This is a genomic window from Actinoplanes sp. NBC_00393 (assembly GCF_036053395.1).
Taxonomy (GTDB): Bacteria; Actinomycetota; Actinomycetes; order Mycobacteriales; family Micromonosporaceae; genus Actinoplanes.
Genome location: NZ_CP107942.1, coordinates 4,869,395 through 5,784,556, shown reverse-complemented (window position 1 = coordinate 5,784,556; position 915,162 = coordinate 4,869,395). Strand labels below are relative to the sequence as shown.

The window sequence follows — 915,162 nt, the reverse complement described above, 5'->3', positions numbered from 1 at the left end:
TCTCGGTGAACATCCCGGCCCGCTCGCTGACCGACGACACGTTCCCGGACATGATCGCGGCGTCCCTCGCCCGTCACGGCGTACCCCCGAAGCTTCTGACCTTGGAAATCACCGAGAGTGCCGTGATCGCCGACCCGGCGCGCGCCAGTGAGGTCCTCAAGGAGCTGCGGGAACAGGGCGTTTCCATCTCCATCGACGACTTCGGCACCGGCTACTCCTCGATCGCGCACCTGCGGGACATGCCGCCGCACGAGCTCAAGATCGACCGGAGCTTCGTGATGAGGATGAGCCAGAACACCCGGGACGAGACCATCGTGCGCGCGGTCGTGGATCTGGCCAAGAACCTGCAGCTACGGGTCGTCGCCGAAGGGGTCGAGACCGAGACCGCGCTGCGTACCCTCGGTGATCTCGGCTGTGACGAGGCGCAGGGATACCACATCAGCCGGCCGCTCCCCGCGGCCGAGCTGACCGCCTGGCTGGCCGGGTCCGGTATGGCGATTAGCGCAGTTTGAGGCGGTCCGCTCCATTACCGTGACGATGTGAATCGGCGAGCCATGTTGACGTCGGTCTGCGCGGTCGGCGCCGGGCTGGTGACCGGTTGCAGTCGGTCATCCGAGGAGACGGCCGCCCCGGTGGACGTGCTGCTCGGCGAGTCGGTGCAGCCGACGAGCCCGATGGTCGCCGCCGAGCAGTTCTTCGCCGCGAAGGTGGCGGACCTGACCGGCGGGCAGTGCCGGGTGACCGTGAAGCCCGGCGGCGAGCTGGGCGATGAGCAGCGCATGGCGGAGATGCTGCGGACCGGGAAACTTGCCTTCTGCAAGACGCTGCTGGCGAACCTCACCGCGTACGACAAGCGGCTCGGCGTGGCGAGCCTGCCCTATGCCTTCGCCAGCCGCGACCAGTGCCTGGACAGCATGCGCGGCGACTTCGGCAAGCGATGCTCGGCCATCCTGGCCGAGCACGGCCTGGCCAAGCTCGGCTTCTTCGATGCCGGCGACCGCAACGTCTACAACCGGGTACGCCCGATCCACACCCCGGCCGACCTCAAGGGCCTGCGGATCCGGGTGCCGCAGAGCATCGTGTCGATCGACATGATCAATTCGCTCGGGGCGACCGCGGTGCCGCTGGCCACCAACGACATCGGATCCGCCTTCAAGCAGGGGCTGATCGACGGCGCCGAGAACAGCGTCATCTTCTACACCACCGAGCAGCATCTGGTGCACGCGCCGTACCTGTCCTGGACCCGCCACCAGCACGGCGTCGACGTCCTGCTCGCCAGCGCGAAATGGCTGTCCGAGCAGCCGGCCGACATGCAGGACGCGATCCGGGAGGCCGGGCGTCTCGCCCAGGAGGAGGAGATCCGGCTCTGGGCCGAGGCCACCAAGGAGAAGACCGCCCTGGCCCAGCAGCAGGGCAGCAAGCTCAACGACGTCGACGCGGCGCCGTTCCGGCGGGCGCTGGCCAAGGTGATCAGTGCCCACCGTGGCACGTTCGGCGACCTCGCCGACCTGCTGCCGGGCGTGGCCTAGCGGTCTTTGCGCATCTCGGCGGCCTGCAGCGCCAGTGCCCCCGCGAACTCCACCGCACCCATCCGCACCGCCAGCGCCCGGGTCGGATGCGGGTGCCCGTTGCGGGTGAGCCGGGCCAGCCAGCGCTTCTCCAACTGGCGGCGGCCGACCATCGCCCCGACCGACAGGGCCACGACCGCCGCGCCCAGCGCGGCCTTGCGCTTGTCGAAGGTGAACGCCGGTTCCGGATCGACCACCGGGCCACCCTCGGAGACCAGCACCGGCCGCTTGCCGACCACGATCTCGTCGGCGGACGTCTCCTCGGAGCGCCGCGCGGTCACGTAGCTGACTGCGCCGACGGCGGCGACCAGGCCGGTCCGGGTCAGTCGCCGCCGCAGCGGTGACAACTCCCGGGCGGCGATCCAGCTGCTGGTCAGGGCTGCTTGCAGGGCGGCCATCGCGACGGCGCGCGGATAGGAGACGGAAGCCATACCGCGACCGTAGCCGCGCGCGTCAACAAGATCAGGCGGCCCGGGCGATGCAGATCCGGGCGCTGAGCCGCGGCCCGGCCTCGTAGAACATGTACTGCACGCCGCCGTCGGTGCCGAACGACGGCGCCGCGGCCCGGCCGTTGTCCGCGGCGCCGGGGGAGTAGAAGACGCCCAAGTGGTTCTCCCGGTCGAAGTTGTTGCCGACCTCGGTGATCCGCATCTTGCCGTCGTTGCCGTGGTAGGCGACGTACGTCGTCCCGTTGCGCACTACCAGTGACGGCCCGGAGATGTCGGTCAGCCGGTCCGGCGCCGGGCTGACCAGCGGGCTCTGCGCGAACTGCCACTGGTCCCAGCCGTTCGGTGACCATCCGTGATAGATGTGCCGCTTCCCGCCGAGCACGCCCATGTAGACCATGACGTACCGGCCGCTGTGCGCGAACACCCGCGCATACGAGGTCTCGGTCAGCCCCGGCACCAGCCGCGTGCTCAGGATCGGCGTCTCGTCACGGAACGTCAGCCCGTCCGACGACCGCGCGACCCGCGTCGTCGTGTTCTCCCCGTGGTAGTAGAGGTAGAACTGCCGGCTCTCCGGAATCCAGGTCACATGCGGTGACGACACGTGCGACACCGTCGTGCTCGGCAGCACGTTGTCGATCACCGGGTTGCCCGGGTTCTCGGTGAACGGCCCGGCCAGCGAATTCGCCCAGGCCACGCAGATCCCGCCCGGCTTCTCGTGCGGCGCGTAATACAGGTAGTAACGGCCGCGAGCTCCGCTGATCTTGTCGTAGACGCCGCGGATGCACGGGAAGATGAACTCGCCGGTCGGGTTGTAGGACAGCGGCAGCCGCAGCGCATCACGCAGGTAGGTGTAGGTCGGCATGCCGGCGGGCCCGGCGGCCTGGGCAGCGCGCGGCGCGCTCAACCCGGCAACGCCAGCCGCGCCGAGCGCGGCCGCACCGCGAATCAAAGAGCGTCGATCCACAAAAACTCCTTCGGGTACGGGCTACGCGCTCTCGGCGTGCGCAAGAGGCGGTCCCGGAGCGGGGGAGACGGAGACAGGCGGGGGAGGTTCCGCGGCTTGCTCACGAAGAGAGCGGTAAACCGGGAGGTTCTTCGCAGGCCGACCGGGGTGATGCATCGAAGTTTCGCCACTGTTACGCACCCCGGTCAAGGTACTAATACCTATTAGTGCTGGGCTTTCTCGCTCCGGGCCCTTGACGGGCGCCGATGCGGTGCCCCACGATCGCTTCCACCTTGCTAATGCGTATTAACGCCGTAACAGAGGGGACCCGAACGTGCCATCCAGCAACAGACGGGTGACGCAGCAGGACATCGCCCGGATGACCGGCGTAAGCCAGACCACCGTGTCGATCGTGCTGAACGAGCGCGACGACGCGGCGGTCCGGATCGCGCCGGAGACCCGCGAGCGGGTGCTGGCGGCGATCCGCAAGACCGGCTACGTGGCCGACCCGATCGCCCGCCGCCTCGCGGATCAGCGCAACCGGTTCCTCGGCGTGTTCACCTACGAGCCGGTCTTCCCGGCCGGGCTCGGCGACTTCTACCACCCGTTCCTGGTCGGCATCGAGGAGTGCGCCGAACGCATCGGCTGCGACCTGCTGCTGTTCACCAGCGCCCCGGTCGTCGACGGCCGGCGCCGGATCTTCCACCAGGACAACCGGCTGCGCCTGGCCGACGGCTGCATCCTGCTCGGCCGCTGGCTGGACCCTGACGAGCTGGCCCGGCTGATCGCCGAGGGCCAGCCGTTCGTCAGCGTCGGCCGCCGCGACGACGCCGGCGGCCCGGTGCCGTACGTCGGCGCCGACTACCCGACGGCCACCGCAGCTCAGGTACGCAACGCGGCCGCTCTCGGCCACCGCAGGATCGCCTACGTCGGGGAGGGTGCGGGCGCCGAGTCGCACGCCGACCGCATGCGCGGGTTCACGACCGCCGTGCAGGACGCCGGGATCACCGGAGTGCACGTGCGGTTCACCGATGCCGCCGACGTCATGGACCAGCTGCGACGACACGAGGTCACCGCGGTCTTCGTCGAGGAGTTCGCCGACGGCGCGATCCTCGCGGAAGAAGCGGGTCGCCGTGCTCTACGCGTACCCAATGATCTTTCTTTTGTTGCTCTGGGTGACCCCACCCGGCCGGCCAGCACCGATCTGGATTTCACCGGCTATCGAATTCCGCGACGTGAGATGGGATGGCAGGCCGTGGAAGTGCTTTCTGCGATCTTGGATGGGACCGGTGGGGAAACCCAGCGGCTGCTGCCGTGCGAGCCGGTGGCCGGGGCGACGCTGGCGGTGGCGCGTGCGTGAGCTGCATGCCGACGTCGTCGTCATCGGCGGCGGGCTCGGCGGTGTCGCCGCGGCCCTGGCCGCGCTGCGGGCCGGCCGGTCGGTGCTGCTGACCGAGCAGTACGCGTGGCTCGGCGGCCAGCTGACCAGCCAGGCCGTGCCGCCGGACGAGCACAGCTGGGTGGAGATGTTCGGTGTCACCGCCAGTTACCGGGCGCTGCGTAACGGCATCCGCGACCACTATCGGGCGTATTACCCGCTGACCGACCGGGCCCGCAATACGCGCGACCTGAACCCCGGCGCCGGGCACGTCAGCCGGCTCTGCCACGAGCCGCGCGTCGCCGTCGCCGTGATCGAGTCCATGCTCGCCCCCTACCGCGGAGCAGGGCGGCTGACCGTGCTGCAGCCGGCGGTGCCGGTCAGCGCCGACACCGACGGTGACCGGATCACCGCCGTCACCGTCCGCCACCACGGCGAGGACATCGTCCTGACCGCGCCCTACGTGCTCGACGCCACCGAGACCGGCGAACTGCTGCCGATGACCGGAACCGAATACGTCACCGGCGCCGAATCGCAGGCCGAGACCGGCGAACCCAGCGCCCCCGAGGTCGGCGACCCGGCGAACATGCAGGCCCTGTCGGTGTGCTTCGCGATCGACCACCTCGACGGCGACCACACCATCGACCGGCCCATCTCGTATGACTTCTGGCGTTCCTACGAGCCGCCGTTCTGGGGCGCGCCGATGCTGTCCTGGCAGACCCCCAACCCCCGCACTTTGGCGATCTCCACCCGCTCGTTCACCCCGAACCCCGACGACGACCCGTGGCTGGTCGACGCCGACCAGCGGGTCAACCCCGGCGACGGCAACCTGTGGACGTTCCGGCGCATCGCCGCGCGCCGCAACTTCACCGACGGCTTCTACCCCAGCGACATCTGCCTGGTGAACTGGCCGATGATCGACTACTTCGAGCAGCCGTACGTCGACGTCCCCGACCCGGCCGCCGTCGAAGCCGCCGCTCGCGAACTGTCGTACTCCGTCCTCTACTGGCTGCAGACCGAAGCGCCCCGGCCCGACGGCGGCACCGGCTGGCGCGGGCTGCGGCTGCGCGGCGACGTCACCGGCAGCCCCGACGGCCTGGCGATGGCCCCGTACGTGCGAGAGGGCCGGCGCATCCGCGCCGAGTACACCGTCGTCGAGCAGGACCTGTCGCTCGCCGTCCGCGGCGACAAGGGCGCAGTCGAGTACCCGGACTCGGTCGGCGTCGGCATGTACCGCATCGACCTGCACCCCTCCACCGGCGGCGACAACTACATCGACGTCGCGTCCTGCCCGTTCGAGATCCCGCTCGGCGCGTTCATCCCGCAACGCGTGGAGAACCTGCTGCCCGCCGGCAAGAACATCGGCACCACGCACATCACCAACGGCTCCTACCGGCTGCACCCCGTCGAGTGGAACGCCGGAGAGGTCGCCGGGGCGCTCGCCGCCTTCTGCGTCACCCGCGGCGTGACCCCGCGAGCCGTACGCAACACCCCTGACCTGCTCACCGAGTTCCAGAACCACCTGAGCGCCGACGGCGTCGAGCTGCGCTGGCCCGACATCCGCGGTTACTGAGAAAGGATGCCCCCGATATGCGAAAGACCGTCTCGATAGCCACGATCGCCCTGCTCGGAGCCCTGACCGCCTGCGGAGGCGGCGGCGAAGCCGAAGCCGAAGGTCCGGTCACCCTGCGGATGACCACCTGGTCGGCCAACCCCGCCCACGTCGAACTGTTCAACTCGATCGCCGCCGATTACTCCAAGACCAAGCCGGACGTCACCGTCACCTTCGAAGCGCTGCCGATCGAGAACTACACCACCACCGTCACCACCCAGATCGCCGGCGGCAACCCACCCGACCTGGCCTGGATCCTGGAAGGCGCCGCCCCCGACTTCGTCGCCTCCGGAGCGCTCACCCCGCTCGACGACAGCATCGAGAACGCCGGCGAACTCGCACCCGCCGCCACCGCGCTGTGGAAGCAGGACGGCAAGCTCATGGGCTACCCGTTCTCCACCTCACCGTTCGGCATCTTCGTCAACACCGACCAGCTCAAGCAGGCCGGCCAGACGCTGCCCACCGGCGACAAGTGGACCTGGGACAACGCGATCGCCGTCGCCGCCGCGACCGCCGCCAAGACCGGCAAGCAAGGCCTGGTGATCCGCGACTTCGACTACAAGGACTGGACCAACCTGGCCACCGTGTTCCGCGGCTGGGGCGCCGAGGCCTGGACCGCCGACGGCAAGACCTGCGGCTTCGACCAGCAGCCGATGATCGACGCGATGACCTTCCTGCACAAGGCGATCTTCACCGACAAGGCGCTGCCGGCGCCTGGTGTCGCCGCCGACTTCTTCGCCGGTGAGTCGGCGATGACGATCGCGCAGATCTCGCGGGCGTCGCTGCTCAAGGAGGCCAAGTTCGGCTGGACGCTGGTGCCGCTGCCGGCCGGGCCGAGCGGCGAGTACGCGGTGATCGGGCAGGGCGGCCTCGGCGTACTCAAGAAGGGCAAGAACGCGGCCGCCGCGGCCGAGTTCGTCAAGTTCTTCACCAGCCCGGCCAACTCCGCCAAGCTCGCCCAGTTCTTCCCGCCGCCGCGCCAGTCGCAGCTCAACGCGGAGACCCTGGCCAAGGCGAACCCGCTGCTCAAGCCGGAACAGCTGCAGGACGTGGTGATCGACGGGATCGCGAACGGTGTGGTCAAGCCGAGCCACACCGGTAGTGCTGAGATCGGGCAGGCCGTACGCTCGGCTCTCGATCCGCTGTGGAAGGCAGACGCCGACGTGCCGGGCGTGCTGCGCGGTGTCTGCACCGCGATCCAGCCGCTGCTGGCCAAGTGACCGTTCTCGAGGACCGGGCCGTCCAGGCCCGGTCCGCCCCCACCGGGCCGAAGGCGTTCTGGACCACCCGCCGGCGTGACCAGCTCACCGGATATCTCTTCATCACCCCGGCTCTGCTGGGCGCGCTCGCCTTCGTGTTTCTGCCGCTCGTGCTGGTCGTCTGGTACAGCCTGCACGAATGGAACGTTTTGGCCGACACGTTCACCTTCGTCGGCACCGACAACTACCAGGCGCTGGCCGACGACCCGAAGATGCCGGCCGTGCTCGCCGCCACCGGCCTGTTCTCGGTCGGCCTGGTCGTCTTCAACCTGTCCCTGGCGTTGTTGCTCGCGGTCCTGCTCAACCAGAAACTGCGCGGCACCACCGTCTTCCGGGTGTTGTTTTTCTCACCCGTCGTCGTCTCGCTGCTGGCCTGGACGATCGTGTGGGGCTTCCTGCTGCAGGACAACGGCGGCATCAATGGCCTGCTCAATGCCATGGGTATCGACGGCCCTAACTGGCTGAGGTCCGGTGGCGCCGCCATGGCCTCGGTCGTCATCGTCCAGGTGTTCAAGAACGTCGGCCTCAACATGGTGCTGTTCCTCGCCGCCCTGCAAGGCGTCCCGCAGGAACTCTACGAAGCGGCCCGCACCGACGGCGCCTCCCGGTGGACCATTTTCCGGCGCATCACCCTGCCGCTGATCAGCCCCACCATCCTGCTCACCTCGATCATCACCGTGGTCGGGTCACTGCAGGTCTTCGCCCAGATCAGCGTCCTCACCCAGGGCGGCCCGGGCACCTCCACCACCGTGCTCGTCTATTACCTGTACCAGCAGGCCTTCCAATTCCACGCCTTCGGTTACGGCGCCACCCTGTCCGTCCTGCTGTTCCTCATCGTCCTGGCGCTCACCGTGATCCAGTGGCAGATGCGCAAGAGGTGGGTCTTCCATGAGTCATAAAAGCAAGATTCTTCTGTACGGGGTGCTGCTCATTCTGTGCGTCCCGTTCGTCTTCCCGACCTGGTGGATGATCACCAGCTCGTTCAAGCCGAACGCGGAGATCTTCTCCCCGTCGCTGTGGCCCTCCGACTGGACCATCGAGCCCTGGCGGCAGGTGTTCGAGATGCAGCCGTTCGCCCAGCAGTACTTCAACAGCGCCTACATCGCGGTGGTGGTCACCGTGGGCACCCTGGCGGTTGCGGCCATGGCGGGGTACGCCTTCGCGCGCATCCGATTCCCCGGCCAGAACGCGCTGTTCCTGATCGTGCTGACCGGTCTGCTCATCCCCAGCGAAGTGACGATCGTGCCGCTGTTCCGCATCTTCAACAGCCTCGGCATGGTCGACACGCACTGGCCGTTGATCCTGGTGCCGATGCTGGGCCCGCCGAGCGTCCTGGCGACGTTCATCATGCGGCAGTTCTTCATCACCCTGCCCGGTGAACTCGAGGAGGCCGCCCGGATGGACGGTCTCGGCCGCCCGGCCATCTTCCGCAAGATCGCCCTGCCCCTGGCCCGGCCGGCCTTGGGTGCGGTCGCCATCTTCACGTTCCTGCACAGCTGGAACCTGTATCTGGAGCCGGTCGTGTACATCTCCTCCCAGGAGAAGTACACGTTGCCGCAGGCGCTCACCCAGTTCACCGACGCCTACCAGGGCCAGCTGTGGAACGTGCAGCTCTCCGCGGCTTCCATGACAGCGATCCCGGTCCTGATCGTCTTCGTGATCGCCCAGCGGCAGTTCATCGAGGGCCTCGCCCACACCGGCCTCAAGGGGTGAGTGCCGCGCCACGGTCCTTCCCCGCCAGGAGAAGGACCATCAGGCGGCGCCCGTCGACTTCTCGCCCTGAAGTTTCCGGTTCTCTTCGAGGGCCTCTTCGAGCTGGTCCTCGAGGATGATGATCCGGCAGGCCGCTTCCAGGGCGGTGCCCTGGTCGACCATCTCCCGGGCGCGGGCGGCGAGACGCAACTGGTACCGCGAGTAACGGCGGTGCCCTCCGGCGGAGCGGAACGGGGTGAACAGTTTCTCCTCGTCGAGCCGGCGCAGGAAGTCCTGCGAGGCGCCGACGATCTCCGCGGCGCGGCCCATCGTGTAGGCGGGATAGTCTTCGTCGCCGAACATGTCGTCGGGTTGAGTCACTCACACCTCCGTGACGAGGGCCCCGGCGCGCAAGCGCCGGGGCCCAGGGTTTACGGGTCAGAAACACCATCTGTTCGTATCCGCACCGGCCGTCGCTGACGGCTTCGGGTGCGAGGATCGCATAAGCGTGACCGGAGACCACCTCTCGTTCGATGGGAACTGCGGTGTCCGCCTCCACGACTTGCATGCGGTCGGGTGGCGGGCGATCCAACGGTGTCCGGACCTCCCTTTCCTCGGTTTCCGATACCTGTGGTGCTGCTCGCCGGTGCGGGAGGCCCCACGCGACTTCATGGCCTCGCACACGTGCGGCGAGCTGTCTTGCTGTCTTGCCTCTTGCTGTCTTGCCTCTTGCTGTCTTGCCTCTTGCTGTCTTGCCTCTTGCTGTCTTGCCTCTTGCTGTCTTGCCTCTTGCTGTCTTGCCTCTTGCTGTCTTGCCAGGCGGGGCCCTGAACTTGCCTCGGCCCCGCCTTCTCTCAGCAACTTCTGCGGTGGTGATCGATCTCCACCGCCTGGCTGAGCGAGCCACGAACCTCCGGGCCCTGCTTGACGCTCAGCCAAAATCGTCAGCGTCTTCAACGATCTCTGTTGTCAACAAGAAGAACTCTAACCAGCGACCGGCAATAAGTCTAGTCCCGCGAGCCCAGATTTTCTGTGTCGCCGGGACATGAAGGGGCGCCCACCTTTCTGGTGGGCGCCCCTCCTCAGGAAGTGCCTGTTACTTGTAGGTGATGTCGCTCTGGGTGACCTTGCAGTTGGCGTCGTTCCAGCCCTCGCCGAGGTAACTCGGCTCGCTGCCCTTGGCGACACCCTTGTACTTGCCACAGACCGTCACGTCCGAGCTGCCGCTGATCGTGACGCGGGTGATGGTGGCCGTGTCGCCCCAGTTGCTGTTGATGCCGGCAACCATGTCGATGTTGTTCAGCAGCACGTTGTCGATCTTCACGTGGCGCTGGTGCGACGTGGAGCAGTTGCCGCAGCCGCGGTACAGCTTGCCGGAGCCGGTCAGGTAGAAGCCCGAGATGCTGACCGTGCCGTTGCCGTTGTGCTGGAACGTCTTGTCACTGCCGTTGCGCGCACCGCCGCCGATCACGTAGCTGGTGCCGCCAGTCGTGCCCTTGAAGGTCGCCGCGTCCTCGCCGATGTCGTTCCACCACACGTTGCGGATCGTGCAGGTGCCCTCGCAGTGCACGCCGTCACCGGCCGGGGAGCCGAGGATCACGTTCTGCAGGGTGCCACCGTTGGCAATCTTGAACATCGGGTCCTGGGACTCGCTCTGCGACCCGTCACCGATGCAGCAGTAGGTCTTCATGCCACCGTCGAACGTGCCCGACACATTCACCGTGCCGGAGATCGACACCGTGCCGGCCGAGCTCGGCCACTGACCGTTCGGCGTGCCCGTCCCGCCGGTCGGCGTCGGGTTCGCCGTCGGGCTGCTGGTCGGGCCCGCGGTCGGGCTGGTGGTCGGGGTCGAGCCGCCGCTGGAGTACGTCTCGAACTCGGCGATCCGCGGCGCGCCGGACGCGCTGGTGATGTCGAAGGTCAGCTTCTTCAGCGACGTCGACGAGAAGTTGATGGTGCTCGGGCTGCCGCTGCCGCTGGCCAGAACGTTGCCGTTGTCAGCGTTGAGCACCCGCCAGGCGCTGATCGAGCCACCGCCGGAGGCCTGCTTGATGACAGCGCTCGACACCGTCGTGGCGCTGCCCCACTTGACCGAGACATAGCCGGTGGAACTGTTCGGTGACCAGTAGGTGCCGGTGTTGCCGTCCCTGACATTGCCGTAGCTGGTGCCGCTCGCCTTGCTGGAGCCGTCAGCGCCGGCGCCGAGGCTCAGGTTGTCAGCCGCCGACGCGTGCGGCGACGGCATCGCCACCATGATCGCGGCGGCCGTGGCCGCGGTAGCTCCTACGGCCAGCAGCCGTAGGACGACGGGTCGTCTCATCAGAGTCTCACCTTCGTGTGGGGATGTGGGCGCGCCTTCAAGCGGGGGGAAAGCGCTTTCCTGGCGACGATAGAACGACCTCGATGCGTTGACAAGACGCTGTCTGGTTTACGCCTGATGAGAGCTTTGGGAGCGCTCCACCCTGCTTCGCGCTATCAGAGCGGTGCGGTTCGAACGTCAGCCATCAACTCCGTCACCTCGGCAAACCCCTCCCACGCCTGCCAGTCCGCGGAGGCGAGGACCTCGCCGTCCACACACCGCAGGACCGCCTCCTCCCCGTTGAACAGCAGGACACCGTCGGCTCCGGTCTGCTCGAAGATCGACAGCACAGCGCGAACCATCAGCGCGATGTTCGGCGCTTGCAGGCCCATGTGAGCCGACGGGAAACGGAAGCACACCGTCACGCGATGGGCGAAGCCGAGCCGCTTGGCTGCGATCGCCTCCTCGCCAGGATCAACGTGGAAAGGCGCGATCGTCAAACCGTCGTGCACCAACCAGCCGTGCGCCGCCGGTTGACCTCCGATCGCGGTGAACAGCAGATTCTGCAGAGCCTCCGTGCCGAGAGCCGCTGCTCCGTAATACGTGTATTCGATCGCCATGACGAACTCCGTCGCTCACAAGAACGGCTGCGGCAGGGCGCGCATGGTGTGGCCGGCGAGAAGCGGAATGACGGCCGCCACCTCCGTCCAGTCCTCCCAGCCGCTGTCGAAGACAAGTCCGTCCGGTGTCCACTGAGCGACCGCACGCTCGCCGTTGAAGAGCAGGAGGCCGCTGCCACCAAATCGTTCGGAGAAGGCGATGACTGACTTGACCATCAGCGCGGTGTTGCGGTCCCGCACATCAGGCGTCGCCAGATTGGCGAACCGGAACGTGACGGTGATGCGGTGTGTGAAGCCGGTGAGCTCTGCCGTCGACCGTTCCTCATCAGGAGCGATCCGGGTTGACATCACATACATTCCCTGGCAGAACACGGTGCCGTCCGGGCTGGGGTCCCCACCCAGGGCTGTCTCCAGGAAAGCTCGAATCTCAGTGATTTCGGCCTGAGTGTCGCTCTCCAGATCGTATTCAACGGCCATCTACATCTCACTCGCCAAAGGGATAGAAGGGAGTCACCTGGTCGTCCTTGACGACGATTATTTCCTTCAGATTCTCGATCGGCCGCCTCCGCAACAGATCCGCCACCTCATCCGCCGTGCATGGCGTGTCCTCGAGATTGAGGATGAGACGTTCTGCCTGATCCTGGGAGACCTTCCGGCTCAGAATCTTCCGGATCTGATCGATGTTCTCGCTCGTCGGAGCGTAGCAATCGAAGTACTCACCTTCGATCTTGTAATCCGGCGCCTTGCCGTTCACCTTCGGGACGGGGTTCTGCTCGACGTCGTAGCCGTGCCGGACCAGGGCGTCCGCCGACTCGTTCTCCCGTCGTTTACCGCGGTCATTGATCCGGGTCGGATGGGCCTCGGTTCTGTCGCCGCGAGGAGTTCGTTCCGGGTCCGGAGGGCCGGAGGGTGAGGTGCTCGCCGGCTCCGGGTTTCGGCCGTCGCCCGTGGCGTTGGATCGTGCCAGCCGCTCGCTGTACATGCGGAGCTGGTCGAGGGCATTCCGAAGCCCGTCCACGCTGGGTAGCAGCTTGCGGAGGCTGGACAGCAGGCCCCGGATGAAGTGCTGGATCTTGTCGACCCACTTCGAGACCAGGGCTGCTACCTGGCCGGCTACGAACGGGGTTGCCAGGCCGAGGGTCAGGCCCTCGGCGGCCAGCCACTGTGGCAACCGCACCGCCAGCGTGGCGATGAACTCGGCGATCAGATCCCGGACGATGCCGCGGACCAGGGCTACCAGCAGGCCGGCGCCTTCGACTGCGTAGGAGATGCCGCCGGCTGCGAGGGTTATGCCTTCCAGCAGGGAGAGGTGGTCGCCTGCGTGGGTTCGGTACGCGTCGCCTGAAGAGCCGAACCAGCCGGCTACCTCGGCGCGGAGGCTGGCCGCGTACTCGGCTCGGGCGGTGTCGGTGAAAGCGGCGACGTTCTTCCATGTGGCGGCATGTGCGGCGATGTCGTCTGCGTCGCCGGCCAGCTTGTCCAAGGCGTCCTGCAATGGCTGCACGTGCTCGATCAGCCAGGCCACGCCCCACGCCGCCAGCGTTCCCAGTGGATCGATCGCGAGCGACAGCCCTTCCAGGGACGCGCCGACACCGCCGAGTGTCGCGTCGACCCAGCTGTTGCTGCGGATGCCGTCGGCGAGCTGCTGAATGTCTGAAGCCAGGCCGATCCCGGTCAAGCCGGTTGTCGAGTCGCGGGGCGCCTCGATCAGCGTGCTGGTCATGAGGCCGCGGTGCTGATGCTGCGGGCGGCCGACTCGTCGACACGCTCGGCGGTCAGGGCGACGAGTCGCAGGCTGGTGGCGGTTTCGTGCAGGGCCTCTACGCTGCCGGTCATCGCGGCGACCGCGGCGTCGAAGACCGTGTCCAGTACTGCGGGCAGGAATTGGCACAGTTGGCCGTACGCCTGCGGGTTCATCGCCACGTGCCCGGCCGCCGCCCGCGCCTCCAACATCTTGTCGCTGATCTCGCGGACGGAAGCCGCATGCTGGTGGACTGCCTCGACCGGCAGCCGCATCTGCTCAGCGGCCATCGGGTTCGGGGAATCGGCGGGCGAAGGCGTCCAGGACGGCCCGGCCGGTCTCGGAGTCAGCGCCGACGGTCTCCTCGACCTGCCGGGCCACCTGATCGTTGAGCCGGTGCTGGGCCTCGCGCATCACCCGGAGGATCTGCCGGCTCAGCTCGCGGAGGCGGTCGTCGAGTTCCAGGTCGAGAACCTGGCCGTTGGCGCCGACGACCACCGTGATGGAGCCGTCGTGGCTGCGGGCCCGGGCGGTCAGGTCGGACACTCGCCGTGCCAGTTGGGCAGCGCGGGCGGCCCGGTCGTTGACGCCGGCGGTCCAGGTGTCGAGCCAATCCTCAGCCGCATCGATGTCCCTCATGAATCGACATCCTTGCATCGATCAAAGGGCTCCGGACGGGCCTGTGGATAACTCACGACACCATGCGGTACCCCAGCGATCTACAGGCTTTGAAGACCCGGTTGCGGGAGTCGGCCGCGTTGATGTCCAGTGGCGTGCTGATGATCAGAGCGAGTACGCCGCCGTCGTCGAACCAGGCGCGGGCGGCCGTCTCCCCGCCGTCCTGGTCCTTTATCTTCACCACGTATTCGATGTACGGCCCGCGGACGCCGCGGGAACTCACCGCGGTTTTCGCCCGCCAGACGACATTCTTCGGCGAGGCGCGCTGCAGGCGTTCCACATCGCCGCGGGCGGCGTCGAGTGCCGCGGCGTCGAAATAGCGAATGACGTACGCGTCGATCGGCCCGTTCTCGCACGTCCACTTGTCCGACTGGTCGGGCTCCGGAGAATCGTGCCGGCACGCCTTGCCCGCCCAGCCGAGGATCAACTGCTGCATGTCGGCCGGCATGCTGGCCGCGACGTCTTCGATCGCGGGCGGCACGCTTTCGGCCGGAGCGCCGATCGTCGAGCCGGAACTGTTCAGGAAAGACATCGGAATCAGCGTGGCGATGGCCAGTAACGCAGCGACCAGGCGCCTCGGCCGGGGTATCACGGCGATCGGAGGCTCGGCGATGGTGGTGTGCGGGGTATCCGAGGGTGGCGCCTGTCGCGTTGCCACCGCGAGTTCTCCGCGCAGGTGTCTGACCAGTTCCTCGGCTGTCGGCCGGGCCCGCGGATCCCGCTGCAGGCAACGCCTGATGATCGGGAGGAGGCTTTCCGGGACATCGGACAGGTCGGGCCGCACCTCCAATATCTTCTGGTAGACCTCGGCGGGTGACTCGCCGTCGAAAGCGTGGTGGCCGGTAGCCGCGAAAACCATGGTGGAGGCCCAGGCGAAGATGTCCACCTCGGGACTTTTCCGGCCCACGAAGTGCTCCGGAGCCACGTAAGGCGGAGTGCCGTGCCGGGCTGTGGTCCGGGTCTGCAGGCCGTCATAGATACGGGCGATGCCGAAGTCGATGACCACCCATCCGATGCCGTTGCGGTACATGACGTTGTTCGGAGTGAAATCCCGGTGGATGACCCCGGCCGCATGGGTGGCCCGCAGCACCTCGGCGGTGTGCGCGGTGAGCTGATCCAGGTCCGCACCCGTGAGCGGTCCGTCTCGGTCAACCTTTTCGAAGAGGGTCACGCCATCGATGTACTCGGTGGCGATGTACGGCGGGTCATGGTCCAATCCGACGTCGAGAATGTGGGCCGTGCAGAGTCGCGGTACTTTCCGGGCGCTCTCCACTTCCCTCGCCAGCTGGGCTTTTCGCCTGGCCAGGTCATCCCCGGTGTAGTTGCTGAGGTCGAAGATCTTGACGGCCGCCAATTGGCCGTCGGGGTCTTCGCCCAGATAGACGGTTGCTTGGCCGCCCTTCCCGAGCAATCGCAGCAGGCGCCAGCCATCGACACTCTGCACGTGCGCCTCCAAGACGATTCCGATGATCGGCTACCGGATAACGGAGCAACTGATCAACGGCGACGGACAAACGGTCCGCCAAAAAGCAGGAGACGAGAAACCGGGGAATCAGTTCAGGAGCCGGGCGAGCTTCGCCGGATCAGCGAGCCGGTATCCGGCCGGCTCCTCCGGATCGGAATCAACGACGGGACGGCGCTGCTTCGCCACCTCGATGGCCGGGGTGCCGTCCGCGCGTACCGAAGAAGGCGCGTAACCGGCGGCACGCAGCGCGACCAACGTCTCGGCCTGCGGCTTGCCGCTGGCCAGCACCGTCGGCGCCAGCCGCACCAACTGCAGAGCCTTGAGCGACCGGGTCGCCAGGATCTCGCTCAGCAGAGCCTCATCCTCGCTGCACAGGCAGCAGCCCACCGGCCGAACCTGCACCTGACCGTGCCGCCGCGCCACATCATTGACCAGGTACGTCAGCGGCTGCGGCAACCGCCCACCCTCAGCGATCTCACCCAACCGCCTGATCAGCTCCTGCGGGTCAGCGCCGCCGTCGAGCGCACGCCGCACCGAGCCGGGGGAGAATCGCCAGGTCCAAGCCCCGCTGCGCGACTCCGGATCGGCCACCTCGTCGAGCAGCGCCAGCAGCGCAGCCGACGGCGTACCCGTCGCCACCGCGGTGAGATCGTTCTGCAGCAGCACCGTCGTACGCGGCTCCGGCACCATGGTCGCGGCCTGCCGCCGAACCGCCTCCGCCGAACCCTCCAGGATCCGACGGCACAGCTCAGTGACAGCCCCGTGCGCCAACAGGCCCAGCAGATGCGCTTCCCGCCAGACACCGTCGACGAACTCGTCCAACGCCGGTCCGATGTCCGCCGCCGTGGGCCGGTGCCAGACGATCTGCCGAGCAGCGGCGACGGGATCGAGGGCCTGACCTGACGGCAGCGCCGCGCCGAGCGTCCGCAGCAGAGCCGATCGCAGCTCGGTCAGCGCGGCCTCGTCGTCCTCGCTCCAGTACAGCGCTCGCTCCTCGACACCGCTCAGCGGGCAGGCGGGCATCTGCAGCCAGTCCTGGATCACCTCGAGCAACTGGTCCGCGGGGTCCGCCGCCGCGAACTCGTCATACGGACCCGCCAGCGCGACACCTGCGTCCGACAGCGAGACCAGACCGCCCGCGGTGATCAGCTCAATGGCGAACCGCGTGCGCTCCTCACTCTGCCCCGACGCCTTCGCGAGGCGCCGCAGCTCGCGCACCCCGAGCCCACCGGTCTTGAGCAGCGCGACCGGGGCCTGGTCGACCGCACCGCACACCGCCGTGATCAGCGCCAGGGTGTCGGTCGCGGCGGCTGCCGCTTCCCGTTCGACCAGCTCGGCCGAGACCGGCGCCGGATCCACCGCCGGCGGCTGCGGATCGAACAGCCCGGCGTCTCCGGCCCGCAGGGCGAGCGCCACCTCCCGCGGCATCTGTCCGTCGCCCCAGCCGGACGGCACCACCAGGCCCCGGTCGACCGCCCACTCCGGCACCTCGGCCGGCGTACCGAACATGATTCCCGGCATCCCGAACGGCCCCGGCGGGCGCCGGGCGATCCGGCCGAGGGTCTCACGCACCCGGGCCGGCGCCTGCGCGACCAGGCCGCGCACGTTCTCCGGCACCGCCAGCCACGACGTCAGCGCACCGATCATGGCCGGCTTGGTGCGCTCGTCCGGCACCCCGAGGGTCAGCGCGATGCGACGCAGCTGCGGCATCGTCAGCGAGAACAGCAACCCACCAGCCCGCGGCCCGGTACCCAGCGGATTCGGCAACACCGCCGTCAGATGCTCGGCGGCATAGCCGCCGGCCTGCGGCCAGATCACCGCGAGCGCGCAGAGTTCCGCGAGCACGCCGGTCAAATCCTTCTCCGGTACGCCTAGAAGCGCCGCCATCTCCACCGGCGTGAACCCGTCCCCGAGCGCCGCGGCCGCTTCCGTCACCTGCAGTTGAGGCAGGTTGAGCAGGCTCATCGCACCCGCGAGTGAACTCGGCGTGAGCAGCCGCTCGGCGAGCTTCAGCAGCGTCTTCGGCGCCGGCTCCAGGGTTGCGTCGCGCCGGGCGGACAGCAGCTCGGTGAGCTCCTGTCTGGTCAAAGTCTTCAGGTGGACGGCGAGCGACTGTCGAGGCACGTCGGTGAGGGTACTGGGCCGTCGGAGCCCGGCTGAATAGACTGGCGTGCAGCCCCATCCGAACAGGTGAGGGATACCCGCCCATGGCCATCGAGTACACCCTGCTGTGCGATGCCGGGTGCGGCGCCGCAGAATTGCAGGCCTTCTTCCGCACGGAGATCCACGGCGACCTCGACCATGGGGAGACGGTCTTCTGCCACGGCATGTATGTGACCACCCGCCCCATCCCGGACGGCGAGCAGAAGGAGCTGTTCGGCTTCGAGCCGCGGATCGCCGCGACGTTCCACTTCTCCGACCTGGCTGATGATGCGACCGACGCCCGCAACACCGCGTGTATGGTCCGTTCCGTGCTCGGCCTGGTGACTCGCTACGGCTGCTGCGGCGTCCTGCTGTTCAACGGCGACCTGGCGATCACCCAGTGGACCCCGGACGAGGTCGTCTTCGACTGCGACTGGGAGCCGTGGTCGCAAGTGGAGCTGATCAGCGCACACCCGATGCGCCGCCTACCGCAGCCACTGTTGTAGAGCGGTATTCGCATGGTGGCCAGGCGACTCACGTACGCGGACGCGGTTGTGCTTCTGGGTGGCTCCACCCCGGCGGTCGCTGCCCTCGACCGGGCACTGGGCGGCCTGCTGTTGGCCGGCACCGCGGCCGGCGTCACCTCGGCGCTGAGCCTGTTCGACGCCAAGACCGAATTTGTCCGTGTCGGCCAGTCGGTATTGAGCGGTCTGCGCGACCGGTTGCATGGCCTCGGCCGTCTCGACCGCACTGAGCGGCTGCAGGGCGCGCACACCGTCATCGTGGTGACGGCCTTCTTCGAGGTTGTGTCGGAAGAGAACCTTCCCTTTGACGTGGCCGAGGCCGCCCCCTCCCGCGCCGACCAGGTGAGACTCGCTCGAGCAGGCACCGACTGGCCGACTGGGCTGCTCGCCGCCGACGCGCCGTCGCCTTCACCCGAGGCCCCCTACGAAGCGGTGCTCGACCGGCTCAACCACTGGTATGCGCGACTCGCCGATCGACTTGTTGATCACCTCGAGGGCTTGGCCGTGTGGGAGCGTCTCAACGACACCGAGCGAAACTCGGTGTCCCACCTGCTTCGAAGCCAACTGCCCCAAAGGGCCGTCGAGCGCTACGAGATCCTGTATCGCACGCTGGCCGTCGATGTCCCCGAGTTCGATCTCTGGACCCAGCGCAATGACGACATCGCCACCCGCGCCGAAATCCATCGTGTGCGGCAAGGGCTACGCGACCTGGAAACACTTCTCGTCCAGGCCGGCTCCGCCCGGCCGCCGGACGCCCAGCGCCAATCGCTGGCTCTTGCCTATCGCGCCGCCCTCGACGAGCCGATCGTGGATACGGCCGGCACACCACGGCACCTTTCCGCCCCCACACTCGGCGAGATCTACATCGACCCGAGCTTCGTGGCGCGCGCCGCAGGCCCGGGAGACCGGCCGGGGGAGGAGGATTGGTGGGATGAGATGCCTCCGCGAGACGATCTCTCGGACTTTCTTGCTGGGCGTCTCACCACGCCTCAGGCAACGTCCGGTCCGCTGATCCTGCTCGGTCATCCCGGTGCGGGAAAGTCGTCGCTGGTGCGTGTTCTCGCCGCCCGACTGCCCGCCGCCGATTTCCTGCCCGTCCGCGTGCCGCTCCGGGACGTTCCAGCAGATCTGGAACTTCAAGACCAGATCGAGTACGCCCTGCGCGCCGCAACCGGCCTGCGGATCGAGTGGCCGGAACTGTCCGCGGCGACGAACGGCGCCCTGCCGGTGCTCCTGCTCGACGGCTTCGACGAGTTGCTCCAGGCCACCGGCGTGAGCCAATCCGATTTCCTCGAAAGAGTCGCCGCATTCCAGCGCCGGGAAGCGATCCAGCAACGGCCGGTATCGGTCCTTGTCACCAGCCGAACCGCGGTGATCGATCGAGCCCGCCTGCCGGAGGACACGCTCGTCGTGCGGCTCGAGCCATTCACCTCCGATCACGTGGACCGGTGGCTCGCCGTGTGGAACGAAGCCAACGAGGCTGGACTGCACGCCGTTGGACTGCGGCCCTTTCCCGCCGACCTCGCCCGCCGCTACGCCGACCTCGCCAGCCAGCCGCTGCTGCTTCTCATGCTGGCGCTCTACGATGCACAAGCCAACGACGTGCAGAGGATCGACGGCAACAGGCTCGACGTCACCGGTCTGTACGAGCGCCTGATGGTCAGCTATGCCCTGCGCGAGGTGGCGAAGGACCTGAACGAGGCGCCAGCCGGCCGAGTGGAGGCGGAGCTGATGCGCCTGTCGGCGGCCGCGTTCGCGATGTTCAACCGATCGCAGCAGTGGGTGACCGAGGCGCAGCTGGATGCGGACCTCACCGCGTTGGAACTCGCGCCTACCGGCCACGACCGCCCACAGGTGGGTTTCCGATCGCCGCTCACCGTGGGCCAGGAACTACTCGGTCGCTTCTTCTTCCTCCAGCGGGCACAGGCCATCCGCGGAGACGAGCGGCTACGCACGTACGAGTTCCTGCACGCCACTTTCGGCGAATACCTGGTAGCGCGCCTGACCGTACATGCGCTGATTGATCTTCGTGTGCGGGAAGCTGCCGCGACGCTCCCTTTCGGGCGTGCCGCCGCAGATGAAGACCTGCTCTACTCTCTGCTGTCCTTCGCGCCGCTGACGGCCCGCGAAGCTGTACTGCCTTTCCTGTCATCGCTGCTCGACCAATCAGGTCAGCATGCGCAGCTCGCCGAGCTTGCGGTCAGGCGATTCCGGGCCACCGTCAATTGGACCGACACACCCGCAACGGGGTACCGGCCGGCATCGCTGCCGCTTGTCGACCGTCATGCGCTCTACGCCTTCAACCTGCTGCTTCTGGCGTTGACGGCAGGACCGATCACCGCGGCACAGCTGTTCCCCGGCGCCGAGGTGCCGGCCGACGAATGGCGCAGGTGGGTCGGGCGCTGGCAGGCGACGATCAGCCAGGACGGCTGGTCGGTATTCATCGCCGCCGTGCAGTTGCGCCGCACCTGGCTGGAGAACCGCCGCGACGTAGAGCTCACCCTCATCCCGGACGGTGTCGAGGTGGCGAACGTCGATCCCTACTGGGGACGGAACATGCCGCCTGGAGACCGGGCCTACTACGGGTTCGTCCATCACATGGAGTCCACCATCGACCTGACCTACCAGATCCGCGGTGAGCCGATCGACGATGTGCTTCGACACGCGCTGGAACCGGCCATGGCCATCATGGGATTGGCAGTGACCTCGTTTGCCCCGAGAACGGAGACGGAGTGCCGCTCGGTTGCGCACACACTCATCGCGCTGTGGCTCGCCTCCGACCTGCGCGAGCCGGTGGAGATGCTGATCGAGAAGTACGACGACGCGGTCTGGGCGACGACACGCGCTTGGCCGCCACCCCGATACGGTGCTCCCGGCAGTTCGCCCGCGTTGATGCTCCTGCTTCGGTCCCTGCGCCGGGATTCCGAACGGCTACCTCCCGGGAAGGTGTTCGAGTGGAGCCAGTCGTTCCTCGACTGGGAGTATTTCACCGCCGACCACCGGCCACTCCTCCGTGACTGCCTACTGGCCGTACGTGCCGCCGGCCCGGAGGACGACATCGTCCGCCAGGAACTGCTGGACAAGGTCGACAAGGTCCTGGACGACCTCCAGTCATGATCACGATTGCCGCTGCCCGTACTAAGATCTGCCGCCATGTGGCCGTTCAAGCGGGGACCGAAAGAGCCGTTCCTCGACCCCACCTACGGTGATCCGCACCGCAAAGCCCTGATCAAGGCGCTGCAGAAGCGGAACTGGAAGTGGGCGCGGGAGCTGTTCGGCATGGCCGCCGACCCGGACGAGTTCGCCTTCCTGATGGAGGCCGCCGGGCAGGTCGACGGTCTCGAGGACTGGATCGGCCAGTGGATCGCCGCCGAACCCGAGTCCACCCTGCCGACGCTGGTCGCCGGCTGCCACGCCGTTTCCCTGGCCGGGCGGGCGCGCGGTGCTCAGCGCGCGCAGTACACCAGCTCCGACCAGTTCCGGAACTTCCACCAGGGCCTGCACCACGCCGAGTCGCTGCTGCGCCAGGTGATCGAGCGTGACCCGGACAATGTGACCGCCTGGACCTGGCTGGTGACCAGTGGGCGCGGTCTGCAGATCGGGAAGGCCGAGGCCCAGGAGCGGTTCGACCAGGTGCTGCGTCTGCATCCGACGCATCTGGTCGCGCATGAGCAGCGGCTGCAGTATCTGTGCGCGAAATGGTCCGGCAGTCATGAGGCGATGTTCGAGTTCGCCCGCAGCACTGCGGCGGCGGCCGGGCCGAACAGTCTGTTGCACGAGCTGGTCGCGGTGGCCCACCTGGAGCGGTGGTCCTACAAGCGGTCGGAGGAGGACAACGCGTACATCACCTCTGAGGAGGTCGGCGCCGAACTGCTCGCCGCCGCCGAGAACTCGATCTTCCACCCGGACTACGTCCACGCCGGCCCGGGCTGGGCGCCTCGGGTGGCGACGTTCGCGCTGGTTCTTGAATTGGCAGACCAGTTCGACGCGGCCTGGCACGCGTTCGCCCTGCTGGACGGCCAGGTCACGGAGTGGCCGTGGCAGTACATCGGCGACCCGGTCGAGAAGTTCACCGCAAGCCGCGACTGGGTCAACACCAACCGCAGCTAGGCCCGCTTCCCCCTGCTTGCAGGCGGCGGCCCTCCGCGATCCCACCTCGCCGCCGCGGATCTTCGGTCCCAAGGCCGGCCAGCTGGCCGCCACGCAGCTCATCGCGCCCGGATACCCGCGTGAGCGACGGCCGGCGCCAGCGAGCCGTCGCGGAGACAGGTAATGATGGCCTGGATGCCTGCGTGAGCGGCGGCTGGCGTCAGCGTGGCTATGACGGTTGCATTTGGCTCCACCAGGGCGGCTTGACCTGGCCCCACCCGCGAGGGACTTTCCCGCACGGATGGGCGATGACGGCTTGAAGTGGCCCCACCTGCGGTGTTGCGCTTGAAGTCCTGAGTGTGCTCGCCGTCTTCGAGGACGCCGATGCCGTTGACCAAGAACGAACTGTTCCGCCGGATCCGCTCCGACGCGGTGCTTGAAGAGCTGTCGATTCGGGCGTTGGCGCGGAGGCACGGTGTGCACCGGCGGTTGGTCCGCGAAGCGCTGGCATCAGCGGAGCCGACGCCGCGTCGGCATCCGGTGCGTCGTTCACCGCGGCTCGATCCGGTGAAGAAGACGATCGACGAGTGGCTGCGGGCGGATCTGGAGGCGCCGCGTAAGCAGCGGCACACCGCTCGGCGGATCAAGGATCGGCTGGCAGAGGAGGTGGACGTCGACGTCGCGTACTCGACGGTGCGTGACTACGTGTCGATGCGGCGCCGGCAGATCGCGGCGGAGGCAGGTGCGCCGATGGACGGATTCATCATCCGGCACAATCGGCCCGGCGCCGACGCGGAAGTCGACTTCGGTGAGGTGATGGTCTGCCTGGCCGGGACGATGACCCGCTGTCACCTGTTCGCGTTCCGGCTGGCCTACTCCGGCCTGGCGGTGCACCGCGTGACGGTGTCCTGCGGACAAGAGGCGTTCCTGGAAGGACACGAATACGCCTTCGACCTGATCGGCGGGATCCCGGCCGGGCAGATCCGCTACGACAACCTGAGCTCGGCAGTACGCCGCGTGGTTTTCCGCAGCCGATCCAGGGTCGAGAACCCGAGGTGGGAGGCTTTCCGGGAGCACTACGGATTCACTGCCTTCTACTGCATTCCCGGCTTGGAAGGTGCTCACGAGAAGGGCGGAGTCGAAGGTCAGGTCGGCTACTACCGCCGCAACCGGCTGACTCCCGTCCCGACCGTTGCCACGCTGGAAGAGCTGAACCAGCGGCTGGCGGCCGCTGATCTGGACGACCGGGACCGCAAGATCCGGCTCCGGACGAGGACTGTCGGGGAGGACTTCGCTGCCGAAGCTGCGCTGCTGGCCCGCCTGCCAGCGGAGAAGTTCGGGGCGTCACTCACGCTGCGGCCCCGGGTCGATCGCGAAGCGACGGTGACGGTCCGGATGAACGACTACTCGGTCCCGGCGAGGTTCATCGGCCGCAAGCTGCAGGTCGTGCTGGGCACCACCGAAGTCGTCGTCTCCGACGGCCGCACCGAGGTTGCCCGGCATCCCCGTCTGCCGGGACGCGGCGGCCAGCATCTGCTGCTGGACCACTACCTGGAGATCCTGCTACGCAAACCTGGAGCGCTGGCCGGCTCGGAAGCCCTCGATCAAGCCCGGCGGGAAGGCACCTTCACCACCGATCACGAAGCGTTCTGGGCGGCGGCGAAGGTCGCCACCGACGATGAGGCCGCCGGCACCCGGGAACTGATCCAGGTCCTGCTGCTGCACCGGCACATGCGCGGCGCCGACGTGACCGCCGGCATCCGGGCCGCGTTGAGCGTCGGCACCGCGACCGCTGACGTCGTGGCGGTCGAAGCCCGCAAAGCCGCCCAGAACGCCGGGCGTTCACCCACGATCGCGGCCGGGCCGCCACCGGCACCACCACCTCCACTGCCACCGCCGGCTCCGCCGCCGGTCACGGAGCAGACCTTGCAGCGGGTGGCGCAGTTGCCCGCCGACCACCGGCCGCCGCCGGATCTGAACCGCTGGGACCAGCTGTTACACCACCGAAGGAAGGAATCATCGTGAGCCGCATTCCTCGAGCCATTACCGAGAACGCCGCCGACGCGGCGATCGAGACTTCCTGCCGGGTGCTGCATCTGCCCACCGTCCGCAGCCAGTTCTCCGAGATGATCACCCGGGCCGAACGTGACCAGCTCAGCTATCGCGGCATGCTCGCCGAACTGCTGATGGCCGAGTGCGAAGAACGAGACCGGCGCCGTTCCCAGCGGCGGCTGCAGGCCGCGGGCTTTCCTCGCCAGAAGTGGCTCACCGACTTCGACTACACCGCTAACCCGAACATCAACGCCGCGCTCATCAACAACCTCGCTACCTGCGACTGGATTCGCGCCGGCCAGCCTCTCTGCCTGATCGGCGACTCCGGCACCGGCAAATCACACCTGCTCATCGGTTTGGGATCGGCCGCGGCGATGGCCGGGTTCCGGGTCCGCTACACCCTGGCCGCGAAACTGGTCAACGAGCTGGTCGAAGCCGCCGACGACCGGCAGCTGACCAAAACCATCGCCCGCTACGGCCGGGTCGACCTGCTCTGCATCGACGAACTCGGGTATCTCGAACTCGATCGCCGCGGCGCGGAGATGCTGTTCCAGGTCCTGACCGAACGCGAGGAGAAGAACAGCGTCGCGATCGCCTCCAACGAGTCCTTCTCCGGCTGGACCCGCACGTTCACCGACCCCCGGCTCTGCGCCGCGATCGTTGACCGGCTGACCTTCAACGGCACGATCGTCGAAACCGGCAACGACTCCTACAGGCTCTCCCGAACCGCCGCGAAACAGCCCGCCACCAGCGCATCCTGATCGGCACGCCGCTGGACCGACCACGAAAGACTGAACCCGGCACACAAGTGGGGCCACTTCAAGCCGCCCTGGTGGAGCCACTTCAAACCGTCACACCAACCGCCGGTGGGGCCAGATCAAGCCGCCCTGGTGGAGCCAAATGCAACCGTCATAGCCATCAGCGAGCCGTCGCGGAGACAGGTAATGCTGGCCTGGATGCCTGCGGGAGCGGCGGCTGGCGTCGGCGAGCCGTCGCTGGGGCAGGTAATGCCGGCCCGGATACCCGCGTGAGCGGCGGCCGGCGGTGCCGAGCCGCCACTTGATCAACGGCAGGTACGGCGTTCAAACAGCCGTAGCCCTCTAGGCGACCAGGGCACCCCGGCGGACCTGCAGGATCAGCAACCAGATCAGGTACGCCCCGCCCACCGCCGTGGTCACCACGCCCACCGGCAGTGACACCGGCGACAGCAGCAGCTGCGCGACCAGATCCGAACCGAGCAGCAGCACCGCCCCGGTCAGCGCCGACGGCAACAGCGGGATGCCTGGGCGCCCGGCCAGCCGCCGCCCGATCTGCGGGGCGGCCAAAGCCACGAACACGATCGGCCCCGCCACCGCAGTAACCGTCGCCGTCGCGCACACCCCGGCCACCACCATCAACAAACGGAGCCGCCGCAGATGCACCCCTGACGCCAACGCCAGGTCGTCGCCGAGGGAAGCCTGATGCACCGCCGGCGTGATCACCGCGATCAGCACGGCCAGCACCGCCAGCACGATCAACGGCAGGATCAGCTCTTCCCAGTCCATCCCGTTGAGCGTCCCCGCGCTCCACCCCGTCGCCGCGATCGCCACATCCAGTTCGGCACGCAGCACGATCCACGAGTTCGTCGCGACCAGCATCGCGTTGGCCGCGATGCCGATGACGATCAGCCGCATCCCGTCCAACCCGGACTTCGACGCCAGCAGGTAGACGACTGCCGCCGCGAGCAGCCCACCGATCACCGAGCTGAGCTGCAGAGTCGCCGCCCCACCGCCGAGCACGGTGATCGCGATCAGTGCCCCCGTGTAGGCCCCCGAGTCCAACCCGATCACATCCGGGCTGCCCAGCGAGTTGCGGGTCAAATTCTGGAACAGCCCGCCGGCCACCCCGAGCGCCGCCCCGAACGCCAGCGCCGCGACCACCCGCGGCAGCCGCCATTCCAGAACCACCACCGACAGGTCACCGCTGCCGGTCAGCGCGGCCAGCACCTGAGACGGCGCGTCCCACGAACTGCCGTGGCTGAGCCCTACGAACCCCAGCACCGCAGCCACCGCGAGCATGACGATCCGGAACTTCACAGCGACCTCGCCCCGTAGCGGCGAACCGCCCAGATCAGCACCGGCGCACCGATGAACGCGGTGACGATCGCCACCGGCACCTCACCGGTCGGCAGCAGCACCCGCGACATCACATCTGCCAGCACCAGCAGCACCGGCCCGAACACCAGCGAGAACCCGATCAGCCACGGCGTCGACCCACCCGCGAACCGTCGCGCCAGATGCGGAATCATCAGCCCGACGAAGGCGATCGGCCCGGCGATCGCCGTCGCGGCCCCAGCCAGCACTGTCACCAGAATCAAAACCGCAGTCCGGGTACGCGCGACATGCGCCCCCAACGCCTGAGCCGTGTCCTCACCCAGCGTCACCACACCAAGCGGCCGGGCCACCACCAGCGACCCCGCCAACGCCAGAAGCAGCACAACCGTCGGCAACGTCTGCGAACTCCCGGTCACCCCGGCCAGCGCTCCGACCGACCAGAACCGGTACTCGTCCAGCACATCCGGCCAGATCAGCCGCATCCCGAGCGACACCCCCGACAGCACCGCGCTGAGCGCGACCCCGGCAAGGACCAGCCGCAGCGGCGACGAGCGGCCCACCGCGTACACCAGAATCGCTGCCGCCGCGCAGCCGGCGACGGACAGCACCAACTGCATGGCCGGGCTGTCTGCCAGGCCGAACAGCACGCCCAGGTTGATCGCGAACCCGGCGCCCGCGGTCACGCCGAGCAGTCCGGGCTCCGCGAGCGGGTTGCGGGTCATGGTCTGCACGAGGGCGCCGGCCACGCCGAGGGCGGCGCCGATGACAAGACCGAGCAGCGTACGCGGAAGCCGCAGATCCCGGATGACAAGGTGGTCGTCGGTGCCCGCGAACGCGGTGAACGCCCGCCAGATCTCGGCGGGCGCTACCGTCCGGGTCCCCACACTCACCCCGGCCACCGCGGCGACCAGCAGCAGAACCAGGGCCCCGATGAGGATCGGAAGCTTGTCAGTGGTGGTCGTCGTCGTGGTCCGCAACGCCGTGCTTCCAGTAACCGGTCACGTGATGGTCGAACCGGCCGCGGCCCCAGGCCCGCACCGGCTTCAGTGAGCCCGCCTCACCCGCGGCGAACAGGAACGTGTCGTCCGGCGCCGCCACCGCGGTGATTGCGCCCAGCTCGTCGTGGACGACCTTCACCCGCTCGCGTTCGGCGAGGGGATAGGCCCGTTCGTCACCGGCCACGACCACGGTCGCGCTGACGTCGGCGGGCGACTCGTCCAGCCAGCGGCCCACCGCGGGCAGCGCCGTGGCGTCGACCGCGAACAGATAGTGCGCGTATGTGTGGGCGAACGTCTTCGCCCCCGGCGGTCCGGCGATCGTCACCTGCTCACCGACCTGCGCCTGCTTCACCCAGGTCGAGGCGAGCCCGCCCTCATGCACCACGAAGTCCAGGTCGACTTCCAGGGCGTCCGCGTCGTAGCGGCGGATCGTGTAACTGCGCGTCGGCGGGAACGGGCGCGGCCAGTCCAGCATCTGGCGGTCGTTCGGCATCGGGTCTCGGCGTACCCCATCCGGTCCTGGAAAGACGATTTTGACGTGGTCGTCGCACTGGTAGGTGTGGAAGCCGGCCAGGCCGGCGCCGCTCAGCGTGAGGCGCCGCATGGCCGGCGTGACCTCGGTGATCGCGCTGATCGCCACCGTGCGCACCCCGATCGGGTATGGAACGCGGGCCAGCCCCCGCCCGCCGCGCTGATGCGCGGCGACGCGGGGACCGGGGTCGCTGCGGTCGACGCTCACTTGGCCAGCAGCGGCGCGAGCGCCTGGTCGACGGCGTCGAGAGTCTTCATCGCCGACGGGTAGGTGGCCGCCTCGGTGAAGGTGAACCCGTAGACCTGGCCGGCCTTGACCGCGGGCAGGTTCTTCCACAGCGGCGAGTTCAGCACCGCCTGCACCTCGGGGCCCGGCTTGCCGTCCGGCTCCAGCGTGTAGGTGATCACGTCGGCCTCGGCGAAGCTGGCCGGGAGTTCCTCCATCGACGGGTACTCGCTGACGGCCGCGCTGCCCGGGCCCTTCACCTTGACCTCGCCGTAGTAGGTGACGCCCAGGTCCTCCGCGATGTTGGTGCCCCACGAGCCGGAGAACTCGCGCTGGAAGGTGCCCTTCGCGGCCTCCCCGTACGCGCCGAGGTGCCCGAACTTCAGCCCGGACAGCGCCGTCGCGTACTTCGTCTTCAGCTCCGCGGCCTTCTCGTCGTACGCCTTCTTGCCCGCCTCGAACGTGCTGGTCCGCCCGGCCGCGTCGGACTGCTTCTGCGACAGCGTGCGCCACGCGTTCGGCAGCGTCGGGCCGATCGCCACCACCGGCGCGATCGACTCGAGGCGCTTGACGTCGACGTCGGCGAGCACCGGCTTCGGCACGCCGATGACGATCAGGTCGGGCTTGGCCGCCGCGATCGCCTCGTAGTTCGTCTCCGCCGCCGTCTCGCCGGCGATCTTCGTCAGCTTCTCGTAGGTGGCCAGATCCTCCGGCGTCATCATCTTCAGGCCGCGCTCCCACGTGGAGATGCCGACCAGGGCGGCGTCCGCCTCGATCAGCGCGGGAACCGCGTACCCGGTGGCCACGACCCGCTTCGGGTCGGCCGGGATGGTGATGTCTCCGTTGTCCGCCGAGAATGTCCGCGTGGCCGCGGCGGCGCCGGCCTCGTCACCGCCGTCGCTGCCGCAGCCGGCGAGCAGGGTGAGGGCGACGGCCGTCGCGCCGAGGAGTCGCAAACGCATTTCAGTGTTCCTTACCGGGGTGGTGACGTGCCTGACCGGTAGGTAAGGCTAGCCTTACCTCTGCAGGTCACATGTCGCGGGGAGGACAACCGATGTCGCTGAGAGGACACGTCCACACCGTCGCCGGCGACCCCGCGGTATGCGACGAATACGGCTACCGCCTGGGCCGCCCCGACGGCATTCTCGTCCTGCACTACCGCTTCGACGAGCCGGTCGACTTCACCGAACGCCGCCAGGACCTGCTGCACCAGATCTACTGGGCGCCGGCCGGCATGCTCGCCGTCCGGCACGGCAACCAGACCGGGTTCATCGGGCCCACCGAAGTGTTCTGGGCGCACCGGGCCGTCACCCACGAGATCCGCGCGGACGGTGGTGTCCTCTATCGAGTGTGCCTGCGCGAGATCCCCGCCGGCCTGGTGGGTCTCGCCGCCGGCGCCGCAACCATCACTCCGGAGGCCGCCGAGCAGATCCAGCGGCTGGCCGGCCCGGGCTGCGATGAGACGGAAGCGGCGGACTCACGCGTACGCATCATGGCTGGTCTCGCCGCGACCGCCGCGACAGTCAGTCTTGGCGCCGGCGGCGGCTATGCCGCCACCGTCGCGCGCGCCCTCACCCGGGACCCGGCCGACCCGACCAGCCTGGGCGAATGGGCCGACCGCCTGCACGTCAGCACCAAGACCCTGCAGCGCGACTTCGAGCGCGAATACGGCATGGCCTACACCCGATGGCGTACGGTGCTCAGGCTCAAAGCGTCCCGCGTGCTGCTCGACAGGCACCCGGTCACGGAGGTCGCCCACCTGGTCGGCTACGCCAGCCCGTCGGCGTTCGTCGCGGCGTTCGCCCGCGAATACGGCTGCACTCCCGGCCGCCACGCCACCCGCCGCGCCCCGATATGCCACCCGGGCTGAGGTGGACGGCCGCCGCCTTGCTGCCGGCCGGCGTCGCGCTGTGCTGGCTCGGCCTCTCCGTGGTGGCGTCGGTAGGGACGCTCACTCATCCCACGGGGCCAGGGCGACGTCCGTGGCCTTCTCGATCGCGGCCTGGACGGCGGCCGGGTCGTCGGGATTGTCGGAGTCGTCGAGCAGGACCTGCAGGGCGCTGGTGATCGCGCCGACGAAAGCGCCGGTCAGAGCGGCGGCGCTGATCTCGTCGAGCCGGTCCGGGTAGGCCGCGGCCAGGTGCCGGGCGATCTGCCGTTGGGCGTCGAACTGGATCTGCAGCGCCCGGCCCCGGACCGCGGGCACGGTGCGGATCAACCGCAGGCGGAGAGCGGCGAGGCGGCCGGTCAGGTCGGTGCTGTCGGCGCCCACGGTGCGTAGGGCCCGCAGCAGCACCTGCGCCGGTCCGTCCTCGGGTGCCCGGGCGGCGATGGCGTCGACGGTCGCCTGCACCCGCAGGTCGCTCTCGGGGAACAGCAGCTCCTCCTTGCTGGCGAAGTAGCTGAAGAAGGTGCGGGTGCCGATCTCGGCGGCGGCGGCGATGTCCGCGACGGTGGTCTGCTCGTAGCCGTCGCGCTCGAACAGCTCTATCGCGGCGTCGACGAGGGCTTGGCGGGTGCGGGCCCGCTTGCGGTCGCGGAGGGTCACGCGAGGACCGTACCGCATCGGATGCCTTTCTGCACTCATTGCATTTCTGCACTCAGTGCGGATAGCGTGGATGGCATGACGACAGTGCTGATCTCCGGCGCCGGCGTAGCCGGTGCCACCTTGGCCTACTGGCTGGCGCGCCACGGATTCCGGCCGACCGTGGTCGAGCGTGCGGAAGGCCTGCGGTCCAGCGGAAACCCGGTCGACGTACGCGGTCCCGCCATGCCGGTCGCCGAAGCGATGGGCATCGTGCCGCAGCTGCGGGCGGCGGCCACGCAGGCGACCGCGATGCGCCTGGTGGATGCGGCCGGCCGGCAGATCACCCGGATCCGGATGCCCGCCGACGTCGAACTTCCTCGCGCGGACCTGGCCGCGATCCTGCACGACGCGGCAAGCGAGAAGGCCGAGTTCATCTTCGACGACACCATCACTGCGCTGCACCAGGACGACGGCGGTGTGGACCTCACCTTCCAGCGGACCGCTCCGCGCCGGTTCGACCTGGTGATCGGCGCCGACGGCCTGCACTCCATCGTGCGGCGGCTGGTGTTCGGCCCGGAGCAGGACTTCATCCGGCACCTCGGGCTCTACGTCGCCACCCTGCCCCTCGGCGAACCGTCCGACCCGCCGTCGGACGTGCTGCTCTACAACACGCCCGGCCGCCTCACCTCGATCCACCCCGCGCGCGGCAACGCCCTGGCCGCGTTCATCTTCCGCGGCCCGGCCATGCCCGACCTGAACTACCGCGACATTGCCCGGCACCGCCAGATCGTCACCTCGGCCTACGCCGGCGCCGGCTGGCGGGTGCCGGAGCTGCTCGCCCGACTCGACCGCAGCGACGACTTCTACTTCGACGCAGTCAGCAAAGTCGACCTGCCGACCTGGTCCCGCGGCCGCGTGACCCTGCTCGGCGACGCGGCTTCCTGCGTCTCACTGCTCGGCGACGGCTCCAGCCTCGCCATCACCGCCGCGCACACTCTCGCCTCCGCCTTGGCCACGCATGCCGATCACACCGACGCGTTCCGCCGCTACGAAGCCCAGCACCGCACCCTGGTCAGGCCGAAGCAGCGCTACGCCGGCCGCGCGGCCGCCCTGCTCGTCCCCAGCACCCGGCTCGGCCTCGGTGTCCGCAATCTCGCCGCCCGGTTCCTGCCGTAACCGCATCTGCGGCGACGCGCGATCGTCGCACTACGCGCGTTGGACCGTCCCCCGGGCGGGTGCGGGACGGGCGTACCGTCGAGGGGTATCGATCTGTTCGGACGGTCCAATGGGGGTACGGGTGGCGACCGAAGATCCGCAGACGCAATCCATCGTTGTGCTTGAACCGGGGGAGGTGGCGGCTGCGCTCGAGTTGGCGCGGGCGCGCGGCGTGGAGGCTGATGAGGTTCCGCGGCTCGGCATCGAGCCGGTGCTGACCGTGACGTTGCTGCTGTCCGGGACGACGATTGCGGTCGCGGCCGTGCTGCATGTGCTGGATCAGCGCAAAGGCGGGCAGGTCGTGGATCTGCGGCCGGGCGCGCCCAAGCAGTTCTACCGGACGCCGGACGTGGTCTACGGGACGGTCGTGATCGTCTCCACCGACGGGCAGGCCAGCGTCGAGGTGCGCGAGCCGGAAGGGCTGTTCGGCAAGGTCATCGCAACCCTGCCGGAGCTGGTGTCGGGTGGTGGCGGCAGCGCGGCCGAGGTGGCGCAGAGCGTCGCCGAGACGTTCGGGCCGGACGTCACGGTCCGCGAGCAGCAGCGATGAGCGGCCAGGATCTGCGCGGATTCTCCTCGAGCTGCTGCGGAAGCAGATCATCCAGGCTTACCCGGGCGCCGGGCGGCCCGCTGATCCGCAGGCGATTCGTGACCGCGCGCAGCGGCTGCTGGAGGAGAGCTTCTCGGCGGAGCAGCTGGCGGAAGGCGAGGTGCAGGGCTGGATGGAGAACGCGGTTCAGGCCGCCATGAACAACCCGTACCCGTTCGACTCGGAGTTGCGCACCATCCAGGGCAACATCGAGCGCGCCATGCGGAGCATGATCGACGGGCCGGTGGATCTGGACGCGCTGCGGCCCACGATCGGCGTGCTGCCGTCCGGGCAGCTCAACGCGGTGAGCATGCTGGCGCCCGGGCGGGTACCCGGCTATCTGGTGGTGTTCGAGGACCAGATGCCCAGCTTCGCGTACCAATTCTGCAAGCTGATGACGTGGGCCCTTCCCCGCGGTGAGGACGCCGGGAACGGGCAGGTGACGCTGCAGATGAGCCCGGAGCTGGTGGCCGGGCGCATCGCGGAGGAGCCGCGCATCGCCGAGTGGTTCACCAACCTCGTCGTCGCCTACGCCCGGACCGGTCAGGTCGCCGGCACCCCGGGCAACGAGACGGCCATGCCACCGGGCTACTTCAAGATGGCGGGGCGGCTGGCCTCCGCGCTGGAGCACTTCATCGTCGGGCACGAGCACGCCCACATCCTGATGGGACATCTGGAGAAGGCCGGGACTCGCAAGGGCGTGCTGCCGGTCGCCGACGTCGAGACGCTGGCCTACTCGTGGCAGCAGGAGCTGGACGCTGACATGCTCGGCGCGGCCTTCGCCATCAACGCGGGCATCCAGTACGACGAGGGCACCATGACCGACGGCTTCTGGGGCATCACGATCTTCTTCGACGCCATGGAGGTGATGGACCGGGCCGTCGCGCTGCTGCAGACCGGCGACGAGCAGGCCCGGCAGCTCGGCTCGCACCCGCCGTCGTATCTGCGCAAGCAGCGGCTCCGCGAGTTCCTGCCGAAGATGGGCGGCGACGATGCGGCCGGGCAGGCTCAGGTCAGCACGGCGTTGGGCGTGACCGGCGTACAGGAAAAGATCACTGACCTGTTGTGGGAACGAGCCCGGCCGCGGCTGGAACAGCTCCGCAAGGCCGGCGTCGCGCCTGCCCCGATCTGGCGCAGCATCCCGAAAGAGGCAGGTTAGACCCTTCGCGCGAGCCAGCTACCAGGGCCACTCGGCCAGCAGGCTCTCGGCTGATTCTCCTGGCCAGACCACGAACAAGCTGTCCGCGGAGTCGTCGAACACCAGCTGCGGCCCGGCTGTCGACGCCAGCGCGCTGGCCGCGGTCAGCACGGCCACGGGAACCGGCTTGCGGAACGACACCGCCTCCACCGAGGCCTCGACCATGCTGAGTCGGACTTCGCCGAGGTCGAGGCCGCCCGCGCTGTAGCACGTACCCGGATCCGGACACTCCTCCAGCGGCTCCGCCGTACCGATGAGGTCGAACCATGCCGTTCCGTGGCAGCCCGCCGCCCGGAAAGCGGCAAGCACATCGCGCACCGACGGCAACGGCCGCGAGGCGGGCATCTGTTCAGGCACGCCGCGCGAGAAGCTCGCCGAAGCGGCCCACTCCAGGGTCTCGGCGCCGGTGGACCCGGACAGCGGGACCGCATGCATCCACCAGCTCACCGCCCGGATCCTCCCTCAACCTTCCCGGCAGCGATAGGTCACTTCCGTGCCCGCATGGACCGGCGACGGTTCGAGGATGTTGACGGTGGCGGTCTCGGTGGTCGTGCCGACGCCGCTGAACGTCCATTTCAACGTGAGAGCGACAGTGCGCTGACCGCTGCCGACCTGCTCGGTGAGCACAGCGCCCGGCGGCGCGTCCGAGCGGAACCACTGATAGCGGATCACACCGCTCCGGCCGTTCGTGCCCACGGTCGCGACCACATCGACGGTGACATCACAGCGGTCCCCGGCCGGCTGGGGCACGGCCACCGCGACGGTCTCCACCTCGAGCGGGCGCAGCCGCTGCCACAGATACAGCCCGACCACCACGACCAGCGCGAGGGTCAGCAGGCCGGAGACCACCGACACCAGCCGCCGCCACACCGGACGCCGGGCCGAAGCAGGCGCCGGCCAGCCGGGGGCAGCCACCGGGGCCGCCGGCACGCCGGGCCCGAAGCGCAGCTCTTCACCAGCTCGCAGGGTCGGCGCCGGCACGTTCTGGGGCACGGTCGGAGAAGCCGGGGGTACGCGTACGGTCGGCGCCGCCCCCGGCAGACGCGCGGTCTGATCGAGGTTGACAGTGCTGTCCGGATCGCTGAGGTAAACGGTGGGGTCGGCGCGATTGATCGTCGCCCACGGATCGGCGGGCGGCGGCATGCCCCGGTCGCCGCGGGGTTCCTCCGGCCGGGTCACGTCGACACCTGCCTTTGTGCAGCCAGCACCGCGTGCTCCTAACCGGGAGTGCAGATGTTGTCGAGGGACACGTACGCCGGTGACGCCGACCGGCCCGAATTACCGGCGGCGTCGACGGCGACGACGGAGACCGGAATGCGGGTGGCCGTCTTCGGCATCGGCAGCGGGCCGAGCGTTCCCTGGAAGCGACCCCTTCCGACCGACTGCATGGAGCCGGTCTTGGTGGCGCCGCTCAGGGTGTAACGGAAGGTGACCTTCAGCGCCGCCGCGCCGCTCTCGTCGTCGGTGACGGTGGCCGAGATGGTGCTCGTGCGGACGCCGTACTGGCAGTTCTCCGCCTCCAGCCTGGGCTGGCTCGCGGTGACGGCCCCGACCGTGGGCGCGGTGGTGTCAGGCGGAGGCGTCGGCGAGGCCGGGGGCGTGGTGGTCTCGGGCTCGTCGGTGGGTTCGTCGGTGGGCGAGGCGGTGGGCGAGGCGGGCGGGGACTGAGCCGGGGTAGTGGTGCCGGGATCCGGCTGCACTGTCGTCGGGGCCTGCTGCACCGGGTCGCTGGAGGTCCCCGGCGAGGCCGACGGCGCCGGCGAGGTCGCTGGGGGAGCCGCGCTGGACGGCCCGGCCACCGCGGGAGCGACGGCAGTGGTGTTCGCCTCGCTTCCCGCGAGAGCCGAGGATTCGTCGGCGGCGACGTAGCGGTATCCCACCCCGCCGAGCAGCAGCGCCGCGGCGAGGACACCGCTGGCCAGCGCGGCCTGCTTGCGGCCACGGCGGCTGCCACCGGGTGTGGCGCTGCCGAGCGCCGTCGCGGCGAGGCTGGTGGCGCCCGAGTCGCCGTCCGGGAACGGCCACAGCGCGGCAAGCAGCGCAGCCCGGCGTGCCAGGTCGCCCAGCCCGCGGTCCTCCCACTCCGGACCGTACGCCGCACCGGCCACCCGCTCGAGGATGTCGAGGAACGCCAGGGCGTGCGGCGGCCGGTCGGCGGGCTGTTTCGCCAAGCCGTACCGAAGCAGGTCGTGCACCGGCACCGGCGCCGGATCCGTCGGGATCGGCGCGTTGGCGTGCTGGTCGTGCAGGGCGAACAGATTCGCCCCGTCGTACGGCGGCCGGCCGGTGAGGCACTCGAAAAAGGTGGCCGTGGCGGCGTAGATGTCGCACGCAGGCGTCGCCGGGGCACCCGTCCACTGCTCCGGCGCCATGTATCGAGGCGTGCCGGACACGACCGTGTCGGCGCCCTGCCCCACCGGCACAGCGATGCCGAAGTCGGCGAGCTTGCTCTGCCCTTCCCCGGTCACCAGCACGTTCTCCGGCTTGTAGTCACGGTGCACGACTCCATGAGCGTGCGCCGCACCCAGCCCGGCAAGGGACCCCTTCAGCACGCAGAGCGCCGCCTCCGGGGTGGTCGGCCCGTGCTCGCGCAGCATCTGCCGCAGCGACACCCCGTTGACCAGCTCCATCACGATCGCCGCGCCGTCGGCCGACTCGACGTACTCATACAGCCGCGACACGTGCGGGTCGTCGATCTCGCCGAGGAGTTGCGCCTCTTTCCGGAAGGCGAGCCGGAACGCAGCGTCGTCGCCGATGACATGCGTCAGATACTTGATCGCGACCGGTGTGCCGGTCTGGTCGTGGGTGGCGAGCACGACACTGCCCGACGCGCCGGCGCCGAGCTGACGAACAGGCGTGTAGCCGGACAGCTGCCAGCCGCTCATTCGGGAAACCCACCGTCTATGGGGCGGACGTCTGCCTCCGCCGCGTCGACCATTTTGGTCACCGGCCCACTATCGGTCATCCGCGCAACGGCTGCTTTCCCCGACCGGACGGTCGACGCGAACGCCCTGCATGCCGATTATTCAGGGGTGGTGCGCGTAATGGTGACTGCTCCCCGTCCTGAAGGACGGGGCTTCGCCTAAACCTTGACGGGTTCGGGCTGAGACGCCAGCCCGCGTCTCAATACGTTGATCGCGCCGACGATGTCGGCGTGGTCGGTGTAGCCGCAGCCCTGGCAGGTGAACTCGGCTTGGGTGCGGCGGTTCTGCTTCGCGGCGTGCCCGCACTCGGGGCAGGTCTGGGAGGTGTGAGCGGCTTTCACGGCAATCGTGGTCCGTCCGGCGCTTTCAGCCTTGGCGGTCAGGATTCGCAGGAACGCAGCCCAGCCCGCGTCCAGAATGCTCTTGTTCAGCCCGGACTTCTGGGCCACGTTGGTACCCGGCTGCGTCACTGTCCCGGACGCCGAGCGGGTCATGTTATCTACCCGCAGCTTCTCGTGGGCGATCACATCGTGTTCCCGCACCAGCTGGAGCGCGGTCTTGTGATGGAAATCGGCGCGCTGCCGGCGGATCCTGGTGTGGATCGCCGCGACCTTCGCCCGGGCCTTCGCCCGGTTATGGGAACCCCGCGTCTTGCGGGACAGGGCCTGCTGCGCGGCGGCCAGCTCACCGGCCATCGTCTTGACGAACCGGGGGTTCGGCTCGTGCCGGCCGTCGCTGGTGGTCAGAAACGATACGACACCCATGTCGATCCCGGCCTTGCTGCCGGTCTGCGGCAGTGTCAGGGCGGGCACGTCGTCGCACGACAGCACCACGTACAGGCGCTTGCCCGCACGTTTGAGCGTGATCGTCTTGACCCGGCCCTCGACCTTGCGATGCGCGCGGACTTTGACGTGCCCGATGCCTTGCAGATAGACCCGTACGTGATCGCTGTCCGGGGTGGAGTTCCACCGGCACGCGTCACCGTCTTTCGGCCACTGCACCGAATCGAACCGGCCGCGACCTTTGAACCGCGGATAGCCCGGCGCCTGCCCGGCTTTCACCCGGCGGAAGAAACCGTCGAACGCCTTGCTCAACCGCCGCAACGTCGCCTGCTGGCTGGAGAACGACCATCGGCCTTGTCCCTGCAGGTCGGCGCGGCGGATCTCCTTGAGCTGCCCGGACTGCTGCCCGTAGCGGATCGTCACGCCCGCCTTGCGATAAGCGGTCCGCCGTTCCTCCAGGGCCGCGTTATACAAGATCCGGTGGTCCTCGATGCAGGCGAGAGCCCGCTGCACCTGGCCCGAAGTGGGACGCAACAGGAACACGTATGCACGCCGCGCCACCTCGCCCACTCCCTTCCTGAGACGATCCCGGGCTTGAACCTAGCGGCCGGGTACGACAACGGCCCCTGGCATGCCCGGCGAGGATTCACCACCGCCCTGAAGGACGGCGTACCCTCCTCGCATGCCGATGGCGACCGATGCGGGACATGCCGGTCGCGCCAATGAGGATTTCGCCGGCGCTGTGCCGGCCGGTCTGGTCCTGGTCGACGGCGCGGGTGGGATCGCGGGCGCTGAGGCAGTCTGCCGGCACGGGGTGCGCTGGTACGCCACCCGCCTCGGCGGCGCGCTGCTGGGCGCCCTGGCCGACGACCGGAGTCTGCGTGACGTGCTCGCCGAGAGCATCGAGCGGGTCACCGGCGAACACCGTGGCACCTGCGACACGGCCAGCCCGATCAGCCCGTACGCGGCGGTGGCGATGCTCCGGTTCACCGAAGGGTTCGTCGAGCACCTGGTCCTGGGCGATGCCGTGGCGGTCATCGGAAGGGCAGGGGCTGAGCCGTTGGTCGCCCACGACCCGCGCGAGGTGGTGATCGCCCGATCCGTCGAAGCCCGGATGAGAAGCCATCCGGAGGATCGGCGGCGGCTGCTGGGGGAGTTGCGGGCCCTGCGCAACAGCCCCGGTGGCTACTGGGTCGCCAAGGACGATCCGCGGGCCGCGGACGAGGCGATCACCGGCGGCTGCCCGACCGGCGACGTGACCACGACCGCGCTGCTCAGCAACGGCGCGAGCCGGATCGTGGACACCTTCGGGCTCACCGACTGGGCGGGACTGCTGCACCTGCTGGACACCGAAGGACCCGCTGAGATCATCCGCAGGGTCCGCGAGGCCGAGGCCCGCGACGGCGTCGCCACCGACGATGCGACGATCATCTGCCGCTGAGCAATCCTCAGGCCAGCAGGTTCTCGCGCATCTCCTTGCCCGGGTTGATGGCGCCGACCGGCCGCGTGCCACTCGGGTCCAGGACTGTGATGCTGTTGTTGCGGCGCATCAGTTCGCGGACCGGGTTCGGCAGCGGCGGCGGGTTGCCCATCGCCGCCCGCAGGTCACGCGCGGTGGTGATCAGGCGCATGGCCAGCGTCGCCGCGTCGACGTCCACGCGGACCCGGCCGAACTCCCAGCCCGCGATCGTCAGATCCAGGATCTCGAAGAGGTGCGCGAGCAGCTGCTCCGGATCGGTGACCCGGACCACCTGCCGGGCCTCACCGCCGCCCAGCACCGACGCCGCCGCGCTGACGTGGACGTACGGATGCAGAGCGCACGGCAGCGCGAACAGCGGCCACTGCAGGTGGGTGCCGGCCGACTGCCACAGCGGCCGGTAGTTCGTCCGGTCGGTGGCCAGCCGCAGGTTCGCGGCCTGGTGATACATCTGCGCATACGCCGAGTCGGCGAACTCGCGCAGGACGACCACGGCCACCGGCAGGTCCTCGGCGAGCAGCTTGGCCACCGCCTCGGCCTGGTCGGCGAACGAGGCCTGGTTCTGGGCGCCGAAGTTCTGCCGGACCTCGGCGAGCAGGGCCTGCTGGCGGGCGGGGTCGTGCTCGACCGGTCGTTTGGCGGATCCGAACCGCAACCACCGCATGGAACGCCTCGCTTCAGAGAGGGCGGAGCAGACAAGAGAACCCGGCAATGCTAAGCGACCTTGTGCCGCGACGTGCGGACCGGCAGTATTCACACTGCTAGTGCAAAATGATCGCCGTCTATCGGGAGGGTCGATGGAGATTACCCGCCGAAGGTTGCTTGCATTGATATCCGGGGCCGCGCTCGCCGTGACCGGCCTTGCCGTACCGGCCGCCGCCGCTGCGCCGGAGCAGAGCAAGCCGAGCAGGGCGAGCGTGCGGCCGGTCGTCTTCATCCACGGCAGCGCCGGATCCGCGATGCAATTCCGTACGCAGGCCAAGCGCCTGGCCGGCAACGGCTACCCGATCGATCTGGTCGAGGCGCACGAGTACGACTCACCCAACATCGCCACGATCATCGCCGCGGTCTACGCCGACCTCGACGCCCGGATCGACCGCCTGCTCGCTGCCGCCGGCACCGAGCAGGTCGATCTGCTCGCGCACTCGCTCGGCACGTTCGTCACCCAGGGCTATCTGAACAGTTCACCCGCACGTGCGGCCCGGGTCGCCAACTACGTCAACCTCGACGGCCGTCCCGCGGCGGCTCTGCCCGGCGGTGTGCGTACCCTCGCGATCTGGGGTGAAGGCGACCCCGCGCGGGCGGTGGCCGGCGCGACCAATGTGTACTTCCCGGACCAGTCGCACACCCAGACGGTCTCCTCGACGGAGTCGTTCCAGGAGATCTTCCGGTTCCTGCAGGGGCGCGAGCCGCGTACCACCAAGATCGTGCCGCAAGCGCATGCCCAGGTCTCCGGCCGTGCCGTGCTGTTCCCCAGCAATGCCGGCGTGGGCGAAGCCGCGGTCGAGCTGTATCCGGTCAGCCCGCTCACCGGACGCCGCCTGACGAACCGCCCGGTCCGCGTGCAGACGGTGAAACCGGACGGATCGTTCGGGCCGGTGCCGGTGCTGCCGTTCGCGCGCTACGAGTTCGCCCTGGTCCGAACCGGGCAGGCCACCCACCACTTCTACTTCGAGCCGTTCGTGCGCTCGGACTCGTTCGTGCGGCTGGTCACCAGCCGGCCGGGGGAGGGCATCGGCGCGCTGGTCGACACCAGCGACCGGCACACCGCCCTGACCTTCCAGCGGCAGAAGGAATGGTGGGGCGCCGAGGGTGACGAACTCTGGGTCAACGGCACCAACATCCTGAACGGTGCGAACGCGCCGCGCGCGAAGCGGGTCATCGGAGTGTTCGCGTTCGACGACGGCAGTGACGGCGTGACCGACCTCACGGCGCCGTTGCCGGAGTTCTTCGCCGTAACCTTCATGACCGGAATGGACGTGTTCATCCCCGCCGCGCAGCAGCGTCCGGGCACCGTGCAGATCCTGGCAAGACAGCGTGGTGGCGGTTTCAGTGCAATGCCGGTGCCGAACTGGAAGTCCAGCGAGCATCGGGTGTCCATCGAGATCAACGATCATTGACAGCCGTGACGCCGGGCGCGAAAAATGCGCCCGGTGTCCTACACAACGACCCCGCCGCGACCGTCATACACAGCATGGTGAAGCTCGGTGTGCGGGTGGCTTCGGTGGCGCTGCTGGTGGCCGGCGCGGCCGCCGGGGTGTATCTCGGTGCGGCCCGCGACGTTCCGCAGCAGAACGTGACGGCGACGGCGATCGACGACGCTCTGCTCAAGGAACGGCACAACCGGCACATCGCCGCCCGGGCGTCGCGGACCGCGGCCGAGGGCCAGGCCGCCGCGAAAGCCGCCGCCCAGGTGAAGGTCGCGTCCGGCCAGGCCCGAGCGCTGGAGCAGAAACGCAAGCAGCTCGTGGCCGAGAAGAAGGCCGAGGAAGAGCGGGACGTGCCGTACACCGGCAAGATCCCGGAGTCGTGCGCCGAGTTCAAGGGCAACCGCGCCACCGGCTGCGCCCTGATGATCGACAAGGGCTTCGCGATCGCCGAGTTCGGCTGCCTCGAAGAGCTGTGGGATCACGAGAGCGGCTGGAACCACCGGGCCGAGAACCCGAACTCCGGCGCCTACGGCATCCCGCAGGCGTACCCCGGCAACAAGATGGCCTCCGCCGGCGCCGACTGGCGGACCAACGCGGCCACCCAGATCAAGTGGGGCCTCGGCTACATCAAGGGCCGCTACGACTCGCCGTGCGGCGCCTGGTCGCACTGGCAGGACAACCACTCCTATTAACAGCAAACTGCCAGTTTCTTCCGCCGGTTTCCGGCAATCCGTAACCGCATGATCGGTGAGGAGATCTGCCCGGCGGAGCCCTGGCAGGTACGCGAGACACGCCTGGACCCCGACCTGCTCGCCCAGACCGAATCGATCTTCGCGCTGTCCAACGGCTACCTCGGCCTGCGCGGCAACCTCGACGAGGGCGAGCCGCACGCCATCTCCGGCACTTACCTCAACTCCTACTTCGAACAGCGCCCGCTGCCCTACCCGGAGGGCGGCTTCGGCTACCCGCAGCACGGTCAGACCGTCGTCAACGTCACCGACGGCAAACTCTTCCGGCTCACCGTCGACGACGAGCAGTTCAACATCGGCGGCGGCGTCCTGCACGCCCACGAGCGCACCCTCGACCTGCGCGCCGGACTGCTGCGCCGCGACGTCGAATGGGAGTCGCCGGCCGGCCGCACGGTCCGGATCCGCAGCCGGCGCCTCGTCTCGTTCACCCAGCGGGCCGTCGCCGCCGTCTCCTACGAGGTCGAGGCCGTCGGCCACCAGGTGCGCATCACCCTGCAATCGGGCCTGGAGGCCGGCGAGGAGCAGGTCAAGGTCTCCGACGACCCGCGGGTCGCGGCCGCCCTGGAACATCCCGTGGAGGCGGTCGAGCAGGACACCGAGCAGCACGGGGCGGTGCTGCTGCACCGTACCCGCAACAGCCGCCTGCTGATGGCCGCCGGCATGGACCACCTGGTCGAAGCACCCGGCGACTACCAGGAGGAGACCGACGTGCGCGCCGATTGGGCGCGCACGACCGTGGTCACCGTTCTGCAGCCCGGCGAGCGGTTGCGCATCATCAAATTCCTGGGGTACGGGTGGAGCACCTCCCGCTCCACCGAAGCGCTGCGCGACCACATCGCCGCGGCGCTGACCGGCGCCCGCTACACCGGCTGGGACGGCCTGCTCCGCGAGCAGCGCGAATACCTCGACGACTTCTGGGACGCCGCCGACGTGGAGATCGACGGCGATCCGCAGTTGCAACAGGCCGTCCGGTTCGGGCTGTTCCACGTGTTGCAGGCCGGCGCGCGCACCGAACGGCGGGCAATCCCCGGCAAGGGCCTGACCGGTCCCGGCTACGACGGGCACGCGTTCTGGGACACCGAGGGTTATGTTCTGCCGCTGCTGACGTACGTCTGCCCGCAAGCCGCCGCCGACGCGCTGCGCTGGCGGCACTCGATCCTCAGCGACGCCCGCGACCGGGCCCGCACCCTCGGCCTGGACGGCGCCGCGTTCCCATGGCGCACGATCAGCGGCGACGAATGCTCCGCCTACTGGCCGGCCGGCACCGCCGCGCTGCACCTGAACGCCGTGATCGCCCGCGCCGTCGACCGGTTCCGGCTGGTCACCGGCGACAGCAGCCTGGAAGCCGAGTGCGGCCTGGAGATCCTGGTGGAGACCGCCCGGCTGTGGGTGTCGCACGGCCACCACGACGCCGACGGCGTCTGGCACATCGACGGCGTCACCGGCCCCGACGAGTACAGCGCCGTCGCCGACGACAACGTCTTCACCAACCTGATGGCCGCCAAGAACCTGCGGGCCGCCGCTGACGCCTGCGCCCGGCACCCCGACATCGCGAAGAGCCTCGGCGTGCGCCCCGACGAACCGGACCTCTGGCGGGCCTGCGCCCACGCCGTCCACATCCCCTACGACGAGCGGTTGGGCGTGCACCCGCAGTCTGAAGGCTTCACCCGCTACGCCGCCTGGGACTTCTCCGCCACCGACCCGGACAGGACGCTGCAGGAACAGGCCACCTACTTCCAGCTCTACCGCCGGCAGGTGGCCAAGCAGGCCGACCTGGTGCTGGCCATGCACTGGTGCCCGGAGACCTTCACCGAGGAGCAGAAGGCCCGCAACGTCGACTACTACGAGCGGATCACCGTCCGCGACTCGTCCCTGTCGGCCTGCACCCAGGCGGTGATGTGCGCCGAGGTCGGCCACCTGGAACTCGCCCACGACTACGCGTGGGAAGCGGCCATGGTGGACCTGCGCGACCTGCACGACAACACCCGCGACGGCCTGCACATCGCGTCGCTGGCCGGCGGCTGGACGGCGATCGTCGAGGGATTCGGCGGCCTGCGGGAACGCGACGAGGTGCTCGCCCTGGCACCCCGGCTGCCGGGCGGCATCGACCGGCTGCGGTTCCGGGTCCGGCACAGCGGCGTGCGCCTGCTGGTCGAGGCAGACCACGAGACGGTACGCGTGAGCCTGCGCGACGGCGACGCCAGACTGCCGATCGTCCTCTACGACGAGCCGGCCGAGGTGACCGCCCACGAACCGGTCGAACGCCCGGTCGCGAAGATCGAGCCGCTGCTGCCACCACCGCAGCAGGCACCCGGCTACGCACCCGCCCGCCAGGGCAAATAGTCTGCTGATCATGAACGACGAGGTCGAGTTCCACGCGGACCGTACGCAGGAGTTGTTCGTCCCCGCCGTGGTCCCGGCCGTGCCGCCGCAGCACGGCGGCGCCGAGGTGGTCGAGGCCGCCGCGTACCGGGGCGCCACGAAGTTCGAACGCGAGGTCGTCGAGAAGCTCGCGGCCGCCGCGGCCCGCTCGGTGCCCGGCGTGGTCGAGCTCGGCGGCGACGTGGCCCGCTTCTTCAACGCCGTGCTCGACAAGGTCGGCCTGGACAAGGTCGGCGACGCCACCCGCGGCGTGACAGCCAAGGTGGACGGCCTGGACGTGGAGATCACCGTGGTGCTGGTGCTGGCCGCCGGAGAGGTCGCCGCGCAGGTCACCGCCGAGGTCCGCCGCAAGGTCATCGAGGCGGTCGAGCACTACGGGCTGCACGTGAGCAACGTGGACGTCGAGGTCGACGACATCCGGCTGTAGGGGGAGAGCTCCCCTCCACCGGGGAGGCTCTGGCGATCGGCTTCACCGAGGGCGTGGCGCTGCGGGCGCCGCGCCGTCCCTCGTCCCCGTGATAAGGCCGACGCGCCGTACCTCCCCGATGGACATCGAGGAACCACACATCAATGTCAACTGATGAGGTTCCGGTACGCTACGTGCGCGTCGGATCAGTTGACAGCGATGGAAGCATACGCATGATCGCCGGATTCCTGTCAACTGACTGTGCACTTGGTTGACAGAGGGAGGGCGACGGTGAGCACCACATCAGGCGGTCGTCCGCTCACGAGCATGCAGGACCGGCTCAACTACCTGTTCGAGACCGTCCGGCCGGTGGGCAAACCCCGCTACTCGGTTCGCGAGGTGGCCGAGGCCATCAAACGCGACCAGAGCTTCGAGATCTCCGCGGCGTACATCAACTACATCTGCACCGGCGAACGGGAGAACCCCGGCGTGCAGCAGGTCCGCGCGCTCGCCCGGTTCTTCGGGGTGCCGGCCGCCTTCCTGCTCGGCGACGGCGACCCGGGTGCCGTCGCCCGTGAGCTCGAGCAGCTGCGCGCGGTCGTGCAGTTCAAGGAGAAACTGCAGGCCGCTGACGATGCCATGAACGATCCTGGCGTACGCGTCATCGCCTTGAAAGCCCGTGGCCTGTCGCCGTCGCACCTCAAACTGGTCTCCACCATGCTCGACCAGGTCCGCGAGATAGAGGGCCTGCCGTAGGCATGCGCGCCCGCGAGATCCGCCGCCACGAACAGCTCCTGCGCCGGCTGGACATCACCATCCCGGTGCCGTTCGACGCGCGCGCCTTCAGCGAGAACATCGCTGACAAACGCGGCCGGCCCATCCACATCCTGCCGATGGACACCAGCGACGCCACCGCACCCTGCGGCCTGTGGCTGGCCACCGGCAAAGCCGACTACATCGTCGTCGACAACCGCGCCCCCGCCGTGCTGCGCGAACACATCCTGCTGCACGAACTCGCCCACCTGCTCTGCGACCACCGCGGCCGGCTGCGCCTGGACGCCGCCGACCTCAGCTTCGACTTCCTCGACCCGGCCATGGTCGAACGCGTCCTCGGCCGCACCACCAGCTACCCCGACGACCAGGAACGCGAAGCCGAAGGCGTGGCCAGCGTGATCAGCCGCTTCGCCGCCAGCCGCTCCCCGGTGCCCCGGCCCCGTGACCCCGGCGACGTGCGCACCGCCGCTCTCGACCGGGTCAGCTCCGCCCTGGCCGCCGACCGGAGCTGGAAGAAGTGAGCGACTACACCCCGCTGCTCGCCGGCGCGGTCGCGTTCGCCGCCCTCATCCCGAAGACCACCCAGCTGCTGCGGGATCCGCGCAACCCCGGCCTGCGCGCCACCTGCGGTGTGCTGGCCAGCCTCGGTGTCGCCCAGGTCATCTCGTGCAAGCCCGTCTACCACGCGATCGGGCAGCTCAGCGGGGTCCCGAACCTCGGCCGCTATGTCATCCACCTGTGCGCGCTGATCGCCGCGGCCGCCGTACAGTCGCTGTTCCTGCACCTGGGCGACCCGGCAACCGCCCGGCGCCGGGCCGCCCACCGCTGGCTGCTGCTCGCCGTCGTCGCCGCCGTGATGGGCGCCGTCTTCCTGATCGCCGATTTCGCGGTGGAGGACGCGGAGCACTTCGCCGATCGGTACGCGGGCGCGCCCTGGATGCGCGAATACATGATCAGCTTCCTGGCGTATCTGGCGCTGGCCATGGTCGACATCATGCGGATGTCCCTTCGCTACTCCCGGCAGCTGCCCGCATCAGCCCTGCGCGCCGGGTTGCGCCTGCTCAGCACCGGCGCTCTGGTCGGGCTGATCTACGTCGTACACAAAGGCTTCTTCATCCTGGTGGTCTCCCTCGGCGGCGCCGTGCCGTGGTCGGAACGTCCGGTCTCGCGCGCCCTGATCGGCCTCGGCATCACCCTGGTCAGCGTCGGTCTGGTCCTCCCCACGATCGTCCGCACCGCCGGTGCCCTGCGCCAATGGCCCGGTCAGTACCGCCGTTACCGCGCCATGTATCCGCTGTGGCGGGCCTTGCACGACCTCGACAGCGGCGCCACCCTGCATCCGCCACGCCGTCGCCCGCCTCTGACCACCCTCGGCGTCGAAACCTACCGCCGGGTCATCGAGATCCTCGACGGCCTACGCAGCCACGACGGCTACCTGGACCCATCGGCCGGCGCCTCAGCCGCCGCCGCAGCCATCGCCGCAGGCCAGACCCCCGCATCAGCCCGGGCCGCCGGGGACGCCGCCAGCATCGCAGCAATGCTCAACTACTTGACGGGTACGCCGCCCGAGCGCCGCCGCCCCCCAACTTCCTCAGCCGGCCTCCCGCTCCTCGACGACTCCGACCTGGACGCCAGCGTCCAACACTTGGCGGCTGTCTCCCGCCTGCTTCCTGCCGCCTTGGCCCGCGCTGAGCAGGCCACCCCGGCCCGCGCCCAGCGGCAGACCCCCGACGACGACCCGCTCGCCCCGGCCCACCCCGCCCCATGACAACCTGCGCGCTCTCACCACCGGCCATTGGCGGTCTCACCCACTCCCGCCGCCGGCCCAGCGATCCGCCGGCCTCGCCCGCCGCCCTGCTCCCCGCCTCGCCCTCGCCCCGCTTCGTCCCCGCCGCCCACTGAAATTTGCCCGCCGCCCCCGCCAGCCTGGAATCCCATGACGACGCAGTCCTCTGAAACCCGCCCCGCCGACCGCCTCGCCCGGCTCCTCACCGAAATCCTCTCGCCCGCCGTGCTGGTAGCCACCGTCCTGATCGCCGTTGCCTGGCACGCTGCCGACACCGCACTGACCGCACTGTTCTGGGGCGTCATAGCGGCCGCCGCAGCCAGCTTCCTGCCGATCGCCTACATCCTTCACGGCGTCCGCCGAGGCGCCTGGACCGACCGCCACGTAGGCGTCCGCTCCCAGCGCACCCTGCCCCTGCTGGTATGCCTGGGCTCCACCGCCTCCGGCACGCTGGCCCTCTACGCCGCCGGCGCCCCTCGCGACCTGCTGGCCCTCATCGCCTGCATGGCCGCCGCCCTGGTGGTAGCCACCCCGATCACCCTGCTGGCCCGCTGGAAGATCTCCATCCACGCCCTGGTAGCGGCCGGCGTAGCAGTGACCTTCACCGTCGTCTTCGGTCCATGGCTGAGCTTCACCTGGCCCCTGGCCGCCGCCGTAGGCTGGTCCCGCATCCGCCTGGGAGACCACACCCCAGCCCAGGTCCTGGCCGGCGCCCTCGTAGGCGCCTGCGCCACAGGTTTGCTCTACCCCGAACTACGCTGACGATCATGACTGGACGCGGCGCGTCCACTCAGTTAACGTACGGTGAACGCCGTTGCGAGTTCTTCCCCCGTGGAATTCGCAGCGGCGTTGCTATTTCCACTACACGATGCGCGGCATGCATTACCGCGCTCACTTCCCGCCCGCGGGGAGTCACCGCAGTTGGGCCAACCCCGGCAACGGCCCCTGATCGCCGAGGTGACGGCCCGCCACCTTGGCACAGTCAGCCCACGCCACGCACACAGGAAATCGGCGGGATCACCCCAATAATCGCACGCGTCTCCGATCCCGGCGGTCCCCGTTTCCAGCTGCCGTCCCGCCGACACCACCGCACACGGCGACGATAAAATGCGGAAAACAATATGGCGTTTTTGATTGTCTGCACCTCGACCATCGCGCAGTAATTGCTGCGGACGGTGGCGTTCCCGGCAAGGTTGAGTAAAACAAAAACCACCATCCTGCAGCGACCCAAGTATCCAAGAAATGCCACAGTGAGTAGAACCGGGCCGGACCTGCCCTGGGAGGCCGACCGTGGCGGTCGAGCTGTGGAAGCGCCCGTTGCCTCACCGCGGCTTGTCGGTGCAGGGTTGGCTGCGTTTTTAGAGGCGATGGCGGCGCAGGGCGAGCCAGTCGCGTTTTGGTAGTTGGCAGCTGCGTTTTCTGTAGGTGATGGCTGCGGGCCAGGCTGGGGCGGTCGCGTTTCAGCAGTTGGCGGCTGCGCTTTGGAGGGAACGGCCTGATGCGCAGGGTGGGACTGCCGCGCTTTGGGAGATGACGGCTGCAGCGCGCGGCAGGGCGGCTTGGGTCCAGCAGGTGACGGCTGCGCGGGAAGAGGTAGTGGCTGCGGCGAGGTGTTTGCTCGTCGCGCGGCTGGAACCGGCGGTGGTGGCACGGTGGGGTGCGGAGGAAGGCTTTCGAGGGTGGGCGCCGGGGCAGCAGCGGATCGACTTTGTCGGAGGCGGCGGAGCTTTTCGGCGTGGCGGCGCTGTAGGCCCCATGCGCGATGCCGCTCATGCTCACGACGGAACTCGTCGCGGGCGGGTGAATGGTTTCTAGAAGCGGTTCTGTCGCGCATCGCCGCAATTTCTGCCCTGCCGAACAATGACGCCTGCCTCATGCATTAATTTTCCCGCTCCGCCGCTCTGAAGTGTAAGTAGAGGATCATGCCAACCTTCATTTTCTGGGCGCCGCTGGTCGCCATTAGTGGTTCAAAGGAAAAACCCTGGGGAAGGGCAGCGCCGAACAACTGATGGACGACGCGGCGGACCGGCAGTGCGGCATCGTGATGTGGGTGGGCATTGCGCGCTGCAGTATGGGTGGGCATTGCGCGATCGGTGCTGGGTGGGTAGCGCGCGCTGACTGGGTGCCACGGGCACGATGGCTTTCGGGTCCGCGCCGACGATCGTGGTGAACGCGTGGAGCAGGCAGGGCCGCCGAGCGGGAACGCGGCAGTGAGCATGGGGGTCGGCGATCATGTCACCATGTCGCCCGATCAGCGTTCCTCGATCACCACGCGCCGAGCGAGTGGTCGGCGGCGTTTGGCCAGGTGCCTCGGGTTCCGGGCGGGGGAGGTCGACGACCGTACCGTTGCTGGGCTTTTGGCTTATCACGCATTGATTGAGATTCGGTCTGCTGCCAGGAAGCCTGGTCGGCAACCGGGGAGGCCGGCCGGCGAGGCTCTTGAGTTGATCTCTTTCCTGGCTGATCTGGCGCACAACCTGCCACTCAACGCCGCGCCGAAAGAGCGCCCGGGGCACCTCACTCGCCGCGAGCGGGCGATGCAGGAACGGCCGATGAGCTGGACCTGGAACACCGCCGGGGACGAGGGCCGGCAGTGGATGCTGAGGCACATCGCCGCCGCGGACTATCAGTGGACGCCGCCGCCTCCGCTGCCAGCACCGCGCAAGGATGTCGCCGACTGGGACCTGCGGCGGCGGCTTCAAGTGCTGGCCGGCTGGCCGGTTCGCACGCCGCCAGGACGAAAGCCTCTGCCCAGGCAGGCCCGAGTCCTGAAGGCGCTGGATCGCGACCGAATGTACGCCCTGTTCGAGGAAGCCGGCCGCCGAAGGCTCGGGCTGGGTGGCGGTAGCCCCGAGCTGCGAGCCCATCTGGATCCCGGGGCCACGCACTATCTGTTCCCCGATCCGGCGGACTACTACTGGCCGGGCGACGACCGGCCATGGTGGCAGTGCCGGGTGCTGCTGCGGATGGTCGACGGCGAGCGGATCACCACCTCGCTGGCAGTGCTCCCGGAAACCTTCATCACGCTGCCGTCGAATGTCCCGCGGATGCGGCAACGCCGGCTCGCGCTGGAAGCTCGGATGCTGGAACGCGACTACTACCTCTGGGCGCGGGACCACAAGGACGGGGCCGCCGCATAGCCGCGACGGCCCCATCAGCTCACTTGTGCGTCAGGTTGAGCTTCTTCACCCCGGAAGCCGGGATGCCGACCTTGGTAGCAGTGCTGATGTCGGTCGCGCCGGCGTGCCACGTCTTGCCGTCGGTCCCGTCGTACAGATCCCAGAGGATCTTCACCTGCTGAGGGCCGATCAGCGACATTTCGTACGACGTCACGGCGTTGCCGTCGTCGTAGCCGTGGAAGACGCCGACCGGGTCGCCGGTGGCCGCGTTGTGCGCGATCAGCCGTACCTCCGGGGATCCCGGCTTGATGGTGCCGCGCAGCGTCGATCCCTTCGCCAGCTTGATGTCATAGGTGCTGCTGCCGCCCGCGGTGACCGGGATCTTGACGGCCTGGAAGCGGTTTCCCGCGTTCCCGGACCACTGATCGGGGTGGGTGTTGCTGCCCGAGAAGTTCAGCGGCCAGGCGTACGGCCCGAGCCCGCTGATCACGTAGCGACCGGAGGCGTCCGTGTTGACCCCGTCCCACTCGTGGAGCGAGCGGGCATGGTGGTGAACGCCGACACCCTTCAGCGGCGTGCCGTCGGCTCCGGTCACCACGCCGGTGATCGTGCCGGGCGGGTCGAGCAGCACGGTCGGCGTCTTCGCCGTCCTGCCCGGCTTGACGACGATCCGGGCCGCCTGCTTCTGGTCGCCCGTGCCGCCCGACTTGCCCAGCCACTGGTGACCGTAGGCGCGCGGGGCGATCACGAAGACCTCGTACGTCCCGGGCGCGACCGGCCGGTCGAGCTTCCCGGCGCCGTCGGCGGCCGTGCAGCCCTGGCTGAAGTTCCCCGGGCGCCCGATCGCCCGGATGAGGTAGCACGTGCGGTCGACCGGCTGCCCGGAAGCCCGGTCGGTGGCGTTGACCGCGATCTGACCACCGAAGACCAGCGGCACCGTAACCGTGGTGACCTCGTTGGCGGTCAGGGTGGCGGACAGACTCCGCTCGGCGAGGTAGTAGTCGGAGCCGCTCGGCACCACGTTGAAGCGGGCCTGGCCGGCCGACAGTCCGGTGACCGAGACAGCGTCGCCCGCGTCACTGCAGACCGCCTCCTCGAGGTCCCACGCCTCCACGCAGAAAGCGCCCACCGGCGCCCCGGTGACCGAGTCGACGGCCTTGACGAGCAGCGTCGTCTCCTGCGGCAGCGAACCGTTCACTGTGGTGGTCGTGCCGGCGGCCACGGTGGCCGTGTCCGGCAGGTGGTGAAGGCCGTTCCACTCGAACGCCACCTGATACTCGCCGGGCAGTGCTTCGCCGATGGAGTAGAAGCCGTTCTCGTCAGTGGTGGCGCCGACGATCGGCACGCCGTCCCGTCGCAGGGTGACCCATGCTCCGGGCACGGGACTGCCGTCCGCCTTGGTGATGTGGCCGTTCACGGCGCCGGGTGCCAGCAGCTGGTCGTCGACCCGTACGGTCTCGCCCTCGGCGACCGCGAAGATGTTCGCCGTGTCAGCGGTGACTCGCTGATGTGCCCACTGGGTGTGCGCGTTCCATTGGAACGAGACCCGGTAGGAGCCGGGCGAGACGCTGGCCGAGTAGGCGCCGCTCTCGTCGGTCTGCAGGTAGTTGGCACTCCCGTCGACGTTCTCGACGATCACGAAGACCGCGGCCGCCGGCTGGCCGGATGCATCGGTGACAGTGCCGGCGATGGCGGTGCCTTCGGCGGCGGCCGCGGGGGCGGTCAGCGCACCGGCGGCCAGGACACCGGACAGGATGGCGAGCCCGACCCGGGCTCGGAGTGATCTGCGCAAGGAATTGTCCTCAAGTCGGGGGCAGGAACGCATCGCACAAAGTAGACGATCATGCCGTGCGGCAGGGGGCACCCTCGTTAGGCTGCGGAGATGGTGCGGGATGAGCTGCTGCGACTACGGGCGAGCACGGAAGCCGAGGCGGCGATCCTGGCCCGCGATCTGGAAGCGCTGTTCGTGGCGTCGCGGGATTCCAATGCGGATGACGAACACGACCCGGAGGGCGCCACCATCGGTTTCGAGCGCGCCCAGCTGACCGCGCTGCTGGCCGCCGCACGGGAGCGGATCGCCGAGGTCGACGACGCGCTGCGCCGGGTCGACGCGGCCACCTACGGCATCTGCGAACGATGTGGACAGCCGATCGCCGAGGAGCGGCTCGTTGCGCGGCCGTTCGCCCGCTGCTGTGTGACGTGCGCCTGAGTCGCCCAACAGATCTGATGGGGGTCGATGCGGCGGCGTACTGTGCAGGCATGGCTACGGTCAGGGTGAATGGGGTCACCCTGTGCTATGAGGAGTACGGGGCGGGGCCGCCGATCCTGGGGATTCACGGGACCGGGAGTTCGGCGCGGCTGTGGGAGGGCGCGGTTCCGGAGCTGTCGGCGCGGGGGCGGCTGATTCTCTACGACCGGCGCGGCGGCGGGCGCAGCGAACGCGGGGCCGGGTCCGGGCGGACCGGGGTCGGGCAGCATGCCGATGATGCGTACGCGCTGCTGCGTGAACTGGATGCGCTGCCGGCCGTGATGGTGGGCCGCAGCTACGGCGGTGAGGTGGCGCTGGAACTGGCCCGGCGCTGCCCGTCGGTGGCGACCGCGCTGATCCTGCTGGAACCGGCCATCCCCGCGCTGTCGGCGTCGATGCGGCTGTGGTGGCGGGCGGTGACCGGCCGGATCAATCACATCGCCCGGGCGGACGGGCCGGGTGTCGCGGCCGAGTGTTTCGCCCGGGAGATGCTGGGCGACGACGGCTGGAAGGAACTGCCGGCCGAGATCCACGAGCTGTTCCGCAGCAACGGGCCGGCCGTGCTCGCCGAGATCAACGGTGACTGGACGGTCCCGGATGCCGCGAGTCTGGCCGGGCTGACCCTGCCCACGCTGCTGATCTCGGCGGATGACTCGCCGGCGGCGTTCCGGGCGGCCGACCGCGCGCTGGCCGAGATCCTGCCGCGGGTCCGCCACGAGCGGGTGCCCGGCGGCCACCTGGTCGACCCGGCAGGACCGGCGGTGCTGGCGTTCCTGGACGACGTCTTGACGACGACGACATCCTGAAGACGACCTACCGGTGACGCCATAGCTGACGCAGCAGCAGATGCAGGGCCGCACGGCGGGCCCGGGGCGCCGGCACCGCCGGGCGGGCCCGGGCGACCGAGAAGAAATCGGATCGGCGCGACAGCGGGCGTGGGCGGTCGGTGACCGGCTGCAGGTGGGGGATGTTCTTGGCGCAATGGATGTACGCCTCCTCGACCTCGACGACCACCCACTGCTCGACACGGCGTCCCGGTGTGGCAGCGACGTCCGGCAGCGCGGAGGCCAGCGACGCCCGGCCGTTGACGTGCAGGCCGATCACCTCGTCGAGGAAGTCGACGAAGAGCAGACCGGCGTGCGGGTTCTCCAGGATGTTGCCGCGGCTGGCCAGCACGCCGTTGCCGCGGTACTCCGGCCAGGCCAGCCGGTGGGCGTCCAGGACGGTGACGAAACCGGGCGGCCCGGAACGCAACGTGCTGTCGCAGGCGCCGTTCCCGTCGCTGGTGGCCAGGAACATCATCCGCTGGCGGCCGATGAACTCGCGCATCGGCTCGTTCAGGTGGTCCAGCATCTGCCGGCGGTAGAAGCGTTCGGCGCGCGGGCGGGTGCCGAGGGTTTCCTGGAGCATGCGCTCGCCCTGGGAGGTGGTCAACGGGAGTCCTTTCCGGCCGGGTCCCACAGGTTCGCCCGTTATGACTGAGTGCCCGTCGCACACGGTGTGCGGCGGCACCCGGCGGGGGCGGCGACGCTGATCAGCGTCGACCGATGCCGTGACCGACCGCCGGGGAAGGGCGATGGCTGACCTGACGAACGTGCTCAAGGAGAGCTGGAGCCTGGTCGAGGACCGCAGCGACCGGGTAGTGGAGCATTTCTACGCGCGGCTGTTCCTGGCCTACCCGCATCTGCGCGAGATGTTCCCGGTGCAGATGCAGGTGCAACGCGACCGGCTGCTGGCCGCGATCGTCGCGGCCGTGCGGATGTGTGACGACCCGGTACGCCTCGACGAGCACCTGCGCTCCCTCGGGCGGGACCACCGCAAGTACGACGTGCGGCCGGAACACTACGCCCAGGTCAAGGTGTGTCTGCTCGACGCGATCCGGACCCACGCCGGCGAGCGGTGGAACGACGTCTACGAGCAGGTCTGGAGCGACGTCTACGACCTGATGGCGGAGAAGATGATCGCGGGCGCGGCCGAGGACGACGAGCCGCCGTACTGGGATGCGCAGGTGCTCAGCCACGAGCGGCGCGGCGCCGACATCGCGGTGTTCACCTGCCGGCCGCGGCAGCCGTTCACGTTCCGCGCCGGGCAGTACGTCAGCCTGGAGTGCGCGTACAAGCCGCGGATGTGGCGCACCTATTCGATCGCGAACAGTCCGCAGCCGGACGGCACCCTGGAGTTCCACGTGCGGGCGGCCGAGGCCGGGTGGGTGTCCAGCGCGCTGGTGCGCCGGCTGCGCGCCGGGGACACGGTACGCCTGGCCGCTCCGATGGGCTCGATGACGCTGGACACCGCGTCGCGCCGCGACGTCGTGCTGGTCACCGGCGGCACCGGGCTGGCCCCGGCGAAGGCGCTGCTCGGTGAGCTGGTGAAGTACAACCGGACCCGCTGGGTGCACCTGTTCCGCGGCGAGCGGCGCAGCGACGGCTTCTACGACCAGGAGAACCTGGACCGGATCGCCGAACGGTACCCGTGGCTGAGCATCGTGCGGGCGGTCAGCGACGAGCCGGGCTTCCGGGGGGAGCAGGGCAAGATCCACGACGTGCTGTCCCGGCACGGCCCGTGGCGCGACCACGACTTCTACGTCTCCGGGGCCGCGCCGATGGTGCGGGCCACCCTGAGCCGGCTCGCCGAGATGAGCATCCCGTCCACCCGCATCCGGTACGACGCGTTCACCGACAGCTGAGCGGCAGCCCTGCTCAAGCCCGGCGGCCGCGCTGCGGCCCGGCATGGCAGTTGCTCGCGTCCCGCAAGCGGCGGTGAGTCGCATACGCGTACCCGGAATGGTTGTGGCAGCCTTTGACCTCGGGGGTTTGGGAGGCGGGATGCGCAGGATCGTCGCGGCCCTGGCCGCGGTGTTGTGGCTGCTGGGCGGGTGCGGCTGGCCGCGCGACACCGGGCAGACGCTGGCCGACGTGCGTGGCGGGGTGCTGCGGGTGGGTGTCGCGGAGAACGAGCCGTGGACCCGGACCACCGATTCCGGTGAGCCGGCCGGGGCCGAGGTTGCGCTGGTCAAGCGGCTGGCGCAGCGGTTGGAGGCGCGTGTCGAATGGTATCCGGGCTCGGAGTCCGCGCTGATGCCGGCGCTGAAGGACCGGGTCCTCGATCTGGTGATCGGCGGGCTGGACGCGAAGTCGCCGTGGATCGAGCAGGCGTCGCTGACCAGGCCTTATGTCACGATGCGCACGCTGGTGGCGGCACCGGCCGGCACCACGGTCCCGGACGACCTCGCCGGGGTACGCGTGGCCGTGCAGGCCGGCACCGCCGAGGTGGCCGTGATGACGGCCGAGGACGCGCAGGTCGTCGCCGTTCCCGAGATAACCGGCAAGGAGGGTTTACCGGTGGTGGTCGGCGAGTGGCGCGTCGCTGAGCTCGGGTTACGCGAGACCGGCCATGAGACCGGCTCGGCCGACCACGTGTGGGCGGTGCCGCCGGGGGAGAACGGCTGGCAGGTCGAGGTCGAGCGGTTCCTGCTCTCGTTGCGGCACGAGGACGTGACCGCGCTGCTGGCGGAGGCGGAGAAGTGAAGCCCTACGACCGGTTCGAGCTGCCGCCGGACAAGGCCGCCCTGCACCGCAAAGCTGTCCGCCTGGAGTGGTGGACGATCGTGTTCTTCCTGGTCGCGGTCGGTCTGCTCGCGGTGACGCTGGGGCAGTCGCAGGCGATGAAGGCGGCCTGGATCGAGGACATGCTCGGCCTGGTCCCGCCCGCCGCGTTCCTGATCGCCGCCCGCTACCGCGACCGGCGGCCCACCGAACGGTTCCCGTACGGCTACCACCGCTCGGTCAGCGTCGCGTTCCTGGCCGGCTCGGTCGCGCTGCTCGGCCTCGGCGCCTACGTCGTCTACGACTCGGCGATGCGGCTGCTCGCCCGGGAACGCGCGCCGATCGGGCTGGTCGAGGTGTTCGGGCAGACGTTCTGGCTGGGCTGGCTGATGATCGCGGTGCTGTTCGCCACCATGGTCCCGGCGATCCTGCTCGGCCGGATCAAGCAGCGCATCGCGCGGGACCTCCACGACAAGGTGCTGTTCGCCGACGCCGAGATGAACCGGGCCGACTGGCTGACCGCCGGCGCGGCCATCCTCGGCGTGCTCGGCATCGGTGCCGGGCTGTGGTGGGCGGACGCTGTCGCGGCGCTGGTCATCGGCGGTGACATCGTGCGCGACGGTGTGCGCACGACCCGCGGGGCGGTGGCCGACCTGATGGACGACCGGCCGCGGGTGGTGGACGGCAGCCGGCCGCATCCGCTGCCGGACCAGCTGCTCGCCGCGGTCCGCGACCACGACTGGATCGCCGACGCCTGGCTGCGGCTGCGCGACGAGGGGCACGTGTTCGTCGGGGAGTTGCTGGTGGTGCCGCGGCCGGACACCGACTGCCTGGTGCAGCGGCTGGCCACCCTCGAGGAGTTCGTCCGCTCCTTCGACTGGCGGATGCACGACCTGGTGATCGCGCCGGTGGCTCACATCGAGCGCTGACGGCACCGGCGATTTCGCCGATTCGCGAGGGCAATACATCGACGACTGTCTCTGTGATGAGACGACTTCTCGTGCTTCTGCTGATCGTCACCGCCGGGCTGTCCGTCGCGAGTCCGGCTCAGGCCGCGCCGGGCGGCTCCGGCCCCTATGCCGCCGACTACGAGACCACCATCCGCCTCTACAACCACACCATCTACCGCCCCGACACGCTCCCGGCCGGGCTGCTGCCGATCGTCGTCTGGGGCAACGGCGCCTGCCGCGCCGACGGCACCTGGTTCGAGAACATCCTCAAGGAGTTCGCCTCGCACGGCTTCCTGGTGATCGCCAACGGCCGGCCCGGCGGCACCGGCAGCACCGACGCCGACATGCTCATCGACGCCATCGACTGGGCGATCGCCGAGAACACGCGGCTCGCTTCCCGTTACCGCGGCAAGATCGACACCACCAAGGTGGCGGTGATGGGACAGTCCTGCGGCGGTCTGGAAGCCGTCGAAGCCAGCGCCGACAGCCGCGTCGACACCTCGGTGTTCTGGAACAGCGGCCTGCTCAGCGACCGCAACAACGCCCAGCTCACCCGGCTGCACGCCCCGGTCGCCTACTTCACCGGCGGGCCGGACGACATCGCGTACCCCAACGCTGTCGACGACTACGGCCGCCTGCCCGCCGGACTGCCCGCCTTCCTCGGGCACCTGCCGGTCGGTCACTACGGCACGTTCGCCGAGACCAACGGCGGCGAGTACGGCCGAGTCGGCTCCGCCTGGCTGAGGTGGCAGCTCAAGGGCGACCAGAGCGCCCGTGCCCTCTTCACCGGCCCGAACTGCGGATTGTGCTCCGGCACCCGCTGGACGGTCACCAGCAAGAACCTGGCCTGATCAACTTCGGGGGCGGCTCGCCGATTAGGCGGGCCGCCGTCGGGAAATGTTCATCATGAAGGCCAACCGACACGGGAGGGCGACCGGTGAACTGGCTGGAATTCGCGATACTGCACGCGGACGATACCTGCACCGTCGAGGTCGCGGCGGTCAAGGGCACCCGAGGGTACGCGCCACCCGTACCGGTCGGCCCCTGCATGGTCGCCGACGGCATCGTCTTCTGCCCGCCCGACACGGTCGCCCCGCCCGGCTCGCTGATCACCCTGCCCGACGGCGGCACCGCCCGCGTCGCCGACGTGCACTACCTGGACCCTCAGGGCACCCGCCTGCCCGAACACCTGCAGCTCGACCTCAGTCGTCGTGCAGCAGGAACGCCGGCCGCTGCTCCCGCCACTCGGGCACGGACATGCCGTTCAGTGCGGCGATCAGTCTCTTCTCCTCGTAGATGAAGTGCGTCTGCAGCACCGCCGACAACGCCTCCAGCTCCGCGCGCACCGCGGCCTCCGCCGCCGGATCCGGCTGCTCCGGCAGTCCGTCGAGCAGCTTGCGCAGATTCCCGAGCAGCCACTCGATTTGATTGTGATCAGTCCGCAGCTCGGTGAGCACCGGCCGTAACTCGGGGAACTCCTCGGCGATCGCCGGGAACGCGCCACGGTCCTCGCCGGTGTGATGCCGGGTCAGCGCGGAACAGAACGCCAGGCAGTGCGCCCGCAGATCAGTGGCCGGCAGCCCTCGCCCGGCGAAATAGCCGTCCAGGCCGTTGGCCAGATCGTCCAGCAGATCCCGCAGCCAGACGTGCACCTCGATCAACTGATGACCGAACGCGGTCAGGCGTCGGTGTGCTTCATGTTCGGCGCTTTTCATCGGTACGAGTATCGGACAGTCCTTCGCTACCGCGCGACCACCTGCAACACCGGGTCGCCCGGCGGCCGCCGGGCTTGAGCAGATGGTCGATCAACCCTCACCGACCGACCGAACCGTGTAATCATCGCTTATCGGTCGCAAACGGGAGGTAACCCTCAAGTGGACAGATCTGCGAAACGCCGTACCCCGCTGTGGGCCCGGCTCAGCATCGCCGCCGGCTGCCTCCTGCTGGCTCCCGTCGCCGTGCCCGCGGCGGTCGTGCTGGCCTCGCCGACGGCCGCCGTCGCCGGCCCGCTGAACTTCCTGCTGGTCGGCATCGACCCGCGCGGATCGCACACCATCCCGCTCGCCGACACCATCCTGGTGGCGCACATCCCCGCGGACCGGCACACCACCTACCTCTTCTCCCTGCCCCGCGACCTGGTCGTGCAGATCCCCGCCTTCGCCCCCACCGGCACCCCCGCCCAAACCGCCAAAATCAACGCCGCGATGGCCCTGGGCAGCCCGGTCGCAGGCGGCAACCCCAGCCCCGCCCAGGGCTACACACTGCTCTCCCGGACCGTCCGCAACGTCACCGGAATCCCGAAGTTCGACGCCGGCGCCATCATCAACTTCGGCGGCTTCCAGAAGGTCGTCGCCGCGATGGGCGGCGTCAAACTGGCCATCGACCAGGACGTCCCCTCCGAACACCGCAAGCCGGACGGCACCCCACGCGACCGCCTGCCCTCGTGCCAGGCCGGCCAGAAATGCCTGCGCCCGTACACCGGCCCGCAGATGCTGTATCCCAAGAGCGACAAACCGATGCGCCTCAACGCCTGGCAGTCCCTGGACTTCGTCCGCCAGCGCTACGGCCTACCCCGCGGCGACTACGACCGCCAGCGCCACCAGCGCCAGTTCCTCACCGCGGTGACCCGCAAGATCCGCAGCAACCCCGCGAAGCTGCTCCCGGTGATGGCCGCCGCCGGCGATTCCCTCACGGTGGTCGGCGGAGGCCATTCCGTAGCCGAATGGCTGCGACAGCTGAAGAACCTGAGCATCAAGGACCTGACCACCCTGGACCTGCCCGGCGCCCCATTGTTCGAGGCCGGCACCTACCGAGGCGAACAGTTCCCCGCCGAGGTGCAGACTTTTTTCACCGCCGTAGCCGAAGACCGGGTGGCCCCGTTCCTCCTGGCCAACCCCAACCTCGTCCAGGTCGACCGCTGACGCCCTCGCCGCCGCCCGCAGTGGTGATCGACATCCGCGCCCGCCTGGTCTTTCCTCAGCCCACCCGCGGACCTCTTCCAAGATCAAGCCAACCCGCCGGCCGCCCGGCTGGCGCTCAAGCATCTAATTGCGGCCGCATTCGATGCATGAGTGCCAGCCGAGGGGCGCCGGCTGGCCGCCACGCATGTAATTGCGGCCTCATTCCATGCGTGAGTGCCAGCTGAGCCCGGCCGTCCGGCTGTGAGGCACCTGATCAAAGCCGCACTCGGTGCGTCAGCGCCAGCCGAGGTCCGCCGGCCCAGCTGAGGCCCGTCAGCGCCAGCCGAGGTCCGCCGGCCCAGCCGAGGCCCGTCGGCCCAGCCGAGGCCCGCCGGCCCAGCTGAGATCCGCCGGCTGGCCATCGGCCCGTCAGCTGGCCCTCACGCACCCAACCTCGGCCTGATCCCATGCTGCGGCCACCTTGATCAGATTCGGGCTGACGCAGAGCGTTGCATCCCGCTCGCCGAAAGCGCGCTGGCCGTCAGCCGGACGAATTGGCTGACGGCCAGCGCTGCTTCGGGCGGCGGGATACGACCGTGTGGGTCAGCCCGGCAGGTGGCTGACGCTCAGTGCTGCTTCCGCGGCCGGGATACGACGGTGGGTGTCAGCCGGGGGAACTGGCTGACGGCCAGGGCTGTTTCGGGTGGCGGGATACGACGGTGGGCGTCAGCCGAGGGGGTTCAGGCGTCGAGGATCAGCTTGGGGCAGCTGGGGGCGGCCCGGGAGACGCAGAGCATCAGGGACTGGTTGGCTCGCTGTTCAGCGGGGGTCAGGATCGAGTCGCGGTGGTCGGCCTCGCCGGACAGGATTCGGGTTTCGCAGGTGCCGCAGGTGCCCTCTTTGCACGATGACAAAGCGGTGATGCCCTGCTCCTCAGCGGCCTGCAGGATGGACCGGCCGGGCGGCACCGTGACGGTCACCCCCGACGCCGCGAACTCGACCTCGAAAGCGACGTCAGCCCTCGGCGCGATGCGTTTGGGTGCGAAACGTTCGGTGTGCAGTGTGCCTTCCGGCCAGTGCGACAGCGCTTCTTCGAGGGCGGTCAGCAACGGTTCCGGGCCGCAGGCGTAGACCAGCGTGTCCGGGCTGACGGAAGCGAAGATGCCGGCCAGATCCAGGAGCCCGTGTTCGTCGTGCGGGGTGAGGACGACCCGGGAACCGTATTGGGCCAGCTCCTCGCAGAACGCCATCGACGAACGGCTCCGGCCGCCGTAGTGCAGCGTCCACTCGGCTCCGGCAGCCGTCGCCGCCGCGAGCATCGGCAGGATCGGCGTGATCCCGATGCCACCGGCGACGAAGACGTAGCGCGGCGACGGCACCAGCGCGAAATTGTTGCGTGGCCAGCCCGCCCGAACCACGTCGCCGACAGCGAAGGAATGGATGCCGGCGGAACCACCGCGACCGTTCGGCTCGCGCAGCACACCGAGTCGCCATTGCGCGGAGGAAGCCGGCGACGACGACAGCGAATACTGCCGCACCACGACACCGTCGCTGACCGGGATCCGTACGTCGACGTGCGCCCCCGGCTCCCAAGGCGGCAGCGCATCGCCGTCGGGGTGCGCGAAATGCAACGCCACGACGTCGCCGGCCGGCTCGGAACGGGCGGTGACGACCAGATCCATCCCCCGTTTGACCCGCTTCTTGGACCGCTCGATGTCCGCGAGATCCCAGGTCACCGGCAGGTTGGCCCGCACCGGCAGCAACGCCATCCGGATAAAGTCCAGCGGGAACCCCGGCACCGGCCGGACCGACGGCAGCCGCTCGAACAGCACCTTCAGCCCGGTCGCACCCTGCACCCGCGCCAGAGCCTGCCCCAGGCACGTGTGCCGCCCCGCCGTGAACGCGAGGTGGTCCGCCGGGTCAGGCCGGTGAATATCGAACTCGAACGGCCGCTCGTAATGCGAAGGATCGGTGTTGGCACTGGCCAGCGACACCCAGATCATGTCCCCGGCCGCAACGGAGACGCCGCCGATCTCCATGTCCCGGGTCGCCTGACGCGAGGCGAACGGCGAAGACGGCCGCCGCCGGATCGTCTCCTCGAACACATTGGCCCACAGCGCCGGATCATCCAGCGCCTCCGCGATGTACTGCGGCTTGTCCGCGAGAAACAGCACGGCGTTCGTCATCGCCTGGGCAGTGGTGTCCGCCCCGGCGAGGGCGAATTCGCACACCTTCAGCGCGATCTGCGCGACGGAGAGCGTACGCTCAGCCGCCATTTCAGAAATGAAATCGTCGCCCGGGTTCTCCCTGCGCTCGGCGACCACTTTCGACAGTTCGGCGAAGGACGAGGAGAACACCTCCCACACCTCGTCGATGATCTCCGGCGGCATCTGCTCCTGCGCCGACGACAGCACCCGCCCGGTCGCGTTGCGCAGCCGCCGCATCATCGGGTCGTGCTCGTAGCCGAGACCGAGATGCGCGCAGAGCGTCTGGGTCGTGAGCTCGAGGCAGTACTCCTCCATCAGGTTCGCCGAGCCCTGCTGCTCCAGTTTGTCGATGATGCGGTGCGCCCGCTCCTCGATCTGCGGCCGCAACTGTTCCATCCGGGCCACGGTGAAACCGCGCAGGGCCACGCCGCGGTGAACCGTGTGACCGTCCGGGTCCATCCCGACGATCATCTCGGACATCAGGCCGGGCGGGACGATGTGCTGGTACTTCTCCGGCACCGGGATGCTCGCGGTGTTGCCGGCGGAGGAGAACTCGGTCCAGTCGCCGAGCACCTTGAGCACGTCCTCGCGGCGGGTGACGATCCAGGCGTTCAGCCACGGGTACCAGAAGACCGGGTGCTCGTCGCGTACCTTCGCGAAGTGCATCGACGGGTCGGTGTAGTAGTCGTCGCTCATGGCGTCGAAGCCGTGCGCGACCGGGCATCGTTTCAGGTCGGTCATAACGGTCCTTACCGAGCGGCGGCGACGGCCATGGTGGAGAGCTTCTGGAAGCGGGCGACGTTCTCGCTCTCCTCCATCACGCCGGCCGAGAGGAAGACGAAGGTCAGGTCGCGCTCCGGGTCGACCCAGAACAGCGAGGAGCCGGCGCCGTAGTTGCCGTGGGTGCGCGGCGAGGTGAACGGGCCGAAGAAGCTCGGCGCGGTGCCCGTCCCGGAAAGGGAGAAGCCGAGTCCGAAGTTGCCCTTCGGGATCTCCCAGCCGCGGGCCTGCGCCATCGCCGCGTACAGATCGTTGGGCATGTCCCCGGTCTGCAGCGTGGTGGCCTGGTCCATCACCGCGGGCGCCACCAGCCGCGGCCCGTTGCCGCGGACCATCTCGGCGAACGCGAACACGTCCGCCACGGTCGACACGGCACCGACCCACGGCATCTCGGCGTCCTCGGTGATGTGCTCGTTGAGGCACTCGATGTCCGAGGGCTGCAGGAAGCCACCCTCCGGCAGGTAGGCCTTCAGCGGCACGGCCCGCCCGGCCAGCCGGGCCGGCAGCCCGAACGCGGTGTCGGCCATGCCCACCGGGTCGAAGAGCAGGTCCCGCGCCAGGTCCCGGAAATTCTTGGCACCGTACGCACGACGCACCATCTCACCCATCAACGCGTGATTGATCGCCGGCGCGTAGTTGAGATTGGTACCCGGCTCGAACAGCACGTCCACACTCGCGAGCGCCGCGACAACGTCAGCCAGCACGCCGAAGCGGTCCGGGCCCAGCCCCGGGTTCGGCGTCGGCGGCATCCCCGAGCGGTGGGTCAGCAGGTGGACCAGGTTGATCCGGTCCTTGCGCAGCATGTGGAACGGGTCGGTGCCGAGGAACTCCGGGATCAGGTCGACGACCCGGGTCGACAGCGCCAGCCTGCCCTCGCTGACGGCCCGCAGCGCGAGCACGTTGGTGAAGCCCTTGGTCAGCGACAGGACCCGGAAGACGTCGTCCCGGCGCAGCGACCGGTTGGTGGCGCGTTCGGCCCAGCCGGTGGTCAGGTCGAGGACGATCTCGCCGTGGCGGGCGAGGATCACGTTCGCCCCGTCGTACGCCCCGCGCTCGATGTCCCGGTTGATCTCGTCGGCGAGGCGCTGGACGGCTGCCCGGTCGATGCTCATGCCATCACCAGCCCGCCGGACGGGGAGATGGTCTGCCCGGTGAGGTAGGCGGCGTCCGGACCGGCCAGGAAGAGCACCTGCCGGGCGACCTCGGCTGGGTCGGCGGCCCGCCGGATCGGCTGCATCCCGATCAGGAACTGCCGGAACTCCTCGTCGGTCTGCCGGAACAGCGGGGTGTCCACGGCGCCCGGCGCGAGGGCGTTGACGGTGATGCCGAACGGGGCGAGCTCGGTGGCCGCCTCGCGGGTGAGGCCGAGGACCGCTGCCTTGGACGCGGGGTAGTACGGCGGCATGACGACGCCGATCAGCGCCGCGGCGGAGGAGAAGTTGACGATCGAGCCGCCCTGGTTGGCCTTGAGCAGCGGAACCGCGGCCCGCATCGCGTAGAAGGTGCCGTACAGGTTGATCCGCAGCACCCGGTCGAAGTCGTCGTCGCTGGTGTGCTCGATGAACTCCGAGTGGTGCTGCTCGCCGCGCTTCATGGCTTCGAAGACCTTGAGGTTCTCGGCGTTGAGGGCCTCGTTGGCGGCCCGGCCGGGAGCGTTCACCCCGGCCGCGTTGACCAGCACGTCGAGCCGGCCGTGGTCGGCGCCGACGCGGGCGAAGGCCTCGTCGACGGCGGCGCTGTCGGCGATGTCGAAGGCCAGCGGGACGGCCCGGGGCAGGTCGTCGAAGGCCGTCTTGAGCGCGTCGGCCGAGATGTCGGCGCCGTAGACGTGGGCGCCCTCGTCGTGGAAGGCGCGGGCCACCGCGTGACCCATGCCCGATGCCGCTCCGGTCACGAAGACGACCTTGTCCGCGAAACGCATGGGGTTGCTCCTCTGAAATCGGGGTGTGACGACGGTCGCACACTCACAAGACATGTGTCTAGTGAGTGTGCGGCCGAATTCCACTCAGTTTCGGGTCGGTTTCAGGACCAGACCGGCCACGACCGCGACCAGTGCGGCGACCGCAGCGATCACGAAGGCGTGGTCGAACAGCGCGGCCTGCGGCAGCGGTGGGAGCCCTGGGATCGGCGAGCCGTCCGGCAGCAGCGCCGGGCCGGTGTACGAGTTCTGCAGCGCCGCGAAGATCGCCGCGCCCAGCGACGACGCCGCCAGGGCCATGGAGACGTACAGCGACGCGGTGCCGGCGCCCTTGCCCTCCTTGGCCTCCACGGCGATCACCGAGACCGCGGTCGACAGCACGGTGGTGTAGCCGAACCCGTAGATCAGGATCGCGGCGAGCATGGTCGCGACGTGCGCGTGGTCGACCCGCAGGATCGCGAACGCGACCGCCATCAGCAGGCCGCCGAGGACCAGGCCGGTCCGGGCCGAGGTACGCCGCAGCAGGCCGGGGATCACCTTGGCCGCGACCAGGCCGGCCGCGGTCATCGGCAGGAACACGAAGGAGGCCTGCAGGGCGGTGTACCCGAAGCCGGGACCGATCTGCAGCGGGCCGGTCGGCAGCGGCAGCGTGCCGGGGATCTGCAGCAACGCCATGGCGGCGTTGAACAGCAGCATGCCGCAGACCCCCAAGGTCAGGAAGGCCGCGTACGCCGGAGTCAGATTGCGCCCGGCCAGCTCCCGCACGTCCAGCAGCGGGTGCGTGGCCCGGGCCTCGACCAGCAGCGACAGGGCGATGACAGCCAGGCCGCCGAGTATGCAGGCCAGCGTCCGCCAGTCGCCAAGACCCCAGGCGGTGGACTGCGAGATGCCGACGCACAGCAGCGTCAGGCCGATGCCGAGCAGCACCACCCCGGCGACCTCGATGCGCGGGCGGCCGGCGGCGTGCCGCTCGAGCGCGTCCGAGTCGCTGCCCCATGCGAGGAACGCCAGCAGGCTGACCAGCGTCAGCGCCGCACCCAGCCAGAACGCGTGCCGGAACGTGCCGCCCGCCTCGACGATGATCCCGCCGAGGAAGAACCCGCAGAAGACGCCGATCGCCTGGCCGCCCGCGATGATCGCGATCGCCTTGCGCTTGTCGGTGCCGGTCAGCCGGTCGTTCATGATGCCGATGCACAGCGCCTGGCCGGCCATCATGCCGGTCAGCGCGCGGCCGATCAGCAGGACCAGGAAGTTCGGCGCGAGCGCGGAGATCACGAAGCCGGCGATGATGCCGGCCACGCTGTAGATCATCAGCCGGCGGTGACCGTAGCGGTCGCCGGCCTTGGCGAGCAGGGCGATCGTGGCGGCGCCGAAGATCGTGGTGCTCATCAGCGCCCAGGTGGTCTGGGCGGGCGACAGGGTGAGTTCCTGGCTCATCGAGCCGTAGAGCGGGATCGCCACCATCGTGCCGATCTCGTTGAGCATCTGCAGTGCGGAGAAGGTCAGGGCCATCAGGAGGCCGGAGCGGCGCCACGGCACCGTTCGCGGCACGGAAGGACTGAGGGTCTGCGACATCGTCGTCCTCGCAGGGTCTGAGGCGCGGCGCGGTGGAGCCGCGCTGTGAGCGGGGCCACAGCGTGCCTCAGAAGTCACTCAGTTGACAAGTGTCTAGCGAAAGTTGGTCTCCCGTGAGGCGATGCTGGGCGAACCCGACAGTGCGGATGCCAGCGCCTCGGCGATCTCGGCGACGACGGCGTCGAAGAAGTCCGGCCGGTCCCGCACGACGGTGAAGTGGAAGGCGCGGTCGATCGTCATGACCAGCGCGACCAGCCGGGCCTCGGCGCGCTCCCGGCTCAGCCCGCCGGTGACGAGCCGGTCGATCACGCCGGGGATGCCGTCGGCCAGCCGCCGGTAGAACGAGAACCACTCGTCGGCGACGGCCTGCTCGTTCGCGAGGGCCTGCTCCATCGAGGTGAACTCCATGCGGTAGCGGCGCCACAGTTGCGCGTGGCCGCGCAGCCACGACTCGGCCGCTGCCGGGGTCGGGTCGATCGTGCCGAGCCGCTGGAAGTCGGCGACGATGTCCGGCTCGACGTTGCGCATCAGCTCGACGACGATCTCCGCCTTCGACCGGAAGTGCAGGTAGAACGTCGCCCGCGAGACCCCGGCCTCTTTCGCGATCATCTCGGCGGTCGTCGTCGCGTACCCCTGGGTCACCAGCAGGCCGCGTGCGGCCTGGACCAGGGCGACACGCGTGCGTCGCTTCTGCTCGATACGGGAAACGGAGGTGGTCGGCCGCGGCATGGTTGCAGGGTACGTGGGGCGCCGCCGGCATCGGTTTCGAGCAGGGCGGGCCACCCGCTCGCCGGGCCGTTGCTCGAGCGCTCATCAAGTAACTGGTCCAACCAGTTGACGGGTTGCTGTGATGGCGGGCACACTGCCGGGCATGACGTTCGAACCACTGTCGCGCGAGTCCGTGTCGGACCAGGTGTTCGGCCGGCTGCGGGATGCTGTCGTCGCCGGGCGGTACGCCGCCGGTGACCCGCTGCCGAGCGAGCGCGAACTGGCCACCACCTTCGGCGTCAACCGGCACGCGATCCGTGAGGCGCTGCGCCGGCTGCAGCAGCTCGGCCTGGTCCGGGTCAGCCAGGGCGGCGCCACCCGGGTGCAGGACTGGCGGGCCACCGCCGGCCTCGACCTGGCCATGACCCTCGCCGCCGCCGGGGACGTGCTGCCCGTCGCCACCCTCAACCGCGACGTGCTGGAGATGCGCGCCTGCATCGGCGCCGACGCGGCCCGGCTCTGCGCCGAACGCGCCGAGCCACCGGCCCGGCAGGCGATTGCCGAAGCTGTGGAGGCGTACGCGGCAGCTGTCCCCGACCTGGCCCGGATGGCCACGGCCGACCTGGCCCTGTGGCGGCGGATCGTCGAGGGCTCCGGCAACATCGCCTACCTGCTGGCGTTCAACAGCCTCACCGCCGGAGCACTCGCCGTCGGGCACATGCCGCCGCACCGGCGTACCGCTGAACTGCTCGATGTCGCCGCGCACCGCCGGCTGTCCGAACTGATCACCGCCGGCGACGCGGCCGGCGCTGAAGGCGTGGCCCGCGCCCTGCTCACCGCCGCGGTGCCCGCCGAGACCCGAACGCCACGCCCCTGATCCCGTCCTCCCGCCGCAGCCGGAACCGCGGCAGGAGGAACGACCGCAAAGCCAGCGTGACGCTGCTCCGGCGTCGCGCTGATCACCCCTGCCCGCCGAACCGATGGGACCCCTCGCCCATGATTCCCGCCGTCCTCTACGCCGTCCCGGCGTTCCTGCTGCTGATCGTCATGGAGTTCCTGTCGTTCCGGTTCCTGCCGGACGACGAGGAGCGCGGCTACGAAGCCCGCGACACCGCCACCAGCCTGTCCATGGGCATCGGCAGCCAGGTCATCGGCGTGCCGTGGAAGCTGTTCACCGCGGTGCTCTTCGCCGGCCTCTACGTGCTCAGCCCGCTCAAGCTCGACCCGACCGACTGGTGGGTGTGGGTGCTGCTGTTCTTCGCCGACGACTTCGCCTACTACTGGTTCCACCGGCTGCACCACGAGGTCCGTGTCTTCTGGGCCGGGCACGTCGTGCACCACTCCAGCCAGTTCTTCAACTTCTCCACGGCGCTGCGGCAGAGCTGGACGCCGATGACCGCGCTGCCGTTCTGGCTGGGCCTGGCCGCGCTCGGCTTCCCGCCGTGGATGATCTTCCTGCAGCAGTCGATCAGTCTGGCGTACCAGTTCTTCCTGCACACCGAGCGCATCGACAAACTGCCCCGGCCGATCGAATGGTTCTGGAACACCCCGTCGCACCACCGGGTGCACCACGGCGCCAACGACCCGTACCTGGACCGCAACTACGGTGGCATCCTGATCATCTGGGACCGGATGTTCGGCAGCTTCGAACCCGAGGGCGAACGGGTCCGGTACGGGCTGACCACCAACATCGAGACCTACAACCCGCTGAAGGTGGCCACCCACGAGTACGCGGCGATCTGGCGTGACCTGCGGTCCACCTCGAACTGGCGGCACCGCGCCGGCTACCTGTTCGGCCGTCCCGGCTGGCAGCCCGCCTCGTGAACCTGCCACTGAAGCTGTTCGCCGCCGCCGCGACGGTCGAGATCGTCGCGGTGGCCGCGGACTGGACCGCCCTGCAGTGGGTCGCCAAGCCGCTGCTCGCCCCGTTGCTCATCTGGCACCTGCTGCGGCACGGGCGCCCGGACGTGGTGGTCGTCGCGTTCGTCTTCGCCACCGCCGGGGACATCGCACTGCTCGTGCCGGGGGACACCGCGTTCCTGATCGGGATGCTGTTCTTCCTCGGCACGCAGATCAGCCTGATCGTCGCGTTCCTGCGCCGGGCCCGGCCGCTGTGGTGGGCCTTCGCCGGGTACGGGCTGCTGTGGGCGGTCGCGAATCTGGTGCTGGGGGAGAGGTTGGGCGCTCTGCGCGTACCCATCGCGATTTACAGCCTGGCCTTGACCGCGATGGCTGCGGCAGCGGCTGGGGTCTCCCGGCGGGTCGCGCTGGGCGGGCTGCTCTTCCTGGTCTCCGACCTGCTGATCGGCCTGGGCGCCGCAGGCATGCGGCCGCCGGCGCACGGCGTGCTGGTGATGACCACGTACGCCGCCGCGCTCTTCCTGATCGCCACCGGCTGGACCCGCGCGGCTTTGACAGTGTGGGGAGGCCGGGTGGGACCGCACCCTGGCCTCCCCAGCACTGTGGGGGAGTAGTGCTCCTAGAAGGCGCCCGTGTAGAGCAACCGGTTCGGTGAGCCGGAACCGGGGCTGGTCACGACGCCCGTGGTCGCGTTGCCGACGATCGCGGCGTGCACCTGGGCGGGGGTGGCGCCGGTGTTGCCGGCCAGGTACAGCGCGGCGGCGCCGGCCACGTGCGGGGCGGCCATCGAGGTGCCGCTGATCGTGTTGGTGGCGGTGTTGCTGGTCGACCAGGCCGACGTGATGCTGATGCCGGGCGCGAACACGTCGACGCAGGTGCCGCGGTTGGCCCAGGACGGCTTGGCGTCGCTGCTGTTGGTGGCCGACACGGTCAGCGCCGTCGCGACGCGCGCCGGGGACTGCGTGCAGGCGTCCAGGGCGAACAGGCCGAACAGGCCGTTGCCGGCCGCGATCGCGTAGCTGACGCCGGAGGAGATCGACGCGCGGACCGCGTTGTCCAGGGCAGTGTCGGCGCCGCCACCGAGGCTCATGTTGGCGACGGCCGGCTTCACGGCGTTGGCGGTGACCCACTCGATGCCGGCGACGACCTGCGCGGTCGTGCCGCTGCCCTCACAGTTCAGCACCCGCACCGCGTGCAGCTGCACGCCCTTGGCCACGCCGTGCGCGGTGCCGCCGACAGTTCCGGCGACGTGCGTACCGTGGCCGTTGCAGTCGTCGGCCGTGCCCCCGTCGATGGCGTCGAATCCGCTGCTGGCGCGCCCACCGAAGTCGTTGTGACTGGTCCGGATGCCGGTGTCGATGATGTAGGCGTGCACGTTGGACGCGGTCGTGCTGTAGGTGTAGGCCTGGTTGAGCGGGCGGTTGCGCTGGTCGATCCGGTCCAGGCCGTAGGACGGCGGGTTGGTCTGCGTGTCGGAGATCCGGTGGATCACGTTGGGCTGCACGAACGCGACGTCCGGGTCGGCGGCCACCTGCCGCGCCTTGCGCGCCGACATGGTCGCCGCGAAACCGTTGAAGACCTTGGCGTACGTGTGAGCCACCGCCGCCTTGTGCTCGGCGGCGACGGCGCGGGCGACCTTGCCGGACTTCAGGACGACGACGTAGCTGTCCGGCACGACCTCGGCGCCGGGAACTGCGAGAACGTCTGCTTCGGCGGGCGCCGCCTGGGCGCCGGTGGCCACTCCGAACACCGACAGCACGATGGCGCCGACTGCAGCGGCGCCACGACGGATGGCTGTATTCACCTGAACCTCCCCACGTTGGGTGGTCACGCAACCACGCCACGTGACGCTAGCAGGTGAATTGAAGCCTGTGAATCAGTCTCGGCTTATCGAATGGTGGGAACCTCCAGCGGAGTCTCCAGCAGGTGCAGTGGGGCGGCGCGCACGCCGGCGGCGTCGAGGGCGTCCCAGTACGCGGCTGCGGCCAGGGCTTCGACCGGGCCGCTGAGCAGCGGCAATCCCGGGGTGACGGCGTGCAGCAGGGACTCGAGCCGGCAGGACGCGATCGTGTCGGGCAGTCCGGCTCGCGCTGGGGCCGGCAGGCCCGCGGCGACGGCGCGGGTGGTGGGGCCGCAGTCCAGCAGGCCGCCGCCGATGATCAGTACGTCGTGAAGGTCGCGCATCCGGGCCAGCGCCCGGGTGGTGTCGAAACAGTGCGGGAACGAATCGTCGACCACGATCGTGCCGGGCCGCAGCCGGCCGATGTCGAGAGTGCCGGGGCCGCCGCTGGTGGCGGCCACGATGACATCGGCGCGGTACACCGCATCGGGGGCCACCTGAACCGCATCGCTGTCGCCGGGTCCGCTCGTGGTCGTGGCGATCTCGATCGGGCCGGGGAAGCCGGCGGCTTCGAGCTCGCGCGCCAAGTCCGCCAGCCGGGCGGCGGCGGCCGGCAGGTCGCACAGGACCAGGCCGGCCGGTGGCTGCTCGGCGCGGGCCAGCAGCAGGCTCAGCGACGAGGTGCCGATCGAGCCGGCGCCGACCACCGCGAGGACGCTGCCGGACAGCTTGCGGTCCTGCGCGGCGAGCGCGGCGAACGTGGTGCGCACGACTGACGCCGCGGTGACGGCATGGCCGGTGGTGATCCGGGCCCGGGAGCGGAGGTGGCTGACCACCGCGGTTCCGTAGCCGGTGTGAGCGGGGATCATGCCGGCCAGCGACACCGTGCGGGCGCCGTGGGCAGCGGCGAGGTCCACGGCAGCGGCAGCGTCGATGGCGAGGCCGGACCGGGTGAGTTCGTCGGCGAAGCGGGGCAGGCTGACGAAGCCGGACCTGCCGAGGCGGGTCGTCACGGTCTCCAGCAACCGTGGCCGGCCGCCGGGGAACAAGGCCGCGCGGATGGTTTCGCGGTCGAGGGTGGGGAGCGCGGCGCGTACCTCGTCGGGGAGGTCTCCGGCCAGGGCCGCGAGTTGCGCTGGAGCCGGTAGGTAACCGACCAGCGCAGCATCCAGCAGTTCGGCCGCTGCCGACGCCGGCGCAGCAGTGGCGTGGTCGCGTGGTTCGCTTGCTGCTGGCGGCGCGGTGATCGCCTCGTTGCGGCGCGGTCGGTTTGCGGCCGATTCGAGGTCGGCGTGCAGCTCCGTGGCGAGCTGTTCCAGCTGGTCCTGCGGGAGGTTGCCGCGCAGGGTGAGGCGCAGGCCGCCGGATGATGGACGGACCGCCAGCAGGACGTCGGTGCCCGGTGGGACGGCCAGTTCCGTCTCGGTGTCGTCCCAGGTCAGGCTCAGGGTCTCAGCCTCGACCGGGCCGAGGGCGGCGAAGTCGAGGTAGGTGAAGAAGTGCTGCCAGCCTTCCGGGGCGGTGAAGACGGTGCTGCGGGCCTCGACCACCGCGTCGGCCATTCTGTGGAGGTCGGCGGCGTGGTCGGTGGGCGGGCCGGGGCGAACGGCGACTGCGGTCGCGCACGGCCCGAAGAGCCGGGCCAGGTCCAGCAAGGCATGATCACGGCCGGTCACCGCAACCCCGATGGTCGGGTCCGGGCGGCCGAGCCTCCGGCCGAGGCAGCGATGGTAGGCAGTGAGCACCGGTACAAACGGCGTCACACCGGCTTCGGTGGCGATTTTCCGCAGGCGGGCCGCGGTCGCCGCGTCCACAGTGAAGCCCGTCGCGCTCGGCGTCCCCACCGCGAACCCGCCGCCGGCCGACCGATCGCGCGCCACCGATACGGGCGTGCGGCGGCCGAGCAGCGCAACGTAGTCACGGAACGTCGAGCGCAGCGGAGTCAGGGCCTGCGGGCCGCGGTCGTAGACGGCCAGGAGTTCCCTGGTCAGCAGCGCGACGCTGTAACCGTCACCGATCAGATGGTGGGCGTGTAGGAGCAGTACGTGCTCGTCGGGGCCGGACCGCAGCAGCCGCAACCGCAGCAGCGGCCACTGAGCCGGATCGAATCGGATCGCCCGCTCGGCGGCCATCTCGTCGGCGAGCGACGCCGGATCCGGGTCGTAGGCGACGATCAGCCGGGTGCCGACCGGGAGTTCCTGCTGCATGGGCGGCCGGAAGACGGTCCGCAGCATCGGATGCCGGTCGACGAGCACGTCGACTGCCCGCTGGAAGCGATCCAGGTCGAGCGGCCCGTGCAGGCGCGGCGCGGCCAACCAGGTCGACGGCGTGCCGATCGCGTCGGCCAGCAGGAAACCGCGCTGGCTGAGAGTGAGCGGAAAGGCGCCGGTTGCGGCCGGGGGCGCTGCGGCCGGGGTCGGGTGCGCGGCGTCGATGGCGGCTGCCAGGGCGGCGAGCGTGCGGTGCCGGTAGATGACAGTCGGCCGGGGCAGGGACGGCAGCTCCCCCTCCAACGCCGCGAACATCTCCAGCACGCCGATCGAGTCGCCGCCCAGCGCGAAATAGTCGTCCTCGCGGCTGGGCTCGGGAACGCCCAGCTGGTGCGACCAGACCCGGGCGAGCAGGCGTTCGGTCGCGGTGGCCGGAGGAGCGGCGGGTTCGCGGGCGGCCACGGCCGCCGGCGTCAGCAGGGCGCGGTCGATCTTGCCGGTTGCGGTGAGCGGCAGCGCGGCCAGCACCGAGATGCGGGCCGGCACCAGGTAGGGCGGCAGCAACCCTTCGAGGTACGCGCGAAGCTCGCCCCCCGAAGTCTCCCCGCGCGGCTGCACCCAGGCGAGGAGGCGGCTGCCGTCCACCCGCACGGCGGCGCTGTCGACGGCCGGGTGGCGGCGCAGCACCGCCTCCACCTCGCCCGGCTCGATCCGGTAGCCGTGGAGTTTCACCTGGTCGTCGACGCGGCCACGGAACCAGAGCAGGCCGTCGGCGTCCTGGACGGCGCGGTCTCCGCTGCGGTACCAGCGTGCGCCGTGCCGCTGCACGAACGCCGTCGACGGGTCGTCCAGGTAGCCGGCCGCCACCCCGGCCCCACCGATGTACAGCTCGCCGACCTCGCCGGGCGCGCACACCCGGCCGTCGTCGCCGACCACTTCGACCAGCGCGCCGCCGACCGGGCGGCCGATCGGCAGATGGGTGACGTCGTCGGCGGGCCGTTCGCTGATCACGTGGAAGGTGGCGTTGATCGTCGTCTCGGTCGGGCCGTACAGATTGGTGATCCGCTGACCCGGCCCGAACAGGTCGAACCACCGCCGAACGTGCACCGGCGACAACTCCTCACCACCCACGTGCACCCAGCGCAACGCCAGGTCGGGGCGCTGCCTCTCGGCCGCGCCGAGGAGCCGTTCCCACAGGGTCGGCACCGAACTCCACACCGTCACCCGGTCACGTTCGACGCGTTTCAGCAGTTCAGCCGGGTCGCGGACGGTGTCCCGGTCCCAGGCGACCACGGTCGCTCCGACGAGCAGGGGCGCCAGCAACTGCCGCACGGACGCGTCGAAACAGATCGACGCGGTCTGCGCGAGCCGGTCGCTGCTGCGATAGCCGAACGCCGCCAGCGACCAGTCCAGATAATTGACCATCGCCCGGTGCGTCACCGGAACACCCTTGGGGCGGCCGGTCGAGCCGGAGGTGAAGATGACGTACGCGGTGTCGTCCGCCCGGGTCGTCACCGGCGGCGGCTGGCCGTGCGGGGACGTGCGGCCGTCGACCAGCGTGAAGCCGCCGAGCGCCCGGGCCGCGTCGCGGGTGGTGGCGTCGCAGACCACGACGGTCGCGCCGGTGCGGTTGAGCTGGTCGGCCAGCCGCGCCGATGGGTGGGCGGCGTCCAACGGCACCCACGCGGCACCGGCTTTGAGGATCGCGACGACGCCGATGACGGTTTCCGCACCCGGCCCGGTGAGCAGCCCGATCTTGCACGCGCCGGTCGCCGCCAGCCGGGCGGCGAGGCGATCCGAGGCAAGATCAAGGTCAAGATAACTGAGGGGTACGCCTTCCGTGAGCACCGCGATTGCCGAGGGTGTGCGGTGGCATTGCGCCCGGATCCGTTCGACGATCGGCGCGGCCTCGGCGGCCTCAGACGGCAGCCCGGCGGCATCGGCAGGCGGTTCGGCACGTTCGGTGGGCGCGTCGGCGGCGCCGGCCAGGGCGGACAGTTCGGCGAGGTGTTCGGTGGCGAAGCGTTCGATCGTCGCGGCGTGGAACAGGGCGGTCGGATAGTTCCACGAGAAGTGCAGGGTGCCTTCAGCCTCGAAGCAGACCAGGCCCAGTCGGGTCGCGGCGGAGGCCGTTCCGGCGTACGTCGCTGCGATTTGATGCGTGGCCGGCGCCGCGGTGGGGAAGCGGGCGTAGCTGAAGCTCGCGGGGCTCGCGGTGCGGGGCCCGGCGGTGCTCGCGGCCAGCATGCGGGCGATGTCGACGGTGGAGACCGAGCCGTGCTGCTCAGCCGTCAGCCAGGCCTGGCGGAGCCGGTCGGCGAGGGCGGTGGCGGGTTCATCGGGGGAGACGTCGGCGAGCACCGGCAGGGTGTCGGCGAACGGGCCGACCATCCGATCTATTCCGGTCAGCCGGGCGTCGCGGCCGGCCCGGGCCACCGCGACCGGCACAGTGGACTGCCCGCTCCAGCGGGCCAGGCACCGCACGTAGCCGGCGAGCAGCAGATGGAAGAGCGACACCCCCGCGGTGCGGGCTTGAGCGGTGAGGCGCGCGGTGAGTTCCGGGTCGAGACTTCTGTGGTGTACGGCGAACGGCGCCTTCGGTTCGGCGTCCGGTTCACCATCGAACGGCAACGCGAGGCCGGGGTAGGTCGCCAGAGTCGATCGCCAGAATTCCAGGTCGTCACCGGTCGGCGGAGTCCGGGTGGCCTCGTGGTCCGCGAACGTGGCGTGGGGCGGTGGCGGCGGCTCGGCTCCCGCGTACAGCGTCCACAACTCGTCGCCGAGGACCGCGAGGCTGAAGCCGTCGGCTGCGGCGTGATGCGCGACCAGGATCAGATGGGCGAGGTCGGGGTTCGCGACGGCGAGCACTGCGCGGATCGGGGCTTCGCGGGTCAGGTCGAAGGTGCGGTTGCGCAGTTCGGCCTCGAGTTCTGTCACTGGCCGGGCCACATCGGTCACGGCGAACCACGTGGGCTGCCCGGGGCCGGCTGCGGCGAACCGTTGCGACTGCGGGCCGAACCGGACGCGCAGCATCGGATGGCGTCGTTCCAGTTCGGCGAAGGCGAGGCCGAGCCGGGTGGCGTCGATCGGGCCGGTCAGTGTCTGCCGGACGTAGGCGTAGGCCGGAACCTCCGGATAGAGCCGGCCGGTGGTGTGGAACGCGAGCTGTACCGGGCTGAGCGCGAACTCCGGCGCCCCGGCCAGATGGCGGGCCAGTTCGCCGAGGGTGCGGTGTTCGAAGAACAGGGTCGTCGACAGGGTTCGTCCGAGGCGGGTTTCCAGGGCTTTGACCAGGTCGACGGCGGTGAGCGAGTCGAGGCCGAGGGCGAGGAACGGTTCGTCCAGCCCGATCGTCTCCGGCTCCCGGTTCAGCGGTCCGGCGAGCAGCTCCCGGACGATCGTCACCAACCCGTCGAAGCCGGCCCCGGGCGGCTCGCCGCGTCCGCTGACCGTCGCCGTGCCGGCAGGCGTCGTACTGGGACCGGGGGCGCTGCTTCCTGCCGGTGTGTTCGCGTGGGCGGTGACCAGCACCTGGGCGGTGTCCAGGGCGGCGGCTGCCCACAGGACGTCCGGCACCTGCTCCAGCGGCAGGGCGCGGGGGGTCGCCGGCAGGTGGGCTTCGGCCAGACCACCGCCGGTCAGCGGGGGCAGGTTCACGGCGACGAAGCGGTGGCCGGCGGATCGTTCGGCGGCGGCGAACGCGTCGAGGTAGGCGTTTCCGGCCACGTAGTCGCCGACGGCGCCGGCCAGGCCGGGGATCACCGAGGAGATGGAGGACAGGGCCACGAACAGGGGCCGGTGTGGGCGGACAGCTTCGGCGAGCAGGGTGGTGCCCTGCACCTTGGCGGCGAGGCCGTCGAGGATCTCGGCCGGGGTTTTGGCTCGCAGGCTGCCGGGACGCACGATGCCCGCGGCCTGGATCACCACGTCGAAGCGGTGGTCGGCGACCAAGGCAGTCACGTCCGCCGGAGTGGAGATGTCCGCTACCTGGTAGGTGGCTGTGGCGCCGAGCTCGCGGAGTTCGGTGAGCAGGGCGGTGGGTTCGGGGGAGCGGCCGGCCAGCAGCAGACGGGGGTTTCCGCGGCGGGCCAGGTGGCGGGCGATGGTGGCACCGGCCGCTCCGGCGCCGCCGACGAGCAGGTAGTGGCCGTTCGGGGGCAGGTCGAGCGGGGTGGCGGCCGGGGCGGGGACGAACTCGCGGGTCAGCCGTCGGCCGTTGCGCCAGGTGACGATCTCGGCGGGGCCGGGCGACGGGGGTGCGGCTGATTCCTGTTCGACGGCGGTGCGGCGGGCCTCGTCCGAGGCGGTGGACGAGAGGTCGATTACGCGTACCCCGAGGTTGGGGTTCTCGTCGGCCAGGGCCATCGCGAAGCCGGACCAGACTGCGTGGCCGGGACGGGGATGTTCGGCGTAGAGGTCGGTGGTGACGAGCAGCAGGTGGCCGGTGCGGGGTGTGGTCGTCAGCGCGGTCGCGGCGGAATGCGGATCGCCCGCGGTGAGCACGGTTACCGGGCCGGTGGTGGGGGTTGCGGGGAGCGGGGCGTCGACCCAGCGGGGGACCGAGAGGGCCGGGTCGGTGATCCAGTGGCGGCGGCGCTGGAACGGGTAGGTGGGCACGGGGACCCGGCGGGTGCCGGCGTCGAGGTGGGTGCGGTCGAGGGGTACGCCGCGACGCCACAGGTCGCCGGCGGTGTCCAGGAGTTCGCGGGTGGTGCGGCCGGCTGGACGTACCGATGCGGATTTGATCAGCGGGACCAGCGCGACGCCGGCGCCCAGCTCGACGAAAGTGTCGTAGCCGGCGGCGCGCAAGCGGTCGGCGGCCGCTGCGAAGCGGACCAGCTGCACGGCGTGGGCCGTCAGGTAGGCGGTGTCGAAGGGGGCGTCCCAATCGGCGGTGACCGTGCTCAGCAGGGGAATGTTCGCAGGTCGCACGGTGGGTGCCGGCAGCGCTGCGGCGACCGGGGCCATCGCGGGGGAGTGGAAGGCGTGCGAGACGGCCAGCGGGAGAGTGGCGATGCCGCGGGTGGTCAGTCGGGCGGTGGCGTCGTTGATCGCCTCGGGTGGGCCGGACAGGACCACGCGGTTGGGGGCGTTGTGGGCGGCGATGACTACGCCGGATTTCAGTACGCCGGCCAGGGTCTCGGGGGCGGCGGCTACCGCGATCATCGCGCCCGGTTCGGCGTGGGTGGTGGTCAGGCGGCCCCGTTCGGCGGCCAGACGGACGGCTTCGACGGGGGTGAGCATTCCGGCGGTCACTGCGGCGGCGAACTCGCCGATGCTGTGGCCGGTCACGGCGTTCGGGCGTACCCCGAAGGCCTGCAATTGGGCGGCCTGTGCCGCCGCGAAAGCGACCACCAAAGGTTGGGTGACTTCAGTGCGGGCCAGGTCTTCCGCGGGGATGTCCGGGTTGATGCACCAGTCGACGAGGGTGCGGCCGGCGATCGGGCCCACCGCTGCCGAGACTTCGTCGAGGGTGGTGCGGAAGACGGGGGCGGTTGCGTAGAGTTCCGCGCCCTGGCCGGGGGTTTGGGTGCCCTGGCCGCTGAAGAGGAACGCTACGCGGGGCGCCCGGCCGATCGGCGGGCCGGGAGTTACCGTGGCCAGTTGCGCGGCGAGGTCACCGTCGGTGGTGAGCGCAATCCGGTGCGGGCCGTCGTCGCGATTCGTGGAGGCGGTGGCGCAGACGTCGGCTTCGCGCAGGTCGGGATGGTCGCGCAGGTAGTCGGCGAGGTCTTCGGCGGCGGCCCGGAGTGCGGCGGCCGAGCGGGCCGACAGGGTGAGCAGATGCGGGCTCGACGTGCCGATTCGTGGTGGGACTGCGTGCATCGGCGCGGCTGCCAGGATGGCATGGGCGTTGGTGCCGCCGAAACCGAAGCTGTTGATGCCGGCCACCAGCGGGCCGGTCCATTGCCGGCGCTCGGTGACCACTTCGAAGCCCGCACCCGCCAGGTCGAAGCGTGGCGTCGGGCGGTTGTGGTGCAGCGACGGCGGTAGTTCGCGGTGCTGCAGGGCCAGGATCACCTTCACCAGGCCCGGCATGCCCGCCGCGTTGAGCAGGTGACCGATATTGGTCTTCACCGAGCCGAGCAGCCGCATCCGGCCGTCCGGCAGCGGCGGGAAAGCGTGCGCCAGCGAGCGGGCCTCGATCGGATCGCCGACCGCTGTGCCGGTGCCGTGGGCCTCCAGGTAGGACACCTCGGCCGGATCAACTCCGCATTCCCGGTAGGCCTCGGTGATCACTTCCTGCTGTACCAGCGGGTTCGGTGCCATCAGGCTCAGTGAGCGGCCATCGTTGTTGACGGCTGTACCGCGGAGCACGGCCAGCACCGCGTCGCCGCCCGCATCCGGCAGGCGGGTCAGCACCAGCGCGGCGCCGCCCTCGCCCGGCACGAAACCGTCGGCGTCCGCGTCGAAGGCCCGGCAGCGGCCGGTGGGGGAGAGCGCCTGCGCGGCGGCCAGGAGATGGTGGCCGGTGGCGGTGAGGTTCAGGTTGACGCCGCCCACCACGGCGATGTCGCAGTCGCCGGCGGCCAGGCTGCGCCGGGCCAGATGCAGCGCCACCAGCGCAGAGGAGCAGGCGGTGTCGATCGCGAGGGCGGGTCCGTGCAGATCGAGCAGGTGCGCGACGCGGGCAGCGGTGAGATTGCGCAGCGTCCCGGTGAGCGCGAAGGGATTGCCGGTGCCGGCCCAGGCTGGTGGGTCGCCGGCGCTGGTTTCGGCTATCAGCGATGGGTAGCCGCTCTCGCCGACGGCAGCGAACACGCCGATTCGTCGGTTGCGGCGGCGTGGGCCCGCGTAGCCGGCGCGTTCGAGGGCTTCGTGGGCCAACTCCAGGAAGATCCGGGCGTGCGGGTCGAGGTAGCGGGCCTCGGCGTCCCCGATTCCGAAATATCCGGCATCGAATCGGCTCGGATCAGCCAGGAAAGCGCCATGGCCTCCGCCGATCCAGCGGGTCACCGGGCCGACGCTGTCGCGGCCGGCCAGCAGGTTGTCCCAGAACTGCTCGGGCGTATCGGCGTCCGGGAACCGGCAGGCCATGCCGACGATCGCGATCTCCGCGGCCGGATCGGTCCGCGCGGCGGCTCGCGCGGGGTGGGTGGCCGGGCCCGAGTCAAGGGTCAGCAGCCGGTCGGCCAATGCGGCGACGGTCGCGCAATCACGCAACAGAACCGGATCGAGGGTACGCCCGAACGCGTCCTCCAACCCCGCCAGCACTTCCATCGCCGCCAGCGAAGACCCGCCGATCGCCAGGAACCGGTCGTCGGGCCCGATCCGCTCCACCGGAACGCCGAGCACGCGAGCCCAGACCGCCCGGACCACCTGCTCGGTCTCCACCCGGGTCCGCGGCGGTGTGCTCTGCGGCGGCGCGGCCTTGACGTGCGCCGACCGTGCGTAGGCCTCCGGAATCGGCGGCGCCTCGGCCGCGATGCGCTCCCGCAAGGTCTCGCGGCGCAGCTTTCCGCTGGTGGTGCGCTCGAACGTGCCGTTCGGGACCACGCGCACCTCGACGCCGTCGTAGCCGAGGGCCTCCGCGAGCCGCCCGCGAACGCGGTCAGCCACTGACGGGTCGGCACGCACTGCTGGCGCCGCCAGGAAGGCCACGACGCGTTCCCGGCCGCCGGCTGCATCGGTCACGCCTACCACTGCGACCGGGCCGGGGCCGAGGCCCGGCGTTCCGGCCGCTACCTCTTCCAGGTCTGAGGCGTGGAAGTTGCGGCCGTGCACGAACAGGACGTCCTTGTGCCGCCCGGTGACGCAGAGCCGACCGGATCTCAGGAACCCGACATCGCCCGTCTGCAGCCAGCCGTCCGCCAGCGCTGAGTCGCCGCCGTGATAGCCGCGGCTGACGTTCGGGCCGCGCACCTGGATGTGACCGACGAGGCCTTCCTCCAGGACCAGGCCGGCGTCGTCGGTCACCCGGATCGCGCAGCCCGGCACCGGAAAGCCGACGTCCATGAACTCCACGGCCGGCGCACCCGGGCCGGCGTCCACCGCCACCCCGCGCGCCAGGGCCGCCCGGCTCAACCGGTGTGGGCGGGCCAGTTCGCCCATCGGCGGGCAGGCTACGGCGACGGTAGCTTCGGCTAGCCCGTACACCGGCTGCAGTGCTCCAGGATCGAGCTTCGCCCGGCGCAACTTTCCGGTGAAGGCCCGCCAAACGGTGGGGGAGATCGGTTCCGCGCCGACCATGACCAGCCGCACGCTGCTCAGATCCAGCTTGTCGAGGATCACGTCCGGCACGCGGCGGTTGACCAGGGCGAGCGCGAAGTTCGCCGCCGACAGGATGGTGGCGCGATGCTCGGCCGCGACCTGCAGCCAGTGCGCGGGGCGTTTCGCGAATGCGAGCGGGCTGATCCGCACCTGCTTGCACCGCAGGTGCATCGGCGTCAGGTGGGTGCCGATCAAGCCCATGTCGTGGAAGTACGGCATCCAGGTGACGACCACGTCGTCCGGGCCGCCGGCGCATGCCTGGGCGGCCTGTTCGACGTTCGCCGCCAGGTTGCCGTGGGTCAGTTCGACGCCCTTCGGCGTACCGGTGCTGCCGGAAGAGAACTGCAGGAGCGCCAGGTCGTCCGGACTGACCGGCACCGGCTCAGCGAGCGGCAACGCTGAACGCAGCTCGGCCGCCGAGAAGGCCGGCGGCCGGCCGAGCAGGCGCCGCACCGCTTCGATCCGGGCCGGCTCCGGGGGCAGCGGCACCGGGACCACGCCGGCGACCACCGCACCCCAGAACAGCGACAGGAACTCCGCGCTGTCCTCGGTGACCAGCAGCATCGGATCGCCCTGGGACAAGCCCGCGGCCCGCAGCCCGCCGCCGATCCGCAACGCGTCCGCGTACAGCTGCGCGTAGCTGGTGAACCGCTCTCCGTCGACGTGTGCGACGCCCTGCTCCGGCGCCTCGGTCGCGGCCCGGACCAGCACATCGGTCAGCGTCATGATCAACAGCCTATCGAGGCGGACCAAGCCCGCTCCTCCTCAAGCCGAACGCCTGCGCGCCGATAGAGACGTGACCCGAATCTGCGGAGGTAGTTCATGCCCAAGTCGTTGCGCCGCCGCGGCGCGCTGCTCACCGCCACCAGCGCGGCCGTCGTCGCCGCGATCGTGACGCTGCTCGTGCTCAACTCGGGGCCGGCCGCGGCCACCTGGCAGAGCTTCTCCGGCACGCCCACCTGCGACTGTGTCGTGCAGGACACCAAGAACAACACGTACCGGGCGGTGTTCGGCTACGTCAACACCAGCAAGACGCCCGGCAAGATCGACGCCGGGTCGAACAACAAGCTGGAGTTCAGCGGCAGCGGCAAGACCGACGGGTCGGTCACCACCCGCTTCGAGCCGGGCACCCACAAGGCCAGCTTCTCCACCGGCTGGATCGCCAAGGACACCAAGGTCACCTGGACGGTCGGCGGCAAGACCGTCACCGCCACCTGGAACAAGCCCACGTGCGGCCGCGACGTCAGCCTCCCGGCCGGCGGCAACGGTTCCGGCCCGATCGTGGCGCTGCTGTTCGCGGGCCTGATCGGCGGTGGAGTCTTCTTCTGGCGCAAGCGCCGCAACGCGGTCCAGTCGTGATGCGCAGCGTCCTGGCGATCGGGGCCCACCCCGACGACATCGAACTCGGCTGCGGCGGCGCCCTCGCCGCCCACCGCGCCGCGGGCGACCCGGTGACCATGCTCGTCATCACCGGCGGGCAGAACGGTCCGGGCAGCACCGCCGGCCGGCGCGCGGAGGCCGAGGCCGCCGCCCGCAACCTCGACTGCCTGCTGCAGTGGGGTCGGTTGGTGGACTGCGCGGTCACCGCCGACGCGCCGACGATCGCGCTGATCGAGAAGGCGATCCGCGACGTCGACGCTGACGTCATCTATGTGCACGCGCCCGACGACTCGCACCAGGACCACCGGGCGGTCACCGCGGCGACCCTGTCGGCGGCCCGGCACGGCCGGCGGATCCTGCACTACCGCAGCCCGTCCACCACCCGTTTCGAACCGACCGTGTTCGTCGACATCTCGGCCCACCTGGACCGCAAGATCGACGCCCTGTCCTGCCACCGCAGCCAGGTCGAGAACTCGGCGATGGTCGACCCGGAGGTGGTCGCCGCCTCGGCCCGGCACTTCGGCGCCCAGGCCCGGGTCCGCTACGCCGAGGCGTTCATGCCGGCCCGCTTCGTGTGGGACCTGGCCCCCGTGATGGAGATGCCCATGTTGACCGAGATGGCCGCCTTCCCGGCGCAGGTCCCGGCATGACAGGCCGGGGGCGCCACCGCCGTGGGGCGTCCCCGGCGCACTCCAGAAAGAACTTCCGCAAAGGCCTGCTCGGGCACGCCCTGCTGGTCGCGGCCGCGTTCGCGCTGTTCGGCGTGGACGCCACGCTCGGCTGGTGCGCCACCGTGCTCAACGTCGTCTTCCTGGTCTTCTTCTTCCGGCACCTCGCGTTCGCCGTCGCCGCCGCCCGCTGGGCCGAGAAGGATCTGGACGCGCCCCTGGTCGGCGTCGAGGACTTCACCCCCTCGGTCGCCGTCCTGGTCGCCTGCAAGGACGAGGAACTCGTCGTCGACGGCATGGTCTCCGCCCTGCTGTCCCTCGACTACCCGGCCGACAGGCTCACCGTCGTGGTCGTCGACGACGCCTCCACCGACGGCACCGGCGCCATCCTCGACCGCTGGGCCGCGGCCAACCCGCGCCTGCGCGTCCTGCACCGCGAGCCCGGCGCCGGCGGCGGCAAGTCCGGCGCCCTCAACGACGCCCTCGCACTGGTCGACTCCGAGATCGCGGTGATCTTCGACGCCGACCACCAGCCCGAGGCCAGCGTGCTGCGCCGGCTGGTCCGGCACTTCCGCGAGCCCAAGGTCGGCGCCGTCATGGGCCGCTGCGTGGTCCGCAACGGCATCGAGTCCAGCCTCGCGTCCACGATTTTCATCGACTACCTGTCCGGTTACCTGGTCAACGAGTACGGCCGGCAGGCCCTGTTCGAGCTGCCCGCCTACGGTGGCGCCAACTGCGCGGTACGCACCGACCTGATCCGCGCCCTCGGCGGCTGGAACGTCGACACCGTCACCGAGGACACCGACCTCACCCTGCGGCTGCTCCTCGGCGGGCGGCGGGTCCGCTACGACCCGTCGGCCGTCGACTTCGAGGAGGCGGTGCTGTCGTCCAGCCGGTTCTGGCGGCAGCGCTACCGGTGGGCGCGGGGACACCAGAAGTGCCTGCGTGACTATTGGCGCCCGATTCTGCGTACCCGGCATCTCTCGCCCATGGAAAAGCTCGAGACCATGCTTTTCCTCTGGGTGTACCACGTGCCCGTACTCTGCGGTCTCGGTCTGATTTTGATCGTTCTCCGGGCCTTCGGCATCGGAGATGCCTCGGCCTTCGAGATGCTGTCGTTGTCCGCGCTGCTGTTCGCCGGGCCGTTCACCGAGCTCGCGGTCGGCCTCGTGCTCGGCCGCGTCGAACGCCGTGCCGTCTGGATGCTGGTCGGCTTCATCCCGGCCTTCGGGATGTCGATCCTGACCGCCACGAAGGCCTACTTCGACGGCATGTGGGGCACCACCTACAGCTGGTCCAAGACCGCGCGCTCCGGCGCCACCAGCACGGTCGCCCCCGAACTGGTGGCCGCGCGATGAGCCTCGTGACCAGCCGGCTGGAGCGGACCCTGATCCGGCGGGCGAGCCGCCGGACGATCACCACCGCGACGGTACGCCGCAGACAGCTCGTCCTGCTCGAGATGCTCCTGGCCGTAGCCGGTTGCGTCGGCGGGTACACGCTGCTCATCGAGTGGGCCCGCCGCTTCGAGGTCTCGCTCGCCGCGTCGATCATCGACGCGCTCGGGGTGGACCGCATCTCGGCCGCCCTCGGCGACTCGTTCATCGTCTTCGGCCCCGGCTTCGAACCCGTGGTCGCCGAGATGACCGGCTCCTGCTCCATCCTCACCAGCGTCCTCGCGCTGGCCGCCCTCGCCCTGGTCGCACTGCGCGAACGCCCGCAGGTCATCGTCGGATTCGCCGTCGCCGGCCTGTTCGTCCTCGCCGCCAACCAGGTCCGGCTGCTCCTGTCGCTGCTCGCCGGCCGCTACTTCGCGATCGACGCGCTGATCTTCTTCCACGACTGGGTCGGCGCCGTCATCAACTTCGCCTACACCCTGATCGGACTGCTCATCATGATCGGACTGACCATGTACGACTCTCAGCGGGCCGAGCAGGACCACACCGGCCGGCACACCGCCGACCGTCCGGAAGCGTGGGGGCGGCCCGGGCTCGGGCACCGCGTACCGGTCGAAGCCGCACCGGAGACCGGGCGCGCCAACGTCGCGGCGATCCTGCACCGCAGGATCCTGCCCAAGGCCGTCTCCAACCGGCTGGCCCGCCGCCGTGAGCAGCGGCGCGTCGACTACCGGGTCGGGCACGAGAGCGCCGGGCGCCGCGCGGTCATCGTCCGCGAACTCGCCGCCAAGGGCCTCGGCGTGCACACCGCCACCCTGCTCGCGGTCGCCACCCACGAGACCGACCCGCTGGTGCTCGACTCCCTGGCCACGGCCGTCGCCGCCCGGCAGTGGGAGCCGGTCGCGGGGCAGGATGTCATCGCGCTGCGCCTGTGGGCCCGGGCCTGGCTGATGCGCGCGCCCCGGCAGCACGACGGGGGCACGCCCACCGGGCGGCTCATCGCGGTCACCGGCGCGGGCGGGCCGGCCGGCGTTGCCGTGATCAAGGCCCTGCAGGCGAACGGCGACCATGTGCTGGCTCTCGATGCCAACCCCGATGCGGTCGGGCTTCGGCTGGCCGGTCGCGCGGCGGTGCTGCCCCGGGCCGACCAGCCGGGGTACGCCGAAGCGCTGCTCACCACCCTCGACGAACACCGGCCGGCCGCGCTGATCTGCACGGTCGCGGAGGAGTACGCGGCGCTCACCCCGCTGACCGGGACCCTCGAGCGGCTCGGCGTACGCACCTGGCTGCCCGACCTGAACTCCGCCGACGCCTGCCTCGACAAGGTCGCCTTCGCGGCCGCGTTGTACCAGGCCGGCGTACCGCACCCGGCCACCGCCTGGAACGCCGCCACCGCCGAGATGATCCCCGGCCCGTGGGTGGTCAAACCGGCCCGCGGCCGCGGCAGCCGCGACGTCATGTTTGTCGACGATCCCCGCGAACTCGCCCACGCCTTCGCCGTCGTCCCCGGCGCCATCGCCCAGACCCGGCTCGGCGGGCGTGAATTCACCGCCGACGCGCTGGTCGACCGGGACGGGACGCTCGCCGTCTGCGTACCGCGGTGGCGCGACGAGACCCGCGGCGGGATCTCCACCCGGGGCACCACCTTCGCCTCCGACGCCGTCACCCAGGTCGTCGCCGCGACGCTGCGCGCGGTCGGCCACACCGGGCCGGCCAACGTGCAGGGGTTCGTGGCCGACAACGGCGCGGTGACGGTCGTTGAAGTGAACCCGCGCTTCTCCGGGGGACTGCCACTCACCCTGGCGGCCGGGGCGAACGTCGTCACCGCGTACCTCGAAGGGATCCTGAACCCGGGCGCGCCGCTGCCCGGCCTGACCTACCAGCCCGGCGTTCGCATGGCCCGGCACTTCGCCGAGGTCTACTACGACGCCGACGGCGCCCCGATCACCGACCCGCTCGGAGCTGCTCGATGAAACACATCCTGGTTCCCTTCGGCACCCGCCCCGAAGTGATCAAGCTGGCGCCGGTCGTGCGCGCGTTGCGCGCCGCCGGGCACACGGTCACGGCCGTGGACACCGGACAGCACGCCGATGCGGCGATGAGCGGGGATGTGCAGCTCGATCTGGGTCTCCTTCCCGATGTACGCCTGACGCTGCCGAACGGCCCAGGCCGGCTCGGTGCGCTGCTCACCGGCGCTGCGCAGGTCCTTGCGGGCGTGCCGGCGGATGTCGTGCTCGCGCTCGGCGACACCCACACTGTCCCGGCCTACGCGCTCGCCGCGCGGGGTGCCGGCATTCCGTTCGCCCATCTGGAAGCGGGGCTGCGCAGCTTCAACCCGCGCAGTCTCGAAGAGGTCAACCGGCGGGTCGCGGCGGCTACCGCGCAGCTGCACTTCGCGCCTACCGCGCGGGCTGCTGCCTTCCTGGCTTCTGAGGGCGTGCCGGCGTCGCGGGTCTTCGTCGTCGGCAACCCGGTGATCGATGCTCTGCGTGACCGGGGAGTCGTGCCGGTTGCGCCGTCATCCCGTAACGGGGTCCTCGTCACTGCTCACCGTGCTTCCAACGTGGATGATCCGGCTCGGCTGGCTGATCTGGTCGAGGTCATCGCTCAGCTGGCTTCGCTCGGCCCGGTCCGGTTCCCGATCCACCCGCGGACCCGGGCGCGTCTGCTCGCTGAAGGCCTCTACGACAAGCTCGCGGCCCTCCCCGGCGTGACCTGCGAGGATCCGCTGCCCTACGACGAGTTGTTGCAGGCCCTGGCCCACGCGCGCGTGGTGGTCACCGACTCCGGTGGGCTGCAGGAGGAGGCCGCCTACCTGGGCGTGCCGGTCGTCGTGCTGCGGCGGTCGACGCCGCGCTGGGAAGGCGTCGAAGCCGGAACCGCGATCCTCACCGGCATCAGCAGCGACGCGGTGGACGCCGCGCGGCGGCTCAGCGAGCCGGGGACGCTTGCCCGGATCGCGGCCCTGCCCTGCCCCTACGGCGACGGCGACACCGGGCCGCGGGTGGCTGCGCTGCTGGCATCTCCCGAGGTGGATCCGCTGCTCGCGCTGGACGAGCCGGACTACACCGATGGCACCCGGCCGTGGGTCGCCGCATGAACGCCGACACTGCCTCGCCGTCCGCCCTGGGCCCGGCATCCGTTGCAGACTCTGCCTTGCCGTCCGTCGCGGGGTCGCTTTCTGTTACGGGCACGGCCTCGGCCTCGGCCTTGCCGTCCGCCGCGCGCCTCGCCTCGTCGTCTGCCGCGCGCCTCGCTTCGCCGTCTGCCGCGCGCCTCGCTTCGCCGTCTGCCGCGCGCCTCGCTTCGCCGTCTGCCGCGGCTGAGTGCTTCTCGCTGCGGGCGGCCTTCGGCAGTGGTGCGGCCGCCTGCACCTCGCAGTGCCCGTCCGTCGCCGGCGGCATGCCGGCCTGCGCCTGAGGAGCGCCGCTCATGACCACCCCCACCTGGACCGGTCCCGCACCCGCAGGCATCGTCATCGACCTCGACGACACCCTGTTCCCGCAGGCCAGCTACCTCTACGGTGCCTCCCGCGCGGTAGGCCGCGCCGGCGCCACCCACGGCCTCGACCCGATCCGGCTCGCCCACGCGGTCCGCCGCCAACTGGTAGCCGGCTCCGACCGCGGCGGCACCATCGACCGCGCCCTGGCCGCCTACGGCCTCCCCACCGACGAAGCCGCCGAACTGGTCCCCACCCTCGTAGCCGCTTTCACCGGCTACCGCCCCCGCCGGCTCCCGCTCTACCCCGGCGCCGCCGACGCCTTGGCCGCGCTCGCCGCCCACTACCCGATCGCCTGCCTCACCGACGGCAACCCGCTCATCCAGCGCGCCAAACTGGCCGCAACGGGCCTGACCAACGCGTTCATCACCATCGTCATCACCGACGAACTCGGCGGCCGCGCAGCCCGCAAACCCCACCCCGGCGGCCTGCGGCACGCCGCCACCACCCTCGGCATCGACCCGGCCGAGCTGGTGGTGATCGGCGACCGCCCGGGCAAGGACATGGCCGTGGCGGTCGCGCTGGGTGCCCGCTCCATCCGGGTCCAGACCGGGGAGTACGCCCAAAGCCCCGACGAACCCCACGCCACAGTCATCGTCCCCGACCTGACCACAGCAGCCGGCCTCCTCATCCCCGCTTGACCCCCGACCTCGCCGGTCCGGCAGCGCCCTCCGGCCGCTGTTGATCGCGGGAGCCGCGCTCCTGGTCAGTCGGCTGCCGCGCGGGCGGAATCGGCGCGGTCGCCGCCCCATTCGTCTGGACGGCGGAACGAATCAGGGCCGGCGCGGTGTGATCGTTCGGTGTGTGGAGGTCTGCTGACACCGTGCGCACGCGATATCGAGAGGGGTCGCGGCCTACCTCTCCCACCCGGTGACTGCTCGGCGATCACCGGCACGAGCGGCGGCCGGCTGGCCGGTGGCGTCGGCATCCCGGCGGGGTCTGCTGGTTGATCGGCAGGGCGAAAGGGCTCGGGGTAGCCGTAAGACACAGCCGGGCGAGTGTTTTCCGGGCATTTCGTCCTTCGGCTGGGAGTTGTGCACCCTTCCGGCCGGTGGACGCAGCCGCAGCATCCAGCTGGCCGCCGCGAAGCCGGTCTGGGGACCACCCAGCTGGGAGTTACGGCTTCCGGGCTGGACCGCGGCCGTTGCTGCCGGCGGACCTCGACCCCGAACCTGTCAGCCGATGTCGTGTTCCTCCAGACCTCGCATGATCAGCGCCCGCATCGACCCGAACCCGTAGTGATCCGCGTCGGAGGACAGGTCTGCCACCTCGCGGAGCACGGGTTCCACGTCGATGCCCAGCTCGCGGGCCCGGTTGCACAGCGACCAGATCGTCATCAGCTCGTCGCGGGGATCGGCGCCCTGGTCCATCGCGGAGACGTGTACGAGCCGGCGGCGGAACTCCGCCGCCGACTTCCATTCCCGGGGCAGATGGGCAGCCCAGCGGAAGGACCGGTAGGTCCGGAAGATGTCCCGGACCTGCTCGCGCACCGGGGGACCGCCCGCTTCGTACGCGTCCAGCAGCGCCGCCAACGCGGCAGCTGCCCCGGCCGCCACCCCGGCCTCCTCGACCGGCGGCGGCGCCTGCCGGTGTCTCGTCACCCAGTCCGGGTCGCTCAGGTCGACCGGGCGCTGGGCGATGTCACGCAGCAACTCGTCGATGACTGCGACATCCGCGCGGACCGCGGCGAGATGTCCTTCGGGCGGGTTGCCGTTCGTCGTCATGGTATGGAGAACAACATTCTGCAAGTGCCGGGCGCGACCCTCTACTACGAGATCCGCGGCGCCGGGCCGCTCGTGGTGCTGGTCGGCGCGCCGATGAACGCGACGTCCTTCGCGGGACTGGCCGAGCTGCTCGCCGCCGATCACACCGTGCTCACCACCGACCCTCGGGGCATCAACCGCAGCTCGGTCGACGACCGGGAGCGGGACTCGACCCCGGAACTGCGCGCCGATGACCTCAGCCGGCTCCTGCGCCACCTCGACGCCGGGCCGGCCGCGGTGATGGGCTCCAGCGGTGGCGCGGTCACCGCCCTCGCCCTCGTCCAGGCCCATCCCGAGCTGGTCCACACCGTCGTCGCCCACGAGCCGCCGCTGGCCGAACTGCTCGACGACCGCGATCACGTCCGCGCGCAGACCGCCGATTACATAGCCACCTACCTCGCCGGGGACGTGGTCGGCGCCTGGACGAAGTTCTTCGGGCAGGCGAGCATCAGCATCCCCGACGAGGTCGTGAAGCAGATGTTCAGCGGGGAACGCGACCCGCAGGACGTCGCCGATGAGCATTTCTGGTTTGCTCACGAACTGCGCGCATCCGCCCAGTGGATCCCTGACATCGACCTGTTGCGCGACGCGTCCACCCGCATCGTCGTCGGCGTCGGCGCGGAATCCACCGGGCAGATCTGTGACCGCACGTCGGCAGCGCTGGCGGCCCGCCTCGGCGTTGAACGGATCACGTTCCCCGGCGACCACATCGGCTTCGTCGACGACCCGGAACGATTCGCCGGCCGGCTCCGGGACGTCCTCTACTGAAAATCTCTGACCTTCAACTTCGCCATGCGTACGGTCCCGTCCGGCTGGGCGTGATGCCAGACGATTCCCTCGTAGTGCGGGTGCGTCAGCAGCCACTCCCGCAGGCCGTCGAAGTCGCGGGGCACGTCGAAATGCTCGGCTTCGGCGTGGGGGACGAGCTCGTGTGCGCGTACCCCCTCGGGGTTGCCGTTGATCTTGGGTCCGATGAGTTCGTAGGTGCCCGGCTTGCGCTGCGTGCCGTCGGCGACGGCCTCGGCGTGGCAGGCCGCGTAGGACGACTGCGCGACCGGCTCCCAGCCGACCGTCTTGCCGGTCACCTCATCCGTCATCACCGGCTGGTAGCCCGGCGGCCGCGTCCGGTCCGGCCGCACCTCGCGCCGCGCCCACCAGACGCCGTCGTCGTCGAGCATCACGCAGGTGCCGTCGTATTTCCGCGTCGGCGTTCCCTTGCCGTCGAGCACCCACTGGCAGACCGGGTTGACCTCGGGAAGGGTCCGCTTCCGGTTGTCCGGGTCGCGGAGGAACACCGTCGGGATCTTGTTCATGCGGCCATGCTGCCACGCGGACAAAACGGATATCGGCCCGCCGCGGCGAGCGTCCCGATCGGCGTCTGCAACGATGCGGCCATGATCGAGATCGGGCACATCGTCGCTGAGTCGTGGGTCGCGCCGGAACACTTCCACGCCCGCTGGTGCGACGTGGAGACCCACACGGAATGGGCGCCCGGCATGGAGTATCTCCGCCTGGCCGAACCGCTGGCCATCGGCGCCCGCGGAGTGATGAAGGCCAAGGACGGCCCGGAATGCCCGTTCATCGTCTCCGACCTGGTGCCCGGGCTGGCCTACCAGGACACCCTGGTCCTCGACGGCGCCGAGCTCACCGTCCGCCACGAATCCCACCCCCACGGCACCGGCAGCCGCCTCGAACTGCACGCCCGCATGGACGGCCCGAAGGCCGCCGAACGCGCCGCCGAAATGGCCGGTCTGGACCGGGTCCTGGCCTCCGACCTCGCCGGACTGGTCGCCCTGGTCGAGCGCAACGCCACCCGGCCCAGCTGACACCGGGCCGCTGACCAGCGGGTGCTTGCTCTCGGCCGATCGAGACCGCAGGGTGGTGGGAATGAGCGACATCCGGATCGGCCTGGCCCTGGGTGGTGGCGCGGTGCGCGGCGCCGCCCACATCGGCGTACTCGACGTGCTCGACCGCGCCGGCCTGGAACCCGCCGTGATCACCGGGACCAGCGCCGGCGCCCTGGTCGGCGCGCTCTACGCCTCGGGCAAGACCCCGTCGGAGATCGCCAAGCTGGCGCAGACCCTGCGCTGGGCCCGGTTGATCCGCCCCGCTCGGACCCGCAAGGCCCTGTTCGAGACCGCCAAGCTGGCCGCCTTCCTGGACCACGCGGTCGGCGGCCTGCAATTCGACCAGCTGGAACGGCCCTTCGCCGCGGTAGCCTGCGACCTCACCACCGGCAGCGAGGTCGTGATGCGCGACGGCTCAGTGGGCAGCGCGGTCCTGGCCAGCGCCGCCATCCCCGGTGTCTTCCCGCCGGTCGACCGGGACGGCCATCTGCTCGTGGACGGCGGCCTGGTCAACATGGTTCCGGCCCGGCTCGCCCGCGAACTCGGCGCCGACATCGTCGTAGCCGTCGACGTCTCGGGCCCGCTCCCGCGCCGCCCGCCGACGACCCTGCTGCACATCATGGTCGCGGTCAGCACGCTGCAGCCCGGCGGCACCGACACGCTCGCTGAGGACGCCGACCTGGTCCTGTGCCCCGAGGTCGACGAATACGCGTTCTGGGAGCTCTCCCGCATCCCCGAGTTCGAGGAGGCCGGCCGCGCCGCCGCCGAGAAGGCCCTGCCGCTCCTGCAGGCGCTGAAGACCGCGGCCGCTGCGCGCCGCGAGTGGCAACAGGGATAGCCGGCCATTCCGGGGTACGCCCGGCGCAGCCGCCGCCGAAGCAGCGCTGGCGGTCAGCCGCTTTGGTTCGGCTGTCGCGGGCTGCTGCTTCCGCGGCGCCGAAGCAGCGCTGGCGGTCAGCCGCTTCGGTCCGGCTGTCGCGGGCTGCTGCTTCCGCGCCGTTGAAGCAACGCTCACGGTCAGCCGGTGTGCTTGGCGGCGGCGGAGACGGCAGTGGGGGTCAGCTGGACCACCTGCTTCAGCCCGGCGGGCGCGCATCGGCCTTGAGCGGCACCCCGATCGCGTCGAACGGCGGAACTGCGACGGTTTCGGCGGGGAGTCGATGCTCGTACTCCGAAAGGTCTTAACCCACTGCGATCCAGACATCGTCCAGCAGGCCGTGGTACTGGTCGTTGTCGCCGTAGGCGCTCTTGCCGCCGATGCTCAGCGGCCGCCCGTTGCTGATGGACAGCCCGGCCGGCACCACCGCGCTGCCCTGCGTGACGCCGTCGATGAGGACGGACAGGCTGGTGCCGGCGCGGCGGCATTCCAGGGTGTGCCAGCGGTCGTCGGCGACGCTGAGTTTGGCGAGGGCCAGGTGGATGGCCTTGCCGGCGACCAGCGCGCAGCTCGGGTGGCCGGAGCGGCCGTCGATCTGGAGTTTGTACTGGCTGCCTTCGGCGGAGAAGCCCTTCTGCAGGAGGTTCTGGCCTTTGCTGGTGCGGTTCGGAGCGAGGCGGATGGCGGCGCCGTAGCGAAACGGGCGGGCGCCGGGGTTGAGGGCGGGGGTGCCTGCAGCGCGCAGGACCATGCGGGGGCACGGGCGGCCGCGTTTGCAGCGCGGTGGGAAGCGGACGGCCTGGCCGCCGGCGTGTGATTCGCGGATGACGGTGGCCTGGCCGCCGGTGACCGGGGTCAGGGTGTGGCCGTGCCCGCTGATGTCGGACCAGGCGGCGTTGCCGGCGCCGTCGAAGTTGAAGCGGGCCACCGTGGTGACCGGCGGTCCAGGCTTCCAGACAGCGCGGCCGGTGGGTGTGGCGAACGTGCCGGTGAGCAGGAGGATGAGCAGCCCCGGGACGACGAGACGGCGGAGCGGGAAGTGCTTCACGAAAAAGACAACGCGGGCCGTGGCAGTTTCGCCACGGCCCGCGCTGATGTCGGATCAGTCCGCCGGGTGGTGGCTGTCGCCGCCGTCGGTGGTGGTGAAGGTGCCCTCCGGGCCGGCCGGGGCCGGCAGCCTGATCGGCTTGCCGGGAACCTTCTTACCCGGCACGCCGTTCACCGACTCGGTCGAGAAGGCGAAGGTGAGCTGGGCGAACGCGATCAGGTCGCTGTTGACCTCGAGCGCGTGCTTGTCGAGGTTGTCGATGTCGTCGCAGGCGATGTGGTAGCACTGGTCGAACGACTCGCCGGCCGTGCCGCCCCAGATGGCCTGCTGCTCCTCGGTCTTGACGACTTCGGCGCCGGTGAAGAGGCCACCCGACGGGATGCCTGCCTCGATGAACGCCTGGTAGTCGCTGCGACCGGAGAACTCGGCGTCGTCGTACGGCTCGCCCTTCCAGGTGTAGTACGACTCGTAGAGATCCTCGATGGCGGTCGAGCCCGGCGGAACCGGAACCGGCGCCGGGAACGTCGACTGGTCAGCGTCGTAGACCATGAAGATGTAGTTCGGCGAGCCGACCATGTCGTAGTTCAGGTAGAGCGCGATCCGGTCCTTCTCCGCCTGGGTGAGCTCGTTGACGTACGCCGTCGAGCCGATCAGACCGAGCTCCTCGGCGCCCCACCAGGCGAACCGCACGGTGTTCTGCGGCTTGACCTTGGCCATCTGCAGCGCGGTCTCGAGGATCGCGGCCGAACCGGAGCCGTTGTCGTTGATGCCCGGGCCCTCGGTCTCGCTGTCCAGGTGCGCGCCGGCCATGACCACGTTGTTGCGGTTCCTGCCGGGCAGTTCAGCGATCACGTTGACGTCGGTACGCGTCTCGGACGGCAGGATCCGCACGTGCGCGGTCGAGCCGGCCTGGGCGAGTGCGACACCGTTGGCGAAGCTGGCGCCGACGACCGGGATGGTGATCGGCGGGTTCTCGCCGAGGGTGCCGACGATCAGGCCCTCACGGGTCGGGTCGTTGCCCTGGTTCATGATGATCACGGCTTCGGCGCCGGCCGCCTGCGCGTTCTGCGCCTTCACGATGAAGGTGCAGGAGTTGTCGGGCGGGCCACCGCGCTGGATCAGGGCGATGTCGTTCGGCCCGCTGAAGTCCAGGCCGGCGAAGTCGGCGGCCTCGCAGCCGCTGGTGCTGGCGCGGTCACCCACGAGGTTCAGGTCGACCGGGACGACCGGGCCGGTCACGTCACCGGACGGGCTGTTGGTGAACGGGCCGGTCTCGTACTCCGCGTTCACCGGGGTGAGCTGCTGCAGCAGCGCCGGGAACACGAACTGGAACTCGAACGGGTCCAGAGTGACCCGGTAACCGGCCTTCTTCAGCTTGCCGGCGACGTACTTCACGCTGTTCGCGTACCCCTCGGTACCGGCGTGCCGGGTCCCCGGGTACGACGCGTCGTCGTTCCTGTCGGCGATCTTCTGGAACGCCTCGAGGTGGTCCATGACGCCGCCGAGCGACACACATTTGAGCAGCTCGGCGTAGGTGTCGTTGGCCTGCTTGCCGCACGAGTTGCCGTGACCACCACCGGCGGACGCCGTGGTGGCCGGCGCGAGCACCAGCACCGTGGCGGTCGCCGCGGCGGCCAGTAAACGGAGTTTCATCCTCGAATCCCCCTAGGTCCACATCGGAACACCGATCAACCTATGCGATGGTGAGCATCAATGCACCGGATGATCGGGCGAGGCCCCCCGACGATCGAACGTCGGCGATATGGTGACGCGATGCGACTCGCTCGTTTACTCGCCGCGACGATTTCCGCCGTAGTTGCCGCCACCGCGGCCACGGCGGCGTCCGCCGCCCCGGCTCCGCCCGCGGGCACCCAGCCGATCTACGACTACGCCTCCGCCATCCGCGAGCAGGTGTGGGTCCAGACCACGGTCGACAGCGACGCCGACGGCGCGCCGGACCGGGTCGCCGTGCGCATCATCCGTCCCGACACCGACCGCAGAGTCCCGGTGATCTTCCAGCCGAGCCCGTACTACGCGGGCCTCAACGACGTCCCGAACCACGATGACATCGACCGGGACGGCGCGAGCGCCCTGCGCGCCGACGTGGGCGCCAACCGCGCCGACACCATCACCTTCGCCGGCTACCTGGACAACTACTTCGTGCTCCGCGGGTACGCCGTGGTCTTCGCCGACAGCCTCGGCACCGGCGGTTCGACCGGCTGCCCCACCTCCGGCGGGCGTAACGAGACCCTCGGCATGAAGGCGGTCGTCGACTGGGTCAACGGGCGCGCCAAAGCCTTCGACGAGAGCGGCGCGCCGGTCAAGGCCGCCTGGTCCACCGGGCGCACCGGCATGATCGGCGTCTCCTACAACGGCACTCTGCCGAACGCGGTCGCCGCCACCGGCGTCCGCGGCCTGGAGACGATCGTCTCGATCGCCGCGATCTCCAGCTGGTACGACTACTACCGCGCCAACGGCGGTGTGGTGGCGCCCGGCGGCTTCCAGGGCGAGGACACCGACGTGCTGGCCAAGGCCGTCCTGACCAGGCAGAATCCCGAGGTCTGCGCGGATGTCATGGCCGCGCTGGAACGCGATCAGGACCGGGAGACCGGCGACTACAGCCGGTTCTGGGCCGAGCGCGACTACCTGCGCGACGCCGACAAGGTGCGGGCCAGCGTCCTGCTGGTGCACGGGCTGCACGACTTCAACGTGCGGACCGGGCAGGCCGGCCAGTGGTGGGACGAGCTCGCCGCCAACCGGGTGCCCCGCAAGATCTGGCTGCACCAGGCCGGGCACACCGACCCGTTCAACATCCGGCGTGAGCAGTGGCTGAACACCCTGCACCGGTGGTTCGACCAGTGGCTCTACAAGATCGACACCGGGATTCTGCGGGAGCCGATCGCGGATGTGGAGGTCGCGCCGAACCAGTGGCAGACCGCGCGCAACTGGCCGCTTCCGGACAGCCGGGCCACGACGGTGCCGTTCGCGAAGCCGGGTGCGGCCCGGCAGACGTTCGTGGACAACACCGCGCGTACCGCCGAGGATCTGGCTGCCAACGAGACGGCTGCGGACCCCAACCGGCTCGTCTATCTGACGCCGCCGCTGACCAAGCAGACCCGGCTGTCGGGGACGCCCGAGGTCACGGTCCGCGCCGATCTGACCGGTGACTCGCCGTACCTGACGGCGCTGCTGGTCGATTACGGCGAGGCGGAGCGTTTCGCGGGCGTCCGCACCCTGCCGGTCCAGGACTGCATCGGGCCGGGCATCGAGGGCGATCCGGGCTGCTTCAACCGCCGGGAGTACATCACCGCGACGACGCCCTACGAGATCGTCACCCGCGGGTGGATCGACGTGCGCAACCGGGTCTCGCCGGCCGTCACCAAGCCGATCCAGCCGGGCAAGCCCTACACCTTCCGCTGGAACCTGCAGACCACCGACCACGTGTTCGCACCCGGTCACCGCATCGGCGTCGTGCTGATCTCGACCGATCGTGATCACACACTGCGCTATCCCTCCGGGACCGTGGTCGGCGTTCAGCCGGGCGCTTCCGGCATCAAGGTGCGGCTCAGCTGAAACAACGATATTTGGTACGGGTATGAGCTGCTCCGCCGCATCGTGACCGTTCCGCCGTGACGGCGCGGCCACGTGCCTGGGTCCCGGCCGCAACGCGGCCGCCGGGCTCAGGCACGTGGTTCGGCGCGGGGTCGCTCAGAGCTTGCCGGCGCCGGCTCCGGCCTGGACCAGCGCCGGCACGTTCGCCGCCGGGTCCAGGGTGTAGGCGTAGTACGTGCGCGGCTCGGCCACGGCGCCGCCGGCCTGGCACGGGCCGGAGGCGGTGAACACGTTGGTGCGCTGCACCAGGCGGCCCGGCCCGCTGTCGGCGTATCCGCTGGTGGAGTAGCACGGGTAGGGCACCGATGTGAAGGCGTTGCCCTCCACCACCACGCCGGCGTTCATCGTGGAGGCCACGCCGTACAGCTCGTTGCCGTCGAACCAGTTGTTGTAGACGTGCACCGGCTCACCGAACCGGACCCGCGGATGCCGCTGCCGGGACCCGTCGAACCAGTTGTGGTGGATCGTCACCTTCAAATGACCGACGTCGGTGCCGGATGCCCCGTCGGAGTGCCCGATCAGCATGCTCTTGTCGGTGCCGGCGAAGTGGTTCCACGAGATGGTCACGTAGTCGGCGCCGCGCACCACGTCGATCGAGCCGTCGACCGGCCGGACGAAGGTGTTGTGGTCGATCCAGATGTGATGCGACTGCTGACCGACATTGATCGCATCGTCCTCGGCGTCGGCGAAGGTCAGGTTCCGGACGATCACGTTGTAGGACCGGTAGAAGTCGAGCCCGCCGCCGGAGATCGTCGGATTCGAGCCGATCCCGATGATCGTCTTGTTCGGGCGTACCCCCTGCTTGCTGGTGATCTCGATGGTCCCGCTGACCTGGATGATCATCGGCCCGACGGTGTCGATCGCGTCCAGCAACTCATCGGTGGTGTCGACGGTGACGGTCGGCCCGCCCACGCCGCCGGTGGTCGTGGTGAGGCCGAGCGCGGCGACCGAGGCGAAGCCGTCCGGCGTCGAGGGTGCGGCCGCGGCCGGCGAGGCGATGACCAGGGAACCGGCGACCAGGGCGGCCGCGAGAAGGGCGCGCATCAGATCCTCCCCGCGCCGGCGCCGGCCTGGACCAGCGCGGGCACGTCGGCCGTCGGATCCAGCGTGTAGGAGTAGTAGGTCCGCGGCTCGGCCACCGTGCCGCCGGCCTCGCACGGGCCCGAGTTGACGAACACGTTGGCCCGCTGCACGAGCCGCCCCGGGTTGCTCTCCGCATAGCCGCCGACCGAGTGACAGGGGAACGCGACGTTCTCGAAGTAGTTGCCCTCGGCGACCACACCCGCGTTCTCGGTCGACGCGATCCCGTAGAGCCCGATGTCGTCGTAGTAGTTGTTGTACACGTGCACCGGCTCACCGAACCGGACTCGCGGATGCCGCTGGTTGGAGCCTTCGAACCAGTTGTGGTGGTAGGTCACCTTCAGATAGCCGACGTCCTCGCGGTAGTTGTCCGAGTGGCCGAGCAGCATGGTCTTGTCGGTGCCACGGAAACGGTTCCAGGACACCGTGACGTTGGTCGACTTGCGCTTGATGTCGAGCGAGCCGTCGTACCCCGGCAGGAACTCGTTGTGGTCGATCCACACGTGGTGGGCGCTGTTGGTGACGCTGATCGAGTCGTCCGAGGCGTTGCTGAACCGGATGTTCCGGATGATCACGTTGTTGCCGGGCCGGGTGGTGGTGCCCAGCTGCAGCCCGCCCCCGGTGATCTCGGCGTTGGCGCCGACCCCGAGGATGCTCTTGTTCGCGACGACGGTGATCATGCCGCCCGCGGAGATCCGGCCGGACACCAGGATCGTGTACGGGGTGTTCGCCCCCGCGTACCGGGCCAGGTCGGCGGAGGTGGTGACGGTGACCGTCGGCCCGGCCACGCCCCCGGTGGTCCCGGTCGCGAAACCGTCGGCGGCGGCAGCCGGCGCCGCCGCGGTCAGAGTGCCCGCGACCAGGGCGGCCGCGATGAAGGCGTGCATCAGATTCTCCCTACACCGGCACCCGCCGGCACGATGGTGGGTGCGGGGCGGCCGAGCGCCGCCCCGCACGGAATCAGCCGGAGATGTGGCCCGCGCCGGCCTGCCCGGTCACGGTTGCCTTCACCTGGGCACAGGGCTGGAGGGTGTACGCGTAGGACACCGCGCCCACGCTTCCGCCGGTCTCGCCGGTGCCCGAGTTGACGAAGCAGTTGCTCCGGGCCACCAGCCGGCCGTCGCCGGACGAGCCCTCACCGAGGTGGAACGGGTCCTCGACGTTCTCGAACGAGTTGCCCTCGACGATCACGCCGGCGTTCTCCGTCGACGCGACGCCGTAGTTGCCGGTGTCGTTGTAGTGGTTGTTGTAGACGTGCACCCCGTCGCCGAACCGCACGCGCGGATTGCGCTGCTCGGTGCCGTCGAACCAGTTGTGGTGGTAGGACACCTTCAACCGGCCGATGTCCTGCGCGCCGTTGTCGTCGTCGTGCCCGAGCAGCATGTTCTTGTCGGTGCCGTCCGCGTGGTTCCAGGAGATCGTCACGTACGACGAGCCGCGCTTGACGTCCACGCCACCGTCCGAGCCGGTGGTCCAGGTGTTGTGGTCGATCCAGACGTGGTGGCTGAACATCTGCACGTTGATCGCGTCGTCCGGCCAGCCGCGGAAGTTCAGGTTGCGGACGATGACGTTGTGCACGGCGTTCGCCGGCGGCGCGGTGATGTCGTCGTCGATCGGCAGGCCGATGTTGAGCCCGCCACCGGTGAGCCCCGAGCCGCTGCCCACGCCGATGATCGTCTTGTCGCTGGTCACGTCGTGCATCGGCCCGGGCAGCGTCAGCATGCCCTGCACCCGAACCGTCAGCGGGCCCGGCTGGGCGATGGCTGACAGGAAGGCCGAGGCGCTCGTCACCGTCACGGTCGCGCCGCCGGTGCCGCCGGACGTGCCGTTCTGACCCCAGGCGTTCACCGAGGCCCAGCCGTCCGCGACGTTCGGCTGCGCCGGCGGCTCCGAGGTGGGCGGGTTCGAGCTCGGCGGGGTCACCACGCCCGTCGTCACCTCGACGTCGTCGAAGTTGGCGCTGGTGTAGAACGTCGCCACACCGACCCGGCCACCGGCCCACCGGGTGTCGGCGGCCTCGGTGAGCAGCGTGCCGTTGACGTAACCGCGCAGCGCCGTCCCGGCGACCTCCAGCCGCAGCGTGTACCAGGTGCCGGCCGACACGGTCACCGAGGCGGTGTCCAGGGTGGTCGACGACCCGTTGTCGAGGCGCTTGAGCTCCACGGTGTTGTTCGACCGCAGCGCCAGGTAGTAGTAGCTGGTGCTGCTCTGCACCCGGGCCAGCACCGCGGCGAACCGGTTGCTGCCGCTGAACGCGGTCGGCTTCACCCGCGCCTGCACGGCGTAGTCGGTCCAGCTCGCCGTACCGGTCAGGGCCCGGGCATCGCTGCTGGTGCCGCCCTGGCGGTAGACCCGCGAGCCGTCCGTGGCGACCGACCAGCTGCCCCCGTTGGTGGTCCAGCCGGTGGCGTTGCCGTCCTCGAAGTCGTCGCTGAGCAGCGTCGCCGCCTGCGCTCCGGTGGCGGCGAAGGCGACCAGCAGCAGGGCCGCGATCAGGACGGACCAGATTCCTGTACGTCGTGACATCAGAACACCCCTGCCCCCGCTGTGACGATGGACTTGACCTGGTTCGGGTCGTCGAGCGGGTAGCTGTAGTAGGCCGACGCCTCCTGCACGGTCCCGCTGCAGTCCGGCGCCCCCGATTCGCCCGCGAACACGTTGTTGCGGGCCACGCAGCGGCCGGCCGGACCGGCGTACGTGTTGGTGACCGGCTCCTCGACGTCGGAGAAGTAGTTGCCCTCGACCAGGCAGCCGGCGTTGTTCTGGCAGGCCACCCCGGTGTCGGTGTTGTAGACGAAGTAGTTGTTCCAGACGTGCACCGGCTCGCCGAACCGGACCCGTGGGTTGCGCTGCGGCGTGCGGTCGAACCAGTTGTGGTGGTAGCTCACCTTGAGCCGCCCGGTGTCCTGCGCGCCGTTGTTGTCGTCGTGGCCGAGCAGCATGTTCTTCGTGTGGTGATGGGTGTGGTTCCACGACACGGTCACGTACGACGAGCCGCGCTTCACGTCGATCAGCCCGTCGTAGCCCTGGGCCAGATCGTTGTGGTCGATCCAGACGTGGTGGCTGAACATCTGCACGTTGATCGAGTCGTCGCTGGCGTTGCGGAACGTCAGATTCTGGATGATCACGTTGTGCACCGCGTCGGCCGGCGGCGTCGTCACCGACGAGACCGGCAGCCCGATGTTGAAGCCGCCACCGGTGATCCCGGCGGTCGAGCCGACTCCGATGATCGACTTGTCGCTGGTCACGTCGTACATGCCGGCGGGCAGGGTGATCGTGCCGTTGACGCAGATGGTGAGCGGCCCCGGCGTCGCGATCGCGGCCTGCAGTTCGGCGGCCGTGTCCACCGCGACCGTGGGCCCGCCGGCGCCGCCGGTCGTGTTGTTCTGGCCCCAGGCGTTCACCGTCGCGAAGCCGATGGGTGCGCCGGTGACCCGGCAGTCACCGGGCGGGGGAGGAGTGGTCGGGCTCGGGCTGGGCCCGGGACCCGGGGCGGTGGTGTCGACGACCACGTCGTCGTAGGAGGCGCTCGCGTACCCGGTGACCAGGCCGATCCGGCCCGCGCCGTACGCACTGTCGGTGGCCTGGAGGATCTGCGCGCCATCGACGTACCCGGTCAGTGTGTTGCCTTGCGCGCGCAGCGCCAGGGTCCGCCACGTGCCGGCCGTGCCCCCGACCGCGGCCGTGCCCAGCGCCGTGGCCGTGCCGCCGGAGACGCGCTGCAGCTGAGCCGTGCCGCTGCCGGTCAGGACCAGCGCGTAGTACTGGCTCGTCGACTGCGCGCGGGCCGCGATGCCGGCCGTGCGGGCAGCCGTGGCGTACGTGATCGGCCGCACCCGGGCCTGCACGGTGTAATCGGTCCAGGCCGTGCTGCCGGCCAGGGCGCGGGCATTCGCGCTGGTGCTGGACTGGCGGTAGGCGGGCGAGCCGTCGGTGACCACCGACCAGGTGCCGCCGTTACGCGACCAGCCGTCGGCGTTGCCGTCGTCGAAGTCGTCGCCGAACAGGGTCTCGGCGTAGGCCGGGCCGCTGATCACCGCGCCGGCGGTCAGTGCCGCGGTGGCCACCGCGGCGGCGGTGGCGATCCATCGGAGTCGTCTCATCGGGATTCCTTGCGTGGGGGTTGGGCCTGAGGGATCGAGGCATGCCGGATCGCCGCCGGTCGGAGGTGACGGCGTTCGGCGGAATCGAGGGGAGAAAGGCGCGTTAACACGCGTGAAACCTTGGCCCGACCATAAATTTGGGTATCGGAGAGCGTCAATGCTTTTTGTTTGCAGGAATGTTGCAGTGATCATTGGCCGCCGTTGACAACTGGCGATGGGCGTCGTAAGTTGCGGCGGAAAGCGCATTCCTCCATGTCGGACGCTTGCGGGGCCGACGCTGCAGGCTTTCCGGCCGGCGGCTGGTCACCGCGCGCGGTCGATCACCCGCGGCCGGCGGAATTGCCGGAATCGACGGGCCGAGCGGACCGGGAATGCCGCCCGGCGAAATGATCGACGTGGCTTTCTGGGCTGCGCTCGCAATCATTCCTGAGCGCCTGCTCCTCATCGATCGAAAGCGGCCGGGGCAGGCGGAGGCCCGGAAGGTGGCGTGCCAAAGGCGGATGTCCGAAGGCGGAGGCCGGCCACGCGGGCGCCCGGACGGCGGGGGTTGAGCATCGCAGCCCGTCGGCCCGTCGGCCCGTCGGCCCGTCGGCCCGTCGGCCCGTCGGCCCGTCAGCCCGTCAGTGCAAGATCTGACACCTAAGGGTCTCCCGGATTCCTGCCGTCCGTCAGAAACCCGGAGGCGATCTCTCGCCCGGGTGGGCCACTCTGAAGCCAGGACCCACCCATTGATCGGAGTTGATCGTCATGCGAAGCCAGATGCTAGCCGCCCGAGCCTCCGCCCTGTTCGCCAGCGACCTGTCCAGCAACTGCCGCCTCACCGATTCCAAGATCGACGCGGCCATGGTCGACGCCGCCATCGCGCAGGCCGTGCGCGCCTGTGGTGGCACACGCGGATGCGTGGCCGCGATGGCCGCCGCCTACGGCGACTGCCCGGAGACCGCGGCACCCCGGATGCGCTGGGCAAGGAGTGTGGTGATGACCGTCTACGGGTCTCGCCGTCCCGAACCGGAGCGGGAGTTGATCGCGGCTTAGCGTGCCGGGACTCAGGCCAGCGTCCCGGCCCGCCGGCCGAACACCGTGCCCGCGGTCAACCCCGTGCCACCCGGATAGTTGCCGCTGAACAGCCCACCCAGCATCTCCCCGCACACATACAGCCCGGGCAGCACAGAGTCGTCCGCAGTCAGCACCCGCCCGTGCTCATCAGCCCGCAACCCACCGAACGTGAACGTGATCCCGCAGGTCACCGGGAACGCGTAGAACGGCGGCGTCCGAACCGGCAGCGCCCAATTGCTCTTCGGCGGCGACGTCCGGGACGCCCGCCCGTCCTTCACCGACGGGTCGAACGCCACCGACTCGTCGATCCCGGCGTTGAACTCCTCGACCGTCCGCACCAGCGCCGCCTCCGGGACACCGATCGCGGAGGCCAGCGCCGGCAGGGACGACGCGGTCGCCACCGTCGTGCCCGGCGCGTCGTACTCCTCGGTCCGCAGCATCGGCCGGATCTCCGCGTCGAAGATCTGGAACGCCATCCCCTGCGGCTGCCGGAGAATCTCCCCGCCATACTTCGCATACGTGTAATTCCGGAAGTCGGCCCCCTCGTCGAGGAACCGCCGGCCCTCCAGATTCACCACGATGCCGAGCGGATAACTCTGCCGGGTCAACCGGTTCGTCAGCTCCCGGTCACCCGACGCCGCAGCGCCCGCATCCCACGCCACGGCATGGCACGACGACCAGTCCCCGCCGCGCGCCGCACCCGCGGCCAGCGCCGCGCGCAGCATGTCGCCGGTGTTCAACGGCGTGCCCCGGACCAGCGCCCGCTCCCAGCCCGCGCCGAGATGCTCGCGCCGCCACTGCGGGTTCGCCTCGAAGCCGCCGGCCGCCAGCACCACCGACTCCGCCTCGGTGACCCCGGCCCCGCCGTCCTCGTCGGTCCAGTGGACGCCGGTCACCCGACCGTTCTCGACCATCAGGTCACCGCAGCGATGCCCGTACCGGATCTCGATCCCGGCGGCCCGCGCCGCGCTGGTGTGCTGCTCGACCAGGCCTTTCCCGCCGCCGGTGCTGCCGATCGCGAGACCACCCCAGAAGACGTGCCGGCCTTCGCTGTCCGGATACGACTGTCGCTCGTACATCAGCCGGAAGCGCAACCCCAGGCCGTGCAGCCACCGCAGCGCCGGACCGCTCTCCGCCGCCAGGGCCGCGGCCAACCCCGCATCGGCACGGCCGCCGGTCACGGCATGCAGGTCTTCCAGGAAAACCTCTTCCGGGTACGCCGGAAGAACCGTCTCCGCCAACCGGGGATCAGGATCGAGAAGTCCCACGACGTCGTCCAGCCCTTGGTGCGCGATCCGGAACGCCCCGGCCGTGTAGAAACTGTTGCCGCCCGCCTCGTCCGGCCGGCCCTTCTCCAGCAGCACCACGCTGCGCCCCCGGGCCGCGGCCGCCTGCGCCGCACTGAACCCGGCGTTACCTCCACCGACCACCACGACGTGCGCCATCTGCCCTCCGGGTCAACAATTCGAAGGTAAGCCGATATCGACCCGGCCGCATGGGAAGCGGGGTGGCGCGATGCGTTGGCGACCGGCCGCGGTGGTCCCCTGGGTGGTGGCGGCGGTGTCCACCCTGCTGCTGATCATCACGACGCCGTGGGGCGAGAGTGGCAGCACCGACTTCCTCGACGGCCGCCAGTTACGGCTGATGGCGCCGGCCGCGCCCGGCGGCGGCTGGGACCAGACCTCCCGCGAGATGCAGTCCGCGCTGCGTGACCTCACCGGCCGCACCGAGGTCTACAACGTCGCCGGCGCCGGCGGAACGATCGGGCTGAGCCAGTTCGCCCGGTACCAGGGCGACCCCACCCAGCTCATGGTGATGGGCCTGATCATGGTCGGGGCGATCGAGAGCAACGACTCCCCGGTCGACCTGGACAGCACCACGCCGATCGCCCGGCTCACCACCGACTACGAGGTGGTGGTCGTCCCCGCCGACTCCGATGTGCAGAACCTCGCCGACCTGGTCGCCCGGATGAAAGCCGACCTCGGCGCGGTCTCGTTCGCCGGCGGCTCGGCGGGCGGCGTCGAACAGATCCTGGCCGGCCTGATCGCCGACGCCATCGGCGCCGACCCGGGCGGCGTCAACTACGTGGCCCACTCCGGCGGCGGCGAGGCGCTGTCCACGCTGCTCTCCGGCCGGGCCACCGCCGGCGTCTCCGGCGTGTCCGAGTTGGAGGGCCAGATCGAAGCCGGCACGGTACGCCCGATCGCCGTCTCCAGCGCCGACCGGCTGCCCGCCCTGCCCGACGTGCCCACCCTGACGGAGGCCGGCGTCGACGTGGAACTGGCCAACTGGCGCGGCGTGGTCGCCCCGGCCGGCATCAGCGCCGCCGACGAACAGGCACTGGAAGACCTGGTGGTCGACATGACCCGCACCGAAGCCTGGAAGGAAACCCTGCAGCGGCGCGGCTGGGGCGATGCCACACTGGCCGGCCCCGAGTTCGAGACCTACCTGCAGACCGAACGCGAGACCGTGACCGACGTCCTGGTCAAAATGGGCATCGCATGACAACCGCCGACCCGGACCGCCGTCCGCCCACCGCTGACCCCCTTTCCAGCGCTGAGGCGGCCGAGGCCGACGCGGCGACCGTGGAGGAGCGCGAGCGGTCGCAGGCTCGGGCGACGATGCTGCTCGGGCTGCTCATGATCGTTGCAGCCATCGTGGTGCTCGTCGATGCCGCCAACCTGCGGGAGTCCGACGACGCGCTGGGGCCCGCGGCCGCGCCGACCCTGATCGGGATCCTGCTCGGACTCCTCGGCGGGGCACTCGCGGCGCAGGGGGCGCGCTCACTTCGTACGCCGCCCGGTTTTGCTCTGGATGCTCGGCGCCTGCGGCGCCTTGCCTTGATGGTGGTGCTGCTGGTCGCGTTTGCCCTGCTTTTACCCCTTCTTGGGTACGTGGTGAGCTCCGCCGGCCTGTTCACCGGCGCTGCCCTGCTGCTCGGGGCGCCCCATCCCGCACGGGTGGCCGCCTACGGGTGGACCCTCGCCGCGGTCGCGTTCCTGATCTTCGACCGGCTGATCGGTCTCAGCCTGCCCACCGGGCCGTGGGGGTTCTGAGATGGAGCACCTACTGACCGGCTTCGCCGACGCGCTGACCCCGGCCAACCTGTTCTGGGCCCTGATCGGCGTCACGATCGGCACCGCCGTCGGCGTGCTGCCCGGCATCGGCCCGGCGCTCACCGTGGCCCTGCTGCTGCCGATCACTTTCCGCCTCGAACCGGCCGCCGCCCTGATCATGTTCGCCGGCATCTATTACGGCGGCATGTACGGCGGCTCCACCACCTCGATCCTGCTGAACACGCCCGGCGAGAGCGCGTCGGTGGCGACCGCGCTGGAAGGCAACCGGATGGCCCGCGCCGGCCGGGCCGCGGCCGCGCTCGCCACCGCCGCGATCGGCAGCTTCGTCGCCGGCACCATCGGCACCATCGCGCTGACCTTCGCCGCCCCGGTCGTCGCCGACTTCGCGATCGGGTTCGGCCCACCCGAGTACGTCGCGCTGATGGCCGTCGCCTTCGTGACGGTCAGCGCGCTGCTCGGCCCCAGCCTGCTCAAAGGCGCCGCCAGCCTGGTCATCGGCGCCGCCGTCGGGCTGGTCGGCATCGACACCCTGACCGGTCAGTCGCGGCTGGCGTTCGGGATCCCGTCCCTGCTCGACGGCATCGACGTGGTGATCGTCGTGGTCGCCCTGTTCGCGCTCGGCGAGACCTTCGCCCACGTCGTCGCCGGCACCGGCGCCAGCCGCGTCGAACCGTTACGCGGCGCCGCCATGCTGTCCCGCGAGGACTTCCGGCGCTCCTGGCCGGCCTGGCTGCGCGGCACCGCCCTCGGCTTCCCGATCGGCAGCCTCCCGGCGGGCGGCGCCGACGTGCCCACGTTCCTGAGCTACGGCCTGGAGAAACGGCTCTCCAAACACCGGCACGAATTCGGCCACGGCGCCATCGAAGGCGTCGCCGGCCCGGAATCCGCCAACAACGCCGCAGCCGCCGGCGTCCTGGTGCCGCTGCTGACCATCGGCCTGCCGACGTCGGCGACCGCCGCGGTCATCCTGACTGCCTTCCAGTCATACGGCCTGCAGCCCGGACCGCAGCTCTTCACCGAATCCGGCGACCTGGTGTGGGCGCTGATCGCCAGCCTCTACATCGGCAACGTCATGCTGCTCATCCTCAACCTGCCGCTGGCCCGCATCTGGGCGCGATTGCTGATGATCCCCGCCTACGGCATCTACGCCGGGGTGCTGCTGTTCGCCTGCCTCGGCACGTACGCCGCCGGCGGCACCACCGCCGACCTGCTGATCCTGACGGTGCTGGGCCTGGTCGGCCTGCTCATGCGCCAGGCGGATGTGCCGGTCGCCCCGGCGGTGGTCGGCCTGATCCTGGCACCGCTGTTCGAGCAGCAGTTGCGCCGGGCGCTGGCCCTCTCCGAGGGTGACTGGTCGGTGCTGGTCTCGACGCCGCTCACGATCTTCCTGTGGTTCGTGGTCGTGGTCGCGCTGATCGTTCCGGGGGTTGTGGCCCTCTATCGCTGGCGGCACACCGAGCCGGTGCCGGCCGACCGCTCACCCGCCGGCGACCCGCGCTGATCATCCGGCCCGCGCTGATCATCCGGCCCGCGCTGATCATCCGGCCCGCGCTGATCACCCGACCCGCGCTGATCACCCGGCCGGCCTGGGTTTCCCGGCGGGCGAAGGCATGAGAGATGCCGGGGCGGGCATCACGATCGCATGGCGGTGATCCTCATGACCGGCGCTTCCGGGGCCCTCGGCACCATACTGCGCGAACGCCTCACCCAGCACACCCTGCGCCTGACCGACCTCCATCCCGCCGACGGGGTCGAAGCCCTCGACGTCACCGACGGCGACGCGGTCGAACGCGCCGCCCGGGGTGTCGACGCGATCGTGCATCTCGGCGGCCTCGCCGACGAGAGCCCGTTCGACGACGTGCTCGAGGTCAACGTCCGCGGCACCGAACGGGTGTTGCAGGCCGCGTACCGGCTCGGCATTCCACGGGTGGTGCTCGCCTCCAGCAACCACGCCGCCGGCCTGCACGAACGCACCGAAGCCGACCTTCCCGACGACGTGCCACCCCGGCCGGACACCTACTACGGCTGGAGCAAAGCGGCCCTGGAGACCCTCGGCCGGCTCTACCACGATCGCCACGGCCTGCACGTCATCTGCCTGCGGATCGGCGCCTGCCACGACCACCCGCGGAACCCGCGCGACCTGTCGGTATGGCTCTCCCCGGACGACCTCGCGCGCCTGGTGGAGGCGGCGCTGACGGCAACCGGATGGCGCCTGGTCTGGGGCGTCTCCGCCAACTCCCGCCGCTGGTGGTCCACCGCCGGCGGCGAGGCGATCGGCTACCACCCACACGACGACGCCGAGAAGTGGGCCGCCGACCTCAGCGAACCCGACCCCACCGCCCCGGAGCACCGCACCGTCGGCGGCACCATGGCAACCGGCCCCCTCGGCCCCGGCTAGCTGACCCGCACTGCTGCTTCGGCGGCCGGGATACGACGGTGGCGGTCAGCCGAGGGGGCTCGGCTGACGCGCACTGCTGCTTCAGCGCGCGGGAAACGACGCTGACGGTCAGCTGGGTTAGACCGGGGCGGGCTGGTCGGCGGCTATGCGCAGGGCCTCGACGAGGCTGCGGTAGAGGGCGTCGGTGGCGTACAGGGAGGCGTGGGTGCCCTGGGCTCGGATCCGGCCGTCGTCCATCACGATGATGCGGTCGGCGTCCAAGACCGTGGAGAGACGGTGCGCGATCGTCACCACCGCCCCCGAGGAGGCTCGGGAGCGGATGCAGTCCTGCACAGCGGCCTCGGTCAGGCCGTCCACCTGCGCGGTTGCCTCATCCAGCAGGAGCACCTCGGGGGTACGCAGCAGCGCCCGGGCCAGCGCGATCCGCTGACGCTGGCCGCCGGACACGTCGGTGGAGCTCAGGGAGGTGTCCAGGCCGTCCGGCAGTTCGTTGATCTTGTCGTCGAGCTGGACCGAGCGCAGGACGGCGAGCAGTTCCTCGTCGGTGGCGTCGGGGTGGGTGAAGCGCAGGTTGTCGCCGATCGTGCCGGGGACCACCGGGGTCTCCTGCTCGACGTACGCCAAGCGGGACCGCACCTCGTCGTGCGACCACGTCGCGTAGGGCCGGCCGTCCAGCAGGATCTGGCCGCCGTCCGGCTCGAGGAAGCGCAGCAGCAGCGAGAAAAGGGTCGTTTTGCCGGCGCCGGACGGTCCGACCACCGCGGTGTGCCCGCGCCGCGGGATCTCCAGGTCGATGCCGCGGACCGCGGGTGGGGCGTCCGGCCCGTACCGCGCGGTCACGTCCTGCAGGACCAGCACCGGGCCGTCGAGGTCGGGGGCGCCGCCGGGCCGGCTCTGCTCGTGCGGCTCCAGCGCGATGGTGGACAGCTCGTTGATCCGCCCGGCCGCGGCGATGCCCGACTGCAGCGCCGTCATGTTCTGCGTCAGCTCGCTGATCGGCCCCATCAGCTGGAACACGTAGAGCAGGAACGCGACCAGGCTCGACACCTCCAGCAGGCCGAGGTGCGCGCGCCAGGCGCCGACCGCCAGGATCAGGATCACGGCCAGGTTGATGCCGGACCACGAGATCGTCCACACCGTGGCCGCGACCTTGGCGGCGCGCACGCTGTGTGCCGCGGCGTCCCGCGCGGTTCCGATGATCTGCTCACTCTGGCGAGTCTCGGCGCGGCTGGCCTTCACCGTACGAATAGCGCGCAGCGAACCCTCCAGACTGGCGCCGAGTTTCCCGATCGAGTCCTGTGCCGCGGTCTGCGCGGTGCTGATCTTCGGCAGCAGCATCGCCATCACCGCGCTGACCAGGACGACCGAGATCAGGGTGCAGCCCAGCAGGGTCAGGTCGAGCACGGCCATCAGGATCAGCGTGCCGATCAGCCCGACCCCGGCGTTGATCAGGCCGACCAGGCTGCCCGACGCCTCGTGCATCAGCTGGGTGTCGGAGGTGACCCGGGTGACCAGCTCGCCGGTGGGCCGGCGTTGCAGGTCACCGACGCGCGCCCGGAAATAGCGGCTGATGATCGACGTACGCGCATCCAGCACGATCTGCTCGGCCAGCGTGCCCATCAGGATCCACTGCCACAGGGTGATGGCCGCACCGATCACGACGAGGCCGAGCAGCACCCCGATCGGCCCGGCCAGGTCCACCCCGTCACTGAAGGAGTCGAGCACCCATTTGGTGACCATCGGGGTGGCCAGCCCGGCGGCGTTGGCGACCAGGCCTAGGGCCAGCCCGATGGCCATGGTGCGGCGGTGCGGTCGGAGAACGCCCAGCAGAGTCTTCAATCTCGTGGCATCCGGCATACCCGCAATGGAACACTGCTGTTCCAAAATGGGCAACTGTTATTCTGTGCCAGTGAGCACCGTCCCCACCGGCAGCCGCGCGCGCACCCGGCAGGCCATCCTCGACGCCGCCATCGAGGTCCTCGCCCGCAACCCGGCCGCCTCGCTCGGCGACGTCGCTGCCGCCGCCGACGTGGGCCGCACCACGCTGCACCGCTACTTCCCGGAGCGCAGCGATCTGCTCACCGCCCTGCGCGCAGAGGCGATCGACCGCGTCGACCAGGCCCGCATCCGCGCCCGCATCACCGAGGACAGCGGCGCCGCTGCCGTCTACCGGCTCTGCGAGGAATATTTTGATCTCGGCGACGTGCTGTCGCTGCTCTTCCGGGAGCAGATCGCGCTGGACGACGAGGGCCCAGGCGCCTGCGACGACTGGTTCGAGGAGGTCGTGTTGCGGGGCAGGGCCGACGGCAGCATCGACCCGGAGCTGCCGCCGATCTGGGTGCAGAGCCTGATCTGGGCGCAGCTTTATCTCGGCTGGAGCTTCCTCGCCGAGAGCAACTCCTCCCGCCACGAGATCCTGCGGCTCGTGCTCCGCTGCGTCGCCGGGGCCATCCGTCCTCAGCGCTGACCCCTGCAGAGCCCGGCGGCCGCACCACAACCCGACTGCCGCGCTGCGGCCCGGCGCCTGTGTTGCGGCCCGGCATCCGTGTTGCCGCCGGCGCTCGCGTTGCGGCCTGGCATCCGCGATGCGGCTCGAAACCAGCGCTGCTCAGCTACCGCGCTGAGGTCCGGGACCAGCGCTGTTCGGCGGCTGCGCCGAGGCCCGGGACCAGGGCTGCAGCTCGGCACCCGCGCTGCTCTGCGGCCGCGCGGGTTCGGCACCAAGGGTTGCGGCTCGGCGCCAGGGCTGCAGCTCGGCACCCGCGCTGCTCTGCGGCCGCGCGGGCTCGGCACCAAGGGTTGCGCCTCGGCGCCAGGGCTGCAGCTCGGCACCCGCGCTGCTCCGCGGCCGCGCGGGTTCGGCACCAAGGGCTGCGGCTCGGCACCAACGCTGCGGCTTGGAGCGGCAGCATCTCCTGCGCAACCACCTACATGGGCCCGGCGGCCGCGCTGGGGCCCGGAGTGGCAGCGAGATCGCGGCTCTGTCGTACGCCGAAAGGTCTTTCCCTTCAGAACCAGCGCAAGTTGACCGCGTTGGCGATGGCCTGCATGCCCTGGCTGTCCGGGTGCAAATGGTCGCCGGAGTCGTATTTGTCCAGGAAGCGGGTGGGGGAGGCCGGGTCGTGGGTGGCGCGATCTTGGTCGAGGACGGCGTCGCAGCCGCTGCGGCCGGAGCGGATGAAGGCGTTGATCTCGGTGCGGCCCTGTTCGCCGCGTTGGGTCCAGTAGCCGGCGCCGCGGAACGGGGTGAGCGTCGAGCAGATCACCTTGATGCCGGCGTCGTGGCCGCGGTCGACGAGGTCGCGCAGTTCGTCCTTGAGCCGGGCGGGGGAGGCGCCGTGGCCGAGGTCGTTGATCGCGTCGTCCGAGATGATCACCCAGCGGACGCCGGGCTGCTGCAGGACGTCGCGGTCGAAGCGTTTGGCGGCGCTCTCGCCGCTGCGGTCCGAGGTGAACCGGTTGCCGCTGATGCCGGTGTTGAGCACGCCGACGGTGCGGCCGGACGCCCGCAACCGGTCGGAGAGCAGGTCGGGCCAGCGGCGGTTGGCGTTGAAGGACGAGGCGACGCCGTCGGTGATCGAGGCGCCGAAGGTGACCACCGAGCCGGTCGCCTTCGCATTCTGCACGTCGACGCCGGCCAGGAAGAAGTAGCTCTTGACGGTTTTCGCCCCGCGCAGGTCCGCGGACGACGCCTGGTCGCCGGACGCGATGTAGTTGTGCCGGCCGGCGAACCCGTGGCGGGTGCTCGTGCCGGTGTTCTTCGGCAGGTACACACTCACCGCGAGGTCGCTGTCGGCCGGCACCGCGAAGGCGACCGGGTCGCTGACCGCCGACTCGCCGGCCGGGATCGTCACCGAGGTCTTGCCGCCGAACGTCACCGGCTGATCGGTGGCCGGGTCGATCGCACTGTCCGTCAACCGCCGGGCCAGGTGCACGCTGCTCACCGTGAGGGGGCGAGCCCCGTACGCGTTGGACAGCCGCACCCGGGCGCTGGTCCCGCCGATGCTGGTGTGCACGATCTGGCGCAGCGTCTGCCGTGCGAAGGCCCGGCCGCGAGGCTGGACGGCCACCGCCCAGGTGCCGACCCACGGCAGTGGCTCCTCGACCGACTCGAGGACCTTGACCTCGGGCGCCTTGACCTCGGTCACCGCGGTCGGCGCGGCTGACGGAACCACGGCGGCGCTGGACGGGGCCTGGTCCGGGTCGTCCTCGCGGCCGAGAGCCACATACAGCCCCGCGGCGGCGCCCATCGCCACCGTGGCCGTGACAGCCGTCCTGGCCCACTTCATCCGCGCATCCCCCGACTCTCCCCGTAGAGCAGGCCGAATCTTGACACTTCAAGTTGTGTAGCGGCTGTTCAAGGGGGTGTGCGCTGGGTCTCAATCCGGTGACGGGCGGGTTACGGGGCGACGCGGGCTGCGGCTGACGCCATGCCGAGCCAGGTGTGCGGATTGCCGGCCCAGCACCAGCCGAGCTTCGGCGCCTGCTGGCTGATCCACAGGGCCGGAACCCGCCGGTCGGTGGACCGGGAGCCGCCGAGCGAGAAGCATTTGTTCTTCTCCAGCAGCTCGGGGAAGTGGGTGATCAGCGCGATGCCCTCCTCGATGGTGAGCGGGGTGCGGCCGCGGTCGGCGATGGTCGCCATCGCGTCGTTCGGCACGACGCCGCAGAACTCCTCGCCCCGCTCAGCGCCGAGCAGGAGATAGGCGTCGTGACCGGGCATGGCGGTGGCCGGGGTGGCGACGAACCGCTCCAGCGAGCCCGGCTCGAACGAACCGTCCACGAAGCCGGGCTTCTTCTTCCCGGCCAGGGTGGTGCGCGGCATCATCTCCTCGACCGGCACCAGCGTCCTGGTGACGACCAGCAGAAACGCCGTGTCGCCGGCGAGCTCGCGCAGCGGCTCGAGCTTGTCCTCGACCTGCGCCGGATAGCCCAGGTCGATCAGATTGCGAACTTGGCGGTCGAACTCGGGGTTTGACATCGGTTCCTCTCGTCGCGAGTGCGTCAGCGGGTGATCCGGGCCAGCGCGCCGAACTCCAGAGCGGTCCACAACGCCCCGTCCGGGCCCACCGCGATCCCGTGCGGCTCGGATTTCGGCGTCGGCAGGTCGTAGCCGGTCACCGTGCCGTCCGCCGCGATCCGGGCGACCCGGTTGGCGCCCCACTCGGTGAACCACGGCGTCCCGTCGCCGTCGACCACGACGGCGTGCGGGCGCGCCGCCCGGTTGGGCAGCGGAAACTCCTCGATCGCGCCGTCCGGCGTGATTCGCCCGATCTGGCCGGCCCCGATCTCCACGAACCACACGGCGCCGTCCGGCCCGGCGGCGATCCCGACCGGCGCGGCGCCCTCGGTCGGCAGCGGATGCACGGCGATGGCCCCGTCGGTCCCGATCCGGCCGATCGCGTTGCCCTGGTTGAGGGCGAACCACAGGCCGCCGTCCCCGCCGGCCGTGATCGCCGACGCGAACGCGCCGCTCACCGGCAGGTCGAACTCGGTGACCTTGCCGTCGGTGGTGATCCGCCCGACCCGGTCGGCGGCGGTCATCGTGAACCACAGGGCACCGTCCGGCCCCGCGGTGATCCCGAACGGCCCGCACTCCGGGGTGGGCAGCTCGAACTCGGTGACCTCGCCGTCGACGGTGATCCGCCCGATGCGATGCCCCTGATATTCGGTGAACCACAGAGCGCCGTCCGGCCCCGCGGTGATGATCGTCGGCCCGCTCTGCGGACTGACGGGATAGGTGACCGGCTCCTGACCGGGCATCAGCCGGCCGATCCGCCCGCTGTGCACGAGGGTGAACCAGAGAGCGCCGTCAGGTCCGGTGGTCAGCGCGTAGGGACCGCGGTCTACGGAGAACTCTTCAACTGTCACCGTTCGAATTTAGGTCGAACCTAAAAATATGTCAAGCCTAATTTTCCGCTATAGTAGCGGCGTGATCGACCGACCGTCCGGGCTGCGGGAGCGCAAGAAGCAGCAGACCCGCGAGCACATCTCCCACCAGGCCACCCGCTTGTTCTTGGAGCGCGGCTTCGACAACGTGACGATCGCCGAGGTGGCGGCGGCCGCGCAGGTCGCCAAGATGACGGTCACCAACTACTTCCCGCGCAAGGAGGATCTTGCGCTCGATCTGCAGGGCCCGTTCATCCACGGGCCGGCCGACGCGGTCCGCGACCGGCTGCCCGGCGAGTCCGCCCTGGCTGCGCTGCGCCGCTCGCTGCTGGGCGCTCTCGCCGCGCACGATCCGGTGATCGGTTTCTCCGGCCCGGGGTTCGCCCGCATGATCACCGCGAGTCCGGCGCTGACGGCCCGGCTGCGCGAGTTCCACGACGAACGGGAACGGTCGCTGGCAGAGGCTCTGGCAGAGATCACCGGGAGGTCCGCCGGAGACCTCCGGCCGCGCGTCGCGGCCGCCCAGATGGGCGGCGTCCTGCGCCTGCTTTTTGAGGAAACCCTGCGGCGTACGCTCGACAGCCGCCCCGATCACGAGATCGCGGAGGCGGTGACCGCCCTGGCCGGGGAGGCTTTCGCCCTGCTGGAGCCGGGTCTGGCCGACTACGCCGTCCGGTGAGCAGAACGGCTGTGCTGTTCGGTGAGCAAAGAGCCGGTGCCGCGGGCAGGCGAGCCCACGGCACCGGCAGGAGTGATGCTTCAGCTCGCGGCGCAGGCGATCGGCGACGGAGCGTTGTTGGTGGTTCCCCGGGAGGCGGTGAACCCGAAGCTGGCCTCGCCACCCGCGGCGAGCTTGCCGTTGTAGGCGGCGTTGCGGGCGGTGACCGTCTCACCCGAGCTGGTCACACTGGCGTTCCAGCTGTTGGTGAAGCGCTGGCCGTTGGGCCAGGTCCAGGTGACGGTCCAGCCGTTGATCGCGGCCGCGCCGGCCTTCACGGTCACGGTGCCCTGGAAGCCGCCCGGCCACGAGTTGTTCACCGTGTAGGTCGCGGTGCACCCGCCGGTGCCCGGGTTGCTGGGCGACGGAGACGGTGAGGACGGGTTGCTGGGCGACGGAGACGGTGAGGACGGGTTGCTGGGCGACGCCGAAGACGAGGGCGACGGCGAGGACGTGCCGCCGAAGACCGTCGCCTCCCGCGAGGTCGCCTTGATGCCGTTGGCGCCGTTGAAGATCCGCTGGCCCCAGGTGGTCAGCTGCGCCGCGTTGAAGCCGGTGACCATGTCGAGGTACTCGACGCCGCCACCGTTGCCCGACCACGACCAGCCGAGGTACCCGATGCCGCGCTGCTGCGCGGTGGCGAAGATGGTGTCCTCGTCGGGGTTGCCGTCGGAGTGGTCGAAACCGAACTCGCCGACCACGATCGGCAGGTTCGCGGTCTGGAACCGGCCCAGGTAGTCGGTGATCTCCGCGGCGGTGTCGAACACGCCGTACATGTGGATCGAGAAGACGGTGTTCTTCTGCGGGTCGGCGGCGAACACCGAGGCGGCGTTGTCGCGCATGATGAACTGCCAGTCCTGGCCCCAGTTCGGCGCGTCCACCATGATCTGGTGCTGGAAGCCGGCGGAACGCAGCCGGGTGATCGCCGACTTGGTGTCGGCGGTCCAGTTCGACGCGGTCGAGCCGTTGCCGTACGGCTCGTTGCCGATGTTCAGGATGACGAAGTTCTCCTGGCCGTCGAGCGCGCTCTTGATCGAGATCCAGTAGTCGACGGCCTGCGCCAGGGTCGCGGCGCCGGACTGCTCGCCGTACCCGGTGGTGTCGTGGACCTCGAGGACGCAGATCAACCGGTTCGCCTTGCACTGGCTGATCACGGTGGAGACGTTGGCGGCGCTGTCCGGTCCCCAGCGCTGCCCGCTGCCGAGCACGACCCGGACGGTGTTGGCGCCGAGCGCCTTGATGTCGGCGAGGGCCTGGGGAGTGCGGTCCTGGTACCAGGTGTGCGCGTGGTTGACCCCGCGCATCACGAAGGTGTTGCCGTTGGCGTCGAGGATGCGGGTGCCGGAGACGGTGAAACCTGCGGCAGCCTGAGCCGGCTGAGCCATCGTGAGCGCCGCGGCGCCGGCGGTCAGGACGGCCGCGAGGCCGCCCCACCATTTCGATTTCATGGCTTCCTCCCTGTCCGCCGGGTGCGGTGGCGGACGGTCGTGGGGGTGCTCCCGGGGGACGGGATGCTGGGAGCGCTCCCACGATGCGCTGAAGGTTTCATGATTGTCAATGGTTGGTGTGAATCATGTCCCGGAGAATCTAAAATGAGTTAACTAAGGGGTCAAGAGCCTGGGCCAGCAACTCGTGCCCGCGATCGGTGGGGTGCACCCCGTCGGCGGCGATCGCGGCGGCGCCTTCGCGAGCCGCGGCCGCGGTCAGGATCTGCTGCGCCGGCAGGAACGCCGCACCGAACTCGGTGGCCAGCTCGCGTACCGTCGCTCGCTTCTCGCCCAGATCCTCGGCCTCCCAGCGCTGCTGCTCCTCGGTCACCGGCAGCACGAACGGCTCGATGAGAATCAGCCTCACTCCGGGCTGCAGTCGGCTGAGTGAACCGCGGAGATTGGCGGCGAACTCCGCGGCGGTGGTGACCTGCCCGGCGCCGTCGTAGCGCCGCCACACGTCGTTGATCCCGATCAGCACCGACAGCACGTCGGGGGAGTGCGCCAGGACGTCGCGGTCCCAGCGGGCGGCCAGGTCGGCGGAGAGATCCCCGCCGATCCCGGTGTTGACGATCCGGGCTCCGGGCACGGTCAGGCGGCGCACGTAGCCGTACCCGAGATGGTCCGGATCTTCCCGGCGACCGCAGTCGGTGATGCTGTCGCCGGTGCAGAGCACCGTGATCGGCTTCGATTGATCAGGCATTGATGACTCTCCACGTCTCGTGCCGGGCCGCGAAGTGGCGTACTGAGCGACGACCGGAAACCTGCTCTTGACAGAGCAAACTTAAGCGACTTAATAATGGCCCGTCGAAGGTGATCCGCGCCGCACCTGTGCGGCGCGGCTGAACCGCTTCACTCGCCGCCCCCGGTGGCGATCCGAACGAGGGATTCGCTGATGTATGACCTCTTCAAAGGCCGTCGCCGGGCCATCGCGGTGGCCGCCGCGGTCGCGCTCGCGCTGACCGGCTGTTCCGACTCTTCCGGTGATAACAAATCAGGCACGAACGGTGCGAACAGCACGGTAACCGTCTTCAACGGTGCGACCGGCACGATCGTCGAGAACTGGAACCCGTTCAGCCCGACGTTCCTGCAGCCCACCCAGGGGCTCATCTACGAGCCGCTCTACTACTTCAACTTCGCCAGTGAGGCGGAGCCGGCGCCGATGCTCGCCACCGGCCACTCCTGGAGCCCGGACGGCAAGCAGCTGACGATCACCACCCGCGAAGGCGTGAAGTGGTCCGACGGCCAGCCGTTCACCGCCAAGGACGTCGCCTTCACCTTCGACCTGATCAACAAGACGAAGTCGATCAACGCGACCGGTCTGAAGCTGACCTCGGTCGAGGCCAAAGACGACAAGACCGTGGTCCTGACCTTCCCGGTCACCTCGTACACCGAGGAAGCGTCCATCGTCGGCAACACCGCGATCATCCCGGAGCACATCTGGGGCAAGATCGACGACCCGGCGAAGACGATCAACCAGAACCCGGTCGGCACCGGTCCGTACAAGCTCAAGCAGTTCACCGCGCAGAGCTACGTGATGGAGAAGAACCCGGGCTACTGGCAGCCGGACAAGCCGCAGATCCAGAACGTCCGGTACATCTCCCTGGCCACCGCCGACGCCGCCAGCGCCGCGCTGACCGCCGGTCAGGTCGACTGGATGAGCTCCTTCCTGCCCGGCCTCGACCAGCTGATCGCCAGCAACAAGAACCTGACGTACGTCAACACCCCGGCGATGACCACGTCGATCTTCACCTGCGCCAACGCCGACCTCGGCTGCACCGGCCCGCAGACCGACGTCGCCGTGCGCCAGGCCATCTACCACGCGCTCAACCGCGACCAGCTCAACAAGCTGGCCGGTGGCGGCTTCGCGAAGACTGCCTCCCCGACGATGCTGCCGCCCGAGCGGGACAAGAAGTGGATCGCCGACCCGGCGAACCTCACCATCCCGGGCGCCCCGGACGTGGCCAAGGCGAACCAGATCCTGGACGCGGCCGGCTGGGTCAAGGGCAGCGACGGCATCCGGGCCAAGGGCGGCGAGAAGCTGTCCCTGACCATCCAGACCGTCACCGGCTGGAGTGACTACATCTCGCTCAACGACGCGATGTCGCAGCAGCTCAAAGAGGTCGGCATCGAGCTCAAGCCGAGCCAGTTGTCCTGGAACGAGTGGAACAACAACCAGGTGCAGGGCAAGTACCAGCTGTCGCTGGACTCGATCGGCCTGGGCGCGTCCACCAACCCGTTCGCGACCTACAGCCTGAAGTACGTCACCAAGACCACCGCCAAGGTCGGTGAGGCGGCCGGCACCAGCGGCAACTACTCCCGCTACAGCAACGCGACGGTGGACAAGGCCATCGAGGCGGCGTCGGCCACCAACGACGAGAACGCGCAGAAGGCCGAGTACGCCAAGATCCAGACCGAGATCGTCCGGGACCTGCCGTACATCCCGATCTACCTCAACTCGATGCTCACCGAGTTCAGCACCGCCAACGCCACCGGCTGGCCCACCGACGACAACAAGTTCGCGCTGCCCGCGACCTGGAAGGCGTGGGACAACGGCATCGTGCTGTCGAACCTGAAGCCGGCGGCGAAGTAACCCATGTACCTGCTCCGGAAGGTCGGGTTCTACCTGGCCGCCCTCTGGGCCGCGCTCACGGTCAACTTCTTCATCCCGCGACTCATGCCGGGCGACCCGGTCGAGATCATGATCTCGAAACTCGGCCAGAAGGGGCCGGTCAGCCCGGAAACCCGGGCGTCGATCGAGGCGATGCTCGGCACCGACTCCAGCCAGCCGCTCTGGGGCCAGTACCTGGACTACCTGTCCGGGCTGGCCACCGGGGACCTGGGTGTGTCGGTGACGTTCTTCCCCGCCTCGGTCATCGACATCATCGGGCAGACGCTGCCCTGGACCATCGGCCTGATCGGACTGGCCACGATCATCTCGTTCCTGGCCGGCGTGGGTCTCGGCACCCTCGCCGGCTGGAAACGGGGCTCCTGGCTGGACAACCTCATCCCGGTCACGACGATGTTCCAGTCGGTGCCGTACTTCTGGCTCGCTCTGATCCTGCTCTTCCTGTTCGGCAGCATCTGGCCGCTGTTCCCGCTCAACGGTGGGTACGACGTCTACAACGTCACGCCCGGCTGGAACGCCGCGTTCATCGGCTCGGTCATCTACTACGGCACGCTGCCCGCGCTGACCATCATCATCAGCTCGGTCGGCGGCTGGATGCTCGGCATGCGCAACATGATGGTCTCCACGCTCTCCGAGGACTACATGGTCACCGCGGAGGCGAAGGGCCTGCGCAGCGGCCGGATCATGCGGCGGTACGCAGCCCGCAACGCCGTCCTGCCGTCCATCTCCGGCTTCGCCATCTCGCTCGGCTTCGTGGTCGCCGGCTCGATCGTCACCGAGGCGGTCTTCTCCTACCCGGGCATCGGTTCGGCGCTGCTGCAGGCCGTCGGCGGCAACGACTACGCCCTCATGCAGGGCATCTTCCTGATCATCACGCTGTCGGTACTGGGCGCGAACCTGCTGGTCGACCTCCTGTACTCGGTCATCGACCCGCGCACCCGGGCGCGGAGCTGAGAGGAGCCGACCATGACTCTGGCAACCCAGGCCGCCGAAGCGGTGTCGGCGGACACCCCGGTCCCAGGCCGCAGACGCCGCATCGCACTGCCGCCGATGACCGGCAAGCTTCTCGCCGGCCTGATCATCGGCGGGGCCATCGTGCTCTTCGGACTGATCGGGCCGCTGTTGGTCCAGGACCCCTCGACGGTGAGCGACATCGGCCTGGCCGGGCCCAGCAGCGAACACCTGCTCGGTACGACCCAGACCGGACAGGACGTTCTGGCGCAGCTGGCGTACGCGACCCGCGGCTCCCTGCTCGTCGGCCTGATCGTCGGCGTGCTGACCCTGATCCTGTCCAGTTTCTTCGGCATCGTCGGCGCCTACGCCGGCGGCTGGGTCGACGAGTCGTTCTCGCTGTTCACCAACATCATGCTGGTCATCCCCGGCCTGCCCGTGGTGATCGTGATCAGCGCGTACGTCCCCGACAAGAGCATCCTGCTCGTCTCGGTGGTGCTGGCCATCACCAGCTGGGCCGGCTCGGCCCGGGTGCTGCGCGGCTCCACCCTGAGCCTGCGCAGCCGCGACTACGTGCTGGCCTGCCGGGTCGCGGGGGAGAAGCGCTGGCGGATCCTGTTCGTCGAGATCCTGCCCAACCTGGTGCCGCTGCTCGCCTCCCAGGTGGTCTTCGCGGTCATCTTCGCGATCCTCGGCGAGGCCGGCCTGTCCTACCTCGGCCTCGGCGCCAGCGGCTCGTTCACCTGGGGCACCATGCTTTACTACGCGCAGAACGGCCTGGCCCTGCGGCTCGGCGCCTGGTGGTGGTTCGTGCCGCCGGGCCTGATGCTGGCCCTGTTCGGCGCCGCCCTGTCGCTGATCAACTTCTCGATCGACGAGATCATCAACCCGAAGCTGCGCAACCAGACCCGGGCCGCCCGTCGCGGCTGGCGGATGTCTCGCGAGCAGCTGCGCAAGGCCAAGGAGTCGACGCTGTGAGCCACCCTGTGCTGACTGTCGAGAACTTCAGCGTCGACTACCTGGTCAGCCCGGTGGTGCACGCCGTCAAGAACGTATCGTTCGAGCTCAAGCGCGGTGAGGTGCTCGGCCTGGCCGGAGAGAGCGGCTGCGGTAAGAGCACGCTGGCGTACGGAATCGTCCGCCTGCTCAAGCCGCCCGCGATGATCTCCAGCGGGCACGCGGTGTTCCACTCCCGCGAGGGCTACGACATCGACTGGGGAGACCTGTCGCCGGAGGACCTGCGGGCCGCCCGCTGGGACAAGATCTCCATGGTCTTCCAGGGCGCGATGAACTCGCTCAACCCGGTGATCTCGATCCGCGACCAGTTCGAGGACATCTTCGAGACCCACCGGCCGGAGCTGTCCCGGCGCGATCGCCGGCAGCGCTGCGGTGACCTGCTGGAACGTGTCGGGGTGGACCGGGCGCGGCTCAACGCCTACCCGCACGAGCTGTCCGGCGGCATGCGGCAGCGCGTCATGATCGCGATGGCGATGGCCCTCGAGCCGCAGATCATGATCATGGACGAGCCGACCACCGCTTTGGATGTCGTCGTGCAGCGGGAGATTCTGCGGGAGATCACCCGGCTGCGGGACGAACTCGGCTTCGCGGTCATCTTCATCACCCATGACCTGCCGCTGCTGCTGGAGATCAGCGATCGGATCGCGGTGATGCGGTCGGGCGAGATCGTCGAGTTGGGGGATGCCGTGGACCTTTACACCAACCCGAAGCACGAGTACACCCGGCAGTTGCTGGCGTCGTTCCCCAGCCTCACCGGGGATCGTGGCTCGTTCGTCCGCGGGGCGATGGACGACCGGCTGCTCGCCCTGGACGCGGTCTCCGTCACCTCCGGCACCTCCGGCACCTCCGTCACCTCCGGCACCTCTGTCGCCTCCGTCGCCGAGGAGGCGTCATGACCACGCTGGAAGTGCGCAACCTGGTCAAGGAGTACCGGCTGCGCGACGGTTTCCGCACCAGCAAGCTGCGCGCCGTCAACGACGTCAGCTTCACCCTCGACCACGGCCGGACCGTGGCGCTGGTCGGGCAGAGCGGCAGCGGCAAGTCCACCATCGCCAAACTGCTGCTCCAGCTGGAACAGCCGTCCTCCGGTGAGATCCTGCTCGACGGGAAACCGGTCGCCCGCCGGGGTGCCGGGCTCGCGCAGTACCGCCGTACCGTGCAGATGGTCTTCCAGGACCCGTTCGCGTCGCTCAACCCGTTCCACACCGTCGAACACCATCTGGCCCGGCCGATCCGGCTGCACCACCCGAAGATGACCGACGCCGAGGTGCACAAGCGGGTCCTGCATCTGCTGGAACGCGTACGCCTCACCCCGGCCGAAACCGTCGCCCAGCGCCGCCCGCACGAACTCTCCGGCGGCCAGCGCCAGCGGGTCGCGATCGCCCGCGCCCTGGCCCCGGAACCCGGCGTGCTGATCGCCGACGAACCGGTCTCCATGCTGGACGTCTCGATCCGCCTGGGCGTACTCAACCTGCTCGCCACCCTGCAGCGCGAGGAGGACCTGGGCGTCCTCTACATCACCCACGACCTGGCCACCGCCCGGCACTTTTCCGACGAGATCCTGGTGATGTACAAGGGCGAGATCGTCGAACGCGGCCCCGCCGACGACGTGATCCTCAACCCGCAGCACTCGTACACGAAAACCCTCGCCGACGCCGCCCCCAACCCGGAGCGCCGCCTCGGCGAACTGCGCCGCTGACCCAGCCCGCCCGAGACGCGCCGGCCCTCGCGCGTCTCGGGCGCCCGCCTTTTACTTACGCCTTTTGCTTACGCCGCCGCGTGCCCGGCGTGCCTTGCTTACGCCGCCGCGTGTCCGGCGTGCCTTTGCTTACGCCCGCTGTGTGTCCGGCGTGCCTTGCTTACGCCGCCGGTTCCAGCTGCCGGCGCCGCGTCTCCCGCAGCCCGGCCACCACCGAGCCGAACAGCGCGAAGCCCGACCCCACCCCGGCGATCAGCGCGACGACGGCCGCCGAGGCACCCATCGCGTACGCAAGGAAGCCGCCCAGCCCCAGCCCGGTCATCACCGCGCCCAGCCAGTGGTACATCGGCATCTGCCAGGCCCACGCCAGCGCGAAGAAGTGCGTCCCCACCACCACAGCGATCCAGGCCACCGAGACGTCCGGCGCCTCCAGCACCTCGTTGATCACCGCAAGCCCGCCGAAGAGCGCCACAACCTCCGCCGCGACGATCAGCCAGTACCTCTTGTCCGAAAACCCGCCCCGCGCCGGCACAGCTGGTTCCCGTCGCGGGCTGCGCACCGTGGCAATCAGCGCGATGATCAGCAGCGCGGCGACGGCCGCCCCCACGCTCTGGATGATCAGCGGCCAGGGCTCCGGCAGCCCACCACTGTTGACCATCACGAACACCGTGCCGAAAGAGATGGCGATCAGCGAGCCGATCACCAGACCATCTGGTCGTCGTCCATTCCCCGTCATGAAGCCGATTTTATTGACCGCCATGAAACCAGGTGGTCCCGCTTTTCGGGGGTACGAGCAAGAGCCGTCCCCGACCCAGCTACCCAGTCCCTCACTACCGCGCGATCCAGGCGGCCCCTCCCGGCCCCACCGCGACCGCCGGGCCCATGAAGGCCGCCGAGCCCATAACCGCCGAGCACATAAGGGCCGAGCCCATGAAGGCCGAGCCCATGATGGCCACCGAGCCTATGGAAACCGCTCGGCAACCCCTTCCGCGCCGCTACGTCCACCGCAGCTGTACCCACCCGCAGCAGGTATGCCGGTCCCGCAGCAGGTATGCCGGTCCCGCCAAGCCCCACACCAGCGGTGTGTCCCCGTGCCGGTGGTCGCTGATCTTGCTCAGCTGGCCCGCAGGGCCGTTTCCAGCACGTTGAAACAGCCCTGACGCCCAGCCGAGCTCCCGCAGCCGCCGTGCCCGTGGCGATCTTGGGCGATTTGCCACACTCGGGTGTGGTTGCGCGCCCAAGATCGACAACCCCCTCACCAGCCGGCGGTGAGGAACGGAATGACGCCCGCTTCCGGCACCCGAGGGCCAGCCCGGTCTCGCCGGCTGGCACTGACGCATGGAATAGCGCCGTATTAGATGCTTGAGTGCCAGCTGAGCTCTGCCGGCTGGCGGTGACGCATGGAATGGCGGCCGTATTAGGTGCTTGAGTGCCAGCTGAGCTCTGCCGGCTGGCGGTGACGCATGGAATGGCGGCCGTATTAGGTGCTTGAGTGCCAGCTGAGCCCTGCCGGCTGGCGGTGACGCATGGAATGGCGGCCGTATTAGGTGCTTGAGTGCCAGCTGAGCCCTGCCGGCTGGCGGTGACGCATGGAATGGCGGCCGTATTAGGTGCTTGAGTGCCAGCTGACCTCTGCCGGCTGGCGGTGATGCATGGAATGGCGGGCGGGTTTGGTGCCTCGGCGTCAGCCGAGCCGGGGTCGAGCCGGGCCGAGCCGAGCCGGGCCGAGCCGAGCCAGGCCGGGGCGAGCCGGGGTCGAGCCGGGCCGAGCCGGGCCGAGCCGGGCCGAGCCGAGCCGGGGCGGGCCGGGCCAAGCCGGGCCGAGCCGAGCCGGGCTGGGCCGGGTCGGGCCGAGCCGGGTCAGCGGCGCAGGTGGGACTGGAGCACCAGGGCGGCCGCGCCCGTAGCGGAAGCTGTGGCGGCAGCCAGCGAGACGGTCACCGTCACGGAGCGGCGCCACGTGCGGTTGTCCGCAGCCGACACCCGGCGCATGATGGCCGGGCCGTAGACGAACGACGCCGCCGCGAAGCCCGGCCCGGTCAGCACCACCAGGTCGATGTCCAGCAGGTTGACCACCGACTCAGCGGCCGCGGCCACATACCGGGCCGAGTCCTCCAGCAGGGCCAGGCACCGGGGAGCACCCCCGCGGGCCGCACGGGCCACCGCGGCGAAGTCGGCGGCGACGCTGCGCGGTGCGGCCGGGTCCAGACCCGCCTCCGCAACCGCTGCCGGGTCCGAGCGGGCCGCCGACACCACAGTTCGCGGCCCAGCCAGGATCTCCAGGCATCCCCGGCTGCCGCACCAGCATTCCGGCCCGTCCACCTGCACGCAGACATGCCCGAACTCCCCGGCCGCGCCATGCCCACCGCGCATCGCCCGGCCTTCGACCACGATGCCGGAGCCGATGCCGCTGCCCATGTACAGGGCCGCGAACGCCTGCTCCGGCCCCACCCGGGCCACCCAGTACTCGCCGACCGCGGCAGCCGTAGCGTCGTTTTCCACCAGCACCGGCCACCCGGTCGCTTCGGCCAGGCGTTCGCCGAGTTCTTCGCTGTCCCAGCCGCGCAGGTGCGGCGGGGCGTCGTCGAAGCGGGCCATGTTGCCGCGCGGCCCCGGCCAGACCACGCCGACGCCGAGGCAGCGGGCCCGGTCGACGCCGGAGCCGGCGAGCAGGGTGCCGATCTCGGCGGTCAGCTGGGGGAGCAGGTCACCGGCCGGCGCCGGGCGCGCCAGGCGGGAGATGACGCCGCCGGTCTGGCCGGTGAGCACGTACGTGGTGACGTCCCGGTCCAGGTAGACGCCGACTGCGAGCCGGGCTGCCGGGTCGAGGCGCAGCAGCGTACGCGGTTTGCCGCCGGTCGGGGTGCGGCCGGTTTCGACGACCAGTCCTTCTTCGAGCAGACGGCGTACGGTCATCGACACGGCCGCCTCGGTGAGCCCAGTCATCGCCGCCAGTTCGACCCGGCTCAGCGGCTCGGAGGCGCGGATCGCGTCGAGGATGCTCTCCCGGGCGGCTGGGCGGCGCCCCCGGCCCGGCCGGGCGTCACCGACCGTTTCTCTCACTCAGGTCACCACCTTGGGGCGAGACAGCCGTGGCGCGCACGAGCAGGACGCGATCGGGGTACAGCACCGGGAGCCGCAGCCCGGACGTGCCGAGCGCGCGCCCGGTCAGACGGACGCCGTGCGGCGTGCACCAGGGTAACGCAGCGCCCCAGGCTGCGGCGTTGCCGTCCGGCGCGTCGCCGGGTGGCTGTGGGCGCACGTGGTAGACCCGGTCCGGATCGAGCCCCGGCAGGGCGACCGTGCCCGGGGGATAGGCGTCGCTCGTGGCGGTGGCGGTCAGCGCGAAGATCGCGTCCGATGCGCCGACCACCCCGGTGACCGAGTACGCGGGGTCGGCCACGTCGCCGTGCACCAGCGTGCCGGTGTGCAGCAGCCCGCGCAGCTCCTTGTAGAGGGCCACCCACTCGGCGAGGCGTTCGCGGTCGGCGGACGAGGCGGCCGTCAGATCCCACTCGACGCCGAAATGTCCGAACAGAGCCGAGCCGGCCCGCATGTCCAGCGGCAGCGACCGGTGGGTGGTGTGCGAGACCGGCGCGCCCACGTGGGAGCCGATCAGTTCCAGTGGCACCAGCAGAGACGTCCACCGCTGCAGTGGCACCCGCTCGTGCGCGTCGATGCAGTCCGACGCCCAGATCCGGTCGGTACGCGCGAGAATCTCCAGATCGACCCGCCCACCGCCGGACGAGCACGACTCGATCTCCACGCCTGGATGCAGCGCCCGCAGCTCGTCGAGGAGCCGGTAGACAGCGTGTGTCTGGTCGTGCACCCCGGCCCGCCCGGTCGCCGTATGTCCCGCGTCGACCAGGTCCCGGTTGTGATCCCATTTCAGGTACGCGATGTCGTACTCGGTGAGCAGCGCGTCAAGGCGGTCGCGCACGTACTCGTACGCCGATGGATTGCCCAGATCGAGCACCTGCTGAGCCCGCGCCGTCGGGGGGAGCCGGTCCCCGGCGGCCATCATCCAGTCCGGATGGGCGCGCGCCAGCTCCGAATCCGGATTGATCATCTCGGGTTCCACCCAGAGCCCGAACTCCATGCCCAGATCGCGGACCACGCTGATCAGCGGTCCCAGACCGTCCGGCCAGACATCGGGGGAGACGAACCAGTCGCCGAGACCGGACGTGTCGTCGCGGCGCGAGCCGAACCAGCCGTCGTCCAGCACGAACCGCTCGGCGCCCACGGATGCGGCCGCCTTCGCCAGTTCGGTGAGTCGGCCCAGGTCGTGGTCGAAATAGACCGCTTCCCAGGTGTTGACCACGACCGGCCGCGGCCTGTGCGGATGCGACGGCCGCGAGCGCAGGTAGCTGTGGAAGCGCCCGGACAGATCGTCGAGCCCCGCCGCGCCGAACGAGCCGTAGAGCCACGGCGTCGTGTACGACTCGCCCTCGCCGAGCCCGACCTCGCCGGGCAGCAGCAGCTCACCGCCGCCGAGCGCGGAATGCCCGTGATAGTTGCGTTCGGCCACGGTCCGCGCCCCGCCGGAGAACGCGGTGTGCAGGCCCCAGACCCGGCCCTGCCGGTTGGCGAACCCGGCCGTCCCGGCGCACAGCACGTAGGCGGAGTCGTAGCCGGTGCGGCCGGTCCGGTTCTCCCGCACCCGCAGGCCGTGCGTGAACGCGGTCCGCTGCGGCGAGCGTTCCCGCAGGTGGTGGCCGGTGAAGTCGAGCAACTCGGTGGTCTCGGCGGGCACCGGCAGGAACAGCAGCAGATGCTCCAGCCAGTAGGTGCCCGGCGCGGTGCTGGTCAGCCGCGCCCGGGTGCGCAGCACCCCGCTGGGGTGCAGTTCGAGATCGATCGCCAGGTCCAGCTGGGCAGCCTGGTCACGGGCCTTGATCAGTACGCCGTGAGCGCTCGTTTCCACCCCGGTGCGAGTGAAGGCGCTCGACCACGACTTCCCGTCCCGGTGCCCGGCCAGACCCGGATGTCCCAGCCATCCGGCGGACTGCTCGGGCAGGATCGAGATGCGGACAGCGCCGTCGGCGGAGAACCCGATCGGCTGTGGGGCGGCGGCCAGCGCGAGGTCACTGAGCTGCTCGGACGTGACGTCGCCGAGCGCCTCGCCCCAGTGCACGATCGCGGGGAGCGAGCTGCCGCGGCAGTCCAGCACCACACTCACTCCGGCGGCGGTCAAGTGCACCAGATCGGCCATCGTTCCTCCGGGCTCACCAGCGTTGACGGACTTCGTTCAGTAGCTTAAGAATGTGGGAGCCCCGGCGCGGCGGCAACCCCTCAATGACATGACAGGGAGCACTCCGACATGCTCAAGACCGACCTTCATGCGGGCTGGACCGTCCGTGCAGTCGGCGGCCCGGTCCCGCCGGAGATCGCTGCCTCCGCGCTGCCCGCCGCGGTCCCCGGCACCGTCCACACCGACCTGCTCACGGCCGGGCTGATCCCGGATCCGTACCTGGACGACAACGAGGCCTCGCTCGTCTGGTTCCACCGCAGCGCCTGGCTCTACGAGACCACCCTGACCACCGGCCCGGCCGCCCCGGGCGAGCGCGTCGACCTGGTCTTCGACGGCCTCGACACGGTGGCCACGATCGAACTCGACGGCACCGAGCTGGGCCGCACGTTCAACATGCACCGGGGCTACCGGTTCGACGTGACCGGCGCCGCCGACGGCACCGGGCGGCCGTTGACGGTCCGGTTCGACTCCGCCCTCGAGTACGCCGAGCAGGTGCAGAAGCAGATCGGCGAGCGCCCCCGGCCGTACCCGCACCCGTTCAACGCGGTCCGCAAGATGGCCTGCTCGTTCGGCTGGGACTGGGGCCCCGACCTGCAGACCGCCGGCATCTGGAAGCCGGTCCGCCTGGAGCGCTGGCACACCGCCCGGCTGGCCTCGGTCCGCCCGCTCGCCACCGGCTCCCGCCTGACCGTGCACGTCTCGGTCGAGCGCCTGTCGGATTCGCCGCTGACCGTCGAGGTGACCGCCGGCGAGCAGACCACCCGCGTGCCCGTCACCGGTGACGGCGCCACGATCGAGCTCGACGTGCCCGGCGCCCCGCTCTGGTGGCCGGTCGGCTACGGCGACCAGCCGCTGGTCCCGGTGAGCGTGACCCTGCTGGCCGGCGAGGAGAAGCTGGACGAGCACCACACCCGGGTCGGCTTCCGCGACGTGCACCTCGACGAGAGCCCCGACGAGCACGGCAGCAGGTTCACGCTGAGCGTCAACGGCAAGGAGATCTTCGTACTCGGCCTGAACTGGATCCCCGAGGACCACCTGCTCACCCGGATCACCCGCGCCGACCTGGAGGCCGCCGTCGACCGGGCTGTCCTGGGCAACGCGAACCTGCTGCGCATCTGGGGCGGCGGCATCTGGGAGAGCGACGACTTCTACGACGTGTGCGACGAGAAGGGTGTGCTGGTCTGGCAGGACTTCCCGCTGGCCTGCGCCGCGTACGCCGAGGAGGAGCCGATCCGCTCCGAGATCCTCGCCGAGGCCCGGGAGAACATCACCCGGCTCGCCCCGCATCCGTCGCTGATCCTGTGGAACGGCGGCAACGAGAACATCTGGGGTCACGAGGACTGGCACTGGAAGGAAGCCCTGCAGGGCGCCACCTGGGGTGCCCGCTACTACTACGAGGACTTCCCGGCCCTGCTCGCCGAGCTCGACCCGACCCGGCCGTACCACCCGGGCAGCCCGTCCAGCCCCGGCCACGACCCGGCCGACGTGCACCCCAACGACCAGCGGTACGGCACCCGGCACGAGTGGGAGGCGTGGAACCGGGAGGACTACACGTTCCACGACAACTTCGTGCCGCGGTTCTGTTCCGAGTTCGGCTGGCAGGCGCCGCCGGCCTGGTCCACCCTGGTCAGCTCGCTGGCGCCGGGCAACCTGAGCAAGGAGTCGCCGGCGTTCCTGCTGCACCAGAAGGCGGAGGACGGCAACGGCAAGCTGGACCGCGGGCTGGCCCACCACATGCCGGTGCCCGACGACTTCGTGGCGTGGCACTGGGCCACCCAGCTCAACCAGGCGCGGGCCACCTCGTACGCGATCGATCATCTGCGTGCCCACGCACCGCGCACCATGGGCAGCATCCTCTGGCAGCTCAACGACTGCTGGCCGGTCACCTCCTGGGCCGTCGTCGACGGCGCCGGCCGCTACAAGCCCGCCTGGTATGCCCTGCGCCGCGCGTACGCCCCCCGCGTGCTCACCTTCCAGAAGCAGCAACTCGCCGTAATCAACGACACTGACGACGCGTGGCAGGGCACCGTCACGCTGCGCCGGGTCCGCTTCGACGGCACCGAGCTGGCCGCCGTCACCGCCGACCTGGACGTCCCGGCCCGCTCGGTCGCCCGGCTCGACCTGGACCCGAGCCTGCTCGCCGCCGCCGAACCCGACCGCGAGGTGCTGGTCGCCGACGCCGACGGCCTGCGCGCCACCCACCTGTTCGCCGAGGACTTCGGCCTGCACTACGACCCGGCCGCGGTACGGGCCCACACGGTTGCCGTGGAAGGCGGATACTCGATCACCGTGACCGCCGCATCGTTCGCCCGGGACGTCGCCGTGCTCGCCGACCGGGTCGCCCCCGACGCCGTCGTCGACGACATGCTCGTCGACCTGCTGCCCGGGGAGACCCACACGTTCACCGTCACCACGGCCACCGTCGTGGACGGCGAGGTGTTCTCGGCCCCGGAGGTGCTGCGCTCCGCGAACTCGCTCGCACTCCCGGCGAAGGTGGGCTGACGGATGACCGACCCGGGTGGCCTGATCGGGCTGGTGCTCACCGGCAGCGCCGCCCGGGTCGGCGTCGAGCCGTTCTTCATGGAGTTGATCGCCGGCATGGAGGAGGCGCTCGCTCCGCACGGCGCTACCGTCCTGCTCCTGGTGGTCCCCGACCTGGAGGCCGAACTGGCCACCTACCGTCGCTGGGCCTCCGACCACACGGTCCGGGCCGTCGTCGTGGTCAACTTGGTCCACGACGACACCCGCCCCGCCCACCTGGCCGCCCTGGGCCTGCCCGCGGTCCTGGCCGGCCGCGCCGACGCCCCCGCGTTCCCGCGCGTGGTCACCGACGACGCCGGGGCGATGACCACGGCCGTGGAGATGCTCGCCTCGCTCGGGCACCGGGTGATCGGCCGGGTCAGCGGCCCCGCCGACCTGGTCCACACCGCCGAACGGTCCGCCGCCATGCACACCGCCGCCGCCCAGCACGGCGTCCACGTGCGCATCGTCGAGGGCGACTACGGCCCCGAGTCCGGCGTCCGCGGGGTTCAGGAACTGCTCGCCGCTTCGCCGCCGCCCACCGCCGTGGTCTTCGACAACGACGTGATGGCCGTCGCCGCAGAGCAGGAACTCATCCGCACCGGCGTTCCCGTCCCCGACCAGCTGAGCCTGCTGGTCTACGACGACTCGCCGCTGTGCGAGCTCGCCGTGCCGCCGCTGTCCGCCCTGAGCATCGACGTCCACGACCACGGCCTGACCCTGGCCCGCGCGCTGCTCGACGCCCTCGGCGGCGCCGCACCCAGCGAGCATCCCGGCCCGCCCATCCGGGTCCTGCGCCGCGAGAGCACCGCCCCCGCCCCCGTGTAAGACCCAGCTGACGCTCACCGTCGCTTGCCGGGCTGCGAAGCAGCCTTGGCGGTCAGCCGTAGGTCCCGGCTGACGCTCACTGTTGCTTGCCGGGCTGCGAGGCAGCCTTGGCGGTCAGCCGTACGTGCGGGCTGACGCTCACTGTTGCTTGCCGGGCTCGAGGCAGCCCTGGCGGTCAGCCGTACGTGCGGGCTGACGTTTAGCGTTGCTTGCCGGGCTGCGAAGCAGCCCTGGCGGTCAGCCGGGGACGTGGGTAAGCCCGGCGGGCGCGCTGGGGCCGGGACCACGCAGCCGGTCGCGGCGTAGTCGGGGACGGTGAAAATTCGGCGGGGCGGTCGAGAAGGCGTACCCCGCATGGTTTTGATCTTGAAAGCTGGGCCACTCGGCGCGGATTGGCTCGCGGCTGGGAGGCCGCCGATGTGCCAGGGTGGGCGCATGACCTCCCTCCGCGAACGCTTCCGCGCGCTGCACGAGTCCGGCACGTTCCTGCTGCCCAACCCCTGGGACGTCGGCTCCGGCCGGCTGCTGGAGTCCCTCGGGTTCGTCGCGCTGGCCACCACCTCGTCCGGGCTCGCCGCCAGCCTCGGCAAGCTGGACCAGCAGGTCACCCGGGACGAGCTGGTCGCGCACGTGGCCGCGCTCACCGCTGCCGTGGGCGTGCCGGTGAACGTGGACGCCGAGCGGCTCTTCTCGGCGACCACCGACGGGATCATCGAGAGCATCGACCTGCTCGCCGAGGCGGGCGCGTCCGGCATCTCGATCGAGGACTACGACCCGGCCGAGGACTGCATCGAAACCGTCGCGGCCGGCGCCGAGCGGGTGGCCGCGGCGGCCGAGGCGTGCGCGCGGCACGGCATCGTGCTGACCGCGCGCGCCGAGAACCACCTGTACGGGCGGGCCGACCTGGACGACACGATCACCCGGCTGCTCGCGTACCGGGAGGCCGGCGCGGACGTGCTCTACGCGCCCGGCCTGCGCGAGCGCGACGACATCGCGCGGCTGGTCGACGCCGTGAAGGTGCCGGTGAACGTGCTGGCGGTCGGCGGCGGGCCGAGCGTGCCGGAGCTGGCCGAGCTGGGCGTCCGGCGGGTCTCCACGGGCGGGGCCCTGGCCTGGGCGGCGTACGGCGCGGCCCGGGACGCGGCCCGCGAGCTTCTCGACGCCGGCACCACGACGTTCCGGGCCCGCTCACTCACCGGCGAGGAGGCCGAAGCCGCTTTCGGAGCGTGATCTTCCTCCGCTGGATCTTGACAGCGGCCACCTCGCAGGTCCAGGGTGAACGACTCCTGACCTGCGGATTCGGAGGCCGATCATGGAACTGCACCCGGACGACCACAACACGCTGAGTAACGGCGCCTCGGTCCTGGAGCGGTGGCGGCGCAGCGAGCACGCCGCCGAGGTGGCCGCCGAGCTGATGCGCCTCACCGGCGGCTCGGTCCCGATGAGCGACCTGCTGTGGCTCGGCGCCGAGTCCCTGCTGCCCCGGCAGTGGGACGGCGGCCGCGCGGCCGAACCGGTCGAGGCCGCCGTCCAGGTGTACAACCGGTGGCTCCGCCTGGAGCAGCGCCGCATCGAGCGGCGCAGGCAGGCAGGCGGAGCCTCGGCCTGACCGGTCAGGACAGCAGCGGCTTCAGCGGCCACGACGGCACGCTGCGCAGCTGGGTGGTCGCCGCGTCGCCGCGCCGGTAGAGGCGGCCGCCGAGCCGGAACCACACGACCTCGCCGTCGCGGTCGCGGACGAAGTTGGCCCGCTGCGCCGGAATGGTCCCGTCCGGGTTCGGCAGGACCACGTAGTCCTTGCGGTAGAACGCCAGCCGCGCCACCTCGGCGCCCCCGGCCCGCACGCTGAGCTGACCGGCGTCCGGCACCATCTCGAACTGCGAGGTGACCAGCTCCCCTTCGAAACCGATCTGCTGGCCGGTGTAAACCCCCTGGTAGGCGGCGAGTTGCGCGGCGGGCAGCGCGCGCGGCACCGCGGGCAGGTTGTGCAGCCCGGTGAACCGCTGCAACGCCCAGTCGCCGATGAACAGGTCCTCCAGCAGCACCGGCCCGGTGACCGAGTTGGTCAGCACGGTCAGCGCGAAGTCCCGCGACGGCACCATCAGGAAACCGGAGTGCTGCCCGTCCCAGTCGCCGCCGTGCTGCACCACCTTCGTCCCCTCCCGGGTCGGGCGCAGCTGCCAGGTCACGCCCATCCCGTCGAGCTCCACCAGCAGGGTGCCGCCGGGCCCCGGGTTCGACTGCATGGCGTGCAGCGAGCGCCGGCTCAGCAACGGCCGGCCGCTGCCCAGGTGGAAGCGGGCCCAGCGCAGCTGGTCCCGGGCGCTGGAGATCAGCCCGCCGGCCGGATTGATGGCACGCGGCATGGCCCACAACGCCGGGTCCGGCACGAGCTCGGTCCCGGCCTCATTCGGACCATGGGGTACGGCCCACCGCGCGCCCGGAATCTCGTCGAGGGAGAACGCGCTGTGCCGCAGCCCGAGCGGCCCGGTCACCAACTGGCGGATCGCCCGCTCGTAGGTCTGCCCGGTGGCCACCTCGATCAGCCGCCCGGCCACCGAGATCGCCGCGTTGTTGTAGTTGAACACCTTGCCCGGCGGGTTCAGCTGCGGAACGCCGGACATCGCCGCCACGTAGCGCGCGAGGGCGCCGTCGTCGCTGCCGGTGTCGAGGAAGAAGTCGCCGAGCCAGCCGGCGCTGTGGTTGAGCAGCTGCCGCACGGTGGCGCGGGCCGAGGCGGCCGGGTCGGCGGTGCGGAAGTCCGGCAGGTAGCTGCGCACGGTCCGGTCCAGGTCGAGTCTGCCGCGCTCGACGAGGCGCATCACCGCCGTACCGGTGAAGGGTTTGGTCGTGGAGGCCACCCGGAACACCGTGTCGGCATCGACCGGCTGCGGGTCGTCGAGGCTGGTCACGCCGAAACCGCGCAGGTAGTCGACGCCCCGGTAGCGCAGCCCGTACGCCACTCCCGGCACCTGATAGGCCGCCATCGCCTGCTGGATCTTCTCGTCCAGCTCGCGCACCGCCGCGGGCACCTTGGCGCCGGCGGCGCTCGCCGCCGTGGGCGCCAGGACCGTGGCCACCGCGGTGCCCGCGGTGGCGCCCAGCAACGTCCGGCGGGTGATCGGCTCGGACATCGGTTACCCCCTGTCTCCAGCGCCCGATTGGCGCAGCCGCGACTCACTCTATAAACCGCCGTCACTTTCCGGCCCGGCTGTCGCATTCGTGCCCGTCACCGGCTCAACAGCCGAAAGTGCGGTAGGTGCGATTCACCACACTCAACGTCGGCGAACCGCGGCCGAAGGGACGGATAGGAGTCCCGGAGGTGATGTACCGGATGGTTCCGGAACAGGTCGGCGCTTGGGTGCTGACCGAACTTCCCCGTCTCAACCAGGCGATCCTCGACGATCACGCCCCACCGGGCCTGCTCCTCAGCGAGCTCGAGGAACACGTGCTGAGCCACCTCCCGGAGGTCGCCCAGCTCACTCCGGCCCAGGCCCAGCGGCTCGTCGTGCTGCTCGGGTTCGTGGGCGCCTCGGTGGCCCGGCATTATCAGGAGCACACGCCGGGCGGCATCGAGCATCCGGAGCACGCGTTCGAGCCGCTGACCGTCGGCGGAGCGCAGATCCCGTTCCGGGCGTACTTCACCGCCCTCGCCGAGCACACCGGCACCGGTCACTACGACCGGGACAGCTACTCCTCGCTGGTGCGCTGGAACGTCGGCACCGTGCGGGTCCGCCTCGACGACGAGGTGATCGCCGAACTGCCCGGCGTCTTCGACGACGGCCGGATCCGCAGCTACACCGGCACGGTCGGCGAGGAGCGCTTCTTCCTGCTGGTCAAGCAGGGTGAGGCGGTCGAGCTGGCGGTCAACGACCTGCTCTGCCCGCTCACCCGGGACCGGGCCAGCCTGATCGGCGAGGACGCCCGGCACCGGGTACGCGCGGCGACGGTCCTGCTGGCGACCCTGCGCAGGCTGATGGTCGATTTCGCCGCCCTGCCGGCCGAGGAGACCATGCCGCCGGAGATGTTCATGGACGTGTTCCGGCAGTTCGCCGCGCACTGGACATCCGACGACATCCCGCCCAGCGGCGCCCTCGACCCGGAGGCGCTGAAACGCGACTTCCTGCTCGGGCTGAACCTGCCCGACTACGACCAGCAGGCCCGGCGCCTGTTCCCGGCGCTGCTCGAACACGAACGCGCCGACCTCGACGAGCTGATGAGCGGCCCGACCCTGCCGCAGCGGCTGCTCGCCGAGATCGGCGCCGACGAACACGGTCTGCGCCTGTCCGACGACGGCGACCTGCGCCGGCTGGTCGCACACCACCCGGCCCTGATCGACTGGTACCGGCTGCTCAACATGCACGCCCGGGCGTCCGGCGCGCACCTCATGCTAAGCAAGAAGTTCCTGTTCAAGCCGCAGCGGCAGCGCGACGACGAGGGCCTCGGCGACCGGCTGCTGGTGTCGAACCGGGCCGGCACCACCGGCATGACCGAGACGTTCCTGGAGCGGGTGACCCGGGCCCGCCAGGACCACACCCTCGCCCCACTGCGCCCGGTGCTGATCGCCGAAAGCCCGGACAACGGCTCCGCCGCAGCGGTACGGTCCGGTCGGGGAGCGGCCGGACCGGTCGTCGTGGAGTTGGCCGGCTGAGTGGACCGGGGGTGGGGTGAAACCTCGAACCGGCGCCGTGCGGCGCCCCGAACCCAACGGCTGGCCGCTGCCCCAGATCGGCCGCGACCAGCTGATGGCGCTGATCGACCACACCTCCGCGGTCATCTACATGCGCGACGCAGACGGGCGCTACATGCTCGTCAACCGGGAGTACGAGCGCCGGTTCGGCCTGCGCCGCGAGGACATCGTCGGGCTCACCGACCACGACCTGTTCCCGGTCGAGGTGGCGGACGCGTTCCGGACCAACGACCGGCAGGCGCTGGCCGGCGGCGTGCCGATCCAGATGGAGGAGGACGACGGGGCCAACACCTACCTCACCGTCAAGTTCCCGCTGATCGACGAGGCCGGTACGGCCTACGCCGTGGCCGGCATCTCCACCGACATCACCGAGCGCAGCCGGGCCGTGGCCGCCCTGCGCGACAGCGAGGAACGGTTCCGCCTGCTCGCCGAGCACGCCCAGGACATCATCTTCCGGTACCGGCTGGAACCCACACCGGCGATGGAATACCTCAGCCGGGCCGTCGACTCGATCACCGGGCACACCGCCGAGGAGTTCTACGCCGAACCGCAGCTGATCTTCCACTGCGTCGACCCGGCGGACCGGCCGATCTTCGAGCAGTTCTGGCGCAACCCCCATCCCGGCACCCTCACCGTCCGCCTGCACCGCGGTGGCGGTGGCGACGAGGTCTGGATCGAGCAGCGGGCCAGCACGGTCACCGACGACACCGGCCGGGTGATCGCCGTCGAGGGCATCATGCGCGACGTCACCGAACGGCTCGCCGCCGAACGCGAACGCGCCGAGCTCGAACAGCAGCTGCGCCAGGCGGAACGGCTCGACTCGCTCGGCCAGCTCGCCGGCGGCATCGCGCACGACTTCAACAACATCCTCGCGGTCATCTCCGGGTACGCCGACATGCTCGCCGAGGAACTCGGCGAGGAGCACCCGAGCACGCCGGACGCGGCCGGGATCAAGCAGGCCGCGGCCCGGGGTGCGGCGCTCACCCGGCAGCTGCTGATCTTCAGCCGGTCGGAGCCGTCCCAGCCGGAGATGCTCGACCTCAACGCGGTTGCTGTCGACATGCAGCGGCTGCTCGCGCGTACCCTCGGCGAGGACATCGAGCTCGGCACAGTGCTCGCCCCGGGCCTGCCGCCGGTCGTGATGGACCGCAGCAAGTTCGAGCAGGTGCTGATGAACGCGGTCCTCAACGCCCGGGCCGCGATGCCCTCCGGCGGGAAGCTGACGATCACGACGGCCCTCGAGCACGACGGCGGCGGAGAAGACCTGGTCTGTCTCTCGGTCACCGACACCGGGGTCGGGATGCCACCGGAGGTGCTCGCCCGCGCCTTCGAGCCGTTCTTCACCACCCGTGGCCGGGGCAGCGGCACCGGGCTGGGACTGGCCACCGCGTACGGGGTGGTCACCGACGCCGGCGGCACCATCAGCCTGGAGTCCGAGCAAGGCCATGGCACCACCCTCCGGGTACGCCTACCCGCCGGCACCGCCTCCACCCGGGCGGTCTCCCCGGCCGCCCCGACCGCGCCGGTGCTCGCCGGGGCCGGCTGGCGCGTCCTGGTCGTCGAGGACGAGGAAGCCGTCCGCGACATCGTCTGCCGGCTGCTCGGCAAGGCGGGCTACCAGGTGCACTCGGCGCCGCACCCGGCCGAGGCCATCCGGCTCTGCCGGGAGGAACAGATCGGGTACGACGTACTCCTCACCGATGTCATCATGCCCGGCATGTCCGGCACCCAGCTTGCCGCCGAGCTGCGCCGGGATCGCCCCGATCTGCCGGTGCTGTTCATGTCCGGCTACACCAGCGGCCCGGCCCCCGGCGGCCAGGAGCTGCCCGCCGACGCGCCGCTGATCCGCAAGCCGTTCGAGACGCAGACGCTGCTGAACGAGGTCCACCGCCTCGTCGCCCTGCGTGCTGATTGACGACGCTGGATCCCTGGCCTACGGTGCTTCAGGAAAGCCCTTTCCTGCTGCTGAAGTGAGTTCCCCAATGCGTAGGCGTACCTTCCTGCACATCTCCACCAGCATCAGCGCCGTAACCGCCACCGGCCTCCTCGGCGCCCGCCCCGCACTAGCCGCCCCACGCCCCGACGTGACCATCTCCCCCGATGGCCCCGGCCTGCAGGCCGCGATCGACGCCGTCCCCGCCGGCCAGCCTTTCGTGATCGGCCTGCGCCCCGGCGTTTACCGCGGCCAGGTGATCATCCCGGCCGACAAGCCGCACCTCGAACTCCGCGGCCTCGGCCGCCGCCCCGAAGACGTCCTGATCGCCGACGACCGCGCCAACGGCACCCTCAAACCCGACGGCACGCCGTGGGGCACCTCCGGCAGCGCCTCGGTGACCATCGACAGCCCCGACCTGCGCGCCGTCAACCTGACCTTCGCCAACCTCTTCGACGAGGCCGCGAACCCCGCCATCACCAACCGCCAGGCCGTAGCGGTGCTCACCCGAGCCGACCGCCTCGTATTCGACCGCGTCCGCTTCCTCGGCAACCAGGACACCCTCTACGTCAACAGCCGAGCCGCAGGCGTGATCGCCCGGGCCTATTTCCGCGACTGCTACATCGAGGGCGACGTCGACTTCATCTTCGGCCGCGCCACGGCCGTCTTCGACCGCAGCCGCATCCACTCCCTCAACCGAGCCACCACCCCCGCCGGCTACGTGACGGCCCCCAGCACCGACCTGACCAACCCGCACGGCTTCCTCTTCACCCGCTGCCGCTTCACCTCGGACGCCCCCACCGGAAGTGTCTTCCTGGGCCGCCCCTGGCACCCCAGCAACGACCCCAACGCCGTAGGCCAGACCATCATCCGCAACTCCTGGCTCGGCGCCCACATCCCCGCCACTGCTTGGTCCGACTTCGGCACCTGGCCGTGGCGCTCCACCGCCCGCTTCGCCGAACACCACAACTACGGCCCCGGCGCCCTCCCCTCCGCCGACCGCCCCCAACTGACCCCCGCCGAAGCCGCCCTGCAAACCCCCACGGCCTTCCTGCAGGGCACCGACGCCTGGGCTCCGCATCTCTGCTGACCGCAAGCCTCCGGCACTCCGTGCCGATCTGCGCCGGTTGACGCTCATCGGCAAGCCTCCGGGCCCGACTTGCCTGCCTGCGCCGGGCGACGCTCATCGCATCGCCTCGATCGCGGCTACGGAGATGCCGCAGCGGCGCGCGTCCGGGTCCGCCTCAACCGGGGACACGCCGTCGGGCCCGGCGGCGATCAGCGCGTCCAGCATCTTGGAGTCGAGGCGCGCAACGCGGCGGTACCGGTCGACGACGGCTACGCACTCGGATGCAGCACCCGGCTCCGGACTGTTTCCCTGCTGTCGGCCGGCGCCGGCCGGGGCACCGCCGCCGGCCGGGGCGGTGGACAACACACCGAACAGTGCGATCAACGCGGCCAGGATCTGTGCCGCACCGGCGACGAACCCGGCCCGGAGCTCCGCACTCATTGATCATCACCGCCCATGGCCTGGAGCCGGTCACGCGTCTCCTTCGCCCACTGTTGGTCCGCCTTGGCCTTCGCCGATTGGTTCTCGAGCCTCTCGACTTCAGCCCGCGCGTCGATGACCTCTGCGGCAGCGCGGTCCTTCAGCACGTTCTGCCGCCTCTTTTCAATGTCGTCCACGGCCGCATCGTTCGACTGCTGGGAAAGGCGTTTCTCCTCCTTCTCGGCCTCCGACACCCGCCTCCTCGCGTCGGGCAGCTCATCCTCGACGGCCTCTTGTCGCGCCATCGCCCGAGCCTGCATCGCGACGAAAAACTGCTGTACGTCGGAAATCGGCACGTCGCGAACCGTTGCGACGCCCCCGAAGCCTTTCGGCGGCCGGGCGGCCCGCTCGGTGGGGCAGCCCTCGGCGAGCGGAGGCGATGGTCCGTTCTGCTTCTCCGCGGCTCCAGGCTCCGCGCCGGTGTTACGCCGGGCCGTTTCAGCCCGATCGGGCTCGGGCTTCACCGGCGGTGACGGCCGGCCGGCCGCCGACAGGTACGCGAGTATCACGTAGACAACCGTCGCGAGACCCGCTGATATCCCGATGAGCACCCACCACCGCCGGGGCGCACCGGTGACCACCAGAAGGGCGGCGGCCGTCACAGCTAAGGCTGTACCCAGGACCGCCATCGTCCAGAGCGCCACGGTCTGGGCGCGAGTCGGCCGGCGTGCGGAATCCGGCGCTTTCTCGTCTGTCATGCGGTCTGCCCTCGATCTCCGGGGGCTTGGACCGCTGTCCGCGATCCATCCGTCGCACACCCCGGCTCGACAACCGACGCTCTATCCCAGTCGCCACGCGTCGGGCAAGCGGACTGTCCCTGATCCGCCCAGGGCCGGCCGGGTCAGCCGGCTCGGGAGGGGCGGTTGGTGTTGACGACGCGGCCGAAGAGGCGGCGGGCCTGTTCGGCTCGTAGGGCTATGAAGACGCCGGTTGCCGTCACCAGCACCTCGTCCGGGGCGTCGGCTGCCGCGATGTGGCCGGTTGCGGTGACCCGGCGGCCGTCGATCTCCTGGACGGAAGCGGTCAGCTGCAACGGCGTCAGCAACGGGACGGGCTTGCGGTACGAAGTGTCCAGCCGGACCGTCATGCCGGGGTTCCCGGAGAGGCCGGCCGCATAGCCCAGCATCTGGTCGAGCAACATCGCGCTCACCCCGCCGTGCGCATAGGTCGGCGGCCCCTCGAACGCCATGCCCAGCGTGCACGTCCCCACGGCGGAGCCGTCCACCGCGGTGATGTGCAGCGGCGGAGCCAGGGCGCTGCCGCTGCCGGTCACCGGGTTGTACATGCGCACGCCGGAGAGCAGATCGTCGGCCTTGGACAGTACGTCGCGGGTGCGCACCCGTTCGCCCAGTGGCGCGGCGGCCTGGCGGATGCGTTCGGCGGCACGGCGGAGTTCTTCGGTCGGGGCCTCGGTGGTCGTCGCGTACTCCACCAGCTCGCGTAGCGCGTCGCCCAGCTCGGTGATCGCCTCTCGGCGGCGTAGCAGGCCGTCCACGGCCTGCAGCCGGCGGGCCGTGGCTGGAGCGTGTTCTCCCGCCGCATCGTTCGCGCTGTCGGTCACGGAATGCCCCTCCCATGCAGTCCTGAACAGCATCAGGTGAGCACCGCCCCCACGCCGAGAGCTAGTGAATCATCTCACACTGCTATAACCTGTTCTAGTTATTGCGGGCCGGTGAACGACACGCGGAGGTCGCCGTGGAGTACGACGCGGTCGTGATAGGCGCCGGCGCCGCCGGTATGACTGCCGCACTGGCGACCGCCCACAGCGGACTCAGCACGGTGGTCGTCGAGAAGGCCCCGGTGTACGGCGGTTCCACCGCACGTTCCGGCGCCGGCATCTGGGTTCCGAACAACGAGGTCCTCCTGGCCGCCGGGGTGCCGGACACGTTCAGCAAGGCGGACGCGTACCTGGCTGCGGTTGTCGGCCCTGAGGTGCCGGTGGCGCGCCGGCATGCGTTCCTGACCGGCGGACCTCGCGCCATCTCGTTCCTGCTGCGCTGCTCGCCGTTGCGTTTCTCCTGGATGCAGGGCTATCCGGACTACTATCCGGAGCTGCCTGGCGGGATGCCGGACGGCCGCTCGATCGAGCCGCAGGCGCTGGACGCCAACATTCTCGGCGCCGAGTACGCCAACCTTAACCCGTCCTACGTCCCGACCCCGCCCGGCACCGTGGTGTACGACGTGGACTACAAGTGGCTGTCCCTGATCGCCCGCCACCCGCGCGGCGTCGCCACCGCCACCGAGATCGTCTGGCGTTACCTGCAGTTGTCCGCGCAGGGGCAGAAACCGATCAGCATGGGCCAGGCCCTGGCCGGCGGGTTGCGGGCCGGGCTGCTCGCCGCCGACGTGCCGGTCCTGCTGAACACCCCGCTGCTGGACCTGCACGTGGAGAACGGCCGGGTGGCCGGGGTGGTGGTCCGGCGCGACGGCCAGGAAACGCTGATCCGGGCGCGGCGCAAAGTGATCATCGGCAGCGGCGGCTTCGAGCACAACGAGCGGATGCGCAAGCAATTCCAGGAGGCTCCGATCGGTACGGCGTGGACGGTCGGCGCCGCAAGCAACACCGGGGACGGCATCGAGGCGGGGGAGCGGGCCGGCGCCGCACTGGGGTTGATGGACGACGCGTGGTGGGGCCCGATGATCCCGCTGCCGGAGGGCCCGTGGTTCTGCCTGTCCGAGCGCACGCTGCCCGGCACGATCTTCGTCAACCAGGCCGGGAAGCGGTTCGTCAACGAGGCCGCCCCGTACAGCGACGTCGTCCACGTGATGTACCAGAAGGACCACATCCCGTGCTGGATGATCACCGACCAGGACTACCGCAACCGGTACCTGTTCAAGGACCTGGCGCCGCTGCTGCCCTACCCGGACGCCTGGTACGCCAGTGGCGCGCTGGTCAAGGACTGGACCATCGGCGGGCTGGCCGCGAAGATCGGCGTGCCGGCGGCCGCGCTGCGCGCCACGATCGAGCGGTCGAACGCGCAGGCCCGGGCCGGGCGCGACGCCGACTTCCATCGCGGCGACAGCAGCTACGACGAGTATTTCGCCGACCCCACCAACCAGCCCAGCCCGTGTCTCGCGCCGATCTGGCTGCCGCCGTTCTACGCCTTCAAGATCGTGCCGGGTGACCTGGGCACCAAGGGCGGCCTGGTCACCGACGCGCGGGCCCGGGTCCTGCGCCCGGACGGCTCGGCGATCCCGGGCCTGTACGCGGCCGGCAACGCGAGCGCCGCGGTGATGGGACACAGCTACGCCGGTGCCGGTTCGACGCTCGGCCCCGCGATGACCTTCGGCTACGTGGCCGGAATGGATCTTGCAAGCCCGTAACGTTCAAGGAGGAACAGCGATGCCCAAGGTCAGCGTCACGACTGTCACCACGGCCGACCCGGAAAGGGTGTACCAGGTTCTGGCCGACCCGTCCCGGACCCCCGAGTGGAACGACATGCACCAGGGCTTCACCGGCGACGTGCCGGCCACCCTCACCGAGGGCACCACGTACAAGCAGAAGGTCAAGCTGATGGGCATGCCCGCCGAGATGGCCTGGAAGGTCGTCGCCGCGGACGCCGGGAAGGTGCTCGAGCAGGCCGGCGACGGCCCGATGGGCGTGAAGTCGAAGAACCGCTTCCTGCTCGAACCGGCCGAGGCGGGCACCCAGATCACCTACGACATGGAGTTCGCCGGGCCGGCCCTGAACGGCCCGATGGCCGCCATGCTGGAGAAGCAGGCGGCCCCCGCGGCGAAGCAGGCCCTGGAGAAGCTGAAGGGCCTAGTGGAGTAGCAGCCGGGTCGCCAGCTCCAGGTGGTTGACCACGTCGTTCGCCGAGGCCCGGCGGGTCACCCAGGCCACCAGGTTGGACAGCCAGACATCGCCGATCACCCGCGCCTTGGCCCGGTCGTCCGCGGTCGGCTCGCCGTCGTGGATGGCGCGGGTGACCATCTCCTCCATGAGGCGGGCCACCGCGTTCACCTCGGCGCTGGCGGACGGGTCGGCGAACATGAAGGCCCGGGTCATCGCCTCGGCGAGCAGCGGATCGCGCTGCAGGGCCCGGGTCATCCGGCCGAGCACGTAGATGGTCCGCTCATACGGCGTGTCGCCGGGGATCGGCTTACGGTCCAGCTTGTCCTGGATCGCCTCGAGCTCCAGGCTGAGCGCCGACACCAGCAGGTGGATCTTCGAGGGGAAATAGCGGTACAGCGTGCCGAGGGCGACCTCGGCCTTCTCCGCGACCGTGCGCATCTGCACCGCGTCGTAGCCGCCCTTGGACGCCAGCGCCAGAGTGGCCTCAAGAATTCGTCGCCGTCGATCTCGCTGGGCGGCCGATCCCTGCTCGGCCTCCGCGCCGGGGAGAGCGCCCCGGTTGGTACTCGTTCTCGCTGTCGCCATGGTTGCCCTTTCGCCTCTGAATCAAGCCTAGCAACGGCGCGTTGCTTCCCCGAGTCACCCATCGGTGGCGCGTTGAAACTGAAACGTGTTCTAATCGCTGCATGGATTTCCGGCCGGACGAGGCGCAGCAGGCGATCATCAGCCTGGCCGGCGAGATTCTGGACGCGAATCCGGGCGCGCCGGAGAAGGCGTGGGCGGACCTCGACCGGGCCGGCCTGCTCACCCTCGCGGTGCCCAGCCGCCTCGGGGGCGCCGGCCTCGGCGTCCTGGAGACCGCCCTTCTGCTCACCGAGATCGGCCGCCGCGCGCTCGACGTCCCGGCGCTGCCGGCTCTGGCCCTCGGCGTGCTGCCGGTCGCCCGCTGGGGCACGCCGCAGCAGCAGGACGAGCTGCTCACCGACGGCCGCACCCTCACCGCGGCCATTGCCGAGCCCGGCGATCCCCTGCCGACCGCGCCGCGCACGATCGCCGACGCCGATCAGCGGATCACCGGCACCAAGACCGGCGTAACCACTGCCGACCACATTCTGGTGACGGTCGGCGGCCCGGCCGTCATGGTCGTCGACGCGACCGCGCCCGGCGTCACATTCGACGGCCACATCCTGCGGCTCGACCAGGCACAGGGCCGCCCTCTGGGCGACCACAAATGCCATCAAGACCTGCATCGGTACGCCCTGGCCGGCGCCTGTGCACTCGGCGACGGCGCACTCGCCGGGGCGTTGGCACTGACCGCCGAGCATGTTCGCACCCGCCACCAGTTCGGCCGCCCCCTCGCCACCTTCCAGGCGGTCGCCCAGCAGATCGCCGACGTCTACATCGCCAGCCGGACGCTGCACCTGGCCGCGCTGACAGCGGCCTGGCACCTGGACGCGGCAGAGAAGGCCGGCGCGGCAGAGAAGGCCGGCGCGGCAGAGGGCGGGGCGGCAGAGGGCGGGGCGGGGAGGCCGGCTGCCGGAGGGCACGCCGAGGGAGAGGTGCGGAGCCTGGACGACCTGGCCGATGACGACCTGCACATCGCTGCCCAGTGGCTCACCGCTGAAGCGCCGCCCGCGGTGCGGACCTGTCACCACCTGCACGGCGGCCTGGGACTGGCCATCGACTACCCGCTGCACCGGCACACCGCGCTGATCCGGGACCTGGTCCGCTTCCTGGGCGGCAGCGAGTACCGGCTGCAGACCTTGGGGGAGCGCGGTGTTCATCGACCTGAATGAGGAGCAGCGGGAGCTGCGGGACGAGCTTCGCGCGTACCTCCGAGAGGTTTTGACCCCGGCGCAACGCGCCGTGCTCTTGCGGGAGCGGCATGGGCGCGCGCACCGCGACCTGGTGGCCCGCCTGGGCCGCGACGGCTGGCTGGGGCTCGGGTTTCCGCAACGGTACGGCGGACGCGGCCTCGGTCCCGCCGAGCAGCAGATCTTCGTGAACGAGGCGGCCCGCGCCGACGTGCCGCTGCCCGCTGTCACGTTGCAGACCGTCGCGCCGACCCTGCTCGCGCACGGCACCGACGAGCAGAAGGACTTCTTCCTGCCGCGGATCCTCGCCGGCGAGCTGCATTTCGCGATCGGCTACACCGAACCGGAGGCCGGCACCGACCTGGCCGCGCTGCGTACCCGGGCCGTCCGGCAGGGCGACGAGTACGTGGTCAACGGGCAGAAGACGTTCACCACGGGCGCGCACGACGCGGACTACCTGTGGCTGGCCTGCCGCACCGACCCGGACGCGCACCGGCACCGCGGACTGTCGATCCTGATCGTGGACACCGGCGATCCGGGGTACTCGTGGACGCCGATCATCACCTGCGACGGCGCCCATCACGTCAACGCGACCTATCTCAGCGACGTGCGGGTGCCGGTCAGCCGCCGGGTGGGTGCGGAGAACGGCGGCTGGCGACTGCTCACCGCGCAGCTCAACCACGAGCGGGTCATGCTGGGCCCGGCCGGGCGGATCGGGGTCCTGTTCGATCGGGTGCGCGATTGGGCGTACGCATCAGGGGTCGAAAATCGTGCCGAGGTCCGCCGCGCGCTGGCCCGGACCCACGCCGCGCTCCGCGTCAACGAGCTGCTCAACTGGCAGGTCGCCGGCGCCGAGCCGGGCCCGGCCGACGCCTCCGCCACCAAGGTCTTCTCCTCGGAACGGCTGCTGCGGCTGGGCAGCGAGCTCGAGGAGCTCGTGGACCGCTTCGGTGATCCCGGCGATCCGGACACCGCGGCGCTGCGCGAGTGGCTGGATCTGCAGGCCAAGCGCAATCTGGTGCTGACCTTCGGCGGCGGGGTGAACGAGATCCAGCGGGAGATCATCGCAAGCGCGGGCCTCGGCCTGCCCCGAGTGCCCAGGTAGGTCTGATGGTCACGGAGACCGTGCAGCAGTTGATGGCGGCCGGCGAGACGGCGTCGCGGGCCGGGCGTGATCCGGTGAACCTGCCGATGATCCGCAGCTGGCTGGAGGCGATGGGCGATGCGAATCCGGTCTATGAGCGGGACGGGGTCGCGCCGCCGGCGATGATCCAGGTGTGGACGATGCGTGGCCTGAGCCCGTCGGGTGACGAGCAGGATCCGCTGCACGTGATGTCCGAGATGTTGGACTCGGACGGCTTTTCCGCGGTGGTCGCGACCGATTCGGAGCAGAACTATCACCGCTACCTGCGGATCGGTGAGGAGGTGCGGGTTCGCAGCCGGCTGGAGTCGGTGACCGGGCCGAAGCGAACCGCGCTCGGGAAAGGCTATTTCGTCACCACACTCAGTACCTGGTTCGTGGGGGATGAAGCGGTGGCGGACATGCGATTTCGGATCCTCCGCTACAAGCCGCTCCCGCAAGTTCGGGACAAATCGGTCGGAACAAAGCCGGTGATCACCGCGGACACCGCCTTCTTCTGGGACGGCGTGCAGGCCGGTGAGCTGCGCATTCAGCGCTGCGGCGAGTGTCGCGCGCTGCGCCACCCGCCGGGCCCGGCCTGTCCGGCGTGCGGCGCGATGAAGCCCGAGTACGCCGTCGCGGCCGGCACCGGGCGCGTCCACAGCTTCGTGGTGCATCACCATCCGCCGATCCCCGGCCGCCGGGCGCCGTACGTGATCGCCCTGATCGACCTGACCGAGGGCGTCCGGATGGTCGGCGAGTTCCGCGGCCGCCGCCCGGCGATCGGCGACCCGGTGCGGGTCTTCTTCGACGACGGCCTGCCGGTCTGGCGGCCCGACCGGCCCACGCTGCCGGTCTGGGAGCTGCCGGTCACGCCCACGCTGATCATCAGCACCGCCCTGGCGACCCGCGACTTCCAGAACGTGCACCACGACCGCGACGCCGCGGTCCGGCTCGGCAGCAGGGACATCTTCGTGAACATCCTGACCACCACCGGGCTGGTCCAGCGCTACGTCACCGACTGGGCCGGGCCGGACGCGGTCGTGCACTCCATCGCGATCCGGCTCGGCGCGCCCTGCCACGCCTACGACACGCTGACCTTCACCGGGCAGGTCGTCGGGGACGGCGAGGTCGAGGTCGTCGGGCGTACCGCTACCGGCGTGCACGTCACCGGAACAGTTCGGGTGACGGCATGATCAGCCGGACCGCCGCGATCGCCGGCATCGGGGCCACCGAGTTCTCCAAGGACTCCGGCCGCAGCGAGTTGCGCCTGGCCACCGAGGCCGTCCGGGCTGCCCTCGACGACGCCGGCCTGCGGCCGGGCGACGTCTCCGGCCTGGTCACCTTCACCATGGACAGCAACGCGGAGATCGCGGTGGCGCGCGAGCTGGGCATGGGGGAGCTGAGCTTTCTGAGCCGGATCGCGTACGGCGGAGGCGCCGCCTGTGCAGTCGTGCAGCAGGCCGTCCTCGCCGTCACGGCCGGGCTCGCCGACGTCGTGGTCTGCTACCGCGCCCTCAACGAGCGGTCCGGCCGCCGGTTCGGGCAGGCGATCGCCTCCCCAGACGTCGACTCCAGCTGGCACCACCCGATGGGCCTGGCCACCCCGGCCGCGATGGTCGCCATGGTCGCGCAGCGCTACCTGCACGACTACGGCGCCTCGCCCGACGACTTCGGCCGGGTCACGGTCGCCGCTCGCCGACATGCCGCGACGAACCCGTACGCCTGGTTCCACGGCCGGCCGATCACCCTCGACGACCATCGGGTCTCGCGCTGGATCGCCGAGCCGCTGCGGCTGCTCGACTGCTGCCAGGAGAGCGACGGCGCGGTCGCCCTGGTCGTCACCTCGGCCGAGCGGGCCCGCGACCTTCCCCGCCCGCCCGCGGTGATCGCCGCTGCGGCGCAGGGCAGCGGACCCGGCCAGTACGTGATGACCAGCTACTACCGCGACGACGTGGCGGCGCTGCCGGAGATGGGTGTGGTGTCCCGGCAGCTCTGGGGGCAGTCCGGATTCCGGCCCGACGACGTGCGGACCGCGGTGCTGTACGACCACTTCACCCCGTACGTGCTGATGCAGCTCGAGGAACTCGGCTTCTGCGGACGTGGCGAAGCCCGGCACCTGATCGCCGACGGGGGGATCGAGCTCGACGGGCGGCTGCCGGTGAACCCGAACGGCGGGCAGCTGGGGGAGGCGTACATCCACGGCATGAACGGCATCGCCGAGGCGGTCCGGCAGGTGCGCGGCACCGCGGTCAACCAGATCCCCGGCGACGGACCGGTTCTGGTCACCGCGGGTACCGGTGTGCCTACCAGCGGTTTGATTCTCACTGCGGCCTGACCGTTCGGACGGACAGTCTCATCCGTCCGTTCCGGTATCGGGTGACGTGGCGCGGGCGGATCTTTCATATGCTGTGCCGCGATGCGGCCCGGAAGGGGCGGCCGCCGGTGCTACGGGGAATACAGCCTTGTCGAAACGAGCCGTTCTGTTCACGTCCGTCCCGCTGCTCGCGCTCGCGCTGCTCACCGGGTGCACGTCCGACGACGATCCGAAGATCGAGGACGGCGTGGCGGTCGACGAGGCGAGCACGCTCGCCGCGGCCGGCGACCGGATCGAGTGGCAGAAGCTGGTCGAGCCCTGCGCCGAGGGTGAGCTGGTCGTCGTGCAGGCGGTGGCGCAGGCCGACATGACCGGCGACGGCAAGCCGGACGCCGCGGTGGCCCGGGCCTGCGAGGGCACCGACCAGTACGGCGCGTCCACCGTCGAGGTCTTCGACGGCGCCTCGGCGGCGGCCCAGCCGAAGCGGCTCGGCACCCTGCTGGCCGACGTGAAGCCCGACAAGCCGTACGTGGACTCGGTCGCGTTCAGCGAGGGCGCCCTGCTGATCAAGGCGAACGGCGTCGACGAGGCCAGCAACGCGACGTGCCCCGAGGTGGTCTTCACGTACCGCTACAAGTTCAGCGGTGGCGCGTTCCAGCAGGAGAAGCGCGAGACCGCTCCGGACGAGACCTGCGGCCCGGAGTAAACCCTGGGGGTCGCCCATGCCTGAGATCGAGTTGTCCGCCGGCGTCCTGGAGTACGACGACGCCGGCGCGGCCGGCCCGGTGGTCGTCCTGTTGAACGGACTGTTGATCGGCCGATCCGTGTGGCGCTCGGTGGTCGCGGACCTCGCCGTCGACCACCGCTGCCTCGTCCTGGAGCTGCCGCTCGGCGCCCACCGGCGGCCGATGCGCGACGACGCCGATCTGAGCGGGCGCGGGCTGGCCGGCCTGCTCGCCCTGGCGCTGCAGCAGATGCGGATCCGGCCGATCCGGCGTTCCCCGCTGAACTTCGGGCTGATGTCGAAACGGCCGGTGCCGGACACCGTGATGGACGCCTGGCTGCGCCCCGCCATCAGCTCCGCCCGCATCCGGCGTGACGTACTCACCTACCTGCGCGCCACCCGCAAGGGCGAGTATCTGGAGGCGGCCGCGAGCCTGCCCGGCTTCACCGGGCCGGCCCTGGTGGTCTGGGCGCCCGAGGACCGCCTGATGCGGCCCGACCACGGCCGGCGGCTCGTCCAGCAGTTGCCGGACGGCCGCCTGGCCGAGGTCACCGACTCGTACACCCTGATCCCGGAGGATCAGCCGCAGCGGTGCGCCGAGCTGATCCGTGCCTTCATCGCGGAGACCAGTCGCTGACGACCGGCAGGGCAGCCTCGATCAGATCGGCGGCGCGGGCGGCGCCTCCGTTCGTACGCAACTCGGTCTTGATCTCCGCGCTGCGTGCGGCCACCGCGGCATCGGTGGTGAGCTGCAGCAGGGCCTCGCGCAGCTCCTCCGCGGTCACGGTGGCCGAGTCCACCACCCGGCCGACGCCCAGGGCGGCGAGTTGCTCGGCGTTGGCGAACTGGTCGGCCGCCTGCGGTGCCGCGATCATCGGTACGCCGCAGTACAGCCCCTCGCTGCTGCCGCCCATCCCGGCGTGGGTCAGGAAGGCGTCCGCCTGCTCGAGGATCGCCAACTGCGGCACCCACGGGTGGACCTCGACACTGTCCGGCACGATCCCGAGCTCGGCGACCTCGACGTGGCTGCCGATCTGCAGGACCGTGTGCCAGCCGGGCAGCGAACCGAAGGCGGCGATGCAGCGCCGGTAGAAGTCGGCGTGCCGGGTGAACGCGGAACCGAGCGAGACGAGCAGCACCTTCTCCGCACCGGCCGGGCGGTCCCACGAACCCTGCGCGGACCGGTCGCCGAGGATCGGACCGACGAAGTCGTAGACCTCGTCGTCCACCCGGTCCGCGTTCATCTGCAGGGCGCGGGGGATGAGCGCCAGGCTGCGATCCGGCCGGCCCATGAAAGCGGGGCCGTCGGTGACCGACGAGCCGGCCTCGGTCAGCCAGTCGGTGAAGCGCCGGTAGTAGTCGGCGCCGCGGGGATCGGCCTGCATGGCCTCGATCATCGGGGCCATGTCCTGCTCGTAGCCGTCCCACGCGACGAAGGTGGGGGAGAGCTGGATGGCCGGCACCCCCCACTGCTCGGCCAGAATCCGGGCCGGCGCGCCGGCGATGTCGTAGAGGAACAGGTCGGGGCGGTCGTCCTCATAGGCCGCCCGCAACTGCGGAAGCATGGCGATCGCGTCGTCGAGGAAGAGCGTGAGCTGGTCGATCTGGTCGGCGTCGGTGCCGAGGTCGTTGGCGAGCAGGGTCGACTCGTACGGCTTCAGCTCGGCGCCGGCGCTCTGCACTGTCTCGGCGAACGAGGCGTCGTTCGCATAGGTCACCCGGTGGCCGCGGGCGACGAGCGTGCGCACGATCTCCAGGCTGGGGTTGACGTGGCCGTGGGCAGGGATGCTGACGATGGCGATGTGCGGCATGGGAAGCACCGTAGCACGAAACGAGACGCAACGTCTCGTCTTATTTGAGGTATGCTCGGCGCCGTGACCGCCCCCCGCCGCAACGAGCGCTCCCGCCGCGCCATCCTGACCGCCGCCCTCGAGCTGCTCACCGAGACCGGCTACCCCGACCTGACCATCGAGGCCATCGCGGCCCGCGCCGGCGTCGGCAAGCAGACGATCTACCGCTGGTGGCGCAGCAAGGGCATGGTCATCCTCGAAGCCCTGGTGGACGCCGCCGGCGACGCCGACCTCACCCTGCCGGACACCGGTGACCTGCACGCCGACCTGCGCACCGTCATCCGGGCCACGGTCGCCGAGTTCGCCGACCCGAAACTGTCCGCCACCACCCGGGCCATCACCATCGAGACCCTCGCCGACGAGTCGCTCGCCGAGCAGGTCCGCGACCAGCTGCTGCGCCCCCAGCTCGCCGCGGTGCGCGACCGGCTGCGCGCCGGGCAGGCCGCCGGGCAGGCCCGCGCCGACCTCGACCTCGACCTGGCGGTCGAGCTGCTCTTCGGCCCGATCTACCACCGCTGGCTGCTGCGCAACGGGCCGCTGACTGATCAGTACGCCGACGAGCTCGTCGACCTCACGATGACCGCGATTGCCGGGTGAGCCGTGTCTACGCGACGGGTGCCTCACCGCGTTCTCCTGATGTGACGTTCGAGGAGTATGCGTACGCCCGCGGCCCGGCCCTGATCCGGCTCGCGCGGCTGCTCTGCGGCGACGACCACCGGGCCGAGGACCTCGTGCAGGACGTGCTGGCCCGGGCGTACGCCCGCTGGAGCCGGATCGCCCGCACCGAGCGCCCCGACCTGTACGTACGCCGGATGCTGATCAACGCCCACCACTCCTGGTGGCGACGGCTCAGCAACCGGGAGACCTCGGTCGCCGAGATCACCGACCAGCCGGTCCCGGCCGACACAGCCGCCGAACTCGCCGACCGCGACGAACTGTGGCGGCAGGTCCGCGCCCTGCCCGCCCGGCAGCGCACGGTGATCGTGCTGCGCTACTACGAGGACCTCGACGACGCCCACGTCGGCGCCGACCCCGACCCCACCCCGATCGTGGCGGCCGCCCGCCGCCGCGGCCGCCGCCGCGCGCCCGGACCTGGTCGGCACCGACCCGTGGACCCTGCACTTCACCGCGGACGACCTCGTCGCCGGCGCCGACCAGGTCGAATGGAAGGCGGGCGGCGGCTTCGATAGCGTCGAGTACTGGGGCGCCGCCGGGCGCGGCCGTCTCCTGCTGGCCCACGACGCGGACAACAGCGACCCGATCAAACAGGCCCTCACTGGACGTTTTAATAGTATTTGGCGAGGTATTGACGGATTGAAAATACGGAGTCATGGTCGCAGCCTGGCCGATACACCCGAATCAACCCTTTCGAGCTGACTCTGATATGAGTAGATCTGCGGCCTTTAATACCTCGATCGTGTTTGATTAGTTTTCCGCCGGGAATCGACGGACCCGGCGTCCCCGCCGCCCGTCGGTACCACAGTATCCCCAGGTCATGACCGAACGACGCGCGTATCCGTCCGACCTGTCCGACGCCCGCTGGGCCCTGATCGAGCCCCGCCTGACCGCCTGGCGCCAGAACCGCACTGACGCCCGCACCGCACTGGGGATCAAGGGTCGCACCCCCACCCACGACCTGCGCGAAATCTTCAACGCGATCCTCTACGTCAACCGCACCGCCAATCGCCTGGCGCTACCTGCCGCACGACTTTCCTCCACACGCGACGGTCTACGGCTACTTCGCCTTATGGAGCAAGGAAGGGATCTTCACCGAACTCAACTATCGACTCACCGGACTCGTCCGCGACCACCACGGCCGCACCGTCGAACCGACCGCAGCGATCATGGACACCCAAAGCGTGAAGACATCCACCAACGTGCCCACCGAAACCCAGGGCATCGACGCCGGCAAGAAGATCGTCGGCCGCAAACGCGGCGTCATCACCGACACCCTCGGCCTGCTGCTCGCCGTCATCGTCACCGCCGCCAGCGTCAGCGACAACACGATCGGCAACGACCTGCTCGACCGGGCCACCGCCGCACACCCCGCCCTGACCAAGACGTGGGTCGATGCCGGATTCAAGGTCAAAACCGTCGAGCACGGCGCCGCCCTCGGCGTCGACGTCGAGATCGTCACCAAGGATCCGCAGGTCAAAGGGTTCAACGTCGTCAAACGCCGCTGGGTCATCGAACGCACCATCGGCTGGCTCATGCAACACCGCCGACTCGTGCGCGACTACGAAGCTCTGCCCAGCAACTCCGCCAGCATGATCACCATCGCCATGATCGACAACCTCGCCCGACGGCTCACCGACGAAACCACACCAACCTGGCGAGACCCGCAAATCACATAACACCGCAAAATACGTTAATCAGACGTCCTCTCAGTTCGACCGCCCCGATCGGATACCGGTCCGAGCCGGCCGCGGTCGTGATCGGCGACCGTCCCAGCACCGCCCGGTCCGAGCCGAACGAGAACGGCCTCGACCTGTGGGTCCTGCGCTGGCAGCCGCACGACGGGCTGTGGGCGCGCCTCGAGGTCTACGCGAACGGCCGGGACGCGGCGATCGCCGTTACCACCCGGATCCGGTACGACGGCGCCCGCCGCTGCGCGGTCCCGTTCCGCCTTCCCGAACTGCCCGCCGGGTCACGGATCCTGAGCTGCACGGTCCAGCTCGGCGCGGTCGGCGACACCTTCGCCGACGCGACACTCGTGATCAATGACGACACGCAGCGGTGGATGAGCATCCGGGCGCAGCCCACCGAGGACGACGGGCCCGCCGAGGTGCGACTCCAGGGCGCCAGCGGCGAGATCCTGGAGAAGCATGTCGAGCCGTTCGCCGTGGAGGCCCGCCTGTCCGGGTTGGGACGCGCGAAGGGCTACACCGAGGCCGAGGGACGGGCCGTCCTGGACGGGGTCCGGCCGGTCGGCGACCTCGACGAGATCAGCGGCTGGTGACACCGAGACGAGCGGCGCGGGTGATCAGGTAGCGCTGCTGCGGCAGGCTGTCGGTGCCGGCGGCGGCCGAGCGGTAGAGCCCGGCCGCCCGGTCCCGGTCGCCGGCCATCTCGTACAGGTGGGCGCGGACCGCGTCCACCCGGAACGCGGGAACCCCGGCCAGGCCGTCGAGCAGCCGCAGACCCTCCGCCGGGCCGTCCACCATGGCCACCGCCACCGCCCGGTTCACCGTCACCACCGGGTTGCCGGTCATCTTCTCCAGCACCCCGTACAGGGCGGCGATCTGCGGCCAATCGGTCTGCTCGGCGGTCGGGGCCCGGGCGTGCAGCGCGGCGATCGCGGCCTGCAACTGGTACTCGCCGACCGTCCCCCGGGCGAACGCGGCGTCCAGCAGCGTGGTGCCCTCGGCGATCAGCGCGCGGTCCCAGCGTGACCGGTCCTGCTCGTCGAGCGGGATCAGCTCCCCGCCGGCACCCGTGCGCGCGTCCCGGCGGGCGTCGGTCAGCAGCATCAACGCGAGCAGGCCGGCGGTCTCACCGTCCTGCGGGAGCATCCGGGTGAGCCGGATGGCCTCGGCGCTCAGTTCGATCCGGTGCAGGGCCGGGCCGGTGCTCACCGCGTACCCCTCATTGAAGATCAGGTAAAGCACATGCCGGACCGACCGCAGCCGGTCCGGCCGCTCGGCCGGATCCGGCATCCGCAGCGGCACGCCGGACGCCTTGATCCGCTGCTTGGCCCGGCTGATCCGCTGCGCCATGGTCGCCTCCGGCACCAGGAACGCGCCCGCGATCTCGGCCGTCGTCAGACCGCCCACCGCCCGCAGCGTCAGCGGAATCGCAGACGCCGGCGTCAGCGACGGATGGCAGCAGAGAAACAGCAGGGTCAGCGTGTCGTCCTGCTCGCGGGCCTCACCCGGCACCTCGCGCGCCGCCGCGAGCACCTCGCGGCGGCGGCGCGCCTGCTCACTGCGAAAGGCATCCAGCAACTTGCGCGATGCGGTCCGCATCAGCCAGCCTCTGGGATTTTCCGGTACGCCGTCGCGCGCCCAATGTTCCGCAGCAGCAATGAGCGCCTCCTGGGTGGCATCCTCAGCCGCCGCAAAATCCCCGAACCGCCTCGCCAGCCCCGCCACCACTTGCGGCGCCGTCTCCCGCAGCACGCTGTTGATCGCCGTGCTCAAACTCCCAACCTCCCATTCCCGCGCCGCACTCAAGCCCGACCTCCCGCTTCCTCGCGGCGCTCAAGCGCCGACTTCCGCTTTCTTACGGCGCCAAGAACCGGCTTCCCGCTCATCCGGCCCCGCTTCCTTGCGCTGCTCAAACGCCGAGCTCCCGGAAGTCGGCGTCGGTCATTACCCGGCGCACCCCGATCGGCTGCTGCTGCGGCACCCCGCCCGGCCCCGGCACCGCCGAGATCCTCGCCGCGATCTCGATAGCCCGCTCCTCGGACTCCACATCGACCAGCTGATAGCCGGCCAGCATCTCCTTGAACTCAGCAAACGGCCCATCCGTCACCACCGGCGCGGTCAACCCATCCGCGGTGACCTCTTTAGCCTGCTCCGGCCCCGTGAGCGCCTCCTGAGTGACCAGCTCCCCACTTTCCAGAAGCTCCTTCCGCAGCGCCCCGTAGTAATCCATGTGCGCGGCAATGTCCTCCGGCGCCCACTCAGTCATCGGCTTGTCGATAACGCCCGGCCGGTAGTCCACGATCAACAGGTAGCGCATGCTCTTCTCCTCCATCCACGACCCAGCCCGGCGCCGGGTGCTCACCCGGTGAACGGAGCCACGCCACGATCCTCGACATCCCCGTCAAGATTTTCTCCACGCCGCCGAGAACGCCCAACCCCCACCCACCGAACCCCACCTAGCCTTGCCGCCACCAGACCATCCCCTCCCAACCGTTTCAGGGCTTGGCCACGAGCCACCGACCGTGCCAAACCCACCGCCAACGCCAACTCCGCCGAGCCCGCCGAGCCCCGCCGAGCCCGTCGGCCGCGCCGAGCCCCGCTGGCCGCACCGAACTGTCGGCCAGGCAAGTAATGGCTCGCGTTCGGTGCTCTCTCACGCCAACCGGCCCCGCCAAGCCGGCAGCCGGGCACGTATCGGCGCCCTCTTGAACGTGTCTGGTGGGCGGCTCGCATTCGCCGGCCGCCGCTCAGGTGTGGATCCGGGTGGGTGAGACCTGTCTGGTGGGCGGCTCGCATCCGCCGGCCGCCGCTCAGGCGTGGATCCGGGCGGGTGAGACCTGTCTGCTGGGCGGCTCGCATCCGCCGGCCGCCGCTCAGGCGTGGATCCGGGCGGGTGAAGCCTGCCTGGCTGGCGGCTCGCACACACCAGCCGCCAGCCAGACACGCTTCCGCCTCGTCCATTTGGTGTCCCTGCGCCAGCCGGTTGGCCTGGTGCCAGGCCGACTGCGTTGATCTTGGACTGGGGAGGGTATCGGCGCCGAGCATGATCAACTCTGAAAGGGGTGGCCGGCCTCGGAATGGCGGCGGTGATCGGACGGGGCAGGCTGCCCGGCAACGGGGACAGTGATCGGAGAGGGCAGACTGCCGGAAGGGCGAAGGCGGTGATCGGAGAGGGCAGGCTGCCGGAAGGGCGAAGGCGGTGATCGGAGAGGGCAGGCTGCCGGAAGGGCGAAAGCGGTGATCGGAGAGGGCAGGCTGCCGGAAGGGCGAAGGCGGTGATCGGAGAGGGCAGGCTGCCGGAAGGGCGAAGGCGGTGATCGGAGAGGGCAGGCTGCCGGAAGGGCGAAGGCGGTGATCGGAGAAGGCAGGTCGCCGGAATGGCGCGCGGCGAGGGGAGAGGGCAGGCCACCGGCAAGGGCGGCCCGCTGCTGGATCAAGGCGGCAACCGGCTAAGCGTGAGCAGCCGCCACACCGGCCATATCCAGCGCCGCCAGGTAGCCGAAGGTCATTGCCGGCCCCAGGGTGGCCCCGGCTCCCGCGTAGCCGCGGCCCATCACCGAGGCACTGGCGTTGCCGGCCGCATACAGGCCGGCGATCGCGGAGCCATCCGCCCGCAGCACCCGGCCATGCTCGTCTGTGCGCAGCCCACCCTTCGTACCCAGGTCGCCCGGCACCAGCGAGAACGCATAGAACGGCGGCTTGCGTAGCGCCCCCAGGCACGGGTTGGGCCGTTGCCGCGGATCCCCGTAATACCGGTCGTAGGCCGAGGAACCCCGCCCGAAATCCTCGTCCGTCCCGGTGGCCGCGAACTCGTTGAACCGCTCCACCGTGGCCCGCAGTTCCGAGGCCGGCACCGAGATGCGTTCGGCCAGCGCAGGAAGGCTGTCGGCCCGGTGCGCCACCCCAGCATCGAACCAGCGGCGCGGCAGCGGAGTCCGCGGCGCCCGCCCGGCGAACAGGTACCGGTCCCGGTACGACTGATCAGTCACCAGCCACGCCGGCAGATGCGGCCCGGACCCGTCGCGGCCCAGCATGGCGTGCACAGCCTCCACGTACGGTGTCGCCTCGTTGACGAACCGGCGACCGCTGCCGTCGACGATCAGGCTGCCCGGCAGATTGCGTTCGGCCAGGCAGAAGTACGCCCTACCGGTCAACGGCAGCGACGGCCCCCACCAGGCCTCGTCCATCAGGTCCAGCGCCGCCCCCAACCGCTGCCCCGCCTCGATCCCGTCACCGGTGTTGCCCACCGCCCCGACCGTCCACTCGGTACCGATCTGCTGATACTGCCGGCGCATCTCCGGGTTCTGCTCGAAGCCCCCACTGGCCAGCAGCACCCCCCGCCGCGCGGAGATCACCCGGTCTCCGCATCGAATCCCGGCGACCCGGTCCTGCGCGACGACCAGGCCGGTCAGCGCAGTGTCCAGCAGCACCGGAACCCCGGCCGCCCGCAGCCCGGCCCGCAGCCCGCCCGCGAGCGCCTGCCCCATCGTCAGCCGGTGGCGCCCGCGGAGACGGTCCACCGCGGTGACCATGCTGAGCCGGGCCGCGGTCAGCGCCGACCGCGGATGCCGAAGCCCGAGCGACAGCCAGCGGTAGTCGACCGCGGTCACCGCCATCCCGTTGGGCGCGGCCCGGTACGGCGCGGCGAGCGTCGCCAAATCTTCCCCGATCAGCCGGGTGTCCAGCGGTTTCGGCTCGATCGAGCGTCCCCGCGCCACCCCGCCCGGCGCTTCCGGGTGATAGTCCGGATAGCCCGGCACCCACGCGAAATCGAGCGGCGTGTGCGCCCGGACGAAGGCCAGCATCGCGGGCCCTTGCGCCAGGAAGGCCTGCCGCCGGGCCAGTGGCACGTCAGAACCGGCGATGTACGCGAGATGCGTACCGTCATCAGCCGAGCCGGCCCCGAGCACGGCGTTGCCCGGCAGCCAGAGTGCCCCGCCGGAGCGGGCGGTCGACCCGCCGTACGCCGAGGTCTTCTCCACGACCACCGCGCTCAGCCCGTGATGCGCCGCGGTCAGCGCGGCTGTCATCCCGGCGCCGCCGCTGCCGACCACCACAACGTCGAATTCCGTCACTAGAACAGGTTATAGTTATTCCGCTCGCTCTGGCCATGAGCAATCAGAACGATACTGATACGCGTTCCAGAAATGGAGGGCCGGTGTACGACGTCGTGGTGGTGGGTTTCGGCGCGGCCGGCGCGTGCGCGGCGATCGAGGCCGCCGAGGCCGGCGCCGGCGTCCTGGTCCTGGACCGCTTCTCCGGCGGCGGCGCCACCGCGATTTCCGGCGGCATCGTCTACGCCGGCGGCGGCACCGGGCCGCAACGCGCCGCCGGCATCACCGACACCCCACAGCAGATGTACGCCTACCTGCGCCACGAAGTCCGCGACGCCGTCACCCCCGCCACCCTGCGCCGCTTCTGCGACCAGAGTCCCGCCCTGCTCGACTGGCTGATCGAGCACGGCGTCCCGTTCGACGCGCGGCTCTGCCCGTACAAGACGTCCTATCCCACCAACCGCCACTACCTGTACGTGTCCGGCAGCGAGAACCCGCCCATCCCGCGCGGCCACCGCACCCACGCCCGCGGCACCTCCGGCGGCATCCTCTACACCCGCCTGGCCGAGGCGACCCGCCGCGCCGGCGCCGAGATCCACTCCCAGACCCGCGCCCTGCGCCTGCTGACCGGCCCGGACGGCCGGGTGACCGGTGTCGAGGGCCGCACTCTGGCCGGCTCACCGTTCTGGGCGCGCGCCGCCCACCGGCTGCTGCACCGCTGGTCGGTCAAACCCGGTGTCTACCTGCCCAGACTCGGCCGCACCCTGCACCGCGCGGCGACCGCCGTCGAGGACCGTTACAGCCGGCCGATGCGCGTCACCGCCCGTACTGTGATCCTCGCCGCCGGCGGGTTCGTCTTCGACCGGGACATGATGCGCGAGCACGCGCCGGCCTACCGGGGTGGGCTGCGCCTGGGCACGCCCGGCGACGACGGTTCCGGCATCCGGCTCGGCACCGCCGCCGGCGGCGGCACCGGCCACCTCGACCGGCTCACCGTCTGGCGTTTCCTCACGCCGCCTTCGGCGCTGCTCGGCGGCATCCTGGTCGATCAGGCCGGGCGCCGGGTCTGCGACGAATCCCGGTACGGCGCCGCGATCGGCGACGCCGTCCTGCACAGCCCCGGCGGCCGGGCGTGGCTGCTGGTCGACGCCGCCGTGCTGGCCGAGGCCCGCCGCCGGCTCCGCGAGCAGACCCTCTGGTTTCAGCGCCTCCAGACCTGGTGGCTGCTCACCGCCAACCGGATCACCGCACCCACGCCGGCCGAGGTGGCCCGCCGCGCCGGCATCGACCCGGCCGGCCTGGCAGCGGCGCTGGCCGCCTACCAGACAACCGGGCCGGACCCGACAGGCAAAAGCCCCGATTCGGTACGCCCACTCGACCGCCCTCCCTACTCACTGCTGGACGTGTCGATCCGGGCCCGCGGCCTGCCCGCCCCGATGCTCACTCTCGGCGGCCTGACCGTCGACGAGGAGACCGGCGAGGTCCTGCGCCCCGACCGCACCCCGGTCCCCGGCCTCTACGCCGCCGGCCGCACCGCCGTGGGCATCTGCTCCCACAGCTACGTCAGCGGCCTCTCCCTGGCCGACTGCGTCTTCTCCGGCCGCCGGGCCGGCGCACAAGCCGCGGCGTCCGCGCAAGCCAGCGGATCGGAACGGAGTGTTCCGGTCAGTTCGGTCGACTCGGCGGTCACCGGCCGGGACCGCCACGCCGAGAACGAGGGCCGGGATGTGCCCGACCGGGAAGAAGGGCCCGAGCATGCTCACCGACACTGACCGCCGCGATCTCGCCGACCGGCTCCTCGCGGCCGAACGCGACCGTGCGCCCATCCCGCCGCTGATCCACGACCATCCTGGGTTGACCGCGGCGGACGCCTACGCGATCCAGCTGCACAACATCCGGCGCCGGACCGCGCCGATCGTCGGGCACAAGGTCGGCCTCTCCTCCAAGGCGATGCAGGAGATGATGGGGGTCGACGAGCCCGACTACGGGCACCTGCTCGCCGACATGCGGCTGAGCGAGACCGAACCGGTCGACGCCGCCCGCTACTGCTACCCGCGGGTGGAGATCGAGGTCGCCTTCCTGCTCGGCGCCGACCTGCCCGGGCACGACTGCACCGAACAGGACGTCCTGGACGCCACCGAAGCCTTCGCCCCGTCCATCGAGCTGATCGACAGCCGCATCATCGACTGGAAGATCAGCCTCGCCGACACCATCGCCGACAATGCCTCTTCCGCGGGGTTCGTTGTGGGTGCTCAGCGCGTACCCCCCGAGGCTCTTGATCCTCGCGGCATCGCCGCGGTCCTCCATCGCGGCGCCGAGCCGGTCGCGCAAGGCCGGTCCGACGCCGTGCTGGGCAATCCGGTGACCGCGGTGGCCTGGCTGGCGCGGACGGTCGCGGCGTTCGGGGTACGGCTGCGGGCCGGGCATCTGATCCTGCCGGGCGCCTGCGTTCGCGCCGTCGACGTCCGCCCGGGCGATGAGTTCCGTGCTGAGTTCGGCGGACTCGGCGAAGTCCGGCTCAGTTTTGCACCGGAGGACTGACATGCTGACCGCCGCGATCGTCGGGTCCGGGAACATCGGCACGGACCTGCTCTACAAGCTGCTGCGCTCGCCGGTCCTCGAGCCGCGCTGGATGGCCGGCATCGACCCGGACAGCCCGGGCCTGCAGCGCGCCGCACAGCACGGGCTGGTCACCGGGACCGGTGGCGCGGACTGGTTGCTCGCCCAGAACCCGCTGCCGGACCTGGTCTTCGAAGCCTCCTCGGCAGCCGTGCACCGGGTCAACGCGCCGGCCTACCAGGCTGCGGGGATCCGGGCGATCGACCTGACACCGGCTGCGGTGGGGCCGGCCGTGGTGCCGGAGGTGAACCTGGGCGAGCACCGGGACGCGCCGAATCTCAACATGACGACCTGCGGCGGGCAGGCCACGATTCCGATGGTGCACGCGGTGTCGCAGGTGACGCCGGTGAGCTACGCGGAGATCGTGGCGACGGTGGCGTCCCGGTCGGCGGGGCCGGGTACCCGCGCCAACATCGACGAGTTCACCCGGACCACCAGTCGCGGGCTGGAGACGATCGGCGGGGCGGCTCGTGGCAAGGCGATCATCGTGCTGAACCCGGCGGAGCCGCCGCTGATCATGCGGGACACGATCTTCTGCGCGGTCGGTCGTGATGCGGACGTCGATGCGATCACCAAGTCGATCACGTCGCGGGTGGCGGAGATCGCTCGTTACGTGCCGGGCTATCGGTTGCTGGACGAACCGCAGTTCGACCCGGTCGGGGACGTGCAGCGGGTGGCGATCTTCGTCGAGGTCGAAGGCACCGGAGACTATCTACCGAAATTTGCTGGGAATCTGGACATCATGACGGCTGCGGCTACCCGGGTGGGTGAGGAACTTGCGCGAGCTTGACCTGCGGATCACCGACTCGTCGCTGCGCGACGGGTCGCACGCCAAACGACATCAGTTCACCGCTGCCGAGGTCGCTGCGATCGTGGGGGCTCTCGACGCGGCCGGCGTACCCGTGATCGAAGTGACCCACGGCGACGGGCTCGGCGGTTCGTCGTTCACCTACGGCCTGAGCCGTACGCCCGAGCAAGAGCTGATCAGCGTCGCGGTCCGCACCGCCACCCGCGCGAAGATCGCCTTCCTGATGCTGCCGGGCGTCGGTGTCATCGACGACATCCGCGCCGCCGCCGCCAACGGCGCGACCGTCTGCCGGATCGCCACCCACTGCACCGAGGCCGACATCGCCGTGCAGCATTTCGGGCTGGCCCGGGACCTCGGCCTGGAAACCGTCGGCTTCCTGATGATGGCCCACTCCATCACCCCGTCACGCCTGGCCGAACAGGCCAGGATCATGGCCGACGCCGGCTGCCAGTGCGTCTACGTCGTCGACTCGGCCGGCGCGCTCGTCCTCGACCAGGTCAGCGACCGCGTCTCCGCCCTAGTCGCCGCGCTGGGCCCCGACGCGCAGGTGGGCTTCCACGGCCACGAGAACCTCGGCCTGGGCGTAGCCAACTCGATCCTCGCCTACCGCGCCGGCGCCCGCCAGATCGACGGCAGCACCCGCCGCTTCGGCGCCGGCGCCGGCAACACTCCGGTGGAAGCCTTCGTCGGCGTCTGCGACAAGCTCGGCATCCGCACCGGCGTCGACTTCTTCAAAATCGTCGACGCCGCCGAGGAGGTCGTCCGCCCCGCCATGCCCGACGAGTGCAAACTCGACCGCATGGCGCTGATCATGGGGTACGCCGGCGTCTACTCCAGCTTCCTGATGCACGCCTACACGTTGGCCGACCGCTACCAGGTCTCCGGCGCCGAGATCCTGGTGAAAGCGGGCGAACGCCGCCTGGTGGGTGGCCAGGAGGACCAGCTGATCGGCATAGCGCGCGAACTCGCCCTTCGCCCTTCCTGACCCCATCGTCGCGGGCCCGCAGCCTTCCTCGCGCCAGAGCCCTCCTCTCGCCAGCGGCCCGTCCACCACCCCACCACCTGTCGGTCCACCTCGGCACCGTCGACCCCTACTCCGCTGGCCTTGTGCCGCTTCGGCTCCTGTCCACGTCGCCTGCCTTTCTGCCCCCTCAGCCGTCACCGCGTTCCCGGGCCTTACCGCTGGCTCTCTGCTGCGCCGGCTTCTATTCCCTGCCGCCTGCGGCCTGCCGCCTGCGGCCTGCCGCCTGCGGCCTGCCGCCTGCGGCCTGCCGCCTGCGGCCTGCCGCCTGCGGCCTGCTGCGCTCGCGGGCGTGCTTGTTCCTTCGGAGTGCACGCCCTCTTCCGTGCCGCGAAGCCGCGCATCGCGCCCGACCAGAATTGCTCGATACCGCGCTGGTTTGGCATGATCAACTCAATTTAAGCGCTGTCTTTGTCGGTGTGGGTAGGGGATAATATCTGAATGAGGCAGATGCAGTTCTTCACCACGGCTCAGGTGGCCGAAATGCGTGACCGGACAGCATCGCGCCGCTATTCGGCAGCTGCCGAAGAATTCCGCCGCGACCACGCTCGTCATCGCGAGTGGGGACTACGCCGCCGCCACGCCGACCGCCTGCGCCGGGCTCGTGGCGCATCCCGCGGGCTGCGAACGGCACCCCTTTGCAGCGACCCGGCCCGGCCACCCGAAGCTGCCAACCCAGGGCGTGGTCGCACATCGGCCACTGCTGCGACGGCGTCCGTTGCTGCGGCGCCCGCGGCGTCTTCTGAGGTGTCGTCACCTGCAGCGGCTGCTGCTACAGCGGCACCCGCGCCGGTCACTGAGGTAGCGATCCCTTCGGCCGCTCCCGCTCCGGCCGCGCCCGCGCTAACTCCCGCGGCTTCGGCACCTGCGGCGTTTGGTCCCGCGGCGTCGGTGTCTGCGGGGTCGGCACCTGCGGCGTTAGGTCCTACGGTGTCGGCACCTGCGGCGTCAGCTCTCGCGGGGTCAGCACCTACGGCGTTGGGTCCTGCGGCGTTGGCTTCTGCGCCTTCTTCCGCAACGGTGGTTTCTGCTGCGTTGGCTCCCGCGCCGGTCCGTTCTCGCGGGGTCAGCACCTACGGCGTTGGGTCCTGCGGCGTTGGCTTCTGCGCCTTCTTCCGCAACGGCGGTTTCTGCTGCGTTGGTTCCCGCGCCGGTCCGTTCTCGCGGGGTCAGCACCTACGGCGTTGGGTCCTGCGGCGTTGGCTTCTGCGCCTTCTTCCGCAACGGCGGTTTCTGCTGCGTTGGTTCCCGAGCCGGTCTGTGCTGCGTCGGCTCCCGCGGCAAACGCCGGCCGCTCGATGTTGGCCCGGTGCGTCGCCGCCGCCAGCCGGGCAGGGGCGCCAGTCAGGGCCTCTGCCCTGTGCGACCCGCAACGCGCGAGGCCAAAGCGCCCAACTCGTTGGATCGATGTCGATCGGGGCGAAGGGCGCTGCCCGTCGGAATGCGAATCGGCCGGACTGGCGAAGATGAACAAGCCTTCATTTCGCCGGTCAGCCCGTCTTTCGGTGCCATTCATTGCGCGATTATGCCGATTTTTGCGCGGAACTGAAAATGATGCAAAATTGCAGCTGCGGCCCCACTCGATAGGTCGCGGGCCGGTCGATTCTGTGGAAACGGCAACCCGGTCGGTACGCAGGATGGTCAAAATCTCGCCAACAATGAGAACGGAGGCGAAAGTTCGGCGGGAAATACTCCGACGCGGCGGCAACGCATCGGGGTCGGCCGGCAACGGCCGCCGCCCGGCCATCTGGTGTTTCCCGGCGGGCGCGCTGGGGCCCGCCGCTGTGCTTGGGCCGCGCGGTAGTAGGGGACGGGCACGATATGGCGGGACGGGCTCGCTCGTACCCCGAAGGATCTAGTAGTAGGTGACCGCGACCGCGTCCGTGCGCGGGATCGCCTGGCAGGCCAGGATGTAACCGTCGGCGAAGTCCTCTTCCTCGAGGACCTCGTTGTTGACCAGGTCGACCTCGCCGCTGAGCAGGCGGCAGGCGCAGGCGCCGCACTGGCCCTGGCGGCAGGAGTAGGGCGGGTTCAGGCCGGCGTCGATGATCACGTCGAGGAGGCGTTTGCCCGCTTTCCACGGGAGGACGTGGGTTTGGCCGTCCAGGTCGACGGTGGCCACGGCGTCGCGGGTTCCGACGGGTTCGGGCTCGAAGCGTTCCACACGGATGCGCGCGGGGGGCACGCCGGCCAGCTGCAACGCCTTCTCCGCCACGGCGACGAAGGCTTCTGGGCCGCAGACGAAGGCTTGGCGATCGAGGTACGGCGTAAGCAGCCCGGCCAGGGAGTCCGCAGTGGGGATGCCCCGCTCGCTGTCCAGCCAGTGAATCACCGGGAGCAGACCGTCGAGCTCGCGCTGGAAGATCACCGAGGACGGGTCGCGGTTGGCGTAGATCAGGGCCAGGTCGCCGTGGCCGCGGGCCCGCACCGACTTGATGATGCCCATGATCGGGGTGATGCCGGAGCCGCCGGCCAGCAGGAGCAGATCGTCGTCGAGCGAGTCCGGCGTGAACGTGCCGGCCGGCGCGGAGAACTCCAGGACGTCGCCGGCGCGGACGTGGTCGCAGATCCAGTTCGACACGGCACCGTCGCGGACCCGTTTGACCGTGACCTTCGGCGCGGTGTCGGTGAACGGTGAGCTGGCCAGCGAGTAGCAGCGGGCGCCGGCGGGGGTGTGCACGGTGAGGTACTGCCCGGGGCGGTAGTCGAGCGGGGCCCGCAGGACCAGGGAGCAGGCGTCCGGCGTCTCGGCGATCACTTCGGCGATCTCGATGGACGGCATCAGCTCACCTCCAGCCGGCCCTCACGTACCGCGCGGTCGATGCTGTCCCGAAGGTCCGCGCAGGTGGGGACGAGCGCGGTGGGCCGGCCGCCGGCGGCTTCGGCGAGTCGCAGGCAGGCCGGGCCGGCCCATTGCACGCTGGTCTGCAGCGCGCTGCGCTTGCCGGCCTGCACTCGCTGACCGCAGCTGTCGCACCGGAGGTCGGTCAGCATCTCCTCGGCGATGTTCATGAAGCGGCAGCCTGGTTCGCCGCGACTTCGGCCTCCCAGGTCTCGACCGCCCGGGTGGTGTCCACCTCGAACTCGTAGCGCGCCACCATGTCCTCGCTGATGTCCTCGACGTCCACGTAGAACTGCTCGTACCACCGGCGCAGCTGGTAGACCGGTCCGTCCTCGGCGCAGAGCAGCGGGTTGTCGATGCGGGTCTTGTGTTTCCAGATCTCCACGTCCTGCAGGAAGCCGACGCCGATGCTCTGGGAGAACTTGCCCGCCGCCTTCGCCGCCTGCTCGGTGGTCAGCCCCGGCAGCCGTTTGACGATCACGCCCCACTGCAGCACGAACGAGGTCGGCGTGACCGGGTAGTGGCAGTTGATCAGCACCGACTCGACGTCGATGCCGTGCCAGTTGTGGTACAGATAGTCGATCATGTATGACGGCCCGTAGTACGCCGCCTCGGACCGCAGCTCCGCGTCACCGGACTGGCTGGCCGCGACCGGCACGTCTGGCCGCGGCCGGGTGTTCAGGAACTGGGCCGCCACGTGCCCCTCCAGCACGTTCTTGAAGAACGTCGGGAAGGCGAAGTGGATGTAGAAGAAGTGCGCCATGTCGACCACGTTGTCGATGACCTCGCGGCAGTTCGCCCCGTCGATGCGCACCGAGTCCCAGGTCCACTGGCTCCACTCGTCGGAGAACGCGCCCTCGATGCGGGGGATCGTCACGTCGGCGGGCGGTTTGTTGCCCTGCGGATCGTTCCAGACGAAGAGCTGCCGGTTCTCCTCCAGAGTCAGCCAGGATCTGGTCCGGGCTCTCGGGGGTACGCGATGCGCGTACGGAACCGTCTCGCACCGGCCGTCGCCGCGCCACCGCCAGTCGTGGAACGGGCAGGCGACGGTGTCGCCCTTGATCGTCCCCATGGTGAGGTCGCCGCCCATGTGCCGGCAGTACCCGTCGAGGACGTGCAGCTCACCGGCCGAGTCCGCGAAGACGACCAGTTTCGTGCCGAACGCCTCGATGGCGTGCGGTTGACCGTCCCGATACGAGTCCGCGAGGCCGAGGCAGTGCCAGCCGCGGGCGAACCGGGCCGGTGGAGCTCCGGTGTCGATGGTGCGTGGTTGCTCCATGAGCCGCTCCAGACCTGTTCCCGAAGTAGAACGTGTTCTAGTATAGGGACCGTCTGACACCCGGCCAACCCCCGCTGGAGGGATCTCATGGACGCGGTCCTCGCCGGAGTACGCGAGCTGTTACCTGTTCTACGCGAACGAGCGCAGGAGACCGAGGACCGCCGGGTGCTGTCGGCCGAGACCGTCAAGTCGCTCGCCGAGGTCGGCTTCTTCCGGTTGCTGCAGCCCACCCGGTTCGGCGGTCTCGAGGCGCACCCGCTCACCTTCCTCACCGGCGTCCGCGAGATCGCCTCCGCCTGCGGCTCGACCGGCTGGGTGGCCTCGGTCATCGGCGTGCACAACTGGCAGCTCGGCCTCTTCCCCGACCAGGCCCAGCAGGACGTCTGGGGCGACGACACCGGCGTCCGGATGAGCTCGTCCTACGCCCCGACCGGCAAGATCACCGCGGTCGAGGGCGGCTACCGCGTCAACGGCCGCTGGAGCTTCTCCTCCGGGTGCGACCACGCCACCTGGGTGCTGCTCGGCGGCATCATCCCGCCCGGCGAGGACGGGACGCCCGCCGACTTCCGCACCTTCCTGCTGCCGATCAGCGACTACACGATCGAGGACGTCTGGAACACGGTCGGGCTGCGGGGCACCGGCAGCAACGACATCGTGGTCGACAACGCGTTCGTCCCGGAGTACCGGACGCTCAGCTTCAACGACACGGCCCGCTGCATCTGCCCCGGTCAGGAGCAGAATCTCGGACCGCTTTTCAAGATTCCGTACGCGTCGCTCTTCTCCTATGCGATCACGACGCCGATCATCGGCATGGCGACTGGCGCGTACCAGGCGCACGTCGAGTACACCCGCAAGCGCGTCCGGGCGTCTTACGTCGGGGTCAAGGCTGCCGAAGATCCGCATTCGCAGGTCCGCGTGGCGGAGGCGGCCGGCGACATCGACTCCGCCTGGTTGGCCCTGCAGGCCAACATGCGCGAACTGATGGAGCTGGTCACCGCCGGCACGAAGCTTCCGATGCCACTGCGGTTGCGCGTGCGACGGGATCAGGTACGCGGAACCGAGCTCGCCATCCGCGCGGTGGACCGCCTGTTCGAGAACTCCGGTGGGCGGGCGCTCGCGGTCGGCACGCCGATCCAGCGGTTCTGGCGCGATGCCCACTCCGGGCGGGTGCACGCCATCAACGACCCGGAGCGCGCGCTGTCCATGTTCGGTCGCGGTGAGTTCGGGCTGCCGCTCAACGACGCGATGGTGTGACATGGCGCTTTCCTTTGTCCGCGAAGGCCAGGGTCCGTCGGTGGTCCTGCTGCACGGCGGTGGTCCGGGTGCGTCGGGGATGAGCAATTTCGGGCGTACGCTGCCCGTGCTCTCCTCGCACTTCGACACGCTCGTCGTGGACCAGCCGGGATACGGCGGCTCGGTCGACGAGCCGATCACCGGGCAGTACTTCACCAGCGCCGCTGCTTCCCTGGCCGCCCTGCTGGACAAACTGGACATCCCGCAGGTCGACCTGGTCGGCAACTCGCTCGGCGGCGGCACAGCTGTCCGGTTCGCGCTTTCGCATCCGCGCCGGGTGCGCCGCCTGCTGCTCATGGGGCCGGGCGGCCTGAGTCTCAACGTCTTCGCGGCCGACCCGACCGAGGGCGTCAAACGGCTCGGCGCCTTCGCCCGCGACCCCAGCCGGGAACGGATCGCCGCCTTCCTGCGCACCCTCGTCTTCAACCCCGCGCTGGTCACCGACGAACTGGTCGAGGAACGCTTCCGGGCGGCCTCGGACCCGGCCGCGCAGCAGGCCATGCGTGCGATGGGCGCGTCGTTCTCGGACCCTGCGACGTACGAGGAAGGCCTGCTCTGGCGCGACGCCCACCGCCTGCGGCACGAGGTCCTGCTGGTCTGGGGACGCGAGGACCGGGTCAACCCCCTCGACGGCGCGCTGGTCGCCCTGAAACTGCTGCGCAACGCCCGGCTGCACGTCTTCGGCGGCTGCGGCCACTGGGCGCACCTGGAGAAGTTCGACGAGTTCAACCGCCTGGCGATCGACTTCCTGTCCCGAAAGGACCCCTCATGAGTCTGATCCGCTCCCTCGGATACCTGCGGGTCGAAGCCACCGACGTCGACGCGTGGCGCGAGTTCGGCGTCAAGGTCCTCGGCATGACGCTGGGTCGCGGACCGTCGGCCGAGGCCGCCTACCTGCGCATGGACGATCTGCCGGCGCGCATCGTCGTGACACCGGGAGCGAAGGACCGGCTCGTCGCCAGCGGCTGGGAGGTCGCTGACCCGGCCTCGCTGGCGCGGCTGGGCGGCGTCCTGGAGGAGGCCGGGCTGGCGGTGAAACCGGCCGACGACCTGGGTGACCGGCGCGTGGACCAGATGATCAGCGTGGACGACCCGTCCGGCAACACGCTCGAGTTCTTCTGCGGCGCCGCCCTGGACACCCGGCCGTCGCTGAGCGCCTACGGCACCCGGTTCGTCACCGGCGACCAGGGGATGGGGCACGTCGTCCTGCCGTCCCGCGACGACGCGGCCAGCCTGCGGTTCTACACCGAGGTCCTCGGCTTCCGGCTGCGCGACTCGATGCGGCTCGTCCCCGAACACATCGGGCTGCCGCCCAGCGACCAGCCGCTGTGGATGCGGTTCCTCGGCTGCGGGCCACGCCACCACAGCGTCGCCCTCGCGCCCATCCCGGCGCCCAGCGGCATGATCCACCTGATGATCGAGACGGCGTCGATCGACGATGTGGGCCGGGCCATCGACCGCTGCGCACGGCACAAGGCCCCGATGATCTCCACGCTGGGCCGGCACGCCAACGACGAGATGATCTCCTTTTACGTACGCACACCGAGCGGCTTCGACATCGAGTACGGCTACGGCGGGCTGACCGTCGACGACCGTACCTGGGTGGCCCGGCAGACCACCGCACACAGCGTCTGGGGCCACCGCTTCTTCGGCGGCGGCGGCGGGCATTGACCTCGTTGGCCTCCACGGTGAACACCCGGCGCTTCCGCCGGGTGTTCGGCCACTTCTGCACCGGCGTCACGGTCATCACGACGGCCGACGCCGACGGCCCGGCCGGTTTCGCCTGCCAGGCCTTCGCGCCGTTGTCGCTGGACCCGCCGCTGGTGCTGTTCTGCCCGCAGGACCTCTCCGACACCTGGCGGCGCATCCGTTCGCGGGGCGTCTTTTGCGTCAACGTCCTCGCCGACGACCAGCGGGACGTCTCCCGCGCGTTCGGCATGCGCGGCGTCGACAAGTTCGCCGGTGTCCCGTGGCACCCGGCGCCCTCCGGCGCGCCGATCCTGGACGGCGCGCTCACCTGGGCCGACTGCCGGGTGGAATCGGTGCATCCCGGCGGCGATCACGCCATCGTGATCGGCCGGGTAACCACACTCGGCGACTGCCGCGACGCCGGGCCGCTGCTGTTCCACAAGGGCCGCTACACCGGCACGGCGGCCGTCTCCCCTCACGAGCCACCCGAGGTCGTGGACACCTTGCTGGCCTGGCCGCGACACACCGATTGGATATAGCCTAGTCGCATGCCAGCTAGTCCCACGACGAGAATCTTGGGTGATCGGTATGCTGCGGGTGGAAGAAGTTCTCTCCGGATGGGCGGACGGCGTGGACGCCGAACAGGTGTGGGACTGGGTGCGGCCACCCGAGGGCGGGTTCACCGCCGATGACCTGGATCGAATCCCTGGGCTGCCGCGGCGCGCTGAGCTCGTCGACGGGGCTCTGATCCTCATGAGCCCGCAGAAGCGCTTCCATATGAAGGCTATTTGGTTCCTCGGGAATGCGCTTTCCGCAGGCGCGCCGCGGGAGATCTTCCGTGTGAGCTGCGAGATGTCGATCGTTATCGGCCCGCGGCAGCGACCGGAGCCGGACGTCCTGGTCGTGCGTGCGGAAGCCGAGATCGACGACGAGGCCACGTGGTATCCGGTGGAGGCGGTCGTGCTGGCGGTGGAGGTCGTATCCCCGGAATCGGAGATTCGTGACCGCGAGCGCAAACCGCAAATCTATGCCGAGGCCGGGATCCCCAACTTCTGGCTCGTGGACCGCCAAGCGGGGAGGATGACCGTGTCGACGTTCGAGCTGGACGCGGAAACCCGCCGGTATGTGGCGACCGGCAGCTTCCAGGACCGACTACAGGTGTCCGAGCCGTTCGAGATCGACATCGACCTCACGGAGATTGACCGGATGTGATTTCGCCGGGCGTCGCGATGGTGTACTACGGTCTGCACCATGATCGAGCAGGTGACGGTCGCTGCGGCTCCGCCGGATCAGCCGGGCGCGTTCGGGCGTACCACGCAGGGTTGGCCCGGCCGGTTGCTTCCGCTGCTGCTCGCCCTCAGCCTGGCCGGCCTCGGCGCCGCCCTCGGCGGCCGCCTGGCCTGGCCCACCACCTCGCCGACCTCTGACGCGGCCGCGCTCGACGCGGCGCGCGCCGCACTGCCGGGCGTGCCCACCCAGGTCACCGACCGCTCAGCGACCGCCTTCCGCTGGGACCCGCCGCTGCTGGACTCGGCGGACGCCGCACTCGTGCCGGTCCTCGGCGGCGACGGCTATCGGTACGGCACGGTCACCCTCGCGGCCGGCCCCGTCAGCGACCCGGCCGCGGTGTTCGAGACGGCCCGGCAGAACCTGACCGCCGCCGGCTGGACCGTGGACGCGGTCGAGGACGACCAGTATCAACGCCGGCTGGCCGCCCACACCGACACGCTGATCCTCTCCCTGGAGATCACCACCACGGTCGGTGACGACGGTCTGCTCGCCGGCCGCTACGACCCGAACCTCGCCGTCTCGGTCGGCCCGCCCCCACCCACCGGCCTCGGCGCCCCGATGCTGGCGGGCGCGCTGGCCGGCGCCCTGCTGGGCGCCCTGCTCGGCCTGCTGCTGGCCCGGCGCCTCACCGGCTTCCCCGCGTGGATCGCCAGCGCTGCGTTGCTGGTCGCCACCCCACTGGCGGTGGCCGAGATGGTGGTCCTGGCGCGATACCTGCTCGGCGCCGAACCGGCCGTCTTCACTTTCGACCTGTTGGCGCCCTGGCACCCGTACTCCTCGATGTACCTGCGCGCGCCGGCCTTGCTGGGCGCCCTCGTGCTGCTCGCGGTGGTCATTCGATCCGCGCGCGGCAGTTCACCCTCCGCGCCGACCAGATAGCCGGCCCTCGCGGAACGCTGCGGCCTCCTCCAAGCCGCAGCGTTCTTGTCCGGCTGACCATGACTGCTGTGTCGCGGGCGTTGAGGCAGCTGTGGTGGTCAGCTCGGGTGGCTGGGCTGATGGTGGGTGCTGTGTGGTGGGCGTTGAGGCAGCCGTGGTGGTCAGCTCGGTGGGTCGGGCTGGCTCTGAGGGCTGTTTGGGGAGGGTTGGAGCAGCACTGAGAGCCAGTTGGGCAAGATCGCCGCGCCGGCACAGGGTCGGGACCGGCTGGGCTTGCGCTTGGTGGGTCAGTCGCAGTGTTCGAAAGGGCTGGCGTATGCGGCTGCGCCGACGGAGCCGCCCCACTTGACGCAGGTTGCGGCGGCTGCGGCGCTGATCGGGCCGGCGTAGTAGGCGAACGAGCCGCTGTCGGTGACCCGGGACTTGCCCTTGACCTCGAGGTAGGCGGCGGTTGCTGTCTTCTTGCCTACCGAGGCGGTCTTCATGGTGACCACGCAGTTCTTGCCGCTGTTGGCGTAGAGCAGGTAGACCCGGCCCTTCACCACGCCGGTGGACGTCTTCAGCACTGCTGAGTCGATCACCTTGTAGCCGCTGCCGCATACCTGGGTCGCGGAGTACGGGTTGGTCGGCTCCGGTTGGGCCGGCGTAGTAGTCGTGGTGGTGGTCGGCTGGGCGGTGGAGGTGTCCGTGGTTCCCGGGGCGGGCGCGGTCGCGGTGGTGCCGGGGTCCGGCGCGGCCGTCGTCGTTGTGTCCGGCTGCGCACCGGCGGCAGGGGACGTGGGGGCTGGGTCGTTCGGTTTGGCCGGCCTGCCGCCCTTCGTCTTTGAGGACTCGGCCGGGCCCGGAAGGTTCTCCCGCGCTTCGACGTCTTGGCCCTGAGCCTCGCCCTCACCGTCGGCCGGTGGCTGCTGGATCTGGGTCTGGCTGCTGGGTTCGGACTGGTTGGCGAGAACGATGCCGGTGCCGCCGAGGGCGAGAACGAGCGCGCCCGCAACGACGGCCAGGACCTTCTTCTGCTTCCGGCCCGCCTGCTGTGCCGGGCCGTCCGCTGTAGCGCTACCTGCGGCCGGCGCACTCGGGACCGCCGCAGATCCGAAGCCCGGCTGGCTGGGCACGGCTGCCCGATATGCCCCGGAGCTGGGCTGCCCAGGCGTGGCCGGCTGATAGGCAGGGGAGTTGCGCTGACCGAAACCAGCGGAGCCGTAAGCGGGGGATCCGGGCTGGCCGGGTGTTGCCGAGCCATAGATTCCGGGCGCGGGCGGCACCGGGGAGGCGCCTCCGAAGACGGAGCCTGCCGACCGGGCCTGTGCCGGACCGGGCTGGGAGTGCGGGGCCGAAGACGGCCGGGAGTGCGGTGCCGAAAATGGCTGGGCGTGCGGCCCCGAAAATGGCTGGGCGTGCGGTGCCGAAAATGGCTGGGCGTGCGGCGCCGAGGACTTCTGGGCCGCTGCACGCGCCGCCTCGGCCAACGCGGCCGCGCTGGCGAACCGCTGGCTCGGCTCTCGGGCGAGAGAGCGCAACACCACAGCTCCCACCGCCGCCGGCAGATCGTCCGGCAGCGTGGGTGGCTGGCCGTGCACCAACTGGGCCAGCACGGCCAAGGGGTTGTCACCCACATACGGCGGGCGCCCCGCGAGGCAGCTGAACGCGACCGCACCCAGGGCGTACACATCGGTGGCGGCCGAGACCGGCTTGCCCTCGGCCTGCTCGGGCGCCATGTAGTGGGCTGAGCCCATCACGACGTTCGTGCTGGTTATGCCGGTGACCCCGATGGACCGCGCAACCCCGAAGTCGACCAGCACGATGGCGCCGTTGCGGCGGACCAGCAGGTTGCTGGGCTTCACGTCTCGGTGGATGATGCCGGCCTCGTGGGCGGCCTGCAGCGCGTCGGCGACCTGGGCCACCAGGGTCATGGTCTCGGGTACGCCGAGGCGGCCGGCCTGCTGGATGCGCTTGGCGAGCGGGGTGCCCTCGACGAACTCCATGACCAGGTAGTCGAGCCGGTCGTTGCCGACGACAGCGTTCTCGCCGTAGTCGTAGACCTGCACGATCCCGGGGTGCCGCAACGCCGCCATCATCCTGGCCTCGGCCCGGAACCGGGTGATGAACTGCTCGTCGGCCATCAGCGCGGGCAGCAGCACCTTGACCGCGATCTCGCGCTGCAGCAGCAGGTCGGAACCGCGCCACACCTCGCCCATGCCCCCGGCCGCGATCCGCTGGGTCAGCTGGTAACGGCCGTTGAGAACGATCCCCGGGGCAAGCACCGGATCATGCTAGTTGGCACGCTTCGATCTGCCTGCCCGCGATCCATCAGGCGAGACCGGCGGCGAACGCGAGGCGCTCCACGTGCTGGGCCGGGGAACCGAAGAGCTGAGCCGATGCGTACGCGCGGCGAAGGTAAAGATGCGCATCATGCTCCCAGGTGATCGCGATCCCGCCGTGTATCTGCACCATCTCGGCGGCCACGACCTGCAGCGTTTCCGAGCAGCAGACCTTCGCCACGGCGGCCGGCCGGTACGCCTGCGGATCACCGGCGACCAGCGCTTCGACAGCGGTCCAGGAGGCCGAGCGAGCGGCTTCCACCCGCACGTGTGCCTCGGCGAGCCGGTGCTGCAGGACCTGGAACGAGCCGATCGGCCGGCCGAACTGGTGGCGCGTCTTGGCGTACTCGAGGGTCAGCTCCAATGCCTGCGCGGCCGCGCCGATCTGCTCCGCGCTGAGTGCCACGCACCCGATGTCCCACAAAGTGGGCTCCGGGTCGTCGCCGAGCCGGCGGGCGGGCACGTCGTCGAGCCGAACCGTGCTCAGCCGCCGGGTCAGATCGAGCGACTCCTCCGGCTGCCGGTGAACCGTCGAGGCGTCCACCTCCCACACCCCACCCCGAGCGATGACGAGGAGGACATCGGCCACCCCGGCATCCAGCACATGCTGAAGCTCGCCGCTCAGCCGGCCACCGGAAGCGGTGAGGGAGGCAGGGGATGGAAGGCCAGCGGAGGTGGGGGGAGAGGAAGGCATGATGGAAGAGGAGAAAGGGTCGAAAGCGACAGCTGCGATCACATCGCCGGTACAGATTGCGGGTAGCAGTCGCTCGCAGGCCTCCAGGTCACCGGAGCGCAGCAGCGCCTGCCCGGCCAGCACCGCACCCAGCATCGGCGAAGGGGTCAGCCGCCGCCCGAGTTCCTCCAGCACCACGTGGGTTTCGAGCAGCCCGGCCCCGGCCCCGCCGTACTCCGGCGGCACCGCCAACCCGGCCACCCCGATCTCTTTGCAGAGCCGCGCCCAGAGCCCGGCGTCATACCCGGCCGGCCCGCCGATCGCCGCCCGCGTCGGATAGGAGGCGAGCAGCCCTCGAACCGCTGAGCGCAGCGCCTCCCGTTCCTCGGTCATGGCTGTGCCTCCTTCGCCAGTTCCGTCATCACCCGGGCCCGATGCTGTGACGGAGTGCCCCAGGCGAGCGTCAGCGCCCGCACCCGGGTCAGCCACCGGCCCAAACCGTGCTCCTGCGTGTAGCCGATCGCGCCGTGCACCTGCAGCGCCGCCCGCGCCGCCCGGTGCGCCGCCTCCCCGCACGCGACCTTCGCCGCCGACACATCAAGGTCTTGAGCAGATGCTGCGGCCGCGTAGAGCAATGGACGCGCGAACTCCAACCCCACAGCCACGTCCGCGAGCCGGTGCTGCACGGCCTGGAACGACCCGATGGGCCGGCCGAACTGGGTGCGCTGTCCCGCGTACGCCACGGATTTCTCCAGGAGAGCCCGCCCCGCGCCCAACAGTTGGGCCGCGCAGACCAGCGCGCCCACGTTCATCGCCTGCGCGATGGCGCCGTCGGCGCCGGAAGCGATCATCCCGGCGGGCGAGACCTCAGCAAGCCGCCGGGTCGCATCGATCGAGGGGTACGCCGCCCCGGCCACTCCCCACCGAACAGTGCCCGACGCCGCGAACAACACCAGGTCAGCCGTCTCCGCGTCGACAGCGAACGGCAACCACGGTGGCGCCGCCATCGTCGCGACCGCCCGCCCGGCCGCGAGCTCCGGCAGCCATTTCCCGGCCACCTCCTCCGAACCGATGCCCGCCAGCAGCACCGGAACCGCCGCGATCGACTCGGTGACCGGCCCCGGCATCGCGTGATGCCCCAGTTCCTCGGCGACCACCACCAGGTCGGCCACCGTCCCGCCGAGCCCACCCCACCGCTCCGGAACCACCAGCCCGGTCACGCCGAGTGAGGCGAGGCCCGGCCACGTCGTGGCGGAATTCAGCAGCGAGTGCACCGCATCGGCGAGATCGGCCTGCTCGGCCGACGGGGCGAGCCTCATCGCGGATCTCTCGGCAGGCCGAGCACCCGCTGCGCGAGGATGTCCCGCTGGATCTCGTTGGTGCCCGCGTAGATCGGCCCGGCCAGCGCGAACAGATATCCCGCGGACCAGGCCGGATCGATCTCGGCGCGCGCCCCGAGCACGTCCAGCGCCGTCTCATGCAGGGCCAGATCCAGTTCGGACCAGAACAGCTTGGTCGCGCTCGGCGGCACGGCCGTGTCCAGCGCGGCGTACGCCTGCATCCGGTACGCCCGGGCGCCGATCCAGGCATCCACCACCCGGTCCCGCAGCGCCGGATCAGGATCGGACACCCAGAGCTCCACCAGCCGCGACGCCGCCGCCGTGAACCGGCCCGGCCCGCGCAGCGACAGCCCCCGCTCGTGCCCGGCGGTGCTCATCGCCACCCGCCACCCGTCCCCGGGCGTGCCGATCACGTCCGCGTCGGGCACGAACACGTCGTCCAGGAAGATCTCCGCGAACCCGGCCGAGCCGTCCAGCTGCCGGATCGGCCGGACCGTCACACCGGCCGCCCGCAGGTCGAACATCAGGTAGGTCAGCCCACGATGCCGGGCCGCCGACGGGTCGCTGCGGAACAGCCCGAACGCCCGGTCCGCGATCACCGCCCGCGAACTCCACGTCTTCTGCCCGGACAGCAGCCAGCCGCCGCCGGTGCGTGCCGCGCGGGATCTGATGGCCGCGAGGTCGCTGCCGGCGTCCGGTTCCGACCAGGCCTGCGCCCACACCTGGTCACCCCGGGCCATCGGCGGCAGCACGCGGGCGCACTGCTCGGGCGTGCCGTGCGCGAGCAGTGTCGGCGCCAGCAGGAACAACCCGTTCTGACCGATTCGGGTCGGTGCTCCGGCCGCGTGGTACTCCTCGTCGAACAGCACGGCGTGCAGCGGGGGAGCGGCCCGTCCGCCGTACTCGACCGGCCACGACACCGCAGCCAGCCCGGCCTCCGCCAGACGCCGCTCCCAAGCGCGACCCGCGGTCTCCTCCGCAAAGGGGACATTCGCGGCCAACCACTCCCGCACCTCGTCACGGAACGCAATCGCCTCCGCGTCGAGGTTCAGGTTCACTGCGCGGCCTTCTTCATGGCGGCGGCATCCATCCCAGCGAGGGAATCCGCGCTGACCTCGGCATTGTGCGCATGCGCGAGGTGGTGCAGCCCGAACACCGCCTCCATGCCGGCGCGCATCCCCATCTGGTCCTCGCACTGGTTGACCGCACGCTTCGTGAGCGCCAGCCCGAACGCCGGCATACCGGCGATCTTCCCGGCCAGGGCGAGGGTCGCGGTCTCCAGGTCCGCTCGCGGCACCACGCGGTTCACCATCCCGATTTCGTACGCCCGACGAGCCCCGAACCGCTCCCCGGTGAACAGAACCTCCTTGGCGATCCGCGGCCCCAGCACCCAGGGATGGGCGAAGTACTCGACCCCCGGGATCCCCATCCGCACCACCGGATCGGCGAAGAACGCGTCCTCGGCGGCCACGATCAGGTCGCACACCCAGGCCAGCATCAGCCCGCCCGCGATGCACGCGCCCTGCACCATGGCGACGGTCGGCTTCGGGATGTCCCGCCACCGACGGCACATCCCGAGGTAGACCTCCATCTCCCGGGCATACCGGCGGTCCGCGCCGTCCCGGTCGGCGTGCGTCCACCACTGCCCGGCCCGGCGGGGGAACTCGGTGTCCGCATCCCGTTCTGGGGTGCCGATGTCGTGCCCGGCGGAGAAGTGCTCGCCCGCCCCGGCGAGCACGATCACCGCCACCTCCGGGTCGTCGACGGCCCGGGCGAACGCGTCGTCCAGCGCGTACGTCATCGCCGAGTTCTGCGCGTTGCGATACCGCGGCCGGTTCATCGTGACCAGCGCGACCGGCCCGCGCCGCTGGTAGAGCACCACGTCGGTCACAGCACCGGCTCCTGGCGCAGCTGGTACTTCACGACCTTGCCGGAGGCGTTGTGCGGCAGCTCGCGGCGCATCACCACGCTGCGCGGCACCTTGTAGCCGGCCAGCCGGGTCCGGCAGTGATTGATCACCTCGATCACCGAGACGCCGACTCCGGGGCGTGGCACCACGTAGGCGCGGCCGACCTCGCCGAGCCGCCTGTCCGGTACGCCCAGCACCGCGGCCTCGGACACGCCTTTCATCTCGGCGAGCACCCGCTCCACCTCGGCCGGGTACACGTTGAAGCCGCCGCAGATGTACATGTCCTTGAGCCGGTCGGTGATCGTCAGATTGCCGTGCTCGTCGAGCCGGCCGACGTCCCCGGTGTGCAGCCACCCGTCGGTGTCGACGGCTTCGGCTGTGGCCTCCGGGTCGTCCAGGTAACCGAGCATCACGTTCGGCCCGCGCAGCAGGACTTCGCCGTCCGACTCGGCGATCCGGATCTCCATGCCGCCGGCCGCCCGCCCGCTGGTGTTCGCCACGGTGTGCACGTCGTCGCCGGGCCGGCACATCGTCGCGACCACGGCCTCGGTCAGCCCGTACGCCGTCAGCACCGTGCTGAATCCCAGCTCCTCGCGGATCCGCTCGATCAGCGCGGCCGGCACGGTCGCCGCACCGGTGACCGCGAGCCGCAGCGACGACAGGTCGTACGCGTCCCGCGCGTGATGGTCGAGCAGTCCGAGATAGAGCGTCGGCGCCCCGGGCAGCACCGTGATCCGCTCGGCGGCGATCACCTCGAGGGCCCGCCGCACGTCGAACACCGGCAGCGGCACCACGGTCGCGCCGCTGCGCAGGCAGGCGAGGATGCCGGCCTTCAGCCCGAAGCTGTGGAAGAACGGGTTGACCACCAGATAGCGGTCCTCGGGGGAGAGCGCGGCGATCTCCGCCCAGGCTTCGGCGGCGCCGAGCGTCTGCCGGTGGGCGCTCATCGCCCCTTTGCTGCGCCCGGTGGTCCCGGACGTGAAGAGGATGTCGCTGACGTCGTCGGGGGAGACCGCGGCCGCGCGGGCCTCGGCATCCTCGGCCGGCACCTCGTCCGCCCGCCCGAGGAAGGCTGCGAAGTCCAGTGTGCCGTCAGCTCCGCCGGCCGCCGGAGCCTGTGTGCCGGGCGGAGCCGGCAGCGTCACGACCAGCGGCGGCAGCGTTTCGCCCGTCGCCCGCAGCGCCGCCAAGCGATCCACGCCGAGGAACGGCTGGGTGATCACCAGGGCCCGCGCCCCGCTCCGGTTGATCACGTCGGCGGCCTCGATCGCGGTGTAGCGCGTGTTGACCGGCACCAGCGTCGCTCCCGCGGAGCTCGCGCCGAGCGCCGCCAGCATCCAGTGCGCGGTGTTCGGCGCCCACACGGCCACCCGGTCGCCCGGGTTGATGCCGGCCGCGATGAACGCCCTGGCCACAGTGCGGACTTCGGCTTGCAGATCGGCGAAGGTCCACCGCCCCACACCCGGCTCCACCAGCGCGTCCGCCGTACCGAACCGCTGCGCCGCCTCCGCCACCGCCGCCGGGATGGTCGATTCCATCCGGGCCTCCTGAGCTGGTTTACCAAGCAAGTGCTTGGTCGGTAGGGTGAGCCTACGCGCGCTCCGGGAGGTGACGCCAGTGCTCTCCGACGACGAGGGTTTCCGGCGGGAGATCAGGGACTGGCTGGCCGCCAACCTCACCGACGAGGTGCGCGGCGCCGGCGGCCCCGGCCGGGAGAACGAGGCCTTCCCGCAACGCCTGGCCTTCGCCCGGCGGCTGGCCGCCGCCGGCTGGACCACGCTGGGATGGCCGGTGGCGCACGGTGGGCGCGGCGCGTCCCTCAACCAGCAAGTGATCTTCCATGAGGAGTACGCGAAAGCCGCCGCCCCCAGCCGTGTCGACCACATCGGCACCACGATGGTCGGCCCCACGCTGATGGACCACGGCACGCCCGAGCAGCAGCGCCGTTTCCTGCCCGCTCTCGCCGCCGTCGACGAGCTGTGGTGCCAGGGCTATTCCGAGCCCGGTGCCGGCTCCGACCTGGCCGGCGTCACCACGAGGGCCCGGCTCGACGGCGACTCCTGGGTGCTCACCGGGCAGAAGGTGTGGACGTCGCTCGCCCACGTCGCCGACTGGTGTTTCGTGCTCGCGCGTACCGAATCGGTCCCGGACGGCGCCCCGCGCCACCGCGGCCTCTCCTACCTGCTGGTGCCCATGCGCCAGCCGGGCGTCACGGTCCACCCGATCCGGCAGCTCACCGGCGACAGCGAGTTCAACGAGGTCTTCTTCGACGAGGCCCGCACCGAGGCCGGCCTGGTCGTCGGCCGCCCCGGCGACGGTTGGAAGGTGGCCATGGCCACCCTCGCCTACGAGCGCGGCGCCGCCACCGTCGGCCAGCAGATCGGCTTCCAGCGCGACCTCGACGACCTGGTGGCGCTGGCCCGGCGCACCGGCGCGACGGCCGACCCGGCCCTGCGGGAGCGGCTGACCCGCGCCTGGATCGACCTCACCGTGCTGCGCTCGCACACCCTGCGCAGCCTGTCCGCGCCGCAGCCGCCACCCGGCAACCCGTCGATCGTCAAGCTGCTCTGGACCCGCTGGCGGCAGGGCCTCGGCGAGCTGGCCATGGACGTCCTCGCCGAGGGCGGCGCCACCGACGACGAGACCGGCCGCTGGCACCGGCACTTCCTGTTCAGCCGGGCCGACACCATCTACGGCGGCTCCAACGAGATCCAGCGCGGCATCGTCGCCGAACGCGTGCTGGGTCTGCCCCGCCAAGGGCGGCGATGATCCCGCAGCCACCCGCCGGCCGGGGCCTGCTGGCCGGCAAGGTCGTGGTGGTCACCGCCGCGGCGGGCGCCGGGATCGGCTCCGCGGTGGCCCGCCGCTGCCTCGCCGAGGGCGCCCGGGTCGTCCTCGGCGACAGTCACGAACGGCGTCTCGGCGACATCCGCGACCGCCTCTCCGACGCCTACCCGGCCCGGGTCTGGGCGATCCCCTGCGACGTCACCGACGAGACCGGCGTCCAGCGGCTGATCGACGGCGCCTGCGACCGGTACGGCCGGCTCGACGTCCTGGTCAACAACGCCGGTCTGGGCGGCGACCGCCCGGTCACCGAGATGACCGACGACGAGTGGGCGCGGGTCCTGGACGTGACCCTGACCGGCACGTTCCGCTGCACCCGGGCGGCCCTGCGCTGCATGATCGCCCAGGGCGGCGGCGGAGCGGTCGTCAACAACGCCTCGGTGCTCGGCTGGCGCGCCCAGGCCGGCCAGGCCCACTACGCGGCCGCGAAGGCCGGCGTCATGGCGTTCACCCGGTGCACCGCCCTGGAGGTCGCGGCACACCGGATCCGGGTCAACGCGGTCGCGCCGAGCCTGGCGGCGCACCCGTTCCTGAGCAAGGTGATCAGCGAGGACGAGCTGGCGGCCCTGGCCGGGCGGGAGGCGTTCGGCCGGGCCGCGCACCCGTGGGAGGTGGCGACCGTGGTGGCGTTCCTGGCCAGCGACTACGCGTCGTACCTCACCGGCGAGGTCATCTCGGTGAGCAGCCAGCACCCGTAGCGTCATTTGACTCAGGGGTTTTCATCTATGTTACGGCCCAGTAGATTGTAACGCGTTCTAGTGTGGGGAGGACGCGATGAAGCGGCGGACAACCGGTGCCACACTCTTCGGGCTGGGCGTGCTCTGCCTGCTCCTGGCGGGCGCGCTGGCCTGGATCATCGTTCCCTCCCAGCGAAAGGTGCCACTCGACCTGGTGCCGCCGGACGTGGTCGTCGCATCGGACAACGCGATGTTCGCCCAGATCCAGACGTCACCGGAGGGCTCGCCGCAGCTCACCGTGCAGACCGGCCCGCTGCACACGACCACCGGCATCAAGCCCGACTTCGAGGCCGCCGCCGATCTCACCGGCGACCTGGAGGGCGACACGTTGATCTGGAACGTGTACCACGCCACCGACCGGTCCGACACCGGTGAGGCGATCAACCGGTCGGAGAGCCGGGTCGCCCTCGACCGGCAGAGCGGCGCGGCGGTCCCGTGGGACGGCCAGTGCCACAACGAGGACCCGGAGCAGAGCACCTGCACGCCCGGCAACGTCGAGTTCGAGGGCCAGCTCTACCTGTTCCCGTTCGGCACGCAGAAGCAGACCTACCTGTACTGGGACTCGGCTCTGCACGAGGCGCTGCCGATGGAGTACCAGGACGAGTTGGAGTACAACGGCCTGCCCACCTACCGGTTCCAGCAGCAGATCCCGCAGCAGGTGATCAGCATGGACCCGCAGGAACTGGCCGCCCTGCTCGGCTACCTCACCCCCGGTTCCACCACCGGCTCGGTCACCTACGTGGCGACCCGCACCCTCTGGGTGGAGCCGAAGACCGGCGCCATCGTCGGCTACCGCGAGCAGCAGCACCGCGAGCTGGTGCCGGCCGTCGGCTCGCCCGTGGTCATCTTCGACGCCGACCTCAGCTACGACGAGGCCACCCTCGCCAAGGTCGGCGAGGAGGCGGCCAACGGCCGGTCGCAGCTGATGCTGCTCGGCGTGTGGGTGCCGCTCATGCTCGCCGTCGCCGGGCTGCTCCTCGCCGTCCTCGGATACCTGATCGCCCGCCGGGACCGGGAGCCACGCCAGACCGCCGCGCAGCACGCGGCCGAGCCCGAGACGACCCGCGCACAGGCCTGAGGTCGCATCGTGGCAGCCGCCGAGTCGCGCCATGTCCTGTTCCTCAACTGGAGAGACACCCGCAACCCCGACGGCGGCGGCTCCGAGGTCTTCGTCGAGCGGGTCGCCGCCGAACTGGTCACGCGCGGCTACCGGGTCACGCTGTTCTGCGCGGCGTACCCGGGGGCGCCGCGCGAGCAGATCCTCACCTCCGGCGTACGCGTGCTCCGGCGCGGCGGATGGCGCACGGTCTACCTGTGGGCGCTGTGGGCGTACCTGACCGGTGGCCTGCGGCCCGACCTGATCGTGGACGTCTGCAACGGGGTGCCGTTCCTGTCGCCGCTCTACGCCTCCTGCCCGACCGTCGTGGTGGTCCACCACGTGCACCGGGAGCAGTGGCCGGTGGTTCTGCCCGGCTGGCGCGGCCGGGTGGGCTGGTGGCTGGAGTCGAGGGTCGCGCCCCGGGTCTACCGGCGGTGCCGCTATGTGACCGTCTCCGAGGCGACGCGGTCGGAGCTGGTCCGGCTCGGCGTCGACCCCGAGCGCATCACGATCGTGCGCAACGGGGTGAACCCGGTCCATGGTGAGGTTGTCGCGCGTACGCCGTACCCAAGTCTTGTGGTTCTGGGAAGGCTGGTCCCGCACAAGCGGGTGGAACATGCCCTGCGTGCCCTCGTGGCGCTGCCCGATGCCCGCCTGGTCGTCGCCGGGCGCGGCTGGTGGGAGCCGGAGCTGCGGCGGCTCGCCGCCGAACTCGGCGTCGCGGACCGCACCGAGTTCACCGGATACGTCAGTGAGCAGTGCAAACACCGGCTGCTCGCCGCGGCCTGGGTGGCGCTGGTGCCGTCCCTGAAGGAAGGCTGGGGGCTGACCATCCTGGAGGCCGGGGCACGCGGCACGCCGACGATCGCCTTCCGGGAAGCCGGCGGGGTGCGCGACGCCATCGTCGACGGCCGCACCGGGCTGCTCGCCGACGACCCCCGCGACTTCGTCGGGCTGACCCGCTGGCTGCTCACCGACGACCGGACGCGCCGGCAGCTGGGTGCGGGCGCCCGTGCGTACGCCCAAGGGTTCACCTGGGCCGAATCGGGCCGCCGCTTCGCCCGCGTGCTGGACGAAGTAGCGGCCCGCCCGCGTCAGCGGGTGCCGTAGAAGTCCGGCGGAACCGCCGGGTCCTCGTTGGACGTGGAGGCCACCTCGGCGGCGCTCGGGTTGAGCGCTGCCATCATCGCGGTGACCCCGATGACCGCGAGCACGACCGCGATGGCCGCGCCCACCACCAGGCTCTTCACCAGTAGCATCGACAAACTCCTCACAGCCGCTCGATGATGCTCGCGGTGGACATGGCGCCACCCGCGCACATCGTGATCAGCGCGGTGCCGCCACCCGACCGCTCCAGCTCGTGCAGTGCGGTGGTGATCAGCCGGGCGCCCGTGCTGCCGACCGGATGGCCCAGCGCGATCGCCCCGCCGTTGACGTTAACCCGGTCCGGGTCCGCGCGATACACCCCGAGCCAGGAAAGAACGACACTTGCGAATGCTTCGTTGATTTCCACGATATCGATGTCGTCGATTTTCATGCCCGCCCGGGCGAGGACCCGCTCGGTGGCGTCGACCGGCCCGTCCAGGTGGTAGTAGGGCTCCGCGCCGACCAGGCACTGCGCCAGGATCCGGGCCCGCGGGCGCAGGCCGAGCCCGGCGGCCCGGTCGGCGTCCATCAGCAACACGGCCGCGGCGCCGTCGGAGATCTGCGACGACGTGCCCGCGGTGTGCCGCCCGTCCGGCAGCACCGGCCGCAGCCCGGACAGGCCCTCCAGCGTGGTGTCGCGCAGGCCCTGGTCGCGTTTGACGCCCGCGACCGAAGTCACCTCCCGGTCGAAGCGGCCCTCCGACCAGGCGCGTGCCGCATTCGCCTGCGAGCGCACCCCGAACCGGTCCAGGTCGGCCCGGCTCAGCCCGCGCCGCTCGGCGATCCGCTCGGCAGCAACGTATTGATTCGGCAGGTCGAGGTCCCACGAGTCGGGGCGGGGGAGGCCGGCCGTGCCCAGGTTGGCCCGCAACGGCACCCGGCTCATCGACTCGACCCCGCAGGCCATCCCGACGCTGATCGCCTCCGCTGCGATCAGCCCGGCGATCAGATGCGTGGCCTGCTGTGCCGAACCGCACTGCGCGTCGACGGTCGCGCACCCCGTCTGATGCGGCAGGCCCGCGTGCAGCCACGCCGTCCGGGTCACGTTGTTGGACTGCTCGCCGCCCTGGGTGACGCAGCCGCCGATGACCTGCTCGACCTGCGCCGGATCCAGCCCGCTGCGGGCGAGCAGCGCCCGCTGGGTGGCGCCGAGCAGCTCGGCCGCGTGCAGACCGGAGAGCCACCCGTCGCGGCGGCCGATCGGAGTGCGGACCGCATCGATGATCACCGGGACGCCCACGCGCACCTCCCTCTTCCAGATAGAACACGTTCTTATAATGAACCTACCATCAGCTTCGAGGGCTGTGTTTGAATCGCTAGAACCTGTTGCTGTAGGAGGAGCCGTGGCTTCGTCGCGCACCCGCATCGACTTCACCGATCCGGACATCTACGTCCACGGCATCCCGCACGACGACTTCGCCGCGGCCCGCCGGGACCATCCGGTCAGCTGGGTGCCGCAGCCCCGCGGCAGCGCGGGCTTCGACGACGAGGGGTACTGGGCGGTCACCAAGCACGCCGACGTGATGGCCGTGTCCCGCGACAGCGAGACCTTCTCCAGCTGGGAGAACACCGCGATCGTCCGGTTCCAGGCGGACATGCCGCGCGACCGGATCGAGATGCAGCGTTACGTGCTGCTCAACATGGACCCGCCGCAGCACACCCAGCACCGGGCCATCGTGTCCCGCGGTTTCACCCCGCGCGCCATCAACAGCCTGCGCAGCGCCCTGCAGGCCCGCGCCGAACGCATCGTCGCTTCGGCGGCCGCGGGCGACACCGGCGATTTCGTCACCGAGATCGCCTGCGAGCTGCCGTTGCAGGCCATCGCCGAACTACTCGGCGTGCCGCAGGAGGATCGCCGCAACGTCTTCGACTGGTCGAACGCGATGATCGGCCAGGACGACCCGGAGTTCCAGGCCGCCGCCGACCCGATCGAACCCGCGATGGCCCTGCTCGGCTACGCCATGCAGCTCGCCGACGAACGCCAGACCTGCCCCCGCGACGACATCGTCACCACACTGGTCAAGGCCGAGATCGACGGCTCCCACCTGTCCACTGACGAGTTCGGCATGTTCGTCCTGATGCTCGCTGTCGCCGGCAACGAGACCACCCGCAACGCCATCTCGCACGGCATGCTCGCCCTGCTGGAGCACCCCGAGCAGTGGGCATTGTTCAAGGAGACCCGCCCGCGCACCGCCGTCGACGAGTTCGTCCGCTGGGGCACGCCGGTCAACTCGTTCCAGCGCACCGCCACCCACGACGTCGAACTCGGCGGCGTACCGATCAGCGCCGGCCAGCGGGTGGCCATGTTCTACGGCTCGGCCAACTATGACGAGGACGTCTTCACGTCGCCGCTGGAGTTCGACATCACCCGCAGCCCCAACCCGCACCTCGGTTTCGGCGGCAGCGGCGCCCACTTCTGCCTGGGCGCCAACCTGGCCCGCCTCGAAATCGACCTGATCTTCAACGCGATAGCCGACCACATGCCCGGCATAACCCTCGCCGGTCCAGCTCAGCGCCTACGCTCCGGCTGGATCAACGGCATCAAGCACCTACCGGTCAAATACCGCTGAGGTACGCCTACACGTCCTCCCTCGTGCGGCCGCGACCACTGCTGCCCTCCCGGCCCCAGCGCCCGCGCCGGGCTCACCCAGCCGGTCACCCACCCGGCCGACGCCGCCCGCCGCTTTGCGGTCGCCGCCCACCCGGCTGACGCCGCCCGCCGCTTCGCGGCCGCGGCCCACCGGGTTGACGCCGCCCGCCGCTTCGCGGCCGCCGCCCACCCGGCTGACGCCGTCCGCCGCTTCGCGGTCGCCGCCCACCCGGCTGACGCCGTCCGCCGCTTCGCGGTCGCCGCCCACCCGGCTGACGCCGTCCGCCGCTTCGCGGCCGCCGTCAGCCGCCCTGCCGGCTATCGCTGGGTGCCGCTTCGCGACGGCTGAGGCAGCGCTGGTGGTCAGCCGCCGACGTCTCGGGTTGCCTGGCCGCCCTCCACGCATGTTTCCCGGCCCGGGAACCCGCCCTGCTGGCGGCTCGCACCGCCCGGCCGCCGGTCAGGCCTGCTTCGCGGGCGGTGAGACGTGTCTGGCTGGCGGCTCGTGCTGGCCGGCCGCCGGTCAGGCCTGTTTCGCGGGCGGTGAGACGTGTGTGGCTGGCGGCTCGTGCTGGCCGGCCGCCGCTCATTGATCGCGCGGCGAGGCGGGACTGTCACGGTTCGGCGGGACTCGTCGCGCGTACCCCTGTGGTGTGGGTTGCCAGGAAGTGGTCCAGGCAGCGTTCGGCATTGGCGGTGATCGTCAGCGACGGGTTGGCCAGGGCGGCGGAGCCAGGCAGCAGGGCGCCGTCCACGCAGTAGAGGTTGGGGTATCCGGCCACCCGGCCGGTGTAGTCGGTGGCCTTGCCCATCACCAGGCCGCCGAGCGGGTGGTAGGTGTTGCGGGAGCCCAGGCCCATGCCGGTGTTGCGGTCGTAGGAGGGCAGGCCGGTGAGCAGACTGCCGCGACTTCCCTCGGTCTGCCACCACAGCCGGCTGACCAGGTCGCGGCCGGCTTTGTCGGACGAGGTGGCCATCTCGGCGTACGGCCAGTGGACCTTGCCGGTGCCGGTGGCGGCGTCGTAGCGGATCTCGCCGCGTTCCGGGGCCAGGCTGGTGATCAGGTGGGCGGTGGTGCCCGGCAGCCAGGACGGGATGGGGGCGGCTTCCCAGGCCATGGCGGCGGGGGCGTACGGGTTGCTGTCGTCGAAGAACCGCACGTTGCCCGGCCCGCCCTGGGCGCTGCCGACGGGTTTGCGCAGGTTCAGCCGGGCCACCAGGAAGTCCCCGTTGTTGCCCCAGCCCTTGCCGATCTCGGTGCTGGTCAGCCGGGGCAGCCGCCCCCGGGCGCGGGAGGTGAGCAGCAGTGACGTGCTGCCCAGCGACCCGGCCGCCAGGAACACGAACTCCGCGGGCAGCACTTTGGACGCCAGCACCGTGCCCCGGTCGTCGATCTGCCGTGCCGCCACCTCGAAGCGTTCCTGGCCGGACACCTCGCGGATCTCGGTGACCTCGTGCAACGGCAGGACCTGGACGTTGCCGGTCGCCTCGGCCCAGGCGAGATAGTTGCGGTCGACGCTGTTCTTGGCGCCGGAGTTGCTGCCGAACGGCCCTTCGCCGATGCTGTGGCATTTGACCACCCGCCCGGCGATCTCGTCGCGGACCACGTCCCAGTCGACGCCGAACGGCACCGGCACCGCGGTACGCCCGAACTCCGCGATGTACTGCAGCCAGGACCGGGCGCCCTCGTAACCGGCCGCGGCCTGGATGTCCGCAGGAAGGGGTGAGACGCCGAGGTTCTGCCGGGCCCGCGGCCAGTAGACGCTGTCGAATTCCGAGTAGGAGAGCTGAGGTGGGTACACCTTCTCCCAGTCGCCCCGGCGCGGCTGCGGGAAGAACATCCCGATCACCAGCGAGCCACCACCGACGCCCGCGCCGCACATCACCTGGATGCCGTCACCGATGTGCTTCTGAATGAGGCCGGCCCGGCGCTCGATGGTCTTGCTGGTGTCCAGGCCCAGCGGCGGCCGGTCACCGAACCACGCGCACCGCCAGTCCGGGTTGCTGATCGTGCAGAACGTGGTGCCGGAACCGTCCACGGTCCAGCGGCGTCCCCGCTCCAGCACCGTCACCACCATGCCGGCCTGGGCCAGCCGGTACGCGGCGACCGCACCACCGAACCCGCTCCCGATGATCACAGCGGTGCGTCCCCGCAGGGCGGGCACCTGTTCGAGGGCCACGGCGCCGACGCTCAGGGCGCCGGCCTGGAGCACGGTACGACGTTTCATGGCTGTCTCCCGACCACCCACATGGAGAAGAACTGGGATCCGCCCCCGTAGGCGTGCCCGAGCGCCGTCGCGGCGCCCGGCACCTGGTGTTCACCGGCCCGGCCCATCACCTGCATGGCAGCTTCGGCGAAGCGCAGCAGGCCGGATGCGCCGATCGGGTTGGAGCAGAGGACACCGCCGGACGGGTTCACGGGGAGCGCTCCGCCGATGCGGGTCTCGCCGCTTTCGACGAGCTTCCAGCCCTGCCCCTGTCCGACGAATCCGACGTTCTCCAGCCACATGGGCTCGAACCATGAGAACGGGACGTACAGCTCGGCGACATCGATCTCGTCCAGCGGCGACTTGATCCCGGCGGCAGCCCACAACGACGCCGCGGCCAGCGCCCCCGCCTGCGGATTGACGTGGTCCTTGCCCGAGTAGAACGTCGGCTCGGTCCGCATGGCGGTCGCCCGGATCCAGGCCACCTGCCGCGTGGAGGCAGACGCCGCCGCCTCGTCGCCGATCACGACGGCACACGCCCCGTCGGAGGAGGGGCACGTCTCGTCGTACCGAATCGGATCCCACAGCATCCGCGACTCGCGCACCGACTCCAGGGTGATGTCGGGCTGGCGCAGGTGGGCGTACGGATTGAGCGCCCCGTTGCGGCGATCCTTGACCGCCACCAGCGTCCCGATGTGCGGCGGCGCGTCGAACCGGCGGATGTACGACCGGATGTGCGGCGCGAAGTAGCCGCCCGCCCCGGCCCCGATCGGCGCGGTGAACGGCGGCTGGATCGAGAGCGCCCACATCGCGTTCGACTCGGACTGCTTCTCGAACGCGACGGCCAGCACCCGCCGGTGCACGCCGGCCCGGATCAGGCTGGTCGCCACGATCGCGGTGGCCCCGCCCACCGATCCGGCGGTGTGCACCCGCAGCAGCGGTTTCCCGGCGGCGCCCAGCGACGCGGCCAGGAACAGCTCCGGCATCATCACGCCTTCGAACAGGTCGGGCGCCTTGCCGAGCACCACGGCGTCGATCTGCGACCAGTCGGTGCCGGCGTCGGCGAGGGCCCGGTCGATCGCCTCCCGGCACAGGCCCGCCATCGAGACGTCGGTGCGCCGGGTGCGGTGTTCGGTCTGCCCGGTCCCGAGTACCGCCGCTCTCCTCACGATGCCGCCTCCATGACGCAGACGAGATTCTGCTGTAGCGCAGGTCCGCTGGTCGCGTGCCCGGCGGCCCGCTCCGCCCGGCCGGACATGATCTCCTCGGCCGCGGCGCCGATCCGGGACAGCCCGGCCGAGAACATCGCATCGCCGTCGCTGGGGACGACCTTCTCCCCGGCGACACCGAGCGCCGCCCGCAACAGCAGCTCCTGCGGTGTGAACGGCGCATGCAACGCCACCGCGTCCACGTCACTGTCCAGCCCGGCATCGCGGCCGGCCGCGGTCGCCGACGGCACCGCGGTCAGATCCCGCTCACCCAGCCCCTGCGGGTCGACGCGATGCGCGATCCCGGAGATCCAGGCGGGGCGCTCCCGGCATCCACGGGCACGATCGCCGGCGGCGAGCACGATGGCTGCGGCGCCGTCACCGACTCGCGCGACGTCGTGGGCACGCAAAGGATCCGCGATGTACGGCCGACCGAGCATCTCCTCGACATCGCCACCCGAGTCGCGGGCCGCCACCGACGCCATCTCGCGCTCGGTGAACAACCCGGCCTCCAGCCCGAGCCGGGCCTGCAAAGCAGCCACACTCACCGCATCCGGCCAGAGGGGCGCCACCGTGTACGGGTCCAGCTGCAGAGCCAGCACCCGATGCAACTCACCGGCCGTCCCCTTGCCGAACCCGTACACCAGCGCCGTCTCGGCCTCCCCGGCCAGAATCTTGAGGTACGCCTCGTACAGCGCCCAGGCCGCGTCCATCTCCACGTGCGACTCGCTGATCGGCGGAACCGCCCCGATCGCGTCCACCGCGTTGACGAACGAGAACGCCCGCCCCGCCAGATAGTCCGACGATCCGGAGCACCAGAAGTCCACCTCACGCTTGGCGAGCCCGGCCTGTTGCAGAGCGTCCCCGATCACGGGCACCAGGGTCTCCACCCCGCTCGTCGTCAGCGACTGATCGGACCGGGCGAAACCGACGACGGCGACGGCGTTCACAGGTGCTCCGCATACGACTCGTAGGGCGCGTCCGGCTCACCGGCCGGCTCGAAGTGCGCGATGTTCTCCGGCGTCGTGGACCACTCCGACCGGTCCCGCCAGACCGCGGCCACCCGCAACCCCATCCGCACCTGCTCGGCCTCGACGCCGAGGACGAGATGCGGGATCGGGATGTCCGCGCCGTCGAGCAACACCTGGGCCACCACGTACGGCGGGGTCAGCCGCTGCCCCGCGAACGGCACGTTGACCACGCAGAAGGTGGTGACCGTGCCGCGGTCGGCGATCTCCACGACCTCGTCCGGTGCGACGCCGTCGGCGGGGCAGACGCGGGGTGGCACGTACACCTTGTGGCAGGCCGGGCAGCGCTGGCCGATCAGCCGCCCCTCGGCGAGCGCCCGCAGATACCGGTCCTCCTCGTCGGAGGTGGTGTGCCGATAGCTCAGCCGGATCGGCGTGGTCATGATCGTGACCGGCTCACCCTCGGCGTCTGGTTCTACCGCCTCCACGCCGGGCTCGAAGCACTCGATGTCCCGGATGTGGCCGGTGCGCTCGGCTGCCCAGCGGACCCGCACCCGCATCCCGGTGCGCATGTTCTCCCGCGCACCCGCGTCGACCGCGTGCAGCAGCGGAGTGTCCGCCCCGTCGAGCCGGATCAGCGCCCACCCGAAGGGCTCCTCCAGCGGCTGCCCCTCGACCGGCCGTTCCATCCAGGTCCAGGTGACGACCGTGCCGACGCTCGCGACCTCGACCAGGTCCTCGACCGGGGCGAGCGTGACCGGGTCGTACTCCACCGGCGGCACGTGAACCCGCCCGTCAGCGGTCCGGCTGCCGAGCACCCGGCGGTCCCGCAGGCCCGCCATGAACCGGCCCAGCACCGGCCCGAGCGACCGCGTGTAGTCGAAGGCGATGGCCATGGGCGCTTCCACGCCGTTGAGTGAAACACGTTCCAATATTCGTCGGCAAGCGGGCTGTCCAGAAGCTTTTCCATAGATGGAACGAGTTATAGAGTCGCGGCATGACCGGGATCGGGATGTGGACCGTCGCGCACCAGTCACCGCAGCTCGCGGCCGTTGTCGAGGCCGACGGGCGCACTGTCACCTACGGCGAGCTGGCGGCCGAGGCCGACCGGATCGGCCGCGGTCTGCGTGCAGCCGGGCTCAAGGCCGGGGACACCGTGGCCCTGCTGCTGCCGAACGGCGCCGACATCCTCACCGCCTATTTCGCGGCGGTTCAGATCGGGCTTCACGTCGTACCCCTGAATTGGCATTTGACCGGATCTGAGCTCGGCTACATCCTGCGCGACAGCGGCGCGCGTGCCTTCATCGCGCACGCCCGCTTCGCCGAGGCCGCCGTGGCGGCATCGGCTTCGTCCGCATTCTCCGGCGCCCGCTACGCGGTCGGCGACATCCCGGGCTTCGAGCCACTGGCCACGCTCGGCGCGGGCGGATCAGGCAGACCCGACGGGCGTACGCTCGGCGCGCTCATGGTCTACACGTCCGGCACCTCCGGCCGGCCCAAAGGGGTACGCCGCCCGCTGCTCGGCCTCGACCCGGACGACGTGCCGCCCGTCTCGCTCTGGTTCTTCGGCCTGTTCGGGCTCCGGCCGTTCGACGATCACGTGCATCTGTGCTGCTCACCGCTCTACCACACGGCGGTGATGAACTTCGCGGTGATCTCCGTCCAGTTCGGCCACACCGTCGTCGTGATGGACCACTGGGACGCTGCGCAGTTCCTCTCCCTGGTGAACCGGCACCGGGTCACCCACAGTCACATGGTCCCCACCCAGTTCCGCCGCCTGCTCGCCCTCCCGTCCTCGGTTCGCGCCGCCACTGACGTCTCCTCGATGCGCGCGATGATCCACGGCGCCGCCCCGTGCCCGCAGCCGGTGAAACAGCAGATGCTCGACTGGTTCGGCCCGGTAGTGATCGAGTACTACGCGGCCTCCGAAGGCGGCGGCACCCTGATCACCGCCGCCGAATGGCTCGACCGTCCCGGCTCAGTCGGCCGCGCCTGGCCCGGCTCCCGCGTCCGTGTCCTCGACGACGACGGCAAGGACGCCCCGGTCGGCACTCCCGGCCAGGTCTACCTGCAGATGGGCGACGCCACGTTCGAATACCACAACGACGCCGACAAGACCCGGGCCTCCTGGCGCGACCGCATGTTCACCGTCGGCGACATCGGCTACCTCGACGACGACGGCTACCTGTTCCTCTGCGACCGCGCCGCCGACGTCATCATCACCGGCGGCGTGAACGTCTATCCGGCAGAGATCGAGAACGAACTGGCCGTCCACCCGTCCGTCGGCGACGTAGCCGTCTTCGGCATCCCCCACGACGAGTGGGGCGAGGAGATCAAGGCCGTGGTCCAGCCCGCCCCCGGCGTAACCCCCGGCCCGGCGCTGACCGTTTCGCTGCTGGACTTCCTGGGCGGCCGCCTCGCGAAGTTCAAACTGCCCCGAACCATCGACTACGTCGACGAGCTGCCCCGCGACCCGAACGGCAAGCTCTACAAACGCCACCTCCGAGACCCCTACTGGTCCGCCCGCTCCCGAGCCATCTAGCCCGGCTGACCCCCAGCGCTGCCAAAACGCCGCCGAGACAGCCCTGTAGGTCAGCCGGGTTCGCCCAGCTGACGCTGAGTGTCGTCTCAGCGCCGCCGAAACAGCCGTGACCGCCAGCCAGGCTTGGGCTGGTCCTGCGGGCTGGCGCTGACTGCTGTATCCGGGCCGCCGAAGCAGCCGTGACCGCCAGCCGAGGTTGTCCGGCTGGCGCTCAGTGTCGTTTCAGCGCCGCCGAAGCAGCCGTGACCGTCAGCCGAGGTTGTCCGGCTGGCGCTCAGTGTCGTTTCAGCGCCGCCGAAACAGCCGTGAGCGTCAGCCGAGGTTGACCGGCTGACGCTCAGTGTTGTTTCGGCGCCGCTGAAGCAGCCGTGAGCGCCAGCCGGGGTTGGCGGGACGAATACGGTGGGGTGATGGGGGATTTCACGGCGACGTTGCCTCGTAAGCGGATGGGAGCGGGCGTCCTGCTCTCCGATCCAACCGGCCGGGTGCTGCTGGTCGAGCCGGCCTACAAGCCGGACTGGGAGATTCCGGGCGGCTGCGTCGAGGCCGACGAGTCGCCACTGGCCGCCGCGCAGCGCGAGCTCAAAGAGGAGCTCGGCCTGACGCTTCCGATCGGCAGGCTGCTGGTCACCGACTGGGTGCCGCCCAGGCCGGAACGGACCGAGGGTTTCATGCTCGTCTTCGACGGCGGGGTCCTCGACGCGGAGCAGACGGCCCGGATCAGCCTGCCCGCGGACGAGCTGCGCAGCTGGGCCTGGTGCGCCGAACCAGAGGCCGTCGACCGCCTTTCCACCCTCCTCGCCCGCCGCGTGGCCGCAGCGATCCGGGCTCGCGCCGACGGCACGACCGCCTATCTGGAGAACGGCAGCCTGCCGATCGCCTAACTGGAGAACGCAGCCGGCCCACCGCCAGCTGGACAACGGCAGCCTGCCGATCGCCTAACTGGAGAACGCAGCCGGCCCACCGCCAGCTGGACAACGGCAGCCGGCCCACCGCCAGCTGGACAACGGCAGCCGGCCGACCGCCAAGCTGGAGAACGGCAGCTGGCCCACCGCCAAGCTGGAGAACGGCAGCTGGCCCACCGCCAAGCTGGACAACGGCAGCCGGCCTGGCTGGAGAACGGCAGCGGGCCGGTCAGTTCTTGACGGCGGTGATCAGGGTGAAGCCGAGCAGCTCACCCGCGTCCTTCTCGAGCATGTCGATGACCGGCTGGGGGCCCGGTTCGAGCGAGGCGCAGGCCTGGGCCCAGAGCAGCCAGTCCTGCCAGCCGTCGTCCTGCAGGCGCGCCGAGGTGACCGTGACCAGCTCGGTGATCTCCCACTGGAAGCGCCACCACTGTGGGGTGTGCCAGGCGATCGCCTCCCAGCCGACGACCTCTTTGATGTGCGCCGGGATCGCGCCGAGCTCGCGGACCTCCCGGCTCATCCCGGGCGTGGCCATTCCCAGTTGGCCGCCGGGCCGCAGGAACCGGGCGAGGTACGGCAGATAGCTGTCAGCCGTCCCGAAGTACTCGAACGCGTCCACGCTGATGATCGCGTCGAATGACTCGTCCTCGAACGGCAGCTGGTGCGCCTCGGCGTGCACCGCCCGCACCCGGTTGTCCACCCCGGCCTCGGTGAACACCGCCGCTGCCTGGTCGGCCGGGATCCACCAGTCCGAGGCGACGACGTCCACCCCGAACTCGCGGGCCAGGAAGACCGAGGTCGCGCCCTTGCCGGAGCCCAGGTCGAGCACCCGCATCCCGGGCCGCAGGTCGAGGTCACGGGTCAGGTTCTCGAGCAGCCACAACGGGTGCGGGCCCATGTCGAGGCTCAGCACCCACGCCGGGTCGTAGCGGGACGAGCGGGGATAGCGGTCGGGGCGCACCAGACGTTCCAAGGCGGTCACCAGCCGACCCAAACGGATCACCGGCCCGCCGGCAACCGGATTCCCAGGCGCGAGAAGAAGCGCGTGCAAGAGCAGGCGCGTGCAAGAGCAGGCGCGTGCAAGAGCTGGCGCGTGCAAGAGCAGGCGCGAGCAAGAGCGGACGCGAACAAGAGTGCTATCGGCCGTGGAAGATCGGGCGGCGTTTCTCGATGAAGGCTCGCGGCCCCTCCTTGGCATCCTCGCTGGTGAACACCTCCATACCGATCCGCGCCTCGATGGCGAACGCGTCGTTTTCGGCCATGCCCTCGGTCTCCCGGATCGTGCGCAGGATGGCCTGCACCGCGAGCGGCCCGTTGGCCGCGATGAGCGAGGCCAGCTCCAGCGCCTTGGTCAGAGCCTCGCCGTCCGGGACGACGTGCCCGATCAGGCCGGCGTCGCGCGCCTCGGCGGCCGACAGGTGGCGGCCGGTGAGCAGCAGTTCGGCCGCCACCGTGTACGGCAACTGCCGCGGCAACCGCACCGCCGACCCGCCCAGCGGGAACAGTCCCCACCGCGCCTCGGACACCCCGAACCGGGCGCTTTCGCCGGCCACCCGTACGTCGGTGGCCTGCAGAATCTCCGTGCCGCCGGCGACCGCCGCCCCCTCGACCGCCGCGATCAGCGGCTTGCTCAGCCGCCGGCCCTTGAGCAGCGCGTCGATCCGGGACAGGTCGATCCCGCCGTTGCCGCCGAAGTCGTCGCCGGGATGTGACTCGGTCATCGCTCGCAGGTCGGCGCCCGCGCAGAACGAGCCGCCCGCCCCGGTGAGGATGGCGACCCGGATCGACGGGTCGGCGTCGACCCGGTCCCAGGCGTCGCGCATCACGGCCATCATCTCGGGTGAGAGTGCGTTGCGGACCTGCGGCCGGTTCATCGTGACGATCAGGATCGGTCCGCGCTGTTCGACGAGAGCGTCCACCAGGTCTCCTTAAGAGCACGACGAGAGCGCGACAAGTGCACGACAAGTGCGCGACGAGAACAGACAAGAGCGCGACAGGGCTTGCCCAGAACGATAACAGGTTCTACTTTCTGGTGATGGCGGCCAATATTGCGGACCTGATCGAGCACGCGGTCGACGCCTTTCCCGACCGTGTCGCGGTGGCCTGCGGCGAACGTGAACTGACCTACGCCGAGCTGGAGGACGCCGCCAACCGTCTGGCCCACTTCCTGCATGATCACGGGCTGGGCCGGGGCGACCACATCGGACTGTACGCGGGCAACTCGATCGAGGCCGTGGTATCCATGGTCGCGGTCTACAAGCTGCGTGCGGTGGTCGTCAACGTCAACTTCCGGTACGTCGAGAACGAGTTGCAGTATCTGTTCGCGGACGCCGAGTTGAAGGCGCTGATCCACGACCGCAAGTACGCCCCGAGGGTCGCCGCGGTGCTCCCCGCCGCGCCCGGCCTGCACACCACGGTCGCGCTGCCCGACGGCTCGGACGAGAAGATCGACGGCACCCGCTACGAGGACGCGCTGGCCGGCGGGGCGCCGGTCCGGGACTTCGGTGAACGGTCCGGCGAGGACATCTACCTGCTCTACACCGGCGGCACCACCGGCTACCCGAAAGGCGTCATCTGGCGCCACGAGGACGTGTGGCGGGTGCTCGGCGGCGGCATCGACTTCATGTCCGGCATCCCGCTCGAGGACGAGTGGGCGCAGACCCGGCGCGGCACCGAGATGCCGCCGATGACCCGGCTCTGCCTGGCCCCGCTGATCCACGGCAACGCGCAGTGGGCCGCGCTGATGGCGTTGTTCGCCGGCGACACCGTGGTGGTCCTGCCGCACTTCGACGCCGAGGAGGTCTGGCGCACCATCGAACGCCGCAAGGTGAACGTGGTGGTGCTGATCGGCGACGCGATGGCCCGCCCGATCATCGAGGCCTTCCTGGCCGGCAACCACGACGGCTCGTCACTGGTGGCGGTCTCCTCCAGCGCCGCGCTGTTCTCTCCATCGGTGAAACGCCAGTACCTGCAGGCGCTGCCGGACATCATGGTCACCGACGCGATCGGCTCCTCGGAGACCGGGTTCGCCGGGATCGGCATCGTCGCCGACGTCGAGGGCGGCGCGGTTGACGGCCCCCGGGTGATGCCCGGCCCGGACACCATCGTGATCGACGAATACGGCAAGAAGGCCGCGCCGGGCGTGATCGGCCGGCTGGCCCGCGGCGGGTACGTCCCGCTCGGCTACTACAAGGACCCGGAGAAGACCGCGGCGCTGCTCACCGAGGTCGAGGGCGTGCGCTACGCGATACCCGGCGACCTGGCCCGGCTCGAGGAGGACGGCACCATCACGCTGCTCGGCCGCGGCAACACCTGCATCAACACCGGCGGCGAGAAGGTTTTTCCGGAAGAGGTCGAGGGTGCGCTGAAGGCACACCCGGACGTCTTCGACGCCCTGGTGATCGGGGCGGCAGACGAGCGTCTCGGTCAGAGGGTGGTCGCTCTGATTCAACCCCGCGACGGCGTACGGGTGAACCTGGACGAACTCGAACTACATGTGCGTCAACGCGTCGCCGGCTACAAGGTGCCCCGCTCGGTCTGGCTGGTGGACCGGATACATCGCACGATCAGCGGAAAGGCCGACTACCGCTGGGCCCACGAGTACGCCCGCACCCACGCCGAGGCGGTGCGCAGTGCGGACTGACCTCTGCGAGCGGCTCGGGATCGACGTCCCGATCGTCGGGTTCAGCCCGTCCGAGCACGTCGTCGCGGCGATCAGCCGGGCCGGCGGGCTCGGTGTGCTGGGCTGCGTCCGGTTCAACGACGCCGACGAACTGGACCAGGTCCTGACCTGGCTGGACGGCGAACTCGGCGACCGCCCGTACGGCGTGGACGTGGTGATGCCCAGCCGCGTGCCGACCGAGGGCACCCCGTCCGACCTGAACGAGCTGATCCCGCCCGGGCACCGCGACTTCGTCGAGCGCACCCTGCTGCGGCTCGGTGTCCCCCCGCTCGGTGTCGACGAGTCACAGCGCGCCGGCGTCCTCGGATGGTTGCACTCGGTTGCGCGTACCCATGTGGAAGTTGCTCTGACCCACCCGGCCCGGCTGATCGCCAACGCGCTCGGCCCGCCGCCGGAGGATGTGATCCAGCAGGCGCATGCGCACGGCCTGCTGGTCGCGGCCCTCGCGGGCCGCGCCGATCATGCCCGCAGCCATCTGGCCGGGGGCGTGGACATCGTGGTGGCGCAGGGGTACGAAGCGGGCGGGCACACCGGCGAGATCGGCAGCATGGTCCTGATCCCGGAGATCGTCGACGCGGTCGGCGCGGACGTGCCGGTGCTCGCCGCGGGCGGCATCGGCAGCGGCCGGCAGATCGCCGCCGCCCTCGCGCTCGGCGCCCGCGGGGTCTGGATGGGGTCGGTGTGGCTCGGCACCGCGGAGTACCAGGCCACCGAGGCGCTCCGCGAAGCCCTGCTGAAGGCCGGCTCGGGTGACACCGTGCGCAGCCGCATCTATACCGGCAAACCGGCCCGGCTGCTGCGCAACCGCTGGACCGAGGCGTGGAACGATCCGCAGGCGCCGAAACCGCTGCCGATGCCCTTGCAGAACCTGCTCGTGTCGCGCGCCCACGACCGGCTGATGTCCTCCGGTGATCCGAGCGTGGTGCCGATGCCGGTCGGTCAGATCGTCGGCCGGATGAACGAGGTCCGCCCGGTCGCCGAGGTTCTCGCCGAACTGGTCGCCGAGGCCGACGAAACCCTGGCCCGCCTCGGCAAACTGACGTGAACAGGAACGGGCGGCTCCCGCGTGGGAGCCGCCCGTTTCCGGTCCGTGAGGCCACATTCGACGGCCACAACCGGGACACCCGGATGCCGATGAAAGAATTTCCACGGAAATTAAGAATGGAACAGTGACGGCGATATCACAGAAATGTTGCCGACGTGTTTTCGCCCATCGGCAGGGTGACGTAGCCCACCCCGCGAGCAGCCAAATCCCGCCCGCAGCGATCCGCTGAACCAGTCGAATCGCCGCGGGCGGAAAGATCTTGGCGCGGCGGACATTCGACATCCGCCGGTGCCGACCGTAGCACGAATTTCCTATTCAAAGCCGTCCTGGAATTCGTGAGCATCGACTCTTTTTTCAGATTTCCCGGGTCAGGCGGCGGCGGTTTCCGAGCGTCCCTGATCGAACTGGGTGTTGTGCAGCTCGGTGTAACGGCCGCCCGCGGCGAGCAATTCGGCGTGCGTTCCGCGCTCCACGACCCGGCCCTCCTCGATGACCAGGATCTGGTCGGCGGCACGGACCGTGGACAGCCGGTGGGCGATCACCACGGCGGTCCGCCCGGTCAGCGCTTCGCCGAGAGCGGCCTGCACCGCCTGCTCAGACGTGGAGTCCAGATGGGCGGTGGCCTCGTCGAGCACCACCACCCGCGGCCGGGCCAGCAGCAGCCGGGCGATGGTCAGCCGCTGCCGTTCGCCGCCGGACAGCCGGTAGCCGCGCTCGCCGATCACCGTGTCCAGCCCGTCGGGCAGCGACTCGACCAGCTCGGCGATCCGGGCCCGGCGCAGCACCTCCCACAGCTCGTCCTCGCCGGCCTCCGGGCGGGCGAGCAGCAGGTTGGCGCGGACGGTGTCGTGGAAGAGATGGCCGTCCTGGGTGACCAGGCCGAGCGTCTGCCGCAGCGAGGCGGCCGTCACGTCACGCACGTCGATGTCGGCCAGCCGGACCGCTCCCTCACCCACGTCGTAGAGGCGGGGCAGCAGCGACGCCATCGTGGACTTACCCGCGCCGGACGACCCGACCAGGGCCACCATCTGCCCCGGCTCCGCGCGGAACGAGATGTCGTGCAGCACCTCCACCCCGCCGCGGGTGTCCAGGGTCGCGACCTCCTCCAGCGAGGCCAGCGAGACCTTGTCCGCCGACGGGTACGCGAACCGGACCCCGTCGAACTCCACCGCCACCGGCCCGTCCGGCACCGGGCGGGCATCCGGCTTCTCCTCGATCAGCGGCTTCAGGTCGAGCACCTCGAAGACCCGCTCGAAGCTGACCAGCGCGCTCATCACCTCGACGCGGGCGCTGGCCAGGGCGGTCAGCGGCGCGTACAACCGGGTGAGCAGGATGGCGAGCGCCACGACCGCGCCCGGCTCCAGCTGCCCCTGGATCGCGTAGTAGCCGCCGAGGCCGTAGACCAGGGCGATCGCGACACCCGACACCGAGACCAGGGCGGTCAGGAACACCCATTGCGTCATCGCCGTACGCACCCCGATGTCACGGACCCGCCGGGCGCGAGCGGCGAACTCGGCCGACTCGGCGCCCGGCCGGCCGTAAAGCTTGACCAGCGTCGCGCCCGGCGCCGAGAAGCGCTCGGTCATCTGCGTGTTCATGGCCGCGTTGTGCTCGGCGGCCTCGCGCTCCAACTTGGCCAGCCGGCCACCCATCCGGCGCGCCGGCAGCAGGAAGACCGGCAGCAGCAGGAGCGACAGCACGGTGATCTGCCAGGAGATGCCGAGCATCACGATCAGCGTCAGGATCAGCCCGACCAGGTTCCCGACGACACCGGACAGGGTGTCGCTGAACCCGCGCTGCGCCCCGATCACGTCGTTGTTGAGCCGGCTGACCAGCGCGCCGGTACGCGTACGCGTGAAGAACGCCACCGGCATCCGCTGCACATGGTCGAAGACCGCCGTGCGCAGGTCGAGGATCAGCCCCTCACCGATCCGCGACGAATACCACCGCTGCACCAGCCCCAGCCCCGACTCGAACAGCGCGATCACGCCGATCGCCACCGCCAGCCCGAAGACCAGATCGGTGTCCTGCCCGTCGACGATCGCGTCCACCACCCGCCCGGCCAGCACGGGAGTGGCCACGGCCAGAACAGCCGTGACCACGCTGACTATCAGGAACCCGGTGAGCGCGCGCCGGTGCGGCCGCGCGAACCGCGCAATCCGGCGTAACGTCGCCAGCTTGAACGGCCGCTTGTCGTCCTGCTGATTCATGGCGTGGTACATCGAGTTCCACGCAGCCATCTCCATGCTCATGGCTCGACGCTCCCACCTGCACTCAGGTTCAGGTCAAGCGCTTTCCGCCATCAGAGCCCCTCGCCGCGGGAAGCCCCGCTCCGCGCCGGAACGCCTGGCGGGGCGGATCCGGGCGCGGAGCGGGCATCGGGCGGCGCATTGCTGGGGGCGTAGGTTCACCCGACGCGATCATGGTGCGGGTCGAGGCTGAGATCCAGCTGAGCCGCCGGTTACGAAACCGGTCATGATCCTTTGCCGACGGATACCGGGAAGCGTTAGTCGAGCACGATGACGGCGCGGCCGGGGAGAGTGCCGGCGGCCAGCTGGGCGTACGCGTCGTCGGCGGCTTCGAAGGGGAACTCGGTGACCTCGTTGCGGATCGTGCCGGCGCGGGCCAGGGCGATCACGTCCTGGGCGTCGGCGATCGATGAGCCCTGGAAGGTGAAGACCTCGCCGTCGCGGGGGAGTGTGCCGAACCACGGGGCTGCCAGTCGGCCACCGGCTGAGCCGATCAGGCCGTAGGCGCCGCCGGGGGTCACCGCTGCGATGCCGGCGGCGATGGTCTCGTCGGTGCCGACGAAGTCGAGCACCACGTCGGCGCCGGAAACGCCGGACAGGTCGGGGGAGGCGGAGGACGCTCCAACTGAGACCGCGTAGTCGCGGCGTGCGGGCGCGGGGTCGACCACGAAGATCTGGGCGCCGCTCAGCACCCGCAGGAACTGTACGGCGAACGCGCCCAGCCCGCCCGCCCCGATCACCACGACGCGGCCGGAAGCGGTGATCCGGGGCAGCGCACGGCGTACCGCGTGGTAGGCCGTGGCGCCGGCGTCGGTCAGCGGGCCCGCCGAGCGGGGGTCGAGGTCGCCGAGCGGCAGCAGGTCGCGGCGGCCGGGCACCAGCACATAGTCGGCCAGGCCGCCGTCTCGCCCGTACCCCCGGCCGGTCAGCCCGTGTGGGCACATGCTGTCGCGTCCGCGCAGACAATGACCACAGCTCCCGCAGGAGGTGGGGGAGACCAGCGCGACGGCCTCGCCCAGGGTGAGGCCGTCGACGCCGGCGCCCACCGCGGCGACCCGGCCGGCGGTCTCGTGGCCGAGCGTGAACGGCATCCGCCAGCCCAGTTTGTCGCCGACCACCTGCGGCATCCGCCGCATCGTCAGGTCGGAGCGGCACAGCCCGCAGCCGGCCACCCGCACCAGCACCTCGCCCGGGCCGGGCGACGGCACCGGCACGGTGGTGGGTTGCGGGGGCTCGCCCCAGTTCGTCATCCGGTACGCCCGCATCGTCTCCACTGGAACACGTTATCGCAGGATCCAGCAGTAGCGTTGACCGAATATTAGAACTCGTTCTAGCCTCATCCCATGCTGACGCAGCCGCTCGCGGACGCCATCCGGGAAGCCGAGAAGATCATCACCAGCGCCCCGCACTGCCGGGGCGACCAGGACCTCGTCGAGGGCTACGACTACCTGGCCGGCAGCATCCGGGCCTCGATCCAGATGGCCGGCGCCTACGAGCGGGACTTTCCGTATTTCGTCCGGTCCACCGGCCCCTACACCAAGATGGGCCTGGACAACCCGGACACCCTCTACTTCCACGCCTGGCTGCGCGAGGACGCCGAATACCTGGTCACCGGCGTGCGCGGGACCACCGCCGACCTCAGCTTCCAGATCCTGGACGGTGACTACTCGCCGGTCGAGGTGCCCGGCAGCCTCGCTGCGTTCGACGACCGCGAGATCGACATCGGGCCCGACGGGGCGTACCGGATCACCGTCGGCCCGGCGAAGAACGCGGCCATGCTGGTGGTCCGGGAGGTGTTCAGCGACTGGGCCGCCGAGCGGCCCGGCAAGCTGCGCATCCAGCGGGCCGACAAGATCGGCGCGGCGCCGCCACCACTCACCCTCGACAGGATGACCAAGCGGTACGGCGTAGCCGGCAAGATCCTGCTCAGCCGCCTGCGCACCTTCCTCGCCTTCGCCGAACGGTTCTACCTCGGCCTGCCGGTCAACACGCTCACCACTCCGCGGCCGACACCCGGCGGACTGTCCACGCAGTACTCGTCGGTCGGCCACTACGACCTCGACGACGAGCAGGCCATGGTGGTCACCGTCCCGGCGAGCGACGCTCCCTACCAGGGGATTCAGCTCGGCAGCACGTGGTACGTCTCGCTCGACTACATCAACCACCAGACCAGCCTCACCGCCGCCCAGGCCACCATCGATCCGGACAGGATGATCCGGTACGTGATCAGCGAACGGAACCCGGGCGTCGCCAACTGGCTGGAGCGCACCGGGCACCGCCGCGGATACGTGCAGCTGCGCTGGCAGCGGCTGTCCCGGGCGCTCGGCGCGGCGGACGGGCCCAAGGTCGACATCGTGGCCGTCGACGACCTGCCGAAACAGTTGCCCTACTACGAGGCGATCGGCGCGCCGGCGTACCGGGAGCGGATCGCCGCCCGACAGGCCGCCACCGCCGACCGGATGCTGGGCTGAGCCGTGCTGCTCGCCGACAAAGTGGTGCTGGTCGCCGGCGTCGGGCCCGGCCTCGGTCAGGCCGTCGCCGTCCGGGCCGCGCAGCACGGCGCCGACGTGGTGCTCGCCGCGCGTACCGAATCGGTCCTCGCCGAAGTGGCCGGCAAGGTCACCGCGGCCGGCCGCCGCGCTCGGGCGGTGCCGACCGACCTGACCGACGACGCCGCCGTGCAGCGCCTCGTCGACACCGCACTGGACGAGTTCGGGCGGGTCGACGCGCTGGTGCAGAACGCGTTCGCCATGCCGCCGATGCGCAGCCTCGGCAAGGTCGACCTGGACGAGCTGCGTTCCGGCTTCGACGCCAACGTGCTCGCCGCCCTGAACACGATCCGGCTGCTCACCCCGGCCCTCGTCGACTCCGCCGGCTCCGTCGTGGTGGTCAACTCGGCGGTGCTGCGGCACTCGCGGCGGCCGTTCGGGCCGTACAAGGTGGTCAAGGCCGGGCTGCTCGCGGTCGCCCAGAACCTGGCCAGCGAACTCGGGCCGAAAGGGGTCCGGGTCAACTCGGTGGCGCCCGGCTGGATCTGGGCGGACACACTGCGGGCCTGGTTCGACTTCCAGGCCGCCGAACGCGGGGTGCCGGCCCGGCAGATCTACGACGAGATCGCGGCGAACATCGACCTGCGGCGCCTGCCGGAACCCGAGGAGGTGGCGGACGCGGTCTGCTTCCTCGCGTCCGGCCTGGCCCGGGGCATCACCGGGGCCTGCCTCGACGTCAACTGCGGGGAGTTCCACCATTGACTGCCACCCAACGCACCGACGTCGGCACCGTCGAGGATCTGCACGCCTCGGCGACCCGGCTCACCGGCCTCGACGACTTCGGCGTAGATCATCTTGACGGGTTGCGGGTGCTGCTTTCCGCGTACGCGAAAGAGGCAAGCCTGACCCCGGCCGGCAGCAAGCAGACCCGCGGCCTGCTGCGCTCCGCCCTGGTCTCCCGCCTGCTGGCGGAAGCCGCCTGGAAGCAGTACCCGCAGCATGCGGAGGTGGGCGTGCCGCGGCCGATCTTCGTGACCGGCCTGCCGCGCACCGGCACCACCGCGCTGCACCGGCTGCTCGCCGCCGACCCCGCCCACCAGGGCCCGGAGCTCTGGCTCTGCGAGGTCCCGCAGCCCCGCCCACCCCGCGCCACCTGGGACGAACATCCGGTCTTCGTGGCGCTGCGTGACGCCTATGCGCAGCATCCGGAACTCATGGGCATGCACTACACCGGCCCTGAGCAGGTCGAGGAGTGCTGGCGGATCTTCTGCCAGTCGATGACGTCGGTCTCGTTCGAATGCACCGCGTACATCCCGGCCTATTCTGCCTGGCTCGCCGCGCACGACTGGACGGCGGCCTACCAGCGGCACCGCCGCATCCTGCAGCTCATCGGCCTGCCGGACCAGGAGCGGCGCTGGGTCCTGAAGAACCCCAGCCACCTCTTCGCCCTGAACGCTCTACTCGAGGTCTACCCGGACGCCGTGATCATCCAGACCCACCGGGATCCGCGCACCGCCATCGCCTCGGTGTGCAGCCTCAACGCGCGCTCCTCGGCCGGCTGGTCCACGGTTTATGAGGGGCCGGTGGTCGGCCGCACCCAGCTCGCCCTCTGGTCCCGCGGCCTGCGCCGCTTCCGCGCCGACCGCGCCGGGCACGACCCGCAGCGCTTCATCGACGTCCGGTATGAGGACTTCGTCCGGGATCCGCTGGCCACCGTCTCAGCGATCTACGATCGCCTCGGCATTCCGCTCACCGACGCCGCGCAGGCCGCCATGCAGAACCAACTGCGGGGTACGCGCAAACCAGCGCACCGCTACGACCTGGCCTCCTTCGGCCTGACGCCGGCCGACGTGGACGCGGCGTTTCTGGGGTAAAGACCGGTCGTGCACACCGTCGAGCTGCTCTTCGACGCCGCCCTGGAAGCGGGCGTCCGGGACGCCTGGGCCCGGCTGCAGGCGGCGGGGCTGCGCAGCCTCGCCGCCCACGGTCATCCCACCAACCGTCCGCACCTGACGCTGGTGACCACCGGCCGGCTGGACCGGCTGCCCACCCTGTCACTGCCGGTCCCGGTCTCGCTCGGCCCTGCCGTCATGCTCGGGCGAACCCTGGCCCGAGCCGTCGACGATGGTCCTGAGCTGCGCAAACTCCACGACCTCGTCTGGCAATCGGTGGAGCCGTCGAACCCGCTGCACTCGCCGGGCCGCTGGATGCCGCACGTCAGCCTGGCGCTGAGAGTCCCCGCCACCCAGGTCTCACCGGCGCTGGACCTGCTGCGTGACCTCGCGCCGGCGCACGGCCAATTGGTGGCGGCCCGAAGCTACGACACGGAGTCACGCATCACCGTCGACCTCTAGGCACTCCCGGCGCACCGCCCTCCGCCGCCCGGAAACCCGCGCAGGCCTCGGCCGGCCGGGCCGCTCCCGTCGGCACGTGCTGTTCCCCGCCCAACCGGCCGCCAGCACTCGCGAGCCGCCCGCCGCGCACGTCTCGGCCCGGTTTCGTGCCTGACTGGCGGCTGGTCCCGCCGAGCCGCCGTCCCCGCACGTTTCGGGGGTCCGGTTGCAGGTCTGGGTGGCGGCTGGCGTTGGTGAGCCGCCTGCTGCGCATGTCTGCGCGTCGTTGTTGCGTGCGTGGTTGGCGGCTGGCGTTGGTGAGCCGCCTGCTGCGCATGTCTCGGCGCCGTTGTTGCGTGCGTGGCTGGCGGCTGGCGTTGGTGAGCCGCCCACCAAGCACGTCCCCGCGGCCGTTGTTGCGTGCGTGGCTGGCGGCTGGCGGTCGTGAGCCGCCTGCCAGGCACGTCTTCGCCGGGTTGGTTGTGTATGTGGCGGCCGCGGTCACGCGGGATGCAAGTGGGCGCGCATGCGGTCGGTGAAGGACTGCATCGCGGCTGGGCCGGGGAACTCGGCGGCGTCGAGCATGGCCAGCTGGAGTCGTGGGCCGTGGAAGCCGTGCCGGTCCATGTCCGCCCGGTGGATCGGCTGGACCACGAAGTGGATGTGGCCGGGGACCCCGCCGGCATGGGACCACAGGGTGACGTAGACCTGTTCGGGTGCGGTCAGTTCGGTCACGGCCGCCGAGGTGCGCTGCAGCAGTGGGCCCAGCTCGGCGCTCTCGGCAGCGGTCAGGTCGGCGACGTGCAGCACGTGCCGGAACGGCTTGACGATCAATGTGCCGACGCCTAGCGGGCCCACGCAATGCTCGACCACCCAGTGACCGGTCTCGTCGATGCGGCCGCCGGGCAGATGGGCTCGGCCTGAGGTCAGATCGCAGGCCGTGCATCCATTCTCGTCGCTCACGGCCGCAGCCTATGACGGCCACGGCTGTGAACGCAGCCGGTCCGCGGCGGGCCGGGCATGCTGGGCGGGAGGGCGGCCGGCCAGAGGGTGGCTGGGCGGGAGGGCTGGCCGCTACGAGGGTGGGAGGGCTGGCCGCTACGAGGGTGGCTGGGCTGGAGGCGGCCCGGGGCTACGGGGTGAGTGGGGCGATGACCTCTTCGGCGAAGCGGTGCAGGGCGGCGCGCTTCGTGTCGAGGTCGGCGTCGAAGCCGGCGCCGTAGGCGCGCCAGGGGACTACGATCGCGTCGGTTACGCCGATGGAGGCCTGCTGGCGGTAACCGTCCAGGCCGAAACGGTCGATGCAGACGGCCTGGACCTCGAAGGGGAGGTCGGCGCGGCCGTAGGAAGCGCGCAACGACGTCAGGCGCTCGATGGTCGTACCGAGATCCTTGAAGCGCATCATCGCTGATGACCAGCCATCGCCGATGCGGGCTGCGCGCCGCAAGGCGGGTTCGGTGTGGCCGCCCACGTAGATCGGCACCGGGGCGCTGGGGGCCGGGCTCATCTGGAGCTTTTCGAACGAGAAGTGCTTGCCGTGGTACGAGACCATGCCGCCGCCGAGGATCAGCCGCAGCACGTCGATCGCCTCGTCGGCGCGGGCGCCGCGGTCCTTGAAGGGGGTGCCGCACCAGTACGACTCCTCGGGCGACCAGCCGAGCCCGACGCCGAGGCCGAACCGGTTGCCGGTCAGGTTGGCGACCGAGCCGACCTGCCGGGCCAGCAGCACCGGGTTGCGCGGGTCCAGTTTGAGGACCTGGGTGTAGAACCGGATCCGGCTGGTCACCGCGCCCATCGCGGCGGCGGCCACCATCGGGTCGGCCCACGGGGTGTCGGCGTCCCAGAAGCGGCGGCCGTCCGGGGTGTAGGGATAGTTGGCCGACACGTGCTCGGAGTAGAAGAGCGAGTCGGGCAGGGCGATCGACGCGAAGCCGCACTCCTCGGCGGTGCGCGCCAACTCGGTCAGCTGGTCGAGCGGGCTCAGGGCGATGCCCAGGGTGAACTTCATACGAGCACCTCGGCTAGGTCGAGCAGTTGGGCGGTGGCGCCGCCGAGCAGGAACTCGTGGTACTTGGCGGCGAGGAAGTAGCGGTGCAGCGGGTACTCCAGGTCGATGCCGACGCCACCGTGGATGTGCACGGCGGTGTGCAGAACCCGGTGACCGGCCTCGGCGGCCCAGAAACCGGCGGTGGCCACCTCGGCCGGGCCGGGGTTCGACACCGCCTGCCAGAGCGCGACCCGCAGTGCTTCGACGTCGATGTACGCGTCGGCGAGCCGCTGCGACACGGCCTGGAAGGCGCCGATCGGGCGGCCGAACTGGATGCGGGTGCGGGCGTACCCGGCGGTCATCTCGAGGGCGCGTTCGACGACGCCGAGCTGGTAGGCGGCGGCGCCGACGGTCAGCCGGGCCCGCATCCACCCGGCCGCGGCGGGGTCGGTGAGGTGCGGCTGGTCCGGCAGCGGGGAGCGGAGCAGGCCGGTGCCGGGGCCGCCTTCGACCTGCTGCGGTTCGATGTCGGCGGACTCGATGAGGTGGACGCCGGTGGCGGTGGGGATCAGGACCGCGGCGGGGGCGGGGTTGATGCCGTGGACCTGGCCGCCATGGCCGACGGCCAGCACGGAGTCGTAGACGAAGGACGGGTCGAACTGGGCCAGTGTCGAGGCGGCGACGACGATCGAGGTCAGGTACGGCACGGTGGCGGCGTGACGGCCCAACTCGGTCAGGATCGCGGTTTGCTCGGGTAGGGCGTACCCCTCGCCTCCTGCCTGCTTGGGAAGTGCGGCCGTGAGCACACCTGCCTCGGTGAGCGCCGGCCAGAGCGGGCGGCCGGAAGCCGCGAGATCGCGGGTGAGTGCGGCCAGCTCGCGCGCCTCGTCACCGGGTTCGAAATCCATGATCGGGCCCCTTATCGCCGGATCGGGAGGCCGAGGGCGCCGGCCGCGATGATGTCGCGCTGCACCTCGTTGGTGCCGCCGCCGAAGGTGAGGATCAGCGCGGCGCGGTGCATCCGCTCGATCCGGCCGGCCAGCAGCGTCCCCGGCGAACCGTCCCGGACCAGCGCCGCCGGGCCCAGCACCTCCATGAGCAGCCGGTACGCCTCGATCGCCAGCTCGGTCCCGTAGACCTTGCCGGCCGACGCCCGGGTGGCGGCCGGCGCCGACTGCGCGTCCGCGGCCACCCGCCAGTTGAACAGCTTCAGCGCTTCCGTTCTGGCGTGCACGCGGGCCAGGTGCAGCCGGACCCACTCCTGCTTGATCGCCCCGGTCGACGTCGCCCACTCGACGACCTCGCGCAGCGAGCGCTGCAGCGGTGCGACCGGGGTGAGGGCGACCCGCTCGTGGTTGAGCTGGCTGGTGATCAGCCGCCAGCCCTGGTTCTCCTCGCCGACCAGCGCGGACACCGGCACCACCACGTCCTCGTAGTAGGTGGCGCTGGTCGACGGGCCGGCCACGGTGTGCACCGGGGTCCACGAGAAGCCGGGGGAGTCGGTCGGCACGATCAGGATGGACAGGCCGCGGTGCCGTTCCGCGGAGGGGTCGGTGCGGCAGGCCAGCCAGACGTAGTCCGCGTACTGGATGAGGCTGGTCCACATCTTCTGACCGTTGATCACGTAGTGGTCGCCGTCGCGGACCGCCCGGGTGCGCAGGGCGGCCAGGTCGGTGCCGGCGTCCGGTTCTGAATAGCCGATGGAGAAGTGCAGCTCGCCGGCGGCGATCCGGGGCAACAGGGCGGCGCGCTGCTCGGGCGTGCCGTGCCGCATGATCGTCGGACCGACGGTGTAGATGGTCAGGAACGGCACCGGCACACCGGCCAACGCCGCCTCGTCGGCGAAGATCAGCTGGTCCATCGCGGACCGTCCGCCGCCGCCGTGCTCGGCCGGCCAGCCGAGCGCCAGCCAGCCGTCGCGGCCGAGTCGCCGGACGATCTCCCGGTAGGCGGTTCCGTCGCCGTACTCGCCGCCGCGGTCGGTCAGGGCTTCGCGGAGGTCGGGGGTCATCAGATCGGCGAAGTACGCCCGTAGCTCCTGGCGCAGCTTCTCTTCCGGAGGATGCATCGGCCGTCCCCGTCGCGTTAGATTAGAACGTGTTCTACTAGTAGACCGAGCGCGGCGGGAGGCGTCAACAGTGGATGCTTATCTGGTAGGTGCGGCGCGTACCGCCGTCGGCCGGCGCGGTGGGATGCTGTCCGGCGTGCACCCCGCCGATCTGGCGGGGCAGGCGATCGTCGCAGTTCTGGAGCGGGCCGGTGCGGACCCGGCGGCGGTCGACGATGTGATCCTCGGCTGTGTCGACACCCTTGGACCGCAGTCCGGTGACATCGCGCGGACGGCGTGGCTGGTGGCGGGACTACCGGAACATGTTCCCGGTGTCACGGTCGACCGGCAGTGTGGTTCGGGGCAGCAGGCTGTGCACTTCGCCGCTCAGGCGGTGGCCAGTGGCACCGCGGATCTGGTGGTGGCCGGGGGAGTGCAGAGCATGAGTCAGGTGCCGATCGGCAGTGCGATGGCGCCGGAGGGGCCCTACAAGAAATCGGAAGGGTGGGTCGCCCGATACGGCGATCAGGAGATCAGCCAGTTCCGCAGTGCGGACGAGATTGCTTCGAAGTGGGCGCTCAGCCGGGCTGAGCTGGAGGAATACTCGCTCGCGAGCCATGCCAAGGCGCTCGCGGCAATTGATCGAGGCTGGTTCGCGGCGGAGATTGTCGGCGACAAAACGGATGAATGCCCTCGCCGGGACACGTCTGCGGCCAAGGTGGCTGCGCTGAGGCCGCTGCGCGACGGTGGCGTCACCACGGCCGCGATGGCCAGCCAGATCGCGGACGGTGCGGCTGCCCTGCTGGTTGCCTCGTCCGCCGCGGTGCGAAGCCACGGCTTGCGGCCTCGTGCCCGGATTCATCACCTCTCCGCGCGTGGGGATGACCCGGTCCTGATGCTGACCGCGCCGATCGCGGCCACCGCGCACGCGCTGCGCCGCGCGGGGTTGAGCGTTGGCGACATCGACCGGTTCGAAATCAATGAGGCATTTGCGAGCGTGGCTCTGGCCTGGCTGCGCGAGACCGGAGCCGACCCGGCCCGCGTCAACGTCAACGGCGGGGCGATCGCGCTCGGCCACCCGCTCGGCGCGACCGGCGCGCGACTGCTCACCAGCCTGCTGCACGAACTCGAGCGCTGCGACGGCCGCTACGGCTTGCTCACCATGTGCGAGGGCGGCGGCCAGGCCAACGTGACGATCATCGAACGCATGTGACCCGGCGGCGGCCGGCCGGGCGATCATCGAACGCATGTGATCCGGCGACGGCCGGCCGGGCGATCATCGAACGCTGTTGAGCCGGTCCAGGATGGCGTGCGCGTCCTTCATGATCCGGTCGATCAGTTCGGCGCACGACGGCAGGTCGTCGATCACACCGGCCACCTGACCTGCGGACATCACCCCGTACTCCGGACGGCCTTCCACCATCGCCGTGCGCAACAGCACCGGCGTGCCCGCCGCCATCAACGTCTGCGCCCAGGTCAGCTCGCGGCCGTGCCGCGCCGCGCGGCCGGCGCGCAGCAGCTGCGGCCAGGAGAGCCCGGCCAGACGCCGGAACGCGACCGCGTGCCGGGCCGAGCGCACCAGGGCACTCACCCTTCCCGATCTTTCCAAACCATCGATGTACGGCGTACGCAGCACCCGGTGCGGAACCCCGTCAACCCTCGTGGTCACCACCGTCCCGGTCACCGGCGCATCCAGGTAGAGCTGCTTGACCTCCCCGGCGACCGGGCTGTCCGCGGTGAGCAGGAATCGGGTGCCCATCGCGATCCCGGCCGCACCGTAGGCCAGCGCCGCCACCAGCCCCCGCCCGTCGAAGAACCCGCCGGCCGCCACCACCGGAATGTCCACCGCGTCCACCACCTGCGGCAACAGCAGCGTCGTCGGGACCGGCCCGGTGTGCCCGCCGCCTTCGCCGCCCTGCACCAGCACCGCGTCCACGCCCCAGCCGGCCACCTTCTCGGCGTGCCGGCGCGCGCCGACCGACGGCATGGTCAGCAGCCCGCCGTCGGCGCACCGCCGGATCAGCTCCCGGTCCGGGGCCAGCGCGAACGACGCCAGCCTGACCTTCTCGCGGATGAGCAGGTCGATGCGCTCCCGGGCGTCGGGTGCGTCGGCACGCAGGTTGACGCCGAACGGGGCGTCCGTACGCTCGCGGATCCGGTGGATCGTGTCCCGCAGTTCGCCGAGGCTCATGGTCGCCGACGCGACGATGCCGAAGCCGCCCGCGCCGGAGACCGCGGAGACCAGGCGGGCGCCTGCCACGTACCCCATCCCGGTCTGCACGATCGGATGCCGGCAGCCGAGCAGGTCGGTGAGCGCGGTCCTCACCGCAGTTCCTTCTCCCGCAGGCCGTCCGGGTCCAGGTGGTTGCTGAGCAGCGACAGCTCCTCCGCGGTCGGCTCCCGGGTCGAGGGGACCTCGTCCGGAACGGTCAGCGGGAAGCCGGTGGCCGCGACGACCTCGGGCACGGTGACGCCGGGGTGCACCGAACGCAGGCGCATCGAACGTTCCGGGGTGGCGAAGTCGAGCACCGCGAGGTTGGTGACCACCACGCGGATCTCGTACGCGCCGCGGTCGTGGCCGACGCCGGAGACCATGTCGACGTGCTCGACGAAAACCCGGGGCGAGTGCCGGGGCACCCAGTAGCTGGTCGGGTGGTTGACCGTGTTGCCGGGGGCGCCGCGTACGCCGAGCAGCTGCGACTTCGGCCGGGACCAGTCGCCGATGCAGGAGATGTTCTGGTTGCCGTACCGGTCGAGCTGGCTGGCGCCCATCATCACGTGCCGGGTGCCGGCGGCGACCATCGTGAACACCGCCCGGTACGGCAGCCAGCCCTCGACCTGCTCGTCGCGCAGCAGCGTGGCCTCGCCGTCGGTGACCAGCAGGTCGGGGGAGAAGGTGAGCTGGGCCAGGCGGGCACCGAGTTTCGGGATCAGCCCGGCATGGCTGGCCAGGATCGCGCCGTCGCCGCGCCAGGCCTCGGCGCAGGCCACCACGCACACGTCTGCCCTGGTCATCGCTTGATCGCCTGCTGGTAGGCGGCCTCGTCGCCGTCCAGATAGCGGGCCCGGAAGTCGTCCCAGGCGGTGGTGGCGTACTCGCGCTGGAACTGCTCGTCGCGGCCGTAGTCGGGGACGCAGCTGGTGAAGTGGGCGCCGTTCGGGGTGGCTATCACGCCGTCGACCATCGACCGGTTCACCAGGAGGGTTTGGGGCGGGCCGGCGTCCATCAGATCTGCGGTGCTCAGGATCTCCTCGCAGGAGACGAACCGTCGCTTCGCGGCCAGGCAGAAGAGATCATCGAAGTACGGGTCCGGGCCCAGGTAGCGGCCGTTGCCATCCGCGTCGGCGCGGTTGAGATGGATGATTCCGATATCTAGGTTTATGGCGGGCATAGCGACGAGTTCGGAGTTGTCGGGGTACGGGGAGCGGATCGTCCTGAGTTCCGGGTTGACTCGCATGACGTCGGAGCCGAGGCCGGCCCGGATCGGGAGGAACGGCAGACGGTTCGCCGCCGCGAGCAGTCCCCAATAGAGCATCCCCTCGTCGTACTCGGTCAGCTCCACGGTTCCGGCGCTGCGGGCCTGCCGGAAATGCGGCTCCAGCGGGATGCTGTCCAGGGAGACGAAACCGGTGACCACGCGCCGGACACAGCCGGAAGCCACCAGCAGGCCGACATCGGGGCCGCCGTAGGTGACCAGCGTGAGATCGGTGCGGCCGGAGCGGGCGATGGCCCGGACCAGGGCCATCGGTTTACGCCGTGAGCCCCAGCCGCCGATGCCGATGGTCATCCCGTCGCGGATCTCGCCGACCACCTCGTCGATCGTGACGATCATCGGCCCTCCACAAACCGTTGCCGGGCCCGGTCGCCGGCGCCGTCCAGGTTCAGCTCGAAGGTGAAGCCCTGCTCGAACCGGTAGGAGCGCTTCACGTCGACCGGATCGATGCCGTTCAGCGACTCCTTGGCCCGGCGGATGATCAGCGGATCCTTGCCGGCGATCTCGGCCGCGACCCGGTGCGCGGCCCGCCGCAGCCCGGCTTCGGGGACCACCTCCAGGACCGTCCCGAACCGGTGCAGCTGCCACGCGGTCACCGGCCGGCAGGTGTAGACCATGGTGCGCATCAACTGGTGCGGAACCAGCCGGGACAGGTGCGTGGCGGCGCCGAGCGCACCCCGGTCCACCTCGGGCAGCCCGAACGTGGCGTCGTCGGAGGCCAGCACCAGATCCGCATTCCCCGCCAGGCCGACCCCGCCGCCCAGACAGAAACCGTGCACCGCGGCGATCACCGGAATCGGGCAGTCGTAGACCGCGGCGAACGCCCGCGCACAGCCCCGGTTGGCGGCCAGCAGGGCGTCGTGTCCCTCGGTCCGCTGCATCTCCTTGATGTCGACGCCGGCGCAGAAACCGCGCCCCTCGGCAGCGAGCACCACGGCCCGCGTCTGCGTATCGGCACCGGCCGTGATCAGCGCATCAGCAAGCCCATGCCAGCCCGCCGCCGGAACCGCATTGACCGGCGGAAAGTCGATGACCACCTCGGCGACGGCGCCGCGGTGCAGCTGCACGCCCATGCCCGGCAGCCTAACCTAGCGCTTGCTTGGGTAGCTAGCATCGAACCCTATGGACCCCCTCGACTTCACCGGCAAGGCCGTGGTCGTCACCGGCGGCACCCGCGGAATAGGCGCCCAGATCGCCGCAGCCTTCCACCGCGCCGGCGCCGACGTACTGGTCTGCGGCCGAACACCCCCAGCCCCGCTATCCGCCGTCACCGCAACCTCCACCTCGCCGCGGCCCTCCGCCGCCCCGCCTTCCGGTGCAACCTCCACCTCGCCGCTGCCCTCCTCCTTCGCCCCGCCTTCCGGTGCAACGTCCACCTTGCCGCTGCCCGCCGCCGCCCGGCCTTCCGGTGCAACCTCCACCTACAGCTCGGGCGCTGCCGACGGCCACGCGGTGCCGATCGGCGGTGGCGGGGGTGGCGCGGCGCCGCGCGGCGGGCCAGGCTTCTTCCGCGCCGACGTGCGGGACCCGGAGCAGGCGGCCGCGCTGATCAACGAGGCGGTGGCCCGGTTCGGGCGGCTCGACGTGGTGGTCAACAACGCCGGCGGCAGCCCGCAGGTCGCTGCGGACAGCGCCTCGCCCCGGCTGCACGCCAAGGTGATCGAGCTGAACCTGATCGCACCGCTGCACGTCTCGCAGGCAGCCAACGCGGTCATGCAGGCCCAGCCCGGCGGCGGGGTGATCCTGATGATCGGCAGCGTGAGCGGCACCAGGCCGTCACCCGGCACCGCCGCCTACGGCGCCGCCAAGGCGGGCCTGCTGAATCTCGCCGCCAGCCTCGCCGTGGAATGGGCCCCGGCGGTACGCGTGAACAGCCTCGTAGTCGGCCCGGTCGGCAACGGCCTGACCCCAGCAGTCGCCGCCCGCACCGTGCCGGCCGGCCGAACCGCTTCACCCGACGACGTAGCCGGCGCCTGCCTCTTCCTGGCCTCCCCGCTGGCCGGCTACGTGAGCGGCGCCGCCCTCGCCGTCCACGGCGGCGGCGAGTGGCCCGCCTACCTGACCGAGTTCCGCCCAAGCTGACAACCAGCGTCGCTTCCGCCGGCCCGAAGCCGCTCTGGCGGTCAGCCGGTTCGCCCGGCTGACGCGCAGCGTCGTTTCCGCCGGCCTGAAGCCGCTCTGGCGGTCAGCCGGGTTCGCCCGGCTGACGCGCAGCGTCGCTTCCGGTGGCCCGAAGCCGCTCTGGCGGTCAGCCGGGTTTGCCCGGCTGACGTGCAGCGTCGTTTCGGGTGGCCTGAAGCCGCTCTGGCGGTCAGCAGGGTTGGGTCGGCTGACGCGCAGCGTCGTTTCCGGCGGCTGGAAGCCGCTCTGGCGGTCAGCCGGGTTGGGTGGGCTGACGCGCAGTGTTGCTTGCGGGCGGCGGAAGGGGCTCTGGCGGTGGGGCGGGGCTCGGCGTACCCTCCGCAGAAGTAGAACAGGTTTCAATACTGCGGCCGCCGGAGGTGCGGGATGGTTCTCTCGATCAAGGCGAAGCGCGACGAACTAGGCCTGTCCACCGGCGAGCTTCTCGTTGGCGGAACGTGGCGGGCGGCCGCCGACGGGCGTACCTGGACGCACCCGCATCCGGCGACCGCTGAGGAGGTCGGCGCGTTCGCGGTGGCCGGGGAGAGCGACGTGGACGCAGCCGTCCGCAGTGCGCGCCGGGCGTTCGACGAGGGGCCGTGGCCGCGTACCCGGGCCAAGGAACGTATTCGGGTCCTGCTCCGCATCGCTGAGCAGATCCGGGCGCACGCGCCCGAGCTGCAAGCGCTGGTCGCCTTGGATAACGGGGTGCCGGTCAGCTTCGGCGAGACCTATGCGATGTCGGTCGAGTGTGTGGCCGACGTCTTCGAGCATCACGCCGGCTGGGTGGACAAGCTCGGCGGCGAGACTCTGCCCGGCTATCAGGGCGGTGAGCACCTGGTGATGACCCTGCGCGAACCGGTCGGCGTGGTCGCCGCGATCATCCCGTGGAACGGGCCGCTGCTGCTCGCCGCCCAGAAACTCGCGCCGGCACTGGCCGCTGGGTGCACGGTGGTGTTGAAGCCGAGTGAGTACGCGACGTTCTCGGCCCTGCGGCTGGCCCGCATCGTCGAGGAGGCGGGACTGCCGCCGGGTGTGCTCAACGTGGTCACCGGCCCCGGCGAACCGACCGGCGACGTCCTGATCAACCACCCGCTGGTCGACAAGATCACCTTCACCGGGAGCCGGGTGGTCGGCCGCAAGGTGCTCGCCGCCGCTGCGAACACCATGAAGCGGACCAGCCTGGAGCTCGGCGGCAAGAGCCCGTCGCTGGTCTTCGCCGACGCCGACGTCTACGCGGCCGCCACCACCACGATGGGCACGGTGACCATGGGCCTGTCCGGTCAGGCCTGTGTCGCACACACCCGGGCGCTGGTGCACCGCGACGTCTACGACGAGTTCCTGGCGATCACCGAGGCGATGGCTGCGCTGGTCAACTACGGCGATCCGTTCCATCCGGAGACCACCGCGTCGCCGCTGATCAACGAGCGGCAGATGAACCGGGTCCTCGGCTACATCGAGCGCGGCCAGGCCGAGGGTGCCCGGCTCGTGGTCGGCGGCGGCCGTGCGGACGGTGATCTGGCGGCCGGCAACTTCGTCATGCCGACGGTGTTCGCCGACGTCAGCAACGACGCGACCATCGCCCGGGAGGAGATCTTCGGGCCGGTCCTGGCCATCGTCCCGTTCACCGACGAGGACGAGGCGGTCCGGTTGGCGAACGACACCTCGTACGGGCTGGCTGCCACCGTTTGGACGAAGGACGTGAAGCGGGCGATGCGGCTGACCCGGGCGGTCCGGGCCGGCACGGTCGGGGTCAACGGCTACCAGTTGGAGCCGCACGTGGAGTTCGGCGGGTTCGGGCAGTCGGGGCTGGGCCGGGAGGGCGGGCGCAGTTCGATCGAGGCGTACACCGAGGTCAAGACGGTCCTCATCCCCACGACCGAGGAGATGATGTAGGGTTCGCTTCCTAGACGGCTGCCGTCTAGGAAAGGGGACTCGGCGTGAACGTGCAACAGGCTGCCTGGCGGGCGCGGACCCTGCCGCCGGTGGAGAAACTGCCCAGCGGCCTGATCTCGGTTCCCGTGCCGATCCCGGACAACCCGTTGCGCTACACCCTCACCTATCTCGTCCCAGGCGACGACGAGCTGGTCGTGGTCGACCCGGGCTGGAACAGCGAGCTCGGCTGGACCGCCCTGGAGACGGGTCTCGCCGTGGCCGGCGCCACCCCCGCCGATGTCACCGGGATCGTGGTCACCCACGTGCACCCCGATCACCACGGTCTGACCGGGCGGCTGCGCGACGCCTCCGGCGCCTGGGTGGCCATGCATCCGGCCGAGCGCGCGACGCTGATCCGCGACCGGGACGCCGACCCCGCCCGGGCTCTCGGCACCTGGATGCGGGCCCTGCATGTGCCCGAGGATGAGGTCGCCGGCCTGCTCAGCACGTTCGGCGCGGACGTGGACCGGCACTTCGCCCCGCTCGCCGACGCCGACGTGCTGCTCGACGACGGCGACCTGGTGCCGGTGAAGGGCCGGCAGCTGCGGGCCGTCTGGACGCCCGGGCACACTCCCGGCCACATCTGCCTGCTCGAACCGGACGCGCAGGTGCTGCTCACCGGCGACCACCTGCTGCCCCGGATCAGCCCGAACATCGGCCTGCAGTTGACCGGCGACGACCCGCTCGGCCGCTACCTGGAGTCGCTGACCAAGGTCGCCGCCCACGACGGGTGTGAGGCGCTGCCCGCGCACGAGTACCGGTTCGACGGCATCGCCGCCCGTGCGGCCGAACTCGCCGGCCATCACCGGCAGCGCTGCGCCGAGATCACCGCGACCGTGGAGAAGCTGGGCAACCCGAGCATCTGGCAGCTCGCCGCGGCGCTGACCTGGTCGCGCCCGTGGGCCGAGATCGGGCCGATGCGAGTCGCTGCGATCGCGGAGACGGCGGCCCACGTCGAGCTGCTGATCCACACCGGGGAACTGGCCCGTGACGGCGACGGCCGGTTGCTGTCCGGCGTGCTGTGCGGCCGTGGTCAATGATGCGAGAAAAGGGCAGGCGCTACGCGGCCGTGGTCACTGACGCCAGCACGAAATCGACCAGGTCCTCCGCGTACTGATCAGCGCCTGCCGCCACGGTGGCCCGCAGCCGCGCCGGGGTGACCAGGGCGTGGTTGAGCGCGCCCCCACTGATGCTGTCCAGCAGCAGCGTGACGCTGGTGTCGCGGCCCAGTTGCCCCCGGTCGATACCCCGGTGCACGATCGCCCGGGCCGCCGAGGTCTGCGACTGCCGGAACCGGTCCAGGTGCTCAAGACCGGCCGGGATGTTCTCCGCCTCGAGCATCAGCCGCAGCACGGTGCCGCCCGACTCGCCGAGGAACGTGTGCAGCACCTGGCGGGCCAGGGCGACCAGGTCGTCGCGTACCGATCCGGTGTCGATGTCGCGGACACCCGCCAGCCGGGTGGCCAGCGCGGCGGCCAGCAGGGCCTCCTTGTTCGGCCAGCGCAGGTAGATCGACGCCTTGCCGACGCCGGCCCGGCGCGCGACCGCGTCCACCGAGAACCGCGCCCAGCCCTCGGCGCCGTAGACCTCGGCGGCCGCGCGGGTGATACGCGCGTCGACCTCGGGATCGCGGGGCCGGCCCGCGGGCGTGACAGCCACGATCGAGATTCTAGGTGTGCGCCGGTGCGAGGCGTTGCAGCCGGAAGCGCACCGCCCGCTGCAGCAGCACCGGGTACCCGTGCAGGACGACGTCGAGGAACACCAGCCAGCCGGCCGCCCACCACGCCCGGAATCCGATCGCCACGGCCGCCAGCACCAGCCCGATCAGGCCGATGACCAGGTGCGCCGCCTCAGAGCGGCGGGTGGCCAGCTCGAACGCAGGCAGTGAGGACCGGGCGCCGTCGAGCCTGCGGTTGTGCCGCTCCCAGCCGATCGCCCGTAGCAGCCGCATGTACCGCCACGCGCCGAGCCGCCGGTACGCGCCGGGTTCCCAGGCGCGGACCCGGAACCAGTCGCCGCGAAGTTCCGGTTTCGCCGCGTCGAGCAACGCCGACATCCACGCCATCATCGCGAAGTGCACGGTCCAGGCAGCGGCGAACCCGTTGAAGCCCAAGAATGCGCCGACCGCCCAGGTCACCGCGACCACCGCGGCCGCCCCGCCCAGCCCGATGGCCACCACCCGCCCGCGCATGCGGACACGGTAGCCGCCGGCGCGTCAGCCCAGCAGCTTGCGGTGGTCCCAACTGGCGATGCGTTCCGGCTCCACCAGGTAGGCGGCGCGCTTGCGGGCCGCATGCGTGACGTACGCGTCCAGCGCCTCCTGCGGCACGTCCGGCATCCGCCCGGCGATCAGCCGGCCCACCTCGGTCACCCCGGGCAGGTCGTCGATCCGCTTCACGGTGCCGGTCACCTGCACGCCGCGCAGCTCGAAATAGTCCTCGCCGTCCTCGACCAGGCAGGTGATCCGTGGGTCCCGGGCCAGGTTGAGCGCCTTGCGCGAGGCCCGGTAGGTCCAGAACGCGATCCGGCCTTCGGCCAGACCAACGAACATGGTCACCAGGTGCGGCGTTCCGTCCGGGTTGATGGTGGCGATCTGGACCTTTCGCGCGTACGCGAGAAGCGCCGCAACCTCGTCCGGAGTCATCGTGACCGTGTCCCGCTGACTAGGCATCCCGACTCGTCTCCCCGAAGGTGGAAGCGGCCAGCGGCAGGGTGTCCTCGCAGACGAAGCCGGGCCGCGGCGGGTCGTCCGTGAAGACCGTACTCAGGGCCGCATCGAGTTCGGTGAGCGACCACCGGCCGCTGACGGCATGGAACGCGGCCCGGACCGTCGGCGGCCCGAGCACCGCCACCACGTCGCCGTGCACCACGAACACCTCGCCGGTGATCCGCGCGGCGGCCGGCCCGGCCAGGTAGGTGACCAGCGGGGTGACCCGTTCGGGAGCCATCGGGTCCGGCCCGTCCGGCGGTGGGCCCATCAGGTCGCCGGTCATCGCGGTGCGGGCGCGGGGGCAGATGGCGTTTGCGCGTACCCCATATTTGGCGCAACCCCGTGCGGTCGCGAGGGTCAGGGCGACGATGCCGCCTTTGGCGGCGGCGTAGTTGGGCTGCCCGGCCGAGCCCAGCAGGAAGGCCTCGGAGGCAGTATTGATTATCCTCGCGTACGGCGGACGGCCGTCGGCCTTGCTGCGGTCGCGCCAGTACGCGGTGGCGAAGCGGGTGGTGACGAAGTGGCCGCGCAGGTGCACCCGGACGACGGTGTCCCACTCCTGTTCGGACATCGAGAAGACCATCCGGTCGCGCAGCACGCCGGCGTTGTTGACCAGGATGTCCAGCCCACCGAACGTGTCCGTCGCGGCCTTGACCAGCGCCTCACCGGTGGACCAGTCGCCGACGTCGCCGGGATGGACTGTCGCTTCGCCGCCCGCCGTCTTGATCCGGTCAGCCACCTCGTCGAGATGCGGCCCGGGCAGGTCGTTGAGCACCACCCGGGCCCCGTTCGCCGCCAGCGCGACCGCTTCGGCCGCGCCCAGCCCCTGTGCCGCGCCGGTGACGATCGCGACCCGCCCGTCCAGGCTGCCCATCTCAGTAGCCCGGGCCGCTGAGCAGGCCGCCGTCGGCGAGGAACTCGGCGCCGGTGGTGTACGACGACTCGTCGGAGGCGAGGAACGCGACCAGCCGGGAGATCTCCACCGGCTCGGCGAAGCGGGCGATCGGCAGCGCCTTCAGGAAGCCGGTGCCGTCCACACCGGTCATGGTCTGCGCCGCGGACAGCGCCATCGAGGTCATCACGCCGCCGGGGTGCACCGAGTTGACCCGGATGCCGAGCGGGCCCAGCTCCTGCGCCGCCGACCGGGTGAGGCCGCGGACGCCGAATTTGCTGGCACTGTACGCCGAAAGCCCGGCCGCCCCGGCGATGCCCTCGATCGACGAGATGTTGACGATGGAACCGCCGCCGGCCGTGGTCATCGCCGGGACGACCTGCCGGATGCCGAGCCAGGTGCCGACCAGGTTGACGTCGATCACCCGGCGGAACTCGTCCAGCGGCATCTCGGCGACCGGCGCGTGCCGCAGGATCCCCGCGTTGTTGACCAGCACGTCCACGCGACCGAACGCGGACAGCGTCGCCGCCACCGCGGCCGCCCACTCGTCCTCGCTGGTCACGTCGTGGTGCACGAACCGGCACCGGTCCGCGCCGAGCCCGTCCGCGACGGCCTGACCCTTGTCGTCGAGCACGTCGCCGATGACCACCCGGGCCCCTTCGGCGGCGAAGTGCCGGGCGTGCGCCTTGCCCATGCCGCGGGCGCCGCCGGTGATCAGTGCAACCTTGCCGTCCAGCCGCCCCATGGCATCCTCCCACCAAGCGCTTGCTTGGTTCGGAGCGTAGACCGAGCGCGGCGGTTTGTCAGGCGGTGATGCCGTCGAAGAGCAGGCGCAGCAGGCCGTCGTTGATCTGCTCGGCGGACCAGCCCGAGCTTCGGCTCTGCTGCCAGGAGGTGGGGATCCACAGCACGTCGCGCAGCAGCCGGTAGATCAGCCGGGCGTCCAGGTCGGCGCGGAACAGCCCGGTCTCCTTGCCGCGTTCCAGTTGCTCGACCCAGGTCTGCTCGATCTCCTTCATGGCGGTGCGCAGGTAGCCGAAGCGGGGCTGGGCGCTGAAGTACGCCCAGTCGTTCTGCAGCATGGTCAGCGCCGCCCGGTGCCGGCTCAGGGTGGCGGTGCTGGACCGGACGATCTCCTCGATCGCCTTGCGCGGGTCGTCGGTGGACGCGGCCGCCGCCCGGTAGCCGGCGAGCACGTCCTCGAGGAAGGCGCTGAGGATCTCGTCGCCGATCGACTCCTTCGAGTCGAAGTGGTGGTACAGGCTGCCGGAGAGGATGCCGGCGGCGTCGGCGATCTCGCGTACCGTCGTCGCGCGGAAGCCCTTCTCGGCGAACAGGTCGCCGGCGAGCTGGACCAGGTGCGCACGCCGTTGCGAGCTGCTCTTCGAAGGGGTCGTCACCAGGCCTATTATGCCGCCCTGCCAAACGCTTGCTTGGTTCACCCCACCCGGATAGCGTAGAACGCGTTCTAATTCTGAGTGGGGGTGGCGGGATGCGCGCGGCGGTTCTCCACACGATCGGCGAAGAGAAACTCGACCTCCGTGACGACGTCACCGTCGTCGGTCCCGGCCCGGGCGAGGTGCACCTGCGGGTGCGGGCCTCCGGTGTCTGCCACTCCGACCTGTCCGCGCTCAACGGCGGCCTGCCCCAGCCGGTCCCCGCGGTGCTCGGTCACGAGGCGGCCGGTGACGTGATCGCGGTCGGTGACGGGGTCGAGGATCTGGGGCCGGGGGACCGGATCGCGGTGAACTGGCTGCCCTCCTGCGGGACCTGTGCGCACTGCCGGCGCAACGAGCCCTACCTGTGCATGACCCACGTGATGGCCGGCTACGTGATGCCTCGGTTCATGGCCGGTGACCTGCCCGTCTTCGGGATGGCCGGGTGCGGCTCGTTCGCCGAGGAGATGGTCGTGCCCCGGGCCGGCGCGGTGAAGATCGACGACGATGTGCCGTACGAGGTGGCCGCCCTGGTCGGCTGCGGCGTCACCACCGGCGTCGGCGCGGTGATCAACACGGCCCGGGTGCGCCCCGGCGACACCGTCGTGGTGATCGGCTGCGGGGGCGTGGGCATCGCCGCGGTCCAGGGCGCCCGGCTCGCCGGCGCGGCCGTGATCGTCGCCGTCGACACCGTGCCCGCCCGGCACGAGGCGGCCCGCCGCTTCGGCGCCACCCACTCGGTCACCCCCGACGAGCTCAGCGACCTGCAGACGGAGGTGGTCCCGGAGGGCTTCGACTGCTCCTTCGACGTGGTGGCCGTCCCGCAGACGCTGCGCACCGCCTGGACCGCCACCCGCCGCGGCGGCAGCGTGGTCGTGGTCGGCGCCGGCCGGGCCGAGCATCAGGTCGAGTTCAGCCCGTTCGAGCTGCTCTTCGAGGGCAAGACGATCATCCCGTCGCTGTATGGTTCGGCCGACCCGCCCCGCGACTTCCCCCGCCTGCTCAGCCTGTGGCGGGCCGGGCGGCTCGACATCGAGGGCATGATCAGCCGCCGGCTGCGTCTCGACCAGGTCGGCGACGCCCTGGCCGGCCTCGGCAGCGGCGACGTGATCCGGCAGGTCATCGTCCACGGCGACGGCGCCTGATGCGGCTCGGCATCCAGCTGGGCTACAGCGGGCAGGGTTTCGCTGACGCGGTGGACGAGGTCGTGGAGTTCGAGCAGGCCGGTGCCGAGCTGGTCGTGGTGCCGGAGGCGTACAGCTTCGACGCGGTCAGCCAGCTCGGCTACCTGGCCGCGCGGACCCGCACGATGGGGCTGGCGTCCGGGGTGATGCAGACCTACACGCGTACGCCGACGCTGACCGCGATGACCGCGGCCGGCCTGGACTACGTCTCCGGCGGACGGTTCTCGCTCGGGCTGGGCGCCTCCGGGCCGCAGGTGATCGAGGGGTTCCACGGGGTGCGGTACGACGCGCCGGTCGGGCGGACCCGCGAGATCGTGGAGATCTGCCGGCGTGCCTGGCGGCGGGAGGCGCTGGTCTTCGAGGGCGAGCACTACCGGATCCCGCTGCCCGGCGACTACGGCAAACCGCTCAAACTGATCAACCGGCCGGTCCGCGAGCGGATCCCGATCCTGCTGGCCGCCATGGGCCCGCGCAACGTGGCCCTGGCCGCCGAGATCGCCGACGGCTGGCAGGCGCTCTTCCTCGACCCGCGGGCGGCCGGCCGGGTGTTCGGCGAGGCGCTCGCGGACGGGCAGACCCGCCGTGATCCCACTCTCGGTCCGCTGGATGTGTCGGTGCCCGTACCCTTCGCCCTTGCCGAACCGACGCCGGACCTGCTGGCGCGGCACCGTGCGCAACTCGCGCTCTACCTGGGCGGCATGGGCGCGCGCAAGCGCAACTTCTCCAACGACCTGATCCGCCGGTACGGCTACCCGCGCGAGGCCGAGCTGATCCAGGACCTGTTCCTGAGCGGCCGCAAGGCGGAGGCCGCCGCCGCGGTCCCGGACGACCTGGTCGCCGCGACCTGCCTGGTCGGCGCTCCGGATTCGGTCAAGCAGAGGCTCGACGACCTGGCCGCCGCCGGGGTGACCACCATCCTGGTCTCCCCGCTCGCCGCGACCCGCGCCGAACGGGTCAAGGACGTCACGGAGCTGCGCCGGATCCTCGGGGGATAGCGGCCAGCCGGCGGCGTTCGTGCGACTCCAGAGCGGCCTGCTGCGGACCGGTCAGGATGTCGCAGATCCAGTCCCAGTGCAGGGCCACGCGATCGCCCGGCACCACCTCGTGCGGCAGCAGCCGGACCACCTCCTCGGCCGGCGGGCCGGATGCCAGCAAGCCGTCGGTCCAGGTCAGCGGTCGGGAGACCACGGTGGCGGTCGGGCCGTGCACCGCGGCCACCACGCCGGTGCGGATGCGGCAGCGGTCCAGCACCGAGACCGCGGCCGGGCTGCCGGTGCGGCGCAGCAGGTCGAGCCACGGGTACACCTCGAAGACGTGGAAGCTGTGGTGCGCGACTGCCCGGTCGTGCGCCGACGCCCAGCTGCCGCCCTCCTGCCCGGCGAACCGGCGGCGCAGGAACGCGGTCAGCCCGGCCGGCGGCACCCGGTCCAGCAGCTCGTTGCCGATCCAGTAGGCCTCCACCACGCGGGCGTCGAGCGGGTCGGCGATGCCCGCCGAGCGGGCGATGAACTCCAGGTACGCCCACGCGCCCTCGAATGCCCGGGCCCGTGCGGCGATCTCGGCGGTGGCGTCCGGGCGCAGCAGCACCGACGCGCCCTCCGGCCCGCAGTAGCCGAGCGCGTTCGGCGGGTAGGCGTAGCGGGCGAACAGCCGCGTTCCCGGTTCGCTCATCTCAGCAGATCCGTGGGAGCTGTTCGCCGATCGGCATGCTGATCACCCGGGTGCCGCCGAGCGCGGTGCGGGCCACGACCATGCCGGGATGGTCCGGCACGCAGGTGCCGATCCTGCGAGCATTCTTTCCGTACGGGTGCGCCCGCATCGCCTCGAGCAGTTCGTCCGCCCGTTCCGCCGGCACGAACGCGATCAGCTTCCCCTCGTTGGCCACCTGCAACGGGTCGAGCCCGAGCAGGCTGCACGCGTCCGCCACCTCACCCGGCACCGGCAGATCCCGCTCGACCAGCTCGACACCGACGCCCGCGGCCTTGGCGATCTCGTTGAGCGCGGCCGCCACCCCACCGCGGGTCGGATCGCGCAGCACGTGCACGTCGGCTTCGGTGGCGAGCATCGCCGCGACCAGGCCGTGCAGCGGCGCGGTGTCGCTGCGCACCTCGGTGCCGAAGGTCAGGCCCTCCCGGCAGCTCAGCACGGCCACCCCGTGTTCGCCGAGGTCGCCGCTGATCAGGATCGCGTCGCCGGGACTCGCGCGGCCGGGGCGGATGTCGACGCCGTCCGGAACCACGCCGATCCCGGCCGTGGTGATGAAGACGCCGTCGCCGCTGCCGTTGTCCACCACCTTCGTGTCGCCGGTGACCAGCCGCACCCCGGCGGCCCGGGCGGCGGCGCCCATCGCCTCGGCGATCCGGCCGATCTCGGCGAGCGCGGTGCCCTCCTGCAGGATGAAGGCGGCCGACAGGTACAGCGGGGTGGCGCCGGACATCGCCAGGTCGTTGACGGTGCCGTTAACCGCCAGGTCGCCGATCGAGCCGCCGGGGAAGACCATCGGCTTGACCACGAAACCGTCGGTGGAGAACGCCAGCCGGGCGCCGGCGACCTCCAGCACCGCACAGTCGCCCAGCTCGCCGGGGGCGCCTGCGGACCCGTACCCCGGAAGGAAGAGATGTTGCACCAGCTCGGCGGACATCGCGCCGCCCCCGCCGTGGCCCAGCACGATCGCGGGGGTGTCGCGCAGCGGCACCGGGCAGGTCCAACTCTCGAAATCAAGGGTCATGAGTGGGTCACCAACCGGTACGCGTAATACGCCGCACAGGCCCCCTCCGACGAGACCATGGTCGCGCCCAGCGGCGTCCGCGGCGTGCACTGCTTGCCGAAGGCCGCGCACTCGTGCGGTTTGAGCAGCCCCTGCAGAACCTCGCCCGAGCGGCACAACGGCGACTCCGCGGTGTGCAGCCCGCCCACGTCGAAACGCAGTTCCGCGTCGAACTCCCGGTACCGCGGGGAGAGCCGCCAGCCGCTGCCCGGGATCTCACCGATGCCGCGCCACGTCCGGTCGGTCACCTCGAACACGTCGCGCAGCATCGCCATCGCCGCCGGGTTGCCCTCGTCGCGCACCGCCCGCGGGTACGCGTTGCGCACCTCCGCCCGGCCGGCTTCCAGCAGCGTGACCGTCTGCCGGATGCCCTCCAGGATGTCGAGCGGTTCGAACCCGGTGACCACGATCGGCACTCCGTACTTCTCGGCCAGCGGCGGGTACTCCCGGGTGCCCATCACGCTGCACACGTGCCCGGCGGCCAGGAACGCCTGCACCCGGCAGCGCGGCGACTCCATGATGGCCGCGATCGCCGGTGGCACCAGCACGTGCGACACCAGCAGCGAGAAGTTGGTCAGGCCGAGCCGCCGGGCCTGGTGCACGGTCATCGCGTTGGCCGGGGCGGTGGTCTCGAAGCCGATGCCGAAGAACACCACCTGCCGGTCCGGGTTCTCCCGGGCCAGTTTCAGCGCGTCCATCGGGGAGTAGACGACGCGGACGTCGCCGCCCGCGCTCTTCACCCCGAACAGGTCCTGCCCGCTGCCCGGCACCCGCAGCATGTCGCCGAACGAGCAGAAGATCACGCCGGGCCGCGCCGCGATCGCGAGCGCCTTGTCGATCACTTCGAGCGGGGTGACGCAGACCGGGCAGCCCGGCCCGTGGATCATCTCGACACCGTCCGGCAGCAGCTGGTCGATGCCGTGCCGGATGATCGAGTGGGTCTGCCCGCCGCAGACCTCCATCATCGCCCAGGGCCGGGTGGTGGCCGCATGGATCTGCTCGACCAGCCGCGCGGCCAGGGCGGGATCACTGAACTCGTCGAGGTACTTCACCGAACTCCTCCTCCAAGATTCCCATCCGCTCGAAGTTGGCCAGGGTCTGCCGGGCCGACTCCTCGTCGAGCTGCTGGATGGCGAAACCGACGTGCACGATCACGTACTCGCCGACCCGGACGTCCGGCACGTACTGCAGGCACACCTCCTTGCGCACCCCACCGAAGTCGACCTCGGCCATCGGCACGCCGTCCGCCTCGGTGATGCTCAGAACCCGGCCGGGAACAGCGAGGCACATGACGTCTCCCTCCTACGCGGCGCCCACGACGAGTTGGCCGAGCGCGATGCCGCCGTCGTTGGGCGGCAGCAGCCGGGGCCGCAGCACCCGGAAGCCGCGTTCGGTCAGGTCCTGCTCAGCGGCGGCGAGCAGCAGCGCGTTCTGGAAGACGCCGCCGCCCAGCGCCACCACGCCCAGCCCGGTCTGCTCCCGGCACTGCTCGGCCAGCCGGACGATCAGGCCGGCCACCGCGGCATGGAACCGGGCCGCGACGGCCGCCGGGGACACGCCCGCACGGACGTCCGCGGCCACCGCCCGGATCACCGGTCCCGGATCGGCGACGTCGCTGCGCAGCTCGAACGCGTACGCCGGATGCGGCTCCAGGCCGTGCCGGGCAGCCAGACCCTCCAGGATCATCGCGGCCTCCGCCTCGTACTCGACGATCTGCCGGACCCCGGCCAGCGCGGCCACCGCGTCGAACAAGCGGCCCATGCTGGAGGTCGGCACGCAGCCGAAACCGCTGCCGAACTGCCGGTCCAGCACGTCCCGTTCCGCGGCCGGGCAGGCGGTCACCGGAGGCAGCGCGGGCCACCAGGGCACGCCGGCGGCACGCAGATGCGACAGAGCCATCCGGTACGGGCGGCGCACACTCGCGTCACCCCCGGCCAGGGGCACATAGCCGAGGTACGCCACGCGCCGGAACGCCTTGTAACCGGCGACCAGCACCTCGCCGCCCCAGACGGCGCCGTCGGTTCCGTAGCCGGTGCCGTCGAACGCGAACCCGATCACCTGCTCGTCCGGTCCCACGCCGTGCTCGGCGAGAACCGCTGCGATGTGCGCGTGGTGGTGCTGGACCAGGCGTACCGGGCGGCCGTCGGCGTGCGCGCGGGCCCAGCCGGTGGAGTGGTAGCCGGGGTGCAGGTCGGCGATCAGCAGCTCGGGGCGGACGCCGGTGAGACGTTCCAGGTGGTTCTCGCTGGCGGTCAGCGCGTCGATGCCGGCCAGGTCGTCCAGGTCGCCGATGTGCTGGCTGGCCCACGCGTACCGGCCGGCGCCGATCACGCAGGTGTTCTTCAGGTCGGCGCCGACGGCCAGGGCGGGAGTCAGCTCGAACGGGACGGTGACCGGCAGCGGGGCGTAACCGCGGGACCGGCGGACCGGGAGTTCGGCGCCGGCGGCGTGCCGGGTGACCGAGTCGTCGCACGGGACCCGGATGGCCCGGTCGTGGCGCAGCCAGGCGTCGGCCAGCGGGGCGAGCCGTTTGCGGGCGTCCTCGTCGTCCGAAGCGATCGGCTCGCCGGCGAGGTTGCCCGAGGTCATGACCAGGGCGTCCGGGCCGGGTTTCTCGAGGAGGAGCACGTGCAGCGGGGTGTAGGGCAGCATGACGCCGAGTTCGGAGTGGTCGGGGGCGACCGCGGCGGCGACACCCGGGCTGTCGTCGCGGCGGGGGAGCAGCACGATCGGGCGGCGTACCCCGGTGAGCAGCCGTTCCTCGCCGTCGGACAGGGTCACCAGGTCGCGGGCGGTGCCCAGATCGGCGACCATCACGGCGAAAGGTTTGCCGCCGCGCCGCTTGCGCTCGCGCAGCGTGGTCACCGCCTTGTCGTCGCGGGCGTCGCAGGCCAGGTGGTAGCCGCCGAGGCCCTTCACCGCGACGATCGCGCCGGTCGCGAGCAGCCGCCGGGCCTCCTGGAGGGCGTCCTCGCCGTAGCGGGGCGGGCCGTCGGCGGTGACCAGCTCGAGGCGGGGGCCGCAGCCGGGGCAGGCGATCGGCTGGGCGTGGAAGCGGCGGTCGGACGGGTCGTCGTACTCGGCGCGGCAGGCGTCGCACATCGGGAAGCCGGCCATCGTGGTGGCCGCCCGGTCATACGGCAGCGTGTCGATGATGGTGAAGCGCGGCCCGCAGTTCGTGCAGGTGATGAACGGGTGCCGGAACCTCCGGTCGGCCGGGTCCAGCAGCTCACGCAAGCAGTCCGCGCAGGTCGCGACATCAGGCGAAGCGAGCGTACGGGCGGGCCCGCTCCCATCCGACGCAGCGATCCGGAACCCGGTCCCACCTTCGACCGCCAGCTCCTCCTCCTCGACGGCGGCCACCATCGCCAGCGGTGGCGCTTCGTCCCGGAGCCGCCGCCCATATGCGGCGACCGCCTCGGGTTCGCCTTCGACCTCGATGACCACCCCGTCGCCGGTGTTGCTGACCTCGCCGCTGAGCCCCAGTTCGGACGCCGTCACATACGCGAACGGCCGGAACCCCACCCCCTGCACCAGCCCACCCACCGTGAACCGCCACCGCACCCGCGCCGCGCCGTCGGCTGCCGCGTTGTCGGCTGTCGCGTTGTCGGCTTTCGCGCCGTCGGCTTTCGCGCTGCCGGCTGCCGCATCGTCGGCTGCCGCGCCGTCGGCTGCCGCGCCGTCGGCTGCCGCGCCGTCGGCTGCCGCGCCGTCGGCTTTCGCGCCGCCGCCGAGCTGCCTGGCGGGTTCCGGGCCGCTGCCCATCAGCTCGAGGCCGGACATCGCCCGGGCCGCCTGCGCCTCGTCGATGATCTCCACGGCGAAGCCGAGGTGGATCAGCACCCAGTCCCCGGGCGCCGGCGCGGTCTCCAGCATGCCGATGTTGACCCGCCGGCCGGCGCCCGCCACGTCGACCAGCGCGAGGTGTCCGGCGTTACCCGGCAGGATCTCCCGCACCCGTCCCGGAATGCCGAGGCACACGGCTACCGCCTCCCCGGCGCGGCGGCGGGTCGGGCCGCAGAGGGTGAGCTGGCCGCGAGGTGGGCCAGCAGGGCGTGCACTGCGGCCACGGCTTCGGGCACGGCCGCAGCGACCGCCGGGCTCAGCCCGATGCGCTCGCCGACATCGGCGACCCGGCATCCCACCACATAGGTGGGCGGCACAGTCCCGCCGAGCCGCTCGACCGCCCCGAGCACAGCGACCGGGTCCATGCCGTGCGCATCCATCCGGCTGACGCCCAGTGCTGCCTTTTCGGCCGGGAGGCAGCGCTCGCTGTCAGCTGGTTGCTCTTGGCTGACGCCCAGTGTTGCTTCGTCGGCCGGGAGGCAGCGCTCGCTGTCAGCTGGCTGCTCTGGGCTGACGCCCAGTGCTGCTTCGTCGGCCGGGAGGCAGCGCTCGCTGTCAGCTGGTTGCTCTGGGCTGACGGCCAGTGCTGCTTCGTCGGCCGGGAGGCAGCGGTGGGGGTCAGCCGGGATGTGGAGCACTGCGACGGAGCCGGGCGGATCGTCGGGAGTGGTGGGGAGGGCGTCGATGAGGATCAGGGCTTGGTAGCCGGCCAGCAGGTCGTGGGCGAGGTGGAGGCCGCGGATCCCGTAATCCGCTGTGCGCACACCGGCGGGCAGGGTGATGGAGGTGGCCAGGGTGCGGGCCACCTCGGGGCCGAAGCCGTCGTCGCCGAGGAACAGGTTGCCGATGCCGGCTACCAGGATGGTGTTCACATCGAGCGGATGCGCAGGTAGCGGCGGATGTCGGGCCACGAGCGGGCTACCACGACGGCGGCGAGTGCCACCGCTACGACACCGAGAGCTTTCATGATTCGTTCCCCTCTCCGGGAACGGGTGCGAGCGGCACCAGTTCGTCGGGTGCGAAGTAGAAGTAGCGGCCGTACCAGTCGTGCAGTTCGGCGGCTGGGTCGTCCAGCAGGACCACCGCTACGTGGGTGGCGCCGTCCACGTCCTCGACCACCGCGGTGACCCGGGCGACGCGGTCGGCGAAGAACAGGTCCTGTGCGTCGGCGCGCCGGGTGGGACGGACCCGGACCAGGCTGTCCCGGGCCACGCGGACGCCGGCGATCAGCACCGAACCGGCGCCGGGGTCGTGGCGGGTGCCGTGCAGCCGGTCCAGGTCGTCGGCGGTCGCGGCGTCGCACCGGTCGACGATGGCCGCGGCTCGCGGGTCGGTGGCGCGGGCCTCCGCCTTCTCCGCGTCGGTCATCGTCATCACCCGCAGCGTGAGGATCTCGTCGATCTCGCAGGAGTCGAACAGGTTGCCGTTGCTCTGTTCGGCGATGCGCGGGTGGTCGTACAGGATGATCGGCGAGCCGAGCAGCAGGTCGTGGGTGCCGGGCGGGCCGGCGAGCACCGGCCAGCAGCGGTCCTGCCGGCAGCGTCCGGCGGCCGCGACCGCGTCCGGCGGCGGGTCGAGCAGCGAGACGAAGACGGCGTCGCGGGCTTCGAGCAGCAGATGGGCGCCCAGCAGCGAATGGCGGACGGCCGCGTCAGGGCGGGGCACGGGGTCCGGGTGGGTGTTGGTTACTGCCACGGTGAGGCGGGTCAGGGCGCCGTCCGGGGTGGCGGTCGTGCGGACCTGGGCGGTGAGCGGCCAGCGGCGGCGGACCACCCGGCCCGCGTCGCCGAGTGGTTCCTCGTCGGCGCCGCCGGGCACGGAGACGCTGTAGGTGCGGTCGCCGTGCAGAGGCACCTCCGGCAGGACGATCTCCCGCTCGGTGGCTTCGTCCCAGGTCAGCACCGTCGCGCCGTCGACTACCAGCTCGCTGACCGCCTCTTGCGTGCCGTCCGGGCGCGTAGCTCGTACCCCGCGGTGTTGCAGTTGAAGGAAGCGCAAGCGGATGGTGACCGTGCCGTGGCTGCCCGGCCGGACCAGGCACTGCATCGCCATGCCGGAGGGCTCGCCGGCGGCGGCCCGGGGTGGGCCGAGCACGCCGAACTGCCAGCGGGACCGATTCTTGACCGCGCTGGCCCGATAGGGATACAGCAGGTATCCCTCGTAGAGGACCGCGTCGGCGACCGCCCGGGCCGCATCCAGGCTCACGACGCCGGCCCGTCGGCGACCGCCAGCAACTTCTGCAGCGTCTCGTCCCAGCTGGTCAGACCGTGCCGGTCGCGGTATCCGGCGAGCTGGGCCAGCACGTCGGAGCCGGCCCGCAGCCAGCCGCTGTTCGGGAAGTAGGACTCGATCATCTGCCGCCACACGGCCACCGGCATCCGGTGCCGGGCCTCGCAACTCCACGGGACCTGCTCCACCGCGAAGCCGGTCGCACCGCGGGTGAAGACCGTGCCGGAGAACAGGAAGCTGAGCGGCACGGCGCCGGAGCCGAGCGCATTCAGATAGCGGGAGCCGACCACGTCGAGGTCGTAGGTGCACGGCATCGGCAGGTCCAGGTCGGTGCGGCCGGCGAAGCCGGGCACGGTGACGCTGCACTGCATCCATTGGAACGGCCGGACCGTGTCGGCCCAGCGCTCCGGCTCGCCGAACATGCCGCGCATTCCGTCCTGCTCGGCCGGCTCGTAGCGGCGCAGCTGCGGTTCGATGCGCACCTGGCAGCGCAGCACGATCGCGTGGACCTGCTGGTCCGGCCCGGCGTCGACGCGCAGCCGGGCGGTGAGCTGCGGGGCGGCCGCGTACGGCTCGGCGACCACGTCGAGAACGGTGAACCGGTACTCGCTCAACTGTCGCCGCCCTCGTCCGGTGCGACCCGGCTGCGGGCCCGCAGCCGGGTGAAGAACGCGTCCATCGCCTCGTGCGCCTCGCGCCCGCCGTCGAAGCCGCGCCACCGGGTCCGCAGCGCCCCGGTCAGCTCGTAGCAGACGTCGATCGGCACCAGGTAACTTCCGGCGTCGCGGCCGACCAGCAGCGCCTCCACGTCGGGGAGCATGCCGCGCAGCACCGGATGTCCCTCGACGATGCGGTCCCAGGCGGCCAGCGGGAGTTCCGACTCGGTGGCGCCGGCCGGGCCCGGATAGCAGGCGACCATCCGGTCCTGGCTGGAGTTGCGGAACAGGAACGCCAGGCCGACCGGGATCTGCAGCTCGTCCCAGGCGCGGTCGTCGAGGGCGGCGCCGGTGAGCGCCAGGTGCCGATCGGGGACGGCGCGATAGCGCAACTGGGCGTGCTCGTCGGTGAAGAGCAGGTGGCAGGCGGTGCAGGTGCACATCAGCGAGCGCCGGTGCAGGTCGACCACATGCCGGTGTTCCGGCGTGATCGGCGCCGCGCACATGTCACAGCGCGGCGCTGCTTCGGCCTCTGCAGGCCGGGCCCGGGCGGCCCGGCGTAACGCGGCGAGGGGGTCGGTCATCGCACCCACCCCGGTTCGGCCGGGCGATCAAAAAGCGCAGAAACCGGGATCAAGGGTACGCCCGAAGCACGCTCGAACTCGACCCCGGTGACATCCGGGGCGGCCGCCTCCACCGCGGCACGCACCCGGTCGTCGCGGGCGGTGGTGGTGCACCCGCACCCACCGGCGCCCGCCCGCAGCAGCACGTTCCCGTCCGCGGTCACCTCCAGCAGTTCGACGTCCTCGCCGGTCGCCGCGAGCGCCCGCTCCACCCGCGTCGCCACGTCGTCGGGATGCAGGCCGTGCACCAGCAGCAGGCTCGCGAGCAGGTCGTCGCGGGCCATCGCGGTCAGCACCTCGTCGGTCAGGGCGCCGTGGCCGTGCAGCAGTTCGAGCAGGCGTTGCAGGCCGGCGCCGTACAGGCCGGTGAGCAGGCGCACCAGCTCCTCGGCGCGCGCCCGGCCGGGGCCGCTCGCCGCCAGCAGCGCGTCGATGCGTTCCCCGGCCGCCCGCCAGTCCTCGCCCGGCACGGGTCACCCGCCGGTGGGGGAGTGGACGAGGTCCAGCTTCTTCCCGCCGCCGAGGTACATGTGCACCCCGCAGGGCAGGCAGGGGTCGAAGCTGCGCACCGTACGCATGATGTCGATGCCCTTGAAGTCGTCCCGGTCGTTCTCCTCGAAGATCGGCTGACCTTCGACGGCGTCCTCGTACGGCCCCGGCGTCCCGAAGCTGTCCCGCGGGGCGGCGTTCCACGGCGTCGGCGGGTACGGGTGATAGTTGGCGATCTTCCCGTCCCGGATCACCATGTGGTGTGACAGAACGCCCCGCACCGCCTCGGTGAAGCCGCAGCCGATCCCCTCGTCCGGCACCTCGAAGGACTCCCACGTCTTGGTGCGCCCGGCCCGGATCTCGGCGAGCGCCTTCTCCGCGAAGTGCAGCGCGCAGGCGGCCGCGTACGCCTGGAAGTAGGTCCGGGCCCGATTGCGCTCGATCGTGTTGCTCCACCGCGGGATGGTCCACTCCAGCTCGACCGGTCCCTTGAGCGCCGTCTTCGGCAGGTTGATCCGCACGCTGGAGCCGGTGGACCGGACGTATCCGATGTCGACCATCCCGGCGAGCGCGGTCACCCAGAGCCGGGCGAGCGGGCCGCCGCCGGTGTCCAGCGCGAGGTACTCGGTGCCGTCGTACCAGCGCGGCGACATCACCCAGCTGTACTTGCCGTCCAGGTCGCGTTTCTGCGGGCGCGGGTTGGTGTGCTGGTTCCACGGGTGCCGCCGGTCCACCTTGTTGCCCAGCGGATCGTGCGTCACGAAGATCTCCTGGCCCTCCCAGTCGTCGTAGTACGACGAGCCGAGCAGGATCCGGATGCCCAGGTTGATCTCGACGAGGTCGGTGGTGATCAGCTTGTTGTCGACGACGATGCCCGGAGTGACGAACATCCTGCGGCCCCAGCCGGTCATGTCCGCGTACCGGAAGTTGCAGTGCTCCGGGTCCTGGAAGGACCCCCAGCAGCCCAGCAGGACCCGCCGGTTGCCGACCTGCTCGTAACCGGGCAGCGCCTGGTAGAAGAAGTCGAACAGGTCGTCGTGCATCGGCACGACCTTCTTCATGAACTCGACGTAGCGCATCAGCCGGCTCAGGTAGTCGGTCATCAGCTGGATCGTGGCGACCGTGCCGACCCCGCCCGGATACAGCGTGGAGGGGTGCACGTGGCGGCCCTCCATGAGGCAGAACATCTCCCGCGTCATGCGGCTGACCTGCAGCGCCTCGCGGTAGAACTCGCCGGTGAACGGGTTCAGCGAGCGCATGATGTCGCCGATGGTGCGGTAACCGTGCTCGCCGGCGTGCGGGGACTCGGTCCGGTTGGCCTGCTCGAGGACGCCGGGGTTGGTCTCGGCGACCATCTTCTCGCAGTAGTCCACCCCGACCAGGTTCTCCTGGAAGATGTTGTGGTCGAACATGTACTCGGCGGCCTCGCCCAGGTTGACGATCCATTCGCCGAGGTGGGGCGGCTTCACGCCGTACGCCATGTTCTGCGCGTAGCAGGAGCAGGTGGCGTGGTTGTCGCCGCAGATGCCGCAGATCCGGCTGGTGATGAAGTGCGCGTCGCGCGGGTCCTTGCCCTTCATGAAGATCGAGTAGCCGCGGAAGATCGAGCTGGTGCTCTTGCACTCCGCGACGACCTTCTTCTCGAAGTCGATCTTCGTGTAGATCCCGAGGCTGCCGACGATCCGGGTGATCGGATCCCAGGCCATCTCCACCAGTTCGGTCATCGGGTCCCCGCTCTCGGCCTGCGCCACTTGGGTTCGCGATCCAGGGTGTGTGCGGTGATGCCGCGGAGGAGCTTGACCGCCTTGCCGTAGGGGCCGACCACGCGCGTGGACAGGTGCCCGCCCGGCGGCGAGTCCATGAACGGCTGGAACTTGTCCGGGAAGCCGGGCATGGTGCAGCCGATGCAGATGCCGCCTACGTTGGGGCAGCCGCCGACCCCGTTGATCCAGCCCCGCTTCGGCACGTTGCACTTGACCACCGGCCCCCAGCAGCCGAGCTTCACGATGCACTTCGGCGAGCCGTAGGCGTCGGCGAAGTCGGCCTGCTCGTAGTAGCCGGCCCGGTCGCAGCCCTCGTGCACGGTCTGGGAGAAGAGCCAAGTCGGGCGCAACGCCTCGTCCAGCGGGATCATCGGCGCCTGACCGGTGACCTGATACAGCAGGTAGGTCAGCGTCTCCGACAGGTTGTCCGGCTGGATCGGGCAGCCGGGCACGCAGACGATCGGGATCTGCGCCTTCGACGTCCAGCCCCAGCCCAGATGGTCCGGCACCCCCATGGCGCCGGTCGGGTTGCCGGCCATCCCGTGGATCCCGCCGTACGTGGCGCAGGTGCCCACCGCGACCACCGCGGTGGCCTTCGGCGCGAGCCGGTCCAGCCAGTCGCTGGTGGTCCGCGGCTGCCCGGTCTCCGGGTCGTTGCCGAACCCGGACCAGTAGCCCTCGTCGTGCAACCTCTCGTTCGGGATCGACCCCTCGACCACCAGCACGAACGGCTCCAGCTCACCCGCCTCGGCGCGCAGGAACCAGGACAGGAAGTCGTCCGCCCCGCCGCGCGGCCCGCACTCGAAGTCGATCAGCGGCCAGTGCACGGCGATCCGCGGCAGCCCCGGCAGGGCGCCCAGCGCGATCTCCTCGATGCTGGGCTGGGTGGCCGCGGTGAGCGCGACCGAGTCCCCGTCGCAGCTGAGTCCCGCATTGATCCACAGCACGTGGATCAGGGGATCTTCCGGTTCTTGTGAAGTCATGATGACCTGACCCGGGTGTGTGACGTATCTGACTAGCTAGTCCCGCGTCGTGAGACGATGTCAATCCCCTGCCCGGCTAGCGAGCGAGGCCATGCACGAACTCGCCATCGCCACAAACATCGCCGACGCGGTCTGCGAACGGGCCGCCGGCCGGCCGGTGCACCGCGTCACCGTCCGGATCGGAGCGTTGACGGCGGTGGTTCCCGAGGCCATGCGCTGGTGCTTCACGCTCGCGGTCGAGGGCACCGTCGCGGACGGCGCGGATCTGGAGATCGAGCACCGGGCGGGGGCTGGGCGCTGCCGGGCCTGCGGCGCCGAGTTCCCGTGTGCGGACCTGATCCTGCTGTGCCCGTGCGGCAGCGCCGACGTCGAAGTGACGGCCGGGCGCGAGCTGCAGATCGTCTCGATGGAGGTGGCTGATGTGCGGCACCTGCGGCTGTGACCAGAAGATCGAGGTGGTCACGCTCGAGCAGAAGGTGCTGGCCCGCAACGACGAGATCGCGGAGGCCAACCGGGAACGGCTCGCCGGGGACGGCATCGTGGCCGTCAACCTGATGAGCTCACCCGGGTCCGGCAAGACCACCCTGCTCGAGCGGACCATCCGCGACGTGGGGAGGGACCATCCCGTCGCGGTGGTGGAGGGCGACCAGCAGACGCCGCTGGACGCGGAACGGATCCGGCGTACCGGATGTCCGGTCGTGCAGATCAACACCGGGGCCGGGTGTCACCTGGAGGCGCAGATGCTCAGCACCGCCCTGGACCGGCTGGCGCCACCCCGTGACGGTCTGCTGTTCGTCGAGAACGTCGGCAACCTGATCTGCCCGGCCCTGTTCGACCTGGGTGAACGGGAGCGGGTGGTGATCCTCTCGGTGACCGAGGGCGCTGACAAGCCACTCAAGTACCCGCATGCCTTCGCGGTCGCCGGTCTCGTGCTGATCAACAAGATCGACCTGCTGCCGTACGTCGATTTCGACGTGGCGGAGTGCCGCCGGCACGTGGCGGCGGTCAACCCGAAGGCCGCGGTGCTGGAGGTCTCCGCGACCCGCGGCGACGCCCTGCCCGCCTGGTACGCCTGGCTCGCTCAGTTGAGCACCCTCAGTTGAGCACCGGGTCGGACCGGCGCGACCACACCTGGTGAAGGTCGGTTCCCCAGGCCGTTTGCAGCACCCGGAGGACCTGGTCGGCGCGCAGGTAGCTGGAGAGCTGCGCGGTGACGGTGTGCAGCGCTGCGGCCGATGTGACCACGACCGGCAGCCCACCCTCGGCGAGGAGCTGCCCGGCCGCGATCGCGCATTCCTGGAACGTGTCGTCACGCCGCACCCGCAACTCGACCACCCGGCGCCCGGGGAGCCGTTCGCGGAGTCCGGTGATCACCGCGCGGTGGTCCGGTGCGGGAGCGGACATACCCAGCATGACCAGCAGTTCGTCGTCGTCGAGCCCGGCCCGGGCAGCGAGCCGGGACATCGCCGAGCCGCCGTCGCCGCGTGCTTCGTGATCGTGCAGCACCACCACGGTGACCGTCGGGTCGGCGCCGTCCTGTGCTTCCTGCGCCTGCCACCATCCGGCCTCGGGCTCCCGGATCACCGACATCGGCGCCCCGGTCCCCGACCGTCTGTTGCGTGCCGACGGGATCCGCCAGCTCGCCCACCGGCCGCCGTTTCCTGTCCCGAGCCGGCGATGCGCTGAGATTCGTTGCCAGATCACGTCGTCACTCCTCGGCTGCTGACCGTCGCGCCGGGATGACCGGCACGGACACCAACGTGCCTCACCCCGGGAGGCGCCACCAGACCCAACCTTGTCCGCCCAGGAGTGGGCGGCGGGCGGTCGCCGAGATGACCCGATTAATGGGGATTCGCCGCGCGCACCGGACACATGTGTCCGGTGCGCCGCCGACCGGCCCGGTTCTGCCGGGCGACTTGTCGGATGACCAGGAAAGATCAGGCGAGGCCCGGGCGCAGCGAGATCCGCAGCAGTGGCGGCGCGGTCGACAGACGGACCTCCACCGCGGACAGCTCTGGCGCCGCGGTGCGGACCGCCTCGGCGATCTCGGTCTGCAGCGCATCCAGAGAGCCGCCGCAAGCCGGGCGGGCCACCAGGTTCAGGCGCGCGGCACCCTCCGCATCGACCTCGGTGACACCCTCTTCCGCGTACGCCGAGAAGCGCCCGACCGCCCGGCGGATGCGGGTCTCGGTGTCCTGCGGGTGCAGATCGTGGATCAGCAGCAGGCTCTCCACGAGCGGGTCGTCACACAGCGCGGCCACCTGCCCGGCGTCCAGCAGCCCGACGATCCGGGCTAGGCCTTCGCCGTAGAGCCGCACCAGGCAGCCGGTCAGCTCGTCGGCCACCACCGCGGCCCGCGGATGGGGGCTGTCCCGCAGCTCGCCCAGCAGTTCGTCGATCCGCGCGGCCGCGGACCGGGCCGGATCGGGCGCGGTCATGACGTCGTGGCCCGGCCGGCGACGCGCAGCGTGTACCCGCGCAGCGTCCGCACGACCGGCGCGTAGTCGGCGGCCAGGGCCGGCACCGCGCCCGCCACCGGGTCCTCCATGAACGGCATGAACTTGTCCGGGAAGCCGGGCATCGTGCAGCCGATGCAGATGCCGCCCACGTTGGGGCAGCCGCCCACCCCGTTGACCCAGCCCCGCTTGGCCACGTTGCAGCGCACCACCTGACCCCAGCAGCCCATCTTGACCAGGCACGAGGACGAGCCGAAGCCGAGCGCGAAGTCGCTCTGGTCGTAATAGGACGCCCGGTCGCATCCGGAGTGCACGGTCGACTCGAAGAGCCAGCGCGGGCGCAGCGACTCGTCCAGCGGGATCATCGGCGCCTGCCCGGACACCTGGTGCAGCAGGTAGAGGATCGTCTCGGAGAGGTTGTCCGGGTGCGTCGGGCAGCCCGGCACGCAGACGATCGGCAGACCGTCCTTGGACTTCCAGTCCCAGCCGAGATGATCCGGGACGCCGGACGCGCCGGTCGGGTTGCCGGCCATCGCGTGCACCCCGCCGTACGCCGCGCAGGTGCCCACCGCGACGACCGCGGTCGCCCTGGGCGCGAGCCGGTCCAGCCACGCGGTCGCGGTGATCGGCTGACCGGTCTGCGGATCGTTGCCGAACCCGCTCCAGTAACCGTCGTCCTTGTTCGTCTCGTCCGGCACCGAACCTTCGACGATCAGCAGGAACGGCTCCAGCTCACCGCGGGCGGCCCGGTGGAACCAGTCGATGAAGCTGCCCGTGCCGCCGTCCGGACCGGTTTCGTACCCCAGGTACGGCCAGTGCAGCTCGATCGGCGGCAGGCCCGGCAGAGCGCCGAGCACCAGTTCCTCGATGCTCGGCTGGGTGGCCGCGGTCAGGGCCACCGACTCGCCGTCGCAGCTGAGACCGCCGTTCATCCAGAGGATGTGCAGGACCTGTTCGCCCGCTCCCGGGACGTTCACGCAGCGAGCCTAGGCGCACACGCGGCGTGCCGGGAAGGGTGGATTCACCCGATCGGTGGTGCCGCGGTGGCCTTCGGGTGGGCCAAACTCCCGTATCGGGCACGGAAGGGGAGCGCCATGTCGGCATCCGCCGGCTCGGATCTGGGCGACATCGAGATTCTGCCGCTCGTCGTGGTCGCGCAGGCGTTTCCCGCGCGCCCCTCGGCGCTGCCCGACGTGCGCGCCTTCCTGCGCCGCCACCTGACCGGCACCCCGATCTCCGAGGACGACATCCAGGCGCTCTGCGACCGGGTCGCCGAGGTGCTGCTGGACACCGCCGGCGCCAGCTCGTCGCTGCAGGTGTCGTTGCGGATCTTCCCGGACGGCGCCGAGGTGGACGTGCTCGGCTCGGCCGACACCCAGCCCGCCGGCGAGGTCGCGGTGGGCGGCCGGCCCGCGGGCGAGGTCGCGGTGGGCGGCCGGATCTCCGCCGCGGTGCCCCGGCCGCCCGAACCGCCGGCGCTCGCCCCCGCCGCCGCACCGGCGCCGGTCGCCGCGGAACCAGCGCTGTCGTTCGCGGCCTGGCTGGCGGCCGGCCTGCGCCGGGAGGGGATGAGCATGGAGGCGGCGGCCCGGCGGCTCAACGTGTCGACCAAGACGATCGGCCGCTGGGTGTCCGGCGCGACCGAGCCGCGCCTGCGGGATCTGTCCCGGATCCGCGCGATCTTCGGCGAACCGCCGTACGGTCCCTGAAAGATTTGCAACGACTTTCACGCTCGTTCGATACCGCACCGCAGTCCGGGCCGGCGCCCTCGCCGCCGGCCTGATCGCCGGCATCCTGGGCCTCACCGGGCCCGCCGTGGCCGCCCCGGCCGCCGGATCCCCGTCCGTCACCGCGAGCGCCGCGGAGGTCGCGCCGATCGCCGCGACCTTCAACGTGGTCGCCGACTTCACCGTCTGGGGGCAGACCGTCTACGTCGTCGGCAGCATCCCGGAGCTCGGCTCCTGGAACCCGGCCGCGGCCGTGCCGCTGACCACCAGCGGGCGGGCCTGGCCGAACTGGTACGGCAACGTCGCCCTGCCGGCGAACACGTACATCGAGTTCCAGTACATCGTGAAGGGCGCCGACGGCAGCGTCCTGCGCTGGGAGAAGGGCTACCAGCAGAACCGGACCACGATCACCCCGCCGACCGGCACCTACGTCACGCACGACACCTTCGGCGGATACTGATCAGGATGCGCCGGGGGTATGAGGCAGATACCCCCGGCGCGTGCCGAATTTTCGCACGCGTGTGAATTTCGGGTGTGGGAGCGTGTGCACCGGCCGTACGGATTGCGCACGGTAGCGTTCTGGTGACAGAGTCGTTGGGCCCGTGTCCCGACGCACGTCAAGACCACTTCCTCGACCAGGGCCGGACGGCCCTGTTCCGGCTCGGCGGGCAGCCGGTCTGCTGTTTCACGGCGCCACCACGGCGGTGGCGTACTCCCGCCCGACAAGGAACGCCGAATGTCGAATCGCACCAGCGCCGCGGTAGCGGTCCGCGGCGCAGTCACCCCGGACGAGGCGGAGCGCGTACGGGACGTGGTCGGTCCGGAGATCGCCGCGATCGGCCATCCGGTCGAACAGGCCCGGGTCAGACTCACCCGGTATGCCGGTCGCAGCCTCCCGATGCTCGTCGTGGCGCAGGTCAACGTGGTCGTCGCGGACCGGATGGTCCGGGCCCAGCTCAGCGCACCCTCCGCGGAGGAGGCGATCGACGGCGCCGCCGCGGGCTTGCGCTGGCGCCTCAACCGGCTCGGCCGCCGGCTCGCCGCCGAGCGTTCCGGCGACATCAGCCTCAGCCACGGCGGCTGGCGACCGGTGTGCCTGCCGACCCCGTCGGGGTTATTGATCTCCCGGAATCGGCCCCGCAAACTCGTCCGGTCGAAATCGTGCCGGCTCGCCGTGCAGGACCCCGACGCCGCCGCCTTCACCATGGAGCTGCGCGACTACTCGTTCCACCTGTTCGCCGACGACACCACCGGCGCGGAGAGCGTGCTCTACCGCGGCGGGCCGACCGGCTATCGCCTGTTGCGCACGACCGTCGGACCCGATCCGGTGAGCACCACGGTCCCGCTGAGCGTTCGCGGCTGGCCGGCTCCGCGGATGCGGGTGGCCCAGGCCGTCGAGACCCTCGACGCCAACCCGGCCCGTTCCTTCGTCTTCTTCACCGACCCGAGCAACGGCCGGGGCCGGGTGCTCTACCGCCGCTACGACGGCGACTTCGCCCTACTCTCCCCGGCCTGGTGAGACCATCCGCACCACGACCTTGGCCCGGGCGTGCTCCTCGACCAGGTACCGCATCGCCTCCGGGACCTGCTCGAACTCGTAGGTGCGGTCGATCACCGGGGCGATCTTCTTCTCCTCGGTCAGCTCGCGCAGCGACTCCAGCATCGCCGGATCCAGGGTGGTGGTCAGCAGCACCACCTGGTGCCGGGCGAGCCGGCCCACCGTCTGGCCGGCGACCACCAGGCCCATCGGGCCGACCAGGTACGGGCGGCCGGGCCGGGCTGTTCCTCCTCCGCTGAGCAGCAACGTTCCGCCCGGTTCAACGATCCTGCGGTACGCGCGCAGCGGCCGGTTCGCGACCAGATCCAGCACGGTGTCGTATTTCCTGGTCGATTGCGTGAAGTCTGATGCCCGGTAGTCGATGACGTGATCGGCGCCCAGCGAGCGGACGAGTTCGGCGTTGCGGGCGCTGCACACGGCGGTCACCTCGGCCCCGTACGCCTTCGCGACCTGCACCGCGAACGTGCCCACCCCACCCGACGCGCCGTTGATCAGCACCCGGTGACCGGCCCGGACCGGTGCCAGGTCCCGCAGCCCGCGCACCGCGGTCCCGGCCGCCATCGGCAGCGTCGAAGCCTCCTCGAAGGTCAGGTTCGGCGGCTTCGGCTGGGCCGCCCTCTGCGGCAGGCAGACGTACTCGGCGAACGCGCCGTCGGTGTCCCGCACGTCGCCGAACACCTCGTCGCCGGGCGCGAATCGGGTCACCGCGCGGCCCACCGCCTCCACCCGGCCGGCGATGTCGCTGCCCCGGATGGTGTCGCGGGGCGCCCGCAGGCCGAACGTGGTCCGGGCGAGCAGCGGGTCGCCGCGCATCGCGTGCCAGTCACGGGCGTTGAGGGAGGCCGCGTGTACCCGTACCAGAATCTGATCGTCATCCGGAACCGGCGTGGCCACCTCGCGCAACCGCAGGGTGTCCACCGATCCGTAGCTGTCCTGCACGAACGCTCTCATACGTCGATGGTCGCGAGTCGGGCGTCCACTTTCATCCGACCGCGGTACGACCGTGGAGCCCGACTAAAGTCCGGTGCGCTTCGTCTCGTACGCCCAGATCGCCACCTCGACCCGGTTCCGGGCGCCGAGCTTGCCCATCAGGCTGGTGATGTGGGTCTTGACCGTGCTGAGCGTGATGTACAGCTCGGCGGCGATCTCGCCGTTGGTCCGCCCCCGCGCGACCAGCGCCAGCACCTGCTCCTCGCGCTCGGTCAGCGGATCGATCGGCTGCGGCGGTGGCCCGGCGGCCGGCGCGGTGTCGGCGAACGCCTTCAGCAGCCGGGTGGTGATGCTCGGCGCGATCAGCGCGTCCCCGTTCGCCGCGGCCCGCACCGCCTGCGCCAGCAGCTCGGTCCCGGCGTCCTTGAGCAGGAAGCCGCGGGCGCCGGCGCGCAACGCCGAGTACACGTACTCGTCCAGGTCGAACGTGGTGATCACGACGACCGCGAGGGGATCGGTGACCGCGGGACCGGCCAGCAGCCGGGTCGCCTCGATGCCGTCGACGCCGGGCATCCGGATGTCGAACAGGCACACGTCCGGCCGCAGCCGCCGGGCCAGCTCGACCGCCTGCCGTCCGTCCGCCGCCTCGCCGGCCACCTCGATGCCGGGCTGCGTGTTGAGCATGATGGACAGCCCGGTCCGCACGATCTCCTGGTCGTCCGCGACCAGCACCCGGATGGTCAAGCCGCGGTCCTGGGCAACACCGCGTCCACAATCCAGCCCCGTTCCTCGTCCGGCCCGGCCGAGCAGGTGCCGCCGACCAGGCCGGCGCGCTCGATCATGCCGGTCAGCCCGTACCCCTCGGCCGCCGTGCCCGGCGTGCCGTCGTCGCTGACCCGCAGCCGAACCGCGGTCTCGTCCGCCGACACCCGGACCGTGATCCGGGTGGCATCCCGGGCGTGCCGCCGCGCGTTCGTCACCGACTCCTGGGTGAGCCGGTACAGGGTGGCCGCCACCCGTGGCGGCAGATCGTCCAGATCGCCGTTGACCTGCACATCCACCGGCGGCCCGGACAGCCCCTGCACCTGCGGCAGGCCCATCGGCTCGTCACGCAGCATCCGCACCAGCGCGCGCATCTCGGTGAGCGCCTGCGACGCCTCGCCCTCGATCAACCGCAGCGCCTGCACCGCCGAATCCGGGTCGTTCGCCGCGGTGGCCAGCCCGGCCTGCGCCCGGATCGCCATCGCCGACACGTGGTGGGCCACCGTGTCGTGCAGGTCGCGGGCCAGCCGCTCACGCTCCAGCAACTGGATCTGCTGCACCTCGCGCAGCCGGGCGCGGGCCCGGTAGCGCATCGCCAGGCCGAGCGCGCCGGCGCCGTACAGAATGATCAGCCCGCCGGTGAACTCGGTCAGCGTGATCTCCGCGAACCCCAGACCCAGCCCCAGACGCGCGGAGAAGAAGGCCGCACCGGCCACGATCTCCACGCCGGAACCCCAGCGGAACAACGCGTACGGCAGCAGCACCAGGAAGAGGCCGGCAGTGAAATCCGCGCCCGGCAGCAGGGCGCACAGCCCGAAAGCGATCACCACCATCAGCAGCGGCCGGGTGCGGCGCCACAGCAGCGTCGGCACGGCCACCAGGGCGAACACCGGGTTGGCCCGGGTCACCGCGGCCTCGATCAGCAGCGCTGCGGTCGCCAGGGCGACCAGCAGCCAGTCCCGCCACACCCGGACGGGTGGCGGGGGAATGGGTCGCGGCTCGTTCCGGATCGAGCGCAGCAGCTCGCGCATGCCCCGATCGTAGGCGGCGATTCCTATAGTGGGCAGGTGCCGCAGGGACTGACGTACCACGATGCCGTCAAGCTTCTCGGTGGCTCCGGCCCGCTGATGAAGGTCGCCGACAACCTGCTGGGCGGCGCGCTCAGCGTGGCGACCGCCGGCGGCAGCGACGCTGCCGTCAGCCTCTTCGACGCCAAGGCCGAGGCGATCCGGCTCGGGCACCAGGTCGCCGGCAAGATCAATGATTGGGTACGCGGAAACGACCGCTACAGCCGGAGTCAGCGCCTCGTCGCCGCCCACGGGGTGCTGGTGGTGACCGCTGGGACCGGGCCACCGAGGCAAGCCGCCTCGCCTTCGACGAGTTGCTGGCCACGCGGCTGCCGGACGAGGCGGTCGCCCGCTACGAGGAGCACCTCCGCAAACTCTCCGAGGAGATCCCGGAGTTCGCCGTCTGGATGCGGCACCACGCCGACCGGGCCGCCACCCGCGGTCTGGAGAGCCTGGAGAACACCCTGCTCCAGGTCACCTCGCACCGCGACCCGGCCCGGCATCGCGCCGCCCTGGCCCGCGCCTACCGCGCCGAACTCGGCAAGCCGATCCTCGGCGGCGACGCCGGCGACCTGACCATGCCGGCGCTCGGCAACGGCTACCTCGACCCGCGGTACCGGGTGAAAGCGGCCGGCCCCGGCGCCCGCCCCGCCGACGAGAGCTGGTGGGACACCGAACCCCGCGCCGACCTCGCCGCTTTCCTCGTCACCTACCTGACCACCCCGCAGGCCGCCGACGCCCCGCTGCTGCTGCTCGGCCAGCCGGGCGCCGGCAAGTCGTCGCTGACCCGGGTGCTCGCCGCCCGTCTGCCGGCCGCCGACTTCCTGGTCGTCCGGGTGGCGCTGCGCGAGGTGCGGGCCGAGGCGGAGATCCAGGATCAGGTGGAGCAGGCGTTGCGTACCGCCATCGGCGAGACCGTGGCCTGGCCGGACCCGGCGCGCGACGCCGACGGTGCGATGCCGGTCGTCCTGCTCGACGGTTTCGACGAACTGCTCCAGGTCACCGGCATCCACCAGTCCGACTACCTGCAGCGGGTGGCCGCGTTCCAGCAGCGCGAGGCGGTGCTCGGCCGTCCGGTCGCGGTGCTGGTGACCAGCCGCATCGCCGTCGCCGACCGGGCCCGCCTGCCCGCCGGCAGCCTCGTCGTCCGTCTCGAACCGTTCGACGAGCCGCAGCAGGAACACTGGCTGCGGATCTGGACCGGAGCCAACGCGGCACAGTGGAACACCGGCCGGCGGCCGCTCAGCCTCGAGGTGCTGCGCCGCTTTCCGGACCTCGCCCAGCAGCCCCTGCTGCTGCTGATGCTGGCTCTCTACGACGCCACCGGCAACGCGCTGCAGGACGCCGGCGAATCCTTCGGCACCGGGCAGCTCTACGAACGGCTGCTGCGCGAGTTCGCCGCCCGCGAGGTGCGCCGGGTGCACGGCGATCAGCCGGACGCGGCCCTGCCCGCCCTGGTCGACGACGAGCTGTTGCGGCTGTCCGTGGTCGCCTTCGCGATGTTCCACCGGCTGCGCCTGTGGGTCACCACCGCCGAACTCGACGCCGACCTGGCCGGTCTCGGCCTACCGCCCAGCCGCATGCAGCAGACCCAGGAGTTCCGTACGCCGATCAGCGCCGGCCAGGAGATGGTCGGCCGGTTCTTCTTCATCGAGCGCGCGCATGCGGTCCCTACTCGTTCAACCTGACGTTGCTCGCCCTCGCCTGCGGGCAGCCGCTACGGGCGTCCGAGCTCTACCAGCACGCCAAGGACCCGGCCGGCTGGCTGCGCGACATGGCCATGCAGTGGCGGGCCGCGATCCCCGGCGGCAATTTCCTGGACGCCCTGGAACACCTGAAGATCACCCGGACCTGGGCGCCGGACGGCCGCCGCGACTTCCAGCTCGAGCACTCCGGCGACCGGGTGAGCAGCACGGTCGATCCGCTCTGGTCGCACAGCTTCGGCCTCAGCTGGCGGTTCAGCGGTCAGGCGCCGATCAACGAGGTCGGCCAGTACTTCCCGATCCACACGGCCCTGCAGTCGATGCACCTGAGCGGCGCGTTCTCCGACGACGCGCTGCGGCACGCCGTCGACCCGCTGCTCACCTGGGCGCCCGAGTTGATGATCAGTTTCGTCGGGCACGGTCCCCGTGACTACGTGTCGGTCGCCCACAGCCTGGTCGCGCTCTGGCTGACCTCCGCGCAACGGGCCGAGCCGGAGAAGCTGCTGCACGCCTACCAGCAGGCGCTGCACGGCAGCCTCTCCACCGGCGCGGTCGACGCGGCCGTCCTCGTGCTGAACAGCCTCGAGAACGACGCGCCCCGGCTGGAGCGCGCCGCCCTGCACGCCCTGCTCGACCACGTCCTCGAGGTTTCGGACCACTCCGGCGTCACCGCTCAGGCTGCGGAGATTCACCGCCGCCACGCCTGACCCGGCGCAACGCCCGGCTGGTCGCCGCGGCCAGGCGGCCCATCGCGTTCTCCATCTCCCGCGTCGACTCCGCCTGCACATCGGCGATCTGCCAGATCATGTTGGCCAACGGCTGCATCTCGGGCTCCATCCACTCGTCGTTCCGGTTCGTTCATCAGCACGACGCGGCCGGGTGGCGGAAATCGACAGCGACGGGTTGTCGATTTCCGGGAGGGTGCCGCGTCGTCCTGGATGAGAGGCTCGATCTCCGAGCCCGGCAGGAGAGGGAGAACCCGTGCGTTACATGCTCTGGATGCTCGACGACGGCACGGCTGAGCCGTCCCCGTCGGAGATAGCCGCGTCACCCGGCTTCCAGGCCTGGCAGCAGCAACTCGCCGACCGCGGCATCACCCACCGCGGCCAGCGCCTGCGCCCGCCCGCCGACGCCGTGACCGTCCGCGTCCGCGACGGCGAGGTGCTGGTCACCGACGGCCCGTTCGCCGACACCAAGGAACACATCGGCGGCTACGAGATCGTCGAAGCCGCCGACCTCGACCAGGCCATCGAGGCCGCCTCCACCCATCCGGCGTGCCGGGTCGGCGTGGAAATCAGGCCCTTCTACTGGCGGGAGCACGACTGATGCGATTCCTGATGCTGGTCTGCGCGGACGACAGCCGCCAGATGACCGAAGCCGACAACACCGTCGAGTCCTGGCTTGCGGAAACCGCCGGCCGCCGCCTGGAAGGCCACCAGCTCTGCGGCAAGGAGGACGCCACCACGGTGCGCGGCCACGGCGCCCTGATCACCGATGGCCCGTTCGCAGACACCAAGGAGTGGGTGGCCGGCTACGACGTGCTGGACTGCGCCTCCCTCGAGGAGGCGGTCGCGATAGCCGCGAAACACCCGCTGGCGCACTTCGGCGCCATCGAACTCCGCCCCTTCTGGGAGGAATAGGTGCCACCCGGAATGCCTGAACCCACTTCCCGACCGGCCCACAGCGCCGCCGGCCCGGCGGACACCACGGCCGCGGACACCGGGACCGCGGCCGATGCTCGGCCCGTAGTCAGCGCCGGGCCTGCGACCGATGCGCCTGTCGCGGCTGATGGTGGGGTCGCGGCGGCTGCGGTGGATGCGGCATTCCGGGAGGAGTGGGGCCGGATCGTGGCGACACTGATCCGGCTCACCGGCGACTGGGACCTGGCCGAGGAGTGCGCCCAGGACGCGTTCACGCGGGCCGTCAGCAAATGGGACGCGGACGGCGTACCCCGCAATCCCGGTGCCTGGCTGACCACCGCCGCGCGCAACCGTGCCGTGGATCGCCTGCGCCGTGCGGCCTCCGAAGCCGCGCGGCTGCAGGCGGCCGCCCTGCTGGCCGACCCGAACCCGCCGCGAGAGGACGAAGCGGTGCCCGACGACCGGCTGAAGCTGATCTTCACCTGCTGCCATCCGGCGCTGCCGCTCGATGCCCGGGTGGCGCTCACCCTGCGTACCCTGGCCGGGCTCACCACCACGGAGATCGCCCGCGCCTTCCTGACCGCCGAACCCACCATGGCCCAGCGCCTGGTCCGAGCCAAACGCAAGATCCGCAACGCCGCCATCCCGTACCGGGTCCCCGAAGCCCACCTGCTCCCCGAACGCCTGGCCGGCGTGCTCGCGGTGCTGTACCTGATGTTCAACGAGGGCTACACCGCCGGCCGCGAGAACCTGGCCGACGAAGCGATCCGCCTGACCCGCGTACTCACCGACCTGATGCCCGACGAACCCGAGGCCCGCGGCCTGCTGGCCCTGATGCTGCTGCAACATTCCCGGCGCGCGACGCGCACCGACGCCTCCGGCGACCTGGTCACCCTGGGCGCCCAGGATCGCGCCCGCTGGGACCACGACCTGATCACCGAGGGGGTACGCGTACTCGCCCGTTCCCCCGGCCGCGGCCCATACCGGCTGCAGGCCGCCATCGCCGCGTGCCACGCCACGGCCCCACACGCCGCCGACACCGACTGGCCCCAGATAGCGGCCTTGTATGCCGAGCTGGCCCGCCTGACCCCGTCCCCCATCATCGAACTCAACCGAGCCGTAGCCATCGCCGAAGCCGAAGGCCCCGCCGCCGGCCTGGCCCTCCTCGACACCCTCGCCGAAGCCCCGTCCCTGTCCGCCTACCATTTGCTGCCGGCCACCCGAGCCGAACTGCTGACCCGCCTCGGCCGCACCACCGAAGCCGCCGCCGCCTACCACGTGGCCCTGTCCCAGGCCCCCACGGATGCCGAACGCCGCTTCCTGACCACCCGCCTGGCCGCCCTACCCTGACCCTCCTCCCAACCGCCAAGATCACCCTTCCCTTCAGCCAACCCCCCAGCTGACGGTGACTGCTCCTTCATCGACCGGGAGGCGACGCTGCCGGTCAGCCGGGCGGTCCAGCTGACGGTGACTGCTCCTTCATCGACCGGGAGGCGACGCTGCCGGTCAGCCGGGCGGTCCAGCTGACGGTGGGTGCTGCTTCGGTGGCTGGGAGGCGACGTTGGTGGTCAGCTGGGTGGTCTGGCTGACGGTGGGTGCTGCTTCGGTGGCTGGGAGGCGACGTTGGTGGTCAGCTGGGTGGTCTGGCTGACGGTGGGTGCTGCTTCGGTGGCTGGGAGGCGACGTTGGTGGTCAGCTGGGTGGTCTGGCTGACGGTGGGTGCTGCTTCGGTGGCTGGGAGGCGACGTTGGTGGTCAGCTGGGTGGTCTGGCTGACGGTGGGTGCTGCTTCGGTGGCTGGGAGGCGACGTTGGTGGTCAGCTGGGTGGTCTGGCTGACGGTGGGTGCTGCTTCGGTGGCTGGGAGGCGACGTTGGTGGTCAGCTGGGTGGTCTGGCTGACGGTGGGTGCTGCTTCGGTGGCTGGGAGGCGACGTTGGTGGTCAGCTGGGTGGTCTGGCTGACGGTGGGTGCTGCTTCGGTGGTCGGGAGGCGACGTTGGTGGTCAGCCGGGTGGTCTGGCTGACGTGGAGTGCTCCTTCTGCGGCTGGGTGGGGACGCTCAACGTCGGCCCAGCATGATCAAGTGGCTCAGCTCGAGCCGGAGCCTTGGCGCCGCAAGGTGACTAGACGCTCAGCGCCGAGGTCCGCCCGCCAGGCAACGCCGGCCGCGGTAGGCCCAGCCCTGCCCGGCCCTGCCCGGCCCTGCCCGGCCGTGCCCGGCTTGCCGGCTGAGGCACACCGGTCCGGCAGGCGCTCAGGGCTGTTCCCGCCCGCGGAAGCAGCCGTGAGCGCCAGCTGGGTTGTCGGGCTGGCGGTGAGGGTTGTTTCGCGCGTGTGGAAGCAGCCGTGAGGGACAGCTGGGTTGTCCGGCCGGTGCTGAGGGTCATAACTTCCGGCTGGGTGATCCACAAGGCCGGTTTCCCGCCGGCCGGCTGGGAGCTGGGGCAGGGCTGTGGGGCCGGACGGGGCTGTGCGGCGGGGGTGCGGCGGGGCGGTGTGCGGTGAGGCGGTGTGCGGCGGGGGTGAGGCGGTGTGTGCGGCGGGACGGGGCAGTGTGCGGCGGGGGTGAGGCGGTGTGTGCGGCGGGACGGGGCGGTGTGCGGCGGGGGTGAGGCGGTGTGTGCGGCGGGACGGGGCAGTGTGCGGCGGGGCGGGGTGGGGACGTGGGGTCCGGTGGGGATGTGGGGACGGGTGGAAAGGGGGATGCCCTCCCCGGAGGGGAGGGCATCCGGAAGCGGATCACGACTGATATGGATCAGCTGATGTGGATCAAACGCTGATGCGTCCTGCGCCGGCGTTGGCGGTCACGATGGATTTCACGTTGGCCGGGGCGTCGGCGGTGTACGCGTAGGGGATCGCCCGCACGCTGCCGCCGGTCTGGCCGCTGCCGGAGTTGACCAGCAGGTTGTTGCGGGCTACCAGGGTGCCCGCGTCCGAGGAGCCTTCGCCGAGGTGGTACGGGTCGTCCACGTTCTCGAACGAGTTGGCTTCGACGAGTACGCCGGCGCCTTCGGTGGAGGCGACGCCGTAGCCGCTGTTGGCCCGGTAGTAGTTGTTGTAGACGTGCACCGGGTTACCGAAACGGACCCGCGGATGACGCTGCGTCGACGCGTCGAACCAGTTGTGGTGGTATGTCACGCGCAGGTGACCGGTGTCCTGCGAGGCGTTGCTGTCGCTGTGGCCGAGCAGCATCGACTTGTCGTGGTTGAATACGCGGTTCCACGACACGGTGATGAAATCGGATCCGCGTTTGATGTCGACGGCACCGTCGTAGCCGTTGCTGAAACTGTTGTGGTCGACCCAGATGTTGGTCGCCGACTCCTGCACGTTGATCGCGTCGTCGTTCCAATTCCGGAAGGACAGGTTGCGGATGATGACGTTGCGATCGCCGTTGATGTTGAGTCCGCAGCCGACGATCGCGGCGCCCGCGTTGCCGATGATCGTCTTGTTGGAGCGGACCCGGAGCATGCCACTGCAGTTGATCGTCCCGGAGACCCGGATGACGGCCGCGGAGGACGATCCGAGCGCTGAGGTGAGCGCGGATGCACTGGTCACGGTGGTGGTCGCAGCGCTGCCGCCGCCGGTGGTGCCGCCGTTCTGGGTGGCCCAGCCGACCAGGTCGGTGATCGCGAAGGGCTGGATCGGTGCGGCCGTCGCGTGCTGGGGAACGCTCAGGACGGTGCCCGCGAGGACGAGCGGCAGGACGGCCCGGGTGATTCGGACTGACATTTCTTCAGCCTCTTTCGGGTAGCGGAGACCCGCATTCCCAGCACACTGAACGATCAGAAAGACCGTGGGGACCAGCGCGCTCGGAGCGCGGATCTATGGGGGATTAGGGGAGCGCTCCCGGCCACAGACAAACATAGGCGGGCTTGGATGTGAAGACTTATTCGTTTGCAGGATTTCTGCAACACGTGTAGACAAACGGGATGCGCACCACGATCCTGCTGCTCGCCGTGCTCATGCTGGGCCTGATGGCCGGCCTCTTCTACGCCTATTCCGGCTCGGTGATGCTGGGTCTGCGCGCGGCCGGCGACCGGGCCGCCGTCGAGGTGATGCAGCGGATCAACGTGGCGATCCAGAACCCGCTGTTCGGGGTGATCTTCATCGGCGCGCTGGTCTTCACCGCGATCGCGGCGTTCCAGAATTCCGGCACGTCCGCGGTGTTCATCCCGCTGATGATCGCGTTGCTGCTCTACGCGGCGACGCTGCTGGTCACCTTCGTCGTCAACATCCCGCTCAACAATCGGCTCAACGAGGCCGGCGACCCCCACGAGATCGAGAATCCCACCGCGGTGTGGGCCGCGTTCCTGCCCCGCTGGCTCCCGTGGAACCATCTGCGCACTCTCACCAGCACCGGCGCGTTCGCGGCCGCCTGCTGGGCGCTGCTGCAGTACTGAGGTGATATTACTCAGCGGGTGCGATCACCATGGCAGCATCCGGCCCGGATCGTCCCGCTGGCGTTCCTCGGCCTGATCGCCATCGGCACGGCCCTGATGATGCTGCCCGCCGCACGGGCCGAGCCCGGCAACGCCCCGTTCATCACCGCGCTGTTCACCGCCGCCTCCGCGGTCTGCGTCACCGGCCTGGCCGTGGTGGACACCCCGAGCTACTGGTCACCGTTCGGCCATGTGCTGCTGACCGTGCTCACGCAGATCGGCGGCTTCGGCATCATGACCCTGGCCACGCTGCTCAGCCTGCTGGTCTCGCGCCGGCTGCGGCTGCGCGGCCGGCTGCTCGCCCAGGCCGAGAGCGCCGGCCTGGCCAGCGGCAACATCGGCGCCGTGCTGCTGCGGGTCGCGCTGGTCATGCTGGTCTGTGAGAGCGCCATCGCGTTCGTCCTGACCCTGCGGTTCTGGCTGACCTACGACTACTCGTTCGGCCGGGCCGTCTGGGGAGCGGTCTTCCACGCGGTCCAGGCGTTCAACAACGGCGGTTTCGCGCTCTACCCGGACAGCATCGTCCGGTTCGTCACCGACCCGTGGATCTGCCTGCCGCTCACTCTCGGGGTGATGGCCGGCGCGATCGGGTTCCCGGTCCTGTTCGAGTTGTTCCGCGAGTGGCGTACGCCCGGATGCTGGTCGACGCACACCTGGCTGACGGTGTGCGGGACCCTGTTCTTCTCGGTCGTCGGCTTCCTGGTCTTCCTGACGTTCGAGTGGCGCAACCCGGGCACGCTGGGTCCGCTCAACGTGCCGGGCAAGCTGCTGGCCGCTTTCACCCAGGACGTGATGACCCGCTCCGGCGGCTTCAACAGCGTGGATCTCGGGCAGGCGAACAGCGAGACGGTCGCCGTGACGATCGGGCTGATGTTCATCGGCGGCGGCAGCGCGAGCACCGCCGGCGGCATCAAGCTGACGACTTTCCTGCTGCTGGCGTACGTGATCTGGGCCGAGCTCCGCGGCGAGCCGGACGTGGTGATCCGCCGGCGCCGGATCGCCGAGGAGACGCAGCGGCAGGCGATGACCGTGGCGCTGCTGGGCGTGCTGCTGGTCGCGGCCGGTACCGTCGCCTTGGACGCGCTGACCGAGAACGTGCCGTTCGACCGGGCCCTGTTCGAGGCCACCTCGGCCTTCGCGACCGTGGGCCTGAGCACCGGCATCACCCCGCAGCTGCCGCCGGGCGCGCAGGCCGTGCTGGTCGTGCTGATGTACGTCGGCCGGGTCGGCACGATCGCGGTGGGCACCGCGATCGCGCTGAACACCCGCCGCAGACAGTTCCGCTATCCGGAGGAGAGGCCCCTCGTTGGCTGACAGGAGAACGTCGCAGGGCGGCAACGTCGTGGTGATCGGTCTGGGCCGGTTCGGTGGCGCGGTCGCCGAGGCCCTGCTCGACCTCGGGTACGACGTGCTCGGCATCGACACCGACGCCCGGATCGTGCAGGACTGGTCGGACCGGCTGACCCACGTGGTGGAGGGCGACGCCACCGACGAGGACGTGTTGCGCCAGCTCGGCGTACACGATTTCCCGCGTGCCGTGGTCGGCATCGGCACCAACCTGGAGACCAGCGTGCTGACCGTGCTCACCCTCACCGAGCTGGGCGTGCCGGAGATCTGGGCCAAGGCGACCAGCGTCAAGCACGGCAAGATCCTCTCGTCGGTCGGCGCCGACCACGTCATCTATCCCGAGCGGGAGATGGGCGAGCGGGTGGCCCATCTGATCAGCGGGCGGATGCTGGACTACATCGAGTTCGACGACGGTTTCGCGATCGCCAAGGTGCGGGCGCCGCGCGGCGCGGCCGGGCAGACCCTGGCGCAGCTGGCGCTGCGCACCAAGTGGGGGGTCACGGTGGTCGGCACCAAACGGCCGGGCGAGGATTTCGTGTACGCGCGACCCGAGACCAGCGTCCCCGAGGGCGCGGTCCTGATCGTCGCCGGGGACACCGCCAAGGTCGAGGCGTACGCCGACGAGAACTGACACCCGGGTGGGCCGGCTGGACAGCACGCGGGAGGATCGTCGGGTGAGTGACGACGGGGACCGGCTGCACGTCGCCATCTTCGGCGCCGTCCGGGTCCACCGCGGCGACGCCGAGATGGCCGTGCCCGGCGCCCGGCTGCGCGGCCTGCTGGCCCGGCTCGCCGTCGCGGCCGGGCACCCGGTGCCGCCGGGCATCCTGGTCGACGCGCTCTGGCCCGGGGACCGCCCCACCGACCCGCCCAACGCCCTGCAGTCGCTGGTCTCCCGGCTGCGCCGGCTGCTCGGCGGCGACGCCGTCACCCAGTCCGACGGCGGCTACCAGCTCACCGCCGAGGTCGACGTCACCCGGTTCGAGGGTCTGGCCGCCGCGGGCCGGGCCCGGCTGCGGGCCGGTGATCCGGTCGCCGCCGCCGCGGCGCTGGGGGAAGCCGTCGCCCTGCTGAGCGGCCCGCTCGCCCCGGAACTCGCCGAGGTCGCGCCGGCCCACGCCACCCGGCTCGGGCAGGCGATCGTCGACATCACCGCCGACCTGGCCGAGACCGAGCTGGCACTGGGCCGCGCCGAGCAGGCCGGGGACCGGCTGACCGCATTGTTCGCCGAGCATCCGCTCAACGAACGGGTGGCGGCCCTGCTCGTCGACTGTCTCGCCGAACAGGGACGGCAGGCCGACGCGCTGGCCGTCTACGAGCGGATCCGCGAGGAACTGGCCGAGCAACTGGGCGCGGATCCCGGCGGGGCGCTGCGGGAACGTCATCTTCGGCTGTTGCGCGGTGCCCAACCCGTACAAGTAACGACGCCCAGCAACCTGCCGGCCCCACTGACCAGCTTCGTCGGCCGTGACGACGATCTCGCCCGGATCGACGCGCTGCTGGCCGCGGGCCGGCTGGTCACGGTGCTCGGGCCGGGCGGCGCCGGCAAGACGCGGCTGGCGCTGGAGGCGGCCCGCCGCCGGGCCGGCGCCTACCCGGACGGCACCTGGCTGATCGATCTGGCCTCGGTGACCGAGGCGGCCAAGGTGGGCGCGGCCGTGGTGGCCGCCGCCGGGCTGCGCGGCTCGGCCCTTTTCGAAACCCCCAGCCGGGTACGCCCGGACAGCCTCGACGACCTCGACGTGCTCGCCGAGCGGCTCAGCGGCCGCCGCATCCTGCTCGTCGTCGACAACTGCGAGCACCTCGTCGACGCCGTCGCGCGCCTGACCAGCGCGCTGCTCGTCCGCTGCCCGCACCTGCACGTGCTGGCCACCAGCCGCGAACCGCTGGCGGTGGACGGCGAGGCGCTCGTGCCGCTCGGCCCGCTCGGCCTGCCGGAGCCGGACGCCGAATTCGCCGACGCCGCCCGCACCCCCGCAGTGCGGCTCTTCGCCGAGCGGGCCGGCGCCGTCCGCCCCGGTTTCCGGGTGGACGCCGGCACCGTGGCCGATGTCGTCCGGCTCGTACGCGGTCTCGACGGTCTGCCGCTCGCCCTGGAACTGGCTGCGGCGCGGCTGCGCACCCTCGCCCTGCCCGAGCTGGCGGCCGGCCTGTCCGACCGGTTCCGCCTGCTCACCACCGGCAGCCGCACCGCCCAGCCCCGGCACCGTACGCTGCGCGCCGTCATCGCCTGGAGCTGGAACCTGCTGGCCGGCGACGAGCGCGCCCTCGCCGAACGCGTCGCCGTCCTGCCCGGCGGCGTCACCGCCGAGTCCGCCGCGGCCCTCGCCCCGTTCGCCGCCGCGGACGTGCCCGACCTGCTCGCCGCCCTGGTCGACCGGTCGCTGCTGCAACTCGCGCCGGACGGCCGGTACCGGATGCTCGAGACGATCCGCGAGTACGGCATCGAGCGCCTCACCGAACAGGGCATCCTCGGCGAGGTCCGGGATCTGGCCGCCGACTGGTTCGCCACGTTCCTGGCCCGCTACGACCCGATGCTGCGCACCGCCGACCAGTTCACCGCCGTCCGCCTGCTGCGCGCCGAGTACGACAACGCGCTCGCCGCCCTGCGTCACCTCTGCGACTCCGGCAACGGCCCGGCCGCGATCCGGTTCGCCCTGCACCTGTGCTGGTACTGGCACATGTTCGGCCGCAACACCGACGCCTCCTACTGGCTGACCGCAGCCCTGGCCGTGCCGGGGGAGACCGACGCACTGGCGGCCGACTGCGCGGAGGCCATCCTCTTCCTCAACCGCAGCGGCATCGAGCCGACCCTGATGACCGAGACCGTGGACCAGCGCCGGGTCCGGGTCCGCGCACTGGCCCGGCGGCTCCTCACCCACCCGGACATGCCCGGTGCGACCGGCGCCATCGCCACCTTCGTCCTCTACTTCGGCGAGGAGCACGACGCCGCCGCCGAACGTATCGAGCGGATGATCGCCGGGCCGGATCTCTGGCTGGCCTCGCTCGGCCACATGTTGCGGGCCCAGATCGCCGAGAACGCCGGCGACCTGGGGCTGCTCAGCCTGGACGCCGGCGCCGCGCTCGACGGCTTCCGCCGGATCGGCGACAAGTGGGGCCAGGCCACCGTGCTGCCGCTGCGCGCCCTGATCCGCCAGTACGACGGGGATCTCGACGGCGCCCTGGCCGACCTGCGCACCGCCCGTACCCTGGCCGGCGAGTTCGGCTCCCTGGACATCGCCGACGAGATCTTCATCGACCTGCGCTGGGCCGACCTGCACATGCGGCGCGGCGAACCGGCCGAGGCGACGGCCGCGATCGCCCAGGCCCGGTCGCGTTCCGAACGGTCCGCGTCCCGGGAGCTGTCGCTGCTCGTCGACGCTCTCGAGGCGGGCTTCCTGGCCTGGCAGGGCGAACTCGACCGGGCCGGGGAACTGCTGGCGCGGGCCGGCGCCGGGTTGCACTCGGACGGCATGCCGGTGATGGGCGGCGACCACGGGGTGGCGATCGTCGGCACGATGCGGGCCACCCTCGCGCTGCGCCGCGCCGACCCGGACGGCGCGGAGAAGGCGCTGGCCACCGCCTACCCGGCCGCACTGGAGACCCAGGACATGCCGATCCTGGCGATGGTGTCGGTGGCGGCCGCCGGGCTGGCCGTCCTGCGCGGACGGCACCGCGACGCGGCGGTGCTGCTCGGCGCGGCCGCCCGGCTGCGGGGCTCGCACGACCACACCGACCTGGGGGTGGCCGAGGTGAGTGGCCAGGTGCGGGCGGCGCTGGGGGACGCGGGGTTCGGGGAGGCGTACGCGGCGGGCTGGTCCCTGGACGCGGCAGCCGCGCGGAGTCTCGTCGACCCCGCGCGGCTCAACCAGCCGTCGCTGCCCGCTCAGGCCCGCCGGGAGTAGGCCCGCAGCGCCAGCGGCACGAACACCACCAGCAGCCCGGCCATCCAGGTCAGCGTGGTCGTCAGCGGCCCGGCGACCGGCCCGCTGACCAGCAGCCCGCGGATCGTCTCGACCAGCGGCGTGATCGGGTTGACCTGCACGAACGCCTGCAGCCAACCGGGCAGGGTCTCCGGCGCCACGTACACGTTGCTGCCGAAGGTCAGCGGCAGCACGAGCAGGAACATGATGCCCTGTACGGCGCCCGGCGTGCGGACCATCATGCCGACCCACACCGAGATCCAGCAGAAGCAGAGCCCGAACCCGATCGACAGCGCCACCGCGGCCAGCGCCGGGACGAACCCGGTCTCCACCCGGAAGCCCATGATCGTGCCGAAGCTGAGGAGCGCCACGCAGACCGACAGGTAGCGCACCACGTCGGCGAGGACCGCGCCGACCAGCGGGGCCGAGCGGGACACCGGCAGGGACCGGAACCGGTCGAAGACGCCCTTCTCGATGTCCGCGTTCAGGTTCTGGCCCAGCGCGACCCCGCCCATGGCCAGGGACTGCGCGAGCATGCCGGGTAACAGGAACTGCAGGTACGCGTGCCGGTTGCCGTCCGCGATCGCGCCGCCGAACAGGTACGTGAACAGCAGCAGGAAGATGACCGGCTGGATGGTGACGTCGATCAGCGCTTCCGGCGTACGCAATGTCTTGATCAGGCTGCGGTGCGCGAGTGCGCCGCTGTGCCGTGCCAAAGCGATCGTGCTCATACCAGTTCCTCGGCCTTCTGCTTGCCCGTCAACGTGTGGAAGACCTCGTCCAGGCTGGGCAGATGCAGCGCCAGCTCGGTCACCTCGATGCCCTGCCGGCGCAGCTCCGGCACCACCTCGGCGAGTGCCGCGTCGCCGGCCACCGGCACCGAGGCAGCGCCCGGACGGTTGCCCGCCGCCTCGTCCTTCGCCGCCGTCGTGCCCGGCGCCGCCACCGCGTCCAGCACCCGCAGCACCTCGGGCAGGCGTTCCGGGTCGGACGGGCGGACCCGCAGCGTCTGGCCGCCGACCCGGCGCTTCAGCCCGTCCGCGGTGTCGTGCGCGATCACCCGTCCGTGATCCACCACCACGATCTCGTCGGCGAGCGCGTCCGCCTCCTCCAGGTACTGCGTGGTCAGCAGCACGCTCGCACCCCGCGCCACCTGCGAACGGACGACGCCCCACATGTCCTCGCGCTTCGCCGGGTCCAGCCCGGTCGTCGGCTCGTCCAGGAAGATCACTTCGGGGCGGCCGACCAGGCTCGCCGCGAGGTCGAGACGGCGGCGCATGCCACCGGAGTAGGTCTTCGCCGGCCGCTGCGCGGCCTCCATCAGCCCGAACCACTCCAGCAGTTCGTCGGCGCGGCGCCGGGCGTCACGGCCCGTCATGTCCAGCAACCGGCCGATCAACACCAGATTCTGTACGCCCGTCAGGTCCTCGTCGACCGACGCGTACTGACCGGTCAGCCCGATCCGGCGGCGTACCTCCTGCGGCTTCTTCAGCACGTCGATGCCGGCCACGAACGCGCTGCCCTCGTCCGGGCGCAGCAGGGTGGCCAGCACGCGTACCGCGGTGGTTTTGCCCGCGCCGTTCGGCCCGAGCACGCCGAGCACGGTGCCCCGGCGCATGGCCAGGTCGACACCGTCCAGCGCCTGGGTGGCGCCGAACCGTTTCCGCAGCCCTTCGGCGCGGACCACGAGATCTTCCACTCTTCGTCCCTCCGTGTCCGCCGGGCAGATCCCACCCGGCACCACTCGAGGTTCGCGGCCCGCGCTGGCACGGCCCGCACACGGCGCTGTCAGCCGCCCGCATCCCGCTGTCACGCCGCCGGACCGGCGACTGTTGCTGCCGGTAGCCGTGCCGGTACCGTGTTTCTTCCGGCGGTTTGTCGTACCTGGCCTTACAACAGGCTGCTTACGACGGCGAGTCGGGTCTCGACGAGTGCCGGGCCTCGATGGAAGGCTCTCTCTACGGCGAGGAGCGTCCGCAGGAGGTAGTGATCACTGTTCCCCAACCCGATGATCTCGGGCACGAAGAGGCGTTCCTCAACGCGATCGACGAGACCATCAGAGAGTTCCACGACGGCGACCTCGTCGAGGGCACCGTCGTCCGCGTCGACCAGGAGGAGGTACTGGTCGACATCGGCTACCGGTCCGAGGGGGTGCTGCCCGCCCGCGAGCTGTCGATCAAGCCGGTCGCGCATCCGTCCGAGGTCGTGTCGGTCGGCGACCACATCGAGGCCCTGGTCCTCACGAAGGAGGACAAGGACGGCCGCCTGATCCTGTCGAAGAAGCGGGCCGACGCCGAGCGGGCGTGGCAGAGCATCGAGAAGATCAAGGAGGACGACGGTGTCGTACGCGGCCCGGTCGTCGAGATCGTCAAGGGCGGTCTGATCCTCGACGTCGGTCTGCGCGGCTTCCTGCCGGCCTCCCTGGTGGAGATGCGGCGGGTCCGTGACCTGCGCCCCTACCTGGGCCGTGAGCTCGAGGCGAAGGTCATCGAGCTGGACAAGGCACGTAACAACGTGATCCTGTCCCGCCGGGCCTGGCTCGAGCAGTCCCAGTCCGACGTGCGCAGCGACTTCCTCCACAAGATCCGCAAGGGTCAGGTCCGCCGGGGCATCGTCTCCTCGATCGTCAACTTCGGCGCCTTCGTGGACCTGGGCGGTGTCGACGGCCTGGTGCACATCTCCGAGCTGTCCTGGACCCCGATCGGCCACCCGTCCGAGGCGGTCGCGGTGGGTCAGGAGGTCGAGGTCGAGGTGCTCGACATCGATTTCGACCGGGACCGGGTCTCGCTGTCGCTGAAAGCGGCGCAGGAGGACCCGTTGCGCCACTTCGCCCGGACCCACGCGATCAACCAGATCGCCGGCGGCCGGATCACCAAGCTGGTGCCGTTCGGCGCGTTCGTCCGGCTGGACGACGGTGTCGAGGGCCTGGTGCACGTCTCCGAGTTGGCCGACCAGCACATCGAGGTGCCCGAGCAGGTCGTGCAGGTCGGCGCCGAGATCCTCACCAAGATCCTGGACATCGATCTGGAACGCCGCCGGGTCTCGCTTTCGCTCAAACAGGCCGACGCGGAGTATCGCGAGGGCGACGAGTTCTTCGACCCGACGCTGTACGGGATGGAGGCGGCCTACGACAACGAGGGCAACTACATCTACCCGGAGGGCTTCGACCCGGAGAGCGGCGAGTGGCTGGAAGGCTTCGACGAGCAGCGTGAGACCTGGGAGAACCAGTACGCGCAGGCCCGCGAACTGTGGGAGGCCCACGGCCGGCAGGTGCAGGCCCGCCGCGAGGCCGAGCCGCTGCCCCCGCCGCCGGTCCGCCCGGTGACCGAGCGGCGCAGCGAACGGCAGGGGGACAGGCGCGGCGAACGGCAGGCCGACCGGCGCACCGAGCGACGGTCGGAGAGCCCGGCCCCGGCCGCGCAGTCGGTGGACGAGGCGTTGCAGGCCCTGCGCGACAAGCTCGCCGGCGGACGGGACCAGGCGTGACCGGCATCAGCATCGAGGTGGTCGAGGCGGAAGGCGGTCAGCGGCGCCAGATCAGCCCGCGGCACCGCGAGATCCAGACCTTCGCCGACCGCCGGCCGGATCTGGAGGAGGTCATCGCCACCGCCATCGGGATCGGCGAGGCGGCGGCGAAGAACCTCTCCGCCGATGGTGAGGGCGCGCTGAGCGTGGAGATCAAGCTGGGCATCGCGCTCGCCGACGGTGGCGGGGCGTTGATCACCGCGCCGACCACCGACGGCGCGATCCAGCTGACCCTCAAGGTCGAACGGCGCGGTTAGGGTGCCTGCTCGGCGGCGGGTGCCGGGCGAGGTACGGGCGGTGCGGTGTACGCCGCCGGTCTGTGCTTGCGGACACCGAACTCCTCGCGCGCGGCCCGCTGGAACCCGGCGTGCGCGGCATGGCAGGCCTGGTCGACGGCCGGCCAGTCGGCGGACGGGTTGTGCCACAGGCGCTGCGCGGCGGCCAGCATCGTGTCCAGGGCCGCGGACGTCGCGCGCTTCTTGGTGATCAGCGCCGCCGCGCTGTAGGCCGCCAGGAAGTCGGTGCTGCGTGCCTCGGCCCGCTCGGCGGTCAGGGCCGAGCGCCCGCGGCTGTCGAAGCCGTCCCAGAGCAGGTAGAAGGTCTCGGCCACCTTCGCGTACGACTTGTGGCGGGCGTCGTCCCACTGGCGGCGTGAGCTGGACCGGGCGTTGATCCACTGGCCGAACAGGTTGGCCAGAAACGCGCCGATGATCGCCCCGAGGGCGCCGATCGCGGCGGCGGTGAGAACGGCCTGCGGCTGCGTGAGCTTGTCCCAGAACTCCACAGCCTCATGCTAGAGAGCCCAGGCCGAGTACCGCCCGGCGCAGGCGGGTACCGCAAGTCCATGACGGACCAGACTCTGATCATCCTGGGCGCCAGCGGCGACCTGACCGCCCGGCTGCTGCTCCCCGGCCTCGGCGCGCTGCTCGCCACCGGCCAGGTACCCGGACTGTCGCTGATCGGCGCGGCCCGCGACGACTGGGACGACGCGCGGTGGCGGCGCCGGGTGCAGGAGTCGTTCGGCGAGGGCGTCGCCACCGAGGTGGCCGGGGCGGCCCGCTACCTGCCGGCCGACGTCACCGAGGCCGGCGACCTGCGCCGGGTTCTCGACGCGGCGACCGGCCCGGTGGCGATCTTCTTCGCCCTGCCGCCGGCGATCACCGCCCGGGCCTGCGACGCCCTGGCCGAAGTGGACCTGCCGGAGGGTACCCGGCTGGTGTGCGAGAAGCCGTTCGGCATTGACGGCGACGCCGCGGCCGCGCTGAACAAGGCGCTGTCCCGGCTGGTGCCCGAGGAGCAGATCCACCGGGTGGACCACTTCCTCGGCAAGTCCACCGTCCTGAACATCCTCGGCCTGCGCTTCGCCAACCGGATCTTCGAACCGCTGCTCGACGCCACCAACGTCGCTTCGGTCGACATCGTCTTCGACGAGAAGCTCGCCCTGGAGGGCCGGGCCGGCTACTACGACCACGCCGGCGCGCTCGCCGACATGATCCAGAGCCATCTGCTGCAGATCCTCGCGCTGCTCGCCATGGAGGCGCCGACCACGCTGGGCGCCGCCGAGTTCCGCGACCACAAGGCCGACGTGCTGCGCGCCACCCGGCCTTTCCATGACGATCCGGCGGCCTGCAGCCGCCGGGCCCGCTACACGGCCGGCACGCTCGAGGGACGGGAGCTGCCCGCGTACGCCGACGAGCCCGGCGTCGACCCGTCCCGCGAGACCGAGACGCTCGCCGAACTGGTCGTCACGGTCGACAACTGGCGCTGGGCCGGGGTGCCGTTCCGGTTGCGCTCGGGCAAGGCGGTCGGCAACAGCCGCAAGGAAGCCGTGATCACCTTCAAGCGGCCGCCGCGGATCCCGGACGGCCTGCACGGCTGCGACCAGCCGGACCGGCTGCGGATCGGCTTCGGCCCGGACCGCCTCGCCCTCGACTTCAACATCAACGGACCGGGCGACCCGTTCGAGCTCGACCCGGTCAGCCTGGAGGCAGCCTTCGGCCCCGGCGACCTGCCGCCCTACGGCGAGGTCCTGCGCGGCGTCTTCGAGGACGACCCGACCCTGTCGGTCCGCGGCGACACCGCCGAACAGTGCTGGCGCATCGTCGCCCCGGTGGTCGCCGCCTGGCGCGCCGGCGCCGTGCCGCTGCTCGAGTACCCGGCCGGCAGCCCCGGCCCCGAAGACTCCCTGCTCACCTGAACCCACGCGGCTGGCTCAGCCGCTTCCCTACGACGGCGACCGTCGTGTACGGCACGACGAAGCTGTCGTCCAGCGCGGCGCCGACCGCGTCGAGGACCTCGGCCAGTGGCTCCGGCGGGAGACGGGTCAGCAGGCCGGAGGTCGGCAGCTGGTCGAGCCACTCGGCCCGGGTGTAGCGCCGCTCCCAGCGGATCTGCCACTGCTCCGGCTCGCCGAATCCGCCGGCCTCCCGGATGCCCTGGACGGCCTTGTCGAGCAGCAGCTGATAGCCGTCCAGCGGGGTGCGGCCGGGCTGTGGTGTCAGGTCGAACGGGGCGTCCGGAAGCAGCCGCCGGACCGTTGCAGCGAGGGCCCCGGCGGCTGCGGTCGGCGGCTCGGGCACGTGCCAGAACGCCGCCAACAGGCCGCCCGGCCGCAGGATCCGGGCCGCCTTGGCCGCGCCGGCGACCGGGTCGACCCAGTGCCAGCTCGTGCCGGCGACCACCGCGTCGAAGCGCCGGCCGGCCGGCTCCCAGTCCTCGAACGTGGCTGTTTCGACTTGCAGGCCGCGGCTTCGGGCGTACCCCGCCATCCGCTCGTCGGGCTCGATGCCCAGCACGCGGCACCCGGCCTGCTGGAACTGCCGCGTCGCGGTCCCGGTGCCGCAGCCGACGTCGGCCAGCTCGGGCCCGGGCGCGGCGGTGGAGATCCGGCTGATCAGCTCGTCGGGATAGGGCGGCCGGGTGCGGTCGTAGCGTTCGGCGTCCGCGCCGAACGACTCGGCGATGCGCCGCTGCTCATAAGGTCGGCTCGGTAGAGTGGGCATGTGCCCACCATAGTGGGCAAGTGCCCACTATGAAAGGGAATCCTCGGTGCCGACCGGTGTGGCCCTGCGCGACGTGCGCGAACAACTCTTCGCGGCGGCCGATCGGATCCTGCTGAGCGAGGGGCCGACCGGGCTGACCAGCCGCGCGGTCACCGACAGCGCGGGCTGTGCCAAGGGGGTGCTGCACCGGCACTTCGCCGATTTCGACGCGTTCCTGGCGGAGTACGTGCTGGACCGCGCCACCCGGCTGGACACCTCGCTGGCCGACTCCGCGGGCACCGGCACGGTCGTCGACAACGTGACCGCGGCTCTGACCGGGGTGTTCGAGTCGGTCGCGGTCGCCATCGTCGCGCTGATCACCTTCCGCGACGAGTTGCGTGCCCGGCTCCGGGACACCTGGCCGGCCGGCGTCCCGGTGCTCACCGAGGCCTGCGAGATGATCGGCCGCTATCTCGCCGAGGAACGCGCGCTCGGCCGGCTCGCGGCGAACGCTGACGTCGACACCCTCGCGGCCGTGCTGATCGGCAGCACGCACCTGCTCTTCGCCGACCGGACCGGCGACCGCCCCGGCCCCGCCACCGTCCGCCACACCGTCACCACAGTCCTGGGCGCAGTCCTCAACCCCGGCTGACGCTGAGCGCTGCCTTGGGAGCCGGGAGGCAGCACTGAGCGTCAGCCGGCGGAAGTCGGCTGACGCTGAGCGCTGCTTCCGGAGCCGGGAGGCAGCACTGTCAGTCAGCCGCTGATACTGCGCGCCTGGCCTGCCAGCGGTAGGCGGCGCCGGCCCACGAGACTGCCACGAGCACCGCGACCAGGGCCTGCATCAACCCCGCGTACCGCTCCGGGTAGATGATCCCGGTCAGGTAGGTGTCGATGAAGCCGCGCTCCAGCCCCGCGCTACCGGCCTGCTCGCGGGCCCGGTCCTCGACCCAGGTCAGCGGGCAGTTGAACCCGAACACCACGGTCGACAGCCCCCACACCGCGGCGAGCAGGTGCAGCCAGATCGCCCACGGCCAGCGCCACGCCAGGAAACCGCCGAGCACCACCCAGGCGAGGAACGCGAAATGGACGACCATCGTGGCATCGGCCAGGATTCGGTATCCCATACCAGTCAGTGTCCGCCCGTATCGTGCGTAGGGAAGGAGGCACCGGCCGTGGAGACGTCGGGCGATCCCCAGCAGGCCCGGGCGGCGTATGCCCGCCAGGCGTGGCTGCACGCCTCCGACCTGTTTGCACGTGCAGACGCGGTCGCCGCTCTGCCACCGTCCGATCTGGAGTTGGCGGCCGAGGCCGCCGAGATGTCCGGACGCGGAGACGAGGCAGTGCGCCTGCTGCGCCGGGCCTATCTGGGGTACGCCGAAACCGGCGCGATCGGCCCCGCCCTGCGCAGCGGCTACTGGCTGTGCAAGGCGCTGTTCTGGGCCGGCGACCTGGGCCAGTCCAACGCCTGGCAGACCCGCGCCCTGCAACTCGCCGCCACCGCCGCTCCCACGCCGGAACACGGCTACCTCGACCTGCTGGCCGGCGAACAGCACCTGCGGGCCGGCCGCCGCGCCGCCCTCCTGGAGACCGCCGAACGGCTGGCGGCGCAGGCCCGCGCCGGTCCGGACGCCGACCTGTGCGCCGGCGCCGCGATGCTGCACGGGATGGCCCTGCTCAACCACGACCGGATCGACGCCGGCCTGGCCCAGCTCGACGAGGCGATGGTGGCCGCCGTCGACGGTCTGCTCACCGCCCGGGCCACCGGCATGATCTACTGCGCGGTCATCGGGGCCTGCCAGGACCTGTACGAGCTACGCCGCGCCAAGGAGTGGACCCGGGCCCTGGCCGGCTGGTGCGACGCCCAGCCCGAGTTCACCGGCGCCTACCGGGGACTGTGCCGGCTGCACCGCGTCGCCGTCCTGACCCTGACCGGCGGCTGGCCCGACGCCGTCCGCGAGGCCCGCGCCGCCTGCGCCCAGCTCACCGCGGGGTTCGGCGAGATGGTCGCCGGTGGCGCGTACTACCAGCTCGCCGAGGTGCACCGGCTGCGCGGCGAGGTCGGTGAGGCGGACCGGGCGTACCGGGAGGCGCTGCGCCGCGGCTGGAACATCCAGCCTGGCCTCGCCCTGCTGCGGCTGGCCCAGGGGCGGACCCGCGCCGCCGACGCCGGCATCCGCCGCGCCCTGGCCGAGGCGGAGCAGCCCCTGACCCGGGCCCGGCTGCTTCCCGCCGCGGTGGAGATCCTGGTGGCGGCCGGCGACCGGGAGACCGCCGAGCAGTGCGCGGCGGAACTGACCGCGATCGCCGCCCGCTACGGCACCACCGCCCTGACCGCGATGGCCGCGCACGCCACCGGTTCGGTACGGCTGGCCGGCGACCAGGCCGCCACCGCCCTGCCGCCGCTGCGTGAGGGCTTCCGGCTGTGGCGGGATCTGGAAGCGCCGTACGAGGCGGCGCGCAGCCAGACCCTGATCGGCGTGGCCTGCCGCGAACTCGGCGACGACGACGCCGCGACCATGGAACTGGACGCGGCCGAGCAGGTCCTGCGGCGGCTGGGCGCGACCCCGGCCGTACGCCGGTCCGAGCCGCACGGCCTCACCTCGCGCGAACTCGAAGTGATCCGGCTGCTCGCCCAGGGCGGCACCAACCGGGAGATCGCGGGGCAGTTGCGGCTCAGCGAGAAGACCGTGGCGCGGCACGTCAGCAACATCTTCGGCAAGCTCGGCGTGGGGTCGCGGACGGCGGTGGCGGCTTACGCGTACGAGCATCGCCTGGTCTGAATTGCCCAGCCACCGCCGAACGTCTGGGTAATGATGCCGAAGCGCGCCCGGCGCGCGCCGGCGCACTCTGAGCCGATGACCGAACAGATCGAGACGGTGATCGTCGGCGGCGGACAGGCCGGCCTCGCCACCGGCTACCACCTGCGTAAACGCGGCCGCCCACACCTCATTCTGGAGGCCGCCGAGCGGATCGGCGACTCCTGGCGGCGGCGCTGGGACTCGCTGCGGCTGTTCACCCCGGCCCGCTACAGCGCGTTGCCGGGCCTGCCGTTCCCCGCGCCGGCCTGGACGTTTCCCACCCGCGACGAGTTCGCCGAGTACCTGGCCGGCTATGCGGAACGGTTCCGGCTGCCGGTGCGCACCGGCCAGGCGGTGCGCCGGCTGAGCAGCGACGGTTCCGGTTACCTGGTGGAGACAGATCATTCCCGGTACGCCGTACGCAACGTCGTCGTCGCCACCGGTTTCGACCAGCTGCCCCGCCTGCCCGAGTTCGCCCCGGGCCTCGACGCGGGGATACGGCAGCTGCACTCGGCGGAGTACCGGCATCCCGGCCAGTTCGGTGCGGGGACCGTGCTCGTCGTGGGCGCCGGCAACTCCGGGGCCGATCTTGCGCTGGAGCTCACGCGTACCCATCAGGTGTTGTTGTCCGGACGCCATCCCGGGCACCTGCCGTGGCGGATCGAACGCAGCCTGACCCCGCTGCTCTGCCCGCCGGTCTTCTTCGCCTTCCGGCATCTGCTGACCGTGCGCACGCCGCCGGGACGGCGGCTGCGGCCATACGTCCACGCGCACAGCGGCCCCCTGATCCGGGTGCGCCCCGCCGACCTGGCCGCCGCCGGAGTCACCCGGGTGCCACGCGTGACCGGCGTCCGGGGCGGCCTCCCGGCCCTCGCCGACGGCCGGACCGTGCCGGTGAGCAACATCCTCTGGTGCACCGGATATCGCCCCGACCTGCGCTGGATCGACCTCCCCGGCTTCGACGGGCTGTCGCATCATCGCGGGGTCGTCGCCGGGCATCCCGGCCTCTACCTGGCCGGCTGGATCTTCCAGTACGCCCTGGCCTCGTCGATGATTCAGGGCGTCGGGCGCGATGCCGCCTACATCGCTCGGCGAATCGCGATTAATTCCATTGCCGGTGTTCCGAGCCGGGTCTAGGTTGGTCCTCAACACCGACCGGGAAGGATCAAGTCATGAACCGTCAGCTCAGTCTTTCCCGCGGCAGTCTGCTGACGCTTCGGTGGCGCGATTGACCGGTTTCCCGGTGATCGTCGCGCCGCCCTCCCCATCGGGATAGGGCGGCGCTTTTCATTCGTCTCACATGTCTCCGTAGCTCAGCGGAAAGAGCACCGGATTACGGATCCGGGTGTCGGGAGTTCGAATCTCTCCGGGGACGCTTGTGGCTGTACCTCTGCCGTCTCACCACGGCGGAGACTCGGGTTCAAGGCCCGGCAGCCACTTTCGCAGGCCCGGGTAGCCCAACGGCAGGAGGCACGCCGCTCAGAACGGCGGAAGTGCGCGTTCGAATCGCGCTCCGGGTACGCAAGGGTTCGTCTTGAATGGAGAGCTGGCCGAGTGGCCTAAGGCGGCGGATTGCTAATCCGCAGCAGAGGCGAATGCCTCTGCCGGGAGTTCGAATCTCCCGCTCTCCGCGTTTCGGCCGCCGCCTTCACGAGGCGGCGGCCGGTGGCTCGGCCCCACTCGCCGACACTGCGGGCACGCGTGACCGAGAGTCAACGGGTGCGTTCGGCCGCGAGCCCACCTCGGATCGGCCGGCGGCGTCGATCGGCGCGCCGACACAGCCGGTGACGTCGAGCATGTCGGCCAGATCCGGCGGCCACCAGTTGGAGTGCTCGGCCCACAACGCACGCAGGGCCGGACTCGTCCGCAACACATCGGTCGCATAAGTGCACCACGCCTGGTGCACACCATCGCCGGGCAGCAGGAGACCCGTGTGCAGCCCTGCGTAGATCGCGTCGGCGAAAAGGTCCGCGGTGGCTTTCACACGTGATCGCTCGGGCTCGTTCTCGGGCACCGGCTTCGAGTCGAAGAAATACGGGCGCAGTTCGGGGTGCTGGACAAAGAGGATCAGCACATTCTGCAGCATGGATGCCGGCCCATGGTCTGCCTGGACGACAGCGGAACTGACTTTCAGTCGCGTCTGCTTGACCAGCATCCGAGTCTGCCAGCTGGTGATGATGAGTGATCCCAGCACACCGAGAATTCCGGCTAGGGTGGCCCACTGAACGATCATCGCAGTCTCCCCTCGTCCGTTTTCCCATTAGGGCACACGCCGGCAAGTTGCACCGGTCCAGGTCGAATCCGTGCCGGCCCGGCTTGATCAGCCAGTCGGGTTCAGCCCTCGCCTTGCCCCGGAAGGCGCCGACGGGCGATTCTGCGGTGGGGGAACCCTCGAAGGGGGTGAGCCGTGGGCAAAGTCGTCGCCGCACTGTCCATGTCGCTGGACGGCTTCGTCGCCGACGAGAACGACGGCGTCGCCGAACTGTTCGGCTGGTATCAGAACGGGGACGTGGAAGTTCCCAGCGCCGATCCGCGCTGGACCTTTCACGTGACCGAGGCGAGCGCCGCGATCCTGCGGCCGGCGCTGACCGCCTGCGGGGCGCTGATCTGCGGCCGGCGGCTGTTCGACCGCACCGACGGCTGGGGCGGCCGGCACCCGGCGGGCTGCCCGGTCTTCGTGGTCAGCCACACCGTCCCGCCCGGCTGGCCCCGCGCCGACTCGGCGACCGCGTTCTTCCCCGACCCGATGACCGCGCTGGAAGCCGCGCAGGTTCAGGCCGGCACCCGGGTCGTCGGCATCTCCACACCGGGGCTGACCCGGCAGTACCTCGACGCCGGCCTGCTCGACGAGATCACTGTGTCGCTCGTACCGGTGCTGCTCGGCGACGGCATCAGCTTCTTCGACGGTCTGACCGTCGCCCCGATCCGCCTCGCCGACCCGGACGTCATCGCCGGTCGCGGCGTCACCCACCTCACTTACCGGGTCATTCGATAGCCAGCTTTGTCAGGAATCGGAAGAAATGCGGGTCGAAGTGCGCCGGATCGGCCGCGTGGAGCTCGGCCGGCGACCACCAGCGCACCCCACGGAACTCACCCTGATCAGGGGTCAAGGCTTGATCAGACCGCAGATCGAGTACGAACCACAGGCTCACATCGGTGTGCCCGGCATCGATCCCGACGGTACGCGTGACCGTCAGGAACAGCGGCTGCTCGCCCAGGCTGCCCGTCACCCCGAGCTCCTCCTCGACCTCGCGGGACGCGGTGACCAGCGGATGCTCGTCCACCTCCACGTGACCGCCCGGCGGCAGCCACAGCCCGGCGTTGACGTGGTCGACGAGCAGCACCTTCCTGGCGGCGGGGTCGACCGGCACCACGTACGACACCAGGTGCTGCCCGGGCGTGGCCGGTTTGACCCGCCGGAACACGTCGTCGGTGCTGAGCAGCCAGGTCCGTGCGTGCGCCCGGTGCTCGGCTTCCAGATTGTCGGCCGGCTCGAGCGCCGACACCATGTCGTAGACCACCGCCACCGAGGGACGCATCCGAGCATGATGGCATCCCCACCGGCTGGGCGGGGCCCCCGACGCGCGGACGGCACAATGGCGGCCATGATCGTACGCATCACGCAGCTCACCGACCCGGCCCACAGCCCACCCGGCGCCCGCCTGGCCTGGCTTGCTGCCGGCGCCGACGGCCGCCCCTTGGGCACCGCGTTCCTGCGGCTCCCCGCCGACGGCAAGGTGGCCGACCTGGAACTACGCGTACACCCCGCCGAACGCCGCGCCGGCGTAGGCACCCGGCTGCTCGACGCAGTAGCCGCAGCAGCCACCGACCTGGACCTGTCCGGCCTCCTCACCGAGCCGGTCCAGGAGAACAGCGAGGCCGACGCCTTCTACCAGGCCCGATCCCTGCGGCGGGTACTGGCCCTGACCTACACCCGCCTCCCCCTGAACGAGGCCGGCACTATCGCCCCAGCGGCCGCCATCGCCCCAGCGGCCGCCATCGGCCCAGCGGCCGCCATCGCCCCAGCGGCCGCCATCGGCCCAGCTGCCACCACCGCCCCACCTGCCGCCATCGCCCCACCGGCCACTACCGCCTCACCTGCCGCCACCGCTCCACCAGCCGCCGCACCCAACCCAGCCACCGCGACCCCGACTGGCGCCGCGAGCACGCCGTCCCCTACGGCCCCCACCACCACGGTGAGCGGCCCGGCGGTGGACGGGTATCGGCTGGTCCACTGGGAGGGAACGGTGCCGGACGAGCTGGCGGAGACATTCGCCCGGTCGCGCCGGGCGATGGACGACATGCCGATGGACGATGCCGGCTACACCCCGCAGCCATGGGACGTGGCACGGCTGCACGCGATCGCCGAGGCCGTCGCCAAGCGCAACGAAATCCTCTGCACCACGGCAGCAGTCGCTCCCAACGGTGAGATAGCCGGCTTTACCGAACTGGTCGTCCCCGCCGACGGCCAGGGCGACGGCCAGCATTACGGCACCGGCGTGCTGCCCGAACATCGCAGCCGAGGCCTGGCCCGCTGGATGAAAACCGAAGCGATCGCCCTGGCCCGAGTCCGCTTCCCCACACTGGCCGGCCTGCTGGCCGACACCGCCGACAGCAACACCGCCATGCGGCGAATCAACGACGAACTCGGCTACCGTCCCGTCTACCGCAGCTACCTCTACCAGCTCGACCTCTCTCCACCCGTCTCTCCACCCGCCTGAACGCCCCCGCACCCCGGACCGATGGGGCCGCAGCCCGCCTCCGCCCTGATTACCTGCCCAGCGACGGCCGAGGGTGGCGAGCCGTCGCTGAGGCCGGTTTCGAGGGCTTGAGTCCCTGTGTGCGACGCTGAGGGTGGCGAGCGAGATGCTGAATCGTTTCTTTGCGGGCGTATGCGTGGGCTCGTAATTCCTAATAGCAAATTTCTGATGGTATTCGGGCAGAATCTGAAAATCAGCGACCGTTGAAATGGCAACCCGTTGTCGCCGGACCTGCGAAGTTCTGTCGGTAGGACCCTATGTCCTCGCCAGTTGGTCCCTGAATCCGATCGACGTTCCAATCGCTTTAGTATCGAGCGCTGCCGCTCACAGCGTCCCGATTCATGCGCTGGCATTGCGGCGTCCGCCACACCGAATCGGTAAGAGCCGCGGCGCGCGAAGCCAAACCAATCGCGTTTCACGGCGCATGGTGGCTGGGCCCGTTGCGGTTGCGGCGCGTGGGGCTTGGCCCGTCGCGCGCCGAGGACGATGGCGGTCCGGCCGGGGCTGACACGGATCCGGCTCGTTCCGCATCTCGAACGCCCACTGGGAGCGGCTGGGGCGCATGGGGCTTGGCCCGTCGCGCGCCGGGGAGGATGCCTTTCCCGCCGGGGCCGACATGAATCCGGCTCGTTCCGCACCTCGAACGCCCACTGGCAGCGGCGCTTGGGCTCAAGTCCGTTGCTACCGCGGCGCGTAGGGCCGGATCCGCTACGGCTGGGGGCGCGCGGGCTGGGCTCGGCTGCAGCGGCGGCGCCTTGGGCTGGATCTGTTCCGGCCGTCGTGCGTCGTGCTGGGTCGGTCGTGGCGCGCTGGGCCGGCGTCGGCCGGTCGTTGGCTGCCTGATCGTGTTGCCGCGGTGCGTCTGGAGCAGGAAGTTTGCTCGAGGTGGATGCGCTGCGTTCCACCTGTTCCGAGAAGAAATCCGGACGAGGTGGGTCAGTTCGGGCCGCCGATGCATCCGGTGGGTCCGCAGAGGCCGGCGTGGCGGAAGTGGGCGCAGACGCGCTCGGTTCGCGGACTCGACGGTGCTGTGGCGGAGTGGACCCAGGCGTTCTGGGTGAGCGGACGGCGCGGTCGTCCGGGCGCGCGCTGGGTTCGGAAAGCGGATTGTCGTGGAGGCGTGCACGAACCCGGGAGTGTTGGGAGGGGGTCGTCCCCAACTTGCTGGATCCGGAGGACTGCGCCGGGGTGCTGTCGGCGCACGGGGTTGCCGTTCGTGGGCCACTGGCTGCACCGCGCGCCCGACTCAGGCGGTCGGCGTGGCGTCGGCGGAGGCCCCATGCGCGATGGCGCTCATGCTCACGGCGGAATTCTTCGGCGGCTGGAGAATAGTTGCGCGATGCAGTCCGGTCACGCATTTCGGCCAATTGTGCCGTAGTGAAGAACTGCATCTGTCGCATGTAGATATTATCCCTCAACCGCGCTCTAAAACCCAGACCAAATATTGTTTGATCATGCCAAATCTGAGGTGCCGAGCAAGGAGCCCTGTTGGGGCCGAATTGCTGGCCGCAGTGCCGCCGAGATTGGGCGCGGCCGCCGCTAGAAACCGTGCGGCCGGCATTGATTGCGGAGCGGAGTGCAGCGGAGCGGAGTGCAGCGGATTGGAGCGGAACGGATTGGAGCGGAACGGATTGGAGCGGAACGGATTGGAGCGGAACGGATTGGAGCGGAACGGAACGATCGATTCCGTTCTGTTCGGTGATGAGCGGCAGGGCGGGCGCGGTGAACGTGGACATCCGGCCGGGCGCGGTTGCGGGGGTGGACCATCGCAGAACGGAACGAAGGATTCCGGTCTGTTCGGCGGCTGCGTGCGGCGCGGTGGTGTGGTGTGGGCGAGAGGGGCTTGCGCGGACCCGGGTGGCGCGGTTGGTCAGCGGTCGGAGGGTGCCGAGCGGAACGGTGGAGACTGGATTCCGGGGCCGGTGCTTGGAAGGGCAGCCGAAGCTCGCTGCGGCACCCGGCCGCGGAGCGGCGACCCCACGGTCTGCGGTCACCAGGCTCGTTACGTGCGGACATTGTGAAGCGGTAACCCACCACATGCGAGAGGTCATGGGGCGAGGGTTGCGCCGCAGGGAACGCGCTGCATGCGGGACGTCATGAAGCCGGAGACCCGGTGCATGCGGGAGGCCACGGACGGGGATCGCGCTGCATACCGGGGGCGAGACGGGGATCGCGCGGCATGCCGGGCGGCGAGGCGGGGATCGCGCTGCATGTGGAGGGCAAGGGGGATCGTGCTGCCACCGGGGAGTTGTGGGCGGTGATCTCTAGCTACGCGGAGTTGCGCGGGCGAAGTTCCCGCTACGTGCAGAAGCTGCGGCGCTAGAGGCGCATTGCGTGCGGAGGGCTGCGGCGCTATAGGCGCGTTGCGTGCGGAGGGGCTGGGGGGCGTTGCGTGCGGAGGGGCTGGGGGCGTTGCGTGCGGAGGGGCTGGGGGCGTTGCGTGCGGAGGGCTGCGGCGCTGGGGGCGCGTTGCGTGTGGAGGGCTGCGGCGCTGGGGGCGTGTTGCGTGCGGAGGGCTGCGGTGCTGGGGGCGTGTTGCGTGCGGAGGGCTGCGGCGCGGGAAAGGTGCTGCGTGCGGGAGGTTGATGGGAATCGCGGCGCGAGGGCAGGGCGGAAATGTGTTGACGGGGGTGGGAGCGTGGCGGCGTGCGTGGGTTTGAGGAATTGATTGCGGAAGCCGGCTCGGTTGATGTTTCCGGGTGGGACTTTGGGTGGCTGGAAGGGCGGGCCACTGAGGAGCGGCCGCCCTGGGGGTATTCGGGGATGGTGGCGGGGCGGCTTCCTGAGGTGGGGGCTGCGCTGGATCTTGACACGGGAGGTGGGGAGATCGTTGCTGGGGTGGCGGAGCTGCCTCGGCGGATGGTGGTTACTGAAGGGTGGCGGCCGAATTTTGAGCGGGCCCGGCGGCTGTTGGAACCGCGCGGGGTTGAGGTGGTTCACGTGGCGCCGGGGGACGGGCTGCCCTTTGAGGATGGGGCGTTTGATCTTGTGACGAGCCGGCATCCGGTTGAGCCGGCTTGGGGGGAGATCTCTCGGGTGCTGCGGGACGGGGGGAGTTATCTGGGGCAGCATGTGGGGCCCGCGTCCGCGTACGAATTGATCGAGTTCTTTGTGGGGCCGTTGTCTCGGGAGAATTTGGATCGGGATCCGGAGCGGGAGGCTGCGGCGGCCAGGGAGGCTGGGCTGGAGATCGGTACGCTGCGGACTGCGCGGTGCCGGATGGAATTCTTTGACGTGGGGGCTGTGGTCTACATCCTGCGCAAGTGTGTCTGGTGGGTGCCGGATTTCAGCGTGGAGCGGTATTCGGAACGGCTGAGAGAACTGGACGCGCTGATCCGTGAGCAAGGGGTGTTCGTCGCCCATTCGACCCGTACCTTGATCGAGGCGACGGCAGTATCGTCGCGGCGGTGAGTGGCGGGTTCGGGGGGCGGGTGCGCGAGTTGCGTACCGCGGCGGGGTTGACCCTGGAAGGGCTGGCGGAGGCCGCCGGGGTGAGTGTTCGGGCTATCAGTGACATGGAGCGTGGGCTGAGCCGGATGCCGCGGCCGCGCACGGTGGCTGCGTTGGCTCGTGCTCTGGATCTGCCCGCTGCGGCGGGTGAGGCGCTGCTGGCGTTGGCCCGGGAAGCGCGAGGGGCGGCGGCGGGTGGTCGGCGCCGGTCTACTGACCTTCCGCGTACGGATGGCGTGTTCATCGGGCGGGAGGAAGCGCTGGCCCGGATCGCCGAATACGCGGCCGGTGGAGGCGCTGGGCAAACGAGCGCGGCCGAACAAACGAGCGCAGCCGGGCAAACGAGCGCGGCCGGGCAAACGAGCGCGGCCGGGCAGGCGGGCGCGGCCGGGCAGGCGGGCGCGGCCGGGCAGGCGGGCGCGGCCGGGCAGGTGAGCGTGGCCGGGCAGGCGGGCGCGGCCGGGTATGGGGAGTGGCGCCGGTTGCGGTTGTGCACGGGGCGCCCGGTGTAGGGAAGACCGCGCTTGCGCTTCGGGTGGCTGAGCTGCACCGGGAGCGGTTTCCGGATGGGCTGATCTATCTGGATCTGCGCGGGGTCGATGCTATGCCGATGACTGCTGGGGAAGCGCAGACCCGGCTGCTGCGGGCCCTCGCTGTCAGCCCGAGGCAGATTGCTCAGGACGCCGGGGAGCGGACCGGGCAGCTGCGGGCTGTGCTTCGGCACCGGCGGTGCCTGATCATTCTGGACAACGCGGCCGATGAGGCGCAGGTCCGGCCGCTGCTGCCGGGCGGCGGTGGCAGTCTCGTGCTGGTGACGAGCCGGCGGGCGCTCGGTGGGCTGGAGGCGGTGCTGCGGATCGGGCTGGCGCCGTTCACCGTGACTGAGTCGGCGGAGCTTCTGCGGGCGCTGGCCGGGCCGGGTAGTGGGACGGATGAGGAGGTTGCGCGGGTGGCGTACCTCTGCGGGCATCTGCCCTTGGCGCTGCGGATCGTGGGGCGCCCTGGTGGGGCGATGGGCCGCTTGGCCGCGCTGCTTGCGGACGCCGATCGGCGGCTGAGCGTGCTCAACGGGGTGGAGGCCGCGTTCGAGGTCTCCTACCGGCGGCTGCCGGCGGGGGCGCGGCTGCTGTTCCGGCGGGCCGCGCATATCGTGACCGGCTCTTTCTCGGTGGATGCGGCGGCCGTGCTGGCCGGCGGCGACCGGCATCAGGCCGCGGCCCGCGGCGACCGGCACGAGGCTGCGGCCGGCGGCGACCGGCACGAGGCTGCGGCCGGCGTCGACCGGCGTGAAGGTGCGGCCGGCGGCGACCGCTACGCAGCTGAGGACCTCTGCGACCACCTCGTCGAATGCGGCCTCCTGCAACCGGACGGGCAAGACCGCTACCGGCTGCACGACCTCCTCCGCCTGTTCGCCGCGGCCCGCCTGCGCGCCGAGGAGCCGGAAACCACCCGAGCGCGCACCGAAGAAGCCCTCACCACCTGGTATCTCGAGACCGCGATCGCAGCCGGCCGCTGGTTCGAACCCGCCTACGGGCAGGCGCCGCCGACCTGGGCCGGCCGGGTTCCGCTGGACAGCGCGGAGCAGGCGCAGGACTGGCTGCAGACCGAACTCGACGGCTGGCATGCGGCGCTGAGGAAAGCGGCCGCAGCCGGGGAGCACCAGCGCGTCGTGGACGTCGCCGAAGCGCTGCACTGGTATTCGGACCGCACCTTCAGCACCGAGCCGTGGACCGCGGTGTACGAGCTGTCCCAGCAGGCCGCAGCGCAACTGCCGGACCGCCGACCGGAAATCGTCCATCGCAACTATCTGGCCTGGGCCTACGCCATGTGTGATCGCCGGTACGCCGAGAGCTATCAGCAGGCGATGCTGGCCCACGAACTGGCGGTGGAGATCGGCGACGTCCGGGAACAGGCGGCCGCCCTCGCCTACGGGGCGACCGCGCTGCGCCGGCTCGACGACTTCGGCCGGGCGTACGAGCTGTACCAGCGCTCCCTCGAGCTGTCCGAGGCGGCCGGCGACCACGACGCGTACGTCAACACCATGGTCGCCGTCGGCCTGTGCCACGAGAACCAGGGCCGCAGCGCCGAGGCGGCGGAGCAGTACCGCCGTGTCCTGACCGAATTGGATCGCCGCCCGGTCGCTGCGAGCCCCGCGCAGATCGCCCGGGTCACCGCGTCCATCTACCTGGGCCGGGTGCTGGCCGACGCGGGTCGCTGGGCGGAAGCGCTCGACGCCGCCGAGGCGGCTCGGCCGCTGGCCGAGGAGTACGGCGAGACGTTCCTGCGCGGCCAGGCCGTTCTGGTGCTCGGCTGGGTGTGCGCGGCGACCGGCGACGCCGAACGGGCCCAGCAACTGTTGCGGGCGGCGTCCCGGCTGCTCAACGGTTCTGCCTAACGTTCTGCATGGTCTTTCCCGCGGGCCGCTGTTTGCATGAGGTCGCGGCGGCGCCGGACCGGAGGATGCGCCGCCCGCGGAGAGGAACCTGATGGCAACGATTGTCCTGATCCATGGGCTCTGGGTGACCCCGCGCAGCTGGGAGGAGTGGATCCCGTACTACGAGGCCAAGGGCCACACGGTGATCGCGCCGGCGTATCCCGGTTTCGAGGTGGAGGTCGAGGCGCTGCGGGCCGATCCCATCCCGATCGCCGAGGTCACCGTCCCGGAGACCGTCGCGCACCTCGAGAAGATCATCACCGCGTTGCCGGAGAAGCCGATCCTGATCGGGCACTCGTTCGGCGGCACCCTGACCCAGCTGCTGCTGGACCGCGGGCACGGCGCGGCCGGCGTGGTGATCGACTCGGCGCCGCCGGAGGGCATCCGGGTCACCCCGCCGTCGCAGATCAAGTCGCTGTTCCCGATCCTGAACAACCCGGCGAAGCGGCATCAGGCGGCCGGGTTCACCGCGGAGCAGTGGCACTACGCGTTCACCAACACGCTGTCCGAGGAGGACTCGCGGGCCACCTACGACCGGTACGCGATCGCCGCGCCGGGCAGCTGGGTCTGGGCGTACGGGCTGATCGCCAACTTCAAGCCCGGCAAGCAGGAGACCTGGGTCGACTACCACAACGCCGACCGGGCGCCGCTGCTGTTCATCGCCGGCGGCGCGGACCACATCATGCCGCCGTCGGTGAACAAGTCGAACGCCAGTCACTACAAGGCGCCCGGCACGGTCACCGAGTACCACGAGTTCCCCGGCCGGTCGCACTGGACCTGCGGCGAGCCGGGCTGGGAGCAGGTCGCCGACCACGCGCTCGAGTGGGCGCTCCGGCACGCCTAGGGCGCCAGGGCCCCGGCGAGCTGGGCTCGCCGGGTCACCCCCAGCTTCGGGTAGATCCGGTAGAGATGCGATCCGACCGTACGGTGTGACAGGAACAGCCGTTCGGCGATCTGCCGGTTCGTCAGGCCCTCCGCGGCCAGGGTGGCGATCTGCAGTTCCTGCGGCGACAGCTGTTCGCGGGCCGACGACACCCGCAGCCCGCTGTTCTCGCCGGCCGCCCGCAACTCGGACCGGGCCGCCTCGGCCCACGGCACGGCACCCAGCGCGTCGAACGTGTCACGGGCCGCGCGCAGCAGGTCGCGGGCCTGCGCGGTCCGGTAGCGGCGGCGTTCCCGGCGGCCCAGGTGCAGTTGAAGCCGGGCCCGGTACACCGGCCAGCGGGCCAGTTCCCCGGAGAACGGGTCGGCGTCGTCGAGCACCGCGGCCGCGTACTCGGCGGCCACCAGCAGGATCGGCGCCCGGACCGTGGCGGCCAGCTCCGGCAGCCCGGCGATCAGGTCCCGGGCCTCGTCCACCCGCTGGGCGCCGAACGCCGCGTCCAGCAGGTCCGGCACCAGCCACCACCGCATGTAGCGGTGGTACGTGGGATCCGCCGGGTCGAAGGTTCGGGTCAGTACGGCGTACGCCTCCTGGTTCTCCCCACGGAACAGATGGAGCAGCCCGCGTGCCTGCGCCCCCGCCACCTGGATGTAGCGCATGCCCGCGCCCAGCGGGCTGGCCGTGACCTCGTCGAGCAGGCGCGCCGCCCCGGGCAGATCGCCGCGCAGTGCGGCGATCGCGGCCAGAGTGGTCCGCGCCGCCACCGTGTAGAACGCCTCACCGGTGTCGTGCGCCAGGGCCCGCGCCTCGGTCAGTTCGGCGTGCGCCTGATCCCACTGCCCGGTCCACAGCCGTCCCCAGTTGCTGCTGGCCAGCAGCCGGGCCAGGACTCCGAGACGGCCCTGCGCGCGGGCGTCGGCCACCGCCACGTCGAGCCACGCCGAACTGCGCACGAAGTCGCCCAGCACCAGCGCGGCGCTGCCGAGGAAGCGCAGCGTGTCCGGTTCTGATCCGTTCGCGGCCCGCTGTGAGCGCTCCAGGACCTCGGCGCCGCGCTCCTCGGGCACGGTGTAGGCCAGGACCGCCAAGGCCAGCGGGTCGTCACCGTCGGCGTCGACGAGCGACGCGATCCGGGAGCGCGCCTCGGCGGTGTCCGTGCCGGTGGCCTGGAAGAAGCAGCGTGACGCGGCCCGCCACAGCAGCTGCCGGCTGACCTGCGTGCTGCCCGCCTGTTGCGCGGCCACCGCGAAGTCGGTCAGCTCGCGGACCCGCTGCGCCGGATCCCGGAACTGCGGATACCGCACCACCTCGAGAACGCTGGCCAGCCGGCCCTGCTCGACCGGGCCGAGCGCGGACAGGTCACTGGTCGCGAGCAGGTCCTCCACCTCGTGCCGGGCGCCGACCTCGCTGGCCAGTTCCGCGGCCCGCAGCACCAGGGAGGTCGGCCGGTCGGTGAGTTCGCCGGCCCGGCGCAGCGCGGCCACCGCCGACATCGTCGCGCCGCGCTTGAGGGCCCGCTCGGCGAGGTGTTCCAGGTCGCCGGCGAGGTCCTCGTCCGGGCCGAGCGCCGCCGACGCCAGATGCCACAACCGCCGGTCCGGGAAGTCGGCGAGCTGCCCGGCCAGGCAGCGATGGGCGTCCAGCCGGGCCGGCAGCGGGGCACGCTGGTAGACCGCGGACCGCATCAGCGGATGCCGGAACCGCAACGACGGACCGGCCGCCTCGATCAGGCCGGCGTCGATCGCCCGCTGCGCATCCCGCAGCGTGACCGGCACGCCTGCGGCTTCGCCCGCCGCGATGAGCAGCCGCCGCAGGTCGCACGCGGCATCAGCAGCCAGGGTCAGCAGAAGAGCATTCACTCGTACGCCTAAGTCGCTCGCCCGGGCGGCAAAGGCTGCTTCCAGCCGGTTGTTGAGCGGCAGTGCCACGCTGGGCGGTCCGGCGGCGGCACCCACCGCCGCACTGCGGGGCAGCTCTACCAGCGCGAGCGGGTTCCCGGCCGCCTCGGTCAGGAACCGGTCGCGGACCGCCGGGGACAACTGCGGCGCGTGCGTGTCCAGCAGGGCGGCCGCGTCGGCGCCGGCCAGCCGGCCGAGCTCCAGGTCGGGCAGTCCGGAACGGCGTTGCGGATCGTCCAGGGCCACGGTCCGGGTGGCGCCGACGGCCAGCACCGCATCGCTGCCGACCCGCCGGCCGACGAAGGCGAGCACGTCGCCGCTGGCGGTGTCCAGCCAGTGCAGGTCGTCGATGACCAGGACCAGCGGGCGTTCGGCGGCCACGTCGACGATCACTTCGAGGACGGCGAGCGCGACCGCGTACAGATCCGGTTGCCCCGGCTCCAGGCCGAACGCGGCCCGCAAGGCCGCACGATGCACCGGCGGCAGGCCGTCGATCGCCGCCGAGACCGGATGCAGCAGCTGATGCAGAGCGGCGTACGGCAGCCGCGACTCACTCTCCACCCCGGCAGCCGTCAGCACCCGCATGCCACGCTGCTCAGCGGTCCGCACGAGCGCGCCCAGCAGCGCCGTCTTGCCGATCCCCGGCTCACCGCGGATGACCAGGGCGCCACCCCGCTCGGCCGCCGCCTGACCGAGCAGCCGGTCCAGCAGAGCCAGCTCGCCCTGCCGGCCGAACAACGCTTCCCTCGCTTGCACCAGTGCATCTTGCCATCGGGTTACCGCACTTCCGGGCGGCAGTCGTTCGACTCAAGCGGTGATCCGTGACGCTCTCCGAGGCTGGTGGTCGTGACCGCACCACTCTTCGCCACGCTGCTCCGCACCCACCGGCAGGCCGCCCGGATGACCCAGCATGAACTCGCCGGCGCGTCCGGCGTCAGCGTCCGCGCGATCAGCGACATGGAACGCGGGCACAGCGCGGCGCCCCAGCACCGTACGCTCGACGCGCTCGCCGCCGCCCTCAACCTCGACGCCGCCCAGCGGTCCCGGCTCGCCCACGCCGTCCGCGCCTCCCGCGACCTCACCAGCGGCGCCGGCGCGCTACCCCGCGACCTGCGTGACTTCACCGGCCGGCACGACGAGCTCGCCCTGCTGGCGGACGCCTGCCGTCCCGGCACGGTGACGGTCGTGCACGGCCCACCCGGCGTCGGCAAGACGGCGCTCGCGGTGCACGCCGCCGGCCGGTTCGACGGCGCGGTGTGCTTTGTGGACGGCCGCGCCGACGTCCGGGACCGGCTCCTCCGCATCGGCGATGCGGGCCGCTTACTGATCCTCGACGACCTGCCCGACGAGGCGCTGCCGCCGTTGCCCTGGGGCGACCGGGCAATCATGATCACCAGCCGGTGGCCGCTGCGCCGGCTGGGCCCGGTGCAGCGGCTGCGGCTGCGGCCGTTCCCGCTCGAGGACGCGGTCCGCCTGCTGGCCACCATCACCGGCGCCGACCCGCGCGACCCGGCCACCCGGGCGGTCGCCGCCTACTGCGAGCACCTGCCGCTGGCATTGCGCGTCGCCGGGAACCGCCTCGCCACCCGCCCCGGCTGGACCATGCCCGACCTGGCGGCCCGGCTGGCCGACGAGAACCGCCGGCTGTCCGTGCTGACGGCCGGCGACCTCTCCGTCGAGCGCGTGTACGCCGACGCGTACCTCCGCCTCTCCCCGGAAGCCCGCCGCGCCTACCTGGACCTCGCCGACCTCGGCCTGCTCACCGGCCTGGCCCACCTCGCCGCCAACCGCCTGCGCGGCCTCCCCGCAGCTCTCGACCGATCGGATTGAACAGTCTCCTGCCGGCCGCACCGGTCCGACCTCACCCGCGCGGAGACCAGAGACGTCATCTGGCCGGCGTGGACGCCGGGCGCTGAGGCCGCGGACACGCCGCTGAACCTCGCCAGGGAGCATTGGAGTGGGCTCGCCGACCGGCTGCGGGACTCCGCCAACCGGACGGTGGAGACCGAGTCGGATCTCTACCTGCCCTGCGGGGTGGACACGGTCGCCGGTCTGCGCCGCGCGATCATCAGCCTCGCAGGTCGCGGCGATCGGCGAGTTCTACAAGGTGCGGCAGCGCAGCTACTACGCCTCGACTGGGGGAGTGCTTCTCGCCGCCCTCGGCATCGCCTTCGTGATCGCGGCGCTGTTGTCCACGCGTCCGTGACGGGTGGGCCCGGCACTGCGAACAGTGCCGGGCCCGAAGGGCGTCAGGCTGCGGGGCGGTAGCCGGCGGGGCGGCTGGTGAACGTGCCCCGGCCGTGGGTGCGGCTGCGCAGCCGTGTTGCGTACCCGAACAGTTCGGCCAGCGGGACTATGGCCGTGACTGCGCGTACCCCCGAATCGGTCACCTGGCCGCGCCGTGCGGCCAGATCGCCGAGGACCGCGCCGAGCGCGTCCGTGGGGGCGCTCACCGTGACCTCGGCTACCGGCTCGAGCAGCTCGAGCGTGGCTGCGCGCAGCGCGGCCCGCAGACCGAACCGGCCGGCCGCGCGGAACGCCATCTCCGACGAGTCCTTCACGTGCGTCTGGCCGTCGGTCAGCGTGACCCGCAGCCCGACCACCGGGTGACCGCCGAGCGGACCGTCCGCCAGCGCCTCCCGGCAGCCGGCCTCGACCGCCCGGACGTACTCGGCCGGCACCCGGCCGCCGGTCACCGTCGAGGCGAATGCGAAGCCGGTGCCGTCGAGCGGCTCGACGTCCAGGACGACGTGCGCGAACTGGCCCGCGCCACCGTCCTGTTTGACGTGCCGGTAGACCACACCCGTCACGCCGGCCACGACCGTCTCCCGGAACGCCACCTGCGGCGCCCCGGTCGTCACGGCCAGACCGGTGGCCTGGCGCAGCTTCTCCACGGCCACCTCCAGGTGCAGTTCGCCCAGACCGGAGAGCAGTACCTGACCGGTTTCGGCGTCCGTGCGTACGGTCAAGGAGGGATCCTCCTCGACCAGCGCGGCCAGCGCGCCCGGCAGGCGCTGCGCATCGGCGCGGGTGCGCGCCTCGACGGCGACCGAGACCAGCGGCTCGGCCGCCTGCGGCGCCTCCAGCAACACCGGGTGCTGCTTGGTGGAGAGGGTGGCGCCGGCCCTGGCGGCCTTCACGCCGGCGACCGCGACGATGTCGCCGGCCACCGCACGGTCGATGTCAGCGTGCCGGTCGGCCTGCACCCGCAGGATGCGGGCGATGCGTTCGGTACGCCCGGCGCCCGCGTCCCACACGGTGTCTCCCTTCGTGATCGTGCCGTCGTAGACGCGCAGGTAGGTGAGTCGTTCCCGGCGTTTGAACACCAGGGCGGCGAGGTCTCTGTCCGGATCGCCGGACGGGCCGGGGAGGTAGTCGACCACCGCGTTCAGCAGCTGTTCCACCCCGATGTCCCGGTAGGCCGAGCCGCAGAGCACGATGACGGCCTGGCCGGATCGAGTGAGATCGCGGAGCGCCGACTTGAGCGTTGAATCAGACATGTCGCCTAATTCCTCGAGTGCGCCGGCGTGCAGCTCGGCCACGGCCTCTTCCAGCTGCTGCCGCGCCCGTGCAGCTGACGGCGGAGGCTGGTCGACCAGGTCGATCACACCGGAGAAGTCGCCCTCCCGGCCCACCGGCACCTGCACCACCAGCGGCGTGACCTCGAGTTTCTCCCGGATCGAGGCGACCGCGGCGTCCAGGTCCGCGCCGGCCCGGTCGAGCTTGTTGACGAAGGCGATCCGCGGTACGCCGTACCGGTCCGCCTTGCGCCAGACCGCCTCGGACTGCGGCTCCACCCCGGCGACACCGTCGAAGACCGCGACCGCCCCGTCGAGGACGCGCAGCGAGCGCTCCACCTCGTCGGAGAAGTCGACGTGCCCCGGCGTGTCGATCAGGTTCAGCCGGTGATCGTTCCAGTCGCAGCTGACCGCTGCCGCGAAGATCGTGATGCCACGGTCGCGCTCCTGCGGATCGAAGTCGGTGACGGTGTTCCCGTCGTCCACCCGGCCGGTCTTGTAGGTGGCGCCGGTGGTGAACAGGATCCGTTCGGTGAGGGTGGTCTTGCCGGCGTCGACGTGGGCGAGGATGCCGAGATTGCGGATGCGCATTTCTTTCTGACTTTCGAGATGATCGGTCGGCGGACGGCGCCCACCCGACCCCGCTGATGAGGTCAGGCTCGTCCAGCTCCGGTGGCGCAGCCGGAGCCGGGCACACCAGACACGAGGATCAGCTCGAAACGCGACACCGGGATGACGACGGCGATGCGGTAACGCACGGCGGTGTCTCCCTCCTGGCCGCGGTGATGGGGGACAAGCTATGCCGGGCATGATCGCCCTGTCGATCGGTTTTCTCGTGCTGGTCCGGATCTGGAACTACGCCGGCCCGGCCTGGGCACAGCCCGTCACCGGGCCGGCGGCCGCGGCGTTGCTGGTCCTGCTCACCGGGGTCGCTCCCGGTCTGACTTTCGCCGGCTGGGAGTACGCGCTGGCCGGCGTCATCGCTGTCGCGGTGGGATACGGCCTCGCCGTCGTGATCCCACCCGCCCGCGGGGCACTGGCCGCCGCCGAGTTCCGGCGGCCGGCGTACACCGCTCTGGTCGCTGTCCCCCTGGCCACCGTGACCTTCGAGGAGGTGGCCTTCCGCGGGGTGCTCTGGACCCTGATCGCCCGCGACCACGGCCCGCTCTGGGCCACCGGCACAACCGCGGTGATCTTCGGTCTCTGGCATCTCTCACCCGATTCGGGTACCCGAGAAAACCTCGGAACAGTGGCGTTCACCACGCTGGCCGGGGTTGCGCTGGGTGAGCTGCGACACCTCAGCGGGGGCCTGCTGGCACCCATCGCGGTGCACTGGGCAGCCAATGGCCTGGGAGTTCTCGCCGCCACCGCGGTTCCGGGCGCTCCGCGTGAGCAGCGGCGAGGCGCCGGGCCGACCCCATAAAAGGGGAGGTGGAGCTGGAGATGCGTGGTTAGGCTCACGGCGTGCATCACGGGGGGCATGCCGTCCGTATGCGATCTTCACGCCGCGCACCGACCGTGCGCGGCCGCTTGGCGTTTCCCGCCCAGCCCTTCTCAGGAGTATCGCTGTGAGCAGTCAACCAGAGGCGGCACCGGCCAAGCTCGACGCCGCCGTTCTCAAGATCGCCGGGGTTGTGGTCCTCGGTGCGATCATGTCGATTCTCGACGTGACGGTGGTCAGCGTCGCGCTGCCCACGTTCCAGACCGAGTTCAACGCGACGTATGCGGAAGTCGCATGGACGATGACCGCCTACACTCTGGCGCTCGCCACGGTGATCCCGCTGACCGGTTGGGCGGCCGACCGGTTCGGGACGAAACGTCTCTACATGGCGGCGCTCGTCCTGTTCACCCTCGGCTCGGTGCTCTGTGCCACCGCCGACAGCATCGGCCAGCTCATCGCCTACCGGGTGCTCCAGGGCCTGGGCGGCGGCATGCTGATGCCGCTGGGTATGACGATCATGACCCGGGCCGCCGGTCCGGACCGGATCGGCCGGCTGATGGCCGTGCTCGGCATCCCGATGCTGCTCGGCCCGATCGGTGGCCCGATCCTCGGCGGCTGGCTGATCGACGTGGCCAGCTGGCACTGGATCTTCCTGATCAACCTGCCGATCGGCATCGGCGCGCTGATCTACGCGTGGGTCGTGCTGCCGAAGGACACGCCGGAGCCGTCCGAGTCGTTCGACTTCATCGGCATGCTGATGCTCTCGCCGGGTCTGGCCCTGTTCCTGTTCGGCGTCTCCTCCCTTCCGGAGGAGGGCACCATGAGCGCCACCAAGGTGTGGCTGCCGATGCTCGTGGGTGGCCTGCTGGTGATCGGGTTCGTCTTCTACTCGTTCAAGCCCCAGCACCCGCTGCTCGACCTTCGGCTGCTGCGCAACCGCAACCTGACCGTCGCGACGGTCACCCTCGCGGTGTTCACCGTCGCGTTCATGGGCGCCGGCCTGCTCTTCCCGAGCTACTTCCTGCAGATCCGCGGTGAGTCGACGCTTGACGCCGGTCTGCTGATGGCCCCGCAGGGCATCGGCGCCATGGTCACCATGCCGATCGCCGGCATCCTGGCCGACAAGATCCCGGTCGGCCGGACCGTGCCGTTCGCGCTGCTGCTCATCGCGGCCGGGTTCTTCACCTTCACCCAGGTGGGCACCGACACGTCGTACCTGCTGCTCTGCGGCTCGCTGTTCGTGATGGGCCTGGGCATGGGCGGCACCATGATGCCGATCATGACCTCGGCGCTGCGTACGCTCACCAACCACGAGGTGGCGCGCGGCTCCACCCTGCTGAACATCCTGCAGCAGATCGCCGGCTCGGTCGGCACGGCGATCATGTCGGTCATCCTGACCGACCAGCTCAACGACTCGCCGGTGATCCCCGGCGTGACCAACCCGCAGACCGGCGCGCCGGTCACCGAGGCCGGCCTGGCCATCGGCGCGGTCCAGGACCCGGCGATCGCCCAGACGGTCCCCGACCCGAGCATCCTGGAGCGCGGCCTGCAGTTCGCGGCCGACTCGTTCGCCAGCACCTTCATGGTCGGCTTCGTGCTGGTGCTGCTCACCCTGATCCCGGCGTTCTTCCTGCCGCGGAAGAAGGAGAAGTCGCACCTGCTGGACGACGACGGCTCGAAGGCGGCGCCGGTCATCCTGCACTGACCCGCTTGTTCGCGGCGACGGAGCCGGGATCCCCCGTGGATCCCGGCTCCGTCGCTGTCCGGCCTTCGGCCGGGCTGGGTCTGCGCTGTCCGGCGTCAGGCCGGGCTGGTTCGCTGCGGTGTCCTCGCCGCTGTGGTCGGTCGCTCCCGCAGTGCCCAGCGCCGGGCCAGGTAAGTCGCTCCGGCCAGCGCCGCCACGACGATCGCGACCTCGGTGAACACCACGACCGTGTCCAGGCTGTAGTCGGTCGTCCATGCGAAGCCCATCACCACCGGGGTGATCAGCAGCCCGGTCACCGCCCACAGCCAGGCGATCGTCCACGCCGTGCGCTCGATCCGGGCCAGATCGCGCAGCCGCAGCCGGACCGTGAGCACCGCGCCCACGATCACCAGGGCGGCCGGCACTCCGTAGTAGACGCCGACCGCCACCTGGACCGGCACGTCGATCGTTTGCGGGATGTCCATGACCCGGACGAAGAACGGGTACAGCGCCGCGTAGACCGCGTAACCGGCGACCGCCCCGAGGGCACCGCCGACCAGCGCCGTGCCGAACAGCCGCTGGAACTCCGCGGCGCTGCGCGTGACCCCGGCCTCGTCGGCCAGCCGCCGGGCGAAACCGGCGACGTCCGGGCCGATGAGCTGCTCCGGGCCGGCGCCCTCGGCGGCCGCCGCCTCCAGGTCGGCCCGCAGATCGGCGGCAAGCGCGGCCCGGTCGGCCGAACCCACACCGTAGGCGCGCCAGGCGCGGTCGGCGCTGCTCAGCACGCTCTCGATGGTGTCCACGGTCAACTCCTCGGTGCGAAATCGGATGCGGCGGGCTCGGATGCGGCGGGCTCGGAGGTGGCGGGGCCGGAAGCGGGCTCGGCCGCGGGACTAAAAGCGGCCCCGGAAGCGGCCCTGGAAGTGGCCCTGGAAGTGGCCTCGGTGGCGGGCGACGAGGCAGCCAGGACCGCGCCCACCCTGTCGGCGAACCGGGTCCACTGCCTCTGCCAAGCGTCCAGCCGAGTGCGGCCGGCCGAGGTCAGCGCATAAACCTTGCGCGGCGGCCCCGCCGGGCTGACCTGCTGCTCGTCAGCGACCAGGCCGAGCCGGCGCATGCGGGTCAGCAACGGATAGACCGTCCCGTAGCTGACCGCGCCGAACCCCGCCGCCTCCACCCGCCGCACCAGCTCATATCCGTGCGCCGGCTCGCCGGAGAGCAGCGCCAGCAGGCACATGTCCAGCGCCCCGCGCAGCAGCTGGGTGTGCCGCTCAGCGTCGTCCGCCTCTATCATGCCTCGCATAATACCCACCTATTAGGCGTCGCGATATACCCGGCCCACAACTAGGATCATGGATATGACCGTGCTCCTGGGTTCAGGCCGGGAGGCCGACGTCTACGCCCACAGCGAGGGCCGCGTGCTGCGCCGCTATCGCCACGGCGGCGACGCAGCCCCCGAGGCGGAGACCATGGCCTACGTCGCGCGCTTCGATTTCCCGGTGCCCGCGGTGTACGAGGTACGCGGCCCCGACCTGATCCTGGAGCACCTCCACGGCCCCACCCTGGCCACCGCCGCCCTGGCCGGCCGGCTCGAGGTGGTCGAGATCGCCGGCATCCTGGCCGGCCTGCACCGGCAGCTGCACGACGTGCCCCCTCGCGCGGGCCGCCACCCCGGCGACCGGATCCTGCACCTGGACCTGCACCCGGAGAACATCATGCTGACCGCCCGCGGCCCGGTGGTCATCGACTGGCGCAACGCCACCGAGGGCCCACCGGATCTCGACGTGGCCCTCTCCGCGCTGATCCTGGCCCAGGCCGCCACCGAGCAGGCGTACCCCATGATCGGCCCGGTGCTGACCGCCTTCCTGCGGCTGGCCGGCGGCGACCCACTGTCGATCCTGGACCGCGCCCTGGACCTGCGCTGCCGCCAGCTCGGCGTCGAACTCGCCGACCTGCAGGAGGCCGCCGCATACCTGAACCGGGTCAGCCGATCGTGACCACCCGCGCCCAGTCCGGCGGCCGCTGCGCCAGGTAGCCGGTCTTCCGGTGGACGACCGGCCGGCGGAAGAGCCCGACCACCGCACGGCACGGGGGCGCCGCCTCCGGCCACGGTGTCTGCCCGTCGGTCAGCGCCACGATCACGTCCGGGCGCGGCGTGCTCCGCAGTGACCGGGCGAAACCCTCCCGCAGATCCGTGCCACCGCCGCCGACCAGCGGAACTCCCTGCGCCCGGCACACCGGGACCGCGACGTGAGCCGCCGAGTCGCAGGAGATCACGCTCACCGCGCCGGACCGGCCACCCACCGCCCGGCCGATCGCGGCCACCTCCAGCAGGGCGCTGCCCAGTTCGGCGTCGCTGACCGAGCCGGAGGTGTCGATCACCACGCTCACCCGTGGCGGCCGCCGGCGCAGGCTCGGTAGGACCACGCCGGGCAGGCTCGACGACCGGCGGGCCGGCCGGGCGTAGCTGTAGTCGTCCCCGGCGCCCGCACCCGAGACAGCGGACCGGAGCGCCGCCCCCAACAGGTCCCGCCACGGCTGCGGCGGATGGAACACCTCGTCCGCCCACCGTTTCCAGCGGGCCGGCACCTGTCCCGGTGCCCCGTGGATGCCCTGCGCCACCCGGTAGCGGACCGCGTCCCGTTCCGCGGCGGTCAGCCCGTGCGCCCCGTCCGGCCCGAGATCCCAGCCGCGGCCCAGGCCGTCCGACCCGCTGCCGCAGTCCAGCCAGGCCCACTGCTGGGTGTGCCCGCCGAGCCGGATCCGGTCCAGGTAGTCCTCCATGAGCAGGTCGTTCTGGAGTCCCAGCGATGCCGGTTTGACGGCGTCGGCAGGCCAGGGCAGTCCTTCGCCGTACACATCGTCGTTGATCTCGCAGTCGGCCGCGATGTTCATCCGCAACCGTTCACCGGCGTCGTCGCGCCCGGTACGCGCCGCGTAGCGGTCGCCGCGCCCGTGATGGTCGCGCAGCAGATGCGACACCTCGTGCACCCACACCCCGGCGAGGTCCGGCAGCGGCATCCGCTCCACGAACCGCGGGGAGATGTAGCAGCGCCAGTGCCGGTCGACCGCCATCGTCGGCACCGAGGCCGACTCCACCGGATGCAACGCGAACAACGCCGTCGCCAGATACGGCCGCGCTCGGACCGCGTAGAGCCGGGCCGCGTACAGCTTCTCCCATTTCATCGGCCGGCCTCCGCGCGCTGGGACAGCGTGACCGCGACCCCGAGCCGGCCGATCGCCGCCGGCACCTCCCAGTCGTCCTGGCGCAGCCGGGCCAGGGTGGTCGCGGGCACCACGACGAGATCCGGTGCCCCGGTGTCCAGCGCGCGCACCAGCAGCGCCCACGCCGCGTCCCATCGGGACCGCTCCGGTTGCTTGCGGACCGCCTCGACCACGCCGTCGAGTACGGCCTGCCGCAGGTCGCCCCGCTCGGGCAGGACTGCGGACGCCGGGTCGGCCAGCAGCTGTTCCGGGTCCGGCAGGTCCAGCCGGTCCATCGCGGCCAGCAGTTCCAGGCCGGGGCCGTCGCCGACCGTGCCGCGTACGAGCAACGAAAGCGCGTCCCGGGAGGCGCCGGCCGCCGTCGCGAACGCCAGCAACCGCAACGTCATCTCCCAGCTGCGCGGCGACGGCCACGGACCACCGCGCCGGGTCTCGGTGTTCGGCAACTTGTGCACCAGCGCGGGCCGGGCGCTCAGCAGCCCGCACACCGCGCGCCGGGCCAGATCCACCGCGGCCGGCAGCTCCGCGGGGTCGAGCTGCGGCAGGGTCGCCCGCGGCCAGGTGCCACCCAGACCACGAACCACCACGTCATGGTCGTAGGCCCACTGCAGGTGCACGAACCGGTTCGCCAGCGGCGCACTCAGCTCCCACCCGTCCGCGGCCGACGCCCGCGGGTTCGCCGCGGCCACGATCCGGATGCCGGGTGGCAGCCGCAGCGCACCGACGCGACGTTCCAGAACCACTCGCAACAGCGCCGCCTGCACCGCCGGCGGTGCGGTGGAGAGCTCGTCGAGAAACAACAACCCCTTACCGGTACGCGCCAAGCGCACCGCCCAGTCCGGAGGCGCCATCGGCACACCCTGGACGGCGGGGTCGTCCCCGACCACCGGCAGCCCGGCGAAGTCGGACGGTTCGTGCACGCTCGCGATCACCGTGGTGAGTGGCAGGCCGAGGGCGTCGGCGAGCTGGTTCAGGGCGGAGGTCTTGCCGATCCCCGGCTCGCCCCAGAGCAGCACGGGCAGGTCCGCGCTGACCGCCAGGGTGAGCGCCTCCAGTTGGACATCGGGCCTCGGCTCGGTGCCGGTGGCACCGAGCAGGGCGAGCAGTTCAGCGGCAACATCGAGATTCCGGGCGCACGAAGGCATGGTCAAGTGAGATCACCTTTGGGGGTTCGTGAAGGGGCGGGTCAGCAGTGCTTCGCGTGACGCGGGCGGGTCCGGCTCCTGTGCCGCCGGGCGACCTCGTCCGGGTGGCGGGGCGGGCAGAAGCCGGTCATCCCCGCACGGAACATGCCGTGCGTGACCCGCCGGAGCGCGGCCGTCTCCAGCTCGTCCTGCAGCGCGCCGCCGCGAAGCGTCGCCGAGGAGCCGAGCAGGTCCTCGACCAGGGTCAATGCTCCGGCGAAGTCACCGTGGTCCAGCCGGGCCCGCACGTCGTCGAGAGACTCCGGGTGCCGGATGACCTGGTCGATCGCCTGGAGGCAGGGCATCGGCGGGCCGCCGAGCGCAACCAGCCACGCCTCGCGTTCCAGGTCGGCGGGATCGTGGTCGAGCGGGACGAGGGTCCCGTCCCGCAGCGCGATCCGATGCCGTGCTCCGGCACAGTGGACGGTCCGCTCGATCGGGCCACCTCGGCGCGCGGGGCGACCTGTGGTAGGCCGGATGCCGGGCGCCAGGGCGGCCGCGACCAGCGGATGCAGCCGTTCGGCCTCGACCAGCCCGGCCCGCAGCAGTTCCAGATCGGGTGGCACGTGCGTGGCCACGTCCGGCAGCAGCGGCCGGCCGGCGGCTGAGCGCGCATCGGCGTATCCGGCGTTGGTGTCGCCGGGATCGAACAGCACGCGACGGCCGTCGTCGAGCCGGATGAGCACCGCCCCGGCGGCCCCGTCGGCGTCGAGGAGCAACCGTGCCTCCTCGGCCCACCGGTGCACGGCATACCCCGGCCGGGCGGCGTCCCACAGGTCCGGGCGGGTGCGTTGCCACAGCTCACCGGCCCGGCGGGCGTCCCACAAGTCCGGGCGGGTGCGTTGCCACAGCTCACCGGCCCGGCGGGCGTCCCACAGGTGGCGGTGCAGGTCGAAGCGGAACCGCCGTCCCGGCCGGGCGTGCGGATGTCCGCCCCGCGGACCGTCCGCCCGGCTCCACAGGGCCAGGCTGATCCGCTGCCCGGCGTCCGCCCAGGCCGGCGCGGTCCGCGCGACCAGGTGCAGCGGCGCCGAGCCGGGCGGGCCGTAGCGGGCCAGGGCCACCGTCAGGCCGGGCCGCAGCAGTCCGTCCGGCGCGACCCGGGGGAAATGCCAGCGCAGCAGGTCGGGAGCGAGGTGGCGCAGGTCGGCCCGGAGCCGGGCCGAGGTCCCACTGCCATGGGTACGCGCGACATCGCGCAGATGCAGGTCGACGTCGACGCGTGCCGCAGCGCATGCACCCGCCCAATCGCCGGCCAGGCGCCGGACTGTGGCGGTTTCGATCATCGAGGGCGGCACGGCGTACTCCCGCACGCGCTGCCAGGTCAGAAGCCGGGTGTCGTTCGCGGAGCGCATCAGCACTCACCTTCGGCGAACGAGACCCCCATTCCGTACGAGGAGGTAGTCATCGCGGGCAGAGTACCGCCGGACGCAAGATCTTGGCCAGTAACATTGACAGATTCGGATCTTTGGATTGCGGTGGGAGGCAACATCCTTCGACGCCGCAGGAGGTTCGATGTCGTCCGGACGCCGCTGGTCGGCCACCGTCACCACCGCAGTCCTGACCGCCGCACTGCTCACCGTCCCGTTCGCCACGCCCGCCACCGCTCAGGGCGAGGCCGCAGCGCCGATCGCGCTGACCGCCGGGGAACGGGCCCTGATCCGATTCCAGCTCCCGAACGAGGCGGCCTTCGACCGCCTGCTCGCCCGGGGCGCCGACGTGGCGGCCCGTCCACGGCTCACCCAGGGCGCCGTCCTCGCCGATGTGGTGGTCGACGACCGGGAACTCGCCGCGCTCACCGCGGAAGGGGCGAAGCCGGTCCAGCTCATCCAGCAGGAGTCCACCGCGGCCCGCAGCCGCGCCGCCGCGCGGACCATGGCCGCCGACACGTTGCAGTTCCTTCAGGCGTACTGGTGGACCAGCAACGGGCGCACGTTCCTGCAAACCCAGGTCGCCACCACGGCGACCGACGACCCGGACGTGGAGATCACCGTCACGTGGACCACCGCGGACGGCGCCACCGGGACGTATCCGCTGGTCCGCTTCGAGGACGCGGACGAATACCAGTACCACTACGCGCTGCCGCAGCCGCTTCCCGGCAAGCCGGTCTCGGTCCGGGCCACGTCCAGCCTCGGCGGCCAGTCCCGGGCGATCGCCCCGTCGGCCTGGCCCGGCAGCACCCCGCCGCAGACGCCGAGCGGGTATCAGAAGGACTTCATCGACGCGTACATGACGCCGACCGACATCGCCGCACGGATCAAGCGGCTGGCCCGGCAGTACCCCAAGCTCGTCGATGTCATCAACCTGCCGAACAAGACCCAGGGCTATCGGCGTACGGCCGTCGCGTACGTCGGTGATCCGGCCACCGCGGCCATCGTCGTGGAGTCGGTGAAGTTCGGCGACCAGGGCATGAACGGCGTCCAGGTGCGTACGGTGAATCCCGCCGCTGCGAACCGTCCGCTGTCCGCCACGTACCGGGACCGGGTCTTGACCGTGCGGTTGGCCACCGATGCCGCAGGCGCGGTGATCAGCACGACCGACCAGGTGGCCGCGTTCATCGCGGCCCGTTACCCGCAGCGCTTCCGGGCCTTCGTCGAGCAGGGCTCGGCGGGCCTGATCATGCCGGTCGCCGGGCCGGCCCGCCTGGACGACGGCCTGGCCGGCGCCGAGGTGCCGAAGAAGCCGTGGACCGTGCAGGCGCTGCGGATCGGCTCGGTGCGCGACGGCTCGAAGCCGGGTGTGCTCGCCTACTCGCAGGAGCACGCGCGGGAGTGGGCGACGCCGCTGGTGACGCTGGAGTTCGCGGAGCGGCTGCTGGCCAACTACGCGACCGATCCGGCCACGAAGTCGCTGGTCGACGGCACCGACGTGTTCATCATCCCGATGGTGAACCCGGACGGCGCGAACTACTCGTTCAACGACTTCAACTTCCAGCGCAAGAACCTGGTCAACCACTGCACCGGCGCGGCCCGGGATCCGGTCAACCGCAACTCGTGGGGCGTCGACGTGAACCGCAACTACGCGGTCGGCTCCTACTTCGACGGTTACGTCGGCGGCAGCCCGAACTGCCTGTCCGGCACGTACGCGGGCACCGCCGAGCTCTCCGAGAACGAGAGCCGCAACGTGATCGCGCTCGCGTCGGCTCATTCCAACATCAAGTTCTCGATGAACGTGCACAGCTACGGCGGCTACTTCATGTGGTCGCCGGGCGCCTACAAGGTGCCCGGGCGGATCACGCTGCCCCGGCCGTCGATCGACGAGTCGAAGTTCTTCCTGGACAGCGCCCGTCGCATCGTCGGCGCGATCAGCACCGAGCGGGGCACGGTCACCTGGCCGGCGTACACCGGCCCGGTCGCCGACGTGCTCTACTCGGCGGCCGGCAACTCGGCCGACCACCTCTACTACGACCTGGGCATCACCGCCTGGAACTTCGAGGTCGGCAACGATCGCTGGAACGAGGCCACCCAGCAGTGGGAGGGCGTCGGTTTCCAGCCGCCGTTCGACGAGGCGCACGCCGAGTCCCAGGAGTACGCGAGCGGCCTGATGGAACTGGCCCGGATCGCCAAGGAGGGCGGTACCGACCTGCGATGACCGCAAGCGGGGTGCCGGACAGCCCCGGCACCCCGCTTTATCATCAACGGCATCCGGCCGGCTCAGCGGCGCAGCAGTGGCACCGCGCAGGCAGCGCCCAGGCCGAGCTCGACCACCGCCGCCAGGATCAGCGAGCTGCCGGGTGACCCGTCGACCGCCGTGCTGACCAGCCGGCCCAGGCCGAAGCCCAGGTACACCACCGTCCCGGCGATCGCGGCCGCCGTGGTGAACCGGGCCGAGAACGCCCCGGTGAGGATCAGCGCACCGGCGCCGATCAGTCCGCCGCCGGTGGCCCGGGTCATCGTGCCCACACGCCGGTGGCGGCAGCGGCCCGGCAGAACCCGGCAAAGTCCCGGGGCTCCCGTCCGAGCGCCTCCTGCACGCCGTACCCGATCTTCTCGTTGCGCCCGTCGAAGACCTCCACGCAGAGCTGGGTGAGCATGTCCGCCTGCTCCGGCCCGACCGCCGGCAGCAGCGCGGCCCGGAAGGTCTCCGGATCGATCGCCGCGTAGCCGACCGGCGTGCCGGCCGCCTCGCTGATCGCGGCGGCGGCCTCGGCGAAGGTCATCAACCGCGGCCCGGTCACGTCGTAGAGGCGCCCGGCGTGCCGGTCCTCGGTGAGCGCGGCCACCACCACGTCGGCGATGTCGTCCGCGTCGACGAACGGCTCGGTGACGTCTCCGGCGGGCAGCGCGATCATCCCGGCCGCGACCGCCGGTTGCAGCAGGCCCTCGGTGAAGTTCTGCGCGAACCAGCTCGCCCGGACCACCGTGTGGTTCAGCCCGGAGGTCTCCACGACCTCCTCGCTGCTGCGGGCGCCGGCCTCACCACGCCCGGAGAGCAGCACCAGCCGCTCGACTCCGGCGGCCTTCGCCGCCGTCACGAAGGCTTCGATCACGGCAGGCGCGCCGGTCGCGGCCAGTTCGGGATGCACGATGTACGCCGAACGCGCGCCCGCCAGCACCGCGGGCCATCCGGCCGGGTCCTCCCACGAGAACGGCGGGGTGCTCCGGCGCCCCACCGCGCGGTACGCCACACCGGCGTCGGCGAGGCGGCTGACGACGCGGCGCCCGGTCTTGCCGGTGGCGCCGAGAACGAGGACTGTCATCGGGACTCCTTCGAGATGTGATTATCGGAAACCAGTCTCGAAGCCAGTCGCAGGACGAACAATCATTCAACGTCCGTATCTCTTTGCAGATCGTCCACGATGCTGGACGATGACGACATGGTCGTCGCAACCGATCCGCTCGGCGAGGCTCTGCATCTGCTCCGGCTCACCGGCACGCTCTACTGCCGTGCCGAGCTCACCGCGCCGTGGGGCATCGCCGTGCCCGCGCTGCCCGGCGAGCTGGCCCTGGTGGTGGTCACCGCCGGCGGCTGCGAGCTGGAGATCGACGGCGAGCCGCCCCGGCATCTGGCGGCCGGCACCCTCACGCTGCTCCCGCACGGCACTCCGCACCGGTTCCGCAGTGCTCCCGGCGTTCCGGTCGCGCCGCTGTTCGACCTGCCCGTCGAACCGGTCAGCGAGCGGTACGAGTTGCTGACGTACGGCGGTGGCGGATCCCGGACCCAGGTCACCTACGGCGTGCTGCGCTTCGACCACGCGGCCGGCGACCGCCTCGTCGCGCAACTGCCCGCGGTGCTGCACCTGGACTCCTGGGAGGAGCCCGACGCCGGCTGGCTGCACAGCTCGCTGCAGCTGATCGCCCGGGAGGCACAGACCCTGCGGCCGGGCGGCGAGACCGTGCTGACCCGCCTCGCCGACATCCTGGTGATCCAGGCGATCCGGGCCTGGCTCGGCGCCGCGCCGGAGGCCCGGCAGGGCTGGCTGGCAGCGTTGCGCGACGACCAGGTGGGCCGCGCGCTGGCGGCGGTGCACCGGTCGCCGGGCCGCGAGTGGAGTGTCGTCACACTGGCCCGGGAGGCGGGGATGTCCCGGTCCGCCTTCGCGGCCCGGTTCACCGATCTGGTGGGGGAGCCGGCCATGCAGTACGTGTCGCAGTGGCGGATGCGCCTGGCCCACGCGCACCTGCGGGAGAGCGACGAGCCGCTGTCCGCGGTGGCCCGCCGGTACGGCTACCTGTCCGAGGCGGCCTTCTGCCGGGCGTTCAAGCGGACGTTCGGCGTGCCGCCCGGGCGGGTACGGGAGGCGGGTAATCCTTTTCGGTCGGACGCCGCGGAAAATGGATCATGAATAGCGTAAATAACGGTCCGGTTGCGGTCGCCGTTCCAATATCACTTTCAGGTGATCGCCATGACGAATAAGGATCACTTTGCTGTCCGCTTAGTCCGGATAAAGCCATATTTGGGTAAAGTTACCAGGGCGTATCTGATCGATGTACCGGGAATTTCCGGGCCCGGATTCGTAGATCCGGTAAACCTCAGTCAGTCGATCGGCTATGGCTATGTGCGAAGTGTGCCTCCGACCGTTACGTTAAGTACGGGGCACGCAGTGATCCCCGATGGCACGGATCGGTATTGAGCTGGGCGGACTCCCGTTCTTCCGGATCAATGGCGGATCTGTCGACCCGGCGTCCCCCGAATGGACACGGGGCGATAGAAAGGTAAGTGCATCCAGCGTTCCTGACAGGGCGGCGTGCAGGCATCGCGGCAGGCGTCCATCGACGAGGGTGGTGTGATGATCCGGGTCGTGGTGGTGAGAGACGAGGGGTACTTCGGTGTCCCCGTGCGCGCGTTCCTCGAGACCGAACCGGACATGCACTACGTCGACACCCTCCCGATCGGCGGCGACCTGGCCCAGCGCGCGGCGCAGCTCTGGCCGACCGTCGTGGTGATCGACACGCAGTACATGGTGAGTCAGGTCCTGCCGATCGCCGACGAGTTGCACACCGCCATCCCGTCCTGCTCGATGCTGCTGCTGTGCGACCCGTCGAAACGCGGCATGCTCCCGCCCCGCCGGTGGAACGGCGGGCTCAACTTCCTGGTCAAGGACTCCTCTCCGCCGATGCTGGCGGACGCGGTGCGCCGCCTCGCCCGCGGCGAGCGGGTCGTCTCGCCGATGCTGCAGGCCGCCTCGCTCAACACCGACCGTGGGCTCAGCACGCGTGAGCTGGAGGTGCTCGGGCTGGCCGCCGAGGGGGAGTCGGTGAAGGAGATCGCCGGCCGGCTGTACCTGTCCGGCGGGACGGTCCGCAACTACCTGTCCGCGATCATCAGCAAGACCGGCGCCCGCAATCGCCTCGACGCGATCCGGATCGCCCGTAAACAGGGCTGGCTGCGCTGAGCGGTTCGCAAAGGCGTTCCCAGTTCGGCGGCGTACCTTAAGGACCGATGTCACACCATCAGCTCACCGTGCCGGCGCTGCCGATCCTGGTGCCTGCGGGCCTGGTTCTGATGATCGTCTCGGCCGTCCTGCTGCACCGGCGCGGTCAGCTGACCGCTCGCCGGCTGAGCGTGGCCTGGTTCGCCGGGTGGTACGCGGTGGCGATCTTCGGCGCCACCATGCTGCCGATGCGCCTGGAGTGGGGCACCGCCGCCGGAGACTTCGAGCCGTACCGGTTGATCCTCGAACCGGTGCTCGGCATGCGGCCGCTCGACTTCGTGCTGAACACCGTCATGACCCTGCCGCTGGCCGCCCTGCTGTACGTCGTCTTCGGGGTTCGGGAGCGGCGCCGGGTGGTGCTGACCGGCTTTCTGATGAGCCTCGGGATCGAGCTGACCCAGGCCATTCTGGTGCTCACCCTGCACGGGAACCGCTGGGCCGACGTGAACGATCTGATGTCGAACACGCTCGGCGCTTACCTGGGTTATCTCGGGTTCCGCCGGCTCATGCGTTTCGCATATTTCCGCCGGGTAGTTGAAAGCTGTTCTTTCGACCGAAGCGGCCGCGATACGCCAGTAACGGTGCGATGACCCGGCGCCGGCCGGGGCGGTCGGCGATCCGCTCGTAGAGTCGCCCGACCGAGGCGGCCAGGTGGTCGGCGTCGTACCGGATCCCGGTCGATCGTGCGGACAGCCGCTCGCCGCCGCGCTCGGCCAGGCAGAGCAGCTCGGCGCGCAGCGCCCGGGGCAGCGACTCCCGATCGCGCGACAGCCGGTGCGTGCCCCGCACCGGGGTGCGCGCGGCCACCCGCTCCTCGAGCGGCCCGCAGGACGCGTACAGCGCCGGCAACCCGGCCGCGATCGCCTCCAGCGTCGCCAGCCCGAAGGTCTCCTGGCCGGGTGACGCGAAGACGTCCATCGCGCAGAGCATCTCGCGCACGTGCTCGACCGCCCCGACGAACCGGACCCGGTCGGCCACCCCCTCGATGTCCGCGAGCCGCTCCAGCGTCGAGCGGGCCGACCCGTCGCCGACCAGCACCAGGGTGGCCTCCGGCACCTCAGCGAGCGCGCGGACCAGCAGGTCGAACCGCTTGTCCGGCTCCAGCCGGCCGACCCCGCCGATCACCGGCACGCCGGGCGCGATGCCCAGCCGGCCGCGGGCGGCGTCGCGCAACCCGGCATCGAACCGGTACTCCCGGGCGTCGATCGCCTTGGGGATGACCGTGATCCGGGTGTCCGGCACACCCCAGGACCGCAGCCGTCCCGCGATGGCCGGCGAGGCCGCGATGGTGACCTGGCCGAACCGCTCGCCGGCCAGGTAGAGAGCGCGCACGCCGCGGGAGATCCGGCGGCCCTCGATCGACTCGGCGCCCAGGTGGTGCTCGGTCGCCACCACGTGCGGCACACCGGCCAGCCGGGCCGCGATCCGGCCCTGGACGCAGGCCCGGTAGAGGTGGGTGTGCACGACGTCGTAGCGGCCGGACCGCATCAGGCGGCGCAACCGGGTGACCGCCGCCGGGTCGTGGTCGCCCCGCGTGTGCAGGTGGTGCACCCGCGTGCCCTCCATGTCCAGCACGGCGGCCGGTGGCCCCAGCGTGACGACCTCGCTCTCGTGCGGCAGCCGGCGCACCAGCAACCGCAGCTGGTGCCCGGCCCCACCCGGTCCCAGCGTGCTGATGACGTGCAGCACCCGCATCTCGTATCCCCCGGTCGCATTTCAGACAGAACGCTTGCGACACCCGCGCTGAGAAACGCTGCCTTAAAGTGCTCGATAACGGAAGTCGCAGATGTCATGCCTAAGGTGAGAGCTTCTCACTCTCCATATGACATCCTCCGCCGAATGGCCGGGCATGGGCGTCTGAAAGTATTCGCCGGGAATGCCGATCAAGGGCGTGTTCTGGGCCAATCAGGGAACGTGAGGACTTCTCATGTAGGCCGTGACAATTGCTACTGTAAACCCCCCTCCCTGCCTGGAACCCTGATTTTTGCGATAGGGCGAAAGGCGTTGCTTCAGCGAGTGGCGGCGGGCATTTCCGGTTGACCGGAATGCAATTCCGGCCACTTGCTTTTCCTTGCTGAGCGAAGGATCCGCGGCCGGTGGTGCCGGCAACGTACGAGGGGGAATCCATGCAGTCAGGGCGAACATGGCCCGGTGACACCGCGGCCGACGCCAATCCGGCCTCGTGGGCCCGCACCGTTCTGCCCGGCCGGGCCGCCCGCGCCGGCACCGACGCTCTCGCGCTGGCCGTCGCGCTGCTGTTCGCCACGATGCTGCGGCACGACGGTCACATCGGCGAGGTGCACGTCGCCGACCTCGCGGTGCTGGCCGCTGTCGCCGCGGTCGTGCAGACCGCCGCCGGAATCCGCTTCGGCCTCTACACCGGCCGCTGGTCGTACGGCTGCTTCGAGGAGATCGCCGCCCTGGCCAAGACCGTCGCGGTCACCGTACCGGTGGTCTTCGTCCTGGACACCGTGCTGGGCCGGCTCGTGCCCCGCTCGGCGATCATCGGCGCCGGCCTGATCATGCTGGTCCTCGCTGCCGGCGTCCGCTACGCCGTCCGGCTCCTGCAGGACAGCCGGCTGCGGCCCTCGCCCGAGGACGGCATCCGGGTCGTGGTGATGGGCGCCGGCGAGGGCGCCACCCAGGTCATCCGGGCGATGCTGCGCAGCCCGTCCAGCCGGTACGTGCCGGTCGCCCTGCTCGACGACGACCCGGCCAAGCGCGCCCTGCACGTGATGGGCGTCCCGGTCGCCGGCAACAGGTACGCGATGAGTGAAGTGGTCCGCCGGTTCAGTGCCGAGGCCGTGGTGATCGCCATCCCCAGCGCGAGCGCCGACCTGATCCGCAAGCTCACCGACCTGGCCCAGCCGCTGAACGTGGACCTCAAGGTCGTCCCGCCGGTGGTCGAGCTCTTCGGGCGTACCGTCCGGGTCGAGGACATCCGCCCGGTCAGCCACGAGGACCTGCTCGGCCGCCGCGAGATCACCATCGACCTGGCCGCGGTCGCCGGCTACCTGGCCGGGCGCCGGGTGCTGGTCACCGGCGCCGGCGGCTCGATCGGCTCGGAGCTGTGCCGCCAGCTCGCCCGGTTCAACCCGGCCAAGCTGATCATGCTGGACCGCGACGAGTCCGGTCTGCACGCCGTGCAGCTGTCCCTCGACGGCCGCGGCATGCTCGACGACCGCAACCTGGTCGTCGCCGACATCCGCGATCAGGAGCGCCTCGACGAGGTCTTCGCCGAGCACAAGCCGCACGTGGTCTTCCACGCCGCCGCCCTCAAGCACCTTCCGCTGCTCGAGATGCACCCCTCCGAAGCTCTCAAGACCAACATCATCGGTACGTACCAGATCCTGCAGACCGCCCTGCGGCACAACGTCGACCGCCTGGTGAACATCTCCACCGACAAGGCCGCCGACCCGTGCAGCGTCCTCGGCTACTCCAAGCGGATCACCGAGCGCCTCACCGCCGCGGCCGACGCGACCGCCTCCGGGCACTACAGCAGCGTCCGGTTCGGCAACGTCCTCGGCAGCCGCGGTTCCGTGCTCACCGCGTTCGCCGCCCAGGTCGAGGCCGGCGGCCCGATCACCGTCACCGACCCCGAGGTCACCCGGTACTTCATGACCGTGCAGGAGGCGGTCCGGCTGGTCATCCAGGCCGGCGCGCTGGAGAGCAAGGGCGAGGTGCTGGTCCTGGACATGGGCGAGCCGGTCCGGATCGCCGACGTGGCCCGGCGCATCGCCGACGCCGCCGACCAGCACATCCAGATCGTCTACACCGGACTGCGGCCGGGCGAGAAGCTCGCCGAGATCCTGCTCGGGCCGAACGAGCCGGACCACCGGCCGCACCACCCGCTGATCTCGCAGGCGCCGGTGCCGCCGCTGGACGGGGCCGTGCTCTCGCTGCTCGACGCGGCCGCACCCCGCGAGGACCTGATCGCCGTCCTGCGCTGGCTCGCCGAGTCGCCCGCCCTGCCCACCGGCCGGGAGAAGCAGACCCCGGGCGGGCCGATCCACACCGAATGGCACCGCGCGGCCGGCAACCGGCCGCGTCACCCGGAAGCCGCCCTGCCACCCGGGCGGCACCAATGACCAGGGAGAACACGTCAATGCGGGTCGTCATAGCCGGTCAGGGATACGTCGGGCTGCCGCTCGCGGTCCGCGCCGCCCAGGTCGGTCACACCGTCGTCGGCTTCGACGTCGACGACGAGCGGATCAAAAGGCTCGCCGCCGGGGAGTCCTACGTCGACGACATCTCCTCCGAGGAGCTGCAAACGATCCTCGCCACCGGCAACTTCCAGCCCTCGTCCGATCCGCGCGCGTGCGCCGGCTTCGACGTCGCGGTGATCGCGGTGCCCACGCCGTTGCGCGACGGCACCCCGGACCTGCGCTACATCGAGGACTCCGCCCGTACCCTGGCCCGCTACCTGCGGCCGGGCGCCACCGTGGCGCTCGAGTCGACCACCTACCCGGGCACCACGACCGAGCTGGTCGCGCCGCTGCTCGAGGAGGGCTCCGGCCTGATCGCCGGGGTCGACTTCCACCTCGGCTACAGCCCGGAACGGATCGACCCGGGCAACCGCGAGTGGAACCTGGTCACCACGCCCAAGGTGGTCTCCGGCATCAACGAGACCTCGCTGGAGAAGGTGCAGGCCTTCTACGCCTCGGTCGTCGAGCAGACCGTGCCGGTCTCCGACCCCAAGGTCGCCGAGCTGGCCAAGCTGCTCGAGAACACGTTCCGGCACGTCAACATCGCCCTGGTCAACGAACTGGCGGTGTACGCCCACGACCTCGGCATCGACGTCTGGGAGGCGATCGGCGCGGCCAGTTCCAAGCCGTTCGGATACATGCGGTTCGTGCCCGGTCCCGGCGTCGGCGGCCACTGCCTGCCGATCGACCCGTCGTATCTGTCCTGGCGGGTCCAGCGCACCCTCGGCCAGAGTTTCCGCTTCGTCGAGCTCGCCAACGACATCAACAACCACATGCCCGACTACGTGATCCGCCGCCTGGTCGCCGCGCTCAACCAGCGGCGCAAGGCGGTCAACGGGTCCACGATCCTGCTGCTCGGCCTGGCCTACAAGAAGAACAGCGGCGACGCCCGCGAATCCCCGGCCCGGCGGGTCGCCGCGCTCCTGCTGGACATGGGCGCCGAGGTACGCGCAGCCGACCCGCACGTCGTCGAGGACGCCCACGTCGACAGCCGGGTCACCCGGGTCGCCCTGACCGCCGAACAGGCCGCCGCCGCGGACGCGGTGATCCTGCTCGCCGACCACGACGAGTTCGACCTCGACCTCGTCGTCGAGCACGCCCCGTACGTGCTGGACACCCGCCACCGCCTCACCGGGCCAACCGTCGAGTCACTGTAGAGGGGACAACTCGTGCGCCTGTTCTGGAACGGCCTCAATCGACTGGTCGCCGCCGTGTTCCTGCTCCTGCTCGCTCCGGTGATAGCGGGGATCGCGGCCTGGATCCGGATCGCCGACGGCAAGGGCGTCCTGTTCGTGCAGGACCGGGCCGGCAAGGACGGCAAGCCGTTCCGGATGCTCAAGTTCCGGTCGATGGTGCACAACTCGGTCGCGCTCAGTGCCCAGCTCGGCATCGACGACCCGTTCGGGCTGGTCGAGAACGATCCGCGGATCACCCGGTGCGGGCGCTTCCTGCGGCGTACCAGTCTCGACGAGCTGCCCCAGCTGATCAACGTGCTGGCCGGGCAGATGAACCTGGTCGGGCCCCGGCCGGACGTGCTGCCGCAGGTCGCCGTCTACTCCGCGGAGGACGCCCGGCGGCTCGAGGTCAAGCCGGGCATCACCGGCTGGGCGCAGGTCAACGGCCGCGACGACATCGACTGGCCGCAGCGCTTCATCCTCGACCGCTGGTACGTCGACAACTGGTCACCCGCACTCGACCTCAAGATCCTCTGGCGGACCGCCCTCACCCTGCAGCGCGGCGAACCGCCGGTGCACGTCGACGTGCTCAACATCCAGCGTGCGCAGCACGCACCCCAGCCGGTCCCGGAGGACGTCAGCCGTGCCGCCTGAACCGCCCCGCGAGATCGGGTCGGAGTTCCACTGGGACCCGGCCGCCCTGCTCAGCGCCGAGCGGGGCGGCCTGCCCGGATGGCTGCCGGCCCGGCACGAGCTCTACGCCACCGGCTGCGGCGCGCTCAGCGACCTGTTGCGGCTGCTCGCACCGGCCGGCCGGCTGCACGTCCCGTCGTACTTCTGCATGGGCGTCGCCGAGGCCCTCGCCGCGCAGGCGCCGATCGCCTTCTACCGCCACCTGCCGGACGGGCGCGGGCCGCACTTCGCGACGCTGCGGGTGGCGGACGGCGACGTCGTCCTCGCGCAGAACCTGTTCGGCCGGGACTCGCGGGCGCCGTGGGACGCGTGGATGCGGGCGCATCCGGGGATCACGGTGATCGAGGACCACTCGCACGACCCGTTCAGCGAGTGGGCATGTGCCAGCACAGCGGCGTACGCGGTCGCCTCCCTCCGCAAGACCCTGCCACTGCCGGACGGTGGCCTGCTCTGGTCGCCGCGCGGCCTCGACCTGCCCCGGCCGGGTGGGCCGGAGAGCGCGGGGGCTTCGCTCAAACTCGCCGCGATGCTGCTCAAAGCGGCCTGGCTGGACGGGCGGCCGATCCCCAAGGAACGCTTCCGCGCCCTGCAACAGCAGGGCGAGCACGAACTTCTCGGCAGCACGGCGCCGGCCAGCGCGGTCACGGTCGCGACGTTGCCGCTGTTGGACATCACCGGATTGCGTACGGCGAGCGCGCGCCATGCCTCTTCCGTGGTGGATGCGCTGTCACCGCGTACATCTGCGTGGCGTGTCTCGGGGGGTGGGCCGTTCCGTGTGCAGGTGGAATGCGCGTCGGAAAGCGTGCGTGACGCGCTGCTCGCGCATCTCGCGCGGCACGGAATTTACGCGCCGGTGCACTGGCGGCAGGACCGTGATCGACTGTGGAGCGGTGATGAGGAGGCCTTCGACCTGGGCACGCGGCTGCTGACCCTGCCGGTCGATCATCGGTGCGGGCCCGGTGGCGTGCGGCGGATCGCCGAGGTGATGAGCGCGTTCGTGCCATCGCCCGTCGCATAGGGTCGCGTGGATTCATCTCACGTCATATCATCGGGGCGTGATCGGCCGATCTACGCAGTGTGATCTTAGGCGGTGACCCGATGACCACCGCGTATTGGATAGCGCTCGGCCTCGCCGTCTACGGCGCACTGAGTTACGCGGTGGGATCGATCCTGCAGGCCGTCGGCGCCAAACGCAGCACCAGCACGGTCAGCACGCTCGGGCACCCGCTCTACATGATCGGCATCGCCCTCGACATCTCCGCGTGGGTCGCCGCGATGTTCGCGTTGCAGCAGCTCGCGGTCTATGTCGTCGAGTCCGTGCTGGCCGGTTCGCTCGCCGTCACCGCGGTGCTCGCCTGGCTGTTCCTCAAGTCCCGCCTGCGCCGGCGCGACGTCGTCGCGATCATCTGCACCAGCACCGCGCTGACCGTCCTGGCGTTGTCCGCCGGGCAGCAGCACGAGGTCCCGATGTCGCAGACGATGCGGTTGGCCTTCTGCGCGGGCGCCGTCGCCTTGGTCATCCTCGGCTGGGCCAGCACCAAGGTCGGCAACCCCGGCCTGATGGCAGCCGTCGGCGGCTTCTCCCTCGGCGGCGCCGCCCTCTGCGGCCGTGCCCTGCACATCCCGTCCGAGTCGATGACCACCACCACGTCGACGATCATCGCGATCGCCACCGAGCCGCTGGTCTGGGCGCTGCTGATCTATCCCGTCAACGGCATGATCATGTATGCGAACGCCCTGCAGCAGGGCGAGGTCGGCCGCGTCACGGCGGTCCACTGGACCGGCGAGGTCGTCGCCCCATCGGTGATCGCCCTGACGGTCCTCGGCGACACCGTCCGCCCGGGCTGGGAGCCGGCCGCCCTCCTCGCCGGCATCGTCACCATCGGCGCCGCCGTCGTCCTGGCTTCCGCGCCGGCCGCCACCGCACCCGCCGGCGACCTGCCCGCCGCCGCGCCGTCCGGCGCCGGGCTTCCGGTCGTGGTGCCGCCGCCGCAGTCCGGCCTCGCTCTGCTCCCAGCCGAAGCATGGCGTCTGGCGATCCCGCCGGAGGCGCACTGGCCGGCTTTGCAGCCGCCGCTGGTCCGCGGCTACGGCACCTTCATGTGGTGGGGTTCGCCTACGGCGCCGCAGCCGTTGTGGGTGCCACCTGATCGCACGCTTTCACCGCCCGGCGCCATTCCGGCCTGGGCGGGGCCGCAACTGCCGGAGTCCCGCCATGCCGGCGCTGTCCAGCCGACCCTCCTGCGGCGGGCCCGGCGCTTGGCACCGCGCAAGCCGGCGCACGCGCTGCCATCGGGGCGGCGGCGCTCCAACGCCGCCTGACCTCGTTCGCTTCGTCATAGAGGCGGCCCGACCGGCGGGACAGAGGCGGGCCAAGTCTCCCCCGGGCCAGGCCGGGCCCGGCCGAGCCGAGCCGGGCCGAGCCGGGCCGAGCCGGGCCGAGCCGGGCCGAGCCGGGCCGAGCCGGGCCGGGGCCGGGAACCCGCCTTCGGTGCCACCCGGCGAGCAGATGCGGCGACTCCGGTGACAGATGAGCTCCCGAACCCCGGCACACCCGCAGCGGGTGTACCTACACCCACTGCGGGTGTGGCCGTTTACCCGGAAGGTCTCCCCGCCGCAAAGCGCAGGCCGCCGCGCGCACGGGCTCTGCCGGCCTGCGGGTCCGGCTGGATCGAAAGTAAGCGCAAGCTGGTGCGCGCCTGCACCGCGACCCGGCCGGCGGGCCCGCCCGGCACATCGCGGGATCGAGGCGAGCGGCGGACAGCCGCCGACTCCGAACCGACGGCGAGACCACGACGCCTGCGCCGGACCTTGCGGCGATTTTGGGCTCGAGTCCACATTCCGCGGTGGCTGTTGAGGATCTTGGTTGCTCGTCCAACCGCTCCGCGCATGCCGCCACCGTGCCTGGGTGCGTCCGCGGGTGGTGTGAGCTGTAAGTGGGCGCTCCGGGGCGCCGGCCGGCGAGGCGATCGGTCGGGGCGGCGGGTGGTGCGAGCCGGGGGTGGGTGCGGAGTCGGTGTGAGTTTGGGCTGCCTGCGGACGAGGGGTGCCAACCTTCGCGGAGCTTCGCGGAAAGGGTGAGGATGGTTGTCGATGCGCAGTAGCATCGGGGCACCATGAAGTTGCAATGGTGGTCGATTGAGGTTCTGGACGGCGCGCACCTGTCCGCGGCGCGCTGGCAGGACTCCTATGGCAACGTTCTAGTTGAGGCCGCCATCGCGCACGGCGCCTATGAGTGGCGCTGGCATCGGTTCTCCTGGGGTGTCCTGTTCGAGATCGGTTTCCGCAGTGATGACCGCTGGTCGTCGTACCGGGAATTGCCGATCGTGCGCGCTGCCCTGGATGCTGTGCCTGACCCGGTCAACGGGCTGCTGATCTATCCGGGGCGTGGGGGCAGTGCGGGCCGGGTTGAGCCCCGCCGTCCGCGGCCGATCGCGGGGGCGGGTGCTGCGACGATTCCACGGGAGCCGGCTCGTACCCGGCTTGCCCTTGCGCGGGCCGAGCCTGCCCCGACCACCGGCGCAGTGATGGCCGCCTGAGGCGAGTAGGGGAAAGTACGGTCTGCGGCGTACGGGTCGGGGGGAAACCCGGCTGGGATACGCAGTGCCGGAGCCGTTCCGGGCCGGATTCGACGGCGGCCGGATGCCGGGATCGTGAGGTTCAGGACGCGACAAGGCGTCCCGTACCTCGAAGGAGCGACCGCCATGTCCGTCACCGAACTCACCCGGCCCGCCACCGTTCCTGCCCCGCCGGTGCCGTCGGTCCCGCGCACCTGGCAGGACCGCGCCGCCGCGATCTTCACCGCCTACGGCGCCGTGGCGCTGCGGGTCAGCCTCGGGCTGGTTCTGCTGGGTTTCGGCGCGCTGAAGTTCTTTCCGGGCGCCTCCCCGGCCGAGGCGCTGGTCATGCGTACGGTCGACGCGCTCACCTTCGGCCTGATCTCCGGCACGCCGGCGGTGGTCGCGACCGCCGTGGTGGAGACGTTCATCGGCTTCACGCTGATCACCGGTATCGGCCTGCGGGTCGGTGCGCTGCTGCTCTTCCCGGTGATCGCCGGGATGATGACGCCGCTGTTCCTCTTCCCGGCCGACATGTTCCCCGGGATGCTGCCGACGCTGGAGGCCCAGTACATCCTGAAGGACATCATCCTGGCCGCCGCCGCGATGGTGGTCGCCGGACGAGCGCTGGCCTCCAAGCCCTGACCTGACAACGTTGGCCGTCAGCCGGAAGACCCGGGCTGACGGCCAGCGCTGCTTCAACGCCCGGGATACGACGCTGGCCGTCAGCCGAGAGATCGGGCTTTCAGCGGCGGCTATGTGGCCAGGCCGGACTGGAAGGCGAAGACGACCAGCTGGGCCCGGTCCCGGGCGCCCAGCTTGATCATGGCGCGGCTGACGTGGGTGCGGGCCGTAGCCGGGCTCACCACCAGCCGCCCGGCGATCTCCTGGTTGGTGAGGCCTTCCGCGGCCAGCGCCACCACCTCCCGCTCCCGTTCGGTGAGCTGATCCAGGCGGGGGTGCGGCACCAGCCGGCGTGGCCCGTTCGTGACGAACTCGCGGATCAGGGTTCGGGTCACCGACGGCGACAGCAGCGCGCCGCCGTCAGCGACCGTGCGGATCGCCTCCAGCAGCGTCACCGGCGGGGTGTCCTTGAGCAGGAAGCCGCTGGCCCCGATCCGCAGTGCCTCGAAGACGTACTCGTCCCGCTCGAACGTGGTCAGCATGATCACCCGGGTGCCGGTCAGCGAGGCGATCCGGCGGGTGGCTTCCAGGCCGTCGATGCCGGGCATCCGTACGTCCATCAGCACCACGTCCGGCCGCAGCGCCACCGCCTGTTGCACCGCGGCCAGTCCGTCCGCGGCCTCACCCGCGACGGTGAAACCGTCCTCACTGGACAGCAGGGTGCGCAGCCCCAGGCGTACCAAATCCTGATCGTCGACGAGCAGCACCGAGATCATGCCGGCAGCCACGCATCGACCACGAACCGTGCCCCGGGCGCCGGCCCGGCGGCGAACCTGCCGCCCTGGGCGGCGATGCGCTCGCGCATGCCGGCGATGCCCAGCCCGTCGCCGGGCATCGGCGCGGTCTCCGGATGGGCGCTGATGACCCGGATGCGCAGGGCGCCGGGCTCGTTCTCCAGCACGATGTCAGCCTCTTTCGGGTACGCGTGTTTCAGCACGTTGGTGAGCGATTCCTGGATCATTCGGTACGCGGTCATGTCCGACTCGGCCGACAGGGTGCCGGGCGCCCCGACGGTGCGGACCCGGACCTCAAGCCCCGCGTCACGCATCCGCTGGTAGAGGCCGTCGAGGTCGGCGAGTCCGGGGGTGGAGGCCTTCGACTCGTCGGCGGAGCGGAGCATGCGCAGCGTGCTGCGGAGCTCGTCGAGGGCCTGGGCGCTGGTGGTGCTGACCGCCTCCAGCGTGGGCCGGGCGATCTCCGGCTGCTTGTGCAGCACGTGCAGCGCGATGTCGGCCTGCATCTTGATGGCGGCCAAGCCGTGCCCGACGATGTCGTGCACCTCCTGGGCCATCCGGAGGCGTTCCTCCTGGATGCCGCGTTCGACCGCTTCCCGGCGGTCGCGGGCGACGTTGTCCTTGAGCTGAGCGCGCAGCGTGCCGATCGTGAACGGTACGGCCACCCAGCCCGCCGCCGGGAACAGTCCGGAGAGGTCGCCGAGCGAGACGCCGTCGCTGACGTTGTGCAGGGCCAGCACCGGGATCGCGAGTCCGGCGGCGACAGCCGCGGTGCGCCAGGGCAGGTATCGCGCGACGGAGTAGACGGAGATCGCGAAGGGCAGGAAGACCGGACCGTACGGGAAGCCGAGCAGAAGGTACGTCAGGGTGACGAGGGTGGTGACGGCGAGCACCCGTCGTGGCGCGGTCAGCCGCCAGGTCAGGGCGAGCGCGTCGACGGCCACGAGCACGTCGGCGACGGTGTCGGTCTCGCGGGTGCCGGGCATCCGGTCGGCGATCAGATGGTTCCAGGCGATCAGGAACGCGCCCAGCACGAGCGCGCCGACGAGTTCACGCGCCTTCACCCTGCCCACGGGACCCACTCTGGCGGATCGCGGCGCGCCCGTCATCCGTCCGGGAGCGTAGATACCCCGCCAGAAATGGGATTATCGACGCTTATCGAGATTACCGACGGTTCTGTTTCGGCTACTCCACGAGAAACATGGCGCCAGGAGGCTCGTTCCAACGCTCGAGGATGGGAGCGCACCATGTCAGGCAACAAAGCCGTTGTCTACCAGGGGCCCGGCCGGGTCGAGATCCGCGATCTCGACTACCCGACCTACGAGATGAAGGACGGACCCGGCGTCAACAAGATGAACGTCGGGCGTAAGACGCCGCACGGGGCGATCCTGAAGACGGTCGCCAGCAACATCTGCGGCAGCGACCAGCACATGGTCCGTGGGCGTACCACCGCGCCGGAGGGCCTGGTGCTCGGGCACGAGATCACCGGCGAAGTGATCGACGTCGGCTCGGACGTCGAGTACATCAAGGTCGGCGACGTGTGCTCGGTCCCCTTCAACATCTCCTGCGGCCGTTGCCGCAACTGCAAGGAGCGCAAGACCGGCGTCTGCCTCAACGTCAACCCCGACCGGCCCGGTTCGGCGTACGGCTACGTCGACATGGGCGGGTGGGTAGGCGGACAGGCCGAGTACGTGCTGGTGCCGTACGCGGACTGGAACCTGCTGCGGTTCCCGGACCGCGATCAGGCCATCGAGAAGGCTCTCGACCTGGCCATGCTGAGCGACATCTTCCCGACCGGCTACCACGGATGTGTCAGCGCGGGCGTTACCACGGGATCCACGGTTTACATCGCGGGCGCCGGCCCGGTCGGCCTGGCTGCGGCCACCTCGGCGTTCCTGCTCGGCGCGGCGGTCGTCATCGTCGGTGACCTCAACGACGAACGGCTGGCCCAGGCACGCAGCTTCGGCTGCGAGACGATCAACGTGTCGCAGGGCGAACCGGCGGAGCAGGTGCAGCAGATCCTCGGCCGGGCGGCCCCGGCGATCGGCCAGCCGCTGGTCGATTCGGCGGTCGACGCGGTCGGCTTCGAGGCGCGCGGCCACGGACGGGACTCGCAGACCGAGATGCCCGCGACGGTGCTGAACTCGCTGATGGACCTGACCCGGGCCGGGGGCGCGATCGGCGTACCGGGCCTCTATGTCACCGGTGACCCGGGCGGCGTGGACGAGGCCGCGAAGGTCGGCTCGCTGTCCCTGCGGCTCGGCCTGGGCTGGGCGAAGTCGCACTCGTTCGTCACCGGCCAGTGCCCGGTGATGAAGTACAACCACGGCCTGATGATGGCGATCCTGCACGACCGGGTGCAGATCGCGAAGAACGTCAACGCCATGGCGATCCCGCTGGAGCAGGCACCGCAGGGCTACCAGGAGTTCGACCAGGGCGCGGCCCGCAAGTACGTGCTCGACCCGCACGGCTACATCCGCGGCCGTTCGAACTGACCCCGATCCGGGTTGCCGCGCCGGCCGATCCGGTGCGGCAACCCCCGGCTCAGCCGCGCAGGCGTTCCCGGATCTGCTCGACGGTGCAGCCGGCCGACTCCCCGATCTCGCCGAGCCAGCCGCACTGGAACGGGTACGCGGCGGGATCGTCCGACGCCATGATCTTCGCGGTGTCCTGATGCCCGTCCCCCGGCAGGTGGAAGGTGTCCTCCTCGCCGATCAGGCGCAGCGCCACGTCCTGCTCGGCGTCGCCGTACCGGGCGGTCACCACCAGTCGGCCGGAGTAACTGGTGCCGGCCTGCTCCCGCAGCGCGTTGGTGAGCAGCCAGCCGCCCTCGCCGGGCGCGAGGCTGAACGAGAACGCGGAGCCGGGAACACTCTCGTCCCGGTCCGGGTACCAGACCTTGACGTCGCCCTGCCGGTCGAGATCGATGTCGACCTCGACGCCGTCGTCGTTGCCCGCGCTCGGGCAGTCGAACCAGAGGACCGGCTCGGCCGGCTCGCTCTCCAGCTCCTCGATGCGCAGGTCCGAGAGGTTCAGGTTGGCCCCCGTGGTGCCGGCGTTGCGGATCCGGATGATGCTGGTGAAGGCGGCTTCGTCACCGTGCCGGCGCAGCCACGCGACCTGCTCCTCGGAACAGAAACCGGAGTTGCCGGTCTGCGGGAAGTCCTCCAGGGGCGCGTCGGCCGGCAGGGCGAAGGCGCTGACCCCCTCGTCGATGGGCTCCACCGTCTGCCGGAAGAACTCGAGGCCTTCCGCGGTCGGCTCAGGTTTCGCCGGTACGCACGTGATGGCGATGTCCGAGCCCTGCGCGTTGCAGTCACCGTCCGCGACCTCCTGCACGGTCGAACCCTCGGTGACCGGAGCGGCCGGTTTCGGCTCCTCGTCGTCCAGCGCGACCGCGACGATCACCGCCACCACGGCGAAGAGGCCGGACACCCCGAGCCACCACTTGTGCGTCAGGATTCGGTCGAGCAGCGTCATGTCTGCCCAACGAGCGGTCGCCGGGCGGCGGGCTGGTCTGATCGGTCAGAAGTAGGTGTCCTCATGGGACTTGTGGTAGTCGTGGATCTCGTCGAACCGGCCGTCGTCGGCGAGGCGCACCCAGTCCGGGTTGCCGAGCAGGATCCGGCCGAGCGCGACCAGGTCGTACTCTCCGCCGGTCAGCCCGGCCACCAGCCGGTCCATCTGGGCGGACACCGGGAAGGTACGGCTGAGCCCCACCGAACCCACGGTGATGGTCGGCAGTCCGGTGATCTCCTTGGCCCAGCCGGCCAGGTTGAGCGGCGAGCCGTCGAAGGCCGGCTCCCAGAACCGCCGCTGCGAGGCGTGCAGGACGTCGGCGCCGGCTGACACGAGCGGGGTGAGCAGCGACGCCAGCTCGGTGGGGGAGGACGCGATGCGGGCGCTGTAGTCACGTTCTTTGAACTGCGAGAACCGTACGATCAAGGGCATCTGCTGCGGAAGCTCCGCCCGGACCGCACGCACCACCTCGGCCGGGAAGGCCGCCCGGTCGGCGCCGTAACGGTCGGTGCGCCGGTTGGTCCGCGGCCAGAGGAACTCGTCGAGCAGGTACCCGTGCGCCCCGTGGATCTCCACGGCGTCGAAGCCGGCGCGCACCGCGACCCGCGCCGACTCCGCGAACGAGCCCACGATCACGTCGATGTTCGCGGTGCTCATGGTCGCCGGCGTCCACGACGGGTAGCCGTCGACCGGTTCCCGCTCGCTGCCCAGGTGCCACAGCTGCGCGGCGATCCGCCCGCCGGCCTCGTGCACCTCGCTGGTCACCCGCCGCCAGCCGGCCTCGGCCGCTCCGGCGGTCATCCGCGGCACGGTCGTCTCGTGGGTCGCGCTGCGATGCCCGACCGGTACACCCTCGGTGACGATCAGCCCGATCCCGCTCTCCGCGCGGCGCCGGTAGTAGGCCGCCACGTCGGCCGTCGGCACGCCGCCGGGTGAGCGGAACCGGGTCATCGGCGCCATCACGAAGCGGGTGCGCAGATCGAGGCCGGCCAGGGAGTACGGGCTGGTGAGCGGGCCGAGCAGGCCGGTCGTCGTCGTCATGGGCCCACGGTAGAACCTGACACGAGTGTCAGATTCAACCTAGTGTGACCCGCCAGACACGGCTGACCGCCAGTGCTGTCTCAGCGGCCGTGAGGCAGCACTGGCGGTCAGCCGGAAAGACTCGGCTGACCGCCAGTGTCGCTTCGACGGCCGGGAGGCAGCGCTGGTGGTCAGCTGGGGTGGGGTCAGCGGTACGGCGGGAAGTGGCCGGTCAGGGCGTCCGGGGTGAGGGCGCCGGCGAGTTTCTCGAAGGCGATCGGGTCGGTGACGACGCGCCAGGTGTGGAACGGCTGGCGGCCGGAGGCGAAGGCGGCCTTGTAGCGGAACAGCGAGTCGTCGGCGCCGCCCACGCCGCCGCCGATGTGGTAGATCTCGTTGCCCCGCTCCCGGCCCCACAGGCGTACCTCGTGGTAGAGCAGTTTGTCCGCCCAGAAGATCTGCCCGTCCCGAGTGGACTGGAGGTGGGTGTGCATGATCCCGCCGTGCTCGAAGAAGAGGTTGCCGCCGAGCACCTCGTCGCCGCACACGGCCACCGCGAGGTGCAGGCTGTCGCCGAGCGCCTCGCGCAGGCGGTGGAAATGCTCGCGGTCGAAGAAGTAGAACTGCGTCGCCCCGACCCGGCGCATGGTCGCGTGGTACGTGGCGATCCAGTCGTCGAACAGCGCCCAGTCGTCGAAGACGATCCGCACACCGGCCCGTTTCGCCTTGTTGATCTGGTTGCGGTGGCTGCGGTGGGTCTCCTGCCAGAGCTGATCGGGGGAGAGGGTGAGATCCATCGAGACCGTCTCGCCGTGATGCACCACGGTGCCCACGCTCTCCAGGGACGGCAGCGGCACCGGCAGCAGGGGGTGCAGCCGGGCGAACACGGTGATCACGTCATGGGTGCGCAGCATCTCGACCATGGCGCGGGCGGCGCGGGCCCAGAAACCGCGGTTGGTCGGCGCCACGTCGCTGACCGGACCGGGGTAGCCGTACGGGGAGAAGGCGTCCCACAACCCGGTCTGTGGGACGGAGCGGAGGATGAGGGGGAGGAGGAACACGTGATCCGCTTCGTCGTACCGGAACGCGGCCGGGTTGCCTCCGGAGAGCCGGGCGTCCTGGGTGACGTACGCGGGCAGGTGGTAAACGTCGTGCCGGATGCGATCGAGCGCATCCGGCCACGACGTGTCACCGGGTTGCAGTAGGGAGCCTTCGGCCATCGGTCGTCCCTTCTGTTCATTTGTTACGCCGTATTGGGTATCGCCTGCCCCGCCGCCACGGAGTGGTTCGTGTTCGGCCGGCGCCGGGCCCGGCTCCATCGCCGGGCACTCAGCGTCCAGCGCAACAGGGTGCGCAGCACCGTGTTCTGGGTCGCCATGTGCAACAGATAACGCCACATCGGATACTCACCCCGCCGGTTCGACAGAGCGTACGAGAAACGTTTCGCCGGCAGCTCCCCGTACTCGGGCATCCGTTCGAACCAGGCGCTGCTGGCCCGCGCCGCCCGCTGCAGCGGGGCCAGTGCCGCCTTGCGCCGGTGCTCGTAACGCTCCAGGGCCACCGGGAGCTCGTCACCGGAGGCGATGGCGTCGGCGAGCGCCATCGCGTCCTGCATCGCCAGTTTGGTTCCCGAGCCGATCGCGAAGTGCGTGGTGTGCGCGGAGTCGCCCATCAGCACGACGTTGCCGTGGTCCCAGCGGTGGGCGGTGACCCGGCGGAAGTTCAGCCAGCCGGTGCCGCCCACCTCGGCCCGGTGGTCGATCAGCTCGGCGCCGCTCAGATGCTCGGCGAAGATCGTCTCGAGAAGGGCGCACCCCTCCCGGGCGTCGAGGGTGTCAAACCCCAGCGCCGCCCACGTCGACGGCTGGCACTCGACGATGAACGTGCTGGTCCGGTCGTTGAACGGGTACGCGTGGAACCAGATCCACCCGGCGTCGGTCTTCTCGAAGCCGAAGGTGAACGTGTCGAAGACGTGCGGCGTGCCGAGCCAGATGTACTTGTTGCGGGCCACCTCCACCTCGGCGCCGAAGTGCTCGGCGTGCTGCTCGCGCAGCCGGCTGCGGGCGCCGTCGCAGGCCACCACCAGGTCGGCCGGCGGCAGGTCGGTCACCTCGTTCTGGAAGAGGATCTGTACGCCGAGCTCGCGCGCCCGCTCGGCGAGGATCTCCAGCAGCCGGTGCCGGCCCAGGCTGAACCCGTACCCGGCGAGGTGGGTGACCGGTTTGCCGGTGGCGCGGACCTCGTACTCGTCCCACTGGCGGGCCGACTCCCAGATCCGCTCGGCGCTGACCGGGTCGTGCCGGAACAGGTCGTCGAGCAGGTCGTCCCAGAAGACCACGCCCCAGCCCCAGGTGACGCCGGCCGGGTTGCGTTCCAGCACGGTGATCTCGTGCCCAGGGTCGGCGAGTTTCGCCAGCACCGCGAAGTAGAGGCCGGCGGGACCGCCGCCGACGCAGGTGATCCGCATGGCGGGCTCCTATCGGTAGGACGGGAACGTCGTGGTCAGGTCGGCCGGGTCGGCCTCGGGCCGGCGTTCGCGGACCAGCTGCGCATAGGCGGCCGGGTCGGCCACCACGCGCCAGGTGTGGAACGGGTGCCGGCTGGTCGAGAACCCCGCCTTGTACGTGAACAGCGAGTCGTTGCACCCGCCCTTGCCGCCGCCGAGGTGGAAGACCTCCGCGCCGCGCTGCTTGCACCAGCGCCGGACCTCGTCGTAGAGCAACTCGTCGGCGTAGCGTTTCGGGGCGCGGCGGGTCGACGACACGTACCCGGTGGCGATCCCGTCGTACTCGAAGAAGGTGTTCCCCCCGACCACCTCCTCGCCCTCCAGCGCGACCGCGAGGTGCATCCGGTCACCGACGGCGTCGTGCAGCGCGGTCAGGTGCTCGGTCGTGAAGAAGTAGTACGACGTGGCCCCCACCCGCCGCATGTTGTCGTGGTACACCTCGACCCACTCGGGCAGCCGGTCCCAGTCGTCGAAGACCACCCGGGTCCCGGCCCGCTTCGCCCGGTTGATGTGATTGCGATGGTCGCTGCGGGTCTGCTTCCACATCTCCTCGACCGAGACCGTCAGGTCCATCGACACGGTCTCGCCGTGGTGGACCAGCGCGCCGAACCGTTCCAGCACCGGCGACGGCGCGTTCAGCAGCGGATGCATCCGGATGAAAGCGGACACGATGCCCTCCCCGTGCAGCGTGTCCACGAACGTCGTGCAGGCCGGCTCCCAGAACATGGCGTCCCCCGGCGCCGCGTCGCTGACCGGGCCGGGATATCCGTACGGCGAGATCGCGTCCCGCAGGTCCGAGCCGGGTATCTCCCGGACGATCAGCGGGATCAGCAGGCGCCGGCCGTTCTGCTCGTACCAGAACGCGGCCGGCGAGCCGCCGTAGAGCCGGGCGTCCAGGACGACGTAGTCCGGCACGTGGTACATGTCGTGACCGACGTGCTGGAGCGTCTCCTTCCACTCGCGTGCCGCTGGGTCCAACAGCGATGCTGTCATCGCCTCTCTCCTTCCAGCGCCGTCACGACCGCAGGATGCGGGCGTTGAGCGCCATGTTCGCGGCGAACTGATCGTTCACCACCTGGTGTTTCTCCAGCCGCAGTTGCACGGCCGGGTCGTAACGCCCCAGCTTCACGAAGCCGTCGGCGAACCAGCCGTTGTCCGAGCCGGTGCCGTCCAGATAGGCGCGGTAGGTCGTGCCGCCCGGCCAGATCACCTTGGTGAGCAGGGCGGAGAAGGCCGCCATGTCGGCGTCGGTCCAGCCCTTGCCGAGGTCCCTGGCCTCCACGACGTACGCGATGACGCCGTTGCCGTGTCCCACGTCCTGCCCGGGCCGCTTGGCCGAACCCCAGACGTCGCTCCAGAAGTACGCCGTCGGCTCGGCCGGATTGCGGCGCAGCTGGGCATGCAGCCGGCTGCTGATCGTGTCAGCGACCGTGATGTATCGCGCCCGGCGGCCCTGGTCACCGGTGAGCCGGGCCAGATGCAGCGCGATCAGCGCCCAGTGCGACGCCATGTGCGTCCGGTCCCGGTAGATGGTGTCGTCGGCGCCCCGCGAGTACCACTTCTCGAAGATCTGCACCTCGGCGAAGTTCAGCAGCCTGTCGTAGCGCTGCCGGTAGCCGCGGTCGGCGAAGATGCCCGGGTTGTCGTGGATGGCGACCAGCAGCGCGGTCGCGTACCGCCAGAGGTAGCTCTCGTAGAGCGGCACCTCGTCGCCGCCCTCCCCGCTTTTGCGCGACTCCCAGCCCTGGTACTTGTCGCGGTAGCGGCTGTCCGGCAGCGACGACGACGGTTTCGCGCCGGCGACCACGTTCTCCACGAACGTCAGCGCCCGGTCCAGGAACCGGCGCTCACCGGTGGCCCGGAACATGGCGACGCAGCCGTCCACGTCGTACGCCAGGTCGTAGTGATCCTGGCTGTCCAGCGACCGGCTCAGCGGAGTCGCGTTGCTGTACGCGTAGTCCCAGCTCTTCATGAAGATCCCGGTCCAGAACGCGACCGTCTTGACCTTCATCCGGTCCTGCCTGGACGGTGCCGCGCCGGGCATCGCGTCGCGAACCTCCGGAACCTCCTCACCACCCCGGACCGCGTGCGCGGCAGCGGTGGCGGCGGCCGCCGAGCCGAGGCCCAGCGTGATCAGGAGGGTACGGCGTTTCATAGGGACACCAGCTCGCGCTCGGTACGGGTGACGCCGTCGGGCGTCAGGGCGGCCGCGGCGGCCAGCGCGGCGAAGATCCAGGCCAGCCGCGAGTCGTAGTAGTCACCGGAGAAGAGGCTGCTCAGCGCCACGAACACGGCCGCCGACACGGCCAGCCCGGTCAGTTGTGGCCGTTGCCCACCGCCGTACACGATCCGGGTCCACAGGACGATGGACGCGCCGAGCAGGCCGAGCCCGATCAGCCCGCCCTCGGCGGCGACGCCGAGGACGTAGTTGTGCGGATACTCGACCATCTGGTTCACACCGATCTCCCCGAAGAACCCGTCCAGCCCGGCGCCGGTGATCGGGTGGTCGAGGAACTGGTTCCACGCGGCCGCCCAGATCGAGGTCCGGTCGGACAGGTACTGCTCCTGCACGGTCTGCTCGACGAACCGCTCCTGGAACAGGTCGGTGAAGGCGGGCGGGGCGAACGCCCAGAGCGCGGCGCACACGCCCAGCAGCACCACGCCGGCGGCGACCACCGGGCCGGTGCGTAGCCGGTGCCGCAGCTTCAGCAGCGCGGCGAACCCCACCACACCGCCGGCGAGCAGCCCGGCCCGGGAGCCGGAGAGCACCGCGGCCAGCAGGAACAGCGGCGTCACCAGCAGCGGCCAGAGCCGGCCGTAGATCATGAACAGGGCCACCGCGCTGATCACGCCGAGGATCTGGATCCGGACGAACACGTTCGGCCCGCCACCGAACGCCGAGTACCGGCCCTGCTCACCGGGGCCGTTGATCAGCAGCGCGGCCAGCGCGAAGATCACCGCGGCGATGAACAGGAGCAGGAACACGGTATGGATCACCCGCTCCGGGTCGCCGACCGCGTACGCGTAGAAGGCGAGCACCAGCACACCCAGCAGGATCAGGTCCACGGTCTGCGGGCCGACCCGCGACGCCGGCGGCGCCCACAGGCCGGAGGCGATCTGGTAGAGGAAGAACAGCACCGCCGCCACCAGCCAGCCCTCGCGGCCCGGACCGGTCAGCGTGCGCGGCCGGCGGGCGGCGTCCAGGATGAGCAGCACCAGCGCGATCGCCAGCCCGATCACCCGCAGATCGACCCAGGCCAGGTCGACCAGGCCGGCCCGGTCCAGGGTGTAGCGGCCGCCGATCGTCACCAGGACCAGCAGCAGTCCCGGTGCGAAGAAGACCCGGCTCCTCACCGATCCCTCACGAGTGCCGTGGTGACCAGCGCGAAGATCAGGCAGGAGCCGTAGCCGAGCAGCGAGCCCCAGGCCGCGCCGAGGATGCCGAGAGCCGGGATGAGCAGCAGGTATCCGGCGAAGCTGACCACGAACCCGGTGATCTCGGCGGTGGAGACCAGCTTGGCGTGCCCCTTGGCGATCAGCAGGCCGAGGACGACGCGGGAGATCCCGTACAGGCCGGCGGCGACGACCAGCGGCACCACGATCACCTGGGCGGGGTGGTACTGGTGGCCGAAGACCGGCTCGATCAGCAGGTACAGGCCGGCGGCCGCGATCGGCACGGCGACCAGCGTGTAGGCGGTGACGGCGGTCAGGATGGGTTTGATCCGCAGGGTGCCGTCCAGGTGGGCGGCCCGCCAGCGGCCGAGACGCGAGTCCGCGTACGCCCGCAGCGGCCAGGCCAGCAGCTCGGTCATGGTGGCGACCGACGCGTACAGGCCGAGGGCGGCGGTGGACGCCAGCGCCGGGATGACCAGCCGGTCCACCCGCAGCATCGCCATGTTCGAGATCGCCGCCGGGAACAGCGCCAGGCCCTCCCGGCGGACCAGCCGGTTCTGCTCGGGCCGCACCGGGGTCGCGCCGGCGGCCGGCAGCAACCGCATCCAGAACACCAGGAAGGTCACCGTCGGCAGAGCGCCGGCGATCAGGTAGGCCGCCAGCCAGGCGGCCGGGTTGCCGGCGCCGGCCAGATAGAGACCGATCAGCATGGCAAGCAGCAGCAGTGCCTCCATCACCCGGCTGACCAGGAAGTCGCGGGTGCGGCCGACCGCGATCGCGATCGACCGGGTGGCCAGCGCGGTCGCCTCGATCAGCGCGAACCAGCAGACCATCGCGGTCAGTGCCGCGCCGGGCGTGAGCCGCTGCGGCGCGGCGATCGACCAGATCAGCCCGGCGGTCAGGAACAGGCCGCACGGCACGGCCAGCAACCGGGCGTACGCGCGGACGGCCGCTGCCGGTGCGACGTTGTGGTACGCCGCGACGAAGCTGCGTTCGGTGCCGAGCAGCAGCAGCTGGGTCGACAGGTACACGACCTGGAGCAGGAGCGCGACCTCACCGCGGTGGGTGGGGGTCAGCGAGCGGACCATCAGGATGTTGGCGGCCAGTGCCACCACGCCGGTGAGCACCTGTGAGGCGAGCAGCAGGACGGTCGGCTCGCGGAGGAAGGTGCGGATCCAGGTGACCGGATCAGCGCGGCGTGGAGGGCTGAGCTGCTCGGCCTCCGCACGTTCCGCCTGGAGTTCACTCACCGCGCTGTTGCTCCTCGTCCGGGCTCTTCGGCGCGTCCTGGGCCGGCGTCTCCTTCGGCGGTGGGGCCTCGATCTCGCCGGAGTTGCGCTGGACCGGCAGGTGCGGCGCGTCCTTCTCGGGCGGTTCGGCGGTGAAGACCTTGGCCCAGCCGCGAATGACCTCGGGTTCCGGCTCGGCGTCGGGTTCGGACGGTGTCACCACCGGCTCCGCCTTGATCACCCGCGCCCGGCCGCGCGCGGTGCCGACCGGCGGCAGCGAGACGAAGGTGTCGTCGAGCCGGGGCGGGCGGCCCGAGTCGGTGTCGGCGAACAGCCCGAGACCGGGATCGGCGGACTGCACCTCGGCCACACCCTCGGGCCAGTCCTTGCCGGTGGGCAGTTTGCGGGGCAGCGCGTTGAGCACCGCGCCGGCCAGCTGGGCGCCGACCCGTTCGAGCAGGTCCATCGAGCGCTGCACGTCGGCGGTCCGGGTGTGGTTCGCGCGTACCACCAGCAGCGAGTCGTCGGTCACCCGGCTCAGCACGGTCGCGTCGGCCACGCCGTGCAGGGCGGGCCCGTCGACCAGCACCACGTCGAAGCGTTCGGTGAGCGTGCGTACGGTCGCGCCGAGCCGCGGCGAGGCCAGGATCTCGCCCGGGTCGGGGGCGTGCTCACCGGCCGGCAGCACGGTGACCCGGCCGTTCAGCGAGTTCTGCAGCACGTCCGGCACGCGGGCGGTGCCGGCCAGCACCTCGGCCAGTCCGGGCGCGCCCTCCAGGGCGAGGTAACGGCCGATCCCGGGGTGGCGCATGTTGGCGTCGACGAGCACCACCCGGGCGCCGGTCTCGGCCATCGCGATCGCCAGCCCGCAGCTGACCGCGGTGGTGCCCTCCTTGCGGTGCGAACCGGTGAGCAGCAGCGACTTGCCGCGGCCGGGACCGCGGTGCGGGTCGGCCAGTGCCGGCATCAGGGTGCGCAGCCGCCGGAACGCCTCGGCGAGGTCCTGGTCCGGGTGGCCGTGCCGGCCGAGCCGGTTGCCGAGCGAGATCGTCCCGACCGTGCCGAGCCCGAGCCGGCGCAGGTCGTCCTCGTCGCCGACGGTCTTCGCGGTGGCCTCCCGGATCGCGACCGCGATCGCCCCGATGAGCAGGCCGAGCACGGCCGAGAAGCCGATGTTGCGCAGCAGGTTGTCCGGTTCCTGGACGGTCACGGCGTCCTGCACGATCGAGACGGCCGGGGCCGGTCCCTCGTCGTCGCCGGGGGTGTTGATCTGCCGGGCCAGGCCGACCAGGACCGAGGCGGCGGTGGTGACGATCTGCCGGCTCTTCTCCGCGTCGGCGTCGGTGGCCGAGATGACCAGCAGGTCGGTGCCCTCCCGGACCTGCGCGGACAGGCTCTTCTGCACCTGCTCGGCGGTGCGGTCCGGGCCCAGGCGGTCCACCACGCCCTGCGCCACCCGCGGCCCGGTGAGCAGTGCGATGTACGAGTTGAGCCGTCGAGCGCCGGCGTCCGGATCGCCGTTGCCGCCGGTCACGAAAAGGATCATCGAGGACTTGTGTGCGGGCGCCGCGGACAGCGTCAGACCCGCTGTGATGCCGACGGCGAGCAGCACCGGCACCACCAGCCAGAGCCATCGGCGCCGGCAGGCCCGGACGTACGCACGCAGTTCCACGCTGACTTCCCCCGCTCGTCAGGACTGCTCGGACAGGACCGGCCGGTGCCCCACCGACCGGTTGAGGACTTCCTCGAAGCGTTCGAAGAGCAGGTCCCGGGAGAACTGCTCCACCGCCAGCCGGTGCGCCGCCTCGCGCGCCTGCCGCATCCACACCTCGTCGCGCAGGTGGCGGACCAGTTGCCCGGCCGCCACGTCGGTGTTCTCCGGGGTGAGGACCAGCCCGGCGCCGGTCTGCCGCAGCAGGTCGGCCTGCCAGCCGCCGTAGTTGATGGCGATCGGCCGGGACGCGGCGAGCGCGTCGAAGAACTTGTTGGCCGAGTTGTCCCAGAGCCCGCGGATCGGCCGGACGAAGCTGGACGACATGGAGGCCGCGCCGAGGATCACCGGGAGCTGCGACTTCGGCACCTTCTCCCACATGTGCACGACCTCGCCGAGCAGCCCGTACCCGGCGGCGAGCTGCTTGGTGGACTCCCACTCCTTGCCGTGCCCGACGATCAGCACCCGGATGTCCGGGTCCAGCCGCCGCATCCGGTGGGCGGCGTGCACCAGGTATTCCACGCCGTTGACCGCGCCGAGCGCTCCGGTGTAGACGATCAGTGGCCGGTCGCCGAGCCAGTCGTGCGTGGCCCGGAACTGCCGGACCTGCTCCTGGTCCACGGTGAACAGGTCCAGATCGGCGGCGTTCGGGATGACCGTGGTCGGGGTGCCGGGACGGCGCGCGGTGACGCCGGCGGCCATGCCGGGGGAGAGCGCGACCACCTCGGCGGCGTTGCGGTAGGCGAAGTTCGCCAGGGCGCCGGCCAGGCCGCGGGCCACCGGGTTGCGCAGGGCGCCCATCTCGATCGGCACCTCCGGCCAGAGGTCGCGCACCTCGAAGACGAACGGGACCCGGCGCAGTTTCGCGGCGAGCACCCCGGGCACGGCGACGGTCAGCGGGGTGCTGGTGGCGAAGACCAGGTCGGCCCGAAGCCGGGCGGCCTTCGCGCCGGCCAGGACCATGAACTCGGCGAACGCGCGCAGCCGGCGGGCGTACGACATGTTGTTGTTGTAGGGCACCCGGAACCAGTGGACCGTGACGCCGTCCTCCTCGGTGACCCGCCAGCCGAGCTCCCGGGCGCCGGGGGTGATGTCCGTGGTGATCACGTCGACCGTGTGGCCCCGCGCGACCAGCCGGCGGGCCTGCTCGTACGAGCGGATCCCGCCGGCCATCTGCGGGTTGCAGTAGTACTGGTGGATGTAGACGATGCGCATCCGCCCGTCACCCCTTCTGTTCGGCGGCGACCGACCGGACGGCGTCCACGACGCGCTCCCGGTCCCGGTCGGTGAGGGCGGAACCGCTGGGCAGGCACAGCCCGCGGTGGAACAGGTCGGCGCTGACCTCGCCGCCGCGCACCACGCAGTCCTGGAAGACCGGCTGGAGGTGCATCGGTTTCCAGGCCGGCCGCGCCTCGATGTCGCGGCCCGCCAGCTCGGCGATGATCCGGTCGCGGCCGGCGCCGAAGCGGCCGGCGTCGACCAGCAGGCAGGTCAGCCAGTAGTTGGGTACGCCGTACCCGGCGATCGGCATGAACTCCAGGCCGGGCAGGTCGCCCAGCGCCGTGCGGTAGAACTCGAAGGTGCGCCGCCGGGACTCGAGCAGCTGGCCGAGCCGCTGCACCTGCCCCCGGCCGACCGCGGCCAGCAGGTTGCTCAGCCGGTAGTTGTAGCCGACGGCGCGGTGCTCGTAGTGCGCAACCGGCTCGCGGGCCTGGGTGGCCAGGTGCCGGGCCTGCTTGGCGACCGCGCTGTCGTCGGTGACGAGCATCCCGCCGCCGCCGGTGGTGATGATCTTGTTGCCGTTGAAGGAGAGCACCCCGGCCAGCCCGAACTGCCCGGCCGGGCGGCCCCGGTAGGTGGCGCCGAGAGCCTCGGCCGCGTCCTCGATCAGCGGTACGCCGTACCGGTCGCAGGCCTCCAGCAGCGGGTCGTAGTCGGCGCACTGCCCGTACATGTCCACGGCGATCACCGCGCGCGGCAGCTGCCCGCGGTCGGCCCGCGCCCGCAGCTCCTCGGCGACCAGGTCCGGATCGATGTTCCAGCTCGCCGGGGTGCTGTCCACGAAGACCGGACGCGCGCCCAGGTACGCCACCGCGTTCGCGGTCGCCGCGAAGGTGAACGAGGGCACCAGCACGGTGTCGCCGCGCCGCACCCCGGCCGCGATCAGGGCCAGGTGCAGCCCTGCCGTGCCGCTGCTGAGCGCCACCGCGTGCCGGACCCCGACCAGCTCGGCCACCTGCGCCTCGAAGGCGTCCAGGTCCGGGCCGACCGGGGCCACCCAGTTCGAGTCGAAGGCGTCGAGCAGCAGCTTGCGCTCGACGTCGCTGACGTCCGGCGGGGACAGGTAGATGCGGGCGTCAGTCATGGACCCGGGTCCTGACCGCCATGATCGGCCAGGCCGGGTGCAGGCCCTGCCGGTGGATGAACATCGGCGAGTCACCGGGGTGCATCGCCGGGCGCAGCGTGGTGGCGAAGCTGCGGTACCCCGCGTCCCGGGCGACCTGCACGTCCCGGTCCCGGAAGTCGACGGCGGGATGCCCGTACGGCGCGGCGAAGTCCCGGACCTCGGCGCCGAGCTCGTCCTCGATCTCGCGTTTCGACTCGATCAGCTCCCGTGCCGCCGCCTCGTCGTCCTGGTCGGCGAGCCGGGTGTGGGTGATCGTGTGCGAGCCGAAGGCGAAGCCGGCCGCGGCCAGATCCCGGCAGTCCTGCCAGGTGAGGTTGCCGGGCTGCCCGACCATGCCGGAGGTCAGGAAGAACATCGCCGGCACCCGCATCTCCAGCAGCACCGGGGCGGCCACGTCCCGCCAGGACAGGTGCGCGTCGTCGAAGGAGAGGCAGAACATCGGCCCGGTGAGCGGCCGCTCGCCGGCCAGGACGGCGAGCGCCTCGTCCCAGGTGAGCATCGGGCCGATCCGCTGCAGGGCGCGCAGGTGGCGGCGCAGGTCGTCGCCGTACTCCGGGAGGACGTCGTGGTAGAAGGGGAAGTACAGCCCGGGCGCGCTGGGCAGGCGGCGCCGGAGCCCGGCCGGCGCCAGGATCCGGCCCTGCAACCGGGGCCGGGCCCGGAGCCGGCTGCGCAGCCCCAACTCGTTCAGGCGTCGCTTGATCGCCGTCGGCGGCTGCATGCGTCCGGCATCCTCCCACTCGTGATCTGGTCGATGGCCACGAAGCGGCGCGTGCACGGTTCAGCGCTGCCCCGCGGCCTTCCACCCACGATGGCAAATGCGTACGGGCGACGGCAGTAGCAATTGTCATAAGGAACGCGAGTAATATTCGCGTCAATTAGAAATAGCCCGATCGGCGTCTTGTGTAATGGCCTGACGGCGGAGTGGAACACCCCGAACGGGCGCGCGGCCAGCAAGACTAGCTGGTCAGGGGCTTGCCGGAGAATTGCTGGGTGCATTAACGAAAAGAAATCCGGCACCCACCTATTCGAGGGAAAGAGTTCGGTCCTTGATCTGTCACCCGGATCTTCGCCCCGGTCAGCGGAGTCCGGCCGCCCGCGACTCCAGATAGCGCTGCTCGGGGAGGCTGAGCGTGAGCCGCGCCGCCAGCCGGTAGTTCTCCCGCGCCCCGTCCCGGTCGCCGGCCAGCTCGAGCAGGTGGGCCCGGACCGCGGCGGTCCGGTGGTGCCGGGCCAGCACCGGATCCCCGGCGACCCGGTCGAGGGCGGCGAGCCCGGCGGCCGGCCCGTCGACCATGGCCCGCGCCACGATCCGGTTCAGCGCCACCATCGGGCTGGGTGCGAGGGCGTGCAGTAGCTCGTACAGGGCAAGGATCTGCGGCCAGTCGGTGTCCTCGGGCCGCGCTGCCTCGTCGTGCACCGCCGCGATCGCGGCCTGTACCTGGAAGGGCCCGACCGGGGCCCGCTGCAGGGCCCGGGTGATGATCGCGACGCCCTCGGCGATCGCCGTGGCGTCCCAGCGGGTCCGGTCCTGCTCGGCGAGCGGGATCAGGGTGCCGTCCGGACCGGTACGCGCGACCCGCCGGGCATCGGTGAGCAGCATCAACGCGAGCAACCCGGCGACCTCGCCGTCCTCCGGCAGGCGCCGGTGCAGCTGCCGGGTCAGCCGGATCGCCTCCCGGGTCAGCTCCACCCGCTGCAACCGCTCGCCGGAACTCGCCGTGTGCCCCTCGTTGAAGATCAGATAGAGCACGTGCCGGACCGCGGTCAGCCGCTGGCCGAACTCGCCCGGCGCGGGCCTCTCGAAGCGTGCGCCGGCCTCCCGGATCCGCTGCTTGGCCCGGCTGATCCGCTGGCCCACGGTGGCCTCCGGCAGCAGCAGCGCCCGGGCGATCTCCGCGGTGCCGAGCCCGCCGACCGCCCGCAGGGTCAGCGTGACCTGCGCCGGCACACTGAGCGCGGGATGGCAGCAGAGCAGCAGCAACGCCAGCTCGTCGTCGCCGCGGACCTCGGGCGCCGGCTCGTGCCACACCGCGTCCTCGCGGCGCCGCCGGGCGGTCTCGGTGCGCAGCAGCTCGATCCGGCGGCGGCTCGCCACCGTGATCAGCCAGTTGCGCGGATGCTCCGGGACGCCGGTCTCCGGCCACTGCCGGGCGGCCGCCAGCAGCGCCTCCTGGACCGCGTCCTCGCAGGTCTCGAAGTCGCCGTAGCGGCGCACCAGGGCGGCCAGGACCTGCGGCGCGCACTCGCGCAGCAGGTCCGGCAGCCCGGTCAGAACTCCCACTCGCTCATGTCCAGGACCGGCCGCAGCTCGACCCGGGTGTACGCGGCGTCCGGCGCCTTCGCGGCCCAGGCGATCGCCTCCTCCCGGTCCGCCACGTCGATCAGGTAGAAGCCGGCCAGATGCTCCTTGACCTCGGCGTACGGTCCGTCGGAGGTGATCGTCTTCCCGTCCCGGACGGAGACCTGGGTGGCCAGCGCCGGATCGCCGAGACCTTCGCTCGCGACCAGCACGCCGGCCTTGCGCATCTCCTCGGTGAGCCGCAGGTGGCCCAGCCCGAGATCGCCCTGCTGCTGCTCGGTCAGCGTCTCCCAGACCGCCAGGGACTGCGGGTTCGACTGGATCAGGATCACGTACTTCACGGATTTCCCCTCTCGTTTCGCCAGGGATGTCGAAACCGGCCGGCCCGGCTTCGACATCCCGGCATGAACGAGATCAGGGAAGTCATCGAACGCAAGGCCGCTCTGCTGGAGACCGGCGACGCCAAGGCCATCCTGTCCTACTACACGCCCACGTTCGTCGAGTACAACCTCGCCCCGCCGCTGCGCCAGCCGGGTGACGCCCGGGACCCGGGCAAGCTGGAGGCGTGGATGGCGACCTTCGAGGCGCCGCCGCGCCGTGAGGTCACCCAGCTGGAGATCACCGTGGACGGCGACGTGGCGTTCGCGACCAGCATCGACTGCCTCAGCGCGGTGCCGCGCGGGTCCACCGAGGGGTTCCGCCTGTGGTTCCGGGTGACGCTGGGGCTGCGCCGCGTCGACGGGCGCTGGTTGGTGGTGCACGAGCACGAGTCGGTGCCGTTCGAGATGGACGGCACGTTCCAGGCGTCGATCGGCCTGGAGCCCTGAAGCACGCCGGGTGCGCTGGGCCCGCCGCCGACGCCCCTCGGCGGCGGGCCTCAGCTGGGGGAAGGCTTTCAGCCGGCCTTCGCCGCGGCGAGCGCTTCGCGTACGACCTCCGCGCTCGCCGGCGTACCCGGCAGTACCCCGTATGCGCCGTAAGGATTCACATAAACCGCCGAGTCCCGTTGGGTTCGCCAGTTCTCGGCGAGCGGCCCGGCGTCCACGGTGTCGAACCCGACCCGGTCGAGGAACTCGGTGACGAGCAGCTTGGCCGCCGCGTCGTCACCGGCGATCGGCAGGGCCGACCGGTCCGCGCTGCCCGCCGGGCGGGCCAGGTCGCCCAGATGGCCGAACCAGATGTTGTTGAAGCCCTTCACCACGCGCGACTCGGCGAGGTGCTTCTGCAGCAGCTCACCGGTGGTGGTGGAGCCGTCCTCCAGTTCGGGGAAGACGCCGTCGCGCTCCGGGTAGTAGTTGTTCGTGTCGATCACCACCTTGCCGGCCAGCGGCTCCGCCGGGACGTCCCGGAAGGCCCGCAGCGGCACGGTCACCACCACGAGGTCCGCGGCTGCCGCGGCCTCGGCGGGAGTCGCCGCCCGGGCGGCCGGGCCCAGCTCCTTGACCAGGTCCTGCAGGGTCTCGGGGCCGCGCGAGTTGCTCAGCACCACGTCGTAACCGGCGGCCACCGCGAGGCGGGCCACAGTGCTGCCGATGTTTCCGCTGCCGATGAGTCCGATCGTCGTCATACCAGCGCGAACCTCCGGCGGATCACGACGATTCCGGCCGGCGGCCACCCGTGACGGGCGGCACACCGGCCGGAGATTCGGGAAGGATTGCGATCAGTTGCGCGGGGCGCCCGCCCAGGAGGCGGTCTCGTAGGGCGCGATCACCATGGCGCACACCGGGTCACCGTCGCAGACCGCGCCGTGCACCACGAAGTCCGGGTCGGTGAACGCCTCCGAGTGGCCGCGGACCAGGTCACGCAGGCTGTTCTTGATCGCCGTCGTGACGTATCCCTCGCTGGTGCCCTCGTGCTCGACGAACAGGCCGCCCTGTCCGTCCAGTCGCTGCACCCAGCCGATGCCGGCCCAGGCCTGCTCGCCCGGCAGGGTCGCGTACTGCTCGGCGTACACGCAGTACAGCTTGTCGCCCCAGGCGCCCTGCGGGGCCGGCGTCTTGCCGGTCGCGTCGACCTGGGTGCCGGGCGGGATCACGCTGGAGAGCCGGACCAGGTTGTAGACCGCGATGTCGGCCTGCACCAGGGCGTCGTGGAAGGCCGAGAGGGTGGTGGAACCCCGGCCGACCACCTTGATGACCGGGATCTCGTCGTAAACCGCGGAGGTCTGCAAGCCAAGCCGTCCTTTGCTCGTTGAGTCGTCAACTCTCGACATGCTCAGTCGGCAGGGCGGCGGCGTACTGAAGGGTTTGCTTGTGGGTAAGACCATGGGATCAAGTCACGCGAGTCGAGGAGAGTCCGTTGTTCCTGCTGTTCGGTCTGCGGACCAAGGACCACATGGCCGGCACCCGCATGATGATCTGCGAGATCTGCGGGTGGGAGGCGCCCCAGTCGGTGCTGCGGCGCAGCACGAAGTTCACCCTGTTCTTCATCCCGCTGTTCCCGGTCAAGCCGAGCCGGGAGTATCTGGTGTGCGGCCACTGCCGCGGTTTCCGCGAGGCCGGTCACGCGCATAACCTGGCCCATCGGGGGTAGGCGGCAGTCGTTTGGTCCGACTGCCCCTGGAGGAGACCGTGACGAGCCCGCAGAGTGGCGGGGACGTGATCGACGTCCTCGTCGCCGACCACCGTGACGTGACCGCCCTGATCGCCAACATTCGGTCGGTCGCCGACCCGATGATCCGGCGTGACCTGACCGACACCGCGATCAGCGAGCTGGTGCGGCACGCCGTGGCCGAGGAGATGTACGTCTACCCGGTCATGAAGAAGTACCTGCCCGAGGGCGAGAAGGCCGTCGAGCACGACATCGAGGAGCACAAGGAACTCGAGGAGACGATGAAGCGCCTCGAGGGCCTCGACGTCGAGACCTCCGAGTTCTCCCAGGCGCTGAACAAGCTGGAGGAGCTGCTCGCCGACCACGTGCAGGATGAGGAGACCGACCAGTTCCCCCAGCTGCGCAGTGTGGTGCCGGCGCAGGAGCTGGTCGAGCTGGCCGGCAAGGTGGAGACCGCCAAGAAGCTGGCGCCCACCCGGCCGCACCCCGGCGCCCCCAACGCCGAGCTGTTCCACAAGCTGGTCGGCCCCGGCGTCGGCCTGGTCGACCGGCTGCGCGACAAGCTGAGCGGCCGCGCCACGAAGTAGCTGATCAGGCCGGCTGGATCCAGTCGAAGGTGCGTTCCACCGCGCGGCGCCAGTTGGCGTACTCGGTGGAGCGCACCTCCGGGTTCATGGCCGGCATCCACTGGCCGGCGATGTGCCAGTTGCGGCGCAGCCCGTCCAGGTCCGGCCAGTACCCGACGGCCAGCCCGGCCGCGTACGCCGCACCCAGCGACACCGTCTCCACCGCGAGCGGCCGGACCAGCGGCACGTCCAGCACGTCCGCGATCATCTGCATCAGCAGGTTGTCCGCGGTCATCCCGCCGTCGACCTTGAGCGTGGTGAGGGTGAGCCCGGAGTTCGCGTTCATCGCGTCGACCACCTCGCGGGTCTGCCAGGCGGTCGCCTCCAGCACCGCGCGGGCCAGGTGGCCCTTGGTGATGTACGAGGTCAGGCCCACGATCACGCCGCGGGCCTCGCTGCGCCAGTACGGCGCGTACAGGCCGGAGAAGGCGGGCACGATGTAGCAGCCGCCGTTGTCCGCCACGGTCCGGGCCAGGGTCTCGATCTCGGGCGCGCTGGAGATCAGCTCGAGCTGGTCGCGGAACCACTGCACCAGCGAGCCGGTGATCGCGATCGAGCCCTCCAGGGCGTACGCCGCCGGCTCGCCGGCGATCTGGTACGCCACCGTGCTGAGCAGCCCGTTCTCCGAGCGCACCAACTCGGTGCCGGTGTTGAGCAGCAAGAAACTGCCGGTCCCGTACGTGCATTTCGCCTCGCCCGGCGTGAAACAGGTCTGCCCGAACAGCGCCGCCTGCTGATCGCCGAGAGCCGCCCCGATCCGCACCCCGGGAAACGCCGCCGTCGCCGTGCCGAACACCCCGATCGACGGCCGCACCTCGGGCAGCATGGCCGGCGGGATGCCGAAGAACGCGCACGCCTCCGGTGACCACTCCAGGGTGCGCACGTCCAGCAGCATCGTGCGGCTCGCGTTGGTGACGTCGGTGACGTGCAGGCCGCCGGTCAGGTTCCAGATCAGCCAGGTCTCCATGGTGCCGCAGAGCACGTCGCCGCGTTCGGCGCGTTCACGCAGGCCGGGGGTGTGGTCCAGGGCCCATTTCAGGCGCGGGCCGGAGAAGTAGGTGGCCAGCGGCAGGCCGGAACGCTCCTGCAGCGACGCCGCCTCTGGTCGGCCGGACAGCTCGTGCACCAGCGCGTCGGTCCGGGTGTCCTGCCAGATGATCGCGCGGCCGATCGGCGTACCGGTCTGCCGGTCCCACAGCACCGTGGTCTCCCGCTGGTTGGCGATGCCCAGCGCGGCCACCTGATCGAGGCCGATTCCGGCCCGGCGCAGCGCCCGCGGCGCCAGCCGTTCCACGTTGCGCCAGATCTCGGCCGCGTCGTGCTCGACCCAGCCGGGTTTCGGGAAGTGTTGTTTGTGCTCCTGCTGGGCGAGGGAGACGAGCTGTCCCCGCCGGTCGAAGACGATGCAGCGGGTGGACGTCGTGCCCTGGTCGATCGCGACCACGTATCGCTCGGTCATCGGGCGGCTCCCAGGTCGCGGGACACCGCGCGGGCGGCGTCGCGGACGTAGCTGACGAGGCGGGGGTGCGGCCGGTAGTGGCTGTCGCAGATGCGCTCGACCGGCCCGGAGATGCCGATCGCGCCGACCACCAGGCCGCCGTAACCGCGGATCGGCGCCGCGACGGCGGCCTGGCCGAGCAGGAACTCCTCGACCTCGGTGGCCCAGCCGGCTTCGCGGACACCCTCCAGCGCGGTGGCGAGCGCGCGGGGCTCCACGATGGTCAGCCGCGTGAACGCCTCGAGATCCGAGAAATCGAAAGAACCGGCCCGGTACGCCAGCAGCACCTTGCCCATCGCGGTGGCGTGCAACGGCAGCAGGGCACCGACGTCGAGGGTCTGGAACGTGTCGTCGGGCCGGAAGACGTGGTGCACGACCAGCACCCGGCCCTCCAGGACGGTGCCGATCCGGACCGCCTCCCCGCTGCGCGCGGCGAGCGGGTCGGCCCAGTTGATCGACCGGGAGCGCAGTTCGTTGATGTCGAGATAGCTGGTGCCCAGGTGCAGCAGCGCGCCGCCGAGCTGGTACTGCCCGGAGACCCGGTCCTGCTCGACGAAACCGACCACCTGCAGCGTGCGCAGGATGCCGTGGGTGGTGCCTTTGGCCAGGTCGAGGGCGCGGGCGATCTCGCTGAGACCGAGCCGGCCCGGGCCAGTCGCCAGTATCCGCAGGATCGCGGCGGCTCGCTCGATCGACTGCACCGTGCCGGGCATGTTTCGGACTCTATGCCACCGCGTGACGACGCGCTGTGGTCGATGTTCGACAATGCCGACCGCTGTTCATTGCCTCATATCCATGCCCTTCCTAGCGTCCAGGACATCGGAATCAGGGAGGGAGCATGGCTACACGACCCAAGATCCCCGGCTTGCTCGGCGAGTTCGCGGCCGAGTTCGCCGGCACGATGATCCTCATTCTGTTCGGTGTCGGCGTGGTGGCGCAGGTCGCCGGGGCCGGTATCGGCGATCACGACAGTATCGCCTGGGCCTGGGGCCTGGGCGTGGTGTTCGGCGTCTACGTCGCGGCGCGGATCAGCGGCGCGCACCTCAATCCGGCGGTCACCATCGCGCTCGCCGTCTTCCAGGGCTTCTCCTGGCGCAAGGTGGCACCGTACATCGTGGCCCAGTTCCTCGGCGCGTTCGTCGCGGCCCTTCTGGTGCGCTGGAACTACACCGAGGTCCTGAACGCGGCGGACCCGGGACTGACCATCAAGACGCAGGGTGTCTTCTCCACCCTGCCGGGCAACGGCACGCTGCCGATCGGCGAGTGGGGCGCGTTCCGCGACCAGATCATCGGCACCGCGATCCTGCTGTTCCTGATCCTCGCGGTCACCGACGTGCTCAGCACACCACCGCAGGCCAACCTGGCCCCGTTCATCATCGGCCTGATCGTCGTCGGCATCGGCATGGCGTGGGGGACCGCCGCCGGCTACGCGATCAACCCGGCCCGTGACTTCGGGCCGAGACTCGCCAGCTTCCTCACCGGTTATGAGGACGCGTTCCGAGATCAGACGGGGTATCTCTACTTCTGGGTGCCGATAGTCGCGCCCATCATCGGTGGTGTCATCGGCGCGGGCCTGTACAAAGTTCTGGTCGGGCGCTTCCTGCCCTCGGCGGAACCGCCGGAGCCGGGCCGGGTACCGACACCCCGTGGAGAGGACGACAACGTGGAGGCACGCCGTGGCTGACTTCGTCGGTGCAGTGGACCAGGGCACCACCAGCACCCGATTCATGATCTTCGATCACGGCGGCAACGAGGTGGGCCGTCACCAACTCGAGCACGAGCAGATCCTGCCTCAGGCCGGCTGGGTGGAGCACAATCCGATCGAGATTTGGGAGCGTACGAACGCGGTGGTGCGCACCGCGATGCAGAAGGCGAACCTGGCGGCGAGCGACCTGGCCGCGGTCGGGATCACCAACCAGCGCGAGACCGCGGTGGTGTGGGACCGGCGCACCGGCCGGCCCTACTACAACGCGATCGTCTGGCAGGACACGCGTACCGACCGGATCGCCTCGGCGCTGGACCGGGACGGGCGCGGCGACGTCATCCGCCGCAAGGCCGGCCTGCCACCGGCCACGTACTTCTCCGGCGGCAAGATCCAGTGGATCCTGGAGAACGTCGACGGCGTCCGCGAGGCGGCCGAACGCGGCGACGCGATCTTCGGCAACACCGACAGCTGGCTGATCTGGAACATGACCGGCGGCGTGGAGGGTGGCAACCACCTCACCGACGTCACCAACGCCAGCCGCACCATGCTGATGAACCTGGAGACGCTGGACTGGGACGACGAGCTGCTGTCGTTCTTCAACATCCCGCGGCAGATGCTGCCGGAGATCCGGCCCTCCTCCGACCCGAACAGCTACGGCTCGGCGCACTCGCCGGGACCGCTGGGCGGCGACGTCCCGATCACCGGGGACCTCGGCGACCAGCAGGCCGCCACGGTGGGCCAGGTCTGCTTCGCACCGGGCGAGGCCAAGAACACCTACGGTACGGGCAACTTCATGCTGCTCAACACCGGGACGAACCTGGTCCGCTCGGAGAACGGGCTGCTCACGACGGTCTGCTACAAGCTGGGCGACGCCGCCCCGGTCTACGCCCTCGAAGGCTCGATCGCGGTCACCGGCTCCGCCGTGCAGTGGCTGCGTGACCAGCTGCACCTCATCCACGAGGCGTCCGAGAGCGAGAGCCTGGCGGCGCAGGTCCCGGACAACGGCGGCGTCTACTTCGTACCGGCGTTCTCCGGCCTGTTCGCGCCCTACTGGCGGTCGGACGCGCGGGGCGCCATCGTCGGGCTGTCGCGCTTCAACACCAGCGCGCACATCGCCCGGGCCACCCTGGAAGCGATCTGCTACCAGACCCGCGACGTGGTCGACGCGATGGCACAGGACTCCGGGGTGACGCTGGACGTGCTCAAGGTGGACGGCGGCATCACCATGAACAACCTCTGCATGCAGATCCAGGCGGACGTGCTCGGCGTGCCGGTCAGCCGCCCGGTGGTGGCCGAGACGACGGCACTGGGCGCCGCATATGCGGCCGGCCTCGCGGTGGGCTTCTGGAAGAACACCGACGAACTGCGCGAGAACTGGAACGAGTCGCAGCGCTGGCAGCCGGACTGGTCGCAGGAACAGCGCGAGCAGGGCTTCGGCAAGTGGAAGAAGGCGGTGCAGCGAACCCTCGACTGGGTGGATGTGGACTGATCATGACAGCTCTTTCTCCGGACTACCGGGACGCCGCCCTGACCACCCTCGCGGAGGCCGAGGTCGACGTGCTGGTGATCGGTGGGGGAGTGGTGGGGGCGGGTTGCGCGCTCGACGCGGTCACCAGGGGTTTGACCGTGGGCCTCGTCGAAGCGCGCGACTTCGCCTCCGGCACCTCCAGCCGGTCCAGCAAGCTGATCCACGGCGGCCTGCGCTATCTGGAGATGCTGGACTTCGGGCTGGTACGCGAGGCGCTGCGGGAACGCGGTCTGATCCTGCAGCGCCTCGCGCCGCACCTGGCCCGCCCGGTCCGGTTTCTCTACCCGCTCCAGCACCACGGCTGGGAGCGGCTCTACGCCGGGCTCGGGGTCACCCTCTACGACACCATGGCGTGGTCGCACTCGCTGCCCCGCCACCGGCACCTGACCCGCCGGGGCGCGCTGCGGGCCTGCCCGTCGCTGCGTTCGGACTCCCTGGTCGGCGCGCTGCAGTACTACGACGCGAAGGTGGACGACGCCCGGCACACCCTGTTCCTGGCCCGGACCGCCGCGGCGTACGGCGCGCACGTCGTCTCCCGCACCGAGGTCGTCGGCTTCCTGCGCGAGGGCGAGCGGGTCACCGGCGTACGCGTCCACGACCTCGAACACGACCGGACCTTCGAGATCCGCGCCCAGCAGGTGGTCAACGCGACCGGGGTGTGGACCGACGACACCCAGAAACTGGTCGGCGAACGCGGGCAGATCCACGTCCGGGCGTCGAAGGGCATCCACCTGGTCGTACCCCGCGACCGGATCCAGTCCTCGACCGGGCTGATCCTGCGCACCGCGTCCAGCGTGCTCTTCGTGATCCCGTGGGGCCGGCACTGGATCGTCGGCACCACCGACACCGACTGGGCCCTGGACAAGGCGCATCCGGCCGCCTCCAGCAAGGACATCGACTACCTGCTCAGAGAGGTGAACAAGGTCCTGTCCCGGCCGCTGGAACGCGCCGACGTGGAAGGTGTCTACGCCGGGCTGCGGCCGCTGCTCACCGGCGAGTCGGACTCGACGTCCAAGCTGTCCCGGGAGCACTCGGTCGGCAGCCCGGTGCCGGGGCTCGTCGTGGTCGCCGGGGGCAAGTACACGACGTACCGGGTGATGGCCAAGGACGCGATCGACGCCTGCGTGCACGGGCTGGCGCGCTCGGTGGCGCGCTGTGTCACCGACCAGGTGCCGCTGGTCGGCGCGGAAGGCTATCCGGCGCTGTGGAACCGGCGGGGTCTGCTGGCCGCCTCCTCCGGGCTGCACGTGGCCCGGGTCGAGCACCTGCTCGGCCGGTACGGCACGCTCACCCAGGAGCTGCTCGACCTGATCCGCGACGATCCGGACCTGGGCCGGCCGATCGAGGGCGCCGACGACTACCTGCGGGCCGAGTTCGTCTACGCAGCCTCGGCCGAGGGGGCCCGGCATCTGGTGGATGTGCTCGCCCGGCGTACCCGGATCTCGATCGAGACGTTCGACCGCGGCACCGTCGCCGCGCGGGACGCGGCCGAGCTGATGGGCCGGGTGCTGGGGTGGACACCCGGCCAGATCGAGCGGGAGGTGGAGAACTACCGGCTGCGGGTGGAGGCCGAACGCGCTTCCCAGGAACAGCAGGACGACGAGACCGCCGACGCGGCACGACTGGGCGCGCCGGACGTCGTACCCCTGCGGTTGTGATCTCTGTGGTTGATTTCGAAGGCCGCGCGGCCGTCAGCTGAAGGCCGCGCGGTTCTCCGAGACCCAAGTCCGGTAGGTGCGGGCCGGGCGGCCGGTGACCTGCTCGACCGTGGGCAGCACGGTGTATCCCGCCTCCGGCGGGTCGGTGCGCATCGCCAGGAAGAACTCGATGTCGTCGTCGCCGAACCCCTGCCCGCGCCACTCGGCGATCATCTCGTCGCGGGACAGCGCGACGAAGCGGATCTCGCGGCCCAGCACCTCGCCGATGATCCGGGCCTGGTCCGGCGGGGTCAGCACCTCGGGTCCGGTCAGCCAGTACTCCCGGCCGTCGTGGCCGTCGGTGGTCAGCACGACCGCGGCGGTCTCGGCGATGTCCCCGTCGTGGATCATCGCGCTGCGGGACTCCGGGAAGCCGGCCCGGATCACCGACTCGGTCCGGACCGACTCGGCCCAATCCAGGGTGTTGGACATGAACTCCACCGGGCCGAGGCCGGTCCAGCGCAGGCCGCTGGCCTCGATCTCCGCCTCGAGCGGGCTCTTCGTGACGTCTCCCTTGAGGATCGACACCTTCGCCAGCCCGCTCTTGATCGCCAGCGCGGCGATCTCGGCGCCGTTGGTCAGCGGGGCGTAGTCGTCACCGAAGGTGATCAGGTGGGCGGCGTCGGCGCCGTCGAAGGCCCGGGCCAGGCCGGCGGTGTCGGCGAGGTTGCCGGCGATCACGTCGACTCCGGCGGGCAGGGCGGCGCGGGCCGGGTCGCGGGTCAGGGCGCGGACCCGGTGGCCGCCCGCGAGCAGGCTGTCGACGAGCGGGCGGCCCACGTTGCCGGTGGCGCCGGTGACCAGGACGGTACGGGTTTCGGCTGTCATGCCCGCAACGTATCGGCCATAGCGGCCGGATCCCGTCCTGAATTCAGGACAGTGCGGCCGCCTCACCAGCTCCCGCCGCTGAGCCGTCACCGTAGCGATCCACCCTGCGCGACCGCTTGGCCGGCCTCCCGCCGCGGCTTTTGGCCGGCCTCCTGCCGCTGAGTTTCAGGCGTCGCGGCCGCGCAGGGTGATCGCCCAGGCTGCGACCAGGGCGAAAGCCCAGATCAGCGCGGCCGCCCAGCCGGCGTCCGGCATCCAGCGCGCGCTCGCCGGCAGGCGCGCGGCCATCAACGGAGCCACGATGACGTACGCCGTGAGCACGATCCCCACCGACGCCACCGTCTGCCGCACGAGTCCGCCGACACCCGCCGCCACCAGCATCGACAGCGCTGCCCGAGGGGTTGCCGACAGCTCCCCGGCCAGCGCCGCGACCACACCGGCGACCGGGAAAGCCAGCACGGTCAGCGCGGCGGTCTTCGCGGCGGCGAGCGGCAGCCGGCGCGGCATCGCCAGCAGGGTGGTCCGGATCTGACCGCCGCCCTGGTACTCGTGTGCCGCGGCCAGCACCCCGAGGACCAGCAGCCCGGCCTGGGTGTGTACGAGCACCGAGCCGGGCAGCCCGACGGCCCGCAGCAGCACCGTCACCGCCGCGGTGAGCAGGGCGGTGATCCACAACGACGGCAGGGTGAGCAGCTTGCCGAGTTCGGCGCGGAACGCGTTCACGCGTCACGTCGCTGGAAGAGGTATCCGGCGATCGCGAGCAGCCCGGCCACCCAGGCGGTCATCACCAGCGCGGCGGTCACCGGCGTGATCCGCACCGGGACGTCGATGCTGCGCAGGAACATGTGCGCACCGACGATGTCCGGCAGGTAGGCGGCGAGCGGCGTCACCTTCGTCAGCAGGTAGGAGAACGACACGACCGCGGAGTTCACGATCAGCAGGGTCAGCGTGATGATGCCGTTGCGGGCGATCAGTGTGATCGCGTACGCCAGAAGCGCGATCAGCGTCCAGTAGAAGACCGCCGCCAGCACCCGGACCGGCTCGGGCGCCGGGACCGCCGTACCGTGCATCTGTTGTGTCAGGGCGAGCGTCGCGACCGCGGTGAGGGCCCCTTGCAGCGCGACCACCAGGCTGAGCGCGGCCGCCTTGGCGGCAATCAGCCGCGTGCGGCGCGGCGCCGCGGTGAGGGTCGCGATGAGCTGGCGTGCCCCCGGAGTGTCCTCGCCGGTCGCGGTGTACTCGCTGCTCACCGTCACCACGCCGAGGATCATCGCGCCGAGTACGCCGATCCCGAGATTCTGGAAACCGATGTCGGAGACGTCGCCCACGATCCCGTCGGCGATCGCCCGGCGGGTCGCGGGCGCGTTGATCACCACGAGCGCGGGCGCCGCCAGCAGACCCAGCACCAGACCCACCCAGGCGGTCCGCAGGCTGAGAAGTTTGCGCAGCTCAGCGCGGACGAGACTCACCACGGTCGGCCGGCCGCGGTCAGCGCCAGGAAGGCGTCCTCCAGCGTCGGATGACCACCGGTCACCTCGGCGAGCGTGCCCCGCGTCACCACCCGGCCCCGATCGATGATCACCACGTCGTCGGCGATCTCGGCCAGCTCGCCCATCAGATGACTGGAGAGCAGAACGGTCCGGCCCTCGTCGGCGCTGTCCCGCAGGAACGCCCGCATCCACCGGATCCCCGCCGGGTCCAGGCCGTTCACCGGTTCGTCCAGGATCAACACCGCCGGATCGCCGAGCAGCGCCGCGGCCAGCCCGAGCCGGCGGCTCATGCCGAGCGAGAACTTCCCGGCCCGCTTCCCCGCGTCGCCGGTGAGACCGACCAGGTCGAGCACCTCCTCGACCCGGGCCCGGGGCAGCCCGTTGCTCGCCGCCACCCAGCGCAGATGGGCGCGGGCGGACCGGGACCGGTGCGCGCCGCTGCCGTCCAGCAGCGCCCCGGCGACGGTCAGCGGGCGGTCCCAGGCAGCGTACGGTCGGCCGTCGATCAGTGCGCTCCCACCGCCCGGGCGGTCCAGCCCGAGCAGGATGCGCAGCGTGGACGTCTTGCCGGCGCCGTTCGGCCCGAGGAAGCCCGTCACCCGGCCGGGCCGCGCCTCGAAACTCACCTCGTGCAGGATCCGGGCCCGGCCCTTGGTCTTGCTGACCTGGTCGATCGTGATCATAGGGCCAGTCAACCGGCGTACCGGACCGGGCACATCGGACCCGGCTCGCAGCTTCCGCGCACCGTCTAAGACCCTGGTCCGAGGACTACAGTCGGGCCCGTGCCCGCCCAACCGTTCCGGAGCAGCCGTGCCACCCCGGCCATCAACGGCGCCGCGGCCCCACCGTTTCGGCGCAGCCGTGCCACCCCGGCCATCGACGGCGCCGCGGCCCCACCGTTTCGGCGCAGCCGTGCCACCTCGGCCATCTTCGGTGCCGGGGCCGCCCAACCGTTTGGGCGCAGCCGTGCCACCCCAGCCAGCGCTGGCGCCGCGGCCGCCCAACCGCGCCCGGCGTGGCGCAGCCGTGCCGTTCCGGTCGTCGCCGTGGTCGCCACCGTGCTGGTCCTTGCGATGTGCACGGTCGGCGCCTCCGGGCCGGCCACCAGGATCATCCCGCCGGTGATCGGCGGCAGCGCTGTCGCCGCGGTGATCTGGGCGGTGCGGCGGTGGCGGGCCGACCGGGCCGACTACGAGCGCCGGCTCACCGAGTGGGCGGCGACCGAGGCCGTCCTCGAGGAGCGCCTGCGGATCGCCCGGGACCTGCACGATCTCGTCTCGCACGGGCTCGGCCTGATCACCGTGCGCGCGGCCAGCACCCGCCACCTGCCGAAACCGCCCGAGGTGGGGGAGGCGCTCACCGACATCGAGGAGGCCAGCCGGCACGCCACCGCCGAACTCCGTCGCATGCTCACGGTGCTCCGGGAACCGGGGGCGGGCGGTCCGCGTACCCCGCTGGAGAACCTGGACGCCCTGCCCGGCATCGTGCGGGCCGCCGAAGCGGCCGGGCTGCGACCGCGGCTGGCGGCCGAGCCGCTGGGCGAGGTCACGCAGGGAGTGCAGGTCGCGGTCTGCCGGACGGTACGCGAAGGCCTGAGCAACACCGCCCGCCACGCCGGCCCGTCGTCGGACGTGCTCGTACGCGTCCACCGCGACGGCTCGTTCGTGGTGGTCAGCGTGGCCGACCGGGGCCCGTCGACACCGGGCTGGCGCGCCGTGCCGGGCGCCGGCCACGGCTTGGACGGCCTGCGCGAGCGGATCACCAGCCTGGGCGGAACCCTGCTGGCCGAGCCCGTCGACGGCGGCTTCCGCCTGACCGCCCGCATCCCCGACGAGGCCGGCGCATGACGGCTTGCTGTTCCGGCGAGGCCGGCGCATGACGGCTTGCTGTTCCGGCGAGGCCGGCGCATGACGGCTATTCGGGTGCTGCTGGTTGATGATCAGCCGCTGCTTCGGCAGAGCCTGTCCATGATCATCGACAACGAGCCGGATCTGGCCGTCGTCGGCCAGGCCGGAGACGGCGCGGACGCGGTGCGTCGGGCCCGGTCAGCCCAGCCTGATGTGGTGCTGATGGACGTACGGATGCCGGGTCTGGACGGCCTCGAAGCCACCCGCCGCATCTGCGCCGACCCCGCCCTGACCGGCGCCCGGGTACTCGTGCTGAGCATGTTCGAACTCGACGAGTACGTCTACGCGGCCCTGCACGCCGGCGCCTCGGGTTTCCTGCTGAAGGATGCCCGCCCGGAAGAACTGCTCGACGCCGTCCGGCGCACCCACCGCGGCGAGTCCCTCTTCGCGCCCTCGATCCTGACCCGCCTGGTCGCCCACTACGTAGCGGCGCCCCGCCCGGACCGCCCACCCGCCGAACTGCGCACCCTCACCCCGCGCGAGGTGGAGGTGCTCGCCCTGATCGGCAACGGCCTCTCCAACGACGAGATCGCCGCCGCCCTGGTCATCTCCGTCAAGACCGTCAAGACGCACATCACCCACCTGCTCGCCAAACTGTCCGCCCGCGACCGGGCCCAGCTGGTCATCGCCGCCTACAACGCCGCCCTGGTCCGCCCCCGCTGACCCCCCGCCAGGCTGCACCACGCCGGCGCACCGTGCCGTGCCGGGGCGTGCCGCGCCGTGCCGTGCCGGCCGTGCCAGGCCGCTCCACGCCCGGCCTCGAGTGCGACCCGCCTCACCCGAGCCCCCGCCTCACCCGAGCCCACCCGCCTCGCCGAGCCACCGGCCCCGCCGTCACCCGTGTCCGGCCGTTACCGCTCCAACGTGCGGCCGAGCCCCATTTTCGCGGCCTGATGATCAGCCGGCCGCGCAGTAGAGACCTTTGCGAGCGCTTGAGACAGCCCCAACGCGCGGCCGGCCTTCCAGAAACGCTCTGGATGATCAGCGAGCCGCACGCCGAGGCGGTGACCTCGGTTGTCCACAGTCCCGGCTTGTCCACAGGGCCGCGAACTCAGCAGCGAGGAAAGCGCGATGCTGTCGCGATGCCTGTCGCACCCCGGGTTCCGGCCGAACTCCGCGAACACCCCTTTCGCGGCTCGAGCGCCGTCCGCTCCGGGCTCATCAGCAAACCCATGCTGCGCGGCTCGCACTGGCGGCAGTTGCTGCGCGACGTGTATCTGCACCGGGACGCTCCGCTGGACCACCGGACCTGGTGCCGCGCCGTCGCGCTCAGGCTGCCGGCCGGTGCCGCGATCGGCGGTCTGAGCGCTGCCCTGCTCTGGGGCCTCGATTGCCGCACGAAACAGGTCTCCGTAGTCATGCCGCGCAACCGGAGTACCCGACTGGTCAACCAGCTCGCGGTGCACTACACGATTCTCGCCGAGAACGACCTCACCGTCCGCGACGGAATGCCGGTCACGACGCCCACGCGGACCGCCTTCGACCTCGGCCGCCGCCTCCCGCGAGCCGACGCCCTGCCACTGCTCGACGCGATGCTCCACCGGCATCTGGTGAGCCGGGACGCGCTGCGTGCCCTGATCTTGCGACGCTTCGCCTGGCCGGGCAGCGCCGCCCTCTACGACCTGCTGACGCTCGCGGACGCGCGGGCCGAGTCGCCGATGGAGTCGCGGCTGCGGCTGCTGCTGGCCGACGCCCGGCTACCGCCCGGCGTTCCGCAGTTCGAGGTCCGGCACCTAGACGGCCGGCCACTGGCCCGGGTCGACCTGGCCTGGCCGGATGCCGCCCTGATCGTCGAGTACGACGGTGACCACCACCGGACTCCGGCGCGGTTCCGGCAGGACGTCGCCAGGCTGAACGCGCTGCGGATGGCCGGATGGACAGTTCTGCGTTTCACCGCGGACGACGTGCTGCGCAACCCGCAGCACGTCGTCGCCACGGTGACGGCCGCGCTTGCCGAGAAAGCTCAGCACTTCATCCAGGACACGTGGTAAATCGTCTCCAGATTGCCGTCGGAGGAGTCCATCGTCAGGAAATTGGTGGTGGCCTGTTTCGCCGTGCCGGCGTTGACCCGCAGTTCGGTGTTGACGTTCAGGTATCGCTTCTCACCGCACGGCAGGAACGACATCGAACTGATCTCCACCTTGTCGGTGCGCTGCCAGTTCTCCGCCATGTAACCCTTGAACTCGTGCCGGATCCGGGTGGTGTGCGGTTCACCCTGGAAGTAGTAGTGCGCCGTTTCCGATCCGCTCGCACCCTCCTCGAGCCCGGCGTATCCGCGGTAGTCGGCGCCGGCGATCGCGTACGTGTACCCCTCCGGAACGTGCACGTCCAGGGCGAGCTGGCAGTTCTTCCGGAAGTCGGTGGGTTTGGCGTCCGGCCCGACCGAGGCGACGAATTCGCTGTACGCGACCGTGAACGCCTTGTTGTCCGGCGACACCGACACCACCGCGGAGCCTTTCGGACAGCCGGAGCCGTTGGCCGCGACCACGTCGATGACCATCTCCTCGGGCGGTGGCGGCGCGGTCACCCAGCCTGTGGCCGGCGCCCCCAGCGTCGAGACGAGCATGGCGCCGGCGGCGATCGCGGAAAGCATGAATTTTCCTCCAGGTAAATCCAGGGAACTCGGGAATGCGCCTCGCAAAAAGGTTCGGGCGCCGCTGAAAAACGTACGTACAGCCGGTTGCGCGGCGCAGGAAATAGCGTGAGGGAAACGCTTGCCGGTGTGCTGCCGGGCCGGTTAATTGACCGTCCGGGCGCATGGTGGCCGGACGTCCGGACAGACATTCCCGAAACGCCGGACAAGGGAGCCGGTCGATGCTAGGTCGACAGGCAGCCGAAGCGGTGCGACCGTGGGGGCATGACTGACATCGATGTCGCGGCAGAGAACAAGAGGCGTTTCCTGGACGCGTTCGGCCGGTTCGCGGCGGGGGACACCGACGTGCTTTTCGAGATCATCCGAGAGGATTTCGTGACGCACAGTCCGGGCGCCCCGTCCGGCCGGGACGCGTGGATCGAGTTCATCAAGAACTCCCCGCTGGCCACCGCCCGGCTGGAGTTGCAGCACGTCGTCGCCGACCCCGAGTTCGTGGTGGCGCACTATCACCTGTTCCCGGTCGAGGGGACGCCCGAGGCGGTGGTCGACATCTGGCGGTTCGAGGACTTCATGATCGTCGAGCACTGGGACGTCAGTCGTCCGCTGGAGCCGTGAGGTCCGGGCGCCCGCCCGGGTGGGTGACCGTGGCGCCGGAGGCCGCCACCGCGCGCCGGGCCGCGGCCTCCGGCGATGCGCCGCGCAGCAGGGCGACCGTCAGCGCCGCCGTCAGGGCGTCACCGCCGCCGGTGGTGTCGACGACCGGCTCGTCACCGAGCGGAATCAACAGGTCGCCGACGGAGCCGTCGCGCCAGACGAAGTAGTTCGCGTCCGGCAGGCCGAGGGCGAACAACCGCGGCCCCTCGATCTTGAGAACCGCGTCCCGCAGCGCGGCCGGATCCTTCGCCGGCAGGCCGGTGAGCAGCTCGGTCTCGTTGTCGTCGGTGCGTACCACGTCGGCCGCGGCCAGCAGGGCCGCCCGGTCGGCATCCTCGCCGGGCGCGCCGTCCAGCACCACCAGCGCGCCCTGCGCACGCCCCAGCCGGGCTGCGGCGAGTGCCGCGGGCCCGGGTTGCTGCAGTTGCACGAGTACGCCCTGAGCCCCCCCGGAACACCGCTTCAGCAGCCGCGACGTCCTCCGGGGTGAGCAGCACCGGCTCCGGCAGATGCTGCAGATACCGCCAGGTCCCGTCCGCCTCCAGAACCTCCACGATCACCCCGGTGAGAGCGCCCGCCCGGCACACCACTCCGGACACGTCGATCCCGTCCCGGCGCGCCTGGGCCAGTAGTTCGGCGCCGATCTGGTCGTCGCCGCGGACCGCCAGCAGCGCCGGCGCCGCCCCGAGTTGCGCCAGTGCCACCGCCTGGTTGGCCCCTTTGCCGCCGAGCATCTCCAGCCGCTGCCGGGCGTCCGCCGAACTTCCGCCCGGCGGCAGAGCGTCCACGACCAGCACCAGATCCCGGGCCAGTTGCCCGGCCACCACCACCCGCTCACCAGTCACCCTCGGTAGCTACCCATCCTCGGCGGCGCGAACCCGTAATCGAGTGGTCGTTGATCGGGAACCGAGCTACTGTCCTCGGCATGTTCACCGCACACGGTCCGCAGCTGCCTTTCGTGGCGGCTCCCGCGTGCGTTGATACCCGAGTCTGACCCTTCCCCACCAGCAGCAGAACCCAGGGGAAGGGTGGGCTGCTCCGTGCGCGGTTCTGGCGCGTCCCGGCTGGCATCGGGTCGCGCATCACCCCGGTTGCCTCGCATCCAGTGAGGAAAGAAAAGATCATGGCCAAGAGCCAGTTCATCCGTACGAAGCCGCACGTCAACATCGGCACGATGGGCCACGTCGACCACGGCAAGACGACCCTGACCGCCGCCATCACCAAGGTCCTCGCCGACCGCGACCCGGCCTCCAACCGGTACGTCGCGTTCGAGGGGATCGACAAGGCCCCGGAGGAGGCCGCGCGCGGGATCACCATCACCATCGCCCACGTCGAGTACGAGACCCCGAACCGCCACTACGCCCACGTCGACATGCCCGGCCACGCCGACTACGTGAAGAACATGATCACGGGGGCGGCGCAGGTGGACGGCGCGATCCTGGTCGTCTCGGCGCAGGACGGGTCGATGCCGCAGACCCGCGAGCACGTGCTGCTCGCCCAGCGGGTCGGCGTGCCGTACCTCGTGGTCGCCCTGAACAAGAGCGACACCGTGGACGACCCGGAGCTGCTCGACCTGGTCGAGCTGGAGGTCCGCGAGCTGCTGTCGCAGTACGGGTTCCCCGGCGACGAGGTCCCGGTGGTGCGGGTCAGCGCGCTGAAGGCGCTCGAGGGCGACCCGGAGTGGACGGCGAAGATCGTGGAGCTGCTCGAGGCGGTCGACGACTACGTGCCGATCCCGCCGCGCGAGCTCGGCGAGCCGTTCCTGATGCCGATCGAGAACGTGCTGTCGATCAGCGGCCGCGGCACCGTCGTGACCGGCAAGGTGGAGCGCGGCGAGCTGCGCGCCGGCGAGGCGGTCGAGGTGGTGGGTCTCGGCCCGACCGTCGCCAGCGTCGCCACCGGCCTGGAGATGTTCGGCAAGGTCCTGGAGTCGGCGCAGGCCGGCGACAACGCCGCCGTCCTGCTCCGCGGGATCAAGCGCGAGCAGGTGCAGCGGGGCCAGGTGGTTGCCGCGCCCGGCAGCGTGCAGCCGCACAAGGTCTTCCAGGCCAGGATGTACGCGCTGACGAAGGAGGAGGGTGGCCGGCACACGCCGTTCGAGGCGAACTACCGGCCGCAGTTCTACTTCCACACCACCGACGTGTCCGGCGGGATAGACCTCGGCGACCGTGACCTGGTCATGCCGGGCGACACCCTCGAGGAGGTGACCGTGACCCTGGGCAAGGAGGTCGCCCTGGAGGTGGGTCTCGGCTTCGCCGTCCGCGAGGGGAACCGCACCGTCGCCGCCGGCACCGTGACCGCGGTGCTCGACTAGTTCCATGCGGGTGGCCCGGCAAGCGCCGGGCCACCCGCTCAGCCGCCGTACACCGGCTTGAACCGGCGCAGCCGCAGGCTGTTGGCGACGACGAAGACCGAGCTGAAGGCCATCGCCCCGCCCGCGATCATCGGGCTGAGCAGACCGGCGGCGGCCAGGGGCAGGGCCGCGATGTTGTACGCGAAGGCCCAGAACAGGTTGCTCTTGATGATCCGCAGGGTGCGCCGGGACAGCCGGATCGCATCGACCGTCGCGGTCAGGTCACCGCGCACCAGCGTCAGGTCCGACGCTTCGATCGCGACGTCCGTACCGGTGCCCATCGCCAGCCCCAGATCGGCCTGAGCCAGCGCGGCCGCGTCGTTGACCCCGTCGCCGACCATCGCGACGACCTTGCCGGACTCCTGCAACCGCTTCACCACGTCGACCTTGTCGGCCGGCAGCACCTCGGCGATCACCTCGTCGATGCCCACCTCGGCGGCCACCGCGCGGGCCACGGTGAGGTTGTCGCCGGTCAGCAGCACCGGGTGCAGGCCCAGACGGCGCAGCCCGGCGACCGCTTCCCGGCTGGTCGGCTTCACCGCGTCGGCGACCGACAGGACGCCCCGGGCCACGCCGTCCCAGCCGGCCAGGATCGCGGTCCGGCCGGCCTCCTGCTCGGCGACGGCCGCCTGTGCGACCTCGGCCGGAATCTCGAGGCCTTCCCGCTCCAGCAGGGCGGGTCGCCCCACCAGCACGTCGCGTCCGGCCACGGTTCCGCGTACGCCCAAGCCTTCGATGTTCTTGAAGTTCTCGACCGGATCGCCCGAGGTGGCGGCGATCGCGCGGGCGATCGGATGCTCGGACGCGGCCTCCACGGACGCGGCCAGCCGCAGCAACTCGTCGCGGTCCACGCCGGGCGCCGGAACGACGGCGGCGAACGCCATGGTGCCGGTGGTGACCGTGCCCGTCTTGTCGAGCACGACGGTGTCCACCCGGCGCGTCGATTCGAGCACCTCCGGACCCTTGATCAGGATGCCGAGCTGGGCGCCCCGGCCGGTGCCGACCAGCAGCGCGGTCGGCGTGGCCAGACCCAGCGCGCACGGGCAGGCGATGATCAGCACGGCCACGGCGGCGGTGAACGCGGCCGTCCAGCCCGCGCCGGTGCCGAACCACCAGCCGAGCGTCCCCGCCGCGAGGGCGATGACGATCGGCACGAAGATCCCGGAGATCCGGTCGGCGAGCCGCTGGACGTCGGCCTTGCCCGCCTGCGCCTGCTCGACGAGGCGCGCCATCTGTGCGAGCTGGGTGTCGGCGCCGACGCGGGTGGCCCGTACGATCAATCGGCCGCCCGCGTTCACGGTCGCACCGACCACCGCACCGCCCGGGCCGATCTCGACCGGCACGCTCTCGCCGGTCAGCATGCTCAGGTCCACCGCCGAGGAGCCGTCCTCGACGATCCCGTCGGTGGCGATCTTCTCGCCCGGCCGGACCACGAACCGGTCGCCCACGGCCAGCTGGTCCACCGGGACGCGTACCTCGGCGCCGCCGCGCAGCACCGCCACGTCCTTGGCGCCGAGCTCGAGCAGGGCCCGCAGCGCGGCGCCGGCCCGGCGCTTGGAGCGTGCCTCGAAATACCGCCCGGCCAGGAGGAACGTGGTCACCCCGGCGGCCGCCTCCAGGTAGATGTTGCCGGCCCCGTCAGTGCGGGAGATGGTGAGGCTGAACGGGTGCGTCATCCCCGGCTCGCCGGCCGTGCCGAGGAACAGCGCCCACAGCGACCAGCCGAACGCGGCCAGCGTGCCCAGCGAGACCAGCGTGTCCATGGTCGCCGCGCCGTGCCACAGGTTCACCGCCGCGGCCCGGTGGAACGGCCACCCGCCGTAGACCACGACCGGCGCGGCCAGCGTCAGCGACAGCCACTGCCAGTAGGTGAACTGCCAGGCCGGCACCATGGCGAGGGCGATCACCGGCACACTCAGCGTGATCGAGATCAGCAGCCGCGTCTTCAGCGGGTCCGCCTTCTCGACAGGCGTCTCCTCCTCCTGCTGCGGCACCGTGGCGGTGTACCCGGTCTTCTCCACCGTGGCGATCAGGTCAGCCGCGGTGACCCCACCGTCGACCCGGACCGTCGCCTTCTCGGTGGCGTAGTTGACCGTGGCCGTCACGCCGTCCATCCGGTTCAGCTTCTTCTCGATCCGCGCCGCGCACGAGGCACAGGTCATGCCGCCGATCGCCAGCTCGATCTGCTGGGGCGCAATCTGCAACGTCATGGCACGTCCCTCAGTCATGGGTGTGGCCGTCGGCGTCGTGAGCCGGCGCGGACTGTCCCGGCGCGGACTGTGCCGGCCGCGGGACCACGATGCCGGAGGTGGCGGCGGTGAACTCGGCGGTGTGCACCTTCCCGTCGTGCTTGAAGTCCAGATACAAACGGTAGACCCCGGCCGACGGCACCTCCGCCGCGAAGGACAGGCTCCGCTCGTCGGTGGGGTGCACGTGCAGGTAGGCCAGGTCGCCGTCGCGGAGCGCGACCAGGTGCCCGGCCGCCCCGAGGTAGGGCTCCAGGTCGGTGACCGGCTGCCCGTCCCGGCTCACGGCCAGCGTCAGATCGGCGGACGCGCCGGCGGTGAGATCACCGGTCAGGGTGACCGTGTACCCGTCCACCTCGGCCGTCCGGGACACCGCCGGAAGCGGCCGGGGCTGGTAGTCACCGGCAGCCGGCACGTCCACGCCGAGCGTGAGGCCCCCGGAACCGGACGGCTGGAAGTCGGCGAACACCCGATACTGCCCGGGGGTATCCACCGCCAGCGGAATCGTCCACGTCCCGTCCGCGCCGAGGGTGGGATGCACGTGCTGGAACCCGGACAGGTCCCGGCGGACGACGATCAGGTGCAGATCCTTGTCATGGTTCGTGGTGTAGGCGGTCACCGGCATCCCGTCCGGCCCGAGCACCCGGAACCGGAACGGCTCGGCATCGCCGGTGCTCAGCCCGGTGGTGATCGGGGTCAGCCGGTAGCCGTCCTGCGCGACCTGCAGCCCGCCGGGAACGTGAGCTGTGCTGGGCTCGGCGGCGTGGTGCGCAGGTGGCTCTTCGATCTCCGGGCCCAGCGCCCGGCCGGCCCCCGCCGCGGCCCCGAACACCACGACGAGCCCGAGAGCGTAGGCGCCCAGCTTCACGGACGTTCTCACGACGGCACCCCCAGCTCATATCCGGCCTCGTCGACAGCGGCACGAACAGTCTCCTCGCCGACCGGCGACGTCGCTGTGACGGTCATCGAGCCGGCGGCCAGATCGACCGCGACGTCGGTCACGCCGGGAATCCGGCTCACCTCCGCCCGCACCGACTCGACGCAGTGGCCACAGGTCATTCCGAGAACGGAGTAGGTCGTCATGCTTCCCACCATACAGATACCCGGTAGGGGTACCAAGCATGCTCGCCATACCCCTGGGGGGTTGTACCATCGCGACCATGACCAACCCTGCGCCGACCCGCGGATACACGGCCTCCAAGGACAACCTGCAGTCCCGGCTGCGCCGCATCGAGGGCCAGGTGCGCGGCATCGAGCGCATGGTCGAGGACGATCGGTACTGCATCGACATCCTCACCCAGATCTCCGCCATCCAGGCCGCGCTCGACAAGGTCGCGCTCGGCCTCCTCGACGGGCACGCCCGGCACTGCATGCACGAGGGCGCCCAGGAGGGCCGCGCGGACGAGATGGCCTCCGAGCTGATGGCCGCGGTCGGCCGCCTCATGAAGCGCGGTTAACCCTCCTTCCCGGTACGCGTGACGCAGAGTCCCCGCTCTCCCGGCGGCCGCGCCAGGCGGTCCGTCCCGGCCCTAGCCCGCTGCCGGCTCATGCCCACCCCCCAGCTGACCCCCACCGCTGCCTCCGCCCCGCGAAGCGACATTGGGTTGCTGGGCTGACCGGCAGTGCTGCCTCCGGCGCTGTGAAGGGACGTTGGCGGTCAGCTGCGTTTGCGGGCTGACCGGCAGTGCTGCCTCCGGCGCCGTGAAGGGACGTTGGCGGTCAGCTGCGTTTGCGGGGCTGACCGGCAGTGCTGCCTCCGGCGCCGTGAAGGGACGTTGGCGGTCAGCTGCGTTTGCGGGCTGACCGGCAGTGCTGCCTCCGGCGCCGTGAAGGGACGTTGGCGGTCAGCTGCGTTTGCGGGGCTGACCGGCAGTGCTGCCTCCGGCGCCGTGAAGGGACGTTGGCGGTCAGCTGCGTTTGCGGGCTGACCGGCAGTGCTGCCTCCGCCCCCGCGAAGCGACATTGGCGGTCAGCTGGGGTTGGTGGGCTGACCTGCACTGCTGCTTCCGGCTCAGCGGCCGCAGGCTAAATGGGTGGTTCGGGTGGGCGGGGCCGACGATGATCCGGGGCATGACTTCGACAGGTCCGGATGGCCGGGCCGGCATCGACGTGGGGCTGGTGCGGCGGCTCATCGCCGCGCAGTTCCCGCGCTGGCGGGATCTGCCGGTGACGCCGGTCGCGGTGGACGGCTGGGACAACCGGACCTACCGGCTGGGCGACGACATGACCGTGCGCCTGCCGACCGCCCCCGGCTATGTGCCGGCTGTCGCCAAGGAGAACGAGTGCCTGCCCCGGCTCGCGCCGCAGCTGCCGGTTGCCATCCCGCGGGTGCTCGCTGCTGGGATACCGGGGGAGGGGTATCCGTACCCCTGGTCGGTGCGTGCCTGGCTGCCGGGCGAGACGGCCGCGGCGGGCCGGATCGACGACCTGGCCGCGTTCGCCCGCTCGGTGGCCGGATTCATCCGGGCCCTGCAACGCTGTGACCCGGCCGGTGGGCCGCCCGCGGGTGAGCACAGCTGGTTCCGGGGCGCTTCCCTGGCGCAATACGACGCGGAGACCCGCCGCTGCCTGACCGCGCTGAACGGTCACATCGACACCGCCCTGGCCGCCGAGGTCTGGCAGGCCGCCCTGGCCGCCGACTGGCTCGGCCCTCCGGTCTGGTTCCACGGTGACATCGCCGCCGGAAACCTCCTGATCGCCGGCGGCAAGCTGACCGCCGTGATCGACTTCGGCACGTCCGGGGTCGGCGATCCCGCCTGCGACCTGGTGATCGCCTGGACCATGTTCGGCGAGGCCGACGGCAGCCGCGCAGCCTTCCGGGAGGCAGTGGCGCAGGACGCGGGCACCTGGGCGCGGGCCCGCGGCTGGGCGCTGTGGAAGGCGATGCTCGTGCTGACCGGCGCGCTCACCGCCGACAACCGACCGCAGGCCGAAGAACACCGCCACGTGATCAACGAGGTGCTGACCGAGGCAGCGGCTGTTCCCGCGCCTCCCGAACAGCCGTGTCAACCAGCTGGCAATGGGTTAGGCCGGGCCGTGGATGGGGGCGGTCAGGTCGGTCAGCGGGGCGCCTGAGCCGCCCCAGGAGAGGGCGACTATCTCGGCGGCCACGGCGACCGCGGTTTCCTCCGGGGTACGGGCGCCCAGGTCGAGGCCGATGGGTGCGCGCAGGCGGGACAGTGCGGCCTCGGAGACGCCGGCCTCGCGCAGCCGGCGCACGCGGTCTTCGCAGGTGCGCCGGCTGCCCATCGCCCCGATGTACCGGGCGGGGGTGTGCAGGGCGACCTCGAGCAGCGGGATGTCGAACTTCGGGTCGTGGGTGAGCACGCACAGCACGGTGCGCTCGTCGACCGAGGTGGCTTCCAGGTAGCGGTGCGGCCACTCGACGACCACCTCGTCGGCGTCCGGGAAGCGGGCCGGGGTGGCGAACACGCTGCGGGCGTCGCAGACGGTGACCTGGTAGCCGAGGAACTTGCCGATCCGGGCCACCGCGGCGGCGAAGTCGATGGCGCCGAACACGATCATGCGGGCCGGCGCCGCCCAGGACTGGACGAAGACCTCGCGCTCGCAGGCGGTGATCATGTTGGTGCGGCCGTGGGCGAGCAGTCCGGCGGCCTGCCGGCCGGCGATCCGGTCCAGTTCCGCGTCGCCGAGGGTGCCCTCGACCCGGTCCGGCCAGACCACCAGCTGTGCGTCGGGCAGCGAGACCGTGGCGACCGGACGGCCGGCGGCGATCGCGGCGAGCACGGCATCGAGGGCGGTCAGCGCGGAGTCCGGCTGGATCATCACCTCGATGGTGCCGCCACAGGTGAGGCCCACTTCGAAGGCGTCTCCGTCGCTCACCCCGTACGTTTGAGTCTGAGCCTTTCCGGTTTCTATCACTTCTTGCGCGGAGGTATAGACCGCGCCCTCCACGCAGCCCCCGGAAACGCTGCCCAGAACGTCGCCGTGCTCGTTGACCGCCATCGCCGCGCCGGGCTGCCGGGGCGCTGATCGCCAGGTGTTCACCACGGTCGCCACCGCGAAGGAGATCCCCGCGGCGCGCCAGGCGAGGAGGCCGTCAACGATGTCGCGCATCCCAGCAGACTCCGTGATCTCTGCATCCGAGTCAACGACTGGTTAAGCGAACACTTAGGTCGCTGTTGACATTGGACGCGTGGCGCGCGAGGGTCGGCGCGAATCACGGGAGGTGCAGGGTGCAGGTGCCGGCTCCGTTCGAATACGAACGTGCCACGAGCGTGGATCAAGCCATTGGTCTGCTGGAACGTCTGGGAAGTTCAGCGCGGCTGGTGGCCGGGGGCCACAGCCTGCTGCCGATGATGAAGCTCCGGCTGGCGAACTTCGAGTATCTGATCGACATCAATGATCTGCACGGCGAGCTTGGGTACATCCGCCTCGGCGCCGATGAGGTACGGATCGGGGCCATGACCCGGCACCGGGAGCTGCTGGAGTCCGACGCGCTGGCCGAGGTGTTCCCGATCTTCCGGGACGCGGAACGGGTGATCGCCGACCCGGTGGTGCGCAACCGGGGCACGCTGGGTGGCTCGCTCTGCCAGGCGGACCCGTCGGAGGACCTGTCCGCGGTCTGCACCACGTTGGACGCGAGCTGCGTCATCCGTGGTTCTCAGGGTGAGCGGGTCGTGAGCATGGAGGAGTTCCACGTCGGCCCGTACGAGACGGCCGTCGCGGAGAACGAGATCCTCACCGAGATTCGCATCCCGGTTAAGTCGTACAGGTCAGGCAGTGCCTATGCCAAGGTCGAGCGCCGGGCGGGGGACTGGGCAGTGGTGTCCGCCGGTGCGGCCGTCTGGCTCGACGACGCGGGCAACATCGTCGACGCCCGGGTGGGACTGGCCGCGGTCGGCCCGAACACCACCGGCATCCCGGAGATCTCCGCGTCGCTGCGTGGCCAGGCGCCCGACGAGAGCCGGTACGAACTGGCCGGTGCGATCGCCGCCCGCAGCTGCGACCCGGTCACCGACACCCGCGGCAGCGCCGACTACAAGCGGCACCTTGCGGACGAATTGACCCGGCGCACCCTGCGCAAGGCCGTAGAGCGGGCGAGGAGCTGATCATGCAGGTCACGATGACCGTCAACGGGGTCGAGTACACCCGTGAGCTCGAGGGCCGCATGCTGCTCGTGCACTTCCTGCGCGACGTGCTCGGCCTGACCGGCACCCACTGGGGCTGCGACACCAGCAACTGCGGCGTCTGCGTGGTGCAGCTGGACGGCGAGCCCGTCAAGTCCTGCACCGTGCTCGCCGCGATGGCTGGGGGCCACGAGGTGCGTACGGTCGAGGGCCTGGCCAACGGCGCCGAGCTGGACCCGCTGCAGGAGGGCTTCCGGCAGTGCCACGGCCTGCAGTGCGGTTTCTGTACGCCGGGCATGCTCATGACCTGCCGCGCGCTGCTCGACAAGAACCCGGACCCGACCGAGGGCGAGATCCGCGAGGCCATCTCCGGCCAGATCTGCCGCTGCACGGGTTACTCCTCGATCATCCGGTCGGTCCGGTGGACCGCGGTGCACGAGGCCCAGGCGAAGGAGGAGGTGGCGCAGGCATGACCGACGTTCAGGACCGGAAGCTCACCGAGTTCGAGGACAACGACCAGAAGCCGGTCGGTTTCGGGCGGATGCTGCGCAAGGAGGACGCCCGTCTGCTGCGCGGCCGCGGCCGGTTCGTCGACGACGTGCAGCTGCCCGGCATGCTGCACCTGGCGATCCTGCGCTCGCCCTTCGCGCACGCGAAGATCATCAGCATCGACACCAGCGCCGCCGAGGCGTCGCCCGGGGTGAAGGCGGTCGTCACCGGCGAGACCCTCAAGGGCCTCGGCCTGGCCTGGATGCCGACGCTCTCCAACGACGTGCAGGCCGTGCTCGCCACCGACAAGGTGCGCTTCCAGGGCCAGGAGGTGGCGTTCGTCGTCGCTGAGGACCGCTACCAGGCCCGCGACGCCCTCGAGCTGATCGACGTCGAGTACGAGGTGCTCGACCCGGTCATCGACGTCCGCAAGGCCCTGGAGGCGGACGCCCCGATCATCCGCGACGACCTCACCGACAAGACGAACAACCACGTCTTCGACTGGGAGACCGGCGACGCCGAGGAGACCGACCGGGTCTTCGCCGAGGCGGACGTGATCGTCAAGGAGGACATCGTCTACCCGCGGGTGCACCCCGCGCCGATGGAGACCTGCGGTTCGGTCGCCGACTTCGACCCGGTCGAGGGCAAGCTGCGGCTCTGGTCGACCACGCAGGCCCCGCACGCGCACCGCACCCTGTACGCCATCGTCGCCGGCATCCCCGAGCACAAGATCCAGGTGATCGCGCCGGACATCGGCGGCGGCTTCGGCAACAAGGTGCCGATCTACCCCGGTTACGTGCACTCGATCGTCGGCTCCATCGTCACCGGCAAGCCGGTGAAGTGGATGGAGGACCGCTCGGAGAACCTGATCAGCACCGGCTTCGCCCGCGACTACATCATGCGGGCGGAGATCGCGGCGACGGCTGAGGGCAAGATCCTGGCGATCCGTACGAACGTGCTCGCCGACCACGGCGCCTTCAACGGAACGGCCGCCCCGGTGAAGTATCCGGCCGGCTTCTTCGGCGTCTTCACCGGCAGTTACGACCTGAAGGCCGCGCACTGCAAGATGACCGCGGTCTACACGAACAAGGCGCCCGGCGGTGTCGCCTACGCCTGCTCGTTCCGGATCACCGAGGCCGTCTACCTGGTCGAGCGGATCGTCGACGTGCTGGCGTACGAGCTGCAGATGGACCCGGCCGAGCTGCGCCTGAAGAACTTCATCCAGCCCGACCAGTTCCCGTACACGACCAAGACCGGCTGGGTGTACGACTCCGGCGACTACGAGCCCACCATGCGCCTGGCCATGGAGATGGCCGGGTACGAGGAGCTGCGCAAGGAGCAGGAGCTCAAGCGGGCCCGCGGCGAGCTGATGGGCATCGGCATCGCGTTCTTCACCGAGGCGGTCGGCGCCGGCCCGCGCAAGAACATGGACATCCTCGGCCTGGGCATGGCCGACGGGTGTGAGCTGCGGGTGCACCCCACCGGCAAGGCGGTCGTCCGGCTCTCGGTGAAGACCCAGGGTCAGGGCCACGAGACGACGTTTGCGCAGATCATCGCCGAGGAGCTGGGCATCCCGCCGGCCGACATCGACGTGCTGCACGGTGACACCGACAACACGCCGTTCGGGCTCGGGACGTACGGCAGCCGCTCCACGCCGGTCTCCGGCGCCGCGGCCGCCCTGGTGGCCCGCAAGGTCCGCGACAAGGCGCAGCTGATCGCCTCGGCGATGCTCGAGGTGTCGGTCGCCGACCTGGACTGGGTGAAGGGCGCGTTCCAGGTCAAGGGCGACCCGGGCAAGTCGGTCACGATCCAGGAGATCGCGTTCCGGGCGCACGGCGCGGGCGACCTGCCGGAGGGCATGGAGGGCGCGCTCGAGGCGCAGATCTGCTACAACCCGTCGAACCTGACCTACCCGCACGGGGCGTACATCTGCGTCGTCGACATCGACCCGGGCACCGCCGAGGTCAAGGTCCGCCGCTTCATCGCGGTCGACGACTGCGGCACCCGGATCAACCCCATGATCATCGAGGGGCAGGTGCACGGCGGTCTCACCGACGGCGTCGGCATGGCGCTGATGGAGATGATCTCCTTCGACGAGGACGGCAACTGCCTCGGCGCCTCGCTGATGGACTACCTGATCCCGACCTCCCTCGAGGTGCCCGACTGGGAGACCGGCTTCACGGTCACCCCGTCGCCGCACCACCCGATCGGCGCGAAGGGTGTCGGGGAGTCGGCCACGGTCGGTTCGCCGCCGGCGATCGTCAACGCGGTGGTGGACGCGCTGCGGCCGTTCGGGGTCCGGCACGCGGACATGCCGCTCACGCCCAGCCGCGTGTGGGACGCGATGCGCGGCCAGGCGACGCCGCCGATCTAGGCACTTCCTGCGGGTGCCGCGCCGCGTGCGCGGCACCCGCAAGTTCAACACCCCTGAGGAGTACGCGATGACGACGTCCATCGCCGAGCGGGCGCGGGAACTGACCGTCGCACGGCGACCCTTCGTGCACGCCACCGTGGTCCGGGCCCAGGATCCCACCTCCGCCCGGGCCGGCGACGACGCGGTGATCCTCGCCGACGGGTCCATCGAGGGCTTCATCGGCGGGGTCTGCGCGGAGACGTCGGTACGCGCCGCCGCGCTGAACACCCTGCGTGACGGCAACACCATGCTGCTGCGGGTGCTGCCCGAGGACTCCGCCGACTTCCCGGAGACGCCCGGCGCGCTCGTCGTCGTCAACCCCTGCCACTCCGGCGGGGCGATCGAGATCTTCCTGCGCCCGGTGCTGCCGAAACCTCTGGTCGCGGTCGCCGGCGCCACCCCGATCGGTGCGGCCGTCGCCGAGTTGGCCGAGTTCCTCGACTTCGAGGTCGCGCCGGACGGCGACTTCCGGGGCGTCACCGCTGTGGTCGTGGCCGGGCTGGGCCGTGACGAGGAACGCGTCATCCGGGCCGCCCTGGACGCCGGAGTCGCCCTGATCGCGCTGGTCGCCAGCCACCGGCGGTCGGCGGTGCTGCTCGACGCCATGGAACTGACCGACGGCGAGCGGGCCCGGGTTCGTCCGCACGCGGGAATCGACATCGGTGCGCGTACCCCGCAGGAGATCGCTCTCTCCGTGCTCGCCGAAATCGTCCGGGAAGTGCGGGTCGGCGGCCTCGCCGCCGGATCCGCCGAGCCGGCGCCGCTGCACAAGGCCGCGCCGCACGCCGAGGCCGCGGCCTTCGCGCACGCCGGACCCGAATTCGTGGCCGGCCCGACGCTGCCCGTCGGGCCGGCCCCCTTCGAACCGTCGCCGGCCGGCAACCGCACAGCCGGCACCGCGATCGACCCGGTCTGCGGGATGACCGTGGTGATCGGGCCGGACACCCCGCACGGTGTGGTGGACGGCCAGGACTACTGGTTCTGCTGCCCCGGCTGCCTGAAGAAATACACGGCGGCCTAGCCGATGCGCCGCGTGACCGGTCTGGTGCTGGCGGCCGGCGGCTCGCGCCGGTTCGGCGAGGCCAAGCAGCTGCTGCCGTTCCGTGGCCGCACGCTGCTCGACGCCACCCTGGACATGGCCCGCGCCTGCGGCTTCGCCGAACTGCTGGTCACCCTGGGCGGTTCGGCGGCGGCGATCCGCGCCGAGGTGGACCTTTCCGGGGTACGCGCGATCGAGAACCCGGCGTTCTCCACCGGATGCGGATCGTCGATCAGCGCGGCGGTCTCCTCGGTCTCCGCCGCCTCGGACCGGCTCGTCCTGCTCCTCGGCGACCAGCCCGGCGTGCGGCCGTCCGATGTGCACCGTCTCGCCCGGGTGCCGACCCCGCTCGGGGTCTGCCGCTACACCGACGGCCTCGGGCACCCGTTCCTGTTCCACCGTGACGTCTTCGGCGAACTGGCGTACCTGCACGGCGACAAAGCGGTCTGGAAGCTGCTGCATGCGGGCATGTACCCGGTGACCGAGATCGACGCCGACGGTACCGTGCCGATCGACGTGGACACCCGAGAAGACTACGAGCGGCTGCTGGCGAATGAACAATCCTGACGAGGTCATCGAACGCCTGGACGCCGTCGACTACCTGGTCGACGACGGCCTCGCCATGGCCGTCTTCCTGGCCCTGCGCCTGGGCAAGCCGCTGCTGCTGGAGGGCGAGCCGGGCGTCGGCAAGACCGCCGCGGCCAAGGCCCTCGCCCAGGCGCTGGACACGCCGTTCATCCGCCTGCAGTGTTACGAGGGCCTGACCGCCGGCGAAGCCCTCTACGAGTGGAACTACCAGCGTCAGCTCCTGCACATCCGGCTCGCCGAGGCCCGCGGGGTGTCACTCGACGACGCCGACCTGTTCACCACCGACTTCCTGCAGGAACGGCCGATCCTGCGGGCGGTACGCCACAGCGGCCCGACCCCGCCGGTGCTGCTGATCGACGAGATCGACCGGGCCGACGACGAGTTCGAGGCGCTGCTCTTCGAGTTCCTCGGCGAGGCCGCGATCACCGTCCCCGAGCTCGGCACGTTCGCCGCCACCCGCCCGCCGATCGTCGTGCTCACCTCCAACCGCAGCCGCGACCTGCACGACGCGCTGCGCCGCCGCTGCCTCTACCACTGGATCGAGTTCCCGGCCCCGGCACGGGCCGCCGCCATCGTGCGCCGCTCGGTCCCCGGCGCCGCGGTGCCGCTGATCCGGTCCACCACCGAGTTCATCGGCAAGGTCCGCCGCCTCGACCTCGACAAGGCGCCCGGCCTGGCCGAAACCATCGACTGGGTGTCCGCCCTGGCCGCGCTCGGCGTCTCCGAACTCGCCGACGCCGACGTCCTGCGCACCATCGGCACCATCGCCAAGACCCCCGACGACCGGATCCTGGTCGCCGAGGCCGTATCCCAGGAGACCCGCGCATGAAGATCACCAACGAGTTCACCGTGCACACCCCGATCGACCGGGCCTGGCAGGTGCTGACCGACCTGGAAGGCATCGCCCCGTGCATGCCCGGCGCCCAGCTGACCGGCGTCGAGGGCGAGGTCTACCAGGGCAAGGTCAAGGTGAAGGTCGGCCCGGTGATCTCCGACTTCACCGGGACCGCGCGGTTCACCTCGAAGGACGACGCGGCGTACCGAGCGGTGATCGATGCGAAGGGCCGCGACGCGCGGTCCGCGGGCAACGCTTCGGCGCTGGTCACGGCGGTGCTGACCCCGTCCGGTGCGGACAGCACGAAGGTCAGCGTGGACACCGACCTGAAGATCAGCGGCAAGCTGGCCCAGTTCGGCAGCGGCATGATCAAGGAGGTGTCGGGCAAGCTGCTGGCCCAGTTCGTAGCCAACCTGGAGGCCAAACTGGCCGCGGAACCCTCCGCTTCCGCTGCAGCCGCCGCGCCCGCCTCCGCTGCGCCTGCTCCTTCCTCGGCCGACGCCGGCCCGGTGGCTGATGGAGCCGGGGCCGCGTCGGAAGGCACCGCATCGGCGGCGGCCGTCGCGACCGCACCGGACTCCGCGGTCTCGCTGGGCGCGGTCGCGCCGGGCACCCCCGATGTGGAGACTTCCGCGACCGAGGCGGTCGTGCCCGACCCTTCTGCCGGCGTCGTGGAACCGGCCGCGGGCCGCCTCGAGACCGCCGAGGGCACGCCCGACCCGATCGCCCCGCTCAACGTCCCCTCCGCCAACCTGATCGAGGCCGCCGACAGCCCGGCCGCCGTCGAAGCCCGCACCCCGGCCGCCACCGGCGCCGCCCCGGTCGAGCGCAAGATCGAGTCGGAGGAGCCCGAGCCTCTCGACCTCCTCGACGTCGCCGGCAAGTCCATCTACAAGCGCGTCGTCCCGGTGGTCGTCGGCGTCGCCGTGGCCGCAGCCGTCATCGTCTGGGCCGTCACCCGCCCCTGACGGACCCACCGTTGCCCACCGCCGACCCCACCCCGCCGCCGGCCGCCGGGTCCGGACCCGGGCCGGAGCTGTCGTCCGGGCCGGTGCTGTTGCGGGGGATCGACCGGGCCGCGTTCGCTGTGGCGTTCGTGGCGCGGCTGCGCCGGGCCGGGCTGGCCGCCGGGATCACCGAGACCGACGACCTGGTCCGGGCCCTGGAGATCAGTCCGCCGCTCGCGCGCGGATCCCTCTACTGGACCGCGCGGGTCGCCCTGGTCCGGCGGCACGCCGACCTCGCCGTTTTCGACCGGGTTTTCGCGGCGGTCTTCGACGATGCGGCCCCGCTGCCGCTGAACCACTCGTCGGGAACCCCGCCCCGGCGTGACGACGGCACGCACGTCACCGTGCCGGCCGGTGGGGACGAGACGGTGTCCGGCGGCGGGCTGCCCTGGGCCACGCTGCCGCCCGCGGTGTCCGCCGACGAGACCGGCGACGATTCCGGTCTGCGGGTGCCGGAGCTGCGGCCCAGCGCTCTCGCGGCCCTGGCCGAGCAGCCGTTCGAGGACCTCGACCCGGGTCAGACCGAGGCGCTCGGCGACGCCCTGCGAACCGCGCTCACCCGCTGGCCGCTGCGCCGCAGCCGACGGCACGCCGCCGATCCGGCCGGCCGTCGGGTCGCGCTGCGGCCGACCATCGCGCGGGCCCGGCGTACCGGGTGGGAGGCCGTGTCGGTGGTCCGGGAACGACCGGTACGCCGTCCCCGCCGGGTCGTTCTGCTCTGCGACGTGAGCGAGTCGATGCGCGCGCAGGCCACCGCCTATCTGCATCTGATGCGCGCGTTCACGCTGGTCGCCGACGCGGAGGTGTTCGCCTTCGCGACCCGGCTGACCCGGCTCACCCCGGCGTTGCGGCACACCTCGGTACGGGAGGCGATCGAGCAGGCCGGCGCCGCGGTGACCGACCGGTTCGGCGGCACCCGGATCGCCGGGAACATCGGGGCGCTGCTCGACTCGTACCACGGGAACGCTGTGCGCGGCGGCATCGTGATCGTCGCCTCGGACGGCTGGGACAGCGATCCACCGGAGGCGATGGCTGCCGCGATGGCCCGGTTGCGGCGTCGTGCGTACCGAATCCTGTGGTTGAATCCCCGGGCCGGCGCACCCGGCTTCGTCCCGCGCGCCGGTGGCATGGCCGCCGCCCTGCCTTTCTGTGACCACCTGCTGCCCGCCGCCACCTTCAGCGACCTGGCCGAGGCCGCCACCCGCCTGACGGCGCTGACCGCACCGCCCGCGCGGCAGCGCTACGGCCCCGGCGTCAGCTCCAGAGGGTGACGTGGACCGAAGGGCGGAAGCGGGCCACATTGATGCCGGTGCCGCGCATCATGGCCTGGATGGCGCGCGGCGTAGACGCGAAGCGAGCCAGCTCGGCTGCCGCCGACGGGGTGGCCGGCTCCGCGAGGGTGAGCGAATGCCAGACCTCCTCCAGGCTCGCGTTCGGCCCGCAGAACTGCACCAGATGGCCTTTCCGCACCTCCGGCGCCACCGTGAAGGACAGCGCGGCCGCCACGCCGCGGCCGCGTTTGGCCTCCTCGACCGCGGCGGCGTGGCTCTGGAAGATCTGCTGGCGGTCATCCGGGATGCCCAGACGCCGCACCAGCGTGCGGATGGCCCCGCTGTCCGCCGCCGCCGACGGGCCGAGCAGCCAGGTCTGTTCCCGCAGCTGGCGCGCGGTGGGCTGGGTCCCGGCGAGCGGATGGTCCGGGGCGGCGACCGTCACGACCCGGTAGTACATGACCGGGCGGCACACCACCGCGGTGTCCGGCGCCGGTGGGGGCGGGCCGATCGCGATGTCGATGTGCCGGTCGATCAGCAGCTCACGGAACGATCCCGGATTGCGGACGCTGAGCTCCAGATCCAGGTCGGCGGCCCGGTTGGCGAACAACTCGATGAGGCCGGGGGCGGCGTGCTCGGCGAACAGGCTGGACGCGCCGACCCGCAGCAGCCGCCGGCCCTGGCCCGCGGAGCTGACCTCCAGGACCGTGATGTCCTGCAGGCCGAGCATCTCGGTGGCCCGGCTGGCCAGGCGCAGCCCGCCCGGGGTGAAGGTGAGCCCGCCCGAGGTACGCGAGAACAGCTGGTCGCCCAGCTCCCGGCGCAGCTGCCCGATGTGCAGCGACACCGCCGACTCGGAGACCTCCAGGTGGGCCGCGGCCTGTTTGACCGACCCGAGCCGGACGACAGCGGAGTAGGCGCGTAACTGAGTGGGGGTCACAGCCCGTCCATCCCCCTACGACAGTGATTGGAAGCTAACAGCAATCTATCGCGATCGCGGCCCCGGCGTGACACCGGCGATCTAGCCGATCCGTGTCCGCCGATCTCACGGCTAGGCTTCACGCCGCACCGACCGAGAGAGGACCGCCCATGCCCACGTTCCAGGCCACCGACGGCGTCGAGATCTTCTACCAGAGCTGGGCCGGGAAGTCCGATCAGCCGCCGGTCCTGCTGCACCACGGGTTCATCGCGAACGGGACCACCAACTGGGTGCTGACCGGCGTCGTGGACGCGCTGAACGAGGCCGGCCGCCGGGTGATCGCGATCGACGCCCGCGGGCACGGGCAGTCCGGCAAGCCGCACGACCCCGCCTTCTACGGCGAGGTACGGATGTCGGAGGACGTGTCCACGCTGCTCGACCTGCTCGACGTGGAGACGGTCGACCTGGTCGGCTACTCGATGGGCGCCATCGTCGCGCTGATCACCGCGACCAGGGAGAGCCGCATCCGCCGGCTGGTGGTCGGCGGGGTCGGCGCCGCGGTCGTCGAGCTCGGCGGCGTCGACACCCGGGTGATCGGCCCGGGGCCGCTGCGGGAGGCCCTGGACGCCGAGGACCCGGCCACGATCACCGACCCGAACGCCGCCGGGTTCCGGGCGTTCATCGACGCGGTCGGCGGGGACCGGGCCGCTCTGGGCGCGCAGGCGCAGCGGATGCACGCCGAGCCGATCCCGCTGGACTCGATCACCGCGCCGACGCTGGTGCTGGCCGGCCGTGACGACGTGCTGGCCGGGCGGCCCGAGGTGCTCGCGAAGGCGATCGCCGGCGCGCAGCTGCGGGTGATCGACGGAGATCATCTCGGAGCGGTCCGGGAAGCGACCTTCATCCCGGAGCTGATCTCGTTCTTGAACGGGTGAGGTGCGCGGTATCGTACCGCGATCAGCACCAGGGGCGACGGGACGTAGATGGCTGCGGAGAACAACGGCAAGGCCGCCGCGCGCGACGCGCTGCGCACGGCGATCCTCGCCGGTGAGTACACACCGGGGGAGCGCCTCGTCGAGGCTCAGCTGATCGAGCGGTTCGGGGTGAGCCGGTTCAACATCCGGCTGGCCTTGCAGGACCTCTCCGGCGAGGGCCTGGTGGAGATCCAGCGGAACCGGGGCGCCCAGGTCCGCAAGATCTCGCTGGCCGAGACGATCGAGATCACGCAGGTGCGGATGGTCCTGGAGGGCCTGGTGGCGGCGCAGGCCGCGACCCGGGTCACCGACGAGGAGGCCAGCGAGCTCGACGAGATCGGTCTGCTGATGCGGCGGGCCGTCGAGGCCGGCGAGTTCCGCCGCTACAGCGATCTCAACCAGCAGCTGCACGCCCTGATCCGGCGGATCGCGGGGCACGCCACCGCGGACCGGCTGATCGGCACACTGCGCGCGCAGCTGGCCCGGCACCAGTTCATGTTGTCGCTGCTGCCGGGCCGTCCGATGGTCTCGCTGCCGCAGCACGACCGGATCATCGCGGCCATCCGGGAGCGGGATCCGAAGGAGGCCGAGGCGGCGATGCGCGATCACATCGCCAGCGTCATCGAGGTGCTGCGGTCCCTGGAGGACGCCCCCGGCCTGCACTGAGAGGTCAGACCGGCGGGGTGCCGTGGGTGTGGAAGGACTCGATCGTCTTCAGACCCCAGGCCTGGCCCTTCGCCCGCTCCGCCTCGGTCCACGTCACCACCTCGTGGTCCGGGGCGAGCAGGAGCCGGGCGCCCGCGTTGCAGAGCTCGATGCGGTTGCCGCCGGGCTCCCAGACGTACAGGAAGAATGTCTGCTGGATGGCGTGCTTGTGCGGCCCGGTCTCGATGTGCACGCCGGCCTCGAGGAAGACGTCGGCGGCGCGCAGGATGTCCTCGCGGGTGTCGGTTGCGAAAGCGACGTGATGCAGGCGGCCGGAAGAACCGGTCCAGTCGCGGGTGTAAACGACATCATATGATTTGTCCGAAAAGGTAAACCAAACTGCGGCCGTCACGCCGCTGTCCAGCACGATCTGCTCGCTGGCCCGCCCGGTCAAGACGGCCGGGACGAAGTCGGACGGCACATCACGGGCGAGGAAATTGACGTGGTCGAGCCGCCGCACATTGGCGCCACGACCGGGAAAACGGGAGGCCTGGTTCTTCAGCGACGGGCGGGTGGCGTCCGAAGCAAGATAACGCTGGGTCTCGTAGTAGATGCCGAACGGGTGCCCATCCGGGTCGGTGAAGTGGAAGACCGGACCGTACCCCGGCTCCTCCTTGCTCCAGCCTTCGCCGAGACCGGCGGAAGAGATGTCGCGCACCCGGCGTTCGAGGGCCTCCGGGCTGCGCGCCCGCAGCCAAGTGCGGCCGATGCCGGACGTGCCGCCGCCGGTGACCTTCACGGTGAAGCTTTCGTAGTCGTCCCAGGCGTGCAGGTAGGCGCTGTTCCCCCGGCGCTCGACGACCTCCATCGCCATCTGGTCGGTGAAGAAGCGGACCGTGTCGTCGAGGACCGGCGTCAGCAGCTCCACCGCGGAGACATGCGCGATGTCACGGATCTTCTCAGCCATGCGTGATGGCCCCTTCCACAGTGAGGCGGGGATGGACCCGCCCGTCCAGGAGCAGGCGGGCGGTGCTGACGATCGCCGAGCGGCCGGCGTCGAGGTCGATGACCACGTCGGTGAAGCCGGTGGGGTGCTCCACCCGGATCGTCCCGGTGGTCTCGCGGTGCGCGACGCTGCCGGGCATCGCCACCGCGGTGCCGACGGTCACCGCCGCGAGCACGCCGATCGAGGAATGCACGCGATGCGGGATGAACATCCGCGTGCACAGCGAGCCACCCTGGGCGGGCGCCGCGATCAGGCACATCTTCGGTACGGTCGTCGCGCTCACTTCCCCGAGCCCCATGAGCTTGCCCGCGGCCAGGCGCAGCTCCTCGACCCGCCGCCGCAGCCGCCCGTCCGCCTCGAGTTCGGCCGGCGTCTCGTAACCGGTGACGCCGAGTGACGTGGCCGTGAGCAGGACGACCGGCATCCCGTTGTCGATCAGGGTGGCGGGCACGCCGTCCAGGTCGTCGAGGACCCGCCCGGTCGGCAGCAGCCCGGCGGCGACCGAGCCGGCCGTGTCCCGGAACTCGACCTCGATCCGGGCGGCGGTGCCGGGGACGCCGCTGAGCGCGGTGTCGCCGGTGTAGACCGGCCGCCCGTCATGGACCGGCACGGTGACTACTGCCAGGGCGCCGGTGTTGAGCATGCGGACCCGTACCGCTGCGGTGGTGTCGCCGGACGCGGCCACCAGGCCGCGCTCGATCGCGAAGGGCCCGACCCCGGCCAGGATGTTGCCGCACGGCTGCTCCGCGCTGACCCGCGGCTGGTCGACCTGAACCTGCAGGAACAGGTAGTCGACGTCGGCCTCCGGGTCCGCCGAGCGGTTCACCACGGCGACCTTGCTGGTCAGCGGGTGGCCGCCGCCGATGCCGTCGATCTGCCGCGGATCCGGCGAGCCCATGATCGACAGGAGTAGTTCATCCCGTTCCTCCGGAGCGGCCGGCAGGTCCTCGCGGAGGAAGTAGGCGCCCTTCGAGGTCCCGCCGCGCAGGATCATCACGGGAACGCTCATGACTCGTCCACGTAGACCACGCCCAGCTCCTCGAGCAGCGGCCGTAACCGGTACATGTCCAGGCCCAGCTCGCCCGCGGCGAGCCGCTGCCGCTTGGCGTCCTCGTTGGCGGTCCGCGCCCGCGCCGCCTCCAGCACCTCCGCAACCCGGGCGTGCGGCACCACCACGACCCCGTCGTCGTCCGCGACGATCGCGTCGCCCGGGTGGATCACCTGGCCACCGGCCACGATCGGCACGTTCACCGACCCGGGGCTGGCCTTGACCGTCCCCTGCGTGCTGACCGCCCGTGACCACACCGGGAAGCCCATCGCGCGCAGTTCGGCCACGTCGCGAACCCCGGCGTCCAGGATCACGCCGATCGCGCCCCGGGCCCGCAGCGAGGTGGCGAGCAGATCACCGAGCATGCCGTCGGTCGACGGCGAGGTCGTCGTGATCACCACGACGTCGCCGGGCCGGACCTGCTCGACCGCCGCGTGGATCATCAGGTTGTCGCCCGGGTGGCAGGAGACGGTCACCGCCGAGCCGGCGATCCGGGCGCCGGCCTGGATCGGCCGCAGGTCGGGGGAGACGGCGCCGCGCCGCCCGTCGGCCTCGTGGACCGTTGAGGCGCCCGCCTCGGCCAGGCCCTTCAGCACCTGCTCCGGCACCCGTTTCGAGGTCCGGACGATCACGTGGCGGCTCACGACAGCTCCTTGGTGACCTGCGGGTAGAGCCGCATGAACGCCTCGGCGTACGTCTCGTTGGGCAGTCCCAGGTTCGGCCCGGAGTTGCGGGCCGCCTGCAGACCGCGACGGCTGCCCAGCTCGGTGTAGTACTTGTGCAGATGCTTCTGCGCGGCGAGGATCCGCATCGCCTCGACCTTGCGCTCCCAGACCTCGGTGATGTCGAGCAGCACGTTCGGCAGGAAGCCGCACTGCTCCGGCTGGTGCGGCTCGAAGCAGAAGACCGGCGGCGCGCCGATCACCTCGCCCGGCCCCTCGACGCCCGGCGCCTGCGCCAGGATCCGCGACTTCAGCGCGATGGCGTGCGCGAACGGATGGTCCCCGTTGTACGGGTCGGCGGCCGCATGGGTCAGCACCACCGTCGGCTGCACCTCCCGGTACAGATCGATCAGGCCCTGCAACAGCTCCGGCGTCTCGACCAGCGGGTAGTCGTCGGCGTCGAAGAACCGGATCTCGGCGCCGAGCACCGCGGCGGCCTGCTCGGCCTCCTTCCGCCGGTGCGCCTTCACCTCGTCGAGCGTGTAGCCCTTGCGCCACAGCGAGGCCGACTCGCCGCGCTCACCGAAGCTCATGCAGCCGATCACCACGCGCTGCCCGCGGGCGGCGGCCAGGGCGATCGCGCCGCCGGCCCGCCAGACGAAGTCGCCGGGGTGAGCGGTCAGCACCAGGGTCGAATCGGTCATCACGCCGTCCCCTCAGAATGCCTGCGAGATTGTCAACAATTGGTAGCCTAGGCCATCCTGGTAGGCCAAACAATTGTTGACAATCCTGTCGCCCTGTGGCGGCATGGGGAGGAGGCGCCATGACCGTCGTCATCGCCGTGCTCGGCCTGGGCGAGGCCGGCAGCCTGATCGCCACCGACCTGGCCGAGGCCGGCGCGACCGTGCAGGCCTACGACCCCAGGGTCGCGGCGCCGCCCGGTGTCCGCAACACGGCGAGTGACGCCGAGGCCTGCCGCGGCGCCTCCATAGTGCTCAGCGTCAACAGCGCGGCCGACGCCGCCGAGGCGCTGCGCGACTCACTGCCGGCCTTGCGGCCGGGCACCATCTGGGCCGATCTCAACACGGCCACCCCAGGGCTCAAAGAGAGTCTCGGTACGCTCGGCGAAGGCGCGGTACGCGTCGTCGACGTGGCCCTGATGTCCCCGGTTCCCGGCCGCGGCCTGCACACCCCGATGACCATGAGCGGTCCCGCCGCCGGGGAGCTGGCCGGTGTCCTGCGCGGCTTCGGCGCGAGCGTCGAGGTGCTGGACGGGCCGATCGGTGCGGCCGCCACCCGCAAACTGCTGCGCAGCGTCTTCTACAAGGGGATGGCCGCCGCCGTCGTGGAGGCCCTGACGGCGGCGAAGGCGGCCGGTCTGGAGGAGTGGCTGCGCGGCAACATCCGCGACGAGCTGATCCGCAGCAACGCCGCCACGCTCGACCGCCTCTGGGGCGGGTCGCACAAGCACGCCGTACGCCGCCGGGAAGAAATGGCCGCGGCTGCGGAACTCCTCGGTGACCTGGGGGTCCCCGCGCGGATCGCGCAAGCGAGCCGCGACTGGCTGGACGATCTAGTCCCGTAGCGCCAGCGCCTCGGCGGCGAGCTCGAGCAGGGCTGCCGAGGCGGCCGCCGGGTCGTCCGGCGCGGCCGGCACCGGCTCCGGCTCGAGGCAGCGGTCCAGCAGCAGCTCGGCCAGCGCGGCCCGGTCGACGATCTCGCCGGCGTCGATCCCGCCCGGCAGGATCCGGATCTCCACGGTGTCCCGGACCGGCGGGGTGTCGGTCAGCACCTGGGTCAGGTTGACGTCGAAGAACTTCGTCAGCCCGCCCGCCTTCGCCGCCCCGCGCAGCTCCTCGGTGGTCGGGTTGCCCGCCACGGCCGCGACCAGCGGCTCGGGCAGCGGCGCCAGGCGACGGCAGGCCGGATTCGTGGCCAGCAGCGCGCGCAGCGGCTGCCGCCAGTACGCGAAGAGCCGCACCAGGTTCGCCAGCGCCTCGGGCCGGCGGAACGGCCCACCGTCCAGGTGCAGGTGCACGGCGGCCTCGCGGGGCACGGTGAAGCCCAGCTCCCGCGCCGGTTCGAGCAGCTCGGCGAGCGCCTCCTGGTGATTCGCCGCGAGCGGTGGGGTGATCACCTCGCAGGGCCGTTCCCGTTCCCCGGCGAGCGGCGCCGCGAGAGCGATGGTCGCCCCGGCCACGTCGTCCAGCCGGTACACCGGGCCGTGCTGCTGGACCTCGGTCCCCCACAGGGCGGCGACCGGGTCGAGGACCTTGGCCAGGCTGCCGCCCGGGTTGCACTGGGCGGCGAGCAGGCGCAGCAGCCGCCGGTCGTCGGTCAGGATCCGGAACCAGCCCGGCACCGCGGGGGCGCTCGGGGTGAGGCCGGCGAGCAGGGTGACGTCGTCGACCAGCGTGCAGAGCAGTTCGCCGCCGGGTCGGCGTACCTCGAAGCCCTGGGTGAGATGCAGGAACCGTCCCAGGCCCGGGACCAGGGACGGTTCGCTGTCGTGGTGCCAGACCGGCCGGACGGTGCCCCCGCACCGTCCGGCCAGGTCGAACGCGAGCGTGCGCCGGCTGACGCCGGGTGGCGCCATCAGCTCGATCTCGAAGCCGATACGCCGGCGCAGGCGGGCGGTCACGGCTGGATCGGCAGGGTTTCGCCGGCCAGGATCTTGGCACCCGCCATGATCTTGGCGTCGTACGTGTCGTCCAGCTTCCAGAGCTTCGCCAGCTTCTCGGCGTCCTCGTAGTCGTACCCGGCGTCCCAGAAGGCGTTCGCCTTCTCCATCTTCTTGGCCTCGGCGACGTTCTTCGGGTCCGGCTTGACCGGCAGCTTCTTGCCGTCCAGAAGCCGCTTGCCGGCCTCGTACTTGGCGTCCGAGGGGTCGTCCAGCTTCCACAGCTTCGCCAGCTCGACCGCTTCGTCCCAGGTGTAGCCGGCGTTGAAGAAGGCGTCGAGCTGCTTGCTCGCCGCCGGGTCGGCCGGCTCCTCGGAGACCGGGGCCTCCGGCAGCGGCCGGATCGGCAGGGTCTCCCCGGCCAGCAGCCGGCGCCCGGCCTCCGCCTTGACCAGCCCGGTCTCATCGGGGTTCATGTTCCACAGGCGCGCCAGCTCCAGCGCGCTCGTGTAGTTGTACCCCGCGCCGAAATAGGCGTCCCAGCGCTCCCGGAGCTCCTTGTCGGTCGGCGGGGTGGTGGGCGTGGCCGACGGCGCGGCGGCGGCCGGCAGCACCGCGACAGGTACGGTCGCGGCCGGTCCGGACGGAAGGATGGCGGGCAGGTTCGCCACGCCGGCGATCAGGCCGGCGCTGAGCACTGCTCCACCGGCCGCCTGGACGCCGCGACGGCGCCACTTGTGCTTGCGCGCCAGCTCCTCGACCCGGGCGAAGACCATTGCCGGATCGGGAGTCTGGTTCTCGTGTGTCTCGAAGGCTTCGCGCAGCCGGTCTCGGTGCTCGGTCACGACCTCTCCTCGGCGTATTCCCGCTGCTCCCGCTCGGAGGTGAGCCGGAGTGTCTTCAGTGCCTTCGATGCGTGGCTGCGAACCGTGGCCGGGCTGCACCCGAGCAGGTCGGCGATCGCGTCGTCCTCCAGCTGCTCGTAGTAGCGCAGCACCAGGACCGCCCGTTGCCGCCGGCCCAGCAGAGCCAGACGGTGCCACAGAGCGTCGGCCTCGACCACCCCGTCGGCGTGGTCACGGACCCCGCCCCGGGCGTCGTCGATCTCGACCAGTTTCTCGCCGGCGGCGTGCACGTTGCGCGCCGCCCAGCTGCGCCGCCAGGAGAGGTACTCGTTGAGCACCATCCGCCGCACGTACGCCTCCGGTGAGTCGGCGTCGCTGATCCGCTTCCACTTGACCTGGGTTCGGGCCAGCACCTCCTGCACGACGTCCTGCGCCAGGTCGCGGTCGCCGGTGAGGACGACCGCGTACCGCAGCAGGCTCGGGAGGCGGGCCACCGCGAATTGCTCGAAGGTCACGCTCTCTTCGATGCGGCCCGGTCGTGGTTTGTGCACTGGGACTCCGAACTATTTCTCAGAGATCTTCAGGGTAGACCCCGCTAGGTAGGCGGACTGGTATGCAGTTAGTCTGCCTACATGACTCCACGGCCGTGGCTGCACGGATTCCTCGACCTCTGCCTGCTGGCCATGCTGCGCGACCAGCCCGATTACGGGTACGGGCTGGCACAGCGCCTCGCCGCGGCCGGCGTCGCCGACGTCCCCGGCGGCACGCTCTACCCGGCCCTGCTGCGGCTGGAACAGCAGGGCCTCGCCGAGCCGAGCTGGGCGCCGTCGGACGCCGGCCCGCGCCGCAAGTACTACGCGATCACCCCCACCGGCCTCGACCTGCTCGCTGCCCACACTGACGAGTGGCGCCGGTTCCGGGACGGCGTCGACTCCCTGGTCGGCTCATCGGCGACGGAGCGCACGCGATGAGCGACTGGCCCGTGCGTTTCGAAGAGGAACTGGTCCGGCTCGGTCTCCAGCCCGAGCGGGCCCGCCGGCTCAGCGCCGAGAGCGCCGAGCAGGCCGGTGAGCACGCCTGCGACCCGGCCCAGCTCTTCGGCCCCGCCCATCTGTACGCGCGGCACCTGGTCACCGAGCTCCAGGAGCCGGCTCAGGCTGCCGTTCGGTACGCGGCGGGCCCGGTCATGCTGCGGTTGACCGGGGTGGGCAAGCGCTTTCGGAGGCGTACCGTGTTCTCCGGTGTTGATCTGACCGTGCGCGGCGGCGAGGTGGCCGCGATCGTCGGCGCCAACGGCTGCGGCAAATCGACCCTGCTGCGCATCTGCGCCGGGCTGATCCGCCCGGACACGGGCACCGTGCACCGGACCCAGCGGGTCGGCTTCGTGCCGCAGGACGGCGGCACCGCCGGCTGGCTGACCGCCGAGGAACATTTCACCCTGTTCGGCGCGGCCGCCGGGATGGTGCCGCGCAAGGCCCGCTCCACCGGTACGCATCTGGCCGCCCGCCTCGCCTGGCGCCCGACCGCCGGCCAGCCCGTCCAGCAGCTCTCCGGCGGCACCCGGCAGAAGCTCAACCTGGTGCTCGGCGAGCTGCACGGGCCCGACCTGCTCCTGCTCGACGAGCCGTACCAGGGCTTCGACCAGGGGTCGTACCTGGATTTCTGGCAGCAGGTCCAGGCCTGGCGGGAGGCCGGCCGGGCGGTCGTGGTAGTCACCCACCTGCTGCACGAACTGCAGAACGTCGATCACGTGCTCGATCTGGGCGCGGTGGGAGGAAACCGATGACCGCACTCGTGGTGGCCGGGCTGTCGGCCCGGGAGATGAGCCGCCGCTGGACCGCGCTGCTCCTGCTGATCTCCCTGCCGCTCTGGTTCTACCTGGTCCGCCGCGACCTGGCCGGCCAGTCCACCCGGATGCTGGCGCTCGGCATCGGCTGGGCGGTCTCCACGCTCACCCTGTTCGTGGTGAACGCGGCCCGCGGCGTCGACCCGCGGCTGCGGCTCTCCGGGGCGTCAGTGGCCGGCATCATCGGCGGCCGGCTGATCGCCATGACCGGCGCCGGCACGGTCCTCGCCCTCGGCTACTTCGCCCTCGCCGCGCTCGACCAGGACATCCTGCACCCGTGGGCGGCCGCCCTGATGATGCTGGTCACCACACTGGTGGCGGCACCGTTCGGCAGCCTGGTCGGCGCGCTGCTGCCCCGCGAACTGGAGGGCGCGCTGGCGCTGCTCAGCGTCTGCGCGGTGCAGATGCTGGCCGACCCGGCCGGCCTGGTCGCCAAGTTCATGCCGTTCTGGGCGGCCCGCGAGATCGGCACGTACGCCATCGACGGCGGCCCGATCGACATGGTGTGGCGCGGCCTCGGCCATGCGGCCCTGATCTGGCTGCTCTGCACCGGGATCACCCTGGCGGTCTTCGCCCGGCGGCTGCGGGTGGCCCGCTACCCGGAGCCGTGAGCCCGGTAGGGTGCGCCGACGCGTGACTGGGAGATCGTTCCCGGCGTCGGAGCCGGCCCGCTGCGGTTCGGCGCCGCTCGCAGCCGGCTGCACGCCGAGCTGGGCGCGGCCGATCCGTTCCGCCGCGGCGCGGGGTCGGACCATCTGACCGACATGTTCGGCGACATGCTGATGCTCAAATGCTCCCGGGAGCACGGCCTCTACCTGATGGAGATACCCGATCCGGAGGGCCTGCGGTATCGCGGTGTCGAGCTGGCCGGCCCGGTCGATGAGGTGGTGGCGGCGCTGCGGGCCGCCGGTGTGGAGCTGGTGGCCGATGATGCGGGTTGGAGCTTCGCTGGGGGAGAGGTGGCCCTGTACGCGCCGGGTGACTCGGTGGAGGCGGTCACCCTGATCGATCGCCGGTATACGTTCGGCGCCCTGGTCGCATTGCCCCCGGGTGAGCTGGCCGTGGCCGATCCGGTCACCCGCTACCGGGTCACCGGGGACGGCCTGGGCGCGGTGCGGTTCGGCGAGAGCCGGGCCGAGGTCCGTCGGCGGATGGGTGGCGGCAATAGCTTCGAGATCCCGCCGGGGTCGATCCTCGCGGACGAGGACAGCTTCTACGCCGAGGGCCTGTCCGTCCGGTACGGCCCGGACGGACAGGTGCGGCGGATCCTCGTGAGCCGCGCCGACGAGGTGCTCCTCGACGGCGTCAACCTGCAGCCGCGCGAGCGGACCCCGCTGCGCGCGATCGGCGACGCCCTCGTCGCGGCTGGACACCGCATCAGCTACGGCGAGGCGACGCTGCATGTCGAGGGTGCCGGTGTCGAACTGCGCAGCCTGCGGCCCGGCGCCGACATGCCGGCCGCCGGGCTGGTGCTCAGCCCGGCGGAGTGATCCGGTCCGGCCAGCGCCGCCGGGTCCGGTGAGCGCCGCCGGGTCCGGTTAGCGCCGCCGGGTCCGGTGAGCGCCGCCGGGTCCGGTTAGCGCCGCCGGGTCCGGTTAGCGCCGCCGGGTCCGGTCAGCGGCGCCGGTCGGTTAGCGGGGCCGGTCGGTCAGCGGCGTCGGCGGCTGCGGCGCTTCAGGACCGAGCGGACCACCAGCAGGGCGGCGACCAGGGCGATCTGGCCGCCCAGGACGATCTTGTTGACGTCGACGGCGGGCTGCCAGTAGACCTGGCCGCCCTTCAGTACATAGACGCCGGCCGGGCGGGCGGAGAAGCCGAAGCCGCCGCCGGAGCCTTCGCCTTCCGGTTCGGAGCCGGTCTGGCCCTCGGGCGCGGAGCCGGTCTCGCCTGCCGGCTCGGATCCGGTGGCGCCGGTGCCGAAGGAGTCGTCGGCCGGCTTGGTGCGGGTCTTGTCACCGAGGGCGCCCCTGCTGCGGGCATTGATACCGAGGGCACCGCTGCCACTGCCCGAGCCGCCTCCGCCACCTCCGCTGATCACCGCCACCGGCAGGATCAGGACGCCGTCCTTCTCCACCGGGGTGCCGAAGACCCGGCCCACCGCGGCGCTGTCGGTGGCGGTCCGGGCCTGTTCCAGGATGTCACTGCTGCTGCTGTGGGATTTGCGAGCCATGGAGATCACCCTCCGTGTCGAAGCCATCCCTGACAGCCTCCCCCGCCGGGTCAACCCTGCGCGAGGTCGTGGACGCTCAAGCCGCCCAGCCCGGCGTTCCCAGCCTGATCACCGCTGCCCAGGGATCTCCATCCCAACGAACGCCCCCGGACCGTAAAGTGCCCCAGCGGCGGCTGGTCAGCGCGAGCCGCCCGTCCGGCTGCTTATGGCGTGGTTGTAGGGCGTCTGGGTGGCGGCTCGTGGGTGTGAGCCGCCCGTCAGGCAGGTAATGCCCCTGTTGTTGGGCGTCTGGGTGGCGGCTGGTGAGCGCGGGCCGCCCGTCAGGCTGGTTATGGCGTGGTTGTAGGGCGTCTGGGTGGCGGCTGGTGGGTGTGAGCCGCCCGTCAGGCAGGTAAAGCCCCTGCCGTTGGGTGCTTGGGCGGCGGCTGGTGAGCGCGGGCCGGCCATCAGGCTGGTTATGGCGCGGTTGTAGGGCGCCTGGGTGGCGGCTGGTCAGCGCGAGCCGCCCGTCAAGGTGGGTTGCGGGGTGCCTGGGCGGCGGCTGGTGACGGCGTGGTGCGGTGGGTGCGGGGTCAGTGTGGGGCGGGGGCGGTGCTGCCGCGGACGGTCAGGCGGGTCGGGACCAGGTCGGTGCCGGGGGCGGCCGGGCCGTCGTGGATCTGGTCCAGCAGGGACCGCACGCAGCGGCGCCCGACCTCGGCGAAGTCCTGGTGGACGGTGGTGAGCGGAGGAAGGTACGACCCGGCGTCCGCGATGTCGTCGAAGCCGACCACGCTGACCTCCTCCGGCACTCGCCGCCCCCGCTCATGCAGGGCCCGCAGCACCCCGAGCGCCATCTGATCGTTTGCCGCGAAGATCGCCGTGCAGGACGGATCCCCGGCCAGCCGCAGGCCGGCGTGGTAGCCGGAGTCGGCCGACCAGTCGCCGCGCTCGACCGGCGGCACCGGACGGCCCGCCTCCTCCAGCGCCGCCCGCCAGGCCCCGGCCCGGCGTTCGGCGGCGAAGGACTCGGCCGGCCCGGCCAGGTGCCACACCGTACGATGCCCGAGCTCCAGCAGGTGCCGGACCGCCTGCCGCGCCCCGTCGGCCTGGTCGGTGTCGACGACCGGGTAGCGGTCACCGGCGTCGGAGTCGACGACGACCGCGTGCACACCGGGCGGCAGGGCCACCGCCGTCGCGTCCAGCAGATGCACCTCGATGATCACGATGACCCCGTCGACGGCGAGCTCGCCCATTCTCGTGAACGCGCCGAGCACGTTGTCCTGGGTGGGCATGCCGACCGGGATGAGCGTTATCGCGTACCCCTCGGCGGCGGCGTGGGTGGCTATGGCCTCGACGGTCCGGCTGTTGCCGGTGGAGGAGAGGCCGAAAAGGATCACGCCGATGGTGTTGAAGCGGCCGTAGCGCAGCGAGCGGGCCGCGCTGTTGGGCCGGTAGCCGAGCTCGCGCATGGCGGCCTGGACCTGCTCGCGGGTGGACTCGACGACACCGGGCTGACCGTTGGCGACGCGGGAGACGGTCTGCGAGGACACCCCGGCGAGCCGGGCCACGTCGGCCATGGACACGCGCTGTTTGCGGCGCCCGCCCGGGACGTCCGAGCCGGCGCGGAGACGCTGAGTTTCGATACCCGACTCCTTGACCGCTTTGGTGACGCGTGCCACTATACGGCACACACGTTTACGTAAACATCGTGTTACGCGGCCGAAATTGTTAACGTAAACATCGAGGAGGGGGCGGCGTTTTGACTCGGCGTTCCTGGATCGGCTGGGGCTTCACCGGGCCGTTCCTCGCGGTGTTCGCGCTGGTCTTCCTCGCGCCGATCGGCTACTCGGCGTACCTCAGCGTGTTCCGCACCCAACTGGTCGGCGGCACCAGCTTCGTCGGCCTGGACAACTACACCAAGGCGCTGAGCGATCCGCAGTTCTGGGACGCGGTGACCCGGGTCGGATTGTTCCTGATCGTCCAGGTGCCGATCATGCTGTTCCTGGCGCTGCTCATCGCGCTGGCCATCGACAGCGGCCGGCTCTACGGCGCGGGCTTCTTCCGGATCTCCGTCTTCCTGCCCTACGCGGTGCCCGCCGTGGTCGCCACCCTGATGTGGGGCTTCATGTACGGCTCCCGGATCGGCCTGGTCGGCAACCTCAACGAGTCGTTCGGGTGGGCGATCCCCGACCCGCTCTCGCCCGACCTGATCCTCGCCGCCATCGGCAACATCGTGACCTGGGAGTTCGTCGGGTACAACATGATCATCCTGTACTCCGGGCTGCGCGTGGTGGACGCCGCGCTCTACGAGGCGGCGGCCATCGACGGCGCCGGCCAGTACCGGATCATCCGGGCGATCAAGCTGCCGGCGCTGCGGGGCCCGCTGGTCGTCGCCACCATCTTCTCGATCATCGGCAGTTTCCAGCTCTTCAACGAGCCGCAGATCCTGGACACCCTGGCGCCGAACTCGATCACCACCTACTTCACCCCGAACATCTACGCCTACCAGTTGTCCTTCGCCGGGCAGCAGGTCAACTACTCGGCGACCGTCGCGCTGTTGATGGGGGTGGTGACCATGCTGGTCGCGTACCTCTTCCAGCGTCGTGGCATGCGGGGAGAGCAGCGATGAGCTCGGTGCTGACCGTCCGCCCGGCGGCGAAGAAGCGCAGGCGCAGCGTCACGCTCACCCTGATCACCGCGCTGGCGCTGATCTACAGCCTGCTCCCGCTGGGGTGGCTGCTGATCAGCTCGACCAAGACCCAGGAGGGGTTGTTCAGCTCGTTCGGGCTCTGGTTCTCCGGTGACTTCGCGTTCTTCGGCAATGTCGCCGACACCTTCGCCTACCAGGACGGCATCTTCGCCCGCTGGCTGCTGAACACGCTTCTCTACGTGGTGGTCGGCGCCGGCGGGGCGACCCTGCTGGCCGCCCTGGCCGGGTACGGGCTGGCGAAATTCGCCTTCCGCGGCCGGAAGGCGGTCTTCGCTGTGGTTCTCGGCGGTGTCGCGGTGCCGCCCACCGCACTGGCCGTGCCGACCTTCCTCATGTTCGCCAAGATGGGCCTCACCGACACCCCGTGGGCGATCATCATCCCCGCGCTGGTGTCCCCGTTCGGCCTCTACCTGATGTGGACGTACTCCGCGGAGGCGGTGCCCGACGAGATCCTGGAGTCCGCCCGGGTGGACGGCGCGGGCGAATTCAAGATCTTCTTCTCGCTGGCGTTGCCGCTGCTCGCGCCCGGCTTCGTCACGGTCCTGCTGTTCAACACCGTGGCCACCTGGAACAACTTCTTCCTGCCGCTGATCATGCTGAAGGATCCCAACCTCTATCCGCTGACCCTGGGCCTCTATTCGTGGGCCGAGCAGGCCAGCACGGTCGGCGGTGACGTCGTCTACAACCTCGTCATCACCGGATCGCTGCTCACCATCGTCCCGCTCATCGCGGCCTTCCTGCTGCTGCAGCGTTACTGGCAGTCCGGTCTGGCCGCGGGAAGCGTCAAGCAGTGAAAACCTTGAAGGGAAGCGCCATGATGATCACCCGCCGGCGCGCGCTCCTCGGCGCCGCCCTGTCGATAACCCTCCTGGCTGCCGGCTGCGGCGGCGACTCCGACGATCCCACCGACCAGAAAGCGGCCACCACCACGGTCTCCGACGCGGACGTGCAGGCCGCGCTGGAGGCCGGCGGCACGATCACCGTCTGGGCCTGGGAGCCGACCCTCAAGCAGGTCGTCGCCGACTTCCAGAAGAAGTATCCGAAAGTGAAGGTCGACCTGGTCAACTCGGGCACCGGCAACGACGCGTACACCGCTCTGCAGAACGCGATCACAGCCGGCACCGGCGTCCCGGACGTGGCCCAGATCGAGTACTACGCGCTGCCCCAGTTCGCCCTGGCCAAGAACGTCACCGATCTGAACACGTTCGGCGCGGCCGGCCTGGACGGCACGTTCACCCCGGGCACCTGGAACTCGGTGCACGCCGGGGAGGCCATCTACGGCCTGCCGATGGACTCCGGGCCGATGGCCCTGTTCTACAACAAGGAGGTCTTCGACAAGCACGGCGTCGCGGTGCCGGCCACCTGGGAGGAGTACGCGGCCGCCGCCGAGAAGCTGCACGCGGCCGACCCGAAGGTCTACATCACCAGCGACAGCGGCGACGCCGGCTTCACCACCAGCATGATCTGGCAGGCCGGGGGCAAGCCCTACACCGTGGACGGTACGAACGTCGGCGTCAACTTCGCCGACCCGGGCGCCCAGAAGTGGACCGGCCTGTGGCAGCCGCTGATCGACAAGAAGCTGCTCAACCCGGTGCCCGGCTGGAGTGACGGCTGGTACCAGGGCCTCGCCGACGGCACCATCGCCTCCCTGGTGATCGGCGCCTGGATGCCGGCCAACCTGGAGTCCGGTGTGAAGGCCGGCAACGGCAAGTGGCGGGTCGCCCCGATGCCGCAGTGGGACGCCGGTGGCAAGGCCACGTCGGAGAACGGCGGCAGCTCGATCGCGATCCCGGAGAAGGCCGCCAACAAGAACCTCGCGTACGGGTTCCTCAAGTACGCGACGGTCGACGAGGGCGCGGCCAGCCGGTCCGCGAACGGCGCCTTCCCGGCCACCACCAAGGAGCTGGGCTCGCCGGAGTTCCTGGGCAAGGAGTTCCCGTACTTCGGCGGCCAGAAGGTCAACGAGGTTCTCGCCGCGTCCGCCGGGCAGGTCGTCCCCGGCTGGTCGTACCTGCCCTTCCAGGTCTACGCCAACAGCATTTACGGCGACACCGTCGGCAAGGCGTACATCGGGCAGGGAACCCTGCAGGACGGGCTGAAGTCCTGGCAGGATGCGTCCATCAAGTACGGCCAGGAGCAGGGCTTCACGGTTAAATGACATCGAGCAACGAGCCCCGGCGCTGGCTTCGCCGCGCCGGGGCGGCGCGTCTGGAGTTCGGCGCCGACTACAACCCCGAGCAGTGGCCGCGCGAGGTCTGGGACGAGGACGTACGCGCGATGCGTGCCGCCGGCGTCACGATCGTCTCCCTCGCCATCTTCTCCTGGGCCCGGATCCAGCCGCGCGACGGCGAGTACGACTTCGCCTGGCTGGACGAGGTGATGGACCTGCTGCACGCCAACGGCATCGCCGTCGACCTGGCCACCGCCACCGCCTCCCCGCCGCCGTGGCTGACCACGAAACACCCGGAGATCCTGCCGGTGAACCGGGAGGGCAACACCGTCTGGCCGGGCGCCCGGCAGCACTGGCGGCCCACCTCACCGGTCTTCCGCCGGTACGCGCTGGACCTAGTCCGGACGCTGGCCACCCGGTACGCCGAGCACCCGGCCCTGGTCGCCTGGCACGTCAACAACGAACTGGGCTGCCACAACGTCTACGACTTCTCCGACGACGCCGCGCTCGCCTTCCGCGACTGGCTGCAGGCCCGGTACGGCACCATCGCCGCTCTGAACGACGCCTGGGGCACCGCCTTCTGGTCGCAGCGCTACGACACCTTCGACGAGATCGTGCCGCCGCGGATCGCCGCCTCGCACCCGAACCCCACCCAGCAGCTCGACTTCCGGCGGTTCTCCTCGGACGCGCTCAAGGACCACCTGCGCGCCGAACGGGCGGTGCTGCGCGAGTTGACCCCGGACGTGCCGGTCACCACCAACTTCATGGTGATGGGCCTGCAGAACCCGATGAACTACGCGGACTGGGCGGCCGAGGTCGACTTCGTCTCGAACGACCACTACGTGGTGCCCGGACCGCAGGCCCGCGACGAGCTGTCCTTCTCGGCCAACCTGACCGGTAACATCGCCGGCGGCCGGCCGTGGTTCCTGATGGAACACTCGACCAGCGCGGTCAACTGGCAGCCGGTCAACCTGCCGAAGAAGCCGGGTGAGCTGGCCCGGGACTCGCTCACGCACGTGGCGCACGGCGCGGACGCGGTCTGCTTCTTCCAATGGCGGCAGTCCAAGGCCGGCGCGGAGAAGTACCACTCGGCGATGCTGCCGCACGCCGGGACCGAAAGCGCGGTCTTCCGGGCGGTCACCGACCTGGGTACGCGACTGCGGGAACTGGCCCCGGTGGCCGGCTCCTCGCGGCGGCGGGCCGAGGTCGGCATCGTGTTCGACTGGGAGTCGTGGTGGGTGTCCGAACACGACTCGCACCCCACCGACCGGCTGCGCTACCGGCAGGAAGCCCTCGACTGGTACACCGCGCTGCTCAACCACGGAATCCGCGCTGATGTGGTGCCGACCGGTGGGCCGCTGGAGAGCTACCGGGTGCTGATCGCGCCGGTCCTGCACGTCGTGCCGGCCGCGCTGGCCGAGCGGCTGCGGGCGTACGTGGCGGACGGCGGGCACCTGATCACCACGTACTTCTCCGGGATCGTCGACGAGAACGACCACGTGTGGCTCGGCGGCTACCCGGGGGCGCTGCGGGACCTGCTCGGCATCCGGATCGAGGAGTTCGCGCCGTTGCTCGACGGCGAGAGCGTGGAACTGGACAACGGCACCACGGGCACGATCTGGACCGACCGGATCGACGTCGCCGGCGACACCGAGATCGTCTCCCGGTACAAGACCGGGGAGCAGGCGGAACGCGCGGCGGTCACGCGCCGGGTGGCCGGTGAGGGGTCGGCGGCGTACGTCTCCACCCGGCTCGGTGCGGACGGACTGACCACGCTGCTGCCCGCCCTGCTCGGGCCCACCGGGGTGGGCAGTGAGCTGCCGCCCGGCCTGCGCGGCCCGGTCGAACTGGCGGTCCGCGGTGATCACTGGTTCCTGATCAACCGGACCGATCTGCCGGTCGATCTCGGTGGCTTGCCCGGCGCGCCGGACACGCTCGAGCCGCGCGCTGTCGTGATCATCCGCCGGGACTGAGGGGTGGTGGCCCGGCCGGAGGGCCCAGGCCGGGCCACCACGTCACAGCGGCGACCGCGGGACGAACCCGGTCGCCCGCTCCCCGGTGCTCTCGCGGAGCACCAGCCGATCGCGGTCGGCGACCACGTGCCGGTCCGGATAATTGACCGACCGCAGGGCCAGGGCGGTGTTCTGCCGAATTACCACAGTGCAGAATGTGGCGTCCAGATCGAACAGTTCGGAACGGTCGGATCGGTCGAGCCGGATTTCAAAGTTGCGGTGGCGCAGATAATATCCGGGAAAGTTTACTGATTCCAAGGAATAGCAGTTCGCATTTGCCCGCCCGGCGCGCACGGTGAAGCGCGAGTCGGCCCGGTCCAGATCGCTGCTGCCGGCGGTGACCGGGTCCAGCCGGCCCAGGTAGTTGCGGTGGCGCACCCGCGAGCCGGGCCGGTCGGCCGCCTCCAGGCCGATCGTGGCACCGGTGACGAGCCGCGGCGGCGCCGGCTTCGCGGGTTTGCTCGCCGGTGGCTTGGCCGGATTCGGCTTCCGGGACGGGCTGCGCGGCGCGGTGGTGGCGGCCGGTGTCGTCGGCACTGCCTGCTTCGTCGTGCTCGACCCGTTCGGGTTCGGCAGCAGGGAGATCGTCTCGCCCGGCTCGAGCGGGAAGTTCGGCAGCACCGGCTTGGGGAACTCCGTCCGGGCGGCCACCGGTGCCGGCGCGTCGTCGTCACCGAGTCCGAAAGCGACCACGGCGGTGGTCGCGCACGCCAGCGCCACGGCGGCGGCCAGCACGAGGCGGCCACGGGACTGCGGCGTACCGGCGGGGCCGGGGCCGAGCGCGCGGCGTTGCGTGCCGCGGGGGAGGGGCGGCCGCCCACCGGGGCGGACGCGTGGTCCTGGTGCGGAATCGTCCGGTGAATACGGCGGAACCCAGCCCCCTACCCGGAGGCCGTCCTGGGTATCGTCGTCCGGCATCAAATTCGCTCTCTGCAGACTCACTTAATGTTCCGATAATGATCTACCGGGATCGGTGTCCCAGGGCAAGAGTCAGCGCTGAAATAATTCGATTGGGATCGCTCCCAGTCGAACCGATCGGACCTCTGGTCCGTATCTCGTTGCGGAACCACCCCGCATCGAGGAGCGCGCGTGGACAGTCCAGCCGTAGCCGAGGAATCAACCCCACCCAACCCGCCCGATTTGCCGAATATTTCGGACTATTGGCCGGATGCTCCGCAAAGTCTGGGGCCGCCGGCCGACCACTACGAACTGCCGGGCGTCGACGCCACCCGGACCGGGCCGGCCTGGCACGTGATGGCCGGTGCGAGCCCGCCCGGCGCGGCCGAGCGGGTCACGGTGGAGATCCCGTCGGGCGTACGCCCGCACCGGTCCACCGCGAAGCGGGCAGTGATCCTCGCCGCCCTCCTGGCGGTCGGCGCCGTCGCGGCCTGGGCCGTCTTCCGGCCCGCGTCCGACGAGCCGCGGCAACCCGTTTTCGCCGGCCCGGTCGCGTCACCGGCGCCAGCCGCGGCGGCGCCGGTCAACCCGCCGGTCTCGATCGGCACCCCACCTCCGTCGACGGTGCCCGTGCCGGACGCCGCCACCTTCGAGTTCGCCGACAACACCACCGAGCTCACCGTGACGATCGGAGCGGTCGACAACGGCTGGTTCCGGGTGACCACGCCGCGGGACAGTGGGGTGCGCCCGCGTACGTCGCTGGACGGCGACACCCTGCGGGTCGGCATCGAACCCACCGGCGAGAAGGGCACCGGCCGGATCGACGTCCTGCTCAGCGAGGAGGTCGACTGGGCGGTACGGACCCGCGGCGGCTTCCGGACCGCCACCCTCGACCTGACCCGCGGCACCGTCGACCGGATCGACCTGCTCGGCGGCATGGCCCGGCTGAACCTCGCCCTGCCCGCCCGCGACGCCGCCCTGCCGATCGTGCTGTCCGGCGGCGTCAACCAGTGGCGGATCAGCACCGAGGGAAAGGTTCCGGTGCGGGCGGTGTTCCGGCGCGGCGCCGGCCGGGTGATCCTCTACGGCGACCGGCGGAACGGGCTGCGCCGCGACGCCGAGGTCTCCACCGGCCGCGATGCCGAAGTCTCCACCGGCCGCGGCGCCGGAGGCATCGACCTCAACGCGGAGGAGGGCGTCGGGACGTTGACGGTGGTGGCTCGCTGACCACCCGGCTGACGGCGTCGTTCCCGCGTTCGGCACAATTCCGGCGTGACACGTGCAGAGGGCGACGCCGCACCACCGGAGGCCACCGTCTCCCTGGACTACTTCGCCGGGCTCTACATGGCGAAGGACGATCCGTGGGACGTCGCGACCAAGTGGCACAACCAGCGCAAATACGCGGTCACCCTGGCCAGCCTGCCACGCGAACGCTACCGCCGCTGCTACGAGCCGGGCGCCTCGATCGGCCTGTTCACCCGGCAGCTCGCGCCACGCTGCGACGAGATCCTGGCCGTGGACAGCGTCGAGGAGGCGGTCCAGCAGGCCCGACATAACACCGCAGACCTTCCAAACGTACGCGTGGAGCGCGCCCTCCTCCCCGCCGACCTCCCCGACGGCACCTTCGACCTGATCGTCATCGGCGACCTCCTGTACTACCTCTCCGCCGCCGACCTCCAAGCCGTCCTGGACGGCCTGGTCAACCGCCTCGAACCCGGCGGCGACCTGGTCAGCCTGCACTTCCGCGACCGCGAGAACCCGGGCAACTACGACGGCTTCAACGTCCACGCCACGCTGGCCGCCCACCCCGCCCTGGCCCCACTGATCCACCACGAGGACGAGTGGTTCCTCCTCGACACCCTCCGCCGCACCCCCTAGCAGCCGGCAGATCGCTCTCCCGGTAGGCCACCTCTCACCCCAACGCAGCCCCGCCGAACAACCGGCTGGCCCTGCGGGTCGTTTCCCGCCCACCGAAACAGCCCTGGCAGCCAGCCGAGTTGTCCGGCTGACCATCAGGCTTGCTTGCGCGGTCGAGATGATCAACGCCCGGCCGGGCGGTCCCGGCAGGCCGCCGGCGCCGTCACCACCGATCGGCCGCCGCAGCCACCGATTCACTCCGAGGCAGTCATTCCGTGTCTGGGCGGCGGCCGGTTGGGGCGGGCCGCCGGTGGCGCAGGTATTCGGGCGGTCATTCCGTGTCTGGGCGGCGGCCGGCCGGGGCGAGCCGCCGGTGGTGCACGTTATCGCGACCCGATTAGGGCTCGTCGAAGAACAAGCCGTTGCTTGGCGGATTTCGATGCGTTGATCTGTTATGGCGGTATCGGAGGAGGAACGGGGCAGGCTGGCAGCGAAGTTTGAGGTGATCTTGCCGCATCTGGATGAGCGGCAACGCCGGTTGCTGCTGGGTGCTGAGGCTCGGGTGCTGGGGCATGGCGGGATCCGGGCGGTAGCGCGAGCTGCCGGGGTCCGGGAGGGCACGGTGGCTGCGGGCGTCGATGAGTTGGAGGCCGGGGTGGCGCCGCTGGGCCGGGTCCGCCGTGCCGGTGGCGGCCGGAAGCCGGTGACCGAACATGATCCCGCTCTGATGCCGGCGTTGTTGGGGCTGGTCGAGCCGGACGAGCGGGGGGACCCGATGTCGCCGCTGCGATGGACGACGAAGTCGTTGCGCCACCTTGCGCAGGAACTGGCCGGGCGGGGTCATAAGGCCGGGCCGGACACGATCGCTGCTCTGCTGCACGGTGAGGGATTCAGCCTTCAGGGCAATGCCAAGACTCTGGAAGGCAGACGCCATCCCGACCGCGACGCCCAGTTCGGCTACATCAACGAGCAGGTCAAGGATTATCTGTCCAGCGGTGACCCGGTCGTCAGCGTCGATACGAAGAAGAAGGAACTCGTCGGCGCGTTCGCGAACAAGGGCCGCGAGTGGCGGCCTGCCGGTGAGCCGGCCGTAGTCCGCACCCACGACTTCGCCGATCCGCAGCTGGGACAGGTGATCCCCTACGGGGTCTACGACTTGGCCGCCGACACCGGCTGGGTCGCCGTCGGCACCGACCACAACACCGCCGCGTTCGCCGTCGCCACTCTGCGCCGCTGGTGGGACGGCTACGGCCGTGACCGCTACCCGAACGCCGGACGGCTCTTGATCACCGCGGACGCCGGCGGATCCAACGGCTACCGCACTCGCGCCTGGAAAACGGATCTGGCCGCTCTCGCCGCCGAAATCGGGCTACCGATCACCGTCTGCCACTTCCCGCCCGGCACCAGTAAATGGAACCGTATCGAGCATCGCTTGTTCGCCCACATCTCGATGAACTGGCGGGCACGACCCCTGACCAGCCACGAGACCATCGTCCACACGATCGCCGCGACCACCACCAGCAGCGGGCTGCGCGTGCACGCCGAACTCGACACCGGCCACTACCCGACCGGCGTCGTCATCACCGACGAGCAGATGAGCACCCTGGCCATCGACCGTCACGACTGGCACGGCGACTGGAACTACACCCTGCGCCCCGACCCGGCCACACCCGCCGGCGAACCCGCGACAGCCCTACCACCGCTGCATCACCTGGCCGCGCTGGTGCACCCGGCCATCACCGGCATGCCCGACAGCGCATGGAACGACCTGATCAGCCGGCTCACCGTTCCCCATCAAGCCCAACACGAAGCGTTCCTGCACAACCTGCGCGGCCACGCCCGGCCCCGCGGCGGCGGCCGCAAGATCCGCGTCACCCTCAGCCACCAACTACTGGCCACCTTGCTCCACGACCGCTACCAACTGCCCCGCAAGGTCATCGCCGATCTGTTCGGCGTCGCCGGCACCACCATCAACGTCGCCATCCGCAACACCCGCACCCTGCTCACCCAAATCCAGCACCCCATCGAACCCAGCAACATCCGCCTCACCAACCACACCGACCTCGCCGCTCACACCCGCGCCGCCGGATTCACCGCACCCGCCTTGATCAAAACAGCGAGTTAAAAATCGACGAGCCCTTACCTGCCTGAGCGGCGGCCGGGTGGGGCGAGCGGGGGCTGGGTGAGGGGAAGCCGTCGGTGGCGCGGGGTGTGCGGACCGAATGCCTGCTGGGGACGGCTCAGCCGTGGGTGGGGAGGGTTTGGCGGACTGTGGTCAGGCCGATCACCTCGGTTTCGCCCTGGGCGGTGCCGGAGGCGGCGTCGAGGTGGAGGAGGCGGCGTTCGGTGCCGGCGTAGAGGCGGGTGCCGTCAGGGCTCAACGCCAGGCCCTTCAGTGGGGCCGGCACGGTCCACGAGGCCAGCTGGGCGTTGGTGCTGGTGTTCAGGACGGTGATGCGGTCGTGGGCGCCCACCAGCGTGCGGCCGTCGGGGGTCAGGGTCAGCACGGCGGTGGCGCCGGGGGCCGCGGGCACCTCGATGACGCGGTCGATCGACAGGGTGGACGGTGTGGCGTAGGCCAGCTTGCCGGAATGAAGGTCGGCGACCGCCAAGTGGTCGCGGGTGGCGGCCAGGGCGTGCCCGGCGATCGGGCCCTCGCCGAAGGGGTGGGGCAGGTCCAGGCAGTACGCCCAGCGTTCGGTCAGGTGCAGGACGTGGACGAAGGCGTGCGCGTTGCCGGGGCGGCCGGAAAGCAGGTCGCGGGTGTGCTGGTGGCCGGGCTGGTGGGTGTAGAGGGTGAACAGCATCTGCCGGTCGGCGGAGAGGATCGCCTGGCGGCCGTCGCCGCGCATCTCCTCCTCGGCGCCGGCCGGGACCGGGACCTTGTTGCGGGTGAGCAGCGGCTGCACCTCGCCGGACGTCAGGTCGAGCAGGCGTACCCGGTAGTGGTCGGGCGCGGTGGCGGGCAGCCAGTCGAGGACGAACAGGCCCTGGCCGTCGCTGGTGAAGGCGTCCGGTTCGATGACGCCGGGCAGGTCGTACTCGCGGTCGCCGGCCGGGCCGGTGACCAGCAGTGGGGTCCGGGCGCGCGCCGCCGGCCGGTCGGTGGCCGGCGTTCGGCCCAGTGCGCACGCCCGGCCGTCGAGGGAGACGGCCCGGGGCAGCCACCCGTCCCCGATCGGCCTGCTGCGGGTGGTTGCCCCGGTCGCCGGATCGAGCTGGACCAGGTTCGCGTCCTGCCGGGCGTACAGGTGCGCGCCGTCGAACCCGGCCACCGCGCTCGTGCCCAGGACCTGCTCGCCGGTGGGGGAGAGCCGCAGCAGGCCGCGCGTGCTGTCGGCGAGGACCACGTCGGTGAGAGCGGCGGCAGCGGCGGCGGGTTCGCGGCAGCCGGCCGCGGTGAGCGCCAGGCCGGAACCCGCGAGGACAAGGAAGGTGCGCCGGGTCGTCATGTTCTGGTGACACCGCTCGGCGGGAACCGGTTCCCGCCGAGCGGTGTCTCTAGGGTGTGGTGAAGGGGGCGGCCATCGAAATAGACGAGGCGACCGCTGTGGCGAGGGCCCGCGGGGGCGACCTGGACGCCTACGAGGTGCTGGTCGTCCGCTTCACCGCGCCCGCACACCGGGCGGCCGCGCTGCTCGGGGCCGGCGCCGACGCCGACGACGTGGTGCAGGAGGCGTTCGTGAAGGCGTACCGCCAGTTGGGGCGGTACCGGGGTGACGCCGGTTTCAAGGCGTGGCTGCTGGCGATCGTCGCGAACGAGACCCGCAACCTGATCCGGTCGCGCACCCGCCGGACCGGGCTGCTGATGCGGGCCGCGGTGCGTGAAGACCCGATGCCGCTGGAACCCGATCCGGCCGAGTCGGCGGAGGCGACCGAGCGGCGCCGGTTCCTGGTCGAGCAGTTGCGGGCGCTCGACACCCGGGACCGGGAGGTGCTGGTCTGCCGCTATCTCATGGACCTGTCGGAGGCGGAGACCGCGATGACGCTGGGACTGCCGAAGGGGACGGTGAAGTCGCGTACCGCGCGGGCGCTGGCCCGGCTGCGCGACCGGATGCCGGTGGGGGAGGTGCCCGGTGCCTGAACACGACGAACTGATCGATGAGCTGCGCAGTCTCGGGCGCGCTCTGGCCGTACCGGAAGCGGTTGATCAACGGAGTGCGGTGCGTGCTCGCCTTGCTCAGCCGGCACGCCGGCCTCGCCTGCGGCTCTTTCTGGCGGCCGCGGCGGCCGCTCTGATCGCGACCGTCACGCTGGTCGCGCCGGCTCGCGCCGCGGTGGTCGAGGTGGTCAGCGACCTGCTGCGGGTGGCCGGAATCGAGGTACGCCGTGAGCTCCCAGCCGGTGCTCTCCCGGCCACCCCGAGTCCGCTCCCGTCGACGCGCACCGCGGATCTGGTGGAGGCCGAGCGGGCAGCCGGTTTCCCGGTGCTGGCCCCCGAGTTGCTGGGCCCGCCCGAGGAGGTGCTGCTGGCCGACCCGGACGCGCAGGGGAGGCCGCGCGTGGTGACCCTGATCTACCGTGGGGGAACTGTCCGATTCGACCAGTTCTCCGGTGGACTGGATCCGATCTTCATAAAGATGACGCCGAACACCGAATGGGTGCCGGAACTCGCCGGCACGAGTCACGCGGCGCTCTGGCTGCCGGAGCCGCATCCGTTGACCTACATCGGAACGGACGGGGTCAAACGCGACGAGACGGCGCGGCTGGCCGGGCCGACGCTGATCTGGGAGACGCCGCAGCCGGTCACCTATCGGCTGGAGGGCTTCGCCACCCGGGAGGAGGCGGTGAGGGTCGCACTTTCGGTCCGCTGAGCATGTAGTGATAAATCCTGATCAAGTAGCGTTGCGGTCGATGAAGAGTCTTCCCGCGGTCCTGATCAGCGGCCTGGTGGCGTTCGGCGCTGCCGGCTGCTCGGGCGACAGTGACACCCCTGACCCGGTCACGCCCTCCTCGGTCGCGCCCAGCGTCCCCGAGGTGGTCGGCGCCGGGCCGTTCTACGTGGAGCCGACCGGCGCGGCGATGAACCAGGTCACCGAGTGGCAGGCCGCGGGACGTGCCGCGGACGCCGTGGCGATCCGCAAGATCGCGACCTCGCCGGCGGCGGTGTGGTTCGCCGACGCCAACCCTGGCTACGCCGAGCGGGCCCGCGCGCTGGTCGCCGCGGCGACGGCGGCCGGGCGTACCCCGGTGCTGGTCGCCTACCACGTGCCGAACCGGGACTGTGGTGGCCACTCGGAGGGCGGCGCTCCGAACGCCGCGGCGTACCGGTCGTTCATCACCGGGCTGGCCGGCGCGGTGCACGGCTCCGACGCGATCGTGGTGCTCGAGCCGGACGCGATGACGCACGTGCTCAAGGGCTGCGTGACCGGTCCTTCCGCCATCGAGCGGTACGAGCTGCTCAAGGCCGCCGTCAGCGAGTTCAAGCAGGATCCGGGGGTCCGGGTCTACCTGGACGGCGGCAACCCGAGCTGGGTCCGCGACGCCGCCCGGGTCGCTGACGCCCTGCGTAAGTCCGGAGTGGAGCAGGCCGACGGCTTCAGCCTCAACGTGGCGAACTTCGAGACCACCGAGGCCAACATCGCGTACGGCGAGCAGATCTCGAAACGTCTCGACGGCGCGCACTTCGTGATCGACACGAGCCGCAACGGGAACGGCCCCGCCAAGATCGGATCCGACGACAAGCACTGGTGCAACCCGCCCGGCCGGGCTCTCGGCCAGGAGCCGACCACCGAGACCGGGCACCCGCTGGTCGACGCGTTCCTCTGGATCAAGCGGCCGGGGGAGTCGGACGGCGCCTGCGGCAAGGGCGCGCCGGCGGCCGGTCAGTGGTGGCCAGAGTACGCACTCGACCTGGCCACCAACTGATCGCGGCTAGGAGACCTGGACCCAGCGGGCCTGCGACGGCACGCCCGCGTCGTCGGTCACGAACAGCATGTACCAGCCGGCCGGCACCAGGCCGCGCTCCTTCGGCACGGTGACGGTGATCCCGCCCGGGATCGCCGCCGCGGTCAGCGCCACCGAACGCTGGTCGACGTCGGTGCCGTGGGTGACCGCGCTGGGACGGACCAGCCGGGCGGCCCGGATCCGGCCCGCGTCGGGCGTGGTGAAGGTGTACGTGCCACCGCGCTTCAGCATCGCCGGTCCGGCCGTGACCTGCGGCCGCGCGTTCTTCTGGAACAGGTACGGCGGGCTGTAGATCTCGATCCGCTGCTCGAACGTGCCCGGGTCGCGGCCGTTGCGGGCGTAGATCGGGTCGCTGCCCATGGTGACCACCCGTCCGTCCGGCAGCAGCAGGGCCTCCGAGTGATAGTTGCGGCCCACGGTCGGCGCCGCCGCGGTACGGAACTCGTTGCTGCCCGGGTCGTAGATCTGCGCGGCCAGCAGGTCGCTGCGTTTGGCGCCCTGGTACGGCCCACCCCGGTAGCCGGACGAGCCGTGACTGGTGAACACGGTGTCGTCGGGCAGCACCACGGTGTTCAGGTATCGGGTGGGGTTCGGCAGGTCCGGGCCCGGCTGGTAGGCCGGTTTCGGCACGTCGAGGTCGACGATCGCGGTGCGGGCCGTGGAGACCGGCGAGTCACCGACCGCGCCACCGCCGAGGATCATCACCTTCTGCTCCTGCGCCGGCGGCAGCAGCACGGAGGCGCTGGTCTCGGTCATCGCCGGGTCCTTCAGGCCGGGCACGTTCTGGAACTTGTTGGTGCGCGTGTTCCACAGGCCCGGGGTGCGGCCCTCGGTGTCCGAGCCGTATCCCGCGTTCGAGCCGGAGAAGAACAGCCGGTCGTCCTTGGTTTCGAACAGCGCGGGGTAGGTCGGGAAGACCCGGGTCAGGTTCGGCGCGGCGACCCAGCGCTTCTCCGCGGTGCGGTAGGTCTCGTTGCGGCCGGGCAGCATCCGGCCGAACTCGTCCAGACCGGAGACGGCCAGGATGTCGCCGTTCGGCAGCGGCGCCAGCGTCGGGTACCAGCGGTGCTCGACCATGTCGCCGGTGCGCACGTAGCGCTCGGTTCGCGGGTCGAACTCGTACGAGGTCTTGTCGCCGCCGTACTCCTGCTTCTCGCGGGTGATCTTCTCGGCCACGCCGTAGAGGTTGCGGGCGTCCAGGCCGGTCAGGCCGGCGATCGAGTACTGGGCCGGCTGCTTGACGACCGGGGCGTCGCCCTCCTCGACCGCGTCCACCCAGACCTCGGCCTCACCGGCGTGCACCATGGTGTGCGCCCCGTGCTGCATCTTGCTCGCGGCCGGGACGGTGAGGTCGGCGCGGGTGGCGTACTTGCGCCCGTCGGCCGAGGTGAGCACGGTGCCCTTCGGGAAGGTGCGCGCGCCGTGGTCCGGTGACTCGTTCTTGATCTTCATGACGCCGGCCGCGTGCTTGATGTCGGCCTCGAGCACCTCGTACGACTTGGTGCCGCCGGCGACGAGCAGGTTGCCGTTCTGCAGGAAGGTGTGCCCGGCGCAGAACAGGTCGGTCGGCGTCGGCACCAGCGAGAACTTGTCGGTGGCCGGGTCCCACAGCACGGTCTGGAACGTGCCGGCCTCGAAGTTGTCCCGGTTGTTGCCGGACCCCGCGATGATCAGCACCTTGCCGGTGTTCAGCAGGGCGGCGTGGATCGCGTTGACTTTGAAGTCGGCCGGCACCGGCAGCATCGACCAGTGGCCGAACTCCTCCTTGTAGGTCTGCCGGTTGATGGTGAAGTCGTGGTACTGGTCGGCGGCGAAAACGACCATCGGGCGGTTCACCACCACGACGGCGGCAGCGGCGATCAGCGCCACGATCGCGGTGAGCAGCCGGCGGGCCAGGCTGGGTTTGCGGCGGGTCATGCGTAGGTCTCCACGGGTTCTTCAGCGGCGGCACGGGTCTCGGCCGGCTGCTCCGGCTTGCGGGTGAGCGACTGCAGTGCCCAGATCGCCGGCGGGATCAGGCAGAGGGTCAGGTTGAGCGCCGGCCACAGCCACATGAAGCCGTACGCGTGCCCGGTGAACACGGCCACGACCAGCAGCGCGGCGAAGAAGCCGGCCCAGCGCAGATGGGTACGGAAGGTGAGCAGGGAGTCCGGGCTGGCCGAGTCCCCCTTCGGCGTCACCACGAACCCGGCCCGGCGGCGCAGCACCGCCTGCAGGAACGAGGTGACATAGATCGGGGCGCACAGGGTGGACAGCAGCATGCCGGTCAGACCGGACGAGCCGGCGTCCTCGTGCGGGCTCACGTTGTGCCGCCGGTTCCAGAGGTAGAGGCCGACCTGGAAGAGCGCGGCGTCGACGTAGAGCATCAGCCACACCTCCTGCGGCACCTGCACACCCTTGGCGCCGAGCACGATGTGGCAGACCGCGGTCGCCGCGCCGAGCAGCCAGGAGATCGCGGTGAGCGGGTAGTAGGCCATCAGCAGCGCGTACTGCACGCTGCGCCGGAAGCCGAGCCGCCGCACGGTACGCGCGAAGTTGGCCACCACCACCTCGTCGGTGCCGCGCGACCAGCGGTGCTGCTGGCTGAAGTAGTCGGTCCACGAGGACGGGCCCTCACCGACGGCGAGCACGTCCGGGGTGTAGACCGACTTCCAGCGGCGGGTGGTGGCCTTGTTGCGGGTGCCGTGCACGGCCAGGCTGGTGGCCATGTCCTCGGTGATCGAGTCCTGCAGGCCGCCGATCGCCTTGAGCGCGGCGATGCGTACCGCGTTGTTGGTGCCGACCAGCATCGGGATGCCCAGCCGGTTGCCGGCCCGCTGCAGCAGCGAGTGGAACAGGTACTGCTGCGACTCGGCCCAGCGGGTGACCACGTTGTCGTAGTTGCCGTAGATCTGCGGGCCGATCACGAAGGCCACGTCCGGATCGCGGAAGTAGCCGAGCAGCCGTTCGCAGAAGTTCGGCATCGGCACGTGGTCCGGGTCGACCGAGACGAACACGTCGTAGCCGGTGCCGTGCTTGTCCACCCAGGCGTTGTAGTTGCCGTGCTTGGTCTTCGTCTTGAAGGCCCCGGCCTCGGTGTTGTACTTCTCGACGCCCTTGCGGCTGAAGTGGTTCACGCCGAGCCGCGCGCACATGGCCTTGACGTCCGGGTCGTTGCCCTCGTCGAGCAGCCACACGTCGTACCGGCCGCCGTGCCGGACCTTGCGGGCCGCCCGCAGCGTCTTCTCCACCATCTCGATCGGCTCCTTGCCGGGAACGATCGTGGTGAGGAAGGCGACGCGCAGCCGCTGCTGCGGCATCACCGGCACCGGGTCCCGGGCCCAGAGCGTGGCCAGGCAGAGCGTCACGACGTTGACCAGGCGGAACAGTTCGATCAGGGCGGTCGCCCCGATCATGAACACGGTGGCCGCGAACAGCACCGCGTGCATCCGGCGGTCCGGCAGCTCGATCGAGGAGAGCAGCCAGCCGAAGAAGGTCGCCTCGAAGGCGAACGCGAAGAGCGCGATGAGCACGGACCGCACGGGCCGGCGGCGGGAGAGCGGGCGGAGCCGGACCCGGTACTTGCCGTCCGGTACGGGTTCGGCCGGGCCGGCGATGCGGCTGAAACCGATGTAGTCGTAGTGATGGCTGCCCGGTTGCTGGCCTGTCATCGGACTCCCCCGCGACGGTCTGTCGCTCTAAGTAATTTGGACGGTCGTCATCACTCTGTTGCCGGTGATGCCTGGCGTCGCTCTGCTCTCGCTAAGACAGCACGTCAGAGTAGGTATTGGCGATCGATTATGTGATCTTGCGTGGTCAAGGTCACGAATGGCTGGAGTATCGCGAGGTTACTTTCCGTCATCTACCTCACTCATTGCATGACAATGGCCGCGCAGTGTAACTAACTCGCTTATCGGGCACAGTGGAACAATAGCTATGTTCTCCAAAATTCGTACATAGCGGTACCCGGTCGTGTCGGCGGACTCGAGATTGGATAAGTGAGGGGGGTCACAGAGGGAGGTCGGAGATGTCCACAACCGAGGGCGCCCGCACTGATGTCGAACGTCGCCTGCTGGGCGGCGGAACCTACCGGAGTCTCGGCGAGCAACGGCTCTCGCCGCGCGAGGAACGATTCGAGCGCGGGCGCCGTACCGTCGGGCTCTTTCTCGCCCCGGTCGTGACCCTGATCTTCCTCGCGCTGCCGCTCGACCTGCGGCCCAGCCAGCAGGTGCTCTCCGCGGTCCTGCTCGGCGTGATCGTGCTCTGGGTGACCGAGGCGGTGCCGATCCCGATCGGCGGCCTGATCGGTGTGGGCTGCATCGTGGTCTTCGGGGTGGCGCCCGCATCGGACGTGCTGGAGCCGTTCGGCTCGTCCACCGTCTTCACCTTCATCGGCGCGTTCATCCTGGCCCAGGCGATGCTCAAGCACGGCCTGGCCCGGCGGTTCGCGTTCCGGATGCTCTCGCTGCCCGGCGTCGGCCGCTCCACGGTCCGGGTGATCATCGCCTTCGGGGTGATCACCGCTCTGCTCTCGGCTTTCGTGTCGAACACCGCGACGGTGGCGATGCTGCTGCCCACCGCGCTCGGCATCCTCGCGGTGATCGCGAAGATGATGCAGGACCGCGGCCTGGTCCAGGCCGATTTCGATCCGACGCGGCTGCGGGTGGGCGCGGCGCTGCTGTTGATGCTGGCGTACGGCGCAAGCGTCGGTGGCCTGCTCACCCCGGTGGGCAGCCCGCCGAACCTGATCGGCCGGGGGCTGATCGAGGAGGCGACCGGGGAGAAGATCTCGTTCGCCGCGTGGATGGCCATGGCGGCGCCGATCTGCCTCGCCATGTTCGCCGTGCTGGCCCTGGTGCTGCTTCTGCTGAACAAGCCCGAGATCCGCCGGATCGAGGGAGTCGAGGAGTATGTGGCCGCCGAGCGCGCGAAGCTCGGAAAGTTCTCGGTCGCCGAACGCAACACGCTGATCGCCTTCGCCACCACGGTGACGCTCTGGATCGTGCCCGGCATCGTGGCCGTGGGCTGGGGCACCGACTCGGCCGTCTACGACACCGTCTCGGAGCGGCTCAACGAGGGAATCGTGGCGGTGCTCGGCGCCGCGCTGCTCTTCCTGCTGCCCACCTCGTGGCGCGAGCGCGAGTTCACGCTGAACTGGAGCGACGCGGCCCGCATCGACTGGGGCACCATCCTGCTCTTCGGCACCGGCATCATCTTCGGCTCGCTGCTCGCCGACACCGGGCTGGCCGAGACCATCGGCACCTCCAGCGCTGAGGCGCTCGGCCTGTCCAGCATGTTCGCGATCACCGCGTTCGCCGTCGTCCTGGCGATCATCGTCTCGGAGACCACCAGCAACACCGCCTCCGCCGCCGTGGTGGTGCCGATCATCATCCCGATCGCGGTGGCGGCCGGGGTGAACCCGCTGGTGCCGGCGCTCGCCGCGACCTTCGCCGCCTCGTTCGGCTTCATGCTGCCGGTCTCCACCCCGCAGAACGCCATCGTCTACGGCTCCGGCGTCGTGCCGATCACCACGATGATCCGCTCCGGGATCTCCTTCGACGTGCTCGGCGCGATCCTGATCCTGGTGCTGCTGCCGCTCATGGTGGCGGTGGTCGGTCTGGGCTAGTTCCGGAATTTAGTAGCGGACAGTGACGCAGAGCGTCGAACCGACACGCCCGGTAATCCGTTCTCTCTGTCAGGTGGGGCATCCAGCCCCGCGTTGACCGACAAGGCGGTGGCAATGCTGATCCTGTCCCTGCTCATCCTGGTCCTGGCTGCCGCCTGCGTGCTCGCGGTGCGCGGGGTACGGGCGGACGCTCGGGCCGAGGCGGAGCCGCTGGCCATCCCGGAAGCGCTCTTCGGCCCGCAGAGCCTCGAGGGCGTGCTCTGCACGCAGCTGATGGACGGCGACATCACTCAGCGTCAATATCTGCGGTCGATGGCCGGCATCGCCGCACGTGACGAGGAGCGGCACCCGCTCGTGGTGCCCTGGCGCGAGGACTGACGTCTGTCCGCTCGTGGAAGCCCGGTGCCCGGTGGCGCCGGGCTTTTCCGTGCGCTTGACAGAGGCCGATTGATACACGCTAATGGAAACACTGTTTCGGAGAGTGTTACGGCTGACCCCCTGGAGGGCCCGTGTCCCTGTCCCCGCGCCGCATCCTCGCGGCCCTGCTGCTGTCCGCAACCGTCCTGTTCGCCACGCCGAGCGCGGCGCAGGCCGCCGCCGTCGAAGTCGACGGGGAGATCTCGGTCCCCTGCTGGATCTCCACCTACAAGCAGGACGCCGACTGGTACTTCCCGGCCACCACCAGCCCGAAAGCGCTGGTCTTCCTGCAGCACGGCTTCTCCCGCTCGAACAGCAACATGGCCGATCTGGCCCGCAGGTATCAGGCCGCGGGCTTCCTGGTCTTCGCGCCGGCCCTGCCGTCGATCAACCTCTACGGGTGCACGGTCAACAACACCGGCAACAACACCGCCTTCCTGAACAGCGTGGCCGCCTGGCTCGGGCAGGCGACCACCCCGACCAGCGCCCTCGCCCGCAGTTACGCGGCGGCGGCCACCGCGGCCGGCCGGTCCGGCAGCACCCTGCCCACCAGGTACGTGCTGGCCGGGCACTCGGCCGGCGGGGAAGCCGTCACCTACATCGCCAACCGGCTGCGCACCACGCACCCCAGCGCGTTCGCGGCCCTGAAATACCTGCAGCTGCTCGACCCGGTCAAGTCGCCGGCCGGCTCCAACATGGCCACCGGGCTGTCCGGGCTGGCGAACACCGGCCTCCCGATCTACACCGTCTCCTCGCCGCCGTACCTGTCGAACAGCAACGCCAGCGGCACCGTCGAACTGGTCGACCAGCTCGACCGGCCGTTCCTCGGCGTCCGGCTCACCAGCGGCAGCCACTGCGACGCGGAAGGGGCCAGCACTGACGCGCTCTGCACGCTGACCGGCGGCGCCTCCCAGGCCAAGAACGTGACCGCGCTGCAGACGCTTGCGGTGGCCTGGGCGTCGGACGCGGTGGCCGGCACGACCACTGCCACGTACTACCCGGGCGGCAGCTACTACCAGGGGCTACTCACCGGCGGAACGATCCAGACGCTCAGCGGCAACTGAGCGCCGGGCGCTGCCCGCCTCGTCATCGTGGGGCGGGCGGCGCCGTCGATCGATCCGGGGTCGGGTCGATGACCCGCAGCCGGGGATCCCCGGCCGGGTAGCCGAGACGGTCCATCAGGTCCGCGGTCCCGCCCGGGCCGTCACCGGGCCGGCCGTCCCAGACCACGATCGCGTACGGCTCCGGGCTCAGTGCCGTCGCCAGCTCGACCATCCACGCGTTGGCCCGCGACTGGTGCTCCGGGCCGTCGGACAGCACCTCCACCCGCAGCGCCTGCCGCAGCAGCCGGCGGAACCGGGCGGTCCAGTCGGTGCCGGGCAGGTGCACCGAGTCGCGCTCGAACTCCTCCGGCGGCTGGGCCAGACAGAGCCGCAGCGCCGCGCCCCGGGCGTAGGCCTCCTCGGCGATCAGGATGTCCGCCCCGCGGGCCGCCCCGGTGATCACCGTGCTTCCGGGGCCGATCCGCCAGTCGTCGAGCGCGTCGCGGATCTGCGCGACGACCCAGGGCACCCGGCTCTGCGGGAAACGCGGCGCCGGCCGGTCCGGTGGATCGACGAGATGGCCGCCGCCCAGCAGGACTTCCGCCCGCTCCGGGCGCAGCGGGCCGCCCGGGCCGAGCGGCTCGCGCTCGGGCGGCGGCTCCGCCCTCGTGGTGACGCGGCGGCGTCGCCCCAGCATTCGGCCGGCGGCCAACGGATCGCTGTCCGGCTCGTCGCCGGGACGGTGGCCGGGGCGCTGAGATGGTTGATTCATCGGGCCTCCACTGGTCGGCACCGCTGTCGATTGTGGCGGCACGCGGTGGCCGGGTCGAGGGCCGGCCGGTCAGTTCCGCGGTGCTGCCGGCGCCGGATGAGCGCGTGCGCAGGGACCCAGTCAGTTCCGCGGTGCTGTCTGCGCCGGATGAGCGGCGTGCGCAGGGATCCAGCGGTACAGCAGGGTGGCGGCGAGCAGGCCCGCGGCGCCGACGGTCAGGGCCGCGGCGGTCAGCGAGACGGCGGCGGTGACGGCGCCGATCACGAGGGGGCCGCCGCCGTTGCCGACGTCGGCGCAGAGCCGCCAGGCGCCGAGGAACTGGGCGCGGCCCTCGGCGGGGGAGACGTCGGCGCCGATGGTGAGGACGAGCCCGGCGCTCAGCCCGTTGCCGAGACCCATCAGCATCGCCGCGGCGGCCAGGCCCGGGGCGCTGGTGGCGAGCGGCAACAGGGCGGTGGCCAGTCCGAGAAGGGCCATCGCCGGCACCGCCGCCCAGCGCCGGCCGTGCCGGTCCATCAGCCGGCCGGCCGGGTAGAAGAGCAGCATGTCGACCGCGCCGGAGCAGCCGTAGATCAGGCCGATGGTGGCCGGGTCCAGGTCCAGCGAGGCGCCCCACAGCGGCACGATGGTCTGCCGGGAGGCGCGCATCGCTCCGACCAGCGTGATGCCGAGGCCGAGGGTGCGCAGCGTACGGCGGTTGTCGTGGATGACGGTCCACAGTCCGGCCCGGGCTTGACCGGCGACGACCGGCCGGTCGTGCGGCACCGGCGGCAGCAGGGCGAGCAGCACGGTCGCGGTGCCGACGCCGGTGATGGCGACCAGGTACGCGCCCTTCAGCCCGGCGAAGTGCATGGCTGCCGCCCCGAGGAACGGCCCGATGAACGTGCCGATCCGGGCCACGCCGCCGAGCGTGGACATCGCCCGGGCCCGCAGCGACGGGCGGACCGCCTCGGCCAGGTACGCGTGCCGGGCCACGATCCAGGCCGCGCCGGCCACCCCGAGCAGCGCCACCGCCGCGCCGAGCAGCAGCACGTTCGGCGCCAGCATGCAGGCGCAGAGCGCGGGCAGGGCCAGGGCGGTCGCGGCGACCATGGTGCGCTGCTCACCGATCCGGGCGATCAGCACGCCGGCCGGCAGCGAACCGGCGATCTGGCCCAGCCCGACCATCGCCGCGACCAGGGCCGCGGTCGCCAGGGAGGCGCCCAGGCCGGTCGCCGAGAGCACCACCACCGGCGCCACGGCGCCGATCCCCGTCGAGTAGACGCCGGACGGCAGGTAGACGCTCAGGCCGATCTGGCGCAGGGTCAGGCCGCCGCCGGGTTCCGTCATTCCGGCCCGGTGCCGCCGGACAGCCGGCGGCGGCCGGCGAAACCGAGATCAGCGCGGTGGTACCAGGCCAGGTCCGGGTCACCTTCCAGCCAGCAGAGCAGCACCGGTACGCCGTCCAGCTCGGCCGGGAAGTCGACGAGCAGCGGCGCCACCCCCTTGAGCTCGGCGCCGGTCTCCTGCACCGTCGTCATCAGCTCGTTGAGCCGGGCCTCGGCCGCCTTCCGTTCGGGCAGCCCGCCCAGATCGGTGGGCGGGCCACCGGGGGTCAGCGCGGCGGAGAGCTCGACCATGTCGGCGCGGACGGTGACGATCTCGTCGAGGACCGGCCGCAGCCGGGTCAACTCCGCGCGCGCCTCGGCCGGCGTGAACAACCCCATGCGTGCAGTCTGTCATCCGTACCTAGGGTGGGATCATGTCGACCGCGGTCTCCACGTTGCAGGCGCTGCTGCGCATCCCCACGGTCTCCACACGGAATCCGGACGACTGGGACCATGCGGCGTTCGAGGCGTTCCACGCGGCGCTGCGCGAGCACTTCCCGCTGCTGCACGCGCACCTGGAGCTGACCCGGATCGGCGACTACGGCCTGCTGTTCCGCTGGCCGGGGGAGTCGGCGGAACGCCCGGTGGTGCTGATGGCACACATCGACGTGGTGCCGGTCGAGGGCGGCGAGTGGACGCATCCGCCGTTCGGGGCGGTGGTCGAGGGCGGGGTGATCTGGGGTCGCGGCACGCTGGACGACAAGTCCAGCCTGGTGGCGATCTGCCTGGCGGTCGAGGACCTGCTGGCCGGCGGGTTCCGGCCGGCGCAGGACGTGTGGCTGTCGTTCGGCTGCAACGAGGAGGTCGCCGGGGACGCGGCGCCGCTCGCGGTGGCCCACCTGCGCGACCGCGGTGTGGAGCCGTGGTTCGTGCTGGACGAGGGCGGCGCGGTCGCGTACGACGCGTTTCCGGGGGTGACCGAGCCGATCGCGGTCATCGGCGTCACCGAGAAGGGCATCACCTCGCTCGAGCTGCGGGTGGAGGGCCGGGGCGGGCACGCGTCGACACCGGCGAAGCTGGGGCCGACCGCACGGCTGGCCCGCGCGATCACCCGCCTCGACCGGTCGGCGATGCGGGCGTCGATCCCGCAGGCCACCGTCGAACTCTTCCGCCGGGCCGCGCCGCTCGCCAAGCAGCCGATGCGCTCCGCGCTGATGACCGCGGCGCGGTTCCGGCCGTTGCTGACCCGGCTGCTGCTGGCCGCCGGGCCGGAGTCGGCGGCGATGGTCCGCAGCACGTTCGCGGTGACCACGCTGACCGGGTCGCCGTCGCTGAACGTGGTGGCCGCCAGCGCCACCGCGGGCGTCAACATCCGGATCATGATCGGCGACACCGTGGAGAGCGTGGTGGCGCACGTCCGGAAAGTGATCGCCGACGACCAGGTGCGGATCCGGATCCTCGACGCCGGTGAGCCGTCCCCGGCCTCGCCGATCGACGACGCGTTCGACCTGCTCGAAGCCACCACGGCGAAACACTTCCCGGAGGCGGTCACCGCGCCGTACGTGATGATGGCCGCCACCGACGCCCGCCACTTCACCGCGATCTGCCGCCGGGTCTACCGGTTCACCCCGTTCGCGATGACGAAGAAGCAGCGTGAGGCGATCCACAGCTACGACGAGCATCTGCGGGTCGACGCGTTCCTCAAGGGCGTCGACTGGTACCGGTCGTTGCTGGAGTCACTGCCGTTTCCCGGCGGTGGCGCTGGGGCGTCTCCCCGTGCCTGATCGCCCGGGGAGAGCGGGGACTTTTCGTCGCGCGTACCTCTGAAGGTGCGTTAGCGAATCGCCCAGCGGGACCACATCGGCGTATTTCGCGTTGAGATCGAAGAGATTGGCCTCGTGCGGGCCGGCGTCGCGATCGGCGCAGGCGTCGCGGACCACGATCGGGCGGAAGCCGTGCTGGAGCGCGTCCAGCGCGGAGGCGCGAACGCAGCCGCTGGTGGAGAAACCGCCGATGACCAGGGTGTCGATCGAGTGCGCGGTTAGCCAGGCGGCGAGCGACGTGCCGGCGAAGGCGCTGGCGTAGTGCTTGGTCACCACGAGCTCGCCGGGCGCCGGCTGCAGCGGCGGCGCGAAGCCGCCGAGCGGATTGCCGGCGGCGAAGAGTTTCAGGGCGGGGACCTTGGCGGCGAACAGCGGCGCCTCCGCACAGGATTCGTCCGCGAAGCGGACGGCGGTCCAGAGGACCGGGATGTTGCTCGCGCGGGCGGTCACGGCAAGCTGGTTCATGGCTTCGGCTGCAGCCTGACCGGTACGCAGAAACAGCGGCGAATCCGGGTCGGTGTACGCGAGAGCGGGGTCGACGAGCAGCACCGCGGGCCGGTCGCCCCAACCGAGCCGGTGCGAGAAGCCGGCCGTCGCGTAATCGGCGGCCAGCCGGCCCGGTTCGATGGTCGGGCCGGTCATCAGATGACGCCTCGCTCCCGCAGCCGCGTCAGGTCGTCGCCGGAGAGGCCGAGCAGCCCCTGGTAGACCTCGTCGTTGTGCGAGCCGAGCGCCGGCCCGGCCCACTTCACCTCGCCGGGGGTGGCGGACAGGCGCGGCGCCACGTTCTGCATCGGGACCGGGCCCAGCTCGGGATGCTCCACGGTGATCACCGCCTCCCGGGCCTGGACGTGCGGGTCGGCGATGATGTCCTCGGCGGTGTAGATGCCGCCGGCCGGCACACCGGCGTCGTGCAGCAGGGACAGGAGCTTCGCCGACGGCACGGTCTTGGTCCAGGCGGCGATGATCTCGTCGAGCTCGGTCTGGTGCTCGCCGCGGGCGCCGTGCGTCGCGTAGCGCGGGTCGGCGGGCAGGTCGGGGCGGTCCATCACGTCGGCGAGGCGGCGGAAGACGGTGTCCTGGTTGGCGGCGATCAGCACGTCGGAGCCGTCGGCGGTGGGGTAGACGTTGCTGGGCGCCACGTTCGGCAGGATCGGGCCGGTGCGCTCGCGCCGGTAACCCGCCACACCCCACTCCGGGATCAGCGACTCCATCATGGCGAGCACCGCCTCGTAGATCGCCGAGTCGACGACCTGACCGCGGCCGGTGCGCTCGCGGGCGTGCAGGGCGGCCAGGGTGCCGAAGGCGGCGTACGTCGCGGCGAGCGAATCGCCGATCGAGATGCCGGACCGCGACGGCGCCCGGTCGGCCTCGCCGGTCACGTAGCGCAGGCCACCCATCGCCTCGCCGATCGAGCCGAAGCCGGCACGAGGCGCATAGGGCCCGGTCTGGCCGTAGCCGGTGACCCGGACCAGGATCAGCCTCGGGTTGATCGTCGCCAGCTCGTCGTAGGAGAGGCCCCAGCGCTCCAGGGTGCCGGGCCGGAAGTTCTCCAGCAGCACGTCGGCGTGCTCGACCAGGCGGCGGATCAGGTCCTGGCCCTCGGCGGTGCGCAGGTTGCAGGTGACCGACTTCTTGTTGCGGGCCACCACCGGCCACCACAGCGACTGGCCGTGCGGCTTCTCGCGGCCCCACTGGCGCATCGGATCGCCCTTGCCGGGATCCTCCAGCTTGATCACCTCGGCCCCAAAGTCGCCGAGGAGCTGCCCGCAGAACGGGCCGGCGAGCAGGGTTCCGGTTTCCAGGACGCGAATGTCTGCCAGTGGACCTTTTTCAACGTGGCCAGGGCCATGCGGCCCGGCACCGGTCAGCGGCCTCGAGTTCTCTGGCCCATCGCCAGGTTGAAAAAGGTTCATTGGTGCGGTCACGTCTGGCAGCCTATCCTTGCGAAACGGTGTTTCGCTAGGAGGAACAGGTGGAGATCGTCGAGGTCGGGCCCCGGGACGGGCTGCAGAACGAGAAGCGGGCCCTGCCGGCGGCGGTGAAGGTCGCCTATGTCGAGCGGGCCATCGCTGCCGGGCTGCGGCGGATCGAGGTGGCCGCCTTCGCCCGGCCGGATCGGGTGCCGCAGATGGCCTCCTCGGAGGAGGTGCTGCGACTGGTGCCGCGAGTGCCGGGCGTCCGGTATATCGCGCTGGTCCTCAATGGTCGTGGGCTGGATCGTGCTCTGGCGTCGGCTCGTCCTGACGAGATCAACTTTGTGGTGGTGGCCAGTGACGAGTTTTCCCGGCGTAACCAAGGGATGTCCACTGCTGCTTCGCTCGACGCCTTCCGAGTCGTAGCCACCCGCGCCCACGATGCCGGTTTTTTCGTGACTCTGACGGTCGCGGCGGCCTTCGGTTGTCCGTTCACCGGCGAGGTGCCGGTGGCGCGGATCCGGTCGTTGGTGGCCGATGCCGGGCCGGTGAACGAGATCTGCCTCGCCGACACCATCGGCGTGGGCGTTCCGATGCAGGTGAACGAGCTGGCGGACGCGGTGCGGTCCGTCGCGCCGGGCACGCCGCTGCGCGCCCACTTCCACAACACCCGCAATACCGGGTACGCCAACGCGATCGCCGCCGTCGCCTCCGGGTTCAGCGCGCTCGATGCTTCGCTGGGCGGGATCGGCGGGTGCCCGTTCGCGCCGGCGGCCACCGGGAACATCGCCACCGAGGATCTGGCCTATCTGCTCAACCGGTCGCGTCTCAAGACCGGTGTGGATGTGGCGGCGGCGGCTTCGGCAGGGGTCTGGATCGGTGGGGAGCTCGGGCTCTCAACTGTGCCCGCGCAGTTGGGAAGGGCCGGTGACTTTCCTGCCGCGGCCGGCTCCGCGGCCGGCTCCGCGGCTGGCTTCGCGGCCGGCTCCGCGGCTGGCTTCTCGGCCGGCCCCGCGGCTGGCTCCGCGGCTGGGTGAGATCCGGGCGTGCAGGGCAGCCGAATTTGACACGCGCTCTTGCGCCTTGAATGGAAACGGTGTTTCCATTCCAGCATGTTGCGGCCGGGTGGTGCGGATCTGACGATCGCTGGCGGAGTGCGGGAGTTCGGCCGGGCCACCCCGGACGCGATCGCGGTGCGCGACGGTGACCGCGCCCTGACCTACGCGGCGCTGGACGAGCGGTCGTCGCGGGTCGCCTGTGCGCTGCTGTCGCTCGGCCTGACGACCGGTGACCGGGTGGCGCTGCTCAGCGGCAACCGCCTGGAATATCCGGAGATCGCGGCCGGGATCGCCAAGGCCGGGCTCGTGTTGGTCCCGGTCAACCCGCGGCTCACCGCGCCGGAGGTGGAGTTCATCCTCGGCCACTCCGGGGCCCGCGTGCTGATCACGGACGGGTCTGCCGACTTCGCGGTGCGCGTGATCCGGATCGGGCCGGAGTACGAGAAGTTCCTCGACGACGCGCGGGCGGTGGACCCGTGGATCCCGGTGGACGAGCGGGATCCGTTCTGCATCGCTTACACGGCCGGCACGACCGGGGACCCGAAGGGCGTACTGATCTCCCATCGCTCCCGGTCGTTGACCTTTTATGCCACCGCGCTGGAGTGGGGCATCGGTCCCGGGCGGCGGACCGTCGCGGTCGCGCCGATGTACCACGGCGCCGGTTTCGCCTTCGCCTACGCGGCCGTGCACTGCGGGGCGACCGTGAGCATGCTGCGCTCGTTCCAGCCCGATGCCTTGATCGACCTGCTCGCTCGGGACGGGGCACAGTCGGTGTTCCTGGTGCCGACGCACGCGCAGCTCATCCGCCAGCACTTTTCGGAAATTCCCGATCTGCCGCTTCTGGACACGTTGTACTTCAACGCCGCCGCCCTGCCCAAGGTGCTCAAGGAGTGGGTCTTCGAGGCGTTCCCCGGCGTCGGCGTGCACGAGCTGTACGGCTCCACCGAGGCCGGCGTGGTCACCAACCTGCGCCCGCCGGACGCCCGCCGCAAGGCCGGGACCGTCGGCCATCCGTGGTTCGGCACCCAGGTCCGGATCGTGGATTCCGCCGGCCGCGAAGTCGGGCCGGGAGAGCCGGGCGAGTTGTACAGCCGGTCGCCGTACCTGATGAACGGCTACCACGAGAACCCGGCGGCGACCGCCGCCTGCACCACCGACGACGGCTTCCTCACCTCGGGCGACATCGTGGTCCGCGACGAGGAGGGGTTCATCTCGATCGTCGACCGGGTGAAAGACGTGATCATCACGGGCGGGGTGAACGTCTACCCGCGCGACGTCGAGGAGGTCCTCCTCGCGCATCCGTCCGTGACCGAGTGTGCGGTGGTCGGTGAACCCGACGACCGTTGGGGCGAACGCGTGGTCGCCTATCTGGTCAGCCCAGGGCCGGTGGTGCCCGACGTACTCGAGGCGTATCTACGCGATCGGCTGGCCGGTTTCAAGATCCCCAAGCAGTACCGGGCCGTTCCGGCGCTGCCCCGCAACGCCGCCGGCAAGATCCTGAAACGCGAGCTGAGGAGTACGCAGTGAGGGCACATGTGGAGCTGATCCACGAGAACGACTACATCTTCCACACCGGCGAACTGCCGTACGGCGAAGGCAGGATCCTGGAGCGCCGCCTGTCGACCGACGAGGAGGACGGCTCGTCGTCGCTCTCCCTGCACGCCACCGCGGACTGGGGCCGCGGCCCCGGCGTCGTGCACGCCGACACCGAGTTCTACGTGGTCGAGGGCTCCCTGCTGTACGGCGGGCAGGAGATCGGCGCCGGCGGCTACATCCAGGTGCCGCAGGGCCAGGCGATGGACTGGATCAAGATTCGCGAAGGTTCGCGCGTCCTGCACTGGCGGGAGTACGGCGACTGCGGCTTCGATCCGCAGACCTCGGGCCCCCTCGGCGACGTCACCGTCGTGGACGCCAACCAGATGGAGTGGACCGAGGCGCCGTCGGTCGGGCCGCTCACCCCGCTCTACATCAAGCTGCTGCACCGGGATCCGAAGACCGGCTTCTACACCCGGCTGATCCGGGCGAAGAAGGGCTGGACCGACCACCGGCTCGCGCATCACCCCTGCTACGAGGAGTTCTACACGCTCGGCGGGAAGATGGCGTACAACTTCGGCGACATCGACGAGGGCACGTACTGCTTCCGGCCGGCCGGGGTGAAGCACGGCCACTTCATCGCCGAGACCGACATCGACTGGATCATCCGCTCCGACGGTGAGCTGACCAACTGGTACACGACCCAGGAGTGGGTCAAGTGGGGCGGCCACCCGGAGAACTACTCCCACGAGCACGCGCCGGTCATCTCGACGCTGCCGGTGCGGTCGCGGTCGCGGGGCGAGTGGTCCGGCGACGGCATGTGACGCATTTCCGGGTTCGGGCCAGGTTACTCGTGGGTAATATGGAGGCATGATCCGCGAAGTTGACCCGGCCCGCCTGCAGGAAGTGCTCGACGGCCGGTGGGCGCACATCCGCCGGGCGGTGCGCGACGAGCTGGGCCCTGAGTTCGTCACCGTCCCCGGCGAGACCGGTGACCAGGCACGGGAGCGGATCAGCCGGCTGATCCGCGAGCTCCCCACGGACGTCGGGGTCGCCTCGGCCTTCCCGGTCGAGTACGGCGGCTCCGGCGACCCGGGCGGCTCGGCCGTGGCAGCCGAGATGCTCGCCCAGGTCGACCTGTCGCTGATGGTCAAGGCCGGGGTGCAGTGGGGCCTGTTCGGCGGCGCGGTGGTCGCCCTGGGCACCGCCAAGCACCACGAGGCGTACCTGCGGGACATCATCTCGGCGGACCTGATGGGCTGCTTCGCGATGACCGAGACCGGGCACGGCTCCGACGTGCAGCAGCTGCGCACCACGTGCACGTACGACCCGTCCACCGGCACGTTCGACCTGCACACGCCGCACGAGGCCGCGCGCAAGGACTACATCGGCAACGCGGCCCGGGACGGGCGGATGGCGGTCGTCTTCGCCCAGCTCATCACCGGTGGCCGGCGGTACGGCGTACACGCCTGGCTGGTGCCGATCCGGGACGACGAGGGCAACCCGATGCCCGGTGTCACCCTCGGCGACGCGGGCGCCAAGGCCGGCCTGCTCGGCGTCGACAACGGGCGGATCTCGTTCGACCATGTGACGGTCCCGCGGGAGATGCTGCTCGACCGGTACGGCCAGGTCGCCCCGGACGGCGCGTACTCCAGCCCGATCGAGAACGACACGCGCCGCTTCTTCACCATGCTCGGCACCCTGGTCCGCGGCCGGGTCACCGTCGGCGCGTCCGCCTCGGCGGCCACCCGCAGCGCGCTGGCCATCGCGGTCCGCTACGGCGACAGCCGCCGCCAGTTCACCCGGCCCGGCGACGACCGTGAGGTCGTCCTCAACGACTACCTCGCCCATCAGCGCAAGCTGCTGCCGGCGCTGGCCACGTCGTACGCATATGTCTTCGCCCAGGAGGAGCTCGTCGCCACCCTGGCCGAGGTGCAGGGCGGTTCCGCTGGTGATTCGTCTGTCGACGAGCACCGCCAGCGCGAGCTGGAGTCCCGCGCGGCCGGTCTGAAGGCGGCGCAGACCTGGCACGCCACCCGGACCATCCAGATGTGCCGCGAAGCCTGCGGTGGCGCCGGCTACCTCGCCGAGAACCGGCTGCCCGGGCTGAAGGCGGACACCGACGTCTTCACCACCTTCGAAGGCGACAACACCGTCCTGCTCCAGCTGGTCGCGAAGGGCCTGCTCACCGGATACCGCGACGCGTTCGGCTCGCTGGACGGCTGGGGCCGCGCCACGTTCGTCGCCGAGCAGGTCCGCGAGATGGTCCTCGAGCGCACCGCCGCCCGCTCCCTGATCCAGCGCCTGGTCAGCGCCGCCCCCGGCCGTGACGAGGAGGTCGCGGTCACCGACCGCGGCTGGCACCTGACCGTCTTCGAGGACCGCGAGAAGCACCTCCTAGACGGCGCGATCCGCCGCCTGCGCAAGGGTGCGGCCACCAAGAAGGACCGCCCCTTCGAGATCTTCAACGACGTCCAGGACCACGTGCTGTCGGTCGCCGCCGCCCACGTCGACCGGATCACCCTGGAAGCCTTCGTGGCCGGCATCGACCGCACCACGGACCCCGCAGCGCAGGCGCTGCTCTCCAAGGTCTGCGACCTGTACGCCCTGAGCGTCATCGAAGCCGACAAGGGCTGGCTGATGGAACACGGCCGCCTCACCCCCGCCCGCTCCAAGGCCGTCACCGCAGTCGTCAACGACCTGCTCCGTGAGCTCCGCCCCCACATGCGCACCCTGGTCGACGCTTTCGCCATCCCGGACACCTGGCTGAACGCCGCGATCCTGCGCGAGGAGCCCGCCCGCCAGGAAGCCATGGCCACCGAGGACGAGGCCGTCCGCTCCGTCCCCGTCGGCTGAGTTCAATCTCCGGTGATGGGCTCCGGGCCCATCACCGGAGCTGCCGCCGGAACTCGCCGTGCGGATGGTCGACGAGGACGGCGCTGCCGTCCGGGTTGGCCTGCGTCTGGGTGACCTTGGGGAGACCGGCCCAGCTGAACGGCCACGGCGACAGGAGCACCGCGGCGAAACCGGCGAGGAACGGAATACTCCAGGCCCGCTCCCCGCGGGCGACGGTCAGCGTCACGACCACCGAGAGGATCATCGCGGCGACACCTCCGAAGAGGAGAACGGCGGCCGCGACCCGGCCGCCGTTCCGCCGCCGGACGCAGCGCGGGCAGAGCGGCCAGCCGCGCACCTCCACGAAGGTGACCTTCTTCAGGTACTCCTCGGCACGATTCACCGCGGTGTATCCCGGAATCGCGAGGCGCCCGGGCGACCCCAGATCCGGCCGAGACTTGACCACGAAATCCACGCGCCGGGTTGCCGGAAGCCCATGTTTGGCACACACGCCGGGCAAGGGTCGCCCAGCAGTCAATGTCTCCGCCGGAATCTCGATCATCTCGGCCATCGACACCGGAACCTCCTGGGATAGCGCCCGAGTCGTCGAACCAAATTCGAGTGGACAGCGTATCCAGTCATCGGAGGAGGTGAAAGCGTGGTTTTCCGGGCAGACGATGTAGCAATCAGAGCATTCGGCAGCCGTTGCGACGAATTGATCAACGATGCGGACCAAGCCGTCAGCTATGTCAACGATGCGCTGACCGTTAATGATCGGTCAACGGGGATGTTTGCGCACGTCGTCGGGGTCGCTGAAAGCGTGCGGGATGCGCTTGCCGCCAATTATCGGCACCTCGCCATGATCGTCGATATTTCCGCAACAGAATTGGCGAACGCCGCGAACACCTATCGCGACACCGACGAAACTGCGGCACAGGAGATCGACTCCACTTATCGGCCCGCCGGCGGAGGGAGGGCGCCGATATGACCGCCCCCGCCGAAGCCCTGACACCACCGGTTGCCGAGGCCCCGATCCCTGATCTTGTGAACAACATCCTCGGGGCGAAGCAGTACATCAGCACGTCGTATTGGCTCGGCGAACTCATCGACCTGATCTGGGGATTCAATCCCTGGGAATACGTGGCGCAACAGGTGGCGGGTGACTGGAATGCCGCCGCGGAAGCCAGCGACGCGCTCAGCAAACTGGCCGATTTCAACACGCGCTACTCGGAGGTCATCGCCGAGGGCGCCGGCACTCTGATCCCGGCGGCCTGGGACGGGAACGCGGCCGCACGCGCGGATGTCTACTTCGCCGGCCTCGCCCAGTCCCTGAGTGCGCAGGTCGACGCGCTGCAGAACGTGGCCGGCCAGTTCCGTACCCTCGCCGCCGGGATGCAGGAGATGGCGCAGGCGCTGCAGAGCCTGTGCCAGGACCTGTTGGATGCGCTGATCGTCGTGGGTGTCAGTGCTGCCGCGACCGCGGCGGTCTCCTGGACCGGCGTCGGTTCGCTGGTGGGCGGGTCGGTCACGGCCGCGCAGATCCTTCAGGTCGTCAAACTCTGGTACCTGATCCTTGACGCCCACGATGCGGCCTGGGCCGCGGTGCAGGCGTTCACCGGAATCTGTGCCGGATACCTCGGTGCCCTGCAGGGCCTGGAGATGCAGCCGCTGCCCGCCGGCGCCTATGACCATCCCGGAGTCTGATGTGACCGAACCGGAAAATCTCGACGTGGCTCGCGGCGATGTCGCGCTGTCTGATCACCTCCGGCAAGCGCTGCGAGTTCTCCAGGACCGCAGCGACAACGAAGACTTCAAACGCCTGGTCGATGAAGTGCTGAGCGGTCACAAGAGCCTGCGGGACGTCTACGACAGCCAGGCTTTCGCTGCCGGGCTCGACGACGGCGTACGCCGGTTCCGGCAGCGATGGGAACGTCTGACCGACGAGGAGCGTACGGATCTGGCCGAGCAGGGACGCCAGGCGTTGAGAGAGCCGCGTCCCTGAACGCGGCCATCGCTCAGCGGGCGACGAAGGTGCCTCGTGGGGGGCCTGTCACGGCGCCGTTCTGGTAGGTGATCTGGCCTCTCAGGATGGTGGCTACCGGCCAGCCCCGGACCTTGCGGCCCTCGAACGGGCAGTGGTCCTGGCCGGAGAGCAGCAGGTCGGTGGTGACCTCCTGTTCCAGGTCGGGGTCGATGACGGCCAGGTCGGCGTCGTAGCCGACGAGCAGGTTGCCCTTGCGGCCGTCGAGGCCGTAGGCGCGGGCCGGGTTGGCGGAGACCAGCTCGGCCACGCGGGTGGGGGACAGGCCGCGTTTGTGCATGCCCTCGCTCAGCAGGATCGGGTAGAGCAGCGCGGTGCCGCCGAAGCCGGGCAGGGCCGGCCACAACTCGTCGCCCTTTTCCGACTCCAGGCAGCAGGCGTGGTCGGAGGCGACCCAGCCGACGGTGCCGTCCAGGACGCTGGCCCACAGGGCCTCGGTGTCGGCGTGGCTGCGGATCGGCGGGTTGACCTTGGCGCCCAGGCCGCCCTGCGCGTCGAGTTCGTCGTGGTTCAGGCACAGGTGGTGCAGGGTGACCTCGAAGCGCATGTCGACGCCGGGCATCGCGGCGCGGGCTTCGCGGGCGGCGGCCAGGGCTTCGCCGGAGGAGAGGTGCAGCAGGTTGACGGCGCAGTTGGTGGCGCGGGCCAGGGTGGTGGCCTCGCCGATGGCGACCCGTTCGGTCAGTGGCGGGCGGGCGTCCGAGTACGCCTTCAGGGTCTGCGGGTCGCCGGCGGCGCGTACCCGGTCGATGAAGAGCCGCATGAGTTCGGCCTGCTCGCAGTGCAGGGAGAGGGAGACCCGGCGGTCGGTTGACTGGTTCGCCGCGGCCACCGCTTCCATGAGCTGGTAGAGGTGGCCGAGGTCGTACTCGTCGCTCATCGTGAACGCCTTGGCGTCGCGCGAGTCGGCCGACAGATTGAAGCCCTTGTAGAACATGTAGTACTTGAACGAGCTGACCCCGGCCTCGCCGACCAGATCCGGGATCTCGTGGACCTGGGCGGTGTCCATCGGCGCGAGGTGGAAGCCGTAGTCGGTCCACGCGTTGCCGGCCACCGCGGAGAGGACCTCCGGGAAGATCGTCGCGTACGGCCCGGTCTTGTTCAGGTAGTGCTGGCCGGTGCGGAAGTAGGAGAGCACCGTCGTCGCCCCGCCGACCAGCGAGGACCGGGTCTCCTCGGCGGCGTCGACCGACAGTGGGCGGTAGATGCCCAGGTGGAAGTGGGCGTCGACGGCGCCGGGGAAGACGAGCTTGCCGGTGGCGTCGAGAACGGTGGAAGCTTCCGAGGGGTCGATCTCGTCGGCGATCGCGGCGACCTTGCCGTTGCGGGTGGCCAGGTCGGCCCGGATCGTTCCGAGATACGGCACGACGAGGGTGCCTCCGCGGACCAGCAGTTCATAGCGACTCATCCGGCGACCTCCATAGCTGTTTCGCACACAGTAACGAGGTTTCCCTTAACGGAACAGAGCGGTTAGGGTGGGTCATGCCCAGCCCTCTCGCGGGTGTCCGTGTCGTCGACGCGTCCACCCTGTTCGCCGGACCCCTGGCCGCGACGATCCTCGGCGACTACGGGGCCGAGGTCATCAAGATCGAGCACCCGGCCAAGGGCGATCCGGCGCGCGGTCACGGGCCGGCCAAGGACGGCGTTCCGCTGTGGTGGACCATGCTCGGCCGCAACAAGCGCACGGTCACGCTCGACCTGAGCCGGCCGAAAGGCGCGGAGATCCTGCGGAAGATGCTCGACGAGGCGGATGTCCTGATCGAGAACTTCCGGCCGGGAACGCTGGAGCGCTGGGGGCTGGCGCCGGAGACGCTGAGACCAGAATTGATCATCGCCCGGGTGACCACCTACGGCCAGACCGGTCCGTACTCGCATCGCCCCGGATTCGGCACCCTGGCCGAGGCGATGAGCGGCTTCGCAGCGATCACCGGCGAACCCGACGGCCCGCCCACGCTGCCGCCGTTCGGCCTGGCCGACGGCATCGCCGCCCTGACCACCGCCCAGGCGATCATGACTGCCCTCTACCACCGGGACGTCCACCAGCAACCCGGCCAGGTGATCGACCTGGCCATCGTCGAGCCGATGCTGACCGTTCTCGGCATGCAGGCGATGGTCTACGACCAGCTCGGCGTGGTGCAGCGCCGCACCGGCAACCGGTCGGTCAACAACGCGCCGCGCAACACCTACCGGACCGCCGACGGCCGCTGGGTGGCGATCTCGACCAGCGCCCAAGCTATCGCCGAGCGCGTGATGCACCTGGTCGGCCGTCCCGAATTGATCGACGAGCCGTGGTTCGCGACCGGCGCCGGCCGGGCCGAGCACGCCGACCTGCTCGACGACGCGGTCGGCGACTGGATCGGCAAACGCGACCTGGCCACGGTGACCGCCGCGTTCGAACAGGCGCAGGCGGCGATCGCCCCGGTCTACGACATCGCGGACGTCTTCGCCGATCCGCAGTTCACCGCGCGCGACTCGGTCACCACCGCGCACGACCCCACGCTCGGGCCGGTGCGCATGCCCGGCCCGCTGTACCGCATGTCGCGCACACCCGGCCGGATCCGGTGGACCGGCCGGCCGCACGGTGCGGACACCGACGACGTGCTCGCCGACCTCGGTTACGACGCCGACGAGCGGGCCGCGCTGAGGGCCGAGGGAGCCATATGAAGGTTTTCGATCTGGCGCAGCCCATGCGCCGGGGCATGCCGCAGTCGCCGAACCACCCGGCGTACACGCATGCCCTGGTCCGCCGGCACGGCGACATGGTGCGCGCCGGCGGTGGCTCGGCGGCCAACGACATCCTGGTCACCGGCACGCACGTCGGCACGCACGTCGACGCCCTCGCGCACGTCTCCCAGGACGGCCTGCTGCACGGCGGGATCGTCGCCGCCGACGTGCAGTCCGACGCCGGTTTCGCCCGGCTGGGCATCGACGAGTTCCCGCCGTTCGTCGGGCGTGGCGTGTTCCTCGACGTGGCGGCCCTGCACGGGGTCGAGGTGCTGCCGCCCGGCTATGAGGTGACCGCCGCCGACCTCCAGGCCGCCGCCGGCGACCTTCCGATCAATCCGGGCGACGCGGTCCTGGTGGGCACCGGCTGGTCACGGCGCTTCCAGGAGGGCACGCTTTTCATCGGTACGCGCGACGGCGTACCCGGCGTCGGCGAAGACGCGGCCAGGTGGCTGGTCGAGCACGGCGTCGCGGTCACCGGTGGCGAGTCCATCGCCTACGAACGGATTGCCCCCGGGGCGGGACACGCGAGCTTGCCTGTGCACCGGATCCTGCTGGTCGAGGCCGGGATCAACATCGTGGAGACCATGCTGCTCAGCGAGCTGGCCGACGCCGGTGTCACCGAGTTCCAGTTCATCCTGGCGCCGCTGAAGCTGGTCGGCGCCACGGGCTCCCCGGTCCGCCCGCTGGCGGTGGTGCAGTGACGGCAGGGCCGCTGGCGCAGGTGCTCGGGGAGTTCGCGGCGAAGGTGGATCCGCCGGCCGCCGTCCGGGCTGACGTGCCGACCCGGATCCTCGACGTAGTGGGGAACGCGCTGGCCGCGTACGCCGAAAAGAACGCTGATGCGGCGCCCGCGGCACTCCGGGTGATGCGCCGCTGGGCCGGCGTGCCCGAATCGAGCGTGCTCGGCTTCCGCGACCGGCTCCCGGCGCCGTCCGCGGCGTTCGTCAACGGCGTCCTCGCGCACTCGCTCGACTACGACGACACCCACCTGCCGTCCGTGCTGCACCCGAGCGCCTCCGTGGTGCCCGCCGCGCTCGCCGCGGCCGAGGCCGGCGCGCCCGGCGACCTGATCGCCGCGATCGCCGCCGGCATCGAGGTCACCAACCGGCTCGGCATGGCCGGCTGTGATCCGGACACCGGCGCCAACCTGTATTTCGAGCGGGGCCAGCACGCCACCTCGATCTGCGGCACGATCGGCGCCGCGGTCGCGGTGGCCCGGCTCTACGAGCTGGACGCCGGCCGGATCGCCGACGCCATCGGGATCGCCGCGTCGATGGGCGCCGGCGTGCTGGAGGCGAACCGCACCGGCGGCTCGGTGAAACGGGCGCACTGCGGCTGGGCCGCGCACGGCGGCGTCGTCGCCGCGACGCTGGCCGCCGAAGGGCTGACCGGGCCGCCGACTGTCCTGGAGGGACGGTTCGGGTTCTTCACCGCGCACACCGGGCGTTTCGACCCGACGGCCGTGACCGACCGGCTCGGCGAGGAGTGGGAGCTGCTGCGGACGGTGTTCAAGCCGTACCCGTCGAACCATTTCACCCACGCCGGGATCGATTGTGCCCTCGCCCTGCGTGCGGCCGGCCTCGATCCCGATGACGTGGTGAGCGCCGAACTCGGGGTGGCCGAGCCGGTGCTGCGTACCATCGCCGAACCGGCCGCCGAGAAGGCCCGGCCGCGCAGTGGCTATCACGCCAAGTTCTCCGGGCCGTACACCGTGGCGGTCGCGCTGACCGGCGGTGGCGGTCTCGGCGTCGGCCTGGACGATTTCGCCGCGCTGGACCCGCGCCGGCTGGACCTGGCGGCCCGCATTGAGGTCCGCGCGGATCCGGTGGCCTCCGCGGCGTTCCCGCGCGCCTTCGCCGGGGTGCTGCGCGTGCGTACGCGTACCGGGTCAGTGCTGCAGCATCGCGTCACGAGCTCGCGCGGCGGCCCGGGCCATCCCCTGAGCCTGGCCGAGGTGACCGAGAAGTTCACCGGGAACGCCGGCCGCGCGCTGCCGGCCGGGGCCGTGGCCGCGCTCGCCCGCGCGGTGGGCGACCTGGGTTCCGGCGGCCCGGTTTCCGCGCTGTTTCCATCCTGATCCCAACTATGGAAACGCTGTATCGCACAGCGAGATAAGACTCTTTGGAGGGTTGACACCGCCCTCGTGAGCTGGATTTATTGATCCCACACAAAAGGAAAACGCTGTTTCCTCTAGCGAAACAGCAGGCGAACCGGATGTGTACCGCGCGCAAGAGCACCGACGCCGGTGACGGCTGACGTGCACCCATCGCCAGAGAGGGGACGCGGCACCAACCATGAAACGCATTCCACGAAGAGCCCTGGCCGGGGCGGCAGTCGCCTTGGCCGCGGTGGTCGCCGTTCAGGCGCCGGCCGCCGCCTACGGGCCCACCGCCAATTCCCTCGGGTGCCGGATCTACTTCAGCGACACCGGCGCCGGATCGTCCCCGACCACGTGGGCGGACACGTTCACCCTGACCCAGAGCCCGGCCTCGCCGCAACCGGGTCAGGTCGTGACCGTCTCCTTCACCGTCGCGGACGGATCCACCAACGGCCCGGTCCCGCTCACCGCAGGTTCCGTGCCGGTGGCCGTGACGGTCGGAGTCACCGGCTCGCAGACCGGCACCGTCACCCTCAACCAGCCCAACTACCCGTCCGGCGCTGTCGCGGCGCAGGCCAAGCTCGGCGGGTTCACCGCCACCGGCACGTTCACGGCCGGCTCGGCGGGGGCGCTTACGCTCACCGTCAAGCAGGTCAAGTTCGCCAACGCCACGGCGTCGACGTACTGCTCGAACGCAGGCGACCGGGACCACAAGGCGGCGCCCGAGGACACCACGATCGTGCAGGCGGTCACCGTGTTCAACGGCGGCGCGACGATCAGCTCGATCACCGGGCAGACCGGCACCACCGCGGCCCGCGCCGGTGACACCATCAACTACTCGGTCACCGGACTCGCCGCGAACGCCGCTCTCACGGCCTCGCTGCGGGACAGCTCCGGTGGCGGTACGGCAGAGGGCAGCGGCACCGGGACCAGCACCGACGCGAGTGGCGCCGGGACCGGGTCGATCGCGGTGCCGGCTGGCGCCACGACCGGCAGCCGCACCGTGGTCGTCAGTGACGGCAGCAACTCGGTGTCCGTACCCGTCACGATCCTCGGCGCCCCGAAGGTGAGCATCAGCCCGGGCGGCGGTGGCGCCGGCACGGCGGTCACCGTCACCGGCACCGACTGGAACCCGGGGAGCACCGTCACGGTCGGCGGTTTCAAAGCGCTCACCGGCGCACCGCCGCCGCCCGCCACCTCCGACCCGGTCGTCACCGCGACCGCGTCGGCGACCGGCGGGTTCACCGCGACCTTCACGGTGAACGACACCACCACCGCCTACATCGGAGCGTCGGCCGGCGCCCTGTTCGCCACCGCGAACTGGACCGCCTCCGCCGACAGTTGCACCGCTCCGGCGGCCGGCAAGTGCGACCTGGCGTACGAGTTGACCCAGACGGTCAACGCCGGCGCGCTGGCGATGTCGCGGGGCACCGGCTCCAGCAACATCGCGTTCGACGGCGTCTCGGTCAGCACCAGCGCGCAGACCGCGACCGGCGCCCTTCCGGCGATCAACGTGACCGACCTGCGCGGCGGCACCTACGGGTGGAGCCTCACGGCGGCGGTCACCGACTTCACCGGTGTGCCGATCGGCACGATCGGCAGGGACGCCCTCACCTGGAAACCCGCCTGCACCGCCCACGCCGGCGCGACCAACGCCGTCGCGGCGGCGCCCGGCGCGGCCGACGCCAAGGTGAACCAGGCGACCCTCTGTTCGGCGCCGGCCGAGACCGACGGCACCGGCGGATCCTTCGACGCCTCGGCCGAACTGGCCCTGGCCGTGCCCGCGAACCAGTTCGCCGGCACCTACACGGCAACGCTCACCATCACCCTGAGCTGAGCCCCGGGTGGGGGCGGCCGCCACCGCCCCCACCTCGGCGGGGAAGGACTGTCATGCGGAACAGAATCATCGCCGCAGCCCTCGCTCTGGTGGGTGCGCTGCTGCCCGCCGCACCGGCCGCCGCGACCGGTAACGGCGAGTGGTCGGTCGTCCCCACCCCGGCCAGGAACCCCGGCCCGACCCCGCGGGTCTACTTCTTCCTCGACGCGAGCGCCGGACAGACGATCAAGGAGTCGGTCCGGGTGTCCAACCTGAGTAGGAGCTCGCGGTCGTTCACCGTCTACGGCGCGGACGCGTACAACACCGTCCGCGACGGCGGTTTCGCCCTGCGCACCCTCGACGAGGAGCAGTCCGGCCTCGGCAATTGGGTGACGTCGCAGGTGAAGAAGGTGACCGTGCCCGGCGGCACCAGCGCGGACATCCCGTTCACCATCACCGTGCCGGAGAACGCCACCCCCGGTGACCACGTCGGCGGCATCGTCGCCCTGGAGTCGGAACCCGGCGCGGTGACCGAGGCGAACGGCGCGACCGTACGCATTCAGCGCGCCGTGGCCGCCCGGGTCTACCTGCGCGTCGCCGGGACGGTCGTGCCCGGGCTCGGCGTACCGGAACTCGACATGGACATCACCTCGCCGCTGCTGCCCGTCGCGGCCCGCGGCAACCTGGAGTACCAGGTCGCCAACATCGGCAACGTGCACCTCATCCCGGCCGCCCAGGTCAAGGTGACCGGCCTGTTCGGGCACGCCGTCAAGGTCAGCGGCTCGACCCCGTCGGCCGACATGGTCCCCGGCGCCAGGGGCGCGTTCGCCATGACCGCCGAGGGCATCTGGCCCTTCGACATCGTCACCACCGCGGTCACCGTGACCGCCGACGGCGGCGTCTACGCCCGGCGCTCGGACCGGGCCGTGGTGATCTCCTGGACCGGCGTGGCCGTGCTCGCCGCCCTGATCGCCGCGATCTGGTGGTCCGTGCGGCGCCGGATCCGCAGCCGCGAGGCCCGGCCGCGGGGGCTGGTGGCGAACGGATGAGAAGGCTCGCCACGCTGGCCTCGGTGATCGTGCTGATGCTGGTCACCACCGGGGTCAGCGCCGGGGCCGCCGGGCTGGGGGCGCGGCTGTCGAAGAACACCGCCAAGCCGGGCGAGACCGTCCGGGTCACCGGCGAGGGCTGGACGGCCGGGCAACTGCTCCAGTTCGTCACCTGCGGCGAGGGCGGCACGACCGGCTCGGCCGCCTGCGACACCCGGGCCGCGCTGGCCACCCCGGTACGCCCGGACGGCACCTTCATCGTCGACCTGCAGATCGGCGACCCACCCAAGCCGTGCCCCTGCGTCGTGCAGGTCGCCGCGGTCCTCGGCGACGCCACCCAGAAGGTCAACCTCCCGCTCACCCTCACCGGCCACGCCACCGCCGCCCTGCCGAAGGGCACCGCTCCGGCCCGCGACCTGATCGTCCAGGAGGCCCGGCTCACCGGCGGCACCGCGGCCGCCTGGTTCGGCGCGCCGGACCGGTTGACGCTCACCTACACGGTCCGCAACCCGTCCACGTCGCAGTTGGTCGACGCCACGGTCCAGGTCCGGCTCGGCGGTGGCGGCAACGACAACGTGTTCCATCAGGAGCGGGTCGCGAACCTCAGCCCCGGGCAGAGCCGCACCTTCACCGTCCCGGTCGACATTCCCCTGGCGGCGTTCGGCGAGTACGTGATCAGCGCCGACGTCAGTGGGCTCGCGGTCGTGCGGATCGGGCATCGGGCGTACCCCTGGGGTCTTCTTCTGATCAACCTGGCCGGCGTGCTGTTGATCGTCTGGGGCGTGCTGCGCCGGCTCACCCGGCGCCGGGCCCTGGCCTACGCCGACCCGTCCCAGGCGATGCTGCCGTCCGTGGTCCGCCTCGGCAGCCTCGGCGCGTTCCTGGTCTTCGACGACGCGCCCGGCGCCGGTCGGCTGCGGCGGATGGCCGGCGCCCAGCTCAGCCTCGACTCGCTGCGCGACCTGCTCGGCGATCCGGACAGCGCGGGCGGCGACTCGGTGCTCGACCTCGCCGCTCTCACCCACGTGCTGGCCCGGCGCTACCCCAAGAACCTGTCGCTGTTCGAGGAGAAATCATGAAGGCGCCGCTGCGGCTCGGAGCCCTGCTGCTCGTCGTGGTGCTGGCGTACACCAGTTGTGGCGTGCTGATGCCCGGCGCGGGCGGCACCCAGGCCGGGACGTCCGGCGCCGGGCCGGGGGTCACCGGCGACGCGGTGAAGGTGGTGTTCATCGGCACCGACCTGACGAAGACGGCGTCGATGACCGGCTTCCAGAACGCCGACGTCGGCAAGCCTGCCGAGCAGGTCAAGGCGCTGGCGGCGTACCTCAACGCGAACGGTGGGATCGCCGGGCGCAAGCTGGAGGCGGTCTACCGGGAGTACGAGGCGAGCAACGACTCGCCGGCCGCGGAGACCACGCTGTGCAGCCAGATCACCCAGGACGACCAGGCGTTCGCGGTGGTCCTGACCGGGCAGCTGCAGTCCAACGCCCGGCCCTGTTACGCCCAGCGGCAGACCCTGATGCTGGACGCCACCCTGATCGCCAACTCGCGGGCCACCTTCACCGAGCTGGCGCCGTACCTCTGGACCGGATCGTTCCCCGAGTACGACGCGTTCGCCTCGTCGTTCCTCGCGGTCCTGGACCGGCAGAAGTTCTTCACCGACCGGGACCGGGCCGGCCTGGTCGCGGCGGACAGCCCGGCGAACCGGGCCGTCTACGACGACATCGTCGCGCCGGCGCTCGCCGTGCTCGGCGTCGAGGGCACGGTCGCGTGGATTGACACCACCGACCTGGGCACCCTCAACACCGGGCTCACCCAGGCCGCGGTCAGCTTCCGCGGCAGGGAGATCGACCGGGTGTTCTTCCTCGGCGGAGCCCGGATCGCGCCGTTCTTCATGACCAGCGCGGCGGCACAGAGCTACACCGCGCGGTACGGCATCTCCACCTTCGACAGCCCGTCGTTCATGGTGGCCAACCCGGGGACGATCCCGCCTTCCGCGCTCGAGGGCATGGTCGGGATCGGCTTCGCGCCGGGGTACGACGTGCCGGACAGCCGGCTCGCCTTCCCGGACACCGACGCCGAGAAGAAGTGCCAGAAGATCTACGCGGACGCCGGGATCACCTTCAAGCAGCGGGAGAACGCCCGGGTCGCGTTCACCTACTGCGATGCCGGGCTGCTGCTGCAGGCCGCGGCGGCTGATCTCGGGCCGAATCTGAACGCGGCCACGTGGGGCGCCGCGGCCCAGGCGCTGGGCACGTCCTTCGCCACGGCGACCGGTTTCGGCGGGGAGCTCGGCGAGGATCGGTACGCGGCCGGCAGCGGATACCGGGTGATCAAGTACGACACCGGGTGCTCGTGTTTCGCGTACGAGGGGCCGGTGACTCCCCTTGGCGAGTGAGCGGATCCTCGAGGTCAGCGGCCTGTCCGGTGGGTACGGGCCGATCCAGGTGCTGTTCGGCGTCGACCTGGCCGTGCACAGCGGCGAGACGGTGGCGCTCTGCGGGCCGAACGGCGTCGGCAAGTCCACCCTGGTCCGGATGATCTCCGGGCTCAGCCGGCCCACCGCCGGGACGGTCACCCTGCTCGGGCGCGACATCACGAGTGTGCCCGGCGCCAAACGGGCCCGGCTCGGCATGTCCACGGTCATCGGGCAGCAGGCGTTCGGCTCCCTCACGGTTCGCGACAACCTGCGCATGCACGCGTACCCGGTGCCCCGCCACGACGAGAAGACCGCCACCGCCGTCGACGGCGCCCTCGCGGTGTTCCCGCGCCTCGCCGCCCGCGCCGACCAGCCCGCCGCCACCCTCTCCGGCGGCGAACGGCAGATGCTGGTGCTGGCCAAGACCCTGATCCAGCGGCCCAGCGTGCTGCTGGTCGACGAGTTCTCGCTCGGCCTCGCCCCGGTCGTGGTCGGCGGCCTGCTCGAACTGGTCCGCCGGCTCGCCACGGCCGGCGTCGCCACCCTGCTCATCGAGCAGTCGGTGAACGTCGCCATGTCGGTCGCCGACCGGCTGTTGTTCATGGAGCACGGCACGATCATCGCCGAGCACACCCCGGGCCGGCTGCGGTCCGACCCGGATCTCGCGCGCCGCCTGGTCCTGGGAGGGCACGCCGAATGATCGCGGTCGGGTTCTTCACCGGACTCACGTACGGGCTGCTCGCCATCGGCCTGGTGCTGGTCTACCGGTCCAGCCGGTTCGTCAACTTCGCGCACGGCGCGGTCGGTGTCTTCGGCGCGGCGGTGCTGGCGCGTCTCGCCACCGGCATGTCGTACTGGCTGGCGTTCCCGATCGCCATCGCGGTGGCCGGCGGGCTCTCCGCGCTCATCGAGATGGTCGTGGTCCGCCGCCTCTACCGCCGGCCGCGGGTGATCGGCATGATCGCCACCCTCGGCCTGGCCCAGTTCATCCTGGTCCTGGCCCTGCTGGTGTCCCGGGACAGCTTCTCCGGCGCCACCTACCCGAAGCCGCCCGGGCTGCCGGCGTTCACCCTCGGCACCACCGCCGTCGGCTCGTCGCTGACCGCGATGCTGCTGCTCACCCCGGTGCTGCTGGCCGCCCTCGCGTTCTTCCTGCGCCGCACCCGCTTCGGCATCGGCATCCGGGCCGCCGCCGACCATCCGGACGCGGCGACCGTCAACGGCGTACCGGCGCCCCGGATGGCCAGCCTGGCCTGGGCGGTCGCCGGGGCCATCGCCGCGTTCTCGGCCATCCTGCTCACCCCCACCCAGGGCGTGCAGTCGATCGAATCGCTCGGCCCGCAACTGCTGCTGCGCGGCCTGGCCGGCGCGGTGATCGCCCGGATGACCTCGTTGCCGATCGCGTTCGTCGCCTCCATCGGCATCGGCGTCCTGGAGCAGGTGCTGCTCACCCGCGAGTCGATGGGCTTCGTCGACGTCGTCCTCGGCGCCGTCATCCTGATCTCGCTGTTGCTGCAGAAACAGGCCGGCCGTCGCGAGACTCCCGCACCCTGGCCGCGGCAGACCACCCACCGGGCCGGCATCGCCGCCCGCATCGGGCTGGCCCTGCTCGCCGCTGCCGGCGTCGGACTGGCCTATGTGGTCAGCAACGCGACCGCGTCGGTCCTCACCACGGTCTGCGGCTACACGCTGGTCGCGCTCTCGGTGATCCTGGTGACCGGCATCGCCGGCGAACTCTCCCTCGGCCAGTTCGGCTTCGCCGGCATCGGCGCGGCGGTCGCCGTTCAGATCGCCACCCTGACCGGCAACATGTTCCTCGGCGTCCTGGCCGGCTGCGCGGCCGCCGCCTTCTCCGCGGTCCTGATCGGCATCCCGGCGCTGCGGCTGCGCGGCGTGGCCCTGGGCGTCACCACGCTCGCCTTCGCGCTGGCCACCAGCGGCTGGCTGCTGCGCCAGCCGTGGCTGCTCGGCGACGGCCGGACCGTGCCCTACCCGGTCTGGAACGGCTACGTGGTCAGCACCGCCGTCGACTACTACCTGTTCGCGCTGGTGTTGCTGGGGATCGGCTGGTGGGTCACCGCCCGGCTCGCTGGCGGCGGCTTCGGCCGCCTCCTGCTGGCACTGCGCGACAACGAGGACGCCGGCCGGGCACTGACGGTCCGGGCCCCATTGCGCAAACTCCAGGTGTACGCCGTAGCCGGCGCCCTGGCCGGCCTCGGCGGAGTCGTGATCGGCTTCGGCCAGTCCCAGCTCAGCGTGAACAGCTTCCCGGCCGCCGCCAGCATCGACGTGGTCGCCATCGCCGTCGTCGGCGGCCTGGCCCGCACCGGCGGCGCCCTCCTCGGCTCGGCCGTCATCGTCGGCTTGCCGGCGCTGTTTCCGCTGGGCATTCCCGGCCAGGCTGCGTTGACGCTGGGCTGGCTCCTGGTGGTCATCCTGTTGCCGAACGGCCTCGGCGGCCTCCTGACCGAGTCCCTCCCACGCCGGCTCCGCGGTGCCGTCTCCCGGCCCGGCGTTGCGCCGCTCCATCGCGCTCCGGCCCGCCTCCGGGCCGCACCCGCGTGGCTCCCGAACGGAACGACCCATTCCGTTCCGTCTGGCACCGAGCCGTTGGGTGGGCCGGCCGAGGTGCCGGAATTGTCGTTCGGAGGGCGGCCTCGACTCTGGAGCATCTCTGGGCTGCCGGCCGAACCGCTCGTGCCGCACGACGGGCCCGGGTCGCTTCTTGAGGTCAGCGGCATCCGGCGGGCGTTCGGTGGGGTGCGGGCCGTGCAGGAAGCCACCTTCACCGTCGGCGTGGGGGAGATCGTCGGGATCATCGGGCCCAACGGCGCCGGGAAGACGACGCTCTTCGAGATTCTTGCGGGGTTCACCTCGGCGGACGGGGGAGCGGTCGCCTACCAGGGGCGGGACGTCACCAAGTGGACACCGGAGCGGCGGGCCCGGGCCGGGCTGGTCCGGTCGTTTCAGGACGCTCGGCTCTTTCCGGCCATGACGGTCCGGGAGAACGTCATGGTGGCGGCGGAGTGCGGTCTACCCGTACAGCTGGGGCTTGAGATCTTGGGTGTTGACGGCGCCGAAATCAGCAAAGCCGGCGCCGCTGATGCGGCCCTGCGTGCGATGGGGTTGGGGTGGCTGGCTGATCGCCCGGTCGGTGAGCTCTCCACCGGCACCCGCCGCGTCGTTGAGCTCTGCTGCCTGCTCACCCTGCGCCCGCGGCTGCTGCTGCTGGATGAACCGTCGTCCGGCCTCACCCAGGCCGACGGCGCCGGCCTCGCCGATCTGATGCTGCGGGTTCGCGCCGAGCTCGGCACCACGATCCTCGTCATCGAGCATGATCTCCCGCTGCTGTCCCGGGTCGCCGACCGGCTGATCGCGATGGACGCCGGCCGGGTGATCGCGGAGGGGACGCCGGACGAGGTCCGGTCCCATCCCGCAGTCGTCCTGTCCTACCTCGGCACCGACGAGGCTGCCGTCGCCCGATCCTGACATCTGATGGAGGTTTATCGATGCCCCGTTATCCCCGCATCCGCCGGCTGGCCGCGGCGGTCGCGGCCGGCCTGGTCTGTGCCGGCGCGGTCGTGCTGATGACCGGTACGCCGGCCGCGGCCGCCCCGACTCTGACCGTCTCCAAGACGAGCGGTCTCAAGGACGGCGACACCGTCACCGTGTCCGGCAACGGCTTCACCGCCAGCCTGACGAACATCGCGCTGGGTCAGTGCATCAAGGACCCGGCCACCTCGACCGACTGCAATCTTGCCGGTGGCGCGGTCTTCGTGAACGCCGACGCGTCCGGGAACACCGCGCAGATCTCGCTCAAGCTGGCCACCAGCTTCGGTGGGCACGACTGCGGCACCGACGGCTGTGTGATCGCCGCGCAGATCCTGCCGTCGGCCGCCGAGCCTGAGGTGGTCGAGGCGAACAAGGCACAGGTCCCGATCACCTTCGGCGGTGGCGGTGGTGGTCCGGCCAGCCCGACTCCCAGCAAGACGACGAGCCCGGCCGCGACGAAGACGACTCCTGCGGGGACCACGACCAGCCGGTCCTCGACTCCGGCCGCCGGGGGCGCGCTGCCGAAGACCGGGCCCGGGCAGGAGTGGGCGACGGTCGTACTGATCGGCAGTGCCCTGATGTTGCCCGGCATCGGCCTGCTGATGCTGCTGCCCGCCCGCCGCCGGCGGATGGCCGGCTTCCGCTAGGAAGCCGGTTCAGGGGTGTGGGCCCGGCTACTGCGCGGGGCCGGTCCCACACCCCCGATCCGAAGGCGGTCAGTACTCGCGCAGGAGACTGCCGGCTCCGTAGACCTTGTCCTTGATGCCGTTCTCCCGCAGCGCCATCCACCAGGTGGCCGCGTTGATGGCGATCACCGGCTTGCCCAGCCAGCGCTCGGCCTCGTCGGCCAGGCGGACCATCGACAGGTTGGTCCCGCACTGCACGATGGCGTCCACGTCCGGGGTGTTCACCATGAGGATGGCGGCCCGCAGTTCGTCCTCGGTCACGTGGGCGATGGACACCGCGGTCGGGCACTTCAGGCCCTGGATCGCGGCCACCTCGAACCCGATCTCGCCGAAGAACCGGACCACGTTGGCGTCACCGACCGGCTGGTACGGCGTGACCACGCCGATCTTGCGGGCACCGTAGAGCTTCAGGGCCCGCTCGCAGGCCTCCGCTCCGGTGGCCACGTCCAGGCCGGTGATCGCCTTGATCTGGGCCACGAACTCGCGGTTGCCTTCCACCCCGCCCCAGAACGTCTCGGCCGACATGCCCATCACCATGTAGTCCGGCTCGCAGGTCAGCACCCGCTCGCAGGCCGCGCCGATCTCCGCCCGGATCTGCACCAGCAGATTCTCGAAGTTGGCGTCGTCCGACAGGTCCTGGTTGCGGATGTGGATGCGGGAGAAGTGCGAGGTCACACCGGGTACGGCCATGGCGTAGAAGTCCGGCTCGACGATCGTGTTGGTCGACGGGGCGATGACGCCGAACTTGCGGCGCCAGCCGAGGGCATCAGTCATTGCGAAGCTCCAACGAGTGCGGGCCGCGTTGCGCGGAGGGTGAGCCAGGCGGCGACGAGCAGGCAGGCCTGCGCGGCGGTGTTGATCGACTGTTCCAGCCACTGGAAGGCGAGCGTGTGGTGCTCGTCCGACGAGCGCAGCGGCACCAGCCCCATCACCAGGACCAGCCCGAGGACGTAGAGCGACACGGCCCACCACTGCCGGTACCGGCCGGCGACGATCGCGCCGAGGACGCTGATCGCGGTGACGCCGAGGGTGGCCGCCACGAACAGCGGGTTGAGGCTGCCGGCCAGGATCGCGCCGGCCGCGCACAGCCCGAAGGCGAGCGCGAACGGCCAGAAGCGGGTCGGCCTGCCACGCCGCACGGTGACGGCGAGGGCCCAGGCGAGTAGCGTCGCGCCGGCCGCCATCAGCGGGAACAGCAGCTGTTCCAGCAGCTTCCAGTCGCCGGCGCCGGCCGCGTACCCCAGCTTCCAGACACATTTGGCGATGCCGCCGGCGCCGATCAGCAGGGCTCCGGCCAGGCCCGCGCGTTGCGCAGGCAGATTCGGAGCGGTACGCGCGAGCAGCGCGAATCCGGTGGTGCCGAGAACGACCGGTACGAAGTCCTCGAGCGCCAGAGCGATCGGGTACTCCATCACGGCTCCCCGAAGACGTCGCGCTTGCGGAAGGCCGCGGTGGCGAACCGATAGGCGGCCTTGCGGCTGGTCAGCCACGCGACCCGGCCGCCGTTGCTCGTACCGGCCAGCACCTTGCGGGCCAGCCAGGGGGTGACCGTCTCGACCCGGTCGGCCAGGATGTTGAAGATCCTCTTGGCTTTCTCCAGTTCGGCCGGGTCGTAGTCCTGGATGAGCAGGTCGGTGACGACCATGCCGGGGGAGAGCAGCGCCACCTTGACCGGTTTGCCCTTCAGCTCCTTCGCCATGGCGAGCGTGGCGTAGGTGAGGGCCCGCTTGGTCGCGCCGTACGGGGTGAGGCCCGGAACGATCTGCCCGTTGGAGCCGAGCCCCTCCATGTTCCAGAGCGCGCCGTGCCCCTGTGCCAGCATCGCCTCCAGGACGACCGCGCTCGCGTGCAGAGTGCCCTGCAGGTTGAGCTGCACGACCGAGTCGATCTCGGCGGGATCCAGCTCCCACAGCGGCCGGCGCGAGTTCGACATCCCGGCGTTGTTGACCCAGATGTCGACTTTCCCGAACTTGTCGACGGCGGCGTCCCAGAGCATGCGCACGTCGGCGCGATCGGTGACGTCCGCGACCATGGCCAGCGCCTCCGGCGGGCCGTCGTCGGGCAGCGAACGCCCGCAGTACGCCACCGACGCCCCCTCGGCGAGGAAGGCGCGGACCAGGCCATGCCCGATCCCGCGGGTCCCGCCGGTCACCACCACGACGGTCATGAGGTCCACTCCAGGAGGCCGTGCAGCACCGAGTCCAGGTTGCCGCCGTCGAACAGCTCGTAGACGACCGCGAGCTGCCGGCCCGCCGACATGCCTGGGGCCGCGTCGATCGAGAACTCCCGCCCCTTGATCTTCCAGACGTCGGTGAGGTGCAGCGACTGGAACGAGGCGCGACCGAAACCGATCGCGTTGCCCCACGCCTGCGGCCCCTCGAAGAAGAGCCGGTTGCCGTCCCGCCGGGTCTCCACCGCAACGGAACGGTCCAGGCCGGCGCCCTGCCAGGTGATCGTCCGCCGGGTGCGCAGCAGGTCGATCGGTTCGAGCGCGATCGACGCCGACACGGTGCCGCGCAACTTCTGATCGGCGCTCCACAACTCCAGGTCGCCGGTGAAGGCGCCGGCTTCCTTGGTGGGCAGGATGTACGGCACCGGCCCGTTGCGGGTCTCCGCCGCGATCAGATCGTCGACCTTCGAGGGTTCCCGGGTGTAGACGCCGTTGAAGCAGCCGACCACCGCCCAGCCCTGGTAGAGGACCGACGAGTAGACCTGGGTGTCGCCGTCCGGGAGCACCTGGTTCCACGTGTTCAGGTCGACCTGCCAGCCTGGCCCGTAGTAGTGCGAGTCGACGAAGCTGCCGTACGGCTGGCCGGTGCCGAAGAAGTCCGGTCCGGTGTAGACCCGGTTCTGGTCGGAGTCGACGACGCCGAACGAGAACGGGGCGCCGAGGCGGAACTGCCCGGCCAGGGGTCCGCCGCCGACCAGGCCGCCGTCCATCCGGTACGTGGTCACGCCGTCGACGAAGTCCGACGAGCGCCGGATCTCCTCGAACCCGCACCACGTGCCGGCGTGATCGAAGAGGGAGGGCCGGCCGTGCCATTCACCGGCGATGCGTTTCTGCCAGGTGCTGGGTTCGCTCATCAGTTGCTCACCAGCTGTTTTCTGACGGACTCGCTCTGCTCCTCGCCCAGCAGCCGTACCGTCTGCTTCCAGACCGGGTCGATCTCCGGGCTGAACAGCAGCTCCCGATGTGCTGCATCGCGAGTCGCGGTGCCTTCGGCCTTGATACCGGTTTCGACCAGCGAAGCCCAGTGAGTGAAGTAGGCGTCGACGGCGTCATCGATCGACCGGAAGGCGGCCTCAGTCGCCCGATTGACCAGCATCCAAGGTGACATAAGAGCATATTGGCGAGGGGCCAGGTGAGCCGGAGAGAGCCCGTCACGACTGCGCGTCGCGGTGAAGACCGTCGTCAGCGGCTCATACACCTCGTCCAGGTAGGACAGCGAGGTCGCCAGGTCGATCCGGGGGATCAGGTCGAGGTGGAAGGCGTAGTTCTCGCCGTTGGCGACCGAATCCAGCGTGAAGTGCGGGACTCCGGAGTCCGGCGCGGTGAACGCGAAGATCATGTGACTGTCCAGGCCGATCGCAGGGACGACCAGGCTGACGTTGACCACCTTGACCACCGGACCATCGCCCCGCCAAACACGGATTTGTCCGACCGGGGTGGGGCTCATCGGCGAGGTGAGAGCGCGGTCCTCCGCAAGCGATACCGGCACCCGGGCGAGGATCTTGGCGAGCGTGCTGTCGGAGAGCGCGGAAGGCAGGCTCACTGGTCGGTCTCCTTCACTGCTTCGGCGGGAGCGGAAGGCGGGTCGGCGGTTTCGTCAGGGCCGGCGCCCATCAGCCGGGCCGCGGCCACGGTCGGGTGTTCGCCGCGCGCCTTGTGCACCCAGGCCCGGTTCAGTTCGGCGTTCTCCCGGCGGGCCGGCGAGGGGATCACCGTGGCGGTGCGCCGGGGCACGTCGCCGGTGATGAAGTCCTCCTCGTTGAGCAGCCAGCCCTTGTCGGCCAGCTCCTGACGCCGCCGCCGGTACTCCACGGCGATGAGGTCGCTCTTGATGTGCAGTTCCGCGCCTAGGTCGAAGGGCAGCAGCTCGGGCCGGACCTTGTCGACCACCGCCGCATCCTCGTAGAAGATGCGCATCGTACGGTTGATCGCATCTTTGTTTGCCCATGTGCCGGTGAAGAAGGTGCGCAGCGCAACCCATTTGACCAGGGTGTGCGTCTCGTCGATCGGGATGTTCGTGTCGTAGATGATCATGTCGCCGATCGGCAGCCGCACGTGCAGCTTGATCATGTTGGGCAGCATCCAACCGGCCGACGTGGTGACCGGCGGGCGCTTCTTCAGGTCGTTGCCGATCAGCCGGCCGAACTTGCCCCACAGACCGGACGGCTTCGGCGGGTGCAGGTCGACGGTGGCGAACGCCGACCACTCGTCCGGGTGCTCCACCTCGTAGTCCGGAACCTGCGGCATGTCCGGATTGCCGAACCGGCCGGCGTGCACGAACGGCGCGTGCGCGATGTCGCAGCCGTTCTCCAGGATCCGCTCGTAGTTGGCGTTCCACAGGAACTCGCCGGTCACCACGCGGAACTTGCCGCCGTTCTCCACCAGGTCGTCGAACTCCGGCCAGACCGGCATCGGCGGCCGCTCCTCCTCGGGCAGGTCACCGAGAAAGACCCAGACAAAACCATATTTCTCCTGTACGGGGTACGAGTCCACCCGTGCCTTGCGAGGGATGCCCCGCCCCGGCAGATTCGCCGGGATCCTGCTGCACTGCCCGTCCGGCTCGTACTCCCACCCGTGGTACGGGCAGACGATCTTGTCGTCCTTGAGCCACCCGCCGGAGAGGGCCGCCCCACGGTGTACGCACAGGTCGCTCAGAACCACGACCCGGCCCTGCTTGGGGGTGCGGTAGATGACGAAGTGCTGCCCGAGCACCGTGATCCGCTCCGGTTTGGTGGTGACCCGGTCGCAGAACTCCACCGCGTACCAGAAGTTCTTGAGCATGGCTGTTACCTCCGCCGTATCCCGGCGATGTCCGGGTGCTGAAGGGCCTTGTCGAGCGCGTCGCCGGTGGCGCCACGCAGATGGGTGTCGAGGAACGCCGCGGTGACCTCGGCGAGTGCCGCCCGGGTCGCGGCCGGGTCGGTGGTGGCTTCGAGGTCGAGGAACGCGCGGGCAGCGGTGTCGTCGACCGGGTGCACGATCCCGAAGTGGTTCGCGCCGGAGAAGGTGACCTGCACGTTCTCGCCGCCCCTGTTGGGCAGCGCCTCGTCGAAGGTGCGGCTGATCGGGTCGCGCCGGGTCGCGGCGTCCTCGCCGTACCGGTCGGCGGAACCGTTGATGACCCCGTCGTTCTCGCCGTTCATCAGCAGCACCGGGCAGTCCACCTGCGCCGGCAGCACGGTCCCGGCCGGCCAGCCGAGCATCGTGGCGACCATGGTGTGCGTGCCGTACGCCGCCACCGCTTTCACGCTTGGGAAGAACCGCGCGCTCTGCAGGATGACCGTCCCGCCGGCCGAGTGCCCGATCAGCCCGACCCTGTCGAGATCGAGCAGGCCTTCGACCGGCCCCGTCATGGTCGCCAGCGCGTCCAGGACCGCCGGCACCGACGGCGTGGTCGCCCGCGTGCCGTAGGCATCCGGCCGGGCGGCCGCCAGCTCGACGCCGGGCGTGATCCCCCGCAGCCCCCCGAACAGCTCACCCACCCAGTCGTACGTGACGGCGACGAAGCCACGGGACGCCAGCTCCACAGCCAGCCACCGATACGCCTCCTGACCGACGTTGACGCCGGACACGATCACGGCCACCGGGTAGGGAGCGAGCGACGGGTCGGCGGGGAAGACCCCGGAGAGCCGTTCCTGATCCGAACCGGTGGGGCGAGCGGGGTAGAAAACCCGTAGATGGGCGGTGTCGAACGGCGCCGCGGCCCCGGGAATCGTCGCGGCCCACCACACCGACCGGACGCTCATGACCCGGTCCCCGGCCGCGGCAGTTCCCGGTCGCCGCCCCACAGCGCCCGGACCAGCTTGTTCGTCGTCTCCTCGCCGAAGAAGCGGACGCCCATCACATTCGCCGGGTCCCGTTCGGCGATGTTCCGGCGGATCGTCTCGTCGGTGGCGGCCAGCGCGGCCTGCTCCTCCTGCGGAACGGCGTCGGCCTCGTCCACCCAGCGCAGCCACCGGTCCACGTGCGCGTGCGCCCGCGCCGACACGATCTCCAGGTTCCGCTGCGACCGCTCGAACGAGTAGCAGTACGCCGTCGGCGACAGGCTGGCCCGGATGAACCCGGCCCGGCTCACGAAATACTCGAACTGCGGATCGGCCCGCAGCTCCAGCCACTCCTCGTCCAGTTCGGCGTAGTACTTGTCGAAGTAGCCGGCGTCCTCGACCATGTTCGTCCGCGGCACCGAGTCCAGGTAGAACCAGCCGCCCGGCCAGACCAGCAGCGCGATGCCCAGGTGCGGCACCTTCACCTGCGGGCCGAGCCAACAGGTCAGGTGCAGGTTGGCGAAGCTGGCGCCGGGGTTGCCGATCCAGGAGTGGACCAGCCAGTCGACCTCCGGTCCGGCGTACGCCTCCAGCGAGCCGCCCGGCCCGTCCGGATAGGTGCCGTAGGTCTGCAGGTCCAGCGTGGAGGGATCACGGGAGGTCTCGAACCGGGCGTCGATCTTCGCCTTCAGATCGGCGAGCAGCTGCCGGTAATAGTTGAACGTGTCGTGCACGTCGACGACCGGCGAACCGTCGACCATGTCCTCCACGTGCTGGATCGTCTCGGCCACTATGGGGCACCCTTCTTATCTGATAAGGGCGTCGGCCAGCCGCCAGGGACGGCCGTCGACGAGATCGGTGTTGCGCGACACCAGGCGGTTCGCGGCCTGGGCGGGAGCGACGCTCGCCGTGCCCACCGGATCACCGGCCGGCACGTCGAACCGGACCGGTGTGGAGATGCGCCCGGTGAACGGGCCCTCCCACTTGGTCCAGAGGGTGAAGTCCGGGGTCATCGCGAAGATCGCCGCGGGCTGGTCCAGCGGCGTGCTGACCACCAGGTTGAGCCGGTTCTCGGCGGCCCGCTCGGGCAGGCCCAGCGCCAGCTCCCAGGGCTCCTGCGCCTGGTAGGGCACCGCCACCACGTCGGCGTCGAGCAGCGCGGCGAGCCGGAAGGTCTCGGGGTAGAGCGCGTCGTCCCCGGCGATCACCGCAAGGCGGCCCCAATCCAGATCGACCGGGATGATCTCCTTGCCCGGCCCGCCGTGCAACCGCGGCTGCCGCGCGACGATCCCGGCCGCGCTGATCACGAAGCTCTCGTCATCGGCCGCGATGACGGCATGAGCTTCGGTGCCGACCAACATTTCCGAAATTTCGGAAATGTGCCCGCTGGTGGCCGCGGCGGCGGTGGGCGCGGCGGCGGTGGGCGCGGCGGCGGTGGGCGCGGCGGCGGTGGGCGCCGCGGCGGCGGCGTGGGGCGGCAGCACCAGCAACTGCACGCCGGCCAGTGCGGCGTCCCGGACGGCGGACAGTGAGCGGACCACAGCGACCGGCAGCGTCGGTGCTCCGGGTGGCCGCTGCCGCCCGACCGGCGGCGCGGCGATCGGCCCGTAGAGCGCCGGCCGGCGGGTGGCGAAGATGTCCGTCCCGTCCGGGCGCCGCTTGTCGTCGGCGAGCGAGGGGTCGATGTCGGCGACGATCACGGCCTCGCCGGTGCGCGGCGCCTTCGCCACCACGGTGCCGTCCGGCGCGACGATCTGGCTCTCGCCGGCGCCGTGCAGCCACTCCGGCGGCACGCCCAGACCCTCCGCGATCGCCGGCAGCGAGTCGCGCGGCAGCAGCGGCCCGACCTTGTTGGCGGCCACCACCCACACCTTGTTCTCCGCGGCCCGGACCGGGATGTGCAGGTCCGACTCGTCCAGGGCGAAGCTGTTCAGGCTGTTCAGCAGCACCTGGGCCCCGCGCAGCGCCAGCCCGCGGGCCACCTCGTTGACCACGCCTTCCATGCACGCGTACATCCCGAGCCGTCCGAGCGGCGTCTCGATGACCGGGCCGACGGTTGGCGCCGGCTGCAGGAAGTCGTTCTCCGCGCCCATCAGGGTCTGCTTGTCGCACTGCGCGACGACGACGCCGGCGGGGTCGAAGAGCAGGTTCGTGCCGCCGGTGCGCGCGTCCGCGTACGCATGAGTGACGTTGATCTTGATCCAGATGCCGTGCCGGCGCGCTCGTGCCGAGATTGCGCTCAGGAAGGCGTCGCCGGGGCGGGTGGCCAGCTCGTGGGCCTGCTCGCGCGACGCATACCACGACAGATGGTTGCAGAACTCGGGGAGCACCACGAGCTGGGCCCGCTGTGCGGCGGCTGCGTCGATGACGCGCAGGCAGGCGGCGAGGTTGGCGGGCACGTCCTGACCGGCTTCGATCTGGGCGGCGGCGACGCGTAGAACACCGGACATCCGGTTCCCCCTAGCGAAACGGCGTTTCCCAAAACTACACTCGGGTGCCGCTTTCGCAACAGGGGTTCTCTTGATGATGAAGATATTTTTGGGGGCGGGGAATGCTGGTTCACGTCGTTCTGATGAAGTTTTCTGATGCCGGCGATGCTGCCAAGGCCAAGGTGCGTTTGGAAGAGCTCGGCGATGCCGTTCCCGAGATCCGTTCGCTGACCGCCGAGATCGACGAGCTGCGCACCGACGTCTCGTGGGACCTCTACCTCCGCACCGAGCACCACGATGTGGATGATCTGCGCGCATACCAGGCACACCCGGCGCACCTCGAGCTGGGCACGTGGTTGCGCCCGCTGCTCAGCGCCCGCGCCGTCGTGGATTACACCACCTGATCGGTACGGTCAGCCGGGGGTCGGGAGGGTGTGCACGGTTCCGGTGGTGACCGCGCCCAGCTTCTCCGGGTTGGCGACGTTGTGGATCGCGACGATCCGGCCGTCCGGGCCGAGTTCGACGGTCATCGTGGCCAGCACCCGGTCCGCCGCGTGGAAGACCAGGCCGGCCGCGCCGTTCAGCTCGGCGATCTCGACGCGCATGTCGGCCGGCTCGACCCCCTCGTACGCCCGGCTGCCCACCCCGGCCAGCCAAGCCGCCACCCGTTCCGCGCCGATCACCGGGCGCAGCGCCTGGCGTACCCGTCCGCCGCCGTCGGTCCAGAGCGCGACATCCGGAGCGAGCAGTTCCATCAGGGTGTTGATGTCGCCGCCCCCGGCGGCGGCGAAGAACCGCTCGGTGACCTGCCGGTGCCGCGCCGGCGTGGCGGCGAACCGGGGCCGCCGGTCCTGCACGTGCCCGCGCGCCCGGTGCGCCGCCTGCCGCACGGTCTCCTCGGAGCGCTCCACGGCCGCCGCGATCTCCGCGTAGCCGAAGCCGAACGCCTCCCGCAGCACGAACACCGCACGCTCGAGCGGGCTGAGGCTCTCCAGCAGCATCAGCAGCCCGGCCGACACCGACTCGGCCACGGCCACGTCGTCGGCGGCGTCGCTGCTGGTCAGGATGGGTTCGGGCAGCCACGGCCCGACGTACGTCTCGCGGCGCGCCCGGGCCGACCGCAGCCGGTCCATCGCCACGTTGGTCACGATCCGCACCAGGTACGCCTTCGGCTCGGCCACCTGGGAGCGGTCCGCCGCCGACCACTTGACCCAGGTGTCCTGCACCGCGTCCTCCGCGTCCACGGCCGTGCCGAGGATCCGGTAGGCCACCGAGAACAGCAGGTTGCGGTATTCCTCGAAGGGGCTGCTCATCGGGTGTACCGGCCGCCCCGCCGCCACGAGAACAGGCCCACTGCCGGGGTCTTGAGGAGGCGCTGGAACGACGGCCACGGCGAGGAACTCACCGTCTCCTTGTACCAGACCGCCGCCCGCCCGGTGAGCGCCAGCCGTTTGGGGCTGCCGTCCGGCCGGCTGAACTGGATGACCGCGTCCCGCCGGCCCAGGCTGATCGGCAGGTGCACGTACCCGAACCGGAACCGCTTCGGCTCCCGCCCGTCGAGTTCCCGCGCGATCGAGTAGGCCGCGTGCACCGCGCTCGGTATGCCGCCCTGGCAGGTGCCGTGCATGACGCCGTACTTCTGGCGGATCGCGGCGGAGTCGCCGACCGCGTAGACGTCGGGGTGCGATACCGAGCGCAGCGAGCCGTCCGTGACGATCCGGCCCCTGTCGTCGACGGTGAGGCCGGCCGTGGCGGGCAGCGCCGGGACGCGTACGCCGCCGGTCCACAGGATCACGTCGGCCGCGATCGTCTCGCCGGAGGTCGTCTCGACGGCGTCCGGCAGCACCTTGGTGATCTCGGCGCCGGCGAGCACGCGTACCCCCAGCCGGGCCAGCGACCGGTCCAGATAGGTCTTGGCGCGCCGGCCCAGGTCCGAGCCGGGCGCGCTGCGGCCGATCAGCAGCACGTCCAGGCCCGGGTGCTGCTCGGCGATCTCGGTGGCGGCCTCGATCCCGGTCAGCCCGGTGCCGCAGACCGCCACGGTCCCGCTGCCCAGACGGTCCAGCCGCCGGGCGAGCGCTTCCGCGTTCTCCAGGGTGTACGCGTTCTCGTCCGCCCCCGGAACAGCGGCGGTGTCCGTGACGCCGCCGAGCGCTAAGACCAGCGTGTCGTAGTGGATCTCCCGCTCGTCGTCCACCCGGACCACCCGCGCCCCGGTGTCGACCCGCGTCACCCAACCGGTCACCAGCCCGGCGCTGGTCCCGGCCAGCAGATCCGGGATGCGCAGGTCGGCGAGCCGCTGCCCGGAAGCCGTCTGGTGCAGCCGGAGCCGCTCGGTGAACCGTTCACTGCCGTTGACTACGGTGATCCGTACGTCGTCGCGGCCCCTGGTCAGGCCGGCAAGCGTGGTCGCCGCGCCCATCCCGGTGTAGCCACCGCCCAGAATCACGATCTCGTGCATCGCCCTGCTCCTCTCCCATGCCGGTTGACATGCACGAGACGGGGAGCAGTCATCGGACGTGAACTGGAGTGGCCTGGATCACATCACCCGGTGGGATACGCCGACGGACTGCCGGTCGACGCCGCGCCCGGGCGGAACGCGGCCGGGGCGTGGATCACGCAGGTCTGGGCGTACTCGGCGAGGCCCTCACCGGCGTACTCGCGGCCCCAGCCGGAGCGTTTCACCCCGCCGAACGGGGCGCGCAGACTCATGCCGGTCCGGTTGTGCGTGTTGACGAAGGTGAAGCCGGCCTCGAACCGCCGGGCGAACACGAACGCCCGCTCCTCGTCGGCGCTCCACACCGAGGCGCCCAGGCCGAGTTCGCCGGCGTTCGCCGCGGCCAGCACCGACTCCTCGTCGTCGTAGCCGAGGACCGGCACCACCGGCGCGAACTGCTCCTGCACGACCAGCGGGTCGGCCGGGTCGGGGTCGACGACCAGGGCGGGGCGGACGAAGTAGCCGGTCGCCGGGTCCGCGTCGAAGTGGCCCAGGTCGTGCCCGGCACCGCGGCGGAGATGGGCAGCGGCTCGCTGCGCGGCCGCGGAGATCACCGGGCCCATGGTCACCCCCGGCTGAAGAGGGTCACCGGTGACCAGGACCCGGCCTGCGGCAGCGAGGTACGCGTCGACGAAGTCCGACAACCGCCCACGCGGGACATAGAGCCGTTTCGCCGCCATGCACACCTGCCCGCTGGTCGCGAAGCTCGCCATGACGAGACGGTCCATGGCGTCGTCGCCGAACGGGGCGTCGTCGAGGAACACCGCCGGATCGTTGCCGCCGAGCTCCAGCACCGTCGGGGTGAGCCGGTCACCGGCGAGCGCCGCGACCGCCCGCCCACCCGCGGCGCCGCCGGTGAACGCCACCTTCCGCACCAGCTCGTGACCGACCAGCGCGGCCCCGGTCGCCGGACCGCCGTGCACCACCCGGACCGGCGCGTCGAACAGGCCGAGCACCCGGTCCACGGTGAGCGGGGCGAGCGGCGACGGCTTCACCACGACGGCGTTGCCGGCGGCCAGGGCGGGGCCGACCTTGAGCAGGGTCAGGATGATCGGCGCGTTCCACGGCGTGATCGCGGCGACCACCCCGTACGGTTTCCGCTGCACGACCAGTCTGCCCAGGTCGTCGTCCTGCACGCTTTCGGCGTACGCCGCGGGTGCATGCGAAACCACCCACCGCAGGAAGCGGACCGCGAAGCCGATTTCGCCGCGGCAGTCACCCACCACCTTGCCGGACTCGCGCGCCAGCAGCGTGCCCAGCTCGCCGATCGCGTTCTCCATGGCGTCCGCCGCGCATGTCAGCGCGGCGAGCCGTTCCGGCAGCGGCCGGGCCGCCCAGGCCCGTTGCTCGGCGTCCGCCCACCGCACGACCTCGTCGACCGCCTCCGGCGCTGTCTCCGGCACGGTGCCCACGATCTCCGCGAACCGCGCAGGATTTTCCCGGCTGGTCGACAGGGCTGTTCCGGGGGCCCGGGAACAGCCTTGAGAACCAGCCGAGGGGGTGTTCATGCCGGGACCGGGCGCAGCGAGGCGATCATCGAGCTGCGCAGCAGTGACGCGCGGGCCTTGGCCGGGTCGGCGGCGATCGCGCGCAGGCTGTTCAGGTGGGCCTCACGGGCGTCCGGGTCGGTGGCGCGCAGCCGCTCGTAGTTCTGGTGGGAGACGCTCTGCACGTATTCGAGCGCGATGCGGCGGCGATCGGCCGCCGCGGTCCAGACCGCGGCGTCGTCACCGGAGTCAAGAGCGGCGGCGTACGCGACCGCGTCGTGAATACCGGAGTTCATGCCGAGCCCGCCGAGCGGGTTGTTGACGTGCGCCGCGTCCCCGGCCAGCAGGACCCGCCCGGTCCGGAACGAGGTGGCGACCCGCTGGTGGACCCGGTACATGCTGGCGTGCGCGATCCGCCACGGCCGGCCCGGGTCGTGCACGCCGCGCAGCCGGGCGTCCAGGCGGGCGTACTCGTCGGCGTCCGGCGTGTCCGACGGCGTCGGCAGCAGCACCCGCCAGTGGTCCGGGGTGCGCAGGAGCACACACCACTCGACCGGGTCGAAGACGTAGTTCACCGCGGCCAGGTCGTCCAGCCACCCGGTCAGTTCCTCGTCCACCGACGCCACCAGGAACCGCTCCGGATAGGTGATGCCGTCGAACGTCACCCCGGCGGCCCGCCGTACGGCCGAGTGCGCGCCGTCCGCCCCGATAAGCCAGTCGCCGGATTCCCTTCGCCCGTCGGCACAGACCGCGGTCGTCTTATCTAAATCGGATATAACGTCCGCTACCGGCCAGGAGAACCGGACCTCGCAGCCGTCGTGCCGCATCAGGTGATCGAGCAGGATCGGCGTGAGCTTGGACTGCTCGCACTGCACCCGGTACGGATACCGGGTGTCCCCGGCGAGCACCGCCAGATCCAGCATCGCGACCAGGCCCGCACGCCGGTCCCGGTAGGCGAAGGCCGGCGAGATCAGCCCACGTTCCTGCAGCTCCGCGCCGACCCCGAGATCGTCGAGCATCTCCAGGGTGGGCGGATGGAACGTCGAGGCACGCGACTCGGCGGCCAGCCCGTCGCCGGCCTCCAGCACGGTCACGCGATGCCCGCGCCGGGCCAGGGCGAGTGCTGCGGTGAGTCCGACCGGTCCGGCGCCGGCCACCAGGATGCGGTTCACGTCTGCAATCTCCCCGGTACGTAGCGGGCGTCGAGGTCGAGCGCCTCCTCCTGGCCGACCAGCGCGGTGAACGCCGCCCACGGCATCCGGTCGACCGGCTCCGCCGAGCCCTCCTCGGCGATCGCCCGGTAGGCCAGCGACGCGGCACGCATGGCGGCGAGCAGCGCCGAGACCGGATGCAGGACGAGACGTACGCCGACCGCGGCCAGGTCGGCGTCGGAGAGCACGGGACGGCTGCCGCCGGCCTCCGAGCGGTTGATCACGATCGGTACGCCGGGCAGCTCCTTGTGTAGCTCGGCCAGCTCGTCGAGGGAGTCGACACCCTCGGGGAAGACCGCGTCCGCGCCGGCCTCCGCGTACGCCCGGCAGCGCGCGATCGTCTCGGTCAGACCGTGTCCGGCGTACGCGTCGGTCCGCGCGATCAGCGCGAGATGCGGCACATGGTCGGCCAGTGCGGAGACCTTGGCGGCCGCCAGTTCGGCGTCGATCAGCTCCTTGCCCGCCAGGTGCCCGCAGCGCTTCGGGTTGACCTGGTCCTCCAGGTGCAGCCCGGAGATGCCGGCCCGGGCGTACGCCAGACCGGTCCAGACCGCGTGCAGCGGATTGCCATACCCGGTGTCCGCGTCGGCCAGCAGCGGCACCCCGCCCAGCGCCGGGACCAGGGTGGACGCCCGGTCGGCGATCTGTGTGCCGTGCACGTAACCGAGGTCGGGGCGGCCCAGCGCGATCGCCGAGACGGCCGCGCCGGACAGGTGCACCGCCCGGTGGCCGGCCCGCACCGCGAGCGCGGCGGTCACCGGGTCGTAGACGCCCGGCACGTGCGTGACTTGGTCGGAGGCGAGCAATGCTCGCAATGCGGTGGCGGTCATGAGGGAGTGTGTAGCGCGAACCCGCCCTCGACGCCTACGACGCGCGGGTTGGTGAAGAACAACAATGTCTCCGCGGTGCCCTCCTCGGAGTATCCGGAGAGGCCCCAGGCCGGGCGCGGCGTGAACAGGTGCAGGCTCATGATCGACGAGCCGTTGACCTTGACCTCGCCGGCCCGGACCCGTTTCGCGACGGCGAGCGCGGCCTGCTCGTCGGCGCCGATCACGTAGCCCTCGAGCCCGTAACGGGTGCCGTTGGCGAGTGCCACCGCCTCGTCGACGCTGGTGTAACCGTGCACGGCGGCGACCGGCCCGAAGATCTCGTCGGTGGTGCCGGCCGGGTCGGCGCCGACGACCAGCGCCGGTGCCAGCGTGTTGCCGGGCCCGGTCAGGGTGGCCTCGTGCACCGCCCCGCCGAGCTGGTCGCGGGCCTTCACCACGGCCGCCCGGTGTCCGGAGTGGATCAGCGGGCCGTAGTCGGTGGTCTCCTCGGCCGGGTCGCCGGTGCGCAGCCCTTCGACGCGGTCCAGCACCGCCCTGGTGATCGCCTCCTCCCGCCCGGCCGGCACGATCAGTCGGCCCAGCGCCCGGCACCACTGACCGTTCAGCGTGGTGAGCAGGTCGGCGGCGGCGCGGGCGGCGATCGCCTCGTCGGCGTCCGGCAGGACGATCAGCGCGTTGTTGCCGCCCAGCTCCAGCTGGACCGGCTTGATGTCGTAGGCGCAGGCGGCCGCGACGGCCCGCCCACCGGCCAGGCCGCCGGTGAAGCTCACCGCCCGGATCCGCGGGTCGGCGACAATCTGGGCGCCCACCTCGGCGCCACCGTGCAGCAGCTGGAACAGCGCGGGCGGGGCGCCGGCCGCGCGCAGGGCGGTGTCGATCGCCACGGCCAGACGTTCGGTGCCGTAGGGGGCGTACTCGCTGGGCTTGAGGATCGTGGGGCAGCCCGCGGCGAGAGCGTTGGCGACCTTGTGGGCGGCCATCGGGGCCGGGGCGTTCCACGGGACCAGGCAGGCCGCCGGGCCCCAGGGGAGTCGCTCGACCAGAACCTCGCGGCCGTCCTCACGGGTGGCCGTCGAGGTCAGCAGGCCGGAGCGGAGCTGGGCGGCGGCCAGCGCGAACGCGCCGGACAGGATCATGCCGAGCGGCGTGGTCTGCCGGATCGGCACGCCGGTGGCGGCCGCCTCCAGCCGGACGATCTCGGCGACCGCCTCGCCGACGGCGGCGGCCACTCCGTCCAGGATGTCCGCCCGGACGGCGGCCGGGGCATCCCAGGCGCCGAGCGCGTCGGCCGCGGCGAGGGCGTCCCCGACCCGCTCGGGGGAGGAGCCGAGCGCCGGGCCGGTGACCTCGCCGGTGGCCGGGTCCTCCAGGTCGAGGCCGACCGGGGTGAGGCAGGGGGCCCAGGCGCCGGCGACGAGATCGTTGACGCCATGCTCGCCCGCGATGCCGGGCGAACTCACTGGGCCACGCTCGCGAACAGGGCGTTCGCCTTGTTGCTGGTGATCACCGAGGCGGCTTCCAAGCGGCCGCGCTCCGGCGGGAACGTCATGACCAGGCCCATCGCCAGGTCACGCAGGGCCCGGCCGACCACCCCGTTCATCGTCGCCCCGGACGTGCCGGACGCCTTGAACGCGCCGAGCGCGACGTCGAACGCCGCCTGGCAGATCGAGCCCTTGGCGATGCGCCACTGGGCGTACACCTCGGTCTTGGTGGCGATCGGCGGCTCGCAGGTCTCGATCAGCAGCTGCCGGCGCAGCCACAGATATGCCGTCTCCAGGCTCTCGGTCATGTCGCCGATGATCACCTGATGCATCGGTGATTCGGCGACCGGCCGGCCCGTGTCGGCGAACGTCTTGCGGGTGAGCCGCTCCAGGGTGTCGTCGTAGACCCCCTGGGCCGCGCCGACGTAGACCGCGGTGATCGCCAGCTGGTTGCCGACGAAGCTGCCCCGGCTGCACTGCAGCATCTTCACGAACGCGCCCGGCACGGTCAGCGCGTCCTCCTGCGGGATGAACACCGCGTCCAGCTTGATGCCGTGGTTCGCGCTGCCGCGCATGCCGAGCCCGTCCCAGAACGGCCGCTCGGAGACGCCCGGCGCCTCCCGCGGCACCAGGAACATGACCAGCCCGTCGGCCGTGTCGTAGCCGTCGAGTCGCGCGGTGACCAGGTAGTAGTCGGCGATCCCGGTGGCGCAGCCGAACGACTTCTCCCCGGTGATCTCCCAGCCCGCGACGCCGTCACGGGTGGCCGGCACCGCGGTGGTGGCGATCGAGATGTTCGCGCCGCTGCTCTTCACCGACTCGCTCGCGAAGTTCGCCAGCCAGGTGCCGCCGGCCATCAGCCGCAGCACCTTCTCGGCGAACGCTCTGACGACCGGCACGTCCTCGTCGGCGAACAGCCCGGACTCGATCGCCTCCAGCGGCAGCAGGCCGCGCGACGCGGAGGTGTTGTGGAAGAAGAAGGCCAGCGCGGTGGACGGGCAGGCGCTGCCCATCGCGTAGGTGGCCGCGGCCAGGTCCCGCAGTGTCCCGCCGAGCCCGCCGTACTCCTCCGGGACGATCAGCCCGAGCAGACCGGCCTCGCGCAGCACGTCGATGTGCTCGCGCGGGAAGGCGCCGTCGCGGTCGGCCTGCTCGGCCCGGGCCCGCAGCGCCGGCAGGACCTGTTCGACGAGCGCCGCGCGGGCTTTCTCGTCGACGGTCATGTCGTCGACGAGTTTCTCGCCGATAAGTCTGTCGGCCATGGTGTCACTCCCTAAGCAATGCGAGGTCGGCGGCGATCGGCCCGGCCACCTCCAGTTGGCGGGACAGGTGGAGCAGGTCGTCCAGCGGCAGCCCGGCCGAGCCGGCGCCGGGTGCGACGACGTCGAAGTGCGTCACCCCGCTCTTCATCGCGACGAGCGCGTTGACCAGGGCGAGACGGTTCTGTCCGGAGAGCCGGACCCGCAGCACGGCCGGCCGGACCCGGACCACGGCGTCCTGCAGCACCCGGCGCACCTGCAGCGGCGACGCGGGCGTGCGCTCCGACTCCATGCAGCCGACCTCGTCGCAGCCGAGCGCGTGCAGGGCGCTGATGGTGGCGAGCACGTCGTCCTCACGGTCCGGGTCGAAGGCGTCGGTCACGTAACCGACCACGGTGTGCCCGGCCCGCTTGGCCGCGATGATCCGCTCCGGTGAGGGCAGCGCGGCGGGACCGTCGGCGAGGAACTCGTAGCAGCGGCCGTCGTCGCGGATCCGGGCGCCGCTGCGGCGCAGCTCGTCGGCGAGCGGGCCGCCGGCCGGCACGTCCACGGTGAGCTGCACCGAGGCGGGCAGCGGGTCGGCGATCTGCATCCAGTTGCGCGAGTGGAACAGCAGCGGCGAGATGATCCGCGGGGTGGCGGCCGCGGTGACCTCGCCGACGAAGATGGTGTGGTCGCCGCCCGGGTACGCGTGCGCGACCCGGCAGTCCAGCCAGGCCACGGCGTCGGCGAGGACCGGGCACCCGTTCGGCGTGGTGATCCAGTCGAGCCCGGCGAACCGGTCGGTGATCCCGGGCTGCTGCCCGGCGAACCGGCGCCCGATGTGCGCCTGGTCCTTGCCGAGGAAGCTGAGCGCGAACTTGCCCGCCTCGCCCAGGAGTGCCCGGCTGGGCAGATGGTTGCCGAGGCACACCGAGACCAGTGGGGGATCGAGGCTGACGGAGGAGAATGAACTGGCGGTCATCCCGTGTGCGCCGCGCGGGCCGGCCGTGGTCACCACGCAGACCCCGCTCGGCCACTGGCCGAGGACGGTTCGGAAAGTCTGGCTGTCCACCGAGCCTCGTTTCGCGTATGGAAACACCGTTACGCTGAACGTAACGAGGTCATCCGGTCGTGTCAACCGCGCAGCGGTACAGCGTTTCCCAGGGCGGAATGGCAGGCTAGGCTTCGCCCGAATCAGTTGTCGTTCCTGTTCCGGGGGTGTTTCCTAGTGCCGACCCGATCCGTGCCGCCGGCACCGGCCGAGGACGAGAGCCAGTCGCGGTCCATCGCCGCCGTCGAGCGCGCGATGGATGTTCTGCTCTACTTCGGCCGTACTGATCAGCCTGATCTCGGGGTCACCGAGATCGCCACCGCTCTCGGGCTCACCAAGGCCGCCGTGCACCGCATCCTGACCGCGCTGCGCAGCCGGGAGCTGATCACCGTCGACCCGGCCACCCGCCGCTATGCGCTCGGGCACGCCGCGGTGGCGCTCGGCCGGGCGTACCTGGCTCGCACCGACGTGCGCGCGATGGCCGCGCCCGAGCTCAAGCACCTCTCCGAGCGCACCCACGAGACGGCGACCCTGTCGCTGCGCCGGGGCGACACCCGGCTCTATGTCGACCAGGTGGTGCCCGACCAGGAGCTGCGCCTGGAGGTGAGCCTGGGCATCCCGTTCCCGCTCAACGCCGGCGCCTCGTCGAAGGCGTTCCTGGCCTTCCTGCCGGACTTCGAGGTGGAGGCGTACCTCGGCAGGCACCCGCTGGAGTCGGTGACCGACAAGACCATCACCGACCCGGCCAAGCTGCGCAAGGATCTGGCGGCCATCCGCAAGCGGGGGTACGCGACCTCGCTCGGCGAACGTCAGGCCGGGGCGGCGTCGGTCGCCGCGCCGATCTTCGACCACGACGCCCGGGTGGTCGCCGTGATCAGCCTGGCCGGGCCGGCGCTGCGGTTCAAACCGGAGTCCGACGAGCGGGGCCTGGCCGACCTGCTCGAAGCCGCCGCCCGGATCTCCGCGCAGCTCGGGTACCAGCCGATCGACTAGAGCTACAGGTCGGCCAGCGGTTTGGCCACGCCGAGCAGGCCGGCCAGCAGCACCGATCCCCAGATCGCCCAGACGTACGGGAGGCACCCGTTCACGCTGCGCTTGAGGACGCTCTCGGTCTCGCCGCCGGCGGTGCCGGCCATGACCGCGCCGAAGGCGGGGCCGAACGGGCGCAGCGTGCGGCGGATGCCCAGCCCGGCGGCGATCGCCAGGGCGTAGAGCAGCACCTTCCCGCCCAGCCACTTCGGGTTCGTGTCGACGCCGAACGGCGCGGTGGCGACCAGGGTGTAGACGCCGGTCGCGGTCATCCCGGCGACCACCGCGATCCGGATGCTCCAGTCCACCCGGCGGACCACCGGGTGCTTTCCCGGCGCGTGATGGTCGGTCCACATCAGCCAGAGCCAGACGAACGCGCCGAGCCAGGCCGGCACCAGCAGCCACCAGGGGATCAGTTCGATGCCCCAGAGCGAGCCGCCGTGCGCGTCGAGCGCGATCAGGGTGAGGCCGCTGGGCAGGAAGAGGATCAGGCAGATCTTCGGCCCGAGGTCCAGACCGGACATGATCTTCAGCGCGGTGAGCCTGGCGGCGGGGGTCAGCGTGGGGTCGATGACGTACCGGCTGGAGTAGAAGACGCCCAGGTCGCCGCCGAGCCAGAAGACCATCAGGACGATGTGCAGATAGAGGAACACCTCGAGCATCGTTGAATGGAAACACCTTTCCACTGTGCGAAACAAGTGCTAGCTTCGCCGCATGCTCGGCCGCTATTACGAAGACTTCACCGTCGGCGACACGTACCGCCACCCCCTCGGGCGCACCATCTCCGAAGCGGACAACACGTGGTTCACGCTTCTGACGATGAACACCAACCAGAGCCACTTCAACGCCGACTACGCGGCCGGGACGCCGTACCAGAGACTGCTGGTCAACTCCACCCTGACGGTGGCGATCGTGACCGGGCTGTCGGTTCCCGACGTCAGCCAGCACGCCTTCGCCAACCTGGGCTGGGAGCGCATCGACATGCCCCACCCGGTCTTCGTCGGCGACACCATCTACGCGAAGTCCACCGTCCTTGAGCTGCGCGAGTCGAAGTCCCGGCCGTACGCGGGGATCGTCAAGGTCTTCACCACCGGCTTCAACCAGGACGGCGTCGACGTGATCACCTGGACCCGGACGATGCTGGTCTACAAGCGCGGCCACGGTCCGGGCGCCGGCCGATGAGGCTGGACCTGCAGCCCTGGGGCGAGACCATGGCCGAGCTGGTCGCCGCGGCCCGGGCCGCGGAGAGCGCCGGCGCCGGAGTGATCTGGGCCCCCGAGCTGCACCGCAGCGCCTTCACCACGGCCACCGCGATGGCCGCCGGCACGCAGAAGGAATCCGGCGGCGAGGGGCGGGTGGGGGTCGGCACCGGCATCGCCCTGGCCTTCGCCCGCAGCGCGATGCTCACCGCCATGGCCGCCGCCGATCTCGACGAGCTGTCCGGGGGCCGATTCCGGCTCGGGCTCGGCACCGGCGTGGCCCGGCTGAACCAGGACTGGCACGGCGTGCCGTTCGAGCGCCCGCTTCCCCGGCTGCGCGACACCGTGGCGATCGTCCGGGCCGTGCTGGCCGGCGGTGACCCGATCAACCACCGCGGTGTCCGGTCGATCCGGGTCCGCGGCTGGCGCCGGCCCTATCCGGGGGTCCGCGAGCACATTCCGGTCTACCTGGCCGGGGTCGGGCCGGCGATGGTCGCGCTCGCCGGCGAGGTGGCGGACGGCTGGATCGCCCACGAGCTGTGCCCGCCCGCGGAACTGCGGGACCGGGTCTGGCCCGCGCTGCGGTCCGGCCACGTCCGCCGCGCCGGGAGAACTGACTTCGACGTGGTCGCCGCGGCGTGCTGCTCGGTCGATCCCGACCCGGCCGTGGCCCGCCGCCGGGCCGCGAACGTGGTCGGCTTCTACGCGTCGGTCCGGTCCTATGCGCCGACGTTCGCGGCGGCCGGTTTCGGGCAGGTCTGTGAGGCTGCCGCCGCCGCCCTCAAAGCCGGCCGGCCGGCCGACGAACTGGGCGGGCTGGTCCCGGACGCGATGGTGGACGCCTTCGTGATCGCCGGCACCCCGGGGCAGTGCGCCGACCGGATCGCCGCCTACGACGGGCTGGCCGACGCGATCAAGCTGTCCCCGCCGTCCTACGGCCTGCCCGCCGAAGAGACCCGGGAAGCACAGGAGCGTCTGCTCGAACTGGTGGGGAGCCTGCGGTGAGACCTCTCGAGGACATCCGGATCGTCGCGGTCGAACAGTACGGCGCCGGCCCGTTCGGCTCGGTGCACCTGGCCGACCTGGGCGCCGACGTCATCAAGATCGAGGAGCCGGGCACCGGTGGTGACGTGGGGCGCTACGTGCCGCCGTACCAGGAGGGCGAGGACTCGCTCTTCTTCGAGACGTTCAACCGCGGCAAACGCTCGCTCTCGCTGGACCTGGGCAGCCCGGCCGGCCGGCAGGTCTTCGAGGACCTGGTGGCGAACTCCGACGCCGTCTGGTCGAACCTGCGCGGCGACGTACCCGCCAAGATCGGCATCACCTACGACCAGCTGAAACACCTGAACCCGGCGATCGTCTGCTGCTCGCTGACCGGCTTCGGGATGACCGGGCCGCGCGCGAAGCAGCCCGGGTACGACTACATCCTGCAGGGCCTGGCCGGCTGGATGGAGCTCACCGGCGAGCCGGGCGGCCCACCCACCAAGTCCGGGCTCTCCATCGTGGACTACTCGGGCGGCTTCGTGGCCGCGATCGCCCTGCTGGCCGGCGTGCACGCGGCCCGCCGCGACGGCGCCGGCATGGACTGCGACCTGAGCCTGTTCGACACCGCGATCGGCATGCTGACCTATCCGGCGGCCTGGCACCTCAACGCCGGTTTCACCCCGTCCCGGACGCGGTACTCGGCGCACCCGTCACTGGTGCCGTTCCAGCTCTTCCCGACCGCGGACGGCTGGGTCGTGGTCGGTTGCGCCAAGGAGAAGTTCTGGCAGCGCCTGGTCGCGGTCCTGAACGTTCCCGCGCTCGCCGACGCCCGCTTCGCCACCTTCGCCGAGCGCCGCACGCACGCGGCTTCGCTGCTGCCGATGCTCGAGGAGATCTTCGCGAGCCGGACCACCGCCGACTGGCTGGCCGTGCTGGAACCGGCCGGCATCCCGTGTGGTCCGGTCAACGACGTCGAAGCGGCGCTGCGCGACCCGCACACGATCGCGCGCGGTCTGCTGGTGGAGACCGAGCATCCGCACTACGGCACGGTCCGCCAGGTCGCTTCCCCGGTCCGGGTCGGCGGTCAGCCGCCGGCTTACCGGCGGGCGCCGCGCCGAGGAGAAGATCTGGGGTACGTCGCAGAGCTGCTCGGTTATTCCGGGGACCGCCTCGACGACCTGCGTGCCGCGGGCGCCTTCGGCAAGGACGCCGGATGACGGCCGCGGTGGTGCTCGCCAGGTGGGCGGCCGGGCTGAGCTTCGCCGACCTGCCGGACGCGGTCGTCGCGGCGGCGCAGGAGCATCTGATCGACGCGGTCGGCTGTGCGGTCGCCGGGATCCGCCGGGGTGCCGCGACACCCGCGCTGACCGTCGCGCGCGGGCTGGGCGGGCCACCGGAGGCGCGGTTGTTCACCGGGGAGCGGGTCGGGGCGGTCGCGGCGGCGTTCGGCAACGCGGTCGCGGTGCACGCGCTCGACTTCGACGACACCCACGCCGGCGGGCTGGTGCACGCGAGCGCGGTGACCGTACCGGTGGCTCTCTCAATGGGCGAACAGACCGGGGCCGGCGGCAGCGAGATGGTGACCGCCCTGGTCGCGGGGTTGGAGACGGTGTGCCGGCTCGGCGCCGCGGCGCCGCACGGCTTTCATGCGCGCGGCCTGCACGCCACCTCGATGTGCGGCGTCGTCGGCGCCGCCGTGACCGCCGGCAGACTGCTCGGTCTCGACGCGCCGACCCTCGCCCACGCCATCGGCATCGCGGCCAGCGGCGCGAGTGGGCTGCTGGAGTTCCTGCACAGCCCGGCGAGCACGAAACAGCTGCACCCGGGCACGGCCGCCGCGAACGGCATCCTGGCCGCCCGGCTCGCCGCCGCCGGCGCCACCGGACCGCCCGGCGCCCTCGACGGCGAGTACGGCCTGTTCCGCGCCCTGGCCGCCCGCGAACCCGATCGTGACGTGCTGCTCGGCGCGCTCGGGGAGCGCTGGGAGACCACGCGGATCGGGATCAAGCCGTATCCGGCCTGCCGGCTCACCCACGCCTCGATCGACGCCGCCGGCGAGTTCACCGGCAGCAAGCCGTCCGCGCTCACCGTGACGCTGCACCCGGACGCCGTGCCGATCGTCGCGGGGGCGGAGAAACGGCGGCCGCGCAGTGCCTACGAGGCGAAGTTCAGCGTCTACTGGTGCGTGGCGGCGATGGTCGTGGACGGCTGGGTGGACTTGGACTCGTTCGAGGACCTGGACCGGCCCGACGTGCTCGACCTCGCCGCCCGGATCACCGTCGTGGCGCACGATCCGGGGACCGTCGCGGCCGACGCTCCCGGCATCGTCGAGGGCGACGGGCGCACCTCGCGGGTGGAGCGGTCGACCGGCGGGGGAGTGCGGACCAAGGCTGCCGCCAACCTGGGGCCGGGAGCGGACGCGGTCTTCGCGGCCGACGGTCCCGCCGCTCTGCTGGACGCTGTCGAAGGGTGCCTGAAATGACCGTTCATCTGCCGGCGGTGCCCGGCTACGACCAGCTCCCCGCGGTGTTCGCCGAGGCCGGGCTGCGGGTGCGGGATGTCGTCCACGTGACCGAGTACGTGACGGCTGCCGCGCTCGCCGAGCCGTCCACCCTGGACGAGGAGCGGGCCGCGGCGCTCGGCGATCACCGGGTGCCGGTGTCCCGTGTGCCGGTCGAGGCGATCGTCGACACCGACGCGCCCTACGCCGTCGGGGTGACCGCGCACTTCGGCGGCGGCGCCCTGCTCACCGACGGCGACGACGTGCTGCGGGTCGCCGGCGGGGTGGTCCACCTGCCCAGCGTGCACACCACCGACGGCGACTTCCGCGACCAGTACCGGTGGTGCCTGCAACGGATCGCCACCCTGCTCGCCGCCGCCGGCCTGGACACCGGCGCCCTGGTCCGCACCGTCGACTACACGGCCACCGCGACCCGCGCCGAATATCCGCGGTGCGGCCGGCCCCGCCGCGAACTGCTGCCCGGCCCGGTGCACCCGGGCGCGGCCGGCATCCTGGTCGACGTGCCGGTGACGCCGGGAGCGCGGGTGTCGCTCGACGCGATCGCCGCCGCCGGGCCGCTCACCGTGCTCAACCCGGGGTGGGCGCGTTACGACACCCTCACCTACAAGCCGGCCGTGCGGGCCGGCGACACCGTCTACCTCGCCGGGTTCGGCGCGCTCGACCCGGTCACCCAGGCGGCGCTGCACGACGGGGACCTGCTCGCCCAGGCCGACTTCGTCTACCGCAGCATCGAGACCGTGCTGGCCGAGGCCGGCGCCACCGGCGAGCAGGTCACCCACCTCGTGGAATACCTGACGCCGGCCGCGGTCGCCGACTACCCGCGCACCAGCGCCCTGCGGGAGAAACACTTCCCGAACGCGGCGGTCACCTCGGTGGTCTGCTCGGCGCTGCTGCGGCCCGAATTCCTCCTCGAAGCCGTGCCGACGGCGGTGCTGTCGTGACACTGCTGACGCCGGCATTGGCCGCCCGGATCGGGGAGGAGGTCAGCTACACCGCGCCGGAGCCGCTCGGCCGCGCGGCGATCCGCTACTTCGCGCTGGCCACCGGCGACACCGACCCGGCCCACCTGGCCGGAGACGTCGCGCCGCCCACGCTGATCTGCGAGACCAACCAGTACGCGGGACTGCCACGAGACGCCGACGGCTACGCCGGGCACGGCTGGCACCTCGACGTGCCGGGGACCCGGCTCGTCCGGGGCGGGAACGCCTACCGGTTCGAGCGGCCGGTCGGCCCCGACGACGTGATCACTGCCCGCTGGAGGCTCGCCGGCATCACCGAACGGGTCACCGGCAGCAGCAAGCGGATGCTCGTGGTCACGTCGGTCGCCACGTACACCGACCAGGCCGGCCGGGTGCTCGCCGTCAACGAGGAGACGTTGATCTATGTCGAGCGGTGACCTCTCGTTCGAGCGCAGGATCGAGCTGCCGGACATGATCGCGTACGCGGGCGCCACCTGGGACTGGCACCGGCTCCACTACGACGCCGACTACCTGCGGGAACGCGGACTCGACCGGCCGGTCGTGGACGGGCAGGTGTTCGGGGCGTACCTGGCGATCGCGCTGCGCGACTGGTTCGGGCCGGACGCGGTCGTCACCGAGTTGTCGTTCCGGTTCAAGAACCTGGTCTTCGCCGGCGAGACGATCCGCTGCGCCGGCTCGGTGCGCGGCCGGGACGCCGGGAAAGTCGAGCTGGACCTGCGCGTCGAGGTGGTCGACGACGGCCGGATCGCGGTCGCGCCGGCCTCGGCGGTGCTGACGCTGCCATGAGCGTGGCGATCGCGGGGGCCGCCGAGTGCGACCTGGGGAAGACCGGGAAGTCGATCCTGGAGCTGCAGACCCAGGCGGTCACCCGGGCGCTCGCCGACGCCGGGCTCACCCCGGCCGACGTGGACGGCCTCGCCACCAACGGGATCTCCCGCTTCTCGGCGACCCAACTCGCGGACTACCTGGGGATCCAGCCGGCCTGGAGCGACTCCAGCTTCGCTGGGGGCGCGGTCTTCGAGATGTACGTGGCACGCGCGGCCCAGGCGATCAACGCGGGACAGTGTTCGACTGTCGTCATCTCGTACGCCAGCAATCAGCGCTCCGCCCGCAGCCGCAAGCTGACCGGGACCTACGAGGAAGGGACGCCGGAGGCGGCGTTCGAGGAGCCGTACCGTCCGCTCTACCCGATCTCCTACTACGCCATGGTCGCCCAGCGTTACCTGCACACGTACGGCCTGGACCGCGCCGATCTGGCCGCGGTCGCGGTGGCCGCGCGGGACCGTGCCCAGCGCAACCCGACGGCCTGGACCTACGGTAGGGGCCCGCTGACCGTCGACGACGTGCTCGCCGCCCCGATGATCTCCAGCCCGCTCGGCGCGCTGGACTGCTGCCTGGTCACCGACGGTGGTGGCGCGGTCGTGCTGACCTCGCTCGACCGGGCCCGGGACCTGCCGAGACCGCCGGTGGTGGTGCTCGGCTACGGCGAGGCGCTGACCCACACCGGGATGGCGACCGCGCCCGACCTGCTGCGGACCGGAGCGATCGATTCCGGTCGTCGCGCCTTCGCTCGTGCGGGTCTGGTCCCGGCGGACATCGACGTGGTGCAGCTCTACGACTCGTTCACCATCTCGGTCCCGCTCGGCCTGGAAGCGCTCGGCTTCGCCCCGCCCGGCGCGGGCCTGTCCGCGACCGTGCCGCACAACACCGGCGGGGGCGGGCTCGCCTACTGCCATCCCGGCCAGTTCGGCGTGTTGCTGCTGGTGGAGGCAGTGCGCCAGCTGCGCGGGGAGTGCGGTGAGCGGCAGGTGCCGGGGGCCGCGACCGCTCTCGCCCACGGGACCGGCGGCATCTTCTCCAGCCACGCCACGGTGATCCTGAGGGCCGACCGATGATGCTCCAGCAGTGCCGCACCTGCCGGCGGTTCCAGCACTACCCGCGCGTGCTGTGCACCGGCTGCGGTGGCAGCGAGCTTCACGACGTGCCCGCCGCCGGCACCGGCACGGTGGACAGCTTCACCGTGGTCCACCGGGCCGAGACGCCCTACACCCTCGCCCGGGTCCGGCTCACCGAGGGCCCGATCGTGCTCACCCACCTGATCGACGTCGCCGACCCGCGGTGCGACCAGCCGGTCCGGCTCGTTCCCGGCCGGGAACCCCCAGTCTTCCGGAGTGACGATGGACTTTGAGCTCACCGACGAACAGCGGATGTTCCGTGACGTGCTCCGCGACTTCGTCGACCGGGAGATCCGCCCGGTCGTGCAGGAGTGGGAGGACTCCGGCCGCTACCCGGCCGAGATCGTCGCGACCATGCGCGAGATGGGCCTGTTCGGCCTGACCGTGCCCGAGGAGTACGGCGGTCTCGGCGCCGACATGGTCAGCTTCGCGCTCGTCTTCGAGGAGATCGCCAAGGGCTGGATGGGCGTCGCCGGCATCCTCGGCAGTCACTCGCTGTCCTGCTGGCTGATCGCCCGGCACGGCACCGAGGAGCAGAAACAGCGCTACCTGCCGGACCTGGCGACCGGGAAACGCCGCACCGGCATCGCCCTCACCGAACCGGACGCGGGCTCCGACCTGCAGGGCATCACCACCACCGCGATCCGCGACGGCTCCTTCTTCGTCCTGAACGGCCGCAAGACCTGGATCACCAACGCCCGGTACGCCGACCCGCTCCCGGTCCTCTGCAAGACCGACCCGACCGCTTCACCCGCCCATCGCGGCATGTCGGTGCTCCTCGTCGAGGCCGGCTCGCCCGGCTTCACCGTCGAGCGGGACCTGCCGAAACTCGGCTACAAGGGCACCGAGTCGTGCGAGGTGCTCCTCGACGACGTCCGGGTTCCGGCGGCGCAGCTGCTCGGCGGGGTCGAGGGCCGGGGCATGCAGCAGGTGCTCTCCGGCCTGGAGACCGGGCGGATCAACGTGGCGGCCCGGGCGCTCGGGATCGCCCAGGCCGCGTACGACGAGGCGCTGCGCTACGCCGGGCAGCGGCACGCCTTCGGTAGGCCGATCGGTGACTTCCAGGCGATCCAGCTGAAGATCGCCGAGATGGCGGCGCAGGTGCAGGCCGCCCGGCTGCTCGTCTACTGGGCCGCGTCCCGCGCCGACGGCGGCCACCGGGTCGACATGGAAGCCGGCATGGCCAAGGCCTTCGCCTCCGAGGCGGCGATGTTCTGCGCGCTCAACTCGATGCAGGTGCACGGCGGTTACGGCTACTCGAAGGAGTTCGTAGTGGAACGCCTCTACCGGGACGCGCCGCTCATGATGATCGGCGAGGGCACCAACGACATCCAGCGCACGGTGATCGCCCGCGCGCTGCTCAGCGGCGCGGCGGCCATCGGATGAGATCCTTTCTGTACGTGCCCGGCAACCAGCCGAAGATGCTGGCCACCGCCCTGTCCCGCGGGGCCGACGCGCTCATCGTCGACCTGGAGGACGCGGTTCCCGCAGCCGAGAAGGCAGCGACCCGGGACGCGGTGGCCGCCTGGCTGACGTCGGTGCCGCCCGCCGCACCGGTCTACGTGCGCGTCAACGCCGGGCCGGCGGGTTTGGAGGACGCGCGGGCCGCGGTCACCGCTGCGCTGCGCCCGGCGCCGGCCGCCGGCGGTGCGGCGGCGTCGACGCTGCGTGGCCTGGTCGTTGCCAAGGCTTCGCCGGAGCAGGTCACCACCCTCGGCCATCTCCTCGACGACCTTGATCCGGCGGGGGCGGTCGGACTCGTACCCCTGCTGGAAACTCCGCAGGCCATCCTCGCCGCCGCCGATCTCGCGAGCGCGCCGCGCGTCACCCGGATGCAGATCGGCGAAGCTGATCTGGCCGCCGAGCTGGGGATCACCCCGGGCGACGACTCGCTGCTCCTGGCCCGCTCCACGGTCGTCCTCGCCTCGGCTGCCGCCGGGATCGAACCGCCGGCCGCCGCCGTCACCACCGACTTCCGCGACCTGGACGCCCTGCGCCGCTCGACCCGCACCCTGAAACGACTCGGCTTCCGCGGACGGGCCTGCATCCATCCGGCGCAGCTCCCGGTCGTGCACGAGGTCTTCACCCCGTCCGCCGACGAGGTGGCCGAGGCCCGTGACCTGGTGGAACGCTTCGAGGCCGCCGGGGGAGGGGTGTGCCTGGACGCCCGCGGCCGGATGGTCGACCTGGCGGTGGTCCGCGACGCGAGGCGGGTGCTGGCTCTGGCCGGTGGCAGAATCGCCGGGTGACGTTCCGTGGCTGGCCGAGCGAGGCCCTCGAGTTCTACGACGGTCTGAGCGCCGACAACTCGAAGACGTACTGGACCGCCCACAAGGAGTTCTACGAGACCCGGGTGCGGGCGCCGATGGAGCAGCTGCTCGCCGAGTTGGAGCCGGAGTTCGGGGCCGGGCGGATCTTCCGGCCGTACCGGGACGTCCGCTTCAGCAAGGACAAGAGCCCGTACAAGACGCACATCGGCGCCTGGCTGGAGTCCGGCGGCTACCTCCAGCTCTCCGCCGACGGCCTGGCCGCGGGCTGCGGCATGTACCAGATGGCGCCCGACCAGATCGACCGCTACCGGCGTGCGGTGGCGAGCACCGCCGCCGGCCCCGAGCTGACCTCCCTGCTGGCCACCATCGAAGGTGCCGGCATCAGCGTGCACGGCCACGGCACCCTGAAGACCGCACCCCGCGGCTACCCGAAGGACCATCCCCGCGCTGAGCTGCTGCGCCACAAGGGCCTGACCACGTGGCAGGAGTGGGAACCGGCCGAGTGGATGGGCACCCCGGCCGCGCTCGAGCGAATCGTCGGTTTCCTGCGGGTTAGCCAGCCCTTGCGCCAGTGGCTAGACCACCACGTCGGCCCGTCAACTCCCACCCGCTGACCCGCCGCCACGCTGACCCGCCGCCCCTGGGCTCCGACACCGCGGTCTGCTGCTGTGCGGCGCGGGGCGGGCGCGTCGCCGGCTTGTGGGCAGAGCGCCGGCCAGCGCCGGGTGGGCCCGCCGGCCGGCCGGCAGAGCAAAGTGCGCGCGGCGGCCGGCGCTCTGCGGCGGGAGGCCTTCCGGGTGAACGGCCACACCCACAGCGGATGTGCCTACACCCGCCACGGGTGTGCCGGCGTTCGGGAACCCATATGTCACCGGAGTCAGGGAAGGTGTCTAGGCGGTCTCCAGGTAGACCTCCACGTCGTAGAGGAGGCGGACCGGCTCGCCGTTGGTGATGCCGACGAAGACCGGGTCGGCGGCCGGGGTGCGGCCGTGTTTCCACACCTGGTCGCGGGCGGCGTCGACGCTGGCGCGGTCGGCGCGGCCGGCCAGGTGCAGGTCCATTACGCGGCGAGCCGTTCTCCGGTCGCTCTCCAGCTGTATCCGCATCAGGGGCATGCCCAGGCCTCCCTTTAACGCCGGTAAGCTGACTTACCGATGTTAACCTAAGCGCCATGACGATCTGGCTTCGTGACGAGAGCTCGCGGCCACGCCGCTCGCCCCAGCTGACCCAGGAGCGGATCGTTGCCGAGGCCGTCGTGCTGCTCGACCAGGACGGGGTCGCCGGGCTGACCATGCGCAAGCTCGCACAACGGCTCGACGTCACCTCGACCGCTCTTTATTGGCACGTCACCACCAAGGACGACGTGCTCGACCTGGCCGTGGACGAGATCTTCGGGGAGGTGACGATTCCCGAGCCGGGGGCGGACTGGCGTGCTGACGTGCGTACCCTCGTGCGGGGTTGGCGGGCTGCCATGCTGGCGCATCCCTGGGCGCCCGCGCTGATCGGGCGTCCGATGCTCGGGCCGAATGTGCTGGCCCGCACCGAGTTTCTGCAGGCCGCGCTGGTGCGGGGCGGCCACGGCGGGCTGGAGCTCGCGGTGACCACCCGGCTGGTGGCCAACTACGTGATCGGCGCCGCGGTCACCGAGGCCACCTGGCGCCGGACGGCCGGCGCGCAGTCGGACGGCAGCCGGATCGCACAGGCCTATCCGACGCTCGAGGCCTCCGGTCACCTGGATCCGGCACGCTGGGATGACGAGGTGCTGTTCGACCGTGGGCTCGACACGATCCTGCGCTGAGATGATCTAAGCTCGCCCGATGTCCGACGAGGCCGTGGTGGTGGGCGTCGCCGCGTTCCGGGAGGGCGTGGAGCCGCCCGGTGACGACGAGGTGCGAGCACGCCTGCGCGCCGCCGGGGTGGAGCCGTGGCTGGCCGAGCGGCTGCTGGTGTTCCTGCCGCTGGCGTACGGCCGTCGTGTCCTGACCGGCGTGCAGTTCGCCGGCACCTTCCTGGACGGCGGCGTCGAGCGGCCGCTCGACGCCGAACCGGTCTTCGTGGCAGCGATCGCCCAGGCTGAGATCGCCGGGCGGGCGGACATCGAGCGGATCGGGCTGCGCAGCGCCGAGTTCGCCGCGGTCAACAACGCCCTGCACGCCGGCTCGAACCTGACGGACCTGGCCCTCGGCCCGGTGGCGCTGGCCGTGCCGCTTCCGGCGCCGGCGCCCGGTGACGGCGGTGTGCCCTCGCCGGCCGCGATCTTCGCCGGTCTGCTGGCCGCGCACGGGCTGCGGGTGGAGAACCTGTGTGTCGGGGACGCCGAGTTCTCGGTCCGGCTCTTCTCCCATCCGAGCCCGATGCCGGGGATGGTGATGGCCCAGGTCGACGTGGGCATCGATCATCCGGCGCTGGCCGAGCCGTGGATGGTGGAGAGCTGCGCCGGGGCCGGGTCGACCTGGCGGGAGGCGATCCGCCAGGCGATGACGATGTTCCAGCGCGGCGTGGTCCATCCGGTGGTGGAGGCGCTGCTGGCCCGCGGCGCGGCCGCCGGCCAGGTGAGCTGGGAACGGTACGAGCACCCGAGCGGCCCCTTCGACCTGTGCCTGGGCGCGCAGATCACCCTGTTCACCCCGGACCCGGTCCCGTCCGCCGGCCCGCTGCTCGACCGGCTGCTGCAGGAGCTGCGGGACGTCCCGCTGAGCGACGGCGTGCACGCGCTGCGGATCTTCACCTGTCACCGGGACGGTTCCTTGATCACCAACGAGCTGCTGCTCGACGGCGAGCCGTGGGAGGCTGGCGCCCGGGTGATCGCCGCCGCCCCGCCACCCGCGCCGGCCGGGATGATCGGCCAGCGGCTGTTCGGATTGCTGGTACCGGCCACCTGATCATCAGGAGCGATGACCCGAACGATATGGCCAACGGTCCATATAGAGCCTTGTGCATCGGTCGGTGATCCGGAGAGGGTTCGAGAGGATCCCAACGGAGGTGCTTTGTGGACCTGTCACGAACGCTGACCGGACTCGGCGCCGTGGTGCTGACCGCGGCGTTGCTCACCAACCCGGCCGCGGCCGCGCCCGGTGACTCCCCGTCGACACGCGATTTCGGCAACGGTCCGGAACGCAACGAGGTAGCCGCCGTCGCTCCGGCGAGCGCGGCGACACTGCTGCGGGCCACCGGCGAGGCGGAGACCCGGTGGACGCCGAAGACCCGCGGATACCCGAGGCAGAACACGTTGCCGGTCTACCCGGAGAACCCGGACGACCGGTCGATCAAGCTCGGGCTCATTCCGTACCATGCCATCGCTCCGAAATTGAATGCTCTGCAGGCGGCCTCCAACCGGGTCTCCGCCGAAGTGATCGGGAAGTCGGCCGGAGGCCGCGATCTCTACCTGGTCACGGTGACCGCGCCGGAGTCGGGCGCGGAAGCGGCCCGGCAGGACCGCTGGCGCGAGCTGATCGAGGACGACCCGCGGGCGGCCAAGCGGGACCGGAGTCTGGCGAAGGGCTACAAGACGCCGATCTGGATCAACGCGAACATCCACGGCAACGAGTGGGAGGGCACCGACGGCTCGCTGCGCGTGATCGAGCGCCTGGCCACCGCGACCGACGCGGCCACCCGGGACTTCCTCAAGCGCAGCCGGGTCTACGTGACCGTCACCAACAACCCGGACGGCCGGATCGCCGGCACCCGGGCCAACGGCAACGGCTTCGACATCAACCGCGACCACGCCACCAGTTCGCAGCCCGAATCGCGGGCGGTCCGGGACGTGGTGATCGGGACGCAGCCGTTCGTGATGCTCGACGAGCACGGGTACACCGGCACCACGCTGATCGAGCCGGCCACCCCGCCGCACGGGCAGAACTACGAGTACGATCTGTACATCAAGCACGCGCTGCCGAACGCGCTCGGGATGGAAGCCGCGATCCAGCAGCTCGGCTACCCCGAGACGACCCGGGCGGACATCCCGTTCCGGGACTACGCGCCCGGTGACTGGGACGACTGGCCGCCGATCTTCACCCCGATGTACGCGATGTACCAGGGCGCGATCGGGCACACCGTGGAGATCCCGCTGCAGGTCAACAACGCGGCGTACAACACCCTGCCGGTCGAGGAGCTGCGCCGCCGGTCGGCGCTGAACACCGACGTGGCGGCGGCGACCATCGAGGCCACGCTGACCTACTCCGACACCAACCGGGCCACCCTGCTGGCCGACCAGATCGAGCAGTTCCGCCGCGGCTGGGCCGGTGAGCCGTCGCCGACGATCCCGGACGGGTTCGTGCCGGGGTTCGGCCCGGAGGACCGGTACTCGACCGAGTTCCCGCGGGCGTACGTCATCCCGGCCGGCACGCCGGCGGCCGCGCGCCTGGTCAACCACCTGGTCGACCACGACGTGCGGGTGACCAGGGCGCGGCACACGTTCAGCCTGAACGGCAAGCGTTACCCGGCCGGCACCTACCTCGTCGACATGCACCAGCCGAAGCGTGGGCTCGCCAACGTGATGCTCGAGGCCGGTCGTGACATCTCCGACCTCGTCCCGCAGATGTACGACATCTCCGGGTGGAGTCACCGGCTGCTCTGGGGCGCCGCCGTCGACATCAGCCGCACGGCCGCACCCCGCGTCGCCACCTCGCCGGTCCGTAGGGCGCCGCTGACCGGCTCGGTCGACGCGCCGCGCGGTAAGGACCTCGCCCTGTCGCTGCGCGACGGCAACGACGTGCGAGCGGTCAACGAGCTGCTCGCGCTGGGCATCAAACTGCGGCGTACGGGCGCGGCCACCGTCGTGGTCCCGGCCGAGGCGCGCCCGGAGGCCGCTGCGGTGGCAGACCGGTACGGCGTACGCTTCACCGCTTCCCATGGCGCCAAGGGCGACGTGTTCGACCAGCCCGTGATCGCCGGCGCAATCTCCGCCGACGAGCTGTTCGCGCTGACCGAGATGGGCTTCGCGGTCCGGACCGTCTCCACCGCGACCCTGAACGCCGGCGCCGACCTGGACGGCGTCGACACTCTGCTCGTCTCGTCCGGCCTGTCCTACGCCACCCTGAACGCGACCGGCCGGGCCACGGTCGACGCGTTCCTGGCGGCCGGCGGCGGCGTGGTCACCCGGGGCGCCACCGGCGCGGCCTTCAACGCCGCGACCGGCCTGCTCCCGGCCACCGCGGTCGCCGGCCGAGGTGACGCGAACGGCGTCGTCACCGTCACCAACGAGGGCCCGGTCGTCGGAGCCGGCTCGCTGCCCAACTCGTTCATCTACTCGCCGCTCTGGTTCACCGGCAGCGGGTTCACGGTCGAGCAGCGCTACGGCCCCGACCCGCTGGTGGCCGGTCACTGGCTGCCCACGGAAGCCGGCGCGAACGGTCCGGCGCAGGCCGCCGGGCAGGCCGCGGTGATCTCCGGGACCACCGCGGGCAACGGCCGGGCCGTGCTGTTCGGCACCGAGCCGCTGTTCCGGGCCCACCCGAAGGGCCTGTACGCCCAGTACGCCCGCGCGCTGTTCTGGACGGCCGGCTGAGCATGCAACGTGTGCCAGACCACTTCTGGCACAGCCGTCACCATCGGTCCCGGTTGAGGCGGGAGAGGATCGGGTCAGGGGGAGCCGCGACCCGGCCGGATTCCTCATCTGTACCCCGACCGGGACCGATGGATGGTGCATGTTCCGCCGCCTCGCCACCCTTGCCGTTGCCACCGCCGTCGGGATCGCCGGCCTCCCCGCCCCCGCGCAGGCCGCGACCACCGCCTGCACCACCTACGCCGGCAGCCCGCGCTGCCAGGTGTGGACCGGCAAGGTCTCCTGGGTGGCCGACGGCGACACCCTGCGCGTGGACGTCGCCGGTGACGGCACCACGGCGCTCAAGTCGATCCGGCTGATCGGCGTGCAGGCGATGGAGCAGACCGTCTACTCACCGGACGCGGCGAAACGGCGCGGCGCCTGCCACAGCCTGGCCGCGACCGCGCGGGTCGAGCAGCTGGTCAAGGCCGGGGGCGGCAAGGTACGCCTGACCTCGATCAAGTCCTCCAGCAAGAGCGGCGGACGGCCCCTGCGCTCCGCCGCCGTGAAGATCAACGGCAAGTGGCAGGACATCGGCCTCGACCTGGTCCGCCGCGGCCACGCCCTCTGGCTGCCGTTCGCCGGCGAATGGGCGTGGGACGACGCGTACCGGCGGGCCGCCAAGGCCGCCGCCCGCGAGCACCGCAACCTTTACGACACCGACAAGTGCGGTTCCGGCCCGGCCCAGAGCGCCGGTCTGTCGCTGCGGGTCAACGGCGACGCGCCCGGCGTCGACCAGGACAACCTGAACGGCGAGTGGTTCCGGATCGGCAACCGATCGTCGAAGGCGGTGTCGCTGGCCGGCTGGTGGGTCCGGGACTCCGCGCTGCGCCGCTACACCTTCCGGTCCGGGACCGTGGTGCCCGCCCGCGGTGTCCTTTACGTGCACGTCGGCAAGGGGAAGAACACCGCCACCCACAAGTACTGGGGCCTGACCCAGCCGATCTTCACCAACTACGACCCGGCGAACCGCTCGTACGGCGACGGCGGCTACCTCTTCGACCCGAAGGGCGACCTGCGCGCCTGGATGATCTACCCCTGACCCTCCGGGCCCACTTCGCCGTCGCGCCAGTGCCGCCGGCACAGCACGCGGTAGGTGACCTCGGCGGCGTCCGACACGTCGCCGACCGCGACCTGGGCGCCGACCCGGGCCACCCGGCCGTCCTCGATCCGCGCGTTCTGCCGGCCCGGCCGCCCGCACCAGCAGGTCACCTCGACCTGCAGCGAGACGGTGTGGTCGGCGAGCTCCAGCAGCCGCCGCGAGCCGGGGAACAGCTGCGAGCGGAAGTCGGTGGCGATCGCGTAGCAGTCGACGTCCACGCAGAGCTCGTCGACCGCCCAGGCCAGCTGCTCGACCTGCTCGATCTTGAGGAACTGCGCCTCGTCGACGATCACGAAACCGCCGGCCGGCACCTCCGCGGCGATCAGCGCGGTCAGATCGGTGCTGCCGGTCACCTCGATGGCGTCGGCCATCACACCCAGCCGCGACGACATCACCCCGGAGCCCGCCCGGTCCATGCTGGTCAGCAGGATGCCCGGGCGTCCCGCCTGCCGCCGGTTGTACGCGTTCTGCAGCGCGAGCGTCGACTTGCCGGCGCCCATGCTGCCGTGGAACAGCGTCAACTCGTGGAAGACCGGAGCCATGGTCCGGGTGCGCGGCATCGGCAGCGGGGTTGTTACCGGGACCAAGGTGAACCTTCCTCGGGTGATCAGCGGGCCGGTACACGCTACCTGGCCCGCTCCCGGCTGATCAGGACCCGGTCGGCTCGCTCTCCGCCACCGCTCGCTGATTCTCCTCGGCTGCACGGCGGAACGGGTCGCCGTACGCTCGGATGGCCTGCCGGGCGAACGCCTGCTGCTGCGTCGCCACCCGCTCGGAGCGGCCCCGGCCCAGGAAGCTGACGAACCAGTGCAGCACCGCGGTCACCCGGTTCTTGAAGCCGACCAGGTAGAACAGGTGCACGGCGACCCACACCACCCAGGCCGGGAAGCCGGACAGCCGCAGCTTGCCGATGCTCGCCACCGCCGAGAACCGGGAGATCGTGGCCAGGCTGCCCTTGTCGAAGTACTTGAAGGCCTGCCCGGTCTCCTTACCGGTGAGCCGCCGCTTGATCTGGTCGGCGGCGTGCCGCCCGCTCTGGATCGCGACCTGCGCCACACCCGGCAGTGGCCGGCCGTCCTCGCCGGCCAGGTTCATCATGTCGCCGAGCACGAAGATCTCCGGATGGCCGGGGAGCGTGGTGTCCTTCTCCACCAGGATCCGGCCGGCCCGGTCGGTCTTGGTGCCGGTCGCGTCGGCGAGTTTGGTGGCCAGCGGCGGCGCGGCCACCCCGGCCGCCCACACCTTGGTCATCGAGCCGATCCGCTCGCGCCCGTGCTCGCCCTCCACCTCGATGCCGGTCGAGTCGACCCCGACCACCTTGGTGTTCACCCGGACCTCGACGCCGATCTTCTCCAGCTGCTTCTGCGCCCGCGAGGAGAGGTGGTCGCCGAACGTGTTCAGCACCGCGCCGACCGCGTCGACCAGGATGATCCGGGCCTTGTGCGGGTCGATCCGCCGGTATTGCCCCGGCAGCGTCCGGTGCGCGAGCTCGGCGATCTGCCCGGCCATCTCGGTGCCGGTCGGGCCGGCGCCGACCACGACGAAGGTGAGCCAGCGCTCCACGGCCTCCGGGTCGGTCTGCAGGTCGGCCACCTCGAACGCGCCGAAGATCCGGGCACGCAGCTCCAGGGCGTCGTCGATGCTCTTCATGCCCGGCGCGTGCTCGGCGAAGTCGTCGTTGCCGAAATACGACTGCGAGGCGCCGGCCGCGACGATCAGCGTGTCGTACTCCACGGTGTAGTCGATGCCCGGCCCGGCCACCGAGACCGTCTTCGTCTCGACGTCCACGTCCTGCACCCAGCCGAGCCGCACGTCCACGTTCTTCTGCCGCTTCAGGACCTCGCGGATCGGCGGGGCCACCTCGCCCTCGGAGAGGATGCCGGTGGCGACCTGGTACAGCAGCGGCTGGAAGAGGTGGTACGCCGTACCGTTGATCAGGGTGATGTCGACGTCCGCCCGGCGCAGCGCCTTGATGGCGAACAGACCCCCGAATCCAGCTCCGACGACTACCACGCGATGACGCATGCTGCACTCCTCAGCTCAGGGCACCCACGAACCACACTGGTATGCCCCGGGCTGTTAGGGAAGTACACACGACCGCACTGTGGCGAATCAGATTGCCGCCGCGTGGTTGAGCCAGCGCGCCACCGTCCGCAACTCCTCCTCGGAGAAGCCCTCGGTCAGGTGCGCGTTGAGGTCGCGGACCACGATCCGGGCGGTGCCCACCGCCTCCCGCCCCAGCGGGGTGAGAGCCAGCCGCACGGCCCGGGCATCGACCGGATCCGGCGACTTCGTGACGAAACCACCCTTCTCCAGCCGGCTGATCAGGCCGCTCACCCCGGACGCCGACGCGCCCAGCGCCGCAGTCACGTCCCCGACCAGGGCATTGTCGTGCGCGGCCAGGTGGAACAGCACGCCGGCGCCGGCCGCCCCGATGCCGGTGCCGCCGGCCCGCGCATCGATCCAGCGCCGGATCGAGCGCTCCGCGCTCAGCAGTTCGAAGACCAGGCGGTTGCTCATCGCACGGAATGCTTGCGGAGCCAGCCGAGGACCTCGGGCCAGAGCGTTTCGCGTACGCCGCGGCGCAGAAAACCGTGATGCCCGATCTTCGGAACCCCGCCGTCCGCCGGTGAATAGGTGCGCCGCTCCACGCTGGCCGCGGTGAGATGGCCGGTCAGCACGTCGATCTGCCCCGGCGTGGCCCACGGGTCGTCGGTGAACCCCAGCGCGAGCACCGGCTGGGTGACCGTGGCGGCCCGCTCACTGGCCCGCATCGCCGGGTCGTCGAAGAAGTACCGCGGGAGGCGCGCCCAGCCACCCCACTGGCTCATCGCCGCGGCCGGGATGTCTTCACCCAGACCCAGGCGGCGCGCGGGCACGTAACCCAGGGCCGCTCCGAGCGCCGGGCCGAGGAGGTGCAACACCAGGCGTACGCGGAACCGCTCCATCGGATCCGGAATCGCATTGACCGTGCCCGCGTGCGAGGCGAGCAGTGCGAAGGCGGCCAGCCCGGCAGTGCCATTGCCCAGCGACAACGCGTGCCCGCCGAGGCTGTGCCCGATCGCCAGCTGCGGCAGGCCGGGGAACCGCTCGGCTGCCCAGGCGGCGACAGCCGGGACGTCGTCCTCCATCCAGTCGCGCATGCCGAGGGTGCGGTGCGTGCGCGGCGACCCGGACCGCCCGGTGCCGCGGTAGTCGTAGGTGACCGTCGCGATCCCGTGCTCGGCGAGGAACGCCGCGAAGTTGGCGTAGAACCGCTCCGGCGTCGCGGTGGCGGGATGGATGACGAGGGCGGCGTGCGGCTCGCCCGCCGGCTCCCACAGTGTGCCGCCGATCGTGCCGCCGCTCGCGACCGGCACGTTGATCTCGCTATTTCGCATGCGAAATAAAGTAGCATCGACTGTCATGGAGCCATCACCTCGCATCGCATCGATCTCGTGGGGCCACATGTCGGTCGAAGGCCTGCCCGACGGAAAGGACTACAAGCTGTACCCCGGCGGCGGCCGGCCGTGGGACTGGAACGAGACCGGCACCCGCCACTCGCCCGGCATCCAGCCTGCCGACGTGCAGGACCTGCTCGACCACGGCGCCACCACGGTCATCCTGTCCCGGGGAATGGAGAGCCGGCTGCAGGTCGACCCGGCCACGTTGGAGCTGCTCCGAGCCCGCGGCGTGACGGTCCACGAGGCCGAGACCACCGAGGCCGTCCGCCTCTACAACGACTTGGCCGGCACCGCCCCGGTCGGCGGCCTCTTCCACTCCACCTGCTGACCACCCCACTCCGGCCCAGCCCCGGCCCCGGCCCCGGCCCTAGTTCCAGCGCGGCGCCAACCCTCGCCTCGGCCCGAACCCACCCGGCCCTCGGCCCGAACCCACCTGGCCCTCGGCCCGGCCCCGAACTCGGCGCCGGCTCCAACTCCGGCGCCGATCTTGGCGGGCCGGGCCGGGCTCGGCATGATGGCGGACGGACCAGCTATCGGCCCCGCGCAGAAGGAGCCCCCTTTGACGCACGTCTGTTTCACGCTTCAGGTCGATCCGGCGAAGCTCGATGCCTACCGGGAGGCGCACGCCGCCGTGTGGCCCGAAATGCTGGAAGCGCTCGCCGCCACCGGCTGGCGCAACTACCGGCTGTTCCTCCGCTCCGACGGCCTCCTGGTCGGCACGCTGGAGACCGACGACTTCGCCGCGGCCCAGGAGGCGATGGCCCGCACCGAGGTGAACGCCCGCTGGCAGGCCGCGATGGCCGAGTTCTTCCCGTCGCTCGGCGAAGCCCGCCCCGACCAGGGCATGCTCGTCCTCGACCAGGTCTTCCACCTCGAGGAACAACTCGCCCGCCACTGACCCACCCACACCCGAAGCCGCAGGCTCGGACCCGCTCCGACCGCCCTATAGAGCTTTTGTCGTCGAGGTCCCGTCATCGCCCCGCTGACAGGAGGCAGGGAGCCGCACTCACTCTCGGCCACCCCTCCAAGGCCAACCCTCCCGCCGGCGGGCTGGCGAGCCGAATCGGCTGGCAGCCACTCGCCTAACGGCAGCCTCAGCCCCACGTCTCATCGCCAGCGGCCCGGCGACCCGAAGGAGCTGCTACCCACCCACGCTTTGAACATCGCGAAACACGTCTGAGCGGCGGCCCGGCAGCACCAGCCGCCAGCGACGCGGGTCACCTGAGCCGGGAAGCATGCGTGAGCGGCGGCCGGGCAGCACCAGCCGCCAGCGGTGCGGGTCACCTTAGCCGGGAAGCATGCGTGAGCGGTGGCCGGGCAGCACCAGCCGCCAGCGGTGCGGGTCACCTGGGCCGGGAAGCATGCCTGAGCGGTGGCCGGGCAGCCGTAGACAGCTGCGTGGTCGAGGTCCGGCAGGGGCCGTGATGCCCGCGATCGCCAGGGCGGGCCGCGTGGCCTGTTCGATCGCTTGGCCGCCAGCCGACGTTGTCTGCCGGCGGCCGGGGTAGCGCTTCCGCTACCTGCCGGCCTGTTCCGGGGTCGACGGCGCCGAGCGTGGTTGTTCGGGTGCGTCCAGGCCCACCCGAGCAGCCACGAAACCCGATCCACCACACTCGACGCTCACCCCCCGTCACATGCCGGCGGTTCCCTGGTTCTCCGGAGGCCAGCACACTCGCTGCGGATGTAGCCACACCCACAGCGGGTGTGGCCGCGTACCGGGAAGCCTCGCTCGGCGACTCCGCCCCGGCCGGTGCTGGCGGGCCACGGCGCAGACCGGTCCTGGGCGAAGAAGGATCCGCCGCGCCCGATGACCGGCCGGGAATCGAGACGGGCCGGCCGGCGCGAGCAAGGAATGGCGACAGCGGATCCGGGCGGCCCCGAAACAAGCGAGCGGCGGCCAGACCTCGACACCGAATGCTCTCTAGTCCGGTCACCCGGCCCGGTCACCCGGCCCGGCAACCCGGCCCGGCAACCCGGCCCGGCAACTCGGCCCGGCCTGGCAACTTGGTCCGGCCCGACCGGGCCAAGCGGGCGGTCGGCCGTCAGCTAAGCCGTGAAACGGAAAAATCCTTATTTGGGCTGGATAGTCTAAAAATCCAACGCAAAGGAGAGCTATTCCCATGTTTCCGCGACGTATCGCCACCGCCCTGGCCGCCGCCGCTGTCGTAGTCCTGCCCGCCGGCGCCGCCCACGCCGACCAGCCCTCGGCCCAGGACGCCACCTTCCTGCGCGCCGCATATCAGGGCAACCTTGCCGAGATCCAAGGCGGCCGGATCGCGTGGCAGAAGACCACAGACCCGGCGGTGAAGAGCCTGGCCGCCTCCCTCATGCGCGACCACATCCACATGAACGCCGATCTCTACACCGTCGCCCGGAATCTCAAAGTCACCCTCCCGATGGAGCCCACCGCCGAACAGAAGGCGCTGACCGAGCGTTACCAGGCCGCGGAGGCGACGGCCTTCGACGAGTACTACGTGTCCACCCAGTTGGCCGTGCATCGCGAGGCGCTGAAGATGGCTTCCGAGCAGATCGAGGAGGGCAGCGAGCAGTCGGTCAAGCAGCTCGCCGAGGACGCCTCGCCGATCATCACCCGGCACCAGCAGACCCTGCGGGACATCGCAGAGGCCGAGGGTATCCCCGGCTACGGGACCGGCTCCCGGGTGCCGTGACGATCGCCAGATCAAGCACCGGCCTGCTCGTCCGGTTGAAGGTCGAGCAGGCCGGCAGCGATCTCGCGGGACGGCTTCAGGTAGGCGGCCTCCAACTCGCGGAACAGCGTCTGGGCGCGGACCGCCGGCCAGTCCCGGGGTAGATGCTCGACCGGCAGGCGGGGATCACGGCGGATCGCGTCCAGCCATTCCGCGATCAGGCTGAGGCGCGCCGCCAGCGGGTCGGCGGGCGGCGCGGGCCGGTCCCACCGGGCCAGGAATTCTTCATAGCGGGCAGCAAGACCCGCCAGATCGTACGCATCCCGCACCATCCCTCCGATGTCGGTCAGCTCGTCGGCCCGCGCATGAAAGACCCGAGCATGCGCCTCCAGCCCCAGCCCGGTGACGATGTCCTGCGCGGGCACCAGCCCCGGCGCGACCCACAGACCGCCCTGGATCGGCCCGAACCCGGCCCACGCCAGCTGCGACCGCAGGTCGTGCCGTTGCCGCTGCCAGGACTCCGGTAGCGAGAAGCAGAGCAGCGTCCAGCTGCCGTCCCACCGGTCGTTGACCGCGCCGGTCCGCCAGATCCGGTCCCGGCCGTCGTGCAGGATCGCGGTGGACCGGGCGGTGAGCCCGAAGTACATCCGCCGCCCGTGCCGTTGCCGGCGCAGCAGACCGCGATTGACCATGCGGGCCAGCGTCGACCGGGTGGCGTGCGACGAGATGCCGAGCCGGGTGAAGGCGTCGATCACGCTGCCGGAGAAGACGCAGACGCCGCGGTCCAGGACGAAGTCGCCGAACAGCATGAGCATCAGCGTCTGCGGCCGGGTCGAGCTCTCGATGGCGGTGTCGGTCAACGGTACGACCTCCCGGTGAGCGGCATGAGGAAGATGTTAGGCAGTTTGTTGACGGCTGTGTATAGAACGCCTAACTTCGATGTCTCAGACCCTCATCGAGGAGGTCGTCGTGCGCAGAACCGGGCCCATCCTCGCCTCACTCACTCTTGTGACATCCCTGGCCGCCTGTGGCGGCGACGATTCCAGCGGCGGCAGCGAGGACCCGATCCGGGTCGGCCAGATCGTCTCGCTGACCGGCAATTACTCCCCACTCGGCACCGAGAACCAGAAGTCGGTCGCCCTGGCAGTCGACCAGATCAATGCCGCGGGCGGCGTCGGGGGACGCCAGATCCAGCTCACCGTGCGCGATGACAAGAGCCTCCCCGACCAGGCCGTTCTCGCGTTCAACGAGCTGAAGGGCGACTCCGACGCGATCATCGGGTCGCCGTTCTCCAACTCCGCGCTCGCCACGATCCCGCTGGTCGACCGCGAGGAGATCCCCTACGTCTCGCTCACTCCCGCGGACGAGCAGATCAACCCCGTTCATCCGTACGTCTTCGTGGTCCCCGCCACCTCGGCCACCTACGCCGAGGCCGCCCTGCAGTACTTCCAGGCCAGCAAGATCGCCAAGGTCGCACTGGCCTACGACACCAAGAGCAGCTACGCCGTGGCCGGCGCCAAGGGCCTTCAGGCAAAAGCCGCCCAGTACGGGGTGACGGTCAACCCGATCGAAGAGTTCCAGACCACCGCCACCGAGTTCGGCGCGGTCTTCACCCATGTCCGCTCGTCGGACGCGCAGGCCCTGATGGTCTGGGCCACCGGCGCCCCCGCGGTGGCGCTGACCAAGCAGTACGCCGCCTCCGGCCTGAAGATCCCACTCGTGCTGACCGGCGCCCAGGCCAGCAAGCTCTTCCTGGACCCGGCCGGCCCAGCAGCCGAGGGCGTAACCATCGCCAGCTCAGTCGGCGTAGTAGGCGACCACCTGCCACCCGGCCAGCTGAAAACCGCGGTAGACGAGCTGACCACCGCATTCACCGAGAAATACGGTTACGCGCCCCCGCAGTTCGCCCAGGACGGCTACAGCGGCGTCAAGCTCCTGGCCGCCGCGATCGAAAAGGCCGGCGGCACCGACCGCCCCAAGGTCCGCGACGCCCTGGAGGGCCTGACGCTGACCACCCCGAACGGCAACTACACCTACTCCGCCACCAACCACAGCGGCCTGACCACGGACTTCATCTCGATCAACAAGGTGCAGGCCGGCAAGTTCGTCCCCACCCCCTTCTCCCAGGAAATCCTGGCAAAGGCCGGCGGATGACCACCCCCGGCCGTGCCGACGCCGCCCGGCCGGGCCCCGAGCCGGGCGGTGCGGGGCCGGGTAATGCGGGGCCGGACGGTGCCGGGCCGGGCGGTGCGGGGCCGGGCGATGCCGGGCCTCACGGTGCCGGGCCGGGTAATGCAGGGCCAGGCGGTGCTGGGCCGGGCAGTGCCGGACGTGGCCGTGCCGGGCCGGGCGGTGCTGGGCAGGGTGGCGCGCAGCTCACGGTCAGCGGTGTCGACCGGGCGTTCGGCGGGGTCTACGCCGTGCGGGATGTCAGCCTGACCGTGGCGCCCGGGGAACTGCGGGCGGTGATCGGGCCGAACGGCGCCGGCAAGTCGACGCTGTTCGCGCTGATCGGGGGCCAGCTGGCGCCGCAGGCGGGGGAGGTGCTGCTGGACGGCGTGCGCATCGACCGGCTCGCCGCGCACCGTCGCTCTCGGCTCGGGATCAGCGTGGTCTTTCAAGGGGCCCGGATCTTCCACGGCATGACCGCGCTGGAGAACGTCATGGTCGGCGCGCACGCCACCACCCGGGCCGGCTTCCTGGCCGGGGCGCTGCGCCTGCCGGTCCATCATCGGGAGGAACGCCTGATCCGTGAGCACGCGCGGGAATGCCTGGCCCGCGCCGGCATCGCGGACTGGGCGGACCGCCCCGCCGAGGAACTGCCCCTCGGCCAGCAGCGCGCCCTCCAACTGGCCCGCGCCCTCTGCGCCCGCCCCCGCCTGCTGCTGCTCGACGAACCGGCTTCGGGCCTGCGCGCCGGCGAACGCGAACGCCTGGCCGCCCTGATCAGCGAACTGCGTGCCGAGGGCCTGACCATGCTGCTGGTCGAGCACGACGTCGCGTTCGTGATGCGCCTCGCCGACCGCGTCACGGTCCTGGACCTGGGTCGCGTCATCGCCGAGGGCACCGCCGCCGAGATCCGCGCCGACCCCCGCGTCATAGCCGCGTATCTGGGTCCGGCGACCGAAGGGTCGGGGAGCACGCCCCACCCGGCCGCGGGCAGCGCCATGTCCGACAAGTCGGACCCAACGAGTGGCCAGGCAGCACACGGCGGGCCGGAGGCGGCCAAGTCCAGTGACATGCCTGATAAATCCGGCATGTTCGGCGGCGGCAAGGCTGAAGGCGCGGCGGATCAAGATCGCGGGGTCCATGCCGCGGCAGCGGGAGATGCCGGTGAGCCGGAACGGTCGACACCGCAGGAGGACAGCCCGGCCGGCGGAAACGGGGCCGTGCGGTGAGCGGCGTGGTCAGCGGCGATGGGGCCATGTGGTGAGCGGCGCGGCCGGTGGGGAGGGCGTGCGGTGAGTCGCGCTGTGGTGGAGGTCCGCGGGTTGACGGTTCGGTATGCGGGGGCGACCGCCCTGGACAGCGTGGACCTTACGGTGGGTGCGGGAGAGCTCGTAGCGCTGATCGGGGCGAACGGGGCCGGCAAGTCCACGCTGGTCAAGGCTCTGTCCGGGCTCGTCAAGGCGGACGCCGGGACGATCACCGTGCGGGGGCGGCTGGCGCAGGTGCCGGAGGGGCGGGAGATGTTCGGGGATCTCAGCGTCGATGACAACCTGCGGCTCGGTGGGTGGCGTAACGGGCGGCACGGGCGGAACACAGCCGGCATCTACGAGCTGTTGCCGGAGCTTGCCCCGCTGCGCAAGCGGCGGGCCGGGGCGCTCTCCGGCGGGCAGCAGCAGATGGTCGCGATCGGCCGCGCGCTGATGGCCCGCCCGGACGTCCTCGTGGTGGACGAGCTCAGCCTCGGCCTGGCCCCGCTGGTCGTCGCCACCCTGGTCGAGCATCTGCGCACCCTCAACACCGAACGCGGCCTGGCCGTCCTGCTCATCGAACAGAACGCGCGCCTCGCCCTCGACCTGTGCGAACGCGCCTACGTCCTGGAGACCGGCCGGATCGCGGTGCACGGTGAGGCCGCCGAGCTGGCCCGCGACCCCAGGGTGACCGCGGCCTACCTCGGCGGGCACGTCACCACAGAGGCGGGCCGATGAGGAACGAATCCGTGGGCTCAGGCCCGACCGCGGCGGAGGTGAGGCGATGAGCGACCTGATCGGCTACCTGCTCACCGGCCTCGGGATCGGTGCCGGGTTCGCGCTGGTCGCCAGCGGGCTGGTGGCGATCTACCGGGTGACCCGGGTGGTCAACTTCGCGCAGGGCGCGTTCGCCGTGCTGGCCGCGATGCTGACCGCGTCGCTGCTCGGGGCGGGCGTGCCGCACGGGATCGCGGAGCTCGGCGGGGTGGGGCTGGGCGCGGTCACCGGGCTGCTGGTCGGCCTGGTGGCGATCGGGAAGCCCGGCACCAGCCCGGGAACGTCGCTCATCGTGACGCTCGGGCTGGGCGTTCTCGCGTACGCGATCGAGATCTTGATCTGGGGTGACCAGCCACGTTCCTTCCCGGGCGTGCCCGGCGTGGCTGAGATGGGCGGCGCCCGGCTGCAGGCGCACTATCTGCTGATCATCGCGGTGACCGCGCCGGTGTTCGCGGTGATGGCGTGGTTCTTCGCGCGCACCGATCTCGGCAAGGCGCTCTCCGCCTGCGCGTCCAATCGCTACGCCGCGCAGGTCGTCGGCATCGATGTGCGGCGGATGGGGCTGCTGGCGTTCGCGATCGGTGGCGCGCTCGGCGGGCTGGCCGGGGTGCTGACCACGCCGGTGCAGCAGGTGACGTTCGACAGTGACGTCGCCCTGATCGTGAACGGTTTCGCCGGGGCGGTTCTCGGCGGCCTGACCCGGCCGGGTGTCGCCCTGGCCGCCGGGCTGCTGCTGGGTGTCGCGCAGACGCTGGTCGCCGGCTACGGCGGTGGCGCCTACCAGGTGGAGGTCGCGCTCGTGCTGATGCTCACCGTGATGATCGTCCAGGCCGCACGCACCGGCCCGGTCGCGGAGGCGGCCCGATGAGGCGGTGGGGGCTCATCGGGCTGGCCGGCGTGCTGCTCGTCGTTCCGCCGCTCCTGCCGGAACGGCATCTCGCGACGTTTGTGCTGCTCACCCTGGCCGCGGCGGTCACCGTCGGCGTTTCGCTGTTGATGGGGTACGCCGGACAGGTCTCGCTGGGCCAGGCGTCCTTCTACGCGATCGGGGCGTACGCGGCCGGCCTCCTGGCCGTGCACGGCACCCCACCGCTGCTGGGCCTGCTCGCCGCCCCGGTGATCGCCGCGGTCGCCGCGGTGCTGCTCGGCGCCCCGCTGCTCCGGCTCCGCGGCCACCATCTGGCCTTCGCCACCCTCGCCGTGCAGCTGATCCTGCTGTCCCTGCTGGCCCAGGCTGACTGGGCGGGTGGCGCGATCGGTCTGCAGGGCATCCCCCGGTTCTCGGTCGGCGGTCTCGAGCTGCGCGACGACCTCGGTTACGCGTACCTCGCCTGCGCTGTCCTGCTGATCGCCCTGCTGATCTCGCGCAACGTGGTCGTCTCCCGCGCAGGTCGCGGCCTTCGTGCGGCCGCGACCAGTGAGGTCGCCGCGGCGGCCAGCGGGGTCCCGGTCGGCGGCTACCGGCTGGCCGTCTTCGCGCTGTCCGCCGCGTTCGCCGGCCTGGCCGGCGGCGTCTACGCCTTCTTCCTGGGCTATCTGGCGCCCGGCTCGTTCCCGGTGCTGCTCTCGATCGAGTACGTGGTGATGGCCGTGGTCGGCGGCCTCGGCACGATCGCCGGCCCGGTCGTCGGCGCCACCGTGATCGTGCTGCTGGTGCAGGTGCTGAACACGCTCGGCACGCAGCCGGGCATGCCGGACTACGCGCCCACCGTCCTGAACTACGCGGTGTACGCCCTGCTCCTCGTGGTGTGCGTGCTCTTCCTGCCGAAAGGCCTGGTCCCCGCGGTAACCCGCCGCCTGCGGGGATAGGTGCCCGGGTGCTGCCCGGACAACGCTGTCCGGGCAGCACACGGTCGACTTCGTCAGGCCTGTTCGAAAGCCCGCAGGGCCGAGAGCTCGGCTTCGGTCGGTGGCTCGGTGCCGGTCAGGCCGGGGGAGACGGCCAGGTCCCAGCCGGTCGCGGCGCGGGCCTGCTCGACGGTGACGCCGGGGTGCAGGTGGGTCAGGACCAGTTCGGACGTGCCCGGGCCGGCGGCCAGGACGCCCAGGTCGGTGATCACCTTGCGGGGAGGGCCGACCGAGGTGATGAAGTCGACCCGGTCCACGAAGGTGCGCAGGCCGTGCCGGACCACCACGATCACCTCACGGCAGGAGGCGGCGATCTCGGGCGCGCCGCCCGCCCCGGGCAGGCGGACCTTCGGGTCGGCGTAGTCGCCGCCGATCACCGTCGTGTTGATGTTGCCGTGCCGGTCGAGCTGGGCGGCGCCGAGGAAACCGACGTCGATCCGGCCCGGCTGCAGCCAGTAGTTGAACACCTCGGGCACGCTGACCACGGCGTCGGCGGTGTCGGCCAGGACGCCGTCGCCGATGGAGAGCGGCAGCCGGTCCGGTTTCGCGCCGAGGCAGCCGGACTCGTAGATCAGCACGAGGTTCGGGGCGTGGGTACGCCGGGCCAGGTTCGCCGCGGTGCTGGGCAGGCCGATGCCGACGAAGCAGGCCGCGCCGTCACGCAGCGCCCGGGCAGCCGCGACGGTCATCATCTCGTCGGAGGTGTGACTCACGCGGCGACCCCCTGCATCCAGGACAGGAACGTTCCCCGGTCCCGGCTGATCTCGTCCCAGGCCTGGTAGAACGCGTTGTCGCGGACGGTGTAGCCATGGGCGTACGAGGGATGGGCGCCACCCGGCACCTCCGCGACCGCGGTGACCGCCCAGCCGGGCAGGACCACCTGACCGGGCACCGGTTCGAGGCGGTCGACGATCTCCTCGACGGTGACCAGCGAGCGCTTCGCGGCGAGCACGGCCTCCTTCTGCACACCGGTGATGCCCCACATCTGCACCGTGCCGCTGCGGTCGGCGCGCTGGGCGTGCACGATCGTCACGTCCGGGTTCAGCGCCGGCACCGCGGCCAGCTCCTCGCCGGTGAACGGGCAGGTCACGAACCCGATGTTCGGGGTGTGCCGGGGCAGGTCGGTGCCCGCGTAGCCGCGCAGCACCGCGAACGGCAGGCCGGACGCGCCGGCCACGTACCGGTTCGCCATCCCGGCGTGGCTGTGCTCCTCGATCTCCAGCGGCACCGGCCAGCCGTGCTGGACCGCGTCGCGGAACCGGTGCAGCGAGCCGACGCCCGGGTTGCCGCCCCACGAGAAGATCAGCTTGCGGGCGCAACCCATGCCGATCAGCTGGTCGTAGACGACGTCCGGGGTCATCCGGACCAGGGTCAGGTCGCGCCGGCCCTGCCGGATGATCTCGTGCCCGGCGGCGTGCGGGATGAGATGGGTGAAGCCTTCCAGGGCGACGGTGTCACCGTCGCGCACGAGGTCGGCCACGCCTTCGGCGAGGCTGACGATCTCAGCCAAGACGATCTCCAGAGATGAACATCGCCGGTTCCTGGTCCGGGGTGGTCGCGGTCGGTCCGAAGAGCCAGTCGATGTACGTGTAGTCGTACACGTCCCGCTCCAGAAGGGTTTGGTTGCGCCAGTCCCGCTGCTCGCCGTCGTGGTGCCAGAACTCGCCCCACGCGCGGGCGGTGGTCAGTACCCGGCGGCAGTGCTCCGGGCGGACCGCGTTGTAGGCGGCGAGTGCGGCGTCCCAGTCCCCGTGGAAGTTGGCGGCGAGCACCCACGCGTCCTCGATCGCCATCACCGCGCCCTGGGCCAGGTACTGCAGCGGCGGGTGGGCGGCGTCGCCGGTCAGCGCGATCCGGCCCTGCACCCAGTTCATGATCGGGTCGCGGTCGTACATCCGCCACCAGCGGTTCCGCCACATCAACGGCAGGCCTGCCTTGACCTGGGCGCAGGTGCGGTCGAAGGCGGCGTCGAGCTCGTCCGGCGTACCCCACTCCGCCTCGCCGGCCTTGGCCTTCGGCGACTCGAAGACGGCGACCTGGTTGAACATGTCGCCGCCGCGCAACGGGTACTGCACCAGGTGGCACTGCGGGCCCACGTAGACGACGACGTCCTTGAGGTGCACGTCGAGCTCGGCGACCTTGTCGATCGGCACCGCGCCGCGGTACGCGACATACGCCGAACTGACCGGCTCGTCATCGCTGAACAGCCTGCGCGCCGTCGAGTGCAGCCCGTCCGCGGCGATCACGACGTCGCCCCGGACCGGTTCGCCGCCCTCGACGTGCGCGACCGCCCCGCCGGGAACCTGCTCGTAGCCGGTCACCTTCACGTCGGTGACCAGGTGGACGCCCGCCGCCCGGCAGGCCCGCAGCAGCGTCCCGTGCAGGTCGCTGCGGTGGATCACCAGGTACGGGAAGCCGTACCGGCGCTCGACGTCGTGCAGGTCGAGCCGGCTCAGCACCCCGCCGTCGACCGCGTCCTTCATGACGATGTTCTCGGGCAGCACGCCGAGCGACTTGATCTCGTCGAGCAGGCCCCACTCGTGCAGGATGCGGGTGCAGTTCGGGGCGATCTGCATGCCGGCGCCCACCTCGCCGAAGCGTGGCGCCTGTTCGAGCACGGTGACCCGCTGGCCCTTGCGGGTCAGCGCCAGGGCGGTGGCGAGTCCGCCGATCCCGCCACCCACCACGACCACATCGGTAGCCATGTGTAGTCCCTTCGAGAAAGTCATCCGGCTGACCGTGAGCGCTGCTATTCGCGCCGGGAGGCAGCACTGGCGGTCAGCTGGTTGGGGGTTAGAGCCAGCGGGGGAGAGCGGGCGCGTGGCGCACGCCGTCGGTAGCCCGCCCGGCCAGGTAGGCGGCGATGCCGGCGAGCGTGCCGATCACCGGCGCGGGTTCGCCGGCGCCGGTGACCGTCCAGCTGCCGTAGTGGTCGGTGGCGCTCAGCGTCACGGCCGGACCGTCGCCGGCCGCGGACCGCTTGGCCACGATGTCGTCGACCAGCGCGGCGAGGAAGCCGGACGGCAGGTCGGTGAACCGCACCCCGGCGCCCAGGTCCACCGCGTGGATCATCACCTCACGGGCCCGCATCCAGGGCACCTCGGAGGCCGGCACGGTACGCCCCTGCGCGGTGCGGACCTTCTGCTCCCAGTCCACGGGTTGCAGGCCGGTCATCGCCACCTCGAGCGCGGCCGCCGACTCGGTGACCCACGCGCGCAGTTCCCCGGCCGGCCGGCGGGACCCGGCGGCGATGTCCGCGTCACGCTGCTCCGGCGAGGTGTACATCGGGGTCTCCACCCCGGTCCGCGCCCAGGTGGTGAGGTTGATCAGCGCCTCGGCGTTCGCGGCGACGTGGGCGAGTAGATGCTTCCCGGTCCAGCCGGGCAGGGCGGTCGGTTGGTCGAGCCGCTCGTCCGGCAGGGTGGCCATGGCGCCGAGGAACGTCCGCGTGCCCTGCGCGGCCCAGCGAAGGTGGTCCGTCAGCACCGGGCGACCTTGGCCTCGGACCGGCCGAGACCCTCGATCTCGGTGGTCAGCACGCTGCCCTCGGCCAGGTAGCGGGCCGGCTTGCGGGCGTGCCCGACCCCGCCGGGGGTGCCGGAGGCGATCACGTCACCCGGCTTCAGCGTGACGATCGTGGAGATGTAGCGGACCAGCGCGACCGGGTCGAAGACCAGGTCGGCGGTGTTTGCGCGCTGCACGACCTCGCCGTCGACCGCGCCGGTCAGCTCCAGCGACGGGCGCACACCGCCGGGCAGCTCGTCCGGGGTGACCAGCCACGGCCCGAACGGGGTGCTGGCTTCCCAGGTCTTGCCCTGCAGCCACATCGGGGTGCGGTACTGCCAGTCGCGCATGGTGACGTCGTTGAGCACGGCGAACCCGGCGATGGCCGCAGCTGCCTCGTCCTCGCCTGCCCGGCGGACCGGTCTGCCGATCACGATCGCCAGCTCGGCCTCCCAGTCGACCTGGTCGGACTCGGCCGGCCGCTGGATCTCGTCGTTCGGGCCGATCAGCGCCTCGGTGTACTTCGCGAACAGCGTCGGGTGCTCGGGCAGCTGCCGGCCCATCTCCAGGATGTGGTTGCGATAGTTCAGGCCGACACACACGATCTTGCCGGGGTTCGGCACCACCGGCGCGAAGCCCGCGGCGACCACTGCCGGTCCGTCCTGCGCGGCGACCTCGGTCCAGCCGGGCCGGGCGAGCAGCTCGCCGAGGTCGGCCACGCCGAGATCGATCAGCGTGTCGCCGTCGGCGCGGACCGCGCGGGTCGAGCCGTCGAGCGTACGGATGGTGGCGAGCTTCATGCGTCTTTTCCTTCAACGGAGGAACGGTCGAGGCGCAGCGCCTCGAAGATGGGGGCGTCGTTGAACGTGAACAGGTCGAGAGCGCCCGAGTCGGAGTCCGACGCCGACGCCTCGGACCTGGCCGAGAACGGCACCCAGGACGGGACCACGAACAGGTCGCCGCGGGTGACCGACCACGACCTGTCGCCGACGGTGACCCGGCCGCTGCCGTCGAACACCTGGTAGACCGCCGAACCGGTCTGCCGGCTCGGCGCGGTCTCGGCGCCGGACCGGATCCGGTGCATCTCGGCCCGGATGGTCGGCAGCACGTCCCCGGCGGTCGTCGGGTTGGTGTAGCGGACCGCGGCGTGGCCCGGCTCGAGCACGCCCGGGTAGCCCTCGTCGGCGAGTTCGAGCTGGTCGGTGAGAGCACGGTCGGTGTCGGCCCACGCGTACCTCAGCAGCGGGCTGCCGGTCTGCGCGGCCGGCGCCGACACGGGCCGCAGGCCCGGATGTCCCCAGAGCCGCTCGGAGCGCGACCGGTCCGGCGTGATCCGCTCGGCGTCGCTGATCGCGTCGCGGCCGAACTCGAAGAACTGCGACTCGGTCAGGTACTGGAACGGGATGTCCAGGCCGTCGATCCAGGCCATCGGCCGGTCCGCGGCGTTGTGGTGAGCGTGCCAGTTCCAGCCGCCCTGCGGCAGGAAGTCGCCGCGACCCATCGGCACCGGGTCCTGCCCGACCACGGTCCACACGCCCTCGCCCTCGACGACGAACCGGAACGCGTGCTGGGTGTGCCGGTGCTCGGGCGCGTCCTCGCCCGGCATCAGGTACTGGATCGCCGCCCACAGCGTCGGCGTGGCGAACGGGCGCCCGCCCAGCGAGGGGTTCGCCAGCGCGATCGCACGGCGCTCGCCGCCGCGACCGACCGGCACCAGGTGGCCGGCCCGGCCGGCCAGCTCCAGCAGGCCGGCCCAGCGCCACAGGTGGGGGACGGCCTTGGAGCGCGGGTGCGGCGGCATCAGGTCGCCGATCTCGGTCCAGAGGGGTACGAGCAACTCCTGCTCGAATCCGCGATACAGCTCCGCCAGCTCGTCCGAGGGAGTGGGCTGGTCAGGGGCGTCGACAACGGTCAGACGCACGGGGTTCTCCACGGGGTTCGCTCCCTTCGTCGCTGCGCCAAGCTTGTAGCCTGGGGCAGCGAATGGAACAGGAGATTCTGCTGTGAAGAACGCCCCGAACTACTCGATCCGCAGCGTCGACCATGCGCTGCAGCTCGCGGTGATGCTTCAGGTGGAGGGGCCGCTGAGCGTCGGCGAGGCGGCCGAGCGCCTCGGGGTAGCCCCGTCCACGGCACACCGGCTCCTGGCGATGCTCGTCTACCGCGACTTCGCGGTGCAGCGCGAGGACCGGCGCTATGCGGCCGGCCCGGTGCTGTCGCTGGGGGCGAGCTCGCAGTCGCGTACGTCGCTGTTGCGTGGCATCGCGATGCCACATCTCGCGGCACTCACCGAGCGGGTCCGCGAGAGTGCGAACCTGCAGATCCTCAGCGGCGACCACGTGCGTTTCATCGGCTCGGTGGAGTGCACCCAGGCGCTGCGCGTCGGCAACCGCGAGGGCATGGTCTTCCCGGCCCACTTCGCGTCCGGCGGCAAGATCATGCTGGCCGACCTGCCGCCGGAGCGCCTGGACGCGCTCTACAGCGACGAGAAATGGGCGGACCGGCTCGACGAGCGGCCCGCACTGCCCGCCCTGCGCCGCGAGCTGCGCACGATCCGCGAGCGCGGCTTCGCGATCAACGCGGGGAAGACCGAGTCCGGGGTGACCGCGGTCGGGCGGGGCATCCACGACAGCGACGGGCGGGTCGAGGCGGCGATCTCGGTCTCCATGCCCACCAGCCGGTTCTCCCAGGACCGGCTGCCGCAGATCGTCACCGCGCTGGCGCTGACCGCCCGCGACATCGAGGAGCAGATGCGCGGCGCCGGATGAGCCCGGATGCTTTCCGAACCGGTGCCCGAGGGTGTCGGATAGGACTACTTCGGCTGGAGGCGACGTATGCCAACTGACTCCTTCGTTCACGAGACCCTCGGCCAGCGTGTGATCCTCGAGGCCGGCGGCGCGGGCCGGCACCTGACCGCCGAGGTCGACCGGCTCGGCGCGGCACGGATCATGCTGATCGCGGCCGAGGCCGAGGCGCCCCTCGCCGACCGGGTCGCCGCGGGCCTGCCGGTCGCGCTGCGCTGGACCGAGGTGGTCCAGCACGTGCCGGCTGAGCTGGCCGAACGGGCCCGCGAGGCGGCGGCCCGGTGCCGGGCCGACCTTCTGGTCACGGTCGGCGGTGGTTCCACCACCGGGCTGGCCAAGGCGGTCGCCCTGACCAGCCGGGTCCCGATCATCGCGGTGCCGACGACGTACGCCGGAAGCGAAGCGACCGCCGTGTGGGGGTTGACCGAGGGCCGGCACAAGTCGACCGGGGTGCACGCTTCGGTGCTGCCGGCGACGGTCATCTACGACTCGACACTGACCCTCTCGCTGCCGGTCGGTCTGTCGGTGGCATCCGGCTTCAACGGGCTGGCGCACTGCATCGACTCGATGTGGGCGCCCGGCAGCGACCCGATCAACCGGGCGCTGGCCCTGGAAGGCATCCGGGTGCTGGCGGCGGGGCTGCCCAAGGTGGTCGCCGACCCGTCCGGGATCGAGGGGCGGGACGAATGTCTGTACGGGGCATATCTGTCGGCGGTGTCGTTCGCGTCGGCCGGCTCCGGTCTGCACCACAAGATCTGCCACGTGCTCGGGGGCAGCTACAGCCTGCCGCACGCGGAGACGCATGCGATCGTTCTGCCGCATGTGCTGGCTCTGAACGCTCCGGGCGTACCGGAAAGGGGTCTGCGGATCGGCCAGGCACTCGGCGGAACCGAACCGGTGGCCGCGCTGGACCGCCTCCGCGAAGCGGTGGGCGCGCCGCGCGCCCTGAAGGACGTCGGCTTCGAGGAGGCCGACATCGGTGATGCGGCCGCGCGGATCCTGCCGGTCGTGCCCGCGTCCAACCCGGTGGCGGTCTCACTGCCGGTTCTGGAAGACCTGTTGCGTGCGGCGTGGAATGGAGGACGGTCGTGACGGATTCCCCTTCCCCTTCCCCTTTCCCTTCGCCGGCGCAGGTGGCTCGCGAGGAGGCGCTGGTCCGTGAGGTGGTGGCGTCCTTCGACGGGGCGTCGTCGGAGCGGCTCAAGGAACTGCTCGGGGCGCTGACCCGGCACCTGCACGGATTCGTGCGGGAGACCCGGCTGACCGAGGCGGAGTGGGCGGCGGCGATCGCGTTCCTGACCCGGTGCGGAGACATCACCGATGCCAAGCGGCAGGAGTTCATCCTGCTCAGCGACGTGCTCGGGGTGTCCATGCAGACGATCGCAGTCAACAATTCGTATGCCGACGCCACCGAGGCCACGGTGATGGGTCCGTTCTTCGTGGACGAGTCGCCGCACGTGCCGATCGGTGGGGACGTCGCGCAGGGGGCGTCGGGGCAGCCGTGCTGGGTGGAAGGGACGGTCCGCGACACCGACGGGAAACCGGTCGCCGGGGCCCGGATCGAGGTGTGGGAGGCCGACGAGGACGGCTTCTACGACGTTCAGTACGGGGACGGGCGGGTGTCGGCGCGCGGGCATCTTTTCAGTGACTCCGCCGGGCGGTACGCGTTCTGGGCGGTCACGCCGACGCCGTACCCGATCCCCGACGACGGGCCGGTGGGGGAACTGCTCCAGGCGGTGGGACGGTCGCCGATGCGGGCGTCGCACCTGCACTTCAAGGTCAGCGCGCCGGGGTTGCACACGCTGGTCACGCACATCTTCGTCCGGGGCTGCGAATACCTGGACCGGGACAGTGTGTTCGGGGTCAAGGAATCGCTGATCCGGTCCTTCGAAGAGCAGCCGGCCGGTGCCGCCACGCCGGACGGGCGGGCCGTCGAGGGGAAGTGGTCCCGCACCCGGTTCGACATTGTGCTCGCTCCTGATCGAGGCATGTAACAACGGCGATGTAGGTTTACCGATCGTCGAATCGATCAGGGGAGTGGTAAACGTGACGACCTCCGTGGAACGGACATCGACCGCGGAGATCGCGGCCTTGTCGTTCACCGCACGCGAGCGCTGGGTGCTGCTGGTGGCGAGCGCCTGGCTGGTCATCGGGTTGCAATTGGACGCGTACGCCCACGCCACCACACCCGAGCTCGAGACGTTCTGGACCCCGTGGCACGGCGTGCTCTACTCCGGCATCGCCGCCTCCGGGTTCACCCTGCTCTGGATCATGCGGTCGCGGCTGCCGGGCGTCCCCACGTACCGATCACTGCTGGCCCTGCCCAACGCCCTGCGGATCCCGCTCGCCGGCATGGCATTTCTGCTGGTCGGTGGGGGTGTGGACACGCTCTGGCACAACGTGTTCGGCATCGAGCGGGACATGGAGATCTTCGTCAGCCCGAGCCACGAGTTCATCATCCTCGGCATGGTCTTGGTCGCCATGGGCCCGGCGCTGATGCTGGCCACCGGCCCCTCGCCCCGGCTGGGCCTCGGCGGCGCCTTCCTGGTCGGCATCTCCACGCTGTTCGCGGTGCTCCCGGTGCACATCTACTCGCTGCACGCGTCGTCGATCGGCTTCCGTCACCTGGGCAGCGGCGCCGACCCGGTGCCGATCTTCTCGCCGGACGCGCAGCTCATCCACGGGTACGTGTTCAGCACCATCCTCCTGCTCCTGCCGTTCATCATCATCGGGCGGCGGTGGCCGCTCCCGATCGGCCTGCCGAGCATCCTGGTCGCGATCATCGCCGTGCTCATGCACCTGATGTTCGACTCGCAGGACGCCTGGTGGCCGGCCCTGACCGTGGCCGCCGCGGCCGTCGTGATCGAGCTCGTGCTGCGCGTGGTCACGCCGCTGGTCAGGCTCTCGGCCAACGCCGGCTGGATCGTGTTCGGTCTGGTCGCGCCGCCGGCCATGTGGGGCGCCGTGCTGCTGGTCGGCAAGCTGGAGACGGGCAGCACCGGCTTCAACATCCACATGGTCACCGGCCTGCTGACGCTGACCGCTCTGACCGGTGCGGCCACTGTGCTGGTCGCCCGCAGCGTCCAGCACCTCCCGGAGTGACCCGCCTGGCGTCGCTCGTTCGTCCGCTTGGCCGGCTGGTTTCGGTGTTGTTCGTCCGGGCGCTGGGCTGGCTGGGTGCGGTGTCGTTCGTCCGGGCGCTGGGCTGGCTGGTTTCGGTGTGGTTCGTCCGGGCGCTGGGCCGGCTGGGTGCGGTGTTGCTCGTTTCGGGTGTGGCGCTGGCCGGCGCTGCTGGGCCGGCCGATGCGCACGCCGGCGGGTTGACCGCGACCGACTCGCGTGGCCGGGTCGTCACCGTCACGCCCGCGGTGCCCGGCCTCGACGTGGTCGCGATCGAGGACGGAGCCCGGCTTCGACTGCGCAACGGCACCACCGGCCCGGTCACCGTGGTCGCCGGCGGCGGATCCGCGACCCCGGCCGTGGTCGCGCCCGGTGACGAGCTGACCTGGATCGACGAACGGGCCACCCCGGACGGGCGTGCCGTCCCGGCCGGCGAGGTCGTGCCGTGGACGGTCCCACTCGACGCGAACGGCACCTCCGTCCTGGTCACCGGCGAACTCGTCGGTGAGCAGGGGCCGGCACCCGCCCTGTGGTGGGCGGCGGCCGCGCTCACCGGAGTCGCCGTGTTCCTACTCGCGCGGCGCCTGCGCCGGGCCGACCTGCTGCTGGCCGCGGCCGGCCTCGTCGCCGCCGCAGCCTCGATCGGGCACGTGGCCGGCTCCACGATGGCCGTCGAGTCAGCGCCGCCGGCCGGAACTTTCCTCAGCGCCGCCGGGATCAACCTGCTGGCCTGGCCGCTGCTGATCGGCGGGGCGGTCACCGCACTGCGTGGCCGGGCGGCAGGTGTGCTCGCTGTGTGCGCGGGCGCCGCCCTCACCGCGGTGTTCGTCCTGCCCGACGTGACCTCGTTCCACCGGGCGGTCCTGCCGTTCGCCGGCCCGGCCGTCCTCGAACGGCTCCTGGTCGTACTCGCCCTCGGTCTGGGCGCCGGCGTCGCCGTGGCGGGCGCGGGTGTGTTGCGGGGCCTGGCCCACCAAGCCGCCGAACAGGGCCGGCCGTGAAGCTTCGGCTGGGCGGTCTCGGCCACGCGCGCGCCCGGCTGTGTTGCGGCCGTCGGCATTTCCCGGGCCAGTTCCGGTGACGCATCACACTGTCCTCCCTCGTGGCGTCCTTGCTGACGGCGTCCTTGCTCACGGCGTCCTTGCTGACGGCGTCCTTGCTCACGGCGTCCTGGCGGACGGCGTCCTTGCTCACGGCGCCTTTCCTCACGGCGTCCTTGCGCACGGCGTCTTTCTTCACGGCGCCCTTGCTCACGGTGTCGGCAGCTCGGCTGATCTGCCGCTGCCGTTCGATCTGGTGCTGCAGGCCGGTGCCGCGACCGTCGTACTGTCCTTCTTGATCTCGGCGTTCTGGTGGCGCGAACCGCGCCTCGCTGCCACCGAGCCGCGCCCTCTCCAGGCCGGCCATCTGCTGCGCGGCGCCGTGCTCGTCCTCACGCTCTACCTGACCGGCAACGCGCTGCTCGGACCGCGCGGACCGGAGAACCCGGCGGCGCACGCCCTCTTCGTCTGGCTCTGGGTAGGTCTGATCCCGCTGAGCGTGGCCCTCGGCCCGGTCTGGCGCGCGGTCAACCCGCTGCGCACCCTCTTCGGGCTGCTGCGCCGGTTGCTCGGCCACCGGCTGCCGCGTCACGGGCTACGCCCGCTTCCGCCGGGCCGCGCGATGGGCACCTGGCCGGCGGCGGCGTTCCTGCTGGGCTTCGTCTGGTTCGAGCTGGCAGCACCCCATCACGGCGATCCGGTCGCGGTCGGCAGTTTCCTCATCCTGTACGCGGTGAGCCAACTCGCCCTGGCCGCCCTCCGTGGCGAGGACTGGTTCGCCCGCGGCGACTGCTTCGAGGTCTACTCGGAACTGGCCGGCAGGCTCAGCCCGTACCGCTGGCGTCGCCCCCTCGCCGGCCTGATCGCCCCGCTGCCCTCCGGCGGTGTGGGCATGGCCGCGTTCCTGGCGGTCTGGTGGGGTTCGACAGTCTTCGACAGCGCTTCGGCCGCCCCGTTCTGGACCGGTTTCGTGCAGCGGGCCGGCACCCCGATCGCCTGGGCGACCGCCGGCCTGGTGCTGCTCTGCCTCCTGGTCCTGCTGGCGGTCCGCTGGACCTCCGGAACCCTGGACGTGACAGCCTCGCTGATCCCGATCGCCGTCGGGTACACCCTGGCCCACTACCTCACGTTGCTGCTGGTGGAGGCACCCCGGGGCGTGCTTCTCCTGATCCAGCAGTGGGGTCTCGTCACCGGAGCTCATTGGAACGTGACCCCGTCCCCGGTAGCCATCGCGGCGGCCCAGATCACGCTGATCCTGATCGGACACGTGTTCGGCGTGATCGTCGCACACGACCGGGCCCTGGCCGCTGATCCAGGTCGGCCTCCGCTCGCCGTCCTGGCCGACGAACTCCCCATGGTCCTGTTCATGATCGGCTGCACCTGGGCCGGCCTGTTCCTGTTGTTCGTCCGCTAGCCCACCCGGCGCCCCGCCCTCCCGCGGCGATCCTGCCCGGCTGGCGCTCAGCGCTGTCTCAACGCCCGCCAAACAGCCCTCAGCACCAGCCCGCTCTCTTCAGCTGACGCTGAGTGTCGTCTCAGCGCTCACGAGGCAGCGCTGGGCGTCAGCTCGGGATCCCCGGCTGGCGCTGAGTGTCGTATCAGCGCTCACGAGGCAGCGGTGAGCGTCAGCCCGGGACCCCGGCTGGCGCTGAGTGTCGTATCAGCGCTCACGAGGCAGCGGTGAGCGTCAGCCCGGGATCCCCGGCTGGCGGTGAGTGTCGTTTCGGCGCTCACGAGGCAGCGCTGGGCGTCAGCCGACGGGGTTGAGAAGAACTCTTTGCATTGATATCTTCTCAACATGCCGGAACCCGCGCCCCGCCTTCTCAGTGATGTTGATGCGCTCAAAGCTCTCGCCCACCCGCTGCGGCAGCAGATGCTGAGCTGGCTGCAGCGGTACGGGTCGGCGACCTCCGCCGAGCTGGCCACCCGCTATGGCGCGGATCGTGGCGCTACCAGCTATCACTTGCGGCAGCTCGCCCGGTACGGGTTCATCGAAGAGGACACGGGGCGGTCGGCGGGGCGGCGGAAGTACTGGCGGGCGATCGCGCAGGACCTTCGGCTGCCGCGGGCGTCGGCGGATCCCGAAGTGGCGGCCGCGGCGGACGAGATCGGCAAGCAGTGGCTGGAGCAGTCGCAGCGTGACCTCGTCGGCTACCTCACCGATCGGGGTGCCCACGGGGAGTTCGCGGCGGCGGCCATGCACTCGTTCGGCGCGACGCTGTTGACGGCGGAGGAACTGGCGCGGTTCGGCGAGGAGTACATGGCGTTGCTCAAGCGCTGGAACCGTACGCCGGTCGACGCACCCGAGGGCAGCAGGCCGGTCACCGTGCTCTTCCACGCCTTTCCGACGCCGGGGGACGCGTCGTGAGCACCACGACGGAGCCGGTCTCGCTCTGGCGCAACCGGGACTTCACCCTGCTCTGGAGCGGTCAGGTCGTCTCGAACCTGGGGGCCGCGATCAGCGGTACCGCGATGCCGCTGCTGGTGCTCGGCGTCACCGGCTCACCCGCCGACGCCGGACTGGTCGGTGCGGCCGGCACGCTTCCGCACCTCATCGCCAACCTTCCGGCCGGGCCGCTCGTCGACCGGTGGAACCGGCGCCGGATCATGGTCGGCGCCGAGGCTTTCGCTGGTTTGGCGCTGCTCGGCGTACCGATCGCTCTCTGGTCGGGGGTGGTCAGCACTGCGCTGCTCTGCCTGGTGGCGTTCGTGCAAGGCCTGTGTTTTGTCTTCTTCGGCCTGGCCGAGCGTGCGGCGCTGCCGATGATCGTGCCGGTTGCGGCGCTGCCCACCGCGATCGCGCACAACGAAGCGCGCAGCCGCGGCGCGGCGCTGGCCGGTCCGCCGCTGGGTGGCGTGCTCTTCGGCGTCGATCGGGCGCTGCCGTTCCTCGTTGACGGGCTGTCCTACCTGGTCGCGGCCGGCGCTCTGATCTTTCTGCGCAAAGATTTGCAGGTCGAGCGTACGCAAGCAGCTGAACCGCTGTGGCGATCGGCGGCCACCGGCCTGCGGTACCTGTGGGGGCACCGGCTCGTCCGGGCGGCGATTCTGCTGCTGGCGGTCGGCAACCTGGTGTTTCAGGCGCTGGTGCTGGTGATCGTGGTGCTGGCCCGGCAGCAGGGCGCGAGTTCCACGGCCGTCGGTGTGATGCTCGGTCTCTACAGTGTCGGCGGGCTGCTCGGGGCGCTGGCCGCGGGACGGTTCCATCGGCACTTCGCGCCGCGGACGGTGATCATCGGGATCAACTGGATCTGGGCTGCGCTGTTGCCGTTGATGGCGTTCACCACGCATCCGTTGCAGATCGGGGCGATCGGGGCGGCGTGCGCGTTCGTCGGGCCGCTGTGGAACGTGGTGATGGTCACCTATGCGAGCGTGCTCGTGCCCAACGAGCTGCTCGGGCGGGTGACGAGTGCGGCCATGACGTTGACCTGGGGTGTCATGCCGATCGCATCGTTGGGGGCCGGATTCCTGCTGACGGCGATCGGGCCGGTCGGGTCGGTGTGGGTGCTTGCCGCGATCATGCTGGGCGCCGCAGTTGTGGGGACGGCCAGCCCGGCGGTCCGCAACGCTCCGCCGATGCCGGTTGAAGTCCCGCCTGCACGCCCTTGATGCCGCTGGGTCGTGGTGGCTGGTTCTGAGGGCTGTTTCGGGCGTTGCGAAACAGCCGTGAGGGCCAGCTGGGTTGGTTTGAGGGTTGTTTCGGGCGCGGTGAAACAGCCGTGAGGGCCGGCTGGGTTGGGGGTGGCTGAGCGGGTCAGACGATCGCGGGGCCGAAAGTGTCGGCCATGGCGGCTATGCCGAGGGTCAGCAACGGGCCGGGGAAGACGCCGTAGGCGGTGACGGTCTCGTCGTCGATGTCGGCCAGGTCGTGCCACTGGCGGACCACCGGGTCGGGGGAGTGGCGGTGCAGCGAGCGTACGCCCGGGTCGGGAACCTGGTGGCCGGCGGCGCGCAGTAGGGCGGCCAGATCGGACTGCTGGCGCCGCACCGCGATGGTGACCTCGGGCGACGTCGGTGGCACGCAGGGAACCGCGTGGTCGGCGGCCCAGGCGGCGAGTTCGGCGGAGGTGACTACGTGGTCGTGCCGGCGGGCGGCAAGACCGAGAACGATCAGGGCGGTGGTCTGCACGAGCACATGGTGCACCGGCATCCGGTGCGGCAGCTCGAGCACCGGGCGGGTCGGCGCGAGCAGGATCGCGGCGCGGCGGGTGGCGTCGTGCCACCGGCCGGTGTCGCCTGCGGCGAGTTGCTCGGCGTAGGCCCAGATGGTCGGCATCGGACGATCTCACCAGCGTGAACGCGGCCCGGCAATCCGTCTTTGGGGGTATCGCGTCCGTCCCCCGAACGTGCGGTTTCGGTCGCGATTAGTACACCTGATCTAATTTTCGGGTAGGGTGCGGGTCATGAGTATCGACAGCGGTGAGGGCGCCCCTCGTCCCATCACCGCGAGGCAGGAACGCATCCTCGCCGTGATCCGTGATTCGGTCCGTGACCGCGGCTATCCACCGACTGTGCGGGAGATCGGGGCGGCCGTCGGCCTCGTCTCGCCGTCCTCGGTCAGTCACCACTTGAAGGTTTTGGAGCGGCACGGGCTGCTCCGGCGCCGGCCCAACGAGTCGCGCGCGGTCGACGTGCGGCCGAAGTTCGCCGAGCGGGCGGTCACCGTGCCGGTTCTCGGTGACATCGCTGCCGGTGCGCCGATCCTCGCCGAGGAGAACGTCGAGGATCATCTGACCGTCCCCCGGGAGATGGTCGGGTTCGGCACGTTCTTCGCCCTCAACGTCAAGGGTGACTCGATGATCGACGCCGCCATCTGTGACGGCGACGTCGTGGTGGTGCGCAAGCAGCCGGTCGCGGAGAACGGTGACATCGTCGCGGCGATGCTCGACGGCGAGGCCACGGTGAAGGTGCTGCGCCGGCGCGGTGGGCGGGTGGAGCTGGTTCCGCGCAACCCGCTCTACCAGGTCATCCCGGGTGACGAGGCGGTCGTGATGGGCAAGGTGGTGTGCGTGATGCGCCGGGTCTAGGAGCGCGCGACGCGGAAGCTGACGTCCTCGATGCGCAGGTCGGGGTGGCTGCGGCGGCGGACCGAGGCGCGGCAGCTCCAGTGCTCGTCGAACCAGCCGCCGCCGCGCAGCACGCGGTAGGTGCCGTAGACCTCGGCGTCGTAGACGTCCCAGCACCAGTCCCAGGCGTTGCCGAGCATGTCGTGCAGGCCCCAGGCGTTGGGCAGTTTGCCGCCGGGTTCGTGGATGCGTTCGGCGGAGTTGCCGCGATACCAGGCGATTTCGTCGAGCGGGCCGTAACGGGCCTCGGTGGTGCCGGCGCGGCAGGCGTGCTCCCATTCGGCCTCGGTGGGAAGGCGGAAACCGTCGGCGGTGCGGTCCCAGAGGACGCCGGGTTCGTCGGCGGAGGGGAGCAGGCTGCCGTCGGGCTGGAGACGGCCCTCGTTGTCGACCCGGCCACCGGGGGAGAAGCGGCCGTGCGCGGGGCGGACGGGAGCGGCGGCGCGGGCAAGGCCGGCGGATGCTGGACGGTCGGCGGCGCGGAGGTCGCCGGCCGGGAGGAAGTGGTAGGCCGGGCTGAGGCCGTGCCGGGCGGAAAGGGCGTTGCAGAAACGGAGGGCGTCCCACCAGGACACGCCCGTGACCGGAAGCCGGGCGTTGCCTGACTGGGACGCGGCCGGAGGTCGAGCGTTGCCTGGCTGGGACGCGGCCGGAGGTCGGGCGTTGCCTGGCTGGGACGCGGCCGGAGGTCGGGCGTTGCCCGGCTGGGACGCGGCCGGAGGTCGGGCGTTGCCCGGCGGGGGCGTGATGGCCGGGAGTGGGGCGGCACGGTCCGGTGACTGGCTGGTCAGGTCGGCGTAGAGGGCCTCGGTGACCGGGACCGCCGCCAGCTGGAAGGAGGCCACCTCGACCGGCCACCGGCGATCGGTGCGGCGGTCGGACAGGGTGATCGAACCGGCCGGCACCGGGATCAGGTCGAGGTTCGGCTCCACGGGAAGGCGATGCTACCGGTGTGCAGCGACCCCGGTGGCGCGGCGGGCCGGATGGCGGCCAGGATCAGCAGGATCCACATCAGCCGGGCGTCGTAGTAGTCGCCGGAGAACAGGCTGGTTCCGCCGATGAAGATGCCGCTGTAGGCGGCCGCGCGGGCTTCCGGGCTGCGCTGGGCGCGGGGTGACCTGACGTAGGCGTGCCAGAGGGTGAACCAGGCCAGACCGAGCAGGGTCAGGCCGGCGAAGCCACCCTCGGCGGCGATCGACAGCGGCAGGTTGTGCACGTAGAGCCCGGCGTCGCCCAGTTCGGTGACGAAGCCGTTGATGCCGGTGCCGAACAGCGGCCGTTGCCAGAACAGCCGCAGGGCGTAGGCGAACAGCACGTCCCGCTGCGAGAGGTAGCCCTGCTGGAACGTCGCCTCGACGAACCGGGTCTGGACGAACTCGGCGATCGTCGGGCCGGCGGTGACCGCCACGATGATCGACAGCAGGGCCAGCAGGCCGGCGGGTTTGGCGAGCTGGTCCCAGCGGGGCCGGGGCCGGAACGCGAGCAGCGCCACCCCGGCCGTGATGGCGAGCGCGGCCATGCCACCGCGGGATCCGGAGGCGATCGCGCCGAACAGGAACAACGGGATCGGTATCAGCCAGCGCAGTTTCGCGTCGCTGCGGGCGTAGAGGTACAGCGACGTGATGACGCCGAGGATCATGATCCGGACGAACACGTTGGGCCCGCCGCCGAGCGCCGCCCACCGCCCACCGGAGGCGTGGCCGCGGCCGGTGGAGGCGGCCAGGAAGTAGACCCAGGCCGCGGCGTGGAAGCAGTACAGGGTGATCCGGGTGACGTGGTCGCGGTCCCACCGGGCCATGACGTAGTAGGCCGCGATCAGGAACACGACCGCGGCCAGGTCGCCGATCACCGGGCCGATGACCGTGCCGGGCGGGGTCCAGGTGGCGGAGATCGCCTGGTACCCGTGCAGGCCGATGATCGGCAGCACGCAGTAGCCGCCGGCGGCGGCACGCGGGCCGATCCGGTGCGCTTCCAGCAGCAGGCACAACCAGAGAGCGATGAACAGGGGTACGCGTACGTCGTTCAGGATCGGGATCTCCAGGCCGGCCCGGTCGAGGGTGAAGCGGCCGGCCAGAGCGGCGACGAACGCGACGACCACGACGAGTCCGGGCCGGGCCGGCTCCTGCCCGGGCATGCTCAGTGCGCCGGGCAGGGTCACTGCGGCCCACCGCGCAGGGCACGCACCACCAGCCGTTCCGAGCCGACGCCGAGCACGACGGCCGCGGCGCAGAAGGCGAGGACCGCGGCGTACGGCGGGGTGAGCAGGGACTGGGCCGCGTGGGTGAGCAGGACCTCGACGGCCAGGCTGACGAGCAGCAGCCGGCTGATGACCGGGGTCTCCAGCAGTGCGTCCAGGGTGGGCCGGGCGGCGTAGAACATGGCGAGCGGGACTGCGGCGACGACCCCGGCGCGCAGCACTCCGGTGGCCGCGGCGAACTCCGGCCCCAGGAAGCCGCGGATCAGCACCGGCGCGAGCAGGGCGAACAGCGTGGCGGCCACGGTGGCCAGGCCGGCCGCGAAGACCGGCAGGCTGGTCAGCATCCGCAGGGTGGCGCTGTCCTCGCCGGGCCGGTGGAAGAGGCGGCTCAGGCGGGGCAGCAGCACCGGGGTGAGCATGCCGAAGAACGAGCAGATCAGGGTGACCGCGGAGGTGGCGAACCCGACGTAGCCGGCTTCGGGGCCGCCGGGCAGCACGGCGGCGACCGTGAAGGTGGGATAGGTGAACAGGGCCGGCAGCGCCATGTCGCCGGGCAGGCGGCGTACGCCGTACCGGAGAAGGGTCTGCATCGTCGGCTCGCCGACGTGGTGCGGTGCCGGCGGCGCCGGACGCTGGCGGCGGACCGAGGCCGCGCCCCAGACCGCGACCACTGACATGCCCGCGCCCTGGATGATCAGGAAGGTGTCGATCCGGTCGGCCAGCGGGAAGGCGATGAGCGGGATCAGGCCCAGGCCGACCGCGGTGATGATGTTGGCGTGCGTGACCTGGTGTGTGCCGCGCAGCGCGGAGGCGGCCAGCGAGCACAGACACGTGCCGGTGATCATGACCAGCACCGCGCCGACCGCTGCCGCCCCGCCGCCGAGGCCGAGGAAGCCGGCCAGCCAGGGGCTGAGCGCGAGACCGCCGAGCGCGAAGACCCCGACTATGCACACCTCGGTGAGGAATGCCTGGCGGGCCAGTCGTTCGGTGCCGGCGTGCGTACGCGGCAGGTAGCGCTGCAGACCTTGGCCGAGACCGGCGGTGACCAGCGGCTGGAAGGAGCTCACCGCCCCGCGGGCGATCTGGTAGTACGCGAACCCGTCGACGCCGCCCCGCGCCGCCACGAGGTGGAACAGGAAGAGACCGGAGCCGAGGACGAACCACTGCGCCAGCAGGGTGCCGGCGTAGTCGCGCCGGACGGCGGCCGGAACGGTGCGCAGCAGCGATCCGAGCGTGCGGCGGTCACCGCCGGACATTCGCCGGGTCGACCGGGACCATCGCCTGCTCAAGCACCTCGCGTGCGGCCATCAGTTGTCCCCCTCGCTCGGAGCCTAGCCAGCGAAGATCGTCCCGGTGGGCGGATCGGGCGAAACCAGGCGCACCCCGATCAGCTCGGGGATCAGCATCGTGCGGCTCCACCAGCGCGGTTTGCGCTTGTCCGACGGCGGCGGGGCGACGTACTCGTCGAAGTGCGGGAAGGCGTCGGTGGCCTTGCGCGGGACCATGTTGAGCACGCAGCCGAGCAGCGTCGCGTTCACCCCGTGCAGGGCGCGCACCGCGGCGGTCACCTGGGCGCCGGTCGTCTTGCTGAACCGGACCACCAGCAGGGTGCCGTCGGCCCGGGCCGCGACCACCTCACCGTCGGTGACCGGCAGGAGCGGCGGGCAGTCGAAGATCACCACGTCGAAACGGCGGCGGACCTCATCCACCACCTCGGTCATCCGCGGCGAGCTGAGCAGCTCGCTCGGGTTCGGCGGCGGATGCCCGCCGGCCAGCAGCCACAGCCCGGCGCCCCAGGGCTGCAGCGCCTGATCGACGGTCACCGAGCCGTTCAGTACGCTGCTCAGCCCGGCCGAGTCGTCCCGGCCGAGAAACTTCGCCAGCCGGGGCCGGCGCAGTTCCGCGTCGACGACCAGCACCCGCTGCCCGGTCTCGGCGAACAGCAGCGCCAGACTGCAGGTGGTCGCCGAGCGGCCCTCCCCGGGCACCGCGCTGGTGACCGCGAGCGTCTTCAGCGAGGTGCCGGCCGCGGCCGACTGCAGCAGGGTGCGGACCTGGCGCAGCGCCTCGGTACGCGCGGAGTTGTGATCCGAGACGAAGGGCCCCGGACGTGACGGCGCCCGCCCGTCGGACGGCACCCGCGCCAGCACCGGCGCCGTGGTGAGGGTCTGCAGCGACTCGGCGTTGCGGACGGTGGCGTCGGAGACCTCGCGGAGCACGGCCGACCCGGCGCCGAGGATCAGCCCGGCCATCAGGGCGAGGGCGAAGGTGTTCAGCGGCTGCGGCGCGACCAGGTCGTCGTCCAGGTAGGGGCCGTTGACGATCTCCACGCGTACCGCCGGGCCGTCGGTGTCTGCGCTGCGTTCCAGGCTCTCCACCGTGCTCTTGAACTGCGCGGCGAGTTTGGAGGTGAGCATCACGGCTCGATCCGGCGACCGGTCCTCCACGGTGACCTCGAGCATGACGGTGTCGGCGACGGCCTCGGCGCTGATCTGCTCGCGCAGCTCGGTCGTGGTCAGGCCGGTGCCCAGCGAGCGGGCCAGCGGCACCACGATCTCGTCGCTGTCCAGCAGTTCGGCGTAGGTGGCCATCCGGCTCGTGGAGAACATGCTGCCGGGATAGAGGTCAGCCGCGACGTCGGACGGGGTGCTGAAGAAGAACGTCACGTGGGCGGCGTACACCGGGGTGGTGCGCATGTTGACCACCTGGGCCCCGCCGAGCGCGAGCAGGATCGAGCCCACCACCAGCCACCAGTGCCGCTGGGCGACAAGGAGGTAGTCGCGTAGGCCCATGCAGACCTCCCCGTTCCGTGGCCACTGCCACGATATGGCGCGATCCACCCCGGAGAGCCCGTATAAGAAAAGTCCCCTTTAGGATGATATAGATTGATAAGCTGGCGGTGACCGGGCTGGCGTGGCTGGAGGACGATCATGTTCTCGTGGGACGACGTACGGGCCCGGACGATGCGCCACCGCCGTCTGATCCCGCTGCTGGTGGACAGTGTGGCCTGGGCGGCCGGCCTGTTCGCCGCAGTGCTCACCCGCTTCGGCGGTGACCTGAGCAGTAAACGGCTCGCCGGGACCGCCGCTGCGGTGCTGCTCGCGGTCGTCCTGCAGGCTGCGATCGGTCACACCCGGCACCTCTACCGTGGCCGCTATCGGTACGCGAGCTTCGACGAGATCCGTGCCGTCGCGGTCACCACCGGCGCCACCGCCGTGGGCCTGCTCGTCGTGGACGTCCTGCTTTCCCGGCACCCCGTCCCGGCGAGCGCCCCGGTGGTGGGTGGTGCGGTCGCGCTGGTCGGCATGCTCGCCGTCCGGTACGCCCACCGCAGTCTCCGCCACCGCAGCCGCCGCCCGGACGTGCGCACCGCCGCGCCGGTCGTGCTCTTCGGCGCCGGTGAGGCGGGCGCTCTGCTGCTGCGCTCGATGCTGCACGACCCCGGCGGGCGGTACCTTCCGGTCGGGCTGATCGACGACGACCCGCACAAGCGCAGGTTGCACGTGCTCGGCGTACCGGTGCGGGGTTCTCGTCACGACATCGGCCCCGTGCTCGCCGCGACCGGTGCGTCCGTGCTGGTGTTCGCCGTGGCGAACGCCGAGGCCGAGCTGGTGCGTGACATCCGGGACCGGACGCTCGCGGCCGGCGCCACCTTCAAGGTGGTGCCGTCGGTGAGCGAGCTGATGGACCATCCGGTGGCCGTCGAGGACATCCGGGACGTGCAGGTCACCGACCTGCTCGGGCGCCACCAGATCGAGACCGACCTGGACGCGATCGCCGGCTATCTGACCGGCAAGCGGATCCTGGTGACCGGAGCCGGCGGGTCGATCGGCTCCGAGCTGTGCCGGCAGATCCACCACTTCCGGCCGGCCGAGCTGATGATGCTGGACCGTGACGAGAGCGCGCTGCAGGCGGTCCAGCTCTCGATGGACGCGCACGGCCGGCTCGACGACCCCGCGGTGATCCTGGCCGACCTGCGCGACGCCGAGCAGATCCGGGCCATCTTCCGCACCCGGCGGCCGCAGGTGGTGTTCCACGCCGCGGCGCTCAAGCATCTCGCGCTGCTGCAGCGCTACCCCGCCGAGGCGGTCAAGACGAACGTGCTCGGCACCCGCAACGTGCTGGACGCGACCGAGCACGTGGAGCGGTTCGTGAACATCTCCACCGACAAGGCGGCCGACCCGACCAGCGTGCTGGGCTATTCGAAACGGATCACCGAGCGGCTCACCGCCTGGACCGCGCGGCACCGCGAGGGCAGCTTCCTGAGCGTGCGCTTCGGCAACGTGCTCGGCAGCCGCGGGTCGGTCTTCACCACGTTCAGCGCGCAGATCGCCGACGGCGGGCCGGTCACCGTGACCCACCCCGAGGTCAGCCGGTACTTCATGACCATCCAGGAGGCCGTGCACCTGGTCATCCAGGCGGCGGCGATCGGCGGGGGCGGCGAGGCGCTGGTCCTGGAGATGGGCGAGCCGGTCAAGATCGCCGAGGTGGCCCGGCAGATGGCGCAGCTCGCGCCGGCGCCGGTGGACATCCGCTACACCGGGCTGCGGCCGGGGGAGAAGCTCACCGAGACCCTGTTCGGCGCCGGCGAGGTGGACCGGCGGCCGTTCCATCCGCTGATCTCGCACGTCGAGGTGCCGCCGCTGGACGCGGCGCAGGTGGCCCGGCTCCAAGTGGACGGCGAGCCGGGCGAAGTGATCGCCCGGCTCGCCGGTCTGTGTGCTGCGGAATCAGCCGCTGATCGCCTTTACCGCGCTGCTTCCTGAGGAGTGTCGTTCGGCATCAGCCGCTGATCGCCTTTACCGCGCTGCTTCCTGAGGCGTGCCGTTCCGGCAGGGTGCTGCGGCCGCCGATGGCCCGTTCGATGGCCGCGCGCAGCCGGGCCTCCTCGCCCTCCCGGTCGCGGTACCAGGCGATCGACCAGATCCGGTGCAGCGTCCAGCCGAGGCCGAGCAGCACCTGCTCGCTGAGCCGGTCGCGGTCGCGGGCCGCCGGGCAGTCCCCGTACGCGGTCCCGTCGCACCGGATCCCCAGGGCGTACCCGGCGTCCGGGCGGTCCGGCGGCCGCACACCCAGGTCCACCCGGCCGCCCGCCCAGCCCAGCGCCGGGTGCACCGGGTAACCCCAGGACCGGACCGTGGCCAGCACCGACTCCTGGAACGGGCCGTCCGGCTCGCCGGCCGCCCGCTCCGGGATCGACCGCTCCAGGGCGGCCGGACCGCGCTCGGCGTAGTCGAGGTAGGACGCGAGCAGGCGTACGCCCTCGTTGTCGGTCTCCGGGACGTCGCGCGCGGTGATCGAGGTGACGATCTCCACCCGGTAGCGGGCCCGGGTGATCGCCACGTTGAGCCGGCGCCAGCCGTTCGGCCGGTTCAGCGCCCCGAAGTTGGCGCTGATCTTGCCGGTCTCGTCGAAGCCGTACCCGATCGAGAAGATCATCACGTCGCGCTCGTCGCCCTGCACGGCCTCCAGGCTCTTCACGAAGAAGCCGTGCAGCCGGTCGTCGTCGAGGATTCGCTCCAGTTCGGGGCGTCCGGCCGCGACCCGCTCGACGGCCCGTTCGATCGCCTCGGCCTGCGCCACCGAGAAGGTGACCACGCCGAGTGACAGGCCGGGCCGGCTGGTGAAGTGGTGCACGATCCGCTCGGCCACCCGCTCCGCCTCGACCGGGTTGTCCCGGCCGCTGCTGCGCCGGTACACCCCGCCGGCCGGCAGCAAAGCGACACCGGTGTCCGGCCCGCCCGCCCCGGCGCTCGGGAAGACGCTGAGCCGCCCCTGGTAGAACTCGTGGTTCGAGAACGCGATCAGCGCCTCATGCCGGCTGCGGTAGTGCCAGTTCAGACCCAGGCTGGGGAACGCGCCGCAGCCCTTCGCCAGCTCCAGCACCGATTCGAAGTCGAGCACCGCCAGCTCCGGCTCGTCCTCGTCGACCGCGCTCAAGGCCCGGTCGAAGAACGTGGTCGGCGGCAGCTGCCGGTCGTCACCGGCGGTGATCAGCGCGGTGCCGCGGTAGATGCAGTTCACCGCGTCGGCCGGGGTCACCTGGGACGCCTCGTCGAAGATCACCACGTCGAACCGCAGGTCCGGCGGCAGCGACTGGCTCACCGTCAGCGGCGACATCAGGAAGCACGGCCGCAGCCCGAGGACCAGGTCGCGGGCCTTGCCGATCAGCTCCCGGACGGGCAGGTGCCGGCTCGCCTTCATCGCCTCCCGGCGGACCAGGTCCGCCTCCGGGCTGTCCGAGGGCGGTCGGCGTGCGGCCACTGCCTCGGCGATGTCGTCGACCGCCGAGGCGGACAGCCGGCCGTCCAGGGTGCGGAACTCGGCGACCAGCCGGTCCCGGTCGGCGGCCCGCCACGGGCGCAACCGGTGGTCGGCCTGGATCACCGCGTCCGCCCAGGCCCGGAACAGCGCCCGCTCGACCGCCGGGCGGACCTGTTCAGCCGCCACCCCGCGGTCGGCGCAGAAGTCGACGGCGCCCTCCAGGCCGTACCCGCTGAGCACGGCCCGCGCGTCCTGCGCGGCGAACCACTCCTCCTGGCCGCCGGCGTCGGCGCGGATCCGCTGCAGGAACGCGCGCGCCCGGTCCGGATCGGCCAGTTCCTCGCCGAGTTGCGCGCGCCGGGCCGGGGCGAACGCCTGCAACACCGCCTGCCGCGCCTCGGCCCACTGCTCGGCCAGCTTGGCCAGGCCGGTGACCGGTCGCAGGTTACGCAGCGCGGTGGCCTGGGCCGCGGTGAGCGCGGCGTCCGAGCCGGTGAGCAGGGCGCGAGCGGTGCCGGCCCAGGCGACAGCCGCGGCCAGGGCCGCTTCGTCGGTTTCCGAGCCCCGGTACGCGTCACCGAACACCTCCGCATACCGGGCGGCGCCCGTGGACAGTCCCGCCTCCGCGTCGGCGACCTCCTGCCGTAGCCGTCCGAGCAGGCTGACCTCGGCGAAGTCCAGGGTGCGCCCGGTCGCCACGTCGTACGCGTGCACCACGGCGGCCACCGCGGCTAGGGCGGTGGCGTGTGCCCGCAGCCAGGCGACCGCGGTCTCGATCGGGCCGGAGAGCAGCTCGGGACGGTCGGCGGCGTACGGGCCGGGCTGATGGGCCAGCACGGCGTCACGGGCGGCAGTGGCCAGGCGGATCAGCTCGGGATCGGGTTTCGCGGCGCAGGCGTACGCGGCGACGGCGTTCACCGCGGCCGGCGGCGCCGATCGCAGCCCCTGCTCGACGACCTGCAGAGCCTCCTCGATCGCCGGGAAGTCGGTCCCCGGTCCCTGCCAGTACCGGCCCAGCGCGGGACCGTACGCCTGCTCCGCCGCGCTCAGGTCCTGCCGGGCCCGCTGCCAGGCCACCGCGGTCTCCAGCCGGGGTAGCGCGTCCCGCACCGCGGCCGTGGGCAGCACGAACGCCGCTACGATCCGCCGGTCGTGCCGGTACGCGCCGAGCAGCTTGCGCCACCCGCGGTGCACCCGGGCGAACCGGTCGGCCAGCTCCTCGACCGGCTGGGTGAGGATCGCCTCGGCGAAGAACGGGCGGGCGCGTACCTCGGCCGCGACCAGGTTCTCCAACGCCCGCCGCAGCGCCTGCACCCCGGTCGTGACGGTGGCCGCCGCGCCCGGCGTGAACCAGAACTGTTCCGGCTTGTTCTTCCGCGTACCCAGCTCGGCGATATCCGCGATCCGCCCGATGTCGGCGACCGTTACCGCCTTGGGCAGCCCCAGCTTCGCGGTCACCTTGTCGATCGCTGCCCGGTGCCGTTCCAGCTCGTCGGCGGCTTCGGTGCACTGCTTCGCCTGCCGGTCCGCCTCGGCGGCGGTCAGCGGGTCCAGATCCACCGCCTCCGGGGTCAGCACGCTCAGATCCGGCACGCCGGGCAGCTCGGCCGGCACCGGCAGCGCCGACCAGGCCGCCCCGGCCCGCCGGGTGGCCGCCTCCCGCGCCGCCCGGACCGTGGTGAGATCCCGGCCGAGAGCCTGCGCGGCCTCCCGGACCGGGTCCAGGCCGGGGCCGGTCAGCCACTCGTCGCGGACCTGCGGCGGGCGCTTGCCGGCGTGCGCGGCCAGCCGGGCCAGGGTGCCGGCGTCGTCCGGGCTGCCCAGCCCGAAGGCGGCGGCCGGGGCCTTGTCGTCCTTGACCGTCCGGGTCAGGCCGGTCAGCGCCCGCTCCGCCTTGGACAGGATGGCGTCGAGCGGCTCCCGCTTCATCACGTCGCGCCACGGCAGGTCGTCCCGCTCCACCGCGGTACGCCAGGACGCGGCCAGACGGTCGGCGGCTTCCCGGACCCGGCGTACCGACTCCGGCGTGACGGTCGCCGGCGGCACCACCGGCACCGGGGCGGCGGGCGCCTCGGCGAGCTGGGCGCAGAGTCCGAGGACATCGTGGAGACTGCGGTTGAGTGGCTGGCGTACCTCGTTCATCGCCTCGGCGTACGTGCTCAGCTGCTCGCGCCGCTCCCGGGTGCCACGCCGGTCCGGCGCGCTCGCCGTGCCCCGCGGAGCGTGCCCGTCGTCCAGCGCGGCAGCCAGGGCGGTCGCCACCTCCTTGCGCCCAGCCTTGTGGCCGTGCAGCTCCAGCACGTACCGGTCCAGACCGGCCTCCACCAGCCGGTGGTGCACCACGTCGAGCGCGGCCGCCTTCTCCGAGACGAACAGCACCCGCTTCCCGGCGTGCAGCAGGCAACCGATCATGTTGGCGATGGTCTGCGACTTGCCGGTGCCCGGCGGACCGTCCATCACGAAGCTGCGGCCCGCCACCGCGGCCGCGATGCAGGCCCGCTGCGACGCGTCGGCGTCCAGGACCAGCGGTACGTGCTCGGGCGCCGCCACCCGGTCGATGTCGGTGGCCGCGATCGGGTTGAACCGGAACGCGTCGGTCTGCCGGCCGGTGCCGGTCGAGGCCAGCGCCTGCACCACCGGGTGTCCGAGGATCCGGTCCTCGTTGACCAGCAGGTCCCGGTAGATCGCCTCCTTGTGGAAGGTCAGCAGCGACAGGAACACCGTCCGCTCCACGTGCCAGCCGCGGCGGCGCGCCACCGCGCCCTGCAGCTCCGACCAGACGCGGGTGACGTCCTCGCCGCCGGCCGGTGGCTCGATCCCGAGACGGCGCAGCCGGATGGCCAGGGCCGGGTTCAGAATCGGGTCGTCGTCGCGCAGCCGCAGCCGGGGCGGGTCGCCGGGGCCGGTCGCGACCAGCTCCACCGGCAGCAGCAGGACCGGGCTCGCGGACGGCTGATCCGCCTCGTCCCGCCAGCGCAGCAGGCCGAGCGTCAGATGCAGCACCGACACGCCCCGGTCCAGATACTCCTGCCGGGCCTTCTTCATCATCCGGCGCAGCGTGGCGTCCAGCGACGCGTCAGGCAGTTCGGTACGCAGCACCTGATCCGCCGCGGCGTGCCGGTCCGGGTCGGCGCCGGTGCCGACCAGTCCACACTCGCGCCCGGCGTGCAGGGCGGCGAGCATGGCCTCCGGTTCCGGGCCGACTATCTCCACCAGGTCCGGGTGGTCGGTCGGGAAGCTGATCAGCCGGTTCGTGTCGCCCAGGTCGACGAGGCTGTCCCGCCAGGCGTGCAGGGCTGCGCGTACCTCGGCGCTGTCTCTCATGTCCCGATTGCACCAAAGCGAACTCTTTTTCGCTGGCGATTCGGGATCCGCTCACGTTGCGACGTCCGATCGTTTTCGGCCGGCATGGCTCGGCGCGCCGGCCGTCGACCACGCCTTATCCTCAGGCGGCCGCGCCTCGTAGTACCGCGTCGACCAGGGTTTCGGCGAACCCCTCGTCCGGGACCCGCGGGCTCCACAGCATCGACTGCATCATCGACGGCGCCGACAGCATCAGCAGGGTCAGCTCGACATCCAGGTCGGCCCGCAGCTCGCCCGACTCCATGCCGCGCCGCAACACCTGCCGCATCACGTCGCGGCGGGGCTCGACGACCGCCTGGTGCATCCGGCCCAGCTCCGGATCCCGGATGAACTCGGGCAGCAGACACGCGGTGATCTTGCCGTTGCGCCGGGCGTGCGGCGTCCGGTTCGCCTCCATCAAGGCGATCAGGTCGTCGCGTACCGATCGGCCCTCCAACTCGGGCAGCGGCCCTTTCATCGACCGGACCGCGTCGATCAGCAGGGCCTCCTTGTTGGGCCAGCGCCGGTAGATGGTGGCCTTGCCGACACCGGCCCGGGCCGCGACCGCTTCGATGGAGATCGCGGCCGCGCTCTGCCCGTCGCTGAGCATGGCCAGCACCGCGTCGAGGATCGCCTCGTCGGCCTGGGCGTTGCGCGGCCGGCCAGGAGTTTTGCGCTCCTGGCCGGCGCCGGGTGCGGTGTCCGCGATGGTCATGGGGTTCATTGTTACCGAGGCGTTTACGCGTCGACCAGTTCCCCGTCAGGCCGCTCCGCTGCGGCCTGACCGAGGGTCTCGGCGCGCCGCCGGCCGGGCAGCCAGATCGCCGCGACCAGCGCGCCGAGCACCGCGAACACCAGGGTGCCCACCGCGGCGTAGTGCATCGCGGTGATGAACGCCGCGTTCGCCTGGCTGATCAACTCGGCGCCGGCCGGGCCGGCCTGCGCGGCCACCGCGTACGCGCCGGCCACCGACTCGCGCGCGGCCTCCTCGGCGGCTGCGGGCAGGTTCGCCGCGGCGTCGCCGAGATGCCCCCGGTACGCCGAGGACACCACCGCGCCCAGCACAGCCACCCCGAGCGCCCCGCCGAGCTGCCGGATCGTGTTGCTGACCGCCGAGCCGACGCCCGCCTTCTCCCGCGGCAGCGCGGCCATGATCGCCTCGGTGGCCGGCGGCATCACGTTGGCCATGCCGACGCCCTGCACGAAGAACGCCACCGCGACCACCCAGATCGGAGTGCCGGCGCCGATCAGCAGCCAGGTGGACAGCGCCGCCGCGACCAGCAGCAGACCGGCCGTGCTGACCGCCTTCGGCCCGAACCGCTTCACCATGCCGGAGCTGAGCGGCGCGAACACCATCTGGCCGACCGCGAACGGCACGAACAGCGCGCCGGACGCCAGCGGACCGTAGCCGCGGACCAGCTGCAGGTAGAACGCGCCGAAGAACATCGCCCCCATGGCCGCGAAGAACACCAGGCCGATGATCCCGACCGAGGCGGAGAACTGCCGGCTCTTGAACAGGCGCACGTCCAGCGACGGGAACTCGATCCGGCTCTGGTACAGCACGAACGCGCCCAGCACCAGCACACCCGCGACGATCGTGCTCCAGGCCGCGGTCTGACCGAAGCCGTCCTCGCCACCCTTGATCACGCCATAGGTGAGCAGGGTCAGACCGACGATCGACATCAGTACGCCGAGCACGTCGATCCGGTTCGGCTTCGGATCCCGCGACTCCGGCACCAGCACGAACACCAGGACCACGCCGACGATCACGATCGGCACGTTGATCAGGAAGACCGAGCCCCACCAGAAGCTCTCCAGCAGCAGGCCGCCGATCACCGGGCCGATCGCCACGGCCAGGCCGACCGCGCCGGCCCAGACGCCGATCGCGCGGGCCCGCTCACTCGGGTCGAAGACGTTCGCGATGATCGACAGGGTGGCCGGCATGACGGCCGCCGCGCCGAGGCCCATCACAGCGCGGGCCGCGATCAGTTGGTCGGGCGATCCCGCGTACGCCGAGATCAGCGACGCCACCCCGAAGACGATCAGCCCGGCGACCAGCGTGATCCGCCGGCCCAGCCGGTCGGCCAGGATGCCGGCGGTGAACAGCAGCCCGGCGAAGACCAGGGTGTACGAGTTGATCGCCCACTCCAGCTCGCTCTGGGTGGCGCCCAGCCCGCGCTCCGGGTCCGAGATGGTGCTCAGCGCGACGTTGAGCACGGTGTTGTCCAGAACGACCACCAGCAGGCTGATGACCAGCACGCCCAGAATCGCCCAGCGCCGGGGATGCCCGGCCTGCACCTTGTCCATGTCTACCCCCCCGATTTCGAAACGGAACGGTTCCGTAATCCCCGCCGACACTAAGCCTCGGCCCGATGAAACGAAACGGTCTCGTATCGAAATGTGCCCACGGTCACGCCCGCCTCCCGCCCCGGCGGCCGCAGGCCCGGTAGGGCGCGTGGGTGGCGGCTCGCGGGCGCGAGCCGCCCGTCAGGCGGGTTATGGCCTGGCGGTAGGCCGCGTGGGTGGCGGCTCGTGGGCGCGGGCCGCCGGTCAGGCGGGTTTCGGGCTGGCGGTAGGGCGCGTGGGTGGCGGCTCGTGGGCGCGAGCCGCCCGTCAGGCCGGTTTTGGGCTAGCGGTAGGGCGTCTGGGTGGCGGCTCGTGGGCGCGAGCCGCCCGTCAGGCGGGTTATGGCCTGGCGGTAGGGCGTCTGGGCGGCGGCTCCCGGGCGCGAGCCGCCCGTCAGGCAGGTTTGTTTGGCGTGGCCCTCGGCGACGCTGGGGGTCAGCCCGGGGTGGGGTCAGGCGGCGGTGGGGACGGCGGGCATCAGTTCGAGCAGGCCGGCGGCGTCGACCGGGTGAGCGAGGAGGAAGCCCTGGGCGTACTCGCAGCCGAGCTCGCGCAGGACGGCCAGGTCGGCGGCGTTCTCGACGCCCTCGGCGACCGACTCCATGCCGAGGGCGTGCGCCATCCCCACCATCGCGTCGACCAGGGCGCGGCGGGCCGGGTCGCGGGAGATGCCGCTGACGAAGGACTCGTCGATCTTCACGACGTCCCAGCCGTGGTCGGCGACGCGGGCCATCGACGAGTAGCCGGTGCCGAAGTCGTCGACAGCCACCCGCACGCCGGCGAGACGCAGCGGGCCCAGGGCGGCCTCCACGGTCTCCGGGGTGGCCAGGCCGGTCTCGGTCAGTTCCAGGGTGAGCGCGGACGCCGGGGCGCCGGCCCGGGCGAGGGCCGCCAGCACCACCTCGGCGGTGGTTCCGTCGAGCTGGCGCGGGGACAGGTTCACCGCGACCGGGATCCATCGGCCGGTGCGGTTGTACCAGGTGCGCTGCTCGTACAGGGACTGCTCCAGCACGACCGCGAACAGCTGGGCCACCGTGCCGGTAGCCTCGGCGACCGGCACGAAATCGGCGGGCGGCAGCACGCCGTCGACCGGGTGCTGCCAGCGGGCCAGGGCCTCGACCGAGCTGAGGCTGCCGTCGTCGACCCGGAACACCGGCTGGTAGACGCAGAACAGCTCGCCCGGGTGGCTGAGCGCCCGGTGGAAGTCGGCGTCGCGCCGCAAGCGCTGGGCGGCTTCGGCCCGGCTCTGCTGGTCGAAGCGGACCGTCCGGCCGCGCCCGGCCGCTTTGGCCTGGTACATCGCGGTGTCGGCGTCCTGCAGCAGCGACTCCGGGTCGGCGGCGGGGTCGGCGGTGGTGCGCAGGCCGACGGAGAGCGACGCGAAGAACTCGCTGCCGTCGGCGAGGCGCATCGGCCGGCCGAGGTGTTCGGCCATCCGCTCGGCGACCGCGGCGGCCTCGTCGTCGGTGACGTGCGGCATCAGGATCACGAACTCGTCGCCGCCGAGCCGGCAGACCACGTCTCCGGGGCGGACCGAGTCGCGCAGCCGTTCGGCGATGGCGACCAGGAGCTGGTCACCGGCGTCGTGCCCGAGGCTGTCGTTGACGGTCTTGAAGTGGTCGAGGTCGCAGAAGAGCAGGCCGACCCGGGCCGGCCCGCCGGCCGGCAGCGAGCTGAGCGCCAGCGCCAGCCGGTCCATCAGCAGGCCGCGGTTGACCAGGCCGGTCAGGTCGTCATGCCCGGCACGCCGGGCCAGCTCATGGATGGGGGAGAGGAGGCGTACGGCCACCAGCGCCACGGAGACCCAGCCGCCGATGACGAGCGGGGCGTCCGACCGCGGCTCCCAGAACAGGTGCAGGGTCGGCAGCAGCAGGGCCGCCCCGAAGAGGATGAGCGCACGCTGCACGGTGAGCATGACCAGCATCGACCGGCGCGGCGTGGTGGTGACCATCGACGGGTGCAGGCCGGCGGTGGCGATCAGGATCGGCATCGCCATCCAGCCCAGGTCGATCAGGTTGCCCTCGGTGTACGTGCCGGTGAGGCCCTGGTGGGTGTAGAGCGCGTCCGACACGAACCAGGCGACCAGGCCGATCAGCAGGGCCCGGACGCCGGGGGTGCGCAACTCCACCCCGAGTGCCAGGGCGAGCGCGCAGTAGACCACGAAGAGCGTGCTGATCGGGGCGGCGACCGCGACGAACTGGGCGGTCAGGCTGCCTCCGGCGGCCGCGGTGGGTTCGACGACCAGGATCCACGCGATGCTCGCGAACGGGGCCAGGATGACCGCCGAGTCGATGAACGCGGTGCGCCCGGCCCGCGCGGCCAGCACGGCGGTGCCGGCGGCGATGCTGAGGTGGCCGAGCAGGTAGAGGGCGTCCGCGACGGACGGGAACGGCGGTTCCGCGCCGCGGGCGGTGTGACTCGCGAAGATCACGTCGCCGATCCCGGAGGCGGCCAGGCCGGCCACGATCACCAGCCAGCCGAGGCGCCGTTGCGGGTCGTGGCGCTTCAGGCCGTACCAGCAGGCGAGCGGCGCGGTGCAGTTGACCAGCACGTACACCCAGCGGGTGGCCGGGGTCAGCGGTACCGCCACGTAGCTCACGGCGGTCGCCGACGCGAGGACCAGGTAGATCCACCAGAGGTGACGGGTCACGGCGGATGTATCGGCTGTCCTGGCCCGGACGCGAGGGGTCGCCCGGTTCTTAGTCGGCATGAGTATCAAGAAGCTACTGGTGAACAGCGCGCAATTAATAGTTGATTTCCAGGATTGACAATCTATGGCCCGGGGCGGAAACCTGAGGCGGTCGCCACACTCCACCGGGCCGAGCCTCCCGGGTGGTGCTGCGACCTCGTGTCCCAGTCCAGGGAGAGATATCGATGTCCATTCATAGAGTGATCGCCTCCGCCCTGATCGCCGGCGTCGCGCTCGCGGGTTGCTCCGCCGGCGGCGAGTCCGGATCGGCGAGCGCCCCGAAGATCGAGCTCGTCGAGACGACCCCGGCCGCCACCGGCGAGGTGGCGAAGGTGACCTGGGCCCTGCCCTCCGGCGAGCCGGCCTCCCTCGACCCGGCCCGCACCGGCGACTACTCGGCCAACACGGTCGGTACCAACCTCTGCGAGAGCCTGCTGCGCCTGCGGACGGACTACTCCACCGCACCGGGCCTGGCCAGCGAGGTGACCCAGAAGGACCCGGCCACCGTGGTGATCACCCTGCGCGACGGGGTGACGTTCTGGGACGGTTCCGCGCTCACCGCCGACGACGTGGTCTACAGCCTGAAGCGCAACATGGACCCCAAAATCGCTTCGTACGCGGCACACGTCTACGCCAACGTCAGCGCCATCGAGAAGACCGGCCCGCTCGAGGTCACGGTCCGCTTCAAGATTCCGGACGTGCAGTTCGTCCCGGACCTGGCCGGCGTCCCCGGCGCGATCATCCAGCAGAAGTTCGCCACCGAGGCCGGCCCGGCGTTCGGCACCCCGAGTGGCGGCCTGATGTGCACCGGCCCGTTCAAGCTCGGCGCCTGGCAGAGCGGGCAGCGGATCACGATCGAGCGCAACGACTCGTACTGGGACTCCGCCCGCAAGGCCAAGGCCGTCGCGATCGACTTCGTCCCGCTCACCGACAGCAGCACGCTGACCAGCGCCCTGCTCTCCGGCGAGGTGGACGGCGTCTACGGCGCCCCGGTCGGCAGCATCGCCGCGCTCCAGCGCTCGGAGACCGGCAAGCTGTACTTCGGCCCGAGCACCGAGACGGTCAGCCTGGGCGCGGTCGCCGCCGAGGGCCCGGCCGCCGACCCGCGGATCCGGCAGGCCCTGGACCTGGCGATCGACAAGGGCAGCTTCGTGACCAGCGTGCTCAAGGGCGCCGGGGAGCCGCTGAAGACCTTCACCCCGCCGCTGGCCTGGCAGGGCAGTCCGGCCAAGGCCGTCTACGACGCGGGGTACGCCGCCCTGCCCGACACCAGCAGGGCCGACCTGGACGCCGCGAAGAAACTGGTGACCGAGGCCGCGCCGAGCCGCACCGAGCTGGTGATCGCGACCCCGGCCGGTGACCAGTCACTGCTGCAGACCGCCACGATCGCCCAGGCCGCCGCCCAGCAGATCGGCCTGACCCTCACGATCAAGCAGCTGCAGCCCGCCGAGTTCGCCGGCCTCTTCTACGACCCGGCGCTGCGCAAGGGCATCGACCTGATCGCCACCACCGGCTACCTCGAGGTGCCGGGCGCGCTCTACTACGCGCCGGGCTTCGTCTTCCCGGGCGCCGCGTTCAACTGGACGAACTACGAGAACCCCGAGGTCATCGCGAACATGGCGGCGGCCACGTCGGCCACCGACCCGGCCGTGTCGGCGGAGAAGTTCGTCGCCGCCCAGGCCGTGTTCGCGCCGGCCAAGCTGCAGATCACGCTCGCCGGCTCGTACAACCGGCTGTTCCTCAACAAGCGCCTCACCGGCGCCCCGGCCTCGTTCTCCTACATCAGCTCCGCGTGGGCTGCCGAGGTGGGCGCCCCATGATGTGGTTCCTGGCGCGGAAGGCGGGCGCGCTGGTGGCCACGGTCGCGGTGGCCAGCCTGGTGATCTTCGGAGCGCTGTATCTGGCGCCCGGCGACCCGGCGAGCCTGCTCGCGGGCGGGCACCAGCCGAACCCGGCGGCGCTCGCCGAGATCCGGGCCCGCTATCACCTCGACGAGCCGTTCCTCGCGCAGTACTGGCACTGGCTCTCCGGTCTGCTCTCCGGCAACCCGGGCGACTCGATGGTCCTGAAGGAGCCGGTGACGAGCCTGATCGGGGCACGTCTGGCGAACACGGCGCTGCTCGTCGCGTACGCCGCACTCTTGATCCTGATCGTCGGGGTGGCCGCCGGGATCGTGGCCGGCGTCGCCGGTAGGGCGGTGGACGGCGCGCTCACCGTGACCACCACGGTCCTGATGGCGGCCCCGGCATTCGTCGCCGCGATCCTGCTGATCTGGATCTTCGCCACCAAGCTCTCCTGGTTCCCGGTGTACGGCTCCGGAACCGGCTTCTGGGACCGGATCCACCACCTGACCCTGCCCGCGCTGGCGCTCAGCGGCGGCTACCTGGCCTACGTCAGCCGGATCACCCGGACCGAGGTCCGCGCCGAACTGGCCGCCGACCACGTGGCCGCCGCCCGGGTCCGCGGGCTGCCGCGCCGGACCGTGCTGCGCCGCCACGTGCTGCGCAACGCCGCCCCGCCGATCCTCGCGGTCTCCGGCGTGACCGTGGCCGGGCTGTTCGCCGGCACCGCGGTCGCCGAGCAGGCGTTCGGGGTGAGCGGGCTCGGCTCGCTGCTGGTGCAGAGCGCCGCCCGGCAGGACCTGGTCGTCGTGCAGGCCCTGTCGCTGCTGCTGGTCACCGTGTTCGTGGTGGTCAACACGCTGGTCGACGTCACCAACGCGGTGCTCGACCCGCGCCTGCTGAAGGGGAGCGCCCCATGACGGCGATGATCATGCGGGCACCGATCAAGCGCCTCGCCGGTGTGCGCTGGGTGCCCGCGACGGCCGGTGTGGTCTGCGTGCTGGTCGTCTGCGTCGCCATCGCGGCACCCTGGCTGGCGCCCTACGACCCGAACGGCGTGGACCCGCTCAACGCCTACGCCCCGGCCTCGCCGCAGCACTGGCTCGGCACCGACGACCTGGGCCGCGACCTGCTCTCCCGGCTGATCCACGGCGCCCGGACCAGCCTGGCCGGCCCACTGATCGTGGTGCTCGCCGCCGGCACCGTCGGCAGTACCCTGGCGATCACCGCGGCCTGGTTCGGCGGCTGGTTCGACAACCTGATCTCCCGCGCCCTGGACGTGCTGTTCGCGTTCCCCGGCCTGGTCCTGGCGATCACCGTGGCGGCGCTGTTCGGCACCGGGTTCGTCACCCCGGTGGTGGCGTTGTCGCTGGCGTTCGTGCCGGTCATCGCCCGGGTGATGCGGGCCGCGGCGCTGCGCGAGCGGTCGCTGCCCTACATCGAGGCGCTGCGCGTGCAGGGCTTCTCCGCCTGGCACATCTGCCTGCGGCATCTGCTGCCGAACCTGGCGCCGCTGCTGGTGGTCCAGGCCGCGATCGGATTCGGGTACGCCATGATCGACCTCGCCTCGATCTCGTTCCTCGGCCTCGGGTTGCAGCCACCGGCAGCGGACTGGGGGCTGATGATCGCGAACGGTCAGCCGTCGATCCTGGCCGGCTTCCCGCAGCAGTCCCTCGTCGCCGCCGTCGCCGTGGTGGTCACGGTGGTCGCGTTCACCGCCCTGGCCGAACGCCTGGCCCTGCGATTCGGCGGTGACGTGCGATGACCTCACCCCTTCTGGAGTTCGACGGGCTCGCGATGCGGATCGGTGATCGGCCGATCCTGCGGGACGTCACCCTCGCCGTGCACGCGGGGGAGGCGGTCGGCCTGGTCGGCGAGTCCGGCTCGGGCAAGTCGATGACGGTCAAGTCGGTGGTGCGGCTGCTGCCGGACGGCGCCACGGTCAGCGGCAAGGTGACGTTCGGCGGCGCCGACGTGTACGCGCTGAGCCCCGCCGAGCTGCGCCGGATGCGGTCGCGGGACGTCGCCATGGTCTTCCAGGATCCGCGCGCCACGGTCAATCCGGTGCGCACGGTCGGCGACTTCCTCACCGAGGTGCTGCGCGACCAGGGCCTCGGGCGGGCCGAGGCGACGCGGCGGGCAGCCGGGTTGCTGTCCGAGGTCGGCGTCGACCATGTGCCGCGCAGGCTCACCCAGCGGCCGTACGAGTTGAGCGGCGGCCTCCTGCAGCGGGTGGTGATCGCCGCGGCCCTGGCCACCGAGCCGAAACTCATCCTCGCCGACGAGCCGACCACCGCCCTCGACGTGACCACCCAGGAGGAGGTGGTGGCGATCCTCAACGAGCAGCGGCACCGGCGTGCGGCCGCGCTGCTGTTCATCTCGCACGACCTGGAACTGGCCGCCGCGGTCTGTGACCGGATCGCCGTCATGTACGCCGGGGAGATCGTCGAGATCCTGCCGGCCGCTCGGCTGCACACGGAGGCGCGACACCCGTACACGAAGGCGCTTCTGCGGTCCCGGCCCGGAACCGTGCCGCCCGGCACGCGCCTGGAGACCGTGCCGGGCACGCCGCAGTCCGCGGCCGACGCGCCCGCCGGCTGTGTCTTCGCGGACCGTTGCCCACACGCCGGGGACCGCTGCCGATCGGTACGCCCGGCACTGCTGACCATCGGCTCCGGTTCGGTCGCCTGTCACCTGGAGGTGCCGTGCTAGAGGTTCGTGACCTGCGGAAAGTCTTCAAGGGCGGGTTCGTCGCGGTGGACGGCGTCAGCTTCTCGGTGCCGGCCGGCGGCTCCCTGGCGGTGGTCGGCGAGTCCGGCTCCGGCAAGACGACCTGCGCCCGGATCATCACCGGTCTGGAACGGGCCACCTCCGGAACAGTGCTGCTGAACGGCGAGAGTTCCCCCGGTGACCGCAGGCGGCGTGCTTCGGTCGTACAGATGGTGTTTCAGGATCCTTATCAGAGCCTGGACCGCAGGCAGACCGTGCGCGGCTGCCTCGCGGAGGTGCTGAAGCACCACACCGCGCTGGACCGGCCCGGCCGGGACGCGCGCGCCGCCGAACTGCTGGATCTCGTCGGCCTGGACCGCCGGCTGGGCGAAGCCCTGCCGCGGGCGCTCTCCGGTGGGCAGCGGCAGCGGGTGGCGATCGCCCGCGCGCTGGCCGCCGACCCGAAACTGCTGGTCCTGGACGAGGCGGTGGCCGCACTGGACGTCTCCATCCAGGCGCAGATCCTCAACCTGCTCGTCGACGCGCGGGCGGCCACCGGGGTGGCCTACCTGTTCATCACCCACGACCTGTCGGTGGTGCGGCACGTCTGCGAGGACGTGGTGGTGATGTCCCGCGGGCGGGTGGTCGAGTCCGGCCCGGTCGAGCAGGTGCTGACCGAGCCGTCCGCCGACTACACCCGCAAGCTCATCGGGTCGGTGCCGCGCCCGGGCTGGGTGCCGTCCCGGGCGGTCAGTCGTGGCTGAGGCGTTCCAGCAGCGCCTCGCCGGCGGTGCGGACCAGGCCGCCGGAGGCGACCGGGAGCTGGAGCTCGGCCATCATCGAGTTGCCCATCGCCAGACACCACAATCCGTACGCGGCGGAGCGGCGGGCGCCCGGAGAAGCGGCCGGGTACTCGGCGGCCAGCGCGTTCTCCACCGCCTGGATGGCGAGCGTGTAGTGGCCCTGCATGGTGGTGCGGATGCTCTCGTCGGCGACCCCGGCCGTGATGAGCTCGCGAATCACCGTGTCGTCGTCGCTGATCGGCAGGAACCCGCTGCTGAACAGGTAGTCCATCGCGATCGGCAGCTTCTGCGGCGCGGGCGCGGCGGCGATCCTGCCGATGAACTCGGCCTCGCATCCGGTGTAGAGCCAGTTCGCGAACTTGCGGAGCAGGTCGTCCCGGTTGCCGACGTAGTGCCGGACGTGGCTGCGGCTGAGCCCGGACTCCTCGGCCACCCGCTCGAGAGTGGTCCCGGCCAGGCCGTTCTTCTGCAGGCAGCGCGCGGTGGCCTGCATGATCTGCTCGGTCCGTTCCGCGGCCATGCTCGGACGTCCCATCCGGCCCTCCCTCTCGGCGCTCCCAGTCTGCGCGCCCACAGCCTAATTGATTGTCATTTCGGAAAAGAAAACGAGGAGCCTCATGCCTGAGCTGCCCGACCCCCGTCTGGTCTTCGCCTTCGAGGCACGGGTCGACGTGGCCGAAACCCTGCACGTGGGCCGCGGGCCGGAGGAGGTGCTGATGTTCACCCCGATCACCGGCGGCACGGTCTCCGGTCCCCGGCTGTCCGGCAGCGTCCTGGCCGGCGGTGGGGACTGGTCGACCACCCGTGGTCAGGTGACCGAACTGGACGCCCACTACCTGCTGCTGGCCTCCGACGGCGCGGTGATCGACATCCACAATCGCGGGTTCTGGCGGGCCACGCCGGAGATCGACGCGCGGGTCGAGGCGGGGGAGGACCTGCCGGAGACGATGTACTACTACCGGACCAGCCCGGTGTTCCGCACCGACGCGCCGGCGCACCGGTGGCTCGCCGAGTCGGTCTTCGTGGGGCTGGCGCGCGGGGAGAACGGCCAGGTCTGCATCCGCTTCTTCGAGGTGCTCTGATGATCCCGGTGCAGCGGACGGGGCCGGGGCCGCTCTCGCCGGACGCCCGGCAGCACATGGTGCGGATGCGCGACGGGGTACGCCTCGCCACCGACGTCTATCTGCCCGCGGGTCCGGTGGGGCCGGGGCCGGTGGTGCTGACCCGGCTGCCGTACGACAAGTGCGGCGAATACACGTTCATGCCTCGGGTGGCGGCGTACTTCACGGCGCGCGGCTACACGATGGTGGTGCAGGACGTGCGCGGGAAGTTCCGATCCGAAGGGGAGACGCTGCTCTTCGTGAACGAGGCGTACGACGGGCACGACACCCTCGACTGGATCGTCCAGCAGGAGTGGTCGGACGGTGTGGTCGGGATGTGGGGCGACTCGTACTACGGGTTCACCCAGTGGGCGGCCGCGTCGACCGGGCACCCGGCGCTGCGGGCGATCGCCCCGCGGGTCACCGGCACCCGCCTCGGTGAGCTGCCCGGGCCGGTGCCGGGGCAGCGTACGCACGACGTCGAGATGGGTGTAGCCCGGTTCTATCCGCTCAGCATGTTCCACGACCGGGACATCCTCGAGTGGGAGCTGGACTGGACCCGGCGGCCGTACGCGGCCCGCGTCGAGGAGTTCTTCGAGGCGGTCGGGAGCCGGTCGGCGTCCTACGACGTGTGGTTCCCGCACCCGGTGAACCTGCGGCGGTTCCCGGCCGGGCATCCGTTCGACGCGCCGGCCGTGCCGGTGCTGATGACCATCGGCTGGTGGGACAACTGCGCGCCCTGGCAGTGGCACGATCACCGGGAGCTGCAGCGGCGGCCGGCCTGGGCCCGCAACGAGTACCTGCTGCTCGAAGCGATCGATCACGAGAACAACAGCCACTTCTCGCTGGGCGTGCCGAACACCGACGCGTCCTTCCTGCCGCGGTACCTGGATCCGGCGGTCGAGTTCTTCGACGTGTTCCTGCGGGGGAAGGACACTGTGCTGCCGCGTGTGCGGTGGCAGCTGGCCGGATCCGGCGACCCGTCGTGGCGCTCCTGCTCGAGTTGGCCGCCGGTTTCCGCGTACGAAATCGTGGTTCATCCGGCGGGTGCTGCTGCGGCCGTGAGTGACGTGCCCGGCGGAACCCTCGGCTCCGAGCCCGGGCCGGCGGAGACCGCGGTCTGGACGCACGACGCTGCCGACCCGGTGCCCTCGCCGGCCGCGGACGCCTTCTCGTTCCTGGCCGAGCATCCGGACGAGCGCTTGCTCGGCAACCGGCCCGACGTGCTGGTCTTCACCGGCCCGCCCCGGACCACGCCGCTCGACCTGGCCGGGCCGATCCGCCTCGACACCGCGGTCGGCTCGGACGGGCCGGAGATGGACCTGTTCGCCCGGCTGCTCGACGTCGCGCCGGACGGCAGCGCCCGGCTGATCGCTCGCGGACAGCAGACGATCCTCTCTCCCGGCACGTCGTGCCCGGTCACGCTCGACCTCGGGCACACCGGTTACCGGCTCGCCGCCGGGCACGCGCTGCGGCTGACGCTGAGCAGCAGCGATGCGCCGGAGTTCGTGCCCGCCCCCGGCACCGGCGAGCACCGCTGGCTGGCCGTCAAGACCATCCCGAACCAGCAGCGGATCCACCTCGGCGACACCCGCCTCACCTTGACCGCCCTTGCCGCTTCGAAAGGCGATTCATGATCAACTTGACCGCGACCGAGATCGCCGCCCAGGTCCGCGACGGCCGGCTCACCGCGACCGCCGTCGTCGATGCCCACCTGGATCGGATCGCCGCGGTGAACCCGAAGGTCAACGCCGTGACCGTCGTCCTCGACGATCAGGCTCGTTCCGCGGCCGCCGCCCTGGACGCCCGGATCGCCGCGGGTTCCGACCCGGGGCCGCTGGCCGGGGTGCCGATCACCGTGAAGGAGAACATCGACCTGACCTGGTCGGCGACTACCTCGGGGCTGCCGTTCGCGACCGGGAACGTCCCGCCCGCGAACGCCACGTTCGTCGACCGGCTCCTCGCGGCCGGGGCGATCCCGGTGGGGCGCGGCAACATGCCGGACATCGGCCTGCGCTGGGACACCGACAACGATCTGTACGGGCGGACCGTCAACCCCTGGGACCCGGACCGGGTGCCCGGCGGGTCGTCGGGCGGCGACGCGGTGGCGGTGGCGACCGGCATGGCCGCGGCCGGGCTCGGCAACGACTACGGCGGGTCGCTGCGGCTGCCCGCCCACGCGGCCGGGATCACCGCGCTGCGTCCCTCGGCCGGGCGGGTGCCGGCGCCGTCCCGGACCGTCGAGCCGCTGCCGCTGTCCCTGCAGCAGATGGCGGTGAACGGGCCGCTCGCCCGCTCCGTCGACGACCTCGACCTGCTGTTCTCGGTCATGCACGGCGCTGACTCCTACGACCCGCTGTCGCTGTCGGTGCCGCATCCGTCCGGCTACGACGGGCCGCGCCGGGTAGCGGTCACTGTGGACCCGGCCGGCTGGGGAGTCGATCCGGCGGTTGCCGGTGCGGTGCGCGCGGCCGCGTCGGCGCTGGCCGCAGCGGGCTGGGAGGTCGAGGAGGTGTCGCCGCCGGCGGTCGACCGGTGCGCCGTCCTCTGGCGGCAGCTCTCCTCCACCGAGAACGCGCCGATGCTGATCAACCCGGGCGTCTTCCCGGGGCCGCTGTCGGCCGGGACCGTCCAGTACTTCCGCGACAACATCGCCGACGTCACCCTCCTGGACACGTCCGCTGCCTACCAGGGCGCCTGGGCGGAGCGCTTCGTGCACGCCGCGGCGTGGCGTGAGTTCCACTCCCGCTATCCAGTCGTGCTCGGCCCGGTGACCACTCAGGAAATGCCGCAAATCGGGTACGACCTGAGTGGCCCCGCCGCGACCACAGAACTCTGGCGTGCCCACCGCCTGCTCGTGACGGCCAACTTCCTCGGCCTGCCCGCCGTCGCCGTCCCGACTGGTCTTTCCGGCCGCCGCCCGCTCGGCGTCCAGGTGATCGCCCGCCAGCATGCCGATCACATCGCGCTCGCCGCCGCCCGCGACATCGAGGCCGCGTTCCCACCCGTCACCCCCATACCGGCTGGTTAACACGGCTGTTCCCGCCCCTCCGGAACAGCCCTGAGAGCCAGCCGACCGACCCGGGCTGACGGCCACCGCTGCCTCCCGGCGCGGGAAGCAGCGCTGGCCGTCAGCCGGTTTCCTCAGCTGACGCTGAGCGCTGCCTCCCGGCGCGGAAAGCAGCGGTGGCCGTCAGCTGGCCGGTTCGGCTGACGCTGAGCGCTGCCTCGCGGGCCGGGAGGCAGCGGTGGCCGTCAGCTGGTCGGCTCGGCTGGCGCTGAGCGCTGCCTCGCAGGCCGGGAGGCAGCAGTGGGGGTCAGCTGGACCGGCCGGGCTGACGGTGAGTGTTGCTTCGGGGGCCGGGAGGCAGCAGTGGGGGTCAGCTGGCCGGCTCGGCTGACGGTGAGTGTTGCTTCGGGGGCCGGGAGGCAGCGCTTGGTGTCAGCTGGACCGGCGGGCTGGTTCTCACGGCTGTGTCAACGGGGTGGCTGGAACCGCCGGGTTAACCAGCTGGACTGGTGGTTTGCGCGGTACCGGCGCGCCGGCGGTGCGTGTGAAGCTCAGCCCCGTGCTGTTTCCCGGCGGCCGCGCTGGGGCCCGGCCTGGCTGCCGGGCCGCGTCGTGCGGCGGGGAGGTGTGGATTGTGGGGGACGGCCATTGCCCGTACGAAATCAGGTCAAAGACTGCCACGCGCTCACCAGGGAGTGACGGAATTCGGCGGCCTGCGCCGCCGTGAGTTTGCCGATCATGCGGTCTTCCAGTTCGCGGACCGGGCCGGCGAACGTCGTCAGCAGCGAGCGGCCCTCGTCGGTCAGGCGGATGAGGAGTTCGCGGCGGTTGCCGGCGTTGCGTTCGCGGCGGATCAGGCCGCGGGTCTCCAGGGTGCGGACCATGTCGGCCATCGACTGCGCGGTGACGAACGAGTCGCGCGCGAGTTGGGCGGCGGAGAGGCCGTCGTGGCGTTCGAGGACGGTGAGCGCGGTGTATTGCAGGGCGGTGATGCCGGCGGAGCGCACGAGGTCGTCGAGGTGGCTGCGCACCGCGAGTTCGAGCTGTTTGACCAGGTAGAGCAGGGACGGCATCACGATGCTCCTCGGTTTCGCAGGGGACGCCAGATTACCCCATTGACAGGAAACCTGATCGTCAGGTTGACTCGAGATCAACAGGATTCCTGTTAATGACGCGGCGGTGTGCCGGATCGACGGCTGCGGGGCCCGGGCCGGTGCACCGCCCGCATCTTCTGTGAGAGGTTGATGAGCATGGATCTGACTGGCAGGGTCGCCATCGTCACCGGCAGCGGGCGCGGGCTGGGTCTGGCCTACGCCAAGGCGCTCGCCGCGGCCGGTGCGTCGGTGGTCGTCAACGACGTGGACCAGGCTGTCGTGGACGCAGCGGTCGCCGAGATCCCCGGAGCCGTCGGTGTGGCGGCGGCGGTCGGCAGCACCGAGACCGCGGACCGGCTGGTCGCCGCGGCGGTGGAGAGCTTCGGCCGGCTCGACGTGCTGATCACCAACGCCGGCATTCTGCGCGACCGGGTGCTCTGGAAGATGTCCGACGACGACTTCGACGCCGTGGTGAACGTGCACCTGCGTGGCACCTTCACCTGCGCCCGGGCGGCCGCGGTCCGGATGCGCGAGCAGGGTTTCGGTGGGCGGCTGATCCTGATCTCGTCGCCGGCCGGGCAGCGGGGCAACTTCGGGCAGACCAACTACGCGGCGGCCAAGGCGGGCATCGCGGCGATGGCCCGGACCTGGGCGCTCGAGCTCGGGCGGGCCGGGATCACGGTGAACGCGGTGGTGCCGGTGGCGGCCACCGAGATGACGAAGACGATTCCGGCGTTCGGTCCGGTGATCGAGGAGGCGGAGCGGACCGGGCAGCCCTATCCGGCCTGGCTGCGCCGTGATGAGGGGCTCGGAACGGTCAAGGATGTCACCGGGCTGATCACGTTCCTGGCCTCGGACGCCGCGAAGGACATCACTGGGCAGGCGATCGGGATCGGCGGCGACAAGCTCGCACTCTGGTCGCACCCGGCGGAGAAGACGGTCAAGTTCGCCGACGGGGGCTGGACGGCGGACGCGATCGAGGCCGCCTGGGACTTCGCGCCGGAGACCTACGGCATTCCGGCCCCGCGGTCATGAACCTCGACCAGCTCACCGCCATCGACGTGCATACGCACGCCGAGGTCAGCCGCGACGGGCGCAGCTCGCTCGACCCGGCGCTGCTCGGCGCCTCGGCCGACTATTTCAAGGCGCACGACCACCGGCAGCCGACCATCGACGAGATGGCGTCCTACTATCGCGACCGCAACATGGCCGCCGTCGTCTTCACCGTGGACGCCGAGCACGCCACGGGGCATCCGCGGATCGCCAACGAGGAGATCGCCGCGAACTGCGCGGAGCATCCGGACGTGCTGATCCCGTTCGCCAGCATCGACCCGCACAAGGGCCGGGCCGGCGTCCGCGAGGCCCGGCGACTCGTCGAGCAGTTCAAGATCAAAGGCTTCAAGTTCCACCCCAGCCTGCAGGGCTTCGCCCCCGACGACCGGCTCGCCTACCCGCTGTACGAGGCGATCGAGGAACTCGGGGCGGTCGCGCTGTTCCACACCGGACAGACCGGCATCGGCGCCCGGGTCCGCGGCGGCGGCGGGATCCGCCTCAAGTACTCCAACCCGATGCTGGTCGACGACGTCGCGGTGGACTTCCCGGACCTGCGGATCATCCTGGCTCACCCGTCCTTCCCCTGGCAGGACGAGGCCCTCGCGGTCGCCACCCACAAGGAGCACGTGCACATCGATCTCTCCGGCTGGTCGCCGAAGTACTTCCCGCCGCAGCTGGTCCGGTACGCGAACAGCCTGCTGCAGGACAAGGTGCTCTTCGGCTCCGACTACCCGGTGATCACCCCGGACCGGTGGCTCGCCGACTTCGCGAAGCTCGACATCAAGGACACGGTCCGGCCCAAGATTCTGCGTGACAACGCGGCCCGCCTTCTATTCAGGGAGAACGCCAAATGACCACCACCGTGAACGGCCTCGACGGACTCAAGGCACTCGTCGGCCAGGACCTCGGTTCGTCCGAGTGGCTGGAGATCACCCAGGAGCGGGTGAACACCTTCGCCGACGCCACCGACGACCACCAGTGGATCCACGTGGACGTGGAGCGGGCCAAGAGCGGACCGTTCGGCGGGCCGATCGCCCACGGCTACCTGACGCTGTCGCTGGTCATCCCGCTCTTCTCGTCGCTGCTCAAGGTCGAGGGCGTCAAGATGGGCCTCAACTACGGGCTGGAGAAGGTGCGGTTCCCGAGCCCGGTGAAGGTGGGTGCGAAGATCCGGCTGAACGCCAAGGTGGTCAGCGTCGAGGAGGTGGCCGGCGGCGGGGTGCAGAGCACGTTCGACTTCATCGTCGAGGTGGACGGCTCACCGAAGCCCGCCTGCATCGCACGTCCCGTCTACCGGCACTATGCGTAACTCCGGCATCGGATCCTGGCCGGCGCGCCGGGCGGCGATGTCGCCCGGCCGCACGGCGCTGGTCTTCGAGGATCAGCCGATTTCGTACGCCGAACTGCACCAGCGCATTCTCCGGCTGGCCGCGGCTCTGCGCGGTTCCGGAGTGCGGCCCGGCGACCGGGTCGCCTATCTCGGGCCGAATCATCCGTCGTTCATCGAGACGATGTTCGCGACGTACGCGCTCGGTGCGATCTTCGTGCCGCTCAACTTCCGGCTGACCGCGCCGGAGATCTCCTACCAGATGCGCCACAGCGGGGCGATCGCACTGATCACCGCGCAGCCCTTCGAAGGCGACATTCCAATCAAAGTGGATTTGTCGGACTTCGAGGGTTTTGTGGGGAGCGGTGAGCCGGTCGAGCTGGACGAACCCGTCAGCCACGATGATGTCGCCTGCATTCTCTACACCTCGGGGACGACCGGGAACCCCAAGGGCGCCATGCTCACCCACGGCAACCTGATCTGGAACACGTACAACCTGCTGGTCTGCGTCGACGTGGCGAGCGACGAGGTCACCCTGGTCAGCGCCCCGCTCTTCCACGTCGCCGCGCTCAACCAGTGCCTGCTGCCCACCTTCCTCAAGGGCGGCACCTCGGTGATCATGCCGGGCTGGAACGTCGACGGCTGCTTCGACATGATCGCCAAACACCGAGTGACCTGGATGTTCGGGGTCTCGACGATGTTCGCCGGCCTGGCCCAGTCGCCGCGCTGGGCGGACGCAGACCTGTCCTCGGTGCGCAACCTGATGACCGGCGGCGCGTCCGTGCCGGAGGCGCTGATCCGCACCTACCAGGACCGGGGGCTGGCGTTCTGCCAGGGCTACGGGATGACCGAGACGGCGCCGGGCGCGACCTTCCTGGAAGCGCGGGAGAGCCGCGAGCACGTCGGGTCGGCCGGGCTGCCGGTCTTCTTCACCGACGTCCGCGTCGAAGGGGGAGGCGGGGAGCCGGGCGAGGTCCTGGTCCGCGGCCCCAACGTCACGCCCGGCTACTGGAACGACCCGGCCGCGACGGCGGCGTCCTTCGTGGACGGTGACTGGTTCCGCACCGGCGACCTGGCCGTGGTTGGCGACGACGGGCACTTCCGGATCGTCGACCGGACCAAGGACATGTTCATCTCCGGCGGCGAGAACGTGTATCCGGCCGAGGTCGAAGCCGCCATCTTCGAGCATCCGGCGGTGGCGGAGGCCGCGGTCGTGGGGGTGCCGGACGAGAAGTGGGGTGAGGTGGGGCGGGCGTTCGTCGTACCGGTGCCCGGTTCCCGTCTGGAGCCGGCCGACGTGCCGGCCTTCCTCGCCGGGCGGCTGGCCAAGTACAAGATCCCGGTCTACGTCGACGTGGTGGCGGAGCTGCCGCGGACCGGGTCCAACAAGGTTCGCAAGGGGCCGCTGCGGGACCTGCCGCTGCCCGGCCGCCTCAGTCCGGCCAGGCCAGGCTGACCAGGTCGGGCAGGGTGCCGGCGGCCGGGCCGTGCAGGTTGACGGCGGCGATCCGGTCCAGCGGCGTGGGCTGCGGGTTCACCTGGATCACCGCGGCGCCGGACCGGGCCGCCAGCCGCGGGATCTCGGCGGCCGGGTAGACCAGTCCCGACGTACCGATGGTCAGCAACACGTCGGCGTCGGCGGCCGCCCGGACCGCCGCCTCCAGAGCCGCCTCCGGCAGCGACTCGCCGAACCACACCACCCCTGGCCGGATCATGCCGCCGCAGCTCGCACACGACGGCGGTGCGAGACGCCGTCCGCCGTCCGGTTCACCGGTGAGCGCGGGCAGCACCGCCGGTTCGGCGCAGATGGTGCAGCGCGGCGCGAACAGGCTGCCGTGCAGGTGGACGGATTGCGCTGAACCGGCTCGTTCGTGCAGGTCGTCGACGTTCTGCGTGATCACCGCGGTGTGCGGGGCGTGCGCCTCGATCGCGGCCACGGCGTCGTGACCCGCGTTCGGGCGGACGCTGGTCACCCGGTGGCGGCGCCACTCGTACCACCCCCAGACCAGCTCCGGATCTTCCTGGAACGCCTGCGGCGTGGCCAGTGACTGCGCGTCGAACCGTTCCCACAAACCGGTGAGCGCGTCCCGGAAGGTGGGCACGCCACTCTCCGCCGAGATCCCGGCGCCGGTGAAGACGGCCACCCGCTGCGCCTGGGCCAGCAGCTTCGCGGCCTCCCGCAGGTGCTCCATGCGATCCCCTCCCGGCGATGATCCGTACCTAGGCACGGAAGAGTGTCGCAGTGCCACACCCGGCGCCGCATCACTGTTCCGCCCATGGGTCGTTGACCGGTCGAGTGAGGCGGTGCCTGGAGGTGTGGTCATATGTCCGGACTGGACTCCCCAGCGGCTGGTCGATCACGGCGGGCTCGCCGCTCGTGACCGACGATCATGCCCTCCTCCGCCGGCTACGCCACGCCGGCTCGCGCGTGCTCACCACGGTCGGCAACCTGGCCACCCCGGTCGACCGCCCGGCCCGCTCCGAATCCGGCGTGAGCACCCTGGTAGCCACCGTCACCGTCGTGTCCAGCGTCCTCTTCCTGCTGATCATGCTGGTCACCTGGCTCACCCGCTAGCGTTTCTCCGGCTCACCCCGCACGGCACATTCCAGCCCCGGCTGACCGCCAACGCTGCTTCCAGCACCAGGACGCAGCGCTCACCGTCAGCCGGCTCGCGTGCCGATGCTTCTACGTGCGTGCCAAGGCGGCGTGCCGAACCGCCGATCTGGTAACTCTCGCGCGCACCGTTCCCGGGCAACTCCGCAAGATCGAAGAGGCGGAGGTAGCCGCAACCACCCGCATGGCCTAGCGGCCGCGAAGAGCTTGCCGAATGCGGTCGGGCCCGGCTGACGGTGAGCGTCGCTTCGGGGCGGGATGCAGCGCTAGCGGGTCTCCGGCGTCGGGGTCTCGCCCATCGGTCCGGATTCGGCGGCCGTCTACCGAGCCGCCAACCGCCCCCGAGCCACCCGGCCGCTCGCCTCGATCGCGAGATGTGCCGGGTGGGCCGGCCGGGTCGCCGTGCAGGCGCTCACCAGCCCGCCCTCCCTTCGATCCAGCCGGACCCGCCCCGGCAGGCAGGGCACATCGCGCGGCGGCCGGCGCTCTGCGGCGGGAGACCTTCCGAAAGCGGCCACACCCGTGGCGGGTGTACCTACACCCGCCACGGGTGTGCCGGCGTTCGGGAACCCATATGTCATCGGGGCCGCCGTACCTCCCCGCCGGGTGGCGCCGAAGGCGAACTCTCAGACGCTCAACCGGCCCCGACCCAGGCTCCGACCGGGATGAGACGTGGTCCGCCTCCGGCCGGCCGGGCCACCTCAATGAAGAACCGCCTCTGTGTCTAGCCGTCAGCTGGGGTGAGTGGGCTGACGGTGAGTGTCGTTTCGAGGGCTGGGAGGCAACGGTTGGTGTCAGCTGGGGTGGGTTGGCTGACGGTGAGTGTTGTTTCGGGGGCTGGGAGGCAGCGGTTGGCGTCAGCTGGGGTGAGTGGGCTGACGGTGAGTGTTGTATCGGGGGCTGGGAGGCAGCGGTTGGCGTCAGCTGGGGTGGGCTGTGGCGGTCATGGGTGGCGGAGCAGGAGGGCGGCGCAGCGGGTGGGGTTGTCGGCGAAGGGGAGGTGGCCGCAGCTGGGCAGGCGGACGTGGCGGGCGGTGGGCAGGACGGTTCGGGCGCGGCGGGCCTGGGTGCGGTAGGGGAGGACGGCGTCTCGCGTACCCCAGGCGATCGTGACCGGGATGCGGGTCAGGGCGCCGGTGTTCGTCCAGCTCCACGGTGGCAGGTCGGCGAAGGCCCGGCGGGTCGGGGCGAAGCCCGGGGCGGCGGCCAGGGCGCGGGCCGCGGAGAGGCCGTCGGCGGCCGGCAGGCGGGCCGGGTGGGCGAAGAAGGGCGCGCAGAACGCGGCCCGGCCGGCGCGGGAGTTCATGATGCCGGGCAGGGCTGGTTGGAGGCGGACCGCGCCGGTGCGGGCGGCGCCCACGACGGTCTGGCACCAGCGGCGGCCGGCGCTGCTCCAGAAACCGACCGGGGAGAAGGCCGTGACGGAGCGGGCTACGCCGCGGCGGCCCAGTTCGAGGGCGATGCCGCCGCCGAGGGAGTTGCCGCCCACCTCGGGATTCTGCACCCCGAGCCGGTCCAGGAAAGCGGTGACGAGGTCGGCGAGGTGAGCGACCGATCCGGGTGGTGGCGGGAGCGCGGACTGTGGAATGTCGGCGGCGGTTGGGGTCGCGGCGGGCGGTGGCCAGGGTGGGGAGGCGCCGAAGCCGGGGAGGTCGAGGGCTATCACGTCGCGGTGGCGGGTCAGCTCGTCGAGGACCGGCGACCACACCTGCCAATGGCTGCCGATGCCGTGAATCAGCACCAGGGGCGGGCCGCTGCCCTGCCGGAAGTGGGAAAGCTCCGTCATCCGTACAGATTGGCACTGCTAGCCAAGACCGGAAACCCGTTGTTGACATGTTGCCAATAAGGGTGTGATGGTACGGCGATGTCGTACGACTACGACGTTCTCGTCATCGGCTCCGGCTTCGGCGGAAGCGTCACCGCGTTGCGCCTGACCGAGAAGGGCTACCGGGTCGGCGTCCTCGAAGCCGGTCGCCGGTTCACCGACGAGCAGTTCGCCAAGACGTCCTGGCGGCTGCGTGACTATGTGTACGCACCGGCCCTGGGCTGCTTCGGCATCCTGCGGATGACCCTGCTCAAGGACGTGCTGGTGCTCTCCGGCGCCGGGGTGGGCGGCGGCTCACTGGGCTACGCCAACACCCTGTACGAGCCGCCGGACGCGTTCTTCGCCGACCCGCAGTGGTCCGCGATCACCGACTGGAAGTCCGAGCTGGCGCCGTACTACGCGCAGGCCAACCGGATGCTCGGCGTGACCGTCAACCCCGTGGAGACAGCTGCCGACCACGCCCTCAAGGCCGTCGCGGACGATCTCGGGGTGGGGGAGTCGTTCCGGCGTACCCCGGTCGGGGTTCTGTTCGCCAAGGAGGGGAGCAGACCCGGCGCCGAGGTGCCGGACCCCTTCTTCGGCGGGGTGGGCCCGGCCCGGCGCAACTGCACGCTGTGCGGCGCCTGCATGACCGGCTGCCGCCGCAACGCGAAGAACACCACGGTGAAGAACTATCTCTACCTGGCCGAGAAGGCCGGCGCCGAGGTGCATCCACTCACGACGGTCCGCACGGTCACCCCGCTGCCCGGCGGCGGCTACGCGATCGACACCCGGCGCACCGGCGGGCGCAGGAAGCGCCGGTTCACCGCGGAGCAGGTCGTCTTCGCCGCGGGCGCGCTCGGCACCCAGCGGCTGCTGCACCGGATGCGCGACGGCGGCCCGCTGCCCGCGATCTCGGCGCGGCTCGGCGAGCTGAGCCGCACCAACTCGGAGTCCATCCTGGGCGCCCGCACCCGCCGCCGGGACCGCGACTACAGCCACGGCGTCGCGGTCACCTCGTCGATCTACCCGGACCCGGTGACCCACGTCGAGCCGGTCCGGTACGGCCCCGGCAGCAACCTGCTCAGCCTGCTCGCGACCGTGCTGGTCGGCGACACCGGCGGCCGGTCCCGCTGGCTCGCCGCCGGCAAGAAACTGGCCCGCGCCGGGAAGGACCTGCGGTTGTACCTGTCGCCGCGGGACTGGTCGCGGCAGACCGTGGTGCTGCTGGCCATGCAGCCCCTGGACAACTCGATCACGGTTTACCGCAAGCGGGGCCGGCTGACCAGCAAGCCCGGCATCGGCGAGCCGAACCCGGTGTGGAACCCGGCCGCGCACGACGTGGCCCGCCGCACCGCCGAGAAGATCGACGGCGTGCCGCTCGGGGCCTACACCGAGCTGGCCGGGCGGCCGGTGACCGGGCATTTCATCGGCGGCTGCGCGATCGGCGCGGACCCGGACGGTGGGGTGGTCGACCCGTACCAGAGGCTGTTCGGATATCCGGGCCTGCACATCGCCGACGGTTCGGTGGTCGCCGCGAACCTCGGGGTGAATCCGTCGCTGACGATCACCGCGCTCGCCGAGCGGGCCATGTCGCTCTGGCCGAATGTGGGCGAGCCCGATCCGCGTCCGGCGGTGGGCGAGGCCTACCGCAAGGTGGAGCCGGTGGCGCCGAAGAACCCGGTCGTCCCGGCCGACGCACCGGCGGCGTTGCGGCTATGACGCGGGTGGCGATCATCGGGGCCGGGTTCGGCGGCGTGGCAGCCGCGGCCGAGCTGCTCAAGCAGGGGTTCCGCGACATCGTGCTGCTGGAGAAGTCGGACCGGATCGGCGGGGTGTGGCGGGACAACATCTACCCGGGGTGCGCGTGTGACGTGCCGGCGCCGCTCTACTCGTTCTCCTTCGCCCCGAACCCGGACTGGTCCCGGCGCTACCCGCCGCATCAGGAGATCCTGGCCTATCTGCAGCGTTGCGCCGGCGAGCTGGGCGTGACCGATCTGGTCCGGTTCGGCGCCGAGGTGGCCGAAGCGGCCTGGGACGGGACGCGGTGGCAGCTCACCCTGACCAGCGGTGAAGTGGTCACTGCGGACGTGCTCGTCCCGGCGGTGGGGCAGCTTTCGCGGCCCAGCACCCCGGTGCTGCCGGGGGCGGAAACCTTCCGCGGCATCCAGGTGCACACCGCCCACTGGGATCCGGAGATCACGATCGCCGCGAAGAGGGTCGCCGTGGTCGGCACCGGCGCCAGCGCGATCCAGCTCGTCCCGGAGATCGCCGGGAAGGCCGCCCATGTCGCCGTCTTCCAGCGGACCGCGCCGTGGACGCTGCCCAAACCGGACCGTCGTTACGGGCGGGTGCGGCGTACCGCGTACCGGAAGATCCCGGCCCTGATGCAGCTCTCCCGCGCCGCCACCTGGGGGTTGACCCTGATCCAGGGCGCCGCCGTCGGCGGCAACCGGGTGGTGAACCCGCTGGTCCGCGGCTACTCGCGGGCGCAGCGACGCTGGCAGGTGCGCGATCCGGAGCTGCGTGCCAAGGTCACCCCGGACGAGCCGCTGGGCTGCAAGCGGGTGCTGTTCACCAACGGCTGGCTGCCCGCGCTGGCCCGGCCCGACGTCAGCCTGATCACCGAGAAGATCATCGCGGTCACCCCGGACGGGATCCGGACCGCGGACGGCGCCGAGCACCGGTGTGACGTGCTGATCTACGGCACCGGGTTCGCGGCGACCGAGTTCCTGGTGCCGATCCGGGTGACCGGCCGCGACGGCGTGCGGCTCGAGGACGAGTGGCGCGACGGCGCGCGCGCCCACCTCGGCATCACGGTGCCCGGTTTTCCCAACATGTTCCTGGTCTACGGACCGAACACGAACACCGGCAACACCTCGGTGATCTATTTCCATGAGGCCCAGGCGCGATACATCGCGCAAGCGGTGCGGTTGGTCGCCGATCAGAGCAGACCTCTCGAGGTACGCGCGGAGCACGCGGCCGCCTACGACGAGGAGATCCAGGGGCGCCTCGCCGGAAGTGTCTGGACCGGGTGCCAGAGCTGGTATCGGACCGCCACCGGCCGGGTCGTCACGAACTGGCCGGGGAAGGCCGTCGAGTACCGCCGCCGCACCGCCCGTCTGGTCCGCTCCGACTTCCACTGACGTCAGGCGGCCGCCGGGACCGGTCGGCACGGGCTGAAGTGGGCCGGCAGGGCCTCCGGCGGCTGCGGCCGGTTGAGGTGGTAGCCCTGCAGCAGGTCGACGCCGGCCACCGCCAGGTCGGCGGCGGTCGGCTCGTCCTCCACCCCTTCGGCGACCACGATCATCCCGAGGGACCGGGCGATCGCGATCACCGAGTCGATGATCGTGGCGTGCGCCGGGGAGTCGTGCACCCGGACCACGAACGAGCGGTCGATCTTCAGCTCGTCGATCGGCAGCCGCGGCAGCAGCCCGAGCGAGGTGTAGCCGGTGCCGAAGTCGTCGATCGCGGCCCGGACGCCGACCGCGCGCAGTTCGGCGAGCTGCGCGGCGACCAGGTCCGGCCGGGTCAGCACGGCGGTCTCGGTGATCTCCACAGTGAGCAGGGACGGCGGCAGCCGCTCCAGGTCGAGCAGGGTCTTGATGGTCGGTACGGCGCGGTCCTGGGCCAGGTAGGCGGGCGGCAGGTTGACCGACACCGGTACGTGGTGACCGGCCCGATGCCAGACCGCGGCCTGATGCAGCGCCTCGGCGAGCACCCAGTCGGTCAGCTCCAGGATCACGTCGGAGCGCTCGGCGTCGGGCAGGAAGACCCCGGGCGGCAGCAGGCCACGCTGCGGGTGCTGCCAGCGGACGAGCGCCTCCACGCCGTGCAGCTCCCGGGTGCGCGCGTCGTGCAGCGGCTGGTAGTGCAGCCGCAGGTGACCGGCGCGCAGCCCGGCCCGCAGTTCGGTGAGCTGCCGCAGGTCGACCCGCTGGTTGGTGTCCAGGCCCGGCGACCACTCCACCACGCCGGTCCGCTCGTGCTTGGCCCGCCGCATCGCCGCGGCGGCCCGGCGCATCAGCACGGTGACGTCGTGGTGGTCGGCGAGGCTGATCCCGACGCTGGCCTCGACGCTGATCGGCAGCCCGTCGACCGGGTGCGGGCCGCGGATGCCGGCGGCCAGGCGGCGGCCGATGCTCTGCGGGGTCTGCCCGGGCGGTAACTCGGAGACGAGCACGACGAACTGGTCGCCGTCCAGGCGGGCGGCCAGCTCACCCGGTCCGCGGGCGTCGCTGAGCGCGCCGGCGACCAGGTGCAGCAGGGTGTCGGCGCCGTGGTGGCCGAGCACGTCGTTGGCGTCCTGGAAGCGGTCGAGTCCCAGGTGGATCACCGCGGTCAGCTCACCGGCGTCGAGCCGGCGCTGCCCCTCGGCGTGCACCATGGCGCGGTTCGGCAGTCCGGTGAGCGGGTCGGTCCGCGACAGCCGGGTGAACCGGCCGGCCATCCCGGCCAGCAGTTCGATCATGGCGACCGCGCCGTACCGGCCGTCGGTCCAGCTGATCAGCACCGGTTCCTCGCGCTCGGTGGCCGGGCGGGCCAGCGCAGCCTCGGCGGCGAGGTCGAGATCGGTGCCGGCCGGCACCGGCGGCACGTCGGCGCCGGGCAGGTCGGCGGCGGTGGGGCCGAGGCCGGCGTGCGCGGCGCGGGCGGCGGCGGCCCGGCTGATCAGCCGGAATCCGGTCGCGGTCCGGATGACGACGCCGGGCGCGAGCGGATCCGCGGCCAGCACGGCTTCGATCTCGGCGAGCGGGGTGCCCGCCGGCAGCGGCGTCAGCGGTACGCCGATCTCGCCCAGCTTGTGCGGCAGCCGCGGGCTCGGACCGGTGGCCGTCGTCGTCACCGCATCCGCCCGAGTTCGAAGCAGGCCACGCCGACCTGGGTACGGGCGCCGTCGCGACGGGCCCGCATCCGGATGTGGACCGGCCCGCCGGGACCGGTGCGCCCGGCGTCGACCCGTTCGCCGCGCACGGCGGCCGCCCACAGTTCGTCCAGGCCGGCGCGTTCCTCCGGGACCACCAGGGCCGCCAGCGCCGCCACCGGCTCCGAACCGCCGATCGCGTCCGGCTCCACGGTGACGACGAACGAGGTGCTGGCCAGCCGGTCGACCAGGTTGTCCAGGTCGCCGCGGACCGCGGCGAGGTCGAGTTCGGTGTCCCGCTCGCGGGTGCGGTCGAGCAGCATGCCGTCCCAGACGGTCGCGCCGCCGGGCTCGCGGTGCGGGCGGGAGACGCCGTACAGCCAGCGGCGGCTGCCGTCGCGGCGCAGCACGCTGCCCCGCCAGTCCCACGGCTCCAGGGTGCGCGCCGACTCCAGCACGCTGGCGACGAAGGACTCCCGGTCCTCCTCGGCGATCATGTCGATGGCCCGGTTCGGAGTCTGGATGATCTCCTCCGGCTCCAGGTGGTAGATGTCGCGGCAGCCGTCGGAGACGAAGGTGAAGGCCGTGCTGCCGTCCGGTTCCATCCGGAACTGGTAGAGCATGCCGGGCGCGTTGTTGACCGTGTTCCAGAACCGCTGCTCACCGGCGGCGATGACGTCCTGGCTGCGGCGCCGCGCGGTGTCGTCGATGGCGATCATGCAGACCCCGTAGACCGAGCCGTCCGGGTCGGTCAGCGGCACCCGGGTCACCACGTACTGGCGGATGTCGTCGCCGAACGGGACCTCTTCGAGGACGGTCTTGGCGGTTCCGGTCTCGGCCACCTCGATGTCGTGGGCGCGGCCGACCGCGGCCACCGACGCCGACACCATCTCCGACTCGGCCCGGCCGACCATGTCCGCGGCGGTCACCTGGAAGATCCGCTCGAACTCGCCGTTGACGAACAGGTACCGGCCGTCCAGGTCCTTCGCCGAGATCATCGCGGTGGTGTGCTGCAGGATCGCGCCGATCAGCGCGTTGCTGCGCTGCAGCTCCTGCTGCGCCAGGTACCAGTCGGTCTGGTCGGAGACGAACGCGGTGAAGCCCTCGTCGCCCAGCTGGTCGATCATCATGGAGACGCGCAGCTCACGCCCGTCGCGGTGCAGCGCGGGCATCTCCACCCGGTGCCCGATGGCGTCACCGTCGCCGCCGGTCACCAGTCGCCGGGCGAAACCGGCGCTGTGCGCGGCCCGCAGCGCCGGCGGCACGAGGGTGTCGGCCAGCGGCTGCCCGAGGATCTCCTCGCGTCGCCAGCCGAAGAGCCGCTCCGCGGCCGGGTTCCAGTCCCGGATCAGGCCGGTCCGGTCCACGTGCAGGAACGCCAGGCCGGCGGCGTCCACGGCGCGATCACGGACGGAGGCCGCCGGCGGGGCGCTGATCTGAGGTGCGTCGACGGTCAACACGCCCCGCTCTATCGTCCCGGCGGCGGCCCACTTGAGGGGTCAGGCGGCTGCCGGGACCGGCGCCGGGCGCCACTGCTCGGAGCCGAACACCTCGTAGCGGATCCGCTCGTCCGGGATGCCGCGGCGGTGCAGGCCGGCCCGTACCGACTGCATGAACGGGACCGGGCCGCACAGGTACACCTCGGCGTCCGGGTGCACGGGGATCAGGTCGGTGTCGATCCGGCCGGTGTAGGTGTCCGGTTCGGCGGTCGGCTGCTCGTACCAGGAGAGGCTGCGGAAGGTGCGCAGCCGTGCGCCGTTGCCGCTCATGTCGGCGCGCAGCGGGTGCCGGTCCGGGGTGCGGTCGGCGTGCACCGCGATCACCTCGCGGGTTGGCTGGGTACGCGCCACGTGCTCCAGGATCGCCGCCATCGGGGTGATCCCGACCCCGGCGCTGACCAGCAGCAACGGGCTGTCGCCGGTGCGCAGGGTGAGGTCACCGTACGGCTTGCTGATCCGCAGTCGATCACCGGCGGACACGTGGTCGTGCAGGTGCCCGGAGACCACTCCGTCGGGGGCGCCGCCGGTGCCGCGTACCCGCCGGACCGTGATCCGCAACGTGCCACCGGTGGCGGCCTGGGACAGCGAGTACTGCCGCAGCTGGCGCCCGGCGCCGGGCAGTTCGGCGGCGACCGTCACGTACTGGCCGGGGGTGAAGTGCGGCGCCGGCCCGCCGTCGGCCGGGACCAGCACGAACGAGACCGTGTCGTGCGCCTCGGTGATCTTCTGGGCCACGGTGTAGAGCTGCCACGGGTCGGCGCCGTCCACCCCGGCCTCGCCGTAGATCCGCGCCTCCCGCCCGATCAGCCGCGCGGCGAACAGCCAGTAGACCTCGTCCCAGGCGGCCGCGATCTGCGGCGTGACCGCGTCACCGAGCACGGTGCCGACCGCGCCGAGCAGGTAGCGGCCGACCATCGTGTACTGCTCCGGGCGGATGCCGAGGGCGCAGTGCCGCTGCGCGATGCGCTCCACGATGTGCTCGAAGGGCACGCCGTCCGGCCCGGCGCCGATCAGGTGGGCGGCGTACGCCGCGACCGCCCCGCCGAGCGCGCTGCGCTGCTCACCGGTGGCCTGCGCGCTGCGGCTGAACAGGTTCAGCAGCTCCGGGTTCTCGCCGATCATCGTCTGGTAGAAGACGCCGGTGATCTCCTCGAGGTGTTCGCCGACGACGGGCAGGGTCGCCTCGATGACCGGGGCGCTGGATGCGGACAGCATGATTCCTCCGAGTTGCACGGGGTTCGTCCGGCTGACGCCTGATGCTGCCTCCGGCGCACGGAGGCAGCGTTCAGCGTCAGCCGAGTGGTCGGGCTGACCCGGGTGCTGCTTCAGGGGCGCGGAAGCAGCGCTGGCGGTCAGCCGGATCGGCCGAGGGTGAGCAGGACCTGGCGGACCGGTGGGGCGGCCAGGTCGCCGACGGTGATCGGGTCGAGCGAGGCGTAGAACGCCTCCTGTGCGACGCGCAGCGCACCCCGCAGCCGGCAGTTACCCGTGCTCAGCGGGCACGGCTGCGCGCCGGCGCAGTCCACCACCTCGGTCTCGCCCTCGAGATCGCGGATGAGCCTGCCGACCGACGCGTCCGCTGCCGCGGTGGCGAGCCGGACACCGCCGCCCCGGCCGCGAACGGTGTCGAGCAGGCCGAGGTGCTGCAGCCGCTGGACCACCTTGGCGAGGTGGCTGCGCGGGACCGAGACGCCGGCGGCCAGCTCGTCGATCGTCAGCAGATCTTCCGAACGGGCCGCGGCGAGCATCAAGATCCGGAGCCCGATGTCGGTGGAACGGTTCAGTCGCACGAGTCGAACCTACTAAAAGAGGAGTATCAGAGTCCTCTTTTAGTGATGAGATCACCGACACAACCCGAAGGCTGTGCCGGTGATCTTTCAGCTGAGCTTGAACACCGTGGCCTTGTCACCGACGGTGATCTGTCCGGCGGCGTGCCGCAGATAGCCGCCGGTGGTGACCCGGATGGTCACCCCGTCCCGGGACGCGGCCCGGACCACCGGGGTTCCGGTGGTGCTCAGCGACACCGTGCTGCCGCTGACCGTGACGAACTTCGCCGGCTGGTCCACCGACTGGATCGTCTCGGTGCCGTCGGCGGCCGCGACGAACCGGAACTGGGTCAGCTCCAGCTCCCGTGGCGCCCGCTCGGCGATCACCGCGTCACCCTCGTGCTTGACGAACGAGCGCGGCGAGTCGCTGGGGGAGAGCCGGACGATCGGCCCACCCGCACCCACCGGGATGCCGAACAGCGGCGTGCCGTCCTCGTGCCAGTAGAGCTTCTGCACTCGGGTGTGCCGGTTCGGGTCGTACAGCGGGTCGCCGGTGATCGCCTCGTAGTCGCGGGCGTGGTAGACCAGCACGTCGGTCTTCCCGTCCTCGGCCACCGTGAACGAGTTGTGACCAGGGCCGAAGCGCGAGGTGGCCCGGTTGGTGACGAAGATCGGGTCGGGCGTCTTGGTCCAGCTCGCCCGGTCGAGCAGGTTGTCGGAGGCGTCGGCGGTGAGCAGGCCCATGCAGTACCGGGCGTCGGTGGCGCTGGCCGAGAAGGCGATGAACACCTTCCCGTTGCGGATCAGCACGGCCGGGCCCTCGTTCACCCGGAAGCCCTGGATCTCCCAGCTCTTCGTGGGCGTAGCGATCCGGGTGGGCTTGCTCCTCAGCGTCCACGGGTTCGCCATCTCGGCGATGTAGAGGCTGGTGTTGACCGCGATCTCCGGCTCGCTCTGCGCCCACACCAGGTACTGCCTACCGCGGTGGCTGAAGGTGGTGGCGTCGAGCGTGAAGCCTTCCCACTCGGTGACCAGCTTGCCCTTCAGCGTCCAGCCGGAGGCGTCGCGCGGGTCGTCGAGCGCCGACTCCATCACGTAGGTGCGGATCCGGAAGACGTCGTCGGAGTCGCCGGCGGCGAAGTAGATGTACCACTTGCCGCCGATGCGGTGCAGCTCCGGCGCCCAGATGTGCCCGGCCATGGTGCCGCTCGCCGGGCGCCGCCAGATGACGGTCTCCTCGGCGTCGGCCAAGCCCGCGATCGTCGCGGCGCCGCGCACGACCAGGCGGTCGTACTCCGGTACCGAGCCGGTGAAGTAGTACATGCCGCCGACCGGGCGGGTGATGAACGGGTCGGCGCGCTGGGTGATCAGCGGGTCGACGGTCGGCACACCATAGATTTCAGCATCGCTGCGCAGCTGGGGCGCGCCTTCCGCGCCGCTGGCCGCGAGCGCGCCCAGCGCGCCGGCCGCGCTCACCCCGAGAGAACCCCGCAGCAGGGTACGACGATTCATGTGCTCCACCTATCGGGTCTTGATGCGCAGGAAGGTGACCGAGTTGGCCGGGAACTCCCGGGTGAAGGTCGAGGAGATGCCGCTGACCGTGCTGGTGACCGGCTGGATCGGCTCGGCGGAGCGGGTGTTCTGCTCGCCCGGGTCACCGGTGATCACGGTCATCCGCGCGGTCCGGGCCACCCTGCGCCCGGCCAGGTCGATCTTCGTGACCGCCGCGCTGTCCTGCGCGTTGACGACCTTGACGATCAGCTCGCCGGACCTGGTGTCCTCGGTGATGACCTGGGCGAACGGTTCGCTCACCTTGTTGTCGTCGAAGCTGCCCCACTCCTGACCGTCGAGGATCAGGGTGACCTTCGTACCGCGTACCTGGATCTTGAGGTCGTAGGTCTTTCCGGTCTCGACCGAGTTCGGCTTGGTGAGGATCTGCTCCTTGGCGCTGGTGACGCCCTTCTCGACGGCGCCCTGGGTGTTGTTCCAGCCGCCCAGGTTCCACCAGTAGAACTGGCCGGTCTCCTGGATGCCGAAGGCGACCAGGAAGCCCTCCGCGCCGGCGGTCTTGGTGGCCTTCAGCGTGTAGTCGTAATCGGTCTCGCTGATCGTGGCCGCCTTGACCATGGTGTCCTCGGACGCCGTGTCGGTCTGGGTGTACGCGTTGTTCGTGACCGTCCACGTGCCGCGCGGCTGCACCGGGGTCCAGCCGTCCGCGTCGCCGTCGTTGAAGTCGTCGCTGAACAGCACGGTGCCGTCCGGCCTGGTGACCTTCACGTCGTCGTAGACCGCGGCGGTACGCCAGGTGGAGAGCCCGATCGCGCCGGTGATCGGCTTCGGCTGCAGCACGTTGCCGCTGGCCGTCGACGGCACCACCCGGTCACCGACGTTGTTCATGAACAGTTTCTGCACCTGGTAGCTGGTCGAACCCCACGACTCGTCGTTGTCGAACCAGATCATGTCCGGCCGCCACTGCACGTTGTCGATGTTCGCGAGCAGCGGCGCGTACGAGGCCATCTTCACCACGTCGGCGTTGCGCTCCAGGCCGGTCATGTACGCCGCCTCGGCGAGCGAATTGAACAGCTTGTTGTCCAGCGAGGCGTACTCGCCCAGGAAGACATCGGGGCCGTTGCGGTCGTACGCGTCGTAGCGCGCATTGTTCTGCAGGAACCAGCTCGGGCTGTTGTAGTAGTGCTCGTCGACCATGTCCGAGCCGTGCGCCCGGTTCTTGGCCCACAGGTTCTCGAAGGTGGCGCCCTGGTCGTCCGGCCCGGAGTTGCTGATCACGGTGATCCCCGGATACGCCGCCTTGATCGCCGCCTCGAACTTGAGGAACGCCGCCCAGTACTCCTCGGGCAGGTTCTCCTCGTTGCCGACCCCGACGTGGGTCAGGCCGAACGGCTTCGGGTGGCCCATGTCGGCGCGCAGCTTGCCCCAGGTCGAGGTGACCGGGCCGTTGGCGAACTCGATCAGGTCGAGGGTGTCCTGGATGTGCTTCTGCAGCAGCGCCTCGTCGTCGGTCGCCCGGTTCTGGCCGCAGCCGACGACCATGGCCGGCACGACCGGCAGCGGCATCGCGCCGATGTCCTCGGAGAACTGGAAGTACTCGTAGTAGCCGAGACCGTAGGACTGGTTGTAGCCCCAGAAGTTCGCGTTGGTGGCCCGCGTCTCGACCGGCCCGACGGTGTCCTTCCACTGGTAGGACCGGGCGCGCGGGAAGTTGTTCGCCGCGTCGTACGGGTAGTGGCTGCCGGTGTTGACGAGGCAGCCGCCGGGGAAGCGTACAAAGCCCGGCTTCAGCGCGGCGACCTTCTCGGCCAGATCCTTGCGCAGCCCGTTGGCCCGGCCCTTGTAGGTGTCCCGCGGGAACAGCGAGACCTCGTCGAGCCGCAGCGTGCCGGTGCCGTCCGCCTGCACGCTCAGCCGGGCCGCGTCGCTGGTGGCCGTGGCCCGCAGGCTGCCGGTGTACTTCGTCCAGGTGTCGTTCTTCACCGCGACCGTGATCGGCGCGGCCAGCGCCGTGCCGTCAGCGGTGTGCAGCGAGACCTTCAGCGGGCCGGCGGCGTCGGAGCGGGCCCAGACCGAGAAGTCGTAACGCTCGCCGCGCTCGACGGCCAGTCCCGTGTTGTAGCCGGAGTTGGTGATCTGAGCCGGGGCGGTGAGCCGCAGGTAGGTGCGGTTGCGCTCGTTGAGCCGCTGGTCGTCGTTTACCGTCGTAGCCGTGCCGGTCACGGTCCAACCGGTCAGGCCGGTGTACGCGCGGTTGTCGGCCGGCAGGAACTCGAACGAGCGGTTACGGACCAGCTCGGCGTAGAGGCCGCCGTCGGCCGCGTAGTTGATGTCCTCGAAGAAGACGCCGTACATCGATTTCGGGATCGCGGCGCCGGTCGCACCGGGCTTCACCGTGATGGTGTAGTCCGGCTCGACCGCGGCCGCCGAGACGGGCGGGGCGACCGCGAGTGGGAGCGAGACCAGGACGGCCGCCGCGCCCACGAGGCGGGTGGGGATTCTGGGCATGAGGGTCCTCCGGTGCGGGTCCGGGCGGTATGTCGGGGATGTTTCCGGTGGACGAGCTCAGCAATGTGTACGCAAACATCGACAGTCCTGTCAAGAGCTCAGCGTCGATGTCTCAGCTGCTAAAGAGCCTTTACCGTCGCGAGCCGCGCCTGTTGTTAACGTTCACCAGGGAGAATCGGCGGCGATCCTTGCAGCGCTGCACAGAAGCGGACGTTCATGTCGCGTTCACTCGGTCGGCACCTCGCCTGAGTGGAAGCCACATCTGCGCTGCTTAGCGTCCGGTCAGCCCGTCACCGAGTGCGGTGACGTGAGACCGAGGAGATCCACAATGTCCGACAAGATTCGCCGTTTCCTGCCGGTGCTGGGACACAGCGGCGGCAGCCGGGACGCGATGACCTGTCTTTACCGCTGTGGCAACGCGTGTGACCACCCAGTTCCGAACAAGTCCGACAACCCGTACCTCGGCGACATCGTCCACGCCGAGATGAGCCGCCGTGGCGTGGTCCGCGCCGGCGCGGTCGGCGCGATGGTGCTCGGCTTCGGTGGCGCTGCGGCAGCGGCCGCGGGGCCCGCTGCGGCCGCCCCCGTTGAGGCCGCGCCGGTCGGTGAGGCGCTGCTGGGCGCCAGCCACTGGCAGAAGGCCGGCAAGCTGAGCTTCGAGGCCGTCGAGCCGAACACGCTGGACGCCGTCACCATCCCGGCCGGCTACCGGACCGAGGTCGTGATCCGCTGGGGTGACCCGGTGGTGGCCGGCGCCCCCGCCTTCAACCTCGCCAAGCAGACCGGCAAGACCCAGTCGAAGCAGTTCGGCTACAACAACGACTTCGTCGGTGTGATCCCGCTGCCCGGCTCCAAGAACCGGGCGCTGCTCGTGGTCAACCACGAGTACACCAACGAGAACCTGATGTTCCCGAACTTCGTCAGCCAGGACGCGCTCACCCTCGACCAGGTGGAGGCGGCCATCGCGGCGCACGGCCTGTCCGTGGTCGAGATCGAGCGGGTCGGGCGTACCGGGCAGTGGGTGCCCGTCAAGGGCCGTCGCCTGGCCTACAACCGCCGGATCACCGCGCTGGAGACCGAGTTCAAGCTCACCGGCCCGGCGGCCGGCACGGCGGCCCTGAAGACCGCGCTCGACCCGCGCGGCACCACGGTCATCGGCACCCTGAACAACTGCGCCGGCGGCGTCACCCCGTGGGGCACCGTGCTCTCCGGCGAGGAGAACTTCAACCAGTACTTCGTCGGCGGCGACGGCGTCCCGGCGGCCGACAAGCCGAAGCTCAACCGCTACGGCATCAACACCACCACCCGCTACCCGAGCGACTCCCGCAAGTGGGACCGCGCGCAGGAGCGGTTCGACCTGGCCAAGCACCCCAACGAGGCGAACCGGTTCGGCTGGATCGTCGAGGTCGACCCGCTCAACCCGGACGCCCCGCCGCGCAAGCACACCGCGCTGGGCCGGTTCAAGCACGAGGGCGCGAACGTCATCGTGGCCCGCAGCGGGCACGTGGTCGCGTACATGGGCGACGACGAGCGGTTCGACTACCTGTACAAGTTCGTCTCGGACAAGAAGTACATCGACAGCGACTCGCCGTGGGCGCGCAAGCACAACCTCTCGCTCCTCGAGTCGGGCACCCTGTACGTCGCCCGGGTCACCGGCGACAGCCCGGCCACCGAGATCGACGGCACCGGCAAGCTCCCGGCCGACGGCAAGTTCGACGGCAAGGGCGTCTGGATCAAGCTGGTCTCCGGCAACAAGTCGTACGTGCCCGGCATGACGGCCGCCGACGTGCTGACCTTCACCCGGCTCGCCGGTGACGCGGTCCTCGCCACCAAGATGGACCGGCCGGAGGACGTGCAGCCGAGCCTGCGCACCGGCAAGATCTACGCGGCGATGACCAACAACACCAACCGCGGTGTCGGCACGAACGCGCCGGCCGACGAGGCCAACCCGCGCAACGCCAACAAGCACGGCCACATCTTCGAGATCGTCGAGGACCGGGGCGACCACACCGGTGACTCGTTCCGGTGGTCGCTGCCGATCGTCTGCGGCGACCCGAAGGCGGCCGACACCTACTTCGGTGGGTACGACAAGGACGCCGTCTCGCCGATCTCCTGCCCGGACAACGTCGCCTTCGACAGCGCCGGCAACCTCTGGATCTCGACCGACGGCAACGCGCTGGGCACCAACGACGGCCTGTTCGCCACCCCGATCGAGGGCAGGGAGCGGGGCCACCTCAAGCAGTTCCTCACCGTGCCCAAGGGCGCCGAGACCTGCGGCCCGTTCATCACCGACGACGACCGGTCGGTCTTCGTCGCGGTCCAGCACCCCGGCGAGCTCAGCGGCGCGTCGGTGGAGAAGCCCGCGTCGGTCTGGCCGGACGGCGACTACGCCAAGCCGGGCGTGATCGTGACGTGGCGTACCGATGGTCGCCCGGTCGGTAGCTGACCCTTCTCTCTCCAGGAACGGCCGCGGCGTCACGCCGCGGCCGTTCTCCGTCGGCTCCCACCCGACCTCGTTCTGATGAATTCGCTCACCAATCCGATCCGTAGCGGCCTGATCTGCGTGCAATCAATTGCCGAGGCGAGCCTCCGGAGGTGACAGGTGACCGAAGTGCTGACCACGAACCGACCGAGAACCAGCAGGGTGACGGTCGCGGTCGCCCCGCCGCCTGCCCACCGGTTCGTCCGTTTCCTGCCCGCGGCGCTGTCCGGGGCGACCATGCTCGGCATCTCCCTGGTCCAGGCCGGCCGGCCCGCGCTGAGCTGGGACGAGGTGACCTCCGCCGAGGTGTCCCAGCGGACCGTCCCGCAGATCTGGGAGATGGTCCAGAACATCGACGCCGTCTTCGGCTTCTACTACGTCTTCCTGCACTACTGGAGCGCGCTGGCCGGAACCTCCGAGCTGATGCTGCGACTGCCGTCGATCCTCGCCATGGCGGCCGGCGTGGCGGTCACGGCCGAACTGGGCCGGCGGCTGTTCACACCGATGATCGGGCTCACCGCGGGGCTGATCCTGAGCGTGCTGCCGAACACCTCCCGATATGCGGCTGAGGCTCGCCCGTACGCCTTCGCCTGCTTCTTCGCGATGCTCGCTGTGCTGTTCCTGGTCGTGGCGGTGCGCCGCGGTGGCGCGTACCGATGGGCCGGTTATGGCCTGAGCGTGGTCCTGCTCGGCCTCTTCCACCTGGTGGCCCTGACCACCCTGGCCGCGCACGCCGTCCTGGTCGGCCTCTTCGTGCGGCACACGCGGCGCCGCCGCGTCGCCATGGTCTGGACCGGCACCATCCTCGCCGCGATGGTCCCGCTGCTGCCGGTCGCCTACCTCGGCCTGCACCAGGAGGACACCCAGCTGCACTGGGTGCAGCCGATCACCGTGGCCGGCATCCGTGCGATGCCCGGCGAGATCGTCGGCTCCCGGGATGCGGCCTGGCTGCTGATCGGCATCGCCGTCCTCGCCTCCTGGCGGCCGTTGCGCCGGCTGGCCCCGACCGCGGTCCTGGCGCTCGGCCCACTCGCCGTGCTCGCCGTGGTGTCCGCCCTGATCTCGCCGATGTGGGTGGCCCGCTACCTCCTCGTCGTCCTCGCCCCGCTGGCGATCCTCGCCGCGGTGGCCCTGGCCGGTGGCCGCCGGCACCGGGCCGGAGCGGTACGGATCGTCGCCGTCCTCCTGCTGCTCGCCGCCGTCGTGATGCCCGCCCAGCGCGCCGTCCGGACGCCCAGCGCGAAGAACGGCCCCGACTACCGGGCCGCCGCGCGGATCATCGGCGACCGGCAGCAGCCCGGCGACGTGGTCGTCTACACGCCCGAGAACCGGGCCATCCGCGCCGGCATGGACTACTACCTGAGCCGGCTGCCCGCCCAGCCGGCCGACCCGCTGATCCGGGTGCCGTCCGCCGCATCAGCCCGGCTGATCGCCGAGGAGTACCCGGACGACGCCGTACGCGTGACCGGCACCCGCCGGATCTGGCTGGTCCTCGGCGACCAGCGCGACGACCCGGTCACCGCCCGGCCCACCCTGCGCGAACTCCTCGACCGCGAATACCGGCGGGTCGGCTTCTGGCAGCCGAAGCGGGCGACCCTGGCGCTCTACGAACGGACTCGGGCAAGCTGACGCTCATGAAAGTCCTGCTGCCCGACACCGTTGAACTCGACCCGCGACTCCCGGCCGGCACCACCGCGGTCGTCTACGACGTGCGCCGGCCCGTACCGGACGAGCACACCGACGCCGAAGTCCTGGTGGTGTGGGGCAACCCGGCGGACACGCTCAGCGACGCGGCCACCCGGCTCAAGAGCCTGCGCTGGGTGCAGACCCTGGCCGCCGGACCGGACGCGGTGCTGGCCGCCGGCTTCGCGCCCGACGTGCTGATCACTGCCGGTCTTGGCTTGCACGACCGTACCGTCGCCGAACACACCCTCGCCCTCGCCCTGGCCGCCGCCCGCCGGCTCAACCTGCTGATCCGCGCCCAGATCGGGCACCGCTGGGCGACCGAACTCGGCGGGCTCCAGCCGGTCCACGAGGCCGGCGCGTTCCGCACCCTGCGCGACGCCAAGGTGGTCATCTGGGGCTTCGGCGGGATCGCCGCCACGCTCGCGCCGCTGCTCACGGCCCTCGGCGCGCAGGTCACCGGGGTCGCACGGCAGGCCGGCACCCGGCACGGCTACCCGGTCGTCACCGAGGAGGCCTTCCCGGAACTGCTGCCGCACACCGACCTGCTGATCTCCATCCTGCCCGCCACCCCGGCCACCGAGCGCGCCCTCAACGCCGGCGTGCTGGCCCAGCTGCAGCCACACGCTTGGGTGATCAATGTCGGTCGCGGCAGCACCCTCGACGAGGTAGCCCTGCTCAACGCCATCCGCTCCGGCCGCCTCGCCGGCGCCGCCCTCGACGTCTTCGACACCGAGCCGCTGCCCCCGAACTCGCCCCTCTGGGACGAACCCAACATCATCATCAGCCCGCACGCGGCCGGCGGCCGCCCGGTCGGCGCCGCCGACCTGATCACCGCGAACCTGCAGGCATTCCAGGAGGGGCGCCCGCTGCGCAACATCGTCGAATAGCGGGGGTACGGGCTACGCACAGGTCTTGCCCTACGACGCGACGCAGCCTCGACGTCGCGGCCCTCAACGCGCCCGCCGGGCTTAAGCAATCCCCCCAGCCCCGCCGCCCCCTCCCGCCCCGCCGCTCCCTCCCGCCCCGCCGCTCCCTCCCGCCCCGCCCGCTCCCTCCCGCCCCGCCGCTCCCTCCGGCCCCGCCGCTCCCTCCAGCCCGCCGCTCCCTCCTGCTCCGCCGCCCCCTCCAGCCCGCCGACCGCTCGTGCCCTCCGGCCCCGCCGACCGCTCGTGCCCTCCGGCCCCGCCGACCCCTTCTGCCCGCCGACCCCGCCTGCCCGAATTGCCCGGCTGGCGCTCAGCGTCATTCCCCGCCCCCGCAAACAGCCGTGACCGCCAGCCGGTTCGCCTTGGCTGGCGCTGAGGGCTGTTTCCCGGCCGCGCAAACAGCCGTGAGAGCCAGCTGGGATCGCCCGGCTGGCGGTGAGGGTCGTTTCTCGGGCGTGGAAGCAGCCGTGGGGGTCAGCTGGTTTGCCCGGCTGGCGGTGAGGGTTGTTTCCCGGGCCCGGAAGCAGCCGTGACAGTCAGCCGGGTTGCCCGGCAGATGGGCCGACTGGCCGGATGCGGCAGTGGCGGCGACGTTCTGCCGGTTGCGGATCATCATGGCGGCCGTAGCTCCCAGCCGGGTGGTCTATATGGCCGGTTCTTGGGGGTGGGCTGGGAGATGCGGCTGTCTCCGGCGGCTTGAAGGGTGCGCAGCTCCCAGCCGGATGATCGAAAAGCTCGAAGAAGTGGGCTCGGCTGTGTCTTACGGCTGTCGCCCGCACTCATCCCCTGCGGCTGAGTGGTCAAACAGGCCGAAATGGCGGTCTCGGCCGCGCGGTAGCGCTGTCACCCCGCCGGCCGCCGGCCGCCGGCCCGGGAAGCCCGCTGGCCCGGGCAGCCCGCTCGCCCGGCAGCCCGGCAGCCCGGAAGCCCGGTGGCCCGGGCAGCCCGCTGGCCCGGCAGCCCGGCAGCCCGGCAGCCCGGTGGCCCGGTGGCCCGGTGGCTCGCTGGCCCGGTGGCCGGGCAGCTCGGCAGGTCGCAGACCCGGTGGCTTGGCCGGGCCTGGTGGTTCGGTTGGCCAGGGGTGAGAGGGTGCGTGGGGCTTGCGTTGCTAGCGGGTGGTGGAGCGGGCGCGGACGTGCAGGCGTTCGCCCTGGGGGCCGAAGATGTTGATGATCTCGGCGGGTTCCGAGCCAGGGTTGAGGACCAGGTGGGGGAGCCGGGTGTCGAACTCGGCCGCCTCGCCGGGGGTCAGCGTGATGTCGTGCTCGCCGAGCAGCAGGCGCACTCGGCCGGACAGGACGTAGAGCCACTCGTACCCCTCATGGGTCTTCTGTTCCAGGTCGCAGCCGGCCGGGTCGGGCGGCAGGATCTGCTTGAAGGCCTGCAGGCCGCCGGGCCGGCGGGTGAGTGGGATGTACGTGCGGCCGCCGCGCTCGATCGGCCGGGCCCGCACCCGTGGATCGCCGGTCTCCGGGGCGTCGACGAGCTCGTCGAGCGTGACCTGGTAGGCCTCGGCGAGCGGCAGCAGCAGCTCGAGCGTGGGTTTGCGGGTTCCGGACTCCAAGCGGGACAGGGTGCTCACCGAGATGCCGGTGCTCTCGGACAGCTGGGTGAGGGTCATGTCGCGCTGCTGGCGCAGTTCGCGCAGTCGCGGGCCGACGGTGGTGAGCGCTTTTGCCATAACAGCAACTTTAGTTGCTGCTTCGCGGAACGCTGGGGCACGGTGGGCGGGAACGACGCGGCACGGAAGGGGAGAGGCTGTGGAGCAGCAGACGTACGACGTGGTGGTTATCGGTGGCGGCGCCGCCGGACTGAGTGGGGCGCTGGCCCTGGCCCGCTCGCGGCGGTCGGTGCTCGTGGTCGACAGCGGGGAACCCCGCAACGCCCCGGCCGCGCACATGCAGAACGTGCTCGGGCACGACGGCAAGTCGCCGGCCGAGCTGTACGCCGCCGGGCGCGCCGAGATCGCCGGCTACGGCGCGGAGCTGCTGGACGGGCGGGCCGAGTCCGCGGTCCGGGACGGCGACGTGTTCCGGGTGAGCCTCGACGGGGGCCGGGAGGTTCGTGGCCGGCGGCTGCTGGTGACGACCGGACTGGTCGACGAGCTGCCGGACGTTCCGGGTCTGGCCGGGCGGTGGGGCCGGGACGTGGCGCACTGCCCGTACTGCCACGGCTGGGAACTGCGTGACCAGCGGATCGGCGTCCTGGCGACCGGGCCGCTGAGCCTGCATCAGGTGCAGATGTGGCGGCAGATCAGCCCGAACGTTCTGTTCCTGCTCAACGGGCAGGCGGCGCCGGGCGTCGAGCAGTCCGAGGAGCTCGCCGCCCGCGCGGTTCCGCTGGTGGCCGGCCGGATCGCCTCGGTGGAGGTGAGCGGCGACCGGCTGACCGGGGTACGGCTGGAGTCCGGCGAGGTGGTGGCCCTGGACGCGATCGCCGCCGGGCCGCGGTTCGTGGCGCGGTCCGCGGTGCTGGAGTCGCTCGGCCTCAAAGCGGTCGACTTCGAGATGAACGGGTTCGCGCTGGGCAGTCACATCCCGGCCGACCCGATGGGCGCCACCTCGGTCCCCGGGGTCTGGGTGGCCGGGAACGTCACCAACCTGGGCGCGACCGTCGCGGTGGCGGCCGCGGGCGGGCAGACGGCGGGTGCGGCGATCAACATGGACCTGATCGCCGAGGACACCCGGCTGGCGGTGGCCGAGTACCGGCACCGGATCGCCACCATCTTCGAGGAGGACGCCTGGGAGGAGCGGTACCGCAGCAAGTCTGCGGTGTGGAGCGGCAAACCGAACCCGCAGCTCGTGGCCTCGGCCTCCGATCTCGCTGCCGGTCGTGCGCTGGACGTCGGCTGCGGTGAAGGCGCCGACGCGGTCTGGCTGGCGCAGCGAGGCTGGCAGGTGACCGCGGTGGACATCTCGACGGTCGCGCTGGGCCGCGCCGCCGGGCACGCCGCCGAGGCCGGGCTGGCCGAACAGATCACCTTCCGGCACGCTGATCTGCGACGCGAAGCTCCGGAGCAGCGCTCGTACGATCTGGTGTCCGCGCAGTTCATGCACCTGCCGCCGGAGGCGCGCCAGGAGCTCTACGCCCACCTGGCCGGCGCGGTCGCCGTCGGCGGCACCCTGCTGATCGTCGGTCACCACCCGTCGGACCTGGTCAGCGGGGTCGGCCGGATGCACTTTCCGGACATGCTGTTCACGGCCGAGGAGATCGCGGAGTCGCTGCCCGCGGCCGAGTGGGAGATCGTCGCGGCTGAGGCGCGGCCACGCCCGTTCAAGGACCCGGACGGCCGCCCGATCACCATCCACGACGCTGTCCTACAGGCCCGCCGCCGCGCGTGACCCCGGCCCGCGCTGGCCGGCAGCCACACAGCCGGCTGACGGTCAGCGCCCCTTCAACGGCCGCGAAGCGACGCTGCCGGTCAGCCCGAGCCCCGGGCTGACCGGCACCGCTGCTTCAACGGCCGGGAAGGAACGCTGGGGGTCAGCTGGAGGGGTCGGGCTGACCGGGAGTGCTGCTTCAACGGCCGGGAAGGAACGCTGGGGGTCAGCTGGAGGGGTCCGGCTGACCGGGAGTGCTGCCTCAACGGCCGGGAAGGAACGCTGGGGGTCAGCTGGAGGGGTCGGGCTGACCGGGAGTGCTGCTTCGGCGGGTGGGAAGGGACGTTGGGGGTCAGCCGAGGGCTGGGTGGCGGAGTGGGATAGCAGGGTTCGGCGGGTGATATGGGGGAATTGCCCGCGCGGCCCCGATCGCCTTGCTGGAATGGGCTCATGCGGCCGGATGATGCTGAAGGACCCACCGGCCCGGGGGATGACGCCCGGGCCGCGCTCGCGGCCTGGCGTGACGGGATCGCTGACCCCGGCGCGGCCAACCGCCTCATCAACCTGCCGCGTGGCGGCGCCGACCTGGTCGAGATCGTCGGCCCGGACCCGGCCGGCGTCCTCGAGGCGCTGAGCCAGGGGCGGGACTGCACGCTCGGCGCCGGCGGGAAGGGCAAGCAGCGCCCGGCGCTGCGGACCGAGTTGCCGGACGACGTGCTGCATCCGCTGCTGCGCAGGCTGCGCCGGCACGCCCAGCAGGAGCAGGCCGACCGCGGGGTCGATGTTCTGCACCTGGCGATCGGTCTGTTGCACTGGCAGGACGAGGACGGCACCGGGTACGCCAGCCCGCTCCTGCTCGTCCCGGTGGAGCTGGTGGCGCTCGGCCCCGGCGACGTTCCGCGGCTGCGGGCCGGCTCGGGCGACCCGGTGTTCAACCCGGCTCTCCGGGCCCGGCTGCGGCGCGCCGGCGTCGAACTGCCGCAGGTCGACGGAGCCCTGGCCGCGGTGCGCGGTGCGAGGCCCGGCGAAGAAGCGGCGCGCGATAAGGCGGCCGGCGAGAGCGCGGCGCGTGAGAACGTGGCCGGCGGGACAGGCGTGCGGGCCGCAGTGGACGCGGCGATTGCGGGACGGCCCGGCTGGCGGACCGCGGATGTCGTGGTGCTGGCGCGGCTGGATCCGGCGACCGAGGCGATCCGGGAGGATCTGCTGGTCAACGAGGACCGGATGGTTGCGCACCCGGTGGTCCGGGCGCTCGCCGCCGCCGATGGCACGGCCGGCGCCTTCAGCTTCGAGCCGGTCACCCCCGACGAGATCGATGTGCTCGCGCCGCCGGATGACACGCCGCTGGTGCTCGACGCCGACGCGGAGCAGCGCGCCTGCGTGGCGGCCGCCCTGGACGGCCGGAGCTTCGTGATCGACGGCCCGCCCGGCACCGGCAAGTCGCAGACCGTGGCCAACATGATCGGCGCGCTGGCGCACGGCGGGAAGCGGGTCCTGTTCGTCTCCGAGAAGGCGAATGCGCTCGACACCGTTCAGCAGCGGCTTGCGGCCGTGGGGCTCGGGAACTACCTGCTCGACCTGCACGGCGCGAAGTCCTCCCGCAAGCAGGTGGCCGCCGCGCTGGCCGCGGCCCTGGAAGCGGTGCCGCTGCCGGGACCCGGGATGGACGAGACCGACCGGCAGATGCTGCGGGAGCGGCGGGAGCAGCTCAACGCGTACGCCCAGGCCGTTGCCGAGATCAGGGAACCGCTCAGCCGCAGCCTGCATGACGTGCTCGGGGATCTGGCCCGGCTGGCGGAGGTGCCGCAGGCACCGGCGCCGGGGCTGCAGACCGCGGCCCTGACCTCGGACGCGATGGAGCGGATCCGTGCGGCGAGTGAGCGCCTCGCCCAGGCCTGGCGGCCGGCCACCGAGCGCAGTGGTTTCCGCTGGCGGGAGGTGGTGGAGCGGGAGTCGCTCGACGACGCGCTGTTCCTGGCTCAGCTCACCCTGGAGGATCTCGCCGAGGCCGGCGCGCCGAACGCCGACCTGGCCGCCGCGTTCCATCTGCGGCTGCCCGCCGACGCGCCGGCCCTCGACGAGATCACCGCGCACGCCGCCCGGCGCCCGGACGGCGTACCGGACAGCTGGCTGACCGCGCCGACGCTGCGGCCGGTCCGGCTGGCCGCCGAGGAGCTTGCCGAGCATGTCAAGGCGGTGGGCCGGGCTGTCGACCACGTGCGCACCCGGATCGGCGTCCCGTTCGAGGCCCTGGCCGCCCCGCTGGAGTCGGAGAGCATCCCGGAGCTGCCGCGGCTCGACCCGCCCGCGGTCCGCCTGGAGGCGCTCACCGCGGCCGAGGCGAAGGCGCTGGCCGGCCGGTTCGCCGCGGACGCCGACGAGCTCGAGCACCAGCAGCGCAACCTGGACCGGGTGACCACCCGGCTCGGCCTGCCCGACGTGATCACCTTCTCCGACGTGGAGCTGGTGAACCTGATCGCCGACCTCGGTGGCCGGCCGGACAAGCCGGAGCCGGCCTGGTTCGCACCGGGCGCGCAGAGCGCCGTGCACAACGCCGCGGCCTCGCTGCGCCGGCACGTGGAGGCGGTGGCCGTCGCGCGTGAGCAGGCGCAGGAGGTCTTCACCGACGCGGTGCTGCACGAGCCGGTCGAGGAGCTGGCCGAACGGTTCGCGACGGTGCACCGCGGGGCGCGCAAGCTGCTGGCCCCGCACCGCCGGGACAAGGAGACCGTGGCCGGGCTGACCGCGCCGGACGTGGCGGTCGAGGACGCGATCGCCAACCTGACGCTGGCGGTGGCCTGGCGGCGGGCGTACGAGGGACTGCTCGCCGCCGAGCGACAGCACGCCGGGACGCTCGGGCACTACTGGAAGCGGCTCGACACCGACTTCCGGGCGATCGGCCGGGCCCTGCAGACCGTCGACGAGGCGCTGCGGGTCACCCCGCCGGAGGCGCTGCCGGCGGTGGTCGAGTACGTCAGCACCCGGCATCCCGACGAGCGGCTGCTGCACGCGGTCACCGAGGCCCGCGACGTGTTCCGGCACTGGCGGTCCACGCTGGCCCCGGAACCCGACCCGGCGGCCCGCCCGGAACTCGGCCAGGGCAGCGTGCACGCCGCTGTCGCCTGGATGCGCGCCCAGCTCGGCCCGCTGCGTGCGGTCGCCGCGCTGCTACAGCAGCTGGACGACGCGCTGGGCCGGCAGTTGAACGCCGCCGAGGCCACGAACGTGCTGGCCGCCCGGCGCGCCGCGATCGACGCCGAGGAGGCGTTCGCCGCTGCCGCCCCGACGTACGAGTCCCTGCTCGGCCCGCTCTACCGGGGCCGGGCCACCGACCAGCGGGCCCTGGGCGACGCGATCGACTGGGCGGCACAGGCCCGCACGCTGCGCACCGGCACCGAGGCCGCGTTCAGCAACGAGCAGGCGCAGACCCTGGTCGCCGGCCGCAGCGCCCCCGACCTGGCCCCGCTCATCGACGCCTGGCAGGACGCCCGGGAACGGATCATCGAGGCGTTCGGCCCGGCCCGCCAGGTCCGGCTGGCCACCGCGCTGGACCGCTACGAGACCGCCCGTGACCTGCTGCGGGATCTGCGCGACGACGCCGGCGGGCAGCAGGAGTGGTTCGACTATCTGGCCGCGCGGGAGGCGCTCGCCGAGTTCGGTCTGGACACCGTCGTCGACTACTGCGCCGACCATGTCGTCGACGCCCGGCGGGTGGGTGACGTGATCGCGCGGGCCGCGTACCGGGCCTGGGTGGACGAGGTGATCGCCGAGGACGAGCGGTTGCAGCCGCTGGCCGCGGCCGAGCGCAACGAGCTGATCGAGGAGTTCCGCCGACTCGACGCCGATCTGCTCCAGGACGCCGCGGCGAGCGTGATCGAGGCGGTCAACACCCGCCGCCCCGCGGTCACCGCGGACGGCGGGCCCGGTCTGATCCGGGCCGAGGGCCTCAAGCAGTCCGGGCATCTGCCGGTCCGCGAGCTGCTCGCCGGGGCCTGGGAGACAGTGGCCGCGCTGAAGCCGTGCTTCGTGATGCCGCCGGCCGCGGTCAGCCGGCTGTTGCCCGCCGAGGCCCGGTTCGACGTGGTGATCATCGACGAGGCGTCCCGGATGACCCCGGCCGCCGCGGTGGCCTGTGCCTACCGGGGCACCTCGCTGATCGTGGCCGGCGACGACGCGCAGCTGCCGCCGGCCGGTGACCAGCCGTCGGTGCTGGTGGTGGCGAACGACTGCGGCGCGTTCACCCGCCTCGGCCTGACCTGGCACTACCGCAGCCGGCACGAGAGCCTGATCGAGTTCGCCAACCAGGCGTTCTACCAGGACCGGCTGATCACCTTCCCGGGTGCGCACCCGGTCGGCCCGGACATCGGCGTCGAGCTGTTCTCCGCGGACTCCGAGGCGGAACTCGTGGCCGCCCGGGTGCTGCACCACTTCAGCACCCGGCCGAACCTCTCGCTCGGCGTGGTCACCCTGACCGCCGGGCAGGCGGACACCGTCGCCGACGCCGTCGAGGTGGCCCTGGCCGGCCGCCCCGATCTGGAGCGGTTCCTGGGTGACTTCTTCGTCCGGTGCGCCGAGGCGGCCCAGGGCGACGAACGCGACGTGGTGATCCTGTCCACCGGCGCCGACCTGGCTGCGGCCGGTGGTCCGACCGGGGCGCGCCGGCTCAACGTGGCGATCACCCGGGCCCGGCAGCGGGTCGAGGTGGTCACCGGGATCCCGGCCGGTCAGCGCGAGGAACCCGCCGCCGAGGGCGAGCGCCGGCTGGCTGCGTACCTCGATCACGCGGAACGCGCCGCCGATGCCGGCGGCGGACCGCATGATCCGGCAACCTCTTTCGAGGACTGTGTCCTGCAGACCGTGACGGGCTGGGGTTACGAGGTGAACGCCCAGGTCGGCGCGGGTCGATGCCGCATCGAGGTCGGGGTACGCCAACCCGGCCGCGAAACCGGCCCCTACGTGCTCGGCATCCGGTGTGACGGCCCGGTTTACCAACTGTCGCCGGTGGCCCGCGACCGCGACCGGGTGCACGACCAGGTCCTGCACGGGCTCGGCTGGCACCTGCACCGGGTGTGGAGCGTCGCCTGGCACCACGACCGGGCCGAGGAGGAGTCCCGCCTGCGGGTGGCGATCGAGAACGCGCTGGCCACCCCGGACGTCTTCGCCGCACCGGACGAGGAGGTGCTCTCCGCCCGCCCGGCGCAGCCCCCGGAGTGGGCCCTGCCGTACGAGCGGGCCGAGGTGGACCCGCTGCCGGAGTCGGCGCGGGTCAACGACGCCGTGGTCCGCGACCTGCTGGTCCGCACGGTCGCCCGGATCGCCGAGGTGGAGGGCCCGGTGCACGTCGCGACGGTGATCCAGCGGATCCGCGAGGCGTGGGAGATCAGCCGGGTGACGCCGCCGATCCGCGGCGCGATCGAGGACGCGATCCGGGCCAGCGGCGCCGGTTTCGACGGCGCCTTCGTGACCGCGCCCGGCTCGCCGATGACGGCGGTACGCGTGCCCGGCGACGGGGTGACCCGCAAACCGGAGCAGGTCGCCGACGCCGAGTTGCAGCTGGCCCTGGAGTACCTGGTGCTCGACGCGGGCCTGGTGGAGAGCGAGGACCTGCTGGCGGCGGCCGGCCGGCTGTTCGGGTGGAGCGGCAACAGGGCCGGGGCGAGCCGTCTCGCCGGGATGCTGGACGACCTGGTGTCGGTGGGCCGGCTGATCGCGCACCGCAACGGCCTGATCGCCGCGCCGGTCGACGACGACCTGCTGGACCTGCCCGACCCGGTGACCCTGCCGCACCGCGACGACGCCGGGGTCCGCCGGCCGGAGGCTCAGCGGGCGTAGTCGGCGTGCGGGACGGCGACCCGCCACAGTTCGTCGCGCACCCGGCGGCAGTGCGCGATGATCGCCCGGTCCCGGGTCTCCGCGCCGCCGGCGAACGAGCCGTCCACGGCGAACAGGTTGAACACCACCCGTTCGTCGTCGAAGAGCCAGAAGTCGTCGGCGGCCACCGGCAGGCCGTTCACCCGGTCCCGCCCCAGCCAGCGGATGTCCTCGCCGGCCTCGATGTTCAGCGAGGAGATGGCGAGCAGCCAGCGGGTGTAGTCGCCGTGCGGCACGGAGACCACCCGCAGCCGTTGCACCCGGCGGCCCTCCGCGGTGGCCTCGCGGATCAGGTCGAGCCAGGGTCTCGTCCAGGCGAAGTCGTCCGGTTCGCCGGCCAGGAACCGGCGCAGCGGCTCGGACTCCTCCGGCAGGTCGTACTGCTCGGCGACCTCCAGGTGGAACGCCGAGCGTTCGAACGTGTGGAACATTTCCTTGTACTCACCGTTCAGCAGCAGCCGCATATCGGCCTCCCCGCACCAAGAACACACCGCGTATCACGATGGTCACTCAGGGTGCGGAAGGTCCAGTCGGGCGCTGCAAACGTGCAAGTTGCGGAAAACTCGAGATCAACCGTTGCGCCAGTCGCCCGTCTGCAGGTGCGAACCCGCCTGCGGGCCCATCAGCAGCATGCCGCCGTCGACGACCCAGGACGCGCCGGTCACGTACGCCGCGTCCGGCCCGGCCAGCATCGCCACCACGGCGGCCACCTCGTTGGCGTCGCCGGGCCGGCCCACCGGAACGCCCGGGCGGTCCACGGTGTGCGGATCGACGTCCTCGTTGCCGGTCATCGGCGTCGCGATCTCGCCCGGTGCCACCGCGTTCACCGTGATCCCGTTGCCCGCCAGCTCCTGCGCCATCACCTTGGTGAGCAGGCCGAGGCCGCCCTTCGCCGCGCAGTAGGCGCCCGACCCGACCCGGGGCGCGTGCTCGTGCACGCTGGTGATGTTGATGATCCGGCCGCCCCGGCCGGCCTGCAGCATCCGCCGGGCGGCCCGCTGCGCGCAGAGGAACGGCCCGTCCAGATCGACCGCCAGAACCTCACGCCACTGCTCGTACCCGGTGTCGACGACCGGGGTGGAGATGCCGGTGCCGGCGCAGTTGACCAGGACACCCAGGCCGCCGAGCGCCTCGGCCAGGTCGTCGATCACGTCGGCCGCGCCGGGCAGGCGGGCCAGGTCGATCTGCCGTACCTCGGCGTTGCGGCCGGTTGCGCGTACCTTCCCGGCGGTCTCCTCGGCCCCGGCCTTGTCGGACCGGTAGGTGATGCCCACGTCGAAGCCTGCCCTGGCCAGCGCGACCGCGCCGGCCTCCCCGATACCGGAGTCCGCACCGGTGACGATCGCGATCCGGTCGTAACTGTCGTAGCGCATGCCGCGTGCTTACCCCGGCACGTCCCGGGGTAACTCGCGGGCCAGCACCTTGCCGGTGGCGTTGCGGGGGAGCGCGTCCAGGAAGATCACGTCCCGCGGGACGCTGAACCGGGCCCGGTGCCGCCGGACGTGCTCGCGGACCGCGTCGGTGTCCAGTTTCTCGCCGTCGCGCAGCACCAGGTAGGCGGCGAGCCGCTGACCGAACTCGTCGTCCGGCACACCGATCACGGCCACCTCGCGGACCTGCGGCAACGCGGCGAGCAGATCCTCGACCTCGCCGGGATAGACGTTCTCGCCGCCGGAGACGATCATGTCGTCCTCCCGGCCGTCCACGAAGACCCGGCCCGCCTCGTCGAGATGTCCCAGGTCACCGGTGCCGAGCAGACCGTTCGCCATCCGCGTGGCGGCGTCGTTGGTGTAGCCCTCGAAGAGCATCTCGTTCACCACGAACAGCCGGCCCACCTCACCGGCCGGCACCGGCCTGCCGTCGGCGTCGAGCACCGCGACCCTCGTGCCGTGTGGCGGGCGGCCCGCGGTGGCCGGGGCTCTGCGCAGGTCGGCGGGAGTGGCGATGGAGACCCAGGACGCCTCGGTCGAGCCGTACAGGTTGTAGAGGACGTCGCCGTACCGGTCCATGAACCGGGTGGCCAGGCCACCCGGCAGAGCCGAGCCGCTCACCGCGGCCACCCGCAGGCCGGGCATCTCCGCTTGCGCGGGCAGTTCCATCAGCTGCTGCAACATCACCGGTACGCCGATCAGCGCGGCACAGTTCTGCTGAGTCAACGTCGCGTGCGTGGCGGCCGCGTCGAACCGGCGGCGCAGCACGATCGTGGCCCGCAGCGCCAGGGCGATCTGCAGGCCGGCGAAACCCCAGGTGTGGAAGAGCGGCGCGGCGATCAGCACCCGGTCGCCGGCGCGCAACGGAATCCGGTCGATCACCGAGCAGAGCGGCCGGAACCCGCCGGGCGTGGGGCGGCGGGCGCCTTTCGGCACACCGGTCGTGCCGGACGTGAGCACGATGGTCCGGCCCGGCCGCTCCGGCGGTGTCGCCTTCCCCGACGGGGTCTGCTCGATCAGGTCGGCGATCCGCTGTTCGCCGAGAGTGTTGCCGACCCCGGCGACCTGCGGGGCGAACTCGTCGTCGTGGATCAGCGTCTGCAGCTTCTGATCGGCGACGACGGCTGCCAGCTGGTGCGCGGAGAGGCCGGTGTTCATCAGCACCGGATCGGCGCCGCGGCTGGTGACGGCGATCAGCGCCTCGATCATCCGGGCCGAGTTGCGGCACAGCAGCCCGACCCGGTCGCCGGCCTGCACCGGCAGGGCCCGGGCCAGCCGGTCGGAGCGGTCCAGCAGTTCCGCGTACGTCACCTCGCGCTCGTCGTCGGCCACGGCGATCCGCTTCGGGCTGCGGGCAGCGGCCTGCCGCAGCTCACCGGCGAGCCCGAACCCCCACCGGCCGAGCGCGGCGAACTGCCGGACGATCCGCACCGGGTTGCCCGGAGTGAGCAGACCCCGCCGGGCCATGGTCGCAGCGATGAAAGCGGCGTCCACGGCGGTCAGCGGATCTGCATGCCGGAGATGGCGCGGGCGATGACCAGGCGCTGGATCTCCGAGGTGCCCTCGAAGATGGTGTAGATCTTGGCGTCCCGGAACATCCGCTCCACCGGGTGCTCGCGCAGGTAGCCGGCGCCGCCGAGGATCTGCACCGCCTTCTCGGTGACCGCCACCGCCACCTCGCCGGCCTTCAGTTTGGACATCGAGCCCTCACCCGCGGCGAACGGCCGCTCGTTGCGGCCCATCCAGGCGGCCCGCCACACCAGCAGGCGGGCGGCGTCGATCTCCATCCGCATGTCGGCCAGGGCGAACGCGATCGCCTGGTTCTCGATGATGGGGCGGCCGAACTGGACCCGGGTCTTGGCGTATTCGAGCGCGTACTCGTACGCCGCCCGGGCAATGCCGATCGCCTGCGCGCCCACCGCCGGCCGGGAAAGCTCGAACGTCCGCATCGCGGCCTGCTTCGAGGCCCGCTGTCCCTCCCGGGCGCGGGCCAGGCGCTTGTCGAGGGCTTCCTTGCCGCCGAGCAGGCAGCTGCCCGGTACGCGTACGTCGTCGAGGAAGACGTCGGCGGTGTGCGAGGCCCGCAGGCCGAGCTTCTTCAGCTTCTTCGTGCCGGCCAGCCCTTTCGTGCCCGGCGGGACCACGAAAGCGGCCTGCCCGCGCGACCCCAGGGACGGGTCGACACTGGCCGTGACCACGTGCACGTTGGCGATGCCGCCGTTGGTCGCATACGCCTTCTGCCCGCTCAGCACCCACTCGTCGGTGGCCTCGTGGTAGACCGCCCGGGTCCGCATCGACGCCACATCGGAGCCGGCCTCCGGCTCGGTGCTGCAGAACGCCGCCACCTTCGGATCGTCAGCGTCGCCGAAACACTGCGGCACCCACTCGACCAGCTGCTCCGGCGTGCCCGACCCGTAGATCGCGGCCACCGCCAGCGAGGTGCCGGAGATCGCCATGCCGATCCCGCCGTCACCCCAGAACAGCTCCTCGTTGGCCACCGGCAGACTCAGGCCGCTCGTGTCCGACCAGGTGTTGACCAGGAACTCGAACCCGTACAGCCCGATCTTCGCCGCCTCCTGCAGCACGGGCCACGGGGTCTCTTCCCGCTCGTCCCACTCCGCAGCCGCCGGCCGGATCACCGACTCGGCGAAGCCGTGCACCCACTCGCGCAGCTCCTGCTGCTCCTCGTTGAGGTCAAGCCAGAACTCCACGCGAATCAGCCCTTTCCGCCAAGCAGGTTAACTCGCCGGTAACTTTAGGAGCGGGCTACCGCACTGACAAGGCCTGTCGATGGGCCGGCGCTCTCACGAGCACCGGCAGGTCCCCAGCGCGGACGGCACCACACCGCATGACGGACAGCCCGCGGACCGCGGTTGGCGATCTCGCCGTTCCAGACGCTGAAACGCGATGAGTTCGTCGTCGCGCAACGTGTCGACCTCCTCGGACCGTCCGCCGGCCCGGCCGGCCGGTTGCCGCCGGCGAGGCGGCGACTTTACAGACGTGCGGCGCCCCGCGGCCGCGGTGGGCTTCGGGGCTCTGCCGCCTGTGGCCAGAACCGCGTCGATGTCCTTCCCGGTCACGCTCGTCCAGCCGAGCCGGTGCAGATTCCCCGCGATCGTGGTCGCCGACATCCACGGCATCGCCGCGCGCGCCACCCGGACCGCGAGGGCGAGATTCGCCTCGGTCGTTCTCGCGCTGGTCCTGCCGGGCAGTCCACTGAGTGTGCGACCCACCGTGGCGGCATCGATCCCCGGCCAGTCGCATTTCCTCAGGTACCTGCACATGCTTTCCTTCGTGAGCCCGGGCGCGAAGGCGCGGAGGACCTGAAGCGCAAGCAGGAGGTCGGCGTGCGACACCGGGCCCCTACGCGCCGGGGTCGTGGCCATGGACCGGGCCGGGGCGGCTGCCTTCGGCGCGGGTGCCGGGCGGCGCGTGACGGCAGCGGCCCGGCGGGTCACGGGTGGCCGGCCATCGCCGCCGGCGCGGTGGGTGACCAGGTCCCAGAAGTCCGCCGCGAGTTCGGCGGGGTCGTCGTTCTCGTGGTCGAAGCGGAAGGCGTCGCGGCCGCGCGCGGCGTCCGAATAGAAGTCGTCGATCGATCTCGCCATGCCGATCCCCGTTCTGAGCACCCCATTTGCCCGGATGTTAGGCCGGGCACGGGTGTGGGGAGCGGCAGGCGCGAGGGGGTCAGGACGTGATCGAACCGAACAGATGAGGGCGCTTCGACCGGAGGGCGAAAGACCACCCGTCGCTGGTCGGAGTGGCGTTGAACTCTGCCCGGGCGGGCAGCAGGACTGGCTGCTTGAAGGCGACCTCGACCGTGTAGGTGTCCGGCAGGCGGCCCTCCAGCGCGGCCAGGGAGCGGGCCTTGGTCCACATGCCGTGGGCGATCGGGCGGGGGAAGCCGAACAAGCGGGCGCCGAGCCGGGAGGTGTGGATGGGGTTGCGGTCGCCGGAAACGGCAGCGTAATCGCTGCCGACCCGGGCCGGCACTCGCCAGATCGAGCCTGCGCCGGGCGAGCCAGGGGCGGCGGGCGAGCCAAGGGTGGCGGGCGAGTCGGGGCCGGGGGAGGTCGGCGGGTTTTCGGTGGAGCGGCGGGACTCGATGCGCAAGTACGTGGAGACGCTGTGCCAGACCTCCTCGCCGTCGATGGAGGCGGTGGCGATGGTGTCGAACTGGCGGCCGCGAGGGTGGTCGCGCAGCGCGGCGACGCGGACGGCGAGGTCCAGGGGAGTGGTCGCGGAGACGGGACGGCGCACCGTGATCCGGTTGGTGATATGCACCAGGCCGATCAGGGGCAGCGGGAAGTCGGGGGCCGTCATCAAGCGCATGGCCAGCGGGAACGCCAGGACGTGCGGATAGGTGGCGGGCAGCGTGTCGGACAGCCGGAAGCCGCACACCCGGTCGTAGGCGGCCAGGTGCGAGCGGTCCACGACCACACCGCGCTGGACCATCTCCACGTCCGGCAGGGTGGTGCCGCGCCGGGTGCCGGGGAGCAGGCCTAAAGCGGCCCGGGCGTACGCCGCACCGACACCCGGCCCGGAGCTGAGCTCGACGACCGCGACCATCTCAGGCCCCCAGCAGACTCTGGCCGCAGACGCGGACCACGTTCCCGGTGATCGTCGCCGAGCCGGGCGAGGCGAACCAGGCGATGGTCTCGGCCACGTCGATCGGCAGGCCGCCCTGGGACATGCTGTTCAGTCGCCGCCCGGCCTCGCGCAGCCCGAGCGGCATCTTCGCGGTCATCGCCGTCTCGATGAAGCCGGGCGCCACCGCGTTGATCGTGATGCCGCGTTCCAGCAGCAGCGGCGCGTGCGACTGCACCAGCCCGATCACGCCGGCCTTGCTGGTCGCGTAGTTGGTCTGCCCCCGGTTCCCGGCGATGCCGGCGATCGACGCGACCCCGACGATCCGGCCGCCGGACGGGATCAGATCCCGTTCCAGCAGCACGTCGTTGACCCGTTCCGGGGCGGTCAGGTTGACCCCGAGCACCGAATCCCAGCGGGCCTGGTCCATCCGGGCGATCGTCTTGTCCCGGGTGATGCCGGCGTTGTGCACGACGATGTCCACCCCGGCGTGCGGGCCGGCGGCCAGATAGCCGGCGAGCCGGGCCGGGGCGTCGTCGGCGGTCAGGTCGAGCTGCAGGGCCCGGCCGCGGGTCTCGTTGGCCACGTCGGCGAGCGCGTCGCCCGCGGCCGGCACGTCCAGCGCGATCACGTCGGCGCCGTCGCGGGCCAGGGTCCGGGCGATGGCCGCGCCGATGCCGCGGGCCGCGCCGGTGACCAGCGCGAGCTTGCCGTCCAGCGGGCGCTCCCAGTCGCTCACCGCCGGCACGCTGCCGGCGCCGACCCGGATCACCTGGCCGGACACGTACGCCGAACGCCCGCTCAGCAGGAACCGCAGCGTGGACTCGAGCGTCGCCTCACCGCCGGGCGCCACGTAGACGAGCTGGGCGGTGACGCCACGCCCGAACTCCTTGCCGATGCTGCGGGTGAGACCTTCGAGCGCCCGCTGCGCGGTCGCTTCCTTCGGCCCGGCGGTGGCTTCCGGTGGGGTGCCGAGCACGATCACGCGGCCGGAGACGTTCACGGAGCGGGCGTACGGGTGGAAGAAGTCGAACAGACCCCGCAACTGGCCGGAGTCCCCGATTCCCGTCGCGTCGAAGACGAGCGCGCCGTACCGTACGCCATCGGTGCCCTGATCAGTGACCTCGGCACCGGCCGCTTCCACCTGCTTGCGGACCGGCTCGGAGAGCCGGCCGCCCGGCGCCGCACCCAGCAGGACCGGCCCGGTGGTCAGCGGCTCCCCGGGCTGGAACCGGCGCAGCCGGGGCGGATCAGGCAGCCCGAGGCGCTTGACCACGGTCCGGCCCAGACCGGAGTTGGCGAAGTTCGCGTACCTGTCAGCCATGCGAGTAGCCTACCGGTGAGTAGCCTCTGGGCTCATCGATGCTCCGTTTGATCGGGAGGAAGTCGTGCCGAACGTGCGCCGTGTTGCCGTCCTGGGTGGGAACCGGATCCCGTTCGCCCGCTCCAACAGCCGGTACGCCCAGGCCTCGAACCAGGACATGCTGACCGCCGCGCTGGACGGTCTGATCGCCCGGTTCGGGCTGGCCGGCGAGCAGCTCGGCGAGGTGGTGGCCGGTGCGGTGCTCAAGCACTCCCGCGACTTCAACCTGACCCGCGAGGTGGTCCTCGGTTCCCGGCTGGACCCGCGCACCCCGGCGTACGACATTCAGCAGGCCTGCGGCACCGGTCTCGAGGCGGCCATCCTGGTGGCCAACAAGATCGCGCTCGGGCAGATCGACTCCGGTGTGGCCGGTGGTGTGGACACCACGTCCGACGCGCCGCTGCAGCTCAACGAGGACATGCGGAGGGCGCTGCTGCAGCTCAACCGGGCCCGTTCGCTCGGCGACCGGTTGAAGGCGGTGGCCAAGCTGCGCCCGCAGCAGGCGCTCAAGCCGGAGCTGCCGCGCAACGCCGAGCCGCGGACCGGCCTGTCGATGGGTGAGCACGCGGCGATCACGGCGCTGCGCTGGCACATCGACCGGGCCGCGCAGGACGAGTTGGCTCTCACTTCGCATCAGCGGCTCGCGGCGGCGTACGAAAGCGGCTTCTTCGATGATCTTCTGACGCCCTATCTGGGGCTGACCCGTGACCAGAACCTGCGGCCGGACAGCAGCCTGGAGAAGCTCGCCAAGCTCAAGCCGGTGTACGGCAAGGAGAACGCGACGATGACGGCGGGCAACTCGACGCCGCTGACCGACGGCGCCTCCACCGTGCTGCTGGCCTCCGAGGAGTGGGCGTCGGCGCACTCGCTGCCGGTGCTGGCGTATTTCGCCGACTCCGAGACGGCCGCCGTGGACTACGTGCACGGGGACGAGGGTCTGCTGATGGCGCCCGCCTACGCGGTGCCGCGGATGCTCGCGCGCAACGGGCTGACCCTGCAGGACTTCGACTACTACGAGATCCACGAGGCGTTCGCGTCGCAGGTGCTGGCGACGCTGGCGGCCTGGGAATCGCCGGAGTTCTGCAAGGAGAAGCTCGGGCTGGACGCGCCGCTCGGCTCGATCGACCGGGCCAAGCTCAACGTCAACGGGTCGTCCCTCGCAGCCGGCCACCCGTTCGCCGCGACCGGCGGCCGGATCGTGGCGTCGCTCGCCAAGCTGCTCGCCCGGAAGGGCTCCGGCCGGGGCCTGATCTCCATCTGCGCGGCGGGTGGCCAGGGCGTCGTCGCCATCCTGGAGCGCTGACGGTCCGGCTGTCACGCAGTGCTGCTTCCGTGCGGTTGAGGCAGCACTGGGCGTCAGCCGGTTTGCTTGGCTGTCACGCAGTGCTGCTTCCGGGCGGTTGAGGCAGCACTGGGCGTCAGCCGGTTTGCTTGGCTGTCACGCAGTGCTGCTTCCGGGTGGTTGAGGCAGCACTGGGCGTCAGCCGGATCACGTGGCCGAGGCCAGGGCTTCGGCCACTGCGGCGGCTGCGGCTTCGGCGTCGTCGCCCTCGGCGTGCACGGTGACTGTGCTGCCGGCGTCGGCGCCCAGGGACATCAAGCGCAGGGCGCTGGTGGCGGCCGCGGACCTCTCGCCGTACCGGATCTCGATCTTCGCGGTGAAGCCGGCGGCGGCCCGCACCACCGCGCCCGCCGGCCGGGCATGCAGGGCCGCCCGCAGCACGACCGTGGTCTCAGAACTTGGGGACATCGCGGGCCTCCCGGGCAGCGCCGGCCACGGTCTCCAGGTCGGCGCCGGTCGAGGCGAGCACCGCGGCGGCCACCGCGCCTTCCACGAACGGCGCGTCCACCAGCTGCGGGCCGGGCGGCAGATCCTCCAGCACGGTACGCGCGGTCAGCACCGCGCTGCCCAGATCGGCCAGGACGACGACGCCCGCGCCGGTGTCGGCCCGCTTCACCGCGGCTTCGATGCGGTCGGCCGACGTGCCCAGGTCACCGTCCTCGGTGCCGGCGGCCGGCTCGATGCGGACCTCATCGGTGGCGACCTGCTGGAGCAGATCCCGTAATCCGTCCGCCAATTTCTCGCTGTGTGACACCAGCACGATCCCCACAAGCGCCATGACTGTGGATGTTAACCACACAAAGTCTTGGCTGGATCGCTCAGCGCGACAATGCTGAGGGGCGGAGGCACCGTCGCCCCTGGAAGGAGCCGGTCGTGAAGAAATTCATCAACGATCCCGCCGACGTGGTGGCCGAGGCGCTCGCCGGAATCGCCGCCGCCCACCCCGGCGAGCTGCGCGTCCACACCACCGAGCAGTACATTGCGCGTGCCGATGCGCCGCGCCCCGGCAAGGTCGCGCTGGTGTCCGGCGGCGGCTCCGGCCACGAGCCGTTGCACGGCGGTTTCGTCGGCGCCGGGATGCTCGACGCCGCCTGCCCCGGCGAGGTGTTCACCTCCCCGGTGCCGGACCAGATCCTCGCCGCCACGAAGGCCGTCGACGGCGGCGCCGGGGTGGTGCACGTGGTCAAGAACTACACCGGCGACGTGATGAACTTCCAGCTCGCCGCGGAGCTCGCCGCCGACGAGGGGATCACCGTGGAGTCGGTGCTCGTCGACGACGACATCGCGGTGGAGGACTCGACCTGGACGGCCGGCCGCCGCGGCACCGGCGCCACCCTGCTGGTCGAGAAGATCGCCGGGGCACGCGCCGAGGAGGGCGGCAAGCTGGGCGAGGTCGCGGCGATCGGGCGCGAGGTCAACACGGCGTCCGCCTCTTTCGCGTACGCGCTGACCGCCGGAACCACCCCCGCCGCCGGCCGGCCCGGTTTCGACCTGCCGGCGGACGAGATCGAGGTCGGCGTCGGCATCCACGGCGAGCCCGGCCGCCGCCGCGAGAAGCTGCGCCCGGCGAAGGAGCTGGTCCGTTCGGCGCTCGACGCGATTCTCGAGGCCAAGCCGGTGGATCGCGGCGACCGGGTGATCCTGCTGGTCAACGGCCTGGGCGGCACCCCGCTGCTGGAGCTCTACCTGGTCTACGGCGAGGTCGCGAAGGTGCTGGAGGAGCGCGGGATCACGATCGCCCGCCGGCTGGTCGGCAACTACGTGACGAGCCTGGACATGGCCGGGCTGTCGCTCACCGTCACCCGGGTGACCGACGAGATGCTCCGCCTGTGGGACGCCCCGGTGCGTACCCCCGGCCTGCGCTGGGGTGCGTGACGTGGACGTCGCTCTCGCTCTCGCCTGGCTGCGTGCCTCCGCCGGCGCTGTCGCCGCCGAGTCCGACCGGCTCACCCGGCTGGACTCGGCGATCGGCGACGGCGACCACGGGGTGAACCTGAACCGGGGGTTCGCCGCGGTCGTCGCCGCCCTCGACGGGACCCCGCCGGACGCGGTCGGCGCCGTGTTCGTGAAGGCCGGCACCACGCTGATCTCCAAAGTGGGCGGCGCCTCCGGCCCGCTGTACGGCAGTGCCCTGCGCGCCCTCGGCAAGGCGCTGCCACCGGGGACCGAGGTGGAGTTGCCCGCGCTGGCCGGTGGACTGAACGCCGGCTTGGAGGCGGTCCGCAAGCTGGGCGGAGCGGAGCCGGGCGACAAGACCATCGTGGACGCCTACCGGCCGGCGCTCGACGCCTTCGAGGAGGCGGTCTCGGGCGGTGCCGACCTGGCCGAGGCGGCCGCGGCGGCGGCCCGGGCGGCGGACGAGGGCGCCCGCGCGACCACGGCCATGCAGGCTCGTAAGGGCCGGGCCTCCTATCTCGGTGAGCGCAGCGTCGGCCACCAGGATCCGGGCGCCACCTCCACCGCACTGATCTTCCAGGCGCTCGCCGACGTGACCGGATGAGGGTGGTGGGGCAGGGGAGCCCGGTTGGGGTTCACGAGCCCTGCGAGTCTCGCCGAGTCCGGCCCATCGGGGTCCCGGTGAATTCACAATCGCAATATGGGAGCCGGTTCCTCAACCTGACCGAGGTGGTGCCGATCCTGCGGCCGTAGCGAGTCACCGAGGTGAGCAGGAAGGCATGGAAATGGGTCTGGGCGGGTTGTTCGACAACCGATCTCTACGGACGAAGATCGGTGCGGCGGCGATGACCGCGACGGCCAGTGGTCTTCTGGTCGGCGGGCTGGCCATCAGTACGGTCTACGACCTCAACCGGGATACCGCGGCTGCCCAGCGGCAGTCGCTGGCGATCGAGTCGTCGGTCGGCACGTACAACACGAACATCGAGTCGTTCAGCGCCAACACCTCTTCCCTGCGGCTCTACCCGAGCCTGGCCGCGGATATCCAGAAAAACATGGCGGCCAACCAGAAGGCGATCACCGCGGCGCTCGACACGTTGAGCACCAACCTGCCGGGCGATGCCACCGTGGCCAAGGCGAAGAAGGACTGGGAGGCCTACGTCGCCTTCATGAGCGCGACCGAGGGTAGCTCGGCCACTCCCGAGGAGCTCGCCGCGGGCGTGAAGAAGTACAACGAGTTGCGTGCGGCCCTCGCCGAGGACCAGGCGGCTCTCAAGGCGCATGCCGCGCAGCTCGCCGAGCAGAGCATCACCGACGCCAAGGACGCCGGCAACCGGGCCACCTGGACGATCGGCCTGCTGCTCGCTGCGGGTGTGCTGCTCAGCACGCTGATCGGGTTCCGGGTCGCGTCCCGGGTGAGCCAGACCGTCCGCAGCGTCTCCGACCTGGCCGAGCGGCTGGCCGACGGCGACCTGACCCGTACCTCCGGGGTGCAGAGCGAGGACGAGATCGGCAAGATGGCGGCGGCCCTGGACCGCGGCATCGGCCGCCTGCGCGAGGACGTCGTGCAGCTCGCCGGCAGCGTCAGCACGCTGCAGACCGCGGCCGGCCAGCTCAGCTCGGTCTCGGTCGCCGTCGACGACGCCGCCAACCAGGCCTCGGCGCAGGCCGGCACGGTCGCGGCCGCCGCCGACGTGGTCTCCAACAACCTGCAGATCGTCTCGGCCGGCTCGCAGGAGATGGGCTCGGCGATCCGCGACATCAGCGTCTCGACCTCCGAGGCGACCGAGGTCGCCGCCCAGGCCGTGCAGGTCGCCGAGGCGACCAACGCGATCGTGTCCCGGCTCGGCGACTCGTCTGCGGAGATCGCCACCGTGGTCAAGGTGATCACCAGCATCGCCGAGCAGACCAACCTGCTCGCGCTGAACGCGACCATCGAGGCGGCCCGGGCCGGCGAGCTGGGCAAGGGCTTCGCGGTGGTGGCCGGCGAGGTCAAGGACCTGGCCCAGGAGACCGCGAAGGCGACCGAGGACATCTCCCAGCGGGTCCAGGCGATCCAGGCCGACACCAGCGGCGCGGTCACCGCGATCGGCGAGATCTCGACGATCATCGAGCGGATCAACGGCCTGCAGCTGACCATCGCCTCGGCGGTGGAGGAGCAGACCGCCACCACGCAGGAGATGAATCGTACGCTCACCGAGGCCGCGGACGGCGCCGGCAACATCGCCGCGACCATCACCACGGTCTCCGACGCGACCCGCCGGACCACCGACACCGTCGGCGACACCCGGCACGCGGCCGAGGAGCTCACCGTCACGGCCGGCCAGCTTCAGGCGGTGGTCTCCCGGTTCCGGTACTGACCGGCGCACAGCTTCTGGTGCCGGCCGTCGACAGCTGCCAATGTGTAGCTAGCGATGCCGGCACCGGAGGTCCGTGAGATGTACCCGCCCGAACCGTGGCAGTTGCGCGGTCAGATGTTCCTGTCGGTCTTCCTGATTCCCCGGGGGCGGCTCCCGCAGCTGCCCCCGGTTCTCGATGCCGCGGTCAAGCCCCTCACAGTGGGCGGCCGGGTCGCGGTCGGCGCCGCCTGGGTGAAGTACGAGCCCGGCGGCGTCCTGCATTACCAGGAGCTGCTCAGCGCCGTCCTGGTGCACCACCACGGCCGTCCGCGGGTGAGCATCATCGACATCTGGGTGGACAGCGTCGCCTCCCGGGAGGGCGGCCGGCGGCTCTGGGGCATCCCCAAGGAGCTGGCCGAGTTCCGGATCGACGCCGACGACGAGCCACTGGTCGACGCGTCGGCCACCCTGCCCGGCCCGGTCCCCCCGCCCGGCCTGCCCGGTGCCGCCCCGGAGCCGGCGGCGCCGTTCGCGTCGGCCCTGGTCCGGCTGAAGGGCCGGCTGCCGGGCCGGTTCCCGCTGGGCTTCTCGGTGGCGCAGGCGCTCGGCGAGCAGGTCCGGCACACCCCGGTGCGCGGCCGGGCCGGATTGCGTACGGCGAACGCGGCCTGGCGGCCGGATCCGGACGGCCCGCTCGGCTACCTGGCCGCCCGCCGTCCGGTGCTCAGCCTGGCCGTCACCGACTTCTGGCTGACCTTCGGCCGGACCGCCACCGACCGGGCCCGCTCCGGCTCACCGAAGGGTCGCGCTGCTTCCTGATCCGTGACTCCCTGTACGGTTCGGCGGATGAAACACCATCACCACGCGCCGGGCGCCGAACCGGCGCTGCCCCAGGCACGCCGGCTCACCCTGCTCGTGCTGATCCCGGCGCTGCTGATCACCGTGGTCGGCATGCTGCTGCTCTGGCCGCGGGACACCCCGCAGGCCACCGAGGGCGAGGGCCCGGCACGGGCGTTCGGGCAGGTCGTCACGGTCGCCCCGGCGGAGTGCCCGCCGGTGCCGGAGGGCGAGACCCCGCAGGAGGACTGCGGCACCGTCACGGTGAAGCTCGACGACGGCACCGAGGTCGTCACCGAGATGCCCGGCGGCCCCGGCGCCCCGGAGATCGCGGCCGGCGACGACGTGGTGATGCTGGTCCTGTCGAACCAGGACGGCACCCTCAACTACTCGATCGCCGACCACCAGCGGTCCAACGCGCTCTGGCTGCTCGGGGCGGCGTTCGCGCTGGCGGTGATCGCGTTCGGGCGGTGGCGTGGGGTGACCGCGCTGGCCGGTCTCGCCGTCACGTTCGGCATCCTGCTCTGGTTCATCGTCCCGGCGATCCTGGACGGCCGCTCACCGGTGGCGGTCGCGGTGGTCGGCGCCGCCGCGATCATGCTGGTGGTGCTGTACCTGACGCACGGCTTCTCCACCACCACCACGATCGCGGTGGCCGGCACACTGGTGAGCCTCGCGATCACGGCCGTGCTGGCGGCGCTGGCGACCGGGGTCGTGCACCTGTCCGGCGTGGCCGACGAGACCTCGAACTACCTGACCATCACCCAGGGCGACGTCAACATGCAGGGCCTGCTGCTGGCCGGCATCGTGATCGGCTCGCTGGGCGTGCTCGACGACGTCACGGTCACCCAGTCGGCGACGGTCACCGAGCTGGCGGTGGCCAACCCGGCGTACGGCTTCCGGCAGCTCTACGGCGCCGCGACGCGGATCGGCCGGGCGCACATCGCCTCGGTGATCAACACGATCGTGCTGGCGTACGCCGGCGCCTCATTGCCGTTGATGCTGCTCTTCGCGGCCGGCAACACCCCGGTCGGTGAGCTGCTCACCTCGCAGCTGATCGCTCAGGAGCTGGTCCGCAGCGCGGTCGGCACGATCGGCCTGGTAGCCGCGGTGCCGATCACCACGGCACTCGCCGCCTATCTGGCGTCCCGTTCGGCCCGCCCGGAACCCGGCGGCGCCGCACCCACCGTGGAAGAGGTACGGCGCCCGCCCGAGGACCCGTGGGCCGCTTTCGTGGAACGCTGAGGGTTACTTCTTGCCGCCGCACTTCTTCCAGGCGACCCGGTAGACGGTGTTGATCGCGGCGTCGGTGGAGTCCATCGAGATGAAGCTGGTGTGCTTCTTCGCGTCCGAACTGCCGCGGTTCACCCGCAATTCGGTGTTGATGTTCAGATAGCGCCGTTCGCCGCACGGCAGGAAACTGAGCGAGGTGACCCCGACCTTGTCGGTGCGCTGCCAGTTGTCGTCCATCGGGCCCTTGAAATTGTGCTGGACCCGGGTGGTCTGGGAATGGCCCTGGAAGTAGTAGTTGGCGGCCTCCTGCGCCCAGGCCCCCTTCTGCAGGTTCGCGTAACCGCGGTAGTCGGCGCTGGCGATCGCGAAGGTGAATCCGGACGGCACCTTGATGTCCAGGGCGAGCTGACAGTTCTTCCGGAAGTCCAGCGGCGTGGCCTCCGGGCCGACCTGCGCGGTGTATTTCGAGTAGGTCACCGTGAACGCGGTGTTGTCCGGCGAGACCGCGATCTCCGCGCTCTTCGGCGGGCAGCCCGAGCCGTTCGCGTTCACCACGTCGATGATCATCATCTCGTCCGGCGCCGGCAGGGGTGTGGCCTGAGCCGGAGCAGCCACGGCCAGGGCGCCCAGAAGGGCCGCGCCGGCAGTCATCGAACGCAACATGAGAATTCCCCCCGTTGGGTTTCCGCTAATCCATTCACTGAACCGGAAAAAGGTTCGGAAAATGGAGCTCCCTAATCTTTTCCATTGCTCACCCTAGCGATCTCGCCAAAGTGTGTGCGGAGCCCGATGAACAGCAGTACGGGAGTTTGGGAAAGGCGGCCATTCGGTCCGAATTCTCGAATGGCCGCCCTGCGGTGTCCGGCTTGTGCTATCAGCCGGCGCGCTCGGCGACGAAACTGCTCGCGTCGTCGAGGAACTGGTTGTAGTTCAGATGTGCGGCGAGGCTCGTCCCGCCCTGGCAGAACCGGTCGTTGCGATTGCAGAACGACTGGGTCCGGTCGGCCACCGCGGCCAGCCGGTTCCGGCCGCGCGGGAAGATCCCGGACCGGTTGCCGTCGGTGACGTTGAACGGCTCCCCGGCGGTGAAGCTCGGATCACCGAAGAGCAGCACCGCGGCGACGTTGTCGAGGTCGCCGGCGAGCGGGCCGGTCACCGTGTCGCCGACCACGTCCGCGCCCTGGGAGTAGCCGGCCAGCACGACCTTCGTCTCCGGGCACGCGGCGGCGGTGCGCTGAACCTTCGCGGTCAGGTCCGCCACGCCCTGCCGTACGCTCGCCGTGTAGTTGAACGACGCCGGGTAGTCGACCGCCGTCGTGCGTACCGTCTGCGGCAGCTCCCGGGTGATCCGCTGAGCCAGCGGGGTGAGCAGCACGCCCAGCCCGGGCCGTTCGGTCGTCCCGCGCGCGCCGAGCACCTCCACATCAGCACAGCCGTTCCGGGGCGCCTCCGCGGCGAAGGTCAGGGGTGCCACAGCCATCCCACCGATGACCACCGCACCCGCCGCCACGAGTGTCACCATCCTGCTCCTGCGCATGTTCGACGTCCTTTCGTCGGTTGCCCACGTTCTGGCACCCGGTACGCAGGAACCGCCCCGGCGGGATCTGCGACGGCGATCTCACATGCTGAGGCGCCGGGTCAGCGCGGTGTGCCGGCGGCCCGCCCCCACCGTCCGGACCGCGGCGGCCAGCGCCCGGCGGGAGCCGACAAGGACGACCAGCTTCTTGGCCCGGGTGATCGCGGTGTAGAGCAGGTTGCGCTGCAGCATCATCCAGGCGCTGGTGGTCAGCGGGATGACCACGGCCGGATACTCCGAGCCCTGCGAGCGGTGGATCGTGATCGCGTACGCGTGAACCAGCTCGTCCAGTTCGTCGAACTCGTAGTCGATGAGTTCGTCCTCGTCCGTGCGTACGCTCAAGGTCTGCTCCTCGGGCGACAGCCCGGTCACGACGCCGACCGTGCCGTTGAAGACTCCCGCAACCCCCTTGTCGTAGTTGTTGCGGATCTGGGTGACCTTGTCGCCGACCCGGAACACCCGCCCGCCCATCCGCCGCTCCGGCAGGCCCTCGCGGCCGGGCGTCAGCTCCTGCTGGAGCAGGGTGTTGAGCGCGCCCGCGCCGGCCGGTCCGCGGTGCATCGGGGTGAGGATCTGGACGTCGCGGCGCGGGTCCAGGCCGAACTTGCGCGGGATCCGGGTGCAGGCCACGTCCACGGTGAGCCCGGCGGTGGCCTCGGTGTCGTCGCACGGGAACAGAAAGAAGTCGCGCATCCCGTCGAACTTCGGCGGGCGGCCCTGGTTGACCCGGTGTGCGTTGGTGACCACGCCGCTCTCCGCCGCCTGCCGGAAGATCTGGGTGAGCCGCACCCGCGGGATGACGTCGGCGGCGAGCAGGTCGCGCAACACCTCACCGGCGCCGACCGACGGCAACTGGTCGACGTCGCCGACCAGTAGCAGGTGCGCGCCCGGCGGGATCGCCTTGACCAGCTTGTTCGCCAGGATCAGGTCGAGCATCGAGGCCTCGTCGACGACCAGCAGATCGGCGTCCAGCGGATTGTCCCGGTCGAAGGTCGCGTCGCCGCCGGGCTGGAGTTTGAGCAGGCGGTGGACGGTGGCGGCGGGATGGCCGGTGAGTTCGGCGAGCCGCTTCGCGGCCCGGCCGGTGGGGGCTACGAGCTGGATCCTGGCCTGTTTGGCGGCGGCGAGTTCGACGATCGAGCGTACGGTGAAGCTCTTGCCGCATCCCGGTCCGCCGGTGAGGACCGCGACTTTCGAAGTGAGCGCGAGTTTCACCGCCTGTTCCTGCTCGGGCGCGAGGGTCGAGCCGGTGCGCTTGTGCAGCCACGCCAGAGCCTTCGTCCAGTCGACCCCGCCGAAATGCGGCATTCTGTCCGATTCATCTTCCAGGAGCCGGCGCAGCGTGCCGGCGAGCGACTGCTCGGCCCGGTGGAACGGCACGAGGTAGACGGCGTCCTCCTCGCGCACGACCCCCTCCTCGGTGACCAGCTCGTCGAGGCAGGTGGGGACCAGGCCCTCCGGCACGTCGAGGATCTTCGCGGCTTCCTCGATCAATTGCGGGGCGGGCAGGAAGCAGTGGCCGTTGTCGGTGGCCTGCGACAGCGTGTACTGGAGGCCGGCTTTCACCCGCTCGGGGCTGTCGTGCGGGATCCCGACCGCCTGCGCGATGGTGTCGGCCGTCTTGAAGCCGATGCCCCACACGTCCGCCGCCAGTGAGTACGGCGAGTTCTTGACGACGGAGATGCTGGCATCCCCATATTTCTTGTAGATCCGGACGGCGATCGACGTCGAGACGCCCACCCCCTGCAGGAAGACCATCACCTCCTTGATCGCCTTCTGCTCGGCCCACGCCGAGGTGATCTTCGCCGTCCGCTTCGGGCCCAGCCCGGCCACCTCGATCAGCCGCTCCGGCGACGTCTCGATGATGTCGAGGGTGTCGAGTCCGAAGTGGTCGACGATCCGCTCGGCGAAGACCGGCCCGATGCCCTTGACCAGCCCGGACCCCAGATAGCGGCGGATGCCCTGGATGGTCGCCGGCAGCACGGTCGTGTACGAGAGCACCTCGAACTGCCGCCCGTACTGCGGATGCGACGACCACCAGCCGCTCATCCGCAGACTCTCGCCGGGCTGCGCGCCGAGCAGCGCCCCGACCACGGTGAGCAGGTCCGAGCCGCTCTTCGGCGTGGCGACCCGGGCCACGGTGTAGCCGGTCTCCTCGTTCACATAGGTCAGCCGCTCCAGCACCGCCTCCAGGACGTGCTGGGCTTTCTGTGGACTGCCGGACACGCCGCCCATCGTGCCCGGCCCCTTGGAGGACCCGCACGGCAGGGCCTAGCGTGATCAACATGGCGCTCTTCGACCTCCCGCTGCCCGAGTTGCGTACCTATCGAGCCTCGACCCCGGAACCGCCCGGTTTCGACGACTTCTGGTCGGGCACGATCGCCGCGGCCCGCCAGGCCGCCAGCCCGCCCAAAGTGGCCGAGGTACGCACCCCCTTACGTGGCATCACCAGCTACGACGTGACCTTCTCCGGGTACGCCGGACAGCCGGTCAAAGGCTGGCTGAGCCGCCCGGCCGGCGCGACCGGCCCGCTCCCGGTCGTCGTCGAGTTCATCGGCTACGGCGGCGGCCGCGGCCTGCCGATCGAATGGCTGCTCTGGCCCAGCGCCGGCTACGCCCACCTGGTGATGGACACCCGCGGGCAGGGCGGCAACTGGCGCGGCGGCGACACCCCCGACCCGGACGAGCACGGCGCCGGCCCGTCCTCGCCCGGCTTCCTCACCCGCGGCGTGCTGGCCCCGGAGACGCACTACTACCGCCGGCTGATCACCGACGCGGTCCGGGCCGTCGACACCGCCGCCGAACTGCCCGACGTCGACGCGTCCCGGCTCGTGGTGACCGGCAAGAGCCAGGGTGGCGCGCTGTCGCTGGCCGCGGCCGGGCTGAACCCGGAGAAGGTTTCCGCGGTCGTCTCCGGCGTACCGTTCCTCTGCGACATCCGCCGGGCCGTCACGATCACCGACAGCGACCCGTTCCAGGAGGTGGTCCGCTTCCTGCGGGCCAACCCCAACCTGGCGCCGCAGGTGCTGGCCACCCTCGACCACATCGACGTGGTGCACTTCGCGAAGCGGATCACCGCCCCGGCCATCGTGTCGGTGGCGCTGATGGACGCGGTGTGCCCGCCGTCCGGGGTGTTCGCCGCCTACAACGCGATCCCGGACGCCGCCGGCAAGCAGATCGAGGTCTTCGAGTGGGACGGCCACGAGGGCGGCCGCGGCTTCTTCGACACCACGGCGCTCGAGTTCGTCGCCGGCCGGCTGGCCTGAAACGCACTCCGGCCCCGGCATCAGCCGGGGCCGGTGAGCTTCACGGGTCAGATCAGGGTGCGCAGCACACTGATGCCGAGGAACAGCACGATGAACGCCAGGTCGATCGAGACGCCGCCGACCCGCAACGGCGGCAGCACCTTACGGACCGGCGCCAGGATCGGCTCCGTCACCTTGGTCACGCCGACCGTGGCCTTCGACCGGAACGAACCCGGCATCGCCGGACCGGCCAGGGCCACACTCCAGTCGAGAATCGCACGCGCGATCAGCAGGAACTGCACGGCGAGCAGAACCAGGTTGACCAGGGCGAGAAGACCCATCAAGAACCTCCAGCTGCGGGATGTGCCTCAACTATGCGGCGGATTCCTGTGCGGTTGCTGGGTCCGTGATCAGTTGAAATGGTCCGGATGCGGCCCGGTGCGCCCATCGCGCTCCAGTGCGTCGATCGCACTCATCTCTTCGGCCGTCAGCTCGAAGTCGAACAGCGCCAGATTCTGCCGGATCCGGTCCGGCGTCACCGACTTCGGAATGACGATCCGGCCCTGCTGCACGTGCCAGCGCAACACCACCTGCGCCGGGGTGCGGTCGTGGGCGTCAGCGATCGAAGTCACCGCCGGGTCGTCGAGCACGCCGGCCTGGGCGAGCGGGCTCCACGCCTCGGTGATCACGCCGAGCTCGGTGTTCACCTCCTGCGCGTCGCGCTGCTGCAGCTGCGGGTGCACCTCGATCTGGTTCACCGCGGGGATCGTGCCGCCGAGGTCGGCTACCGCGCGCAGGTGCTCCGGCAGGAAGTTCGAGACGCCGATCGCGCGTACCCGGCCCTGCTGATAAAGCTGCTCCAGCGCACGCCAGGAATCCAGATACTTGCCGCGCTTCGGGGTCGGCCAGTGGATCAGATAGAGGTCGAGGACATCCAGGCCCAGCCGGGCCACACTGGCGTCGAACGCGCGCAGCGTCTCGTCGTACCCCTGATCGCTGTTCCAGAGCTTGGTCGTGATGAACAGTTCGTCGCGGGCAATGCCCGACCCCTTCAAGGCCGCGCCGACCCCCGACTCGTTGCCGTAGGCCGCCGCCGTGTCAATGCTGCGATACCCCGCCTCCAGCGCGGTCGCCACGGCGGCGGTGGTCTCCGCCTCCGGGATCTGGAAGACACCGAAGCCGACCTGCGGCATGCTGACGCCGTTGTTGAGCGTGATTGCTGGCGTGTCCGCCATGCGGGGCCTCCCGAAGTGGTCGCGGTTGCGCGCCTCGGCGCGCGCTCGCTTCTACTTCTACCCCCTTTTCGGTACGCGCGACGCCGTCCCCAACCACCGTGGCCGTCCCGCCGCGCCGCGCGATCCGGCGGCCGGGTCACTGCTCCCAGCGCGGCCGCCGGGCTTAAGCAGCGGCTCACTCCCGCGAGCCCGCCAGCCCCCTTACGGCCCCAGCGCGGCCGCCGGCCCGTGCAGCGCCTCACCCGCTCCCCGCGAGCCCGCCACCCCTCACCGCCTTAGCGCGAGCGCCGGGCCATGCAGCGTCTCACCCCGACGCCCCCGCCAGCCCCCACGGCTCTAGCGCGGGCGTCGGGCCGTGCAGCGACTCATCCCCGCCGGCCCCGCCAGCCCTCACGGCCCTGGCGCGGGCGCCGGGTCGCGTCGCGGCTCGTCCTCGCCGGCCCCGCCAGCCTTCACGGCCTGGCGCGGGCGTCGGGCCGTGCAGCGGCTCGCCCGCCACCCGTCACCGCTCAGCGCGGCCCTGGCCGGCTGACGGCCAGTGCTGTGTTGCGGCGGTTGAGGCAGCCGTGCGCGTCAGCCGGGTGGGGTGGCTGACGGCCAGTGCTGTGTTGCGGCGGTTGAGGCAGCCGTGCGCGTCAGCCGGGTGGGGTGGCTGACGGCCAGTGCTGTGTTGCGGCGGTTGGGGCAGCCGTGCGCGTCAGCCGGGTGGGGTGGCTGACGGCCAGTGCTGTGTTGCGGCGGTTGAGGCAGCCGTGCGCGTCAGCCGGGTGGGGTGGCTGACGGCTAGTGCTGTGTCGCGGCGGCTGAGGGAGCGCTGTGTGTCAGCCGGGGTGGGGCGGCTGACCGCTGGTGCTGTGTGGGCCGGGGTGGTGGGCGGCCCGGGTGGTCGATCGGCGCCGGGGACGTCCTGATGGGGAGGCCGGGCCACGTCCGGATGGGTGGCGCGGCGGAGAGTGGCGCCTGCTGGGGCGTGCCCGGATACCGGGCCGGGGAAGCGGTGCCGGTGGGGCGGCGGCCGGTGGTGTCACCGGGGGCCGCGGCAGGGGGTGGGCCGCTGGTCGGCGCGGCGGCAGCGTTGTTCTGGCGCGCGGGCCGGGAAAGGGGCTCGGGGCCGGTCCGGGGCGGGACGCGGTAGGTCGTGCTGTGGACGAGGCCGGTCAGCAGGCGCTCGGTTTTTCGTGGTGGGCCGGCGCGTCTTGCGCGGATCAGGAGCTTCGGGCCGAGCTGGCAAGCGGAGCCGCGCGGGCGGTCCAGTGTGCTGGTGCTGGTGCTGGTGCTGGTGCTGGTGCTGGTGCCGGTGCCGTGTCGGCTCGGGCTCTGTGCCCAGGAGTAGGTGGCGGTCGGGAGAGGCCGGGTGGATGGGAGCGTGGGCTGGGGTGCGCGGTCCGCCGGAGCTGGAGCCGGTGGCCGCGTCGGTGGGCTCACAGCCCGACCAGTCTGCGCGTCGTGGTCCGTCTCCGGCGGCCTCTGAGGTCCAGTTCGCGGGAGCGGGTCTCCAGGTCGCGCGAGCGGGCCTCCAGGTCGAGTGAGCGGGTCTCCAGGTCGGGGCTGCGGGTCTCCAAGTCGCGGCTGCGGCCGTCGAAGCCGGGCGCCGACGGGCGAAGCGCCGCGGGTAGCCCTCGCCCACCACCGAGAGCAGGCGGGCCGCCGGGAGCAGCGGCCGGGCCGCGGGAAGCAGCGGGTGAGCCGCCGGGAGCAGCGGCCGGGCCGCGGGAAACAGCGGGTGAGCCGCCGGGAGCAGCGGCCGGGCCGCCGGAAGCAGCGGGTGAGTCGCCGGAGGCAGCGGGCGGGCCGCCGGAGGCAGCGGGTGAGCTACCAGAAGCAGCGGGCGCTACGCCCGGAAAGGCGGGCTGGTCGCCGGGAACCGGGGGCGGGTCGCCGGGGGAAGTGGGCGGGCCGCTGGGCAGAGTGGGCGGGGATGTGGTGGGGAAGTGGGTGTTGACCTGCGGGGGAAGGGGGCGGCCGGCCGCCCGTGAAGTCCCCGGCGGCTCGTCGCCGCCGGGGGCCTCGGTCGTGCTCCGGGATCCGTCGACCGGCATCGCCTCGGCTCGATTCATGGCGCTCATTATTGAGGAACGTCCATTTAACGCAAGTGCCTCGTGGGTGCCTTAACGGCGTGGAAACAACTTTCCTCAGAACGGGTACGCCGGCGGCTTGTCACGGACAGTGACCCAGCGCGTCTCCGTGAACGCCTCGATGTTGGCCGCCGCACCACCGAACCGGGAACCGGTTCCGGAGGCCGCGACCCCGCCGAACGGACTGTTCGCCTCGTCGCTGACGGTCTGGTCGTTGATGTGCACGATGCCGGTCGGGATCTGGTCGGCCAGCGCCAGCCCGCGCATCACGTCGCGGGTGACGATGCCCAGCGACAGTCCGTACTCACCGGCGCCCGCCAGCCGGACCGCCTCGTCGGCGTCCCGGAACCGCAGCACCGGCGCGACCGGCCCGAAGATCTCCTCGGTGAAGGCCGGCGCATCGTCGGTGACGTCGGCGAGAACCGTGGGCGAGTAGAAGAGACCGGAGTACCGCCCGCCGGCAGCGACCCGGGCGCCCTGCGAGGTGGAGCGCGTCACCACACTATGGATCTTGTCGCGCTGCCCGGCGTCGATCACCGGCCCGAGCGCCACGGTCTCCCGGTGCGGGTCGCCGACCGGCAGGGCGTTCGCCTTCTCCGCGAGCCGGCCCACGAACTCGTCGTAGATCCGCTCGTGCACCAGGTGCCGCCCGGTGGTCATGCAGATCTGGCCCTGATGGAACCAGGATCCGAACGAGGCCGCGCCCACCGCCGCGTCGACGTCGGCGTCGTCCAGCACGATCAGCGCCGAGTTGCCGCCGAGCTCGAGGTGGGCGCGCTTGAGGTGTTCGCCGGCGAGCGCGCCGACCCGGCGGCCGGCCGCGGTGGAACCGGTGAACGAGATGACCCGCACCAGCGGGTGGGTGACCAGGGCCTCGCCGACCTCGACGCCGCCGGGCAGCACCTGCAGCAGACCGTCCGGCAGGCCGGCCTCCTCGAAGATCCGGGCCAGGGTGGCGCCGCCGGTCACCGCGGTCCGCGGGTCGGGCTTGAGCAGCACGGCGTTGCCGAGCGCCAGCGCCGGCGCCACCGACCGGATGGCCAAGATGATCGGTACGTTGAACGGCGCGATGACCGCGACCACACCGGCCGGGACACGGCGGGCCATCGAGAGCCGAGGTTCCTCGCTGGGGAGCAGTTCGCCGTACGGCCGGCTGGGCAACCCCGCCGCCTCGTAGCACTCCTGCTCGGCCACGTGCAGCGCGAACCCGGCCATCGGCGGGATCGCGCCGACCTCGCGGACGTTCCACCGGGAGATCTCCTCGGCGTGTTCGCCCCACAGTTGCGCGGCCCGCCGGAGCACCGCGGCACGGGCCGGGTGCGGGGTGGCCGCCCAGCTCTTCTGCGCCTCAGCGGCGCGCCGGGCGGCCTCGTCGACGTCCTCGGGCGTGGCCCGCCCGATCCGGCCGAGCACGTCGCCGGTCGCGGGTTCGACGACGTCGTACGCGTCGCCCCGCCCCGGCTTCCACTCGCCGCCGATGAAGATGTTGCCGGTCCAGGTTTTCTCGTCGAGGAGCATGGGCGTTCGCCTCCTGTTGTGCAGGGTGCGCTGACGCTATGCCGATGATTCCGGCAGTTCAACGAAGTGTTCGGAACACGCATATTCGCCCGGAATGCAGCCGGATGACGATCTTGAGTGACGGCAATCCGACGTGGCGGCTGATGTGATCGCGGGGCCGCGGCTTCTAGGCTGGCGCCATGCGTTTCCGCCTGCTCGGTCCGATCGAGGTCCGCGACAGCGACGGGACGCCGATCGAGGTCAGCGGGGCGAAACCGCGGGCCCTGCTCACGCTGCTGCTCGCCGAGCCCGGCCGGGTGGTCTCGGTCGACCGGATCGCGGCCGCACTCTGGGGCGACGCCCCACCGCCTGCGGCGACCGCAACCCTGCATTCGTACGTGTCACAGCTCCGCCGCCTGCTCGGCCGGGAACTGATCGTGACGCGGACGCCCGGCTACCTGGCCGCCGTCGACCCGGCCGACGTCGATCTGGCCCGGCTGCCCACCCTGATGGACGAGGCGGTACGCCTGACCGCCGCCGGCAACCACCAGCTGGCCGCCAAGCTGCTGACCGAGGCCGTCGATCTGTGGCGCGGCGAGCCCTTGGCCGGCCTGCCCGACGAGGCCGGCGTGGCCGCCGAACGCGCCCGGCTCGGCGGCCTGCTGCTGCTCGCCCGCGAGCGCCGGGCCGCCGCCTGGACCCGCTGCGGCCGCGCCGCCGAGGCGGTCACCGAGCTGGAGCTGCTCACCGCCGAACACCCGCTGCGGGAAAGCCTGTGGGCCGCCCTGATCGAGGCCCTGTACGCCGCCGGCCGCCAAGCCGACGCCCTCGACGCCTACCGTCGCTGCGCCCGCGCCCTCGCCGACGAACTCGGCATCGATCCCGGCCCGCAGCTGCGCGCCCTCGAACAGGCGGTCCTGCGCCAGGACGCCCACCTCCCCGGCATGCCGGCCGCACCGACGGCCCCCGCCGGCCCACCTCCCTCCGCGGGCCACGGCTCGTCCGCGGCGTCCGGCCCGCCAGCCGCGGCCGGCTCGTGGGCCGCGCCGAGCTCGCCCGGCTCGTGGGCAGCGCCGGGCATGCCCAACGCGCCGGCCGCGCCTGACTCGTGGGCCGCGCCGAGCTCGCCCGGCTCGTGGGCAGCGCCGGCCATGCCCAGCGCGCCGGCTGCGCCTGACTCGTGGGCCGCGCCGGGCTCGCTCGGTCAGCCGGCCGCGGCTGGTCCGCAAGCCGCGGCTGGCTCGTTGGCTGCAGCCGGCTCGCCGGCGGAATGGGAGACGGAACGGCCGCTGGTCGGGCGGCGGGCCGAGCAGAGCCGGCTCCGGGCGCTGCTCGGTGAGGTCGCCCGGGGCACCGGTGCCGTCATGGTTCTGGAGGGCGAGGCCGGGATCGGCAAGACCCGGCTGGCCGAGGCGGCGTCGGCGCTGGCCGGGGCACAGGGATGGCGGTCCGTCTGGAGCCGCTGCGCCGACGACGACGGCGTGCCCCCGCTCTGGCCCTGGTTGCAGGTGCTGGACCGGCTCGACGGCGGCGGGCTGCAGGCCGCCGCGGCCGGTGATCCGGATCAGTCGACGTTCGCGTTGTTCCAGGAGCTGCGGCGGCGTCTCGGCGCGGCGGCCGGCGGGGCGCCGCTGCTGATCGTCCTGGACGACGTGCAGGCCGCCGACGCCACCTCGCTGTCCCTGCTCGCCATGCTGGCCCGGCACCTCGACGGCGTCCGGCTGCTGCTGGTCGTCACCGTCCGCACGGTCGGCGAGGAACTCGCCCCGGAAGTGGTCGACTGCCTGGCCGCCCTGGCGCGCGAACCCCGCGCCCAGCGCCTCCAGCTGACCGGCCTGACCGTCGCCGACGTCCGCGAACTGATCACGGCGCGTGACGGTGCGGCCCGCCCGGACACGGCCGCCGCGCTGCATGCGCGGACCGACGGCAATCCGTTCTTCGTCGGTGAGCTGGTCGAGCTGCTGCACGCCGACGGTGACATCACCGCGCTGCCGCCTTCGGTGCGTGACGTGCTGGACCGGCGTCTCACCCGGCTCGGCGACGGCACCGTGGCCCTCCTGCGGCTCGCCGCCGTGATCGGCCGCGACGCCGACCTGGGCCTGCTGCAGGCCGCCTCCGGCACCGGCGCCGAAGAGGTGATCACCCGGCTGGAGCCGGCCGTCGAGGCCCGCGTCCTGCGCGCCGACGAGGCGAGCTGGCGCTGGCGGTTCAGTCACGCCCTGGTCCGGGAGACGCTGCTGGCGGGGCTCAGCCGGATCGAGTCGGCGCGGCTGCACGCCCGGGTCGCCGAGGCGCTGCCGTCGCCGGCCGACGTGGAACGACTGGCCCACCACTACTTCCACGCCGTGCCGGTCACCGGGATCGGGCCGGCCGTCGAGTACGCGGGCACGGCCGCCGCCGTCGCCCGGGAACGGCACGCGCACGCCGAGGCGGCCACCTACGCGCGGCGGGCGCTCGCCCTGCTGGGGCCGCACGGCGACCCGGCCGAGCGGCAGCGGCTGCTGGTGCTGCTCGGTGAGGACTTGCTGCGGGCGGGCCGGCTCACCGAGGCGCAGGAGGTGGTGGCCGAGGCCATCGAGACCGCCCGCCGGCTGGGCGACCACGAGCGTCTCGCCCGGGCGGCCAGCGTCTGGGGCGGCGTCACCCTGTGGAACTGGCGCGGGTACGGCGTCGTCGATGAAGCGCTGGTCGGCCTCCTCGAGGACCTGGCCCGGCAGGCCGGCGACCACGACCGGGCCCTGCGCGCCCGGCTGTTCGGCACGCTCAGCGTCGAGCTTGCCTACAGCGACCGCCGCGACGACCGGGTCCGGTACGCGGAGACCGCCGTCGAACTGGCCCGCGACCTCGACGATCCGGCGCTGCTCGGGCACACGCTGAACAACTACGTGATCGCCACCTGGGGCTGCGACGACCGGGAGACCCGCTGGCAGGACGCCGTCGCGGAGACGCTGCGGCTGTCCGGGCGGGGACTGCCGGTGCGGACCGAGTTCGTCGCCCGCCTGCACCGCGGTCCGTTGCTGCTGCACCTCGGCGACGCCGCCGGGTTCGCCGCCGACCTGGCCGCCGCGACCCGGCTCGGGGCCCGGCTGACCGGGCCGGACGTCCAGCCGCACCTGTTCTACCAGGAGACCGGCCGGGCCATGCTCGCCGGCCGCTGGGCCGAGGCCGAGCGCCTGTCCGTGCAGGTCTACGAGCTGTACCGGACGACCAGCCTGTGGGGCGCGCAGTTCTGCCGGCTGCTGCACCAGTTCACCTTCCGGCGGCAGGACGGGCGGATCGGCGAGGTCGTCGACCAGCTCGTGGCCGGCGCCGGGGAGCTGGACATGCCGATGCTGAGGGAGCTGGCCGTGGTGGCCGCCGCCGAGTCCGGGGACGTGGACCGGGCGCGGCGGCTGCGCTCCGGCTGGCCGGACACGCTTCCGCTGGACTGGACCACCGACACGCTGGTCGCGGTCCGCGCCTGGACCGCGCTGGCGCTCGGCGAGGACCTGACCGCCCGGTACGAGCAGCTGCTCCCGTACCGCGGACGGCAGCTCGTCGTCGGGACCGCCGGGGCGTGCTGGGGTTCGTACGATCTGCTGCTCGGCCGTCTCGCCCATGCGATGGACCGCCGCACGGAGGCCGCCGACCACCTGGCCGCCGCCGCCCGCCAGGGTGAGCAGGTCGGCTCCCCGTGGCAGAAGGCCACGGCCGAGAGCCTTCTGACCAGGCTCTGAACCGGCCCCGCGCAACCCCCTGCCCTTTCCCGGCGGCCGCGCTGGTGCCTGAACCGGCACGCACATCGCGCGGTAGCCGAGGGACGGCGTCGGCTGGGGCGGAGCTATTTAGGCGTACCTCAAGAGCTTCACAAGCCGAACCACAGAAGACCGCAAGGCCGCCGTCGCAGAGTGAGGGTGTCTTCGAATGAGAGCGGAAGGAAACATCGATGAGCTCCACCCTCGAGGTGTTGCGGCGCCGGCTGACCGGCACGCTCGCCCTGCCCGGCGAGCCGCGCTACGCCCAGCTGACCACCGGCTTCAACGTCGCGGTCGTCGCGACGCCGGCCGCCGTCGTGGAGGCCCGTGACCCGCAGGACGTGGCCGAGGCCGTGCGGTTCGCCGGCGAGAACGGCCTGGCCGTCGCGGTGCAGGCGACCGGACACGGCATCGCCGAGACGTTCGACGGCGCGCTGCTGGTGCACACCGGCCGCCTCGACGAGTGTGTCGTGCACGCCGACGGCTGGGCCCGGGTCGGCGCGGGCGTGCGCTGGCAGCAGGTTCTGGACGCGGCCGCACCGCACGGTCTGGCGGCGCTCTGCGGCTCGGCGCCCGGCGTCGGCGTGGTCGGGTACACCACCGGCGGCGGGCTCGGGCCGGTCGGCCGGACCTACGGGTGGGCGTCGGATCGGGTACGCGCGGTCGAGCTGGTCACCGGCGACGGCGTGCTGCGCCGGGTCACCGCCGAGCAGGAGCCGGACCTGTTCTGGGCGGTCCGCGGCGGCAAGGGCGCGGTCGGCATCGTGACCGCCATGGAGTTCGACCTGGTGCGGCAGCCGACGCTGTACGCGGGCGCGCTCTACTTCGCCGGCGCCGACGCGGCCACCGTGCTGCACCGCTGGCGGGACTGGTCGGCGACGCTGCCGCGCGAGGCCACCACGTCGGTCGCGCTGCTCCAGCTGCCTCCGCTGCCGGGCGTGCCGGAGCCGCTGGCCGGGAAGTTCACCGTCGCGGTCCGGTTCGCCTGGACCGGCGACGACCAGGAGGGCCAGGCGGTGCTCGCGCCGATGCGGGCGGCCGCCACGCCGCTGATCGACGCGGTGCAGACCATCCCGTACGCCGCACTCGGCATGATCCACGCCGACCCGGTCGACCCGATGCCGGTGCACGAGGCCACCGATCTGCTCCGCGAACTGCCCGCCGAGGCGATCGACGCCCTGCTCGCCGTGTCCGGCCCGGACGCCGGATCGCCGCAGGTCATCGTGGAGTTGCGGCAGCTCGGCGGGGCCCTGGCCGAACCGGCCGCGCAGCCGAGCGCGCTCGACCACCGCGACGCCGCGTACAGCCTGATCACCATCGGGGTGCTGGTGCCGTCGGTGGCCGGCGCGGTGGCGCCGCACAGCGAGCAGGTGCGGGCCGCGCTGAAGCCGTGGGCGACCGGCGGCGCGCTGCCCAACCTGGGCGCCGGCACGGGCGCGGAGCGGCTGGCCCGTTCCTACGACGCGCCGACGCTGGCCCGGCTCACCGAGGTGGCCCGCCGCTTCGACCCCGCGGGCGTGCTGCGCGCCGGTCAGGTCCCGGTGCGCACGCGGTAACCTGCCGCGCGTGACGCACGAGATCGAGATCGTCGAACCGGTGGATCTGTGCCTGCCCGGCGGCCGGCTCAACCCGGCCGCCGTCGGCTGGACCCGCCGGCCGCTGCACCGCGCCAACCTGCGCGGATGGGGCCGCACGAAACGCTGGGAGTACTGGGGCGTGACCACCCCGACGCACGTGATCGGGGTGGTCGCCTCCTCGCTCGACTACGCCGGGGTGCACGGCATCTACGTCCTCGACCGGGCCACCGGCCGCGAGACCAGGGCCGACGCGACGGTCCCGCTGGCACGCGGGACGGTCCTTCCGGACCGCGCGGCCTCCGGCACGGTGCGAGCCGGCGGCGGCGGCCTGAGCATCGAGATCATTCAAACCGATGCCGGTACGGGCATTCGCGCGCAATCCCCCACGATGGATATTGATCTCACCGTCCCCGCCGTCCCGTCCCGCGAGGCCCTCGGCGTGGTCGTCGCATGGAGCCCTTCGCGTTTCCAATACACGGTCAAGGACGTCGGCCGGCCGGTGCGCGGCCGGCTGATGCTCGACGGCGTCGAACATCCGGTGCCCGAGTCCGGCTCCTTCGCCACCCTCGACCACGGGCGGGGCCGCTGGCCGTACTCGATCACCTGGAACTGGGCGGCCGGCGCCGCGCCCGGCCGCGCCATCCAGCTGGGCGGCAAGTGGACCGACGGCACCGGGACCACCGAGAACGCCCTGCTCGTCGACGACCGCCTGCACAAGATCGGCGAGGAGCTGACCTGGGTCTACGACCGCAACGACTGGCGGGCGCCGTGGCGGATCCACGGGTCCCGGGTGGACGTGCGGTTCACCCCGTTCCACGAGCGGGTGGCCCGGACCAACCTCGGCGTGCTCGCCAGCGAGACCCACCAGTGCTTCGGCACCTTCACCGGCTGGGCGCTCACCGCCGACGACCGCAAGATCGACCTCGACGGGCTCACCGGCTGGGCCGAGGAGGCCCGCAACCGCTGGTGAACGGCTGCGGGCCGGTTGCTCAGGCAGCGGCCGCGGCCGCCGCGTTCCAGTTCGTGATGATCAGGCAGAGCACGAAGATCTGCACCGGCAGCGGCAGCCCGGGCAGCTCGGCGTCGAAGTCCCCGCGCCACGAGCTGGTCCGCCGGACCCGGCCGACCACGGTGTCGCCGTCCATCAGCTGCTCGGCGCTGCCCCGCATGATCGAGTCGCGGGTGAACTCGTAGGTCCGGCCGCCGGTGACCACCTTCCAATGCTTGCGGCCGGCCCGCTCGGTCTCGGCGACCACCATGTCGCGCTCGTCGGTCATCTTGTAGCGGGTTCCCCAGCCGTTGGCCCGCACCCGATACTGGTGGCCGTCGAGCTCGAACTGACCGCCGATCGACCAGTTGGCGCCCTCCCACACCGTGATCGGTGTGTCGCCGTCACTGATCTCGTACCGGGACTTCCACATACTCGTGCGTCGTGCCTTCAGCATGCCGCCAGCATAGAAGCCGCTCGCTCCCCGGCCAGGAACTCGGCCAGGCGCGCCGCCGCGACGGCCGGCGTCGAAGAGGTCTCCCGGGCGGCCCGCAGAACCTTGGCGAGGGTGTCGCCGATCCCCTCGATCCGGGCGGCGATCTGCGCCTCGGTCTCGTGATGCAGTTCGGCGGCGGTGGCATGCACGATGCCGCCGCCGCTGACCACCACGTCCGGCGCCCACAGGATGCCGCGTTCGTGCAGCAGGTCGGCGGTCTGCGGATGATCCAGCTGGTTGTTGGCCGGCCCGGCGATCGCCGAGCAGGCGAGCTGCGGCACGACGTCGCGGGTCAGCACTCCGCCGAGCGCGGCCGGGACCAGGACGTCGACCTCGGCGGTCAGGCAGTCGTCCGGGGTGGTCCAGGTGGCGCCGTGTTCATCTGCCACTGCCCGGCGGGCCGGATTCACGTCGGCGGCGAGCAGGTTCCCGGCGCCGGCCTCGGCGAGCAGGCGCAGCACGTGCGCGCCGACGCGGCCCAGGCCCAGTACGGCGAAGCTGCGGCCGGCCAGGTCCGGGGAGCCGAAGCGCTCGGCGGCGACGGCGCGCAGGGCGGCCAGGACGCCGGCCGCGGTGTGCGGTGAGGAGTCGCCGCTGGCGTCGGGGCGGCAGAAGACGTACGGCGTACGCGCCCCGATCGTCACCATGTCGGCCGGTCCGGTGCCGACATCCGGGCCGGTCGCATAGATTCCCTGCAGCCCGTTGATGACGTCACCGGCGTCGTGCAGCGCGTCCCGGCGTTCCACCGGCGACAGAGCCTTGTCCGGCGGCAGCGCGATCACGGTCTTCCCGCCGCCGTGTGGCAGCCCGGCCAGCGCCGCCTTGTCGGTCATCGCGGCGGACAGGCGCAGGGCGTCGTCGAGACCGTCCCGCCAGTCCGGGTAGGAGACCATCCGGCAGCCGCCGATCGCCTGGCCGAGGACGGTGGAGTGGACCGCGACGACGATCGGCAGGCCGGAGCGCCGGCCCCGCTCGACGACGACACGCCGGTGGTTGAAAGACATCGTGGCCTCCCGTACATCTGCTGCTCGGTCGGCCTTGACGCTAGGACGCTGCGCGGAGTGGAAACGATCTCGCCGAACGAAATTCGGCAACAGTGCGAAGATGGCGGTCGTGGACGAGATTGATTCGGCGCTCATCAGGGAACTGCAGACGAACGCCCGGCAGACCAACCGGGACCTGGCCCGCGCGGTCGGCATCGCGCCGTCGACGTGTCTGGAACGGGTCCGGCTGCTGCGCGACCGGGGTGTGATCACGGGTTACCACGCGGAGGTCAGCCTCACCGAGCTCGGCCGTGACGTCCAGGCGCTGCTGCACGTGCAGGTCCGGCCGTTGACCCGGGCGGTGATCGAGGGCTTCAAGGCGTACGCGGCCGGCCTCCCCGAGGTGCTCTCGGTCTTCGTCCTGGCCGGCGGTGACGACTTCCTGGTGCACGTCGCGGTCCCCAGTGTGGACAGCCTGCACGCGTTCCTGATGGACCGCTTCTCCGACCGCCGCGAGATCGTCGGTTTCCGCAGCTCGATCATCTACCAGCACGCCCGCAACCGCCTCGTCGAACGGCTCGACTGAAATCCGGCTGGTTGACACGGTCGTTTCCGGGCCCCCGGAACAGCCGTGAGAGCCAGCCGCGTGGCAGGTTGGGTGGCATGGACTATCGGAGAACGTATCGGTCCGCGGCCATCGCCTTCGCCGACCTGGTCTCCCGGATCCCGCCGGACCGCCTGGACGGACCCGGCCTCGATGACTGGACGCTGCGGGACCTGCTCGGGCACACGGTCAGCTCGGCGCTGCGGCAGGTGCCGGCGGTGCTCGCGGAGAAGGCGCCCGCGCTGCTGGTCGGCTCTGCCGCGGGGTACTTCGCGGTGGCCCGCAGCGCGCCGCCGGAACTGGTCGCGGCCGCCCGGACGGCCTCCACGGACGACGCTCGCGACACCGGAAAGGCGCTGGGTGACCAGCCGGCCACCGCGGTCAGCGACTTCATCGGCCGGGCGACGTCCGCGCTGGCCGGTGCCGGTGACGACGATCTGGTGGCTACCCCGGCCGGCGGCATGCGGGTCCGGGACTGGTTGCCGACCCGCACATTCGAGCTGGTCGTGCACGGCTCCGACGCCGCCGTGGCGGCCGAGGTGCCGATCACGTTCGACGTGGACGTGCTGGCCGAGGCGGCCGCGCTCGCCGCCCGCACCGCCGTCGAGATCGGCGACGGCGCCACGGTTCTGCGCGCTCTGACCGGGCGCGGGCCGCTGCCACCCGGATTTTCGATGGTCTAGGGCGCGCAACCCCCTGCCTGAGCCCGGCGGTCGCCGGGCGGCCGGGACCAGGCAGGGGGATCGCGCTGCTGGGCGGGACTGGGGTAGCTCGTACCGTTAAAGCACCTGCTGAGCCAGAGGCAGAGCGTTACCGAAACGGTGAGCGGTGATGCTGACCGCCTGCTCGCGCAGAAACGGCAGCAGCTCCACGTGCCCGGCCTCGGTCACCGGACCGGACCAGACCGCCAGGTCGGGCCGTCCGCCGGTGGCCTCGGCCACCGCCGTGGCGTCGCCACCGATGAGCCGCAACCGCCCGGCGCCGAGCTTCGCGGCGAAGGCCGCGTCGTCCTCGACCACGGCGTCGGCGAGCCCGGCCGGCAGCGGGACAGCTGTCGACACGTGCATCTCGGCGCCGGCCAGGGTGCCTGCGGCGAGGACCCGGACCAGGTCGGCGAGCGAACCGTCGGCGGCCAGCCGGACCGTCACCGGGGTGGGCACGTAGCGCAGGACGTTGCGTTCCGACTCCAGCGCGGAGACGTCCGCGGCGGCGAGCGGGAAGGCGGCGTCGCTGCGGGCGGCGCGCTGGAGAGCGGCGAACTCGTCGGCGCTGAGCAGCGGCTCGGCCGAGGAGATCAGGGCGCGCACTCCGGGGTGGCTGATCGTGGCGGTCGCGGTGGCCGGGCGGGGCTGCCAGCCGGTGAGGCCGACCAGGTAGTTCGGGCCGCCGGCCTTGGTGCCGGGGCCGACCGCCGACTTCTTCCAGCCACCGAAGGGCTGCCGCCGTACGATCGCGCCGGTGATGCCCCGATTGATGTAGAGGTTGCCGGCCTGCACCCGGTCCAGCCAGGTCCGGATCTCGTCCTCGTCGAGCGAGTGCAGACCCGAGGTGAGGCCGAAGTCCACCTCGTTGACCAGCTCGATCGCCTCGTCCAGGGTGTCCGCGGTCATGATGCCGAGGATCGGTCCGAAGTACTCGACGCGGTGGTACTCGGAGCCGCGCCGCACGCCGGCCCGCACACCCGGGCTCCACAGCTTGCCGGAGTCGTCCAGCTGCTTCGGTTCGAGCAGCCACTTCTCGCCCGGGCCGAGCTTGGTGAGGCCGTCGAGGAGCTTGCCGGCGGCTGCTTCGACGAGCGGGCCGACCTGGCTGCGCGGGTCGGCCGGGTAGCCCACCTCCAGTGAGGAGACCGCGTCGAGCAGCTGGGTACGGAAGCGGTCCGACCGGGCGACCGAACCGACCAGCACGACCAGCGAGGCGGCCGAACACTTCTGCCCGGCGTGCCCGAACGCGGACGACACCACGTCCTTGACGGCCAGGTCCAGGTCGGCGCTCGGGGTCACGATGATCGCGTTCTTGCCGCTGGTCTCGGCGAGCAACGGGAGGTCCTTGCGGAACGAGCGGAACAGTTCGGCGGTCTCGTACGCGCCGGTCAGGATCACCCGGTCGACGAGCGGGTGGGCGATCAGCTCCCGGCCCAGCGTGCCCTCCTCGACCTGCAGCAGCGTGACCAGGTCGGGGTCGGCGCCGGCGGCGGAGAGGGCGTCGCGCAGGACGCCGGCGAGCACGGTGCCGCAGCGCTCGGCCGGGCCGGCCGGCTTGAGCACCACGGACGAGCCGGCGGCCAGCGCGGCCAGCACCGAACCGGCCGGGATCGCAACCGGGAAGTTCCACGGCGGCGTGACCAGGGTGAGCCGGGCCGGAACCGGGGTGGCGCCGTCGGTCTGCTCCAGCTCGGCGGCGAGCTCGGCGTAGTAGTGGGCGAAGTCGATCGCCTCGGAGATCTCCGGGTCGGCCTGGTCGACGGTCTTGCCGGCCTCGGCGGCCATCACCTCGAGGAACATGTCCCGGTGCTGCTCCAGGGCCACGCCGACCCGGTGCAGGACGGCCCGGCGGTCGGCGCCGCCCCAGCTCGCCGCCGCGGCCTTCTCCAGCGCCTCGTCCAGGTGCTCACGGTCGGTGATCCGCGGCAGGTCCAGACCGAGCGTGGACTCCTCCACCCGGGCCAGGATCGCGCGGACCCGGTCCCGGTTGGCGGCCACCGCCGAGTCGGTGTCGGGGCTGTTCACGAACAGGCCGGGCTCGGAGCGTGGGACCGCGGCGTGCCGGTCGGCGACCCGTTTCGGCGCGGGCACCTCGTCGTCCAGGTCGGCGAGCGAGGCGAGGAACCGCTGCTTCTCCCGCTCGAACAGCTCCGCCGAGGTGTGCAGCTCGAAGACGGCGGACATGAAGTTGTCCGTGCTCGCGCCCTCCTCGAGACGGCGGATCAGGTACGCGATGGCTACGTCGAACTGCTCCGGGCGTACCACCGGGGTGTAGAGCAGCAACCCGCCCACCTCGCGGCGGACCGCCTCGGCCTGGCCCTCGGCCATGCCGAGCAGCATCTCGAACTCGATGCCGTCCCGCACGCCGCGCTCACCGGCGAGAATCCAGGCGTACGCGACATCGAACAGGTTGTGCCCGGCGACACCGAGCCGCAGGTTGCGGATCCGGTCCGGGTGCAGCGCGTAGTTCAGGACCCGCTTGTAGTTGGTGTCGGTGGCCTGCTTGCTGTCACAGGTCGCCACCGGCCAGCCGTGCAGCTCGGCCTCGACCCGTTCCATCGGCAGGTTCGCGCCCTTGACCAGACGCACCTTGATGCCGGCGCCACCACGGGCGCGCCGGGCGGCGGACCACTCCTGCAGGCGCATCATGGCGCTCAGCGCGTCCGGCAGGTAGGCCTGCAGGACGATGCCGGCCTCCAGGTTGAGCAGGTCGGGGCGGTCCAGCAGCCGGGTGAAGACGGCGATCGTCAGGTCGAGGTCCTTGTACTCCTCCATGTCCAGGTTCACGAACTTGCCGGTGCGTGCGGCGAGGGTGAACAGGGGAGTGAGCTCCTCGACGATGTCCGCGACCGCCTCGTCGAACGCCCACGGGTTGTGCGGGGCGACCGTCGAGGAGACCTTGATCGACACGTAGTCGACGTCGTCGCGGGCCAGCAGGCGCTCGGTGCTCTTCAGCCGCTGGGAGGCCTCGCGGCGGCCGAGGACCGCCTCGCCGAGCAGGTTGACGTTGAGCCGGACGTTGCGCTTCTTGATGCGCTTGATGGCTTTGCCGAGGCGGGCGTCGGTGGCGTCGACGATCAGGTGCCCGACCATGTGCCGCAGCACGCGGCGGGCGATCGGGACGACGACGCCGGGCAACACCGGCGCGAGCCGGCCGCCGAGTTTCACCGCGGCGCGCTGGTGCACCGGCAGGAACGCGGGGACGTCCTTGGCGAGCGTGTTGAGGGCGCGTGCGCTGACCCGCAGGTCCTCGGGGCGGATCACGCCGTCGACGAAGCCGACGGTGAACGCCAGGCCCTTCGGGTCGCGCAGCACACCGGCCAGCTGCGCGGCCGAACCGCCGACGGGGACGTCCGCCGCCTCGCGCAGCCAGCGCCGGACAAGGGCGATCGTCTCTTCGGCGATCTCAGACATCGGGATGCTCCTTCCGCTTTCCGCAATAGTCTGTATGCCCGTTACCGGTTAGGAAAAGCGATGCTTTATGACTGGTGTTCTTAAGTTGAGCTAACGTGTGGCGATGCTGGAGATCCGCCGTCTCGTGCTGCTCCGCGAGCTCGCCATCCGCGGCACCATCGCCGCCGTCGCCGAGGCTCTGAACTTCACTCCATCCGCCGTGAGCCAGCAGCTCAGCCTCCTGGAGAAGGAGACCGGAACCCAGCTGCTGCGCAAGGCCGGGCGGCGGGTCCAGCTCACCCCGCAGGCCGAGGTGCTGGTCGCCTCGGTCGGCGAGGTCCTCGACACCCTCGAACGAGCCGAGGCCCGGTTGCAGGCCGCGGCCACCCGCGTCACCGGCCGGGTCCGGATCGCGGTCTTCCAGTCCGCGGCCCTGGCTTTCATGCCGGCCACGCTGCGGGCCATGGCCCGGCAACACCCGGACGTACGCGTGGAGATGGTGCAGCGCGAACCCGAAGAGGCGCTGCGAGAGACGTGGGCGCGGGACTTCGACATGGTTATCGCAGAGCAATACCCGGCACACGCCGCGCCACACCACCCCGGCCTCGACCGCCGCGACCTGACCACCGACGCGATCCGCCTGGCCCTGCCCTCGCCGGCGGCTTCCCTGCACCCCGTGGACTCACTGCCGTCGACCCGGCACATGCCCTGGGTGATGGAGCCACGCGGCGCCGCCTCCCGGCACTTCGCCGAACAGCTCTGCCGCCGCGCCGGCTTCGAACCGGACGTCCGCTACGAGACCGCCGACCTGCAGGCCCACATGCGCCTGGTGGAGTCGGGCAACGCCGTCGCCCTGATCCCGGACCTGGTATGGGCGGGCCGCTCCACGTCCTGCCGCCTGCTGGAACTCGCCGAACACCCCCGCCGCACCATCTTCACAGCCCAGCGCCTGGCAGGCTCGGGCTCACCGGCGGCTCGTGCCTTCCGCGCCATCCTGCAGCAGACCGTCGACGAGTCGTCACCCGCCGTCCAGCCGCCCAGCTAGCGGTCCGGGTTCTCCCGGGCGGCCAGCCGATGGCTCGACGGACTCAGCCGCCGCCCACGCACGCAACCGCCCTCCCGTCACGTGCCGCACCGGCGGCTCGCCGCACCCAGCCGCCGGCCAGTCACGCAACCGCGCCGCGATAACCCGCCTGGGTGGCGGCTCGTCGTGTCCGGCCGCCGGCCGGGCACGTTACCGCGGTGCGGTAGCCCGCCTGGGTGGCGGCTCGTGGTGTCTGGCCGCCGGCCGGGCACGTTACTGCGGTGCGGTAGCCCGTCTGGGTGGCGGCTCGTGGTGTCTGGCCGCCGGCCGGGCACGTTACTGCGGTGCGGTAGCCCGTCTGGGTGGCGGCTCGTGGTGTCTGGCCGCCGGCCGGGCACGTTACTGCGGTGCGGTAGCCCGTCTGGGTGGCGGCTCGTGGTGTCCGGCCGCCGGCCGGGCACGTTACCGCGCTGCGATAACCCGCCTGGGTGGCGGCTCGTCGTGTCCGGCCGCCGGTCAGGCACGTTACCGCGCTGCGATAACCCGCCTGGGTGGCGGCTCGTGGTGTCCAGCCGCCGGCCGGGCACGTTACCGCGGTGCGGTAGCCCGCCTGGGTGGCGGCTCGCGGTGTCCGGCCGCCGGTCAGGCATGTAACCGACGTCCAGGGCGGTGGTCGCCGTCCGAATTGTTCGGCTAAGACGTGGGCCCTGGGCACCAGTAGGGCGGCCGGAAGGGGGTCAGGCGGGGAGGATGGCGACGCCGGCGGTTTGCAGGGAGCGCAGGACCGGGTGGTCTGAAGGGGCGTCGGTGATCACGCCACTGACTGCGTCCGGGGTGAGGACTGTGAACGGGGACGCGGCGCCGATCTTTTCGCTGCTGGCCAGCACGTACGTGTCGGCGGCCCGCGTCGCGAGGGTGCGCTTCATGGCGGCCTCGTCGGCGTCGCCGGTGGTCAGGCCGGCCTCGTGGTGGACGCCGGTCACGCCCAGCAGGAACAGGTCGGCGGTCACCTGCTGGGCGGCCTCGGCAGCGGCGGCGCCGCAGGTCACCGCGGAATGTTTGAAGAGGCGGCCGCCCAGGACGTAGACGTCGACGGTGGGATGGGCGACCAGGGCCGAGGCCACGGTGGGGCTGTGGGTGACCACGGTGGCGACCAGATCGTGGGGGAGTGCGGCGGTGACGGCGAGGGCGGTGGTGCCGCCGTCGAGCAGGACGGTGCTGCCGGGACGGATCAGGCCGGCGGCCGCGGCGGCGACCCGTTCCTTGCTGGAGGTGGCGACGGTGGTGCGGGTCGCGTAGTCGGCGACTGCGGGAGAGACCGGCAGCGCACCGCCGTAGACCCGCTGGCACAGCCCGGCAGCGGCGAGTTCGCGCAGGTCGCGACGGATGCTGTCCTCGGCGACGCCGAGTTCGGCGGCGATTTCCTTGGCCACCAGCTTGCCGTCGGTCTGAAGCCGGGCCAGGAGGAGGTCGCGTCGTTCGGCCGCCAGCATGCGTGATTCTCCTTATTGTTGTCGACTGTTGCGCGTTTCTCAGTGTAGGTTGCCGGTCGTGACGAAGCCAATGCTGATCCTGATCGCCGGTCCCTATCAGTCCGGCACCGGCGGCGACCCCGAGTTGATCGCCGCGAACCTCGCCCGGCTGGAGGAGGCGGCCTGGCCGATCTTCCGGGCCGGGCACGTCCCGATGATCGGCGAGTGGGTGGCGCTGCCGGTCCTGCGCGGCGCCGGAGACGAGGCGGGCGAAGGGCAGGTCCTCTATCCGACGGCCGCCCGGTTGCTTGCGCACTGCGACGCGGTCCTGCGCCTGCCCGGCGAATCGAAGGGCGCGGACCAGGACGTGGCCATCGCTCACCAGCGCGGCATCCCGGTCTACACCGATATTTCGGAAATTCCGGGGTACGAGGTGAAGCTCGAAACCGGCGGCGCGAAGCCCGACGGCGACGGGGTGGTGCTCGGGAACAGCGGGACGGAACTGGTGGGCGACGGCGCCGCGGCTGGAGGTGGCGGGCTGAAGGTCGGGAGTGGCGGTGCAGCACCCGGCGGCGAGGTCGCGGCTGCAGGTGGCGGGCTGATGGTCGGGAGTGGCGGTGCAGCACCCGGCGGCGAGGTCGCGGCCGGGCATGGCGAGCTGATGGTCGGAAGCGGCGTGGCGGCAAACGGCGTGGGGGCCGGCGGCGGGGCCGGGCGGCCCGGCATCGACGTGCCGGATGCGCGCGGGCGTACCGGGCTGGATCAGGTTGGGCGGGATCTCGCCGGCAACCCGGACGTCGTGGTCCGGGATGTCGAGCTGCTGGCCGCCGCCTGGCATGTGCTGCGCCGGACCACCTTCGACTACCGGCGCCGGGATGGCAGGTGGAGCCGGGAGCAGCGGGAGACCTACGACCGGGGTGACGGGGCGACTGTTCTGCTCTATGACCCGCAGCGGGAGACTGTGCTGCTGACCAGGCAGTTCCGCTTTCCGGTCTATGTGAACGGCCACCCGGACGGGATGTTCGTGGAGACCGCGGCCGGCCTGCTCGACGGTGACGACCCCGCGGCCGCGATCCGGCGGGAGGCGGCCGAGGAACTGGGTGTCGAGGTGGGCGAGCTGGAGCCGGTGTTCAACGTGTGGACCAGCCCGGGCTCGGTGACCGAGCGGGTGCACTGCTTCGCGGCGGCGTACAGCGCGGCCGACCGGGTCGGTGACGGCGGCGGGCTGGCCGACGACGGTGAGGACATCGAGGCGGTGGAGTTGCCGTTCGCCGAGGCGCTGAAGCGGATCGACACCGGAGAGATCGCCGATGCCAAGACGATCATGCTGCTGCAGTGGGCGGCGCTGCGCGGTCCGTTCCGGGGCTTGACATCGATCTGAGCGAATCATTGGATGTTACCGGGAGGTAACGCGATGATCGCTCGCCCAGTCCTGCTCGCCCTTTCCCTGATCGCCGGGATGCTGATCGGTGCCCCGGCGGCGTCCGCCGCCGAGGTCTGCACCGCACCCACCCCGAGCACCACCCAACCCGGCTATCTGGTCGCCGACCCGGACTGCGATCTGAACGGCACCCCGTTCACCGCCCTGGCCGGCGCCCGGGTGCACACCGGAATCCGGGACGGTGCGGCCTACCGCATCGAGGTTCCGGAGAACTGGAACGGGCGGCTCGCGCTGTACGCGCACGGCTACCGCGGCACCGGCACCACGGTCTACGTCGGCAGCCCGGACCTGCGCGCGCACTGGGTGAGCAACGGTTATGCCTGGGCCGCGTCCAGTTACGCGACGAACGGTTACGACGTCGGGCAGGGCGTGCGTGACTCGTACGCATTGATCGGTCTCTTCCAGGAGTTGACCGGCAAGAGGGCGCGCAAGGTCTACATGACCGGCGACTCGATGGGCGGGCACATCACCGCGGTGGCGATCGAGGAGTACCCGCGGGCCTTCGCCGGCGCCATGCCGACGTGCGGTGTGCTCGGCGACGTCGAGCTGTTCGACTACTTCCTGGACGCCAACCTGACTGCGGCCGCGCTGGCCGGTGTCGAGACCACGTTCCCGATCGACGCGGCGACCTGGGCCGCGCAGGTGGCACAGATCAAACCGGCGCTCGGCCTGCCCGCTCCGCTCACCGACGCCGGGAAGACCTGGTCCGATGTGGTGGAGCGGCGCAGCGGCGGCGAGCGGCCCGGCTTCGAGTCGGCGTTCCGCTACTGGAACACCGCGCAGCAGGCCGGGTTGCCGTTCCTGTTCAGCGTGCACCCGGCCACCTCCGGCGGGACCGTCGGCATCGCGCCGGGCAATCTGACCGACAACCGGCGTACGTTCTACCGCTCCACCGACAAGCTGTGGCCGACCGCCGCCGAGTGGCAGCTCAACCGGGACGTGCTGCGGGTGAAGCGCACCGCGGCCGCGGACCCCGGACTGGCCGGGGTGCCGCGGATCGACGGCCGGCCGCCGGTGCCGGTGCTGTCGCTGCACGGCATCGGCGACCTGTTCGTGCCGTTCTCGATGGAGCAGGAGTACGCCCGGGAGGCCAAGCGCAACGGCCGCTCGCACCTGTTCGTCTCCCGGGCGATCCGCGATGTCGCGCACTGCGGGTTCACCCAGGCCGAGCGGCAGCGCGGCTTCGACGACCTGGTCCGCTGGGTGGAGGGCGGCCGCAAGCCGGCCGGGGACGCGATCCTCGACCGGCGCGCGGTGGCGAGCGCGAGTTTCGGCTGCCGTTTCACCGAGGGGGTACGCCCGGCGTTCGTCGCCCCGCCGTGCAGTTGATCAGGCGGCGCGCAGCCGGACCGACACGCTGTCCCCGTCCTGGACCAGGTCGGCGCGGTGACCCGGCGTGGTCACCACGACCGCGGCGAACCGGCCCCGGACCCGGCGGGCCTTGAGCACCGGCACCGGCTTGTCGTACTTCTGGCCCGGCGTCACCTCGATCGACAGGGTGGCGCCGGAGCCCAGCACCGCCTCCTCGTGGACCGTCAGCGGGGGCGCGCCGTGCGCGCGTACCGTCACCGCGAGGTTGCCGGAACTCTGCCGGAAAGCGCCACCGATGTGCACCTTCTCCGCCGCCAGGCGGAGCGTGCCACCGCTGACCGTGACGTCGCCGTCGCCGAGCGCGCCCTTCGCGGCCGCGACCAGGGTGCCCTGCGCGACCGTCGTGCCACCCCGGTAGTCGTTGTCGCCGGCCAGGGTCAGCGCGCCGGTGCCCAGTTTGATCAGGCCACCCTTGCCCACGATGTCGTTGCGCCAGATGTCGGCGGCCGAGAACCCGCCGGCGGCGGCGTCCAGGCTGACCGCGACGGTCGAGTCGAACGCGCCGTAACCGTCGGCCGCGGTGAACAGGTCGAGCCGGCCCCACTGCTCGCCGCCGTCGAGCAGCGGGTTGCCCGCGGCCAGGCCGGTGGTGCGCAGGACCTCGCGGCGCTGGGCGGCGTCCAGGTACGGCAGGCGGGTCTCGAGCAGCACCTCGGCGCCCTTCGGCACGACGAAGGCCGACCGGTTGCGGGTGCGCGGCAGCCCGTACGTCTGCTTCGGCTTCACGACGGCGGCGTTCCGCGCGCGGTCGGCGTACCGATCAGTCCCGGTCGAAGAGTGCGCGAAGGCTGCCACGTCGCCCACCTGGGCCTGGAAGAACGCGAGCGCCTGGGCGCGGGCTTCGGCCTTGAGGGTCGCGTTGGCCGCGTCGCCGAGGATCGCGGCGGCCAGCGCGGTGCCCAGGATCCGTCCGCCGATCACGTCGACCGGGGAGTGCATGCCCGCGATGATCCGGGTCTCGGCCAGGTCGTAGGCCGCGGTGATCATCTCCTGGAAGCGCTCCGGGACCGCGTACGCCAGCGCGATCGACGCCAGGTAGAGCGCGTTGGTGTGACCGCTGACGTAGCCGCCGTCCTCGGCCGGGTTGGTGCTGCGCTGGCGGAGCAGCTGCGGCACGACCACGGTGTCCGAGTCGTAGACCGGGAAGCCGAGCGCGTCCACCGTGCCGGTGTCCACCACCTCGCTGTCGTCGTTCATCCGCCACGGCCGCGGGTACTGGTAGGCGAACTTCGACGGGTTGCCGGACGAGAAGTTGCCGCGCAGCGTGTTGACCAGCGTGACCACCGTGCCGAGCGCCGAGGTGGGCGAGCCGGCGCCCAGCGCCGAACCGGCCGGTGCGCCGGCCGGGATCGCGTCGCTGACCGTGGTCGCCGGGGTGGTCTCCGGGGCCTCGGTGATCCCGGTGACGGCGAGCGCGCCGGCCTTGTAGACGTCGGCGAGCGGGCCGAGGCCGGCGATCACCGAGTAGCTCTGGTGCTGGCGGTCCACGACGAACGCGCGGGCGGCCTCGGCGGCGGTCCGGTTGCGGGTGGTCTTCACGCAGTAGCGCACGTTGGCGCGCAGGAACGCCTCGTCGAGCACGGTGCCGTTGTTCCAGGCCGTGCCGGTGGCCCAGACCTGCTGCATGCCGGCGAGGATGCGGACCGCGGCGTTGGTCTCGGCGGTCAGGTTCGCCGTGACGTTCGTCCGGTAGCTGTCCACGAAGGCGGGCAGCGCTGTGGCCGCGGTGGCGGTGGCGCTCAGGACCTGCGGTCCGGCGACCAGGCCGGCCGCTCCGGCGGCTGAGGCGCGCAGCAGGGTACGGCGGCTGAGAATCATGCGGAAGGCTCCAGGCTGGACGGGCAAGATCGCCGCTCAGCTTCCGGTCCGTCGTGGAAGGATCGGCCAACGCTTCGTATTGTGATCGTGAACATCTCCGAAATCGCCAGCTCAGGACGGTTCCGTAAGTCGACGACAATGGATACCTTGCGGTCATGCTCCGTCAGGGGTTCCTCGCGACCGGCGTGCTCGCCGCCGCCCTGCTCGTCGCCCCCGCTCCCGCCCAGGCCGCTGCGAGCGGCACCTTCGACGTGCTCACCTACAACATCGCCGGGCTGCCCGACCTGATCTCCAGCGCCGAGGTGGACCGCAAGACCGCGACCACGGCGATCGGGCAGCGGCTCGGGCCGTACGAGATCGTGCACGCCCAGGAGGACTTCAACTTCCACGCCTACCTCTACGCGGCCGACACCACGCACGCGTACCGGACGCCGACCAGCGGCGGCGCCGGGATCGGGGACGGGCTGAACACGCTCTCCACCCACCCGTACACCGACGACTTCGAGCGGGTCGACTGGGACTCGTGTCAGTTCGACTCGGGCGACTGCCTCACGCCGAAGGGGTTCACGTTCGCGCGTACCCGGCTGGCCGAGGGCGTCCACGTCGACTTCTACAACCTGCACACGAACGCCGGCACCAGCGCCGGCGACCACGAGTCCCGGGCCGACAACCTGCGGCAGCTCAGCGCCTTCATCGCCACCCACTCGGCGGGCAACGCGGTGATCGTCATGGGGGACACCAACACCCGGTATACCCGGGCCGCCGACACGATCCGGGACTTCGTCGCCGCGAACGGGCTCACCGACGCCTGGGTGCAGCTGGAACGCGGCGGGGTGGCGCCGGCGGCCGGCTCGGCGGCACTGGTCTGCGACGCGGCGGCGATCACCGACAGCTGCGAGGTGGTCGACAAGGTCCTCTACCGGAGCAGCCGGTCGGTCACGCTGACCGCGACGGCGTACCACAACGAGCATGCCGGGTTCGTCACCAGCGACGGGCGGATGCTCTCCGACCACTTCCCGATCAGCACCGCGTTCAGCTGGACGGCGAGTGAGGCGTACCAGCTCAGCGACCAGTTCGGCGGCCCGCACGGCGACCACTTCAACGACCTCGCCGCGGTGCCGGCCGGCGCCCGGGCGACCGCGGTGGGGCTGCGGACCGGATCGCGGGTGGATCAGCTGTCGGTGACCCTCGCCGGCGGGACCACACTGAGCCACGGCGGGACCGGCGGCACCGCCCGGGCGCTCACGCTCGGCAGCGCCGAGTACGTGACCAGCGCGTATCTGTGCCGTGCCAAGCACAACGGGCACACCCGGATCTTCTACGCCCGGTTCACCACCAACCTGGGCAACAGCATCGCCGGCGGAACGACGACGGCTGACTGTGTGACCCGGACCGCGCCGAGTGGCTGGCAGATCGCCGGATTCCACGGCAGAGCCGGGACCGCGGTGGACAGGGCCGGCTTCATCTACACACGTCGCTGACCGCCTCCGGGAGCAGCCAGTGCCCGCGAACTGGACCGCGACAGCCGGTGCCGGCCGCGCCTAGCGTCCGGTTCGTGGACAAACGACTCGCCGACGACCTGACCACCCTGCCCGATCTGCTGGGAGCCACCCGCGACTACGCCGCCGGGATCCTCGCCGGACTCGACGACCGCCCGGTAGCCCGGACACCCGCCGGCCGGACACCCGCCGAACTGCCCGCCGAGGGCGCCGGCGCCGCCGCGGCGCTGGCGCACTTCGACGAGCGCTGGGCGCCCGGCTTCTCCGGCAGCGCCGGCCCGCGCTACCTGGGGTTCGTCACCGGCGGCGCGACCCCGGCCGGGCTGGTCGGCGACTGGCTGACCAGCGCCTTCGACCAGAACGCGTCGAACCGGTCCGGCTCGTCGGCGGCCGATCTGGAGGACGAGACGGTCGGCTGGCTGCGAACCATGTTCGGCCTGAGCCAGGCGCACCACGGCGCGTTCGTCAGCGGCGCGACCATGTCCAACTCGGTCGGCCTGGCGATCGGCCGGGAATGGCTCGGCGAGCAGCTCGGCGTCTCGGTGGCCCGGCAGGGCGTCGCGGCGCTGGGCCCGGTCACCGTGCTCTCCGGGGCGCCGCACTCCAGCATCTACAAGGCCCTGTCGCTGCTCGGGCTCGGGCGCGACGCGGTTCGTACCGTCCGCACCCTGCCAGGCCGCGAAGCGGTCGACGTGGACGCGCTGGCCGCGGAGCTCGCGGCCCTCGACGGCCCGGCGATCGTGGTGGCGAACGCCGGCACCGTCAACACGGTCGACTTCGACGATCTGCGGGCGATCGCCGCGCTGCGGTCGCGGTATCCGTTCTGGCTGCACGTGGACGCCGCGTTCGGAGGTTTCGCGGCCCTCTCCCCGGACCACGCACACCTCGTGGACGGGCTGGACGAGGCCGACTCGGTCTGCGTCGACCTGCACAAATGGCTGAACGTGCCGTACGACTCGGCGGTCCAGTTCACCCGGCGGCGGGACCTGCAGGTGAACGTCTTCCAGAACGCGGCCGCGTACCTGCCGGCGCCCAGCGACGCCCCGGACCACTGCCATCTCACCCCGGAGAACTCGCGCCGGCTGCGGGCGCTCGCCGCCTGGTTCGCCCTGGCCGCCTACGGTGTGGCCGGCCACCGCGAGATCGTCACCCGCAACATCGCGGCGGCACACCGGCTCGGCACGCGCCTCGCGGCGCTTCCCGGGGTGCGCTTGCTGGCCCCGGTACGCCTGAACGTCGTCTGCTTCAGCATCCCCGGCGACGTCGGCGAGGCCGTCGCCCGCATCGCCGACGTCGGTGAGACGTTCCTGACCCCCACCGTCTACCAGGGCGAACCGGCGCTGCGGGCAGCCTTCAGCAACTGGCGCACCACCGGGGACGACGAGGACCGCATCGTCGAGGCCATCCGGAGTTGTGTCGCCTGAGCGACCGTTCCCATCCGCACCCGTCCGGGCCGCGAATCGGTGGCATGTCCCAACCAGACATGCGGAGGAAACAGATGAACCGATGGATCACGGCCGGGCTCGGTACGGCGGCCGCGGTCGCCCTGACGCTCGGGGCGGCCGGGGCCGCGCAGGCCGGCAGCGACGACAAGGACCTGCAGGCCGTGGGGCTGACCGCCGATCAGCGGCTGGTCACCTTCGAGGTGGACCGGCCGGGCCGGGTGAAGCCGGCCGGGCCGGTCACCGGTCTGCAGGGCGACACCCGGCTGGTCGGCGTCGACTACCGGGTGCAGGACGGCAAGCTGTACGGCGTCGGCGACGCGGGCGGCGTCTACACCCTGACCGTCAAGGGCGCGAAGGCGACCAAGGTCAGTCAGCTGACCGTGGCGCTGACCGGCACCAGCTTCGGCGTCGACTTCAACCCGGCCGCCGACCGGCTGCGGATCGTCAGTGACACCGGCCAGAACCTGCGGCACGACGTCAACATGGGCGGTGTCACCGTCGCCGACGCCACCCTGACGATCCCGCCGGCCACCACTCCGGCCGCGGGGGTGACCGCGGTGGCGTACACCAATAATGATCTCGACCCGAACACCGCGACCACCCTGTTCGACCTGGACACCACCCTGGACCAGATCGAGATCCAGGCGCCCGCCAACGCCGGCCTGCTCAGCCCGACCGGCAAGCTCGGCGTCGACGCCGGGGCGGAGGCCGGCTTCGACATCTACACCGGCCGCGGCGACGCCGCCGGATTCGCCACCCTGCAGGTGGGCGGCCGCAACATGCTGTACCGGATCTCGCTGCTCACCGGCCAGGCTGCCCAGCTGGGCCGCTTCCCGGCGGCGGTGACGGTCACCGACCTGGCCCTGCCTCTCGGCCAGCGGTGAGCCGGCGCACCCGCCGTCACGGGCGGCGGGTGCGTTCCACCAGGGCCGTGGCCACGTCGCGCAGCTTGCGGTTGGCGTCCTGCGAGGCCTTGGCGAGGATGTCGAACGCCTCGTCCGGGGTGCACCGGCGCTGGCTCATGATGATGCCCTTGGCCTGCTCGATCACCGCCCGGCTCTCCATCGCCACCTGCATCTGCTGGGCCAGGGTCACGGTGGTGTCGTAGAGGTGGGCGTTCGCCAGGGCCACCGCCGCATAGCCGGCGAACGTCTCGGTCAGCACCACCGAGTCCTCGTCGAAGGCCCGGATCGTGGTGGCGTAGATGTTCAGCGCGCCGACGACGTTCTCCTGGATGGGCAGGCCGACCGAGAGCGCGCTGCGTACCCCGACCGAGCCGGCGTGCTCGTGCCACCCCGGCCAGCGGCGTTCGGCGCTGACGTCGCCGATGCAGAGGGTCTTGTGCTCGGCCGCGGCCTCCAGGCACGGACCGCGGCCGTTCTCGTACTGCCACTTGTCGATCCACCGGGCCGGGTCACCGGTGCTGGCCACGGTCCGCGGGCGCGCCTGGCGGACCAGGGTCACGGACACCTCGTACGCCCCCGGGACGGCCCGCTTCGCCAGCGTGGCGACCTGCTGGAGGATGCCCTCCAGGTCGGTCTCGCCGAGGTTGATGCGCCCGAGCTCGCTGAACGCAGTGGTCGGGTCGAGTGGATCCGGGCTCATGTTCTCACTGTCGCATTTGCCGGCCGGCCGGCGGGAGCTAGAGTCTGACCTGGGTCAAGCCGAGTGCCCAGCCATCGCGTCGACGACGGTAGGTACTGGGTCATGCTCGTTTTCCCCGTGAGCCCCGACGGCGATGTGCTGCGCGTCCACTGCCGGCCCGTCCCGCTGGCGGACGGGACCGCCGCCGCGATCGTGTTCGTCGACGGCGAGGTCGACGCCGAGACCACGCCGGTTCTGCAGGAGGCGCTGCTGAACGCGGTCGACGGCTACCCGACGGTCTACTGCGACCTGAACCGGGTGGTGTTCTTCGGCGCCGCGGGGGCGAACTCGGTGGCGGCGGCCGGTCGCCGTGCCGCGACGGTGGGCCACCGGCTGGAGTTGTGCGGGGCGCACGGTCTCACCCGCCAGGTGCTGGCGATCGCCGGTCTGGACCGGCTGCTGACGGTGTCCGAATGAGCCGCCTACCGACGGTTCCCGGTCCGGGCGGCTTCGGTATTATCGTCGTCCTGCGGCCGGAGTCGTCCCATCGACACCGGCGAACCAGCGTCAAGCAGCGGCGCGGGTCCGTGGGCCTCACCGCCCACCGGGCAGCAACACCGGTAAACCAAGCACGGGCCGTCCCGCGACGGTTCGCGCTCCGCTGCGGGGACCTTCTGACGTTGATGGCGCACGACCCGACCGACTCGGCGGCAGCCTTCGCCGAGCTGGGCCGCATCAAGCTCGGCGAGACCGACCTCAACGGTGTCCTGCACCGGGTGGCCGGCCTGGCCGCGCGCACCCTGCCCGGCGCGGAACAGGTGTCGATCACACTGATCCGCGACGGTGGCGCGTACACCGCGGCGCACACCGGCGAGATCGCGCTGAAGCTCGACGAGCGGCAGTACGAGCAGGACAGCGGGCCGTGCATGCAGGCGGCGGCGACCCGGGCGACCGTGCCGGTGCCGGACACCGAGAACGACGAGCGGTGGAACGGGTGGGCGCGGCACGCCGCGGACGCCGGGATCGGCAGCGTGCTGTCGGTCGGACTGCCGATCGAGGAGAAGGTCGCCGGCGCGCTGAACATCTACGGCGCGCAGCCGCACGTCTTCGACAGCGAGGCGGTGGCACTCGCGCAGACCTTCGTGCGGTACGCGACGGTCGCTCTCGCGAACGCCCACCTCTACGACACCACGGCGACCCTGGCCCAGCACATGCAGGCGGCCATGGAGAGCCGGGCGGTGATCGAGCAGGCCAAGGGCATCATCATGGGCGAGCGCCGGTGCACCGCCGACGAGGCGTTCGCCATCCTCACCCGGGTCTCGCAGGACAGCAATCGCAAGTTGCGCGACGTGGCCGCGGCGCTGGTGGAGCGTACCCAGCGCGGCTGAAAGACGGGGGTGCCTGACCGCGTACGGGGGCGGTCAGGCGCTCACATCCAGCCTTCCTCCGCCGCTTCCGCCGCCACCGTGCTGGGAGAGGTATCGCAGCGCCGGCTCCAGGTACCCGTTGACCGGGTTGCGGCCGGTCGGGTTCTGGTCGTACCGCCGGGCCAGGTCCTTGAGATACAGCGCGGTGATCTCCTGGCCGGGCGCCAGCCGTCCGGAGGCCCGGTCGGCGGCGATCGCCGCAGCCAGCGAGTTGATCCAGCCCTGGTTCGTCTCGCCGGCGCGGATGCGCTGGCCGGTGGCCTGGAATATGAGTTCCCGGTCGCGGTCGGTCAGCGACGCCGCGTCCTCCCGGGCGTTCTGGTTTCGTTCCCGGGCCGGATACCGGACCGGGGCGACAGGGGGTGTCTGCTGGCTGCGGTTCAACCGGGACACGGACATGCTGGACTCCGAAGGCCGTGGTCGCTCTTCTCTCTCCTGATCGGCAACCGGGCAGCCGAGCTGAGCACTTTTCGGTGGCATCAGGCATAGCGTGGAGGTGAGACACCGGTCCCTCCGGACTCCGGCCGCTGAACGGGCGACAGCACAAGGGGACGAGAGGAAAGGGACGGACGATGACCACCTGGACCACAACCGAAGAGCGGATCGACGTCGGCACCCGCCTGGACGGGGATCTGACGATGCCGGAGCATCCCGCCGGCGTGGTGCTCTTCGCGCACGGCAGTGGCAGCTCACGGCACAGCCCGCGCAACCGCGCGGTCGCGCGGGAACTCAACCGGCGCGGGCTGGCCACGCTGCTCGCGGATCTGCTCACCCCGGAGGAGGAGGTACGCGACGCGCGTACCGGTGCTCTGCGGTTCGACATCGGCCTGCTCGCCGACCGCCTGGTCGGCATGATCGACTGGCTGCGCAACCATCCGCCCACCGCGTCGCTGTCGATCGGCCTGTTCGGGGCGAGCACCGGCGGGGGAGCGGCGCTGGTCGCCGCGGCGGCCCGGCCCGAGGCGGTGCAGGCCGTGGTGTCCCGCGGCGGCCGCCCCGATCTGGCCGGCCCGGCCCTGGTCGAGGTCCGCGCGCCGTCGCTGCTGATCGTCGGCGAGAACGATCAGCGGGTGGTCGACATGAACGAGCAGGCCCGCAACACCATGCGGATCCGTGCCGAGTTGCGGATCATCCCGGGCGCCTCGCACCTGTTCGAGGAGGAGGGTGCCCTGGACCAGGTGGCCGAGGAGGCCGGCGGCTGGTTCAGCATGCACCTGGCCGCCGCCCGTACCCCGGTGCGGTGAGGTCGATGATCTTCGCGAATCGCACCGAGGCCGGCCGGGCCCTGGCCGGCCGGGTGGCCGAGGAGATCGCCGGCGCGCCGGGCCGCCCGCTGGTGCTGGCCCTGCCGCGGGGCGGGCTGCCGGTCGCCGAGCCGGTCGCCGAGCGGATCGGTGGCGAGCTCGACATCGTGGTGGCCCGCAAGATCGGCGCGCCCGGGCATCCCGAGTTCGGCGTCGGGGCGGTCGCCGAGGACGGGCCGCCGGTCTACGACCCGCGGAACCTGCGGTACGTCGGGGTCACCGAGCAGGACATGGCCGCCACCCTGGCTGCCGAGCGCACCGAGCTGGCCCGCCGGGTCCGGCGCTACCGCGGTGACCGGCCGCCGCCGGCGGTGCGCGGCCGGGCGGTGGTGCTGATCGACGACGGTCTGGCCACCGGGGTGACCGCACACGCCGCGCTGCGCTGGGTGCGCGGGCACGACCCGGAGCGGCTGATCCTGGCCGTCCCGGTGTGCGCGCCGCAGGCCCGGGACGCCCTGGCGCCGGAGACCGACGCGGTCGTCTGCCTGCACGCGCCGGCCGAGTTCCTGGCGGTGGGCCGCTGGTACGAGGACTTTAGCCAGCTCACCGACGAGGACGTCGACGCGGTGCTCGCGCGTTTCCGCCACGCGCAAGTCTAATTCAGCATCTGTTGAAATCGGCACTTGTGCGCGCTCCGGAAACTCATCTAGCGTTGAGTTCAACACCTGATGAGTTCTGGGGAGGAACGATGGACACCGCGATCGAGGTCACCGGCCTCGTCGTCAAACGCGGGAAGCGGGTCGTGCTCGACGGCTTCTCCTGCGTCATACCGCGCGGCAGCGTCACCGGCCTGCTCGGGCCCAGCGGCAGCGGCAAGACCACCCTGATGCGCGCGATCGTCGGCGTGCAGATCGTCGAGTCCGGCACGGTGACCGTCCTCGGCCGGCCCGCCGGCTCCGCCCCGCTGCGCAGCAAGATCGGCTATCTGACGCAGGCGCCCAGCGTCTACGCCGACCTCACGGTCCGGGAGAACGCGCGCTACTTCGCCAGCCTCTACCGGCTCAAGGCCGCCGTCGCCGACGAGGCGATCGAGGCGGTCGGCCTGACCCCAGCGGCGAACCAACTGGTGGCGAACCTCTCCGGCGGCCAGCGCAGCCGGGCCTCGCTGGCCTGCGCGATCGTCGGCCGCCCCGAGGTCCTGGTCCTCGACGAGCCGACCGTCGGTCAGGACCCGGTGCTGCGCGACGAGCTGTGGGACCACTTCCGCCGGCTCGCCGCCGAGGGCGCCACCGTGCTGGTCTCCAGCCACGTCATGGACGAGGCGAACCGGTGTGATCGGCTGCTGCTGATCCGCGAGGGCGAGCTGATCGCCGACGACACGCCCGCCGCGGTCAAGAGCGCGGCCGGCACCGACGACCTGGACCAGGCGTTCCTGCGCCTGATCCGCCAGCAGGAGGTGGCGGCGTGATTCTGACCAGCACCATCAAGCGGATCCTCCGGCAACTGCGGCACGACCCGCGCACGATCGCGCTGATCATCGTGGTGCCGACGCTGCTGATCACCCTGATCTACTTCATGTACGACGAGCAGCCCATGGTCTTCGACCGGATCGCGCTGACCATGCTCGGCGTCTTCCCGTTCATCGTGATGTTCCTGATCACCAGCATCGCGATGCTGCGGGAGCGCACCACCGGCACCCTGGAGCGGCTCTTCACCACCCCGGTCGGCAAGCTCGATCTGCTCTTCGGTTACGGGGTGGCGTTCGGTCTGGCCGCGGCGGCGCAGGCCACGGTGGCGGCCGCTTTCGCCTACTGGGTGCTGGACATGACGACCGCCGGCAGTGTCGGTCTGGTGATCCTGATCGCCGTGGCCAACGCCGTGCTCGGGGTTGCGCTGGGGCTGCTGTGCAGCGCTTTCGCGCGTACCGAATTCCAGGCAGTGCAGTTCATGCCCCTCGTCGTGGCGCCCCAGCTGTTGCTCTGCGGGTTGTTCGTGCCCCGGGCGGCGATGGCGGGCTGGCTGCAGGCGATCAGCGACGTGCTGCCGATGTCCTACTCCGTGGAGGCGCTGACCGAGGTGGGCGCCAACGTGGAGGCGACCGGCATCATGTGGCGAGACCTCGCCGTCGTCCTGGGTGCGATCGTGGTGGCGTTGATCCTGGGCGCGGCCACCCTGCGGCGCAGGACTGCCTGAGCCGTACGACAAGGGAGAACGATGGTGCGACGGACCGGACGCCGGCCCGGCAACCCGGACACGCGTGAGGCGATCCTGGCGGCAGCGCGCAGCGCGTTCGCCGAGAAGGGGTACGACGGCGCCTCGATCCGGGCCATCGCGACCGGCGCCGGGGTCGACCCGGCGCTGGTCCACCACTATTTCGGCACCAAGGACAAACTGTTCCTGGCCACGATGAACTCGCCGATCGACCCGATCGACATCATCACCGAGGCGACCGACGGGGGCCGCGACGAGATCGGCGTCCGGTTCGTGCGCGCGTTCCTGACCATGTGGGACGGCCCGCGCGGCGCCGCGGCGGTGGCGCTGCTGCGCTCGGTGGTCGGCAACGAGTGGACCACGAAGCTGTTCCGCGAGTTCATCCTCACCCAGATCCTGCGCCGGGCCGTACCCAAGCTGGGTCTTGATCCGGCCGAGGCGAACCTGCGGATCACCCTCGCGGCCAGCCACCTGGTCGGCCTGGCGATGGCCCGGTATGTGATCAAGGTGGAGCCGCTGGCCTCGGTCCCGAGCGAGACCCTGGTCGCGGCGATCGGCCCGACCGTCCAGCGCTACCTCACCGAAGATCTCCCGGGAGTGTTCCCCGAGGCATGAAAGCCGGCCCGGCGGGGCATCCAGCGCCCCATGCGGCTGACGATGTTGGTGTTGCCGGTCCTGCTCCTGGCGGGGTGCGCGTCCGTCGACGAGCGTTCGTCGGCCGCGGGGGAGACCGCCGAGCGGTTCCTTCAGGCGGTCGCCGACGGTGACGGCGAGGCTGCGTGCGGCGCCCTGGCGCCGGAGACCGAGGCGGAGATCGACGCGCCCTGCGCGGAGAGCATTCTGGACGAGGCGCTTCCGGCGCCGTCCCCGGTCACCGACGCCGAGGTGTACGGCCAGCGCGCTCTCGTCCGTCTGGGCGCGGAGACTGTCTTCCTCGCGGTCTTCCCGGACGGCTGGCGGGTCGTGGCCGCCGGCTGCACGTCCCGCGGTGAGCGTCCCTACGACTGCCGGATCGAGGGGTGACCGTGATGCGAGCCCAGTTCGTGCTGCTCCTGCTGGTGGTCGTCACCGGCCTGGTCTACTTCGCCACGCTGGGGGTGCTGCACCGGTGAAACGGCTCCGGGAGAACTCACTCGGCCTCGTCTTCGGGGTGCTCTTCCTGATCGTGCTGGTCGGGCAGGCCCTCGCCGGGCACGCCGACTTCAACCAGCAGCAGATCGCCGCCGGCATGGAGCCGATCCCGCTCGTCCGTTACCTGACCTCGGCGTCCTTCGGCGCCGACGTGGCGGAGAACTGGCAGTCCGAGTACCTGCAGTTCTTCCTCTACATCTTCCTCACCGTCTGGCTGGTCCAGAAGGGCTCACCCGAGTCCAAGAAGCCGGGTGAGGAGGGCCTCGAGTCGGACCGGGAGCAGAAGGTCGGCCGGTACGCCACCGGCGACTCGCCGGCCTGGGCGCGGGCCACCGGGCTGCGCCGGACCTTGCTGTCCAGCTCGCTCGGCCTGGTGATGGGGCTGCTCTTCGTCGGGTCCTGGCTCGCCCAGTCGATCGCCGGGATGGCCGCCTTCAACGAGGAGCAGCTGCGCGACCTGCAGGAGCCGGTCTCCTGGGCGCGCTACCTCACCGAGCCGGACTTCTGGAACCGCACCCTGCAGAACTGGCAGTCCGAACTGCTCGCCGTCGCCTCGATGGTGATCCTCTCGATCTACCTGCGGCAGCGCGGCTCACCGGAGTCGAAACCGGTGGGTAGCCCGCACAGCGTCACCGGCGTGGCGGGCTGATCGCTCAGGCGTGCTGGGTGTTGAGGCCGGTCAGGAAATTCTCGATGTCGTCGCGCAGCCGGGCCGGCAACTCGTCGAACTGCACGCCGATCTCGAGCACGTCGTCGCGGGGCAGCCGGCGCGCCACCCGCGCGTCGACCGTGCCCTGGAAACCGTCGAAGGCGAGCTCCGCGCGTACCGGATCGCCGACTGCCAGGGCCGTGCCCGCCGGGACCGTACAGCCCAGGCCGTCGGCGCTGAGATCCGCGATCCGGGCGGTGATCGTCTGCCCGGACATCGTCCGCAGGGTGACCGTGCCCTGCACCGGCATGCGGTCGTGGCGCCGGCGCTCCAGGCGCTCGGCCACGTCCGACAGGTCGCCGATCTGGGTCATCGTCGCGTCCACGCTCTGGTGCAGCTGCATGACGATGCCGTGCTGCTGATCGGCGATCCCGCCCAGCTGCCGCATGGCGTCCTCGATGTCACCGACGTCGCGGATGATCGCGCTCAGCGTCTCGCCCATCTGCGCGACGTCCGCCTCCAGCGCGGCGACCGTGCTGGTGATCTGCTCGGTCGAGTCGGCCGTGGTGTTGGCCAGGCTCTTCACCTCGTCGGCGACCACCGCGAAGCCGCTGCCCGCGGCCCCGGCCCGGACCGCCTCGATGGTGGCGTTGAGCGCGAGCAGCCGGGTCTGCGAGGCGATCCCGGAGATCACGCTGGCGATCCCGGCCACCTCGTGCAGGCTGGCGTTCAGCGCGGTGGCCGCCTCGTCGGCGCTGTGCGCCCGGCGGACCAGGGCCTCCGCGGCGTCGTTGGTGACCGACACCCGCTCGTGGGTGGCGACCGCGGCGTTGCGGGCTGCGCCGACCTGCACCACGACGTCCTCCAGCTTGCCGCCGATCACCGCGGCGGTGCTGTCGATCGCCTCCTTGGCACGCCGGCGCAGCCGGTGGTTGAGCTGCCGCTGCTCGAGCTGCGCGGCCTCGGCCCGGGCGTCACGGTCGGCGCGCATCTGCTCCAGCTCGGCTTCCCGCTCGCGCAGCGCCGCGGTGAGGGAGGCGATCTCCGCGCGGGCGCCGGCGTCTCCGGCCCCGGCGCCGCGGCGGCTGCGCACGATCAGCCAGACGCCGGCGGCGAACACCAGAAGAGCAACCACCAGGAGGGCCCACACCACGGTCCGCCTCCCGTCCGGGCACATCATGGGTGAAACCGACGCTACCTTGCCCCGGTGTCCGGCGTACGCGGTTCGGGTGGCGCCACCTACTCCTTGAGCAGCGCGTCGATCTGGCCCATGGCCTGGCTCAGGCCCTCCTGCATGCCCATCGCCGCCATCCGCTCGAGCTGCTCGGCACTGACGAAGTGGGAGACGGTCGTCATCCGCGTGCCGGCGCCGGTCGCCTCGAGGGTGACCACGCCGTGGGTGGCGTCCTTCAGGTCGACCGGGTCCCCGTTGTCGTCGGCGAACCCGTCGTCGAACTCGAGGCGGTGCGGCGCCTGCACCGCGGTGATGGTCCACCAGCCGCGGGCCTTCTCGCCGTCCGGCCCGGTCATGTGGTAGCGCACCTGGCCACCGGGCTCGAACTCATACCGCTCGAAGGTGGCCGGCCAGGTCGGCGGGCCCCACCAGCGCTCCAGCTTGCGCGGATCGGCCCAGACCTGCCAGACCCGATCCACCGGGGCGTCGAACTCCGCCACGAAGGTGAGCGTGAGTTCCTCCACGTCCTTGGTCGAACTGATCACCGGCATCTCGTCACTCCTCGCTCAGGATGTCCTCGATCCGGCCGGCCCGTTGCCGCCAGATCTCCTCATACGCGTCGAGCAGGCGCGCTGCCCGGCGCAGCACCTCGACCTCTCCGGTCACGATCTGCTCCCGCCCGCGCCGGGTCTTGCTGACCAGGGCCGCGCGCTCCAGCACCGCGACGTGCTTCTGCACCGCCGCGAAGCTCATCGGGTAGAGCCGCGCCAGCTCCGACACGGACTGCCCGGAACGGATCACCCGGATCAGGATGTCGCGCCGGGTGGCATCCGCCAGGGCGTGGAACACCCGGTCGGTGCCGGCGCCGGAGAGCGAACCTACAACCATGTGGTTGTACGTTAGTGGCGGCCGGGAGCGACGGCAACCCCTTTGGAACCAAGATTTCCTGCAAGCTCATGCGTGGCGGGCCGATTGGCGGTGCACCTGACTTGATCGGAGCCCGCGATGACCATCAGCATCGGCACGTCCACCCCGTCCACCGTCCGCGAGACCCACGCCGCCTGGCTGCGCCGCCGCGAGGACAGCCGCCCCTACCCTTGGACCCAGGTGGCCGAGGCCGAGGAGCGAGAAGAGCGCGCCACCCGCGCCGAGGCGAACAGCTAGGCGTCCGGCAGGACCTCGGCGAGCACCGGGCCGACCCGCAGCACCCCGTCGTCCAGCGGCACGCAACGGACCCCGCCCCGCCGGCGCAGTGCCCGCCACGCCCCCGGGCCGATCACCACGTCCATCCAGGCGCACGGATTCGCCGGCCGGCGTACCCGCAGCCGGACCGGGCCCGACCCGGAGTCGAGGCTCAGCACCGAACCCACCAGCGCGTCCACGTCGAGACCGGCGATGAGGATATTGCGGCGTACCTGGGCCAGGCCGGCGCCGTCCGGCAGCGACTCGCGGGCGATCACCGTGATGCTCGCGTCCCGGTGCGCCGGATGCGCGAAGTACCGGTCGCCGACGATGCCGAGGCCGGCCCGGATCCGGATCTCCTCGACCAGCTCCCCCTCGGGCGCCGGTGCGGGGCCGTCGGCGGGACGGCCCTCGAAGCGGTGCACGGGCGAGGCGAGCAGCTCCACGATCTCCGGCATGGCCGGAAGTCTAGGAAGCCTCAGCGCAGCGCGGTCAGCGCCTCCGCCAGCGCGTCCGTGGCGTCCTGCACGTCCACCTCGCGGCTCTGCAACGGCCCGCCCGTTTCGGTGAGCCGGGCGGCCTTGGCGCCGCCGGCGTAGAACGGCGCGAAGCCGAGCTCACGGATGATCTGCGAGGCCGCCTCCCGGGCGTCCGGCTGGTCGGTGCAGACGAACTCGGCCAGCAGCGGGTCGTGTCCGCGCCGCCGGGTCAGCACCTCGGCCGGCATCGTGTTGAACGCCTTCACCCAGTGCGCCTCCGGCGCCCACTCGATCAGCGTCTCCAGCCCGCTCTTGCCGCCCGCGCGGGCGAGGAGCCGGTCGGCGGCCTCGTTCGGCGGCCCGGTGACGGCGGCTGCCATGACGGCCGGGCTCTTGGTGCTGGCGCCCAGGTCCTCGTCGGCGGCCAGGACGGCGCCGGAGAACGAGCCCGGCATCCCGGCCAGACCGCCGGGTCCGGGTGCGCCGGGGACGGCGTCGGCCGGGTTGGTGGCGTCGATGACCACCTTGCCCTGGATGGCGCCGAGCGTCAGGTCGACCGCCTCCTTCGCGGAGGCCCAGTTCGGCGCGAAGATCACCATGTCGCTGAAGGACGCGGCCTGCGGGACCGGCATCACCCGCATCCGCCAGTTCATCCGGTCCACCAGCTCGCGCACCCGTTCCGGATGCCGCGAGGTGACCGCCACGTCGTGCCCGCTTTCGGCGCACCAAGCCGCGAGTGTGCCGCCGAGCCGGCCTGCCCCGATCACACCGATCCGCATGATCTCAGGGTGCCTGGCCGGTCACCCGTCCGAGTGGAGAACGCGTAAATCCCCGTACAGCATCCGCAGCTCGACGGTCACCAGGTCGTCCACCAGCGCCTGCGGGTCACCGGATCCGGCGAACGCCGTGGTCCGCAGATCGTGGACCATCCCGGCCAGCACGTGCGGCTGTGGCCCGGGCGGCGCCAGGCCGGCGGCCCGGTCCCGCTCGATCCGCGCGGCGAGCCGGGTGACGTGCGCGTCGCGAAGCCGGTCGCGCCACTCACCGATCGGTGGGCAGCCGGGCGCGGCGGCCAGCGCCCCGGCCAGCAGGCGCCCATGCGTACGCCAGATCGCCGCCAGCCGCTCCAGCGACAGCCGCAGGGCCGGCTCGTCCGGGCCGGTCCCGTCCAGCCACGGGCCGGCGTCGGTGTCCAGCTCGCCGGCCAGCCCGTGCAGCAGCGCGACCACGACCGCGAGCTTCGAGTCGAAGTAGAAGTAGAAGCTCGACCGGGAGATCTCCGCCCCGGCGGCCAGCTCGTCGATGGTGATCTCGGCGAGCGGCTTGCGGGCCAGCAGCGCCCGGGCGGTGTCCAGGATCGCCTGCTCGCGCCGGTCGCCCTTGCTCGGGCCGCGACGACGGCCGGGGGGAGGGCTCATGCGATCAACCGTAACCCTTCCCACAGCCTGGAATCGACGCGGTGTCGACTTTTTCAACGTACTGTCGAGTAGCCACGACAAGCCGTCCCCCAGGAGGTACACCATGTTGGAGATCCGCCTCGCGTCCCGTCCGACCGGCTGGCCCACCGCGGAGAACTTCGAGATCGCCGAGACCGCGACGCCCGAGCCGGGCGCCGGTCAGGTGCTGATCCGCAACCTCTACATGTCCGTCGACCCGTACATGCGGGGGCGGATGAACGACACCAAGTCCTACATCGCGCCGTTCCAGGTGGGTTCGCCGCTGGACGGCGCGGCGATCGGCGAGGTGGTCGCCTCCAACGCCGAGGGCATCGCGGTGGGCGCGGTGGTCGCGCACGGTTACGGCTGGCGGGAGTACGCGGTGGCCGACGCGAACCGGGTGCGGGTGGTGGACCCGGCCGCGGCGCCCACCCCGTCGGCGTACCTCGGTCTGCTCGGGATGACCGGGCTCACGGCGTACGTCGGCCTTCTGGACATCGCCCAGTTCCGCGAGGGTGACACTGTCTTCGTGTCCGGCGCCGCGGGCGCCGTCGGCAGCGTGGTCGGGCAGATCGCCAGGCTTCGCGGAGCGAAGCGCGTCATCGGCAGCGCCGGCTCGGCCGGCAAGGTCAAGCACCTGACCGAGGACCTGGGCTTCGACGCGGCCTTCAACTACAAGGACGCACCGGTACGCGAACAGCTGCGCGCCGCAGCACCGGACGGCATCGACGTGTACTTCGACAACGTCGGCGGCGACCACCTGGAGGCGGCGCTCGGCTCGCTGAACAAGTTCGGCCGGGTCGCGCTCTGCGGCGCCATCGCTCAGTACAACGACGTGGCCCCGCCCACCGGCCCGCGCAACCTGGCCCTCGCCGTCGGCAAGGAGCTCAACCTGCGCGGCTTCATCGTCGGCAACCACAACCACCGGATGCCCGACTTCCTCGCCGAGGTGGGAGAGTGGCTGCGGAACGGGCAGATCTCGGCCCGGGAAACGGTGGTGGACGGTCTGGTGAACGCTCCGGAGGCGTTCCTCGGCGTGCTGCGCGGCGAGAACACCGGCAAGATGGTCGTGCGACTCTGATCACTTTCGGACGGTGCGCCGGGTTTATCCACCGCTGAACGATCACTTAGTCGCTCTCGGCAAGCTGAACGGATACGGAACGTATGGTTGATCGCACTCGTCCGTACGGGTGAGGTCACTGACGGAAAGCAGACACTAGCGTTCCCGTGTGGCGAATCGGTTCCCACTTTGGGGTCAAGCGGGTTGGGCAAGCGCCGAGGTGGTCGGCGAGACGCACTACGCCAAGGCGATACGTGCGCTCTTCGGCAACGAGTTCAACCCGCAGGGAACCGAGATAGACGTACCCGTGCAGTTGATCCCGGACCGGAGCAACAAACACGACCGCAACGCGGTCGGCGTCTGGTCCGGGACCAGCCTGCTCGGCCACCTGCCGCGGCCCGAGGCCGCGCGGTACGTCCAGGTGCTCACCAACCTCACCACCCGCGGCATGGTGCCCGAGGTCAACGCCCGGATCCACGGGCGCGAGTGGGGGGAGTACGAGGGACGCCCACCCGCCTTCGTCGGCACCATCCGGCTCGACCTGGCCGAACCGCACATGCTCGTGCCGGCCAACTCGCCGCCGGCCCAGGAACACCGGGTGCTGCCCACCGGCTCGGCCGTGCAGGTGCTCGGCCAAGCTCAGTTCCTCGACGCGCTGCGCCCGCTGCTGCGCCGGGAGGGCGAGTGCTGGGCGTACGTGACCTTGCACGAGATGGCCGACCACCTGATCGAGGTGCGCGTCGGTGAGGCCCGGGTCGGCGACCTGAGCCCCAAGATGAGCGCCGAACTGCTGCCCGCCCTGCGGCACCTGGCCGAACAGGGCCTGGTCACCGCGGCGCGCGCGGTCGTCAAGGGCCTCGACGGCAAGGCCGAGGTCATGCTCTACATGGCCCGCGCCCACGACCTGCCGGACAGCTGGCAGGGCCTCGCCGCCCGCCAGGCCGCGGCCGCCTCGGTCTCCCCGGCCGGCCCCACGACGCCCGGCCGGGCCCCGGCAAGCTTCCCCCACCCGGCCGTGGCCACCACGGGACCGGCCACGACCCCCGGGGGCGCCGCACCGGGCCCGGCCGGGCTTCCGTCCCGCCCCGACCCGGCCGCCACTCCCAGCGCCCCGGCCTGGACCGCTCCCAGCGAGCCCGCCTGGACCGCTCCGGGCGAGCCGGCCCGGACTGCTACTTCGAGCGAGCCCGCCTGGACCGCTCCCAGCGAGGCCGCCTGGACCGCTCCGGGCGAGCCGGCCCGGACTGCTACTTCGAGCGAGCCCGGTTGGGCTGCGGCTCCGGGCGAACACGCTTGGGCTGCGGCGAACGAGTCTGCGCCGGCTCGGGCTGCGGCGAACGAGTCCGCGCCGGCCTGGGGTCCGTCGAACGAGCCCGGGTCCGGCCGGGCCGCCTCGAACGAGCCCGCTCCCGGCGCGCCTGTCTGGGCGGCCCCGAACGAGCCGGTGCCCAGCTGGGCCGCGACGCACGCCGAATCCGCACCGGCCTGGACCGCGCCGGGCGAATCCCCGGGAATGCCGGACTGGGCCGTGCCCAGCGGCGGCGTACCGAGCTGGGCCACGTCGTCGGCGGGCACCGGCCTGCCCACCATGCCCTCCACCGGCTCCCTGCCCGGCGGCTCGGCACCCCACCTCGACCTGCCAGTCGTGTCCACCGGCTCGGCATCGCGGCTGGACCCGCCGGTCGCCGCCGGCTCGGCGTCGCGCCTGGACCCGCCGGTCGCCGCCGGCTCGGCGTCGCGCCTGGATCCGCCGGTCGCCGCCGGCTCGGCGTCGCGCCTGGATCCGCCGGTCGTGTCCACCGGTGCGATCCCGCGTGTCGATCCCACCACCGGCTCGATGCCGCGCCCGGACTCCGGTGCGTCGGTCTCCTGGATGGACCCGGTCGGCTCGGTAGCCGTCACCGAGCCGGTCTCCTCGGTCTCCGTGCCGCGCCCTGCCCACGCCGCCCTGTCCCGGACGTCTTATTCCAGCTCATCCGTCTCCGGTTCGCCGGCCAACTCCCACTCGGGCTCGTCCTATTCGGGTTCGTCCGCCGTCTCCGGTGCGCTGCCGGTCCTGGACCCGTCCGCACTGCCGGTCAGCCCGGCCCCGGACGGCGGCGAGGCAGTCATCGCCGAGACCACCGTCATCCCGGCGCTGACCGCGGTCGTCAAGGGCAACGCCGGCCGCCGCACCGGTGTCGCCCCGGTCTCCCCGGCCGCGGACGGCAACCCCCACCCGCCGATCCCGTCCGCCCCCACCGGCATCAAGTTCGCCGTCCCGCCGGGCTGGCCGGTCCCACCCGCCGGCTGGTACCCCCCAGCCGGCTGGCGCCCGGACCCGAGCTGGCCCCTCGCCCCGGCCGGCTGGCAATGGTGGGTCCCCACCTGGGAGTAGCAGCCGGCAGCCCCCTCGATCCGAGCAGGCTCCAGTCACATGCCTGCCCGGAGCAAACCCTTCCGGCCGCCCCGCCCTGTCGCGATCGAGGTCATTCGTCCAGCCCAGCTTGATCAAGTCCAGCTGACGCTCAGCGTTGCTTCCGCGCCGCGGAAGCGACCGTGGTGGTCGGCCGGGTTGGTGGGCTGACGCTCAGCGTTGCTTCCGGGTCGCTGATGCGACGGTGGTGGTCAGCCGGGTCGGTGGGCTGACGCTCAGCGTTGCTTCCGCGCCGCTGATGCGACCGTGGTGGTCAGCCGGGAGCGTTGCTTCCGCGCCGCGGAAGCGACGGTGGTGGTCAGCTGGTGTTGGCGGGCTGACGCTCAGCGTTGCTTCCGGGTCGCTGATGCGACGGTGGTGGTCAGCCGGGTTGGTGGGCTGACGCTCAGCGTTGCTTCCGCGCCGCTGATGCGACCGTGGTGGTCAGCCGGGAGCGTTGCTTCCGCGCGGCGGAAGCGACGGTGGTGGTCAGCTGGTGTTGGCGGGCTGACGCTCAGCGTTGCTTCCGGGTCGCTGATGCGACCGTGGTGGTCAGCCGGGCTGGTGGGCTGACGCTCAGCGTTGCTTCCGGGTCGTTGACGGGACGCTGTGGGTCAGCTGGGGTTGGGGTTGGGTTGGCGCGGGAGGCGGGTCCGGGCGGGAAATGCCGGGATGGCCGGGTCGTCGGAGGATGACAAGGCTGGGTGATTTGGGGGAGTTTGGCACGAGATTTCGGCGTTTGGCGTCTAGAACGTCGGATTAACCCGGAAAATCGCCACGGTGACCCACCTCGCCTTGCTGGAATGTGCAAATGCGGTGGGATGATGCAGATGGCTTGACCGGGCGGCCGGACGCACGCGTACGTGGCGTGCTCGAAACCTGGCGGGCCGGTCTCCTGGACCTCACCGGCGCCAACCCCCTGATCGACGTCGACCCGGCCGGCCCGGGGGTGGTGCCGATCGTGAGCCCGTCCCCGCGCAGCGTCGTGGAGGCGCTGCAGCAGGGCCGGGAGTGCGGCTTCCTCGGCATCGAGGAGCAGGCCGAGGGTCCCCGGCCGCGGGCCGCGCACGTGTTCCAGACCGAGATGGCCGACGCCGACATGGACGCGGCGCTGCACGCCCTGCGCCGCGTCGCCCGGCGGGACCAGCTGGAACGCGGGCTGGCCGCGCTCTATCTGGCGCTCGGTACGCTGCACTGGCGCGACGGCGAGCAGGAGTACGCCAGCCCGATCCTGCTCCTCCCGGTCGACCTGGTGCACCCCGACCCGCTCGACTACCCACGCCTGCGGGCCCGCCCCGACGACCCGATCGTCAACCCGGCCCTGGCTGTCCGGCTGCGCCTGAGCGGCGTCGAGCTGCCGGTCGTCGACAGCCTGTCCGGGCTGGACGTCACGGTGTTCTGGGCCCGGCTGGACGCGGCGATCAGCGAGCACCAGGAGTGGCGCACCGACGAGGCGATCATGCTGTCCCGGTTCGCGGTGGACCGTGAGGTGATGTACGGCGACCTCGTCGACAACGAACGCCAGATCCTCGCCCACCCGGTGGTCCGCGCGCTGGCCACCGACCCGAAGTCGCAGATCGACGCGTTCCGGTTCGACCCGATCACGGCCCGCCGGATCGACGAGGTGGCCGCGCCGGACGACGTACCCCTGGTTCTCGATGCGGACGCCGCGCAGCGTGCCTGCGTCTCCGCCGCGGTGGCCGGCCGCAGTTTCGTGATGCGCGGCGCGCCCGGCACCGGCAAGACCCAGACCGTGGCCAACATGATCGCCTGCCTGCTGTACGCCGGGAAGCGCGTCCTGCTGGTCTCCGAGAAGGCCGCCGCCCTGGACCAGGTGAAGCAGCGGCTGGCCCGCGCCGGGCTGGACGACTACGTCCTGGAGCTGCACAGCGACCGGACCGGCCGGATGCAGGTGGCGGCCGCCCTGGCCGCGGCGCTGGACTTCATCCCGCTGCCGCCGCCGAGCCTGTCCACCGACGAGCGGGAGGAGCTGCGCGAGCACCGGCGGCGGCTGAACGCGTACGCGGAGGCGATGAACGAGGTCCGCGAGCCGCTCGGTCACCGGCTGCACGACGTGCTCGGCATGTGCGCGCAGATGATCGACGTGCCGGCCGCACCGGTGCCGCCGACCCTGCCGATCCCGCTGACCACCCAGTCGCTGCAGCACGTCCGGGACGCCGCCGAGCGTCTCGGCCGGGCCTGGCGCCCGGCTCTGCAGGGCGACGACTTCCTGTGGCGCGACGTGATCGACCGCAACCGGCTCGACGCCCGGCTGCATCAGGCGCAGACCGCGTTGGAGCACCTCACCGAGGCGCTGGCGAAGGACCCGGTCGCCGCGGCCTTCGGCGCGCACACCCTGGCCGACGCGATCACCCTGACCACGCTGATCGGGCACGCCGCGCGCCGCCCGGCCGAGGCCGCCGACGAGTGGCTGACGCTGCCCAGCCTGGAGACGGTGGCCCGGGCCGCCGAGGGACTGCTGCGGCATCTGCGCGCCCTGCACCAGGCCGAGGACGCGGTCCGGGCCCGGGCCGGGGTGACCTGGTCGGCGCTGCCCAGCCCGGCGAAGCTGCCGATCGTGCCGAGCATCGCGCACCTGAACCCGCCGCCGGTCGAGCTGCTGTCGCTGACCGCCGCGCAGTCGCGGGGGCTGGCCCGCCGGTTCGCCGACGAGGCCGACCGGCTGGAGCAGCATCAGCACAGCCTGGACCGGGTCACCGCCCGGCTCGGCCTGCCGAACGTGGTGGCGTTCACCGACATCGGCCGGGTCGCGGCCATCGTGGACCTGCTGTCCCGGCCGCACAAGCCGGAGCCGGCCTGGTTCGACAGCACCGGGATGACGGCCGCGCGGACGTCGGTGCGACTGCTGCGGCGTGCCGTCGACGTGGTGAAGTCGGCCGAGGCGCGGGCCCGGGAGCACTTCAACGACGCGGCGCTGGCCGAGCCGGTGGACGAGCTCGCCGAGCGGTTCGCCACGGTGCACAAGGGGATGCGCAAGCTGCGGGCGCCGTACCGGCGGGACAAGAAGGCGGCCGCGGAGATCGCCCGGCCGGACGTGAAGCGTTCGCAGGCGGTGGCCAACCTGGCCTCGGCGGCGGCGTGGAAGCGGTCGATCGAGGAGCTGGAGGAGGCCGAGCGGGAGCACGCGAAGATCCTCGGCCGGCACTGGCGGCGGCTCGACACCGACTTCGAGGCGATCGACGAGGCGCTGCGCACCGCCGAGGAGGTGCAGGAGGTGACCCCGCCGGAGGCGCTGCCGGCGGTCATCGAACGGGTCAGCGCACCTACCCCGAACAGCGCGATCATCCGGATCGTCACCGAGGCGCGCAAGGAGTTCGACCGGTGGACCGCGGCGCTGCGGCCGCCACCCGAGCCGGCGCCCCGGCCGCAGCTCGCCGCCGGGCCGATCCACGACGCGGTCACCTGGCTGCGCTCGCACGTCGAGCCGTTCACCGCCGCGGCCGAGCTGGCGCAGGCGTACAGCGCGGCGGCCGGGCGGGACTTCACGCTGGCCGAGTCGGCGGCGATCGGGCTGCTCCGGGAAAGCGCGTCGGACGCGGCCGCGGCACTGGCGGCCAACGCCTCCGAGTACGCCCGGGTGCTGGGTGGCGCGTACCGGGGAACCCAGACCGACGTGGAAGCGCTGGCCACCGCGATGGCCTGGACGTCGGAGGCCCGGCGGGTCCGCACCGGTGGCGACATCGCGTTCACCCCCGAGCAGGCCGAGGTGCTGCGCAAGACCCGGCCGACCGACACCCTGCCGTCGCGGGTCGGTGAGTGGCAGGCCGCCCGGGACTGGATCCTGCGGGCCTTCGCGCCGCGCCGCCACCCGTCGCTGACCGCGGCGCTGGACGACTACGAGCACGCCCGTGAGCTGCTGCAGGCTTTGCTCGAGGACAGCCGCGGGCAGCAGGAGTGGTTCGAGTACCAGGCGGCCCGTACGGTGCTGTCCGAGCACGGCCTGGACGCCGTGGTGGACTTCTGCGCCCGCGAGGACCTGCCGATCGAGCAGCTCCTGCCGGTGCTCGGCCGGGCGCTGTTCCAGTCCTGGGTGGACGCCGTGATCCGCGAGGACGACCGGCTCCCACCGCTGGACGCCGTCGGCCGGGATCGCCTGGTCAGCGAGTTCCAGATCTGGGACAGCCGGCTGCAGCGCGCCGCCGCCGCCGAGGTGATGAACGCGGTGGACGCCATGCAGCCCACCGAGGCCGCCGCGGCCGAGGCCGCCCTGCTGCGCGCGTCGGCGGCCCAGCAGGGGCGCCGGCTGCCGGTGCACGAGCTGATCGCGCAGACCCGGCACGCCACGCTCGCCGTGAAGCCCTGCTTCCTGACCATCCCGGCCGAGGTGAGCCGGCTGCTCCCGGCCGACCTCAACTTCGACGTGGTGATCGTCGAGGAGGCGTCCCGGATGCCGGTCGCCGACGCGATCACCTGCGCGTACCGGGGCGCCTCGATGATCGTGGTCGGCGACGACCGGCAGGTCACCGCGGCGAACCTGCCCGGCGGCGACGGGCAGTCGATCCTCGACCTGGCGGTGAGCTGCGGCGCGTTCCGGGTCGTCGACCTGGGCACCCACTACCGCAGCCGGCACGAGTCGCTGATCGCCTTCGCGAACCACAGCTTCTACCAGGGCCGGCTCAACACCTTCCCGGCCGCCGGGCCGCCCGGGCCGGACGCCGGGGTGCAGCTGTTCCCGGCCGGCGACGAGCAGACCCTGGCCGGGATGGTCGCCAGCCGGGTCGCGCACCACCTCGTCACCCGCCCCGACCTGACGCTCGGCGTGATCGCCTGCTCGCCGCAGCAGGCGCACGAGATCGAGGTCGCGGTGCACGACATGGTGGAGGCGCCGGACGACGACCGGCTGCGCGGCTTCTTCGTCAAGGACCTCGACACCGTGCAGGGCGACGAGCGTGACGTCGTCATCCTGGCGATCAGCGAGGACCTCGGCGGGCTGGCCGGCGCGGACGGGTGGCGGCGGCTCAACGTCGCGACCACCCGCGCCGCCCGCCGGCTCGAGGTGGTCTCCGCGGTCCGCGGCCGTGACCTGCCGGAATCCGAGGAGCTGCGGCACCTGGCCACCTACCTGGACTACGCGGTGCGGGGCGACGCCGCCCTCGGCATCGAGGACGTCCGCCCGGATCAGCAGACGCCGTTCGAGGATTCGGTGCGCGACGTGATCCGCGCCTGGGGCTACCGGGTGCAGACCCGGGTCGGCACCGGTAGCTTTCGGATCGATCTCGCCGTCCGCCGCAACGCCCGGCGCAACGCCCCGTACGCCCTCGGTATCGAGTGCGACGGCACCTCGTACGATTCCGCGCCCGCCGCGCGGGACCGGGACCGGCTGCGTGAGCAGGAGCTGCAGCAGCTCGGCTGGCGGTTGCACCGGATCTGGGGGACCGCCTGGTACCTGGACCGGCAGCACGAGGAGGAGCGGCTGCGGGCCGCCATCGATGCGGCCTTCGCCGAGTTCCCCGAGGAAGCGGCGCCGGAGCTGACGGTCACGGTCACCGACGTCCCGGCCGAGCAACATCAAGAGCCAGAGGTGTACGCCGAAACGACCGAATCCGTCGAGGAGGAGGCCGCGCCGTACGTGGTGGCGGAGGGTGGCGCCGACCCCTACCTGGAGGAGCCGCCGCCGGCCGACACGGAGTCCTACGAGGTCGTCGCGGAACAGGCCGGCGCCTACCTGGCCGGCGTGGACGACGTCGAGGAGCACGCCGCCCAGGAGGAGACCGAGCTGTACCCGGCCGAACCGGCGCCCGTGGCCGAGGAGCCGGGCACGGTCTGGCCGGCCGCCACCGGTCTGGAGTTCGACGACGACCTGGAGCCCTCGTTCGACGGGCAGCCCGACGTGGCGGCCGCGGTCGACGAGTACCAGCACGTCGCCCCGGCCACGTTCGAGCACCTCAGCAGCGCGGAGGAGGATCTCGACCTGCATCCGTACCACGCGCCCGAGCCGGTCGCGATGGAACCGGCGGCCGAGTCGGCGGCCATGGAGCCGCTGGTCACCACGTCGGTCGAGGAGCGGGTCGAGGTGGCGGTCGAGGCCGAGGCCGCGGTCGATGTGGAGCCCTCGCCTGAGCCCGAGGTCGCGACGCCGGGCCGCCGGCGCCGGTCGTCGTCCGGCAGCCGGGCGCGCAGGACGGCCGAGCCGCAGCCGGAGCCGGCCGCGAGCTTCGGGGAGTGGGCTCACCCGTACCGGAAGGCGCAGTTGTCCCCGTTGCCTCCCGGCGCCGGACTGACCGAGCCCGGCGTGCATGCCCGCCTGGTCGCCGCCGTCCGGGAGATCACCGTGGTCGAGGGGCCGGTGCACATCGGCGTCGCGCTCCAGCGGATGCGGGAGGAATGGGGCCTGGTCCGGATCAGCAAGCAGGCCCGGGTCGCGGTCGAGTCGGTGATGGAGGAGGCCGGCGTCGTCTGGGACGGCACCTTCCTCAGCGATCCGCACCTGCCGGTCCCGGTGGTACGCCACCGCACCGACGAACTGACCCGCAAACCGGACCAGGTCGCCGACTCCGAGGTGCGGGTGGCCCTGGAGTACCTGGTCCACGACGGCGGCGTGCTGACCGACGAGGAGCTGCTCGCCGCCACCGCCCGGGTGTTCGGCTGGCCCGCCCGCCGGCCGGCCGAGCTGGACGCCCGCCTCACCGGCCTGATCGAGGCCCTGGTCGCGGAGGGTGACCTGATCCGGAAGGCGGACGGGCTGACCATCGGGCATGACCTGCCCGACCCGGCCTCGCTGCCCCGGCACGAGTCGGCGCCGAAACGGCGTGCCTCGCGGCCCCGCCGCACAGCCGCCCGCAAGTGACCTGGTAGCCACCGGCGTGTGGGCCCCGGTTCACCCGGGGTCCCTATCGTCCGGCCACATGAGAAAGATCAACAAGATCCTCGCCGGGGCGGGCGTCCTGGCGCTGACGCTGGCGCTCGCCGGCAACGCCTCGTACGCGGGCGACCGCGGTAAGGTCACCACGCCGACCCTGACCGGGTTCGCCTCGCTGCCGGCCACGACGTTCGTGCCCGGCAGCGAACCGTCCGGCAGCCTCGTCACCGGCAGCACCAACGGCATCCCGGTGCCCTTCGCCGACCAGCCGATCCAGGGCTTCTCCGGCATCGCCGACAACGGTGACGGCACCTTCGACGTGCTCTCCGACAACGGCTACGGCAACCAGGCCAACTCGGCCGACTTCCTGCTGCGCGTGCAGCGGCTCGCCCCGGCGTTCGCCACGAACACCGTGGACGTGCTCGGCGGCGTCAACCTGACCGACCCGCGCGGCCTGGTCCCGTGGAAGCTGACCCGCTCCGACCGGGTGCTCACCGGCGCGGACTTCGACGTCGAGTCGATCGTCAAGGGTTCGGACGGCACCTACTGGATCGGGGACGAGTTCGGCCCGTACCTGCTGCACTTCGACCGTGCCGGGCGCCTGCTCGCGGCGCCCACCCCGCTGGACGGCGTGATCGCGCCGGAGACCGCCGCGCGCACCGGCGCCACCGCGACCCTGGGCAGCAGCAAGGGCTTCGAGGGCATGGCCGAGTCGGTCGACGGCCGCTACCTGTACCCGCTGCTGGAGGGCACGGTCACCGGCGACGCCGCCGGGCAGCTGCGGCTCAACGAGTACGACAAGCGGGCCGGGAAGTACACCGGCAAGCGCTGGACCTACCAGCTGGAGAGCCCGGCCAACGCGATCGGCGACGCGATCAGCGTCGACCGGAACCGTTTCCTGATCATCGAGCGGGACAACGGCCAGGGCGCCACCGCGGTCGTCAAGAAGATCTACGTCGCCGACAAGCGGGACCGCAACCGGGACGGGCTGCTCGACAAGACCCTGCTCGTCGACCTGATGAACGTCGCCAACCCGCGCAAGCTCGGCGGTTTCGGCACCACGTTCACCTTCCCGTTCCAGACCATCGAGGACGTCGTCATCCTGGACGACCGGACCATCGCCGTCCTGAACGACAACAACTTCCCGTTCTCGAACGGCCGCACCGCCGGCGTGGCCGACAACAATGAATGGATCACCATCGCGCTGCCGCATTCGCTGCGTTGATGATCAGGGGGTTCGTCCGTTCTCGCGGGCGAACCCCCGAACGGTGCCGCCTCGGCCGGCCTCTGATTCGCGCTCAGCGACCTGGACGCCAGGGTCAGCGCCACCGGGCTCAGCCTGCTGCGCTCGGGGCGATGGCGGTCCTCGGCGCCCGGGAGCGGCGGCCAGTCCCGGACATCGGCGGTGGCCCGTGGCTCCCTGGCATACGCTGCGTCTGAGGCCGGGCCGAGCGCGGCGGCGTCGGCCGGGTTCGTGCAGCTGCCGGAATCGTTGCGGGCGCGGACTGCCGCCGAACTGCGCTAGCTTATGGTTAGCGTTAACAATTCCTGGGCGAGGAGAAGAAGTGACGTACGGTTCCAAGGCTCTGCGCCAGGCTGTCCTGCGGGCCAACCAGGTCATCCCCGAAACCGGCCTGGCCCAGCTGACCTGGGGAAACGTCAGCGGCATCGACCGTGAGGGCGGCTACTACCTGATCAAGCCGTCCGGGGTCCGCTACGCGGATCTGACCGAGGACCACCTGGTCCCGGTCGACCTGGAGACCGGCAAGGTGCTCGCCGGCGACCTGCGCCCGTCGGTGGACAGCGAGTCGCACCGCGCGTTCTATCTGGCGTGGCCCTCGATCGGCGGCGTCACCCACACGCACTCCACCAACGCGGTCGCGTTCGCCCAGGCCGGCCGGGACATCCCGCTGCTCGGTACAACGCACGCCGACACCTTCAACGGCCCGGTCCCGGTCACCCGCGGCCTCACCGCCGCCGAGTGCGCCACCGACTACGAACTGAACACCGGCCGCGTCATCGTCGAACTGATCGGCGAAGACGAGGCCGCCGTCGACATGCCGGCCGCGCTGGTCGCCAACCACGGCCCGTTCACCTGGGGCGCCACCCCCGGCAAGTCGGTCGAGCACGCCATCATCTGCGAGGCGGTCGCCGAGATGGCCCTCAAGACCCTGGCCCTGAACCCGGCCGCGAGCATCCCCGACCACCTGGCCCAGCGGCACTTCAAGCGCAAGCACGGGCCGGGCGCCTACTACGGCAACCCGACCAAGAGCTGAAGCTCAGCGCCGCTTCGCGGGTGCCGCCCGCTTGGCTCGCGCCGGCGTGCGGCTGCGGTTGCGTTGCGGCTCGGCGCGCTTTCGCGAGTGCCGCTTGCCTTGCTTGCGCCGGCTGTGGTCGGCTCGGCGCGCTTCGCGAGTGCCGCTCGCCTTGCTTGCGCCGGCTGTGGTCGGCTCGGCGCGCTTCGCGAGTGCCGCTTGCTTTGCCTGCGCCGGCTGTGGTCGGCTTGCGGCTCAGCGCCGCTTCGCGGTGCCGATTGCGCAGGCCGCGGTCGGCTCGCGGCTCAGCGCTGCACGTCCATGAGGTGGTGTTCCACCTCATGGATGGTGTGCTGCCCGAGCCAGAGCAGCGTGCGGGCCTGCACCACCGGCCAGTTGTAGACCCCGGTTCGCTCCCACTGCTCCGGGGTCAGCCCGCCCAGGATGCCGGCCAGATCGTCCGCCGCCTGCGCCAGCTGGGTGGCCACGGCCCGCGGATCCTGCGCGGTGTAGGCGTCCTCGACGACCCGCTCCTCCCGGCCCATCGGGACGAACTCGGGCTCGTCCTCCGCCAGCGCGAGCGCAACCCTCTCCGCCTGAACGCGCAGCACGTCCCGCACGTGGCAGGCGTACTCCAGGGGCGACCACACCTCCGGCGCCGGACGCTGCCGTGGGTCCGGCCGACCTCCGAGGGCCGCGGTGAAGCGTAGGCCGGCTTCCCGCAGCCGATCCGGAACCGCCTCCCGAGAGACGTCGGCGTAGGTGAACCCGCACTCCCCGCAATGCTCCACGCCGGGCACGATAGGTGGTCGCATTGCCGGCCGGCACACCGTTTCCCGCTGGTTGAGCGGCACCGAGCCCGGGGTTCAGCTGGGTGACAGCGCCAACGTGCGGCTAAGGCCGCTGTTTCGACCTACCCGATCACTCAGCCGCCCACCAGCGCTGTCTGCCGGGTGGTAAGGCAGCCCCACCGCACGGCCGACTGATCAATTGAGCCCGAAAGGAGGCCCCAGCCGCGCGGCAGCGACGTCACCCCGTTCGGGTCGGGCGGCAGCCATGGTGGTTGGGCGGCGGGTAGCCGTGGTGGTTGGGCGGCGTGCAGCCGTGGTGGTTGGGCGGCGGGCAGCCACAACGCACAGCTGAGCCGAGCCGTCATTTCGAGGCTTCTAGATCATCCGGCTGGGAACTCTGCACCTTTCCGGTCGGCTGAGACAGCGACAGCACCCAGCCGGCGCCCGCGAACCAGCCTTGAGGGTCGGCCGGCTGTGAACTACGGCTGTCCCGGTACTGAAGGCGGGGTGATGTCGCCGCGTGGCCGGTGAGCAAGACGTTGCCGCGGCTGACGCGCACTGCGCAGCCTCGCCAGGCGACCTCGATGCAGGAAGGTGGTTGGTTGGCGCCGGGCCCGATGGGCGGCTGGTTCGGTTGGTGCTGGGAGGCTGGGCGGCTGGTTCGGTTGGGGCTGGGAGGATGGGCTGCTGGGAGGCTGGTTCGGTTGGTGCCGGGAGGCTGGGCGGCCGTTGTTCGGTGCCGGCGCTCGGGTCAGTGGCGGGCGGACTGGGTGAACACCCGGACCATGTTCTGCAACCGCTGCCGCAGACCGGCCGCCGGAGACGGCACCTCGCGTGCGTTGCCGGTCTTCGGTGCCGGGATGCGGGCGTTGCGTGGGGCGCCGGCCTGCCGTGGCCGGGGTACGCGGACCGCCGCCGGGGTCTGCTGCCAGGTGAACCGCACGCCGCCCAGCATGACCGTGGCGCCCGGTGCGCAGAGGCCGGACTCGCGGCGCTCGGGCACGCCGTCGGGTCCGTAACTGATCATCAGGCTGATGTCCGGAGACGACGCGCTGGTGTGGACGGCCCAGACCTCCCCGTACCCGGCCAGCCCGGTGCCGCCGGCGGTGAGAACCGACGCCCGCCCGCGCAGCGGCACGGTGAGCTGATGCCCGGTGGCGTCCTCGATGTGCAGCGTGCCGCGGAGCCGCGGCTGCCCGCGCCGGCGATGCCGGCCGGCTGATGCGGCTCCCATGCTCATCGCCCCGTCGCCGGGTGCGGTGTGTCGTCGTCGAACACCTCTCGGACTGTAACGGCTCCTGGGGCCGGTCCGGCCCTTCGTCACCGGGGAGAGTGAGCCCTCAGCTGTCGGATTCCGGACGTGCCAATGACCCGCGCGCCGCGGCGCTCACTCGGGGCACCAGCAGGGGAGCGACCACCACGTCCTCCGGCGGCGCGTCGCCTGGCGGGCGGCCCAGGTGCCGCAGGAGCAGGGCGAGGGCCCGGCGGCCGAGTTCGGCGAAGTCCTGGTGCACTGTGGTGAGCGGCGGTACGAAGTATCCCGAGTCCGGCATGTCGTCGAAACCGACCACGCTCACGTCCTCCGGGACCCGGCGGCCGGCCTCGTGCATGGCGCGCAGCACGCCGAGGGCGATCCGGTCGTTGGCGCAGAAGACCGCGGTGACGGCCGGGTCGGCGGCGAGGCGCAGACCCTGTTCGTACCCGGCGGCGGCGTCCCACCAGCCGGCGGTGACCGGCGGGACGACGGCGCCGGCGGCGTAGAGGGTTTCCCGCCAGCCCTCGACGCGGGCCTGCGACTCCGGCCAGTCCTGCGGGCCGGCCACGTGGTGGACGGTGGCGTGGCCCAGGTCGAGCAGGTGCCGGGTGGCGGCAGCGGCGCCGGCCCGGTTGTCGACGCGGACCGTCGGGAACGGATCGCCGTGCCCGGCGCCGCCCACCGCGACGCAGGCCAGGCCGGCCGGCGCATGAGTCAGCGCCATGATCACCGACGGTTTGGGGGCGATCGCGATGATCCCGTCGACGTCGTGCTGGGCGAGGCGGTCGACGGCTTCCAGGACCGGGCGGTGTGCCAGGTCGCGGACCGTGGCGACGCTGACCAGGTATCCGGCGGCGCGGGCGGCGCTCTCGATGCCGTAGAGCATCGACTCGGGACCGAACAGCGTGGTCTCGAAGCCGATGATGCCCAGCGTGTGTGATTCGCGGGTGGCCAGGGTGCGGGCGGCCAGGTTGCGCCGGTAGTTCAACGACCGCATGGCGGCCAGCACCCGTTCCCGGGTCTCGGCGCGCACGTTCGGATGGTCGTTTATCACTCGCGACACGGTTTGGTGGGACACCCCCGCCAGTTTCGCCACGTCGCGCATGACTGTGCCGCGCTCCTTGCCCGATCGCTGAGTTCGGGGTGAGCGTGTCTCCGGACGTGCCGGGATCTGTGTGGGCACGTGCGCGATCGCTGCTTCGTGGCCGGCCGAAACGGGGTCCGGTGTGGGTGCGGGTGTCGCCATAGGAGGACGTGTAGCAGGTGACGGCTCGATGACCATGAGCGATACCGCCGTTCTTGCAACTGATCGGAAACGTTGATCCGGATCTCTTGACTCGGGTGTTGAGAACGGTAACACTCACGAAACGCAAGCTGTGACGGTCGTCGCAGCGGTACGGCAATTCATGCGGTCCTGGCAGGTCAGCCAGCCGCTGCAAATTTTGTGAACGGTAACAGTTTCGGGAGGTAATGGTGCGCAGGAACTTGACCGCGGCCGTGCTGAGCGGCGTCCTGGCCGTCTCGGCGCTCGCCGGGTGCGGTGGCAACGGCGACGACGCGGGCTCGGGCTCCGGCGACGGTGGCGACGGCAAGATCACCCTCGGTTTCTCCCAGGTGGGCGCCGAGAGTGGCTGGCGTACGGCGAACACCAAGTCGATCCAGGAGTCGGCGAAGGAGGCCGGCATCGACCTGCAGTTCTCCGACGCGCAGGGCAAGCAGGAGAACCAGATCTCGGCGATCCGCAACTTCATCACGCAGAAGGTCGACGTCATCGCCTTCTCGCCGGTGGTCACCTCCGGCTGGGACGCGGTGCTCAAGGAGGCCAAGGACGCCGACATCCCGGTGATCCTGACCGACCGGGCCGTCGACTCGCAGGACAAGTCGCTCTACAAGAGCTTCATCGGCTCGGACTTCGTCGAGGAGGGCAAGAAGGCCGGCCAGTGGCTGGTCGAGCAGTCCAAGGGCAAGCCCGGCCCGATCAACATCGTCGAGCTGCAGGGCACCACGGGCTCGGCGCCGGCCATCGACCGGCAGAAGGGCTTCGCCGAGGCCATCGCGGCCGACCCGAACCTGAAGGTCGTCAAGTCGCAGACCGGTGACTTCAAGCGGGCCGACGGCAAGACGGTCATGGAGACCTTCCTGCAGTCCACCCCGGACATCGACGTGCTCTACGCACACAACGACGACATGGGCCTGGGCGCCATCGAGGCGATCGAGGCGGCCGGCAAGGTGCCCGGCAAGGACATCCAGATCATCACCGTGGACGCGGTCAAGGACGGCATGACGGCGCTCGCCGATGGCAAGATCAACTTCATCGTGGAGTGCAGCCCGCTGCTCGGCCCGCAGCTGATGGACCTGGTCAAGAAGACCAACGCCGGCGAGGAGATCCCGACCCGGGTCCTCACCGAGGAGACCACCTTCACCCAGGAGCAGGCGAAGGAAGCCCTCCCCACCCGTCAGTACTGATCGATAACCCGCTTGTTGCCCCGGCCGGCCCGGCCGGGGCAACAACGGGCTTCGAGACTCAGCTCGAAACGGAGCACCAATGGGCGAGCAGTCCCCGGTCCTGGAGATGACCGGGATCCGAAAAGTCTTTCCCGGCGTCGTCGCACTCGACGGCGTCGATTTCCGCCTGTTCCCCGGTGAGATCCACGCCCTCATGGGGGAGAACGGGGCCGGCAAGTCCACCCTGATCAAGGTTTTGACCGGCGTCTACGAGATCGACGGCGGCGAGATCGAGCTCGGTGGTGAGCCGGTGCGGATCTCCGGACCGCTGCAGGCCCAGCAGGCCGGGGTCAGCACGGTCTATCAGGAGGTCAACCTCTGCACCAACCTGTCGGTGGCGGAGAACATCTTCATCGGGCGGGAGCCGCGGAAGTTCGGCCGGATCCAGTGGGGCAAGATGCGGCGGCGCGCCGAGGAGCTGCTCGCCCGGCTTGACCTGCACCTCGACGTGTCGGCGCCGCTGGACAGCTACTCGCTGGCCATCCAGCAGATGGTCGCCATCGCCCGCGCCGTGGACGTCTCGGCACGCGTTCTCATCCTCGACGAGCCGACCTCCAGCCTGGACGCCTCCGAGGTGGAGCAGCTGTTCGCGGTGATGCGGCGGCTCAAGGCCGACGGGGTGGCGATCCTGTTCGTCTCGCACTTCCTCGACCAGATCTACGAGGTCTCCGACCGGCTCACCGTGCTGCGCAACGGCCAGCTGATCGGGGAGTACCGCACCGCGGAGCTCCCGCAGGTGCAGCTCGTCGAGAAGATGATCGGCAAGGAACTCGCCGCGCTGGAGGACCTGGAGGACAAGGCGCAGCGCACCCGGGCCCGCGCGGCCGAGGCCAAGCCGCTCATCGAGGCGAAGAGTCTGGGCCGGACCGGCGCGATCGCTCCGTACGATCTGACCATCCACGAGGGTGAGGTGGTCGGGCTGGCCGGTCTGCTCGGCTCCGGGCGTACCGAATTGGCTCGTCTGCTCTTCGGCGCCGACAAGGCGGACACCGGTGAGCTGCACATCGACGGCAAGCCGGCCAACCTGCGCAGCCCGCAGGTCGCGATGAAGCGCGGGATCGCCTTCTCCTCGGAGAACCGGCGCACCGAGGGCATCCTCGGTGACCTGAGCGTCCGGGAGAACATCATCCTGGCGCTGCAGGCATCGCGGGGCTGGACCCGTCCGATCCCGCGCAAGCGGCAGGACGAGATCGTCGAGAAGTACATCAAGGCGCTGCAGATCCGGCCGGCCGACCCGGAGCGCCCGGTCCGCAACCTCAGTGGCGGCAACCAGCAGAAGGTGCTGCTCGCCCGCTGGCTGATCACCGAGCCGAAGCTGCTCATCATCGACGAGCCGACCCGCGGCATCGACGTCGGCGCCAAGGCGGAGATCCAGAAACTGGTCGCCGAGCTGTCCGACGGCGGTATGGCGGTGCTCTTCGTCAGCGCCGAGCTGGAGGAGGTGCTCCGGCTCAGCCACAAGATCGAGGTCCTGCGGGACCGGCGGCTGGTCGAGGAGCTGGAGAACACCGCCGACATCGACGCGGACCGCATCATGCAGACGATTGCTAGTGGACAGACCGCCAGCGGAGCTACCTCATGACGTCCATCCTGAAGAACCGGTTGTTCTGGCCGTCCGCCATCCTGGTGGCGCTGCTGGTCGTCAACATGTTCACCTCCAATCAGTTCGTCACGGTCCGGGACGGCCACCTCTTCGGCACCCTGATCGACATCCTGCGCGGCAGCGCGCCGCTGGTCCTGGTCGCCCTGGGCATGACCCTGGTGATCGCGACCGGCGGCATCGACCTGTCGGTGGGCTCGGTGATGGCCATCTCCGGCGCCACCGCCTGTCTGCTGATCAGCGACCTCGGCAACCAGAACGACGTGGGCGCGGTGCTGCTCATCATCCTCGTCGCGATCGCGGTGTCGGCGCTGATGGGTCTGTGGAACGGCGCGCTCGTCGCGGTGATCGGCATCCAGCCGATCATCGCCACGCTGATCCTGATGGTGGCCGGCCGGGGCATCGCCCAGCTGATCACCGACGGCCAGATCATCAACGTCCAGTCCCGGCCGTACGCGACGATGGCCACCGGGTTCTTCCTGGCGCTGCCGGTGGCGTTCCTGATCGCCACCGCCGCCGTCGTCCTGATCACTCTGCTCACCCGGCGCACCGCGCTGGGCCTGCTGCTGGAGTCGGTCGGCGGCAGTCCCACCGCCAGCCGGCTGGCCGGCATCGGGGCACGGCGGATCACGATCATGGTGTACGTGGTGTCCGGCGCCTTCGCCGGCCTGGCCGGCCTGATCTACAGCGCCAACATCAAGAGCGCCGACAGCATCGCGGCCGGCAACCTGATCGAGCTTGACGCCATCCTGGCCGTGGTGATCGGCGGAACCGCGCTGATCGGTGGCCGGTTCTCGATCGCCGGCACGGTCATCGGCGCGATCCTCATCCAGACGCTGTCCGTCACCGTGGTCGCGGTCGGTGTGCCGTCCAAGGCCACCCTGCTGTTCAAGGCCGTGGTAGTGGTCGCGCTCTGCCTGTCCCAGTCGCCGACCTTCCGCCAGAAGGTGTTCGGGCGCTTCAAGTCTCGACCCGCCGTCCGGGCGGAGGTGCCAGCATGACCACTGTCGACATCACCCCGGAGACCGGCAAGAAGCCCGAGTCGCCGCTCAACCCGCGCCGCCGGGTGTACCGGCCGAACGCCAAGTACATCCCGATCCTCGCGACCCTGGCCCTGCTGGTGATCATGTACAGCAGCGCGGTGGCCAACTACGAGAACTTCGGGCAGCCGAGCGTCGTGGTCAACCTGTTCCGCGACAACGCGGTGCTGCTGGTGGTCGCGGTCGGGATGACCTTCGTGATCCTGACCGGCGGCATCGACCTGTCGGTGGGCGCGGTCATCTCGATGACCACCACGCTGACCGCCACGCTGCTGCAGGGCGGGTGGCCGCCGCTGGTCGTACTGGTGCTGGTCCTGGTCCTGGGCTCGCTGCTCGGCGCCGGGCAGGGCGCGGTGATCCACTACTTCAAGGTGGAGCCGTTCATCGCCACCCTGGCCGGCCTGTTCCTGGCCCGCGGCATCGCGCTGTTCATCAACCAGGACTCGATCCCGATCCGCGACGGGATGTGGAAGGCGATCTCGGAGTACCGCATCCCGCTCGCCGACGGCGTCGTCACCAAGCCGATCGCCATCATCGCGCTGGTCACGGTGCTGATCGCCGCCGCGGTGCTGGCCTGGACCCGGTTCGGCCGCAACGTGTACGCCATCGGCGGCAACGCCGACTCGGCGCTGCTGATGGGCCTGCCGGTGGGCCGCACCCGGATCGCCGTCTACACCATCAGCGGTTTCTGCGCCGCGCTCGGTGGCGTGCTGTTCAGCATCAACTCCACCTCCGGCTGGGCCCTGCAGGGCAGCGGCCTGGAGCTCGATGCGATCGCGGCGTGCGTCATCGGTGGTGTGCTGCTGACCGGCGGTTCCGGTTATGTGCTCGGCACCCTGCTCGGCGTGCTGGTCACCGGCCTGATTCAGACGATCATCATCTTCCAGGGCGACCTCAACTCCGCGTGGACCCGGATCATCGTCGGCGTTCTGCTCTTCGCCTTCATCGTCATGCAACGGCTCGTCACCAGAAAGGTGAAGTAACCCCGATGAGCAACGCGGAAGTCTGGTTCCTCACCGGCAGTCAGGGCCTCTACGGCCCGGAGACGCTGGAGCAGGTCGCTTCGCAGTCGCAGGAGATCGCCCGCACCCTGAACGGGCAGCTCGACGTGGACGTGGTCTGGCAGCCGGTGCTGACCACGCCGGAGCAGATCCTCGACGTCTGCCGGCGGGCCTCGTCGACCCCCGGCGTGCTCGGCGTGATCACCTGGATGCACACGTTCTCCCCGGCGAAGATGTGGATCGCCGGGCTGGACGCGCTGCGGGCCCCGCTGCTGCACCTGCACACCCAGCACAACGTGGCGCTGCCCTGGTCCGAGATCGACATGGACTTCATGAACCTCAACCAGGCCGCGCACGGCGACCGGGAGTTCGGGTTCATCGAGAGCCGTCTGGGCGTACCCCGCAAGACCGTGGCCGGGCACGTCACCAACCCGGCGGTGGTCTCGCGGATCTCCACCTGGGTGAAGGCCGCCCGCGGCTATGCCGCGATGCGCAGCCTGAAGCTGGCCCGCTTCGGTGACAACATGCGCGATGTCGCGGTCACCGAGGGGGACAAGGTCGAAGCGCAGTTGCGCTTCGGTGTCTCGGTGAACACGTACGGGGTGAACGATCTCGTCGCGGTGGTGGACCAGATCCTCGACACCGAGATCGACAAGGTGGTCGCCGAGTACCAGGACATCTACGAGATCGCCCCGGAGCTGCTGGGGGAGCGGCTCGACTCGCTGCGCTACGCGGCCCGCATCGAGCTGGGCCTGCGGCAGTTCCTCACCGAGGGCGGGTTCCGGGCGTTCACCACCAACTTCGAGGACCTGGGCGGGCTGCGCCAGCTGCCCGGTCTGGCCGTGCAGCGGCTGATGGCCGACGGCTACGGCTTCGGCGGTGAGGGTGACTGGAAGACCTCGGTGCTCGTGCACACGCTCAAGGCGATGGCTCCGGGTGGCGCCACCTCCTTCATGGAGGACTACACCTACGACCTGACGCCGGGCAACGAGGTGATCCTCGGCGCCCACATGCTCGAGGTGTGCCCGACCATCGCCGCCGGCACCCCGCGGGTGGAGATCCACCCGCTCGGCATCGGCGGCCGCGAGGACCCGGTCCGGCTGGTGTTCGACGCCGTCCCCGGTCCCGCGGTGGTGCTCGGCCTGGCCGACCTGGGGGAGCGGTTCCGCCTGGTGGCCAACGAGATCGAGGTGGTGCCGCCGACCGAGCCGCTGCCGAAGCTGCCGGTCGCCCGGGCGGTGTGGAAGCCCGCGCCGTCGCTGTCCACCTCGGCCGAGTGCTGGCTCACCGCGGGCGGCCCGCACCACACCGTGCTGTCGGCGTCGGTGGGCGCGGAGGAGTTGGCCGACCTGGCCGAGATGGCCGGCACCGAGTTGCTGGTGATCGACGAGGCGACCACGACCCGGTCGTTCGTCAAGGAGGTGCGCTGGAATCAGGCGTACCACCGCCTGGCCCGCGGCTTCGGCCGCTGATCATGTGCCCGGCGCGGCCGTGTCGGCCGCGCCGGGTGTCAGTCGGTCTCGATCAGGACGTAGTCGAGGTCGCCGGCGTAGTAGTCGCAGCCGACCTCGACCTGGTCGCAGTCGAGCTTGCCGCCGATGGTGACCGGCCATCCGTTGGCGATCGGCCCGGTCCAGCCGGTCTTCGACGCCACCAGGCGCCCGTCGATGATCAGGGCCACCCCGCCCCGGACCCGGGCGCACTTGACCATGTGCCAGTACCCGTCGTTGATCCGGTACGGCGCGAAGACCTCGACGGTGCCCGCGGAACCCCGGTACGTGCACTCCACGCGCCCGTTCGGGATCTGCAGCTTGAAACTGCCGCCGGCCACCGTGGCCTGTCCCTTCTGAACGATGTTGCCGAACTTGCCGGTGGTGCGCAGTCGCAGCGTCACCGCGAAGTTCCGGCTGCCCGGGTTCAGGGCCGCGTGGTGCGGGACGACGACCAGGTGCCCGGGGCGTGCCGGCGGGGTGTCCGGTTCGAGGCGTTCGAAGCGGTAGCCGCGGTCGGTCTCCGCGGGCGTCCCGGTGCCGACCTCGTCGCCGACCCGGCCGTGCAGGCCGTTGCCGCTGCTGTCCAGCATCCGGCTGGTCCCGCTCGGCTCGTTCATGCTCCAGAACGCGACCACGCGGTCGGAGTCGGCTTCGGCCGGTGCGGCTGCCCCGATGGTGAGGACGGTCAGGGCGGCAGTCAGTAAGACCGCGGAGCGGCGTGATCCCATGTATCGAGCCTAATGGGCGGCTTGTGGTTTTTTGTCCAGAATCACCAAACGGCTACCCCGGGTGATCGATCGGTTACCGAAGCTCTCTCGCATCCGTCCAGTTCAGCTTGGTAGCATCCGCCGATCATGGTCAGTGCTCCGGCCGGGAATTCCGGAGCGGCACCGGTCGAACCGGTGCGTCAGCCAGGCTGACAAGCAGAGAAGGATCGTGTCGAAGTGCTGCTCAATGGGACGAACGGTGAAACCTCGGAGCACGCGGTGATCGCACCCAACCCCGGCCTGCCGAACCAGGCTCTGCAAGTGCTGGCCCTCGCTCAGCGTACGGCCGAGGAGCACGTGGCCAGTGCCCAGCACCACGCGGACAAGATCCGTACGGACGCGCTGGCCGCCGCCGAACAGATCGCCCGCGACGCGCAGGCCCACGCCAACAACGTGCGCCGCGAGGCGGACCGGGTGATGGCCGAGGCGCGGGCCGCCGCCGAACAGATGGCTCGCGACGCGCAGTCGCACGCCGAGGAGGCCCGCCGCACCGCCGAGAAGATCGTCGCGGACGCCCGGTCCCGGGCCGAGACCATCGGCGCCGACGCGGTGGCCGGCGCCGAGCAGCTGCGCCACCAGGCCCAGCAGCGCTACGACGACGTCGTCGGCAGCCTGGGCGCCAAGCGGGAGTCGCTGCAGGCGCAGATCGAGGCCCTGGAGGACTTCGACCGCGAGTACCGCAGCCGGCTCACCGCCTTCATGCAGGGCCAGCTGCGCGCCCTGTGGATGGACGCGCCGCAGGTCACCGGCGACATCATCGAGGAGGAGCCGATCGCCGAGGAGCTGGAGGCCGCCCCGGCCCCGCCGCGGCACGCCCAGGCCGCCGACGAGAACTTCGACGAGGACCTCGACGACGAGAAGGACGAGCCCGCCGCCAAGTGAGGCGTCAGGCGTCCGGGGCCGCGTACACCCGTCGTCCGTCGACGTAGGTGAGCGCGACCCGGGCGTCGCCGATCTCCCGGGCCGGCGCGGCGAACGGGTCGCGGTCCAGCACCACCAGGTCGGCCCGGTTCCCCGGCCGCAGCGTGCCGGCGTCGTCGAGCCGGTTCACGTACGCCGAACCCGCCGTGTACGCCGTCAGCGCGGCTCCCAGATCCAGCGCCTGCCCGCCGAGGAACGGCTCGTAGTCGCTGCCGTGGTGCGCCCGGTTCACCGCGACGTGGATCGCCTGCAACGGGTCCGGCGTGGTGACCGGCCAGTCGCTGCCGGCTGCCAGGTGCGTCCCGGCCCGCAGCAGATCCCCGAACGGGTACTGCCGCGCGGCCAGCGCCGGGTCCAGGAACGGGATGGTCAGGTCGTCCATCTGCGGCTCGTGCGACGCCCAGTACGCCTGCAGGTTCGCCGTCGCCCCCAGCGCCCGGAAGCGGGGCACGTCCTGCGGGTGCACCACCTGCAGATGCGCCAGGTGCGGCCGGGTGTCGCGGAACCCGTTCGCCGCCCGGGCCGCGGCCACCGCGTCCAGCGCGTCCCGGACCGCCCGGTCGCCCAGGGCGTGGAAGTGCACCTGGAAGCCGAGCGCGTCCAGCTCGGTCACATAGCCCGGCAGGGCCGCCGGGTCGATGAACGACAGTCCCCGATTCGTGGTGGCGCACCCGCACCCGTCCAGGTACGGCGAGGTCATCGCGGCCGTGAAGTTCTCCGCCACCCCGTCGAGCATCAGCTTCACGGTGTCGCTGCGCAGCCGCCCGACGGTGAACCGCTCGCGCTTGGCGACCAGGTCCGGGATCTGTTCGGCGCCGAAGTCACGGTCCCACCAGAGCGCGCCGATCACGGTCGCGGTGAGCAACCCCTCGGCGGCCGCCGTCCGGTACGCGTCGGACACGTCCGGATAGCCGTTCGTGCCGCAGAGCATCGCGTCCTGCCAGGCCGTCACGCCGAGCGAATGCAGCAGCTCCTGCGCCCGGAGCAGACCCGCCAGCCGTTCCTCCGGCGTCACCACCGGCAGCAGCGCCGCGACCAGCTGCATGGCCCCCTCCTGCAGGCCACCCGCCGGGGAGCCGTCGGGCGCCCGGTCGATCCGCCCGTCCGCCGGATCGGTGGAATCCGCGGTGATCCCGGCCGCCTCGAGCGCCCGGCTGTTCACCCAGGCGCCGTGGTGATCCCGGTTGACCAGGTACACCGGCCGGTCGGGGACCACCCGGTCCAGCAGTTCCCGGCCCGGCACGCCACCCGGGAAGCTCTCCATCGCCCATCCGCCGCCGGTGATCCACTCCAAGCCGGGGTTGCGGTCCGCGTACGCCCGGACCCGTCGCAGGTACTCGTCGAGGTCGGTGGTGCCGGACAGGTCGCACTGGGTCAGCTCGACGCCGCCCAGCACCGCGTGCACGTGGGCGTCCTGGAAACCGGGGAGCAGCAGCCGGCCGCGCAGGTCCACGGTCTCGGTGTCCGGGCCGGCCAGCTCGCGTACCTCGTCGGCGCCGACGGCGAGGATCCGGCCGTCGCGGACGGCGACCGTGGTGGCGTTGGCGCGTGCCGGGTCGGCGGTGAACACCGGCCCGCCGGTGAGGATCAGGTCAGCGGAGATCATGGCCTTCAGCCTGCCCGATCCGGATGATTCTTTTGGAGGCTATCCACCGCGCAACTATGGTGGGCGAATGGCGTCGACCTCTGTCGATCTAGATCGCGACGGGAACGACGGCTTCTGCGTGGCCCTCGAGTTCGCCCTGAGCGCGGCCCGCGGGCCGGCCGGCGCTGCCGCGCGCGTTCCGGCGCAGCGTGACGCCGGTCTGGACGAGCGGATTCAGCGCGACGCCGTCGTCCGGCTGCGGGCCGGAGCCACCGTCAACCCCCGGCTGCTGCCCCTGCTCGCCGACGCCCGGTATGCGCCGGTCCCGCCCGGGGCCGCCGAGGACGACGTGGTGGGGCGGGCTCTGGGCGTACCCGATCTGGTGTGTCTTCTGGCGCCGCCCGGCGTGACCCGGACCCGGACCGTGCTGGAGATCGTGCGAGCCGCCGCGGAGCGCGGCGAGCGGGTGCTGATCGCCGCGCCCACCTCGGCGGCCCTCGACGTGCTGGTGTCCAGGCTGCCGGCCGGGCCGACCGTGATCCGCGTCGACCAGGGCGGGACCGGGCCGGGCACGCCGGCTGCCGCGGCCGCCGAGACCCAGCGCAAGATCCTGGCCCGGTCGCAGGCCGCCGTGCACCGGCTCGAACCGTGGCTCGGCGAGCCCTCCCCGGCGGCCGGCTGGCTGCGCCGGCTGACCAGCGCGCTCGATGCGGCAGCGCAGGCGCGGGAGGCGGCTGACCAGGCCGCTTCCGGGCGGGACGAGGTCGCCTCCGCGGCCCGGGAACGGCTGAGCGGTCCGGTCCGGGAAGCGCAGCGGGCCGCCGAGGTCGCGGAACGCGCCGTGGCCCTCGCCGCCGAGTCGGTGGACCGGTTGACCGAGGCGTTGCGCCGGGCCGAGAGCTCCCGCTTCGGGTGGTGGCGGGCCGGGCGGCTGCGCGGCCGGCTGGCCCAGGCGGTGCCGGCCGCGGCGAGCGCGCGGACCGCGCTCAGCCGGGCCCGGGCCGAGTTCGCGGACCGCTCCGCCGAGCTGGACAAAAGCGTGGAACAGGACGATTCGGTACGCTCCGCAGCCGACCGGGCCGCCTTCGCCGACCTGGCCGCACACCGCGCCCTGGAGTCCGCCGAACGGTCCGCCCACCAGCTCACCCGCATGCTCGACGGGGTCGTCGCGGAGCCGGAGTGGACCGCGGACGCCGCCGGGATGACCGGGTTCGCCGGCCGCTGCCGGGAGCTGGAGCCGGTGCTGCGGGGCCGGGCCGCGCTGCTGCGCGAGTGGCGGCAACGGGCCGCCCGGCCGACCCGGCAACTGCACACCGAGCTGCTGCGTTACGCCGACGTGCTGGCCGCCACCTGCCTCGGGATCGGCCGGCCGGAGTACGGCGAGCTCGAGTTCGACCTGGTCGTGGTCGAGGACGCCGGACGGGTCCCGGTGCCGGCCGCCCTGGTGCCGCTGGTCCGGGCCCGCCGGGCGATCCTGGCCGGGGCGACCGGCCGGCGGCCCGGCGCGCTCACCGGCAGCATTCTTGACCTGATCGCCACCCGGGCGCCCGCGGCGAACCGGATCAGCCTGTCGTGAACCTGCCGCTGCGCGAGGTGGCCCGGCGGGTCGACGCGCTGCCCGGCGTACGGCCCCGGCGGATCCGGCCGCTGCTGCTGCCGACGTGGGCCGCCGAGGTCACCGCGACGGTACGCGAGAGCCAGCCCTACGACGTCTTCGACCGCTACCTGTCCCGGGCGGTCGCCGAGGCCGGCCTCTCCGACGTCGCCGAACTCGCCGAGTTCCTCGGTGCGGAGCCTGCCTTCGTGGCCCGTACGGTGCGCTTCCTGACGGGGATGGGGCACCTGTCCTCCTCGGCCGAGGGCAAGATCGTGCTGACCGAGCTGGGCCGGCTGTCGGTGGCTGACGGGCGGCGCTACCAGCTGGCGCGGGGGCGGCGGATGCGACTGCGGTTCGACGGGTTCACCGGCGCGCCGGTGCCGTACCACTGCGCGACCCGGTCGTCCTGGCAGACCGCTCCGGAGCTGACCCTGCCGGACGGGACGAGTTTCCAGCCGGTGCCGGCCGTCCTGGAGCTGCCCGGCACGGCGGTCGGGGATCTGCTGCGCCGGCCGGACGTCGACGAGTTCACCGGTCCGGCGGTCCCGGTCGAGGTGGAGCCGGTGGCGGTCCGGCCCGCCTGGCTACCGGTGTACCTGGTCGAGTGCGAGGACGAGCCGCTCGTCTTCGGTGGCGAGGTGGACGGGCCGGATCCGTACCTCGCCGGGTTTATCCCTTTCCTGGCAGGGAAAACCTTCTGAAAGTGTGGGGACCACCACGGTCCCCTTCGGACCAGGTTGGTCCATTACGGTCTACGGTGGTCCTATGCCGCGCCCGACCAAGCAGCAGATCGACGACGAGATCCTGGACGCCGCCGCGAGCCTCTTCGCCCGGCACGGGTTCAAGGAGACGTCGGTGCAGCGCATCGCCGACACGGTCGGCTACTCGAAGACCGGCCTGCTGCACCGCTTCCCCACCAAGGAGGCGCTGCAGGAGGCCGTGATCGCGCGCTGCGTCGGCCAGCTCCACGAGATCGGTGCGCGCAGCGCCGAGCTGCCCACCGGGCCGGAGCGCGACCGCGCCGTCATCGTCGCCGTCGCGCAGCTCGCGCTGGCCCAGCCCGGCGTCGTCGCGCTGCTGCTCTCCTCCCTGCTCAGCGAGCCGGAGAGCGAGATGGGGACGGCGTTGCAGGCCATCGGCGAAGCCATCGCCACGGCCTTCGGCGACGAGTTCCTCTGCGACCAGACCCGTGCGCTGCGGGTCACCGGCGCGCTCGGCGCCATCGCGGTCGCCAGCGTCGCCCTGCGTGACCACCTGACCCCCGAAGCCATGGCCGTCCTCGTCGAGGTCGGCTACAACGCGCTCGGGCACTGACCCTCGGAAGGACTTCCCTCCACATGGCAACCCTGTTGCACCGCCTCGGGCTGGCGTCCGCACGGCACCGGATCGCCGTGACGATCGCCTGGCTGGTGGCCCTGGTCGCCGTCGGCGTCGGCGCGGCCACGCTCTCCGGCACCACGGCCAACACCTTCAGCATCCCCGGCCAGGAGTCGACCACCGCGCTCGACCTGATGACCGACAAGTTCGGGGCGGCCTCGGCGGGCGCGACCGTCCAGGTGGTCTTCGAGGGTCAGGACGGCGACAAGGTCACCGACCCGCAGAACGCGGCGGCGATCACGCAGGCCGTGGCGTCCCTGGCCGAGCTGCCGGGTGTGGTGTCGGCGAGCAACCCGTTCGACGAGGCCGCGCCGACGATCTCCCGGGACCAGGTCGCGGCGTACACCACGGTCACCTACGACGTGCAGCCCTCCGAGGTCACCGACGACCAGCGGGCCGCGCTGCTCAGCGCCCTCGACCCGCCGCGCGCGGCGCTGCTCACCGTCGAGGCCCGCGGTGAGGCGCTCAGCAACCCGGCCGACATCGGCGGCGCCTCCGAGATCCTCGGCGTCGTGGTCGCCCTGATCGTGCTGGCCCTGACCTATGGCTCGCTGGTCGCCGCCGGGATGAACCTGCTGACCGCCATCGTCGGCGTCGGCATCGGCGCGGCCGGCATCGTCACCCTCACCGGCTTCGTCGACCTGCAGTCCACCACCCCGATCCTCGCGGTGATGCTCGGCCTCGCGGTCGGCATCGACTACGCGCTGTTCATCGTCACCCGGCACCGGCACGAGCTGCGCCGCGGCCTCGCCGTCGAGGACGCCGCCGCGATGGCGGTCGGCACCGCCGGTGCGGCCGTGGTCACCGCCGGCCTCACCGTGGTGATCGCGCTCGCCGGCCTCTCCGTCGTCGGCATCCCGTTCCTCAGCGAGATGGGCATCGCCGCCGCGGCCACCATCGTCATCGCGGTCCTCGTCGCGATCACCCTGGTGCCGGCCATCCTCGGCTTCATCGGCGCCCGCGCCCTGCCCCGCAAGCTGCGCGGCGTGCCGGCCGCCGAGGAACTCCCCGACGGCCGCGGCTTCATCCGCGGCTGGGCGAACTTCGTGGCCAACCAGCGGGTCCTCAGCCTGGTCCTGGCGGTCGCCGCGCTCGCCGTCATCGCTATCCCGTTCTTCTCCATGCAGACCACGCTCAACCAGCGGCCGTCCGAGGGCAGCACGCAGTACTACGCGCAGGAGATTATCGACACCCGCTTCGGTCCCGGCGTGAGCAGCCCGCTGCTGATCCTGGTCGACGGTCCGAACGCGGTCGCGTACGCCGCCGAGGTCCAGAAGCAGGTCGCCACCCTGCCGGACGTCGCCCTGGCCACCCCGGCCCGGCCCAGCCAGGACCAGTCCGCCGCGCTGATCACGATCATCCCGGCGTCCGGCCCGGAAGACGAGAAGACCGTCGACCTGGTCCACAACATCCGCGACACCATCGCGGACGCGGACGGCGCCGAGGTCTACGTCACCGGCAACACCGCCATCAGCATCGACGTCTCGCAGAAACTCAACGACGCGCTCCCGGTCTACCTCGCCCTGGTCGTCGGCCTGGCGTTCGTGCTGCTGGTGCTGGTGTTCCGGTCGATCCTGGTGCCGGTCGTCGGCGTACTCGGCTTCCTCCTGACCATCGGCGCCGCCTTCGGCGCCACCGTCGCCGTCTTCCAGTGGGGCTGGGCCGCCGGCGCGGTCAACGCCGGCTCCACCGGCCCGATCCTCAGCCTCGCGCCGATCATCATCGTGGGCATTCTGTTCGGCCTGGCCATGGACTACCAGGTCTTCCTGGTCTCCCGCATGCACGAGGCCCACGCCCACGGCGCTTCGCCTCGCGACGCCATCGTGACCGGCTTCCGCCAGGCCGCCCCGGTGGTCATCGCGGCCGCCACCATCATGTTCGCGGTATTCGCCGCGTTCGTCCCGGAAGGCAACGACACCATCAAGCCGATCGCCTTCGCCCTCGCGGTGGGCATCGCCTTCGACGCCTTCATCGTCCGCATGATCGCGGTCCCGGCGGCCCTCGCCCTGCTCGGCGGCGCCGCCTGGTGGCTCCCGGCCTGGCTGCGCTGGCTCCCGGAACTCGACGTTGAGGGCGCGGCCCTGGAGCGCAAGCCCCCGGCGGTCGGTCCGGCCGCCCCGAAGCACTCCGCCACCAGCCCCGCCTGACCCGGCTGACCCGCCCGGCGCCGTCTCTCCAGGGACGGCGCCGGGCCCTTTTTCGGTACGGGCGCCGCCCGCGCCCGCCGAATCGTCCCCGTCCCCGGCTGCCGCTCGCGACCTGGGCGCGGCGCAAGGCCCCAACGCCGCCGCCGGGCTGAGCAGCCACTCCCGGCTGACCCCCACCGCTGCTTCACCGCCCCGGATACGACGCTCACGGTCAGCCCGCATGACCCGGCTGACGCCGAGCGCTGCCTCCGCGGCTGGGATACGACACTGGCGGTCAGCTCTCTGATCCGGCTGACGGTGAGTGTTGTTTCTTCGGCTGGGATACGACGGTGGCGGTCAGCTGTCTGGTCCGGCTGACGGTGAGTGTTGTTTTTTCGGCTGGGATACGACGGTGGCGGTCAGCTGTCTGGTCCGGCTGACGGTGAGCGCTGTCTCCGCGGCTCGGATACGACACTGGCGGTCAGCCGAGGCGGCTGGCGTTGGGGTACCGATTAGGGCGGCTGTTGGGTGTTTGGCTGCCGGCCGGCTTGGTCGCAATGCCACTTGGCTTAAGTCGATCTTGGAGGCTGGGAGGCCTCCGACTGAACACGCTCACCCGCCAAGATCAACATGCGGTGGAGCGTGGATCTTCCCGGCTGGCTTTCACGGCTGTTCGCGATGCCCCGGAACAGCCGTGAGAGCCAGCTGGATCTCCGTGGCTGGCCGTCACGGCTGTTCGAGCGCTCCGTAAACAGCCACGAGAGCCAGCCGGATCGTCACCTCTGCCACGCCGACCGGCTGATCATGAGGCTGAGGGCGCAATCCCTGCCAAGGGCGCCCGGCCGCACAAGATCAATCTGGGCTGAGTGGCAATGGGCTTGGTCGGGCTGGCTTTGAGGTGCCGAATAGGGCGGTCGTCAGGTGCCTGAGTGCCAGCCGGAACGAAGTTGGCTGGTGTCGTGTGCCCGATCTGGGACCGGCACGCGACGAACCCGGGCGAGCTGCGCTTGGTGAACGGATCCGACGGCGGGAGCAGGTGGGCGGTTTGGCTGCTGACCAGGAGGGCGCGCTGGGGCCGGCCTGGTGCGGTGGCCGCGGGACCACCTGCATGGGCCCGGCGGTCGCGCTGGGGCCCGGCACGGCAGAAAGATCGCGTCGTAGTAGGGGACGGCGTAGATTTCGGTGGGGCGGCGTCGCGCGTACCGGAAAGGGTGCCGGCCCGGCGCTGGGGCCGGGCCGGCGTGAAGAGGGCGAGTTATGCGGTCCAGCGGAGGTTGGGGTTGACGTTGCCGGTCCAGTCGAAGGTGGCCATGTTGTCCCACCCGTCGCCGGTGCCGTTGATGTCGGCCGGGTCCCAGCCGTTGCCCTTGATGGCGTACCAGGTGGGTTCCCAGTAGAAGACGCCGATCGCGCCGGCGTTGCGGGCGGTGTTCTGGACCCAGGTGAACTGTTGGGCCTGGCCGGCCCATGTGGCGGGGATGTTGTCGCAGAGGACGGTTCCGGGGATGGAGTTCTTCTCGCTGTCGGCGTCGGCGCTGGTGAACTGGTAGGCGGTTTCCGCTACGACGACCGGCTTGCCGTAGCGCGTACGCATGTCGGTGATGACGTTGTAGAGGTTGGCCAGCGTGCCGTGCCACATGCAGTAGTAGGAGAGCGCCGTGATGTCCCACTGCACGCCGGCCGCGCGGATGCCGTCGTAGAACCAGCGGGCGTTCGTGAGGCTGTCCGAGTTCGCGGTGTGGATCATGACCTGGGTGGAGCTGTTGCAGGCCTTGGTGGCGTTGTAACCCTGCTTGAGCAGCGACGCGAGCGGGGCGAAGTTGCTGTTCACCACCTGGCCGCGGGGCCACAGCATGCCGACGTTGATCTCGTTGCCGATCTGCACGCTGTCGGGGGTGGTGCCCTGGGCCTTCAGCGCGGTGCAGACGTCGTACGTGTAGTTGTAGACGTCGGACTGCAACTGTGTGAGGGAGTGTGCGGCCCAGGCGGCGGGCGGGTATTGCTTGCCGGGGTCCGCCCAGGTGTCCGAGTAGTGGAAGTCGATCAAGAGACGTAACCCGCGCGCTTTGATCGCCCGGGCCTGCTGCAGCACCTTGGCTTTGTTGTTGTAGCCGCTGGCCGGGTTGTTCCAGACCCGCAGCCGCATGTAGTTCGCGCCGGCCTGGCGAAGGATGTCGTAGGGGTCGGTGGCGACGCCGTTCTTGTAGTACTTGGCGCCCAGGTCGAGGCTGCGCTGCAGGGAGGACACGTCAGCGCCGAGCATGGTCAGGGGCGCGGCCTGGGCGGGGGCGGGGGTGAGTGCCACGGTGACCGCGAGGACGGCGGTCGCGAGGAGGGCACGCAGGGACGGTTTCATGGGCGCTCCAACGAAAAAGGGGGATCAGCGCTGCCAGCGGAGGTACGGGTTGACGCGGCCACCGTCGTCGAAGGTGGCCATGTTCTCCCAGGCGTTGCCGGAGTTGAGGATGTCCTCGGTGTCCCAGCCGTTGCCGTCGATCGCGGTCCAGGTCGGCTCCCAGTAGAAGACGCCGAGCGCCCCGGCCTCCCGGGCCACCTGCTGCACCTGGGCGAACTGCTGCGCCTGCCCCTGCCGCGTCGCCGGGATCCCGTCGCACGGCGCATCCGACAGGATGATGTTCTCCAGGTGGTCGAAGTTCTCGGTGGTCCACGGGTACGCCGTCTCGGCGATCACCACCGGCTTGGCATAGCGCGCCTTGACGTCGGTGAGGACCGTGCGCAGGTTGTCCAGCGAGCCGTGCCACATGCAGTAGTAGGAGAGCGCGGTGATGTCCCACTTCACGCCCTGCGCGGTGATCCCGTCGTAGAACCAGTGCGCCGCGTCGATGTTCCCGGCCAGCGCCGTATGGATCATGACCTGGGTGGCTCGGTTGCAAGCTTTTGTCGCCGCATAGCCGGATTTGAGAAGACCAGCCAGCGGCCCGAAGTCACTGTTGTTCACATAGCCGGCCGGCCACAGCATGCCGACGTTGATCTCGTTGCCGATCTGGATGCTGTCCGGCGTGGTGCCCTGCCGCTTCAGGCTGGTGCATACGTCATACGTGTAGTCGTAGACATCCTTCTGCAGCTGTTCCAGGGAGTGCCCCTCCCAGGCTGCCGGGATGAACTGCTTGCCGGGGTCCGCCCAGGTGTCCGAGTAGTGGAAGTCGATCAAGAGACGAAGGCCGCTGGCCTTGATCGCCCGCGCCTGGCGGAGGACGTGGGCCTTGTTGCTGTAGCCGCTGGTCGGGTCGTTCCAGATGCGCAGCCGGGCGTAGTTCGCGCCGGCTTTGCGCAGGATGTCGTAGGGGTTGTCCCGCTTGCCGCGGGCGTCGTAGAACTTCGCGCCGAGTTCGAGCGCGCGCGGCAGGGTGGAGATGTCGGCGCCGCGCATGGTGAGACCTGGTTTTTCGACTGCGGCAGCGGGTGCGGGGATGAGGGTCACCGCGAGGATGGCGGCGACCACGGTGGCGAGTTTCATTACGCTCCTTTGTGGACTAAAGGGACGAAATGTGCCGGGAGCCGGCCTCGATCAAGGGGGGAGATCGAGGCCGGGCCCGGGGGGCCCGATAAAGCTCAGGCTGGGGAGGAAGAACGGATCACCAGGCTGGTGGGCACGGTGATGGAGAGCGGGGTACGCCCAGCGATCACATCCACGAGAAGACGGACCATCTCCTCGCTGATGCGTTCCAGTGGATGCCGCACGGTGGTGAGCGGCGGTTCGGTGGTGGCGGCCAGCCCCGAGTCGTCGAAGCCGACCACCCGGACGTCGCCCGGCACGTCGCGGCCGGCCTCACGCAGCACTGGCAGGGCGGCGGCGGCCATCGCGTCGGAGGCGGCGAACACGGCGTCCACCTCCGGCACCCGGTCGAGCAGCGTACGCATCCCGGCCGCCCCGCTCTGCCGGCTCCAGTCGCCGTGCACCACGTACGCCGGGTCGACCGCGATCCCGGCCGCGGTCAGCGCGTCGCTGTAGCCGCGCAGCCGGAAGACGCCGCCGAAGGTGTCCTGCGGCCCGGTGATCGTGGCGATCCGCCGGCACCCGGACGCCAGCAGGTGCTCGACCGCCGACCGGGCGCCACCCCAGTCGTCGGCCGACACCGAGCTGATGGTGTCCTCGAAACCGAGCACCTGGCCGCAGGCCACGATCGGCACCTGCGCCTGGACCAGTTGCCGCAGCAGCGGGTCCCCGGAGTGCGGGGAGACCAGCAGCACGCCGTCGACGTGCCCGCCGTTGAGGAACTCGATGGTCCGCCCGCGCTCCTCCGGCGTCGACGCGATCATCAGGATCAGCGTCAGCTGCCGGTCGGAGAGCGCCTGCGCCACCCCGCGCAGCAGCACCGAGAAGTTCGGGTCCTCGAAGAGCAGGTGCTGCGGCTCGGTGAGCAGGAACGCGATCGACCCGGAGCGGCCGGTCGCCAGGGACCGGGCGTGCTGGTTCGTCGTGTACCCGGTCCGGGAGATGGCGTCGCGGACCGCGCGGACCGCTTCCGGGCTCACCCAGTCCCGGCCGTTGAGCACCCGCGAGACGGTGGCATAGGACACCCCGGCCTCGCGAGCGACATCGCGAATGGTGGGGCGTTTCCGGGACACGTTCGGGATCATAGTCAGGCCTTGACCCCGCCGGCGGCCAGGTCGACCTGCCAGTACCGCTGCAGCGCCAGGAACAGCGCGATCAGCGGGATGATCGACAGCAGCGCGCCGGTCACCACCGAGGTGTACATGGCCGGCTGGTTCGCGCCCTGGTTGAGCAGGCCGTTGAGCCCGACGGTGATCGGGTAGAGCTTGTCGTCGCCGAGCATGATGTACGGCAGCATGAAGTTGTTCCAGATCGCGACGAACTGGAAGAGGAAGACGGTGACCAGGCCGGTCCGCATCATCGGCAGCACCACCCGGGCGAAGGTGCGCCAGTCGCCGGCCCCGTCGATGCGGGACGCCTCCAGGATCTCGGTGGGCACCGACGCGGCCGCGAAGATCCGGGCCAGGTAGATGCCGTACGGGCTGATGAAACTGGGCAGCAGCACCGCCCAGTAGGTGTTGGTCATCCCGACCTTGGCCAGCAGCAGGTACTGCGGGATGGCCAGGATGACGCCGGGCACCAGGACGCCGGCCAGGATCACGTTGAAGACGAAGCTCTTGCCGCGGAACTCGAACTTGGCCAGGGCGTACCCGGCCATCGCCGAGATCAGCGTGGAGACGGCCGCGCCGACCCCGGCGTAGAGGGCGGTGTTCGCCATCCAGCGCCAGTACAGGCCCTCGCGGTAGCCGGCCAGGTCGACGATGTTCGCCCAGAGATGGGTGCTAGGGGCCAGGGTGAAGGTGGAGAACAGCTCGCCGGCGCTCTTCGACGAGGCGATCACCACCCAGAGGACGGGGAGCAGGCAGTAGGCGGCGCCGAGCAGCAGGAGCGTGGTGGCGAGCGGGCTGCGCTTCTTCAGAGCCAGGGCAGTCATGTCAGTCCTCCTGGTTGAAGGCCCGGCGCCCGACGAGCTTCAGGAAGCCGAAGGACAGGATGAACGTGGCGAGCGCGATGACCACCGAGGTGGCGGCGGCCGCGTAGATGTCGTTGCGGACGAAGGCGTCGCGGTAGACCTTCATCAGCGGGGTCCAGGTCGTCGAGATGGTGTTGCTCAGCGGTTTGAGCGTCATCGGCTCGGCGAAGACCTGCAGGGTGGCGATCAGCGAGAAGACGAACGTCATCACCAGCGACGGCATCACGATCGGGATCTTGATGCGCCAGGCGATGGCCACCTCCGAGGCGCCGTCGATGCGCGCCGACTCGTACAGGCTGACCGGGACGGCCCGCAGCGCGGTGTAGATGACGATCATGTTGAAGCCGGTGCCGCCCCAGATCGCGATGTTGGCGACCGCCCAGATCGTGCCGGACGAGGAGAGCATGTTCGGCGCGGTGATGCCGGCGAGCTCGAACAGGTCGGTGATCGGGCTGACCCGGGGCAGGTAGAGGAAGCCCCAGAGCAGCGAGGCGACCACGGCCGGCACCGCGTAGGGCAGGAAGATCGAGATGCGGGAGAACTTGCCGATCGACTCCCGCGTGCGGTTGGCGTCCAGCAGCAGCGCGAACAGCAAAGCCAGGCCGAGCATGGTGGGGACGACGATCAATCCGTACGCGCCGACCCGTGCCACGCTCGGCAGGAAGTCGGGGTCGGACAGCGACCGGGCGTAGTTGCTCAGCCCGGCCCACACCTCGGTCCGCGCCTTCGCGCCCAGGCCGAGCCCGCTGACCTGCACCTTGCGCAGGCTCAGGTACCCGGCGTAGACGATCGGCGCGGCCAGGAAGAGCGTGAAGAGCACCAGCGCCGGGGCGAGGAAGGCGTACGGGACGCCGGACCGCCGGGTTTTTCGGCCGGCCGCGGGCGGGGTCACCGGTGCGGCGGTGGAACTGCGAGCGGGGGTGATCAGCGACATCGCCGAATCTTCCTTTCCGAGGCCCGGGCGGGTGGGCACCCGCCCGGGCTGTCCGGTCATCCGGCGACGGTGAAGCCGCTGTTCTTCATGTCGTCGACCGTGGTCTGCTGCATGGTGACGAGCGAGGAGGTGAAAGCGGCGGCCTTCTTCGACTCGGCGGCCTTGCCGAAGGCGTCGTTGAACGCGCTGTACGCGACGTTGACGTTCGGGCCGTAGGTGAACGGCTTCGTGGCCTTCGCGGCGTCGGCGGCGATCGTGTAGAAGTCGGCCTGGTCCGAGAAGAACGCCGGCGGGGTGGTCAGCACGCTGGTGGCCTCGGTCGCGGCCGGGTAGACGTTCGCCGTCGTGGCCAGCAGCTTCAGCGCCTCCGGGTCGCTGTTGAGCCAGGCCACGAACTGGGCGGCCTGCTTCTTGTGCTTGCTCTGGGTGGTCACGCTGGTCGCCGAGCCGCCCCAGTTGCCGGTGGCCGGGCTCGCGGCGTCCCACTGCGGCATGGGCGCGGCCTTCCACTTGCCCTTGGTGTCCTTGGCGCTGCCCTCGAGCACGCCGGGCGCCCAGACCGCGCTGACCCAGCCGACCTGGGTGCCGTCGTTGAGGGCGGTGTTCCACTCCGGGGTGTACATCGGCTTGTTGTCGATGACGCCCTTCTCGACCAGCCCGCCCCAGTACGAGGCGACCTTCTGGGTGGCCGCGTCGTTGATGTTGACGGTCCACGACTCGCCGTTCACGCCCCACCAGGAGGCGCCGGCCTGCTGGGCGAGACCGGCGAACAGGCCCGCGTCGGTGGCCGAGAAGGTGCCGAGGTACTGCTTCGGGTCCGCCTTGTGGATCTTCTCGGCCGACGCGGCGTAGTCGTCCCAGGTCTTCGGCGCCTGCAGACCGTTCTTCTCGAAGACGTCGGCGCGGTAGAAGAACATCAGCGGGCCGGAGTCCTGCGGTACGCCGTACACCGCCTCGGAGCCCAGGGTGACCCCGTTCCAAGCGCCCTCGGGGAACTTGTCCTTGAGTGAGCCGGCCTCGCCGGCGATGTCGGTGATCGCGTCGGCGGAGACCAGCGTCGGGATCTTCTGGTACTCGGCCTGCATGATGTCCGGCGCGCCGCTGCCGGCCTTGATCGCGGTGAGCAGCTTGGTGACGGCCGGGTCGCCGCCGTCCTGCTTGTTGACGGTGACCTGGATGTCGGGGTTCTTGGCGTTCCAGGCGGCGACGACCTTGTCCATGTTCGGCGCCCAGCTCCAGTAGGTCAGCGAGACTGGGCCGGTGGTGCCGCTGTCGGATTCGTCGGAGCCGCCGCAGGCGGTGGTGGTGAGCAATGCAGCCGCGGTCAAAGCCGCCATGAGCGGCGCGAATTTCGTCTTCATCGATCCTCCTTGATCGGCTTCGCGGGGGACGGAAAGCCGGGGACGGGAGCCCGCCGGAAGGCATCAGCCTCGGTCGGTCCCTGTGACCGGTTACAGTGCTGCTGTTACGGCGATGTGTCAAGACCTTGCGTCGCACCCGTTACGCCTGTGTATCGTTCGGGCTCGCCGGTCTGTGACCGGTTACAGTCAAACCCGCAAGGAGCTGATCCCATGCCGCTCTTCGTTCGTCATCAACCCTGGGCGACGCCCTCGCGCCGGCCGCGGATGAGCAACGACGAGGACGTCCGCGCGGGGCTGTCGCTGACGAGCCGCTACCTGCTCCGCGACGGGCAGCCGGTCATTCCGGTCTCCGGCGAGCTGCACTTCAGCCGCGTGCCCCGGCACCGCTGGGCCGAGCGGCTGCGGCAGATGAAGGCCGGCGGGGTCACCGTGGTCGCCACCTACGTCTTCTGGCTGCACCACTCGTCCCGCCGCGGCGAGGCGCGCTTCGACGGCAACCTGGACGTGGCCGCGTTCGTGGACCTGGCCGTCGAGACCGGCCTGGACGTCGTGCTGCGGATCGGGCCCTGGTGCCACGGCGAGTCCCGCAACGGCGGCTTCCCGGACTGGGTGCAGCAGGCGCCCGTGCGGCACCGCACCGACGACCCGGCCTACCTGGAGCTGGTCGCCGAGTGGTTCGCGCAGATCGGCACGCAGATCGCCCCGAAAACGGACCGGCTGCTCGGCATCCAGTTGGAGAACGAGCTGTACGACCAGCCGCAGCACCTGATCACGCTCAAGCGCCTGGCCCGCGAGGCAGGCATGTCCGCCCCGCTCTGGACGGCCACCGCGTGGGGTGGCGCCGACCTGCCCGAGGCCGAGGTGCTGCCGCTCTACGGCGGCTACGGCGACGGTTTCTGGGTGGACGCCGACGCGCCGTGGGACCCGACCTTCCGCGACCACTACTTCTTCTCCCACATCTGGGACGACGCGGGGATCGGCGCCGACGTGCGGCGGGCCCAGGCCATCGAGGCGGCGAGCGGCGGTCCGCGTACCCCGTCCGATCTCTTCCCGGCCGCCACCTGCGAACTCGGCGGCGGCATGGCCACCGCCTACCACCGGCGGCCGCGGCCCAGCGCCCTGGACGTGGCCACCATCGCGCACTGCAAGATCGGCAACGGCTCGGCCTGGCAGGGCTACTACATGTACGCCGGCGGCACCAACCCCGGCCCCGGCATGCAGGAGTCGCACGCCACCGGGTACCCGAACGACATCGCGCCGCTCGGCTACGACTTCCACGCCCCGATCGGCGAGGCCGGCACCCTGGCCCCGAGCCACGCCGAACTGCGCCGCCAGCACGCGTTCCTCGCCGCGTTCGGCGCCCGGCTCGCCGAGATGCCGTCCAGCCTGCCGCTCGTCCGCCCCTCCGGCGTGGAGGACCGCGAGACCCTCCGCTGGGCGCTGCGCAGCGACGGCCGGAGCGGTTTCCTCTTCGTCGCCTGGCACCAGCCGCACTTCCCGCTGGCCGTCTATCGGGGTGCCCGCTTCCGGGTCGAACTCGACGGCAGTGCGGTCGAGTTCCCCGCGCAGCCGATCGACATCCCGCCGGGCACACTGGCCCGCTGGCCGATCGGACTCACCCTCGGCGGCGTCCGGATCGACTGGGCCACGGCGTCGGCGCTGACCGTGCTTCCGGGCGCGGTGCCCACCCTGGTGCTGGTCGCCGAGGACGGCATCGACCCTTCGCTGTCTGTCGGGGGCGAGGTCCGCGACATCGTTCCCGGTCTCGAGCCGGTCCGGTTCGACGGTCTCGACGTGCTCGTCCTCCCGGCCGGGACGGCCGGTTCGGTCTGGGTGGTCGAGGAGGCCGGCCGCCGCCTGCTGCTCAGCGAGGACGAGCTGCAGTGGGACGCTTCCGGGCAGGTGACGGTCAAGGCCGTCAAGACCGCGGGCGTACGCGCATACGACCCCGCCACCCGTGCGTTCACCGATCTGGCCGTCGACGTGCCGGCGCCGGTCACCGCGGACGCCGTCGTCGAGCCGGTGCGCCCGGCCGCCGCAACGGTGCCGGTCACCTACGGCAAACACGAGGGCCGACCGTCCGCCCCCGCCCCGGACGTCTTCGACGAACTGGCCGCCGTCCACCGCCTGGTGCTGCCGGACTGGGCCGCGGACCGCGACCGGGACGCGCTGCTGCGGATCCGCTGGGCCGGCGACGTCGGTGAGCTGCGGATCGACGGCCGGACCGTGACCGACCGGTACTGGGACGGGTCCGACTGGATCGTCAACCTGGCCGACGCCGGGTACTCGGCCGGCGCCGAGGTCACCCTGCACCTGCTGCCACTGGCCGCCGGGTCGCCGGTGCACGTGCCCGCCGAGGTCCGCGACCGGCTCGCCGCCGTCGAGGACCAGCTGCTCGCGATCGACGAGGTCGAGGTGATCGGCCGGGGCATCGGCGTCGAGCCGGTCCGGGAGCACCGGGTCCGCAAGACGGTCCGGACCATGGCCGACGGACGGGAGATCATCTACTTCGACGACTCGGAGCCGTACGTCTCCGGGGCCGCGGACCGTCGAGCCGTGGACGCCCGGCCGTTGCCGCCCGCCGAGGAGGTGCTGCGCGGCGGCGCCCAGGTCCGGTACGACCCGTTGACCGGCGAGTGGATCGCGATGGCCTCGCACCGCAACGACCGGACCTTCCTGCCGCCCGCCGACCAGGATCCGCTCGCGCCGACTGTGCCCGGCGGGTTCCCCACCGAGATCGCCGAGGCCGACTACGACGTGGTCGTCTTCGAGAACCGGTTCCCGTCGTTCTCGCAGCGCAACGGCGGCGCACCCGGACTGGTCGACGGCGATCCGCTGTGGCCGGTGCGGCCGGCTGACGGGCGTACCGAGGTGGTCTGTTTCTCCTCGGCCCCGCAGGGGTCGTTCGGTTCGCTGAGCCCGCACCGCGCCCGGACAGTCATCGAAGCCTGGGCCGACCGCACCGCTGAACTGGGCAAGCAGCCCGGCGTCGAGCACGTCTTCGTGTTCGAGAACCGCGGTAGGGAGATCGGCGTGACGCTGCCGCATCCGCACGGGCAGATCTACGCGTTCCCGTTCGTGCCGCCGAAGGCCGCCCGGATGCTGGAGATGGCGACCCGGCACCGCGAGGCGACCGGCGGCAACCTGTTCCGCGACATCCTGGACGCCGAACGCCGCGCCGGTACCCGCGTCGTGACCGCGACCCGGCACTGGACCGCCTACGTGCCGGCCGCCGCCCGGTGGCCGGTCGAGGTCCACCTGGCCCCGCACCGCGACGTCCCCGACCTGCCCGCCCTGACCAGCGCCGAACGCGACGACCTGGCCCGCATCTACCTCGACGTGCTCGGCCGGCTCGACCGCTTCTTCCCCGGCCCGGAGCCGCTGCCCTACATCGCCGGCGTCCACCAGGCTCCGGCCCACACCGGCCGCGACCTGTTCCGCCTGCACCTGCAGGTCTTCTCCATCCTGCGCGCCCCGGCCAAGCTGAAATACCTGGCCGGCGTCGAATCCGCGATGGCCGCCTGGATCAGCGACACCACCCCGGAACGCACCGCCGCCCGCCTCCGCGAAGTCGCCTGACGAGGCCCGGCTGCAGGATCAGGGCTGATCCTGAACCCCGGACCAGCCCTGATCCTGCTGGCCTGCCTGGGCGGCGGCTCGTGCTCGCCGGCCGTCGGTGAGACGTCCTACGGCGGGTTGGTTGGCTGCCTGGGCGGCGGCTCGTGCTCGCCGGCCGTCGGTGGGAGGTCCTACGGCGGGTTGGTTGGCTGCCTGGGCGGCGGCTCGTGCTCGCCGGCCGTCGGTGGGAGGTCCTACGGCGGGTTGGTTGGCTGCCTGGCGGGCGGCTGGTGGTTGCTGGCCGCCGGTGGGACGTCCTACGGGCTGACTCCACGGCAGGGAAGCGACCCTGACGGTCAGCCGGACGGCCGACTGACCGGCGACGCCAGCCGAACCGGGCGGCGGCGCCCCGTGGTGGACAGCCGGGGCCGTCTATCAGTCGCGAAAGGCACTAAGGCCCGGGTTGGAGGTGCCGAAGGGGCAGTGGGGGAGGATCGGCCGCGAGGGAAGGGCGTGCCCATGTTCCGGCGCTTGGCTGATCTGCCGCTGGCGGTCAAGATGTTCACCTCGGTGGTGGCCGTGGCGATCGCCTGCGCCTCGGTGATCCTGATCGCGGTCGGCGGGCTGCGGCTCGTCGAGGACCGGTCGAAGACCGTTTACGACCACGGCGTCACGCCCACCCAGCTGCTCGCCAGCCTGCATCAGGACGTGCTGCGCACCCGCATGTTCACGCTGAACTACTTCATGTCCGGCGCCGAGTTCCGGGCGAAGATCACCACGCAGGTGGCGGAACTGGACGAGAAGGTCGCGACCACCTGGCAGAGCTACGCGCCGCTCGCCGCCGACGACGGGGTGGCCACCGCGCTCAAGGCGAACTACGAGAAGTTCGTGCAGCTGCGCGACGACGAGATGCTGCCCGCCGCCAAGAGCAGCGACCTGCCCGGGTTCTGGGCCGGCTGGAACCAGGGAACCGCGGTCTTCACCGAGGTCGACGAACAGTTCGCCGAGCTGGAACAGGCGCACGCGGCGCAGGCTCTCACCGCGATCCAGGAGGTGTCCGACGCCAGGAGTTCGGTGACCACCCAGGTGCTGGTGATCGGCATCCTCGGCCTGCTGGTCGGGCTGGCCGTCGCGCTGCTCGCGGTCCGGGCGGTGGTCGGCCCGGTCCGGCGGGTCACCGACGTGCTGCAGGCGGTGGCGGCCGGCAACCTGACCCGCGACCCGCAGGTGAACAGCCGGGACGAGGTGGGCCAGATGGCCGACGCGCTGCGCCAGGCGACCACGAGCATGCGGGACGCGGTCACCGTGATCAACGACAGCGCGGCGACCGTGCTGGACTCGTCGCGCAACCTGAACTCGGTGAACGACCACCTGGCCGGCGGCGCCGCCACCGCCTCGGACCGGGCGGCCGCCGCCCAGCAGGCCGCCCAGGACGTGGCCCGGCACGTGCACACGCTCAGCGCCGCGGCCGAGGAGATGGGCGTGTCGATCCGGGAGATCGCGACCAACGCGTCGGACGCCGCCACCGTGGCCAACGACGCGGTCAACGTCGCGCAGGAGACCAGCGCCATCGTCGGCAAGCTGGGCGACTCCAGCCGGGAGATCGGCGACGTGGTCAAGACGATCACCAGCATCGCCGAGCAGACCAACCTGCTGGCCCTGAACGCCACGATCGAGGCCGCCCGTGCGGGTGAACTCGGTAAGGGCTTCGCGGTGGTGGCCGGCGAGGTGAAGGAGCTGGCCCAGGAGACCGCGAAGGCCACCGAGACGATCTCGCAGCGGGTCGAGATGATCCAGTCGGACACCGCGAGCGCGGTGACCGCGATCGAGCGGATCTCCGACGTGATCGTGCGGATCAGCGACTACCAGACGACCATCGCCTCCGCGGTGGAGGAGCAGACCGCCACGGCCGGCGAGATCAGCCGCAGTGTCACCGAGGCCGCCACCGGCGCCGAGGAGATCGCCCGCAACATCAGCGACGTGGCCGACGCGGCCCAGGAGACCACGGCCGGCCTGTCCGGTTCGCGGACCGCGGCCCACCACCTGGCCGGCATGGCCGACGAACTGACCGGCGCGGTCCGCCGCTTCGAGATCACCCGATAGGGATCACGATCGGATTTCTCTATAGAAATTCTGTAGTAGTGGGAAACCGGCGGCGGGGACTAATGTCCGGTCCATGGGCGAAGATCGATCTGCCGGTGAGCCAGCCGAGCCGGCAGCGGTGCACTACGACGAGGAGGAGCGGCCGGCCAGGCAATTGACCGGCCGGATCGGCGCATTCGTGTCGATCATTGCGTTCGGGGTCGCGCTGCTGGTCCTCTGGCAGGTGTTCCGGCCGCTCGCCCAGGGCAGTCAGTACTACCTGATCATTTTTCTGGCCGGGACGCTGCCTCTGGTGTTTCTCGCGTACAAATCGGGGGTCGGTAAAGGCCGGGACGTGCCCAGCGTGGGCGACTGGATCATGGCTGCCGTCGCTCTGCTGGTCTGTCTTTATCCGCTGAATCCGTTCGACGGTGGCTACAACGCCTTCCTGAACCGGCAGGGCCTGCTCGAGCCGATCGACGTCATCTTCGGTGCGGTGCTGCTGGTCCTGGTGATCGAGGCGTGCCGGCGGACCACCGGGTGGGCGCTGCCGATCGTGTGTCTGGCCTTCCTGGCGTACGGCTACTACGGCGGCCTGCTGCCCCAGCACCTGCCGGTCGCGCACGCCGGACTCGACTTCGCGCAGATCGTCGACGCCCTCTACAACTCGGGCAGCGGGTTCTACGGCACGCCGCTGGACGTCGCGGCCACGTACATCGTTCTCTTCACCATCTATGGCGCCGTGCTGGACCTCTCCGGCGCCAGCCGGTTCTTCGTCGACCTCTCGGTCGCCGCCTTCCGCAAGTCGCGCAGCGCGGCCGGCCGCACCGCGGTCGCCGCCGGCTTCCTGCTGGGCACGGTCTCCGGATCGGGTACGGCCACCGCGGTCAGCGTCGGCGCGGTGACCTGGCCGATGCTGCGCAAAGCCGGGTACCCGCGGGAGCAGGCCGGCGGAATGCTGGCCGCGGCCGGCGTCGGCGCGATCCTGTCGCCGCCCACGCTCGGCGCCGCCGCGTTCATCGTCGCCGAGTACCTGAACGTCTCCTACCTGACCGTCCTCGGCTGGGCGATGATCCCGACCGTCCTCTACTACCTGGGCATCCTGCTCGCGGTGGAGATCGACGTGCGCCGGTTCGGCGTCCGCGCGATCGACGCGCCGCAGACCAGCGCGTGGCGGCTGCTGGCCCGGTTCGGCTACCACTTCTCGTCGCTCGTGGTGATCGTCGTGCTGCTCGCGCTCGGCGAGTCCGCCACCCGCGCGGTGGTGTACGCGACCATCCTGGCCGGGTTGCTGTCCTTCCTGGACCGGCAGCATTGGATGACCCCGCAACGGATCTTCACGGCGTTGTCGGCGGGTGTCCGTGGGGTCCTGCCGGTCGTCGCGGTCTGTGCCGCCGCCGGCATCATCACCGCGACCACCACGAAGACCGGTCTCGGCGCGCAGCTCGCCTCCCTGCTGGTCAACGGCGCGCAGGCGATCAGCGACAACCCGACGGTGGTGCTGGCGCTGACCGTGGTGCTGGCGGCGTTCGCGCTGGCCCTGCTCGGCCTGGCGGTGCCGGTCACCGCCAGTTTCATCATCGGCTGGGTGATCATCGGTCCGGCCCTGCTCACCCTGGGCGTGCCGGCGCCGGCCGCCGCGATGTTCGTCTTCTACTACTCGGTGCTCTCCGAGGTCACCCCGCCGACCGCCCTGGCCGCGGTGGGCGCGAGCGCGATCACCGGCGGCCGGGCGATCCCGACCATGTGGCAGGCGCTCAAGTATGCGTTGCCGGCCTTCCTCGCCCCGATCGCGTTCGTGCTCACCGACAACGGCGAGTACCTACTCGCCCGTGGTCCGTTCCTGGGCATTCTCTGGACCACCGCCGCGGCCGCCCTAGCGGTGGCCGGCCTGGCCGTGGCGACCGGCGCGTGGGTGCCGGGTGTCGGCCCGGCCGGCACGGTGAGCCGGGTCCTCGCCGGGATCGCCGGGCTCCTGCTGCTCTACCTCGAGCCGATCGCGGTCGGCGCCGGCGTCGCAGCGCTGCTGGTGGCAGTGCTGTTCGCGGCAGTGAAACGTCCCCCCATGGATGAGTTAGCCCTCGCACCAACTCGTTCCCCGGAGGAAGTATGAAGAAGATATTGGGTATCGCGCTGGTCGGCTCGCTGGCGGTGGCCACCGCGGCGTGCGGCGGCCGGCAGGACAGCGCCACGAGCGACACCGGCGGCGACGTCACCTGCGAAGTCGGCCAGGCCACCCGGATCGGCATCGCGACCGGCAACGCCACCGGGGTCTACTTCGCGCTCGGCAACGCGTACGCCGAGCAGATCAACGCGGCCGGCGGCAACCTGCAGGCCACCGCCGCCGAGACCGGCGCCTCGGTGCAGAACATCCAGCAACTGGTCGCCGGCACGTACGACGTGGCGTTCTCGCTGGCCGACACGGCGGCGGACGCGGTGAACGGCACCGGCAGCTTCACCGAGAAGCAGAAGATCGCCGCGCTGGCCCGGATCCACACCAACTACACCCAGGTGATCGTCCGCAAGGCGTCCGGGATCAAGGACGTCGCCGGCATGAAGGGCAAGCGGGTCTCCACCGGCTCGCCCAAGTCCGGCACCGAGGTGATCGCCAACCGGCTGCTGACCGCGGCCGGCCTGAAGCCGGAGTCCGACGTGCAGGCCCAGAAGCTGGACCTCACCAAGACCGTCGACGGGATGAAGGACGGCACGATCGACGCGCTGTTCTGGTCCGGCGGACTGCCCACGCCGGGCATCACCGACCTGCTGACCACCCAGAAGGATCAGGTCGAGTTCCTCGACATCACGCCGTTGCTGCCCGAGATGCAGAAGATCAATGAGGTGTACGAGGAGGGCAGTATCCCGGCGACTGCGTACAAGACCGCCGCGGACGTGAAGACCATCGTGGTGCCGAACTACCTGCTGGTCCGCGACGATCTCGACGCGAACGTGGCGTGCTCGCTCACCAAGACGCTCTTCGACCGCAAGGCGCAGCTGGAACAGGCCAACGCCGCGGCCAAGGAGATCAACGTGCAGACCGCCCGCCAGACCGATCCGGTGCCGGTCCAGCGCGGCGCCGCCAAGGCCCTGGACGACCTGGGCGCACCGCAGTAGCAACGATCGCCGGGAGGCCGGGGGAAAGTTTTCCGGCCTCCCGTGCAACCCCCGCGCCCGCTCGGCTCGTGTATACCGCGACCTGACGGGATGGGAGACCAGCGTGAGCAACCGCGACGAGGCGTTCGCCGAGTATTTCGCGGCCCGGTCGTCGTCGATGCGGGCGACGGCCTTCCTGCTCTGCGGTGACTGGCACCGCGCCGAGGACCTGGTGCAGACCGCGTTCACCCGGCTCTACCTGCGCTGGAACAGGGTGCAGCGGCACGAGTCGCTGGATCCGTACGTGCGCAAGGTGCTGATCCACACCTTCATCGACGAGAGCCGGTGGGGTTGGTGGCGGCGGGAACGTCCACACGAGACCACAGCCGAGACGCCGGCCGCCGACACCGCACCGGACGACCGGGTGATGCTGCTGACCGCGCTCGCCCGGGTGCCGGCCCGGCAGCGGGCGGTGCTGGTCCTGCGCTACTGGCAGGACCTCAGTGTGGAGGAGACCGCAGCGGCCCTCGGCTGCTCACCCGGGACGGTCAAAAGTCAGGCGGCGCGCGGGCTGGAGGCCCTGCGCGCCCTGATCGCCCAGCCCGCCACCGCCGAGTGAGAGGAACGCCGTGGACGAGAACGAGCTGCGCGACGCGTTGCGCACCACCATGACCCGGGAGTCCGAGCCGCCACCGATGGGCTCCGCGGCCGCGCTGGCCACCGCGAAACGGGTCGCGGTCCGCCGCAACCTGCTGGCCGGCACCGCCGCCGCCGTCGCGATCGCGGCGATCACCGCGGCCGCCGTCATCCCGGGACAGAACCTGCTCGGCGGTCCGGGCACCTTCCCGGCCGGGGCGCCGGCCCCGGCGCCGACGGACCATCCGGTTCCGGAGCCCGACGACACCAAGCCGTCGTGGCCGCCGGAGGCCGGCGGGGACGCCACCTACGACAGCGGCGAGCATTTCGAGAAGGGCAAGCTGCTGCTGGACGAGCTGCTGGCGGTGGTCCCCGAGGGCTACACGAAGCCGGCCGGGCAGACGCCGGACGGGCTGCCGCTGCGCAGCCACCAGGCGACCGTCGAGGAGAACTTCGGGGCGTACTCGGCCATCGCGGCGCTCAGCAAGGACGGCGGGACCGGCCGGCTGCTGGCCGAGGTGTACGGTCCGGGCAACGTGCTGCCGATCGAGCCGTGCGAGCTGGCCAAGACGTTCTGGGGGATGGACGGCACCTGTCAGATCGAGAAGGTCGCCGGGAAACGGGTCGGCGTGGTGGTCAAACCCCAGCAGGACGACCGGATCGACCAGTGGGCCGCGTACCGGCACGGGGACGGCACAGTGGTCATCGTGGCGCAGGGGCGGGGCGGCGTCAGCGACGACCCGGCCTACCGGCCGTTGGTCGAAGTGCCGTTCACCGTACGGCAGGTCGCCGCTCTCGCCGCTGCGGATCAATTCCGTCTGGACTGAGATCTGCGCCGATCCTCACGTGGGCGGCGGCTCGATGTCACATTCCAGCCGTTTACCGGCGACCGCGGCCGCCACGTCGGGATGATCGATTCCCAGCAGCGCGGAGAGCCGGTCGATGGCTTCCCGCCTCGAGGTGTCCCGGTCGAGCGCCAGGTTCGCGGCGCACACCCACGTTTCCGGATGCTCGTCGCCGCGTACCCGTCGCAAGTGTTCCAGGGTCGCGGCGCCGAGCTCGACGGCGTCCTTGCGCAGGTGGTGATGTGCCAGGTCGGTGGCGAGCCCGATGGCGGTGACCAGGGTGTGCGGGTGATCCGGCCCCAGCTTGTGCAGTGTCTGCTCGTGCGTCAGCTCATCGATGTGGTACGCGTCCCGCCGCTGGCCCAGCGCCCGCAGCACGACAGCCAGATTCGTCGAGGCGGCCAGGGTGAGCGGGTTCTGCGCCCGGAAGAGCCGCCGATACCGGTCGAGCACCTCGGTCATCAGGCGCCGCGCCCCCACCGCGTCGCCTACTGTCCGCAGTGTGTTCGCATAGGTCATGATCGACGCCAGGGTCAGGTGGTGATCCGGCCCGTACCGGCTCTGACAAGTTCGGTAGTTGTCGGCGGCGATCTCCAGCGCCTCGTGCAGGCGCCCCATCTTGCGCAGCCCGACGGCGACTGCTCGCTGGGCCAGCGCGATGTCGCTGACGTTGTGCCGCGTCATGTTCCGCCGCTGAGTGTCGACAGCCTCCTCGAATCGGGCGAGCCCGAGCAGATCCCAAACCTGGTTGCGGACGGCCACGCGAGTCCGCTCGTTGTCCGGCCCGATGAGCCGGCTGAGGGTCTCGACCAGGGCCGTGTCGATGCGGTGAGCCTCCGCCGGATCACCGAGCAGCCGGAGGTTGATCGCAAGGTTGCCGAGCGCGTCGGTGGCGCGGGTGTCCTCGGACCCGTGCAGCCGGCGCAGGACCTCGACCCTTCGCTGGTCCTCCCGGAGTGCCTCCCGGTAATCTCCCGCGAACCGCAGATAGAACGCCAGCACACCGGCCGTGGCCAGGGTGTCCGGGTGATCAGGGCCGTACGCCTCGCCGGTCCGCAGCAGGTTCAGCAGATCCACGATCATCCGGTGGGACTCGTCGTACGAGCCGAGCGAGCGCAGCGCGTTGGCGAGATGGCGGGTGGCGCGGATCGTCAGTTCGTGTTCAGGTCCGAGTCCACCCGTTACCTCGTCGGCCTGCCAGGCATCGACCGCCGCGCGTCCCAGCCGGGCGGACGCCTCGAAGTCGCCGATCCGCTCCAGGTACCGGATCTGATCGAGCACGGCCACGCGGGCCGCGATCTCGGTGGAGAGGTGTGCGCCCGAGGTGACGAGGTGAGGACCGATGTCGGCATGCTGGGGCCAGGTCCGCGAGTCGTCGGGTTTGCCGGGATTGGCGACGGCCAGCAGCCGGTGTACGTCGAGGCGGCGGATGCCGGCGTCCGGCTCGCTGAGACTCTCCCGCACCATGACCTGAACCAGCCGGTGCATCTGGAGTTGCTGACCGTCGGTACTCACCAGCCCGTACCGGCCCAGCAGCAGCGCCAGTTTGGTCAGCTCCGGCGTGCGGTAGAGGGCCCGGCCCAGTGGCGGGGTGACCTCGGCGCCCCGGCCGGAGTGCAACAGGTAGATCGGTACCGGGGAGGGCGCCATGAACGCCAACAGCTCCAGCAACTGGGCCGCTGCGACCGATTCCGAGCGGAGCCGGCCGGCGGCGACCTTGACGAACGTCGCCACGGTCGTGGTCCGTGACCCCGGCCGCAGCCCTGCCGCGAGCAGTTCGTCCAGGTGCTCCGCGAACAACCGCAGGTACTCGGCCAGCGGCATGCCCGTGGTGGTCTGCATCGCGCAGACCTGGTCGACCGCGAGAGGGAGATCGCCGAGTCGCTCGGCCAGCGTGTCGCAGTCGTCAGCGGGTGCTGTGACGCCCCACTCGCGCATGAAGGCGATGCTCTCGGCCCGGGTGAAGACGCCGACGCTGAACGGGGTTCCGGTCGCCGAGGCCCAGGCGTAGTTTCGCGACGTGACCACCACATGTCCGCCGGCCGCGGGGAGGAGCGCGCTGAGATCCGACGGCTGATCGGCGTTGTCGTAGATCAGCAGCCAGCGCAACGCGCTCTCCTCGAGCGCGGTCAGCAGATCGCGGACAGTCTGCCGCATGTCATTCGAGGGACTGATGCCCAGTTGATCGCCGAGCCCCGCCAGGGCGGCCATCGCCTGTGACGGCTCCTCGGCCGGCACCCACCACACCAGGTCGTACTCGGTCGCCCACTGATTGACGTACTGCAGGGCGAGCTGGGTCTTTCCCACACCACCAAGACCCACCAGGGAGAGCGGCATCCGGTGTTGACCGGTGAGCACCGCTCTGATCTTGGCGAGCAACTCCTGACGACCGGTGAAATGCCGGGCCGGAGCGGGCACATTGGTCAGGATCGCGCCGGATGACGCCGTGGATGCCGGCGGTGGAGCGGCGGGTCGTTGGGTGACGACGAAGTCGTTGCGCACGTGGACCGGGATCACCGAGGTGGGGCCGTCATCGGCGGCGAGCCACAGTTGATGGAACCGGCGGACCTCATGATCGGGATCGTGGCCGGTCACCGACCATTCGGCGAGTTGCCGTACCACGCATTCGACTTTGACCCACTTGGGCAGACCGCTGCCCCGCAGCATCGCGCTGATCGTCTCGTGGCTGACGGTGTCTCGCATGTCCTCGCGGTCACGGATGGCCACGCTGATGCGCCGAGCCCCCGGTTTGCCGGCTGCCCGGTGGAGCTCGTGCAACGCCTGCAGAAGATCACCCAGAGGGCCTTCGGTGACAGTGCCCGGCTGCGGTGCCATCGCCACGAACCGCCCCCGCTCGTCGGAACCGAACGTCAACTACCGTCAAGTTTTGCCAGATGCCGGAAGTCCATTGGAAGGCCATCCGTCAAAAGTCGTCAACTTCTGCGGTAGGGCGGCAGAAGCGGGTTCCACACTCGCCGCGGAAACGACGATAAGGGTGTCGCCGTAAAGTGCCGCGACGGGCTCGCTCCCGTCGGAAGGAGTCCAGATGACGTTACCCGGTGCGCCGCTGCGGACACGTGAATCACTCACGCGGGAATTCACGTCGTTCGGTGTCCGGAGTGATGACATCCTGCTCGTGCACAGTTCGCTTCGCGCGATCGGCTGGGTTTGCGGTGGGGCCACCGCGGTTGTCCAGGCACTGCTCGACGCCGTCGGTCCGGGCGGGACGATCGTCGTTCCGGCCCAGACCCCGGACAATCGAGATCCCGCGCGCTGGTCACACTGGGCAGTCCCGCCGGACTGGTGGGCCACCATTCGTGATCATCTGCCCGCATTCGAACCGGAGCTGACGCCGAGTTCCGGGATGGGCGCGATCGCGGAACGGGTGCGGACGTGGCCGCATTCTGTCCGAAGCGGACACCCGCTGACCTCGTTCGCGGCGGTCGGCCCGGCGGCCGGGGTGCTGATGGCCCGGCACGATCTCGAATCCCTGCTCGGCGACGGCTCGCCGCTGGCCGCGCTCGAGGATGCCGATGCGAAGGTGCTCCTGCTCGGGGTGGGGTTCGAGAAATGCACGGTATTCCACCTCGCGGAGTCCCGCCTGACGGACTTACCCGCCGTGCAGTTGTCGGCCGTGGTTCGAACCGAAAAGGGGCGTGAGTGGGTAGGATACGAAACGACCGGGCTCAGTGATCATGATTTCGGTGACCTGGGCGCCGACTATGAGGCCTCGTCCGATAAGTGCGGCTCCCCGCGTCGAGGGATGGTCGGCGCAGCGACGAGTCGTCTTTTCCCCGTTCGCGAAGCGGTGCGTTTCGCGGAAAGCTGGTTAGCCCTCCGGCGGCCCGTGTGCCCGGACCCGCGTCCTGGCACGGGCGACGAAAGCGAGAAACGATGACGCTACCCCATGCCCCCTCCATCGAGACCGGACTCGTGCGTGTGGCCGATGTGCCGCTCGACGACCTCCTGGCTCTGCGGAGAGACGGCGACACGGCGCTCGACCACTGCCTGCGCCGTGTGGTCGAACGTGCGGCATCCGGGAAGCCGGAGAGTGTCGCGGCCTTCAACGCGGCACCCCTGCGCCGCTCCTGAGCTGCCGTGACCACCAGCTTCCCCGGCCGGCCGGGCGAGCAGCCCGGTACGACCGACGGCGAACTGTCGTTCCGGCAGTTCATCGTCAAGGTGCACAGCCGGTGCAACCTCTCCTGCGACTACTGCTACGTCTACCACCACGTGGACCAGAGCTGGCGGGACCGGCCGATGGTGATGAGCGACCGGACGATCTCGGCGCTCGCCGACCGGATCGGTGAGCACGCTGCCGCCCACGTCCTGGACGAGATCTTCGTCGTACTGCACGGCGGGGAGCCGCTGCTGGCCGGTCCGGCGGCCATCGAGAACGTCATCCGATCGGTTCGGGCACGGGTGCCGGACCGGACCAAAGTCCGGGTCTCGCTGCAGACCAACGGCACACTGATCGACGACGCGTACATCGAGGTGTTCAACCGGCATGGAGTGGACGTCGGCGTCAGCATCGACGGGGGCCGGGACGCGCACGACCGCCACCGGCGCTACGCCGACGGGCGGCCGAGTTTCGGCCTCGTCGAGCGGGGTTTGAGCCGGTTGAAAGCCGGCGGCGAAATCTGGACCGGCCTGCTTCATACGATCGATCTCGCGAACGATCCGATCCGGACCTACGAGGACCTGGTCGGTCTCGGCCCACCGGCGATAGACCTCCTGCTTCCGCTCGCCAACTGGGTCTACCCACCGCCCGGTCATGATCCGGTGTCGACTCCGTACGCGGAGTGGCTCATCGCGGTGTTCGATCGATGGTTCGACGCGCCGGTCCGGGAGACCGGCATCCGGCTCTTCGAGTCGATCATCATGGTGATCCTCGACGGGGGCAGCGACACCGAGGCGATCGGTCTCGACTCGCCGGCCGCGATCACCGTGGAGACCGACGGGAGCATGGAGGTCACCGATGCGCTGAAGACCACTGCTCCCGGCTTGGGCGCGCTCGGGATGTCCGTCCACCGTGACGCCTTCGACAGAGCCGCGCGCGATCCGGCCGTCCGGGCGACCCGGCGGGTGGCCGAGAACCTGGCGACCGGATGCCAGATCTGCCCGGTGCGCGACGTCTGCGGTGGTGGTCAGTTCTCGCACCGTTTCGGTCCGGACGGCGGCTTCACTCACCCGTCGGTCTACTGCCGGGACCTGTATCGCCTGATCACCCACATCAGGCGCCGACTGGTGGAGGCTCTCAAGGACCGCGAAAGGCGACGCTGAATGCGGGAGTACGTCCTGACCGACGAGCAGTACCGCAGTCTGGCCGAAGGCGGCGGCTCGCCGGACGCCGTCGGTCTGCTGACCGAGGCGCAGCTCTCCCACCGCCGTCTCTGTCTGCTCGCCGTCGCGGAGAAGCGGGATTCTCTTCCGGTCGCGGTCCAGGACGCGCTCGCTCTGGTGATGGAGATCGAGAGAGCGTCCCGCGCAGCAGTGCTCAACCTGCTGCGTTACCCGTTCCTCGACGCCTGGTTCGCGTCCCTGGCGTCCGCGCTCGCCGGCGGATCACCCGACGAGCAGGTGCTCACCCGGGCCGGTGCCCATCTGGGTGCCCTGGCTACCGGCGCCGCGATCGCGGCGGGTGCGGCTTTCGAAACCGTTCTCGTCTGCACCGGATCTGATCTCCTGCTTCCGGCGGTCGGGACAGCGATCGGGATCGGGCCGGCCGAGGTCCCGGTCCGGTGCGACGGCGCCACGGTACTGATCGGAGGCTCTCTCGAACTTTCGCTGCCCTGCGCCGAACCGGTGCCCGGGTGGCGTCCCGCCCGCCACGTCCCGGTTCCGGGTCACGTGCTGGAGATCATCGATGCGGACCCGTGGCGCGACCGCTTCCCGGTATCCCCACTGGGCCCGCTGTCCGGTCCGGACGCGGCGCGGCTGGACTGCCTGGTGCGTGACGCCTGGCAGTTGCTGGACGCCGAACAGCCCGCGCACACGGCAGGCATGCGCATCGCTCTGCGGGGGCTCGTGCCGATGCAGACCCCGCCCGGCGCCGCCCAGGTGAGCGCCTCGGTGCGGGGCTGCTTCGGCGCGATCGGGTTGTCGGTGGCCGACGACGCCCAGACGCTGGCGGAGATCCTGGTCCACGAGTTCCAGCATGAGAAGCTCGGCGCGCTCCTCGACCTCGTGGACCTCTGCGCCGAGGGCGGCCGAGCGCGCCACCATGCCCCGTGGCGGCCCGACCCCCGCCCGGCTGAGGCGCTCATGCAGGGCATCTATGCCTTCTCCGGGGTGGCCGGCTTCTGGCGAGCTCGCCGAGGGCAGTCGGCGGATGCCGATTTCCGGTACTTCACCTGGCGTGACCACGTGGTCTACGCGTTGGCTCAACTACTGCGTTCCGGCGAGTTGACCCCGGAGGGCCGGCGATTCTTCCGGGTACTGGAGGCGACGCTCGCAGCATGGCGCGACGAGGCACCGACGCCGGCGGCGATCCGGCTCGGCACGGCCGCAGCCCACTTGTCGTGGCGTCTCGCCCACCACCGTCCCCAGCCGGCCGACGTCTCCGGTCTCGCGGCGGCGTGGTGTGCGGCCGTACCCCCGCCCGCCGCCGGACCGCCCGTTGTCCGGGACGGAACCGTTCCGGCCCTGCTGGCCGGCCTGCTCGAGGAACAGGCCTACCGGGGCCGGGCCGAGCGCGCTGACGTCACCCGCGCCGAGCAGGCCGTCCTGCACGGCGATCCGGCCGCCGCCTTGCGCGTCCTGCCGGCACCGGGCGACGACCGGGACTGGACCGCGGCCGCCGTGGCGCTGTACGCCCAGGAAGGTGAGAGAGCGGTTGCCTACCGGCGACCGGACCTGCTCCGAGCGGTCTTCCAGCATCTCGACAGGGACGGACGGCGGCCCGGCCTCACGGCTTTGCACGCATGGCTGACCGACGTGCCGGACGTGGGAACGGAGATCACCGGTTGACCGGTCCGGGCGTCAGATCGGGAAGGGCGCGATGTCCTGGTCGATGCGCTCCCAGTTGCCGGCCGCGATCGTGTGATGGTGCTGCGCTCCGAGTTCCCGCTCCATCATCCTGAGCGCCTCGTCCCGCCGGCGGTTGGCGGCACCCGGTTCGTCCGTGCGATGGCTGACGGCCCAGTTGGTCATGGCTGTCAGAACCGTCAGGTGGGAATCGTCGAACACCCTACGTGCCCGCTGGAGCACACCGCTGTCGGTCTCCTTCGCCTGGGAGAGCGCCTGCGCGTCGTACTGTGCGTTGGCGAGTGTGATCATCGCGGCGAGCGTGTAGGGATGGCTCGGCCGCAGCAGGTTGTCCAGGACGGAGAAGGTATGCTCCGCCAGGGTCAGAGCGCCCTGTGCGTCTCCCGACGCCCGCCGGAAGATGGCGAGGTCGTTCCCGGCGGCGATGGTGTCGGGGTGGTGCTCGCCCCGCTCCTTGCGGAAGTCGGCGTAGGCGTCCTCCCCGATCGTGCGCGCCTCATTGACCCGGCCTTCCGCCCAGCGCACGTCCGCCTGTTCCAGCCGGTTGGTGAGAGTCACACGGTTGCGGTGCCCGAGCACCACGACGGCACGCCGGACCGCGTCGTCGATGACCTCCACGGCTTTCGCAACGTCGCCGAGCCGGCGCAGGGCCACCGAGTAGGTATTGGCGACTCGAAGTGTCCGCGGATGGTCTTCGCCATGATCCGACCGGTACGTCTCGTACGCCTCTTCCAAGAGGTTCCGAGCCGTCACGAGTTGACCCAGTTCGATCAGGTCGGTAGCTAGATTCTCCTGCGAACTGAGCGAGAAGAAATGTTGCGGTCCGAGCACCTCGCGGCGGCGGCGCAGGGTGTCCCGGTCCCACGCGGCCGCCTGCGCGAAATCACCGACGAAGCGCAGCGACACCGCCAGGTTGCTGGCCGCGTTCAAGGTGTCCGGATGGTCGTCGCCGTAGGCGGTGCGGAAGCCGTTGAGCGTCTGTTCGTCGAGGCTGACGGCCTTCTCGTACTCGCCGCGGGCGCGCAGGTCCGCGCCGAAGCTGGTGGCGGTCGCGAGAGTGTACGGGTCGTCGGCGCCCTGGGTGCGGCCGAGTCGTTCGAGGCTGTCGGCGTTCATGTCGTAGGCCGCGCCCTCGTGGCCCTGCTCGCGCAGGACCAGTGCGAGGGTGCGCTTCAGCCGGAGCACCCAGACGTCGTCCGGGCCGAACCGGGGAAGCCATTGCTCGAGCGTGCCCTCGGCGAGTTCCCGGCAACCCTTGAAGTCACCGCGCATGTACAGGTAGCGCGTCATGTCGATGACGAGCTGCCGCGTCTCCGGGCGGTCGGATATCAGCGCGCCGCTGGGCTCGAGGTGCGGCCGGATGGCCTCGTAGGCCTCCCGGTTCTCGAGGTTGTCCGGGTTTCCCCGGTCCGCTTCTGCGAGCACGCTGTGGATTTCCCTCCTACGATCGTCCTGGTCCGTCGGGGACAACCGCGAGCGGACGATATCCTGGGTCAACCGGTGGACCACGACGCCACGCCTTCTCGGTTCCGGTTTCCCTTCGATCGTGCCCGCATCCACCCTGGCCAGGCCGAGGCGGCCGAGGTCCTGGATCAGAGATCCATGCCTGGCCGGGTCGTACATGCGCTGGTCGAGAGGGGCCAGCAGGGCGGTCAATTGTTTGTTGCTAATCATGCGATACGGGATTACTTCGGGCGCCATGAATGCGAGAAGTTCGATGAGCCTGGTGGCGGCCGGGCTGGTCCGGCTGAGCCGCTCGTAGGCCACGCCGACGGTCGAGGCGACGGTCTGGTTGTAGGCGGACGGAGCGCCCTCGCTCATCGCCTCCGCGGCGCCGCGGTGGAGCAGGTCGAGGTAATCCGGGACCGACATGGCCGTGCTGCCCAGCCAGCCGCCGGCCTGTTCCAGTGCCAGCGGCAGGTCGCCGAGGCGGCTGGCGAGCTGGTCCGCGTCGGCCCGGCTGAGGTTCTCGACGCGGCGCCCGAGCAGCTCGATGCTCTCGCTGCGTTTGAACACCCCGACGTCGATGGCGTCGAGCTCATTGGCCCACTGCGGGTTGCGGGACGTCACCAGGACGTGACCCGGACCGGAGGGGAGCAGTCCCTCGAGGTCGGCCGGCGCGTCGGCGTTGTCGAACACCACCAGCCAGCGGCGCACCGGGAACGCGCGCCGGAACGCCTCCAGGGTGGCGGCGACCTGCTCCTCGACGGTCACGCCGGGCAGGGGCAGGCGGGTGGCGATCTCGGCCAGAGCGGTCCGCACCTGGCTGGGCTGGGTGGCGGAGATCCACCAGATTCCGTCGTAGCTGGCGGCGAAGCGGTAGACGTACTCGAGGGCTGTCTGGGTCTTGCCGACGCCGGGCAGGCCGGTCAGGGCCAGCCGGGAGCCGGCCGCTCCGCCGCTGAGCAGGCGGTTCCGGATGTCCTCGATAGCGCCGCCCCGGCCCGAGAACCGGGGGTTGCGGGTGAGGCCGACCTGGAAGTGGGGCGGCGGGTCCGCCGGATAGCGGACCTCGTGCTGCTGCAGCCGGCTGCCCGGTGGGCGTGCCGTGTCCAGGGTCAGCACCGCCGACACCGACTCGAGGACACGCTCCTCGCTGGTTCCCATCACATCGACGAGCACACGTGACGGCACCCGGCTGTCCAGCGGTGTCGCGTCCACGCGGAGCACGGCGAGCAGGTTCTCCTCGCCCTGGCTGAACCGGTCGCGTGCGGTCCGCAGCAGCCGGAGGCCGCCCTCCCGGGCGACCAGATCCCGCGAGAAGATCACCAGGAGGTGGTCGACGGTATCGACGTCGGGTACGGACTCGCGGACGCTCTGCAGCACGACCCGGTGCGCGGTGTCCCGCAGCCGGTCGCGGAGCCACTCCGCCCAGATCCGGTCGAGCGGGGCGTACGCCACCACGATCGTCCGCTTCTTGTGCGGAACGGACTGCTCGAAAGCGCGCAGCATCCGGTTGCGGTCGGCTTCCGGGATGACCGCGGCCGGGCAGTCCCTCCCGGCGATCCGGGAGGCCAGATTGGTGTACGGCGCGAGCAGTGGACCGTTCTGGTCCGGTATATCCCCGAAAATCGCCAATACCTCTTCGTAGGCGTAATAGGGTATATAGGGAACCTCGACCGAGTTCCAGTACTGGTCCGCGGGCTGGTCGCCGAGGAAACCGAGGTACGGCTCGAAGTTGCGCCGCGAGAACACCCGCCCCCGCTCCAGTTTCGCCTTCTCGCCGCCCTCGATCCGGGTCGGCACCGGCAGCACGGTGATCTCGGGTGCGTGCTTGAGCACGGACGCGGTGATCGCCACGGCGCCGTTGATGCTCTGTGTGTTCAGGGTGAAGCAGTTGACCACTGTGTCCGGCAGGTGCACGGTGCAGATGCCACCGGTGTCACTGGTGCCGGTACGGCTGTCGATGAGGACGAAGTCGTAGTTGCGCGCCATGTCCTCACGAAGATCGTCGAGGAGCTGACGTCCCTGCCGATCGCGCCAGAACGAGTCCCAGTCGAAGGTGCTGACCGCCTCGTCGTAGCCGAGATCCTGACGCCCGGCGGGCACGAAGTCGAGCATGCCGCCCTGCGGGAACTCCCAGTCCAGCGAGGCCGCGTATTCGTGGATCTGCACCGGGGACCGCCCGGAGTCCAGCGGAGGGTGGCGCCGCAGGTCGGACTCGGAATGCTTGCGGATCAGATCGAGAATGCCCTCGGAGCTGCGGAGACTCTTGTCCCGGAGGAAGGGGTGGAAGTAGCGGTGCAGGCCCGGCGACTCGAGATCCCAGTCGATGGTCAGCACCCGGAACCCGTTCGTCGCGAGCAGCCATGCGACGTTGGCGAGAGCCATCGTCCGGCCGGTTCCCCCCTTGTAGCTGTAAAAGGTGATGATCCGGCCCAGAGGGCGGCGGTCGGCGCTCACGCTCATCGGGGGTCCTCGCGGAGATTGGTGTTGAGGATGGGGCGGTCGACGCGGAGGGACTTGACGCGCTGCTCGCGTGCCGTCGAATCTCCGGCGCCGCCGTTGAGGCGAGGAGCCGGCGGTGCGGAGAACGCGGAACGGACGTCGTCGAAACCGGGACGGTCGCGGGCCGCGGCAACGGGCGCGACCTGGCTCAGAGTGACGACCCGCTCGGCGAGCAGCTGGACGAAGGCGTCGTACTCGTCGCGATGGCGCTTTCCGCGGATCAGCGCGCGCAGCTTGACGCGGTCGTACTCGGCGCCGAAGGTGGCTTCCTTGAACTGGTAGGGCTCGGCGATCCCGGGCACCGTCATCGGCACCCAGAGAAGCGGGATGATCGACGAGTCCGGCGAGCCGGATCGATCGGTGCGGCTGAGGCGCGAGACGAAGAGCGCCCATTCCTTACCGCAGGCCTCGCTCTGGAAATAGGCGGGGCTCATGATCGGGATGAAGACCTGAGCGGTGCTGAGATTCTCGATGAGAGCCGGCGACCAGAGCTGACCGAGCCGGATCGAACAGTCGCAGAAGCCCGCCGACTCGCTCTGCCGCCGGCCCGCGAAGATCAGCACGTCATGGTTGAGCTTCTCGTAGAACCGGCGGACGTGGCGATCGTCCTCACCGGAATCGTGGACATAGCTGATGAAGAAGAGGGGCGGCGTGACTGACGATCCCACGTGCCTTCTCCCGAGGACGATTGATCGTGAGGAGTCGATCACTCAGTGTACTTTCCTGATGCCATCACGGACCACGAAGAATGGGTCGCTTGACAACCGGCTCGTCTGCGTCCGGCCACGGTGTCCCGGTGCGGAAGAGCCGGTTGCGTGCCTCCTCGAGAACTCCGGCGAGATCGGCGTCGAAAGCCTCGGCGGTGTCGATGTCGCGGTGCAGAACGGCCGGCGAGTGACGCCAGCTCTCCCGGAAGGTGGTCCGCAGTCCGAAGCGGAGCTCCGCGAGATTGTCCATCGATTCGCGATCGGCGCGGTTCGCCGGGACCAGCACGACCGCGTCGTCCAGGCCGCGACGGTCGATCTCGGCGAGGAGCTGCCGATACCCGTCCAGCCGCATGATCCACCAGTCACAGAGGATGACCACGATCTCGCGGGCGGCGCGTGCCCGCTCGATCCGGCCGAGGACGTCGTCCAGGGTGGACACCTCACCCCGCAATGCCTGATCGGCGGCGAGGAGGCGGGCACGGCACGCCAATGACTGCGGTGCGTCCGGACGGTAGGGCGCCCAGTCCCGGGCCTCCGCGCCGTAGTAACCGAGGTCCTGGCGTACCTGATCCATCTCCTCCCGGGACGCGGCCGCGACGATGAGATGCACGGGCGGATCGGTGGTGGACGAGGCGAAGGCGTCGGGCACCGACGCGAAGTCGGTGACCGGGTCGGCGGCCGGCGGCGCCACGGTCTCGCCGGCGGCCACGATCCGCTGCGCCAGGAGGTCGAGAAAGGACTCGTATTCGGGCCGGAGGGTGCGCAGCCGGATCAGCTGACGCAGTCCGCGCGGGGGGCCCTCGGACGGCGCGGTCAGCGGGCGCCCCACGAACTCCGGCACGGTCGCGTCGACGGACCAGGCGACCGGGACCATCGCGGATCGGTCATCGCCCGGCCCGAACCGTCTCGCGAAGATCTCCCACTGCCGGCCACAGGTGGCATTCCGGAAGTACCGCGGCGACGTCAGCGCCACGAAGACGTCACATGAGGAGAGGCGCAGCAGCATTTCGGGTGGCAGGGCGGTGTCCCGGTTTCCGGTGGTGCCCAGAAAGGACAGTTCGGCGCCGTGATCGGAACTGTTGGCCGAGACCCGGCCGCGGAGATCGTCGAAGAACTGCCGGACATACGGATCGTCGTCGCCGGCTGCCGAACTCAGAAAGAAATTCGGCACTACAGACCCCCGGCTTCTTGACGACGCCCGGACCGCCCTAGCGTAGCGACAACCTTGTGCAGCGCGAAAGACGAGCTGACGCTAGGTCTGGTCATGGGAGCCTCTTCCGCCGGTCACCGGGTCGGCACGCGCCGTGCTGCGAAGAGCCGACACAGTCGTCGAGCGCGAGGTCCCTGCTGCCGCCGGAGCGGGAGCGTCGGCCGACAGCCCCGATCAGGCTAGAGCCCGGGTCGTGCCGGAACAATCTCGAATAGGACACACTTCGAAAGTCTTCCTCAGTGTCGCAACCGTCACGCCCAGTCATGTGCCGTCCGGCTTGGCGCACCCGGACGACAATTCCCGCGCGGTGTCGTTCCGGACTGAACCGGAGAGTGACATTCTCGGTACACCCGGTAGACGTAACTCCAGCAGGGGAGACCGGGATGACCGCTGTGACCCACCCACAGGTAATCACCGTCCGCCGTACCGCCTGGGCCGCGCGTGCCGCGATCTGGGCCTTCCTCCTCCTCAACATCGCCACCGTCCAGATCATGTTCCAGCTCGCCGGCCCGCCGGCGTACAACATATTCGGATCGATCGGCCGGATGCTCGGCCTCTACCTGGCCTTCGCGATGATCGTCCAGCTCCTGCTGATCGCCCGGCTGCCGGTGCTGGACCGCGGATTCGGCATGGACCGGCTCACCGGCTGGCACCGGTGGGTCGGTTTCACCGTCTTCTGGCTGGCCATCCTGCATCCGTCGTTCGTGATCACCGGGTTCGCCCTGCACGACAAGGCGTCGGTGTTCCGGACCGCGCTGAGCCTGTCGAAGCAGCTGCCGGTGCTCCTCGGGCTGATCGCGGTCGCCCTGATCGTGCTGGTGGTGGCCCTGTCCGTCCGGATCGCCCGCCGCCGCCTCTCCTACGAGACCTGGCACGCCGTCCACCTGCTGCTCTACGTCGTCGTGGTGCTCGGCCTGATCCACCAGCTGTACGAGGGAACCGCCTTCACCATCAACCTGGCCACCAAGATCTACTGGTGGGGTCTGTGGGCCTTCGCCGTCGGCGCCCTGCTCACCGGCCGGGTGATCGTCCCGCTGATCCGCAACGCCCGGCACCGGCTGCGGGTCGCCGCGGTCGTCCCGGAGTCCGCCGACGTGGTGTCGGTGCACGTCACCGGCCGCGACCTGGACCGGCTACCGGCCCGCGCCGGCCAGTTCTTCCTGTGGCGGTTCCCCGGGCACAACCGCTGGTGGCAGGTCAACCCGTTCTCCCTGTCGGCCGCGCCGAACGGCCGGTCGCTGCGGCTCACCGCCAAGGGCATCGGCACCACCAGCGCCGGCCTGCGGGACCTGCCGATCGGTTCGCGGGTCTTCGCCGAAGGTCCGTACGGGGCGTTCACGCTGGCCCGGCGTACCCGGGAGGCGACCCTGCTGATCGCCGGCGGCATCGGTGTCACCCCGATCCGCTCGCTGCTCGAGGACCCGGAGATCGGCAGCGACGTGGTCGTCCTCTACCGGGTCCGCTCCTCCGCCGACGCCGTCCTGCTCGGCGAGCTGCGCAACCTGGCCAACGTCCGCGGCGCCCGCCTGCACGTGATGACCGGCAAGACCGGCCCGGGCAACCAGCCGTTCCGCCCGGAGAACCTGCAGTCGCTGGTCCCCGACATCACCGATCGGGACGTCTACGTCTGCGGCCCGGCCGTGCTCACCGACACCGTCCTGAAAAGCCTGCGCGACCTGAATGTCCCGTCCCGCCAGATCCACTTCGAAGCGTTCCGCCTGGCCGCCTAGCGGGGGACCAGGCCCGTCTCGTACGCCATCACCACGGCCTGCACCCGGTCGCGCAGGCCGAGTTTCGCCAGGATCCGGGTGATGTGGGTCTTGACGGTGGGCTCGGCCAGATGCAGCTCGGCGCCGATCTCCGCGTTCGAGAGGCCACGGGCGACTGCCCGCAGGATGTCGGCCTCCCGCGGGGTGAGGTGGCGCATCACCGCGGGCAGCCGGCCGGCCGGTGGCGGCGGTGGCCGCTGCACGAAGGTCTCCACGAGCCGGCGCAGCACGCTCGGGGCGAGCAGCGTCTCCCCGGCGGCGCACGCCCGGACCGCTGCGACGAGCCGGTCCGGCGCGGTGGTCTTGAGCAGGAAGCCCGCCGCACCGGACCGGAGCGCCTGGAACACGTACTCGTCGAGGTCGAACATGGTCAGCACCAGCACCCGGGTGCCCGGCAGTTCGGTGGTGATCGCCGCGGTGGCGGTCAGCCCGTCCCCACCGGGCATCTCGACGTCCATCAGCACCACGTCGGGGTGCTGCCGGCGGGCCAGGGCGACCGCGCCGTGCCCGTCGGAGGTCTCGCCGACGACGTCGATGCCCGCCGCGGTCAGGATCGCCGCGAGCCCGCCGCGGACCAGGTCGTGATCGTCCGCGAGCACGACGCGGACCGGGGCGGTCACGACGCGGCTCCGGGGAGCGTGGCGGCGACACGGAAGCCCGCTCCGCCCGGTCCGGGACCGGTGGACAGCCGCCCGCCGGTGCTCTCCACCCGCTCAGCGAGACCGGTGAGGCCGTAGCCGCGCAGCGAAGTCCGGCCCGGCCCCGGCCCGTCGTCGGTGATCTCCACAGTGGTCCGGTCGTCCACCGCCTGCACGGTGATCGTCACCCGGGCGCCGGGGGCGTGCCGCACCACGTTCGTCAGCGCCTCCTGGGTGATCCGGTAGACGACCGCCCCGGTCCGCCCCCGCACCGGGCCGTGCAGGTCGAAGCTGATCCGCAGGCCGGCGCCGGTCATCCGGCCGACCAGGGCGCGCAGGTCCGCGTCGTCGTGCTCCACCGCCCCGGCGCCGATGCCGGCCACCATCCGATCCAGTTCGGACAGGGTGTCCGCGGCGGTCTGCTCCACGACGGCGAGCGCGGCCCGGGCCCGCGGCGGATCGGTCCGCCGGAGTGCCTGAGCGGCCCCGGACTGGGTGACCAGAACGGCCACCGCGTGCGAGACCACGTCGTGCACGTCCCGCGCCACGGCCAGACGCTCGCCGAGGACCGCCTGCTCGGCGGCCGCACCGAGTTCCGCGGTCCGCCGCAGCACCGTGCTGTGCGCGGCCGACTGCCGCCGCCCGCTGCGCCCGAACACCGCGCCGCCGACCGCCGCGGCGCCGACCAGCACCAGGCACATCGGCAGGTTGACCCGGTTGTAGCGGCCCAGGTCGAGGGTGATGCCGGTCAGCAGGAGCGCGGTCGCCAGGCAGCCGGACGGGCGCCACCGGGCCATCGCCGACCAGGCCAGCCAGGCGGGCCCCATCAGGATCCACAGCCCCGGGCTGATCGGCCAGCCGGTGAGGAATCCCAGCAGGAAGCCGGCGCCGCAGGCCGCGGCCCCGGCGGCCGGCGCGGACCGGCGCAGTGCCAGCGTGGCCGCGGTGGCGGCAGTCAGCGCGATCGACGGAGCCGTCTGCATGCTCGCCGGGACGTCCGGGCCGGCCGGGAAGTGCTCGGCCACGCTCAGCGCGGCCGCACCGGCAGCCAGCGCCAGATCACCGGCGGACGGCCGGCGTCGCGGCTGCCGGGGCGGCGGATCCTCGGTGGCCGCCGACTCGGCTTCGCGCAACAGACCGAGCAGGCGGCGCAGCTCGGTGACCGCGGCCCGCCCGTCTGCCTGCAGTTTCGCCAGCGGCGGATCGGGATCGTCGTCCCACTGCCGCGCGGCGGTCCGCGTGTGCCCGGCCATCCGGGACACCGCGGCCCGGATCACCGCCTCGATGTCGGCGGCCAGCCGTACCCGTTCCCGGGCCACCGCCTGGCGGGCCGCCACGTCGACCGGGGTGGCGAGCAGGGCCCGCGCCGTCCGGTGCTCGTCCGCGGCGCGCCGCACCGCGTCGACCACAACTCGCAGGAGCAGGCCCGCGCAGCTCAGCACCAGGGTCAGGAACAGGAAGTTCGCCACCCGGTTTCCGGGCACCAGGGCGACGTAGCCCGCTGACACCGCGAGTGCCAGGAGAACGATCGAGGCATCGATCCGCCGCCGGGAGGCCACGGCCTGACGCTAACTCTCCGCACGGCCGGGGCGCGTCATCCGTAGGTCGCGGTGCGATGCATACCCGGGTCGGACGAAGTGGGTGCGCCGCGGCCGACGACGCGGCCGGTCCGGCCGGCCCAGCCTGGCGTCATCGAACCGATGAAAGGGGAAGACGCCATGACGAGGATCGCAACGGCCGCACTGGGCGCGGCCGCGCTGAGTTCGCTGCTCTCGATCGCGGACGCGGTGGCCGGTGGGCTCGGTGACCACCTGCTGAGCGAGGAGGACGCCACCGGCTGGGCGACGACCGGCACCAGCCTGCTGCTCGGCGCCACCTTCGCGCTGCTCGCCGCCGTGCTGGCGCAGCGCGGCCGGGATATCGACGCCGGCCGCCGCAGCGTCCGGGCGGTCCGGCTCGTGCTGACGGCCGACCTGACACTGCTGGCCGTGCTGTTCATCGCCGGCATCCTCGTGGCGCGCTATCCGGACACGGTTCTGTACCGGGCGTGGGGCGCGGTGAGCGGCACCGGCTTCCTGCTGATGTTCGTCGCCGGCGTGATTCTGGGGGCACTGCTGCTGCGGCGGCCCGAGCTGCGTACGGGGGCGATCCTGCTGACCGCGCCGTTGGTGATCATTCCGCTCACCATCGCGGCGAACGCGATGGCGCCGGGCTGGGGCCATCCGGGGTACGCCGAAACCGCGCTCTACCTGGGCGTGGCCCTGCTCGGCCTCGAACCGGTGCCGGCCCGCCCGGTCGGCGTGGCCCGGTGACCGGTCAGACGTCGTGGACCTGAAGGACCCGGGTGGTGGGTGCGGCGTCGCCGAGTTCGGCGCGCAGCGCCAGCCGCTCCGGGTCCACCATGAACGAGTCGAGGCCGGAGCGCTCGGCGAAGCGGATCACGTGGACCTCGGTGCCGCTGTCCTCGCGCAGCCGCCGTTCGAGCGTGCCGCCGTGCCGGCCCAGCAGCGCCAGCACGGCGTCCTCGTAGCGGCGGCCCGCCTCGGCGTGCCCGTCGGCCATCTCCACCACGGCGACCAGAAGCAGTCCGTCGTCAGTCACGGCACGCAGTATCGCGTACCGATCAACGGCGTGCCGCCAGCAGGCGGCCCTCGCCCACGCCGAGCAGGGTGTCGCTGAGCTTGCCGAGCAGCGCCAGCAGGATGATGGCCAGCAACATCACATCGGTACGCCCGGTGTTCTGACTGTCGATCAGCAGGAAGCCCAGCCCCATCGACGAGGCGATCAGCTCGGCCGCGACCAGGAACAGCCAGCCCTGCGCCAGACCGAGCCGCAGGCCGGACAGGATCGCCGGGGTGGCCGCCGGGAACAGGACGGTGCCGAGCAGCGGCAGACCGGACCGCCCGTACGCGCGGCCCACCTCGATCAGGTGCGGATCGATGTGCGCGAGCGCCGCCGACACCGTGGTGTAGACCGGGAAGAACGCGCCGATCGCGACCAGCACGATCTTCGGGGTCTCGCCGATGCCGAGCCACAGCAGCAGCAACGGCACCCAGGCCAGCGACGGGACGGCCCGGATCGCCTGCACGGTCGGCGAGAGCACCGCGCTCGCCGTCCGCGACAGCCCGACCAGACCGCCCAGCGCCAGCCCGAGGACCGAGCCGGCCGCGAAGCCGATCAGCACCCGCTGCGTGCTGATCGCCAGATGGTGCCAGAGCTCGCCGCGGCCGGCCAGCTCACCCAGCGCGGCGACGACCTCGCCCGGCGGTGGCAGTTGCGCCGCCGAGAAGACCCCGGCCGAGGCGGTCAGCTGCCAGGCCAGGACCAGCCCGACCGGCAGCAGGATGCCGAGCGCCGGCCGCCACGGCAGCGTCACGAAGCGCTCGCGTACTTCGGTTCGAACAGCGAGTCGAGCGCGGTACGCGCGGCCTCCTCGGTCTTCACGTTGGCGTCCGCGACCAGGACCGGCAGGATCTTCTCGAACACGGCCCTCTGCGCGGCGCCCGGGACCGGGTCGATGTCCAGCCGGGTCCGTTCGGTGAGCACCTTCTTCGCGACCGCCTCGGAGATCTTCGCCTCCTTGGCGTACAGGGCCACCGCCTGGTCCGGGTTGTCCTTGATCCACTGTCGCGCCTTCTCGTACGCGTTCACCACGGCCTGCGCCAGCTCCGGCTGCTCCGCCAGGAACTTCTCCCGCGCGTTGAGCACGCCGTACGAGTTGAACCCGACGTTGCGGTAGATCAGCTTCGAGCCGGCGTCCAGTTCGGAGGTGGCCATCAGCGGGTCGAGGCCGGCCCAGGCGTCCACGTCGCCGCGTTCGAGGGCGGTCCTGCCGTCGGCGTGCTGCAGGTTGGTCACCGTCACGTCGCGCGGCTTCAGCCCGGCCTCGTCCAGCGTCTGGAGCAGGAAGAAGTACGGGTCCGTACCCTTGGTTGCCGCGATCTTCCTGCCCTTGAGCCCGGCCGCGTCGGTGATCGGCGAGTCCTTCGGCACCACGATCGCCGCCCACTCCGGCTGGCTGAACACGTCGATCGTCTTGATCGGCGCTCCGTTGGCGCGGGCCACCAGCGCGGCCACCCCGGCGGTCGAGCCGACGTCGATCGCCTCGGCGCGCAGCGCCTCGTTCGCCTTGTTGCTGCCGGCCGAGAGCTGCCAGGTGACCGTCACGTTCTTGGCGGCCAGCTCGGTCTCCAGCCACTTCTGGTCACGCAGCACCAGGCTGGCCGGGTTGTAGTACGCGTAGTCCAGCCGCAGCGTGACGGCATCGTCGCCGCCGCTGCCCGCCTTGTCCGCCGGCGCGTCCTCACCCTGCACGCAGCCGGCCAGCAGTGTGGTGGCGGCAGCCGCCGCGAGCACGGCACGCAAGATCCTCATGTGGGGTGTTCCTTCCGATGTCCGTTCAGTGGGGATGGGGAGTCGGGGGTTGCTCAGTGGGCGGCCGGCGCCGGGGTGCGCACGCCCAGTTCGGCCAGCAGCGCGACGCGCAGCGCGGCCAGGCCGGCGTCGCCGCGGTCGCGCGGTCTCGCTCCGGGCACGTCCCGGATCAGCCGCACGCCGGCCGCGGTGCCGTTGCCGTTCCGGGCCGCGGTGTCGTTGCCGGGCGCGGTGCCGTTGTTGCTTGCGTCGCCGTTGTCGGGTGCGCCGAGCAGGACCACCCGGTCGGCCAAGTGCAGCGCCTCGTCGACGTCGTGGGTCACCAGCAGCACCGTCGTGCCGGCCTCGCGCTGCACCTCGGCGAGCAGGTCCTGCATGCGCAGCCGGGTCAGCGCGTCGAGCGCCGCGAACGGTTCGTCGAGCAGCAGCACGCCGGGCCGCCGGGCGAGCGCGCGGGCCAGGGCGGCGCGCTGCGCCATGCCACCGGAGACCTGGCGGGGCCGGTGCCGGGCGAAATCGGCGAGGCCGACCACGTCGAGCCAGTGCCGCACCTCCTCGCGGGCACGTTCGCCGGTCGTTCCGCGAGGCAATCCGTACGCCACGTTGCGCTCGAGGGTCCGCCACGGCAGCAGCCGCGGTTCCTGGAACACGACGGCGCACCGGGGTTCGAACTCGCGTACCTCGCGGCCGTCCACGCGTACCGAGCCGGAGGTGGCGGTGTCCAGGCCGCCGGCCAGGCGCAGCAGGGTCGACTTGCCGCAGCCGGACGGGCCGAGCAGGGCCACCACCTCGCCGGCCGCGACCTCCAGGTCGATGCCGGCGAGAACCTCGCGCCGGCGGCCGTTCGCGGTGAACTCCTTGCCGACGCCGGACAGCTGCAGGGGTACGGCGCTCATGGCGCGCAGTTTATCCACTATTCCTACATGTTCACTAGAGTGACCATGCTTACTGGGATCGATCTTGCTAGGGCGCCAGGTAAAGCCGTGGAAGCCGCCCGGGCAGATCGGCGATGATCGTCGTCATGAGTGGCAGGTTGCGGGCGATCGCCCACGAGACGGTCTCCATCGTGGAGCGGGGCGGCTATGGCTCGGTGCGCTTCGCCGGAGAGGTGGAGCGCGCAGTGGCCGGGACCCGGCTGCACCTGCCCGGCGACGAACTCCCGGCCCCCTCGCCCGTGGCCGGCGCCCCGGTCGTCGAGGTGACCGGCGAATCCACCCTGGCCGCCGCGCGCCGGCTCGGCGACGACGCGGTCGCGCTGAACTTCGCGTCGGCGCGCAACCCGGGCGGTGGCTTCCGGAACGGGGCGCAGGCCCAGGAGGAGAGCCTGGCGCGCAGTTCGGCGCTCTATCCGTGCCTGCGGGCGGCCGGTGACTTCTACGCCTACCACCGGGCGAACCGCGGGCTGCTCTACACCGACCGGGTCATCTACTCGCCCCGGGTGCCGGTGTTCCGGGACGACCGCGGAGCGCTGCTCACGGAGGCGTACCCCGTCTCGTTCCTGACCGCGGCCGCCCCCAACCGGGCGATGATCGTGCGTGACCAGCCCGAGTTGCTGCCCTCGGTTGCCGGGGCGCTCGCCCGGCGGGCTCGCCGGATCCTGCGGGTCGCGGCCGCCCACGGCCACCGCGACCTGGTGCTGGGCGCATGGGGTTGCGGCGTCTTCGGCAACGCCCCGGCCGAGGTGGCGCAGGTCTTCGCCGATGCGCTGCGGGAAAGCCCCTGGTTCGAACGGGTGGTCTTCGCCGTCCTCGACCGCCGCGCCGAGGTCCGCGAAGCCTTCCGCGCCTGCTTCCCCACGCAGTAGAAAGCCGCGTTGCTCGCTGTGCGAAGCGTTCCGCGTCTGCTTCGCTGCTCGGTAGGCTGACGGCAGACTTTCCGGCGGCGGGGGAGCACCGATGGCCAACGATGACGTGCTGGTCAGCCTCGGTCGCTGGGCGCTCGGAAAGGTGTGGTTCGGCGTCGTGCTCTCCGGCGGTTATGCGCTGGGCCGGCACTTCCACTGGCCGCAGGCCTTCCTGACGGCCGCCGCCGTGCTGGGCGCGGTCGGGCTGGCCCTGGCCTCGTCGTTCCTGCCGATCTGGACCCGCGAGCGGCCCAGCGGCATCCCGGTCGCCGACATCGGCCTGCGCGTGATGGTGTGGGCCGGCCTGGTCGGCTCGGTGATCGCCCTGCTGATCGGCATGCCCGCGGTGGGCATGGTCGCGGCCGCGCTGCTGCTCAACACCGCGGCCCGAACCTTCGGCGATCCTTTCCTGCCTTTCCTGCGCCGCCTGCGGATCACGCCGGTCGCGCGCCCGGCGAGGCCTCGCCATCCAGCTACGACCCAACCCGCAGCCACGCGCCGAACGCATCCGGCCGCCGCGCATTCCAACGCCCCGCGGCCGCCCGCCGCATCAACGAACCCCACGCATATCAGCGCCGGGCGGCCGCGGGCCGGGCGCAAGGTGGCCTGACCGGAAGCCCCGCGCCAGTAAGTTGAACTTTGTTTACTTCGTGCTGGGTGGAGTGTCGCCTGCCGGTCCGCTCGGCCGCATATCAACTCAGGCGTGAAGTTGATCAACAAGCGCCTCGCCGCCACCTGCGCGGCCTGTGCCCTCACCCTGGCCGGCGGTCTCGCCGCCGGCACCGTCCCCGCTTTCGCTGCCGACCGGACCGCGCACGTCGCGATCCACCAGCCGGCCGCGAGCCACCGCATCCCGTTCACCGCCGCGACGGTGACCCAGAACAGCGATGGCACGTTCACCATCACGTGGGCCGCCAAGAACGCCCGCAGGGTCTCCGTCTACGCGGGCACCGACCAGGACCGCATCTCGCACCGGCACCCGGTCGCCAGGGGTGGCGCCACGGCGACCGTCACGGTGTCCGGTCTCGGTCAGGCGGACCGCTGGTGGTTCGAGCTGGTCCCGGACCGCGGCGAGTCGCTCACCCTGGCCGACCGGTCTCTGCACCTCGCGTCCGCGCCGAACTTCCGGGATGCCGGCGGCTACCGTACGGCTGACGGCCGCTGGGTCCGGATGGGCGTGCTGTACCGGGCCAACGACCTGGGCAAGCTCACCGCCGCCGACCAGGCCAAGCTGAAGCGGCTCGGCATCCGTACCGACATCGACTTCCGCACCGACTCGGAGATCGCCGCGTCGCCGGACAGGATCCCGGCCGGCGTCACCTACATCCACGCCAACGTGATCGGCTCCTCGGACGTGGGCACCGGCACGATCGACCTGACCACCGAGGCCGGCGGTGTCGCGATGATGGAGGCCGGCGAGCGGGCGTTCGTCTCCGCCGAGCCGGGCCGCGCCGCGTACGCCACGTTCTTCGCCACGGCAGTCAGCCGCAAGGCCGCCAACGTGGTCTACCACTGCACGGCCGGCAAGGACCGGACCGGCTGGGCCAGCGCCGCGCTGCTGACCGCGCTGGGTGTGCCGCGCGAGACGGTGTTCCAGGACTACCTGCTGAGCAACACCTACCTGGCCGCCTCCAACGCCGCGACCCTGGCCGCGGTGCCCGAGGCGATCCGGCCCGGTTACCGGGCTGTACTCGACGTGCGCGAGTCCTACCTGCAGGCCGGTTTCGACGAGGTCGCCACGAAGTACGGCACGTTCGACGACTACCTCCGCGCGGGCCTCGGCCTGAGCGCCAAGGACCTCCGGGCGCTGCGCGCCCAACTGCTGATCGGCTGAGCTCCACACCTGCCGCGGGCGCCTTTCCGGTACGCCGGAACGGCGCCCGCCCGTTTTCGTAAGCGAAAGTGATCGACCTTGCATCGGCTTGAATTAGGTATGCCGACATACCTAATAATGGAGTCGTGACCGAGACTGCCATAACGCTGATGCACCTCGCGCACCAGCTGCACCGCAGTCTGGACCGCCGGGTGCAGACCGACTTCACCCATCCCAAACCACCCGAGGTGCAGATCGTCGCGCTCTGGCAGATCCGGGCCCGGCCGGGCATCACGGTTCGCGAGCTCGCCGACGAGCTGCAGCTCAAACCCAACAACGCCAGCGCCCTGGTCACCGCCATGGTCAACGACGGCCTGCTGCGCCGCGAGCCCGACCAGCGGGACCGCCGGGTGGTACGCCTGCACACGACCGACGAGGCGGGCGACCGCATCGACGCGGTGCAGGGGCTGTTCACCGGATATCTCACCGCCGCCCTGGAGAACCTGGACGCGGGTCAGCGGGCAGCCGTCGAGGCGGCACTTCCCGCGCTGGCCGAGATCGCGCGCCACATCCGCGAGAGCGGTCGCTGAGCTTTAGGCGTACCCCCGAATGATCGCGCCCCGGCCACCGCCGGGGCGCTCCCTGATGTGCCTGATGGAGTTCCGCATGCCCTCAACCGTGACCGAGACGCCCACCCCCGCCCACGCACCCCCGGTGGCCACCGGCCGCCGCGGCAATCCCTGGCTGTCCCTGATCGCCGTCGCGTTCGGCCTGTTCATGGTCGGCCTGGACGGCAGCGTGGTGTCGATCGCCAACCCGGAGATCGGCCGCGACCTCGGCGCCAGCACCGCCGAGCTGCAGTGGGTGACCAACTCCTACCTGCTCGCGCTGGCCGCCGCGCTGATCCTCGGCGGCAAGCTCGGCGACCGGTTCGGCCGGCGTCGCTACTACCTGATCGGCGTGGCCGGCTTCACCGTGGCGTCCGTCGCGATCGGACTCGCCGGCTCGATCGAGGGTGTCATCGCGTTCCGCGCGGCGCAGGGCTTCTTCGGCGCGCTGCTCATGCCGAACACGCTGGGCATGCTGCGGGCCGTCTTCCCGCCGAAGAAGTTCGGCATGGCGGTCGGCATCTGGGCGATGGTCTCCTCGGTCTCCACCGCGCTCGGCCCGATCGTCGGCGGCCTGCTGGTGGAGAACGTCAGCTGGGAATCGGTCTTCTACATCAACGCGCCGATCGGTGTCATCGCGCTGATCTTCAGCGCGCTGGTGCTGCCGGAGAGCCGGAACTCCACCGGTCATCACCGTTTCGACGTCGGCGGTGTCCTGCTGCTCGCCGCCGGACTGCTCGTCCTGGTCTTCGGCGTGGTCAAGGGCGAGACCTGGGGCTGGACCGCCGGATCCACCATCGGCACCATCGTCGCCGGACTGCTGATCCTGGTGCTGTTCGGTTGGTACGAGACCCGCCGGGAACACCCGCTGCTGCCCATGCGCCTGTTCCGCAGCCCGGCCCTGACCATCGGCGCCGTGATCACCGCGATCAACTTCTTCACGCTGCTCGGCTCGATCTTCTACATCATGCTGTACCTGCAGAACGTCCGCGGCTTCAGCCCGGTCTGGGCCGGCGTGCTCACGCTGCCGCTCAGCATCGCCTCGGTCGTCGCCTCCCCGCTCGGCGCCGCCCTCACCGACCGGTACGGCCCGCGCCTCACCATGCCGCTCGGCATGATCCTGCAGGGCGGCGCGTCCTTCGGTCTGATGTTCCTCGGCCCGGACTCCGGTTACTGGGCGATGTGGCCGTCGTTCATCGGCCTCGGCCTCGGTATCGGCATGGTGATGGCCGCCTCCTCCGAGGCGATCGTCGGGAACGCGCCGGTCAAGGACGCCGGTGTGGCCGGCGGCCTGCAGGCCACCATGCTGCAGATCGGCGGCGCGCTCGGCACGTCGGTGCTGATCTCGCTGATCAGCAGCCGGGTCGCCGGCACGCTGGTGCCCTCGCTGACCGAGGCGGGCCTGCCGGCGCCGGCCGCCGAGGGCCTCGCCGAGGCCAAGGACGCGGTGGCGATGGGGGTCGCGCCGGTCACGCCGGAGATGACCGATTCGGTACGCGCAGCGATCATCGACGGTTCGGCCACCGCGTTCCTCAACGGTGTGCACACCGCCGCCCTGGTCGCCGGCGTGCTCTGCCTGCTCGGCGCGGTCCTGGCCGTGACCGGCATCCGCCGCCGGTAACTTAGGTCTCACCTTTCCGCCGGGCCGGGCCCGCCCTCAGCAGGCCCCTCACCTGTGCCGACGGGAGTAGTACGGGTGCAGTCGGCGGGGGCTGGCCCGGTGCCGGAGGAGAGACGACGACATGAGTGCGATGACTGCTGGGGCGGTGACGAGCCGGGCCCCGAGCCGCGGATTCTGGACCGACCTCAGCGTCAACATCAAGGTCCTGGTGGCGGTCAGCGTGGCCGCGCTGGTCGCGTTGCTGATCGGGGTGCTCGGTCTGCGCTCGCTGAGTGACGCCAGCACCGCCGCCCAGCAGATCTACCAGAGCAACGTGCTGGGGGTGGCGGCGCTCGGCGCCGTGCAGAACGGGATGACCCAGGCCCGGCTCGACCTTTCCAACCATGCCGTCAACCGGGATTCCGCGACCAAGCAGAAGTACGCCCAGCAGTACGCCGACGACGTGGCGGCGGTGAACGCGGCCTGGGCCGCGTACGAGGCCACCGGGCCGGTCCCCGAGCGCGCCATGGTCGACGACGTGAAGGCCGACTGGCAGGCCTTTCTGAAGATCGCCGACGACGAGCTGCTCCCGGCGTCGCAGCGCAACGACCTGGCCACCTGGGTGGAGATCCGCAACGGCGAGATGGCCTCCCTGGTCGACGAGGTCAAAGAACACCTGGGCGAGATGACCAGCATCGAGCAGGGCGCCGCGCAGCAGGCCGCCGAGGAAGCCCGATCCGGGTACGAGAGCAGCCGCCTCCAGTCGATCCTGCTGCTCGTCGGCGGGCTGCTGGTGGCGATGCTCCTGGGCGTCATGGTGGCCCGCGGCATCGTGCGGTCCCTGACCCGGGTCACCGACGTGTGCGAAGGACTCGCCGACGGCGACCTGACCCGAAGCACCGGCCTCACCTCCCGCGACGAGCCGGGCCGGATGGGCCGGGCCTTGGACGCCGCGATCACCCGGCTGCGTGACACGGTCACCACCATCGGCGGGTCCGCGTCGACCCTGGCCGGCGCCTCCGAGGAACTCTCCGCGGTCAGCGCGCAGCTGCAGAGCGGCGCCGCCGACGTCGCCGACAAGGCCGGATCGGCCAGTTCGGCCAGCGAAGAGGTGAACACCGGCGTGCAGTCGATCGCGGCCGGCGCCGAACAGATGAGCGCCTCGATCGCCGAGATCGCCTCGAACGCCTCCGACGCCGCCCGGGTCGCCCAGGAAGGCATGGACGTCGCCGCACGTACCAACAACCAGGTCGCCGAACTGGGCGCGGCCAGCGCCGAGATCGGTGACGTGGTCCGGCTGATCACCAGCATCGCCGAACAGACCAACCTGCTGGCCCTCAACGCGACCATCGAGGCAGCCCGGGCCGGTGAGCTCGGCAAAGGCTTCGCGGTGGTGGCCGGTGAGGTCAAGGAACTGGCGCAGCAGACCGCCAAGGCGACCGAGGAGATCACCGAGCGGATCGGCGCCATCCAGGTGTCCAGCGACTCCGCGGCGTCGGCGATCGGCGAGATCACCCAGGTGATCCAGCGGATCGGCGACTACACGACGACGATCGCGTCGGCGGTGGAGGAGCAGACGGCGACCACGGGGGAGATGAGCCGCTCCGTTGCGGACGCTGCGACCAGCAGTGGAGAGGTCGCTCGTACCGTCTCCGGGGTTGCCGAGGTCGCAGCCGCGACCGCAGACGGCGCCCGGGCCACGCAGCAGGCCGCGGTCGACCTCACCCGGCTCGCCGGTGATCTGACCAACCTCGTCGGCGGCTTCCGCCACTGACCTCTCACTCCGGGAGCCCTCTCATCATGGATTCCTCGCCCTACGGCCTGGCCCGGCCGACCGTCGACGACGCCCGCGCCGCCGTCCTGCGGGTACACGCCGGCGACGGCCCGCGGGTCTGGGACCAGTTGCTGCACGCGGCCGGCCCCCAGCCCGGAATCGAGCGGCTGCTCGATCTGATGGCCACATCGGACGCCACGACCCGGCTCTGCGCCCTCGCCCTGCAGATCCGGCTCAACTCCCACACGCATCTCACCGCAGCGCACGACATGACCAGGAGCTGACTTGCAGACCGAACTCTTCGACCGTCTCGGCGACCCCGCGCGGATGCGGCACCTCGCCGGATACGACCTGCTCAACACCGACCTGCGAACCAGCCTCGACGCGGTCGCCCAGCGCAGCGCGACGCTCCTCGAAGCCCAGGTCTCCCTGGTGTCGGTCATCCTGGACAGCTCCCAGTTCATCCTCGGCGCGCACGGCGTGTCCGGCTGGGTCGCGGACGTCCAGGGCGCGCCGGCGGAATGGGCGATGTGTACGCAGACCGTGCTGACCGGCGAGCCGTACTGCGTGACGGATGGGCGGTCTGATCCGCGGCATTCCGGCAATCCGTTCCTGCAGATGACGGGCCTGCGCAGCTATCTCGGGGTGCCGTTGGTGGGCCAGGGTGGGCATGTGCTGGGCGCGCATTGCGTGATCGACCCGCGGCCACGGATCTTCACCGACGTGGACCTGGCTGTCCTGACCGATGGGGGCGAGAAGGTGATGCGCTTGCTGGACGCCTACCGCACTGCTTGAGGATTCGGGGTGCCCGTGGTCCGGCGTCTGCTGGGCCACGGGCTCCTGATTCGGTACCGCTGGTGGTCGCTGCGCCGAAAAATGTCATAGGTGGGCGGCATCATCGCGGTATGGGAGAACCAGCTACACCGATTCGCCGCCGGCTCGAGCTTTCGGTCGCCGAGGCGCGCCTGCGGTTCCAGCAACTCGTCCGGGTCACCGGGGTGACCGGGCAGGTCACGATCGTGGTGGATGGTGGGCGGCCGGTCGCCGCCATCGTGCCGCCGGGTGATGTGCTGGGCACCGGGCCGGCGCCACCACCGCGGGCGGGCTCGTGGGGGCCGCCCTCTTCGGCGGCTTTGCCTTCACCCCGGGCTTCGTCTCTTCCCTCGGCCCCGCCTTCAGGTCCGTCTTCTTCCCCGGCTTCTTCGTCGTCCGTGCCTTCGGCTCCGGCTCCTTCTTCGCCCGCGCGTTCGGCTCCTTCCTCCTCCTCCTCCTCCTCCTCTTCCTCCTCTTCCTTGCCGGCGGCGGTTTCGGTCGCGCCGGTGGTGCAGGCTGGTGGGGAGCAGGCCGCGGCCGGATGGTTGCGGCGCATCGAGAAGGTGCGGGAGGACGTCCGCCGGCAGCACGCCACCCGGATCCGGGAGCTGTCCCAGGCTTTGGACGAGGCGTGGCGCATGCTGGACGAGGCTCGCCCGCCGGGCACCGACCGGGCCGCGGACACCCTGCGTGCTGCCCATTCCGACCTTCGCCGCGCCCGGTGATCAATCAATACTGACCCGATCGGGAGAGGGGTAAGATCGGCCAATGGGTGGACAGCTCGATCTGTTCGTGCCGGGGGTGGTGTATCTCGACGTCATCTTCACCGGCCTCCGAGAGTTGCCCGGCCCCGGCACCGAGGTGTGGGCGTCCGGGATGGGCTCCTGCCCGGGTGGCGTCGCCAACCTGGCGGTGGCCGCGAGCCGGCTGGGTCTGCACACCGGCCTCGGGACGGCGCTCAGCTCCGACGCCTACGGCGAGTTCTGCCACCGGGTGCTGAGCCGCCAGGAGGGGATCGACCTCTCCGCGTCGAAGCGGGTCGACGACTGGCACTCCCCGGTCACCGTCTCCTTGGCGTACGACCGGGATCGCAGCATGATCACCCACGGCCATCCGCTGCCCACTGACGCCGACGGCCTGGTCAACGGACTGCCCGCGGCCCGCAGCGCGGCGGTGAGCCTCTCCGGCACCGGGATCGGCTGGGTGCACCGGGCCGGCGCCGCGGGCACCATGGTGTTCGCGGATGTCGGGTGGGACGAGACCGACCAGTGGTCCTGCGACGTGCTGACCGCACTCGGCGACTGCCACGCCTTCCTGCCTAATGCGGTCGAGGCGATGCGCTACACGCGTACCGATTCGCCGCAGCAAGCCCTGGACAAGCTCTCCGGTCTGGTCCCGGTCGTCGTGGTGACCTGCGGGTCGGACGGCGCGCTCGCGATCGACTCGGGCACCGGCGAGGTGGCGGTCGTGCCGTGCGTGCCGGTGGAAGCGCTCGACCCGACCGGCGCCGGCGACGTCTTCACCGCCGGTTTCATCACCGGCACGCTGGGCGGCTGGCCGCTCGCCGACCGGGTGGCCTTCGCCAATCTGGTCGCTGCGCTGTCGGTGCAGCATTTCGGCGGTTCGCTCTCCGCACCGGGCTGGGGCGACATCGCCGACTGGTGGCAGGCCGTCCGCTGCACCGTCACCCGCCGACACGAGGACTCCGCCGAGGCCCTCCTGGCCCAGCGTTACGGCTTCCTCGACGACGTCATCCCACCCGGCCGGCGTAACGCGGTGCACCGGGCCACCGCGACCATCGCCCGCCTCTCCGACGCACAGGCCTGAGATGCGACTGACAATTCTGGGTGGCGGCGGTTTCCGGGTGCCGCTGGTCTACCGGGCGCTGCTCGCCGACCGCCGGCGGACCGGCATCACCGAGGTCATGCTGCACGACGTCGATCCCGGCAGACTTGACGCGATCGGGCGGGTGCTCACCGCCCAGGCCCGCGACTTTCCCGACGCCCCGGCTGTGCTGACCAGCACCGACCTCGATACTGCTGTCACCGGCGCGTCGTTCGTGTTCTGCGCGATCCGGGTCGGCGGGCTCCGTGGCCGGGTCATCGACGAGCGGGTCGCCCTCGACGTGGGCGTGCTCGGCCAGGAGACCGTCGGTGCGGGCGGCATCTCCTACGGTTTGCGTACCGTGCCGGTGGCACTCCACATTGCCGAACGCATCGCCCGCCTGGCACCGGACGCCTGGACGATCAACTTCACCAACCCGGCCGGCCTGGTCACGGAGGCCATGGCCACTCGCCTCGGTGACCGGGTGATCGGCATCTGCGACTCACCGTCCGGCCTGGTCGACCGGGCGCTGCGCGCGGTCGGTGCTGACCCGGCTTCCGTACGCATCGACTATGCCGGCCTCAACCACCTCGGCTGGCTCTACGGCATCCACCCAGCCGGTGAGGCGCCGCCCGCTGTGCCGGCCCGTTCCCCTGGTGCGGTGCCCGGCTCTGTGCCTGGCCCATCGCCTGACCGTGCGTCAGCCCTCCTGCCCGGCGCAACGCCTGACCTTGCGTCGGCCCCCTTGCCCGGCGCAACGCCTGGGCGTGCGTCAGCCCTCCTGCCCGGCCATTCGCCTGACATTTTGCCTGGCCGCGTGCCCGGCGATCTGCTTGCTGGTCTGCTCGCGGACAAATCGCTCATCGAGACCACCGAGGAGGGGCGGCTGTTCGGCGCTGACCATCTACTTCGCCTGGGCGCCATCCCCAATGAGTACCTGCACTATTACTACGACCCGGCCGGCACGCTCGCCGCAGTCCGGGACGCGCCACAGACCCGGGGCGCCTTCCTGCTGGAGCAACAGCACCGCTGCTACGCCGAGATCGGGTCACCGGATCGGGAGCCACTCGAGGCCTGGCTCGGCGCCTGGCGGGAGCGGGAAGCCACCTACATGGCGGAGAACCGTGACCTCACCGGCGCCGGCGAGCGGGAGCACGACGAATCCCGCCCGGCCGGCTACGAGGGTGTGGCGCTCGCGGTGATGCGGGCTTTGGCCCACGACGAGCCGGCCACGCTGATCCTCAACGTCCGCAACCGCGGAACCCTCGCCGTGCTGGACGACGAAGCAGTGGTCGAGGTCCCGTGCACGGTGGACGCCCGAGGCGCCGCGCCCCACCGGGTGGCACCGCTGCCCGAGCACGGCGTGCCGCTGGTCCAGGCGGTCAAGACCGCCGAACGCGGCGTCCTGGAAGCGGTCAGCACCGGCTCACAGGCCGCCGCGGTACGCGCCATGGCCGCCCACCCCCTGGTCGGCGTGGAGTCAGTGGCCCGGCGCCTGATCGACGGTTACCGGGCGGAGTTCTCCGAACTCGCCTACTTGCGATGACCGCAGGTCGCTGGGTTGCGTTCCCGATTGCCCGGGCTCTGCCCTTCGAGTCTCCGGACCGCGATTCTCTTGAACCCGCGCCCTCGTCGGGAGCCGATCCGGCCGGAAATTGTCGGACCCTCGTGGCAGTCTGATCTCGCTGATGGAGGGCAGAGGGGGCGGCAGCATGTATGGGTATCTCGGCTCGATGAAGACCAAGCCCGGTCACCGGGACGAGGTGGTGTCGATCCTGCTCAGCGGGGCAGACGGGCTGCGGGCGGCCGGTTGCCATCTCTACGTCGTGGGTGTTTCGGAGACCGACGACCAGACCATCTGGGTGAGCGAAGTGTGGGAGAGCAAGGCCCACCATGACGGCTCGCTCCAGCTGCCCGAGACAAAGGCCGCCATCGGCAAGGCGATGCCCATGCTGACCGGCGAGTTCGACAGCCACGAGTTTGCGGTCGCCGGCGGTCTGGGCGTCCCATCCAGGCCGGCCTGAGCCGGTTCCGGTCCAACCTGGCTCATTCCGAGCCGGCCTGAGCCGTTGCGGTCCGGGCTGGCTCATTCCGGGTCGGCCTGAGCCGTTGCGGTCCGGGCTGGCTCATTCCGGGTCGGCCTGAGGCGTTGCGGTCCGGGCTGGCTCATCCCGGGTCGGCCTGAGGCGTTGCGGTCCGGGCTGGCTCATCCCGGGCCGGCCTGAGGCGTTGCGGTCCGGCTTGGCTCATCCCGAGCCGGTCTGACCGTCCGGGGTTGGCCTGACGCCGTGCCGCCGCCGCCCAGCAGGCCGGCCGAAGACGAACGCCGCCCCGGCAAGCGTGCCGCCGACCATGATTTCGGCCGGGAGGCAGGCCCGCCAGGGCGGCGGCTGAAAACGTCGGGCGGCTCAGACAGCCGCGGGCTCAGACAGCCGCGGGCTGCTCAGCCGGGTGGCGCGGCGGGATCGAGTGGTCGATCGCCTTGGCCGGCTTCCGGTTCGGCAGGGCCAGGCGGAACACCTTGGCCCAAGCCGACGCGACCTGCACGACCAGCGGTCCGCTCACGTAGTTCAGCTCGTACTTCTCGAACAACGCCCGCACCTTCGGCGCGATCTCTGCGTAGCGGCTGGCCGGCAGGTCGGGGAAGAGGTGGTGCTCGATCTGATGCGAAAGGTTACCGGTCATGACGTGCATGAGCTTGCTGCCGGAGATGTTCGCCGAGCCGAGCATCTGCCGCAGGTACCACTCGCCGCGGGTCTCACCGGTGATCGAGGTCCGCTCGAAGGTCTCCACACCCTTCGGGAAGTGGCCACACATGATCACCGAGTGGCTCCACAGGTTGCGGACCAGGCTGGCGACGGCGTTGGCCGCGAAGGTGCCGAGGAACGCGCCGAGCGGGTTGCCCATCAGGAAACCGACGGGGATGGCGAGGGCCGGGTGGACGACGTAATCCTTCAGCACCTGGCGGCGGATCTTGCGGCCGACGGCGCGCAGGTTCGCCCGGAAAGCCGGGTTGCTGCGCCGCTTCTTGGTCTTCAGGTTGCGGCCGAGCTCCAGGTCGTACGCGGCGATGCCGTACTCGAAGAAGCACGCGTTGATGAAGTTGTAGAGCGGCTGGCCGAGGTGCGCCGGCACCCACTTCTGCTGCTCGTCGACGCGCATGATGCCGTACCCGAGGTCGTTGTCGCGCCCGACCACGTTGGTGTACTTGTGGTGCAGCTCGTTGTGCGAGTGCTTCCACTGCTCGGCCGGGGACGCCGAGTCCCACTCCCACGTCGTCGAGTGGATCTTCGGGTCGCGCATGAAGTCGTACTGGCCGTGCAGGATGTTGTGGCCGATCTCCATGTTCTCGAGGATCTTGGAGATCGACAGGCCCGCGGTGCCGAGGATCCAGGCCGGCGGGAAGAGGGAGAAAAGCAGCAGCGCGCGGCTGCCCAGCTCGACGCGGCGCTGGATGGTGATCATCCGGCGGATGTACTTGGCGTCCTTCTCACCGCGGACGGCGAGCACCTCGTCCCGGATCGCGTCGAGTTCCCGGCCGATCTGCTCGATGTCCTCGGGGGTGAGGTGGGCGATCGGGTTGACTTCCTTGCGCTGCAGCGTGGTCACGGCTTCCTCGATTTCGTCGAAGGCGTCGGAGAAGGGGGGCGGGGGTCAGGCGTCGAACCGGCAGGGACCGGCGGCGGCCGAGATGCAGGTCTGAATGAGGACTTTGTCGCCGTCCACCTCGGTGGCGGTGGTGATCGTGCCGTCCCGGACGTCGCGGACGATGCCCTCGCGCATCGGGAGCACGCACTTGTAGCAGATGCCCATCCGGCAGCCGGACGGCATCAGCTGGCCGGCGGCCTCACCGGCGTCGAGGATGGTCGTGCCGCCAGTGGCCTCAGCGGTCGTCCCGGTGCGCTCGAAGGTGACCGTGCCGCCGTCGCCGGCGACCAGCACAGTCGGGCGGAACCGCTCGACGTGCAACCGGTCGGCGGCGCCCGCGTCGGTCCAGTGCGAGGTCAGGTCGTCCAGCATCTCGCCCGGTCCGCAGGCCCAGGTCTCCCGCTCGAACAGGTCGGGCACCAGCGAGGCGAGTTCGTCGGGCTTCAGGCGCCCGTCGGCCCCGGTGTGCCGCTCGATCAGGCGGATCCGGCCCGCCTCGGCGAGGGAGCGCAGCTCAGCGCCGAACACGACGTCCGACGGCGTGCGCGCGGAGTGCACGACGATCACGTCCTGCAGCGACGGCAGCGTGCTGCGCAGCATCCCCATCACCGGCGTGATGCCGCTGCCGGCGGTCACGAACAGCGCCTTGGGCGGCGGAGAGGCCGGCAGCACGAAGTCACCGGCCGGCAGGTCCAGGGTGACGATCATGCCGCGCCGGGCGTGCTTGAGCAGGTAACCGCTGACCACGCCGTCCTTGACCGCGTTGACCGTCACGGTGAACCGGCCGTCCTTGCGGCCGGCCGCGCTCGACACCGAGTAGGCACGCCACAGCCGTACCCCGTCGACGTCCACGCCGAGCCGCACATACTGTCCTGGCTGGTGCGGCTGCCAGTTGCGCCCGGGGCGCAGCTCCAGGGTGACCGCGTTCGCGGTCTCCCGGCGAACCGCCTCGATCCGGGCGCGCAGCACCGTGGGGTTGCGCAGGGGCGCGATGACGTCGAGGTAGTCGGCCGGCACCACCGGCGTCGTGATCAACTCGACGACTCGCCAGGCACCGTCGCGCAAAGTCCGGGTAACAGCCACGTGACCAAGCCTCCTGGTTCTGGCGGGCGAAGTCATGACCATGGGAAGTGAATCCGGGACGGCATAATTGTTCGCAGGGAACAAGAATCGGACCAAAGATGAGGAGTTCGCGTGAATAAACCTCTCCGCGACGTACGGTCCTATCGACTTCCTGCCGAAGTCGTCGATCCGCTGCGGCGTGGGCTGCCGGATGTGGCCGTGCAGACCATCGCGGCGATCACGATGGAGGTCCCCGCGTATGCCGAGGCCTTCGCGGGCGAACTCGGCCACAAGATCGAGAAGGCGGTGCAGGCCGCTCTCGGCACGTTCCTCAACCTGGTCTCCCGTCCGGGCGCCGATCCCGGAACTCCGCTGGCGGCGGCGCTCGAGGCGGCGTACGCGCTGGGCCGTGGTGAAGCCCGCTCCGGCCGCAGCCTGGATGCCCTGCTGGCGGCCTACCGCGTCGGCGCCCGGGTGGCGTGGCGTGAGCTGGCCGCGATCAGTGTCGGCACCGGGCAGCCGGCCGCGACCATCGCCGATTTCGCCGAGCTGGTGTTCGCCTACATCGACGAGCTGTCCGCGGCCAGTGTGGCCGGGCACGCCGACGAGCTCGCCGCCTCCGGCCGAATCCGGCTGCGCCACCTGCAGGAACTTGCGCAGACACTGGTCGCCGGCGAACCACCGCACATCGTCCAGGCCGCCGCCGAGCAGGCCGAGTGGACGCCGCCGCAGACCCTCACCGCGATCATGCTGCCGGAACGCTCCGCGCGCTGGGTGATCGATCTGCTCGACCCGCGTACCCTCCAACTCCCCGACGCCGTGCCCGACCTGCCCGGAATAACCGTCCTGCTGGTCCCCGATCCACAGGGCGCCTCCCGCCCACATCTCACCCGCCTGCTCTCCGGCCACAGCGCGATCATCGGCCCGGCCCGCCCCTGGCTCGAGGCGAAAAGCTCCCTGGACCGCGCGATCCGCGTCCACGACCTGAGCCCACCGGTCGCCGGCGCCGTGGTCGACACCGAGGACCACCTGGCCGGCGTGGTGGTCACCGCCGACCCCAGCGCCCTCGCCGACCTGCGGGCCCGAGCCCTCGCCCCGCTCTCCGGCGAACGCGGCGCCGCCGCCGCGAAACTCATCGAAACCCTCCGCAGCTGGCTCCTGCACCACGGCCGCCGCGACGACGTGGCCGCCGAGCTCTTCGTCCACCCACAAACCGTCCGCTACCGCATGGCCCGCCTCCGCGAGCTCTACGGCGACAAACTCCGCGACCCCCAGTGGGTGCTCGCGCTGACCATCGCCCTCGCGCTCCCCGAGACTTGACAACCCCTTCCCGGTACGCGAGTCGCAGTCCCCGAACACAGCTACGCGTCCCCGCTCAACCAGGCGACGTCCCTACCTGCTCCAGGCCGAAGCGCCCCCGCCGGGCTGAGCAGACAGAGACGAAGCCGACCGCGCCGCACTGCCAAGCAGGCAGAGACGAAGCCGACCGCGCCGCGCTGCTGAGCAGGCAGAGACGGCCGTGCTGCGCTGGGGCGGAAGCGGCCACGGCACAATCTGCCCTGCGGGGTGGGCATGGCCGCGCCGCAACGGCGGCCCGGGCATGCCCACTGGCGGCCGTGGGCGGGGACGGCCGGTCCCCGGGCGTAGACCAAAGTCGCGAACGGCCGACTTCGGTCGTCTGGCCTGCGGCTACCTGCCCGGCATAGCGTCGAGTCCGTGAGCAATCCCTTCCGGTCGGGCGGCGATTCGGCCGTCCTCACCTATTCCGGCGCGAGCCGGGCGCTAGTGCTGTTCGGGCCGGCGGCGCTCGGGCTGCTGCTTGCCCTGACCGTGCCGATGATCGCCCGGTGGGCGGTGGGCCTGGACATTCCGTTGCCGTTCGGGCCGGTCTGGCGGGTGGTCGGCTCGATGGACCGATGGTGGGAGGTGGCTGTGCAGGCGGCGATCCTCGTCGGCCTGGGCATTCTCGCCACGGTGGAGATCCTGCGCCGGTCGGCGCAGATCACGGTCGACGCCGAGCAGCTTTGCCTGGAGACCGGGGACGAGCGCCGCACCCTGCCTCGCGCCGACATCGAGGCGATCTACCGGGACGGGGACGCGCTGGTGGTGCTCGACCGCGAGTCGCGGCAGGTGTTCCGCGGCGAGACCCGGGCGGAGGCGGGGGTTCTGGAGAGGACGTTGCGGGAGTTCGGCTATCCGTGGCGCGACGCCGACCCGTTCGCCGAGCTGTACCACCCGTGGGTCCCGGAGACCGGCCTGCTCCCGGTGGCCGCCGAGGCCGTCATGTCGGCGCGCGCTGTCGCGCTGCGCAAGAAGGCCGGCAAGGAGGCCGGCGAGCTGCGCGACGCATTGCAAAAACTGGGGTACGCCGTCCGCGACGACGGCGACCGCCAGTTCTGGCGACCGCTGGTCCGCTCATGACAGAACGCCCCGACCACCCGCCCGCCGGCCAGGACCAGGCGAGCCTCGCGCTCAACCCGGCAGCGCCCGGCAGGCCGAACCCGAGCCAGCCGACGCCGCAGGCAGTTGCGCCGCAGGCGGTGGATGCGCGCAACGCGAAAGGAGCCGAGGCGGCCGTGCAGCAGGCTGTGAATGTGCGCGAGGCGGAAGGGTCGGAGGCGGTCGTGCAGCAGGCAGTGGATGCGCGCGAGGCGGAACGGTCTGATGCCGTTGCGCGGCAGGCGGTGGAGGCGCGCGATGTGGAACGGCCGGAGGCGGGTGCGCGGCAGGCCATGAATGCGCGCGGCATGGAAGGGGCGGAGGCAGCAGTCCTGGAAGGTTCGGCCTGGGAGAGTGGGGGCGCAACCGGTGAGCGGGCCGGGAGGATGGCCCGGTTGCGGGCCGCGGCGCGCTACCGGGCGGTCGACGTTCTCGCCATTCTGGTCTCCTGGTTCTTTGCGCTGGTTCTGGTCGGGGAAGCCGAGTCGATCGGCCGGATCAGCAGTGGTGAGGTGCTTCCGCTGCTCGCGCTCGGCTGGGTCACCTCGCTCGCTGTCTGGTGGCGGCGCAGCCACCCGGTCGCGATGGCTCTGATCATCGCGCCGGTCGGGCTGGTCACGGACGCTTCGGCCTACGCCGGGCTGGTGATCGTCTACACCCTGGTCACGCTGCGGCGTGGGCGGGTGGTCGCGCTGATTGTGCTGCTGCACCTGCTGATCGGGGTCGGCTACTCCTGGCGGCGGCCGGACCCGACGCTGGCCCTGCCCCTGCTCACCGAGCTGCTGCTGAGCGCTGCCCTGATCGCCGCGACCGTGGCGATCGCCGTCGCCGTGCGGTCGCGCCGTGAGCTGATCGTGTCGCTGCGGGAGCGTGCGGTGCGTGCCGAGGAGGCGGCGCGGCTGCGGGCGGAGCGGCTGCGGGCGCTCGAGCGGGAAAGCATTGCGCGGGAGATGCACGACGCCCTCGCGCACCGGATCTCCATGGTCAGCCTGCACGCCGGGGCGCTGCAGATCCGGCCGGACCTGTCGCCCGAGGAGGTGGCGAAGGCGGCCGGGACCATCCGGGACAGCGCCCACCACGCCCTGGAGGACCTGCGGGAGATCCTCGGCGTGCTGCGCGCCGGCGCGGGCGACGGCCTGCGGCCGCAGCCCGATCTGGGCCATCTGGGTGATCTGGTCGCCGAGGCACAAAACGCGGGCGTACGCGTGGAAGTCTCCAATTTCCTCGACGACGGAAACGGCGGAGGCAGCGGGAACGGCGGGGGCGTCGGAAACGGCGGAGTCGGTAGAGGCGGCGAAGCAGTCGGCCCCTCCCTGGGCCGCACCGTTTATCGCCTCGTGCAGGAAGGCCTCACCAACGCCGGCAAGCACGCGCCGGGCGTACCCGTGCGCCTGGTGTTGGAAAAGACAGCCCTGGGTGAGCTGCATGTGGAGATCTCGAACCCGTTGCCGGGCACGCCCGCGGCGGGCGTGCCGGGGGCCGGCGCTGGGCTGGTGGGGCTGGCTGAGCGGGTGGAGTTGCTCGGCGGGCGGCTGCGGCACGGGGTGCGCGCCGACCCGCGTACCGGGCTCGGTTTTCATCTGGAAGCCTGGCTGCCGTGGCAGAACTGATCCGGGTGCTGATCGCCGATGACGACCCGCTGGTGCGGGTGGGGCTCTCCATGGTGCTGGGCGCCGGGCCGGACCTGCAGCTCGTGGGGGAGGCAGGCGACGGCGCCGAGGCGGTCGAGGCGGCCCGGCGGTTGCGGCCGGACGTGGTGCTGATGGACATCCGGATGCCGCGGATGGACGGTCTGGCCGCGACCGAGGAGCTGCGGCGCGACGGCCCGTTCCCGGCGATCGTGGTGCTGACCACGTTCGACACCGATGAGCATCTGCTCGGCGCGCTGCGGCTGGGGGCGAACGGGTTCCTGCTGAAGGACATCGCGCCGACCGAGATCCTGGACGCGGTGCGGCGCGCGGCGGCTGGCGAGTCCATCCTGGCGCCGTCGGTCGTGCCCCGTTTGATCGGGTATGCGGTGGGGCGGGACGGGGAGGAGCAGCGCCCGGACCGGGCCACGCAGGCCGCGTCGAAGCTGGAGCGGCTCACCGAGCGTGAGCGGGAGGTGGCCGAGGCGGTGGCGACCGGGCGGTCCAACGCGGAGATCGGCGCCGAGTTGCACATGAGCGTGCCGACGGTGAAGGCGTACGTGTCCAGGCTGCTGGACAAGCTGGGCTGCGCGAACCGGGTGCAGGTGGCGATCCTGGTGCACGAAGCGAGTAGTTGAAAGTTACAAAACCCGTGAGGGTCGTTACATCCGGTGGTACCCGGCGGGGAAGGCGACTAGCGTTGTGCCCACTGCAAAGCCCATTGACTGAGTAGGTTTTGCGACGTACGTCACAACTGCTGACCAGGGTGTTTCACGTGATCGAAATAAGCGGGCTTCGTAAGACGTACCGCTCGAAGGTCGGCGATGTCGTCGCCGTCGACGGCGTGGACCTCACTGTCGGCGAGGGCGAGGTCTACGGCGTTCTGGGCCGCAGTGGCGCCGGCAAGAGCACACTGCTGCGCTGCGTCAGCATGCTGGAGCGCCCGGACGCCGGCACGGTCACCGTGGACGGGGTCGAGCTGACCTCGCTGCGCCGCAAACCGCTGCGGCTGGCCCGGCACAACATCGGCATGATCCACCAGCATTTCGCCCTGCTCTCGTCACGGACCGTGGCGGGCAACGTCGCGTTCGCCCTGGAGGTCACCGGCGTGCCGCGGGCCGAGCGGCAGACCCGGGTCGCGGAGCTGCTCGACCTCGTCGGGCTGACCGAGCGCGCGAAAGCGTACCCCGCTCAGCTCTCCGGCGGTCAGAAGCAGCGGGTGGGCATCGCCCGCGCGCTGGCCGCGCGGCCGAACGTGCTGCTCTCCGACGAGGCCACCTCGGCGCTCGACCCGGAGACCACCGAGTCGATCCTGCGCCTGCTGCTCGACCTGAACCGGCGGCTCGGCCTGACCATCTTGCTGATCACCCACGAGATGACCGTGGTGAAGCGGATCTGCACGTCGGCCGCGGTGATGCGGGACGGCCGGTTCGTCGAGTCCGGCCGGGTCGCCGACCTGCTCCAGCACTCGGACTCGGAACTGGCCCGCGACCTGTTCCCGCTGGACGCCCCAGCCGGGTTCCCGGACGCGACGGTCGTCGACGTGACGGTCAGCGGCGCCGACGCGGACGCCCCGATCATCGCTGACCTGGCCCGCCGTTTCGACATCGACGTGCGGATCCTCGGCGGCGCGGTGGAGTCGCTGGCCACCACCCGCGCCGGTCGCTGGCGGCTGGCCCTGCCCGGCGACGCGGACGACAACCGTAAGGCGCTCGACTACCTGCGGGAGCGGGGCGCACAGGTAGGGGTGCCGGCATGACCTGGTCCGAAACGTTCGAGCTGCTCGGGCCGGCGCTGCAGGAGACGGTCTGGATGGTCGGCCTCGCGTCGCTGTTCACCGCGATCGGCGGCCTCGTGATCGGCGTGCTCTTCGTGCTCACCGAGCGCGGCGGCCTGCTGCCGGTCCCGCGGCTGAACGCGGTTCTCGGCCTGATCGTCAACCTGGGCCGCTCGGTCCCGTTCCTCATCCTGATGGTTGCGATCATGCCGTTCACCCGGCTGGTCGTCGGCACGAGCATCGGCACCGAGGCGGCCATCGTCCCGCTGACCGTCGGGGCCATCCCGTTCTTCGCGCGCATCGTCGAGACGGCGCTGCGCGAGGTGCCCGCCGACGTGGTCGCCGCCACCATCGCGATGGGCGCCACCCGCCGGGAGATCGTCGGCAAGGTGTTGCTCCGCGAGGCGCTGCCCGGTCTGATCTCGGGTTTCACCATCACGATCATCGCGATCATCGGTTACTCCGCGATGGCCGGCACGGTCGGCGGCGGTGGCCTCGGCGCCCTGGCCGTCATCTACGGCTATCAGCGCTTCGAGACCAACGTGATGATCGCGACGGTGGTGGTGCTGGTGCTCCTCGTCCAGCTCATCCAGATGATCGGCGACCTCCTCGCCCGCAGGCTGTCGCACCGCTGACCGCGCACGTCCCCCCGCTGCTTCCCGTCCGTCCCATTTCCTGTATCTCCTATCGAATTTGAAGCCAGAAAGGTCGTTCCTGATCATGCGCCGCCGCTCGCTCGCCGCCGTCCTGGCCGCCGCCACCCTCGTCCTGGGCCTGGGCGCCTGCGGTTCGGACGACGAGTCGTCGTCCTCGTCCTCGGACACCCTCAAGATTGGTGTCAGCCCGGTCCCGCACGGCGAGATCCTCAAGTACGTCTCGGACAACCTGGCCGCCGCCGAGGGCCTGAAGCTGGAGATCGTCGAGTTCGACGACTACATCCAGCCGAACATCGCCCTGCAGGAGAAGCAGCTCGACGCCAACTACTTCCAGCACATCCCGTACCTGGAGGAGGAGGTCGCGTCGAAGGGCTACAAGTTCACCGCGCTCAAGCCGGTGCACATCGAGCCGCTCGGCGTCTACTCCAAGAAGGTCAAGAGCCTCACCGAGGTGCCGGACGGCGGCGTCGTCGCCATCCCGAACGACCCGTCGAACTCGGGCCGCGCCCTCAACCTGCTCGCCAAGAGCGGGCTGATCACGCTCAAGGACGGCGTCGGCGTCAAGGCGACCGAGAAGGACATCGCTACCAACCCGAAGAACCTGGAGTTCAAGGCGCTCGACGCGGCCCAGCTGCCGCGCAGCCTCGAGGACACCGCGATCTCGGTGATCAACGGCAACTACGCGATCGAGACCGGCCTCAAGCCGGCCACCGACTCGCTCGCTCTGGAGAGCGGCGACGACAACCCGTACGCCAACCTGGTCGTCGTCCGCACCGGTGAGGAGAACGACGCCCGCGTCGCCAAGCTGGAGAAGCTGCTGCATTCCGAGGACGTCAAGAAGTTCATCACCGACAAGTACCAGGGATCCGTGCTCGCCGCCTTCTGAGGTGCTCGGCTGACGCCCAGCGTTGCCTCCGGACCCGTGAGGCAGCGCTGGGCGTCAGCCGCTTTGTTTGGCTGACGTCCAGCGTTGCTTGCGGGCCCGTGAGGCAGCGCTGGGCGTCAGCCGCTGTGCTTGGCTGACGTCCAGCGTTGCTTGCGGGTCCGTGAGGCAGCGCTGGGCGTCAGCCGGGGTGCTGGTTACAGGGCCTTGGCCAGGGCTGCTGCTGCGGTGAGGGAGCTACACGCGCCCTGGTCGGCCCAGACGTCCGCCGAACCCGGCGTCTCGCCCTGGGTCCACCACTTGGCCCGGTAGATGCGGCCGTTGTGCGACACCGTATTGCCACCGACGTAGACCGCGCTCGCGCTCCACGCTGAGGTTCCCGAGCAGCCGGTCGGCGGCGGGTTCGTGCCACCGCCACCACCGGTGCCACCGATGTTGACGTCGATGCAGGAGTAGAAGGCGTTGGCCGTGTCGGAGATGGTCCAGACGGCGAGGATCTTCTGCCGGCCGGAGAAGCCGCTCAGGTTGATGGTGTGCGACAGCGTGGCCGGGGGCTGCTGGTTGTTGCCGCTGAACGAGCCGACCCGGGTGCCGCCGATGAAGTACTCCCAGCCGGTGGTCGCGTGCCGGGCCGTGTTGATCCAGGTCAGCGTCAGCGAGGTGCCGACGTTGGTGGCCGGCCAGCCGCGGCCGTCGTCGTTGAGCTCGGCGAACTGGGCGTTGTTGCCGTGACAGTTCCGCAGGTTCTTCGGGCCCTCGACGCTCTGCGGCTCGTACTTGATCTGACCGCAGGCGACCACGCCGCGAGCGCAGTTGGCCTGCCGGCTGGGCGGGTTGGAGACGTAGCCGTGTGCCGCGGCGGGTGAGGCCACCAGGAGCGATCCGGCGGCACCGACGAGAGCGACCGCTAACGTGGCGATCAACTTGCGCATGTGTCACTCCTCTTAACGATGAGCATCGATTGATGGGTGTGACAGGAATATAAAGCAAGCTTTCCTAACAGAAAAGGGCTGTGCTGATATGTGCCGATTTCCCGGCCGCCAAGTGATCGCCGCCCATCTATTGACATACGTTGTTAACAAATCCACTGTTGTGAGAGCGCTCTCTAAGCTCCCCAACAGCGGAATCGAGGTTCCCTCGTGCGTACGATCCTGCGCGCCCTCGCCGCACTGGCCATGACCATCCCGGTCGCGGCCGCGGTATCCCCACAAGCAGCCCAAGCCATCGGCCCGGCCCTGCTGCCGGTGACCGTCGCCAACAGCACCGGTCGCGGCGAAGCCGTCCACCTGTACGTGATCGGCGTCCAGCTCTCCTCCGGCCGGCTCGGCTACGTCAACCAGGCCGGCACGTTCAGCCCCTGGACCGGCGGCGCGCTGCCCCCGGCGCCCGCACCCGACGTGTCCATCCCCGGCGCCGCCAACGGCGGCAGCACCCGGATCAACTTCCCGCGGGGGTTCTCCGGCCGGGTCTACATGTCGATGGGGGAGAAGCTGAAGTTCTTCCTCACCCCGGACGGCCTGGTCCAGCCCGCGCCGTGGGCCGCCGGCGACCCCAACGCCAACATCCTGTTCGACTGGAGCGAGTTCACCTACAACGACGCCGGGCTGTGGCTGAACAGCTCGCAGGTCGACATGTTCGCCATCCCGCACGCGGTCACCGTCACCGGCGCGAGCGGCCAGACCAAGCGGACCGGTGACGTGGTCGCGAACGGCCGGGACAACGTCATCAACACGTTGCGCAACACCGCCGGCTGGCAGAACACGGTCCGTACCCGTTCCGACGGCACGGTTCTGCGGGTGCTCGCCCCGGGCAAGGCGGCCGGCGCGGGCCTGATGAGCGCGAACTACCTCGACCCGTACATCGCGTCGGCGTGGAACGCGTACACCGGCAAGACACTGACCGTGGTGCCGTTCGGCGACCAGCCCAACACCCGCTACTTCGGCCGGACCTCGGGCAACGTCATGAACTTCACCAACGCCGCGGGCACCCGGGTCGCGTCCTTCAACCGCCCGTCGTCGTCCAGCGTCTGGGGCTGTGACGGCGACCTTCCGGCGCCGAACGACCAGGTGGTCGGGCCGATCTCCCGGACGCTCTGCGCGGCGCTCAACCGCGGCACGCTCGGCACCATCGATACCCAGCCGAGCACCAACGCGAACGACTTCTACAAGAGCAACCCGACCAACGTGTACGCCAAGGTGATCCACCAGAACATGACGGACGGCAAGGCGTACGCCTTCGCCTTCGACGACGTCGGCGCGTTCGAATCGCTGGTCCACGACGGCGACCCGCGCTCGGCGAGCATCATCCTGTCGCCGTTCACCGGCGGCGGCGGGCCGGCCAACCCGGGCACCGGCGCGGTCTCGCTGATCAGCAACCTGAACAACAAGTGCATCGACGTCCCGAACGCCAACTTCGCCGACGGTGTCCAGCTGCAGATGTGGACCTGCAACAACTCCAACGCCCAGAAGTTCACCTTCACCGGCGGCACGCTGCAGAGCCAGAACAACAAGTGCGTGGACGTCGCCTGGGGCTCCACCGCCAACGGCGCGATCATCCAGCTCGCGACGTGCAGCGGCAACCCGGCGCAACAGTTCGTCCATCAGAGCAACGGCACGCTGCGTAACTCGCAGTCCGGCCGCTGCATCGACATCGACGCGTGGAACGCCAACGACGGCGCCAAGCTGCTGCAGTGGGACTGCCACGGCGGCGCCAACCAGACGTTCCGCCGCGGCTGACAAGAAAGTGGCTGGTTAACAGGGCTGTTCCCGCAACGCGGAAACGACCCTGTTAACCAGCCCGGGTCAGGCCAGGACCGAGCTGACGGTCTCGGTGGGGAGGCCCACGGCCTTACCGACCAGGTCGTTGGTGAGGGCGCCGGCGTGCGTGTTCAGGCCGAGCGCCAGCGCCGGGTCCGCCCGCAGGGCGTCGCGCCAGCCGAGGTCGGCGAGGCGCAGGACGTACGGAAGGGTGGCGTTGGTCAGCGCGTAGGTGGAGGTGTTCGGCACCGCGCCGGGCATGTTGGCCACGCAGTAGAAGACCGACTCGTGCACCTGGTAGACCGGGTTCTCGTGGGTGGTCGGCCGCGAGTCCTCGAAGCAGCCGCCCTGGTCGATGGCGATGTCGACCAGCACCGAGCCGGCCTTCATCCGCTTCACCAGGTCGTTGCTGACCAGCGTCGGCGCCTTCGCGCCGGGCACCAGCACCGCGCCGATCACCATGTCGGCCTCCAGGACCGACTGCTCGATCGTGTACGCGTTCGACACCAGCGTCTTGACCCGTCCACCGAACTGCGCGTCGATCTGCCGCAGCCGGGGCAGGCTCAGGTCGAGGATGGTCACGTCGGCGCCGAGGCCGAGCGCGATGGTCGCCGCGTTCACCCCGGAGACGCCGCCACCGATCACGGTGACCTTGGCCGGCGCGACGCCCGGCACACCGCCGGGCAGGACACCGCGGCCTCCGCTGTTGCGCATCAGGCTGTACGCGCCGACCTGCGGGGCGAGCCGCCCGGCGACCTCGGACATCGGGGCGAGCAGCGGCAGCGACCCGTCCGCGAGCTGCACGGTCTCGTACGCGATGGCGGTGGTCCCGCTGTTCAGCAGCGCCTTGGTGCCCTCGGCGTCGGCGGCGAGGTGCAGGTAAGTGAACAGGACCTGCCCGGCGCGCAGCCGGTGGTACTCCTCGGCGATCGGCTCCTTGACCTTGAGCACCATGTCGGCCGCGTCCCACACCGCGTCGGCGTCGGGGAGGATCTGCGCGCCGGCTGCGAGGAAGTCCTCGTCGGTGATCGCCGACCCGGCGCCCGCGCCGGCCTGCACGACGACCTCGTGGCCGTGGCGTACCGCTTCGACCACGCCGGCCGGGGTGATCGCCACCCGGTACTCGTGGTTCTTCACTTCTTTCGGCACACCGATGCGCATGGGACCTTCCCTTTCGAGGGCGACGACGTCGTTGTCTGTTGGCGATAGGGTGGAACGATGTGCAGCATTCAGGCAAGACGAGCGAACGAGATTCTGTTCGTAACATCGCAGGCGCAGATTCTGCGGGCGGAAGCGCAACGATGACCGACCTGCCGAAGGATGTTCGAGGTCTCGACGAGATCGATCTGGAGCTGCTGAGCCTGCTGCGCGCCGACGGCCGGATGCCGAACAACGCTCTCGCCGACCGGGTCGGCATCGCCCCGTCGACCTGCCTGACCCGTGTGCGGCGGCTGCGCGAGATCGGCGCGATCCGCGGCTTCCACGCCGACGTCGATCCGGCCTGGATCGGGCGGCCGATCCAGGCGATGATCGCGGTGCGGATCCGCTCCGACGCCCGGGACGCGATCGGCAAGTTCGCCGAGTCCCTCGCCGGGATCCCCGCGGTCCGCGACGTCTACTTCGTCTCCGGTTCCTACGACTTCCTGCTGCACGTCGCCGCCGCCGACGTCGACGACCTCCGCTCGGTGATCACCGAACGGCTCAGCGGCACCCGCCTGATCGCCGGCACCGAGACGTACCTGATCTTCGAGCATCGGAGGGGCGCTTGAGACGCGTACCGTTGCTGGTCCTCTTGATTCTTCTGGCCGGTTGCGGAAGCGACGACAAGGCCGGGTTCGGCCACCTGGACATGGACGACCTGCGAGCCTCGTCGTGGAGCGGGCAGTTCACCGGCCCGGCCCAGCAGATGCGGGCCCGGCTGACCGTCGAGGCGAACGGTTGCGTCAACGTCGTCGTCGACGGCGTGGAGCGGCATCCGTTCTGGCCGGACGGCACCGAGGTCGCAGAGGACCCGGACGATTTCGAGCGGTATCTCGTCGATCTGCCCGGTGACCTGAGGCTGGCCACTGGCGACGAGTTCACCGCGTCGGGCATCGTCGCCGCGACCCCGGCGCCGAGCACCGATCCCGCCGGCAAGGCGGAGAGCCTGCTGGGTTTCTGCGGTGTCGAGGCCGCGCCGGTCGCCTTCCCGGACGCGGCGACCTTCGTAACTTGATCATCTATGCTCGCCGCCGTGAATGCCGGTAAGCCCCCGAAGATTGTGGCGACGACCGCTGCCGTGATCGCTACCGCGGCGGTCGTCCTGTTGTTCGGCGGCTTCGCTGTCTGGTTCAACGGGTGGAGTCCGGCGGCGCCCGGCATGCTTTCCGGAGGAGATGCGGAGGCCGCCGACCGTGAGCCCGGTGCCGGCACGCTGCCGGCCCGGCTCGGCGCACCGGGAGTCTGGACCGCCGACGGTGAACAACACCCGATCGGCGCCGCCTCGGTGCTGTACTCGTCGAACACCTGGTACTTCGACGGTTCCGACTGGTACCTCGGCCTTGTCGGGAAGAAGTCGGACACGTATCGGGTGCTTGATCTGATGGGCGCCGCGGGGATGTCGTCGGTCCTGGCACCCGCGGGGGACCGCCTCGCCGTTCCCGACGGGATCGTCGATCTGGCCGGCGGCCGGCTCAGCGAATACCCGGCGCAGCTACGGGAACTCGTGGTCGATCCGCAGGCCTGGTCCCCGGACGGGACCATGCTCGCCGTGCTGACCAGCACCGAGCAGGAGAACGAGCTGCGCTTGCTCGAGGTCGCCACCGGAAAGATCCGCGACATCGCGCCGCTGAGTTTCCTGGGCGCGCTGCACGGCTGGACCGTGGCGTTCTCCCCGGACGGCGGCCGGCTCGCCTATCAGGTGGAGGACCGGATCCGGGTGGTGCCGCTGAACGGCGGCAACCCGCAGGACTACGAGATCCCGCCGGGCGCACGGCTCGCGGGCAAGGGCGCCTGGCAACCGGACGGCAAGGGGCTACTGGTGGTCGCCGGCGCGGAGTGCGACTGCGGTGACTACCCGATGCGCTGGACCGTCACCACCGTGCCGATCGGCGCCGCCGCAGCGCCGCCGGCCTGGACTGTGGACGGCGCCTACGCGCTCCGGGTGCTCGGCTGGTCGGCCGGCCGGCCGGTGGCGGCCGAGTACACGGCGGTCGACGGCACCCCGCCGGCGACGTTTGCCGACGAGGCGAGCCGGTTCGGGCTGACCAGCCAGGACCACATCCAGTCGGTGCGGCTCGTCGAGCTCGGCACCGGCCGGGTGCTGCTGGAGTCGGACAGCGGGGCCGAATCGATCGACGTGGCGGATGCGGTGCTCGCGGGCGGCGCTACCCGGCCGGGCGATCCGATGCTGGTCGACGCCGACTTCCTTCTTCTCGCTCCGATCGTGCTGCTCGGCGCCTCGATCGCCACGCTGGTGACGCTCTCCGTGTGGCGCCGGGCGACCGGTGGATGAAACTCCGATGCCGAAACGATGATCACCGTTGCGCCGCGTGCCGACCGTCCGATAGGGAAGGTGCATGAGGCGACTTCTTGCGGCCGCGGCATGCGCGGCGGCACTCGGCACGACCATCGGCGCGGCACCGGCGAGCGCCGGCGGCAGGCATGACGACGTCCGGTTCGCGACCTACAACCTGTCGCTGAACCGGCCGGCGCAGGGCCTGCTCCGCGAGCACCTGGCGAACCCGGACGTGGACGACGTCTACCGCCGTCAGGCGAAGAACGTCGCCGAGGTCATCCAGCGGTCCGCGCCGGACGTGGTGCTGCTCAACGAGTTCGACTACGACCCGGAGGCGGCGCGGCTGTTCGCGGAGAACTTCCTCGCGGTCTCGCAGAACGGCGCTCGGGCGCAGCGGTACCCGTACCGGTACGTGGCACCGTCGAACACCGGCATCTCGTCGGGCTTCGACCTGAACAACAACGGCGTCGTCGACACCACCCCGGGCGACCAGGCGTACGGCGACGACTCCTTCGGCTTCGGCCTGTTCCCCGGCCAGTACGGCATGGTCGTGTACTCGAAGTACCCGATCGACCGGTCCGCGATCCGCACCTTCCAGCTGTTCAAGTGGAAGGACATGCCGGGCAACCTGCTCCCGGCCGACTTCTACTCGCCCGAGGAGCAGGCGGTCCTGCGGCTGTCGTCGAAGAGCCACTGGGACGTACCGGTGAAGGTCGGCCGCAGGACCGTGCACTTCCTGGTCTCGCACCCGACGCCGCCGACCTTCGACGGCCCGGAGGACCGCAACGGCCGGCGCAACCACGACGAGATCCGGTTCTGGGCCGACTACATCACCCCGGGCAAGGGCTCCTATGTGTACGACGACCGGGGCCGCCGCGGTGGCCTGCGGAAGGGCGAGCTCTTCGTCATCGCCGGCGACCAGAACGCCGACCCGGCCGACGGCGACTCGTACGACGACGCGATCCACCAGCTCACCGAGCACCCGCTGATCAACACCCGGACCACGCCGGCCAGTGCCGGTGCGGCCGAGGCCACCACGCTGCAGGGCGGCGCGAACCTGGCCCACACCGGTGACCCGCGGTTCGACACCGCCGACTTCGCCGACACCGCGCCGGGCAACCTGCGCGCCGACTACGTGCTGCCGCGGGTGAACATCAGGATCACCGGTTCCGGCGTGTTCTGGCCGGTGCGCTCCGACCCGCTGTCGCGGCTGAGCGGCGTCTACGACCCGGCGTGGGCGGCGGTCAACGGCTTCCCGACCTCTGACCACCGCCTCGTCTGGGCCGACCTCAAGCTGCGCTAGAACCGGCCAGGCGGTCGCTGATCACGTGCGCGGCGAACAGCTGGAAGCCGATGACCAGCGGAATCGTCGCGGGAACGGTCAGCGCCAGGAAGAACGCCAGCACACCGGCGAGGGCCGGAGCAAGCGCCGTCCAGGGCTTGGTGGTCGCCGACTGCCAGGCCCAGGCCGCGGCCTCGCGCAGCGGCCGGGACGGCTCCCGGCCGATCGCGACGACGGTCAGGGTGGCGAACCCGGCGAGGAAGACGCCCACCGCGGCGGTCGCGGTGAACAGCACCGGGCCGCCCGGCACCCAGCGCCGGCTGATCGCCACCAGGTCGACCAGCAGCGCCACGGCGACCAGCAGCACCGGGATACCGGGCAGGATCATCCGCCGGTACAGGGTCAGCAGTGGGCGTACCGGCGGCAGGCTGCCCGTGGTGTAGCGGTGCCGGATCGCCGCCGAGCCGGCCGCCAGCGCCGCCGGTGCGGTCAGCACCGGCAGCGCGGCGACGGTGGTCAGGAAGCCGATCAGCGCCAGGTCGGTGGCCAGGGCCAGCCGTTCCCGCCAGTCCGGCCGGGCCGACGGCGCCTCCTCCTGCGGCCAGTTCGGAACCACGGTCATCCCTTGAGGCCCGTCGTGTTGATGCCCTCGACCAGCATCCGCTGGAAGGCCACGAAGAACAGGAAGACCGGGAGCAGCGACAGCACCGACATGGCGAACATCGGGCCCACCGCGGACTGGCCGGACGAGTCGATGAACAGCGTCAGCGCCACCGGAGCGGTGTACTTCTCCAGGTCGGACAGGTAGACCAGCTGCCGGAAGAAGTCGTTCCAGGTCCAGATGAACGAGAAGATCGCGGTGGAGACCAGGGCCGGCCGCGAGAGCGGCAGGATCACGTGCCGGAAGACTCCGTACGCGGTACAGCCGTCGATCTTCGCCGCGTCGTCCAGCTCCCGCGGCACACCCCGCATGAACTGCACCATCAGGAAGACGAAGAACGCCTCGGTGGCCAGCAGCTGCGGGACGATCAGCGGCGCGTACGGCCAGTCGCCGCCGACCCAGCCGAACGTCTTGAACATGACGAACTGCGGGACGATCAGCACGTGCCCGGGCAGCAGCAACGTGCCGATCATGATGGCGAACCAGAAGCCCCGCAGCCGGAACTTCAGCCGGGCGAAGGCGTACGCCGCCAGCAGGCAGGAGATGCAGTTCGCCACCACGGTGAGGCCGGCGACCATCGCGCTGTTGAAGAAGAACCGCCCGAAGGCGACGTCGAAGTGTCCCCACCCGTCGGTGTAGTTGCCCGGGGTGAACGTCTGCGGGAACACCGACATGTTGTTGAGCACCTCGTCGGGCGCCTTGAAGGAGCTGCCGAGCATCCACACCAGCGGGTAGAGCACGATCACCGAGAGCAGGACCAGTACGGCCGGCCTGCCCAGGCGCTGGAGGGTCATCAGTCTTCTCCGTCCGAGTAGTGCACCCAGAACTTGCCGGTGCGGAAGATCACCGCGGTGACCAGCCCGATGCTGAGCAGGAAGACCCAGGCCATCGCCGAGGCGTAGCCCATCTGGTACTCGTTCCAGCCCTTGATGTAGAGGTGCAGCGTGTACATCAGGGTCGAGTCGACCGGGCCGCCGGTGCCGTTGCTCAGCACGAAGGCCGAGGTGAAGCCCTGGAAGCCGTTGATCGTCTCGAGCACCAGGTTGAAGAAGATGACCGGGGACAGGATCGGCAGGGTGACCGCGAAGAACTTGCGGACCGTGCCGGCGCCGTCCACCGACGCCGCCTCGTACAGCTCGAGGGGCACCTGCTTCAGGCCGGCCAGGAAGATCACCATCGGGGCGCCGAACTGCCAGACGGCCAGCAGGATCAGCGTGCCGAGCGCGAAGTCCGGGTCGTTGACCCAGGCCTTGCCCTCGATGCCGAACCAGCCGAGGAACGAGTTGAACGCGCCGTCGCGGTTGAACATGTTGACCCAGACGATCGCCAGCGCGACGCTGCCACCCAGCAGCGAAGGCAGGTAGAACAGGCCCCGGAAGATCCCGGCGCCGCGGAACGACCGGTTGAGCAGCAGTGCCACGCCGAGCGCGGCGGCGAGCTTGAGCGGGGTGGCCACCAGGGCGAACACCAGGGTGACCCGGACCGCGTGCCAGAAGGACGGGTCCTCGGTGAACATCGTGCGGTAGTTGTCCAGCCCGACCCACTCCATCGACTCCCAGTCGGAGAGCACGTCGTAGTTGGTGAAGCTGAGGTAGAGCGACATCAGCATCGGGACCGCTGTGATGGTCAGCAGCCCGAGCAGCCAGGGGGAGAGGAAGATGTAGCCGGCCGCGCCGTCGGACTTGTGCCGGGCGGGCCGGCCCCGCCGCTGGGAAGCGGCGGGACCGGCGGGCGGCCGGGTCGGCGTCTGCCGGGCCGTCGTTGTTGCCACTGGACTCACCGGCTGATCGCGGCCTGGCTGGCGGCGAAGAACTGCTCGGCGGCCTCGGCGGGGGTGGCGCGGCCGTACTGGGCCTCCTCGGCGGCCTTGATCAGCTCGGAGCGCACGGTGCTGTGGCCCTTCGGCGGGACGGTCGGGGCCGGGCCGAAGTTCTTGGCCAGCTCACCGACGACCTCGATGGTCTGCTTCATCGACGGGTTGTCGGTGGAGGCGGCGACCTGGGTACGGATGTCGAGGTTGGACGGCAGGCCCCGGTCGGTGCCGAGGATCTTGCCGACCTCCGGGTCGTTGGCCAGGAAGTTCAGCACATCCACTGCGGTGTCCTTGTGCTCGCTGCCGCGGTAGACCGAGAAGTACATCGAGGACCGCGGCCACTGCTTCGTCGCGTCACCCGGGTACGCGATCACGCCGAGCTGGTCCTTGGTGTTCTTCTGCAGCTCGGGCATCTGGTTCGCCCAGACCCAGGAGGTGAGCGCCTTGCCGGTGACCACCAGCTGCTTCGTGACGTCGGTGGCGTTGCCCTCGTGGATCACGTCCGGGGTCGGGGTGGCCTTGCTGTCCCGGCCGCCCTTCCACAGCTCGAACCACTTCTGCACGTCTTCCTTCGTGAAGCCGAGCTGGTTGCCGTTGTACATCTCTTTGCCCTGCTGGCGCAGCCACACCCAGAACGCCTTGTAGTCGGCGCTCGGGTCCTGGGTGCCGGCCACCTTGGTCTTCGCCGCCGCGTCCTTGGCCCAGGCGATGTGCTCCTCCCAGCTCTGCCCGGTGGTGGGCAGCGGCACCTTCGCGGCCTCCAGCTTGGTCTTGTTGTAGACCAGGCCCTGGGTGTTCTCACCGAAGGACAGGCCGGCCAGCTTGCCGTCGACGGTGCCGTACTCGATCAGGCCCTTCGGGAACTTCGAGGTGTCCAGCTTGCCGGACTGCTGGTAGGAGGCCAGATCGAGGGTGACGTTGCGGGTCGCGTACTCCGCGAGGTAGTTGTCGTCGATCTGGAAGATGTCCGGCGCGTCGTCGCCGGCGGTGAGCGTCGCCAGCTTGTCGAAGTAGCCCTGGTTGGCCTGCCAGGTCTTCTTGAACGTGACGTTGGGGTGCTTGGCGGTGTAGAGGTCGAGGGCCTTCTCGGTGAGCTCGGCGCGGGCCTCGCCACCCCACCAGAAGAAGCTCAGCTCGACGTTGCCGTTCTCACCGGACGACTCGTCGCCGTCGCCGCAGGCGCCGAGCGCCAGCGGAAGGGCGAGCATGCCGGCGACGAGGCCACTCAGGACACGGCGGCGTGTGGGGTGGGCGAAGGACTTGGGTGCGGTCATGCTTGTCGTCACTCCTTGACGGTTGCGGCTACCTCTGCGGTGGTCGCGGCGGCCGGGGTGAGGGGCCCGGGGCCGGTGGAGTTGCGAATGATCAAGTCGGTCCGGAGGGTGACCTGTCCGGTAGCGCCGTCGTCGCCCTGCTGGAGCAACATGTCGACGGCGGCACGCCCGGCTGCTGCGGTCGGGTTCGCCACGGTGGTGAGCTTCGGGCGGACCAGGCCGCTGTAGGCGATGTCGTCGATGCCGATGACGCTGACCTGCCCGGGCACCGCGATGTCACGGTCCTGCAGTGCCTGGAGCAGGCCGATCGCCATCAGGTCGTTGTAGGCCAGCACCGCGGTGGCGCCGGTGGCGAGAACCGCCTCGGCAGCCGCGGCGCCGGCCTCCTCGACCGGCTGGTTCGGGCCGAGGATGGTCAGCTCCGCCCCGGCCGCGCGGGCGGTGGCCCCGGCGGCCCGGCGGATCTCCCGGTTGGTCCACGAGCCACGGGGACCGGCCAGGTAGACCAGGTGGTCGTGGCCCAGGTCGAGCAGGTGACGGACTGCCTGACGGGCGCCGTGCCCCACATCCATGACCACCGCCGGAAGGCCGGTGATCATGCGGTTGATGACGACCAGCGGCACCTCGCGGCGGAGTTGCTCTATCTGCTCGTCGCTCATCCGGGGACTGCACAGCAGGATCCCGTCGACCTGCTTGGCCAGTGCCTGCACCAACTCGGCCTCGACGATCGGGTCCTCGTCGGTGTCGGCGACGAAGACGTGGTAGTCGCGCCGCCGGGCGTGGGTCTCGGCCGCCTTGATCAGGGGCGGGAAGAACGGGTTTGCGATGTCGGCCACGATCAGGCCGATGTTGTGGGTGCGTCCGGTGATCAGTGCCCGGGCCGCCCGGTTCGGGCGGTAACCGAGCTGCTCCGCGGTGGCCAGCACCCGGGAACGGGTCTCGGGGTTGACCAGGTGCGGCGCGGAGAAGGTGCGCGACACCGTGGAGATGTGCACGCCGGACGCCCTTGCGACGTCCCGGATCGTCACGGCCACGGTGCCTCCTTGCCAGCGGTGATGTGACCCGGATCTCTCCGGTGGAGCCATTAATGCAAACGGTTGCTGGCGTGTCAACGCCCTTCGATGTCGATCTTGTCATGGGAGCGTTACTCAATCGCCTTAAAACTGGACAAATATGGACTGGACATTGACTTGAGTCTCGGTCTGCTCCCTAATCTGTTGCAAACGTTTGCCGAATGGAGGTGACGGAATGTCGTTGTCACCCCGCCGCCGGTATGCCCTCGTGGGCGCCGGCGCACGGGCCGGTCTCTTTCTCCGGGCGCTCACCACCGACCACGCCGACGTGGCCGAACTGGTGGCCCTGGCCGACACCAACCCGGCCCGGCCGGCCGTCCACAATGCCCGTCTCGGCGCATCGGTCCCGGTCTACGACGCGGCCGACTTCGCCGACATGCTCAAGCGCGAGCGGGTGGACGTCGCCCTGGTCACGACCGTGGACCGGTACCACGACCACTACATCGCGGCGGCCCTGGACGCCGGCTGCGACGCGATCACCGAGAAGCCGATGACCGTCGACGTGGCCGGCACCCGGCGCATCCTCGACGCGCAGCGGCGGACCGGGCGCGACGTGCGGGTCACCTTCAACTACCGCTACAACCCGCTGCACGAGGCGGTGAAGCGGATCCTCGCCTCCGGCGAGATCGGTGAGATCGGGTCGGTGCACTTCGAGTGGCTGCTCGACGTGCGGCACGGCGCCGACTACTTCCGGCGCTGGCACCGCGACAAGGCCAACTCCGGGGGCCTGCTGGTGCACAAGGCCAGCCACCACTTCGACCTGGTCAACTGGTGGCTCGCCGACGAGCCGGAGCAGGTGTTCGCGGCCGGGCGGCTGTTCTTCTACGGCGACCAGGGCCGGCGGCACGGCTACGCCCGGGACTACGCACGGGCCCACGGCGCCGCGGCGGCCGAGGGTGACCCGTTCGCGTTGCGGCTCGCCGACGAGCCCGCGATGCGGGAGCTCTACCTGGAGGCTGAGAAGCACGACGGCTACCACCGCGATCAGAACGTGTTCGCCGGTGGGGTGTCCATCGAGGACGACATGGCGGTGCTGGTCCGCTACGCGGGCGGCGCGTCGATGAGCTACCACCTCACCGCATACGCGCCGTGGGAGGGCTATCGGGTCATGTTCAACGGCAGCAGGGGCCGGCTCGAGCTCGAGGTCGTGGAGAGCGACCACGTCTCGCCGTCCGCGGCCGCCGGGGTCAAGGGTGAGCCGGGCGCGGAGTCGACTGCCGAGCAGGGGTCGAGGCGTCTGCTGGTCCGGCCGTACTGGGCGCCGCCGCGTGAGGTGGCCGTCGAGGGGTACACCAGGGGTGGCCACGGTGGCGGCGACGTACGCATGCTCGCCGATCTCATCCGTCCCACCGATACGGTCGACCCATTGGGGCGGACGGCCGGAGCCATCGACGGGGCTCAGGCTCTGTTGACCGGCCTGGCCGGCAACGAGTCGCTGGCCACCGGCGAGGCCGTACGCGTCAAGAACCTCCTCGACCTGTCCGAATACCGCTAGGAGACCCGGTGCCCGAAGAAGATCATCTCTTCCCCGCCGAGACCACTCAGCGCCAGATCGCCCGCGAGCTCTACCGCCACGCCCGGGATCTGCCGCTGATCAGCCCGCACGGCCACGTCGACCCGGCGCTGCTCGCCGGCGACCAGCCGTTCCCCGACCCGGCCCGGTTGTTCGTGGTGCCCGACCACTACGTGACCCGGATGCTCGCCAGCCAGGGCATCCCGCCGGCCCGGCTCGGCGTGCCGAGCATCGACGGGACCGAGGTGGAGAGCGACGGCCGGGCGATCTGGCGGCTGCTCGCCGCCAACTGGCATCTGTTCCGGGGCACCCCGTCCCGGCTCTGGACCGAGAAGGTCTTCGCCGAGGTCTTCGGCATCGACCAGCCGCTGAACGCGAAGACCGCCGACGAGATCTACGACGAGCTCTCGGCCCGGCTGGCCGAGCCGCAGTACCGGCCGCGGGCGCTGTTCACCCGGTTCAACATCGAGGTGCTGGCGACCACCGAGAGCCCGATCGACGACCTGTCCGCGCACGCCAAGCTGGCGGCCGACGGCTGGGGCGGACCGGGCGGCCGGGTGATCACCACCTTCCGCCCGGACAACCTGGTCGACCTGGAGTGGGCCGGCTGGCGCGACCGGGTGGCCACTCTGGGCGAGCTGACCGGCATCGACGTCGGCACGTACAGCGGTTTTCTGTCCGCGCTGCGGGCCCGCCGCCAGGCCTTCATCGAGGCCGGCGCGACCAGCTCCGACCACGGCCACCCGACCGCGGCCACCCTGCTGCTGGACGAGGCCGAGGCGTCGGTGCTCTACCGCAAGGCGCTCGGCGGTGGCACCGACGAGCAGGACGCCGAGATCTTCCGGGCCCACATGCTGGTGGAGTTCGCCCGGATGTCGCTCGACGACGGCCTGGTCATGCAGCTGCACCCGGGTTCGGTGCGCAACCACAACAAGGCCCTGCACGCCCGGCACGGCCGCGACGTGGGCGGTGACATCCCCTCAGCCACCGAATACGTCCGGTCCCTGCAGCCGCTGCTCGACCTCTACGGCGACGACCCCCGCCTGCGCCTCGTGCTCTACACGCTGGACGAGACCGTGTTCACCCGCGAGCTCGCGCCGCTGGCCGGCGGTTACGCGGCCGTCTACCTGGGCGCACCGTGGTGGTTCCTGGACAGCCCCGAGGGTCTGCGCCGGTTCCGCGAGACGGTCACCGAGACGGCCGGCTTCTACAACACGTCCGGTTTCGTCGACGACACCCGGGCGTTCTGTTCCATCCCGGCACGCCACGACGTGGCCCGCCGCATCGACGCCGGTTTCCTGGCCCGGCTCGTCGCCGAGGGCCGCCTGCCGCTCGACGAGGCCGCCGAGACCATCGCGGATCTGGCCTATCACCTCCCCAAGAAGGTCTTCCGCCTGAACAACGAAGAGGAGCAAGCATGACCGTCCGGATCACCGGGGTCGAGGTGCACGACGTGCGTTTCCCCACCGCGGCCGCCGGCGACGGATCCGACGCCATCAACAAGGGTGACTACTCGGCCACCTACGTCGAGGTGACCACCGACGCCGGGGTGACCGGCAGCGGCCTCACCTTCACCAACGGCCGGGGCAACGAGATCACCTGCGCCGCCGTCGAGGCCCTGGCCCACCATGTCGTCGGCAGGACCGTCGAGGAGATCGAGGCCGACCAGGTCGGTTTCTCCCGGTCGATCACCGCCGACGTGCAGCTGCGCTGGCTGGGGCCGGAGAAGGGCGTCATCCACATGGCCGCCGGCGCCCTGATCAACGCGGTCTGGGACCTGCGGGCCCGGCTCGCCGGCAAGCCCATGTGGCGCTACCTGGCCGAGCTCTCCGCCGACGAGATCGTCGCCTCGATCGACTTCCGGCACATCAGCGACGCGCTCACCCCGGGCGAGGCCCGGGAACTTCTGGAGAAGAACGCGATCGGGTACGCCGACCGCCTCGCTGAACTGGAACGCAACGGCTTCCCCGCGTACACCACCAGCGTCGGCTGGCTCGGTTATCCGGACGCCAAGGTGCGCGAACTGACCCGGCAGGCGGTCGCCGACGGCTGGACCGCGGTGAAGATGAAGGTCGGCGGCCCGCTCGAGGACGACGTGCGCCGGGCCCGGATCATCCGCGAGGAGCTGCCCGACGGCGCGCTGCTGATGATGGACGCGAACCAGGTGTGGGACGTGGACCAGGCGATCGCCGCGATGGAGCAGCTCGCTCCCTTCGACCCGTACTGGATCGAGGAGCCGACCCACGCCGACGACGTGCTCGGCCACGCCCGGATCGCCCGCGCGGTGAACCCGGTCCGGGTCGCCACCGGTGAGGTCGCCGCCAACCGGGTGATCTTCAAGCAGCTGCTGCAGGCCGGCGCCATCCAGGTCTGCCAGGTCGACTCCTGCCGGGTCGCCGGCGTCAACGAGGTGCTCGCGATCCTGCTGCTGGCCGCCAAGTTCGGCGTGCCGGTCTGCCCGCACGCCGGCGGTGTCGGCCTCTGCGAGTACGTCCAGCACCTGGCGATCTTCGACTATCTGCGGGCCGGCCGGTCCCTGGACGGTCGCATGATCGAGTACGTCGACCATCTGCACGAGCACTTCACCGACCCGGTGACCGTCGTCGACGGCCGCTACCGGCTGCCCGAGAAGCCCGGTTACAGCGTCGAGATGAAGGACGCCTCGATCGCGGAGTTCCGCTTCCCGGACGGCCCGGCATGGCGGTGACCTATCGTCTCGGCCGCACCGCCATTCCCGAGCTCGCACCGCGGAACCGTCCCGTGGTGCAGCCCGGTGAGGTCCGGCCCGGCATCGTCCACCTCGGACTCGGCGCGTTCCACCGGGCCCACCAGGCCGTCTTCACCGAGGACGCGGTCGCCGCGTCCGGCGGCAACTGGGGGATCATCGGGGTCGCGCCGCGGTCCCGCACGATCCTGGACCAGCTGCGCGCCCAGGACGGCCTCTACAGCGTGCTGACCGTCGGCGGCGGCGAGGACCAGGCACGGGCGATCGGCATCCTGAGCGGGCTCAGCCACGCAGCCGGAGATCCGTACGGGGTGGTCAGCGCGATCGCCGACCCGAACATCCGGGTCGTGTCGATGACCGTGACCGAGAAGGCGTACCGGATGGATCCCGCCGGGAAGCTGCTGCTCGACGACGAGTTGCGGGCACAGCTGACCGGTGCGGCGCCGCCGGTATCCGTACCCGCGCTTCTTGCTCGCGGGTTGCTGGCCCGGCAGCAGGCCGGCGGCGGACCGCTCACCGTGCTCTGCTGCGACAACCTGATGGGCAACGGCCCGCGGATCCGCGGCCTGGTCGGCCAGGCCCTGGCCGTGGCCGGCGCCGAACTCCCGGCCGACGTCGCGTTCCCGGCCACCATGGTCGACCGGATCGTGCCCGCCACCAGCGCGGATCACCGCCGGCGCGCGGCACTGGCCCTCGGTGCCGACGACGCGGTGCCGGTGGTCGCCGAACCGTTCACCCAGTGGGTGATCGAGGACGACTTCCCGGGCGGGCGGCCGGACTGGGCGGCCGCCGGGGCGATCTTCACCGACGACGTGACCCCCTGGGAGATGCTCAAACTCCGCGCGCTCAACGCGGTGCACTCGGCCAGCGCGTACCTCGGGGCTCTGGCCGGCCGCGAGCTGATCGCCGACTCCCTGGAGCTGCCGGGCATGACCGGCATGCTGCGCCGCTTCATCGCCGAGGACATCGCGCCCACGGTGACCCCGCCGCCGGGCGTCAGCGCGATCGAGTACGGCGAGTCCAGCCTGGTCCGGTTCGCCAACCGCGAGCTCGGCCACCGCAACATCCAGGTCGCCATGGACGGCTCCCAGAAGCTGCCGCACCGCCTGCTCGGCACGATCGCCGAGCGGCGCCGGGCGGGTGCCGTCCCCTGCTGGGCAGCGCTGGTCCTGGCCGCATGGATGCGCTTCGCGCGGGGGTACGCGGACAGCGGCGCCACCCTGCCGCTGGACGACCCGCTCGCCGACCGGATCCACGCCGTCCTCGCCGATGCCCCGGACACCCCGGCCGGCACCGTCGACGCGCTGCTCGGGCTGACCGAGGTGTTCCCGGCCGCGCTGGCCGGCGACGAGGTGCTGCGCCGCGAGCTGATCCGCTGGTACGGCGAGCTGGAGCAGCACGGCGTCGAGGCCACCCTCCGCGGACTCGGCTCGTGAGCACCCGGGTCGCGCTGATCGGGGCCGGCGGGCACGGCCAGTGGCACCGGCGCGTCCTGCAACGGCTCAGTGACGAGGGACGGATCGAGGTCGCCGGGTTCTGCGACCGCCAGCCGGTCGAACCGCCGGACGGCGTCCCGTTCTTCACCGATCACGCCGAGCTGCTCCGGGAGACGAAGCCACAGGTCGTGGTGATCTGCACGCCGCCGCACACCCACCTGCCGATCGCCCTCGACGTGCTCGACTCCGGCGCGGACCTGCTGCTGGAGAAGCCGCCGGTGATGTCGTCGGCCGAACACGACCGGCTCGGCGCGGCAGTCGCCGGGACCGGCCGGATCGTGCAGGTCGGTTTTCAGGCGCTCGGTTCGGCGGCGCTCGCCGAACTCTGCGTGGCCGCCCCGGCCGGGCCGATCGGCGTGTCCGGGGCCTGGTGGCGGCCGGACAGCTACTACCTGCGGGCGCCGTGGGCCGGGCGGCGCGCGATCGCCGGCCGGCCGGTGCTGGACGGGGCGCTCGTGAACCCGTTCGCGCACGCGCTGATGCAGTCGCTGGTCGTGGCGGACGGCTTCCGGCCCGCGCTGATGGAGCTGGAACGCTACCGGTCCCGGGAGATCGAGACCGACGACACCACGTTCCTGCGGCTCACCGGCGAGGACGGGCGGCAGATCACCGCGGCGGTGACGCTCGCCTCGCAGGTCTTCATCGCGGGGGAGATCAGTGTCGGCGACGCGGTCCTGGAGTATCCGACCGACCGGCTGCGGCTGCCGGGGGAGACCACGTCCCGCGAGGTTCCGGGGCGGGCGGGACTGCTGGAGAACCTGCTCGATCATCGGCGCGACTCCGGCGTACCCCTCATCGCCCCGCTGGACCGGACCCGGACCTTCACCGCCGTGGCCGAGGCCGTCGTGGCCGCACCGCCGCCGGCGCCGATCCCGCAGAGCGTGCTCCGGCCCCACCCGGACGGCGGCGGAATGGTCGTGACCGGCATCGACGAACTCGTTCAGCGGGTGGCTTCCACCGGCCGCCTGCCGTCCGAGTGTGGAATCACCTGGGCGGTGGACCCGCACCGGGTGCCTATCGAGAAAGGAGTAACCCATGCGCAAGCTCAGCATCGCTGAACTGGAAGCCCACCATCGCGGCCCACAGTTCACCAGCCCGCTGCCGGGCCACGTCGTCCAGAAGGGCGGTTTCCGGATCTACGCCGAACCGAACTTCCGCACCCACGACGAACCGGGCCGGCATGTGCACACCGTGCCCGAGATCTTCGTGATCGTGCAGGGCAGCGGCGTCATCGAGATCGAAGGCGCCGAGGTGGACAAGTTCCAGGCCGGCGAGGCGGTGCTCTTCGAACCGGGGGAGGACCACCACCTGATCAGCCGGGGCGCCGAGCCGCTGGTCTTCGTCTGGCTGCACCTCGCACCGGAACCGGCCGCGTAACGCCATGGCCTCCCGAACCGCTCTCGCCGCGACCGTCGGTTTCCTCCTCGCCGGCCTCGCCACTGTTCCCGCCTCCGCCGCTGCCGCACCCACGGTCCCCGCCGGGGCCCGCCAGGTGCTCGCCGCGAACGACGGGTGGGCGGCTGCCACCACCGGGACCACCGGTGGCGCCGCGGCCGACGACGCGCACGTCTTCGTGGTGCGCAACCGGGCCGAACTGGCCGCCGCGCTGGCCGGCGGCACCGACCCGACCCCGCGGATCGTCCTGGTCGCCGGCACCATCCGGGCCAATGTGGACGACGCGAACCAGCCGCTGACCTGCGCGGACTACGCTGACCCGGCGTACAGCCTCGACGCTTACCTGGCCGCCTACGACCCGGCGGTGTGGGGACGCGCCGCCCGGCCCAGCGGCCCGCTCGAAGAGGCCCGGGTCCGGTCGGCCCGCAACCAGGGCGCCCGAATCAACCTGCGGGTCGGCTCCAACACCACCATCTACGGCCTGCCCAACGCCCGGCTGGTCGGCGCGAACCTGCTGGTCCAGAACGTCGACAACGTGATCATCCGGAACCTCCGGCTGGAGGACGCCGCGGACTGCTTCCCGGCGTGGGATCCGACCGACGGCGCGGCCGGCAACTGGAACTCCGCGTACGACCTGGTCACGCTGACCGGGGCGACGCATGTCTGGGCCGACCACAACACGCTCAGCGACGGGAACAACGTCGACTCGGCGCAGCCGCTGTACTTCGGCCGGCCGTACCAGGTGCACGACGGGGCGCTCGACGTGATCCGGGCCTCCGACCTGGTGACGATCTCGTACAACGTGTTCCAGGAGCACGACAAGACGATGCTGATCGGCTCGACCAACACGGTCGGCGCGGACGTCGGCAAGCTGCGGGTCACCGTGCACCACAACAAGTTCGCCAACGTGGGCCAGCGGGTGCCGCGGGTCCGGTTCGGGCAGGTGGACGTCTACAACAACTACTACTACCTGACGGACGAGGACGCGTATTCGTACTCGTGGGGGGTCGGGGTCTACTCGGCGATCTACGCTGAGAACAACTTCCTGCTCCGCAGCGCGGATCTCGCCCTGGAGGACTTCGTCTACGACTGGGGCGGCACCGCGATGACCGAGAAAGGCACGCTGACCCGGATCGGCACCGGCCCGGTCCGCGCGGTCAGTCTGCTCGACGAGTACAACGCCACCCATGACCCGGATCTGGGTACGGACGCCGGCTGGACGCCGGTGCTGCGTGCGGAACCGGTCACCCCGACCGCTCAGGTGCCCGCGGTGGTCAACACCCGGGCCGGCGCCGGCCGGATCTGACCGCAGTGACGCCGGACGGTGAGCAAGCCGTCCGGCGTCCGCATTGGTGAGAATCGTTCATGGAATGCTGTCGATCTCGGTTTATCCAACCGTTGTAAATCGCATCTGAGGACCGTTCTTGCGCCGCCGAACAGGAGGTATAGCTGACAGTAAATAACATTGGGAATGGCATTCGATCTTCCTCCGGCGAATTTCGGGGTCGCTTCAGGTGGAATGCGATGTGTACGGTCTAACCGGCCGACCGAAACTCTCAGTGATAGGTGCCGGATCCGTGACCGTGAGTCCCCTGCGCCCCGGCGATCCCCATCAGATCGGCACCTATCGCCTCCTCGGCCGCCTCGGTGAGGGCGGCATGGGTTCGGTCTTTCTCGGACAGAGCGAGACCGGCCGCCGGGTGGCGGTGAAAATCGTCCGGCCCGAACTGGCCGGTGACCCGGAGTTCCGGGCCCGGTTCCGCAGCGAGGTGCGGCGCGCCCGGCAGGTTCCGCCGTTCTGCACGGCCGAGGTGCTCGACGCCGACGCCGATCACGACACTCCGTACCTGGTGGCCGAACTCGTCGAGGGGCCGAGCCTGGCCGAAGTCGTTCAGGAGCGCGGCCCCCTGGCCGGCGGCAGCCTGCACAGCCTGGCGATCGGCGTGGCCACCGCCCTGGTTGCGATCCACGACGCCGGCGTGGTGCACCGCGATCTGAAACCGGCCAACGTGCTGTTCGCGCTCGCCGCCCCCAAGGTCATCGACTTCGGCATCGCCAAAGGGCTCGGCGCCGCGGATCAGCACACCGAGCCGGGGCAGGTGTTCGGGACGATCGCCTACATGGGGCCGGAGCGCTTCGACGACGCGACGTCGCGGACCGTCGGGCCGGCCACCGACATCTTCGCCTGGGGCGCGGTCATCACGTTCGCCGCGACCGGCCACACCCCGTTCACCGCCGAGGAGATGATCGGCACCGCGGCCGGCCTGGCGTTGCCCGAGCCGGACCTGGCCGGGCTGCCGTATCCGCTGCGTGACCTCGTCGAGCTCACCCTGCGGCCGGATCCGGCGACCCGGCCGACCGCGCACGAACTGCTGGAACGGCTGCTGCGCGCGGGCGCCGCCGGCAACTCGCAGGTCCGGGCCGGGCTGGCCCAGCGGCCCGAGCTGCGCCGGGCGGCCGCGGCGGTGCGCAACACGGTCCGGATGGTCGTCCCGCGCCGCGCTCCCGCCGATGCCCCGCGCCCATCGTCCGGCCGGCCGGGATCGGCACCTGGCCAGCCGGGCCGGGCTCCGCGCCCTTCGGCCGACCGGCCGGGATCGGCTCTCGGGCACTCGGGCCGGGCTCTGCGATTTTCGGCCGGTCGCTCTTCGGCCGGGCGGTCGGGATCGGCCGGGTCGGCGGGCCGGACGCTGCGCCGCCTGGGCGCCGGGATCCTGGCCGGTGTGGTCGCGCTCGGCTGTGGCGTCGGCCTGGCCGTGGCGTTGCCGCCGGAACGCCGGGCCGGCGGGCCGGACGTCGCCGCGCCGGCGAGCAGCCTGTCGCTGGGGGACCGCGGGCAGCGTGCGTCCGAGCAGGCAAGCCGGGACGAGGAACGCCCGCGGTGTGCGCCGCCCGGCCCGGTCGTGCTGCGGCCGGAGGCACCCGCCGCCCGCGCCTGCCCGGCGGCGCGCAACGACGGTGACTGGTCGGTCGCGGCCCGGGTCGCCCTGCTCACCGCGGACGCCTGCGCGATCGTCCGGGTGCGGGCGGACACCGGCGCCTTCCGGGTCACCCTCTGCGCCGACCGGGCCGTGCTCGAGGCGGAGACCGGCCGCCTGGTCCGCATGCTTGCCTTCCAGTCGCTGCCGCCGGCCGACCCGGCCGCCTGGCGCCGCGTCGAGGTCCGGGCAGACGGCACCGATCTCCTGGTGCGGCTCGACGAGCGGACCGTGCTCACCGCACCCGGCGCAACGACCCCGCAGACCCGCGGTGCGGTGGTGTTCGGGATGACGCCGGATTCGGCCGTGGTGACCTTCACCGAGATCACCATCGAACCAGCCTGAGCTGCGCTTACACCGAATCGGGCCTGATCCGGAACGGTCAGGTTTCTTAAGAGGACAGCCCTTCGAATCTTAAGTTTGGCTTTATTTCGATCCGCCCTGGGAGCGTTCCCGTACGGACCGGTGGAGAACGCGGTCCGAACGAAAGGCACGCAGATGAAGCGGTACCGGAGCTACCGGAACAACGCGGGGGGATCGAACATGCGGCGCTGGCGGGTGGCCGGCGTGGCAGGTGTCGCGGTGGCCCTGGTCGGTGTGGGACTGGGCGTGGCGGCTGCCGCCGACGACACGGTACCCACCGTGAACTGCCCGACCGTGGCGGACAAGCTCCCGGTCGTGCCGGCGTCCGCGGCAGCCGAGATCCAGCGGAACCTGGCCCAGCTGAACACGCAGATCCAGGAGGCCAACAACCGGATCGCCAGTTCGGTCGGCCAGGGCGGCCCGAACTTCATCCAGAACGCGATCCTCGGCCCGCTCGAGGACAAGCGGTTCGCGGCGATCAACCGGATGGAGACGGCGATCGGCCGGGCCGCCGCGAAGCCCGACCTCAACGCCGAAGGCCTCGCCCCCTGCACCCTGAACGAGGGCGGCGGCGGCAACGCGGCGCCGGAACCGACCGAGGTGCCCGCGAACAACGGCGGGGGTAACAACGGTGGCGGCAATGCGGGCGGTGGCGACAACGCCGGTGGTGACGCTCTTCCGACCGTCAACTGCCCGACCGTCGCCGACAAGCTCCCGGCCGTGCCGGCCTCCGCGCAGGCCGAGATCGAGCGCAACCTCGCCCTGCTGAACACGCAGATCCAGGAGGCGAACAACCGGATCCGCAACACCGTCGGCCAGGGCGGCGCCAACTTCATCCAGAACGCGATCCTCGGGCCGCTGGAGGACAAGCGGTTCGCCACGATCAACCGGATGGAGACGGCGATCGGCCGGGCCGCGGCCAAGCCGGACCTCAACGCCGAAGGCCTCGCCCCCTGCTCGCTCAACCAGAACGGCGGCGGCAACGCGGCCCCCGAGCCGACCGGCGTCGCCACGGCTGACCCCGACGACGTCGCGGCGAACCTGCCGACCGTGAACTGCCCGGCGGTCACCATCGCCGTGGCGATCCCGGCCTCCGCGCAGGCCGAGATCGACCGCAACCTCGCCCTGCTGAACACGCAGATCCAGGAGGCGAACAACCGGATCCGCAACACCGTCGGCCAGGGCGGCCCGAACTTCATCCAGAACGCGATCCTCGGCCCGCTGGAGGACAAGCGGTTCGCGGCGATCAACCGGATGGAGACGGCGATCGGCCGGGCCGCGGCCAAGCCGAACCTCAACGCCGAAGGCCTCGCCCCCTGCTCGCTGAACGACTGATCCCGCTCACGAACGACGGCCCGGCCGGCTCACCCGGCCGGGCCGTCGCGCGTCCACCCGCGATCGCATGATCGGAATTCGGGGCGGGCCACCTACACTTCGGTGCACATCGCCGCACCGTGACACGTGAAGGACCGCGCCGTGGTACTCCCCAAGAGCTTGCAGCCCGCCGCCGTGGACGGGGTCCAGTTCGCCGCGGACAAGGCGTACCAGCAGCTGCGCGACGCGATCCTGGACGGCGACATCGCGCCCAACCGCCGCCTCGTCGAAGAGGACCTCGCCGCCCAGCTCGAAGTGAGCCGCACACCCGTACGCGAAGCCCTGCTCCGCCTGGCCCAGGAGGGCCTGGTCGCGCGGGTCCGTGGTTGGGTGGTCCGGGACCACTCGCCGGAGGAGGCCCTGCGCATCGTCGAGGCCCGTGCCGCGGTCGAGAGCGCCGCCGCGCGCCTGGCAGCCGACCACATCACCGCCGCCGACCTGGACCAGCTGGCCGGCATCGCCGACGCCATCGACCGTCCCGGCGCCACCGTCAAGGACCTGAACCGGCTGAACCGGCAGTTCCACGGCCTGATCACCGCGGCCTGCGGCAATCCGCTGCTGATCCAGTTCGCCCAGCGCACCAACATCAGCCACTGGTCGCTGAGCGCCACCTGGCTGATGTCGGCCAAGGACGCCGCCGAGGTCAACGCCGAACACCGGCAGATGATCGACGCCCTGCGCGCACGGGACGGCGCGGCCGTCGAAGCGCTGGTCCGCGCCCACATCGGCCGCACCCAGTCGATCCTGATCCAGGCCGTCTGACGCTCGCCCCGCCGTTCGTTACTTTCTTGTAATCGTCTCTGTATACAAACACGCATACAAGATCGGCGAGACTTCGGTACACCGATCGGCATCCGCTCCGCCGTGCATGGCGGAGTACCTCCCGGCGATAAGGAAGTGGCACCATGACGGCGATCAGTCGTGCACTCATAGCGGGCGCGCTCGCGCTCTCCCTGGCGGCATGCTCATCCAGCAGCGACACCCCGGAGACCACGGATTCGGCGGCGCCCTCCGGCGGCCCGCTGAAGATCGGCGCGATCCTGCCGCACACCGCCTACGCCGGCGCCGGTGAGGCCCTGGTCAGCGCGGTGGACGTGGCGATCGAGGACATCAACGCGGCCGGCGGGGTCCTCGGCAGCAAGGTCGAGGCCAAGCAGGTCGACTCGACCGACAACAACGACACCGCCAGCCAGGCCGTGGACAGCCTGGTCACCTGGGGTTCCAACGTCGTGATCGGCGCGTACGGCTCGGGCATGAGCGGCGCCATCGTCGGCAAGATCACCGAGTCCGGCGCGGTGCAGGTCTCCGGCTCGAACACCTCGTCGAGCCTGACCGGCATCAACCCGCTGTACTTCCGGACCGCGCCGACCGACGCCCTCGAGGCCGCCAAGCTCGCCGACCTGGTCGTCCAGGACGGGCACGCCTCGGCCGCGATCATCGCGCAGAACGACGCGTGGGGTCAGGCGTTCCAGGAGTCGATGGTGCAGTCCTTCGAGGCGGCCGGCGTCGAGGTCGTGGCGCAGCAGCAGTTCAACACCACCGACACCGACTACAGCGCGCAGATCGACGCGGTCGTGGCCGCCAAGCCGGAGTCGATCGTCCTGCTCTCCTACGCCTCGTACTCGGGCAGCATGATCGAGTCGCTGGTCGGCACGCACAAGTTCACCGACAAGAACCTCTATCTGTCCAACTCGACGCTGGGCAAGTACACGATCAAGCCGGAGCTGCTCAAGGGCCTGCGCGGCTTCCTGGCCGGCCCGGACCCGGCGGTCGAGGCCGAGTTCGAGAAGAAGCTGCTCGCGAAGAACGCCAACCTCAAGTCGTTCGCGTACGCGGGTTCCACGTACGACGCCGTGGTTGTCTCCGCGCTCGCCGCCGCGGCGGCGAAGTCCCCGGACGGCAAGGCGATCGCGGCCAAGCTGGCCGAGGTCTCGGGAGGCGCAGCCGGCGCCACGAAGTGCAAGACCTTCAAGGAGTGCGCCGACCTGCTCGGCCAGGGCAAGGCCATCGACTACGACGGTCTCAGCGGTGGGCTGAAGTTCGCCGACAACAACGACGTCACCGAGACGGAGTACCAGCTCTACGTCTACGGCACCGACGGCACGTACGCGGTCGCGAAGTAACCAGCTCATCGGTGGCCCCGGCGACGTTGCCGGGGCCACCCGCTACCGACAAGGAAAAACCAGTGATTCGCACCAAAGCCACCCGGCCCTGGGTGCGGCTGCTGGCGGTCCTGGCCCTCGCGTGCGCCTTGTTCGCACCGGGCCTCGCCGTCACCGCCGGTCCGGCGGCCGCGGCCCCCCTGGCTGAGAAGCAAGCGGACGAGTGGGGCTTCCGGGGCCTGCTGCGTGACGGCGAGAAGAAGCCGGTCAGCGGCGCCGCCGTGGAGGTCCGCGACGGCGACACAGTCGTCGGCACCGACACCACCGACGAGAAGGGCCGCTGGGAAGTCATCCCCGTTCCCGGCCCGGGCGAGTACACGATCGCGATCGACACCAAGGCGGCGACCGGCCACTTCGCCGGCGACTTCTACGAGGTCGAGAAGGAGCTGGTCGACTCACCGACCACGCTGCCGGTGCTGAACGTCGTGGTCTCCACCACCGAGAGCACCCAGCAGGTCGCGAGCTTCGCCGACCGGTTCGCCCAGCGTGCGGTCTCCGGCTTCAACCTGGGCCTGCTCATCGCGATCGCCGCGATCGGTCTGTCGCTGGTCTTCGGCACCTCCCGGTTCACCAACTTCGCGCACGGCGAGAGCGTCACCTTCGGCGGGCTGATGGGCTTCGTCTTCGCGCACCTCGCCGGGCTGCCGCTGCTGGCTGCCGCGGCCGTCGCCACTGTGCTGGGCGCCGCGTTCGGCTATGCCCAGGACGTCACGCTGTGGCGCCCGCTGCGCCGCAAGGGCGTCTCGCTGGTCACCCTGATGATCGCCAGCATCGGTATCAGCATGGCGATCCGCAGCCTCTTCCAGTTCTTCTTCGGCAACGCGGCCCGCGGCATGACGACCGAGAGCTGGGGCACCGTCACCATCGGACCCGTCGTGCTGCCGGCCACCAGCTACGCCAGCATGGGCATCAGCATCGTGGTCCTGGTCGCCATCGGTGTCTGGCTCAAGTACGGCCGGATCGGCAAGGCCACCCGCGCCATCTCGAACAACACCGCGCTCGCCGCCACCAGCGGCGTCGACGTCGACCGGATCACCCGGATCGTCTGGACGCTATCCGGCGCCCTGGCCGCGCTCTCCGGCGTCCTGCTCGGCGTCTTCAACCAGGTCTCCTTCGACATGGGCTTCAACCTGCTGCTGCTGATGTTCGCCGGGGTCATCCTGGGCGGTCTCGGCACCGCGTTCGGCACCCTGGTCGGCTCGATCGTCGTCGGTGTCTGCACCGAGATCCTGGTGCTCTGGATCCCGGCCGACATGAAGTACGTCGGTGGTCTGGCCGTCCTGGTCATCGTCCTGCTGGTGCGGCCGCAGGGCATCTTCGGTCGCCGTGAGCGGATCGGTTAAGGGACATGGACATCCTCTGGAACTCGCTCCGCGAGATCATCACACCCACCACCGCGGCGTACGCCCTGGCGGCCATCGGCCTGAATGTGCACTTCGGATTCACCGGGCTGCTCAACTTCGGTCAGGCCGGGTTCGTGGCGATCGGCGCGTACGGCTTCGCGATCTCGGTGATGACCTTCGGGTTCTCCGCGCCGCTCGCGATCGCCGTGACCCTGCTGCTCGCGGCCCTGTACGCGTTACTGCTCGGCATCCCGACCCTGCGGCTGCGGGCCGACTACCTGGCGATCGTCACCATCGCGGCGGCCGAGATCATCCGGTTCGCGCTGAACTCCAGCGCCTTCGCCAAGTGGACCGGCGGGGCCAACGGCCTCTACAACGAGTACTCGGACTGGCTGAAGAGCTCCAACCCGTACCCCAGCGGGGTTGTCAAAATCGGTCCCTGGACCTTCACCAGTAACGACCTGTGGATCGCCACGATCGACTGGCTGGTGGTCCTGCTCGTCGCCGGCGCCATCTATCTGCTGGTGCACAGCCCGTGGGGCCGGGTGCTCAAGGGCATCCGCGAGGACGAGCACGCCATGCTCAGCCTCGGCAAGAACGTCAACCAGTACAAGCTGCAGGCCCTGGTCATCGGCGGGGTGATCGGCGCGCTGGCCGGCATCCTCTACGTGCAGCCGACGTCGGTGCAGCCGTTCGACTTCAGCACCCGGATGACGTTCAACATGTACACGATGCTGATCCTCGGCGGCGCCGCCACGGTCTTCGGCCCGGTGCTCGGCTCGATGATCTTCTGGGTGGTCATGCGGTTCACCGATGAGCTGGTCACCATCGGCGTGGACGCCGGGATCTTCGACAACGTCACGCAGGGCAGCCAGCTGCGTTTCGTGCTGGTCGGCGTGGCCCTGGTGCTGCTGGTCGTGTTCCGCCCGCAGGGCATCCTCGGAAACCGGACGGAGCTGAGCTTCGATGCCAAGTGAGAACCCCATCCTGGTGGCGGACAAGGTGCACCGGCACTTCGCGGGCGTGACCGCGGTCGACGTCGAGCATCTGGAGATCCCGCGCGGCAAGATCACCGCGCTGATCGGGCCCAACGGCGCCGGCAAGACGACGTTCTTCAACCTGCTCACCGGTTTCGACAAGCCGCAGACCGGCAGCTGGACGTTCGACGGCGTCAAGGTCAGTGGGCTGGCGCCGTGGCGGGTCGCCCGGCTCGGCATGGTTCGCACGTTCCAGCTGACCAAGGTTCTCGGCCGGCTCACCGTGCTGGAGAACATGCTGCTCGGCTCGAAGCACCAGCCCGGGGAGAAGCTGCGTGCGGCCCTCCTTCCCTTCACCTGGCGCTCTGCTGAGCGCGCCCACGTCGAGAAGGCCATGGAGATCCTGGCCCGCTTCAAGCTCGACGCGAAGGCCCAGGACTACGCGGCCAGCCTCTCCGGCGGCCAGCGCAAGCTGCTGGAGATGGCCCGGGCGATCATGTACGAGCCGACGCTGGTGATGCTCGACGAGCCGATGGCCGGGGTGAACCCCGCGCTCACCCAGTCGCTGTTGCACCACATCAAGGACCTCAAGGAACAGGGCATGACCGTGCTCTTCGTCGAGCACGACATGCACATGGTCCGGTTCGTGGCCGACTGGGTCGTGGTGATGGCCGAAGGAAAGATCATCGCTGAGGGCGAGCCGGCTGAGGTCCTCGGCTCGACGGCCGTCGTCGACGCCTACCTCGGCGCCCACCACGACACCGACCTGCGCGAACTCATCAAGGAGCTGGACTCGTGACCGTCGAAGTGAAGGAGCTGGTCGGCGGTTACCTGCCCGGCGTCAACATCCTCAACGGGTGCGACCTGACCGCCGCCAAGGGCGAACTGGTCGGCATCATCGGGCCCAACGGCGCGGGCAAGTCCACCCTGCTCAAAGCCATCTTCGGGATGGTGCAGATCCGGGGCGGGCAGATCCTGCTGGACGGCGACGACGTCACCGGGCTGCGCGCCGACAAACTGGTCGCCCGCGGCGTCGGGTTCGTACCGCAGACCAACAACGTCTTCACCGACCTGACCATCAAGGAGAACCTGGAGATCGGGATCTTCCAGCGGCCCAAGGAGTTCGCGGTCCGGCTCGAAGCGGTCTGCTTCCTCTTCCCCGACCTCAAGGACCGGCTCAAGCAGAAGGCCGGCTCGCTCTCCGGAGGGCAGCGGCAGACGCTCGCCATGGGCCGGGCGCTGATGACGGACCCGTCGGTGCTGCTGCTCGACGAGCCGTCCGCCGGGCTGTCCCCGCAGCGGCAGGACGAGGTGTTCCTGCACGCCCACCGGATCAAGAAGTCCGGCGTCGCGGTGATCATGGTGGAGCAGAATGCGCGCCGGTGCCTGCAGATCTGCGACCGCGCGTACGTCCTCGACCAGGGTCGCAACGCACACACCGGAACCGGCGAAGAACTCATGCACGACCCGAAAGTGATCGAGCTGTATCTCGGCACGCTCGCCGACTGACCTTCCCCCTTCCGGCCCGACCGGGTGTGCCCTGCGCGCCCGGCCATCGGGCTGCCCGGAACCGAACCAAGGAGCAACCGATATGGACGCCGTCGCACAGGTGCCGGCCCCCGTCAACGAGCCGGTCCGCGGCTACGCGCCGGGCACACCGGAGCGTGCCTCGCTGGAGAAGAAGCTGGCCGAACTCGCGGGCGCCCCCACCGAGCTGACCATGAACATCGGCGGCGTACGGCGGATGGGCGGCGGCGACGTGACCCGCGTGGTCGAGCCGCACCACCATGCCAACGTTCTCGGCGTCACCGGCAACGCGACCCACGCCGACGCGCAGGCCGCCATCTCCTCCTTCTCCAAGGACTGGCGTGACCTGCCGTTCGAGGCGCGCGCCGCGGTCTTCCTGAAAGCCGCCGACCTGGCCGCCGGCCCGTGGCGGGACACCCTGAACGCGGCCACCATGCTCGGACAGTCCAAGACCGCGCAGCAGGCCGAGATCGACGCGGCCTGCGAACTCGTCGACTTCCTCCGCTTCAACGTGCACTTCGCCCGGCAGATCCTCGCCGAACAGCCGATCTCCTCACCCGGCGTCTGGAACCGGCTCGACCACCGGCCGCTCGAAGGCTTCGTCTACGCGATCACGCCGTTCAACTTCACCGCCATCGCCGGCAACCTGCCGTCGGCGCCGGCCCTGATGGGCAACACGGTGCTCTGGAAGCCGTCGGTCACCCAGCAGTTCGCGGCCCACCAGACGATGGCGCTCTTCGAAGCGGCCGGACTGCCGGCCGGCGTGATCAACATGGTGACGGGTGACGGGCTGGCCGTCTCGGACGTGGCGCTCACCCACCCCGATCTGGCCGGCATCCACTTCACCGGGTCGACCGGCACGTTCCAGCACCTGTGGAGGACGGTCGGCGAGAACATCGCCTCGTACCGCACCTATCCGCGGCTCGTGGGCGAGACCGGTGGCAAGGACTTCGTGCTGGCGCACCCGTCGGCTGAGGTCGAGCCGCTGGTCACCGCCCTGGTCCGGGGGGCGTTCGAATATCAGGGGCAGAAATGTTCGGCGGCGTCCCGGGCGTACATCCCTCGCTCGCTGTGGGAATCGGGCGTGCGCGACCGCCTGGTCGCGGTGACCGAATCGCTCACCTACGGTGACGTCACCGACCTGGCCAACTTCGGTGGCGCGGTGATCGACGCCCGGGCCTACGCCCGGCACGCCGCGGCGCTGTCGCGCGCGAATGCGGCACCGGCATGCACGATCCTTGCGGGCGGCACGTGCGACGACAGCATCGGTTATTTCGTACGCCCAACCGTCATCGAATGCACCGACCCCACCGACGAGGTCTTCACCACCGAATACTTCGGCCCGATCCTCGCCGTGTACGTCTACGACGACCTCGAATCGGTCCTCGACCTGGTGGACACAGCCAGCCCGTACGCGCTCACCGGCGCGATCTTCGCCCAGGACCGCGGCGTGCTGGAAAGCCTCGGCCACCGGCTCCGCTTCACCGCCGGAAACCTCTACTACAACGACAAGCCGACCGGCGCCGTGGTCGGCCAGCAGCCCTTCGGCGGCGGCCGCGCCTCCGGCACCAACGACAAGGCCGGCTCGTGGCACAACCTGGTCCGCTGGACCTCCCCGCGAACCATCAAGGAAACCTTCGTGCCGCCGGTCGACCACACCTACCCGCACATGGGCTGAGGCCCCCGGGAACGGCCCGGCCGCCCTCACCGGCCGGTGCCGCCGCGCCCGCCGGAGACGTTCAACGGCGCACGTCTCCGGCGGGCCCAGCGCCGCTCTCGGTTCAGGCCCTGCCGGGTTCCGGGCGGCTGAGCAGGGCGTCCAGGCCCGGCCGGGCCTCCTCCTGCGCGGCCAGCACGTCCTGCTCGGCGATGTGAACCTCTTCGGCCAGCACCTCCGCGGCCACCTCGGCGACGTGCGCTTCCCGGCTGACCTGCGCCGACTCGGTCATCGCCTGCTGATACTCCAGCAGAGCGGCCCGCACCTCGGGATCGACGGGCGGCTCGGCGCCGGAACCGGTGTGCTGCCAGATGCCGTTGAGCTGGGCCACGGTCAGCTCCCCACGCCGGTAGGCGTCCAGCGCCGCCCGCTGGACCAGCCGCTGCGACTCATCCGCTGCCGACGCCCGTGCCTCCCACTTCGCGTCCAGGTACCGCTTCTCGGCCAGATCTCGCCGGCCCGCCGCGTCCTCGGCCCGCTCCCGCGCCTGGTCAGCGGCAGCGACCGCCCGCTCCGCCGCCGCCCGGACCGCCTCCGCGTCCGCCGCCCGCCCGGCCAGATCGTCCGCCGCCGGGCCCGGCGGCCCGTTTACCACCTGGCTCGTCAGCCCGACTGCCGCCAGACCGGTGAGCCCGTCCGGTGCAGCCTGGCCGGTCGCGTCGCCTGTCCCCGCGGCAGCCGGTGCGGCCCGAGCGCCCGGCCGGGTCCGCGCCCATCGGCTCGCCAAGATCGCCGAACCGCCCAGCGCAACCGCCACCACGGCCGCGATCACCAGGACCACACCTACCCAGCCCGGCACCCGCACGCCTCCCCGCCAACTCGATCATCGCCAGTGCCGACCGTATGGTGATCGCCGCGTCCCCGCCACCCGGGCCGGCGCTGAGCGTCGTTTCGGGGCTCGGGAAGCAGCTCTCAGCGCCAGCCGAGGGGTCCGGGCTGGTGATGAGGGCGGATGGGTGGGGCGGGAGGCTATCGGATAGTGCTATCCGATAGCCTCCTGGATCGCTTGTGGCACGCGCGCCTCCACGACCGTGTAACACCGGCGTGGTAGAAAGCCCGCCAGCAGGAGCCGTAGAGAGGAAGCTGTCGTGCCGTTCGCCCACACCGGGACAGATGCCGTCCGAGCCGGCGGCAGCGTCGTGGTCTACCTGTCGGTGAGCCTGCGTTCGCGGCTTCGTGCGCACGCCGCGGCGACCGGGCGGTCGCACACCCAGCTCGTCTTCGACGCGCTCAACGCCACCCACGATCGGCTCGGTGACCTGGTCGCGGTCAGTGGGCCGGCGGCGGTCGCGGACGGCATCTTCGTGGCGCAGCGTACGGGCCGCCGGCAGCACTCCGAGGACCAGGTGCAGGTGTCGATCCGCCCGAATCCCGCCAACCTCGCCGTCATCGACAGCCTCGCCACCCGGCACACCGCCGGCAACCGATCCGCGTTGATCGCGACCGCGCTCGACGAGTTCCTCCCCGCCGTGTCGAAAGGCGTTCCCGCGTGAAGCAGTACAACGATCTGATCGCGGACTTCTGGCGCGACTACGCCGCCCTGCTCATGCTCGCCGCCGGCCTGGCCGGCCTGATCGCCCTCGTCGGGCTGGGCATCTGGGCGAAACGGTCGCGTAAGCCGCTGCGCCCGATCGCCCTGGCGTTCAGCATGAACCTGGCGCTGCTGCTCAACGCCGAGGGCATGTGGGTCATCGCGATCGACCAGCTCAAGCTGCCGAAGGTGTTCGCCGTACTGGTCTTCGCGGTCTTCGAGATCTGCTTCCTGACCGCGACCTCGCTGGCCGCCGAGCAGTATCGGCGGACCACGGTGTACGGGCCGGACGGAAAGATCGTCACGCCGGGTCACCCCGGGCCGATGCTCTGGATCGCCGCCCTGATCGCGGCGATCTCCGGCATCATCGTGGCGAGCAACGCGGTCACCGGCACCGAGAAACTGCTGCGTCTGGCCGTACCGTGCGTGATCTTCCTGATGTGGTGGGCGGCGCTGACCGCGGCCGGGCAGCGGGTGCGGCGCGGCCGGTTCGCCTACAGCCCGCGCCGGCTAGCCGAGCGCTGGGGCTGGCTGATCCCGGACGACGACCCCGACCTGGTGCGGATGGCGGCGGAACGGCAGGTACGCCGGATGGTCGTCAACCACCACCGGGTGAGTGGCGCCCGCTGGCCGAAGTCGTGGTGGCGGTCCCGGCTGCTCAAGGATGCCCGCACCGCGGGGGAGCCGGTCGTGCAGGACGTGGTCGAGCAGCTCGCCCGGATCCAGCGCGTGATGGACCTGCTGGTGCCGGGCGGCGAGCGGTTCGTCGCTCCGGCGCCGGCCCTGCTGCCCACGGGGGAGAAGGCCGAGCCGGTCGTGGCCGCGCCGGTGGAGACCCCGGACCGGGAGGACCCGGCACCGGCGGTGCCGATGGTCCAGCCGGTCCAGTTCATGCAGCCGGTGCAGCCGGTGGCGACCGAGCCGGAGACGATGCCGGAGGCCGTCGTGACAAGCGCCCTGGACGTGCCCGCGCCGCGCCGGCCCGCCGAGGACGAGGCCGGGAACGCGCCCGTGACGGCTGTCGCGCCGGTCTCGCCGGCGGCCCCGGCCGTGCCCTCGTGGGCCTCGACCCCGACCGGGGCGCGACCCGCAGTGAGCATCGTCGGGTCGCCGTGGTGGCGGCTGGCGGTGCAGAACCTGAGCCGGCTCCTGGCCCGCGAGTCCACCCCGGACGAGCTCCTGGAGATGAGCTATCTGCAGGTCACCGAACTGGCCCGCACCTTGGCGCCGAAGGTTCCGGAGCTCGGCGAGGGCGTCGTGCGCGCGTTCGTCATCGACTACGTCCGGGAGCTGAGCGGCGAGCACGGCGAGGCGGCGTACCCCTGGCGTGATCTCCTGCCGGAGCCCGCCCTCGCGCCGAAGGGTTCGCCCGCCTGGCTGGCGGGCCTCGAAGCGCTGCGCAGCGCCCTCGAGGAGGAGATCGGCCAGGGTGAGCCGCGGGATCCGCGGGAGCTGGCCGAGTTGCTCGCGCCCAGCGCGCCGCGCCTGGACGACGTGACGATCCGCGGGTTCGTGGCCGACTATCTGCTCGCGCTGGGCGGTCAGAGCGGGCCGGGCAGCGCCGAGGAATGGCAGCATCTGCTGCCCCGCCCGCAGAGCGGACGGGGAGCTTCGGACGAGGAGATCCTTGAGGTGTACGGCCCGCAGCTCGACGACGTCCTGCGGAGCACCGGGCGCCTCAGCCGGTACCGGGTGCAGTCCCTGACCGGGGTGAAGAGCCGGGTGCAGGCCGACCGGATCAAGGCCACGGTGGAGGAGCGGGCCGCAGCGCCGGTGAGCTAGGGCTGGTACGCGTGCCCGTAGTGATGCGGGTGCACGAGGGGGTCCGCGCCGACCACGAAGTCGACGACGTCCCAGAACTCGCGCACCCGCGGGTGGGCCAGCGCCTCCGCCCGGCTGAGTTTGTGGCCGAACATCGGGCTGTCCGGGGCCACCGAGGCCGCGTCGACAGCGGTGGCCGCCGGCAGCGGGTTGCCCTGGACCGGGCCGAACCGGCAGCCGAACGTGAGGTGGTCGTCGTGCGCGCCCTCACCCCACGTCCCGAAGACGACGTCGATCCACGACTCGCGCTCGCCGCCGTGGTCGTAGCAGGACGCGAAGAACACCGCGTACGGCGCGCCGTCGCGCGTCACCATGCACCAGGTCCGGCGGCTGGCGCCGTTGCAGCAGCCGCAGGCCTGGTCGGCGTTGCCACGGTATCTCTCATCGGTTCCGAGCATGCGCGGGATCATGCCGGGTGCGTCTGCGCCCGGCAACCCCGCCTCAGCCGGCGATCCAGACGTCCCGCGTGCTGCGCACGGTCAGGTCGTCGCGGTGGTCGAGGGAGGCCAGGACCCGGTCCAGGGCGGCCTGGTCGGCCGGGCTGAGCCGGTCGGACCGGAACCGCTGCAGGGCTGCCCGGGCGTACCGGACGGCGGCGGCCGGCAGCGGCGCGGTCAGCTCGACGTCGAGGGTGCGCTGCTCGCGGACGGTGAGGCCGGCGGCGGCCAGGCGCGTGTTCCAGTCCGAGCCGATGTGCGGCAGGTGCTCGTTGCGGATCTGTTCCGCGAGGGCGTGGCAGCGATCCTCCAGGCCGCCTTCGGCGCCCGGCGGCAGGAACCGCGGCATGTGCTCCATCTCGATCATGACCAGGAGGCCGCCGGGCCGCAGCGCGGCGCGGATCTCCCGAAGTACGCGGTCCGGATCGGCCATGTGGTGCATGGAGGAGGACGCCCACACCAGGTCGGCGGGGTCCACGTCGGGCCACTTCTCGTCCAGGTCGGCGCGCAGTGGTGTGATCCGCTGCGCCAGGCCGTGCCGGTGTGCGCTCCCGGTCAGGTGGCGCAGCATGTCGTCGGAGGTGTCCACGGCGGTGGCCGTCGCCGTGGGGAACTGCCGGAGCAGCGCGAACGTGCCGCTGCCGGTCCCGCTGCCCAGGTCCACGATGTGCCGGACGGGGTGGTCACCGGCGAGGTCGGCGACCCGCGTGGTCAGCTCGGCGAACTGGGCCGCGGACACCTCGGCGTCCAGGTCGAGCAGCTCCGGCAGGCCGGAGTCGCCGTGCGCGTGCCCGTGGTCGTGACCGGTGTGCCCGTGGTGGTGGTGTTCGTGTGCCATGGCTCGACTGTACGACTGACTTGCGGCAGGCGCATACAATCTTGCGTATGACGCAAGACGCTGAAGTGGACGCCCTGGTCCGGGCTCGGATCCGGGGACTGCGGATCGCCAAGGGCTGGTCCCTCGACGAGCTCGCGGCCCGCTGCTATCTCAGCGCCTCCACGCTCAGCCGGATCGAGACCGGCCACCGGCGGATCGGGCTGGACCAGCTCACCGCGATCGCCCGCGCGCTCGGCGCGAGCCTCGACGAGCTCGTGGAAACCGGCGACGAGGCCGTGGTGATCAAGCCGCACCATCATCCGGAGCGGGGGATCACCACCTGGGTGCTCAGCCACGCGCCGGGCGGCAAGGGGATGACGGTGGCGCGGATCCGGCTGACCCGGCCGCCGTCACGCGACCCGGAGGCGATGCGGGTGCACCCGGGACGGGACTGGTTCACGGTGCTGTCCGGCACTGTCGAGCTGTTGCTCGGCGACCGGACGGTCCTCGTCGAGGCCGGTCAGGCGGCCGCCTTCTCCACGATGATCCCGCACGCTTTCGGCGCCCGCGGCGGGCCGGCCGAGGTGATCACGATCCTCGACCACGACGGGGAACGCACCCACCTGACGACGTGACCGGCACCGCCTAGGCGCGGCGATTACCTGCGCGGCCGGCGGCCGGCCGGGCCGAGCCGACGGTGAGGCATGGAACAGGCTGACGGTTGCAGGCGTGGTCGACGGCTGGGCCCGGCCGGCCGCCGGCTGTGCAGGTATTAGCGGTCGGATTCCATGCGTGGTCGACGGCTGGGCCCGGCCGGCCGCCGGCTGCGCAGGTAATAGGGGCCGGATTCCATGCGTGGGTAGCGGCTGGATGGGTTGGGCCGACGGTGAGGCGTGGAATGGGCCGGCGGTTGCATGAGTGAGCGGCGGCTGGGGAAGGCGGCGAGCGGGGAGGCGGCGAGCGGGGAGGCGGCGAGCGGGGAGGCGGCGAGCGGAAAGGCGGGAGCGAGCGGAGCGAGCGGGAGGTGTGGATGCCTCTTGCGTGCGGCAGGGGGCGTAGCTCGTACCCTATCGGGGTTTTGCGCAGCTCTCGCGCCAGATGGTGGTGGCTTCGGCCGGTTCCGACCGGGGGTGTGGGTCGTCGCCCAGGGCGAGCGCCATGGCGCGTTCGCCCATCTCGACGAGCGGCAGCTTCACAGTGGTCAGGCTGGGGGTGACGTCGCGGGCGATCGGCATGTCGTCGAAGCCGGTGACCGAGATGTCGTCGGGAACGCGGACGCCGCGTTCGCGCAGGGCGGCCAGGGCGCCGACGGCCATGGAGTCGTTGAGCGCGACCAGGGCGGTCAGGCCGGGATCGGTGTCCAGCAGCTCGGCGGCGGCAACGGCGCCGCCGTCGCGGGTGAAGTCGGTGTAGACGATGCGGGACGGTGGCAGTTCGACGCCGAGCTCCTCGGCGGCCCGGCGGAAACCGGTGAGGCGGTCGGTGGTGGTGGTCAGCCAGCGCGGGCCGGCGATGACGGCGACCTCGCGGTGGCCCAGGCCGAGCAGGCGCAGGCCGAGCGCGTGGGCGCCGGCCTCGTTCGCCGGCAGGACCGCGCTGCCGACCAGGCGGTGCCGGCCGATCACCGCGACCCGGCCGCCGGCCTGCTGGTACGCGCCCAGCTCGGCGTTGAGCCGCTCGGTGAAAGCGTCGTCGTGGTAGCCGGAGCCGGCCAGGATCAGCGCGTGCACCTGCTGGGCGCGCAGCAGTGCGACGTACGCCAACTCCCGCTCCGGCTCCCGGTAGCTGTTGCAGATCACCAGGAGCCGGTCGTGCGCCCCGGCCTGCCGTTGCAGTCCCCGGGTGATCTCCGCGAAGTACGGGTCCGAGACGTCGTGGACGATCACGCCGACCGCCGACTTGCGGGGCCGGGCCACGTGCTGGGCGTGCGCGTTCGGCACGTAGTGCAGCTGCGCGACGGCAGCGAGGACCCGCTCGCGCAGGTCCTCGTTGACGCGCTTCGCACTGTCGTTGATCACGCGGGAGACGGTTGCCGGGGAGACCCCGGCGAGCCGGGCCACATCTGCGAGGGTGACCGCCATCGGCACAGTCTAGTGAAGATCGGCTCCCAGCAGGGTGAGGGTGTCGGCCACCCGGTTCGCGAAGCCCCACTCGTTGTCGTACCAGGCCACGGCCTTGACCAACCGGCCCTGCGCCGCGGTCAGCAGCGAGTCGAAGATCGATGAGGCCGGGTTGCCGGTGATGTCGGTGGAGACCAGCGGGTCGGTGGCGAACTCGAGGATGCCGCGCAGCGGCCCGGCGGCGGCCGCCTCGAACGCGCTGTTGATCTCCTCGACCGTGACCTCCCGGCTGACCAGGGCGTTCAGCTCGACCAGCGAGCCGACCGGGACTGGCACCCGGACGGAGTAGCCGCTCAGCTTGCCGGCGAGCCGGGGGAGCACGGTGCCGATCGCGGTGGCCGCGCCGGTGGTGGTCGGCGCGATGTTGAGTCCGGCGGCGCGGGCCCTTCGCAGGTCCCGGTGCGGGCCGTCCTGCAGGTTCTGCTCCTGGGTGTACGCGTGAATCGTCGTCATCGACCCCACCTCGATGCCGGCCAGGTCGTCCAGGACCGACGCGACCGGGGCGAGCCCGTTGGTGGTGCACGACGCGTTGGAGACCACGTCGTGCCGGGCCGGGTCGTAGTCGCCGTGGTTCAGCCCGTACGCGATGGTCAGGTCGGCGCCCTTCGACGGCGCGCTGACCAGGACCTTGCGGGCTCCGGCGGCGAGGTGGGCCCGGGCGTCGCCGGCGGCGGTGAACCGGCCGGTGGACTCCAGCGCCACGTCCACGCCGATGTCCTTCCAGCGCAGCCGGGACGGGTCACGTCCGGCCGAGACCTCGATCCGGTGGCCGTCGATCTGCAGGTGGTCGTCGTACGCCTCGACCCGTCCGGCGAACCGTCCCAGCGTGCTGTCGTAGCGCAGCAGGTGGGCCAGGGTCCGCGGGTCGCCCAGGTCGTTGATCGCGACGATCTCGACGCCGGCGCCCCGCTCGTGCACGGCCCGCAGGACATTGCGCCCGATCCGGCCGAATCCGTTGATTGCTACCCGTGTCGTCATGCCTTTCACTCTGCTGCGGCGACCGCCGTGCCGGCAGGCAGCGCAGCGCCAGGCTCCGCAAGGTTTCCGCCACTGAAGGTGCGCCGGTACTCGCTGGGCGACGTGCCGAGGATCCGCTGGAAGTGCATCCGCAGGTTGGCGCCGGTGCCGACACCGACCCGGGCGGCCACCTGATCCACCCCCAGATCGGTACGCTCCAGCAGCTCCCGGGCCAGGTCGACGCGGGCCCGCAGGATCCACTGCATCGGCGTGTACCCGGTGTCCTCGACGAACCGCCGCCCGAACGTGCGGGCCGACACCCGGGCGTGCCGGGCCAGCCGCTCCACGGTGAGCGGCTCGGCCAGGTGCCGCAGCGCCCATTCACGGGTCGCCGCGAACACGTCGCCGAGCGGTTCCGGCAGGGTGCGGGGCACGTACTGGGACTGGCCGCCGCTGCGGTACGGCGCCGCGACGATCACCCGGGCGATCGCGTTGGACGCCTTTACCCCGTGGTCGCGGCGGATGATGTGCAGGCACAGGTCGATCCCGGCGGCCACGCCGGCGGAGGTCAGCACCGGCCCCTCGTCGACGAACAGCACCCCGCCGTCGACCTGCACCTTCGGGTACTCGCGGGCCAGCGTCGGGGCCAGCTGCCAATGGGTGGTGGCCCGCCGGCCGTCCAGCAGCCCGGCCTGGGCCAGGGCGAACGCGCCGCCGCAGATCGACACCATCCGGGCGCCGCGGAAAGCGGCGTCGCGCAGCGCGTCGACGACCACCGGGGCGAGCGGCTGTGTCGAGTTCCGGAACCCGGGGACGATCACGGTGTCCGCCTCGGCCAGCGCCTCGAGGCCGGCCTCGACCACGAATCCGAGGCCGTCGCGGCCCTCGACCGGCCCGGCCCGCAGCGAGCAGTGCCGCAGCTCGTAGGGCAGGCCGTGCCTCGGGGCGAAGATCTGCGAGGTGATCCCGACGTCGAGGGGAGCGGCCCCGGGCATCACCAGCACCGCGATTCTGTGTGGTCGCACGCTCCCACTCTTGCCGGTCCCCGCCACGGGCGGAACTGGCGGCCCGGACACCCTCCGCAAAGATCCGGCCAAGCTTCTCGTGGGGATGGGGGCGACCTGGGGTTACCCGGCGGACTACTCTTCACGCGGGTGCGTCTGGTGACGCGGAAAGGACGGCCGGCGATGAGGGAGGATCGGATCCGCTCGACAGGGCGGCCGACGCTGGAGGAGGTCGCGGCCCGGGCCGGTGTCGGCCGCGGGACGGTGTCCCGTGTCGTCAACGGGTCGGCGCAGGTCAGCCCGAAGGCGCGGCAGGCGGTCCAGGACGCGATCGACGCGCTGGGTTATGTGCCGAACCGCGCGGCCCGCGCGCTGGTCACCCAGCGAACCGATTCGATTGCCCTGGTCGTCTTCGAGTCCGGCGAGCGGTTCTTCGCCGAGCCGTTCTTCGGCCGCATCGTGCAGTCGGTCTCGTCGGTGCTGGTCGCCCGCAACCTGCAGATGGTCCTGATGATCGCGCAGGCCCCCGAGGAGCGCCGCCAGCTGGAGGGCTACCTGACCCGCCAGCACGTCGACGGCGCGCTGCTGCTCTCGGTGCACGGCGACGACCCGCTGCCGGCGCTGCTGGAGGAGCGTGGCGTCCCGACCGTGCGGGTGGGCCGGCCGGTGCACCCGGAGCCGGTCAGCTACGTCGACGCCGACAACCGCGGTGGCGCCCGGGCCGCCGTCACCTACCTGCGTGAGCAGGGCCGGCGCTGCATCGCCACGATCACCGGCCCGCTGGACATGGCCGCCGGCATCGCGCGGTACGACGGCTATCGCGACGTGGTGGGCGAGGGCCCGGCCGCCCGCGGTGACTTCGGCGAGCTGAGCGGTGCCACCGCAATGGAGTGGCTGCTCAATCAGTACCCGCAGATCGACGCGGTGTTCGCCGCCTCGGACATGATGGCGGCCGGCGCGCTGCGGGTGCTGCGCCGCGCGGGCCGGCGGGTGCCGCAGGACGTCGCGGTCATCGGCTTCGACGACTCGGGTATCGCCCGGCACACCGATCCGCCGCTGACCAGTGTCTACCAGCCGATCGAGCAGATGGGCCAGGAGATGGTGCGGCTGCTGCTGTCCAAGCTCGACGGCGAGGAGCCGGCCGACCACGAGACGGTCCTGCCGACCCGGCTGATCCTGCGCGGGTCCGCGTAACGGCTCAGGCGCCGCTCACACCCCGCAGATCCCTCAGGCGGGACTGCAGGACCGAGGCCCGGGTCTCGGTCATCGCGCCCTCGCTGAGCCGCTGCCGCACCTTGCTGCTGAGCAGCTCCACCTGGTCGCCGACCTCCGCCGAGCCGCTGTCGATCTGACGGAGCAGATTCATCAGGTCGAGGGCGACGTCCGGCCGGATCTCGCCGAGCTCCTCACCCTTCTCGACCGCCGCGCGGACCCGGCTCAGCGCCGCGTCCAGGGTCAGCGTCGCGGTCGGCGTGGCTCTGGTGGTGGCGGCCGTCGGGGGCTCCGGCGCCGCCTTCGTGGTGACCGACGGCGCGGCCGACGGGGTGCCGGCCGGCGGGGCCTGCGCCACGTTGTCGTCGCCCTCCGGCCCGCCGACCGTGTTGATCAGAGCGATGAAGGCGGCGACGACCAGGACGAGGCCGGCGACGGCGCCGACCCGGCCGGCTGTCGACGACGGGCGGGCCGTGACCGGGATGACCCGGGCCAGGCCGGTCGGTGGTGGCTCGGGCAGCGGGATGGTGCTGCGGGCCGGTGAGGACGGGATCAGGCGGGCCAGTGTCCGGCGGGCCTCGGCGGCCGAGGGACGCCGGTGCGGCTCGTCCTGCAGGCACCGGGCGATCAGCTCCCGTAGCCGGGCAGGCAGGCCCTCGGGGAGCTGCGCGGGGCCGGACGCCTGGGCCGCGGCGAGCTCCTCCCAGGTGTCCACCGAGTACGGCGGCTCGCCGGCCACCATCTCGAACAGCAGCACACCCAGCCCGTACAGGTCGGTGGCGGGCTCGGCGGGTTTGCCGTCCAGGCGTTCGGGCGCCGCGTACGCCGGGGTGCCGAACGTGGCGCCGGTGTCGTCGTCGTCGGGCTCGCCGGCGGCGGCGCTGATCCCGAAGTCGAGCAGCTTGACGCCACCCGGGCAGAGCATCACGTTGCCCGGCTTGATGTCGCGGTGCACCACGCCGGCCGCGTGTGCGGCGGCGAGCGCCTCGGCGACGGCGGTGCCGATCGAGACCGCCTCGCCCCACGGGATCGGGCCGTCGACCAGCCGGGCCGCCACGGTCTCGCCGCTGAGCAGCTCCATCACCACGAACGGGGCCACCGAGCCGTCGGGGCGGACCGCCTCGCGGTAGTCGTGCACCGCGGCGATGCCGGGATGCGAGAGGCGGGCCGCCAGCCGGGCCTCGCGCCAGGCCAGATGCGCGGCACGGGTGTCACCGGCCGGGAGCTTGACCGCGACCGGCCGGTCCAGCAACTCGTCCACGGCCCGCCAGACTTGCGCCATGCCGCCGGTTTCCAGCAGCGTGACGAGGCGGTACCGCGAGGCCAGAAGGAGGCCCGGCGCCGGCCAAACATCGTGCATCCCAGGACATTCACCCAGTCGGACGACCATGTCAACTCCCGTGCTTCTCCTCACGTTGCGCATCGCCAGTCACAGAAGGGCCGAACGGGCGACTATCCGGCGCTATCCGTGAAAAGCGGCGGGAACCCGGTGCAACCATCCCGCAACCACAGCGACAACCGGATGGGACCCGGACGTCACCACGATGGAAACTCCCCCGAGTCGAGGAGTTCCACTCATGCGTATGCGCCGCACGGCCACCGCCATCGCCCTGTCCGTGGTCGTCACCGTCCCCGTCGTCGGCACCGGCGTGGCCGCGTTCGCCCAGAGCTCCTCGTCGTCCGCGGTCCAGATGGCGGCCGCGAAGAAGCCGGCCAAGAAGGAGCCCGCGAAGAAGAAGACGCCGGCCAAGAAGGTCACCTTCGCGGCGACCGGCACCGTGACCGCCGTCAAGGGCAGCACGGTGACCGTCGCGGTGAAGAGTGGCACCAAGGACGTCAAGGGCAAGACCGTGACGGTCACCGTGCCGGCCGGCGTCCGGGTCCTGCTCAACGGCAGGAAGGTCCAGGTGAGCGCGCTGGCCGCCGGCTTCAAGATCACCATCACCGGTACGGCCACCGGCGCCGTCTACACCGCTGCCAAAGTGCAGGCGACCGGCACGAAGAAGGTGGTCAAGCCGGCCCCCACGCCGACTCCTTCGGTGCCGCCCACGCCGGCCCCGTCGTCGGAGCCGGTCGACGAGCCCTCGGACGAGCCGACCGAAACCCCGACTGACGAGCCCACCAGCGAGCCGACTGACGAGCCGGTCGACGAGCCCGAGCCGATCGCCACTCCGGAGCTCTGACAGACTCCCGGCGACCGGCCCGCCCATCGCGCCATGACAATCGCGGGCGGGCCGGTCGCTGTGGTCAGTCGACCGTGGGCGGCAGCGTGCGCGCGGCCTCCCGCAGCGCCGCGGCCGCCGCGGTGTACGGGTTGTAGCTGTACGCCCGTGCCGGCGCCCCCGGAACCGTGAAGTACGCCGTGGCCAGCTTCGCCGGATCGGTGGCGATCTCACCGCGGCCCACCGTGTCGTTCCCGTCGTCCCAGCCCCACGGCGCGTTCGCCGAGTTGGTCCCGCACGACCAGGTGCCGGTGCCGCACCCGCCGCTGGTGTCCCCGGCGAACGTGCCGAGGCCGGCGAACAGGCTGCTGTTGTTGCGTTGCGCCCACAGTCCGCCGGACGCGAAGACGTCGACGAGCCGGTAGCGCACGTCCCGGTCGTTCGCACCGGACGGCGACTCGGCGACCGTCGACGGGTAGTAGACGATGCCGTCCCCGTTGATCGTGTACTGCGGGTACGCCTTCAGCCCATGTCCCTTGGCCTCCTGCGCGGTGACCGGGTGCGAGAACCCGTCGTGCGGTGACGACTGGAACTGCAGCGTGCCGTCGACCGTCTCGCCGCCGCCGGTCCAAGTGCTGCCGGCCGGCGTGTACGAGTAGAAGTCGCTGTGCGCCACCGTGACCGCCGCCCGCAGCGTCCCGTGGTCCGACCCGTCCCGCTCGACCACGAGCAGCACGCCTTCCCCGTCGTTCTCGTGCTCGGTCTCGAAGAACGGGTGGTCCACCCAGTCCCGCGGGTGGAAGAAGAGATAGGTCAGGTACCAGTGGGTGGCGGTCTCGGCCACCGAGTAGTAGGCGTGGGCGGCCGTCTCGCTCCCGGCGTTGTCCCAGTTGTCGCGGCCGTTCAGATTGCCGTCGAAGTCGTACCGGGTGATCATGTCGGCCTTGCCGCCGAGCGCGTGGGCGCCGGTGGCGTCCACGTCCTGGTAGTGGATCGGCGCCCAGCGCAGCGCCAGTTCGGCCCGGCTCACCGCCGCCTCGGCCGGCGCCGCGGTGAATGCCGCCGCCAGCAGCCCGACCGCGGCGGCCGCCGTCCAGCGACTCGTCCTCGACACGCCCATCGATGCCCCTCTCGCCAGCGAATATAAGAGCATCAATATATTGGCGATCGGTGGCCGTCCAGCGAAGATCACGTGGCGGTTGTGCGAGTGGGGAAAGGCTAAGCCCGCGCCCGGACGGGCCGATCGCAGGCAGGTACAGGGAATGACGGAAGGAAGACCATGCCCGCTGCGGTCGCTGACGCCGCCCGCCCGGCCCGGCTGTGGCGGGACCCGGTGCTGGCCGCGCTCGCCGTGGCCGGTGTCGTGCTGTCCGCCGGGTACGCGCTGGACCTCGGTAGCGCCCGGGCACAGCTGCTGGTCACCTGGCTCGTCATGCCGTTCCTGGACCTCCTGCTGTTCTGGATGTCCCGGCAGGTGCACCGCACCCTCGACCTGTCACCGGAGGCCCGCCGGTTCTGGCGTGCCGTCTCCGCCGCCGGGCTGATCTTCGCCGCCGGGGACCTGGTGCAGTGCGCGACGGTGCTCGCCGACCCCTCGCTGGACCGGCTCGAGTTCCACCCGGCGCAGACCGCCGCCGCGCTGCTCGGCGTGATCCTGGTGTGCGGCGTCGCCCTGGTGATCCGACCGGGAGCTGGTCGGGCGGCCAGCGTCTGCGGTTCCTGCTCGACGCCACGATCGTGAACAGCGCCGCGGCGTCGGTCGCCTGGTGCCTGATGACCCGCCCGTCCCTGGCGTCGGCGGGCCCGGCCGCGATCGCCACCGCGGTGGTCGGCAGCGGCGTCATGTTCTGCGCGGTGCTGCTCGCGGTGAAGCTGCTGCTCAGCGGCAACAGCCCGGCCGGCACGGCGGCGGCCGTCCCGATCACCGCGGCGACGATGCTGCAGGCCGTGGGGACCGCGCTGCTGCCGGCCGCCGGCGCGGGGGACACCGGCACCCAGATGATCCTGATCATCGGTCCGTGCCTGATGCTGCTCTTCAGCCCGCGGATCCAGCTGCTGACCGGCGCGCCGGGTTCGTTCGCCAGGCCGGTGGGTGAGCGGCCGGCCCGCGGGCGGCGGTACAGCGTCCTCCCGTACATGGCAACGGTCGTCTGCGCAGCCACCCTGGTGGCCGCGCTCGCCGCCGGAGGTCTCGCCCTGCCCGCCTGGGGCGCCCTGGCCGGGCTGCTGGTGAACGTCGCCCTGGTGGTGGCCCGGCAGGTGCTCGCGCTCGCCGAGAACAACCGCCTGCTGGACCGGCTGGACGAGCGGGAGCGGCGCCTGGAGTCGCTGCTGCGGCACGCCTCCGAGATCACCTCGATCGCCACGCCGGACGGCCGGTTCACCTATGTCAGCCCGGCCGTGGAGAAGGTGCTCGGGCTGCCGGCCGCCTACGCGCTGGACCGCTCGTCGCTGGAGATCCTGCACAACGACGACAAGGCGCGGCTCGCCGGCGACCTGGCGGTCCTCTACTCGACGCCGGGCGCGCAGCTGACCTACCAGGGCCGGTACCGCCGGGCCGACGGGACCTGGCGCTGGCTGGAGGTGGTCGCGGTGAACCTCTCCCACGAGCCGGGCATCGGCGGCGTGGTCTGCAACTCGCGGGACGTCACCGAGTCGCGTGAGCTGCACGAGCGGCTGCGCTACCAGGCCGACCACGACGAGCTCACCGGCCTGGCCAACCGCCGCCGGTTCACCGCCGGGGTGACCGCGGCGGCCGGCGACGCGGCGGTGCTGCTGATCGATCTCAACGGCTTCAAGCAGATCAATGACACGTACGGCCACGGCGCCGGCGACGCGGTCCTGCGGCACGTCGCCGACCGGCTGCGCGAGTGCGCCGGCCCGGACGACGTGCCGGCCCGGCTGGGCGGCGACGAGTTCGCGGTCCTGGTGGCCGGCGGCGACGCGGCGGCCGGACGGCTCGCGGCCCGGATCCGCGAGGCGCTGACCGCACCCGCCGAGATCGGCGGGCACCGGCTCACCGTGGGTGCCAGCATCGGCGCCGCCTGCGGGCCGGCGACCGACCCCGACCAGCTGCTCAATGCGGCCGACCTGCGGATGTACGCGGAGAAGCAGCGGACCCGGACGGTCGCCTCATGACCGGGTCGTGGCGATACGTCGCGGCCGCCACCACGATCGTGCTGCTCAGCGCGATCTGGTACGTCTGGTGGGTCCTCACCGGCGCCGGCCCGGTCGCGATCGGCTTCCTGTTCATGCCGCTGGTGATGGCCGTCGGCGGCCTGGCCATCCGGGACCTGCGCCGGTCCGTGCCGCTGGCCCCGGCCGGCCGCCGGTTCTGGCGGCCCGTCGAGATCTGCGCCTACCTGTTCGCGGCCGGCTTCGCGCTGCTCGCGGCGGAGGCGTTCCGGATCGGCCCGGAGCTGCCGTCGATGCCCCCGGCCGCCGCCGCGCTGATCTGCTCAGGTGTGCTCCTCGCGATGTGGGGCGTCGCCTCGGTGCCGCTCGGCGTGACCAGCCGGTACGAGCGCGGCAAGCAGTGGCTGGACCGCGCCATCGCGCTGCTCGGCTGCTCGGCGGTGCTCTGGCACTTCGGGATCGCCCCGATGGTCCTGGCGCCCGAGCCGTGGACCGTCTCGGCGCTGACCATCCTGCTGCTGGCCTGCGCATTCGCCGCCGGGTCGATCACCAAGGTGTCGTACATCGCCGGCGGGCCGGTGGACCGCAGCGCGATGCGCCTGGTCGCCTCGACCGGGCTGTGCGCGGCCGGGGTGGCGCTGCTCTCGGTGATCGGCGGTTACGAGGGTGCGGTCCCGGCGCAGGCGCTCTGCATGCCGCTGTCGGGGCTGCTGCTCGCCCTCGCCGCCCGGCGCCAGCGGGCCGCGGCGAAGGCGTCGGTGCGGCCCGGCAACGTCTGGCTGCCCTACCTGGCCGTGCTCGCGGTCGACGTGCCGGTCGCCGACGTGCTGTTTCGCCCGGAGCACTGGGGGCCCGGCGCCTGGGAGGGCCGGCTCATCGTGCTCGTGGCGGTCGTGGTGACCGCCCTGGTCGCGGTGCGGCAGTACGTGGTGTTCCGGGAGAACACCCGGCTGCTGCGCGAGAAGCAGGCCTCCGAGGCCCGGCTGCGGCACGAGGCCACCCACGATCCGCTGACCGGGCTCGCCAACCGGGCGCTGTTCCGGCAGTGGCTCGACGAGGCTCTGACCAGCGGCGACGCCACCGTGCTCCTGGTCGACCTGGACGACTTCAAGACGGTCAACGACTCACTCGGCCACGACGTCGGCGACGGGCTGCTGGTCGGGTTCGCCGGCGCGCTGTGCGAGGCGGCCGGCCTGGACGGCTCGGTGGCCCGGCTGGCCGGTGACGAGTTCGCGGTGCTGATCACCGACGCGGACCGCGGCGCCGCCGTGGCCGAGCGGGTGATGGCCGCGACCGCGGCGCCGATCAGCTCGCACCGGCTGCTCGTGCACGTCAGCGCCGGCCTGGCCACCGCGCCGGCCGGCACCGCCGCCAGTCAGCTGCTGCGCGACGCGGACGCCGCCATGTACGCGGCCAAGCAGCGCGGCAAGGCGAACTGGGTGCGCTACGCCGCCGGGATGGAACAGCCCGCCCAGGCGCACGCCCGGCTCGGCGGCGACCTGCGCCGGGCCCTCGACGACGGCGAGTTCCGGCTCTTCTACCAGCCGATCATCGGGCTCGCGGACGGCCGGATCATCGGGGTCGAGGCGCTGGTCCGCTGGTTCCATCCGGAGCGCGGCCTGGTGCCGCCGATCGAGTTCATCCCGGCCGCCGAGCGGACCGGCCTGATCGTGCCGCTGGGCCGGTGGGTGCTGCGCGAGGCGTGCCGGCAGGCGGCGGAGTGGCTCGCCGAGTTCGGCCCGGACGCGCTGAACAAGGTCGCGCCGAACGTCTCGGTGCTCCAGCTGCACGATCCGGACTTCGTGACCGACGTGCGGGCCGCGCTCGCCGACCACGGCCTCGGGCCTGATCGGCTGGTGCTGGAGCTGACCGAGTCGGCGGTGCTGCGCGGGCAGCGGGTGTTGCGGGTGCTGCACGAACTGCACGACATGGGCGTACGCCTGGCGCTGGACGACTTCGGCACCGGCGAGTCGTCGCTGAGCCTGCTGCGCAGCTTCCCGGCCTCGATCGTCAAGCTGGACAAGTCGTTCGTCGACGGCATCGAACTGGACGAGCCGGGCACCGCGGCGGCCGACGCCCGGCAGGCGGTGGCCCGCGCGGTCGTGCAGCTCGCCGGCGCGCTCGGCCTGGACACCGTCGCCGAGGGCATCGAGAACCAGGAGCAGGCGGACCGGCTGCACCGGCTGGGCTACACCGTGGGGCAGGGCTACCACCTGGGCCGGCCGGTGAGCGCCGAGGAGATGACCGCGCGGTTCGCGGCGCAGCGTTCGGCCGCCGCCGCGGCGTGACGTTAAGGTACGGCGGTGGACCCCGCGCACTCTCTCGAAGCGTGGCTGGACCGGCTCACCTTCGCCGACCTGACCGCGGACCAGGCGACCGCCCGGATCGTGGACGCGGTCGCGGAGTGGGGCGCCGCCCAGGGCTGGCGGGTCTATAGGCGGGCGCCCAGCGTCTTCCCGCTGCCGCCCCCGCTGCGCGGCAACTCGGTGCTGGACGTCGCCTGCGCCCGTCCCGGCGCCGCCCCGATCGCGATCGAGGTGGACCGCCTGGACCGGCAGCGTACGGTCGACAAGCTGCTCGCCGAGGCGGAGGCCGGCCGGGTCGCCATCTGGGTGCGCTGGGGAACCGGCCCGTTCATGCCGCCCCCGCTGCCGGTGCACCTGGTCGTCCGGGAGGCGGCGCGGCAGTCCGGCCGGTGGCGGACGGTCGCCGAGCGCCCTCCGCCGCAGCACTCCGGGACGGTAGTGTCCGCGGCAGAGATCGAAGAGCTGCCCTGGGAGCCGTCATGACCGAGAGTCCGTACCGCCTGGCCTGGCGGGTCACCGAGCCGCTGCACGCGCTGGTGTATTTCGTGCCCGAGGCCGCCGAGCGGTACGCGGCGTGCGGCGTGGACGCCTCGGCCGGCTACTTCGCCTCCCGGGGCGCCGCGTTCGGCCCGGTCGGCCCGGGCATCGTCACCGCCACCTTCTACAACTTCAACCCGGCCCTGGTGGCCCGGATCCTGCCGGCCGTGTGGGAGCGGACCACCCCGGCCGCGATGGTGGCCGCCCGGCTCGACGCCGCGGACGCCGCCCTGACCCGCGGCCTCGGCGCTGACGTCGTCGCCGGGCCGGAGATGGCCGAGGCCGCCGAGCTGGCCCGCACCGCGGCGCTGGCGGCCGGGCAGTGGCCGCAGGGGCGCCCGCTGTTCGCCGCGCACGCCGAGCTGCCCTGGCCGGAGCAGCCGCACCTGGTGCTGTTCCACGCGCAGATGCTGCTCCGCGAGTTCCGCGGCGACGGGCACGTGGCGGCGCTGCTGACGGCCGGCATCACCGGGCTGGAGGCGATCGTGCTGCACGTCGCCAGCGGCGAGATCGACGAGCGGTTCCTGCGCCCGACCCGCGGTTGGACCCGTGACGCGTGGGCGGCCGCGGCCGAGGACCTCCGGGCCCGGGGCCTGCTCGACGAGAACGGGCTCACCGATCAGGGCCGGCGCCTGCGGGCCGATCTGGAGGCGACCACCGATCGGCTGGCCGAGCCGGCGTACCGGGTGCTGGGCGAGGAGGGCTGCCTGCGGCTGGCCGCGCTCACCCGCCCGCTGAGCCGGACCGTGGTGAAGGGCGGCCTGCTGGACCCGCGGCAGCTGACGAAAACCGGTCGTGAGTAGTCCCATAACCCGAATCCTTTGCCGGAGCGTAATCGGTCCGTCACGCTTAGTTGGTGACACAACAGCGGAGACACCCGGCGTCCTGGTGGGCGCAGTTCCTAGAGGCCTCCGACCGGTTCGACACCGCGTACCTGACCGAGGGTCTGGGTGACCTGATCACCGCCAAGATCTCGTCGCCGTTGCTGCGGCGGGAGGCGGAGATCGCCGCGGACATCGTGGTACGGCACCTCAACAAGCCGAACGCCGAGGAGCTGGCCGACCGGGCCCGCAAGGGCGTCGAGCGGCTGGTGGCGACGGTGGAGCGGCTCGGCGAGCGCTCCGGCGAGCAGTTCGAGCTGAGGGAGGCGTACGCGCTCTGCCATCTGCTCGAAGGCCGCCTCGGTGAGGCGGCCAACGAGGCCGAGGAGTTCGTCAAGACCCAGTCGATCCTGCGGGTCTTCGTCGGCGCCCTGCGGATGGAGCGGTTCGACGGCGACGTCGCGGTCAAGATGCTCGCCCACGGCCATCCGCCGGCCGCCGCCCTGCACTCCGGTCAGGTGATCGGCAAGTACAGCTGGTGGCCGGCCTGGCTGATCAAAATCGTCACGGAGCGGGCGATGAACGGCGAGCTCGACGAGGAGACGGTCGCCGCGCTGGACCGCTGCGCGTACGCCGAGTTGAGCCCGGCCCAGTCGCGCATCGCGCGCCGCCTGCTGGCCGGGGAGGACGCGCTGATCGACGCGTCCGCGGTGCGCCTGGAAGGCCTCGGCGAGAAGGACGCGGCCGAGAAGCTGCGCAAGGGCGACCTGACCGCGGTCGCCCTTGCCGCCCGGCTGATCCCTATTTAACTCAAGCGCCGCCCTCGGACAGGGTCACGGTCGCCGGCTGGAACGACGTGCCGGTCACGTCGATGCCGGCGGCCTTGGCCTGCTCGATCGCCTGGTTGATGTAGTCGTTCGTGTACGCCAGACCCTCCGGGGCCTTGGTCAGCACCGTGTCGCCGGTCTGGTTCTTCGTGGTCTGCGAGATGTCCACGGTCTGCTTCCAGGCCGCCTCGTCGATCACGCCGATGCCGGCGCCGGCGGCCGGCCAGACCAGCTTGTTGGTCTCGTTCATCTGCCAGAGCTGATGGCTCTTGCCGAGCTTCGAGCCCTTGGCGACGACCAGGTCACGGCACTTCTCCGCGTTGTCCCGGCAGAACGCCCAGCCCTTGATGGTGGCGGTCAGGAACTTCACGGTCTGCTGCTGGTAGGCGGGATCGTTGAGCTTCTCGGTGTTCGCCCAGACCGCGTCCTGCAGCATCGACGAACCCTCGGTCTTCCAGTCGATGATCGAGAAGTCCTCGGGGGTGTAGAGCTTGCCGGTCGCCGGGTTCTTCGCCTCGAGCAGCTGGGCGTACTCGTTGTAGCTCATCGCCTGGGCGGCGTCGATCTCCTTCTTCAGCAGCGCCTGCATGTCGAACTGCTGCTGCACCAGGGTGACGTCCTTGCCCGGGTCGAGGCCGGCCTTGGTCATCCCGGCGAACAGCTCGAACTCGTTGCCGAAGCCCCAGTTGCCGACCTTCTTGCCCTTCAGGTCGGCGGCCGTCTTGATGCCGCTGTCCGCCCAGGCCACCTGGTAGGTGCCGGAGCGGGCGAAGATCTGCGCGACGTCGGTGATGCCGGCGCCCTGCTCGCGGGAGGCGAGCGCCTTCGGCACCCAGGCCACCGCGTAGTCGGCCTTGCCCTGGGCGAGCACGGTCTGCGGGACGATGTCGACGCCGCCTTCGAGCAGCGTGACGTCGAGCCCCTGCTCCTTGTAGAAGCCCTGGTCCACCGCGGCGATGTAGCCGCCGAACTGGGCCTGGTAGAACCACTGCAGCTGCAGCTTGATCGGGGTGAGGGCGCCGCTGCCGCCCGGGGCCGGTGTGCTGGGCGTGTCGGCGGTGCCGCACGCGGCAAGGAGAAGTAGGGAGGCGAGAAGGAGACGTCGCATAGGAACCCCTAGTCGATCAGGCGTGTTTTCCACGGCATGGCCAGGCGCTCCAGCAGGAGCGTGACCAGGTAGAAGGTGAGTCCGAGGAGGCAGGCGCCGGCCACGAAGGCCCAGGCACGGGGGTACGCGGTGAACGCGGCCGCGGAGGTGATCCGCGCGCCGAGCCCGTCCTGCAGTCCGCCGAAGTACTCGGCGACGACCGCGGCGATCACGGCCAGCGACGACGCCTGCCGCAGACCGGTGAAGAGATGGGGGAGCGCGCCGGGCAGGCGGACCTTGCGGGCGAAGGTCCAGCCGCCGGCCGCGTACGTGTGCATCAGCTCCTGGTGGACCGGGTTCACCTCGCGCAGGCCGCGCAGCGTGTTCAGGAAGACCGGGAAGAAGACGACGATCGCGGTGACCAGTCGGCGGGGGACGCTGCTGGTCGACTCGAACATGTTGTTGAGGATCGGGGCGAGCGCGATGATCGGCAGCGCGCTGATCACCGCGGCGAACGGGATCGAGACTTCGCCGAGCACCTGGAACCGGCTGGCCGCGAGGGCGGCCAGGATGGCCAGGAGGCTGCCGGCGATCAGGCCGACCAGGGCGTTGGCGCCGCTGGCCAGGGCCGCCTCCCAGACGTTGCCGCGCTGCGCGACCAGCTCGCGCCAGATCGCCGTGGGGGCGGGCAGGATGAACGGGGCGACCCGGCCGAGCGTGACGGTCAGCTCCCAGAGGACCAGCGCGAGGATCCCGGCGATCACCGGCGGCAGCAGGCGCTTCATCCGCGCAGCGCCTTCCGTACCTCGGTGATCTTGTCGAAGTAGACCGGGGACTGCCGGCCGGCCTCGTCCCGGGACGGCAGGTTCACCTCGATCGACGCGGTGATCCGGCCGGGGCGGGCCGACATCACCACCACCCGGTCGGAGAGGAACACCGCCTCGGAGATCGAGTGGGTGACGAAGACGGTGCTGGTCCGGGTCTTGGCGCAGATGGCGAGCAGCTCGGACTGCAGCCGTTCCCGGGTCATCTCGTCGAGCGCGCCGAACGGCTCGTCCATCAGCAGCAGCGGCGGCTGCACGGCCAGCGCCCGGGCGATCGCGACCCGCTGCTGCATGCCGCCGGAGAGCTGGCCCGGGTAGTGCCCGGCGAAGTCGGCCAGACCGACCAGTTCCAGCATCTCCTCGGCCTTGGCCCGGCGCTCGGCCCGGCCGATGCCGCGCAGTTCCAGGGGCAGTTCGACGTTGCGGCGCACGGTCCGCCACTCGAAGAGGCCGGCCTGCTGGAAGGCGATGCCGTACTCCTGCTCGCGGCGGGCCTGCGCGGCCGGCCGGTCCGCCACGGTGACCGTGCCGGTGGTCGGCTCGATCAGGTCGGCGATCAGGCGCAGCAGGGTGCTCTTGCCGCACCCGGACGGCCCGATCAGCGACACGAACTCGCCGTCACCCACGGCGAGGTCCACCTCGGACAGCGCGGTGACTTCATCCGGCCGGCCCTGGTTGAAGACCTTCGTCACCTGGTCCACGACCACAGCGCTCATAGGGTCACCACCTCCACGTGACGCCGGTGCCGCATCAGCGGCACCTCCAGCAGAGTGACGGCGGCCGCCACCAGCAGGCCGAGCAGCGCCGCGCCGAGCATGGCCGTGTAGACCTTGGCGGGGTCCGAGGTGGCCTCCCGCGAGTACTCGATGATCAGGCGGCCGATGCCGCCACGCGTACCGGTGGAGATCTCCCCGACCACCGCGCCGACCACCGCGGCCGCGCCGGCCAGGCGCAGCGCCGGGAACAGATAGGGCAGCGCCGCGGGGAAGCGCAGCTTCACCAGCGTGCGCCACCAGCCGGCGGCGTAGCTGCGCATCAGCTCGACGCCGGCCGTGCCCGGCGACTGCAGGCCGCGCAGCATGCCCACGGCGACCGGGAAGAAGGCCAGGTAGGCGGCGATCACCGCGACCGTCGCCCAGGGCGGCATGATCGTGCCGCCCCAGCCGGCGATCAGCGGCGCGAGCGCCACCAGGGGCACGGTCTGAGAGAGGATGACGTACGGCAGAAGCCCGCGCTCCACGATCCGGAAGCGCTGCATCGCCACCGCCAGGGCGAGCCCGACCACGGCGCCGGCGAGGAAGCCGACGGCCGTGATCCCCAGAGTGAACAGGCACGCCTCGAGGACGACCAGCCACACCGGACGGCCGCCGGTCAGCTCGGGCGCCCCGAGCCGCTCGGCGATCGTCCAAAGGTGCGGCATGGAGAGGTCGTCGGCGCGCGGGAGCACCCGCACGCCGAACAGCACCGTCCCCTCGGGGTTGCCGACCGCCTTGTAGCCCTCCCAGACCAGGGCAGCCACCAGCAGCCCGGCGAGAACCGCGAGGGCCCTCCTCATCCGAACGCCGGGATGATGTGCTCGCCGTACGCGGCGAGGGTCTCCTCCTTGGCGTCGTGCTGCAGGTAGACCGCGAACTGGTCGACGCCCAGCGACTTCAGCTCCTGCAACCGTTTCACATGGTTCTCCACCGGGCCGAGCACGCAGAACCGGTCGACGATCTCGTCCGGCACGAACGTGGTGTGGGTGTTGCCGGCCCGGCCGTGTTCGGAGTAGTCGTAGCCCTCGCGGGCCTTGATGTAGTCGGTCAGCGCCTGCGGGACCGCGCCGCTGCCGCCGTAGCGGGCCACGATGTCGGCCACGTGGTTGCCGACCATGCCGCCGAACCAGCGGGTCTGGTCCCGCTGGTGTGCGAGGTCGTCACCGACGTACGCCGGCGCGGCCACACAGAACTTGATCGCGTCCGGGTCCCGGCCTTTGGCGGCGGCGGCATTTCTTACGGCGGTGATCATCCACTCGGCGATGTCCGGGTCGGCGAGCTGCAGGATGTAGCCGTCGCCCACCTCCCCGGTCAGCGCGAGCGCTTTCGGGCCGTAAGCAGCGACCCAGACCTCGAGGCGACTGTCCGGCGCCCAGGCGAACTGGATCTCGTTTCCGCGTACCGTGACTCTCTGGCCGTTGCCCAGCCCTTTGATCACCTGGACGCTCTCGCGGAGCTGGCCCAATGTCTGTGGGGTGAGACCGAGGACGCGCAGCGCCGAGTCGCCGCGGCCGATGCCGCAGATCGTGCGGTTGCCGTACATCTCGTTGAGCGTCGCGAACAGCGAGGCGGTGACCGTCCAGTCCCGGGTGCCCGGGTTGGTCACCATCGGGCCGACGACGATCCGTTCGGTCGCGCCGAGGATCGCCGAGTAGACGACGAACGGCTCCTGCCAGAGCACGTGTGAGTCGAACGTCCAGAAGTGACTGAAGCCGGCCGCCTCGGCCTTCTTCGCCCACTCGACCACTTCGAGTGCCGGTGGGTCGTTCTGGAGCACTACACCTATGTCCATCTGGGCCCCTTAGAGCAGGTAGTCGCTGAGCCCGCGCTTGAGATACCGGCCGCGGCCGGCCCGCCCGGTGTACTCGCCACCGGACGCGATCACCTCGCCGCGGGACAGGACGGTGTCGACCTTGCCGTCGATCTCCCAGCCCTCCCAGGCGGAGTGGTCCATGTTCATGTGGTGCGTCTCGACGCTGATCCGGGTCCGCCCGTTCGGGTCGTAGAGCACGATGTCGGCGTCCGAGCCGGGCGCGATGATCCCCTTCTTCGGATAGAGACCGAACATCCGCGCCGGGGTGGTGGCGATCGTCTCGACCCAGCGGCTCAGCGACAGCTTCTTGTCGACGACGCCCTGGTAGAGCAGGTCCACCCGGTGTTCGACGCTGCCGATCCCGTTCGGGATCTTGGAGAAGTCGCCGAGGCCCAGCTCCTTCTGGTCCTTGAAACAGAACGGGCAGTGATCGGTCGACACCACCGACAGGTCGTTGGTGCGCAGGCCCTGCCAGAGATCCGCCCGGTGCGATTCGTGCTTGCTGCGCAGCGGCGTCGAGCAGACCCACTTGGCGCCCTCGAAACCGGTTGCGCCGAGCTGGTCCTCCAGGGTCAGGTAGAGGTATTGCGGGCAGGTCTCGGCGAACACATTGCGGCCGTTGTTCCGTGCCGCGGCCACTTGCTCCAACGCCTTCGAAGCGGACAGATGCACGATGTAGAGCGGGCAGTCGGCGGCGACGCTCGCCAGCCAGATGGCCCGGCTGGTGGCTTCGGCCTCCAGCTCCTGCGGGCGGGTCAGGCCGTGGTGGATCGGGTCCGTCTCGCCGCGCTCCAGGGCCTGCTTGACCAGCACGTCGATGGCCGGGCCGTTCTCCGCGTGCATCATGATCATGGCACCGTTGTCGCGGGCCTTCTGCATGGCCCGCAGGATCTGGCCGTCATCGGAGTAGAACACCCCGGGGTACGCCATGAACAGCTTGAAACTGCTGATGCCCTCGGAGGAGACGAGTTGGTCCATCGCCTTGAGCGACTCGTCGTCGACCCCGCCGAGGATCATGTGGAAGGCGTAGTCGATGTGGCAGTTGCCCTCGGCCTTGGCGTGCCAGGCGGCCAGGCCGTCCTGCACCACCTCGCCGTAGCGCTGCACGGCGAAGTCGACGATCGTGGTCGTCCCGCCGATCGCGGCCGCCTTGGTGCCGGTGTCGAAGGTGTCGCTGGCGTGGGTGCCGCCGAACGGGAGCTCCATGTGGGTGTGCGCGTCGACGGCGCCCGGGATGACGTACTTCCCGGTGGCGTCGATGGTGTTCTCGACTTGAGGTGCCTGGCCGGGCGCGAAGATCGCCGCGATCGTCTCGCCGTCGATCAGGACATCGCTTTTCACCGCGCCGGTCGGGCCCACCACGGTCCCGCCCTTGATCAGGATGGTCACGGCGTCACCAGCCCGTCGTAGCTGTCCGGCCGGCGGTCGCGGTAGAACTGCCACCGGTTGCGGACCGTCTCGAGCAGGCTCAGGTCCAGGTCACGGACGATCAGCTCGGCGTTGTGCGTGTCGCCGACGTCGCCGACGAACTTGCCTTCCGGGTCGACGAAATACGTCTGCCCGTAGAAGTCGTTGTCGCCCAGCGGCTCCACGCCGACCCGGTTGATCGCGCCGATGAAGTACTCGTTCGCCACGGCGCTGGCCGGCTGCTCCAGCTGCCACAGGTACGCCGACAGGCCGCGGCTGGTCGCCGACGGGTTGAAGACGATCTGCGCGCCGTTCAGGCCGAGCGCCCGCCAGCCTTCGGGGAAGTGCCGGTCGTAGCAGATGTAGACGCCGACCTTGCCGACCGCGGTGTCGAACACCGGGTAGCCGAGGTTGCCGGGCCGGAAGTAGAACTTCTCCCAGAAGCCCTTGACCTGCGGGATGTGGTTCTTGCGGTACTTGCCGAGGTAGCTGCCGTCGGCGTCGACCACGGCAGCGGTGTTGTAGAGCACGCCCGGCTGCTCCTGCTCGTACATCGGCAGGACCATGACCATGCCGAGCTCGGCCGCGAGAGCCTGGAAGCGTTCGGTGGTCGGGCCGGGGATGGATTCCGCGTATTCGTAGTAGGCCGCGTCCTGCACCTGGCAGAAGTACGGGCCGTAGAACAGCTCCTGGAAGCAGATCACCTTCGCGCCCTGGGCGGCGGCGTCACGGGCGTAGTCCTCGTGCGCCTTGATCATGGATTCCTTGTCGCCCGTCCACGTTGTCTGGACGAGGGCGGCGCGGACGACTCCGGTCGTCATTTGCGGCCCCTCTCTTGATCCGTCACGCGCAGTACGCCAGGAAAAGCGCCTGTGATCGTGTGTCTACTCCCTGTGATAGGTCCTGCGCCAGGGGTTGCTTGTCAGCGCCGGATGCCGTAGGACACTAACGACACACATTGAAGCGAACAATTGCCGGTACGTAACTGATTGTTTCGGAGAGGTAATTTGCTCACCCTGATCACCGGGGCGGTCCAGGACCGCAGCGCCCGGGGCATCGCCGCGGCCGTGAGCCGCCTGATCACCGCCGGCCGGCTGCCGGCGGGTGGCCGGCTGCCGACCGTGCGGTCGGTGGCGAGCGAGCTCGGGGTCAGCCCCACCACGGTGAGCGAGGCCTGGCGCAGCCTGATCCACGCCGGGGCGATCCAGACCCGCGGCCGCTCCGGCACGTTCGTCGCCGGGCCGCTGCCGCCGCGCGAACGGCTGCGGTACAGCCAGCTCAGCGGAGTGCACGTGTCGCTGCCCCGGGACCTGTCGACCGGGGTGCCGGATCCGGCGCTGCTGCCCGACCTGAGCGACTCGCTGCGCCGCATCGGCGACGGCCGGTGGGCGGGCAGCTACCTCGACGCGCCGGTGCTGCCGGGGCTGGAGGAGGTGTTGCGGGAGCGGTGGCCGTACCCGCCGGAGCGACTGACCGTGGTGGACGGCGCGATGGACGCCCTCGACCGGATCGCCGGCGCGGTCCTGCGGTTCGGCGATCACGTGCTGGTGGAGAACCCGGCGTTCGCGCCGCTGCTGGACCTGTTGCAGGCGGTCGGCGCGACCGTGATCGGGGTGCCGATGGACGACGGCGGGATCGATCCGGCGGCGCTGCGGCAGATGCTGCGCGACTACCGGCCGGTCGCGCTGTTCCTGCAGCCCCGGGCGCACAACCCGACCGGCGTCAGCATGCGGCTCTCCCGTGCCGAGGCGCTCGCCGAGATCCTCCTCGAGGCGCCCGGTCTGCTGGTCGTCGAGGACGATCACGCCGGTGACATCGCGTCGGCGCCGCCGGTCAGCATCGGGGCGCACCTGCCGGACCGGACCGTGCACGTGGCCAGCTTCTCCAAGAGCCACGGACCCGACCTGCGGCTGGCCGCCGTCGGGGGACCGGCGCACGTGATCGACGCGGTCGCCGACCGGCGCCTGCTCGGGCCGGGCTGGTCGAGCCGTCTGCTGCAGGGGGTCCTGCTCGACCTGCTCACCGACACCGGTGCGATCGCGCAGGTGACCGCGGCCCGGGCGGCCTACGCGGCCCGCCGGGCGGCGCTGCTGGCCGCGCTGCACGCGCGCGGTGTCGAGGCCGTCGCTGCCGACGGGATCAACCTCTGGATGACCGTCCCCGACCAGCAGAACGCGCTGATCTCGCTGGCCGCGCACGGGGTGGCGGCCGCACCAGGCGCGCCGTTCTGCGTGACCCCGCTGCCCGACGACCATCTGCGGGTGACCGCCGGCCTGGTCGCCGGCGGCTACGACGAACTGGCCGGCGTGCTCGCGTCGGCGGCGTTCCACACCAGCCGCGGCAGCGGCCGGCGCGGCCTGGGCCACCCCCACGGCTGGCGCTGAACATTCATCTCCAGGAGGAACTGCGATGAGTCTTCTCGACCGGCACCGGGCGGTCATGCCCGGCTGGATGCCCGTGTACTACGGCGACGACGCCCTGGAGATCGTCTCCGGCAGTGGCCGCCGGGTCACCGACGCCGGCGGCCGCACCTATCTGGACTTCTTCGGCGGCGTGCTGACCACGATGATCGGGTACGACATCGCCGAGGTCAGCGACGCGGTCCGCCGGCAGGTCGACACCGGGGTCGCGCACACCTCGACGCTCTACCTGATCCGGCAGCAGGTCGAGCTGGCCGAGAAGATCGCCCGGGTCTCCGGCATCCCGGACGCGCGGGTGTTCTTCACCAACTCCGGCAGCGAGGCCAACGAGTCCGCGCTGCTGTTCGCCTGCAACGTGCGCCGCTCCAACCAGATCCTGGCGATCAAGAACGGCTACCACGGGCGGACCTTCGCCACCATGGCGATCACCGGGCACCGCAGCTGGTCGTCGAGTTCGCTCACCCCGCTCACGGTCAACTGGCTGTCGTCGGCCGACCGGTTGCGCGGGCGGATGGCCGGGCTCGCCGACGGCGACCTGATCGACGCGGCGGTCGACGATCTGCGCGAGGTGCTCGCGACGGTCACCGCCGGGGACGTGGCAGCGCTGATCGCGGAGCCGATCCAGGGGGTGGGCGGGTTCGTGCACGGGCCGGACGGGCTGCTCGGGGCGTACCGCAAGGTCCTCGCCGAGCACGGCATCCTGCTCATCGCCGACGAGGTGCAGACCGGCTGGGGACGCACCGGCGAGCACTTCTGGGGCTACCAGGCGCACGGCGTGACGCCCGATCTGATCACCTTCGCCAAGGGCATCGGCAACGGCTTCGCGCTCGGCGGCGTGGTGGGCCGGGCCGAGGTGATGAACGCGGTGCCGGCGATCAGCTTCTCCACCTTCGGCGGCAACCCGGTGAGCGCGGCGGCCGGCAACGCGGTCCTCGACTACGTCCTCGATCACGATCTGCAGGGCAACGCGAGGCGCGTCGGCGAGATCCTGCTGGGCGGCCTGCGCGCGCTGTCGGCGCCGATCCTCGCCGAGGTACGCGGACGCGGGCTCATGATCGGACTGGAGTTCGTCCGCCCCGGCACCACCGAGCCGGATCCGGCCAGCACGGTGCGGGTGTTCGACCTGTGCCGGGAAGGCGGTCTGCTGGTCGGCAAGGGCGGCCTGTACGGCAACGTGCTCCGCCTCGGCCCGCCGCTGACCCTGACCGAGGAGGAGGCACGCGAGGGCCTCGCCGTCCTCACCGACGCGATCACCACCGCTGATGCCGAGGCACGCGTGGGGTGAGCGTGCCCCGCTGCCCTTTCCCGGCGGCCGCGCTGGGGCCGGGACCGGGTGGCCGGATCGCGCGGAACCGGCGGAACTGTCACGATTCGGCGGGTGCGGCCATGGTCGTACCCCGACGGTTTTGTCTGTGGGTCGCGAACTTTCGCTGGATCTGAAGAAACTTGACTTCTCTGTGGATGAAACAGCTCGGTAACGTCCTCACTCATGTAGATGTGTCTATGTGAGGGGGGACCGCAATGTCGCAGTCACTCAGTCGCCGGGGACTCCTCGGCGCAGCCGCGGCGGCCGGAGCCGCCGGCGCGCTGGCCGGGCCGGCCGCAGCAGCGACCGCGGGCGGGGGAGGCTCCATCCACCGCGTGCCGCGTGACAAGATCAGCGTCCAGCTCTACACCCTGCGCAACCAGCTCGCCATCGACCTCGAGGCGAGCCTCGCCGAACTCGCCGAGATCGGTTACACCCGGGTCGAGCACGCCGGGTTCGTCGGCCGCACCGCGGCCCAGTTCCGCGCCGCGCTCGACGCCGCGGGCCTGCGGGCCACGTCCGGCCACGCCGGCATCCCACAGCCGTTCGACGCCGACGCCTGGAAGCGGACCCTGGACGACGCCGCGATCGTCGGCAACAAGTACATCGTGCATCCGTATTTCGGGGCCGGCCCGAACGGGCCGATCCGCGACGCGGCCGTCTACCGCGCCTTCGCCCGCGACCTGAACCGCGCCGGCGAGCTGGCCCGCCGGGCCGGCCTGAGCTTCGGATACCACAACCACCAGAACGAGTTCTTCCGTCAGTCCGGCACGAACGTGACCGGTTTCGACATCCTGACCGGCGACACCGACCCGCGGCTCGTGCACCTCGAGGTGGACCTGTTCTGGGCGTTCCGCGGCGCCAGCGACCCGGTCGACCTGATCAAGAAGCACCGCGGCCGGATCAAGCAGGTGCACGTCAAGGACCTCAACGAGAACGGCAGCTTCGCCGACCCCGGCGCCGGCCTGATCGATTTCGGCCGGATCTTCGAGCGCTCGCGGGAGGCGGGCCTCGTCGAGTACATCGTGGAGCGTGACGACGCGGGCAGCCCGCCGCGCACCCCCGCCGACGCCCTCGTGACCGCGAAGGTCGGCTACGACTTCCTGGCCGGGCTGCGGTTCTGATGCTGACCTTCAAAAAGCTGATCAGTGTCGTCGGCGTGGCCGTGCTGGCCGTGCCGACCGCAGCCGTGGCCCACCCGGGTCACGATCTGCCGCCCTCCTCCGACTTCCAGAAGGTCACCCTCAACGACTTCCCCGGCGAGCCGATGGCGCTCGCCGTGCTGCCCGACCGGCGGGTGCTGCACACCGCCCGCACCGGGCAGGTACGCATCCACGAGCCGTCCACCGGCCGCAACGTCCTGGCCGCGACCATCCCCGTCTACCAACACGACGAGGAGGGTGTGCAGGGCATCGCGATCGACCCGGACTTCAAGCACAACAAGTGGGTCTACATCTACTACTCGCCGCCGCTGAACACGCCGACCGACGACCCGGCCACCCCGACGGTCAACGAGGGCAACGCGCCGAACGAGGGCACCGAGGCGGACTGGGCCCGGTTCCGGGGTGTGCTGCGGCTGTCCCGGTTCAAGCTGGTGGGCAACACGCTCCGGCTGAACACCGAGCAGAAGATCCTCGAAGTCGGCACCGACCGGGGTCAGTGCTGCCACGTGGGCGGAAAGATCGACTTCGACTCGCACGGGAACCTGTTCCTGTCCACCGGTGACGACAGCAACCCGTTCTTCTCCGACGGGTTCGCGCCGATCGACGAGCGGCCGGAACGCAACCCGGTCTTCGACGCGCAGCGCACCTCTGCCAACACCAACGACCTGCGCGGCAAGCTGTTGCGGATCCGGGTCGGCAAGAACGGCGGATACACGATTCCGCGCGGCAACCTGTTCCGCCCGGGCACCCCGAAGACCCGCCCGGAGATCTACGCGATGGGTCTGCGCAACCCGTTCCGGTTCACCGTCGATCCGGACACCGACGTGGTCTACCTGGCCGACTACTCGCCGGACGCGCAGAACCCCAACCCGGCACGCGGGCCCGCCGGGCACGGGCGCTGGATGGCGATCGACAAGCCGGCGAACTACGGCTGGCCGTACTGCGTGACGCCGGACATGCCCTATGTGGACTACGACTTCGCCACCGGGGTGTCGGGCGCGCCGTTCAACTGCGCAGCGCCGGTCAACGAGTCACCCCGCAACACCGGTCTGCGCAACCTGCCGCCGGTCGAGCGCGCCGAGGTGATCTACACCTACGCGGCCCACCCGGCCTTCGGCACCGGCGGGATCGGGCCGATGGGCGGGCCGGCCTACGACTACGACCGTCGTTCGCGGTCGCCGTTCAAGTGGCCGGAGACGTTCGACGGGCTGCCGCTGTTCGCCGAGTGGACCCGTGACTTCGTCAAGGCGTTCCACCTGGACCGGCGCAACCAGGTCACGCAGATCGACTCGGTGCTGCCGGAGCTGGTCTTCGACAACCCGATGGACCTGGAGTTCGGGCCGGACGGCGCGCTCTACGTCCTGGAGTACGGCGACGGCTACTTCGCGGAGAACCCGGACGCGCAACTGTCCCGGTTCGACTTCGTGCGCGGGAACCGTACGCCGATCGTCAAGGCGTCGGCGACGCCGACGTCCGGCCAGGCGCCGCTCACCGTGACGTTCTCCAGCGCCGGCACGGTGGACCCGGACGGCGACCCGATCCGGTACGCGTGGGACTTCGACGCCGACGGCCGGGTCGACTCCCGGGAGCCGAACCCGACGCACACGTTCACCGCGAACGGCACCTACCGGCCCACGCTCAAGGTCACCGACAGCACCGGCCGGTCCGCGTCGGCCGAGGTGATCCTGCCGGTCGGCACCCTGGCACCGGTGGTCACCTTCGTGACCCCGGTCGAGGACCAGCCGTTCGAGTTCGGCGACACCGTGACGTACGAGGTGCAGGTCACCGACGACGCCCCGGTGAACTGCGCCGCGGTGACGGTCACCTACATCCTCGGCCACGACGAGCACGGGCACCCGCTCTCCACGTCGCAGGGCTGCACCGGTTCGATCACCACGTTCGTCGATGGCGGGCACGCCGGGGCGGACAACCTCACGGCGGTCTTCGTCGCGTCGTACACCGACACCGGCACGCCGCCGCAGACCGGCACCGACCAGGTGGTTCTTACTCCGGAGGAGTGAGCTGCCGGGGCCTGTCCGTCACCTCGGCCGCACCGCGCAGCCGGGTGGCGGACAGGTCCACCGAACGGATCTAAAAGACTGTTCACCCGTACGGAGTTGACGAGCGCTCTCCGTAGTGAGCTGTTCACGACGCGGTGAACTTTGGGAAACGGCAGGTTAACGGGGGCCGAATCTTGTACATGTGACGTTCTGCCTATGGATGCGGGCCGGTAACTCGGTCACGATCACGGCGTGACAGAAACATCCGTGATCTTGGCGCTGGTGGTCCTCACGGCCCTGGCCTTCGATTTCACCAACGGGTTCCATGACACCGCGAACGCGATGGCCACCTCCATCGCGACCAAGGCGCTACGGCCCAAGACCGCCGTCGCCCTCTCGGGCATCCTGAACCTGGTCGGCGCGTTCCTCTCGGTCGAAGTCGCGCTCACCGTCACCAACGCCGTCGTCAAGATCCAGGACAAGACCGGCGCACCCAAGGCCGAGTTGCTGGCCGACGGCGGCAACGGCCTGATGCTGATCATCCTGGCCGGCCTCGTCGGCGGGATCATCTGGAATCTGCTCACCTGGCTCTTCGGCCTCCCGTCCAGCTCGTCGCACGCCCTCTTCGGCGGCCTCGTCGGTGCCACCGTGGCCGGCCTCGGCTGGGCCGGGGTGAACTGGAACGGCGACGGCTCGAAGCTCGACGGCGTCGTCGGCAAGGTGCTGCTGCCCGCGGTGCTCTCCCCGGTCATCGCCGCGCTGGTCGCCGCGATCGGCACCTGGGTGATCTTCAAGATCACCGCCGGGATCGCGGCCCGCTTCACCGACAAGGGCTTCCGCTGGGGCCAGATCGGCAGCGCCTCGCTGGTCTCGCTCGCGCACGGCACCAACGACGCGCAGAAGACCATGGGTGTGATCACGCTCGCCCTGATCGCCAGCGGCCACTGGAGCGACCTGGAGAACATCCCGCTCTGGGTGAAGGTCTCCGCCGCCGTGGCCATCGCGGCCGGCACCTACCTGGGCGGCTGGCGGATCATCCGCACCCTGGGCAAGGGCATCACCGACATCAACCCGCCGCAGGGCACCGCCGCGCAGTCCGGCGCCGCCGCGGTCATCCTGGCCTCCAGCCACCTCGGCTTCGCGCTCTCCACGACCCACGTCGCCACCGGCTCGGTGATCGGTTCCGGCCTCGGCCGGCCCGGCGCCAAGGTCCGCTGGGCGGTCGCCGGCCGGATGGTCACCGCCTGGATGATCACCCTGCCCGCGGCCGGCCTGATCGGCGCGGTCACCTGGTGGATCGGTGACACGGTCGGCGGCATGGCCGGCGCCCTGGTCGTCTTCGCCCTGCTGGTCCTCGCGTCCGGCGCGATGTACCTGCGCTCCCGCACCGGCAAGGTCGACCACGAGAACGTCAACGACGACTGGGACGGTTCGCCCGACCCGGCCGCCGTCACCCCCGTTCCCGCCGTCGCGGCCAACTGAGAGGCGCCGAGATGCACAACTTCGGATTCGCGCTCGACGGCGCGTGGCAGGTCCTGCTGGCCGGGCTGGCCCTCGGCGCCGGGCTGCCCATCCTGTTCGCCCTCGGCATCCGCTCGCTGGCCTGGGGCGCCGGCGAGGCGGCCGTGAACACCAGCGGCGTCACCGCCCCGGGACCGCGCCGGCCCGCTGGAACAGCGCTCGGCTACCTGCTGTTCGCCGTGGTGGTGCTCGGGGTGATCCTCGGCATCACGTTCATCGTGGCCGGCGGCTTCGGCTACAAGATGAGCTTCGAGAACATCTACCCGACCTTCATCGCCAAGTAGCGCTTCTTCCGAATGCGGGGCCCGGCGCAGCGCGCCGGGCCCCGCATCGCGTTCACACCAGGGTGCGGGCCAGCACGCCGGTGTCCGGGTTGTCGGTGAACAGCCCGTCGATTCCGGTACGCAGGAACGTCACCTGCTCGTCGATGGCCTTCCCGTACGCGGTGGGGTCGGCGCCCACCCGCAGCTCGGCCGGCAGGAACTGGTTCTCGTTGCGGAACGTGTACGGGATCACCTTCAGCCCGGCCGCGTGCGCGTCGGCGACCAGGCTGGTCGGGGTGCCCAGCGTCCCGTCCGCCTTACGCGGGATGATCTGGCTCTTCTCCGGCCCGATCCCGTCCACGAACTGCGACAGCTCCTTCAGCCCGGCCGGAGTCAGGTAGTCGGCGTAGCTGCGCGGGTCGTTGAACGGCCCACCGGTCGCGCCGGTCAGGAACACCAGCGGCACCTGGACGCGGTGCTTGTCCGCGAGCTCCCGCAGGTTCGCCGCCTCGAACGACTGCACGAACACCTTGGCGCCGCGCCGGTCCAGGCCGTTGCGGCGCAGGGTGCGCACCAGCGGCGCTTCGAGGGCGAGGCCGAGCTTCTGGAAGTAGGTCGGGTGCTTGGTCTCCGGGAACACGCCCAGGTCGCGGCCGAGCTCCTTGGAGAGCCGCTTGCGCAGGTCCAGCATCTCCTGGAAGGTCGGCACCTCGAACAGCCCGTCGTACAGGGTGTTCTGCTGCCGGACCGCCGGGATCCGCTCGACGGCGCGCAGCGTCTTCAGCTCGGCGAGCGTGAAGTCGTGGGTGAACCAGCCGGTGACGCTGACCCCGTCGAGCGACACGGTGCGCTTGCGGTCGGCGAACTCCGGGTGCGCGGCCACATCGGTGGTGCCGCCGATCTCCGGCTCGTGCCGGCAGACCAGCACACCGTCCTTGGTGATCACCAGGTCTGGTTCCAGGTAGTCGGCGCCCAGCCGGGCGGCCAGCTCGTACGAGGCGAGGGTGTGCTCCGGCCGGTAACCGGAGGCACCCCGGTGCCCCACGACCAGCGGCTTGCGATCCGGCCGGCCGCCGTGCGCGGACGCGGGCGCGGAAACGGCCCCGGCCAGCACCGGCGTGGCGGCGGCGACCGCGCCGAAGCGCAGCACCTGACGGCGATCTGCCACTTTTCTCCTCCACCGAACTCAGGCCCGGCGACGGTCGCCGGACAACCGAAGGCAGTCGACGCGACCGATCCGTCCCAGACCGAACGCCGACATGACGCGTCGGCGAACGTAGCACTAATGGTCGATCATGGACGCTCACTCCAGCCCGCCCACGAGCCCCGTCCCGCTGACAGCGCAGCCGCCGGGCCTGCCGGGCACCGCGTGAGCGGCCGGGTGGTGCTTGGCCCGGGCGGTGAGGTCGGCGCGTAACCACGGGACCTGGCTGCGGCGCGCAGGCACCTGTCGTGCTGGGCGGCGCGTGAGCGGCCGGGCCATGCCCAGCCCGGCGGTGACGGCGGGGCACAGCCGCTCGGCCTGCCGGGCGACGCTCAGCCGGCGGCGAGGGTGGCGCGCAGCCGTTCGGCCTGCCGGGTGACGCTCAGCCGGCGGCGAGGGTGGCGCGCAGCCGCCTGGCCTCCCGGGCCGCGCGCGAACGGCCCGTCACCGCTGCGAGCCCGGGGATCTCCGTGCGGGCCCCGACCGCCGTGGCGACCATCGTGGCCAGCTCCAGCAGGTCGGGCAGGCCGCGGGGCGCCGCCGGCAACAGGGCGGGGAGAGCCGCCGCGACGATCTCCCAGACCGCGACGGATGCGCCCGCCTGGTGGGCGTCGGTCAGCGGCGTCACCACCCGGCTGAGCTTGACCGTGCCGTCGGCGCAGAGGTCGCCCAGATCCGAGCCGACGGCGGCGGCGAACGGGTCGGGACCGGCGGCGAGGGCCAGGAGGGCGTCGACCGCGGCCACCCGGTTAGCCGGACGGCGGGCGCCGAGCCCGTAGGCCAGGGCGAGCGTCATGGCCGGGCCGATCGGGCCGGAGCAGTCGGCGAGCAACGGCAGCAGCGACGCGCCGCGGGCGTCCTGGTCGGCGAGCGCGGCGAGCTCGGGCAGCGCCCAGGCTGCTACGGCTTCGCGGTGGTGTGGCAGCACCATGGCGAGAACATCCGCTTCGACGGCGGGCTGGTCCCGATACTCCGGCCGGGGCCTGCGGTTGATGGTGCACAGCGCGTCCTCCAGCAGGATGCGATCGTCGTCGCCGCGGCCCGTCTCCAGGTTGGCGACCACCCGGCGGACCACGACCCGCCCGTCGGGGTCACGCGTGGACTGCACGAACCGGGTGCTGACCGGGTCGGGCAACCCGCCGGACCGGAACCACCCGGCCAGCTGCCGCCCGGCGGGTGAGGTGAGAGCCTCCGCCCGGGCCAGCACCTCCGCATCGACCGTGCGTGGCACGCGGAGCAGCGCCTGCTGGAAGTCGAGCGGCCAGGGTTCGCCTCCCGCGGCCTCGTGCCGCTCCAGACGCTGGACCAGGGTGCGGCCGTCGAGGCTGCCGGTCACGTGGGTGGGCGTGGCGAGCAGCACCGGCACGGGGGAGCGGGTCACCTGCGCGGCCAGCTCGGCGATCCGGAGGGTGAGCACACCGGACGGCGTGTTGATCAGCGACCGGTCCATGCCGCCGCCGGCATCCGTCCAGCTCCGCCGGACGATGCCGAGAAGGCGTTCCCGCATGACGTGCCCGCGCTCCCGGCCGATCCGCGCCCCGATCGCCTCGCCGAGAAACGGGATCCGTCCCCAGCGGTCGGTGAAGGACCCGCGGTACCGGTCCAAGACCGGGCCGAGCGTCTCGGCCAGACCGGCCTCCGGCAGCGTGACCAGCGCCGCCATCACCCGCTCCCAGCGCAGCGCACTCGCCTCGTGCAGCAGCGCCACCACCTCCGCGGCGAGCTCCGCAGCGTCGGCGATCGGCGGCGGCACCGCAGCCACCGGGACCACCGCGGGCAGCCCGGGCCCGGCCGGCTGGCCGCCGAAGCCGAGCCCCGCGGCCTCCGAACCAGCGGCCTCCAAGTCGGCGGCCAGCGCTGGGTGGTCACCGCGGGCGAGGCCCGCGGCGTCCGATCCAGCCGCTGGGTGCCCACCGTAGGCGATGACGGAGGCGTCCACACCGATCAGAGCGGCCGCTCGCTCCCGTAAGTCCGCCGCCGGGTGTGCGAGCGCCAGCGCCACCACCTCCCGGATGTCGGCCGCCCGCTGGGGTGCCCGGCGCGCCAGCTGCCTGAACCAGGCCAGCTGGGCGCGGACCAGGACCTTCTCGGGGCGCGCTACGAGGCTGCGGCCGGCCTCCAGCACGGTGTCCACATCCAGCAGACCTGCCTCGTCCAGGGCGCGCAGCGCCCGCTGTGCCAGACCGGCGACAGGGGACGGGGCGTCCGGCAGCATGGCGAGGTAGGCCGGGACGTGCTGGGCCAGCTCGACCGGCACCGGCTCGAGGGCCGCATGCAGCCGGGCGAACGGACGCAGCCGGGCCGGGCGGTCCGGCCGGGTGAGACGGTCGAGGGTGGCGCTCAGTACGGTCTTGCGATCGAGCCGGCCCTCGGTGACCAGTGAGGTGACAGCCGCCGGAAAGAGATCAGGCAGGTCGCTGCCCACGCCGTCGAGCTCGAAGACCGCGGGCAGCAGCAGGTCGAGCCAAGGCGACCCGCGATAGGCCTCGGCGAGCGACGCGGAACGGCCGAACCAGCAGCTCTCCTCGGCCGCTAGCAGCCAGGCCCGGACGGCGCCCTCGGTGACCGGTGGTTCCGTGTCACCGGCGATCAGCAGGGACTCGGCGAACAACCAGTCCGCGCCCCACGGGTCGCGCGCCGGCAGGTGTTGTGCGAGCCGGACGCCGAGGTCGCCGAGCCAGGGCAGCCGCCGGGCCCGGGCGATCTGCAGGAAGCAGTCGGTGGAGATCAGCCGCCACTCGCGCATGTCGCGGCGGGTGAGCAGCGCGGCGGCCCGGGCCGCGGTGGGCATGCAGGCGATCACGGTGAGCGCGAGGCAGCCGGCCGGATCGAACGAGCTGCCCGCCCGGGAACCGGACCGCACCCGGGCCTCGACCTCACCGGCGAACGCCAGGCGCTCCGGCTCGCCGACCGCGAGCAGCAGGGCGGTCAGCCGGGGGCTGTCGATGGTGCGGAGCGGCCCGTCGAGCCCGGCCCAGGTGAGCGACATGCGGCCACCCTAGGGCCGGGGTCCGACAAAGAGGGGCCTGACAAAGGGGCCCGACAACAATTCAGAGACGCAGATGCGACCAGTCCAGCAGACCCTCACCGAGGTCACGGATGGTGGCCAGCAGCCCCAGCCGGGCGGCCCGCAGCGCCGGGTCGTCGGCCATCACGAACACCTCGTCGAAGAACCGCCCGAGCGGCACCACCAGCGGCTGGGTGGCCGAGACCAGCCCCGGCAGGTCGGTGAAGGCCGGCACCGCCGCCACCGCGGTGTGCAGCGCGATCTCGGCGGGTTCCTTCAGCGCCGCGGCGTCGTAGCCGGCGGGGGTGCCCTGCGGGACGATGCGGCGGGCCCGCTGGATCGCCTCGGCCACGGCCCGGAAGCCGGGATCGTCGACCGCGGTGGCCAGGTCGGCGAGCAGCGAGTCCACCACGGACGGCCGGGCTGCGTGTGGCAGCACCGCCCGGACCCGGTCCACCGGCTGTCCTTCCTCGACCAGCACCTGTTCCAGCCGCTTGGCGAGGAACCCGGCGCAGGCGTCGACCACCGTGCGGTCCACCGGCACCGGCTGGGCGGCGAGGGCCAGCGATTCGACCAGGTCCAGGGCGGCCAGCGCGGGGGTGGCCCGGTGCACCGCGATCAGGCCGAGGAACGCCCGGCGCAGCGCGAACGGGTCACTCGAGCCGGTGGGCAGCCCGACCGTTGCAGCGAGTCCGGCGATCAGGTCGAGCCGGTCGGCGACCGACAGCAGCGCGCCGGCGACCGTACGCGGCAGTTCGTCCCCGGTGTTGCGGGGCAGCTCAGCCTCGTACACCGCCTGCGCCACCGCCCGGTCCTCCCCGGCCTGCAGCGCGTAGTCGCGGGCCATCACCCCGGCCAGGCTCGTCATCTCGGTGACCAGCTGCGACCCGAGGTCGAACTTGACCAGTCCGGCTGCCCGGTCGAGCACCGGCGAGTCCAGGCCCAGGCCGGCGGCGAGGGTGCGGGCGAGCGCGGCGATCCGGGACGCCCGGTCGGCCATCGAGCCCAGCTTGTCGGTGAACGTCAGCCGGGTGAGCCGCTCCCGCATGTCCGGCAGCGGCGTCGCCAGGTCGGCGCGGTAGAAGAAGGCCGCGTCCTCGTACCGGGCGCGCAGCACCGCCTCGTTTCCGGCCCGGACCAGTTCCACGTCGACCGGCCCGTTCGCCACCGTTACGAACATCGGCAGCAGCGCGCCGTCCGCGTCGCGCACCGGCAGGTACCGCTGGTGCTTGCGCATCACCGTGGTGAGCACCGCGTCCGGCAGCGACAGATAGCCCTCGTCGAACGTGCCGAGCAGCGGCAACGGCTGCTCCACCAGGTCGGTGATCTGGTCGATCAGCGCGGCCTCGCCCTTGACGTCGATCCGGCCGTCCGGGTAGACGAGGTCCTGCGCGCCGATCACGATCAGCTCGCGCCGGTCCTCGTGGTCGGCCACGATCCCGTTGACCCCCAGGGTCTCCAGGAACGTCTCGGCGGACTCCACCTCGATCTGGGCGGGCGAAGCGGTCCGCAGCAGCCGGGTCTGCCGGCCGGCGGCCAGGGTGGAGACCGCCACCGGCACCACGTCGTCGCCCCAGAGCGCCGTGAGCCAGCGCAGCGGCCGGCTGAACGCCAGTTTCGGGTCGTTCCACCGCATGTTCTTGGCCGCGCGCAGCCCGGTGACGACCTGCGCGAGCACGCCGGCGAGCACGTCGGGCGCCGCGCGCCCGGCTTCGTGCTTCTTCAGAACCACATGGGGTACGCCGTTCAGCTCGGCGGTCTCCACATCGGCGAGGGTGGCGCCCTGTCCACGGACGAACCCTTCGAGCGCTTTGCTGGGCGTGCCGTCCGACCCGTACGCAGCAGCGGTTTTAGGCCCTTTGACCGTGCGCACATGATCTTCCTCGCGCGCCGCGACCGCCGGGACCACGGCGATCAGCCGGCGCGGCGTGCCGAAGACCCGCGGCTCCCCGTGCGCCAGCCGGGTGGCCGCCAGACCCTCGGTGACCAGGCGCAGCACCTGCTCCCGGGCGGAACGCAGCTCGGCCGGCGGCAGCTCCTCGGCGCCGATCTCGAAGACCAGGGTGCGCTCGCCGGTGGAGGTCTGGGTGGTGCTGGCCGGGCGGGCGGCGGCCAGGGGTTCGGTGATGCCCAGCGGTTGCGACAGGGAGGCGCGGCGGGCCACCCACAGTTTGGCCACCTCACCGGCGAGCCGCCGCATCCGGGCGAACTCGGCGGCCCGCTCGGCGGTCGACACGGCGCCGCGGGAGTCCAGCACGTTGAACGCCTGCGAGCACTTCAGCACGAAGCTGTGCGCGGGCACCGGCAACTCGGCGTCGATCATCCGCTGCGCCTCGGCCGCGTAGATCTCCAGCAGCCGCCGGTTGGCCTCGACGTCCGCGTCGTCGAGGTAGTAGCGCGACATCTCGTACTCGGCCTGCCCGAACACCTCGCCGTAACTGACGCCCGGCGCGTACTCGATCTCCTTGAAGTGGGTCTTGTCCTGCAGGGCCATGATGATCCGCTCGATCCCGTACGTGATCTCCACGCTCACCGGGTCGAGGTTCAGGCCGCCGGCCTGCTGGAAGTACGTGAACTGGGTGATCTCCAGGCCGTCCAGCCAGACCTCCCAGCCCAGGCCCCAGGCGCCGAGCGCGGGGGAGGCCCAGTTGTCCTCGACGAACCGCACGTCGTGGGCGGCCACGTCGATGCCGAGCGCCTGCAGGCTGCCCAGGTATAGCTCCTGCGGGTTGCCGGGGTCGGGCTTGAGGATCACCTGCAGCTGGGTGTGGGTCTGCAGCCGGTTCGGGTTCTCGCCGTAGCGGGAGTCGTCCGGCCGCACGGACGGCTCGACATAGACGACCTTCCACGGCTCCGGGCCGAGGACCCGCAGAAACGTGGCCGGGTTCAGAGTGCCGGCGCCGACCTCGGTGTTCATCGGCTGGACGACCAGGGCACCCTGATCAGTCCAGTACGCGGTCAACCGGGCCAGTGCGTCCTGCATGGTGAGCATGGGACCGAAGTCTAGGTGCGGCGCTGCGGGGGTACGAACGCATTCATGCTTGCCGGAGATCTTTACGCCTTTCAGGACCTGCTGAACGAGGAGGAGTCGGCCACCGTCCAGCGCGTCCGTGACTTCCTCGCCGCCGAGGTCACCCCGATCGCGAACGAGTACTGGACCCGCGCCGAGTTCCCCACCCACCTGATCAAGCGGTTCGCCGGTCTGGGCCTGGCCGGCGTCGAACGCTCGTCGCTGCTCAACGGCTGGCTCGCCCTGGAGATGGGGCACGCCGACGCGTCCATGGCGACCTTCTACGGGGTGCACGCCGGGCTCGCCATGGGCAGCATTCAGACCTGCGGGTCACCCGAGCAGAAGGAACGCTGGCTGCCGGCCATGCACGACTTCGACAAGATCGGGGCGTTCGCGCTGACCGAGCCGACCGGTGGCTCCGACGTGGCGGCCGGCCTGCGCACCACCGCCCGCCGTGACGGCGACCACTGGATCCTGAACGGGTCGAAACGCTGGATCGGCAACGCGACGTTCGCCGACCTGATCATCGTGTGGGCCCGCGACGAGGCCGACAACCAGGTGAAAGGCTTCGTGGTTCCCGGCGACGCGCCCGGCTTCACGGCCACTCGCATCGAGCACAAGATCGCCTTGCGGATCGTGCAGAACGCCGACATCTCTCTCGTCGACGTGCGCATCCCGGAGGCCGACCGCCTGCAGCAGGCGAACTCGTTCAAGGACACCGCGAAGGTGCTGCGCCAGACCCGGGCCGGCGTCGCCTGGCAGGCGGTCGGCGTGATGCTCGCGGCCTACGAGATCGCCCTGCGCTACGCCGGCGAGCGCGAACAGTTCGGCCGTCCAATCGCCAAGTTCCAGCTGGTCCAGGATCTGCTGGTGCGCATGGTCGGCAACGTCACCGCGTCGCTCGGCATGTGCGTGCGGCTCGCCCAGCTCCAGGACACCGGCGTCTACAAGGACGAGCATTCCGCGCTCGCCAAGGCCTACTGCACCACCCGGATGCGCGAGGTGGTCGGCTGGGCCCGAGAACTGCTCGCCGGCAACGGCATCGTCCTCGACTACGACATCGGCCGCTTCGTCGCCGATGCCGAGGCGCTCTATTCCTACGAGGGCACGCGCGAGATCAATTCGCTCATCGTGGGCCGGGCGGTCACCGGCCACAGCGCCTTCGTCTAGACCTTTCCCGGTACGCGCGACCCCGCCCCTTGGAAATCGACCCCGTCCCGCCGAGCCGCGCGAGGCAGCAGCCACTCCCGGCCGCCCGGCGACCGCCGGGCTCAAGCACGTGGCTGGTCAGCACGGCTGCTCGGAGACGCCCGGAACAGCCCTGTTTACCAGCCACCTGCTTCAGCCCGGCGGTCGCCGGGCGGCCTTGAGTGACTGGGGCATCGCGCGGCTCGGCGGGACGGCGAGAAATTCAAAGAGCGGCGTCGCGCGTACCGGAAAGGATTCTGGAAAGCGTGCCGACCGCTCAGAGGTAGCGTTTCTGGGTGTTGCGCTGCGTGGCGGAGAAGGCCAGGTCGCAGGTGGTGTCCTTGCCGGCGGGGCTGCTCCAGCGCAGGCGGAAATGTCCGTTCGGGGCGGGCGGGGTCAGCTCGAACTCGGTGGGGCCGGCGCCCTGCGGGAAATCGCGCCATCCGGGCGCGCCCGGCTTGGGAATGATCTTCGGGTCGGCGGTGAAGCCGAGGCTGCCGCCGGACTTCGGCTGGGCGCAGGTGTGCTTGAACCGGATGCGGACCGGGCCGGGCAGCAACGTCTGGTCGGGGCCGGCGGCGGTGCACGAAGGGTGGCACTGGACGCGGGTGCCGGACCAGCTGTAGAGGGCGAGGTCGGCCGTGGTGGTCGTGTAGACGGCCAGGTAGTCGCTGGCGGAAGCGGTGCCGCGGCGCTTGTTGCCGCGGTAGACGGCCTGGTAGTCGCCGGACGCGCGGGCGGTGAGCGTGGTGCTGAACGTGCCGGCGCTGGAGGCGTTCGTCGTGCCGATCCGGGCGTAGGCGTCGTTCTCGGACTTGCGGAAGTACAGGTCGACCGGTCCGGCGTTGCCGCCGCTGCCGAAGCCGGCCCGGCCGGACAGGGTGATCCGGCTGCCCTGCTTCGCCTCGTCGGGCGCCACCGCGAAGGTCATCTCCACCGGGGTGTGCGCGGCGGCCACGCCGGACAGCCCGGCCGCCAGTACCGCAGCCGTGGCGAGCAGGTGTGTTCCGCGCATCTTCGGGATTCCCTTCGGGTCGGTGATTGCGGCCCGAAAGCTACCAGCTACGTCCTATTTTAGAATGATTCGTCCCCCGACGGGTGGCGCGTCAGGCGTACCCCGCCGCCACCCCGCTTCGCCTGGTACATCGCGGCGTCGGCGTCGCGCATCAGGGCGCCGGACTCGGTGCCGTGCACCGGGAACAGGGCCACGCCGATGCTCGCGCCGATCCGGACCGTCTGCCCCTCGATGTCGAACGGCTCCCGCAGCCGGTCGCAGATCCGCTCCCCGGCCAGGACCGCCGCGGCCTCGTCCGGGTCGCCGGTGAGCAGCACCGAGAACTCGTCGCCGCCGAGCCGGGCGACCAGGTCGGGCCGGCGTACGGTGTGCTCCAGCCGCTTCGCCACGAGCTGCAGCAGCACATCGCCGGCGTGGTGGCCGACGGTGTCGTTGACCTGCTTGAAGCCGTTCAGGTCGAGCAGCAGCAGCGCCAGCCGGGTGCCGGTGGCCGCCGCGATCTCCACCGCCTGCTCGGCGCGGTCCAGCAGGTATTTGCGGTTCGGCAGACCGGTCAGCGAGTCGTGGAACGCCTGGTGGGTGAGGGCCTCGACGTGCGCCTGGGCGGCCTCCCGCATCCGGGCGCTGTCCATGATCAGCGCGCCTTCGACGGCCAGCTGCTGCGCCAGGATGCGGTCCCGGGCGCCCCACTCCCGCGTAGCGGAGTCGCCGCACATCACCATGCCGACCGGCCCGGTGCCGGACATCAGCGGCATCGCGATGAACGACCGGGTGCCGATCGTCTGCGCGAACCCGCCGGAGCGCAGCTTGGCGGTCGTCACGTCGCCGACCATCACCGGCTCACCGGACTCGACCGCGGCCCGCCACACCGGCGAGTCGGCGGCCGCCTTGCCGAGCAGGTTCTCGGACAGGGCCTGCCGCTGCTCGGGCGGGAAACCGACGCCGTGCACGAACCGGATCCGGCCCTCGCCGTCGATCAGGTGCAGGGCGGCGTGCTCGGTGCGGAACGCCGTCGCGCACGACCGGGTCAGCAGCTCGGCGGCGGTCTCCACGTCACCGGCGGACATGCCGTGCTCGAACAGCTCCCGGATCGTCGCGCTGCTGTGCGCGACGAACTGCCGCTGCTTCTCCGCGGCCAGCCCCTGCAGGGTGGTGGCGAAGTGCAGGGCCATCGTCGAGGTGGTGTCCGGGCGCAGATCCTCCAGCGCGCCACCGGTCAGCAGCAGCACGCCCACGGTCTGGCCGCCGATCCGCAGCCGGATCGCCATCTGCTCGCCGTTGACCACCGGCTTGCCACCGGCCGGGGTACGGAACACCTTGCCGGCGACCAGCTGGTCCCGCCGGCCCGGCTCACCGAACCGCGCGGTGGGCGTCATCATGCCGCTCTCCGAGTCGAGTTCGAAGACGGTGGCGGCGGTCAGCCCGGCGACCTCCTGAAGGTGCGGCGTGGTCAGGTCGAGGACGTGCTGCACCGAGGGGGTGTCCTTGGTCATGAACGCCACCAGTTCGGCGAGCAGTAGCGACTGGCGGTCCGGAAGCATGTCCGGCTCGCCGGGCGTCTCCACGACGGGCCCGGCTGTGTGCACTTCGCTGCCCACGCTCATGGCTCTATGGGTCGGCACCGGGTCCAGCGGGTTGAGCGGCGGTGCGGTGGGCGGCGGGGGCAAAACGGGTGCACATGGGTGACCGCCCACCGATCGCATCGACGAGCGGCGATCCGGAATACTACGGCGATGGTCATCCGGGCATTGATCTTCGATTTCGACGGTCTGCTCATGGACACCGAGACCACCCTGCTGGACAGCTGGCGGCACGAGTGGCGCCGGCACGGGCTGGAACTCGACGAGTCGACCTTCTTCGCCGATCACGGCGGCGACATGAGCGAGCACCGCTACGCCGTGCTGGCCGGCGCGGTCGGGCCGGGTTTCGACCGGGCGGCCAGTCATGCTCGGCGGATCGCGTACCGGGAGGGGTTGCACGAAGGTCTCGGCCTGGCCGCCGGGATCACGGCCTGGTTCGGCGAGGCCGAGCGGCTCGGGCTGCGTCTCGCCGTGGCGAGCAGCTCGGTCCGGTCCTGGGTGGCCGGCAACCTGGCCCGGACCGGCGATCTCGACCGCTTCGAGGTGCTGGCCTGCGGTGACGAGGTGACCGCTTACAAGCCGGACCCGGCCGTCTACCGGCTCGCCCTGGACCGGCTCGGCCTGCCGCCGGAGCAGGCGCTCGCCTTCGAGGACAGCCCGCACGGGGTGGCCGCCGCCCACGCCGCGGGCCTGCGCTGCGTGGCGATCCCGAACCCGTTCACCGACGCCGCCCGTTACGCCCGGGCCGACCTGGTGCTGCCCACCGCCGCGGCCGTCAACCTGACGGAGGTCCTGGAGCGCTGCGCGGCGACCGGGTAGGTCACGGTTTCCAGCGTTCGGCCGGGAGGCAGTCGGTGTCCGGCTCGACCACCCGGGAGTGGACGACCTTGCCGGTGGGGTCCGTGTAGCACCGGCTCGGTGCGGACAGCGGCTCGAAGACCCCTTCCCGCTCGATCACCGAACCGGTGGCGTCGTAGGCCACCAGCTCGGCGTCGGGTTGCACGTCGCCGCTCGTGGTGACCAGGCCGAATGCTCCGTTGGCCAGGCGCGCCCCGGTGGAGTTTCCGTTGCCGTGTTCCAGGACCAGCCGGTCGACCCGGAAGCTGACCCGGCCGGCGGCCATGACCCAGCCGCCTTCGAGTTCCGACGAGGACGCCGAGAGCCGCTCGACCGGGCCCGGCAGCCAGTCCTTCTGGCCGTACCAGAGGGAGCCGCCGAAGCCGCCGCTGCTCTCCCGCCCGTGGCGGACCTCGTCGCAGGCCACCCAGCCGTCCTCGGCGAAGAAGAGCGCCGTCGCCCGGCCCTCGTGCTCGATGGCGACCGCCAGCTCGGCCTTCCGCAGGGCGGTGCGGTGGGTCATGTCGAACACCGGCTGCTCGGGGAAGCGGTCCACGCAGCTCTCCACGGTGGTCAGCAGCGAAGAACTCAGCTCCGCCGGGCCCATCGCCACGGTGGTGACGTCACCGGCCTGCTCGTCGGACAGTAGTCGGACAACCCCCGCCCCGGCGGCCGCGAGGGTGACGGCAGCGGCGACGACCAGCCGCATCCGGGCGGTCCGGCCCCGGCGCGGGCGGGCTGCCGGCGCCGGGTCGCTCAGCAGGGCGGCGCGGATGTGGGCGGCCCGGCCGGAGGCAGGCGGCGGACGGCGGCGAGCACCTCGCGCATCCTGCGCTCGTCGTCGAGGCGGCCGGCCACGTCGTCGGCCGGGTCGGCCACCGTCGTCTCCGTGGGCGCCCGGAACAGCCGGTTGCGCCAGCGGGTGAGGGTGCGCTGTTCGGAGCGGGCCTGATGGCCGGCGGTGACGAGCAGCCAGGGGAGGGGTGAACCGTCGACGAGGCGTACCTCGTCGCGGCGCCGCCACGCGGTCAGGAAGGTGGCCTGGGTGATGTCCTCGGCCGTCGACCAGGAGCCGGTCAGCCGGAACGCGTGGTTGTAGACCGCGCGGCTGTACAGGTCGAAGACGCGCCCGAAGTCGCCGGCCGGCCACAGGTCCGCACGCTGGATCGTCACACCCCACTATGGCCGCCGCCGGCGCTCCTGTTGCACCGCTCGCGGGGCCATGAACCTGCGGTTGCTCCGGTGTTTCCGGATCATTGCGCTGGGAGCGCTCCCATGTAATGCTGTCCCCATCGGCCAACGATCCCCACCGATGTGTTGGTCGCCGTTCCCTCGGCGCGCTCCCGCGCCGCCCCCGTCTCGAGGAGTTCTCTATGAGACCCATCCCCACCCGTGCGCGCGCTCTCGCGGCAGCTGCCGCTGTGAGCGTCGTGGCCGGCGGCGGTGCTGTCGCCATGGCCAACAGCGCGAGTGCCGCGGCCGGATGTCGCGTCAACTACACGGTGAACCAGTGGAACACCGGCTTCACCGGCAACATCACCGTCACCAACCTCGGCGACCCGATCAGCGGCGGCTGGAACCTGACCTGGTCGTGGCCCGGCAACCAGACGATCACCCAGGGCTGGAGCGCGTCGATCACCCAGTCCGGGCAGAACGTCACCGCCACCAACCCGTCGTGGGCGGCCTCGCTGGCCACCAACGGCACGGCGAACTTCGGCTTCAACGGCAACTACTCGGGTACGAACACCGCGCCCACGACGTTCTCGCTGAACGGCACGGCCTGCACCGGCACTGTCCCGAGCTCCCCGGCGCCCAGTTCCCCCGCGCCCAGCTCGCCGGCACCCAGCTCGCCCGCGCCGAGCTCCCCGGCGCCGAGCTCCCCGGCGCCGTCGAACCCGAACCCGGGCGTGAAGGTCGACAACCCGTACGCCGGGGCCAAGGGCTACGTGAACCCGGAGTGGAAGGCCAAGGCCGAGTCGGTCTCCGGCGGCAGCCGGGTCTCGAACAACCCGACCGCGGTCTGGATCGACCGGATCGCCGCCATCAACGGCACCACGGGCAGCAGCTCGAACGGGTCGATGGGCGTGCGTGACCACCTGGACGAGGCTCTCGAGCAGGGCGCCGGTTACATCCAGTTCGTCATCTACAACCTGCCCGGCCGGGACTGCGCGGCGCTCGCCTCCAACGGTGAGCTCGGCGTGAACGACCTGCCGAAGTACAAGACCGACTACATCGACCCGATCGCCGCGATCCAGAGCGACGCGAAGTACGCCAGCCTGCGGATCATCAACATCGTCGAGATCGACTCGCTGCCGAACCTGGTCACCAACGTGGCCGGTCAGGCCGGCGCCACGGCGACCTGCGACACGATGAAGGCGAACGGCGGCTACGTCCAGGGCATCGGCTACGCGCTGCAGAAGCTGGGCGCGCTCGGCAACGTCTACAACTACGTGGACGCCGCCCACCACGGCTGGATCGGCTGGGACTCGAACTTCGGCCCGACCGCGGACATCATGCTCGAGGCCGCCCGTGCCTCCGGCAACGTCCGTAACGTGCACGGCTTCATCACCAACACCGCCAACTACTCGGCGCTGAAGGAGCCGTTCATCCAGCCGACCACCACGGTCGGTGGCCAGAACATCCGCCAGTCCAAGTGGATCGACTGGAACCAGTACACCGATGAGCTGACCTTCGCCCAGGCGTTCCGGAACAAGCTGGTCTCGATCGGCTTCGACTCCGGCATCGGCATGCTGATCGACACCTCCCGCAACGGCTGGGGCGGCTCGGCCCGGCCCACCGCGGCGAGCACCTCGACCGACGTGAACACCTACGTCAACGCCTCCCGCATCGACCGCCGGATCCACGCCGGCAACTGGTGCAACCAGTCCGGTGCCGGCCTCGGCGAGCGTCCGAAGGCTGCCCCGGAGTCCGGGATCGACGCCTACGTCTGGGTCAAGCCGCCGGGTGAGTCGGACGGCTCCAGCAAGCTCATCCCGAACAACGAGGGCAAGGGCTTCGACCAGATGTGCGACCCGGCCTACACCGGTAACGCCCGTAACGGCAACAGCCTGTCCGGCGCGCTGCCCGACGCCCCGATCTCGGGCGCCTGGTTCTCCGCGCAGTTCGCGCAGCTGATGGCGAACGCCTACCCGGCGCTCTGATCAGCTGATCTCCGGCAACCGGCCGGCGCCCCTGTGGCGCCGGCCGGTTGTTGCAATACGAGTGCATCGTGACCTACCGTTGCCGGCATGGCGAAGGTGTGGGGTCTCTTCCGTTTCGTGGTGGTCTACGAGCTGCGGCTCTGGGCGGCGCTGTTCCGCTGGGTGCTGCGCCGGCCGATCCCGGTGGAACCGGGCACCACCCGGTACGAGTACGTCGGAGCGGTCAAGATGATCCTCGGCGTCTTCATCGGCGTCTCCGCCCTCGAGATCCCCATCCTGCACCTGATGATCCCGTGGGACGGCGTACGGATCGCCCTGCTCGCCATCGGCGTCTACGGCCTGATCTGGATGTTCGGCCTGCTCGCGACCATGCGGGTCTACCCGCACCTGGTCGGCCCGGCCGGCCTGCGGATCCGCAACAGCATCACCCTCGACCTGCCGCTGACCTGGGACGAGATCGCGTCGATCGAGGTGCGCCGCCGCTCGATGCCGCCCGGCGGCCAGACCCAGGTGGAGGACGGCGTGCTGTCGCTCGGCATGGCGAGCCAGACCAGCATCGACGTCCACCTGACCGCCCCGCGGGTGGTCCCGGTGCGCAAGACGGGCGGCGAGCCGGTCCGGGTGATCCGCTTCCACGCCGACGACCCGGAGGGGCTGGTCGAGGCCGCCCGGGCGCGGATTCAGCCCTTGGCCACGAAGAACCGGTAGACCGCCCGGTACGGAACCGCGGTGGTGGCCGAGCCCGTGCAGGCCTTCCGGGGCGCGACCCCGCCGACCGTGTCCAGCCGCTGGATGTAGGTGACCTTGCCGAACACCCCGTCACCGCGCGTGGTCTTCGCGGCGATCCGCAGCTGCGGGATGCTGTCCGGATTGTCGGACGGGACCTGCAGCACGCCCTCCCGGTTGCCCTCCACCAGCGAGCCGTCCTGATCCGACTGCCAGCTGGGACCACGGAAGTGCAGCGCGGTCGTCCGCTTCACCGGCCGCACGGTGACCCCGGTCAGCGAGGCGGCCGGCTCGATCAGGGCCCACGCGCCGCTCTGGCACCCGTAGACCTGGACGCCGCGGGCCTTGAGCACCGCGTGGACGACGTGACCGGGCGGCGGCGCCAGGGCCGGCGGCACCTTCGGCGTCTCAGCGGCGGCGCTGTCGGCCTGCGTGGTCGCCGGCCGGGACTCGGCCGCGGGCCGCTCGGTGCCGGCGAACGAGACGCCGGCCGGGACCGCTACCGCGACGAGCGCGAGAGCGCCCAGCCCGGCGGGAATCGACGATCTGGTCACGGAGTCCTCCCCCTGTGGACAGTGACGCGGCCTTCACGGTAAAGGCCGGCCGTGCCGGGGAGGACCGTCGAGTCGGGAAATCACCCGGAGGATGCGGAGTTACCGGGGCGCTCCGGGCATCGTGTAGAAGCCGGTCGGGAGGGCCTGGGCGCGGCGCCGGGCCTCCCTGGCCCGCGCGCGCAGGCGCGCCAGGAGAAGTACGCCGAGGAAGACGAAGACCCCACCGACGATCAACCCGGGCCCGAGCAGCGAGGACTCCTGCGAGGCGAGCGCGGTGTCCCCGGCCTGCTCCGCCTCCGGAGCGGCCGGAGTGTCAGCGGGCGGGCCGGCCTCGGCGCCCGCGGCCGGCGGCTCGGCGGTGGCCTCCTCGGACGGCACGGGCTGCGCCTCCTCGTCGCCCTCGACCTCGGCCGCCGCGCCGCCGGTGCTGAGCAGCCGGTCGCGTACGTCGAACGCCTGCGCCTCGAACTGCACCGCGCCGCCGGCCGGCCCGTCGAACTCGACCTGCCAGCGCCCGGTCACGGTACGCCCACGGCACAACACCCCCGGGTCGAGCGCCTCGTCGACGAACTGGGTGGTGTCGCCCTCGGTCCGGGTCTGCACCCGGAACTCGCGTTCCTCCTCCACCCGGGTCACCTTGAGCTGGCCGGGATCGATGCCGGAGTGCACGAGCAGCGCCCAGCGGACCTTGCGGCACTGCCGGTTCTGGGAGGTGACCACCGCGGTGATCGTCTTCGCCTGCCCGGCAGCGGTGAACTCGTCCGGCGCGTCCACGGCGACGCTGAACCCCGGCTGGTCGGCGAACGCCGGTGCTTGCCAGGCCGTACTCACTGCGGCGCCCGCGAGCAGTGCTCCGGTCAGTGCGGTGACCCCGCGCATGGCGATCCCCCCTCTCCCCAGGCGCGAATGTCGATTCGCCTGCACTACTTAGTTCGCCTGCGGGGCGAGAATGGTTCACCGGGTGCGCTGCATCACTCCTCCGCGCAGATTAAATCTTCCTTAGCGATGCACACCCTCCGCTGTTGTCGCAGGTCAGCGGCCATGTGCAGAAAGTAGCTGTACGGCTACGCAAAAAGTTTCGACGGTGTTCATCCGAAGCCCCGCCCGCCACGTAATCCGGGAAGGACACGGACCGGGGCCAGGCAGGGGATAGCACGGCCACGGAACGGGTCCGGCACAGAGCTTGAGCGCGGGGTGTTCCCCACGGACACCGGCGTCCCACCGCCCACGGGACGTGACCGCACCAAGGAACGAGGAGTCAATGGCCCGGTCGAAGAACAACCAGCGAGCCGCCGCCCCGCGGGTGGCTGTCGACGTCGAATCCACCGGTACGCGCCCGGCGTCCAAATCCGCGGTGACACTGCTCGTCATCAGCGTCCTGGCCGCCATCTGGGCGGTGGCGATGATGACCACACCCGGCCGTGTCGGGTACTACTACTTCTTCGCCTACGCCGAGTTCTACATGGGCGTGATCAGCCTCGTGTCGCTCTCGGTCACCATCATGGTCGGCCTGGTGGCGACCGACCGGCTGGTGTTGAGCATCCGTCAGCGCGTGCTGCTGCAGTCCGGCCACCGGACCACCGGCCTGATCGCGGTCTCCGCGCTGTTCGTGCACGTCTGGACGAAGTACGCCGAGGAGCACATCCGCTTCATCGACATCGTCGTCCCGTTCATGATGCCCGGCTTCAACCGGGTGTACGTCGGTCTCGGCACCATCGCCGGCTGGGTGATGGTGCTGGTCATGTGGACCGGCATCGCCCGCTCGAAGTTCATCGGCCGCGGCAAGCCGTGGATGTGGCGCAGCATTCACGCCATCTCCTACCTGGTGTGGCCGATCGCCCTGGTGCACGGGCTCGCGGCGGGCCGCCCGGCCGCCACCTGGGTGACGGTCAGCTACGTCATCTGCGTGCTCGGTGTCGTGGTCGGCCTGCTCGTACGGTTGTCGGTGAGCCTGAACCGCCGCAAGGACTTCTCGTCCTCGGCCGGCACCGGCACCGCCGCCATCAAGCCGGTCGGGAAGCTCGTGCCGACCGCGACGCCGGCGCCCCGCCGTCCCGGCCGTCGTGGCGAGCCCGCGGTGGACCTGCTCGCCCCGGCCGGACCGGCCGCGGACACCTGGGTCCCGGCGGCGCCGCCGGCCCGTCCGGTCAGCCCGGCGCCCCGCCCGCCGGTGCAGGCCCCGGTGGAGGAGGACTACCCGCCGGCGCGCGGCCGGCGCCAGCCCGAGCTGGAGGCCCCCGCGCCGCGGCCGCGCCGCGCCGCCGAGGACGACGACCGCTACGACACCTCCACCCGGGCCATCTCGCGCCGGGACATCGAGGAGGAGCGTTACCGGTACGAGGAGGAGCCGGCCCCGCGCAGCCGGGGCAGCCGCTCGCAGGAGATCTACGACGCCGGACCGCGCCGCGGACGCCGTTTCGACGACGACGAGCCGTCGCCGCGTGACACCGGCACGCGGATGCGCCGGGACGACCTGGAGTCCACGGGCACGCGGATGCGCCGGGACGACCTGGAGTCGACCGGCACCCGCATGCGCCGGGACGACCTGGAGTCCACCGGCACCCGCATGCGCCGCGATGACCCGGAGTCGACCGGCACGCGGATGCGCCGCGACGACCTGGAGTCGACCGGCACCCGCATGCGCCGGGACGACCTGGAGTCCACCGGCACCCGGATGCGCCGGTACGCCGACGACGAGCCGCCCCCGCGGGCCCGCCGCCGCGAGCCGGAGTTCGACGACGCCCCCCGCGGCCGCCGCGACGAGTACGACGAGGTGCCCCGCCAGCGTGGCGCCCGGTACGAGGAGCCGTACGCCGAGGAGGAAGCGCCCCGCCGCGCCGACGGCCGGCACAGCAGCCGCAGCCAGTTCGTCGACCTCTCCGCCGACCAGTGGGGCGGCGAGCCCGGCTACGACGACAGCCCGACCCTGGTGGAGGCCGCCCCGCGCCGTTCCCGGCGTGCGGCCCCGCCGGAGGACGAGCCCCGCGCCCGGCGCAACCGCCGCGGCGGCGGCGACGAGGACGACGCGTACTTCTCGCAGCTGCGTGGTGACGCACGTTGAGCACCGCACAGGTCCCCCCGGTCACCGCGATCGGTACGCCACGCATCACCGCCGGCTTCGACGAGTACGGCCGCCTCGACCTGATCGCCCACCAGGAGGTGCACGGCGGGTTCGCCGCGCTCTCCTCGGGCGAGCTGGTCGGCCTGGCCGACCGGATCGAGCTGCGCGGCCGCGGCGGCGCCGGTTTCCCGTTCGCCCGCAAGGTGCGCGCGGTCATCGACTCCTGCCGCCGGCAGGAACTGCCCCCGGTGATCGTGGTCAACGCCACCGAGGGTGAGCCGCCGTCCTGGAAGGACAAGGCGGTCCTGACCCGCGGCCCGCACCTGATCCTGGACGGCGCGGCCCTGGCCGCCGCCGCCCTGGACGCCGAGGAGATCGTCATCGGCATCGCCGACGACGGCGTCGGCCAGAGCTCGATCACCGCGGCCCTGGCCGAGCGGAAGATGCCCTGCCCGACCCGGATCGTCACGGTCCCGCACCGGTTCATCTCCGGTGAGGGCGGCGCGCTGGTCCGCGGCATCAACGGCGAGGCGCACATCCCGCCCGGCCGCAAGGTCCGCTCCAGCGACAACGGCGTGATGGGCCTGCCCACCCTGCTGTCCAACGCCGAGACGTTCTCGCAGCTGGCGATCGCGGCCCGGCTCGGGCCGTGGGAGTACAACGCGGTCGGCATCCCGGAGGAGCCGGGCACGGTCATGCTGACCATCGGCGGCTCGGCCACCGCCCCCGCGGTGGTGGAGGCGCCGACCGGCACCCCGCTCATGGAGGTCCTGGAGATGTGCGGGGCCGACCTCGGTCCCGGTCTGCTGGTCGGCGGCTACCACGGCAAGTGGGTCAGCGCCGAGGCCGCGCAGAGCATCACCATCTCCCGTAAGGGGTTCGCCAAGGTCGGCGGCACGCTCGGCGCCGGCATGCTGATCCCGATCGGCTCCAAGACCTGCCCGCTCGGCGAGGTCGCCCAGGTCGTGCAGTACCTGGCCGGCGAGTCGGCCGGCCAGTGCGGCCCGTGCCGGATCGGCCTGCCCGACCTGGCCCGCGCGGTGACCCTGGTGTCGCTGGGCGGCAGCGCCCTGGAGAACGTGCGGCAGGCGGCCGGCCTGGTCAAGGGCCGCGGCGCGTGCAGCCATCCGGACGGCACGTCCCGGTTCGCGCTCTCCGCGCTGGAGGTCTTCCACGCCGACGTCGCCGCGCACGCCAACGGCGAGGGCTGCGGCAAGCAGGTGCGGGGCATCCTGCCGCTGCCGTACACGGCCGAGAAGGGCGCCCGGAAGCTGGCCCTGGACTGGTCGCGGTGCGACGGGCACGGGCTCTGCTCGGCGGTGGCCCCGGAGATCATCCGGCTGGACCACAACGGCTTCCCGGCGTTCCCGCAGACGCCGCTGCCGCCGTGGCTGGAGGACGGCGCCCGCAAGGCGGTCAACGTCTGCCCGGCGCTGGCCCTGCGCCTGACCGAACCGACCCCGGCGAAGTGAGCGACGGATGAGAAGACGTGCGGTCCTGCTGGCGGCCGGGCTCGCCCTGACAGGCTGCACCAAGGCGGCGCCGGCGCAGGCTCCGGCTTTTGAAGCGGCGCCAGCCTCAGAAGCAGCTCCGGCTTCAGAGGCGGCGCCGGCCAAACCGGCGGTGACGCCGAAGTCGCTCAAGTTCACCGGGACCACGCTGGAGGGGGCCGCGTTCGACGCGGCCTCCCTGGCCGGCAAGCCGGCCCTGCTCTGGTTCTGGGCGCCCTGGTGCGCCACCTGCGCCAGCGAGGCCCAGTCGATCGGCGACGTGCACGAGGAGTACCGCGACAAGCTGGGCATCGTGGGCATCGCCGGGATGGGCACCGAGAAGGCGATGAAGGAGTTCGTCAGCGACTTCGAGCTGCAGGCCGTGACGACGCTGAACGACCCGGCCGGCAAGATCTGGCAGCGGTTCGGCATCGCCCAGCAGAGCTGGTACGTCATGATCGACCCGGCCGGGAAGATCGTGCACAAGGGCTACCTGGACGACCTGCAGCTCACCGAGAAGGTGCGCGAGCTGACCGCCTGAGGAGCTTCCCGGGTCGAGGTCCGCGGTTCGGTTCCGGCTCCTTCGGGGTACGGGCTACGCCGTCCCGCCGCAGTCGTCGCCGTTCCGCCGTTCCACGCGACCCGGGTGCCGGGGCACGGCGGCCGGCGCGGGCGCCGGGCTCACCTAGCGGGTCTCGCTTCAACCGCAGCCCGATCGGCGCGTGACAACGCCGACGCGCGGCCGATCATCACGGCTGGTTCGCAGGGCTGGTGACGGCAGCTTCGCGGCGGGCGCCGAACAAACCGGCGCCGGCGTCCCCGGGGCGGGGGCCGCCGGCGCCGGCCGGGGGAGGAAGGTCAGAAGGTGGTCGGGGTGCTCGGCGGCGTGGCCGGCGTCGACCAGGCCGGCTTCTCGGCGGGCATCAGCAGCCAGAGCAGCGGGTAGATCAGGATCTGGCTGCCCGGGACCACCAGCAGGATCAGGACGAACAGCAGGCGGGCGCTCCACGGGTCGACCCCGAAACGGCGGCCCAGGCCTGCGCAGACACCGGCCAACATCCGGCCGTCCTGCGGGCGGACCAGGCCCTGGCGGGCCATCGAGTCGTGCACGGCGTTCATGGCTTTCTCACTTCCGTCGAGTAGCGGTGTGGAACCGATGACTCAACAGTGCGGCCGGGCGCCCCTCGCCGGCATCGGGCGACGCCCGGATCCGGACCCGGAGATCGACCTCGGGGATGACCGGGAGGGCACCTGTTCCCGGCGGACCGGTTCTGGTTACCATTCGGGGCTCCGCCGGTGATCATGAGCAACTCGCGCGGGGTCTGTTCGGGCAGAGACAACGCCCGATACAGTGCCATGCGGTGAAGAGTGAGGCCGGCCGAGGGGGCGGTCCGGGGGAGCACGAAAATGGTCGATGGCACATTGCCGGGGGAGCGTACGCAGCCACTGCGCGCGCGTGACCCGCGCGCCCTCGGCGTCTACGAACTGGTGGGGCGCCTCGGTGAGGGCGGCATGGGCACCGTCTACCTGGCCCGCGCGGCCAACGGGGTGTTCGTCGCGGTCAAGATGGTGCGCGCCGACCTGGCCCACGACGACGAGTTCCGGCGGCGCTTCCGCAGTGAGGTGAACCGGGCCCGCCAGGTGCCTCCGTTCTGCACGGCCGAGGTGCTCGACGCCGACCCCGACCACGAGTCGCCGTACCTGGTTGTCGAGTACGTCGACGGTCCCACCCTGGCCGAGGTGGTCGAGCAGCGCGGGCCGCTGACCAAGGCGAACCTGCACGGGGTGGCGATCGGGGTGGCCACCGCGCTGACCGCGATCCACGGCGCCGGCGTGATCCACCGCGACCTGAAGCCGCGCAACGTGCTGCTGGCGCCGGGCAGCCCCAAGGTGATCGACTTCGGGATCGCCCGTGCCATGGAGGCGACCAGCGCGAACACGCGTACCGATCAGATGGTCGGCACGGTGGCGTACATGGCGCCGGAACGTTTCAGCTCCGACCCGGACACCCCGGTCACCCCGGCCGCCGACGTGTTCGCCTGGGGCAGCGTGGTGGCGTACGCGGGGACCGGCAGCACCCCGTTCTGGGCCGACTCGCCGCCGGCCACCGCGGCCCGCATCCTCACCCAGCCGCCCCGGCTGGACGGCCTGAGCGGCCCGCTGCGCGACCTGGTCGCGCACGCCCTGGAGAAGGACCCGGCCAACCGGCCCAGCTCCCGTGAGCTGCTCGACCTGCTGATCTCCGGCAACGAGCGGCCGGCGGCGACCGCCGCGGCCTTCGCCGACCAGCCCGATCTGCGGGCGGCGGCGACCGAGGCGCAGGCGGTGACCGGCTACACGTCCCCGGCCGACGGCACGACTGTGGTGCCGACCCTGGCCATCCCGCCGGGACTGATCGGCTACGACGAGAATTCGATCGTCACGGTGCCGATCTCGCCCGCCCCGGGCCTGCCGCTCCCGCCGCCGCCACCGCCGGAGCCGGCCCGCCGGTGGGTGCTGCCCGCCGCGGTCGCCTTCCTGATCCTCGCGGTGGTGGCCGGCGCCGTCATGCTGGCCCTCTCGCTGCGCCCGCCCGCCGACAGCGACGCGTCGCCGCCGAACGCCGAGCCGACGCAGTCCGCGGAGCCCGCGCCCAGCGTCCGGCCGAACATGGCCGACGCGCTGATCAGCGAGTCGCGCTGGAAGGCGAGCGCGCTGGACAGCGGGGAAGCCAGCTGCGAGTTCGACAACGGGCTGGTGGTCAAACGGGCGAACGCCGACCCGTACAAGTGCAAGGGCCCGCAGGACGTGATCCCGGCGAACCTGCGTGCCGAGGTCACCGTCCGCCTGCTCGCACCGAACAGCTGCGCGACCATCTGGTTCCGCAACGACGGCTACCACGGCTATCAGCTGCGGGTCTGCGAGCGCAACATCTACCTGGGCGAGCACCGCTCCGGCGGCGGCGCGATCCCGGTGCTGCGCACGATGCCGCTGGGCGACGACCCGATCGTGCTGGGCGAGCCCACCCGGATCGACCTGGCCGTCTCGGGGGACCGGCTGGAGGTGTCCCGGGACGGCGTCGTGGTCGACGAGGCGGCGCTGACCGTGCCGGAGCTGCAGGCCGGCAAGCTGCTGCTCGGGATCCACACCGAGCGTGACTCACCGCAGAAGGGCCGCTACGAGGTGGCCTTCACCGACCTGCGGGTCTGGTACATGTGAGAAAGGCCCGGGCGCGCTCGCCCGGGCCTTTTCTGCTGATGCCGGTCAGTCGCGGGTCAGGCCCGCCCGGCGCAGCGCGTCGGCCATCGCGCTGTTGCCGAATCCGCCGCCCTGAGAGCCCCGCTGGCCGCCGCCCTGCTGCCGGGGCTGGCGCTGCCCGCCCTGGCGCTGCTGCCCGCCGCCCTGGCGCTGCTGGCCGCCTCCCTGGCCGCCGCCGCGCCCGCCCCGGTCCCCGCCGCGGTCCTCGCGCGGCGGCCGGCCCTTGTTCGGCTCGTCCGACAGGCGCATGGTCAGCGAGATCCGCTTGCGGACCGGGTCCACCTCCAGGACGCGGACCTTCACCACGTCACCGGACTTGACCACCTCGCGCGGGTCCTGCACGAACTTGTCGGACAGCGCCGACACGTGCACCAGACCGTCCTGGTGCACGCCGATGTCGACGAACGCGCCGAACGCGGCCACGTTCGTCACCTGGCCCTCCAGGACCATGCCCGGCTTGAGGTCGGCGATCTTCTCGACGCCCTCGGCGAAGGTGGCGGTGGTGAACGCCGGGCGCGGGTCGCGGCCCGGCTTCTCCAGCTCCTTGAGGATGTCCGTGATGGTCGGCAGGCCGACCGTGTCGGTCACGAACTTGTCCGGCCGGATGCCCTTGAGCAGCGGGCTGTTGCCGATCAGCGTCCGCACGTCGGCGCCGGCGTCCGCCGCGATGGTGCGGACCAGCGGGTACGACTCCGGGTGCACGCTGGAGAAGTCGAGCGGGTCCTCGCCGTCCCGGATCCGCAGGAAGCCGGCGCACTGCTCGAACGCCTTCGGGCCCAGCCGGGCCACGTTCTTGATCTCTTTGCGGTTCTTGAACGGGCCGTTCTGGTCGCGGTGCAGCACGATGTTCTCGGCCAGGCCGGCGGTGATCCCGGAGACCCGGGTGAGCAGCGGCGCGGAGGCGGTGTTGATGTCCACGCCGACGCCGTTCACGCAGTCCTCGACCACGGCGTCCAGCGAGCGGGCCAGCTTCACCTCGGAGATGTCGTGCTGGTACTGGCCGACGCCGATCGACTTCGGGTCGATCTTCACGAGCTCGGCGAGCGGGTCCTGCAGGCGGCGGGCGATCGAGACCGCGCCGCGCAGCGAGACGTCCATGCCGGGCAGTTCCTGCGATGCGTACGCCGAGGCCGAGTAGACCGACGCGCCGGCCTCGGAGACCACCGCCTTGGTCAGCTTGGCCTCCGGGTGCCGCTTGATCAGCTCGGCGGCCAGCTTGTCGGTCTCCCGCGAGGCGGTGCCGTTGCCGATCGCGATCAGGTCGACGTGGTGCTTCGAGCAGAGCGCGGCCAGCCGGTGGATCGACTCGTCCCACTTGTTCTGCGGCACGTGCGGGTAGATCGTGTCGGTCGCGACCACCTTGCCGGTCGCGTCGACCACGGCCACCTTCACGCCGGTCCGGAAGCCCGGGTCCAGGCCCATCGTGGTGCGGGTGCCGGCCGGCGCGGCCAGCAGCAGGTCGCGCAGGTTGGCGGCGAACACGCGGACCGCCTCGTCCTCGGCCGCCTCGCGCAGCCGGACCCGCAGGTCCGCGCCGAGGTGGATCAGGATCCGGGTCCGCCACGCCCAGCGCACCGTGTCGACCAGCCACTTGTCACCCGGCCGGCCCTGGTTGCTGATGCCGTTGCGCCCGGCGATGCGGCCCTCGAAGTACCCCTCGTCCTCCTCGGGGTGCGGCTCCATGGTGAGCTCGAGGACCTCCTCCTTCTCGCCGCGCAGCATGGCCAGGATGCGGTGGGAGGGGAGTTTCGCGTACGGCTCGGCGAAGTCGAAGTAGTCGGAGAACTTGGCGCCGTCGGTCTGCTTGCCGTCGCGCACCTTGGCGACCAGCCGGCCGCGCGTCCACATCTGCTCACGCAGGTCACCGATCAGGTCGGCGTCCTCGGCGAACCGCTCGATCAGGATGGCCCGGGCGCCGTCCAGTGCGGCCTGCCCGTCGGCCACCCCCTTGTCGGCGTCCACGAACGCCTCAGCGGCTGCCCGGGGGTCGACCGAGGGGTCGTTGAGCAGGCCGTCGGCCAGCGGCTCCAGACCCGCCTCCCGGGCGATCTGCGCCTTGGTCCGCCGCTTCGGCTTGAACGGCAGGTAGATGTCCTCCAGCCGGGCCTTCGTGTCGGCGTCGAGGATCTGCTGCTCGAGCGCGTCGTCCAGCTTGCCCTGGGAGCGGATCGACTCCAGCACCGCGGCCCGCCGGTCCTCCAGCTCCCGCAGATAGCCCAGCCGCTCCTCGAGGGTGCGCAGCTGGGCGTCGTCCAGGGTGCCGGTCACCTCCTTGCGGTAGCGGGCGATGAACGGCACGGTGGCCCCGCCGTCGAGCAGCTCGACCGCGGCGGTCACCTGCCCTTCCCGTACGCCGAGCTCCGTGGCAATGCGTTGATGGATCGCTGTCGTCACGACGACGATTGTTACCGAGTCGGCCGGGGCTTGTCGCGCCGCCCCGCAGCAACACCTGGCGCTTTTCGGTCGCGACCCTCCCAAAACACGCAGAGCACGCGCAGGTCACGAGCCAGGTATGGGGGTTACTAAAGACTTCCTCGCGGCCCTTTGGCACTCTTGTCACATGACGCTTGCTGTCCGGGCGGTCGCCGCCACTGATCAGGGCCTGGTCCGGTCCAACAACGAAGACGCGGTCTTCGTCGGAAATCGACTGTTCGTGGTGGCGGACGGCATGGGCGGGCTCCCCGCCGGAGAGCTGGCGAGCGACATCCTGGTGCAGACGCTCAGCGCGGTCGACACCACGCCGGACACCGGCGAGCCCCTGCAGGATCTGATCAACGCGCTGCAGACGGCCAACCAGCGGATCGAGGCGGCTGTCGCCGACGACGACGCGCGCGACGGCATGGGTACGACGGTGACCGCCCTGCTGCTCTCCGGTGACCGCCTGGCCGCCCTGAACGTCGGCGACTCCCGCTGCTACCTGCTGCGCGACGGCGAGTTCACCCAGCTCACCCGCGACGACACCTATGTGCAGGCGCTGGTCGACCAGGGCGTGCTCACCCCGGACGACGCCCGCCGCCACCCGCAGCGCGCCCTGGTCACCCAGGCGGTGCAGGGCGGCCCGTTCCGCCCGGCCGGCCGGATGATCCCGGCCCGGGCCGGCGATCGGTACCTGTTGTGCAGCGACGGCCTCTCCGACTACGTCGAGGACGCGGTGATCGCGCAGACCCTGAGCGAGGTGGAGGACCGCAAGACCTGCGCGGCCCAGCTGGTCCAGCGCACCCTCGACAACGGCGCCCCCGACAACGTCACGGTGATCGTCGCCGACGTCGTCGAAGCCTGACGGCGCGTGCTGATCGCGACGGAGCGGCTGGTCCTGCGGCGGTTCCGGGCGTCCGACGCTGCCGTCCTGGCCGCCTACCGGTCGGATCCGGAGGTGGCCCGGTACCAGTCGTGGGACGCGCCGTTCCCGCTGGAGAGGGCGGAGCTGGCGGTCCGCAACTTCGCCGCCGGGTCACCCGATCAGGCGGGCCATTTCCAGTACGCGATCGAGCTCGCCGCCGAGCCGGCCCTGATCGGGGATGTGTACGTGCGACTGCACGACAACCTGAAGCAGGCCGAGATCGGTTTCACGCTGGCTCCGGCGTACCAGAGACGGGGTTATGCGACCGAGGCCGTGAGTGCCGTGCTGGACCGCTTGTTCCGCCTGCAGGGGCTGCACAAGGTGACGGGGGAGTGCGACGCCCGGAACGGGCCGTCGGCGGCCCTGTTCGAGCGGCTCGGCTTCGTCCGGGAGGGTTTCCTGCGGCAGCAGACCTTCATCAAGGGTGAGTGGACCGACGACCTGATCTACGGCCTGCTCGCCGGCGAGTGGCTGCGTGACTGAGCGGGGGACGGGCCGCGACCCGTCCCCCGGAGAGTCTCAGCCCTCGTACTTCAGCCAGACGGCGCCGAGCGGGGGGACCCGCAGGGCTGCCGAGGCGTCGAATCCGTGCCAGGGCATGTGCTCCGCCTCGACCTCGCCGAGGTTGCCGACGCCCGAGCCGCCGTACAGCTCGCTGTCGGTGTTGATGACCTCGGTCCAGCGCCCGGCGCGGGGCAGGCCGATGCGGTAGCCCTCGTGCGGGACGGCGGCGAAGTTGACGATGCAGGCCACGGTGTCGCCGTTCGGCGTGAAGCGGACGAACGAGAACGTGTTGTGCTGCGAGTCCTCGCTGGTGATCCAGCGGAACCCGGACGGCGAGGTGTCCTGCGTCCACAGCGCCGGGCTTTCCCGGTAGACCCGGTTCAGGTCGCTGACCAGCTTCTTCACACCGGCGTGCTGCGGGTCGTCGAGCAGGTGCCAGTGCAGGCCGCCGCCCTCGTTCCACTCGAACTCGTCGCCCATCTCGGCGCCCATGAAGAGCAGCTGCTTGCCGGTGAACGCCCACATGAAGCCGAGCAGCGCCCGGGTGTTCGCCAGTTTCTGCCACAGGTCGCCGGGCATCTTGCCGGTCAGCGAGCCCTTGCCGTGCACCACCTCGTCGTGGCTGATCGGCAGGATGTAGTTCTCGCTCCACGCGTACACGGTGGCGAAGGTCATCTGGTGGTGGTGCCACTGGCGGTAGATCGGCTCCTTGACCATGTAGTTCAAGGTGTCGTTCATCCAGCCCATGTTCCATTTGAAGCCGAAGCCGAGGCCGCCCAGGTGGGTGGGGCGGGTGACGCCGGGCCAGGCGGTGGACTCCTCGGCGATCGTCATGACGCCGGGGTGGTTCTTGTAGACGGTCGCGTTCATCTCCTGCAGGAAGCTGATCGCGTCCAGGTTCTCCCGGCCGCCGTACTGGTTGGGCGTCCACTCGCCGTCCTTGCGGGAGTAGTCGAGGTAGAGCATCGAGGCCACCGCGTCGACGCGCAGGCCGTCGGCGTGGAACTCCTCGCACCAGTAGAGCGCGTTGGCCACCAGGAAGTTGCGGACCTCCTTGCGGCCGTAGTCGAAGACGTACGTGCCCCAGTCCGGGTGCTCGCCGCGCCGCCAGTCACCGTGCTCGTACAGCGGGGTGCCGTCGAACCGGGCCAGGGCCCACTCGTCCTTCGGGAAGTGGGCGGGCACCCAGTCCAGGATCACGCCGATGCCGGCCTGGTGCAGCTTGTCGACCAGGTGGCGGAACTCGTCCGGGTTGCCGAAGCGGGACGTCGGGGCGAAGTAACCGGTGACCTGGTAACCCCAGGAGCCGCCGAACGGGTGCTCCATCACCGGCATCAGCTCGACGTGGGTGAAGCCGGTCTCCTGGACGTACTCGACGAGCTGGTCGGCCAGCTCCAGGTAGGTCAGGCCGGGCCGCCACGAGCCGAGGTGCACCTCGTAACAGCTGATCGGCTCCTGGTGCCACGCCTTGCGGGAGCGCTCGCGCATCCAGTCCTCGTCGTGCCACTGGTACGACGACTGGTAGACGACCGACGCGGTGGCCGGCGGCACCTCGGTGTGCTGGGCCAGCGGGTCGGCGTGCTCGCGCCACACCCCGTCCCGGCCGAGGATCTTGAACTTGTACTTGCTGCCGAGGTGCGCGTTCGGCACGTACAGCTCCCAGACGCCGCTGGAGCCGAGCGAGCGCATCGGCCACCCGTCGTACGGGCCCCAGCCGGAGAAGTCGCCGACCACCTGCACACCCTGGGCGGCCGGCGCCCACACCGCGAAGCCCACACCGGTGCCGCGCGGCTGCGCGCCGAGCACCTTCCACAGCTTCTCGTGCCGGCCCTCACCGATCAGGTGCAGGTCCAGCTCGCCGAGGGTGGGCAGATGCCGGTACGGGTCGTCGCACTGCGTCCCGTCCACGTCGAGGCGGTAGTCGAGGACCGTGCCGGGCAGCTCGGCCGCGAAGATCCCGTCGTCGTGCACCCGGGTCGCCTCGTAGCGTTCCCCCTCGTGCAGCACCGCGACGGCCTCGGCGCCCTTGCGCAGCGTACGGATGACGGTGTGCCCGCCGTGCGGGTGCGCGCCGAGGATGGCGTGCGGATCGTGGGTGTCCCCGGCGATCACGCTGTTCATGGCCCGCTTGTCGGCGGCCAGTCGAGAGCTGCTGTGCCCGATCATGGTTGTTCAGATCCTCCGGGGGTGTTATCGACGAGCCGGGCGATGGACCGCAGGGGGATCCGCAGCCAGCCGGGACGGTGCCGGGATTCGTACGCGGCCTCGTACACCGCCTTGTCCAGTTCGTACGCCGCCAGCAGCGCACCCCGCGACCGCGGGTCGACCCCGGTCACGTTCGCGTACCCGTCGCAGAAGGCGGTCCGGTTGCGGTCCACCCACTCCCGGGCCCGGGCGGCCAGGTGCTCGTCCTCGTCCTGATCCACCAGCAGTTGGTATGCGGCGTACTCGTAGGAGCGCAGCACCCCGGCCACGTCGCGCAGCGGCGAGTCCGGCAGGCGGCGCTCGTCGAGCGGCTGGCCGGGCTCGCCCTCGAAGTCGATCAGCAGCCAGGCCTCCGGCGTGCGCAGCACCTGACCGAGGTGCAGGTCGCCGTGGATGCGCTGGATGGTGACCTCTTCGCCGGTGAGCTCGGAGAACCGCTCGGTGATCGCCGGGACGTACTGCTGCAGCTCGGGCACCGCGTTGGCGTTGGTGCGCAGCCGGGCGAGGACAGCGTCGAGCGGGAACGGCGCGGGCCCGCTGCCGAGTTCCTCGGCGAGGGTGAGGTGCACCGAGGCGACCGCCTCACCGAGCCGGTACGACTCGCCCTGGAAGTCGCCGCCCACCTCGTCGGCCCGCATCTCCGCGTCGGCGAACAGATCGCGGGCCGAGGCGGTGGCCATGGCCCAGCCCTCGGCCGAGTTCGCCGCGTACTCGGTGACCATGCCGAGCGAGCAGGGCCCGGCGCCGTCGGCGGCCTGGAACGAGCCGAGCAGCCGCGCCACGTGCGGGTTGCCGGCCCGGCCGAGCACCCGGTTGAGCTCGATGTCCGGGTTGATGCCGCAGGTGACCCGCCGGAACAGCTTGAGGATCGCGTCCTCGTCGAAGATCACGCTGGTGTTGCTCTGCTCGGCGTCGAAGACCCGCGGCCACGCCTCCAGCGGCAGGACCGTGTCCGGCTCCTTCTCGAAGGTCAGGTCGGCGACCGTGGCCGACCGGTCCACCAGGCCGAGCAGGTAACGGGCCGCCTCCGCGTCGTAGAGCGCGTCGTAGCCGACCCGGCCGTCCTCGGTGGTGCCGATGGTGGCCACCGCGCTGTACTCGGCGACCGGACCGGAACCCCAGCCGACCACGATCTGGTAGCGCTCGGAGCTGCCGTCGGTGTACTCGACGTCGACGAGCACCAGCTCCAGGTCCTCGCCGAGCGGCGTCGCCGACGCCTCCTTGACGGAGGCGAGGACCCGGCTGCGGCCCGCGTACCAGCGCTGTTTCGGTAACCACTCGGCGAAAGGCAGCGTCATTGCTTCTCCTCCGACCCGCACAACTGGAACCAGTAGAAGCCGTGTCCCGGAAGGGTCAGAAGGTACGGCAACTGGCCGATCCGCGGGAAGTTGACGTGTCCGGTCAGCTCCACCGGGGTGTACCCGTTCCAGTGCTGAAGATTCAGCTCGATCGGCTGCGGGAAGCGGGACAGGTTGTTGACGCAGAGCACCACGTCGTCACCGATCTCCCGCAGGTACGCCAGCACCGACGGGTTCGAGCCGCCCAGTTCGCGGAACGTGCCGACGGCGAAGGCCTCGTGCCGGCGGCGGACCGCGAGCATGGTCCGGGTCCAGTTCAGCAGGGAGGTGGAGCTGTCCCGCTGAGCCTCGACGTTCACCGCCTGGTAGCCGTACACCGGGTCCTGGTTGACCGGAAGGTAGAGCCGGCCGGGAGTCGCGGTGGAGAAGCCGGCGTTGCGGTCCGGCGTCCACTGCATCGGGGTACGCACACCGTCGCGGTCACCGAGCCAGATGTTGTCGCCCATGCCGATCTCGTCGCCGTAGTAGAGCACCGGCGAACCGGGCAGCGACAGCAGCAGCGCGGTGAACAGCTCGATCTGGTTGCGGTCGTTCTCCAGCAGCGGGGCGAGCCGGCGGCGGATGCCGACGTTCGCCTTCATCCGTGGGTCCTTGGCGTACTCGGAGTACATGTAGTCGCGCTCTTCGTCGGTGACCATCTCGAGCGTCAGCTCGTCGTGGTTCCGCAGGAAGATGCCCCACTGGCAGTTGTCCGGGATGGACGGGGTCTGCGCCAGGATCTCCGAGATCGGGAAACGGGACTCGCGCCGCACCGCCATGAAGATGCGCGGCATCAGCGGGAAGTGGAACGCCATGTGGCACTCGTCGCCGCCGCTGCGCGCGTCGCCGAAGTACTCCACCACGTCGGCCGGCCACTGGTTCGCCTCGGCCAGCAGCACCCGGCCGGGGAACTCGTCGTCGATCACCTTGCGGCAGTGCTTCAGGAACGCGTGGGTGGCCGGCAGGTTCTCGCAGTTGGTGCCCTCCTGCTCGAACAGGTACGGCACCGCGTCCAGCCGGAACCCGTCGATGCCCAGGTCCAGCCAGAACCGCAGGACGTCCAGCATGGCCTCCTGCACGGCCGGGTTCTCGTAGTTGAGATCCGGCTGGTGGGAGAAGAACCGGTGCCAGTAGAACTGCCGGCGCACCGGGTCGAACGTCCAGTTCGACTCCTCGGTGTCGACGAAGATGATCCGGGCGTCCTTGTACTTCTCGCTGGTGTCGCTCCACACGTAGAAGTCGCCGTACGGCCCGTCCGGGTCGTGCCGCGACGCCTGGAACCACGGGTGCGAGTCCGACGTGTGGTTCATGACCAGGTCGGTGATCACCCGGATGCCGCGCTTGTGCGCCGCGTCGAGCAGCGCCACGAAGTCGTCGACCGTGCCGAACTCCGGCAGCACCTTGTAGAAGTCGCGGATGTCGTACCCACCGTCGCGCAGCGGCGAGTCGTAGAACGGCGGCAGCCAGAGGCAGTCGACGCCGAGCCATTGCAGGTAGTCGAGTCGCTCGATCAGGCCCCGGAGGTCGCCGCCGCCGTCCGACCCGGAGTCGTAGAACGCCCGGACCAGGACCTCGTAGAAGACTGCCCGCTGGAACCAGGTCCGGTCTGCGGGCAGTGCCCTGGCGTGCCCGAAGTCCTCGGAGTTGGGGTGCTCGACCACACCGCCTTCGGTGTGGCTACCCTCCGCCGGATCGTGCTGGCTCAGCTCCATCTGGTTCCCCCTACCCCGCCTGTACCACGAAGATGTGCGCCGGCTCGACGTACGGGTCGATCCGGACGGCGTTGTGCTGGCCCCACTCGTACGCCACCCCGGTGATCTGGTCGACGACCCGGAACCGGTCGTGCCAGTCCAGTCCCAGCGCCGGCATGTCGAGCGCGGTGTTGCCCCACTGCACGTTGCCCGAGTCGAACGAGCAGATCACCAGAACGGTGTTGCCGGTGTCGGGATCCCGCTTCGAGAAGCACAGCAGCGCGCCGTTGTCGATCTCGTGGAAGCGCAGGTTGCGCAGCCAGTGCAGGGCCGGGTTCTCGTCGCGGATCCGGTTCAGCCGGGTCAGGTACGGCGCCAGCGACCGGCCGGTGCGCTCGGCGGCCGCCCAGTCGCGCGGCTTCAGCTCGAACTTCTCGTTGTCGATGTACTCCTCCGAGCCGGGCCGGGCCACGTGCTCGAACAGCTCGTACCCGGAGTACATCCCCCAGCTCGGGGTGAGCATCGACGCCAGCACCGCACGGATCTTGAACATCGCCGGGCCGCCGTGCTGCAGCGACTCGTGCAGGATGTCCGGCGTGTTCGGCCAGAAGTTCGGCCGCATCCAGTCGATCGAGACGAGCAGCTGCTGCATGTACTCCCGCATCTCGGGCGCGGAGGTACGCCACGTGAAGTAGGTGTACGACTGGCTGAAGCCGATCTTGCCGAGCCCGTTCATCATGGCCGGCCGGGTGAACGCCTCGGCCAGGAACAGCACGTCCGGGTCGGTCTCCTTCACCTTGGGGATCAGCCACTGCCAGAAGTTGACCGCCTTGGTGTGCGGGTTGTCGACGCGGAAGATCTTCACGCCGGCGTTCACCCAGTGCATGACGACGCGGTACACCTCGTCGCGCAGCGTGCGGTAGTCGTTGTCCCAGTTGATCGGGTAGATGTCCTGGTACTTCTTGGGCGGGTTCTCGGCGTACGCGATGCTGCCGTCGGCCCGGGTGGTGAAGAACTGCGGGTACTGCTTGACCCACGGGTGGTCCGGCGCGGCCTGCAGCGCCAGGTCGAGCGCCACCTCCATGCCGAGCTCCTCGGCCCGCTCCCGGAACGCCTTGAAGTCCTCGAGCGTGCCCAGCTGCGGGTGGATCGCGTCGTGGCCGCCCTCGTCCGAACCGATCGCCCACGGCGAGCCGACGTCCTCCGGGCGGGCCACCAGCGTGTTGTTGCGGCCCTTCCGGTTGACCTTGCCGATCGGGTGGATCGGCGGCAGGTAGACGACGTTGAAGCCCATCGCCGCCACGGCCGGCAGGCGCTCCGCCGCGGTCCGGAAGGTGCCGTGCTTGATCGGCGTCGCGTCCGGGCCGATCTCGGCGCCCTCGGAGCGCGGGAAGAACTCGTACCACGCCGAGTAGAGCGCGCGCTTGCGGTCCACCCAGAGCGCGAACGAGCGGGTCGTGGTGACCAGCTGCCGCACCGGGTTGTGCCAGAGCAGCTCCTCCAGCTCCAGCCCCGGGGTGACCCGGGCGAACAGCGAACGCTGCTCGTCGCGCAGCGCGGCGGCGGCAGCCCGCACCCGCTCCTCGTCGGCCGACGGCACGATCTTGGCGGCCAGGTCGAGCACCTCGGCGCCCTCGGCCAGATCGTTCGCCAGGTCCTCGGCGCCCTGCCCGGCGCCGATCTTCTTCACCACGGCGTCGCGCCACGTCCGGTACGGATCGTCGAACGCCTCCACGGTGAAGGTCCAGCGGCCGACCGCGTCCGGGCGGATCGTGGCGTGCCACTGGTCGAGGCCCGGCTCGCCGGGCGTCATGCGGGTGAACGGCTTGTTCTCGCCGTCGGGCCCACGCCATACCACGTTCACGCCGAGGGCGTGGTGACCTTCGCGATAGGACACCGCCGAAACCGGGACTAGCTCGCCGACCACCGCCTTCGCGGGGTAGCGGCCGCCGGACACAGCCGGCGTCACGTCTTCGATGGGGAAGCGACCGGTCATGATCTCCACCGTAGTCAGAGGGGCTCGGGAGGACTCGGCGACCGGAAAAACCACCGCCGTCGTCTTAAGACTCCCCGGAGTGGAAAAGATGAAACCCGGCCGATCGCCGCTGCGGCTTCAACCTACCGGAGCGGACTCAGGCGAACCCATCCAGACGCGGCCGCGCGCCGCCGGAAAACACGACAAGTTCACCTCCACGCAACAGGCGCTCATCCCGTAGCGGCCGAACCTCCGGAACAGCGCCGGCGAGCAGCACCACATTGCCCGCCCGGCGGCCCCGCAACACCCCGCTGTCGGCCAGCAGCGCCACGTCCGCGAACACCGACCGGGCGGTCGCCGCCTGGATCCGGGTGGACGCCAGCGGCGGCACATCCGTCAGATTCATCACCAGGAGCCCGTCCGGGCGTAACGCTCGCCGGGCCGCCGCCGCGAAGCCGGCCGACGCGATCGAGCCGGGCATCGCGGCGCCGGCGAAGACGTCTGTCACGATCACGTCGTACCGATGCGGCTCCTCGGTCTCCAGCGCCTCGCGCGCGTCGCCCACCTGGATCTCCACCGGCTGCGCCGGCGGCAGCTCGCGCAGCACCAGCGCGACCAGCTGCGGATCCAGCTCCACCACCTTCTGCGCGACGCCCGGCCACCACCGGGCCAGCAGGCGCGGCACGGTCAGCGCGCCCCCACCCAGATGCAACACCCGTTCCGGTACGCCGTGAGCGCGCACCGCCCGGGCGATCTGCCGGACGTAACTGAACGCCAGGTGCTGCGGATCGGCGAGATCGACGTAGGACTGCGGCACGCCGTCGATGAGCAGCGTCCAGCCCTGCGGACGGGCCGGGTCGGGAAGCAACTCGGCGATCCCGGAGGCGACCGCCGCCACCCGGGGAGTGTCTCGGTTGCCGTGCGTTGCCATCGAGTGACCTTACTCAAGACGGCGCCGGAGTTCCCGAGCTATACCCCTGACGCCAACCGGACCCGGCTGGCGCCTGAGGGAGGAGTTCTCGCCGTGGCCGGACCGTCTACCGCTTTGTCGCCGGTGATCGCCGCCAGCACCCACTGGCTGGCGCGCGCCTACCCCGGCGGTGACTCCAACACGGTCGCGCACACCCTCGCCGAGCTGCAGGCCCGGCAGGCCGTGACGGTCGCCGCCTGGCTGCGCTACCCGACCGAGGTCGACGCCGCGCTGGTCGCGATCGCCGGTCCCGGCGGTTCCGCGCTGCTCGACTGGAAGGCCGGCAGCGAGCCCGAGGACGAGTTCGCCGACGGCGAGGGCTGGCGCACCTGGGTCGACGAGGTCGTCGTCAGCTGGGCCGCCTGCCTGCTCGCCGACCCGATGCTGGCCCGCCGCGGCGTCGACTCGGTGATCGCCGCGATGCCGGTCTCCGACCCGCGCCCGCGCCCGCACGCCCGCCGCCCCGGCGGCCTGCCGACCGAGTTCCGCCGGCTGCTGCAGCCCGACGCCCGCGACCGCGAGGCCGCCGCGCTGCTGCGCCACCCCGACCTGCTCGAGCCGATCGCCGCGATGCACCGCGACACCCTGCTCTACCTCTTGGACGCCGAGCAGGACCGTACCCCGCTCGCTGCCTGACCCCTACCTCCCGCCCTTTCCCTGGCTGGTCGCGTCCCCCGCGTGACCTGCTGGGACGGGTGGGATCGAGAGGCCGCGAGGCCGGCGCTGCCCTGTCCTCCTGGGTGCCGGTCTCGCGGCCTCTTTCTTTTCCCGGAACAATTTCCGGCAGTCGTGCAGCATCGGGGGACCGCGGTCCGTTACCGGTGCACAGACGACGAGCGGATCGAGGGAACTGATGAAGGACCCGTCCGGGTTCGACGAGTTCTACCGGGGGACGTCCGGGCGCATGGTGCGCTACGGCTACGCGCTGACCGGGGACCTCGCGGAGGCCCAGGATCTGGTGCAGGAGGCGTACACCCGGGCCTGGCGGCAGTGGCGCACGGTGTCCGCGCATCCGGCGCCCGAGGCATGGATCCGGCTGGTGATCGCCCGGCTGGCGACCGACCGCCGGCGCCGGGTCCGTGGCTGGTGGGCGGCGCTGAGCCGCAGCGGACCACCGGAACCGGCCCGGCCACCGGCCGACGACACCGTGGTGGTGACGGCCGCCCTGCGCCGCCTGCCGAAACATCTGCGGCAGGCGCTCGCCCTCCACTACCTCTTCGACCTGCCGGTCGCCGCGATCGCCGAGGAGACCGGCGTCCCGGTCGGCACCGTGACCTCCTGGCTGCACCGCGGCCGGCGCGAACTGGCCGCCCTGCTGTCGGCGCCGGACCCGGCCCCGGCCCCGCGCGGCCCCCGCTCCGCTGCCTACGACCACCGCCGGCCGCCGGCTGCGGCCTTTGACCGTTCCCGGCCGCCGGCTCCGTCGGCCGCCGCCTACGACGATCCCCGGCCGCCGGCTGCGGCCTTTGACCGTTCCAGGCCGCCGGCTCCGTCGGCCGCTGCCTACGACGATCCCCGGCCGCCGGCTGCGGCGTCTGACCGTTCCCGGCCGCCGGCCCCGCCGGCCGCCCCGAAGAACTCCGCGGCGCGTCTGGAGGAGGCCACCGATGTCGAATGAGCTGGAACGCGCCTACGCCGCGCTGAGCCGCGACGCCGAGCGGGCCCGGTTGGCCCCGGCAGCCGAGCTGCGCCGCCGGGCCGGGCGCCGCACCGCCCTGCAGTCCGCCGCGGCGCTGGTCGTGGTGGCGATCCTGGCCACCGGCGCCACGGTCGGCACCCGGTTCGCGCTGGCCGGGGGAGAGCCCGCCCACCCGGCGGACCAGGCCCCCTCAACCGCGCCGTCATCTCCGGCGCCGTCGTCCGTGCCGCCCTCATCCACGCCGCTCTCGTCCGTGCCGCCCTCATCCACGCCGCCGTCGTCGCCCACGTCCGGTGCCCCGGAAAGCCCGTCATCGCCCTCAGCCGGCACCCCGGAAATTCCGGCGGAGGTCCCCGACCAGGCGATGCTCCGGGCGGCCGACAGCAACACCGGCGAGTTCTACCGGTTCGAGGGCGGCCAGCCGCCCCCGGAACTGTGCCCGGCCGCTTCCTACCCGAGCGAGGACCACGTGGCGATCCGCGGCACTGTGCGGCTGCTCTACCGGGCGCCGGAGCTCAGCCCGGATTACACGCCGAGCGACACGATCCTGAACACCGTCACCGTCTACCGCGCCGACGGGGCCGAGGAGTTCCTCGACGAGTTGGGCGCGGCTGTCCGGTCCTGCCCGGAGGGCAAGCTGGGGGACCGGCCGGCCACGTTCCGCAGTCTCGGCGCGATGGACCTCGGGGACGAGTCGCTGCTGGTCGAGCGGTCCACGGCGGGTTACAACGACGACGGCACGCCGAGCGGCGACCGGCGCCGGACCTACATCGCGGCGGTCCGGGTGAACGACGCGGTCGCGCTCGTCGAGACACGCGGCTACGAGTCCGTTCCGTCGGAGCGCTCGGTCGTGGAGTCGCTGACCCGCACCGCCACCGAGAACCTCACCGCCTGGCGCAGCTGACCCGGCCGGCCTGGCGCGGCTGACCCCCGGCCGGCCCAGCGCGGCTGACCCGGCCGGCCCGGCGCGGTTGACCGCCCAGCCCGCCCAGCCCGGCCGGCTCACCCGGGCCGGCCGGCGCCCTAGTCAGCGAGCCGGGCTGGGAATCCGCCGGTGGCGATCGGGCCCCACGACTCGATCGTCACCCGGATCAGGCATTTGCCCTGCTCCCGCATGGCCTGCCGATACTCGTCCCAGTCCGGATGCTCACCGGAGATGCACCGGAAATACTCCACCAGGGCCTCCACGGCGTCCGGCAGGTCGATCACCTCGGCGGTGCCGTCGACCTGCACCCACGGGCCGTTCCACTCGTCGGAGAGGACGCAGAGGGTGACCCGGGGGTCGCGGCGGATGTTCGCCACCTTGGCCCGCTCGGGATAGCTGGAGATGACGATCCGGCCCTCGGTGTCCACCCCGCAGGTGTTCGGCGAGGACTGTGGCCGACCGTCCTTGCGGGTGGTCATCAGGATCGCGTGGTGCCGGGGGCGCAGGAACTCGATCAGTTCCGCCCGCTCGACCCGGTTGTTCGTCGCGATGGTGCGCGCCATACCCCGTACCCCTCAGTCCCGGTCGGCCTGAGCGGCCGCGTCCACCTGGATGGCGCCCGGGTCCTGCGGCCCGGGGCCGGCTGCGGCCTGCTCGGCGCTGACCGCCGCGCCGATGATGCCGGCGTTGTTGAGCAGCGTGGCGGCGACGATGGGGGTACGGATGTCGAGCAGCGGGAAGAACTTCTCCGACTTCTTGCTCACTCCGCCGCCGATGATGAACAGCCGCGGCGACAGCAGCATCTCGACGTGCCGCAGATAGCGTTCGACGCGGGGCGCCCACTGCTCCCAGCTCAGCTCCTCGCTCTCCCGGATCCGGTCGGAGGCGAGCAGCTCGGCGTCGCGGCCGTCGAGCTCCACGTGACCGAACTCGGTGTTCGGGATCAGGACGCCGTCGAGGAACAGCGCGCTGCCGATGCCCGTGCCGAACGTCAGCATCATGATCAGACCGGACTGGTCGCGGCCGGCGCCGAACGCCACCTCGGCCGCACCGGCCGCGTCGGCGTCGTTGAGAACGGTCACCGGCATGCCGAGACGGTCGCCGAAGATGCGGGCGGCGGGCGCGTCGAGCCACGACTTGTCGACGTTGGCCGCCGAGCGGGTCACGCCGTCGACCACCACGCCGGGGAAGGTGATGCCGACCCGCTCAATGCCGGCGTACTTCCCGGCCACCTCGGCGACGGCCTCGACGACGCTGTCCACGTCGGCGGGCTGCGGGGTGGGCACGCGGAATCGTTCTTCGAGCAGCTCGCCGCGCACGGTGTCGACCGGTGCGCCCTTCACGCCGGAGCCGCCGATGTCGATGCCGAGGATGGTCATCCGTTTTCCGTTCTTCCGCTCGAGAGCTTCACCGGTTGGTGTCTACCACGCCCCACCGACAACAAAACGCGCGCTCCGGAGACTACGGGCGGTCGACACCATAGGATGAACTCGCTCTGTAGTTCCCGCATTCACGCAACGTCACTCATACTTTCGGCTAGTCGAGGATCGTCTTCTCGGTTAGCGTTGCATCTATGGAACGGTCGCCGCGCGCGGGCACGGCTCTCTGCCCGCTGATGGAGGACCTGGCGTGACCCTTATCGACGTTTCACCGGAGGCGACCGCCTCCGACCTGTTGGACCTGCTGACCACCGCCCCGCCGGACCAGCGTTCCCGGATCCGGGACCGGGCGATCGAGGCGTGGCTGCCGCTGGCGCGTCATCTCGCGCACCGCTATTCCGGGCGTGGCGAGCCCACCGATGACCTGATCCAGACCGCGACGGTGGGTCTGATCAAGGCGGTCGACAAGTTCGACCCCGAGCGTGGTGTGGACTTCGCCGGCTACGCGATCCCGACGATCATCGGGGAGATCAAGCGGCATTTCCGGGACCGCACGTGGTCGGTGCGGGTGCCGCGGCGGCTGCAGGAGCTGCGGCTGGCGATCACCGAGGCGAACAGCACGTTGACGCACTCGCTGGGGCGTTCGCCGACGGTGCCGGACATCGCGGCGCATCTGGGGATCAGCGAGGAGGATGTCCTCGAGGGTCTGGAGGGTGCGCGGGCGTACAACGCGACGTCGTTGTCGACGCCGATCAGTGCTGATGGGAACACGGAGCTGGGTGACACGCTCGGTGGCGAGGACCATGAGTACGAGATTGCGGAGACGCGGGTGGCGCTGGGCCCGGCGCTGGCGACGCTGGACGAGCGGGAGCAGAAGATCCTGACGCTGCGTTTCTACGGCAACCTGACCCAGTCGCAGATCGCCGAGCAGATCGGCATCTCGCAGATGCACGTGTCGCGTCTGCTGACCAAGGCCCTCACCAAGCTGCGCAGCCAGCTCGACAGCGAGTACTAGGACGGGACCACACGAAGGAGCCGGGGTGCGCCGCACCCCGGCTCCTTCGCCGTCTCACTGGGCGCCGCTGGCCCGCCAGTTGATGCTGACCAGCAGCTGCCGGGCCTGCTCGGCCACCTCGGCGTCGGCGAGCACCGCGTACTGGGCAGCCTGCAGCGAGCTGCGCGAGGTGAAGTCGCGCCGGCCGCCGGTCGCGGCGTGCGCGATGGCCCCGAAGATGGCGCCCCAGACCGCGCCGATCAGCACCGTGGTCAGGATGACCGCGAACCACCCGGAGTCGCTGAACAGGCCGAACAGCAGGCCGATGAACAGACCGAACCAGGCGCCGCTGGCCGCGCCCGCGATCGCCGCCCGGCCGGTGGTGAGCCGGCCCAGCACGTTCTCGACCAGGCGCAGGTCGGTGCCGACGATCGAGGTGCGCTCGACCGGGAACTTGTTGTCCGAGAGGGTGTCGACGGCCTGCTGAGCCAGCGCGTACTCGGGATAGGTGCCGACCACGACGGTCGGCCCGGTGAATCCGGTCGCACCGGCGGTCTTGGCCGGCAGGTCCGGAACGCCGGCCGGTCCGGGCGGCACTCCGGGGGGGTGTGTTGTCGGCGGGGGTGGTGGTCATTTCGTGCCTCCCTGGACGGGCCGGCCGGCCGGCGGTTCGACCGCCGTGAGCCGGACCCAGATGATGAACGCTCCGGCCACGGAGGCGACGATGCCCGCCGCGCCGGTGAGGAAGGCGAACCGCCCGGACACCAGGTCCGGCAGGCCGCCCTCGGACAGGGCCACCGCGAACAACCAGCACAGGGTCACCGCGGCGGTGATCAGGCCGGAACCCGCCAGAACCACCATGACCAGGCGGTTCGGCAGGTGCAGCGGCCGGGGTTCGCCGGAGCGGCGCAGGCGCACCACCCAGGCGGTCAGGGCGCCCCAGGCCAGCACGATCAGCAGCGCGGCGACCGCGTCGCTCGGCCGGTGCCACTCGGCCCACACGGTGGCCACCGCGACGATCGCCACGTAGGCCGCGCCGATCAGCCCGACCGTGCCGCGCAGCGCCCGCGGGAAGACCAGGACCAGCACGAACGCCACGCTGGCGGCGGCCGCGGTGTGCCCGCTGGGGAACGAGTTGGGCGCCGGGAAGTCGTCCAGGTTCGGCCGGGACAGGCCGGCCTTGAGCAGCTGGACGGTGACGTTCGCGCCGATCACCAGCACCGCGGCGGCGATCGAGAGGTCGAGGCGGCGGCGCAGCGCGCCGAAGGCCGCCGCCAGCAGGCAGACCAGGGCCAGGCCGGCGAGCTGAGTGGCATTGAGCGTACGCGTGAGCACCTCGGTCACCCGTGGATGGTCCACGTCGCCGCCCCGCATCGAGGCGGTGTCCACGAGCTGTCCCAGTGCGGTGCCCACGAACACCCGGTGTACCGCGTACGCGCCGACGGCCGCGGCGATCGCGACGAACAGTGGCGTGACGGTGTGCCAGGTGCTCCGGTGCGGGGTGTGGGCCCGGGTGGCGGCGGGCCGGGTCGGGCGCGGCGCGACGGCTGTCATGACGACACGGCTTTCCCCATCCGCCTGATTTCCAAGCACCCCGATCGCGTACGCCACAACGGTCCCACGCACCGCAACGTATCCGCACCCTGCCGGGCCCGATCGGCGCAACGCCGGAACCGGATCTTCGTTCTCGACGCCTACGGAACGAAGGGGACAGTTCATGAGGCACAGCACCCGACGACTACTCACCAGTGCCATGCTGGTGCTCGCCGCCGGGACCGGGGTGGGTCTGTCGCCTGCCGCGGCGTACGCGGCCGGCTACACGGCAACCGTCGACGTCAGCAAAACTTTGAAGGTCCGCTCCGCACCCTCGACCTCGTCCAAGATCGTCGGAACGCTCCGGGACGGCCAGAAGATCAAGATTGCCTGTCAGGTGAAGGGACAGTCCATCCGTGGAAAGGTCCGCACCACGGCGGTCTGGGACCGGCTGACCGACGGACGTTATCTCTCACACAGCTACGTGCGGACCAGCGCGAAGATCCCGGCCTGCAAGCCGGCGGTCAGCTCCACGGGGTACGTGACCGGCAAGGTCCGCAGCTCGGACGGCGCGGTCAACGTGCGTACCGGCCCGGGAACCACCGGAACGGTGTCCCGCAAGATGGCGAACGGGGCCGCGCTCAAGATCGCCTGCTCGGTGACCGGCACCAAGGTCAAGGGCACTGTGCGCACCACGAACCAGTGGGACCGGCTCAGCGACGGGAAGTACATCTCCCACGCGTACGTCGTCTCCTCTGCCGTGAAAGCGTGCCCGGCGGCCAAGCCGGCGCCCGCCAAGCCCACGCCGGCCCCCGTGCTGACGCCCGAGCAGTTCATCAAGGCCGCGGCGCCCGGCGCCCAGCATGGCTGGCGCCAGTACGGCGTTCCGCCGTCGGTGACCATCGCCCAGGCCATCCTCGAGTCGGGCTGGGGGCGCAGCAGCCTGTCGGCGACGGACCGCAACTACTTCGGCATCAAATGCCAGAGCGGCTACTACGGTCCGCACGCCACCGGCTGCCACGTCTACAAGACCAACGAGTGCGACAAGGCCGGCAAGTGCTTCGCGACGTCGGACGCGTTCCGCACCTACGCCTCGATGGCCAGTTCGTTCCGCGACCACGGGCACTTCCTGCGCAACAACAAGCGCTACACCCCGGCGTTCGCCTACACCAAGGACGCCGACAAGTTCATCTACCAGGTCTGGAAGGCCGGGTACGCCACCGACCCCAAGTACGTCTCGAAGGTCACCGGGATCATGAAGACCTACGACCTGTACCGCTTCAACACCTGGAAGTAGCAGGGCAACCTCGCCCCCGTTGGCCGAACCCCGGTCGGCGGGGGCGTTTTGCGGCTTACGCTCTATATGGTGGAGGGACGCCAGAACGGAGAGCGGCGGGTTGCCGGCCCGCTGCTCGCCGTCGCGGTACTGATCATCGGGCTGGTCACCGCGGCCACGGTGGCGGCCGGCCTCCGTTCGGCGCAGCGGGACAAGGCCGACCAGGTGATGGACCAGCGGCACGCCATGGCGCTCGGCGCGGTGCAGGGCGAGATCAGCCGGTACCGCGCGCTCCTCGAATCCCTCGCCGCGGGCTCCTCCACCGACGACGACCTGACCTGGGACGACTTCGACGTGGCCAGTTCACCGCTGGCGGACGCCCGGTTGATCGGGGCGGCTGCGGTGGCGTACGTCGTCCCGGTCCGCACCGAAGAGATCCCGGCCGCGGAACGCCTCTGGCGTGCTCGCGGAGCGAGCGGCCTGCGACTGCGGCCGCAAGGGGACGCCGAGGAGCACTACTTCCCGATCTTCATCCGGGCGCTGAGCGACACCGGCACCCCGACGAGCGGCACCGACCTGCGGGCCGCCACCGAACTGACCGACGTGCTGGACGACGCCCGGCGGATCCACACGACCGCCGTCTCGGACACCTATTTCCTGCTCCAGGACCGCGACGTCCCCGCCGGGCAACGTCAGCAGTCGTTCGTCTTCGCCACGCCGATCTGGACCCGCGCCAACATCCCCGAGTTCCGCGGCTGGATGGTGCTCGCCCTGCGCGGACAGGACTTCCTGGCTCAGATCCTGGATACTGCCAGCCAGGGCCAGCTCTCCGGCAGCCTCATCGCGCACAACAGCGACGGCAGCCAGGTCACGATCGTCGACCGGCCGGTCGCGGGCGAACCCGACCTGGTCCGCGACGACGAGTTCGCGATGGGCGAGCGGTACTGGACGCTGGTGACCCGGGCCGACACCGGCCGGCTGCCCGGCGCCGGCAGCCACCTCCCGGCCATCGCCCTCGCCCTCGGCAGCGCCCTGTCCCTGCTGCTCGCCTGGCTGGTGTTCGTCCTGGCCACCGGCCGGGCCCGGGCCCGCACACAGGTGGAGATCGCGACCGGCGAACTGCGTGCGGCCGAGGAACGTAGCCGCCGGCAGGCCGGCCTGCTGGGCGCCGTGCTCAGCAGCATCAGCGACGGCGTCAGCATGGTGGACGACACCGGTAGGTTCCTGCTGCAGAACCCGGCCGCCAAACGCCTGCTCGGGATCAACGACGACAACGACCAGCCGGAACAATGGCAGCAGCACTACGGCATGTTCCGGCCGGACGGGAAGACACCGTTCCCGCTCGACGAGATGCCGCTGATCCGCGCGCTGCGAGGCGAGCCGGCGGACGGGGTGGAAGCGGTGATCCGCAATCCGGCCCGCCCCGACGGCGTCCTGATCAGCATCGACGGCCGGCCGCTCGACGTCAGCGCCGGCCAGCACGGCGCCGTCGCCGTCTTCCGCGACATCACCGCGCTGCGCCGCTACGAGACCGACCTGTCGATCTTCGCCGGGGTGGTCGCCCACGACCTCAAGGCGCCCCTGGCGGTGGCCCGCGGGCACGCCGAACTCGCCCTCGACGACCTCCCCGAAGACGCGGACGCCCGCGACTCGGTCCGCCGGATCGTGCAGGTCGTCGACCGGATGGACACGCTGATCGAGACGCTGCTCGCGTACACCACGGCCCGGCACGCCCCGCTGCGCCTGACCGCGGTCGACCTCTCCGCCCTGGTCCGCGACGTGGTCCAGGAGCGGGTCGCGCACCTGCGCGACGACCAGCCGGCGCCGCAGGTGACGGTTGGCCCGCTGCCGCCGGTCCAGGCCGACCCCGGCATGCTGCGGCACGTCCTGGACAACCTGGTCGGCAACGCCCTCAAATACGTCCGTCCCGGCACCGTGCCCCAGGTCTCGGTGACCGCTTCCGCCGAGGCGGATGGCCGGGTGCGAATCGAGATCGCCGACTCGGGCATCGGCATTCCGGACGCCGAGAAACCCCGGATCTTCGACTCGTTCCACCGCACCGAGGAAGCCGCCGGCTACGCCGGAACCGGCCTCGGCCTGGCCATCTGCCAGCGCATCCTGGAACGTCACGGCAGCGACATCGGCGTGGCCGACAACCCCGGCGGGGGTACGCGCTTCCACTTCACCCTCCCGGCGGCGATCCTTCCGCCGGTACCCGATCCTGTTGAGGAGTCCATCGTGACCAGCAGTTCCGCCGATCCCGCGGCCTCCGCCGCGTCTCCCGACGCCGCTGCCTCAGTGGCCGGCTCGGCCTCCGCCGCCGCTGCTTCCGCCGCCGGCTCGGCTGACTCGGATACCTCCGCCGATGACGAGGCGGTCCGTGCCGCACTGGAGCGTGCGCTCGCCGAGCGTGCGGCCATCATGAATGCCGCCCAACTGCCCGGCATGGGCGGCCCGCCACCGTCCCTGGAGGAATCGGAGATTTGGCGGCACGCCCGAGCCCACGGCCGCGACTGAGCCGTCTCTCCGGACTCGCTCAGGCCGGCAGCAGCTTCGCGATCAACGCCAGCAGCTGGGCGGGCACGAACGGCTTCAGCAGCGTCGCCGACGCCCCGGCATCCTCGGCCCGGCCGTCCCCTGGCAGCAGCGACCCACTGGCCACCACCACCGGAATGTGCCGCAGATCATCGTCCGCCCGGATCGCCCGGCACAGATCCAGCCCGGTCATGAACGGCATGTCGACATCGGTGACCACCAGATCCGGCCGGTGCTCCCGGATCGCAGCCAGCGCTGCCGCTCCGTCCGCCGCCGCGACAACCCGGTGCCCGGCCCGTTCCAGAGAGCGTTTCAGCACGTACCGGATGTCCTCATGGTCCTCCGCTACTACAATCACCCGTAGCCTCGTCTCCTGATCACACTCATCCCCGTCGTCCGGGATACCGAGTCAGGACGACGCCGAGAAACGGTCGGCGGCGTTCGGGAGTGAGTAGATCACCAGATCGCCGATCTCGCGCTGTCGGGACTCTTCCGTGCAATGAGGCATTCCGAGCAACATCTCGGTTACTGCATGTAGCGAGCCTATTGGCGCCGGTCGCTCCCCGAGCCTGCACGGCGCGCTACTCGCCACCAAGGCCGCCGGTCACGACCACGTGAACATCGACGGGATCCTCGTAGAGACCGACCGCTGTCAAACACCGGGTCCCACGGTCGGCGTCGACCTCTGGTGGTCGGGAAAACATGACAACCACGGCGGCAACATCCGGGTAGTCACCGTGCCCGACGGCTGGCCGATCTGGACCTCCGACGTGCGACCCGGCCGTGAACACGACATCACCGCACTACGCACCCACGACGAGATCCTGCCCGTCCTCACCGCTGCTGGCGCCGACATGCGCACCCTCGGCGACCTTGGCTACGAAGGCGACTCCGACACCATCACCGTCGCGTTCAAGAACCGAAGAACGCCAAGCTCAGCCCCATCCAGCAACAGCTCAACAAGGCCCACAACAGCCTGCGCGCCATCGGCGAACGCGGAAACTCCCTACTCAAGATGACCTTCAAAGCCCTCCGCAACATCAGCCTCAACCCCTCGCGGATCGGGAAGATCGTCGCCGCCGCGCTGGTCATCCTCCACATCGAGCACGACCGAACCACGTGACCGTCAGTAGTCGCTTGCGCGGAATGGCTCAGTGTGGCTTGCGGGCATCGCAGAATCCCGCCGGCGAATAGATGATCATGTGGTGATTGAGCCTTCTTCGAGGGCTTGTAAGTGGGTTACGAATGCCGCCGGCTCCGTTAAAAGGAATGTTTCCAATGCAGGCTCAAGTAGACGGTCAGGAATGCTGACATCACGGTCAACAGTGTGATTACCAGGACGATCCTCAGCCTGCTTCGCTCGCTCCAGAAGACAAGAGGGAGTAGGAGCGGGAACGCAGGCACGAGCATCCTGGCCTTCGACCAGTAGAAGCCTGCGCCCGTGAAGGCGACGATCAGACAGATTGCGGCGTACAAGAGCAACGGCCACGGCACCCGAGCGCGGACCGCCGCGAACAGGAGCAGCGAAGCGGCCGCTAAGACAAGACTGACCTCGGCGTATTCGAATGGCGCCGAGCCGCCCAAGAAGGAGCTACGTACGAATGAGTAAACGAAGAACCGTACCGTATAGAAGCCGCCGTCGAATGACATGTTCCATGCCTGGCTTTGTGCGTAGAAGTAGCCGTCAATCCGACCGAGACGGACGGCGACCCACGTCATAAAACCGACTAGGCCCAGTGGCGCCAGCAGTATGGCGGCCCAGGCGCGCCACAGAACTGGTTTCCTCCATACGGCCAACAAGGCGACCAGTACTACAGTCGCGATGAGGGCTGCTGCAGTGGGCCGGGTCAAGCCGGCCAGCAGTGTGAGGATGCCTGCAGTAAGCCACTGGCGCCGTAGGAGGGCGAACAGTCCGTAGGCGGCCAAAGCGGTGAACACGGATTCGCTGTACCCCATGGATTGGACCATCGCGTGGGGGGTGACTGCCCACAGAGCCGCTAGCAGGATGCCGGTACGCGGGCTGCGGATGTGCGAGCCGATAGCGTATAAGGCAGCGGCCGCCGCGAAAGCGGCAACATTGGCGACCATGAGAAGCGCCGCACCGACGTCGACGTGCAGTGTTGATTTCACTGCCGCTGTCAAAGCCGGATAGAGTGGAAAGAAGGCGAGATTGCTTTGCTTGAGCAATCCGTTTGAGTCTGCCTTCACAACGTCGTCATAGCCGTTAACCGCAATGTCTGCATACCAAGTAGCATCAAAGGCCAGCAATAGTCCGCGCAGATCCTCGTGCTGGATGTTGGCGGCTATTGCCAGAGTGGCGAAATTGATTGCACGCAGCAGGGTATACAGGCTCAAGGCAACGGCAAGGCCGTGTCTGCGCCGTCCGTGCGTGGGAACCGCCTCGGCTGTCGCTGACCTGACCGCGGTCGCGGTTTTACCGGACGTGTCCGGAACCGATTTCACAGTCCCTCCTGTAGTCGCCTCAGGGAGATCGTCGTCGAGACCCGGGGTCGCCCATACCGCAGCGGCCGGGTTGCAGAGCGAGGTAGCCGCAGGTGATGTGGCTTCTTTCGTGGAAGCAGCGACGGTGCCGAGTTCACGCAATCCAGCTCACGGCAACTCAAAGCCGGGCCAGTAGCAGCCGGTATGCTTCAACCACTGAGTCGGTTGTAGCGGCCTCGCTGAAGGCCGCTTCAGCCCGCCGCCGGGCTGCGGCTCCCTCTCGGGCGGTAAGGTCGGGACGCCGCAGCCGCATGAGAACTGCCTCCGTGAGTGCATCCTCGTCAGCGGCTGGCACTACGGTGCCGCCCGGCGCGAGCGGGCCGTCCAACAGAGCTTCCCGGCTGCCTGCTACGTCGGTGGCGACGGTAGGTCGACCGGCCGCCATGCCTTCTAGCAGTGACAGCGACAAACCTTCCCAGCGCGATGGCGACACCATGATGTCAGCCGCCTGGAACACCGGCCGTACGTCTTCGCGGGCAGCCCGGGTCACCACGCCGGCTCTAGAATCACGCGCATCGCGGTAGCCGTCGCCCACAAGCAACAGCATCGCGTTCGGCTCTGCGGCGCGAATCCGGCGCCAGGCTTGTACGGCGATGTCCTGCCCTTTCTGCTCGGACCGGCGGCCGACGACTGCGGCGACGAACTTGTCAGCGGGCAGGTCCAGTGCATCGCGGGCGGCCTGCCGTTCCGGCTCGGTGGACGGATGGAAATGGTCCAAGTCGACCCCGTTGAGCACCAGCCGCCCGGGACCGGCCACGCCGTGTGCGATGCCTTCCGCCCGCTCGTGTCCGCTGCAGTACAGGGTGAGGTCGGTCCAGCGGGTCGCGTACCGCTCCCAGCGGATCGCCGCGAAGCGCGCTTTGCCGGTGGCGGCGAGGAACGACCAGGCGTGCGGCTGGAAGACGGTCGGCCGGCGGCCGCGTACGGCGAGCCGCCCGACCAGCCCGGCCTTGCTGGAGTGCAGGTGCACGAGGTCGGGCCGGCCGGCTGTGATGATCCGGTCGAGCGCGCCCATCTCCGCCGCGACACTGCGCCCGGGCTGCCGGTCGGACTCCCACCGTTCCCAGCGCACCCCGGCGTTCGCCAGTTTCCCGGCGAGCGGGCCGGCCGGGCAGGCGACGGTGACGTCGAGCCCGGCGTCAGCCTGAGCCCTCGCCAGGCCGAGAACCACCCGGCCCACCCCGCCGGTGGTCGGCTGGGTGACGTGCAGAACAGCGACCATGACGTGTCAGCCCTTTCGCTCGTAGGTGCTGAGTGCCAACTCCTGGAACGCCCGTGCCACCCGGTGCCACCGGAACTGTTCGCTCCAGGCCTGCGCGGCGCTCGACATCCGGGCCCGCCGGGCGTCGTCGGTCAGCAGGGCGATCACCGCGTCGGCTACCTGCCGGGGGTCTGCCGGGTTCACGAGCAGGCCGCTGACCTGGTCACGCACCGCGTCGACGACGCCGCCATGGTCGCCCGCGACGATCGGGAGCCCGGCCGCGGCGGCCTCGGCGTAGACGATGCCGAAGCCCTCACCGGCCCGCCCGTCCGGGCTGGTGCGGCTGGGCAGCAGGAAGACGTCGCTGGTGGCGAGGAGCCGGTCGCGTTCCGAGTCGTCGACCAGCCCGAGCAGCTCCACGTTGGCGCCGAGGCCGCGGGTCCGTACCTGATCGCTGAGCCACCCGAGCCGGTTGCCGGCGCCGGCCACGATCCAGCGAACACCGGGCACCTTCTCGCGGATCATCGGCAGGGCGTCGAGCACCACGTCGTGGCCCTTGTAGGGGTCGTTAATCCTGGCCACGGTGAGCAGTGTCGGCCGGTCCGGGCGGGTGGCGCCGACAACCTGCGCGGGCTCCGGAATGCCGGGCGGGATGACGGTGAGCGGACCGGCTTCCGGCGCGACCGAGCGGACCAGCGATGCGGTGTACCGGCTGACCGCGATGCCTTGGTCAGCGCGGCGGGCACAGAGCCGGGTCTCCCGGGACCAGGTCGGCACTTCCTTGGCGTGGTAGTACTGCAGCCACACCGCGCCGGTGGGCAGTTTCGCGAGCGCGGCGGCGTATCCGCACCGGACGTGCATGTTGAGCACGATGTCCGGGCGGAAGCGCCGGGCCCGGGGCAGCGCGGCCCGGGTCAGCCGGGCGATCGCGCGGCGGCCGCCGCGCGGGACGTTGCTCACCCGATGCACGGGGTACGCGGCAGCAGCATCCCACTCCGGTGAGTCCGGTTCCTCCAGGGCGAGGATCTCCACCGGTCCGTCCCAGCGGTCGGCCAGCCCGAGCGCGAGCGATTCGATGCCGCCGACTGCCGGCGGAAACACTGGTGTGACGATCTGCAGGCGGGGGTTCATCGGCGCATTTCCTCGTACCAGTCGATGTGCCGGGCCGCGACGGTGTCCCAGGACCAGTGGGTGGCCTTCGCGCCGGGCAGCGAGCGGCGTGCCTCGGCGAGAGTCGCGGGTGAATCGAGCAGGGCGATGATGCCCTCGGCGATGTCGGCGTGGTCGGCACCGGCGGTGACGAACCGTGGATCCATGTCGGCGACCAGCTCCGGGTTGGCGCCGACCGGTGTCACCAGGACCGGGGTACCGCAAAGCAGCGACTCCGCGGTGGTCAGGCCGAAGCCCTCCAGCTCGGTGGTGGGCATCACAGTCAGGGTGGCCCGCCGGTACCATGCCAGCAGGTCTTCGTCGCTGACCCGGCCGAGCAGCTGCACGTTGCCGGTCAGGCCGAGCGCGGCGATGTCGGCCTCGATGCGGCCGCGCAGGTGCCCGTCACCGGCGATCGCCAGCCGCGCCCGGGGATGCTTCGCGACGACTGCGGTCATCGCGGCGATCAGCTCGGTCACCCCGGTACGCGGGGTGAGCCGGCGCGCGGTGAAGAGCAGCGGCTCCGGGTGCGGAGTTCCGCCCGGCTCGAAGACCGCGGTGTCCACGCCGCCCGGGATCAGCATGGCCTCGGCACCGGCCCGCGGCGACAGCTCGGCGACCTGGCCGCGCATGAACTCGCTGAGCACGGCCACCCGCGAGGCCTGGTTCACGACGGACGCTTCCACCCGGCGCAGCGCACCGACCACCGGCCGCTGCACCACACCCGGGAGGGCGTACGTGCCCTGCCGCTCGACCAGCAGCTCCTTGTGGACCGGCGCGTGCAGGGTGTAAAGGAACGGCCGGGTCGCGGATCCGTACGGCCGCGCGAGCGGGAGCATCGGCAGCGGGAAGTGGCCGTGCAGCAGCGCCCGCGGGTGCTGGTCGAGGATCGAGCGGATCGACCGCCACGTGCGCCACGGGTACTGCAGGGCGAACGACCTGCTCGCCTTGCTCGGGACGTCGTGCCGGATCACCCGGACGCCGTCCGTGCCGATCTCGGTGTCCGGCGAGTCCGGCAGCACCCGCTTGCCGACCACCGCGGCCTTGACACCGGCCCGGACCAGGGCAGCCGCCAGTTCACGGACGTAACGTTCGAGGCCACCGAGTTTGTCCGGCGCCACCGCGTTGGTCATGAGCAGAACGTCGATCTCCATGTCGCTCCTGTCAGCCGGCCGAGGCCACGTCGTCGAAGACCGCGCCGGCCCAGAGCGGCCACCGGCGTTCCCAGGTCTGCTCCTCGGCCCATGCCAGGGCGAGACGGCTGGTGCCGGCGTCGTTGCGGTCGGCGTCCCGGACAGCGCCGGTGAACTCGTCAGCGGTGTCCGCGAACCACACCCCAGGCGGCGCCTGCCGTTCCAGGTCGTCCTCCCACCGGGTGCTCACCACCGGGCAGCCGCGGGCCGCGTAGTCCATGAACTTCATCGACGACTGGCCGCGGGAGAACCGGGAGCGGTGCGGAACCAGTGCGACTCCGGCCCGGTCCAGCACGGTTCCGAGCTCGGCCCGCTGCAGGACGCCGTGCCAGGTCACCCGGCCGGGGAAAGTCTCCAGCAGCCGGGTGAACTCGGGCGCCGGCTGGTCGCCGTGCCCGGCGTAGCGGAACTCGCCGTACAGGTCGAGCGTCCAGTCCGGCAGGCGGGTGAGTACGTCAGTGACCAGGGCGGTGTCGAAACGCTCGGAGAGGGTGCCGATGTACACCATGCGGCGGGTGCCGGAAGGGCGCACGCCGGCGCCGGCGACGAGGTCGGACTGGGCTCCGTTCGGCACGAGGTCGACCTCTCGCCCGGGGAAGAGCGCGGCGAGCTTCGGGTTCGCCACGACGATCGCGTCGGCCTCGGCAGCGATCCGCGCGTACGCCTCTCGGACGTGCGGTCGTCGGCCGTCGAGAAGCAGGTTCCAGTCGTCGGCGGCGTCGAAGACCCGCCGGGCATCGGCGCCCGAGGTGGCACCCCACTGCCAGGGCACGTTGACCACCACGGCGACATCCGCGGGCGCGGCCTGACGGCAGAGCGTTTCGACCGTACGCCGAAGGAGCCCGTTGTCGAGACGGGTCGCCATCGCGTTGCGGTGGCCGGGGACGAACGTCGATCGCGAATAGACGATGGCCGGACCGGAATCCCGGCGCGGTGGGACGCGCCGGAGGCCGGCCGTCCAGGTGCCGCGGTCGCGCAACCGCCGGATGTCGGCCGGCGCCTCGACGAAGTCGACGCCGACACCGTTGGCCCGGGCCAACGTTGCCAGGGCGTGCTCGCGGCGGATGGCGGGTGACCACGTGCTCTTGGCCAGCATGACGAGATGCCTCATGCGATGGCCCGCACCGGGTTGCGGGCTGCCAGGTCGGTCGCCAGCGCGACGAGCCGGGCCGCGGAGAGCTTCCAGCTGTGCTCGGTGACGGAGGAAGCGGCGGCCCGCGACAGCGCGGGCCGGTCCTCGGCGATGCGGGCGAGCGCGGCCGCGGCCGCATCGGCGTCCCGGGACACGACAAAACCGCCGACCCCATCGGCGACGGTCTCCGGCAACCCGCCCTCGCCGGAGACCACGACCGGGCTGCCGCACGCCTGGGCTTCGAGGCTGACCAGGCCCAGCGGTTCGGCGGCGGCCAGGTACAGGGTGGCGTAGGCGGCCCGGTAGAGGCTGATCAACTCGTCGTCACCGACCGCGGTACGGATCCGCAAGTCGACGCCGTGCTGAGCGGCGAGCCGGGTCAGCCGGTCACGTTCGGACGGAACGTCCCGGTAGGCCACCACGACGAGTGGGAGCCCGAGGCCGCACCGCGCGGCCGCGGTGATCGCCAGGTCGTGTCCCTTGCTGGGGATCAACGAGCCGACCGACAGCAGGTGCCGGGGGTGGGAGCCGTCGGGCGTCATCCGTTCCGGGGCGCCGCAGGGCAGCACCTCGGCGTTCCGGCCGTATGCCCGCTGGATCCCGGCGGCGGTGTAGCGCGAGTTCGTGGCGAGCAGGCTGGCCTCGGCGATGCCGGCCCGGTCGGTGCGCCGTTCCAGCCGACGCAGCCCGGCGTAGAGGGCACGGGTACGCGGGTTCAGGCTGGCCCGTAACGCGGGCTCGTAGTCGATGCGGCGCGGTTCGTCGCAGTACCGGATGATCGGCACGGCCCGAGTGCCCAGCGGAACCGCGCCGCGCAGCACGGAGTCGGGGTTCGCAAAGATCACGTCCGCGCCCGAACGCTCGGCCATGGTCCCGAGCTCCGCCCACACCGACCGGAGCCGGCGCACGTCGAGGACCCGCTGCGGCGGCCGCAACACCGCAGGCAGCCGCTGTGCCACCAGGCGCAGCGGCACCACGTACGGTCGGGCCGTCACCGGCACGGCCTGCGAGGTGGTGAACTCGACCACCTCCGCGTCGAGCGCCGTCACCTGCTCGGCCAGGCGCCGCCGCGCACCGCCCTCGACCAGGTTGTGGATCACAGCGATCTTCATTTCGTTCCCCCCGCGACGGCATAAATTCGGTCCAAGTCGCTGGCCTGACGGGCCCACGTGTGCCTGACGGCAGCGACCTCGGCGGCGGCCGCGCCGAGGCGGTCGCGTGCTGTCGGATCGCTGAGCAGGTTCGCCAATTCGCGGGCCAGCCCGCCCGTGTCGCCGACGTCAACCAGGCACCCGGTCACCCCGTCGGTGACCAGCGATTCCATGGCCGGAACCCGTGTTGCGAGGACCGCCCTGCCCTGCACCATCGCCCGTACTAGGATTCCGCTTGCCGGGTTCGCCGCCCGATAAGGCAGAACCACCACCGATGCGGAGGCAATCAGCTCGGCAAACTCCTGATCACCGAGGTAGCCGAGCCAGCGCGGCGGATTCGCGAACTTGGCACTCTCCCGTTGCAGGCGCGCCACCCACTCGGCGTGCTGTCGAGAAGCGGTGCCCGCGATCATTAGCTGATGGTCGCTGCCCGCTTCTTCCCAGGCGGCGAGGAGATCTTCGAGGCCTTTCGCCGGACTGAGGAATCCACCGAACACCACTGTCCGGGACGTCGACGGCAGCGGACCGGGCAGTGCCGGATCGGCACCGTGGTTGATCCGCTCCACCCGCTTGAATCCGGCAGCCGAGGATTGCCGCGCCGCCACCTCACTCAGCACAGCCACGACGCCAGCACGACGGCGTACGTACAGGGTGACCGGCCGATCCAGCAGCGGGGCGAAGACCTTGTGAGCCACCGCATCCCGCCAGCCGCGGCGCGCCGGAACCACGGCCGCGCCCGGAGCATCCACTAGGGTCGGCGCGTCGTGCACCACGAGCACCACGTCCCGGCGAAGGCTGACCGCGACTACCGCGAACCAGAACGGCCCGGTTGTTATCCGGCCGAGTTCAATGTGAATGACTCCGGCGCGCCGGATGCGCCCAGCGGCTCGCAGCCCGGTGAGCAGACCCCGCCAGGCGGGCGCGGCCGATTCGGCAAGCGGGACGTCGAGCACGTCGCGCCCCTGCCGGCGGAACTCGCCGACCACCTTCGCGCCGACATGCGCGACGCCGCCAGCGGTTGGCCGGGCGATCAGCACCTCGGGAGCGGTCATCAGCAGCCACCGCTCATGGCGAGCCGGCCGAGTGAGCGCCGGTAGTGGGTGAGCGTCTTGTCCACCATGGTGTCCAAGTGAAAGCCGCGGACATCTTGGAGCGCGTTTGCGGTCATTTCATCGACGGACGGTCCCCCATCGATGCTCCGGTCGATGGCGGCTGCGAGAGCAACCGGGTCGTCCCGGTCCACGAGCAGCCCGGACCGCTCATCCGTGATCAGCTCACAAACTCCGTCGACCCTGGTGGCCACCAGCGGAGTAGCCAACGCCATCGCCTCCAACACCACGTAAGCGAATGACTCCCACCGGGACGGCAGGCAGACGACCGACGCTTTGCGCATAAGGCGCGGCACGTCGTCGACCCAGCCGCGGAACTCGACCCTGTCCGGCGCGACCTGGCCCGCCAACGACCGGAGACTGTCGAGTTGAGGCCCGGAGCCGGCAATCACAGCCGTCCAGTTCCGTTGCGACCGCGCCGTCGCCTCGATGAGTACGTCATGTCCCTTCTGCCGGATCAGCGCGCCCGCGCTCACCACGACCGGCCTCCCTGCCGGCCGGACTTCGGCGGCTTCGAAGCGGAACCGTTCGATGTCGATGCCGTTGTGGATGGTGATGATTCGATGGGGCGACAGGCCGTACCGCTCGATGAGGAACCGCCGGGAGGCCTCGCTAACTGCGATGACCGAGTGCGCCAGCCCGAGTTGCAGACGTTTGAAGGCAGTCTTGGCCGTTGCTGCTCCTGGGGTACGCGGATCGTTGGTAAGCGTGTCGTCCGATGCGTTGCTGCGCGGCAAGTGCTCAGTGACGATCACACGCCGACTGCTGACACGAGCCAGCCCGAGGAGCCTGACGGACTGACGATGATAGGTGTCGGCAAGGTGCAAGTGCCAGATGTCGGCACGTTCTACGCCGTCTTCGAAGGCGGTGAATTCTGCACCGATACCCGCCGCGATGCCGGCCACCCGGGAGCCCTTCGGAGCGGCGAGGCGCACATCGAGGCCCCGCGACACCAGTCCGGTCGCGAGGTCACGCAGGTGCCGGCCCACGCCTCCGGCGGTTCGAGCGTCGGTTGCCAGGACTACTCTCATCTCACCCTCGCCATTCCGGGAATCAGGCGTACGAATTCGGCAGGCCAAGCCCGCATTAAAGTCATGGCAGCCAGATAACAGAGCACCGAGACCGCCAGGGCGAGCCAGAACGACGAGGTGAAAAGCGCGCCGGCCACCACCGCGATCGTGATGGCAACCAGGGGTAGCAGGCTGACCCGCAGCAGGTGACCGACAGGGATCCGATTGCGCAGCAGCAACCACGATCCCCAGCACACGAACACCTCGGTGGCCACGGTCAGCCATGCCGCCGTTACGATGCCGAATCGCGGCGCGAGCCACAGGTTTCCTGCGACGTTCAGCACAAGGGCGATGATGTTCTGGGTTACCAGCCAGCGCACCCGGTCAGCTGCCATCACTACAACGCCCAAGAGGTTCGAGAACATCGCGGCCGCCGCGGCGATGGTGAGCACTCGCAGCAGGTCGCCGGCGGAGGAGTAAGCGTCACCGAAGAGCACTGTCATCGTGTCCGTCGCGTGCACGGCGACAACCACGATCGCCGGCATGACCAGGGCGACGAACCAGTGCCATAGGCGGGCGAGCAGGTGCCCTAGGCGGTCCGGGTCGTTCCAGTCGGCGGCGATTTGCGGCAGAGCGATGGACATAACGAGCCCAGGGAAGATCGCCAGAATATTCAGTACCTTGACCGCGCCTGCGTATTGCCCTACTACCTCGCTCGAGAACAGCGAGGAGAGCAGCACCAGGTCGATCGACCCGTATGCGGTGGCCAGAAACGACGCGATCCCAATCGGGACGGCGTCGCGGAAGAGCCGAGGCGCGGTCGTGCCGCTCCTAACCTGGTCGCCTGGCCCGGTGCGAAGCCACGGCCAGGCAGCGCGGAGCACCAGGGCACTGTTGACCACTGACATCGCCGATGCGGCGGCCGCGATCAGGACCGCTGGCGCGCCGGTCAAAGCAAGCCCAATGAGGGCCACCGCTGTCACTAGCGAAGTACTCAGGTCGACGGCCGCCATCCGGCCGATCTCGTGCCGGGCGTAGAAAAACTGCCTCACCACGCTGGTACCGGCCAGCGCCACTGCGGGCGTCATGACTAGCAGCGTGCCGCCACGGATCGTGCCGAAGGCGAAGAATGCCGCAACCACCACACCGGCCACTGCTACTGCCGTCGACCACGCGATGCTTACCCGGAGAACCAAGCGTCCGAAGCGGGCCTCGTTCGTGGCCCCGCGTCCTATTGCCATGCCCAGTACCTGGCCGAAGCCGAACTCGGTGAGTGCGGTCAACAGGTAGTAGGTGGCCATACCTGCCGCGTACTGACCGAAATGATCGGGTCCCAGGGAACGCACCACAGCGATGGCCGACAACGCAGACAGGGCCGAGGCGACAACTTTGCGAATCACTAGGAGCCCGGCCGATCCGGCGATCTTTTCCGTGCTCTCAGTTGTCGCGCTCATCGATCCCCCGCCCAGCCAGACCCACGATCATCCCGAGAATCGGGGCGACGGTTGCGGCAACGGCCACGTACTTGATGGTTACGACATCAGTGACACCGGCTACAGCGAGTGCCACGACGGCACCGGCGAGGCCGGAGGTCAAAGTCGGGCGGTGGGCGTGTGCCCGGCGCAGGTCCACCAGAAGCCCGAATGCGAGCAGTGCCAGCGAGGCTAGGCCCAACAGCCCGCCTTCAGCGAAGATTTGGAGATATGCGGAATGCGCGTGGGTGTGTACGCCCGCATCCGGCGCGTCGGCGATCAGGATCTCGTTCAGATGCCCGGCGCCTACCCCAGCGATTGGATGCTCTAGACCGGTCTCCGCAGCGACGCTCCAGTAGAAAAGCCTGTCGCGGTCACCGTCAGCGGTCGCTACTCCGGTTGCGGTGGGATCAGAAATAGACGAGAGACGTTCGATCAGAGATGGCCCGCCGACCACGAGCGCACCGATCAAGAGAGTAGCCAGGGCGCCCCCGACGATCTGGGCCATCCGGAGTCGGGACCAGCGCGGCACGAGCGCAATGACGACGACCAGGGAGATCGCCGCCCCGATCGTGGCCATTCGGGAGAGAGACAGGGCGAGGCCGAGTCCGATGAGTGCGATCGCGATACCGACTGCGGAGGCCGGCAGCCACCGGTGACGCTGGAGGAGGAGATGGAGCATGGCCAGGCCAATGGGTATCGCAACGGCCAACGCGGTTGCGAGGGAAATGGGGTCGGAGAACGTTCCGGTGGGCCGCGGCTGGCTCTGGTAGTCAAAGAAGTAGTTGGTGGCGGTGGCCGAGGCCGAACCGGAGTAGAGGTCGAATTCCTTCCGCGTGCGGTACTCCCAGATGGCGAGGACAGCCTGCAACAGGAGTGATCCGAGAGTGCTGAGCAGCACCACAGCCAGACCGCCGCGTTGGCGGATCGCGCGGGCGCAGAGAAAGGCGACGGCCAGTGCTGTCACCGCTACGGTGACGGTCTCCCCGATCCGGACGCCATGCGCCATTGGGATTATGGCGAGAGCGATGCTCACTGGTAACACCCGGCCCAGCGCTGACGTGCCGACCGGCCGGGTCAGACCGAGCACCACAGGGACCGCGGCCAGCAAACATGTAGCTGCGATCGCGGTGAGGCTGACGCCGGAAAAGCTGACCTCAAGCGTGGCCGCCGGCGCGGCCAATACGACGGCTGCCACCAGCACCAGGAACGGTTGGGGCACCAGTGCGAACGCGGCTAGTCCCAGGGGCGCGGCGATGGTCAGCAGGTACTTGACGATGGTGGAGTTGGCGAAGGCGAAGTGAGCGGTCCAGCCCGAGGCGCCGAGTATCAAGAACGGAGTGACCAGTAAAAAAACCGCAAGCTGCTGCGGGCCCAGAGGGGTTCGGGCAGCGATCCGTTCCTGCCAGGCACTGATGGCGTGGGCTGTCTGCACTGCCGTCAACTCTGCGGCCGGGCGCGGCCTCGGGCGTCATGGGCAGCCGACGGGCGCCCACTCTGCCGACGTCTGGCGCTGATCACGGCCAGCTCTGTGGTCAGTACGAGTGAGACGATGAGAGCGACGAGGGAGTAGAGCAGCGGCTGGGGCGCCACCTTGGCCGCTATCGGTTCCGCGGTCAGCGCCGACAGCTTCACGGCGCTTCCCGAAGTATCCCGGCCGGCTTGGCCGACCAGATCAATCCGCTTCAAGACCAGGGCCGTCACCTGTTGCTGAGCGTTGTTCAGCTGAGTGTTGACCGCCTGAGCGCGCGAGGATCCAGGGGCCGCGGCGGTCAGTGCCCGGCTCAGGCGGTCGACGTCGTCTTTCGCCTTGGCAAGCAGTTCGTCAATGTTGGCCAGTTGCTGTGTGTTCGTCTTAGTGCCGGAGGACAGGAGTTCCTGGGTCTGGGCCACCAAAGCTTCGGAGACTGCGCGGGCGCCTTTACTCGACTCGTCAGCGGAACCCGCCTTCACGGTGACCCGGACAATATTCGTGTTCGCGACCGTGGCGGCCGAGGTGTTAGCGGAGAGCTGGTCGACCGGGATCCCGGAGCGTGCGGCCGCGTCGTTGAGGACTACCGCGGTTCGGGCGAACTGCGCGAACTGCGTTGCCAACTCGTTCGCACCGCTAACCGCATCCACACTGGTCATCGTTGACGAACTGGAGACCAGCACATCGCTGTTCGCCGAGTAGGTGCCGGGCAGTAGGGAGCTCACCACGCAGGTCAGCCCGGCTATCAGCAGTGACGCACCGACGATGGAAAACCGGGCACGCCAGATGATCTGCGGTCGGGCGGTCGGCGTTTGTTCGGCGAATGCGTCCGACCGATTCACCTGATTTACGTACGTGGACATGTCTTCCTCACGATGCTCTTCGTTGCTGTCGGGGGAACGCGGGTTCAGCTGCCGCGTGCGCCGAACGTCTGCCCGAGGGTCCAGATCAGGACCTTGATGTCGAGCCAAAGGTTCCAGTGGTCGATGTAGTAGTTGTCGTGGCGAATTCTGTCGTCGATCGACGTGTCGCCGCGCAGGCCGTTCACCTGGGCCAGGCCGGTCAGGCCGACAGTGACCCGGTGGCGGGACTGGTACTCCGGAAACATCGCGCTGAACTGCTCGACGTAGTGCGGCCGTTCCGGGCGGGGACCGACGAATGTCATGTCCCCGCAGAGGATGTTGACCAACTGGGGAAGCTCGTCGATCGAGGTGGCCCGGATGAACCGGCCCACACGGCCGATCCGGGAGGCTGCGACGTCGGACCAGGCGGTATCGGACTGATCCGGCGCGACCGGGCGCATCGAGCGGAGTTTGTACATCGTGAACAGCCGGCCGTCACGGCCGACCCGCACCTGTTTGAAGATTGGGTTGTGCCAGTCCTCGACGAGGATCGCGGCGATCACGAGCAACATCAGTGGGGCGAGAACGACGAGCAGCGTGGCCGCCAGCAGGATGTCGAAGAGCCGCTTGCTGAATCGCTGTCCGACGCTCCAGCCCTGGCTGAGCCGGAGGATCGGCACGCCCCCGATGTGATCCCCGGTGGCCCGTGATCCGCCCAGCGGCCACGACCGCAGCAGCAGGAAGGTCGCCGGCATGCCGACGCGGCTCCGCAGCCCGTCGAGCAGCCGCGGCCGGTCCACCGACATCTCGTCGATCAGCAGAACGCTGATCGTGTGCTGTTCGACGATGCGGGGCAGGGCGGCGAAGTTGCCGAGGTACTTCCAGCCCTCGCCGGCCTCCGCGGGAGCTGCCGGCGCAGCGGCGACATAGCCCACAACGTTCAGTCCGTAGGTCTTGTGCCTGCTCAGGACGCCGATGACCTGTTGAGCGTGCATGCCGTCACCCAGGATGAGGGTCGGGTGAGCCACCATGTCGGCGCTTCGGCCGACCCGGATGGCCGTGAAGATCACGCCGCGCACGAGCAGCATGGCGCCGATCATCAGGGCTGCCCCGGCGACGTGCCGGCGCAGCTCCAAAGGCACGCCGAGCAGCGCCGGCACGGTCAGCGCCACGCTCATCGCGACGACGAACTGGCTGATCAACTGCGGCACCTGGTCCAGGAGCGTGAGGTGCAGGCGTGGCCGGTAGATGCCTGACGACGCGTAAGAGGTGACTGTGAACAACCAGCCGAGCAACAGGGGCCAGGTCCACTGCACCCACCAGCCGGCGAAACAGGCGGCGACCAGCGCATCGCCGGCGAACAGCACCCGCCCGGTCTTGAAGTGCTCGCCGAACCGTCGCCAAGCCGACCTTTCCGGTCGCGTGCCGGCGCGGTCGCGGCGGGCCAGGACGTCGATCGTCGTCCGTTCCCAGCCCTCCGCACGTGACGCGGTATCGCTCTGAGGCCCCGTTGGCCGATTCGTGGTCGACTCTCTCATCCGCGCTTCTGCTTTTCGGTGGAACGGAACAGTGCCGTTTCTGGAACGCAGGAACCCTAAAGATCAAGATGATCGGGAAGGGTCCGCCATTCGGCCGATCTCAAGATCCCACAGGCCCGAATCGGGCTATTGACCGCCTTTCCTCGGCGGGCCCGCAGGAATTGGACATAACCCGGCAAACGTCAGCCCATCTTGGTGTTCTGTTACGGACATGTCCGAATCGGGAGACGAGCGCTTCAACGCGTCGGAGAAGGTGGAGTGGGCTATCGCACAATCCTCGGGACCCCTGCATCTCATATGGTGGAAGCGGTTCCGGTACTCGTACCTGAAAGATGCTTGGCCGCAGTGGTTCTTTCAGAGACGCAGCGGCCACCTGTGATCAAAAGCTGACCGAACGGTTGATGCCCCCAGCTTGACCGATTTGCCGAACTGCCTTCAGGGTGTCGGGCATGGTTTTGACGCCCGGCCGTGAAGAAGCCGAACCAACCGCATCACCGAGGTCACACCGGAAAAGGGGCCTCGCAGGTTGGCAAAAGGCACTTTCACTGCTAGGCGTTCTGGTGCTTGTCATTGTCGCCGGAGTGGTTGGCGGCGGCTATTTCCTCTATAGCCGTTACGAGGGCAAAGTGGAGCGGTCGGCTCTGCTGCCGGAGTCTTCTGCGGAGGACGCCGCCCAGAGTCAGCGCAACTGGGAGTCCGGCGCGCTCAACCTGCTGCTGCTCGGGTCGGACTCGCGGGCCGAGGAGGACGGCGGCACCAGCTCGATCGGTGAGCGCTCGGACACCATCATGCTGCTGCACATTTCGAAGAGCCGGGACAAGGCCGCGATCGTCTCCATCCCGCGGGACAGCTACGTCGACGTGCCCGCCGGCGGCTCCTGGAAGGGCGGCAAGAACAAGATCAATGCGGCCTTCGCGTTCGGTGGGGCCAAGCTGACCGCGCAGACGGTCAAGCAGCTCACCGGGGTGACCCTGGACGGCGCGATGATTGCGGACTTCGCGGCGGTCCGGGAGATGGTCGACGCGGTGGACGGGGTCAACGTCTGTGTTCCCTATGACGTGCGGTCGACGTTCTCCGAGCGGGTCTGGAACAAGGGCTGTCACGACCTCGACGGGGAAGAGGCCGAGGAGTTCATGCGGCAGCGCTACGAGGTGCCCGGCGGCGACTTCGGGCGGATGCACAACCAGCAGCTGGTGGTTAAGGCGGTGATCGCCAAGGTGTCGAAGAGCGGCGCCCTGACCAACCCGCTCGAGCTGGACAGCCTGCTCGGCATCGCGGCCGGCGCGCTGACCGTCGACGAGAGCTTGGACCTGCGCGACCTGGCGTTCGCGGTGCGGGACATCCGGCCACAGAGCATCGCGTACGCCACCGTGCCCTCCTCGACTGCCAGCCTCCGGACGAAGGCCGGCTCGGCGGTCCAGCTCGACCCGAAGAAGTCGGCGGCGATGTTCGCGGCGATCAAGAACGACACCATCGACCAGTGGCTGGCCGCCAACCCGCAGTCGGCCCCGGGCAGCTGACACGGCAAGGGCGGCGTTAATCACCAGGCGTTTCCGGCCGGTTCCGCCTATTCTTGCTGCGCCATGTCGACATCGCCTGCCAAAGCATCGCCCGCCGGAGCAACGCCCGCCGGGGCGCCCGTCGGGGCATCGCCTGCCGGACCATCGCCTGCCGGAGCAATGCCCGCCGGAGCGACACCCGCCGGGGCGACGCCGGCCACCGCCGAGCTGCGTTCCCGGATCTCCGAGTTGTTGCCCCGTGACGAGCGGCGCCTGCAGCGCCGCCTCGAGGGCACCCGGCGGATCCGGGACGACGCCGCGCGTTCCGCCGTGCTCGCGGAGATCGAAGGCGAGGTGGAGCAGGCGCGGCTGCGGCTGGAGAGCCGGCTCGCCTCGGTGCCGAAGATCACCTATCCGCAGGCGCTGCCGGTCAGCACCCGCAAGGACGACATCGCCGCGGCGATCCGCGACCACCAGGTGGTCGTCGTCGCCGGGGAGACCGGCTCCGGCAAGACCACCCAGATCCCCAAGATCTGCATGGAGCTGGGCCGGGGGGTACGCGGGCAGATCGGGCACACCCAACCGCGGCGGATCGCGGCGCGGACCGTCGCGGAGCGGATCGCCGAGGAGCTGGACCGGCCGCTCGGGTCCACGGTCGGCTACAAGGTGCGGTTCACCGACCAGGTGAGCGACGACACCATGGTCAAGGTGATGACCGACGGCATCCTGCTCGCCGAGATCCAGAACGACCGGATGCTGCGCCGCTACGACACGCTGATCATCGACGAGGCGCACGAGCGCAGCCTGAACATCGACTTCATCCTGGGCTACCTGCGCGAGCTCCTGCCGAAGCGCCCCGACCTGAAGCTGATCATCACGTCGGCGACGATCGAGACGCAGCGGTTCGCCGAGCATTTCGCTGACGGCGCCGGGAAGCCGGCTCCGGTGATCGAGGTGTCCGGGCGTACCTATCCGGTCGAGGTCCGATATCGCCCACTCGTCACCGTCACCGAGGACGACACGGAAGAGCCGCAGGACCAGATCGACGGTATCGCCGATGCCGTGGACGAGCTCCCCGCAGATGGCGACATCCTCGTCTTCCTCTCCGGCGAGCGGGAGATCCGGGACACCGCCGACGCCCTCAACAAGCGAAACCTGCGCAACACCGAGATCGTCCCGCTCTACGGCCGGCTCTCCGCCGCCGAGCAGCACAGGGTCTTCGAACGGCACACCGGCCGCCGGGTCGTGCTCGCCACCAACGTCGCCGAGACCTCGCTGACTGTCCCCGGCATCCGCTACGTGATCGACCCGGGCACGGCCCGGATCAGCCGCTACTCCAACCGGCTCAAGGTGCAGCGGCTGCCCATCGAGCCGGTCTCGCAGGCCAGCGCCAACCAGCGCAAAGGACGCTGCGGGCGTACGTCGGACGGCATCTGCATCCGGCTGTACTCGGAGGAGGACTTCGAGCAGCGCCCCGAGTTCACCGAGCCGGAGATCCTGCGGACCAACCTGGCCAGCGTCATCCTGCAGATGACCAACCTGGGCCTCGGCGACCTGCAGAAGTTCCCGTTCATCGACCCGCCGGACCGGCGCAACGTCACCGACGGCATCAAGCTGCTCGAGGAGCTCGGCGCCCTCGACGACCGCAAACTCACCCCGATGGGCCGCCAGCTCGCCCAGCTGCCGGTCGACCCGCGGCTGGCCCGCATGGTCATCGAGGCGGACCGGCAGGAGTGCGTCGCCGAGGTCATGGTGATCGCGGCTGCGCTGTCGATCCAGGATCCGCGGGAGCGGCCGGCCGACAAACAGCAGCAGGCCGACGAGAAACACGCGCGTTTCACCGACAAGGAATCGGATTTCTTCACCTTCCTCAACCTGTGGCGGTATCTGCGGGAGAAACAGCAGGAGCTTTCCGGAAATCAGTTCCGCCGACTGTGCCGTTCGGAATTCCTGAACTATCTGCGGGTCCGGGAATGGCAGGACATCTACGCGCAATTGAAACAGGTCGCGCGTACGCTCAATCTGTCGGTGAAAGAGGACTGGGAAGCGGGAGTCGCGGCACAGCCGGTGCACACCGCGCTGCTCGCGGGTCTGTTGAGCCACATCGGCATGAAGGATCAGGACAAGCGGGAGTTCGTCGGCGCCCGCGGCGCCAAGTTCGCGATTTTCCCCGGCTCGGCGCTGTTCAAGCGCCAGCCGCGCTGGGTGATGTCTGCCGAGCTGGTCGAGACCAGCCGGCTCTGGGCCCGGGTGAACGCGCGGATCGAGCCGGAATGGGCCGAGAAACTCGCGCCCCACCTGGTCAAACGCACCTATTCGGAACCGCACTGGGACCGGAAGATGGGTGCCGTGATGGCCTTCGAGAAGGTCACACTCTACGGTCTGCCGATCGTGCCGCGCCGCCGCGTCGGTTACGGAAAGGTCGACCCGGTCGTCTCCCGGGAACTGTTCATCCGGCACGCCCTGGTCGAGGGCGACTGGGAGACCCACCACAAGTTCTTCGACGCCAACAATCGGCTGCTGAAGCAGATCACCGAGATCGAGAACCGGGCCCGGCGTCGCGACATCGCGGTCGACGACGAGACGGTTTATGCGCTCTACGACGCCCGCATTCCCGCCGAAGTCGTCTCCGCCCGCCATTTCGACGGCTGGTGGAAGAAGGCGCGCCGAGACGATCCGGAACTGCTTCATTTCACCCGCGACGACCTGGTCAACGCGGGCCGCGACACCGTCGACCCGAACGCTTTCCCGGACGCCTGGCTGGCCGGCGGAGTCAAACTGCCGCTGTACTACGAGTTCGAGCCGAACTCGCACGCCGACGGCGTCACCGTGAAGGTGCCACTCGACCTGATCAACAAGGTGGACGCGGACGACTTCGGCTGGTCGGTGCCCGGTTTCCGCAAGGATGTGGTGATCGCCCTGATCCGGGCGCTGCCCAAGCAGTTGCGCACCAGCTTCGTCCCGGTGCCGGACTGGGCGGAGGCGGTCCTCGACCGCGTGCCGGCCCGGCGCGGCCCGCTGCCCGACGCCATCGGCAACGAGCTGCGCCGCCTCACCGGCACCATCGTGCCGCGCGACGCGTGGCGGCCGGACCAGGTGCCCGAGCATCTGCGGATGAACTTCCGGGTGGTCAACGAGGCCGGCGAAGTGGTCGCCGAGGGCCGCGACCTGGACGTGCTGCGCCGCCAGCTCGCGCCGAAGGTGCAGGCCACGATCTCCAGGGCGGCCGGCAACCTGGAACGCCGCGGCATCACCACGAACGACTTCGGCGTGCTGCCGCGCCGGGTCGCCCAGGTGCGCGGCGGCTACGAGGTCAACGTCTGGCCGGCACTGGTCGACGAGGGTGACAGCGTGGCGATCAAGGTCTTCGAGACCGAGCCCGCGCAACGCCTCGCGATGGCCGCCGGCACCCGCAAGCTGCTCATGCTCACGCTGCCGCCGGCCGCCCGCTACCTGCAGGGACGCCTCGACAACCGGGCCAAACTGGAACTTTCCCGCGGCAACCCGTACCGCTCGATCGCCGACCTGCTCGACGACTGCGCGGGCGCGGCCGTCGACCGCCTGGTCGCCGACGCCGGTGGGCCGGTCTGGTCGTCGGTCGAGTTCGCGTCGCTGCGCAACACGGTCCGGGAGGATCTCGTCGACGCGGTGGCCAACGTGGTCACCCAGGTGCAGGCGGTGCTCGCCACCGCGTACGACGTCGACCAGCGCCTCAAGGCGCTGCGCGACCCCGGCCTGCTGCCCGCACTGGCGGACATCCGGCAGCAGCTGAAAGGCCTGGTACATCCCGGTTTCGTCACCGAGACCGGCTGGCGGCAGCTGCACCATATGCCCCGATACCTGCGCGGCATCGTCCACCGCCTGGACCGCCTCGGCGGCAACCTCGCCCGCGACCGCCAGCTCACCACTCAGATCCACGAGATCGAATCCGAGTACCGCGAGCTGCGCGCCGAAGCCGTCACCGGCGGCCCGGCCGAGGAGGGCCTGCGTGACATCCGCTGGATGATCGAGGAGCTGCGCATCAACTACTTCGCGCAGACCCTCGGCACGGCCTACGCAATCTCGGACAAACGCATCTATAAGGCCATGGACGCACTGCCAATCTAAAACCGCTTTCCGGTACGCCTACACCTCCCTGCCGAAGCCGTGGCCGAACCTCGGCTACCGCGCGGCCACCTGCCCGGTCCAGGCCGCCCGGCGCCCGCCGGGCTCAAGCACGTGGTCCCGCCCGCGTTGGTCGCTGGCTCGGCTGACCTCAGGCGTCGCTTCGCCGCCCGAGAGGCACCGCTCGTGGTCAGCCAGGTAGGTCGGCTGACGATGAGTGTCGTCTCCGGGTCGGGGAGGCAGCGTTCGTGGTCAGCTGGGTGGGCGGGCTGACGGTGAGTGTCGTTTCCCGGCTCGGGAGGCAGCGTTGGTGGTCAGCCGGGTAGGTCGGCTGACGGTGAGTGTCGTCTTCGGGTCGGGGAGGCAGCGTTCGTGGTCAGCTGGGTGGGCGGGCTGACGGTGAGTGTCGTTTCCCGGCTCGGGAGGCAGCGTTGGTGGTCAGCCGGGTAGGTCGGCTGACGGTGAGTGTCGTCTCCGGCTCCAGGAGGCAGCGGTGAGAGTCAGCCGGGTGGGCGGGCTGACGGTGAGTGTCGCTTCCAGGCTCCGGAGGCAGCGCTGGGGGTCAGCCGGGTGAGCGGGCTGACTGGGAGTGTCGTTTCCCGGCCCGGGAAGCAGCAGTGGGGGTCAGCCGGGCGGGATTGGGTGCGGGACGGTAGCGGTGGGTGCGGGGGCGGTGGCGCTTGGGGTGCCGTTCGGTTACGCGCCTGTTCTTGCTGGTCACCGGGCTCTAGCGTCTTCCGCATGACGAACGAGAACCTCGCTTTCGCCCCGATCGCCGCTGTTGCCGCCGCCCGTCCGGCGAGTGTGTACCTCGACGAGATGATGGCGCGGGTGGGTGTCGACGGCCTTGCTGCCGCGTTCGCTGAGCCCGCCCTGCTGGCCCGGATCGACCAGCACGCGGCGGCTGTCCGGGACGCCCTGCGGGACGCCGGCCGGAACGGCGATGCCGAGGGGCTGGCGGCCTACGCGCGGTCGATCGTCGCCGGCGCGGTGCGGATCGGCCGTCCGATTCCGCAGCCGGGTGCGGCGCCGGCCACCGCCGTCGAGTGGCTGAGCGCCGGGTGGCCTCTGCTGCGCCTGGTCGCGGTTTGCATGATGGCCGAGGCGGCGGGCGTTCTCTGAGCCGCGCAGCCGCGAGCGTTCTTTGAGCCGCGCAGCGGCGGGCGTTCTCTGAGCTGGGAAGCGGCCGGCGTTTCTCTGAGCCGGGCAGGCGCGGGCGATCTTCGGGCCGTGCAGCCGCGAGCGATCTCTGATCCGTAGCCGCAGGCGTTCTCCGTGCCGCGAAGCCGTGGGCGTTCTTCGAGCTGCGAAGGCGCGGGCGTTCGGTGAGTCGGGAGGGTGCCGGCGTTCGAGAGGCGGGGGAGAGCGCGGGGCTGGTTAACACGGCTGTTTCGGGGCGTTCGGAACAGCGCTGTTAACCAGCCGGCGACGCGGGGCGGCGTGGCTGAGGGTGGGGATCGGCGGAACGGCTTAGCCCGTACGATATAGATTTTGTGGTGTTTTTGCACTTTAAGCGGCTATTAGGGGATCTTCTTCTCATGAAGATCCTCAGGGTTTGGACTCTTGCTCTGCTCGCGGTGCCGGTAATGGCAGCGCCGGCGGTTGCTGCGCCTGTGGTTGAGCCGGCGCCCGCGCTGGTGGCGCGGTATAACTTTGACGGGGGCGCGGTTGCCGGCCGGATCTCCGAGCTTTCCGGGCGTGGTAGTGCGCTGACCGTTCGCGGGGCCAACAACGGTGCGGTCGGGTTTGTGGCGATGGGTGCGGGACGGTATGCGACGTTCCCGGCGCCGTGTGCGGCCACTACGGTGACCTGCGCGAAGGCGATTATGGAAGCGCCTGATGACGCGGACCTCGATCCGGGCATCCGCAATTTCCGGTGGGCGGCCGCGGTGCGGCTCACCCGGGCGCAGCTGACCGGCTCGGCGAACGTGATGCAGAAGGGCGTCGCCACCGCGGACAGCCAGTGGAAGCTGCAGATCGGCGGGCCGACCGGGCGGGCGCAGTGTGTCGTGGTCGCGCGGGGGAGTGGGCAGACGTTCGCGGCGATCTCGGCGCGGCCGGTCATCGATGGGAGTTGGCATCGGGTGGTGTGCCAGCGTACGGGTGCGGTGCTGACGATCTCGGTGGACGGTGTGCCGGGGGAGCGGGTCACGATCCCGGCCACGCTGTCGATGGACAACAACCTGCCGCTGCGGGTCGGTGGGCCGAACTTCGCCCGTGGTGCCGACATGTACCACGGCCAGATCGACGACGTTTACGCGCAACTGGGCTGAGCAGCCGAAAAGCGAGGCAGGCAGCAGCCGCGGAACGTGAAGAAGTGCCCCGGCGTCCGTATGGAGGAAAAGGACGCCGGGGCACTCGTGCGATCAGCTGCGGCGGAAGGCGTAGCTACGGCCCCCGGAAGCGCCGGCCGCACGCCCCGACCGGGCCCGCCCCGACCGCTCACGGGCGGCCTGCCGATCGTCGCGGGCGCCATGATGCGCGGCCGCGACGGCCGGCTGATGTTCTTCCGAGGCGCCCGGCCGCTGCAGCGCTGCCGCGATGTCGTTGCGGGCGATCTCGTCAAGGTTCAGATGTACGGTAAAAGGCTTGGCAGGCATGCGATGACCTCCTTGCAGACCCGCGCGGGGAGGGCGCGGGACTCGTGAGACGAAGGCCGAACGAGGTGGAAGGCAGCCGATCGCGGCAGAAAGAAGAAAACGCCGCGAGGGCACCCGGTGTCGGTCGGCCTGGGACTGGCTTCGAACGACGCGCCGCCTGCCGGTCTGACACGGGCAGGGGGCGAACCGGGGTCTCCATCACAGCATGGCGCCAACGTTAGTCCGGCCCCGCGGACCAGCGCCACCCATTTATCGGGCGAGTGCGGTGTCCAGCATCGCGATCGCCGCCGGGAAGTCGATGAGCTGGTCCCTGACCAGGCGTAATCCGGCTCGCAGGGCGGCCGGCGGCACGCCGCGGACGGCCAGGACGCTCTCGGTCCACTCGATGAAGTCGGTGAAGATCTGTTCCTCGCCGACGTAGAGGGCAGCGGCCAGGAAGTCGGCGATGTGGCCGAGGTCCTCCGCGGTGGCCTCGAGCTGGCTGTGGTCGTAGTGGTGGGCCACCGGGTAGGCGGCCGGGAGCCGGCTCATCGCCGTGGCGATCAGCTGGGGGCGGCTGCGGACCAGGTGGGTGTACTCCTCGTCGCCGAGGAAGCTGTCCGACTCGAGGAAGGGCACGTCCGACACGTACGGCGGGGGCCAGTCCTCGGCGAGCCGGGTGACCGCCTCCTCGCCGGTGGCGGCCCACGCGTCGGCGCCGAGGCGTTCCGCGTACCGGCCGCCGGGGCCGAAGCCGCGCCCGCCGGCGATGACCGGCACCCCGGCGGCCCGGCAGGCGGTGATCGCGGCGTGCGCGCGCGGCAGCCGGATCGGGATCATGCAGCTCAGCGCGACCGCGTCCGGCCCGGTCTGGTGCAGGTGGGTGATCAGGTGCCGGCCGGGGACGCTGGCGCCGAGGAAGTCGACCCGCCAGCCGTCCAGTCGCAGCAGCTCGGCCAGCATCCGGGCGGGCAGACCGTGCCACTCGCCGTCCACGCAGGCCAGGGTGATCCGGCCACGGAACGGCCGAACGGCGGTACGCGCCGCGAGCGCCGCCAGCACCCGTTCGTTGACCGCGGTGGCCGCGTGCTCACGGGCGATCGACCATTCGTTGGCCGCCCAGAGCTCGCCGACCCGCCCCTGGCTGAGGGCGATCAGGTCGACGATGATCCGCTGCGGGGGTGTGCCGTCGTCGAGCAGCCCGAGCGCCAGCTCGACCGCCTCGTGTTCGTCGCCGTCGCCGATCAGGTTCACGTAGTGCTCGGCGAGCCGTGGGTCGTGCAGCGGCAGCCGCTGGGTGGGTGCGGTCATGAGCGCGCCCGGCCCCGCCGCTCGCCACCGCGGGCGGCGACCATGAACGGTGAGGTGTTGGGGATGCCACCGCCGCGCAGGCTCAGCGGTGTCCGGGCGGGCGCGCGGACGACGAGCATGGCGATGTCGTCCTGGTTGCCGCCGTTCACCCAGTCCGAGACGAGCTGGCGGATGCGTTCCACCGCGGCGACGCCGGGCATGCCGCGGCAGCCGGCGAGCGCCTGCCGCAGCCGATCCTCACCGTACTGTTCGACGCCGCTCGGCCCGCCGCGCGCTTCGGTGAGGCCGTCGCTGTAGAGCATGCACAGTTCGCCGGGAGCGAGCTCGACCTGGGCCGGGCGCACCACGGTCCGCCGCATCACGCCGATCAGCGTCCCGCTGGTGGGCACCTCTTCCACAGTGCCGTCGTTGCGCAGCACCAGCGGTGCGGGGTGGCCGCCGGTGGCCAGCTCGAGGCGGACCCGGCCGTGCTCGATCCGGTTGATCGAGCCGACCACCATGGTCACGAACCGGTGCTGCCGGCTGGACTGCAGCAGTGCCTCGTTGAGGACCTTGAGCATCTCCTCCGGACCGGCTCGCACCAGGCGCAGGGCCCGCAGCGTCTGGCGGACCTTGCCGGTCAGCACCGCCGCCTCCGGGCCGGTGCCGCAGACGTCGCCGAGGGCGATCACGGTGTCGGTGTTGTCGCCCACCGGGCCGAAGACGTCGTAGAAGTCGCCGCCGATCCGCAACGCCTCGCGGGCCGCCTGGTAGGAGCCGGTCAGCTCGAACCCGTCCGGCTCGGGCAGGGTCGGGGGCAGCAGGTCGGCCTGCAGCACGGCCGTGGTGTCCACCTGCTCGCGGTAGAGCATGGCTGCCGAGATGGCGGCCCCGGCCCGGGTCGCGAAGACGCGGGCGAGCAGCTCGTCCTCGGCCGCGAACTCGGTGGCCGAGCCGCGCCGGGCCAGGATCAGCGCGCCGGCCGGCTCGGCGTTGCCCGGCAGCGGCGTGACCAGCAGGGCGCGAATCGGGCCGAGGTCGGCCGGGAAGAGCCACTCCGGCACCTGCGACGCGTCGAGCCAGCGGCTCGGGATGGGCGGGAAGCCGCCGAGCGCCTCCAGCAGGCCGGGCACGTCGGCCAGCCGGTTCTCGCGCAGGGTGCCCTCCTCGATCGGCCGGTCCGGGACCAGGCGGGTCCAGGCGCTCTGCCGGCGATTGGCCGGCAGGATCACCACGGCGGCGTCGGCCAGGTGGGCCACCGCGAGCTCCACGGTGGTACGCGTACAGCGGCGCACGTGCAGCGAAGCGGAGAGCCGTCGTCCCGCCTCGGCGAGGAACGCCGTACGCGACCGCTCGACCTCGAGTGCCGCCTCGCGCTCGCGTTCCTCGGTGTGGTCCCGCAGGAACCACGCGTAGTGACCGTCGTCCAGATCCCGCCGCATCCCGTAGACGCAGCGGCCGTCGTGCTCGCAGCGGAACGAGTCCGCGTTCTCGGCGGTGGCGCGGGTGAGGGCGGGCAGCGGGGCGGTGGCCAGATCCTGACCGGGCTCCAGCCCGGAGACGAGCCGCCGGGCCTCGGCGTTCGCCATCAGGACGGTGTTCTCCCCGGCCGCGCAGAGCAACATGGCCTCGGTGGCGGCCTCGAACGCGGCCCGGAGCAGGTCCGGATCGGAAACGCCCGGAACCGTAGGCACCAGCGGCTCGCCGGCTCCCGCCGGCGTTCGCGCTGTCATTGTGGCCTCCTGTCTCTCCCCGCCGATCAGTTACCGCTCAGCGTGCAGGATCCAGCCCAGCCTACGGCGTCCGGCCCGGAACCGGGCATCCCGCGCCGGGGATCCCCGGTTTCAGTCCTTCAGATCGACCACGATGGGAGCGTGATCGGAGGGCCCCTTGCCCTTGCGTGCCTCGCGGTCCACCACGGCATCCGTCACGCGGGCGGCCACGTCCGCGCTGGCGTAGACCAGGTCGATCCGCATGCCCTTGTTCTGATGGAACATTCCGGCACGGTAATCCCAATAGGTGAACGGGCGGTCGCCCTTGAGCGGCCGCGCCGGCACGTCGATCAGCCCGATGTCGCGGATCGCGGCGAGCGCGTCGCGCTCCGGAGGCGTCACGTGCGTGGAGGCGACGAAGACGGCCGGGTCCCAGACGTCCTCGTCGGTCGGCGCCACGTTGTAGTCCCCGGCCACCACCAGCGGACCGGCCGCCAGATCGGGGATCAGGGCGGTGCGCAGGGCGGCGAGCCACTCCAGCTTGTAGACGTAGTGCGGGTCGTCGGGGGTACGGCCGTTCGGCACGTACACCGACATGAAGCGGATGCCGCCGCAGCGGGCGCTGATCGCGCGGGCCTCCTGGTCCGGATAGCCGGGCTGGCCGGCGAAACCGCGCCGGACGTCGTCGAGGCCGATCCGGGAGAGCACGGCGACGCCGTTCCAGCGGCCCTGGCCGTACGCCGCGGTCTGATATCCCAGGTCGGCGACCTCATCGGCCGGGAAGCCGTCCTCGGCGACCTTGGTCTCCTGCAGAAGGACCACGTCCGGGGCGGTCCCGGCCAGCCAGTCGAGCAGGCGGGGCAGGCGGGCCTTGACCGAGTTGACGTTCCACGTGGCGAAGCGCATCAGCACAGCCTGCCGCATCCGGCGGGCTTTTGACGGGTGGGGCTAGCGGCGGCGGGTCGCGGCCAGTACGGCGGCGCTGAGGCCGCCGGCGAGCGTGAGCAACAGGGCGACCATCCAGAGAAGCCCGGCTTCGGCTCCGATCAGCGCTGCCATAACCCCCTCCATCGGCTGTGACACGGCTTACTCGAGGATTCCGCGAGCGAATAATGCCGGAGTTGCCCGCGCGCCGCCAGTGGTCCTGACAGGTTTGTCATCGGAAGACGCAATGTGCACGGGGTCGGGGGCGACGATGCGAGTGGAAGTGCTGCCGGAACTGCCGGCGGACATGATGGACGAGGCCTGGGAGTGGTACCGGGAGACCTTCGACGAGTTGCGGTACATGGCTGCCAACCGGCATCTGATGTACCGCGACGAGTTCGAGGACCTGATGGCCGACAAGCGGGCCGACAAGTACCTCGCGCTGGACGCGGAGGGCGCGCTGGTCGGGATGGGCGTGCAGACCACCGAGCTGGAGTCGGTGCCGCTGATCTCGCCGGACTACTTCGAGTACCACTGGCCGGAGCTGTTCGAGCAGCGCCGGCTCTTCTACGTGACCTTCGTGGGCTCCAAGAAGAGCGCCCGCGGCGCAGGGGTCTTCGTCGCCCTGCTGCGGGCGATGTACGCGCCGATCGGTGAGGTCAAGGGCCGGGTGTTCGTGGACATCTGCTCGTACAACGAGGAGCGGCACGCCCTGCCCCGGATGATCGCGATGATCCTGAGCCGGGCCGCCGGCCGGGCGCAGCCGACCCGCCTGGACGCCCAGTCCTTCTGGATGTACGAGTTCCCGCCCGCGCACGTGCCGGTCCGCGACGAACGGCGTACCGGTTTCCGCGAGCGCCGGCCCGGCATGGAGGAACGCCGGGCCCACCTGCGCGAGCGGGAGTAGTCAGTCGGTCCGGCGGTGCCGGCCGTACGGGTTCGCCGCGATCGCCGGGGCCGACGGGGCCTCGGCGATCGCGACCCGGCGCCACCGCTGGGCGAACTCGACGGCCGGGACCGCCGCGCCCCACAGCCAGCCCTGGCCGTTGACCACACCGACCGCGTACAGGGCCTCGCGCTGCAGCGGTGTCTCGACGCCCTCCGCGATCACGCTGAGGCCGAGGGCGTGGCTCATCGCCACCACCGCGCGGACGATCTCGTCGTCCTCGACGTTCACTCCGAGACCGGTCACGAAGGACCGGTCGATCTTGACCCCGGTGACCGGGAAGCGGCGCAGGTAGCCGAGGGCCGAGAAGCCCGTGCCGAAGTCGTCGACCAGCAGCTTCACGCCGAGCTCGCGCAGTTCGAAGAGGACCCGCGAGGTGACGCTGGACCCGTCCACCATCACCGACTCGGTCATCTCCAGGGCGACGCACTGCGGCGGCACCCCGTACCGGAGCATCTCCCCGGAAATGATCAGCGGCAGCTCCGGATCGCTGAGCTGGCGCGGCGACACGTTGATCGACAGGTAGAAGTCCTCGCCGACGATCCCCTCCGAACGCCACACCCCGAGCTGGCGCAGCGCCTCCTTGCGGACCCAGGTGCCGATGCTGCCGATCAGGCCGGCGTCCTCGGCGATCGGGATGAAGGTCATCGGGGGGATCGGGCCGCGTTCCGGGTGCATCCAGCGGACCAGGGCCTCGGCGCCGACCGGCACCCCGGTCTCCAGCCGCACGATCGGCTGGTACGCCACGTGCAGCTGGTCGTCGGCGAGCGCGGCCCGCAGCGCCACCTCGAGTTCGATGCGCTCGCGCACCTGGGCGTGCATCGAGGTGTCGAAGATGGTGGAGCGGCCCGGGCCCTCGTCCTTGGCCCGGTACATCGCGGTGTCGGCGTCGCGCATCAGCGCCTCGGCGGTCACCGCGGCCCGGGCCGGGTCGCCCTCGGCGTGCGAGATGCCGATCGACGCGGTGATCACCACTTCGTGGTCGCGGACCGGGAAGGGCCGGGCGAAGCAGCCGCGGATGTCGTCGACCAGCCGCAGCGCCTGGCCCTTCTCGCCGATGAACGCGAGCAGGAATTCGTCGCCGCCGACGCGGGCCAGCGGGATGCTGTTCGGCACCGCGGTGCGCAGCCGCCGGCCCACCTCGATGACCAGCTGGTCGCCGGTGTCGTGGCCCCACGAGTCGTTGACCCACTTGAAGCCGTCCAGGTCGAGCATGTAGACCCAGACCCGGTCGTGGTGGTCGGTCTCGGCGATCGTCACGAGATGTTCGATCTGCGCCGACATCGACACCCGGTTCGGCAGCCCGGTGAGCGGATCGTGGGTGGCCTGATGCTCGGACCGTAGTTGCGCGGCGACCTGCGCCTGCACGGCGAACGTGGCGCGGAACAGCAGCAGCGCCACGATGGCCGCGCCGCCGGCGGCGATCAGCACCCGTGCGGAGGAGACCCGCGTGTGATTGGTCAGCAGCAGGACGAACGGCATCGCCAGGGCCGGGGCGAGCAGCGCCAGGCGCTGCCGGGACCAGGCCTGGGCCGGCGGTTTCGCGGCCCGGCTCATCTCCACCACGGACGGGTGCAGGGCGGCGACGCCGAGCGCGGTGTACGCGAGCAGGAACGGCACGTTCAGCAGGGGCGAGGCGTAGACCTGGCCGTCGACGCCCACGATCGCGTAGGCGAGGTCGCCGGCGAGCAGGCCGAGCATCGTGCCGAGCAACCCGAGCAGGCTGACTGGCCAGCTCTTCGCCGTGAACGTCAGGTTGACGGTCAGCAGCAACAGCATCACGTCGAACAGCGGGTAGGTGCCCTGGATGACCGAGAGCACGACCGGCCGGTCGGGTACCGTGGCGGCGGGCATCGCCAGCAGCACGGTGCTGGCCATGCCGGCGGCCAGCGCGACGATCAGGCCGTCGATGACGGCGTGCCGGTCCAGGCTCTCCCGCCGGCGCAGCAGGATCGAGAGGAAGACCGCGAGAAGCACGTACCCGCTGAAGGTCGCGACGTCGGCGAGCAGCGGCCACGGCATCTCCCACTCGGTGACCGTCGGCCGGATCAGCACGCCGATCATGAAGACCAGCGAGGCGGCGCCGATCAGCAGCCAGGCGCCGGGTGGCTCGGCGCCCCAGCGGCGCGGCCCGGCGAAGCAGGCGATCACCACCACGACCACGAGCAGGACGAAACTGACTGTGCCGACGGCCGACGACGTGAACATCGCGTACAGCAGCGTCGCAAGCACGCCGCCCACGGCCATGCCTTGCCAGAGCCGCCGGGCGACCGCGGGCGGGAGAACGGATAGCACCGGGCATTCCTCCCGTTGGCCCGAAGACCTAATGTCGGGACCAACGGTAGCAATCCGGGCACCTCGTACAGGTGAGCTTTGCCGGAACTGATCAGCCCCGCAGGGCCCTCGTGGCACGTCCCGGTGGAGGTGGCACGCGGCGCGACGGGATGCGGCCGCCGTGCACGAAAACGGCCGGGACGCTGCCCCGGCGCAGCACCTCGTCGGCGACGGCGCCCAGGTGGCCGCCGCTGCGCGCGCCACGCGGCCCGAGCACGATCAGCCCGGCCCGGCGCGACGCGCGGACCAGTGTCTCCGCCGGGCCACCGATCAAAACCCTGCGGCGTACGCCCGACAGGTCCGGAACCGCGGCGAGCGCCTCGTCGATCAGCCGGCCGGCCCGGGCCTCGGCGTCCACACCGTTCTCCCGTATCACGTGCACCACCTGCACCGGGCGGCCCAGCCGGCTCGCCTCCTCGGCCGCGAACCGCAGCGCCAGCACCGAATACGCCGAACCGTCGAGGGCGGCCAGCACCGGACCCGCCGGCGGCCGGGGCCCACGGGCCACCGCGACCGGGCACCACGCCTGCGAGACCACTTCGGGCAGTGGCGAGCCGGGCGGCAGCCGACCGGTCGCGGCCAGCGCGTCACCGCCCATGACGAGCAGGACGGCACTGCGACTCAGCTGCAACAACACGCGCCCAGCGGGTCCATCCACGAGTTGACCGCGCGCATCGACGCCCGGTGTGGAACGCTGGGCGATGGCGACCGCCTCACCGACGATGCGCGAGGCGGCCCGGCGCGCCGGGGCGTAGTCGGCGCCGCCGGCTCCCGGCCGCGGATCGGGCCAGGTGAAAGCGTGAACAACGTGCAACGAGCGCCCGCGGGAGAGAGCCTCCCGCGCGGCCAGCCGTACGGCGGCGAGGCTCGGTGCGGACCCGTCCACGCCCACCACGACGGGTCCCTGAGTCGGGATCTGCATCGGTTCGACCTCCGCTCCCGTAACCGTGTCGCAATATACCGACCATTGTCTATGGCGCAACGGTCCATACGTACTGGTGACCAATGCCTCAACAGGTGGCCACCTGATGACCCATTCAGGTTGAGGGTTTACGGTGAACGGCAAAATCTTTGGGACATCTGCCGGTGAAGTGAGGGAAATACATGACGGATGTCAAGCTGGACCACCCTGGTGGCCAATTGTCGATGGGGGTACGCAAGGCCGTCGACGGTCCGGGCGGCATCGACGTCAGTGCTCTGCTCAAGGAGACCGGCTTCGTCACCCTGGACCAGGGGTTCGTGAACACGGCGTCGACCACGTCCGCGATCACCTACATCGATGGTGACCAGGGCATCCTCCGGTACCGGGGATACCCGATCGAGCAGCTGGCCGAGAAGTCGACGTTCCTCGAGGTCTCGTACCTGTTGATGAACGGCGAACTGCCGACCGCCGCCCAGTTGCGCGACTTCGCCGACAAGATTCGCGTGCACACGCTCCTGCAGGAGGAGATGCGCACGTTCTTCTCCGGCTTCCCGCGTGATGCGCACCCGATGGCGGTGCTCTCTTCGGCGGTGACCGCGCTTTCCACCTTCTATCAGGACGCGCTCGACCCGCTCGACGAGGAGCAGGTTGATATCTCCGCAATCCGCCTGATGGCGAAACTTCCGACGATTGCGGCGTACGCCTACAAGAAGTCGATCGGCCACCCGCTGCCGTACCCGGACAACTCGCTGGATTATGTCGAGAACTTCCTGCGGTTGACGTTCGGCCTGCCGACCGTTCAGTACAACGTCGACCCCAAGGTCGCGAAGATCCTGGACATGCTCTTCATCCTGCACGCCGACCACGAGCAGAACTGCTCCACGTCGTCCGTGCGTTTGGTCGGCTCGTCGCAGGCCAACCTGTTCGCCTCGATCTCGGCCGGCATCGGTGCGCTCTCCGGCCCGCTGCACGGTGGCGCCAACGCGGCGGTGCTCGAGATGCTCGAGCAGATCCGCAAGGACGGCGGAGACGTCAACTCGTTCGTCACCCGGGTGAAGAACAAGGAAAAGGGCGTCAAGCTCATGGGCTTCGGCCACCGGGTCTACAAGAACTACGACCCGCGTGCCGCCATCGTGAAGAAGGCCGCCCAGGAGATGCTCTCCACCCTGGACACGCCGGACCCGCTGCTGGAGATCGCCTTCCAGCTCGAGGAGATCGCGCTCAACGACGACTACTTCGTCTCCCGCAAGCTGTACCCGAACGTGGACTTCTACACCGGCCTGATCTACAAGGCCATGGGTTTCCCGACCAAGATGTTCACCGTTCTCTTCGCGATCGGCCGGCTCCCCGGCTGGATCGCGCAGTACCGCGAGATGATGACCGACCCGGCCAACAAGATCGGCCGCCCGCGGCAGATCTACACCGGCTCGCCGGTGCGCGACTTCGTGCCGCTCGACCAGCGCTGAGTCTCTTCGAAAAGCCCCGCCGGCGCCGGCGGGGCTTTTCCGGGCTTGCTATATGCCTTGCCGAGCATATAACGTGGCGTTCATGGACGTCCTGGAGGTTCTCGCCGAACCGGCCCGCCGCCGGATCGCCGACGTGCTGCGTCTCGGCGAGGCGAGCGTCGGTGACCTGGTCAGTGCGCTCGGGATGAGCCAGCCCGCCGTCTCCAAGCACCTGCGGGTGCTGCGTGAGGCCGGCGTGGTGACCGCCCGGGTCCGGGCCCAGCAGCGGATCTATCGCCTGGAAGCGGGGCCGTTCCGGGAGCTGGACGCCTGGCTGGCGCCCTACCGCAGGCTTTGGGACCACCATCTCGACGCACTGGAACGCCACCTGGAGGAATCATGACCGCCGAACTGAATGCGCGCCTCGAGCCGACCGGCGAACGCTGGACTCTCGTCTTCATCCGGGAGCTGCGGAAGCCGCCGGAGGAGGTGTGGGGCGCCCTGACCGACCCTGGCCGGCTCGAGCGGTGGGCCCCGTTCACCGCCGAACGTGATCTCGGCACGACCGGCGACACCACCCTGACGATGATCGACGGCGACGAGTCCACCCCGTTGCCCGCGACCGTCCGCCGAGCGGAGCCGCCGCACCTGCTGGAGTACACCTGGGGTGACGACCTGCTGCGCTGGGAGTTGGAGCCGTCCGGTGCGGGCACCCTCCTGACCCTGCGGCACACCCTTCCCGGCGAGGACGGTCTCGGGCCGATGGTCGCGTCCGGCTGGCATCTCTGCCTCGACGTGATGGAGCGCCTGCTGGACGGCGAGGACGTCCGGGCCGTGCGTGGCGAAGAGGCGAAGGAACACGGCTGGGAGGACCTGCGGGACCGGTACGCGAAGATGTTCGCGGGGTAGGAACAACGCGACCGCCGGTGACAAGGGAGGGCCACGCATGGACGTCGTGATCGGGATCGACACCGGGACCACCGCGACCAAGGGGATCGCCGCCGGGCCGGGCGGCGAGCTGCGAGCCCTGACCAGCGTGCACTACCAGCTGTCGGTGCCCGGTCCGGGACGGGCCGAGCTCGATCCCGCCGAGCTCACCGCCGCAGCGGTCAAGGCGCTCACCGACGTGGCGGCCGAGTGCGCACGGCAGGGCGACCGGGTGATCGCGATCGGTCTCAGCTCCTTCCTGCACGCGCTCGTCCCGATGGATCCCGGCGGTCAGCCGCTCGGGCCGGTGGTGACCTGGGCGGACGCCCGGTCCGCCGAGCAGTGCGAGCGGATCGTGGCGTCCGGGCGGAACAAGAAACTGCAGGCGCGCACCGGGACGCCGGTGCACCCGATGTCCCCGCTGACCAAGCTGGCCTGGTGGGGCGAGACCGATCCGGGCACGCTGCGTGAGACGCCCCGCTGGGGTGGGGTGAAGGAGCTGGTGGTCGCGGCGCTGGCCGAGGCGCCCTTCCTCGTCGATCTGTCGATCGCCTCGGGCACCGGCCTCTACGACATCCACGAGCGGCGCTGGGACGACGAGGCCCTCGAGATCGCGGGGGTACGCGCGGAGCAGCTCGCCGAGGTCGTGCCCACCACCCACCGGCTCCGTCTGCGTGCCGACGTGGCCTCCGCCGCCGGGCTGTCCCGGGACGTGCCGCTGATCATCGGGGCGGCCGACGGTCCGCTGGCCAACCTCGGCGTCGGCGCCACCCCGGCCGGGGTCGCGGCGGTCTCGCTGGGCACGAGCGGGGCGTTGCGTACGGTCGTCGACCGGCCCACCACCGACGCCGCCGGACGGCTGTTCTGCTACGCGCTCACCGAGGACCGCTGGGTGATCGGTGGCGCGGTGAACAACGCCGGTTCAGTGGTCCGCTGGGCCGGGCAGAGCTTCGCCTCCGGGTTCGAACGGCCCGGCGCGGAGGGGGAGGACGCCGACGAGCGCGACGCCGCCCTGCTCGAGGAGGCCGCCGGGGTGGTGGTCGGCAGTGACGGGCTGCTCTGCCTGCCGTACCTGCTGGGTGAGCGGGCGCCCTGGTGGCGGCCGGGGATGCGGGGGGCGTACCTCGGGTTGCGCCGCGAGCACGGCCGGCCGCACCTGGTCCGCGCCGCCGTCGAGGGCGTCTGCCAGCAGCTGGCCCTGGTCCGCGACTCGTTCGACGCGGAAGGCTGCCCGCCCACCGAGATCCGGGCCACCGGCGGCGCGGTCGCCTCCCAACTCTGGGTGTCCGTGCTGGCCGGCGCGCTGGACCTGCCGGTCTCGGTCGCCGACACCCCGGAGGGCACCGCGCTCGGCGCCTGCCTGCTGGCCCGGCACGCCCTCGGCGAACTGCCCGACCTGGACACTGCGGCCGCCCTCGTCCCGACCGGCCGGCACACCCGGCCCGACCCGGAGGCCGCCGCGCTCTACCGCAAACTGCGTCCCCTGGTGGAACGCTCGGCGCTGGCCGTGCTCGACGTGGTCGCCGAACTCGACAAGATCGCGCCCGAGCCGCTGCCCGGAACCGAGAAGGCCGTCACAGCACCCCGCGTTGACGCGCAGCCCGGCGGTAGGAAAGAGTGATCGCCGAGCGGTAGCGGAGGAACCCCGGTGCGAATCCGGGACGGTCCCGCCACTGTGACCGGGGAGCGACCCGCCATACCAGCACGCCACGACCCTTCGGGGCCGGAAGGCCGGCGGGGAACGTCGATCCGGGAGTCAGGAGACTCCGGCCGCTCGTGTCAACCGACGAGCGGGCGTGGACACCCGCCGGAAGGGATCCCCGTGACTCCGTACCCGTTCTCCGCCGTGGTCGGCCTCGACGACCTGCGCCTGGCGCTGCTGCTCACCTCCGTCTCACCGGCGATCGGCGGGGTGCTGGTCCGCGGCGAGAAGGGCACGGCCAAGAGCACTGTGGTGCGTGCGCTGGCCGGTCTGCTGCCGTCGGTCGCCGTGGTGCGCGGGTGCCGCTTCGCCTGCGACCCGGCCGCCCCCGACCCGGACTGCCCCGACGGTCCGCACCCGGCCGCCGGCCCGGCCACGGACCGGCCGGCCGCGCTGGTCGAACTGCCGGTCGGCGCGACCGAGGACCGCGTGGTGGGCACGCTCGATCTGCAGCGTGCGCTCAGTGACGGGGTGAAGGCGTACGAGCCCGGGCTGCTCGCCGCCGCCCACCGCGGCGTCCTCTACGTCGACGAGGTCAACCTGCTCCCGGACCACCTGGTCGACCTGCTGCTCGACGCGGCCGCGATGGGCCGGGCACACGTCGAGCGCGACGGCGTCTCGGTCAAGCACGCCGCCCGGTTCCTGCTGGTCGGCACCATGAATCCGGAGGAGGGCGAACCGCGGCCCCAGCTGGTCGACCGCTTCGGCCTGGTGGTGAACGTGGCCGCACCCCGCGACGCGGTCCAGCGGGCCGAGGTGGTGCGGCGCCGGCTGGCGTACGAGGCCGACCCGACGGCCTTCGCCGCCCGTTTCACGGCGGCCGAGCAGGAGTACGCGTCCCGCATCGCCGCCGCCCGCACCCAGCTGCCGTCGGTCGCCCTGCCGGACGCTGAACTCGACCGGATCGCCCGGGTCTGCCTCGCCTACGGCGTCGACGGGATGCGCGCCGACATCGTGGTGGCGCGGTGCGCGGTGGCCCTCGCCGCCTGGCACGGCCGCACCGCGGTGACCGCCGACGACGTCGCCGGCGCGGCCCGGCTCGCCCTGCCGCACCGGCGCCGCACCGATCCGCTCGACCCGCCCGGCACCGACGAGGAGAAGCTCGAGGAGGCCCTCGCCGAGGCCGAACGCCAGGCCGCCCAGGACCGGGCCGCACAAGAGCGCGATCTGCGGGACCCGGCCGACCAGAACCAGCCCGACCAGGGCGAGATCGACCAGGACCAGGGCGAGGCCGGCCAGCCGCGGCCGAACTCCGATCCGGCGCCGGACGACGAGGACGATCCGGACCCGGACGGCGACGGGCCATCGGGCGGCGGGGGAGGCGGGCCGCAAGGCCCACGCGACGGCGGCGGGCCCCAGGGCTCCAGCAACCACCGCGACGGTACGGACTACAGCAGCGCCTCGCCCACCGACTCCGACTCGGGCACCGGACAGCCGGAGAAGGCCGGCGCAACCGCCACAGCCGGCACCGCCTACCGAACCCGCACGCTACGCATCACAGCCCGCGGCGAAGGCGGCCACACCGGCCGCCGCTCACCCGCCTTCGCCCGCCGAGGCCGCGTAGTAGGCAGCCGCACCCCCCACGGCAAACTCTCCGGCGCCCCCCACCTACCAGCCACCCTGCGAGCCGCCCTCACCCGCACCGCCCTCACCCGCGCCGGCCTTGACCGCGCTGGTCTTGACCGCGCTGGTCTTGACCGCGCTGGTCTTGACCGCGCTGGTCTTGACCGCGCTGGTCTTGACCGCGCTGGTCTTGACCGCGCTGGTCTTGACCGCGCTGGTCTTGACCGCGCCGGCCTTGACCGCGCCGGCCTTGACCGCGCCGGCCTCGACCGCGCCGGCCTTGGCCGCGCCGGCCTTAACCGCGCCGGCCTTGGCCGCGCCGCCCTCACCGGCACCGCCCTTGACCGCGCCGGCCTTGACCGAGTGCGGGTGGAGCCGCGGGATCTGCGGGAGTCGGTGCATGTGGGGCGCGAGGCGAACCTGGTGTTGTTCGTCGTGGACGCCTCCGGGTCGATGGCGGCGCGCAAGCGGATGACGCTGGTCAAGACGGCGGTGTTGTCCCTGCTGCGGGACGCCTATCAGCGGCGCGACCGGATCGGGATGATCACGTTCCGGGGTAGTGAGGCCGAGTCCGTGCTGCCGCCCACCTCCAGCCACGAAGTGGGTGTACAGCGGCTGGCCGCCCTGCGCACCGGTGGGCGGACCCCGCTCGCAGCCGGGCTGCGCACCGCGGCTGCGACCATCGCCACCGAACGGCGCCGCGACCCGCGCCGCCGACCGCTGTTGGTGCTGGTCACCGACGGCCGGGCCACCAGCGGACCGGACCCACTGCGGCTCGCACCGCTGCTGGCCGGAGTGGCCACCGTGGTCGTCGACTGCGAATCCGGCCCGATCCGCCTCGGCCTCGCCCGCAAACTGGCCGCCGCCCTGAAAGCCGAGGTCATGCCCCTCGACCACCTCCAGGCGGTGACCTCTACGCACGCCACACGGTCCGCCGCCCAGCCTCCCGCCGCCCAGCCTCCCGCCGCCCAGCCTGCCGCCGCAGGGTCCGCCGCCCAGCCCCCCGCCGCCCGGCCTGCCGGCGCCCGGCCTGCCGCCGCAGGGTCCGCCGCCCAGCCTCCTGCTGCCCGGCCTGCCGCGGGCGAACGTGCCTACCGAAGCGCAGCGTGACCGATCTTGGGCGTTTTGCCACACGATGATGTGGTCGAACACCCAAGATCGCGGACGGTCGCGAGGTGACTCGCAGATCTTGGGCTTCCGACCACACCATGGGGTGACAAAACGCCCAAGATCGCCGACGGGGTGAGAGGGCGCGAGGCGGGGAGGAAGCACGGCGCGGTGAGTGGGACGCGGCAGCACGGCGTGGGAAACAGGCACGACAGCACGGCACCGGGAGCGGCAGCGCAGGAGCGGCGGCGTAGGAGCGGCGGCGTAGGAGCGGCGGCGTAGGAGCGGCGGCGCAGGAGCGGCGGCGCAGGAGCGGAGTGGGGCGTGGCCTCGGAGCCGGGCGCCGGAAGTGAAGCCGGGGCGCGGGAAGTAAGCGTGCGGTTGGGACGCTGGAAGCGGCCGTGGAATGAGGCCGGGCGCGGAGGAATGCGCGGAAGAGGGGCCTTGGAGGCGGACGGCCCAGGTGTTGGTGGTGTGGTGAGCAGTGTGGGTGTGAGGGAGGGTGAACGGTGCCGCAAGGCAAAGTGACCAGCGTGCCGGATGATGGGCTGACCACGCGGCAGCGGCGGCGGCAGGCGGTGCTGGCGGTGCACACCGGGCCGGGTAAGGGGAAATCGACGGCGGCGTTCGGGATGGCGTTGCGGGCGTGGAGCGCCGGATGGCCGATCGGGGTGTTTCAGTTCGTCAAGTCGGAGAAGTGGAAGGTCGGCGAGGAAGCCGCGCTGAAGGCTCTCGGCGGGCTGGACAAGACGCCGGTCACCTGGCACAAGATGGGTGAGGGCTGGTCCTGGATCCAGCGGGCGGGCAGCGAGCGGGACCACGCGGCCGAGGCTGCTGAGGGCTGGGCGCAGATCAAGCGGGACCTGGCGGCGGAGACCTACAAGTTCTACGTGCTGGACGAGTTCACCTACCCGATGAAGTGGGGCTGGGTGGACGTCGCCGACGTGATCGCGACGCTGGCGGACCGGCCGGGGACGCAGCATGTGGTGATCACCGGGCGTGACGCGCACTCGGATCTGATGGCGGCGGCCGACCTGGTCACTGAGATGACGAAAATCAAGCATCCGATGGACGCGGGGCGCAAGGGGCAGCAGGGCATCGAATGGTGAATCGCGTGGTCATCGCGGCGCCGGCCAGCGGGCACGGGAAGACGACCGTGGCCACCGGGCTGCTGGCGGCGTTCGCCCGGCGCGGGGTGCCGGTGGCGCCGTTCAAGGTGGGCCCGGACTACATCGACCCGGGCTATCACGCGCTCGCCGCCGGGCGGCCGGGACGCAACCTGGACCCGGTGCTGGTCGGCGAGGATCAGATCGGGCCGCTCTTCGCGCACGGGTCGGCCGGCGCTGAGCTGGCGATCGTCGAGGGCGTGATGGGCCTCTACGACGGGCGTACCGGCGCCGGCGAGACCGGGTCCACGGCCCAGGTCGCCGAGCTGCTGCAGGCGCCGGTGATCCTGGTGGTGGACGCGGCCGCGCAGGGCCGGTCGGTGGCCGCGCTGGTGCACGGTTTCCGCAGCTTCGGCACGGTCCGGCTGACCGGGGTGATCCTCAACCGGGTGGGGTCGGCGCGGCACGAGCAGATTCTGCGGGACGCCTGCGAGGAGGTGGGCACGCCGGTGCTGGGCGCGTTGCGCCGCGCTGACGCGGTCGCCGCGCCGAGCCGGCATCTCGGGCTGGTCCCGGCGGCGGAGCGGCGCGCCGAGGCCCTCGCGTCGGTGGATGCGCTGGCCACGCTGATCGCGGGCGCGGTCGATCTGGACGCGGTCGCCGCGGTCGCCCGTTCGGCGCCGCCGCTGACGGCGGCACCCTGGACACCCCGGGCCGAGCAGCCGGTCACCGAGGGTCCGGTGGTTGCGCTCGCCGGTGGTCCCGCTTTCTCTTTCGCGTACGCGGAAACGGCCGAACTGCTGACCGGAGCCGGAGCCACGGTGGTGGCTGTCGACCCGCTGCACGACGAGGCTCTGCCGGCCGGCACCCGGGCGCTGGTCGTCGGCGGCGGGTTCCCCGAGGTGTACGCGTCGGAGCTGTCCGCGAACGAGCCACTGCGCCGGTCGGTGGCGGCGCTGGCGGCGTCCGGGGCGCCGATCACCGCGGAGTGCGCCGGGCTGCTCTGGCTGTGCCGGACGCTGGACGGCGCCCCGATGTGCGGGGTGCTCGACGCCGAGGCGGTGATGACGCCGACGCTGACGCTGGGCTACCGGGACGCCGTCGCGCTCACCGACAGCCCTCTCGCGGCGGCCGGTACCAGGGTGACCGGGCACGAGTTCCACCGGACCGCGGTGCACCCCCGTTCGGGGCTGTTGCTATCCCCGGCCGGCGGGGCAGCGTGGGCGTGGCGCGGCGACGATCCGGAAGGGTTCGTGTCCGGTTCGGTGCACGCTTCCTACCTGCATCTGCACTGGGCCGGGCAGCGTGGACTGGCCGAGCGGCTGGTCCGGGCGGCCGCCGCAGTCGGGTGATCGTCGTCGGGCTCGGCGCTCGGGCCGGGACGCCGGTCGAGCGGCTGTCCGCGGCGGTGCGGTCGGTGCTTCGCGACGCGGGCATCGCGGCTGGTGAGGTCGCCGTCCTGGCGACTCTGGACCGGCGGGCCGCCGAGGACGACGTGCGGGCGGTCGCGGCCGGGGCCGGGTGGCGGCTGGTCGGCTACCCGGCGGCGGCGCTGGCCGGTCACCAGGTGCCGACGCCGAGCCCCGCGGTGGCCGATGCGGTCGGCACGCCGAGCGTGGCCGAGGCCGCTGCCCTGGTAGCAGCCGGGCCCGGCGGCAGTCTGCGGGTGCCGAAGCAGGTGCGCGACGGGATCACGGTGGCGGTGGCCGCGTCCCGGTGACACATCGTGCCCAGTTGGTTAACAGGGCTGTTCGTGGGTGTTCGGAACAGCCGTGTTAACCAGCTGCTTCAGCCCGGCGGTCGCCGGGCGGCCGGGACCCGGCAGATGGTCGCGTCGTAGCGGGGGACGGTCACGATTCGGCGGGACTGTGCATTCTCGTACCAAAGGGGGGTCTTATTTTTGGATCGGCCATTCATGGACCGGGATGTTGTCGTGCATGAGCGGGAGGTAGCGGCGCAGCATCTCGTGCAGCGCGCGCTGCCGGTCGTGGCCCTGGGACTCGAGCGTGTGCAGGGTGTCCACCTGCCAGGAGGCGCCGTTGCGGTGCAGCAGGCAGCGTTGCTCGATGATGCCGAGCAGGCGGTCGCGCTGGGCCGGGGCGACGCCCCATTCGTCCAGGCCGGCGGCGGCCTGCGGCAGCAGCCGGCGCAGGACCAGTTCGGTGACCGGTACGGTGCCGTGGCCGGGCCAGAACACGCTGGCGTCGATGCCGTGCCGGGCGCAGTTGTGGAAGTTCTCCTCGGCCGCGCGGAAGCTCATCTGCGTCCAGATCGGGCGTTCGGCCTCGGCGAGCGCGCGGACCAGGCCGTAGTAGAAGGCGGCGTTGGCCATCGTGTCGGCGACCGTCGGGCCGGCCGGCAGCACCCGGTTCTCCACGCGCAGGTGCGGACGGCCGTTGACGACCGCGTAGATCGGCCGGTTCCAGCGGTAGACCGTGCCGTTGTGCAGGCGCAACTCGCTCAGTTCGGGGATCTCGCCGCGTTCCAGGATGTCCGCCGGGTCGTCGGCGTCGCAGATCGGCAGCAGCGCCGGGAAGTACCGGACGTTCTCCTCGAACAGGTCGAAGACGCTGGTGATCCACCGTTCGCCGAACCAAACGCGTGGGCGTACACCCTGGGCCTGTATCTCTTCCGATCTTGTGTCGGTCGCCTGCTCGAAGAGCGGGATCCGGGTCTCCCGCCACAGCTCCCGGCCCAGCAGCAGCGGTGAGTTCGCGCCCAGCGCCAGTTGCACGCCGGCGATCACCTGGGCGGCGTTCCAGTACGCGGCGAACTGCGCCGGGCTCACCTGCAGGTGGAACTGGGTGCTGGTGCAGGCCGCCTCGGGCGCGATGCTGTCCGTGGTGACCGCCAGCCGGTCCACCCCGTCGATCCGGATGTCCAGGTCCTCACCGCGGGCCGCGAAGATCTGCTCGTTGAGCAGCTGGTAGCGGGGGTTCACGGTGAGCGACTCGCCGGTGAGGTGCTCGCGGCGCAGCGTCGGCAGGATGCCGATCGTCACCATGTGCGTCCCGGCGGCCCGGGCGTGCCGCTCGGCCTGGTTCAGGCTGGCCCGCAGGCTGCGCTCCAGCTCGGCGAAGTCGTCACCGGCGAGACGCCGCGGCGGCAGGTTGATCTCGATGTTGAACTGGCCGAGCTCGGTCTGGAAATCCGGGTCGGCGATCGACTTCAGCACCTCTTCGTTGCGCATCGCCGGATCGGCGTGCTCGTCGATCAGGTTGAGTTCGATCTCCATGCCGGTGAGTGGCCGTTCGAACTCGAAGCGGGCCTCCCGCAGCATGGTCGCGAACACGTCCAGGCTGCGCCGGATCTTCTGCCGGTACCGGGTCCGGTCCTCCCGGCTGAATTCGGTCTGGTCGACTTTCTCGCCCACCGCGCACCACCTTTCGAGCCGTCAGTGACGCCAGGAGAGCGCGCGAGGCGTTCCCCCGGCCTCATGATGACGGTTGTCGATAGCGGTTCCCATCGCGGTGGCCGTCCATTCTCGCCAGGTGGCCAACCGGGTGCCGCCGGTTGCGTGGAGCTCGATTAGGTCGGACATGGTCCGCCCGTTACCCGCAGGGAGCTTTTTTCTCACCTCAGCCAGGCGGCCAGCACCACGGTGGCGATCGTGACGCCCAGCCCGGCCTGCAGCAACAGTGCCGGGCCGAGGTGTGACCACTGCGTGGGGATGCGCGGGGTGAGCGGCTGCATGGTGGTCAGATTCACCACCTGCAGGAGCTTCACCGGAAGCGTGTGGTCGGCCTGCGGCTGGGTGCGGATCTGGATCAGGTCGCCGCGGTGCAGAGCGGACTGCGGCAACTGCCCGTGCATCTCGACCTCGTAGGTCTGGCCCAGGTCGTCGCGCAGCCGGACCGGGGTCACCAGAAACTCCGGGCCCTTCTTGAGCTCCTTGAGGGTGCGGCGGGCCGGTTTCATCCGCAGCAGCGCGGCGATCAGCTGGGCGACGCCGGCCAGCATGAAGATCGCGACGGCGAGGGGCCGGCCGACCCGGACCTCACGGGTGTACGAGGCCTGGAAGCCGAGGAACCGGCCGGTGATGATCGGACTGACATGCCGGAGGATTCGCTCGCGGTGCAGTTCGGTGTCGTCCATGGGGGGTCACCTCCTGGATGTCCTATCGATGCTACGGAGCGAACATGGTTAGGCACCGTGAGTGAATACTGGTCCTGATTCTCTGCATACCTCCTGGCCGCGGGCGGTGGTGGTGGTTCGGTCCGGATGCCCCCTTGAAAAAGGTTCACTGATCTGCGGAAAGCCGCCCTCCCGGCAGGTCGCGCGAGGTCAACTGGAGCAGGGCCGAGTGAAGCCGGCGGGGCCCGCCGTGCCGTCCGGAATGCGGACAGCCCGGGGATGGGGGGCGGAGACCAGTGGCGGCGTACGTCAAACCGGAGAGCGTGCTGGCGCGTACGGCGCGGGCCATGGTCGACGCGCACGGGGGTGGGCTCGGGCCGGATGACGGGGTGACCAGCTGCCCGGCCTGTGGGGAGGCGCTGCCCTGTCGTACGGCGCTGTCTGCGGCTGAGGTCCTGGAAGCCGCGGGGATGGCTGAGGCGTCGGGGTTGATCGCGGCGGCTCGGCCTGCTTATGCCGGGCCGTCGGCTGATGCGGGCTCGTCGTCGTCTTCCGCTTCGTTGCCTTCTGCTTCGTCGCTTTTCCCTTCAATGCCTTCCGCCTCGATCGATGAGGGTGGGGGCTTGATGCCGTCAGGGAGCCGGGCCCCGTGGGAGATGGGTGAGTTGCCGGAGGCTGATCCGCTGCCGGGTCCGTCTTCGCCGGCTAGCGGTTCGCTGCCTGGTTCGTCTTCGTTAGCGAGTGGGTCGTCGCTGCCTGGTCCGTCTTCGTCGGCGAGTGGGTCGCCGTTGCCTGGTCCGTCTTCGTCGGCGAGTGGGTCGCCGTTGCCTGGTTCGTCTTCGTCGGCGGTCGGGTCGCTGCTGCCGTCGGGGTTGCCGGATCTTCCGCCGTTGCCACCTTCGGCGGAGGGCTCGCCGCTTCCCCCGTTGCCGCCGGTCGGGGTTGGTTCACCGCCGCCGGTGGCGGGCGCGGCTGTTCCGCTGCCGCCGTTGCCGGAGGGCCTTCAGCCGACGGCGGTCCGTGCTTCGACGCCGCCCTGGATCGTGCCGGGCGAACCTGCGGGCGAGGAGTCCCGGGCGTCGCGGGCGGGCGGCAGCGTGGATGAGCCGGCCGAGCCGTGGCGGGGGTCGGCATCGGGTGCTGCGAGCATGCCGGGCGTTGCTGGGATCGGGCCTGCTGCCGGGAGCGTTTCGGGCGAGGCGGGTGGCGCGGCCGGCTTCGGGGAGGCTTGGCCGCCGCCGGGTACCGGGACGGTCCTGCCGGCTCCGAGCGGGCCGAACTCGGCCGTGCCTGGTCAATCCTGGCCGCCGCCGGCGTCCGGAACTGCGCCGCCGGCGTCCGGAACTGCGCTGCCGGCGTCCGGAACTGCGCTGCCGGCGTCCGGAACTGCGCCGCCGGCGTCCGGAACTGCGCCGCCGGCGTCCGGAACTGCGCTGCCGGCTCCGGGCGGGGCGGAGTCGGTCGCTTCGGGGGCGACCGGCCAGAGTTGGATCCCCGGCGAGGGCACGGGTCAGTCTTGGTCGCCGCCGATGCCGGGGACCGCGGTGTCCGGCGAGGCGTGGCCGCCTCCGCCAGGTGGGGCTGCTGCTGGGCCGGGCCTCCCATGGCCTACGGCGGAAGCCAGGAACGCCGGAGATATCGGTCAATTGTGGCCGCCGCCGGCTTCCACTGCGAATGAGGTCGCTCCGCCGCCCTGGAAGGCTGGGCCGTCGGCGCCCGAAGCATGGCCCGCCGGGCCGGCCGGGGAGCGCCAACCGGGTCCGGCGGGTGCCGCGACGCCCTGGGCCGAGGCCGGATCGGGCGCTTCCGCTTCGAACGTTTCAATCTCAGGCAATCTAGATTCAGGCATTTCGGGTACGGCTGCGTCGGGTACGGCTTCGTCGGGTTCGGGTGTGTCGGTCTCAGGTGCTTCCGGATCAGGTGCTTCCGGATCAGGTGCTTCCGGATCGGGCGCTTTCGGTGCGGTGCCGCCGCCTGCGGTCGGCTCGCCGGGCGAAGGCCAGCGCTCCGAACCCCAGCCGCCGTGGTCTCAGCCCGATGCCGGTGGCCAGCCGGGTGTCGGCCGGCTGGGTGTCGGTCAGCCGGGTGATCTGTCGGGAGCCGGTTCACTGGGCGTCGGCCGGCCGGGTGCCGGTTCTGGGCTGGCCGAATCCGGGCAGCCCGGTGCTACGCAGGCCTGGCCTGCACATGCTGAGCCGTCGGGGGCCGGTTCCGGGTCGGGCGGCTCTGGGCAGTTCGGTGCTGGCCAGGTCGGTGCTGGCCAGGTCGGTGCTGGCCAGATCGGTGCTGGTCAGGTGGGCGTTGGACAGGGTGGTGCTGTGCCGGGCGGGTCGGTGCCGGCCGGTGTTGGGCAGGTCGGGTCCATGCCGGGCGCTGCTATGTCCGCCGGGGCGGCTATGTCCGCCGGGATGGCTGGGTCTGGGGCTGCAGGCATCGGGGCGCCGGGCGGGAGCCACGGGTCGGTGGCCGGCTCGGGTCCGGTGAGTTCGATGGGGTCGGTGTCAGGGTCGGTGGGCTCCGGGGCGGTGGCCTCTGGGCCTGGGATGCCGCCGAGCGATGACCTGGATGCGTTGATGCGGCAGCCACCGCTCTACAGCCAGCAGAACAGTCCGCTGGACGCGCCCCGATTCACCCGGTCGGCGCGGCCTGCCGGTGATGGTGGGCAGACTCGGGCTACCGAGATCATCATGGGGACGCCGCCGCAGCCGCCTGCTGGGATGGCGATGCCTCCGGCGGGGGAAGCCGCCGGCTTCCTGCCGTCGGCAGCTGTGCTCGGTCAGAGTGCGGAGGCTGGGCCTCGTGCGCCGCTGCCGGGACCGGATCTCGGACAGCAGAACCTTGGTGGGCAGCCGCCGGTGGGCGATCGTCCGAAGCTGCAGGCCCCGGACCTCGGTCAGCTGAACCCCGGTGGGCAGGCTCTGCCGGGCGTTGGCGGGCAGCCCGCTGGTCAGCCGGCTGCTGGTGGGCAGGCAGGCCTGCCGGGCGTTGGTGGGCAGGCTACGGGTCTGCAAGGCGTTGGCGGCCAGCAGGCTCCGGGTACGCAGGGCGGCGCGGGGCAGCCTTTCGGCCAGCAGAGCGCCAGTCAGAGTGTTGGCCGGGGTGCCGGCCAAGGCGCCGGGCTCAGCGACCAGAATGCCGGGGCCGACGCCGGTGGGCAGTCGCCGGCCGGGGATCGGCCTCGCCTGCAGGCTCCGGATGTGGGGCAGCACAACCTGGGGGCTCAGCCCGCAGGCGGCGGCCGGCCGCGGCTGCAGGCTCCGGACATGGGCCAGCACAACCCGGTCCGCCCGGCGGCTCCGGAGCCGGGTCCGCAGGGAACGGCGCAGCAGGGCATGGAGCCGCAAGGGATGGGGCAGGGCCGGGGGCCGCAGGGGGCGCAGGGCAGCACCGCGGGGGAGGGGCCGCTCATGGATGAGGATGCGCCTTCCGGGCTGCCGGCTCGCGGACCCGCGGTGGTTCGGCCGGAGGCGCTGGCGGCGCCGGATGTGCTGAACGACCCCTCCTCGGCGCCGAGTGGGCTGCCGCGGCGGGACCGGTGAGGGTGAATCAGCAAGGGTGAGGTGTGCGTTCTCGGGTGGTTGACGATGTTTGAGCCGGGGGAAGACCGGGCAGTAACGTCCGCTAGTGGGGGCCGCTGCCATGTGCGCGCCCCGGATCCGGTGCCGGAAAGGGGTCCCATGCCCGCACGGAACCAGGTCGGTGAGCCCGCGGAGAACTCCCTCGAGGACCTCGACGCTGCTGCTCTGACGTACGCGCAACGCCGTTCCCTCGCGTCCCCGGACGAGTTGGACTCCCTGCGCGACGACATGGTCCGGCACTGCCTGCCCTTCGCCGGCCGGCTGGCCCGGCGTTACCGCGGCCGCGGCGAGTACCTCGAGGACCTGGAGCAGGTGGCCCGGCTCGGCCTGGTGAAGGCGGTGGACCGGTACGACCCGGAGCGCGGCTCGTTCACGGCCTACGCGGTGATCACGATCTCCGGCGAGCTGAAGCGGCACTTCCGGGACCGCACCTGGGGCGTGCACGTCCCGCGCCGGGTGCAGGATCTGAGCCTGGAGGTCGGGCACGCCTCGATGGTGCTGACCAGCGTCCTCGCGCGTACCCCGACGACCGGTGAGCTGGCCGAGCGCCTCGGCGTGAGTGAAGCCGCCGTGCGGGAGGCGGTCGAGTCGGCCGCCGGGTATTCGCCGGCCTCGCTGAACGCGCCGGTGGCCGGGGACGGCGCGGCGGAGCTCGGCGACATGCTCGGCGACGTCGACGGCGCCCTGGAAGCGGTGACCGACAATCTCACCGTCACCGATCTGCTGATGCGCCTGCCGGCCCGGGAACGCCGGATGCTGGCGATGCGCTTCTACGGCAACCGCACCCAGGCGGAGATCGCCGCCGACCTGGGCATCTCGCAGATGCACGTGTCCCGCCTGCTCAGCCGGGCTCTGGGCTGGCTGCGTGAGGCGATGCTCAGTGACACGCCGCCGGCCTGGGAGAGCGGCGAAGCCCGCAGCGCGCACGCCGGCATGCACGTGGCGGTCGACCGGGACGGTACGGCGATCATCGTTCGGGTGCGCGGCGAGGTGGACCGGGACACCGCGGAGCGGCTGCGGATCGGTCTGCGCCACGCGGTGAACACCGAGGGGGCGGCTTCGGTGGCCGTCGACCTGACCGGTGTGCCGCTGATCGACGCGGCCGGCGTCGGCGTGCTGCTGGACGCGGTGCGGGCGGGTGAGGCGGCGCAGGTGGAGATCTGTGTGCGCGGCGCTCAGCCGTACGTCGCCCGGATCCTGGCAGTTTCCGGCCTGGCCGGCGTGCTACGCCGCTGTTAAAAGCGAATTTCAGCGGCGCCGCAGCGCCGCCCAGACCACCTTGCCGTCGTCGGACGGCAGGCATCCCCAGGCGTCGGCCAGGCTGCTGACCAGCAGCAGACCGTGTCCGCCCGGGTTCTCCGGGTCGGCCGGCCGGGGCTCCGGCGGATGCTGCGGCGAGCCGTCCCGGACCGCGATGTTGAGATAGCGGGTCCGCAGGGAGAGCCGCAGCGTCATCATCGTGTGGGCGTGGTCGACCACGTTGGCCACCAGTTCGGTGACGATCAGGCTCGCCGGGGCGACCAGGTCGGGCAGGTCCCACCGCAGGCAGGCGTCGGTGGCGACGTCCCGCGCGTGCCGGGGTGACCCGCTGACCGGCAGCAGTTCCTCGCGGACCGACGGCACGCTGCGGCGTTCGTCGGCCAGGTGGTGGCGGGCCGCGTCGAGGCCGGCGAACAGCGGCAGCCGCCGGTAGGCGCCGGAGAGCAGAAGCGCGCGGGTCTGCGGCGGCGGGCCGCAGAGCAGGACCGGCGTTCCCGGCCAGCGCGCCGCCTGCCGCAGCACCGCGGTGAAGACCGAGAGGGCCAGCGGCTGGTCGACGTGCAGGTCGCGGAGGTCGACCAGGAGCGCGTCGGGCTGCTCGGCCAGGCATTTGAGCAGCCTGTCACGCAACTGGACGATGTCGGCGAGGCCGAGCCGGCCGGTCAGCGTGACGACCAGGCCGGCATCGTCATCGCGGACGTCACTCCGGACTGTCATCGCCACCGCCTTCCGAGAGCCGCCGGTTACCCGGAGAGCCGGTTGTCAAACGTCATGCGGTCTCCATCACGACGATGACTCCGTCCCCACCGACCGGCACGCCGTCGCGGCCGCGCAACGGAGTACATGCGACCCGCACCGTGACCGCCCGCCCGCGCCGGTTCACCGCGTCCAGCCGGATGTCCCCGGACGCCCCGTCGGAGCCCAGCGCGCCGCGCAGCAGGGGCCGGATCCGATCGATCGGCAGACCGATGTCGAGGTTGAGGAAGTGCTGTCCGATGACCTCACCGGCGCGCAGTCCCCACAGGTCCTCGGCGTGCCGGTTCCACATCCGCACCCGCAGGTCCGGGTCGACCACGGCGACGCCGGCCTGGAGGCTGGTCAGCACCGTCTCGAGGAACACCTTCGCCTCGTCCAGCTGCACGGTGCTGATCCGCAGCTGGTCGTTGATGCTCTGCAGCTCGTCGTTGGTGGACTGGAGTTCCTCGTTCATGGTCTCCAGCTCCTCGTTCGTACTCTGGAGCTCCTCGTTGGTGGTCTCCAGCTCCTCGACCGTGGACTGGAGCTCCTCGTTGGTCGTCTCCAATTCCTCGTTGGTGGACTGGAGCTCCTCGTACGCCGCCTCGAGCTGCTGGTTGGCGTGCTCCAGGTCCTCCTGCAGGCGGCGCGACGCGGTGACGTCGTGGAAGATCAGGTTCACCCCGAGGAGGCTGCCGTCGGCGCCGGTGAGCGGGCTGATCTGCACATCGAGGAAGTTCACCTCGGTGCCGCGGTGGAACTCGACGTCGCTGACCCGCAGACCCCGGCGTTCCAGCTGGGCCTGTTCGATGAACCGCCGCAGCTCCACCGGCCGGTACGAGACGTCCAGATCGCGGAACGGCCGGCCGATGTCGCGTGACGTCACCCCGAACAGCTTCTCCAGCTGGCGGTTGGAGAGGGCGACCAGACCGTCGGAGGTGAGCGCGAGCTGAGCCAGCGGGCTGGCCGCGAAGGCTTCGTTGCGCAGCTCGTCGAGGCCGGTGACCGGGGTGCCCGGGTTGGACGGCGGGTCGGCGAAGACCACGCCAGGCGGGGTGTACAGCCGGGGGACCCGCCGGAAGACGCGGCGCTTGAGGTCGATCGGGGTGAACAGGCTGCCATGGCTGAGCAGCATCTCGGCCTTGCCGAGAAAGAGCACACCGGAGTCGGCCAGGGCGAAGTGGAACCGGCCGAGGATCTTCGCCTGGGTCTCGGCGTTGAAGTACATCAGCGTGTTGCGGCAGGTCAGCAGGTCGATGCGGGAGATCGGGGCGTCCTGCACGAGATCGTTGCGACCGAAGATGATGGACCGGCGCAGGTCCTTGCGGAACGTGTAGCGCCCGTTCGCCGCCTCGAAGTATTTCTCGATCAGCTCAGGTGGCAGTGCCTGCACCTCCCGCTCACCGTACGTCGCCTGGCGAGCCTCGTTGAGCTGCTCCTCGTCCACGTCGGTGGCGTAGATCTTGACGCGATCCCTGAACTGCTCCACGCCGAGCACCTCGGCCAGCGCCATGGCCAGCGTGTACGCCTCCTCGCCGGAGGCGCAGCCGGCCGACCAGATCCGGATCAGCGAGTCCGGTGGCTTGGCGGCCACCATCGGCTCGAGGACTTCGGCCCGCAGGTACTCCCAGGCGTCGGCGTCCCGGAAGAACGCCGTCACGTTGATCAGGATGGTGTTGAAGAGCGCGGTGAACTCGTCCGGGTGCACCTGGAGGTAGTCGAGGTACTCCAGGTAGTCGGTGACGCTGACCTGGGTCATCCGGCGGTTGACCCGGCGCATCAGGCTGGATCGCTTGTATCCGGTGAAGTCGAAACCCCGGGACTCCTTCAGATACACCAGCAGCGCTTCGAAATGCGGGTCAACTTCGTGCACGGTCGGAACGCTACCGCACCTCAGGGGTGGCCGGGTCAGGTGACACCGTGGGTGCGAGCCGGGCGATCAGTCTGCGGATCGCCGCACCGGCCGATTCGGCGTCGTCGGCCATGGCGTGGAACTGGGCGCCGGTGGCCGCGCCGGCCCGCCCGGTCGCCATCCGGCGGCTGAGCGCGGCCTTCTCCTCCAGCGCCCGCAGGGCCAGCCACAACGCGCTCTCCAGCGCCGCCGTCTGCTCGTCGAGGAGGCTCTCCGGCGACCAGGCGTGCCCGACCCGGCAGCGGAACCGGGGAATGACTTTGTCCTCCATCAGGAACAGGCTCCCACCGCAGTCCGGGCAACCGTAGCCGGCCGGCGCGGCGAACTGGTCGGTGTGGATCGGGATCAGGTCGGAGATCGCCAATTCCGCGCCGAGCAGCGGGTCGACGGTGTGATCGGGCACGGCGGGCAGGTCCGCCGCGGTGATCTCGGCGAGCAGCGGGCCGAGCTCGGCGGCCGGCACGACGTGATCCGGTTTCACCTGATCCAGGGCGGCCCGTGGCATCCAGGCCGTGATGGCGTCCTCGGGATCCTGCACGATGGTGGCGCCCCCGGCGGTGGCGACCGCGGCCAGCCCGGCCGCGCCGTCGTCGCGAGAGCCGGAGAGGATCACGCCGATCGCCCGGCGGCCGGCGGCCCGGGCCGCGGAGCGGAACAGCGGGTCGATGGCCGGACGGTGCCCGTTCTCCGCCGGGCCCCGGGTCAGCCGGAGGTGCCCGTCGATCAGCAACAGATGATGATCGGGCGGGGCGATGTAGATCCGGCCGCCGAGGAGCGGGTCGCCGTCGCGGGCGTAGGCGGCCGGGAGCGGTCCGCTGCGGGACAGGATGCCGGGAAGCGCGCTCGGCGAGGCCCGCGGGATGTGCAGTACGACCAGCAGACAGCCGGAATAACCGGGCGGTAGACCGCCGACCAGCGCTCGCAGCGCCTCGACGCCGCCGGCGGAGGCGCCGACCACCACCACGTCGCGATGCTCGGTGGGCAGGGGATCGGTCACACGGCGGCTCCCGTACTGAGCTGGGTCCACACCACCTTACCGTCGGTCACGGGGAGCACCCCCCAGGCATCTGTCAGATCACGCACCAGGCGCAGCCCACGCCCACCGGCGTCGGTGACCGCCGGATCGAGCGGCCGGGGCATCAGCCGGCTGCCGTCGCGGACCGCCATGGTGAGCCGGCCGTTGCGCAGGCGCAGGGTGAACTCCATGGTGGTGTGCGCGTGCCGGACCACGTTCGCCACCAGCTCGGTGGCCACCAGTGTGGCGGTCGAGGCGATGTCGTTGCGGTGCCAGGCGGTGCAGGCCTGGCTGACGAGGTGGCGTACCTGGCGGCAGGCTTCCGGGACCGGGCGCAGACGGACCCGGACGCCCGGCGTACGGGGCTGGGCGTCGGCCTCGGCGAGCGCGCGCGAGCAGTCGGGCGCGACCTCCAGGCCGGCGCAGTCCGGGGTGGCGGCGAGCGCTTTGCGGACGGCGGTGTCGGCGCCGCAGACCACGATCGGCACGGCCGGGAACTCCGCCGTCTGGCAGACGACGGAGCCCAGCGATGCGATGGCCCGTGGATCGCCGATCCGGAGGCGGGTGACGTCGAGCAGCAGTTTCACCGGCTGCACAGCGAGGCTGCGGCGGACCGCGGCGCCGAGCGCGTCGCCGGTGACCTGGTCCAGGGTGCCGCTGATCGTCAGCACGGCCACCGGGAGATCCCGCTTGGGCCGGCAGACGAGCTGGCTTGGCATGCCCCTCCCTCCGTGCGTACGACGCAGAGAGAGGTGCCCGGCGCCCGGGCCCGGCAAACGTCAGTTCCGGTTCCGGATCCGTTCATAGAGCCGGACGTAGGACTCGGCCATCACCGCGGGGGTGAAACGCCGCTCCGCCTCGGCCCGGCAGGCGCGCGGATCGACCGCGCCGGCCTTGTGCACCAGCTCGCCGAGCGTCTCCTCGTCGGCGGTGAGCAGACCGCTGAATCCGTCCTCGATCAGCTCCGGCAGACAGCCGCGGGCGATGCCGACCACCGGCACGCCCAGGGCGAGCGACTCGACCACCGCGGTGCCGCCCGGCTCCTCCCAGCGCAGCGGGAAGAGCGCGGCGCGAGCGCCGGCCAGCATCAGGTCACGGTCGCGGCCGGTCACCGTTCCGATCCACCGCACGCGTACGCCGTCCACGTGCGGTGCGACCTTCTCCCGCCAGAACCGCACGTCCGGGTTGAGCGCCGCGCCCGGGTCACCCTCGGCGGCGGCCAGCTCGTCAGCGTTCCGGTACGGGCCGACCGGCCCCGCCAGCACCAGGTCGAACCCGTGCGTGTGGGCCAGCCGGGCGGCCAGGTCCTGTCCCTTGCCCGGGTTGATCCGGCCGAGCACCACCGCGTACGAACCTTTCGTCACCTGCGGCACCGGCTCGGCGGCGAGCGGGGTGGCCAGGTGCACGTGCCCGACCGAGTGGTCCCGCAGAGCCTGCGGCGCACGGGCCAGCTGGGAGGCTGAGACGCCGTTCACCCGGACCCGGTCGCCGCCGTCGTACGTGCCGTACAGCTCGGGGTGCTTGTGCAGGTCCCAGTGCAGGGTGTGGAGCGCGGGCGGCGCGCCGTCGCCGAGCGCGGCGAGGGTGACCAGGCCGGCCGCCTCGACGTGGTCGTGGATCAGGTCGATGTCGTCGCGCTGGCGCAGCGCCCGGACCACCGCGTGCTGGTGCGCCTGCACCACCCCGACCGCCTGGTTGTACGGCCGCTGCAGCGCCGCGAACTGCCCGCGGTCGAAGACGTGCACCCGCCCGTCGGCTTCCAGGGTGCTCTCGCCGACGCTGGCGAGGACCACCTCGACGCCGAGCCGGCGCAGCTCCGGGACGAGCGTGCCGACGATGTTCTCGATGCCGCCGTACCCGCCGGGCGGAACGGGCAGCCACGGCCCGGCGTTCATCAGGACCTTCATGCCGCCACCGCCCCGTGGTGGAAGGCGGGCAGCTCGAGGGAGCACAGCGGCGGGCGCTCGGTCACGTTGGTATCGGTGATCGCGATCTGCCGGTCCAGGTTGGGCAGCGCATCCGCTCCGCCCCGGCGGAACTGGGTGAGCAGCGTCGACGGCGGATTCTCCTCGGTGGTCAGGCCACGCCGGTACATCCGCGACCAGGCGGTCACCATGATCTGCGCGGCCATCCGGCCGAGCGCCTCGGTGCCCTGGTGACGGTGTTTGCGCTCACCGAGGTCCACCTGGGCGAGCGCGTCCAGGCCGACCAGATCGAGCAGGTCGATCATCATGCCGACCTCGACGCCGTAGCCGGAGACGAACGGGATCCGCTCCAGGGTGCGGCGCCGTCCCGCGTACTCGCCGGCGAGCGGCTGGACGAAGCCGGCGAGCTCCGGGAAGAAGAGGTTGAGCAGCGGCCGGGCGGCCAGCTCGGTGACCCGGCCACCGCCGTCGGTCTCGACGCCGGCGGCGCCTACCAGCGGCCGGTGGTAGAAGCCCTTCACGAACTCCACGCTGGAGTCGGTGAGCAGCGGCCCGAGCAGGCCGGTCACGAAGTGGGCGGAGAACTCACGCAGGTCCCCGTCGACGAACGCGACCACGTCACCACTGCTGGCCGCGAGCCCGGCCCAGAGCGCGTCACCCTTGCCCTCCATCCGGGGCAGGCCGCGGGTGATCCGGTCCTGGCTGACCACCCGGGCGCCGGCCCGGCCCGCCTCGGCCACGGTCGCATCGGTGGACCGCGAGTCCACCACCACGATCTCGTCCACCAGCGCGACCCGCTCGACGAGCTCGGTGCGGATGGTGGACACGATCGCGGCGATCGTCGCCTCCTCGTTGCGGGCCGGGATCACCACGCTGACCCGGTCACCGCCCTTGGCGGCCCGCAGCTGCCCGGGCGTCCACTGCCGGGCGCTCCCTGTCCGGTATGTCGTCCACGCTTCGACGATCGGCGAGACGGTCGTGTTCGAGTGCCACATCGGCGGTTCCCCCAAGTCGACGATCAATCGGCCGCCGCAGTGTTCCCGCTGTGTGGCGATATCAATCTTTCCGGATGGTTACGGGCACACTTCCAACAGTGACGCTCCGGTATGGAGCGTTTCGCTCGCCCGGCTGCCGGATACAGAACCGGCCGTTCGAGACGACCGGGGAGCAGGGGAGCGGATGACGACGACACGGATCGGTCTGGTGGGCGCGGGCGGTGTGGCGGCCCGGCACGCACGGGTGCTCTCCGGGCTGCCGGATGTGCAGGTGGCGGCGGTTACCGACGTGGTGCCGCAGGCCGCGCGGGCGCTCGCCGACGAGCACGGCGCACGGACGTACGCCTCCGTCGCGGACCTGCTCGACTCGGGCCCGGACGCCGTCTACGTCTGTGTCCCGCCGTTCGCCCACGGCGACGCGGAGCGGGCGGTGATCGAGGCTGGACTACCGATGTTTGTGGAAAAGCCCATATCCCTTGATCACCAGACAGCCTCCGAAATTTCCGGCCGGATCGCCGAGCGGGGTCTGCTGACCGCGGTGGGTCACCACTGGCGCTATCTGCCGACTGTGGAGCGTGCCCGGGAACTGCTCGCCGGCCGCCCGATCCGGCTGCTTGCCGGGTCCTGGCTGGACAAGGTGCCGCCGGTCGGCTGGTGGCCGCGCTCCGACAGGTCCGGCGGCCAGGTCGTCGAGCAGGCCGCGCACGTGCTCGACCTGGCCCGGCACCTGGGCGGCGAGGTCGACGAGGTGTACGCCTACGGCAACGGCACCCCGCCCGCGATCGACGGCGCGGACGTGGACGGCGCCACCACGGCGGTGCTGAAGTTCGCGAGCGGCGCGGTCGGCAACCTGGCCTCCACCTGTGTGCTGGGCTGGAAGCAGCGGGCCGGTCTGGAGGTGTACGCCGACGGCCTGGCCCTCGCCTTCACCGAGACCGAACTGGTGATCCGCGACGACACCGGCACCGTGACGCTGCCCTGCGACCCGGTGAGCGGGCACCTCGGCGTCGACCAGGCGTTCGTGCGGGCGGTCCGGGGCGAGGAGGATGACGTGCGAGTCCCGTACGCCGAGGCTCTTCGTACCCATGCCCTTGCTCTTGCCATCGCCGAATCGGCCGCGACCGGCCGCCCGGTCTCCCCGGCGGCGGCCCATGTCTGACGCCGGCATCATTGACCGCAATCTGATCGTCGCCGGCCCCGGCCGCCTGGAGATCGCCGAGGTGCCGGCGGAGCCGGTGCCGGACGGCGGCTTCCGCGCCCGCACCCTGTTCAGCGGCATCTCCACCGGCACCGAACTGACCTTCCTGAAGGGCACCAACCCGGCCCTGCACGCCGGCTTCGACCCCGCGCTCGGCCTGTTCGGCGCCCCTCCGGAGCAGGCCTACCCGGTGCACCGCCTGGGCTACATGGAGGTCGCCGAGGTCGAGCAGAGCCGCACCCCGGCCTTCCCGGACGGCACCGTCGTCGCGATGACCTACGGGCACCGCACCGGCTACAACGGCCATCCGCTGCGGGACCGGGTGGTGCCGTTGCCGGCCGGGCTCGACCCGCTGCTCGGCGTCTACGTCGCCCACATGGGCCCGATCTGCGCGAACGGGCTGCTGCACGCGGCCGCCGACCGGTACGGCCAGGACGTCCGCTCGCTGGCCGACGGCGTTCGGGGCGCCCGGGTCGCAGTGGTCGGCGCCGGCGTGGTCGGCCTGCTCACCGCCCTGTTCGCCCGCTCGCACGGCGCCGCGTCGGTGGTCGTGGTGGACCCGACCCCGCAGCGCCTCGAGATCGCCTCGGCGCTGGGCCTGGAGGTGCTGTCCAGCAAGGGCGAGGAGGATCCCGCGGTCACGCTGAAGACCCGGTGGCGGCACGCCGACGGCGACCGCGGCGCCGACGTGGTCTTCCAGTGCCGCGGCCAGGCCGCGGCACTGCACCTGGCGTTGCGCCTGCTGCGCCCGCAGGGCACGGTCATCGACCTGGCGTTCTATCCGGGCGGCGCGGACGAGGTCCGGCTCGGCGAGGAGTTCCACCACAACGGCCTCGGCGTACGCTGCGCGCAGATCGGCCGGGTGCCGCGCGGACTGGCCCACTCGTGGGACCGGGAACGGCTCTCCGCCGCGACCATCGACCTGCTGCGTGCCGAGGGTGACGCCATCCGTAAACACCTGGTCACCGCGGTCGTGCCGTTCGCCGAGGCGCCGGCGCTGCTGACTGACCTGGCCGAACGCCGCCGCCAGGAGATGCAGGTGGTGCTCTCCTTCTGACGGAGCGGGCGGAGTCCGGCACCAGGCGCGCAGGAAAATACAGTACCGTTGCGCGCCATGGGTGTGTCGCAGCGGCTGAAGAGCCGGTTCCGCAAGTTTCTCCAGCGTCCGGGCACGACCGTGGACCTCGGGCCGTTGTCGAGGCGGCTCGCCGCCATCGAAGCGCGTGAGGACGCGCTGAAGGAGCTGGACGACGCGGCGCTGACCGAGGCCGCGCGGGAGGCGAGCGACTACGTCGAGATCTGCGCGATCGGCCGGGAGGCGGCCCGTCGCGCGATCTCCCAGAGGCCGTACGACGTACAGCTTCTCGGCTCCATGGCCCTGCTCGACAAGCGGGTCGCCGAGATGGCCACCGGTGAGGGCAAGACGCTCACCGCCACCGTCGCGGCGTACGGGCACACCCGGCTCGGCAACGGCCCGGTGCACGTGCTCACGGTCAACGACTACCTGGCCAAGCGCGACGCCGAGTGGATGGAGCCGATCTACACGCTGCTCGGCCTCACGGTCGGCTCGGTGACCGAGTCGATGACTCCCGAGGAGCGCCGCGAGGCGTACCTGGCGGACGTCACCTACGTCTCGGTGAGCGAGGCCGGCTTCGACTACCTGCGCGACCAGCTGGTCACCGACGTCGCCGACCGGGTCCAGCGGGACCTGGCCACGGCGATCGTCGACGAGGCCGACTCGATCCTGATCGACGAGGCCCGGGTGCCGATGGTGCTGGCCGGCAGCACCGCCACCGAGAGCGACCCGGTGCACGAGGCCGCCGCGCTGATGAAGACCCTGCGCAAGGGCCGCGACTACGAGGTGGCTGAGGACGGCCGCAGCGTCGCCTTCACCGACGACGGCCTCAAGCACATCGAGGAGCAGCTCGGCGGCATCGATCTGTACGCCGACGACCAGGTCGCGCACCTGTCCGCGGTGAACGTCGCGCTGCACGCCCACGCGCTGCTGCGCCGCGACGTCGACTACATCGTGCGCAACGGCTCGGTCGAGCTGATCGACGAGATGCGCGGCCGGGTCGCCCAGCGCCGCCGCTGGCCGGACGGCCTGCAGGCGGCGGTGGAGGCCAAGGAGGGCCTCACCTCGACCGCCGAGGGCGAGGTGCTCGACACGCTGACCGTGCAGGCGTTCATCGCGCTCTACAAGACCGCCTGCGGCATGACCGCGACCGCGGTGCACGTCGGTGAGCAGCTGCGGGAGTACTTCAAGCTCGAGGTGGCGGTGATCCCGCCGAACACCCCGAACATCCGGGAGGACGACCCGGACCGGATCTACTCGGCGCACGACACCCGCGACGAGGCCCTGGTCGAGGAAATCAAGATCGCCCACGAGTCCGGCCGCCCGGTCCTGATCGGCACCCTGGACGTGAAGGCCTCCGAGCTGCTGGCCCGGCAGCTGGCCGACGCCGGTGTGCCGTGCAACGTGCTGAACGCGAAGAACGACGCCGAGGAAGCCGCGATCATCGCGGAGGCCGGCGCGGTCGGCGCGGTCACCGTCTCCACCCAGATGGCCGGCCGTGGTGTCGACATCCGGTTGGGCGGCAGCGACGAGAAGGACCGCGACCAGGTGGTCGAGCTGGGCGGGCTGTACGTGATCGGCGCCGGCCGGCACGACAGCCGCCGCGTCGACGACCAGCTCCGCGGCCGGGCCGGCCGGCAGGGTGACCCGGGCCGCTCGGTGTTCTTCGTCAGCCTCGAGGACGAGCTGATCGTCCGGCACGCCGGCGACATCATCCCCGGCTCGCCGCGGATGGACATGGACGGCGTCGTGCACGACCCGCAGGTGGACTACGCGGTCGAGCACGCCCAGCGGGTCGCCGAGGGTGTGAACCACGAGATCCACAAGAACACCTGGCGGTACAGCGTGGTGATCGAGCAGCAGCGCCTGCTGCTCGCCGAGCGCCGGGAACGGCTGCTCACCTCCGAGGTCGCCGCGATCATGCTGCTCGAGAAGTCCGAGGAGAAGGCCAAGGAGACCGACGAGGACGTGCTCTCCGACTCGGCCCGGGCGATCGCGCTGTACCACCTGGACCGGCTCTGGGCCGACCACCTGGCGTACCTCAACGAGGTCCGGGAGGGCGTGCACCTGCGGGCGCTGGGCAAGCTGGACCCGCTCGACGAGTTCCACCGCGCCGCCGTGCCAGCCTTCCAGGAGCTGCTCACCCAGGTCGAGGCGCGCACCATCGAGACGTTCGAGGAGGTCGACCTCACCGACGGCTGGCAGCCGGACCGGGCGGAGATCGTCCGGCCCAGCGCCACCTGGACGTACCTGGTGCACGACAACCCGTTCGGCTCGGAGCTCGACCGGCTCATCGCGGCCGTCGGCCGCCGCCTCACCTCGGGCGGCTAGTTCTTCTCCGGCGGCGTCGCCGCCTTTTCCGGCGGCGTTGCCGTCTTCTCCGGCGGCGTTGCCGTCTTCTCCGGGGGCGTTGCCGCGGCAGCGCCCCCGGCCAGCAGCGCCGCCATCTCCGGCAGGCCGAAGAAGGCCGCCGTGGGCGCCCCGCTGTCCGGGTCGGCGCCGGCAGCGAGCAGCGTCTTCACCGTCTCCGGGTTCTGCCGGAACACCGCCGCGCCCAGCGCCGTCTGGCCCCGGTCGTTGACCCGTTCCGGGTCCGCCCCGAGCTCCAGGAGAGCGGCGACGGTCTCCGGGTGGTCGTGGTAGGCCGCCAGGATCAGCAGCGTGTCTCCTTTGTCGTTGGTCAGGTTCGCCGGCAGTCCGGCGGCCACCTGGGCCGCCAGTTCCCCGGTCGCGCCGGAGCGCGCGAGGTCGAACATGCGATGGGCATAGGCAATCGTCTCGGCATCAAGCTCGGTCACGGGCTGATGGCTACCCATGTTCGGCAACCTTTAATGAGGCTGACAGAAACCGTTCCGGGAATGCATTTGTGTGACCGTGAACATTTTGGAACGTGTTTCCCACACTGTGGTTGGTGACTTGACCCGCGCAACGGCCGACGGGAAATATCGTCCCCGCTTTACGCACAGTGATCAGTTGTATTCGCTTGCCGCAGCAAATTCTGGGGGATGAACTCAATGCCGGTCAGCGCATTGTCGCCGCGTGCCGATCGCCGTTCCGCGGGGCCGGGCCGAGGCTCCGGCCGGCGTGCCGCCGAACCGGCGCTGACCGTGACCCTCGCCATACCGCTCACCGGCGACGGGGTCTCGCCGCAGGCGCACCGGCTGCTGGCGGCGGTCCGCGAGCTGGTCGAGCTGAGCCGCGGCACGGTCACCGTCGAGCAGGCCGTCGAGGCGCCGGAGGAGTCCGAGCCGGCCTCGGAGGGTCCGGAGGTGCGCCTGCTCACCGGATCGCGTCAGGCGCTGCTGGAGGACGCCGCGCTGCCGCTCACCCGGCTCGAGTTCGACCTGCTGCTCTACCTGGCCGAGCGGCCGCGCCGGGTCTTCACCCGGGCGCAGCTGCTGGCCGCGGTCTGGGGTTACGAGCGGGCCGGGGAGCGGACCGTCGACGTCCACGTCCGCCGGCTGCGGCTCAAGCTCGGTGGCAACCTCCCGCTGATCACCACGGTCTACGGCGTGGGCTACCGGCTGGCCGACGACGCCCGGATCACGATCATGCCGCAAGATTGATGCTGGTTCACGACTTTCCGCGAGCCGCTGCCGGGCCGCAGGTCGCCCGGATTGTCTCCACCGTCGTGAACGAGCATCATCTGACCGGTGCGCGTCCGACCCGTCTCTTTCCCCGTCCTCGTCGAGGAACTGGCCGAGCGCCTGGCGAGTCGGGAATCCGACAATCGCCTCCGGGTGGCCGTGGACGGCGCCGACGCCGCTGATCCGGCCCGCCTCGCGGACGCCCTGGTGGACCCGCTGCGGGTTCGCGGCCGTCCGGCCGTACGGGTGGACACCAGCGACTTCCTGCGCCCCGCCTCGCTGCGCCTGGAGTTCGGGCGCACCAATCCGGACTCGTTCTACGCCGGCTGGTTCGACGAGGCCGGGCTGATCCGCGAGGTGCTGGCCCCGGCGGGCCCCGATGGTTCCGGCCGGATCGTGCGGCGGCTCTGGGACCCGGCCGTCGACCGCGCCGCCCGCGAGCCCTACCAGCAGCTGCCCGCCACGGCGATTGTGCTGGTCAGCGGCCCGTTGCTGCTCGGCTCCGGGCTGCCGTTCGACTTCACCGTCCACCTTGAGCTCTCCGCCGCCGCGCTGGCCCGGCGAACCGGTTCGGAGCAGCAGTGGACCTTGCCGGCGTATCGCCGCTACGCCACCGAGGTTGCCCCGGAAACCTTTGCTGACCTGGTCGTTCGTCTCGACGACCCGCGGCGGCCGGCGCTGGTCGAGCCGGCCTGGTGATCGTCGGCACAAAGACCCACTCGCCGAGTCCGTGGCGCATTCGACCACTGACAGTTATGCTCCGGTTACTTTTTCGCGGGGGGTCCCGTTTGGGATCTCCAGCGGTGGGTATCGTCCGGCTCCACAAGTCGAGCCGGCCCGGGACGAGGGTGACCCGGAGGATGGCCACCGACTGGGGCTGAGTGAAGGGCAGGGGGACTGCATGCTCGTCAACGGAGCGGTTGTTACGGGTAAGGGCGCGAGTACGGCGAAGGGGCGCTCGGCCGAGGAGATCGACCAGATCCGGGCGCTCCTGCGGAGCCGGTTCGAGGAGCTCAACACGGAGTACGAGGAAGCGGTCGCGCAGAACCATCGGCTGCGGCTGGTCGAGATCGGCGATGCGGCCGGCGACGACCAGGCGGACAGCGGTTCGAAGACGGCGGAGCGCGACGCCGCCACGTCGCTGCTGCGGACCCTGCTCGACCGGCGGACCCAGGCGGAGCACGCCATCCACCGGCTGGACGAGGGCACCTACGGCAACTGCGAGGGCTGCTCGAACCCGATCCCGGTGGAGCGGCTGGAGGTCTTCCCGTCCGCCACCACGTGTGTGAACTGCAAGCAGGTCCGCGAGCGCCGGGCCAGCTAGGTCTTCTTTCGGGGCCCGCTCGGCCGGGCGGGCCCCTGGGAAGGGTCGCTGATGGGCGAGATCCGGGTCGGCACGGCGTCGTGGACCGACAAGACGCTGCTCGCCTCGGGGTGGTACCCGCAGGGGGGCGGACACCCCGGAGAAACGCCTGGCGCACTACGCGAGACACTTCCCGGTCGTCGAGGTGGACGCCACCTACTACGGCCCGCCCAACGAGCAGACCACCAGGCTCTGGGCCGAGCGCACGCCGGCCGGCTTCACCTTCGACATCAAGGCGTTCAGCCTGCTGACCGGCCACCCGACCAAGGTGTCCGCGCTCTACAAGGACCTGCGGCCGGAGACCGGCAAGGCCAACGTCTACCCACAGGATCTGCCGCCGCAGGCGTACGAGGAGGTCTGGACCCGGTTCCTCGGCGCGCTGGACCCGCTGGCCGCGGCCGGCAAGCTGGGGGTGCTGCTCTTCCAGTTCCCGCCGTGGTTCGGCATCCGCAGATCCAACAAGGAATATCTGCTCGAGGTCACCGCCCGGTGCAAGCCGCTGCGGCCGGTCTTCGAGTTCCGCAACGCCAGCTGGTTCGAAGGCGGCAATCGCGAGGAGACCCTGGAGTTCCTGCGGGCGCACCGGCTGCCCTACGTCTGCGTCGACATGCCGCAGGGCCACAAGTCGTCGGTGCCGCCGCTGCCGGAGGCCACCGCCGATGTCGCGGTGGTCCGATTCCACGGGCACAGCGACAAGTGGACCAGCAAGGACATCCACGAGAAGTTCGGTTATCGCTATTCCGAGGCCGAACTCGCCGAATGGGTTCCGAAACTGCGCTCGCTCGCCGATGAGACCGACGTCACCCATGCAGTTCTCAACAACTGTTACCGCGATTATGCCCAGCGCAATGCGAGCACCCTCATCGAGCTGCTGGAGGGCGAGGGCTGATCGACGGAACCTTGGTGATCTTGATCGCACGGCGGGCGGCTTCCGCCGCCAGCACACCCGCGTCGATCACCGCGGCGCCGCCCGGGTCGTTGTTGAAGAAGACAAACATCTCCGGTACGCCGGAACGGTCCAGCCACGACGTGAGCGCCCGTTTGCCGTACCTCGGCCAGGGACGGGCCGCACCCTCGTGCAGCCGCAGGTAGCCGAAGTCCGCCGTACGCCACAGCGGCGTGATCGGCCGCCCGCAGCGATCCGCCCAGCACAGCGCCGCGCCGTGCTGCTTCAGCAGCTGTTCGCACTCGGCGGTGAACCAGGTGGCGTGCCGCGGCTCGACCGCCACCCGCACCCCGGCGGGGAACTGCCGCAGCGTCTCGTCCAGCGCGTCCAGATCGGCCCGCAGGGTCGGCGGTAGCTGCAGGAGCACCGGCCCCAGCTTGTCGCCGAGCCCCTCGGCCCGGTTGAGGAAACGCGCCACCGGCTCGGCCGGCTCGCGCAGCCGCTTGATGTGGGTCAGGTACCGGCTCATCTTCACCGCGAACCGGAACCCGTCCGGGGTGCGCTCCCGCCACTGGACGAAGGTCTTGCGCTCCGGCAGCCGGTAGAAGGCGTTGTTCACCTCGACCACGTCGAACCGGTCGGCGTAGTGCTCCAGCCAGAGCCGCTGCGGCAGCCCGCCCGGGTAGAGGTAGCCGGTGTCGTCCGCACCCTTGTCCGGTCGCCAGTCCCGGTACTGCCAGCCCGATGTCCCGATCCACAGCATGCCGCCGGGATACCCCGGGCCGTTCCGGATTAGACGTGATCAACCCGGGTAGGACAGGCGCGAACCGTACGAAGGAGGGGTCATGGGACTCAGCGACCAGGAGATCATCAGCTCGGATCCGGCCGGCTCGGCCGGTGAGGGCCCGGCCGACGGCGGGGCCAACCCGCAGGGCCACGACGGCGGCGCGGACGGCGGGGCCGGCGGCGAGGGCCCGGCGGACGGCGGCGCGAACCCGAACGCGGTCGACGGCGGGGCGGACGGCGGCGCCTCCGGCGAGGGCCCGGCCGACGGCGGCGCCAACCCGCAGGGCCACGACGGCGGCGCCGACGGCAGCGCGGGCTGATGACCGCATTGTCCCGCGTCCTTGCGCTGGACCCGACCGAGTTCGCCGCCCGCTGGGGACGCGAACCGGTGCTGACCCGGGCCGCCGACCTCGGCGGCCCGGACGGCTTCACCGACCTGCTCGGCCCGGCCGCCGTCGACGAGCTGCTCAGCCGGCGCGGGCTGCGCACCCCGTTCCTGCGGGTGGCCCGGCAGGGCACGGTGCTGCCGGCCGGGCGGTTCACCGGCGGCGGGGGTGCCGGCGCCGAAATCGCCGACCAGGTGCACGACGAGCAGGTGATGCGCCTGTACGCCGACGGCGCCACCCTGGTCCTGCAAGGCCTGCACCGCCTCTGGCCGCCGCTGATCGAGTTCGCCGGCGCGCTCGGCGCCGAGCTGAACCGGCCGCTGCAGGTGAACGCCTACCTCACCCCGCCGGCCAGTCAGGGCTTCGCCACCCACTACGACACCCACGACGTCTTCGTGCTGCAGGTCGACGGCCGCAAGAAGTGGTGCATCCACCCGCCGGTGCTGCCCGACCCGCTGGAGAAGCAGGCCTGGGGCGGCCGGGCCGACGAGGTCGCCGCCACCGCACAAGGCGAACCGGCCCTCGACGTCGTCCTCGAACCGGGCGACGCCCTCTACCTGCCGCGCGGCTGGCTGCACTCGGCGAAGGCGCTGGGCGGCCGGTCGCTGCACCTGACCGTCGGAATCCGCGGCCTGACCCGCTACGCCCTGGTCGAGGAACTGCTCACGCTCGCCATGGAGGATCCCCGGCTGCGCGCCACCCTGCCGTACGGCCTGGACGTCGCCGACCCGGACGCGATCGGGCCGGAGCTGGCCGAGACGGTGACCGCGCTGCGGGACTGGCTGAACACCGCCGACCCGGCCGCGGTCGCCGCCCGCCTGCGCGAGCGTTCCTGGCCGTCGGCCCGGCCCGCACCGATCAGTCCGCTGGCCCAGCTCGACTTCGCGGCGGCGCTCACCCCGGCCGACAAGATCATCGCCCGCGGTGGGCTGCAATGGCAGCTCGCCGACGGCCCGGACCAGGTGACACTCCGGCTCACCGGTCGCGAGCTGCAGCTTCCGGCCTACTGCGGGCCGGCGGTGCGCACCGCCCTGGACGGTGACGCGCACGCGGTCGGCGACCTGCCGCTGGACGACGACGCCGACCGTCTCGTGCTGGCCCGCCGCCTGCTCACCGAGGGCCTGCTGGTCCCGGCGGGCTGAAACCGCGCCCGAGCCCCGGCCGGCCGCATTGCCGAAGTCCCGGCCGGCCGGCCGCATGCCCGAGTCCCGGCCGGCCGCATGCCCGAGTCGCGGCCGGCCGGGGCTGTGCCGGATCGGTGAGCGGGCCGGGATTTCGGGCCCGCGAGCCGGTAACGTCGGCGGCATGACGGAACCGCAGGACGACCCGCAGCCGGGCCAGGACGTCCCGGCCACCGGACCTGAGTACGACCCTGCCGGCGACCTCAACTACGACGAGGCGCACGGCGTCGGCGAGCACGAGGACGTGCCGGCGGCGCTGCTGGAGGAGGCCCGGCAACGCCGGACCCTGGCCCAGCACTGAGACCGGCCCGGCCCGCTGCCCTCGGCCGGGCAGGCCGGCAGGCTTGCCTCAAGCGGGCTGGGCGAACTGCACCGCCGTGAACAGCAGTCCCGCGGTGATGAGCCCGGTGACCAGCACGGTGGCGACCGCCGCCGTGTCCAGACCGACCCCGCGCCGGTCCGCGACCAGTTTCGCGGTGACCACGGCGAGGATCGGGCAGCACAGCAGCACCAGCAACGCCACCACCGGGGCGGCCTGCCCCCAGTCCGAGTCGGCGCCGGCCGCCTCGCCGGTGCGCCGCAGCACCAGGTTGCCGATCACGCCGAGCAGCCCACCGGCGAACCCGAAGATCCCGAAGAGCACCTGGGTGCCGAAGGTCAGCGGCCGGGCCGGCGGCGTGTACTTCACCCGGGTCTCCACCTCGTCGAGGTAGTCGCGGGCCTCCCGCTCGCGCTGCCGGGGGATGCTGGCCGGCGGCAGGGTCCGGCCGAACCGCTCGGCGGCCGGACCGACCCGGTGCACGAACTCCGACCAGAGTCCGGCGGCGCGCGCGTCCACCTGCTCGAGTTCCCGCTGCGCCACCCGGACGTCGTGCTGCGCCTCGCGTACCCTCTCCTCGGCCTCCCGGACCGCCGCATCGGCCGCGGCGATCCGCTCGGCGTGCCACCCCCGCGCCTCCTCGCGCAGCGTGGTGGCACGCTGGTCCAGGCTGGTGAGCCGGCGCAGGACGGTGCGGTAGTCGGCGCGCTCGAAGTCGGCCGGTTCCAGTTCGCTCATGAGGTTCCGTAAGGGATGATCACCTCGGCGCCTCGATGCACCGAGCGGTCGAAATGCAGGGCGCGCCACGGCCGGGGGTACCAGTTCGGCGCGCCGGTGCCAGGGTAGTACGGCGAGAGTTCGCTGCCGTGCACGTCCAGCGCGACCCAGGCGCCGATCGGATCGGTACGCGTGGCGTGCCCGCCGAGGCTGTCGCGCAGCAGACCGGCCCCGCGCCACCACCCGATCACGTGCAGCCGCCGCTCCGGCCCCTGCCGCAGCACGGTGCGCAGCTGCTCGGCCGCGGCCCGCCCACCGGGCAGCGCGTCGGCCGCGTAGATCAGGATGAAGTGCGGACGGTCCGCCGGCCATGCCGCGGTCGCCTCCGCCGCCGCGTCCTCGAGCAGCCAGTCCACGTTCTCCGCGTCGTACCAGCCGCACTCCGGGATCCGGGCGTGCAGCGCCTCGGCCGCCGCGCGGGCGTCCTGGTCGAGGCAGACCACCGAGAACCGGGCCCCTTCCGGGGTGAACTGCGCCGCGAGCGAGCGTCCGGCGGTGGCCAGCACCGCGCAGGCCTCGTCGACCCGGGTGCCGAGCACGGCGATGTTGCGGCCCGGCGCGCGCCGCAGCACGGTACGCGCGGACCGCGCCGCCACGTCGATGGTCTCGCCGAGCAGGGCGATCGGTGCGGCCGGCGACTCGGACGGCCGCAGCCCCCGGAAGTCGGGACTCTCCGCGAGCCGGGGGACCACGTCACCGTCGAAGAGCCGGGGCGGGCCCAGCTCGGCCGGCCGGCGCCGCCACAACCGGTGCTGCAGGGCGCTCCACTGGTCCCGGTCGCTGGCCGCCGGCACACGCACCACCCGGTTCGCGTCGGTCGCGCCGGAGTCGGCGTTGACCACCGCGTGGTAGCGGGGCAGCGTGTCGGCGGCGTTGTTCTGCTCGGCGAGCACCCGGCGGGCCTTGGGCAGCGCGATCCGCAGCGAGAACTGCGCGACCAACGCCGGCCGGCCCCACAGCGCCTCGATGCCGGAGACGTCCTGGCTGGCCAGGATCAGGTGGATGCCCTGCGAGCGGCCCCGGCGGGCGAGGTCCTCGAGCAGGTCGACGGCCTCGGCGGCGACCGCGTCCCGGCCGGCGAGCAGCACCTGGAACTCGTCGACCACCGCCACGATCCGCGGCCAGTCGCCGTCCGGGTCCTCGGCGCGCAGCTCGGCCAGGTTGGTGACCTCGTACTGTTTCGCCGCGTCGGCCCGCCGCCGCAGCTCACCGCTGAGGAAGCGCAGCAGCGCCAGACCGAACTCCCGGTCGGTGTTGACGTTCACCCCGACCAGCCGGACGTGCGGCATCCAGCTGGGGTCGCGCCGGCCCGGCGCGAACCGGGCGAACGACACCCCCTCCTTGAAGTCGAGCAGGTAGAACGCCAGCTCGGCGGGGGAGTAGCGGGCGGCCAGAGCGCCCAGCCAGGCATAGATGAAGTTGGTCTTGCCGGTGCCGGACGGGCCGGCGATCAGCGCGTGCGGCGGGTAGTCGCTGAGCGTGACCTTGACCCGGGCGCCCTGCGGGCTGTCGCCGAGCGGCGCGGTCAGGCCGGCGGCCGAGTTCTCCTGCCACTCGGTGCCGGCCTCCGGCAGCAGGCTGTCCAGCGCGACCGGCGCCGGCCCGGCGGCCACCGCCTCAGCGATCTGCCGGCAGGTCGCGGTGAGCACGGGGGCCGGCGGTCCGGGATCGAGGCGTACGGGCAGCGCGCCGGCCCCGCGCACTCGGGCCTTGTCGCCGGGGGCAGCGGTGACCACCTCGACCGTCGGACCGGGCTCCACCGCCAGCCCCCGGATCACCAGGTGCACCCCGCACGCGGCGCCGGTGCGCAGCAGCCGGTCCAGCTGGGTCCGCTCGTGCTTGGACAGCTCCCCGGCGCCGAGCAGCACTGCCACCCGCCACGGCTCCGGCCGCCGCCGGGTCGCCGCGTGCAGCTCGCGCAGCGACGTGTACTCCCCGGCCAGCACCGTCTCGTTGATCCGCCGCACGTGGCCGACCAGCTCGTCCAGCAGCGGACCGAGGTCCTGCGGCCCGGCGAAGGTGAGCACTCCCGCGGAGGCGAGCGGGGCGAACCCGGCCAGGCCACCGCCGAGGTTCTCCGGGTCGTACCCGACCAGCTGCACCGTGCCCGGCGCGCTGGTGCCGAGCGCGCGCAGCAGCAGCCCGGCCACCACGTCGTCGCCGGTCCGCTGGTCGCCCTCGATCACGATGTGCCCGTGGTCGAGGAGCCGGACCAGGGCCGGCGCCTCCGGTGGCGCCTCGTCGCTGAGCGGATCCGGCTCCGGCTCCGGCTCGTTCTCGCGGGCCGTGCCCGGCGGGCCGGCCCACGGCCCGTCCGGCCGCCGGGTCCGTTGCGGGTGCGGCACCGGCGCCTCGGGCAGCATCAGCCGGCCGATGCGCAGCTCGGCGGCCCGGTTCAGCGGGGTGGGCTCCCAGCTGTGCCACGGCTCGCCGGCGGCGCCCGGTGCGGCCCGGTCAGCGGCGCCCGCGGCGGCCCCGGCGAGCGCGGCCAGTTCCGTCTCGTGCCAGGTGTCGATCTCGCGGATCCGCTCGTCGCGGGCGGCCGCGAGTTTGCGCCGGCGGGCCGTCACCGCGCCGTTGACCCGTTCCCAGTGGGCGACCGCTTCGGTCTCCGCCTGCCGGGCGTTCTCCAGGGCCGTCTGCGCGGCGCCGAGCGCGTGCGAGAGCCCGGCCCGGATCTCCATCACCCGTTGCTTGGTGGATTCAGCCATGACCTGCCGGCATCGTCGCAGTGTCGAGGGACATCATCGGCCCTCCCCGGCCTCGTCGTCGCGCCGGACCGGCTCCGGCGCATCCGGGCGCAGCGAGTCCGCGTCGCGGCCGAGCCGGGCGAGCAGCACCCCGGTCAGCACTCCGGCGGTGACCGCGCTGTCCGCGGGGTGAGTGGCCGGCCGGCCCTCCTGCTGTTGCTCCTGCTGCTGGACCGGAACCCGGCAGATCCGGTCGATCAGCGTCTGCAGCACCTGCGGCGAGGTGCCCGGCAACAGCGACTTCACCCGTCCCTCCGCGGCGCTGCGCAGCCGGGGCACGTCCTCCGGCCGCGGCTCGTGGCCGAGCAGGTCGGCGGCGAGGCGGTGCAGCACCGGCGTGGTCACCGCGGACAGGCCCAGACCGGTGGAGGCGTTGACCGCGTGCAGCTCACGGCCGAGACGGGCCCGGTCGCCGGAGCGCACGCCGGCCGCCACCCGGCGCAGCAACTCGGCGGTGTCGGTGCCGTCCCGCCCGGGTTTGTCGTCCTCGGGTGCGGGCTCGCCGGTGAGCTGGGCGACCCGCTGCTGCCACCACGGCCCGAGCTTCTCCCGCTCCGGTGGCGCCTCGCGGTCCGGCGCCGGGCGCGTCTCCTCCGGCTTGAGCGAGTCGCGCCAGTCCTGCCCGGGCGGGGCGCCGGGCTGCCCGGAGAGACCGAGCACGGCGAGATAGGCCGCCACCGCGTCCTGGGCGGCCCGCAGCGCGGCAGCCGCGTGTTCCGCATGCTCGGTGGCATTGCCCAGTTGCGGTACGCCGATGTCCTGCTGCGACTCCTGCCGCACCCAGTTCAGCAGCTCGGTGGCGCTGCGGAGCCGCTCCATCGCCTTGGTGACCAGCCCGGTGGGCAGATCGTCAGAGGTGGCCCGGAGCTGGGCGCCGAGTTCCTGCAGCAGCGACATCGCGTCAGAGGTTCGCCGTGTAGATCTGCGCCTGCTCGATCGCCTGCACGGTGGAGCCCATGCAATCGTCGAGCTGCTGGTCGGCGTGCGACAAGGCCGCCTTCGCGCCCTCCACCTCCGGATTGAAGCTGCCGTCGAGAGCCGCGGCCAGGCTCTGCTGGGCCTCGCCGAGCTTCTCCCGAGCCGCCTTGATGGCCGCCTGTCCCTCGTTCACCTGCTCAAGTGCGGCGTCGACGGCAGCCCTTAACTCGGCGACACTGGCCACCCGTGGAGCCTCCTGTACGAATTGCTGGTACCGGTTGAAGACTACCGCCCGGTTCTGGCGTCGCCGTCCTCGGATGCCCCGATTTGGCAGACCGTGGACAACCCGGGCCGTTGCGCCGCCGTGCGTGAGATCGCCCTGGTTGATCGCACACCCGACGGCCGTCCATTGTGGATCATGGCGGTCCCGGGCGCCACTCGGGGTCGGATGATCCGGGTTGTTACCCGCGGGGTTCCCCCGCGCGGGTCAACTCGGCGTGGGTCAACCCGGCGGGACCGGGCCGGCGGGCCGGTCGTCAGCGGGGGACCGCGGACGGGCCGCGGACCTCGGCGCCCAGGGCGAGAGCGCGGTCGCGCAGGCCGCGGTCGGCGGTGATCACTATGGTCCGGCGTTCGGCGGCTGTCGCGCGTACCAACTCAATGATCTTGTCGTCGCCGGAGCCGGTGGCGCGCTCGACGCGCACGCCCCCTGGTGCCTGCGCGACGTCGCGGGCCCGGCCCTCGACCACCAGGACCACCTCGACCGGGGCCGGGACGTCGCTCAGGCCGGCGGCCGGCACGGACGCCAGATTGTCGCGCAGCCGCGCCGCCGCGCCGGCCCGATCGCGCCACCAGCCATCCGGCACCGAACCCACCACGTTCGCGCCGTCGACCACGATCAAGGGCACGACCTCGGCGGATATCGCCGCCGGAGAGGGCGGCTGCTGGGATGCTGGCTGCGGGGGCGGCGGCAGGTGCCGGCCCGGCTCGCGCGGGCCGGGCTCCAGGAAGACCGGGGCCAGGGGCGGCAGCGGCTCGGGATCTGCGGACGCGAACGGTACGGCCATGAAGTTGAGCCTACTCCTGTCAACTTTTCGCGCGAACCGGGAATCAGGGAGGCAGTACACGCGCTCTTAACACTCGGGCGGTGCGTGCAGAGGCCGCACCGGTTCCCCGCGAGGTACCAGGAGAAGAGAGACTGATGAGCATCGGACCGTTCGGGCCCTCGGGGCCCGGTCAGTGGGACGACCTGTTCGCGCGCTTCTTCGGTGCGGCCGAGCCGCGCCGGGCGGCGCAGCGCTTCGACATCGCGCGATACATGAGCAACGACGCCCGCCAGGTGCTCACCGACGGGGCACGGCGGGCCGCCGAGCTGGCGACCGGGGAGCGCCCCCTCGCCGACCTCGACACCGAACACCTGCTCTGGGCGGTGCTCCAGCAGGAGCCGATGAAGCAGACCGTGCGCCGTGCGGGCACCGACCCGGACAGCCTGCTCGCCGAGCTGGACAGCCGGGCCGGCGGCGAGGTGGCCCGGACCGCCGCGGCCAACCGTCAGGCCGAGATGGGCGCGGCCGGCCGTGACCTGCCCGAGCAGGTCGCGCTGACGCCGGCCGCCAAGCGGGCCCTGCTGGACAGCCTGCAGATCTCCCGGGCCGTCGGCGCCTCCTACATCGGCCCGGAGCACATCCTGATGGCGCTCGGGCTCAACACCGACTCGGTGGCCGGCCGGCTGCTCGCCGGCAAGCTCGACCCCCGCTCGATGCAGCACCCGGAGGCCGCGCCCGGCGGTGGCGGTGGCGGACAGGGCACGTCCCGCGGTTCGTCGGCGTCGACGCCCACCCTGGAGCAGTTCGGCGTGGACCTGACCGAGACGGCCCGCCGCGGCGAGGTCGACCCGGTGATCGGCCGGGCCGACGAGATCGAGCAGGCCGTGGAGATCCTGTCCCGGCGTACCAAGAACAACCCCGTGCTGATCGGTGAGGCCGGGGTCGGCAAGACCGCGATCGTGGAGGGCCTGGCCCAGCGCATCGTGGACGGCGACGTGCCGCTGACGCTGCAGGACAAGCGGGTCATCCAGCTCGACCTGGCCGGCCTGGTGGCCGGCACCCGCTACCGCGGCGACTTCGAGGAGCGCCTGCGCAAGGTGATCGACGAGATCCAGGCGTCCGGTGACGACCTGATCGTCTTCCTCGACGAGATCCACACCCTGGTCGGCGCCGGCGGTGGCGGCGAGGGCGGCGGGATGGACGCCAGCAACATGCTCAAGCCGGCGCTGGCCCGCGGCAAGCTGCGCGTCATCGGCGCCACCACCCTCGACGAGTACCGCAAGAACATCGAGAAGGACGCCGCGCTGGCCCGCCGGTTCCAGCCGGTCCTGGTCGGCGAGCCGACCGTCGAGGACACCGTGTCGATCCTGCGCGGCCTGCGCGACAACTACGAGGCGCACCACCAGGTCCGGATCACCGACGAGGCCCTCGACGCCGCGGCGGTGCTCTCCGACCGCTACGTCACCGACCGGTTCCTGCCGGACAAGGCGATCGACCTGATCGACCAGGCCGGCGCCCGGGTCCGGCTGCGCACCAAGACGCCCGACGCGGGCCTGCGGGAGCGCGAGCGGCAGCTCGAGCAGCTCTCCCGGGACCGCGACCAGGCGGTGGCGGCCGAGCACTACGAGCAGGCCTCGCAGCTGCGCGACCAGATCAACGAGCTGAAGGCACAGATCGCCGGGGCCGGCGCCGGCCCGGACGGGGTGCCGCAGGTGACCGACGCGGACATCGCCGAGGTCGTCTCCCGGGCTACCGGCATCCCGGTGGCGCAGCTCACCGAGGCCGAGCGGGACCGCCTGCTGCGCCTCGAGGAGCACCTGCACGGGCACGTGATCGGTCAGGAGGACGCGGTCGAGGCGGTCGCCGAGGCGGTCCGCCGGTCCCGCGCCGGACTGGGCGACCCGGACCGGCCGGTCGGCAGCTTCCTGTTCCTCGGCCCGACTGGCGTCGGCAAGACCGAGCTGGCGCGCTCGCTCGCGGAGGCGCTGTTCGGCGAGGCGGACCGGATGATCCGGCTCGACATGAGCGAGTTCCAGGAGCGGCACACCGTGTCGCGGCTGGTCGGGGCGCCCCCCGGATACGTCGGCTACGACGAGGCGGGGCAGCTGACCGAGGCGGTGCGGCGGCGGCCGTACAGCGTGGTGCTGCTGGACGAGATCGAGAAGGCCCACCCGGACGTCTTCAACATCCTGCTCCAGGTGCTCGACGACGGGCGGCTCACCGACAGTCAGGGGCGCACGGTCAGCTTCAAGAACACCGTACTGATCATGACCAGCAACCTCGGCTCGGACCTGATCAGCGGCAGCACCCGCAGCGTCGGGTTCGGCGGCGCGGACACCGGCCGCTCGGCCGAGGACGAGCTGAAGGACCGGATCGAGCGGCGGCTCAAGGAGCAGCTGCGGCCGGAGTTCATCAACCGGATCGACGAGATCATCATCTTCCGGCAGCTGGAGAACGACCAGCTGCACAAGATCACCGAGATGATGCTCGAGGAGACCCGGCGCCGGCTGCACGCCCAGGACGTCCGCCTGGAGATCACCGACGCGGCCGTGGACTGGCTGGCCGAGCGGGGCTTCCAGCCCGAGTTCGGGGCCCGGCCGCTGCGCCGGACCATCCAGCGCGAGCTGGACAACCGGCTGTCCAAGATGCTGCTCGCGGCGGATCTCGCGCCGGGCCGCACGGTACGGGTGGACGCCCGCGACGGCGAGCTCACCTTCGACGTCGAGTCGAGCTCGGTGTCGAGCGGTAGCCGCTGACGATTATCGCCACGGGAGGTCGCCTGATTCAGGCGGCCTCCCTTTCGGCTTCCCGGACTGCTTTCCGGCCTCCCGGACCGGCTTCCGGCCTCTCGGGCCGGGCTCTCAGGCGGCTTCCTGGACCGGGGCGATCGGGGTGATGCCGTTGATCTGCGGTGTGGTGCGCATCCACTCCATGTAGGCCTCGTTGCGGGTGATCACGTCCTGGTAGGCCTCGTCGGCGAGCGCCATCAGCTTCGGCGCACTGCGGGCCGCCGGGGAGTCCGGATGCCAGCCCAGGACCAGCCGCCAGCGCAGCGGAGCGCCCCGCAGCGGCCGGCTGGTGAGCCCGGCCGGTGGCCGGAACGTGGCCTGGCACAGCCCGATCGTCAGGCCCAGCTCGACCATGTCGACGCAGGCCCGGGCGTCGGTCTCGAGCATCTTGCGCGGTGTGAAGCCGGCCCGCGCGCAGGCCGCGGCGAAACAGTCCGCGAAGCAGGTGTCGCCGGCGCCGGCCACCCAGTGCTCCTCGGCCAGCTCGGCGAGGTCCACCTCGCTGTTCTTGGCCTGCGGGTGGTCCTCCGGCATGAGCACACAGACCGCGTTCACCGCGATGGTCTGCCAGACCAGCCCGAACTCGGCCGACGGCAGCGCGTCGCCGCAGACGCCGACCTGGGCGAAGTCCAGCTTGCCGGCGAGCACCATGGCCGCCAGCTCCTCCACGTAGTAGGAGGCGTGCGTGGTGATCTGCGCGTCCGGCTGTGCCTCGGCGAGGCGGTGCATGAGGTGCGCGACCACCGGGCCGCCGACCGCTCCGATCCGATACCGGCTCAATGTCTCGCCACCGCCGGCGGCGAGCCGGGCCGCCTCGTCCTGCAGGCCCTTCATCGCGGGCAGCAGCACCCGGGCGCGGGAGAGCACCAGCTCACCCAGGGCGGTGGGGCGCGCGCCCCGGCGGTCCCGGTCGAACAACGGACCGCCCAGCGTGCGCTCGATCCGCTGCAACTGCGCGGTGAGCGCCGGCTGGGCCAGGCCCAGTTGGGATGCCGCCTTGGTCACGCTGCCGGTCTCCGCGATGGCGCAGACCACCTTCAGATGCCGCAGCTCGAGGTTCATAGCGTGACGTTAGGACCTGAAAGGGATCGAAGGCTAGTCCTGGACGCTCGGTAAAGATCCGCAAGCCGTGACAAACATATTAACGAACAGCACACACTCCGCTAACCGGACGTTCTGCGCGACTTACTTCAGATCGCGCACATACGTGGTCCGCGCCGTGATCATGTCCCGGAACTTGTCGATCACCCCGAGTGCCGGGTCGACCACCTTGTTCCACGGGGGCGTGGACGGCGTACGCGGATGCGGGCGGGTCGGTGCAGCCTCCTCTGCCGTCTCCACCCGGTTGCCCAGCCGGATCATGTCCTCGGCCGGCACCATCTGCATCAGCAGCGGGAACAGCTCCTCGGCGTCGGCCTCGACGTGCCGCCGGACGGCCTGGGCCACCGGGCCGGCCTCGCCGGTCCGTTCCAGATCGGCCATCAGGAGCAGCAGTTCCCGGTCCTCGGCCAGCTCGCGCTCGGCGATCGCGTCGCCGCCGGGCACCACCGCCCGGATCGCCGGATACAGATACTGCTCCTCCGCGGACAGGTGCCGGGAGAGCGTCGCGACCAGGACCGACGCCACGCGGGGGTCGTCCGGGCCGCCGGTCAGCCGGTCGGTGAGCGCGAGCAGGTCCCGGTGCTGCTCGCCGAGGACATCGACGATGCTGCGCCCGGAAGTCTCGCCGCCGACCGGCGGAAGCGGGGGAAGATTAACTTCAGACACGGCCGCGGTGTACCCGATACCACTCTCCGCGCAAACCTCGGCAGCGACTTGCTGGTAAGAAAGGGCGATGAACACCACCGCCGCGGACGAGGTCGTCAACCTCTGCCAGGACCTCTTGCGCATCGACACGACCAACACCGGGGACCCGCGGACCACCGTGGGCGAACGGGTCGCCGCCGAGTACGTCGCCGAGCGACTCGGTGAGGTCGGCGTCGAGACGCGGCTGCTCGAATCGGCGCCGAACCGGGCCAACCTGGTCGCCCGCATCCCCGGCGCCGACTCCTCCCGCGGCGCCCTGCTGGTGCACGGCCACCTCGACGTCGTGCCGGCCGACGCGACCGAGTGGTCGGTGCCGCCGTTCGAGGGCGTGATCAAGGACGGGTACCTCTGGGGCCGCGGCGCCGTCGACATGAAGGACTTCGACGCCATGGTGCTGGCCGTCGTCCGCGACTGGCGCCGTACCGGGTACGTCCCGCCCCGCGACATCGTGCTGGCGTACACGGCCGACGAGGAAGCCGGCATGGAGTACGGCTCGCAGTGGCTGGTCCGCAACCACCCCGATCTGTTCGAGGGGTGCACCGAGGCGATCGGCGAGGTCGGCGGGTATTCGTACACGGTCAACGACGATCTGCGCCTCTACCTGGTGCAGACCGCTGAGAAGGGCCTGGACTGGCTGCGCCTGCACGCGCACGGCCGGCCCGGCCACGGCTCGTTCATCCACGACGACAACGCGGTCACCGCGCTCGCCGAGGCGGTCGCGCGGGTCGGCCGGCACCGCTTCCCGGTGGTCCTCACCCCGACCGTGCGGACGTTCCTGGAGCAGGTCAGCGAGGCGCTGCACATCGAGCTGAACCCGGACGACCCGGAGCAGGCGATCGCCAAGCTCGGGCCGATCGCCAACCTGATCGGCGCCACCATCCGCAACACCGCCAACCCGACCCGCCTGGAAGCCGGCTACAAGGACAACGTCATCCCGGGCAAGGCGTCCGCCACCGTGGACTGCCGGACCCTGCCGGGCCACGCCGACGCGTTCCTCGCCGAGCTGCGCGACGTGATCGGGCCGGACGTGGAGATCGAGCACGTGCACCAGCAGCCGGCCGTCGAGACCTCGTTCGACGGGGCGCTGGTCGACGCGATGGGGGCCGCGCTGCGCGCCGAGGATCCGGGTGCGCGTACTGTGCCGTACCTGATGTCCGGGGGCACCGACGCCAAGGCGTTCGCCACCCTGGGCATCCGCTGCTTCGGGTTCGCGCCGCTGCGCCTGCCCCCGGAACTCAACTTCAGTGCGCTCTTCCACGGCATCGACGAGCGAGTACCGGTCGAGGGGCTAAAGTTCGGCGTGCGTGTGCTCGACCGACTGCTCCGAAACAGCTGAAATCGGAAGGACCCCCAGATGAGCGACCAGAACGCTGAGCTCGACGCGGCTCTCGAGCGCGTTGTCGAGGCGGCGCGGGCGCACCTCGCGGCCGTCAAGGCGGCCGCCGGCCGGATCGACGACGACGACGTCTGGCAGGCGTACGTCGATTTGAACAACGCTTCCTATGCGTACGACGAGAAGCTGCTCGACGCTTTCGGCGAGGTCACGCCGTGGGACGTCGAATCGATCGACCCGGACGAGGCGGACCACCGGTTCGGGCTCGTCGGCGACGGCGCGGACGGGGCGGCCGCCGACCCGTACCCGCAGGTGGTGTCGGTGCGCCAGCGCCGCGACTACCGCGTGCCCAGCGTTTCCGCGCTGCTGCGGGTCGCCGAGACCGCGCGCCGCAGCGCGGTGCCGGAGGACGAGGACGCCGGCCCGGTCGAGTCGGTCGGCGAGGCCGTGCTCGAGCTGCTGCAGGCCGGTGACGGCTCGCTGTCCTCGCTCGACGTGCCGGAGCTGGAGCCGCTCGACGGCCTGCTCACGGTCACCGAGGTCGACGCGCCGCTGGACCTGGAGGCCTTCGACGAGGCCGACGGCACCGGCCCGTTCGCCCCGGCCGAGGGCGACCAGCTGGTCGGCCGCCTCGACGAGCACCCGTTCCTCCCCGACGAGGAAGAGGACCACGCCGGCCATAATCACTGAGCAGGCGTCATCGCGGCGCGTCCCGCGCGCCGCGGTCAGCAACCGAGAAGCCCGTCCGGCGTGTGCCGGGCGGGCTTCTCAGTAGCTCAGGTTGGGCTGGGGAGTGGGCTGGACGCGGCGCCGCAGCATGACCTTGCGGGTGCCGTCCCGGAAGAGCTGGACCTTGGCCAGCTCCCAGCCGGAGAACTCCGCCTGTATGGCGAGCTGCGCCGCCGCGGTCAGCCGATCGACATTTGAGGGCAACCGCAGCGGCGCGTATTCGTAGTCCATGGCGTCTAGATTGCACCTCGTCTAGGGCCTCCGACAAGCTCTGACCAGCGGCTATTCACTCCGAGCAACGAGCGGAGCGAAGCGTTGGAGCGTGTACTACCGGATCTGGCCTGGTCGTCCTACCTGCGAGCCCTGCGGCTCAAGCGACGGTCCGCTGCGACGGTCCGTGATTATGACTACACCTACCGGACGCTGACAGGCTGGCTTGGCAAACCGGCCGTAGAAGCGTCCAGGCTTGAGATCGAGGCGTGGCTAGAGGAACGCCTAGGTCAAGTCTCCCCAACCCGTGTACGTCAAGATCAGCGCAACTTGAGCGCCTTCTACCGGTGGGCGCATCGTGAAGAGATCAACGACGGTAACCCTCTTGAGAGGGTGCCTCGTATCGAGGTAGACGAGAAACCGGCACGGGTCGTGGACCCCGCCGACATGAAGGCACTCTTGGACGCCTGTAGAGGCGGTGCCTTCAACGATCTACGAGACACGGCGATCCTGCGGACGCTGCGCTTGATCGGAACGCCACGGTCCGGCGAGTTGACTACGCTGACTGTGCAGGCGGTTGATCTGCGGAACGATCTTTTAACGGTGTCCGGCAAGACCGGCACCCGAGCGATTCCCCTCAACGACACGACGGCGACGGTCTTTGAGCGGTACCTACGTGCAAGAGCGAAGCATCCGAGCGCCGCCTTGGACGCGCTGTGGCTGGGCAAGAAAGGCCAACTCACACGTACTGGCATCCAAATGATGCTTGCCCGACGGGTGAGACAGGCGGGGATCACCGATCGCATCCACATGCACTTGTTTCGCCATGACTCGGCCACGCGAGCGGCCGATGCTGGACTGTCTGCCGAAGCGTTGGAGTTCCTCTACGGCTGGACGCCGGGCTCACCCATGACACGTCACTACACCAGGGCAACTAGGGTGCAGCGGGCTCAAGAGGCCGCGAGGCGGCTAAATGACCGAATCTAGTCACTGACAGCTCTGATGGGTGCCCCGGCATCACACCGGGGCAACCGTCGTCTCTACGAACGATCAGAAAGGGCCCGTCGTGTTAGGTGTCGAGTCCTAAACCGCCACACCTAGCAGCTGCTCAACATTGATAGCGCCAAGAAGTAGGGCGATGACTGCAACAACGGCGACGATAGCCGTCCAGCGACTTTGTACCCAAACAAGGCTACGGTCCAGCAAGCGCGCTCCATTAGTAACCGCGCGCAGCGTACTCGCTGGTGCAGGTGCGGTCTTCAAAGCTCTCGGCGTTTCGTCGGCGTTGAATACCTTGAGGCGCTTTATGAGTTGCCTCCGCCAAGTGGCATCCCCTGTAATCATGAGCCCTTCGGTCATCTTGAGTGTGGTTACAAGAGTCGCCGGGATGGCTCCTTCAATGGATTTTGGAGAGCTGCAATACTGCCGAACTTCATCGGCCACTGCTCGATAGATTGCTGCAATGGGATGAGGTGCGTCGGGTCCGGAAACCGAATCCTCGCGCCTCGCCATGCGCTCCAGCATCCGCGAAACGCTGACTAACTCCTTTCTGGCCCAACTGATCGGGTCTGACTTCCTGGTCGATAATGAGCGGCGAAATTCAGCGGACTTGGCGTTCTTCGCCATAATCTCGTTGAGCTTGGCTGTCAGCACAAGGCTCGACGGGAACCGTAGTATGGCGTTGCGGATAGGCTGCGCCGAGAAGAACACAAGAGTTAAGCCGAGAAGGTACGACAGGGTGCGCGTTGCGTCCCAGTTGCTGTCGGTCACACTGACGCCAAAGAAAGCGTATGCATGTACCGCCGAGACTAGAACCATCGAGGTCAGGCCGATGAGATTGAAAATCCTGATCCATACTCGCCTGACGGATGCGGGATCCTTTTCGTATACCGCTTGAGGAAATACGAGAAGACTCCTCCCTTTGAATTTCGTAACATGAGTGATGCTGTAGTGGAAGACTACCGTGGTGTGCAGGAAGCTAAAGCCCGCGATGAAAGCAATGATCCAAAGCTTGGCTGACTCTTGGAGGTGATCCGGATACCAGGCAGCCAGAAGGGGTGCGGCAACTCCGGTCACGTATTGAGTAGCTACAGCGACTGTTAGAGTCGCAAACAGGCCGTCGGAGAATTTCTTCTCCAGTACCCCTGACGCTATTCGCGTCTCAAAGAATAAAAGAAACAGAAGTTGGACAGCAAGGACCGTAAAGGTCACGAGCCAGAGGATGAGGGGCAGCGCAAAGCCGAGTGCAAACCGAGTCCAGTCCACTGTACTGGCTTACCACGTGAGTGATTCGGTTGGGAACCGTTGATCGCATACACGTCAGTAAGTGCGTAAAGCGGGGATCAACCCTCGCCCTCGGCGGCGATGTGGGGGGTGCGCGTGGAAGTGGATGATGAGTGCCATGACGGATGACGACCTTGAGGCGATCGTGGCCACTCTCGGAAATCTGATCGGCCTTGTTGACCGGGGCGAGCTGGATGCCCCACCTCTCATGCTGGCCCGCCTAGCGGGTGCGAGGGATGCGCTTGCCTCTCTCCCGTCGGCGAAGGCAGGCGGTGACGACTTGTCTTGATACCAAACGGTCGTTTGCTTTAAGATCGACTCGTGCCCAAGATGAAAACCGCCCCGCAGAACACCGCCGTTGCTTACCTCCGTGTCTCGACGGAGGAACAGGCGGAGTCGGGTGCGGGCATCGCTGCGCAGCGTGCCGCTATTGAGGCCGAAGCGGAGCGGCGTGGATGGGTCATTGTTGGATGGCACACCGACGCTGGGGCGTCTGGTAAGTCCATGGCGAAGCGTCCGGCGCTTGCCGATGCTCTGGCCGCCGTGGAGAGCGGAGAGGCGACCGCCCTGGTCGTAGCCAAGCTGGACCGGCTTTCGCGGTCCCTGGTCGATTTCGCGGCTCTTATGGAGCGCGCTCGCAGCAAGGGATGGAACCTTGTTGCGCTTGACTTGGGTATTGACCTCTCGACGCCTGCCGGTGAGTTCCTGGCGTCGGTAATGGCCTCTGCGGCGCAGTGGGAGCGCCGAATCATTGGGCAGCGTACCCGTGAAGGGTTGGCTGCTAAAAAGGCCGCAGGCGTGCGTCTAGGGCGTCCGGCGAGCCTGCCGACGGAGGTTCGTAGCCGCATCGTTAGGGCGCACCGTGAGGGTGCTAACTACAGCGCCATTGCGCGTGACCTGAATGCCGACGGTGTGCCGACGGCGCAAGGCGGAGCGAAGTGGTACCCGGCCACTGTCAGGGCCGTGGTGAACTCTCAAGAGGCCGAGTCCGTCGGCCAGTAAAGAGATGGTTTAGGTGGGAAAAGGCGATTCTTTCAATCGCCAATTCCCACAAAACCTAGAAATACCTCGGGGACACACGCGCGCCTAAAGCGAGGGTCCACACGGGGGATTCGATCAAAGTTTCGATCCCCCCTTCCCCTCTTGGCTTGCGTTCTAGCTGGTCACGGCCGATTGCCCCGGCCGTAGTTACACGGGCCGCAGGCGGGCCGTAGGTTAGTTAGTTCATTCGTCCCCCCTCTGGATAGGGGGACAACGTGATCGGCCGTCGTGGCAACGATGAGGCCGCATAGTGAACATAATGGCGAACCTTCCAAGAGTGTTCGCCTATTCAATTGGTATTGATAGTTATAGCCTCGACGGCTCGCACTTGCGGAGTGCTGCCGTGTCGGCTTGTGGTTAGAGCACCGTGATACGCCGTACGGTGTGGGCCGACGGCATACGGTGCATGTTGACATAGGTATTCCAATACCTCCATTCGGTGATGCGCCCTCAAGGCGCAGCATCATGGGTGCCGACGTTGGTACGTCGGCCCCTAATTGAGTACATGTCATGGGGTCGCCCACCCAAGGGCGTCCCCTGGTTGTGGACTATCCGAGCCGTCTGTGTCCTACGGCTCGTTGACAAGGCGGTGCGTGCGGACCGCCGGTAGTCCGTCATAGTCGGAAACCCTGGAGTTTCCTCCGACGGAAACAACCCCATAATTAGATAAAGAAGCAATCTACGTTTCCGCAGGTCAGAGGCACAATCCCTAGACCTATAACGGCTAGCGGATAGCCAGCGTAGGGCTATCAAGCGCCTGTTAAGGCCACAGCTTCGCGCCATGCCACCGGCACACCGTGGCCCCCATGCCCTGTTGGAAGTGATGCCCTGGCAGGATGAGGCAGCGCACTCCGGAGCCATCCTGAACCAGGCCGTATCTGACGGCCGTCTGGACTGCCCTGTAGACGTTCTGCGAAGCGTACTTATTGCCGGACTGGCCGAGCACTTTAGCTAGCTCTCCTTCGGAGAACTCGGCATGGCCTAGCTGGTTACCCCAGCCAACGGCTGCGAAGTAGATCCGCATCCACAGCGGCGGTCCCTCCATTTTTGCCCTCCGCTGGCAGTCGGGTGCGCTAATGCTAGCGAAGCGAATGCCTGGGCCGAAGGTAATCTTCCGGCTCTTCCGTTTGGCCGGTTCGTTTTCAGACAGAGTGGCCCCCTGGTGTTGTTGTGAGTGAAGCGGGAAGGCGGCCCACGTGGCCGTGTGCCGTCGGAGATCATAGGGGAACCCAATCCAGTTGCACCTCCTGATTTCATGACCTATGCGGCAGGCATGGCAGACTGGTACATCGGGGTGTCTAGAACGGCTAGGAAACGGGCACTCTGACCGTTTGCTTGGCTGCAGTACTCAAGAGTCCAAATAGAGATCCCCTGCCGTTGCCGACGGGGGATCGTTTACACGTCGTGATGGGCAGGCTCTGCCCGTTGTCGGATGGCGCAGGCCGTCCAGGTTGGATCTGGTGCCCCGATTGGTGTGTGTATTCGGGGGCGGGTGCTAGATTGGATCGCATCAGCAAGCCAAACGATGGCCGTGGATAACCGCAGGTCACGGGCTCGTTGGGCGACTACGAAGTGCCGTTAAGAAGGCAACTGTTGCGGCGCGTATTCGTAGTCCATGCGGTCTAATATGCTCCCGCCCCGGTGCTGGGCACCACCCCTTCCGGCACCGATTCCGGCTGGTCCTGCTCGCCGGCGGCGGGCCGGCCGCAGACGGTGCACGGCGGGCGGCGGCGCAGGTGGTAGGCGTACGTCGCCAGACCCAGCGTGACGCTCCACAGCGGCCACATCAGGGCCGGCGCGGAGGCGCCGGAGAACAGATTGCCCGCGTCTGACGCGGTGAACAGCGCCACCGACGCGGCCCCGACCAGGATCGTGACGACGGTCGCCGGGACGGTGGCCAGCCGGATCGGCACCGGGCGGCCGGCCAGGCCGATCATCCAGCGCGGGAACCGCTCGCCCCAGCGCTGGATCAGCCCGAGGGTCAGCACCGAGCCGGCCAGCGCGAACGACCCGAGGCCGGCGGCGGCGACCAGGATGCCCTCGGTACGCATCTCGCCGAGGAACGTGGAGTCGATGCCGAGCGGGATGCCCAGCGCCCAGGAGAGGCGGGACACCGCGTACAGGGCCGGGATGACCGCGGCGATCAGGGTGACGACCCGGCCCCATCGGGCCGCCGCCTGCGGCGAGGTCCAGTCGTCGCCGCCGGTGCGGCCGCACGCCTCGCAGGCCCCGGCGGTGCGCCGCTGCCAGGCCAGCGCGGCCCGCACGATCAGCACGCCACCGAGGACCGAGAGGACCTCGTTGCCGAGCGTCCAGGTGAAGATGTCGCCGTAGTCGACCGGTGGCCAGCCGAACGGCAATCCGATGATCAGCATCGGGGCGTAGCCGGCCAGGGCGAGCAGGCGGGTGTCCGGCACCACGATCAGCAGCGCGCCCGCCACCAGCCACAACAGGCCGAGCACCGCGTACCGGACCGGTCTGCTCGGCGCCGGTGTGCCGGCGGCGATCAGCAGCGCGACCGCCGTGGTGAGCAGCACGGCCGCGAACACCGGTGAGCCGACGTCCGGGTCGACCGAGCGCAGGGTGCTGCCGAGGTCGTTGTCCGGGTCGTTCGGTCCGTAGGGGAACCCGCGCCCGGTGATCGCCCATCCCAGGGCGAGCGTGCCGTACCCGGCGGCCCATCCGGCCGCCGTCAGAAGCTTCGCGTCCTTCATGCCATCGACATTCGTCGCCGCGCGGGCCGGGCGGATCCCCGCGCTGAGGGGCGCGGCTCCCTCCTCAGGGGGAGACGAAACCGGATCGGTACGCGACGACGACCGCCTGGGTCCGGTCGCGCACCCCGAGTTTGGCCAGCACGCTGCCGACGTGCGTCTTGACGGTCTCGACGCCGAGCACCAGACGGGCGGCGATCTCCGCGTTCGACAGACCCTCGGCCATCAGCGTGAGCACCTCGGCCTCCCGGCTGGTCAGCCCGGCGTCGCCGACCCGGCCGTCGGGTGGCCCGTATGCCGCGGCCAGCCGCCGGACCGCCTCCGGGAACAGCAGCGAGTCGCCGCTCGCCACCACCCGGACCGCCTCGGTGATCTGCTCCGGCCGGGCCCGTTTCAGCAGGAACCCGGCGGCGCCGGCCTGCAGCGCCTGGTAGACGTACTCGTCGTTGGCGAACGTGGTGACCACCAGGACTTTCGGCGGCTCGGGGAAGCGCTCGCGCAGCAGCCGGGTGGCCTGGATGCCGTCCATCCGCGGCATCCGTACGTCCATCAGCACCACCTCGGGCCGCAACCGCAGCGCGGCCGGCAGCACCTCGGTGCCGTCGCCGACCTCGCCGGCCACGGTGAGGTCCGGCTCGGCGGAGAGGATCGCCCGCAGCCCGGCGCGCACCAGGGCGTCGTCGTCCACGATCAGCACGCTGGTCATCGCTGCTCTCCCTGCGATCCGCCGGCAGCGGCTCGCGGCAGCGGCAGGCGCGCCTCGACCCGCCAGAGCTCCCCGTCGGGGCCGGCGGTGAGGGTGCCGCCGAGCAGCCGGACGCGTTCCCGCATCCCGTCGATACCGTGCCCGCCGGCCCGGCCACCGGCCCGGCCACCGGCCTGGCCGCCGGGCTGCGCGGCCCGGCGATTGCTCACCTTGATCACCAGTTCGTCCTCGTCCGGCGGCTGCGCCGCCTCCGGTAGTGGGGATGGGTCCGGCGGCTGCGCCGCCTTCGGCAGTGCGGATGGGCCCGGCCCTGATGCCTGCCGGATGCTCAGCGTGGCCGGCCCGGCGCCGTGCCGGGCGGCGTTGGTCAGCGACTCCTGCACGATGCGGAACGCCTCCCGCGAGACCTGCGGCGGCACGTCCACCGCCGCCACCTCGGCCCGCACCTCGCCGGTCAGCAGGCGGTCCAGATCGGCCAGGGTGGGCGCGGCCTGCCGCCCCGCCGCCTCGTCGCGCAGAATGCCCAGCACCGCGTCGAGTTCGCCGGCCGCCGACCGCCCGGTCTCCTCGATCGCGCCCAGCGCCTGCCGGGCGAAACCGGGGTCGCTGTCGAAGACCGCCCGCGCCGCCCCGGCCTGCAGTGTCATCGCGGTCAGCGCGTGCCCGACCGAGTCGTGCAGCTCGCGCGCCAGCCGGTTGCGCTCGGCCAGCCGCCGTTCCCGCTCGTGCAGCTCGGCGAGGCGCTGCGCGGGGGAGGGGCCGAGCAGCACCGGGGCCATCGTGGCGGCCAGCCGGCCCAGCCCGGCACAGGCGTAGATCGCGGCGATCGGCAGGGCCACCCCGGCCAGCACCCACCAGCCGGTGTTCGCGGTGAACGTGCCGTCGGTGAGCCCGAGCCAATCCGTGATCGCCAGCGGCCCCACCGGCAGCGTCATCAGCCCGACCGCGCCGATCACCGCGCCGGTCAGCGTGTGCACGGCGAACCACAGCGCGGTCCGCAGCCGGGTCTCCAGCGCCGGTGGGCGGCTGCGGTCGTGCCCGGGCAGGTCCACGTCCAGCAGGGCGCGGGCGGCGGCGATCTCCAGTTCCCGGGTGCCGGTCAGGAACGGTGGCGCGGCGGCGATCAGGGCCGCCACCGCGGCCAGGGCCAGCACGCCGGCCCGGTTGCGCGGATCCTCGGCGGCCATCTGGGCGAAGAGCACGACCGCCATCAGGTACGGCAACGCGAGCACCGCCCCGAGCAGCAGGAACACCGCCCGCCGGTACGTCGCGGCGCGTACCAGCGGGCGCAGCAGCCGGATCATCGGTCGGTGTGGGGGTAACCGACGCCTTCGCGTTCCGGATAGCCGACGTCGATCGCGGACACGTCGTCGAGGGCCATCGCGATCTCGGTCGGCAGGACCAGCTGCTCGCTGCGCAGGGCGCCCTGCAGTTGCCCGGCGGTGCGGGCGCCGAGGATCGGGGCGGCCACTCCCGGCCGGTCGCGGATCCAGGCGAGCGCGACCTCGAGCGGGGAGACGCCGAGACCGCCCGCCGCGGTCACCACCGCCTCGACGATGCTGGAGCTGCGCGGCTCGAGGTAGGTCTGCACGAACGGCGCCATGTGCTCGGAGGCGCCCCGCGAGTCCAGCGGGCGGCCGTTGCGGTACTTGCCGGTGAGCACGCCGCGGCCGAGCGGCGACCAGGCCAGCACACCGAACCCCAGGGCCGCCGCGGCCGGCAGCAGCTCGCGCTCGATACCGCGCTCGAGCAGCGAATACTCCATCTGGGCGGCCACGATCGGGGCCCGTCCGGGGTACGCCGACTGCCACGTCGCCGCCCGTGCGGTCTGCCAGGTCGCGAAGTTGGAGACCCCCACGTACCGCACGCGGCCGGTGGCGACGGCGTGGTCGAGGGCGGCCAGGGTCTCCTCGAACGGGGTCTGCGCGTCGTACCCGTGGACCTGCCACAGGTCCACGTAGTCGGTGCCGAGCCGGCGCAGCGACGCGTCCAGCGACCGCAGCAGGTTGCCGCGGGAGCCGTCGCGCGGCCGGTACCGGTGCGGGGTGAGGCCGGCCTTGGTGGCGATCACGACCTCGTCGCGGGGCACCAGGTGGTCGAGCAACGAGCCGATCACCGACTCGGCGTCGCCGTCGCCGTACACGTCCGCGGTGTCGATCAGCGTGCCGCCGGCCTCCAGGAAGATCTTCAACTGGTCGGCCGCGTCGTCGGGGTCGGTGTCCCGTCCCCAGGTCATGGTGCCGAGCGCGAGCCGCGAAACCGCTAGCCCGCTTCGGCCGAGCGGTCGCTGATACATGAGTGAACCTTATTCAGACTGCTTGCATAGCGAAATGGCCCGGCACCCGCGCGGCGCGTCGGTTACCGGACGGAAATAAGATTCGTAGCGAAGTATCAAGATCTCGGGAGGGTACGTGCGGCTCGGACTCAGCCTCGGCTACCAGACGGCGTGGAGCACGCCCGCCGACCATCTCGCCATGGCCCGGGAGGCGGACCGGCTCGGCTACTCCGTCGTCTGGGCGGCGGAGGCGTACGGGTCGGACACGGTGAGCATGCTCGCCTGGTTCGCCGGACAGACCGAGCGGATCGACCTGGGCGCCGCGGTCATGCAGATCCCGGCGCGCACCCCGGCGATGACCGCGATGACCGCCGCGACCATCGACGCGATCTCCGGCGGCCGGTTCCGCCTCGGTCTCGGCGTCTCCGGCCCGCAGGTCTCCGAGGGCTGGCACGGCGTCCCGTTCGCCAAGCCGCTGGGCCGCACCCGGGAGTACGTGGACATCGTGCGGATGGCGATCGCCCGCCAGCCGGTGTCGTACTCCGGCGAGCACTACACGCTGCCGCTGCCCGGTGGCGCCGGCAAGGCCATCAAGCTGGGCTTCCACCCGCCGCGCACCGAGGTGCCGGTCTACCTGGCCGCGGTCGGCCCGAAGAACCTGGAGCTGGCCGGCGAGATCGCCGACGGCTGGCTGGCGATCTTCTTCGCCCCGGATGCCGCCGGTGACTACCTCGGCGAGATCGCCAAGGGCCGGCAGAAGCGCGGGCTGAGCATGGACGGCTTCGACGTGGCGCCGACCGTGCCGGTGGTGCTCGGCGACGACCTCGCCGCCTGCGCCGACGTGATCCGCTGGTACGCGGCGCTCTACATCGGCGGGATGGGCAGCCGCGAGCAGAACTTCTACAACAAGCTCGCGGTCCGGATGGGCTACGCCGAGGAGGCGAAGCGCGTCCAGGATCTGTACCTGGGCAAGCAGGTGGCCGAGGCCGCCGAGGCGGTGCCGCAGGAGTTCATCGAGCGCACCTCGCTGATCGGCACCAAGGCGCAGATCACCGAGCGGATCCGGGCGTACGCGGCCGCGGGCGTCGGAACGTTGTCGATCAGCCCGTACGTCGGCGACCTGGAGGGCGGCATCGCGACCCTGCGGACCGTCGCCGAGGCGTTCGACGAGGCCGGTGTGGCGGACTGATGGCGACTGTCCTGCTGATGCGGCACGGCCGCACCACGGCGAACGCGTCCGGCGGTCTGGCCGGCCGGCAACCGGTGGAACTCGACGAGACCGGCCGCGCGCAGGCCGCGCGGGTCCACGAGCGGCTGCGCGACCTGCCGCTCGCCGCGGTGGTGACCAGCCCGCTGATCCGCTGCCGGCAGACCGTCGAGATCGCTCTGCCGGACGCCACCCCGGCGACCGAGGACGGCCTGATCGAGTGCGGGTACGGGGACTGGGAGGGCCGCCCGCTCAAGGAGCTGGCCCAGGATCCGCTGTGGCCGGTGGTCCAGCAGCACCCGAGCGCCGTGGTCTTCCCGAACGGGGAGGCGATGGCCGCTATGTCGGCGCGCGCGGTTGCGGCAGTGCGGTCGTGGGACGCCAAGGTGACCGCCGAGCACGGGCCGGAGGCGATCTGGCTGGCGTGCAGCCACGGTGATGTGATCAAGGCCATCGCCGCCGACGCCCTGGGCCTGCACCTGGACCAGTTCCAGCGGATCGTGGCGGACCCGGCGTCGATCACCGTGATCCGGTACACGTCGACCCGCCCGTTCCTGGTCCGCCTCAACGAGACGGGTGAGCTGGCTTCACTCGTACCACCGAAGAATGCGGACCGGGAGAAGGCCGCCGAGAGTGACGCGGCGGTGGGTGGTGGCGCCGGAGGCGGCGTTTGACGACGCTGTGTGATTGCGCTGTAGCCGCAGCGTGTACGCCTTTGCGCCCTCGGCGAACCGGCCACGGTGACCCGCGCGATCGGCCGCCTCGATGGCTAGGGTTGTCGGCATGACCCACCAAGTGCATGCCTTCGAGCCGCCCGAGCGGTTCGTCGCCGGGACGGTGGGCGAGCCGGGGGACCGCACTTTCTACCTCCAGGCCCGCGGTGGCGGCCGGGTGATCAGTGTCGCGCTGGAGAAGGTCCAGGTGTCGCTGCTCGCCGAGAAGCTGGAGGAGCTGCTTCTCGAGGCGAACAAACGGTTCGGTGTCACGCTGCCCGAGGGCTCGCTGCCGACCGTGCACGACAACGAGCCGCTGGACAGCCCGGTCGACGAGGAGTTCCGGGTCGGCACTCTGGGCCTGGCCTTCGACGTGGACACCAGCACCGTCGTGATCGAGGCGATCGAGGCCGGTGAGCCCGAGGCCGATCTGTCCGGCTCGGCGCTCGGCGAGGACGAGGACGACCTGTCCGGCTCGGCGCTGGACGACGAGGACGAGGACGAGCCGGATGACGACCTCGACCGGCTCCGGGTGCGGCTCACCCCCGAGGCGACCCGCGCGTTCATCGACCGCGCCCGCCGGGTGGTGGCGGCCGGCCGGCCCCCGTGCCCGCTCTGCGGCCAGCCGCTCGACCCGGCCGGTCACCTCTGTCCCCGGCACAACGGTTACCACCGGTGACGGCCGAGCCCACGGCTGTGCTCGCTGAGGCGGATGCCCTCGAGCTGCTCGGCCGGGGCCGGATCGAGATCGAGGGGCGTCTGGTGGACGCCTCGAACACCACGCTGCGTGCCGAGATCAGTCTGAACGGGCTGACCCGCCGCTGCGTCTACAAGCCGGTCCGCGGTGAGCGCCCGCTCTGGGACTTCCCGGACGGCACGCTCGCCGGCCGCGAGGTCTCGGCGTACGAGGTGTCCCGGGCCACCGGCTGGGACCTGGTGCCGCCGACGATCCTGCGCGACGGCCCGCTCGGCCCCGGCGCGCTGCAGCTGTGGATCGACGAGCCGGACGAGACCGAGGGCCTGATCGGCTTCGTCCCGGCGTACGACGTGCCCGCCGGCTGGTTCCCGGTCGCCGCCGCCCGCGACGACGACGGGGACGCGTACGCGCTCGCGCACGCCGACGACCCGCGGCTGGCCCGCCTGGCCGTCTTCGACGCGGTCATCAACAACGCCGACCGCAAGGGCGGCCACGTCCTCTACCCGGCCACCGGCGGCCTGCACGGCGTGGACCACGGCGTCAGCTTCCACGTGGAGAACAAGCTGCGTACGGTGCTGTGGGGCTGGACCGGCCGGCAGCTGCCGGACGAGGCCGTCGAGGTCCTCACCCACCTGGCGACCCAGCTGTCCGGCCCGTTGGGCGCGGTCCTCGAGGAACACCTGACGGTCTCCGAGGTGCAGCACACCGCCTTGCGGGTGAAGCGGCTGCTGCGCGCCTGCCGGTTCCCCAAGCCCCCACAGGACTGGCCGGCCATCCCCTGGCCGCCGATCTGACCGGATCGTCCACGGTCGGGTGACCCGCGGCGACACCGCGGCTGATCACTCTCTGTGTCGGTGTCCTGCGCCATAAACTTCCGGCGCACTCACCGATCTGCAGGGAGAACGCCTTGCCCCGTTACCACTGGCACGACCTTCCGGCCGGCACACGCGCCGCTGTCGAGGAGCACACCGGTCCGGTCGAGCTGGCCGAGTCGGTCGGGGTGGACTCGCTCTCCGCGCTGGTCACGATCCTGCGAACCGGTGACGGTGACGTCTTCTGCAAAGGCATCCCCATCGACGACCGCCAGTCGTGGCAGCACCGGAACGAGGCCCGCGGGAACGTGTACGTGCGAGCGTTCGCACCTCGCCTGCGCTGGCACGTCGAGAGGGACGGCTGGTTGCTCCTCGGATTCGACCCGGTGGCCGGGCGGCACATCGACCTGACACCGGGGTCCCCGGACCTCCCGGTCCTCGCGGCGACCCTGACCGGCATCTCGACAACCCGTGTGCCGCCGTCGGGGGGTCTCATCGCGTCGATCCGTCAGTCCTGGGGCAGGGTCGTCGACCCCCGCCTGATCGCCGGTGACGCCCTCGTGCACGGCGACGCCGCGCCGTCGAACTTTCTGACCGACGGCACCACCGTCAGGGTCGTGGACTGGGCGAAGATGTGCCACGGCGCACCCTGGGTCGACACCACGTTCATGGCCATCCGTCTCGTCCACGCCGGCCACACCCCGGCCGAGGCGGAGCAGTGGGCCAACTCGGTGCCGGCATGGCGGGAGGCACCTCGCGGTCCCGTCACCGCGCTCGCCGGAACCTTCGCGAAGTACTGCCGGATGGTGGCCGAGCGCACGGGCTCGACCGCCCGCGCGGACCTCGCCGACGCCGCCCACCGGTGGGTGCAGTACCGGGAACGGCCGGCTGCCGATCTGGTGCAGGTCGTGTTCAAGTTCTGACCGTAGAGGTTTAGGTCACGCGGCCAAGGTCTACCCGGGCGGTCCTGGATAGGCTCCGACCATGGACGCTTGGACCGGGCACGACGTACCCCGCCTGCCGGACACGCCGGGACGCACACCGCTGCGGCTCTTCGACACGGCGCGGCAGTCCGCGCAGCCCAGCACGCCCGGCTCGACCGCGACGATGTACGTCTGCGGCATCACGCCGTACGACGCGACCCACCTCGGGCACGCCGCCACGATGATCACCTTCGACCTGGTGAACCGGATGTGGCGCGACGCCGGCCACGAGGTCACGTACGTGCAGAACGTCACCGACATCGACGACCCGCTGCTGGAGCGGGCGGCGCGGGACGGCGAGGACTGGATCGTCCTGGCCATGCGGGAGACGGCCCTGTTCCGGGAGGACATGGAGGCGCTGCGGATCATTCCGCCGGCGCACTACGTCGGTGCGGTCGAGTCGATTCCGAAGATCGTCGAGCACGTCACCTCGCTCGTCGGCTCCGGCGCCGCTTATCGGCTGGAGGACGGCACCGGCGACGTCTACTTCGACGTCAGCGCCGCGCCGCGGTTCGGTTACGAGTCCCACCTGTCGCGCGACGAGATGCTGACGCTCTCCGCCGAGCGTGGCGGCGATCCGGAGCGGGCCGGCAAGCGGGACCCGCTCGACCCGCTGCTGTGGCGTGGCGCCCGCGACGGTGAGCCGGTCTGGGACGGTGGGGAACTCGGCCCGGGCCGCCCGGGCTGGCACATCGAGTGCGCCACGATCGCGCTCGGCCTGCTGGGCGACACGATCGACGTGCAGGGTGGCGGCAGCGACCTGCTCTACCCGCACCACGAGTGCTCGGCCGCGCACGCCGAGGTGCTCACCGGCGCCGAGCCGTTCGCCGCGCACTACGTGCACGCCGGCATGATCGGTCTGGACGGCGAGAAGATGTCGAAGTCGCGCGGCAACCTGGTCTTCGTCTCCCGCCTGCGTGGTGACGGCGTAGACCCGATGGCGGTCCGTCTGGGCCTGCTCGCCGAGCACTACCGCGGTGACCGGGACTGGACCGACGAGGTGCTGAAGACCGGCCTGAGCCGGCTCGCCCGCTGGCGCGAGGCCGCGGCCGCACCGTCCGGGCCGTCCGGTATCGGCCTGCTCGGGGCGGTTCGCGAGGCTCTCGCCGACGATCTCGACACGCCGGGCGTGTTGGCCCTGGTGGACGCCTGGGCGGAGGCCGCACTGGCCGGTGCGGGTGACGACAGCGAGTCGCCGAGGTTGATGTCCCAAACCGTGAACGCCCTGCTCGGAGTGCGTTTGTAAGGCTTATCAAAGGCCCCCGTCCGATATTCGGACGGGGGCCTTTTCGTGTCTTCAGGACGTGGGGAAAAGCGAATGCCCCGCCCGACCATAACCCCTGTTTTCCGGGCTCGGAGCGGATTCCACTAAATCCTGACCGATCGTCGAAAAACGGATGAAAACTGGAGATTTTGGCTGTCAGTTCAGACAGACTCTCCTTGGTCAAACCAAGGGTCCAAACCAAACGTCCGAAAGGAAACATCATGCGTCGTACCGCTCTGTTCCTCGGCGGCTTCCTCCTGGCCTCCGGCGCGAGCCTGGCTCTGGCCGGCCCGGCCCAGGCTGCCGACAGCGGTTGCAAGCGCACCAGCTGCGGCTCGAGCAGCGGCCTCGCCGTCGTGCACAGCGCGCCGCGTCCGACCATCCTGGTCGACGACGACAACTGCGACGACGTGCTGGTCTACAGCAACCGTCACCGCAGCAACCGGATCCTGGTCGCCGACGACTACTACGGCGGCCTCAGCGGCCTCGGCGGCGGCTACTACAGCAACCGGCTGGACATCGACGGCGATCACAACATCGTCGGCGACGACAACCAGACCTTCACCATCGGTGGCATCAGCCTCTGACCGGCCCATTCCGGGTGCTCGAGCCAGCTCGGTCCCGGTGAGCAAATGGTCCGGCCATTTGTGAAGGCAATTTCAAGCAGTCCCATCGAACATCTGGAAGGAAACATCATGCGTCGTACGGCTCTGTTCCTCGGGGGCTTCCTCCTGGCCTCCGGTGCGAGCCTGGCCCTGGCCGGTCCCGCCCAGGCCGCCGACAGCGGCTGCAAGCGCGCCAGCTGCGGCTCGAGCAGCGGCCTCGCCGTTGTGCACAGTGCGCCGCGTCCGACCATCCTGGTCGACGACGACTGCGACGACGTGCTGGTTTACAGCACTCGTGACCGGTACCGCAGCAACCGGATCCTGGTCGCCAACGACTACTACGGCGGCAGCCTCGGCGGCGGCGGCATCTTCCGCAACGACCTGGACATCGACGGCGACCACAACATCGTCGGCAATGACAACCAGACCTTCACCATCGGAGACATCGACCTCGGTCTGCTCTCCAGCAGGTAATCCAACCCAGGGCCGGGATCTCTTCCGACTCTGAACCATGGTGAATCAGACTCGGAGCGCGCTCACAGCGCTCCGAGCCTGACCATTTCCGGATGCGAAATCAACGGTTTCACTGAAATCTTGGAAGGAAGCAACATGCGTCGTACGGCTCTGTTCCTCGGAGGTTTGGTCCTGGCCTCCGGTGCGAGCCTGGCCCTGGCCGGTTCCGCCCAGGCTGCCGACAGCGGCTGCAAGAGCTGCGGCTCGAGCAGCGGCTACGCCGTCGTGCACAGCGCGCCGCGTCCGACCATCCTGGTCGATGACGACGACTGCGACGACGTCCTGGTCTACAGCAACCGTTACCGCAGCAGCCGGGTCCTGGCCGCCGGCAATTACCGCGGTGGCGGGTTCTTCCGCAACGACCTGAACATCGACGGCGACCACAACATCGCCGGTCACGGCAACCAGACCTTCACGATCGGCGACATCGACCTCGGTCTGCTCTCCCCGACCCCGGGCTGATCCCCCTGAACAGACGGTGAAATCAGGCCCGGACGCGCTTTCGCGCTCTGGGCCTGAACTATTTCTCGGGTTCAGTTGCTGCCGGCCCGCACCAGACCCGTCTCATAGGCGTAGACCACCGCCTGCACCCGATCGCGCAATCCGAGTTTCATCAGCACCCGTGCCACGTGGGTTTTGACCGTCGCCTCTCCGACGGTGAGCGCCGCCGCGATTTCGCCGTTCGACATTCCGCGCGCCATCAGCCGCAGCACATCCACTTCCCGCGGCGTCAACTCGCCGAGCTCCGGCGGCGGCACCGGCCCCGGCCGCCCCGCGAACGCCGATATCACCCGAGTCGTCACCGCCGGATCGAGCAGCGCCTCCCCGGCCGCCACCACCCGGATCGCGGTGATCAGATGCTCCGGCGACGACACCTTCAGCAGGAACCCGCTGGCCCCGGCCTGCAGCGCCCGGTACAGGTTCTCGTCCGTGTCGAACGTCGTCAGCACGATCACCCGCGGCGGATCCGGAGTCCCCAGCAGCGTCCGGGTGGCGGTCAGCCCGTCCTGGCGCGGCATGGCGATGTCCATCAGCACCACGTCCGGACGCAGCCGCCGGGCCACCGCCACCGCCTCGGCGCCGTCGCTGGCCTCGCCGACCACGTTCATGTCCGGTTCGGTCTCGATCACCATGCGCAGCCCGGCGCGCAGCATCCGCTGGTCGTCGGCGATCACCACACTGATCGTCATCGGCCACCCCCGTCGGCCGGCACGCTGTGCTCCTCCGGCGCCGTGGCGTGGCCCGGCCGGGATGCGGCGGGGAGCACCGGCAACCGGGCATGGACCTCGAAGCCGCCCTGCGGACGTGGGCCGGCGTGCAGCTCACCGCCGAACAGCGTCACCCGTTCGTGCATACCGATCAGCCCCTGCCCACCACCGGACGATGCGGCGACCTGCGGGCCGTCGTTCACCACGCCGAGGTGCAGGCCGTCGGCCCGGTAGTCCACGGTCAGCTGCGCCGCCCCGGCATGTGCGTGCTTCAGCACGTTGGTCAGCGCCTCCTGGACGATCCGGTACGCCGACAGGTCCGCCGCGGGCAGCAGCGGCACCGGGTCGCCGGTCCGGCGTACGGTCACCGCCAGACCGGCCTCACGAACCTGCCCGACGAGATCGTCCAGGCGGTCCAGGCCGACCGGCGGTTGCGCGGTCTCGGTCCCCTCGCCCCGCAGCAGCCCCAGCGTACGGCGTAGCTCGACCACCGCGTCGCGCCCCGAGGACTCGATGCTCTGCAGCAGCTGGGCGTCGACCGGCAGCCCGGCGTCCAGCCGGCGGCGCACGACCCCCGCCTGGATCACCATGACCGTGACACTGTGCGCGACCATGTCGTGCAGCTCGCGGGCGATCCGTACCCGCTCCTCCATGACCGCCTCCCGGGCCTGCCGCTCCCGGAACTCCGCCCGCACCCCGGCCGCCTCGGCCAGCTTGCGGGCCTGCACCGCCACGACCGAGCCGAGCACGTACGGCGCGACCGGGATGAAGATGTCGATCATCGGATCTTCGGGGTTGAACGTGTAGTAGAGGCAGACCGTGAACAGGATGACGCCGACGCCCAGGACACCGCGCCGGGTGATCCGCCACGCGGCGTCGAACAGCGGCTCCCAGCGCCCGACCGTGTAGGAACAGATGATCATCGCGACCACCTGCCACAGGCGGAAGTTGATCGTTTCCTCGCCGGCGATGGTCGCCTCGACGTAGAACATGTCCATCACGGCCAGCGCGTTCGGGATCATCGCCAGCAGCGGGTTCAGCCGGCGGACCAGGATCAGCAGGGCGAACGCGGTCAGCGCGAACGGCCACCACCAGCCCGGCATACCGATCAGAAGTTCCTCGATCAGGGCGAAAACCACGAAGCCGGCGGTGACCGCGAAGTCACTGCGGCGGATCCGTCCGAGCTGCTGCCTCAACACGCGTCGAACCTACGGGCTGCGGGTGCGGGCCGGACCCACCCCGAGGATGATCGGCCGTCCGCCGCGAGGAGGAGATTCAATCATTCCCGGTACGGGCGACGCCCGCACCGCAGGTTCGTAACGTTCCCCGCCGACGTCCACAGACGAGGGGGAGGAACCAATCATGTGGCGCAAAGCAGCGGCCGCGAGCCTGGTGGCCGCGCCGATCGCATTGACCGTGGCGACCGGGGTGGACCCGGCACTCGGCATCCCGGAGCAGTACGGCATCTACCGCCAGCACCCGGACGCGGTGCAGGCGCACTCGATCCTGCTGCACTGGGCATGGGTGCTGTTCGTACCCGGCCTGCTCGGTCTCCTGGCACCGATCCGGCAGCGCGGCGCCGTGCTCGCGCGGATCGCCTGGATCGCGGTGATCGTCGGCCTGACCACCTTCTCGGCGCTGATGGCGAACGACTTCGTCCTGCTCGCCCTGGAGCAGACCCTGCCGAACGACCAGGTCCAGGCGGTCGACGAGAAATTCCTGGCGATGAGCGTGACCGTGATCGGCTGGCAGTGGCCCGGCCTGATCGGCTGGGGCCTGTCGCTGATCCTCACCCCGATCGCCGCCGCCCGGGCCCGGGTGATCGACTGGTGGACCGCCGGGGCGGCGCTGCTCGGCATGGGCCTCTACCTGGCGTTCGCGATCTCACCCGTACCCCTCTGCCTGCTCGGCCCGATCGTGATGATCGGCGCCTACGGCCGCGCGGCCTGGCTGCTGGTCCGGCCACGTGCCGCGGCCGAGGAGCCGGACACGTTCGGCGCATACCGCCGCCGGGTCGGGATCATTTCCCTGTACGCCGCCCCGCTCTCGTTCGCCATCGGCATGGCAACCGTGCCGGACTGGTCCGGTGACCTCGCCGACAGCGTCGCCAAGCCGGTGCAGACCCAGGTCAGCGCCCTGTTCCTGCATTTCGCCTGGGTGCTGTTCGTGCCGGCCGTGCTCGCCGTGGCGGCCCGCGCCAACCGCTTCACCCAGGTGGCGGCCGGGATCACCGTCGTCGCGCTGATCAACTTCAGCGGCCTGATGGTCGGCGACAGCGCCGACCTGGCCGCCCGCCAGGTCCTCGACGCGGCCACCGCCGACCGGGTGAGCGAAACCCTCGGCGGCCTGGCAGCCTTCACCTTCGGCTGGGCGCTGCCCAGCATGGTGCTCACCCTGCTCGGCCTCATCGCCGTCGGCATCGGCGCCGCGGTGAGCGGCCTGACCCGCTGGTGGGTCGCCGCACTGGTCGTCGCCGGCGTCGTAGCCTTCCTCGCCCTGGGCCTCGGCCCGATCGGCGTGACCGGCCCGCTGCTCCTCCTCGCCGGCTTCGGCCTGATCGCCCGCGACCTGCGCCGCACGGCCACACCCGCCGCGCAGCCCACCCCCGACCCGGTGCCCACAGGCGGCTAGACCGCTGCCCCACCCGCCCGCCCGGCACCGGTGTCGGCGGGCGGTTGGGCCGATGCCCAGCCCCACCCCAACCCAACCCGGCCCAACCCAACCCGGCCCAACCCAACCCGGCCCAACCCAACCCGGCCCAACCCAACCCGACCCGGCCCAACCCAACCCGACCCGGCCCGGCCCGGCCCGGCCCGGCCCAACCCGACCCGGCCCGGCCCAACCCGGCCCAACCCGGCCCGGCCCGGCCCAACCCCCGGCCCGGGCCAACCCCGGCCCAACCCGGCCCGGCCCGGCCCAACCCCCGGCCCGGGCCAACCCCGGCCCGCCCCGGCCTTCACCGGCGGACCGACCGTGTTAACCGGAATATGCGGTTAATGACCGATATCGTAGGCGGATGAGCCGTAAAATCTACGCCCGCCGGGCGTCCGCTGTCGGCCTGCTGGTGAGTGTCACCATGATGGCCGGCAGCGCGCCGCCCGCCGCAGCGGTCGAACCCACCCAGCCGACGGGCAGCTCCGCGCAAACCGGGGCGGCGGTTCGCGCGGAGCACATCTCGTTCGTCCGGACCGGGGGTCCACACAACAACCGGTTCGCGTACAGCTTCTCCGGCAAGGGCAACAGCCCCGGTGCGCGCGCGCTCCGACTGGCCTCGACGCCGTCCTTCCTGGCCCTGCGACCGCGGTACGTTCCGAAGAACACCTGCTGCGACCGCTTCCTCTACGAGATCGAGGTGCGGTATGTGAACGGCCGGACCAAGAAGGTCGTCGCGCTCGAGGACGCCCCGGGCATCCCGCAGGTGCTGCTGAACATCATTCGCGAGATCGAGACGCAGCCGGCGCCGAACATCAGGCCGCCGAAGATCGATTTCAAGTTCCCGTCGGTCTTCCCGTTCGGCTGACCTTCATTCGGCGTCGTGGACCAGTAGGGCGATCTGCACCCGGTTGTTCAGATCGAGCTTGGTCAGCAGCCGGGAGACGTGGCCCTTCACGGTCGGCAGGCTCATGCGCAGGCCGGCGCCGATCTCAGCGTTCGATTGGCCCTGGCCGACCAGGATCGCGACCTCGCGCTCGCGGTCGGTCAGGGTGGCCAGCCGGCTGCGGGCGCGGGCCCGGCGGGTGCCGGCCTCCGGGTCGGCGACGTGGTCGATCAGGCGGCGGATCACCGTGGGGGAGAGGCTCGACGCTCCGGCGGCCACGGTGCGGACAGCGGCCAGAATCTCCCGTGGCGGGGTGTCCTTGAGCAGGAAACCGCTGGCGCCGCCGCGCAGGGCCTCCAGCACGTACTCGTCCGCGTCGAACGTGGTCAGCACGATCACCTGCGGCGCGCCCGGCCGGGAGCGGATGCGGCGGGTGGCGATCAGGCCGTCCACGCCGGGCATCCGGATGTCCATCAGCATCACGTCCGGCCAGTGCGCGCCGGCCACCGTGACGGCCTGCTCGCCGTCACCGGCCTCGGCCACCACCTCGATGTCCGGCGACCCGCCGACCAGGATCCGCAGCCCGGCCCGCACCAGCGCGTCATCGTCCACGATCGCCAGCCGAATCGGCCGCCCACCGGAGCCGGCACCGTCAGCGTCTGCGCCCGCAGCGTCTGCGCTCACAGCGTCTGCGCTCACAGCGTCTGCGCTCACAGCGTCTGCGCCCGCAGGGTTTGCGCCCGCAGCGTCTGCGCCCGCAGGGTTTGCGCCCGCAGCGTTCGCGCCGGCAGCATCCGCGCCAGGAATGCCAGCCCTCGCGGGCGCAAGGCCGGCGCCGGGGAAGGCGGAAGTGGAAAGTTCAGCGTCGGCGGGGGAGGCAGCGCCTGGCGAGCCGGCGGCAGAGGTCGGCGTGGGGCCGTTCATGCCGGCCACGGCAGGGAGGCTTCCAGGCGGAACTCGCCGCGGGCAGCGCCGTAGTGGACCTCGCCGCCGGCCAGGGCCACCCGTTCGCCGATGCCGACCAGGCCGAGGCCGGTGTCCGAAACGGGTGCTTCGCGCGTACCGGAAAGGGGGTTGATGATCGTGATGTGCAGACCGCGGCCGGCGCTGCCGGCCAGGCGCACCGAGGCGGCCGGCCCGGATCCGTGCTTGCGGGCGTTGGTGAGGCCTTCCTGGACGATCCGGTATGCGGTGCGGCCGAGCACGACCGGCGGACCGTCCGGCGGCACCGCGTTCGCGTAGTCGATCGCCATGCCCGCCGCGCGCACGCTGGCGACCAGGTCGGCCATGTCGGCGAGGCCGGGCTGGGGTGGTTCCGGGCGGCCGCTGGGCACGCCCACTACCGCGCGTAACTCTTCCAGGGCCTCGTGCGCGCTGGTCCGGATCGCGCCGGCGGCGACGCTGAGCTCGTCGGCGGAGACCGTGCCGCGCACCTCCAAGGCGCCCGCGTGCAGGCTGATCAGGGACATCCGGTGGGCGAGCACGTCGTGCATCTCCCGGGCGATCCGGGCACGCTCGGTGAGCCGGGCCTCGGCCTGCAGACGGACGGCCTGCGCACGCAGTGATTCGGTGAGCCGCCGGTAGGCCTGCATGAACAGGCCCCAGCCGAGCGCCGCCGCGGTGACCACCGAGCGCATCACGAAATCCACCCAGATGTCGTAGGCGGGCTGCGCATGTAGCAGATAGTAGAGCCCGCCGGTGCCCACGTTGACCGCGCCGAGCAGCAGCAACAGCGGCGGCCGGAAGCGGATCGCGGCGGTGAACAGGGCCATCGTGATCGCCCCGGTCGCCATGATCGACACCGCGCCGAAGGGCAGCACGGCG

At 71.0% G+C, this 915,162-nt stretch carries 800 protein-coding genes, 3 tRNA genes, 11 pseudogenes and 1 riboswitch (2 of these 815 only partly in view); of the genes and pseudogenes, 439 read left to right on the top strand and 375 right to left on the bottom strand.

Annotation, left to right across the window (positions count from 1 at the left end):
- Together OHA21_RS26965 and dctP are read left to right on the top strand one after the other, a co-directional pair.
- A protein-coding gene (locus tag OHA21_RS26965; protein WP_328459393.1) for a putative bifunctional diguanylate cyclase/phosphodiesterase crosses the window boundary here: on the top strand, positions 1–512 show its end. It extends 1,423 nt beyond the left edge of the window; the window shows 512 of its 1,935 coding nt (coding positions 1,424–1,935); the start codon falls outside the window, past its left edge; its stop codon occupies positions 510–512.
- A gap of 27 nt (positions 513–539) precedes the next feature.
- Positions 540–1,529, top strand: coding sequence for a TRAP transporter substrate-binding protein DctP (gene dctP, locus OHA21_RS26960; RefSeq protein WP_328459391.1), 990 nt, complete (start codon positions 540–542; stop codon positions 1,527–1,529).
- On the opposite strand, the gene OHA21_RS26955 is transcribed toward dctP, so the two are convergent.
- On the bottom strand, positions 1,526–1,999 hold the full coding sequence (locus tag OHA21_RS26955) for a hypothetical protein (protein WP_328459389.1): 474 nt from the start codon (positions 1,997–1,999) through the stop codon (positions 1,526–1,528). The genes dctP and OHA21_RS26955 overlap by 4 nt on opposite strands.
- A 31-nt stretch (positions 2,000–2,030) precedes the next feature.
- On the bottom strand, positions 2,031–2,981 hold the full coding sequence (locus OHA21_RS26950) for a hypothetical protein (protein ID WP_328459387.1): 951 nt from the start codon (positions 2,979–2,981) through the stop codon (positions 2,031–2,033).
- 334 nt (positions 2,982–3,315) lie between these two features.
- Here OHA21_RS26950 and OHA21_RS26945 point away from each other — a divergent pair, with 334 nt between their 5' ends.
- From OHA21_RS26945 to OHA21_RS26925, 5 genes are read left to right on the top strand one after another with little or no spacing between them, the layout of a single operon-like run.
- Positions 3,316–4,320 carry a LacI family DNA-binding transcriptional regulator gene (locus tag OHA21_RS26945; RefSeq protein WP_328459385.1) on the top strand — a complete coding sequence of 335 codons (1,005 nt, stop codon included), beginning with the start codon at positions 3,316–3,318 and terminating at the stop codon, positions 4,318–4,320.
- Positions 4,313–5,911: an FAD-dependent oxidoreductase gene (locus OHA21_RS26940; protein ID WP_328459383.1), complete on the top strand. Its 1,599-nt coding sequence runs from the start codon at positions 4,313–4,315 to the stop codon at positions 5,909–5,911. The genes OHA21_RS26945 and OHA21_RS26940 overlap by 8 nt, the downstream gene beginning before the upstream one ends.
- A 17-nt stretch (positions 5,912–5,928) precedes the next feature.
- A complete protein-coding gene (locus OHA21_RS26935) occupies positions 5,929–7,170 on the top strand; it encodes an ABC transporter substrate-binding protein (protein WP_328459381.1) in 1,242 nt (413 codons plus the stop codon).
- The gene (locus OHA21_RS26930; protein WP_328459379.1) at positions 7,167–8,108 is read left to right on the top strand and encodes a carbohydrate ABC transporter permease; all 942 of its coding nucleotides are present in this window, start codon (positions 7,167–7,169) and stop codon (positions 8,106–8,108) included. Before OHA21_RS26935 ends, OHA21_RS26930 begins: the two co-directional genes overlap by 4 nt.
- Entirely contained in the window at positions 8,098–8,922 is an 825-nt protein-coding gene (locus OHA21_RS26925) for a carbohydrate ABC transporter permease (RefSeq protein WP_328459377.1), read from the top strand. Before OHA21_RS26930 ends, OHA21_RS26925 begins: the two co-directional genes overlap by 11 nt.
- 39 nt (positions 8,923–8,961) lie before the next feature.
- On the opposite strand, the gene OHA21_RS26920 is transcribed toward OHA21_RS26925, so the two are convergent.
- From OHA21_RS26920 to OHA21_RS26880, 9 genes are all read right to left on the bottom strand, one after another.
- Positions 8,962–9,264, bottom strand: coding sequence for a MerR family transcriptional regulator (locus tag OHA21_RS26920; protein ID WP_442875175.1), 303 nt, complete (start codon positions 9,262–9,264; stop codon positions 8,962–8,964).
- 733 nt (positions 9,265–9,997) lie between these two features.
- Positions 9,998–11,221, bottom strand: coding sequence for a pectate lyase (locus tag OHA21_RS26915; protein ID WP_328459373.1), 1,224 nt, complete (start codon positions 11,219–11,221; stop codon positions 9,998–10,000).
- Between the two features lie 155 nt (positions 11,222–11,376).
- On the bottom strand, positions 11,377–11,820 hold the full coding sequence (locus OHA21_RS26910) for a SitI3 family protein (protein WP_328459371.1): 444 nt from the start codon (positions 11,818–11,820) through the stop codon (positions 11,377–11,379).
- 15 nt (positions 11,821–11,835) lie between these two features.
- Positions 11,836–12,297 (bottom strand): SitI3 family protein, encoded by a 462-nt coding sequence (locus OHA21_RS26905; protein WP_328459369.1) that lies wholly within the window; start codon positions 12,295–12,297, stop codon positions 11,836–11,838.
- A 7-nt stretch (positions 12,298–12,304) separates the two neighbouring features.
- Positions 12,305–13,543, bottom strand: coding sequence for a hypothetical protein (locus tag OHA21_RS26900; RefSeq protein ID WP_328459367.1), 1,239 nt, complete (start codon positions 13,541–13,543; stop codon positions 12,305–12,307).
- Entirely contained in the window at positions 13,540–13,851 is a 312-nt protein-coding gene (locus OHA21_RS26895) for a type VII secretion target (protein ID WP_328459364.1), read from the bottom strand. The genes OHA21_RS26900 and OHA21_RS26895 overlap by 4 nt, the downstream gene beginning before the upstream one ends.
- Positions 13,841–14,200, bottom strand: a complete 360-nt coding sequence (locus OHA21_RS26890) for a YbaB/EbfC family nucleoid-associated protein (protein ID WP_328459362.1) — start codon at positions 14,198–14,200, stop codon at positions 13,841–13,843. Before OHA21_RS26890 ends, OHA21_RS26895 begins: the two co-directional genes overlap by 11 nt.
- A 52-nt stretch (positions 14,201–14,252) precedes the next feature.
- Positions 14,253–15,683 carry a serine/threonine-protein kinase gene (locus OHA21_RS26885; RefSeq protein WP_328459360.1) on the bottom strand — a complete coding sequence of 477 codons (1,431 nt, stop codon included), beginning with the start codon at positions 15,681–15,683 and terminating at the stop codon, positions 14,253–14,255.
- A 108-nt stretch (positions 15,684–15,791) separates the two neighbouring features.
- Positions 15,792–17,828 (bottom strand): helicase-associated domain-containing protein, encoded by a 2,037-nt coding sequence (locus tag OHA21_RS26880; protein WP_328459358.1) that lies wholly within the window; start codon positions 17,826–17,828, stop codon positions 15,792–15,794.
- 83 nt (positions 17,829–17,911) lie between these two features.
- Between OHA21_RS26880 and OHA21_RS26875 the strand changes: the two genes are divergently transcribed.
- The 5 genes from OHA21_RS26875 to istB all read left to right on the top strand — a co-directional run bounded on the left by OHA21_RS26875 (position 17,912) and on the right by istB (position 25,272).
- Positions 17,912–18,352 (top strand): SitI3 family protein, encoded by a 441-nt coding sequence (locus tag OHA21_RS26875; RefSeq protein ID WP_328459357.1) that lies wholly within the window; start codon positions 17,912–17,914, stop codon positions 18,350–18,352.
- A gap of 12 nt (positions 18,353–18,364) precedes the next feature.
- Positions 18,365–21,487 (top strand): NACHT domain-containing protein, encoded by a 3,123-nt coding sequence (locus OHA21_RS26870; RefSeq protein ID WP_442874908.1) that lies wholly within the window; start codon positions 18,365–18,367, stop codon positions 21,485–21,487.
- 36 nt (positions 21,488–21,523) lie between these two features.
- A complete protein-coding gene (locus OHA21_RS26865; protein WP_328459353.1) occupies positions 21,524–22,480 on the top strand; it encodes a DUF4034 domain-containing protein in 957 nt (318 codons plus the stop codon).
- Between the two features lie 363 nt (positions 22,481–22,843).
- Positions 22,844–24,484: an IS21 family transposase gene (gene istA / locus OHA21_RS26860; RefSeq protein ID WP_328459351.1), complete on the top strand. Its 1,641-nt coding sequence runs from the start codon at positions 22,844–22,846 to the stop codon at positions 24,482–24,484.
- Entirely contained in the window at positions 24,481–25,272 is a 792-nt protein-coding gene (gene istB, locus OHA21_RS26855; RefSeq protein WP_328459349.1) for an IS21-like element helper ATPase IstB, read from the top strand. Before istA ends, istB begins: the two co-directional genes overlap by 4 nt.
- A 339-nt stretch (positions 25,273–25,611) precedes the next feature.
- On the opposite strand, the gene OHA21_RS26850 is transcribed toward istB, so the two are convergent.
- Genes OHA21_RS26850 through OHA21_RS26835 form a run of 4 tightly spaced genes read right to left on the bottom strand, consistent with a single transcriptional unit; the run spans position 25,612 to position 29,321 of the window.
- Positions 25,612–26,586, bottom strand: coding sequence for a FecCD family ABC transporter permease (locus tag OHA21_RS26850; protein ID WP_328459347.1), 975 nt, complete (start codon positions 26,584–26,586; stop codon positions 25,612–25,614).
- Entirely contained in the window at positions 26,583–27,581 is a 999-nt protein-coding gene (locus OHA21_RS26845) for a FecCD family ABC transporter permease (RefSeq protein ID WP_328459345.1), read from the bottom strand. The genes OHA21_RS26850 and OHA21_RS26845 overlap by 4 nt, the downstream gene beginning before the upstream one ends.
- The gene (locus OHA21_RS26840) at positions 27,553–28,341 is read right to left on the bottom strand and encodes a siderophore-interacting protein (protein WP_328459343.1); all 789 of its coding nucleotides are present in this window, start codon (positions 28,339–28,341) and stop codon (positions 27,553–27,555) included. Before OHA21_RS26840 ends, OHA21_RS26845 begins: the two co-directional genes overlap by 29 nt.
- Complete coding sequence (locus OHA21_RS26835; RefSeq protein ID WP_328459341.1) at positions 28,338–29,321, bottom strand: ABC transporter substrate-binding protein; 984 nt, start codon at positions 29,319–29,321, stop codon at positions 28,338–28,340. Before OHA21_RS26835 ends, OHA21_RS26840 begins: the two co-directional genes overlap by 4 nt.
- 92 nt (positions 29,322–29,413) lie before the next feature.
- Here OHA21_RS26835 and OHA21_RS26830 point away from each other — a divergent pair, with 92 nt between their 5' ends.
- Positions 29,414–30,229, top strand: a complete 816-nt coding sequence (locus OHA21_RS26830; RefSeq protein ID WP_328459339.1) for a helix-turn-helix transcriptional regulator — start codon at positions 29,414–29,416, stop codon at positions 30,227–30,229.
- 81 nt (positions 30,230–30,310) lie between these two features.
- Here OHA21_RS26830 and OHA21_RS26825 read toward each other — a convergent pair whose 3' ends face one another.
- A complete protein-coding gene (locus tag OHA21_RS26825) occupies positions 30,311–30,907 on the bottom strand; it encodes a TetR/AcrR family transcriptional regulator (RefSeq protein ID WP_328459337.1) in 597 nt (198 codons plus the stop codon).
- 75 nt (positions 30,908–30,982) lie between these two features.
- On the opposite strand from OHA21_RS26825, the gene OHA21_RS26820 reads away from it, so the two are divergent.
- From OHA21_RS26820 to OHA21_RS26810, 3 genes are all read left to right on the top strand, one after another.
- Complete coding sequence (locus tag OHA21_RS26820) at positions 30,983–32,062, top strand: FAD-dependent monooxygenase (protein WP_328459335.1); 1,080 nt, start codon at positions 30,983–30,985, stop codon at positions 32,060–32,062.
- A 157-nt stretch (positions 32,063–32,219) separates the two neighbouring features.
- Complete coding sequence (locus tag OHA21_RS26815) at positions 32,220–32,651, top strand: hypothetical protein (RefSeq protein WP_328459333.1); 432 nt, start codon at positions 32,220–32,222, stop codon at positions 32,649–32,651.
- A gap of 172 nt (positions 32,652–32,823) precedes the next feature.
- Entirely contained in the window at positions 32,824–33,849 is a 1,026-nt protein-coding gene (locus OHA21_RS26810; RefSeq protein ID WP_328459331.1) for a hypothetical protein, read from the top strand.
- Between the two features lie 18 nt (positions 33,850–33,867).
- On the opposite strand, the gene OHA21_RS26805 is transcribed toward OHA21_RS26810, so the two are convergent.
- The 4 genes from OHA21_RS26805 to OHA21_RS26790 all read right to left on the bottom strand — a co-directional run bounded on the left by OHA21_RS26805 (position 33,868) and on the right by OHA21_RS26790 (position 38,155).
- On the bottom strand, positions 33,868–34,335 hold the full coding sequence (locus OHA21_RS26805) for a hypothetical protein (protein ID WP_328459329.1): 468 nt from the start codon (positions 34,333–34,335) through the stop codon (positions 33,868–33,870).
- A gap of 15 nt (positions 34,336–34,350) precedes the next feature.
- Complete coding sequence (locus tag OHA21_RS26800) at positions 34,351–35,067, bottom strand: hypothetical protein (protein ID WP_328459327.1); 717 nt, start codon at positions 35,065–35,067, stop codon at positions 34,351–34,353.
- A 38-nt stretch (positions 35,068–35,105) separates the two neighbouring features.
- On the bottom strand, positions 35,106–36,773 hold the full coding sequence (locus OHA21_RS26795) for a serine/threonine-protein kinase (protein ID WP_328459325.1): 1,668 nt from the start codon (positions 36,771–36,773) through the stop codon (positions 35,106–35,108).
- A gap of 197 nt (positions 36,774–36,970) precedes the next feature.
- Positions 36,971–38,155, bottom strand: coding sequence for an RNA-guided endonuclease InsQ/TnpB family protein (locus OHA21_RS26790; RefSeq protein ID WP_328459323.1), 1,185 nt, complete (start codon positions 38,153–38,155; stop codon positions 36,971–36,973).
- Between the two features lie 121 nt (positions 38,156–38,276).
- Between OHA21_RS26790 and OHA21_RS26785 the strand changes: the two genes are divergently transcribed.
- Positions 38,277–39,035 (top strand): hypothetical protein, encoded by a 759-nt coding sequence (locus OHA21_RS26785; protein WP_328459321.1) that lies wholly within the window; start codon positions 38,277–38,279, stop codon positions 39,033–39,035.
- A gap of 7 nt (positions 39,036–39,042) precedes the next feature.
- On the opposite strand, the gene OHA21_RS26780 is transcribed toward OHA21_RS26785, so the two are convergent.
- Positions 39,043–39,735 carry a hypothetical protein gene (locus OHA21_RS26780; protein ID WP_328459319.1) on the bottom strand — a complete coding sequence of 231 codons (693 nt, stop codon included), beginning with the start codon at positions 39,733–39,735 and terminating at the stop codon, positions 39,043–39,045.
- Between the two features lie 154 nt (positions 39,736–39,889).
- On the opposite strand from OHA21_RS26780, the gene OHA21_RS26775 reads away from it, so the two are divergent.
- The 9 genes from OHA21_RS26775 (at position 39,890) to OHA21_RS26735 (ending at position 50,458) form a co-directional block, all read left to right on the top strand.
- Positions 39,890–41,191 carry an alpha/beta hydrolase gene (locus OHA21_RS26775; protein WP_328459317.1) on the top strand — a complete coding sequence of 434 codons (1,302 nt, stop codon included), beginning with the start codon at positions 39,890–39,892 and terminating at the stop codon, positions 41,189–41,191.
- A gap of 74 nt (positions 41,192–41,265) precedes the next feature.
- Positions 41,266–41,913, top strand: coding sequence for a lytic transglycosylase domain-containing protein (locus tag OHA21_RS26770; protein ID WP_328459315.1), 648 nt, complete (start codon positions 41,266–41,268; stop codon positions 41,911–41,913).
- Between the two features lie 48 nt (positions 41,914–41,961).
- Positions 41,962–44,313, top strand: coding sequence for a glycoside hydrolase family 65 protein (locus OHA21_RS26765; protein WP_328459313.1), 2,352 nt, complete (start codon positions 41,962–41,964; stop codon positions 44,311–44,313).
- Between the two features lie 10 nt (positions 44,314–44,323).
- Positions 44,324–44,779 (top strand): Asp23/Gls24 family envelope stress response protein, encoded by a 456-nt coding sequence (locus tag OHA21_RS26760; RefSeq protein WP_328459311.1) that lies wholly within the window; start codon positions 44,324–44,326, stop codon positions 44,777–44,779.
- 270 nt (positions 44,780–45,049) lie between these two features.
- The gene (locus OHA21_RS26755; RefSeq protein WP_328459309.1) at positions 45,050–45,514 is read left to right on the top strand and encodes a helix-turn-helix domain-containing protein; all 465 of its coding nucleotides are present in this window, start codon (positions 45,050–45,052) and stop codon (positions 45,512–45,514) included.
- A gap of 2 nt (positions 45,515–45,516) precedes the next feature.
- Positions 45,517–46,053 carry a hypothetical protein gene (locus OHA21_RS26750; RefSeq protein ID WP_328459307.1) on the top strand — a complete coding sequence of 179 codons (537 nt, stop codon included), beginning with the start codon at positions 45,517–45,519 and terminating at the stop codon, positions 46,051–46,053.
- The gene (locus tag OHA21_RS26745) at positions 46,050–47,300 is read left to right on the top strand and encodes an MAB_1171c family putative transporter (RefSeq protein ID WP_328459305.1); all 1,251 of its coding nucleotides are present in this window, start codon (positions 46,050–46,052) and stop codon (positions 47,298–47,300) included. Before OHA21_RS26750 ends, OHA21_RS26745 begins: the two co-directional genes overlap by 4 nt.
- A 168-nt stretch (positions 47,301–47,468) precedes the next feature.
- Entirely contained in the window at positions 47,469–48,080 is a 612-nt protein-coding gene (locus OHA21_RS26740) for a phosphatase PAP2 family protein (RefSeq protein ID WP_328459303.1), read from the top strand.
- 1,478 nt (positions 48,081–49,558) lie between these two features.
- Positions 49,559–50,458, top strand: a complete 900-nt coding sequence (locus tag OHA21_RS26735; RefSeq protein ID WP_328459301.1) for a hypothetical protein — start codon at positions 49,559–49,561, stop codon at positions 50,456–50,458.
- Positions 50,459–50,477: 19 nt separating this feature from the next.
- Here OHA21_RS26735 and OHA21_RS26730 read toward each other — a convergent pair whose 3' ends face one another.
- Entirely contained in the window at positions 50,478–52,229 is a 1,752-nt protein-coding gene (locus OHA21_RS26730; RefSeq protein WP_328459298.1) for a carboxypeptidase-like regulatory domain-containing protein, read from the bottom strand.
- A gap of 90 nt (positions 52,230–52,319) precedes the next feature.
- Here OHA21_RS26730 and OHA21_RS26725 point away from each other — a divergent pair, with 90 nt between their 5' ends.
- Positions 52,320–52,646 (top strand): TraR/DksA family transcriptional regulator, encoded by a 327-nt coding sequence (locus OHA21_RS26725; RefSeq protein WP_328459296.1) that lies wholly within the window; start codon positions 52,320–52,322, stop codon positions 52,644–52,646.
- A gap of 50 nt (positions 52,647–52,696) precedes the next feature.
- A complete protein-coding gene (locus OHA21_RS26720) occupies positions 52,697–53,491 on the top strand; it encodes an alpha/beta fold hydrolase (protein ID WP_328459294.1) in 795 nt (264 codons plus the stop codon).
- A gap of 7 nt (positions 53,492–53,498) precedes the next feature.
- Here OHA21_RS26720 and OHA21_RS26715 read toward each other — a convergent pair whose 3' ends face one another.
- Positions 53,499–54,119, bottom strand: a complete 621-nt coding sequence (locus OHA21_RS26715) for a pyridoxamine 5'-phosphate oxidase family protein (protein WP_328459292.1) — start codon at positions 54,117–54,119, stop codon at positions 53,499–53,501.
- Between the two features lie 142 nt (positions 54,120–54,261).
- Here OHA21_RS26715 and OHA21_RS26710 point away from each other — a divergent pair, with 142 nt between their 5' ends.
- The 4 genes from OHA21_RS26710 (at position 54,262) to OHA21_RS26695 (ending at position 58,031) form a co-directional block, all read left to right on the top strand.
- Positions 54,262–55,371: a globin domain-containing protein gene (locus OHA21_RS26710; protein WP_328459290.1), complete on the top strand. Its 1,110-nt coding sequence runs from the start codon at positions 54,262–54,264 to the stop codon at positions 55,369–55,371.
- Positions 55,372–55,510: 139 nt separating this feature from the next.
- The gene (locus OHA21_RS26705) at positions 55,511–56,212 is read left to right on the top strand and encodes a transporter substrate-binding domain-containing protein (protein ID WP_328459288.1); all 702 of its coding nucleotides are present in this window, start codon (positions 55,511–55,513) and stop codon (positions 56,210–56,212) included.
- Positions 56,209–57,159 carry a cation diffusion facilitator family transporter gene (locus OHA21_RS26700; RefSeq protein ID WP_328459286.1) on the top strand — a complete coding sequence of 317 codons (951 nt, stop codon included), beginning with the start codon at positions 56,209–56,211 and terminating at the stop codon, positions 57,157–57,159. Before OHA21_RS26705 ends, OHA21_RS26700 begins: the two co-directional genes overlap by 4 nt.
- Before the next feature lie 56 nt (positions 57,160–57,215).
- Complete coding sequence (locus OHA21_RS26695) at positions 57,216–58,031, top strand: poly(ethylene terephthalate) hydrolase family protein (protein WP_328459284.1); 816 nt, start codon at positions 57,216–57,218, stop codon at positions 58,029–58,031.
- Between the two features lie 351 nt (positions 58,032–58,382).
- On the opposite strand, the gene OHA21_RS26690 is transcribed toward OHA21_RS26695, so the two are convergent.
- A complete protein-coding gene (locus OHA21_RS26690; protein WP_328459282.1) occupies positions 58,383–58,895 on the bottom strand; it encodes a hemerythrin domain-containing protein in 513 nt (170 codons plus the stop codon).
- A 159-nt stretch (positions 58,896–59,054) separates the two neighbouring features.
- Between OHA21_RS26690 and OHA21_RS26685 the strand changes: the two genes are divergently transcribed.
- A complete protein-coding gene (locus tag OHA21_RS26685) occupies positions 59,055–60,101 on the top strand; it encodes an LCP family protein (protein WP_328459280.1) in 1,047 nt (348 codons plus the stop codon).
- 719 nt (positions 60,102–60,820) lie between these two features.
- On the opposite strand, the gene OHA21_RS26680 is transcribed toward OHA21_RS26685, so the two are convergent.
- The 5 genes from OHA21_RS26680 to OHA21_RS26660 form a co-directional block, all read right to left on the bottom strand.
- A complete protein-coding gene (locus OHA21_RS26680; protein ID WP_328459278.1) occupies positions 60,821–63,028 on the bottom strand; it encodes a cytochrome P450 in 2,208 nt (735 codons plus the stop codon).
- Between the two features lie 8 nt (positions 63,029–63,036).
- Positions 63,037–64,179 (bottom strand): serine hydrolase domain-containing protein, encoded by a 1,143-nt coding sequence (locus OHA21_RS26675; RefSeq protein WP_328459276.1) that lies wholly within the window; start codon positions 64,177–64,179, stop codon positions 63,037–63,039.
- The gene (locus tag OHA21_RS26670; protein WP_328459274.1) at positions 64,176–64,988 is read right to left on the bottom strand and encodes an SDR family NAD(P)-dependent oxidoreductase; all 813 of its coding nucleotides are present in this window, start codon (positions 64,986–64,988) and stop codon (positions 64,176–64,178) included. Before OHA21_RS26670 ends, OHA21_RS26675 begins: the two co-directional genes overlap by 4 nt.
- An 84-nt stretch (positions 64,989–65,072) precedes the next feature.
- Complete coding sequence (locus OHA21_RS26665; protein ID WP_328459272.1) at positions 65,073–66,536, bottom strand: MFS transporter; 1,464 nt, start codon at positions 66,534–66,536, stop codon at positions 65,073–65,075.
- Between the two features lie 117 nt (positions 66,537–66,653).
- Positions 66,654–67,289 (bottom strand): TetR/AcrR family transcriptional regulator, encoded by a 636-nt coding sequence (locus tag OHA21_RS26660; protein ID WP_328459269.1) that lies wholly within the window; start codon positions 67,287–67,289, stop codon positions 66,654–66,656.
- A gap of 142 nt (positions 67,290–67,431) precedes the next feature.
- Here OHA21_RS26660 and OHA21_RS26655 point away from each other — a divergent pair, with 142 nt between their 5' ends.
- The 3 genes from OHA21_RS26655 (at position 67,432) to OHA21_RS26645 (ending at position 69,742) form a co-directional block, all read left to right on the top strand.
- Positions 67,432–68,145: a FadR/GntR family transcriptional regulator gene (locus OHA21_RS26655; protein ID WP_328478241.1), complete on the top strand. Its 714-nt coding sequence runs from the start codon at positions 67,432–67,434 to the stop codon at positions 68,143–68,145.
- A gap of 119 nt (positions 68,146–68,264) precedes the next feature.
- Entirely contained in the window at positions 68,265–69,092 is an 828-nt protein-coding gene (locus OHA21_RS26650; protein ID WP_328478239.1) for a sterol desaturase family protein, read from the top strand.
- Entirely contained in the window at positions 69,089–69,742 is a 654-nt protein-coding gene (locus OHA21_RS26645; RefSeq protein WP_328478237.1) for a lysoplasmalogenase, read from the top strand. Before OHA21_RS26650 ends, OHA21_RS26645 begins: the two co-directional genes overlap by 4 nt.
- 5 nt (positions 69,743–69,747) lie before the next feature.
- Here OHA21_RS26645 and OHA21_RS26640 read toward each other — a convergent pair whose 3' ends face one another.
- Positions 69,748–70,932, bottom strand: a complete 1,185-nt coding sequence (locus tag OHA21_RS26640) for a S8 family peptidase (RefSeq protein WP_328478235.1) — start codon at positions 70,930–70,932, stop codon at positions 69,748–69,750.
- 83 nt (positions 70,933–71,015) lie between these two features.
- The gene (locus OHA21_RS26635; protein ID WP_328478233.1) at positions 71,016–82,115 is read right to left on the bottom strand and encodes a non-ribosomal peptide synthetase/type I polyketide synthase; all 11,100 of its coding nucleotides are present in this window, start codon (positions 82,113–82,115) and stop codon (positions 71,016–71,018) included.
- Between the two features lie 96 nt (positions 82,116–82,211).
- Between OHA21_RS26635 and OHA21_RS26630 the strand changes: the two genes are divergently transcribed.
- From OHA21_RS26630 to OHA21_RS26605, 6 genes are all read left to right on the top strand, one after another.
- On the top strand, positions 82,212–82,748 hold the full coding sequence (locus tag OHA21_RS26630; RefSeq protein WP_328478231.1) for a hypothetical protein: 537 nt from the start codon (positions 82,212–82,214) through the stop codon (positions 82,746–82,748).
- Positions 82,748–83,419, top strand: coding sequence for a PIG-L deacetylase family protein (locus OHA21_RS26625; protein ID WP_328478553.1), 672 nt, complete (start codon positions 82,748–82,750; stop codon positions 83,417–83,419). Before OHA21_RS26630 ends, OHA21_RS26625 begins: the two co-directional genes overlap by 1 nt.
- Complete coding sequence (locus OHA21_RS26620) at positions 83,416–84,795, top strand: glycosyltransferase family 2 protein (protein WP_328478229.1); 1,380 nt, start codon at positions 83,416–83,418, stop codon at positions 84,793–84,795. The genes OHA21_RS26625 and OHA21_RS26620 overlap by 4 nt, the downstream gene beginning before the upstream one ends.
- Positions 84,792–86,804: an ATP-grasp domain-containing protein gene (locus OHA21_RS26615; protein WP_328478227.1), complete on the top strand. Its 2,013-nt coding sequence runs from the start codon at positions 84,792–84,794 to the stop codon at positions 86,802–86,804. The genes OHA21_RS26620 and OHA21_RS26615 overlap by 4 nt, the downstream gene beginning before the upstream one ends.
- On the top strand, positions 86,801–87,931 hold the full coding sequence (wecB, locus tag OHA21_RS26610; RefSeq protein WP_328478225.1) for a non-hydrolyzing UDP-N-acetylglucosamine 2-epimerase: 1,131 nt from the start codon (positions 86,801–86,803) through the stop codon (positions 87,929–87,931). The genes OHA21_RS26615 and wecB overlap by 4 nt, the downstream gene beginning before the upstream one ends.
- A gap of 332 nt (positions 87,932–88,263) precedes the next feature.
- Positions 88,264–88,971, top strand: coding sequence for an HAD family hydrolase (locus OHA21_RS26605; RefSeq protein WP_328478223.1), 708 nt, complete (start codon positions 88,264–88,266; stop codon positions 88,969–88,971).
- A gap of 534 nt (positions 88,972–89,505) precedes the next feature.
- Here OHA21_RS26605 and OHA21_RS26600 read toward each other — a convergent pair.
- Positions 89,506–90,054, bottom strand: a complete 549-nt coding sequence (locus tag OHA21_RS26600) for a hypothetical protein (protein WP_328478222.1) — start codon at positions 90,052–90,054, stop codon at positions 89,506–89,508.
- A 3-nt stretch (positions 90,055–90,057) separates the two neighbouring features.
- Here OHA21_RS26600 and OHA21_RS26595 point away from each other — a divergent pair, with 3 nt between their 5' ends.
- Positions 90,058–90,861: an alpha/beta fold hydrolase gene (locus OHA21_RS26595; protein WP_328478221.1), complete on the top strand. Its 804-nt coding sequence runs from the start codon at positions 90,058–90,060 to the stop codon at positions 90,859–90,861.
- Here the strand turns inward: OHA21_RS26595 and OHA21_RS26590 are convergent.
- Entirely contained in the window at positions 90,855–91,406 is a 552-nt protein-coding gene (locus tag OHA21_RS26590) for a hypothetical protein (RefSeq protein WP_328478220.1), read from the bottom strand. The genes OHA21_RS26595 and OHA21_RS26590 overlap by 7 nt on opposite strands.
- A gap of 81 nt (positions 91,407–91,487) precedes the next feature.
- Here OHA21_RS26590 and OHA21_RS26585 point away from each other — a divergent pair, with 81 nt between their 5' ends.
- Both OHA21_RS26585 and OHA21_RS26580 read left to right on the top strand, forming a co-directional pair.
- Complete coding sequence (locus tag OHA21_RS26585; RefSeq protein ID WP_328478218.1) at positions 91,488–91,919, top strand: hypothetical protein; 432 nt, start codon at positions 91,488–91,490, stop codon at positions 91,917–91,919.
- 61 nt (positions 91,920–91,980) lie between these two features.
- Positions 91,981–92,778, top strand: a complete 798-nt coding sequence (locus OHA21_RS26580) for a patatin-like phospholipase family protein (protein ID WP_328478216.1) — start codon at positions 91,981–91,983, stop codon at positions 92,776–92,778.
- 343 nt (positions 92,779–93,121) lie between these two features.
- On the opposite strand, the gene OHA21_RS26575 is transcribed toward OHA21_RS26580, so the two are convergent.
- Together OHA21_RS26575 and OHA21_RS26570 are read right to left on the bottom strand one after the other, a co-directional pair.
- Positions 93,122–93,865, bottom strand: a complete 744-nt coding sequence (locus tag OHA21_RS26575; RefSeq protein ID WP_328478214.1) for a LamG-like jellyroll fold domain-containing protein — start codon at positions 93,863–93,865, stop codon at positions 93,122–93,124.
- 54 nt (positions 93,866–93,919) lie between these two features.
- The gene (locus tag OHA21_RS26570; protein ID WP_328478212.1) at positions 93,920–95,518 is read right to left on the bottom strand and encodes a M28 family metallopeptidase; all 1,599 of its coding nucleotides are present in this window, start codon (positions 95,516–95,518) and stop codon (positions 93,920–93,922) included.
- A gap of 120 nt (positions 95,519–95,638) precedes the next feature.
- Between OHA21_RS26570 and OHA21_RS26565 the strand changes: the two genes are divergently transcribed.
- Entirely contained in the window at positions 95,639–97,438 is a 1,800-nt protein-coding gene (locus OHA21_RS26565) for a Xaa-Pro dipeptidyl-peptidase (RefSeq protein WP_328478210.1), read from the top strand.
- 135 nt (positions 97,439–97,573) lie between these two features.
- Here OHA21_RS26565 and OHA21_RS26560 read toward each other — a convergent pair whose 3' ends face one another.
- From OHA21_RS26560 to OHA21_RS26540, 5 genes are all read right to left on the bottom strand, one after another.
- Complete coding sequence (locus OHA21_RS26560) at positions 97,574–98,521, bottom strand: pectate lyase family protein (RefSeq protein WP_328478208.1); 948 nt, start codon at positions 98,519–98,521, stop codon at positions 97,574–97,576.
- The gene (locus OHA21_RS26555; RefSeq protein ID WP_328478206.1) at positions 98,521–99,444 is read right to left on the bottom strand and encodes a pectate lyase family protein; all 924 of its coding nucleotides are present in this window, start codon (positions 99,442–99,444) and stop codon (positions 98,521–98,523) included. The genes OHA21_RS26560 and OHA21_RS26555 overlap by 1 nt, the downstream gene beginning before the upstream one ends.
- A gap of 73 nt (positions 99,445–99,517) precedes the next feature.
- Entirely contained in the window at positions 99,518–101,083 is a 1,566-nt protein-coding gene (locus OHA21_RS26550) for a pectate lyase family protein (RefSeq protein ID WP_328478204.1), read from the bottom strand.
- Positions 101,083–102,660 carry a pectate lyase family protein gene (locus tag OHA21_RS26545; RefSeq protein WP_328478202.1) on the bottom strand — a complete coding sequence of 526 codons (1,578 nt, stop codon included), beginning with the start codon at positions 102,658–102,660 and terminating at the stop codon, positions 101,083–101,085. The genes OHA21_RS26550 and OHA21_RS26545 overlap by 1 nt, the downstream gene beginning before the upstream one ends.
- A 154-nt stretch (positions 102,661–102,814) precedes the next feature.
- On the bottom strand, positions 102,815–103,084 hold the full coding sequence (locus tag OHA21_RS26540) for a hypothetical protein (RefSeq protein ID WP_328478200.1): 270 nt from the start codon (positions 103,082–103,084) through the stop codon (positions 102,815–102,817).
- A 323-nt stretch (positions 103,085–103,407) separates the two neighbouring features.
- On the opposite strand from OHA21_RS26540, the gene OHA21_RS26535 reads away from it, so the two are divergent.
- On the top strand, positions 103,408–103,695 hold the full coding sequence (locus tag OHA21_RS26535) for a hypothetical protein (protein ID WP_328478198.1): 288 nt from the start codon (positions 103,408–103,410) through the stop codon (positions 103,693–103,695).
- A gap of 11 nt (positions 103,696–103,706) precedes the next feature.
- Here the strand turns inward: OHA21_RS26535 and tcuA are convergent, their stop codons facing one another.
- Positions 103,707–105,161 carry an FAD-dependent tricarballylate dehydrogenase TcuA gene (gene tcuA / locus OHA21_RS26530; protein WP_328478196.1) on the bottom strand — a complete coding sequence of 485 codons (1,455 nt, stop codon included), beginning with the start codon at positions 105,159–105,161 and terminating at the stop codon, positions 103,707–103,709.
- A gap of 70 nt (positions 105,162–105,231) precedes the next feature.
- Here tcuA and OHA21_RS26525 point away from each other — a divergent pair, with 70 nt between their 5' ends.
- From OHA21_RS26525 to OHA21_RS26510, 4 genes are all read left to right on the top strand, one after another.
- A complete protein-coding gene (locus tag OHA21_RS26525; protein WP_328478194.1) occupies positions 105,232–106,221 on the top strand; it encodes a Bug family tripartite tricarboxylate transporter substrate binding protein in 990 nt (329 codons plus the stop codon).
- A complete protein-coding gene (locus tag OHA21_RS26520) occupies positions 106,218–106,772 on the top strand; it encodes a tripartite tricarboxylate transporter TctB family protein (RefSeq protein ID WP_328478192.1) in 555 nt (184 codons plus the stop codon). The genes OHA21_RS26525 and OHA21_RS26520 overlap by 4 nt, the downstream gene beginning before the upstream one ends.
- Before the next feature lies 1 nt (position 106,773).
- On the top strand, positions 106,774–108,294 hold the full coding sequence (locus OHA21_RS26515; RefSeq protein WP_328478190.1) for a tripartite tricarboxylate transporter permease: 1,521 nt from the start codon (positions 106,774–106,776) through the stop codon (positions 108,292–108,294).
- Between the two features lie 141 nt (positions 108,295–108,435).
- Complete coding sequence (locus tag OHA21_RS26510) at positions 108,436–109,191, top strand: NAD-dependent epimerase/dehydratase family protein (RefSeq protein ID WP_328478188.1); 756 nt, start codon at positions 108,436–108,438, stop codon at positions 109,189–109,191.
- 117 nt (positions 109,192–109,308) lie between these two features.
- On the opposite strand, the gene OHA21_RS26505 is transcribed toward OHA21_RS26510, so the two are convergent.
- Complete coding sequence (locus tag OHA21_RS26505; RefSeq protein ID WP_328478186.1) at positions 109,309–110,988, bottom strand: ABC transporter ATP-binding protein; 1,680 nt, start codon at positions 110,986–110,988, stop codon at positions 109,309–109,311.
- A gap of 112 nt (positions 110,989–111,100) precedes the next feature.
- On the opposite strand from OHA21_RS26505, the gene OHA21_RS26500 reads away from it, so the two are divergent.
- Positions 111,101–111,658, top strand: coding sequence for a TetR/AcrR family transcriptional regulator (locus OHA21_RS26500; RefSeq protein ID WP_328478184.1), 558 nt, complete (start codon positions 111,101–111,103; stop codon positions 111,656–111,658).
- A 541-nt stretch (positions 111,659–112,199) separates the two neighbouring features.
- Here OHA21_RS26500 and OHA21_RS26495 read toward each other — a convergent pair.
- From OHA21_RS26495 to OHA21_RS26485, 3 genes are all read right to left on the bottom strand, one after another.
- Entirely contained in the window at positions 112,200–113,480 is a 1,281-nt protein-coding gene (locus tag OHA21_RS26495; protein WP_328478182.1) for a GDSL-type esterase/lipase family protein, read from the bottom strand.
- Positions 113,481–113,590: 110 nt separating this feature from the next.
- Positions 113,591–114,172, bottom strand: coding sequence for a DUF5701 family protein (locus tag OHA21_RS26490; protein ID WP_328478180.1), 582 nt, complete (start codon positions 114,170–114,172; stop codon positions 113,591–113,593).
- 23 nt (positions 114,173–114,195) lie between these two features.
- Positions 114,196–115,062: a Vgb family protein gene (locus tag OHA21_RS26485; protein WP_328478178.1), complete on the bottom strand. Its 867-nt coding sequence runs from the start codon at positions 115,060–115,062 to the stop codon at positions 114,196–114,198.
- 61 nt (positions 115,063–115,123) lie between these two features.
- On the opposite strand from OHA21_RS26485, the gene OHA21_RS26480 reads away from it, so the two are divergent.
- Positions 115,124–115,759, top strand: coding sequence for a TetR/AcrR family transcriptional regulator (locus OHA21_RS26480; protein WP_328478176.1), 636 nt, complete (start codon positions 115,124–115,126; stop codon positions 115,757–115,759).
- 80 nt (positions 115,760–115,839) lie between these two features.
- Here the strand turns inward: OHA21_RS26480 and OHA21_RS26475 are convergent, their stop codons facing one another.
- Together OHA21_RS26475 and OHA21_RS26470 are read right to left on the bottom strand one after the other, a co-directional pair.
- A complete protein-coding gene (locus tag OHA21_RS26475; RefSeq protein ID WP_328478174.1) occupies positions 115,840–117,246 on the bottom strand; it encodes a cellulase family glycosylhydrolase in 1,407 nt (468 codons plus the stop codon).
- Positions 117,247–117,385: 139 nt separating this feature from the next.
- On the bottom strand, positions 117,386–117,988 hold the full coding sequence (locus OHA21_RS26470; RefSeq protein WP_328478172.1) for an SGNH/GDSL hydrolase family protein: 603 nt from the start codon (positions 117,986–117,988) through the stop codon (positions 117,386–117,388).
- Positions 117,989–118,180: 192 nt separating this feature from the next.
- On the opposite strand from OHA21_RS26470, the gene OHA21_RS26465 reads away from it, so the two are divergent.
- From OHA21_RS26465 to OHA21_RS26445, 5 genes are read left to right on the top strand one after another with little or no spacing between them, the layout of a single operon-like run.
- Positions 118,181–119,878: an ABC transporter substrate-binding protein gene (locus OHA21_RS26465; RefSeq protein ID WP_328478171.1), complete on the top strand. Its 1,698-nt coding sequence runs from the start codon at positions 118,181–118,183 to the stop codon at positions 119,876–119,878.
- Between the two features lie 3 nt (positions 119,879–119,881).
- On the top strand, positions 119,882–120,868 hold the full coding sequence (locus OHA21_RS26460; RefSeq protein WP_328478169.1) for an ABC transporter permease: 987 nt from the start codon (positions 119,882–119,884) through the stop codon (positions 120,866–120,868).
- Between the two features lie 12 nt (positions 120,869–120,880).
- Complete coding sequence (locus OHA21_RS26455) at positions 120,881–121,843, top strand: ABC transporter permease (protein ID WP_328478167.1); 963 nt, start codon at positions 120,881–120,883, stop codon at positions 121,841–121,843.
- Complete coding sequence (locus tag OHA21_RS26450) at positions 121,840–122,778, top strand: ABC transporter ATP-binding protein (RefSeq protein ID WP_328478165.1); 939 nt, start codon at positions 121,840–121,842, stop codon at positions 122,776–122,778. Before OHA21_RS26455 ends, OHA21_RS26450 begins: the two co-directional genes overlap by 4 nt.
- A complete protein-coding gene (locus OHA21_RS26445; protein ID WP_328478163.1) occupies positions 122,775–123,581 on the top strand; it encodes an ABC transporter ATP-binding protein in 807 nt (268 codons plus the stop codon). Before OHA21_RS26450 ends, OHA21_RS26445 begins: the two co-directional genes overlap by 4 nt.
- A gap of 160 nt (positions 123,582–123,741) precedes the next feature.
- On the opposite strand, the gene OHA21_RS26440 is transcribed toward OHA21_RS26445, so the two are convergent.
- From OHA21_RS26440 to OHA21_RS26430, 3 genes are all read right to left on the bottom strand, one after another.
- Positions 123,742–124,317, bottom strand: coding sequence for a hypothetical protein (locus tag OHA21_RS26440; protein ID WP_328478162.1), 576 nt, complete (start codon positions 124,315–124,317; stop codon positions 123,742–123,744).
- A gap of 1,124 nt (positions 124,318–125,441) precedes the next feature.
- Positions 125,442–126,644: an ROK family transcriptional regulator gene (locus tag OHA21_RS26435; RefSeq protein WP_328478160.1), complete on the bottom strand. Its 1,203-nt coding sequence runs from the start codon at positions 126,642–126,644 to the stop codon at positions 125,442–125,444.
- On the bottom strand, positions 126,625–128,793 hold the full coding sequence (locus tag OHA21_RS26430) for an alpha-galactosidase (protein WP_328478158.1): 2,169 nt from the start codon (positions 128,791–128,793) through the stop codon (positions 126,625–126,627). Before OHA21_RS26430 ends, OHA21_RS26435 begins: the two co-directional genes overlap by 20 nt.
- Positions 128,794–128,901: 108 nt before the next feature.
- Here OHA21_RS26430 and OHA21_RS26425 point away from each other — a divergent pair, with 108 nt between their 5' ends.
- The 4 genes from OHA21_RS26425 (at position 128,902) to OHA21_RS26410 (ending at position 133,789) form a co-directional block, all read left to right on the top strand.
- The gene (locus tag OHA21_RS26425; protein ID WP_328478156.1) at positions 128,902–131,334 is read left to right on the top strand and encodes a glycoside hydrolase family 2 protein; all 2,433 of its coding nucleotides are present in this window, start codon (positions 128,902–128,904) and stop codon (positions 131,332–131,334) included.
- Between the two features lie 3 nt (positions 131,335–131,337).
- The gene (locus OHA21_RS26420) at positions 131,338–132,180 is read left to right on the top strand and encodes a LacI family DNA-binding transcriptional regulator (protein ID WP_328478154.1); all 843 of its coding nucleotides are present in this window, start codon (positions 131,338–131,340) and stop codon (positions 132,178–132,180) included.
- 435 nt (positions 132,181–132,615) lie between these two features.
- Positions 132,616–133,410, top strand: a complete 795-nt coding sequence (locus tag OHA21_RS26415) for an isocitrate lyase/PEP mutase family protein (protein ID WP_328478152.1) — start codon at positions 132,616–132,618, stop codon at positions 133,408–133,410.
- A gap of 82 nt (positions 133,411–133,492) precedes the next feature.
- A complete protein-coding gene (locus OHA21_RS26410; RefSeq protein WP_328478150.1) occupies positions 133,493–133,789 on the top strand; it encodes a hypothetical protein in 297 nt (98 codons plus the stop codon).
- Between the two features lie 4 nt (positions 133,790–133,793).
- Here OHA21_RS26410 and OHA21_RS26405 read toward each other — a convergent pair whose 3' ends face one another.
- On the bottom strand, positions 133,794–135,314 hold the full coding sequence (locus OHA21_RS26405; protein WP_328478148.1) for a serine hydrolase domain-containing protein: 1,521 nt from the start codon (positions 135,312–135,314) through the stop codon (positions 133,794–133,796).
- Between the two features lie 125 nt (positions 135,315–135,439).
- Here OHA21_RS26405 and OHA21_RS26400 point away from each other — a divergent pair, with 125 nt between their 5' ends.
- The 3 genes from OHA21_RS26400 to OHA21_RS26390 all read left to right on the top strand — a co-directional run bounded on the left by OHA21_RS26400 (position 135,440) and on the right by OHA21_RS26390 (position 139,893).
- On the top strand, positions 135,440–136,831 hold the full coding sequence (locus OHA21_RS26400; RefSeq protein WP_328478147.1) for a hypothetical protein: 1,392 nt from the start codon (positions 135,440–135,442) through the stop codon (positions 136,829–136,831).
- 16 nt (positions 136,832–136,847) lie between these two features.
- Entirely contained in the window at positions 136,848–138,785 is a 1,938-nt protein-coding gene (locus OHA21_RS26395) for a hybrid sensor histidine kinase/response regulator (RefSeq protein ID WP_328478146.1), read from the top strand.
- A 67-nt stretch (positions 138,786–138,852) separates the two neighbouring features.
- Complete coding sequence (locus tag OHA21_RS26390) at positions 138,853–139,893, top strand: pectinesterase family protein (protein ID WP_328478145.1); 1,041 nt, start codon at positions 138,853–138,855, stop codon at positions 139,891–139,893.
- A gap of 93 nt (positions 139,894–139,986) precedes the next feature.
- Here the strand turns inward: OHA21_RS26390 and OHA21_RS26385 are convergent, their stop codons facing one another.
- The 3 genes from OHA21_RS26385 to OHA21_RS26375 all read right to left on the bottom strand — a co-directional run bounded on the left by OHA21_RS26385 (position 139,987) and on the right by OHA21_RS26375 (position 141,913).
- A complete protein-coding gene (locus OHA21_RS26385; protein ID WP_328478143.1) occupies positions 139,987–140,313 on the bottom strand; it encodes a hypothetical protein in 327 nt (108 codons plus the stop codon).
- Positions 140,310–141,050, bottom strand: coding sequence for a hypothetical protein (locus tag OHA21_RS26380; RefSeq protein ID WP_328478141.1), 741 nt, complete (start codon positions 141,048–141,050; stop codon positions 140,310–140,312). Before OHA21_RS26380 ends, OHA21_RS26385 begins: the two co-directional genes overlap by 4 nt.
- Positions 141,051–141,193: 143 nt before the next feature.
- Positions 141,194–141,913, bottom strand: coding sequence for a PaaI family thioesterase (locus OHA21_RS26375; RefSeq protein ID WP_442875146.1), 720 nt, complete (start codon positions 141,911–141,913; stop codon positions 141,194–141,196).
- Between the two features lie 134 nt (positions 141,914–142,047).
- Between OHA21_RS26375 and kstD (OHA21_RS26370) the strand changes: the two genes are divergently transcribed.
- Together kstD (OHA21_RS26370) and OHA21_RS26365 are read left to right on the top strand one after the other, a co-directional pair.
- Entirely contained in the window at positions 142,048–143,676 is a 1,629-nt protein-coding gene (kstD, locus tag OHA21_RS26370) for a 3-oxosteroid 1-dehydrogenase (protein WP_328478139.1), read from the top strand.
- A gap of 19 nt (positions 143,677–143,695) precedes the next feature.
- Complete coding sequence (locus tag OHA21_RS26365; protein WP_328478137.1) at positions 143,696–144,127, top strand: type II toxin-antitoxin system Rv0910 family toxin; 432 nt, start codon at positions 143,696–143,698, stop codon at positions 144,125–144,127.
- Here the strand turns inward: OHA21_RS26365 and kstR are convergent.
- Positions 144,116–144,733, bottom strand: a complete 618-nt coding sequence (gene kstR, locus OHA21_RS26360; protein WP_328478135.1) for a cholesterol catabolism transcriptional regulator KstR — start codon at positions 144,731–144,733, stop codon at positions 144,116–144,118. The two genes, OHA21_RS26365 and kstR, sit on opposite strands and share 12 nt — an antisense overlap.
- A 101-nt stretch (positions 144,734–144,834) precedes the next feature.
- Between kstR and OHA21_RS26355 the strand changes: the two genes are divergently transcribed.
- From OHA21_RS26355 to OHA21_RS26325, 7 genes and pseudogenes are all read left to right on the top strand, one after another.
- Positions 144,835–145,944 carry an acyl-CoA dehydrogenase family protein gene (locus OHA21_RS26355; protein WP_328478133.1) on the top strand — a complete coding sequence of 370 codons (1,110 nt, stop codon included), beginning with the start codon at positions 144,835–144,837 and terminating at the stop codon, positions 145,942–145,944.
- Entirely contained in the window at positions 145,925–147,067 is a 1,143-nt protein-coding gene (locus OHA21_RS26350) for an acyl-CoA dehydrogenase family protein (RefSeq protein ID WP_328478131.1), read from the top strand. Before OHA21_RS26355 ends, OHA21_RS26350 begins: the two co-directional genes overlap by 20 nt.
- A 5-nt stretch (positions 147,068–147,072) precedes the next feature.
- Positions 147,073–147,879: pseudogene (locus OHA21_RS26345) on the top strand (bifunctional MaoC family dehydratase N-terminal/OB-fold nucleic acid binding domain-containing protein); the annotation flags it as partial.
- Positions 147,880–147,900: 21 nt separating this feature from the next.
- Entirely contained in the window at positions 147,901–148,278 is a 378-nt protein-coding gene (locus tag OHA21_RS26340; protein WP_328478549.1) for a MaoC/PaaZ C-terminal domain-containing protein, read from the top strand.
- Positions 148,275–149,420, top strand: coding sequence for a lipid-transfer protein (locus OHA21_RS26335; RefSeq protein WP_328478129.1), 1,146 nt, complete (start codon positions 148,275–148,277; stop codon positions 149,418–149,420). Before OHA21_RS26340 ends, OHA21_RS26335 begins: the two co-directional genes overlap by 4 nt.
- 127 nt (positions 149,421–149,547) lie before the next feature.
- Positions 149,548–150,105 (top strand): hypothetical protein, encoded by a 558-nt coding sequence (locus OHA21_RS26330; RefSeq protein ID WP_328478127.1) that lies wholly within the window; start codon positions 149,548–149,550, stop codon positions 150,103–150,105.
- A 16-nt stretch (positions 150,106–150,121) separates the two neighbouring features.
- Positions 150,122–150,760 carry an alpha/beta fold hydrolase gene (locus OHA21_RS26325; RefSeq protein ID WP_328478125.1) on the top strand — a complete coding sequence of 213 codons (639 nt, stop codon included), beginning with the start codon at positions 150,122–150,124 and terminating at the stop codon, positions 150,758–150,760.
- On the opposite strand, the gene OHA21_RS26320 is transcribed toward OHA21_RS26325, so the two are convergent.
- Entirely contained in the window at positions 150,738–151,934 is a 1,197-nt protein-coding gene (locus OHA21_RS26320) for a macrolide family glycosyltransferase (RefSeq protein ID WP_328478123.1), read from the bottom strand. The genes OHA21_RS26325 and OHA21_RS26320 overlap by 23 nt on opposite strands.
- 51 nt (positions 151,935–151,985) lie before the next feature.
- Between OHA21_RS26320 and OHA21_RS26315 the strand changes: the two genes are divergently transcribed.
- From OHA21_RS26315 to OHA21_RS26300, 4 genes and pseudogenes are all read left to right on the top strand, one after another.
- Positions 151,986–152,570 (top strand): TetR/AcrR family transcriptional regulator, encoded by a 585-nt coding sequence (locus OHA21_RS26315; RefSeq protein ID WP_442875145.1) that lies wholly within the window; start codon positions 151,986–151,988, stop codon positions 152,568–152,570.
- A 41-nt stretch (positions 152,571–152,611) separates the two neighbouring features.
- A complete protein-coding gene (locus OHA21_RS26310) occupies positions 152,612–153,163 on the top strand; it encodes a SigE family RNA polymerase sigma factor (protein ID WP_328478119.1) in 552 nt (183 codons plus the stop codon).
- Between the two features lie 305 nt (positions 153,164–153,468).
- Positions 153,469–154,327, top strand: a pseudogene (locus OHA21_RS26305) (IS5 family transposase).
- 77 nt (positions 154,328–154,404) lie between these two features.
- Positions 154,405–154,932 (top strand): hypothetical protein, encoded by a 528-nt coding sequence (locus OHA21_RS26300; protein ID WP_328478117.1) that lies wholly within the window; start codon positions 154,405–154,407, stop codon positions 154,930–154,932.
- Here the strand turns inward: OHA21_RS26300 and OHA21_RS26295 are convergent.
- From OHA21_RS26295 to kstD (OHA21_RS26285), 3 genes are all read right to left on the bottom strand, one after another.
- Positions 154,919–156,112, bottom strand: coding sequence for an RNA polymerase sigma factor (locus OHA21_RS26295; protein WP_328478115.1), 1,194 nt, complete (start codon positions 156,110–156,112; stop codon positions 154,919–154,921). The genes OHA21_RS26300 and OHA21_RS26295 overlap by 14 nt on opposite strands.
- A gap of 136 nt (positions 156,113–156,248) precedes the next feature.
- Entirely contained in the window at positions 156,249–156,656 is a 408-nt protein-coding gene (locus tag OHA21_RS26290) for a YciI family protein (RefSeq protein ID WP_328478113.1), read from the bottom strand.
- Between the two features lie 1,132 nt (positions 156,657–157,788).
- Positions 157,789–159,414 carry a 3-oxosteroid 1-dehydrogenase gene (gene kstD, locus OHA21_RS26285; protein WP_328478111.1) on the bottom strand — a complete coding sequence of 542 codons (1,626 nt, stop codon included), beginning with the start codon at positions 159,412–159,414 and terminating at the stop codon, positions 157,789–157,791.
- A 35-nt stretch (positions 159,415–159,449) separates the two neighbouring features.
- On the opposite strand from kstD (OHA21_RS26285), the pseudogene OHA21_RS26280 reads away from it, so the two are divergent.
- From OHA21_RS26280 to dmpG, 4 genes and pseudogenes are all read left to right on the top strand, one after another.
- A pseudogene (locus OHA21_RS26280) lies at positions 159,450–161,036 on the top strand (FAD-binding protein); the annotation flags it as partial.
- 112 nt (positions 161,037–161,148) lie between these two features.
- On the top strand, positions 161,149–161,934 hold the full coding sequence (locus OHA21_RS26275) for a 2-keto-4-pentenoate hydratase (RefSeq protein ID WP_328478109.1): 786 nt from the start codon (positions 161,149–161,151) through the stop codon (positions 161,932–161,934).
- Position 161,935: 1 nt separating this feature from the next.
- Positions 161,936–162,802, top strand: coding sequence for an acetaldehyde dehydrogenase (acetylating) (locus OHA21_RS26270; protein ID WP_328478107.1), 867 nt, complete (start codon positions 161,936–161,938; stop codon positions 162,800–162,802).
- Positions 162,789–163,805 (top strand): 4-hydroxy-2-oxovalerate aldolase, encoded by a 1,017-nt coding sequence (dmpG, locus tag OHA21_RS26265; RefSeq protein ID WP_328478105.1) that lies wholly within the window; start codon positions 162,789–162,791, stop codon positions 163,803–163,805. Before OHA21_RS26270 ends, dmpG begins: the two co-directional genes overlap by 14 nt.
- A gap of 1,891 nt (positions 163,806–165,696) precedes the next feature.
- Here the strand turns inward: dmpG and OHA21_RS26260 are convergent.
- From OHA21_RS26260 to OHA21_RS26250, 3 genes are read right to left on the bottom strand one after another with little or no spacing between them, the layout of a single operon-like run.
- Complete coding sequence (locus OHA21_RS26260) at positions 165,697–166,623, bottom strand: ferredoxin--NADP reductase (protein WP_328478102.1); 927 nt, start codon at positions 166,621–166,623, stop codon at positions 165,697–165,699.
- The gene (locus OHA21_RS26255; protein ID WP_328478100.1) at positions 166,623–166,853 is read right to left on the bottom strand and encodes a hypothetical protein; all 231 of its coding nucleotides are present in this window, start codon (positions 166,851–166,853) and stop codon (positions 166,623–166,625) included. Before OHA21_RS26255 ends, OHA21_RS26260 begins: the two co-directional genes overlap by 1 nt.
- Positions 166,850–167,962 (bottom strand): Rieske 2Fe-2S domain-containing protein, encoded by a 1,113-nt coding sequence (locus OHA21_RS26250; RefSeq protein ID WP_328478098.1) that lies wholly within the window; start codon positions 167,960–167,962, stop codon positions 166,850–166,852. Before OHA21_RS26250 ends, OHA21_RS26255 begins: the two co-directional genes overlap by 4 nt.
- 87 nt (positions 167,963–168,049) lie before the next feature.
- On the opposite strand from OHA21_RS26250, the gene hsaA reads away from it, so the two are divergent.
- The 6 genes from hsaA to OHA21_RS26220 are packed head-to-tail and all read left to right on the top strand — an operon-like array spanning position 168,050 to position 173,113.
- Positions 168,050–169,216, top strand: a complete 1,167-nt coding sequence (hsaA, locus tag OHA21_RS26245; RefSeq protein WP_328478096.1) for a 3-hydroxy-9,10-secoandrosta-1,3,5(10)-triene-9,17-dione monooxygenase oxygenase subunit — start codon at positions 168,050–168,052, stop codon at positions 169,214–169,216.
- 1 nt (position 169,217) lies between these two features.
- Entirely contained in the window at positions 169,218–170,027 is an 810-nt protein-coding gene (hsaD, locus tag OHA21_RS26240; RefSeq protein ID WP_328478094.1) for a 4,5:9,10-diseco-3-hydroxy-5,9,17-trioxoandrosta-1(10),2-diene-4-oate hydrolase, read from the top strand.
- Positions 170,024–170,926 carry an iron-dependent extradiol dioxygenase HsaC gene (hsaC, locus tag OHA21_RS26235; RefSeq protein WP_328478092.1) on the top strand — a complete coding sequence of 301 codons (903 nt, stop codon included), beginning with the start codon at positions 170,024–170,026 and terminating at the stop codon, positions 170,924–170,926. Before hsaD ends, hsaC begins: the two co-directional genes overlap by 4 nt.
- A gap of 5 nt (positions 170,927–170,931) precedes the next feature.
- Positions 170,932–171,483 (top strand): 3-hydroxy-9,10-secoandrosta-1,3,5(10)-triene-9,17-dione monooxygenase reductase subunit, encoded by a 552-nt coding sequence (gene hsaB / locus OHA21_RS26230; protein WP_442875144.1) that lies wholly within the window; start codon positions 170,932–170,934, stop codon positions 171,481–171,483.
- 49 nt (positions 171,484–171,532) lie between these two features.
- Positions 171,533–172,156: a Uma2 family endonuclease gene (locus tag OHA21_RS26225; protein WP_328478547.1), complete on the top strand. Its 624-nt coding sequence runs from the start codon at positions 171,533–171,535 to the stop codon at positions 172,154–172,156.
- 39 nt (positions 172,157–172,195) lie between these two features.
- Positions 172,196–173,113 (top strand): hypothetical protein, encoded by a 918-nt coding sequence (locus tag OHA21_RS26220; protein WP_328478088.1) that lies wholly within the window; start codon positions 172,196–172,198, stop codon positions 173,111–173,113.
- A 1,412-nt stretch (positions 173,114–174,525) separates the two neighbouring features.
- Here OHA21_RS26220 and OHA21_RS26215 read toward each other — a convergent pair.
- From OHA21_RS26215 to OHA21_RS26190, 6 genes and pseudogenes are all read right to left on the bottom strand, one after another.
- Positions 174,526–175,377, bottom strand: a pseudogene (locus OHA21_RS26215) (serine/threonine-protein kinase); the annotation flags it as partial.
- Between the two features lie 46 nt (positions 175,378–175,423).
- A complete protein-coding gene (locus tag OHA21_RS26210) occupies positions 175,424–176,500 on the bottom strand; it encodes an acyl-CoA dehydrogenase family protein (RefSeq protein ID WP_328478086.1) in 1,077 nt (358 codons plus the stop codon).
- Complete coding sequence (locus tag OHA21_RS26205; RefSeq protein WP_328478084.1) at positions 176,497–177,426, bottom strand: acyl-CoA dehydrogenase family protein; 930 nt, start codon at positions 177,424–177,426, stop codon at positions 176,497–176,499. The genes OHA21_RS26210 and OHA21_RS26205 overlap by 4 nt, the downstream gene beginning before the upstream one ends.
- On the bottom strand, positions 177,423–178,505 hold the full coding sequence (locus OHA21_RS26200; protein WP_328478082.1) for an acyl-CoA dehydrogenase family protein: 1,083 nt from the start codon (positions 178,503–178,505) through the stop codon (positions 177,423–177,425). The genes OHA21_RS26205 and OHA21_RS26200 overlap by 4 nt, the downstream gene beginning before the upstream one ends.
- On the bottom strand, positions 178,502–179,338 hold the full coding sequence (locus OHA21_RS26195) for an enoyl-CoA hydratase (RefSeq protein WP_328478080.1): 837 nt from the start codon (positions 179,336–179,338) through the stop codon (positions 178,502–178,504). Before OHA21_RS26195 ends, OHA21_RS26200 begins: the two co-directional genes overlap by 4 nt.
- The gene (locus OHA21_RS26190) at positions 179,335–180,894 is read right to left on the bottom strand and encodes a FadD3 family acyl-CoA ligase (protein WP_328478078.1); all 1,560 of its coding nucleotides are present in this window, start codon (positions 180,892–180,894) and stop codon (positions 179,335–179,337) included. The genes OHA21_RS26195 and OHA21_RS26190 overlap by 4 nt, the downstream gene beginning before the upstream one ends.
- Before the next feature lie 46 nt (positions 180,895–180,940).
- Here OHA21_RS26190 and OHA21_RS26185 point away from each other — a divergent pair, with 46 nt between their 5' ends.
- The 4 genes from OHA21_RS26185 to OHA21_RS26170 all read left to right on the top strand — a co-directional run bounded on the left by OHA21_RS26185 (position 180,941) and on the right by OHA21_RS26170 (position 185,146).
- Positions 180,941–182,125, top strand: a complete 1,185-nt coding sequence (locus OHA21_RS26185) for an acyl-CoA dehydrogenase family protein (RefSeq protein WP_328478076.1) — start codon at positions 180,941–180,943, stop codon at positions 182,123–182,125.
- Positions 182,122–182,898, top strand: a complete 777-nt coding sequence (locus OHA21_RS26180) for an SDR family oxidoreductase (protein ID WP_328478074.1) — start codon at positions 182,122–182,124, stop codon at positions 182,896–182,898. The genes OHA21_RS26185 and OHA21_RS26180 overlap by 4 nt, the downstream gene beginning before the upstream one ends.
- A gap of 76 nt (positions 182,899–182,974) precedes the next feature.
- Complete coding sequence (locus OHA21_RS26175; protein ID WP_328478072.1) at positions 182,975–184,015, top strand: DUF3068 domain-containing protein; 1,041 nt, start codon at positions 182,975–182,977, stop codon at positions 184,013–184,015.
- A gap of 9 nt (positions 184,016–184,024) precedes the next feature.
- Positions 184,025–185,146, top strand: a complete 1,122-nt coding sequence (locus tag OHA21_RS26170; protein ID WP_328478070.1) for a glycosyltransferase family 4 protein — start codon at positions 184,025–184,027, stop codon at positions 185,144–185,146.
- Here the strand turns inward: OHA21_RS26170 and OHA21_RS26165 are convergent.
- Positions 185,131–185,295 carry a hypothetical protein gene (locus tag OHA21_RS26165; protein ID WP_328478068.1) on the bottom strand — a complete coding sequence of 55 codons (165 nt, stop codon included), beginning with the start codon at positions 185,293–185,295 and terminating at the stop codon, positions 185,131–185,133. The two genes, OHA21_RS26170 and OHA21_RS26165, sit on opposite strands and share 16 nt — an antisense overlap.
- Positions 185,296–185,306: 11 nt before the next feature.
- Positions 185,307–186,422 carry a steroid 3-ketoacyl-CoA thiolase gene (locus tag OHA21_RS26160; RefSeq protein WP_328478066.1) on the bottom strand — a complete coding sequence of 372 codons (1,116 nt, stop codon included), beginning with the start codon at positions 186,420–186,422 and terminating at the stop codon, positions 185,307–185,309.
- Positions 186,423–186,525: 103 nt separating this feature from the next.
- On the opposite strand from OHA21_RS26160, the gene OHA21_RS26155 reads away from it, so the two are divergent.
- Positions 186,526–187,752, top strand: a complete 1,227-nt coding sequence (locus tag OHA21_RS26155) for a cytochrome P450 (RefSeq protein ID WP_328478064.1) — start codon at positions 186,526–186,528, stop codon at positions 187,750–187,752.
- Positions 187,753–188,386: 634 nt separating this feature from the next.
- Here OHA21_RS26155 and OHA21_RS26150 read toward each other — a convergent pair.
- The 4 genes from OHA21_RS26150 to OHA21_RS26135 are packed head-to-tail and all read right to left on the bottom strand — an operon-like array spanning position 188,387 to position 193,051.
- Positions 188,387–190,000 (bottom strand): GMC oxidoreductase, encoded by a 1,614-nt coding sequence (locus OHA21_RS26150; protein WP_328478062.1) that lies wholly within the window; start codon positions 189,998–190,000, stop codon positions 188,387–188,389.
- On the bottom strand, positions 189,997–191,148 hold the full coding sequence (locus OHA21_RS26145) for a thiolase domain-containing protein (RefSeq protein ID WP_328478060.1): 1,152 nt from the start codon (positions 191,146–191,148) through the stop codon (positions 189,997–189,999). Before OHA21_RS26145 ends, OHA21_RS26150 begins: the two co-directional genes overlap by 4 nt.
- On the bottom strand, positions 191,145–192,137 hold the full coding sequence (locus tag OHA21_RS26140) for a lipid-transfer protein (protein WP_328478058.1): 993 nt from the start codon (positions 192,135–192,137) through the stop codon (positions 191,145–191,147). Before OHA21_RS26140 ends, OHA21_RS26145 begins: the two co-directional genes overlap by 4 nt.
- Positions 192,134–193,051, bottom strand: a complete 918-nt coding sequence (locus tag OHA21_RS26135) for a Zn-ribbon domain-containing OB-fold protein (RefSeq protein WP_328478545.1) — start codon at positions 193,049–193,051, stop codon at positions 192,134–192,136. Before OHA21_RS26135 ends, OHA21_RS26140 begins: the two co-directional genes overlap by 4 nt.
- 101 nt (positions 193,052–193,152) lie before the next feature.
- On the opposite strand from OHA21_RS26135, the gene OHA21_RS26130 reads away from it, so the two are divergent.
- Both OHA21_RS26130 and OHA21_RS26125 read left to right on the top strand, forming a co-directional pair.
- Positions 193,153–194,697 (top strand): acyl-CoA synthetase, encoded by a 1,545-nt coding sequence (locus tag OHA21_RS26130; RefSeq protein WP_328478056.1) that lies wholly within the window; start codon positions 193,153–193,155, stop codon positions 194,695–194,697.
- 410 nt (positions 194,698–195,107) lie between these two features.
- Positions 195,108–195,581: an NUDIX hydrolase gene (locus tag OHA21_RS26125; RefSeq protein WP_328478054.1), complete on the top strand. Its 474-nt coding sequence runs from the start codon at positions 195,108–195,110 to the stop codon at positions 195,579–195,581.
- Between the two features lie 250 nt (positions 195,582–195,831).
- Here OHA21_RS26125 and OHA21_RS26120 read toward each other — a convergent pair whose 3' ends face one another.
- Entirely contained in the window at positions 195,832–196,584 is a 753-nt protein-coding gene (locus tag OHA21_RS26120) for an SAM-dependent methyltransferase (RefSeq protein WP_328478052.1), read from the bottom strand.
- 154 nt (positions 196,585–196,738) lie between these two features.
- Complete coding sequence (locus OHA21_RS26115; protein ID WP_328478543.1) at positions 196,739–197,524, bottom strand: crotonase/enoyl-CoA hydratase family protein; 786 nt, start codon at positions 197,522–197,524, stop codon at positions 196,739–196,741.
- Positions 197,525–197,637: 113 nt separating this feature from the next.
- Between OHA21_RS26115 and OHA21_RS26110 the strand changes: the two genes are divergently transcribed.
- Both OHA21_RS26110 and OHA21_RS26105 read left to right on the top strand, forming a co-directional pair.
- Positions 197,638–199,245 carry an acyl-CoA synthetase gene (locus OHA21_RS26110; protein WP_328478541.1) on the top strand — a complete coding sequence of 536 codons (1,608 nt, stop codon included), beginning with the start codon at positions 197,638–197,640 and terminating at the stop codon, positions 199,243–199,245.
- Positions 199,235–200,329: an NAD(P)H-dependent flavin oxidoreductase gene (locus OHA21_RS26105; protein ID WP_328478050.1), complete on the top strand. Its 1,095-nt coding sequence runs from the start codon at positions 199,235–199,237 to the stop codon at positions 200,327–200,329. Before OHA21_RS26110 ends, OHA21_RS26105 begins: the two co-directional genes overlap by 11 nt.
- A gap of 368 nt (positions 200,330–200,697) precedes the next feature.
- Here OHA21_RS26105 and OHA21_RS26100 read toward each other — a convergent pair whose 3' ends face one another.
- Complete coding sequence (locus OHA21_RS26100; RefSeq protein WP_328478048.1) at positions 200,698–202,581, bottom strand: ABC transporter ATP-binding protein; 1,884 nt, start codon at positions 202,579–202,581, stop codon at positions 200,698–200,700.
- 254 nt (positions 202,582–202,835) lie between these two features.
- On the bottom strand, positions 202,836–203,843 hold the full coding sequence (locus OHA21_RS26095) for an alcohol dehydrogenase catalytic domain-containing protein (RefSeq protein ID WP_328478539.1): 1,008 nt from the start codon (positions 203,841–203,843) through the stop codon (positions 202,836–202,838).
- A gap of 78 nt (positions 203,844–203,921) precedes the next feature.
- On the opposite strand from OHA21_RS26095, the gene OHA21_RS26090 reads away from it, so the two are divergent.
- Genes OHA21_RS26090 through OHA21_RS26075 form a run of 4 tightly spaced genes read left to right on the top strand, consistent with a single transcriptional unit; the run spans position 203,922 to position 207,421 of the window.
- On the top strand, positions 203,922–205,049 hold the full coding sequence (locus tag OHA21_RS26090; RefSeq protein ID WP_328478046.1) for a hypothetical protein: 1,128 nt from the start codon (positions 203,922–203,924) through the stop codon (positions 205,047–205,049).
- A 3-nt stretch (positions 205,050–205,052) separates the two neighbouring features.
- Positions 205,053–205,829, top strand: a complete 777-nt coding sequence (locus OHA21_RS26085; protein ID WP_328478044.1) for an SDR family oxidoreductase — start codon at positions 205,053–205,055, stop codon at positions 205,827–205,829.
- Complete coding sequence (locus tag OHA21_RS26080; protein WP_328478042.1) at positions 205,826–206,941, top strand: sulfotransferase family protein; 1,116 nt, start codon at positions 205,826–205,828, stop codon at positions 206,939–206,941. The genes OHA21_RS26085 and OHA21_RS26080 overlap by 4 nt, the downstream gene beginning before the upstream one ends.
- A 9-nt stretch (positions 206,942–206,950) precedes the next feature.
- Complete coding sequence (locus OHA21_RS26075) at positions 206,951–207,421, top strand: 2'-5' RNA ligase family protein (protein WP_328478040.1); 471 nt, start codon at positions 206,951–206,953, stop codon at positions 207,419–207,421.
- A gap of 480 nt (positions 207,422–207,901) precedes the next feature.
- Here the strand turns inward: OHA21_RS26075 and OHA21_RS26070 are convergent, their stop codons facing one another.
- From OHA21_RS26070 to OHA21_RS26055, 4 genes are all read right to left on the bottom strand, one after another.
- On the bottom strand, positions 207,902–208,363 hold the full coding sequence (locus OHA21_RS26070) for an HIT family protein (RefSeq protein WP_328478038.1): 462 nt from the start codon (positions 208,361–208,363) through the stop codon (positions 207,902–207,904).
- A 169-nt stretch (positions 208,364–208,532) separates the two neighbouring features.
- A complete protein-coding gene (locus OHA21_RS26065; RefSeq protein WP_328478037.1) occupies positions 208,533–209,408 on the bottom strand; it encodes a TIGR03619 family F420-dependent LLM class oxidoreductase in 876 nt (291 codons plus the stop codon).
- Positions 209,405–210,295 carry an acyl-CoA dehydrogenase family protein gene (locus OHA21_RS26060; protein ID WP_328478036.1) on the bottom strand — a complete coding sequence of 297 codons (891 nt, stop codon included), beginning with the start codon at positions 210,293–210,295 and terminating at the stop codon, positions 209,405–209,407. The genes OHA21_RS26065 and OHA21_RS26060 overlap by 4 nt, the downstream gene beginning before the upstream one ends.
- A gap of 11 nt (positions 210,296–210,306) precedes the next feature.
- Positions 210,307–211,455 carry an acyl-CoA dehydrogenase family protein gene (locus tag OHA21_RS26055; protein WP_328478034.1) on the bottom strand — a complete coding sequence of 383 codons (1,149 nt, stop codon included), beginning with the start codon at positions 211,453–211,455 and terminating at the stop codon, positions 210,307–210,309.
- Between the two features lie 70 nt (positions 211,456–211,525).
- On the opposite strand from OHA21_RS26055, the gene OHA21_RS26050 reads away from it, so the two are divergent.
- Positions 211,526–212,647 (top strand): acetyl-CoA C-acetyltransferase, encoded by a 1,122-nt coding sequence (locus OHA21_RS26050; protein ID WP_328478032.1) that lies wholly within the window; start codon positions 211,526–211,528, stop codon positions 212,645–212,647.
- 63 nt (positions 212,648–212,710) lie between these two features.
- On the opposite strand, the gene OHA21_RS26045 is transcribed toward OHA21_RS26050, so the two are convergent.
- The 4 genes from OHA21_RS26045 to OHA21_RS26030 are packed head-to-tail and all read right to left on the bottom strand — an operon-like array spanning position 212,711 to position 216,001.
- On the bottom strand, positions 212,711–213,760 hold the full coding sequence (locus OHA21_RS26045) for an NAD(P)H-dependent flavin oxidoreductase (protein WP_328478030.1): 1,050 nt from the start codon (positions 213,758–213,760) through the stop codon (positions 212,711–212,713).
- Complete coding sequence (locus OHA21_RS26040; protein WP_328478028.1) at positions 213,757–214,449, bottom strand: CoA-transferase subunit beta; 693 nt, start codon at positions 214,447–214,449, stop codon at positions 213,757–213,759. Before OHA21_RS26040 ends, OHA21_RS26045 begins: the two co-directional genes overlap by 4 nt.
- Positions 214,446–215,267, bottom strand: coding sequence for a CoA transferase subunit A (locus OHA21_RS26035; RefSeq protein ID WP_328478026.1), 822 nt, complete (start codon positions 215,265–215,267; stop codon positions 214,446–214,448). Before OHA21_RS26035 ends, OHA21_RS26040 begins: the two co-directional genes overlap by 4 nt.
- Positions 215,264–216,001, bottom strand: a complete 738-nt coding sequence (locus OHA21_RS26030) for an enoyl-CoA hydratase family protein (RefSeq protein ID WP_328478024.1) — start codon at positions 215,999–216,001, stop codon at positions 215,264–215,266. Before OHA21_RS26030 ends, OHA21_RS26035 begins: the two co-directional genes overlap by 4 nt.
- Before the next feature lie 49 nt (positions 216,002–216,050).
- On the opposite strand from OHA21_RS26030, the pseudogene OHA21_RS26025 reads away from it, so the two are divergent.
- The 4 genes and pseudogenes from OHA21_RS26025 to OHA21_RS26010 form a co-directional block, all read left to right on the top strand.
- Positions 216,051–216,179, top strand: a pseudogene (locus OHA21_RS26025) (SDR family NAD(P)-dependent oxidoreductase); the annotation flags it as partial.
- A 246-nt stretch (positions 216,180–216,425) separates the two neighbouring features.
- Positions 216,426–217,010 (top strand): annotated as a pseudogene (locus OHA21_RS26020) (SDR family oxidoreductase); the annotation flags it as partial.
- A gap of 426 nt (positions 217,011–217,436) precedes the next feature.
- Complete coding sequence (locus OHA21_RS26015; protein WP_328478022.1) at positions 217,437–218,945, top strand: aldehyde dehydrogenase family protein; 1,509 nt, start codon at positions 217,437–217,439, stop codon at positions 218,943–218,945.
- A gap of 44 nt (positions 218,946–218,989) precedes the next feature.
- A complete protein-coding gene (locus OHA21_RS26010) occupies positions 218,990–220,024 on the top strand; it encodes an MBL fold metallo-hydrolase (RefSeq protein ID WP_328478020.1) in 1,035 nt (344 codons plus the stop codon).
- Between the two features lie 19 nt (positions 220,025–220,043).
- Here OHA21_RS26010 and OHA21_RS26005 read toward each other — a convergent pair whose 3' ends face one another.
- From OHA21_RS26005 to OHA21_RS25980, 6 genes are read right to left on the bottom strand one after another with little or no spacing between them, the layout of a single operon-like run.
- Positions 220,044–220,643 (bottom strand): TetR/AcrR family transcriptional regulator, encoded by a 600-nt coding sequence (locus OHA21_RS26005; RefSeq protein ID WP_328478018.1) that lies wholly within the window; start codon positions 220,641–220,643, stop codon positions 220,044–220,046.
- Between the two features lie 10 nt (positions 220,644–220,653).
- Complete coding sequence (locus OHA21_RS26000; protein ID WP_328478016.1) at positions 220,654–221,175, bottom strand: hypothetical protein; 522 nt, start codon at positions 221,173–221,175, stop codon at positions 220,654–220,656.
- Positions 221,176–221,199: 24 nt separating this feature from the next.
- Entirely contained in the window at positions 221,200–221,655 is a 456-nt protein-coding gene (locus OHA21_RS25995; RefSeq protein WP_328478014.1) for a pyridoxamine 5'-phosphate oxidase family protein, read from the bottom strand.
- A complete protein-coding gene (locus OHA21_RS25990; RefSeq protein ID WP_328478012.1) occupies positions 221,648–222,568 on the bottom strand; it encodes an SDR family NAD(P)-dependent oxidoreductase in 921 nt (306 codons plus the stop codon). Before OHA21_RS25990 ends, OHA21_RS25995 begins: the two co-directional genes overlap by 8 nt.
- 1 nt (position 222,569) lies before the next feature.
- Entirely contained in the window at positions 222,570–223,331 is a 762-nt protein-coding gene (locus OHA21_RS25985; protein ID WP_328478010.1) for a glucose 1-dehydrogenase, read from the bottom strand.
- A 58-nt stretch (positions 223,332–223,389) separates the two neighbouring features.
- Positions 223,390–223,986, bottom strand: a complete 597-nt coding sequence (locus OHA21_RS25980; protein WP_328478008.1) for a TetR/AcrR family transcriptional regulator — start codon at positions 223,984–223,986, stop codon at positions 223,390–223,392.
- A gap of 92 nt (positions 223,987–224,078) precedes the next feature.
- Here OHA21_RS25980 and OHA21_RS25975 point away from each other — a divergent pair, with 92 nt between their 5' ends.
- A complete protein-coding gene (locus OHA21_RS25975; RefSeq protein ID WP_328478006.1) occupies positions 224,079–225,167 on the top strand; it encodes an alcohol dehydrogenase catalytic domain-containing protein in 1,089 nt (362 codons plus the stop codon).
- Positions 225,167–226,201 (top strand): LLM class F420-dependent oxidoreductase, encoded by a 1,035-nt coding sequence (locus OHA21_RS25970; protein WP_328478004.1) that lies wholly within the window; start codon positions 225,167–225,169, stop codon positions 226,199–226,201. Before OHA21_RS25975 ends, OHA21_RS25970 begins: the two co-directional genes overlap by 1 nt.
- On the opposite strand, the gene OHA21_RS25965 is transcribed toward OHA21_RS25970, so the two are convergent.
- From OHA21_RS25965 to OHA21_RS25910, 13 genes are read right to left on the bottom strand one after another with little or no spacing between them, the layout of a single operon-like run.
- Positions 226,170–226,877 carry a DUF6390 family protein gene (locus OHA21_RS25965; protein WP_328478002.1) on the bottom strand — a complete coding sequence of 236 codons (708 nt, stop codon included), beginning with the start codon at positions 226,875–226,877 and terminating at the stop codon, positions 226,170–226,172. The two genes, OHA21_RS25970 and OHA21_RS25965, sit on opposite strands and share 32 nt — an antisense overlap.
- A 1-nt stretch (position 226,878) precedes the next feature.
- Positions 226,879–227,934, bottom strand: coding sequence for a hydrogenase expression/formation protein HypE (hypE, locus tag OHA21_RS25960; protein ID WP_328478000.1), 1,056 nt, complete (start codon positions 227,932–227,934; stop codon positions 226,879–226,881).
- Positions 227,931–229,025 (bottom strand): hydrogenase formation protein HypD, encoded by a 1,095-nt coding sequence (gene hypD, locus OHA21_RS25955; protein ID WP_328477998.1) that lies wholly within the window; start codon positions 229,023–229,025, stop codon positions 227,931–227,933. Before hypD ends, hypE begins: the two co-directional genes overlap by 4 nt.
- Complete coding sequence (locus tag OHA21_RS25950; RefSeq protein WP_328477995.1) at positions 229,000–229,263, bottom strand: HypC/HybG/HupF family hydrogenase formation chaperone; 264 nt, start codon at positions 229,261–229,263, stop codon at positions 229,000–229,002. Before OHA21_RS25950 ends, hypD begins: the two co-directional genes overlap by 26 nt.
- A gap of 12 nt (positions 229,264–229,275) precedes the next feature.
- Positions 229,276–231,954 (bottom strand): carbamoyltransferase HypF, encoded by a 2,679-nt coding sequence (gene hypF / locus OHA21_RS25945; protein ID WP_328477993.1) that lies wholly within the window; start codon positions 231,952–231,954, stop codon positions 229,276–229,278.
- Positions 231,955–231,956: 2 nt separating this feature from the next.
- Positions 231,957–232,691: a hydrogenase maturation protease gene (locus OHA21_RS25940; protein WP_328477991.1), complete on the bottom strand. Its 735-nt coding sequence runs from the start codon at positions 232,689–232,691 to the stop codon at positions 231,957–231,959.
- A complete protein-coding gene (locus tag OHA21_RS52795) occupies positions 232,688–232,786 on the bottom strand; it encodes a DUF6893 family small protein (protein WP_442875142.1) in 99 nt (32 codons plus the stop codon). Before OHA21_RS52795 ends, OHA21_RS25940 begins: the two co-directional genes overlap by 4 nt.
- On the bottom strand, positions 232,783–234,024 hold the full coding sequence (locus tag OHA21_RS25935; protein ID WP_328477989.1) for a hypothetical protein: 1,242 nt from the start codon (positions 234,022–234,024) through the stop codon (positions 232,783–232,785). Before OHA21_RS25935 ends, OHA21_RS52795 begins: the two co-directional genes overlap by 4 nt.
- Positions 234,021–234,662, bottom strand: coding sequence for a DUF6084 family protein (locus tag OHA21_RS25930; protein WP_328477987.1), 642 nt, complete (start codon positions 234,660–234,662; stop codon positions 234,021–234,023). Before OHA21_RS25930 ends, OHA21_RS25935 begins: the two co-directional genes overlap by 4 nt.
- Positions 234,659–235,288, bottom strand: coding sequence for a DUF5947 family protein (locus OHA21_RS25925; protein ID WP_328477985.1), 630 nt, complete (start codon positions 235,286–235,288; stop codon positions 234,659–234,661). Before OHA21_RS25925 ends, OHA21_RS25930 begins: the two co-directional genes overlap by 4 nt.
- Positions 235,285–235,797 carry a hypothetical protein gene (locus OHA21_RS25920; RefSeq protein ID WP_328477983.1) on the bottom strand — a complete coding sequence of 171 codons (513 nt, stop codon included), beginning with the start codon at positions 235,795–235,797 and terminating at the stop codon, positions 235,285–235,287. The genes OHA21_RS25925 and OHA21_RS25920 overlap by 4 nt, the downstream gene beginning before the upstream one ends.
- A gap of 3 nt (positions 235,798–235,800) precedes the next feature.
- On the bottom strand, positions 235,801–237,540 hold the full coding sequence (locus OHA21_RS25915) for a nickel-dependent hydrogenase large subunit (RefSeq protein WP_328477981.1): 1,740 nt from the start codon (positions 237,538–237,540) through the stop codon (positions 235,801–235,803).
- Positions 237,537–238,562 carry a hydrogenase expression protein HypE gene (locus tag OHA21_RS25910; protein WP_328477979.1) on the bottom strand — a complete coding sequence of 342 codons (1,026 nt, stop codon included), beginning with the start codon at positions 238,560–238,562 and terminating at the stop codon, positions 237,537–237,539. The genes OHA21_RS25915 and OHA21_RS25910 overlap by 4 nt, the downstream gene beginning before the upstream one ends.
- 91 nt (positions 238,563–238,653) lie before the next feature.
- Between OHA21_RS25910 and OHA21_RS25905 the strand changes: the two genes are divergently transcribed.
- Together OHA21_RS25905 and hypB are read left to right on the top strand one after the other, a co-directional pair.
- Positions 238,654–239,004, top strand: coding sequence for a hydrogenase maturation nickel metallochaperone HypA/HybF (locus tag OHA21_RS25905; protein WP_328477977.1), 351 nt, complete (start codon positions 238,654–238,656; stop codon positions 239,002–239,004).
- Entirely contained in the window at positions 238,982–239,665 is a 684-nt protein-coding gene (gene hypB, locus OHA21_RS25900) for a hydrogenase nickel incorporation protein HypB (protein ID WP_328477975.1), read from the top strand. The genes OHA21_RS25905 and hypB overlap by 23 nt, the downstream gene beginning before the upstream one ends.
- Here the strand turns inward: hypB and OHA21_RS25895 are convergent.
- The 3 genes from OHA21_RS25895 to OHA21_RS25885 all read right to left on the bottom strand — a co-directional run bounded on the left by OHA21_RS25895 (position 239,658) and on the right by OHA21_RS25885 (position 241,995).
- Positions 239,658–240,152: a hypothetical protein gene (locus OHA21_RS25895; protein WP_328477973.1), complete on the bottom strand. Its 495-nt coding sequence runs from the start codon at positions 240,150–240,152 to the stop codon at positions 239,658–239,660. The genes hypB and OHA21_RS25895 overlap by 8 nt on opposite strands.
- 347 nt (positions 240,153–240,499) lie before the next feature.
- Positions 240,500–241,000: a hypothetical protein gene (locus tag OHA21_RS25890; RefSeq protein ID WP_328477971.1), complete on the bottom strand. Its 501-nt coding sequence runs from the start codon at positions 240,998–241,000 to the stop codon at positions 240,500–240,502.
- On the bottom strand, positions 240,997–241,995 hold the full coding sequence (locus OHA21_RS25885) for a hydrogenase expression protein HypE (RefSeq protein ID WP_328477969.1): 999 nt from the start codon (positions 241,993–241,995) through the stop codon (positions 240,997–240,999). Before OHA21_RS25885 ends, OHA21_RS25890 begins: the two co-directional genes overlap by 4 nt.
- 117 nt (positions 241,996–242,112) lie before the next feature.
- Here OHA21_RS25885 and OHA21_RS25880 point away from each other — a divergent pair, with 117 nt between their 5' ends.
- From OHA21_RS25880 to OHA21_RS25870, 3 genes are all read left to right on the top strand, one after another.
- A complete protein-coding gene (locus OHA21_RS25880) occupies positions 242,113–242,727 on the top strand; it encodes a helix-turn-helix transcriptional regulator (protein ID WP_328477967.1) in 615 nt (204 codons plus the stop codon).
- A gap of 106 nt (positions 242,728–242,833) precedes the next feature.
- Positions 242,834–243,205, top strand: a complete 372-nt coding sequence (locus OHA21_RS25875) for a CBM20 domain-containing protein (protein WP_328477965.1) — start codon at positions 242,834–242,836, stop codon at positions 243,203–243,205.
- Positions 243,206–243,481: 276 nt separating this feature from the next.
- Positions 243,482–244,264: a sigma 54 modulation/S30EA ribosomal C-terminal domain-containing protein gene (locus OHA21_RS25870; RefSeq protein WP_328477963.1), complete on the top strand. Its 783-nt coding sequence runs from the start codon at positions 243,482–243,484 to the stop codon at positions 244,262–244,264.
- Here the strand turns inward: OHA21_RS25870 and OHA21_RS25865 are convergent.
- From OHA21_RS25865 to OHA21_RS25855, 3 genes are all read right to left on the bottom strand, one after another.
- On the bottom strand, positions 244,244–245,254 hold the full coding sequence (locus tag OHA21_RS25865) for an NAD(P)-dependent alcohol dehydrogenase (RefSeq protein ID WP_328477962.1): 1,011 nt from the start codon (positions 245,252–245,254) through the stop codon (positions 244,244–244,246). The genes OHA21_RS25870 and OHA21_RS25865 overlap by 21 nt on opposite strands.
- 63 nt (positions 245,255–245,317) lie before the next feature.
- Positions 245,318–245,977, bottom strand: coding sequence for a response regulator transcription factor (locus tag OHA21_RS25860; protein WP_328477960.1), 660 nt, complete (start codon positions 245,975–245,977; stop codon positions 245,318–245,320).
- Positions 245,974–247,026, bottom strand: coding sequence for a sensor histidine kinase (locus OHA21_RS25855; RefSeq protein WP_328477958.1), 1,053 nt, complete (start codon positions 247,024–247,026; stop codon positions 245,974–245,976). Before OHA21_RS25855 ends, OHA21_RS25860 begins: the two co-directional genes overlap by 4 nt.
- A gap of 96 nt (positions 247,027–247,122) precedes the next feature.
- Between OHA21_RS25855 and OHA21_RS52790 the strand changes: the two are divergent.
- From OHA21_RS52790 to OHA21_RS25845, 3 genes and pseudogenes are all read left to right on the top strand, one after another.
- Positions 247,123–247,275: pseudogene (locus OHA21_RS52790) on the top strand (NACHT N-terminal helical domain 7-containing protein); the annotation flags it as partial.
- Positions 247,260–248,750 (top strand): NACHT domain-containing protein, encoded by a 1,491-nt coding sequence (locus OHA21_RS25850; RefSeq protein WP_328477956.1) that lies wholly within the window; start codon positions 247,260–247,262, stop codon positions 248,748–248,750. The pseudogene OHA21_RS52790 and the gene OHA21_RS25850, both read left to right, overlap by 16 nt.
- 2 nt (positions 248,751–248,752) lie before the next feature.
- Positions 248,753–249,472, top strand: coding sequence for a hypothetical protein (locus OHA21_RS25845; protein ID WP_328477954.1), 720 nt, complete (start codon positions 248,753–248,755; stop codon positions 249,470–249,472).
- Here OHA21_RS25845 and OHA21_RS25840 read toward each other — a convergent pair.
- Positions 249,432–249,590, bottom strand: coding sequence for a hypothetical protein (locus OHA21_RS25840; RefSeq protein ID WP_328477952.1), 159 nt, complete (start codon positions 249,588–249,590; stop codon positions 249,432–249,434). The genes OHA21_RS25845 and OHA21_RS25840 overlap by 41 nt on opposite strands.
- A 165-nt stretch (positions 249,591–249,755) precedes the next feature.
- Here OHA21_RS25840 and OHA21_RS25835 point away from each other — a divergent pair, with 165 nt between their 5' ends.
- The 3 genes from OHA21_RS25835 to OHA21_RS25825 all read left to right on the top strand — a co-directional run bounded on the left by OHA21_RS25835 (position 249,756) and on the right by OHA21_RS25825 (position 251,755).
- A complete protein-coding gene (locus OHA21_RS25835; RefSeq protein ID WP_328478535.1) occupies positions 249,756–250,091 on the top strand; it encodes a YciI family protein in 336 nt (111 codons plus the stop codon).
- On the top strand, positions 250,091–250,405 hold the full coding sequence (locus OHA21_RS25830; protein ID WP_328477950.1) for a YciI family protein: 315 nt from the start codon (positions 250,091–250,093) through the stop codon (positions 250,403–250,405). The genes OHA21_RS25835 and OHA21_RS25830 overlap by 1 nt, the downstream gene beginning before the upstream one ends.
- A 171-nt stretch (positions 250,406–250,576) precedes the next feature.
- Positions 250,577–251,755, top strand: coding sequence for an RNA polymerase sigma factor (locus OHA21_RS25825; protein WP_328477948.1), 1,179 nt, complete (start codon positions 250,577–250,579; stop codon positions 251,753–251,755).
- A gap of 1,418 nt (positions 251,756–253,173) precedes the next feature.
- On the opposite strand, the gene OHA21_RS25820 is transcribed toward OHA21_RS25825, so the two are convergent.
- On the bottom strand, positions 253,174–254,133 hold the full coding sequence (locus OHA21_RS25820) for a pectate lyase family protein (protein WP_328477946.1): 960 nt from the start codon (positions 254,131–254,133) through the stop codon (positions 253,174–253,176).
- A gap of 200 nt (positions 254,134–254,333) precedes the next feature.
- Between OHA21_RS25820 and OHA21_RS25815 the strand changes: the two genes are divergently transcribed.
- The 4 genes from OHA21_RS25815 to OHA21_RS25800 are packed head-to-tail and all read left to right on the top strand — an operon-like array spanning position 254,334 to position 260,095.
- Positions 254,334–254,804: an anthrone oxygenase family protein gene (locus tag OHA21_RS25815; RefSeq protein WP_328477944.1), complete on the top strand. Its 471-nt coding sequence runs from the start codon at positions 254,334–254,336 to the stop codon at positions 254,802–254,804.
- Positions 254,805–254,822: 18 nt separating this feature from the next.
- Positions 254,823–256,157 (top strand): TrkH family potassium uptake protein, encoded by a 1,335-nt coding sequence (locus tag OHA21_RS25810; RefSeq protein ID WP_328477942.1) that lies wholly within the window; start codon positions 254,823–254,825, stop codon positions 256,155–256,157.
- Positions 256,150–256,821 carry a potassium channel family protein gene (locus tag OHA21_RS25805; RefSeq protein ID WP_328477940.1) on the top strand — a complete coding sequence of 224 codons (672 nt, stop codon included), beginning with the start codon at positions 256,150–256,152 and terminating at the stop codon, positions 256,819–256,821. Before OHA21_RS25810 ends, OHA21_RS25805 begins: the two co-directional genes overlap by 8 nt.
- A gap of 43 nt (positions 256,822–256,864) precedes the next feature.
- A complete protein-coding gene (locus OHA21_RS25800; RefSeq protein ID WP_328477938.1) occupies positions 256,865–260,095 on the top strand; it encodes an AfsR/SARP family transcriptional regulator in 3,231 nt (1,076 codons plus the stop codon).
- Here OHA21_RS25800 and OHA21_RS25795 read toward each other — a convergent pair.
- Together OHA21_RS25795 and OHA21_RS25790 are read right to left on the bottom strand one after the other, a co-directional pair.
- Complete coding sequence (locus OHA21_RS25795; protein WP_328477936.1) at positions 260,077–260,844, bottom strand: ABC transporter permease; 768 nt, start codon at positions 260,842–260,844, stop codon at positions 260,077–260,079. The genes OHA21_RS25800 and OHA21_RS25795 overlap by 19 nt on opposite strands.
- Entirely contained in the window at positions 260,841–261,812 is a 972-nt protein-coding gene (locus OHA21_RS25790; protein ID WP_328477934.1) for an ATP-binding cassette domain-containing protein, read from the bottom strand. The genes OHA21_RS25795 and OHA21_RS25790 overlap by 4 nt, the downstream gene beginning before the upstream one ends.
- A gap of 176 nt (positions 261,813–261,988) precedes the next feature.
- On the opposite strand from OHA21_RS25790, the gene rpsA reads away from it, so the two are divergent.
- Entirely contained in the window at positions 261,989–263,599 is a 1,611-nt protein-coding gene (gene rpsA / locus OHA21_RS25785) for a 30S ribosomal protein S1 (RefSeq protein ID WP_328477932.1), read from the top strand.
- Complete coding sequence (locus OHA21_RS25780) at positions 263,596–263,895, top strand: hypothetical protein (protein WP_328477930.1); 300 nt, start codon at positions 263,596–263,598, stop codon at positions 263,893–263,895. The genes rpsA and OHA21_RS25780 overlap by 4 nt, the downstream gene beginning before the upstream one ends.
- Here the strand turns inward: OHA21_RS25780 and OHA21_RS25775 are convergent.
- On the bottom strand, positions 263,892–264,422 hold the full coding sequence (locus tag OHA21_RS25775; protein WP_328477928.1) for a hypothetical protein: 531 nt from the start codon (positions 264,420–264,422) through the stop codon (positions 263,892–263,894). The genes OHA21_RS25780 and OHA21_RS25775 overlap by 4 nt on opposite strands.
- 60 nt (positions 264,423–264,482) lie before the next feature.
- Between OHA21_RS25775 and OHA21_RS25770 the strand changes: the two genes are divergently transcribed.
- Positions 264,483–265,835 (top strand): glucose-6-phosphate dehydrogenase, encoded by a 1,353-nt coding sequence (locus OHA21_RS25770; protein WP_328477926.1) that lies wholly within the window; start codon positions 264,483–264,485, stop codon positions 265,833–265,835.
- Here OHA21_RS25770 and OHA21_RS25765 read toward each other — a convergent pair.
- Positions 265,828–266,640: a class I SAM-dependent methyltransferase gene (locus OHA21_RS25765; protein ID WP_328477924.1), complete on the bottom strand. Its 813-nt coding sequence runs from the start codon at positions 266,638–266,640 to the stop codon at positions 265,828–265,830. The two genes, OHA21_RS25770 and OHA21_RS25765, sit on opposite strands and share 8 nt — an antisense overlap.
- 46 nt (positions 266,641–266,686) lie before the next feature.
- On the opposite strand from OHA21_RS25765, the gene OHA21_RS25760 reads away from it, so the two are divergent.
- Positions 266,687–267,271, top strand: coding sequence for a TetR/AcrR family transcriptional regulator (locus OHA21_RS25760; RefSeq protein ID WP_328477922.1), 585 nt, complete (start codon positions 266,687–266,689; stop codon positions 267,269–267,271).
- Positions 267,272–267,371: 100 nt separating this feature from the next.
- Here OHA21_RS25760 and OHA21_RS25755 read toward each other — a convergent pair whose 3' ends face one another.
- On the bottom strand, positions 267,372–267,746 hold the full coding sequence (locus OHA21_RS25755; RefSeq protein WP_328477920.1) for a DUF2784 domain-containing protein: 375 nt from the start codon (positions 267,744–267,746) through the stop codon (positions 267,372–267,374).
- A gap of 48 nt (positions 267,747–267,794) precedes the next feature.
- Here OHA21_RS25755 and OHA21_RS25750 point away from each other — a divergent pair, with 48 nt between their 5' ends.
- The 5 genes from OHA21_RS25750 to OHA21_RS25730 all read left to right on the top strand — a co-directional run bounded on the left by OHA21_RS25750 (position 267,795) and on the right by OHA21_RS25730 (position 271,051).
- Positions 267,795–269,402: a response regulator transcription factor gene (locus tag OHA21_RS25750; protein ID WP_328477918.1), complete on the top strand. Its 1,608-nt coding sequence runs from the start codon at positions 267,795–267,797 to the stop codon at positions 269,400–269,402.
- Between the two features lie 75 nt (positions 269,403–269,477).
- Entirely contained in the window at positions 269,478–270,557 is a 1,080-nt protein-coding gene (locus OHA21_RS25745; protein ID WP_328477916.1) for a flavin-containing monooxygenase, read from the top strand.
- Positions 270,558–270,722: 165 nt separating this feature from the next.
- Positions 270,723–270,795: transfer RNA gene (locus OHA21_RS25740), tRNA-Arg, on the top strand.
- Positions 270,796–270,866: 71 nt separating this feature from the next.
- Positions 270,867–270,940 (top strand) — tRNA-Leu (locus tag OHA21_RS25735).
- 20 nt (positions 270,941–270,960) lie between these two features.
- Positions 270,961–271,051 (top strand) — tRNA-Ser (locus OHA21_RS25730).
- A 17-nt stretch (positions 271,052–271,068) separates the two neighbouring features.
- On the opposite strand, the gene OHA21_RS25725 is transcribed toward OHA21_RS25730, so the two are convergent.
- A complete protein-coding gene (locus tag OHA21_RS25725; protein WP_328477914.1) occupies positions 271,069–271,653 on the bottom strand; it encodes a hypothetical protein in 585 nt (194 codons plus the stop codon).
- Positions 271,654–271,827: 174 nt separating this feature from the next.
- On the opposite strand from OHA21_RS25725, the gene OHA21_RS25720 reads away from it, so the two are divergent.
- Positions 271,828–272,415: a dihydrofolate reductase family protein gene (locus OHA21_RS25720; protein ID WP_328477912.1), complete on the top strand. Its 588-nt coding sequence runs from the start codon at positions 271,828–271,830 to the stop codon at positions 272,413–272,415.
- Here OHA21_RS25720 and OHA21_RS25715 read toward each other — a convergent pair.
- Entirely contained in the window at positions 272,405–272,959 is a 555-nt protein-coding gene (locus tag OHA21_RS25715; protein ID WP_328477910.1) for an NUDIX hydrolase, read from the bottom strand. The genes OHA21_RS25720 and OHA21_RS25715 overlap by 11 nt on opposite strands.
- A 66-nt stretch (positions 272,960–273,025) precedes the next feature.
- Here OHA21_RS25715 and OHA21_RS25710 point away from each other — a divergent pair, with 66 nt between their 5' ends.
- The 5 genes from OHA21_RS25710 (at position 273,026) to OHA21_RS25690 (ending at position 280,908) form a co-directional block, all read left to right on the top strand.
- A complete protein-coding gene (locus OHA21_RS25710; protein ID WP_328477907.1) occupies positions 273,026–274,141 on the top strand; it encodes a GNAT family N-acetyltransferase in 1,116 nt (371 codons plus the stop codon).
- A 2,685-nt stretch (positions 274,142–276,826) separates the two neighbouring features.
- On the top strand, positions 276,827–277,591 hold the full coding sequence (locus OHA21_RS25705; RefSeq protein ID WP_328477905.1) for a class I SAM-dependent methyltransferase: 765 nt from the start codon (positions 276,827–276,829) through the stop codon (positions 277,589–277,591).
- On the top strand, positions 277,588–278,142 hold the full coding sequence (locus OHA21_RS25700; RefSeq protein WP_328477903.1) for a helix-turn-helix domain-containing protein: 555 nt from the start codon (positions 277,588–277,590) through the stop codon (positions 278,140–278,142). The genes OHA21_RS25705 and OHA21_RS25700 overlap by 4 nt, the downstream gene beginning before the upstream one ends.
- On the top strand, positions 278,103–280,025 hold the full coding sequence (locus tag OHA21_RS25695; protein ID WP_328477901.1) for a tetratricopeptide repeat protein: 1,923 nt from the start codon (positions 278,103–278,105) through the stop codon (positions 280,023–280,025). The genes OHA21_RS25700 and OHA21_RS25695 overlap by 40 nt, the downstream gene beginning before the upstream one ends.
- A gap of 91 nt (positions 280,026–280,116) precedes the next feature.
- Positions 280,117–280,908: an alpha/beta hydrolase gene (locus OHA21_RS25690; protein WP_328477899.1), complete on the top strand. Its 792-nt coding sequence runs from the start codon at positions 280,117–280,119 to the stop codon at positions 280,906–280,908.
- Here the strand turns inward: OHA21_RS25690 and OHA21_RS25685 are convergent.
- Positions 280,905–283,601, bottom strand: coding sequence for an ATP-binding protein (locus tag OHA21_RS25685; protein WP_328477897.1), 2,697 nt, complete (start codon positions 283,599–283,601; stop codon positions 280,905–280,907). The genes OHA21_RS25690 and OHA21_RS25685 overlap by 4 nt on opposite strands.
- A gap of 90 nt (positions 283,602–283,691) precedes the next feature.
- On the opposite strand from OHA21_RS25685, the gene OHA21_RS25680 reads away from it, so the two are divergent.
- Positions 283,692–284,675 carry a helix-turn-helix domain-containing protein gene (locus tag OHA21_RS25680; RefSeq protein WP_328477895.1) on the top strand — a complete coding sequence of 328 codons (984 nt, stop codon included), beginning with the start codon at positions 283,692–283,694 and terminating at the stop codon, positions 284,673–284,675.
- A 419-nt stretch (positions 284,676–285,094) separates the two neighbouring features.
- On the opposite strand, the gene OHA21_RS25675 is transcribed toward OHA21_RS25680, so the two are convergent.
- The gene (locus OHA21_RS25675) at positions 285,095–286,954 is read right to left on the bottom strand and encodes an elongation factor G (RefSeq protein ID WP_328477893.1); all 1,860 of its coding nucleotides are present in this window, start codon (positions 286,952–286,954) and stop codon (positions 285,095–285,097) included.
- A 208-nt stretch (positions 286,955–287,162) separates the two neighbouring features.
- On the opposite strand from OHA21_RS25675, the gene OHA21_RS25670 reads away from it, so the two are divergent.
- Positions 287,163–287,786 (top strand): CPBP family intramembrane glutamic endopeptidase, encoded by a 624-nt coding sequence (locus tag OHA21_RS25670; protein WP_328477891.1) that lies wholly within the window; start codon positions 287,163–287,165, stop codon positions 287,784–287,786.
- 145 nt (positions 287,787–287,931) lie between these two features.
- Positions 287,932–289,509, top strand: coding sequence for a DHA2 family efflux MFS transporter permease subunit (locus OHA21_RS25665; protein WP_328477889.1), 1,578 nt, complete (start codon positions 287,932–287,934; stop codon positions 289,507–289,509).
- A gap of 95 nt (positions 289,510–289,604) precedes the next feature.
- On the opposite strand, the gene OHA21_RS25660 is transcribed toward OHA21_RS25665, so the two are convergent.
- Together OHA21_RS25660 and OHA21_RS25655 are read right to left on the bottom strand one after the other, a co-directional pair.
- Positions 289,605–290,291 (bottom strand): hypothetical protein, encoded by a 687-nt coding sequence (locus OHA21_RS25660; RefSeq protein ID WP_328477887.1) that lies wholly within the window; start codon positions 290,289–290,291, stop codon positions 289,605–289,607.
- A gap of 2 nt (positions 290,292–290,293) precedes the next feature.
- A complete protein-coding gene (locus tag OHA21_RS25655; RefSeq protein ID WP_328477885.1) occupies positions 290,294–290,782 on the bottom strand; it encodes a PadR family transcriptional regulator in 489 nt (162 codons plus the stop codon).
- Between the two features lie 64 nt (positions 290,783–290,846).
- Between OHA21_RS25655 and OHA21_RS25650 the strand changes: the two genes are divergently transcribed.
- Entirely contained in the window at positions 290,847–291,485 is a 639-nt protein-coding gene (locus OHA21_RS25650) for a phosphotransferase (RefSeq protein WP_328477883.1), read from the top strand.
- Here the strand turns inward: OHA21_RS25650 and OHA21_RS25645 are convergent.
- The 3 genes from OHA21_RS25645 to OHA21_RS25635 are packed head-to-tail and all read right to left on the bottom strand — an operon-like array spanning position 291,472 to position 295,252.
- Positions 291,472–292,674 carry a vWA domain-containing protein gene (locus tag OHA21_RS25645; protein WP_328477881.1) on the bottom strand — a complete coding sequence of 401 codons (1,203 nt, stop codon included), beginning with the start codon at positions 292,672–292,674 and terminating at the stop codon, positions 291,472–291,474. The genes OHA21_RS25650 and OHA21_RS25645 overlap by 14 nt on opposite strands.
- Complete coding sequence (locus OHA21_RS25640) at positions 292,671–293,858, bottom strand: AAA family ATPase (RefSeq protein WP_328478533.1); 1,188 nt, start codon at positions 293,856–293,858, stop codon at positions 292,671–292,673. Before OHA21_RS25640 ends, OHA21_RS25645 begins: the two co-directional genes overlap by 4 nt.
- A gap of 41 nt (positions 293,859–293,899) precedes the next feature.
- Positions 293,900–295,252, bottom strand: a complete 1,353-nt coding sequence (locus OHA21_RS25635) for a hypothetical protein (RefSeq protein ID WP_328477879.1) — start codon at positions 295,250–295,252, stop codon at positions 293,900–293,902.
- A 160-nt stretch (positions 295,253–295,412) separates the two neighbouring features.
- Here OHA21_RS25635 and OHA21_RS25630 point away from each other — a divergent pair, with 160 nt between their 5' ends.
- Positions 295,413–297,488, top strand: a complete 2,076-nt coding sequence (locus OHA21_RS25630) for a M14 family zinc carboxypeptidase (protein ID WP_328477877.1) — start codon at positions 295,413–295,415, stop codon at positions 297,486–297,488.
- 62 nt (positions 297,489–297,550) lie between these two features.
- Here OHA21_RS25630 and OHA21_RS25625 read toward each other — a convergent pair whose 3' ends face one another.
- Both OHA21_RS25625 and OHA21_RS25620 read right to left on the bottom strand, forming a co-directional pair.
- Positions 297,551–297,790: a DUF4345 family protein gene (locus OHA21_RS25625; RefSeq protein ID WP_328477875.1), complete on the bottom strand. Its 240-nt coding sequence runs from the start codon at positions 297,788–297,790 to the stop codon at positions 297,551–297,553.
- Complete coding sequence (locus OHA21_RS25620) at positions 297,787–298,596, bottom strand: SDR family oxidoreductase (RefSeq protein WP_328477873.1); 810 nt, start codon at positions 298,594–298,596, stop codon at positions 297,787–297,789. Before OHA21_RS25620 ends, OHA21_RS25625 begins: the two co-directional genes overlap by 4 nt.
- Before the next feature lie 117 nt (positions 298,597–298,713).
- Between OHA21_RS25620 and OHA21_RS25615 the strand changes: the two genes are divergently transcribed.
- The 3 genes from OHA21_RS25615 (at position 298,714) to OHA21_RS25605 (ending at position 301,361) form a co-directional block, all read left to right on the top strand.
- Positions 298,714–299,682: an AraC family transcriptional regulator gene (locus tag OHA21_RS25615; RefSeq protein WP_328477871.1), complete on the top strand. Its 969-nt coding sequence runs from the start codon at positions 298,714–298,716 to the stop codon at positions 299,680–299,682.
- 444 nt (positions 299,683–300,126) lie between these two features.
- Positions 300,127–300,732 carry a response regulator transcription factor gene (locus OHA21_RS25610; protein WP_328477869.1) on the top strand — a complete coding sequence of 202 codons (606 nt, stop codon included), beginning with the start codon at positions 300,127–300,129 and terminating at the stop codon, positions 300,730–300,732.
- A gap of 47 nt (positions 300,733–300,779) precedes the next feature.
- Positions 300,780–301,361 carry a VanZ family protein gene (locus OHA21_RS25605; RefSeq protein ID WP_328477867.1) on the top strand — a complete coding sequence of 194 codons (582 nt, stop codon included), beginning with the start codon at positions 300,780–300,782 and terminating at the stop codon, positions 301,359–301,361.
- Here OHA21_RS25605 and OHA21_RS25600 read toward each other — a convergent pair.
- The gene (locus tag OHA21_RS25600) at positions 301,276–302,466 is read right to left on the bottom strand and encodes a glycosyltransferase (protein ID WP_328477865.1); all 1,191 of its coding nucleotides are present in this window, start codon (positions 302,464–302,466) and stop codon (positions 301,276–301,278) included. The genes OHA21_RS25605 and OHA21_RS25600 overlap by 86 nt on opposite strands.
- Before the next feature lie 431 nt (positions 302,467–302,897).
- Here OHA21_RS25600 and OHA21_RS25595 point away from each other — a divergent pair, with 431 nt between their 5' ends.
- From OHA21_RS25595 to OHA21_RS25565, 7 genes are all read left to right on the top strand, one after another.
- Entirely contained in the window at positions 302,898–304,859 is a 1,962-nt protein-coding gene (locus OHA21_RS25595; protein ID WP_328477863.1) for a polysaccharide biosynthesis protein, read from the top strand.
- 17 nt (positions 304,860–304,876) lie between these two features.
- Positions 304,877–306,133 carry a nucleotide sugar dehydrogenase gene (locus OHA21_RS25590; RefSeq protein ID WP_328477861.1) on the top strand — a complete coding sequence of 419 codons (1,257 nt, stop codon included), beginning with the start codon at positions 304,877–304,879 and terminating at the stop codon, positions 306,131–306,133.
- 12 nt (positions 306,134–306,145) lie between these two features.
- On the top strand, positions 306,146–306,805 hold the full coding sequence (locus OHA21_RS25585; RefSeq protein ID WP_328477859.1) for a sugar transferase: 660 nt from the start codon (positions 306,146–306,148) through the stop codon (positions 306,803–306,805).
- Positions 306,795–307,862, top strand: coding sequence for a hypothetical protein (locus OHA21_RS25580; RefSeq protein ID WP_328477857.1), 1,068 nt, complete (start codon positions 306,795–306,797; stop codon positions 307,860–307,862). Before OHA21_RS25585 ends, OHA21_RS25580 begins: the two co-directional genes overlap by 11 nt.
- 80 nt (positions 307,863–307,942) lie before the next feature.
- The gene (locus OHA21_RS25575; protein WP_328477855.1) at positions 307,943–309,166 is read left to right on the top strand and encodes a hypothetical protein; all 1,224 of its coding nucleotides are present in this window, start codon (positions 307,943–307,945) and stop codon (positions 309,164–309,166) included.
- Positions 309,167–309,960: 794 nt separating this feature from the next.
- On the top strand, positions 309,961–310,383 hold the full coding sequence (locus OHA21_RS25570) for a hypothetical protein (protein ID WP_328477853.1): 423 nt from the start codon (positions 309,961–309,963) through the stop codon (positions 310,381–310,383).
- A gap of 165 nt (positions 310,384–310,548) precedes the next feature.
- Positions 310,549–311,046 carry a DoxX family membrane protein gene (locus tag OHA21_RS25565; protein WP_328477851.1) on the top strand — a complete coding sequence of 166 codons (498 nt, stop codon included), beginning with the start codon at positions 310,549–310,551 and terminating at the stop codon, positions 311,044–311,046.
- A gap of 110 nt (positions 311,047–311,156) precedes the next feature.
- Here the strand turns inward: OHA21_RS25565 and OHA21_RS25560 are convergent, their stop codons facing one another.
- Together OHA21_RS25560 and OHA21_RS25555 are read right to left on the bottom strand one after the other, a co-directional pair.
- A complete protein-coding gene (locus tag OHA21_RS25560; protein WP_328478531.1) occupies positions 311,157–311,801 on the bottom strand; it encodes a response regulator transcription factor in 645 nt (214 codons plus the stop codon).
- Positions 311,798–312,892: a sensor histidine kinase gene (locus tag OHA21_RS25555; RefSeq protein WP_328477849.1), complete on the bottom strand. Its 1,095-nt coding sequence runs from the start codon at positions 312,890–312,892 to the stop codon at positions 311,798–311,800. Before OHA21_RS25555 ends, OHA21_RS25560 begins: the two co-directional genes overlap by 4 nt.
- Positions 312,893–313,066: 174 nt before the next feature.
- Here OHA21_RS25555 and fdhA point away from each other — a divergent pair, with 174 nt between their 5' ends.
- Positions 313,067–314,314, top strand: a complete 1,248-nt coding sequence (gene fdhA / locus OHA21_RS25550; RefSeq protein ID WP_328477845.1) for a formaldehyde dehydrogenase, glutathione-independent — start codon at positions 313,067–313,069, stop codon at positions 314,312–314,314.
- A 49-nt stretch (positions 314,315–314,363) separates the two neighbouring features.
- Here the strand turns inward: fdhA and OHA21_RS25545 are convergent, their stop codons facing one another.
- The 14 genes from OHA21_RS25545 to OHA21_RS25480 all read right to left on the bottom strand — a co-directional run bounded on the left by OHA21_RS25545 (position 314,364) and on the right by OHA21_RS25480 (position 330,247).
- Positions 314,364–315,299: a hypothetical protein gene (locus OHA21_RS25545; RefSeq protein WP_328477843.1), complete on the bottom strand. Its 936-nt coding sequence runs from the start codon at positions 315,297–315,299 to the stop codon at positions 314,364–314,366.
- 45 nt (positions 315,300–315,344) lie between these two features.
- Positions 315,345–316,379 carry an oxidoreductase gene (locus OHA21_RS25540; RefSeq protein WP_328477841.1) on the bottom strand — a complete coding sequence of 345 codons (1,035 nt, stop codon included), beginning with the start codon at positions 316,377–316,379 and terminating at the stop codon, positions 315,345–315,347.
- Positions 316,380–316,564: 185 nt separating this feature from the next.
- Complete coding sequence (locus OHA21_RS25535) at positions 316,565–317,578, bottom strand: GNAT family N-acetyltransferase (RefSeq protein WP_328477839.1); 1,014 nt, start codon at positions 317,576–317,578, stop codon at positions 316,565–316,567.
- 23 nt (positions 317,579–317,601) lie between these two features.
- Complete coding sequence (locus tag OHA21_RS25530) at positions 317,602–318,825, bottom strand: FAD-dependent monooxygenase (RefSeq protein ID WP_328477838.1); 1,224 nt, start codon at positions 318,823–318,825, stop codon at positions 317,602–317,604.
- A gap of 9 nt (positions 318,826–318,834) precedes the next feature.
- Positions 318,835–319,857, bottom strand: a complete 1,023-nt coding sequence (locus OHA21_RS25525; protein WP_328477836.1) for a GNAT family N-acetyltransferase — start codon at positions 319,855–319,857, stop codon at positions 318,835–318,837.
- 22 nt (positions 319,858–319,879) lie between these two features.
- The gene (locus OHA21_RS25520) at positions 319,880–321,019 is read right to left on the bottom strand and encodes a hypothetical protein (RefSeq protein ID WP_328477834.1); all 1,140 of its coding nucleotides are present in this window, start codon (positions 321,017–321,019) and stop codon (positions 319,880–319,882) included.
- Positions 321,016–322,218: an O-antigen ligase family protein gene (locus OHA21_RS25515; protein WP_328477832.1), complete on the bottom strand. Its 1,203-nt coding sequence runs from the start codon at positions 322,216–322,218 to the stop codon at positions 321,016–321,018. The genes OHA21_RS25520 and OHA21_RS25515 overlap by 4 nt, the downstream gene beginning before the upstream one ends.
- Positions 322,215–323,507, bottom strand: coding sequence for a lipopolysaccharide biosynthesis protein (locus tag OHA21_RS25510; protein ID WP_328477830.1), 1,293 nt, complete (start codon positions 323,505–323,507; stop codon positions 322,215–322,217). The genes OHA21_RS25515 and OHA21_RS25510 overlap by 4 nt, the downstream gene beginning before the upstream one ends.
- Positions 323,500–325,158, bottom strand: coding sequence for a polysaccharide biosynthesis tyrosine autokinase (locus OHA21_RS25505; RefSeq protein ID WP_328477828.1), 1,659 nt, complete (start codon positions 325,156–325,158; stop codon positions 323,500–323,502). The genes OHA21_RS25510 and OHA21_RS25505 overlap by 8 nt, the downstream gene beginning before the upstream one ends.
- Positions 325,159–325,176: 18 nt before the next feature.
- Entirely contained in the window at positions 325,177–326,412 is a 1,236-nt protein-coding gene (locus OHA21_RS25500; protein WP_328477826.1) for a glycosyltransferase family 4 protein, read from the bottom strand.
- Between the two features lie 7 nt (positions 326,413–326,419).
- The gene (locus OHA21_RS25495; RefSeq protein WP_328477824.1) at positions 326,420–327,562 is read right to left on the bottom strand and encodes a DegT/DnrJ/EryC1/StrS family aminotransferase; all 1,143 of its coding nucleotides are present in this window, start codon (positions 327,560–327,562) and stop codon (positions 326,420–326,422) included.
- Positions 327,555–328,325 carry a polysaccharide deacetylase family protein gene (locus OHA21_RS25490; protein ID WP_328477822.1) on the bottom strand — a complete coding sequence of 257 codons (771 nt, stop codon included), beginning with the start codon at positions 328,323–328,325 and terminating at the stop codon, positions 327,555–327,557. Before OHA21_RS25490 ends, OHA21_RS25495 begins: the two co-directional genes overlap by 8 nt.
- A 357-nt stretch (positions 328,326–328,682) precedes the next feature.
- Positions 328,683–329,888 carry an RNA polymerase sigma factor gene (locus OHA21_RS25485; RefSeq protein ID WP_328477820.1) on the bottom strand — a complete coding sequence of 402 codons (1,206 nt, stop codon included), beginning with the start codon at positions 329,886–329,888 and terminating at the stop codon, positions 328,683–328,685.
- Positions 329,876–330,247 carry a YciI family protein gene (locus tag OHA21_RS25480; protein ID WP_328477818.1) on the bottom strand — a complete coding sequence of 124 codons (372 nt, stop codon included), beginning with the start codon at positions 330,245–330,247 and terminating at the stop codon, positions 329,876–329,878. Before OHA21_RS25480 ends, OHA21_RS25485 begins: the two co-directional genes overlap by 13 nt.
- Positions 330,248–330,310: 63 nt before the next feature.
- On the opposite strand from OHA21_RS25480, the gene OHA21_RS25475 reads away from it, so the two are divergent.
- Positions 330,311–330,733, top strand: a complete 423-nt coding sequence (locus tag OHA21_RS25475; RefSeq protein WP_328477816.1) for a nuclear transport factor 2 family protein — start codon at positions 330,311–330,313, stop codon at positions 330,731–330,733.
- A gap of 68 nt (positions 330,734–330,801) precedes the next feature.
- Here OHA21_RS25475 and OHA21_RS25470 read toward each other — a convergent pair whose 3' ends face one another.
- Both OHA21_RS25470 and OHA21_RS25465 read right to left on the bottom strand, forming a co-directional pair.
- Positions 330,802–331,473 (bottom strand): NADPH-dependent F420 reductase, encoded by a 672-nt coding sequence (locus tag OHA21_RS25470; RefSeq protein ID WP_442875140.1) that lies wholly within the window; start codon positions 331,471–331,473, stop codon positions 330,802–330,804.
- A gap of 93 nt (positions 331,474–331,566) precedes the next feature.
- Entirely contained in the window at positions 331,567–332,076 is a 510-nt protein-coding gene (locus tag OHA21_RS25465) for a pyruvoyl-dependent arginine decarboxylase (RefSeq protein WP_328477814.1), read from the bottom strand.
- Between the two features lie 128 nt (positions 332,077–332,204).
- Here OHA21_RS25465 and OHA21_RS25460 point away from each other — a divergent pair, with 128 nt between their 5' ends.
- The gene (locus OHA21_RS25460; protein WP_328477812.1) at positions 332,205–332,438 is read left to right on the top strand and encodes a zinc-ribbon domain-containing protein; all 234 of its coding nucleotides are present in this window, start codon (positions 332,205–332,207) and stop codon (positions 332,436–332,438) included.
- A 38-nt stretch (positions 332,439–332,476) separates the two neighbouring features.
- On the top strand, positions 332,477–333,043 hold the full coding sequence (locus OHA21_RS25455; RefSeq protein ID WP_328477810.1) for a hemerythrin domain-containing protein: 567 nt from the start codon (positions 332,477–332,479) through the stop codon (positions 333,041–333,043).
- 4 nt (positions 333,044–333,047) lie between these two features.
- On the opposite strand, the gene glpK (OHA21_RS25450) is transcribed toward OHA21_RS25455, so the two are convergent.
- The gene (gene glpK / locus OHA21_RS25450; protein ID WP_328477808.1) at positions 333,048–334,541 is read right to left on the bottom strand and encodes a glycerol kinase GlpK; all 1,494 of its coding nucleotides are present in this window, start codon (positions 334,539–334,541) and stop codon (positions 333,048–333,050) included.
- Positions 334,538–335,293 carry an IclR family transcriptional regulator gene (locus tag OHA21_RS25445; RefSeq protein ID WP_328477806.1) on the bottom strand — a complete coding sequence of 252 codons (756 nt, stop codon included), beginning with the start codon at positions 335,291–335,293 and terminating at the stop codon, positions 334,538–334,540. Before OHA21_RS25445 ends, glpK (OHA21_RS25450) begins: the two co-directional genes overlap by 4 nt.
- Positions 335,294–335,418: 125 nt before the next feature.
- Here OHA21_RS25445 and OHA21_RS25440 point away from each other — a divergent pair, with 125 nt between their 5' ends.
- The 3 genes from OHA21_RS25440 to OHA21_RS25430 are packed head-to-tail and all read left to right on the top strand — an operon-like array spanning position 335,419 to position 339,471.
- On the top strand, positions 335,419–336,264 hold the full coding sequence (locus tag OHA21_RS25440; protein WP_328477804.1) for an MIP/aquaporin family protein: 846 nt from the start codon (positions 335,419–335,421) through the stop codon (positions 336,262–336,264).
- Complete coding sequence (gene glpK / locus OHA21_RS25435) at positions 336,257–337,774, top strand: glycerol kinase GlpK (RefSeq protein ID WP_328477802.1); 1,518 nt, start codon at positions 336,257–336,259, stop codon at positions 337,772–337,774. The genes OHA21_RS25440 and glpK (OHA21_RS25435) overlap by 8 nt, the downstream gene beginning before the upstream one ends.
- Positions 337,771–339,471: a glycerol-3-phosphate dehydrogenase/oxidase gene (locus OHA21_RS25430; RefSeq protein ID WP_442875174.1), complete on the top strand. Its 1,701-nt coding sequence runs from the start codon at positions 337,771–337,773 to the stop codon at positions 339,469–339,471. Before glpK (OHA21_RS25435) ends, OHA21_RS25430 begins: the two co-directional genes overlap by 4 nt.
- 33 nt (positions 339,472–339,504) lie before the next feature.
- Here the strand turns inward: OHA21_RS25430 and OHA21_RS25425 are convergent, their stop codons facing one another.
- From OHA21_RS25425 to OHA21_RS25410, 4 genes are all read right to left on the bottom strand, one after another.
- Positions 339,505–340,338, bottom strand: a complete 834-nt coding sequence (locus OHA21_RS25425) for an SDR family oxidoreductase (protein ID WP_328477798.1) — start codon at positions 340,336–340,338, stop codon at positions 339,505–339,507.
- 165 nt (positions 340,339–340,503) lie between these two features.
- Positions 340,504–341,061, bottom strand: a complete 558-nt coding sequence (locus OHA21_RS25420; protein ID WP_328477796.1) for a hypothetical protein — start codon at positions 341,059–341,061, stop codon at positions 340,504–340,506.
- Positions 341,058–341,807 (bottom strand): hypothetical protein, encoded by a 750-nt coding sequence (locus OHA21_RS25415; protein WP_328477794.1) that lies wholly within the window; start codon positions 341,805–341,807, stop codon positions 341,058–341,060. Before OHA21_RS25415 ends, OHA21_RS25420 begins: the two co-directional genes overlap by 4 nt.
- A complete protein-coding gene (locus OHA21_RS25410) occupies positions 341,804–342,511 on the bottom strand; it encodes an ABC transporter ATP-binding protein (protein WP_328477792.1) in 708 nt (235 codons plus the stop codon). Before OHA21_RS25410 ends, OHA21_RS25415 begins: the two co-directional genes overlap by 4 nt.
- Before the next feature lie 99 nt (positions 342,512–342,610).
- On the opposite strand from OHA21_RS25410, the gene OHA21_RS25405 reads away from it, so the two are divergent.
- The 3 genes from OHA21_RS25405 (at position 342,611) to OHA21_RS25395 (ending at position 345,726) form a co-directional block, all read left to right on the top strand.
- The gene (locus OHA21_RS25405) at positions 342,611–343,675 is read left to right on the top strand and encodes a sensor histidine kinase (RefSeq protein ID WP_328477790.1); all 1,065 of its coding nucleotides are present in this window, start codon (positions 342,611–342,613) and stop codon (positions 343,673–343,675) included.
- Between the two features lie 60 nt (positions 343,676–343,735).
- Positions 343,736–344,398 carry a response regulator transcription factor gene (locus OHA21_RS25400; RefSeq protein ID WP_328477788.1) on the top strand — a complete coding sequence of 221 codons (663 nt, stop codon included), beginning with the start codon at positions 343,736–343,738 and terminating at the stop codon, positions 344,396–344,398.
- 419 nt (positions 344,399–344,817) lie between these two features.
- A complete protein-coding gene (locus OHA21_RS25395; protein ID WP_328477786.1) occupies positions 344,818–345,726 on the top strand; it encodes a DUF559 domain-containing protein in 909 nt (302 codons plus the stop codon).
- Here OHA21_RS25395 and OHA21_RS25390 read toward each other — a convergent pair.
- On the bottom strand, positions 345,699–346,328 hold the full coding sequence (locus tag OHA21_RS25390; RefSeq protein ID WP_328477784.1) for a DUF4360 domain-containing protein: 630 nt from the start codon (positions 346,326–346,328) through the stop codon (positions 345,699–345,701). The two genes, OHA21_RS25395 and OHA21_RS25390, sit on opposite strands and share 28 nt — an antisense overlap.
- A gap of 264 nt (positions 346,329–346,592) precedes the next feature.
- Between OHA21_RS25390 and OHA21_RS25385 the strand changes: the two genes are divergently transcribed.
- The gene (locus tag OHA21_RS25385; protein ID WP_328477782.1) at positions 346,593–346,943 is read left to right on the top strand and encodes a nuclear transport factor 2 family protein; all 351 of its coding nucleotides are present in this window, start codon (positions 346,593–346,595) and stop codon (positions 346,941–346,943) included.
- Here OHA21_RS25385 and OHA21_RS25380 read toward each other — a convergent pair.
- Complete coding sequence (locus OHA21_RS25380; RefSeq protein WP_328477780.1) at positions 346,921–347,412, bottom strand: PfkB family carbohydrate kinase; 492 nt, start codon at positions 347,410–347,412, stop codon at positions 346,921–346,923. The two genes, OHA21_RS25385 and OHA21_RS25380, sit on opposite strands and share 23 nt — an antisense overlap.
- Positions 347,413–347,569: 157 nt before the next feature.
- Positions 347,570–347,770 (bottom strand): annotated as a pseudogene (locus OHA21_RS25375) (PfkB family carbohydrate kinase); the annotation flags it as partial.
- 335 nt (positions 347,771–348,105) lie between these two features.
- On the opposite strand from OHA21_RS25375, the gene tuf reads away from it, so the two are divergent.
- Positions 348,106–349,296, top strand: coding sequence for an elongation factor Tu (gene tuf / locus OHA21_RS25370; protein ID WP_328477778.1), 1,191 nt, complete (start codon positions 348,106–348,108; stop codon positions 349,294–349,296).
- A 38-nt stretch (positions 349,297–349,334) separates the two neighbouring features.
- Here tuf and OHA21_RS25365 read toward each other — a convergent pair whose 3' ends face one another.
- The 3 genes from OHA21_RS25365 to OHA21_RS25355 are packed head-to-tail and all read right to left on the bottom strand — an operon-like array spanning position 349,335 to position 352,664.
- Entirely contained in the window at positions 349,335–351,545 is a 2,211-nt protein-coding gene (locus OHA21_RS25365) for a heavy metal translocating P-type ATPase (RefSeq protein ID WP_442875139.1), read from the bottom strand.
- A 10-nt stretch (positions 351,546–351,555) separates the two neighbouring features.
- A complete protein-coding gene (locus OHA21_RS25360; protein WP_328477774.1) occupies positions 351,556–352,461 on the bottom strand; it encodes a hypothetical protein in 906 nt (301 codons plus the stop codon).
- A complete protein-coding gene (locus OHA21_RS25355) occupies positions 352,458–352,664 on the bottom strand; it encodes a heavy-metal-associated domain-containing protein (protein WP_442875138.1) in 207 nt (68 codons plus the stop codon). The genes OHA21_RS25360 and OHA21_RS25355 overlap by 4 nt, the downstream gene beginning before the upstream one ends.
- A gap of 77 nt (positions 352,665–352,741) precedes the next feature.
- Between OHA21_RS25355 and OHA21_RS25350 the strand changes: the two genes are divergently transcribed.
- Both OHA21_RS25350 and OHA21_RS25345 read left to right on the top strand, forming a co-directional pair.
- Positions 352,742–353,038: a metal-sensitive transcriptional regulator gene (locus OHA21_RS25350; RefSeq protein ID WP_328477770.1), complete on the top strand. Its 297-nt coding sequence runs from the start codon at positions 352,742–352,744 to the stop codon at positions 353,036–353,038.
- 613 nt (positions 353,039–353,651) lie between these two features.
- The gene (locus tag OHA21_RS25345; RefSeq protein ID WP_328477768.1) at positions 353,652–354,656 is read left to right on the top strand and encodes an aminoglycoside phosphotransferase family protein; all 1,005 of its coding nucleotides are present in this window, start codon (positions 353,652–353,654) and stop codon (positions 354,654–354,656) included.
- Here the strand turns inward: OHA21_RS25345 and OHA21_RS25340 are convergent.
- Entirely contained in the window at positions 354,606–355,658 is a 1,053-nt protein-coding gene (locus tag OHA21_RS25340; RefSeq protein WP_328477766.1) for an XdhC family protein, read from the bottom strand. The two genes, OHA21_RS25345 and OHA21_RS25340, sit on opposite strands and share 51 nt — an antisense overlap.
- Positions 355,659–355,777: 119 nt before the next feature.
- On the opposite strand from OHA21_RS25340, the gene OHA21_RS25335 reads away from it, so the two are divergent.
- From OHA21_RS25335 to OHA21_RS25300, 8 genes are all read left to right on the top strand, one after another.
- Positions 355,778–356,653 carry an FAD binding domain-containing protein gene (locus OHA21_RS25335; RefSeq protein ID WP_328477764.1) on the top strand — a complete coding sequence of 292 codons (876 nt, stop codon included), beginning with the start codon at positions 355,778–355,780 and terminating at the stop codon, positions 356,651–356,653.
- Between the two features lie 2 nt (positions 356,654–356,655).
- A complete protein-coding gene (locus tag OHA21_RS25330; RefSeq protein ID WP_328477762.1) occupies positions 356,656–357,144 on the top strand; it encodes a (2Fe-2S)-binding protein in 489 nt (162 codons plus the stop codon).
- On the top strand, positions 357,141–359,534 hold the full coding sequence (locus OHA21_RS25325) for an aerobic carbon-monoxide dehydrogenase large subunit (protein ID WP_328477760.1): 2,394 nt from the start codon (positions 357,141–357,143) through the stop codon (positions 359,532–359,534). The genes OHA21_RS25330 and OHA21_RS25325 overlap by 4 nt, the downstream gene beginning before the upstream one ends.
- Positions 359,535–359,601: 67 nt before the next feature.
- Positions 359,602–360,594 carry an XdhC family protein gene (locus OHA21_RS25320; protein ID WP_328477758.1) on the top strand — a complete coding sequence of 331 codons (993 nt, stop codon included), beginning with the start codon at positions 359,602–359,604 and terminating at the stop codon, positions 360,592–360,594.
- A 12-nt stretch (positions 360,595–360,606) separates the two neighbouring features.
- A complete protein-coding gene (locus OHA21_RS25315; RefSeq protein ID WP_328477756.1) occupies positions 360,607–361,179 on the top strand; it encodes a nucleotidyltransferase family protein in 573 nt (190 codons plus the stop codon).
- On the top strand, positions 361,166–362,029 hold the full coding sequence (locus tag OHA21_RS25310) for an AAA family ATPase (protein ID WP_328477754.1): 864 nt from the start codon (positions 361,166–361,168) through the stop codon (positions 362,027–362,029). Before OHA21_RS25315 ends, OHA21_RS25310 begins: the two co-directional genes overlap by 14 nt.
- The gene (locus OHA21_RS25305; RefSeq protein ID WP_328477752.1) at positions 362,026–363,003 is read left to right on the top strand and encodes an SRPBCC family protein; all 978 of its coding nucleotides are present in this window, start codon (positions 362,026–362,028) and stop codon (positions 363,001–363,003) included. Before OHA21_RS25310 ends, OHA21_RS25305 begins: the two co-directional genes overlap by 4 nt.
- Before the next feature lie 11 nt (positions 363,004–363,014).
- Positions 363,015–364,313 carry a vWA domain-containing protein gene (locus OHA21_RS25300; RefSeq protein WP_328477750.1) on the top strand — a complete coding sequence of 433 codons (1,299 nt, stop codon included), beginning with the start codon at positions 363,015–363,017 and terminating at the stop codon, positions 364,311–364,313.
- Here OHA21_RS25300 and OHA21_RS25295 read toward each other — a convergent pair.
- Positions 364,297–365,253: a LysR family transcriptional regulator gene (locus OHA21_RS25295; protein ID WP_328477748.1), complete on the bottom strand. Its 957-nt coding sequence runs from the start codon at positions 365,251–365,253 to the stop codon at positions 364,297–364,299. The genes OHA21_RS25300 and OHA21_RS25295 overlap by 17 nt on opposite strands.
- 149 nt (positions 365,254–365,402) lie before the next feature.
- Here OHA21_RS25295 and OHA21_RS25290 point away from each other — a divergent pair, with 149 nt between their 5' ends.
- Positions 365,403–366,167: an alpha/beta fold hydrolase gene (locus tag OHA21_RS25290; RefSeq protein ID WP_328477746.1), complete on the top strand. Its 765-nt coding sequence runs from the start codon at positions 365,403–365,405 to the stop codon at positions 366,165–366,167.
- A 48-nt stretch (positions 366,168–366,215) separates the two neighbouring features.
- Positions 366,216–366,872, top strand: coding sequence for a GntR family transcriptional regulator (locus OHA21_RS25285; RefSeq protein WP_328477744.1), 657 nt, complete (start codon positions 366,216–366,218; stop codon positions 366,870–366,872).
- A gap of 4 nt (positions 366,873–366,876) precedes the next feature.
- Here the strand turns inward: OHA21_RS25285 and OHA21_RS25280 are convergent, their stop codons facing one another.
- From OHA21_RS25280 to OHA21_RS25265, 4 genes are read right to left on the bottom strand one after another with little or no spacing between them, the layout of a single operon-like run.
- Positions 366,877–367,818 (bottom strand): VOC family protein, encoded by a 942-nt coding sequence (locus tag OHA21_RS25280; RefSeq protein WP_328477742.1) that lies wholly within the window; start codon positions 367,816–367,818, stop codon positions 366,877–366,879.
- Positions 367,811–368,866, bottom strand: coding sequence for a 4-oxalomesaconate tautomerase (locus OHA21_RS25275; protein ID WP_328477740.1), 1,056 nt, complete (start codon positions 368,864–368,866; stop codon positions 367,811–367,813). The genes OHA21_RS25280 and OHA21_RS25275 overlap by 8 nt, the downstream gene beginning before the upstream one ends.
- Positions 368,863–369,549, bottom strand: coding sequence for a 4-carboxy-4-hydroxy-2-oxoadipate aldolase/oxaloacetate decarboxylase (locus tag OHA21_RS25270; protein ID WP_328477738.1), 687 nt, complete (start codon positions 369,547–369,549; stop codon positions 368,863–368,865). The genes OHA21_RS25275 and OHA21_RS25270 overlap by 4 nt, the downstream gene beginning before the upstream one ends.
- On the bottom strand, positions 369,546–370,271 hold the full coding sequence (locus tag OHA21_RS25265) for a PIG-L deacetylase family protein (RefSeq protein ID WP_328477736.1): 726 nt from the start codon (positions 370,269–370,271) through the stop codon (positions 369,546–369,548). Before OHA21_RS25265 ends, OHA21_RS25270 begins: the two co-directional genes overlap by 4 nt.
- Positions 370,272–370,390: 119 nt before the next feature.
- On the opposite strand from OHA21_RS25265, the gene OHA21_RS25260 reads away from it, so the two are divergent.
- Positions 370,391–371,152, top strand: a complete 762-nt coding sequence (locus tag OHA21_RS25260; protein WP_328477734.1) for an NAD(P)-dependent oxidoreductase — start codon at positions 370,391–370,393, stop codon at positions 371,150–371,152.
- Here the strand turns inward: OHA21_RS25260 and OHA21_RS25255 are convergent.
- Genes OHA21_RS25255 through OHA21_RS25245 form a run of 3 tightly spaced genes read right to left on the bottom strand, consistent with a single transcriptional unit; the run spans position 371,141 to position 373,547 of the window.
- Positions 371,141–372,208 carry an amidoligase family protein gene (locus OHA21_RS25255; protein ID WP_328477731.1) on the bottom strand — a complete coding sequence of 356 codons (1,068 nt, stop codon included), beginning with the start codon at positions 372,206–372,208 and terminating at the stop codon, positions 371,141–371,143. The two genes, OHA21_RS25260 and OHA21_RS25255, sit on opposite strands and share 12 nt — an antisense overlap.
- Positions 372,205–373,032, bottom strand: coding sequence for a hypothetical protein (locus OHA21_RS25250; RefSeq protein WP_328477729.1), 828 nt, complete (start codon positions 373,030–373,032; stop codon positions 372,205–372,207). The genes OHA21_RS25255 and OHA21_RS25250 overlap by 4 nt, the downstream gene beginning before the upstream one ends.
- A complete protein-coding gene (locus OHA21_RS25245) occupies positions 373,029–373,547 on the bottom strand; it encodes a SigE family RNA polymerase sigma factor (protein ID WP_328477727.1) in 519 nt (172 codons plus the stop codon). The genes OHA21_RS25250 and OHA21_RS25245 overlap by 4 nt, the downstream gene beginning before the upstream one ends.
- A 117-nt stretch (positions 373,548–373,664) precedes the next feature.
- On the opposite strand from OHA21_RS25245, the gene OHA21_RS25240 reads away from it, so the two are divergent.
- The 4 genes from OHA21_RS25240 to OHA21_RS25225 all read left to right on the top strand — a co-directional run bounded on the left by OHA21_RS25240 (position 373,665) and on the right by OHA21_RS25225 (position 376,368).
- Positions 373,665–374,003: a PadR family transcriptional regulator gene (locus tag OHA21_RS25240; RefSeq protein WP_328477726.1), complete on the top strand. Its 339-nt coding sequence runs from the start codon at positions 373,665–373,667 to the stop codon at positions 374,001–374,003.
- A complete protein-coding gene (locus OHA21_RS25235; protein ID WP_328477725.1) occupies positions 374,000–374,818 on the top strand; it encodes an ABC transporter ATP-binding protein in 819 nt (272 codons plus the stop codon). Before OHA21_RS25240 ends, OHA21_RS25235 begins: the two co-directional genes overlap by 4 nt.
- Complete coding sequence (locus OHA21_RS25230) at positions 374,815–375,489, top strand: hypothetical protein (RefSeq protein ID WP_328477723.1); 675 nt, start codon at positions 374,815–374,817, stop codon at positions 375,487–375,489. Before OHA21_RS25235 ends, OHA21_RS25230 begins: the two co-directional genes overlap by 4 nt.
- A gap of 165 nt (positions 375,490–375,654) precedes the next feature.
- Entirely contained in the window at positions 375,655–376,368 is a 714-nt protein-coding gene (locus OHA21_RS25225) for a hypothetical protein (protein WP_328477721.1), read from the top strand.
- A 158-nt stretch (positions 376,369–376,526) separates the two neighbouring features.
- On the opposite strand, the gene OHA21_RS25220 is transcribed toward OHA21_RS25225, so the two are convergent.
- Together OHA21_RS25220 and OHA21_RS25215 are read right to left on the bottom strand one after the other, a co-directional pair.
- Positions 376,527–377,048 carry a hypothetical protein gene (locus tag OHA21_RS25220; RefSeq protein WP_328477719.1) on the bottom strand — a complete coding sequence of 174 codons (522 nt, stop codon included), beginning with the start codon at positions 377,046–377,048 and terminating at the stop codon, positions 376,527–376,529.
- Between the two features lie 572 nt (positions 377,049–377,620).
- Positions 377,621–378,709 (bottom strand): LacI family DNA-binding transcriptional regulator, encoded by a 1,089-nt coding sequence (locus tag OHA21_RS25215; protein ID WP_328477717.1) that lies wholly within the window; start codon positions 378,707–378,709, stop codon positions 377,621–377,623.
- Positions 378,710–378,789: 80 nt separating this feature from the next.
- Between OHA21_RS25215 and OHA21_RS25210 the strand changes: the two genes are divergently transcribed.
- Genes OHA21_RS25210 through OHA21_RS25195 form a run of 4 tightly spaced genes read left to right on the top strand, consistent with a single transcriptional unit; the run spans position 378,790 to position 383,883 of the window.
- Complete coding sequence (locus OHA21_RS25210; RefSeq protein ID WP_328477715.1) at positions 378,790–379,659, top strand: carbohydrate ABC transporter permease; 870 nt, start codon at positions 378,790–378,792, stop codon at positions 379,657–379,659.
- Positions 379,656–380,534, top strand: coding sequence for a carbohydrate ABC transporter permease (locus tag OHA21_RS25205; protein ID WP_328477713.1), 879 nt, complete (start codon positions 379,656–379,658; stop codon positions 380,532–380,534). The genes OHA21_RS25210 and OHA21_RS25205 overlap by 4 nt, the downstream gene beginning before the upstream one ends.
- On the top strand, positions 380,531–381,898 hold the full coding sequence (locus OHA21_RS25200; RefSeq protein ID WP_328477711.1) for an ABC transporter substrate-binding protein: 1,368 nt from the start codon (positions 380,531–380,533) through the stop codon (positions 381,896–381,898). The genes OHA21_RS25205 and OHA21_RS25200 overlap by 4 nt, the downstream gene beginning before the upstream one ends.
- Complete coding sequence (locus tag OHA21_RS25195; RefSeq protein ID WP_328477709.1) at positions 381,895–383,883, top strand: beta-galactosidase; 1,989 nt, start codon at positions 381,895–381,897, stop codon at positions 383,881–383,883. The genes OHA21_RS25200 and OHA21_RS25195 overlap by 4 nt, the downstream gene beginning before the upstream one ends.
- Before the next feature lie 42 nt (positions 383,884–383,925).
- Here the strand turns inward: OHA21_RS25195 and OHA21_RS25190 are convergent, their stop codons facing one another.
- Complete coding sequence (locus OHA21_RS25190) at positions 383,926–384,840, bottom strand: AbfB domain-containing protein (RefSeq protein WP_328477707.1); 915 nt, start codon at positions 384,838–384,840, stop codon at positions 383,926–383,928.
- 171 nt (positions 384,841–385,011) lie between these two features.
- Here OHA21_RS25190 and OHA21_RS25185 point away from each other — a divergent pair, with 171 nt between their 5' ends.
- The 3 genes from OHA21_RS25185 (at position 385,012) to OHA21_RS25175 (ending at position 388,801) form a co-directional block, all read left to right on the top strand.
- Positions 385,012–386,046 (top strand): hypothetical protein, encoded by a 1,035-nt coding sequence (locus OHA21_RS25185; RefSeq protein WP_328477705.1) that lies wholly within the window; start codon positions 385,012–385,014, stop codon positions 386,044–386,046.
- A 45-nt stretch (positions 386,047–386,091) separates the two neighbouring features.
- On the top strand, positions 386,092–386,697 hold the full coding sequence (locus tag OHA21_RS25180; protein ID WP_328477703.1) for a class I SAM-dependent methyltransferase: 606 nt from the start codon (positions 386,092–386,094) through the stop codon (positions 386,695–386,697).
- A gap of 433 nt (positions 386,698–387,130) precedes the next feature.
- Complete coding sequence (locus OHA21_RS25175; RefSeq protein ID WP_442874930.1) at positions 387,131–388,801, top strand: ISAzo13 family transposase; 1,671 nt, start codon at positions 387,131–387,133, stop codon at positions 388,799–388,801.
- A gap of 115 nt (positions 388,802–388,916) precedes the next feature.
- Here OHA21_RS25175 and OHA21_RS25170 read toward each other — a convergent pair whose 3' ends face one another.
- Positions 388,917–390,128 (bottom strand): hypothetical protein, encoded by a 1,212-nt coding sequence (locus OHA21_RS25170; RefSeq protein ID WP_328477701.1) that lies wholly within the window; start codon positions 390,126–390,128, stop codon positions 388,917–388,919.
- Positions 390,129–390,226: 98 nt separating this feature from the next.
- On the opposite strand from OHA21_RS25170, the gene OHA21_RS25165 reads away from it, so the two are divergent.
- Genes OHA21_RS25165 through OHA21_RS25155 form a run of 3 tightly spaced genes read left to right on the top strand, consistent with a single transcriptional unit; the run spans position 390,227 to position 392,544 of the window.
- The gene (locus tag OHA21_RS25165) at positions 390,227–390,760 is read left to right on the top strand and encodes an RNA polymerase sigma factor (RefSeq protein ID WP_328477699.1); all 534 of its coding nucleotides are present in this window, start codon (positions 390,227–390,229) and stop codon (positions 390,758–390,760) included.
- A complete protein-coding gene (locus OHA21_RS25160) occupies positions 390,753–391,490 on the top strand; it encodes a hypothetical protein (RefSeq protein ID WP_328477697.1) in 738 nt (245 codons plus the stop codon). Before OHA21_RS25165 ends, OHA21_RS25160 begins: the two co-directional genes overlap by 8 nt.
- A 40-nt stretch (positions 391,491–391,530) precedes the next feature.
- Positions 391,531–392,544 carry a glycoside hydrolase family 6 protein gene (locus OHA21_RS25155; protein WP_328477695.1) on the top strand — a complete coding sequence of 338 codons (1,014 nt, stop codon included), beginning with the start codon at positions 391,531–391,533 and terminating at the stop codon, positions 392,542–392,544.
- A 6-nt stretch (positions 392,545–392,550) separates the two neighbouring features.
- Here OHA21_RS25155 and OHA21_RS25150 read toward each other — a convergent pair whose 3' ends face one another.
- Positions 392,551–394,500 (bottom strand): galactose oxidase early set domain-containing protein, encoded by a 1,950-nt coding sequence (locus OHA21_RS25150; RefSeq protein ID WP_328477693.1) that lies wholly within the window; start codon positions 394,498–394,500, stop codon positions 392,551–392,553.
- The gene (locus tag OHA21_RS25145) at positions 394,497–396,233 is read right to left on the bottom strand and encodes a glycosyltransferase family 2 protein (RefSeq protein ID WP_328477692.1); all 1,737 of its coding nucleotides are present in this window, start codon (positions 396,231–396,233) and stop codon (positions 394,497–394,499) included. The genes OHA21_RS25150 and OHA21_RS25145 overlap by 4 nt, the downstream gene beginning before the upstream one ends.
- 356 nt (positions 396,234–396,589) lie before the next feature.
- On the opposite strand from OHA21_RS25145, the gene OHA21_RS25140 reads away from it, so the two are divergent.
- The 3 genes from OHA21_RS25140 to OHA21_RS25130 all read left to right on the top strand — a co-directional run bounded on the left by OHA21_RS25140 (position 396,590) and on the right by OHA21_RS25130 (position 399,669).
- Positions 396,590–398,188 (top strand): SLC13 family permease, encoded by a 1,599-nt coding sequence (locus OHA21_RS25140; RefSeq protein WP_328477690.1) that lies wholly within the window; start codon positions 396,590–396,592, stop codon positions 398,186–398,188.
- A gap of 114 nt (positions 398,189–398,302) precedes the next feature.
- Positions 398,303–398,566 (top strand): hypothetical protein, encoded by a 264-nt coding sequence (locus OHA21_RS25135; RefSeq protein ID WP_328477688.1) that lies wholly within the window; start codon positions 398,303–398,305, stop codon positions 398,564–398,566.
- 131 nt (positions 398,567–398,697) lie between these two features.
- Positions 398,698–399,669, top strand: coding sequence for an alpha/beta hydrolase (locus OHA21_RS25130; protein WP_328477686.1), 972 nt, complete (start codon positions 398,698–398,700; stop codon positions 399,667–399,669).
- Positions 399,670–399,691: 22 nt separating this feature from the next.
- Here the strand turns inward: OHA21_RS25130 and OHA21_RS25125 are convergent, their stop codons facing one another.
- From OHA21_RS25125 to OHA21_RS25115, 3 genes are all read right to left on the bottom strand, one after another.
- Positions 399,692–400,420: a hypothetical protein gene (locus OHA21_RS25125; protein ID WP_328477684.1), complete on the bottom strand. Its 729-nt coding sequence runs from the start codon at positions 400,418–400,420 to the stop codon at positions 399,692–399,694.
- Positions 400,421–400,540: 120 nt separating this feature from the next.
- Positions 400,541–401,749: an MFS transporter gene (locus tag OHA21_RS25120; protein ID WP_328477682.1), complete on the bottom strand. Its 1,209-nt coding sequence runs from the start codon at positions 401,747–401,749 to the stop codon at positions 400,541–400,543.
- The gene (locus OHA21_RS25115) at positions 401,746–402,126 is read right to left on the bottom strand and encodes a DUF2203 domain-containing protein (RefSeq protein ID WP_328477680.1); all 381 of its coding nucleotides are present in this window, start codon (positions 402,124–402,126) and stop codon (positions 401,746–401,748) included. Before OHA21_RS25115 ends, OHA21_RS25120 begins: the two co-directional genes overlap by 4 nt.
- 35 nt (positions 402,127–402,161) lie before the next feature.
- Here OHA21_RS25115 and OHA21_RS25110 point away from each other — a divergent pair, with 35 nt between their 5' ends.
- A complete protein-coding gene (locus tag OHA21_RS25110) occupies positions 402,162–403,511 on the top strand; it encodes a M20/M25/M40 family metallo-hydrolase (protein ID WP_328477678.1) in 1,350 nt (449 codons plus the stop codon).
- Here OHA21_RS25110 and OHA21_RS25105 read toward each other — a convergent pair.
- Together OHA21_RS25105 and OHA21_RS25100 are read right to left on the bottom strand one after the other, a co-directional pair.
- Entirely contained in the window at positions 403,464–404,099 is a 636-nt protein-coding gene (locus OHA21_RS25105) for an isochorismatase family protein (RefSeq protein WP_328477676.1), read from the bottom strand. The genes OHA21_RS25110 and OHA21_RS25105 overlap by 48 nt on opposite strands.
- A gap of 92 nt (positions 404,100–404,191) precedes the next feature.
- Positions 404,192–405,364 (bottom strand): CaiB/BaiF CoA transferase family protein, encoded by a 1,173-nt coding sequence (locus tag OHA21_RS25100; RefSeq protein WP_328478527.1) that lies wholly within the window; start codon positions 405,362–405,364, stop codon positions 404,192–404,194.
- A gap of 161 nt (positions 405,365–405,525) precedes the next feature.
- Between OHA21_RS25100 and OHA21_RS25095 the strand changes: the two genes are divergently transcribed.
- The 4 genes from OHA21_RS25095 to OHA21_RS25080 all read left to right on the top strand — a co-directional run bounded on the left by OHA21_RS25095 (position 405,526) and on the right by OHA21_RS25080 (position 410,913).
- A complete protein-coding gene (locus tag OHA21_RS25095; RefSeq protein WP_328477674.1) occupies positions 405,526–406,503 on the top strand; it encodes a hydroxymethylglutaryl-CoA lyase in 978 nt (325 codons plus the stop codon).
- A 75-nt stretch (positions 406,504–406,578) separates the two neighbouring features.
- Entirely contained in the window at positions 406,579–408,051 is a 1,473-nt protein-coding gene (locus OHA21_RS25090; protein WP_328477672.1) for a class I adenylate-forming enzyme family protein, read from the top strand.
- Entirely contained in the window at positions 408,048–408,881 is an 834-nt protein-coding gene (locus OHA21_RS25085; protein ID WP_328477670.1) for a DUF4437 domain-containing protein, read from the top strand. The genes OHA21_RS25090 and OHA21_RS25085 overlap by 4 nt, the downstream gene beginning before the upstream one ends.
- Positions 408,882–408,927: 46 nt before the next feature.
- Complete coding sequence (locus tag OHA21_RS25080) at positions 408,928–410,913, top strand: acyl-CoA dehydrogenase family protein (RefSeq protein WP_328477668.1); 1,986 nt, start codon at positions 408,928–408,930, stop codon at positions 410,911–410,913.
- Between the two features lie 31 nt (positions 410,914–410,944).
- Here OHA21_RS25080 and OHA21_RS25075 read toward each other — a convergent pair whose 3' ends face one another.
- Positions 410,945–411,295, bottom strand: coding sequence for a hypothetical protein (locus tag OHA21_RS25075; RefSeq protein ID WP_328477666.1), 351 nt, complete (start codon positions 411,293–411,295; stop codon positions 410,945–410,947).
- Positions 411,296–411,550: 255 nt separating this feature from the next.
- On the opposite strand from OHA21_RS25075, the gene OHA21_RS25070 reads away from it, so the two are divergent.
- Genes OHA21_RS25070 through OHA21_RS25060 form a run of 3 tightly spaced genes read left to right on the top strand, consistent with a single transcriptional unit; the run spans position 411,551 to position 412,894 of the window.
- On the top strand, positions 411,551–411,880 hold the full coding sequence (locus tag OHA21_RS25070; RefSeq protein WP_328477664.1) for a hypothetical protein: 330 nt from the start codon (positions 411,551–411,553) through the stop codon (positions 411,878–411,880).
- On the top strand, positions 411,877–412,596 hold the full coding sequence (locus OHA21_RS25065) for a hypothetical protein (RefSeq protein WP_328477662.1): 720 nt from the start codon (positions 411,877–411,879) through the stop codon (positions 412,594–412,596). The genes OHA21_RS25070 and OHA21_RS25065 overlap by 4 nt, the downstream gene beginning before the upstream one ends.
- 1 nt (position 412,597) lies before the next feature.
- The gene (locus OHA21_RS25060) at positions 412,598–412,894 is read left to right on the top strand and encodes a hypothetical protein (RefSeq protein ID WP_328477660.1); all 297 of its coding nucleotides are present in this window, start codon (positions 412,598–412,600) and stop codon (positions 412,892–412,894) included.
- A 13-nt stretch (positions 412,895–412,907) separates the two neighbouring features.
- On the opposite strand, the gene OHA21_RS25055 is transcribed toward OHA21_RS25060, so the two are convergent.
- Positions 412,908–414,341: a dihydroorotase gene (locus OHA21_RS25055; protein WP_328477658.1), complete on the bottom strand. Its 1,434-nt coding sequence runs from the start codon at positions 414,339–414,341 to the stop codon at positions 412,908–412,910.
- 74 nt (positions 414,342–414,415) lie between these two features.
- Here OHA21_RS25055 and OHA21_RS25050 point away from each other — a divergent pair, with 74 nt between their 5' ends.
- The 10 genes from OHA21_RS25050 (at position 414,416) to OHA21_RS25005 (ending at position 427,241) form a co-directional block, all read left to right on the top strand.
- Positions 414,416–415,597 carry a CaiB/BaiF CoA transferase family protein gene (locus OHA21_RS25050; RefSeq protein ID WP_328477656.1) on the top strand — a complete coding sequence of 394 codons (1,182 nt, stop codon included), beginning with the start codon at positions 414,416–414,418 and terminating at the stop codon, positions 415,595–415,597.
- Positions 415,594–416,361 (top strand): cyclase family protein, encoded by a 768-nt coding sequence (locus OHA21_RS25045; protein ID WP_328477654.1) that lies wholly within the window; start codon positions 415,594–415,596, stop codon positions 416,359–416,361. Before OHA21_RS25050 ends, OHA21_RS25045 begins: the two co-directional genes overlap by 4 nt.
- Positions 416,358–417,737, top strand: a complete 1,380-nt coding sequence (locus OHA21_RS25040) for an MmgE/PrpD family protein (RefSeq protein ID WP_328477652.1) — start codon at positions 416,358–416,360, stop codon at positions 417,735–417,737. Before OHA21_RS25045 ends, OHA21_RS25040 begins: the two co-directional genes overlap by 4 nt.
- A gap of 217 nt (positions 417,738–417,954) precedes the next feature.
- Positions 417,955–419,595 carry a hypothetical protein gene (locus tag OHA21_RS25035; RefSeq protein ID WP_328477650.1) on the top strand — a complete coding sequence of 547 codons (1,641 nt, stop codon included), beginning with the start codon at positions 417,955–417,957 and terminating at the stop codon, positions 419,593–419,595.
- Positions 419,596–419,648: 53 nt separating this feature from the next.
- Entirely contained in the window at positions 419,649–420,623 is a 975-nt protein-coding gene (locus OHA21_RS25030) for a WxL protein peptidoglycan domain-containing protein (RefSeq protein ID WP_328477648.1), read from the top strand.
- Entirely contained in the window at positions 420,620–421,702 is a 1,083-nt protein-coding gene (locus OHA21_RS25025; RefSeq protein WP_328477646.1) for a hypothetical protein, read from the top strand. Before OHA21_RS25030 ends, OHA21_RS25025 begins: the two co-directional genes overlap by 4 nt.
- On the top strand, positions 421,699–423,021 hold the full coding sequence (locus tag OHA21_RS25020; RefSeq protein ID WP_328477644.1) for an ABC transporter substrate-binding protein: 1,323 nt from the start codon (positions 421,699–421,701) through the stop codon (positions 423,019–423,021). The genes OHA21_RS25025 and OHA21_RS25020 overlap by 4 nt, the downstream gene beginning before the upstream one ends.
- On the top strand, positions 423,011–423,742 hold the full coding sequence (locus tag OHA21_RS25015; protein ID WP_328477642.1) for an ABC transporter ATP-binding protein: 732 nt from the start codon (positions 423,011–423,013) through the stop codon (positions 423,740–423,742). The genes OHA21_RS25020 and OHA21_RS25015 overlap by 11 nt, the downstream gene beginning before the upstream one ends.
- Positions 423,739–426,531 carry an ABC transporter permease subunit gene (locus OHA21_RS25010; RefSeq protein WP_328477640.1) on the top strand — a complete coding sequence of 931 codons (2,793 nt, stop codon included), beginning with the start codon at positions 423,739–423,741 and terminating at the stop codon, positions 426,529–426,531. Before OHA21_RS25015 ends, OHA21_RS25010 begins: the two co-directional genes overlap by 4 nt.
- A gap of 20 nt (positions 426,532–426,551) precedes the next feature.
- Positions 426,552–427,241 carry a neocarzinostatin apoprotein domain-containing protein gene (locus OHA21_RS25005; protein ID WP_328477638.1) on the top strand — a complete coding sequence of 230 codons (690 nt, stop codon included), beginning with the start codon at positions 426,552–426,554 and terminating at the stop codon, positions 427,239–427,241.
- Between the two features lie 69 nt (positions 427,242–427,310).
- Here OHA21_RS25005 and OHA21_RS25000 read toward each other — a convergent pair whose 3' ends face one another.
- Genes OHA21_RS25000 through OHA21_RS24960 form a run of 9 tightly spaced genes read right to left on the bottom strand, consistent with a single transcriptional unit; the run spans position 427,311 to position 435,724 of the window.
- Positions 427,311–428,054 carry a maleate cis-trans isomerase family protein gene (locus OHA21_RS25000; RefSeq protein WP_328477636.1) on the bottom strand — a complete coding sequence of 248 codons (744 nt, stop codon included), beginning with the start codon at positions 428,052–428,054 and terminating at the stop codon, positions 427,311–427,313.
- Complete coding sequence (locus OHA21_RS24995) at positions 428,051–428,692, bottom strand: hypothetical protein (protein ID WP_328477634.1); 642 nt, start codon at positions 428,690–428,692, stop codon at positions 428,051–428,053. Before OHA21_RS24995 ends, OHA21_RS25000 begins: the two co-directional genes overlap by 4 nt.
- The gene (locus tag OHA21_RS24990) at positions 428,692–429,447 is read right to left on the bottom strand and encodes an SDR family oxidoreductase (RefSeq protein WP_328477632.1); all 756 of its coding nucleotides are present in this window, start codon (positions 429,445–429,447) and stop codon (positions 428,692–428,694) included. The genes OHA21_RS24995 and OHA21_RS24990 overlap by 1 nt, the downstream gene beginning before the upstream one ends.
- A complete protein-coding gene (locus tag OHA21_RS24985; RefSeq protein ID WP_328477630.1) occupies positions 429,444–430,364 on the bottom strand; it encodes a hypothetical protein in 921 nt (306 codons plus the stop codon). The genes OHA21_RS24990 and OHA21_RS24985 overlap by 4 nt, the downstream gene beginning before the upstream one ends.
- The gene (locus OHA21_RS24980) at positions 430,364–431,053 is read right to left on the bottom strand and encodes a hypothetical protein (protein ID WP_328477627.1); all 690 of its coding nucleotides are present in this window, start codon (positions 431,051–431,053) and stop codon (positions 430,364–430,366) included. Before OHA21_RS24980 ends, OHA21_RS24985 begins: the two co-directional genes overlap by 1 nt.
- Positions 431,050–432,291, bottom strand: a complete 1,242-nt coding sequence (locus OHA21_RS24975; protein WP_328477625.1) for an aromatic ring-hydroxylating dioxygenase subunit alpha — start codon at positions 432,289–432,291, stop codon at positions 431,050–431,052. The genes OHA21_RS24980 and OHA21_RS24975 overlap by 4 nt, the downstream gene beginning before the upstream one ends.
- Before the next feature lie 5 nt (positions 432,292–432,296).
- Positions 432,297–433,256, bottom strand: coding sequence for an alpha/beta hydrolase family protein (locus tag OHA21_RS24970; RefSeq protein ID WP_328477619.1), 960 nt, complete (start codon positions 433,254–433,256; stop codon positions 432,297–432,299).
- Positions 433,253–434,065, bottom strand: coding sequence for an oxidoreductase (locus OHA21_RS24965; protein ID WP_328477617.1), 813 nt, complete (start codon positions 434,063–434,065; stop codon positions 433,253–433,255). The genes OHA21_RS24970 and OHA21_RS24965 overlap by 4 nt, the downstream gene beginning before the upstream one ends.
- 15 nt (positions 434,066–434,080) lie before the next feature.
- Positions 434,081–435,724 (bottom strand): nitrilase-related carbon-nitrogen hydrolase, encoded by a 1,644-nt coding sequence (locus OHA21_RS24960; RefSeq protein ID WP_328477616.1) that lies wholly within the window; start codon positions 435,722–435,724, stop codon positions 434,081–434,083.
- Positions 435,725–435,825: 101 nt separating this feature from the next.
- Here OHA21_RS24960 and OHA21_RS24955 point away from each other — a divergent pair, with 101 nt between their 5' ends.
- Complete coding sequence (locus OHA21_RS24955; protein WP_328477614.1) at positions 435,826–436,107, top strand: Dabb family protein; 282 nt, start codon at positions 435,826–435,828, stop codon at positions 436,105–436,107.
- A 9-nt stretch (positions 436,108–436,116) separates the two neighbouring features.
- Here the strand turns inward: OHA21_RS24955 and OHA21_RS24950 are convergent, their stop codons facing one another.
- From OHA21_RS24950 to OHA21_RS24915, 8 genes are all read right to left on the bottom strand, one after another.
- Positions 436,117–437,016 (bottom strand): RNA polymerase sigma-70 factor, encoded by a 900-nt coding sequence (locus OHA21_RS24950; protein ID WP_328477612.1) that lies wholly within the window; start codon positions 437,014–437,016, stop codon positions 436,117–436,119.
- Positions 437,013–438,164, bottom strand: coding sequence for an NAD(P)/FAD-dependent oxidoreductase (locus OHA21_RS24945; RefSeq protein ID WP_328477610.1), 1,152 nt, complete (start codon positions 438,162–438,164; stop codon positions 437,013–437,015). Before OHA21_RS24945 ends, OHA21_RS24950 begins: the two co-directional genes overlap by 4 nt.
- A gap of 83 nt (positions 438,165–438,247) precedes the next feature.
- Positions 438,248–439,708 carry an aldehyde dehydrogenase family protein gene (locus tag OHA21_RS24940; RefSeq protein ID WP_442875137.1) on the bottom strand — a complete coding sequence of 487 codons (1,461 nt, stop codon included), beginning with the start codon at positions 439,706–439,708 and terminating at the stop codon, positions 438,248–438,250.
- Positions 439,705–440,859, bottom strand: a complete 1,155-nt coding sequence (locus tag OHA21_RS24935) for an FAD-dependent oxidoreductase (protein ID WP_328477608.1) — start codon at positions 440,857–440,859, stop codon at positions 439,705–439,707. Before OHA21_RS24935 ends, OHA21_RS24940 begins: the two co-directional genes overlap by 4 nt.
- On the bottom strand, positions 440,856–441,728 hold the full coding sequence (locus OHA21_RS24930; RefSeq protein ID WP_328477606.1) for an isocitrate lyase/PEP mutase family protein: 873 nt from the start codon (positions 441,726–441,728) through the stop codon (positions 440,856–440,858). Before OHA21_RS24930 ends, OHA21_RS24935 begins: the two co-directional genes overlap by 4 nt.
- A complete protein-coding gene (locus OHA21_RS24925; RefSeq protein WP_328477604.1) occupies positions 441,725–443,188 on the bottom strand; it encodes an aldehyde dehydrogenase family protein in 1,464 nt (487 codons plus the stop codon). Before OHA21_RS24925 ends, OHA21_RS24930 begins: the two co-directional genes overlap by 4 nt.
- Positions 443,185–444,471 (bottom strand): acyl-CoA dehydrogenase family protein, encoded by a 1,287-nt coding sequence (locus OHA21_RS24920; protein ID WP_328477602.1) that lies wholly within the window; start codon positions 444,469–444,471, stop codon positions 443,185–443,187. The genes OHA21_RS24925 and OHA21_RS24920 overlap by 4 nt, the downstream gene beginning before the upstream one ends.
- A 4-nt stretch (positions 444,472–444,475) precedes the next feature.
- Positions 444,476–445,522 carry a flavin reductase gene (locus tag OHA21_RS24915; RefSeq protein ID WP_328477600.1) on the bottom strand — a complete coding sequence of 349 codons (1,047 nt, stop codon included), beginning with the start codon at positions 445,520–445,522 and terminating at the stop codon, positions 444,476–444,478.
- Positions 445,523–445,678: 156 nt separating this feature from the next.
- Between OHA21_RS24915 and OHA21_RS24910 the strand changes: the two genes are divergently transcribed.
- The gene (locus tag OHA21_RS24910; RefSeq protein ID WP_328477598.1) at positions 445,679–446,494 is read left to right on the top strand and encodes an IclR family transcriptional regulator; all 816 of its coding nucleotides are present in this window, start codon (positions 445,679–445,681) and stop codon (positions 446,492–446,494) included.
- Positions 446,495–446,496: 2 nt separating this feature from the next.
- Here OHA21_RS24910 and OHA21_RS24905 read toward each other — a convergent pair whose 3' ends face one another.
- The gene (locus OHA21_RS24905) at positions 446,497–447,192 is read right to left on the bottom strand and encodes a hypothetical protein (RefSeq protein WP_328477596.1); all 696 of its coding nucleotides are present in this window, start codon (positions 447,190–447,192) and stop codon (positions 446,497–446,499) included.
- Between the two features lie 52 nt (positions 447,193–447,244).
- Between OHA21_RS24905 and OHA21_RS24900 the strand changes: the two genes are divergently transcribed.
- From OHA21_RS24900 to OHA21_RS24845, 12 genes are read left to right on the top strand one after another with little or no spacing between them, the layout of a single operon-like run.
- Entirely contained in the window at positions 447,245–447,712 is a 468-nt protein-coding gene (locus tag OHA21_RS24900) for a MaoC family dehydratase (protein ID WP_328477594.1), read from the top strand.
- Positions 447,709–448,734 carry an LLM class flavin-dependent oxidoreductase gene (locus OHA21_RS24895; protein WP_328477592.1) on the top strand — a complete coding sequence of 342 codons (1,026 nt, stop codon included), beginning with the start codon at positions 447,709–447,711 and terminating at the stop codon, positions 448,732–448,734. The genes OHA21_RS24900 and OHA21_RS24895 overlap by 4 nt, the downstream gene beginning before the upstream one ends.
- Positions 448,731–449,930: a CaiB/BaiF CoA transferase family protein gene (locus OHA21_RS24890; RefSeq protein WP_328477590.1), complete on the top strand. Its 1,200-nt coding sequence runs from the start codon at positions 448,731–448,733 to the stop codon at positions 449,928–449,930. Before OHA21_RS24895 ends, OHA21_RS24890 begins: the two co-directional genes overlap by 4 nt.
- Entirely contained in the window at positions 449,927–451,195 is a 1,269-nt protein-coding gene (locus OHA21_RS24885; protein WP_328477588.1) for an MmgE/PrpD family protein, read from the top strand. Before OHA21_RS24890 ends, OHA21_RS24885 begins: the two co-directional genes overlap by 4 nt.
- The gene (locus OHA21_RS24880; RefSeq protein ID WP_328477586.1) at positions 451,192–452,175 is read left to right on the top strand and encodes a RidA family protein; all 984 of its coding nucleotides are present in this window, start codon (positions 451,192–451,194) and stop codon (positions 452,173–452,175) included. Before OHA21_RS24885 ends, OHA21_RS24880 begins: the two co-directional genes overlap by 4 nt.
- Complete coding sequence (locus tag OHA21_RS24875) at positions 452,172–452,630, top strand: FAS1-like dehydratase domain-containing protein (RefSeq protein ID WP_328477584.1); 459 nt, start codon at positions 452,172–452,174, stop codon at positions 452,628–452,630. The genes OHA21_RS24880 and OHA21_RS24875 overlap by 4 nt, the downstream gene beginning before the upstream one ends.
- On the top strand, positions 452,617–453,000 hold the full coding sequence (locus OHA21_RS24870) for a MaoC/PaaZ C-terminal domain-containing protein (RefSeq protein ID WP_328477582.1): 384 nt from the start codon (positions 452,617–452,619) through the stop codon (positions 452,998–453,000). The genes OHA21_RS24875 and OHA21_RS24870 overlap by 14 nt, the downstream gene beginning before the upstream one ends.
- On the top strand, positions 452,997–454,109 hold the full coding sequence (locus tag OHA21_RS24865; protein WP_328477580.1) for a thiolase C-terminal domain-containing protein: 1,113 nt from the start codon (positions 452,997–452,999) through the stop codon (positions 454,107–454,109). Before OHA21_RS24870 ends, OHA21_RS24865 begins: the two co-directional genes overlap by 4 nt.
- Entirely contained in the window at positions 454,106–454,402 is a 297-nt protein-coding gene (locus tag OHA21_RS24860; protein ID WP_328477578.1) for a Zn-ribbon domain-containing OB-fold protein, read from the top strand. Before OHA21_RS24865 ends, OHA21_RS24860 begins: the two co-directional genes overlap by 4 nt.
- On the top strand, positions 454,392–455,555 hold the full coding sequence (locus OHA21_RS24855) for an acyl-CoA dehydrogenase family protein (protein WP_328478522.1): 1,164 nt from the start codon (positions 454,392–454,394) through the stop codon (positions 455,553–455,555). Before OHA21_RS24860 ends, OHA21_RS24855 begins: the two co-directional genes overlap by 11 nt.
- The gene (locus OHA21_RS24850) at positions 455,552–456,418 is read left to right on the top strand and encodes an HpcH/HpaI aldolase/citrate lyase family protein (protein WP_328477576.1); all 867 of its coding nucleotides are present in this window, start codon (positions 455,552–455,554) and stop codon (positions 456,416–456,418) included. The genes OHA21_RS24855 and OHA21_RS24850 overlap by 4 nt, the downstream gene beginning before the upstream one ends.
- Entirely contained in the window at positions 456,415–457,053 is a 639-nt protein-coding gene (locus tag OHA21_RS24845; protein ID WP_328477574.1) for a DUF2461 domain-containing protein, read from the top strand. Before OHA21_RS24850 ends, OHA21_RS24845 begins: the two co-directional genes overlap by 4 nt.
- Before the next feature lie 276 nt (positions 457,054–457,329).
- On the opposite strand, the gene OHA21_RS24840 is transcribed toward OHA21_RS24845, so the two are convergent.
- Complete coding sequence (locus tag OHA21_RS24840; protein WP_328477572.1) at positions 457,330–457,554, bottom strand: hypothetical protein; 225 nt, start codon at positions 457,552–457,554, stop codon at positions 457,330–457,332.
- 56 nt (positions 457,555–457,610) lie between these two features.
- On the opposite strand from OHA21_RS24840, the gene OHA21_RS24835 reads away from it, so the two are divergent.
- From OHA21_RS24835 to OHA21_RS24820, 4 genes are all read left to right on the top strand, one after another.
- Positions 457,611–458,237: a TetR/AcrR family transcriptional regulator C-terminal domain-containing protein gene (locus OHA21_RS24835; protein WP_328477570.1), complete on the top strand. Its 627-nt coding sequence runs from the start codon at positions 457,611–457,613 to the stop codon at positions 458,235–458,237.
- Between the two features lie 19 nt (positions 458,238–458,256).
- Positions 458,257–459,321 (top strand): DUF6348 family protein, encoded by a 1,065-nt coding sequence (locus OHA21_RS24830; protein WP_328477568.1) that lies wholly within the window; start codon positions 458,257–458,259, stop codon positions 459,319–459,321.
- 107 nt (positions 459,322–459,428) lie between these two features.
- Positions 459,429–461,945, top strand: coding sequence for a M14 family zinc carboxypeptidase (locus tag OHA21_RS24825; protein ID WP_328477566.1), 2,517 nt, complete (start codon positions 459,429–459,431; stop codon positions 461,943–461,945).
- A gap of 139 nt (positions 461,946–462,084) precedes the next feature.
- On the top strand, positions 462,085–463,023 hold the full coding sequence (locus OHA21_RS24820; protein WP_328477564.1) for a lamin tail domain-containing protein: 939 nt from the start codon (positions 462,085–462,087) through the stop codon (positions 463,021–463,023).
- Here OHA21_RS24820 and OHA21_RS24815 read toward each other — a convergent pair.
- The 4 genes from OHA21_RS24815 to OHA21_RS24800 all read right to left on the bottom strand — a co-directional run bounded on the left by OHA21_RS24815 (position 463,014) and on the right by OHA21_RS24800 (position 466,463).
- Positions 463,014–463,625, bottom strand: coding sequence for a thymidine kinase (locus OHA21_RS24815; RefSeq protein ID WP_442875173.1), 612 nt, complete (start codon positions 463,623–463,625; stop codon positions 463,014–463,016). The genes OHA21_RS24820 and OHA21_RS24815 overlap by 10 nt on opposite strands.
- Positions 463,626–463,731: 106 nt before the next feature.
- Positions 463,732–465,108, bottom strand: a complete 1,377-nt coding sequence (locus OHA21_RS24810; RefSeq protein WP_328477560.1) for an NAD(P)/FAD-dependent oxidoreductase — start codon at positions 465,106–465,108, stop codon at positions 463,732–463,734.
- Positions 465,109–465,195: 87 nt separating this feature from the next.
- Positions 465,196–465,603, bottom strand: coding sequence for a MarR family winged helix-turn-helix transcriptional regulator (locus OHA21_RS24805; protein ID WP_328477558.1), 408 nt, complete (start codon positions 465,601–465,603; stop codon positions 465,196–465,198).
- A complete protein-coding gene (locus OHA21_RS24800) occupies positions 465,600–466,463 on the bottom strand; it encodes an alpha/beta hydrolase family protein (protein ID WP_328477556.1) in 864 nt (287 codons plus the stop codon). The genes OHA21_RS24805 and OHA21_RS24800 overlap by 4 nt, the downstream gene beginning before the upstream one ends.
- Before the next feature lie 25 nt (positions 466,464–466,488).
- Here OHA21_RS24800 and OHA21_RS24795 point away from each other — a divergent pair, with 25 nt between their 5' ends.
- From OHA21_RS24795 to OHA21_RS24785, 3 genes are all read left to right on the top strand, one after another.
- Positions 466,489–466,854, top strand: coding sequence for an Mth938-like domain-containing protein (locus OHA21_RS24795; RefSeq protein WP_328477554.1), 366 nt, complete (start codon positions 466,489–466,491; stop codon positions 466,852–466,854).
- Between the two features lie 231 nt (positions 466,855–467,085).
- Positions 467,086–467,424 carry an L-rhamnose mutarotase gene (locus OHA21_RS24790; RefSeq protein WP_328477552.1) on the top strand — a complete coding sequence of 113 codons (339 nt, stop codon included), beginning with the start codon at positions 467,086–467,088 and terminating at the stop codon, positions 467,422–467,424.
- Positions 467,425–468,646: 1,222 nt separating this feature from the next.
- Complete coding sequence (locus OHA21_RS24785) at positions 468,647–469,195, top strand: DUF4142 domain-containing protein (RefSeq protein ID WP_328477550.1); 549 nt, start codon at positions 468,647–468,649, stop codon at positions 469,193–469,195.
- 11 nt (positions 469,196–469,206) lie between these two features.
- On the opposite strand, the gene OHA21_RS24780 is transcribed toward OHA21_RS24785, so the two are convergent.
- Positions 469,207–470,034 carry a PaaX family transcriptional regulator gene (locus OHA21_RS24780; RefSeq protein WP_328477548.1) on the bottom strand — a complete coding sequence of 276 codons (828 nt, stop codon included), beginning with the start codon at positions 470,032–470,034 and terminating at the stop codon, positions 469,207–469,209.
- Between the two features lie 109 nt (positions 470,035–470,143).
- On the opposite strand from OHA21_RS24780, the gene OHA21_RS24775 reads away from it, so the two are divergent.
- The 5 genes from OHA21_RS24775 (at position 470,144) to OHA21_RS24755 (ending at position 475,176) form a co-directional block, all read left to right on the top strand.
- Positions 470,144–471,328 (top strand): ABC transporter substrate-binding protein, encoded by a 1,185-nt coding sequence (locus tag OHA21_RS24775; RefSeq protein WP_328477546.1) that lies wholly within the window; start codon positions 470,144–470,146, stop codon positions 471,326–471,328.
- Positions 471,329–471,594: 266 nt separating this feature from the next.
- On the top strand, positions 471,595–472,572 hold the full coding sequence (locus OHA21_RS24770; protein ID WP_328477544.1) for an ABC transporter ATP-binding protein: 978 nt from the start codon (positions 471,595–471,597) through the stop codon (positions 472,570–472,572).
- A gap of 63 nt (positions 472,573–472,635) precedes the next feature.
- Positions 472,636–473,328 carry an ABC transporter ATP-binding protein gene (locus OHA21_RS24765; protein WP_328477542.1) on the top strand — a complete coding sequence of 231 codons (693 nt, stop codon included), beginning with the start codon at positions 472,636–472,638 and terminating at the stop codon, positions 473,326–473,328.
- A 46-nt stretch (positions 473,329–473,374) separates the two neighbouring features.
- Entirely contained in the window at positions 473,375–474,235 is an 861-nt protein-coding gene (locus OHA21_RS24760; protein ID WP_328477540.1) for a branched-chain amino acid ABC transporter permease, read from the top strand.
- Positions 474,232–475,176 carry a branched-chain amino acid ABC transporter permease gene (locus OHA21_RS24755; RefSeq protein WP_328477538.1) on the top strand — a complete coding sequence of 315 codons (945 nt, stop codon included), beginning with the start codon at positions 474,232–474,234 and terminating at the stop codon, positions 475,174–475,176. Before OHA21_RS24760 ends, OHA21_RS24755 begins: the two co-directional genes overlap by 4 nt.
- 53 nt (positions 475,177–475,229) lie before the next feature.
- Here the strand turns inward: OHA21_RS24755 and OHA21_RS24750 are convergent, their stop codons facing one another.
- From OHA21_RS24750 to OHA21_RS24725, 6 genes are all read right to left on the bottom strand, one after another.
- Positions 475,230–475,928 carry a CoA-transferase subunit beta gene (locus tag OHA21_RS24750; protein ID WP_328477536.1) on the bottom strand — a complete coding sequence of 233 codons (699 nt, stop codon included), beginning with the start codon at positions 475,926–475,928 and terminating at the stop codon, positions 475,230–475,232.
- On the bottom strand, positions 475,925–476,725 hold the full coding sequence (locus OHA21_RS24745) for a CoA transferase subunit A (RefSeq protein WP_328477534.1): 801 nt from the start codon (positions 476,723–476,725) through the stop codon (positions 475,925–475,927). Before OHA21_RS24745 ends, OHA21_RS24750 begins: the two co-directional genes overlap by 4 nt.
- Positions 476,718–477,920 carry an FAD-dependent oxidoreductase gene (locus tag OHA21_RS24740; RefSeq protein WP_328477532.1) on the bottom strand — a complete coding sequence of 401 codons (1,203 nt, stop codon included), beginning with the start codon at positions 477,918–477,920 and terminating at the stop codon, positions 476,718–476,720. Before OHA21_RS24740 ends, OHA21_RS24745 begins: the two co-directional genes overlap by 8 nt.
- A gap of 88 nt (positions 477,921–478,008) precedes the next feature.
- Entirely contained in the window at positions 478,009–478,701 is a 693-nt protein-coding gene (locus tag OHA21_RS24735; protein WP_328477530.1) for a maleylpyruvate isomerase family mycothiol-dependent enzyme, read from the bottom strand.
- Complete coding sequence (locus OHA21_RS24730; RefSeq protein ID WP_328477528.1) at positions 478,695–479,519, bottom strand: fumarylacetoacetate hydrolase family protein; 825 nt, start codon at positions 479,517–479,519, stop codon at positions 478,695–478,697. The genes OHA21_RS24735 and OHA21_RS24730 overlap by 7 nt, the downstream gene beginning before the upstream one ends.
- Positions 479,516–480,640, bottom strand: a complete 1,125-nt coding sequence (locus OHA21_RS24725) for a cupin domain-containing protein (protein WP_328477526.1) — start codon at positions 480,638–480,640, stop codon at positions 479,516–479,518. The genes OHA21_RS24730 and OHA21_RS24725 overlap by 4 nt, the downstream gene beginning before the upstream one ends.
- An 82-nt stretch (positions 480,641–480,722) precedes the next feature.
- On the opposite strand from OHA21_RS24725, the gene OHA21_RS24720 reads away from it, so the two are divergent.
- The 8 genes from OHA21_RS24720 (at position 480,723) to OHA21_RS24685 (ending at position 489,292) form a co-directional block, all read left to right on the top strand.
- Positions 480,723–481,487, top strand: coding sequence for an IclR family transcriptional regulator (locus tag OHA21_RS24720; RefSeq protein ID WP_328477524.1), 765 nt, complete (start codon positions 480,723–480,725; stop codon positions 481,485–481,487).
- A gap of 66 nt (positions 481,488–481,553) precedes the next feature.
- The gene (locus tag OHA21_RS24715; RefSeq protein WP_328477522.1) at positions 481,554–482,615 is read left to right on the top strand and encodes a maleylacetate reductase; all 1,062 of its coding nucleotides are present in this window, start codon (positions 481,554–481,556) and stop codon (positions 482,613–482,615) included.
- Positions 482,612–483,517 (top strand): dioxygenase family protein, encoded by a 906-nt coding sequence (locus tag OHA21_RS24710; protein WP_328477520.1) that lies wholly within the window; start codon positions 482,612–482,614, stop codon positions 483,515–483,517. The genes OHA21_RS24715 and OHA21_RS24710 overlap by 4 nt, the downstream gene beginning before the upstream one ends.
- A 52-nt stretch (positions 483,518–483,569) precedes the next feature.
- Positions 483,570–484,625: a hypothetical protein gene (locus tag OHA21_RS24705; RefSeq protein WP_328477518.1), complete on the top strand. Its 1,056-nt coding sequence runs from the start codon at positions 483,570–483,572 to the stop codon at positions 484,623–484,625.
- Between the two features lie 44 nt (positions 484,626–484,669).
- Entirely contained in the window at positions 484,670–485,644 is a 975-nt protein-coding gene (locus OHA21_RS24700; protein ID WP_328477516.1) for a hypothetical protein, read from the top strand.
- Positions 485,645–485,720: 76 nt separating this feature from the next.
- A complete protein-coding gene (locus OHA21_RS24695) occupies positions 485,721–487,097 on the top strand; it encodes a hypothetical protein (protein WP_328477514.1) in 1,377 nt (458 codons plus the stop codon).
- Between the two features lie 384 nt (positions 487,098–487,481).
- Entirely contained in the window at positions 487,482–488,051 is a 570-nt protein-coding gene (locus OHA21_RS24690; RefSeq protein ID WP_328477512.1) for an ArsR/SmtB family transcription factor, read from the top strand.
- Positions 488,048–489,292 (top strand): MFS transporter, encoded by a 1,245-nt coding sequence (locus tag OHA21_RS24685; protein ID WP_328477510.1) that lies wholly within the window; start codon positions 488,048–488,050, stop codon positions 489,290–489,292. The genes OHA21_RS24690 and OHA21_RS24685 overlap by 4 nt, the downstream gene beginning before the upstream one ends.
- Before the next feature lie 145 nt (positions 489,293–489,437).
- On the opposite strand, the gene OHA21_RS24680 is transcribed toward OHA21_RS24685, so the two are convergent.
- Entirely contained in the window at positions 489,438–489,959 is a 522-nt protein-coding gene (locus OHA21_RS24680; protein ID WP_328477508.1) for a hypothetical protein, read from the bottom strand.
- Positions 489,960–490,086: 127 nt separating this feature from the next.
- Here OHA21_RS24680 and lexA point away from each other — a divergent pair, with 127 nt between their 5' ends.
- The gene (gene lexA, locus OHA21_RS24675) at positions 490,087–490,710 is read left to right on the top strand and encodes a transcriptional repressor LexA (protein WP_328477506.1); all 624 of its coding nucleotides are present in this window, start codon (positions 490,087–490,089) and stop codon (positions 490,708–490,710) included.
- Here the strand turns inward: lexA and OHA21_RS24670 are convergent.
- The 4 genes from OHA21_RS24670 to OHA21_RS24655 form a co-directional block, all read right to left on the bottom strand.
- Positions 490,707–491,654 (bottom strand): formylglycine-generating enzyme family protein, encoded by a 948-nt coding sequence (locus tag OHA21_RS24670; protein WP_328478520.1) that lies wholly within the window; start codon positions 491,652–491,654, stop codon positions 490,707–490,709. The genes lexA and OHA21_RS24670 overlap by 4 nt on opposite strands.
- Before the next feature lie 5 nt (positions 491,655–491,659).
- The gene (locus OHA21_RS24665) at positions 491,660–492,907 is read right to left on the bottom strand and encodes an O-antigen ligase family protein (protein WP_328477504.1); all 1,248 of its coding nucleotides are present in this window, start codon (positions 492,905–492,907) and stop codon (positions 491,660–491,662) included.
- On the bottom strand, positions 492,904–494,202 hold the full coding sequence (locus OHA21_RS24660; RefSeq protein WP_328477502.1) for a lipopolysaccharide biosynthesis protein: 1,299 nt from the start codon (positions 494,200–494,202) through the stop codon (positions 492,904–492,906). Before OHA21_RS24660 ends, OHA21_RS24665 begins: the two co-directional genes overlap by 4 nt.
- A gap of 75 nt (positions 494,203–494,277) precedes the next feature.
- A complete protein-coding gene (locus OHA21_RS24655) occupies positions 494,278–495,738 on the bottom strand; it encodes a polysaccharide biosynthesis tyrosine autokinase (RefSeq protein ID WP_328477500.1) in 1,461 nt (486 codons plus the stop codon).
- 138 nt (positions 495,739–495,876) lie between these two features.
- Between OHA21_RS24655 and OHA21_RS24650 the strand changes: the two genes are divergently transcribed.
- Positions 495,877–497,712, top strand: a complete 1,836-nt coding sequence (locus OHA21_RS24650) for a polysaccharide biosynthesis protein (protein ID WP_328477498.1) — start codon at positions 495,877–495,879, stop codon at positions 497,710–497,712.
- 16 nt (positions 497,713–497,728) lie between these two features.
- Here OHA21_RS24650 and OHA21_RS24645 read toward each other — a convergent pair whose 3' ends face one another.
- The 4 genes from OHA21_RS24645 to OHA21_RS24630 all read right to left on the bottom strand — a co-directional run bounded on the left by OHA21_RS24645 (position 497,729) and on the right by OHA21_RS24630 (position 507,548).
- Positions 497,729–502,534: a DUF4011 domain-containing protein gene (locus OHA21_RS24645; RefSeq protein WP_328477496.1), complete on the bottom strand. Its 4,806-nt coding sequence runs from the start codon at positions 502,532–502,534 to the stop codon at positions 497,729–497,731.
- Positions 502,535–502,655: 121 nt separating this feature from the next.
- A complete protein-coding gene (locus OHA21_RS24640; RefSeq protein WP_442875136.1) occupies positions 502,656–503,276 on the bottom strand; it encodes a TetR/AcrR family transcriptional regulator in 621 nt (206 codons plus the stop codon).
- 14 nt (positions 503,277–503,290) lie between these two features.
- Positions 503,291–504,859, bottom strand: a complete 1,569-nt coding sequence (locus OHA21_RS24635) for an MFS transporter (RefSeq protein WP_328477492.1) — start codon at positions 504,857–504,859, stop codon at positions 503,291–503,293.
- A gap of 490 nt (positions 504,860–505,349) precedes the next feature.
- Positions 505,350–507,548 carry a putative bifunctional diguanylate cyclase/phosphodiesterase gene (locus OHA21_RS24630; RefSeq protein ID WP_328477490.1) on the bottom strand — a complete coding sequence of 733 codons (2,199 nt, stop codon included), beginning with the start codon at positions 507,546–507,548 and terminating at the stop codon, positions 505,350–505,352.
- 224 nt (positions 507,549–507,772) lie between these two features.
- Between OHA21_RS24630 and OHA21_RS24625 the strand changes: the two genes are divergently transcribed.
- From OHA21_RS24625 to OHA21_RS24605, 5 genes are read left to right on the top strand one after another with little or no spacing between them, the layout of a single operon-like run.
- Positions 507,773–509,407 carry an ABC transporter substrate-binding protein gene (locus OHA21_RS24625; RefSeq protein ID WP_328477488.1) on the top strand — a complete coding sequence of 545 codons (1,635 nt, stop codon included), beginning with the start codon at positions 507,773–507,775 and terminating at the stop codon, positions 509,405–509,407.
- Positions 509,404–510,348, top strand: coding sequence for an ABC transporter permease (locus OHA21_RS24620; RefSeq protein WP_328477486.1), 945 nt, complete (start codon positions 509,404–509,406; stop codon positions 510,346–510,348). The genes OHA21_RS24625 and OHA21_RS24620 overlap by 4 nt, the downstream gene beginning before the upstream one ends.
- Positions 510,345–511,193 (top strand): ABC transporter permease, encoded by an 849-nt coding sequence (locus tag OHA21_RS24615; RefSeq protein ID WP_328477484.1) that lies wholly within the window; start codon positions 510,345–510,347, stop codon positions 511,191–511,193. The genes OHA21_RS24620 and OHA21_RS24615 overlap by 4 nt, the downstream gene beginning before the upstream one ends.
- Positions 511,190–512,140: an ABC transporter ATP-binding protein gene (locus OHA21_RS24610; RefSeq protein ID WP_328477482.1), complete on the top strand. Its 951-nt coding sequence runs from the start codon at positions 511,190–511,192 to the stop codon at positions 512,138–512,140. The genes OHA21_RS24615 and OHA21_RS24610 overlap by 4 nt, the downstream gene beginning before the upstream one ends.
- Positions 512,134–512,901, top strand: coding sequence for an ABC transporter ATP-binding protein (locus OHA21_RS24605; RefSeq protein WP_328477480.1), 768 nt, complete (start codon positions 512,134–512,136; stop codon positions 512,899–512,901). Before OHA21_RS24610 ends, OHA21_RS24605 begins: the two co-directional genes overlap by 7 nt.
- On the opposite strand, the gene OHA21_RS24600 is transcribed toward OHA21_RS24605, so the two are convergent.
- On the bottom strand, positions 512,888–513,475 hold the full coding sequence (locus OHA21_RS24600) for a TetR/AcrR family transcriptional regulator (RefSeq protein ID WP_328477478.1): 588 nt from the start codon (positions 513,473–513,475) through the stop codon (positions 512,888–512,890). The genes OHA21_RS24605 and OHA21_RS24600 overlap by 14 nt on opposite strands.
- Positions 513,476–513,557: 82 nt before the next feature.
- Between OHA21_RS24600 and OHA21_RS24595 the strand changes: the two genes are divergently transcribed.
- Genes OHA21_RS24595 through OHA21_RS24585 form a run of 3 tightly spaced genes read left to right on the top strand, consistent with a single transcriptional unit; the run spans position 513,558 to position 517,071 of the window.
- Entirely contained in the window at positions 513,558–514,022 is a 465-nt protein-coding gene (locus tag OHA21_RS24595) for a DUF3237 domain-containing protein (RefSeq protein ID WP_328477476.1), read from the top strand.
- Entirely contained in the window at positions 514,022–515,677 is a 1,656-nt protein-coding gene (locus tag OHA21_RS24590) for a CocE/NonD family hydrolase (protein ID WP_328477474.1), read from the top strand. The genes OHA21_RS24595 and OHA21_RS24590 overlap by 1 nt, the downstream gene beginning before the upstream one ends.
- Positions 515,674–517,071, top strand: a complete 1,398-nt coding sequence (locus tag OHA21_RS24585; protein WP_328477472.1) for an amidase — start codon at positions 515,674–515,676, stop codon at positions 517,069–517,071. The genes OHA21_RS24590 and OHA21_RS24585 overlap by 4 nt, the downstream gene beginning before the upstream one ends.
- A 641-nt stretch (positions 517,072–517,712) precedes the next feature.
- Here OHA21_RS24585 and OHA21_RS24580 read toward each other — a convergent pair.
- On the bottom strand, positions 517,713–518,123 hold the full coding sequence (locus tag OHA21_RS24580; protein WP_328477470.1) for a MarR family winged helix-turn-helix transcriptional regulator: 411 nt from the start codon (positions 518,121–518,123) through the stop codon (positions 517,713–517,715).
- 177 nt (positions 518,124–518,300) lie between these two features.
- Between OHA21_RS24580 and OHA21_RS24575 the strand changes: the two genes are divergently transcribed.
- From OHA21_RS24575 to OHA21_RS24560, 4 genes are read left to right on the top strand one after another with little or no spacing between them, the layout of a single operon-like run.
- Positions 518,301–519,179 (top strand): SDR family oxidoreductase, encoded by an 879-nt coding sequence (locus OHA21_RS24575; protein ID WP_328477468.1) that lies wholly within the window; start codon positions 518,301–518,303, stop codon positions 519,177–519,179.
- Positions 519,176–520,051 (top strand): amidohydrolase family protein, encoded by an 876-nt coding sequence (locus tag OHA21_RS24570; protein ID WP_328477466.1) that lies wholly within the window; start codon positions 519,176–519,178, stop codon positions 520,049–520,051. The genes OHA21_RS24575 and OHA21_RS24570 overlap by 4 nt, the downstream gene beginning before the upstream one ends.
- Positions 520,048–520,506: a MaoC family dehydratase gene (locus OHA21_RS24565; protein WP_328477464.1), complete on the top strand. Its 459-nt coding sequence runs from the start codon at positions 520,048–520,050 to the stop codon at positions 520,504–520,506. Before OHA21_RS24570 ends, OHA21_RS24565 begins: the two co-directional genes overlap by 4 nt.
- The gene (locus OHA21_RS24560) at positions 520,499–521,980 is read left to right on the top strand and encodes an acyl-CoA synthetase (protein WP_328477462.1); all 1,482 of its coding nucleotides are present in this window, start codon (positions 520,499–520,501) and stop codon (positions 521,978–521,980) included. Before OHA21_RS24565 ends, OHA21_RS24560 begins: the two co-directional genes overlap by 8 nt.
- Here the strand turns inward: OHA21_RS24560 and OHA21_RS24555 are convergent.
- Positions 521,958–522,716 (bottom strand): SIR2 family NAD-dependent protein deacylase, encoded by a 759-nt coding sequence (locus tag OHA21_RS24555; RefSeq protein ID WP_328477460.1) that lies wholly within the window; start codon positions 522,714–522,716, stop codon positions 521,958–521,960. The genes OHA21_RS24560 and OHA21_RS24555 overlap by 23 nt on opposite strands.
- 185 nt (positions 522,717–522,901) lie before the next feature.
- Here OHA21_RS24555 and OHA21_RS24550 point away from each other — a divergent pair, with 185 nt between their 5' ends.
- On the top strand, positions 522,902–523,099 hold the full coding sequence (locus OHA21_RS24550) for a hypothetical protein (protein WP_328477458.1): 198 nt from the start codon (positions 522,902–522,904) through the stop codon (positions 523,097–523,099).
- 982 nt (positions 523,100–524,081) lie between these two features.
- Here OHA21_RS24550 and OHA21_RS24545 read toward each other — a convergent pair.
- Positions 524,082–524,924, bottom strand: coding sequence for an alpha/beta fold hydrolase (locus OHA21_RS24545; RefSeq protein WP_328477456.1), 843 nt, complete (start codon positions 524,922–524,924; stop codon positions 524,082–524,084).
- A gap of 78 nt (positions 524,925–525,002) precedes the next feature.
- Between OHA21_RS24545 and OHA21_RS24540 the strand changes: the two genes are divergently transcribed.
- Positions 525,003–526,664: a GMC family oxidoreductase gene (locus tag OHA21_RS24540; protein WP_328477454.1), complete on the top strand. Its 1,662-nt coding sequence runs from the start codon at positions 525,003–525,005 to the stop codon at positions 526,662–526,664.
- The gene (locus OHA21_RS24535) at positions 526,661–528,088 is read left to right on the top strand and encodes a flavin-containing monooxygenase (protein ID WP_328477452.1); all 1,428 of its coding nucleotides are present in this window, start codon (positions 526,661–526,663) and stop codon (positions 528,086–528,088) included. The genes OHA21_RS24540 and OHA21_RS24535 overlap by 4 nt, the downstream gene beginning before the upstream one ends.
- Positions 528,089–528,090: 2 nt before the next feature.
- Here the strand turns inward: OHA21_RS24535 and OHA21_RS24530 are convergent, their stop codons facing one another.
- The 6 genes from OHA21_RS24530 to OHA21_RS24505 form a co-directional block, all read right to left on the bottom strand.
- Positions 528,091–529,788 (bottom strand): putative bifunctional diguanylate cyclase/phosphodiesterase, encoded by a 1,698-nt coding sequence (locus OHA21_RS24530; RefSeq protein ID WP_328477450.1) that lies wholly within the window; start codon positions 529,786–529,788, stop codon positions 528,091–528,093.
- The gene (locus OHA21_RS24525; protein WP_328477448.1) at positions 529,785–531,266 is read right to left on the bottom strand and encodes a PAS domain-containing protein; all 1,482 of its coding nucleotides are present in this window, start codon (positions 531,264–531,266) and stop codon (positions 529,785–529,787) included. Before OHA21_RS24525 ends, OHA21_RS24530 begins: the two co-directional genes overlap by 4 nt.
- Before the next feature lie 39 nt (positions 531,267–531,305).
- Positions 531,306–532,520 carry a globin domain-containing protein gene (locus OHA21_RS24520; RefSeq protein ID WP_328477446.1) on the bottom strand — a complete coding sequence of 405 codons (1,215 nt, stop codon included), beginning with the start codon at positions 532,518–532,520 and terminating at the stop codon, positions 531,306–531,308.
- Between the two features lie 137 nt (positions 532,521–532,657).
- The gene (locus tag OHA21_RS24515; RefSeq protein ID WP_328477444.1) at positions 532,658–533,095 is read right to left on the bottom strand and encodes an RrF2 family transcriptional regulator; all 438 of its coding nucleotides are present in this window, start codon (positions 533,093–533,095) and stop codon (positions 532,658–532,660) included.
- An 87-nt stretch (positions 533,096–533,182) separates the two neighbouring features.
- Positions 533,183–534,583 (bottom strand): glycoside hydrolase family 43 protein, encoded by a 1,401-nt coding sequence (locus OHA21_RS24510; protein WP_328477442.1) that lies wholly within the window; start codon positions 534,581–534,583, stop codon positions 533,183–533,185.
- A gap of 9 nt (positions 534,584–534,592) precedes the next feature.
- Complete coding sequence (locus OHA21_RS24505) at positions 534,593–537,088, bottom strand: alpha-L-arabinofuranosidase C-terminal domain-containing protein (RefSeq protein ID WP_328477440.1); 2,496 nt, start codon at positions 537,086–537,088, stop codon at positions 534,593–534,595.
- Positions 537,089–537,416: 328 nt separating this feature from the next.
- Between OHA21_RS24505 and OHA21_RS24500 the strand changes: the two genes are divergently transcribed.
- The 3 genes from OHA21_RS24500 (at position 537,417) to OHA21_RS24490 (ending at position 542,143) form a co-directional block, all read left to right on the top strand.
- Positions 537,417–539,534, top strand: a complete 2,118-nt coding sequence (locus tag OHA21_RS24500; RefSeq protein WP_328477438.1) for a PhoX family protein — start codon at positions 537,417–537,419, stop codon at positions 539,532–539,534.
- 156 nt (positions 539,535–539,690) lie between these two features.
- Complete coding sequence (locus OHA21_RS24495; protein WP_328477436.1) at positions 539,691–541,199, top strand: glycosyltransferase family 39 protein; 1,509 nt, start codon at positions 539,691–539,693, stop codon at positions 541,197–541,199.
- 5 nt (positions 541,200–541,204) lie between these two features.
- Positions 541,205–542,143, top strand: coding sequence for a phosphoglycerate dehydrogenase (locus tag OHA21_RS24490; protein WP_328477434.1), 939 nt, complete (start codon positions 541,205–541,207; stop codon positions 542,141–542,143).
- 1,147 nt (positions 542,144–543,290) lie between these two features.
- Here the strand turns inward: OHA21_RS24490 and OHA21_RS24485 are convergent.
- Positions 543,291–543,863 carry a helix-turn-helix domain-containing protein gene (locus tag OHA21_RS24485; RefSeq protein ID WP_328477432.1) on the bottom strand — a complete coding sequence of 191 codons (573 nt, stop codon included), beginning with the start codon at positions 543,861–543,863 and terminating at the stop codon, positions 543,291–543,293.
- Positions 543,864–543,942: 79 nt separating this feature from the next.
- Between OHA21_RS24485 and OHA21_RS24480 the strand changes: the two genes are divergently transcribed.
- A complete protein-coding gene (locus OHA21_RS24480; RefSeq protein WP_328477430.1) occupies positions 543,943–545,523 on the top strand; it encodes a bifunctional NAD(P)/FAD-dependent oxidoreductase/class I SAM-dependent methyltransferase in 1,581 nt (526 codons plus the stop codon).
- A gap of 429 nt (positions 545,524–545,952) precedes the next feature.
- Positions 545,953–551,334 carry a DUF3320 domain-containing protein gene (locus OHA21_RS24475; RefSeq protein ID WP_328477428.1) on the top strand — a complete coding sequence of 1,794 codons (5,382 nt, stop codon included), beginning with the start codon at positions 545,953–545,955 and terminating at the stop codon, positions 551,332–551,334.
- Here the strand turns inward: OHA21_RS24475 and OHA21_RS24470 are convergent.
- From OHA21_RS24470 to OHA21_RS24440, 7 genes are all read right to left on the bottom strand, one after another.
- Positions 551,322–551,837 carry a DUF6879 family protein gene (locus tag OHA21_RS24470; RefSeq protein WP_328477426.1) on the bottom strand — a complete coding sequence of 172 codons (516 nt, stop codon included), beginning with the start codon at positions 551,835–551,837 and terminating at the stop codon, positions 551,322–551,324. The two genes, OHA21_RS24475 and OHA21_RS24470, sit on opposite strands and share 13 nt — an antisense overlap.
- Before the next feature lie 105 nt (positions 551,838–551,942).
- On the bottom strand, positions 551,943–552,746 hold the full coding sequence (locus tag OHA21_RS24465) for an SDR family oxidoreductase (protein WP_328477424.1): 804 nt from the start codon (positions 552,744–552,746) through the stop codon (positions 551,943–551,945).
- Between the two features lie 9 nt (positions 552,747–552,755).
- Positions 552,756–554,297 (bottom strand): AMP-binding protein, encoded by a 1,542-nt coding sequence (locus tag OHA21_RS24460; protein WP_328477422.1) that lies wholly within the window; start codon positions 554,295–554,297, stop codon positions 552,756–552,758.
- A 5-nt stretch (positions 554,298–554,302) separates the two neighbouring features.
- Positions 554,303–555,514, bottom strand: coding sequence for an acyl-CoA dehydrogenase family protein (locus OHA21_RS24455; RefSeq protein WP_328477420.1), 1,212 nt, complete (start codon positions 555,512–555,514; stop codon positions 554,303–554,305).
- Between the two features lie 93 nt (positions 555,515–555,607).
- The gene (locus OHA21_RS24450; RefSeq protein WP_328477418.1) at positions 555,608–556,411 is read right to left on the bottom strand and encodes a hypothetical protein; all 804 of its coding nucleotides are present in this window, start codon (positions 556,409–556,411) and stop codon (positions 555,608–555,610) included.
- Positions 556,412–556,490: 79 nt separating this feature from the next.
- Positions 556,491–557,372 (bottom strand): MaoC/PaaZ C-terminal domain-containing protein, encoded by an 882-nt coding sequence (locus OHA21_RS24445; protein WP_328477416.1) that lies wholly within the window; start codon positions 557,370–557,372, stop codon positions 556,491–556,493.
- 1 nt (position 557,373) lies between these two features.
- The gene (locus tag OHA21_RS24440; protein ID WP_328477414.1) at positions 557,374–558,714 is read right to left on the bottom strand and encodes a 3-oxoacyl-ACP reductase; all 1,341 of its coding nucleotides are present in this window, start codon (positions 558,712–558,714) and stop codon (positions 557,374–557,376) included.
- 64 nt (positions 558,715–558,778) lie between these two features.
- Here OHA21_RS24440 and OHA21_RS24435 point away from each other — a divergent pair, with 64 nt between their 5' ends.
- Positions 558,779–560,056, top strand: a complete 1,278-nt coding sequence (locus OHA21_RS24435; protein WP_328477412.1) for an acetyl-CoA C-acetyltransferase — start codon at positions 558,779–558,781, stop codon at positions 560,054–560,056.
- Between the two features lie 186 nt (positions 560,057–560,242).
- Here OHA21_RS24435 and OHA21_RS24430 read toward each other — a convergent pair whose 3' ends face one another.
- Positions 560,243–560,503: an HPr family phosphocarrier protein gene (locus OHA21_RS24430; protein WP_328477410.1), complete on the bottom strand. Its 261-nt coding sequence runs from the start codon at positions 560,501–560,503 to the stop codon at positions 560,243–560,245.
- Positions 560,487–560,873 (bottom strand): dihydroxyacetone kinase phosphoryl donor subunit DhaM, encoded by a 387-nt coding sequence (dhaM, locus tag OHA21_RS24425; protein ID WP_328477408.1) that lies wholly within the window; start codon positions 560,871–560,873, stop codon positions 560,487–560,489. Before dhaM ends, OHA21_RS24430 begins: the two co-directional genes overlap by 17 nt.
- A gap of 95 nt (positions 560,874–560,968) precedes the next feature.
- On the opposite strand from dhaM, the gene dhaK reads away from it, so the two are divergent.
- The 5 genes from dhaK to OHA21_RS24400 all read left to right on the top strand — a co-directional run bounded on the left by dhaK (position 560,969) and on the right by OHA21_RS24400 (position 566,409).
- Complete coding sequence (gene dhaK / locus OHA21_RS24420; RefSeq protein WP_328477406.1) at positions 560,969–561,970, top strand: dihydroxyacetone kinase subunit DhaK; 1,002 nt, start codon at positions 560,969–560,971, stop codon at positions 561,968–561,970.
- A 1-nt stretch (position 561,971) separates the two neighbouring features.
- Positions 561,972–562,595 (top strand): dihydroxyacetone kinase subunit DhaL, encoded by a 624-nt coding sequence (gene dhaL, locus OHA21_RS24415; RefSeq protein ID WP_328477404.1) that lies wholly within the window; start codon positions 561,972–561,974, stop codon positions 562,593–562,595.
- A gap of 175 nt (positions 562,596–562,770) precedes the next feature.
- Complete coding sequence (locus OHA21_RS24410) at positions 562,771–564,348, top strand: methyl-accepting chemotaxis protein (RefSeq protein ID WP_328477402.1); 1,578 nt, start codon at positions 562,771–562,773, stop codon at positions 564,346–564,348.
- A 78-nt stretch (positions 564,349–564,426) separates the two neighbouring features.
- Positions 564,427–565,146 (top strand): acetoacetate decarboxylase family protein, encoded by a 720-nt coding sequence (locus tag OHA21_RS24405; RefSeq protein ID WP_328477400.1) that lies wholly within the window; start codon positions 564,427–564,429, stop codon positions 565,144–565,146.
- Between the two features lie 27 nt (positions 565,147–565,173).
- On the top strand, positions 565,174–566,409 hold the full coding sequence (locus OHA21_RS24400; RefSeq protein WP_328477398.1) for a YibE/F family protein: 1,236 nt from the start codon (positions 565,174–565,176) through the stop codon (positions 566,407–566,409).
- 3 nt (positions 566,410–566,412) lie between these two features.
- On the opposite strand, the gene OHA21_RS24395 is transcribed toward OHA21_RS24400, so the two are convergent.
- The 3 genes from OHA21_RS24395 to recD2 all read right to left on the bottom strand — a co-directional run bounded on the left by OHA21_RS24395 (position 566,413) and on the right by recD2 (position 570,199).
- Positions 566,413–567,060 carry a DUF4360 domain-containing protein gene (locus OHA21_RS24395; protein WP_328477396.1) on the bottom strand — a complete coding sequence of 216 codons (648 nt, stop codon included), beginning with the start codon at positions 567,058–567,060 and terminating at the stop codon, positions 566,413–566,415.
- A gap of 211 nt (positions 567,061–567,271) precedes the next feature.
- The gene (locus tag OHA21_RS24390; protein ID WP_328477394.1) at positions 567,272–567,934 is read right to left on the bottom strand and encodes a cutinase family protein; all 663 of its coding nucleotides are present in this window, start codon (positions 567,932–567,934) and stop codon (positions 567,272–567,274) included.
- 81 nt (positions 567,935–568,015) lie between these two features.
- A complete protein-coding gene (recD2, locus tag OHA21_RS24385; RefSeq protein ID WP_442875135.1) occupies positions 568,016–570,199 on the bottom strand; it encodes an SF1B family DNA helicase RecD2 in 2,184 nt (727 codons plus the stop codon).
- A gap of 59 nt (positions 570,200–570,258) precedes the next feature.
- Here recD2 and OHA21_RS24380 point away from each other — a divergent pair, with 59 nt between their 5' ends.
- Entirely contained in the window at positions 570,259–571,239 is a 981-nt protein-coding gene (locus OHA21_RS24380) for an acetylxylan esterase (RefSeq protein WP_328477390.1), read from the top strand.
- Positions 571,240–571,286: 47 nt separating this feature from the next.
- Here OHA21_RS24380 and OHA21_RS24375 read toward each other — a convergent pair whose 3' ends face one another.
- The 4 genes from OHA21_RS24375 to OHA21_RS24360 form a co-directional block, all read right to left on the bottom strand.
- Entirely contained in the window at positions 571,287–571,559 is a 273-nt protein-coding gene (locus tag OHA21_RS24375; protein WP_328477388.1) for a YggT family protein, read from the bottom strand.
- A gap of 69 nt (positions 571,560–571,628) precedes the next feature.
- Positions 571,629–572,453, bottom strand: a complete 825-nt coding sequence (locus OHA21_RS24370; protein ID WP_328477386.1) for an aldo/keto reductase — start codon at positions 572,451–572,453, stop codon at positions 571,629–571,631.
- Between the two features lie 1,421 nt (positions 572,454–573,874).
- The gene (locus tag OHA21_RS24365; protein ID WP_328477384.1) at positions 573,875–574,510 is read right to left on the bottom strand and encodes a hypothetical protein; all 636 of its coding nucleotides are present in this window, start codon (positions 574,508–574,510) and stop codon (positions 573,875–573,877) included.
- Between the two features lie 75 nt (positions 574,511–574,585).
- Complete coding sequence (locus OHA21_RS24360; protein WP_328477382.1) at positions 574,586–576,046, bottom strand: benzaldehyde dehydrogenase; 1,461 nt, start codon at positions 576,044–576,046, stop codon at positions 574,586–574,588.
- 179 nt (positions 576,047–576,225) lie between these two features.
- On the opposite strand from OHA21_RS24360, the gene OHA21_RS24355 reads away from it, so the two are divergent.
- The 3 genes from OHA21_RS24355 to OHA21_RS24345 all read left to right on the top strand — a co-directional run bounded on the left by OHA21_RS24355 (position 576,226) and on the right by OHA21_RS24345 (position 582,306).
- On the top strand, positions 576,226–579,741 hold the full coding sequence (locus OHA21_RS24355; RefSeq protein ID WP_328477380.1) for a BTAD domain-containing putative transcriptional regulator: 3,516 nt from the start codon (positions 576,226–576,228) through the stop codon (positions 579,739–579,741).
- A gap of 209 nt (positions 579,742–579,950) precedes the next feature.
- Positions 579,951–581,315 (top strand): FAD-binding oxidoreductase, encoded by a 1,365-nt coding sequence (locus OHA21_RS24350; RefSeq protein ID WP_328477378.1) that lies wholly within the window; start codon positions 579,951–579,953, stop codon positions 581,313–581,315.
- A gap of 10 nt (positions 581,316–581,325) precedes the next feature.
- Positions 581,326–582,306, top strand: a complete 981-nt coding sequence (locus OHA21_RS24345; RefSeq protein ID WP_328477376.1) for a DUF2804 domain-containing protein — start codon at positions 581,326–581,328, stop codon at positions 582,304–582,306.
- Positions 582,307–582,325: 19 nt separating this feature from the next.
- On the opposite strand, the gene OHA21_RS24340 is transcribed toward OHA21_RS24345, so the two are convergent.
- Together OHA21_RS24340 and OHA21_RS24335 are read right to left on the bottom strand one after the other, a co-directional pair.
- The gene (locus OHA21_RS24340) at positions 582,326–582,781 is read right to left on the bottom strand and encodes a hypothetical protein (RefSeq protein ID WP_328477374.1); all 456 of its coding nucleotides are present in this window, start codon (positions 582,779–582,781) and stop codon (positions 582,326–582,328) included.
- Complete coding sequence (locus OHA21_RS24335) at positions 582,775–583,824, bottom strand: Glu/Leu/Phe/Val dehydrogenase family protein (RefSeq protein WP_328477372.1); 1,050 nt, start codon at positions 583,822–583,824, stop codon at positions 582,775–582,777. Before OHA21_RS24335 ends, OHA21_RS24340 begins: the two co-directional genes overlap by 7 nt.
- 100 nt (positions 583,825–583,924) lie before the next feature.
- Between OHA21_RS24335 and OHA21_RS24330 the strand changes: the two genes are divergently transcribed.
- Positions 583,925–584,389 (top strand): Lrp/AsnC family transcriptional regulator, encoded by a 465-nt coding sequence (locus OHA21_RS24330; protein ID WP_328477370.1) that lies wholly within the window; start codon positions 583,925–583,927, stop codon positions 584,387–584,389.
- Between the two features lie 77 nt (positions 584,390–584,466).
- A complete protein-coding gene (locus OHA21_RS24325) occupies positions 584,467–585,090 on the top strand; it encodes a maleylpyruvate isomerase N-terminal domain-containing protein (protein ID WP_328477368.1) in 624 nt (207 codons plus the stop codon).
- 96 nt (positions 585,091–585,186) lie between these two features.
- Here OHA21_RS24325 and OHA21_RS24320 read toward each other — a convergent pair whose 3' ends face one another.
- Positions 585,187–588,525, bottom strand: a complete 3,339-nt coding sequence (locus OHA21_RS24320) for a bifunctional proline dehydrogenase/L-glutamate gamma-semialdehyde dehydrogenase (RefSeq protein ID WP_328477366.1) — start codon at positions 588,523–588,525, stop codon at positions 585,187–585,189.
- A gap of 103 nt (positions 588,526–588,628) precedes the next feature.
- On the opposite strand from OHA21_RS24320, the gene OHA21_RS24315 reads away from it, so the two are divergent.
- Positions 588,629–589,549, top strand: a complete 921-nt coding sequence (locus tag OHA21_RS24315; protein WP_328477364.1) for a LysR family transcriptional regulator — start codon at positions 588,629–588,631, stop codon at positions 589,547–589,549.
- Positions 589,550–590,265: 716 nt separating this feature from the next.
- Here OHA21_RS24315 and OHA21_RS24310 read toward each other — a convergent pair.
- A complete protein-coding gene (locus OHA21_RS24310) occupies positions 590,266–591,021 on the bottom strand; it encodes a DeoR/GlpR family DNA-binding transcription regulator (protein ID WP_328477362.1) in 756 nt (251 codons plus the stop codon).
- A gap of 58 nt (positions 591,022–591,079) precedes the next feature.
- On the opposite strand from OHA21_RS24310, the gene OHA21_RS24305 reads away from it, so the two are divergent.
- Both OHA21_RS24305 and OHA21_RS24300 read left to right on the top strand, forming a co-directional pair.
- Positions 591,080–592,381 carry an NUDIX domain-containing protein gene (locus OHA21_RS24305; RefSeq protein WP_328477360.1) on the top strand — a complete coding sequence of 434 codons (1,302 nt, stop codon included), beginning with the start codon at positions 591,080–591,082 and terminating at the stop codon, positions 592,379–592,381.
- Between the two features lie 33 nt (positions 592,382–592,414).
- Positions 592,415–593,770: a phthalyl amidase gene (locus OHA21_RS24300; RefSeq protein WP_328477358.1), complete on the top strand. Its 1,356-nt coding sequence runs from the start codon at positions 592,415–592,417 to the stop codon at positions 593,768–593,770.
- On the opposite strand, the gene OHA21_RS24295 is transcribed toward OHA21_RS24300, so the two are convergent.
- Positions 593,771–595,630, bottom strand: a complete 1,860-nt coding sequence (locus OHA21_RS24295; protein ID WP_328477356.1) for a phosphatase PAP2 family protein — start codon at positions 595,628–595,630, stop codon at positions 593,771–593,773. It abuts the gene before it with no gap.
- Between the two features lie 155 nt (positions 595,631–595,785).
- On the opposite strand from OHA21_RS24295, the gene OHA21_RS24290 reads away from it, so the two are divergent.
- The 3 genes from OHA21_RS24290 to OHA21_RS24280 all read left to right on the top strand — a co-directional run bounded on the left by OHA21_RS24290 (position 595,786) and on the right by OHA21_RS24280 (position 599,458).
- On the top strand, positions 595,786–597,111 hold the full coding sequence (locus tag OHA21_RS24290; RefSeq protein WP_328477354.1) for a jacalin-like lectin: 1,326 nt from the start codon (positions 595,786–595,788) through the stop codon (positions 597,109–597,111).
- A 74-nt stretch (positions 597,112–597,185) separates the two neighbouring features.
- Positions 597,186–598,553: a pyridoxal phosphate-dependent decarboxylase family protein gene (locus tag OHA21_RS24285; RefSeq protein WP_328477352.1), complete on the top strand. Its 1,368-nt coding sequence runs from the start codon at positions 597,186–597,188 to the stop codon at positions 598,551–598,553.
- Positions 598,554–598,627: 74 nt separating this feature from the next.
- The gene (locus OHA21_RS24280) at positions 598,628–599,458 is read left to right on the top strand and encodes a DUF4394 domain-containing protein (RefSeq protein WP_328477350.1); all 831 of its coding nucleotides are present in this window, start codon (positions 598,628–598,630) and stop codon (positions 599,456–599,458) included.
- Between the two features lie 16 nt (positions 599,459–599,474).
- Here OHA21_RS24280 and OHA21_RS24275 read toward each other — a convergent pair whose 3' ends face one another.
- Entirely contained in the window at positions 599,475–600,179 is a 705-nt protein-coding gene (locus OHA21_RS24275; RefSeq protein ID WP_328477348.1) for a GAF and ANTAR domain-containing protein, read from the bottom strand.
- A gap of 102 nt (positions 600,180–600,281) precedes the next feature.
- Between OHA21_RS24275 and OHA21_RS24270 the strand changes: the two genes are divergently transcribed.
- Both OHA21_RS24270 and OHA21_RS24265 read left to right on the top strand, forming a co-directional pair.
- On the top strand, positions 600,282–600,635 hold the full coding sequence (locus tag OHA21_RS24270) for an STAS domain-containing protein (protein WP_328477346.1): 354 nt from the start codon (positions 600,282–600,284) through the stop codon (positions 600,633–600,635).
- A 206-nt stretch (positions 600,636–600,841) separates the two neighbouring features.
- Complete coding sequence (locus OHA21_RS24265) at positions 600,842–601,546, top strand: GAF and ANTAR domain-containing protein (protein ID WP_328477344.1); 705 nt, start codon at positions 600,842–600,844, stop codon at positions 601,544–601,546.
- 33 nt (positions 601,547–601,579) lie between these two features.
- Here the strand turns inward: OHA21_RS24265 and OHA21_RS24260 are convergent, their stop codons facing one another.
- Complete coding sequence (locus tag OHA21_RS24260; RefSeq protein WP_328477342.1) at positions 601,580–601,984, bottom strand: hypothetical protein; 405 nt, start codon at positions 601,982–601,984, stop codon at positions 601,580–601,582.
- A 173-nt stretch (positions 601,985–602,157) separates the two neighbouring features.
- Between OHA21_RS24260 and OHA21_RS24255 the strand changes: the two genes are divergently transcribed.
- The 7 genes from OHA21_RS24255 (at position 602,158) to OHA21_RS24225 (ending at position 606,820) form a co-directional block, all read left to right on the top strand.
- Positions 602,158–602,829 carry a dienelactone hydrolase family protein gene (locus OHA21_RS24255; RefSeq protein ID WP_328477340.1) on the top strand — a complete coding sequence of 224 codons (672 nt, stop codon included), beginning with the start codon at positions 602,158–602,160 and terminating at the stop codon, positions 602,827–602,829.
- 5 nt (positions 602,830–602,834) lie between these two features.
- Positions 602,835–603,488, top strand: a complete 654-nt coding sequence (locus OHA21_RS24250) for a phosphoribosyltransferase (RefSeq protein WP_328477338.1) — start codon at positions 602,835–602,837, stop codon at positions 603,486–603,488.
- An 89-nt stretch (positions 603,489–603,577) separates the two neighbouring features.
- Positions 603,578–604,297: an ABC transporter ATP-binding protein gene (locus OHA21_RS24245; protein ID WP_328477336.1), complete on the top strand. Its 720-nt coding sequence runs from the start codon at positions 603,578–603,580 to the stop codon at positions 604,295–604,297.
- Entirely contained in the window at positions 604,294–605,022 is a 729-nt protein-coding gene (locus OHA21_RS24240) for an ABC transporter permease (protein ID WP_328477334.1), read from the top strand. The genes OHA21_RS24245 and OHA21_RS24240 overlap by 4 nt, the downstream gene beginning before the upstream one ends.
- Before the next feature lie 21 nt (positions 605,023–605,043).
- Positions 605,044–605,655 carry a TetR/AcrR family transcriptional regulator gene (locus OHA21_RS24235; protein WP_328477332.1) on the top strand — a complete coding sequence of 204 codons (612 nt, stop codon included), beginning with the start codon at positions 605,044–605,046 and terminating at the stop codon, positions 605,653–605,655.
- Between the two features lie 30 nt (positions 605,656–605,685).
- Positions 605,686–606,063: a hypothetical protein gene (locus OHA21_RS24230; protein WP_328477330.1), complete on the top strand. Its 378-nt coding sequence runs from the start codon at positions 605,686–605,688 to the stop codon at positions 606,061–606,063.
- A gap of 85 nt (positions 606,064–606,148) precedes the next feature.
- On the top strand, positions 606,149–606,820 hold the full coding sequence (locus OHA21_RS24225; RefSeq protein ID WP_328477328.1) for a DUF6766 family protein: 672 nt from the start codon (positions 606,149–606,151) through the stop codon (positions 606,818–606,820).
- A 4-nt stretch (positions 606,821–606,824) separates the two neighbouring features.
- Here the strand turns inward: OHA21_RS24225 and OHA21_RS24220 are convergent, their stop codons facing one another.
- The 3 genes from OHA21_RS24220 to OHA21_RS24210 all read right to left on the bottom strand — a co-directional run bounded on the left by OHA21_RS24220 (position 606,825) and on the right by OHA21_RS24210 (position 608,882).
- Positions 606,825–607,973: a methyl-accepting chemotaxis protein gene (locus OHA21_RS24220; RefSeq protein WP_328477326.1), complete on the bottom strand. Its 1,149-nt coding sequence runs from the start codon at positions 607,971–607,973 to the stop codon at positions 606,825–606,827.
- A gap of 86 nt (positions 607,974–608,059) precedes the next feature.
- On the bottom strand, positions 608,060–608,545 hold the full coding sequence (locus OHA21_RS24215) for an SRPBCC family protein (protein WP_328477323.1): 486 nt from the start codon (positions 608,543–608,545) through the stop codon (positions 608,060–608,062).
- Between the two features lie 4 nt (positions 608,546–608,549).
- Positions 608,550–608,882 (bottom strand): ArsR/SmtB family transcription factor, encoded by a 333-nt coding sequence (locus OHA21_RS24210; protein ID WP_328477321.1) that lies wholly within the window; start codon positions 608,880–608,882, stop codon positions 608,550–608,552.
- Between the two features lie 117 nt (positions 608,883–608,999).
- Between OHA21_RS24210 and OHA21_RS24205 the strand changes: the two genes are divergently transcribed.
- Positions 609,000–609,158: a hypothetical protein gene (locus tag OHA21_RS24205; RefSeq protein ID WP_328477319.1), complete on the top strand. Its 159-nt coding sequence runs from the start codon at positions 609,000–609,002 to the stop codon at positions 609,156–609,158.
- Here OHA21_RS24205 and OHA21_RS24200 read toward each other — a convergent pair.
- From OHA21_RS24200 to OHA21_RS24190, 3 genes are read right to left on the bottom strand one after another with little or no spacing between them, the layout of a single operon-like run.
- Positions 609,155–609,634, bottom strand: a complete 480-nt coding sequence (locus OHA21_RS24200) for a molybdenum cofactor biosysynthesis protein (RefSeq protein WP_328477317.1) — start codon at positions 609,632–609,634, stop codon at positions 609,155–609,157. The two genes, OHA21_RS24205 and OHA21_RS24200, sit on opposite strands and share 4 nt — an antisense overlap.
- Positions 609,635–609,654: 20 nt before the next feature.
- Positions 609,655–610,434 carry an NADPH-dependent F420 reductase gene (locus OHA21_RS24195; protein WP_442875134.1) on the bottom strand — a complete coding sequence of 260 codons (780 nt, stop codon included), beginning with the start codon at positions 610,432–610,434 and terminating at the stop codon, positions 609,655–609,657.
- A 21-nt stretch (positions 610,435–610,455) separates the two neighbouring features.
- Complete coding sequence (locus OHA21_RS24190; RefSeq protein ID WP_328477315.1) at positions 610,456–611,073, bottom strand: TetR/AcrR family transcriptional regulator; 618 nt, start codon at positions 611,071–611,073, stop codon at positions 610,456–610,458.
- Between the two features lie 103 nt (positions 611,074–611,176).
- Here OHA21_RS24190 and OHA21_RS24185 point away from each other — a divergent pair, with 103 nt between their 5' ends.
- The 5 genes from OHA21_RS24185 (at position 611,177) to araD (ending at position 623,642) form a co-directional block, all read left to right on the top strand.
- Positions 611,177–612,172 carry an NADP-dependent oxidoreductase gene (locus OHA21_RS24185; protein ID WP_328477313.1) on the top strand — a complete coding sequence of 332 codons (996 nt, stop codon included), beginning with the start codon at positions 611,177–611,179 and terminating at the stop codon, positions 612,170–612,172.
- 148 nt (positions 612,173–612,320) lie between these two features.
- Positions 612,321–614,528 (top strand): hypothetical protein, encoded by a 2,208-nt coding sequence (locus OHA21_RS24180; protein ID WP_328477311.1) that lies wholly within the window; start codon positions 612,321–612,323, stop codon positions 614,526–614,528.
- An 853-nt stretch (positions 614,529–615,381) separates the two neighbouring features.
- Positions 615,382–621,354, top strand: coding sequence for a DUF4011 domain-containing protein (locus OHA21_RS24175; RefSeq protein WP_328477309.1), 5,973 nt, complete (start codon positions 615,382–615,384; stop codon positions 621,352–621,354).
- 58 nt (positions 621,355–621,412) lie between these two features.
- A complete protein-coding gene (locus OHA21_RS24170) occupies positions 621,413–622,591 on the top strand; it encodes an esterase-like activity of phytase family protein (RefSeq protein WP_328477307.1) in 1,179 nt (392 codons plus the stop codon).
- Positions 622,592–622,931: 340 nt separating this feature from the next.
- Positions 622,932–623,642, top strand: coding sequence for an L-ribulose-5-phosphate 4-epimerase AraD (gene araD / locus OHA21_RS24165; RefSeq protein WP_328477305.1), 711 nt, complete (start codon positions 622,932–622,934; stop codon positions 623,640–623,642).
- Positions 623,643–623,926: 284 nt separating this feature from the next.
- Here the strand turns inward: araD and OHA21_RS24160 are convergent, their stop codons facing one another.
- From OHA21_RS24160 to OHA21_RS24150, 3 genes are all read right to left on the bottom strand, one after another.
- Positions 623,927–624,412 carry a DinB family protein gene (locus OHA21_RS24160; protein ID WP_328477303.1) on the bottom strand — a complete coding sequence of 162 codons (486 nt, stop codon included), beginning with the start codon at positions 624,410–624,412 and terminating at the stop codon, positions 623,927–623,929.
- Between the two features lie 751 nt (positions 624,413–625,163).
- A complete protein-coding gene (locus OHA21_RS24155) occupies positions 625,164–625,646 on the bottom strand; it encodes a hypothetical protein (RefSeq protein WP_328477301.1) in 483 nt (160 codons plus the stop codon).
- 106 nt (positions 625,647–625,752) lie between these two features.
- Entirely contained in the window at positions 625,753–626,772 is a 1,020-nt protein-coding gene (locus OHA21_RS24150) for a LacI family DNA-binding transcriptional regulator (protein WP_328477299.1), read from the bottom strand.
- A 365-nt stretch (positions 626,773–627,137) separates the two neighbouring features.
- Here OHA21_RS24150 and OHA21_RS24145 point away from each other — a divergent pair, with 365 nt between their 5' ends.
- From OHA21_RS24145 to araA, 5 genes are all read left to right on the top strand, one after another.
- Positions 627,138–628,133 (top strand): ABC transporter substrate-binding protein, encoded by a 996-nt coding sequence (locus OHA21_RS24145; protein WP_328477297.1) that lies wholly within the window; start codon positions 627,138–627,140, stop codon positions 628,131–628,133.
- Between the two features lie 79 nt (positions 628,134–628,212).
- Complete coding sequence (locus OHA21_RS24140) at positions 628,213–629,754, top strand: sugar ABC transporter ATP-binding protein (protein WP_328477295.1); 1,542 nt, start codon at positions 628,213–628,215, stop codon at positions 629,752–629,754.
- Entirely contained in the window at positions 629,751–630,773 is a 1,023-nt protein-coding gene (locus tag OHA21_RS24135) for an ABC transporter permease (RefSeq protein WP_328477293.1), read from the top strand. Before OHA21_RS24140 ends, OHA21_RS24135 begins: the two co-directional genes overlap by 4 nt.
- A complete protein-coding gene (gene yjfF / locus OHA21_RS24130; protein WP_328477292.1) occupies positions 630,770–631,795 on the top strand; it encodes a galactofuranose ABC transporter, permease protein YjfF in 1,026 nt (341 codons plus the stop codon). The genes OHA21_RS24135 and yjfF overlap by 4 nt, the downstream gene beginning before the upstream one ends.
- A gap of 5 nt (positions 631,796–631,800) precedes the next feature.
- Positions 631,801–633,285 (top strand): L-arabinose isomerase, encoded by a 1,485-nt coding sequence (gene araA / locus OHA21_RS24125; RefSeq protein WP_328477290.1) that lies wholly within the window; start codon positions 631,801–631,803, stop codon positions 633,283–633,285.
- Positions 633,286–633,323: 38 nt separating this feature from the next.
- Here araA and OHA21_RS24120 read toward each other — a convergent pair whose 3' ends face one another.
- Positions 633,324–634,034: a laminin G domain-containing protein gene (locus OHA21_RS24120; protein WP_328477288.1), complete on the bottom strand. Its 711-nt coding sequence runs from the start codon at positions 634,032–634,034 to the stop codon at positions 633,324–633,326.
- Between the two features lie 258 nt (positions 634,035–634,292).
- Between OHA21_RS24120 and OHA21_RS24115 the strand changes: the two genes are divergently transcribed.
- Positions 634,293–634,955, top strand: coding sequence for a hypothetical protein (locus OHA21_RS24115; RefSeq protein WP_328477286.1), 663 nt, complete (start codon positions 634,293–634,295; stop codon positions 634,953–634,955).
- Between the two features lie 4 nt (positions 634,956–634,959).
- Here the strand turns inward: OHA21_RS24115 and OHA21_RS24110 are convergent, their stop codons facing one another.
- Complete coding sequence (locus tag OHA21_RS24110; protein ID WP_328477284.1) at positions 634,960–636,600, bottom strand: amidohydrolase; 1,641 nt, start codon at positions 636,598–636,600, stop codon at positions 634,960–634,962.
- Positions 636,601–636,667: 67 nt separating this feature from the next.
- On the opposite strand from OHA21_RS24110, the gene OHA21_RS24105 reads away from it, so the two are divergent.
- The 4 genes from OHA21_RS24105 (at position 636,668) to OHA21_RS24090 (ending at position 641,700) form a co-directional block, all read left to right on the top strand.
- Complete coding sequence (locus OHA21_RS24105) at positions 636,668–638,155, top strand: AAA domain-containing protein (protein ID WP_328477282.1); 1,488 nt, start codon at positions 636,668–636,670, stop codon at positions 638,153–638,155.
- Positions 638,152–638,877 (top strand): hypothetical protein, encoded by a 726-nt coding sequence (locus OHA21_RS24100; protein ID WP_328477280.1) that lies wholly within the window; start codon positions 638,152–638,154, stop codon positions 638,875–638,877. Before OHA21_RS24105 ends, OHA21_RS24100 begins: the two co-directional genes overlap by 4 nt.
- Before the next feature lie 64 nt (positions 638,878–638,941).
- Positions 638,942–639,490 carry a TetR/AcrR family transcriptional regulator gene (locus tag OHA21_RS24095; protein ID WP_328477278.1) on the top strand — a complete coding sequence of 183 codons (549 nt, stop codon included), beginning with the start codon at positions 638,942–638,944 and terminating at the stop codon, positions 639,488–639,490.
- Between the two features lie 23 nt (positions 639,491–639,513).
- A complete protein-coding gene (locus tag OHA21_RS24090) occupies positions 639,514–641,700 on the top strand; it encodes an MMPL family transporter (RefSeq protein ID WP_328477276.1) in 2,187 nt (728 codons plus the stop codon).
- Positions 641,701–642,934: 1,234 nt separating this feature from the next.
- On the opposite strand, the gene OHA21_RS24085 is transcribed toward OHA21_RS24090, so the two are convergent.
- The 6 genes from OHA21_RS24085 to OHA21_RS24060 form a co-directional block, all read right to left on the bottom strand.
- Complete coding sequence (locus OHA21_RS24085) at positions 642,935–644,035, bottom strand: glycoside hydrolase family 53 protein (RefSeq protein WP_328477275.1); 1,101 nt, start codon at positions 644,033–644,035, stop codon at positions 642,935–642,937.
- A 24-nt stretch (positions 644,036–644,059) separates the two neighbouring features.
- On the bottom strand, positions 644,060–645,157 hold the full coding sequence (locus tag OHA21_RS24080) for a glycoside hydrolase family 53 protein (RefSeq protein WP_328477273.1): 1,098 nt from the start codon (positions 645,155–645,157) through the stop codon (positions 644,060–644,062).
- A gap of 95 nt (positions 645,158–645,252) precedes the next feature.
- Positions 645,253–646,269 carry a LacI family DNA-binding transcriptional regulator gene (locus OHA21_RS24075; RefSeq protein WP_328477271.1) on the bottom strand — a complete coding sequence of 339 codons (1,017 nt, stop codon included), beginning with the start codon at positions 646,267–646,269 and terminating at the stop codon, positions 645,253–645,255.
- 14 nt (positions 646,270–646,283) lie between these two features.
- The gene (locus tag OHA21_RS24070) at positions 646,284–647,129 is read right to left on the bottom strand and encodes a carbohydrate ABC transporter permease (RefSeq protein ID WP_328477269.1); all 846 of its coding nucleotides are present in this window, start codon (positions 647,127–647,129) and stop codon (positions 646,284–646,286) included.
- 1 nt (position 647,130) lies between these two features.
- Positions 647,131–648,162: a carbohydrate ABC transporter permease gene (locus OHA21_RS24065; RefSeq protein WP_328477267.1), complete on the bottom strand. Its 1,032-nt coding sequence runs from the start codon at positions 648,160–648,162 to the stop codon at positions 647,131–647,133.
- The gene (locus OHA21_RS24060; protein WP_328477265.1) at positions 648,159–649,463 is read right to left on the bottom strand and encodes an ABC transporter substrate-binding protein; all 1,305 of its coding nucleotides are present in this window, start codon (positions 649,461–649,463) and stop codon (positions 648,159–648,161) included. The genes OHA21_RS24065 and OHA21_RS24060 overlap by 4 nt, the downstream gene beginning before the upstream one ends.
- A 210-nt stretch (positions 649,464–649,673) precedes the next feature.
- Between OHA21_RS24060 and galT the strand changes: the two genes are divergently transcribed.
- The 6 genes from galT to OHA21_RS24030 all read left to right on the top strand — a co-directional run bounded on the left by galT (position 649,674) and on the right by OHA21_RS24030 (position 659,656).
- Positions 649,674–653,042, top strand: coding sequence for a galactose-1-phosphate uridylyltransferase (galT, locus tag OHA21_RS24055; RefSeq protein WP_328477263.1), 3,369 nt, complete (start codon positions 649,674–649,676; stop codon positions 653,040–653,042).
- Positions 653,043–653,552: 510 nt separating this feature from the next.
- Complete coding sequence (locus OHA21_RS24050) at positions 653,553–655,124, top strand: methyl-accepting chemotaxis protein (protein ID WP_328477261.1); 1,572 nt, start codon at positions 653,553–653,555, stop codon at positions 655,122–655,124.
- 73 nt (positions 655,125–655,197) lie between these two features.
- Entirely contained in the window at positions 655,198–657,216 is a 2,019-nt protein-coding gene (locus OHA21_RS24045; protein ID WP_328477259.1) for a TRAP transporter permease, read from the top strand.
- Positions 657,213–658,214, top strand: coding sequence for a TAXI family TRAP transporter solute-binding subunit (locus OHA21_RS24040; protein ID WP_328477257.1), 1,002 nt, complete (start codon positions 657,213–657,215; stop codon positions 658,212–658,214). The genes OHA21_RS24045 and OHA21_RS24040 overlap by 4 nt, the downstream gene beginning before the upstream one ends.
- 103 nt (positions 658,215–658,317) lie before the next feature.
- Positions 658,318–658,812, top strand: coding sequence for a SigE family RNA polymerase sigma factor (locus tag OHA21_RS24035; protein WP_328477255.1), 495 nt, complete (start codon positions 658,318–658,320; stop codon positions 658,810–658,812).
- Between the two features lie 10 nt (positions 658,813–658,822).
- Positions 658,823–659,656, top strand: a complete 834-nt coding sequence (locus OHA21_RS24030) for a hypothetical protein (protein WP_328477253.1) — start codon at positions 658,823–658,825, stop codon at positions 659,654–659,656.
- 15 nt (positions 659,657–659,671) lie between these two features.
- Here the strand turns inward: OHA21_RS24030 and fxsT (OHA21_RS24025) are convergent, their stop codons facing one another.
- Positions 659,672–662,548, bottom strand: a complete 2,877-nt coding sequence (gene fxsT / locus OHA21_RS24025; protein ID WP_328477251.1) for an FxSxx-COOH system tetratricopeptide repeat protein — start codon at positions 662,546–662,548, stop codon at positions 659,672–659,674.
- Between the two features lie 172 nt (positions 662,549–662,720).
- On the opposite strand from fxsT (OHA21_RS24025), the gene OHA21_RS24020 reads away from it, so the two are divergent.
- The 4 genes from OHA21_RS24020 to OHA21_RS24005 are packed head-to-tail and all read left to right on the top strand — an operon-like array spanning position 662,721 to position 666,643.
- Entirely contained in the window at positions 662,721–663,572 is an 852-nt protein-coding gene (locus OHA21_RS24020; protein WP_328477249.1) for an aminoglycoside N(3)-acetyltransferase, read from the top strand.
- The gene (locus tag OHA21_RS24015; RefSeq protein WP_328477247.1) at positions 663,569–663,766 is read left to right on the top strand and encodes an FXSXX-COOH protein; all 198 of its coding nucleotides are present in this window, start codon (positions 663,569–663,571) and stop codon (positions 663,764–663,766) included. The genes OHA21_RS24020 and OHA21_RS24015 overlap by 4 nt, the downstream gene beginning before the upstream one ends.
- A gap of 6 nt (positions 663,767–663,772) precedes the next feature.
- Positions 663,773–664,957 (top strand): FxsB family cyclophane-forming radical SAM/SPASM peptide maturase, encoded by a 1,185-nt coding sequence (locus OHA21_RS24010; protein WP_328477245.1) that lies wholly within the window; start codon positions 663,773–663,775, stop codon positions 664,955–664,957.
- Positions 664,958–666,643, top strand: coding sequence for an aKG-HExxH-type peptide beta-hydroxylase (locus OHA21_RS24005; protein ID WP_328477242.1), 1,686 nt, complete (start codon positions 664,958–664,960; stop codon positions 666,641–666,643).
- Positions 666,644–666,655: 12 nt separating this feature from the next.
- On the opposite strand, the gene fxsT (OHA21_RS24000) is transcribed toward OHA21_RS24005, so the two are convergent.
- The 3 genes from fxsT (OHA21_RS24000) to fsxC all read right to left on the bottom strand — a co-directional run bounded on the left by fxsT (OHA21_RS24000) (position 666,656) and on the right by fsxC (position 672,487).
- Positions 666,656–670,570: an FxSxx-COOH system tetratricopeptide repeat protein gene (fxsT, locus tag OHA21_RS24000; protein ID WP_328477240.1), complete on the bottom strand. Its 3,915-nt coding sequence runs from the start codon at positions 670,568–670,570 to the stop codon at positions 666,656–666,658.
- The gene (locus tag OHA21_RS23995; protein ID WP_328477238.1) at positions 670,567–671,277 is read right to left on the bottom strand and encodes a TIR-like protein FxsC; all 711 of its coding nucleotides are present in this window, start codon (positions 671,275–671,277) and stop codon (positions 670,567–670,569) included. The genes fxsT (OHA21_RS24000) and OHA21_RS23995 overlap by 4 nt, the downstream gene beginning before the upstream one ends.
- 64 nt (positions 671,278–671,341) lie before the next feature.
- A complete protein-coding gene (gene fsxC, locus OHA21_RS23990; RefSeq protein ID WP_328477236.1) occupies positions 671,342–672,487 on the bottom strand; it encodes an FxsC protein in 1,146 nt (381 codons plus the stop codon).
- Between the two features lie 422 nt (positions 672,488–672,909).
- Between fsxC and OHA21_RS23985 the strand changes: the two genes are divergently transcribed.
- Positions 672,910–674,256, top strand: a complete 1,347-nt coding sequence (locus OHA21_RS23985) for a ferredoxin reductase family protein (RefSeq protein WP_328477234.1) — start codon at positions 672,910–672,912, stop codon at positions 674,254–674,256.
- Here OHA21_RS23985 and OHA21_RS23980 read toward each other — a convergent pair.
- Both OHA21_RS23980 and OHA21_RS23975 read right to left on the bottom strand, forming a co-directional pair.
- Positions 674,253–674,915 carry a response regulator transcription factor gene (locus OHA21_RS23980; RefSeq protein ID WP_328477232.1) on the bottom strand — a complete coding sequence of 221 codons (663 nt, stop codon included), beginning with the start codon at positions 674,913–674,915 and terminating at the stop codon, positions 674,253–674,255. The genes OHA21_RS23985 and OHA21_RS23980 overlap by 4 nt on opposite strands.
- A complete protein-coding gene (locus OHA21_RS23975; RefSeq protein WP_328477230.1) occupies positions 674,912–676,492 on the bottom strand; it encodes a sensor histidine kinase in 1,581 nt (526 codons plus the stop codon). The genes OHA21_RS23980 and OHA21_RS23975 overlap by 4 nt, the downstream gene beginning before the upstream one ends.
- A 159-nt stretch (positions 676,493–676,651) precedes the next feature.
- Between OHA21_RS23975 and OHA21_RS23970 the strand changes: the two genes are divergently transcribed.
- Positions 676,652–677,245 carry a hypothetical protein gene (locus OHA21_RS23970; protein WP_328477228.1) on the top strand — a complete coding sequence of 198 codons (594 nt, stop codon included), beginning with the start codon at positions 676,652–676,654 and terminating at the stop codon, positions 677,243–677,245.
- A 4-nt stretch (positions 677,246–677,249) separates the two neighbouring features.
- Here OHA21_RS23970 and OHA21_RS23965 read toward each other — a convergent pair whose 3' ends face one another.
- From OHA21_RS23965 to OHA21_RS23950, 4 genes are read right to left on the bottom strand one after another with little or no spacing between them, the layout of a single operon-like run.
- Positions 677,250–677,534: a hypothetical protein gene (locus tag OHA21_RS23965; RefSeq protein ID WP_328477226.1), complete on the bottom strand. Its 285-nt coding sequence runs from the start codon at positions 677,532–677,534 to the stop codon at positions 677,250–677,252.
- Positions 677,535–677,556: 22 nt separating this feature from the next.
- Positions 677,557–678,309, bottom strand: a complete 753-nt coding sequence (locus OHA21_RS23960; RefSeq protein ID WP_328477224.1) for an ABC transporter permease — start codon at positions 678,307–678,309, stop codon at positions 677,557–677,559.
- Positions 678,306–679,307 (bottom strand): aliphatic sulfonate ABC transporter substrate-binding protein, encoded by a 1,002-nt coding sequence (locus OHA21_RS23955; protein ID WP_328477222.1) that lies wholly within the window; start codon positions 679,305–679,307, stop codon positions 678,306–678,308. Before OHA21_RS23955 ends, OHA21_RS23960 begins: the two co-directional genes overlap by 4 nt.
- A gap of 53 nt (positions 679,308–679,360) precedes the next feature.
- Positions 679,361–680,203, bottom strand: a complete 843-nt coding sequence (locus OHA21_RS23950) for an ABC transporter ATP-binding protein (protein WP_328477220.1) — start codon at positions 680,201–680,203, stop codon at positions 679,361–679,363.
- A gap of 125 nt (positions 680,204–680,328) precedes the next feature.
- Between OHA21_RS23950 and OHA21_RS23945 the strand changes: the two genes are divergently transcribed.
- The 12 genes from OHA21_RS23945 (at position 680,329) to OHA21_RS23890 (ending at position 691,606) form a co-directional block, all read left to right on the top strand.
- A complete protein-coding gene (locus OHA21_RS23945; RefSeq protein WP_328477218.1) occupies positions 680,329–681,111 on the top strand; it encodes a TIGR02452 family protein in 783 nt (260 codons plus the stop codon).
- 91 nt (positions 681,112–681,202) lie between these two features.
- The gene (locus OHA21_RS23940) at positions 681,203–681,760 is read left to right on the top strand and encodes a hypothetical protein (protein ID WP_328477216.1); all 558 of its coding nucleotides are present in this window, start codon (positions 681,203–681,205) and stop codon (positions 681,758–681,760) included.
- Positions 681,761–681,853: 93 nt separating this feature from the next.
- Positions 681,854–682,984: a tyrosine-protein phosphatase gene (locus tag OHA21_RS23935; RefSeq protein WP_328477214.1), complete on the top strand. Its 1,131-nt coding sequence runs from the start codon at positions 681,854–681,856 to the stop codon at positions 682,982–682,984.
- A 125-nt stretch (positions 682,985–683,109) separates the two neighbouring features.
- A complete protein-coding gene (locus OHA21_RS23930; protein WP_328477212.1) occupies positions 683,110–683,553 on the top strand; it encodes a MarR family winged helix-turn-helix transcriptional regulator in 444 nt (147 codons plus the stop codon).
- Between the two features lie 76 nt (positions 683,554–683,629).
- Complete coding sequence (locus OHA21_RS23925; RefSeq protein WP_328477210.1) at positions 683,630–685,192, top strand: MFS transporter; 1,563 nt, start codon at positions 683,630–683,632, stop codon at positions 685,190–685,192.
- A gap of 121 nt (positions 685,193–685,313) precedes the next feature.
- Positions 685,314–686,945: a methyl-accepting chemotaxis protein gene (locus tag OHA21_RS23920; RefSeq protein WP_328477208.1), complete on the top strand. Its 1,632-nt coding sequence runs from the start codon at positions 685,314–685,316 to the stop codon at positions 686,943–686,945.
- 26 nt (positions 686,946–686,971) lie between these two features.
- Entirely contained in the window at positions 686,972–687,229 is a 258-nt protein-coding gene (locus tag OHA21_RS23915; protein WP_328477206.1) for a hypothetical protein, read from the top strand.
- 1 nt (position 687,230) lies between these two features.
- Positions 687,231–687,740 carry a GAF domain-containing protein gene (locus OHA21_RS23910; protein ID WP_328477204.1) on the top strand — a complete coding sequence of 170 codons (510 nt, stop codon included), beginning with the start codon at positions 687,231–687,233 and terminating at the stop codon, positions 687,738–687,740.
- Positions 687,741–688,264: 524 nt separating this feature from the next.
- Positions 688,265–688,483 carry a hypothetical protein gene (locus OHA21_RS23905; protein WP_328477202.1) on the top strand — a complete coding sequence of 73 codons (219 nt, stop codon included), beginning with the start codon at positions 688,265–688,267 and terminating at the stop codon, positions 688,481–688,483.
- Positions 688,484–688,526: 43 nt separating this feature from the next.
- Complete coding sequence (locus OHA21_RS23900; protein WP_328477200.1) at positions 688,527–689,585, top strand: carbohydrate kinase family protein; 1,059 nt, start codon at positions 688,527–688,529, stop codon at positions 689,583–689,585.
- Between the two features lies 1 nt (position 689,586).
- On the top strand, positions 689,587–691,128 hold the full coding sequence (locus OHA21_RS23895) for a family 4 glycosyl hydrolase (protein WP_328477198.1): 1,542 nt from the start codon (positions 689,587–689,589) through the stop codon (positions 691,126–691,128).
- A 142-nt stretch (positions 691,129–691,270) separates the two neighbouring features.
- A complete protein-coding gene (locus tag OHA21_RS23890; RefSeq protein ID WP_328477196.1) occupies positions 691,271–691,606 on the top strand; it encodes a putative quinol monooxygenase in 336 nt (111 codons plus the stop codon).
- A 400-nt stretch (positions 691,607–692,006) separates the two neighbouring features.
- On the opposite strand, the gene OHA21_RS23885 is transcribed toward OHA21_RS23890, so the two are convergent.
- Both OHA21_RS23885 and OHA21_RS23880 read right to left on the bottom strand, forming a co-directional pair.
- Positions 692,007–693,191 carry a fatty acid desaturase family protein gene (locus OHA21_RS23885; RefSeq protein WP_328477194.1) on the bottom strand — a complete coding sequence of 395 codons (1,185 nt, stop codon included), beginning with the start codon at positions 693,189–693,191 and terminating at the stop codon, positions 692,007–692,009.
- A 45-nt stretch (positions 693,192–693,236) separates the two neighbouring features.
- Complete coding sequence (locus OHA21_RS23880) at positions 693,237–694,349, bottom strand: ferredoxin reductase (RefSeq protein WP_328477192.1); 1,113 nt, start codon at positions 694,347–694,349, stop codon at positions 693,237–693,239.
- A 75-nt stretch (positions 694,350–694,424) separates the two neighbouring features.
- Here OHA21_RS23880 and OHA21_RS23875 point away from each other — a divergent pair, with 75 nt between their 5' ends.
- From OHA21_RS23875 to OHA21_RS23845, 7 genes are all read left to right on the top strand, one after another.
- Entirely contained in the window at positions 694,425–695,612 is a 1,188-nt protein-coding gene (locus OHA21_RS23875) for a PucR family transcriptional regulator (protein WP_328477190.1), read from the top strand.
- Between the two features lie 396 nt (positions 695,613–696,008).
- Positions 696,009–696,713 carry a YqeB family protein gene (locus OHA21_RS23870; protein ID WP_328477188.1) on the top strand — a complete coding sequence of 235 codons (705 nt, stop codon included), beginning with the start codon at positions 696,009–696,011 and terminating at the stop codon, positions 696,711–696,713.
- Complete coding sequence (locus tag OHA21_RS23865; RefSeq protein WP_328477186.1) at positions 696,710–698,341, top strand: sensor histidine kinase; 1,632 nt, start codon at positions 696,710–696,712, stop codon at positions 698,339–698,341. The genes OHA21_RS23870 and OHA21_RS23865 overlap by 4 nt, the downstream gene beginning before the upstream one ends.
- Positions 698,329–698,997, top strand: a complete 669-nt coding sequence (locus tag OHA21_RS23860; protein ID WP_328477184.1) for a response regulator transcription factor — start codon at positions 698,329–698,331, stop codon at positions 698,995–698,997. Before OHA21_RS23865 ends, OHA21_RS23860 begins: the two co-directional genes overlap by 13 nt.
- A 137-nt stretch (positions 698,998–699,134) precedes the next feature.
- Positions 699,135–700,118 carry a methionine ABC transporter ATP-binding protein gene (locus OHA21_RS23855; protein WP_328477182.1) on the top strand — a complete coding sequence of 328 codons (984 nt, stop codon included), beginning with the start codon at positions 699,135–699,137 and terminating at the stop codon, positions 700,116–700,118.
- Positions 700,115–700,771 (top strand): methionine ABC transporter permease, encoded by a 657-nt coding sequence (locus tag OHA21_RS23850; RefSeq protein WP_328477180.1) that lies wholly within the window; start codon positions 700,115–700,117, stop codon positions 700,769–700,771. Before OHA21_RS23855 ends, OHA21_RS23850 begins: the two co-directional genes overlap by 4 nt.
- A 58-nt stretch (positions 700,772–700,829) precedes the next feature.
- Positions 700,830–701,678 (top strand): MetQ/NlpA family ABC transporter substrate-binding protein, encoded by an 849-nt coding sequence (locus tag OHA21_RS23845; RefSeq protein ID WP_328477178.1) that lies wholly within the window; start codon positions 700,830–700,832, stop codon positions 701,676–701,678.
- Between the two features lie 194 nt (positions 701,679–701,872).
- On the opposite strand, the gene OHA21_RS23840 is transcribed toward OHA21_RS23845, so the two are convergent.
- Complete coding sequence (locus OHA21_RS23840; protein WP_328477176.1) at positions 701,873–702,607, bottom strand: lytic polysaccharide monooxygenase; 735 nt, start codon at positions 702,605–702,607, stop codon at positions 701,873–701,875.
- Positions 702,608–702,850: 243 nt separating this feature from the next.
- On the opposite strand from OHA21_RS23840, the gene OHA21_RS23835 reads away from it, so the two are divergent.
- On the top strand, positions 702,851–704,410 hold the full coding sequence (locus OHA21_RS23835; RefSeq protein ID WP_328478516.1) for a beta-1,3-glucanase family protein: 1,560 nt from the start codon (positions 702,851–702,853) through the stop codon (positions 704,408–704,410).
- Between the two features lie 66 nt (positions 704,411–704,476).
- Here the strand turns inward: OHA21_RS23835 and ald are convergent, their stop codons facing one another.
- Complete coding sequence (ald, locus tag OHA21_RS23830) at positions 704,477–705,592, bottom strand: alanine dehydrogenase (RefSeq protein WP_328477174.1); 1,116 nt, start codon at positions 705,590–705,592, stop codon at positions 704,477–704,479.
- A gap of 140 nt (positions 705,593–705,732) precedes the next feature.
- Here ald and OHA21_RS23825 point away from each other — a divergent pair, with 140 nt between their 5' ends.
- The 4 genes from OHA21_RS23825 (at position 705,733) to OHA21_RS23810 (ending at position 709,230) form a co-directional block, all read left to right on the top strand.
- Positions 705,733–706,200, top strand: a complete 468-nt coding sequence (locus OHA21_RS23825) for an Lrp/AsnC family transcriptional regulator (protein ID WP_328477172.1) — start codon at positions 705,733–705,735, stop codon at positions 706,198–706,200.
- Entirely contained in the window at positions 706,197–706,646 is a 450-nt protein-coding gene (locus OHA21_RS23820) for a hypothetical protein (RefSeq protein ID WP_328477170.1), read from the top strand. Before OHA21_RS23825 ends, OHA21_RS23820 begins: the two co-directional genes overlap by 4 nt.
- Before the next feature lie 18 nt (positions 706,647–706,664).
- A complete protein-coding gene (locus tag OHA21_RS23815; protein ID WP_328477168.1) occupies positions 706,665–707,924 on the top strand; it encodes a hypothetical protein in 1,260 nt (419 codons plus the stop codon).
- Positions 707,925–707,988: 64 nt separating this feature from the next.
- Positions 707,989–709,230 carry an endonuclease/exonuclease/phosphatase family protein gene (locus tag OHA21_RS23810; protein ID WP_328477166.1) on the top strand — a complete coding sequence of 414 codons (1,242 nt, stop codon included), beginning with the start codon at positions 707,989–707,991 and terminating at the stop codon, positions 709,228–709,230.
- Here OHA21_RS23810 and OHA21_RS23805 read toward each other — a convergent pair.
- The 5 genes from OHA21_RS23805 to OHA21_RS23785 are packed head-to-tail and all read right to left on the bottom strand — an operon-like array spanning position 709,217 to position 713,991.
- Positions 709,217–709,831 (bottom strand): hypothetical protein, encoded by a 615-nt coding sequence (locus OHA21_RS23805; protein WP_328477164.1) that lies wholly within the window; start codon positions 709,829–709,831, stop codon positions 709,217–709,219. The genes OHA21_RS23810 and OHA21_RS23805 overlap by 14 nt on opposite strands.
- Complete coding sequence (locus tag OHA21_RS23800; RefSeq protein ID WP_328477162.1) at positions 709,828–710,664, bottom strand: carbohydrate ABC transporter permease; 837 nt, start codon at positions 710,662–710,664, stop codon at positions 709,828–709,830. The genes OHA21_RS23805 and OHA21_RS23800 overlap by 4 nt, the downstream gene beginning before the upstream one ends.
- A complete protein-coding gene (locus OHA21_RS23795) occupies positions 710,664–711,641 on the bottom strand; it encodes a carbohydrate ABC transporter permease (protein ID WP_328477160.1) in 978 nt (325 codons plus the stop codon). The genes OHA21_RS23800 and OHA21_RS23795 overlap by 1 nt, the downstream gene beginning before the upstream one ends.
- A 5-nt stretch (positions 711,642–711,646) precedes the next feature.
- Entirely contained in the window at positions 711,647–712,957 is a 1,311-nt protein-coding gene (locus OHA21_RS23790; RefSeq protein WP_328477159.1) for an ABC transporter substrate-binding protein, read from the bottom strand.
- 8 nt (positions 712,958–712,965) lie between these two features.
- Positions 712,966–713,991 carry a LacI family DNA-binding transcriptional regulator gene (locus OHA21_RS23785; protein ID WP_328477157.1) on the bottom strand — a complete coding sequence of 342 codons (1,026 nt, stop codon included), beginning with the start codon at positions 713,989–713,991 and terminating at the stop codon, positions 712,966–712,968.
- Between the two features lie 214 nt (positions 713,992–714,205).
- Between OHA21_RS23785 and OHA21_RS23780 the strand changes: the two genes are divergently transcribed.
- The 16 genes from OHA21_RS23780 to pruA all read left to right on the top strand — a co-directional run bounded on the left by OHA21_RS23780 (position 714,206) and on the right by pruA (position 733,561).
- The gene (locus OHA21_RS23780; RefSeq protein ID WP_328477155.1) at positions 714,206–715,525 is read left to right on the top strand and encodes a Gfo/Idh/MocA family protein; all 1,320 of its coding nucleotides are present in this window, start codon (positions 714,206–714,208) and stop codon (positions 715,523–715,525) included.
- Positions 715,526–715,533: 8 nt separating this feature from the next.
- On the top strand, positions 715,534–716,964 hold the full coding sequence (gene uxaC, locus OHA21_RS23775) for a glucuronate isomerase (protein ID WP_328477153.1): 1,431 nt from the start codon (positions 715,534–715,536) through the stop codon (positions 716,962–716,964).
- Positions 716,961–718,250, top strand: a complete 1,290-nt coding sequence (locus tag OHA21_RS23770) for an enolase C-terminal domain-like protein (RefSeq protein ID WP_328477151.1) — start codon at positions 716,961–716,963, stop codon at positions 718,248–718,250. The genes uxaC and OHA21_RS23770 overlap by 4 nt, the downstream gene beginning before the upstream one ends.
- A complete protein-coding gene (locus tag OHA21_RS23765; protein ID WP_328477149.1) occupies positions 718,241–719,704 on the top strand; it encodes a mannitol dehydrogenase family protein in 1,464 nt (487 codons plus the stop codon). Before OHA21_RS23770 ends, OHA21_RS23765 begins: the two co-directional genes overlap by 10 nt.
- Positions 719,701–720,822 carry a Gfo/Idh/MocA family protein gene (locus OHA21_RS23760; protein ID WP_328477147.1) on the top strand — a complete coding sequence of 374 codons (1,122 nt, stop codon included), beginning with the start codon at positions 719,701–719,703 and terminating at the stop codon, positions 720,820–720,822. The genes OHA21_RS23765 and OHA21_RS23760 overlap by 4 nt, the downstream gene beginning before the upstream one ends.
- Complete coding sequence (locus OHA21_RS23755) at positions 720,800–721,141, top strand: cupin domain-containing protein (RefSeq protein ID WP_328477145.1); 342 nt, start codon at positions 720,800–720,802, stop codon at positions 721,139–721,141. The genes OHA21_RS23760 and OHA21_RS23755 overlap by 23 nt, the downstream gene beginning before the upstream one ends.
- A gap of 4 nt (positions 721,142–721,145) precedes the next feature.
- Complete coding sequence (locus tag OHA21_RS23750) at positions 721,146–722,465, top strand: pectate lyase family protein (protein ID WP_328477143.1); 1,320 nt, start codon at positions 721,146–721,148, stop codon at positions 722,463–722,465.
- A gap of 271 nt (positions 722,466–722,736) precedes the next feature.
- Positions 722,737–724,482, top strand: a complete 1,746-nt coding sequence (locus tag OHA21_RS23745; protein ID WP_328477141.1) for a serine/threonine-protein kinase — start codon at positions 722,737–722,739, stop codon at positions 724,480–724,482.
- Positions 724,483–724,680: 198 nt separating this feature from the next.
- Entirely contained in the window at positions 724,681–725,835 is a 1,155-nt protein-coding gene (locus OHA21_RS23740; protein ID WP_328477139.1) for a hypothetical protein, read from the top strand.
- Between the two features lie 141 nt (positions 725,836–725,976).
- Complete coding sequence (locus tag OHA21_RS23735; protein ID WP_328477137.1) at positions 725,977–726,636, top strand: GntR family transcriptional regulator; 660 nt, start codon at positions 725,977–725,979, stop codon at positions 726,634–726,636.
- Positions 726,637–726,779: 143 nt separating this feature from the next.
- Complete coding sequence (locus OHA21_RS23730; RefSeq protein WP_328477135.1) at positions 726,780–727,997, top strand: ABC transporter substrate-binding protein; 1,218 nt, start codon at positions 726,780–726,782, stop codon at positions 727,995–727,997.
- A gap of 62 nt (positions 727,998–728,059) precedes the next feature.
- Positions 728,060–729,379, top strand: coding sequence for a branched-chain amino acid ABC transporter permease (locus OHA21_RS23725; RefSeq protein WP_328477133.1), 1,320 nt, complete (start codon positions 728,060–728,062; stop codon positions 729,377–729,379).
- Between the two features lie 5 nt (positions 729,380–729,384).
- The gene (locus OHA21_RS23720; RefSeq protein WP_328477131.1) at positions 729,385–730,356 is read left to right on the top strand and encodes a branched-chain amino acid ABC transporter permease; all 972 of its coding nucleotides are present in this window, start codon (positions 729,385–729,387) and stop codon (positions 730,354–730,356) included.
- Positions 730,346–731,155 carry an ABC transporter ATP-binding protein gene (locus OHA21_RS23715; protein WP_328477129.1) on the top strand — a complete coding sequence of 270 codons (810 nt, stop codon included), beginning with the start codon at positions 730,346–730,348 and terminating at the stop codon, positions 731,153–731,155. Before OHA21_RS23720 ends, OHA21_RS23715 begins: the two co-directional genes overlap by 11 nt.
- Positions 731,152–731,865 (top strand): ABC transporter ATP-binding protein, encoded by a 714-nt coding sequence (locus OHA21_RS23710; RefSeq protein WP_328477127.1) that lies wholly within the window; start codon positions 731,152–731,154, stop codon positions 731,863–731,865. Before OHA21_RS23715 ends, OHA21_RS23710 begins: the two co-directional genes overlap by 4 nt.
- Positions 731,866–731,947: 82 nt before the next feature.
- Complete coding sequence (gene pruA / locus OHA21_RS23705) at positions 731,948–733,561, top strand: L-glutamate gamma-semialdehyde dehydrogenase (protein ID WP_328477125.1); 1,614 nt, start codon at positions 731,948–731,950, stop codon at positions 733,559–733,561.
- A gap of 103 nt (positions 733,562–733,664) precedes the next feature.
- Here pruA and OHA21_RS23700 read toward each other — a convergent pair whose 3' ends face one another.
- Positions 733,665–734,399, bottom strand: a complete 735-nt coding sequence (locus OHA21_RS23700) for a hypothetical protein (RefSeq protein ID WP_328477122.1) — start codon at positions 734,397–734,399, stop codon at positions 733,665–733,667.
- A 289-nt stretch (positions 734,400–734,688) separates the two neighbouring features.
- On the opposite strand from OHA21_RS23700, the gene OHA21_RS23695 reads away from it, so the two are divergent.
- Both OHA21_RS23695 and OHA21_RS23690 read left to right on the top strand, forming a co-directional pair.
- Entirely contained in the window at positions 734,689–735,093 is a 405-nt protein-coding gene (locus OHA21_RS23695) for a hypothetical protein (protein WP_328477120.1), read from the top strand.
- The gene (locus OHA21_RS23690) at positions 735,090–736,913 is read left to right on the top strand and encodes an MFS transporter (RefSeq protein WP_328477118.1); all 1,824 of its coding nucleotides are present in this window, start codon (positions 735,090–735,092) and stop codon (positions 736,911–736,913) included. Before OHA21_RS23695 ends, OHA21_RS23690 begins: the two co-directional genes overlap by 4 nt.
- Here the strand turns inward: OHA21_RS23690 and OHA21_RS23685 are convergent.
- On the bottom strand, positions 736,910–737,350 hold the full coding sequence (locus OHA21_RS23685; RefSeq protein WP_328477116.1) for a hypothetical protein: 441 nt from the start codon (positions 737,348–737,350) through the stop codon (positions 736,910–736,912). The two genes, OHA21_RS23690 and OHA21_RS23685, sit on opposite strands and share 4 nt — an antisense overlap.
- A gap of 43 nt (positions 737,351–737,393) precedes the next feature.
- The gene (locus tag OHA21_RS23680; protein WP_328477114.1) at positions 737,394–738,227 is read right to left on the bottom strand and encodes a class I SAM-dependent methyltransferase; all 834 of its coding nucleotides are present in this window, start codon (positions 738,225–738,227) and stop codon (positions 737,394–737,396) included.
- A 47-nt stretch (positions 738,228–738,274) separates the two neighbouring features.
- Here OHA21_RS23680 and OHA21_RS23675 point away from each other — a divergent pair, with 47 nt between their 5' ends.
- On the top strand, positions 738,275–738,841 hold the full coding sequence (locus OHA21_RS23675; protein ID WP_328477112.1) for a helix-turn-helix domain-containing protein: 567 nt from the start codon (positions 738,275–738,277) through the stop codon (positions 738,839–738,841).
- Positions 738,842–739,273: 432 nt separating this feature from the next.
- Here the strand turns inward: OHA21_RS23675 and OHA21_RS23670 are convergent, their stop codons facing one another.
- Genes OHA21_RS23670 through OHA21_RS23660 form a run of 3 tightly spaced genes read right to left on the bottom strand, consistent with a single transcriptional unit; the run spans position 739,274 to position 742,308 of the window.
- Positions 739,274–740,287, bottom strand: coding sequence for a LacI family DNA-binding transcriptional regulator (locus OHA21_RS23670; protein ID WP_328477110.1), 1,014 nt, complete (start codon positions 740,285–740,287; stop codon positions 739,274–739,276).
- A gap of 9 nt (positions 740,288–740,296) precedes the next feature.
- Positions 740,297–741,304, bottom strand: coding sequence for a type I glyceraldehyde-3-phosphate dehydrogenase (gene gap, locus OHA21_RS23665; protein ID WP_328477108.1), 1,008 nt, complete (start codon positions 741,302–741,304; stop codon positions 740,297–740,299).
- Positions 741,305–741,309: 5 nt separating this feature from the next.
- The gene (locus OHA21_RS23660; protein WP_328477106.1) at positions 741,310–742,308 is read right to left on the bottom strand and encodes a GlxA family transcriptional regulator; all 999 of its coding nucleotides are present in this window, start codon (positions 742,306–742,308) and stop codon (positions 741,310–741,312) included.
- Positions 742,309–742,470: 162 nt separating this feature from the next.
- Between OHA21_RS23660 and OHA21_RS23655 the strand changes: the two genes are divergently transcribed.
- Positions 742,471–743,481, top strand: a complete 1,011-nt coding sequence (locus OHA21_RS23655) for a LacI family DNA-binding transcriptional regulator (RefSeq protein ID WP_328477104.1) — start codon at positions 742,471–742,473, stop codon at positions 743,479–743,481.
- Between the two features lie 4 nt (positions 743,482–743,485).
- Here the strand turns inward: OHA21_RS23655 and OHA21_RS23650 are convergent, their stop codons facing one another.
- Positions 743,486–744,859: a serine/threonine-protein kinase gene (locus OHA21_RS23650; protein WP_328477102.1), complete on the bottom strand. Its 1,374-nt coding sequence runs from the start codon at positions 744,857–744,859 to the stop codon at positions 743,486–743,488.
- A gap of 217 nt (positions 744,860–745,076) precedes the next feature.
- On the opposite strand from OHA21_RS23650, the gene OHA21_RS23645 reads away from it, so the two are divergent.
- Entirely contained in the window at positions 745,077–745,682 is a 606-nt protein-coding gene (locus tag OHA21_RS23645; RefSeq protein ID WP_328477100.1) for a hypothetical protein, read from the top strand.
- A 64-nt stretch (positions 745,683–745,746) separates the two neighbouring features.
- Here the strand turns inward: OHA21_RS23645 and OHA21_RS23640 are convergent, their stop codons facing one another.
- Positions 745,747–746,781, bottom strand: a complete 1,035-nt coding sequence (locus OHA21_RS23640) for a hypothetical protein (RefSeq protein ID WP_328477098.1) — start codon at positions 746,779–746,781, stop codon at positions 745,747–745,749.
- Positions 746,782–746,940: 159 nt separating this feature from the next.
- Between OHA21_RS23640 and OHA21_RS23635 the strand changes: the two genes are divergently transcribed.
- The 6 genes from OHA21_RS23635 to OHA21_RS23610 are packed head-to-tail and all read left to right on the top strand — an operon-like array spanning position 746,941 to position 753,269.
- Positions 746,941–747,402: a hypothetical protein gene (locus OHA21_RS23635; protein WP_328477096.1), complete on the top strand. Its 462-nt coding sequence runs from the start codon at positions 746,941–746,943 to the stop codon at positions 747,400–747,402.
- Entirely contained in the window at positions 747,321–748,799 is a 1,479-nt protein-coding gene (locus OHA21_RS23630; protein ID WP_328477094.1) for a diguanylate cyclase domain-containing protein, read from the top strand. The genes OHA21_RS23635 and OHA21_RS23630 overlap by 82 nt, the downstream gene beginning before the upstream one ends.
- A complete protein-coding gene (locus tag OHA21_RS23625; protein ID WP_328477092.1) occupies positions 748,796–751,084 on the top strand; it encodes a putative bifunctional diguanylate cyclase/phosphodiesterase in 2,289 nt (762 codons plus the stop codon). The genes OHA21_RS23630 and OHA21_RS23625 overlap by 4 nt, the downstream gene beginning before the upstream one ends.
- Before the next feature lie 15 nt (positions 751,085–751,099).
- The gene (locus OHA21_RS23620; RefSeq protein WP_328477090.1) at positions 751,100–751,585 is read left to right on the top strand and encodes a hypothetical protein; all 486 of its coding nucleotides are present in this window, start codon (positions 751,100–751,102) and stop codon (positions 751,583–751,585) included.
- Positions 751,582–752,442: an SCO6745 family protein gene (locus tag OHA21_RS23615; protein ID WP_328477088.1), complete on the top strand. Its 861-nt coding sequence runs from the start codon at positions 751,582–751,584 to the stop codon at positions 752,440–752,442. Before OHA21_RS23620 ends, OHA21_RS23615 begins: the two co-directional genes overlap by 4 nt.
- Positions 752,443–752,495: 53 nt before the next feature.
- Positions 752,496–753,269: a hypothetical protein gene (locus tag OHA21_RS23610; RefSeq protein ID WP_328477086.1), complete on the top strand. Its 774-nt coding sequence runs from the start codon at positions 752,496–752,498 to the stop codon at positions 753,267–753,269.
- 1 nt (position 753,270) lies between these two features.
- Here OHA21_RS23610 and OHA21_RS23605 read toward each other — a convergent pair whose 3' ends face one another.
- From OHA21_RS23605 to OHA21_RS23575, 7 genes are read right to left on the bottom strand one after another with little or no spacing between them, the layout of a single operon-like run.
- On the bottom strand, positions 753,271–754,395 hold the full coding sequence (locus OHA21_RS23605; protein WP_328477084.1) for an ABC transporter substrate-binding protein: 1,125 nt from the start codon (positions 754,393–754,395) through the stop codon (positions 753,271–753,273).
- A gap of 8 nt (positions 754,396–754,403) precedes the next feature.
- A complete protein-coding gene (locus OHA21_RS23600; protein WP_328477082.1) occupies positions 754,404–755,159 on the bottom strand; it encodes an ABC transporter permease in 756 nt (251 codons plus the stop codon).
- A complete protein-coding gene (locus OHA21_RS23595) occupies positions 755,156–755,914 on the bottom strand; it encodes an ABC transporter ATP-binding protein (protein ID WP_328477080.1) in 759 nt (252 codons plus the stop codon). The genes OHA21_RS23600 and OHA21_RS23595 overlap by 4 nt, the downstream gene beginning before the upstream one ends.
- Positions 755,911–756,753: an ABC transporter permease gene (locus OHA21_RS23590; protein WP_328477078.1), complete on the bottom strand. Its 843-nt coding sequence runs from the start codon at positions 756,751–756,753 to the stop codon at positions 755,911–755,913. The genes OHA21_RS23595 and OHA21_RS23590 overlap by 4 nt, the downstream gene beginning before the upstream one ends.
- Complete coding sequence (locus OHA21_RS23585) at positions 756,750–757,730, bottom strand: TIGR03842 family LLM class F420-dependent oxidoreductase (protein ID WP_442875132.1); 981 nt, start codon at positions 757,728–757,730, stop codon at positions 756,750–756,752. Before OHA21_RS23585 ends, OHA21_RS23590 begins: the two co-directional genes overlap by 4 nt.
- 24 nt (positions 757,731–757,754) lie before the next feature.
- Positions 757,755–759,155, bottom strand: coding sequence for a dihydropyrimidinase (gene hydA, locus OHA21_RS23580; RefSeq protein WP_328477074.1), 1,401 nt, complete (start codon positions 759,153–759,155; stop codon positions 757,755–757,757).
- Positions 759,152–759,994: a nitrilase-related carbon-nitrogen hydrolase gene (locus OHA21_RS23575; RefSeq protein WP_328477072.1), complete on the bottom strand. Its 843-nt coding sequence runs from the start codon at positions 759,992–759,994 to the stop codon at positions 759,152–759,154. The genes hydA and OHA21_RS23575 overlap by 4 nt, the downstream gene beginning before the upstream one ends.
- Positions 759,995–760,180: 186 nt before the next feature.
- On the opposite strand from OHA21_RS23575, the gene OHA21_RS23570 reads away from it, so the two are divergent.
- The 6 genes from OHA21_RS23570 to OHA21_RS23545 all read left to right on the top strand — a co-directional run bounded on the left by OHA21_RS23570 (position 760,181) and on the right by OHA21_RS23545 (position 767,867).
- The gene (locus OHA21_RS23570; RefSeq protein WP_328477070.1) at positions 760,181–761,557 is read left to right on the top strand and encodes an aminotransferase-like domain-containing protein; all 1,377 of its coding nucleotides are present in this window, start codon (positions 760,181–760,183) and stop codon (positions 761,555–761,557) included.
- 25 nt (positions 761,558–761,582) lie between these two features.
- Positions 761,583–762,878 carry an aspartate aminotransferase family protein gene (locus OHA21_RS23565; protein ID WP_328477068.1) on the top strand — a complete coding sequence of 432 codons (1,296 nt, stop codon included), beginning with the start codon at positions 761,583–761,585 and terminating at the stop codon, positions 762,876–762,878.
- A 236-nt stretch (positions 762,879–763,114) separates the two neighbouring features.
- A complete protein-coding gene (locus OHA21_RS23560; protein ID WP_328477066.1) occupies positions 763,115–764,023 on the top strand; it encodes a sugar phosphate isomerase/epimerase family protein in 909 nt (302 codons plus the stop codon).
- Positions 764,023–766,083, top strand: coding sequence for a PQQ-dependent sugar dehydrogenase (locus tag OHA21_RS23555; protein ID WP_328477064.1), 2,061 nt, complete (start codon positions 764,023–764,025; stop codon positions 766,081–766,083). Before OHA21_RS23560 ends, OHA21_RS23555 begins: the two co-directional genes overlap by 1 nt.
- A gap of 231 nt (positions 766,084–766,314) precedes the next feature.
- Positions 766,315–767,544, top strand: a complete 1,230-nt coding sequence (locus tag OHA21_RS23550; protein ID WP_328477062.1) for an inorganic phosphate transporter — start codon at positions 766,315–766,317, stop codon at positions 767,542–767,544.
- An 11-nt stretch (positions 767,545–767,555) separates the two neighbouring features.
- Complete coding sequence (locus OHA21_RS23545) at positions 767,556–767,867, top strand: hypothetical protein (RefSeq protein ID WP_328477061.1); 312 nt, start codon at positions 767,556–767,558, stop codon at positions 767,865–767,867.
- A 52-nt stretch (positions 767,868–767,919) separates the two neighbouring features.
- Here OHA21_RS23545 and OHA21_RS23540 read toward each other — a convergent pair whose 3' ends face one another.
- The 3 genes from OHA21_RS23540 to OHA21_RS23530 form a co-directional block, all read right to left on the bottom strand.
- Entirely contained in the window at positions 767,920–769,014 is a 1,095-nt protein-coding gene (locus tag OHA21_RS23540; protein WP_328477059.1) for a glycerophosphodiester phosphodiesterase, read from the bottom strand.
- 418 nt (positions 769,015–769,432) lie between these two features.
- The gene (locus OHA21_RS23535) at positions 769,433–772,039 is read right to left on the bottom strand and encodes a DUF7824 domain-containing protein (RefSeq protein WP_328477057.1); all 2,607 of its coding nucleotides are present in this window, start codon (positions 772,037–772,039) and stop codon (positions 769,433–769,435) included.
- 61 nt (positions 772,040–772,100) lie between these two features.
- Positions 772,101–775,049 carry a glycine--tRNA ligase gene (locus OHA21_RS23530; RefSeq protein WP_328477055.1) on the bottom strand — a complete coding sequence of 983 codons (2,949 nt, stop codon included), beginning with the start codon at positions 775,047–775,049 and terminating at the stop codon, positions 772,101–772,103.
- A gap of 45 nt (positions 775,050–775,094) precedes the next feature.
- Here OHA21_RS23530 and OHA21_RS23525 point away from each other — a divergent pair, with 45 nt between their 5' ends.
- Entirely contained in the window at positions 775,095–776,237 is a 1,143-nt protein-coding gene (locus tag OHA21_RS23525; RefSeq protein WP_328477053.1) for an acyl-CoA dehydrogenase family protein, read from the top strand.
- A 295-nt stretch (positions 776,238–776,532) separates the two neighbouring features.
- On the opposite strand, the gene OHA21_RS23520 is transcribed toward OHA21_RS23525, so the two are convergent.
- Together OHA21_RS23520 and OHA21_RS23515 are read right to left on the bottom strand one after the other, a co-directional pair.
- Complete coding sequence (locus OHA21_RS23520; RefSeq protein WP_328477051.1) at positions 776,533–777,270, bottom strand: hypothetical protein; 738 nt, start codon at positions 777,268–777,270, stop codon at positions 776,533–776,535.
- Between the two features lie 59 nt (positions 777,271–777,329).
- On the bottom strand, positions 777,330–778,874 hold the full coding sequence (locus OHA21_RS23515; protein WP_328477049.1) for a sensor domain-containing diguanylate cyclase: 1,545 nt from the start codon (positions 778,872–778,874) through the stop codon (positions 777,330–777,332).
- A 129-nt stretch (positions 778,875–779,003) separates the two neighbouring features.
- Between OHA21_RS23515 and OHA21_RS23510 the strand changes: the two genes are divergently transcribed.
- Positions 779,004–779,669: an HAD family hydrolase gene (locus tag OHA21_RS23510; protein ID WP_328477047.1), complete on the top strand. Its 666-nt coding sequence runs from the start codon at positions 779,004–779,006 to the stop codon at positions 779,667–779,669.
- 1 nt (position 779,670) lies between these two features.
- Here the strand turns inward: OHA21_RS23510 and OHA21_RS23505 are convergent, their stop codons facing one another.
- Together OHA21_RS23505 and OHA21_RS23500 are read right to left on the bottom strand one after the other, a co-directional pair.
- Complete coding sequence (locus tag OHA21_RS23505) at positions 779,671–780,396, bottom strand: hypothetical protein (protein ID WP_328477045.1); 726 nt, start codon at positions 780,394–780,396, stop codon at positions 779,671–779,673.
- A 47-nt stretch (positions 780,397–780,443) separates the two neighbouring features.
- Positions 780,444–780,860, bottom strand: coding sequence for an RNA polymerase sigma factor (locus tag OHA21_RS23500; protein ID WP_328477043.1), 417 nt, complete (start codon positions 780,858–780,860; stop codon positions 780,444–780,446).
- A gap of 200 nt (positions 780,861–781,060) precedes the next feature.
- Here OHA21_RS23500 and OHA21_RS23495 point away from each other — a divergent pair, with 200 nt between their 5' ends.
- Positions 781,061–782,848 carry a glycoside hydrolase family 6 protein gene (locus OHA21_RS23495; protein WP_328477040.1) on the top strand — a complete coding sequence of 596 codons (1,788 nt, stop codon included), beginning with the start codon at positions 781,061–781,063 and terminating at the stop codon, positions 782,846–782,848.
- Positions 782,849–782,935: 87 nt separating this feature from the next.
- Positions 782,936–783,556: a hypothetical protein gene (locus OHA21_RS23490; RefSeq protein ID WP_328477038.1), complete on the top strand. Its 621-nt coding sequence runs from the start codon at positions 782,936–782,938 to the stop codon at positions 783,554–783,556.
- On the opposite strand, the gene OHA21_RS23485 is transcribed toward OHA21_RS23490, so the two are convergent.
- The gene (locus OHA21_RS23485; RefSeq protein WP_328477036.1) at positions 783,529–784,128 is read right to left on the bottom strand and encodes a DUF3455 domain-containing protein; all 600 of its coding nucleotides are present in this window, start codon (positions 784,126–784,128) and stop codon (positions 783,529–783,531) included. The two genes, OHA21_RS23490 and OHA21_RS23485, sit on opposite strands and share 28 nt — an antisense overlap.
- Before the next feature lie 99 nt (positions 784,129–784,227).
- Positions 784,228–785,007, bottom strand: a complete 780-nt coding sequence (locus OHA21_RS23480) for a hypothetical protein (RefSeq protein ID WP_328477034.1) — start codon at positions 785,005–785,007, stop codon at positions 784,228–784,230.
- 382 nt (positions 785,008–785,389) lie between these two features.
- Between OHA21_RS23480 and OHA21_RS23475 the strand changes: the two genes are divergently transcribed.
- From OHA21_RS23475 to OHA21_RS23465, 3 genes are read left to right on the top strand one after another with little or no spacing between them, the layout of a single operon-like run.
- Positions 785,390–787,189 (top strand): translation initiation factor III, encoded by a 1,800-nt coding sequence (locus tag OHA21_RS23475; protein ID WP_328477032.1) that lies wholly within the window; start codon positions 785,390–785,392, stop codon positions 787,187–787,189.
- A complete protein-coding gene (locus OHA21_RS23470; RefSeq protein WP_328477030.1) occupies positions 787,186–788,661 on the top strand; it encodes an NADH-ubiquinone oxidoreductase-F iron-sulfur binding region domain-containing protein in 1,476 nt (491 codons plus the stop codon). Before OHA21_RS23475 ends, OHA21_RS23470 begins: the two co-directional genes overlap by 4 nt.
- Before the next feature lie 7 nt (positions 788,662–788,668).
- Complete coding sequence (locus tag OHA21_RS23465; protein ID WP_328477028.1) at positions 788,669–789,220, top strand: redoxin family protein; 552 nt, start codon at positions 788,669–788,671, stop codon at positions 789,218–789,220.
- A 317-nt stretch (positions 789,221–789,537) separates the two neighbouring features.
- Here OHA21_RS23465 and OHA21_RS23460 read toward each other — a convergent pair whose 3' ends face one another.
- Positions 789,538–789,798: a PspC domain-containing protein gene (locus OHA21_RS23460; protein ID WP_328477026.1), complete on the bottom strand. Its 261-nt coding sequence runs from the start codon at positions 789,796–789,798 to the stop codon at positions 789,538–789,540.
- A 288-nt stretch (positions 789,799–790,086) separates the two neighbouring features.
- Between OHA21_RS23460 and OHA21_RS23455 the strand changes: the two genes are divergently transcribed.
- The gene (locus OHA21_RS23455; protein WP_328477024.1) at positions 790,087–791,877 is read left to right on the top strand and encodes a serine/threonine-protein kinase; all 1,791 of its coding nucleotides are present in this window, start codon (positions 790,087–790,089) and stop codon (positions 791,875–791,877) included.
- Positions 791,878–791,922: 45 nt separating this feature from the next.
- Here OHA21_RS23455 and OHA21_RS23450 read toward each other — a convergent pair whose 3' ends face one another.
- Complete coding sequence (locus OHA21_RS23450; RefSeq protein ID WP_328477022.1) at positions 791,923–794,310, bottom strand: Tex family protein; 2,388 nt, start codon at positions 794,308–794,310, stop codon at positions 791,923–791,925.
- A 166-nt stretch (positions 794,311–794,476) separates the two neighbouring features.
- Between OHA21_RS23450 and OHA21_RS23445 the strand changes: the two genes are divergently transcribed.
- Both OHA21_RS23445 and OHA21_RS23440 read left to right on the top strand, forming a co-directional pair.
- On the top strand, positions 794,477–795,196 hold the full coding sequence (locus OHA21_RS23445) for a PP2C family protein-serine/threonine phosphatase (protein ID WP_328477020.1): 720 nt from the start codon (positions 794,477–794,479) through the stop codon (positions 795,194–795,196).
- Positions 795,197–795,202: 6 nt separating this feature from the next.
- Positions 795,203–795,739 (top strand): GNAT family N-acetyltransferase, encoded by a 537-nt coding sequence (locus OHA21_RS23440; protein ID WP_328477018.1) that lies wholly within the window; start codon positions 795,203–795,205, stop codon positions 795,737–795,739.
- Between the two features lie 36 nt (positions 795,740–795,775).
- Here the strand turns inward: OHA21_RS23440 and glgB are convergent, their stop codons facing one another.
- From glgB to OHA21_RS23415, 5 genes are all read right to left on the bottom strand, one after another.
- Positions 795,776–797,926, bottom strand: coding sequence for a 1,4-alpha-glucan branching protein GlgB (gene glgB, locus OHA21_RS23435; RefSeq protein WP_328477016.1), 2,151 nt, complete (start codon positions 797,924–797,926; stop codon positions 795,776–795,778).
- Positions 797,923–799,263 (bottom strand): maltokinase N-terminal cap-like domain-containing protein, encoded by a 1,341-nt coding sequence (locus OHA21_RS23430; RefSeq protein ID WP_328477014.1) that lies wholly within the window; start codon positions 799,261–799,263, stop codon positions 797,923–797,925. The genes glgB and OHA21_RS23430 overlap by 4 nt, the downstream gene beginning before the upstream one ends.
- Positions 799,260–801,014 (bottom strand): maltose alpha-D-glucosyltransferase, encoded by a 1,755-nt coding sequence (gene treS / locus OHA21_RS23425; protein ID WP_328477012.1) that lies wholly within the window; start codon positions 801,012–801,014, stop codon positions 799,260–799,262. Before treS ends, OHA21_RS23430 begins: the two co-directional genes overlap by 4 nt.
- A 10-nt stretch (positions 801,015–801,024) precedes the next feature.
- Positions 801,025–802,989: an alpha-1,4-glucan--maltose-1-phosphate maltosyltransferase gene (locus tag OHA21_RS23420; protein WP_328477010.1), complete on the bottom strand. Its 1,965-nt coding sequence runs from the start codon at positions 802,987–802,989 to the stop codon at positions 801,025–801,027.
- Positions 802,990–803,125: 136 nt separating this feature from the next.
- On the bottom strand, positions 803,126–803,899 hold the full coding sequence (locus tag OHA21_RS23415; protein ID WP_328477008.1) for a spermidine synthase: 774 nt from the start codon (positions 803,897–803,899) through the stop codon (positions 803,126–803,128).
- Between the two features lie 93 nt (positions 803,900–803,992).
- Here OHA21_RS23415 and OHA21_RS23410 point away from each other — a divergent pair, with 93 nt between their 5' ends.
- The 3 genes from OHA21_RS23410 (at position 803,993) to OHA21_RS23400 (ending at position 806,481) form a co-directional block, all read left to right on the top strand.
- On the top strand, positions 803,993–804,574 hold the full coding sequence (locus tag OHA21_RS23410; protein WP_328477006.1) for a hypothetical protein: 582 nt from the start codon (positions 803,993–803,995) through the stop codon (positions 804,572–804,574).
- Between the two features lie 217 nt (positions 804,575–804,791).
- Complete coding sequence (locus tag OHA21_RS23405; RefSeq protein WP_328477004.1) at positions 804,792–805,556, top strand: RNA polymerase sigma factor; 765 nt, start codon at positions 804,792–804,794, stop codon at positions 805,554–805,556.
- Positions 805,546–806,481, top strand: coding sequence for a hypothetical protein (locus OHA21_RS23400; RefSeq protein WP_328477002.1), 936 nt, complete (start codon positions 805,546–805,548; stop codon positions 806,479–806,481). The genes OHA21_RS23405 and OHA21_RS23400 overlap by 11 nt, the downstream gene beginning before the upstream one ends.
- Before the next feature lie 119 nt (positions 806,482–806,600).
- On the opposite strand, the gene OHA21_RS23395 is transcribed toward OHA21_RS23400, so the two are convergent.
- Entirely contained in the window at positions 806,601–807,065 is a 465-nt protein-coding gene (locus OHA21_RS23395; RefSeq protein ID WP_328477000.1) for a PPOX class F420-dependent oxidoreductase, read from the bottom strand.
- A gap of 12 nt (positions 807,066–807,077) precedes the next feature.
- Complete coding sequence (ppgK, locus tag OHA21_RS23390; RefSeq protein ID WP_328476998.1) at positions 807,078–807,881, bottom strand: polyphosphate--glucose phosphotransferase; 804 nt, start codon at positions 807,879–807,881, stop codon at positions 807,078–807,080.
- Between the two features lie 250 nt (positions 807,882–808,131).
- On the opposite strand from ppgK, the gene OHA21_RS23385 reads away from it, so the two are divergent.
- Complete coding sequence (locus tag OHA21_RS23385; RefSeq protein WP_328476996.1) at positions 808,132–808,896, top strand: RNA polymerase sigma factor SigF; 765 nt, start codon at positions 808,132–808,134, stop codon at positions 808,894–808,896.
- Positions 808,897–808,950: 54 nt separating this feature from the next.
- Here the strand turns inward: OHA21_RS23385 and OHA21_RS23380 are convergent, their stop codons facing one another.
- Both OHA21_RS23380 and OHA21_RS23375 read right to left on the bottom strand, forming a co-directional pair.
- Positions 808,951–809,472 carry a general stress protein gene (locus OHA21_RS23380; protein ID WP_442875128.1) on the bottom strand — a complete coding sequence of 174 codons (522 nt, stop codon included), beginning with the start codon at positions 809,470–809,472 and terminating at the stop codon, positions 808,951–808,953.
- A 33-nt stretch (positions 809,473–809,505) separates the two neighbouring features.
- A complete protein-coding gene (locus tag OHA21_RS23375) occupies positions 809,506–810,429 on the bottom strand; it encodes a phosphatase PAP2 family protein (RefSeq protein ID WP_328476994.1) in 924 nt (307 codons plus the stop codon).
- A 163-nt stretch (positions 810,430–810,592) separates the two neighbouring features.
- Between OHA21_RS23375 and gsmA the strand changes: the two genes are divergently transcribed.
- Both gsmA and OHA21_RS23365 read left to right on the top strand, forming a co-directional pair.
- The gene (gsmA, locus tag OHA21_RS23370; RefSeq protein WP_328476992.1) at positions 810,593–811,705 is read left to right on the top strand and encodes a sporangiospore maturation cell wall hydrolase GsmA; all 1,113 of its coding nucleotides are present in this window, start codon (positions 810,593–810,595) and stop codon (positions 811,703–811,705) included.
- Positions 811,706–811,771: 66 nt separating this feature from the next.
- Positions 811,772–814,201, top strand: a complete 2,430-nt coding sequence (locus OHA21_RS23365; protein ID WP_328476990.1) for an ATP-binding protein — start codon at positions 811,772–811,774, stop codon at positions 814,199–814,201.
- 19 nt (positions 814,202–814,220) lie between these two features.
- On the opposite strand, the gene OHA21_RS23360 is transcribed toward OHA21_RS23365, so the two are convergent.
- On the bottom strand, positions 814,221–814,577 hold the full coding sequence (locus OHA21_RS23360; protein WP_328476988.1) for a response regulator: 357 nt from the start codon (positions 814,575–814,577) through the stop codon (positions 814,221–814,223).
- A 193-nt stretch (positions 814,578–814,770) separates the two neighbouring features.
- On the opposite strand from OHA21_RS23360, the pseudogene OHA21_RS23355 reads away from it, so the two are divergent.
- Positions 814,771–815,342, top strand: a pseudogene (locus OHA21_RS23355) (HARBI1 family protein); the annotation flags it as partial.
- A 137-nt stretch (positions 815,343–815,479) separates the two neighbouring features.
- On the opposite strand, the gene OHA21_RS23350 reads toward OHA21_RS23355, so the two are convergent.
- The 12 genes from OHA21_RS23350 to OHA21_RS23295 form a co-directional block, all read right to left on the bottom strand.
- A complete protein-coding gene (locus OHA21_RS23350; RefSeq protein WP_328476986.1) occupies positions 815,480–816,682 on the bottom strand; it encodes a hypothetical protein in 1,203 nt (400 codons plus the stop codon).
- A gap of 157 nt (positions 816,683–816,839) precedes the next feature.
- Entirely contained in the window at positions 816,840–817,943 is a 1,104-nt protein-coding gene (locus OHA21_RS23345; RefSeq protein WP_328476984.1) for a glycosyltransferase, read from the bottom strand.
- Between the two features lie 6 nt (positions 817,944–817,949).
- Complete coding sequence (locus OHA21_RS23340) at positions 817,950–819,053, bottom strand: glycosyltransferase family 4 protein (RefSeq protein ID WP_328476982.1); 1,104 nt, start codon at positions 819,051–819,053, stop codon at positions 817,950–817,952.
- Positions 819,050–820,225, bottom strand: a complete 1,176-nt coding sequence (locus tag OHA21_RS23335) for a glycosyltransferase family 4 protein (protein ID WP_328476980.1) — start codon at positions 820,223–820,225, stop codon at positions 819,050–819,052. The genes OHA21_RS23340 and OHA21_RS23335 overlap by 4 nt, the downstream gene beginning before the upstream one ends.
- Before the next feature lie 10 nt (positions 820,226–820,235).
- Complete coding sequence (locus OHA21_RS23330; RefSeq protein ID WP_328476978.1) at positions 820,236–821,375, bottom strand: glycosyltransferase family protein; 1,140 nt, start codon at positions 821,373–821,375, stop codon at positions 820,236–820,238.
- Positions 821,372–822,508: a glycosyltransferase family 4 protein gene (locus OHA21_RS23325; RefSeq protein ID WP_328476976.1), complete on the bottom strand. Its 1,137-nt coding sequence runs from the start codon at positions 822,506–822,508 to the stop codon at positions 821,372–821,374. Before OHA21_RS23325 ends, OHA21_RS23330 begins: the two co-directional genes overlap by 4 nt.
- A complete protein-coding gene (locus OHA21_RS23320; RefSeq protein WP_328476974.1) occupies positions 822,505–823,599 on the bottom strand; it encodes a glycosyltransferase family 4 protein in 1,095 nt (364 codons plus the stop codon). Before OHA21_RS23320 ends, OHA21_RS23325 begins: the two co-directional genes overlap by 4 nt.
- Positions 823,599–824,687: a glycosyltransferase family 4 protein gene (locus OHA21_RS23315; RefSeq protein ID WP_328476972.1), complete on the bottom strand. Its 1,089-nt coding sequence runs from the start codon at positions 824,685–824,687 to the stop codon at positions 823,599–823,601. Before OHA21_RS23315 ends, OHA21_RS23320 begins: the two co-directional genes overlap by 1 nt.
- Complete coding sequence (locus tag OHA21_RS23310; protein WP_328476970.1) at positions 824,684–826,120, bottom strand: oligosaccharide flippase family protein; 1,437 nt, start codon at positions 826,118–826,120, stop codon at positions 824,684–824,686. The genes OHA21_RS23315 and OHA21_RS23310 overlap by 4 nt, the downstream gene beginning before the upstream one ends.
- Entirely contained in the window at positions 826,104–827,573 is a 1,470-nt protein-coding gene (locus OHA21_RS23305; RefSeq protein WP_328476968.1) for an O-antigen ligase family protein, read from the bottom strand. Before OHA21_RS23305 ends, OHA21_RS23310 begins: the two co-directional genes overlap by 17 nt.
- 5 nt (positions 827,574–827,578) lie before the next feature.
- Entirely contained in the window at positions 827,579–828,472 is an 894-nt protein-coding gene (locus OHA21_RS23300) for a hypothetical protein (protein ID WP_328476966.1), read from the bottom strand.
- 44 nt (positions 828,473–828,516) lie between these two features.
- Positions 828,517–829,989: an exopolysaccharide biosynthesis polyprenyl glycosylphosphotransferase gene (locus OHA21_RS23295; protein WP_328476961.1), complete on the bottom strand. Its 1,473-nt coding sequence runs from the start codon at positions 829,987–829,989 to the stop codon at positions 828,517–828,519.
- A gap of 560 nt (positions 829,990–830,549) precedes the next feature.
- Here OHA21_RS23295 and OHA21_RS23290 point away from each other — a divergent pair.
- From OHA21_RS23290 to OHA21_RS23275, 4 genes are all read left to right on the top strand, one after another.
- Entirely contained in the window at positions 830,550–831,509 is a 960-nt protein-coding gene (locus OHA21_RS23290; protein ID WP_328476959.1) for an LCP family protein, read from the top strand.
- Positions 831,510–831,668: 159 nt separating this feature from the next.
- A complete protein-coding gene (gene hrpA, locus OHA21_RS23285) occupies positions 831,669–835,595 on the top strand; it encodes an ATP-dependent RNA helicase HrpA (RefSeq protein ID WP_328476957.1) in 3,927 nt (1,308 codons plus the stop codon).
- Between the two features lie 738 nt (positions 835,596–836,333).
- Positions 836,334–836,714, top strand: a complete 381-nt coding sequence (locus OHA21_RS23280) for a DUF6401 family natural product biosynthesis protein (protein WP_328476955.1) — start codon at positions 836,334–836,336, stop codon at positions 836,712–836,714.
- A 416-nt stretch (positions 836,715–837,130) separates the two neighbouring features.
- Positions 837,131–837,865, top strand: a complete 735-nt coding sequence (locus tag OHA21_RS23275; RefSeq protein ID WP_328476953.1) for a LamG-like jellyroll fold domain-containing protein — start codon at positions 837,131–837,133, stop codon at positions 837,863–837,865.
- Positions 837,866–837,958: 93 nt separating this feature from the next.
- Here OHA21_RS23275 and OHA21_RS23270 read toward each other — a convergent pair whose 3' ends face one another.
- The 4 genes from OHA21_RS23270 to OHA21_RS23255 form a co-directional block, all read right to left on the bottom strand.
- Positions 837,959–838,192: a hypothetical protein gene (locus tag OHA21_RS23270; protein ID WP_328476951.1), complete on the bottom strand. Its 234-nt coding sequence runs from the start codon at positions 838,190–838,192 to the stop codon at positions 837,959–837,961.
- Positions 838,193–838,441: 249 nt separating this feature from the next.
- Positions 838,442–839,482 carry a cobalamin B12-binding domain-containing protein gene (locus OHA21_RS23265; protein ID WP_328476949.1) on the bottom strand — a complete coding sequence of 347 codons (1,041 nt, stop codon included), beginning with the start codon at positions 839,480–839,482 and terminating at the stop codon, positions 838,442–838,444.
- On the bottom strand, positions 839,479–841,194 hold the full coding sequence (locus OHA21_RS23260; RefSeq protein WP_328476947.1) for a PP2C family protein-serine/threonine phosphatase: 1,716 nt from the start codon (positions 841,192–841,194) through the stop codon (positions 839,479–839,481). Before OHA21_RS23260 ends, OHA21_RS23265 begins: the two co-directional genes overlap by 4 nt.
- A 111-nt stretch (positions 841,195–841,305) precedes the next feature.
- Positions 841,306–842,079: an exodeoxyribonuclease III gene (locus OHA21_RS23255; protein WP_328476945.1), complete on the bottom strand. Its 774-nt coding sequence runs from the start codon at positions 842,077–842,079 to the stop codon at positions 841,306–841,308.
- A 289-nt stretch (positions 842,080–842,368) separates the two neighbouring features.
- On the opposite strand from OHA21_RS23255, the gene OHA21_RS23250 reads away from it, so the two are divergent.
- The gene (locus tag OHA21_RS23250; RefSeq protein WP_328476944.1) at positions 842,369–843,004 is read left to right on the top strand and encodes a hypothetical protein; all 636 of its coding nucleotides are present in this window, start codon (positions 842,369–842,371) and stop codon (positions 843,002–843,004) included.
- Here OHA21_RS23250 and OHA21_RS23245 read toward each other — a convergent pair whose 3' ends face one another.
- Both OHA21_RS23245 and OHA21_RS23240 read right to left on the bottom strand, forming a co-directional pair.
- Positions 843,005–845,338, bottom strand: coding sequence for a putative bifunctional diguanylate cyclase/phosphodiesterase (locus OHA21_RS23245; RefSeq protein WP_328476941.1), 2,334 nt, complete (start codon positions 845,336–845,338; stop codon positions 843,005–843,007).
- Between the two features lie 91 nt (positions 845,339–845,429).
- On the bottom strand, positions 845,430–846,299 hold the full coding sequence (locus OHA21_RS23240) for a universal stress protein (protein ID WP_328476939.1): 870 nt from the start codon (positions 846,297–846,299) through the stop codon (positions 845,430–845,432).
- A 182-nt stretch (positions 846,300–846,481) separates the two neighbouring features.
- Here OHA21_RS23240 and OHA21_RS23235 point away from each other — a divergent pair, with 182 nt between their 5' ends.
- From OHA21_RS23235 to OHA21_RS23200, 8 genes and pseudogenes are all read left to right on the top strand, one after another.
- Positions 846,482–847,765, top strand: coding sequence for a citrate synthase (locus tag OHA21_RS23235; RefSeq protein WP_328476937.1), 1,284 nt, complete (start codon positions 846,482–846,484; stop codon positions 847,763–847,765).
- A gap of 82 nt (positions 847,766–847,847) precedes the next feature.
- Entirely contained in the window at positions 847,848–848,147 is a 300-nt protein-coding gene (locus tag OHA21_RS23230; protein ID WP_328476935.1) for an ArsR/SmtB family transcription factor, read from the top strand.
- Positions 848,144–848,653: an SRPBCC family protein gene (locus OHA21_RS23225; RefSeq protein ID WP_328476933.1), complete on the top strand. Its 510-nt coding sequence runs from the start codon at positions 848,144–848,146 to the stop codon at positions 848,651–848,653. Before OHA21_RS23230 ends, OHA21_RS23225 begins: the two co-directional genes overlap by 4 nt.
- Before the next feature lie 37 nt (positions 848,654–848,690).
- Positions 848,691–850,292 (top strand): gluconokinase, encoded by a 1,602-nt coding sequence (locus OHA21_RS23220; protein WP_328476931.1) that lies wholly within the window; start codon positions 848,691–848,693, stop codon positions 850,290–850,292.
- Positions 850,293–850,308: 16 nt separating this feature from the next.
- Positions 850,309–850,438, top strand: a riboswitch (cobalamin riboswitch).
- 55 nt (positions 850,439–850,493) lie between these two features.
- Positions 850,494–852,866: pseudogene (locus OHA21_RS23215) on the top strand (VWA domain-containing protein); the annotation flags it as partial.
- A 686-nt stretch (positions 852,867–853,552) separates the two neighbouring features.
- Entirely contained in the window at positions 853,553–854,152 is a 600-nt protein-coding gene (cobO, locus tag OHA21_RS23210) for a cob(I)yrinic acid a,c-diamide adenosyltransferase (protein WP_328476929.1), read from the top strand.
- Positions 854,146–855,501, top strand: a complete 1,356-nt coding sequence (locus tag OHA21_RS23205) for a cobyrinate a,c-diamide synthase (RefSeq protein ID WP_328476927.1) — start codon at positions 854,146–854,148, stop codon at positions 855,499–855,501. Before cobO ends, OHA21_RS23205 begins: the two co-directional genes overlap by 7 nt.
- Entirely contained in the window at positions 855,498–855,869 is a 372-nt protein-coding gene (locus OHA21_RS23200; protein WP_328476925.1) for a cobalamin biosynthesis protein, read from the top strand. The genes OHA21_RS23205 and OHA21_RS23200 overlap by 4 nt, the downstream gene beginning before the upstream one ends.
- A 174-nt stretch (positions 855,870–856,043) precedes the next feature.
- Here OHA21_RS23200 and OHA21_RS23195 read toward each other — a convergent pair whose 3' ends face one another.
- From OHA21_RS23195 to OHA21_RS23180, 4 genes are all read right to left on the bottom strand, one after another.
- Positions 856,044–857,522 carry a glutamate--cysteine ligase gene (locus OHA21_RS23195; protein ID WP_328476923.1) on the bottom strand — a complete coding sequence of 493 codons (1,479 nt, stop codon included), beginning with the start codon at positions 857,520–857,522 and terminating at the stop codon, positions 856,044–856,046.
- A 200-nt stretch (positions 857,523–857,722) separates the two neighbouring features.
- A complete protein-coding gene (locus OHA21_RS23190) occupies positions 857,723–858,244 on the bottom strand; it encodes a hypothetical protein (protein WP_328476921.1) in 522 nt (173 codons plus the stop codon).
- 982 nt (positions 858,245–859,226) lie between these two features.
- Positions 859,227–859,373, bottom strand: a complete 147-nt coding sequence (locus OHA21_RS23185; RefSeq protein ID WP_328476919.1) for a hypothetical protein — start codon at positions 859,371–859,373, stop codon at positions 859,227–859,229.
- A gap of 1,351 nt (positions 859,374–860,724) precedes the next feature.
- Positions 860,725–861,432, bottom strand: coding sequence for a hypothetical protein (locus OHA21_RS23180; RefSeq protein WP_328476917.1), 708 nt, complete (start codon positions 861,430–861,432; stop codon positions 860,725–860,727).
- A 54-nt stretch (positions 861,433–861,486) separates the two neighbouring features.
- Here OHA21_RS23180 and OHA21_RS23175 point away from each other — a divergent pair, with 54 nt between their 5' ends.
- Entirely contained in the window at positions 861,487–861,762 is a 276-nt protein-coding gene (locus tag OHA21_RS23175) for a hypothetical protein (RefSeq protein ID WP_328476916.1), read from the top strand.
- Positions 861,763–861,900: 138 nt separating this feature from the next.
- Complete coding sequence (locus tag OHA21_RS23170; protein WP_328476914.1) at positions 861,901–863,040, top strand: SigB/SigF/SigG family RNA polymerase sigma factor; 1,140 nt, start codon at positions 861,901–861,903, stop codon at positions 863,038–863,040.
- Positions 863,041–863,049: 9 nt separating this feature from the next.
- On the opposite strand, the gene OHA21_RS23165 is transcribed toward OHA21_RS23170, so the two are convergent.
- Genes OHA21_RS23165 through OHA21_RS23140 form a run of 6 tightly spaced genes read right to left on the bottom strand, consistent with a single transcriptional unit; the run spans position 863,050 to position 869,643 of the window.
- The gene (locus OHA21_RS23165) at positions 863,050–863,778 is read right to left on the bottom strand and encodes an ATP-binding protein (RefSeq protein WP_328476912.1); all 729 of its coding nucleotides are present in this window, start codon (positions 863,776–863,778) and stop codon (positions 863,050–863,052) included.
- Between the two features lie 52 nt (positions 863,779–863,830).
- Entirely contained in the window at positions 863,831–865,669 is a 1,839-nt protein-coding gene (locus OHA21_RS23160) for a CheR family methyltransferase (RefSeq protein ID WP_328476910.1), read from the bottom strand.
- A 10-nt stretch (positions 865,670–865,679) separates the two neighbouring features.
- Positions 865,680–866,705 (bottom strand): chemotaxis protein CheB, encoded by a 1,026-nt coding sequence (locus tag OHA21_RS23155; protein WP_328476908.1) that lies wholly within the window; start codon positions 866,703–866,705, stop codon positions 865,680–865,682.
- A complete protein-coding gene (locus OHA21_RS23150; RefSeq protein WP_328476906.1) occupies positions 866,702–867,442 on the bottom strand; it encodes an ATP-binding protein in 741 nt (246 codons plus the stop codon). The genes OHA21_RS23155 and OHA21_RS23150 overlap by 4 nt, the downstream gene beginning before the upstream one ends.
- A 60-nt stretch (positions 867,443–867,502) precedes the next feature.
- On the bottom strand, positions 867,503–868,630 hold the full coding sequence (locus OHA21_RS23145; protein ID WP_328476904.1) for a glycosyltransferase: 1,128 nt from the start codon (positions 868,628–868,630) through the stop codon (positions 867,503–867,505).
- Entirely contained in the window at positions 868,627–869,643 is a 1,017-nt protein-coding gene (locus OHA21_RS23140; RefSeq protein WP_328476902.1) for a glucosyl-3-phosphoglycerate synthase, read from the bottom strand. The genes OHA21_RS23145 and OHA21_RS23140 overlap by 4 nt, the downstream gene beginning before the upstream one ends.
- Before the next feature lie 184 nt (positions 869,644–869,827).
- Between OHA21_RS23140 and OHA21_RS23135 the strand changes: the two genes are divergently transcribed.
- From OHA21_RS23135 to secA2, 3 genes are read left to right on the top strand one after another with little or no spacing between them, the layout of a single operon-like run.
- Positions 869,828–870,802 (top strand): Gfo/Idh/MocA family protein, encoded by a 975-nt coding sequence (locus OHA21_RS23135; protein ID WP_328476900.1) that lies wholly within the window; start codon positions 869,828–869,830, stop codon positions 870,800–870,802.
- The gene (locus OHA21_RS23130) at positions 870,795–871,898 is read left to right on the top strand and encodes a zinc-dependent alcohol dehydrogenase (protein ID WP_328476898.1); all 1,104 of its coding nucleotides are present in this window, start codon (positions 870,795–870,797) and stop codon (positions 871,896–871,898) included. Before OHA21_RS23135 ends, OHA21_RS23130 begins: the two co-directional genes overlap by 8 nt.
- Positions 871,899–871,955: 57 nt before the next feature.
- The gene (secA2, locus tag OHA21_RS23125; protein WP_328476896.1) at positions 871,956–874,247 is read left to right on the top strand and encodes an accessory Sec system translocase SecA2; all 2,292 of its coding nucleotides are present in this window, start codon (positions 871,956–871,958) and stop codon (positions 874,245–874,247) included.
- Here secA2 and OHA21_RS23120 read toward each other — a convergent pair.
- Positions 874,244–874,714, bottom strand: coding sequence for an ankyrin repeat domain-containing protein (locus OHA21_RS23120; protein ID WP_328476894.1), 471 nt, complete (start codon positions 874,712–874,714; stop codon positions 874,244–874,246). The genes secA2 and OHA21_RS23120 overlap by 4 nt on opposite strands.
- Before the next feature lie 216 nt (positions 874,715–874,930).
- Between OHA21_RS23120 and OHA21_RS23115 the strand changes: the two genes are divergently transcribed.
- The 4 genes and pseudogenes from OHA21_RS23115 (at position 874,931) to OHA21_RS23100 (ending at position 877,755) form a co-directional block, all read left to right on the top strand.
- Positions 874,931–875,482, top strand: a complete 552-nt coding sequence (locus tag OHA21_RS23115) for a winged helix-turn-helix domain-containing protein (protein ID WP_442875172.1) — start codon at positions 874,931–874,933, stop codon at positions 875,480–875,482.
- Between the two features lie 87 nt (positions 875,483–875,569).
- Positions 875,570–876,202 (top strand): uridine kinase, encoded by a 633-nt coding sequence (locus OHA21_RS23110; protein ID WP_328476892.1) that lies wholly within the window; start codon positions 875,570–875,572, stop codon positions 876,200–876,202.
- Between the two features lie 202 nt (positions 876,203–876,404).
- Positions 876,405–876,827: a TraR/DksA family transcriptional regulator gene (locus OHA21_RS23105; RefSeq protein WP_328476890.1), complete on the top strand. Its 423-nt coding sequence runs from the start codon at positions 876,405–876,407 to the stop codon at positions 876,825–876,827.
- 51 nt (positions 876,828–876,878) lie between these two features.
- Positions 876,879–877,755, top strand: a pseudogene (locus OHA21_RS23100) (DUF72 domain-containing protein).
- Here the strand turns inward: OHA21_RS23100 and OHA21_RS23095 are convergent.
- Positions 877,727–878,515, bottom strand: coding sequence for a DUF72 domain-containing protein (locus OHA21_RS23095; RefSeq protein WP_328476888.1), 789 nt, complete (start codon positions 878,513–878,515; stop codon positions 877,727–877,729). The pseudogene OHA21_RS23100 and the gene OHA21_RS23095 overlap by 29 nt on opposite strands.
- 82 nt (positions 878,516–878,597) lie before the next feature.
- On the opposite strand from OHA21_RS23095, the gene OHA21_RS23090 reads away from it, so the two are divergent.
- The 3 genes from OHA21_RS23090 to OHA21_RS23080 all read left to right on the top strand — a co-directional run bounded on the left by OHA21_RS23090 (position 878,598) and on the right by OHA21_RS23080 (position 880,406).
- Positions 878,598–878,858 carry a BatC protein gene (locus tag OHA21_RS23090; RefSeq protein WP_328476886.1) on the top strand — a complete coding sequence of 87 codons (261 nt, stop codon included), beginning with the start codon at positions 878,598–878,600 and terminating at the stop codon, positions 878,856–878,858.
- On the top strand, positions 878,858–880,066 hold the full coding sequence (locus tag OHA21_RS23085; RefSeq protein WP_328476884.1) for a cupin domain-containing protein: 1,209 nt from the start codon (positions 878,858–878,860) through the stop codon (positions 880,064–880,066). Before OHA21_RS23090 ends, OHA21_RS23085 begins: the two co-directional genes overlap by 1 nt.
- Positions 880,067–880,229: 163 nt before the next feature.
- Positions 880,230–880,406: a hypothetical protein gene (locus OHA21_RS23080; protein ID WP_328476882.1), complete on the top strand. Its 177-nt coding sequence runs from the start codon at positions 880,230–880,232 to the stop codon at positions 880,404–880,406.
- A gap of 48 nt (positions 880,407–880,454) precedes the next feature.
- Here the strand turns inward: OHA21_RS23080 and OHA21_RS23075 are convergent, their stop codons facing one another.
- The 5 genes from OHA21_RS23075 to OHA21_RS23055 all read right to left on the bottom strand — a co-directional run bounded on the left by OHA21_RS23075 (position 880,455) and on the right by OHA21_RS23055 (position 885,777).
- A complete protein-coding gene (locus tag OHA21_RS23075; RefSeq protein ID WP_328476880.1) occupies positions 880,455–881,162 on the bottom strand; it encodes a hypothetical protein in 708 nt (235 codons plus the stop codon).
- A complete protein-coding gene (locus OHA21_RS23070) occupies positions 881,159–883,912 on the bottom strand; it encodes an FtsK/SpoIIIE domain-containing protein (RefSeq protein ID WP_328476878.1) in 2,754 nt (917 codons plus the stop codon). Before OHA21_RS23070 ends, OHA21_RS23075 begins: the two co-directional genes overlap by 4 nt.
- A 33-nt stretch (positions 883,913–883,945) precedes the next feature.
- The gene (locus OHA21_RS23065; RefSeq protein WP_328476876.1) at positions 883,946–884,848 is read right to left on the bottom strand and encodes a hypothetical protein; all 903 of its coding nucleotides are present in this window, start codon (positions 884,846–884,848) and stop codon (positions 883,946–883,948) included.
- Between the two features lie 4 nt (positions 884,849–884,852).
- Complete coding sequence (locus tag OHA21_RS23060; protein ID WP_328476874.1) at positions 884,853–885,113, bottom strand: hypothetical protein; 261 nt, start codon at positions 885,111–885,113, stop codon at positions 884,853–884,855.
- Positions 885,114–885,405: 292 nt separating this feature from the next.
- Positions 885,406–885,777 (bottom strand): hypothetical protein, encoded by a 372-nt coding sequence (locus OHA21_RS23055; RefSeq protein WP_328478510.1) that lies wholly within the window; start codon positions 885,775–885,777, stop codon positions 885,406–885,408.
- Between the two features lie 299 nt (positions 885,778–886,076).
- Between OHA21_RS23055 and OHA21_RS23050 the strand changes: the two genes are divergently transcribed.
- Positions 886,077–888,671 (top strand): ATP-dependent Clp protease ATP-binding subunit, encoded by a 2,595-nt coding sequence (locus tag OHA21_RS23050; protein WP_442875171.1) that lies wholly within the window; start codon positions 886,077–886,079, stop codon positions 888,669–888,671.
- Positions 888,672–888,776: 105 nt separating this feature from the next.
- Here the strand turns inward: OHA21_RS23050 and OHA21_RS23045 are convergent, their stop codons facing one another.
- On the bottom strand, positions 888,777–889,766 hold the full coding sequence (locus OHA21_RS23045) for a LysR family transcriptional regulator (protein ID WP_328476870.1): 990 nt from the start codon (positions 889,764–889,766) through the stop codon (positions 888,777–888,779).
- 123 nt (positions 889,767–889,889) lie between these two features.
- Positions 889,890–890,471, bottom strand: a complete 582-nt coding sequence (locus OHA21_RS23040; protein ID WP_328476868.1) for a hemerythrin domain-containing protein — start codon at positions 890,469–890,471, stop codon at positions 889,890–889,892.
- Positions 890,472–890,538: 67 nt separating this feature from the next.
- Between OHA21_RS23040 and OHA21_RS23035 the strand changes: the two genes are divergently transcribed.
- Together OHA21_RS23035 and OHA21_RS23030 are read left to right on the top strand one after the other, a co-directional pair.
- Positions 890,539–891,846 carry a M20/M25/M40 family metallo-hydrolase gene (locus tag OHA21_RS23035; RefSeq protein ID WP_328476866.1) on the top strand — a complete coding sequence of 436 codons (1,308 nt, stop codon included), beginning with the start codon at positions 890,539–890,541 and terminating at the stop codon, positions 891,844–891,846.
- A gap of 18 nt (positions 891,847–891,864) precedes the next feature.
- Positions 891,865–892,533, top strand: coding sequence for a hypothetical protein (locus tag OHA21_RS23030; protein WP_328476865.1), 669 nt, complete (start codon positions 891,865–891,867; stop codon positions 892,531–892,533).
- A gap of 78 nt (positions 892,534–892,611) precedes the next feature.
- Here the strand turns inward: OHA21_RS23030 and OHA21_RS23025 are convergent, their stop codons facing one another.
- On the bottom strand, positions 892,612–892,803 hold the full coding sequence (locus OHA21_RS23025; protein ID WP_328476863.1) for a DUF5703 family protein: 192 nt from the start codon (positions 892,801–892,803) through the stop codon (positions 892,612–892,614).
- An 84-nt stretch (positions 892,804–892,887) separates the two neighbouring features.
- Between OHA21_RS23025 and OHA21_RS23020 the strand changes: the two genes are divergently transcribed.
- A complete protein-coding gene (locus tag OHA21_RS23020) occupies positions 892,888–893,769 on the top strand; it encodes a tyrosine-type recombinase/integrase (protein ID WP_328476861.1) in 882 nt (293 codons plus the stop codon).
- Positions 893,770–893,865: 96 nt separating this feature from the next.
- Here the strand turns inward: OHA21_RS23020 and OHA21_RS23015 are convergent, their stop codons facing one another.
- On the bottom strand, positions 893,866–894,993 hold the full coding sequence (locus tag OHA21_RS23015; protein WP_328476859.1) for a hypothetical protein: 1,128 nt from the start codon (positions 894,991–894,993) through the stop codon (positions 893,866–893,868).
- Positions 894,994–895,395: 402 nt separating this feature from the next.
- Between OHA21_RS23015 and OHA21_RS23010 the strand changes: the two genes are divergently transcribed.
- The gene (locus tag OHA21_RS23010; RefSeq protein ID WP_328478508.1) at positions 895,396–896,067 is read left to right on the top strand and encodes a recombinase family protein; all 672 of its coding nucleotides are present in this window, start codon (positions 895,396–895,398) and stop codon (positions 896,065–896,067) included.
- Positions 896,068–896,228: 161 nt separating this feature from the next.
- Here OHA21_RS23010 and OHA21_RS23005 read toward each other — a convergent pair whose 3' ends face one another.
- From OHA21_RS23005 to OHA21_RS22985, 5 genes are all read right to left on the bottom strand, one after another.
- Positions 896,229–896,522: an HNH endonuclease gene (locus OHA21_RS23005; protein WP_328478506.1), complete on the bottom strand. Its 294-nt coding sequence runs from the start codon at positions 896,520–896,522 to the stop codon at positions 896,229–896,231.
- A gap of 1,206 nt (positions 896,523–897,728) precedes the next feature.
- The gene (locus OHA21_RS23000) at positions 897,729–898,820 is read right to left on the bottom strand and encodes a hypothetical protein (protein WP_328476857.1); all 1,092 of its coding nucleotides are present in this window, start codon (positions 898,818–898,820) and stop codon (positions 897,729–897,731) included.
- A gap of 64 nt (positions 898,821–898,884) precedes the next feature.
- A complete protein-coding gene (locus OHA21_RS22995; RefSeq protein ID WP_328476855.1) occupies positions 898,885–899,523 on the bottom strand; it encodes a response regulator transcription factor in 639 nt (212 codons plus the stop codon).
- On the bottom strand, positions 899,520–900,827 hold the full coding sequence (locus OHA21_RS22990; RefSeq protein ID WP_328476853.1) for a sensor histidine kinase: 1,308 nt from the start codon (positions 900,825–900,827) through the stop codon (positions 899,520–899,522). The genes OHA21_RS22995 and OHA21_RS22990 overlap by 4 nt, the downstream gene beginning before the upstream one ends.
- Entirely contained in the window at positions 900,824–901,819 is a 996-nt protein-coding gene (locus OHA21_RS22985; RefSeq protein WP_328476851.1) for an aldo/keto reductase, read from the bottom strand. Before OHA21_RS22985 ends, OHA21_RS22990 begins: the two co-directional genes overlap by 4 nt.
- A 115-nt stretch (positions 901,820–901,934) precedes the next feature.
- Between OHA21_RS22985 and OHA21_RS22980 the strand changes: the two genes are divergently transcribed.
- From OHA21_RS22980 to OHA21_RS22940, 9 genes are all read left to right on the top strand, one after another.
- On the top strand, positions 901,935–902,987 hold the full coding sequence (locus OHA21_RS22980) for an LLM class F420-dependent oxidoreductase (RefSeq protein WP_328476849.1): 1,053 nt from the start codon (positions 901,935–901,937) through the stop codon (positions 902,985–902,987).
- A complete protein-coding gene (locus OHA21_RS22975) occupies positions 902,987–903,679 on the top strand; it encodes an MSMEG_4193 family putative phosphomutase (RefSeq protein ID WP_328476847.1) in 693 nt (230 codons plus the stop codon). The genes OHA21_RS22980 and OHA21_RS22975 overlap by 1 nt, the downstream gene beginning before the upstream one ends.
- 109 nt (positions 903,680–903,788) lie before the next feature.
- On the top strand, positions 903,789–904,397 hold the full coding sequence (locus OHA21_RS22970) for a DUF3090 domain-containing protein (protein ID WP_328476845.1): 609 nt from the start codon (positions 903,789–903,791) through the stop codon (positions 904,395–904,397).
- On the top strand, positions 904,394–905,209 hold the full coding sequence (locus OHA21_RS22965) for an SCO1664 family protein (RefSeq protein ID WP_442875122.1): 816 nt from the start codon (positions 904,394–904,396) through the stop codon (positions 905,207–905,209). Before OHA21_RS22970 ends, OHA21_RS22965 begins: the two co-directional genes overlap by 4 nt.
- A gap of 113 nt (positions 905,210–905,322) precedes the next feature.
- Entirely contained in the window at positions 905,323–906,150 is an 828-nt protein-coding gene (locus tag OHA21_RS22960) for a phosphotransferase (protein WP_328476843.1), read from the top strand.
- 61 nt (positions 906,151–906,211) lie between these two features.
- Complete coding sequence (mshC, locus tag OHA21_RS22955; protein ID WP_328476841.1) at positions 906,212–907,456, top strand: cysteine--1-D-myo-inosityl 2-amino-2-deoxy-alpha-D-glucopyranoside ligase; 1,245 nt, start codon at positions 906,212–906,214, stop codon at positions 907,454–907,456.
- A 239-nt stretch (positions 907,457–907,695) separates the two neighbouring features.
- Entirely contained in the window at positions 907,696–908,061 is a 366-nt protein-coding gene (locus OHA21_RS22950; protein WP_328476839.1) for a hypothetical protein, read from the top strand.
- A 108-nt stretch (positions 908,062–908,169) separates the two neighbouring features.
- Positions 908,170–908,553, top strand: a complete 384-nt coding sequence (locus tag OHA21_RS22945; RefSeq protein ID WP_328476837.1) for a hypothetical protein — start codon at positions 908,170–908,172, stop codon at positions 908,551–908,553.
- A 135-nt stretch (positions 908,554–908,688) separates the two neighbouring features.
- A complete protein-coding gene (locus OHA21_RS22940) occupies positions 908,689–909,054 on the top strand; it encodes a hypothetical protein (RefSeq protein WP_328476835.1) in 366 nt (121 codons plus the stop codon).
- A gap of 71 nt (positions 909,055–909,125) precedes the next feature.
- Here the strand turns inward: OHA21_RS22940 and OHA21_RS22935 are convergent, their stop codons facing one another.
- Together OHA21_RS22935 and OHA21_RS22930 are read right to left on the bottom strand one after the other, a co-directional pair.
- On the bottom strand, positions 909,126–909,782 hold the full coding sequence (locus OHA21_RS22935) for a response regulator transcription factor (RefSeq protein ID WP_328476833.1): 657 nt from the start codon (positions 909,780–909,782) through the stop codon (positions 909,126–909,128).
- Positions 909,779–910,999 carry a sensor histidine kinase gene (locus OHA21_RS22930; protein ID WP_328476831.1) on the bottom strand — a complete coding sequence of 407 codons (1,221 nt, stop codon included), beginning with the start codon at positions 910,997–910,999 and terminating at the stop codon, positions 909,779–909,781. The genes OHA21_RS22935 and OHA21_RS22930 overlap by 4 nt, the downstream gene beginning before the upstream one ends.
- A 163-nt stretch (positions 911,000–911,162) precedes the next feature.
- Here OHA21_RS22930 and OHA21_RS22925 point away from each other — a divergent pair, with 163 nt between their 5' ends.
- A complete protein-coding gene (locus OHA21_RS22925) occupies positions 911,163–912,431 on the top strand; it encodes a hypothetical protein (RefSeq protein WP_328476829.1) in 1,269 nt (422 codons plus the stop codon).
- Positions 912,432–912,816: 385 nt separating this feature from the next.
- Positions 912,817–913,320 (top strand): hypothetical protein, encoded by a 504-nt coding sequence (locus OHA21_RS22920; protein WP_328476827.1) that lies wholly within the window; start codon positions 912,817–912,819, stop codon positions 913,318–913,320.
- Positions 913,321–913,323: 3 nt separating this feature from the next.
- On the opposite strand, the gene OHA21_RS22915 is transcribed toward OHA21_RS22920, so the two are convergent.
- Together OHA21_RS22915 and OHA21_RS22910 are read right to left on the bottom strand one after the other, a co-directional pair.
- Complete coding sequence (locus OHA21_RS22915) at positions 913,324–913,950, bottom strand: response regulator transcription factor (RefSeq protein ID WP_442875120.1); 627 nt, start codon at positions 913,948–913,950, stop codon at positions 913,324–913,326.
- Positions 913,951–914,258: 308 nt separating this feature from the next.
- Positions 914,259–915,162 carry the 3' portion of a sensor histidine kinase gene (locus OHA21_RS22910; protein WP_328476823.1) on the bottom strand. The gene runs 233 nt beyond the window's last position, so 904 of the gene's 1,137 nt are visible here — the last part of the coding sequence; the start codon falls outside the window, past its right edge; the stop codon is at positions 914,259–914,261.

Excerpts from the sequence above, each read along its gene's own strand:
- OHA21_RS26955 (WP_328459389.1), bottom strand. The coding sequence starts at position 1,999 with ATGGCTTCCGTCTCCTATCCGCGCGCCGTCGCGATGGCCGCCCTGCAA.
- OHA21_RS26935 (WP_328459381.1), top strand. The coding sequence starts at position 5,929 with ATGCGAAAGACCGTCTCGATAGCCACGATCGCCCTGCTCGGAGCCCTG.
- OHA21_RS26925 (WP_328459377.1), top strand. The coding sequence starts at position 8,098 with ATGAGTCATAAAAGCAAGATTCTTCTGTACGGGGTGCTGCTCATTCTG.
- OHA21_RS26920 (WP_442875175.1), bottom strand. The coding sequence starts at position 9,264 with ATGTTCGGCGACGAAGACTATCCCGCCTACACGATGGGCCGCGCCGCG.
- OHA21_RS26915 (WP_328459373.1), bottom strand. The coding sequence starts at position 11,221 with ATGAGACGACCCGTCGTCCTACGGCTGCTGGCCGTAGGAGCTACCGCG.
- OHA21_RS26910 (WP_328459371.1), bottom strand. The coding sequence starts at position 11,820 with ATGGCGATCGAATACACGTATTACGGAGCAGCGGCTCTCGGCACGGAG.
- OHA21_RS26905 (WP_328459369.1), bottom strand. The coding sequence starts at position 12,297 with ATGGCCGTTGAATACGATCTGGAGAGCGACACTCAGGCCGAAATCACT.
- OHA21_RS26900 (WP_328459367.1), bottom strand. The coding sequence starts at position 13,543 with ATGACCAGCACGCTGATCGAGGCGCCCCGCGACTCGACAACCGGCTTG.
- OHA21_RS26895 (WP_328459364.1), bottom strand. The coding sequence starts at position 13,851 with ATGGCCGCTGAGCAGATGCGGCTGCCGGTCGAGGCAGTCCACCAGCAT.
- OHA21_RS26890 (WP_328459362.1), bottom strand. The coding sequence starts at position 14,200 with ATGAGGGACATCGATGCGGCTGAGGATTGGCTCGACACCTGGACCGCC.
- OHA21_RS26875 (WP_328459357.1), top strand. The coding sequence starts at position 17,912 with ATGGCCATCGAGTACACCCTGCTGTGCGATGCCGGGTGCGGCGCCGCA.
- OHA21_RS26870 (WP_442874908.1), top strand. The coding sequence starts at position 18,365 with ATGGTGGCCAGGCGACTCACGTACGCGGACGCGGTTGTGCTTCTGGGT.
- OHA21_RS26865 (WP_328459353.1), top strand. The coding sequence starts at position 21,524 with ATGTGGCCGTTCAAGCGGGGACCGAAAGAGCCGTTCCTCGACCCCACC.
- istA (WP_328459351.1), top strand. The coding sequence starts at position 22,844 with ATGCCGTTGACCAAGAACGAACTGTTCCGCCGGATCCGCTCCGACGCG.
- OHA21_RS26835 (WP_328459341.1), bottom strand. The coding sequence starts at position 29,321 with ATGCGTTTGCGACTCCTCGGCGCGACGGCCGTCGCCCTCACCCTGCTC.
- OHA21_RS26830 (WP_328459339.1), top strand. The coding sequence starts at position 29,414 with ATGTCGCTGAGAGGACACGTCCACACCGTCGCCGGCGACCCCGCGGTA.
- OHA21_RS26820 (WP_328459335.1), top strand. The coding sequence starts at position 30,983 with ATGACGACAGTGCTGATCTCCGGCGCCGGCGTAGCCGGTGCCACCTTG.
- OHA21_RS26810 (WP_328459331.1), top strand. The coding sequence starts at position 32,824 with ATGGAGAACGCGGTTCAGGCCGCCATGAACAACCCGTACCCGTTCGAC.
- OHA21_RS26795 (WP_328459325.1), bottom strand. The coding sequence starts at position 36,773 with ATGAGCGGCTGGCAGCTGTCCGGCTACACGCCTGTTCGTCAGCTCGGC.
- OHA21_RS26785 (WP_328459321.1), top strand. The coding sequence starts at position 38,277 with ATGCCGATGGCGACCGATGCGGGACATGCCGGTCGCGCCAATGAGGAT.
- OHA21_RS26780 (WP_328459319.1), bottom strand. The coding sequence starts at position 39,735 with ATGCGGTGGTTGCGGTTCGGATCCGCCAAACGACCGGTCGAGCACGAC.
- OHA21_RS26770 (WP_328459315.1), top strand. The coding sequence starts at position 41,266 with ATGGTGAAGCTCGGTGTGCGGGTGGCTTCGGTGGCGCTGCTGGTGGCC.
- OHA21_RS26765 (WP_328459313.1), top strand. The coding sequence starts at position 41,962 with ATGATCGGTGAGGAGATCTGCCCGGCGGAGCCCTGGCAGGTACGCGAG.
- OHA21_RS26760 (WP_328459311.1), top strand. The coding sequence starts at position 44,324 with ATGAACGACGAGGTCGAGTTCCACGCGGACCGTACGCAGGAGTTGTTC.
- OHA21_RS26750 (WP_328459307.1), top strand. The coding sequence starts at position 45,517 with ATGCGCGCCCGCGAGATCCGCCGCCACGAACAGCTCCTGCGCCGGCTG.
- OHA21_RS26740 (WP_328459303.1), top strand. The coding sequence starts at position 47,469 with ATGACGACGCAGTCCTCTGAAACCCGCCCCGCCGACCGCCTCGCCCGG.
- OHA21_RS26735 (WP_328459301.1), top strand. The coding sequence starts at position 49,559 with ATGTCGCCCGATCAGCGTTCCTCGATCACCACGCGCCGAGCGAGTGGT.
- OHA21_RS26725 (WP_328459296.1), top strand. The coding sequence starts at position 52,320 with ATGGTGCGGGATGAGCTGCTGCGACTACGGGCGAGCACGGAAGCCGAG.
- OHA21_RS26720 (WP_328459294.1), top strand. The coding sequence starts at position 52,697 with ATGGCTACGGTCAGGGTGAATGGGGTCACCCTGTGCTATGAGGAGTAC.
- OHA21_RS26710 (WP_328459290.1), top strand. The coding sequence starts at position 54,262 with ATGGCTGACCTGACGAACGTGCTCAAGGAGAGCTGGAGCCTGGTCGAG.
- OHA21_RS26705 (WP_328459288.1), top strand. The coding sequence starts at position 55,511 with ATGCGCAGGATCGTCGCGGCCCTGGCCGCGGTGTTGTGGCTGCTGGGC.
- OHA21_RS26695 (WP_328459284.1), top strand. The coding sequence starts at position 57,216 with ATGAGACGACTTCTCGTGCTTCTGCTGATCGTCACCGCCGGGCTGTCC.
- OHA21_RS26690 (WP_328459282.1), bottom strand. The coding sequence starts at position 58,895 with ATGAAAAGCGCCGAACATGAAGCACACCGACGCCTGACCGCGTTCGGT.
- OHA21_RS26680 (WP_328459278.1), bottom strand. The coding sequence starts at position 63,028 with ATGACCGACCTGAAACGATGCCCGGTCGCGCACGGCTTCGACGCCATG.
- OHA21_RS26675 (WP_328459276.1), bottom strand. The coding sequence starts at position 64,179 with ATGAGCATCGACCGGGCAGCCGTCCAGCGCCTCGCCGACGAGATCAAC.
- OHA21_RS26670 (WP_328459274.1), bottom strand. The coding sequence starts at position 64,988 with ATGCGTTTCGCGGACAAGGTCGTCTTCGTGACCGGAGCGGCATCGGGC.
- OHA21_RS26660 (WP_328459269.1), bottom strand. The coding sequence starts at position 67,289 with ATGCCGCGGCCGACCACCTCCGTTTCCCGTATCGAGCAGAAGCGACGC.
- OHA21_RS26655 (WP_328478241.1), top strand. The coding sequence starts at position 67,432 with ATGACGTTCGAACCACTGTCGCGCGAGTCCGTGTCGGACCAGGTGTTC.
- OHA21_RS26650 (WP_328478239.1), top strand. The coding sequence starts at position 68,265 with ATGATTCCCGCCGTCCTCTACGCCGTCCCGGCGTTCCTGCTGCTGATC.
- OHA21_RS26635 (WP_328478233.1), bottom strand. The coding sequence starts at position 82,115 with ATGACGCTGACCGATGTGCTGGTCCGGGCCGCGACCGAGGCGCCGGAG.
- OHA21_RS26630 (WP_328478231.1), top strand. The coding sequence starts at position 82,212 with ATGCCCAAGTCGTTGCGCCGCCGCGGCGCGCTGCTCACCGCCACCAGC.
- OHA21_RS26625 (WP_328478553.1), top strand. The coding sequence starts at position 82,748 with ATGCGCAGCGTCCTGGCGATCGGGGCCCACCCCGACGACATCGAACTC.
- OHA21_RS26620 (WP_328478229.1), top strand. The coding sequence starts at position 83,416 with ATGACAGGCCGGGGGCGCCACCGCCGTGGGGCGTCCCCGGCGCACTCC.
- OHA21_RS26615 (WP_328478227.1), top strand. The coding sequence starts at position 84,792 with ATGAGCCTCGTGACCAGCCGGCTGGAGCGGACCCTGATCCGGCGGGCG.
- wecB (WP_328478225.1), top strand. The coding sequence starts at position 86,801 with ATGAAACACATCCTGGTTCCCTTCGGCACCCGCCCCGAAGTGATCAAG.
- OHA21_RS26605 (WP_328478223.1), top strand. The coding sequence starts at position 88,264 with ATGACCACCCCCACCTGGACCGGTCCCGCACCCGCAGGCATCGTCATC.
- OHA21_RS26600 (WP_328478222.1), bottom strand. The coding sequence starts at position 90,054 with ATGACGACGAACGGCAACCCGCCCGAAGGACATCTCGCCGCGGTCCGC.
- OHA21_RS26595 (WP_328478221.1), top strand. The coding sequence starts at position 90,058 with ATGGAGAACAACATTCTGCAAGTGCCGGGCGCGACCCTCTACTACGAG.
- OHA21_RS26590 (WP_328478220.1), bottom strand. The coding sequence starts at position 91,406 with ATGAACAAGATCCCGACGGTGTTCCTCCGCGACCCGGACAACCGGAAG.
- OHA21_RS26585 (WP_328478218.1), top strand. The coding sequence starts at position 91,488 with ATGATCGAGATCGGGCACATCGTCGCTGAGTCGTGGGTCGCGCCGGAA.
- OHA21_RS26580 (WP_328478216.1), top strand. The coding sequence starts at position 91,981 with ATGAGCGACATCCGGATCGGCCTGGCCCTGGGTGGTGGCGCGGTGCGC.
- OHA21_RS26570 (WP_328478212.1), bottom strand. The coding sequence starts at position 95,518 with ATGAAACTCCGTTTACTGGCCGCCGCGGCGACCGCCACGGTGCTGGTG.
- OHA21_RS26565 (WP_328478210.1), top strand. The coding sequence starts at position 95,639 with ATGCGACTCGCTCGTTTACTCGCCGCGACGATTTCCGCCGTAGTTGCC.
- OHA21_RS26560 (WP_328478208.1), bottom strand. The coding sequence starts at position 98,521 with ATGCGCGCCCTTCTCGCGGCCGCCCTGGTCGCCGGTTCCCTGGTCATC.
- OHA21_RS26555 (WP_328478206.1), bottom strand. The coding sequence starts at position 99,444 with ATGCACGCCTTCATCGCGGCCGCCCTGGTCGCGGGCACTCTGACCGCG.
- OHA21_RS26550 (WP_328478204.1), bottom strand. The coding sequence starts at position 101,083 with ATGTCACGACGTACAGGAATCTGGTCCGTCCTGATCGCGGCCCTGCTG.
- OHA21_RS26545 (WP_328478202.1), bottom strand. The coding sequence starts at position 102,660 with ATGAGACGACTCCGATGGATCGCCACCGCCGCCGCGGTGGCCACCGCG.
- OHA21_RS26540 (WP_328478200.1), bottom strand. The coding sequence starts at position 103,084 with ATGATTGCGAGCGCAGCCCAGAAAGCCACGTCGATCATTTCGCCGGGC.
- OHA21_RS26535 (WP_328478198.1), top strand. The coding sequence starts at position 103,408 with ATGCGAAGCCAGATGCTAGCCGCCCGAGCCTCCGCCCTGTTCGCCAGC.
- tcuA (WP_328478196.1), bottom strand. The coding sequence starts at position 105,161 with ATGGCGCACGTCGTGGTGGTCGGTGGAGGTAACGCCGGGTTCAGTGCG.
- OHA21_RS26525 (WP_328478194.1), top strand. The coding sequence starts at position 105,232 with ATGCGTTGGCGACCGGCCGCGGTGGTCCCCTGGGTGGTGGCGGCGGTG.
- OHA21_RS26520 (WP_328478192.1), top strand. The coding sequence starts at position 106,218 with ATGACAACCGCCGACCCGGACCGCCGTCCGCCCACCGCTGACCCCCTT.
- OHA21_RS26515 (WP_328478190.1), top strand. The coding sequence starts at position 106,774 with ATGGAGCACCTACTGACCGGCTTCGCCGACGCGCTGACCCCGGCCAAC.
- OHA21_RS26510 (WP_328478188.1), top strand. The coding sequence starts at position 108,436 with ATGGCGGTGATCCTCATGACCGGCGCTTCCGGGGCCCTCGGCACCATA.
- OHA21_RS26505 (WP_328478186.1), bottom strand. The coding sequence starts at position 110,988 with ATGGCCATCGGGCTGGCCCTAGGCCTGGTCGCCAACGCCGCCGGGCTG.
- OHA21_RS26495 (WP_328478182.1), bottom strand. The coding sequence starts at position 113,480 with ATGAAGTGGGCCAGGACGGCTGTCACGGCCACGGTGGCGATGGGCGCC.
- OHA21_RS26490 (WP_328478180.1), bottom strand. The coding sequence starts at position 114,172 with ATGTCAAACCCCGAGTTCGACCGCCAAGTTCGCAATCTGATCGACCTG.
- OHA21_RS26475 (WP_328478174.1), bottom strand. The coding sequence starts at position 117,246 with ATGAAATCGAAATGGTGGGGCGGCCTCGCGGCCGTCCTGACCGCCGGC.
- OHA21_RS26470 (WP_328478172.1), bottom strand. The coding sequence starts at position 117,988 with ATGCCTGATCAATCGAAGCCGATCACGGTGCTCTGCACCGGCGACAGC.
- OHA21_RS26465 (WP_328478171.1), top strand. The coding sequence starts at position 118,181 with ATGTATGACCTCTTCAAAGGCCGTCGCCGGGCCATCGCGGTGGCCGCC.
- OHA21_RS26460 (WP_328478169.1), top strand. The coding sequence starts at position 119,882 with ATGTACCTGCTCCGGAAGGTCGGGTTCTACCTGGCCGCCCTCTGGGCC.
- OHA21_RS26455 (WP_328478167.1), top strand. The coding sequence starts at position 120,881 with ATGACTCTGGCAACCCAGGCCGCCGAAGCGGTGTCGGCGGACACCCCG.
- OHA21_RS26445 (WP_328478163.1), top strand. The coding sequence starts at position 122,775 with ATGACCACGCTGGAAGTGCGCAACCTGGTCAAGGAGTACCGGCTGCGC.
- OHA21_RS26440 (WP_328478162.1), bottom strand. The coding sequence starts at position 124,317 with ATGACGGGGAATGGACGACGACCAGATGGTCTGGTGATCGGCTCGCTG.
- OHA21_RS26430 (WP_328478158.1), bottom strand. The coding sequence starts at position 128,793 with ATGGCCGATCTGGTGCACTTGACCGCCGCCGGAGTGAGTGTGGTGCTG.
- OHA21_RS26425 (WP_328478156.1), top strand. The coding sequence starts at position 128,902 with ATGCTCAAGACCGACCTTCATGCGGGCTGGACCGTCCGTGCAGTCGGC.
- OHA21_RS26420 (WP_328478154.1), top strand. The coding sequence starts at position 131,338 with ATGACCGACCCGGGTGGCCTGATCGGGCTGGTGCTCACCGGCAGCGCC.
- OHA21_RS26415 (WP_328478152.1), top strand. The coding sequence starts at position 132,616 with ATGACCTCCCTCCGCGAACGCTTCCGCGCGCTGCACGAGTCCGGCACG.
- OHA21_RS26410 (WP_328478150.1), top strand. The coding sequence starts at position 133,493 with ATGGAACTGCACCCGGACGACCACAACACGCTGAGTAACGGCGCCTCG.
- OHA21_RS26405 (WP_328478148.1), bottom strand. The coding sequence starts at position 135,314 with ATGTCCGAGCCGATCACCCGCCGGACGTTGCTGGGCGCCACCGCGGGC.
- OHA21_RS26390 (WP_328478145.1), top strand. The coding sequence starts at position 138,853 with ATGCGTAGGCGTACCTTCCTGCACATCTCCACCAGCATCAGCGCCGTA.
- OHA21_RS26385 (WP_328478143.1), bottom strand. The coding sequence starts at position 140,313 with ATGAGTGCGGAGCTCCGGGCCGGGTTCGTCGCCGGTGCGGCACAGATC.
- OHA21_RS26380 (WP_328478141.1), bottom strand. The coding sequence starts at position 141,050 with ATGACAGACGAGAAAGCGCCGGATTCCGCACGCCGGCCGACTCGCGCC.
- OHA21_RS26365 (WP_328478137.1), top strand. The coding sequence starts at position 143,696 with ATGCCCAAGGTCAGCGTCACGACTGTCACCACGGCCGACCCGGAAAGG.
- kstR (WP_328478135.1), bottom strand. The coding sequence starts at position 144,733 with ATGGCGACAGCGAGAACGAGTACCAACCGGGGCGCTCTCCCCGGCGCG.
- OHA21_RS26355 (WP_328478133.1), top strand. The coding sequence starts at position 144,835 with ATGGATTTCCGGCCGGACGAGGCGCAGCAGGCGATCATCAGCCTGGCC.
- OHA21_RS26335 (WP_328478129.1), top strand. The coding sequence starts at position 148,275 with ATGATCAGCCGGACCGCCGCGATCGCCGGCATCGGGGCCACCGAGTTC.
- OHA21_RS26325 (WP_328478125.1), top strand. The coding sequence starts at position 150,122 with ATGCCTGAGATCGAGTTGTCCGCCGGCGTCCTGGAGTACGACGACGCC.
- OHA21_RS26320 (WP_328478123.1), bottom strand. The coding sequence starts at position 151,934 with ATGCCGCACATCGCCATCGTCAGCATCCCTGCCCACGGCCACGTCAAC.
- OHA21_RS26315 (WP_442875145.1), top strand. The coding sequence starts at position 151,986 with ATGCTCGGCGCCGTGACCGCCCCCCGCCGCAACGAGCGCTCCCGCCGC.
- OHA21_RS26290 (WP_328478113.1), bottom strand. The coding sequence starts at position 156,656 with ATGCGCTACCTGTTGATCGTGGACTACCGGCCGGGCGTTATCGACAAG.
- OHA21_RS26275 (WP_328478109.1), top strand. The coding sequence starts at position 161,149 with ATGCTCACCGACACTGACCGCCGCGATCTCGCCGACCGGCTCCTCGCG.
- OHA21_RS26270 (WP_328478107.1), top strand. The coding sequence starts at position 161,936 with ATGCTGACCGCCGCGATCGTCGGGTCCGGGAACATCGGCACGGACCTG.
- OHA21_RS26260 (WP_328478102.1), bottom strand. The coding sequence starts at position 166,623 with ATGCCGTCCATCGAGATCGCCGAAGTGATCGCCGAGACGCCGGACGCC.
- OHA21_RS26255 (WP_328478100.1), bottom strand. The coding sequence starts at position 166,853 with ATGAACATCGCCGAGGAGATGCTGACCGACCTCCGGTGCGACAGCTGC.
- OHA21_RS26250 (WP_328478098.1), bottom strand. The coding sequence starts at position 167,962 with ATGGAGCAACCACGCACCATCGACACCGGAGCTCCACCGGCCCGGTTC.
- hsaA (WP_328478096.1), top strand. The coding sequence starts at position 168,050 with ATGGACGCGGTCCTCGCCGGAGTACGCGAGCTGTTACCTGTTCTACGC.
- hsaD (WP_328478094.1), top strand. The coding sequence starts at position 169,218 with ATGGCGCTTTCCTTTGTCCGCGAAGGCCAGGGTCCGTCGGTGGTCCTG.
- hsaC (WP_328478092.1), top strand. The coding sequence starts at position 170,024 with ATGAGTCTGATCCGCTCCCTCGGATACCTGCGGGTCGAAGCCACCGAC.
- OHA21_RS26225 (WP_328478547.1), top strand. The coding sequence starts at position 171,533 with ATGCTGCGGGTGGAAGAAGTTCTCTCCGGATGGGCGGACGGCGTGGAC.
- OHA21_RS26220 (WP_328478088.1), top strand. The coding sequence starts at position 172,196 with ATGATCGAGCAGGTGACGGTCGCTGCGGCTCCGCCGGATCAGCCGGGC.
- OHA21_RS26210 (WP_328478086.1), bottom strand. The coding sequence starts at position 176,500 with ATGACCGAGGAACGGGAGGCGCTGCGCTCAGCGGTTCGAGGGCTGCTC.
- OHA21_RS26205 (WP_328478084.1), bottom strand. The coding sequence starts at position 177,426 with ATGAGGCTCGCCCCGTCGGCCGAGCAGGCCGATCTCGCCGATGCGGTG.
- OHA21_RS26190 (WP_328478078.1), bottom strand. The coding sequence starts at position 180,894 with ATGGAATCGACCATCCCGGCGGCGGTGGCGGAGGCGGCGCAGCGGTTC.
- OHA21_RS26180 (WP_328478074.1), top strand. The coding sequence starts at position 182,122 with ATGATCCCGCAGCCACCCGCCGGCCGGGGCCTGCTGGCCGGCAAGGTC.
- OHA21_RS26175 (WP_328478072.1), top strand. The coding sequence starts at position 182,975 with ATGAAGCGGCGGACAACCGGTGCCACACTCTTCGGGCTGGGCGTGCTC.
- OHA21_RS26165 (WP_328478068.1), bottom strand. The coding sequence starts at position 185,295 with ATGCTACTGGTGAAGAGCCTGGTGGTGGGCGCGGCCATCGCGGTCGTG.
- OHA21_RS26150 (WP_328478062.1), bottom strand. The coding sequence starts at position 190,000 with ATGAAACGTCGTACCGTGCTCCAGGCCGGCGCCCTGAGCGTCGGCGCC.
- OHA21_RS26135 (WP_328478545.1), bottom strand. The coding sequence starts at position 193,051 with ATGGCCATCGCCTTCGACTACACGCGGTCGCTCGGGCCGGTGCTGGGC.
- OHA21_RS26130 (WP_328478056.1), top strand. The coding sequence starts at position 193,153 with ATGACCGGGATCGGGATGTGGACCGTCGCGCACCAGTCACCGCAGCTC.
- OHA21_RS26125 (WP_328478054.1), top strand. The coding sequence starts at position 195,108 with ATGGGGGATTTCACGGCGACGTTGCCTCGTAAGCGGATGGGAGCGGGC.
- OHA21_RS26110 (WP_328478541.1), top strand. The coding sequence starts at position 197,638 with ATGGCGGCCAATATTGCGGACCTGATCGAGCACGCGGTCGACGCCTTT.
- OHA21_RS26100 (WP_328478048.1), bottom strand. The coding sequence starts at position 202,581 with ATGAGCATGGAGATGGCTGCGTGGAACTCGATGTACCACGCCATGAAT.
- OHA21_RS26095 (WP_328478539.1), bottom strand. The coding sequence starts at position 203,843 with ATGCGGGCGTACCGGATGACGAACTGGGGCGAGCCCCCGCAACCCACC.
- OHA21_RS26090 (WP_328478046.1), top strand. The coding sequence starts at position 203,922 with ATGCTGACGCAGCCGCTCGCGGACGCCATCCGGGAAGCCGAGAAGATC.
- OHA21_RS26065 (WP_328478037.1), bottom strand. The coding sequence starts at position 209,408 with ATGAAGTTCACCCTGGGCATCGCCCTGAGCCCGCTCGACCAGCTGACC.
- OHA21_RS26060 (WP_328478036.1), bottom strand. The coding sequence starts at position 210,295 with ATGGATTTCGAACCCGGTGACGAGGCGCGCGAGCTGGCCGCACTCACC.
- OHA21_RS26055 (WP_328478034.1), bottom strand. The coding sequence starts at position 211,455 with ATGCATCCTCCGGAAGAGAAGCTGCGCCAGGAGCTACGGGCGTACTTC.
- OHA21_RS26040 (WP_328478028.1), bottom strand. The coding sequence starts at position 214,449 with ATGACCAGGGCAGACGTGTGCGTGGTGGCCTGCGCCGAGGCCTGGCGC.
- OHA21_RS26035 (WP_328478026.1), bottom strand. The coding sequence starts at position 215,267 with ATGATCGTCACGATCGACGAGGTGGTCGGCGAGATCCGCGACGGGATG.
- OHA21_RS26030 (WP_328478024.1), bottom strand. The coding sequence starts at position 216,001 with ATGGGCGTGCAGCTGCACCGCGGCGCCGTCGCCGAGGTGGTCATCGAC.
- OHA21_RS26015 (WP_328478022.1), top strand. The coding sequence starts at position 217,437 with ATGGTTCTCTCGATCAAGGCGAAGCGCGACGAACTAGGCCTGTCCACC.
- OHA21_RS26000 (WP_328478016.1), bottom strand. The coding sequence starts at position 221,175 with ATGCGCGGGCGGGTGGTGGCCATCGGGCTGGGCGGGGCGGCCGCGGTG.
- OHA21_RS25995 (WP_328478014.1), bottom strand. The coding sequence starts at position 221,655 with ATGCCTAGTCAGCGGGACACGGTCACGATGACTCCGGACGAGGTTGCG.
- OHA21_RS25990 (WP_328478012.1), bottom strand. The coding sequence starts at position 222,568 with ATGGGCAGCCTGGACGGGCGGGTCGCGATCGTCACCGGCGCGGCACAG.
- OHA21_RS25985 (WP_328478010.1), bottom strand. The coding sequence starts at position 223,331 with ATGGGGCGGCTGGACGGCAAGGTTGCACTGATCACCGGCGGCGCCCGC.
- OHA21_RS25975 (WP_328478006.1), top strand. The coding sequence starts at position 224,079 with ATGCGCGCGGCGGTTCTCCACACGATCGGCGAAGAGAAACTCGACCTC.
- OHA21_RS25970 (WP_328478004.1), top strand. The coding sequence starts at position 225,167 with ATGCGGCTCGGCATCCAGCTGGGCTACAGCGGGCAGGGTTTCGCTGAC.
- OHA21_RS25965 (WP_328478002.1), bottom strand. The coding sequence starts at position 226,877 with ATGAGCGAACCGGGAACGCGGCTGTTCGCCCGCTACGCCTACCCGCCG.
- hypE (WP_328478000.1), bottom strand. The coding sequence starts at position 227,934 with ATGACCCTTGATTTCGAGAGTTGGACCTGCCCGGTGCCGCTGCGCGAC.
- OHA21_RS25950 (WP_328477995.1), bottom strand. The coding sequence starts at position 229,263 with ATGTGCCTCGCTGTTCCCGGCCGGGTTCTGAGCATCACCGAGGCGGAC.
- OHA21_RS52795 (WP_442875142.1), bottom strand. The coding sequence starts at position 232,786 with ATGAAAGCTCTCGGTGTCGTAGCGGTGGCACTCGCCGCCGTCGTGGTA.
- OHA21_RS25925 (WP_328477985.1), bottom strand. The coding sequence starts at position 235,288 with ATGACCGACCCCCTCGCCGCGTTACGCCGGGCCGCCCGGGCCCGGCCT.
- OHA21_RS25915 (WP_328477981.1), bottom strand. The coding sequence starts at position 237,540 with ATGACCGAACTGGTGGAGATGGCCTGGGATCCGATCACCCGGATCGTC.
- OHA21_RS25910 (WP_328477979.1), bottom strand. The coding sequence starts at position 238,562 with ATGACTTCACAAGAACCGGAAGATCCCCTGATCCACGTGCTGTGGATC.
- OHA21_RS25905 (WP_328477977.1), top strand. The coding sequence starts at position 238,654 with ATGCACGAACTCGCCATCGCCACAAACATCGCCGACGCGGTCTGCGAA.
- hypB (WP_328477975.1), top strand. The coding sequence starts at position 238,982 with ATGTGCGGCACCTGCGGCTGTGACCAGAAGATCGAGGTGGTCACGCTC.
- OHA21_RS25895 (WP_328477973.1), bottom strand. The coding sequence starts at position 240,152 with ATGTCGGTGATCCGGGAGCCCGAGGCCGGATGGTGGCAGGCGCAGGAA.
- OHA21_RS25890 (WP_328477971.1), bottom strand. The coding sequence starts at position 241,000 with ATGACCGCGCCCGATCCGGCCCGGTCCGCGGCCGCGCGGATCGACGAA.
- OHA21_RS25880 (WP_328477967.1), top strand. The coding sequence starts at position 242,113 with ATGTCGGCATCCGCCGGCTCGGATCTGGGCGACATCGAGATTCTGCCG.
- OHA21_RS25870 (WP_328477963.1), top strand. The coding sequence starts at position 243,482 with ATGTCGAATCGCACCAGCGCCGCGGTAGCGGTCCGCGGCGCAGTCACC.
- OHA21_RS25865 (WP_328477962.1), bottom strand. The coding sequence starts at position 245,254 with ATGAGAGCGTTCGTGCAGGACAGCTACGGATCGGTGGACACCCTGCGG.
- OHA21_RS25855 (WP_328477958.1), bottom strand. The coding sequence starts at position 247,026 with ATGCGCGAGCTGCTGCGCTCGATCCGGAACGAGCCGCGACCCATTCCC.
- OHA21_RS25840 (WP_328477952.1), bottom strand. The coding sequence starts at position 249,590 with ATGCAGCCGTTGGCCAACATGATCTGGCAGATCGCCGATGTGCAGGCG.
- OHA21_RS25835 (WP_328478535.1), top strand. The coding sequence starts at position 249,756 with ATGCTCTGGATGCTCGACGACGGCACGGCTGAGCCGTCCCCGTCGGAG.
- OHA21_RS25830 (WP_328477950.1), top strand. The coding sequence starts at position 250,091 with ATGCGATTCCTGATGCTGGTCTGCGCGGACGACAGCCGCCAGATGACC.
- OHA21_RS25820 (WP_328477946.1), bottom strand. The coding sequence starts at position 254,133 with ATGTCAGTCCGAATCACCCGGGCCGTCCTGCCGCTCGTCCTCGCGGGC.
- OHA21_RS25815 (WP_328477944.1), top strand. The coding sequence starts at position 254,334 with ATGCGCACCACGATCCTGCTGCTCGCCGTGCTCATGCTGGGCCTGATG.
- OHA21_RS25795 (WP_328477936.1), bottom strand. The coding sequence starts at position 260,844 with ATGAGCACGATCGCTTTGGCACGGCACAGCGGCGCACTCGCGCACCGC.
- OHA21_RS25770 (WP_328477926.1), top strand. The coding sequence starts at position 264,483 with ATGACGGACCAGACTCTGATCATCCTGGGCGCCAGCGGCGACCTGACC.
- OHA21_RS25765 (WP_328477924.1), bottom strand. The coding sequence starts at position 266,640 with ATGCCCACTCTACCGAGCCGACCTTATGAGCAGCGGCGCATCGCCGAG.
- OHA21_RS25755 (WP_328477920.1), bottom strand. The coding sequence starts at position 267,746 with ATGGGATACCGAATCCTGGCCGATGCCACGATGGTCGTCCATTTCGCG.
- OHA21_RS25745 (WP_328477916.1), top strand. The coding sequence starts at position 269,478 with ATGACCGAACAGATCGAGACGGTGATCGTCGGCGGCGGACAGGCCGGC.
- OHA21_RS25725 (WP_328477914.1), bottom strand. The coding sequence starts at position 271,653 with ATGATCGTTCAGTGGGCCACCCTAGCCGGAATTCTCGGTGTGCTGGGA.
- OHA21_RS25715 (WP_328477910.1), bottom strand. The coding sequence starts at position 272,959 with ATGCGTCCCTCGGTGGCGGTGGTCTACGACATGGTGTCGGCGCTCGAG.
- OHA21_RS25710 (WP_328477907.1), top strand. The coding sequence starts at position 273,026 with ATGATCGTACGCATCACGCAGCTCACCGACCCGGCCCACAGCCCACCC.
- OHA21_RS25690 (WP_328477899.1), top strand. The coding sequence starts at position 280,117 with ATGGCAACGATTGTCCTGATCCATGGGCTCTGGGTGACCCCGCGCAGC.
- OHA21_RS25675 (WP_328477893.1), bottom strand. The coding sequence starts at position 286,954 with ATGCGCATCCGCAATCTCGGCATCCTCGCCCACGTCGACGCCGGCAAG.
- OHA21_RS25670 (WP_328477891.1), top strand. The coding sequence starts at position 287,163 with ATGCCGGGCATGATCGCCCTGTCGATCGGTTTTCTCGTGCTGGTCCGG.
- OHA21_RS25655 (WP_328477885.1), bottom strand. The coding sequence starts at position 290,782 with ATGATAGAGGCGGACGACGCTGAGCGGCACACCCAGCTGCTGCGCGGG.
- OHA21_RS25650 (WP_328477883.1), top strand. The coding sequence starts at position 290,847 with ATGACCGTGCTCCTGGGTTCAGGCCGGGAGGCCGACGTCTACGCCCAC.
- OHA21_RS25645 (WP_328477881.1), bottom strand. The coding sequence starts at position 292,674 with ATGAAATGGGAGAAGCTGTACGCGGCCCGGCTCTACGCGGTCCGAGCG.
- OHA21_RS25640 (WP_328478533.1), bottom strand. The coding sequence starts at position 293,858 with ATGCCTTCGTGCGCCCGGAATCTCGATGTTGCCGCTGAACTGCTCGCC.
- OHA21_RS25635 (WP_328477879.1), bottom strand. The coding sequence starts at position 295,252 with ATGCGCTCCGCGAACGACACCCGGCTTCTGACCTGGCAGCGCGTGCGG.
- OHA21_RS25630 (WP_328477877.1), top strand. The coding sequence starts at position 295,413 with ATGTCGTCCGGACGCCGCTGGTCGGCCACCGTCACCACCGCAGTCCTG.
- OHA21_RS25625 (WP_328477875.1), bottom strand. The coding sequence starts at position 297,790 with ATGACCCGGGCCACCGGCGGCGGACTGATCGGCGCCGGTGCGCTGATC.
- OHA21_RS25620 (WP_328477873.1), bottom strand. The coding sequence starts at position 298,596 with ATGACAGTCCTCGTTCTCGGCGCCACCGGCAAGACCGGGCGCCGCGTC.
- OHA21_RS25615 (WP_328477871.1), top strand. The coding sequence starts at position 298,714 with ATGGTCGTCGCAACCGATCCGCTCGGCGAGGCTCTGCATCTGCTCCGG.
- OHA21_RS25610 (WP_328477869.1), top strand. The coding sequence starts at position 300,127 with ATGATCCGGGTCGTGGTGGTGAGAGACGAGGGGTACTTCGGTGTCCCC.
- OHA21_RS25605 (WP_328477867.1), top strand. The coding sequence starts at position 300,780 with ATGTCACACCATCAGCTCACCGTGCCGGCGCTGCCGATCCTGGTGCCT.
- OHA21_RS25600 (WP_328477865.1), bottom strand. The coding sequence starts at position 302,466 with ATGCGGGTGCTGCACGTCATCAGCACGCTGGGACCGGGTGGGGCCGGG.
- OHA21_RS25595 (WP_328477863.1), top strand. The coding sequence starts at position 302,898 with ATGCAGTCAGGGCGAACATGGCCCGGTGACACCGCGGCCGACGCCAAT.
- OHA21_RS25590 (WP_328477861.1), top strand. The coding sequence starts at position 304,877 with ATGCGGGTCGTCATAGCCGGTCAGGGATACGTCGGGCTGCCGCTCGCG.
- OHA21_RS25575 (WP_328477855.1), top strand. The coding sequence starts at position 307,943 with ATGACCACCGCGTATTGGATAGCGCTCGGCCTCGCCGTCTACGGCGCA.
- OHA21_RS25570 (WP_328477853.1), top strand. The coding sequence starts at position 309,961 with ATGAAGTTGCAATGGTGGTCGATTGAGGTTCTGGACGGCGCGCACCTG.
- OHA21_RS25565 (WP_328477851.1), top strand. The coding sequence starts at position 310,549 with ATGTCCGTCACCGAACTCACCCGGCCCGCCACCGTTCCTGCCCCGCCG.
- OHA21_RS25560 (WP_328478531.1), bottom strand. The coding sequence starts at position 311,801 with ATGATCTCGGTGCTGCTCGTCGACGATCAGGATTTGGTACGCCTGGGG.
- fdhA (WP_328477845.1), top strand. The coding sequence starts at position 313,067 with ATGTCAGGCAACAAAGCCGTTGTCTACCAGGGGCCCGGCCGGGTCGAG.
- OHA21_RS25545 (WP_328477843.1), bottom strand. The coding sequence starts at position 315,299 with ATGACGCTGCTCGACCGAATCCTGACGCACAAGTGGTGGCTCGGGGTG.
- OHA21_RS25540 (WP_328477841.1), bottom strand. The coding sequence starts at position 316,379 with ATGACGACGACGACCGGCCTGCTCGGCCCGCTCACCAGCCCGTACTCC.
- OHA21_RS25535 (WP_328477839.1), bottom strand. The coding sequence starts at position 317,578 with ATGGCCGAAGGCTCCCTACTGCAACCCGGTGACACGTCGTGGCCGGAT.
- OHA21_RS25530 (WP_328477838.1), bottom strand. The coding sequence starts at position 318,825 with ATGCGGATCACCTGCGTCGGCGGCGGTCCCGCCGGCCTCTACTTCGCG.
- OHA21_RS25525 (WP_328477836.1), bottom strand. The coding sequence starts at position 319,857 with ATGACAGCATCGCTGTTGGACCCAGCGGCACGCGAGTGGAAGGAGACG.
- OHA21_RS25520 (WP_328477834.1), bottom strand. The coding sequence starts at position 321,019 with ATGAAACGCCGTACCCTCCTGATCACGCTGGGCCTCGGCTCGGCGGCC.
- OHA21_RS25500 (WP_328477826.1), bottom strand. The coding sequence starts at position 326,412 with ATGCGCATCGTCTACATCCACCAGTACTACTGCAACCCGCAGATGGCC.
- OHA21_RS25495 (WP_328477824.1), bottom strand. The coding sequence starts at position 327,562 with ATGACTGACGCCCGCATCTACCTGTCCCCGCCGGACGTCAGCGACGTC.
- OHA21_RS25490 (WP_328477822.1), bottom strand. The coding sequence starts at position 328,325 with ATGCAGCCGCCGACGGCGATCAAGCGACGCCTGAACGAGTTGGGGCTG.
- OHA21_RS25475 (WP_328477816.1), top strand. The coding sequence starts at position 330,311 with ATGAACGAGATCAGGGAAGTCATCGAACGCAAGGCCGCTCTGCTGGAG.
- OHA21_RS25470 (WP_442875140.1), bottom strand. The coding sequence starts at position 331,473 with ATGACGACGATCGGACTCATCGGCAGCGGAAACATCGGCAGCACTGTG.
- glpK (WP_328477808.1), bottom strand. The coding sequence starts at position 334,541 with ATGACCGAGCGATACGTGGTCGCGATCGACCAGGGCACGACGTCCACC.
- OHA21_RS25445 (WP_328477806.1), bottom strand. The coding sequence starts at position 335,293 with ATGCCCGGCACGGTGCAGTCGATCGAGCGAGCCGCCGCGATCCTGCGG.
- OHA21_RS25440 (WP_328477804.1), top strand. The coding sequence starts at position 335,419 with ATGGCTACACGACCCAAGATCCCCGGCTTGCTCGGCGAGTTCGCGGCC.
- OHA21_RS25425 (WP_328477798.1), bottom strand. The coding sequence starts at position 340,338 with ATGACAGCCGAAACCCGTACCGTCCTGGTCACCGGCGCCACCGGCAAC.
- OHA21_RS25410 (WP_328477792.1), bottom strand. The coding sequence starts at position 342,511 with ATGATCACGATCGACCAGGTCAGCAAGACCAAGGGCCGGGCCCGGATC.
- OHA21_RS25400 (WP_328477788.1), top strand. The coding sequence starts at position 343,736 with ATGACGGCTATTCGGGTGCTGCTGGTTGATGATCAGCCGCTGCTTCGG.
- OHA21_RS25395 (WP_328477786.1), top strand. The coding sequence starts at position 344,818 with ATGCCTGTCGCACCCCGGGTTCCGGCCGAACTCCGCGAACACCCCTTT.
- OHA21_RS25390 (WP_328477784.1), bottom strand. The coding sequence starts at position 346,328 with ATGCTTTCCGCGATCGCCGCCGGCGCCATGCTCGTCTCGACGCTGGGG.
- OHA21_RS25385 (WP_328477782.1), top strand. The coding sequence starts at position 346,593 with ATGACTGACATCGATGTCGCGGCAGAGAACAAGAGGCGTTTCCTGGAC.
- tuf (WP_328477778.1), top strand. The coding sequence starts at position 348,106 with ATGGCCAAGAGCCAGTTCATCCGTACGAAGCCGCACGTCAACATCGGC.
- OHA21_RS25365 (WP_442875139.1), bottom strand. The coding sequence starts at position 351,545 with ATGACGTTGCAGATTGCGCCCCAGCAGATCGAGCTGGCGATCGGCGGC.
- OHA21_RS25355 (WP_442875138.1), bottom strand. The coding sequence starts at position 352,664 with ATGACGACCTACTCCGTTCTCGGAATGACCTGTGGCCACTGCGTCGAG.
- OHA21_RS25350 (WP_328477770.1), top strand. The coding sequence starts at position 352,742 with ATGACCAACCCTGCGCCGACCCGCGGATACACGGCCTCCAAGGACAAC.
- OHA21_RS25345 (WP_328477768.1), top strand. The coding sequence starts at position 353,652 with ATGACTTCGACAGGTCCGGATGGCCGGGCCGGCATCGACGTGGGGCTG.
- OHA21_RS25340 (WP_328477766.1), bottom strand. The coding sequence starts at position 355,658 with ATGCGCGACATCGTTGACGGCCTCCTCGCCTGGCGCGCCGCGGGGATC.
- OHA21_RS25330 (WP_328477762.1), top strand. The coding sequence starts at position 356,656 with ATGCAGGTCACGATGACCGTCAACGGGGTCGAGTACACCCGTGAGCTC.
- OHA21_RS25325 (WP_328477760.1), top strand. The coding sequence starts at position 357,141 with ATGACCGACGTTCAGGACCGGAAGCTCACCGAGTTCGAGGACAACGAC.
- OHA21_RS25320 (WP_328477758.1), top strand. The coding sequence starts at position 359,602 with ATGACGACGTCCATCGCCGAGCGGGCGCGGGAACTGACCGTCGCACGG.
- OHA21_RS25310 (WP_328477754.1), top strand. The coding sequence starts at position 361,166 with ATGAACAATCCTGACGAGGTCATCGAACGCCTGGACGCCGTCGACTAC.
- OHA21_RS25305 (WP_328477752.1), top strand. The coding sequence starts at position 362,026 with ATGAAGATCACCAACGAGTTCACCGTGCACACCCCGATCGACCGGGCC.
- OHA21_RS25290 (WP_328477746.1), top strand. The coding sequence starts at position 365,403 with ATGCCCACGTTCCAGGCCACCGACGGCGTCGAGATCTTCTACCAGAGC.
- OHA21_RS25285 (WP_328477744.1), top strand. The coding sequence starts at position 366,216 with ATGGCTGCGGAGAACAACGGCAAGGCCGCCGCGCGCGACGCGCTGCGC.
- OHA21_RS25280 (WP_328477742.1), bottom strand. The coding sequence starts at position 367,818 with ATGGCTGAGAAGATCCGTGACATCGCGCATGTCTCCGCGGTGGAGCTG.
- OHA21_RS25275 (WP_328477740.1), bottom strand. The coding sequence starts at position 368,866 with ATGAGCGTTCCCGTGATGATCCTGCGCGGCGGGACCTCGAAGGGCGCC.
- OHA21_RS25265 (WP_328477736.1), bottom strand. The coding sequence starts at position 370,271 with ATGACCGATTCGACCCTGGTGCTGACCGCTCACCCCGGCGACTTCGTC.
- OHA21_RS25260 (WP_328477734.1), top strand. The coding sequence starts at position 370,391 with ATGACCGTCGTCATCGCCGTGCTCGGCCTGGGCGAGGCCGGCAGCCTG.
- OHA21_RS25240 (WP_328477726.1), top strand. The coding sequence starts at position 373,665 with ATGACTCCACGGCCGTGGCTGCACGGATTCCTCGACCTCTGCCTGCTG.
- OHA21_RS25235 (WP_328477725.1), top strand. The coding sequence starts at position 374,000 with ATGAGCGACTGGCCCGTGCGTTTCGAAGAGGAACTGGTCCGGCTCGGT.
- OHA21_RS25230 (WP_328477723.1), top strand. The coding sequence starts at position 374,815 with ATGACCGCACTCGTGGTGGCCGGGCTGTCGGCCCGGGAGATGAGCCGC.
- OHA21_RS25225 (WP_328477721.1), top strand. The coding sequence starts at position 375,655 with ATGCTGATGCTCAAATGCTCCCGGGAGCACGGCCTCTACCTGATGGAG.
- OHA21_RS25220 (WP_328477719.1), bottom strand. The coding sequence starts at position 377,048 with ATGGCTCGCAAATCCCACAGCAGCAGCAGTGACATCCTGGAACAGGCC.
- OHA21_RS25205 (WP_328477713.1), top strand. The coding sequence starts at position 379,656 with ATGAGCTCGGTGCTGACCGTCCGCCCGGCGGCGAAGAAGCGCAGGCGC.
- OHA21_RS25195 (WP_328477709.1), top strand. The coding sequence starts at position 381,895 with ATGACATCGAGCAACGAGCCCCGGCGCTGGCTTCGCCGCGCCGGGGCG.
- OHA21_RS25190 (WP_328477707.1), bottom strand. The coding sequence starts at position 384,840 with ATGCCGGACGACGATACCCAGGACGGCCTCCGGGTAGGGGGCTGGGTT.
- OHA21_RS25175 (WP_442874930.1), top strand. The coding sequence starts at position 387,131 with ATGGCGGTATCGGAGGAGGAACGGGGCAGGCTGGCAGCGAAGTTTGAG.
- OHA21_RS25170 (WP_328477701.1), bottom strand. The coding sequence starts at position 390,128 with ATGACGACCCGGCGCACCTTCCTTGTCCTCGCGGGTTCCGGCCTGGCG.
- OHA21_RS25155 (WP_328477695.1), top strand. The coding sequence starts at position 391,531 with ATGAAGAGTCTTCCCGCGGTCCTGATCAGCGGCCTGGTGGCGTTCGGC.
- OHA21_RS25150 (WP_328477693.1), bottom strand. The coding sequence starts at position 394,500 with ATGACCCGCCGCAAACCCAGCCTGGCCCGCCGGCTGCTCACCGCGATC.
- OHA21_RS25145 (WP_328477692.1), bottom strand. The coding sequence starts at position 396,233 with ATGACAGGCCAGCAACCGGGCAGCCATCACTACGACTACATCGGTTTC.
- OHA21_RS25140 (WP_328477690.1), top strand. The coding sequence starts at position 396,590 with ATGTCCACAACCGAGGGCGCCCGCACTGATGTCGAACGTCGCCTGCTG.
- OHA21_RS25135 (WP_328477688.1), top strand. The coding sequence starts at position 398,303 with ATGCTGATCCTGTCCCTGCTCATCCTGGTCCTGGCTGCCGCCTGCGTG.
- OHA21_RS25125 (WP_328477684.1), bottom strand. The coding sequence starts at position 400,420 with ATGAATCAACCATCTCAGCGCCCCGGCCACCGTCCCGGCGACGAGCCG.
- OHA21_RS25120 (WP_328477682.1), bottom strand. The coding sequence starts at position 401,749 with ATGACGGAACCCGGCGGCGGCCTGACCCTGCGCCAGATCGGCCTGAGC.
- OHA21_RS25115 (WP_328477680.1), bottom strand. The coding sequence starts at position 402,126 with ATGGGGTTGTTCACGCCGGCCGAGGCGCGCGCGGAGTTGACCCGGCTG.
- OHA21_RS25110 (WP_328477678.1), top strand. The coding sequence starts at position 402,162 with ATGTCGACCGCGGTCTCCACGTTGCAGGCGCTGCTGCGCATCCCCACG.
- OHA21_RS25090 (WP_328477672.1), top strand. The coding sequence starts at position 406,579 with ATGTTGCGGCCGGGTGGTGCGGATCTGACGATCGCTGGCGGAGTGCGG.
- OHA21_RS25080 (WP_328477668.1), top strand. The coding sequence starts at position 408,928 with ATGATCCGCGAAGTTGACCCGGCCCGCCTGCAGGAAGTGCTCGACGGC.
- OHA21_RS25065 (WP_328477662.1), top strand. The coding sequence starts at position 411,877 with ATGACCGCCCCCGCCGAAGCCCTGACACCACCGGTTGCCGAGGCCCCG.
- OHA21_RS25055 (WP_328477658.1), bottom strand. The coding sequence starts at position 414,341 with ATGAGTCGCTATGAACTGCTGGTCCGCGGAGGCACCCTCGTCGTGCCG.
- OHA21_RS25050 (WP_328477656.1), top strand. The coding sequence starts at position 414,416 with ATGCCCAGCCCTCTCGCGGGTGTCCGTGTCGTCGACGCGTCCACCCTG.
- OHA21_RS25045 (WP_328477654.1), top strand. The coding sequence starts at position 415,594 with ATGAAGGTTTTCGATCTGGCGCAGCCCATGCGCCGGGGCATGCCGCAG.
- OHA21_RS25035 (WP_328477650.1), top strand. The coding sequence starts at position 417,955 with ATGAAACGCATTCCACGAAGAGCCCTGGCCGGGGCGGCAGTCGCCTTG.
- OHA21_RS25030 (WP_328477648.1), top strand. The coding sequence starts at position 419,649 with ATGCGGAACAGAATCATCGCCGCAGCCCTCGCTCTGGTGGGTGCGCTG.
- OHA21_RS25025 (WP_328477646.1), top strand. The coding sequence starts at position 420,620 with ATGAGAAGGCTCGCCACGCTGGCCTCGGTGATCGTGCTGATGCTGGTC.
- OHA21_RS25020 (WP_328477644.1), top strand. The coding sequence starts at position 421,699 with ATGAAGGCGCCGCTGCGGCTCGGAGCCCTGCTGCTCGTCGTGGTGCTG.
- OHA21_RS25010 (WP_328477640.1), top strand. The coding sequence starts at position 423,739 with ATGATCGCGGTCGGGTTCTTCACCGGACTCACGTACGGGCTGCTCGCC.
- OHA21_RS25005 (WP_328477638.1), top strand. The coding sequence starts at position 426,552 with ATGCCCCGTTATCCCCGCATCCGCCGGCTGGCCGCGGCGGTCGCGGCC.
- OHA21_RS25000 (WP_328477636.1), bottom strand. The coding sequence starts at position 428,054 with ATGACTGATGCCCTCGGCTGGCGCCGCAAGTTCGGCGTCATCGCCCCG.
- OHA21_RS24995 (WP_328477634.1), bottom strand. The coding sequence starts at position 428,692 with ATGGAGTACCCGATCGCTCTGGCGCTCGAGGACTTCGTACCGGTCGTT.
- OHA21_RS24990 (WP_328477632.1), bottom strand. The coding sequence starts at position 429,447 with ATGACCGTCGTGGTGGTGACCGGCGGGACCCGCGGGATCGGGCATGGC.
- OHA21_RS24985 (WP_328477630.1), bottom strand. The coding sequence starts at position 430,364 with ATGAGCGAACCCAGCACCTGGCAGAAACGCATCGCCGGTGAATGGCAC.
- OHA21_RS24975 (WP_328477625.1), bottom strand. The coding sequence starts at position 432,291 with ATGCTCAAGAACTTCTGGTACGCGGTGGAGTTCTGCGACCGGGTCACC.
- OHA21_RS24970 (WP_328477619.1), bottom strand. The coding sequence starts at position 433,256 with ATGAGCGTCCGGTCGGTGTGGTGGGCCGCGACGATTCCCGGGGCCGCG.
- OHA21_RS24960 (WP_328477616.1), bottom strand. The coding sequence starts at position 435,724 with ATGTCCGGTGTTCTACGCGTCGCCGCCGCCCAGATCGAAGCCGGTCAG.
- OHA21_RS24955 (WP_328477614.1), top strand. The coding sequence starts at position 435,826 with ATGCTGGTTCACGTCGTTCTGATGAAGTTTTCTGATGCCGGCGATGCT.
- OHA21_RS24950 (WP_328477612.1), bottom strand. The coding sequence starts at position 437,016 with ATGAGCAGCCCCTTCGAGGAATACCGCAACCTGCTGTTCTCGGTGGCC.
- OHA21_RS24945 (WP_328477610.1), bottom strand. The coding sequence starts at position 438,164 with ATGCACGAGATCGTGATTCTGGGCGGTGGCTACACCGGGATGGGCGCG.
- OHA21_RS24940 (WP_442875137.1), bottom strand. The coding sequence starts at position 439,708 with ATGAACACCCCCTCGGCTGGTTCTCAAGGCTGTTCCCGGGCCCCCGGA.
- OHA21_RS24930 (WP_328477606.1), bottom strand. The coding sequence starts at position 441,728 with ATGACCGCCACCGCATTGCGAGCATTGCTCGCCTCCGACCAAGTCACG.
- OHA21_RS24920 (WP_328477602.1), bottom strand. The coding sequence starts at position 444,471 with ATGGCCGACAGACTTATCGGCGAGAAACTCGTCGACGACATGACCGTC.
- OHA21_RS24905 (WP_328477596.1), bottom strand. The coding sequence starts at position 447,192 with ATGCTCGAGGTGTTCCTCTATCTGCACATCGTCCTGATGGTCTTCTGG.
- OHA21_RS24900 (WP_328477594.1), top strand. The coding sequence starts at position 447,245 with ATGCTCGGCCGCTATTACGAAGACTTCACCGTCGGCGACACGTACCGC.
- OHA21_RS24895 (WP_328477592.1), top strand. The coding sequence starts at position 447,709 with ATGAGGCTGGACCTGCAGCCCTGGGGCGAGACCATGGCCGAGCTGGTC.
- OHA21_RS24885 (WP_328477588.1), top strand. The coding sequence starts at position 449,927 with ATGACGGCCGCGGTGGTGCTCGCCAGGTGGGCGGCCGGGCTGAGCTTC.
- OHA21_RS24880 (WP_328477586.1), top strand. The coding sequence starts at position 451,192 with ATGACCGTTCATCTGCCGGCGGTGCCCGGCTACGACCAGCTCCCCGCG.
- OHA21_RS24870 (WP_328477582.1), top strand. The coding sequence starts at position 452,617 with ATGTCGAGCGGTGACCTCTCGTTCGAGCGCAGGATCGAGCTGCCGGAC.
- OHA21_RS24865 (WP_328477580.1), top strand. The coding sequence starts at position 452,997 with ATGAGCGTGGCGATCGCGGGGGCCGCCGAGTGCGACCTGGGGAAGACC.
- OHA21_RS24860 (WP_328477578.1), top strand. The coding sequence starts at position 454,106 with ATGATGCTCCAGCAGTGCCGCACCTGCCGGCGGTTCCAGCACTACCCG.
- OHA21_RS24855 (WP_328478522.1), top strand. The coding sequence starts at position 454,392 with ATGGACTTTGAGCTCACCGACGAACAGCGGATGTTCCGTGACGTGCTC.
- OHA21_RS24850 (WP_328477576.1), top strand. The coding sequence starts at position 455,552 with ATGAGATCCTTTCTGTACGTGCCCGGCAACCAGCCGAAGATGCTGGCC.
- OHA21_RS24840 (WP_328477572.1), bottom strand. The coding sequence starts at position 457,554 with ATGCCCCTGATGCGGATACAGCTGGAGAGCGACCGGAGAACGGCTCGC.
- OHA21_RS24835 (WP_328477570.1), top strand. The coding sequence starts at position 457,611 with ATGACGATCTGGCTTCGTGACGAGAGCTCGCGGCCACGCCGCTCGCCC.
- OHA21_RS24830 (WP_328477568.1), top strand. The coding sequence starts at position 458,257 with ATGTCCGACGAGGCCGTGGTGGTGGGCGTCGCCGCGTTCCGGGAGGGC.
- OHA21_RS24820 (WP_328477564.1), top strand. The coding sequence starts at position 462,085 with ATGTTCCGCCGCCTCGCCACCCTTGCCGTTGCCACCGCCGTCGGGATC.
- OHA21_RS24815 (WP_442875173.1), bottom strand. The coding sequence starts at position 463,625 with ATGGCTCCGGTCTTCCACGAGTTGACGCTGTTCCACGGCAGCATGGGC.
- OHA21_RS24810 (WP_328477560.1), bottom strand. The coding sequence starts at position 465,108 with ATGCGTCATCGCGTGGTAGTCGTCGGAGCTGGATTCGGGGGTCTGTTC.
- OHA21_RS24805 (WP_328477558.1), bottom strand. The coding sequence starts at position 465,603 with ATGAGCAACCGCCTGGTCTTCGAACTGCTGAGCGCGGAGCGCTCGATC.
- OHA21_RS24800 (WP_328477556.1), bottom strand. The coding sequence starts at position 466,463 with ATGCGAAATAGCGAGATCAACGTGCCGGTCGCGAGCGGCGGCACGATC.
- OHA21_RS24795 (WP_328477554.1), top strand. The coding sequence starts at position 466,489 with ATGGAGCCATCACCTCGCATCGCATCGATCTCGTGGGGCCACATGTCG.
- OHA21_RS24785 (WP_328477550.1), top strand. The coding sequence starts at position 468,647 with ATGTTTCCGCGACGTATCGCCACCGCCCTGGCCGCCGCCGCTGTCGTA.
- OHA21_RS24760 (WP_328477540.1), top strand. The coding sequence starts at position 473,375 with ATGAGCGACCTGATCGGCTACCTGCTCACCGGCCTCGGGATCGGTGCC.
- OHA21_RS24755 (WP_328477538.1), top strand. The coding sequence starts at position 474,232 with ATGAGGCGGTGGGGGCTCATCGGGCTGGCCGGCGTGCTGCTCGTCGTT.
- OHA21_RS24740 (WP_328477532.1), bottom strand. The coding sequence starts at position 477,920 with ATGGCTACCGATGTGGTCGTGGTGGGTGGCGGGATCGGCGGACTCGCC.
- OHA21_RS24730 (WP_328477528.1), bottom strand. The coding sequence starts at position 479,519 with ATGAAGCTCGCCACCATCCGTACGCTCGACGGCTCGACCCGCGCGGTC.
- OHA21_RS24715 (WP_328477522.1), top strand. The coding sequence starts at position 481,554 with ATGCCAACTGACTCCTTCGTTCACGAGACCCTCGGCCAGCGTGTGATC.
- OHA21_RS24690 (WP_328477512.1), top strand. The coding sequence starts at position 487,482 with ATGCCGGAACCCGCGCCCCGCCTTCTCAGTGATGTTGATGCGCTCAAA.
- OHA21_RS24680 (WP_328477508.1), bottom strand. The coding sequence starts at position 489,959 with ATGCCGACCATCTGGGCCTACGCCGAGCAACTCGCCGCAGGCGACACC.
- lexA (WP_328477506.1), top strand. The coding sequence starts at position 490,087 with ATGAGTATCGACAGCGGTGAGGGCGCCCCTCGTCCCATCACCGCGAGG.
- OHA21_RS24660 (WP_328477502.1), bottom strand. The coding sequence starts at position 494,202 with ATGTCCGGCGGTGACCGCCGCACGCTCGGATCGCTGCTGCGCACCGTT.
- OHA21_RS24655 (WP_328477500.1), bottom strand. The coding sequence starts at position 495,738 with ATGGGCCTACGCGACTACCTCCTTGTCGCCCAGCGGCACTGGTGGCTG.
- OHA21_RS24650 (WP_328477498.1), top strand. The coding sequence starts at position 495,877 with ATGTTCTCGTGGGACGACGTACGGGCCCGGACGATGCGCCACCGCCGT.
- OHA21_RS24645 (WP_328477496.1), bottom strand. The coding sequence starts at position 502,534 with ATGAGAGACAGCGCCGAGGTACGCGCAGCCCTGCACGCCTGGCGGGAC.
- OHA21_RS24640 (WP_442875136.1), bottom strand. The coding sequence starts at position 503,276 with ATGAACCCCATGACCATCGCGGACACCGCACCCGGCGCCGGCCAGGAG.
- OHA21_RS24635 (WP_328477492.1), bottom strand. The coding sequence starts at position 504,859 with ATGGACAAGGTGCAGGCCGGGCATCCCCGGCGCTGGGCGATTCTGGGC.
- OHA21_RS24625 (WP_328477488.1), top strand. The coding sequence starts at position 507,773 with ATGTCCATTCATAGAGTGATCGCCTCCGCCCTGATCGCCGGCGTCGCG.
- OHA21_RS24620 (WP_328477486.1), top strand. The coding sequence starts at position 509,404 with ATGATGTGGTTCCTGGCGCGGAAGGCGGGCGCGCTGGTGGCCACGGTC.
- OHA21_RS24615 (WP_328477484.1), top strand. The coding sequence starts at position 510,345 with ATGACGGCGATGATCATGCGGGCACCGATCAAGCGCCTCGCCGGTGTG.
- OHA21_RS24610 (WP_328477482.1), top strand. The coding sequence starts at position 511,190 with ATGACCTCACCCCTTCTGGAGTTCGACGGGCTCGCGATGCGGATCGGT.
- OHA21_RS24600 (WP_328477478.1), bottom strand. The coding sequence starts at position 513,475 with ATGGGACGTCCGAGCATGGCCGCGGAACGGACCGAGCAGATCATGCAG.
- OHA21_RS24595 (WP_328477476.1), top strand. The coding sequence starts at position 513,558 with ATGCCTGAGCTGCCCGACCCCCGTCTGGTCTTCGCCTTCGAGGCACGG.
- OHA21_RS24590 (WP_328477474.1), top strand. The coding sequence starts at position 514,022 with ATGATCCCGGTGCAGCGGACGGGGCCGGGGCCGCTCTCGCCGGACGCC.
- OHA21_RS24585 (WP_328477472.1), top strand. The coding sequence starts at position 515,674 with ATGATCAACTTGACCGCGACCGAGATCGCCGCCCAGGTCCGCGACGGC.
- OHA21_RS24580 (WP_328477470.1), bottom strand. The coding sequence starts at position 518,123 with ATGCCGTCCCTGCTCTACCTGGTCAAACAGCTCGAACTCGCGGTGCGC.
- OHA21_RS24575 (WP_328477468.1), top strand. The coding sequence starts at position 518,301 with ATGGATCTGACTGGCAGGGTCGCCATCGTCACCGGCAGCGGGCGCGGG.
- OHA21_RS24570 (WP_328477466.1), top strand. The coding sequence starts at position 519,176 with ATGAACCTCGACCAGCTCACCGCCATCGACGTGCATACGCACGCCGAG.
- OHA21_RS24565 (WP_328477464.1), top strand. The coding sequence starts at position 520,048 with ATGACCACCACCGTGAACGGCCTCGACGGACTCAAGGCACTCGTCGGC.
- OHA21_RS24560 (WP_328477462.1), top strand. The coding sequence starts at position 520,499 with ATGCGTAACTCCGGCATCGGATCCTGGCCGGCGCGCCGGGCGGCGATG.
- OHA21_RS24555 (WP_328477460.1), bottom strand. The coding sequence starts at position 522,716 with ATGGAGCACCTGCGGGAGGCCGCGAAGCTGCTGGCCCAGGCGCAGCGG.
- OHA21_RS24545 (WP_328477456.1), bottom strand. The coding sequence starts at position 524,924 with ATGACGGAGCTTTCCCACTTCCGGCAGGGCAGCGGCCCGCCCCTGGTG.
- OHA21_RS24540 (WP_328477454.1), top strand. The coding sequence starts at position 525,003 with ATGTCGTACGACTACGACGTTCTCGTCATCGGCTCCGGCTTCGGCGGA.
- OHA21_RS24535 (WP_328477452.1), top strand. The coding sequence starts at position 526,661 with ATGACGCGGGTGGCGATCATCGGGGCCGGGTTCGGCGGCGTGGCAGCC.
- OHA21_RS24520 (WP_328477446.1), bottom strand. The coding sequence starts at position 532,520 with ATGCTGTCCGCATCCAGCGCCCCGGTCATCGAGGCGACCCTGCCCGTC.
- OHA21_RS24510 (WP_328477442.1), bottom strand. The coding sequence starts at position 534,583 with ATGAATCGTCGTACCCTGCTGCGGGGTTCTCTCGGGGTGAGCGCGGCC.
- OHA21_RS24505 (WP_328477440.1), bottom strand. The coding sequence starts at position 537,088 with ATGCCCAGAATCCCCACCCGCCTCGTGGGCGCGGCGGCCGTCCTGGTC.
- OHA21_RS24500 (WP_328477438.1), top strand. The coding sequence starts at position 537,417 with ATGTCCGACAAGATTCGCCGTTTCCTGCCGGTGCTGGGACACAGCGGC.
- OHA21_RS24490 (WP_328477434.1), top strand. The coding sequence starts at position 541,205 with ATGAAAGTCCTGCTGCCCGACACCGTTGAACTCGACCCGCGACTCCCG.
- OHA21_RS24485 (WP_328477432.1), bottom strand. The coding sequence starts at position 543,863 with ATGGCAAAAGCGCTCACCACCGTCGGCCCGCGACTGCGCGAACTGCGC.
- OHA21_RS24475 (WP_328477428.1), top strand. The coding sequence starts at position 545,953 with ATGCGGCCGGATGATGCTGAAGGACCCACCGGCCCGGGGGATGACGCC.
- OHA21_RS24470 (WP_328477426.1), bottom strand. The coding sequence starts at position 551,837 with ATGCGGCTGCTGCTGAACGGTGAGTACAAGGAAATGTTCCACACGTTC.
- OHA21_RS24465 (WP_328477424.1), bottom strand. The coding sequence starts at position 552,746 with ATGCGCTACGACAGTTACGACCGGATCGCGATCGTCACCGGTGCGGAC.
- OHA21_RS24450 (WP_328477418.1), bottom strand. The coding sequence starts at position 556,411 with ATGGCGAGATCGATCGACGACTTCTATTCGGACGCCGCGCGCGGCCGC.
- OHA21_RS24445 (WP_328477416.1), bottom strand. The coding sequence starts at position 557,372 with ATGGTCGCGGTCGTCGAGCTCAGCTCCGGGCCGGGTGTCGGTGCGGCG.
- OHA21_RS24440 (WP_328477414.1), bottom strand. The coding sequence starts at position 558,714 with ATGGCTGACAGGTACGCGAACTTCGCCAACTCCGGTCTGGGCCGGACC.
- OHA21_RS24430 (WP_328477410.1), bottom strand. The coding sequence starts at position 560,503 with ATGTCCCCAAGTTCTGAGACCACGGTCGTGCTGCGGGCGGCCCTGCAT.
- dhaM (WP_328477408.1), bottom strand. The coding sequence starts at position 560,873 with ATGGCGCTTGTGGGGATCGTGCTGGTGTCACACAGCGAGAAATTGGCG.
- OHA21_RS24410 (WP_328477402.1), top strand. The coding sequence starts at position 562,771 with ATGGAAATGGGTCTGGGCGGGTTGTTCGACAACCGATCTCTACGGACG.
- OHA21_RS24405 (WP_328477400.1), top strand. The coding sequence starts at position 564,427 with ATGTACCCGCCCGAACCGTGGCAGTTGCGCGGTCAGATGTTCCTGTCG.
- OHA21_RS24400 (WP_328477398.1), top strand. The coding sequence starts at position 565,174 with ATGAAACACCATCACCACGCGCCGGGCGCCGAACCGGCGCTGCCCCAG.
- OHA21_RS24395 (WP_328477396.1), bottom strand. The coding sequence starts at position 567,060 with ATGTTGCGTTCGATGACTGCCGGCGCGGCCCTTCTGGGCGCCCTGGCC.
- OHA21_RS24390 (WP_328477394.1), bottom strand. The coding sequence starts at position 567,934 with ATGCGCAGGAGCAGGATGGTGACACTCGTGGCGGCGGGTGCGGTGGTC.
- OHA21_RS24380 (WP_328477390.1), top strand. The coding sequence starts at position 570,259 with ATGGCGCTCTTCGACCTCCCGCTGCCCGAGTTGCGTACCTATCGAGCC.
- OHA21_RS24375 (WP_328477388.1), bottom strand. The coding sequence starts at position 571,559 with ATGGGTCTTCTCGCCCTGGTCAACCTGGTTCTGCTCGCCGTGCAGTTC.
- OHA21_RS24370 (WP_328477386.1), bottom strand. The coding sequence starts at position 572,453 with ATGGCGGACACGCCAGCAATCACGCTCAACAACGGCGTCAGCATGCCG.
- OHA21_RS24365 (WP_328477384.1), bottom strand. The coding sequence starts at position 574,510 with ATGAATCGAGCCGAGGCGATGCCGGTCGACGGATCCCGGAGCACGACC.
- OHA21_RS24360 (WP_328477382.1), bottom strand. The coding sequence starts at position 576,046 with ATGCTCCTCGACGAGAAAACCTGGACCGGCAACATCTTCATCGGCGGC.
- OHA21_RS24355 (WP_328477380.1), top strand. The coding sequence starts at position 576,226 with ATGCGTTTCCGCCTGCTCGGTCCGATCGAGGTCCGCGACAGCGACGGG.
- OHA21_RS24350 (WP_328477378.1), top strand. The coding sequence starts at position 579,951 with ATGAGCTCCACCCTCGAGGTGTTGCGGCGCCGGCTGACCGGCACGCTC.
- OHA21_RS24340 (WP_328477374.1), bottom strand. The coding sequence starts at position 582,781 with ATGCTGAAGGCACGACGCACGAGTATGTGGAAGTCCCGGTACGAGATC.
- OHA21_RS24335 (WP_328477372.1), bottom strand. The coding sequence starts at position 583,824 with ATGTCTTTCAACCACCGGCGTGTCGTCGTCGAGCGGGGCCGGCGCTCC.
- OHA21_RS24330 (WP_328477370.1), top strand. The coding sequence starts at position 583,925 with ATGGCGGTCGTGGACGAGATTGATTCGGCGCTCATCAGGGAACTGCAG.
- OHA21_RS24325 (WP_328477368.1), top strand. The coding sequence starts at position 584,467 with ATGGACTATCGGAGAACGTATCGGTCCGCGGCCATCGCCTTCGCCGAC.
- OHA21_RS24320 (WP_328477366.1), bottom strand. The coding sequence starts at position 588,525 with ATGTCTGAGATCGCCGAAGAGACGATCGCCCTTGTCCGGCGCTGGCTG.
- OHA21_RS24315 (WP_328477364.1), top strand. The coding sequence starts at position 588,629 with ATGCTGGAGATCCGCCGTCTCGTGCTGCTCCGCGAGCTCGCCATCCGC.
- OHA21_RS24310 (WP_328477362.1), bottom strand. The coding sequence starts at position 591,021 with ATGCTGGCGGCCGAACGACGCGACCTCCTCCTGGCCCGGCTTCAGACC.
- OHA21_RS24300 (WP_328477358.1), top strand. The coding sequence starts at position 592,415 with ATGATCGCTCGCCCAGTCCTGCTCGCCCTTTCCCTGATCGCCGGGATG.
- OHA21_RS24295 (WP_328477356.1), bottom strand. The coding sequence starts at position 595,630 with ATGATTCTCAGCCGCCGTACCCTGCTGCGCGCCTCAGCCGCCGGAGCG.
- OHA21_RS24290 (WP_328477354.1), top strand. The coding sequence starts at position 595,786 with ATGCTCCGTCAGGGGTTCCTCGCGACCGGCGTGCTCGCCGCCGCCCTG.
- OHA21_RS24280 (WP_328477350.1), top strand. The coding sequence starts at position 598,628 with ATGAACCGATGGATCACGGCCGGGCTCGGTACGGCGGCCGCGGTCGCC.
- OHA21_RS24275 (WP_328477348.1), bottom strand. The coding sequence starts at position 600,179 with ATGAGCCCGGATCCACTCGACCCGACCACTGCGTTCAGCGAGCTCGGG.
- OHA21_RS24270 (WP_328477346.1), top strand. The coding sequence starts at position 600,282 with ATGCTCGTTTTCCCCGTGAGCCCCGACGGCGATGTGCTGCGCGTCCAC.
- OHA21_RS24265 (WP_328477344.1), top strand. The coding sequence starts at position 600,842 with ATGGCGCACGACCCGACCGACTCGGCGGCAGCCTTCGCCGAGCTGGGC.
- OHA21_RS24260 (WP_328477342.1), bottom strand. The coding sequence starts at position 601,984 with ATGTCCGTGTCCCGGTTGAACCGCAGCCAGCAGACACCCCCTGTCGCC.
- OHA21_RS24255 (WP_328477340.1), top strand. The coding sequence starts at position 602,158 with ATGACCACCTGGACCACAACCGAAGAGCGGATCGACGTCGGCACCCGC.
- OHA21_RS24250 (WP_328477338.1), top strand. The coding sequence starts at position 602,835 with ATGATCTTCGCGAATCGCACCGAGGCCGGCCGGGCCCTGGCCGGCCGG.
- OHA21_RS24245 (WP_328477336.1), top strand. The coding sequence starts at position 603,578 with ATGGACACCGCGATCGAGGTCACCGGCCTCGTCGTCAAACGCGGGAAG.
- OHA21_RS24235 (WP_328477332.1), top strand. The coding sequence starts at position 605,044 with ATGGTGCGACGGACCGGACGCCGGCCCGGCAACCCGGACACGCGTGAG.
- OHA21_RS24230 (WP_328477330.1), top strand. The coding sequence starts at position 605,686 with ATGCGGCTGACGATGTTGGTGTTGCCGGTCCTGCTCCTGGCGGGGTGC.
- OHA21_RS24215 (WP_328477323.1), bottom strand. The coding sequence starts at position 608,545 with ATGCCGGTGATCAGTTCGACCAAGGACGTGGAGGAACTCACGCTCACC.
- OHA21_RS24210 (WP_328477321.1), bottom strand. The coding sequence starts at position 608,882 with ATGGTTGTAGGTTCGCTCTCCGGCGCCGGCACCGACCGGGTGTTCCAC.
- OHA21_RS24205 (WP_328477319.1), top strand. The coding sequence starts at position 609,000 with ATGACCATCAGCATCGGCACGTCCACCCCGTCCACCGTCCGCGAGACC.
- OHA21_RS24200 (WP_328477317.1), bottom strand. The coding sequence starts at position 609,634 with ATGCCGGAGATCGTGGAGCTGCTCGCCTCGCCCGTGCACCGCTTCGAG.
- OHA21_RS24195 (WP_442875134.1), bottom strand. The coding sequence starts at position 610,434 with ATGCGGATCGGTGTGATCGGGGCAGGCCGGCTCGGCGGCACACTCGCG.
- OHA21_RS24190 (WP_328477315.1), bottom strand. The coding sequence starts at position 611,073 with ATGAGCCCTCCCCCCGGCCGTCGTCGCGGCCCGAGCAAGGGCGACCGG.
- OHA21_RS24185 (WP_328477313.1), top strand. The coding sequence starts at position 611,177 with ATGTTGGAGATCCGCCTCGCGTCCCGTCCGACCGGCTGGCCCACCGCG.
- OHA21_RS24170 (WP_328477307.1), top strand. The coding sequence starts at position 621,413 with ATGAGAAAGATCAACAAGATCCTCGCCGGGGCGGGCGTCCTGGCGCTG.
- OHA21_RS24155 (WP_328477301.1), bottom strand. The coding sequence starts at position 625,646 with ATGGGAGCCGCATCAGCCGGCCGGCATCGCCGGCGCGGGCAGCCGCGG.
- OHA21_RS24150 (WP_328477299.1), bottom strand. The coding sequence starts at position 626,772 with ATGCGCGACGTGGCGAAACTGGCGGGGGTGTCCCACCAAACCGTGTCG.
- OHA21_RS24145 (WP_328477297.1), top strand. The coding sequence starts at position 627,138 with ATGGTGCGCAGGAACTTGACCGCGGCCGTGCTGAGCGGCGTCCTGGCC.
- OHA21_RS24140 (WP_328477295.1), top strand. The coding sequence starts at position 628,213 with ATGGGCGAGCAGTCCCCGGTCCTGGAGATGACCGGGATCCGAAAAGTC.
- OHA21_RS24135 (WP_328477293.1), top strand. The coding sequence starts at position 629,751 with ATGACGTCCATCCTGAAGAACCGGTTGTTCTGGCCGTCCGCCATCCTG.
- yjfF (WP_328477292.1), top strand. The coding sequence starts at position 630,770 with ATGACCACTGTCGACATCACCCCGGAGACCGGCAAGAAGCCCGAGTCG.
- araA (WP_328477290.1), top strand. The coding sequence starts at position 631,801 with ATGAGCAACGCGGAAGTCTGGTTCCTCACCGGCAGTCAGGGCCTCTAC.
- OHA21_RS24120 (WP_328477288.1), bottom strand. The coding sequence starts at position 634,034 with ATGGGATCACGCCGCTCCGCGGTCTTACTGACTGCCGCCCTGACCGTC.
- OHA21_RS24110 (WP_328477284.1), bottom strand. The coding sequence starts at position 636,600 with ATGATCTCCGCTGACCTGATCCTCACCGGCGGGCCGGTGTTCACCGCC.
- OHA21_RS24105 (WP_328477282.1), top strand. The coding sequence starts at position 636,668 with ATGGCGTCGACCTCTGTCGATCTAGATCGCGACGGGAACGACGGCTTC.
- OHA21_RS24095 (WP_328477278.1), top strand. The coding sequence starts at position 638,942 with ATGCCGCGCCCGACCAAGCAGCAGATCGACGACGAGATCCTGGACGCC.
- OHA21_RS24090 (WP_328477276.1), top strand. The coding sequence starts at position 639,514 with ATGGCAACCCTGTTGCACCGCCTCGGGCTGGCGTCCGCACGGCACCGG.
- OHA21_RS24085 (WP_328477275.1), bottom strand. The coding sequence starts at position 644,035 with ATGAAACCGTCCCTGCGTGCCCTCCTCGCGACCGCCGTCCTCGCGGTC.
- OHA21_RS24080 (WP_328477273.1), bottom strand. The coding sequence starts at position 645,157 with ATGAAACTCGCCACCGTGGTCGCCGCCATCCTCGCGGTGACCCTCATC.
- OHA21_RS24070 (WP_328477269.1), bottom strand. The coding sequence starts at position 647,129 with ATGACTGCCCTGGCTCTGAAGAAGCGCAGCCCGCTCGCCACCACGCTC.
- OHA21_RS24065 (WP_328477267.1), bottom strand. The coding sequence starts at position 648,162 with ATGACCGGACAGCCCGGGCGGGTGCCCACCCGCCCGGGCCTCGGAAAG.
- OHA21_RS24060 (WP_328477265.1), bottom strand. The coding sequence starts at position 649,463 with ATGAAGACGAAATTCGCGCCGCTCATGGCGGCTTTGACCGCGGCTGCA.
- galT (WP_328477263.1), top strand. The coding sequence starts at position 649,674 with ATGCCGCTCTTCGTTCGTCATCAACCCTGGGCGACGCCCTCGCGCCGG.
- OHA21_RS24045 (WP_328477259.1), top strand. The coding sequence starts at position 655,198 with ATGGGCGAAGATCGATCTGCCGGTGAGCCAGCCGAGCCGGCAGCGGTG.
- OHA21_RS24040 (WP_328477257.1), top strand. The coding sequence starts at position 657,213 with ATGAAGAAGATATTGGGTATCGCGCTGGTCGGCTCGCTGGCGGTGGCC.
- OHA21_RS24020 (WP_328477249.1), top strand. The coding sequence starts at position 662,721 with ATGACGTTACCCGGTGCGCCGCTGCGGACACGTGAATCACTCACGCGG.
- OHA21_RS24015 (WP_328477247.1), top strand. The coding sequence starts at position 663,569 with ATGACGCTACCCCATGCCCCCTCCATCGAGACCGGACTCGTGCGTGTG.
- OHA21_RS24005 (WP_328477242.1), top strand. The coding sequence starts at position 664,958 with ATGCGGGAGTACGTCCTGACCGACGAGCAGTACCGCAGTCTGGCCGAA.
- fxsT (WP_328477240.1), bottom strand. The coding sequence starts at position 670,570 with ATGAGCGTGAGCGCCGACCGCCGCCCTCTGGGCCGGATCATCACCTTT.
- OHA21_RS23985 (WP_328477234.1), top strand. The coding sequence starts at position 672,910 with ATGACCGCTGTGACCCACCCACAGGTAATCACCGTCCGCCGTACCGCC.
- OHA21_RS23970 (WP_328477228.1), top strand. The coding sequence starts at position 676,652 with ATGACGAGGATCGCAACGGCCGCACTGGGCGCGGCCGCGCTGAGTTCG.
- OHA21_RS23955 (WP_328477222.1), bottom strand. The coding sequence starts at position 679,307 with ATGAGGATCTTGCGTGCCGTGCTCGCGGCGGCTGCCGCCACCACACTG.
- OHA21_RS23950 (WP_328477220.1), bottom strand. The coding sequence starts at position 680,203 with ATGAGCGCCGTACCCCTGCAGCTGTCCGGCGTCGGCAAGGAGTTCACC.
- OHA21_RS23945 (WP_328477218.1), top strand. The coding sequence starts at position 680,329 with ATGAGTGGCAGGTTGCGGGCGATCGCCCACGAGACGGTCTCCATCGTG.
- OHA21_RS23940 (WP_328477216.1), top strand. The coding sequence starts at position 681,203 with ATGGCCAACGATGACGTGCTGGTCAGCCTCGGTCGCTGGGCGCTCGGA.
- OHA21_RS23925 (WP_328477210.1), top strand. The coding sequence starts at position 683,630 with ATGCCCTCAACCGTGACCGAGACGCCCACCCCCGCCCACGCACCCCCG.
- OHA21_RS23920 (WP_328477208.1), top strand. The coding sequence starts at position 685,314 with ATGAGTGCGATGACTGCTGGGGCGGTGACGAGCCGGGCCCCGAGCCGC.
- OHA21_RS23915 (WP_328477206.1), top strand. The coding sequence starts at position 686,972 with ATGGATTCCTCGCCCTACGGCCTGGCCCGGCCGACCGTCGACGACGCC.
- OHA21_RS23900 (WP_328477200.1), top strand. The coding sequence starts at position 688,527 with ATGGGTGGACAGCTCGATCTGTTCGTGCCGGGGGTGGTGTATCTCGAC.
- OHA21_RS23895 (WP_328477198.1), top strand. The coding sequence starts at position 689,587 with ATGCGACTGACAATTCTGGGTGGCGGCGGTTTCCGGGTGCCGCTGGTC.
- OHA21_RS23890 (WP_328477196.1), top strand. The coding sequence starts at position 691,271 with ATGGAGGGCAGAGGGGGCGGCAGCATGTATGGGTATCTCGGCTCGATG.
- OHA21_RS23880 (WP_328477192.1), bottom strand. The coding sequence starts at position 694,349 with ATGACTTCGCCCGCCAGAACCAGGAGGCTTGGTCACGTGGCTGTTACC.
- OHA21_RS23865 (WP_328477186.1), top strand. The coding sequence starts at position 696,710 with ATGACAGAACGCCCCGACCACCCGCCCGCCGGCCAGGACCAGGCGAGC.
- OHA21_RS23850 (WP_328477180.1), top strand. The coding sequence starts at position 700,115 with ATGACCTGGTCCGAAACGTTCGAGCTGCTCGGGCCGGCGCTGCAGGAG.
- OHA21_RS23840 (WP_328477176.1), bottom strand. The coding sequence starts at position 702,607 with ATGCGCAAGTTGATCGCCACGTTAGCGGTCGCTCTCGTCGGTGCCGCC.
- OHA21_RS23835 (WP_328478516.1), top strand. The coding sequence starts at position 702,851 with ATGACCATCCCGGTCGCGGCCGCGGTATCCCCACAAGCAGCCCAAGCC.
- ald (WP_328477174.1), bottom strand. The coding sequence starts at position 705,592 with ATGCGCATCGGTGTGCCGAAAGAAGTGAAGAACCACGAGTACCGGGTG.
- OHA21_RS23825 (WP_328477172.1), top strand. The coding sequence starts at position 705,733 with ATGACCGACCTGCCGAAGGATGTTCGAGGTCTCGACGAGATCGATCTG.
- OHA21_RS23810 (WP_328477166.1), top strand. The coding sequence starts at position 707,989 with ATGAGGCGACTTCTTGCGGCCGCGGCATGCGCGGCGGCACTCGGCACG.
- OHA21_RS23805 (WP_328477164.1), bottom strand. The coding sequence starts at position 709,831 with ATGACCGTGGTTCCGAACTGGCCGCAGGAGGAGGCGCCGTCGGCCCGG.
- OHA21_RS23800 (WP_328477162.1), bottom strand. The coding sequence starts at position 710,664 with ATGACCCTCCAGCGCCTGGGCAGGCCGGCCGTACTGGTCCTGCTCTCG.
- OHA21_RS23790 (WP_328477159.1), bottom strand. The coding sequence starts at position 712,957 with ATGACCGCACCCAAGTCCTTCGCCCACCCCACACGCCGCCGTGTCCTG.
- OHA21_RS23780 (WP_328477155.1), top strand. The coding sequence starts at position 714,206 with ATGTCGTTGTCACCCCGCCGCCGGTATGCCCTCGTGGGCGCCGGCGCA.
- OHA21_RS23770 (WP_328477151.1), top strand. The coding sequence starts at position 716,961 with ATGACCGTCCGGATCACCGGGGTCGAGGTGCACGACGTGCGTTTCCCC.
- OHA21_RS23765 (WP_328477149.1), top strand. The coding sequence starts at position 718,241 with ATGGCGGTGACCTATCGTCTCGGCCGCACCGCCATTCCCGAGCTCGCA.
- OHA21_RS23755 (WP_328477145.1), top strand. The coding sequence starts at position 720,800 with ATGCGCAAGCTCAGCATCGCTGAACTGGAAGCCCACCATCGCGGCCCA.
- OHA21_RS23750 (WP_328477143.1), top strand. The coding sequence starts at position 721,146 with ATGGCCTCCCGAACCGCTCTCGCCGCGACCGTCGGTTTCCTCCTCGCC.
- OHA21_RS23740 (WP_328477139.1), top strand. The coding sequence starts at position 724,681 with ATGCGGCGCTGGCGGGTGGCCGGCGTGGCAGGTGTCGCGGTGGCCCTG.
- OHA21_RS23730 (WP_328477135.1), top strand. The coding sequence starts at position 726,780 with ATGACGGCGATCAGTCGTGCACTCATAGCGGGCGCGCTCGCGCTCTCC.
- OHA21_RS23720 (WP_328477131.1), top strand. The coding sequence starts at position 729,385 with ATGGACATCCTCTGGAACTCGCTCCGCGAGATCATCACACCCACCACC.
- OHA21_RS23715 (WP_328477129.1), top strand. The coding sequence starts at position 730,346 with ATGCCAAGTGAGAACCCCATCCTGGTGGCGGACAAGGTGCACCGGCAC.
- pruA (WP_328477125.1), top strand. The coding sequence starts at position 731,948 with ATGGACGCCGTCGCACAGGTGCCGGCCCCCGTCAACGAGCCGGTCCGC.
- OHA21_RS23685 (WP_328477116.1), bottom strand. The coding sequence starts at position 737,350 with ATGCTCGGAACCGATGAGAGATACCGTGGCAACGCCGACCAGGCCTGC.
- OHA21_RS23680 (WP_328477114.1), bottom strand. The coding sequence starts at position 738,227 with ATGGCACACGAACACCACCACCACGGGCACACCGGTCACGACCACGGG.
- OHA21_RS23675 (WP_328477112.1), top strand. The coding sequence starts at position 738,275 with ATGACGCAAGACGCTGAAGTGGACGCCCTGGTCCGGGCTCGGATCCGG.
- OHA21_RS23670 (WP_328477110.1), bottom strand. The coding sequence starts at position 740,287 with ATGGCGGTCACCCTCGCAGATGTGGCCCGGCTCGCCGGGGTCTCCCCG.
- gap (WP_328477108.1), bottom strand. The coding sequence starts at position 741,304 with ATGACGACACGGGTAGCAATCAACGGATTCGGCCGGATCGGGCGCAAT.
- OHA21_RS23655 (WP_328477104.1), top strand. The coding sequence starts at position 742,471 with ATGAGGGAGGATCGGATCCGCTCGACAGGGCGGCCGACGCTGGAGGAG.
- OHA21_RS23650 (WP_328477102.1), bottom strand. The coding sequence starts at position 744,859 with ATGCACGATGTTTGGCCGGCGCCGGGCCTCCTTCTGGCCTCGCGGTAC.
- OHA21_RS23645 (WP_328477100.1), top strand. The coding sequence starts at position 745,077 with ATGCGTATGCGCCGCACGGCCACCGCCATCGCCCTGTCCGTGGTCGTC.
- OHA21_RS23640 (WP_328477098.1), bottom strand. The coding sequence starts at position 746,781 with ATGGGCGTGTCGAGGACGAGTCGCTGGACGGCGGCCGCCGCGGTCGGG.
- OHA21_RS23635 (WP_328477096.1), top strand. The coding sequence starts at position 746,941 with ATGCCCGCTGCGGTCGCTGACGCCGCCCGCCCGGCCCGGCTGTGGCGG.
- OHA21_RS23625 (WP_328477092.1), top strand. The coding sequence starts at position 748,796 with ATGACCGGGTCGTGGCGATACGTCGCGGCCGCCACCACGATCGTGCTG.
- OHA21_RS23615 (WP_328477088.1), top strand. The coding sequence starts at position 751,582 with ATGACCGAGAGTCCGTACCGCCTGGCCTGGCGGGTCACCGAGCCGCTG.
- OHA21_RS23605 (WP_328477084.1), bottom strand. The coding sequence starts at position 754,395 with ATGCGACGTCTCCTTCTCGCCTCCCTACTTCTCCTTGCCGCGTGCGGC.
- OHA21_RS23600 (WP_328477082.1), bottom strand. The coding sequence starts at position 755,159 with ATGAAGCGCCTGCTGCCGCCGGTGATCGCCGGGATCCTCGCGCTGGTC.
- OHA21_RS23595 (WP_328477080.1), bottom strand. The coding sequence starts at position 755,914 with ATGAGCGCTGTGGTCGTGGACCAGGTGACGAAGGTCTTCAACCAGGGC.
- OHA21_RS23590 (WP_328477078.1), bottom strand. The coding sequence starts at position 756,753 with ATGAGGAGGGCCCTCGCGGTTCTCGCCGGGCTGCTGGTGGCTGCCCTG.
- OHA21_RS23575 (WP_328477072.1), bottom strand. The coding sequence starts at position 759,994 with ATGACGACCGGAGTCGTCCGCGCCGCCCTCGTCCAGACAACGTGGACG.
- OHA21_RS23565 (WP_328477068.1), top strand. The coding sequence starts at position 761,583 with ATGAGTCTTCTCGACCGGCACCGGGCGGTCATGCCCGGCTGGATGCCC.
- OHA21_RS23560 (WP_328477066.1), top strand. The coding sequence starts at position 763,115 with ATGTCGCAGTCACTCAGTCGCCGGGGACTCCTCGGCGCAGCCGCGGCG.
- OHA21_RS23555 (WP_328477064.1), top strand. The coding sequence starts at position 764,023 with ATGCTGACCTTCAAAAAGCTGATCAGTGTCGTCGGCGTGGCCGTGCTG.
- OHA21_RS23545 (WP_328477061.1), top strand. The coding sequence starts at position 767,556 with ATGCACAACTTCGGATTCGCGCTCGACGGCGCGTGGCAGGTCCTGCTG.
- OHA21_RS23535 (WP_328477057.1), bottom strand. The coding sequence starts at position 772,039 with ATGTCGCTCACCTGGGCCGGGCTCGACGGGCCGCTCCGCACCATCGAC.
- OHA21_RS23530 (WP_328477055.1), bottom strand. The coding sequence starts at position 775,049 with ATGCTCACCATGCAGGACGCACTGGCCCGGTTGACCGCGTACTGGACT.
- OHA21_RS23525 (WP_328477053.1), top strand. The coding sequence starts at position 775,095 with ATGCTTGCCGGAGATCTTTACGCCTTTCAGGACCTGCTGAACGAGGAG.
- OHA21_RS23520 (WP_328477051.1), bottom strand. The coding sequence starts at position 777,270 with ATGCGCGGAACACACCTGCTCGCCACGGCTGCGGTACTGGCGGCCGGG.
- OHA21_RS23515 (WP_328477049.1), bottom strand. The coding sequence starts at position 778,874 with ATGAGCGTGGGCAGCGAAGTGCACACAGCCGGGCCCGTCGTGGAGACG.
- OHA21_RS23510 (WP_328477047.1), top strand. The coding sequence starts at position 779,004 with ATGGTCATCCGGGCATTGATCTTCGATTTCGACGGTCTGCTCATGGAC.
- OHA21_RS23505 (WP_328477045.1), bottom strand. The coding sequence starts at position 780,396 with ATGCGGCTGGTCGTCGCCGCTGCCGTCACCCTCGCGGCCGCCGGGGCG.
- OHA21_RS23495 (WP_328477040.1), top strand. The coding sequence starts at position 781,061 with ATGAGACCCATCCCCACCCGTGCGCGCGCTCTCGCGGCAGCTGCCGCT.
- OHA21_RS23490 (WP_328477038.1), top strand. The coding sequence starts at position 782,936 with ATGGCGAAGGTGTGGGGTCTCTTCCGTTTCGTGGTGGTCTACGAGCTG.
- OHA21_RS23480 (WP_328477034.1), bottom strand. The coding sequence starts at position 785,007 with ATGCGCGGGGTCACCGCACTGACCGGAGCACTGCTCGCGGGCGCCGCA.
- OHA21_RS23475 (WP_328477032.1), top strand. The coding sequence starts at position 785,390 with ATGGCCCGGTCGAAGAACAACCAGCGAGCCGCCGCCCCGCGGGTGGCT.
- OHA21_RS23465 (WP_328477028.1), top strand. The coding sequence starts at position 788,669 with ATGAGAAGACGTGCGGTCCTGCTGGCGGCCGGGCTCGCCCTGACAGGC.
- OHA21_RS23460 (WP_328477026.1), bottom strand. The coding sequence starts at position 789,798 with ATGAACGCCGTGCACGACTCGATGGCCCGCCAGGGCCTGGTCCGCCCG.
- OHA21_RS23455 (WP_328477024.1), top strand. The coding sequence starts at position 790,087 with ATGGTCGATGGCACATTGCCGGGGGAGCGTACGCAGCCACTGCGCGCG.
- OHA21_RS23445 (WP_328477020.1), top strand. The coding sequence starts at position 794,477 with ATGACGCTTGCTGTCCGGGCGGTCGCCGCCACTGATCAGGGCCTGGTC.
- glgB (WP_328477016.1), bottom strand. The coding sequence starts at position 797,926 with ATGATCGGGCACAGCAGCTCTCGACTGGCCGCCGACAAGCGGGCCATG.
- OHA21_RS23430 (WP_328477014.1), bottom strand. The coding sequence starts at position 799,263 with ATGACGCTGCCTTTCGCCGAGTGGTTACCGAAACAGCGCTGGTACGCG.
- treS (WP_328477012.1), bottom strand. The coding sequence starts at position 801,014 with ATGGAGCTGAGCCAGCACGATCCGGCGGAGGGTAGCCACACCGAAGGC.
- OHA21_RS23420 (WP_328477010.1), bottom strand. The coding sequence starts at position 802,989 with ATGACCGGTCGCTTCCCCATCGAAGACGTGACGCCGGCTGTGTCCGGC.
- OHA21_RS23415 (WP_328477008.1), bottom strand. The coding sequence starts at position 803,899 with ATGGCAACGCACGGCAACCGAGACACTCCCCGGGTGGCGGCGGTCGCC.
- OHA21_RS23405 (WP_328477004.1), top strand. The coding sequence starts at position 804,792 with ATGAAGGACCCGTCCGGGTTCGACGAGTTCTACCGGGGGACGTCCGGG.
- OHA21_RS23400 (WP_328477002.1), top strand. The coding sequence starts at position 805,546 with ATGTCGAATGAGCTGGAACGCGCCTACGCCGCGCTGAGCCGCGACGCC.
- OHA21_RS23395 (WP_328477000.1), bottom strand. The coding sequence starts at position 807,065 with ATGGCGCGCACCATCGCGACGAACAACCGGGTCGAGCGGGCGGAACTG.
- ppgK (WP_328476998.1), bottom strand. The coding sequence starts at position 807,881 with ATGACCATCCTCGGCATCGACATCGGCGGCTCCGGCGTGAAGGGCGCA.
- OHA21_RS23375 (WP_328476994.1), bottom strand. The coding sequence starts at position 810,429 with ATGACAGCCGTCGCGCCGCGCCCGACCCGGCCCGCCGCCACCCGGGCC.
- gsmA (WP_328476992.1), top strand. The coding sequence starts at position 810,593 with ATGAGGCACAGCACCCGACGACTACTCACCAGTGCCATGCTGGTGCTC.
- OHA21_RS23365 (WP_328476990.1), top strand. The coding sequence starts at position 811,772 with ATGGTGGAGGGACGCCAGAACGGAGAGCGGCGGGTTGCCGGCCCGCTG.
- OHA21_RS23345 (WP_328476984.1), bottom strand. The coding sequence starts at position 817,943 with ATGGTCGCTGTTCTGCACGTCACCCAGCCGACCACCGGCGGGGTGGGC.
- OHA21_RS23340 (WP_328476982.1), bottom strand. The coding sequence starts at position 819,053 with ATGAACCCCCGCCTGCAGATCGTCACACCAGTGTTTCCGCCGGCAGTC.
- OHA21_RS23335 (WP_328476980.1), bottom strand. The coding sequence starts at position 820,225 with ATGGAGATCGACGTTCTGCTCATGACCAACGCGGTGGCGCCGGACAAA.
- OHA21_RS23330 (WP_328476978.1), bottom strand. The coding sequence starts at position 821,375 with ATGAGGCATCTCGTCATGCTGGCCAAGAGCACGTGGTCACCCGCCATC.
- OHA21_RS23325 (WP_328476976.1), bottom strand. The coding sequence starts at position 822,508 with ATGAAGATCGCTGTGATCCACAACCTGGTCGAGGGCGGTGCGCGGCGG.
- OHA21_RS23320 (WP_328476974.1), bottom strand. The coding sequence starts at position 823,599 with ATGACCGCTCCCGAGGTGCTGATCGCCCGGCCAACCGCTGGCGGCGTC.
- OHA21_RS23315 (WP_328476972.1), bottom strand. The coding sequence starts at position 824,687 with ATGAGAGTAGTCCTGGCAACCGACGCTCGAACCGCCGGAGGCGTGGGC.
- OHA21_RS23310 (WP_328476970.1), bottom strand. The coding sequence starts at position 826,120 with ATGAGCGCGACAACTGAGAGCACGGAAAAGATCGCCGGATCGGCCGGG.
- OHA21_RS23300 (WP_328476966.1), bottom strand. The coding sequence starts at position 828,472 with ATGTCCACGTACGTAAATCAGGTGAATCGGTCGGACGCATTCGCCGAA.
- OHA21_RS23295 (WP_328476961.1), bottom strand. The coding sequence starts at position 829,989 with ATGAGAGAGTCGACCACGAATCGGCCAACGGGGCCTCAGAGCGATACC.
- hrpA (WP_328476957.1), top strand. The coding sequence starts at position 831,669 with ATGCCCGCCGGAGCGACACCCGCCGGGGCGACGCCGGCCACCGCCGAG.
- OHA21_RS23280 (WP_328476955.1), top strand. The coding sequence starts at position 836,334 with ATGACGAACGAGAACCTCGCTTTCGCCCCGATCGCCGCTGTTGCCGCC.
- OHA21_RS23275 (WP_328476953.1), top strand. The coding sequence starts at position 837,131 with ATGAAGATCCTCAGGGTTTGGACTCTTGCTCTGCTCGCGGTGCCGGTA.
- OHA21_RS23270 (WP_328476951.1), bottom strand. The coding sequence starts at position 838,192 with ATGCCTGCCAAGCCTTTTACCGTACATCTGAACCTTGACGAGATCGCC.
- OHA21_RS23265 (WP_328476949.1), bottom strand. The coding sequence starts at position 839,482 with ATGACCGCACCCACCCAGCGGCTGCCGCTGCACGACCCACGGCTCGCC.
- OHA21_RS23260 (WP_328476947.1), bottom strand. The coding sequence starts at position 841,194 with ATGACAGCGCGAACGCCGGCGGGAGCCGGCGAGCCGCTGGTGCCTACG.
- OHA21_RS23255 (WP_328476945.1), bottom strand. The coding sequence starts at position 842,079 with ATGCGCTTCGCCACGTGGAACGTCAACTCGGTCAAGGCCCGCCTGCCC.
- OHA21_RS23250 (WP_328476944.1), top strand. The coding sequence starts at position 842,369 with ATGCGAGTGGAAGTGCTGCCGGAACTGCCGGCGGACATGATGGACGAG.
- OHA21_RS23240 (WP_328476939.1), bottom strand. The coding sequence starts at position 846,299 with ATGCAGATCCCGACTCAGGGACCCGTCGTGGTGGGCGTGGACGGGTCC.
- OHA21_RS23235 (WP_328476937.1), top strand. The coding sequence starts at position 846,482 with ATGACGGATGTCAAGCTGGACCACCCTGGTGGCCAATTGTCGATGGGG.
- OHA21_RS23230 (WP_328476935.1), top strand. The coding sequence starts at position 847,848 with ATGGACGTCCTGGAGGTTCTCGCCGAACCGGCCCGCCGCCGGATCGCC.
- OHA21_RS23225 (WP_328476933.1), top strand. The coding sequence starts at position 848,144 with ATGACCGCCGAACTGAATGCGCGCCTCGAGCCGACCGGCGAACGCTGG.
- OHA21_RS23220 (WP_328476931.1), top strand. The coding sequence starts at position 848,691 with ATGGACGTCGTGATCGGGATCGACACCGGGACCACCGCGACCAAGGGG.
- OHA21_RS23205 (WP_328476927.1), top strand. The coding sequence starts at position 854,146 with ATGGTGAATCGCGTGGTCATCGCGGCGCCGGCCAGCGGGCACGGGAAG.
- OHA21_RS23190 (WP_328476921.1), bottom strand. The coding sequence starts at position 858,244 with ATGGACGACACCGAACTGCACCGCGAGCGAATCCTCCGGCATGTCAGT.
- OHA21_RS23185 (WP_328476919.1), bottom strand. The coding sequence starts at position 859,373 with ATGCTCGCAGCACCCGATGCCGACCCCCGCCACGGCTCGGCCGGCTCA.
- OHA21_RS23175 (WP_328476916.1), top strand. The coding sequence starts at position 861,487 with ATGGGCCAGCACAACCCGGTCCGCCCGGCGGCTCCGGAGCCGGGTCCG.
- OHA21_RS23170 (WP_328476914.1), top strand. The coding sequence starts at position 861,901 with ATGCCCGCACGGAACCAGGTCGGTGAGCCCGCGGAGAACTCCCTCGAG.
- OHA21_RS23165 (WP_328476912.1), bottom strand. The coding sequence starts at position 863,778 with ATGACAGTCCGGAGTGACGTCCGCGATGACGATGCCGGCCTGGTCGTC.
- OHA21_RS23150 (WP_328476906.1), bottom strand. The coding sequence starts at position 867,442 with ATGCCAAGCCAGCTCGTCTGCCGGCCCAAGCGGGATCTCCCGGTGGCC.
- OHA21_RS23145 (WP_328476904.1), bottom strand. The coding sequence starts at position 868,630 with ATGAAGGTCCTGATGAACGCCGGGCCGTGGCTGCCCGTTCCGCCCGGC.
- OHA21_RS23140 (WP_328476902.1), bottom strand. The coding sequence starts at position 869,643 with ATGTGGCACTCGAACACGACCGTCTCGCCGATCGTCGAAGCGTGGACG.
- OHA21_RS23135 (WP_328476900.1), top strand. The coding sequence starts at position 869,828 with ATGACGACGACACGGATCGGTCTGGTGGGCGCGGGCGGTGTGGCGGCC.
- OHA21_RS23130 (WP_328476898.1), top strand. The coding sequence starts at position 870,795 with ATGTCTGACGCCGGCATCATTGACCGCAATCTGATCGTCGCCGGCCCC.
- secA2 (WP_328476896.1), top strand. The coding sequence starts at position 871,956 with ATGGGTGTGTCGCAGCGGCTGAAGAGCCGGTTCCGCAAGTTTCTCCAG.
- OHA21_RS23115 (WP_442875172.1), top strand. The coding sequence starts at position 874,931 with ATGCCGGTCAGCGCATTGTCGCCGCGTGCCGATCGCCGTTCCGCGGGG.
- OHA21_RS23105 (WP_328476890.1), top strand. The coding sequence starts at position 876,405 with ATGCTCGTCAACGGAGCGGTTGTTACGGGTAAGGGCGCGAGTACGGCG.
- OHA21_RS23095 (WP_328476888.1), bottom strand. The coding sequence starts at position 878,515 with ATGCTGTGGATCGGGACATCGGGCTGGCAGTACCGGGACTGGCGACCG.
- OHA21_RS23090 (WP_328476886.1), top strand. The coding sequence starts at position 878,598 with ATGGGACTCAGCGACCAGGAGATCATCAGCTCGGATCCGGCCGGCTCG.
- OHA21_RS23085 (WP_328476884.1), top strand. The coding sequence starts at position 878,858 with ATGACCGCATTGTCCCGCGTCCTTGCGCTGGACCCGACCGAGTTCGCC.
- OHA21_RS23080 (WP_328476882.1), top strand. The coding sequence starts at position 880,230 with ATGACGGAACCGCAGGACGACCCGCAGCCGGGCCAGGACGTCCCGGCC.
- OHA21_RS23075 (WP_328476880.1), bottom strand. The coding sequence starts at position 881,162 with ATGAGCGAACTGGAACCGGCCGACTTCGAGCGCGCCGACTACCGCACC.
- OHA21_RS23070 (WP_328476878.1), bottom strand. The coding sequence starts at position 883,912 with ATGGCTGAATCCACCAAGCAACGGGTGATGGAGATCCGGGCCGGGCTC.
- OHA21_RS23065 (WP_328476876.1), bottom strand. The coding sequence starts at position 884,848 with ATGTCGCTGCTGCAGGAACTCGGCGCCCAGCTCCGGGCCACCTCTGAC.
- OHA21_RS23045 (WP_328476870.1), bottom strand. The coding sequence starts at position 889,766 with ATGAACCTCGAGCTGCGGCATCTGAAGGTGGTCTGCGCCATCGCGGAG.
- OHA21_RS23035 (WP_328476866.1), top strand. The coding sequence starts at position 890,539 with ATGAACACCACCGCCGCGGACGAGGTCGTCAACCTCTGCCAGGACCTC.
- OHA21_RS23030 (WP_328476865.1), top strand. The coding sequence starts at position 891,865 with ATGAGCGACCAGAACGCTGAGCTCGACGCGGCTCTCGAGCGCGTTGTC.
- OHA21_RS23025 (WP_328476863.1), bottom strand. The coding sequence starts at position 892,803 with ATGGACTACGAATACGCGCCGCTGCGGTTGCCCTCAAATGTCGATCGG.
- OHA21_RS23010 (WP_328478508.1), top strand. The coding sequence starts at position 895,396 with ATGAAAACCGCCCCGCAGAACACCGCCGTTGCTTACCTCCGTGTCTCG.
- OHA21_RS23005 (WP_328478506.1), bottom strand. The coding sequence starts at position 896,522 with ATGTCAACATGCACCGTATGCCGTCGGCCCACACCGTACGGCGTATCA.
- OHA21_RS23000 (WP_328476857.1), bottom strand. The coding sequence starts at position 898,820 with ATGAAGGACGCGAAGCTTCTGACGGCGGCCGGATGGGCCGCCGGGTAC.
- OHA21_RS22995 (WP_328476855.1), bottom strand. The coding sequence starts at position 899,523 with ATGACCAGCGTGCTGATCGTGGACGACGACGCCCTGGTGCGCGCCGGG.
- OHA21_RS22990 (WP_328476853.1), bottom strand. The coding sequence starts at position 900,827 with ATGATCCGGCTGCTGCGCCCGCTGGTACGCGCCGCGACGTACCGGCGG.
- OHA21_RS22985 (WP_328476851.1), bottom strand. The coding sequence starts at position 901,819 with ATGTATCAGCGACCGCTCGGCCGAAGCGGGCTAGCGGTTTCGCGGCTC.
- OHA21_RS22975 (WP_328476847.1), top strand. The coding sequence starts at position 902,987 with ATGGCGACTGTCCTGCTGATGCGGCACGGCCGCACCACGGCGAACGCG.
- OHA21_RS22970 (WP_328476845.1), top strand. The coding sequence starts at position 903,789 with ATGACCCACCAAGTGCATGCCTTCGAGCCGCCCGAGCGGTTCGTCGCC.
- mshC (WP_328476841.1), top strand. The coding sequence starts at position 906,212 with ATGGACGCTTGGACCGGGCACGACGTACCCCGCCTGCCGGACACGCCG.
- OHA21_RS22950 (WP_328476839.1), top strand. The coding sequence starts at position 907,696 with ATGCGTCGTACCGCTCTGTTCCTCGGCGGCTTCCTCCTGGCCTCCGGC.
- OHA21_RS22945 (WP_328476837.1), top strand. The coding sequence starts at position 908,170 with ATGCGTCGTACGGCTCTGTTCCTCGGGGGCTTCCTCCTGGCCTCCGGT.
- OHA21_RS22940 (WP_328476835.1), top strand. The coding sequence starts at position 908,689 with ATGCGTCGTACGGCTCTGTTCCTCGGAGGTTTGGTCCTGGCCTCCGGT.
- OHA21_RS22935 (WP_328476833.1), bottom strand. The coding sequence starts at position 909,782 with ATGACGATCAGTGTGGTGATCGCCGACGACCAGCGGATGCTGCGCGCC.
- OHA21_RS22925 (WP_328476829.1), top strand. The coding sequence starts at position 911,163 with ATGTGGCGCAAAGCAGCGGCCGCGAGCCTGGTGGCCGCGCCGATCGCA.
- OHA21_RS22920 (WP_328476827.1), top strand. The coding sequence starts at position 912,817 with ATGAGCCGTAAAATCTACGCCCGCCGGGCGTCCGCTGTCGGCCTGCTG.